Genomic DNA, 922,746 nt, shown 5'->3' on the forward strand with positions numbered 1-922,746 from the left:
GATGGTCGGGAACGCCATGAAGTCGAGCGGCTTGACCGTGTACAGCGCCGTCAGCAGCACGATGATGGACAGCGCGATATTAAAACTGAAGAAGATGTCGAGGATAAAGGCCGGCAACGGCAGCACCATCATCGCCAGCAGCATGATGATGATGATCGGCGCGGCGACGCCCTTGCTGGCGCTGCCTTTCAATCCGCTGAGCCAGGCTGGCATGGTCAGGCCGTTCATGGTGTGCTTCCTTTATTCTTGTCTGCCGCGTCTGCCGCGGGTTTGGTCTGCGACGCGGGGTCGAGCGGGTCGAGCTCGGGCGGCACGTCGAGTTTCTTCGGCTTGTCGGGACGCTCGCCCTGGCCCTTGCCATAGCTGCGCAGCTGGAACACGTAGGCCAGCACTTCGGCCACGGCGCCGTACAGCGCCTCGGGAATCTCGTCGCCGATGTCCGTGTGCTTGTACAGCGCGCGCGCCAGGGCCGGCGCTTCCAGGATGGCGACCTTGTGTTCGCCGGCCAGTTCGCGGATCTTCGCCGCCACCTCGTCGACGCCCTTGGCCACCACCTGCGGCGCGCCGCGCGAATTCTCGCCATACTTCAAGGCCACCGCGTAGTGGGTAGGGTTGGTCACCACCACGTCGGCCGTCGGCACGTCGGCCATCATGCGGCGGCGCGACATTTCATGCTGCATCTGGCGGATCTTCGCCTTGATCTGCGGATTGCCGTCCGATTCCTTCGACTCTTGCTTGACTTCCTGCAAGGACATTTTCATCTTGTTGGCGTAATGCCACATCTGGTACGGACCGTCGATGGCGGCGATCAAGCCCAGCGCGCCGACGATCAACAGGAAAGCCGTGATCAAGAGGCTGATCAGATGGGCCGAACCGGCGCGCAGGGATTCCACCGACAAGCCCAGCACGGCATCTTTTTGATGCTGCATCACCATCCAGGCGACGACGCCCACGACGAGGGTCTTGGCGATGGCCTTGAGCAATTCCACCAGCGCATTCTTCGAAAACATGTTGCCCAGGCCGCGAATCGGGTTGAGCTTGCCAAAATTGGGTGTAAACGCCTTGGAACTGAACAGCCAGCCGCCCACCAGCACGGGCGAAGCCAGGGCGACGAGCATGATGGCCAGCGCGTAAGGCAGGCACGTCAGCAGGACCGAGCCCACGTCGTAGCCGATGCGCAACATCATCGCGTCGGGATTGAGTATCTGTTCCCGGTCCAGGGTCAGCCCGGACACCATGACGGCCGTCAACCGCCGCACGATGGCGTCGCCGGCAAACCACAGGCAGCAGCCGGATGCCATCAACACAGTGAACGTTGCCACTTCACGCGATCGCGGAACGTCGCCTTCCTCACGCGCCTGCTCGAGGCGCTTCGGTGACGCGGCTTCGGTCTTTTCTGCGTCGCTGTCTTCCGACATCAATCAAACTCCGGTGAAGTCCTGCAGCCTGGCTAGGCGCAATACGGACTGGGCATGTGGCATTATCGGTTCAATTACCGCAACGCCATCAAGGGAAAAGGAGGGCGAATCCCCTGCTTTTCCTTTGCTCCCCAGTAACCTTAGCGGGACTTGCGCGCTTCAGCCTGTTTCACCGTCTGTTCAATCGCGCCAAACAGGGACTTGCCGTCATCGCCCAGCATTTCCAGCCGGACCACGTCGCCGAACAGCAAATACGGCGTGCCGGCGACGCCATCGGCGATCATCTCCTGGTTACGTCGCTCAACGATGCTGGAAAATCCCTTCTTGACTTCCTTGTTGGCGACCCCGCCCGCGCTCACCACGCTGCCGGCGCGCGCATTGCGCGTCTGGCACAGGTGGGCGAGCAATTGCGGATAATTGAACGCCATGTCGGCGCCCGCATGGGGCTGGCCCGTCAACTTTCCGTTCAGGCTGCAGCGCAGCGCGTAATGCACCTTGCCGCCGCGCCAGGCGTCCCCCAGCTCGTCGGGCGTGATGGCGACTGGAGAGCACGCCATGGCCGGTTTCGCCTGCAGGAAACCATAACCACTCGCCTGCTCGTCCGGCGCCAGGTTGCGCAAGGTGATGTCGTTGACCAGCATCAACAGCTTGATGTTCAGGTGCGCCTGGTCCGGCGTCGACCCCATGGCCACGTCGTCCGTGATGGCGGCGATGCCCGCTTCGTAGTCGATGCCCCACTGCTCGTGCGCCAGCACGATCTCGTCCTGGGCGCCCAGGAAATCGTCGCTGGCGCCCTGGTACAGGCGCGGCGCATCGCGCAGATTGGCGGGCGCCTCGCTGCCCGCCGCCTTGCAGGCCCGCTCGATCTGCTGCAGGTAGGCTGCGCCGGCCACGCGCAGGCTGCTGCGCGGCAAGGGCGCCATGCAGTTGGCGGGATCGAATTCGAAGGCGCGATGGCCGCGGCCGCTATTGATGGTCTGGTACAGCAAATCGAGCTGGGGCGCGATGAAACTCCAGTCGTCGAGCGCCTTTTGCAGGGTCGAGGCGATGCCATCGGCCAGATGGGCCGTTTTCAGGTCGCGCGAGACGACAGCCAGCTGGCCGTCGCGCGTGCCATCCTTCAGGGTAGCTAATTTCATGTGCGGGAAACTTCGTCAAATGCAGGCAATGGAGACTAAAGACGCCAAAAAGCCGGGATATCCCCGGCTTTGGCGGTCAGGAAGGGGCTAGGCCAGGAGCGCGATCTGCTCGGGCGTGAGGTAGCACCACTCGCCTTCGGCGATGCCCAGCGATTCCAGGGTCAGGCTGCCGATGGCGGAACGGTGCAGCGCACTGCAATGGTTGCCGGCGGCGGCCAGCATGCGCTTGACCTGGTGGTACTTGCCTTGCTCGAGCACGATTTCCAGCTGGTGCTCGCCGCGCTTGACGCAGACGAGGGCCGCCAGCGGGGCCGGCTCGTCGTGCAATTGCACGCCGGCCAGCAGCAGGGCCACCAGCTCATCCGTCACGGGCTCTTGCGTGGTGGCCTGGTAAATCTTCGGAACGTGGCGCTTCGGCGACGATTGTGCATGGATAAACGGGCCATCGTCGGACATCAGCAGCATGCCGGTCGTATCGTGGTCGAGCCGGCCGACGGGCTGGACTTCGCGCCAGGTGAATTGTTCCGGCAGCAGGGTCAGCACGCCAGGATGATGGCTGGGCTTGCGCGAGCATTCGAAGTTGGCGGGCTTGTTCAGCGCCAGGTACAGGTGCGCGCGGTACACCCACTCTTCTTCGAACACGTGCAGCACCAGGCCTTCGGTCTCGACGGTGGTGCGGTAATTGGTCTGGGTGACGCCATCGATGACGACATCGCCATCCTCGATAAGGGAACGACAATATTTACGGGTGCCAAAACCCTGCGATTGCAGGATGCGGTCTAGGGATAATTTACTCATGGGCGTGACTTTACCAGAAGCGGCTGGCAGCGTGAAGCGGCGGCGCCTGGCGTCCGCGCGGCGGCCCAGGCGGCACGAAACCATGGTGCACGCAGAAATACCAAAAAGAACAAGGTGAGATTTGGCGAGAAATGGTTGATTCCTTTGAGAAATATCAAGCGCTCGGAATATCGCGTTGATAGACTGAAACTTCGTTAGGAATCCGCCTAACGAGGTTTAGGAATAATAACTAGGCAACGACTGACAAGGACATCGTATGGAGCATACCGATACCATCGCCTTACAAGGCAACATCGCCGACATGCGCCTGCGCATCGCCGCAGAACAGGCGGCCATGCACAAGGTCAGACTCGGCGTGGCGCGCTGGAGCACCGCCCCTGCGCCACAGGATGCGGACGCGCCGCCATCGCCGGCAAGCCAGACGCGCTGGCATGCCGAGGCGCAATGTCATTTCATGTGCTGGCTGGAACTGGGCGGTTTTGCGCACGCAGATGCGCAGGCCGACAACGTGACCGCGCCCGCCATGGCGGACATGCCGTCCGACATCGGCAGCAACGTTGACGCCGGTGCAACAGCAGCCAGGGAAACCAGCGCCGTTCCCCTGCCCGTGCACTGCAACGGCTGCGCCGTCTGAGCGCGGCCCATCCGACCAGCCATGCCACGCCCTCGCATGCCTGCCTTGCCAGCACGCCCAACCCCATCCAGCGATACCGGACCATCGAGCATGAACGACGCACAAAAGGAAACGGCGGCATTGCGCCGCCGTTCCCAAGCCCCATCGGGACTTTAGTGAGGAATGTAAATTCACTCAAAACCACATCTGCGATGCGGCGAGTAGTTCCAAGACCTGCCAATCAAGTTAGTACTGACAACATAGTTGATATATCGCCCCTCCTTGAAAAGAACTACGCCTTCACTATAGCCCAAGCAGCCCTATTTTCAAGCCAATTTACCACCTTATTGAAAATCATTCTCGACTGGCTTGCCTGCCTGCCAAGAGTGATGTCCTCAGCGCAACGCCGGTTGCGACTGCTGCACGGCCGCCTTCATGGCACCCGCACCCATGGCGGCGCCAAACTTCTTCAGCACCCGTTCCGGCAAGCCTTCATGCTGCGTGTAGTCGACGATGTCTTCCGCCTTGACGATGTCGCGCGCCACGCTGTCGACCGTGCCGAAATCGTCGGCCAGTCCCATTTCCACGGCTTTCGCGCCCGTCCAGTACAGGCCGGAGAAGGTATCGGCCGTTTCCTTCAGGCGCTTGCCCCGTCCCGCGCGCACCACGTCGATGAATTGCTGGTGGATTTCATTGAGCATGCCTTGCGCATACGCCTTGTGTTTTTCCGTCAGGGGGCTGAACGGGTCCATGAAGCCCTTGTTCTCGCCCGCCGTCAGCAGGCGGCGCTCGACGCCCACCTTTTCCATCACGCCCGTGAAGCCGAAGCCATCCATCAGCACGCCGATGGAACCGACCACGCTGGCCTTGTTGACGTAGATGCGGTCGGCGGCGGCGGCGATGTAATAGCCGCCCGAGGCGCACATTTCATCGACCACCACATATAAAGGCTTGTCCGGATAGCCCTTGCGCAAACGCTGCATCTCGTCGACGATCATGCCGGCCTGCACGGGACTGCCGCCCGGACTATTAATATGCAGCACCACGGCTACGGAACCGGCATCGGAAAACGCCTTGTCCAGCGCGGGGATGACGACGGCGGCCGAGCCGCTGCCTTCGGACTCGATGGCGCCGCTGATGTCGATCAGGGCCGTGTGGCGGCCCAGGGTTTCGCTGTCGTCGGCCGTGTTGTAGTCATAAAACACCCACAGGGCGAACAGCACGATCAGCAAGCCGAAGACCTTGAAAAAGATGCTCCAGCGGCGGTGCGCGCGTTGCTCTTGCAAAGTGGCAAATACCAGCTTTTCCAGCACCTCGCGCTCCCAGTGTCCCGCAGGGGCACCGTGGCCGGCGGCTGGCGCGCTACTGTCCAGCTTGTCATTCGTGTTATCGCTCATGGTTCACTTTGCGTAAATTACAGAAGGCCTGCCCCGGCCTCAGGCCGGCAGCGGCTGGACATACTCGTCGGGTTGCCAGTACAGCTGGCCATCGCGCTCGGCCACGGCGATCGGGCGCAAGCGCCCGCCCTTGCAGGGGCCGCCCGCACAGTAGCCGCTTTCCGGCACATAGATGGCGCCATGCGTCGAACACATCAGGTACAAGCCGCTGGACTCGAAAAACTCGCCTTCCGCCCAGTCCAGCTCGATCGGCACGTGGGCGCAGCGGTTCAGGTAGCCATACGCCTTGCCGCCATGGCGCACGACAAAGCCCGTGGTGGCTTCACCGCCGGCCGAGACGGGAAAGCGCACGCCCTTGCCGCCATCGGCCACGGCGTCGGCGGCACAGATGAAAACGTCGACAACATCGTTCATCATGCGTGCTCGCTCAGCCATTGATGCAGCTCGGCCACCGTGGCGGCCGAATACAGGGGATTGCAAGCTTGCAACTGTGCCACCGGATGCGCTCCATACTCTACGGCAATACCAGCCGCGCCTGCATTGCTTGCCATCAACAAATCATGACTGGTGTCGCCGATCATCACGGTGCGGCGCATGTCCTGCCCCAGTTCCCGCGTCAGTTCCTGCAGCATGGCTGGATGGGGCTTGGAAAAGGTTTCATCGGCGCAACGCGTCGCATCGAACAAGGACAGCAGCTTGACGGCATTCAAGGAGCGGTTCAGGCCGACGCGGCTCTTGCCCGTGGCGACGGCGAGGAAATATGCTTGCTGCGACAGTTCTTGCAGCATCTCGTAGACGCCAGGAAACAAGGCCAGCTCATGGTCGCGCGACAGATAGTGATAACGGTAGCGTTCCGCCATGCGCGCATGGTATTTCGGCTCCACGTCGGGCATCACCAGCTGCATGGCTTCCTGCAAGCCCAGGCCGATCACGTGCGAAGCGAGCAACTCGGTGGGAATTGGCAAGCCCAGGTCTTTGGCCGACGCCTGGATGCACTTGACGATGGTCGAGGTACTGTCTATCAGGGTACCGTCCCAATCGAAGACGATCAGATCAAATTGCTTTCTTGCCATGTTTCCCGACGGCATAGCCGCCGGCTCCTTGAGAATGAATGCTGGCGACTGACTACCTTGTGGGTAGTGTCGCGCGCACGGTGGATATTTAGCGTGCGGCAACGGCCAATGGTTTGCCCAAGCTTACCAAGAAACGCTCGCATTCGGCAGCCAGCGGCGCGTTCAAGGTCATCGTCTTGCCCGTTTCCGGATGCGTGAACGTGATCTGGTGCGCGTGCAGGAACATGCGTTTCAGGGCGCCGCGCGTGCTGTCGGCTTTCAACAGGGCACGGTTGAGGGCAAAGTCGCCATATTTATCGTCGCCGGCGATGGGGAAACCGGACGAAGACAGGTGCACGCGGATCTGGTGCGTGCGTCCCGTCTTCAATTCCGCTTCCAGCAAGGCGAAGTTGTGATATTTATGCAACAGTGAAAACACCGTGTGCGACGCCAGGCCATCGGCCTGCACGGCCACCCGGCGCTCGCCTTCGGCCGTCGTATATTTATGCAACGGCAACTTGATATGCTGGCGCGCATTCTTCCAGTCGCCCGCCACCAGCACCAGGTAGCGCTTGTCCGTGACGCCGTCGCGCATCTGTTCATGCAGATTCGTCAACGCGGAACGTTTCTTTGCAAGCAACAACAAGCCGGACGTGTCGCGGTCCAGGCGGTGCACCAGTTCCAGGAACTTGGCGTCGGGGCGCGAAGCGCGCAATTGCTCGATCACGCCGAACGACACGCCCGAGCCGCCATGCACGGCCACGCCGGCCGGCTTGTCGATGACGAGCAGCTGCGCATCTTCGAAGATGATCTTGAATTCGGCGGCCGGCGCGCCCGTGGCGGCCTTTTCGGCCACGCGCACGGGTGGAATGCGCACCACGTCGCCGGCGGCGAGACGGTACAGCTGATCGATACGGCCTTTATTAACCCGCACTTCTCCCGATCGCAAGATCCGGTAGATGTGGCTTTTAGGCACTCCCTTGCACACTCTTAATAAGTAGTTGTCGATGCGCTGGCCTGCTTCTTCCTCGGCGATCGTTACGAATTGGGCTTGCGGCTGAACCGGGGGTGTTGAAGGGGGAACAACATCATTTTGACTCTTCATTTACTATGTCTTCCCAGAAATCTCTCTAAGTCCTTCATTTTGAATATATAATTGTTTTTGCTGCGGCCCTGGCTGCTGCGAGTGTAAGAATAAAAGCACATTTTACACAGGGGCGTCTCCACCGGCCTCGCCAAATTGCAAATTCGGTGGAAAAAAATGTATATGCACCATCCCTGCGCGAATCAAGGTTGCACCGTAGTTGTAATCGGATAACGCGTGGAGATGCTGAAGTGAGTGTATTGGATTATAAGGATAAGTACCCGTTAGCGCGACTTATCGAGTCGGGCTCGCGGGTTGATGAAGTTGATAACGCTTGCCGTTTTCGCCAAACCCCGTATGCGGCCACAATACTGAGGGTTGTCGATGAATAGGCTGAGGCCAAGCCTCGCCATCGCGATCCCTGTAATGAGCCGGCTTACGATTTGGCTCTGAATTTGCTGACCACTTGCATTCTCTGCCCCCGACATCCGGGCTGCTTCAGATGAGTTGCAGGTGTCCTGTGCACTCGGCATGACGATCGACCTCACCGCGCCTGTTGCGGCCGTAACGTATACCTCGTACGCGTTGTTGCTCTGCACGCCTAGGCATTTCCCCCGCCAGCACTCCCGTTCTCGCATATATCCCTGTACTTCGCCGCTTCCCCGGAAGCGGCTTTGAGATGGCCTACGGGTCGCGGAGTTATAAAAATGAAACGCATGTTGTTTAATGCCACGCAGCAAGAAGAACTGCGCGTAGCGATTGTCGACGGACAAAAACTGATCGACATCGATATCGAGACAGCCGGGCGCGAACAGCGCAAATCCAACATCTACAAGGGCGTGATCACGCGCATCGAGCCATCGCTCGAAGCGTGCTTCGTCAGCTATGGCGAAGACCGCCACGGCTTCCTGCCCTTCAAGGAAGTTGCCCGCACGTACTTCCGCGAAGGCGTGGACGTGCGTAACGCCTCCGTCAAGGAAGCGCTGCGCGAAGGCCAGGAAATCATGGTCCAGGTGGAAAAGGAAGAGCGCGGCAACAAGGGCGCCGCCCTGACCTCGTTCGTCTCGCTGGCCGGCCGTTACCTGGTATTGATGCCGAACAACCCGCGTGGCGGTGGCGTATCGCGCCGCGTGGAAGGTGAAGAGCGCCAGGAATTGCGCGAAACCATGGATAAACTGGACTTGCCAGCTGGCATGTCCGTCATTGCCCGCACCGCCGGCATCGGCCGCAACGTCGATGAACTGCAGTGGGACTTGAATTACCTGATGCAACTGTGGCGCGCCATCGAAGGCGCCGGCAAGTCGGCCAACGGCGCTTTCCTGATCTACCAGGAATCGTCGCTCGTCATCCGCGCCATCCGCGACTACTTCCAGCCCGACATCGGCGAGATCCTGATCGACACCGACGAGATCTACGACCAGGCGCACCAGTTCATGAGCCACGTGATGCCCGACATGGTGCACCGCGTGAAACGCTACAGCGACGACGTGCCGCTGTTCTCGCGCTTCCAGATCGAACACCAGATCGAAACGGCGTACAGCCGCACCGTGCCGCTGCCATCGGGCGGCGCCATCGTGATCGACCATACGGAAGCGCTGGTCTCCGTCGACGTCAACTCGGCCCGCGCCACGCGCGGCTCGGACATCGAGACGACCGCCTTCAACACCAACTGCGAAGCGGCCGAAGAAGTGGCCCGCCAGCTGCGCTTGCGCGACTTGGGCGGCCTGATCGTCATCGACTTCATCGACATGGAAGTGGCAAAAAATCAGCGCGAAGTGGAACAGCGCCTGAAAGATGCCCTGCACCATGACCGTGCCCGTGTACAAATGGGCAAGATTTCCCGCTTCGGCCTGATGGAACTGTCGCGCCAGCGCCTGCGTCCTTCGCTGTCCGAAGGCTCGCACGTGACGTGCCCGCGCTGCTCCGGCACCGGCCACATCCGCGATACGGAATCGTCCGCCCTGCAGGTGCTGCGCATCATCCAGGAAGAGGCGATGAAGGAAAACTCGGCCACCATCCACGTGCAAGTGCCCGTGGACGTGGGCGCCTTCCTGCTGAACGAAAAACGCGGCGAAGTACTGAAGATCGAAAACCGCCACCGCATCGCCGTGATCCTGATCCCGAACAAGCATCTGGAAACGCCGCACTACAAGCTGGAACGCATCAAGCACGACGATCCGCGTCTGGAAGACAGCCAGGCCAGCTACAACCTGGCCGAAAGCGCTGAAACCGACATGGCTTACAGCAAGCGCCAGAAGGAAGAAGCCAAGCCGCGCCAGGAAGCCGTCGTCAAGACGATCACCCCTGACCAGCCGGCACCGCTGGTCGAGCGCAAGCCCGTCGAAGCGAAACCGGCTCCCGTGGCCGCGCCTGCCGCGCCGCAAGGCCTGATCGCCAAGATCATCAGCTTCTTCACCGGCGCCCCGGCACCGGTGGCACCGGCACCCGCCCCAGTCGCACCAGCCAAGCCGGCCGGCGCCGACCGCGGCGACCGCAACAGCCGTGGCCCGCGTGGCCGTGGCCGCAATGGCAAGCCTGGCCGCGAAGAGCGCGAACCTGGCCAAGGCCGTCCAGCCCAGGACGATGCCGCGAAAGAAGCGGAAGCACTGGAAAAAGCGGCCCGTCCGCCACGCCCGCCGCGTCCGCCACGCGAACCGCGTGAAGCACGCGAAGGCGGCGATGCAACGGCAGCGCCACGCGAACGGGGCGAACGTCCTGAACGCGCGGAACGCCCGGAGCGCGCCGAGCGTCCGGAACGTGCCGAACGTCCGCCACGCCAGCCACGCGAAGGCCGCGAACCACGCGCCGACAAGGCTGTTGTTGCTGAAGTGAAAGCTGAAGAGCTGGCACTGGTTGGCGCCACCGCCAGCGCAGTGAACGTCGTCGTGCCGTCCAGCGGCCCTGAATCCGACGCCGCACCGGCCAACCTGCTGAAAGCACCGGCGAATGCCGGTCCTGAAGGCGAAGAGACGGAAAACGACGTGGAAGGCGAAGAACCGCGCCGCCGTCGTCGTCGTGGTGGTCGTAACCGCAACCGCCGCGACCGCGAAACGGGCGAGCTGATCGAATCGGCAAATGGCGAGAACGAAGGCCAGGATGCGCCAGTGATCAGCTTTACGGTTGCTCCGGCGCCGGAAGCTGCTGTCGCTGCCGCGCCAGTGGAAGCTGCCGCCGAAGCCGCGCCAGCCGTCGTGGCTGAAGTGGTGGAAGTGGCGGAAGTGGCCAAGGTCGTGGACATCGCCAAGGTCGAAGAAGCCGCTCCTGCCGCAGAAGTTGCCCCAGTTGCTGAAGTGATCGTGCCGGCAGCCCCTGTCGAAGCGGCTGCAGCGCAAGCTGAACCAGCCGCTGCCGAACCGGCGCCGGTTGCCGAGTACAGCTTCGCCGAGAAAGCGCAAGCTGCACCTGCGCCTGCGCCAGCGGAAGTCATCGTCGAAGCGGCGCCAGTCGTGGAAGCAGTTGCTGTCGTGGAAACGGTCGTCGTGGTGGAAGAATCGCCGGTAGCCGAAGCGGCACCTGTCGTGGCGGAAGCCGCGCCGGTGGTTGCCGAAGTTGCTCCTGCGCCTGCTCCTGCGCCGGCACCTGTCGCCGCGCCTGCCCCGGCACCTGCCGCGCCAGTGGCCGCGCCGCTGGACTTGAGCGCAGTGCTCGGTTCGGCCGGCCTGACCCTGGCTGCCACCGATCCGGAAAAACTGCGCCTGGCGCAGGAAGCGGCCGCCAAGGCAGTCGCTCCGGTACGCAAGCCGCGCGAACGCAAGCCATTGCCGCCGCAATCGGATGAGCCGTTGATCCAGGTCAACACGCAACGTCCATAAGCGTGCCGGGTTCGCCCAGCCGCCGATGATGAAAGGGGAAGCTCAGGCTTCCCCTTTTTTACGTCCCCACCCTTGCCAGCCAGCCGCCATGCACGAGAACGCCAACCAACTTCCCTCCCCCGTCAGCCTGCGCAGCGCCTTCTGGTACTGGCTCAAGCTCGGCTGCGTCAGCTTTGGCGGCCCGGCCGGGCAAATCGCCATGATGCATGCGGAACTGGTGGAAAAGCGGCGCTGGATTTCCGAACAGCGCTTCCTGCACGCCCTGAACTACTGCATGCTGCTGCCGGGGCCGGAGGCGACCCAGCTGGCCATCTACATCGGCTGGCTGATGCACCGCACGCGCGGCGCCCTGGTGGCGGGCCTGCTGTTTTTGCTGCCTTCGCTGCTGCTGCTGATCGTCCTGTCCTGGCTGTACATGGCATATGGCCACGTGGCCGCCATCGCCGGCATCCTGTACGGCGTCAAGCCGGCCGTCGTCGCCATCGTGCTGGCGGCCGCCTGGCGCCTGGGCCGGCGCACCTTGCGCAGCCCCGGCCTGATCGCCATCGCGGCCGGTGCATTTGTCGCCATCGCCGCGCTACGGCTGCCATTTCCGCTGATCGTGCTCGCCGCAGCCCTGCTGGGCATGGCGGGCGGCCGCTGGCTGCCGGCCCACTTCCATGCCGGCGCCGCCTCGCATGGCGGCGCGGCCCGCTACGGCGCCGCCCTGATCGATGACGACACGCCCACGCCGGAACATGCGCGCTTCAGCTGGCCGCGCCTGCTTGGCACGGCCGCCGTGGGCCTGGCCCTGGCCTTCCTCGCCTGGCTGGGCCTGGCGCTGGCGGGCGGCGCGGACCAGCCGCTGGCGCAGATGGGCGTGTTTTTCAGCAAGGCCGCCCTGCTGACGTTCGGCGGCGCGTATGCCGTGCTGCCCTACCTGGTGCAGGGCGCCGCCGAGCACTACCACTGGATCACCAGCGCGCAAATGATGGATGGCCTGGCGCTGGGCGAAACGACGCCCGGCCCCCTGATCATGATCGTCGCCTTCATCGGCTTTGTCGGCGGCTGGAGCCATGCCGTGACGGGAGAACACCTGTGGCTGGCGGGCGTGTGCGGCGCGCTCGTCGCCAGCTGGTTCACCTTCCTGCCCTCGTTCATCTTCATCCTGGCCGGCGCGCCGCTGGTGGAAGCATCGCGCGGCAATCTGCGCCTGAGCGCGCCCCTGACGGCCATCTCGGCGGCCGTGGTGGGCGTCATCGCCAGCCTGGCCCTGTTCTTTGGCCGCCATGTCTTCTGGCAAGAAAACCCGCTGCCGCACTGGGACTGGCTGGCGATCGCCATCGCGCTGGCGGCCGGCGTGGCGCTGATCAAGTTTCAAGTGGGCACCATCAAATTGCTGCTCGCCTGTGCCATCTTCGGCCTCGTGCTATCGTATCTGCCTTGAACGACTCAACGTAAGTGGTATCACCTTTCATGGCTGACAAGATTATCTACCTCGCCGAAGCCCGCAATGGGGCTTTGGCGATTCCCGCGCAGCTGGATAGCCCCAGCGGCAACGTGGCCGACAGCCTGGGCCGGCCCCTGCACGACCTGCGCATCTCGATTACCGACCGCTGCAATTTCCGTTGCGTGTATTGCATGCCCAAGGACGTATTCGACAAGAACCACGTCTACCTGCCGCACACGGATTTGCTGTCGTTCGAGGAAATCACGCGCGTCGCGCGCCTGTTCGTCGCGCACGGGGTGGAAAAGATACGCCTGACGGGCGGCGAGCCGCTGCTGCGCAAGAATATCGAAAAGCTCATCGCCATGCTGGCCGACCTGCGCACGCCGTCGGGCCAGCCGCTGGACCTGACCCTGACGACCAATGGTTCCTTGCTGGCAAGAAAAGCGCAGGCGCTCAAGGATGCGGGCCTGAACCGGGTCACCGTGTCGCTCGACTCGCTCGACGACGCCACCTTCAAGCGCATGAACGACGTCGATTTCGCCGTGGCCGACGTGCTGCACGGCATCGATGCGGCGCACGCGGCGGGCCTGGGGCCCATCAAGATCAACATGGTCGTCAAGGCCGGCATGAACGAGCAGGAAATCGTGCCCATGGCGCGCCACTTCAAGGGCACGCCCTACATCCTGCGCTTCATCGAATACATGGACGTGGGCGCCTCGAACGGCTGGAACTTGCAGGAAGTCATCCCTTCAGCGGAAGTGGCGCGGCGCATCGCCGCGCACATGCCCTTGCTGCCCATCGACCCGAACTACGCGGGCGAGACGGCGGCGCGCTGGCGCTATGCCGATGGCAGCGGCGAGATCGGCCTCATTTCCAGCGTCACGCAAGCGTTCTGCGGCGAGTGCAGCCGCGCCCGCCTCTCGACCGAGGGCAAGCTGTACACGTGCCTGTTCGCCAGCAGCGGCCACGACTTGCGCAGCCTGCTGCGCGGCGGCCGCAGCGATGCGGAAATCTCCTCGGCCGTGGCGCAACTGTGGCGCGGCCGCGGCGACCGCTATTCGCAATTGCGCACCAGCCAGACGGATTTGACGGGCGGTGCGCTTGAGCACGGTAAAAAGAAAGTGGAAATGTCGTACATCGGCGGCTGAATCGGGCGCAGCGCGCGCCCGCCGCTGCTACCATGGCGCATGCACCAATTTTCCTACCTGACATGATCAACAAACACGACATTACCGGCCTGATCCTGGCCGGCGGCCTCGGCACGCGCATGGGCCAGCGCGACAAGGGCATGCTGCCCCTGCATGGCCAGCCCCTGGCGCGCCACGTGGCCCAGCGCCTGGCGCCGCAAGTGGGCCAGCTGGCCCTCAGCGTCCACGCGGATGCGGGCGACTACGCGCACTTCGGCCTGCCCGTGTGGCCCGACGTGCTGCCAGGCCAGCTGGGGCCGCTGGCCGGCTTGCACAGCGGCATGCAGCACGCCAACACGCCTTATCTGCTCACCGTGCCGTGCGACTCGCCCCTGCTGCCGCCCGACCTGGCGGCGCGCCTGGCCGCCGGTTTGACACAAAGCAATGCCGACCTGGCCATCGCCGTCACCGAGGAAATCGATGCGGCGACGGGAGCGGCCGTACGCCGCCCCCACCCCGTCTTTTGCCTGGTAAAAACATCCGCCCTGCCCCAGCTCGATGCCTATCTGCGCGGCGGCGAACGCCGCATGCGCACCTGGCACGGCCCCCTGAAACTGGCCGAAGTGCTCTTCGAAAACAATAGTGCATTCGGCAACATCAATACCCCGGACGAGCTGGCCGCCCTGCAGGCGCAGGGCCTGTCCGTGCCGATGGCGCAAGCCATCCTGGCCGACACGGTCGCGCCCGTGGCCGACATCGAGGAACTGCCGCTGCCGCAAGCGTTCGAACGCATCCTGGCGGCCGACATCATCTCGCCCATCAGCGTGCCCGCGCACGACAATTCCGCCATGGATGGCTATGCGCTTTACGGAGCTGACCTTGGCGCCGACCTCGGCGGCGACACCCCCGTGACCCTGGCCGTGGTCGACACCATCCTGGCCGGGCGTCCCGGCACCGTCAAAATCGGACGCGGCCAATGCGCGCGCATCATGACGGGCGCCGTCATGCCAGATGGCTGCGACAGCGTGGTGCCGCAGGAACTGGTGCTGCAAGCGGGCGACGCCAGCATTACCGTGGCACCAGACTGCATCCGCGCCGGCGACAACCGCCGCTTCAAGGGTGAAGACTTGATGCAGGACAAGCCGGCCCTGCTGCAAGGCAAGATACTCGGACCGGCCGAGCTGGGCTTGCTGGCCTCGCTGGGCATCGCTACGGTGCCCGTGCGCCGCCGCCTGCGCGTGGCCTTCTTTTCCACCGGCGACGAATTGCGCTCGATCGGCGAGCCGCTCGACGCGGGCTGCATCTACGACAGCAACCGCTACACCCTGCTGGGCATGCTGACGCGCCTGGGCTGCGAAGTGCTCGACATGGGCATCGTCAAGGACAATCCGCAAGCGCTGGAAGCGGCCCTGCGCGGCGCCTGCGCCACGGCCGACGTCATCATCACCTCGGGCGGCGTGTCCAGCGGCGCGGCCGATTTCACGCGCGACATCCTCGCGCGCCTCGGTGACGTGGCATTCTGGCAAATCAACATGCGCCCGGGCCGCCCCATGGCCTTCGGGCGGATTGCCAGCGAAGGCGAATCGGCCTTGCTGCTGGGCCTGCCAGGCAACCCGGTCGCCGTGATGGCGGCGTTTTATTTCCTCGCCCGCCCCACCCTGCTGCGCCTGATGGGCGCCGACGCGGACACGTCCGCCCTGCCGCTGCTGCAAGTGGCGGCGCAAGCGGCGATCCGCAAGAAACGGGGCCGCACGGAATACCAGCGCGGCATCGTCGAGCGCGGCGCGGACGGGCGCCAGCACGTGCGCGTGACGGGCGCGCAAGGCTCGGGCATCCTGCGCTCGATGACGCAAGCCAATTGCATGATCGTGCTGCACGAAGCGCAAGGCCACGTGGCCGCAGGCGACCTGGTCGATATCGTGCTGTTCCAGGGATTGGTATGAAACTGGCACTGGCACTGGCCCTGCTGCAGGGCATGACGGCATACGCCGGCGAAGTGCACAGCAATGGCTACACGGTGCGCTTCGACGAACGCATCGAGGATGCACGCGGTGACTCGCGCGGCTACCCCGTGGGCCGCATCCGCCTCGTGCGCACCAGCGACCAGGCGCTCGTGTGGCAGGAAAACACGCCCTTGCGGCCCGGCTGCGGCGCCGTTGCGGCCGTCACCGCCCTCGACGACCGCTTCGTCGCCCTGTGCGGCCACCTGGGCGGGCGCCATTACACGCAAAAGATCATTTTCATGCAAGGCACCTCGCCCGCCATGGTGAGCGTGGACCAGTACGATGCGCCCAGTCCCGTGCGCGTGGAGCGCGACGGATCGCTGGCCATCGACGTCCTGCGGCGCGACCGCTTCCCTGGCGAACTGACGGGCCCGCATTACTTTCCCACCGTGTACCGCTTGCACCGCGATGACGCCACGTTCGGTTTCGTCCCCAGCTTTGATGGCGATGCCGCCGGGCGCTACTGGCAGTACTACCGCGCCACGCGCCAGGCGGCGCCGGCGGCGTCCGTGCTGCCGGAACTGCTGGCCTCCCTGCTGGCGGCCCAGGCCGGCAAGCAATCGATCTGCGCAGAACTGGACACGCTCGCCGCCGACTTGCAGCAAGGGCGGCAGTACGATGCGCAAGGCGCGCGCACCTTGATGCGCACCTGGCTGCACAAGCTGCCCGCCATCGGCTATCCCGCCTTCGATACGCAAGCCTGCCCGGGCCGCATCTAAGCATCCCTTGCCGCGCCGCCGGCGGCGCATCCCCAAGCTTCCCCTCCCGAACGGCCCGCCTTGCGCGGGCCGTTTGCATTGCCCCTTCGCAATCAATTTTCCTCCCGGAAACTGCTCGCCTATTGAGATAAAAATGCTAATTATTTCTTTAAATAACATATCAACAAACACAACACTAATTGTAATTATTTTATTTATTTGTTGATATTGAAGTTTCTTCGGTGATAACATCCGAACTTATACGAAAAGTTCAATTTTGATATTGTTTTCACGAGGAAACTAATAATGAGACACCGCTCTTGGAGCGCGGGCGCCAGCATGCTGGGAGCGGCTTGCCTGCTTGGCCTATTGACCCTCGCGCCGCCGCCCGCCCATGCCAAAGGGGCCCCTCGGGCCGACGTGCTGGACAACTGCAGCTGGAACCGCCCCGGCGCCGACCCGTTCATGGGCGATGTCGTGGCCGCCGTGGACAGGTACCCGGACATCGCGCCGCAGGTGCGCGAGCAATTGAAGGCGCGCATGCGCGCGCGCCAGTATGATGAAATCGTCGTGATCAGCCGCGACGCCATCCGCGGCAAGGGCAATTACGATGCGCGCATCAGCGACATGCATTTCGGCCCGGGCCGCGTCTGCCGCAATGTCACGCGGGCAGGCTGGAGCGAGCAGATGCAGGAAAGGGGACTCGTGTACTGCGTGCAGGGCGCCTGCATCCTCGTGCCCACCGTGTGCCGCAATGTCAGCCGCATCACGCAGGCGGCGGCCGGGCCGCGCGGCGCTGGCACGGCACCGGTTGGCGCCGCGCCCGGCGGTGCAACGCCGGCAGCGGCCGCGCCGGCGGCAACGGGCGTGCCCGTCATCGAGCATCCCGTCGCCGCGCATGGCGGCTCGCTCACGGGCGCGGCGCCGCCGGCCGTGGTGGCCGGCCTGCCCCTGCCGGGCTTCGATTTCGTGCGCGGCAGCCGCGACACGATGTTGCCGTCGGGCATAGGCGGTGGCCAGCCACCGCGCGGCAGCAGCATCTTCGTCGAGCCGTTCAACCCCACCGTCATGCTGCCTTCGCTGCCGCCCAGCGGCCTGTCCGTCCTGCCCGCCGTGCCGGAACCACAAACGTGGGCCATGCTGCTGGCGGGACTCGCGCTGACCGTCTGCGCCACGCTGCGCCGCCGGCCTGCGGCGGCGGCCTGAACGACGGCGGTGCTATTCGCCGTCCGCTTCGGCGGACAGCCCCGCGTCCGCCTTACCCAGCAGCAAGGCAGCCGCCTCGCCCGGCAAGGCTTCCACGGATTTCAATTTGCGCGCCATTTGCCGGCTGCGCACTTCCGCGCTTTCGATATTCTTCGCCGCCTTTTCCAGGGTCAACCGGGTTTGCGACAGCACGTCGCCAAACTTGCCGAATTCCGTCTTCACGGCGCCCAGCACTTGCCACACTTCCGACGAGCGCTTTTCCAGCGCCAGAGTGCGGAAACCCATTTGCAGGCTGTTGAGCAAGGCCGTCAACGTGGATGGCCCCGCGATGCTGACCCGGTGCACGCGCTGCAATTCATCGGCCAGGCCCGGGCGGCGCAACACTTCCGCATACAAGCCTTCCGTGGGCAGGAAGAGGATGGCAAAGTCGGTGGTCAGCGGCGGCGCCAGGTATTTGTCCGCGATGGTTTTCGCTTCTCCCCGCACGGCCCGTTCCAGCTCGCGTCCGGCCAGGGCCACGCCGTCCGCATCGGCCCGCTCGGCCGCTTCGACCAGGCGTTCGTACTGTTCCTTGGGGAACTTCGCATCGATCGGCATCCACACGGGCGGCCCGCCATCGGACAGGCCCGGCAGTTTCAGGGCGAATTCCACGCGCGCGCCGCTGCCCGGCAAGGTTTCCACGTTCTTCGCGTACTGGTCGACAGTGAGTACCTGCTCCAGCAGCATTTCCAGCTGCACTTCGCCCCATGTTCCCCGCGTCTTGACGTTGGTGAGCACCCGCTTCAGGTCGCCCACGCCCAGCGCCAGCTGCTGCATTTCACCGAGTCCCTGGTGGACTTTTTCCAGCCGCTCCGACACTTGCTGGAACGAGGCCGTCAAGCGCGTCTCCAGCGTGGTGTGCAATTTCTCGTCGACCGTCTTGCGCATCTCTTCCAGGCGCGCGCCATTGTCGGCCTGCAAATCGCGGATCTTGCTTTCCAGGGTGGCGCGCACTTCCAGCATGCGCTGCGCATTCGATTCCGTCAGCTGCGCCAGGGTCTGGTTGGTGCTGTCGGCAAAGCGCGCCAGGCTTTGCGCCTGTTCCTCGCGCCCGACTTTTCCCTGCGCCTGCATCTGCGTGCGCAGGCTGTCGAGCTGCTGCAGGGTCGCCGCCTGGAATTGCGCCAGGCTGGTGGCCAGGTCTTGCCGCGTCGCCTGTGCCGACGCCTGCAGTTGCAGCCGCACTTCGCGCTCGACCCGGTCGATGCGCTCCAGGCTTTGCTGCTGGTGCTGCTGCACCAGGGCCAGGGTGGTGGCGCCATCGCCGGCCGCGCCGCGCGGGCGCAGCAAGATCAATAGCAACAGGACGATGGCGACGATGGCGGCGCCCAGCAGGCTGTAGAACTCGATTGGGCTCATGGGTGTCAGTCAGGTTTGTTGCGCATCCAGTCGGCCGTCTGATAGAACGATTCCATCAGGCGCACGCGCAAGGACTCTTCGATGCCCGTGTCTTCCATGGCCCAGGCCATGGCGCGCAGCCACTGGTCGCGCTCACTGGTGCCGATGGCGTAGGGCAAGTGGCGCGCGCGCAGGCGCGGGTGGCCGAATTTCTCGATATACAAGTCCGGGCCGCCCATCCAGCCCGTCAGGAAGAAATACAGCTTGTCGCGCGAACCGTCCGTCGAAGGCGGATGCATGACGCGGATGCCGGCGAACTCGGCTTCGAGTTCCATCAAGTCATAAAAACGGTCGACCATTTCGCGCAGCACGGGGGCGCCGCCGATGGTCTCGTAGAGGGTGGGGGCAGTGGTATCAGTCATGGCCGCCATGATAGCGCAAGCGCCGGCGGCCCATGCGGCGCCAGCTTCCGCTGCCGGCATAAAAAGCAATATACTTGACTACTCAAGCTTTTATCAACTACCATGCAATCTTTAAACACGGACAGGTCAACCATGCCCACCACCGCAGAACCTCCTTTGCTACGCAATACCAACTTCCGCTGGCTGCTGGGCGGCGGCCTCGTCTCCATGCTGGGCGACCAGTTCAGCATGCTGGCCCTGCCCTGGCTGGTGCTGAGCCTGACGGGCGATAGCCTCAGCCTGGGTATCGCCGTGGCCCTGATGGGCGCCCCGCGCGCCGTGCTGATTTTGCTGGGCGGCACCATCGCCGACCGCTATTCGCCCCGGCGCGTGATGCTGCTGAGCAAATACGCGAACGCCGCCATCCTGCTGGCGCTGGCGGGGTTGCTGCTGCTGGACCAGGCCAGCCTGGCGCTCGCGTATGCGGCCGCGCTGGCGCTGGGTATCGCGGCCGCCTTCGGCATTCCCGCCGGCACGGCCATCCTGCCGCAAGCCGTGCCGCCGCAATCGCTGCAGAACGCCAATGGCTTGCAAATGGGCGCGCGCCAGCTGTCCCTGCTGGCCGGCCCCCTGCTGGCGGCGCTCGTGCTCGGCGCCCACGATGGCGCGCAGCACACCTCCATGACGGCGCTGGCCGCCGCCTTTGCCATCGATGCGCTGACGTTCCTGTTCTCCGCGTGGACCTTGCGGCAAGTGAGCCTGCGGCCACTGGCCGCGGCGGCGGCGCAGGGCATGTGGCGCGACATGGCGGCGGGCCTGGCCATGGTGTGGCGCGACCTTCCCTTGCGCAGCTGCTATGCGTACTGGGCGGTGGTGGCATTCTTCGTCATGGGGCCGCTGCAAGTGGCCTTGCCCGTGCTGGCCAGCGAGCGCCTGCATGGCGCCTCCGCGCTGGGTTTGCTGATGGGCGCGCATGGCGCCGGCACCCTGGCCGGCATGCTGGCGTCCAGCCTGGGCGGTGCCTGGCTGCGCCGCCACTTCGGCGCCACCCTGCTGCTCGTCGACGCGGTCGTCGGCCTGCTGCTGATGGCGCTGGGACAAATCAGCTCGGCCTGGCAAGGCGCTGCCCTGCTGGCCGTGACAGGGTTGCTGGGCGGCTACTTGCAGGTGGCCATCTTTACGTGGATACAGCGGCGCGTGGCGCCCGCCATGCTGGGCCGGGCGATGGCCCTGTTCATGGGCATCTTCCTGGGACTGGCGCCGCTGTCGGCGGCGGCCACGGGCGCGCTGCTGCGCCACCTGAGCGTTGGCGAGCTGTTCTGCGGCGGCGGCGCCCTGCTGCTGGCGGCCGCCGTGGCGGCCGCATTATTTACCGCCATCCCGCGCATCGCCGGACCGGAAACGATTACCCAAACGATATCGGAGAAGTAAAACATGGACAAGACACGACAGGCAACATTGAAAGCGCACTACCGGCAACAGCCGCCGCCGCTGGGCATCATCGCCTTGCGGCACTTGCCCAGCGGGCGCACCTTGCTCGACAGCAGCCGCAACGCGCCCGGCATGCTGAACCGGCACCGCTTCGAGCTGAACCTGGGCAAGCACCGCAACGCCCTGCTGCAGGCGGACTGGCGGCGCGACGGCGCGGCGGCCTTTTCCTGCGCCGTCATCGATACGCTCAAGCTGCCCGACGACCCCGCCTTCGATGCGGACGCCGAACTGGGCGCCTTGCTGGACTTGCACCGCGCACAGTGGCTGGAGCAAGGCCAGCCGCTGTATTGAGCGGCATTGCTTTACACTTGCGCACTCAAGCATTTCGCAACGGATAAAATGGACGCCATGAACGATCACACCCTCCCGTCGCCGGACGCCGATGGCGCGCTGGACTTTTGCCTGCGCCTGGCGCGCGCCCAGGCGCTCATCGTGCGCCGCTTCGACAGCGCCCTGGGCAATTTGCATGGCCTGAGCTTCAGCGACTATCAATTGCTGTACCAGCTGCAGCGCGCGCCCGGTGCGCGCCTGCGCCGCATCGACCTGGCCGAGCGCCTGGCGTTGACGGCCTCGGGCGTCACGCGCTCCTTGATGCCACTGGAAAAGATTGGCCTGGTGGCACGCCAGGCCGATGCGCGCGACGCCCGCGTCGGCTATGCCGTGCTGACTGCCGCCGGCCAGGAATTGCTGGGACATGCGAGCGCCACCGCGCAGGCGGTGGGGCGCGAATTGCTGCAGGATGCGCCGGCAGAACAGCTGGGAGCGCTTTCAGCCCTCCTGGGCCGGCTGGCCGGCTGACGACGCTACACGAGCGCCAGCCTGCGCAGGCGCCGCGTCGATGGCCAGTGTTCCACGCCCGCTTCGGCGCGGATGGCGGCGCAGCCCGCCAACACCCGCTCGATGGCCGCCCCGTCGAGCCCCGCATTGAGGGTCAGGCGCACGAGGGCGCGGTTCTTCGCCGTTGCCGGGGCGCAAAACATGGCGCCGTAAATGCCTTGCCGCTCCAGCGCCTGGCGCAGGACCAGGGTGGCCAGTTCGCCGCCCGCCTCCAGCGCCACGATCTGCTCCGTGCCATCGCTGACGTTGTAGCCCAGCTCGCGCAAGCCTTCGCGCACCTGCAGCGTATGGCGTTGCAGGGTGGCGCGCCGCCCGTCGGCGGCCATGATGAAATCGAGCGCCGCGCCCAGCCACGCCAGCTCGTGCGCCAGCAAACAGGAACTGAAGATGGCGGGGCGTGATTCGGACAAAAAATAGCCCTTGAAACGGCTGGAACAGCTGATGAAACCGGCGCGGCCCGCGAAGGCCTTGGCCAGCGACGCCGTGCGGAAATGCACGCGGTGGCCCAGTCCCCACGCCTCCACCAGGCCCGCGCCCTGCGGGCCATGCGTGCCCAGCGAGTGCGACTCGTCGACCACCACCACGCAGTCGCTGCGCTCGGCGATGTCGAGCAATTCCAGCAGCGGCGCCAGGCTGCCATTGGTGCTGTACAGGGCGTCGACGACGATCACCCCGCGGCCATGCTTTTCCACTTGCCGCCGCAAGTGCGTCATGTCGTTGTGCAGGAAGGGCACGGCCTGGGCCTGCGCCGACAACACGCCTTCCCACAGCGAGGCGTGGGCCTGCATGTCGAGGTAGACGGGAATGCCGGGGCTGGCGATGCACTGGATCAGCCCGACGTTGGCCGCCATGCCGGACTGCGCCAGGATGCCGTCCTCGCTGCCCATGAAGCGGGCCAGCCGGCTTTCCAGCCGGTGTTGTTCGCTGCCTTCCTGCAAGTACACGGCCGACATCAGCATGCCCCCCGCATTCGCCTGCAGGGACGCCACCTGGGCCGCCACCAGCGCAGGCTCGGCGGCGATGGACAGGTAGTCATTGCCGGCCAGGAAAATGGCATGGGCGGGTGTCGGTTGCCAGGCATGGGGATGCTGGCCGCCCAGCAGCTTTTCGATGCGCGTGACGTGGTGCGCATCCATGCGCCGCACGATGTAGTCTGGCAAGCAGTGTTCTGCGCGGACGAAGGATGGGGCGTGCAAGCTGGTAGCGATGGTCATGAGTTTTCTCCTAGGGAAAGGTTTGCTGCGGCTTAAAGCCTTGACCGTCTCGCGAACCCATCCATTGACGTATATCAATGTCCGATGAGATAACCGTTCAACCAGGAAAATTTACGCGATGATAATGTTCTGAAGAGAATCAAGGCAGAGTCATGACGCAGCAATTGCAAGGACGATGGACACACTGGCGCAGGCGCCTGCTCCATTCGCTGCTGCATGAACGCATGCCCCATGAAAACCTGGCCGGCAGGGTCGCCATGCTGGCCGCCGTGGGCACGGTGGCGATGCCGCTGTACTACCTGCTGTGGAATTACTTTTTTCCGCAAGCCTATGAAAACCTGACCTTGCGCCTGACGGGCGTGGGCATCTGCGCGGTCGGCCTGTTTGCGCGCCACTTCTCGGCCCGCTGGCTGTCGCGCTACCTGCTGTTCGCGCTCAGCTACATCCTGCCCTTCTTCTTTACCTTCATGTTTCTGATGAACCACGCGTCGTCCATCTGGAGCGAATCGCTGCTGATCGGCCTCGTCGTGCTGTTTCATTTCGAAACGAAGCTGGCTTGCCGCGCCTACCTGATCGGCACCAGCACCGCCTGCCTCGCCGTCATCCTGCAGGGAGAAGGCGACTTCCTGCTGCAGCGTGAAGTGCTGCAGCAACTGCCCGTGCACTGGTTCACCATAGCCGCGCTGTCCGTGGTGAAAGTGGGCAGCAAGGTGCTGGAACTGGAACGGCTGGCCGGCCTGTCCGCCGGGCTCGGTTCCGTGGCACACGAACTGCGCACGCCGCTGACCAGCGTGGAAGCCAATGTACGGGGCATGCGCCGGCTGCTGCCGCAGCTGGCCGGCCAGACGCACGACTTGCCGCCGCTGCAGGAAGCCCTGTCGCGCATCCAGTTCGAAGTGCGCCACATGCAGCACATGATCGATTTGTTCCTGATGAGCGCCAGCGCCGTGAACCGCAACCTGCAACCCAGCCAGGCGCTGTCGATGCTGGCGATGGTGAATTCCGTGCTGAAGCGCTACCCATTCACCGGCAACAGCCAGCGCAGCCGCGTCAAGGTGGACGTGCGCGCCGACTTCCAGTTCGCCGGCCAGGACGAACTGTGCGTGGTGATCCTGCTAAACCTGCTGAGAAACGCGCTGAAAGCCATCCAGCGGGCCGGCAAGGGCCGCGTGCGCATCATCATCGACGGCGCCCGCCCCGTGCCCAGGCTGCTGTTCATCGACACGGGCTGCGGCATCGCGAAGAACCGCCTGCCGCTGATCTTCGAGCGTTTTTATTCGTATCCCGTGCATAACGGCAGCGGCATCGGCCTGGCCCTGTGCCGGCAGATCATCACGGCCTGGCAGGCGCGCATCCGCTGCGTGTCGCGCGAGCATGCGTATGCGATTTTCATCCTGGAATTTCCCCAGCCCCTGCCTGCCCGCTTACAACCCTCTTCCCCCGCAAGGTGATGCATGCAACTGCCCGTCTACTCCCATCCGACCCTGACCGTATTGATCGATGACAGCGATTCCTTCCTGAAAAGCCTGGCGTTCCAGCTCGATCCCGCGCTGGCGCGCCTGACCTTTCATGACACCAGCAGCGCGCTGCACTGGCTGCGTCACAGCACGCAGCCGGGCGAGACGCCGCTGCACGTCAATTTCGACACGCAAAACCTGCCGCGCGACCAGCGCAACGTGGCGCTCGACCTCGAACGCATCTGGCGCATCAGCGGCCAGGCGCAGCGCTTTGCCGTGCCTTCCGTGCTGGTGGTCGATTATTCGATGCCGCAGATGAATGGCCTGGAATTCTGCCAGGCCGTGCGGGACTTGCCGTGCAAGAAGATTTTATTTACGGGCGCGGCCGATGAAAAAGTGGCCGTGACGGCCTTCAACCGGGGCTTGATCGACCGCTACATCAAGAAGAGCGACGACGATGCGCTCGATATCCTGGAACAGGAAATCGTTTCCCTGCAACGCGAATTCTTCCTGCAGCAGTCGGACACCGTGCGCGACTTGCTATTGCTGCATGACTATAGTTTCCTGCAAGACGAAGCCATGGCCGCCGTCGTGCAGGAGCTGTGCCGGCGCCATGGCTTTGTCGAGTTCTATATTTTCCCGAATCCCTGCGGCATCCTGTTTTTCACGCGCGACGGCCAGGCCCGCCTGATGATCATCGAGACGGAACGCAGCCTGCACACGCAGTACGAAATGGCGCGCGACAGCGACGCGCCCGAGTCCCTGCTGCTGGCCTTGCTGGAAATGCGCGTGATCCCGTACTTTTCCGATGCCGACAGCGACGGCATGTATGCGGCGCACATCGGCGAAAACTGGTTCCGCTACTGCGCCGCGCCGACCATCTGCCTGGGACGCGAAACCTATTTCTGGGCCCTGTTCGACGTGCCGCCGCACCAGCTGGGCCAGCCGGTCATGTCCTACGCGCAATTTTTACGCGCGCAGGCGGACGACAGCGTGGGCGCCTAGTCCTTAGCTTTCCCGCAAGGTTTGCAGCGGCGGATGTTTCAGGACATTACGCAAGCCCAGCCAGCCGCCGGCGATCGCGCACAGGGCGCCGGCCAGCAAGCCAAAGGCCCACACGCCGGGCGCGAAGCTCCAGGCGAACTTGAACTGGTACGTGGCCAGCGCCCAGCCCATGGCCGCCGCGCCCGAGGCCGCCAACAGGCCGGCCAGCGCGCCGACGAGGGAAAACTCGATCAGCTGCGCCTGCGCCAGCTGGCGCCGCGTGGCGCCCAGCGCGCGCAGCAGGCCCGCTTCGCGCGTGCGCTCGTCCTGCGAACCCATCAAGGCCGCATACAGCACCAGCAAGCCAGAGGCCAAGGTGAAGGCAAAGAGGAATTCGACGGCCGTCACCACCTGGTCCAGCACGCCCTGAATTTGCTTGAGCACGCCGCCCACGTCGACCACCGTCAGATTCGGGTAGTCGCGCAGCAAGGCGTTGCCCAGGTCCGCCTGCGCGGGCGGCAGGTGGAACGCCGTGATCCACGTCTGCGGCGTGTCCGCCATGGCGGCCGGGTTGATGATGACAAAGAAATTGACGCGCATCGAACCCCATTCCAGCTTGCGCAGGCTGGTAATCGCCGCTTCCACGGGCTGGCCGGCGATGTCGAAGCGCAGCTTGTCGCCCAGCTTCAATTTCAAGGTCTTGGCGATGCCTTCTTCCACCGACGCCTCGGCTGGCGCGCCCGGCGCATTGCCGAACCACTTGCCGGCCACCAGCTTGTTTTCTTCCTGCATCGTGGCCATCGTCGACAGGTTGAATTCGCGGTCGGCCAGGCCCTTGGCGCGGTCGTCCTCATACGTGGTTTCCGTGATGGCGTTGCCGTTCACGGCCACCAGGCGCCCCCGTATCATCGGATACAAGGGCGCATTGGCCACGCCGGCCTGGGCCAGGCGCGCGGCGATCGGGTCTTTCTGTTCCGGCAGGATATTGATCATGAAGCGGTTCGGCGCGTCCGGCGGCGTGGCGTTGCGCCAGGCCACCATCAAGTCGCCGCGCACCACCGTCAGCAACAGCAAGGCCATCAGGCCCAAGGCCAGGGACACCACCTGGATGACGGTGGCGCCCGGGCGGCGCTGCAGGGACGTGACGGCGAAACGCCAGCCCTGGTGATTGAAGGCGCCGCGCAGGGTTTTCAGCGAGCGGATGCCCAGCCAGCCGGCCAGGCCGAACAGGGCGAAGCCGCCCAGGAAGCCGGCCGCCGTCAGCAGGGCCAGTTTCACGTCGCCCGCTTGCCACAGGAGCAGCACGACGAAGGCGGCGATGCCCAGGCCGTAGGTGGCCAGGGCCAGCGCCTGCGGCGGCTCCTGCTCGCGGCGGATCACGCGGTTATGGGGAACATTGCGCAACTGCAAAATCGGCGGCAAGGCAAAACCCAGCAGCAACAGCATGCCGGTAGCCACGCCTTGCAGGGCGGGCAGCATGGACACGGGCGGCAAGTCGCTCTGCACCAGCTTGCCCAGCAACTCCAGCAGCACGAGGTGGCCGCCGAAACCCACCATCACGCCGACCACGCTGCCGGCCAATCCCACCAATAAGAATTCGATCACGTACATGGCAGTGACCTGGTTTTGCGTCAGCCCCAGGCAGCGCAGCATGGCGCAGGCATCCAGGTGGCGCAGCATGAAGCGGCGCGCCGCCATGGCCACGGCGACGGCCGCCAGCATGGCCGACAGCAAGCCGACGAGGGACAGGAAACGGTCGGCGCGGTCCAGGGTCGATTGCATCTGCGGACTGCCCGATTCCAGCGATTCGATGCGCACGCCCTTGATCGCCTGTGTCTTGATCTGGCTCTCCAGCCAGGCTTGATATTGCGCAAGCTCGCCCGCCTTGGCGGGCGGCGCCGACAGCAGCAAGCGGTACGACACGCGCGAGCCGTTCTGTACCAGCGCCGTGGCGGCCAGGTCGCTCAAGGGCAGCATCACGCGGGGAGCGAAGTTGAGGAAGGACGCGCCGCGGTCCGGCTCGCTGGCGATCAGTTGGGTGACGGTAAACGCCTTGTCGCCCAGCGTCAGCGTATCGCCGAGCTTGGCGTTCAGGCTGGACAGAATCGCCGCATCGACCCACAGGGTGCCGGGCGCCGGCACCTGGTCGGTTGGTCGGCCGACGGCATCCTGCGCCTCGCTAACTTGGGTGGTGATTTTCAGCTTGCCCCGCTGCGGGTAGCCGGGCGAGACGGCCTTGATGGAGGCCAGTTGCGACAGCGACTGCTTGCCCTCGCCCGCCTGCGCCATGCTGGGAAACGTCACCGTGTCGGCCAGGATGAAGCCGCGCTTCTGCGCCTCCGCGCGCCAAGCCGCATTGACGGGCTGGTCGGCGCTGATGACCAGGTCGGCCCCCAGCAACTGGTGCGCGTCGCGGTTCAAGCCCGCGCGCAGGCGGTCGACGAAAAAGCCGACGGCCGACAGGGCCGCCACGGCGACGATCAGCGCGACGAGCAGGAAACGCAGTTGCCCGGCACGCCAGTCGCGGCCGGTCATTTTCAGGGAGAGGCGGAGCATGGGCGGCGGGTCTTTATAGAGTTACTGCGCGCTGCCGTGGGCGGCGGCGTGCTGCGCGAAATACGCATCGACGGTAGCGAGGAAGGCGTCTTTCTGCGCCTGCGGCAGGAAGGCGGCGATGAAACCGTTGCGCGCCAGGCGTTGCGCGTGGGATAGGCCCAGCGGCAGCGCGTCGAAGATGGCGTCGAAATTGTCGTTCATGTAGCCGCCGAAATACGCGGGATCGTCCGAGTTCACCGTCACCAGCAAGCCCGCGTCGAGCAATTGCACCAGGTTATGGTCGTGCATCTGGTCGAACACGCGCAGCTTGGTGTTCGACAGGGGGCAGACGGTCAGGGCGATCTGTTCGCGCGCCAGGCGGGCCGTCAGGTCCGCGTCTTCCAGGCAGCGCACGCCGTGGTCGATGCGTTCGACCTGCAAGTCGTCGAGCGCCGTGCGGATGTAGGCCGGCGGGCCTTCCTCGCCCGCGTGGGCCACCAGGTGCAGGCCCAGTTCGCGGCAGCGGGCAAACACGCGCGAGAATTTCTCGGGCGGATTGCCCACTTCCGAGGAATCGAGGCCGATGCCGATGAATTTATCGCGGTGCGGCAAGGCGTCTTCCAGGGTCTCGAACGCCTCTTTCTCGCTCAAGTGGCGCAGGAAGCACAGGATCAGGGCGGCGCTGACGGGGCTGTCCTGGCAGGCGCGGTGGATGCCGTTGATCACGTCGGCAATGGGCACGCCGCGCGCCGTGTGGGTTTGCGGGTCGAAGAAGATTTCCGTGTGCAGCACGTTATCGGCTTCGGCGCGGCGCAGGTAGGCTTGCGTCATGTCATAGAAATCCTGCTCTTTCAAGAGCACGCTTGCGCCAGCGTAATAAATGTCGAGAAAAGACTGTAAATCCGTAAAAGCATAGGCGCTGCGCAAGTGTTCCACCGATTCATAGCCCAGAGGCACGCCATTGCGCTCTGCCAGTGCGAAAATCAGTTCTGGCTCCAGCGAGCCTTCGATATGGATATGCAGTTCGGCCTTCGGCATGCCGCGGACGATCGCGCGCAATTGGGGGTTCATCATGGGTGTTCCTTATAGGGTGACGATAAAAATGCTGGCTCGCGCACGCGCACGCGCTGCGCGCAGGGCCATCAGACATGCAGGCATCTTAGCGCAAGATGGCCAGCCTCACCGGCGCCAGGCCGCCATGGCGCAGGCTGCGGCGGCGCCATGGCCGGCTCCGGCACGCGCTGGCGAATTGTCGTATGATGGTTTAAAAGGTATACAAAAGTTCATTGGAACCGATGAAAAATTTGATGATTTATCCAATTAAATCAACAATTTACAAACAAGTATTAAGGATATGCCGACATATCTTTTGACTTCCTGATCCTTTAGAGCAATAATAAATTTCATGGGGTAATGGTAGGTGCAGCAAGCGCTATCAACAGTGAAAAAAAAGCCGGCTGGCCACGTCAGCACACGGCATCAAGCGCCAGTTTTTTGGTCCGGGCAATCCGGACTCGCAAAGACAGCCGGGCTTGAAACAACAATAAAAATCGATACGGGGTACAGGAAAAGTTCAAGCGGCAAGCCCAGGCGAGTGCCAGGCGGGCGGCCATGGTGACTGGCAGTACGGGTTTACATTAAAGGACATTGACATGACCATTTTTGATAACTATGCAGCACGCTACGAGCGCACCCGCGAAGAGGAAATGTCGCTCACCGACTACCTGGCCCTGTGCAAGAAGGACAAGCTGACGTACGCCAGCGCGCCCGAACGCATGCTGGCCGCCATCGGCGAGCCGCAGCTGGTCGACACGCGCAACGACACGCGCTTGTCGCGCATCTTCGCCAACAAGATCATCAAGATCTATCCCGCCTTCCGCGAGTTCTACGGCACCGAGGAGGTGATCGAGCAAGTCGTCTCGTACTTCCGCCACGCCGCGCAAGGCCTGGAAGAACGCAAGCAGATCCTGTATCTGCTGGGGCCCGTCGGCGGCGGCAAGTCGTCCATCGCGGAAAAACTCAAGTCGCTGATGGAACACGTGCCCTTCTATTGCCTGAAAGGCTCGCCCGTCAACGAGTCGCCGCTGGGCCTGTTCAACGAGGAAGAGGACGGCACCATCCTGGAAGAGGATTACGGCATCCCGCGCCGCTATCTGCGCAACATCCCCAGCCCGTGGGCCGTGAAACGCCTGCATGAATACAATGGCGATATCAACCAGTTCCGCGTCGTCAAGCGCTATCCATCCGTGCTGAAACAGATCGCCATCTCGAAAACGGAGCCGGGCGACGAAAACAACCAGGATATTTCCTCGCTGGTGGGCAAGGTCGACATCCGCAAGCTGGAAGACTATGCGCAGGACGATCCGGACGCCTACAGCTATTCGGGCGGCCTGTGCCTGGCCAACCAGGGCTTGATGGAATTCGTGGAAATGTTCAAGGCGCCCATCAAGGTCTTGCACCCCTTGCTGACGGCCACGCAGGAAGGCAATTACAAGGGCACGGAAGGCTTCGGCGCGATTCCGTTCGACGGCATCATCCTGGCCCACTCGAACGAGTCGGAATGGAAGACGTTCAAGAACAACCGCAACAACGAGGCGTTTCTTGACCGTATCTATATAGTCAAGGTGCCGTATTGCCTGCGCGTGTCCGACGAAATCAAGATCTACGACAAGCTGGTGGCCAATTCCTCGCTCGTCAAGGCGCCCTGCGCGCCCGGCACCCTGCGCATGATGGCGCAGTTCGCCATCCTGTCGCGCCTGAAAGACCCGGAAAACTCCAGCATCTTCTCGAAGATGCTCGTCTACGATGGCGAAAACCTCAAGGACACGGACCCGAAAGCCAAGTCCATGCACGAATATGTCGATTACGCGGGCGTGGACGAAGGCATGAACGGCCTGTCGACGCGCTTTGCCTTCAAGATCCTGTCAAAAGTGTTCAACTTTGACAATTCCGAAGTGGCTGCCAATCCCGTGCATCTATTATATGTACTGGAGCAGCAGGTCGAGCGCGAGCAGTTCGCGCCGGAACTGGAGCAGCGCTACTTCTCCTATATTAAAGAGCACCTGGCGCAGCGCTACGTGGAATTCATCGGCAAGGAGATCCAGACGGCTTACCTGGAAAGCTATTCGGAATACGGGCAGAACATCTTCGACCGCTACGTGACGTTTGCCGATTTCTGGATACAGGACCAGGAATACCGCGATCCGGACACGGGCGAAAGCTTCGACCGCGAATCGCTGAACAATGAACTCGAGAAGATCGAGAAGCCGGCGGGCATTTCCAATCCGAAGGATTTCCGCAATGAAATCGTGAACTTCGGCTTGCGCGCGCGGGCCTCGAACGGCGGCAAGAATCCCGCCTGGACCAGTTATGAAAAGTTCCGCACCGTCATTGAAAAGAAAATGTTTTCGAATACGGAGGAATTGTTGCCCGTGATTTCCTTCAATGCCAAGGCCAGCGCCGACGATGCCAACAAGCACGCCGACTTCGTGGCCCGCATGGTGGAAAAAGGCTATACGGCCAAGCAGGTACGCCTGTTATGCGAATGGTACTTGCGCGTGCGCAAGTCATCCTAGCGCGGACAGCGGAGGCGCGCTCCCGCCCGAGGGCAGGCGGGGCGCGCAAGACGAGAAGCAAGGAGGCACCCTTTGACATATCTCATCGACAGGCGCTTGCAAAGCAAGAATAAATCCGCCGTCAACCGCGAGCGTTTCCTGCGGCGTTACAAGGGCCAGATCAAGGATGCCGTGGGGCGCGCCATCAAGGGGCGCTCGATCACGGACGTCGAGAATGGCGAGAAGGTCAGCATCCCCGTCAAGGACGTGGGCGAACCGTCGTTCGGCCACGCGCATGGCGGCGTATGGGAAGTGGTCAATCCCGGCAACAAGGAATACCTGAAAGGCGACCAGATCGCGCGGCCGAAAGGCGGCGGTGGCGCCGGGCGGGGCAAGGCGGGCAATAGCGACGAGACGACGGAAGACGACTTCATCTTCGAATTGTCGCGCGAAGAATTCATGAATTATTTCTTCGAGGACCTGGAATTGCCGCACATGGTGAAAACCCAGCTGACGGCCACCACGGAATTCAAGAACCAGCGCGCCGGCTACAATATGTCGGGCACGCCATCGAACATCCACGTGCTGCGTTCCCTGCGCGGCGCGCTGGGGCGGCGCATCGCCGTCGGCGGCGGCGCCCGCAAGCAGCTGGCGCAGGCCGAGGAAGACCTGGCCGAACTGCTGCACGAAGGCGCGCCCGACAGCGACCCGCTCGTCACGGAACTGCGCCGCCTGATCCACCACTTGCACACGCGCCTGCTGGCCATCCCCTTCATCGACCCGTTCGACTTGCGCTACAGCAACCGCATCAAGGTGCCCAAGCCGATGACGCAAGCCGTCATGTTCTGCATCATGGACGTGTCCGGCTCCATGGACGAGTCGCGCAAGGACACGGCCAAGCGCTTCTTCATCCTGTTATATCTGTTCCTCAAGCGCGCCTACGACAAGATCGAGGTCGTCTTCATCCGCCACCATACGGCGGCGGCCGAAGTGGACGAGCATGAATTCTTCAATTCGCGCGAGTCGGGCGGCACCGTCGTGTCCTCCGCGCTGCACTTGCTCAATACCATCATCGACGAACGCTATGGCGCCGGGCAATGGAACAGCTATGTGGCGCAGGCGTCCGACGGCGACAACTGGGACAACGATTCCGTGCTGTGCCGGCAATTGCTTATTAATACCATCATGCCCAAGGTGCAGTACTACACCTATGTCGAGATCACGGACGGCCCGCAGCAAAACCTGTGGGAGCAATACGCGGGCGTGCTCGACCATCACGCCCATTTCGCCATGCAAAAGATCGTCACGCCGGCCGATATCTACCCGGTCTTCCGCGAACTGTTCAAGAAACAGGTGAAATGATGAGTGCAGCCTTTGACCGCGCCAGCAACACCCCGGGCGAACCGTTCGCGCGCCTGCGCCACCCGAACGCCCTGCCCGAGCAGTCGGAATGGACGTTCGAACTGATCGAGCAAATCCACGAGGAAATCCGCCGCGTGGCGAAACAGTTTGGCCTCGACACCTATCCGAACCAGCTGGAAATCATCACGGCCGAGCAGATGATGGATGCCTATACCTCGGTCGGCATGCCCGTCTCCTACAACCACTGGTCGTTCGGCAAGCATTTTTTATCGACCGAGAAAAGCTACAAGCGGGGCCAGATGGGCCTGGCCTACGAGATCGTCATCAACTCGAACCCGTGCATCGCCTATTTAATGGAGGAAAACAGCCTGACCATGCAATCGCTGGTGATCGCGCATGCGGCGTACGGCCACAACTCCTTTTTTAAAGGCAATTACCTGTTCCGCGCCTGGACGGATGCGGACGCCATCATCGACTATATGGTGTTTGCCAAGAATTACATCGCCGAATGCGAACAGCGCCATGGCGTCGACGCCGTGGAATTGCTGCTCGACTCGTGCCACGCCATCCAGAACTATGGCGTGGACCGCTACAAGCGCCCGGCGAAACTGTCGATGGCGAAGGAATATGCGCGCCAGAAAGAGCGCGAAGCCTATGTGCAGTCGCAGATCAACCAGCTGTGGCGCACCCTGCCCCGCCGCGAAGATGAGGAGGAAGAGGAAGACCAGCGCAAGGCCGCGCCCCGCTTTCCGCCCGAACCCGAGGAAAACCTGCTGTATTTCATCGAAAAGTATGCGCCGCTGCTGGAACCGTGGCAGCGCGAGATGGTGCGCATCGTGCGCAAGATTTCCCAGTACTTCTATCCGCAGCGGCAAACCCAGGTCATGAACGAGGGCTGGGCCACCTTCTGGCACTACACGATATTGAACCAGCTGTATGACGAAGGCGTGGTGGGCGACGGCTTCATGATGGAATTTCTGAAAAGCCATACCAACGTGGTCTACCAGCCGCCCATCGACAGCCCGTATTACAGCGGCATCAACCCGTATGCGCTGGGTTTTGCCATGATGAGCGACATCCGCCGCATCTGCGAGCACCCGACCGACGAAGACCGCGCCTGGTTCCCCGACATGGCCGGCAGCGACTGGCGCAAGAGCCTGGACTTTGCCATGCGCAATTTCAAGGATGAAAGCTTCATCGCCCAGTACCTGTCGCCGCGGCTGATCCGCGAATTCCACTTCTTTACCGTGCTCGACGACGACAAGAATGAAAAACTGGCCATTTCCGCCATCCACGACGATGCCGGCTACCGCTACGTGCGCCAGCAACTGGCGGAACAGTACAACCTGGGCAACCGCGAGCCGAATATCCAGGTCTGGTCCGTCAACACGCGCGACGACCGCGCCTTGACCCTGCGCCACACGCAATTCCAGCGCCGCCCGCTGAACCAGCAGGCGGCCGAGGTGCTCAAGCACGTGGCACGGCTGTGGGGCTTCGATGTGCACCTCGATACGGTCGACCCCCAGGGGGCGGTGCTGGGCACCTTGAATTGCCGGCGCGAGAAGCGCAACCGGCGCGATGACCCGGTTGCCAAGCCATGAAATGATTTGTTGATAATAATCAATAGCAAGAATATAAGCGCTTCCTATGCCTATATAGGAATTCAGTATGGCCTGGCGGCCTCGAAACGGCTGTCAGGAGCGCCTTTTTTGACCTGGGTGAAGTGCGTTCCGCACCCGTTTGGTGCGCGCGACGGCCTAAGTGGTCTGGTTCCGAGCCAAAACATTTCCAAAAAGAAAGATTTTTCTCCAAATTTAGCAGTTTCCATATTGAATATCACGAAATATAATTCCGCCAGATCGACACATCGGAGAACTTAGCAGCGGTCGCCCAAAACGGCTGTAAAAAACCGATAAGACCGCCTTTTTTTATGTCCGAAAGCGTGCAAAGATGACATAAGCAAGTACGTTTTCAGGGCGCAAAAGCGCCAAAAATTTAACCGGTTTTAGGCGTTAAAAATCTGTGTAAAATAAAGAATTCGTATGTATAATTCGGCGACGTCCCGGATACGGCTGGAGCTTTGTGTCGTCATTTTGGGGTTCAGTTGCAAGACAAGAGATGGTATTTGGAGAAAGCAGGCATGAATTTTTCGAACGAGAAAAGTCCCAAGAACTACACAGGCATCACTATCGTTGTCCTGCTGCACGTTCTCGCGGCTTACGGGATCGTGACGGGCTTGGGCAAGCGGTTGGTCACCAAAATGATGGAACCGGTTGAAACCAAGATTATCGAGGAAGTCAAACCGCCTCCACCGAAGGATCTTCCACCGCCACCACCGCCGCCAGAAATGAAGGCGCCACCGCCGCCATTCATTCCGCCAGTCGAGGTGAACGTGCAGCAGCCGCCACCACAGCAGAACGTGATTGCAAATGCGACTGCCGTGAAGCCAGCCACGAATGTATTGGCACCGCCATCGCCGCCTGCACAGCCTGCGCCAACTCCTGGACCAGCCAAATCGGTGCGTACGCCGGCCGTGGTTGACTTCAGCGTCTGCGAAAAACCGGCTTATCCAAAGTCGTCGCAGCGTAACGAGGAAACCGGTGTGGTGACACTGTCGTTCCTGATCGGTGTAGACGGCAAGGTCGCTGATTCGAAGATCGTGAAGTCCAGCGGCTTCAGGGACCTGGACAAAGCCGCGGTGCAAGGTATCAGCCGCTGTACATTTAAGCCGGCAACAGTTGACGGCAAGCCGGAACAAGGCTGGCAGCAAATGCAATACGTTTGGTCGCTGGATTAAAACCCGAGACAGTTATCCCCTGTCTCACACTATGATTTCGTTGTCATTACGTTCAGCGATCTGTTATTTTTAATTTTGGAGGAAGCATGTTTAAGAATACCCGTTTGTCCGCATTTTTTGCCGCGGTTCTGTTGTCCGTTACCGCTACTACCGCTCTGGTAGCAGCTCCGGCATTCGCTGACGCGCCAGCATCGGCTGCCGCTTCGGCTCCTGCGGCAGACGCTGCACCAGCACCAGTTGCTGCAGATGCCGCCGCTCCAGCAGCAGACGCAGCAGCAGCTCCAGCCGCTGATGCAGCCGCTCCAGCCAAAACCGAAGAAGTACACAACCCGTTCGGCCTGCAAGCAGTGTGGGACGGCGGCTTCGTGCCACGCGCCACCCTGATCATCATGGTCATCATGTCGATCGGTACCTGGTACATCATCATCACCAAGCTGATCGATCAAATGAAGATCTTCAAGCAAGCTAAAGAAGCCGCTGCCAAATTCTGGAAAGCTCCTTCGATCGCTGCTGGTTCGGCAACCCTGGAAGAAGGTTCGCCATTCCGCTTCATCGCTGAATCGGGCACCAAGGCAACCGCTCACCATGACGGCGCCCTGCTGGAACAAATCGATCTGTCGACCTGGGTGACGATGTCGATCCAGCGCGCTTCGGACAAAGTCCAATCGCGTCTGCAAGATGGCCTGTCGTTCCTGGCAACCGTTGGTTCGACCGCACCGTTTATCGGTCTGTTCGGTACCGTTTGGGGTATCTACAACGCACTGACCGCTATCGGCATGACCGGTAACGCATCGATCGACAAAGTTGCAGGTCCAGTTGGTGAAGCACTGATCATGACCGCTTTCGGTCTGCTGGTCGCTGTTCCTGCCGTTCTGGGTTACAACTGGTTGGTTCGTCGTAACAAAACCGCAATGGAAGACATCCGCTCGTTCAGCGCCGACGTTCACTCGGTTCTGGTTTCCGGCGTAATGTCCACCAGCGAAGCTGGCCGTGCTGCCGGCGCTAAAAAGATCGGATAAGTCATGTCGATGTCCGTCGGCTCCGACAGCGGAGATCAAGATCAAGTAATGTCAGAAATCAACACGACGCCGCTCGTCGACATCATGTTGGTTTTGCTGATCATTTTCTTGATCACCAGTCCAGTTGTCCTCAAGCTGCAGAAAATCGATCTGCCGATCGAGGCCAACCAAGCCCTTCAAACCAAGCCGCAAAACGTTAACATCGTTGTTAACAAGGATGGCGAGATTTACCTGGGCCAGACCAGACTGAGAGACACGAACGAATTGTTCGATTATCTTAAAGTTGAAGCAGTGAAAGTACCGCAGCCGGAAGTACACGTTCGTGGCGACCAAGAAACACGCTACGAATCGATCGGCCGGGTTATTTACACGACCCAACGTGCCGGGATCCAGAAGGTCGGCTTCATCACCGAACCACCTGACAAGGGCTGATAGCGACTGACAGCGGCGTCCCGGCAACAGGGGGGCGCCACTGAAGGAAGCTTGCCGGGCGGCAGTTTCGCCCGGTGCTTCGTTGGACTTCTTAAAGGAAACACTATGAGTATGAATGTCGGTTCGGGAAGCGCAGCAGGCGCGGATCCGGAACCAATGATGGAACTGAACATGACGCCCCTCATCGACGTGATGCTGGTGCTGATTATCATGTTGATCATCACGATTCCTAAGCAAAACCACTCGGTGAACCTGAACATGCCGGTCGGCACCCCGCCGCCACCGACAACCGAACCAGTGGTCGTCACGATCGATGTCGATTTTGATGGCACTATCTTGTGGGACAATCAGGTCGTACCTGATCGTAATACGCTGGAAGCCAAACTGAGCAACGTTGCTGCGCAAGCAGATCAGCCAGAAGTGCATCTGCGTCCTAACAAGCTGGTGGAATACAAAGTCGTCGCCGGTGTGATGGCGTCGGCGCAGCGTCTGGGCGTGACCAAAATCGGTCTGGTCGGCAACGAGCAATTCCAGTAAGCTGTAGCAATCAGGTTATCTTTACATCCGAATAGGCAGGACTTCCTGCCTATTCGCTTTTTACTGAAAGACTTTCTCATGTCCAAGTTTCGTCTCGCTCATCTCGGCCTCGTCATGGCCGCTATCGGTTTTACCGCAGCAACTCCCGTAATCGGCCTGGGCTCGCTGGCATATGCCGCGGACACCGTGCGTGCCGAAGTGGGCAAGCCATTGCAAGAAGCGCAAAAACTCGCTGGCAGCGGCAAAAACAAGGAAGCACTGGCCAAGCTGCGCGAAGCTGACAGCGTCGGCGGCAAGACCGCCTTTGAAAGCTACCAGATCGAACGCGTGCGCGCCTCGGCTGCTGCCGCCGCTGGCGACAACGGCACCGCCATCAAGGCTTTTGAAGCCGTCATCAATTCCGGCCGCCTGAGCGCCGCCGAAGCCCCCAAATTCACGCAAGCGCTGGCAGGCATGTACTACCGCGCCAAGGATTGGCCAAACACCATCACCTGGATCAAACGCTCGCTGAAAGACCGCGAAGATCCACAGATGCGCGAACTGCTGATCCAGACCTACTACGTCAGCGGCAACTTCGCCGAAGCGGCAAAAGAACTGCAAGCGCGTGGCGGCAACTCGGAAGCGAGCCTGCAAATGCTGGCCAACATCCAGTTGAAGCAAAACGACAAGGGCGGCTACGTTGCCACCCTGGAAAAACTGGCATCGAGCTATCCGAAAACCAGCTACTGGGCCGACCTGCTGAACCGCGTTTCGGGCAAACCTGGCTTCTCGCAACGCCTGGGCCTGGACGTCCAGCGCCTGCGCCTGGCCAACGGCCTGTTCAGCAAGCCTTCCGAATACATGGAAATCAGCCAGCTGGCCCTGCAAGCAGGCAATCCTGGCGAAGCGCTGAGCATCATCGAGCAAGGCTACAAAAAAGGCGTGCTGGGTACCGGCGCCGATGCGCCACGTCACCAGCGTCTGAAAGACCTGGCCCTGAAAACCCAGGCTGACCTGAAAGCCAACGCGGCCAAGTCGGAAGCGGAATACACCAAGAACAAGGACGCCGACAGCTTGAGCAAGCTGGGCTTCGCCCTGGTCTACGATGGCCAGGCTGAAAAGGGTCTGGGCTTGATGAACGACGCCGTGAAACTGGGCACCGCCAAGTATGCGGAAGAAGCCAAGCTGCATCTGGGCATCGCCTACATCCATGCCGGCAAGAAGTCCAACGCCACGACGGCACTCAAAGCCGTCAAGGGCACGGATGGCGCGGCTGACCTGGCCCGCTACTGGACGTTAATGAATAAATAAGACAACACCGCCAAGGCGTTGTCGGGCAGCTAGTCGAGTGCCATCCAAAAGCGTTGCCAGCATACCCGCCGGCAACGCTTTTTATCATTTCAGCAGTGAAATTCGCCCTGCGCCCGCCCTGCCGGGTGTGCATCCCTGAAACAGTCCGTATAATCCCCCTTTTGGCACAGTTTTTCATCAGATTCCTATGAAGGTATTCCGCGGACTTCCCAATGCCCAGGCACGAGCGCCTTGCGCTCTGACCATCGGCAATTTTGACGGTGTCCACATCGGCCATCAAGCGTTGCTGGCGCGCGTGCGCGGCGCGGCGACCGAACTCGGCATTGAAGCGGCCGTGATGACGTTCGAACCGCACCCGCGCGAATTCTTCGCGCAGCGCGCGGGCGACCTGTCCAAGGCTCCGCAGCGCATCGCCAACTTGCGCGACAAGCTGCAGTCGCTGGATGACGCCGGCATCGACCGTGTCGTCGTCGAGCACTTCAGCGCCCAGTTTGCCGCCTTGACGCCGCAGGAATTCACGGAAAAAGTCCTCGTCGACGGCTTGCACGTGAAATGGCTGATGGTCGGCGACGACTTTTGCTATGGCGCCCGGCGCGCCGGCGACGTGGCCATGCTGCAGGAAGCGGGCCGCAAATATGGTTTCCATGTAGAAACATTGCCTACCGTGATGAACGGCAGCACGCGCATCTCGTCGTCCGCCGTGCGCCTGGCCCTGGCCGCCGGCGATTTCCCGCTGGCCACGCAGCTGCTGGGCCATCCGTACGCCATTTCCGGCCATGTCATCCACGGCCAGAAACTGGGCCGCACCCTCGGTTTCCCCACCCTGAACCTACGCGTGGCGCACCGTCCCGCCCTGTCGGGCGTCTTCATCGTGCAAGTGCACGGCCTAACGCCGCAGCCGCTGCCGGCCGTGGCCAGCCTCGGCGTGCGCCCCACCGTCGACGACAGCGGCCGCGTCTTACTGGAAGTGCATCTGTTTGATTTCAATCAATCCTGCTACGGCAAGCTGGTGCGCGTGGAATTCCTGGAAAAGCTGCGCGACGAAGAAAAGTACGACGATTTGCCCACCCTGACGGCCGCCATCGAGCGCGACTCGAACCAGGCGCGCGCCTATTTTGAGCAGCGCAGCGGCGCCATTACCGCCACCGACCGAATTTGACGCCGGCCAACTCCGCCGCCTGGCGGCACTTGCCGTCGCAAACCCGCTGCAAAAATATACTCCATACCATTAAAGAAGATTATGTCCGATCAAAACAAGCCAGCCACGCCCAAGCAGAACAAGAAGCCTGAAAGCAAATACCCGGTCAACATGACGGAAACCCCGTTCCCGATGCGCGGCGACATGGCCAAGCGCGAGCCGCAATGGGTACAGCAATGGCAAGACAAGAAAATCTACGAGCGCGTACGCAAGGCTGCCGCCGGCCGTCCGAAATTCATCCTGCATGACGGCCCGCCGTATGCGAATGGCGATATCCACTTGGGCCACGCCGTCAACAAGATCCTGAAGGACATGGTCGTCAAGTCGCGCTCGCTGGCCGGCTTCGACGCGCCGTATGTACCGGGCTGGGATTGCCACGGCATGCCGATCGAGATCCAGATCGAAAAACTGCACGGCAAGAACCTGCCGACGGCCGAAGTGCTGGAAAAGGCCCGCGCCTACGCCAATGTGCAGGTCGAGCGCCAGAAGAAGGATTTTATTCGCCTGGGCGTGCTGGGCGAGTGGGACAACCCGTATCTGACCATGGCGCACGGCAACGAAGCGGACGAATTGCGCGCGCTGGGCAAGCTGCTGGAAAAAGGCTATGTGTACCGCGGCTTGAAGCCCGTCAACTGGTGCTTCGACTGCCAGTCGGCGCTGGCCGAGGCGGAAGTGGAATACGCGGAAAAACGCGATCCCGCCATCGACGTCGGATTCAAGTTCGCCGAGCCGGAAAAACTGGCGGCCGCCTTCGGCCTGCCTTCCCTGCCGACCGATAACGGCTTCATCGTCATCTGGACCACCACGCCGTGGACCATCCCGTCGAACCAGGCGCTGAACGTGCACCCGGAAGTCAAGTACGCGCTGGTGAAAGCCGAGCGCGATGGCCAGCCGCTGCTGCTGATCCTGGCGCAAGACCTGGTCGTGGCCAGCCTGGCGCGCTTCAAGCTCGATGGCACGACCATCGCCACCTGCGACGGCGCGGCCCTGGCCGGCATCAGCTTCCGCCACCCGCTGCATGCGGCCGACGCCTTCTACGACCGCCTGTCGCCCTTGTACCTGGCCGAATACGTGACCACGGAAAGCGGCACGGGCGTGGTGCACTCGGCGCCAGCCTACGGCCTGGACGACTTCATCTCGTGCAAGGCGCACGGCATGAAGGACGACGACATCATCAAACCCGTCATGGGCGACGGCAAGTTCGCCTCGACCCTGCCCCTGTTCGGCGGCATGACCATCTGGGAAGCGTCGAAGCCGATCTGCAACGCCCTGCGCGAAGCCGGTGCGCTGTTCGAAGTCAAGATGTTCGACCACAGCTACATGCATTGCTGGCGCCATAAGACGCCGATCATCTACCGCGCCACCTCGCAGTGGTTTGCCGGCATGGACGTGACGCCGAAGGACGGCGGCGCGACCTTGCGCGAAACGGCCTTGAAAGGCATCGCCGACACCGAGTTCTTCCCGGACTGGGGTCAGGCGCGCCTGCACGGCATGATCGCCAACCGTCCCGACTGGACCCTGTCGCGCCAGCGCCAGTGGGGCGTGCCGATGGCCTTCATCGTGCACAAGGAAACGGGCGACCTGCATCCGCGCACGCCGGAACTGCTGGAGCAAGTGGCCAAGCTGATCGAAAAAGGTGGCATCGAGGCCTGGCAGGCGCTGGACCTGGCTGACCTGATCGGCGACGAAGCGGCCATCTACGCGAAGAACAAGGACACGCTGGACGTGTGGTTCGATTCCGGCGCCACGCACCAGACGGTGCTGGGCGGCCCGCAAGCGCACGGTTCGCACTCGACGCAGCTGCAATTCCCGGCCGACCTGTACCTGGAAGGCTCGGACCAGCATCGCGGCTGGTTCCACTCGTCGCTGCTCGTGTCGTCGATGCTCAATGGCCGTCCGCCGTACAAGGCCCTGCTGACGCACGGCTTCACGGTCGATGGCGAAGGCAAGAAGATGTCGAAGTCGCTGGGTAACACGCTGGCGCCGCAAAAGATCTCGGACACCCTGGGCGCGGACATCCTGCGCCTGTGGATCGCCTCGACCGACTACACGGGCGAACTGTCGATCTCCGACGAAATCCTGAAACGCGTGACGGAATCGTACCGCCGCATCCGCAACACCCTGCGCTTCCTGCTGGCGAACACCTCGGACTTCAATCCGGCCACGGACGCCGTGCCGGTCGCCGAGATGTTCGAAATCGACCGCTATGCGCTGGCCAACATGGCCTCGCTGCAAACGCAGATCGAGAACAACTACGCGCGCTACGAATTCCACCCGGTCGTGTCGAAGCTGCAGACGTACTGCTCGGAAGACCTGGGCGGCTTCTACCTGGACATCCTGAAGGACCGCCTGTACACCTCCGGCCTGACGTCGCACGCGCGCCGTTCCGCGCAGACGGCCCTGTGGCACATCACGCAAAGCCTGCTGCGCCTGATGGCCCCGGCCCTGTCGTTCACGGCAGAGGAAGCGTGGGCCGTCTTCGCCGGCAGCGAAGCGTATGCCGCCAGCGATGAAACCATCTTCACGCAAACCTGGTGGCAGCTGCCGGAAGTGGCGGATGCGGCCGACCTGCTGGAGAAATACACGGCCCTGCGCGCCGTGCGCACGGACGTCACAAAACAGCTGGAAGACTTGCGCACCTCGGGCGCCATCGGCTCGTCGCTGCAGGCGGAACTGACGATCAAGGCCGCGCCGATGAAGTACAAGCTGTTGACGACCCTGGGCGACGACTTGAAGTTTGTCTTCATCACCTCGCAGGCAAGCGTGGCCGAAGTGGCCGACGAAGCGGCCGAGGAAGTGGTCGTGGCCGCGTCGACGGCGCCGAAGTGCGAGCGCTGCTGGCACTACCGCAGCGACGTGGGCACGGACGCCGCGCATGCCACCCTGTGCGGCCGCTGCGTCAGCAACCTGTTTGGCAAGGGCGAAGTTCGCCGCTTCGCCTAAACAACGGCGTCAAAATCTGCTGCGCGTCGCGATTTGCGGCCTGCGATGCTCACCGTACTAGAGTACGGTTGCGCTTCTCGGCCACAAATCGCTGCCGCTCGCTACGATTTTGCCCGCCGTTGTATGCTATCCGTCCAACCGCCGCCTGCTGCCAGGCGGCGGCTTTATCTTCCCTGGAAAAATATGGCCACTAAAAACCGTTTTTCATCGAAACCGCAATCGCCGCTGACGCTGTGGCTGGGCATTGCCGCCATCGTCATCCTGTTCGACCAGATCACCAAGATCACGATCCTGAAGACCTTCCGCTATGCGCAGGAAATGGTCATCACCTCGTATTTCAACCTGGTGCTCGCGTATAACAAGGGCGCCGCATTCAGCTTCCTGTCCGACCAGGGCGGCTGGCAGCGCTATTTCTTCACCGGCATCGCCCTGGCGGCCGCCATCTACATCATCTACCTGCTGAAAAAGCACGCGGGCCAGCGCATGTTCTGCTGGGCCCTGTCACTGATCCTCGGCGGCGCGCTGGGCAACGCCATCGACCGCCTGATGTACGGCCACGTGGTCGATTTCCTCGACTTCCACTGGAAAAGCTGGGGCCATTTCCCCGCTTTCAATATCGCCGACAGCGCCATCTGCATCGGCGCGGCCCTGTTCATCATCGATGAACTGCGCCGGGTAAACAAATAAACACGCAGGAGAACGGCATGGAACTGTCCGGCAAAAAAATCGTCCTGGGACTCTCGGGCGGCGTCGCCTGCTACAAGGCGGCGGAATTGTGCCGCGCGCTCACAAAAGCAGGCGCCTCGGTGCAGGTGGTGATGACGGATGCGGCCAGCCACTTCATCACGGCCGTCACGATGCAGGCCCTGTCCGGCCACCCCGTGCACACGAGCCAGTGGGATGCGCGCATAGCCAACAACATGGCGCATATCGATTTGACGCGCCATGCGGACGCGATTTTGATCGCGCCGTGTTCGGCCGACTTCATGCGCAAGCTGGCGCACGGCGTGTGCGACGACCTGCTGTCGACCCTGTGCCTGGCCCGTCCATCCCACCTGCCCCTGCTGGTGGCGCCGGCCATGAACGTGGAAATGTGGCAAAACCCCGCCACGCAACGCAATGTGCAGCAGCTGCGCGACGACGGTATCAAGCTGTTCGGCCCGGCCGCCGGCGAACAGGCGTGCGGTGAAACAGGCCTGGGCCGCATGCTGGAACCGGAACAGCTGCTGACGGAGCTGATCGCCGCCTTCCAGCCTAAGGTATTGGCGGGCAAGCGCGTGCTGGTCACGGCCGGCCCCACGTTCGAAGCCATCGACCCCGTGCGCGGCATCACCAATCTGTCCTCGGGCAAGATGGGCTATGCGGTGGCGCGCGCGGCGCGCGAAGCGGGCGCCGAGGTGCTGCTCATTTCCGGCCCCACGGCCCTGGACGCCCCCTTCGGCGTACGCCGCATCGACGTGCAAAGCGCGCAGCAGATGCACGACGCGGTACTCGCCCACGTCGACGGCCAGCATGTCTTCGTCGCCGTGGCCGCCGTGGCCGACTGGCGCGTGGCCAACGCCAGCGAACAAAAGATGAAAAAACAGGCCGACGGCTCCGTGCCCGAACTGCAGTTCGCGCAAAACCCCGACATCCTGGCCACTGTGGCGGCGCGCACCAACCTGGCCGGCTATCCGTACTGTGTCGGTTTTGCCGCCGAATCGGAAAACCTGGTGGAATTCGGCTCGACCAAGCGCGAAAAGAAGGGCATCCCCTTGCTGGTCGGCAATATCGGTCAGAACACCTTTGGCCAGGATGACAACACCATCATCCTGTTCGACGAAGAAGGCCATACCGTGCTGCCGCGCGCCTCGAAACTGAACCTGGCGCGCCAGCTGATTTCGGAAATCTCGAAGCGGCTGGCCAAGAATTCGCTGCTCAAATAACCTTTTACACGACTTAGCTTAGTTAGTTAGATTAATGAAAAATATCGACATCAAGATCCTCGACGCCCGCATGAAAGAAATGCTGCCGGCCTACGCCACCCCAGGCAGCGCCGGCCTGGACCTGCGCGCCTGCATCGACGAGGCGATCACCATCGAAGCCGGCCAGACCGTGCTCATTCCCACGGGCCTGGCCATCCACATCGGCGACCCCTCGTATGCGGCCATGATCCTGCCGCGCAGCGGCATGGGCCACAAAAACGGCATCGTATTGGGGAATCTGGTAGGCTTGATCGACTCCGATTACCAGGGCCAGCTGATGGTATCGACCTGGAACCGGGGCCAGAGCGCTTTCACGCTCAATCCCATGGAACGCCTGGCGCAACTGATTATCGTGCCGGTGCTGCAAGTGGGCTTTAACGTCGTCGAGGAATTCGGCGACAGCGAACGCGGTGTTGGCGGTTTCGGCAGCACCGGCAAACATTAAGGATTTTCTCATGCCAGGTTTCCGCCATCTGATCACAGCCCCAACTTCGCTGCGCCAACTGGCCACTCCCCTGCTGCTGGCCGGCGCGGCCATGCTGGCCGGCTGTACCACGCCAACGACGCATGTCAGCGGCCCGTTCAACGTGGTGCCGGCGCCCGATGCGCCCGCCCCGACGGCGCAGCAAAAGGCGGCGCAGGAAGAACTGGTGAAGATGGTGGCGCTGCAGGACCGCCTGTCGAAAGTCTCGGCGCCCCTGCTGATCAACAATGCGGACCTGTGCAAGACGTATGCGCGCAACTTGCTGGGCTTCACGGCGCAAAACAAGTATTCCTACCCCGGCATCTATGCCGACGCGGCGCAGGCGGCCCTCGGCTACGGCGAACAGATGCAAGTCTCCGGCGTCTTGCCGGGCAGCGGCGCCGCACGCGCCGGCTTGCGCAAGGGCGACGGCTTGCTGGCAGCCGAAGGCAAGCCGCTCCCGGCCGGCCCGAAGGCGGAAGGCCCGTTTGGCGCCATCGTCGGCCCGCTGGCCTCGAAAAGCGCCAGTCTGAACATGACCATCGCTCGCGACGGTCAGCAGCAGGACCTGAAGATTCCCGTCACGCGCGCCTGCGCCTTCCGCGTCGCGCTGGGCAATGCGGACAATATCAACGCCTACTCGGACGGCGCGCGCATCATGCTCACGCGCGGCATGGTCAATGCGGCGCAAAACGACGAAGGCATCGCCTTTGTCATCGCCCGCGAAATGGCGCACAACATCCTCGACCATGCGCGCAGCCAGCGCACGGCAGGGACGGCCGGCAGCATCATCGACAGCCTGGGCGCCGTGCAGCCCGACGTGTCGATGCTGACGGGCGCCGCCGGCATCAAGGCCATGCCGCAGGAACTCGACGTGCAAGCCGACACGCTGGCCATCTACCTGCTGGCGCGCGCCGGCTACAACGTCGACAACGCGGCCCGCTTCTGGCAGGGCCTGGCCACGCAAGTGCCGGCCACAGTCGCCAACGGCTACACGGCGCTGCATCCGGGCACCAACTCGCGCATGGCCGCCGTCAACCGCGCCGTCACCGACGTGCGCGCCAAGCAGGCGGCGAAGAAACCGCTCAAGCCTTAAAACGCCTGCCATAAGCTACTGCGCGTCGCGCTTTGCGGTCTGCGATGCTCACTGTGCTCAATCCTGATCAAACAGGGTTTGCTCAGGCTCCCGGGAAGTTGGGGAAGTAGGTGCCCATGATCCAGGTCAGGGCACCGCAGAACACGACGGCTAGGAACAGGACAATGAGCAACTTGCCGAACTTGGGGATACCCTCTTCTTGCGTCTTGACTTCATTTGACATGAAAATTCTCCGCAGGGTGGTGGAACAGGTAGTATATCCACAATCTTAAATACTTTTCCATACTTTGCCGCAAACATGCGGCATGTAACTCGCGCGCGCCATGGACAGCATCGACCTTGAAGTTCTGAAAACCAGCGCCGCCTGGCTCGCCGCCGGCCGCCGCTGCGAACTCGTCACCGTCATCAAGACCTGGGGTTCCAGCCCCCGTCCCGTGGGCGCCACCCTGGCCATCTGCGACGATGGCACAGTGGTCGGTTCCGTGTCCGGCGGCTGCATCGAAGATGACCTGATCGACACCGTGCGCATGCACGGCATCGTGCGCAGGCAGCCCGAAATCGTCAGCTACGGCATCAGCGCCGACGAGGCGCACCGCTTCGGCCTGCCCTGCGGCGGCACCATCGAACTGGCCATCGAGCCGCTGCACGCGGGCAGCCGCGTGGCCGAACTGCTGGCGCGCCTGGAAGCCCATGAACTCGTCGAGCGCCGCCTCGATCTGCGCAGCGGCGCGGTCACCCTGCGCCGCGCCGCGCCGGGCGCCGTGCTGGCCCTGGAAGACGGGGCGCTCACCACGCAGCATGGCCCGCGCTGGCGCTTGCTGATCATCGGCGCCAGCCAGCTGTCGCGCTTCGTGGCGCAAATCGCCACGGCCATGGATTACCACGTCATCGTCTGCGACCCGCGCGAGGAATACCGGGGCGGCTGGAACGTACCGGGCGTGCCCCTGCTGCACGCCATGCCGGACGACCTGGTGCTGGAATTAAAGCTCGACAGCCGCAGCGCCGTCGTCGCCCTCACGCACGACCCCAAGCTCGACGACCTGGCCCTGATGGAAGCATTGAAATCCCCAGCGTTCTACGTGGGCGCCATCGGCTCGCGCGCGAATAACGCCAAGCGGCGCGAACGGCTGCTGCAGTTCGACGTCAGCACCGAGCAGCTGGCGCGCCTGCACGCCCCCATCGGCCTGTACATCGGCAGCAAGACGCCGGCCGAAATCGCCATTTCCATCCTGGCCGAACTGACGGCCGTGAAAAACGGCGTGCCCGATGCGCTGCAAATCCAGCACGCGGCCGCCTTGACGCCGCCCAACCCTGACCTCTGCGTGCGCTGACGCCTGCAAAGCAAGAAACGGGATGCGCCAGCATCGTCCCCCTGATACCTTCCCCGACTTTGGCCCGCCATGACCCTGCTGCACTGGACCCTCCCCCTGCCCGCCGGCTACCGCCGCGACGATGTCATCGCCTTCCACAGCCGGGATACGCAAGCCGTGGCGGAACAAGTCACGCCGACAGGCCTGCGCAAGGGCATCCTGCTTGCCGGCGTCCCCGTCATACTGGACGTGGCCTTCACGCAGGATGCCGCCATTTGCCAGGCAGACCTCGACGACAATGACGACACCGTCGCCGACCTGCAAACGCCGCTGCACGGCGCCCTGCTGAACATCCTCGGCCTGCGCATCGACCCGCAGCCGTTCGCGCAACTGGCCGCCGCCGACCCGCTGCTGGCGCCCTTGATCCGCGTCAACCCGGGCTTGCGCATCGTGCAATCGGCCAGCCCCTTCGAAGCGCTGACCTGGGCCATCATCGGCCAGCAAATCAACCTGTCGTTCGCCATTTCCCTGCGCCGCACCTTCATCGTGCAGGCGGGACGCCAGCATGGCAGCGGCTTGTGGTGCTACCCGGAGGCGCGCGACGTGGCGCGGCTATCCGTCGAGGATTTGACGAGCCGCAAATTCTCGCGCGCCAAGGCGGAAACCGTGCTGCGCCTGGCGCATCTCGTCAACGATGGGGAACTGTCGCTGGAGCTGCCCCCCTCCGGCGACGTGGCGGCCATTTCGCAGGCGCTGCTGGCCGTGAAGGGCATCGGCCCGTGGACCGTCAACTATGCGCTGCTGCGCGGCTACGGCTATGCCGACTGCTCGCTGCACGGCGACGTGGCCATCCGCGCCGCCCTGCAAAAGCTGCTCGGCGAAGAGGTCAAGCCGGACATGGCGCGCACGGAGCAGTGGCTGCGCCAGTACGCGCCGCACCGCACCATGGCCGCCGCCCACCTGTGGGCCAGCCTGCACGCGCCGGAAAAAAATATTTTGCCGGCCGGGGAATAAACGGCGGGCGGCACGCGTCTATCCCTTGCAAGCCCCCAAAACCTCAAGGAGACCACCATGCGCTTTACCACTTTTGCCGCCACCGCCCTTTTCACCGCCTTGTCCGCCCCGCTGGCCTTTGCGGCCGACGCCATGCCCGCCAACGGCATGCTGGTCAACGCCAGCGGCATGACCGTGTATGTGTTCGACAAGGATGTCGCCGACAGCGGCAAGAGCGCCTGCAGCGGCGGCTGCCTGGTGGCCTGGCCCGCCGTCATCGCCACCGAAGCGGCGCCCGCCGCCCCGTATGGCAGCATCAAGCGCGAAGACAACGGCGCCATGCAGCTGACCTACAAGGGCAAGCCCCTGTACCTGTACAAGGAAGACAAGAAACCGGGCGACGCGGCCGGCGACAATTTCAAGAACGTGTGGCACGTCGTCAAGCCTTAAGCACGCCATCCCGCCGCTACGATGACCACGCAAGAGGACAGCCGCCAGCTGCAAGCCTGCCTGCCCGGCCTGCGCCGTTACGCGCGCGCGCTGGCGGGCGCCGCGCACGCGGACGACCTGGTGCAGGACACCGTGGAGCGGGCCTGGCGCAAGTTCGACCAGTGGCAGCGCGGTGGCGAGATGCGGCCCTGGCTGTTTTCCATCATGCATAACCTGCACGTGGATCAACTGCGCCGCCCCGGCCTGGCGCTGCAGGAGCTCGACGACGACGCCCTGCTGCCTGCGCCGGAGCGCGCGCCGGGACAGGCCATCGCCATCGGCGAAATGGATGCGGCGCTGGCCCGTTTGCCGCTGGGGCAGCGCGAAGTCATCCTGCTCGTCGCGCTGGAGCAGATGCCGTACGAACAGGTGGCGTCCACGCTGGGTATCCCCGTCGGCACCGTCATGTCGCGGCTGTCGCGCGGGCGCGAGCGGCTGCGCGAACTGCTCGACGGCCGCCCTGCCGGCAGCCAAGGCGCCCCTACCCTGAAAGTCGTGAAATGATAATGCAAGCCATCAGCGAAGCGCAATTGCACGCCCTGGCCGACGGCGTCCTGCCCGAGGAGCAGCGCGCGGCCATCGACGCCCACCTGCGCGCGCATCCCGAGGACGCCGCCAGGGTGGACGCGTGGAGCGAACAGAACCGGCAATTGCGCGCCCTGTTCGATCCCGTGCTGGACGAAGCCGTGCCGCCGGCCCTGCGGCAGGCGGCATCGCCAGCGGCGGCGAACGGCGCCTGGCGCCGCCCCGCCATGCAGGCGGCAGCGGCCATCGTGCTGCTCATCGCCGGCGGCGCGGGCGGCTGGCTGCTGCGCGGCAGCGATGGCACGAGCGCCAGCGCCAGCCCCCTGACCCTGGCGCGCAGCGCCGCCATCGCCCATGCCGTCTACACGCCCGAAGTGCGCCACCCCGTCGAGGTCGGAGCGGCGCAGGAAGCGCACCTGGTGCAATGGCTGTCGAAACGCCTGGGCACGCAACTGCAGCCGCCCGCGCTGTCGCCACTCGGCTATCACCTGATCGGCGGGCGCTTGCTGCCCGGCGATGGCGATGGCCCCGTTGCGCAATTCATGTACGAAGATGGCGGTGGCAAGCGCCTGACCCTGTACGTGGCCAAGGAACGGGCGGGCAGGCAGGAAACGGCTTTCCGCTATACGCAGGAAAAGGACCTGAGCGTGTTTTACTGGATCGACGGCCAGCTCGGTTATGCCCTCTCGGCGAGCCTGCCCAAACGGGAACTGGGCAAGATCGCCGACGCCGTGTACGCGCAGCTGGAGCAAGCCCGCTAAGCCCCTCCATCCATGCGCAAGTGCGCTGAACGCCAGTCAAGTATCAGCCCAGCGCGCGCTTGAGTTCCGCATATGCGTCGACCAGCCGCTCCTTCGAATAGCCGCGATTGAGGCCACTCGGATTGGGCAAGATCCACACGCGCGCGCCGCCGAAGCGCTCTGGCTGCTCACCCCACTCCAGCTGGCGTTTTCCCGTCATCGCCGCGTAGGCGGCCTTGCCCAGGAAGGCGATCCACTGCGGCTGCGCCCATGCCAGCTTGTGCCGCAGGCCCGCCGCCGCTTGCGCAAATTCGTCCTTCCCCACCTGCTCAGCGCGGCTGGTCGGACGCCCGACGGCCGCCGTCAAGCCCAGCCCGAAACCGAGCACGCTGGCATCGTCCTGCGGCGCCACCAGGTGCGGCGTGAAGCCGGCCAGGTGCAGCACGGGCCAGAAGCGGTTGCCGCGGCCGAGAAAATGGTGGCCGGCCGCCGCCGCGTCCACGCCGGGATTGAGGCCGCAAAAAACCACCTGCAAGCCGGGAGCGAGGATGTCGGGCAAGCCCGGCGCCGTTGTGGGGTATGTCATGGAAAACTCCGATATCAGAAACCGCAGTATGCCACTGGCGCCATCTCCTGCAGCGCGGGGCGAGCGGTGCTACCATCCCCTACTGATGCGCTAATCCGTTTGGCGGATGGCCGTCGCGCTGTCCCGCACCATCCCCACTCCGAGGAATACACATGACGACCCTGACCATCAATGGCAAGCAGCACGACCTTGCACTGCCTGAAGACACGCCCCTGCTGTGGGCCCTGCGCGACGAACTGGGCATGACCGGCACCAAATTCGGCTGCGGCATGGCCCTGTGCGGCGCCTGCACCGTGCACCTCGATGGCGAAGCCATCCGCTCCTGCGTGACGCCCATGTCGGCCGCCGCAGGCAAGAAGATCACCACCATCGAAGCGGTGGGCGAAGACAAGGTCGGCCTTGCGCTGCAACAAGCCTGGCAGGAACACGGCGTGCCACAATGCGGTTACTGTCAGGCCGGGCAAATCATGTCGGCCACGGCCCTGCTCCACAAGACGCCAAGACCGAACGACCAGCAAATCCGCGAAGCGATGAGCGGTAATATCTGCCGCTGCGGCACCTACACGCGCATCCACGCGGCCATCAAGCAGGCCGCAAGCAGCATCCACGCAAAAGGAGCGGCCAAATGAGCATGCATGACACTGCCGCCGCACATTCGCCTGCGCGGCGCAACTGGCTCAAGGCCGCCGGCGCGCTGGCCGGCTTGACCCTGGTGGCCGGCCCTTCCGGCCTCGTGATGGCGGCCGATGCCGTCAAATACGGCGGCGACAATATGGCTGGCGGCGTGGTCGACGACACCCTGGTCTTCCTGTCGATCGGCGCCGACGGCATCGTCACCATCGTGGCGCACCGCTCCGAAATGGGCCAGGGCATCCGCACCAGCCTGCCCATGGTGGCGGCCGACGAACTGGGCGCCGACTGGGCGCAGGTGCGCGTGCAGCAGGCGCCCGCCGACGAAGCGCGCTACGGCAGCCAGGATACGGACGGCTCGCGCAGCATGCGCCACTCGTTCCGCGCCATGCGCCACGTGGGCGCCACAGCGCGCCTGATGCTGGAAACGGCGGCCGCCGTGCGCTGGGACGTACCCGTGACCGAAGTGAAAGCCGTCAATCACGCGGTCGTGCATGCGGCCAGCGGACGCTCGCTGTCCTTCGGCCCGCTGGCCGAAGACGCGGCCAGATTGCCCGTGCCGCCACGCGCGCGCATCAGCCTGAAAACGGCGGGCGAGCTGCGCTACATCGGGCAAACCAGCACGCGCGGCATCGACTTGCACGACATCGTCACGGGCAACACCCACTTCGGCATCGACACGCGCCTCGATGGCATGGCGTATGCCGTCATCGCCCGTCCGCCCGTCTTCGGCGGCAAGCTGAAAAGCGTGGACAAGACGGCGGCCCTGAAAGTGCCGGGCGTGCTGCGCATCGTCGAACTGGCGGGCAGCCCGCCGCCGGCCATGTTCAATCCCCTGGGCGGCGTGGCCGTCATCGCCAGCAACACCTGGGCCGCCATCAAGGGCCGCGAAGCGCTGGTGCTGGAATGGGACGACGGTCCGAATGGCGGCTACGATTCGAAAGCCTTCCGCAAGACGCTGGAAGCGGCCGTGCGCCAGCCGGCCAACCCGGCGCGCGACCAGGGCAAGACGGTGGCGACCTTGGCCGCCGCTCCCGCCGCGCGAAAATTCAGCGCCGAGTACTATCTGCCCCACCTGGCCCACGCCACCATGGAGCCGCCCGCCGCCACCGTGCGCATCGCCAACGGCAAGGCCGAAGTGTGGGCCTGCGTGCAGGCGCCGCAGGCGACGCGCAGCAACGTGGCCAAGGCCCTGGGCCTGACGTATGACGACGTGACCGTCCACGTGACCCTGCTCGGCGGCGGCTTCGGGCGCAAATCGAAACCCGATTTCGCCGTCGAGGCGGCACTGCTGTCGAAAGCCATGGATGGCGCGCCCGTCAAGCTGACGTGGACGCGCGACGACGACCTGCAGCACGACTACCTGCATACGGTATCGGTCGAACGGCTGGAAGCGTCGCTCGACGCGAAAGGCATGCCGACGGCCTGGCTGCACCGCACGGCCGCCCCCACCATCACGTCGACCTTCGCCGCCGGCGCGAACAAGCAGGCGCCGTTCGAACTGGGCATGTCGGCGATCAACGTGCCGTTCGCCATTGCGAACATCCGCGTCGAAGTGCCCGAGGTGCCTGCCCACACGCGCATCGGCTGGTTCCGTTCCGTGTCGAACATCCCGCACGCGTTTGCCATCCAGTCGTTCACGGCCGAACTGGCGCATGCGGCGAAGAAGGACCACCGCGACTACCTGCTGGCGCTCCTGGGCCCCGCGCGCAAGATCAACCCGGCCGACCTGTCCGACGGCTGGAACTATGGCGAAGACCCGGCGAAGTATCCGGTCGATATCGGCCGCATGCGCCACGTGATCGAGCTGGCGACGGCCAAGGCGGGCTGGGGCCGCAAGCTGCCCAAGGGACGGGGCTTGGGCCTGGCCGTGTCCTACAGTTTCGTTACCTATGTGGCGGCCGTGATCGAAGTGGAGATCAATGCGGCCGGCGAAGTCATCGTGCCCAGGGTCGACATCGCCATGGATTGCGGCCCGCAGATCAACCCGGACCGCGTGCGCTCGCAGATCGAGGGCGCCTGCATCATGGGCCTGTCCCTGGCCATGAGCGGCGAAATCAGCTTTAAAAATGGCCGGGTCGAGCAAAGCAATTTCCACGACTACGCCGTGCTGCGCGCCGCCGACGCGCCGCGCGTGATCCACACGCACCTGGTGCCGGGCACCCTGGACATGGAGCTGGGCGGCGTGGGCGAGCCGGCCACGCCGCCCATCGCGCCCGCCCTGTGCAACGCCATCTTCGCCGCCACGGGCAAGCGCATCCGCGCCCTGCCCGTGGGTATGCAACTGGCGAAGAAAGGCTAGCCGCGCCGCGCCGCCGGCAACTGCAGCAGCAAGGCGGCGGCGGCGACCAGGGCGGCGCCGGCCGCCAGCAGCCACATGGGCCAGTCCAGCAGGAGCAGCACCCCGCCCGTGGCGGCGCCGATGGCGCTGCCCAGGTACAGCGCCGATTCGTTGAGGGCGATGGCCAGGTTGCCGTCGCCCTGGCGCGCGCGCACGGCCAGCAATTGCTGGTTTTGCGGCACTTGCAGGGCCCAGCCGGCCGCGCCCCACAGCACGATAGGCGCGAGCATCAGCCAGGCCGACCAGCCGGCCGCCAGCGGCAGCGCGCCCAAGGCCAGCGCCAGCAGCAGCAAGATGAGCCAGGTCAGTTTCGGCGCCGCCACCTTGTCCGCCCATGGCCCGACCAGTACGCTGCCAACGATCCCCCCCACGCCCCACGCCCACAGGAAGGGCGTGGCGGAGATCGCCAAGCCCTGCGCCGACCACGCCAGCAGCGGCGCAATGAAGGTGTACATGCCCAGGCTGGCGACGGCCGCCAGCAAGGAAACGAGCAGGATGGCCAGCACCTGCCCGTCGGCCAGCAAGGCCAGCTTGCGGCGCAGCGAGATGGCCGGCGCGGACGATGCGGCAGGCAGCGCGGGCAGCTTCCACAGCAAGCCCGCCAGCGCCAGCGCACCGAGAAGCGCCACCAGCCACAGGGCCGCGGCCCAGCCCAGCTGCTGCGCCAGCAGCAAACTCAAGGGCACGCCCAGCACCGTGCCGCCCGCCATGCCGCCCATGATCGCGCCGATGGCCTTGCCCCGCTGCTGCGGCGCCGACACGCCCGCCGCCGCCGCGATGCCCAGCGCCAGGTACACACCCGCACCGATGCCGGCGATGGCGCGCCATGCCAGCAGACTGCTGAAACCGGGCGCCAGCGCGCTGGCCCCGTTCGCCAGCACGAACACGCCCAGGGCGACCAAAAGGCCGGAGCGCTGCGCGCGCGCCGGCAGCAAGGCCACCATCAGCGGCGAGCCGAGGCCATAGGCCAGCGTAAACGCCGTCACCAGTTGCGCCGCCATCGCCAGGGAAACGGAAAACGCGCCGGCGATCATCGGCATCAAGCCTGCCGTCACATACGACGCCATGCCCAGCGCGAACGCGCCCACGGCGATCAGGTAGACGGTGGCGGGCAGCACGGCGGCGGAAGTGCCAGTACTGGCGTGAGAAGAATAATCGGACATGGGCAAGCCTTCGGGAAGAAAGCAGGCATTCTGGAATACAATATAAACAATTACAATTTAACTGTTTATGCTATTACTGATAGCAACAGGCTTACCTGAAAGGCAGCACCATGCGCACTTTGGCCCGCACCCGCCACGAACTGGCCGCCTACCTGCAGGCGCGCCGCGCACGCCTGTCGCCGGAAGACGTGGGCTTGCCCGGCGGCGGGCGGCGCAGGACGCCCGGCTTGCGCCGCGAAGAAGTGGCGGCGCTGGCCGGCGTGGGACTGACCTGGTACACTTGGTTGGAACAGGGGCGCGACATCGGCGTCTCGAGCGCCTTTCTCGACAAGCTGGCCGAAGTGCTGAAACTGGACGCGGGCGAACGCCGCCACCTGTTCCTGCTCGCGCATGCGCGTCCGCCGGCCGAAGAGGGCAAGACGTTTTGCGTGGTGCCGCCGCTGGTGCGCCGCCTGATGCACGAACTGGCGCATCCCGCGTATGTGCTCAACCTGCGCTGGGACGTGCTGGCGTTCAATGCGGGCGCGGACGCCCTGTTCGGCTTCGGCGCGCATGTGCCGGCGCGGCGCAATCTGCTATGGCTCTTGTTTACCGATCCGCTGCTGCGCTCGCGCTTCATCGGCTGGGAAGAGCAGGCGCCGCTGATGCTGTCGAGCTTTCGCCGCGACTATGCGCGCGCCACACAGGAAGCGGACATCCATGCGCTGGTGGACGAACTGGAAAAAGTCTCGCCCGAATTCAAGCTGTGGTGGCGCCGCCACGACGTGCATGCGCCATGTGCCGGCGTGCGCTGCCTGGACGTCGGCGGCGAAGGCATCGCATATGAGCACACCTCGCTGACCATCGATGCGGACCGCCACCTGCGGCTGGTCGTGTATGCGCGCCAGGTGCCAGAGTAAACACTGCCGCGCAACGAAAAAACGCTGACCCTCTTGCGAGGAATCAGCGGCTTCGAATTGGTTGCGGGGACAGGATTTGAACCTGTGACCTTCGGGTTATGAGCCCGACGAGCTGCCAGACTGCTCCACCCCGCAGCAGAATTATATACCAGATTGTTGCGAGGCGTAAAGGGCAAGATTTGACAATTGCATGCGCGCCCCGCCTCGCGGAGATTGCCGATGGGCAAATGATGGGGAGCGCCAGGCGGAAATGAAAAAAACCGCCGATCTTTTGCAAGAATCAGCGGCTTTCCGATATTGGTTGCGGGGACAGGATTTGAACCTGTGACCTTCGGGTTATGAGCCCGACGAGCTGCCAGACTGCTCCACCCCGCAGCAGAATTATATACCAGATTGTTGCGAGGCGTAAAGGGCAAGATTTGACAATTGCATGCGCGCCCCGCCTCGCGGAGATTGCCGATGGGCAAATGATGGGGAGCGCCAGGCGGAAATGAAAAAAACCGCCGATCTTTTGCAAGAATCAGCGGCTTTCCGATATTGGTTGCGGGGACAGGATTTGAACCTGTGACCTTCGGGTTATGAGCCCGACGAGCTGCCAGACTGCTCCACCCCGCACAAGAATTATAAGGGCAAACAGGTGGCTTAGGCAATAGCTATCTCAACTTAGACTGCAATAGAGCCATTTTATTAAAAATGCGTTCCAAAGTGCGTCAAGCAGCTTGGCCAATTGCCAGTTGGCATTGTGTCCGCCCGTCACGCCACGCCGCACGCAATCGGTGTACAGTAAGCGGTGTACAGTAAGCGTTACACTAGACATCATTCTTTTCCTAAGCCCGCCCATGAAATTCTGCTCCGAATGCGCCCATCCTGTCAGCCTGTCCATCCCGGAAGGCGACAACCGTCCGCGCTATGTGTGCGCCAACTGCGACGCCATCCATTACCAGAACCCGAAAATGGTGGTCGGCTCGATTCCCGTCTGGGAAGAGGATGGCCAGTTGCAGGTCTTGCTGTGCAAGCGGGCCATCGAACCGCGCCTGGGCTACTGGACCCTGCCGGCCGGCTTCATGGAAAACGATGAAACGACGTCGGATGCGGCCGAACGCGAAACGGTGGAGGAAGCGGGCGCCAATATCGAACTGGGGCCCCTGTTCTCGCTGCTGAACGTGCAGCGCGTGCACCAGGTGCACCTGTTCTACCTGGCCCGCCTGCGCGACCTCGATTTCGCGCCGGGCATCGAAAGCCTGGACGTGCAGCTGTTTACGGAAGCGCAGATACCCTGGGATGACCTGGCCTTCCCCACCATCCGCGCCACCCTGGAACTGTTCTTTGCCGACCGCGTGAAAATCCGCGAAGGCGGCAGCTACGGCGTGCATACGGGCGACATCACGCGCCCCATGGCGCGCACGGATGCAGAATAAGCTCCCCTCACCTGCCACCTTTGACGCCGCATGATTCCCTGGCTCGACATCCACACCCCGTTCCCCGACGTCTCGCGCGCCCTGACCGACGAGGCGCCCGGCCTGCTGGCGGCCGGCGCCGACCTGTCGCCCGCGCGCCTGCTCGACGCCTACCGGCGCGGCATCTTCCCCTGGTTTTCCGAAGGCCAGCCTATTTTGTGGTGGAGCACCGATCCGCGCATGGTGCTGATGACGGAGCATTTCAAGGTCTCCGACAGCCTGGCCAAGGCGATCCGCAAGGTCGAGCGCAGCGCCGCCACGGACGGGCGCTGGCAGCTGCGCTTCGACGGCGATTTCGACGCCGTCATGCGCGCCTGCGCGGCGCCGCGCAAGGATGGCCCGGGCACGTGGATTTCCGATGAAATCATCGCCGGCTACACGGGCTTGCACAAGCTGGGCTACGCGCACTCGTCGGAACTGTGGCTGGACGGGGAACTGGTGGGCGGCGCGTATGGCGTGTCGATCGGGCGCATGTTCTATGGCGAGTCGATGTTCGCGCGCGTGACGGATGGCTCGAAGATCGCGCTGGCGCACCTCGTCCGCTTTTTGCAGGCGCGCGGCGTGACCATGATTGACTGCCAGCAAGAAACAAGACACCTGGCGTCGCTGGGCGCGGCGCCCATTTCTCGCGCGCGCTTCCTCGCCCATGTGCGCGTCGCCATTGAAGCAGCGCAAATCACGGATTGGCAGGCTGCACCGCCGGCATAAAAAAGCTATGATATCTCCACGCAGACTTCCATTGCCGCGGACAGACCAGACAGGATCAGCATGACGCACCTGAACGAACTACCGTTTGCCACCCTGCAGTTCTACACGACGGCGCCCTACCCGTGCAGCTACCTGGACGACCGCCAGGCCCGCTCGCAGGTGGCCACGCCCTCGCACCTGATCAACAGCGACGTGTATTCGGAACTGGTGCGCAACGGCTTTCGCCGCAGCGGCATTTTTACTTACCGCCCGTATTGCGATGGCTGCCAGGCCTGCATACCCGTGCGCGTCGTGACGGGCGAGTTCACCCCGAACCGCAACCAGCGCCGCGCCTGGAGCCGCCACGCCGACCTGCAGGCGGGCGTGGCCACCCTGTCCTTCCTCGACGAGCACTACGAGCTGTACCTGCGCTACCAGAGCACGCGCCACGCGGGCGGCGGCATGGACCAGGACAGCCGCGACCAGTACGCGCAATTCCTGCTGCAAAGCCGGGTCAACACGCGCCTGGTGGAGTTTCGCGATGCCGAAGGCATCCTGCGCATGGTCAGCATCATCGACGTGCTGGCCGACGGCCTGTCGTCCGTCTACACCTTTTTCGATCCGGACGTGCCAGGCGCCTCCTACGGCACCTACAACGTGCTGTGGCAAATCGCCCAGGCGCGCGAACTGGGCCTGCCCTACATCTACCTGGGCTATTGGATAAAGCAAAGCCCGAAGATGGCGTATAAAATCAATTTCAAGCCGCTGGAAGCACGGATCAAGGGGCAGTGGGTCATCCTGTAAAAAAAGGGGCTCGCGCCCCTTTTTTCATGCCTGCCGTACCGGCTTACCTGCTCTTGTCCGGAAACGCAGGACGCTTGGGCTGCACGGGCGGATTCTTTGCCAGTTCGGCCTGGATCACCTCGATCGCCTTTTCCAGCTGCGGATCGCGCCCGGCGATGACGTCGGCCGGCGTTTGCTCGACGTCGATATCGGGCGGCACGCCTTCGTTTTCCACGCCCCAGCCATTCTCGCGCGTCCAGAACGCCAGATTCGGCGCCGTGATGAAGCCGCCGTCCATCAGCACGGGGAAGCCCAGCACCCCCACCAGGCCGCCCCACGTCGCCTTGCCGATCAGCGGACCCATGTTGTTTTTGCGGAACATCCACGGCAGCAGGTCGCCGCCCGAACCGGCCGTCTCGTCGATCAGCATGGCGCGCGGCCCCTGGATCGACGCGGACGGCGTCTTCATGTCGGCGCCATAGCGCATGGTCCACCAGGCGATTTCCTTCTTCTGCAGTATCTCGATGTAGTAATCGGCCACGCTGCCGCCGCCGTTGAAACGCTCGTCGACGATGATGGCCTGCTTGTCCGCCTGCGGGAAGAAATAGCGCTTGAAGTAGGTGTGGCCCAGCCCCGCCGTATTCGGCACGTACACATACGCTACCTTGCCGCCCGTGGCCGCATTGACCTTGCGCATATTGCCTTCGATCCAGTCTCGGTTGCGCAAGGCATCCTCGGTCGGCACGGGCACCACGGTGATGGTGCGCGCGCCCTTGCCGTCGGCCGACGGCCCCACGGTCAGGTCGATGGCCTTGCCGGCCGTGTTCTCGAAGGCACTGTAGATATTCGTCGGCGGCAGTAAAGGACGACTGTCGACGGCCAGCAGGTATTCGCCCGCCTTGACGTTCAGGCCCGGCTCCGTCAGCGGCGCGCGCAGGGCCGGATTCCAGTTCAAGCCGCCATACACCTTCTTGAAGCGGTAATGGCCGTCGCGCACTTCATAATCGGCGCCCAGCAAGCCCCCCGGCACCTTCTTCGCCTCGATAAAGTCGTCGCCGCCGCCGCCCCGGTGGTGGCCCACGGCCAGTTCGCTGCACATCCACTGTATCAATCGGTTCAAGTCCGCGCGGCTGGACAGCTCGGGCAGGAACACGGCGTACTTGTCGCGCATGGCCTTCCAGTCCACGCCATGCATGCCCGGGTCGTAGAAATAGTCGCGGTTGATGCGCCACACCTCGTTGAAAATCTGCGTCCATTCGGCGCGCGGATCGGCCTTCACTTCGATGGCGTCGACCTTGATCTTGCCTTCTCCCGGCGCCAGCAGCTTGCCCGTGGCCGACCCCATGGCCCAATTGTCCTTCTGGCGGTACAGCAGCTTCTTGCCGTCGGCCGAGACCTCGAAATCATCGGCTTCCGCCACCACGGTTTCCGCCTTGCGCTCCTTCAGATCGAAGCGCTGCACGGCCTTCTTGCCGTCGCTTTCGCGCAGCAGGAAGATTTGCCCCGCAGCGCCAGCGGTCAGGCTGGAGAATTGCGCGGCCGGCAGCGGCAAGTCGACGATGCGCGTGGCGATGCCGTCGAAATCGATGTGGATCGGCGCCACCGGCGCCACGACCACTTTCGGGTCGTCGCGCCCCGTCTTCGGGTCTACCTTCGGCTCGCTCTTCGCTTCCCCCTTTGCCGTGTCTTTTTTACTCTCCGCGCCGGCGGCCTTTTCCTCGTCGCTTTCCTTGATCAGGGGCGATGGCAAGTCGCGCCGCAGCACGGCCATCCACACGGTGCGCGTCACCAGATTGTCTTCGTTCTGCTGCGAGAACCAGTTGTTGCTGGGGCCAGCATTCGTCGAAGCGAAGAAGTACAGGTATTTGCCGCTCTTGTCGAACACGGGCTGGGCCACGTCGGACAAGCCGTCGGTCACCGGCATCGACTTGTTCTGCTCGACGGAATAGATGTAGGCGCTGCGCGTGTAGGTGGGCGAATTGAGCGTGTAGGCCAGCCAGCGCGAATCGGGCGCCCACGAGGCGCGCATGCTCTTGTCGACGCCATACATCGGCTCCGTGGCGATTCTTTGCACCTTGCCCGTGCCGACATCGATCACATACATGCTCCAGCCATTGTCGGCAAACGCGATCTTCCTGCTGTCGGGCGACCAGACGGCGTTGTCATAGAAACCGCTGCCATTGAGCTTGAGCTTTTTCACGGCGCCCTTGCCGTCCTGCGAGCGCACATGCAGTTCATATTCTCCCGACTCGTCCGAGAAATACGCGACCGAGCGGCCATCGGGCGACCAGATGGGCGTGCGCTCGTGGGCGCCGGCCGTCTGCGTCAGGTTGCGCACGTCGCCCTTGTCGGCGGGGATGGTGACGATTTCGCCCCGGTATTCGAAGGCGATGCGCGCGCCCGACGGCGAAATCGACGCGTCGCGGATGTATTTCGCGTTCTTGACCCAGCGGGGGCGCGCCTGCCCCAGGTCGCTGGCCACGGCGATGGCCAGCTTGTGCGCCTGGCCGCTGGCGATATCGAGCGAGTGCAGATAACCGGCCTGCTCGTAGACGATGGTGCCGTTCGCCGCCGACGCGTTCAGCACGGGGAAATCCTTGTGCTGCGTCAACTGGCGCACGGCTTTCGTCTTGACGTCGTAGGCAAACAGGTTGAATTCGCCGTTGCGGTCCGAGCGGAAGTACACGGTATCCTTGATCCACATCGGGTCGACGTCGTTCGAGCGCGTCGTCGGCTGGGGGATTTTTTCAATCGATTTGTCGCTGGACGAAAATAGCCACAGCCAGGAATTGGTGCCGCCCCGGTAGCGCTTCCACTGCTTGAAGGCGGGCGCCAGCGGGTTGTAGGCGATGCGCTGGCCATCGGGCGAATACGTGGCGCGCGAGGCGTTGGGGATTTCCAGCTGGGTCTCCACGCCGCCCGCCACCGGCACCGTGAACAGCTTCTGGAAGCGGTTGTTGAAGGCGGCGCGGGGCGAGGTGAACATCACGGACTGGCCATCGGGCGTAAACGATTGCGCCAGATCAACACCCGGGTGGAAGGTCAGGCGGCGCGGCACGCCGCCCGCCGCGGCGATCACATACACGTCGACATTGCCGTCGATGTTGGCGCTATACGCGATCAGGCTGCCGTCGGGCGAAAACACGGGGTTCGATTTGTCGCCCAGGTCGGAGGTCAGGCGCCGCGCGCCGCCGCCGTCCAGGTTCGACAGCCATACATCGCCCGCATAGATGAAGGCGATGTGGCGGCTGGAGACGGCCGGTTCGCTCAGCATGCGGGTGTCTTGCGTATTGGGCAGGGCCAGGGCCGGATGGCTCAGCAGCAGTGCGCTGGCGGCCGCGATGGCGGTCAGGATGCGTGTCTTTTTCAATCGATGTCTCGCTTATGAAGTCAACAGAACAGAGAAAAAACAGGAAGGTCCACGGTCGAATGCGAATTATCAAGGATTCAATATTGCATTAGACCAACAAGAACTATACACCCGGCAGCCGCGCGGAACACGGTAAAATACGCCACTTATTTCGCGCGCCGCCAGCCCTTCCCGGCAGCCCGCATACCTACTCAAAGCGCCCCATGTCTGAAAAATTCCTGTACTCCCTCGCCCGCCCCTTGCTGTTTTCGATGGATGCCGAAGCGGCCCACCATCTCACCCTGCCCGCCCTGAAACGCGCCAGCGCGCTGGGCCTGACGAAGCTGGCCGGCAAACCGGCGGCGGACCCGCGCACGGTGATGGGCATCACCTTCCCGAACCCGGTCGGCCTAGCCGCCGGCCTGGACAAGGACGGCGCCTACATCGACGCGCTGGCCGACCTGGGTTTTGGCTCCATCGAAGTGGGTACCGTCACGCCGCGCGCGCAGGCGGGCAATCCGAAACCGCGCATGTTCCGCCTGCCGCAGGCGCAGGGCATCATCAACCGCATGGGCTTTAACAATGGCGGCGTGGATGCGTTTGTCGCCAATGTGCAGGCGTCGAAGTTCTTCCAGAACCGCGCCGGCGTGCTGGGCCTGAACATCGGCAAGAACGCCGACACGCCCATCGAGCGCGCGGCCGACGACTACCTGCTGTGCCTGGAAAAAGTCTACCCCTACGCCAGCTATGTGACGGTGAACATCTCGTCGCCGAACACCAAGAATTTGCGCCAGCTGCAGGGCGCGTCGGAACTCGACGCCCTGCTGTCGCAGCTCAAAGATGCGCAGGCGCGCCTGGCGGACAAGCACAAGCGCTACGTGCCGCTGGCCCTGAAAATCGCGCCGGACATGGATGGCGAACAGGTGAAGAGCATCGCCGAGTCGCTCACGCGCCACCAGATCGACGGCGTCATCGCCACCAACACGACCCTGTCGCGCAGCGCCGTCGAAGGCATGCCACACGGCGCGGAAGCGGGCGGCCTGTCGGGCGCGCCCGTGTTCGAGCTGTCGAACAATGTCATCCGCCTGCTGAAGGCGGAACTGGGCGACGCGCTGCCCATCATCGGCGTGGGCGGCATCATGCAGGGCAGCGACGCCGTGGCCAAGTTCGAGGCGGGCGCGCAGCTGGTGCAGCTGTACAGCGGCCTGATTTACGCCGGTCCCGCGCTGATCAAGGATTGCGCGCGCGCGCTGCACGGCAAGCAGGCCCGCTAAGGACGGCGCATGGAAAAGATCAAGCTGGGTACCAGCAGCCTGGAAGTCAGCAGGATCTGCCTGGGTACGATGACCTTCGGCGAACAGAACACGGAAGCCGAAGCGCACAGCCAGCTCGATTACGCGCTGGAACGGGGCATCAACTTCATCGACACGGCCGAGATGTATCCGGTGATGGCCAGCGCGCAAACGCAGGGCAGCACCGAGCGCCACATCGGCAGCTGGCTGAAGAAAAGCGGCAAGCGCGGCAACATCGTGCTGGCCAGCAAGGTGGCCGGGCCGAATTCGCGCATGCACTGGATACGCAAGGGCAAGACGGATCACGACGCGGTCAATATCCGCGCCGCCGTCGAAGACAGCTTGCGCCGGCTGCAGACGGAGCACATTGACCTGTATCAATTGCACTGGCCCAGCCGCAACCTGCCCATCTTCGGCGCCAGCGTATACAACCCGCGCAAGGAGCACGCTTGCGTCGCCATCGAAGACACGCTGGCCGTGCTGGGCAAGCTGGTCGAGGAAGGCAAGATCGGCCACATCGGCGTGTCGAACGAATCGTCGTGGGGCGTGTGCGAATACATCAAGCAGGCGGAACTGAAGGGCTTGCCGCGCATCGCCTCCATCCAGAACCTGTACAACCTGACGGCGCGCCATTTCGAGACGAGTTTGCTTGACGAAACCTGCCACCGGGAAAATGTCAGCTTGCTGGCCTACAGCCCGCTGGCGTTCGGCCAGCTGACGGCGAAATACCTCGACGATCCGCAGGCCAAGGGCCGCCTGACGCGCTTTCCGGCCGGCTGGAGCCCCCGCTACGTGCGCCCCGCCACCATCGCGGCCGCCGGCCAGTATGCGGCGCTGGCCCGCGCGCACGGCTTGACGCCGGCGCAGCTGGCGCTGGCCTGGTGCTACACGCGCTGGTTCGTGGCCTCCACCATCATCGGCGCCACCAGCGTGGAGCAGTTGCAGCAAAATATCGACGCCCATCAAGTCACCCTGTCGCCGGAACTGGTTGCGGCCGTCGACGCCATCCACGCCAGCCTGCCCAATCCGGGACAGTAGGCTCGCTCCGTCTGGCGGCGCATGCCGCCGCCAGACTCCCCACGCTCATCGCAGATAGTCGCATTTATACAACAGCTGGCAATTTACTGCCGTGCAGCATTGCAGCCTTGCCATGCCCGGCCGTATGCTGGAAACGAGGCCATATGCGCTACCCGCGTCATTCGGACGCGTATCAGACATTTATTGCATATCGATAGACAGAACGATTCGTAAGCACGCCACAGGCCCACTGTTACTCTGATGTCATCACCGGACCGCCATGGTCCGCGTAACCACCAACCGAAGAGATATTGTCGATGAGTTCAAGCACCGCCCGCTCCCAGCTTCCCGCCCTGCCCATGAAAACCGTTATCGCCGCCAGCCTGATCGCCTGCTTCAGCCTGCCAATGCAGGCGCAAGCGCAGCAAGAGCTGCCGGCCGAAGGCGAATTGCAATCGGTGGTGGTCACCGGCACCTTCGCCAAGAACCGCCGCACCATCGATTCCGAATCGCCGATCGACATCCTCACCTCGCGCGACCTGCAAAGCACGGGCTCGGCCGAACTGGCCACCGTGCTTGCGCGTTTGCTGCCCTCGCTGAACTTCGCCCGCGCCACGGGCGCCGACGCCAGCGACGCCGTGCGCCCTGCCCAGCTGCGCGGCCTGTCGCCCGACCAGACCCTGGTGCTGGTGAACGGCAAGCGCCGCTACACGTCGGCCGTCGTCAACGTCAACGGTTCCCTGGGCCGCGGCTCGGCGCCCGTCGACCTGAACGCCATCCCCCTGGCCGCCATCGACCACGTGGAAGTGCTGCGCGATGGCGCGGCGGCCCAGTACGGCTCCGACGCCATCGCCGGCGTGATCAACATCATCCTGAAAAAAGGCGCGGCCGGCGGCGACGTCGAAGTGGGCTATGGCCAGACGCAGGAACGCGACGGCAAGCAAAAATCCATCAAGGGTTCGGCCGGCTTCGCCCTGGGGGAGGACGGCTGGGTGCGCATCTCGGCGGAAGTGGCCGACCGCGACCCGACCAACCGCGCCGGCGCCGACTTCCGCAACCCATTGGAACCGCGCTACGGCAAGGTCAACCAGCGCTATGGCGACCCGGAAAGCAAGCCGGCGACGATTTTCCTCAACAGCGAATACCGCATCAGCGACAACCTCGACTGGTATGCCTTCGGCAACTATGGCAAGCGCGACACGTCGGCTGCCGCCACGTGGCGCACGGCGCTGATCCAGGATTCCGTCACCAAGGCGTATTCGCAGCGCACGCCGATCTACCCGGAAGGCTTCTTGCCGCTGCAAAACAGCACGCTGACGGACCAGTCCATCGTCACGGGCTTGCGCGGCGAAGCCGCCGGCTGGCGCTGGGATGCCAGCCTCAATTACGGCAGCAACAAGTTCGAGCTGGACCTGGACAACACGGTCAACCAGTCGCTGGGCGCGAACAGCCCCACGCATTTCTATGCGGGTTCGCTGAAAAACGAGCAGACCGTGTTCAACCTCGATGCGGCGCGCGAATTCCCCGTCGCCGCCTTCTCCGGCCCGCTGACGGTGGCCGTCGGCGCCGAAGCACGCCATGAAAAGTACAGCATCGGCGCAGGCGACGCAGCGTCGTACACGGGCGGCGGCTCGCAAGGCTTTGCCGGCTTCCGTCCTGCCAACGCGGGCAGCCATTCGCGCCACAACGAATCGATCTATGTGAACCTGGAAGCGGAAGCGACGAAGAAACTCTCGGGCGGCGTAGCCTTACGCCATGAGCGCTACAGCGATTTCGGCAGCACTACCTCGGCCAAGGGTTCCGCCCGCTATGCGTTCACAGATGCGCTATCCCTGCGCGGTACGGTATCGAGCGGCTTCCGCGCACCATCGCTGGCGCAGCAGTACTACACCATCACCACCACCAACTTCCAGGTCATCAACGGCAACAATACGGCCATCGAGACGGGCACCTTCGCCGTCAATACGCCGCAGGCGCGCGCCCTCGGTGCACAGGACCTGAAACCGGAAAAGGCCCGCAACTACAGCCTGGGCCTGCAGTTCCAGCCCAGCCGCAACTTCACGACGACGGTGGACGCCTACCGCATCGACATCGACAACCGCATCCTGTTCTCGGCCAACCTGGCGCTGAACGACAAGCTCAAGGCCCAGTTGGCCGCGCAAGGCACGCCGGTGGGCGCGGCGCGCTACTTCACCAACGCCGTCGACACGCGCACGGAAGGCGTGGACATCGTCAGCACCTACCGCATCGACTTGCAGGAGAAGGACCGCCTGGACCTCACCGTGGCGTACAACCACAACAAGAGCACGGTACGGAAAATCGCCGACAATCCGGCCATCCTGACGGCCAACAATCTGAAACTGATCGACCGCCAGAGCATCGACCGCATCACGGTGGCGTCGCCGAAGGACAAGTTCAGCCTGGCCGCCGACTACAGCTTCGGCATCTGGAATGCGCACGGCGTCGTGACGCGCTACGGCAGCTTCACCGTACCGCAAAATGACGTCAAGCTGGACCAGACGTACGACCCGCAATGGGTGCTGGACGTGTCCGGTTCCGTGAAGCTGGGCAAGAACTGGCGCCTGGTGGCCGGCATCGACAACGTCACCAACCGCTACCCGGCGCAAGTGACGAGCGCGGGCAACCTGAACGTCAACGGCACCCAGCCCTACAGCATCTTCGCGCCGAACGGCTTCAACGGCCGCTATTACTACGCCAAGGCCGGCTATAGCTGGTAAATGGCGCTCTGCCATGCAAAAAGCCTGGAACGCATCGCGTTTCCAGGCTTTTTTTCATGCGTCAGCGCATGCGCCCGCAGGCGCTGCAGGCTCAGGCGCGGCGGCGGCGCGCGGCAAATCCGACCAGGCCAAGGCCCAGCATCAGCATGCCGTAGGTCGCTGGCTCAGGCACTGCCGAAACCGAATTGAACGCGCGGAAATTGCTCAGGCCACGCGGCAGGTTGGCAATGGTGACAACCGTATTGGCGGCCAGCGGCGTGTCCCAGTGGAACAACAGTTCGCCACGGCCATAATGCACGGCCAGGTAGTCAAAGCTGGAGTTGACGGTGAACGAACCAGAGTTGCTGCTGGCCAAGTCGCCCTGGGCGGCAAAGACCAAGGAGCCGGTACCGCTGGACGGCAGGCCGAACGTGCTGCTGACCAAACTCTGGATGGCGGCCGCGCTTTGCGCGCCGGGCGGGTTGGCGCCGTCATAGACCCAAACCGAGTCCGCTGCCACGCTGCCATAGGTGACGGTCTTGCCGCCCACCGAAAAGCCCGTCATGGCAGGATCGGTGATTTCCACCCAGCTCGCCGCCTGGGCCAATGGCGCCAGGCAAGCCGCGGCGGTCAGGCAAAGACCCAGCAACGCGCGTTTGGTCATGTTCATATATTCCCCTGATATAAATATTTCAATAATTGCAATTTTAATTATTTTTCTATCACTCTCACATCGCAGAGCAAAAGATATCATTCAGGAAATCGAAATACAATAAAAGAAACAATTTTTACCATTGGCATTTTCAATTGGCCTTATCGATTTATGGCCGGTGCCGGCTATCGCGGGGCATGCAGCCCTCCCTGCCATGTCCGGGCGCCGCTCCTGGCAGCAGGATTGTTGTAGATCGGCACATGCCAGATAGCGGTGTAGCCCTGCGGCAACGGCAAGCCGGAAGGTAGGCGTGGTCATCCTGGCACGCAATCGGCTACCATGGGCCTTACTCTTCTTGATGACGGATAACCATGCCCAGCTGGCACCTGGCCGACGCCGCCGAACTGGCGGCGCGCCATCCCTACACCTTCTACAAATCGCCGCCCGAGGCCATCGCCCAGGTGCGCCCCGGCGAGGTGGTCAAGCTGATCTTCGCCTTCCACAGCGACGATCCGCAGGCACCCGGCGCCGAGCGCATGTGGGTGCTGGTCGACACAGTCGACGCCGGCGGCCACTTCACCGGCAAGCTCGACAACACGCCAGGCTACATCCGTGATCTGCAAGCCAAAGACCCCGTCGCCTTCGCGGCGCGCCACATCATCAATACGCAGCACGACGATGACGATAACCTCGTCAACCGCTATACGGGCCTGTGCTTCGTCACGAAAAAAGTGCTGGAAGACGGCGCGCCCGTCGGCTATCTGTACCGCGAGGAACCGGACAACGCCGACGACAGCGGCTGGCGCTTCACGGCGAATGATGAAAGCGACGACTACATCAACGACAGCGCCAACGTGGCCCTCGTGTCGCTGGGCGCCGTGCTCGGCGTGGATGACCGCTTCATTGCGCTGCTGGACGCACCCGCCGGCGCGGCCTATGCCTTCGACCATAACACCCAACAATTCATGGCGGTTGACGAATGACAAGTGATGAACTGAAAGACGTTTGCGCGGCCCTGCCCGGCGCACAAGCCGTGCTGTACGGTGCGCCGTCGAACATCCTCGTGTATGAAGTGAGCGGCAAGAAGTTTGCCTATTTTAAGACCAGCGCACCCGAGCAGTGGCGCTTCAGCCTGCGCGCCAGCGCCGGGCGCTTCATCGAACTGACGGACATGCCCGGCGTGAAACCGGCCCGCTACATGGGCCGCTTTCACTGGGTGACCATCGTCGACGTGGCGCACTTCCCGGCCGATTACCTGGCGGAACTGGTGCAGGATAGCTACGCGCGCGCCGTGGCCAGCCTGACGCGCGCGCAAAGGGCGGCCATCGCCTAGAGGGCGTCCTCGCCCGCCATCGCGCGGTCGATGTCTTCGCGCGTCAGGTCCGGCGCCAGCTGCAGGATGAACTCGTAGGCGTAGGCGCGCAGGTAGGCGCCCCGCCGGACGGCCAGGCGCGTCGTGTTGGTGGCGAACAGATGCGACGCTTCCACGGCCCGCAGCCCCTTGTCGCGGCCATGGTCGAAGGCCATCGAGGCGACGATGCCCACGCCCAGGCCCAGCGCCACGTATTGCTTGATGACGTCGGAATCCATGGCCGTCAGGATGATATCGGTCGCCACGCCAGCCTTGGCAAAGGCGTCGTCGATATGCCCGCGCCCCGTGAAACCCTTGTCGTAGGTAATCAGCGGATACTTCGCCAGGTCTTCCAGGCGGATGGGCGAATGTTCGAGCAGCGGATGGCCGTCGGGCACGACGATCAGATGGCTCCAGCGGTAGCACGGGAACGACACGAGGTCGGGGAACTGGCTCAAGCCTTCCGTGGCGATGCCGATATCGGTCTTGCCGGACAGCACCCATTCCGCGATGTGCTCGGGCGCGCTTTGTTGTAGCGCAATACGCACGTCGGGGAAAGCGGCGCGGAAGCTTTGCACCACTTTCGGCAACGCATAGCGCGCCTGCGTGTGCGTGGCCGCCACGGACAAGGTCCCGCTCGTCTGGCCGCTGTATTCGAGGCTGGCCTGCTGCAGGTTTTCCGCCTCGATCAAGAGACGGTCGACGATCTTCAGAATGCCCTTGCCCGGCTCCGTCAAGCCCGTCAAACGCTTGCCGTTGCGCTCGAAAATCACCACGCCCAGCTCGTCTTCGAGTTCGCGGATTTGCCGGCTCACGCCCGGTTGCGACGTGAACAGGGCGTTGGCCACTTCCGTCAGGTTATAGCCGCGGCGGGCCGCTTCGCGGATCGATCGCAATTGTTGAAAGTTCATGGCTATCCTGTATCAAGTTCGGGTGGGTTCAACAAATACATGAAGACGTTTCGGGCGGACAACCAATGTCTCGCCTTCCTTCAGCTGCAGGTGGGTAAAACGCTCGTTCGACATCACCGCTTCGATCAGTTCGCTGTTATCCACGCGCTGCAAGTCCAGCTGGGCCAGCGGGCCGATCGCATGGGCGCGGCTCAGTTTCACGACGATGCCTTCCGCGCCCTGCGTGTAGCGGTCGATTTCCAGGTCGTGCGGACGCACATAGGCCGTGCCCTTGCTGTCGCTCACGCCCGCGTAATCGGGCACCTCGAAACTGGCGTCGCCCGTGGCCATCACGCCGTCATGCACGCGGCCGTGGAACAGGTTGACGTTGCCGAGGAAGCCATACACGAACGGCGACGCGGGGTGGTTATAGACTTGCTCTGGGGAACCGAGTTGCTCGACCGTGCCCTTGTTCATCAGTACGACCTGGTCGGCCACTTCCAGCGCCTCTTCCTGGTCATGCGTGACGAAAATACTGGTGACGTGCAAGTCGTCATGCAGGCGGCGCAGCCAGCGGCGCAATTCCTTGCGCACCTTGGCATCCAGGGCACCGAACGGCTCGTCCAGCAGCAGCACGCGCGGTTCGACGGCCAGCGCGCGCGCCAGGGCGATGCGCTGGCGTTGCCCGCCCGACAATTGCGGCGGATAGCGGTCGGCCAGCCAATCGAGCTGCACCAGTTCCAGCAAATCCTTGACCTTGCGGCGGATCTGGTCTTCCGACGGGCGCTCGCTGCGCGACTTCACGCGCAAGCCGAAGGCCACGTTCTCGAACACGGTCATGTGCTTGAACAGCGCATAGTGTTGAAACACAAAACCGACCTGGCGCTCGCGCACATGGCGGTTCGACGCATCTTCCGCGTCCAGCAGCACCTGGCCGCTGTCCGGATGTTCCAATCCAGCAATAATGCGCAGCAAGGTTGTCTTGCCGCAACCGGACGGGCCCAGCAAGGCCGTCAGTTCGCCGGCGGGAAAGTCCAGCGAGATATTGTCGAGGGCAACGAAATCGCCGAAGCGCTTGTGGATGTTTTTAACTGCGATGGTCATATCAGTGCTCCGTGGAACGTAAGGCGGAATCGTCGGCGTTGCTCTCGTTCAAACGCCACTCAATGAAAGCTTTCAAGGCCAGGGTCACCAGCGCCAGCAAGGCCAGCAGGGAGGCGACGGCAAACGCGGCGGCGAAGTTGTACTCGTTGTACAGAATCTCCACCTGCAGCGGCATGGTGTTGGTTTCGCCACGGATATGGCCGGACACGACGGACACGGCGCCGAACTCGCCCATGGCGCGGGCATTACACAGGATCACGCCATACAGCAGACCCCACTTGATATTTGGCAAAGTCACGCGGCGGAAGGTATTCCAGCCCGAGGCGCCCAGCACGATGGCGGCCTCTTCCTCTTCGCTGCCCTGCGACTGCATCAGCGGGATCAATTCACGCGCCACGAACGGGAAAGTGATGAAGATGGTGGCCAGCACGATGCCGGGCACGGCGAACAGGATCTTGATGTCGTGCGCCTGCAGCCACGGGCCGAACCAGCCCTGGGCGCCAAACATCAGCACATAGATCAGGCCGGAAATCACGGGCGAGACGGAAAACGGCAAGTCGATCAGGGTCAGCAAGATGCTCTTGCCGCGGAATTCGAACTTGGCGATGCACCAGGAAGCGGCCACGCCGAACACCAGGTTCAACGGCACGGCGATGGCGGCCGTGATCAGGGTCAATTTAATGGCGGAAATCGCGTCCGGGTCGATGATGGCGGCGATATACGCTTCCCAGCCCTTCTTGAACGCTTCCGCGAACACGGCCACCAGGGGCACGATCAGGAAAGCCGTCAGGAACAGCAAGGCGACGGTGATCAGGACGGTGCGTACCCACAACGGTTCCAGCACGACGGGGCCGACATTCGGCTCGAAGCGGCGCACTGCCGGGCGCGCATTGTCCACGCCAGCGACGCTAGTCGTATTCGTACTCATGATTTCTTCGCCTTTCCGCGCGTCCATGCTTGCAGCAGGTTAATCGTCAACAACAGCAGGAAAGACACCACCAGCATCACCACGGCGATGGCCGTGGCGCCTGCGTAATCGTATTGTTCCAATTTGGTAATAATGAACAGCGGAGTGATTTCCGACACCATCGGCATGTTGCCGGCGATAAAGATCACGGAACCGTACTCGCCCGTGGCGCGGGCAAACGCCAGCGCAAAGCCTGTCAGCAAGGATGGCAAGATCGTGGGGAAGATGACGCGGATAAACGTTTGCAGCGAATTGGCGCCCAGGCTGGCGGCCGCTTCTTCCAGTTCCTTTTCCGCGTCTTCCAGCACCGGTTGCACGGTACGCACGACAAAGGGCAAGCCGATGAAGGTCAGCGCCACCACCACGCCCAGCGGCGTGAACGCCACCTTGATGCCCAGCACGCCTTCGATGAACTGGCCAAACCAGCCGTTCGACGAATACAAGGCCGTCAGGGTGATGCCAGCCACGGCCGTCGGCAAGGCAAACGGCAAGTCGACCAGCGCGTCGATGATGCGCTTGCCGGGAAATTTGTAACGCACCAGCACCCAGGCCAGGATGCCGCCAAACACCACGTTCAACAGGGCGGCGATCAGGGAAGCGCCAAACGTCAGGCGGTACGACGCCATCACGCGGTCGGACGTGACGGCGCTGAAGAAGGCGTCCCATGTCATGGTGAAAGTTTTCAGGAACACCGACGACAGCGGAATGAGAACGATCAAGGCCAGATAAAAGAGCGTGAAGCCCAGTGACAGCTTAAACCCCGGCATGACCCGAAACGGCGCTCCGCGCGCCTTGAGCGGTGCTGCTGATGCTGCAGACATAGAAACTCCTTCTTATTACATTTTTGAGTTATGGAGTGCAATAATCACATGCATTCGTTATAAAAAGAACTAACCATTTCTCATTTGCTTAGATGGATTTTGCATACTTGCTTGCAGAATCGTTGGGCGAAAAAAAACGCACCGGACAGGTGCGTTTTTGCTTCTTAGACATATTTATACCCGAGACAAATGCTGAGGTCAGACCCGACGGGTCTGACCCCGGAATTACTTGTTTGGCTGCGGCGTCAAACGCAGATAGGGTTTCGCCGCCGTAAATCCCTTCGGATATTTCTGCTTGATCACGTCCGGGTCTTGCACGGTCAGTGGAATGATGACGTCGTCGCCATCTTTCCAGTTGCCGGGCGTAGCCACCGTGTAGCCGTCCGTCAATTGCAGGGCGTCGATGACGCGCAGGATTTCATTGAAGTTGCGGCCAGTGCTCAGCGGATACGTGAGGATCAGCCGCACTTTCTTGTTCGGGTCGACGATGAAGACGGAACGCACGGTGGCCGTGACGGACTGTTCCGGGTGAATCATGTCGTACAGCACAGATACTTTCTTGTCGACGTCGGCGATGATGGGGAAGCCCACCACCGTGTTTTGCGTCTCTTCGATATCCTTGATCCAGCTCTTGTGCGACTCGGCCGCATCCACGGATAGGGCGATGGCCTTCACGTTGCGCTTGTCGAATTCCGGCTTGAGCTTGGCCGTCAGGCCCAGTTCCGTCGTGCACACGGGGGTGAAGTCGGCCGGGTGGGAAAACAGCACCACCCAGGAATTGCCCGCCCACTCGTGGAACTTGAGGGGGCCGATCGAGCTGTCTTGTTCAAAATCAGGGGCGACATCGCCCAGGCGTAAAGTCATCGTGATCTCCTTAAGAGGTTGTGTGGCAATGGGATGTGCGTCGAATCAGGCTGCCTGACGGTGGCGTTTGTCGCTTTGCGCCAGATCAAACAGTGTTTGCAGTTGCGCCTGGCCATAGACCCAGTCACCAAGGCGCGACTCGGCGTTGATATGGCCCAGCGCACCGCCATCAATATACTTGCAATTCCAGCGCCGTGCCCACTGCGCCGCGTGTTCGGCCGTCATCCAAGGGTCCGTCTGGCTGGCGATCAGGATGCCGGGGCAAGGCAGGCGCTTTTGCGGCAAGGCCTTCGCCACGCCAAACTTGTCGGGATCTGCCGGCCCCACCAGCAGCACGCCGGCCACGCCCTGCGGGTCGCGGGCCAGGCTGTGCGCCGTCGTCAGGCAGCCGAAGCTGTGGGCGACGATCAGCGTGGGACGCGCATCCTGCCGCCGCACCTGGTCCAGGCGCGCCGACCAGGTGGCCAGGTCGGGAGCGTTCCAGTCATCCTGCTCGACCCGCTCGAATTGCGGATACAGGCGCTGCCAGCGGCTCTGCCAATGCTCGGGACCGCTGTTATGCAAGCCCGGCACGATCAATACCCGGTAATCGGAAAAGCTGCGCAGCGCCATGATGTGTCCTTGCGTGATCGATTCCGGCAAGCGTTGCCGCCTGCCGGTGAAGATTACTTCGGCTGATAGATCTGGTCGAAGATGCCGCCGTCGGCAAAGTGCGCCTTCTGTGCCGCCGTCCAGCCGCCGGCCACTTGCTCGATGGTGAACAGGTTGACCTTGGCGAACTGCGACGCGTATTTCTTTGCCGCCTTGTCCGTTGCCGGACGGTAGTAGTTCTTCGCGATGATGTCTTGCGCTTCGTCCGTGTACAGGTAGTTCAGGTAAGCCTCGGCCACCTTGCGCGTACCGTGCTTGTCGGCAAACTTGTCGACGACGGCGACGGGCGGCTCGGCCAGGATGCTGACGGAAGGCGTGATGATGTCGAACTTGGTCGGGCCCAGTTCCTTGACGGCCAGGTAAGCCTCGTTTTCCCAGGCGATCAGCACGTCGCCGATGCCCCGTTCGACGAACGTGGTGGTGGCGCCGCGCGCGCCGGAATCGAGTACGGGCACGTTTTTATACAGTTTGCCGAGGAAATCCTTGGCTTTGGCTTCGTTGCCGCCCGGCTGGCGCAAGGCATAACCCCACGCGGCCAGGTGGTTCCAGCGGGCGCCGCCCGAGGTTTTCGGGTTCGGCGTGATGACGGACACGCCCGGCTTGATCAAGTCATTCCAATCCTTGATGCCTTTCGGGTTGCCCTTGCGCACCAGAAACACGATGGTCGAGGTGTAAGGCGAGCTGTTGTGCGCCAAACGCTTTTGCCAGTCGGCGGCCAGCAGCTTGTGCTCGGCCAGCGCGTCGATGTCGTAGGCCAGGGCCAAGGTGACCACGTCCGCTTCCAGACCGTCGATGACGGCGCGCGCCTGCTTGCCGGAACCGCCGTGCGATTGCTTGATCTTGACGTTGTCGCCCGTCTTGCCTTTCCACTCCTTGGCAAACGCCGTATTCACATCCTGGTACAGCTCGCGCGTCGGGTCGTATGACACGTTGAGCAGGGTGATATCGGCAGCCTGCGCCGTTTGCAGAAGGGCAAACGCGCTGATGGCGGCGGCAGTGATGATTTTTTTCGACAGCATCTAAGATCCCCGTGTGGTTGAACTTTCAGAGCCACCAGATTACGGCGCTATGGCCGCAAAGAGAACGAAGCGTTTCGCCGTTTGATATACATTTTTCGCATATGGACGGCGCGCAACGGGGATAAAGCGGTTAATAGAAACGGTTAAATAATACGACGGCCCAAGTGGCGAAGGCCAGGGTGCAGGTCAGCAGCACGGCCGCGCTGCCGAAATCCTTGGCGTTCTTCGACAGCGGATGGCGGTCCAGCGAGATGCGGTCGACCACGGCTTCGATGGCGGAATTGATCAGTTCGACGATCAGCACCAGCAGCAGCACGCCGATCAGCACCAGTTTTTCAAAGGCGGAGACGCGCAGCAGCAAGGCGATCACGGTGCCGACGACGAACAAACCGAGTTCCTGGCGGAACGCGTGTTCATGGCGCCAGGCCGCTTTCAAGCCATCGAGCGAGTAGAAAAAAGCGGAGAAAATCCGTTTCAAGCCACTTTTACTTTTGAATTCGTTTACAGGTTGCATAGTTTTCCATATGTAAAGCAAGTGCAGTGGGCACATTATGGGGGCGACATAGCACTGTGACCATTTATTCGCTGAATATCTCGGAACATTTCACTATTTTTTCACATCATGGTATAAAGAAGCATGAATACTGCATTGCACCAAATCCATCATGAAAATTGAACCGGTCGCTGCCCCGAAGACGACGATCCAGGTGATCGAACGCATGGTCGCCCTGCTCGATGCCCTGGCCAAATATTCCGACCCGGTCAGCCTGAAGGAATTATCCAAGGTTTCCGGTTTGCACCCCTCGACGGCGCACCGCATCCTCAACGACATGGTGCTGACGCGCTTTGTCGACCGCATCGAACCGGGCACGTACCGGCTGGGCATGCGCCTGCTGGAACTGGGCAATGTGGTGAAAAGCCGCCTCAGTGTGCGCGAAGCGGCACTGGACTTCATGCGCCAGTTGCACAAGAAAACCCAGCAAACCATCAACCTGTCCGTGCGCCAGGGCGACGAGATCGTCTACATCGACCGCGCCTTTTCCGAGCGTTCGGGCATGCAGGTGGTGCGCGCCATCGGCGGCCGCGGTCCGCTGCACCTGACCTCGACGGGCAAGCTGTTCCTCTCCGTGGACGAGCCGAAAGCCATCCGCGCCTACGCCACGCGCACGGGACTGGCCGGACACAACAAGAATTCCATCACGGATCTGCAAAAGCTCGAGCGCGAGCTGAGCCTGGTGCGCGAACGCGGCTATGCGCGCGACAATGAAGAGCTGGAACTGGGCGTGCGCTGCATGGCCGCCGGCATCCGCGACGATACAGGCAAACTGATCGCCGGCCTGTCGATCTCGGCCCCGGCCGACCGTTTGCAGGACGAGTGGCTGGTGGATCTGGTGGAGACGGCGAACCAGATTTCCGTCACATTAGGTTATATCCCGCAAGACTGAGAACGCCTGACCAAACCTGCTGCGCGGCGCGCTTTGCGGCCTGCGATGCTCACCGTACTAGAGTACGGTTGCGCTTCTTAGCCACAAATCACTACCGCTCGCGACGGTTTTGTCAGGCGTCGTGACGACAACTTTCTGCATTAACCACCAGGCAGGCTCATGTTGGCTGGTTTCAAGGCTTCCAGCCACTTGCGCATGCGTCCCGCGTCGGCCGTACGCGACTGTTTCCCCTTGGAATCGAGGAAGACCATGATCACGGCCCGTCCTTCGATGACCGCCTGCATCATCAGACAACGTCCCGCCTCATTGATGAAGCCCGTCTTTTGCAAGCCGATTTCCCAGCCCGGATTGGCCACCAGGTGATTCGTATTGCCAAACTGCATGGGCTGGCCGCTGGCTTCGACGATGGCTTTCGGGTCCGTCGAGTACTCGCGCAGCAGCGGATGGCGGAAGGCGGCCATGGCCAGCTTGCCCAGGTCGCGCGCGCTGGCCACGTTCATCTTCGACAAGCCGCTGGAATCGACGTAATGCGTATCCATCATGCCCAGCTGGCGCGCCTTGCTGTTCATGGCGTCGACAAACGCCGGCAAGCCGCCCGGATAATTGCGGCCCAGCGCCGAGGCGGCGCGGTTTTCCGAGCTCATCAGGGCGATGTGCAGCATATTCGCGCGCGTCAATTGCGAACCCACTTTCAGGCGTGAGCTGCTGAACTTGGCGCGGTCGACGTCTTCGTCCGTGATCGTCAGCAACTCATCCATGTCCTGGTGCGCTTCGACCACCACCAGGCCCGTCATCATCTTGGTGATGGAGGCGATGGGCAAGGCCACATTGGAATTCTTTTCAAACAACACTTCCGCATTGGCCTGGTCCAGCACCAGCGCCACGCTGGACTTCAGGTCGAGCGGATCGCGCGTCAGGTTCAGGCCGGCCAGGTCGCCCATGGTGGGCATCGGTGCGGCCATGGGCACGGCCACGCTGCTGACTTTTTGATAGATGACCTTGCGTTTGCCGCGCACCATGACGACCCGGCGCACGGTCTTTTCGCGCGGCGCGGCCGTCGCGCCCTTGCGCAGCACGACTTTGACTTTCTTGGTGTTGTGCTTCTTCGAGGCTGAGGATTTGCCGTTCGCTTCCTTGGCGTGCACGGCCGCAGCCGGCGCCAGTGCAAACAGCAGGGAAGCCAGGATACCCAGCGCAAGTTTAAACTTAGCCATTCGATAATTCCCCGTGAAGCTGTTGCCTTATTGCAGTGTAGCGAAATGCAGAGCAATCGCAAGCCTATTTAACAGTTAGGACAGTATTTATTGCAGCAATGAAATACAAATCGTTGGCGATCAGCAAACAAACTCATCCTTAACCGGCTGTTTTTCTCCGCCCGTCGCCAGTAATGTCTATTTGTCCATGAATTTAACAAAGCCGGCCAGCGGCTCGCGCTCCGTGTTCAGGCGGTTCTCGACCTTGTCCGGGTCGGCATAGCCGAGGGCCATGCCGCACACCACCATTTCACCGGCCGGCACGCCCAGTTCGTCGCGGATGATGTCATGGTAATGGATGAAGGCCGCTTGCGGGCACGTGTCGAGTCCCCGCGCGCGCGCCGCCAGCATGATGTTTTGCAAAAACATGCCGTAGTCGAGCCAGGAACCCTGTTCCAGTACCCGCTCGATGGTAAAGATCAGGCCCACGGGCGCATCGAAAAACTGGAAATTGCGCCCATGCTGGGCCGCCATGCCGGCCGTGTCGCCCCGTTCCAGACCCAGCAACTGGTACAGGTCCAGGCCGATCTTGCGGCGGCGCTCGATGAACGGCGCCGTCCACTGGCGCGGGTAATAGATATATGAGGCCGTGCGCGCGGGCGCATCGGGCGCCTTCGGCGCGGCATAGGCGGCCAGGATGCGCTGCGACAGGCGCAGGCGGGCCTCGCCCGACAGCACATACACTTTCCACGGCTGCATGTTGGCGCCCGAAGGCGCGCGCGCCGCCACTTCCAGGATGCGCGCGATCTCGTCCTGCGCCACCGGCGTGGGCAAAAAGGCGCGGATCGAGCGGCGCGACAGGATGACGCTATCGACGGCTTGCTGCACCGCTGGTGTTTCCAATGCTTGCTTGTTCACTGCCCTGCTCTCCCGCTATAGCTTATTATTTCTTGACCACGAACACCACGCCGACCACGGCCACCAGCATGCCGGCGATGCCCAGCATATTAAAGGCTTCGCCAAACATCAACCAGGCCATCACGGCCGTCGTGGGCGGCGTCAGGTACAGCAAGCCCGTCACTTTCGTCGCATCGCTGCGGCGGATCAGGGCGAACAGCAGGAAGATGGCGCCGATGGACAGCACGAGCACCGACCACAGCAAGGCGCCGATGAAATTCGCCGTCCATTGAACATTGCTGAAATGCAAGTCCAATCCTTCGTAATACAGGGCGAATGGCAAGACCACCACGATGGACGCGGCAAACTGCACCACCGTGCCGGTGCGCAAGTCAAATTGCGGACAGTGGCGTTTTTGGTACATGGTGCCGGCCGTCATCGACAGCAGCGCGAACACGCACAGCAGCACGCTTTCCACGGTCAGACCCACGAGGTTGATCTTCGCATACACGACGAGGACCACGCCCAGCAAGCCAAAGAACAGGCCCAGCCACTGGCGCGGGCGCACGGATTCGCCGATCAGGGGCGCGGCGCAGGCCGTCAACACGGGCTGCATGCCGACAATCAGCGCAGACAGGCCGGCCGGCATGCCCAGCTTGATGGCGCACCACACGCCGGCCAAGTAGCCGGCCTGCATCAGGATGCCGGCCACGGCGATCTGGCGGAATTGGCCCACGGGCCACGGCGCGCGCAACAGCAGCACCAGCGGCAACAAAATGACCAGCACGCCCAGGAAGCGCAGCAGCAAAAAGGTCAGCGGCGGCGCATACGGCAAGCCGAACTTGGCCACAATAAAACCTGTGCTCCATAACAACACGAAGAAGCCGGGCAAGGCCATCGGCGCCAGGTTAGTCAGGAAAGAGGCTTTGCTGCTGGCGCCAGCCGCGGCGGGAAGATTGGACATGGTATCGACTCGGGAAACGGGATCGGCACCGGGGCGTTGCCCAGTGCGGGAGGCAAAGTCTAGCATGCTGCGCCGCGATCGTCCCCGCAGGCACTGGAAACGATAGTTTAAGCACAAACCATTAACAGGTAGAAATCAAATATTTCTCTTTAGAAACAATGACTTTTGATGCAAATCTATTCAATTGTTGCATCGCACAAGAATCGCTTGACTTACGTTTTTTTCGCCGTAGAATAGGGTTTGTTGCGTTGCACAATTCTTGTTCAGCTTGAAAAATTTAGATTCACCTGCTTTCCCAAACGGTACACGCAGCATCAAATTAACCAGATTTCGATTTTTTGGAGATTTATATGTTTTCAATTCCTGAGCAATTTTCGTCCGCTACCAAAGCCAACCTGGAAGCCCAATTCGCCCTGTTCTCGTCGCTGACGGGCAAGGCCTTCGAAGGCATCGAAAAGATCGTCGAACTGAACCTGACCGCTGCCAAGGCAACGCTGGAAGAATCGACCGCCGCCGCCAAGCAATTGCTGTCGGCAAAAGATCCACAAGAATTCTTCTCGCTGGCCTCTGCCCAAGCCCAGCCTGGCGCCGAAAAAGCCATCGCTTACGGCCGTCACCTGGCTGCCATCACGTCGGGCACGCAAGCCGAATTCAGCAAAGCTGCTGAATCGCAAATCGCTGAAACCAACCGTAAAGTCCTGTCGCTGGTGGAAGAAGTCACCAAGAACGCACCAGCCGGTTCGGAAAACGCCGTCGCCATCCTGAAAAGCGCCATCGGCAACGCCAATGCAGGCTACGAGCAATTCTCGAAAACCAGCAAGCAAGCCGTCGAAGCCATCGAAGCGAACCTGACGTCGGCCGTGAACCAGTTCACGCAAGCGGCTGAAAAAATCGTGCCACGCACTGCCGCCAAGTAATTATCAAGCGACCGCCACGGCGGTCTGCTGTTATCGGCTCCTCCAGGCATCCATCCCGCACTTCCCCGACGGATGCCATTATGCCCCAGCCCAGCTGGGGCATTTTTTATGCCTGAACACTTCCCGAACGCGCTTACTCGCCCAGATACGCCGCCTTCACGCGCGGGTCGTCGAGCATGGCGGCCGCGTTGCCGCCCATGGTGACCAGGCCGGAATCCATCACATAGCCGCGGTGCGCCGCCTGCAGGGCCAGGCGGGCATTCTGTTCGACCAGCAAGATCGTGATGCCTTCGGACGACACCTTGCGGATCACCTCGAAGATTTTCTCGACCATGATGGGCGACAGGCCCATCGACGGTTCGTCGAGCAGCAGCAGCTTCGGATGGCTCATCAGGGCGCGCGCCATGGCCAGCATCTGCTGCTCGCCGCCGGACAGGGTGCCGGCCATCTGCGCCGCTCTTTCCTTCAGGCGGGGAAACACGTCGAACCAGCGGGCGATGTCGTCCTCGACGCCCGCCTTGTCCGTGCGCGTGTAGGCGCCCATCATGAGGTTTTCGCGGATCGACATGCGGGTAAACACGCCCCGCCCCTCCGGCACCATGGCCAGTTTCCTTTCCACCAGGTGAAACGATTTCGTGCCCTTCAGCGATTCGCCCAGGTAGCTGATCGTGCCCTCGATCTTGCAGGCAGGCAAAGTGCCCGTGATGGCTTTCAGGGTCGTCGTCTTGCCGGCGCCGTTCGCGCCGATCAGGGCGATCAGCTCGCCCTCGTTGACTTCCAGATCGATGCCTTTCACCGCCTTGATGCCGCCGTAGGCCACGTGCAGGCCCGCCACCTTCAATATATTGCTCATGCGTGCGATCCCCCCAGGTAAGCCTCGATGACGGCCTGGTTTTGTTGTATTTCGGCCGGCAAGCCTTCTGCGATGCGCTTGCCATATTCGAGCACCGTGATGCGGTCGCACAGCCCCATCATCAGTTTCACGTCATGCTCGATCAGGAGCACGGTCTTGCCTTCCGCCTTGATTTTCACCAGCAACTCGCGCAAGGCCAGCTTTTCCGTCGCGTTCATGCCGGCCGCCGGCTCGTCGAGCGCCAGCAGAGTCGGGTCGGTGGCCAGCGCGCGGGCGATTTCCAGGCGCCGCTGGTCGCCATACGACAAAAAGCGCGCCGTGCGGTTGGCGAACTGGGCGATGCCGACGAAATCGAGCAACTCCATGGCCCGCTTGCGGATGGACGCCTCTTCCTCGCGCGCCGCCTTGTGGCGGAAGATGGCGCCGAAGACGCCCTGGTGCGAGCGCACGTGGCGCCCCACCATGACGTTTTCCAGCGCCGTCATGTCGCCAAACAAACGGATGTTCTGGAAGGTGCGCGCGATGCCCGCCTTCGCCACCTGGTGCGGCGCGGACGGCGAATACGGCTTGCCGGCCAGCTCGAAGGTGCCCGTGTCCGGCTGGTACAGGCCGGTGATGACATTGAAAAACGTCGTCTTGCCGGCGCCGTTCGGGCCGATCAAGCCATAGATCTGCCCCTGGCGGATGGTGATGCCCACGTCGGTGAGCGCCTGCAAGCCGCCGAAACGCTTGTTCACGCCGGCGATATTGAGAATGATCTGTTCGCTCATGTGATTCCCTCCCTTAAGCGGACACGACGCCGGTGGATTTGTTCGGCTGGTCCACATCGTGGTCGGGCCGGTCTTCGTGCTTCGGCGATGGCCACAGTCCCGCAGGACGATTGAGCATGATCAACACCATGGCCAGGCCGTACAGCAGCTGGCGCAGCACTTCCGCCTCGATCACCACGTGGCCGAACAGCGCCTGCTGGGCCGGTTCCACCACATGGCGCAGCACTTCCGGTATCGAGGCGAGGATCACGCCGCCGAGGATCACGCCGGGGATATGGCCGATGCCGCCCAGCACCACCATGGCCAGCACGGCGATCGATTCCGTCAGCGAGAACGATTCCGGCGAAACAAAGCCCTGGAAGGACGCAAACATGGCGCCAGCCACGCCGCCGAACGAGGCGCCCATGGAAAAGGCCAGCAATTTCACGTTGCGCGTGTTGATGCCCATGGCCTTGGCGGCGATCTCGTCTTCGCGGATGGCCACCCAGGCGCGGCCCAGGCGCGAATGCTGCAGGCGCTTGGTGACGAACACGACGGCGATGCACAGGAAGAGGAACAGGAAGTAATAGGCGTTCACGGACGGCATGGAAAAACCGGCCACCGTCACGGTGCTGTTGGTACCCGCCTCGCCCGCCAGGTTGACGCCGAAGATGCGGATCGGGTCGATCAAATTGATGCCTTGCGGACCGTTCGTGAAATTGATCGGGTCGTTCAAATTGTTCATGAAAATGCGGATGATCTCGCCAAAACCCAGGGTCACGATGGCCAGGTAGTCGCCGCGCAGTTTCAAGGTTGGCGCGCCCAGCAGGGCGCCGAACAGGCCTGCCACGGCTGCGGCCAGCGGCACGATGATCCAGATCGACAGGTGGATGCCGTTTTCGCGGATTTCCGGCCCCATCAGATGCACCAGGGATGCACCCAGCACCGGATATTGATTCACCACCGATTCGAGCAGGATGGCGAACTGGGGCGACGCCAGCAAGGCCGTCAGGTAGGCGCCCACGGCATAGAAGGCGATGTAGCCGAGGTCGAGCAAGCCGGCGAAGCCGACGACGATGTTCAAGCCCAGGGCCAGCATGATGTACAGCAAGGCCATGTCGATGATGCGCACCCACGAGTTGCCGAACTGCGCGGCAAAAAACGGGAACACCATCAGCAGCGCGGCCAGGCCCAGCATGCCGGCGTAGGCTTTGGTCGGATTTTTCTTAGCGTCAAAATCGAGTAGTGCCATGATTCAGTCTCCCAGTTTCACATCAGGCACGGTCGGCCACACGTTCGCCCATGATGCCGGACGGGCGCAGGGTCAGCACGATGATCAGCACGACGAAGGCAAAGATATCCTGGTAGTGGCTGCCCAGGAAGCCGCCCGTGATGTCGCCGATATAGCCGGCGCCCAGGCTCTCGATAATGCCCAGCAAGACACCGCCCAGCATGGCGCCGTAGATATTGCCGATGCCGCCCAGCACGGCCGCGCAGAAGGCTTTCAAGCCGGGGATGGCGCCCATGGAAAACTGGATGGACGCGTAATTGGCGCCCCACATCACGCCCGCCACGGCGGCCAGCGCGGCGCCGATGGCAAAGGTGGCGACGATGACCTTGTCGGAATCGACGCCCATGAGGCCCGCCACGCGGGGGTTTTCCGCCGTGGCGCGCATGGCGCGGCCCATTTTCGTTTTTTCCACCAGCAACACCAATCCGCCCATCGACAGCGCGGCCAGGGCCAGCAGCAGTACTTGCGTTTGCGAAATCACGGCGCCGCCTATGTTGATGGGGTCCGTCGACAGCAATTGCGGGAAAGGCAAGGGATTGCGCGTCCAGATCATCATGGCGAAGGTTTGCAGCAGGATGGAGACGCCGATGGCGGTAATCAGGGGGGCGAGGCGGGGGGCGTTGCGCAGGCGGCGGTAGGCGACCCGCTCGATGATGATGTTGACCAGAATACAGATGGGAATGGCGCCGAGGATGGCGGTGGCCAGTTTCAGATAGCCGGGCCAGTCCGGTACATAGATGCCCAGCAGCTTGAGAATGCTCAAGCCCACCATGGCGCCGATCATGAGCACGTCGCCGTGGGCGAAGTTGATCAGATTCAAGACGCCATACACCATTGTGTAACCGAGGGCGACTAAGGCATACATGCTGCCCAACACCAAGCCGTTGATGATCTGCTGGATGAATGTATCCATGATTGCCCTATCAAATATGCATTTTTCGGGAACAACTTCCGCCAGAACATGGGTCGCTGATACAAAAACGGCACCGGAGGAAGAATTCCTGCAGTGCCATCCCTGGACCGTTCTCACCAGCATGGTGCACGCACTCAAAAAGGGCGTGACCTTGCTTAGTCATAACGACAACATATTCAAGCTTGAGGCAATCATAACGATCTTTTGCAAAAACTAAACTTGGAATAAATCGATCATTTCCGAATTAAATTCGGTTTTGGGGTAACTATTTCATCGATACTCAACAGCCGTACAGACTCAGGCGACGTCGCGCTTGATGCCATCGAGGCCTTTCGGCATCGGGAAGGTGACGGCTTCCTGTACGCCGTCGAGCGGGCGCACGCTCTTCACGCCGCACTCTTTCAAGCGGTCGATGACGGCTTGCACCAGCACCTCGGGCGCCGAGGCACCGGCCGTCACACCCACGCGCAGCTTGCCTTCCAGCCAGGCGGGATCGATTTGCGAAGCATTGTCGACCATATAGGCAGGCGTGCCCATCTTCTCGGCCACTTCGCGCAAGCGGTTCGAATTCGAGCTGTTCGGGCTGCCCACGACGATCACCACTTCCACTTGCGGGGCCATGAATTTCACGGCTTCCTGGCGGTTGGTGGTGGCGTAGCAGATGTCGCCTTTTTTAGGCTCGGCGATATTCGGATATTTCGCTTTCAAGGCCGCAATAATGTCGCTAGTGTCGTCAACTGACAACGTTGTTTGCGAAACATAGGCCAGGCTTTCCGGATTGGCAACTTGCAATTTCGCCACATCCTCGAGCGTTTCCACCAGATGCATGCCCATATCGGCCTGGCCCATCGTGCCTTCCACCTCGGGATGGCCATCGTGGCCGATCATGATGATCTCGCGGCCTTCGCGGCGCATCTTGCTCACTTCCATATGCACCTTGGTGACCAACGGGCAAGTGGCGTCAAAAATGCTCAGGCCGCGCGATTCCGCCTCGGCGCGCACGGCTTTCGACACGCCATGCGCGGAAAACACGAGCGTATTGCCTGCAGGCACGTCATCGAGGTCGTCGATGAAGATGGCGCCCTTGTTGCGCAAGTCGGCCACCACATAGGCGTTGTGGACGATTTCATGGCGCACATAGATCGGTGCGCCAAATTGCTGCAAGGCGCGCTCGACGATTTCGATCGCCCGGTCGACGCCAGCGCAAAAGCCGCGGGGCTGGGCCAGTAACAGTTCCTTATCCATCGCTACTCCTTACAGGACCGAGATGAGCTTGACTTCAAAACGCAGCGGCTGGCCAGCCAGCGGATGGTTGAAGTCGAACAGGGCCGAGTCCTCGCGCATTTCGCGCAGCACGCCGGCAAAGCGGCCGCCGCCCGGCGCGGCGAAATCGACCAGGTCGCCGATCTTGTAGTCGGCGCCCGGCACGGAGTTCTCGTCCAGCGTGGCGCGCGAGACGGACTGCACCAGCTCGGGATTGCGCTCGCCGAAGCCTTCGCCGGCCGCCAGCTCGAACGTCTGGTGCGTGCCTTCAGGCAAGCCCAGCAAGCGCTGCTCGAGGAACGGCGCCAGCTGGCCCTGTCCCAGCATCAAGGTAGCAGGATTTCCGCTAAAGGTAGTGACAATATCAGTACCGTCAACAGTAGCAAGACGATAATGCAGGGTGAGGTAAGCCGCTTCGGTGACGACTGCTGGTTGCTCGTTGGACATAGTGAGTTTTCAAGTAGCTGATGCAAAACGATATTGTAAGCCACACTGGCCGCGCCTGCCCCATGGCTTCGTCAAAGAAGACCATGCCGGGGCACGCGCCGGTGACAAACAGGAGAACAGCATGGGCATCAAGGACTGGCCGGCCAGCGAACGGCCGCGCGAACGCCTGATCGAGGATGGCGCACACTCGCTGTCGGATGCAGAATTGCTGGCCGTCTTCCTGCGCACGGGCGTGCGCGGCAAGAGCGCCGTGGAACTGGCGCGCGACACGGTCGAGCACTTCGGTTCCCTGCGGGGCTTGTTTGGCGCCAGCCTCGTGAGCTTTTCCGCCGTTCACGGCATGGGCAGCGCCAAGTTTGCCCAGCTGCAAGCAGTGCTGGAACTGGCGCGGCGCGCCATCATCGAAGACTTGCAGGCGGGCCAGGCCCTCAATTCGCCGCACGCCGTGAAAGATTATTTGCGCCTGACCCTGGGCCACCTGGCGCATGAAGCATTCCACGTGTTGTTTTTGGACGTCAAGAACCGCCTGATCACGACCCAGGAAATGTTTCGCGGCACCCTCACCCAGACCAGAGTGCTATAACTTCGAAAGAACTATAAAGCAATTTGAACGTTCGAAAACGTATCTCAACACTTGGTTGCCGAGTTACAATAAATTTTTGACAACCCACAGGTGCAAAGAGATGAATAAATTTAAGGAGTCGCTTACCGGGCTTGGCGGTATCGCCCTTATCTTCAGTATCAGCGTATTGGGTATGCTGGTTGTAATGCTGTTCATCAACGGGGCGGTGTGGGTTGGACGAGTCGCCTACCCCTTAACAGTATTCCTCTCACAAATCGCCCTTGCGTTCTTGGTGCTGGTCTTCCTACCTCTGTCATTCATTCGAAAGACCTACGACTTCTCAGCGACCGGGATACTCATAGTCTCTTATGTGCTTGGCCTCTCAATCTGGGTAGTAGCGCTGTTAGAAACCTACAGGCTTTGGGGAGTTTGGGGTGTTGCCATAGGACTGATATTTATGGGGGTTGGCGTGGTTCCGATGGCAGTCGTCGCTCTCATCTTTCACGGCGCGTGGTCGGCCTGTGGACAGCTTCTATTGGCTATCGCCATCATGTGGGCGGTAAGGATGTTCAGCTACTACGTGGCAGGCAAAGAGGCCCGGAAACAAGAACGAGAGTTCGTGAAGAGGACGTACTAGCCGGGACTACTTTCGTAGAAAGTCGTGTCGGAACGCGAAGCGAAAATCGGCATGGAAGACTATGCCGAAGAGTCCGCCGAGGTGTGATGCGGAAGGGTCGAATCCGACGGGGCACAGTGGACTGGAATAAAATTACACCAAAAACAATAATAAAAAATGGCACTATGAAAAAAAATACAACTCTGAGGTTTAAGGCAGCGGCCAACCGACTGGGACCGCTGTTCATTGTCATTACGGCAGCAATGTATGTATACGTCTGGAAAAAGCACCCCGGGTTAGTCGACTTCCTTGACCATGTATTTCGCTATCAACTGCCGCTGGTCGTACTTCACGCAGCTTTCGCGTACGCGGCAGCAAAGAACCCTGAGTACGGCCAAGCCTCGACTAGTGCGAATTCAGAAGGATTTCCACAGATAGAGGGTGTCCAGGTTGCAGATACAGATTCGGACAACTCATGGGCGGACTTCAGTATGCCAGATGACATGTTTGAGAGCCCCATATTTAACCCGGCGAACGGACTGCCGATGGTCGATTCGTGCATAGACATTGAGGGCAACCTGTACGGAACAGACGGTGGGTAGTGATGAAAAAAGCGGGCCCGAGGGGGCCCGCAAATAATGCAATTAAACCTTATTATCTTCATCGACATGAGGCAGAAACAACCGCACATGAAGATGAACCTCACTACCCTCTGAGGACTCTTCCGGAGCTTCAGACACGCAGTAAATTTTGGCTTGACCTACATACCGTATAGCGACCTCGACTGAATTTTGTTCAAAACGGAAGCAGCTTTTTTGTGAATGGCTCTGTTGCCTCGAGAGCAGCACACTGCCAACCGCCCAGCCAGGCGTCAGAGTAAACACCAACATTCCGAGGAATAGTGTAGGGTTTTCCTGCACGATAGTCAGCGGCACCCTCGTTATAAGCCCGAGCCACCAAAAAATTACAATAAGTTGCGGAATTAGCATTCACCATCCATCCTCGCGTAGTTGACCTACTATGTATAGCTACCGGCAGTCGAGTAGCGGGGTTTGACGTTGACACGAGCGGACGCGAGTGCGGCAACACACGAACGTGTGCGTCGAGCGTCCAGCGAAGACGTGCCCCGCGCCGCGCGGGGCATTGGCGGGGAGCCGCAGAGGGTGAGCGTTGAGCAAGCGTAGCGCGCCGAGACCGAACCCTCTGCGGGGGCGCAGCCCGGGCACGCCCGAGGGCGGGGGGCCCCATGGTCGACGGGCGACGACATAGTCGCTAACCCGAGAGCGTGGGGCCCCCCGGACGAGATCCCGACAAAGTCGGGATTTCGGGAGGGTGCCCCGCGCAGGGACGGAGCGACAGCGACGAGTGCGGATGCCGCGTCCAGCGGCATAGGAGCACGACCCGGGAAACGAGTAAGCAGATTTTCGTCGTTGTATCTATACGTTGTACACACTAGACGAGGGGGTACAACGATGAACAATTCTGTAACAGCACGTGAAAACGAAATGCGGGTATTACAGGCGGTCGGATGCGTCGGCTGGCTGAACGCCGCGCAGGTCGCAAAATGGGTCTGGGGCGACGAAAACCGGCACAGCGCACGTGTGAGCGCCGACAAGGTTCTCAAGCGATTGGCGGCAGCAGGCCAGGTGCTGCGGCGTGAGAGTCTGACCGGCGTGTTCGTCTACGTACTAACAGGCGCCGGAGCGCTCAGAGCAAATGAGGGCGTGAGAGTGCCGCTGTTCAAGGACGGGTACGACCTATCGCAGCTCGATGTCGGCAGGCAGGCGCCGGCGGTAGAGTACCTAGTCGGGCAGCACCGGCAGGGAAAAACTGTGCTGGGGGCTGCAAGCCTGCGCAGTGCTCTGAAAGCCGGGGTGGTAGCCGGCGAGGGCTTGACCGGCGCGGATGGGCTGGTATTTGACTCAGAGACCGGTGAGCTGCGAGCGGTGCTTGTGGTGCGGAACACACATCAGGAACTAGTGAAAAAAGCGCAGCGGATTAAAAAAGCGGCAGGTGAGCTAGAACTGCTCGGCAATGCAGCGCTGCTGCGGATGTTCCACAGGGCGATACTGAGCCCGTACGCGAATAGACCAGGAACGCAAGCTCCAACAGAGTACGTTCGTCGTAAACTCGCTGCGGGGGTCTGAGATGTCACACATTGCACACGCCGGAAAACTCGGTGCTATAACGCTCCCCCTCGAGCTGTTCCGAGACCCCCGGCTGAACGGCTCCGACATAGCATTTATAGTCGCCTTGCTCGAGTACCGGGACGGGAAAACGGGAAGAATTGACGTAGGTGGCGCATCAATCCAGGCCATTTCCGGGCTGAACTCGGGGAACCTGGGGCGGACGATTAAGCGGTTGGTGAGTTTCGGCTGGCTGAACTACACGAAGGGCAATCATGCGACAACGAACGACTATACGGTAGTCATTCCGCTAGAAACCGGATTCGCCTACCGCAAAAAGGCTACGCGGTATTCGGCAGAGGCATGGGGCACCGAGAAAAAACGCAGAGAGGACAGCATCAACGGGTATAAAAGGAAAAACACGCGGGGGTGTGACGAATGGTGGGCCCTATCCGCGGACGAGATTATTGCTGAGCTGGTTCATGAGCAGAATGAGGATAAAAACTACATTCCGGACGAAATACTGAAAAACTGGGAGATTGTGCGCGGGGGCGATAACAGCTATGACGCGCGAGTGCGCCGGAGAGACGCAGCCGAGGGGATAGTTGAGATGTTCGAAGTATAGGAACCAGAAAATCGGGGGCTACAGGCAGACTATAAAGAGATGTGATACAGCGCCCCCTCGAGGGCGTTTGTACGTAGGAGGCCCTGGCCGGGCGCGCACAGAATGCCGGTCGCTACGCTCCCGGCCGGCAATCTTGGCCAACTGGTTTTTCCGCTCTTGGGTTAGACCCTCTTATTGAAGGTACCCTCAAATTGAAGGTAGAGGGAGTCCCCTCAAAATGAGGGTAGGCACACAACTCTATTTTAAAGGTTCGAACGGCGCCGGAGCGCCGTGCAGGCAACGCTGTAGCAATTCCCAGACCAAGTCCTTGCTCGGAAAAGCGTATTTCAAATTCTCGTCAAAATATACTTCATTTATGATGTTTTTACGGAGTTGCAAGGGTAACTCTTTAAAATCCGCCATCGCCAAGGCATTCTTGGGCGGCAGACCAGCGTTGCGAGCGGTAAGCGCATTGTTGTACGTGTGAGCAATGAAAATGCAGCGCGTGTCCTTGTCAATTTTTGGTTCACCCTCTGCTGCAAGAGCCGAGACGGAGAGAGGCAACAGGGCTGAGGCAAGTAGCAATTTAGAGAAAAGAGGCATAGCAGTATCCTGGCTAAGCAGCGAACTACTTGATGTTACAAGCAAAGCAAGATGCCGTCTATCAACGTTACCCGATAATAGAGGACGGGTCCGTAATTCGTTCATCAGAGCTATCATAGAGATAAGCCGGCGTCGTCCGGGAAAACCGAAACACTTTGCGACGAGGTACGGGCGGAACGAGCTCACCCAGGATAGCCGCGCTAAACGCTGGGCCAAACTCGATGCGGCGGGCAGGGTCCACGTCAGGGTGCAGGACCGGCCCCACTTCGAGGACGGGCTCAGGCCGAGAGCTAGGCTTAGCGCGAGACGGTAGTTGCTTTTTAGGCAGTGGAATGTGAAAAATCGTATTGTCTGTCGCAAATTGAACAGTAGCTAGGTCGTAGCCCCAGACCCAGACGGTTTTGACGAGCCGGGACAGTTTGACGTTCAGAGCTGAGCGCACGACACGAGACTCGTCAGATATCGTGTAGAGATTGGACATACAGTGCCCGTAAAAAGTTGCATCAAATGCAATGTCGCTGGCTGCTAGGGCTTGGGCTTCACGTTTTGAGTTCAGCTGAGAAGAAATATCCCGAATCTGCTCGTCCAAGGTCATGGAAAGGCGGAGCAGCGCGTCTACGCGTCCGCTGGTTTTAGATACAGCCTTCGCGATACGGTCAGACTCAGCGACAGTCTCCCGCAGCTGAGACTCCAGAACAACAATAGCGTCCGTCAACCCTTCATCTTTGTACAAATGAGCGGGAGAGTGCATATAGATTTGGTGCAGAAGAGTAGCATCGAACCTGTTAGCTGAGAAAGACTTACACTGGGTAATGCCGGCAAGACGGTCAGAGCATACGATTTGCGCTTTAGAATGACCGTCTTTTTCGGTTTTGCGCTGCAGAGGAGCGCCACAGTGACCGCAGAATAGCAATCCGGACCAGATGTTGAAATAGTGCGCGTCGCGGCGCTTAGGGACGCTACGAGTGTCTATAGAAGCTCGAGCGCGGTACCAGAGGTCGTCAGAGACGATGCGAGGGTAATAGTCCGGAATCACAGTACCGGTGGACGCCCCTTTCCAGTGCTGCGCATGCATCTCGTGATTTCGAATCCGGTGCTCATGCTCACCCAGAACGGCGCGATTACGCAACAAATTGCCCGCCATTTGTGCGTGCCAACGCCCCTCTGTCTGATTCAGGCGGGTCGGCACAGGCCAGGCGGCGGCGTTAGCAACAGCAGCAATCGCCTTAGAACCGAGGCCGGCGGCAGAGAGCTCAAACACCTCGTTGACGACGGCGGCAAGATGCTCATGCACTTGCCAGGGAGTAGCCTTGCTCTCGCGATAGAGCCAACCTGGCGCGCTGCCAAACGCGGCCTGAACGCCTGCTTTACGAGCGGCTCCGAAAGTTTTCCGCAGCCGGTCAGATTTCTGTGCGGATTCGTGATATCCGCGATACAGCGTGGCACAGCTCAGCATGAAATTTGACATATCACCCATCGATGCCTTAGTCCAGATTTTCTCGTCAGTGAGCGTGACGATTATCAGACCTCGGTTGATGAGCGACAGGAGGAGCTCATACGCTTCTGGGAGCGACAACCGCGTGAGACGGTCGAATGCCTCAACAAGCAGCACCGTGCCAGGGGCGATAGAACCCGCAACAACGAGTTTCTGCAGTGCGAACAGTGCCCCGCCCTCCCTTATGTTCTTACCGGAGAAGCCACTGATACCGAGGTCCTGCAGGACGAAATCAGTATCGAGCGTTAAACGGTGCTTAGCACAATAGAGTACTGCCATCTCAGTCTGACGGCGGAATGAGTCGCCAGCGCGCTGGCGCCATGAGGAAAACCGAAGGTACGAGATGACACGAGCAGAGCTCGTAAAGGCAGCGACGGTCATGATTCAGCGAAGATAAATTGAATTGAAGATAGTGTACGCTAATCCACACCAGCGTATATCCGCGCGAAGTCGTCAAGCAGGCACTGCTGCACAACGCGGCCAGCGTGATGCTGGCGCACAACCACCCGTCCGGCGCGCCCGAGCCCAGCGAATCGGATCTATTGCTGACGCGCGCGCTGATGCAAGCGTTGTCGCTGGTGGACGTGCGCATCCTCGACCATTTCGTCGTGGCCGGACGGCACGTGCATTCGTTCGCGGAACACGGCCAGATCTAGGCCAGGGCTGGCCAGGCGACAGTTAACCATGTGTAAACAAGGACATACGTGACAGCAGCGAGACGCTTACCTAACAGTAAACAGCGCCGTTTACCAGTGCCTTCCCCTATGAAGAAGGGGAAAAGTCAAATTGTTAAATTATTTCAATACAACATGACACAATTGTTTTTCGCAAGTCATTGATAAATCGGCTTATTTTGGATATACTCTCGTTTTTCCAATTTGGAATATCTTTAAGGAGTGCGCCATGGCACGTGTTTGCCAAGTCACTGGGAAGAAGCCGATGGTCGGCAACAATGTTTCCCATGCAAACAACAAAACCAAACGTCGTTTTTTGCCTAACTTGCAGAATCGTCGTATTTTTGTTGAATCTGAAAACCGCTGGGTCTCCCTGCGTTTGTCCAACGCCGGTCTGCGCGTCATCGATAAAGTCGGCATCGACGCCGTATTGGTCGATATGCGCGCTCGTGGCGAAAAAGTCTAATTAGCAGAATAAGGGAGCTATCATGGCAAAATCAGGCCGCGACAAAATCAAGTTAGAATCGACCGCCGGTACGGGTCACTTCTACACGACCACCAAAAACAAGCGTACGACGCCTGCGAAAATGGAGATCATGAAATTCGATCCTAAAGCACGCAAGCACGTAACGTACAAAGAAACCAAAATCAAGTAATTGATATTGTGTTCTGTAAAAAGAGCCGCTCCGATGAGCGGTTTTTTTTCACCCTGATTTTCATCTCGCTGCTCCCCCCTTGTGCCGGGACGAAAAAAAGGCCCTGGAAACCAGGGCCTTGATATGACGCAACAGCTTACTCAGGCATAGCTGCGCAGGCGCAAGGAAAAGTCTTGCAGCGACTTGATGCCCGACGCTTCGGCGCGCGTGCACCAGTCTTGCAGCTTTTGCAGCAATTGCTCACGCGTAAAGTGCGAACGCTCCCAGATGGCGCCCAGCTCCACGCGCATGTGGTGCATGGTTTCCAGCGCCTTGCTGTGCTGGAACAATTCCGACAGCTGTTCGTGATGCGCATCGGCCAGCTTGCCCGGCTCGCGCTGCATCAGCTTGCGCGACGATTTCAGGAAGCGCTTTTCCAGTTCCGCCTTGTGCTTCAGGTGTTCTAGCTCTTCCTTCCAGGCATGCTTGATCGATTTCGCGTACTTGGCCATCACATCGTAGCGGTTGGCGATGACCGATTGCAAGGTCTCGAAGTCCGCTTCCAGCTTGCCGTGCGAGAACTTCGGCTCCGGCGCCAGCTTTTTCACCTTGGCCAGGCCCAGCATTTCCAGCGCGCGGATATATGCCCAGCCGATATCGATTTCATACCATTTCGACGACAGCTTGGCCGAGGTCGCATAGGTATGGTGATTGTTGTGCAACTCTTCGCCGCCGATCAGGATGCCGAAGGGAATGATGTTGGTGGCCGCATCGGCGCAATCGTAGTTGCGGTAGCCCCAGTAGTGGCCGATGCCGTTGATGATGCCGGCCGCCGTGATGGGTATCCACATCATTTGCACGGCCCACACGGAAATGCCGATCACGCCGAACAGGATGAAATTGATGACGAACAGCGACACCACGCCCAGCCAGCTGTACTTGGTGTACAGGTTGCGCTCGATCCAGTCCGTCGGCGTGCCGTGGCCGTATTTGGCCATGGTTTCCATGTTCTTCGATTCAGCGCGGTACAGCTCGGCGCCTTCCCAGAAGACTTTCTTGATGCCGCGCGTCACGGGGCTGTGCGGATCTTCTTCCGTATCGCACTTGGCGTGGTGCTTGCGATGGATGGCCGCCCATTCCTTGGTCACCTGGCCCGTCGTCAGCCACAGCCAGAAACGGAAGAAATGGCTGGGGATCGCATGCAATTCCAGCGCCCGGTGGGCCTGGTGGCGGTGCAGGTAAATCGTGACGCTGGCGATGGTGATATGCGTGACCACCATGGTGTACAGGAAAACTTGCCATGCGGACAGATCGGTAATGCCAGTTGCCATGAACTGCAAAACGTCGTGTAAAACGGAACTCAATGTCATTACTACTACTCCAAGTGGACAGGGCGTGCGCACGGTCGCTCCAGTGACTCTGGAGGTCCGGCAGAGTTAATTTTAGGCGTGATTGTACGCCCTAATGGGTGCGGTCAGGCAAAATCGGAGGCAGGCAGCGAGGTTAAGGCTGGGTGCCGGATGGGGCGGACTCACCCTCTGCCGCGCTGGCGAGCGGGGCAGGAGGCGTACCAACAATACGCAATTCGCGTTGCGGAAACGGTACAGTGACCTTATGTTCCTGCAAGGTGCGCCAGATGGCGCGGTTCACATTCGACTTCACGCCGCCGGTGCCATTTTCCGGGTCCGCAATCCAGAAGCCGATCTGCACATCGAGGCCGTCGGCGCCGAAACGCACGAGGGTAGCCGATGGCGGATTGCTTTGCGACACACGCGGCACCTTGGCCGTCGCCGCTTCCAGCAAGGGGAAGATGACATCCAGATCCGTTTCATAGCCCACCGACACGGCCGTCGACAGCCAGACCATGCGGTTGCTCAGCGACATGTTCTGCACGCCGCCGGAAATCAGCATTTCATTCGGCACGATGGATTCAACGCCATCGCCACCCAATAACACAGTATAGCGCGTATTGATTTGCGTGACCTTGCCCGTGAATTGACCCACCGTAATCATGTCGCCGATGGTCAGGCTGCGGTCCAGCAGGATGATGAAACCGGACACGAAGTTCGCGGCGATCTTTTGCAAGCCGAAGCCCAGCGCCACGCCGAAGGCGCCGCCGAACACGGACAGCACCGTCAGGTCGATGCCCACCAGCGACAGGCTGACCAGCACGGAAACGAGGATCAGCACGGCGCGCCCCATGCGCGACAGCACCACGCGCAAGGAAGTGTGCAGGCCCTGCATTTTCATCAGGCGCTCGTCGAGCGAAGTGCCGGCCCACATGGCCAGCACCAGCAGCACGGCCACGGAAATCGCGGCTTGCAAGATGGCAGCCACGGACACCTTGTTGCGCCCCAGCGGCACGACGATACCTTCCAGGAAGGTGTGCAATTCCGGCCACAGGCCCGTGATGTACAGGGCCATGCCCGCCCACACCACCACCGTGAAGATCTTTTCCAGCAGCAACATGGTCGGGCTGATGTCGCCGTGGCGGGCAAAAATGCGGCGCAGCACATAAAACCCGAAGCGCACCAGCGCCATCGAGGTGCACAGGGGAATGGCAATACTGAGCAGGTTCACGGACTGGAACTTGGCCAGGAAATGCTGCGCAATGCCCAGCAGCATGGCCGCCAGCACGGGCGTCAGGATGCGGATGAAACTGTCCGTGCGCTGCAAGGTTTCCGGCGTGGCCGGCACGGTGGCCGCTTCCGCCCGCTGATGCAGGAATACGCGCAACTGCCGCACCAGCAGCCAGCTCAGCGCCAGGCAGGCGACGATGACCAGCGCCTGCCACAGGATGGCCGGTTGACGGAAATCATCGACAAAGTCAGTGATCAGATTCAGCAGTGGAGTTTCATTCATGGCGGATGCGGTCCGGAAGGTGAGACGGGTGGGACGGAGGTGATACGGAGGGGCTAGGCCCATGCCGCCAGGCGGGCTGGCGGCATTGAAAGCCGCCACTGCCAGGTGCAGCGGCGGCCCGTGACAGGCTTACTCGGCTTGTTCAGCGTCAGCGTCGTCGGCCGGCTTTTCATCGGCGTAGACTTTTTTCGGCATGACCTTGCGCTCGAACACGGCGGCGAAGAAGCCGTCGGTCTGGTGCAGGTGCGGCAACAATTTCAGGTAGTCGCCCATTTCCAGCTCGATCTTCTGTTCGGCCAGCACCTTGCTCATCGGCACCAGGGTGAAGTCCGGATGGGCGGCCAGGAATTGCTCGGCGATAAAGTCGTTTTCTTCATTCAGGAAGCTGCAGGTGGCGTACACCAGGCGGCCGCCGCCCTTGACCAGGCGCGCCGCGCCGGCCAGGATGGCTGCCTGCTTGGCTTGCAATTCCACGATCGAGTTCGGCTGCTGGCGCCATTTCACGTCCGGATTGCGGCGCAGGGTGCCCAGGCCGCTACATGGCGCATCGACCAGCACGCGGTCGATCTTGCCGGCCAGGCGCTTGATCTTGGCATCGCGCTCATGCGCGATCTGCACCGGATGCACGTTCGACAGGCCGCTGCGGGCCATGCGCGGCTTCAGCTTGGCCAAACGCTTTTCCGACACGTCGAACGCGTACAAACGGCCCGTGTTGCGCATCAGCGCGCCCAATGCGAGGGTCTTGCCGCCCGCGCCGGCACAGAAATCGACGACCATCTCGCCGCGCTTGGCGCCGACGATCTGCGACAGGATCTGGCTGCCTTCATCTTGCACTTCGATGGCGCCGCTCTGGAACAATGGCAGGTTTTGCAACGAAGGCTTCTTGATCACGCGCAAGCCCAGCGGGGCATACGGCGTCGGCGTGCTGAGGATAGGCGCTTCGGCCAGGGCCAGCATCACGTCGTCGCGCGTGGCCTTGAGCGAGTTGACGCGCAAGTCCAGCGGCGCCGGCGCGTTCAGCGCATCGGCCAGCTTCATGGTTTCCGCTTCGCCGAACTGGGCGATCAGCTTGTCGAACAGCCAGGTCGGCATGTTGGCGCGCATGTTCGACGGCATCAGGCTGCGGTCGATCTGCGTGATGCGTTCCAGCCATTCCACTTCTTCTTCCGTCAGGCCGCCCAGGGAGTCGGCGCCGACGGCTTCGGCCAGGCCGAGGATGGTCAAACGGCGCATGGTCGGGCCGCTGCCCGCTTCGGCGAAGTCCGTGAAGAACGATTTGTTGCGCAGGACGGCATAAATGCCTTCGGCGATGGCGCCGCGTTCGCGCGAACCGAGGCGCGGATGGTCGCGGAAATAGCGCGACAGGGTGGTGTCGGCCGGGGCCGTGAAACGTAAAATTTCGCGCAATACTTCTTCAGCATTGGCAAGTATCGCTGGTGGCAATCTCATTGTTATTCTTCCTGTAATATTTTATTGAGGGTCCACGCGGACCTGGCCATGCTCGACTGACAGTTTATCGTCAATGAACAGGCGGATGGCGCGCGGGTAAAGCAGATGTTCCTGTACCAGCACGCGCGCCGATAAGCTGTCTTCTGTGTCGCCTGGCAAGACTGGCACCACCGCGCTCGCCACGGCCGGGCCATGGTCAAGCTCGGCAGTCACGAAATGCACGGTCGCGCCGTGTTCCGTCACGCCCGCCTCGAGCGCCTGGCGGTGCGTCGCCATGCCCGGGAACAGCGGCAGCAGCGACGGGTGGATATTGAGCATGCGCCCCGCGTAATGCTCGACGAAGGGCGGCGTCAGGATGCGCATGAAACCGGCCAGCACGACCAGGTCGGGGGCGAAGCCGTCGATCACGGCTTGCAGCGCCGCATCGAACTGTTCGCGGCTGGCATAATCCTTGTTGGCAACGACTGCCGTCGCTATCCCGTGTTCCGCGGCAAACACCAGTCCCTGGGCATCGGCCCGGTTACTGATGACGGCGGCAATACGGGCTGGCCATTGCTCGGCTTGCGCCGCGCGGACGACCGCTTCCATGTTGCTGCCGCGTCCGGAAATGAGGATAACGATATTTTTCATAGCGCGCATTGTACCCGCTATGGCGATGCGAATCTAGAAAGGCCGGTATTATTGTTGCGGCGCAACATGAGCGCCGGCGCGCCGCAGCCGCCCGGCGATGCCGGTTTTCACCTGCGCCGGAGGCCCGCTTGAGGGCGCTGCGGCAAGAGTAAGTATTTACTCGAACGAATAGAAGACGCGGAACGGGACTTTCTTCTCGGCCCAGTAGTCGGCCGCGTCGCGGAACACGTCGAGCAGGATCTCGCGCGCTTCCTTGTCGAATTTTTGCGTATTTGGCAATTGCTCGAGCACCACCAGGAAACCCGTTTGCGTGCCCGCCTTGAACATGGTATCCGTCAGGCACAGGCGCAGGGCGTCGAAATTCTTCGCCAGGTTCTTCGGAAACAGGAATGCTTCTGCAATAATGCCGATGACTTGTTGTTTGGTCTGTCCAGCGTTGCAATGCGCATATAAAAAGTGCTGCCCGAGACGGATCGCCTCGTCTTGTAATTCGGTCACGCGAAAGGCACGGATGGACTGGACAAGGTTGGGCGGCACGGTTAGTAACAAACTCATTTTTCCCTCAAATCGACCTGTTATGTATGGATATCTTCTAGCTGCTCTTCTTATTGCATCCCCGCACGCGGGTCAATGCGCACGCGGTGATTCGATCTGTATCAACTTTTATGCGATTCAGTGCGATTTTATATAAGCCATACGCGTATTAGGGTAACGTGTTGTCCTGCATGAATCAACCCGAATATGATGTCAAACGCAAGATTTGTTACAAACCGCTGGTTTCAAGTCACTTCAACATCTTGTATCGATTGAAAGTGCATGTTACAGACTGTGGGGCAAGGGGCTTGGGCTGTTACATTTTGTTGCCACGCGAAACACTTGTCGCCGCCCGGCGGGATTACTATAGCCCCAAGTTGTAAAAAATACCCTGAAAGATTCTCTAGATAACGAGGTTACAAATGAACTTGCAAGCCAAATTGATGATGTCAGCCCTTTGTATCGGTGCATTGCCACTCGCCCAGGCCGCCGACTTTGAAGATTTCGGCAAGGTCGTGCGCGTCGTGCCGCAAGTGGAACAGATCAATCGTCCACGCCAGGAATGCCGTACGGAATACGTGCAAGTCCAGGCACCACCGCAACAGCGCAGCGCTGGCGGCTCCATCGTCGGCGGTATCGCCGGCGCCCTGCTCGGCAGCCAGGTCGGCGGCGGCAATGGCCGCACGGCCGCGGCAGCCGCTGGCGCGATTGCCGGTGCCGTCGTCGGCGACCGTGTCGACAACCAGAACAATTACCAGGGCGGCATGCAGGAACAAGCCGTCAAGCAATGCCGTCAGGTCGACCACTGGGAATCGCGCAACAATGGCTACCAGGTCACCTACGACTACCGTGGCCGCAACTACACGAGCATCATGTCCTACGATCCGGGCGAACGCATCCGCTTGCGCGTCTCCATCGAGCCTGCTCAACAGTAACGCCTGACATAAGCTGCTGCGCGTCGGCATAGGTGGCCTGCGATGCTCACCGTACTGGAGTACGGTTGCGCTTCTCGGCCACCTCTGCCTTCCGCTCGCGACGCTTCTGTCAAGCGTTGTTACTCAGTACTAAAATGCCGGCCCCATGTCTTTCTCATGGGGCTGGCATTTTTTATGGCGCCCCGGCACGGGCTATAATGCGGCACACTTTCAGGCCGCCTTATGCTTATCAAACGAAAATCCATCGAACAAGTCGAATCCTCGCGCCCTGCGCGCAAGCCACGCTACGCCCCTGTCACCCTGTCGGAAATGGATGGCGTGCGCTATCTGCATTTCGGCACGGAATGGGTGCAGGGCGCCATGCGCATCCGTAAGCCGGACTGGCCGGAACTCGAATACGCGCAGCAGATGATGGCGTGGATGCTGTGGATCGAGCAGCCGCAGCGCCTCGCCCAGCTGGGCCTGGGCACGGCCGCGCTGACCAAGTTCTGCTACCGCCAGTTCCCCCAGGCACAAGTCGAAGCCATCGAACTGAACCCGTCCGTCATCACCATCTGCGCATCGATGTTCAAGCTGCCGCCCAACGACGAGCGCCTGCACGTGCGCGAGATGGATGCGCTCGACTACGTCAACGACGAGGCCCACCACGGCACCCTGGACGCCCTGCAAGTGGACTTGTACGACGCCACGGCGCGCGGTCCCGTGCTCGACAGCGCCGAGTTCTATTCCGCCTGCTGCGCCTGCCTGGCGCCGCACGGCATCATGACGGTCAACCTGTTTGGCGACCACCCCAGCTATGCAAAGAACATCAAGGCGATGAAGTTTGCGTTCGAACAGGTGATCTGCCTGCCGGAAGTCCATGATGGGAACGTGGTGGCCATCGCTTTCAAGACGAAAGTGGCACTCGATGCCGAAGCGCAAGCCACCCTGCTCGAGCGCGCCAAGCAGATCGTCGCCGAGACCAAGCTGCCCGCCAAGTCCTGGGTCAAGGGCATCGTCAGCACCCTGTAACCGCCGGTCCATCCAGGCAAGGCCGGCAGCCCGGAAAGGCGCCGGCCATGCCCGCATCCCCTCCCTCTCCCGATACGCCGCTGCAACTGCCGCAACTGCTGGCCTGGCTGCAGGAAGACGGCTTGCTCGACGCGGCGCAAGCGGCCGCCATCGGCGCCCAGGCCGCCCTGCTGCCGGCGCCGGCCCTGCATCCGCTGTGCAGCATCGCCCACGGCGCGCTGACGCTCGACACCCTGTGCGCCTGGCTGGCGCAACGCGCAAGCCTGCCGTATGTGCGCATCGATCCCCTGCACATCGATTTCAGCCAGGTGGCCGACGTCATGACGGCCGGCTATGCGGCCCGCTTCAACATCCTGCCCGTGGAAAGCACGCCGGAGCGCATCGTCATCGCCACGGCCCAGCCGTACGCGCTCGCTTGGCAGGCACAGCTGGGCAAGCTGGCGCCGCGCAAGCTGAGCCTCGTCATCGCCAATCCGCTGCACATCGCCGATGCCATCGCGCAATTTTTCAGCCTGGCCAGTTCCGTCAAGGTGGCCCGGCGAGCGTCCACGCAAGACTTGGCGCTGCGCCAGAATGTCGAACAACTGGTGGAACTGGGCCGCAACAAGGGTAACCTGGACGCCAACGACCAGCACGTGGTGCGCATCGTCGACTGGCTGTGGCAATACGCGTTTGCCCAGCGCGCCTCCGACATCCATCTGGAACCGAAGCGCGACGCGGGCCTCGTGCGCCTGCGCATCGACGGCCGCCTGCACCAGGCCTACCAGCTGCCGCCCGTGGTCTTGCTGGCCATGACGGCGCGCATCAAGTTGCTCGGGCGCATGGACGTGGTGGAAAAGCGCCGTCCCCAGGATGGCCGCATCAAGACGCGCAATGCACAGGGCCAGGAAATCGAACTGCGTTTGTCGACCTTGCCCACGGCCTTCGGCGAAAAGCTCGTCATGCGTATCTTCGACCCGGAAGTGGCCGTCAAGAGCCTCGCCGAGCTGGGTTTCCCCCCTGCGGACGCCGAACGCTGGCGCCAGCTGACGGCACGCACGCACGGCATCGTGCTGGTGACGGGCCCGACAGGCTCGGGCAAGACCTGCACCCTGTACAGCACCCTGAAGGCGCTGGCCGGCAGCGAAGTCAATGTGTGCACGGTGGAAGACCCCATCGAAATGGTCGAACCGGCCTTCAACCAGATGCAGGTGCAAACCCAGGCCGGCATCGAACTGTCGTTTGCCGATGGCGTGCGGGCGCTGATGCGGCAAGATCCCGACATCATCATGGTGGGCGAAATCCGCGACTTGGCCACGGCCGAGATGGCCATCCAGGCGGCGCTGACGGGGCACCTGGTGCTGTCGACCCTGCACACCAATGACGCGCCCTCGGCCGTCATGCGCCTGCTGGAACTGGGCTTGCCCGCCTATCTGCTGGAAGCGTGCCTGGCCGGCGTGCTGGCGCAGCGCCTGTTGCGCTGCCTGTGCGCAGCCTGCAAGCAGCTGGACGCCGCCCCCGGCGCCGCTGCCTGGCAGCGCCTGACGGGCGGCCAGCTGGAACGGCCGGCCGCAGCGTACCGCCCCGTCGGCTGCGCCCTGTGCCGGCACAGCGGCTACCTGGGGCGGGCCGGCATCTATGAACTGCTGGGCGTGACGGAAACGTTCGGCCAGCTGGTCAAGGCGGGCGCCGACCTGCACGCGCTGCGCCGCCAGAGCCTGCTGGACGGCATGACGCCGCTGCGCATCGCCGGCGCACGCAAGATCCTCGATGGCACGACCAGTCTCGACGAAGTGCTGAAGCTCACGGCGGCCCTGCCTTAGCAGGCCGGCACTTTCTCGCAGGAATGCTTTGCATTCTTTTTCAACTGATATATAATGCGGCCTCTTTCGGGTCGTTAGCTCAGCTGGTAGAGCAGCGGACTTTTAATCCGTTGGTCGCAGGTTCGAATCCCGCACGGCCTACCACGAATGCGCAGTACTAAAAAGCCAATCCTTCGGGATTGGCTTTTTTCGTTTCCGGTCCCCGGTTATACTGGCCCTTCGTCTTGCCAGTCCTGAAAGAAACGCATGAAACTTGCCGCCACCCTCTTCCTGACCTGCGCCTGCCTGTCCGCGCAGGCGCAAACGCCCATCGTGCTCGACGGCCAGTACAGCGCGCGCACGGACGAGATGAGCCTGGAAATCATCGGCAACCGCGTCTGCTTCGCGCCCGACAAGGCGCAGTGGGGCCGTCTGCCCCGCCCTGCCGCCACGCACGATGCGTGGTTTTGTTTCAGCAACGATGGCGAGGCGCGGCGTCTGCTACACGTGCCCGCGCGTCAGGCCGACAATTGCGGCTGGCAGGCGCGTGCGCGCATCGTCATTGATACGTATCAACCGTATGTGCAGCAAGGCGACGGCAACGACATGGCGCGCCTGGCGTCGGTCATCAAAGTGGCGCAACCGAACGCCATCGCCTGCGAATAAATCAGTCGAGTTCGTATTCCTGCAGATAACGGGCGAACAGTTCCCCATCGGCCAGCGGGCACGCCAACCCCGCGCCCCAGTCGGCCAGCAGCAACCGTTCCTTCAAGGGCAGCAGCAACAGCTCAGGCATGCCATCGCTGCACCACAGGTCGCACACGATGCCGTCGTCGTCCAGGCCTGCGAACAAAGTCTCCGTCTTGTCGCCGCCAAAGGCCAGCACGTTCCTGCATTCCACCCGGTAACTGCTGTAGCCCGTGTAGACGGCGTCGTAGGGCGGCAAGGCATCGGCCAGCGTCAGGCGCAGCTGGTCCGCCGTGAGGCCCAGCGCGCGCAGCGGCGACGGCGGCGCCTCGGGCACATACATGTCCGTCCAGCCGGCGCCACTGCGGTGCGCGTCGGCGAACGCCTGCTGCTCGCCCATCTGCGTCAGACAGTGCTGTAAATTATCCAGCGGCAACAATTCGATCATGCAAAAATCGTCTTCGTGGTAGTACGCTTCCCGCATGGCTCAATTCCCCAGCAAATCTTGCAGTTGCACATTGCGCCGCGACGTCAGCCGGCCGGCCCAGGTCTCGCTCGTCACGGATGGATAGCGCACAGCGCCAAAATTCATCCAGGCATCGCGGTACGCCAGCCACAGGCGCTGGGTGGCACGGATGCCATCCTTGCCCACAGCGCCCGCATGGGTTTCCGCCGGCTTTTTCATGAGCTTGCCGTAGATGGCGTTGAGCTCCTTGTCGAGCGCCGCCGCCTGTTCCTTGGACATGCTTTCCGGCAACTTGCCCGCTTCATACTCGCGCAGATCGTGCGCCAGTTGGTCGAGCTCGGCCGTGCGGGCGGCGATGCTCAGGGCGGCGCGCGCCGTGCCGCTCAAATCCGTTTCATTCGCCGCGCGCGCATCGGCAAACTTGCTTGCCGCCGCCTGCAGCTTTTGCAGCGACGCTTGCGCCACGGCCGGCATGGCCGCACTGACCTTATCTGTCGCCTGCGCGCGCACGCGCTGCTTTTGCCGCGCATCGATGGCGCTGCACACGCCCATCATGTAGCCGCTGGTGATGTCGTCGCACAGGTCGATCATGCCGCGTCCGCTGGCATAGATCTGCTGCAAGTGTTCGATGCGCCCCCGCATCTCGGCCGGCGCCGCATCGATGCTGCACGCATACTTCAGCGCCAGCAACGGGTCTTTCTGCACGCCCTGTCCATTCTGGTACAGCATCATCAGCACGGCGCTGTTCTGCGTGGCCATGGCGCAATGGCGCGCGGGACGCCAGTCGGCCGGCTTGGGCGAGGACATACTCTTGGTATCGTAATACAGGTCCGTTGCCTGGCATTGCTGCAGCGACGCCACGGCGGACGGCGCCGGCAAGTCGGCGGGCGGCGGTGCCGCATCCTTGACCTTCAGGCAAGCCGCATACCAGGCCGTGCTTTCCGCGTGACCCACGCCCATGGCGCTGGTATTCGGGTACGGTGCGGCGGCAGCGGCAAAAACCGGGGCGGCCAGCAGGCAGTTTGCGCCCAGCAATAGCGTTTTCAATAAAGGTAGACTAATTTTCATGTTGAATCGTCGCCAGCGTGAGTAAAGCGGCAAGTTTAACTGATCGGATACGCCCCACCCGTCCGCCATGCGTGCGCCGGCCTGGTAAGTAACGGTACACAGCCTTGGCAGTGCAGGAAACGATGGGCAATAATGTTGCCCGCTGTACTTTTTTCACTACTCCGGACCACGCCCATGACCTCACCCCGTCTTCGCCGTTCCCTCGGCTCGCTGCTGATCGCAGCGGCCTGCGCCTCGCTGGCAACGACCGTCCACGCCGCCGATACCAAGGCCACCACCCCAGTTGCCGCCACGCAGGCCAGGCACGCCATCACGCATGAAGACGTGTGGCTGATGAAACGGGTGGGCGCGCCCGTCGCCAGCCCCGATGGGCGATGGGCCGTGTTTTCCGTGGTCGACAGCGCCTACTCTAGCCAAGACCAATCGTCCGACCTGTGGATCAAGTCGCTGCTTGACGACAGCCCTGCGCGCCGCCTGACCTCTTCCAAGGGTGGCGAAAGCGCCGTGGCCTGGTCGCCGGACAGCCGCCAACTGGTCTTCGTTGCCAAGCGCGACGGCGATGAAGCGGGCCAGATTTACCGCCTCGACGTGGCCGCCGGCGGCGAAGCGCAACGCCTGACCTCGCTCACCCTGGGCGCGCGCATGCCGAAATGGAGTCCGGACGGCAAGCTGCTGCTGTTCATCAGCGACATCTATCCAGGCAACAAGACGGAAGCCGACGTCAAGCAAAGCGCGAAAGAGCGCAAGGAACGCAAATACAGCGCCCGTTCGTATGAAACGACGGCGCCCCGCTATTTCGACAAGTGGCTGACCGACAAGCAAGTGCGGTTGTTCATCGTCGATGCGCAGCCTGATACGAAAGGTGAAAACACGCCGCGCGACATCCTGTCGGGCACGCAACTGGTCACCCTGCCGGGCTTCGGCGGCGGCCAGGGCGACGAGGGACAATCGCTGGACGCCGTCTGGACGCCGGATGGCAAGGCCGTCGTCTTCAACGCGGCCACCAACCGCGATGCGGCCCAGCGCGAAGCCGTCTACTCGCAACTGTACTTGCTGCCCGTGGCGGGCGGCGAAGCGCAGCGCTTGACGCAGGACAAACATAGCTACGGTTCCCTGAAATTTGCCGCCGACGGCAAGACCCTGTTCGCCCTCAGCGACGCGCAAACGCCCGGTAAAGTGTATGACGTGAAGCGCCTGGCCAGCTTCGCCTGGCCGATGAGCAACCCTGCACCGACCATCCTGACGGCCAAGCTGGACCGTTCGATTTCGCGCTTCGTGCTGCCCGAAGGCGGCAAGCGCGTCCTCTTCAGCTATGAACATGCGGGCCTGGAAAAGCTGTACTCGATCGACGCCAGGGGCGGCGACGTGCGCGAAGAGCCATCCTTGCCGACGGGCACCATCAACTCGCTGAGCAGCGGCGGCAAGGCTTTGGTCGGCGTGTGGGAGTCCGCCATCAACCCGCCGGAAATCTATGCCTTCAACGGCAAGCAGCCGAAACGCCTGACGGCTTTCAACACGGACAAGGCGAGCAAGATCGACTGGCAGGCGCCCGAGCACTTCTGGTTCACGACGGCCGACGGCCGCCAGATCCACAATATGCTCGTCAAGCCGGCCAATTTCGACCCGAACAAGAAATATCCGCTGTTTACCGTCATCCACGGCGGCGCGGCCAGCATGTGGCGCGACCAGTTCGTGCTGCGCTGGAACTATCATTTATTGGCCAAGCCCGGCTATGTCGTGCTGCTGACGGACTACAAGGGTTCCACCGGCTATGGCGAGGAATTCTCGCGCTCGATTCAGTTCGACCCGCTGAAGGGCCCGGGCGACGAAGTCAACCAGGGTGTCGATGAAGCCATCAAGAAATATCCATTCATCGACGGCACGAAACTGGCCGCCGGCGGCGCCAGCTATGGCGGCCACCTGGCCAACTGGCTGCAAGCGACCACCACGCGCTACAAGGCCATCGTCTCGCACGCGGGCGAAATGGACCTGATCATGCAGTGGGGCACCAGCGACGGCGGTTTCGGCCGAGAAACGAATGCAGGCGGCCCCGTCTGGTCGAACCTGCCCGTGTGGCGCGACCAAAGCCCGGTCATGCAAGCGGGCAATCATGAAAAAGGCACGGGTTTCACGACACCGATCCTGATCACCGTGGGCGAGCTCGACTATCGCGTGCCGGCCAACAATGCCTTGATGAACTTTGCCGTGCAACAACGCCTGAACGTGCCGGCGAAACTGCTGGTCTTCCCGGACGAAAACCACTGGATCTTGAAGGGCGAGAACAGCCGCTTCTTCTACAGCGAACTGGAAGGCTGGCTGGCCAAGTACCTCAAATAAGTCCTGAAACGTTCTTGAAAAATGAAAAAGCCAGGCTCCGCACACGCGGGCCTGGCTTTTTTCATGCGGGCTGGGCGGCGGCCACGGCCGCCTTCTGGCGTTGAATTGCCAGCACCATCAGCGCGGCCACGAGGCAGGCGGCGCCAGCCGCGAACAGGGCCGGGTTGTAGGTCAGCATCAGGGTGCGGATACGGCCCGCCCCATACGCGGCCACGGCGGCGCCCAGCTGGTGGCCGGCGAAGATCCAGCCGAACACCATGCCCGCCCGCTCCCGGCCGAACGTGGCCCCCACCAATTTGACGGTGGGCGGCACGGTGGCGATCCAGTCCAGGCCGTAGAACATGGCGAACAGCGACAGGCCGTACAAGGTAAATTCCGAATACGGCAGCCAGAACAGCGACAAGCCCCGCAAGCCGTAGTACCAGAACAGCAATTTCCGGTTGTCATAGCGGTCCGACAGCCAGCCCGACAGGATGGTGCCGAACAGGTCGAAGGCGCCCATCATGGCCAGCACGGACGCGGCCGGCACGGCAGACAGCCCCGAGTCGCCGCACAGGGAAATGAAATGCGTCTGGATCAAGCCATTGGTGCTGAGGCCGCAGATGAAGAAGGTGCCGAACAGTATCCAGAAGGTGCGATTCGCGGCAACACTGCGCAAGATCAAAAAGGGCGTGGCAAACGTCATCTTCGCTGCTGGCGGTGGCGCCAGCGGCGTGGCCGGATCGGCGCCATACGGACGCAAGGCCACATCCTGCGGACGGTTGCGCATGCACAGGAAGGCCAGCACGGCGACGATGGCGCAGGCGGCAAACACGGGCATGACGGCCGTGCGCCAGCCGTAGTGCTCGATCAGCCAGGCGCCCACGGGCAGGAACAGCAGCTGGCCCGTAGCCGAGCTGGCCGTCAGCACGCCCACCACCAGGCCCCGGTGCGTCTCGAACCAGCGGTTCGCCACCACGGCGCTCAAGACCAGCGCCGTCATGCCCGAACCGAGGCCCAGCAAGATGCCCCACAGGGCCACCAGATGCCAGAACTGCGTCATGCGCGTGGCCAGCAGCATGCCGGCGGCGATCAGGCCCAGGGCCACGCAAATGATATTGCGCAAGCCGAAGCGCTCCATCAGGATGGCGGCAAACGGGCCCATCAAACCGAACAGCACGAAGCGCACGGCCAAGGCCGAGGAAATCTGCTCCGCATCCCAGCCAAATTCTCGGCTCAAGGGCTGCATCAGCGCGCCCGGCAAGCCCAGCGCGGCCGACGAGGTTAATGCCGTGAGAAAAGTGATGGCGACGATGACCCAGGCAAAGTGCACGCCGCGCCGCTCCAGCCATTGCGAAAAAGGATAGGAAAGCATGCAGTCCCCATGAGAAAAGAGTTAGCCCAGCACCGCCTGCTGGCGGGCTTTTCCCCATGTTATATTATGATCGTAATTTATACAATCAAAAAAAGCTGGAGCTGCACTGCTGCGTGCGGCTCCAGTCCTGGCCTTAACATCTGTACAAAATGCGCTTACTTCACTTTCAAGCCATTCTTCACATCCGTCACGCCTTCCACGCCACGGGCCAGGTCGGCCGCTTTTTTCACTTGCGCCTGGGAAGGCACGAAGCCGCTGAGCATGACGACGCCGTTCACCGTTTCCACGTGCACATCGAGCGCTTTCAAGTCATTGTCCTTGACGAGGTCAGCCTTGATCTTGGTGGTGATGACGGAGTCGGCCACGGCCGTCTTCGTGCTGCCGGCCGCGTTGCGCGTCACGCAGGCGGCCTTGGCCGTCGCATCCATGGCGTCGCAATTTTCCTTCGTCGTGGCGGGCGGATTTTGCGCCACATTGGTGCCGGCCCTGGCGCCCGTTTTCGCGTCGGCCAGGGCCGCCGTTTTCGCCGCCTTGGCATCGTTCATGCACGTGGTTTTATCCGCGCCAGTGCGGTCGCCGCACTTGGCCCTGGCCAGGTCATACTCGGCATTGGCGACGTCCTTGCGGGCCTTGCCCAGCTCGCGCGGCGTGTTGCGGTACTGGGCCACGGCATCCGAATCGGCCTTGGCGCGCGCCACCCTGGCTTCTTCCACGCAGACTTTTTTCGCGTTGCCGCTGTGGCTGTCGCAGGCGGCCTTGGCCTGCTTGTAATCACTTGATGCCTTGTCCGTCAAACTCTTGTATGAGGCATCCTGCGCATACGCGGGCGTGGCGGCAAGCAAGGCGCTGGCACTGGCGGCCAGCATGAGTGCGATCATTTTGTTCATGATGGTTCCTCTCTGGTTAATTGATGCCCAGATTAGACCCCTGCCGGACGCAAAGCTCCGTGCGACAGCACACGCTGACAGGCCATCCGCGGAAAAAATCATGTTTATTTGTCGCCGCTCAAGCCCTTCCGCCACAATACTTGCGCCTGTTCAAATGGTGAAGCGGAGTCATCAAATGCACCCGCGCCATCGGCCAGCGCCAGCCATGCCTGCGTGGCGTGCGAACCATCCACGGCCTCGCCAGCCGCGCGCACGCCGCGCATCCAGGCCAGCACCTCTTGGTACTGCCCGGGGTGGCGTGCATGCATCCAGGCCAGGGCCACCAGGTCCGCATAGGCCTCTTCACGGCGCGTCTCGCGCAACTCCTGCGCCAGCGGTGTGAGCTTGCCGCGCTGCATGCTGAGCGGCTCGACAAAGCCGCGCGGCAAGGCATGCCAGTCGCCCTGCGCATAGCGCTGGCAATGGCCGATCTCATGCGCCGTCATCGCTTCGACCATCGCGCCATGGTGCGCGGGCGGCACGCCTTGCAAGACGCTGTCCGCCTGCGCATTGCCGCGCAAGGACAGCACCAGCTTGCAGCGCCCGGCTGCGTAGCCCAGCGCCAGCGGCACGGCGCCGGGCGCCTCCTGCGGCTGCACGATGATATCGATGGGCAAACCTTGCGCCCGCGCAAACGCGATCACGGGCTGGCCCGCCTGCAGCCAGCGCACTTCCAGATCGGTGAGACTGGCGGCAGCCACGGCGGGCAAAGGAGATAGGGCGATGAGCAAGCTCATCAGTAAGAGCGGATTGGGCATGGGGTCGACAGGACAAATGGGGCAGCAACCATTGCAGGGTAAGCGGCGCGGATATTTCCACAAGGAAAAACTGGCAACTTTTCACAAATAAAGACGAAAAAAAACCGGCGCAAAGGCGCCGGCTTTTCACACTGAGAATAGTCAAGCTCGGGCTTATTTCTTCGCCGCCTTGTCCAGCGCGCGGGCCGTGACGAATTCCGGACGGATATCGTTGGGCACGGCCTTCATCTTGTCGAGCGCCACCTGCACTTCCGGGCGGATGACCACGTATTTGCTCATCATCGCTTGCGCGCGCGCATAGTCGCCCGTCGCCTCGATGGTCAGAAATTCGCGGTCCAGGTCGATCACGGCTTGCTTGATCTTGCCAAAATCGACGCCGAACTTGCCATCGCCCAGCGACACAAAGCCGCCCTTGTCGAGGATGTAATTCATCTGGATGGCCATGCCGCGCGCATGCGAATCCGTCAAGCCGAAATGCAGGGTGCGGAAACCGGAAGCGAGGAAAGTGTTGTACAGCTTGCGCTCGGCCACGTCGCCCTGGCCCAGGGTATCGTTCAACTGGCCCTTGTCCATCATGTAGCGCAGCGCAAACAGGCCCGTGATGTCGGCCTTGGCTTCTTCGATGGTGGAATACGCTTCCTTCAAGTCCTGGCGCGGCGTCGATGGCTTGCCGTCGACGATGGTGGCGTGCGGGCCCAGGCCGTGCATGATTTCATGCGCGAGGATGTGCGTGAAGAAGGAATTGAAATCCACGTCCTGCTGCGCTTCGGGCGTGAGCACCAGTTTCGAGATCGGCGTCAGGGTGGCCTTGAACTTGGCTTCCTGCACGTTTTTCAGCATGACGCGCTTGGAACCGCGCGCGCTGATGATGCGCTCGTCGTTCGGCAAGTTGTAGGCGGCCGTCTGCACGGCCATGTTGCCGTCGCCCGCGCCATACACTTGGTTGACCACCACCATCGGCGCCAGCGCGCCCACTTTCGGGTTGCGGTACTGGGCGTCGAGCGGCAGGTTGTCTTCCAGCTCCTGCATGTGCTTGGCGAAGAAGTTCAGTTTTTGCGTTTCTGCCTGGTCGCGGATGTTCACGTAGGCTTCGAAGGCGGCCTTGTAGCCGAACAGCTCGTCGTTATACGTTTCGTACGGGCCGATGGTGATGTCGACGGGCGAATCGAGGTCCATCCAGGCGAAGTCGGACGGCAGATAGTCGTTGTCGAGGAAAGCCTTGGCGCGCAGGGTCAAAAATTTCTTCAGCGATGCATTGTCCGTGGCGGCCGCCGCTTCGTCGAGCAATTTGGCCAATTGCTTCAGTTCCACCTTGTATTCATCCGAATATTTTACTGTGTGGTATTTGCCGTCCTTGCCCGCGCGGATGGTCGTGAAAAACCATTGCGCCTGCTGCTTGTCGTCCGCCGGCAAGCCATTCATCCACGTTTCCAGGCTGGCCTTGGTGGCGCCCTGCGGATAGAAATTGCCCGCTTCCGGCTTGTGCGCGGGAATCGTGATGCCCGCATAGCTGGCCGGCATGAACGAGGCGTGGGCGTCGAGCACCGACCAGGGCCCCTTGTTGATCCAGAAATAGTTCAGACGGGCCTGGCCCAGGGCCGACTTGTCCTTCTTCAAGGCCGCCCACAGCGCTTCATTGCCGGACCAGCGCTGGCGCAGCTGCAGCACGTCGACCAGCTTGGCCGCCTCGACCAGCTTGGCGATGGCCTGGCGGTCGCCTGCGGACAGGTGCGTGACATCGGCCGTCAGCGCGACGGGCGCATAGCGGGCACTCATGGCGGTCAGTTGTGCGGCGGTGGCCGGGGTTGCCGGCGTGGCTGCCTGTGGCGCGGCGCAGGCGCTGCCGACGGCGGCGGCCATCAGCAGGGGAGTCAGGATGTTTTTCATGGGGCCTCAGTGTGTGGTTCACAGCAAGCAAGCGCCCCGCACCATCACGGCGCGGCCGCTTCCTTGTTCAGCCTGCGATTGTCCCACCTGCCCCATGGCATGGCAAGCGGCTTACCAGACCTTGTACACCTGCCCCGTCTGCGCCCCTTCCACGCTGCGGCTGTAAGCGAGCGCCACGCGGCTGGCGGCGACCGGTTCGAAGCCGTAGAAGAAGGGGCCATACGACTCCAGCGACTCTTCCAGCACCGTGGGGCTGACGACATTGATGCGCACGCCGCGCTGCAACTCGATGGCGGCGCCCCGCACGAAACCTTCCACGGCCGCGTTGGTCATGGTGGCGGCCGTGCCGAAGCGGATGGGCTGGTCGGCCACGATACCGCTCGTGAGCGTGATCGAGCCGCCATCGTTCAGGTATTCCTGCGCCACCAGCGCCACGTTGACCTGGCCCATCAGCTTGCTGTCCAGGCCCAGCTGGAATTGCTCGGGCGTAAATTCGGCCAGGGGGCCGAAATGCAGCTTGCCGGCCGTGACGACGACGGCATCGACCTTGCCGATGCGCTTGAACAGGGCGCGCACTTGCGCGATGTCGCCCATGTCGGCCTGGTGCGTGCCGCTGCGGCTGCCCACTTCGATGATTTCATGGCGTTGCGCCAGTTGGGCGGCGACGGCCGTGCCGATGGTGCCGCTGGCGCCGATGATAACGATTTTCATGATGCTTCCTTGTCTGATTGAACGATGGAGCCAGTATGCGCCGCTTACAAAAAGGAATAAATACGCTAGAATTTACAAGATTACTAATCTACAGTTTGCAATCAAGGCGCCATGGATAAATTGCGCAGCATGGAAATTTTTGTCGCCGTCGTCGATGCGGGCAGTTTCACGGCCGCCGCCGAGGCATTCCAGATTTCGCCCGTGATGGTGGGCAAGCACATCAAATACCTGGAAGAACGGCTGGGCGCGCGGCTGCTGGCGCGCACGACGCGGCGGCAAAGCCTGACGGAAATCGGCCAGCAATATGTGGAGCAGTGCCGCCAGATTTTGGCCAGCATCCATGCGGCCGAACGGGGTGCGGAAGCCATGCGCACGGCGCCGCGCGGCAAGCTGAAGATCACGGCGCCCGTGTCGTTCGGCAGCGAGTGCATCGCGCCGCTGCTGGCCGACTACCTCGATGCGTATCCGGAAGTGAGCCTGGAATTGAACCTGAACGACAGGACGGTGGATCTGGTGGAAGAAGGATTCGACGCCGCCATCCGCATCGGCAAACTGGAAGATTCCGCCATGGTGGCGCGCGCGCTGCGGCCGTATGCGATGGTGATCTGCGCCGCGCCCGCCTACCTGGCCAGACACGGCACGCCGCGCACGCCGGCCGACCTGGCGCGCCACGAATGCCTCGATTTCATGCAGTGGACGCGCCATGTGCGCTGGCGCCTGGCCAGGAGCGGCGACGACGACGGCAGCCCCGTGCGCGAGAGCCGCTTCCGCTCGAACAATGGGCAGGCGCTGCGCGTGGCGGCCCTGCACGGCTTCGGCATCGTCATGCAGGCGGAAATCCTGATGGCCGGCGATATCGCCGCCGGCAAGCTGGTGCCGCTGCTGGCCGACTACGTGCCGGCGCCGCGCCCCATGCACCTCGTGTATGCGCGCGACCGCCAGCCCACGCCGAAGCTGACGACTTTCATCGATTTTCTGCTGGAACGCTACGGGCCGGCGGCGACACCGCCGCCGGCCACGCTCACGTAACCGGGAAGCCTAGTTGGCCTTTGCGGCGGGCGCCGACGCCAGCTTGGCCAGTTCGCCGTCCGGCTGCCAGCCGGCGCCCAGAGAGCGGGCCACGGCGACCGTCGCCAGCAGGCGCTGGGTCTTGATCTGCGCGGCAGCGCGGTCCGCCGCCAGCGAGCTGCGTTGCGCATCGGTCACGTCCAGGTAGGTCGAGATGCCGCGCTCGTAGCGCGTGCGCGCCACCAGGTAGGCGCGCGCCGCCGCTGCCTGCGACAGGGCCTGGGCGTCGCCCTGCAACTGGCGCTGCTCCACGTCGGACAGCGCATCTTCCACTTCGCGCAAGGCCGTCAGGAGCTTGGTTTCATGATTCGCCACGGCTTCCGCATAGCGCGCCTTGGACAAATCCAGGTTGGCCTGGTTGCGGCCACCGTCGAAGATGGGCAGGGACAGGGCCAGCGGACCAAAACTGAACTGGCGCGAACCGCCCTGCGCCAGGTCGCGCAGCTTTTCGGACGCATAACCGAAATTGCCCGTCAATTGCAGCGACGGGTAAAACGCGCCTTCGGCCACGCCCACCTGCGCATTCGCCGCGCGCAGGCCCGCCACGCTGGAGACCAGGTCCGGGCGGTGCGCCAGCAGGCTGGCAGGCAAGCCGACAGGGATACCTGGCGGCAGCGGCAAGGACGACGGTTCGGCGGCCACCGGCAGCTGCAGCGCCGATGGCGGCTTGCCCGTCAGGGTAGCCAGGCTGTTTTCCAGCTGGTTGCGCTGGCGTTTGACTTCATGCAGGTCGGCTTGCGCGTTCGACAGTTCCACTTTCGCGCGCGCCAGGTCCAGCTCATTCGTCAGGCCCGCGTTGAAGCGCGCCTCGACCAGCTGGGCCGATTCGCGGCGCGTGTCGAGCGCACCGTTCAAAATCGCCATTTCCGCGTCCAGCCCCCGCAGCTGCCAGTAATTGCTGGCCACTTGCGCCGACAGCATCAGCAGCACGCCGTCGCGGTCCGCCTGCGCCGCCAGCGCCTGCGAATCGGCCGCTTCGACCATGCGTTTGACGCGGCCCAGCAAGTCGACTTCATACGACAGCGTGCCGCCGACGGAAAAATTGTTACCGCTGATCGAGCGGTTGCCCAGGGCCAGGCCCTGCGAGGTGTTGGCCGAAGTGCGCGAGTTCGAGATGCCCGTGCTGACGTTCACGCTCGGGCCCTGGTTGGCGCGCGCCGTGCCGCTTTGCGCCAGCGCCTGCAGCAGGCGTTCGCCGGCCGCTTTCACGCTCGGGTTGTCGCGCAGCGCGGCTTGTTCCAGCCGGTTCAGGGTGTCGTCGCCGAACACGCTCCACCATTCGGCCGGCAATTGCGCAGCGTCCGCGCTACCCGCGCCGTGGCGGAACGTGGCCGTGTCGATGCCGGCCAGATTGGCGGGCGCCTTGAAATCCTGGCCCACGGTGCCGCAAGCGGCAAGCAGCACGGCCAGCGAGGCGGCTGCGGCGATTTTGGTCATAACTGTGTTCATGATGTGTACCTTCTTGTTCTTGAGGTGCTGCACGTGCGGCCTGTGCGCGGTCAATGACCGCCGCCACCGCCACCGGGGGCTTTGAGTTTGTCGGCCAGCCACAGGGGCACGATACAGGCCAGCAGGATGGCGCCGACGAGGAAGAAGCCGTCGTTGTAAGCCATCACATACGCTTCGCGGCGCACGATGCCGTCGATCGCCTGCAAGGCCTGATTGCCGGCCGTGACGGCGTCATAGCCCTTGGCCATGAACGAGGACGTCAACTGGTCGATGCGCAGCTGCGTGGCGCTGGAATACACGTTGATCGCTTCACCCAGGCGCTGCGAGTGAAAGTGCTCGCGGGTGCTCAGGGCGGTGGCCAGCAGGGCGATGCCGATCGAGCCGCCCAGGTTGCGCGTCATGTTGAACAGGCTCGAAGCGGACGCCATGTCCTTCGGCGCGATACCCTTCATGGCGAAGTTCGACAGGGTCAGCATGACGAAGGGCTGGCCCAGCGCGCGCACCACCTGCGACCACAACAACTGGTCGTAACCGGTGGAAGCGTCCATGTAGGCATTCATCATGCACGAACCGCCGAACAGCAGCAGGCCGAACGAGCACAGGATGCGGTTGTCCACCTTCGACGACAGCTTGGCGACAAACGGCATGATGAACAGCTGCGGCAAGCCCACCCACATGATGACTTCACCGATCTGCATCGGCGAATAGCCGGCGATCTGGCCCAGGAACAGGGGCAGCAAAAAGGCCGAGCCATACAGGCCCATGCCCGTCACGGCCGACAGCACGGTGGCGACGAGAAAATTGCGCTGGCCGTACAGGGCCAGGTTGACGAACGGTTCGGCGCGCGTGGCGCTGGTAACGACCCAGCCCAGGATGCCCGTCAGGGCCAGCGCGGCGAAGGCGATGATGAAGCCCGAGTCGAACCAGTCCTTCGAATTGCCCTCTTCCAGGAAGATGGTCAGGCAACCGAGGCCCAGGGCCATGAAGAAGATGCCCAGCCAGTCGGCTTTCCAGAACAGCTTCAGTTGCATCGGCTCCTTGTCCAGGCCATAGATCATGCCGGCGATCAGCAGCACGCCCGGTACCCAGTTGATGTAGAAGATCGAAGGCCAGCCATACAGCTCGGAGAGATACCCGCCCAGGGTCGGGCCCATGGCCGGCGCCAGGGTGGCCGTCAGGCCGAAGATGGCCATGCCGACGGCGCGCTTCGACGCCGGCAGCTTGAGCATCACCAAGGTGAACGCCATCGGTATCAGCGCGCCGCCCGTAAACCCTTGCAGCATGCGGAAGACGATCATGCTTTCCAGGTTCCACGCCGCCCCGCACAGGGTGGAGAACAGCAGGAAGAAGGCGGTGGTGCCGATCATGTAGGTACGCAGTCCGAACACGCGCGCCAGCAGCGCGGTGAGGGGAATGACGATAATTTCGGCGACCAGATAGGCCGTGGAAATCCACGAGCCCTCTTCCTGGGTGGCCGACAGCGAGCCAAGGATATCCTTGAGCGAGGAGTTCGTGATCTGGATGTCGAGCACCGCCATGAAGGCGCCCAGCATGCCGGCGGCGACCGCCAGCCAGGTGCGCCCGGAGACTTTCTCGTCGATCACGGGAAACGCTGGCGGCTTCGCCAGCGTGGTGGAGGAGCTGCTCATGGAAGCTTAGCGGGTGGCGGTCTGGGCGGCAGGAGCGGCGGCGTGGCGCGCATCCTTTTCCGACACGGGCTGGTTCACTTCCACTTCGGCGATCACCGACATGCCCGGCACCAGGCGGCCATTCATGGCCTTGATGTCTTCCGGCTGGAAGACGATTTTCACCGGCACGCGCTGGACGATCTTGGTGAAGTTGCCGGTGGCGTTATCGGCCGGCAGCAGGGCGAATTGCGCGCCCGAGGCAGGGGCGAAACTGTCCACGGTACCCACCAGTTTCTTGCCCGGCATGGCGTCGATCGTCACGTGCACGCTCTGGCCGCGATGCAGGTCGGCCAGCTGCGTTTCCTTGAAGTTGGCGGTGACCCAGACGTTGTCTTGCACGATGGCCGTCAATTGCTGGCCAGGCTGCACGCGCATGCCCGTTTCCACGTTGCGCTTGCCGATGCGGCCGGCGACGGGCGCCAGGATGCGGTTGTATTGCAGCTGCTGTTCCGCGTCCTTCAATTGCACGCGCAGCACGGCCACTTGTGCCTTGGCCACGTCGCGCGCGGCCTGGGCGGCGCCGATCTGCGCCTTGGCGGCCGAAGCGCTGTCGCGGCGGGCGGCCAGGTCGGCCACGGCGCTCGAGCGGGCCGCATTGGCCGCGTCGAGTTCCGCTTTCGAGACGGCTTTCATCTGGCTCGTGTACAGCTGGCCATAACGCTCCGCATCCTGTTTCGCGCGCAGCAATTGCGCGTCCGCTTGCGCCACTTGCGCCTGGGCGCCGCTGGCTTGCGCCTGCACCTGGGCGATCTGCGCGTCCGCCTGCAGCACCTGCTGTTCGGCGCTGGCGATCTGGGCGGCGATCTGCTCGGTTTTCACGCGTTGGTCGAACGGGTCGAGTTCGGCGATCACGTCGCCCTCTTTCACGATTTGATTGTCGTCGATGAAGACCTTGGTGACGACGCCGGAAATACGCGCCGAGACGGGATGCACGTGGCCGGCCACATAGGCGTTTTCCGTTTCCACGAAGTAGTGGCTGCGGTACCACATGCGCGCGCCGGCGCCCAGGGCGACCAGGACGATCAGGCCGGCGATGATTTTCACGCGGTTATTCGGTGCTGCGGAGCTGGCGGAAGCGGCGGGCGCGGAAGGTGCGGCCGGGGCCACGGGTGGGACGGCGCTCAGCACCTTGTGCTCTGCTTGGCCTGGCTGGTTGGACATACTCGCTCCGGAAATGAAATGATGTAGGTTCATTATTGGGCAAAGAAAAGCCAAAGTCAAGAAATGAAACGATTGCATTTCATTTTAATTTGCACTACAGTGTGAGCCATCACTTACCTTCCCACTTATAAAGAGACCCAGACCATGCCCGATCCCGGCCTCAGCGATACCTTGCCAACCGATAAAGAATCCGACGAAGCTGCCCAGGAGCTTTCCTGCTGCGGCAAGCCAGCCGGCCGCCCGCGCGCGGCCGACATGGAAGCGCGCATGGAAAACCTGCTGCACACGGCCGGTTGCCTGTTTCTGGAAAAGGGGTATGGAAAGGTCAGCCTGGAAATGATCGCCCGCGAAGCCCACGTGGCCGTGCGCACGATTTATGTGAAGTTTGGCGGCAAGTCGGGCTTGTTCAATGCCGTGGTGGAACTGCGCCGCGCCGCCTACTTCTCGACCATGCCGGCGCTGGAAACGGATATGCGGCCCCTGCCCACCATTCTGGGCGAGTTCGGCCTGCTGTTCGTGCAGCTCGTCACCATGCCGGCGGCGATCCGCCTGAATCGCATGGTGGTGGCCGAGGCGGCCACGCACCCGGAACTGGCGGAAACGTTTTACAAGGTGGGGCCGGGACAGACGCGCGAGATGCTGGTCAAGTTTTTCAGCCGGCCCGACATCGCGCCCCTGTTCCGCGCCGAACTGACGCCGTCCATGCTGGCGCTGCACCTGCTCAATTGCCTGCTGGGCGACCAGATGTCGCGCCTGCTGTTCCCGCCGCAGGCGCAACCGGACGTGGCGCAATTGCGCGCCAAGGTGACGGTCAGTCTCGACCTGTTCCTGCGCGGCACCCTGCGCCAGCCACTGGCGGACTGACGCGGGACGGCTGACCCGCCAGGTCAGCCGGAGCGGCTGCAGTCTTCCGTCACCGCCGCGTCGGCGTGTTCATCGTTCAAGCCCAGCGCGCGCAGGAAAGGCTGGGCCGCCGATGCGCCATCGAGACTGAGTGAAGACTCACTTCCATCGTAGCGCTCGGGACCATAGCGCATCAGGTCGAACGACGTTTCAAAGCGCTGCGCCAGGAAATACGTGCGGAAGTAATCGAAGGAAAACGCCACCTGGCCATCGGCCCGCAGCAGCAAGCCATGCGCATACAGCGGCGCCAGCCAGTCCCCGGCCGCCATGCTCCAGCCCTTCACGCCACAATAGTCGCCGGCAAAGCGCTCCAACTCCGCCGCGCTGAGGAAGACGGTCTTCGCTTCGAACATCACGAACGCCAGCTCCATCAGGAATTCGCGCGCATCGGCAGCCACGCCGGCGTCCACGCGCTGCGGCGCGCCCGCCATGCCCAGCAAGCCATCGAGATAGGCGCGCTCGCCTGCCAGTTGCGGCAGCAAGGTGGAAAACACATACTCGGCATCCACCTGCCCCGTTTCCTGCCCATTCGGCGTGTACAGCACCGACAGGGCGAAGTTCTTGCTCACGTCATCGAACTCGCGCAGGGACACCGTCCACTGCGTGCCTGCCTTGCCATCATCGGCCGCGGCCGCATCCGCACCGAACTCGAGTACGGCAAACGCCGCCATCTGGCCATGCGCACCGTACAGGCTGCCGGGATTGCTTTTGAACAAGATGCCCAGCGACTTCATCAGCGAACTGGCATCGCCCGTATGCTGGTGGCCATGGAACACGGCGTGGATATTCTTGTAGTGCGCGCGCTGCTCGGCACTTGCATGCTCATCGGCGGAGAAAAAGCTGAAGCCGGCATTGCCCAGCGCCGCCGCCGCGACACCCTGCGCGCGGCTGCCCGGCACCAGGTAAAAACGCGCGCCCGGCAGGCTGGCCGCCTGCAGCAAGGGACGCAGGAAGTATTCGTAGACATACACGGGCGTCGTGCCGGCACAGGCGTCGGGCGCCACCAGCTGGCCCGTGAAGAAAATCGCATCGATCCTCTTGCCCGCCGCCAGGATAGCGGCCACATCCTGGTACAAGGCATGCAGCATCACGGCTTGCTCTTGCTCATCGGCCCGGCGCAAACGGACGTCGGCAATATGGAGGGCGGTAAATTTTTTCATTGTTGCAAAACTTTCTTGGGGCCTATCCCAGTAGGGAGCGTCTTCTGCTGGCAATTCATCAGGAGCGCGGACAAGGCGTGAGGAGTACGCGGGGCGAGCCACGCGACGACGGTCACCGCAGTCCCCGCTTCCGAGGGGCGCCAGCAGGGGATGCATTCATCCGCCGGGGCAGGCTCTCATCGGTACAGCGGAACTTGACCGAACCCCACGCTGGCAACATTCCTGGAAAAATCACACGCTTCCATTGCAGCAAAAAGAAGAACATGGTGACAGACCTCCATTCTGCCACTTTTTCCATACGGCAATACTCACCAATTTTCACATGGGGCGTATCCGCCACGCCCCATCTGCGATTTACGCTGCCGGGATCAAGGGATATAAAAAAACCCGCAATCGCTTGCGGGTTTTTTATACTGAAAATTAACTCTTTATCAGCGCTTGCGCGGCGGCGGCAAGTCCGTACACACGCCTTCGTACACTTCGGCGGTTTTTTTCAACCTGCAGATCGATTCACGCAGGGTCGGGGGCGGGTGATAGCCCGCTCCAATAAAAAAACCCGCAATCGCTTGCGGGTTTTTGAGTGTAACAAGGTACGGCTACAGCATCAGCGCTTGCGCGGCGGCGGCAAGTCCGTGCACACGCCTTCGTACACTTCGGCGGCCATGCCGATCGACTCGCCCAGGGTAGGGTGCGGATGGATGGTCTTGCCGATGTCGGTGCCGTCACAGCCCATTTCGATGGCCAGCGCGATCTCGCCGATCATGTCGCCCGCATGCGTGCCGACGATGGTGCCCCCGATGATGCGGTGCGTTTCCGCGTCGAACAGCAGCTTGGTGAAGCCTTCGGCGCGGCCGTTGGCCACGGCGCGGCCCGAGGCGGCCCACGGGAAGTGGCCCTTCTCGACCTTGATGCCCTTGGCTTTCGCTTCGTCTTCCGTGATGCCGGCCCATGCCACTTCCGGATCCGTGTAGGCGACCGACGGGATCACCTTGACGTCGAAGTGCGACTTCTGGCCGGAAGCCGCTTCCGCGGCCACGTGGGCTTCATGCACGGCCTTGTGCGCCAGCATCGGCTGGCCCACCAGGTCGCCGATGGCGAAGATGTTCGGCACGTTGGTGCGCATCTGGCTGTCGACGTTGATGAAACCGCGGTCCGTCACCTGCACGCCGGCCTTGTCGGCTGCCAGCTTCTTGCCGTTCGGGCTGCGGCCCACGGCGACGAGCACCAGGTCGTAGATCTGCGGCGCCGGCGCCGTGGCGCCCGCTTCGGCCGCTTCGAACGTAACCTTGATGCCTTCCGGCAACGCCTCGACGGCCACCGTCTTGGTCTTGGTCATGATGTTGTCGAAGCGCTTCTCGTTGAACTTCTGCCACACCTTGACGGCGTCGCGGTCCGCGCCCTGCATCAGGCCATCCATCATTTCGACCACGTCGATGCGCGCGCCGAAGGTGGAATAGACGGTCGCCATTTCCAGGCCGATGATGCCGCCGCCGATGACCAGCATGCGTTTCGGGATCTGGCGCAATTCCAGCGCACCCGTCGAATCGACGATGCGCGGGTCTTCCGGCACGAAGGGCAGCTTCACCACGGACGAACCGGCGGCGATGATCGCTTGCTTGAACTGCACGACTTTTTTCGAGCCGTCGCCTGCCGTCACCTCGATGTGGTTCGCGGAGAGGAACTGGCCCACGCCCGTGACGACTTGCGTCTTGCGCGCCTTGGCCATGCCGGCCAGACCGCCCGTCATGTTCGAGATTACGCCTTCCTTGTACTTGCGTACCTGATCGATATCAATGGTGGGCTTGGCAAACGTCACGCCCGTGTTCGACATGTGCGCCGTTTCATCGATGACGGACGCGACGTGCAGCAGCGCCTTCGACGGGATGCAGCCCACATTCAGGCACACGCCGCCCAGGGTGGCGTAGCGCTCGACGATGACCGTTGACATGCCCAGGTCGGCCGCGCGGAACGCCGCCGAATAGCCGCCAGGACCGCCGCCCAGCACCATCATGTCGACATCGATGTCAACCTGGCCGCTGTAATTTCCGGCCGGGATGGCGGCAACGGCTGCAGGTGCTGCCGCTGGGGCAGCCGCCGGAGCAGCTGCTGCAGGCGCAGGGGCGGCTGCCGGTGCGGCCGCCGCCGCGCCTTCAACTGCTTCCAGCACCAGCAGCGCGCTGCCTTCGGCGATCTTGTCGCCGACCTTGACCTTGACTTCCTTGACGACGCCTGCGTGGGTCGATGGAATCTCCATGCTGGCCTTGTCCGATTCGACCGTGATCAGGGACTGGTCCACCTTGATGGTGTCGCCGACCTTGACCATCAGTTCGATGACTTCGACTTCCTTGAAGTCGCCGATATTCGGTACTTTTACCTCTACTGTGCTCATCAATCGCTCCTTACAGCAGAATTTTGCGCATGTCGGCCAGGACTTCGCCGAGGTACACGGAGAATCGCGCGCCCATCGCGCCATCGACCACGCGGTGGTCGTAGGACAGCGAGGTGCCCATCATCAGGCGCGGCTGGAAGGCCTTGCCATCCCATACCGGCTTGATCGAGGCTTTCGACAGACCCAGAATAGCCACTTCCGGCGCATTGACGATAGGTGTGAAGTGCGTGCCGCCGATGCCGCCCAGGGACGAAATCGTGAAGCTGGCGCCCTGCATGTCGGCCGGTTTCAGCTTGCCTTCGCGCGCCTGCAGCGACAGTTCCGTCATTTCGCGGGCGATTTGCGAGACCGACTTCTGGTCCGCGCCCTTGATCACGGGCACCACCAGGCCATTCGGCGTGTCGGCCGCGAAGCCGATGTTGTAGTACTGCTTGAGGATCAGGTTTTCGCCCTTGGCATCCAGCGAAGCGTTAAACGCGGGGAATTTCTTCAGCGCGGCGACGGAGGCCTTGATGACGAAGGCCAGCATGGTCAGCTTGGCCGCATCCTTGTTCTTCGCATTGGCAGCGTTGGTGTCGACGCGGAACGCTTCCAGGTCCGTCACGTCCGCTTCGTCGAACTGCGTGACGTGCGGGATCATGACCCAGTTGCGGTGCAGGTTCGGACCCGAGATTTTCTTGATGCGCGACAGCGGCAGCAATTCGGTCGTGCCGAACTTGCTGAAGTCCAGCGACGGCCAAGGCAGCAGGTCCAGGCCCACGCCCGAACCGCCTTTGGCAGCGACTGGCGCGTTCGGCGCGGCGACGGCGCCCGACATCACGCCCTTGACGAAATTCTGCACGTCTTCCTGGGTGATGCGGCCCTTCGGACCGGAACCGCCCACGCGGGCCAGGTCCACGCCCAGTTCGCGCGCAAACTTGCGGATCGAAGGCGACGCGTGCGCCAGCTTGCCATTCACGGCAGGTGCGGCGGCAACTGGTGCCGGGGCAGCAGCGGCGACCGGCGCCGAAGCGACGGCAGCGGCTGGCGCGGCGGCAGCTTGCGCCGGTGCGGCGGCAGGTGCTGCAGCAGGAGCGGCAGCGCCGCCGGTCGTTTCAACGACCAGCACCAGCGAGCCCTTGGCGACCTTGTCGCCGACCTTGACCTTCAATTCCTTGACGATACCGGCATGGCTCGATGGAATTTCCATGCTGGCCTTGTCCGATTCGACCGTCAGCAGCGACTGGTCGACCTTGATCGCATCGCCCACCTTGACCATCAGTTCGATGACTTCGACTTCCTTGAAGTCGCCGATATCGGGCACGGTCACTTCCACCAGCGCTGGCACGCCGGCAGGGGCAGGCGCTGGCGCGGGAGCGGCGGCTGGTGCAGCTTCAACAGCCGGTGCAGGGGCGGCAGCGGCAGGCGCTGGCGCCGATACCGGGACCGAGGCGTCGTCCGCCACTTCCAGCAGCAGGACCAGCGAACCTTCGGCGATCTTGTCGCCCACGTTGACTTTCAATTCCTTGACAACACCGGCGTGGCTCGATGGAATTTCCATGCTGGCCTTGTCCGATTCGACCGTGATCAGGGATTGGTCGACCTTGACCGTATCGCCTGGCTTGACCATCAGTTCAATGATCTCGACTTCCTTGAAATCGCCGATATCCGGGACTTTGACTTCCACAATGCTCATAGCTTGCTCCGTTATTTTATTTGTCAGATGGACCCGCACACACGCCAGGGCGGCACTTTCGCACCGCCCTGGCATCATCGGGTCCGCACAACGATTACTGGGTCACCGGATTCGGTTTGTTCGCGTCGATGCCGTACTTGGCGATCGCCTGCTCCACCACCGACACGTCGATCTTGCCTTCGTCAGCCAGCGATTTGAGCGCAGCCACGGTGACATAATAACGGTTCACTTCGAAGAACTCGCGCAGCTTGGCGCGGCTGTCCGAGCGGCCAAAGCCATCGGTGCCCAGCACTTTATAAGTGCGGCCCTTCGGCATGAAGGCGCGGATCTGTTCTGCAAACGCGCGCATGTAGTCGGTCGTGGCGACGATCGGGCCGTCCGTGTCCTGCATCAGCGACGTCACGTAAGGTACGCGCTGCTCTTTCGACGGGTTGACCATGTTCCAGCGTTCCGCATCCTGGCCATCACGGGCCACCAGGGTCAGCGACGGCGCCGACCACACGTCCGCAGCCACGCCCCAGTCGTTTTGCAGCAATTCGGCGGCGAAGATCGATTCGCGCAGGATGGTGCCGCAACCGATCAGCTGTACGCGCAGCTTGGCGTCGGCCGGGCCTTCCTGCAGCTTGTACATGCCTTTCAGAATACCTTCTTCCTGGCCTGGCTTGATGCCTGGCTGGGCGTAGTTCTCGTTCATGATCGTGATGTAGTAGAACACATCTTCCTGGTTGGCGATCATGCGGCGCAGGCCGTCCTGGATGATGACGGCGACTTCATGGCTGAAGGTCGGGTCGTACGGCATGCAGGTCGGGATGGTCGCGGCGAAGATATGGCTGTGGCCATCTTCGTGCTGCAAGCCTTCGCCGTTCAGGGTCGTGCGGCCGGCCGTGCCGCCCATCAGGAAGCCGCGGGCGCGCATGTCGGCCGAAGCCCATACCTGGTCGCCGATGCGCTGGAAGCCGAACATCGAGTAGAAGGTGTAGAACGGGATCATGATGCGGTCGTTGGTCGAATACGACGTCGCCGCAGCGATCCACGAGCTCATGCCGCCCGCTTCGTTGATGCCCTCTTGCAGGATCTGGCCAGCCTTGTCTTCGCGGTAGTACATGACCTGGTCTTTGTCGACCGGCTCGTACAACTGACCTTTCGGGTTGTAGATGCCGATCTGGCGGAACAGGCCTTCCATGCCGAAGGTACGCGATTCATCGACCAGGATAGGCACGACGCGCTGCCCCAGGTTCGGGTCTTTCAGCAGAGTCGAGATGACGCGCACGAACGCTTGCGTGGTCGAGATTTCACGGCCTTCAGGCGTGGCTTCCAGCACGTTCTTGAACGCGTCCAGGCCAGGCACGGGCAGGGTTTCTTCCGATTTCTGGCGGCGCTGCGGCAGGTAGCCGCCCAGGGCCTTGCGGCGCTCGTGCAGGTAGACCATTTCCGGCGCATCGTCGGCAGGCTTGAAGAACGGGATGTCGGCCAGCTTGTCGTCAGGAATAGGCAGCGAGAAGCGGTCGCGCATTTCGCGGATGGCTTCGTCGTCCAGTTTTTTCGTCTGGTGCGCCGTGTTGCGCGCTTCGCCGGACTTGCCCATGCCGTAGCCCTTGATGGTTTTCACCAGCAGGACGGTCGGCTGGCCCTTGTGTTCCTGGGCGATCTTGAATGCCGCATAGATCTTGTGCGGATCGTGGCCGCCACGGGTCAGGCGCCAGATGTCGTCGTCCGTCATGTTGGCAACCATTTCCAGCAGCTTCGGATGCTTGCCGAAGAAGTGCTTGCGCACGTAGGCGCCATCTTTCGCCTTGTAGTTCTGGTATTCGCCGTCGACGGTTTCCATCATCACGCGCTGCAGGATGCCTTCCTTGTCCTGTGCCAGCAGGGCGTCCCAGCCCGGGCCCCAGATGACCTTGACGACGTTCCAGCCGGCGCCGCGGAATTCGCCTTCCAGTTCCTGGATGATCTTGGTGTTGCCGCGCACAGGGCCGTCCAGACGCTGCAGGTTGCAGTTGACCACGATGACCAGGTTGTCGAGCATGTCGCGTGCGGCCAGGCCGATCGCGCCCAAGGACTCCGGCTCGTCCATCTCGCCATCGCCGCAGAAGGCCCAGATCTTGCGGTTGTCGGTTTTCGCGATGCCGCGTGCGTGCAGGTACTTCAGGAAGCGCGCCTGGTAGATCGCCATGTGCGGGCCCAGGCCCATCGACACGGTCGGGAACTGCCAGAAGTCAGGCATCAGCTTCGGATGCGGGTACGAGGACAGGCCCTTGCCGTCGACTTCCTTGCGGAAGTTCAGCATTTGCTCTTCCGTCAAGCGGCCTTCGAGGAAGGCGCGCGCATAGACGCCGGGCGAGGAGTGGCCCTGGATGTACAGCAGGTCGCCGCCGTGGTCGGCCGTCGGCGCGTGCCAGAAGTGGTTGAAACCGATGCCCAGCATGTTCGCCAGCGAAGCGAACGAGGACAAGTGGCCGCCCAGGTCGCCGTCGGCGCGGTTGGCCTTGACGACCATGGCCATGGCGTTCCAGCGCATCCACGAGCGCAGGCGCTCTTCGTATTCCAGGTTGCCGGGGCAGTGTGCTTCTTGCTTGGTGGGGATGGTATTGACGTAGGCGGTGGTGCTGGAGAACGGGATCTGCGCGCCGCGGCGGCGGGCCAGGTCAACCATGCGCTCCATCAGGTAATGCGCGCGTTCCGGACCTTCATTTTCCAGCACGGCTTCGAGCGCGTCCAGCCACTCCTTGGTTTCCTGCATATCCGGGTCGGTGCCGATCTGTGTCGTTACCTGGTTCAGTTGAGCTGACATCTGTTGAGTCTCCTTTGTGAACGCCCCACCCCGATTTTCCGGATCGCTGTCGGACGGTATTTCGCTGATTATTTACTATTAAGTCGGTTTAGTGTGGGGATTCTAACAGCGTATTTACTATTTTTCAAATTACGATATAGCATTTCGCATTATGAAATCACCCTATGAAATTTATGCTGCACTGCCGCAAATTCTGCCCGGAAATTAGGGTGATCAGAGTAGCAAATAGCGCCGAAACCGGAAAACTTGCATGCCCTGGCCGCCCCTGCTCTACGAGCACACCAGCAAACCGAATTACCCCCCCCCGTCGCCAGCACAGGCATACCGGGCCAAGCGGGCCTGAAAAATGTCGAGGGCAAGGCGCGGCGACGCAGACAGTACGCCAGTACGGCAAGGAGCTGCAACGCCGCCATCGGCATTTTCTCAGGCTCGCGTCTGTGGCCCGCTTTTATGCCGGGGCAGGCGGGCCTGAAAAATGTCGAGGGCAAGGCGCGGCGACACAGACAGTACGCCAGTACGGCAAGGAGCTGCAACGCCGCCATCGGCATTTTCTCAGGCTCGCGTCTCCGGCCCGCTTTTTAACGTCACGGCATTGGCGCCAAAACCGCCCCTTTGCGCCGCCCGGCTTTATAATCTGACTTTTCCCTCCCACACAGCCTCCCTACCATGCCAGCACAACTGATCGACGGAATCGCCCTCTCCCAAAAACTGCGCAGCGAGATCGCCACGCGCGCCGCCGCCCTCACGGCCAAGGGCACCCAGCCCGGCCTGGCCGTGATTCTCGTCGGCGAAGACCCGGCCAGCCAGGTGTATGTCCGCAACAAGGTCAAGGCGTGCGGCGACGTGGGTTTCCACTCGGTGCTGGAAAAATATGAAGCGGACCTGTCCGAAGCGGACTTGCTGGCACGCATCGCCAGCCTGAATGCCGACCCGGCCATCCACGGCATCCTCGTGCAAATGCCCTTGCCCAAGCACATCAATCCGCACAAGGTCATCGAAGCGATCGCCACGACGAAAGACGTGGATGGCTATTCCGTCCTGAGCGCCGGCGAACTGATGACGGGCTTGCCCGGCTTCCGCCCGTGCACGCCGTACGGCTGTATGAAACTGATCGAAAGCACGGGCGTGGACTTGCGCGGCAAGCACGCCGTCGTCATCGGCCGCAGCAACACCGTCGGCAAGCCAATGGCCCTGCTGCTCTTGCAAGCGAACGCTACCGTCACCATCTGCCATAGCGCGACCCCGGACCTGGGCCTGTACACGCGCCAGGCGGACGTGGTCGTGGCCGCCGTCGGCCGCCGCAACACCCTGACGGCCGACATGGTCAAGCCGGGCGCCATCGTCATCGACGTGGGCATGAACCGCGACGACGACGGCAAGCTGTGCGGCGACGTGGATTTTGCCGGCATCAAGGAAGTGGCGTCGCACATCACCCCGGTACCGGGTGGCGTGGGTCCGATGACGATCACCATGTTGCTGATGAACACGGTCGAAGCCGCCGAGCGCATTTAAGAGGAGCACCTGAGACAATGCTCATGGTGGCGTTGCCTGGCCTTGAACATTTTTCAGGCGCTCCATATATGAAGACAGAATGGACGAACCGACGATGAATACCAACCCCCTGCTTGATTTTTCCGGCCTGCCACGCTTCGACGCGATCACGCACGAGCATGTCACGCCTGCCATCGACACCCTGCTGGCCCAGGCGCGCGCCACGGTGGTGCAGCTGGAAGCGCCCATGGAAGAAGTGAGCTGGGAGAACTTCGTCACGCCACAGGACCAGATCGACGAAACCCTGGGCCGCGCCTGGAGCATCGTCAACCATCTCAACAGCGTGGTCGATACGCAGGAACTGCGCGCCGCCTACAATGCGAACCTGCCCAAGGTGACGGAATTCTGGACCGAACTGGAGCAGAACGACATCCTCTTCGGCAAATACAAGCAACTGCAAGCGAGCCCCGCTTTCGCCAGTATGTCGCCGGCGCGCCGGCGCATCGTCGACAATGCCGTGCGCGACTTCCGCCTGGGCGGCGCCGAGTTGCCCGAGGACAAGAAAGAGCGCTTCGGCGCCATCCAGGAAGAACACGCGGCCGTGTCGACGCGCTTTTCCGAAAACGTGCTCGACGCCACCAATGACTACAAGTTGCTGGTCGAGAACGAAGCTGACCTGGCCGGCTTGCCCGACGACGTGAAGGCTGCCGCGCGCGCCGCCGCCGACAAGGCGGGCAAGCAAGGCTATGAATTCTCGCTGCACTTCCCCTCGTATTACCCGATCCTGCAATTTGCCGACAACCGCGCGCTGCGCGAAACCATCTACCGCGCCAACGCCACCAAGGCATCGGACCAGGGCGACGTCTTCAGCAAGAAGGACGAGTGGGACAACACGCAGAACATCGTGACCCTGTTGCGACTGCGCAACGAAGAGGCACAACTGCTCGGCTACGCCAATTTCGCCGAAGTGTCGCTGGTCTCCAAAATGGCCACTTCGCCCGCGCAAGTCATCGCTTTCCTGGAAGACCTGGCCCAACGCGCGCGCCCGTTCGCCGAGAAAGACTTGTTAGAACTGAAACAATTCGCAAAGGAAGAACTGGGTATTGCCGAACTGCAAGCATGGGATGTGCCGTACGCTTCCGAAAAGCTGCAGGAACGCCGCTACGCGTTCTCGGCCCAGGAAGTCAAACAGTATTTCCCTGAACACAAGGTGATCGACGGCCTGTTCCGCCAGATCCAGAACCTGTTCGCCGTCGAGATCAAGCTCGATACGGCGCCCGTCTGGCACAAGGATGTGCGTTTTTACCGCATCGAGCGCGACGGCAAGCTGGTCGGCCAGTTCTACCTGGACCTGTATGCGCGCGCGGGCAAGAGCGGCGGCGCCTGGATGGACGACGCGCGCGGCCGCCGCGCCGACGCGCAACACGTGCAAACGCCAATCGCTTATCTCACCTGCAACTTCACGGAACCAGCCGTGGTCGACGGCAAGGTACAGCCAGCCCTGTTCACGCACGATGAAGTCATCACCCTGTTCCACGAATTCGGCCACGGCCTGCACCACATGTTGACGGTGGTCGACGAGCTGGGCGTGTCGGGTATCGCCGGCGTCGAATGGGATGCCGTGGAACTGCCATCGCAATTCATGGAAAATTTCTGCTGGGAATGGGAAGTGCTCGAGCACATGACGGCGCATGCCGTCACGGGCGCGCCGCTGCCGCGCGCGCTGTACGACAAGATGCTGGCGGCCAAGAATTTCCAGTCCGGCCTGCAAACCCTGCGCCAGGTGGAATTTTCCTTGCTCGACATGCATTTGCACTATGACTACGATGCCAGCACGGGCCAGAGCGTGCAGCAGCTGATCGACGGCGTGCACGCCAAGTTTTCGCTGCTGATTCCGCCGCCGTTCAACCGTTTCCAGAATTCCTTTGGGCACATCTTCGCCGGCGGCTACGCGGCCGGCTACTACAGCTACAAATGGGCCGAGGTGCTGTCCGCCGACGCCTATGCGGCGTTTGAAGAAGCCCGCGCGCTGGGCCCGGCCGCCACCACGGCGGCAGGCAAGCGTTACCTGCAGGAAATTCTGTCCGTCGGCGGCTCGCGCCCCGCGCTGGAATCGTTCACGGCCTTCCGCGGCCGCGAACCATCGATCGACGCCCTGCTGCGCCACAGCGGCATGGCCGCCTGAGTCCGCCATGAGCCGCGTCGATTTTCACAGCAACGTGCCGGACAAGCTGGCCTACGCCTGCCGCCTGGCGCGCAAGGCGTATATGGCCGGCAACAAGGTCGTCGTCCTGGCGCAAGATGGCGCCCAGCTCGACGCTTTGAACAGCGCCATGTGGACCATTTCCGCCACGGATTTCCTGCCCCACGTGCTGGCCGGCGATCCGCTGGCGGCGCAGACGCCCATCATCCTGACCGATGATGCAGCGGCGGACTTGCCGCACCACGACATCCTCGTCAACCTGTCGCAGTTGCCGCCCGCTAATTACGCACAATTCCAGCGCGTCTTCGAGATCGTTTCCATGGATGAGCAAGATGCGCAGGTGGGCCGCCAGCGCTTCCTGCACTACCGCCAGCAAAACGTGCAACCGACCCACTTCGTGGCAGGCAAGTCATGAGTGATCAACCATTCGACCAGGGCATCCCCCTGCTGACGGAAGTACTGCTGGGGCCGGAAGTACCGGAACCTGTCGCTCCAGCTGCGGCTGCGCCTGCCGTCGAGGAAGCGCCGGTGTTGCCCCCGAGCATAGTGCAACCCGACTGGGACGCCATCGAACAGCGCCTGACGCAGCGCATCCTGCACCAGGTGCAAGGCAAGATCGACCACCTGCTGGAAGAGCGCATTGCCCACGTCCTGCAGACGGCCCTGCAAAACGCCCTGATCGGCATGCGCGGCGCCCTGCGCGAGGACTTGCAGCAGTCGCTGGAACAGATCGTGGCGCATGCGGTCAGCCACGAGCTGGGTCACCTGCACCCTCCCGCGCACTAAGACACCTGCAAAAACCTACTGCGCGTCGGTATAGGCGGCCTGCGATGCTCACCGTACCCTAGTACGGTTGCGCTTCTCAGCCACCTCTTCCTTCCGCTCGCTACGGTTTTATCAGGTGCTGTCAGTTTACTAGGCATATTTGGCCTGATTTCTCTACACCTGTATCCCTCCCAACGCCATTCTTTGGTGCGCTCGCGCCTGCGAAATCGGTGCATCGCGCCTCACTTTGGTGATTGTTGCGACAAAATGCAAAAAGCCCAAAAAGCGGCTTTGCGCCGCCTGTTTTTTGTTGTACCTTCTTCAAATGCACCGCCCCTCGAAGCGGTTTTCACGAGACGCCGCCGTATCTTTATCCATTGGAGAATGTTTATGCTGCTCAAGACCAAAGTCCTTCCTCTCGCCCTCGCCCTCGCCTTTGCCGGCCATGCGGGCGCGCAGGAAATCATCAAGATCGGCCACGTCGCCCCGGTCTCTGGCGCCAGCTCCCACCTGGGCAAGGATAACGAGAACGCGGCCAAGATGGCCATCGAGGATTTGAACGCCAAAGGCTTCAAGATCGACGGCAAAGCCGTCAAATTCGTGCTGGTGCCCGAAGATGACGCAGCCGATCCCAAGCAGGGCACGGCCGTGGCGCAAAAGCTGGTCGACGCCAAGGTCAACGGCGTCGTCGGCCACCTGAATTCGGGCACGACGATTCCCGCCTCGCGCATTTACTTCAATGCGGGCATTCCGCAAATTTCCCCTGCCGCCACCAACCCCACGTATACCCAGCAAAAATTCAACACGGCCTTCCGCGTGGTGGCCAATGACAACAAGCTGGGCGGCACCCTGGGCGCGTATGCCGTGGGCAAGCTGCAGGCGAAGAAAATCGCCGTCATCGATGACCGCACGGCCTACGGCCAGGGCGTGGCGGAACAGTTCGTCAAAGGCGCCAAGAAGGCAGCGCCAGGCGTGCAAATCGTCGGCAAGGAATTTACCAATGCCAACGCGACCGATTTCAATGCCATTTTGACCAGCATCAAGTCGAAAAATCCCGACCTGATCTTCTTTGGCGGCATGGATTCCGTGGGCGGCCCCATGCTGCGCCAGATGAAGGCGCTGGGCATCAAGGCCAAGTTCATGGGCGGCGACGGCCTGTGCACGGAACCGCTGGGCAAGCTGGCGGGCGACGCCGTGGGGGAAGACATGGTCACCTGCGCGGAAGCGGGCGGCGTGACGGGCGCGCAGCAAAAAGGCATGGACGATTTCCGCGCCCGCTACAAGCAGAAATACAACATGGAAGTGCAGCTGTACGCGCCGTACGTCTACGATGCCGTGATGACCATGGCCACCGCCATGGCCGACGCCAAGTCGTCGAAACCGTCCGTCTACCTGCCATTCCTGGCCAAGGTGCACTACCAGGGCGTGACGGGGCCGATCTCGTTCGATGCCAACGGCGACATCAAGGATGGCGCGCTGACCTTGTTCACCTATCGAGATGGCAAGAAGACCAAGATGGAAGTGGTCAAATAATAGAACCTACTGCGCGGCGCGATTTGCGGCCTGCGATGCTCACTGTGCATTTGCACAGCTCCGCTTCTCAGCCACAACTCACATCCGCTCGCTACGGTTCTTGCTGTCCGGCCACATAAGCCAGTAATCCTTCGGCCAGCGCGTCGAAGGTGGCGCGGCAGCGCAGGCTGCCGCGCAAGTCTTCATGCATGGTGACCCACGTTTCCATCGGCAGCGCAAACGCCTGCGGCAACACGCGCCGCAGGGCCGGATCGCGCGCCGCCAGCCCCGCCTGGCACACGCCGATGCCCGCGCCCGCGCGGATCAAGGCCAGCTGCGCCAGGTCGCTGTCGCTGCGCCAGGCAAAGTTGTCCCGCGAAAATCCCTGGAAGGCGGCGCCCGCGTTGCGCACGAAGGGGCTCGCTTCGTCGTAGCCGATGACGGCATGGCGCGCCAGGTCGGCCAATGCCAGCGGGGTGCCGTGCCGCTCCAGGTAATCCGCGTGCGCATGCAGGCCCAATTCAATGTCCCCCACCTTGCGCGCCACCAGCTGCTCCTGGCGGGGGCGCAGCATGCGCACGGCGATGTCCGCTTCCCGGCGCAGCAAATCCTGCACTTTATTGCTCAATACCAATTCAATGGTCAAGTCCGGATGGCGCGCGCGCAGGCGGGCCAGGATAGTCGGCAGCACTTCCACGCCCACCACTTCGCTGGCCGCGATGCGCACGACGCCGGCCACGCCCTGCCCCTGGCTGCTGGCGGCACGCTCCATCAGGGCGGCAGTGTGCTCCATGGTTTCCGCATGGGGCCGCAACGCCAGCGCCACTTCCGTGGGGAGCAAGCCCAGCTGGGAGCGCGTAAACAGGGTCGCGCCCAGCGCCTGTTCCAGCGCGGCGATATGCCGGCCGACGGTGGGTTGCGTGATGCCCAGCGCGCGGGCCGCGCCGGACAGGGAACCGTGCTTCAGCACGGCCAGCAGCGAACGATAGTATTCCCAGGCGATGGCGGTAGTCATACATAAATGTATAGCCTGTGATCGATACTCGTCAATTCCCAATTAACCTTGCGCGGCAGATACTGGCTCCATCAACCACACGGAGGTCAGGATGGAAAACACGAAAAACACGGCATTGGTACTGGGCGCCACGGGCGGCATCGGCGGCGAGATGGTGCGCCAGCTCCTGGCGGCGGGCTGGCAGGTGCGCGCCCTGACGCGGGGAGAAACGCCGTCGCCACGCGGCGATCACGTCGAATGGCTGCGCGGCGATGCGCTGTCGCGCGCAGACGTGCTGGCGGCCGCGAAAGGCTGCGCCGTCATCGTGCACGCCGTCAATCCGCCCGGCTACCGCCACTGGGGCCAGCTGGTGCTGCCCATGCTCGACAACACCATCGCCGCGGCGATTGCCGAAAACGCCACCATCGTGCTGCCTGGCACCGTGTACAACTTCGGCCCCAACGCCTTTCCTGTCTTGACAGAGGACGCGCCGCAGCGCCCGCTCACGCGCAAGGGCGCCATCCGCGTGGAACTGGAAGCGCGCCTGGAACGGGCCGCCACGCAGGGCGCCAGGGTCCTGATCGTGCGCGCGGGCGACTTCTTCGGCCCCCGCGCCGGCAATAACTGGTTTTCGCAGGGGCTGGTGAAACCGGGCCAGAGCGTGCGCAGCATCCTGTATCCGGGCGCGCCCGGCGTGGGCCACCAGTGGTCCTACCTGCCAGACGTGGCGCGCACGATGGTGCGATTGCTGGCCATGCGCGCTACCTTGCCCGCCTTTGCGCGCTTTCACATGGCGGGCCACTGGGACCACGACGGCCGGCAAATGACGGGCGCGATTGCCCGCGTGGTGGAGCAGGCGACGGGCGCGCCACCTTTCATCCGGCGTTTTCCGTGGTGGCTGGTGGCGCTGGCGTCGCCGTTCGTGGCGACCCTGCGCGAAATGCGCGAGATGCGCTATCTGTGGCAAACGCCCCTGTCCATGGACAATGCGCGGCTGCTGGCCGTGCTGGGGCAGGAAGCGCATACGCCGCTCGACGAGGCGGTGCGGGCGACACTGGAGGGCATGGGCAATCTGAAGGCGGCAGGCAAAAAAAATGCGCCGGGATTGCCGGCGCGCTGACTGCAGGTACTGCGGCACAGATTATTTCTGTGCCAGTACCCATTTGACCAGGGTGTGGGCTTCAGCATCGCTCACTTGCGGGTTCGCTGGCATCGGGATCGCGCCCCAGGTGCCGGAACCGCCCTTCATGACTTTCGCCACGAGCTTGGCTTCCGCGTCTTTCTGGCCAGCGTACTTGGCTGCCACGTCCTTGAACGCAGGGCCCACCAGTTTCGTGCTCACCGCGTGGCAAGCCATGCAGTTTTTTGCTTTCGCCAGGTCCGGATTGGCCAACGCTGCTTGCGATGCCAGAGCCGATACGGTCAATACACTCACCAACATAAAACGTTTCATTGTCTTTTCTCCAAAGTTACTTCCTGCGGCATTTTACTGTGTTTCCGCAGATGCACCACGAGCCCAGATCAAGCGTTTCAATGTAGTAACGCAATGTAGACGAGAGGCAGTCATATTCTGCCCCATCTGCGCGCCCATGACCATGTTGTTTGTAAGGCGATGTAACGACAGCCGGCCCCGCGCAGCAGATCGGGGCCGGCTGTCTTACCTGCGCAACAAATCAGCGCTTCTTCAGCTGCGACAGGTCGCGCACGGCGCCCCGGTCGGCCGACGTCGTCAGCGCCGCATACGCCTGCAGCGCCTGCGACACGTAGCGATCGCGGTTGACGGGCAGCCACGCAGCGTCGCCCTTCGCTTCCATGGCGGCGCGGCGCGCGGCCAGTTCGGCATCCGTCACGCGCAGGTTGATCGTGCGCTCGGGGATGTCGATATCGATGAAGTCGCCCTCTTCCACCAGGCCGATGGCGCCGCCTTCGGCCGCTTCCGGCGAGGCGTGGCCGATCACCAGGCCAGAGGAACCGCCCGAGAAGCGCCCGTCCGTGAACAGCGCGCACGCCTTGCCCAGGCCCTTGGACTTGATGTACGACGTCGGGTACAGCATTTCCTGCATGCCGGGGCCGCCTTTCGGGCCTTCGTAGCGGATGATGACGACGTCGCCCTCATGCACGGTGTCTTCCAGGATGGCTGCGACGGCCGCGTCCTGGCTTTCGAACACGCGCGCCTTGCCCGAGAATTTCAAAATGCTTTCATCGACGCCCGCCGTCTTGACGATGCAGCCCTTTTCCGCCAGGTTGCCGTACAAGACGGCCAGGCCGCCATCCTGCGAATACGCGTGGGCCTTGTCGCGGATGCAGCCCGTGCTGCGGTCCGTGTCGACGGCCGCGAAGCGCTCCGACTGCGAGAACGCCGTCTGCGTCGGCACGCCGCCCGGCGCGGCGCGGAACAGTTCATGCACGGCCGGATTGTCCGTGCACATGATGTCGTTTTGCGCGATGGCGTCGGCCAGGGTCGGCGCGTGGATCGTCGGCAGGGTCGTGTTGAGCAGGCCGGCGCGCGCCAGTTCGCCCAGGATGCCCACGATGCCGCCCGCGCGGTGCACGTCTTCGATATGGTATTTGTCCGTCATCGGCGCCACCTTGCACAGGCATGGCACCTTGCGCGAGATGCGGTCGATATCGGCCATCGTGAATGCCACTTCCGCCTCGTGCGCGGCGGCCAGCAGGTGCAGCACGGTATTCGTCGAGCCGCCCATGGAGACGTCGAGCGCCATGGCGTTCTCAAACGCGGCCTTGGTGGCGATCGAGCGTGGCAGCACGCTGTAATCGTCCTGCTCGTAGTGGCGCTTGGCCAGTTCGACGATCAGGCGGCCCGCGCGCAGGAACAGCTGCTGGCGGTCCGAGTGCGTGGCCAGGATGGTGCCGTTGCCGGGCAGGGCCAGGCCCAGCGCCTCGGTCAGGCAGTTCATCGAGTTGGCCGTAAACATGCCGGAGCAGGAACCGCAGGTCGGACAGGCCGAACGTTCGATTTCCGCCACATCGGCGTCGGACACCGTGCTATCGCCCGCCTTGATCATGGCGTCGACCAGGTCCAGCTTGATGATCTTCTGCGTGCCGTTGACCACCTTGACGACCTTGCCCGCCTCCATCGGCCCGCCGGAAATGAACACGACGGGGATATTGATGCGCATGGCGGCCATCAGCATGCCCGGCGTGATCTTGTCGCAGTTCGAGATGCACACCATGGCGTCGGCGCAGTGGGCGTTGACCATGTATTCGACGGAGTCGGCGATCAGGTCGCGCGACGGCAGCGAATACAGCATGCCGCCGTGGCCCATGGCGATGCCGTCATCGACGGCGATGGTGTTGAATTCCTTGGCTACGCCGCCGGCCGCTTCGATCTCGCGCGCCACCATCTGCCCCAGGTCTTTCAGGTGCACGTGACCGGGCACGAACTGGGTGAACGAGTTGACGACGGCGATGATCGGCTTGTCGAAGTCGCCATCCTTCATGCCGGTGGCGCGCCACAGGGCGCGGGCGCCAGCCATGTTGCGGCCGTGGGTGGTGGTGCGGGAGCGGTATTGCGGCATGATGGACCTTCCAAAAGTGTTGGTGCCTGACTGTGCGGGCTTACAGAAAAATTCGCAGTAAAACCCTGCATGCAGTGGGGGTACGTCAGATTGCCTTGCGCGCGTCCCACTGTCAAATATATGATGCACGTGTCTGTGAGTCGTTTTATGTATCACAGCATCCGATCAGCATGGAAATGCATATGAATCTTGAATTACGACAACTTCGCTATTTCGTCACGGTGGCCGAGGAATTGCACTTCGGCCGCGCCGCCGCGCGCCTGCACATGACGCAGCCACCCCTGTCGCAAACCATCATGGCCCTGGAAGACTTGCTGGGCGCACCCCTGTTCGTGCGCACCCGGCGCGAGGTGCAGCTGACGCCGGCCGGCAACGCCCTGCTGCCCGAGGCGCGCCGGCTGCTGGCCCAGGCGCAGGACTTGCCGGCGCTGGTGCGGCGGGCCGCGCAGGGCGAGGCGGGGCGTCTGAGCCTGGCGTTTGTTTCCTCGGCCGATTACAGCGTGCTGCCGCCGCTGCTGCGCGCGTATCAGACGGCTTATCCGCAGGTGCAGATCGCGCTGCAGGAAGCCACGTCCGACCTGCAGCTGGACGAATTGCTGGCCGGGCGCACGGACGCGGGCTTGCTGATCCCGCCCCTGCCCGAAAAGGCGAAAGGGGAACTCGATTACCTGCCCGTGCTGGCCGAACCGCTGGTGCTGGCCGCGCCGTCCGGCCTCGACATCTTGAACACGCCGGGATCCGTGCGCCTGCGCGACGTGCCGCCCCTGCCCTTGATCATCTTCCCGCGCGCGATCTCGCCGGCCCTGCACGACGCCATCCTCGGCGTGTTCCGCGCGGCCGGCATCACGCCGCAGATCGGCCAGGAAGCGATCCAGATGCAAACCATCGTCAGCCTCGTCTCGGCTGGCATGGGCATCGCGCTTGTGCCACAATCGGTATCGAATCTGATGCGCCCGGGCGTAGAATACAGGCCGCTGCAGGACGCCACGCCGCTGGTGGAAACAGGCCTGGCCTGGCGCCGCGACAACCCTTCCGCCGTGCTGCAAGGTTTCCTGGCGCTGCTGCGCAAGCAGATCGGCGGTACTGCCAGTTAAATTAAGTGGCCGCTAAGGCAAAAAACCTCAAGCGCCCCCATACTACGCAACCTTAGCTTTAAACAAAGAAAGAAACCCCATGCTGATACACCCGATGCCCGACCCGATAGCCATCCAGATCGGCCCGCTCGCCGTGCACTGGTACGGCCTGATGTATGTGCTGGCCTTCGCCCTGTTCATTATCCTGGGCCGCGTGCGCATCAAGCAGCCGCATATCGCCGTGCTGGGCTGGAAGAAGGAAGACCTCGACGACATGCTGTTCTACGGCATGCTGGGCGTGGTGATCGGCGGTCGCCTGGGCGAAGTGCTGTTCTACCGCCCCGAATACTTCATGCACAATCCGCTCGAGATCTTCATGGTGTGGCATGGCGGCATGTCCTTCCACGGCGGCTTCCTCGGCGTCATCCTGGCCATGTACCTGTGGAGCCGCAAGGCGGGCCGCAACCTGTTCGACGTGCTCGACTTCATCGCGCCGCTGGTGCCGCTCGGCTACGCGGCCGGCCGCCTGGGCAACTTCATCAATGCCGAACTGCCGGGCCGCATCGCCCCGGACACCCTGCCATGGGCCATGCAATGGCCGGGCATCCCGTATCCCGTGCACCCGTCGCCGATCTACCAGATGCTGGTCGACGGCATCCTGGTGTTCATCATCCTGTGGCTGTATGCGCGCAAGCAGCGTCCGCGCATGGCCGTGGGCGCCATGTTCACCCTGCTGTACGGCTGCGCGCGCTTCTTCACGGAATACTTCCGCACGCCGGACTGGGAAGTCGTGTGGCTGGGCGTGCCGATCACCTCGGGCCAGATGCTGTCCTTGCCGATGATCGTCGGCGCCATCGCGCTGCTCGTGTGGGCGTATAAAAGCCAGGTGATGGGCACGCCGCCCACCAAGGCCCGCCCCGCCAACACGTAAAACCGCTGTTCCCCCGATGGCGCGCCAGGCAGGCGCGCCATCCCCCTCCTCCGGCAACCTTTCCCTCAAAGCAGCACAATTTCCTTGCGGAATGAATCTTCGCTTGCGATAGCGCAATGATCGCTTTACCCTGCAACAAGAGCAGGGCATGCAATCATGCTGTGTTGGCAATTCGAGCGGGGAGTCCCATCCATGCAGTATGCGAGGAAGACCACGACATTCTGGCTGGCGCTGGCGGGCGGCTACGTGCTGGCGCAGCTGGCCTTGACGGCCTGGACCGGGACGCGCGGTCCCGCCGTGAGCTACCTGTTCGGCGTGACGGCGCCACTGCTGGCGCTGGCCGCCTGCTGCCGCAACGCCAGCCTGAGCGCACCCGGCGTCGTGCGCACGGGCTGGGGCCTGTTTGCGGCCGCCATGCTGTTCTGGAGCGTGGGCATGGCCCTTTCTGCCTGGCAAGACCTGAGCGGCCATGTGGCGTCCGACACGACGTATTTCTCCGATTTTGCCTATTTCATGTATGGCGCGCCCTTGCTGCTGGCCATTTCCTCCGTCAGCGACCGGCACCCTTCGCGCACCCTGCAATGGCTGGACGCCGTGCAAGTGCTGCTGGCGGCCTACCTGACCTACACGGCCATCTTTTCCGTCTCGCCCTTCGACCAGCGCTCGATCGCGCCGATACCTGCCAGCCTGCTGGTGACGACGTACAACGTGGAAAACCTCGTCCTGGCCTGTTGCGCCTCGCTGCGCCTGCTGGCGCACCGCCGCGATGGCGCACAAGGGCGCTTCTACCTTCTGCTCAGTGTGTTCCTGTGGTGCTACGCCGCCTGCGCGGGCGCCTATAATTACCTGACCCTGCACGCGCTGGCCGAATCCGGTCCCAGCGAGATACTGCCCAGCATGCCTTTCCTGCTGCTGGCGGTGCTGGCCATGCGCGTGCAGCCGGGCGAGGAAGAGGCGCGGCCGCCGCGGCCGTTGACCTTGCTGATTGACAACTTCAGCCCCATCTTCTTCACGGCAGCCCTGCTGGGACTGGGATTCGTCGTGCTGCGGGAGAATTTTTACCTGGCGGCCAGCGCCCTGTTTGTCGCGCTGACGGTCCACGCGCTGCGCTCGGCCACCCTGCAAAGCCGCTACATGCAAAGCGAACTGGCCTTGCGCGCGGCGCATGACAAGCTGGAAAAGCTGTCGCTGACGGATGGCTTGACGGGCATCGCCAACCGGCGCTGCTTCGACCAGACCCTGCAGCTGGAGTGGCAGCGGGCCGCGCGCAACCAGCAGGCGCTGGCGCTGCTGATCATCGATATCGATTTCTTCAAAAGCCTCAACGATACCTTCGGCCACCCGTATGGCGACGCGTGCCTGGTGCAGATCGCGGCGGCCCTGCATTCCGCGCTGCCGCGCGCCAGCGACCTGGCGGCCCGCTTCGGCGGCGAGGAGTTTGCCGCCATCCTGCCCGCCACCGATAGCGCGGGCGCCCTGGCGGTGGCGCACAAGATGCAGGAAGCGATCGCCGCGGCCGCGATCGCCCACGCGCCGTCGCGCGGCGGCCTGGTCACGGCCAGCATCGGCCTGGCCTTGAATGACGCAGGACAAACGCCGGAAGCATTGCTGGCCGCCGCCGACCAAGCCCTGTACCGGGCCAAGCAGAATGGCCGCAACCGGGTCGAAGTCTAGGCTTTCAGCTTGCCGGTAATGACTTTCCATTGCGCCGGCGTCACGGGCGTGATCGACAGGCGGCTGCCCTTCTTCAGCAGCAGCATGTCTTCCAGCTCCGGCATCTGGCGCATCTCGGACAGGGGCAACAGCGCCGTCTTCTTCAGGCCGCGCACGTCGACGCTGATCCAGCGCGGCTGTTCAGGCGTCGCCTTGGCATCGAAATATTTGCCGCCCGCTTCAAACTGGCTGTGATCGGGATACGCGCCGCTGGCCACTTCAGCCACGCCCGCCACGCCCGGCTGCGGACAGCTGGAATGGTAGAACAGCACGCCATCGCCCGGCTGCATGCCATCGCGCATGAAGTTGCGCGCCTGGTAGTTGCGCACGCCAAACCACGGCATGGTGTGCTGTGGCGCGGCCATCAGGTCGTCAATGCTCACTTCATCGGGTTCGGATTTCATCAGCCAGTATTGTTTCATGTTCACTCCCTATCAAAAGCAACAGGCGTAAAAAAACGGCTGAGCATGATGCTGCAACCGTTTTCTTTGTACTGCAAATTGGGCCCCGCCTGTGCCGCTATGCCGGCATCCCGAACCAAACGGTTCAAGGTGGTCACGTTAGTTCAATTTCGGGTTCGTCGAACGAGCGACGCTCACTCCCATCAAACAAAATTCGCAACCGATGCGCATAAATGGTTCAAGGAATATATGGCAATCGCGAACACCGCAGGGTAGACCCAAGTTTACTCCTTTGATCGCGCATCGCAAAGACAAATCGTCGCGTGCACGCTTAAAAAAGGTTTTCCTGGGGCGTCAGCGCACTATCCAATACTGTGTGCATGGCCGAGATTTTCTGCTTCACTTCCAGTATCGTCAATTCCGACAGCGGACCTTGCGGCGACTTCACGGACAGGAATTCCGCAGCCACGCCCAAGGCGGCCAGCACGGCGATGCGGTCGTTGCCCTTGACCTTGCCCGCGTCGCGGATGGCTTTCATTTTGCTATCGAGATAGATCGCCGCTTCGCGCAGCGCGCGCTCTTCGCCGTCGCGGCACACCATGCTGTAGGACTGGCCCATGATATTGACATCGACACGCGGCATTACGCTTCCTTCTCGTTCTCGGCAATATAGGCGCCCGCTTCCGAAGCGGCTTGCTCCAAGCCAGCTTGCACCAGTTCGGGAATTTTTTCCAGCAACGCTTCCACCCGCTCCTGCGCCTCGCGCATGCGTTGCACGTACAGGGCGTTGTCGGCGGCCAGCGCGGCATTGTCCTTGCGCAATTGCGCGTTTTCACGGCGCAGCGCATGGGTCATTTCGGCCAGCAGGCCTATTTTGTCGGATAATTCGTTGAATTCGGAAATCATCCCGCCACTATAGGGCGGACGCTCCATGGGCGTCAATCGAATCACGCCGCTGTCACACATATTTACATCAATGCAGGGCAGTTGGCGGACAATACACGCTTTTTCCGGCGCTTTTCGCCAAGTGCGCGCATCCGCCAGCGCCGCGATGGCAGCGTTTTACTCGTCGACGTAATCGGGTTCGATATCGAGTCCGCCATAGCGGTTTTCGCACGAGCGGCGCGTCAGCGTCTGTTGTCCACTCTTGCCGTCAAGCACCATCGTCAAGTCGCGGCAAGTACTGCGGTAGCTGCCAGGTTTGGCGTCCGTCCCCGAGGGCGTCAGGCGCACTGCCAGCGGCACCGCATTGCCCAGGCCCTTGTTGCTCCACTGGCGCGTCTTGCCATCCTCTTCATCCTTCAAGGTGCGCACGGCAGCCGTCAGCAAGGCTTTCTGCTCCTTCGCATTCAGCTTGGCGATGGTCACGTCGGACAGGAATGGCGGATACACGACGGGCGCCGGATCCTTGCCCTGCACATCCCAGTTGCCGCTGTTTTGCGAACAGGTGCGGCGGCTCAGGTCCTGCGACTTGTCGCCTGCCGTGACGACGAATTTCAGGTCGCGGCAGACATGCGCCTTCAGGCTGTGCTCCGTCATGCCGGAGTTGCTGAAGTTATACGTGACTTTCACCAGCACGCCGCGGTCGCCGCCGTTATCCCACACATGGGCCTCCTGGTCGTCGTCATCCTTGTTCAAGTCGTTGAACAAGTCATTGAGCAGCATATCCTTTTCCAGCGGGGTCAGGGCCGCCACGGTGATTTCATCGACGATGGTGGGCGCTTGTGCGGCGGCATTGCCCAGGCAGGCGAGGCCGATGACGGTAGCGCCCAGCAGGCGCAGGGCGGGGCGGGAAAGCGGGAATGGCATGGTGTTCTTTCTGGCGCGAGCGGTGATATATGGCGATATTGATATGCAATTGCAATCATCTTATCAAATTTCATAGTCAAACTCTGTTTCCTGTGCGTACAGGAACACCCCCTCTCCGAACGACATGCTAGAGTCGCGCCTGTTGCTGACGCCCGGGAACGAGGCTTGTGCTGGCGCAAACCCTGTGTAGATGCAGGCTCTGCTCAGCATCTATCTATATGTTCCCCTTGAATAAGCCCCCTACCGTCCCTATAATTAGCACTCGTTAGTAGAGAGTGCTAACAAACTCTTTCGTAGCAATCCTCAGGACATGATGGTGTATGCCGGACAACAGCAGGGAACGCTACGCGGCGGGCGACGCCGCGATGCCACCACTGCCCAGCGCCGGCACGCACTCGATGACATGGGGTTTGCTTGACCGTTGCGGGCTGCTTTCAACGGCGGTCACTGAAAGCAGGCCTGGCGCTGTGCCAGGCATGTATTCATTTAGCAACACCTATCCATTGAACTTTAAGGAGTTTTGTATGAATCTGCGCCCATTGAACGATCGCGTCATCGTCAAACGCCTCGACCAGGAAACCAAAACTGCGTCCGGCCTCATCATTCCTGATGCAGCTGCTGAAAAACCGGATCAAGGCGAAGTCCTTGCCGTAGGCAATGGCAAGATTCTCGACGACGGCAAAGTCCGTCCTCTGGATGTCAAAGTGGGCGACCGCGTCCTGTTCGGCAAGTACGCCGGCCAAACCGTCAAAGTTGACGGCGATGAGCTGCTGGTCATGCGCGAAGAAGACATCATGGCGATCGTCGTCAAGTAATTGTTTCCACGTTGTAGACAGATACATCCCGAAACTCAGGAGAATTGAACATGGCAGCTAAAGAAGTAGTATTCGGCGACGCAGCGCGCGCCAAGATGGTCGAAGGCGTCAACATCCTCGCCAACGCAGTCAAAGTAACGCTGGGCCCGAAAGGCCGCAACGTGGTCCTGGAGCGCTCGTTCGGCGCCCCTACCGTCACCAAGGATGGTGTGTCGGTAGCGAAAGAAGTTGAACTCAAAGACAAGCTCATGAACATGGGCGCGCAAATGGTCAAGGAAGTTGCTTCCCGCACCAGCGACAACGCCGGCGACGGCACCACCACCGCGACCGTGCTGGCACAAGCCATCGTGCGCGAAGGCATGAAGTTCGTTGCCGCCGGCATGAACCCGATGGACCTGAAGCGCGGTATCGACAAGGCTGTTGCAGCCACCGTCGAAGAACTGGCGAAAATCGCCCGTCCTTGCACCACGACCAAGGAAATCGCCCAAGTTGGCGCGATCTCGGCGAACTCGGACTACTCGATCGGCGAGCGTATCGCTGAAGCGATGGAAAAAGTCGGCAAAGAAGGCGTCATCACCGTAGAAGACGGCAAGTCGCTGAACGACGAGCTGGACATCGTTGAAGGCATGCAGTTCGACCGCGGCTACCTGTCGCCATACTTCATCAACAACCCAGAGAAACAAGTTGCCGTACTGGACAGCCCATTCGTCCTGCTGTGCGACAAGAAAATCTCGAACATCCGTGACCTGCTGCCGGTACTGGAACAAGTCGCAAAAGCTGGCCGTCCACTGCTGATCATCGCGGAAGACATCGAAGGCGAAGCGCTGGCGACCCTGGTTGTGAACAACATCCGCGGCATCCTGAAAACTTGCGCAGTGAAAGCCCCTGGCTTCGGCGACCGCCGCAAAGCCATGCTGGAAGACATCGCTGTCCTGACCGGCGGCCAAGTGATCGCTGAAGAAGTCGGCCTGACCCTGGAAAAAGTGACCCTGGCCGAACTGGGCCAAGCGAAACGCATCGAAGTGGGCAAGGAAAACACCATCGTTATCGATGGCGCCGGCGAAGCAGCTTCGATCGAAGCACGCGTGAAACAAGTGCGCGTACAGATCGAAGAAGCGACCTCGGACTACGACCGTGAAAAACTGCAAGAGCGCGTCGCCAAACTGGCTGGCGGCGTTGCCGTGATCAAGGTTGGCGCAGCCACCGAAGTCGAAATGAAAGAGAAAAAAGCCCGCGTTGAAGATGCACTGCACGCAACCCGCGCTGCCGTGGAAGAAGGCATCGTGCCAGGCGGCGGCGTAGCCCTGCTGCGCGCACGCGCCAACATCACGGTCAAGGGCGACAATCCTGATCAAGACGCTGGTATCAAGATCGTCCTGCGCGCAATGGAAGAGCCACTGCGCATGATCGTGCAAAACGCTGGCGAAGAAGCTTCGGTCGTCGTGGCAGCCGTACTGGCTGGCTCGGGCAACTACGGCTACAACGCTGCCAACGGCACGTATGGCGACATGGTTGAAATGGGCGTCCTGGACCCAGCCAAAGTGACCCGTTCGGCGCTGCAAAACGCCGCTTCGATCGCTTCGCTGATGCTGACGACCGACTGCATGGTCTGCGAAATCGCTGACGACAAAGCAGGCGGCGGCATGGGCGGCGGCATGGGTGGTATGGGCGGCATGGGCGGCATGGACGGCATGATGTAATGTCCGGCGGCCAGTCGCGCAGGCGACGGCGCGACTGGCCGCATACGCAGGGACAGGGCTGGCAGACCAAAAGCTGCCAGCGCCTCCCGGCGGCCCCGAAAGCCACCTTCTACGGAAGGTGGCTTTTTTTCGCCTGGCGCACCCTCAGTTCTGGCCGAGGCTCTCCGGATACACGATGGACGATGCATAATCAATGCGATTCTCCGTATCATCGGGCGGCAGACTGTTCGCGGCATATTTGATACCGGCAGCCAGCAAAGTCATGCTATGCCGCCCGAATGCCCCGACATCAACGTCGGGAAAAGTCATGCGGATGTCGCGCCGGTGATCACGCGTTTGATTGAATTTGGTCGATACCTTGCGGACAAACGACAGCGCCTCGCCATCAAGATACACACGGTAGATATTCGGATCCGTCGTCACCACGCACCCGCGCCAATGCAAGAAGAACCAGCCGGTTGCCGGGCTGGGATCAAAGGCAATCGTTGCGCGCACATCGCACGCCTTGCTGCTATACGCCAGATGTTGCGCCAAGCCCCCTCCCAGCGAGTGGCCGACCAGGTCGATGGGCGCTTGCACGCCCTCGGACCTGTTCTTGGCTGCCTTGCAGACAGGCGACGATGTCGTCTTCGGCAACACCCGCACCAGCGCTTCGATCAGGCGCCCCCCTTCTATACGGGCCTCGCTAAACTGGGGATTGGCGCCTACTCCAAAATCGACGTTGCTGAAGTTGGCGATCCAGTCGCTGCGCCACTCATACTTGGTATTTTCCGTACCGCGAAAGGCCAGCACCGCCTCCAGCGGGCGGCCCGACGCGTCCAGCCTGATGTAGGTCTCATATTGCAAGCCCCTGGCGCCACGGCAAGGTTGCAGCGGGCGACCTTGTTCCCCCGCTGGCTGCATGCCCAGTTTCCTGATAAGTTGCTGGTTCAGCCGAAACCACCCATCGGGCAAGCCACTGCGCAAGGGGGGCGAGTCCGTGGCGGTAACATAATCGCAGGCGCGCTCCTGGCGCTCCGACACATCAAGATCACGCCGGTAAACTGCTTCGGCCATGTCGGCATGCTTTGATATCTGGCGCAGCATGGCAAGCGCCTCGCCGGTCGGCAGGGTCTTTTCCACGGCGCCGGCAGCAGTATGCGCCGATTCATGGAGCGTTGGAAACTGCTTACCCGTGCTTGCGCACGCAGCCAGAAAACATGACGCAATAAGCAGCGCCGTACGTTTGATCATGTTCATCGTTTCTCCGTGGACGTTGATGTGCTGAGCCCAAACCCGGACATTCCGTGCCTCGCCAGCGCAACAGACAGCCTGCAACAGGGCGCCTGCACCAAAGTTAGCACATAAGCAATTTCATACAAGCACTAATTGATTCAATTTGGAAATTTCATGGGGCCATGTTTTTTAATAACATATCAAAGGTAAACCGAAGGCAGGAGCGTCCAGCCCTGGATGCGGCACCCGCCCCGTGAACAGCTGCTTACCTGCCCCGGCGATTGCCGGCCTGGGCGTTTTGCTTTAGCATGGCCGCCATCGTCCCTCTTTCTCACGCTCACCATCATGCCGCCACGCGCCTCCTCTTCCAAAACCACCATCATCGCAGGCATCCTGGCCGGCTTGCTGGCCGCCGGGCTCGGCGCGTTCTACCTGCACCAGCAATCCGCGCCGCAGGCAGGCAATGCCCCCGCCGCGAGCAACCAGACGGCGGCGCCGGAGCAGAACGCGCGCGCAATCGATGCCTTGATGGCTTTGCCGGAAATCAAGGCCTGGTCGGCGCATATCGAAAAGGCATCGGGCGGCCGCGCCCATGGCGCCGTGATGGAAACGTCGCCCGAGACGCGCCTCGTCGATGGCGTCGCCTGTTATCAGCTGAGCTTTTTCGAAAATACGCCCGATGCGGCGCATCGGTGGGAGAGTTTCGTCGTCTCGCCCGACGGCAAGCGCATCCTCGTCGACGACATCGTCAGCGCTGAGCTGATCAGCCTGGAACAATGGCGCAAGGACAATGCGCCCATGCAGCGCGTCGCCACCCAGTAACACCCCTGCGCCGGCGACGGGCGCGATGGCCAGGGACGCTTGCCTTGCAGCGCAAGCTTTACTTTTTGGCATCGAAGCCCGATACTCGCCCACATGCCAGCCATCACTGTCCGCCCCCTCGCGCCAGACGACGTTGCCGCCTACCGCGCGCTGCGCCTGGCCGGCATCGCCGAACTGCCCGCCGCCTTCTGCACCACGCATGCGGCGGAAAGCGGCTTGCCGCTGGCACAGATAGCCCAGCGCTTGCGCGCCACTTCCCACCAAATAATATTTGGCGCTTTCGACGAGGAACAATTGATCGCGCTGGCAGGCCTGCGCCGCGAACCGATTGCCGTCGTGCATGACAAGGCCAGCCTGTGGGGCGTGTACGTGGCGCCGCAGGCGCGCGGGCGCGGCGCGGGACGGCAACTGGTGCAGGCCGCCATCGCCCATGCATGCACCATTCCCGAACTGGGCCGCGTGCGCCTGGCCGTGGCGCAGGACAGCCACGCGGCATTGACCCTGTACCTCGGTTGCGGTTTTACCCTGGAAGACTGTCCCGCATCGGATGGCATGCTGCAAATGCAGCTGTGGCTGCCCCGCCCGGCACGCGCAAGTGCCGAAAGTAATGTCTTTATGAAAATCAATACCTTACAAATCTCTGCGAAATAGCGGGCAGGCCGTTTTTTCTGTTGCAAGCAAACGCGGCAGGCCTTAGCATCGCGGCTTACAAAAAAAACTTGGGGGAGAGCCAATGTCATCGGCCGAGACACAAACCGCCACGGGCAAAATGCCGCGGCAAATACCGTACATCATCGCCAACGAAGGCTGCGAACGCTTCAGCTTCTATGGCATGCGCAACATCCTGACGCCATTCCTCATCAGCACCTTGCTGCTGATGATCCCGATCGACCAGCGCACGGGCGAAGCCAAGCACGTCTTCCACACCTTCGTCATCGGCGTGTACTTCTTCCCGCTGCTGGGCGGCTGGCTGGCCGACCGTTTCTTTGGCAAGTACAACACCATCTTCTGGCTCAGCCTCGTGTATTGCGCCGGCCATGCCTGCCTGGCCCTGTTTGAAAACAGCGTCAACGGCTTCTATTTCGGCCTGTTCCTGATCGCCTTCGGTTCCGGCGGCATCAAGCCCCTGGTGGCCTCGTTTGTCGGCGACCAGTTCGACCAGACCAACAAGCACAAGGCCAAGCTGGTATTCGACCTGTTCTACTGGATCATCAACTTCGGCTCCTTCTTCGCTTCGCTGCTGATGCCGATGTTCCTGCGCGACTTCGGCCCGTCGATCGCCTTCGGCATCCCCGGCCTGATGATGCTGGCCGCCACCATCGTCTTCTGGATGGGCGCCAAGAAATACGTGCACGTGCCGCCGGCGCCGCCGAATCCCGACTCGTTCACCCGCGTGGCCCGCACGGCCTTGCTGGCGCGCGTCGACGGCGGTTCCCGTCCCGGCCTGTACGTGGCCTACGTCGGCGTGATCGGCGCCCTGTATGCGTTCTACAGCATTCCCGAATGGGGCTTCGTGATTTCTGCGTGTACCGCACTGGTATTGCTGCTGGCCTTCGGCAGCATCGGCACGGCCATGCAGCTGGAACGCGCACGCGGCATCCACCCTGACGAAGCCGTCGAAGGCGTGCGCGCCGTGTTGCGCATCCTCGTCATCTTCGCCCTCGTCACGCCGTTCTTCTCGCTGTTCGACCAGAAGGCCTCGACGTGGATCGTGCAAGCGAACACCATGGAAAAACCAAGCTGGTTCCTGCCGGCGCAGATGCAGGCGCTGAACCCGATGCTGGTGATGCTCTTGATCCCGTTCAACAACCTGGTGCTGTACCCGATGCTGAACCGCTTCGGCCTGGAAGCGACGGCCCTGCGCCGCATGACGGCCGGTATCGGCTTTTCCTCGCTGGCGTGGATCGTCATCGGTCTGCTGCAGCTGGCGCTCGACAGCGGCAACGCCGTCTCCATCATGTGGCAGATCCTGCCGTACGCCCTGCTGACGTTCGGCGAAGTGCTGGTCTCGGCGACGGGCCTGGAGTTTGCGTACAGCCAGGCGCCCGTGTCCATGAAGGGCGCCATCATGAGCTTCTGGAACTTGTCGACCACGGTGGGCAACCTGTGGGTGCTGATCGTCAACCGCAGCGTCATGAACGAAGGCGTGATCGGCAAGATCGCCGAGAGCGGCATCAGCGTAACGGCCTTCCAGATGTTCTTCTTCGCCGCCTTCGCCGCCGTCGCCATGCTGGCCTTCGGCCTGTATGCGAAGCGCTACAAGATGGTGGATAACTACCGCCAGGCGGTCATCCCGGCGAAAGCGTGATGCCGGTTTGATGTAACGCAAAAGGGCGCCCGAGGGCGCCCTTTTTTTACGTCGTCACCGTCGGCCCGTCGCGCCCCGTGCGTGCGCGGATCTGCGCCACTGTTTCCGCCACGGCGATCAGCCCCGCCAGCGCTTGCTGGGTCGGCAAGTCATGCTGAGCCGGATCGGCTGCGTAGCGCTCCAGGTACAGGCGCAGGGTGGCGCCTTCGGTACCCGTGCCGGACAGGCGCAGCACGATGCGCGCGCCGTCCGTCATGATGATGCGGATGCCCTGCTGCGTCGCCACCGAGCCGTCGACGGGGTCCGTGTAGCTGAAATCGTCGGCCAGCGCCACCGTGTAGCCGCCCAGCGCCTGGCCCGGCAAGGCGGCTAGCTGGCCGCGCACGGCGTCCATCAGCTGCGCCGCTCCGGCGCTGTCGATGTCTTCGTAATCGTGGCGCGAATAGTAATTGCGGCCATGGGTGGCCCAGTGGGCACGCACGATCTCTTCCACCGATTGCTTTTTCTCAGCCAGCAGGTTGAGCCAGAACAACACGGCCCACAGGCCATCCTTTTCGCGCACGTGGTTCGAGCCCGTGCCGTAGCTTTCTTCGCCGCACAAGGTAGCCAGGCCCGCGTCGAGCAGGGTGCCGAAGAACTTCCAGCCAGTCGGCGTCTCGTAGCACGGTATGCCCAGCGCGCTGGCGACCCGGTCGGCCGCGCCCGACGTGGGCATGGAGCGGGCGATGCCTTTCAGCCCGGCGCGGTAGCCGGGCGCCACAGTGGCGTTGGCGGCCAGGATGGCCAGGCTGTCCGAGGGCGTCACGTCGAAGCGGCGGCCGACGATCATATTGCGGTCGCCATCGCCGTCCGAGGCGGCGCCGAAGTCGGGCCCATCGTCGGCCGCCATGATGGCGATCAATTCCTGCGCGTTGACGGGATTCGGGTCCGGGTGGCCGCCGCCAAAATCGGCCAAGGGCACGCCGTTGATGACGCTGCCCTTGGGCGCGCCCAGCATGCCTTCCAGGATGGCCGTCGCATACGGGCCGGAAACGGCGTGCATGCCGTCAAAGCAGATGCGCAAGCCGCCCGCGAACAGGGCGCGGATGGCGTCGAAGTCGAACAGCTGCTGCATCAGTTCCGCGTAATCGAGCACCGGATCGATCACCTCGACCGTCATCTGTTCGATACGCACCACTCCCAGGGCATCGAGGTCGATGTCGGCAGCGTCGCTGATGCGGTATTCGGTGATCGTTTGCGTGCGCGCAAACATGGCCTCGGTGACTTTTTCGGGCGCCGGGCCGCCATTGGCGATGTTGTACTTGATGCCGAAATCGCCATCGGGGCCGCCCGGGTTATGGCTGGCCGACAGGATCAGGCCGCCGCTGGCGCCATGCTTGCGGATGACGCAGCTGACGGCCGGCGTCGACAGGATGCCGCCTTGTCCCAGCAGCACGCGCGCGTAACCGTGCGCGGCCGCCATGCGCAGCACCGTCTGGATGGCCGCGCGGTTGTAATAACGTCCGTCGCCGCCCAGCACCAGAGTCTGGCCGCGGCAGTCGCCCAGCGTGTCAAAAACGCTCTGCACGAAATTTTCCAGGTATTGCGGTGCGCTGAAGACAGCCACCTTCTTGCGCAAGCCCGAAGTGCCGGGCCGCTGGCCCGCTACCGGCGCCGTATTGATGATTTGAATAGCCATCTTGCCTCCTTATTAACTTCCGATGGTAACGCATGCCAGGCAAGCGGCAAAGCGTTGTACATCTGCCACGGTGCGCCAAGCCGCTTAGCGCCACATCCCGGCATGACATATAATGAGAATCATTCTCATATGCGGCATTCCTGGCTGCGGACTCATACATCGGACGCCGTGGTTGCACGCTATTACCAAGAACTGTTGAACTTTTGCTGGCGCAGCTTGCGCAACCGCGAGGCCGCTGCCGACCTGGTGCAGGAAAGCTATGCGCGCGTGCTGGGCGAAGCGGCCGTGCGCGAACCGCGCGCGCTGCTGTACCGCACGGCGCGCAACCTGCTGATCGACAAGCACCGCCGCGCCGCCTTGCGCCAGCACGAGGAGCTCGACGCCCTGCCGGAGGCCGCGCATCCGGCCGCCCCCCGTCATCTGCAGCCGGAACAGGCGCTGGAAAGCAGCCAGGACTGGCAAGCCTGCGTGGCCGCCATCGACGCCTTGCCGCCCCGCTGCCGCGACGCCTTCGTGCTGCACGTGTTCGAGGAATTGCCGCACGCGCAAATCGCCGCGCGCATGGGCATTTCCGTGAGCATGGTGGAAAAACATATCGCGCGCGGCATGCTCAGTTGCCAGGCGCAGTTGCATTCTTTGCGGGAAGCCACATAATGGCGCCCATGACCGCCCACTCGCCCCGCCATGATTTCGGCCCCTCTGCCCAGGAGCAGGCGGACTTGCGCGAGTACGCCGACTTTGCCGCCACACAAGATGACGTGGCGCTGGCGGCCGCCACCTGGTTCAGCCGGCACGGCAACCTCGATGCGCAGGGCCAGTCGGCGTTTGCCGCCTGGCTGGCGACCGATGCGTTGCACGCGCAGGCATATGCGCAGCTGCAGCAGACCCACCGCGCAGCGCGGCGGATTCCCGCGCAAGTCGCCGCGCGCTGGGCGGTGCCCCCGGCTGCGGCGCCATTGCCGCGCCGCCCGTTTCTGTGCTCCCTGCGCGCGCTGCCGTATGCGGCCGCCGCCATGCTGCTGCTGAGCGTGGGCGCGGGCGGCTACCAGTGGTGGCAACAGCAAGCCGTGTTCAGCCAGTCATATGCCACCGTGCGCGGCCAGCGCCTGGCCGTCGCGCTGCCCGACGGCAGCCAGCTGCAGCTCGATACGGCCACACAGCTGCACGTCACCCTGTACCGCCAGCGGCGCGAAGTGCGCCTGGCGCACGGCGAAGCGCTGTTCCAGGTGCAATCGAAGCAGGGCCAGCCCTTCGACGTGCTCAGCGGTCCATTGACAGTGACGGTGGTAGGCACGCAGTTTTCCGTGCGCAATACCCTCGAACACGACGGCAAGCTGCGCGTGGCCGTGCAGCATGGCCAGGTGCGCGTGGCGGGTGCGCGGCAAGACCGGGTCGACCTGCGGGCCGGCCAGGGCGTCAGCAGCGATGCCAGCGGCCGCCTGTCGGCCATCGCCAGCCTGGCCCCGGGCAGCGTGGCGCCGTGGCGCGACGGCAGGGTCACCTTCGACAATGTGCCGCTGGGCGCGGCGCTGGCCGAGTTCGAACGCTATGGCGACACGGGCTTCGTCGTGCACGATCCCGCCGTCGCCAGGCTGCGCATCGGCGGCAGCTTCAGCCTGACCCAGCTGGACCGTTTCGCCGCTGCCCTGCCGCAACTCTTGCCCGTGCAGATCGTGCGCAGCGGCACCGTCAGCACCATCGGCATGGCGCCGAAAGCCGCCGCGCAGGCGCCGGCCATGCAACTGCAAAAAAATAAATGAAAATAATTCGCATTCGCAGGTGAGGGTTTTCTCCGCTGCCGCGTCTACCAAGTTAATCGACAATAAATTAACCTGGAGAAATGCAACATGTGGTCCCCCCGCCTCAATCTGACACCCGCTCCCCTCGCCCTGGCCGCCATGCTGGCCTTGGGCAACATCCCCCTGGCACAGGCGCAAACCTTGTCCCCCGTCAAACTGGCCATCGCCGCCCAACCGCTGGGGCAAGCCCTGAATGAACTGGCACGGCAAGCCAATCTGCAACTGCTGTTTGCGCCGGAACTGGTGGCCGGCAAGACGGCACCCGCCGTCAGCGGCACCCTGAGCGTGGCCGACAGCCTGGAGCGCCTGCTGGCCGGCAGCGGCCTGGCCGCCAGCATCGACGGCAACAGCGTCATCATCCGCCCCGCGCCCGCCGCCACGGGCAAGGTGGCGACCCTGGCGGAAATCACCGTCAGCGCGCGCCAGGACGCGACCATCGATACCGAACTGACGAAGTCGTATGCGGCGCAAGCGGTGAGCATCGGCAAGGGCCGGCAAAGCCTGCGCGACATTCCCCAGTCCATCTCCGTGCTGACGCGCCAGCAGCTGAACGACCAGAATTTGCTGAGCCTGGACGACGCCATGCGCGGCGTGACGGGCATCACCGTCGAAGCGAGCAGCACGGGCGGCAACCACGGCAATTTTTACTCGCGCGGCCATGCGCTCGACGCGGTACAGGTCGATGGCGTGATGACGCCCGCCAGCACGGGCAACGACCTGTCGGCCGGCTACGGCCTGGCCATCTATGACCGCGTGGAAGTGCTGCGCGGCCCCGCCGGCCTGTTCCAGGGCGCGGGCGACCCGGGCGGCACCATCAATCTGGTGCGCAAGCGGGCGCGCGACACCTTCGCCGCCAGCGGCGTGCTCAGCGCGGGTTCCTGGGACCGTTACTATGCGGAAGCGGACGTCACCGGCCCCCTGAGCGCGGATGGCAAGGTGCGCGGCCGCCTGGTGGCCGCGTATGAACACCGGCGCTCCTTCGTCGACCACGTGTATGCGGAAAAACCGCTGCTGTACGGCACCGTCGCCATCGACCTGGCGCCGGGCACCGTGCTGACGGGCGGCGTCACCTGGCAGGAATACAAGGGCCGTCCCGCCTTCGGCCTGCCCGCCTATGAAGACGGGCGCCTGCTGGACGTGCCCCGCTCGACCTACCTGGATCCGGCCTGGAACCACATCACGGAAAAGGTCACGGAATATTTTGCCGAACTCGATCACAAGCTGGACAACGGCGGCCAGTTCAAGGTGACCGCCCTGTCCCGCGAACAGGACGAACCATCGCGCCATTTCGGCTGGTCCGATTGTTCGGCAGACCCTGTCACGGGCGACAGCTGCCTGATCACCTGGAGCTACCGCAGCCACTGGAAGACGCAGGGACTCGATGCTTACCTGGCCACGCCCTTCCAGGCGTTCGGCCGTAGCCACGACCTGATCGTGGGCGCCGACTACCGCCAGGTGCACAAGAATTTCCGCTACGGCGGCGGCAAGGACACCCCGATCAACATCTTCCATCCGGATAACAATATCCCCCAGCCCAGCTACACTTTTACCGACGGCAACGACAACCGCACCAAACAGTTCGGCCTGTATGCGCGCACCCGCCTGCAGGCAACGGACCGGCTGGCCGTCAACCTGGGCGGGCGCCTGACGCACCGAAATAACCATACCGTCAGCCGCAATACGTATTTCAACCAGTTCACCGACGTCAGCAACACCATCAAGGCCAAGTTCACGCCGTACGCAGGCCTGGTCTATGAGCTCGACAAGCAGGTATCGGCCTACGGCAGCTACACGCGCATCTTCTCGCCCCAGACCACCACGGACGCAGCAGGCCAAACCCTGAAGCCGCGCACGGGCCAGCAATTCGAACTGGGCTTGAAGGCGCAGCTGTTCGACAAGAACGTCAATGCGCATGCGGCCCTGTTCCGCATGGAAGACGAGAACCGCGACATGCCCGATCCGGCCAACCCGCTGTTTTCCATCGGCGCCGGCAAGATGCGCAGCCAGGGCCTGGAAGCCGAGCTGAGCGGCAGCCCCCTGCCGGGCTGGAACATCACGAGCGGCTATTCCTACACCAGCACGCGCACCCTCGAAGGCAGCGATGACCAGAAAGCGCAACTGTATTCCTTCATCGCGCCACGGCATAACTTCAACCTGTGGACCAATTACCGGCTCGCCGGCGCGCTCGACAAGATCAGCGTGGGCGGTGGCTTGCGCAGCGTCAGCAGCATGTACCGCCTGAACGGGCCCGTGAAATTCGAACAGGGCCCCGTCACCACGGTGGGCTTGCAGGCGGGCTACCGCCTCAGTCCCACGCTGGAGCTGTCGTTGACGGTGAACAACCTGTTCGACAAAAAATACTACACGCGCGTGTGGGCCGCGTATGGTTCCAACTTCTATGGCGAACCGCGCAACGCCATGCTGACCCTGCGCGGCCAGCTGTAAACTCCGCGCTCCCGCGCACGCACGGCCGCCGCGTCACTGCGGTGGCCGTGCGCGTTTACAACATCACACTCTTGCATGTCTCGCAACCTCGCACTATAATAAGAATAGTTCTCATTCACATTTGGATTCCATTCGGAGTCTGCATCTCGCATATCCCGCCTGCCATCGACCGGCCAGGACGGCATGGCCGATGCGCAGCTGGATGACACGCTGCGCCAGCCAGGCATCCCTGCCAAGCAAGCCTTCCCATATCGATAACGCAAAAAGGTCGTTTCATGGCGCGAGCACGTTCGCTGGCCGGCGCTGCCGCCGCCACTTTTCGGTACTTTGCACCGCTGCGACAACCACGTTTCTCACCACAAACTAAGGCATACACCATGCACCTCACTTCCATCGCGCGCCTCGGCGCCCTCGCCGCCGCCCTGCTGGGCGCGGCCCTCGTTTCCGGCGCGGCCAGCGCGCACCAGATCTGGCTGCAGCAGGACGGCAAGACGGCCAGCGTGTACTTCGGCGAATTCGGCGACAACCTGCGCGAAGCCTCGCCCGGCTTGCTGGACAAGTTCAGCATCAAGAACGTGACGTGGGTGTCCGCCAAGGGCGCGCAACCGTTGCAGGCGAGCAAGACGGCCGGCGCGTTCATCCTGAATGGCAAGGTGGGCGCCGGCGAAAGCATCATCGTCGAGGAAGACAACTACCCGTCGTGGGAAGAGAAAAAGGATGGCAAGGCCACGCGCACCGTGTGGGTCCCGGCCGCGCGCCTGGTCGCCGACGGCAAGGCGCAAGCGCCCGCGCTGACCCTGGACCTGGTGCCGACCGGCAAACCAGGCCAGTTCCAGGTCAGCTACCAGGGCAAGCCGCTGGCGCAAGCCAAGGTCAACGCCGTGGTGCAGTCGGGCTGGGGCAAGGAAGTGTGGAGCGATGCGCAAGGCCTGGTCAGCTTCCCGCTGCCATGGAAGGGCACCTATGTGCTGGAAGTGCAACACACGGACAAGACGGCCGGCCAGCGCGGCGCGCAAGCCTATGACAAGGCCATGTTCGTGACGACCCTGAGCCTGGTGCAGCCGCAAGGCGTGACGCCGCTGCCGGCCGGCCCGGCCCTGCCACCGAGCAAGGATCACGACTGACCATGCAAGCGCCAGCCACCACTGAAAAAATGCCGCGCCTGCGGCTCTCCGCCGGGGCCGTGTACCGCCTCGGCGTGGCTTCGCGCAGCGTGGCGGCCATCGTTGGCGGCTACGTGCTGGCCGCGCTGGTCACCATGCTGCTGTCGGTGAGCCTGCCCATGGCCCGCTCCGAAGCCGTCATGACGGCCACCCTGCTGTCGTTTGCCATCTATACCTGCGCCGTGATGTGGGTCTTCGCCACGCGCAGCGCCCTGCGCGCCTGGCTGGGCCTTCTGATTCCCGCCGCCGTCATCGCCGCCATCCTGCAGTGGATGGACGCACTATCCTGGAGTCTCGCATGAAAGAAGGTTTCCGCCAGTCGATGGCATGGCTGCACACCTGGTCCGGCCTGCTCGTCTGCTGGATCTTGCTGCTGGTGTTTTGCGCCGGCACGGCCAGCTACTACCGCAATGAAATCACCCTGTGGATGCAGCCCGAACTGCATGGCGCCGCCGCCAGCGAAGTGACGACGGAAGTGGCGGCCAAGGTCGCGCAACAGGCGATGGAGGAGCGGGCCACGGGCGCCACGCGCTGGTTCATCAGCCTGCCCGGCGAACGCAATCCCGCCACGCAGCTGGGCTGGAGCAAACCGTCGCAACCGGGCGAAAAGAAACGCGGACGGCGCGGCAATTTTCATAGCGAAAAAGCCGACCCGGCCACGGGCGAAGTGCTGTCCAAGCCGCGCGAGACGCGGGGCGGCGAATTCCTCTACCGCCTGCATTTCGACCTGCACTACATGTCTGCCATCTGGGGCCGCTGGATCGTGGGCTTCTGCGCCATGTTCATGTTCGTCTCCATCATCAGCGGCATCGTCACGCACAAGCGCATCTTCAAGGACCTGTTCACCTTCCGGCCGAAGAAGGGCCAGCGCTCGTGGCTGGACGCACACAACGTGACGGCCGTGCTGGCCCTGCCCTACCACATGATGATCACCTACACGGGCCTGGTCACCCTGATGTTCCTGTACATGCCGTCCGGCGCCACGGCCGCCTACAAGGGCGACCAGGATGCCTTCTTTGCCGAAGCCTTCCCGGGCCGCTCGGACGAGCGCAAGGCGGCCGGCGTGGCCGCGCCGCTGACGCCGTTCGCGCCCCTCGTGCGCCAGGCGGAACAGCACTGGGGCGGCGGCAAGGTCGAGCGCATCTCCGTGAATAATCCGGGCGACGCCAACGCCACCGTGACGCTGTCGCGCGCGTCCGGACGCGACATGTCGTCGAAGCAGCCGTCGCTGGAATTCGATGGCGTGTCCGGCAAGCTGCTGGCCACCGACGGCGACGCGCTGCCCGGCGCGGCGGCCACGCACGGCGTCATGTATGGCCTGCACATCGCCCGTTTCGGCGGACCGCTGCTGCGCGCCCTGTTCTTCCTGTCCGGCCTGGCCGGCTGCGCCATGGTCGCCACGGGCGCCTTGCTGTGGGCCGTCAAGACGCGCCAGAAGCAGGCCAAGGCGCTGGCCGCCGGCAAGCGCGCCAGCTTCGGCCTGCGCCTGGTGGAAGCGCTCAACATCGGCGCCATCGCCGGCATCCCGATCGCCTTCGGCGCCTATTTCTGGGCCAACCGCCTGCTGTCGGTGACGATGGAAGACCGGCCGCAGGAGGAAATCGCCTGCTTCTTCGGCGCCTGGGCCCTGGCCGCCATCATTGCGCAGCTGCGTCCGTCGCGCGCCATGTGGCGCATGCAGCTGGCCGCCGGTGCCGTCCTGCTGGCGTCGCTGCCCGTGCTGAACGTCTTCACCACCGAATCGCACCTGGGCGTGACCCTTTTCCTGGGCCGCGGCCCCGTGGCGGTGGCCGCCTTCGACCTGGTGGTGCTGGTGCTGGGCCTGGGCCTCGCGTATGCGGCGTTCAAATTGAAACCGCTGCCCGTGAAGGCGGCCAAGGCACACAAGGCAACGGATGCGGTAAAACCGGCGCAAACGATGGAGGCCGCGTGATGGAACTGTTAGCCAATTTCCTCGTCTTTGCCTTGTGCTACGCAGGCCTGTCCTCGCTGTGCCTGGCGATGGACCGCCACTACGCCGACTTGCACGGACGCGGCGCCGAACCGCCCGCGCCGCTGCGCCGCCGCCTGCAGTGGACGGGGTGGCTGGCGCTGGCGGCCGGCCTGGCCTGGGCCATGCACATCGCCGGCGGCGGCTACGGCCTCGTCTACTGGGTCGGCAGCCTGACGGGCTGCGGCTTGCTGCTGATCTGGCTGCTGCCCTACGCGCCGCACCAGGCCATGCGCCTGGCGCGCCTCATCGGCGGCGCGGCCGTGCTGGCCGCCATCGCGCTGGCCATGCTGTAGCGGGACTGGCCGCGCCGCCACGCGACGGCCATGCGTGGCGGCGCAGCAACAGCGCATTGCGCCGCCACGCCCGGCGCGCTAAAATGAGAATAATTCTTATTTGCATTAAGGTTTTCCCCACCATGCCAGGCAGTCCGTTCGCGCCCTCTCCCCTGCTGCCCACGCAGCTGGAAAACCATTACCGCGCGCACCACAGCTGGCTGGCACACTGGCTGCAGCGGCGCCTGGGCAATGCGGCCGAGGCAGCCGACCTGATGCAGGACACCTTCACGCGCCTGCTGGCCGGCGTGCCCGCGCAGCCGCAGACGCCGGCCCTGCGTGCGCCGAAAGCCTACCTGGCGACCGTCGCCAAGCACCTGCTGATCAACCACTTGCGGCGCCAGTCGCTGGAACGGGCGTGGGCCGATGCGCTAGCCGCGCAGCCAGAGCAGCACCAGCCCTCCGTCGAGCAGCGCGCGCAAATCCTGCAGGCGCTGCAAACGGTCGATGCCATGCTCGACGGACTGAAACCGAAGGTGCGCACCGTCTTCATCCTGGCGCAGATCGAAGGCCATGCCTATGCGGACATCGCCGCGCAACTGGGCATCGGCGAGCGCTCCGTGAAGCGCTACATGGCCGAGGCGCTGACCGAATGCGTGCTGCTGGCGCCGGACCTGCTGCCATGAGCGCGGCCGCGCCACCGCCTCCTCTGCTGTCGCGCAAGGTGGCGCGCCAGGCCGTCGAATGGTATTTGCTGGAGCAGTCGGGCCAGGCCACGTCGGACGACCTGGCCGCCAGTGCGCAGTGGCGCGCGCTCGACCCGGAACACGCGCGCGCCTGGAACAGGGTGCAGCAAGTGAGCCAGACAGCCGGTCTGCTGCCGCCGGAGCTGGCCGTGCCTGTGCTGCGCCGTCCGCAGCGCCGCGTGGCCGTGCAGCTGCTGCTGGCGCTGATGGCGGCGCCCGCCGCCTGGCTGCTGGCGCGCCACGAGATACTGGCCGATTACCGCAGCGGCGTGGGCGAGCGGCGCGACATATCCTTGCCCGATGGCGGCACCCTGGTGCTCAACACGGACAGCGCCGTCGATGTGGCGTATGGCCCCGACGAACGCCGCCTGACCCTGCGCCGCGGCGAAGTACTGGTGCAGACGCGCCCCGACCACGCGGGCAACCGCCCTTTCCTCGTCGCCACCTGCCATGGCCGCATCCGCGCGCTGGGCACGCGCTTCACCGTGCGCGTCGACGACGACGGCAGCCGCGTGACGGTGCTCGAACATGCGGTGGAAATCACACCGCGCGCGCCCTCGGCCACCGTCCGCACGCTCATGGCGAACCAGCAGGGCCGCTTCGACGCCAGCCACGCCAGCCTGCCCACGCCGGCGCCGCTGCAAGCCGACGCGTGGGCGCGCGGCATGCTGGCGGCGCAGGACATGCGCCTCGACGCCTTCGCCTTCGAACTGTCGCGCTACCGCCCCGGCCTGCTGCGCGTGGAACCGCAGGTGGCGGGCTTGCGCCTGTCGGGCGCCTTCCAGCTCGACGACACGGACGCCGTGCTGGACAGCCTGGCGCGCATGCTGCCCGTCGACGTGCTGTACCGCAGCCCGTACTGGGTCACCATCGCGGCCCGCAAAAAATAACTTACAAAATTGGCCCCTTTTTTCACCGCTGCCTGTCCTGTGAGTATGACAACGACACTCACCGGAAAGGAAAGACCATGCACCCTCCTCGTCTGACTCCCCTCGCGCGCGCCATCGGCAGCGCCGTGCTCCTGCTGTCGCTGGCGCAGGCGCCGGCCATGGCAGCCGATGCCGCCGCCGCGCCAGTTGCCGCGCAAACGGCCTTCAACGTGCCGGCGGGCGAGCTGTCCGCCGCCATCGCCAGCTTTGCCATCGAGGCGAAGGTAAGCGTGGGCGCGGCGGCCGAGCTGCTGCAAGGCGTGCGCACGCCGGGCCTGAGCGGCAGCTACACGGTGCCGCAGGCGCTGGCCCGCCTGCTGGCCGGCACGGGCCTCGAGGCACTTCCCAGCGGGGAGCGCAGCTACGTGCTGCGCAAGTCGGGCGCTGCGTCGCCCGCCGCGCCGATCGCCGCCACCCTGGGCGAAGTGGCCGTCAGCTCCAGCGCCCTGCGCGACGGCACCACGGAAGGCAAGCGCGGCTACGCGGGCCTGACCAGCGCCACGCGCCTGAACCTGTCGCTGCGCGAAACGCCGCAAGCCGTCAGCGTCATCACGCGCCAGCAGATCGAGGACCAGGGCTTGAAAACCCTGCAGGACGTGCTGCTGCAGGCGCCCGGCATCACGGTGGATCATTCGTCGAGCACGCGCGAATACGACCAGGTGTTTTCCCGCGGCTTCGAAGTCACGTCGTACATGTTCGACGGGATCCCGACCAGCAAGAGCCTGGAAGCGCGTACCTACGACATGGCCATCTACGACCGCGTCGAGGTCATCCGCGGCGCGACAGGCCTGATCAGCGGCACGGGCAGCCCGTCGGCCGCCATCAACCTGGTGCGCAAGCGCCCGGGCCGCACGTTTGCCGCCACGGCCGGCGCGCAGCTGGGCTCATGGGACCGTTACCGCGTCGAGGGCGATGTCTCGACGCCCTTGACGGCGGACGGCAAGGTGCGCGCGCGCCTCGTCGCCGCGCATGAAGACCAACGCTCGTTCATCGACCGCTACCAGCAGAAAAAGGACGTGCTGTACGCCATCGTCGAAGCGGACCTGTCGCCTTCGACGGTGCTCAGCGCCGGCATCAACTACCAAAAGGAAAAGCTCAAGGGCGCGGGGCGCGAATTCCCCGTGTTCTACGCCGACGGCTCGCAAACCCATTTTCCCCGCTCGATGAACGGCACGGCCGCGTGGAGCACGTATGACCGCGAACAGAACATGCTGTTCGCCACGCTCGACCACTATTTCGACAACGACTGGATCGCCAAGGTGGCCGTCAGCCGCAGCAGCAACCAGTACGACGCCCTGCAGGGTTTTTCCGGCAACGGCTACCCGGACCGCGTGACGGGCGGCGGCATGAAGCTGTGGTTGGCCAACTGGCACAGCAAGCCGCAACAGACCTCGCTCGATGCGTACGTGAGCGGCCCGTTCCAGGCCTTCGGCCGCAAGCATGAACTGGTGCTGGGCGTGAGCGCCTCGGAACTCAAGACGAATGGCCCCATCTACCCGAACTGGCGCCTCGACGGCTACGACTACACGGTGCCGGATATCCACGCCTGGCATGGCGCCATGCCGGTGCCCGACTACAGCGGCACGCGCCTGGGCTCCTCGTACGACGAGGAACGGGAAAGCGGCGTGTATTCGACCCTGCGCCTGCGCCCGACGGACGCGCTGTCGGTGATTGTCGGGGCGCGCCTGTCGTACTGGAAGCGCGATATCCGCAGCGATTATTTCAACGACACGGACCTGTACGACGCCATGCGCGAAAACGGCAAGATCACGCCGTATGCGGGCGTGGTCTACGACCTGGGCCAGCACTGGTCGGCCTACGCCAGCTACACCAGCATCTTCACGCCGCAAAGCCAGCGCGACGTCAACAGCCGCTTCCTGGCGCCGCTGGAAGGCAAGAACTACGAAGTGGGCGCCAAGGGCGAATTCTTCGGCGGCAAGCTCACCACCAGCGCGGCCCTGTTCCAGCTGAAGCAGGAAAACCTGGCCGAAGCCGATCCGGGCAACATCTGGATCATCGGCACGGGCGGCGGCTCCTACGCCTATCACACGGTGAAGGGCGCCACCACGCGCGGCGTCGAGGCGGAAGTATCGGGCCAGCTGCGCCCCGACTGGCAGCTGACGGCCAGCTATGCGTATAGCCGCATCCGCAACGCCGCCGGCGAGCGCATCCAGACCAACCAACCGCAGAACATGGCCAAGCTGTGGACCACGTGGCGCCTGGCGCAGGGCGTGCCTAGCCTGGTGCTGGGCGGCGGCGTGAACTGGCAGAGCGATATCTACATGGATGACCGCGGGCCGAACGGCGAACGCTTCACGCAGAAGGCGTATGCCGTGGCGGGACTGATGGCGCAGTACCAGGTCACGCCGCAACTGGTGGCGACCCTGAACGTGAACAACGTCTTCGACAAGAAGTACTACTCGACGGGCATGGGCGGCTACTACGGCGATCCACGCAACGCCATGCTGTCGCTGCGCTATCAGTTCTGAATGGCTTCACTGCTTTTGAGCAGCACCTCGATGCCCTCGGGCGCCATGGCGCGGCCCAGGAAATAGCCAAACGCCTCGTCGCAGCCCATCTCGGCCAGCAGTTCCAGCTGCTCGCCGCTTTCCACCCCGCCGGCGATGGTGCGCAATCCCAGCGTGCGCGCCATCGCCACGATGGCGCGCACCATGGCGCCGTCGCCACCCGGCTTGCCCACGTCGTCGACGAAGCATTTTTCGATCTTCACTGCATCCGTGGGAAAGCGCTTCAGGTAATTGAGCGAAGCGTCGCCCGTGCCGAAATCGCTGATGGCGATCGCCATGCCCAGCTGGCGGAACTGGCGCAATATCAGTTCGCAGTTCTGGTTGCGGTCGATCAGGATGCCGGCGGCAATTTCCAGCTCGATGCAATGCCCCGGCACGCCGGCCGCTTCCAGCGCGGCGGCGAAATTGCGCGCGATGTCGCGCTGGTAGAACTGGCGCGCCGACAGGCTGACGGACACCGTCAGCATCTGCCCCTGCGCGATCCACCTGCGCGCCTGTTCCACCGCAGTGGCCATCACCCACGCCCCCACCGGCAGGATCAGGGCGATTTCCTCCAGTACCGGTAAAAAGTCGAGCGGCATCATCAGGCCCAGCTCCGGGTGCTTCCAGCGCAGCAGCGCCTTCACGCCCGTGATCGTGCGCGTCTTCAAATCCATGCGCGGCTGGTAGAACAGGGCGAATTCATTGCGTTCGAGCGCGTGGCGCAAGGCCGTCTCGAGGATGGTGCGCGAATACGACTGCGTCTGCATGCGCGGCGCGTAGCGCAGGCAGGTGCCGGGCGCGTGGCGCTTGGCCGCATACATGGCCAGGTCGGCCTTTTCGATCAGCGCATTGACGTCGTCGTCATCGTCCGGGTACAGGGCCACGCCCACGCTGGCCGCCACCGACAGGCTGTATTCGCCGATGACGAAGGGGGCAGCGATGGCGCCGACGATTTTCTCGGCCACCCGCTCGGCATCGTGCGCCGTGCGCAATTCCGTCAGCAGGATGATGAATTCGTCGCCGCCCTGGCGCGCCACCGTGTCGACCTTGCGCACGCACTGCTGCACCCGGCGCGCGAACTCCGTCAGCACCTGGTCGCCCACGTCGTGCCCCAGGCTGTCATTGATGGATTTGAAGCGGTCGATATCGACGAACAGCACCGCCAGCAACGCCTGGTGGCGGCGCGCGTAGGCGATGCCGTGTTCGAAGCGGATCTGGAAATGCAGCCGGTTCGGCAAGCCCGTCAAGCCGTCGTGGTGGGCGATGAATTCCAGCTGCTGCTCGGCGCGCCGGCGCGCCGACACATCGTGCAGCAGCAGCACCGCGCCGCCCTGCTCCAGCGGCGCGCAGCTGTACTGCACGTCGATGCGCTTGCCGTCGAGATGGCGCAGCAGCACGGCGCCGCGTGCCACTTCCAGCACTTCCTGCTGCGCCACGCAGTCGCGCACCTGGCGCGCCGCATCGATGGGCGTGCCGTCATGGAACAGCGGCAGCAGCTGCGTCACGGGCTGGCCCAGGCCATCGTTGCCCAGCAGCCCGCCCATGGCGCTGGCGCGGGGATTCAGGTAGCGCACCACGCCAGCGTGGTCGGTGCCGACGACGGCCGCCGGCAAGGCGTGCAGCAGCGCCAGCGCATCTGCCATGCGCTGCGCCTGCGCCGCCTGCAGCACCACGCCTGTCGCATGGCGCAGGCGCCACGTGCGCGCCGCCTGCCACTGGCAGGCCAGCAGCACGCTCAGCATCACGGCCAGGGTCAGGCACAGCGCCAGCAGCAGCGTCGTCATGCGTCACCCGGCAGGCAAGAGGTGGAAGACATGCTTTTCCTTTGCAACGCGCGCCATGCGGCCAGGCGCAGAACCATGCGGAAAGGAAATAATATAAGAATTCCGGCGCGATATTTGCCTGATCGGGCGCCGCTTGACTGGTGTCAATCACGGCGGGGCGTGATCACTGTTGCAATCCTCCCACAGACAATCTCACCAATTATTGCAACAATTGCTGTGCAACACTAAAATGAGAATGATTCTCATTCTTGGGAATCAGTTCCATTCATCTGAGTCCCTGCGCCCACGCCAGGACCGCAGCGGCATGGCCAGGCAAGCCAGGCGCAACACTCCCCCAGCGACGCATATTTTGAAACAGGCATCCGCCTGCTTCATCCACCACATCATCGCGACACCGGGAGTAATCAATGACAATACACAGCGCACAGCGAAAGGCCGCCGCGTTGGCGCCAACCCTCATGGCCGCAGCCATTCTCGGCACCTTGGGTGCACCAGCCCATGGCCAGACGCAGCAGCAGGAACAGAATCTGCCCGAGGTGCGCGTCAACGCGCAGGCCGCCTCCGCCACCACCGAAGGCAGCGGCTCCTACACCAGCGGCAGCATGAACGCGGCCACGCGCCTGAACCTGTCCGTGCGCGAGACGCCGCAATCGGTCAGCGTCGTCACACGCCAGCAAATGGACGACATGAATATCCGCTCGGTCGAGGACATCGCCAATGTCACGCCGGGGCTGAGCCTGAACAAGGGCGCCACCGAGCGGGCCAGCTTTTATTCGCGCGGTTTCTCGATCAGCAATTTCACGGAAGACGGCCTGACCATGTCGGCCGACGGCGACACCCTCGGTTTCGCTACCCTGGCCATGTACGACCGCGTCGAAATCCTGCGCGGCGCGGCCGGCATGCTCAATGGCGTGGGCAACCCGTCGGGCACGATGAATTTCGTGCGCAAGCGCCCCACGGCGCAGAACGAGGTGTCGCTCACGGGCAGCATCGGCCGCTACAACGACTACCGCGGCGAAGTCGATGCGCGCGGTGCACTGAACCAGGCGGGCAGCCTGCGCGGGCGCGCCGTGGCCGCCTATCAGGATACCGACACGTTCATCTCGAACTACCGCCACAAGCGCGCCCTGCTCTACGCCACCGCCGATGCCGACCTGTCGCGCGACACGACCCTGAGCGTGGGCTTTCACGTCAACGACGAGCGCAATCCCGGCTCCACGTGGTACGGCTTGCCAACGGCGCTCGACGGCAGTTTCCTGCCGCTCGACCGCTCGGCCACTAACGCGCCCGACTGGACCTTCTGGAACAAGAAAAACACGCGCCTGTTCGCCGAACTCGAACACCGGCTGGGCGACGGCTGGAAGGTCAAACTGGCGGCGCAGGCGCTGCAGGACGAACTCGACTCCGTCGTCACGGGCATCGCCCGCGTGCCGAAGACGAATCTGTTCCGTCTCAGCGCGGCCAACGCCTTTGTCTACGACCGCCAGCAGCGCATAGTCGATGCGCAGGCAGCCGGTCCTTTCAGCCTGCTGGGCCGCCGCCATGAAATCGTCTTCGGCGCCAACTATCGCACGCGCGATACCGAGGACAAGGGCTACAAGTCGGTGCCCGACTACAGCTACACCTTCAATCCCGTGCGCTGGGATACGGGCGCGCCCGTGAAACCCGCGATCGGCACGTTCTATTATGGCCAGGACAGCAAGACGAAGCAGACGGGCGTCTACACGACGGCCCGCTTCAGCCTGGCCGATCCGCTGGCCCTGCTGGTGGGCGGCCGCGTCGACTGGTACGACTATCGCGCCATCAACACGTTGTCGGGCGCGCGCTCCGGCTACAAGGTGAGCCGGGAAGTCACGCCATATGCCGGCTTGGTGTACGACGTCGACGCCCACCATTCGCTGTACGGCAGCTGGACCAGCATCTTCAATCCGCAAAGCGCCGTCGACAGGAATGGCGTGCTGCTCGATCCCGTCACGGGCATCAACATGGAAGCGGGCGTAAAGGGCGAATACTTCGGCGGCGCGCTGAACGCCTCGGCGGCCGTGTTCCGCATCGTGCAAAAGAACCTGGCGACCGCGCTGCCGCTGACGCAGTGCGGTCCCGGCCTGCTGTCTTGCTCCGAGGCGGCCGGTGAAGTGCGCAGCGACGGGGTTGAACTGAGCGTGTCCGGCGCGTTGACGCCGCGCTGGCAGGTGAGCGCGGGCTTTACCTACAACACGGCCGAATACGCCAAGGCGCAAGGCAGCAATGCCGTCGGCGCGCGCTATGCGGCCGAGCGCCCCAGCCGCCTGCTGCGCCTGTCCACCAGCTATCGCCTGTCCGATGCGTGGCGCGTCGGCGGCGCGCTACGAGCGCAGAACCAGATCTACAAGACCAACAGCGCCATCCGCCAGGGCGGCTACGCGGTGGCCGACCTGAACGCGGGCTGGCAAGTGAACCGCCAGCTCGACGTGCGCCTGAGCGTGACCAACGTCTTCGACCGCAGCTACTACCAGGCCATCAGCAGCATCGACAGCGGCAATGCATTCGGCGATCCGCGCAGCGCCGTGCTGACGGCGAAGTACACGTTTTAAGCCAGCGCCAGCCGGCCCGGCTTCAGTTCCGGCGTCGACGCCAGCGCCGGCGCCGCATGCAGCTTGAAGATGCTGACGGCGTCGGCCAGACTGGCCGCCTGCTGCTGCAGCGCGTCTGCGGCGGCGGCGGCCTGCTCCACCAGGGCCGCGTTCTGCTGCGTCACGCCATCCATCTGGCTGATGGCGATGCTGATCTGCTCGATGCCGTCGCGCTGCTCCACGCTGGCCACGGCGATCTCGCCAATGATGGCGTTGACGCGCTGCACGCTGCTCACCACGTCATCCATCGTGCGCCCCGCCTGGCCGGCCAGCACGCTGCCCTCTTCCACCGTGCGCACGGATTCGCCGATCAACTGCTTGATTTCCATGGCCGCTGCGGCCGAGCGTTGCGCCAGGTTGCGCACTTCCGTCGCCACGACGGCGAAGCCGCGTCCCTGCTCGCCCGCGCGCGCCGCTTCCACAGCCGCATTCAGGGCCAGGATATTCGTCTGGAAGGCGATGCCGTCGATGACGGCGATGATGTCGACGATGCGCTTCGACGAGGCATTGATATGGCTCATGGTCTGCACCACCTGCGCCACGGCCTCGCCGCCGCGCTGCGCCACGTCGGAAGCGCCGCCGGCCAGCTGGCGCGCCTGGTCCGCGTTGTCGTTATTCTGCCGCACGGTGGACGTCAGCTCGATCATCGAGGCGGCCGTTTCTTCCAGCGAACTGGCTTGCTCCTCCGTGCGCGACGACAGGTCCATGTTGCCGCTGGCGATTTCAGCGGACGCCGTGGCGATGGCGTCCGTGCCGGCGCGTACCCGTCCCACGATGGCGGCCAGGTTGCCGCTCATCGCTTTCAAGGCGCGCAGCAGGTCGCCGATTTCATCGCGGCTGCCGTCGGCCACCACGGCGCGCAAATCGCCGGCCGCCACCTGCTGGGCGATGCCGACGGCCGCGCCCAGCGGCACCGTGATGCTGCGGATCAGCCACCACACGGTGATGGAGCCCACGACCAGGGTCACCAGCACGGTGGCCAGCATGGCGATGCTGGCGCTGCGGTGCGCGGCGTCATCCTGCTCCTTCATCTGTGCCATCAGGGCATGCGACTGCTTGCCGATGGCCGTGACGATGGCGTCGATCTGGCGTGTCGGTTCGCGGTCCATGCCCTTGACCAGCGCATCGACGGCCTGCGCGCTGTCGGCGCGCGCGCCGTCATACTTTTGCAGCGCCGCCAGGTAGCTCACGCCCAGCGCGTCGTGCGCCTGCAGCGCCTGCTCCACGGGTGCCGTGTCGAGTTTTAATGCGCCCATCATCGCCTGCAGGCTTTTCAATTCCTTGCGCGTCTGCGCGCCGCTGGCGACAAACGCTTCGCGGTAGCGCTGGAAGGCGGCCGCATCGCCGCCGCGCAACAGGATGTTTTTCCATTCCTGTACCTGGATCTTGAATTCTACCTGCGCGCTGCGCGCCGCGTCGACCGCTTCCGTCAGGGCGACGGAACGCTGCATGGCGTTTGCGCTGCGCGCACTGGCCGCATCGAGCGCGCTCCAGCCACGCGCGCCAACGAACACCAGCGCAAGAAAGAAGAAGGCGCCCAACAGACCCAGGCGGACGGAGATTTTCAGATTCGCGAGTTGCATGTGTTTCTCCCGGCGGCAAGAACAGGATGGCAACAAAGGCGCCACCAAAACTATCCAATTCTCACCAAATAGGGAAATCATGGGGCGCGCCCCGTGAAAAACCAAGCAGCGCTTTCGTTAGAGAAACACTTTCAACATAGAAACAACAAATTACAGCGCAAGGTTGACTGGATGGTCATTATTTTCCGTCACCGTCATGGTCATCCGGGCAAGCTTGCCCGTACCCGCATCAAGGCAGCATGCGGGTCAGTACATCGTCCTTGCGCACGCGGTGATGGAACACGGCGGCCAGCACATGCAAGCCCACCACGCCCCAGGCTACCCATTTGCCCAGGAAGTGGTGCACGATATCCACCGGCGCCTCGAAGCTTTCCCAGGTCATGCCGAAAGTCGTCGCCATCGACTCGAACAGCGCCGTATCGCGAAAGCTGGGCACGGCAAACAGGCCAAAGTCGGTATGCAGGCCCGTGCCCACGTAACCGGTCAGGGGCAGCACGATCAGCAGGCCATACAAGCCCCAGTGCGCGGCATGCGCCAGCCTGTGCTCCAGCGCAGAGCCGGGCGGATCCTGCGGCTGCACGTCGAGCAGCCGCCACGCCAGGCGCGGCAGCACCAGCGCGCCCACCAGCAAGCCCAGCATCCAGTGCACGTTCAATACCGCCAGCGTACCGGGCGCCTCTTCGTCCAGGAACCAGATCACATAGTAGACAACGACATACGCGCCGATAAAGGCGGCGGCGCTGGTCCAGTGAAAGAACTTGGCGAGCGCACCAAAACGGTCGGCGTTATTTTTCCATTGCATGGGGCGGTTCCTGGGAAGTGAAAGCGGATGCGGGGTCGGCCAGCAGGCCGCTGAGCAGCTTGTCGAGGGCCGCCAGCGACATGGCCAGCCGCGCGGGCGGGTCGCCATCGGCTTCGGCGATCCAGAAGGCCGCTTCGGTCACGGCGCCATACAGCATGCGGGCCGTCACGCCAGTATGCGCAGGCAGCGCCACGCCTTCATCGATCAGCCCCTGCAGCGCCGCCTGCAACGCGGCGATGCCGACGCTCTGGTGCGCCTGCGGCACGTCGCCGAACATGGCGCGCGCATCCTGCAGGATGATGCGGCGCAGTTCGGGCACCAGCGCCAGTTCCAGGTAGCCCTGGCAGCGGCGGCGAAACGCTTGCCACGAAGAGGGCGCGGCGTCCGCCATGGCTTGCAGGCGCTCGCCAACTTCGCCCTCGAGCTGATCGATCACGGCAAGCAGCAATTTTTCCTTGCTGCCGAAATGGTGGTACAGCGCGCCGCGGGTCAGGCCGGCGGCAGCCGTGAAATCATCCATCGAGGTATTCGCATACCCCTGTTCGGCGAACGCATGGCGCGCCGCCGCCAGCAGCCGGGCGCGGGTTTCCTCGATCATGCTGCTGCGGCTGCGGCGCGGGGGTGATACGGTGGAGACGGGCATGGACAGTCCTTTCACATACGTAGCGTATGTGAAAGCATGTTATTGACATACGTTGCGTATGTCAATGCAAAAATACCTGCCGGCGTCAGTGCGCAGCCGCTCCCGCGAACTCCGCGCGCAGCAGCGGATACAGGCGCCGGTAGCGCGCCAAGCGGTCGTCCAGCACGGCGGACGCTTGCGGCGCCACCGTTTCCTGCACGGGCGGGCGCGTGCACACCTGCGCGGGCGACAAGCCCGTCACCGCCATCTGCGCCAGTCGCGCCGCGCCCATGGTGCCGCCGGCCACGCCGTGGTCGTGGCGCAGCACGTTCAAGCCCGAGGCATTCGCGCACAGCTGCGCCCAGAAGCGGCTGCGCGAGCCGCCGCCGACGAACGACGCTTCTTCCAGATGCGTGCCGGCGCTGCGCAAGGCCGCGTTGCCGTCGGCCATGGCAAAGGCCACGCCTTCCATCACGCTGTAGGCCAGTTCGGCGCGCCCGTGTTCCGTCGACAGGCCGAAGAACACGCCACGTGCGGAGGCGTCGTTGTGCGGCGTGCGTTCGCCGCTCAAATACGGCAGGAAGATGGGCGCCGTGCGCGCCTCGACGTTTTCCGCCAGCCTTGCCAGTTCGCCGATGTCGCCCGACTGCGTCAGCCGCGCCACCCAGCTGAGGCTGGAGGCGGCGCTGAGGATCACGCTCATCTGGTGCCAGCGCTCGGGCAGGCAATGGCAGAACGCATGCACGCCCTGGCCCGGATTCGGCGCGAAACCGTCGCTGCCGGCGAACAGCACGCCGGACGTGCCCAGCGACAGCAGGCCGGCGCCCGGCTCCACCACGCCCAGACCCACGGCGGCGGCTGCGTTGTCGCCCGCGCCGCCGGCCAGCAGCACCGTATGCGCGATACCCCATTCCTGGCACAGGGCCGGGCGCACCTGCGCGGCGGCGGCGCTGCCTTCGACGAGGCGCGGCATGTGCTCGCGCGAGAGGCCGGTGGCGGCCAGCATGCGCTCGGACCAGTCGCGTCTGGCCACGTCCAGCCACAGGGTGCCGGAAGCGTCGGACAGGTCGGACACATACTCGCCCGTCAGGCGCAGGGCCACGTAATCCTTCGGCAGCAAGACCTTGGCCGTGGCGCGGAACAGCGACGGTTCGTACTTTTGCAGCCACAGCAGCTTGGGCGCCGTGAAGCCGGGCATGGCCTGGTTGCCGGTGATGGCGCGCGACTCGGGCACCAATGCTTCCAGTTCCACGCATTCGGCAAAGGCGCGCGTATCGTTCCACAGGATGGCCGCGCGCAGCACGTGCTGCTGCTTGTCGAGCAGGGTGGCGCCATGCATCTGGCCCGATAGGGCGATGCCGCGCAGGCCGGAAAACGCCACCGGCTGCGCAGTGCGGATGGCGGCGATGACGTCCAGGGTGGCATGCCACCAATCCTCGGGATTCTGTTCCGACCAGCCGGGATGGGGACTGGAGACGCGCAGGGTCACGCCGGCGCTGGCAAGGATGGCTTGGGCATCATCGGTGAGGATGGCCTTGACTTCGGAAGTGCCGATATCGATACCGAGATAAGTCATTTGATTCCAAAAGAAAGTTAAGAATGGACGTCGCCGGACGGCTCGGGCATGTTCATCAGCAGGCAGGAGCGGAATTTCGACGGCGACATCTGCTTGTGGGCCAAAAACTGGCGGTTGAAATTGGAAAGGTTGTTGAATCCCGTGCGGTAGCAGATATCGGTGACCTTCATGTCCGTGTTCATCAGCAGTTCGCAGGCCAGAGCGATGCGCTCCTGGTTCACGTATTGAATGAACGAGGTGCCCGTATGCTTGCGGAAGAAACGCGTGAATTTCAGGGTGTTCATTTCCGCCACGTCGGCCACGTCCTGCTCGCAGAAATCGAGCGTGATATTTTGCTTGATATAGGCCAGCACCAGGTTGATGGTGGACGACATGTAGCGCCCCGCCTGCGCCAGGTAGGTGACGCTGGCCAGGGGGCGCCGCTCGCGGCAGTCGCACAGCTCGCCGAACAGGCGCGTAAACAGTTCGACGCGGCGCAAGCCCTGCGCCGTCGTCAATTCCTTCATCAGCGGCACCAGGCGCAGGCCCAGCGCATCGGGAAACTGCAAGCCCCTGCCCGCCTCGCCCAGCAGGGCTTTCAGAGGCGCCATTTCCGGAAACAGCAGCGCGCAACGTTCGATGAAGTCGCTGGAAAACTGCAGCACCAGGTCGCGCTCGGGCAGAACCACGCCTTCCGGCAATTCGCTGACCCAGTTATGCGGCAGGTTCGGCCCTGTCAGGATCAGGTTGCCCGCCCCGTAACTGCCGATATGGTCGCCGATAAAAAATTTTCCGCTCGATGTAATGATGAAGTGCAGCTCGTACTCGGGATGAAAATGCCATTTCGCCACGGTGTGCGGAAAGCCGTGCGCCCACGCGCGAAACGATTCGTGGATCGGTTTGTGGATCAGTTCCAGGTCAGGCGTCACGGCAGTTCCCTTGCGCAGTCTCGGTGCCAGCTATTCTAACCACTTACTGACCACTGAGCGCCACGGCCAGCCCACTGTCGGCGTCGAACAGATGCATGTGCTCTTCATCGAAGGCCAGCGCCAGGGTCTGCCCTACCTGCGCCGCGCTGTTGGCCGCATTCGCCGGCAGCAAGGCCGACAAGGTCAAGGCACCGCACTGAAAACTGATCAGCGCTTCCGCGCCCAGCAGCTCGACCAGGTCGACCACGCACGCCAGGCCATGCGTGCCAGCCGGTTCCTGCGTTTGTGCCTGCGCTTGCGCCGCCCGCAAATGGTTCGGGCGCAGGCCGAAGACCACGCGCGAACCCGCCGCCAGCGCGGCGAAGCGGGGCGATACCAGGGGCCAGCGGTAGCCGGCGCACACCAGCACCGTTTGTCCGCCCTCTTTTTCGACGACGCCATCGATGAAGTTCATGGCCGGCGTGCCGATGAAGCCAGCCGCGAACAGGGTGCGCGGATGGTTGTACAGTTCCGCCGGCGTGCCGATCTGCTCGATATGCCCGCCCTTCATCAGCACCACCCTGTCGGCCAGGGTCATGGCCTCGAGCTGGTCGTGGGTGACGTACAGGGTGGTGGTGCGCAGGCGGCGGTGCAATCGCTTGATGTCGGCGCGCAGCTGGGCGCGCAGCTTGGCATCGAGGTTCGACAGCGGTTCGTCGAACAGGAACACCTGCGGCGTCTTGATCATGGCGCGCGCGATCGCCGTGCGCTGCTGCTGGCCGCCCGACATGGCGCGAGGCTTGCGCTCGAGCAGGCTGTCCAGGCTGAGGATGGCCGCCACCTCGCGCACCCGGCGCTCGATCTCGTCGTTCGGCACCTTCAGGCGACGCAAGCCGAAAGCGATATTGTCGTACACCGTCATGTGCGGATACAGCGCGTAGTTCTGGAACACCATCGCCACGTTGCGCGCGCGGGGCGGCAAATCGTTGACGACGGCGCCGCCGATCAACAGCTCGCCGCCGCTGATGTCTTCCAGGCCCGCGATCATGCGCAGCAGAGTCGACTTGCCGCAGCCCGATGGCCCCAGCAGGACGATGAACTCGCCGTCTTCGATTTCCAGGTCGAACGGCTGCAGCACGGCCGTTTTCTCGTCGTAAGTCTTGTGCAGCTGCCTGCAGGCGATATTTGCCATGATCAGTCTCCCACCAGTTCGATCTGGATCTTGACGTCGCGCGGATGGCCCTTGGCCGCTTCCTCGAACGCCTGCACGCCGTCGGCAAAGCCGAAGGTGCGCGAAATGAAAGGCTTCACGTCGATCTTGCCGGAGGCCAGCAAGGCGATGGCGCGCGGGAAGATGTTCGCGTAGCGGAACACCGACTCGATGCGCACTTCCTTGGCCTGGATGGCGACGACATCCAAAGGTACCTTATCCGGCGGCATGCCGACCAGCACCAGACAGCCGTTCGGGCACAGCAGGTCGACGATGTTGTCGTAGGCGCGCATGCTGCCGCTGGCCTCGAAGACGATGTCGGCTCCCCAGCCATCGGTGGCCTCGCGCACCGTGTCGGCCAGGCTGGCGTGGCGCACGTCGACCGTGGTCACGGCGGGATTGTCCGCGAACAGGGCCAGCTTTTCCGGCACCAGGTCGGCCAGGATCACGCGCGAGCAGCCGCCCGCCAGCGCGGCCAGCGCATTCATGGCGCCGATGGTGCCGGCGCCGATGACCACCGCCACGTCGCCCGGCTTGATGGCCGCCTTCTTCGCCGCCTGCAAGCCGATGGCCAGCGGCTCGACGATGGCGCCTTCGCCAAAGCTGACACTGTCGGGCAGCTTGAAGGTAAACGCGGCCGGATGCACGACGTACGGCGTGAGGCAACCGTGGATGGGCGGTGTGGCCCAGAAGCGCACGGCCGGATCGAGGTTGTACAGGCCGCGCATGGTGGCCGGCGAATCGAACTGCGGCACGCCCGGCTCCATGCAAACCCGGTCGCCCACTTTCAGGTGCGTGACTTCCACGCCCACTTCGTCCACCACGCCGGAGGCCTCGTGGCCGAGCACCATCGGCGCTTCGACGGCGAAGGGGCCGATCCTGCCGTGCTTGAAGTAATGCACGTCGCTGCCGCAGATACCGACGGTATGAATCCTTATTTTCACGTCGCGCGGGCCGACGGCGAGCGGCACGTCGATGTCGCGCAAGGTGATTGAATGCGCCTGTTCCAGTACGAGTGCTTGCATGATTGTCTTCCTTGTTTATCGTTATTTATGTTTGAGCATGGAGTTGAGCAACCGGCCCAGGATGCCGACGAACAGCAGCGGCGGCAACGCCAGTAGCACGGTGGAAGCGTTCACCACGCCCCACGGCACTTCCTGCCCCATCGAGGTAAACGCCGACGCCACCACGGGCAGGGTCATGCTCTTCGACGAGGTCAGCGCCAGCGCGATCATCAGTTCATTCCAGACCAGCACGAAGCTGAAGACGATGCCGCCCATCAGGGTCTTCGAGGCCACCGGCAGGGCAACGTGCCAGAACACCTGGTACGGGCCGTAGCCATCCAGCGCCGCCGCTTCCTCGATCTCTTTCGGGATGCGCGCAAAGGCGGGAATCGACAGCCAGATGATGGTCGACAAGGTCACCAGCAGATACGTCACCACCATCGACAGGCGCGAGTCGTACAAGCCCAGGTCGATCCAGATCGAAATCAGTGGAATGGCGACGGCCACGGGCGGCAAGAAGCGCAAGGACAGCAGGAAGAACTGGATATCCTTCTTGGCGGGCACCGGATAGCGGGCGATCGCATACGCGGCCGGCACGCCCAGCACGGCGCCCAGGAGCACGGCCACGCCAACGATGGCCACGCTGTTGCCCAGTCCCGTCAGCACTTCCGGACTGGCCAGCACCTGCTTGTAGTTGGCCAGGGTCGGGCTGAAGAAAAAGCGCGGCACGGGCGTGACGATGTCCATCAGCTCCTTGAAGGAATTGAGCACGGCCCACAGGATGGGAAACAGCGCCACCAGGACGATCACCGTGGTGATGGCAGTGGTGGTGACGGCGCCAAGGCCGCGCGTAACAGTCAGTTTTCCCATTTGGCGACCCGCTTCCAGAGTAAGGTAAAGATGACGGTGGTGGCCAGCATCATCAGCACGGCCATGCTGGACGCGTACGACACCTTGCCCATCAGGCCGATGCCTTGCGCATACGCGTACATGTCCAGCGTTTCGGTGGAGATGCCGGGGCCGCCCTTGGTCATCACGTAAATCAGGTCGAACGAGCGCAGCGACTCGACCATCTTGATGAACACGAGGCTCATGATGGGTACCTTCAGCATCGGCAGCGCAATGTACGCATACACCTGGAGCGTGCTGGCGTAGTCGAGGCGCGCCGCTTCCAGCGGTTCGGCGGGCAGGGTTTCCAGCAGCTTCAGGATGACGGCGCCGAAGAACAGGCCCCACTGCCAGATGTCGACCAGCGCCACCGCGTACAGGGCCGTGGCAGGGTCGGACAGCAAGGCCGTGCCGCCCAGGCCCACGCATTCAAGCAGCCAGTTCAAAATGCCCATCAGCGGCGAATACATGAACTTCCAGATGAAGGCGGCCGAGACGCGCGGCAGCAGCACCGGCACGATCAGGAGCAGCGCGATGATGTCGCGGGTGCGGCCCTTGACCCTTTCGAACAGGAACACGGCCAGCAGCACACCGACGATCAGCGAGCCGGCCACGGTGACCACTTCCCAGATGGCCGACACCTGCACGGCATTGACAAAGCGGCGGTCGCCGAACAGGCGGAGAAAATTGGCAAAGCCGATGTAGTCGCTGTCGCTGTAGCGCAGCACGCGGTTTTGCAGGGCCAGGTTGATGGCGGCGATGGTGGGCACCAGGCCCAGTATCAGCAGGACCAGCAGCGGCAGCGTCAGAAAGACGGCCGGCAGCCAGGTATGGCGTTTTTTACGGATGGAGTGCGGCATGGTGATGGCTTTCAAACGAGAACGGACAAGCAAACAGGCTGCGTTACGACACCTGACAAAACCGTAGCGAGCGGAAGGTAGAGGTGGCCGAGAAGCGGAACTGTGCTTTATGCACAGTGAGCATCGCAGGCCGCCCATACCGACGCGCAGCAGGTTTGGTCAGATGTCTCTATTTGCGCTTGCTGGCCCGTTGCATCACTTCCATGGCGTACTCATTCGCCTCATCGAGCGCGCTCTGCACGTCGCCGCGCGTGCCCGTAAACACTTCTTCCAGCACCACGCCCAGGTTGTCGCCGATGTCCGGCCACTCTGGGCTAGGCCAGATGGTGACGCGCGAGACGGGCGTGGTGTCCGTCAGGCCCGCCTGGATCTGCGGCTTGACGTGCTTGCGGAAATAGTCGCTGTTGATGGTGCTGGTGCGGTTGTAGTCGCTGAAGACGTTGTCCTTCAGGCGCGCCTGCTCCTGCTCCTTGCCCGTGGCAAAAGCGATGAACTTGCCGGCCGCCTGGCGCGTGCATTCATCCCTGGCGCCCGTGGCGGAAATGGCCAGGCCATGGCCGTACGCGGCCGACGCCAGCGGCGCGGGCGGGCGCACGTAGCCGACCTTGTCGACTACCGAGGATTTTTTCGGGTCTTCCATCCAGTCGGCGAAAGGCGTCGACTCGATCATGAAGGCCACCTTGCCCGACCTGAATGCTTCGAGCGCATTGCTCCAGTCGTAGGTGGCGCCGCCCGGCGGCGAATACTTGAACAGGTCGCGGTACAGGGTGGTCGCTTTCACGGCCTGCGGCGAATTGAAGGTCGGCACGCCGTCCTTTTCCCACTTGCCGCCGGCGGCCAGCATGAACGGCGACCAGCGCCAGACATTCATGCCCGAGCCGCGCTGGCCCCGCGCCGCCCAGCCGTAGACATTCGGCGGGCTGTTCATTTTCTTCACGGCGGCGACCAGTTCGTCGAGCGTCTTCGGCACGGCAATGCCGGCCTTTTCCAGCAGGTCGCGGCGGTAGAACAGGAAATCGCTGCCACCGATCAGGGGCGCGAAATACGCCACGCCCTTGTACGAGGCGACGGCGCGGCGGCCTGGCAGGAAGTCGTCGTAGTCGGCTTCCTTGGGCAGGTATTTGAGCAGGGGGACGACCCAGCCGGCCGTGGCAAATTCGGCCACGTTGGCTTCGTCGATGTAGTAGATCTGGTAGGAGCCGGCCTTGGTGGAAGCATCGAGTCTGGCCTTGGAGCGGCGGTCGTTTTCGCCGAAATAGCTGATTTGTACCTTGGTGCCGCTTTTCTTTTCATACTCGGCGAGGGTCTTTTCCATCACCGTCAGGCCCAGGCTTTTTTGCGCCAGCACCTTGATCACGGGCACCGAGCAGCTTTGCGCCGAGGCGTCTGCAAACCCGGCGGACATGAGGGCGCCCCATGCAACAGCAGTCATGATTTTCATAACACGTCTCCATTTTTATAGTCCGGCGGTTTTCCACCGGTAGGCCAACTATAAAAACAAAGACCGCGCGCCACCACTACAAAAGGCGCCGGTTTCTAAATACTTTTTTTCACTTCACCGATCCGGATTTGCCGCCTCAATCCTGGCGAAAATCCTTGCGGTAGATATTCGTCTCCCTGCCCTCCGGCGGCAGGCGCGAGAAACGTTCGAAGCGCAACCCCAGCTTGTTGAGCAGGTTGATCGACGCCTGGTTCTGCTGCGAAGTGATGCCGTACAGGGTGCGCAGGCGCAGCACCTGCTGCGCGTGCCGCACGATGGCGGCCGCCGCCTCGTAGGCATAGCCCTGACCCCAGTGGGCGGGGCGCACGGCATAGCCGATATCGGGGCCGGGCAGGCTGTCGCGCCGCACCAGGCCAGCCATGCCCACAGGCGCGCCATCGCTGCGGCGCTCGACGATGTACAGGGAATAGCCGTGCTCGCGGAACTGCGCCATCGGCCCCGTTTCCAGGGCCGCGCGGGCCGCCTCCACGGTGTGGAGATTACGCTGGCCGATATTGGCGATCCACGACGGGTCGTTGACCAGCTCCAGGTAGAAGGCCGCATCGTCCGGCGTCACGGTGCGCAGGCGCAGGCGCGGCGTCTCGCAGATGGTGATGGCGCCGCTCATGCCGGCCACTGCATCGGGTCGCTCAGCAGCTGGTACATCACGTAGGCGTCCACATAGCCCAGTTGCGCGTGGCGGTAGGCCAGCGGCAGGGTGGCGACCACCGTGAAGCCCAGTTTTTTCCACAGGGTGACGGCGGCCAGGTTGGTACTGACGACGAAGTTGAACTGCATCGCCAGGTAGCCCGCGCGGCGCGCTTCTTCCATGCAGTGCACGCCCAGCAGACGGCCCACGCCCACGCCCTGCGCGGCCGGATCGACCATGAACGAGGCATTGGCCACGTGCGAGCCATGGCCCGGCTGGTTCGCCACCAGCTTGTACATGCCCAGCAGCCGCTCCGTGCCCATCACGGCGACGAAGCTTTGCACGCCAGGGCCGAACCAGTAGGCGTGGCACGCTTCGCGCGTGGTATCGGCGGGGAAGGTATAGGTGTCGCCGGCGGCCACCAGCGTCTGGAAGATCGGCCACATGGCGTCAAAATCGGCTTCGGTGGCCGGGCGGATGTCAATTTCTTTCAAGGCGGTGCTCCCGATAACAAGTGATGGCTGATTGTATCAGCGCCCCAGGCGGAAATTCACGCTATCGGGCCGTCCCGGCAGGTGCAGGCGCGATTGCGCGCGGGGCGATTCGCTGACGACTTTCCCGCGCCGCAGCACCAGGCGCCGCGCCGCGCGCAGGCGAAACGCTTCCACCGTCGAACTGCAATCGAGGATCAGCAAGTCCGCATGGCAGCCGGGCGCGATGCCGTAGCCGTCCAGGCCCAGGATGCGCGCCGGCGTCTCCGTCACGGCCAGGAAGCAGTCGTGCATCGCTTGCTGTCCCGTCATCTGCGCCACGTGCAGTCCCATGTGCGCCACTTCCAGCATGTCGCCAGAACCGAGGCTGTACCACGGGTCCATCACGCAGTCGTGGCCAAAGGCGACGGGAATGCCGGCGGCCAGCATCTCGGGCACGCGCGTCATGCCGCGCCGCTTCGGATACGTATCGTGGCGCGCCTGCAAGGTGATGTTGATGAGGGGGTTGGCGATGGCCGCCACGCCCGCCTCGCGGATCAGCGGCAGCAGTTTGCTCACATAGTAATTGTCCATCGAATGCATGGACGTCAGGTGCGAACCCGTCACCCGGCCCTGCATGCCAAGGCGCTGGCTGTGGAAGGCCAGGGTTTCGATGTGGCGCGACAGCGGGTCGTCCGACTCGTCGCAATGCATGTCCACCATCAGGCCCCGTTCGCAGGCAAATTCGCACAGCAGGCGCACGGATTCCGCGCCGTCCGCCATGGTGCGTTCGAAATGCGGGATGCCGCCCACCACGTCGACGCCCATGGCAATGGCGCGCTTCAGATTGTCGAAGGCGCCCGGGCTGCGCAGGATGCCATCCTGCGGGAAGGCCACCAGCTGCAGATCCAGATACGGCGCCACCTGGCGTTTCACGTCGAGCAGCGCTTCGACGGCCAGCAGGCGCGGGTCGCAGATGTCCACGTGCGAGCGGATGGCCAGCAAGCCGCGCGCCACGGCCCAGTCGCAATACTGCAAGGCGCGGTCCACCAGCGCCTGCTGCGTCAATTGCGGCTTCAATTCGCCCCACAGGGCGATGCCTTCGAGCAAAGTACCGGAGGCGTTCACGCGCGGCAGGCCGTAGCTGAGCGTGGCATCCATGTGGAAGTGGGCGTCGACAAACGGCGGCGTGACCAGGTCGCCGGCGGCGTCGATCTCTTGCGCGCCCGTCACGGGCAAGGCGGGGCCGACGGCGGCGATGCGGCCACCCTCGATGGCGATATCGATGGCGCGGCGCCCGTCGGGCAGGCTGGCATTGCGGATGACTAGGTCCATGCGGACACTCCTTCGGTTGACTGCAGTACCTGGTGCTTCCAGTGCATTGTCATCTTATTTCCTCAAGGATGCTGCAGTGCACGAATATACTCACTGGCAAAAGCGTAGCCATAGATTCCATGACAACGCTTTGCGCACGCGCAAACTTTCTGCAAATGCTGCCAGGCGCATGAATACAGCCAGCCCGTGGCAAACATGCGGCGCACGCCCTTGAGAAAATAGCTTTCAACTAACTCGAATCACCGCTAGAATATTCATATTGCGTTGCATCATAAAAAGTCCATGATCAGCTTTTAGCGCGCTACCCACTTTACAAAACGCGGCCAACTCTGGTTTTCGTGATTTTGCAGAGCGTTTTGCCAGCATTTTAATCCGTACAAAGGAGTAAATATGTTTCCGCTTCCTGAACAATTTTCCAGCGCCGCCAAGTCGCAACTGGAAAGCCAGCTGCAAATCTTCAGCACCCTCACCAGCAAAGTCTTTGAAAGCGCCGAGAAAATCATCGCCCTGAACTTGAACGCAGGCAAGGCCGCCCTGTCGCATACGGCGGAAACGGCGCAGCACCTGCTGGAAACGCAGGACCCGCGCGACTTCTTCAGCTATAGCACCAGCCAGGCCCAGCCGAACATCGAAAGCGTGCTGGCCTACAGCCGCCAGCTGTTCGGCATCGCCTCGAGCACCCAGGCTGAATTGCTGGCCTCGGCCAAGGCCCGCCTCGATGCCGTCGCCCCTGCCATTGCTCCAGCGCCTGCCGCAGCCAAGCCAGCGCTGGCCGCCGTACCTGCGCCTGCGCCTGCAGCGGCACCTGCCCCCGTTGCCGCCAAGCCTGCCGACGTGGTCAAGCCTGCCGCCAAGGCAGCGCCAGCCCCCGCACCAGTCGCCGCGCCGGCAGCCAAACCGGAAGCGGCGCCTGCCAAGGTTGCCGAAAAGATTGCCGACAAGCCTGCCGTGAAAGCGGTCGAAGCCAAGCCGGCAGCCAAGCCTGAAGCGGCCAAGCCCGCACCGGCGCCCGTCGCCGCGCCAGCGAAAGCCGCCGCGCCAGCACCGGCCAAGCCGGCCGCGAAACCATTTCCTACGAGCAAACCGGCCGCCAAGCCGGCCAGCGCCGCCGGCAAGACCGTGGCCAAGGCCGCCGTGAAGCACACCCCTGCGCCAGCCGCCAAGCCGGCAGCCAAGGTTGCGCCCAAGGGCACGCCATCGAAACAGCTCGACATGCTGGGCGGCAAAGGCAGCGGTCGCAAGTAAGCCTCGCGCACGGCACTGATGCAGCAAAACAACGGGCTACGGCCCGTTTTTTGCGTGCCCGCCCACAGCGCGCTTTTCCGCCTTGTTGTATCCTACGCGTACTTTCCGTCCGCGTGCCCATCCTTCCGCCCCGCGACACCCCATTATTCAAAACAAAAGGTAACCATGAGTTTATCGAGGCTCATCGCCGGCTTCGTGCGTCAGCATTGGCCGGCGTATGCCGCCGCTGCCGTCATGCTGACCGGCGTGGCAACACTGACCGTCTGGATCCCGCGCCGCGTGGGCGCCATCATCGACGCCCTGGCCGCACACCGCATGACGGCGGCCGAACTGTGGCTTGAGCTGCTGACCCTGCTCGCCGTCGGCGTCGTCATCTACTTCCTGCGCGTGGGCTGGCGCATCACCCTGTTCAAGGCCGCCTACCAGCTGGGCGTGATGCTCCGCACGCGCTTCTACACGCGCATGTCGCAGCAAGGCGCGTCGTTCTACCAGAACCAGCGCACGGGCGACCTGATGGCGCTGGCGACCAACGACATCGACGCCATCGAAATGGCCGCCGGCGAAGCCATGCTGGCCGGCTTCGACGGCACCTTGACCCTGCTGATGGTGCTGGGCATCATGCTGCTGGGCGTGGACTGGCGCCTGGCCTGCATCGCCTTGCTGCCCTTTCCGCTGATGGGACTGGCCTTCTGGCGCATCTCCAGCCATATCCACACGGCGTCGACGGATTCATTGAAACGCTTTTCCGCGCTGAACGACCATGTGCAGGAATCGCTGTCGGGCGTGCGCACCCTGCGCGCGCTGGGCCTGGAAGAGCGCAGCAGCAAGCAGTTTTCCACCCTGGCCGGCCACGCGGCCAACGCCAGCCTGACGGCGCAGCGCTGGGAAGCGGCGTACGAGCCGGCCGTCGGCCTGACCCTGACGGCCGCCACGGCGCTGACCCTGGGCCTGGGCGGCTACCTCGTGTGGCAAGACCAGCTGACCATCGGCGCGCTGACGAGCTTTTCCATGTACCTGGGCCAGCTGATCTGGCCCATGTTCGCCGCCGGCTGGGTGCTCTCGCTGATCGAACGGGGCCGCGCCGCCTGGCAGCGCCTGCAGCCGATGCTCGATGCGCCGCTGGCCATCGACGACCATGGCAGCATCGCCACACTCACGCCCGGCCCCCTGCAATTGCAGGACATCGGCTTTGCGTACGCAGGCCAGACGGCGCCCGCGCTGTCCGGCATCTCGCTGCGCCTGCAGCCGGGCCAGACCCTGGGTCTGGTGGGCCCCACGGGCAGCGGCAAGTCGACCCTGCTGCGCGTGCTGCTGCGCCAGGTCACGCCGCAATCGGGCACGGCCACGTGGAATGGCCAGCCGCTGGACGCTTATACCTTACACGCGCTGCGCGCTGCCATCAGCTGGGTGCCGCAGGAATCGTTCCTGTTCTCCGCCACCATCGCCGACAATATCGCCCTGGCCCGTCCCGGCGCCACGCGCGAGGAAGTGGAACGGGCGGCGCAGCTGGCCGACATCCACGACGATATCCTGCAATTCCCCGACGGCTACCAGACCCACGTGGGCGAAAAAGGCATCACCCTGTCGGGCGGCCAGCGCCAGCGCGTGGCGATCGCCCGTGCCCTGCTGGCCGACAACGGCTTGCTGCTCTTGGATGATGCGCTGTCGGCCGTCGATACGGGCACGGAAACGCGCATCCTGCAGCACCTGGAAGAATTGCGCGCGCGCCGCCCCGAGCGCAGCGCCATCATCGCCAGCCACCGCCTGAGCGCCGTCGTCAACGCCGACCTGATTTTGGTCCTGCGCGATGGCCACGTGACGGAAACGGGCAACCACGACGCGCTGATGCAGCGCGACGGCTGGTATGCCAGCCAGTGGCGCTATCAACAACTGGAGGCCAGCCTCGATGCCATCTAAGAACGACCACGCCACCACCGCCACGCCATCCGTGCGCCGCCAGGCCGCGCAAGCCATCGGCCTGCTGCGTCGCGCCGCCGCGCCCGACCTGCGCCACCTGTACTGGGCCACGTTCTGGCTGATCCTCGCCGCCGCCCTGGAAGTGACGGGGCCGATCCTGGGCAAGGCCCTGATCGACCAGCATCTGCTGCCGCGCAATCTGGACTGGACGCGCATGTCGCTGCTGCTGGGCGGCTGCCTGCTGACGGGCTGGGTCGCTTCCGGCCTGCGCTACCTGCAGCTGGTGCGCCTGTCCGGCCTGGCCATGCGCTCGGTGCAGCGCCTGCGCGAAACCGTGTACCAGCACGTGCTGCGCCTGCCGATGAGTTTTTTCGACCGCGCCATCACGGGCCAGCTGGTCAGCCGCGTCACCAACGACACGGAAGCCGTGAAATCGCTGTACGTACAGGTGCTGTTCGTCATCCTCGACAGCTCCATCGTGCTGGTCGGCACCATGGCCGCCATGGCCTTCCTCGACTGGCGGCTGATGCTGATCGTGCTGGCCCTGCTGCCGGCCGTGCTGGTCATCGTCTTCCTGTACCAGCGCTGGAGCGCGCCGGCCGTCACGCGCGCGCGCGCCCTGCGCAGCGAAATCAACGGGCAGATCGCCGAATCGATCGGCGGCATGAGCGTGCTGCAGGCGAATAACGCGGAAAAGCGCTTCGGCGCGCGCTTCACGGGCATCAACCAGGACCATTACACGGCGCGCATGCAGGAATTGCGCGCCAACGCCTGGCTGCTGCGCCCCGCGCTCGACATGCTCAACATCGTGCTGCTGGCCGTCGTCATCTTCAGCTTCGGCCGGCGCGAGATGGGCGCCGTGGAAGTGGGCGTGCTGTACGCATTCATCAGCTACATCGCGCGCGTGATCGAACCCTTGATCCAGATCACCATGCAGTTCAGTCAATTGCAGCAATCTGTGGTGGCGACGGCGCGCGTCTCGGCCCTGCTGGACGAAGCGCAGGCGCTGGAACACGCGCAGGGCAGGGAAACACCAGCCCTGCGGCAAACGAAAGCGGGCGTCGACCTGCCCGCCGTGGACATTTCCCGCCTGACGTTCGCCTACGTGGAAAACCAGCCCGTGCTGCACGACCTGTCGTTGACCATCCCGCAAGGCGCCTTCTTCGGCATCGTCGGCCACACGGGCAGCGGCAAGTCGACCCTGCTCTCCTTGCTGCTGCGCTTCTACCCCGTCACACAGGGCAGCATCGCCATCAATGGCGTCGCCCTCGACAGCATCGACAACGAGCATTTCCGCGCCGACGTGGGCCTGGTGCCGCAAGACCCCTTCCTGCTGGCTGCCTCGGCGCGCGAAAACATCGACATGGGCCGCGGCTACACGCAGCAGCAGATCGAGACGGCCGCGCGCGCCGCGCATGCGCACGACTTCATCGCCGCGCTGGAACACGGCTACGACACGCCGCTGGGCGAAGGCGGCTCGCGCCTGTCGTCCGGGCAGAAGCAGCTGATCGCGATCGCCCGCGCGCTGGCCGGCCAGCCGCGCATCTTGCTGCTGGACGAAGCGACGTCGCGCATCGATAGCCAGACGGAGCAGATCGTGCAACTGGCCCTCAATGAATTGCGCGGCAAGGTGACCATCATCGCCATCGCCCACCGCCTGTCGACCATCCGCGAAGCCGACCGGATCATCGTCCTGAATCACGGCCGCATCACGGAAGCGGGGCCGCACGACGCCCTGATGCAGATCGAAGGCGGCCTGTACCAGCGCCTGTACCTGCTGCAGCAGCTGGCGCAGTAAGGGGGCCTTGTCAATGCCTGCCGTGTGCACTTTCGCAAATTTCTGCGCACCGCATGATATTTCTTGATTGCAACAGAATATAATCTGTTCAAGACAGGTGGTCATTGCGGGAGCGGGACGTTGGCAGGCAGACAGAGACGGGCATCATGGCGAAAGGCGCATTGGCTGCTGGTACTGGCCTGCCTGCTGCCGCCCGCCGTCCATGCCCAGGCCGGCAACCTGGAGCAGCAGATTGCCGCCGTGCGCGAAGATGGCCGCTTCGTGCCCGCGCGCGCCCTGCAGCGCCTGCAAGAGGTGGAAACGCAGGCGCGCAACGCCCCCCTGCCCGTGCGCGCGGAATTCCTGACCCAGCTGAGCACCGTCCGCATGCGCCTGGGGCAGAACGACCTCGCCATGCAGCTGGCCGAGGAGCTGATCGCCTACGCCCGCGCCAACAAGAACGACGTGGCGCTGGCGAAAGGCGTGCTCTGCAAGGCCTACATCACGTTTGCCCTGAACGAACGCCGCGCCTCGCACCTGCTGGCCTTCGAAGCGGAACGCATCGCCAACCGCACGGACGACTTGCCCGTGCGCGTGCAGGCGACCATCAGCGCGGGCCAGTCGTGGGCCGAGGAAGGCAATTTCCCGTTTGCGCTGGCCAAGCTGCAGGCGGCCGTCGACCTGGCGCGCCAGAGCAACTCCCCCACCAGCCTGGCCGCCGCCCTGAATGCCCTCACCCTGCTGTACACGCAGATGCGCGAATACGACAAGGGCTTCGCGGTGCTCGATGAATTGCTGGCCGTATCCGGCACCCTGGCGTCGCCGGGCCGTATGGCGCAGGCGAAGAATACGGAATACGGGCTGGCGCTCGACGCGCAGCAGCCGCAGCGGGGCCAGCGCGCCCTGCTGGCGGCCCTGGCGCTGGAACGCCAGCTGGACGCGCGCGGCATGGTGGCCGTTACCCTCGTCAACCTGTCGGACAGCTACCTGAAGGAAGGCGACTACGCGCGCGCGCTGCGCTATGCGAATGAAGCCATCACGGCGGGGCGCCTGGTCAACAATGAACAGGTGGAGGCGACGGCGCGCCTGAACATCGGCCAGGCGCTGATCGGCCAGGGACGCCTGCAGGAAGGCAAGCAAAGCGTGGCCACGGGCCTGGCCTACTACGAACGCACGGCCAACCAGCCGGACATGCAGGCCGTACTGCTGGAATATGGCACGGCGCTGGAAAAGGCGGGCGACCTGCGCGGCGCCGTGACGGCCTACCACCGCGAGCGGGGCATCTCGAACCAGTTGTTCGAGAAACAACGGCAAAAAGCCGTGTATGAGCTGCAAGAAAAGTATGAGGCGGAAAAGAAGCAGCGCCAGATCGAGCTGCTGAGCCGCGAAAATCAGCTCAAGAGCACGGAAATCGACAACCGCCGCCTGCAGCAGCGCGTGTGGTGGCTGCTGGCGCTGGTACTGGCCCTGGCGTCCGCCATCGTTGGCTTGCTGTACCGCAAGGTGCGCCACGCGAACGTGCAACTGAAGGTGAAAAACCAGGAACTCAAGCGCCAAAGTTCGCGCGACCCGCTGACGGCCCTGTACAACCGCCGCCATTTCCAGGAATTCATGCGCAGCCATGCGGGCAAGCCGCAGCCGGCCTACGGCGGCGCCGATGTCGTGGGCGCGCTGTTCCTGCTCGATGTCGACCATTTCAAGCACATCAACGACCGTTACGGCCATGCCGCGGGCGACCTGGTGCTGACGACGATCGCTGAAACCTTGCACGACGTATTGCGCGAAACGGACATGATCGTGCGCTGGGGCGGCGAGGAATTCCTCGCCTTCCTCCCGGCCGTCGCGCGCGACGGGCTCGACGATATTGCGCGGCGCATCCTCAACGGCATGGCGGCGCAAAGCATCCACTACCAGGGGCAGGCCATCCAAGTGCACGTCTCCGTGGGCTTCGCGCCCTATCCGCTGGCGCCGCTGGGACGCCCGCTCACGTGGGAACGCAGCGTCAACCTGATCGACATGGCCTTGTACCTGGCCAAGGCGCACGGGCGCAACCGGGCGTATGGCTTGCGCGGTTTTCAGCAGGTGGAAAGAACGACCCTGGAAGCGGTGGAACAAGACCTGGAGCGCGCGTGGCGCGACGGCTTTGTCGATTTGAGCGTGGTGCTGGGGGGAACGGACGGGGGCGATACTGCCGCTGCAGGCACGGCGACGCGGGACAGCCAGGCTGGCGCCAGCGATGGCGTGACCGCAGCCGCCGTCACCTGACGACCGCTGCGGGGAGCGGACCGGCCGTGGCCGGCCCTGGCGATGTTATTGCGATGATTACTTGTGCGCGGCGTCCTGCATCTTTTCGCCCGCTTTTTCCACTTTCTTGCCGACGGCGTCGGCCGCTTCGCTCATTTTCTTGTCGGCGTCAGCAGCGACCTGATCCATCTTGGCGCCCGTATCGGCAGCGGCCTGGCTCACGGCAGTGTCAGCCTTGGCAGCGGCGGCCTTGATGTCGGCTTCAGCCTTGGCAGCGGCCGCATCGATCTTCTGGCCAGCCTGTTCCGCAGGGCCTGCGGCGACATCGCTCTTCTTCTGGCAGGCAGCCAGTGCCACGACCATCATCCCGGCGGCGCACACGGTCATCCAATTTTTGCTTACTTTCATGATATTCCCTTTCATTGTTATCAAAAGACACAGATCAGTTCGCAATATACACCTGCCTAAAATTTTCTAGCGTGCGCTAACGCACATAAAAACACGCTTTTGTGGCGTAGTTGTAAGCAATGGTATCTTGATATTTTTTAGCCATGTTTTCCCTGCGCAGGACCGGGCGCCCGATAGCCATCCGTCAGAGTATGCAGGAAGGCGATCACGTCGGCGATCTCCGCCGCGTTCAGGGCGGGCGCCTGGCCCGGCTGGCGGTCGAACGGCGCTTCCACGTTCACGTTCGCTTCCATTCCCGGCGGCATATCGTTGTATTTTCGCACCTTGCCGTTCTTATCCTTTGGATACCACTTTTGCGGCGCCGTATCGCGCTGCACGTAAAAACGCAGTACCTGCTCCAGGCTGGTAAAGCTGCCGTTGTGGAAAAACACCTTGCGCAGGGCGACGTTGCGCAGGGACGGCGTCTTGAAGCTGCCGCAATATTCCTTGTGCTGCGTCAAGTCGGTGCGGTCCGGGCCGCACAATCCCAGGTCAAAGAACGCCGGGTCCGCATTGACCGGCAGCTTGCCGTTGCGCGGCACGCCGATATTGATCAAGCCGTAATCCGTAAATTGCGGGAAGGCGCCGCCGGCACTCACCTGGCTGATATGGCAGGAGGCGCAATTGCCCTTGCGTTCATCGTTGAACAGGGCCAGGCCGCGCGCTTCCTGCGGGCTCAGGACGGCCTGCTTGCGCAGCACGGCATCGTACTTGCTCGTGTAGGGATAGAAGTCGGCCGGGCTTTCCTGGAACACTTCCAGCGACATCAGCGCCCAGCGCAGCGCCTGGCCCGGCTGTTCGAAAATATCCGCGCCATACGTCTGGCGGAACTGCGCCGCCAGCGGGCCGGCCCGCAGCTTGGCGACGACGGCGGCCCCGTCGCGGTTACCCATCTCGCGCGGCGACAACAACGGCGCCAGCGCCTGCTCATGGCCGGACTGGGCACGGCCATCCCAGTTGCGCCCGCCCGTGGGGCCCGCGTCGACGCTGTCGTCGCCATCGTCGTCATGGAAATGCTCGGTAAAGGCGGGCGCCGTCTGCAGGTAGCGCAGCGACGGCGCGGCCCGCGTGCCCGCGTCCTTCAGCTCAGGGCCGCCCAGCTGCACCGCCAGCCCGTTCGGCGGGCCGTACGCATGCTCGGGACTGTGGCAGCTGGCGCAGGCCAGCTTGCCCGACACGGACAGGCTGGGCTCGAAAAACATGGCGCGGCCCATGGCCGTCATTGCCGCCACCGATGGCTGGCGCTTCAAGCTCGGCGCGTAGGCCGCGGCCAGATAGGCGGGCGCGGGGGCGGCCTGGGCTTCCGGCGGCGGCGCGGGCTGGCAAGCGGACAGCATGCAAAGGGCAAGCAGCAGAGGGGGTATCGTTTTCATCATGGGCTGGCAGCGTAGCAACGGCATGTGACAGCTGCGTGACAAAACCCCGCAAAACCTCATGTATCAAGTTCGTACATTACGTCATGTAACAGGCGCTGACATGTCACGCAGCTGACATATTGCCTGCCTAGCATGCGACGTTTTCCACCCAGAAGGCATGAACATGAACTTGCACGCAAAACCCTCCCTGCGGCCCCTGCCGTTGTTACTGTCGCTTGGCCTGGCCGCCTGCGGCAGCGACTATGCGATCACCCCCAGCACCCAAGGCCAGGTGATCGGCAGCTACTATGAAAACGCCCAGGTGTGCCTGGAAAGCCCCACCGCCAAGCTGACGTGCGACAACGCCTCCGCCACCGTGCGCACGGCCGCCGACGGCAGCTACACGCTGGACGGCCAGGGCGCCGTGCTGGTGACCATCGGCACGGACGCCATCCGCCATGAAGCCATCGGCGACAGCGGCAGCAAGGTGACGCAAAAACTGCTGCTGCGCGCTCCCGCCGGCCACAGCGCGTTTGTGAGCGCCCTGTCGACGGAACTGGCGCAAGTCATGGATGGCAACGGCGGCGACTTTGCGGCCGCCAGCAGCAAGCTGGCCGCGCGCCTGGGCGTGTCGGAAGCGGGCCTGGCGTCCGACTTCAACAAGGCCAGCGGCGACGAGCTGGCGAAACTGAAGGCGGAAAACGCCAGCGTGACGGCCTTGATCGCCAGCGCCAGCACGCAAGCGGCGCCCGCCGATGCGCTGGCCGCCCTGAACGGCGCCCTGGCGCTGAACAATATCCAGACCATCGTCGTCATCTACGCGGAAAACCGCGGCTTCGACAACCTGTACGGCCTGTTCCCGGGCGCGAATGGCGTGCCGGGCGTCAATCCGACATCAACCTCCTCGTATGTCGCGCAGAAAGACATCGACGGCAGTACCCTGCCCGTGCTGCCGCCCACTTGGGGCGGCATGACGGCGGCCGGCCAGAGCACCGTCATCACGCAGGCGCAATCGGCCAACCTGCCGAACAAACCGTTCCAGATCGACGACGCCAGCAGCCCGCTGTACCTGCCGCAATCGGTCATCACGCGCGACCTGGTGCACCGCTTCTACAACAACCAGATGCAGATCAACGGCGGCGCCAACGACAAGTTCGCCGCGTACTCCGACGCGGGTGGCCTGAGCATGGGCTATTACGACGGCAGCAAGATGCAGCTGTGGGACATCGCCAGGCAATATGCGCTGGCCGACAACCTATTCATCGGCGCCTTCGGCGGCTCCTTCCTCACGCACCAGTACCTGATCTGCGCCTGCGCCCCCACCTACCCGAACGCCGACACCTCGGTGGCCAAGGGCTCGATCGCCAAGATCGACGTCGATGCCAAGGGCAACTTCCTGCGCCTGACGCCGTCCGCCACGGCGCCGGGCACCGTCCTGAACGGCGCGCCCGCCTATGCCAATGACGGCGCGCTGACGCCGGCCGACAGCACGGGCATGTTCTATGCCGTCAACACCATGCAGCCGCCGTTCCAGCCCAGCAGCAACGCGCCGGCGTCCGGCGACAGCAGCAAGTTGTATGCGGATACCAGCAAGGCCACCACCCTGCCGCAGCAGACGCAGACGAATATCGGTGATTTGCTTTCAGGCAAGAACATCGACTGGGCCTGGTATGCAGGCGCCTGGAAAGACACGACGGCCCTGGCCACAGCCAGCGCGCGCGCCGGCAGCTTCCCGAATCCGCCGAACTTCCAGTTCCACCACCAGCCGTTCAATTACTTTGCGAATATGGACCCCGTGAAGGCGCCCGCCTACCGCGCCGCCCACCTGCGCGACTTCGACAGCCAGTTCCTCAGCGATGCCAGCGCCGGCAAGCTGCCGCCCGTGACCTTCTACAAGCCGCAGGGTAACCTGAACCAGCACGCGGGCTATGCCAGCGTGGCCGACGGCGACGCGCACATCGCCAGCGTCATCGCCCAGCTGAAGAAAAGTCCGCAATGGAAGAACATGCTGGTCATCGTCACCTACGATGAAAACGGCGGCTTTTACGATCACGCGGCGCCGCCGAAGGGCGACCGCTGGGGTCCCGGCACGCGCGTGCCCGCCATCCTCGTCTCGCCGTATGTGAAAAAGGGTTTAGTTGATCATACGCAATACGATTCGGCTTCCATCCTGCGCGCCATCACGCACCGTTTTGCGTTGCCCGTGCTCGATGGCTTGAGCACGCGCGACAAGGCGCTGGTGGCCAACGGCGGCAAGCCGATGGGCGACTTCAGCGCGGCGCTGGCGCTGGTACCGCAAGAGTAATCGCGCTCGCCGACAGGCGCGACGCCCGCACGGCCTGGCCGCGGTGGGCGTTTTTCATGCTGGGATTATTGGCCCGCTCCCGGGGCCGCATCGAGCAGCGAACGCTCGAGCAATTGCGACAACGCCGTGCGCAGCGTCTGCGTGCGCGCCGCCAGTTCCGGCCGTTTGTAGCGCTCGGCGGCGATCAGGCTGTTTTCCAGGCAGACCCGGTCCGACCTGGCCAGGCAGGCGTCGGCCAGGTCGAGCTGGGCGCTGGCCAGTGCCACTTTCACCTTGGCATCGAGTTCCAGGGTGTCGGGATCGTCGCCCCATCGTTTCACGTAGGCGGCCAGGCGCGTGGCGGCCAGATCCGGCTTGCCCCCATCGAGGGCCTGGCTGACGCTGTCTTGCAGCGCCGTCCACGCCTGTGCCCGCTGCTGTTGCCTGTCGCAGGCGGCGGCGGACTTGGTGATGCTTGCCTGCAAACGTTTCAGGTGCGCGGCGGGCGCCTTGGCGCTTTTCAGCACGGCCAGCGCGCTGCGCGCCCCGTCCAGGTCGCACTGCGCCGCCAGCGCCGTGGCGGCCTCGACCTGTTCCGCCACGCTGGCTGGCTTGTCGGCGGGCTTGTTGAAGAACCAGATACCGGTCAATACCACTGCCGCCGCGATCCACGTGCGCAAGCGCACGGGCGGGCGCGGTGGCGGCACCGAACCCTTGACGGCCGGTTTCGCGGGCGGCGCCTTGGCCGCCGCGGCAGGCGCTGGCGGGATTGCCTGGGGAACGGGTGCGGGCTGCGGCGCGGGCTGCGGCATGGGAGCAGGCGCAGGCGTGGGAGGCGCGACGGGCACGGGCGGCGGCATGCGCGGCACCGGCGGCGGCGCCACGGCTTTCTCCAGGACAGGCGCTTGCGCTATCTGGCGCGCGCCGCAAAACGGGCAATGCGCCACGCGCAGCGGCAAGGTCCGGCCGCAAGCGGCGTTGATGCAAACGTCATTCACTGTTTCAAGCACATTCCAACCTTTTCCTGGAGTCATTCCACTGCGTTCTGCCGCAATATTACCTTACGCAAGCACGGCAACGGCGCAACGGCGCCGTGTTTCATGGCCTTGATACCGATCAAAAAGCATCCGCCGCAGCGGTCTAAGCTACCAGCAGCGGCCAAGGACAAGGAGAACGCCATGCCAGCCCACCTGATCATCGAAGACGGCCAACCCTGGTGGTGGGACAGCGCCGATATCTGGGTCGTGCCGGGCAATGATCCGAATGGTCCGCCCGGCGCGCCCATCGCCGGCACCGCCAACTACCTGTGGGGCCGCGTGTACAACACGGGCAACAGCGCCTCGAACGGCGTGCGCGTGGACTTTTACTGGGCTGACCCTTCCGGCCAGATCGCCGTCGGCGCCGCCACGCAGATCGGCTCCGCGTTTGCCGACTTGCCGCCGGGCGCCACGCAGGAAGTGCTGTGCCTAGTGCCCTGGGTGCCCGTCATCGTCAACGGCGGCCACGAATGCCTGCTGGCCGTGGCCCACGGCGCGGGCGACATCAACCCGCTGCCCGATCCCCTGCCCAACGGTTTTCCTTTCCAGCCCACCCTGCACGAACAGATCGCCCAGCGCAATGTCACCGTGGTGCTGGCGGCAAGGCGCGCGCAATCGCTGTCCATCGCGGTGGCGGCCCTGCCCCGCGCAACGAAAAAAGTGGAATTGCAGATTGAGCAGGGCGGCGAGCTGCCGGAACACCTGCTGGCCACCCTGGGCCTCGAGCGCTGGCAGCCGGCCAGGGACGCCCGCCTGATAGCGGGCCTGGCGCGCACGCCCCACTGCAATGGCGATGCGCCCGGCGAGCAAAAGCTGGCGCTGGAAGTGCCGCGCGGCCAGGCGCAGGCCGCGTACCTGAGCGTGCGCGCCGAAGCCTTGCCGCCCCGCCAGTATGCGCTGCTGCGCGTGCTGGAGAGCCAGGAAGGCAAGGTCGTGGGCGGCATCACGTATATCGTCACCGACCTGGAGAAAGAGCAAGCGCAAGACCAGCAAAGCCCCGAGGAGCAAGCATCATGAGCGATACCCCCCTGCAGGTGCTGACGCGGCCGTTCGCAATCGAGCCCGTCACCAACATCATGCTGCCCGATGGCATCTTCGACAATGCCATCTATGGCTTGCGCATCGCCGCCCACGTCACCAATATGTCCAGCAGCGCCCTGAACAATGTCACCGTGTACCTGGAAAGCGTGGGCGACCCCGGCATCGTGCCCGTGGCGCGCACCTTCTTCTTTGCCAGCATTCCCGCCGGCGCGGCCATGCTGGTGATGTGGGATGCCGACTTCCAGCATGCCGCGCCCGGCAAGAGACTCGTCAGCTTCGTCGCCAAGGCGGACGGCTACACGCCGCACCGCTCGATCCAGCAAATCTTCGTCTCGCAGACGCGCTTCGACAGCGCCACCAACACGTACACGTGCACGGTCGAGGAAGGCACACTGGAACTGTCCAAGCCGCAAGGCCATTTGCCCGGCAAGCGCTGGGGCAGCACGGGCGGCGACGGGAAAGACTGCCGCTGCCCGCCCGGCCTGGGGCCCATCGTGCCGACCGGCATGACCCTCGTCTGGACGCCGAACCCCGCCTACGCGGGCACGCATGGCGAGCTGCCGTTTGCCGACCCGTGGTGGAAGATACTCGCCATTATCATCGCCATCATTGCTGCGCTGGTAGCCATCATTTCGGCCGCGCTCGGTTCCGGCAAGGCCAGCTTCAGCGTGGGCGGCACCTTCGAGGAAACCGATCCCAGCGTCGACTGCTGCTCGCTGGAAGGGGCCGGCTCGGGCCAGCCCGAATTCACGGTGGCGGGCGTGGCCTCGGCCATCGCCTCGGGCGCCATCGCCGTCGCCTGCTCCGATATCGCGGACCCGTTCTGGCGTGGCCAGGAAGCAACACCACCGGCCGCCGGCGAACTGACCCTGGCCGAGCGCGTGGTGGCGAAATGGGTGCTGCCGGAAGCGCCAAACGCGGGCCTGCCCTACACGGCCGACATCAGCTGGCAGTACGAGCGCTTCACCACGGGCGCCACCTACCAGCATGCCGTGAACGAAACGCAGGTCAACATCCACCTGGCGGGGCCCGTGGAAACAGATACGCCCGCCGTCGTGCAAGCCTACGAACCGCTGTGGCTGCGTGCCAGCTTCAAGCGCGACAATGGCAATGTGTTCCGCGGCACGGAGCTGTATGCCTTCGTGCTGTTCCAGGCGCCGCAGGGCCTGTATTTCGTCGAATCGCTGACCGATGACGGTCTGGGCTTCGATCCGGGCGCCAACGATGGCGTCTACGCAGGCAGCCTGGACCTGAAGCGGGCTTACCGCACCTTGCTGCAATATGATCAAAAGGTCTACGGCACCTGGCGCGTCTTCGTTTTCGCCCAGGACGTCAACCTGACCAAGCCCGGCACGCCGCCCGAAATCGCCGCCCAGCACATCGGCGGCATGTTCGTCGCCAGCGCCATCGAAATCACCTTCGACGACACCCTGCCCTGCCCGCTCAAGGCGCAGGCGAATATCGTGGTGGTGTAGTGATAAGCGAGGTCAGGCGTAGGTCGCGCAGGTCGGATTAGCGCCAGCGGCGCCATTGGATACTCATGCGCGCAGACCAGGAGCCGCTGAGAAAATGCCCAGGGCCAGGTGCCGCCCCGAAGACAGTACTTCAGTACAGCGAGGTAAATGCAGGGCAGGCAACAACGCCCAGGGCGTTGTATCCGCCGCTCTTAAACTTTAACGCTTTCAGGTTTCGCTATCACCGTGCGCGGAATGATATCCGTTGCCGGGCAAGTCTCCATCGCATCCGAATACGCGAGCCAGCGCTGCAGGCTTTCCATGCGGCGGATGGTGATGCCCTTGCCATTGATATAACCGATCTGCTCGAAATTGGCAGGGCTGGTGGTCAGTTTCGACACGGTGGGCGCATTATCGACCAGCCGGTCGTAGGCCTTGCGCGCCTTGTGTTCCCACTTGGCCAGCACGGGATCGTCAAAGCGGTTGCTTTCAAAATACACGGTGATGGTACGGTCGTGGTTGGCAAAGCCGACGATGGCCGCACCCTTACGTATGGTCAACAGGACATCTTCCTTGACGCCCGTGACGGGAACGAAGACGGCGGCGCGCCCATCCGTATCCGGCCGCTCCATGGGAATATCTTGTCCGATTATGCTCATCACTTCACACTCTTCATCATCGCCTGTTGGCTTGTTGTCCCTGCATCACTGGAAGCGAGCCGCCGTGCGCATGCGTTTGCCGCTGCGCCGGGCCACTCCCAGGCTCGCTGCCATGCCCTGCAATACCATTTATCAAATAATACATTGCTGGAAAGCACTACACAAGTAATCAGGGGCGCGGCAGCCGCCTGCCCTCCGCCGGATGGGGAATGGTGTGGCCAGTGGCAATCACCTTATAATGCTGCGATTACTTCACGTCCCCCACCTCCGCACCATGACGCTTCCCGAGAATGACACCAGCCGGCTCGACGCCATCAGCGCCGCCGCCACCGAAGTGGCCGCGCAAAACGTGGCCGACCTGCTGGCCATGGCCATCTGCCACCGCCCCGACGAACCGGCCCTGATCGTCTGCGACAAGCGCAGCTGGCTCAATGTCGTGCTGACGGAAGCGTATCGCCAGGCCTTGCCGGACGCCGCCTTCATCGATTTCGACGACGTCACGCCCGACGCCGTGCTGGCCGCGTTTGCCGAACTGCCGGCGGGCAGCCTCGTCGTGCTGATCCAGTCGACCAGCTTCCGCCTGGAAGCGTTCCGCATCCGCATCGAGCTGTTCAAGCGGGGCCTGAAAGTGATCGAACACGTGCACTTGTCGCGCATGCCCGGCGTGCAGGGCTTGCACTACATCGCCTCGCTGGCCTACGACCCCGCCTATTACCGCGGCGTGGGCCATGCGCTCAAGGCGCGCATCGACGGCGCCCGCCACGGCATAGTCGAGAGCGGCGGCGAGCAGCTGGTCTTCGCGTCCCCGTTCGAATCGGCCAAGCTCAATATCGGCGACTACAGCGGCATGAACAATATCGGCGGCCAGTTCCCCCTGGGCGAAGTGTTTACGGAAGCGCAGGACCTGGAAGCGGTCAATGGCCGCGTGCGCATCTTTGTTTTCGGCGACACGCACTTTATGGTCAACCGCCCCGACACGCCGATCACCCTGATCATCGAAAAGGGGCGCGTGACGGGCACGGAACACGCCACGCCGGAATTTACCGCCATGCTGGAGATCATCCGCGCGCACGAAGGCGAAGTATGGGTGCGCGAACTGGGCTTCGGCATGAACCGCGCCTTTTCGCGCGAGCAGCTGGTCAACGACATCGGCACGTATGAACGCATGTGCGGCATCCACCTGTCGCTGGGCGCCAAGCATGGCGTGTATACGAAACCGCAGTTCAAGCGCAAGGATGCGCGCTACCACGTCGATATCTTCGCCGTCACGCAAGCCGTTTATCTGGACGACGAGCGCGTGTACGCGGATGGCGCGTGGACGGTGGAACCGGTCGCATTCAGCTAAAAAATCCTGCCGCCGCCAGTTCGCGGTCCCACGGCGGCACCGGCTGGTATTCGGCCACCAGGAAATCGATCAGCGCGCGCACCTTGGGCGACGGCTGGCGGCTGGCCGGATACAGGGCGCTCAAGTGATTCAGGGGCAGCTCCCAGCCGGACAGCACGGGCAGCAGGCTGCCATCGAGCAGGTTGCGCCAGGCGAGGAACGTGGTGCTGTAAACGATGCCGAGTCCCCGCTGCGCCGCCTGGTGCAGCACCAGGCCATTGTTCGCCGTAAAACCCGCCTGCACGCGCACGCTCACCGCCTCTTGCCGGTCTCCCTCCCCGCGCTGGAAATGCCAGTTCGTGCCATCCGTCAGGTGGCTGAAATGCAGGCACTGGTGCTGCAATAGGTCTTGCGGCGTCTGCGGCACGTCCCATTGCGCCAGGTAGGCGGGACTGGCGCACAGCACGGCGCGGCACGGCGCCAGCGGACGCATGGCCAGCGCGCTGCTGTCCGGGATGCCGCCCACGCGGATGGTCAAATCGAAGCCGTGGCGTATCGGGTCGAGCAGCGCATCGTCGACAAACAATTCGGCCTGCACCTGCGGGTGCAGCAAACTGAAACGGGCGACGGCGTCGGCCAGCCACGCGCTGCCGAAACTCGATGGCGCCTGGATGCGCAGCGGCCCGGCCAGCTCCGCCCCGGCTCCCGCCTGCGCCACATGCGCCACCATGCGCGCCGCTTCCTGCGCCTGGCTGACGGTGGCCATGCACGGCGCCAGGTAAGCGCGGCCCGCGTCCGTCAGGCTCACTTCGCGCGTGGAGCGGTGCAGCAGGCGCGCATGCAGGCGCTCTTCCAGCTGCATGATGGTCTTGCTGACCATGGCGCGCGTCAGTCCCAGGCGCTGCCCGGCCACCGTAAAGCTGCGCTGGCGCGCCACTTCGACAAAGATTTCCATCGCTTTTAGTTGATCCATGTCAAAGATTGTCTTCGCTTTGGCAACAATCTGTCAACCGCAGGGCGATTGTTTGCCGCCCTCGCCCATCCTACAATGGCGCTTTCCATTGACCTCCGGAGCCGCCGCCATGCTAACGATCGAACAACAAGAACAATACCAACGCGACGGCTACATTATCCTGCCCGGCTTCAAGGGGGCGGACGAAATCGCCACCCTGCGCGCGCGCGCCGAACAGATTGTCAACGAATTCGATCCCAGCGTCAGCCAGTCGATCTTCACCACGCGCGACCAGGCGAAGAACACCAACGATTATTTTCTCGCTTCCGACAATACCATCCGCTGCTTCTTCGAGGAAGAAGCGTTCGGCGCGGACGGCCAGCTGAAGCAGGCCAAATCGCTGTCGATCAACAAGATCGGCCACGCCATGCATGACCTGGACCCCGTCTTCCGCAGCTTTTCGGCCGACCCGAAACTGGCCGCAGTGGCGCGCGACCTGGGCCTGGCAGATGCGCAGGTGTGGCAATCGATGTACATCTTCAAACAGCCCGGCATCGGCGGCGAAGTGCGCTGGCACCAGGACGCCACGTATTTCGAGACCACGCCGATCAGCGTGACCACGTTCTGGTTTGCGCTGGAAGACGCCACCCTGGAAAACGGCTGCCTGTGGGCGGAACCGGGCGGCCACCGCGGCCCGCTGCGCGAACGCTTCATCCGTAACGGCGACGCCGTGCGCGTGGAAAAACTCGACGCCACGCCATGGCCCGACGACAGCACGGCCGTCCCGCTCGAAGTCAAGGCCGGCGCCCTCGTCTGCTTCCATGGCTTGCTGCCCCATTACAGCGCGCCGAACCGCTCGCCCGTCTCGCGCCACGCCTACACCCTGCACGCCACCGACGGCCAGACGGAATACGCGGCCCACAATTGGATCCAGCGCGACGACTCCTTCCCCGTGCGGGGCTTCGTCTGATGCGCATCGACGTCTTTGCCGCCCACTGGGGCAATAATGACCTGCCGCCCGACGTCTTCATCGACAAAGTGCTGGCGGCCGGCTTCGACGGCATCGAAATGTCGCTGCCGCTGGACGCCGCCCTGCGCGAGGAATGGACGGACCGCATCGCCAAGGCGGGACTGCAGCTGATCGCCGCGCAGTGGGAAACCGTGTTCCACAGCGATTTCGAGCTGCACCGCGCCGCCCTGGCCGAACTGCTGGAAAACGCCTGTTTGGCGCGCCCCGTGCTGGTCAACACGCACACGGGCAAGGATTTCTATACGCCGGCGCAGAATGCGCAGCTGCTCGACCTGGCCGCCGCCATCTCGGAAAAGCACGGCGTGCCCATCGTGCACGAAATCCACCGCAGCCGCTTTTCCGGCCATCCGATGCTGCTGCTGCCCTACCTGGCGCAGTATCCCGAGCTGCCATTGACGGCCGACCTGTCGCACTGGTGCTGCGCCTGCGAATCGCTGCTGGAAGACCAGCCGCAGACCCTGGCGCAGGTGCTGCCGCTGGTGCGCCACGTGCATGCGCGCGTCGGCCACGCGCAAGGGCCGCAGGTCGCCGACTTCCGCGCACCGGAAGCGAAACCAGCACTCGACGCCCACCTGGCCTGGTGGGATGCCATCGTCGCCCTGCGCCGCGCGGCCGGCGCCGAGCGCATGACGTTCACGCCGGAATTCGGCCCCGCGCCGTACACGCAAACGCTGCCCTGGACGCAGCAGCCCGTGAGCGACGCGTGGGAACAGAACGTCGCCATGCTCGATCTGCTGCGCACGCGCTACGCCGGCTAAGCGTCCGCGTCCCGGCGCCGGATCGCCAGGTCCGGCGCCGCGCATTGCAATTAGGTAGTGCGCTATATATACTGTGCCCATGGATACCACCACCGCCCCCAATCCCTTGCACCAGGTGCCGCGCCTGGACAGCCAGCTGTGCTTTGCGCTGTACTCGACTTCGCTTGCCATGAACAAGCTGTACCGCAAGCTCCTGCGCAAGCTCGGTCTCACCTATTCGCAATACCTGGTGATGATGGTGTTGTGGGAACGCGACGGCCTGACGGTGTCGGAAGTAGGCGAGCGCCTATTCCTCGACTCGGCCACCCTGACGCCCCTGCTCAAGCGCATGGAGCAATCGGGCCTGTTGACGCGCACGCGCGCCGCCAGTGACGAGCGGCAAGTCATCATTTCCCTCACGGAACAGGGTGACCAGCTGCGCCACGAGGCGGCCCTGCTGCCCGAAGCCATCCTGACGGCCAGCCACTGCAGTGTGGAACAGGTTGTGGACATGAAACAACAGCTGAACCAGTTACGCGACAGCCTGATGAAAAGTGAGTAAAAGCGCCGCTTTTCCAAGCAAAATCAGGCAAAGTTCTCCCCTGACGGCGCCAGGCAAAAGCTGGCGTGAAATCCGCCTTTCTTTATTACAAATCGATACATGGATGGCCCCGCCCTGCGTATAGAATAGTTGCCACTATTTCCTTACAACAACATCAGGGTGAATATGCGCATACCTTTCGGCTCCGTAGCCTCGTTGGCTCTGTGTTTTACCGTGTCGGCCTTCGCGGCCGAACCATTCGACGACAAGTTCCGCCAGCTCGAAGAGGTGCTGCCCACCCCGAATACCTACCGCACCGCCTCCGGCGCGCCGGGCCACGCCTACTGGCAGCAACGCGCCGACTACACGATCCGCGCGACGCTGGACGAAGCCAAACGCGAGATCGCCGGCAGTGGCACCATCACCTATCATAACCAGTCGCCCGACACCCTCGGTTACCTGTGGGTGCAGCTGGACCAGAATATCTACAAGCCCGATTCCGACGCGCGCCGCATGACCACGGCGCCCTCGCGCCAGGCGTGGGCCAAGACGACGGGCGAAGAGACCATGAAGTTCGAAGGCTTGCGCGGCATCCTCGCGCGCGGCGACTTCCAGGGCGGCTTCAATATCCGCCGCTTGACAGGCGCGGATGGCCAGCCCCTGAAGTACGTTATCAACCGCACCATGATGCGCATCGACTTGCCGCAGCCCTTGAAGCCAGGCCAGGATTTCGTCTTCCAGATCGACTGGGATTACCGCATCAACGAACAGAAGGTTCTGGGCGGGCGCGCCGGCTATGAAGTCTTCGACGACAAGAACGCCCTGTTCGAAGTGGCGCAGTGGTTCCCCCGCATGGCGGCCTATTACGATGCGGCCGGCTGGCAGCACAAGCAGTTCCTCGGCTCCGGCGAATTCACGCTGGAATTCGGCGACTACGACGTGCAGCTGACCGTTCCTGCCGACCATATCGTCGCCTCCACGGGGGAGCTGCAAAACCCGCAGGAGGTGCTGTCTTCCGCGCAGCGCGAGCGCCTGGAAAAGGCCCGCGGCAGCGACAAGCCCGTCGTCATCGTCACGCAGAAGGAAGCCGAGGCGGCCGAAAAAACAGTGAGCCGCGCGCAAAAGACGTGGCACTTCAAGGCGGCCAACGTGCGCGACTTCGCCTGGGCCTCGAGCCGCAAGTTCATCTGGGACGCGCAGGGCTACAAGAAGGGCAGCAGCGATGTGATGGCCATGTCCTACTATCCGAAAGAGGGCAATCCCCTGTGGGAAAAGTACAGTACGCAAGCCATCGTGCACACGATTGAACAGTACAACAAGTACAGCATCGACTATCCGTATCCGACGGCCATCTCCGTCAACGGCCCCGTGGGCGGCATGGAGTATCCGATGATCTCGTTTAACGGCCCCCGTCCGGTGAAAGACAAGAAGACGGGCGAGCTGACCTACTCCAAGCGCACCAAATATGGCCTGATCGGCGTGATCATCCACGAAGTGGGCCACAACTACTACCCGATGATCATCAACTCGGACGAACGCCAGTGGACGTGGATGGACGAAGGCCTCAACACCTTCGTGCAATACCTGGCGCAGCAGGCGTGGGAAGAAAACTACCCGGCCTCGCGCGGCGAACCGCGCGAGATCGTCGACTACATGCGTAGCCGCGACCAGGTGCCCATCATGACCAATTCCGAGTCCCTGCTGCAGTTCGGTAACAACGCCTACGCCAAGCCGGCGGCAGGCCTGAACATCCTGCGCGAAACCATCCTCGGGCGCGAACTGTTCGACTACGCCTTCAAGGAATATGCGCAGCGCTGGAAGTTCAAGCGCCCCACGCCCGCCGACTTTTTCCGCACCATGGAAGACGCCTCCGGCACGGACCTGGACTGGTTCTGGCGCGGCTGGTTCTATACGACCGACCCGGTCGACATCAGCATCGACGGCATCAGCGAATATGGCGTGAGTTCAAAGGATCCGGCAACGGAAAAAGCCTGGAAGAAGGCGCAGAAGGACGCCCAGCCGGAATCCGTCACGAGCCGCGCCAACAAGGGCATGCCGCGCCGGGTCGACGCGCATCCGGAGCTGAAGGATTTCTACAACCAGCACGACGATTTCACGGTGACCAACAAGGACCGCAACGCCTACGCCGAAGCGCTGGCCGCCCTGGAACCGTGGGAAAAGGACTTGCTAAAACAGGGCAAGCACCTGTACCTGGTCGACCTGTCGAACGTGGGCGGCATGGTCATGCCGCTGATCCTCGAAATCGAACTGAAAAGCGGCAAGAAGTACGTCGAGCGCGTGCCGGCCGAAGTGTGGCGCTACTCGCCGAAGAAAATCACCAAGGTCGTCATCACGGATGAACCGATGGTGGGCCTGGTGCAGGACCCGTACTGGGAAACGGCCGATATCGACACGAGCAACAACGCTTGGCCGCGGAAAATCACACCGTCGCGCCTGGAACTGTTCAAGAGCGAGAAATCGCCCAAGGATAACCTGATGCGCGATTTTCATACGCCGCTGAAAGGCAAGAACGGCGGCTCGGCCAAGGGCGACGAGGCGTGAAGCGCTGGCGCCTGCTCGCTTGCGCCACGCTGGCCTGCGCCAGCATGGCGGTGGGTGCCCATAATTTTCATATGGGCATCGCCGATATCAGCTATAACGCGGCCAGCGGCAGCACCGAAGTGGTGCATACCTACACAGGCCACGACGTCGAGGCGCTGCTGACCAACCTGTACCAGCGCCAGTTCGACCTGGGCCAGGAAGACAGCGAAGCGGCGCTGCGCCGCTATGTCGAAAAACAGTTTTACCTCGTGGCGCCGGACGGCAAACGCCTGCGCCTGAACTGGGTCGGCATGAAGGTCAATGCCGACAACGTGGTGATCTTCCAGGAGCTCGAACGCACGCGCCTGGCCCCCGCCACGCGCATCCACAACCAGTTGCTGATCGATTTCCTGCCCAGCCAGCGCAACACCCTCAACGTGCAGGACAGCGGCGCCATCCAGACGCTGATTTTCGACCGCCAGAACACGGAACGGCCGATCCGCTAAACACCGGCAAACTGCCGCCACACCCATACACCCATGACGCCACGCTCTCTGCCCCTCCTCCTCGCCGCCCTGTTTTTACCTGCCGCCGTCCACGCCGACGACATCTTCCAGCGCGTGCTGGTCGACGGTTCGCGCCTGAACCAGCTGGGCGTGGCCGATTCGGCCAACGCGGGCAGCGTCACGCAAAAGCAGCTCGATGCGCGCACCAGCTACCGGCCCGGCGAACTGCTCGAAGCCGTGCCGGGGCTGATCGTCAGCCAGCATAGCGGCGAGGGCAAGGCCAACCAGTTCTACCTGCGCGGCTTCAATCTCGACCACGGCACGGACTTGCGCACCACCGTCGACGAGATGCCCGTCAACCAGCGCAGCCATGGCCATGGACAGGGCTGGACGGACCTGAACTTCCTGATACCCGAACTGGCCATGCGCCTCGATTACAAGAAGGGGCCGTATTCGGCGGCGCAAGGCGACTTTTCCTCGGCGGGGGCGGCGTCCGTCGTGTATGCGAACCGCCTGACGCAGGGCGTCGCCAGCGTGGGACTCGGACAAAACGGCTTTCGCCGCGCCCTGCTGGCCGATTCGCCCGATGCGGGCGACGGCAGCCTGCTGTACGCGCTCGAAGCACAGCATAACGATGGCCCGTTCACGCAACCGGACCGCTACCGCAAGCTCAATGGCGTGCTGCGCTACAGCGAAGGCTATGCCAACAACGGCTTCAACGTCACGGCCATGGCGTATGACGCCAGCTGGAACGCCACCGACCAGATTCCGCTGCGCGCCGTGCAGGACGGCACGTTGGGCCGCTTCGACGCCATCGATGCCAGCGACGGCGGCAAGGCGCAGCGCTACAGCCTGTCGGGCGCCTGGCGCCAGACGACGGACGACGTGTCATCCAGGGTCAGCGCGTATGTGATCGCCAACCGCCTGGCCCTGTTCTCGAATTTTACGTATGCGATGGACGATCCCGACAACGGCGACCAGTTCGCCCAGCCCGACCGGCGCGTGACGGCCGGCCTGGATGCCAGCCACACCTGGCACCGCCACACGGACAGGGGCAGCAGCGACACCACCATCGGCCTGCAGCTCCAGAACGACAATATCCACAACGGCTTGTACAACACGCGGCAGCGGCAGATCCTGTCGACCACGCGGCAAGACCACATCGTCGAGTCGAGCATCGGCGTGTATGGCGAAAACAGCACGCGCTGGTCGCGCTGGCTGCGCACCGTGGCCGGCCTGCGCGCGGACGCCTACCGCTTCGACGTGCGCAGCGACCGCGCCGCCAATTCGGGCACGGCCAGCGACCATTTGTTCAGTCCCAGCCTGAGCGTGATCGCGGGACCGTGGCGCGATACGGAAGCGTATCTCAACATCGGCAATGGCTTTCACAGCAACGACGCGCGCGGCACGACGATCACGGTCGACCCGAAGACGGGCGAGGCGGCCGACAAGGTCACGCCTTTGGTGCGCTCGCGCGGGCTGGAACTGGGCTTGCGCAGCGCCGCCATCGCCGGCCTGCAAACCTCGCTGTCGCTGTACCGCCTGGACTTCGATTCCGAGCTGCTGTTCATCGGCGACGCGGGCGCCACCGAGGCGGGCCGCCCCAGCCGCCGCTACGGCGTGGAGTTTTCCAGCTACTACAAGGCGGCCAGCTGGCTGTCGCTAGACCTGGACCTGGCGTATGCGCGGGCGCGCTCGCGCGGCAGCGACCCGGTGGGCGACTTCATCCCCGGCGCCATCGAAGGCGTGGCCCAGCTGGCCATGACGGTGACGCCGCCGGGGCCGTGGTCGGGTTCCTTGCGCCTGCGCTACTTCGGCCCGCGCCCGCTGATTGAAGACAACAGCGTGCGCTCCGCGGCCAGCGTGGGCTTGAACGGGCGTATCGCCTACCAAATCGACAAGACCTTGCGCGTGGAAGTCGAAGGCTACAACCTGGCCAACCGGCGCGACTCGGCCATCGACTATTACTATGCCTCGCGCCTGCCCGGCGAAGCACAACCCGTCGACGATATCCACTTCCATCCGGTGGAATCGCGCTCGCTGCGCCTGACCCTGGTAAAGAATTTTTAACTCAACAAGAATAATTCCTGTCTCACTGCACAGGAAACGCCGCGAAGTCGTAGAATGCCAGGCTGGATAAACTGAGACAGGCCGCGTTCCGGCCCGCACCGCCATGAGCACTTCCGCACCGATCTTTACCGACCCTTCCCACGTCAAGGAAGCCTTGCGCGATGACGGCTATGCCGTCCTGCGCCCGCAGGATGTGGCCGCGCTGGCCGGCTGCCCGCTGGCCGCGCTGCGCGCGCTGGAAGGGAGCTGGAATACCCTCCCACTGGACAATTACCTGAAGGATGGCGGCCGCTATCGCCGCCGGCGCCACTCGTGCTTCGTGCAGGATGGCGAGCGCCTGACGCAGACGGCGCACCGTCCGCACTGGCAACCGGTGGAATACAACGCCCTGCACGGCGGCATGCACCGCCTGTTCGAACCGGTCGAAGCGGCTATCGTTGCGCAAGCGGCCTGGCAGCATCTGATCCGCGCGCTGGGCGACGCCTGCTCGCAGGTCAAGGGCAGCCAACCGTGGTTCATCGAAGCGCACCAGTTCCGCATCGATACGACCGATGGCATCGGCCGCCCCACGCCGGAAGGCGCGCACCGCGACGGCGTCGATTTCGTCGCCGTGCTGCTGATCGGGCGCGAACAAGTCAAGGGCGGCGAGACGCGCATCTTCGAGGCCGATGGCCCCAACGGCAAGCGTTTTACCCTGACCGAGCCGTGGTCGCTGCTGCTGCTCGACGATGCGTCTGTCATCCACGAATCGACGCCGATCCAGCCGATCGGCGAACATGGCCACCGCGATACGCTCGTGCTGACTTATCGCGCAGGCCAGTTCCAGGGCGAAAACTGACAAGCGGCCACAGCATTCCCTGTGGCCAAAATAGTTACTTGGAAGTTACTTTTGCAGACCTAAATCCGATATAGTCATACGATGTCGATATTGCGCGCTCACCGCGCCCAGCATCACCACACTGAAATTCTAGGAGAGGTCTGTGGACTCCAACAACCAAATCAAGCCTGACGAAATCGAGATCCTGATCGTCGAGGATAGCCCGACCCAGGCGGAGCGCTTGCGCCGCCTGATCCAGTCCCTGCACTATAACGCGCGCGTGGCGGCCAATGGCCAGCTGGCCCTGGCCGCCATCCGCGAGCGCAAGCCGCACCTGGTGCTGTCCGACATCGTCATGCCTGAAATGAATGGCTACGACCTGTGCCGCGCCATCAAGTCCGATCCGACCTTGCGCGACATCCCCGTGATCCTCGTCACCTCGCTCAACGATCCGAAGGACATCATCCGCGGCATCGAGTGCGGCGCGGACAATTTCATCCGCAAGCCCTACGCGGAAGACTACCTGCTCAACCGCATCAGCCACATGCTGATGAACCAGAAGCTGCGCAAGAACCAGAATGTGGAAATCGGCATCGCCCTGTACCTGGGCGACCAGAAGCACTTCATCAATGCGGAGCGCCAGCAAATCCTCGACCTGCTGATCTCCACGTATGAACAGGCGGTGCAGGTCAACGGCGAACTGCAGGCGCGCGAACGCCAGGTGATCGAGCTGAACATGCGCCTGGCGCACCATGCGGCCGAACTGGAAACCATCAACCGCGAAATCGCCCTGAAAAACCTGGAGCTGGCCGAGGCGAGCCGCATGAAGTCCGCCTTCATCGCGAACATGTCGCATGAATTGCGCACGCCGCTCAACGCCATCATCGGCTTCACGGGCGCGCTGCTGATGAAACTGCCCGGCCCCCTGACATCCGACCAGGACAAGCAGCTGAACACCATCCGCGCGAGTGCGCGCCATCTGCTCTCGCTGATCAACGACATCCTCGACGTGGCCAAGATCGAGGCGGGCAAGCTGACCCTGTCGATCGAACCCGTGCACTGCCAGGAACTGATGGCCGACGTGGCCGACACCCTGCGCCCCCTGGCCCAGCAAAAGGGCCTGGCGCTGGAAATGGCGCTGGGAGAAGAAGGCCAGCCGCCCGCCATCATCGACACGGACCGCCGCGCGCTGACGCAAATCCTCATCAACTTGCTCAACAACGCCATCAAGTTCACGGAACAGGGCACGGTGCGTATCAGCCTTGCCCAGCGCGACGAAGACGGCGTGCTGGTGACGGAAATGAGTATCGCCGACAGCGGCGCCGGCATCAAGGAAGAAGACCAGGCCAAACTGTTCCAGGCCTTCTCGCAGCTCGATTCCACCTCCACGCGCCACGTGGAAGGCGCGGGACTGGGCCTGTACCTGTGCCAGAACCTGGCCAACGCCATCGGCGGCGCCCTGTTTTTCAACAGCGACTACGGCTCCGGCAGCACGTTTACACTGGCTCTGCGTAGCAAGGCCTGAGTTTCTGTGCGCCGCAGCATGAAATTTTGATTTCTTGCCATCCAAGACTGACCGATACAGTAGTTCTACGGTATTGCACCGCACCATTTTCAGCGCTATAGTAGAACTGTCTCCTCCAATTCGTTCTCCGAACATTGGATTACGCCCGCGAATACAACCGCGGGCTTTTTTTTGCCTGCGTTTTCCCTCATCTTCACCTTTCCTTAACTAAATCAAACGATTTAGTTATATCAATCGTTTGAGATATGTGATTAAATCTCCGGCATGATTGAAAAAAACGCCACCCCCACTTCCCACGCCGACGAGGGGCGCAAGCCCCGTTCCGACGGCGAACAGTCGCGCGAGCGCCTGCTGCATAGCGCCATCCGCCTGTTTGCCGAGCAGGGCTACGCCAAGACGTCCACGCGCGAACTGGCGCAGGCGGCCGGCACGAACGCGGCGGCCATCAGTTATTACTTTGGCGACAAGGCGGGCCTGTACCGCGCCGCCTTCGCCCAGCAGTCGCCGAACCCGCAAGACAATATCGCCCTGTACGAACAACCGCATTTCACCTTGCGCCAAAGCCTGGAAGGCTTTTATGCGCAGCTGCTCGCCCCCATGCAGCAGGGCGAGATCGCGCGCGACTGCATGCGCCTGTGGTGCCGCGAGATGCTCGAACCGACGGGCCTATGGGCGCGCGAAATCGACCAGAATATCCGCCCTGAGCACGAGGCGCTCACGCGCGTGCTGGCGCGCCACCTGGGCGCACCCGACGACAGCGACGATATGCACCGCCTGGCCTTTTCCATCGCTTCGCTCGCCCTGCAGCACATGGTGGGTGCGGAAGTGCTGCAAACCTTGCGCCCGCAGCTGCTGGAATCGCCGCAGGCCATCGACACCTGGCTGGCGCGCATGACCGACTACGCGCTGGCCATGGCCGACGTGGAGCGCCAGCGCCTGGCCCTTCCTCCCTCTCCCCCTACCGCTCAACGACAAGCAGAAAGACCAGCATGACGACTATTCGATGCACCGTTCAACGTGTCCTGGCCGCCAGCATCGTGCTGGCGCTGGGCGGTTGCGCCCTGCAGGGGCCGCCCGCAGCGGTGGCCACCAGCGCGCCCGCGCAGTGGCAGGCGCCGCTGCCGCATAACGGCAAGCTGACGGACCTGGCCAGCTGGTGGCAGGGCCAGGGTGACAGCCTGCTGGTGGAATTGATCACCGACGCGCAGCAGGTCAGCCCGACCATCGCCGCCGCCCGCACGCGCATCGTGCAGGCGCGCGCGGACAGAGTCGCCAGCGGCGCCGCGCTGGCGCCCACGCTCGATGCGACGGGCAGCGTGGTGCGCACCAGCCAGCAATCGGCGCAGCCCGGCGGCACCACCTCGCAGGCCGCGCTGCAGGCGTCGTGGGAAATCGACGTCTTCGGCGCCAACCGCGCCACGCGCGATGCGGCGCAGGAGCGCTACGACAGCGCGCGCGCTCTCTGGCATGAGGCCCGCGTCTCGGTCGCCGCCGAAGTGGCAAACCAGTATTACGCCTTGCGCACCTGCCAGCAATTGCAGGCAGTGTCCGAACAGGATGCCGTCTCGCGCCGCGACTCGGCGCGCCTGACGGAACTGAGCGCCGGCGCCGGCTTCCAGCCTCCCGCCAACGCCGCTCTGGCCCGCGCCAGCGCCGCCGAAGGCGCCAGCCGCGCCATCGAACAGCGCGCCGCCTGCGACGTGAATGTCAAGGCGCTGGTGGCCCTGTCGGCCATGCCGGAAGCGTCGCTGCGCGAGAAGCTGGCGGCCAGCCCGGCGGTCCTGCCCTCGCCCGTGGCGATTGCGCAACTGCCGGCGCAAACCCTGGGCCAGCGTCCCGATATCTACAGCGCCGAACGCGAAGTGGCGGCCGCCAGCTTCGAAGTGCGCGGCGCGCAGGCGCAGCGCTACCCGCGTCTGAGCCTGGCCGGCTCCATCGGCAAGGGCAATATCCGCGCCGGCGGCACCAGCATCACGGCCAGCACCTGGAGCATCGGCCCGCTGGCCGTCAGCCTGCCCATTTTCGACGGTGGCACCCGCCGCGCCCAGGTCGATGCGGCAACGGCGCGCTACGACGAAGCCGTGGTGAAGTACCGTGCCGGCGTGCGCCAGGCCGTGCGCGAAGTGGAAGAAGCGCTGGTCAACCTGGCCAGCACGGACGCGCGCAGCGGCCACGCGAAAACGGCGCTGGAAGGCTATCGCGTGTCGTTTGTCGCCACCGAGGACCGCTACAAGAATGGCCTGGCCAGCCTGATCGAACTGGAAGACGCGCGCCGCACGCGCCTGGCCGCCGAAAACACCGTGGTCAACCTGGAGCGCGAACGCAGCGCCGCCTGGGTAGCGCTGTACCGCGCCGCCGGCGGCGGCTGGAACAGCAGCAGCGCCATCGCCAACAACGCACCCTGACGGATACGACAACATGAAAAAAATGACCTTGAAACCGATGGCTCTCGCCCTTGCCGCCCTCTGCGTTGTGCTGGGTGCCGGCGTTACCCTATATTCCCCGTCCTCCACGGCGGCCGACGACGCCAAGGATAAGAACGCGGCGCAAAAACCGGCGCTCACCGTCACCACGGCCAAGCCGCAAACGGCCAGCCTGCCCATCAAGCTGAAGGCCAACGGCAACGTGGCCGCCTGGCAGGAAGCCGTCATCGGCAGCGAATCGAACGGCTTGCGCCTCACCGAGGTACGCGTGAATGTCGGCGACATCGTGCGCGCCGGCCAGGTGCTGGCCGTGTTCTCGAATGACACGGTCAATGCCGACGTGGCGCAAGCGAAGGCCGCCGTGCTGGAAGCGGAAGCGAATGCGGCGGAAGCAGCGGCCAACGCGCAGCGCGCCCGTTCGCTGCAAAGCACGGGCGCCATCAGCGCACAACAGATCAGCCAGTACCTGACAGCCGAACAGACGGCCAACGCGCGCATCGCGTCCGCCAAGGCGCAGCTGGCGGCGCAGCAGCTGCGCCTGAAATACACGCAGGTGGTGGCGCCCGACAGCGGCATCATCTCTGCGCGCTCGGCCACCGTCGGCTCCGTCGTGGGCGCCGGCACGGAACTGTTCCGCATGATCCGCCAGGGCCGCCTCGAATGGCGCGCCGAAGTGACGGCCACCGAGCTCATGAGCCTGAAAGCGGGCACCCTGGCGCAAGTCAAGGCAGCCAATGGCAGCGTTTTGACGGGCAAAGTGCGCATGATCGCCCCTACCGTCGACCCGCAGACGCGTTCTGCCCTCGTGTATGTCGACCTGCCGGCCAGCACCGGCAACAATGCGCCGTTCAAGGCCGGCATGTACGCCAGCGGCGAATTCGAACTGGGTACCTCGGGCGCGCTGACGGTGCCGCAGCAGGCGATTGCCGTGCGCGATGGCTTCAGTTATGTCTTCCGCCTGAATGCCGACCAGCGGGTCAGCCAGATCAAGGTGCAGGCCGGACGTCGCCTGAGCGACCGCATCGAGATTTTAGACGGTATCACGGCCGACACCACCATCGTCGTCAGCGGCGCCGGCTTCCTCAATGACGGAGACCTGGTGCGGAATGTTCAAAACCCGGTGGCAACCCCGGTCGCAGCGGCTGCCAAGCCGGCCGCAGCGAAAAAGTAAGGAAAAACCATGAATTTTTCCTCCCTCTCGATCAAGAATCCGATCCCGGCCATCATGCTGTTCGTGCTGCTGACCCTGGCCGGCTTGCTGGCCTACAAGGCCAATCCGGTACAGGATTTCCCCGACATCGAACTGCCCATCGTCACCGTCAGCGCGGTGCTGCCCGGCGCCGCGCCAGCCCAGTTGGAAACGGAAGTGGCGCGCAAGATCGAAGATTCCGTCGCCACCCTGCAAGGCGTGAAAAACATCTACACCAAGGTGCTCGACGGCGTCGTCACGGTGACCGTCGAATTCATCCTGGAAAAGCAGATCGCCGAAGCCGTCAACGATGTGCGCGACGCCGTCGCGCGCGTCAAGGCGGACATGCCGGCCGAGCTGCGCGACCCCACCGTCACCAAGGCGTCCACGGCAGGGCGCGTGGTGCTGACCTTTATCGCCACGGCAAAACCAGGCGTCGACAATCCGCTCGACGCGCCTGACCTGTCCTGGTTCGTCGACAACACGGTGGCCAAGCGCCTCCTGACCGTGCCCGGCGTGGGCGCCGTCACCCGCGTGGGCGGCGTCTACCGCGAGATCCAGGTGGAGCTCGACGAGGCGCGCATGGCGGCGCTGAAAGTGTCGGCGCTCGACGTCTCGCGCCAGCTGCGCCTGGTGCAGCGCGAAGCGCCCGGCGGCCGGGGCGACATCAGCGGCGCCGAGCAGTCGGTGCGCACCATCGCCACCGTGAAAACGGCCGATGAATTGTCGCGCGTGGAAGTGCCGCTGCCGGACGGGCGCCACGTGCGCCTGGACCAGGTGGCCACCGTGCGCGACACGGTCGCCGAACCGCGCGCGCTGGCCGAGCAGGATGGCAAGACCGTCGTCGCCTTTGAAGTGTTCCGCACCAAGGGCGCCAGCGAAGTGGCCGTCGCCAAGGGCGCACGCGACGCCATCGCCGACCTGCAGAAGGAAAACCCGAATGTCGTGCTGCAGCAGTCGATCGACAATGCCTTCCCCGTCGAGGAAAACTTCGACGGCTCGATGGAGCTGCTGTACGAAGGCGCGCTGCTGGCCGTGCTGGTGGTGTGGTGGTTCCTGCGCGACTGGCGCGCCACCCTGGTGGCCGCCGCCGCCCTGCCCCTGTCCGTGATGCCGGCGTTCCTCGGCATTTACTGGTTCGGCTACACGCTCAACACCGTCACCCTGCTGTCGCTGGCCCTGGTCGTCGGCGTGCTGGTCGACGACGCCATCGTCGAAATCGAAAACATCGAGCGCCATCTGCGCATGGGCAAGTCGCCCATGGAAGCGGCCATGGAAGCGGCCGACGAAATCGGCATGGCGGTGATCGCCACCACCTTCGCGCTGGTGGCCGTATTCCTGCCGACGGCCTTCATGAGCGGCATTCCCGGCCTGTTCTTCAAGCAGTTCGGCTGGACGGCCGTGCTGGCCGTACTGGCCTCGCTGGTGGTGGCGCGCCTGCTTACGCCGATGATGGCCGCCTACATATTGAAACCGCTGCCGCACAAGGAAGAACAGGATGGCTGGCTGATGACGCGCTACCTGAAAGTCATGCGCTGGTGCCTGAACCACCGCGGCACCACGGCCATCGCCGCTGCCCTGTTCTTTGTCGGCGCCATTGCCCTCGTGCCCCTGCTGCCGACGGGCTTCGTGCCGGCCGCCGACCGCGCGCAGACGCAGATCAACCTGGAACTGCCGCCTGGCTCCACCCTGGGCGAAACGCAAGCCGTGGCGGCCCTGGCGCGCGATGCGGCCATGCGCACGCCAGGCATCCAGGGCGTCTTCAGTTCGATTGGCGGCGGCTCCAGCGGCGACGCCTTCGCCCCCGGCGCGGCAGCCGAAGCACGCCGCGCCGTGCTGACCCTGACCACCGTGCACCGCACGGAGCGCAAGGAATCGATGGCGGGCCTGGAAACGCAGCTGCGCCACAAGCTCGATGCCATTCCCGGCGCGCGCTTCACGGTGGGGCCGCCCGACACGGGCGTCAAGATGCAGCTGGTGCTGCGCTCGGAAGACCCCGTGGCGCTGATGGCGGCGGCGCAAAAGGTCGAGCGCGAACTGCGCGGCCTGAAAGGCATCGGCAACGTCAATTCCAGCGCTTCGCTGGTGCGCCCGGAAATCATCGTGCGCCCTGATTTTGCCAAGGCGGCCGACCTGGGCGTGACGGCGGCAGCCATCGGCGAGACGGTGCGCGTGGCCACGGCCGGCGACTACGATACGGACCTGACGAAAATGAACCTGCCCGAGCGGCAGGTGCCGATCCGCGTCAAGCTGCCCAACAGCGTGCGCGCCGACCTAGCCGCCATCGAGCGCCTGACGGTGCCCGGCAAAAATGGCCCCGTGCGCCTGGCGAACGTGGCCAGCGTGACGATGGAAAGCGGCCCGGCGCAGATCGACCGTTTAAACCGCAGCCGCAACGTCACCCTCGACGTGGAACTCGGTTCGCGCACCCTGGGCGAACTGAATGAAGAAGCACGCGCGCTGCCGTCGATGAAGAATCTGCCGCCGTCCGTGAAGATCGCCGAACTGGGCGACGCGCAGGAAATGGCCTCGCTGTTCGCCAGCTTCGGCCTGGCCATGCTGATCGGCGTGTTGTGCATCTACTGCGTGCTGGTGCTGCTGTTCAAGGACTTCATGCAGCCGGTGACCATCCTGGCGGCGCTGCCGCTGTCGATCGGCGGCGCTTTCGTGGCCCTGCTGATCACGGGCAGCGCCCTGTCGATGCCGTCGATGATCGGCCTGATCATGCTGATGGGGATCGTCACCAAGAACTCGATCCTGCTGGTCGACTATGCGATCCTGGCGCGCCAGGCTGGCATGAACCGCTTCGATGCGCTGGTCGACGCCTGCCACAAACGCAGCCGCCCCATTTTGATGACGACGATCGCCATGGGCGCCGGCATGATGCCGCTGGCGCTGGGCTGGGGCGCCGACCCCAGCTTCCGTTCGCCGATGGCCATTACCGTCATCGGCGGCCTGATCACGTCGACTTTACTGAGCCTGCTGGTGGTTCCGGCCGTGTTCACCTACATCGACGACCTGGAGCACCTGCTCAAGCGCGGCATGGCCAGACTGCGCCGCCAGAAGGCGCCGCTGCGGCGCGATGACAAGGTGGCGCTGGAAAAATAAGCGCTGCCACTATCTGCAAAATCGCCCCCTGCGGGCAAGGAAGCGAAGGACCGGCCGCCAGGCCGCGCTCCCTCGCTTCCATCTATCTGGCATACTGCGCCCATTCTCCATGAACGCAATCTGCCCTGCCTATGAATTACCGCACCCCGCTCGCCCTGTTAATGGTATCCGCACTGCTCGGCGCCTGCTCGGACAAGACCGCCCCCGCCAGCGCCGACCTGGCGGTTGACGTGGCAGCAGATGTCCCTGCCGCCGCAGCCGACACGGCATCGACCGAACACGTGCCGCCGCCGGCCGCCACCGCGCCCAGGACGGAAGCGATGAACACGCCGCAGGCGCGTGAACGCGAAGCGGGCATGATGCGCGCAGTCTTCGGCAAGGACTACCGCAGCGACAGCGACGATGCGCTGGCCGACCTGTCCGATCCGGATAACCATGTCGACAAACTCAGTTACGTGGTCAGCGCCGTCAGCCACAAGCTGCTGCCCGATGGGCGCGCCATCCTGGTGGCGAATGCGGAAACGGCCAACACGGAAGGCACGGCGGAATCGGCGCATGCCTCGCCGGGGCTGTTGAACGTCTTTTTCCTGGCGCCCAAGGGTCAGCCGGAAGACGGCCAGTGGCAAGTCGTGAAACGCCTGGAAAACATCGCCACCCTCGGCTCCTCAGGGCAGCTGGGCGAAGTCCACTGGGTCATGCTGGGTGCGAACAAGCCGGGACTGGCGATACGCCATGGCTATACGGGCCAGGGTTACACCATCACGCAGCTGGCCCTGTTTGAAATCGGCGACGGCAAAGTGACGGCGCTCGATGGCGGCATCGACCTGTATTCGGACAATATGGGCGCCTGCGGGCCTGACACGGACGAGTGCTGGATGGTCGACGGCAAGTGGCGCTTCGCGGCAGCGCGCAATGGCGGCGCCTACGACGACCTGCTGATCGATTTCAAGGGCGCCTCCGAGAAGATCAAACCGGGCGTCACGGTCAAGCCGGACGAAGACCCGCCGCGCATCGCTACGCCCTTGAACGGCCACGCGCGCTATGGCTTCGATGGCAAGGGGTACAAACTGGTCGAGGGCAAGAATACGGTGCCTGGCGTCTGAACTAGGCACCGGCAAAAAATCAGCGGCGCGCCGCCTCCAGGCGCGCCAGCAGCGGCGCATACATGGCACGCGTATGGCTGCTCCAGCGGGCCATGGCGCTGTCGATATCGAGCAGCAGGCGTTCCGACAATACTTTGTCGCCCTGCTGCAGCGCCCAGATCGCGCATTCGGCGCGGCACTCGAAGCTGTTGTAGCGCGCCAGCGCATCGTCGAATTCCGCCTTCGCCTCCCGCTGGCGCCCGCTTTGCGCCAGCGCGCGCGCCGTCAGCAGGGACACCATCTCGGAACGGAAATGGATATCCGTGCGGCGGATGAACTCCAGGTGCGTCAAGGCCTCGGCGCCGCGCCCGCACTCCAGGTAGGCGCGTGCCGCGCCCAGGCGAATTTCCAGATCCGAGGAAAACGCTCCCTGCAGGCAGGCTTCATACGTCGATGCAGCTTCCTGCGCATCGCCTGCTTCCAGCTGCGCGCTGGCCAGGCGCATCTGGTTCTGCGCCGTCGGCGTGTACTCGAAAGCGGCTTTCGCCTCGCGCAGTTCGCGATTCGGATCGAGCACCTGCACGGCGACCGAAGCTACCTTGCGCGCGCCTTGCGGCAGGCGCGAATTGGGCAGGTAGATGGCGAAGAAATACACCACGCTGCCCAGCAGCGGAAACATGAATAAAATGAGCAGCCAGTACAACTGCTGCCCGTTGCGCACCACGTGAAACGCAAAAAACAGCGCGATCAGGATGTGGATACCTATGCCAAAAATCGTCATGTTACAACCTCGTTCGTGACGGGAGCCGCTGGCACCATGCCGCCGCTTTCCCTGGCTCAATATTACACCGGCCGCCGCGGCAAGCCCGCCGGGGAGACACGCAAACGGCGAAAAAAAAGCAGGACAGCCGCGAGACCGTCCTGCTTTCCTGGCGCGCCTATGGGTGTCAGAACGTGCTGATAGCGTTCAGGAACCAGCCCCGGCTGCGATACGACAGATCCGTCAAATCGTCCGAGAAGGTCGTGAAGTTGTAGCCGATGCCGATCTTGGCGTGCTTCGCCACATGCCGGTAGACGCCGACCAGGGCGCCGGCACGCGCATCGCCCGCCTCGCGCGCCTTCAGCCTGCGTCCCTCGATCAGCGCATCCCACTCCTTGACGATATGGAGGTCGGCGCGCAGCACCAGCAATTCCGCGCGGCTGGAAAACCACTCGCCTTGCGTCTTCGACGCGCGCAACTGGCCCGTGCGCACACCGAACTTGCCGCCCACCGACAGCCATGGCCGCACGTCATACGTCGTATCGACATTCAGGATATGGCTTTTCTGCGTGTAGTCGAGCACCCCGCCCGTGACGCCGTCGACCTGGCCTGGTGATGGCAGGTTGTAAAAGTACGTGTACTTGAACAGGGTATTCCAGCGGTCGTTGTCGACCGGGCGATAGGCCGCTCCCGTCACCACTTCCGTGTAGTCGCCATCGTAGAAGGCCCCTCGCGTGGAACTGCTGCGCGACAGGTTGAACTTGCCCAGCAGGCGCCAATCGCGGTCCAGCTGGTAGCTCAGCGCATTACGCGTCAGCCACACCTTGCGGTGTTCGCTGTTCGCGTCCGTGACGCAGCCGCCGTCAGCCGGCACGGTGGCGCAACTGCCCTCCACGGCCCCCAGCGACGTCGTGCGGTCCGTGCGGAACTCCAGCGCACTGGAAAACTTCAGCCGCTCGTAAGCATATGCCGCCGTCAAGCCGATGGCGTCGCGCTTCAAGTCGCCCGACAGAGGATTCGACAGCGTGCCCGTCTCGAACTTGATACCCGTGGTCCAGCGTTCGGTAGGCGCCAGGTCAACGCCGAACGCGTGCGTCAGGCTTTGCGGCCCCGCGCCATTGCCCCAGCGGCTTTCCGCAAACAGGCCCGCCTTGTCGTTCAGGCGGTAGCGGCTGCCCGCCGTCAGCGTGGACTGGCGGCCGCTGTAGTTCACATCCGGCGTTTCCGTCTCCACGCGGTAGTTCAGGTAAACGCTGCTGCGTTCATCCATCTGCATGTTGCCGAACAGCTGGCCGCCCACGCCGCCGCTGCCGCCCGACGCTTCCGCCCCCAGGCGCAGGCGTTCGCTCACCTGGTAAGTGCCACCCAGTCCCGCGCGGTCATTCAGGGCGCGGTTGCCGCTGCGCGACAAGGTATGCTGCACGAAGCCGTACATATCCCACGGCGCGTACAGCAATCCTGCCACGCGCGCCGAGGCCACGCCGGAAGCGAGCGTGGTGTCGGGGCCGTACTGCGGACCGCCTGCCATGCCCGCCTCGCGGCCCTGCGTCACCAACTGGCCCGTGATGCCGCCTTCCAGCCCCTGCTGCGGCACGGCGTTCGACGCCGGCGTCTTTTCCAGCGCGCCATCCCGGGCTTGCTGGCCCTCCTGCAATGGCCGATAGTCGACGCGCAGCACGGCGTCGCTGCGCCCGCCATCCTGGCTCAGGATGGCGCTGGCATTGTCCCTGCCAGCCGCATTGTCGCGGCGGTCGTGCCGCAGGCCTGCCGACACGCCCCACTCCGCATCGAGCTTGTGGCGCAGCGCCGCTTCCACGGCGCGTGCATCCTGGCTGGTGGCCGTGCGGTCATCCGCCTTCAGCGACACTTCCGTGCGCTCGCCCAGCGGCAAGGTCGCCGCCAGGCCCGTTTGCCGCACGGCCTCGCCGTTCAGGGTCTGCATGCCCGGTCCCGCATAACCGGCTTCGCGGTCCTGCCAATAGGCGGCGATGCGGCCGTGCGCCGCGCCGCCCAGGTCGGCCAGGTCCAGCGCGCCGTCGAAGCGCTTCGCGTTGGCGGGGCGGCCGCCCGCCGTCGTCTGGTTGAAATCGAAGCCGCCGCTCGATGAACTGAGCACGCTGCTGGCGTCGCCGCTGGAACGGGCTGCCTCGGCCTTGATCCAGGTACCCGGCTTGTAGCGCAAGGTCAGGTCCAGCTCCTTGAGGGTCTGGTCCGAACCCTGTTCGCCCTGGTGATAATTGCTGGCCCCGATGCGCACATGGTCGTTGAACCAGTGGCTGGCGCGTACCCCCACCGAGGTGCCGGAAATGGCGCTCAGGCCCGGCACATACTCATACGTCGCCACCAGGTACACGGGATTGCCGCTCAAGCTGGCGCTTTGCACCAGCGCGCCGCCATCGGCCACGGAGGACAGCGGCGAGCGCAAGGTCAGGCGTCCCTGCAGGTAGTTGATTTCATAATCCTGCGAAGGCGTCAGCTGGATGCGCTCGATCACCAGGCCCGAATCCTTGTCGCGCACTTCCACCCACAGGCGTTCCGAACCCTGCGTCAGGTCCAGATGGCGCAGATAGTATTGCGAACCGCCCGTGCCGCGAAACTCCTCGCGCGACTGCAAGGTGCCCGGCGAAGCGGCAAAGGCGTTGACCGTGCTGGCCTTTTCGCCATGGCTGGTGCTGGCGGCGCCATTCCACAGCAGATTCGCGCCATACAGGCCGCGGCTGTACTGAGCCAGTTCCGAGCCGCTCCAGGTGGTCTGGAAATTCCCCCACATGACGGACGAATCGCCTTTTTCCAGCCGCACGTAAAAGCGCCCCTGGGTAGGCGCATCGTCGACGGTGGTGCTGTCGTCGCCGTACACGGGATAGTATTTGTCCGGATCGATGCGGCGCAGCAGGTAGTTCGGATCCTTGCTCTGGAAGTTGTGAAACAAATCGCGCAGGGGCTGTTCGCGCGTGTCGGCGCTGGCCGTCAGCAGATAGTCGCCCTTGATCTTGCCCTTCAAGTAAAACGCGCCGCGGCCGTCGGCCCAGGTCTCATTCTTGTAGTGCTGCGTGTCGCCCGTGACCAGTTCCGCCGGCCCTTTCGTGCGGTCACGGCCAATGGTCAGATCGGCCAGCGCCACATAGAACCAGTCGCTGTCGGCGATGTTCAGGTTGCGGCGGAAAGTCATGCCGGCTCCGCTGCCATCCTTCACGGCCACTTCCACCTTATGCGGGCCAGGACGCATGATCTGGCGCATGGCGAACTTGCCGCTGGCGTCGACCGGCACGACCATGCCCAGCGCCGTCACCTGCTGGCCAGGCTTGATCTTCTCACCGCTGATGGTGACGCTGCCGCCGGCTGCATCGATATTGCGCAAGATCAGGCTCGACTCGCCCCAGCCGGCCAAGGCGTCGCCGCCGGCCTTCCTGCCCGGCGCTTCGGGCGGCGCCGCATCGAGCAGGCGCAGTGGCTGCAAACGCGTCTCGTCAAACTTGCCGCCTGCGTCGTAGACGCGCAGCAGGTAGCCGATCTGCTCCGGCGCATCGGCCGGCGCCTGCCAGGCCGTCGCTTCGCCCATCGTCGCGGGCACGATGGCGAATGGATGCTCCTGCGTGCTCTGTCCCTTGGCGAAAATACGGATCTCGGCGCGCTGCTGGAAAAATGCGTAATTGGTGTACGTGCCAAAACGCACGGGCGCCTGGCGCTGCGCATAAGGCGCTGCCAGCCAGACATTCAAGGCCGGCGCCACATTCAGGGGGTCGTACTTGACCTGGATGTCGGAACGCTCCAGCGCCACGTCGACGCATCGCTGGCGGTCCGCCTCCTGCTGCGGCGTATCGGTGTCCTGCACCACGCCGTCTATGCTGATGGAGAAGGCCGCATCGCGGTTGTCCACCTGGCTGGCGACGGCGCAATCGTCGACCTGCACCACCGTCTCGATGCGCCTGGCGGGCGGGCTGGCCACTGCAGGCAGTTCGACGGCTTCCTCGTACCAGGCACGGATTTCCGTGCGGCGGTTCTGCGCCATGCCTTGCGGCGTGGCGTTCGACGCAATCGCTTCGCTCTCGCCCTTGCCGCTGGCGGAAAAGGCCGACGCCGGCAAGTCCAGCGCGCGCATCAGATAGGCCGTGACGGCCAGCGCGCGCGCCTCCGACAGATGCTGGTTGGTCGGGAAAGTCGGCTTCAACCAGGCGGCGATGCGCTGGTTGTCCGTATGCCCGATCACCTGCACGCGCACCTTCTGCTTGTCGCGCAAACGTGCGGCAAGCGCGTCAAGCCGGGCCGTGGCGGCCGGCAGCAGCACATCGCGGCCGGACTCGAAATTGGTGCCCGACAGCAGATCGTCGAAAGTCACGCTCTGCTGCGCCGGCGTGGCCGGCGGCACCGCTTCCAGGATCACGCGGCGCTCGGCGCGGCTCAGGCCAGACGGCGCCAGGCCGCTGAAAGCGGGCGACTCCTGCTCGCCGCTCGAGGGCTGCTGCGCCCCCATGCTGTGGCTCCGGTCCAGCATTTTTCCCCGCAGCGCGTGCTCGTTTGCCGTTTGCGCATGCGCGCCCAGACAGACAAAGCCTATGCTGCCGAGCAAATACACGAGCCGCTTGGGGGCCGGCCTGGCCGCCGCTTTGAAGGTGCCTTGATTGCTAACGTTCATGGTCATTTTCGGTTTCATTGTGCGCCCTCGATCTCGATGACGAGGGGATATTCGTTTTGCAGTGCCTGCCAGCGCGCCTGCATCTCGCTTTCGATCGCCTTGCTGCGGCGCTGCGCCAGCGCGGCATCGCCGCCAGCGGCATACGCGATGCGCAGTACCGATGGCTTGGCGCGCAGGCTGGCCACCAGTCCTTCGATGCGTCCGGCCCATTCCGGCTGCAAGGTCGTTTCGCCCGCGACGAATGCGGCGTCGCTCAGCTCAAGACGCACGACACGGTGGATGGTGGCGCCGAAGTTCAGCTTGACCACCTTGCCTCGGGTCAGGCGCACATCGCGCGGATTTTCCGTCGTGACGCGGTAGCCGCTCGGCAGGGTGCGGTCATCGAGCTTCATGACGAAGTTCGAGCCGCGGTCCGCATTCGGAATCGCCGGACAAGCCACGTGGAAGCGTCCTTCCGCATCCGTCGTCACCAGCAAGCCGCGCGCCGTCGCCATGCGCACGCCGGCAATGCCCGCCTCGCCGTCATCCTGGTAGCCATTCGCGTTCCGGTCGTCGAACACCTTGCCGATGATGTCGGGACAATCGAAAGTGGCATCCGGCACCACGCGCACCGTGGCGGTAGCCAGGTTGGAAATACGCGTCTCGCCCGTCGCTGCCCAGGCCTGGTTGACGTATTCGCCATCGCCAACGCCGCTGCCCACCATCAGCATCAGCTTGTAGGTCTTCTTCTCCTTCGGCGCGAAACCGCTTTCCTTCCAGCGCAAGCTGCGGCCATCGACGATCGGTTCCGCCGGCACGCCATTGCGGGTCGCGCTGCCGACGCGGTACTTGAAGCCGGCCGGTATCAGGTCGCGCACCTCCATCGCGCCCAGGGTCGCCGCCTGCGGATTGCTGGCAGTGATCGTGTACGGCACCAGGTCGCCGCGCGTGACGTTCAGCATCGGCGTCGTCTTCGTCACCATGATGCTGTCGCTGCCCAGCGGGTCGAGCGGGATATGGTTGTTCAGGATCGGAGCCGAACCGCCATTCGTGATGACAAAGCTCAGGTAATACTGCGTGGTCCTGGCGCCTCCGGCGATCAGTCCCGTGCAGTTGTTCGGATCGAGTTCCATCTTCGTCGACAATGCCGGCGCCAGCTCGCTGGCCTGGATAAAGGCCGGATCCGGCACCAGGCCCACCGTCAGCGGTCCCTTGCAGGCCGGCAGGCTGCCGGACGGCGCCAGCAGGTAATTCGCCGGCGCCACCACGCTCAGCGTATACACGCCGTTGGGGAAACCGTTCTGCAGCAGGAACTGGTACATGCCGTCGCTGCCCACGATTTGCGTCTGCTCAGCAACACCACCGACCAGGTGCGTGGCGCTGTCAAAACCGGCAGGGCCGCTGATCGACACGACGGCGCCAGCCACCGGCTTGCGCGTCACGGAGTCGTACACCACGCCGGCCGGATCGAGCGGCAGATTCTGCTCGACGACACGGTCGCCGTCGCGCAAGGTCAGGTTGGTGATGCGGCTGCCGCCTGGCACCACCACGCCTTCGCCCCCCGTCGACACGGGCACATTCGGCATGTTGTTGCCATCCTTGAGGAAGGTGATCGCATAGCCGGAACCCGTCGGCAAGCCGCTCGCCTCGTAGCCGGGGCAATGCAGGTTGTCGAACTGGTAGAAGCCTTTCTCGTCCGTGATGGCGCGGCAGATCAATTTGCCTTCCTGGTGCAGCTCGGCCGTCCAGCCAGCCACGCCAGCCTGGCTGCCGTCGAGCGGACGCACACGGCTGCCGTCGCGGTTCAGCCATACGTAGCCGTTGATGATGGGCGGCTTCAATTGCGGGATGCCCTTCTCGCCGAACAGATAGCCGCGCATGTCGTCGCCCGCCGCCAGCCTGATGCCGGTGATCGTATCCTTGTTGCCCACGCCGACAGGCTTGCTGGCGTTGGCCGTGCCCACCGATCCTGGCAGCACCGCCGTCTTGCCGTCCACATAAGCGGCCGGCTGCGTTTCCGTCAGGGTGTAGCCGGCGGCGTCGCTGACCGGCACCGTGTCGAACAGATAGCTGCCGTCGGCGCCCGTCAGCACGCTCAGTTTGACCGACTTGCCATCGACGGACGTGCCGCTCAGGACCACCGTCACGCCGGCAATGCCTGACTCGCCATCGTTGCGGATGCCGTCGTTATTCAGGTCGGCATACACCACGCCGCCGATCTTGCCCAGCATATGGCGTTCGCCAAACAGGTAGCCGCTCGCCTGCGTCGCCACCGGCAGCACGATGTCGCCGATCGTGTTGTGTTCCGGCGCCGCGCCGAAGCTGGCGTTGTTCACCTTGCCGCCGGCGCTGCCAGCCGTTTCGCGGCCGTCGAGATACACGGCAGGCTGGCTTTCCAGCAGGCTGTAGGTACCGGCAGGCAGGCCGTCGAAGCGGTAGCTGCCATCGCTTCCCGTCACCACCGTACGGGTCAAGCCGTTCGCGCCGCGCACAGTGATTTCAATGTCGGCGATGCCCGCTTCCCCCGCGTCCATGGCGCCGTTGTCGTTCAGGTCGCGATACACGAAACCCCGCAACGACGACACCTGTTCGCGGAAATCATAGCCGCTGCCATTGCCCTGGGGCGGCAGGACGATGCCGCTGACGACATCCACCACGCCGGTACCGACCGGCTTGCCGTTGATGCTGCCGACAAAGGTACCCGTCGCACCCGGATAATTCCCCAGGCCGGCCGGCTGCGTTTCAGTGACCGTGTAGCCGGCAGGACCGGACGGATACAGGCCAGGGAAGGTGTAGCTGCCATCGGCGTCCGTGACGACGGTGACATTGACCGGCTTGCCGTGGCTGTCGATGCCGCTCAGCGTCAGGCTCACGCCCGGCAAGCCTTCGCCCTTCTCGTAGCTGCCGCTGTCGTTCGCATCGCCGTACACGCGGCCGGAAATACTCGCCGCCTGCAGTTCGCCGAAGTCAAAGCGCGTATGGCTCTTCGCCGCATCGAATGGAATGCGCGCGATCGTATTGGCCGTGCCGATGTCGCAGGCCGGATTGGCGCAGGCGGCGGCGCCGTCGATCAGGCCCTTGCGCTGGCGTCCGTCCAGATAGGCGGCCGGCTGCGTTTCCACCAGCGTATAGCCGGCCGCATTCGCGTGCGGCAGGTCACGCAAGCTGTAGCTGCCGTCGGCGGCCGTGATGGCCGTGCGGTTGACCGGCGTCACGCCATCGCGGGCGATGCCGGTCAGGGTGATGGTAACGCCGGCGATGCCCGCGGTTTCACCCGCATCGCGCACGCCATTGTCGTTCGCGTCGACGTAGACGGCGCCGCTGATGGCGCCTGTCTTCTCGCCGAAATCGTAGCCCGTCAATTGCGCGCCCGGCGCCAGCGCGATGGCGCTGACCACGTTGGCCACGCTGGCATTGCCGCCGCCATTGCCGGCCGCCTGGCCCGCATCGGCGTAATTGACCGGCTGCGTTTGCGTCACGGTATAGGTACCGGCGAGCAGGCCGTCGAAATGGTAGGCGCCGTTGGCATCGGTCAGCACCGTCACGGGACCGCCTGCGCCACCGGTCAGCGTCAAGGTCACGCCCGGCAGCGGCGTGTCGCCGCTGCCGGCCGCGCCATTGCCGTCCACGTCGAGGTAGACCTTGCCGGCAATGCTGCCCGTCAGTTCGCCAAAATTGTAATCGCGCGCGCTGCCGCCGTTCGGCAGCACGATGCCGTTGAATTGGTCGAAACGGGGCGCACTGCCGCCGATGCGGCCTGTCGCAACGCCATTGACCGTACCCACGCTTTCCGCGCCATCGAGGTAGGCGGCAGGCTGGGTTTCAGCCACGGCATAGCCGTTGCCGTCGCTTTGCGGCAGGCCCGTGAAGCTGTAGCCGCCGTCGGCCGCCGTTTGCAGCGTGCACAAGGCAGGCACGATCACGCTGCAGACGTCGAAGCCGTCCGCCGTGGTGCCCGACAGCGTGACCGTCACGCCGGCGATGCCCGTTTCGCCCCCATCCTTGCGGCCGTTGCGGTTTGCATCGATATACACGTAACCGGACAGCGACTGCGCCACGCCGCCAGCCGCGCCTGGCGCCTGGCCGAAATGGTAGCCCGTCGCCGTGGCGCCGGGCAGCAGCACGATGGCGCCGGCAGTGCGGATCGCCGCACCCGGCACGCCCGTGCCAGGCACGCGCACGGCGCCGTCGATCAGGCCGCCGAGGCTGCCGGCCTGCGCACCCGTGTGATACAGGCTGGCCGGCGGCGTGACCGTCACGGCATAGCCGGCAGCGTCGCTCGGCGCCAGGCCGGCAATCAGGTAACTGCCGTCCGCACCCGTCTGGAAGGTGCAGCTCGGCACGGCAATGCCCGGACAGACGGGATGACCGAGATGGTCGTTACCGCTCAGGGTCAGCGTGACACCGGCCACGCCCGTGCTTTCGCCGCCCTGGCGCACCGCATCGCGGTTGCTGTCCATGTAGACGCTGCCGGCAATCGACGCCAGCGCCAGTTCGCCGAAATTGCGCTCGGTGTAGCTCAGGCCCGGTTCGATGCTGCCGATGACGATGCCTTCCGGCGCGGCGCGTCCCGCGCTGTTCGCCACGACATTGCCGGCGCCGTTCTGCTCCTTGCCATCCGCATGGCCGGCAGGCTGGGTCAGTTCGGTCACCGTGTAGGATTCTCCCAGACGGCTAGGCGGGACATTCGTGAAGCTGTATTTGCCATTGGCGTCGGTGGTGGCCGTGCACGCGCTGCCCATCGCGGCGCACACGTCGGCGCCCCAGAAGGTCAGGCCGGAGAGCTTCACCTGCACGCCGGCGATGCCATTTTCGCCCGCCTCGCGCAAGCCGTTGTTGTTCTTGTCGGCGTACACGTAGCCGCTGATGGCCGCATGCGCGTATTCCTGGAACAGGTAGCCCGTCGCCGCCGTATTCGGCGCCAGCACGATCTGGCCGATGGTGTTGTGCGCCGCGCTGGCGGAACAGTTGGCGCCGTTGTCGCAGCTGGCCGGCGGCGGCGTGCCACCGGCCGTGCCCGCGACTTCAAACAGGTCGGCGTAGCTGGCCGGCTGTGTCTCGACGAGGGTGTAACCGCCGGCCGCGGAGCGCGGCAGACGGTCGAACAGGAAGTCGCCGCTGCTGGTGCTGAGGGTCAGCGGCGCGCCCGCCGTGCCGATATCGTTGCCCCAGAAATCCTGGCCGTACAGCGAGAACGTCACGCTGCTGGTGATCTTCTCACCGGCATCCATGCCGTTGCTGCGGTTCGCATCGTTATACACGGAGCCGGCGATGCTCGATTTGACGATCTGCACGTCGACGCTGGCACTGTTGTTGCCGGCGTTCGGATCGCGCGAGGTGCCCGGCGTCGGCACGATGCTGGCGGTATTCGTGATATTGCTGGCGAACGGTCCCGCATAGGCCGGGTAAGGCGCCTTCACGGGGATGGTGATGCTGACCAGGTTGGCCGTGTCGGCTGCGCCCGAGGCAATCGGCAGCACGCCCAGCGTGCAGGTCACGGTGACCGGCGAACCGCTGCTGACGCAGTTGTTCAAGGTCAGCGAAGCGCCCGAGCCGAGGCGTGCCGTCGGTGCGCCCGTCAGCACGAAGCCGGCCGGCAGCACGTCGGTGACGACCGTGCTGGCCGCCAGGGCGGGTCCCAGATTCCCCACCACCAGGGTGTAGCTAAAGGGCTGGTTGATGCTGAACGGCGATGCGGGCGAAACGGTTTTCGACACCAGCATCAGATCGGTCTTCGGCAGCACGGTGGTGGTTTCTTCCACCACGTTGTTCGTCGCCAGCTTGTCGCCGGCAAACGGCGCCGCGCCCGTTTCCAGCGATTCGACGCTGGCGTTGATCTTGTAGGTGATCGATCCCGGCGGCGCATTGCTGACGGGACCCGTATCGAATTTCAGGGCGAACACGCGGCTGACGCCGCTGGCCAAGGTGCTGTCGCCGGGCATGCTGGCCAGGTAGCACACCAGGTTCGTGCCCGCGCCGCCCGGCTGGCTGCACGAGGCGCCGGCCGGCAAGGTGCTGCCTGCGGCATTCCACAGCATGGTATACGGCACGGCCGCGCCATTTTGCGGCGGCGGCACGGGCGTGATGACCAGCTTCAGGCCGGTGGCCAGCGACGGTCCATTGTTTTGCACGGTGACCTTGTACACGAGCGCATCGCCGAACGGGCTCTGTTCGTAGCCCGTATCGACGGCCGACACGCTCAGGTCCAGCTCCTTGCTGATCACGGTGACGGTGGTGCTGTTGCTGTTGTTGGCCGCGTTGCTGTCGTCGGTCGTCGTGCTGATGGTGGCGCTGCTGGCATAGGTCGCGTCGAGCGCATCGGGGTACGGGAACACGGGGATGACCGAGAAGATCAGCTGGCGCGTCTCGCCGTCGCCGAGTCCAAAGGTCCGGCATTCGATGCCGGACTGTCCCGCATAGGGCGTGCCGCTGAAGGCTGGCACCAGCGTGCATTGCGCGGCGCTGCCCGCGATGCTGGCCGAGCCGGCCACATACGCCATGCGGGCCGGATCGATGACCTGGCGCAGCACCACATTGGCCGCGCTGCTGGGCCCATTGTTGCGGATCGAGGTGGTGAACACCAGCGGCACGCCGACGCGCACGGGGTTTGGCGCACCGGCCATCGCCGTGACGCCGACGTCGGCCTGCGGCACCACGGTGACGGTGGCGCCGGAGCTGTTATTGGCCGCATCGGTGTCGATGGCATCCGGGCTCGATACCGTGGCGGTATTGAGCAAGGCGCCGTCCTTCAAGGGGCGATTAAGCGTGATGGTGATGGTGCGCGACGCGCCATTGCCCAGGTTCAGCAGCGTGCACGTGATGGTCGACGCAAAGCTGCAGCTTTCGCCTGCGCCGCTGCCGGCCAGCACGACGCTGCCGCCCGTGGTGCCGCCGCTGCCGTTGTACCAGTGCGGCAAGGCGTCGACCACCTTGACGGTCGGTGCGCTGTCCGGGCCAGCATTGCTGACCACCAGGGTATAGCTGAAGGTATTCGAGGCGGCCGGCAAGCTGACCAGGGACGCCGTCTTGACGATGGCCAGGTCGACGTTCAACGGCGTCGACGTGACGCTGGCGGTGTCGCAATTGCCCGTGCTCGCATTGTCCGGCGGCTGGTGCGCCGACCCGGCGGCCATGCCGGTACAGGCGGTATTGCTCAAGGTGCCGGAAAACCCCGCTTGCGCGCGCGTGGTCAGAACCAGGGCAGGCAGTTTCGCGCCGCGCGCCAGGCTGCCGGAAATCGTGTAGGTGCAGGTCACCAGCTGTCCCGCCGCGCTGCACGTCCAGCCCGCGCCGCTGGCGCTCACATAGCTTTCTTGCGGCGACAAGGTATCGGTCACGGTCACGGTGCCGCTGGCGGCACTGGTGGAGGTGCTCGCATTGGTGACCGTGATGGTATTGCTGATCAGGCCATTGGCCGCAACCAGTCCTGGCGACTTGCTCTTGCTCAGGGTCAGGTGGGCGAATGGCGCGACGATGGTGTAGGTGGCCGAGGCGGGATTGTTCAAGCCGTCGAGCGGGGCGCTGCGTGCCACGTCCACCACATTCGCGCCGCCCGTCGCACCCGTGGCGACGGTCAGCGGAATCAGGAACTTGGAAGAGGTGGCGCCCAGCGCCAGCGCGCCGACATTGCAGGTGATCGTCTGGCCAGCCTTGGCGCAGCCGGCCGGCAAGGTGCCGATCGTGAAATCGCCGGACACCGTCGTCTTCACGGTGACGCCGCTGGCGTCCTGCGTGCCGCTATTGACGGCCCACAGGTTCAGGCTGACCGCCTCGCCCTGCGTCAACGAGCTCAGGCCGCTGGCGTTCGACACCAGGGTTTGCCGGGCATCGAGGTCGGTGCCCGGCTTGACCGTGACGATGACCTGGCTTGGTCCGTTGTTGCCGTCTTCCGGATCGCCGGTCTGCAAGTCGCTGGAAGCCACCGACGCGCCGTTGGTGATGGTGCCGGCGATGCTCTTGACAATGCGCCCGCCGATCGTGATGGGGGGAGCTTGCTGCCCGACGCCGATGGCCGCGCCGCTGTAGGTACAGGTCAGCACGGTGCCCGAACGGGCGCATGCCCAGCCCGTGCCGGACGCCGACGCGTAGGTAAAATCTGCGCTGGCCGGCAAGTTGTACGTGACCTTGAATTGCGATGCGCTGTCCGGGCCGGCATTCGCCACGTCCACCCGGTAGCCCACCGTTGCGCCGGCCGCTGCCGTACAAGCGGCGGGACAACCGCTCAAGCCCGTCGTGCCGCTGGCGGCGACGCTCAGGTCCGCGCCCTTGATGACGGTGACCGTCTTGATCGAATCGTTGTTGAAACTGTTGCCGTCCGTGTCCACGTTGACAAAAGACACGCTGGCCTTGGTCACCACGGCAGACGCCGCCGAGCCCGTGCCGCTGAAATTGACCGTCCAGTTCGCGGTCTTGCCCAGTCCGCTGCGCGTGCAAGTGAGCAGTTGCGGACTGGCTGCCAGATTGAAGGCGCAACCGGCCGGCGCCGTGCTCGACGCAAAATTCACATTGGCGGGCAATTCCACCGCCAGGCGCACGGTGCCCGTCGCATCGACCAGGTCCTCATTGTTCGTCACCACCACCGAAAAGCTGGCCTTGCCGCCGCGCGGCACGGGGTCCGGCGCCTGCAGGTAGGCGGAAACGGACAAGTCGATTGCCGCCGCCGACGCCGTTCCCGCCGCGCCAAGGGTACAGAAACAGGCGATCAGCCATAACAGGCGCTGCAGGAGACCGCGCGGCCCTCCCCGCTTGCAGGAGATCAGACAGGAAAAGATAGTGCGCAAAAAGGAGGACATAGGCATGGCAGTCGTCAGGGGGTTGTGCGGTGTGCTGCAACGGCACTTCCGGCCCAGAAAAAACAGCGAACGGCCCGCTTTTTCACCCTGCGAACATGGCAAGGCGGCACGAAAGTCAACAAATATTCAATGTGTAATTTATGACAACATTGATGATTTGCGACATTCTGGTGTATTTTTTAATGCTTTACAAGCAATAAAAATATTAAAAAATTAATTAATTGAGATTAAGCAAGGAAATGAAAAAATCACTCAAAGGCACTTGCATTCATGCCAACAAATGTGTCTATTTTGTTATTTTTTGAAATTGGTACTACGACAGGTTTTTTTGCTTCACGCCCTTGAAATGATAGAAATCAAGGCTAAAGATGCCAATTTCGCTCAATATGCCACTATGTACTCTAGCGTACATATCAGAAAGAAAAGTGTTTCCCATGTGATACTAAAAATAATTCAAATGACAATGTTTATTGGTATCACAGGTGCAGCACGGCAGAAATCACAAAAGAATTCCATGTGGAAATTTTTTATGTACTGCAACGTGAAAATGAAGTTGTGAAAATACAACAAAAAAGATCGGCGGCGCGCCGTCGCGGACAGGGGAAACGCGGGGAGTTTTGGGAAAGGGCGGCAAGACGTTACCGAAGCGCCTGCATCCAGGCAAAAAAACCGGATGCTGCGACAGGAGGGAGCAGGCGCTTGTCCCGGCAGAGGGATCCATCCCCTGCCGGGACAGCCGGGACAGGCGTTAAGGGCGGGCCGTTGCCGCCCAGCCGCCGCCCATGGCCCGGTACAGGTCGACCGAGGCGACGAGGATGCGCGTCTTCAGTTGCAGCAGCCCCACGTCGGCGCTGTACAGGGTACGCTGGGCGTCCAGCTCTTCCAGGTACGAGGCATAGCCATTGCGGTAGCGGTTATGCGCGATGCGCAGGGTGTCCGCCGCCGTGGCGCGGCGCGCGTCGTTTTCCACGGCCTGCTGCTGGAGGCGGTAGATGGCGCCCAGGCTGTTCTCCGTTTCGGCGAAGGCATTGCGCACCACGTTTTCATAGGTGTACGCGAGCTGGTCGCGCTGCGCGCCTGCCGCATCCGTCTGCGCCTGCACGCGCCCGCCGTCGAACAGGGGACCGGCCGCCAGCGCCGTCAGCCGCCACAGGGCCGTGGGCGCATGCAGGAAATCGGTGAGCGTCGTCGCTTGCCCGCCGCCGACGGCCGTCAGTTTGAACGAGGGCAGCAGCTGGTCGCGCGTGGCGGCCAGGCTGGCGTTGGCGGCCGCCAGGTTGTGTTCCGCGCGCGCGATGTCGGGCCGCCGGCGCAGCAATTCGGACGGCAGGCCGGCAGGCACACCCGGCGCCGCCAGTTCGGCCAGCGGCAAGCCGCGCGCGATGGGGCCGGGATTGCCGCCGACGAGGACGGCCAGCGCGTTTTCCTGTTCAAAAATCTGCCGCTGCAGCTGCGGTACCTGCTCGGCCGCCGCATGGTATTCCGATTGCGCCTGCAGCCATTCCAGCCGCGAGCTGTAGCCCACCTCGAACTGCTTGCGGGCCAGCTCGCGCGACTGTTCGCGCAGCTGCAGCGTCGATTGCGTGAGCGCCAGCTGCGCGTCGAGTCCCCGCAGATTCAGGTAACTCGTCGCCACGCTGGCGGCGATCGACAGGGCCGCCGCATCGAGGCTGGCCTGCTCGGCGCGGTAACTCTCGCCCGCAGCATCGCTCAGATTGGCCAGCCGGCCCCACACGTCGATTTCATAGCTGGCCTGCAGTTCGGCCTGGAAGACATTCGTCACATACGGTTTGCCGCTGGACGCCAGGGTGCGCGTGCGCGTGGGCGAGCCGTCGAAGGCCAGGTTGGGCGCGCGGTTCGCGTCGGCCTGCGCCAGGCGCGCGCGGTATTCCTGCACCCGGGCGCGGGCCACGCGCAAGTCGCCGTTGCGCGCCAGCGCCTCGCCCACCAGGTCGCTCAAGACCGGATCGCCGAAGGCTTGCCACCACAGCTGCTCCACCTGCGCGCCATCGGAGGCGGCAATGAGCACCGGCGCACCGGCCCCCTGCGCGCGCCAGCCGGACGGCAGCTGCAATGCCGATACTGGCCGCGGCGGCGCGGTGGCGGCGCAGCCGGCCAGCGCCAGCGCGCCGGCCATCAGCAGGACATGGCGCTTCATGGCTTGGCCTTCTTCGGCGCTGGCGGCGGCGCCGGATTGTCCGCCGAGTCGTTCAGCACGGCGGACGTGTCGACGCTGACCACCACCGACATGCCGGGCACGAGCCGGCGCGCATTCGCCTGCCCCGCGTCGATGCGGATGCGCACGGGAATGCGCTGGGCGATCTTGAGGTAATTGCCCGTCGCGTTATCGGCCGGCAGCACGGAAAATTCGGAACCGGTGGCCGGCGAGATGCGCTCCACCTGGCCCGTCAGCACGGCGCCGTCGAGGGCGTCGACGTGGAAGGTGGCGCTCTGCCCTTCCTGCACGCCGTTCATCTGCGTTTCCTTGAAATTGGCGATCACCCACATCTGGCGCGGCACCAGCGCCATCAGCTGCGCACCCGAATTCACGTACGCGCCCTGGCGCACCGTCACCTGGCCCAGCTGGCCATCGGAAGGGGCAACGATGCGCGTGTTATCGAGGTCGATCTTCGCCGCCTTGACGGCTGCCTGCGCGTTCGCCACGGCCGCTTCCAGGGCCTGCTTGTTGACCACCACGGAATGCACGCTTTGCTGAGCGATGTCGAGATTGGCGCGCGCCTGCGCCAGCGCGGCCGCCATCTGCGCCTGCGTGGCGCGCGACTGGTCGTGTTCGCGCTGCGACAGGGAACCGTCGGCCACCAATTGTTCCACGCGATTGAGGTCGGCGCTGGCCTTGCGCGCCTGCGCTTCCGCATTGGCCAGCGCCGCCTCGCTGACGGAAATGCCCGCCTGCGCGCTGGCCTTTTGCTGCGCCCAGTTCGACAGCGCCGCCTGCTGCGCCGCCAGCTGGGCCTGCGCCTGCTCGTAGCGCTGCTGGTAGATGCGGTCGTCGATGCGCACCAGCAGCTGGCCTTCCTTCACGTCCATGAAATCCTGCACCGTCACTTCCACCACGTAGCCGGACAGCTGCGTGCCGATGATCGTCACCTGCCCCCGCACGGTGGCGTTTTCCGTCGTCACGACGGGGCTGGTGAACGGCGGCAGCCGCCACGCGTACAGCACGATCAGCACGCCCACCAGGGCCACGGCGGCAAAGGCCAGCGCGGACAGCCACTGGTGACGCCGGTCCGGCTGCGCCGTGGAAGGGGCGGCGGGTGCGGCTGCAGACGCCGCCGATGCAGGTGCGGGAGGTGGCGGTGGATTGTTATTTTCTGTCATTGCTCGGTTCCGAATTGGTAATGGGGACGATGGCCATGGCCGTCTGCGCATCGCGCACGGGGCCGACCAGGCGACGCGCGCCGGTGGTGATGCGGGTCCAGGATTGGCTGACCAGCATCCAGATCAGGGTGGCGATGGCGACGCCGGCGATCATCAAAAAGACATCGTTATAGGCCAGCACATTGGCTTCGCGCGTGGCGATGGCGCCCAGGCGCGCCACGCCCTGGGCGCTGCGCAAGGCAGGGTCCGTCAGCACGCCGCCGTAGCTCGCGGCGCCGGACTGCACGCGCGCGGCCACCTGCGGGTCGAGCAAGGTGAGATGCTCGACCAGGTAGCTGGAATGGTATTTTTCGCGCGCCGTCTGGATGGTGCCGACGATGGCCGAGCCGAGCAAGCCGCCCAGGTTCTGCGTCATGGTAAACATCACGGAAAAGCTCACCAGGTTGCGCGGTTCGGCGATCACGGCACCCATGCCGGCCACCATGGTAGGGCCGAGGAAATACGTGCCGCCAAAGGCCAGCAGGAACTGGCTGACATACATGTTGACGGGGCGCGTCTGGCTGGTGGCGTGCGCGTCGATCAGTGCGCCGGCGGCGATCAGCAGCAGCGCGAACATCAGCGAGCGGTTCAGGGTGGCCGGATTGATCGTCAGCGCGCTAACCACCAGGCCAGCCACGCTGCCCAGCAGCACCACGATGAACAGGTTCTGCATCTGGTCCGTGTTCAAGCCCAGCGCCTGCAGGAAGCCCACGGCCCCCGTCGATTCGGACAGCACGATGCGAAACAGCAGCACGGACAAGAACAGCTTGGCGATCTTGCCCGTGGTGAGCCAGCGCGTATTGAGCAGCGGGCGCGCGCGGTTATGCTCGATGGCCAGCGAGGCGGCGATCAGCACGATGGAGCCTGCCAGGCACACGCCCACCCATTCCGATTCCATCCACCACGCCGTGCGCCCCTGCGCCAGCACGGCGCACAGCAAGGCCACGCCGGGCGCGAACAGGATGAAGGTGAGGAAATCGAGCGGCTCGAACGTCTGCACCCTGTCGCCGGGCGGCAGTTTCAGGGCCAGCACGCAGCCCAGCGCCAGCAGGGCCAGTCCCAGTTCGAACAGGTACAGGCCATGCCATTCGCCGATCTGCAGCAGTTCGGAAGTAAAGATGCGCGCGAGCGGCAGCGCCAGTTGGGCAAAACCCAGGCCCAGCACCACGCCTTTCAGGCGGTGCCGCGCGGGAAACGCCTGCAAGGTGTAGTACAGGCCCAGCACGCCCAGCGCGCCGCCCACCATGCCATGCGCGGCGCGCACGGCGATCGCCGACGGCAAGGTATTCGCATACAAGTGGGCGAACGTCACGAGCGCATACAGCACCAGGAACGCTTCCGTGAACAGGCGCAGGCCGAACTGCTGGCGGAACTTCACCAGCAGCAGATTCATGGACACGATGGTCATCACGTAGGCGGCCGGCAGCCACTGCATCTGGTAGGCATAGGCGGCCAGCGAACCTTGCAGGTTCAGCAGATTGGCCGTCACCAGGCCGTTGCCCAGCCCCCCCGTCAGCGCGACGATCAGGCCGACGATGAAGTACGCGACACGCTTGGGCGTCGAATGTTCGGGCATCGATGGCGACCCGGGCAAGGTCGGGCGTTCGCCCGGCCCCCAGGTGCGAGGTGTGTACTTGTCCATGCGGTAATCGCGATCCGGTTTGCTGAAGCCGTTCTTTGCTGCTATAGAAATAGTTGCAAATGAACAGTTCTAGTCAGCAGCATATCACCGCAGGACGTTTTTATTGTTTACATTGTTGCATGGCGTTGCGCATGCCGCGCAAACAGCGTATGCAACGGGGCCGGCGGATCCGGCCCCGTTGCCGATGCCGCCACTCACACCCGCGGCGGGTCCGTCTCGCGCGCAAACGCCCGGTGCGCGGCCAGCGCCTTCTTGAAGGCCGCCACGGCTTTCACCACGTCGCCGGACGGCGCGACGATGATGGCGGGATCGGGCTTGCCATCGGGCAATGTCACCGGCACGTCCGCCTTGTCCAGCAAGTCCTTGCCCGCGCCGACAGCCAGCATGGGCTTGCAGTGGCGGTATTGCAGGCGCAGGAAGTCGAGCGCGTTGGCGTCGCTGCCCAGCTGCTGCACGGCGCCCTGGCCGTCCGGCAGCACGACGGCGTCGAACAGCACGGACGGTCCCGTCTCGAGCGAGATTTCCACGTCGAGCGGCGCGCCGCCGCTGGTATCGACTTTCCCCAGGTGGCTGCCCACCAGGCGCGGCACGGCGCCATCGGCCAGCAGCGAGGCATAGATATTGCGCACCTGCGCGCCATCGCTGCCCGGCCCCACCAGGATGGCCACGCGCAGGGTATGGATGCCCGTCTTGCCGGGGCGGAAAAAGAGCGACAGGGCCGGCGACGGTGGATACGTGGGGATCGGCAGCATCGAGGCGCGCGGCATGACGGGCGGCAGCGCCAGGCCCAGGCCGTCGGCCAGGCGCTGCGCCAGGGTTTCGTCGACATTGCGCAGCATGGCGACGATGCGCTTGCGGATGGCCACCGTCTGCACCTTGCTCAGTTCAAAGCGGAACGCATGCACGATATGGTCCTGTTCGACCGGCGTCTGGCTGATCCAGAACAGGCGCGCCTGGCCGAAGTGCTCGGCGAACTTCTCGGGCTTGCCGCGCACCTTGTCGCCTTCGGTCGCGGCGGGAAAGCTGTTGAAGCCCTTCGCGCCCGCCTGGAAGGGACAGCCGCCCGCCAGGGAATTGGGTTCATACGCGACCCGGCCCCGGTTGATGGCCTGGCGGTGGATGCCGTCGCGCTGGTTGTTGTGCAACGGCGCCAGCGGCGAATTGATGGGGATTTCATGGAAATTGGCGCCGCCCAGGCGCGTGATCTGCGTGTCGACGTAGGAGTGGATACGCCCCTGCAGCAGCGGGTCGTTGCTGAAATCGATGCCGGGCACGATGTGCGCCGTGCAGAACGCCACCTGCTCCGTCTCGGCGAAAAAATTGTCGGGATTGCGGTTCAAGACCATCTTCCCGACGGGGACCAGCGGCACGATTTCTTCGGGAATCAGCTTGGTCGGATCGAGCACGTCGAAGGGGAACGCTTCGGCCTGCGCTTCCGTGAATATCTGGAAGGACAGCTCGTATTCGGGATACGCGCCGCACTCGATGGCTTCCCACAGGTCGCGCCGGTGGAAGTCGGAATCGGCGCCGCTCAGTTTGACGGCTTCGTCCCACACCAGTGAATACGTGCCGGCCATGGGCGACCAGTGGAATTTGCAGAAGACGGACTGGCCCTTCGCATTCACGAGGCGGAAGGTATGCACGCCGAAGCCCTGCATCATGCGGAAACTGCGCGGGATGGCGCGGTCCGACATGGCCCACATCAGCATGTGCGTGATTTCCGGCGACAGCGAGGCGAAGTCCCAGAAGGTGTCGTGCGCGCTGGCCGCCTGCGGCATGCCGTTGTGCGGCTCGGGCTTGACGGCGTGGATCAGGTCGGGGAACTTCATCGCATCCTGGATGAAGAAGACGGGGATATTATTGCCGACCAGATCCCAGTTGCCCTCGTCCGTATAAAACTTCACGGCGAAGCCGCGCACGTCGCGCGCCGTATCGGTAGAACCGCGTTCGCCGGCCACCGTGGAAAAACGCACGAAGACGGGCGTGCGTTTGCCCGCCTTGGCGAACGGCGCGGCGCGCGTGTGCCTGCTTTGCTCCTTGTAGCATTCGAAATAGCCGTGGGCGGCCGAGCCGCGCGCATGCACGACGCGCTCGGGGATGCGCTCATGGTCGAAGTGCGTGAGCTTTTCGCGCAGGATGAAATCTTCCATCAGGGTGGGGCCGCGCAAGCCCGCCTTCAGCGAATTCTGGTTGTCGCCCACGGGCACGCCCTGATTGGTCGTCAGCACGCAGCCGCTGTCGTCGCTGCGGGAGTGATCCAGCGAATTATTCAACGCATTCTCGCCCAGCGCGGGCTGGCCATCGCCCGTCTTCGGGGAAGGTATCGTTTCGCCCGTGGTGCTGGCCGTGGCCAGCGCTTCGCCGGCTGCCACATGTACGCCTTCGGCCGGCGTGCGAGCCGCCTCGCCATACTGGCCATATTCCTTGGGATTGACGGCCATGGCGGCGGACAGTTGCTGGCCGGCGGCCGTCTTTTGCAGCAGCGCGCGGGTCAGGTCATTATCCGCACCCAGGCTGTTCGGCGTATTGCTGTCGGATGGGCCGGACATGCTGCTCAATACGGAACCAGCACCGTCCGTGGACGGCGTTTTCTTGTTGGTAGCCATTACATCTCCTGTGAGTAGTCTGCCCCGGGAGAACGCTACAACTCCCTCATTCAGCGCACGAACAGGGCAATCAAAACAATGATGGAAATAGGTACACCGATCAACCACAACAAAATGGAGCGCATCTTCACTCTCCTTTACGGCCTGCTACTAGCTACTACCTTGTGCGCGTGGGCGCTGTTTCCTCCGCCATCACGGCGAAGGGAACAGCGCCCACGACAAATACCGGCCAGGAAGGCGTAAAACTTATTTACGCGAACCCAGCAATTTCGACAGGCCATACCCGGCCGCTGCCGCAATCAGCAGGGACACGGCCGGCCGTTCGCGCACGTAATCGCGGCCCGTCTCGCCGGCGCGCTGGCAGGCGGCGCCCAATTGCTTGCCGCGCGCCATCAAGCGTTCGGAAGCCTTGCTGACGCTGTCGCTGACTTGGTCGATGCGGTCGCCCACCTGGTCCACGCCGTCGTGGGCGCGCGTGGCCATCTTGTCGGCCAGGGGCTGGGCCTGACTTGCCACCTTGTCGATCGTGCGGTGCAAGTCCTGGCGGGTATCCTGGGCGGTGCCGTTGATATCGGAGCTGGTTTTTTCAATCGCGTTCATGATGGTTTCCTTTAACAGTGAATAATTTCAACCATGCTCGATGCCGTGACCGAATCATGATTCTCCTCGCTTCTGGGAAAAAGAAGCGGCTAAACGCTGCCGGGCTGAGCCATATCAAACTCTGGATCAGCAGCAAGCTGTTGGCACTACCTTAACCGCGCCTGCCATACGCCACCGTGCGCTGCCACACCTTGAAGGCCAGACTTAAATGCCTGCCAGAAATAACAGTCCGCGCCGGCCTGGTGCGGCGGGCGAGGAGTAACGCTGCCTGATGCATGGTCCGCCCTGACGAGAAAGCCGGCCCCATACAAATGCATGGATTTTTATGCAGATTTTACGCATAATGTAGGCACTAAAATACATACATCAAGACAAAATGCCTCCGTCTAAATCCATACAAAAAGATGACCATGCAAGCGCATGGATCACGCCGTTCGTGCAGCACGGCGGTCCGCGCTACCTGCAGATCGCCGACATGCTCGAGCGCGCGCTGTCCGGCGGCAGCCTGCGCCCGGGGGACCGCTTGCCGCCGCAGCGCAGCCTGGCCGCCCTGTTCCAGGTCGACCTGACGACAGTGACGCGCGCCTACGACGAAGCCAAGCGCCGCAACCTGCTGGAAGGGCACGGCGCGCGCGGCACCTACGTGGCGGCGCCGAAGGTGGAATTGACGCAGATGCTGGACCTGAGCATGAACATCCCGCCGCCGCCCGTGGGCGTGGATTTCGACGACCTGCTGAAACAGGGCGTGGCGCAGGTGCTGATGCGCACGGACAGCGATCTGTTGATGAGTTATCACCTGGGCGGCGGCAGCAAGGCCGACCGCGCGGCGGGCGCCGCCTGGCTCGCGCCTATGTTCGGCAATGTCGATGGGGAACACGTCGTCGCCTGCCCCGGCGCGCAGGCGGCGCTGGCGGCGCTGATTTTGACCCTGAGCCGGCCCGGCGACGCCATCTTGACGGAGCCGGCCGTGTATCCGGGCTTGCGCTCGGCGGCGGGACAGCTGAACCGCAAGGCCGTGGCCGTGGAAACGGATGCGGACGGCATGCTGCCCGAAGCGCTGGAAAAAGCTGGCCGCAAGCACCGCGCGCGCCTCGTGTATCTGAATCCCACCCTGCAGAATCCCACGGCGCACACCATGCCGGCCGCGCGCCGCCTGGCCATCACGCAAGTGGCCCAGCGCTGCGGCATGCACATCATCGAGGATGATCCGTACTGGCTGCTGGCGTCCGATGCGCCACCGCCCCTGGCGCATTACGCCCCCGCCCACGTATCCTACATCGCCACCCTGTCGAAATGCCTGGCGCCGGGCCTGCGCATGGCCTATACCTTGATCGCCGACACGCAGTTGCGCGAACGCTTCCTGGACGCCCTGCGCTCTTTCAGCCTGATGGCCACGCCCGTGACGACGGCGCTGACGACGCAATGGATACACGACGGCTCCGCGCACGCGCTGCTGGCCGGCATACGCAGCGAAGCCGATGCGCGCCAGGACGTCATCCGCACCATCCTGACGGGCGCCACTCACCCGCGCAGCGATGGCATCCACGTGTGGTTTTCGCTGCCCGGCTACTGGACCTCGCGCGAACTGGCCGCCACCGCCCGTGCCCAGGGCGTGGCCGTCACGGCGTCCGACGCCTTCTACGACAACCGCCCGCCGAACGCCATCCGCATCTCGCTGGGCAGCATCCGCGACCGCGCGCGCCTGGCCAGCGCATTGAAGAAATTGTCGCTGCTGCTGGCGCACAAGCCTGCCGTGCGGCGGGAATTCGTCATTTAACGGCGCAACCGCGCATCCACCGAATACTTGCCCGCGCCGCCGATGGCAATCGTGCCGAAGACGATGATCAGCAACCAGCCGAACTGGCCGTCTGCGATGCTCCAGTCCGGGTGCACGAGCAGCATCGACACGCCCAGCAGGGGCAGGCAGGCCAGGCGCGTCAGCAAACCGGCGGCGACCAGCAGCGGGCAGAGGATTTCCGCGAACAGGGCGCAATACAGGGTGACGGCGCGGCGCGCCGCGCAATGCCGCGCTCAAGCCGCAGGCACGGCCGGTCGCCCGCTACGCTGCTGCACTACGATCAGGGCCCCCAGCAAAATCAGGGGCACGGCCAGCGCCACGAAACCGAAAGCCAGGTAGGCAAAGGCGGCAGCGATGGCGCCCAGGGCAAAGGCCAGCAGCGGCCAGAAGAACTTCCCGCAGCGCGCATGGGTAGCGCCATCGGCCGCGCTGCGCAGCACGTCGACGGTGTCGATGACGATCTGCGTCACGTTACCCGTCATCATGGAAGTGGGCGCCAGATGCGCCAGCAGCAGCCGGCTGGTGGCGCTGTGCACACCCATGGCGGCCGTGCCCAGCAAACCGGCCGCCATGGCCATGGAACTGACATCCTTGCCGATCGGTTCGGCCAGGCAGCCAAACACCATGAAGCCGGCCAGCAAGGCCCACTGCAGCAGCATCGCCAGGGTCAGTGACGGGCCGGCGCGGCGCTCCACGGCCAGCACCATCAGGCGCGTGACGGCGACGCCGGCGATAAAGGCGGGAAAAGCGAGAAACTTCAACAGGATGGACGCGCGCGATGCATCCGCCAGGGCGGCGCCGATCAGCACGAAGTTACCCGTGACATGGGCCGTAAACAGGCCAAACAGGGCAATGAAACCCAGGGTATCGACATACCCCGCTAAAAATCCCAGGCTGGTGCCGAACAAGCGGCTATGTGGTGGCTGATCCATCGAATGACTCCTGATACCGTGCAATGCACTAAAAAACGAAAAACGCGCCAGGGAAGCGCCCCGGCGCCGATGCCTGCATGGTAAGCCATGTGGCCGGCCGCCGCCCCCCCCCGTCCTTCGGCCAGTGCGTCTGCTCCACCTGATCTTTTGGCCCGTGTTCAAGCGCCGCCCGCTACCCTGGACGAGGTGACTTGCGCGCCGCGCACGCCGGCCTGTTAGCGTACGGCTCCCGTCTGGCCAACGACCGCCACGGCATCGCCGACTTTGCCATCAACAGCCTGGGACGCGATGCAGAAACAAAGGGCGCCACCTTGTCGGGCATGGCGCTGGGATAAGGCACACTTTCTGAGCGGCGCTCAGTCCCAGCAGACTGACAGCACGGCATAGCCCTCCGAAGGATCAGGAGCGTTGGCGGGCTTGCCGTATGGCCAGCCAGGAATGACGCCGTCGGCTTCCATGCCGGCGATCCAGCCTTCCACCTCGTCCTGGCGTGCGGACGTGAAGATGTGCACGTTTTCCGCCGGCGGGAAGCATTTCGCGTCCACGTCCGCCTGGCCATAGTCGCACCAGTCCTGGTGCAAGCCGACCAACACCTTTTCCACGTCCGGCCTGGCGGCGATCTCGCGGAACATGTCATACAACCTCGCAATCGGCGGGCGGCCATAGCCCCACTGGTTCGGCGCGATCGACTCTTCGTCGGCATTGCCCGCAAAGTAGAGATCCAGATCGACCACGGGTGGCGTATCGCCATCGTCCACACCGGGCGAGGTCAGGTACTGGTAGATTTTGTCGGGCATGGGCAAGGTTCCGTTGATATGAAAGACAATGCCATATTGTAATCTGCAGACTGCGTATCCAGGCAAAGCACCGCGCCAGGGTTCGAGTGCGCGGCAAGGTGATGGCGACATACGCCGTCCAGATGCTGTGCCCCCTGATCACAGCAGGCTGCATGCCATGCCGCTGAAATCGAGGGCAACAAAAAACCCGCTGACTTTTGCAAGCAAGCGGGTTTTCTGATGAAACTTGGTGCCGTTGGCCGGAATCGAAAATCCATTAATATCAGCAACTTAAATGATAATTTGCAAAAAATTTTCCAAATAATTCATGCTAAGTAAAGTGTTTTATCGGCTTTTACCTGAGAAAAACAACTCAGATTTATGATCTCGAACATGAAGTAAAAGCTCTTGCTCGCTGCCTAAACGATGCGAACTTCTGCGATTCGAAGCTGGATAGCATCACATGAAGCATCTATGGCAGCAAGGATTGCAGCTTCATTTGAAGCTCTCTTTTTCCAGCGCTCAGCAAATCCCAACGAATCGGCACCTTGAGCATCGATAAGTTCGACGTGGCAAGTAGTACATACGTCTGTCAGAGCGTCGAATACCTTCTTATCGTAAAAAGGTTTGTTCTCTTGCACGACACGAAGGAAATTGTTGTATGGATCTGTCACTGCCCCGAGTCGACGTTCAAGCCTAGCTTGTTCCGACTCCCTACTGTCAACTTCATCATATATCGGTCGAATTGCTAAAACAGCTCCCCTTAAAGGTACCAGAAGTGCCCATGCCGTTCGGTAGACTTCATATTCGTGCTCAAAGCGAATTCGATCGATAAGGACCAAATGCTCAAGCCCTGCACCAAGCTTGGCCAAATTTTCTGCGTTCGCACGTTCCAGGCTCGCTTGTACCTTGACCAGCAGCAACTCTCTCTCTGCAGCTTCTTTTGCGACAATTCTAGTATGCCAAGTATTTCCTAGCCATGTGGCCAACCCTCCCGCCACGACTGCACTTCCGCCAAGAGATGTTAAAATTGTAAGCCAGAATTCCACAGATTTCCTTTACCATAAGTGTTCAGACCCATCATACGCTACCCATTTACTCACCAGCAGGCATCGTACAACAGGCACATATGATGCAACAGTGCCTTTCCCCTATGAAGCACCACTCTGAATTTTCAGAGTTACGCTAAAAGTTACGCATCTTAGACAACTGAACGCCTTCGCGTCGTACCTGGATTTGCCCCCCACATCTTAACAACTTGATTATGCAAAAAAACGAAAAATCTGATTTACTTGGCACCGCCCGACGGACTTTTTCCAACGCCAATAGGCATTTTTGTAATCTGGAAATCGAAGATGCCAAGTTTTTTCAGTTAAATCCGCTTCAAATTGTTGTTGATTCCGACATATCAACGGGTTTTGACATTCATAAAGTCGCTCTAACCGCTCCGCTGCCAGAAGCAATAATCGGGCTGGCATTTGATTTTGTTGGCAACCTACGCGCTAGCCTCGATCAAGCTTGTTATGCGATTGCAATTGCTAGCACGCCTGGAAGTAATGGCAAAAAAGCTCATTTCCCATTCGGAAAAACGCTTGACGATGTTCTTAAAAAGAAGAAGAAAGATGGAGGGTCAAAAAATATCCCTGATGTTTTTTTTGACCTTATCCTTGAAAGTAAACCGTATCGAGATGGAAATTACGCCCTATGGCAGCTTAACAATCTCTGCAACACCTCGAAGCATGAACTTCTTGGGCCTATCGCTACTCACTTTGAGCCGATGTCAGTAGTCAAAAATGCTAAGTTTGAGAGTCTCGTTAGTTTAAAAATTCCTCCAAGATGGGATTTCAAGCGACAAGAGATGATCATTGCGATCGTAAAGCATGGTACTAAGGCTGATTTTGAAATCCACTTGGATTCATTTTTGGCAATAGGTGGAGACAGCGAGATAAGCGGAGCACCTGCTATACGCACGTTTTTTGCAATGAAAAAAAACGTTGAATCTATCCTCGATAAGTTAGAAGAAAAAATAGATAGTCTAGGATTGTGATTCCTGTTGTCGTGGGTTCGAGCCCCATCAGCCACCCCACAGAATGAGTAGAAAAATCAAAGGGTTACATGCTTCGGCTTGTAACCTTTTTTTGTATTTTCCAACGGATTTCACATCTTCAAACGCGCCTACCCAAATCATTGACTCGGCATGAGTCTGCGCAAGCCCTATCTCTTCTACGCATGACATCCTGATCACATCTCCGCACGACGCATATGAGGCGATGATCATGAATCTTTTGCTCAAATACCTGGTCGCTTTTTCAGCCTTGTCTTGCAACTCACCAAGGCCCGAACCAGTAGCTGAAATACTTCAAGTAGGACAGAGCAGCTTCGCCCTTGCCGCGCGTTACGGCACGCCCGCCAGCTATCAGCACCAAGGCGAGTATCTACAACTAAACTATGGAAGCGCCGCAAGCGGCTGTCGGCTCATCGTGCTGGTTGAACCGGCCCAGCAGGTGGTCGGCTGGGTATCCTCAGGCACTCGCTGTATCAGCGCTAGGCCAGATGGCCTTGCAAAGCCAGACCTGAACATGCTGGACTAACATCCCATCGACCATTTCATTTTCATGGCCCCGCAAAATCATGCCATCAGCATTCAGCAGCTCCAATTCCGGCTCAAACAACGGATCGCTGATGCGAACTGGCATACCGTGACTTGGCCGAACGAGGGTTGCGGCTCGATGGTACGCAACACCGAAGCCGCCGCGCTCTACGGTAAGCAAACCTTTTAGCGGTACAAAGTCGTCCATTTCCCGCTTGGTGATCTTGCGCCCCTTGTCCCTGAGCTTAATCACTTGATATGGCACACCCGGTACTTCGAGCACCTTTTTAGGCCACTTGTGTTTATTTGTTGTTCCGTCCATAACTAGCTCAATATACTGTACAAAAACACAGTATATTGCCAAGATTGGGAAACCAGAAGGCGAGATTTGTAACTAGAAGAGCCCGCCCGGCTCCGTGGGCGCTGCCGGCGTGGGCGCCTTCGCACGGGATCGCGGCTGCATAGGGTCGGGCTGCGCGACGAGAAGGTCTGTAGGGTACTGCCGGTACACATCCTGTTCGGTCACCAGCGAACCGTCCAGCCAGCCTTGGTACTGGTCCGGGTCCAGGATCATCACCATGCGCTTTTCATCGTCGGGCTTGTGGAAACGCTGCATCAGTGGGTGCCCATCGGCGTTGATCGTCAGCATCGAAAACGACAGCAGCTGATCCGCCGGCCGGTATTCCCAGATGCCAGCAATAGCCACTGGGGAGCCATCGGCGCGCTCAATGCGCCAGCGCACGGGCTTGCCGGTTTCGTAATTTGGTTCGAAGAAATTGGCGGCCGGGATGATGCAAAACTGCTTGCGCTTCCAGGCGTTGCGGAAAGATGGCTTGCTGGCCACCGTCTCCATACGCGCGTTGTATGTTTGGCGAGCGAGCTTGAGGTCGGCCCAGTGCGGCACCATGCCGAACAAAGCAGGGGCGATTTCCAACTCACCAGACGCATCATGCGAACTGCGCAAGATGGGCGCCATGTAGCCGGGCCAAGCCTCAGGCGGTAACTGAAGTTGAAGTGAACGCAAACTAAAATGGTCTGCGATCTGCTCATTACGGCTCGGAGTATAGTCAGCACACATGCGACTATTTTATAGTTTTTTTTGCAAACAGACATCACCGCTATACTTGCGGCACGAGCGAACAGCCGCAATGCTTGCATTTGCGCGCATCCTTGATTACAAGCTCACGGCAATCTGGGCACTTGACGTGGGTTCTTGGTGAAGGAGCAGCCTTATCAACCTCTACCGATGGCATCACTGCGACAGCAATCAAGCTCAATGGACCAAATACCAGCCCAAGCAGAAACCATATTCCTGCGAAGCGAGCTTTGCTGTTTGCGACAATCCAACAAAGTACTGCGCTTCCGATCCAGACAAAAAACAGAATCTCCATAAATTCCTTTCAGAAACGTTTTGGCGCCACATGACGCTAAGTGCGAAGAAAATAGGGGGGCTAAAGCGGCATGCACAGACGTCGTCACAGTCGCTAGTCAAACCGCTGCCAACTGGAAATAACGCCATGTACTATCGCCAGCAATCTACCTTCCCACCTCGAAAAAGTTCAGGGTCAAGTAGCATTCAAATACCTCCTCATTGTCCACCCCGTAGAAATTATACATCGCACAACTATGCAACGATGTATAGTAGACAAATTGACTAAATATTGGAGATGATGATGGGGCGCGCCAGCCGAGCAAAAAACGCAAGACGACTTAGCACTCCAATAAAAACGAAACCATTGCAATCTTTTGTTTTTCAGCCAACTATCTCCCAACCAACGAGCTATCAGCCTTCAGGACGAGAGCGGAGGCAACGTGAGAAGGAAGAGGGCCAGGGAATGGCTGGGCAAATAGGCGATGAGGAATTCACAAATAAACACATATATCGTTTTTTCCAAGATAAAGCGCATGCTGATGCATTAGTATCCGGTAAAGTTTGGCTTAGTACGCTTACCAAATGTCGAGCCTATGAGGATCAATTTCAAGGAGACTCGGGTGAAGGGACTATGCACTACCAGTCAGGAACGATATCCGGCAGCTCTCAAGATCAGGATTTTGTGGAAATGGCTAGACACGCGAACATTGGAGTCGGGAATAACAATAATAATATTGAAATTATTGATTGTTCTGCAAAAAACATGATTCCTGACGCATTTGTAATATGCACTACAGAGCATTTTAGCCCAGACAATATTGGTGAGAAATTTGGAAAATATTGTGTTGAAATAAGTAATCCGAAATTATTTTTCGAGCTAGTTACTGCAAACATAAAAAAACACCAAAAAATGTACCAAGGTGCGTGGGGGAGAATAATCTATAAAGAAAGAAAATTCTCAGGCCGAGATCAAATTCCGGGACCAATTGGATTCGTAAAACCACCTGACAAATACTCGGACCAGCGAGAAGTTAGATTTATTTGGACCATACAAGGATCCCCACCATTATTAGAGCCTTTTGGACTTAACATTCCAGAAGTTAAATATTTATGCAGAAGAATTGATAATACAATTGATTAAACCGTACTTACAATGCAGTCGCTGCGATAATTAACTAAGGCTTGTTTTTTAACCTATACAACCTGTCATGTGTTCGTCACGATTTCTAATCTACGTCAAGAAAAAGCAGGGTGCAGACGTCTGCACTCCTGCCTTAAATATCTTAAAACAGGCCGGCCGGTTCCGCTTCCCTATCCCAGCTGTAAATAATCAGTTCCTTACGCTCAACCGCCTTACCACCGCCACCGACGTTGTACTGAATACCAGTCGTGTCCATCTGAAAACACGCAAAGACGCGGCGGATGTCCGGGTGATCATTTAGGCTCAAGATGGCCTTGCCCTTTAACCTGCCCATCAGCTCAGCCATCTTCTCGTACTGAGCAAAATCAAACTCCACGCCATAGCCGGCTGTCTCCCAGTACGGCGGGTCAAGGTAAAACAGTGTGTGGGGCCGGTCATAACGCTCCATGCACTTGAACCAGTCTAGGTTCTCGATGTAGGCACCGGACAAGCGCAAGTGCGCGGCAGACAAGTTCTCCTCGATTCGGAGCAGATTGAGCGGCGGCGCTGTCGTGGCGGTTCCCCACGATTGCCCGTCGACCTTGCCGCCGAAGGCATGCTGCTGCAGGTAGAAGAAGCGCGCCGCGCGTTGCAGATCCGTCAGGGTGTGCGGCGGTGTCTCCTGCAGCCACTTGAACACCTCGCGGCTCGACAGCGCCCATTTGAACTGGCGAACAAATTCCTCCAGGTGATTTTTAACGACTCGGTAGAGGTTAATCAGCTCGCCGTTGACGTCGTTCAGCACCTCCACCTCGGCCGGCGGCCGCATGAAGTACAGCGCGGCGCCGCCGGCGAAGACCTCGACGTAGCAGGTATGCGGCGGAAATTGGGGGATGATGCGGTCGGCCAGGCGTCGCTTGCCGCCGATCCAGGGAATGATGGGAAAAGCCAAAATGTGAACCTCCTAATGTTAGAGTCGAATTACCTCCCCGAGGTAGCACGAGCCTACTTGGTTCACTGGCCTGGCCAGCGTGCCGAGGCTGATTGCCGCTGTTGATGCAGTGACAATCAGCGCTCTGCTTTTTCATCTGGCGGAATGCAGCCCGCAATTACCACCTCCAGTTCCGCCTCATACTTTCGTCCGCGCGGCCAGTCCCGCGCCAGAGCCAGGACGATCTCGCCATCAGTTCCTGCCGGCGTCAGCTGGTCAAACTCGTAGGCCGGCCGATGCGGCACCGACTTTACACATGCTGCAAAAACGGGAACTTCGACCAACTGCGGCGCCAGCGGCGCGCTGCTGCAGCCGGTCAGCAGCAATACAAGCATCCATTTCATCGCACACCCTCCAGCAACAGCCGGACGGCCGGCATGGCTTCGCCGCAGGTGTTGGCGCGCGCGCCTGCGATCTGCCCCAGGGCCGCGTCGTACCTCTTGCCCTTGGCAGCGGCAGCCACCTGTGCCGCCGCGCCGCGCTCCTGCGCCACCAATGTTGCCTTTGCCATCCCATCGATGGCGCGGTTTTGTTCGATGATCGACGCGCGCAGCGCCGCGCTGACGCCCTGCTCTTGCACGAGCGCAGCGCGCGCAGCGTCACGATCGCCAGCGGCAAGCGACCAGCCGGTCCCAGTGGAGCTGGCCACCACCAGCAGCACTGCAGCCAGCGAGATAGTCGTCGCCTTCCATATCCCGCTGACGGCGCCAGCCGCCAGCGTGCCCAGGGCGCTCACGCTAGCACCCGCTGCGCCACCGCGAACAGCGCCAAGCGCTCGGCCAGGCCATTCGCGCCGCCGTTGATGCGCCGCGTTACCTTCACCTGGTCGCCGGCATCGGCCAGAGCATTCAGGCCGCGCATCTGCCAGAACCAGCCAGCCGAGCGGCAGGCGTTGACGGCCTGCTCCAGCAGCTCGGGCTTGACCAGCAGGTCCAGGCCCAGCGCCTTGCCACAGGCGACGTAGTTGCTGCGGCCGGTGACCTGCAGCAGGCCGCGCCCCTTGAAGCGCACACCATCGCCGGCCTGGGCATTGCCCAGGTCCCACGGCAATTGATTCCGGTCCGTTTTCGCCTTCGGCGGCCATGTGGCCGAGAAATCGCGCTCATAGCGAATTTGCGAAGCCGTCGGCCCCCACAGCTCGCGCACATAGATCAAGCTTCCGGACTCGTGGCCAACCTGCGCCAGGAACGACGCTTGGCGCGCGGGCGTCGTGATGCCGAACTCCACCATGGCCGCATTCAACGGCTCCAGGAAGGCGGCCGCACGAGCGCGCGCCAGCGGCATGATCGCCACCAGCTGGGCCAGCATGACCGCGCTCACAGGCCACCCCGCACATCCTTGACGACAGCGGCCGCATCGCGCGCCAGCTCTCCAATGTCCTTGTCACGGCGCTTGTCAAGCCAGCGCACCGTGGCACCCAGCACCCACCAGGCGGGCAAGCCGGCGGCAACCATGAGCGGTGCAGCAATGAACAAGAAGCCCAGTGCCGGGTCACTGTCATACAGAACCGCCACGTCCTTAGCATTGTCGAACAAGGTAGGCCACCAGGAGCGCACGGCAACAACCAAGGCAGGGCCGAACATGATGGACGAGAGCGTGGACACGAAAAATCTTGTAAACGCTTCCTTTTTGTTTTTTGGCCACATGAACATAAATCCCAGAGAGGTTGCGGCAGCGCCGGCCAGGACCGGGATACCAAAAAGTTTAATCAGTGCGCCGCCGGCGGCGGTTGTTTCGATGGCCATGGATGCCTTTCAAAGGGTAAGAATGAAAAAACCCGCCGAAGCGGGTCTAGTCTCTATCTTTACAAAAAAATTATGTCAGCTTGACTTTGATCGTCCCGCTACCTGCAGCAAGCGACTGACGAGCGAAGCCAATGATGGCTCCGTTCGAGTGCTTAATCACCTTCCCACTACTATCCAATTCGACAGCATCGCCAAACGCAATTGGCGATGCTGCATTAGCTACCAAAAAAACTGTGCCACTGTACTGCACTACCCCATAATCACCCGGTGCCGAAAACTCATCCATACTCACGCCATACAGCACCTGACCCGCTTGCCAAGCAATCACACCCTGACGCTCGCCTGATGCTAATGAAACCAGACCATTTCGAGCAATAGAGCCGGATACACAAGTATTGAAGGAATGAATCGAAGAATCTGTAACGCCAAATTTCCCACCAAAAACCTTTTCCCACAGGTCATTTTGTTGGCCCGAGACGGACATCATGCCATTCACATACTCAACTTTGTTCCCACTCATTTCGACCTGAATTGATGGCTGAGAATAATTTCTCAGCCCAAATGCATCTGACCAGACGTAAGTAGCGTACTCAAACTTACATCCTTTGATTACCCATTTATCCAAGCCATAGGTCCCCAGATCTCCAATATCGGTATGGGTGAAAATACAGTTAATGAGATGAAATTCGCACCCCGTACCGACATATTTAATATCTGATGTGTGCGCATACATTTGACCATTGCCATGGCAATTAATTGCCTTAACGATTTGACCCTGGCGCAAACCCACCGCAAGGCTGAGATCATAATGTATAGACGTTGGCGGCTCTTCATTCAATAACGTGCAGTCAACCACTTCCAACAATCCTTGAAGCGCCCAGCCATCGATATGAACCGGAGCCTTACAGTTCTTTGTTATCACCGTCATATTGCGCAAGGCAGCGTACTCAATACTTTCGCCGTAATACATCGGGTCAAAACCCGCCTTATTCGAAGAAAATACAGAGTCCCGCTTGATGACCTTTACTCCGTGCCGGCTCTGGCCAGCCACAGTGACATGATTTTTAAATCCCAAACAATTAAAACCGTTGTCGGATAGATCGTACTGTCCATTCATGACCCTAACAACGTACGGTTTGGTACGGCTATTGTCTTTAATGGAATCAAGAGCTGATTTGATGTCCGTATAGTCACAATTTACACCTACGACACCGCCGTTCCTAACCACTTTTTCCTGAGCCACAATCTCTGGCAACGAGTGGCTCGGAGGATTAGCCCTATCCAAAGCTCGCTGAATATTGGAAAAATTACTATGCCAAATTCCGCTTTCTTTGTAGGCAAGTACAAACACCTCTGGCACAAGGTATGGAACTTCCTCCCATACATGAGCCCTTGTTCCTTTCCAAATCGCCGGAGTGCTGCCACGGCAGTCGACCAGGATACAAGTGTTGACCTCAGGAGTTTCAATGACTTCATTACCAGCGACGTAGGAAATGAAAGTACCATCATCACGTCCATAACGAAACGTGCTGATAGAAAATACTGATCCAGCAGTAACTTTTGTCAAGTCCGCAACGTCATAAATCGAATTGACTGTAATGCGTGATCGAATAAATGGATTTGTATCGATCGCTTTCTGAACCGGTGCCAAATTGCTATGCCAAGCACCATTAGTTTTGTGCGCAAATACGAAGCGATCCTTGGTCAAAAATGGATTTTCAAGCCACACGTTTTCCTGCTTCCCGACCGACAAAACAATTGAACCGCCACGAGCATCAGCAACTATATAACCGTTAATACCAGGAACCCTAAGGACCGTCGGTGCAGCATGCAATACTAAACGCCCTGACTGTGTGGCGTAAACGAATTCACCTATGGTCAGCTCGACCCAGGTGCCCGTGATCTTTAAGGCCTGCCAGACATCGTAGACTTCGCCCATTGTTGATAGGCGCGCATTTTTTTCAAGCGCCCGCTGGATAGTCACATAGTCACTATGCCAAATATCACTCTCTTTATATGCCAAGATGATGACATCTTGCACCAGATATGGCACCTCGCTCCAGACGTGGCTGCGAGTTCCTTTTCGTAAAATCGGTACCGCACCACGGCAATCAGCAACAATATAAGTATTTACTTCTGGCGTCTCCAAAAAAGCGCCATTGGCTGTGTACGCAATGAAACTCCCGTCCGCACGGCCATATCGAAACGTACTTATTTGAAACGTCACATCTGCAACGATTGTCGTAAAATCGGCAACGTCATACACTGTCGCAAATCGATGATTTGCTACACGGTCGATAATGCCATTCAATGCTGGGTAGGTTGCCAAGAGGATCGAGGTAGCACTGTTAATACGCCGATACTCATAGGCCGCAACGCTACCGCTACCTTGAACTTTAAAGGCGGCACCGTCGGCGACAGCTGCTCGACCAGTCTCTTCATCTTTGAAGACTCCAGACTGAATCAGCGCAGCATCGCGCGCGGCTTCAGCACCAGACTTGGCCACAAACGCCAACCCGGCCTGCGCGGCCGCCTCAGCTGCATGCTCATATGCGTCAGGAAATTCTGCAAGCGCGCCAGCCAGTGTTCTTTTTGTCTGACCCAACCTGTCCGTAGACGTCGCCGCCGTGGAAGTAGCCACTTCGGCCACATGCGCGAGGTCCAGGCCTCCGTTATCCAAAGCGGTTTTCGTAAGTGCTGACATAGATAACTTTCAAGAGAAATAAAAAAGCTCACCGATGTGAGCTCAACTAAAAATATTCACGCTAGCCAATTACCGACTCCCTGTCTGGTATGGGTAGGTGGTCCATGGCGTAATACGAAGCAGAGTAATTGATCGCACGAATCGTCGGATACTGCGCATCCGACAAGTCAATTTCCTGTACCAGGTAAGCCATTGCATCGCGTGCGCTGTCAGCGGCAAAGCTATAGATGGTACGTATTCCCTCGCGGCCATACGCCGTCACCAGCGGCTCGTTGGGGAGCGCCTGCAGAACCACCCTGTTGGTCGCACTTCCGGCATGGCATTCGATGCTCTCCAGGCTGCCATCCCGCCGCATCAGCACGATGCTGTGCGGCAGGCCGGGCGTGAAGGCCACGTCCTGGCTCAGCGTCAGCTCCAGACCGGCCTGGCCCACAACCTCGCCGTCATACGATTTGAAACGCGTGTTGTCGACGATATCGACGCGGGCGTTCGGCAGCAGGGCGCGCGCATCGCTGGTGGTACTGGTTTCGATGGTGATGCGCTGGCCAATCAGTTTCTGGTACTCGCGGTTGGCCCGCAGCCAAGCCTGCTCAAAGCTGCGGATGCCGGGGATCTCGAATTTCTTAGCCTTGGTGTGCCTGCCATCGAGCGGCAGGGTAATCGTTTCCGACTGCAGTGAGTCCGGGTCGACGTACACGAACTCGACGCCGTCATAGTCGGCATCGTTAGCAAACGCCCTGGTGATCGTCTCCGAGCGCGGCTTTTTGTTGCGATGCGTGAACAACGCTGTGCTTGCAGGCTGGGCACGGTCGAGCGCCAGGCGGATCTTGCCATTTTGCCGGTAGGCGATGCAAAAACCCGCATTGGCGATCATGATCACGGTCTCCTCGAAACTGGTGTTGTCCGAGTCAAAAGTGAAATTGAACTGCCCCACATCGGGCCGCCAGGCATCAAGCTGTTGCTGCACCAACCAAATCTGCCGAATATCCACCTCGCTGGGCAGGTCGCGCCGGCCGATCAGCGGGTCGACCGCCACCGCCGCAATGATGTCGACCAGGCGCGAGGTGGCGGCGATGCTGCCAACCACGTGGCGCCCGTCCGCATCGAAGGCACCAGAGAACGCAGTACCGTCATAAACCGGCAAGCGGCGCGAAGCTAAGCAGTTCAGCTGACGCGTCTTCATCGTGGTGGCGCGCGCGGTTGCCTGAGTCACTGTATGCACAGTGGTCTTGTTGCCGAACTCGGCCCTGTCGACAGGCGAAACGGCATACACATCCTGCCACTTGATCTCGTCAACGATGGTGCCCTTGAACGCATAGTCGTATTGGCTCACGCGCCGCATGCGCACCCTGGCTGGTCCGGTCCAGGCCGTGCGCCGCTCGATGGTTTCAGCGCGCTCGTCTTGCACCGCACCAGTCAAACTGCCCGAAACAACTTCCACGGTGCCGGTGGGAACTAGGGCCGCAGTCAGACGCTCGATCTCGATGACGAATGTCACCGTCGACGATGTTTTTCCGCCATCGTCGCGGAACATACCAGTAGGCGCCACCACGTTGCACCAGACCTCGGTGCGATCCTTGCCTGGCAGCGTCACCCAGTCCGTATAGTCGCTGACGTCGGCCAGTTGTACGCGCACGCCGCTGGCAGTGTAGTCGGCTGGCCAGGCCACACCCAGCAGTTCGACATAGCCGTCGTCAATAACGCCGATCTCGTAGTTGCCGCTATAGTCACGCGCCGCTGCAAAACTGGCGGTGCTCGATTCTTCGTCGACCACCGTCCCAGCCACAACCAGTGTCGCCGCGTTAGGTTTTGCCGTCACGGTGCGCGAGCCATTGTTGGAGGAGGTACCGCCCACCGTTACCACGTCGCCCACGACGATGGCAACGAACAACGCCTCTCCCGACGTATCGACTACCTCCTTCGTTGCAGCCGAAAATCTTACCGCGCCCGTAGTCGTCACGACCTTGGCCGCACCGCTGATCGTCAGTACGTCGCCCAACGCCGCCACTGCATTAAAGTTGGGCTGCTTGTTTAATTGCGTCAGACGATAGCCACGGCTAAACGTGTAAGTGCCGGTTGCCGGCAGCTGCACCTGGTTCAAGGCCTTAAGCGTGATGCCATCCACCTCGACCGCGCGCCGTGCTGAGAGGATGTTGTCTATGATCGGATCGCCAATCTGCAGCACCGGGTCCCCGCTGTTAGGCGAGGTGAATGGGGCGTAAAACGCAGCACTGGCGCCCCGGATATCGGCAATCAGCGTGTCGCCATCCTGCACCTCATCAATGTCGTAATAGCCGCGCCCCACGCAGTAGTAGCCATACTCGAATTTGCGATGGCCGATGTACTTGGTATAGGTCGGCATCATCAGCGACGGAATCGACAGCACTGTGCCATAGATGTCCTCCACCCGCTCCAACAGCCTCACCTTGTTTTCCCGCTGGCCCAGCGAGTTATTCGGGCTTTGCTGCGTGCGGTTGACGTTGCCGGGCATGACCGGTTTCGGCATCAGTACCATAGCAGCCACTGCCATGACGGCCGCGATCACATACGGTATCCAGGCAGCGGGAATACCTGGCGACTGCAGCACCACATACTCATCACAATCGTTGGCCAGAATCGCCCCGGCATCATGGCTGATCTCGGTGGCAGCCGACGGCTCACCTGCGAAGACTTGCACGGTGACGCGCGGCGCGTCACCGTAATGCTCCAGCAGCCAGTGGGCCAGGCTCTCGGCCTCGAACAGCAGCGGCGCCACCGGCGCGAACGGCGATTCAAACAAACGGATGCGCGTCATGGCGTTTTGGCCCAGTATTCGATCAAGGGATAGGCGTCGCCAATCACTGACAACTCTTCATAACGATTGCCGTCCACCAGCCCGTGCAGCACCCTGCCAGCGTAAAACACGCCACAGTGATGCAAGCCCATCGCCTGGGACTTACCCATCAGGACGATGCAAAAATCGCGTGGCACGTCGATCTGGGCGAATCCGGCCGGGGATTTATGTAGGGCGATGCGGAATGCGCCGGCAATCGCCCGGATCGAGCTGTTGATGGTGCGGTAGTCGGTCACCGACTGGCCAAGTTCGCCGGCATACACATCGGCCACCAACTGCCAACAGGGCGGCGCGTCGTATTGACGCGCCAAGTAGTCATTGACGTTCATAAAAATCCTCTCAGCATGGGAATATCGCGTGGCACGTACAGCTCGCCGGTGCGTGTGACGTTCAGGCGCGGCGAGACGGCGCTGATACCCGCCGCGCCCAGCATGTATGTAATGCTCTCGGCCTGCAGCACCGCGACTGCCTGCGGGTCATGCAAGTCATCGCTCAAGTATTCGCGGTAGACCACGCGTACTTTTACCTGTGTGGTCAGCGGCACGCGGTCCATTTCGGCCTGGAACTGATCCTGCTCGTCCGCCTCGATCAGGCCGATACGGATATCGAACTTCTGGTCCAGGTGGCCCTGACTACCGGCCAGCTTGGTCTCGATATTGCAGGGCATCATGGTGACGACGCTGCCATCCTCCGTCGTCACCTGGCCAGGGTAAGGTTCGCGCCACAAATAGAACACCCGGCTCATGGCCGGGTGACTGATTTGCAGGGTCTGAATCGGCCATACTGCCTGCGGTGCCGATACCAGAAAACGCCTCAAGCGGCTAGCAATGTCTAAACTCATCAGAAATCCAATACGTTGGTGTCGACGTTGGCGAACTTGGCCAGGCGCGCCAGCAGCTTGTGCGAATCATCGCCGTAGGCCATGTACACATCGATCAACGCAGCCGCGTCGGCGGCCGTCATGTCATATACCTTGCTCTCGGCTTCCACCACAAATGCCACCACCATGGCGATACCACCGGTGCGCGAGGCTGAATAGGTACCGGGAACAATATTGACCGCATGCATTTCGGTACCGAAGCCGCTGTCGAGCGGCATCTCGAAGGTGACGGAACCTTTTAAAATGATGTGATGAAAAAAGGCTGTCCAGACGGAAAACTTCAGCTTATCGAGAATCAGGGTGACGCTGAACTGCTGCGTCCCCCGTCCATAATCAAGGCTGTAGCGCGCGGCGCCACCGGCAACCTCAGTACGCAGCACGCCACCTGGCCCGTCATGCGAGTACGCAGCCACGGTAGGCGTCAGTCCAGTTGGAAGTGTTGGCATTAGGCACGGCTCCTTTGCGTGTTGAAGTTTCGGCCCATGCCACGGCTGACCTTGCTATTCGGGTCAGCCATCTGTGCAGCCACGGAACTGACTGCATCCTCGACAATCAAGGCCCATTCATCCTCGGATACCCGTTGCGTCGCCTTAATGCGCTGCGGCGTGCCGGTATTGACCACCGTCCACTTCACATCGCCACCGCTGCCGCCGCCAAGCTTATTATTCGGAATGATCGTGCCGTGGGAGGTGGGCTGGAATACCTCCGGCCCTTTCTCTCCCACGATGAACGCGCCACCACTCCATACCGGTCCACCCTTTTCGCGCATGCCGGCGATGGCCATTCCCGCCACCATGCCCGCGCTGGCGTACCCAGTAACCCGGATCATCGTAGCCATAGGGATACCAAAGATACCCAGCTGGGCACCGGCCTTGGCGGCGGCGACCTCCGTGTTCAAGAGGATCTCGGCCACGGCGATTGCCTTGCTGGCCAGAAAAACCGATTTACCCAGAGCAGATTGCTCCTTGCCAGACTGCTGCATCAATCCATACAACTGATCGGCGGCACTACCGGCCGCCCCCAAGGACTGCAACTGATAGGAGGATTGCATTTCCATCATCGCCAGGGTATGCCGCTGGTTTTCCTCCTCGATCAGACGATTGCCTTCCACCGTATTCTCCAGCTCGGCATCGCGGAAGGCCTGCAGATCCTTCAGGCGGTTGGCGTACTGCTCGTTTTCCAGCTGCTCCGGTGTGCGCAGGGTTTCGCCGATCTGCTGGGCCACCGACTGAGTCGCGGCCTTGTTGACTTGCGTCACCTGTTTCTTACCGTCCTGGCGGAACTGTTCAACCGATTCGTCGCTGATATTGCCTTTTTCACGCGCGAGCCTGATCTTTTCCTCGATGTCGAGTTCAATACGGCGCTGGGCGGTGAGCTTGGCCACCTCCAGGGCAGACTTGCCGTACAGCGTATTTTCAAATTGCATCTGGCTGATCGACTGGCTCTGCTGCAGGTTCCAGTCTTTTACCAGCTTGTTCAAGTCGCTTTGCGCCCTGGACAATTCCAGCTTGAGCATGGTGCTGTCCTGGTCAGCGTCCTGCAGCGCCTTCGCCTTTTTCGCCTGCAGGTTGACAATCGCCTGCTGGTCATCATCGCGGTCGGACACCTTGACGGCCTTGGCCTGGTGCGCCTTGAGAAGGGCAATTTCCGCGTCGTAGGCCTTGATAGTAATGGCCAGGCCCGAATCAAGTGCCTTTTGCAAATAATCGTTATATGCCTCCTGGTCGACAATGTCCTGGCTGCGCAATTCCGCCATGAACTTGTTGCCGAATTCCAGAGCATTCTGTTGCTTGGACAAGCCATCTTCCAAGCTTTTCAGGCGCATATCGAGCAGCTTCTTCGCTTTTGCCGCCGCTGCCTCGACTTCATTCTCACTTGCATAAGCAAGGGTTTTCTTAGGCTCGTCCGGCGTATCGGCCGCTGGCGTCTCCCCTGAGGGAGTACGCTTTGCAATCCGGCCGAGAACCGATTGCTCCATCATGTTGGCCGGGTTATTCCACAAGTTGGAAAGGTCTTGATTTGCCTCCTCAACAACCTTATTACGGGCATCAAGATCCTTCTGGAATTCATCATTAGAAGACTTACCGTTGAGCTTGTTGTAAATCGCCCCATACGGACTAAAGTTCTTGATAGCGGAGCCAACAACGCTGATATCCGCATACACGGATTTAAAGCTTCCTGCCACCGTATTCAGGATGCGAGGAATCAGAATGGCGACGTCTACCACCCTAGCCAGTCCGACGGCCAAGTTGTCGCTCCATTCCACCACATTCACGCCTTGGAGATCGCCAGCCCCCTTCTTCAGATCAGCAAAGGCTTCTACGAAGTCAGTCATCGCCGGCAACGCATCTACCACAATCTGGGTGACCAGGGCCTCATGCTTGACCTTCAAAAAGCCGACCTGGTCCTGATAATTGGCCGCAGCTGTTGCGGCATCAGCGCTGACGCCCTCGAAGCGGTGAAGGTGATCATTGACGTCATTCATGTAGGGCAAAAGGTTTGCCCCTGACTTGCCGAGCAAGTCATTCATCAGTGCGGCCTTACCAGTACCATCGCTGTAGTTTTGCAACTTCTTCGCTATTTCGATAAAGGTGGCGGACGGGTCCTGATTCTTCAGGTCACGCGTGGATATACCCAGCGCCGTCAACGCTTTGCGCACTTTGCTGCCCTCGTCGTCGACGCTCACCAGCCCCTTGGACAACTTCACCAGACTGGCATCCACGGCACCGAAATCAGCGCCCGTTGCGGAAGCCAGCTGGCTCAAGCGCGAGAGATTTTCAACCGAAGCCCCGGTCTTTTGCGCCATATCATCAAGGCTGGCCAAGGCATCAATAGCGTCGTTTGCCATGCCAACCAGAGCATCGACCGACAGGCTGACGCCGATCAGGCCGACGGCAGTGGCCACCAAACTGGCGGCGCCCTGCATCCGCTGCATCGCCGCCTCGGTGCCTTGCGCCGCACGTTCCATGTTGGCTTGATAGCGTGCAATGTTCGCCTCAAGAATGACGACGAGCGAACCCAAACTTGCCATGTTGTACCTCTTTATGATGAAGGTCGAACGCCAAACAAAGCCGCCCGCAGCAGCTGTCCTTGCGCCACTGGGTCATCCAATAGCACTGGCTCAGCCTCTTCTTGCTGTTGCCCGGTATCGCGCCAGTAAATAAAGTCGTCCGCTTTATACGGCTCTGGACGATCCTTGGAACTACGGTTGACATTGGCCAATAAGGAACAGGCAACGCCGTGCCGATAATCGGCAACCAGCTCACCGAATGGCTCCAGCGAGTAGTAGGCCATCCACTCGGTGAACTCAGCTGATGAGATCTCCAGCTGGGCCTGTCTTACCGACTTGCCTAGCTCTTTGGCAAGACGGAACCAGAATCGCCGCTCTGGCCGCTCACGGAGTTTTTTGCCGCTTCGGCATCCGATTTTCCGCCCAAGCCATTCAAGCGCATGGCAACTTCAGCCGGTCCATCCAGCGAAGCCGCAGACTTGGCCTGCAGCGCTTCAACGTCACTCAACGTGAACAGGCAGGCGCCCGTTTCGTCGACGATTGTGGCCGCCAGCAAGGCCGCCGAAAAGCGCCCGACTGGCACACCGGCTTCGGATGCAATGGAAGCACGGAAGGCATCGCGCTCCATGCCCGTCATGGCACGGACCCGCACCTTGCCGCCCCAAGCTGGTACGGCCACGTCTTCATGCTTCAAGTCGTTTGCGGCCAGGATGGCCGACTTGCTCAACAGGCCGCTCATGACCACACCACCGCGCCAGTGACCTTGGTATCAATCGTGCCCTTGAGCACCGCGTTTACACCGCCCGCGACTGGCATGGATTTAACCAGGATGTCAAAGGTTGCCACCACTTCGTCGGGAAAGGTCAGCTGCAGGCTGGTGCGTGCGCCGCTGACCAGCGCCGCACGCAGGGCCATTTGCCCTGGATCGGTGTGCAAGGTCTTCGCTTCCATGCTGAACTTGCCGTTGTCGACCAGGCCATTGATGTATTCCATCGCGGTGCTATCGAGATCGGTAACGTCAATATCCGAAGCCGAACCGTCCAGGCCGTTGAAGGAAATAACGCCCTTGATCTTGGTCCAGGCCGGGGCCAGCGCGGTGCCCGTATTGATGGCCAGGTCACTGCCCTGTGCCGAAATGCCGCCGGTTGCCATAGGTAACTCCTCAAAAAAAAGGCCGCCATCAGGCGGCCGAAAAAATGGATGACACGCTAGGCACTCAGGCTTAGCGTATCGGTTCGGTATTGCGCACGGTAACGAGTGGTCAGCATGCAAGCCTGCCCATCCGTATTGGCGAACATGGGAGCGTTTGTTCCAACCTCCCATATCTGTAGCAAGTTGTCGGCCCTGTACGCCATCAGCAGCGGATGTGCTGCTTCCATGATGCTGTCTGCTTGCTGGTCAGGCACGTCGCTGCGTGTGATGACGCTGACAAGGATCTCGCACTCCCTGATAGTTTCGCCCGACAGATCGGACTCAACGTCCTCGGCACCACGATGGATCACCAGTACTGGGCTTTCCTCGCGGCTAAAAGCCGCCGAGATGGAGCGCTCGACCTGCGCAGGAAACGACGGAGCACCCGAGAGCATCGCCATCAGCTCCTGGATGAATGTCTCGCGCAGGGTCATGGCCGCACCCTTTCCAGCAGGGCCGTGACAAACGTTCCATCCTCATTGGCCAGTGGCGTCTGCCGCACCTTGTACTGGACGCAAGCAATGGTGAGGACGAAGCCTTGCCGTAGTGTCACATCGCTTGCCAGGTACTCGATGCTGTAGTCGGTGGTATGCACCATGCCATCCAGTACGACCTGGTCGGGACGCTTGAAGCCGCCCATAAAAACTACCAGATCGCCGATAGGTGGCTGGTAACTTACTTCATCGAGCATACCCACACCCTGAAATGCGCTCCAAAAGCGCTCCGCATGGAAAGACACGCTGCCACCGCTTAGGCGCTGACAGCGCCGCCATTCAGGCGGACATAGCCAGCCGACGAAGGATTTGCCGCAACGGCGGTGGCGACGCCAATCAAGTCGCCCTTGGCCGTATCGGTATCGCAGCGCTTGGTGGCGTCGTCCCAGTAGATGCGCGCGCCGATTGCCCAGGCTTGGGCGCCAGTTTTTGGTAACATGAAAACACCATCGGTGACGCCTTCCACTGGCGTTCCGGCGAGCGCATCCGTAGATGCAATAGCGAACAGCGCACCGACTTGGAAGCCGGCGCCACTCAAAACGTCATAAGGCGCTGGCAACGTCAGGGTGTTACCTGGTTGAATAAAATTTTTCATTTCGATTCCCAACAAAGAAAAGTAAAGTTCCCACCACCGAGGTGGCGGGCACCAGCCCGGCCAGCGCTTAAGCGCCGGCGTTTTTCCACAGGCCGCGGTGGTCGACCACCTTGGCCGCGAAGTCCAAGCGCGCCTTGACCTTCATGCCGTCCACGTCGAAACCGATTTCGTTCTCGATCCAGACGCCTTCGGCGCCATCGAGCCAACAGTATTCGACGGTATCGATCTCGCCGCTGTTCGATGCCAGGTACCACGCCGTCGGGCTGTTGCCGTCCAGCAGAGGCTCGACAATCGGTTCGACCGCCGTGCGGCCGCCGGCGCGGAACTCATTCACGTCGCCTGCCTTGGCCGGCACGTAGTTGCTGCTGGTGTACTGGTATGCCAGCTGCTCTTGCGCCGTCGGCACGATCAGGAAGTTCGGCACCACGTTCAGCTCTTCGCCGGCCAGGCCTTTCTGCAGGCGCATCTGGCTGCGGCCCTTACCCAGCGCCGCCGCCGAAATCGCGCCAGGATCACCGAGGTTGCCATGATCCGCGCTGAACAGCTGCTTGCCGTCGCCCATGGCTGGGTTGCCGGTGAGCTGTGCGTACACCAGGCGATTTTCCAGGCGGCTGGCCGAAGCGCCGAAAGCGGCAACTAAGCGGTCCAGGGCGCGCAAATCATCGTTGACCAGGGTCTGGCGCGATACCGCCACGATGCGGCCATACGTCACCACGCCGTAGGTTTCACCGGCGTCGTTGATGGTGCCGTACTGATACTCGCCCGCTTCATTGAGTTTCAGCAGGTCCGGTGCGCCGCCCATTTGCACCACTTGCATTTTCTTGAAGTCTGGCGCATTCGGGGCACGGCGCGCCCACAACTTGTAGGTGCGCTCGGCTTCCGCATACGCCTGGCGCAGGCGCTTGTTCAGTACGTTCGACAGGATGGCCGGGAAGTCGGACGTGGTGTGCATGGCACGGCCGGCAATCTCGATGCCCGACAGGCCGCGCACGTTGACGCCAGCGTGATCGAGCGTTTCTTCAGCCATGCGCAGCAGCGACATATGGCGGTACTGGCGCGCATGCTCAGGCAGCGCAACGCTTGGGTTCAGGCGATGCACGATGGCGTCCGTGATCGCGGCACGGCGGTTATCCGTCTCGTCGCTGACAGTCTGGATATGCGCGCCAGAGCGCGTCGGCGTGGCCGCACTACGTTTGGCCTTTTCGCGCAGCACGGCCAGGCCTGCGCCTTCGGCCGTCATGTCACGGTTGCTGATCAGTTGATCTGCGTAGGCCGGCTCCAGGCCGCCCAAGGTGACGGCTTCGCGGATGCCGCTTTGACGTTCGCCTTCCAGGCGCGCGCCCTCGGCACGCGCCTCATCGAGTGCGCGCTGGTTGACTGCCGTTTGGCCTTGATCGCCGCCGGCTGGTGGCGCCGACGTCGTGTTGTTTGCTGCACCTGGCATGGTGTTTTCCTCTCTGGTGTGATCGACGGCGGCTGCCGGCGGGGTAGTTGATGCTGGAATACTGCGGGTTGAAAAATGACAGGGCGCCATGCGCACGGCCGGCCCGGTGTTCGGCTTGGACAGATCGTCGCTACGCACGCCGCAGTCGGCGTCGGCGCCGATGGGCACCAGCGACACTTCGGTCGGCTCCCAGTCGATGGCCACATAACGCCACGACTCACCCTCTTTCATGGGCGGGATGCGGTCATAGGCGTACACGTTGTAGCCAACCGAAACATTGCCGATGATCTTGTCGACCACATCCTGGTAATACGGCTCGACGTCGGTGCGCTTGGAAAACTCCACCGTCGCATGGCCTTCGTCGCCGGCCAGCGAGGCGCTGCGGATCACGCCCATCACGGAACTCAAGTCCCAGCGCGAATGGGTGTTCAACAGTGGAGCGCGCCCGGACTCGAAACGGCCCATGCGAACGTGCTTGGGGTCGAGGCTCAGTTCCTCGATGTAGTAACGATCGTTGTACCAGTCATAGCGGCGCACGCCGGCGCCGGCAGTCCACACCAGGTCCACGGTGCGCGTATCACCTTCCGGCACATTGATGGGCGCCAGGCGCGTCATCATCGGCATTTGCAACACTTCAGTTGCGGCATTCGGATTCGGCATAATTTCCTCAAAAAAAACCCGCTGGGGTAAGCCAGCGGGTTGCAAACAACATAGGTGGAACTACTCGACGCCCATCACAGCGGCGGCCGTTGCCGCGTCGATCAACTTACTACTGACGGCAGCATCTGAATCGCTCAGGATGCCAAGCTCCGTCATGCGTTTGCGCTCCTTCGCGATTTCGGTAAATACTGCTTCCGGGTCATCGCCGCGTGACCGAATCGCTTCGGACAGGCTTTGCAGGGTGCCGCGTATGGCTTCCTTGGTACCCAGCACTTCCTTGTACGGGTCGACATACTCCAGTTTCGGCATCGTCCAGACAAAGCGCTTCGATGGCGTCCGCTGCGCACCGGCCAACCTGGCCGCCTGCTGGAAGCGCTGCGCAATCGGATTGAGTACCATCGGCACCAGGCACAGCCACTGCTCCTGCTTGATACGCTGGCGGAACTCCACCAGACCAGCGCGGATCGAGCTGTAATTGACGCGCGACAAGTCGCCCGTCAACTGTTCGTAGGTGACGCCAGCGCCAACTGCAATAGCGTGCAGCTGCGTGGCAGCATATTCGCCATAGCCGCTGAATGCCGCCGGCGCCCCGAAGTCGACGCTCTCGGCGTTGTTCAGGTATTTGATCATGCCCGGCGCAACCTTTTCGTTCGTCCCGGCATTGCTCTGCACTTGGCCAAGGCGCGCCGATTCATTATCGGTACGCACGAAGGCAACAAAGCACGCCTCGATTTTCTTGCGCACCAGTTCGGCCTGCTCGTAATCACCCAGGTCACGCAAGCGCATCAGCGAGACGGCAAATTCCGGCATGCCGCGCACTTGCGACGGTCGGCGTTTGCGGTAGTAATGCAGCACCTCGCTGGCCGGCACACGCTTGCTTTGCAAGCGGTTACCACCAATGATCAGCACCTCGCCGGGATGCGACGGGAACAGCCAGTACGCCAGGCGCTGGCCGATGACGTTGTATTCCACACCAGCAATGGCGTAGTTGCCATTGTCGAGTGGGCCGGTCTTGAGCGTATCGAGGTGATCCGGCTCAAGTACCTGCAGCTGCAGCGGCACCACCAGGCCATCTTCGGGACTCCGCCAGCGAAAACGGATAAGCACTTCGCCACTTTCATAGCGCGTGCGGGCCGCCAGCTCCATCAAGCCATTGAAGTCCAACTGGCCGTCCGCGTCGCAGTACTCGCACCAGTCGTCCCACAGCGCCTGATCAGGCGCCTTGCCGACAATGCCGATGCCGACCGTGTTGGTGACCAGGGCATTCAACGCGGCGCTTGCGTACTCGTTATTGCGCACCGCCTCACGGGCGCGGTTGCGCACGATGGACAACGCCGGCAGCACTTCCGCATTGGCACTGCCGCTGCCTGCCCGCCATCCATCCCCACGCCGCCCTACCTTGGCCGCCTCATAGGCACGCGCCATCTCTAGTGCCATGCGCGCCTGCGTGCGCCGCACGCCATGGCCGGGACTGATGAAGTTGACGGCACGGTCGAGCCAGTTCATATCGGTCATCGCACCCATGTCAGTCCCGCGAAAAAACCGTCAAAGTCGCCGGGCCACGGTTGGACATCGCCGGCGCCGCCAGTGCGCCCGAGGCCATCAGTTGGTTCTTGACCATTTCATAGGCCTTCGTCAGATCGGCCATATTGCGGTAGGTAACCTTCTTGCCGTCATACTCAATCGACAGCTCGCCGCTGCCGATGGCCGCTTCCAGCGCGGATAGTTGTTTCAGTGTAAATGCCATCGTTTTTACTCCAGCCAGTTATCGGTGCCGCTGAGCCAGTCGTCGTCGTGGTGCTGCGCGACGGCCACAGCGGGCGTGGGTGTTTGTGCAGACGTCTGCACTGATGCTGTCGGGTACTCGATGCCGGCGGGCGCTTCCGCCGTCTGCGCCCCCATCCTGATCGGAGCACTGAACAGGTCGCCAATGACCGGTTCGACCATGCTTTCCAGCTGCGTCCAGTCAGCGTCGCGCATGGTGTCCAGGCGCAGCAGCGGATGAAATGCCGCCGCGAAGGCATACACAAACAAGTCGATCACCTCATTTCGCCGGCCAGCAATTTTGCGGTAGGTCTTCTTGGTTGAGTCATACACCTCGGCAGTCAGCTGCTCGAAGTATTCGTCCGACAAACCAATCGGAAAGTGAATGAAACGCTCTTCCGGCACGGCCTCCTCGTCTGAAGCGATATAGTTGAACAACAGAGACTTGCCGGTATCGCTACCCACCATCCACAGTTGCACCCCGCCCTTGATCACCTTACCCTTATGATTGACGTCCTGTATCGATGGCCGACCGATCACCGGCTTGCCGCTCATCGACCAACCCTTCACAGCAAACACCCCGGCATGCCGATGCAACCTGGCATAGTGATACACCTCATGTGTATGGTGGCCGCCGGAGTCGATGGCGCAGGTCTGCACCCGCATCGAGACACCGAAGCTGTTTTCTATCGGCCGCTCGCGTATCGCCGTCAAACGCGTCCATACATCGTCCTTCGCCGGATCGCCATCGATGATGTTGTAATCGATCACCCAATGACGCTTGCCCCTGCCGAAGCCCAATATCTTGTACTCCAGCCGGTTACCTTGCACATCGACGGACATTACGAGGGCTAGACAGCCGACGGGGATAGTGCGCAGTTCATAGGCCTCGCGCCGCTTTGCGATCTCGGCACCCTTGATCTGCCCGCTCAAATCCTCCCAACACTCGGCCAGCTCGTTGTTGACGAACACTTTCAAAGCGACAGGGTCGTTTGCCGCAGCCTCGAATTCACCGGCAAGCACATCCCACGCACGCCACCCAAGCGGCGCGTACATACTCGGCAGATGAAAGCTGGCCACGCCGGGTTCGCCCACCGCAGTCGGCAGCCAGTGGGCGTTGATGTATCCCTTGGTCTTCCAGACCGATTCGGTATTCAGGGCGCCGCAGCACTCACAGGCGTACGCCACTTTCCCCGGCTGGCCCTTGGGCCACTTCATATTCGGCCACTTGAAGAACTGTGGCGCGCGGCAGTCGGGGCAATGCACCATGTAGTGCTGTTTGTCGCCCCGCTCGTAGTTCCGGTCGATCGCCGAGGCGCCTTTGATCGTCGGCGTGCTGTTGCCGAAGATGCGTGCCTTCCTGCCAAAGTTACTGGTGCGCTTGCGCGCCAGCTCTTCGGGACTACCCTGGTTGCCGATATCGCCGGCATACTCGTCCATCTCTTCGAGCAGCACATAGCGCATGGTCGACGACTTCAAACCACCAGGCCGGTTTGCACCGATCAGCTGGATGAAGCCACCCGGAAACTTCTTTCGCCGCTTGGTGTTATCAGCACCCTTGATGCCGGCATCGAGCACCCGCTTGCGCAGCGCCTTCGTCGATTCGCGCATCGGCTCGAAGCGCGAAAGTTCCCACTTTTCCGCGTCCTCCACTGTGGCAAACACCGCGAGGATATTGCCGGCCGCGCTGGTGATGCTGTGGCCTATGAAGTTTTCGCCGAGTGCCGAGCCGCCCAACTGGTGGCCCTTCTTGAGATACACCTCGCGGTATTTGCTGTTGGGCGACAGCGCATCCATGATGCCCACCAGGTACGGCGTGCGGCTATTACGCCAGGCGCCAGGTTCCGGGCTGTCTGGCGGAAGGATGCGGTTGTCTTGCGCCCAGTCGCTGATCGACTGTTTGCTATCGGGCAGGATTGCTTCACCGATGGCACGCAGGAATTCGTCCGTTGCCCCCATCTAATCCTCCGACTCGGCCACCAGCTGGCCGACGTCAACGCTGGCCAGCGCAGCGGACAGTTCGCGGTCCAGCAATTCCTCGCAAACATGCGGATCAGTCTCGGCAGCCAGTTGGTCCTTGATACGCGCCGCCACGTTCAGTACGGAATCGCGGATGGCGCGAAACGAAGTGAAGGCGATGCGCTTGGCATCGTCGACGTTGATCAATTGCCCGAGCAGCTGCTCGTACTCCAGCTGGTGCTTGGCCGCCACATAGTACTCACGCTTTGACCTGTTCTCGCGGTATTCACTGGCGCTCTTGTCGCTGCCGGTTAACTCTTCGGCCGCCGGCTTGTCGGCCTCCTCCCCCGCCGGCGCAGCAAAAGAAATTTCTTTTTGAGCCAGGGGTGTGGCGACTTCAACGGCGCTGACCGCAATGCGCGACGCATCCGTGTTGACGTCCCATTCACGATCCGCAACAGCGGCATCAATCTTCTTGTCAGCGTTCGCATTGATTCGGCCAGCACGCAGCGCTTTTTGTACGGCGCCCAGGCTCACGCCGCGATGACGGGCGTACTCTCGATATCCCATCAGCATAGTGACTACCTCAGTGACTGCGGCAGTGACTACCAGAGTGACTACCCTGTGTGACTACCCTTTTAAAAATTCTCCGACGCCAGACAAACCGAGCGCGAATTTACCCATGCGCGGTAGGCTCGGGGAAGGACCCTGGAAAATCCTCCGCCCCCCCTCAATGGGAGCGTTTCGAGCCGCGCCGGGCGGTTCGGCCTCGACGGCCCTACTGCGTGGCGACCAGACCGGCCGGGAGCGGCATCAGCTTCGCAGTGCTGCTTCCCATGCGCTGATCAGGTTCGCCTCCAGGTTCGCCGTGATAGTTTCCATGGCGATGGCGCTGAACTCGAACCGTTTCTTGTACACCGCATCGGTGGCAAATCTGATCAGCGGCGTGATGTGCCGGTTGTCGTTGGTCCGGGCGTAAATCCCTGCTGGCAGCTTCTGCCCCTTCGGCGTACCTTTGAAGAATCGCTTGCTCGATGCATTCGTATTCAGATCCTTAGCAATGCGCATGATCTTGGCCTTGCTCATGTTCCCGTACTGATTGAGCTGCATACCCGCGCCAGGCAACGCGATCTGAGGCGCACCGCTATCGGCAAACTTCTCTTCAAATGTCTTGAAAGCCCGCCGTCCGCCAGTTGCCTCCTCCATCAGATACTTCGCCTGGATATCTTTCACGAAGATGCGCGTGCTGAGCGTTGCCTTTGTTGCCGTGGTCACGCCGACCGCGCGCTGTGTGAAAGGCGTTGGCCTGTCGAAGATCGCCTTGATGTGCGCAGTCTCGGCCGCAGCTGTTTGCCGCGCAGTTTGGGTCAGCGCCTTGGCAACAGCGAATGGCATCTGCCGTTTACCCGCATCGTCCAGTCTGGCCATCAACTGGGAAAGCCCTTGCAATTCAATCGTTGGCATCTAGCCCACCTGAAATGGAGTCGTTGCATGCGGTCACTCTAGAGGGGGCAAGGTGCAGACGTCTGCACAAAACGCCCACCAGAAACGAGCCCGCCCTGTGGTTGATGCGTGCGCCCTGGGGCACTATCATCAACACAAATAAAAAAGCCCACCGAAGTGGGCAAGCACCAGAAACGAATGTATCCCCCGCTATAGAGCGGATCGAGATAGATCACCTCTTTCGCTGTTGAGAAATCGTCTCGCCAAACGCAAAAAAGCCCGCTTGTGCGGGCTTTAGGCGTTACTGCTGCGAGAATGACCGAAATATACACCCGCTGTAACAGCCGCGTCAAGCTATTGCAAAAACTCCTCGACCACGCCATCAGCAACAAAACTTGGTGCGAGGCGGCTATAGGCCATCTGTTCAAGCTCCCGCACATGCCCGTGCATCTTTGTCGACGCCCTCTGGTAGGTCATGTGGCTTGCGCCAAATGACTTGGCCAAGTCACGCACCGTGATGTCCAGTTGCTTATGATTGGCGAACAATCGCCCCAGCATGCAGTCGATAGCATGCGGGTTCAGTCCAGGGAACATTGGCCGGAACCAATCCGCCAATCCCTTGATGGCCTCGATGCGCTCAACCGAGAAAGCAAAGCGGCGATGGCCACCAATATCCTCGAAATCCGTCTGCCCGTACTTCGCTTGCAACACCCACATTTCGGTCTTCGGCAGCCGATGCTTTACCGCCTGCAGCACCATGGCACACTGGGCGCGCACCTCGTTGCCATCCAGTCCGCCGAAGTTAATTGTTCCCGACGCCGCGCCGCGCAGCTGCTCCAGCCAGCACCGCTGCCGGCCATTCAATTGCACCGACTCCATCGCCTTGATCAGTGCCGCCCGCAATGGTGCGTCCTGCTTCGCCTCCTGCGCCATAATCAGGAACGACACATGCACCGCCTGACCCACATTTTCAAATACCGCGTCTTCCGCTTTCACTTCCATCGCCTAGCCCCTTTTCTCGTTATCAATCGCCTGCTGATCCAATGCTTCCTGCCATGCCACTTCGCCCATCCTCCCTACATACCGCCCTGGCGCCCTATCCAGCGGCACGCCCCGATAAACCGGCGTACCCACCTCATGCCCCTTCTCCGTAGCGTGGAACCCCTGCCCTCCACGCATGCCGCGCCGTATCGCCGCATCCACCACCTCCGCCCCAAATGCCTCGCGGAATGCATCGATGATCGCGGCCACCTGGGGCATTTGCTCCCGCATGCTCACCTTCTTGTTCATCGTCCTGCCCTCCACTTCCTTCTTCGATGAAAACCGGCCGTATTCCGCTAACCCTTCATACCCATCACATACCCATCACATCGCTAACCCGCATGGATACTTACTTGTGATGGGTATGAGTACTGTTATTACTTCTTTCTACTTTCTGACAAAAAAAATACAGCGAACCATCAGCACCCAAACGCCTTTACTCATCAATGCGCGCATGTGTGCGTGCGCGAGAACCCGTAACACCCGTCATACCCATCACATTCCAGCATTCATGCGGGTTTGCGATGTGATGGCTTTGCACGATGTGATGACTTAACCCTCAACATCGGCCGCATCAACGCCGCTGCGACTGCGGTATGCCCTCAAACTTTTCTCGAACAGGCCAGATGCATCTGCCGCCCACTCTGCAAGCGTCTTGCCCTCTGGCTTCTTCCCGGCTAAAAACACGTTGCGCTGCTTGACCACCGATCCCAGCTCATACTTGATCAGGTGCTTTTCCAGCGCCTCGCCGGCGTACCGCAGCACGGTGGGCGAGAAAATGGTCTGTGAGATGTACTTCGATTCCCCGCTCTTGTCGCACCACACCTTGTAGGCGTCGTATAGCTGGGTAGCGCCGCACGTGATGAACGGCAGCGGCAGGAAGCCCCGGCTCCAGTCGCGGTAGAAGCGCTCGGCCGGCGTAAGACTCTTCTCGATCAGGTCGTCCTTGGCATCGGTGTAAATCGGCTTGGTGTGCTCGTCAAAGCCGCCCATATCCAGCTCGTGCATGAGGTAGTGGTAGTACGCCTCGATGCCACCGTTGGCGATCTCCTCGGCCACCTGGACATAAAATTCGCGCGACAACGCCGGCGGCGTCCAGATCACCAGGTAGCGCCGGTCCGTCTTATCCAAGGCCAGCGGCTGTAGCTCGTTTGACAGGAAGACAAAGTTCATATGGTTGGCCTCGCCATGTTCGGGCAGGCCCTTCGGGTTGATGATGATCATGTCGCCCGACACCAGGTACTTGAGCTTGCCCTTCATGTGCTTGAGTTCCGAGCGCGTCACCACCTCATCGGCCACCATGAATAGCTTCATGGAGGCCCAGTCATTGAACTGGCTCTCCAGCTGCGCATTACCGATCACATAGCCGTACTCGCCATAGATTTTCTTGATCACTTTCTCGAAGAAGAAATTCTTGCCGCTGCCCTCGTCGCCGTGCATGATGATTGACGTTTCCATCTTCGCGCCGCGATTCCGCAGCGGATAGGCCAACCAGCGTTCCACCCACTCGACCAGGGCGTCATTGCCGTCGCACAAGTGCGCGATCAGGGTCTGGATGCGCAAGCAGCTGCCGCGTCGCGGTTGCATCTTCCAGCCGTTGAACAGGTTGACCGTAGCCGTGGCGCCGCTCGATGCCGGCGACGGCGTGTCCTGCGGATCGAAAACGATATTCTTCTTCAGCACCCAGCGCCGCGCCTCGCCGCCCCAAAACTTCATCACGTCGTTGTTTGCCACGATGGTGCGCATGCTCGATATCTTCATCAGCATGCGTTGAGACACGTCCCACACCAGGTCTTCGCCATACACCAGCACGAAGTTTTTCAACACGTATTCCACCTGGTTCCAGTGATCCGCGCCGTACACCTTCTTCGGTTTATCTTTCGCCTGTTTGCCTTCGGCCCCCGCCCCCGGCGCGGAAGCGGAGCCGTCAACATCTGGAGGCTCAGGTAGCGATCCATCCGCATACCCTGCCTCCAGCGTTGCAGCAAGGCGCGCCTCGCTATCGTCCGCCTCTGCGTCGACAGCGCTCCTGCGGGCTGGCTGCTCCGCACTAGGGGGTGGGGGGGATTCATCGGTAACGCTTTCAGCAAACAAGACCCCCAGGTCAAGCACTGGCGCGGGCACGCTGGTATCGGAACGGCCTGAATCTGGCTGCTGCGCAGCAGGGGGAACGGGGGAAGCGCCTGTGACTGCGAGAGCAGCTGCAGGCGGAACCATTTGATTGGCCGCTGACGCGGCGGAAGGAACGGGAACAGCAGATTTGGGCTGCTGCGCAGCAAGGATGGAAACCCCGACTTGCGCCGCTACCGTCTCAAGCCCCTCCTCGATCTGCAGATCGTTGAAGTCCGACAGCTTGCGCCCCGCCCTGTTGGCGAACACCGGCACGACCATCGAAGTGCGATCCATCTTGCGGCACAACGCCGAGCAGCTGGCCACGCCGGCATTCTTGAACGTGTAACGCTGCTGCCGGCGGCCGGTGCGCACATCCGCTTCGATGTACCGCACGGCGGCCGCGTCGGTGCGCCACCAAGCAGTGACTTCCACATCCGCACCATCGTCGGCCAGCACGACATGCGAGGCGCCGTCGATCAGAACAGCGGCCAGGACCTGATAGTCCTCGCGCATGCGCTCGATGAAACGCTCGACTAACTGGTCATCATCGTCAGTAAGAAACAGCAGATGCGCGTGCGGGAACGCCTCGCGCAAAGCGGTAGCCACGGACGCCAAAGAACCGGCGTCAAAAGCCACGGCCACAGGCAGGTCGATGCCGGCCAGCGCTGCGGCCGCACGCGCACTCGCACATGTGGCGTAACCCTCACCTACGGCGATGACAGTTGCGTTAAGTGGCTGTCCAAGCATGTGGTACGCGCCAGGCTTATCCATGCCGGCGTTGTAGCGCTTCTCGCCTGCTTGGTCGATCTTCTGCAGACCAACCAGCTGGCCGGCACGCTGCAGCGGGATCAGCAATGATCCGGCACGGTCGACGCGTACGCCCTCGCCCGCGATCTGCTTGCGGTCCAGGTATGGATGTTGCACAGCTATGCCAGCGGCTTTCATCCACTGATCGCGCGCACGGTTGGCTGCCAGCTGCGCTTCGCGCTGCTTCTTCTCGACCTCGCGCTGTTCGTTCTCGCGCAGCTTGGTAGAAAATTCAGAGCGCTCCTCGTCCGTCATCGCCTCGGCGTCGACTGTGACAGGTACGGTATTGCGATTATCCCCCTGGTGAATACCGAAGGCGCCGGTGACGACTCTGCGGCCGGTCTTGAGAACCAGTTCGCGCAGGATGTACCAGCCTTTTTTCTTAGGGCCGAAACGGTGAAACTTGCCATCTAAAACGGGGTGATTGGGTGGGAGTTGCGGCATGTCACATGCCGCCATTTGAGCAATAACCTGGGCAACATCACTCACTGACAATTGCTCCCATCACTCCAGGCATAGCCAGGCCGTGCGGCACGCGCTGGCTACCCATGCGGGAGGGGATCGTTGCATAGTCAAACGAGCCAGGCCGGGCCAGTGGCGCGCGCACCATGTTCGCAGGAGACAAAGGGAGTTTCTTGCCGATGTAGCGCGGCCCTGCGACCTGGCCTGCCGGAGCCACCTTGTCTTGAGTCGAGCGGCCAACAAAATCCCAGCCTTTTTGCGTCACCACGTAATCGCCAGCCTCACGGCGCACCACATGACAACGCATCAGCGAGTTGATGATTTCACGCTCAAACGCTGTAATGGGGCGCGTCCACGTCATTGCGTTCATCCAGCCATGCAAGCCGACACGGCCGCCCAACTGTGCGAGCTTGCGAAAGGCGAGATCAGGGCGCGTTCCGGCGCGTGGGCCAAAATGCGCACTCATGCCGCACCATCCTGGCCGCCATCCGGCTTGCAATAGACACGGATTGTCAACGCCATTAGCTCGGACAACCCACGCTGCAGGCCGTCGATATCGGCATCAAGGCAGGCCCGCTCACGTGGATCGATCAGTTCGTCTGCCGTCGCCTCTTCAAAGTGCGAGGCGAAGATGCCCAGGCGGACGTAAATGTCGCGGAACTTTTTAGCCAGCACTTCGTTGCCGTCGGACATATCTTCCGGCAGTTTTACGAAGGCGCCACCGCTCGATGCGGCCACAGCCTCAGCGAACAGCGTAGTGCCGGAGAACGCCTGCAGCTGCAGGGCAGTGTCCACAGTGATGCCCTGCCCTTTGCGTTCGTAGACGCGATTCTCCAGGCCATTGCGACTCATACCTAGGGCGGCCGCAATTGCGTCCCAACCGCCAGGAAATGCCTTGATCATTCCAAGGTACGATTTTTTGATTTTCACAACATATCCTTCTTCTTGGTGGTTGTTCACATCACGCGGTCAAGCTACGCTCGCGACATGAAAATTGATCCTGCTCACGCCCGGCTTCGCGGATCGACACCTACAACGGAATGCTCCGGTACGGTATCGAGAATGTTTGTTGACGATGGCAGCTGACGTCCTGCATGACCGGGACCAGAGACGTTCCGCCCCTCTGAACTAAAGACTTCTGGCCGCGCCAGCTTCAGGAACATAAGACGTGCACGCGGGATGCCGTTGCGGCGCCACTCAGACACGGACGGGTCTTTAACTTGGCAAATCCGTGCGGTTTCTGACGTGCCGCCAAGCGCGTCAATGATTTCGTCGGCTGTAAGTTCATTAGTCATACCTTATTTTAGGCAAGCCTAAAGAAATAAGCAAGAATAATTTAGGCATCCCTTATTTGGAAATTGTTAGGATTACCTAATGGATTGGCACAAAAGACTTACGCAGGCCCGCGAGGCCAAAAACATCAAAAAATCAGCTTTTGCGAAGCTGGTGGGAGTATCCGCCCCGACAGTTACTGACTGGGAGAACGGCGATACAAAAATGATTGAAGGAAACAACCTGGTAAAGGTTTGCCAGGTACTGGAGGTGTCGCCGGATTGGCTGCTTCACGGAACCGACACTTCGAAAGAGGACGCTCAAAAGCTTTTGCCTGGGTCCGTTCCAATCTCACTTGTCGAGGACGACGAGCAAGCACTTTATCGCGTTAAGTTGGTGCAACTGCGACTACAAGCCGGAGTAACGGGTTTTCAAACAGAGCCAGACAACACCGACGGTGGGACTCTGGGGCTGTCTAAATCATGGGTGCACCGCAAGGGCTTTGACCCTGAGAGCCTTCTGGCAGTCAAGGTTAAGGGCGAAAGCATGGAACCCACCTTCTATGAGGGCGATACGATCGTCATCAATCTGGCCGACAAGAAGTTGACCGACAATGGAGTATTCGCAGTCAACTATGGTGGGGAAGCTGTTGTAAAACGGATATCGCGTGACGCCGGCCAATGGTGGCTGATGTCGGACAACTCCGATCAACGGAAGTTTTATCGCAGGAATTGTCAAGGCAACGAATGCATCATTATTGGCAGGGTAGTACGTAGAGAAGGCGACCACTTTTAACCCAGCCGCTTAAGGCAATCGACCCCGCATGCCGGGGTTTTTTTTCGCCTTACCGAAAGACCATCGCATCTACACAATCAAAAATTTAGGCATGCCGAAAATATTAACTTGACTGTTTCTTTAGGCATGCCTAAACTTGATCGTATTAGCAACCACAACGATGGAGCGAAGACGATGGAAAACCTTCCAAAACCCCCTCTCACAGTTCGTGAGAGTATTCAACAATGCATTGACGTCGCCACGAGCCGGCACCCGCAAGATCGCGTCCTGTGCACCGAAACCTTCATCGCCGCACTATCTGGCGCGCTGCAACGAGACGACATGGCGCTGGCCAACCGCGTCTTTGCATTGCTGCTCACCCCGAAGAAAAAGGCTCAACAGTGAGCGCCTTCCGCGTCACCGTCAAAACCTCGCTCGGCGTGACGCACTACTACGCGCTGGCCAGCACGGCCGCAGGTGCGTGCGAGGACGCCGTCGACGCCCAGTGCGGCGAACCCTGCGGCGTGACCGCGCATCCACTGTAGGAGGCCGCAGCCATGCCCTCGACCGCTACCCGCAAGCCGGCTAAAGCGCCGCTGCCATCGTCGCAAAGCCTGCGCGACACCCTGGCCAGCGCAAACGACGCCGCCCAGCTGGCCCGTTTCACGCGCAATACCGGCTGCGCTGCCAAGGAAGTCACTGGCGCCGATGGACGCCTGTCCATCCTGCAGGTGTTCGAGGCCATGCGCCGCCGCGGCTACCACGTCACCGAGCCAGTGCGCCCACAGCAGCAGCCCCGCGCCGGCTTCACCGCCTGGTGCGTGAGTGTGACGCTGCCCAAGGGCATCAGCTTCAAGCTCGCCTACCACACGCCAGGGACGGTCAAATGACAGCCCCGCTCGTCCATCTGGCGATTGACGTCCGCAGCGTGCTGGCCAGGCCACTGCACGAGCTGCGCGGATTCACGCACCCGGACGGCCGCGCCATGACCCCGCGCCAGGCCAAGGCAGCCCTGGCGGCGCAACTGGCCGAAGGCCATGAGCTGCTGCCCATCGGCCGCAGCGCTCCTTTCGATTTCATTAAACGCTAACCGGGCCGTCCCCGCCCACAACCAGGAGCCGCACATGAGTAGCGACCTCGTAATACCCACCATCGGAGGCATGAAGAAAGCCCCGCCCCGCAGCGAGAAACGCATCGTCGTCGACGAGCTGGTCGACGACCAAGTATTCGCAATCACCGACTGGGCCGACATCCGCCCCAGCTACACCAACCGCAAACGGTTCAACCAGACCGCGCTGGAGCAGCTGGCCGCCAACATCAAGGAAGTTGGAATTGTCCAGCCCATCCTGATTCGCCCAGTCACACCAACCGCTGACGCGCCTCAGCATTTCGAGATCGTCGCCGGCGAGCGCCGCTGGCGCGCCGGAAACATCGCCGAGCTGCAGCGCGGTCCGACCATGATCCGCAAGCTGACGGACCTGCAGGCGCGCGAGATCCAGCTGCTGGAGAACCTGCAGCGCGAAGACCCGCACCCGATGGAGGAGGCCGAAGGATTCCAGGAGTTGATGCTCAATGCCGGCTACACCGCTGATCGCCTGGTGGAAAAACTGAAAAAATCGCGTAGCCACATCTACGGCCGCCTGAAACTGTGCGCACTGACGACCGAGGTACGCGAGAAGTTCCTCGATGACGCGATCACGCCGTCGACCGCGCTGCTAATCGCACGCATTCCCGTGCCGGCGCTGCAGATCAAAGCGCTTGGCGAGATCAGCGCCCCTATCTACCAGGGCACCGGCGAACCTATGCCCTATCGCGCCGCACTTCGGCACGTTCAGCAAAACTACATGGTTGACCTGACGCGCGCACTGTTCAAACTGACCGACGCAACCCTGCTGCCGCTGGCCGGCGCCTGTACCAAATGCCCTAAAAAATCCGGCAATCAACCGGAGGTATTCAGCGACACCAAAAGTGCAGACGTCTGCACAGATCCTAGTTGCTACGCCGAGAAGCGCCTAGCACATGATGCGTTGGCGATTGCTGCGGCAGGCAAGGGCGGCATCCCTGTCTATGAAGGCGAGGAAGGGGCAACGCGATATCGTAAAAATACCAACGACAAATACACCCTGTACGTCAAAGCCGACGCTGCCTTATGGATGTTTGACCGCAACGCACCTGCCACGCAAAACTACGGGAACGCAACCATGTTCCTCGAAGGCGGCCTGCTACCTGAACCGGCGTGGTATGTGAAGCACGACAATGGCGACCTGACGCCCTTCTACGACAAAGCACTCATCCAAAAACTGCTGGAAGACGCTGGTGCATGCGAAACGGTCGAAGTTCATGCGGCACGCATGGCCGATGTGCGCGCCATAGCGGAGAGAAAGGAAGCTGCAGCGAACACACCGGCCAAACAGGAGGAAGTAGCCAAGGCGCGCGCGGAAGAGGCCGCAGCCGAAAAACAGGCCGAGCAGGACGAACGCTACCGCATCGAACTGTACAAACGTCTGCGCGCTGAAGGCGCGAGCGGATTCTCACTGGCCTCGCTACGCGAATTTACCAAATTGGTGCTGATTGACCGCGATCTGCCAGACCAGGCCCTCGCCGGCGTTTACACGTTTGACACCTCCAGCACCGAGAACATCCACGCCTATATCGATCAGGCCGGCCTACCCGATGTGCAGCTGCTGTTGGTCGACATGCTGCTGGGTGACTGCCTGGGCGGCATGGGATGGTTCAAAGCAGAGGAACGTGAAGCTCAAGAGGCCACAATTCACGCCATGGCCAGGCATGAAGGCATCGATCCTGATGCCGTGCGCCTGCAGCTGGAAATGGACGAAATTCCACTCAAGGACGTCCAGGTACAGCAACTGGGCGACTTTATCGCTAATTCACCAGGCCGCCTGAACGATCTCACTAAATTCATCCTCGCCGAGTGCCCGCTGATGATCAAAGCCCTTGAACAGGCTGCAAATACTCACGGCTGGTATTACGCGCCTGGTCAAGTCTGGCTGCGCGCCGACGAAACAAGCACACCTGGCGCGGCCAACGTGGTGCCGGAGCAATCCGACGAAGAAGATGCCGACGACCTCGCAGATCAAATCAACTTGGTGCCGCAGGACGAAGTCGCCGCAATCGAGCCGCCTGCAGCAACTGCGGTCAACCAGCCAGAGCCAGAAACCAAGAAGCCGGCGCCGCGTGTACGCAAACCCAAAAGCCCTACGAAACCAGCAGCATGGCCCTGGCCAACATCCACAACCGCAGCACCAACTACCGCGAAGGAAGCACCATGAACAGCGAGAACATCGCGGCCACGCCCGCACAGGAACGTATTGACGCAGTCGAAGTCCAGGAACGCCTGTCCTGGCCAGGTGCTCCAGCCACCGCTTACTGCGATACCTGGCTGATGATCAATGCTGGCGCACTCAATTTCAAGGCCACTGAAGAGCTCCAGGTGGCAGTCATGGCCAACATTGGGCACCAGCTGCTGCAGGAGATCGCCGCATATCGGCCAACATTCAAGTGGACGAACAGTCCGGTCGAGATTATTGGCGCGCTGGCAGAGGAAGCGGCCTCCCATCCATTGGCCCCATCACTTCACTTGGTCGTTCCCGATGGCTGGAAGCTGCTTCCACTTGACCCAACCACAGCCATGATTGACGCGCTCTACCATGACGGGTATGCGGAAATGCTTGAAGCGGCTCCTTCCACCCCATCAGCGCAGGGAGCAGGTACCGCCTTTGCTCGCCAGCTCATCGACTCAGGCGCAGAAAACTTCATCGGCGAAGTGTTCGATACCGAGCGTGGTGAAATTGAGGTGACCGCCCGCTACATTTCCGGCAAAACTCCAGCGGATAAGCTGGCGGAACTTGAAGCCCGTATTACAACAACGCACGGCGATGCCAAAGTACTGACGGATGACGAGATCGTATCCGTATTACATTCTCTCGGAATCGATACCCACCCGAGCAAGTACGGCTTCCCAGAAACGCAAGTGTCGGCGACCAACGTTCCAGGTATTCGACGCTTATTGACTGCCTGCGCTGCTATCGCAACCAGCAAGGCAGGCGCGTGATGACCATGTTCAGCCCCGAACTCGGACGCAAGCTGCGTAACATTGAAAAGCACTTTGCTGGCCAAGCCGAACAGCGCGAGGAGAAGGCAATTGCGGCGCACATGGCGGAAATTAGTGCGTCTCTCGGCAAGCCCTCGAAACGACGCCAGAGCTACGCTGAACCTATGCCCCACCGTCATAGCATCGCAGCGGCATTCGTGGTACTAGCGGCCGCGCTGGCCGGTCTGTCATGGTGGTGCCCATGACAGCGACCAAAACCAACACGAATGCCGCGCAGCTCCGCCATTCCGAGCCCAACTTCAACGGTTTGGTCGACGTAATTGTCAGCGATCACCTGGCAGCCAGCTGTCAGTCAATCGGGCAGTATCGAAGCATGCTTATTAAATTTGCTGCACAGATCAAAACAGCATCACTTGCAGAAAACATGAAAGGAAATGTATGAGTACCGAAGAAATGCTGGTAAAGCTGCTTGAGCGACTGTCTAAGCCACTACCTCCACCGCTACCTGTCGAGGTTGACTTATGGGACACGAAGAACATCGCCGCATATCTAAAGCGATCCGTAGACACGGTGCGGGACGATATCGTATGCCTGCCGTCGTTTCCTCGCCCGATTCGGCTTCCAACTCCAGGGCGCGCGCAGGCACTGTACAAAGCGCGGGAAGTAATCAAGTGGACCGAGAGCCATGTGGCGTAGCGGCTAATGCCGCCCTCGACATGCCATTCCGTTAGGTTAACTTTGCCGCAATATCGTCGGCAGTTGCATTGTAGTAGGTTTGCAACTGCCGAATATCCTGATGCCCTACCATCCGGGCCAGGTCCAGCACTGTAAGTTTGCTGGCGAGCCTGGTGATTGCTTCATGGCGCGTGTCATGGAACGTCAAACCCTCTATGCCAGTCGTATCACGCGCTCTGCGGAACATCGCATCGAGCGTCGCCGGCGTCAAATCAAATCCATCAGGCACCATAGCCCACAATTCCACCGCACGCGGGGACAAGGCCACATCGCGAGGCAATCCATTTTTCGTCATCCGCAGCCGAGCCACGCGACCATTCACATCCTCCGCCTGCAAAGAACATATTTCTCCAGCACGCATCGCAGTTTCAATGGCGAACAGGAAAGCTATTGCGATGCGCTGCTGCTTGGTCTTCGGGACAACGCCGGCCGCCTGGTGATCCCAACCAAGAGCGATGCAAATCTTTTTGATCTCTTCGGAGCTGATAAGGCGATCTCGGGGCGGCTTAGCTTTTGGCCGCGCGACGTCAGCCGTAGGGCTGGCCGATATCCATTTCCACTCCTTGCGAGCGACGGAGAATACGTGCGACAGCAGGTTCATTTCTCGGGTTACCGAACCGCCCTGGACGGTCAGCAGCCGTTCATCGCGCCAAGCGGCAATATGGGTAGCATCCAAATCGCACATCTTGACGGAGCCAAGCGGCATCTCGGCAAAGAACGCCAGGCGAAATGCCTCCCATCGGTGGCCTCGCTTCAACTTAGATACCTCAAGCTCGTACTTGCGAAACGCATCAGCGCAGGTCTTCGTATTGACCACTGCTTTTTTGCCGCCAGCATTGATTCGCTGTTCAGCCTCCCAGGCCAAGGCAGCCGCCTTCGTGTCAAATGTCCCGCTGAAGCGTGTCCCGGCGACCATCACCCTGTGGCGCCATACTTTGCCGTCTTTTGTTGGTGCAGCCATTTTTGCCAAATCCTTTGCCAATTTTTGGCAAATGGTAGCAGGATTTCACCGTTTTATACCGGACTTCACCGAAAACGCGGACGTAAAAAAACCCAGCCTCCCCCTATGAAAACGGGTTAATCTGGGTTTTTCCGTACTACCTCTTACGAATACTTGGTGCCGTTGGCCGGAATCGAACTGGCGACCTTCACATTACGAATGTGCTGCTCTACCAACTGAGCTACAACGGCGAAGACCCACATTCTACAAACAATGCACAAAATTTGCTAGTGTCAACGCGAACTTTTTTGCATTTTTTTAGCGGCCTGGCTGCAGGCCGCTGAAAATCGTGGAAAAGTGCGGCTTTTTTACTCAGCGTGGTAGGCGGTGACGCGGGCCACTTCGTCTTTCGAGCCGAGGAACACGGGCACGCGCTGGTGCAGCTTGTGCGGGGCGATGTCCATGATGCGCTGCTGGCCATCGGTGGCGGCGCCGCCGGCTTGCTCCACGATGAAAGCCATCGGGTTCGCTTCGTACATCAGGCGCAGCTTGCCGGGCATCGACGTGTCGCGCAGGTCGGCCGGGTACATGAAGATGCCGCCGCGGTTCAGGATGCGGTGCACGTCGGCCACCATCGAGGCGATCCAGCGCATGTTGAAATTGGTGCCGCGCGGGCCTGTGTCGCCGGCCAGCAGTTCATCGACATAGCGTTTCACGGGCGGATGCCAGTGGCGCGCGTTCGACATATTGATGGCAAACTCCTTCGTCGTTGGCGGAATCTGCATATTGCTTTGCGTGAGGACCCACGAACCCATTTCGCGGTCCAGGGTGAAGCAGTTCACGCCATTGCCGAAGGTCAGCACCAGCATGGTTTGCGGACCATACACGGCGTAGCCGGCCGCCACTTGCTTGCTGCCGGCTTGCATGAAGTCCTGCTCCGTCGGCTCGCCCATGCCTTCCGGTGCCTTCAGCACCGAGAAAATGGTGCCGATGGAGACGTTGACGTCGATGTTCGACGAGCCATCCAATGGGTCGAACAGCAGCATGTATTCGCCCTTCGGATAGCGGTTCGGGATCGGGTGAATCGATTCCATCTCTTCCGACGCCATGGCCGCCAGGTGGCCACCCCATTCATTCGCTTCCAGCAAAATCTCGTTGGAGATGATGTCGAGCTTTTTCTGCACTTCGCCCTGCACGTTTTCCGTGTCGGCCGTGCCCAGCACCTCACCCAGCGCGCCCTTGCTGACGGCGTGGCTGATGGTTTTACAGGCGCGCGCGACGACTTCGATCAGCAGGCGCAGTTCGGCCGGAATGCTGTTGTTCGAGCGCTGCTCTTCAACCAGGTATTGCGTAAGACTGATGCGTTTCATGAAATCCCTCTGCTTTAATAGCTTTTTGATAAATTTTTTACGGTGTTAATTGGCCAATGCCTTGGAAACGACTTCCATCACATCATTCGACAAGCTGGCCTGGCCGGCAACTTTTTCCAGCGCGTCGCGCATGTGGCTTTGCAGCGCGGGCACGTAACGGCGCCAGCGGTCCATGGAGCGCGCCAGGCGGGCTGCCACTTGCGGGTTCAGGGCGTCGAGCGCGATGACTTGCTCGGCCCAGAAGGCGTAGCCGCTGCCGTCAGCCGCATGGAACTGCGACGGATTGCCGTTCGTGAAATTGAAGATCAGGCTGCGCGCGCGGTTCGGATTCTTCAAGGTGAAGGCCGGATGCGTCATCAGCTGGCGCACGGCTTGCACATCGGTCGTTGGCGCGGCCGCCTGCATGGCGAACCACTTGTCGACCACCAGCGCTTCGTTCTCGAAGTCGGCATAGAAACTGGCCAGCGCCGCCTGCGCATGCGCTGACGAACCCGAATGGATCAGGGCACCCAGCGCTGCTGCGCGGTCCGTCATGTTGCCGGCGCTGTCGAACTGCTGCTGCGCCAGGGCCAGTTCTTGCGCGTCCGGCGCGATCAGCAGATAGGACAGGGCCAGGTTTTTCAGCGCGCGCTTGCCCGCCGACAGGGCGTCGGGACTGTACTCGCCCGGCGTCTGGTTGGCGTGGTATTGCGCCAGCAGTTCAGGTTTCAAGGCGGCCGCAATCGTGCGGCGCATGAACTGGCGCGCCGCGTGGATCGCCTGCGGGTCGACTTGCGCCATGCGCTCGGCGATGATGGTTTCCGACGGCAGGATCAGGGCCAGTTCGCGGAAGGCAGGATCGAGCGTTTCGTCGGCAAGCAAGGCGCGTTGCGCTTCGATGAAGGTGTCGTCCAGCGCCAGGGGCTCGCCGGCGGCGACGGCGCCGGTCAGTTTCAGCAGGCGCTCCATAGCCAGGCGCTGGCCCGCTTCCCAGCGGTTGACCGGGTCGCTGTCGTGGCGGAACAGGTGCAGCAATTCCGCGTCGGTGTAATCGTATTCCAGCACCACGGGCGCGGAAAAGTCGCGCAGCAGCGACGGCACGGGCAACTCCGTCACATTCGTGAAGCGGAAAGTCTGCGACGCTTGCGTCAGTTCCAGCACAACGCTGGCAGCGCCGTTCGACACGACGCCATCGACGTGCAGCGGCAGGTCGCGGCCATCGGCGGCCAGCAAGCCGACGGTGACGGGAATGTGGAAAGGCAGTTTTTTCGGCTGGCCCGGTGTGGCGGGGCAGTTTTGCGCCAGGGTCAGCTCGAACGTCTGGCTGGCCGCATCGTAGCGCGTGGATGCCGTCACGACAGGTGTACCCGCCTGGCTGTACCAGCGCTCGAACTGGCTGAAGTCGCGGCCATTCGCGTCCGCCATGGCGGCGCGGAAGTCGTCGCACTGCACGGCCTGGCCATCGTGGCGCTCGAAATACAGGTCCATGCCCTTGCGGAAGCCGTCGCGGCCCACGAGGGTCTGGTACATGCGCACCACTTCGGCACCCTTTTCGTAGATCGTGACCGTATAAAAGTTATTGATCTCGACGAAGGAATCGGGACGCACGGGATGCGCCATCGGGCCCGCGTCTTCGGGGAACTGCGCCTGGCGCAGAGTACGCACCTGGTCGATGCGCGTGACGGCCCGGCCCGTGTCCGTACCGATCATGTCGGCCGAGAACTCCTGGTCGCGGAACACCGTCAAGCCTTCCTTCAGCGACAGCTGGAACCAGTCGCGGCACGTCACGCGGTTGCCGGTCCAGTTATGGAAGTATTCGTGGCCCACCACCGCTTCGATGCCCGCGTAATCGACGTCGGTTGCCACGCGCGAATTGGCCAGCACATACTTGGTATTGAAGATGTTCAGCCCCTTGTTTTCCATGGCGCCCATGTTGAAATCGCCCACGGCGACGATCATGAAACGGTCCAGGTCAAGTTCCAGGCCGAAACGCTCCTCGTCCCAGCGGATCGAGTTTTTCAGCGACTGCATGGCGTAGTCGGTTTTGTCGAGGTTGCCGTCTTCCACCCATACCTGCAGCAGCACTTCTCGGCCCGACTTCAGGGTATAGCGCTCTTCCTGGCATACCAGACGCGCCGCCACCAGGGCGAACAGGTAGGACGGCTTCTTGAACGGGTCTTCCCACTTGGCGTAATGGCGGCCATCGCCGAGGTCGCCCTCTTCGATCAGGTTGCCGTTCGACAACAGCACCGGGTACTTGTCCTTGTCAGCGCGCAGCATGACCGTGTACTTGGCCATCACATCCGGGCGGTCAGGGAAGAAGGTGATGCGGCGGAAGCCTTCCGCTTCGCACTGCGTGAAGAAATTATGGTTCGATACGTACAGGCCGGACAGCGAGGTATTGTCCTGCGGCGCCAGCACGGTTTCGATATCGAGCGTCACCTCCTCCGGGGCCTTGGGGATGGTCAGCATGCCGGCCGTCAGCTTGTACTGCGACGGCTTCAATACCTTGCCATTCAGGCGCACCAGCACCAGTTCGATGTGTTCGCCGTGCAATTCGATGCTGCGGCTGGTGCTGGCCGGGTTATGGCGCATGTGAATCCGGCTCGCCACCACTGTGCGGGCGGGATCGAGATCGAAACCAAGTTCGACGCTGTCGACCAGGAAGCTGGGCGGCGTGTAATCTTTGCGGTAAATCGTCTGAGGGCTGTCTGTGCGCATAGGGATTTGGGTGGGAGCGGAGGCAAAAGCCTATTTTACCAACACCAGCCCCCGATAGTCGCGATTCAGGCCAGGAATGTTGGATTCCCTTACACGCAGACATGTCAGGTAACATTCTGTAATAATGAATAGAAACAAATAGAACTATTCTTATAATACTAAGCGATGAATTGCGTCTACTAATCAGGAGGTCATGCAATGAAACGATATCTCACCATCATGATGGCCGCATTGACCGTGTTGCTCACCGGATGCGCCACCACCATACGCAGCGATGTGACCGTATTCCATGAGTGGCCTGCGCAATTGCAGGACAAATCGTATGCATTTGAAGCGCCGGCGGCCGAAGACGACACGCTGGAGTACCGCAGCTACCAGAACCTGGTGCGCGCGGAACTGGCCAAACACGGTTTCGGCGAAGCGTCCGGCCCTGCGGCAGCCAATTTGCGCGTGGCGATGCAGTTTTCCACCGTCGACTACCCTGAACGCGTGCTGCAAGCGTCCGATCCATTCTGGTATGGCCCCGGCTACTGGCCTGGCCGCTACGGCTACCGCTACGGCGCCTGGCCAGGCTACAGTCGCTTTGGCTATAACCCCTACTGGTATGGCCCGATGGACGTGGAAGAAAGCGTGCGCCATAAATACGAACGCGAATTGCGCGTGACGATCAATGACCGCAACGGCAAGAAACTCTATGACGTGACCGTGCAATCGACCAGCAACAAGCGCGCCACGTCGCAGGTGATGCCCGCCATGGTCGCCAGCGCCTTTGCCGACTTCCCCGGCCAGAGCGGCGTGCCCCGTAAAGTGGAAGTCAAGGTGGAATAATTACGTGGCAATACAAAAAACCGGCTGGCGCATCGCTGCGCAAGCCGGTTTTTTTATGTCTACGAATAATACGCTTCGGCGGCAAAGGTCAGCGCGCCAATCAGGGCCACGGCCAATAGCAGCACGATCAGCAGGCGGCCGAACTTTGGCGTCCCATCATTGCCGCCGCTCATGGCACGATGATGGTCGAACCGGTCGTCTTGCGCCCTTCCAGGTCCGTGTGCGCCTGGGCGATATGGGCCAGGCTGTAGCGCTGGTTGATCTCGATCTGCACTTCGCCGCTGCTGACGACGCCGAACAGCGAGGTCGCCATCTCTTCCAGGTTCGCGCGGTTCGAGGCATAGCTGAACAGGGCAGGACGCGTGATGAAGAGCGAACCGCGCGACGCCAGTTCGCTCAAAGTGAAGGCCGGCACGGGACCGGACGCGTTGCCGAAGCTGACCATCATGCCCAGCGGCGCCAGGCAGTCGAGCGAACCCGTGAACGTATCCTTGCCGATGGAATCGTAGACGACGGAGACGCCCTTGCCGCCCGTGATCTCGCGCACGCGCTCGACGAAGTTTTCCGTGTTGTAGTTGATGACATGGGCCGCGCCATGCGCCTTGGCCAGCGCCGCCTTTTCATCGGAACCGGCCGTGCCGATCAGATTCACGCCCAGCACCTTGGCCCACTGGCAGGCGATCAGGCCCACGCCGCCCGCGGCCGCGTGGAACAGGATGGTATCGCCCGCCTTCAGGGCCACCGTGCGATGAAACAGGTATTGCACCGTCAAGCCTTGCAGCATCATGGCGGCGGCCGTATCGAAGCCTATGCGCTCGGGCAACACCAGCAGCAGGGCCGCCGGCAGGTTGCGCTGCTGCGCATACGCGCCATTGATGCGCGCCGCATACGCCACCCGGTCGCCCACCTTCACTTCCGTGACGCCCTCGCCCACCGCCTCGACGATGCCCGCCCCCTCGACACCGAGGCCATTGGGCAGCGGCTGCGGATACAAGCCCGTGCGGAAATACACATCGATGAAATTGAGGCCGATGGCCTCGTGCTTGACGCGCGCCTCGCCGGGACCCGGCGGCGGCAGTTCCACATCCACATATTCCATCACGTCCGGGCCGCCCACGCGCTGTACGCGGATGGCTTTGGTGGTAATCGTTGCGCTCACAATATGCTCCTTGAAGAAGAATCGGGAAAACGTCAGGCGGCAGCGCTGGCCCGCGCCTGCAATTGCGACAGCACCAGGTGCGCCGACGACAGATTGGTCGCGCACGCCACGTTGTGCACGTCGCAGGCGCGCACCAGGGCATTGATGTCCGGCTCATGCGGCTGCGGCGTCATCGGGTCGCGCAGGAAGATCACGCAATCGATCAAGCCTTCCACCAGCAGCGAGCCGATCTGCAAGTCGCCGCCGAACGGGCCGGAATGCTTGCGCTCGACCGCCAGGCCCAGCTCATTGATCAGGCGGCCGCCCGTGGTGCCCGTGGCCGACAGTTCGCAACCCTTCAAAAAGTCCAGGTATTCGCCCGCCAGGGTAATCATGTCATCTTTTTTCTTGTCGTGGGCAATCAGGGCGATGCGTGTTTTCATGGTGGGGACATTTTCAGTGGGTGGAGGAATTATTTCTTTTTCGACAGCAAGTAAATGCCGGCCAATACCAGGCTGGTGCCAGCCAGTTGCCAGTTGGTGATCGGTTCATCGAGGATCATGGCGCCCAGGAACAGGGTCGACACGGGGCCTATCATGCCGGCCTGCGAAGCGACGGGTGCGCCGATGCGCTCGACGGCGATCATCGTCATGAAGACGGGCATCACCGTGCAGAAGATGCCATTGAGCAAAGACAAGCCGTACACGGGCATGGGCTGGATCAGCAGCTCGACGGGGCGCAGGATGAAGAATTGGGCGATGCAGGCAAAGCTGGCCACGCACATGGCATAGCTGACGAGCCGCATCGAGCCGATGCGTTTCACCAGCTCTCCCGAACCGAGCAGGTACACGGCATACGCACAGGCCGAGCCCAGCACCAGGGTCGAGCCCAGCGCCACATTGCTGGCGCCGCCCTGCAAGTCATGCACGAACACCAGCACGATACCGCAGTAGGAGGTGAACAGGGCCAGCCATTGCAGGCGGCTGATGCGCTGCTTGAAGTACACAGTGGTAATCAGGAGCACGAAAGTAGGCGTAAGGAACAGGATCAGGCGCTCCAGGCCCACGGAAATGTATTGCAGGCCCAGGAAATCCAGATAGCTGGACAGGTAGTAGCCGACGAGGCCCAGCCCGACGAGGCGCCAACGGTCGCTGTTTGACAGCGGCGGCTCCGTGCGCATCTTCCAGCAGGCGATGACGGCGAACACGGGCAGCGAAAAGATCATCCTGAAGGCGATCAGGGTGACGGCGTCGATCTGGTAGCGGTACAGCAGCTTGGCGACGATGGCCTTGGTGGAAAACAGTACCGCCCCGCCCACGGCGATGGCCAGGCCACCGAGGTAGACGGAACGGGGAATCGATGAAGGGGATGCTTGCGGGGAACTGGAGCTCATGCCCAGATTGTAAGGCAAAAGCCGGGGCCAGACCCGGCGGGACTCGGCGTCCCCGTCTGGCCCCGAATAAAACCGGCGGCGGATTAAGAGACCACCACCGCCGCCGCACCCGCCGTCACCGTCGCCGTCGTCACGCGCGCAATCACGTTCGACGGCGCCGCCGTGCCGACCAGTTTATTCACCTGCTTGAACTGCGCCACCAGCTTGCCCGGCGTCAAGGTCACCACCGTGTAGCCCTGCGCATCCGTGTTCAAATGCTTGATCCACGGGTTGTTGCCCAGGCCGGATAATTGCTGCGCCAGGCCCAGCAGGGTTGCACTGAAGTCAGTGCTCGCCTTCAAGCCAGCCTGCACGGCAGCGACAGTCGCGTCCAGTTGCGCTTCCGGCACACCCTTGGCAGCCAGGGCGCCGCGCAGCTGCACGCGCAACTGTTCCAGCAGGCTGTCGACGGTGGGCGCCGCCTTGCCCATGGTGTAATCGAGCAGGTTGATGTCGAGATTGACCGTGCCCAGGCCCGTGACGGGAATGGCCAGCGGATAGCTGACGAGGGTACCGATATCGCCCATGCTGCCGGCGGCCGACTTCAGGTAGCTGAAGAAGGAATCGGAGCTGACGCCAGCCGACACCAGGTCCACCATGACGGGCGTGCCGCCGCCGGCCGCGTCGAAATCGTCGCTGACCGTGCCCGCAAAAAACGAGTGGATATCGCCCGTGATGGCCACCACGTTGCCGATGGCATTGGTTTTCAGGTGCGCCATCAGGTTCTTGCGCTCGCTGTTGTAGCCATCCCACTGGTCACAATTGAGCAGGAAGCGCGTGAAGAATGGCGTCAGCGCCGCTTGCTGGCCGGAAGCGGCGACAAAGCTCGATGCGGCGCCCTTGGCCTGCACGTCGGGCTTGATCCAGCCGAAGGCGATCACTTGCGCGGCGGCGGCCGGCGAGCCGCTGTTGTAGGCAGCCACCGTGATGCCGGCCTGGGCCGCGCTCAAACCGGCGCCCACGGCAGCGGCGCCCTGCGCGCCGGCGTTCGCTGCGGCGCCGGCAATCGCCATGGCGGCGGCCTGCGCCACGCTTGACGATGCGCCTGCCGTCGAGGCCGCCACGATGGCGGACGCCAGCGGCACGCTGCCGCCCACCAATGGCAGGGTGCTGGCGATGGCTTTGCCCACGTTGGCCATGGCGCCCAGGGCCAGCAAGGTGGCAATCGCATCCGTGCCATTCAAGCCCATGCGCAGCAACGACACTTCATTGCCCCACAGCTTCCAGGTCGACGTGGCAGCCTTCATCTTGCCCTTCCACCAGTCGCGCTGCGTGCTGCCCAGCATGCCCACTGCCGCCAGCGGATCGGCGCCGGCCTTAGTGGCGGCCGCCATTTTCTGCCCTTCCACGCTGTCGAACAGCGCTTGCGGCACCAGGTAGCGGCTGCCGATACTGCCCAGCGGCTTGCCCGTGGCGGGATTGATGGTCGACTCGGCGATCGCATGGTCGGCGCGGTACAGGCGCTCGTCCGTCATCACCAGCTGCATCAATTTGCCGAACTGGAAATCGCGGTAAATCTGGATATTCTGGAAGGTCGTCGCGGCCGCGTCGAACGTAACGTCGGCCGGCATGTATTCGAACCACGCCTGGTTGGCGCTGCGGCGGCGGGCCGGCTGGTGCAAGTCGCTGCCGTCGGCCGCCACGATGCCTTCATAGGTGGACGCATCCTGCCAGGCGTCGTCCGTGAATTCGTGGTCATCCCAGATGGCGATGAAGGCAAAACGCTCGTGCACGGCTTGCAGGCGCGCATCGGTGCGGTATTTCTTGTACAGATAGCGGTAATCGGCCACGGTAGTCGCGTATTTGGCGCCGGACGTGCCGCTTTTATACGTGCCGTCAGGCAATTTCAGCTGGTCGTGGCGGCTTTCCACGGCGCCGCTCTGGAAGGCCTCGCCCACCGTTTCATAGATGTAATCACCCAGGTGGACGATAAAATCGAGCGATTCGTTGGCGGCGATGTGCGACAGCGCCCCCCAGTGGTTGATGCTCCAGTCCTGGCACGTCAGGTAAGCAAATTGCAGCTGGGCAACGTCGCTGGTTGCGGCGGGCGCCGTCTTGAAGCGGCCCACGTTCGAGCGCACGTCGCCGGCGATGAATTGGTAAAAGTACACCTGGCCCGGCTGCAAGCCCGTCACCTTGTGGCGCAGGGTATTGTCGAAATCGGCTTTCAGCGGCAATTTCGCATCGACGATGGGTGTGCCGGCCAGGGCCGTGTTGCCGCCCAGGGCGGCCGTATTGTCGCTGGCGCTGACGATCAGGCGCACGGCAACCTCTTCCTTGCCGGCCACGGCGGGCGCGACGGCGTCGAAACTGGCTGGCACGACGCGCGTCCACAACATGGCGCTGTCGGCGCGCGGGTCGCCCGAAGCCACGCTTTGCGGGAATTTCCAGTCGCTGCCCGAGGCCAGCGGCACGCCAGGATCGCTGTAATCGGTGCTGCCGCAGGCGGCGAGGCCGACAGTGGCCACGGAGACGGTAATAAAGCCGCCCAATTTCAGAAATTGCCGCCTGTCCATTTGACTTGCCATGATGTCGCGCCCTCGATATGGTAAAAGCGCGTCACTTTAGCAACAGATTGTGTCATCCTGATGACGGGGCCGCGCCGCTTCGCAGGGGGCCGATATGCTAAAATGTCGGCCACAATTGAACACCCGTCTAAGGAAGATTCGACATGGCAGGACATAGCAAATGGGCCAATATCAAGCATAAAAAGGCTGCCACCGATGCCAAGCGCGGCAAAATCTGGACGCGCCTGATCAAGGAAATCACGGTCGCGGCCCGCATGGGCGGCGCCGACGCCATCACCAATCCGCGCCTGCGCCTGGCCGTCGACAAGGCCGCCGATGCGAACATGCCAAAAGACAACGTCCAGCGCGCGATCAACCGCGGCAGCGGCGGCGTCGATGGCGCCAACTATGAAGAAGTGCGCTACGAAGGCTACGGCGTGGGCGGCGCGGCCGTCATCGTCGAATGCATGACCGACAACAAGGTGCGCACGGTGGCCGAGGTACGCAACGCCTTCAACAAGAATGGCGGCAACATGGGCAACGAAGGCTCGGTCGCCTTCATGTTCCAGCACTGCGGCCAGCTGCTGTTCGCGCCAGGCACCGATGAAGACAAGCTGATGGAAGCGGCCCTGGAAGCGGGCGCCGACGACGTCATCGCCGATGAAGAGGGCGGCTTCGAAGTGGTCACTCCCGTGCATGATTTCGCCGCCGTCAAGGAAGCGCTGGAAGCGGCCGGCTTCAAGGCCGAAGTGGCCGAAGTCATCATGAAACCGGCGACGGAAACCGTCTACACGGGCGACGACGCCATCAAGATGCAAAAGCTGATCGATGCGCTGGAGCTGCTGGACGACGTGCAGGAAGTATTTACGAACGCCCTGATCGAAAACTAGGCACGGGGTAAAAAAGTCCATGGCGGCGTTGCATGGCCTCGCCGTACTAGCCGTACTGTCTTCGGCCATGCGCCTTGCCCTGAACATTTTTACCGCGTGCCAGGCAATATGTTAAACAAGGGCGGCACTGCCGCCCTGCAACCCACACTGAACGAACGGTTCCTATGAAAATTCTGGTAGTCGGCTCTGGCGGCCGCGAACACGCCCTGGCCTGGAAACTGGCCCAGTCCGAACGCATACAGATGGTGTATGTTGCGCCGGGCAACGGCGGCACCGCGCGCGATGCGCGCCTGGTCAATCTCGACATCAGCGACCCGCAATTGCTGGCCGACTTCGTTCAACAGGAACACATCGGCCTGACGGTCGTCGGCCCGGAAGTGCCGCTGGCAGCGGGCATCGTCAACCTGTTCCGCTCGCGCGGCCTGAAAATCTTCGGCCCGACGAAAGAAGCGGCACAGCTGGAATCGTCGAAGGACTTCGCCAAGGCCTTCATGCAGCGCCACGGCATCCCGACAGCCGCTTACCAGACCTTCTCCGACGTCGCTCCCGCGCACGCCTATGTCGACGCCATCGGCGCGCCGATCGTCATCAAGGCCGACGGCCTGGCCGCCGGCAAGGGCGTCGTCGTTGCCATGACCCTGGAAGAAGCGCATCAGGCGGTCGACATGATGCTGTCCGATAACCAGTTCGGCGACGCCGGCGCGCGCATCGTCATCGAGGAATTCCTCGCCGGCGAAGAAGCGAGCTTCATCGTCATGTGCGACGGCAAGAACATCCTGCCGCTGGCCACCAGCCAGGACCACAAACGCCTGAAAGACCATGACCAGGGCCCGAACACGGGTGGCATGGGCGCGTATTCGCCGGCACCCATCGTCACGCCGGCCATGCATGCGCGCGTCATGCGCGAAATCATCGTGCCGACCATCCAGGGCATGGCCAAGGACGGCATCACGTTCACGGGCTTCCTGTATGCGGGCCTGATGATCGACGACAAGGGCACGCCGAAGACCTTGGAGTTCAACTGCCGCATGGGCGACCCGGAAACGCAGCCCATCATGGCGCGCCTGAAGACCGACCTGGTGACCGTCATGGAACACGCCGTCAACGGCACGCTCGACGCCGTGGAACTGGAATGGGACCGCCGCACGGCCGTTGGCGTGGTGATGGCCGCCGCCGGCTACCCGGACGATCCCGTCAAGGGCACGTCCATCGGCGACATCCCGGCCGAAACGCATGATTCCGTCACCTTCCATGCCGGCACCCGCATCGAGGGCGAACGCCTGGTGACCAACGGCGGCCGCGTGCTGTGCGTGGTGGGCCTGGGCGACAGCATCAAGATGGCGCAGAAACAGGCATATGAAACCGTGGAAAAAATCCATTTCGACGGCGCGCAGTACCGCCGCGACATCGGCTGGCGCGGCCTGAAGCACTAAGCACGCCACAGGCGGCAAACGGCAGGGCCGGCGCGGAATGCATCCGCCCCGGCCCTGTTTTGATTGGCGCGCCAGGAAAGCGGACCTTGCGCTAAGATTTTGCCTTTCAGACAAAGTTGCAACCCATGACCAGCCACGTCCATCCCGCCCTCGCTCAGGTACGCCAACTCCGCCTGATCACGGACAATGAACTCGACGACGCCATCGCCGAACTGGAAATCCTCGCCCTGGACGAGGAAGACGACGTCGACATGCCACGACTGGCCGCCGGCGCCGGTCCCGCCGAGGCCCTGGCATGGCTGCTGCGCACTGACCTGCTGCCACAGGACGACTTCCTGCGGCGCGTACAGGATCTGCCGCGCCGGCATGGCGGCGAAGCCCTGCTCGAGCGCCAGCAACTGGCCGCCGACGCGCTAAAGCTGGTCAACGGCCAGGCCATCGACACCCTGTACGACGAAGACCTGATCAACCAGTGGCAGCGCGATGCCGCCCACGCCAGCTTGCCGGAGAAGCGCCTGCTCGCCTCGCCGATTGACGCCCTGCGCGAGATGCTCCGGCAAGGCACCTTGACGGCGCAGCAATTCGAGCTACTGCGCACGCGCCAGCACGGCTCGGAGCTGGGCCGCATCATCGTCGATGGCGCCGCGCGCCAGGCCCGCCGGGAACGCCCCGCCTATGCGCGCCCGGGAACGTGGGTGATGGCCGCGCTGCTGGTTCTGGTACTGGCCTTTGCCGGCCGCGCCATCGTCTCCTGGCAGGCACCCTCCCCCACCGCAGCCCCCGTCACCGGGCAGGGCGTCGAGCGGCCCGACTTGCAGCAGCGCGCCGTGCACGCCGTGGAAAGCGCGCGCCTGCCCGGCGCCGGCGCGGATCTGTCCATCACGGTGGTGCAGGACGATGCCACGCCACCGGCACGCTGATCCACAACACAAACGCACAGCGCAAGCGCCGCCCTATCACAAAAACGCGTAACAGGGTACAATCCGTCCTTAATTTTTTATTTCGGCCTCGTCGGCCCACGCGATGTCGTCAACTCCCTCTCCTTCGGCCGTCAAGGCCTATTTGCTCGATTTGCAAAGCCGTATCGTGCAGGCGCTCGAAGCGCAGGACGGCAAGCCCTTCCTGACCGACGCCTGGCAGCGCCCCGAGGGCGGCGGCGGCATTTCGCGGCTGATCGAGGAAGGCAATGTGTTCGAGCGTGGCGGCGTGAATTTTTCGCACGTCACCGGCGCCGCATTGCCGCCATCGGCAGCGGCCGCGCGCCCTGAACTCGGTGGCAAGGCGTGGGAGGCGATGGGCGTGTCGCTGGTGCTGCATCCGCGTAATCCGTATGCGCCCACGGTGCACATGAATGTGCGTTTCTTCACCACCGTGAATGCCGATGGCGAACCCGTATGGTGGTTCGGCGGCGGCATGGACCTGACGCCGTATTATGGCGACGCGGGCGACGTGAAGCACTTTCACCAGGTGTGCCATGATGCGCTGGCGCCGTTTGGCGAGGAACTGCATCCGAAGTTCAAGCAGTGGTGCGACGATTACTTCTACCTGAAGCACCGGCGCGAAGCGCGCGGCGCGGGTGGTATTTTCTTCGACGATTTCAATGCCCTGGGCTTTGACGACAGCTTTGCGATGATGCGCAGCGCCGGCGACGCCTTCATCGACGCCTATGTGCCGATCCTGGCGCGCCGCAAGGACACGCCCTACGGCGAACGCGAACGCGACTTCCAGTGCTACCGGCGCGGACGCTATGTCGAGTTCAACCTGGTGTTCGACCGCGGCACCCTGTTCGGCCTGCAGTCGGGCGGACGCACCGAGGCGATCCTGATGTCGATGCCGCCCGTGGTCAAGTGGCGCTACGACTGGCACCCGGAAGCGGGCAGTCCCGAAGCGGCGTTGTATACTGACTTCCTCGTGCATCGCGACTGGCTGCAGGCGTGAATCCAGGTAGCAGGGCATGCGTGGCGCTGCTCGGTGGCAGCTACGATCCGGTGCATATGGGCCATGTCGCGCTGGGCACGCATTTTTCCAGCCTGCTGCACGCCGATGAACTGCGCGTGATTCCGGCGGGCGCGCCCTGGCAAAAAGGCAATCTGGGCGCCACCGGCCAGCAGCGCGCCGAGATGGCCGGCCTGGCGTTTGCCGGCCTGCCCCTGCCGGTCGTGATCGACCGCCAGGAAATCGCGCGCAGCGAACATGGCCAGGCCAGCTACACCATCGATACCTTGCGCCAGGTACGCGCCGAGCTGGGCCCGCGCGCTTCCATCGTTTTCCTGATGGGCGCAGACCAGCTGCAGCGGCTCGCGACATGGCGCGAATGGCAGCAATTATTTGAATACGCGCATATCTGCGTCGCGGCCCGCCCCGGCTTCGCGCTGAATGACACCGCAGTGCCGCAAGTGGTCGCCGAAGAATTTTCGCGCCGCCTGGGGTCACTGGAAAGCATCCGCAACACGCCGCACGGTCTGACTTATCTGGCACAGGACTTCGCGGTGGATATCTCCGCCACCGAAATACGTGCGGCATTACAACGGGGGAATCGGGCAAACCCGCTTGTTTCCCCGCTAGTGCTAGACTATATTGAACAACATAATTTATACAAAAGCTAAATGGACATCAAAAAACTGCAAACCCTCGTCGTTGACGCCCTTGAAGACGTCAAAGGCCAAGACATCGCCGTCTTCGAAACGAGTCACCTGACCAGCCTGTTCGACCGCATCGCGATCGTTTCCGGTACCTCGAACCGTCAAACCAAGGCGCTGGCCGCCTCGGTGCGCAACAAGGTCAAGGACGCCGGCGGCGACATCATCGGCATGGAAGGCGAGGACACCGGTGAATGGGTGTTGGTCGATCTGGGCGACATGATCGTCCACATCATGCAAGCGCCTATCCGCGCCTACTACCGCCTGGAAGAAATCTGGGGCGATACCCCGGTCAAGCTGGGTGCCGCCAAGCGCGCGCCGAAAAAAGCGGCCGGCGACGAACCGAAGAAGGTCAGCGGCCATCTGGCAGCAAGCAAGGCCAATGTGGAAGCGACGCCCGTGATCGAGAAAAAGGCGCCTGCCAAGAAAGCTGCGGCAACCACCGCCGCCAAGAAAGCCCCGGCGAAAAAAGCCACTGCTTCCAAAGCCGTCGGCAAGACCGTGAAAGTCGCGCCAACCAAGACCGAAGCGGCCGCAGTGAAAGCCCTGAAAGCGCTGCCGGAGAAAAAAGTGCGCGCCCCACGCGCGGCCAAGCCGGCAGCCGATGCTGCACCGGCAAAAACCGTGATCAAGCGTATCAAAAAAGTCGAAGCGTAAGCCTCGATGCAGCTCATCATCGCTGCGGTCGGCCATAAAATGCCGGCCTGGATAGAGACGGGCTTCGCGGAATACGCGAAGCGCATGCCGCCGGAATTGCGCATCGTGCTGAAAGAAATCAAGCCGGTGGAGCGTTCCGGCAGCAAGACCGCCGCCACGGCGATGGCGCTGGAACGCGAACGCATCGAAGCCGTCCTGCCCAAGGGCGTGCGCATCATCGCCCTCGACGAACGCGGCAAGGACCTGACCAGCGTCGGCCTGTCGCAGCAGCTGATGGCGTGGCAGCAGGATGGCCGCGACACGGCCTTCCTGATCGGCGGCGCCGACGGCCTCGATCCGCAACTCAAGGCACGTGCCGAAGGCATGCTGCGCATTTCCAGCATGACCCTGCCGCACGGCGTGGTGCGCGTAATCCTCGCCGAGCAGCTGTACCGCGCCTGGTCGATCACGCAAAACCACCCCTACCACCGCGTCTGAACTCCCCCATGAAACCGGCCGACAACAAGATCTATCTCGCCTCCAAAAGCCCGCGCCGGCGCGAACTGCTGCGCCAGATCGGCGTCGATTTCGAGTTGCTGCTGCTGCGCAGCGACGGCCCGCGCGGCGCCGACGTCACCGAGGAAGTCTTCCCCGGCGAGTCGGCGCTCGACTATGTGGCCCGCGTGGCGAATGAAAAAGCCGCCTTCGCCTGGGACCTGGTGCGCCGCCGCCACCTGACGCCGCGCCCCGTGCTGGCGGCCGACACCACCGTCACCATCGACGGCGTCATCCTCGGCAAGCCGGCCGACCGGGCCGAGGCCGTGGCCATGCTGCAGCAGCTGTCAGGCCGCACGCACGAGGTGCTCACCTCGATCGCCGTGCACTACAAGGATGTCGCCGAGCAGCGTACGCAGATTTCGCAAGTGCGCTTCGGCGTGCTGTCGCCCGCCTCGATCGCCGCGTATTGCGCCACGCCGGAACCGTACGACAAGGCCGGCGGCTATGGCATCCAGGGCAGCGCCGCGCTGTTCGTCGAGCACATCGAAGGCAGCCATTCCGGCATCATGGGCCTGCCCCTGTACGAAACTGCACAGTTGCTACGACTGGCAGGTTTGCCCCTGCCCTGATCGGGTATGATGTCATTCGTTGCCTCCACTCCCGCGCCTCCATGAACGAAGACATCCTGATCAATATCACGCCGCAAGAAACGCGCGTCGCCCTCATCCTGCAGGGCGCCGTGCAGGAATTGCACATCGAGCGCACGCTCACGCGCGGCCTGGCCGGCAATGTGTATTCCGGCAAAGTGGTGCGCGTATTGCCGGGCATGCAGTCGGCCTTCATCGACATCGGCCTGGAACGGGCCGCCTTTCTGCACGTGGCCGACATCTGGGAAGCGCGCGGCCACGACGGCCAGAACGCCACGCCGGCGCCCATCGAGAAAATCCTGTTTGACGGCCAGGTACTGACGGTACAGGTAATCAAGGACCCGATCGGCACCAAGGGCGCGCGCCTGTCGACGCAGATTTCCATCGCCGGGCGCATGCTGGTGTACCTGCCGCAGGACAAGCACATCGGCATCTCGCAGAAGATCGAGAAGGAAGCGGAGCGCGAGCAGCTGCGCGTGCGCCTGCAAAGCCTGCTGCCCACCGATGAAAAGGGCGGCTACATCGTGCGCACCATGGCTGAAGACGCGTCCGACGCGGACTTGAAGGCGGACGTCGACTACCTGAGAAAAACCTGGAGCACGATCACGCACGGTGCGCGCACGCGCCCCGCCACCAGCCTGCTGCACCAGGACTTGAGCCTGGCCCAACGCGTGCTGCGCGACTTCGTCGGCGATGAAACGGCCACCATCCAGGTCGATTCACGCGAAAACTACGTGAAATTGCGCGAATTCGCGGAAATCTACACGCCCAGCGAACTGACGCGCCTGCAGCACTACACGGGCGAGCGCCCCCTGTTCGACCTGTACGGCGTGGAAGAGGAAATCCTGCGCGCCCTGGGCCGCCGGGTCGACCTGAAATCGGGCGGCTACCTGATCGTCGACCAGACGGAAGCGATGACCACCATCGACGTCAACACGGGCGGCTTCGTCGGCGGACGCAATTTTGCCGACACGATTTTCAAGACCAACCTGGAAGCGGCGCACGCCATCGCGCGCCAGCTGCGCCTGCGCAATCTGGGCGGCATCATCATCCTCGACTTCATCGACATGGACAACGCCGAGCACCGCAACGCCGTGCTGGCCGAACTGAAACGCACCCTGTCGCGCGACCGCACCAAGGTCTCGGTGAGCAATTTCTCGCCGCTGGGCCTGGTGGAAATGACGCGCAAGCGCACGCGCGAATCGCTGGCCCATATCCTGTGCGAACCGTGCCCGGCCTGCGCCGGCAAGGGACAAGTCAAGACCTCGCGCACGATCTGCTATGAAATCCTGCGCGAACTGCTACGCGAAGCGAAACAATTCAACCCGCGCGAATTCCGCATCCTCGCCTCGCAGGAAGTCGTGGATTTATTCCTCGAGGAAGAATCGCAGCACCTGGCCATGCTGGGCGATTTCATCGGCAAGAAGATTTCGCTGCAGGTGGAGAATGCCTACCACCAGGAGCAGTACGACGTGATCCTGATGTAGTCATGCCGGGCACCACCGCCTTCTGGCGCGACCCGTCTCTCCCTCACGTGGAGAGCCGGCGCGCCTGCCACAGCCGGGCTTGCTACAAGCCCCACAGCCATCCCACGTTTTCCATCGGCGCCGTCGACTCTGGCGGCAGCATCTTCACGGGCAGCAAAGACGGCAAGGTCGCACTCGGCAATGGCAGCCTGGTGCTGGTGCCGGCCGGCTGCGTACACGCCTGCAATCCCCTGCCTGACGCCCTGTGGAGCTATCAGATGCTGCATCTCGATGCGCAATGGCTGCAGGCACACGCGCCGGCGCTCGATGGCGATACGGCGGCGGTGTTGCACTGCCCGCTGCTGTACGCGCAGTTTTGCGCCATGAATGCGCTGCTGTTTTCAACGGCCGGCGCGGCGGAGAAAAATGCGGCGCTGCTGGCGTTTCTGGTCGCCTGCACCAGCGTCTGTGCGGATCTGCTGCCTTCGGAACGCAATCCGGTGCCGCAGCAGCTGGCGCCCGTGCTCGCAACGCTGCAGGGCCAGCCCTCGGCCAGCCTGCGACAACTGGCGGAGGCGGCTGGCCTGAGCCCGTATCAATTGATCCGCGCCTTTCGCGCCGCCACGGGCCTGACGCCGCATGCCTACCAGCTGAATATGCACGTCAACCGCGCGCGCAGCCGCTTGCAGGCCGGGACGGCGTTGGCGCAACTGGCGCATGAGCTGGGTTTTGCCGACCAGAGCCACCTGCAGCGCGTGTTCAAGGCGCATGCGGGCATCACGCCGGGACGCTATCGCGGCCAGGGCAGCTAGAACACCTGCAATTTTCTTCAATACAGGCTGTCGCCAGCCCCGGCATACTCGCGCATCGCCATTGCCGGAGCCAAACTCCATGCAGGATTTTCTCTTCATCGCCGCCGCCCACTTTCTTTCCCTGCTGTCGCCCGGTCCCGATTTTTTCCTGATCGCGCGCACCTCGCTGGCCCACGGCTGGCGCGGCGCCGCCGGCACGTGCGTGGGCATTACCGTGGCCAATGCGGTGTTTATCGTGGCGGCGTTTGCGGGACTATCGGTGCTGCGGGCGGGCAGCACGGCATTCATGCTGGTGCGGCTGGCGGGATGCGCCTATCTGCTGTACCTGGGCTGGCTGTTCCTGCGCCATGCGGGCAAGAGCAGCCTGGAGGCAAAGCCCGCCACCGGCAAGGCGCGCTGGCGCGGCGGTGTCGCGATGGGGTTTGTCTCCGCCATCCTGAACCCGAAGAATGCGCTGTTCTATGTCAGCCTGGCCACCGTGCTGGCCGCCAGGCAGACGAGTCCCGTTGCGATGGTGGCGTATGGCGCGTGGATGGTCTTTGCCGTGCTGGCGTGGGATATGGCGGTGGCGCTGGCCATCGGCAGCGCCGCCCTGCGGCAGCGCTTTGCGCGCGCGCTGCCGTCGCTGGAACGGCTGTCGGGCGTGATGCTGATCGTGCTGGCGCTGGTACTGCTGGCGGATCAGGCTGGCAGCGGGTCCAGATAAAACACGGCATACACTTTCAAGGGCGTGGTTTCCGTCGCCTTTTCCGAGCGCACGACGGAGCAGTCGTCTGCCGCCAGGCTGCGCCAGTTCTGGATGCCCGCCTTGGCGAACATGGCGTGCGCGGGGGCATTCGCGGCCAGGTCCAGCACCAGGCAGGCGTTGCGCGGGCCGGCGCCGTAGTTGACGGCGCGAATTTCAATGCCGAAGGTCGTCATCCACGGCTCCCACAAGCCTTTTTCCTTGCCGGCGGCCATGCGCTCCAGCATCTCGCCAAAGCTCAAGCCTTTCTTGACGGTGCTGCGCAGGGCTTCCAGCGACGGCGCCAGGCGGGGGTCGGGCTGCTTGTTGCCGGCACGAATCTCGGCGATCGCCTTCAATTCCTTGATGATGGCCGCATCGCGCTCCGTGTAATCGCGCATGCGCGCGTAAAACTCGGCATCGAGGAAGGGATTGACGGTCAGCTTGGCGACACCCTCTTCGCGGCGTTTCGGGGAAGGCGTGTTGGTTTTGGTCATGGCGATAGAGGGGCAAAATACGTTGAGGGGCGCCAGTGTACCACCTTGCGGCGGCGCGGCCCCAGGCGCGGCCTCAGCCCCGGGGAGCGGCCGTCGATTCGCGCACCACCAGCTCGGGTTTCAGGCGCACGTCGAGCACGGCGGAATCGGGCGAATCGATGGTTTGCAGGATCAGCCGGGCCGCTTCCGTGCCAATGCCGTGGTGGCGGATGCGGATGGTGGTCAGGGGCGGGCGGATCATGTCCATGTAGGGCATGTCGTTGTGGCCCACGACAGAAATATCTTCGGGGCAGCTCAAGCCCAGTTCGCGGATGGCGTCGTAGCAGCCGAGGGCCACCAGGTCGCTGCCCGTCACCACGGCCGTCGTCTGCGGCGACTGGCGCAGCAGTTCCAGCAGGGCGGCCTTGCCGCATTCGCGCGAATAGCCGCTGCTTTCAAACACGAAGGCTTGCGAGGGATCGAGTTCGCTGGCCTGGATGGCGGCCAGGAAACCGAGGCGGCGCACGTGGCCCGTGGACAGGTTTTCCGGGCCGGCAATATGCGCGATATGCCGGTGACCCAGCGCCAGCAAGTGTTCCACGGCAAGGCGCATGCCGACCACGTCGTCGCTGACGACGCAGGAAGCGACGCCCGTCTCGTCGCTGCGGTTGACGGTCACCACCGGCACATTCTGGTCGATGCACATCTTGATGACGGGATCGTCGCGCCGTGCGGTAGCCAAAATCAGGCCATCGACCTGCTGCCCCAGCAGGCGGTTGATGACGAACAGCTGCTCTTCCTCGTCGGCGCCGACATTGGCGACGATGGCCAGGTAGCCATGCTTGCGCAAGCCTTCCTCGATGCCCAGCAGGATAGGCGGAAAAACCGCGTTGGTAATGTCGGGCAAGACCACGCCGATGATGCGCGACTTGCGCGTGACGAGGGTAGAGGCGGCGCGGTTCGGCCGGTAACCGAGCCGGCCTGCTTCGGCCAGCACGCGCGCGGCCACCTCGGCGCTGACCATTTGCCGCGTTGCCGGGTTCATCACGCGTGAAACGGTGGAAAAGTGCACGCCACTGGCCCGCGCGACGTCGCTTAAGGTGGGGTTCTTGTTTGTCATGGGCTTCCCGGATCGCAATACCGTGATTTTATCGTAAAAATTCCCCATCCCGTCAAAAACAGAGCAAACGCTTGCATTGAGATAAAGCCGTTTTCCAAAGCGGTTTTGACACTCTTAAGTACAATCCAGCCTTGACAGCGTGCAAACGCTTGCATAACATGGCTCGGATTGACCACTCGGGCCCTGTATGCCCTTCCCAGAATTCCTATGTCTACTTCGCACAGCAAGCACGCCGAACAGAACGGCGAAACCTTCAACCTGAAAGAAGCCGCCCTCGCCTATCACGCGGAACCTCGCGCAGGCAAGATTTCCGTCACGCCAACCAAACCGCTGGGCGACGCCCGCGCGCTGACCCTGGCGTACTCGCCGGGCGTGGCCTTCGCCTGCGAAGCGATCGTGGAAGATCCGCGCACGGCCGGCACCTACACGTCGCGCAGCAACCTGGTGGCCGTGATCACCAACGGCACAGCCGTGCTGGGCCTGGGAGATATCGGTCCGCTGGCCAGCAAACCGGTGATGGAAGGCAAAGCTTGCCTGTTCAAGCAATTTGCCGACGTCGACGTGTTCGACATCGAACTGGCCGAGAACGATCCCGACCTGTTCATCGACACGGTGGTGCGCATGGAGCCGACCTTCGGCGGCATCAACCTGGAAGACATCAAGGCGCCGGATTGCTTCTATATCGAACAGCAATTGCGCAAGCGCATGAACATTCCCGTCTTCCACGACGACCAGCATGGCACGGCCATCATCGTCGCGGCCGGCATCCTGAACGGCCTGGAACTGGTGGGCAAGGATATCGGCAACGTGAAAGTGGCCGTCTCGGGCGCTGGCGCGGCATCGATCGCCTGCCTGGACTTGCTCGTCTCGCTGGGCCTGAATAAATCGCTGCTGAAAGTGTGCGACAGCCAGGGCGTGATCTACCCGGGCCGTGATGCCAATATGGAAGAGAACAAGGCGCGCTACGCGAACGACACCAGCGACCGCGACCTGGCCGACGCCATGGTTGGCGCCGACATTTTCATCGGCGTCTCGAAGGGCGGCGTGGTGAGCGCGCAGATGGTCGAATCGATGGCCGCCAAGCCGCTGATCTTCGCCCTGGCCAATCCGCATCCGGAAATCGCCCCGGAAAAAGTGCATGCCGTGCGCGACGACGCCATCGTGGCCACGGGCCGTTCGGACTACCCGAACCAGATCAATAACGTGCTGTGCTTCCCGTACATCTTCCGTGGCGCGCTCGACGTGGGCGCCACCACCATCAATGAAGAGATGAAGCTGGCCTGCGTGCGCGCCATCGCCGCGCTGGCCAAGGAACCATTGCCGGGCCATAGCACCAGCGCCCTGACGCCGCTGCAACTGATTCCATCGCCGTTCGACGAGCGCCTGCGCAGCTGGGTCGCGCCTGCCGTGTCGCAAGCGGCCATCGCCACCGGCGTGGCCACCCGCGTGCCAGCCACCGCCTGAGACGCATGACCGGCCTCGCGGCCTTGGCAAAATAACAGCAAGTTACCATTGCTTACAAAAAAACCATGGCTGAAAACCATGGTTTTTTTCATTTCCCCCTTGAGATCGCCCGTGCAGTTATCAAAGAGTAAAATTCCAGGGACGTTTTTGTTGCCACCTTCGATTACAATGACGCCTACTTTATGTTGCTACAGTTGCCATAATGGCGACGACGTGCGTTACCAAGGATATTCATGCTCGGCCTGACCTCTGTTTGTGTTTTTCTCTTTTCGGCATTGGCGCTGGCTGTCACCAGCGGATATTCATTCGGAGCCCTGGCCCTTCTGCTCGCGAGCACCTGCCTGCTATGGAAACGTCCCCGCCTGAACTTGCAACGCCAGGATTATCTGCTGCTGGGCACCCTGTTGCTATATTTCTGTGTTTTCACTGCCAACATGCTGTACCACGCAGATCCGGCGCGAGAACTCGACATGCCCTTGCGGGCACTGCTGGCCGTACCTGTCCTGCTGCTGCTGCTGGCATATCCGCCCCGGGCAGAGGCCTGGTGGGCAGGTGTAGCCATTGGTGCGGTTGCAGGCACAATATTAGCAATTTGGCAATTTTTTATGCAGGATATGCCACGTCCTCTTGCAGCAACCAGTAACGCGATTCATTATGGCAATATCAGCATCTTGCTTGGTATGTTGGCCATGTGCGGGCTCGACTGGGCCAGCACGCAACCTCACCGCTGGTTATGGAGAGCCGTCTTGCTGTTGGGCTGTTTGGCAGGCATCGTCGGTTCCATCATCAGCGGCAGTCGCGGTGGTTGGATCGCCTTGCCCGTCTGCCTGATTTTCTTGGTTATACACCACAGCAAGAAGCATGGAAAACGCTATCTGGTCATTGGGCTACTGGCCCTGGCGGGCCTTTCCATCGTGGCCTACGTTTTTCCACATTCGACGATCAAAGAACGTATTACCCTCGGCATTTCCAACCTGCACACATTTGAGGATCGTGGTGAAGTCAATACCTCCATCGGGCAAAGGATCGAAATGTGGCGCACCGCGATCGACATGTCCCAGCAACACCCCTGGACAGGCCTGGGCCGCAACGGGTATATGGAACAAAAATCGATGCTGGTGGCTGAAGGCAAAGCGAACATTTCCATACGCAGGCATACCAATGCCCACAACGACTACCTCGATGCCTTGGTCAAGCGCGGCATTATTGGTGTCCTGGCCTTGCTGGCGCTCTTCCTCGTTCCGTTGTCCCTGTTTGCCCGCGCCCTGCGCCACAGTGCCCCTGGAGCTCAGCCATATGCGCTGGCAGGCGTGGTACTGTGCACCTGCTACATGATTTTTGGTCTGACGACGAGCTCGCTCACCCTGAATATCGGCATCATCATGCTGGTCTTCCCGATGGTGATGCTGTGGGCCATGCTGCGCCAGCAGGAACGCACTGCCTGAGCTCGTTTTTCGCCTGACCGTTTTTGCTGTCCCCTGCAAGGAACCATACCGATGCTCACGCCCGACCTGAAGCGTCTCACCGCGCTGCACGCGCCCTACAAGAAACACCTGGCCCTGGCCTTGCTGGCGATGGTCGTCACGGCGGCCACGGAACCGCTGCTGCCATATGCGCTCAAGCTGCTGCTCGACAATGGCTTTGGCGGCAAGGTGAATTTTTCCTTCTGGCTGGTGCCGCTGATCGTCATCGGCATCTTTGCCATGCGCGGCGCGTCGACGTTCGCCAGCAGCTACCTGATGAGCTATGTCTCCACGCGCATCCTCAACGAGTTGCGGCGCCGGATGTTTGCCAGCATGCTCAACTTGCCCATCGACTTCTACAACACGCACACGGTGGGCAAGGTCATCAACTCCATCATGTTTGAAGTGCAGCAGATCATCGAGATGGTGACCAAGGTGTTTACCTCGATCGTGCGCTCCTCGCTGACCGTGCTGGGCCTGCTGGCGTGGCTGCTGTACCTGAACTGGGTGCTGACCCTCGTGACCCTGGTGCTGCTGCCCCTGCTGACCATCGTCGTGCGCACCACGGGCAAGCGCCTGAAAAAACTCAACCGCGACTCGCTGGCCGTCAATGCCGAGCTGACCCAGGTCATCGAGGAAACCACGCGCGCCCAGCAAGTGATCAAGATCTTCGGTGGTCAGGACTACGAAAAAGCGCGCTTCGAAGAGCGTGCCGAGCAATTGCGCCGCTACAGCATGCGCATGACCACGACCTTTTCCGCCACCGTGCCCATCACCCAGGTGATCACGGCAGCCGCCGTGGCCCTGGTCATCGTGATGGCCCTGTTCCAGTCGGAGCAGGGGCAGATCACGGTCGGCGGCTTCGTATCCTTCATCACGGCCATGCTGATGCTGCTGACACCGTTAAAACAGCTGGCTGAGGTGAATGGCCCCCTGCAGCGCGGCATGGCCGCCGCCGAGGAAGTCTTCCAGCTGATCGACAAGACGCCGGAACGCACGGGTGGCACGCCGCTCGCCGGCCGCAGCAAAGGTCGCATCGAATTCAAGGACGTGAGCTTTGCCTACCCCGGACATCAGGAGCCGGCTCTGCGGCACATCGACCTGAGCATTGCGCCAGGACAAACGGTCGCCTTTGTCGGCATGTCCGGCGGCGGCAAATCGACCCTGGTCAGCCTGCTGCCCGGTTTTTATTCGGCCAGCAGTGGCGAGATCTTGCTCGATGGGCAGAATATCGATGCCATCGCCCTGACCAGCCTGCGCAGCCAGATCGCCATGGTCAGCCAGCAGGTGGTGCTGTTCGACGATACCCTGGCCGCGAATATCGCATATGGCGATGCAACGCCGGACCGGCAGCGCATCGAGGCGGCCGCCGCCGCCGCCTTCCTGTCGGACGTCATCGACGGCTTGCCCGATGGCCTGGAAACGCGCCTGGGCGACAATGGCTCGCGCCTGTCCGGCGGCCAGCGCCAGCGCGTGGCCATCGCCCGCGCCATCTACAAGGATGCGCCCATCCTGATCCTCGATGAAGCCACCTCGGCACTGGATACGGAGGCGGAACGGGCCGTGCAAGCGGCACTGGAACACCTGATGCAAGGAAAAACCACCTTAGTTATTGCTCATAGGCTATCAACAATTGAACGTGCGGACCGTATCGTGGTATTGTCACATGGGAAAATAATGGAAACCGGCAGTCACCAGCAATTATTGGATGCCAACGGCGCGTATGCCAATCTGCATCGCCTGCAATTTTCCCAGCAAGTGGTTTGACACCATCGACCGAATACCTGAAATCGTACTGATACATGACGCCTTTGATTCCCGCCGAACTTCTACAAAAGTCGGACAAAATTCTTTTCATCGCCCATCTGGCGCTGGGAGACTTTACCTACCTGCAAAACGGTTTCCGCGCCTTTGCCGCGGCCTATCCCCATATCCAGATCCACCTGTGGGTCGATGAAGTCCGCCGCACGTCGGATTCCAGGCAATGGGAAGGCTTGCGCACCTATTCGCTGTACGACTGGGTGGAACAATCGGGCCTGTTCGCCAAGGTGTACCGCAAGACCTACAGCCCGGCGCTGTACGAAGAGTCACTGCGCGAAGCCCAGGCGGAACACTATCCTGTCGTCGTGTCGCTGGCCCACGTGCGGCCACAGCAGTATGCGGACCTTGCCCGCGCGATCAGCCCGCACGGGCTGGTGATCGGCACGCGCAAACCGTTCAGTCCGCTGCGCCCCTGGCATTACCTGGCCTACCGCAAGATCGATGCCGTGCTGGCCTCGTATGCGGGACAGGATGCGGGCGAGCACCATATAAGCAGCGTATATGCGGACTGGTTCCGTCAATTGACGGGCCTCGACATTCCCGAGGCCGAGCGCTATCCCTTCGTGCACATTCCCGAGCACGCACTGCAGCAGGCGCAGGAGCAGCTGGCCGCCTGGGGCTTTGCCCCGCGCCAGGGGCCGCTGGTGCTATTGAATCCGTTTGCCAAGTCGCACAAGCGCGGCTGGCCGCTGGAGCGCATCGCCGAACTGATCGCGCGCATGCAGGCGATGCCAAAGTGGGCAAATGCCTGTTTCCTGATCAATGCCATGCCGCAGGAACTGGCCAAGGTGAATGCCGTCGTGCAGGCGCATGGCTTGCCGCGTACGCAAGCCTTCAGCGCCGTCGACAACTTTTTCCAGCTGCCGGCCATGCTGGCGCAATGCGACCTGATTATTTCGGTGGAAACGTCGATCATGCACCTGGCGAACGCCGTGCATGTACCCGTAGTGGCGCTGATGCGTAAGAAGAATCCGGAATGGGCGCCGTTCGACAGCGCCAACAGCACCGTCATCACGGTGGCCCGGCGCAGCGACTGGGTCAAGGCGATTTCGGTCGATCAGGTATTGCAGACCATCGCCTAGACAACGCGGCAGCGGCTAGCCGGTGCCCAGCATGCTGATGCGCACTAGGTCGGCCACATTGTCGACACCCAGCTTGTCCATCAGGCGCGCCTTGTGCACTTCCACCGTGCGCACGGAAATACCCAGCGCCGGGGCGATATCGCGGTTGTGCTGGCCCGTCACCACCAGATGCATCACTTCCCGCTCGCGCGGCGTCAGGGCGCGCAGCAAGGCCTGCCCCTCCACCTGGCGCAGCAATTGGCCGCGCGCATGCGCCTCGCGCGAAAACGCTTCGTCGATGGCGGCCAGCAGCTTGTCGTGGTCAAACGGTTTTTCCAGGAAATCGCTGGCCTGCGCCTTGAAAGCCTGGCGTGCCAGGGTGACGTCGCCGTGCCCCGTGATAATGATGATGGGCAGCATGCATTTCAGCTCCAGCAAGCGGCGCTGCAGGCTCAGACCATCCATGCCGGACATGCGGATATCGATCAGCAGGCAGCCGGCCCACTCGGGCCGCCAGCTGTGCAGGAAATCCTCGCCGCAGGAAAACAGGGCCGTGCGATAGCCGCGTATGCCCAGCAGCAAACCCAGCGCATCGCGCACGGCGGGATCGTCATCCACGATAAACACTGTCAAATTACTTGTCACCATACTCTCCTGTAGCGGCCGCGCTGGCGCGCGCCAGGGGCAGGACAAAACGAAAAATGCCATGCCTGCCCACTTCGGCCCATAGCTGGCCGCCATGCGCTTCGACGATGCTGCGGCTGAGCACCAGCCCCAGGCCCAGGCCGCTGGCCTTGGTCGAGACGAACGGTTCGAACAGGCGTGCCGCCAGGCTATTGGAAATGCCGGGGCCGCTATCCTCCACGGACAGGCGCAGCCGCCCGCCTTCGAGCCGCTCGGCAGAGACCGTGATGCGGCGCCGGCCGCGCGGCTGGCCCATCACCGCATCCTGCGCATTGGCCAATAAATTACGCAATACCAGCTCGATTTGCAGGCGGTCGGCGTTGACGGCCAGCGGCGACGGCGGCGCCAGCACCAGTTCGATGCCGTGTTCATGAAACAGCGGCGTGAACTGGCGCGCCATGCCCTCGATCAAGGCGCTCGCCTCCACCGCTTCGAGCTGCATCGCGCCGGTGCGGAAAAAGTCGCGCAGGCGGCGCACCACGTCCGCGGCGCGTCCCGATTCGACGATCATATGTCCCACGGCGCCCTGCAGCAGGGCGCCAGTCTCGCCCCGTTCCAGCAGGTATTCGCACGCCTTGCCATAGGTCGACAAGGCCGTCAGCGGCTGGTTCAGCTCATGCGCGAGCGCCGCCGCCATCTCGCCGGCGGCCGCCAGGCGCATCGTGTGTTTCAATTCGTCGGCCACCTGGCGCATTTCATCGACGACGATGCCGATAAAAAATCCCACCAGCGCCAGCACGGCATCGAGCAGCTGCAATTCATAAAACTGGATATCGACCGCATGCGTCCATTTCACCAGGGTAATGATGCACAGTTGCAATACAAACACGGCCAGCACGGCGCCATGCAAGCCCTGGCGCGAGGCGGCCCAGATCACGGGAAGAAACAGGAAATAGAAATGCTTGTATTCGGAACGCACGATGGAACCGAAGAGACTCCACAGCACGAAGCTGGCCAGGGCCAGATACGCCAGGGTTTCCCAGCGCCAGACGGCGGCATGCAGGCGTTCGCGCCCCCGCTCGCTGAACAGCACCCAGATCAGCGGCATCGATACCAGCATGCCGACCATGTCGCCGATGCCGAAGCGCCAGACTGCCGTCCCCCATTCGCCGGCCGGGATGCGTCCCGTCAGCGACAGCAAGGAAATGTAGCCGAGCGCATTGAGCACGGTGCCCAGCAGCACGATGGCAACCCAGGCGCTCAGGCGGCGCCGGTTGTCGAAAATGTCGCTGCTGCTGAAACTGCGGCGCAAGACTGCGCCGATACCGCCATAGCCGAGCATCAGCCACGCCGAACAGAGCAAGGTCAGGGGCAGGCCTGCCGGCATGCCGCGCACCAGCACCTCGCCGGCCACCAGGGCGATAAACCACGGCAGCGCCGCCTTGCGGCCGAGAATCAGCCAAAATACCAGGCCCAGCGCGGGATCGGGATTCCACGGGGTGATGTTCAGCCCGTACATCGGATCGATATACGTGGCCCAGTCAAACAGCAGATACAGACCGACAAAGGCGGGATACGGCAGGTAGCGGGACAGGAATGGGCGCATAACGGTGTTTTTTAACTGTCCCGCATTATGCATCGCAAGCGTGCGCCACGCCATGCCATCTTGCGTTATAAGCACACAAAATAATTTTCATGCAATATCGCAACGCGCGCCGACAGAATCAGGCCTCGGCCAGCGGCAAGCGCACCTCCACCAGCAAGCCCAGGCCACCATTGCCTCTGTGCAACTGAATCGTGCCGCCATGCTGTTGCACGACGGAAGCGACGATGGACAAGCCCAGGCCGCTGCCCGGCTGCGCCTGCTGCGGCGCGCGGAAAAAGCGGTCGAACACGCGTTCATACAGCGCCGGCGCGATACCCGGCCCCTGGTCGGCCACATGCAACACGGCCTGGCCCCGCTCCGCATGCAGCGACACCGTCACGCTGCTGCCGCGCGGGCTGTACTTGATGGCGTTTTCCACCAGATTGTCGATCAGCGAGACCAGGCTCTCGCGCTGACCGGGTACGCTGAGCGAAACGCTGGCTTGCAATTCGAGCTCGATCTCGCCCGCCTGCGCCAGGCCGGACAGGGCCGCCAGGCGGTCTTGCAGCAAGGTATCGAGCGCCTGGCGCCGCGGCAGCTCGCCCCCGCCGGCCTGCACTTCGCTGCGCGTCAGCTGCAGCAACTGCCCCACCAGGCGCGCGGCCCGGTTGCCGCTGTTCAAGATACCGTCCAGCAACTCTTGCTGGCGTGCATCATGCGCCTGTCCCTGCAAGGCCTCGACATTCACGCGCATAGCCGCCAGCGGCGTGCGCAGCTCATGCGTGGCGTCGGCGATGAAGCTGCGTTCGCGCGCGGCACTGGCATCGACCCGCTGCAGCAGGGCATTGATATTGTCGACCAGCGCCGCCAGTTCGCCATGCGGCGGCTTGAACGTCAGCGGACGCAAATCCTGCGGCCCGCGCGCCGCCACCTCCTGCGCCACCTTGCGCCACGGGCGCATGGCAAGGCGGATCGACAGCCAGGCCGGCACCAGCAGGAACGGCAGGCTGATCAGCAACGGCAGCAGGTAGTAGCCGCGTGAATTGATCGTGATGAAAAATTGCCAGGCGCCGCCCACTTCCAGCACGGTCACGCGGGTGGCCCCTTCGGCCAGGCTGCGGCTGCGCCAGGCCTGGCCCTTGACGTACACCACTTCCATCTGTTCCGGGCCGGCGCTGCGGATGCCGCTGGGCGCACTCGGCGACTTGTAGACCAGCTTGCCCTCGCGCCAGACCAGGATGCGCGGCGCCAGTTCCGGTACTTTCCCCATTTCAAATTCTTCGCGCAAGGCTTCGTCGATGGCGCGCAAGCTTTGCTCCTGGCGCACGGGCTGGTCGGCCAGGTTGTCGGTCACGCTGATAATGGCGTGCAAGACCCCGCGGGTCACATTGCTCGCTTCGCTCGCGCCCTCGAACAGCACATATGCCACGGCCAGGCTCCATAGCACGGTCAGCATCAGCATTTGCGCCATCATCAGGCGGCGCACCAGGGTGGGCCGGCGCAGCATGGCCCAGAAACGCCCCATCATGCGCCGGCCCCCGGCGGGACGGATGTCTCGCCCTGCTGATCGATGACATAGCCGACGCCGCGCACGGTACGGATATAACCCTCGCCTATCTTGCGGCGCAAGTTGCCCATATGCACATCCAGGGTATTGCTGGCATTGGCCAGCCCGCCGGGCAGGATATGCTCTTCCAGCACGCGGCGCGTGATGACCCGGTTGGCGCGCATCAACAAGGTTTTCAGCAGGGCATATTCGCTGGCCGTGAGCTCCACGGGCCGTCCATGCACGCTGACCCTGCGCGTGGGCACCTGCAACAGCAGGCCGCGCAACTCGATGGTGTCGCCATCGAAACCATAGCTGCGGCGTGCCAGGGCGCGCACGCGCGACAGCAGCTCGGCCAGCACGAAGGGCTTCACCAGGTAATCGTCGGCGCCGCCGTCCAGGCCCCGCAAGCGCTGCTCCAGCGTATCGCGGGCGCTGAGGATCAGCACCGGCAGGCGCGCCGCGCGCAGCCGGGCCAGCAAATCGAGGCCATCGCCGTCGGGCAATCCCAGATCCAGCAGCACCAGTTCGCAACTGTCGTGCTCGATGCTGCGCGCCGCATCCTCCAGACTGCGCACCCAGACCACTTGCATGCCCTGGTCGCGCAGGGCGATCCGCACGCCATTGCCCAGGTCCATATCGTCTTCAATCAGCAGTATCTTCATGGTGAGTATTAAACCACCGCAAGCTGAAGAATGGGTAAAGAAGCGCTCTTCATCCAATCTTAATAAAAGGCTCATTTTTCCTTCATGGCAAGGATAGATACTGTCGGCAGTCAATCGAGCCACTCCGGACTCGGTTCTCCACCTGACGGAAAATTCCATGCACGCACCCACAACCCTGCTGACCGCGCTGGCACTCGCCAGCGGCATGATCCTCAACCCGCTGGCCGCCGCCGCGGCCGAACCGGCCCCGCAAAATGTCTTCACCATCGGCGGCGGCGTCGCTGCCGTGTCCAGCTATTCCGGCGCCGACAAGCTGTCGGCCTCGCCCCTGATCATCCTCGATTACGCCATGGCCAATGGCCTGTTCTTCAGCACTTCGCGCGGCATCGGCTATGGCGGCCAGGCCGGCCCCTTCAGCTACAGCGCGGCATTGGGCTACCGCGGCAACCGCGAAGACCACAAGCGGAATGGCGCCAATGGCTGGGGCGGCAGCGACTACCTGAAGGGCATGGGCGAAGTCAAGGGCAACGCCAGCGCCCTGCTCAGCGCGGGCTATTCGCCCTTGCCGGGCCTGTCGCTGAGCGTGTCGAGCGACATTCCCCTGTCGAACCGCGAAAATGGCGCGAATGTGCATTTCGGCGCGGCGGGCCAGATCTACAGCCGGACCGATGCCAAGGGCGCGCAGCAGGATAGCGTGACCATCGGCGGCCAGCTGGGCTGGGGCGAGCGCAAGTACGTGCAGACCATGTATGGCGTGACGGCCACCCAGGCCGCGAACACCTCGTTCAAGCAATACACGCCCAAGGGCGGTTTCTATGAAGCACAGGCCACCATCAACTGGGAGCACCGCTTCGATGCGCGCTGGGGCATCAATACCCTGGTCGGCGTCGAGAGCCGCCTGGGCGACGCGGCCAAGAGCCCCATCGTGCAGCGCAAGACCTCCCCGGTCGGCGCCGTGTACGTCACCTACCGCTATTAAAACCGTGACGACATAAGGGAAACCCGTACGCTGTTTCGCCAATTTACAGAGGGAAAGGGCACCGATAAGATGGCGCGGTTTCCCCCTTCCCTTGACGTCCCTCCATGCATGCTTCGCGCCTTGCTCCGCAACGCCATGACCGCGCCCCAGACAGCGCCGCGGCCACCCACGGCACCGGGAGCCAGGATACGCTGCAGCTCCTGCTGCCGGTCAAACGAGCCAGCGACATCGTCTTTGGTGCGCGCTACGCCAAGCGGCTACAGGAATGGGGGATATGCGTGAGTGTCAGCCTGCTGCATGTGACGCCAGCGCAGGCACGCCCTGCCACAGGCCTGCCGCAGCAAGGCGCAGCTGAAGACGCCGGCAGTACGCTCACGCTGGCAACCGAGCAAATCATGCACGAGGCCGGCTTGTACCTGAGCCGTTCACATATTGACTTCACCACCCACATTTTTTCCGGCGAAATCATTTTTACGATACTCGACACGGCCGAAATGCTGGGATGCCATGAAATTGTCTTACCTGCCATTAAGAAAAGTTCCTGGCGAAACCGATTCTCGGACGCCCTGGCGCGCAAGCTGGCCCGCGCCAGCCGTAGCGCCACCGTGCTGCTGGCCAATACCGATGGCATGAGCTGCCCGCCGCTGCGCTGAAGCACGGCCCGCAGCCACCACCGTTCCCATTCACCAAGGAAAATGCCTGATGACACAAGCGATTACTCTGCATGCTGGTCTCACCAATATGCCCCCGGGCATCGCCCGCCTGCGCGAGCTGTTCAAACTGCAATTGCGGGCACGCCTGCAGCAGCGGCAGACACGCATCTGGCTCAAGTTGCTCAATTCCCACCCCGTCTTTGGCGACCTGTTGCAAGCCTACCCGCGCCTGGTCCACAAAGTGTACCGGCATTACCTGAGCAAAAGCCTGTCCTGCCAGCAACGAGTCTCCATGCTGGTCGACCACTATCATTTCATCCTGCAGCAAGGCTGGGGCAAGCTGATGGTACAAGCTGCGCACCAACCGGTCATACTTGCCACGGTACCGGGAAAATCCGGTTCGCTCTACCATCTGCGCCTGTCTTCGCTGTTCCGCATGGACCGCGAAGGCGAAATGGTCTTGCAACTGATCCATGATGACGATGTGCTCTACACAGTGGTCTTTACCTTCTTCGGCTGCCGCACGCGCGCACCCAGCGATACCGGCGTGGGCATCGGCTGCATCCAGGGTCCGCAGGGCGCGGAAGGCTTGCGCCGCGTGCGCGAAGCCACGCGCGACCTGCACGGCATGCGCCCCAAGTTCCTGATGATACGCCTGGTACGTCAACTGGCATACGAGCACGGTTGCCGCACCATGCTTCTGGTCGGCAATGCCAACCGGGCCGGCCACCATTCGGCAAAGAAGAATGGACGGCTGCTCGCTGACTACAATGCATTGTGGCAAGAACTTGGCGCCACGGCCCGCAGCGATGGCGACTTTGAGTTGCCATGCGAAACGCTTCCTGCGCTCGTCCTCGAAGAGATCGCTTCCAAAAAACGTTCGGAAGCACGCAAGCGCCACGAACTGACCTTGAACATGATCGACAGCCTGCGCAACGGCCTGGCATCGCATCGCAGCCATGTCCACGTCGCCGTGCCCGGCATCGTCATGGCCGCCAATGACACCCAGCACCCGGCCGAATTCGACGACGAGCACTTTTCCGCCGCAACCTGACCCTCTCCCTGGTATTGGCCAGGCGCCCCGCCCCCGCGCCCGCAGTCATTCCTCCACGCAATACCCCAGTTCGCCTCCCGCACGTGCGCAAAAACCATGCGCCGCACATTCCTGTTACGCTAGCAAGATCGGTGTGCATTCCTGGCGCGCCGGTTCCCCCAACGCTTACTAGGAGGCAAGTCATGCGCGTAGACATCTACCGCCGGGCCGAGCACGACGGCATTTTTTCCTACCTCGCCGTGCCGGAAGGAAAGCTCATTCCGGAAGAAGTTACCAATACCGACTGGCAGCTGGAAGTACGCGCCAGTGAAGTGGCCGACGATGCCGAGATCTTGCCCAACTACCATATCGAACAGCCGCACCAGCAGATCGCAGCCAAGGGCTATGCGATCACGGGCCTGAAAGACATGTAAACAAAAAAAAGCCAAACCAGCATGTCTGCGGTTTGGCTTTGTTGCATGCGCCGGGCAGTACCGGTCAGTATTCGACCGCCACTTCTTGCGCACCCAGCATTTGCTCCAGCGCCATCTGCAATTCATCCGATGGTGCCACTTTCCATTCGTCCCCGAACTGCAGCACGCAACTGACGCCTTGCGGGCTGACCTTGGCGGCGATCGGCAGACCATCCGCAGCCCGGTGCGGCATGATCACGTCGCTGATGCGTTTCATGTCCAGCGTCGTGGGCAGAGTCAAGCCCAGCTGGCGGCCATACTGCACGCGCGCGGAGATGATGTCGAAGGCGCTCTCGGCCGTGATGCGCAAGCCGCCCGAAAAGCGGTCTTCCGACACCTTGCCCACGACGGCGAGGAATTCATCTTCCTTGAAAATTTTCCGGTTGGAATCGAACAATTCGCCGTACACCGTCACCTCCACCGTGCCGCTCTTGTCGTCGAGCGTGACGATGAGGATCTTGCCGCGCTGCGTCATCTGCGTGCGCAAGCCCGTGATGACGCCCGCCATCATGCGCGGTTCGCGCGACGGCGACAGTTCCGACAGTTTCGTGCGGGCAAAACGACGTGCCTCGGGCGCATACGAATCGAACAGGTGGCCGGACAGGTAGAAGCCCAGCGCGATCTTTTCTTCCGTCAGGCGCTGTTTGTCCGTCCACACGGGCACCTTGACGTACTCGGGCGGCGCCACCATGTCGCTGTCGTCGCCGCCGAACAGGCTCACCTGGTTCGCCGCCTTGGCCGCCTGGTCGGCGCACTCCATGGCGAACGCCACGGACGCGAGCAGGATGGCGCGGTCGACCTTCAGGCAATCGAAGGCGCCGCTGCGAATCAGGGATTCGATGGTGCGGCGGTTGATTTGCTTTTTATCAACGCGCTTGCAGAAATCAAACAGGCTGGTGAATGGACCGCCCGCCTCGCGCGCGGCGATGATGGCTTCGATGGCGTTCTGGCCCGAGCCCTTCACGGCGCCCAGGCCATAGCGGATCTGCGTGACTTTCTTGCCGCTTACGGATGGCGCCGCACCGCTCGGCATGAAGCGGTAATCGGATTCATTGATATCCGGCGGCAACAAGGTCAGCTTGCAGATTTCCAGCGAGTCTTCCACCAGGATCTTGATCTTGTCGGTGTCGTCCATGGCCAGCGACAAGTTGGCTGCCATGAAGGCGGCCGTGTGGTGCGCTTTCAGGTAGGCCGTGTGGTAGGACAGCAAGGCGTAGGCGGCGGCGTGCGATTTGTTGAAACCGTAGCCGGCGAACTTTTCCATCAAGTCGAAGATCTCGTCGGCCTTTTCCGCCGTCAAGCCGTCTTTTGCCGCACCGGCGCGGAAGATCTCGCGGTGCTCGGCCATCTCTTCGGCTTTCTTTTTACCCATGGCGCGGCGCAGCATGTCGGCGCCGCCCAGCGAGTAGCCGCCGACGATCTGCGCCATCTGCATCACCTGCTCCTGATACACCATGATGCCGTAGGTTTCGGACAGAATCGATTCCGTGCGCGGATCGGGATAATCGAAGCGTTCGCCGTGCTTGCGCTTGCAAAAATCCGGAATCAGGTCCATCGGGCCCGGACGATACAGCGCCACCAGCGCGATAATATCCTCGAAGCGGTCGGGACGGGCATCTTTCAGCATGCCCTGCATGCCGCGCGACTCCAGCTGGAACACGGCCACGGTCTTGGCCTTGGTCAGCAAGTCATACGATGGCTTATCGTTCAGCGGCAAGGTGGCCAGATCGAAATTGGCTTGCGCCGGATCAAGCTGCTTGATGTAGCGCACGGCGCGGTCGAGAATCGTCAGCGTGGTCAAGCCCAAAAAGTCGAACTTCACGAGGCCGACGGCTTCCACGTCATCCTTGTCGTACTGCGACACGACGCCCGAATCGCCGCCCTGCGTGTACAGCGGGCAGAAATCCGTCAGCTTGCCCGGAGCGATCAGCACGCCCCCCGCGTGCATGCCGATATTGCGCGTGATGCCTTCGACCTGCTGCGCCAGGTCCAGCAGCTGCTTGACCTCTTCCTCGTTTTCCAGGCGTTCCTTGAGCAACGGTTCTTCCTCGATGGCGTCGGCGATCGACACGGGTTTGCCGGGCTTGAACGGGATCAGCTTGGAGATGCAGTCGCAGAAGTTGTAGCCGAAATCCATCACGCGGCCCACGTCGCGGATCGCGCCCTTGGCCGCCATGGTACCGAAGGTGGCGATCTGCGAGACAGCCTCCTTGCCGTACAAATCCTTGACGTGCTGGATGACGCGGTCGCGCCCTTCCTGACAAAAGTCAATATCGAAGTCGGGCATCGATACGCGTTCGGGATTCAGGAAGCGCTCGAACAGCAGGTTGTATTGCAATGGATCAAGATCGGTAATCAGCAGCGAATACGCCACCAGCGAACCGGCGCCCGAACCGCGGCCCGGGCCGACGGGCACGCCGTTTTCCTTGGCCCACTGGATAAACTCGGCCACGATCAGGAAGTAGCCGGGGAACTTCATGTTGCAGATCGTGTCCGTCTCGAATTTCAGGCGCGACTCGTAGCGCGGACGCTCCTTTTCGCGCTTTTCCGGATCGGGATACAGCTGCAGCAACCGTTTTTCCAGGCCCGCCTGCGATTCGGCGACGAGGAACTGGTCGATCGTCATGCCGTCCGGCGTGGGGAAGTTCGGCAATTGCGGCTTGCCCAGGGTCAAGGTCAGATTGCAGCGCTTGGCGATTTCCACGGAATTGGCCAGCGCGGCCGGCAAGTCGGCGAACAGCTCCGCCATGTCGGCCTGCGACAGGAAGCGCTGGCTGTCATTGAAGCGCTTGACCCGCTTGGCGTTGGCCAGCATTTCGCCTTCGGCGATACAGGTGCGGGCTTCGTGGGCAATAAATTCCTCTGGGGAAATAAATTGCACGGGATGCGTGGCCACCACGGGCAAGCCCAGCTTGGCCGCCAGCGCCACCGCATGGCGTACCTGCGCTTCCTGGTTGGCCTGGCCGCCGCGCTGGATTTCCACATAGAAATGGCCGGGGAAAATCTCGGCCCAGCGCTGCGCATTGCGCTCGGCCAGGGCCAGGTTGCCATTCTCGATGGCCGTGCCAACATCGCCGAAATGCGCGCCGGACAGGACGATCAAGCCATTGGCCGCGCTTTCGCCCGGATACAGCTCATAGGTATTCGTCGCCAGCGCCTGCAGCCATTCGATGCGCAGCTCGGCGCGGCCCTTGTACTGGTTCGTCAGCCAGGCCGTGGACAGCAATTCGCACAGTTGCAGATAGCCCATGCGATTCTTCGCCAGCAGCAGCAGCCGCGACGGCTTTTCGCGGTTGTCGTCATTCGTGATCCACACGTCGACGCCGACGATGGGCTTGATGCCCTTGCCGCGCGCTTCCTTGTAGAACTTGACCATGCCAAACAGGTTCGACAGGTCGGTGACGGCCAGCGCCACCTGCTTGTCCTTCGCCGCCGCCTTGACCACGTCATCGATGCGCACCAGGCCATCGACGATCGAGTACTCCGAGTGCACGCGCAAATGGACGAAGGCAGGACCGGGCTGCATCGCTTGCTGTGAACCTGCCGGAGCGCCGGCCTCTTGCATTACCATTTCCATCCTGTGTACCGTTTCGTGCAAAATTCAATGGGGTCTATTCTACCGCGTCGCGGCCCCGGACCGGCGGTGCGCCCCCCTATTGCGGGCAAGAAATTCCTGCCGTGCACAGCCCGCCGGCACGGCAAAACGTGGCTGGCCGGGTATCCCGCCAGGCCTGTCGGGCTTATAATATCGGCTGTTCAGTCTAAGCCGATCGCCATCATGCAAGCCATCACCCCAGCAACACCCGCCGTTTCCGCCGCCGTCAGTGCGCCCGCCGCCACGTTTGTCAATATCGCCGCGTATAAATTCATTACGCTCGACGATACGGAAGCCATGCGTCCCTTGTATCAGGAGCAATGCCTGGCGCTGGAACTGAAGGGAACGATCCTGCTGACACCGGAAGGCATCAACATGTTCCTGTCGGGCACGCGCGAGCATATCGATGCCTTCCTCGCCTGGGTCCGCAGCGACGCGCGCCTGGCCGATCTGGAATGGAAGGAAAGCTTGTCGAACGAACAATCGCACAAGCGCATGCTGGTCAAGCTGAAAAAAGAAATCATCACCATGCGCATGCCGCTGATCAAGCCGGAACTGGGCCGCGCCCCGTCCGTCGACGCGCATACGCTCAAGCGCTGGCTTGACGCCGGCGTCGACGATGCGGGCAAACCTGTGGTCATGATGGAAACGCGCAACGCCTTTGAAGTGGATGTGGGCACGTTCAACAACACGCTTGATTACCGTATCGACAAGTTCACGGAATTCCCGGCCGTGGCTGCCGCGCACAAGGATGAGCTGGAAGGCAAGACCGTCGTCACCTTCTGCACCGGCGGCATCCGCTGCGAAAAGGCCGCCATCCACATGAAGGAAATCGGCTACGACAGCGTGTACCAGCTCGACGGCGGCATCCTGAAGTATTTCGAGGAAGTGGGCGGCGAGCACTACACGGGCGACTGCTTTGTCTTCGACTACCGCACGGCGCTGAACCCGAAACTGGAACCGACGGAAACCGTGCAATGTTTCGTCTGCCGCGCCGTCGTCACGCCGCGCCAGCAGCTGGCGCCGGAATATGTGTATGAAGTGTCTTGCCCGCACTGCTACAACAGGCAAGGCAACTAGTTATTGCCTTGTGTTGCCCGCTGCAATCCTGAAGCGGCGGGCTGACATGCTTAAGCTTTTATCCTCACTGTCACTTTGAAATCCACCAGCCAGACCCAGATGCGATTTATCCAGGCATTACGCGGTTTGGCGGCGATTATCTCGCAATTCACCACACCACATCGCATGTGCCTGTCGGGTCTGATAATGCCACTTCACAGTGGTTTTTTGCATCCGAGCCCAAGGCCGTCGATCTGTTTTTCATGCAGAGCGGCTTTATCCTGGTGCTCTCCACACAAAATGCCGCCTCGCACTGGACAATACTTTCCAGTTCTGGACTATCGGTTTCTAAGAATATAGCCCATCTATTTCGCGACCACGCTGCTCTTTTGCCTGATAGAAGTCATTGTACGAAAATATATGAAGGCAAGTCTGATTGCAAACTGGAATTACATGCATGGACGGCGGCACAAATCACGCCCTCGCGCATAAGCACTATACGGCCCTGCATATAGTCCTCATGCCAAGCGGCGCAGAAACGACATTCCCCTCACACGGAGGGGAATGGGAAGGGTCTTCAAGTAGAGAAAGACCCGCAGGTAGCCCGGAAAGGCACATCAGCGAATCAACTTGCCGATCGTCATGAAAATGATACGTATGTCCAAGGCTAAGGAGCGCTGGCGCACATACTCTTCATAAAAGCGCAGCTTGACTGGCATGACTTCCTCGATATAAGTGCGCTCCGGATCGACCGACTCACCCAGCAGGCGATTTTCATCACGATAGGTGATCGAGGCTAGATCCGTGATTCCCGGTTTGACGGAAAGCACCAGTTCGCGCTGCGCATGCGTATACAGCGCCACGTACTTCGGCACTTCCGGCCGCGGCCCGACCAGGCTCATGTCGCCGATGAACACATTGAGCAGTTGCGGCAACTCGTCAAGTTTATAGTGACGCAGCCGGTGGCCGACACCAGTAATACGCGCGTCGCGTCCGATGGTGATCTGCCCCTGCGCTTCCGTGCCGACCGTCATCGTACGGAACTTAAAAATGCGAAACAGGACACCATACTGTCCTACCCGTTCTTGGCGGAAAAACACCGGCCCTGCGGAGTCCACCTTCACCCACACGGCAATCAGCACCAGCAACGGCGCCAGCAGCAGCAAGCCGCACAGCGCCGCGATGACATCGAAAATACGCTTGATCAGCACAGCAACTCGCGCAGCGTGCGGATCACGCGTTCCTGATCCTCGTCCGTCATGGCCGTATACAAAGGCAAACTGACCATCGCATGATAGGCCGCCTCCGCCTCGGGGAACTGTTCCGGCGCAAGATGATACGTATCACGCCAGTAAGGATGACGGTGCAGCGGAATGTAATGGACGCTGGTGCCGATACCGTGATCGGACAGCTTCTGGATCAGCTCATTGCGGCCAATCGGCGCCGCAGAGGTCAAGCGCACGACGTACAGGTGCCAGGCATGTTCGCCACCATCGGCAGCCTCTGCCGGCAGCAACAACGGCAGATCCGCCAACCCCTCAAAATAGCGCCGCGCGAGTTGCTGGCGGCGTGCCGAAAACGCATTGATCTTGCGCAACTGGTGGATGCCCATCGCGGACGCGATATCGGTCAGATTGTATTTGTAACCAGGTGCGACCACTTCGTAGGCCCAGGCCGGCGTCTTCGAAACGAAACGATCAAAGGCATCGCGGCTGATACCGTGAATACGCATCATTTTGATGCGAGTGGCGATGTCGGCGTCACGCGTGACGACCATGCCGCCCTCACCTGTGGTCATCGTCTTGTTGGCATAGAAACTGAACACGGTAACGTCACTGTCCAGCGTGCCGATCAAGCGTCCTTTATAGCGCGTTGGGAATGCGTGCGCAGCATCTTCAACGACACGCAATTTGTGCTCACGCGCCAACGTCAGGATGGCGTCCATATCGCAGGCCAAGCCGGCGTAATGAACCGGCATGATGACTTTCGTGCGTGGTGTAATGGCAGCACGAATCGCCTCCAGCGACAGGTTCAGCGTGACCGGGTCGGTATCGACAAAAACCGGATCGGCCCCCATGTAGCGCACCACTTCGGCCGTGGCGGTAAACGTCATGGTTGGAACAATCACTTCATCGCCAGGACCGACGCCGAGCGCCTCCAGGGCCAGGTGCAAACCTGCGGTGGCCGAATTGACAGCGATCGCCTCGACGCCATTGCCGATATAGGCGGCGAAATCCTGTTCGAACTGCTTGGTCTTCGGGCCTGTGGTCACCCAGCCGGAACGCAGGCACTCGACGACTTCCTGGATTTCTTCATCGCCGATTTCAGGTAGGGCGAATGGTAAAAATTTTTGCTCTGTCATATAGGTCTCAAAGTCTCTTGTTTTGCGACGCCGCAATACCTTCTTAAGGGGTGCAGCGATTGTGGTTGGAAATAATAACGAATAAGGATTGTAATGCCATTATTCACGCGCCTCGGCCGACTGGCCGAACGCATCGACGAAACGCCGTGCCAGCACCGGATAGGTATGGTTTCCCAATACGAATTGCCTACCCCGCTGCCCCATCGCGGTTCGTTCGTCCACGCTAAATTTCAGTAAAGCGTGGATGCCGCGCACGATCTCGCGCGGATCCTCAGGCGCCACGGTCAGGCCGCAACCAGCCTCGCCAACAGGATCATTTCCCGCTTCAACAGCATGCAAAATCGGCCGCGCGGCCATCATATAGTCCATCAATTTGTTCGGAGAAATACCGAAACGGTAAAGCGGCTGCCGATGCCAACCGATATAAGCAATATCGAACCACTCCAGCAAGGCAGGAATCTGCTCCTTCTTGACCGGATCGACGAAAAACACATTACTCAAGTGTTCCGCCGCAGCCCTTTGCCTGAGCGCTTCCTTGTCAGGCCCACCACCAACGAGTACGAACACGACGCGGTCGTCATCGATACACGCGGCCGCATCCAACAAAACGTCCATCGCATTCGCCACGCCATGCGTGCCAGCATAACCGACGATGGACAGGCCACGCGCCTTGAAACCGGACAGTAGCTCATAAACGTCGGCCTGCAAACGGGGACTGTCGGCCTGCCATTCGTCCGGATCGATACCATTTGGCACGATATATAAGCGATCAGGCGGCATACCGCGCGACTCCATATACGTCCGCACTTTCGGCAGCATGGAAACGACGGCATCTGCATGGCGATAAGCATATCCCTCCGCCGCCGCCACCATCATGATGAAGGGGTGCCATTTCGACATTCCCCCCAGCTCCATCGGCGACAATGGCCATAGATCATGAACTTCGAACACCAGCTTGGCCTTGGCGCGTTGCGCGATACGCCGCGCCGGCCAGATATCCATGGGATAGGTGCTCGACGCGATCACCACATCGGGCGTAAACGAGGCGTCTATGTCACGGCCCCGCAAAAACAGGTCAGCAACGAAACGCATAATGTTCCAGACACGCTTCAAACCGTTACCAGCATACTGCGGACCGGAAAACCATAGATATTCAATACCATCGATGGTTTCTAGTCGTGTCGTAGCGCCTTCCAGTGCAGGCTGTCTGGCGCGCACATGGGATTGCGCCGAGGCCACGATGCGCACGCGGTGGCCCGCCCGCACCCATTCACGCGCCATATAATAGGGCCGATATTCCATGCCGTAATGGGGACTTCCGGCATAGTGGTTGATCAATAATATATTCATAAAAACTACCTAAAAACTCTTCTTGATCAGGAAACAAGCTGGGTTAGCAGCGGAAAATGGCGCAGTATCGATTGATCCTCGGTAGAAAATCCCCTGTGTCCTGCGTGTCAGACATCATTGACAGATTTCGCTCTGGTTTACACCATAGCCAAATTCACCATCGCCGCTACGGGATGCAAGCACCTGCAAGGTTTTTATTCTTTGGGTATCAGCCATGTCATCTGCTCCTTCAATAAATTATTAAACCTACCTTGCCTGCCCACTGGAGTATCCCCGTCCGGGAGGTTACGACAGGGACAGTCCCCCCGGCGTTTCCGCTTTACCTGCGCCGCTGAACTACTTAGCCCGCCAATGTTTGTACGTAAGCATCGCGCATCAATGTTACACAATGCTCCCAGGAAAATTGCTGGCATACTCTGGCGCGGCCCGCCACGCCAAGACGTGTACGCAAGGCACTGTCTTGCACCAACTGATATAAGGCATCAGCCAACGCTTGTGGATTTTCGTTTGGAATGATCAAGCCAGTTTCGTTTTCCGCAACAACTTCTGGCAGCCCGCCCATACGAGACACTACTACCGGCAACGCGCAACTCGACGCTTCCAATATGGCCACACCGAAGCTCTCACTGTCGTTGCGACTGGCCGCCACATAGATATCCAGGCGGTTCAGCCAGTCCGGCACGGCCGCATGATCAACCTGACCCGTGAAAGTAACACTCGCACCAAGACCGAGTTGCTCGACCAACGCCTGCAGTGCTGCAGTCTCTGCACCACCACCGACCAGCAACAGTTCAAGACGCCCCAGCAGATCATCGGCCTTTTCGGCCTGTAAGCGTTGCCTCAGCAGAGCGTAGCCCTTGATCAGAATATCAATACCGTACTTCCTGGCCATTGTCTTGACGGTACCAATCACCAGGCGGGCATCATCCGTTTTCTGTACGGGAACGAAACGTGTGGTATCAATACCAAACGGCGTGATAAAAATCGGCGCCAACTGGGGGCATAAAGAGCGCGTCTGTTCCGCCATGACATGGCTCGTGGACGCAATACGGGTGGCCGCCAGTAAATTGCGCTTAATCAACCACATCTTGAAACGCGACTCATAGGGGAATTCGTAGACATCCGCGCCCCATACCGACAACAGCGAAGATCCACGCCAGACACCGGCCATCAGCGTACCGTAGCCACTAGCGTAATGACAATTGAGCAGGTCCGGCGCCAGATCGGCGAGCACCTTGCCCAGGGCGCGTCGATTCAAAAAATAGCCCTTCCCGCCGCGGTAAGGCAACATATGAACATGTACGCGATCAGAGTACTGAAGCGCATCAAAATCGTGTTGTGTAATCAAGTGCACTTCGATACCCTGCTCCACCATCGCATTGCACCAGCGGCTGATATGGATCGAATTGCCTGGACCAAGAATGGCTATTTTCATGTTTCGTTTTTGTTGTTGTCAGTTTTTTGCCAATTTGGCGTAGCCGCAGCGCCCCACTCCATCAACCGGCAAATCAGATAAATGAGGGGCAGCGTATAAATAATATAGCCGAGACCGATCACGATATTTCCACGAGCAATCATCAGCAATGCAGGCAGTCCAAGTCCAAGCAGGACTGCACTCATGGCCGGCGGCGCCCGCTGCAGCACCGATTCAAACACCGTCAGTAAAAACGCGAATAGCAACGGGTAAAGAAGGGCGCCGAACCAGCCAGCGTTAAGCAACGCATCACCCCAAATCAAAAAGTGAAGGGACCCGGGAATGCCTTGATGCGAACTATCGATCATTTCTTTTAGCCAAGGATTATCATTGAATAATCCATCGTTCAAGGCCGCAGTCCAGACTTGATAGGTTACGTCCAACGGCTTGAGGGAAATATCGGCCAGTTCGCGCGGCAACAGAATAAGCAAGGCTCGATGCAGGGTCGGCATTGGACCCGCACTCCAGCCTTCCAGGTACTTGTGCACGATGTAAAAGTAATACTTCATGATATTGTCTTCGCCGCCAAAAAGGCCGCCCCCGTCAACGGAGCTGCCAATCGCATCGAGCAGGCTGGAGAAATCCATGCTCAGCATGGCGCTCAGACCGATGCCACGCGCAGCGCGCGACAGTACATGCATCGACAGCGCCGCCACTGCGCCACCTAACAAAACGTACAGACGGCGAGAAAAACTGATGCGATCAGATAAAAACAACTCATAGTAGAAATAGCCACCAAGACAGAACAGCATGGCCCGCGAACCGGTTACCATGAAAACACCCAGGCAACACAGCACCAGAAAAACAAATCTGATGCGGCTTTTATAGAACACGGGTGCAAGGGAAAATGCCACTAGTCCTAGCAAATTGGATACGCCATCGAGCAGAGTCAGGCCTTCGCTACGCTGCTCCGACCAATTGAGCATCAAGAAATCGAGGCCATTACGGGCCTTGATCAACGCAATGATGACAAATATCCCCGTAACCAAAAAAAACAGCCGTTTCCAGTCCTGTTCGTCAAAAACCAGCTTACGATAAGAGCCGCTGCGCGGCAGAAGCCAGCCGCCCAGCAGGTATAGAAATATGCAGAACAGGACATTGCAAGCAAATAGAAACAGCATTCCTGCGTACAGCACCCGAGTACCATAGGCGGCCTCGATGGACGCCTCGTTGACCGAGAGCGTGTAATAAAACAATGCCATCAATAAAATCGAATAGTATCGGGATTTCGATATCGAATACAGAATACTGGGCAAGAGAACCAATGCCGACAGGAAAGAAATCATGGTAGAAGCGGATCCTGGTCAGGTATGCAAGGCCGACGGCAAGCCAATCAGGCGGCCGTAACTGCAGCTAAAAATATTCTTCAGGCAATACGCCATATAGCCAAAGCAGCACACCTCTCCAGCCACCCAACACAGCGCGATGTCGCGGGCACTGGTCGGACGCAAAACAAGAATGGCCAACACGATGAAAACCGAACGCACGATATTGGCATAGGCGACACTCTGATGACGCCCTTGTGCCATCAGCATCGGAGGCAAGATACGATTGTGCAGCCAAAAAAAACTGGCGCCGATGAAGCAAAGTGCCGAAGCACCCGCAGGGGCGAAACTGGCGCCAAAAACCAGAGAAATCATAGGTGGTAGCGCCAACCATCCGAGAGGAAGAGCCAGCATGCCCAACAGACTGCAACCGAGCGCCAGCTTTTCATATTCGGCCTGCGCAGCGGCGCCATTGCCCTTCTTCGACCAATGGTTGTATAACACCGGTGCGACCATATTCAAGGCAGTCACCATGGCATTCAAAAACAGTAGCGACATACCGAAATAGCCAGCCTCAATATGGCTGCCTGCGGCCCGGGCCAACATCCAGAAGGTCAGTGCAGGCACGATGGTAGTGGTAATGGCTGGAATAAAGGACCAAGCCCCCTCTTTCATCAGGATACGGCAGTCGGCCCCCAGCGCACCGCCCTCACGCAAGCCGAAACCTGCCGTTCGCCCCACTTCGGCGCTGGCGAGCAAGGCAGCGCAGACGAAACTCCACATAAGCAATTGGGGCAAGATTGTGAAGTCGTTACCGATGCCAAGGAAAAATATCAACGGCAGGCAAATCAAGCCTGGGCTTGCTGTAATCAGATTAAACAGCAGCGGGCTGGAGTTGCTCAGAGCGACCGCGCGGAACAATCCATGCAGCACCATCGCCAGCGCGCAGGCAAACATCAGCCATACGTCGCGCAGACTTAATGCCGTCACTTGGGCCAAATATGCGCCGCCAAACGTTCCCACCAGCACCAGGAGCACAGCCAGAGCAAGGCCATAACGCGCGATCAGGCCGGCTGCGCGGCGCGGACTGATCCGCCCTGCGTTGATGTGAAAGGTCAGCGCCTGGGAAAAACCAAACAGGCCTAGCACGGAGATCAAGTCGATCCACGAACGGTAAGTACTGAAATAACCTTGCCCCTCGGGCCCAAAGCGACGTGAAATCACTACAGAGACAAGGAAAGTCGCAACCACACCGAAGCCTTGAATCAAGAGCGCGAGCCCCAGTTGCCGCTGTAACTTCATGCGCCCTCTTTATGCCAACGCAGAGATGATCTGTTCCTGCTCCTGTGCAGTCAAATCTGGCCCCATCGGCAGACTCATCACGCGCTGTGCAGCGCGCTCGGCATGCGGATAGGCCCCCTTGTCGCCGAAGCCGGCATAGGCTGGCTGCAAATGCATGGGCACTGGATAATGTACCGCCGTCGGAATTCCAGCTGCCTTCAAGCGTTCCTGAACAGCGTCGCGCGACTCGACCAACACGGTAAACTGGCCGTACACGCTGCTGCGATCGGCACGCTGGCTGACCGTTTCGACTTTGTTTTTCAGCAATTCATTGTAGCGCTGACCAATTTCCAGCCGCTGCGCCACTTCCCATTCAAAACGCTCGAACTTGGCAAGCAGCACCGCACATTGCAGCGTGTCCATACGGCCGCCAACACCAATACGCGTGTGCACATAGCGTTTCGACTGACCATGCACCCGAATTTCACGCATGGCTTGGGCAAGCTCATCGTCACTAGTGAAAATAGCGCCGCCGTCGCCATAACAGCCCAAAGGCTTACTCGGGAAAAAGCTCGTGCAGCCTATCGTCGACAGGTTGCAGCTCTTGCGTCCCTTGTAGGTTGCGCCGAAGCTTTGCGCCGCGTCTTCGATGACCACCAGATCATGACGCGCCGCGATGGCATTGATCTCATCCATGTCAGCCGGTTGGCCATACAAGGAAACTGGCATGATGGCGCGCGTGCGTGGCGTGATTGCAGCTTCGATCAGAGCCGCGTTGATATTGCAAGTGTCAGGTTCGATATCGACAAATACAGGCTTGGCCCCCAACAGCACGATCACTTCAGCCGTGGCGATGAAAGAAAATGGTGTGGTGATGATTTCATCACCCGGTTTGACGCCAATGGCCATCAGCGCAATCAATAGCGCTTCGGTACCAGAAGCCACAGTGATACAGTGTTTCGCTCCTGTATATTCCTGCAACTTGCCTTCCAACTCCTTGACTTCCGGCCCCATAATATATTGGCCATGATCGAGAACTGCCTGGATGCGTGCGTTAACCTTGTCACGCAGGGCTACGTATTGCGCCTTGAGATCGATGAATTCCATGTTGGCTTTTATGTTAGTTAGTTGATTAAGGCGCAAATGCCATCTTGCAATGTATAACGCTCACCGGTGTGCTCGCAAACGGTTTCGCCGTCACCGGCGATAGGTAGCGCCAACCGTTCGCCGAAACGGCTCATCCAGCCGACCTGACGCGCCGGCACGCCCACCATCAGGGCGAAGTCCGGCACGTCACGATTGATTACGGCGCCGGCGCCGACAAAAGCGTAGGCACCCACTGTACTGCCACAAACAATGGTGCAATTGGCGCCCAGCGTGGCGCCGCGCTTGACCAGCGTCTTGCGGTATTCATCCTTGCGGGTTACCGCAGAGCGCGGGTTGTAGACATTCGTAAATACCATGCTGGGGCCACAAAACACATCGTCCTCGATGGTCACGGCATCGTACACGGAGACATTGTTCTGTATCTTGACGTTATTACCAATGACAACGTCATTGCCGACAAAAACGTTTTGCCCCAAAGAACAGCCTGCGCCGATGCGTGCGCCACCGCAAACATGAACGAAATGCCAGACGCGGGTAGCGTCACCAAGCGTCGCACCAGTGTCCACGATTGCACTGGAATGTACTGTGGCCGCCATCTTAATACTCCAAGGGCAGTGCGACACGCTTGCCATCACGCGCTGAAAGGTAGGTAGCGATCAGCACTTCCATCGATTTCAAGCCTTCACGGCCGTCCGTCTCAGGTTCGGCTTCGCCACGCAAGACCTTGATGACATTGTCGTAATACAACGGATGGCCAAAACCATACACCGACGTGGTTTGATAACTGGCTTCCTTGACCTTCTCGTCATCCGGGTGCGGCTCGGAAAACTCCCAATGCTGCACTTCGTTGACGGCAACGCCGCCGATACGTACTGTGCCTTTTTCGCCCAGGATGGTGATGCTGCCTTCCAGATTGCGGGGGTAGGTCAGCATGGTCACGTTCATCGAACCGAGCGCACCATTACGCCAGCGCAAACTGATGACGCCGGTATCCTCGACCTCGATGTCACGCTCCAGCGTGGCGGTGTAGGCATGCAGACTCTCGACGGGGCCGATGACCCAGTCGATCAGGTCGACATAGTGGCTGGCCTGATTCATGAAGGCGCCACCGTCGTATTCCCAGGTACCACGCCATTTCGCGCTGTCATAGTATTCCTGAGGGCGGGTCCAAAAAACGTTCAGGTTCACCATGTAAATACGGCCAAAACGTTTTTCCTCGACGGCCTTCTTAAGCAACTGCAAGGTCGCATTGCGGCGATTTTGTTTCACAACAAACAAGCGCACGTTGGCGGCATCACAGGCTTCGACCATACGCTTGGCATCATCCCAGCGGGTTGCCATCGGCTTTTCGGTGATAACGCTGTAGCCAGCCTCGGCAATCTGGATCGCCTGCTCCGGATGCATGCCAGACGGTGTCGTCAGAATAAACGCGTCAGCCTGGCAATGCGCGAGCATCTCGGTCAGACTGGTATAAGGCGTGGCGCCCGTACTAGCGGCAGCTTCAGCCAGCGCTTGCGGACTAATGTCACACACGCCGACGAGTTCGCATCGGTCAGCATGCTGCTGGATCGCCCCGAAATGATTTTTGGCAATGCGTCCGCAGCCGACCAGGGCAAAGCGGATCTTGCGGTCAGTGACCGGAGGTGGAAAATGGCGCATTCAATAATCTTTCGGAATTAGGCTTTGACAACATTGGATGCCGGCGTCAGGTAGACACCACGCGTATCGACGATCAATTTCGCGTGCTCCTGAATCAAGGCATAATCAAAGGCACGGTGATCGGTGGCCAGCAGCACCACATCATAGGACGCGATTGTGGCGGCGGTCAGTGCAACACTGGACAAGTCAAAATGGTGTTCGCGCATCTTCGGGAAGACCGGCACGTGCGGATCCGAGTAAGCGATATCGGCGCCCTTGTCGCGCAGGATCTCCATCAATTCCACCGATGGCGACTCGCGCATATCGTCCACGTTCTTCTTGTAAGCAATACCCAGGACCAGCACCTTGCTGCCCTTGATCGAACGCGAGCGATCATTGAGGGCATCGGCCAGCTTGCTGATGACCCAATGCGGCATGTCGCTGTTAATCTCGCCCGCCAGTTCAATGAAGCGGGTATGCAGACCATATTGACGTGCTTTCCACGTCAGGTAGAACGGGTCGATCGGGATGCAGTGACCACCCAGGCCGGGGCCGGGATAATAGGCCGTAAAGCCGAAGGGTTTGGTGGCTGCGGCACGAATGACTTCATGAATGTCGATATCCATCTTGTCGGCAATGATTTTCATTTCATTGACCAAACCGATATTGACGGCACGGTGTATATTTTCCAGCAACTTAGTCAACTCGGCCGCGCGCGTCGAGCTGACCGGCACGACGGTATCGATGGCTGGGCTGTAAAGTGCAATGCCAGCCTGCTGGCAGGCTTCGGTAGTGCCGCCGCAAATTTTCGGAATAGTACGGGTTTCAAAATGTTGGTTGCCCGGATCTTCGCGCTCGGGCGAGAACACCAGAAACACCTCTTCACCGACCGTGAAACCGCCTGCCTCGATACGCGGCTTGAGCTCCTCATCGGTGGTTCCAGGGTAGGTGGTGCTTTCCAGTGAAACGATCTGACCTGCACGCATATGCGGCACCAGCGCTTCTGTTGTATTCAGGACATAGCTCAGGTCTGGCTCACGGTAATCGTTCAGCGGAGTGGGCACGCAGATAATCAACGCATCAGCCTCAGTGGCGCGCGAAAAATCAGTGGTAGCCTCGAAACCCTTGGCACGCGCCTCACTGATGGATTCGGCGGAGATATGCTCGATGTAACTGATCCCTTGATTCAGCTTATCAACCTTGACCATATCGATATCGATACCCAGCACTTTGAAACCGACATCGGCATAACGCAGCATCAAAGGCAGACCAACATAGCCCAAACCCACAATGCCGATAACCGCATTGCCATTTTCGAATTTCGAAATAAGTTGATTTAGAAACTTCTTGTTTTTGCTATCGTTCATTTTTAGGTTTAAATTCTTAGATAATTACAACAATTACACCACCCGAAAAAACGAAACGGACACGTGCCGCACGTTAGGACATCAAGAAAGAAAGATGATATAAAGAAAGAGGAGAGCCAGATTGTAAAAGGGTGATCCAGTATAACGACTCCGAGCCTATCTGGATAGACCTCGAGGCGGAAAAGGGCGGCAACACAGGGGCGCGCCATGGACTAATGTGACGCTTTTACTACTGTAAGCAGGAAAATTCAGGCTCCATTTGGTCACATAAAGTTACACTTTTTTATGGTAACACAAGCATTTCTGCATCCGCGCACGCCTGATGCTCATTGCAGAACCGCCCCCGGCACGCTATCATCACAGCTCGAAAATATCTGCCGCGCGCAGCTCCCCCTACAGATGTATCAGGCCTATAGATTCACGGCACCACAAAGATCGAGGCCACAGAGCAGTTGCACCATCGCCATGCGCGCACGGACTCGATACCCCAATCCGCCAGTCGGCAAATGAGTCTCCATTCATTATATATATGAAAGCACATGAAATTGTTCGGGTCGATTACCTGCAAATTGACTACCCGGCGACTCATCAGTGAGTAAAATGAAAATATTTCTTGATTTATCCAGATTCCAAAAACAAATTATCGCCATAACGGCAGATTTTTTCTTGTTACCTTTAACTTTTTGTTTGGCAATTATCCTCAGGTATGACGTCATCAATACTGACGTTTACCGCAGTTACTTATGGCTCATAATTGCAGCCCCCCTGGTTTCAATCCCTATTTTCATCCGTCTCGGCTTGTATCGGGCCGTGATACGTTTCATTGACCAAAAGATCGTCTACGTCGTCATTCTTGGCGTCACCTTGTCGGTTGCCAGCCTGGTGGCGCTGGCCGCGTTCGTCACTCACATGGCGGGACTTTCGCGCGGCGTCTTCGGTATTTACTGGATTAGCGCAATTACTTACGTCGTGGCCAGTCGCTTTCTGACCCGCGGCTTTCTATTGCACGTAAAAGGCCCTAAACAGGCCGTACGCGTAGCCATTTATGGCGCCGGCAAGGCCGGATCCCAACTGGCAAGTGTTCTGCGTGGCGGCCGTGAGTACCTTCCGGTTGCCATTATCGACGACAAAACCGAACTGCAAGGCGCCTCGATTGCCGGCATCCGGGTTTATCCGCCCTCGAGTCTGCCCAAATTGATCGGAAAACTGAACATCAGCGAAGTCCTGCTGGCCATGCCATCGATACCGAAGAGCCAGCAGAAACACATTCTCGACAAAATCGAACCCCTCAAGGTCAAGATCAAGGTGACACCACCTGTTGCCAGCCTCGTCAACGGTGAGCTTCGCCTGCAGGACGTACGCGACATTGAGATAGAGGACTTGCTGGGACGTGATCAGGTGGCTCCGGACACAGATCTGGTCGCCACTTGCATCACCGGAAAATCGGTATTGGTGACTGGTGCGGGCGGATCGATCGGTTCCGAACTGTGCCGTCAGATCATCCGCCTGCGCCCCTCCAGACTCATACTTCTGGAAATGTCCGAATTCGCACTGTACTCAATCAAGCAGGAATTGAAGGGACTCAAGCACGCGCAAGGGCTGGAACTCGAGTTGGTGCCCTTTCTTGGCTCCGTACTGGATACGGAAAAGTGCGCGATGATCTTGCGCACTTTCCAGGTCGAAACCGTATATCACGCGGCAGCCTATAAACATGTGCCATTGGTCGAGCACAATCCGATTGAAGGCGTGCGCAACAATGTCTTTGGCACCTTAAGTATCGCACGCGCGGCAATGGACGCAGGCGTCAAATGCTTCGTCCTGATTTCAACAGACAAGGCCGTACGTCCGACGAATGTGATGGGCTCGACAAAACGCCTGGCGGAACTGATTTTGCAGGCATTTGCACAGGAACGCGGCAAGACGCGTTTTTGCATGGTGCGCTTTGGCAACGTACTAGGATCATCCGGCTCGGTTGTGCCGCTCTTCCGCAAACAGATCATGGCAGGTGGCCCCATTACCCTGACGCATCCCGAGATCACACGCTATTTCATGACCATTCCTGAAGCGGCGCAATTAGTGCTGCAAGCTGGCGCCATGGGAGAAGGCGGTGACGTCTTCGTGCTTGACATGGGTGAACCCGTCAAGATCGTGGATCTGGCCGAACGCATGGTGCATCTGAGCGGGCTGGAAGTAAAGAGCAAGTCGGCCCCGGACGGCATCGAAATCGTCCATGTCGGCCTGCGGCCCGGTGAGAAGCTATACGAAGAACTACTCATCGGCGACAATGTCGAAGGCACCGAGCACCCGCTGATCATGCGCGCTCAGGAATCTGAAATTCCGCACGCCGAATTACAGCTACTGCTGCGCGAACTCGACGATGCCTGTACGCGTTTCGCCTATGAAGATGTGCGCATGGCACTACTGAAGGCGGTGAAGGAATATTCGCCACAATGCGGTATTGAAGATTTGATCTGGTCCGAAAAAAACAAAACGCAGGCGTCGCACTGATTGGAACGCAGCCCGGGAGAAATACCACGCCGGCTGCCTGGCAAAAGGCCTGATTGGCTCCTTCGGGCATATTATTCATCCACACACAATTTGAGAAACCATATGGAAACGCAGGAAAAGTTCACTCAACGCACTACCAAACAGGATGGCTCGCTGATTTCACCAACAGAGCTTCTGAGTACGCTGTGGCACGCGCGTCGCATGATTATTGGCATGACCGTGGCCTGCATCGCACTGGGTGTGAGCAGCACAGTGTATTGGGCCAAGTACAAGAGTGAAGGGTTCCTGCAATTTGGCGGCCCCATCCCCTTGCAGCCAGAAAAAACGGCAAAGACAAAAGACGTCAAGGAAGCCGCCTTCGGCATTCAGCTCAGCGACTACAAGCGCTATTCGGCAGCATTTGGCAGTAGCGGCCGTTTCGATGACTTTGTACATGCCGCCAAACTCGACAATACTCCAGGCATCGCTAGTCTGCGCAAGAACATCACCAGCGAAAAAAACTTAAATGCCATCATCGAGCCCATTTTCCCGTTTACCAAACTCGATGCCAAGGATTTGATGGAGCAGCCGAAGGAAAACAGCAATAATGTGATCGGTTTGCGCATCAACTACGATGCCAGCACCCCTGAAGAGGCGCAACGTATCGTCGCCCTGCTAGGCCGTTATACCATGGACACGATTGTTTACCTGATTTATACGGACTCGCTACGCTTCAAGCATCTAGAAATTACAGCAAAAATCACCAAACTTGACAATGACATCATTGGCAGCAAGCAGAAACTGGCGGAATACGGCAGGCGCATCAAGGACCTCAAACAAATCGTCGCGCGCTACCCCAAGGCCGACGTGCAAAACACATCGCAAGTCGTCACCGTGACGGATGAAAACTCGCGCTACCTGTCGCCAGTGACGCAACTGATGAGTGCCGAGGTCGAAGCCAGTGCGGCAGAAGAAGCCATTTATCAGGCTAAACGGGAACAGCAACAATATCTTTTGTTGCGTGATTACTACGATAGTGCAAAAGCAACACTCGATGCCAACAAATCAGGCGAAGCAGTGCTACGTGCACTGGAAGGCAGCAAGGAGCGCGCCTTCAAATCCAAAGATTTGAATGACGAACTGGTCAAGGAGGTGTACAACAAAATCACCGTCGAGAATCAGAACTCGCTCAATCTGTATCTGGAAAAAAGCCGCTTCATCGCCGGCCCGAGTTTGCCCGAAAACCGTACGACCCGATTGTCAACATCCCTAGTAATAAGTGCCTTGCTCGGTCTCTTCCTCGGCTGCCTAATTGCACTGGGGCGGCAATGGTGGATAGCGAACCGCGAGCAGTTAGCTGACTAAGAATGTGATGCCGGCAGCATGGTATTCATCTGTCGCAAGATTACCCAGTCCGGCCTGCCGGACTGGCAAACAGGCCCCCTCTAGCGCTGCTTGATTAAAAGCCGGTGCCCCCCCCTATTTTTCCCGCCGTTCAGCACCATTCAGTGCGTGCCAAAATGCAAAACGCGCCATCGCATTGGCATGAAAATGCCTGATGCGATGGCGCGCTAGTCGATACCATTACAAGGAAAATCATGACGTAGCCACGTCTTCAACATATCGTGGCGTCGGAACGTTTTTTGGCAACTGCATGGCACGCCATGCAAACGCTGCTTGCTGGCAGTTCTTATTATTGTTTCAACAAGCCACCTAGCAACGCGGCCACCTTCTGCTTCGGCTTGGTCGCGGCAGGCGCCATGCTGGCGGCAGCCGGGGCTGCTGCCTTGGCGGGCTCATATGGCTTCAGGAACCAGGGATCGGCCTTTTCGCGGCGGGCGCCGGGACCAAAGGCGGGACGCGCACCGCGCTCGACGGAGCGGCTGTCGCGACTCTCGCCCGCATGGCGGCTCTCGGGTGCGCGCGCAGGACGCGCCTCGCCGCCTTCGCTGCGGCGCGGCGGACGGCGCTCGCTGTCGCTGCTGCGGGCAGGAGCCGGATTGAAGCCCGTCAATTCACCGCGCTTGATGCTTTGCTTGATGAGTTTCTCGATATCGGCCAGCAAGCGCTCGTCTTTATCCGAGTAGATCGAAATGGCGTCGCCCGAGGCGCCGGCGCGGCCCGTGCGGCCGATACGGTGCACATAGTCTTCCGCGTTGTACGGCAAGTCGAAGTTGATGACGCAAGGCAAGTCGGAAATATCCAGGCCGCGCGCCGCCACGTCGGTGGCCACCAGCACGTCGATCTCGCCCTTCTTGAACGCTTCCAGCGCCGCCATGCGTTCCTGCTGGCTCTTGTCGCCATGAATCGCCGTGGCGCTCATGCCTTCCTGCTCCAGCACGCGGGCCAGGCGCGAGGCGCCGATCTTGGTATTCGAGAATACGATGACCTGCTTCAGGTCGCGCTGGCGCAGCAGATGGGCGACCAGGGCATGCTTCTGGTCTTCCGTCACCTTGTAAACCACTTGCGTGACCTTGTCGGCCGTCTGGTTGCTGCGCGCCACTTCGATCGTCAGCGGATCGTTGAGGAACGTGGCAGCCAGCTTCTTGATTTCTGGCGAGAACGTGGCCGAGAACATCAGGTTCTGGCGCTGCTTCGGCAGCAAGTTGATGATGCGTTGCAAGTCCGGCAAGAAACCCATGTCCAGCATGCGGTCGGCTTCATCCATGACCAGCATCTGCACCTGGCTCAGGCTGATGTTCTTTTGCTCGATATGGTCGAGCAAGCGGCCCGGCGTGGCGATGACGATTTCCACGCCACCACGCAGGATGACGGTTTGCGGCTTCATGTCCATGCCGCCGAAGACGACGGTCGAACGCAGCGGCGTATGCTTGGCGTAAGCCTTGACGTTTTCGGCCACCTGCACCGCCAGCTCGCGCGTTGGCGTGAGGATCAGCGCGCGCACCGGGTGGCGCGCCGGCGACATGCTGCTGCTGGCATGCGCCATCAGCAACTGGATGATCGGCAAAGAGAAACCCGCTGTCTTGCCGGTACCCGTCTGCGCGGCACCCATCACATCGCGGCCTTGCAGCACCACGGGGATCGCTTGTTCCTGGATCGGTGTCGGATGGGTGTAACCCTGGTCGGTCAGTGCGCGCTGGATTTCAGGCGCGAGGCCAAAGTCGGCAAAAGTCAGACTGGGAGCAGCGGATGCGGCAGGTGCTGGTGCAGGCGCAGCGGCAACGGGCGCCGCTTCAGGGGCAATCGCCGGGCTGGGCGTAGGAGTCGATTCGGTTTCAGACATAAATTTTCTGGTGTGCCTCCGCACTGCGGAAGCCATGCTTTCTCAATAAACAACATTTCGGGGCACAGGCAGCTCCGTCTTGCAAGCCATGGATCATTGTTCTTGCGGCACCTCCGTGCTCCGGGACATGCTGTAGGGCGTATGCGGGAGCGTCGAAGAGATGTGCTGCGATGGCGGCGGAGATCGCGCCGGCGGAACATCGCGCGCAGAAGATACAATATCAGTGCTGTAAACGATACCCTAATTCACCGCAACTGTACACGGAAACCGTGATTTTTGAGCAAAAAGCGTTCCAGCAAAGGCCCGCCGGGATGCCGTATGATGGCAACTTCAATGCCAGCTCCGATGCCCCCTGCCCTCACCATGCCCACCCCGCCTCTGCCCCACGATCCGCCACCGCAAGCGCCCAGCAAACCGGGCAATGACGAGTGCTGCCACAGCGGCTGCACCTTTTGCATTCTAGAAATGTACCAGGAAGACCTGGCCGCCTACGAAGAGGCCCTGAGGGCGTGGCAACAGCGCCAGCAAGCCGTAGCAGCCCCCGCCACCCAGGGCGTCAGGAAAGCGCGCAAGCGCGCTTAATTTATTACTTAATTAAAAGCTTTCCCACTCATCCACTGGCGCGGCACGTCGCGCCGTGCTGGCCAGTTGACGCGGCGCCGCTGCCGGCTCCACGGCTGCCGGCGCCTTGACGGCGGCGGGCGGGCGCGGCCCGGTTGCAAAGGTGCTGGCCGCGTCGAGCTTGAAGATGCTGACCACGGCGCTCAGGCTGGCGGCCTGCTCCTGCATCGATTCGGCCGCTGCCGCCGCCTCTTCCACCAGGGCCGCATTTTGCTGCGTCACCTGGTCCATCTGGGCGATGGCCTGGTTCACCTGCTCGATACCGGCGCTCTGCTCGCTGCTGGCGGCCGTGATCTCGCTCATGATGTCCGTCACGCGGGTGATGCTGGCAACGATGTCATCCATCGTGCGGCCCGCCTGGTCCACCAGTTTCGATCCCGCCTCGACTTTCTCGACCGAATCGCCGATGAGGACCTTGATATCCTTGGCCGCGGCGGCCGAGCGTTGCGCCAGGTTGCGCACTTCCGTGGCGACGACGGCAAAGCCGCGCCCCTGTTCGCCCGCGCGCGCCGCCTCGACGGCCGCATTCAGGGCCAGGATATTGGTTTGGAAAGCAATGCCGTCGATGACGGCGATGATGTCGACGATCTTGCGCGATGAAGCATTGATCGACGCCATCGTGCCCACCACTTCGCCGACCACCTTGCCGCCCTCGATGGCGATGCTCGACGAGGTCAGCGCCATGGTGTTGGCCTGGCGCGCATTGTCCGCATTCTGCTTCACGGTCGACGTCAGCTCTTCCATCGACGAGGCTGTTTCTTCCAGCGAACTGGCCTGCTCTTCCGTACGCGACGACAAATCCTGGTTGCCGGCGGCAATCTGGCTCGACGCCGTGGCGATGGTATCGGTGCCGCTGCGCACCTGGCCCACCAGCGTCTGCAGGCTGGCATTCATGTCTTTCAGGGCCTGCATCAATTGCCCCGTTTCGTCTTGCGATTGCACAACGATGTGCGCCGTCAAATCGCCGGCCGCCACCTGGCGCGCCACGCCGACGGCCGCGATCAGCGGACGCGCCACGCTGCGCGCCACCCACAGCGCCAGCAGCATGCCGATGACGACGATGCCCACCACCAAGCCGATCAGGCTGGCGCGCGAGGCCGCATAGGTTGCGTCGGCGCTGGCGCTCGAGCGCACGCCGCCATCCGTATTGATCGACACCAGTTTATCGAGGACCGTCATCATGTCCGTCATGACCTGGGCAGACGGCCCCACGGCCAGCGCGCGCGCCTCTTCCTTTTTCATCTCGCGCGACAGGCTCAGCATGGTTGCGTGCAGGCGCATGAATTCATCGTTGAGCGCCAGGAAGCGCTCGAACACTTCCTTCTCGCCCGGCTCCGAGATCAGGCTGCGGTACTTGTCGCCGTCCACCTTCAGCTTGGCCTGGGTTTCCGTCATGCGCGTTTCATTCTGCGCCATGTCGGCATCCTGTGCGGCCAGCATGTGCGCCAGTTCCCAGCGGCGGAAATCGCTGACGTCGCTGCGCATGGACATGGCCGCCAGCACGCTGGGCATCCAATTATCAGACAGATCCGTCGACGCGGTATTGATGCGCGCCATGGAAAAGATCGCCGACACGCCCAGCGCGGCCGTCAACAGCAGCACGGCGCCAAACGACAAGATCAGCTTGGTGGCAATTTTCAAATCAAAAAACCATTTCATGCGTTGCTTTCCTTCATAAACGGGTAAACGGGACAAGACCGCGGGACAAGGCAGCCGCGCGCTGGCAAAGGCACGGCGCGCGCAGTGAGGGCAGGCTGCGGGAAAGGGAGCAGTGGTGGAGAGCAAGTGCAGCACTCATACCGGCACAAACCAAATTTCCGCAGTGCAACATTTTATCACCGTCGCACCAGACGCAGAGTGGTTTGATCGCGGCATGCGGCCAAAGTTCGCGGATAGCGCGGCGTATTTTTGCCCAAGTGCTGCTGTTTCCACAGGGAAAAATGCAGGAACAGGCGTAGGAGTCGGATGACACGAGGCAATGTTCCTAGCCTACATAAGCGCGTCGGCTCATCCGATGCCCGTGCGCAGCCCCCGGTTCTATAGTGGATACAAGATTCAGCACAACGCTAGCAAGCCAGAAAAGCAGCGCCATCCAACAAAATCAGAAGACGAGGCCCTACCATGTACAAAGCTTATAGCAACCTGACACCAGCAACGAATACCCATGCAGCCGTCCAGCACAACTGGCAAGCCGCTCCCGCCACGCCCATGATCAGCATCACGGGCGCGCAACAGAACGAATTGCTGCGCGCCTTGTCGCGTGCCGATCTGGAGCGCCTGTTTTGCCAACTGGAATTGGTCGCTTTGCCTGCCGGCAAGCACCTGTTCGACTGTGGCGGCAAGATTGAATACACGTACTTCCCCACCAACGCCATCGTTTCCCTGCTGTATGTGATGGAAGACGGCGCCACCACCGAGATCGCCGTCATCGGCCGCGAAGGCGTGGCCGGCGTGGTGCTGTACGAAGCCGAGCGCGCCACCTGCACGGCCATCGTGCAAACGGCCGGCTACGGTTACCGCCTGAAAACAGCCTTCCTGCGTGAAGTGTTCAATGAAGGCGGCGCGCTGGCGCAATTGCTGATGCGCTATACCAGCGCCATGTTTGCGCAAATGGCACAGAACGTGGTGGGCGGCCGTCATTGCAGCATCGAGCAAAAGCTGTGCCGCTGGCTGCTCGACCGCCTCGACCGTTCGCTGTCGAACGAGCTGAAGGTGACGCAAGACACCATGGCCAACATGCTGGGCGTGCGCCGCGAAAGCGTCACCGTCACGGCCCGCAAGCTGCAGGACGAAGGTTTGATCCAGTATCGCCGCGGCACGGTCGAAGTGCTCGACCGCGAAGGCCTGGAAGCGGCCGCCGGCAATTGCTACAAGGCAGCCCGCGCCGGTTTCGAACAATTCCGCAGCGGCATCAGCGCACACAACTAGGCTGAGGAAGTAAACAAATGCAGGGGGTTGCGGCAGGAAAGCAACACCTCGCACCGCCAGACTTGCCTTACAGCATTCCAGACTCTATCATCCTTGAAAAATTACCAATTAGAAACTTTAGTTTCAAATTGGAACATTTATCGCTTGGTTTGACTAACAACTGGAGTCCGTAAGCATGAAACAGCAACACTTGATCGCCGCCCTGCTAGCCGGCATGTTCTGCGCAAGCCAAGCCCAGGCAGAAATGGCCATCGCGGCCGACCTGGGCACGACTGGCGTCGGCGCGCACCTGAGCGTGCCACTGCAATCGAATCTGAATGCCCGTTTTGGCGTCGGCTTCCTGAACTACTCCTACGACTCCAGCACCGATGATGTCGACTACAAGCTGAAACTCAAGCTGCGCACCGTCGACGCCCTGCTCGACTACTTCCCCATGGACGGCGTCTTCCGCGTCAGCGCCGGCGTCGTGTACAACGGCAATAAAATCGATGCCAAAGGCAAGCCGAACAAAAACGGCAGCTACACACTGAACGGCAACACCTATACGGCAGCCAGCGCAGGCCAGCTGGACGGCACCATCGATTTCCGCAAGGTCGCGCCCTACATCGGCATCGGCTGGGGTAATCCGGTAAAGGAAGCGGGCTGGGGCATTTCCAGCGACATCGGTGTCTTGTTCCAGGGTTCGCCGAAAACCTCGCTGCGCAATACCGGCTGCGACCCATTGGTATGCGCCGCCCTGAAAACGGACGTTGCTGCTGAAAACGAAAAACTGGCCGACAAGGTCAAGGATTTCAAGGCTTACCCAGTGCTACGCATCAGCGCCAGCTACCGCTTCTAGGCACGCCGCCAGACACGAAGCCGTCAGGCAAAATACAAGGCACGCTACGGCGTGCCTTTTTCATGTCCTGGGCACCGGACAAGTGCCGCAGGCCAGCTAATCAGCCGCAACAGTGGCAGCCGGCCACCAGAGCGGCCTGACATCGTCAAACGCGTGATAGTCGGGCGCAAAGGCCGCCCGGGCAGGATCGTCAAAACTGCCCACCAGCAAGGCCACCGTCGGCGCATCGTCGATGGCGCCGATGGAACTGCCGCAGGCGGCGCAAAAGGCCCGGCTGGAATACTCGGAAGAACGGTATGTTGCCGGTGCACCGGCCGCCCCCGTCCAGTGCACTTGATCGCGCGCAAACTCCACCCATGCCACCGTCGGCGCGCCCGTATGCTGCTGGCAATTGCGGCAGGAACAGCTGTGCGGATTGCTGCCCTCGCCTGTCACTTCAAAGCGTACCGCGCCACACAGACAGCCGCCTGTTTGCACCACATTCTCCATCGCGTCTCCTCGTTTGCACCGTTGCGTGCCCTGCCTGCAGATACGTACCCGGTACAATATTGCCATAAACCCACCCTGGCGCAGCCCAAAGTGCGTGCCGCCGGCACTATGAAAGAATAAATGGAAGACATCAATTGCGAAGGCTTGCCGCACATCCGCGTATTGGCAGGCGAAAACACCAGCGGTCCCGTGTATGAAACCCTGCCGGCGCGCCAGATCGACGAGCACGTCTACGAACTGCTGGCCTCGCCCGGCCTGACCCTGAACCTGGCGCGCGGCGACATCGTCAACATCGCCGACCCGCTCGCCCCCGCCGAAGTACTGAAGCGCGGCGGCAACTTCTGCATCCATATCTACGACGCCGACGACGTGTCGCAAGAGGCAGTGGACCAGCTCGAACGCGACGTGCAAAGCCAGCTGGGCGGCACCCTGGATGGCCAGCACAAGGGCAACCTCACCTTCAGCGTGCCAGGACATCACGGCATCTACAACGTCAACGGTCCCTTTGACGCCTTCCGCGAAGCGACGGGCGTGGAATGGTACTTCGCCAATATCTACGTCAACCTTGATGACGACGATGATGAAACCTTGCTCAACTGGTGGGTGGATAGCTAATCGCCACTCAAGAATCGGACTGCGGCCCGTCCTCGCCACCCGCCAGCACCCCATTCGGCCGGCACCAGACGAACTTGCCGGTCACTGGCTGGTACAGCAAGGGACTTTCATCGGAAATGGCCAGCATGCAAGGCCAGCATGCGGCAAGCGCGGCGGGTGTCAGCGCATAGGCGCGCTCCCGGCTGGCCATGAACAGGACGGGGGCCGCCCCGGCAGCGTGAAAGTGGGAAGCGAGAAAGGCGGCCACGCGTCCCGATTGCGCCGGGTGCTCGCTGGAAACGGCATCAAACTCGGCCAGCCAGTCCGGCCCCGATACCGTTGGCTGCAGGCGGTGTCCCTCGCGCAACTGCATCGGGTGCGTTTCAGCGGGCTGGGCCGACACATGGCGCGTCCACAACTGCGCCGCGGCGTGGGGCGTCAGCGCTTGCACTTGTGCCCGCATCTGTGCGGGGATGGAGAAATCGGCATCGAAGAACGGCCAGTCCGCGTCAGGCTGCAGCGGCCGGCCAGCGTCGTCGTCCAAGACTCCTAGGATTGACATATCTCAAGGTAGCGGCCCAGCACCTTGTCCATGCCCTGCTCGATGCACTCGACCACCAGCGCATGGCCGATCGACACTTCCAGGATACCGGGAATGTCCAGGAAACGCGCCAGGTTGTGCAAATCCAGGTCATGCCCGGCATTCACGCCCAGACCCAGCGCCTGCGCCCGCCGCGCCGCCTGCAGATAGGTATCGAATACGGCATCGCCATGCTCGCTGCCATGGCTTTCGGCAAACCGCTCCGTGTACAGCTCGACCCGCGCCGCGCCCACTTCGCGCGCCCATTCCAGCGCCAGGTAGTCCGCATCGACAAACAGGCTGACGCGGATGCCCAGGTCATTCAATTCCGCAATGACGGGACGCAATAGTGTTGCGGACTGTTCGATGTCCCAGCCGTGATCGGACGTCAATTGCCCCGGCATGTCCGGCACCAGGGTGCATTGGGCCGGGCGCGCACTTTTCACGATTTGCAGAAATTCCGCCGTCGGATACCCCTCCACATTCAGCTCGCGCCCCCGTTCCGTGCACAGGCGCTGCAACGGGGCCACATCGTCGTAGCGGGCATGGCGCTGGTCAGGGCGCGGATGCAAGGTGATGCCGGCGGCGCCCAGGTCGAGAAAGCGCGCGGAAAATGCGAGCAGATCCGGGAAGTTGCGGCCGCGCGAATTGCGCAGCAAGGCGATTTTATTGACGTTGACGGAGAGCTGGGTCATGTGCAGGTATGGAGTGAAGGTAACAAGTGTGGCAGCGATTGTAGCGGATCGCCCGCGCAGGGCACGACCAACCGAACTCAGCGCTACGTGCTACGATGCAAGATAGATTTCCACGCTTTCAACAACATGCCATGAAATACAAATTATTCCTGTTTGACCTGGACGATACCCTGCTCGATTTCCGTGCGTCCGAAAAACGCTCGTTCCTGCACACCATGCACGAACTGGGCTTGCGCGACGGCATCGACGGCTTGTTTTCCCAATACCAAGCGATCAACGTCGACCTGTGGAAACGTTTCGAAACGGGTGACGTGAGCAAGGATTTCCTGAAGGTGGAGCGCTTCCGCAAGACGTTTGCATTGAACGGCATCGCCATCGCCCCTGAACTGGCCAGCCGGCTGTATCTGGATTCCCTGCCGGACACGGTCGTGCTCATCGATGGCGCCAAACAAGTGTGCGAAACCCTGTCGCGCATCGGCGAAGTGGGCATCATCACCAACGGCGTCGAGTCCATCCAGAACCGCCGCATCGCCGCATCCGGCCTGGGCGACTACATTTCCTTCGTCGCCACCTCGGAAGCGTGCGGCCACGCCAAGCCGGATGTGCGTTTCTTCGAATACGCGGCCAACATGGCGCGCGCATGCAGCAAGGACACGACCATCATCATCGGCGACCGGCTCGACGCCGACATCCTGGGCGCCAACCGCTACGGCATCGACAGTTGCTGGTTCAATCCGGACAGCATGGCCAATACCTCGGCCGCCATCCCTACCTATGAAGTGGCCAGCCTGCAAGACATCGTGCCGGCGCTGGACGTGATGCAGATCAACTTGAAACAGGCTTGATCTTCAACAAAGGCTGCACCTGAAATACGCCGGCAGCGGCACGAAAACACGCCGCTGTTCGCGTACCATCATGACTCGTCCATCCTGATGCCAGCCCATGCCTTCCTATACCGTCCTGCTCGCCATCGCGGCCTTGCTCCTGCTCTTTGCCATGCTGGCCGTGCGCGGAAACGCGAAGTCCCGTGCGCCGCTGCGGCTGCACAGAAAACCCGTTATGACGGCGCGCGAGCAGCAGATGTACCACCTGCTGCAAACGGCCTTGCCGGAATGCACGGTGCTGGCGCAAGTGGCGTTTTCCGCGCTGGTGACAGCGAAAGGATGGGCGAACAGAAACCGTTTCGACCGCAAGGTGGCCGATTTTGTCCTGTGCAGCCAGCAACTGAACGTCATCGCCGTGATCGAGCTCGACGACAGCAGCCACAACGGCCGCGAACGCCAGGACAAGGAGCGCGACGCCATGCTCAGGCTGGCCGGCTATGTGACCTTGCGCTATGCCACCTTCCCCACGCAGCAGGCGCTGCGCGCCGATGTCGAGCAACTGCTGCTGAAAAAAGCCGGCGTCGTATCGGCCTGATGACACCATCCAAACATCAATCGCGCGTCAGCACTTCCAGCAATTCGATCTCGAAGACCAAATTGGAGTTTGGCGGAATCAAGCCCACCTGCCGCTCGCCATACGCCAGCGCCGCCGGCACCCACAGCTTGCGCGTGCCGCCCACCTGCATGCCCTGCAAACCCAGAATCCAGCCCTGGATCACCTTGTTATTGCTCAACACGCAGCGAAAAGGCTCACCCCGCTTGTGCGACGAGTCAAACTCCGTCCCATCTTCCAGCCAGCCCCGGTAATGCGCCGTAATCAGCGCACCACGCGCCGCCGGCTTGCCGTCACCGACCACGATATCGTCCATCTTCACTTCAGCCGTCATCTCATTTCATCCTTCATCAATCGCAATGCCGCGATTGTACGACAGCACGAAAAAAGCCCCAGCAGTTGCCCGCCGGGGCTTGATCTATTGCTGCTAAATTCTGGTGGGCCTCGCGTGAGTCGAACACGGCAACAATGGATTATGAGACACATGTTCTACCCGCCCTACACTATCAATGCTACCTACATACCGTACCACTAAATCACTGATCTAAATCACCAACCTTTTTTGGTGCCTCAGCAACTATAGGGGCACCCCTGCTAGCACTGCCTAACGCAACTCTAGAGAGCGCATCTTTCGCCAAATCATTTAGTTGATTGGCAAATCCTGGGATTGCTTTGCATGCCGACTTGATAACATCAGAAGACATTAGCTCATGCCAAGGACTACCATGACTCAACGACTCTACAAGACGCAATGGCTGCTCATCTAACCTATCCAATGCAGAAGCCAATAATCTCAGCTCTAGATCTTTATCAATTCTACTCGCTTCAGCCCTATACCCTTCATATGCTCTCGAAACTGCGGCTTTAAAAGCATAGTCTTCAGCAAGTCTAAAACGTTGCCCAATTTGTTTTGTAGATATCCATGCAAACCAGATAGGAGCGGCAACGGAAAACATAGATAGCATCATGTTCATAGCCACTGTACCGATCGACACACCTGGAATTCTCATTAAATCCAGAAGCCGCACCAAATTAAGAGAACCAAATATTCCCCCAATAATTAAAGATACTGCCAATCCAACCACCCACACCCACATTGAATTAGAAAGTTTAGTGGAGCGATCAGCAAATGCTGCCGCTAAACCCTGGCTAGTCGCAGCTGTGTAAGCACTTTGACATTTCTCGACAATCAATTTAGCCTCTTCGGCCATTTTTTCAAGTTTTTTTTCTGAAATAGCCGATGAGTCACGACTTTGATCAATATATGTCTGATTTTTTTGCACCAGTAGGGTGATGGACTCCATTTTTTCTCTGTAACCATCTAGCGCCACCAAGTCATCTGGCAACTGATCCGCAGCCTCATAAGCATTCACAATACGCGCGACCATTGTATCAAGCTCCGCGTATTGAGGCTCTAATTCAGCAATACGACCATTCATCGCTCTAATTTTCAAGCGCAATCGGCGTATTGCAATACTATCGCCTTTTTCATCATCCGTCTTAAGCGACGGCTCAAGAACCCTTTCCAACGCCTCTATCGTAGATATATATGCGTTGACTCCCACCGTGGGATTATTCCATATATTTTGAACAGTATTATTTCTAATAAATTGAAGTCGCACAATATAATCAAAAACTCTACTTTCATTTCCCAAAATTACACTAGGATCACATTCCTTAATTTTAGCGGATAGATTGCTGGCCATTTCAGACAATTCTTTCCTATCCACACTAGGAACCATACCATTTCCGTGAGCAATAGAAATTACTCCATCACCGCCAACATTAGAAACTTCCAAAGCTAAGGCATCGAGATTATTGCAAATTTCAGTCAATGTCGGATGCATTATTACCCCCATTATATATTTTATATTTTATTATCAAAAAAAACTATCTATGGAAAAATTAAACCACGAACACATTCCGCAACCTATTTTAGCGCGCCGGTGACAGGGTCAGGTCCGCCATTCAGACACAAGCTCAACTATAGCTAAATTGAACAACAATGGTAATCTGCTGCGTACTCAATTGCGAATACAAGATTGAACGGTAGGCAAAGTATGGAACGCCTCTTACGCGCTCCGTACCGCCATAAAGATGAAATTAGTGATGAAACTGGCTTGCTCTGTCCGAACCACAATACCTTGCGGTAACCGTTTCGCGCATAAAAAAAGCCCCGGCAGTCACCCGCCGGGGCTTTTTCTATTGCTGCAAATTCTGGTGGGCCTCCCGTGAGTCGAACACGGCACCAACGGATTATGAGTCCGCTGCTCTAACCAAGCATGAGCTAGAGGCCCAGGGGACTGCGGCGTGGCGGCGCCTGTTGAAACCCGCCTCGCGCGGCCGTTTTGGAAACGGACACGCGAGGATAGGGGTATCAGGGGCGCACGTCAAGCCCTATTGGCTTCTAGTTGCCTTCCAAGAAGCTTTTCAGCTTGTCGGAGCGCGATGGGTGGCGCAGCTTGCGCAGCGCTTTGGCTTCAATCTGGCGGATGCGCTCGCGCGTCACGTCAAATTGCTTGCCCACTTCTTCCAGCGTGTGGTCGGTGGACATCTCGATGCCGAAACGCATGCGCAGCACTTTCGCTTCGCGTGGCGTCAAAGAATCGAGCACGTCCTTGACCACGCCCCGCATGGAGGCGTGCAGGGCCGCGTCGGCCGGCGCCAGGGTGTTGTTGTCCTCGATGAAGTCGCCCAGGTGGGAATCGTCGTCGTCGCCGATCGGCGTTTCCATCGAGATCGGTTCCTTGGCGATTTTCATGATCTTGCGGATCTTGTCCTCGGGCATCTCCATCTTGATCGCCAGGGTGGCCGGATCGGGCTCCGCGCCCGTTTCCTGCAGGATTTGGCGGGAAATCCGGTTCATCTTGTTGATCGTCTCGATCATGTGCACGGGGATGCGGATCGTGCGCGCCTGGTCGGCGATCGAGCGCGTGATGGCCTGGCGAATCCACCAGGTCGCATACGTGGAGAACTTGTAGCCGCGGCGGTACTCGAACTTGTCGACGGCCTTCATCAGGCCGATATTGCCTTCCTGGATCAGATCGAGGAATTGCAGGCCGCGGTTCGTGTATTTCTTGGCAATCGAAATGACCAGGCGCAAGTTGGCCTCCGTCATTTCGCGCTTGGCCTTGCGCGCCTTCATTTCACCAGCCGCCATCTGGCGGTTGATATTGCGCAAGTCCGGCAGCGGCAAGACGACGCGCGCTTGCAGGTCGATCAGGCGCTGCTGCAGTTCCTTGACGGTCGGAATGTTGCGGCCCAGGATGGCGCTGTACGCATGTCCTGCGTTGACTTCGCCATCGACCCAGTCCAGGTTGGTTTCATTGCCCGGGAAGACCTTGATGAAGTGGGCGCGCGGCATGCCGCAGCGGTTCACGGCCACGTCAAGGATTTGCTTTTCGATATGGCGCACTTCGTCGACCTGGCCGCGCAGGGTGTCGCACAGCTTTTCCACCACCTTGGCCGTGAAGCGGATGCCCAGCAATTCTTGCGAAATGGCTTCCTGCGCCTTGGCGTACGGTTTCGAGTTGTAGCCTTCTTTTTCGAAGGCGCGGCGCATCTTGTCGAATTGCTGAGAAATGACGGCGAATTTTTCCAGCGCCGTGCGTTTCAGGGTTTCCAGCTGTTCCGCGGAGAAACCGGCGGCGCCCGACGCGCTCGCTTCTTCTTCCTCTTCTTCTTCCTCTTCTTCCGCTTCGCCCTCTTCCTCGTCTTCTTCGACGGGAGCGGCGACGACAGGAGCGGCGGCGACCGGTTCGTTCTCATCGACGAGGCCGTCGACGATTTCGTCGATCTTGATCTCTTCGTTGGCGATGCGGTCGGCGGCGGCGATGATTTCGGCAATCGTAACGGGACAGGCGGAAATGGCCTGGATCATGTCTTTCAAGCCATCTTCGATGCGTTTGGCGATCTCGATCTCACCTTCGCGCGTCAGCAGCTCGACCGAGCCCATTTCGCGCATGTACATGCGCACGGGGTCGGTGGTGCGGCCGAAATCGGAGTCGACGGTCGACAATGCGGCCTCGGCCGCAGCTTCCGCCTCGTCATCGCTGGTGACGACGGCAACGTTATCGGACAGCAACAGCGTTTCCGCATCGGGCGCGTGTTCGTAGACGGCGATGCCCATATCATTGAAGGTACCGATGATGCCTTCGATGGCTTCCGGATCGACTATGTTTTCAGGCAAGTGATCGTTGATTTCCGCATACGTGAGGAAACCGCGTTCCTTGCCGAACTTGATCAGGGTCTTGAGTTTCTGGCGCCGGCGCTCGAGTTCTTCCTCGCTCGCTTCCGTATCGGACGAGAAAGCGTCCTTCAGCAGCGCGCGCTCCTTCGCCTTGCGGTCCTTGGCCTTGGCCTTGTCGACGGCCTTCAGTTCGGCCCGCTCGACGGCGTTCAGGGCGGCGACTTCATCATTTTCTGGCTGGAATTCTTTTGGCTTGCGGCCGCGGCGGCCTGGCACTTTTACCGACGGCAAGACATAACCGGACGTATCGATGGCTGCCAGGGTGGCAGCGTCGGTGGTCTGGCTGACCACGGGCGCGCTGGTAACGCGCGCTTCTGGCCGGTCGAGCGCCTTTTCGGCTTTCGTGGTAACTTTAGTGGGCTTTGCAGCCGCTTTGGATTCGGGTTTCTTGATTGGCACAGGCGCTTTCGATTACACAACGACTTGCTTTACGGTGGATTAGGATAAAGTTTGCTGCCAGTTCCCTGTCTACCTGCGGGAACCACCATCTTCGAACCTGCCGACTACGCAAATTCGACACTGTTACGTTACTTACACCTCATCGGCCACGATCCGCGGGAAGCGCAGCAATTCCTGTCCACCGGCTGTTGCCAGCCGCCTCGGCAAAAATTCCTGCATCGACCGCGTTGGGAGCGAGAGCCTGGCGCGGCTTGCCAGCGTCTGCGAGCCTTGCCCGCAACGCCGAAAACGCCAGTTGGCCCTGGCTGCCGACACGATCCACCGCGCCGATCAAGAGCCTAACTTACTGAAAACAAATACTATTTACGAAACAGAACTAGCTTGCCAAAGCACACAATACTTAGCATTTAATTATAGCACGCGAAAAATGTTTTTCCAGTGCGCGCCATACCCTCAAGGCAAGGTTAGCGATTCACCAACTCGGCATCGCGCTCGCGCTCCAGCGCCCCCTGCTCCTGCATGATTTCGCGGTAGCGTACACCAATTTTCTCGGATGGCAAACCCGACGCAAACAATTGCTGCAATTCCGCCTTCAAGGCATTCAATTTGATCTCGCGGATGGTGCTCACCAGCCACGACAATTCGCTGTCGTAATCGGATTCCGTGCCGGCCGCGATCTCGCCGATGATCTCATCGTACTCGCTGCCCAGCTCCTTCAACTGCTGCGCCAGCGCGGCAAAACTGCCGTGCTCGCCCAACGCCTGGCCCACGGCCACCAGCTGTCCCAGGCTGTGCGCCGCATCCGGCCCCAGGTGCTGGAAGGCGGCCAGGGCAGCTTCGTCGATGCGCATCGTCAGCGGCGGATGCGCCACCAGCATGCGCATGATCTTCAATTCCAGGCCGACAGGCACGGGGCGTCCCGATTTCGGCGGCGCGCGATGCGCCACGGCAACGGGTTTCGCCAGCTCGAACAGGGCTTCGATCTCGGCCGGCGTAGACTGCGTCAGCTGCGCCAGTCCCCGCACGATCTGCAGGCGCAGGGACGACGGCGCCATCAGCTGCAGCAGCGGCTTGGCGTCGAACTGCACGCGGGCGCGCCCTTCCGGCTCCGACAGATCATGCTCGCCCGACACTTCTTTCAGCAAAAATTGCGACAGCGGCATGGCTTCATGCACTTGCTGTTCAAAACCTTCGGCGCCGAATTCGCGGATGTAGCTGTCCGGATCGTGTTCCGACGGCAAGAACAGGAATTTGATGGTTTTATTGTCCGACACGTGGGCCAGGCTCGCTTCCAGCGCGCGACGGGCGGCGCGGCGGCCGGCCTTGTCGCCGTCGAAGCTGAAAATCACGTTATCCGTCTGGCGCAGCAATTTTTGCACGTGGGTGGGCGTGCACGCCGTGCCCAGGGTTGCCACGGCTTGCGGGAAACCCATTTGCGCCAAGGCAACGACGTCCATATAGCCTTCCGTCACCAGCACATAGCCGGCGTCGCGGATGGCCTGGCGCGCCTCGAACAAGCCATACAGTTCGAAACCCTTGGAAAACAAGGGGGTTTCCGGCGAGTTCAGGTATTTCGGTTCGCCATGGTCGAGCACGCGGCCGCCAAAGGCGATGACTTGCCCCTTGGTATTGCGAATCGGAAACATGATGCGTTCGCGGAAACGGTCGTAGCGCTTGCGGTTGTTGCCCTCTTCATCGACCTTGTCGATCACGAGACCAGCCTCGGCCAGCGCCACCACGTCGTAATCGGGGAAGACGGAACGCAGATTGTCCCAGCCGCCGGGCGCGAAACCCATGCCGAAGCGAGCGGCCACTTCGCCCGTCAAGCCCCGGTTTTTGAGGTAGGCGATGGCTTCCGGCGCGTGGCGCAATTGTCCGCGGTAATAATCGCACGCCTGCGTCATGGCGTCGGACAGGGCCAGGCTCTGCGCCTGGATCTGCGCGCGCTGGGCTGGCGGAATTTTATCGTCCGCTTCCGGCACGACCATGCCCACGTTCTGCGCCAGGTCCTTGACGGCGTCGACAAAGCCCATGCCCGAGTACTCGATCAGGAAGCCGATCGAGGTGCCATGCGCGCCACAGCCGAAGCAGTGATAGAACTGCTTGGTGGGGCTGACGGTAAAGCTGGGCGATTTTTCACTGTGGAAAGGGCACAAGCCCATGAAATTGGCGCCACCTTTTTTCAGTTGCACATAGCGCCCCACGACGTCGACGATATCGACGCGGTTGAGCAAATCGGAAATGAAGGATTGAGGTATCACTGGCTAGGGCGGGTCTTGTTATAGGTCAGACTATACTACCGCACGCGGCCTGAGGTTGAGCCAGGTCAACGTGTGGGCTGTTAACAGGCTGCCAGCGCGACGGCTGGCAGCCCTTGCTACTATTGTATGCTTACGCTGCCGGCGTCAAGGCTTTCTTGACCAGGGCGGACACCACCGTCATGTCGGCGCGGCCAGCCAGCTTCGGCTTGACGATGGCCATGACCTTGCCCATGTCTTGCGGACCGGCGGCGCCCGAGGCGGCCACGGCGGCAGCCACTTCGGCCGCCACTTCTTCTTCCGACAGGCCCGCAGGCATGTAGCCGATCAGGTGTACCAGCTCGGCTTTTTCAATGTCGGCCAGGTCGGCACGGCCACCGGCTTCGAACTGGGTGATCGAATCCTTGCGCTGCTTGATCATCTTTTCCACGATGGCCGTCACGTGGGCATCCGTCAATTCGATGCGCTCGTCGACTTCCTTGCGCTTGATTTCCGCCAGCAACAGGCGAATCGTGCCCAGCTTGCCCGCTTCCTTGGCGCGCATGGCGTTTTTCATGTCTTCGGTAATTTGTTCTTTCAAGCTCATGGCAATCCTCGTGTTGGTAAGTGGGGTTCGATGCTGATCTGTGCTCTCCAAGCAGGCAGCCACAAAAGCGAAAACCCGCTGCGGCGAACCGGAGCGGGTATGCGACTCATCTGAAGTATCACTTCAGGCGAATCAAAACAAAACCCGTGGCGAACAATGCGCCGAACTACCCGGGTTGGTTCTGACTGGACAGTCTTAGAATAATTTTTTCGGCAGTTGTTGGCTGCGGATGCGTTTGTAATGACGCTTGACAGCAGCTGCCAGCTTGCGCTTGCGCTCAGCTGTTGGCTTTTCGTAGAATTCGCGTGCGCGCAATTCGGTCAGCAGACCCGTTTTTTCGATGGTGCGTTTGAAGCGACGCATTGCGACTTCGAACGGCTCGTTTTCTTTAAGGCGAATAGTGGTCATGTAAAATTCAAACCGTTGAGGTGGTGTATAGGAAGAGATAGATAGTAGCAGCTTTTATTCGGAAAGGGAAGCCCCTCCCCCACTTGCGTGCGGCATGCAGCCTGCGGTCGCTGCCGGAATGTGGCGTAAACCACGCACCGGGGTCGGCGCACCGGGCGCCAGAACCCCATCCTACAGACTTGCTTACTGCAAGGCAATACCTGCCGCCACGCCGGAAGCCCACGCCCACTGGAAGTTGTAACCGCCCAGCCAGCCCGTCACATCGACCGATTCGCCGATGAAATACAGGCCCGGCACCTTATTCGCCATCATGGTCTGCTGCGACAGTTCGCGCGTGTCGATGCCGCCACGCGTCACTTCCGCCTTGCGATAGCCTTCGGAACCGTTCGGCACGATGGACCAGGCATTGATGGCCTGGCCCAGCTTGCGCAGCTGCGCGTCGGGCATGTCGGCGATGCGCGCATCCGGCGCCAGGCCGTTGACGGCCAGCAAACAGTCGGCCAGGCGCTGCGGCAGCCATTGCGCGACGATATTGCCCAGCTGCTTCTTCAAGGTGCCCTTACCTTCGATCAAGGTCTGCGCCACGTCCACTTCCGGCAACAGGTTGACGACGATGGGCTCGCCCGGCAGCCAGTAGCTGGAAATCTGCAGAATCGCCGGGCCCGACAAGCCGCGATGCGTGAACAGCAAATCTTCGCGGAAACGCGCGCCCGTGGCCTTGCGGCCTTTCAGGCTGCCCGTTTCCACATCCACTTCCAGCGCGATGCCGGACAGTTCCGCGAACGGCGCCCAGCTGGTCGGGTCGAACGTCAGCGGCACCAGGGCCGGGCGCGGTTCGACCATCATCAAATCGAATTGCTTGGCGATGCGGTAGGCGAAATCCGTGGCGCCGATCTTCGGGATCGACAGTCCGCCCGTGGCGATGACGATGCTGGCCGTCTCGATGTCGCCGCTGTCCGTCTGCAGCACGAAGCCGCCATCTTCCTGTTGGGCAACATTATCGATCTTGCACGGCATGCGCCAATGCACGCCGCCTGCGGCACATTCGTCCTTGAGCATCTCGATGATCTGTTCGGCCGATTCATTGCAGAATTGCTGGCCCTTGTGCTTTTCGTGGTAGCCGATCCGGTATTTTTTCACCAGCGCGAGGAAATCCTGCGGCGTATAGCGCGACAGGGCGCTCTTGCAGAAATGCGGGTTTTCCGAGAGGAAATTTTGTGGCGTAGCGTTAATATTGGTGAAATTACACCGTCCACCACCCGAGATGCGGATCTTTTCGGCCAGCTTGGCCGCGTGATCGATCAACACCACGCGCTTGCCTTGCTGGGCGGCAACAGCCGCACACATCATGCCGGCCGCGCCCGCGCCGATCACTGCCACATCAAATTGTTTTGCCATAAGAATTCCGGTCACCGCTGATTACAAAGACGCCATTGTAAACTGCGGCGGCGCGGCTAGCGCGGCCGTGCTGCAATCTGTCGCGATGCCATCAGACATTGCTCCACCTGCTCGGCGATCGATGGCGGCACGGGCACCTCGCCGCGCAGCACGGCGGCGATCCAGGCGGCCGTGGTGGCCGCATCGCGCTCGGCCGGCAAGTGCGGCAACTCTTCCACCAGCAACTGTTTTTCCACCAGCACCGTGCGTTCGCTCCCGTGAAACCAGTCGATCTGCTGCGCCTTGTTGGCGTTGGCCACCGTTTCGCCTTCCGTGCCGCGCATCAGGAAAGCGTCGCCGCGCGCCGGATCTGATGCCATCAGGAAATATTCACCGAGCATTTCCAGGTATTCCGGGTGCGTGTATGACACCAGGCGCAGGGCGGGACCGGCGAACGGCTGCATGATTTTCACCAGGGTGTGCGTGGAATTGCGCACGCCCAGCACGCGCCGCAGGGACAGCATGTGCGCCAGGCGCGGCGCCAGCGCAGCGATGGGCAGGAAGGCGGCTTCCCCGCGCGCCATGGCGGCCTCGGCCTGCGCATGGTCCGGCGAGGCAGGCACGCCCAGCGCGGCCAGCACTTCGGCCGTCGTGATGCGGCCCGGGTCGCCCGTCACGCCATGCACGAGCACGGGCGCCCCCGCGCGCGCCAGCAGCAGCGCCAGCAGGGCCGTCAGGTTGGCCATCTTGCGGGCGCCGTTGTAGCTGGGAATGATGATCGGGGCAAATGCACCGGCTGGCGCGGCCAGCGGCGCGAACGATGCCTCAGCCGCGTCAAGGAAGCCGGCGATCTCGTCCACGGATTCGCCTTTGATGCGCATCGACAACAAAATGCCGCCCAATTCCAGGTCCGACACGCGGCCCTCGAGCATGGCGCGGTACAGGGCGCGGGCGTCATCGCGCGTCATGCTGCGCGCGCCGTTCTTGCCGCGTCCTATTTCCTTGATGAAACGTGCTGCGGGGAATGGCTCGCCGGCCACATCGGTATGGGGGATGGAAACAGTCGTCATGGCGCCAGTTTACACGGATTCTCCCCCTTGCAGACGGGCTGGAAGCCGCCATGGACGCCAATGCAACAGTCTTTCAAGCTATTTCTTGGATGGAACTGCATCCAAACGCACCACCGCTGCGTATAAGACTGCACAGGAGGACTCATCATGGAACACGCAAGCAAACAGGAAACGGCCTTCGTCGGCATCGAAACGAGCAAGCTGCTGCTGAAAGCCGTGCTGCTCTCGGGCGGCGAAGTGCTGTGCAAGGTGCTGGAAAACGACATGGCCGGCTACCGCTGGCTGCGCAGCTGGCTGCAAAGGAACGACGTGTCCGTCATGGGCTTGCGCGTCTGCATGCGCGTGAACGAGCCGCACAGCGAGGCGGCCGCCAGCGCGCTGGCCGGCATGGGCATGCTGGTCTGCGATGCCGAGCCCGGCCGGCTGGAAGCGTATGCGCGCGGCTGCGGCCTGCCCGGCGGCGCGGTGCGCGGCGCCGTGGTGCTGGCCAAGTATTGCGCGGCAGCACGCCCTGTCCCCTGGACGCCGCCTTCGCCCGCCTACGTGGAGCTGCGCCAGTGGCTGCGCCGCCTGCAAGCCGTGCGGCAGCTGCGCCAGCAGGAAATGGCGCGCCTGGAAACCCATTTCCATGCGGGCCAGATTGCGCTGCATCAATTGCTGCGCCAGCAGATCGCCTGCCTCGATACGCAGATACGCCAGCACGAAAGCGCCATTCTTGCGCATGTGCGGCGCCATCCCGGCCTGTCCCGGCCACCCGAGCTGGCCGGCAATTACCCGCGCATCGCCCGCTACAGCGTTGGCGCCAGCCTGGCCGGCGGTCATTAAGCGCCCGGAAGCAAGGGGCCGGCGGCGTGTCGGCCCTGCCATAAAAACAACTCAGCCATTCCCGTTTTGGCCCCATCCCCGCCGCCAGGCCGCATTTCCGCTACACTATTGCCTCTTAAAGAACGCAATAGCGAAAGCCGAGCCAGAATCATGAATACGCCAGACATCGAAAATATCAACGTCACCTCTTTCGCGCCCATGCCGACACCGGCCGAACTGCACGCCAAGCTGCCCCTGTCGGAAAGCGCCTTCGACACCGTCAGCCGCGGCCGCGAAGCGCTGCGCAACATCATCGACCGCAAGGACCAGCGCCTGTTCGTCGTCGTCGGTCCGTGCTCGATCCACGACCCCGTCGCCGGCCTCGATTACGCGCGCCGCCTGAAAGCGCTGCAAGAGGAAGTCAAGGACACGATGCTGCTGGTGATGCGCGTGTATTTCGAAAAACCGCGTACCACCACGGGCTGGAAGGGCTATATCAACGATCCGTACATGGACGACTCGTTCAAGGTCAACGAAGGCATGGAAAAAGCGCGCCAGTTCCTGCTCGACGTGTGCGAACTGGGCCTGCCCACCGCCACCGAAGCGCTGGACCCCATCTCGCCGCAATACCTCGGCGACCTGATCGCCTGGACGGCCATCGGCGCGCGCACCACGGAATCGCAGACGCACCGCGAAATGTCGTCCGGCCTGTCGACGCCCGTCGGCTTCAAGAACGGCACCGATGGCGACATCAGCATCGCCGTCAACGCCATCCTGTCGTCGGCGCACCCGCACTCCTTCCTGGGCATTAACGGCGAAGGCAACGTCGCCATCGTGCGCACGCGCGGCAACGCATACGGCCACGTCGTGCTGCGCGGCGGCGACGGCCGCCCGAACTACGATTCCGTGTCGATCGCCATTGCCGAACAGGCGCTGGCCAAGGCCAAGCTGCCCGCCAACCTGGTGGTCGACTGCTCGCACGCGAACAGCTACAAGAAGCCGGAACTGCAGCCGCTGGTGATGGCCGACGTGGTCAACCAGATCCGCCAGGGCAACCGCTCGCTGGTGGGCGTGATGATCGAATCGAACATCGTCGGCGGCAACCAGAAGATCCCGCAAGACCTGTCGCAACTGACCTACGGCTGCTCCGTCACCGACGGCTGCATCGACTGGGACACGACGGCGACCATGCTGCGCGACGCGCATGCGCACTTGTTGAACCGCCCGGCGTAAGCCTCTCGCGGAGACGAAAAACGGCGCCCTGTGCGCCGTTTTTTTTCACACTGCCATCTGCACATGCGGCAGCACGGCGAACGATCCCGCCAGCGCCTGTTCCGCCTTGCTGGCCGGGATATTGAGTTCATTGACGTCCAGGTAGATGCGCCCGTCCAGGATGCGCACGGCGTACGTGCGCGCCATGCCCTGCATGGGCGCCACCAGGCGGCCCGAATCGAGCTCGATGATCCAGCTGTTCTTCGGCCCCATCAGGTTTTTCTCCATCAGCACCCCGTGCGCCAGCGGGCCTCCCAGGCAAGGCACCGTATCGAGCAGCGCGTACACCGTGTCATCCAGGGCGCGAAACAGCGCCACGCCGGGCAAGTCCTGCCACGCCAGGCCCCGCTGCACCATGCGCGCGCCCGCCGGCGGCATGTCCTTCAGGCGGCAAATCATTTTCCATTGTTCCGACATCGCGAACTCCCTTGAGAAAGGCACACGCCTGTCTAAGCAAGAGCGGTGCCAGTGCCGCACAGGCGAAAAATGGCCAACATGCGGGGAAAAAACCCGCCGCGGCGCACTGCGCAAGTGCACACTGCCGCCGAAATGGTGCGCCCGCCGCACGGTGGACCAGCCGGCTTTCCTTTACAATGGCGGATTACTCCTCCCTATTCAGTACCTTCATGATTGTTCTTGGCGTCGAATCCTCCTGTGACGAAACCGGCCTGGCCTTGTACGACACGCAACGCGGCCTGCTGTCGCACGCCCTCTACTCGCAAGTAGCCATGCACGAGCAATATGGCGGCGTGGTGCCGGAACTGGCGTCGCGCGACCATATCCGCCGCGCCATCCCGCTGCTCGATGAAACCCTGGCCAAGGCCGGCATCACCCTGCCCGAGATCGACGCTATCGCCTACACGCAGGGTCCCGGCCTGGCCGGCGCGCTGCTGGTCGGGTCGTCCGTCGCCTGCAGCCTGGGCCTGGCCATCAACAAGCCGGTGCTGGGCATCCACCACCTGGAAGGCCATCTGCTGTCGCCATTGCTGGCGTCGGAACCGCCGGAATTCCCCTTCATCGCCCTGCTGGTCTCGGGCGGCCATACGCAGCTGATGCGCGTCGATGGCGTGGGCCAGTACACGATGCTGGGCGAAACGCTCGATGATGCGGCCGGCGAAGCGTTCGACAAGTCGGCCAAGCTGCTGGGACTCGGCTATCCGGGCGGCCCCGCTATTTCGCGCCTGGCCGAATTCGGCGACCCGCTGGCCTACAAGCTGCCGCGCCCGATGCTGCACTCGAAGGATTTCAATTTCAGTTTCTCCGGTTTGAAGACGGCCGTGCTGACGGTGGTCAAGAATCATGAAGAAAAAGTCATCGCGAATATCTGCGAGCAGGACAAGGCGAACATCGCGCGCGGCTTCGTCGACGCCATCGTCGACGTGCTGACGGCCAAATGCGTGGCGGCCCTCAAGCACACGGGCTTGAAACGCCTGGTGATCGCCGGCGGCGTGGGCGCCAACGCGCAATTGCGCGCCTCGCTCAACGCGGCGGCCGCCAAGAAACGCTTCAAAGTGTATTACCCGGAGCTGGAATTCTGTACCGATAACGGCGCCATGATCGCCTTTGCCGGCGCCATGCGCCTGCAAATCAACCCGCAGGCGGCCAAGCACGATTACTCGTTCAATGTGCGCCCGCGCTGGCCGCTGGACGAAATCCGCGAAGTCTGATCCCCACCGCTCACTCCAGCAGGAAATTGCGCGCGCCCGCCAGGGCCGCGCTCTCTTCCACCGTTTCATCCTTCAATTCCACGCCCGACAGCTGCCGGCTGAACGCCTGCGAAAGCAGATAATGCAGCCGGTACGCGGCCTGCGCATACGCCAGCCCTTCCGGGCGCACGTTCGAGATGCAGTTGCGGCGCTCGTCCAGCAAGCCTGTTTTTGGCGCCCACGTCAGGTACAGGCCCAGGCTGTCAGGGGAACTGAGGCCCGGCCGCTCGCCGATCAGCACCAGTACGGCGCGCGCCTTCAGCAACTCCCCTATTTCGTCGCCGATGGCCACCCGTCCCTGCGCCACGATGTGCAGCGGCGACAGCGTCCACGCTTCCAGCGCCAGCCGTTCGCGCAAGGCGGCCAGGAAGGGCGCCGCGTGGCGCTGCACGGCCAGCGCCGACAGGCCATCGGCCGCCACCAGCGCCAGGTCGGTTCCCGTGGCGCCGGCGGCCAGGCGCGCACGCGAAGCATCATCGAGCCGGCGGCCCAGGTCGGGCCGCTGCAGGTAGTCGGCACGCGTGGCGGCGGCGCTGTGCAGCTGCACGCAGGCTTGCCCCTGTTCCGCCAACGCCTGCGCCAGGGCGTCGCCATCGAGCGCCAGGTGCACGGCGTCGCGCGCCTGCGCGTGGGCCAGCTGGAACGCCAGCTGCGCGCTGGTCGGCACGCTCACGCCGCAGCGCCCCAGCGCGATGCGCGCCGCCGTATGCGCGCGCAACGTCTGCCACGGGCTTTTCTCGTCCATGTATCCTCCCTAATCGCCCAGGCGCAGCAGGGCCGCCTGGAAGGCGGGCGCCAGCGCCGTGTTCAGATTACCCTGCGCATCCGTGATCCGCATGCGCGCCAGCCAGGCCGCGAATTCGGGCGCCGGACGCAGGCCCAGCACGCGGCGCGCATACAGGGCGTCGTGGAACGAGGTGCTCTGGTAGCCAAGCATGATGTCGTCCGCGCCCGGCACGCCCATGATGAAATTGCAGCCGGCCACGCCCAGCATGGTCAGCAAGGCATCCATGTCGTCCTGGTCCGCTTCCGCGTGGTTGGTGTAGCACACGTCGCAGCCCATGGGCAGCCCAAGCAGCTTGGCGCAGAAATGGTCTTCCAGCCCCGCGCGCATGATCTGCTTGCCGTCGTACAGGTATTCGGGGCCGATGAAGCCCACCACGGAATTGACCAGCAGCGGCTGGAAGGCGCGCGCCACCGCATATGCGCGCGCCTCGCACGTCTGCTGGTCCATGCCGTGGTGTGCGCCGGCAGACAGGGCGCTGCCCTGCCCCGTCTCGAAATACATGACGTTGTTGCCCACCGTGCCGCGTCCCAGCGACAGCGCGGCCGCCTGGCCCTCGGCCAGCAGGGACAAGTCGATGCCGAAGCTGCGGTTGGCCGCCTGCGTGCCCGCCACCGACTGGAACACCAAGTCGACGGGCGCGCCGCGGCGTATCGCCTCGAGCGTATTGGTGATGTGCGTGAGCACGCACGACTGTGTGGGAATCTGATATTGATCAATGACGGCATCGAGCAGGTGCAGCAGCGCGACCACCTGCGCCACATTGTCGGTGGCCGGATTGATGCCGATCACGGCGTCGCCGCTGCCCAGCAGCAGGCCATCGAGGATGGAGGCGGCAATGCCCGTGGCGTCGTCCGTCGGATGATTCGGCTGCAGCCGCGTGGACAGGCGGCCTTCCAGGCCCAGGGTATTGCGAAAGGCCGTGACGACACGGCACTTGCGGGCCACCAGCACCAGGTCCTGCAGGCGCAGGATTTTTGAGACGGCGGCCGCCATTTCCGGCGTGATGCCGGCGGCGACCTGGGACAGCGTTGGCGTATCCGTCGCGTCGTCCAGCAGCCAGTCGCGGAAATCGCCCACGCACAGGTGGGAAATCGGCGCCAAGGCGGCGCGCTCGTGGCTGTCGATAATCAGGCGCGTGACTTCATCGTCTTCGTACGGCACCAGCGCCTCATTGAGAAAGGTCAACAAGGGCACGTCCGCCAGCGCCAGCTGCGCCGCCACCCGTTCGCGCGCGCTGGCTGCCGCCACGCCGGCCAGCACATCGCCCGAACGGGGCGGCGTGGCCTTCGCCAGCAGCTCCTTCAGGCTGGCGAAGGCATAGGTATGGCTGTCTATCGTATGGCTGAAACGGGGCATGGTTCGGTTCCTCCCATCCCCATCTTACGCCAACTTATAAACTGCGCAGCGCCCCTTCCAGCTGTGGGTAGCGGAAGGCAAAGCCCTCGCCCAGCAGCCGGCGCGGCGCGACCCGCTGGCCTTCCACCAGCAAGTCGGCCTGCTCGCCCAGCATGGCGCGCATGACGAAGGCCGGCGTGGGCAGGAAGCTGGGGCGGTGCAGCACGGCGCCCGCCACTTGGGCGAAGCGGCGCTGCTCGATGGCTTCCGGCGCGCAGAAGTTGTAGGCGCCGCTGACGGTGGCATCTTCGCTGCGGCGCGCCAGGTGGGCGATGCCGCGAATCACGTCGCGCACGTGCACCCACGTAACCCACTGCTTGCCGCTGCCCAGCGGGCCGCCCACGCCAAAGCGGATCGGCAGCAGCATCTGCGGCAGCGAACCCTGGTGGCCGAAGACGAGGCCAAAGCGCATGCAACCCACCTGCACGCCAAATGCCTCCGCCTGGCGCGCGGCCGCTTCCCATTCCTGGCACAGCTGCGACATGAAGATGGCTTGCGGCGCGCTCTCCTCCGTCAACTCCGTCGCGTCGCCCTGCGGCTGCACGCCGTAATAGCCGATGGCCGATGCCGACAGCAGTACGCGCGGCTTGTGCTGCGCGCGGGCGATCCACGCCACCAGTTCCTGCGTCAGCGCCACCCGGCTGCGGCGCAGCGCCGCCTTGCGCGCCTCCGTCCAGCGCCGCCCGACGATGCGCGCGCCGGCCAGGTTGACCACCATGTCGATGCGCTGCGCATCCGCCAATGCGTCCAGCGAATCGATGCAGCGCACCTGGCCATCGAAGGTCCAGGCGGCCTGTTTCGGCTGGCGCGTCAGCACCGTCACCGCATGCCCATCGGCCAGCAAGGCGCTGACCAGTTGCTGGCCGATGAAACCCGTGGCGCCCGTCACCAGCACGGACTGCGGCGCGGCGGCAAAGCGCAGGTGCTCTTCCTGCTCTTGCTTTTCCTGCACCTTGCGCCGGCCCAGCTGCCACACGGCATACGCGTCGCGCAGGCCGGACAAGCCCACGCCCACGCCGCACAGGGCGAGGAAGACGCTGAGCCAGCCATACGGCTGCCACACGAGGGCCGTCGGCAACGTGGCCCACTCGCTGCTGTTCAGGGCCAGCAAGGCGATGAAGGCGCCCGCGTTAATCGCCAGTACCGTGTGCGTGACCCGCTCCGTGGCGGGCAAGAGGCGGGTCTGGTCTTCCACGACGAAATCCCACAGGGTCAGCACGATTTCCACGCCAAACACGATGACCAGCACCCAGGCCCAGGCGCCATGCCACTCCCAGGCGGCCAGGCCCACGAACAGCAAGCTGTAGATCAGGGCGCGCGTGGCATGGATGGTCAATTCCAGCCGTGCGGACGCCTTTTGCGGCAGCGCCTCCGTGATTTCATGGTGGTAGATGGTGTCGAAGGCGCCCAGGCAGCCTTGCGCCGCCATCAGTTGCAGGGCCAGCAGATGCGTATTCATGGTGTTTCCTTCATTTCCGGTGCGGCGGACTCGCGGAACACGCCCGCCTGGGTGAACGTGGTGCCGAACAGCGCGTGGCGAATCTCGATGCGGATGTTGAACTGCTGCGGCGTCTCGTTGCGGTGGCACAGATAGGTCTTGCCGGGCGTGAGCACGCCGGGCAGCGGCATGCGCCAGCCGAACAGGTCCCAAAAATAGCCGTCGCTGGTGAAGTGCAGGTTGCCATCCTCGACGTGGAGCAGCAGCTTCATGCCCAACCCCATGCCCACGTATTCGAGCACTTCGCCCTTCGCGCTTTCGGCCATGTAGGAGGTGAAGCGGATCGGCGCGCGCCCGTGCAGGCGGTAGGTGCGCTGCTTGAAGATGAAGGGGCAGCCGGGGCGCGAATAGACTTCGATATCAACGGGGAAGTCGTGGTCGTCATGGGGAATCAGCGCGCCATCGATGAAGGGGCGCGTCAGCCAGCCGAGGCATTTCCCCAGGCGCGAGCTGGTGAGCTCACTGAGTTCACCGCGGTAGTACAGGGGCTGGCCCGGCGCGGGATTTTTCTCGAAGCGGCGGCGGATGTCCGGGTGCAGGGTCAGCCACTGCTCGCCCATCACCTTCTTGAACAGTTCTCCTTCCGAGGGGCTGTTCATGATTCCCCGCGCTTGCCCGGTTTGTCTTCCGGGCTGAGGAACTTGGCCACCTTGCCGCCCATCGACAGCATGCGCTGCAGGGTCGCCGGCGGCAGGTTTTTATAGTCGCTGTAGGTGCTGCTGAGCATTTCCAGAAACGCCAGCACTTCACCCATGCGCTCCAGCGTCGCCGGCGGTATCGCCGCATCGTGCTCGCCCTCGATCGCGCATTCGCGCAACACCGTCAGGGTGGGGTCGATCTCGCGCCGCTTGCGCTCTTCCATGATGACGCGGAAGATTTCCCACACATCCTGCAATGCCACGAAATGGTCGCGCCGGTCCCCCATCACGTGCGTAATGCGCGCCAGGCCCCAGCTTTGCAATTCCTTCAGGCTGTTGCTGACGTTCGAGCGGGCCACGTTCAGGCTGGCCGCGATGTCTTCCGCCGTCAGCGGTTCATTCGCCAGGAACAGCAGCGCGTGGATTTGTGCCACGGTGCGGTTGACGCCCCAGCGGGTACCCATTTCCCCCCAGTGCAGAATATATTTTTGCGTGGTTGGACTCAATTCCATGATTTTCTCTTATTTCTGTCGTTACAGAAATGTAAGACGGAACAGAAACCGAGTCAAGCACGATTCGTTACAGGTCCCTGCCGGCGGGTGGCTGGCCCATGGCGCGCAGGAATTGCTGCTGCGACGCGTGCAGCTGGCCATAACCGAGTTCGCGGTACACGAGACCGTGGCGCGGCGCCAGTTCGGCCAGGATGCGCGCCAGCGCCGGGTAGTGGCGGTGGTTCCAGGTGGGGAACAAGTGGTGCGTCAGGTGCAGGTTCAAACCGCCGAGCCAGTAACCGAGCCAGCGCAGGCGGCGCGGCTGCGGCGTCCAGTCGCAAGACGTGTAAAACGTGTGCTGGTACCAGTCGTGCGGCAGCGTACCGTCCGCGCCAGGCTGGAAAAACTCGACTTCGGCCCAGTGCGTGCCCAGGATCAGCGCCACCAGCGCGCACGAGGCGATCATCTGGCCCACGAAATACGCACCCAGCACCACGCCCCAGCCGATGCCGTGCTGCTGCAGCACCCACATGGGCAGCGCCAGCACCAGCGCCACATGGCCCAGCTTCCAGCCCAGGAACGACAGCCAGCCGCGCCAGCCCTGCAGCCGGCTGTGCGCGGCCACGGGCGTCTTGCCGAAGCGGTCCAGCCAGTCGCCATACCAGTTCAAATAGGGCAGCGACAGGGCCGCCACCACGGGCCAGTACAGGTATTGATAGCGGTACTGCGGCGACCAGCGTTGGAACGGCGTCTGGCGCAAAAACGGATTCGGTTCCGTGTCGAGGTCATAGCCTTCCACGTTCGCATACGTGTGATGGAAATGCACGTGGCGGATGGTCCAGAAATCCGTATCCACGCCCACGGGCAAGCCCACCAGGCGGATCAGCACGCGGTTCCAGGCTCCCTGGCGGAAGATGGCGCTGTGGGCCGCATCGTGCAGGGTATTCATGGCCAAGGTCATGGCCGCGACCAGGCAAGCCACGTAGCTGGCGACAAACGGCCAGGTGCTTTCGGCGCGCAGCGCCAGCGCATACAGTCCCACCGTCAGCGCGGCCAGGAACACGGTTTTCGCATGCAGGCACGCGTCGCCGAAGCGGTGTTTTCCTTCGTCCGCCAGGTAGGCGTCGGCGCGTGCGCGCAATTCGCGGCGGAAGGCGGAATCGCGTGCGGGCCGGAAGCGCAGCGGCGGCAGCAAAGGTACAGGCTGCGTCACGCGCACGTCCCCGCCGCTGCCGGCCACCACAGGCGGCGCGCGCCGTCGAGGCCATGCGCCAGCAGCGCTGCCAGGAAAACCATGCCCCACACATCGCGCGCGCCATACCAGCCCAGATACAGGGCCGGCATGGCCAGCGCGATGGCGACCCAGGCGATGGCGCCCCAGCGTCTCGCATCCGACAGGCCGCCCAGCGCCAGGGTGCCGCCGAAGATCAGCGCAAACAGGATGGCTTGCTGCGCGCCCGCCAGCAGCGCTTCATGGTTGACGTAATAGATCACCAGGCCAAACAGGATCACGCCGCCGGTGCCGATGAACAGCTCGGGCACGTGGAAAGTGCCGCGCGACTGCCAGTGGGGGAAACGCGCACGCAGCCATTTGAATAGTTTGCCATTGCTGGCCAACAACGGGTTATGCGTGGGTGTCATGCCCTTCACGCCATAGCGCATTTCCACGCCCTCGAGTTCGGGCTGGAAGCTGCCGAACAGTTTGTCCCAGATCAACAGCGTGCCGCCGAAATTGCGGTTGATGTAGCGTTTATCCGTACCGTGGTGCACGCGGTGGTGCGACGGCGTGACCATGAAGCTATCGAGGATGCCGGACTTGTTCACCAGCGCATTGTGGTTGTAGAACTGCACCGTGTAATGCAGGGACGAGACGACGAGGAAGATTTCCAGCGGCACGCCCAGCACGGCCAGGATGGCGATGAAGGGGAAATTCGTCAGCGACGAATACCAGGAATTGCGCACGCCCAGCGACAGGTTGAAATGCTCGCCCTGGTGGTGCACCACGTGCACGGCCCACAGCAGGGGGAATTTATGGTGCAGCCGGTGCATCCAGTAAAAGCACAAGTCCCAGGCAAAGAAGGCGAAGACCCATTGCGCGGCCACGGGCCATTGGTCGACGATATGCAGGTTCGCATGGCGCAGCAGCAGGGCGAACGCCGCCACCTCCACCCCGCGGAACACCCACATCAGGATATGGCCGGAATTGAGGTTGAAGATCACGTCCTTCCACGGCACGGGGGTCTTGCGCACCCATTTGAGGATCAGCAGTTCGGCCAGCACGAAGGCCAGCATGATCAAAAACGACAGGGCAAAGGGATTCATCATGATGCGGTTTTTATGGAAACGGCGCGGCGGGCAGCCAAGGATACCTGCATTTTCGCCAGGATGCCGCCAGCGACGCCAACAAACAGGCCGGCGGCCAGGTCGATGCTCACGTGCCGGCGCAGGGCGATGATGGCATAGCAGATGGCCACGCCCAGCACCACGGCCAGAGCGGAGCGCAGCAGGTGGCGCCTGCCGCACAAGGCCCACACGCACAGCAATGTCAGGGCGCCATGCAGCGACGGCAGGCAGTTTTGCGCGGAGTCGGCCGCCTGCAGCAGGCGCAGCGCCTGCGTGCTCCAGGCACTGCCCTCGCCCACGGGCGGATACGCGAGCGTGGTCGGGTACAGCAGGAAGACCACGCCGCAAGCCAGCGCGGAAAGCGCCATGGCGCGCGCCAGCCAGCGTACCTTCGCCGCATCGGCCGCCAGGTAGGCGTAGGGGATCAGGATGAAGAAGGACAGGTACAGCCAGATGGCGGCATCCGTGTAGGGGATGGCGCGGTCGATGGCCGTTTCCGGCAGCAGCACGCCCTGCCCTTGCAGCAGGTCGCTGGAAAAATACACGAGGCCGACGCTGCCCCAGCCGGCCAGCAGGTGCAGCAGGCGGCCGCGTACGGTCATGGATGAATGGCTCATGCGGTCGCGAGGCGCCGGATGCGGCGCCGTTTCATGGTGGGGTCAAAGGGAGGCAGTTCGCCGCTCACCGTCCAGGCCAGGCCGTCGACGGCCACGCCCAAGCCACGCAGCACCGCTGCCAGGTGCGCGCGCAAGGCGGCCAGGCCGGCAGCATCCAGGGCCGCGTGCAACTGCAGGGCAGATTCGCCTTGCTGCACCAGGCGGTAATCGGCGTCCGGCGGCAAGGCTTGCGCAAACGCGCGCGTCAATACGTCGGCAAACACGGCGACGGGGGCGCCGCCGTTCGCCGACGGCAAGGATGGCAAGAACAGCATGTCGTCGCAGCGCCCTTCGATGCCGTCGATGGCGCGCGTGGCGCGGCCGCACGGGCATGGCGTGGCGCGCGCGAGCAGGATGTCGTCGAGGCGGTAGCGCACGATGGGCTGCGTGATGCGCGTGAAGTCCGTAATCACGGGCACGAAGCGCCTCTGTTCAGCGTCCAGCCACTGCGGCTCGATGTGCACATACTCTTCGTTCAAGTGCAGCACGCCATGCTCGCAGCTGCTGGCGAGGAAACCCTCGGTGGCCTGGTAGATTTCATGCACGGCGCCAAACGCCTGCACGATCAGCGCGCGGTCCTGTACTTCCAGCACTTCGGCCACCGAAATGACTTTTTTCGGCGCCAGCGCCAGGCTGCCGTCGATGACGCGCAAGGCCAGCTGGCGCAGCACCTGGGCCGGCGCGACGATGACGGAAGGTTGATATTGCGCAAGCCGCGCGCACAGGCTGTCGAACGGTTCGAACAAATCGTAGAAGGCAAAGGTCAGCCACGGCGAGCGCACGGCCGTGTACAGATTGCTGTTCGCGCGCAGGAACAGCGCCACTTTTTCGCCGGAAAACAGGCCGTCGGGCAGCGCCTTGGCCAGCATCACGCCCGCCCATTGCGCCTTTTCGCGGGGGCTGACGGTAAACACGGCGCGCCGCGACGAGGTGCCCGACGACAGGCCCACCGTGATGTCGCCCACGGCCGGCGTAAAGTCGCGGCTCTGCTCGGCCGCCATGGCTGCCGCCATCGCTTGCGCCAAAGTCACCCCTTGCGTATTCATGGCGTCGAAATGTTCAAGCATCAGCGCCTTGTTCATCGTCGGCCACTGCGCCAGGGGCAGATCGCGGTACGGAGCGAAGTAAGCGCTGCGCGCGCACAGCACGTCGATGAAGCGCGCCAGTTGCTTGTTCTGGTAGGCGCCCAGCTGCGCGCGGCTTGTGAACCGCAGGCGGCGCGTGCGCCAGTACGACAATAACAGCCAGAAAAGACGCTTCACGGGCGGCCCGCCACAGGAACATAGTCCGCCGTGTCTTCATGCGTGATGCGGATGTGCGCATTGCCCGACTGGTGCAGCTGGTGCAGCCGGTTCAGGGTGGCGTAGTACGGCGCGCGCTTGTGCTGGATGAGGAACGACAGTTCGGACGGTCCGCGCAGCTGCTGAAAGCTTTCCGGCACCCAGGCCGCGTCCGACGCCAGCAAGGTCCAGCCACTATCCTGCAGCACGAAGGCGCCCAGATGGCCGATGGCGTGGCCAGGCAAGTCGACGATGTAGATTTCGCCCGTGCCGCTGACGTCGCGCCCGTGCGTGAATGGCAGCAGGGCGGCCGGCAAGGCCGTCTCGGGCACGCTTTCCACAAAACTCAAACGATCCGCAATATCGGCTGGCAGCAGCTCCGGTACGAAGGCCTGGCGCACGGCGGCCACGCCGGACAGTCCCCGCACGGCGTCCCAGCCCGTTTGGGAGGCCATCAGCCGCGCGCCGGGAAAGTCGCGCAGCCCCGCGATATGGTCGGCGTGGAAGTGCGACAGCAGCAGAGTGTGGATATCGCCGGGCGCCACGCCATGCGCGCGCAACTGCCCCTGCAACGATTCACTCTCATCGAAGGAAATCGGCGTCACCCACGCATACATGCGGTACACGCCCTTCGACGTGGCGGCGCGGAAGTGCTCGGCGTAGCCCGTGTCCCACAGGTACAGGCCCGCGCGCGTCGTTATCAGGTAGGCGCGCGAGGGGAAGCAGCGGCTGGCCAGCCCGCTGCCTTTCAAGACCATGCACGAAGGATGGGTGCAGTGGCCGACGCGAAACGCGGTGATGCTAGCCATTGCGCTCCTTGCCCACCTTGTGCGCCGCCGCTTCCTGGCGCATCCACTGCGCCGTCAGGGCGATGCCTTCCTGCAGGCTGACGATAGGACGGTAGCCCAGCACCTTGCGCGCCTTGGCATTATCGAGCGTCATGTCGAAACTGAGCGCGCCGATGCTGTAGGGCGTGAGCGACGGTTCGCGGCGGGTAAAGCGCGAGGCGAACTGCATCAGGCGCGCGACCAGCGCCAGCACGCGGTAAGGCACGCTGACGATCTCGAACGGCTGCTGCAGATGATCACAGAACAGGGTGCGCAAGATGTCGCACAGGCGCGCCGGTTCGCCATTCGTGATGTTGAACGCGGCGCCGGAAGCGATGGTCTTGTGCACGGTGGCCAGCCACATCGCGTGCACGACATTGTCGACATAGGTGATGTCGATGGTGGCCGCGCCGCCGTTGGGCAGGGGCAGCTTGCCGCCGCGCTCCTGCAGCACCCGCGCCAGGCGCGGGATCAGGACCTGGTCGTGCGGGCCGAAGATGGCGCGCGGGCGCAGGATCACGCACGTCATGCCGCGGTGGCGGTCGACGCAATCCTGCACCAGCTTTTCCGCCATCGCCTTGCTGCGCGCATACGCGTTGATGAAGGCATCGGGGCGGAAGGTTTCCGGCACGTCGAGGTGGTTGCGGTAGTCGAAATAGATGGCCGGGGTGGAGATGTGCACGAAGCGCGCCACGTGCAGGCTGGCGGCCGCGCGCAGCAATTGGCCCGTGGCCGTGACGTTGGCGGCGATGAAGTCGCGTTCCGGCCCCCAGGGCGACGACAGCGCGGCGCAGTGCCAGACGGTGTCCATGCCGCGCACCAGTTCATCGACCTGGCGTGGCGATGCCTGTGCCAGGTCGAGCGCGACGAATTGCGCGCCCATGCGTTCCAGTTCGCGGCCGACGGCGGCGTTGCGGCCCGTGGCGCGCACTTCCACGCCCTGCGCCAGCAGGGTGCGCACGGCATTGCGCCCCAAGCCGCCCGTCGCTCCCGTGACCAGTATCCGCCTCATCGCACCACCTTCACAGGTCAAGAATCATGCCGCCGATGGTCAAACCCGCGGCCGTGCCCATCATCAGCAAACGCTGGCCTGCCACGGCCCGCCCCGTCATCACCGCCTCGTGCAGGGCGGTGGGCAAGGACGCGGCCACCTGGTTGCCATGCGTTTCAAAGATCTTGATGATTTTAGCATCGGGAACGTCGAGGATGCGCGCCGCATGCGCGAGCCCCAGCGGGCTGGCCTGGTGCGGCACGACCACGTCGACTTTTTCCAGTCCCGCGCCCGATTCCAGCATTAATTCCGCCAGGAAATCCGGCATCACCTTGACGGCCAGGCGGAACACGGCCTTGCCATCCATGCGGAACAGGTAGTCGCCCGGCTCGCAACCATTGCGCGGGTTGCGCTCGGTGCCGCCGCCGCGGATTTCGCAGTAGCGCCGCCCTTCCGGATACGTACCCATCTTGTAGGCGCGGATGCCGGCGCTGCCATCGCCGCGCTCGACGATGACGGCGGCGGCGCCGTCGCCAAAGATCATCGACGCTTCCGGCTCGCTCCAGTCGACGCCGCGCGAGGCGAGGTCGGACGAAACGATGGCGATGCGCCGGTAGGCGCTGCCCGCCAGCATGGACGCGGCCACGCGGAAGGCGGCCATGAAACTGAGGCAGCTGGCGTTGACGTCGAAGCTTTGCGTGCCTGGTGGCAATCCCGCATGTTCGGCCACGAAGCAAGCCGTATTCGGCAACGCTTGCTCGGGCACGCCGTTGGCGCAGATCAACAAGTCGATGTCGGCCGGACGCAGGCTGGCATTCTTCAGCGCGTCGAGCAGGGCGGCGGCGCCCAGCTGGCTTTGCGATTCATCGGGCGCGGCGACAAAGCGCGACAGCACGCCGCTCTTGCGCAGGGTATAGCCAGCCGGATGGCCCAAAGTCAGGTCCAGGCTGGCGGAAGTCACACTCTGCGACGGCACGGCCTTGCCCGTCGCGATCAGGCGAACTGGAATCATGTTGGCCTTAACAAAGTAAATATGGTTATGAATTAATCGCGTGCCAATGGCGGCAATGCAACACCGCAGTTCTTGCAGAAACTGGCATCGTCATCGAGCCCTTCCTTCAGGCACGTGGGGCAGGTACGCGTGGTGACCAGCTTGGAACTGCGCTGTACCGTCATTTCCGCGCTGATAATGCCGGTAGGCACTGCCAGGATGCCCCAGCCGAGCAACATCATCAGGGAAGCGATGGTGCGCCCGATGTCGGTCCTCGGCGTGATATCGCCGAAACCCACGGTGGTCATGGTGCTGATGGCCCAGTAAATCGACGTGGGGATACTGCTGTAACCGTTCTCCGGTCCTTCCACCACGTACATCACAGTACCTAACAGAAAGACCACCATCATGACAAAAGACAAGAAAATGAGGATTTTGCGCCGGCTGGCCAGCAAGGCCCGCCCCAGCACCGTGTATTCATGCACATACGACGTGAGCTTGAGGATACGGAACATGCGCAGCAGGCGCAAAATGCGCACGTCGATCAGCACATGCGCGCCCGGCAGCAGCAAGCCGATGTAGGTCGGCACGATGGCCAGCAAATCGATAATGCCGAAAAAACTCTTGGCATAGCGCACCGGATGCTGCAGGCAAGACAGGCGGGCGAAATATTCGATGGTAAATAAAATGGTGAAAAACCATTCCAGCGCCGTCAGCCAAGTGCCATAGCGCTCGGCCACGGAGGCGACACTGCTGAGCACGACCACCGTCACACTGATCAGGATGGCGGCGATCAGCAGCAAATCGAAGGCGCGGCCCGTGCGCGTTTCCGCCTCGAAAATGACGGTGTACACCTGTTCGCGCCAGCCCCGCTCGGGCTTGCCATATTTCTGCTGCGTTTCCTGCGCCGCCAGTTGCTGCGGCGTCAAGGGCGCCGCTCCGCTCTTCGTCGCGGCTTTCATGTGGGTAATGTGCTCATATACTATTATTGTATAGATAATTTACAAAGCACGGCGACACGCACGGTTGCGCTACAGGTTTCACTACAACAACACTACGACAGCTTTTTCGCCAGCAGCACGGCATTGCGCCGGTCGCGCTCGGCTTGCACGATGTCCGCCGTGCGCGCTTCCGACAGGCCCACCGTGTGCAGCACGGTGGCCGTCAGCTGCAGCGCCGATTCCAGCGCCTCGGGTACGACCAGGGTGGCGCCCGCCTGTATCAGGGCCACGGCATGCGCCTCGTCGCGCGCCCGCGCATACACGGGCAGCTGCGGATATTCGCGGCGGATCGATTTCACGGCATGCAGCACGGACGCCGCATGGTCCATCGTCAGCACCACGGCGGCGGCCCGGTCCGCATTGACCTTTTGCAACAATTCCGCGCGCGACGCATCGCCGAAATACACGGGGAAACCGCGCGGATGCAGGGTCGTCACCAGGCGCGCATCATTTTCAATCGCCACATACGCGATATCCTGCTCCGTCAGCACCTTGGCCAGCAGCTGCCCCACCCGGCCAAACCCGGCGATGATGACGGTGCTGCCCTGCGGCGGCGGCGCGCCGTGCGCCAGGTCGGCCAGCTGGTGGTGGTGGCGCTGCTCCCACCAGTTGCCGAAGGCGCGCGCCGCCTTGGCCAGCGCCGGCGTGGCAAACAGGCTCAGGCCCACCACCAGCATGACGAACTGCGCCACCTGCGGGCCGATCAGCTTGGTACCCAGCGCATACGCGACGACGATGAAGGCGAATTCGCCGCCCTGCCCCAGCAGCACGCCCGTTTCCACGGCGCGCCCCCAGTGGAAGCCGCCGATGCGGAAAATCACGCTGATGACGAGGGTTTTCAGCGCGAACAGGCTCAGCACGGCCAACGGTATCAAGACCGGCGACTTGAGGATTTCGCGCACGTCGATCTGCATGCCCACGGACATGAAGAACAAGCCCATCAGCAAGCCCTTGAAAGGCTCGATCGTCACTTCCACTTCGTGGCGGAATTCCGTTTCCGCCAGCAGCAGGCCGGCCAGCAAGGCGCCCAGCGCCATCGACAGGCCCGCCAGGTAGGTCAAGCCCGCGATGCCCAGGGTGCTGAGCAGGGTCAAGGCCATGAACACGTCGGGCTGGCGTTTCTTGACGAAAAACTGGAACAGCGGACGAATCACGCGGCGCCCCAGCAGATAGATGAGCAGGATGGCGCCGGCCGATTTCACGGCCGCAAAGCTGAGCAGATACGCCAGGTCGTCGCTGCGCCCGCTGGCGAACACGTCGATCAGGATGAACAGCGGCACCACCATCAAATCCTGGAACATCAAAATGGAAAAACCCGCCTGGCCGGCCGGCGTCTGCAGCGAACGCTGGTCGGTCAGCAGCTGCATCACCACGGCCGTGGACGACAGCGACAGCACCAGGCCCAGCACGATGGACGCTTCCAGCGACAAACCAAAGTAATACGCGACGCCGCCGATCAGGCAGGCGCTGACGGCCACCTGCCCCACGCCCGCGCCGAATACCCAGCGCCGCAGCGCCCACAGCCTTTCCGTCGACAGTTCCAGGCCGATCATGAACATCAAAAACATCACGCCCAGCTCGGCCAGGCCGCTGACCTGTTCGGCACGCACGAACGAGAAATACGTCAGCCACGTGAAGTCGCCCGCCCACAGGCCGAAGCCGAACGGGCCGAACAGGGCGCCCACGGCCAGGAAACCGAGGACTTGGTTGACCTTCAGGCGTTGCAATAACGGAATAAAAATCCCGGCCAGGGCGAGAAACAGGAGGGTTTCCCGCAAATACGGTAAGGCGTGTTGCTCTTCCAAAATAATCCTAACTAAATATCATTCATGCTGAATTGGTCGTGTCGCATGCGCGGCCATGGCGAAGTAAGTGCACACACGATATTTTGCCACAAGGCAACAAATTCGCTACGGACGTACCGCTTGCGGCGGCGCCAGCATGTCCGCGCGGGGGCGGCCCCAGCCCGGCACGTAGGCGGGACACGGCCGGTTGCGGAACTGCTGCAGTTCGACGGTCGTGAAATTAGGCAACATGCCGGGGTTGAAGCGCACGTCCGTCAGCTTGTCCGCATTCAACCTGGGCATGCGGGCAAAGCGGAACCAGGCGTCGACATAGCAATTGTCTTCCTGCAGCGCGCGCAAGGCGGCCAGGCTGCCCTCCGCCTTGGCCGAGACGGCGATGCCGGGCGCCAGTTGCTGGCCTTGCTTACCCGTTTCCACCAGGCCGGCCGGGCAGGCGGCGGGCGCCAGCGCATCCGGCAGCAGGCTCAGGGTGCCGCGCCGCAAGGTGTACACGTCCGTCTTGCTGTCGAGCGAGACATAGATCCAGCACAGCGGATTGCTGGGGAAGGCCGTCATCGCCACGTCCCACACGCGCGTGCCGGGATCGAGGCGCTGCACGGCCGCCTCGATGCGCGCACGGCCAAGGGCCGACGCCACGCCCTGCGTGCCGATGAACGTGGCGGCCAGCGCGAAGGCCAGCAGCAGCGGTCCGCGCCCCCGCTCGCCAGCCCGTCCCTGCAGCACGGCCAGGATCGCGCCCAGCCCCAGCAGGATGAGCAGCGAAGCGGGCGCCAGATAGGTTTTATAGGTGAAGAAACACAGGGCCGCCGTCAACCCCGCCAGCAGCACGCTTTTGACGATGCCGTAGTGCAAGGACATGATCACGGGCACGCCCAGCAGCACCCAGAACATGGGCTCGACAATGAAGACCATGTCGCCATACAGCCAGCGGCTGTCAAACGGATAGAACGGGTGCAAGCCATAGGAATTGAGGAAATCCATGCCCATGTGCAAGCAAAAGCCCAGCAGCAGGCAAGCGGCCAGGCCGATGCGGGCGGGTACGCTGCTTTTCAGCAGCCGGCGCGCGCCGGGCCACAGCAGCCACAGCATGGCCAGCAACAGCAGCGCCTGCGGCAAGGCCAGCAGTAATGTATGCGTGTGGCCGCGGTGGTGCAACATGTAGCCGAACGGGCGCGGCAACAGCCTGGTCAGCACCAGGTCCAGGTCGGGCGCGTTGCTGGCAAACCATGCCGAAAATAAAAACAGCGCGCGCCGGGTACGCTGTGCGGGGGCCTGCGGCTCGGGCGGCAGGCTGCGGTGTACCAGTTCGCCGACCCCGAGGCCGATGACCGAATGCGTAATATTATCCATAGGGCAATTTTACAGGATGCCCGCCCTGGCGTGCTCTTGCACGACTGCCTGCGCGACAAAGCTACAGCTTCTCCAGCTCCGGGCCACGCATGCCCACCAGCAAGGCGCGGCCGTCGGGCAGCACGCGGAACTCGCCATAGCGGGCCTTTTCCCAGCGCGCCGCCTCGCCTTCCTTGAAGAACCAGGCATCGCTGACGAGCACCCAGTTCCCATCCTTCGGCGTCAGTTCGAGCAGGAATTCGCCGGGCGCCAGCGCCTCTTGGGTGTACGGGCGCAGCAATTCCGCCACGCCGCGCGCATCGCGCATCGCCACCACGAGGGGCCGGCCAGGCGCCCGGTCCACGCTGGCCAGGGTGGACAGGACGCCCAGGTTGACGAAATTGAGGCGCATGTAGTCGCCCTGCATCAGCGAGCGGGGATCGACGGGTTCCAGCGCCACGAAGATCGCTTGCCCTTTGGCAATCAGCTGCTCTTTTTGCCAGATGCCGCCATTGGCGACCAGCAACACCAGCAGCAAGCCCCCCAGCACGCCCAGGCGCGCGGCGCGGTGCTCAAGCACCACGCCCGCCGGCTTGCTTTCCACCAGGTGCAGCACGGCGCCCCGCATGGCCAGCCACGACAGGGCGCACAGCAGCGCGCCGGCCATGGTCAGCAGCGCTGCCTTGCTGGCCAGCGGCCAGGCCAGCTGATAATAAAAGCTGCCGAGTATCCACGCCGCCGCCAGCGCGGCCGCCACGGCCACGCGCGAACGCCCGCTCGTCAAACAATACGCGAGGATCAGCAGCACGGGCCCCAGCGCCGGCATGAACCACGCCAGCACAATCAACACCAGCGCCACGCCGATGGCGGGCAACTGGCGCAGCGCCGGCCAGCGCCATCCCGCCCAGGCGGCGGCCGCCGTGGCCAGCACGAGCGACACCCCATTCAACACTTGCGCATACCAGGCAACGGCCTGGTGCCGGGTCGCTTCGCGCGCCACGTCACCGACAATACCGCCGCCCAGCGCGCCGCCCAGCATAAAGGTCATGCCGGACCAGAAGACCAGCCCCAGCAAGATTGCCAGGACCCACCCCGTCGACAGCGATTCCAGGAAGGCGGCGATGGACGCGCCGCGGCCATCGTTGAACGCCTGCTTTTGCAGCCAGTGGGCGCCCAGCCAGAATGCCAGGGCCAGCATCCAGGCGCTGTATAGCTGCGTGGGGTCGTTCTCGAAAATCCAGTCGCGCGTGCTATCGATGATGCCCAGCCCCAGCAAGCCGCAGGCGACCAGTCCCAGCAGCACGCGCAGCCAGTCGCGCGGCAAGGCGGCGGCCGTCAGCAGGCACGCCAGGCACATCAGCAGCGACGCCGTCTGCGTGGCATAGTCGCGGAACAGGGCATAGCCGAGCAGGCTGCCGCCCACCAGCAGGCATGGCACGGCCAGTTGTTCGACAAACAATGCCACGCCGCGCGTGCGGATCAGCAGCACGGCCACCACCAGCACGATGGCGGCCACGACATACGCGCCGGGACCGTGGCGCACGACGCTTTCCAGGCCCGCGCCCAGCGCCAGGACCAGGGGGATGGCGGCCAGCCAGGCGCCGAGGGCCGTCATCAGTACCAGCGGCCACGGCCGCACATCCTGCACGGGACGGGCAGCGCCGGACGGCAACAGGCCGGCGCGCGTGGCGTCGTCGATCAGGGTGGCGAGCGCATCGGCTCGCTGACTATTGATATGGCTCATGCCGCCTCCCGGCGCGTGCGCCACAAAATGCCTTGCACGGTGAGCGCCAGCAGCACGGCCGCGAACAAGCCCAGCATCACCAGCCTGCCGATGCCATCGCCATTGCCGCCGCCATGGAACAGCACGTGCCCCAGCCCCCACACCAGCAAGGTGTTCAGGCCCAGCGCGACGGCGCTCAGGCCGAACACGTCAAAGAACTGGCGCGTGGCCAGCAGGACGCCGGCGACGGCCAGCAAGCCGAGACCGGCCCAGTACGGCGATTCGATCTCGCTGCCGAACAGGGCGCTGACGGCCGTGCCCGTGATGAGGAAGGTGGCCAGCACCAGGCCCAGACGCAAGGCCCAGCTGCCCGCGCCCGTCCAGCGCGCCAGCAGGGGCGAGACGAACGCACAGCCAGCCAGCACGGCCAGCCAGCCGCCAATGAAAATGGGCAGATCGGCCGAATCGACGCGCCAGCTGTTGTGCGCATGCGCCTGCATCCACAGGGTGGCGGCCGTCGACAGTATCAGCATCCACGGCGTCCACAGCACGTCGCTGCGCGCCACCAGGCACAGGGGCAAGGCCAGCGCGGCCCACAGGGCGAACAGCTGCCACGGATCGGCGCCCGTCTGGTACGTCTGGCCGAAATACGCGAACAGGCCGCCGATGGCCAGCAAGGCCAGCAGCAGCAAGGGCACGCGCGCTTTCGGCACGGCAAACGCGCCCACGCAGGCGGCGGCCAGCACGCCTTGCAGCAGGGCAAAGCGGCCCATGCGGCCCAGGTCTTCCCAGTTGGCGGCCACCCAGCAGATCAAGCCCATGCCCAGCAGCACGGCGCCCAGCACGGCCACGCCACGCGGCAGCCAGTAGGCCAGGCGCGCCGGTTCGCGCTGGAAGCCGGCCACTTCCTGCAACTGCCGGGTTTGTTGGGCATCGAGCGCATAGTCCGAGGCGAGTTGGTACACGGCGAGGCGTAAATCCATCGTCTGCTTTCAGGTTGATTGGTCGTAAGAAAGCGTCAGCGCTCGACGCTGACGCCGCGCCAGAAAGCGACGTGGCCGGCAATTTGCTTGGCGGCATCCTTGGGCTGGGGGTAATACCAGGCCGCGTTGGCATTGACGGCGCCATCGACGACGAGGTCGTAATAGCTGGCCGTGCCCTTCCATGGGCAGATGCTCGTGTGGCTGCTGGGACGCAGGTATTCCTGCGTCACGGTAGCTAAAGGAAAATATACATTGTTTTCAACGACTTGCACCTGCGCATCGGTGGCTTGCGCGATGACGGCGCCATTCCAGCTGGCTGTTGGCATTTGACTATCCTCCTTCTGCGCCGAGTGTAGCGCAAAAAGTCCGCCATGGCGCGCGCCATTGGCGCCCCGCTCAAGCGCCGGCGATGATCTGGCGCAAGGCTTGTTCGAACACTTCGGGAGGTTGGCCGCCGGAAATCAGGTGACGCTCGTTGATGATGACGGCGGGCACCGAATTGATGCCGTTCTGCTGGTAGAACTGTTCCTGCGCGCGCACCTCGTCCGCATACGCGCCGGAGGCCAGCACCTCGGCCGCTTTCACGCCATCGAGCCCCACCTTGCCGGCCACGGCCAGCAGCACCGCGTGCGAGGACGGATCCTGTCCCTGCGTGAAATACGCATCGAACAGCGCCATTTTCAATGCCTTCTGGCGCCCTTCCAGTCCGGCCCAGTGCAGCAGACGGTGCGCGTCAAACGTGTTGTAGATGCGGCCGCGCTTGTCCATGGCAAAGGTAAAGCCCAGCTGTTCGCCGCGCGCGCGAATGGCTTCGCGCGATTGCGCCATCTGTTCCGGGGAGGAGCCGTATTTGCGGGCGATGTGTTCGCCGACATCCTCGCCTTCGGGCGGCATGTTGGCGTTCAGCTCGAAGGGCTGGAAGTGGATGTCGGCCTGGACGGTGCCTTGCAACGTGTCCAGCGCCTGCTCCAGCGATTTCAGGCCGACCACGCACCAGGGGCAGGAAACGTCGGACACGAAATCGATACGGATGGGGGTAGGTGTGGCGGGAGTGGAACTCATGGTGGGCAGCCTTTGCGCGAGTCGGTGGCGGCCGCACCGCGCGGCGCCGCAAGCACAGCATATGCGTGCGGCCCGCGGGAAATCAAGCGCTTACTTTTTCTTGGCGGGCGCCTTGGCCCCATCCTTCTTGCCGCCGATCTTGCTTTCCTTGCCAGAAAGCAAGTTCGCGATGTTCTGGCTGTGGCGGTAAGCGAGCAGCACGCTCATGACGATGACGGCCAGCAAGATGGGATCGACGCCAAACAGCAAGCCATAGTAGAACGGCGCGAACAGGGCCGCCACCAGGGCTGCCAGCGAGGAATAGCGGAAGGCATACGCGATGATCAGCCAGGTGGCCAGGGTCGCCAGGCCCAGCCAGGGATTGATGCCCAGCAACACGCCGAGGGCCGTGGCCACGCCCTTGCCGCCGACGAAGCGGAAGAACACGGGCCACAGATGGCCGAGGAAGACGGCGATGGCGACCAGGGCCACGGCCGTGTCGCCCACGCCCAGCGCGCTGGCAAAATGGTCGGCCAGGAACACGGCCAGCCAGCCCTTGGCGCCATCGCCCAGCAGGGTCATGATGGCGGCGCCCTTGTTGCCGCTACGCAGCACGTTGGTGGCGCCCGGATTTTTCGAGCCATAGGTGCGCGGATCGGCAATGCCGTAGACTTTGCTCATCACCACGGCAAACGATATCGAGCCGAGCAAGTAAGCGGCCACTGTCATTGCCACGGTTGTGATTACTGGATTCATTTCTTCCCTTTATTGTGTTTATTGCACCAGCATCGAGGCTGGCGCAGCAGAATATACACCAGCGCCCCGTCCAGGGACAGGGCGAAGCCCCGCTTTCTTGCTCTCTTAATCCTGCAATGCGCACTGCACCGGTTTGGCTTTCAACAAATCAACGAGCACCTGCGGCGCCAGCGAGACGAGGAAACCGCGCCGCCCGCCATTGATATAGATGCGTTCGAGCGCCAGAATCGATTGCTCCACGTACACGGGCATGGCCTTCTTCGTGCCGAAGGGCGAGGTGCCGCCGATCATGTAGCCGGAATGGCGCTGCGCCACTTCGGGCTTGCATGGCTCGACGGACTTGCAGCCGATGCCACGCGCCAGATTCTTGGTCGACACCTTGCAATCGCCATGCATGAGCACGATCATCGGCTTGGCCGCCTCGTCCTGCATCACCAGGGTCTTGATCACCGCGTGTTCGGGCACGTTCAATTCGCGCGCCGAGACGCTGGTGCCGCCGTGCTCCTCGTAGGGATACGGATGTTCTTCGAAGGAAACTTGATGCTTGCGCAGCAACTGCGTCGCCTGGGTTTCGGAAATATGCTCTTTTTTAGCCATGCGTGATACGCTGATCGTTCAGTGAGGAGTGCTAATTATGCAGGAAGAAATCCGCTTTGCCACATTCAATGTCTGCAACCTTGCCCCCGCCGGGGCGAAATTGTATGACAACCTGGAACCGTTGAGCCCGGCGCAATACGAAGCCAAGGCGGAATGGACGGCGCGGCAAATCGACCTGCTCGACGCCGACGTGATCGGTTTCCAGGAAATTTTCTCGCAAGCGGCCCTGCGCGACGTGCTGTCGCGCACGCGCCATTACCGCGCAGCCACCCTGGCCGGCTACGATGCCATCGATGCCGCCGGACGCATGCTGCCCACGGTGGCGCTCGTGTCGCGCTTGCCGCTGGCCGGCGCCGGTGTTGCCTGGGCGAATTTCCCCGCCGGCGTGAGCGTGCCTGCCGACGACGATGCTGGCCGCTTCGCCCGCGCGCCGCTGCATGTCCAGGTCATCTTGCCTGGCGGACAACTCACGGACGTGGTCGTGGTGCATTTGAAATCGCGCCGCCCCGACTACCGCCATGGCGACGGCAACGATACTACCGCCTACGCGCTGGCCAACCTGCGCTCGCTGCAGCGGCGCGGCGCGGAAGCCGTGGCCCTGCGCGTGCTGGCAAGCGAACTGGGCCACAGCGGCCGTCCCCGTATCGTGCTGGGCGACTTCAACGACATCGCCAATGCCGTCACCACGGCCATCGTCATGGGGGCGGGCGCGCCGTGCGAAGCGGGTGCCGAGATGCGCGAACGCCTGTACGACGCCAACGCCATCCAGCAGCGCCAGGACGCCCTGCGCCACGTGGGCTACACGAATATCCACGACAGCGCCTACATGACGATCGACCACATCCTCGTGTCCGAACATTTTCATCCCGCCTCGCCGCGCGCCATCGGCGTGCTGCAGGAAGTGACCTATCTCAACGACCATCTGCTGCTGGGCTTGCGGCACGCCTCCGACCATGGCCAGGTGCTGGCACGCATCAAGCTGCTGGGAAATATTGACTAACTCAGTCACTAGTGCAGCAACTTCGCCAGCGCGCTGCCCTCCACTTGCGCGCTGGCATAGCGCCCCTGGTATTGCTGGCAGCCCTGCCCCCGCAGATACGCCAGTTGCTGCGCCGTCTCCACGCCTTCGGCGATCACCGTCAATTGCAGCTCGCGCGCCATGGCGATGATGGTGGCGGCCACGGCCGTGTCGGACTCGCCCGCCGCGCCGTCCGCGGCGGCGGGCAGGAACGAGGGGTCGATCTTGAGTTTATCCACCGGGTAATGGCGCAGATTGGCCAGGCGCGAATAGCCGGTGCCGAAGTCGTCGATGGCCAGCCTGGCGCCCAGCGCGCGCAGTTGCGCCAGCACGCCGGCCAGGCGCGCACCGCCCTTCATCAGCAAGGACTCCGTCACTTCCAGTTCCAGGCAGCCGGCAGGCAAGCCCGACACGGCCAGCGCCTCTTGTACGCTGAGCAACAAGTTATTGTGCAGACATTGCGCCGGCGACAGATTCACGGCCACGCGCCAGGCATGGCCCGCGTCGTGCCAGGCACGCGCGCGCAGGCAGGCGTGGCGCAGCACCCAGTTGCCGATCGACACCATCAAGCCGCACTCCTCGGCCACGGCGATGAAGCGCTCGGGCGGCAGCACGCCCAGTTGCGGGTGGCGCCAGCGCAACAGCGCTTCGGCGCCGACGATCTGCCCGCTGGCGACATCGAGCGCAGGCTGGAATTCCAGCACGAATTCCTCGCGACCCAGCGCCTCGCGCAAGCCTTGCTCCAGGCTGGCCCGCTCGACGATCTGCGCATTCATCTCGGCATTGAAAAACTGGAAATTGTTACGCCCGCTTTCCTTGGCGTGGTACATGGCGATGTCGGCGTTATGCACGAGGCTATCGATGCTGTCGCCATCGCTGGGAAAGATGGCCACGCCGATCGAGGTGGACACATGCAATTCGTATTCGCCCAGCTGATAGGGCTGCGTGACGGCATGCAGCAGGCTGGACGCCACGTGGGCCACCTGGTCGATGCCGCCCACCTCGGCCAGGATGATGACGAACTCGTCGCCGCCATGCCGGCTGACCGTGTCGACGCCGCGCACGCAGCGCACCAGGCGCCGCGCCACTTCCTTGAGCAGCAAGTCGCCCACGTGGTGGCCCATGCTGTCGTTGATGTGCTTGAAGTGGTCGAGGTCCAGGTACAAAATGGCCAGCATGCTCAGCTTGCGCCGCGCGGCCGCCAGCGCCAGCGACAGCCGGTCCAGCAACAGCACCCGGTTCGGCAAGTCGGTGAGGAAATCGTGCTCGGCCAGGTGGCGCGTGTGCTCCTCGTTTTTCTTGCGCTCACTGATATCGCTGAGGATGGCCAGATAATTGCTCAATTGCCCCTGCGAATCGCGGATGGCCGTCAGCGACAGCCAGGCCGGGTAGCGCCCGCCCGCCTTGCGCTGGCCCACGATGTCGCCTTGCCAATATCCGTTGTCCCCGACTTCGTCCCACACGTGGTCGAAAAACGCGGGCGCGTCCGGCTCCGCGCCGTGCAGGACGAAGGGCTTGCCCAGCATGTCGTCCAGGCTGTAGCCGCTGATCTCGCTGTACGCAGGATTCATGCTGACCACGCGCTGCTGCGGGTCCAGCACGACGATGGCTTCGCGCGCATGCTCGACCACCTGCGCCGACAGGTACAGGGCGCGCTCGGCAAGTTTGCGCGAGGAAATATCCCGGATCACGGCGTAAAACAGATAGGTGTGGTCGAGCGTGACGGAAGTGAGCAGCACTTCGCCCCAGAACAGCTCGCCCGCGCACGTCTGGTAGCGCCAGTCATAGCGGCAATTGCCGTCCGCGTGGGCCTGCGCCGCCAGTTGCGTGCCGCGCAACGCTGACAATTCGCCATCGGGCTGACGCAAGGGCGAAAAATCGCTGAGGCGGCGCCCCAGCAGCCGTGGCCGGCCCTCGCATTGAAACAGGACGATGGCGGCGGGATTGGCGTCGGCGATATGTTCGTCACGCAGCAGCAGGATGGCATCGGCGGATTTCTCGTACAGCTGGCGGAAATTGTCGCCCATCAGCAACAAGGCGCCCTGCGCGGCGCCATCCTGGCCGCTGGCCGTGATGTCGACGTCGATGCAGACCACTTGCCGCACTCGCCCGGACTGGATGACAGGAAACACGGTGGAACAGATGCAGCGCGGCGCGGCGCCATCGGCACCGAGCTTCCACAGGCGCGTGCTGCGCGCCTTGCCGCTTTCCCACACGGCCGCCAGTTCGCCGGCAACCTCCTCGGCCAGAGTGGCATCCGGCAGCGAGGCGGCCACCCTGGCCCACGGCTGGCCCAGCGCCAGCTCGGCCGTCACGCCATACAGGCGCGCCGCACCCAAGCTCCAGTAGCGCACGATGCCATCGCGGTCGATGCCGCGCACGGCCAGGCCCGGTGCCTGCTCGACGGCGGCAACGATGATGGACAGCAAATCGAGCGCCTTGCCGGCCGCTCCCGCCTGCGGTTCGGCAGCGGCCAGCAAACGGCCAGGCGACGGGGCGGCTCCGGCAATCCGTTCAGACATCAGCCCCCCGTGGCGCGGCCGCACGGCAACCGGCGGGCGAATGGCCTGTCCGGTGGCGCAACCATCCCACCCATTCTTGCGCGCCGGCGAATCGGCTTCTTGAGGATGCGCAAGCATCGTGACGTGCAAGGCGTCGATGCCGGCAGTGTCTTTGGTCGCCGTTTTTTGCATTCCAGCCCCGATTTTGTGCAATCTGTCGCACGGCGATGGCGGCCGGGCTGGATTCTTCCTAAAGTGGCAACATGCGCATCGCCGTGAACGGCTGCAGCGGCAGGCGTGTTGTCTGCGGCCGCCACGGTGATGCGCTACCCGAATTCCCCCGGCCAGCGACAGGCCGGGTCCGCACCGAGACCTGGCGCCGAACCCCTGCGCCGCTCCTGACCAAAAATACCTATGAAAAACGAGACCCTGCCCCCCGCCTCTCCCCTTGCAGCCACGCGCCGCCGGCGCTGGCGCACCCCCGTGCTGATCCTGGTCGTGCTGGGCCTGGCCGGCGGCGGCTGGACGGTGATGCAATCGAAGCAACAAGCCGCCAAGGCGGCCGAACTGCAAGCGAGCAAGAAGAAGGAGCAGGCCAAGACGCCCGTGCATGAACTGGCGCAGGGCGACGTGGCCGCCATCGCGGCGCGCGCGCTCAGCATCAGCTTGCCCCTGTCCGGCTCGCTGGCGCCCGTGACCCAGGCCACCATCAAGGCCAAGGTTTCCGGCGTGATCCAGGAAACGACCTTGCAGGAAGGCCAGCAAGTGGCGAATGGGCAAATCCTCGTGCGCCTGGATGCGGCCGACCTGCGCGCCCGCCTGACGCAGCAGCAAGCCATGCTCGACGAAGCCCAGGCGCGCTTGTCGATGGCCAGCAAGAATGAAGCGAACAGTCAGGCCCTGCTCAAGCAAAAATACATTTCGCAGACGGCGTACGACACAACGCAAAACTCGGTCGAGCTGGCGCGCGCCAACGTCAAGTCCGCCGCCGCCATGGTCGATATCGCCCGCATCGCGCTGGCCGATGCGGTGATCCGCGCGCCGATGGCCGGCATCGTCAGCAAGCGCCACCTGCAGGCCGGGGAAAAAGTCTCGCCCGACATGCCCGTCTACACCATCGTCAACCTGGCGCAGCTGACCCTGGAAGCGCCCGTGCCCAGCGCGGAAATCCCCCGCATCAAGCTGGGCCAGGACGTGCACTTCAAGGTCGACGGCTTCGGCGCGCGCGACTTCGCCGGCAAGGTCACGCGCATCAACCCCACCACCGAGAGCGGCTCGCGCGCCATGCTGGTCTACATCGCCGTCGACAATGGCGATGGCGCGCTGCGCGGCGGCATGTTCGCCAAGGGCAGCATCGTCACCGAACGGTCAAACGTGGCGCCGCTGGTGCCCCTGACGGCCGTGCGCAACGAAAAGCAGGGCCCCGTCGTGTACGCGCTGGTGAACAACAAGGTGGTCGCCCAGCCCGTCACCTTGGGGCTGCGCAACGAGGATGAAGGCTATGCGGAAGTCAAATCCGGCCTGGTGCCGGGCGCGAAAGTCATCATCGCCAGGCTCGATGGCGTCAAGCCGGGCCATGGCGTGACCTTCGCCGCACCCGCCGCCGCCCCTGCCGCGCCGGCAGCCGTGCTGGCACGGAAGGATTAAGCCATGTGGATGACCAAAGTCAGTATCCAGAACCCCGTCTTCGCCACCATGGTCATGGTGGCGCTGGTGGTGCTGGGCATCTTCTCCTACCGGGGCCTGGGCGTGGAAAGCATGCCCAGCGTGCAGTTCCCGTTCGCCGCCATTGAAGTGAACTACCCGGGCGCCTCGCCCGAAGCCGTGGAAAACGACATCACGCGCCCCATCGAGGACGCCGTCAACACCGTCAGCGGCATCAAAACGATTCGCGCCAACTCGTGGGAAGGACGCGCCGGCGTCTACCTGGAATTCGAGCTGTCGACGAACATGGACAAGGCCATGCAAGACTTGCGCGACAAGGTGGCCCTGGTGCGCCCCCGCTTCCCGAAGGAAGCCAAGGACCCGTTCATCGCCCGCGCCGAGGGCGACAACGAGCGCCCCATCGCCACCATCGTGCTGACCTCCACCGGGCATGACCTGCGCTCGCTGTCGACCATGACGGAGCAGATCATCAGCAAGCGCTTCCAGGGCGTGGCCGGCGTGGGGCAAGTCAAGCTGCGCGGCTTGCGCGCGCGCCAGATCCTCATCAGCATGAAGCCGATCGAACTCAATGCCCAGGGCATCGGCGTCGATGAAGTGATCCGCGCCATCCAGGCGACGAATACCAATTTGCCGGCCGGCTCCATCAGCCATGGCGCGGCCGAACAGCTGGTGCGCGTGGAAGGCAAGATCAAGGATGCGCGCGAATTCGGCAAGATCATCGTCGCGCGCCGCGCCGTCGGTCCCGTCTACCTGGACCAGGTGGCCACCGTCGTCGACGGCGAGCAGGAAGAACTGTCGATCTCGCGCATGAACGGTCAGCAGGCCGTGACGATGGAAATCACCAAGGTGCAGGACGCCAACGTGGTGGAAGTGGGCACCGGCATCCTGAAAGTGGCGGCGGACCTGCAAAAGACCCTGCCGCCCGATATCACCCTGCGCGTGCTGGACGACGAATCGGAGCGCGTGCAAAGCCAGCTCGATAACGTCAAGCGCACCATCATCGAAGGCGCCGTGCTGACCATGGTGATCGTCTTCCTGTTCCTGCATTCGTGGCGCTCGACCATCATCACGGGATTGACCCTGCCGATCTCCGTGCTGGCCAGCTTCATCGCCATGAAGGCCTTCGGCTTCACCCTGAACTTCCTGACCTTGATGGCGCTGTCGCTGTGCATCGGCCTGTTGATCGATGACGCCATCGTCGTGCGCGAAAACATCGTGCGCCACCTGGGCATGGGCAAGAACCACTACAAGGCGGCCAACGACGGCACCAATGAAATCGGCCTGGCCGTCATGGCCACCACGTTCGCCATCGTCGCCGTGTTCGTCCCCGTCGCCTTCATGGACGGCATCATCGGCCGCTTCTTCCTGCAGTTCGGCATCACCGTGGCCGTCGCCGTTCTCGTCTCCCTGTTCGTCAGCTTCACGCTCGACCCCATGCTGTCGTCCGTCTGGCGCGACCCCGTCAAGGACCGCTTCAAATACGCGCCGTGGCTGGGCCGCTTCATGGCCTGGATCGAGACGGGCATCGACCGCCTGCATGTATGGTATGGCAAGGTGCTGGCTGTCGCTTTGCGCTGGCGCAAGACGACCCTGGCCACGGCCGTCGCCCTGTTCGCGGGCAGCCTGATGCTCGTGCCGATGATCGGCGGCGAGATGTTCCCGGAAACGGACCAGGGCTGGGTCAACCTGCGCTTCAAGACGCCCGTCGGCTCCAGCCTCGAATACACGGATACCAAGGTGCGCCAGATCGAAACGGCCCTGAAGGAATTCCCAGAAATCGACAGCCTGGTGGCCAATGTCGGCACGCAGGACGGGCGCAACACGGCCGAGGTGAACCTGAAGCTGACGGACATCAAGAAGCACAAGCGCCGCTCGCAGCAGGAGCTGGAAAAGCTGATCCGCGAACGCCTGGCGCCGATTGCCGGCATCACCCTGTCCGTCGGACAGCGTCCCATCTTCATCGCCATTTTGGGCACAGACGAAGGCAAGCTCGATGCGGTGGCGCACACCCTGATGGACAAGATGCGCGGCATCAAGGGCCTGGCCGACATGGAATACAGCCAGGAAGGCGCCAATCCATCGACCACCGTGAAGATCAATAACGAACTGGCCAGCGACCTGGGTTTGTCGGTGCAGCAGATCGGCAACGCCCTGCGTCCGTTCGTGGCGGGCGACACGGTCAGCCACTGGCTGGCCAGCGACGGGCAAAACTACGACGTCAACGTGCAGCTGCCCAAGTCGGGCCGGCAAAAGGTGGCCGACCTGGCCGACCTGTCGCTGGCCTCCAGCAAGCTTGATGCGAACGGCAAACCCGTCATGATCCCGCTGCGCCAGGTGGTCGACTTCGTGCCGTCATCGAGCCCGCAGGTGCTGAAGCGCCAGGCCTTGCAGCGCCGCGTGGCCATCTATGCAGGCACGCAGGGCCGCCCTGCCGGCGACGTCGACGCCGACGTGCAGAAAGCCATCAAGTCCATCGACTTGCCGCCCGGCGTGCGCTTCGACGTGGCCGGCAATGCGCAGCAGATGGCCGAAACCATGGGCGGCGCCATGATGGCGCTGGGGATCGCCGTGATCTTCATCTACCTGGTGCTGGCGTCGCAATTCGGCAGCTTTTTGCAGCCGATCGCCATCATGGTGTCCCTGCCGCTGTCGCTGATCGGCGTGCTGGCCGCCCTGCTCATTACGGGCAGCACCCTGAACATCTTCTCCGTGATCGGCTTCATCATGCTGATGGGCTTAGTCACCAAAAATGCGATTCTGCTGGTGGACTTCACCAACCAGCGCCAGCGCGAAGGCCTGGGCCAGTTCGAGGCGCTGATGGAAGCGGGGCAAGTGCGCTTGCGCCCCATCCTGATGACGACACTGGCCATGGTCTTCGGCATGCTACCGATGGCCATCGGCATGGGCGACGGCGGCGAATCGCAGGCGCCGATGGGCCGCGCCGTCATCGGCGGCGTGATCACCTCGACCCTGTTGACCTTGGTGGTGGTGCCCGTCGCCTACACCTACCTCGACAGCCTGGGCAAGCGCGCCGCGCGCTTTTTCGGCGGCAGCGGCGAGCACGCCGACTCTGCCGACGACGGCAAAGCACACGCCCACTGATTGACCGGTCGCCTTCACCGTCCCCGCATTGGCGGGGACGACGCGGCGGCTTCCTGAAGAGAGCTTCAGTTGACCAAAGCAGCCCCACTGGCTAGACTGTCCCCGTTATCAATGATATGGAGTGACTCGTGGGTGCTTGTTCCAGTGACAGTAGTCGATTGACCATCGGCGATCGGCCTTAGGCAAGACGCGCGCATTCCGCCCGCCCTGTCCATGGCAAGGTGCGGTTTTATCAGCGGCAGTATTCTCTCGCCGCCACTTCCCTCCTCATCGTTCCACCGTTATCGTCTGCTGCCCCCTTTCGGGGCGAATTGTCTTCGCCCCTGCACTCGCCTGTTCCTCCCCAGCCGGGAGAAACTGATGGTGGTATTTGACTTTGCGCTGCGCGTTGCCGCGGCATTGACCCTGGGCGCCATGATCGGCGCCGAACGCCAGCTGCGCCAGCGCATGGCGGGCCTGCGCACGAACGCGCTGGTGTCCGTCGGCGCCTCGCTGTTCGTGATGGTTTCCGTGCTCGAAGGCGATAGCGCCGGCCATATGCGCATCGCCGCGCAGGTGGTGTCCGGCATCGGCTTCCTGGGCGCCGGCGTCATCATGCGCGAAGGCATGACGGTGCGCGGCTTGAACACGGCCGCCACCCTGTGGTGCTCGGCCGCCATCGGCATCCTGTGCGGCCTGGGGTTCGCGCTGGAAGCGGCCATCGGCACGGGATTTGTCCTGGTGGCCAACCTCGTGCTGCGCCACCTGGCGCAACGCATCAACGCGCACGGCGGCGAAGCGGGCATCGAGACGGAAAGCATCTACCGCGTGACGGCCGTGTGCGAGGCGGAGCAGGAAATCCTCGTGCGCAACCTGATGCTGCGCATGATCAGCGGCATGCCGGCCCTGATGCTGCAATCCTTGCACAGCGAGGATGCCGCGCACGCCGGACGCATCGAAGTGCGGGCCGACCTGCTCACGCCCCTGTCCAGCCTGGGGTTGCTGGAACAGATCGTCAGCCAGGTCAGCCTGGAAGGCAGCGTCTCGGCCGTGCGCTGGGCGCTGGTGAACAACGCGGAATTTGTCGCCGAACGGGGAGTGTGATGATGAAAAAATTCTTCCATTGGTTTGTCCAGCGCGGTCCGGCCGTCGCCACCTACCGCCTGACCGTCACCTGCCCCGCGGCGCAGGCCGACCACGTCGTGCGCCTGCTGCTGGCCGAACTCAAGGGCGCGGGCTTGGCGCCGTCGCAAATGCTGCGCAGCTGGGACGCAGCCAGGCAGGTGGTGCAGCTGATCGCCACGGTGCTGTGCCAGGCCGTGCAGCGCGCCGTGCTGGTGCGCTTCGTCAACCGCGCGGGCGCCTGGCCGCAAGTGCGGCAAGTGCGCTGGGAAGGCGTCGCGCCTTCAATCTGAAGCGGGCAGGCGCATGAGGAACAGCGCGCCGCCTTGCGGGCGGTTCTGCGCCTCGATGCTGCCGCCGTATGCATGCACGATGGCTTGCGACAGGGCCAGGCCCAGGCCGAAACCGGGCGCCTCGCCCGCACGCGCCTGGGCGCCCCTGTAAAACCGCTCGAACAGGTGCGGCAAGTCTTCCACGCCGATGCCCGGTCCTGCATCGCTCACGCCAACGAGCGCGTCGCCGCCGTCGCGCGCCACGTGCACGCTGATGACACTGCCGGACGGCGAAAACTTCACGGCGTTGTCCAGCAAATTGGCCAGCACCAGGTCGACCGGGCCGGCCGCCACCCTGGCCTGCACGTCGACACTTGCATCGAAGACGATGCGGATGCCGCGCTGCGCTGCCGCCTTTTCCAGACGCTGCGCCGCCGCCCGTACGAGCGGATTGAGTTCGATGGTTTCCACCGCGTTGCGCTCCTGGCCCACGTCCAGGCGCGTGAGCATCAAGAGCTCTTCCACCAGGGTCGTCAGGCGCTGCACTTCATCGAGGCAGGAGGCCAGCGCATCGACATACTCGGGCGACTCGCGCGGGCGACGCAGGGTGATTTCGATTTCCGTGCGCAGGCGCGACAGGGGCGAGCGCAATTCGTGCGAAGCGTCAGCCGTGAAGCGGCGCTGCGCATCGTAGCCGTGTTCCAGGCGGTCCAGCATGGCGTTCAGGGTATCGACCAGGCGGCCGATCTCGTCTTGCGTACCGGGATGGGGCAGGCGCTGGTGCAAACTGGCTTCGCCGATCGAATGCGCCTGGTCCACCACGTCGTCGATGGCGCCCAGCACGCGGCGCGTGAGCATTTCGCCGGCCAGGCCCACGGCCGCCAGCAGGGCCAGCGCCATGGCGCCAAACAGCACGGTGGCCGCGGCCAGCACGTGATTGGTGTCGTCGAGCGAACCGGCCACCTGCACCGCCAGGCGCGCGCCGGACGAAGGTACGGGAATCGAGACCATGCGCAGCGGCTCTTCGCCGAACTTCGGCAGGGTCTCGAAAATGGTCTCGCCGGCCGCCAGGCGCGCCAGCAAGGCGGGAGGCGCCGGCAATTGCGCCGCCTCCAGGTTGCGGCTGCGCGCCAGCACGCGGCCTTCGCCATCAATGATCTGCACCAGGCGGTCGAGCCGCGTCAATGACGGCGGCGCCTGGCCCGGCGCCACCTCGTGCACTTGCACGGGCTGGCGCGGCGCGGCCGGCAGCATGGCCATTTCCGTCTCGGCCAGCGCCAGCAGGGCCGCATCGAGCTGGCCATGCACGGCGCGCGACAGCCCCCAGTAACCGGCCAGCGCCGTACAGGCGACGATGGCGAGGATGACGGCCAGGTGCACCAGCAGCAGGCGCTTGCGAAAGCTAGCCACCGTTGTTTTCCGCCAGGCGGAAGCCGCGTCCGCGCACCGTGTGGATCAAGGCCGGCAAGCCCGGCGCATCCACTTTCCCCCGCAGGTTGCGCACGTGGACATCGATCAGGTTGTCGATGCCGATCAGGTCCGCCTGCCAGATCTGCTCGGCCAGGCGCGCGCGGCTGACCACTTCGCCCGCCTGGCGCAGCAGGATCAGCAGGATGGCGTACTCCTTGGGCGTGAGCACCAGCGGCGTGCCAGCCCGCGTCGCCTGGTGGCTGACGGGATCGAGCGTCAGGTCGGCCAGCGCCAGCACCAGCGGGCGGCTGATGTCGGAGCGGCGCAACAGGGCGCGAATGCGCGCCAGCAGCTCCTCGAATTCGAACGGCTTGGTCAGGTAATCGTCGGCGCCCGTGTTCAGGCCGGTCACCCGGTCGGCCGTGGCGTCGCGCGCCGTGAGCATCAACACGGGCGTCTGGATGCCGCGCGCGCGCAAGTCGCGGCAAAAATCGATGCCCTGCTTGCCCGGCAACATCCAGTCCAGCACGATTGCGTCGTAATCGACGGCGTAGCTTTCCTCTTCGCCTTCTTCCGCGCTGTGGGCCACGTCGACAACAAAGCCTTCTTCCTGCAAGCCGCGCGCCAGCAGGCGCGCCGCCTTGCGGTCGTCTTCCACCAGGAGGATTCTCATGCCTGCCTTTCGCATTACGCCGTGTTTTCCATGCTGGCATTTTACCGCGCCGCACCGTGCGCGCACGGAACCTGAAGAATGATTCAGGCGTTCTTGGGCGCTTCTTCAGGACCACATTGCTATGCTTTCCCGGCGCTGTTGTGACGCTGCCTGCGCCACCTGCGCCCCTCTCATTGCCCGCCTGGGCACGGCATCCACGCATGCCCCCTCACCATCAATAACAAGGAAACACGGGATGAACACGACCACCCGCAACGCCCTGGGCGCCAGCTGCGCCCTCGCTCTCGCCTGCTCGGCCCTGGCCGGCTGCGCCAAGCCGACGGCGGCAGCCACGCCGCCCGTCCAAGCGATGCATCTGGACGACGGCAGCATCGCCGTCGACAAGATGTCGCCGCTGCGCCAGCGCCTGCAGGTCGCCGCCGTGCTGGAACAGGACATCGCCACGCAGACGGAAGCGCCGGGCAGCATCGAAGCCATGCCGGAAAAGCTGGTGAAGATCACGCCGCCCCTGGCCGGGCGCATCACGCGCTTGCAGCGCGCCCTGGGTGATAGCGTGAAGGCGGGCGATCCGCTGTTCACGCTGGACTCGGCGGAACTGAGCGCCGCCTACGCGGACGACAGCAAAGCCAGGTCCGCCCTGCTGCAGGCGCGCCAGGAACTGGAACGCCAGAAAACCCTGTTCGAGGCGGAAATCGCCGCGCGCAAGGAGTACGAGGCGGCGCAGGCCACTTTTGCGCAGGCCGGCAGCGACGCCCAGGCCAGCGCCGACAAGCTGGCGCAGTATGGCGCCGGAGCGCGCGGGTCGCGCCGCGACTATGTGCTGCGTTCGCCGATCGCCGGCACCGTGATCGCCATGGAAGGCGCCCAGGGCGGCTACTGGAACGATATCAACGCGCCCGTGATGACGGTGGCCGACCTGTCCACCGTGTGGCTGTCGGCCAACGTGGCCGAAAGGGACCTGGCGCAGGTCGCCGTGGGACAAACGACCAGCATCACCGTCGACGCCTGGCCCGGCAAGGCTTTCGAAGGCAAGGTCGCGTATGTGGGCGCCGTGCTCGACCCCGAGACGCGCACGGTGAAGGTGCGCGTGGCCATCGACAACCGCGCCGGCGCCTTCAAGCCCGGCATGTTCGCCCACGCGGGGTTCGCCGGCGCGCCCCGTCGCGCCCTCCTCGTGCCAGCGTCCGCCCTGCTGCAAAGCGGGCCCTCGACGCGCGTGATGGTCGAGCGCAGCGCGCTGGTGTTCTCGCCGCGCGCGGTGGAAGTGGGCGCCAGCCATGGCGACCAAGTGGAAATCGTCTCCGGCCTGAAGGCGGGCGAACGCATCGTCGTCAAGGAAGGAGTGCTGCTCAATGATTGACCGTTTCATCGCCACCTGCTGCCAGCGGCGCGGCATCGTCTGGCTGGTACTGCTGTTCGTCGCCGCCTACGGCGTCTACTGCTGGAAGCAGCTGCCCATCGAGGCGTATCCCGACATCGCCGACGTCACCTCGCAAATCGTCACGCAGGTGCCGGGCCTGGGCGCCGAGGAAATCGAGCAGCAGATCACCATTCCGCTCGAACGCGCCCTGCTCGGCACGCCCGGCATGCACGTGCTGCGCACGCGCAGTCTGTTCGCCCTGTCGCTGATCACGGTGGTGTTCGAGGATGGCAGCGACGGCTACTTCACGCGCGAGCGGCTGCAGGAACGCCTCGCCAGCGTCAACCTGCCGTATGACGCCAAGCCGGGACTCGATCCCTATACCTCGCCCACGGGCGAAATCTACCGCTACACCTTGGAATCGAAAAGCCGCAGCCTGCGCGAACTGTCCGAGCTGCAGTTCTGGACCGTGATCCCGCGCCTGCAGCAGGTGCGCGGCGTGGCCGATGTGAGCAATTTCGGCGGTTTGACCACGCAATTCATGCTGGAACTCGACCCCGCAAAACTCGACAGCTACGGCTTCTCGCTGGCGCAGGTCAAGGACGCCATCAACGCCAACAATATCAGCGGCGGCGGCAGCGTCATCGACCGCGGCCAGCAATCGTACGTGGTGCGCGGCGTGGGCTTGCTGCATTCGCTGGACGACATGGGCAACGTCGTCGTCAGCAGCAAGGATGGCGTGCCCGTGCTGGTGAAGGACCTGGGCAAGCTCGCCTACGGCAACGTGGAGCGGCGCGGCATCCTCGGCAAGGATGACAATCCCGACACCATCGAAGGCATCACCCTGCTGCTGAAGGACTTCAATCCGTCCGAAGCGCTGGCCGGCATCCATGCGGCAGTGGATGACTTGAATGCCAATGTGCTGCCGAAGGATGTGAAAGTGGTGCCCTACCTGGACCGCAGCTCGCTGATCGACGCCACCCTGCACACAGTGGGCTTTACCCTGGGCGAAGGCATGCTGCTCGTCGCCCTGGTGCTGCTGCTGTTCCTGGGCAGCCCGCGCGCGGCCGCCATCGTCGCGCTGACGATTCCGCTGGCCCTGCTGATCGCCTTCATCTTCATGCACCATTTTAAAATTCCCGCCAACCTGCTGTCGCTGGGGGCGATCGACTTCGGCATCCTCGTTGACGGTTCCGTGGTGGTGCTGGAAAACATGCTGCGCCGCCGCGAACGGGAGCAGGAACGGCCCCTCACCCTGCAGGACGCCATCGATGCGACCCTGCAGGTGGCGCGCCCCATCATGTTCGGCATGGCCGTCATCATCGCCGCTTATTTACCCCTGTTCGCCTTCCAGCGCATCGAATACAAGCTGTTCTCGCCGATGGCGTATGCGGTGGGCGCGGCGCTGGTGGGCGCGCTGGTGGTGGCGCTGGTGCTGATCCCGGGCCTGGCCTGGCTGGCCTTGCGCAAGCCGCGCCGCACCTTCCATAACCGCGCGCTGGACAAGCTGGCGGGCGCGTACGGCCGTTTCCTCGAACGCATGGTGGGCAAGAAGCGCTGGGTGGCGATGGTGTGCGCCGCCTCGCTGGCGTGCCTGGCGCTGCTGGGCGGCAGCATCGGGCGCGACTTCCTGCCCTACCTCGATGAAGGCTCCTTGTGGTTGCAGGTACAGATGCCACCCGGGATCACGTTGGACAAGGCGTCCGAGATGGCCAGCGAACTGCGGCACGCCGCGCTGGAGTTTCCCGAAGTGTCGACCATCGTCACGCAGACGGGGCGCAACGACGACGGCACCGATTACTGGACGCCGTCGCACATCGAGGCGAGCGTGGGCCTGCATCCGTACAGGAGCTGGAAGTCGGGCATGAGCAAGCAGCAGTTGATCGCCAAAATGAACGCGCGCTTCGCCAGCATGCCCGGTGTCACGGTGGCTTTCATGCAGCCGATGATCGACGGCGTGCAAGATAAATTGTCGGGCGCGCACAGCGACCTGACGGTGAAAATCTTCGGCAATGACCTCGACGAAGTACGCGGCATCGCCGGCAAGGTGGCAAATGTCCTGAAGACTATCCCTGGCGCCTCCGACGTGGCGGTGGACGTGGAGCCGCCGCTGCCCAACCTGAAGGTGGAACTGGACAGGGCAAAGGCGGCCCGCTACGGCATCAATGCGGCCGACGTGGCCGACCTGATCGCCACCGGCATCGGCGGCGCGCCCATCGGCCAGGTGTACGTGGGCGAGAAAAGCTACGACATCGCCGTGCGCTTCCCGCCGGCCACGCGTTCCAGCCCGGACGCCATCGCCAACTTGAAGCTCAACGCCGCCAACGGCGCGAGGATTCCGCTGGCGCAAGTGGCCACCATCAGCACCACCTCGGGTGAAAGCGTAATCGTGCGCGAAATGGGGCGGCGCCACATCATCGTGCGCCTGAATGCCCGCGGGCGCGACCTGGCCGGCTTCCTGGCCGAGGCGCGCCCGCTGGTGGCGCAAGCCGTGGCCGATGAACACCAGCGCATCAGCGTCGAATGGGGCGGCCAGTTCGAAAACCTGCAGCGCGCGCAAAGCCGGCTGGCGCTGATCCTGCCGATGACCCTGGGCGCCATGTTCCTGCTGCTGTTTGGCCAGTTCCGCAACCTGCGCCAGCCCGCGCTGGTCTTGCTGGCCGTGCCGCTGGCCATGCTCGGTGGCCTGGCCGCGCTGCACCTGCGCGGCATGACCTTGAACGTGTCAAGCGCCGTCGGCTTCATCGCCCTGTTCGGCGTGGCCGTCCTGAATGCCGTGCTGATGCTGGCGCAGATCAACCGCCTGCGCAGCGACGAGGGAAAAAGCCTGCGCGAGGCCGTGCTGGAAGGCGCGCGCGACCGCATGCGTCCCGTGCTGATGACGGCCACGGTGGCCGCCCTGGGGCTGACGCCGGCCATGCTGGCGACGGGCCTGGGCAGCGACGTGCAACGCCCGCTGGCTACCGTCGTGGTGGGCGGCCTGGTGACGGCGACCGCACTGACCTTGCTGCTGTTGCCGGCCCTGTATTACCTGATCGAGGCGCACCTGCAAAAACGCCAAGTCGATACCGAAGGAGATACCCATGACACGTTTTAATGTACTGCTGGCGGCCTGGCTGATTGCTCCATGCGCCATTGCCACACCCTTGAGCTTTGAAACCTATCTGTCCGCCGTGGAAAGCCACAGTCTGGAACTGCAGGCGCAGCAGGAAGGCATCACCTCGGCCAAGGCCGGCATCGGCATCGCCGGCCTGCGTCCCGACCCGGAATTCACGCTGGGCGCCACGCGCGAAACCGTGCGCAGCGTCGAACACCGTCCCGTCACGTGGAATCCGGCCATCAGCATGGCCATCGAGACGGGCGGCAAGCGCGCCGCGCGCTTGAAGGCGGCGCACAGCAATGTCGCGCTGGCAGAGGAAACGGTGGCCGGTTTCAGGAGCGAACTGTATGGCACGGCCGCCGCCGCGTTCACGGAAGCGTGCCGCACGCGCGAGGTCCTCGCGCGCAAGGAACAGACCATGGCGGCCCTGTCGAAGGTAGTCGAAGCGAATACCGTGCGGCGCAAGGCGGGCGACGTGGGCGGCATCGAGCTGCTGCAGTCGCGCGTGGAACGCGACCAGTTCCAGGCCGACCTGGCGCAGGCGCGCAGCGAGGCCGATGGCGCCATGCTGGCCCTGTCGCCGCCGCTGGGACGCCAGTTCGATGGCCTGTTTCCGCAGGCGCAGCTGGCGTGCGACTTCGCCGCGTACGAGGGCGGCGACGCCGGCGTGCTGGTGCCGCAGGCGCTCGAGGCCCGCAACGACGTGCGCATAGCCCGCGCCACCTTGGACAACCTGCGCGACGGTGCGGCGCTGGTGCGCGCCAACCGCGCCGTCGACCCGACCGTGACCGTAGGCCTGGCCGCCGCGCGCGGCTACCATGACGGCATCGACGCCAGCGGCAATCCCGTCGATGGCGCGCCCCGCTCCCGTGCGCTGTCCATCTCGCTGGCCATCCCGATCCCCCTGTCGCGGCGCGACAAGGGCGACGTGGTGCAAGCCGAAGCAGGGGTCACGCAAGCGATGCTGGCCCTGCGCCAGGCCGAATTACAGGCAGAGACGCAAGTGCGCACGGCGCAGCGGCAGCTGCATGCGGCGCAGGACAGGCTGGCGCGCTACCGCGACGGCGTGCTGGTCGATGCGCAAAAGGTAGTCGACGGCATGCGCCTGTCTTACTTCAGCGGCAATGCCTCGCTGCTGGAATGGCTGGCGGCGCAGCGCTCGGCCGATGACGCGTACCAGGGCTATGTGCAGGCGCGCGCCGATGCGGCCATGGCCAGCACGCAGCTGCAACTGGCGCTTGGCCAGCGGCCACGCTTGTAGCGGGGGAAGGGAGAACGAGGGGATACCGGCGCGGCGATGCCGCACCGGTCGTCAGGAACGGGGAGTTACTGGGGCTGGGCGGGTGCGTCGCCTTCGGCGGCCGGATCTGCGTCGACGTCGGCGTCGTCCGCTTCCGGCTCATCGCCTTCGCTGCCATCGGCCGGTTTCGGATTGTTCTTCGCTTCCAGCTTGCGTCTGGCTTTTTCCTCGGCTTTCTTCTTCTTTTCCAGCTCTTTTTGCCGTTTTTCGTATTGGAAATTTGTCTTGGCCATTTACTACCTCTTTAGTTTTTTATTGTTACAGATAAGCACATAGGGCACATTATGACGCAGTTGGAGCAAATACAAAATTTTTAGCCGCGCGGATGATGCTGCGCATGCAGCAGTTTCAGCCGTTCGCGGGCCACATGCGTGTAAATCTGCGTGGTGGAAATATCGGAGTGCCCCAGTAACAATTGCACAACACGCAAGTCCGCGCCATGGTTGAGCAAATGCGTGGCGAACGCATGGCGCAAGGTGTGCGGCGACAGCGGTGCCGTGATGCCGGCGCTCAACGCATGTTTCTTGATGATGACCCAGAACATTTGCCGCGTCATGGCGCCGCCGCGCCGCGTGACGAACAGCGCATCGTCCATCTGCCCATCGAGGATGACGCCGCGCGCTTCCTTCAGGTAGCGCTCAATCCACAGCCGCGCCTGCTCGCCGAACGGCACCAGGCGCGTCTTGCTGCCCTTGCCCGTGATGCGCAGCACGCCATCGTTCAGGCTCAGTTCCACCGATTTCAAGTCCACCAGTTCCGACACGCGCAAGCCGCTCGCATACATGAGCTCCAGCATCGTGCGCTCGCGCAGGCCCAGCGGCGTGCTCACGTCGGGCGCCGCCAGCAAGGCTTCCACCTGCGCTTCGCTCAAGGTGTGCACGAAGCGCGCCGGCTGCTTGGCCGAGACCATCTTCAGGCACGGATCGGCCGCGATATGCTTGTGCCGCAAGGCCAGCTGGTAAAAGCGCTTGAGCACGGACAAGCGCCGGTTCGACGACGTCGCCTTGCTCTCGTCGTGGCGGGCCGCGAAATACGCGTCGATGTCGGCCGTGGATACCTCGTACAGGCCCTCGCGCCCGGGCCGGTTCACTTCCAGCCAGCGCGCGAACAGACGCATGTCGCGCCGGTAGGCGTCCAGCGAGTTCTTCGACAGGCCGTCTTCCAGCCACAGGCTGTCGCAGAATTCATCGATCAGGGTAGTGTTGTCGGGCGCCAGCAGGCTGTTCATCATCGTTTGGACCACCCCATGCCCTCGACGCCTTCATGCGCCAGCAGCCAGCGCTTGACGCCCAAGTGGAAGCCTGTCGCATCGTCGTGGTGGGCAAAGCCGCCCAGGCCGCCCGCGGCCGTGACCCGGTGGCAGGGGATCACCACGGGAAACCAGTTGGCGCCGCAGGCCTGGCCCACGGCGCGCGGGGCTGAGCCGATCAGGCGCGCCACGTCGCCATACGTGCGCACCTGGCCGCGCGGAATGCCGGCAATCGCCGCCCATACCCGTTGCTGGTAGGCGCTGCCCGCGTCTGCCAGCGGCAGGTCAAAGATATAATCGGGATCAAGGAAATAGCGCGCCAGTTGCTGGCACGCCCGCTCGGAGACGGTATCCTGCGCGTCTTTTTCCGCGAAGTGCGGCGGCAAATACACCAGTTCGCATACCCGGCCATCCTGCGCGCGCACGCCCATGGCGCCGAACGGCGCGGCCACGATGGCGCTGAACAGTTCACTGCCCTGTTGTTTTTTCATCTGCTGATCAAATTTCAAGTGTGGCATATATACAACCTGCCGGCGCATCTGGCTGCGCCCCGGTGATTATGCACCGACTTTGGGCGTGCCGGCGGACGTTTCCCCCGCACGAAAAAAAAGCGCACCAGTCGGTGCGCTTCAAATATTGCTTCACGTTCCCGGTCGTTTGGGTCCGCCGGTGCCGGCTTGTGGCCGCAGACAGCTATGACTCAACAACTTCTGTGAAACGTGTGTCTCCTCAATATATCCCCGGTATCAATACCGTTTTTATAGACCACTCCCCCACTAACCTTGTTACCAATTCTGTATTTCAGCCTTGCTACCAGGGCGCATATGCATATACGTGTTTCCCCTTAAGGCTGCCCATCATAGCGCATTTATTCGGCCGGATCGACTTTTTTTGCACCATGACGGGGACAACTGTTTTAGTTGTAAATTAAATTTGGCAACCACAGCGAGATTTGTGGTACGTAGGTAATCAGCACGAGGAAGCCCAGCATCGTCAGCAGCCACGGCATCACGGCCACGGTCAGCTCCGAGATGCCCATCTTCGTGATGCCGGACGCCACGTACAGGTTCAGGCCCACGGGCGGATGGCACATGCCCACTTCCATGTTGACCACGATCAAGATGCCGAAGTGCACAGGGTCGATGCCCAGCTTCATGGCGACGGGGAACAGAATCGGCGCCATGATCAGCACGATGGACGACGGTTCCATGACGTTACCCGCCAACAACAGCAGCACGTTGACCACCAACAAGAAGCTGATCACGCCCAGGCCCTTGCCCGTAATCCATTCAGCCATCGCTTGCGGGATGTTTTCGCTGGTCATCAGGAACGAGAACAGCACGGCATTCGTGATGATGTACAACAGCATCGCCGACATGGCGGCCGAATCGAGCAAGACCTTGCCCACTTGCTTGATCTTCAAGTCCTTGTAGACGAAGACGGCGATGATGAAGGCGTACACGGCAGCCATGGCGGCCGCTTCCGTCGGCGTGAAGGCGCCCGAATAGATACCGCCCATAACGATAACGATCAGCAGCAAGCCCCAGGCGCTCTTCTTGAACGTCACGAAGCGCTCGCCCCAGCTGGCCTTCTGCATGCGCGGATAATTGTGCTTGCGCGCCAAAAACCACGTGGTCAGGCCCAGCAGCATGGCCAGCATCATGCCGGGAATCACACCCGCCATGAACAGTTTGCCAACGGACGTGTTGGTGCTGACGGAATACATCACCATCACGATCGATGGCGGTATCAAAATGCCCAGGGCGCCCGAGGTGGTGATGACGCCGGCGCCGAAACCGCGCGGATAGCCCTGCTTGACCATGGCCGGCAGGATGATGGAGCCGATCGCCACCACCGTGGCGGGGCTGGAACCGGAGACGGCGGCAAACAGCGCGCACGCCATCACGCCGGCCAGCGCCAGGCCGCCATGCCAGTGTCCCACCATGGAGCTGGCGAAGTTGATCATGCGCCGCGCCACCCCGCCATGCGTGAGGAAGTTACCCGCCAAAATGAAGAACGGGATGGCCATGATTTCGAATTTTTCGATGCCCGTGAAAATCTTCAGGGCCACCGATTCGATGGGCACGCTGGTCATGGTGAACAGGAAGGTGAGTACCGTCAGGCCCAGCGAAATGGAAATCGGCATGCCGGTCAGCATCAGCACCAGCAGCAATACAAAGATGATCAGCGCGTTCATGCCTTGGCTCCTTTTTCTTCCGCCGTCAATTCGTCTTCCAGCCCCTCGACATGCGAGTGGTCGTGTTTCGGCAAGGCACCCGTCTTGATGAAATGCACCATCACCTGCAGGAAACGGAAGCACATCAGGTAGGAACCGAGCGGGACGGCCAGGTAGACCAGCCACATGGGCACTTCCATGTCGGCCGACGTCTGGTCCGTGTGGCCTATCGACCACACGAAGCTGGCGCCCAGCGTGCCCACGACGCCGGTAAACAGAGCGCCAGCACCCAGGCCGAAGACGATGAAACGGTCGCGCCAGCGGGGATTCATACGATTGATCAAGACGTCGACGCCCACGTGGATGCCCGTGCGCACGCCGTACGCGGCGCCGAACTTGGCCATCCAGACGAACATGTAGATGCACAGTTCCTGGGCCCAGCTGGTATTGATTTGAATCAGGAAGTCTTGCAGGCCGGGGATAGGCAAGCCCGCCAGGTAGCGGTGCACGACCGCGACGAAGATGATGAAGGTGGCGGCGCCCATCAGGGACGCGATCAGCCACTCTTCCAGGTGATCCAGAAATTTCATGGTGGACTTTCAAAGAATGCGGGTACACGCACTCCCGCGCAGGACGCGCAGGAGTCGTTCAAACGGACTGGCAGGGTGCCCTGCCTGCCGCGCCAGGCGGCGCGGCGCGCTACAGCCTGCGGCTTATTTCGCGCTTTCCTTGTTGATGGCCGAGATCAGATCTTTGCCGATGCGCGCTTCCATGGCCTTCTGCACGGGCGCCAGCGCCTTGCGCCACTCGGCCTGCTCCTGCACCGTCAGGGTATAGATCTGCGTCCTGCCCGCCTTCTTGATGGCGTCGAGGGCCTGGTCATTGTCGCGCTGGGCGATGGCTTTTTCAAACGTGGTCGCCTCGCGCATGGCTTTTTCCAGCTGGCCGCGGATTTCGGGCGGCAAGCCATCCCAGAATTTCTTGTTGACAATGACGGCATAGCCCAGGTAACCGTGGTTCGACACGGTCACGTGCTTTTGCACTTCATGCATCTTTTGCGTGTACATATTCGATGGCGGATTTTCCGTACCGTCGACCACGCCCGTCTGCAGCGCCTGATACACTTCCGAGAAGGCCAGCACCTGCGGGTTGGCGCCCAGCGCGCGCATCTGTGCGTCGAGCACCTTCGACGACTGGATGCGCATTTTCAGGCCCTTGAAGTCGGCCGGCGTATGCAGCGGCTTGTTGGCCGACATCACCTTGAAGCCGTTATCCCAGTAGGCCAGGCCCGTGATACCCTTGGGTTCCAGTTTCTTCAGCAGGCTCTTGCCGATTTCGCCTTCGGTGACGTTGTACAGCGCCGTCTTGGTGGGGAAGATGTAGGGCAGGTCGAACGCTTCGAATTCCTTTACGCCCAGGGGGCCGAACTTGGCCAGCGACGGCGCCAGCATCTGCACGGCGCCCAGCTGCAGGGCTTCGAGTTCTTCCTTGTCCTTGTACAGCTGGCTGTTCGGGTAGAGTTCGACCTTGACCTTGCCATTCGTGGCTTTTTCGGCCAGCTGCTTGAAGCGCTCGGCGGCCTGGCCTTTCGGCGTATCGGTGGCCACGACGTGGCTGAATTTGATGACGATCGGCGCTTGCGCGTAGGCGTGGACGCCGGCGGTGGCGCCGATCGCGGCGCACAGCGCGACGAACAGGGTTTTCATTGGCGGCAGTTGCATTTTTGTCTCCTGAGTGGTTTTTTAAAAAACTTTATTTTTTGTCTACTTGGATATTCTGCTAAAGAAACTACTCCGGCTATTGTGGTTAACCACAATAGCCGGCTCCCGATAAGCCGCTACCCTGCCAGCCATGCCGACTTCCCCCACCTTTGCGCGCCGCTTCAAGCTATCGAGCCCGATGCGCTGGCTGCTGCCCGTCATCCTGCTGCTGCTGTTCCTGTCCATCCTGTTCTGGCTGCCCTGGCAGGCGCGCCAGATGGAAAGCAACGAGCGCCAGGAGCAACTGATCGCCGACACCCTGTGGGTGGAGCAAACCATCCGCTTCCAGCTGGCGCGCAACGAGGAAAGCCTGTTCAACCTGGGCGTGGACATCGCCAGCGCCTCTCTGGGCGCGGAAAAAGTGCACGAACGGCTGCAGCAGATGCTGCGCAATGGCCGCGAACTGCAGCGCGTGCTGTGGCTCGACACCAGCGGCAAGGTGCTGGCCACCAGCGACAACAGCCTGCCGCATGCGCTGTCGTTTTCGGCGGCCTCGCTGACGGCGGCCGACAATGCACGCCGCCTGCACCGGGGCCAATATGCCCAGCCTTCGCAGCAAAGCGGCTTTCCCGATGCGCCGCCGGGTGCCATGCTGATGGATTACCACCAGCCCCTGTTCGATGGCCAGCGCTATGTGGGCAGCCTGGTGGCCACCTACCAGATCAGCAGCCTGCTCGATGAAATGGTGCCGTGGTGGTTTGCGCAGGATAACCAGATCTCCTTGATCGACCGCGACGACAAGGTGCTGGCGCGGCGCGCCGCGGCCGGCCCCGGCCACGGCGTGTACACGCACAAGCGCGCGCTCGACGTGCCCGGCGCCACCATCACCCTGTTTACCGACAGCGTGAAAAGCCAGCCCAAGCTGCTGCCCAATCTGCTGGTCGGCTCCGTCATCGCCCTGTCGCTGGGACTGCTGTGGAGCTTGCTGGCCCTGTGGCGGCATATTTCGCGCCGCCTGGTGGCCGAAGGCGCGCTGCGCCAGCAGATGCTGTTTCGCACGGCGATGGAAAACTCGCTGGTGACGGGCATGCGCGCGCGCGACCTGGAAGGGAGAGTCACATACGTCAATCCCGCGTTCTGCCAGATCGTCGGCTATCCGCCCGAGGAAATCCTGGGGCGCCTGCCGCCCATGCCCTACTGGGTGCCCGAGGCGCTGGAAGAATACCAGCAGCGCTTCGTCAAGGCGCTGGCCGGCAATCCCACGCCGCAGTTCGAAACCTATTTCCAGCGCCCGGACGGCACGCGCGTGCCCGTGCTGATCTTCGAGGCCCCGCTGGTGGACAAGAACGGCCAGCAGACGGGCTGGATGGGTTCCGTGCTCGACATCTCGGACCGCAAGCGGGTCGAGGAATTGAATCGCCAGCAGCAGGAAAAACTGCAAACGAGTTCGCGCCTGGCCACCATGGGCGAGCTGGCGTCGATGCTGGCGCATGAATTAAATCAGCCGCTGGCGGCCATTTCCAGCTACACGACGGGCGCGCTGAACCTGATTCGCCGCGCCATCGAGCATGACGCCCCCGTCGATCCGGGCACATTAAAACCGGCGCTGGAACAGGCCAGCGCGCAGGCGCAGCGGGCCGGCCAGATCATCCGCAGCGTGCACGATTTCGTGCGCAAGAGCGAGCCGCAACGCCAGGATATCGCCATCCGCACCCTGATCGACGGCATCCGCGCGCTGATCGACCTGCAGGCGCGCAAATACTATGTCACCATCCAGGAAGAGCTGCCGCCGGACCTGCCGCTGCTGCGTGCCGATCCCGTGATGATCGAGCAAGTGCTGCTGAACCTGACCCGCAACGCCATCGAAGCGATGCAGGATGCGGCGCCGGGACGGCGTATCATGCGCCTGCGGGCCAGCCACGACGCGCAGCAAGGCATGGTGACGGTGGACGTGATCGACCATGGCCACGGCATCCCGCAGGACGTGGCCGAGCGGCTGTTTTCGCCGTTTTTCTCGACCAAGTCCGAAGGCATGGGCATGGGCCTGAACATCTGCCGCACCGCCATCGAATTTCACGGCGGCGCGCTGACCTTCGGCGCCAACCCCGCTGGCGGTACGATCTTTACATTCAGCGTGCCGGCCGCGCCGCGCGCGCCGCACTCGCCTTAACGAATAACGCATAACGACAATCCGGAGACACCATGCTGCACATCATTGACGACGAAGAGGTCGTACGCGACTCCCTGTCCTGGCTGGCCGCCTCGCGCAGCATCGAGGCGCGCAACTACGCCAGCGCCCAGCAATTCCTCGATAGCCTGGACGGCAGCTTCGACGCCGCCGGCGACTGCGTGCTGCTTGACGTGCGCATGCCCGACATGAACGGCATCGCCCTGTTCGACCAGCTGGTCAAGCGCGACCTGACAGCGCGCCTGCCCGTGATTTTCCTCACCGGCCACGGCGACGTGCCGATGGCCGTCGACAGCCTGAAACGGGGCGCCTTCGATTTCTTTGAAAAGCCGTTCAACGACAACGACCTGATGGACCGCGTGCAGCAGGGACTGGCCAACTCGCGCCAGGCAGGCGAACTGGCTGCCGTGCACGCGCGCCTGGCCACCCTGTCGACGCGCGAGCGCGAAGTGCTGGACCTGATTCTGGCGGGGAAGATGAACAAGGTGGTGGCCGACAAGCTGGGCATCAGCATGCGCACCGTGGAAGTCCACCGCGCGCATATCTTCGACAAGATGCAGGTCAAGACGGCGGTGGAGCTTGCGGGGTTGTTGAAGTAGACTGAAATCCGGCGTCAGACCCCGGATCGAGGTTTCAAGTATCTAATCAGTCGTCGTGATGCTCATGGTGCTCTTCCACGCCATGCTTCCAGTAGCTGGCCACGTGCAGATGCTGCTTCGGCACCCCGGCGTCGATGAAATGCCCGCGCAAGCCCTGCACCTGCGCATGCTCGCACGCCACCCACACGTAGCCATCGCCATCCTGCGGCAAGGCGACCTGCGCCAATTCCTCCAGCAGCAGCGGTCCCTTGCGGCCATGGCGCGCCACCCAGCGCACGTCCAGCTGCGCCGCGCACTCCAACGCGATCTGTTCGCCGTTTTCGACGATCTCGATCACGGCCGTCGCGCGCGCCGTGGCCGGCAGCTGCTCCAGGCGGCGGGCAATGGCCGGCAAGGCCGTCTGGTCGCCCACCAGCACATACCAGTCGAAATCAAGCGGCACCAGCATCGAGCCGCGCGGTCCGCCCACGCCCAGGGTCTGGCCGGGTGCAGCTTGCGCCGCCCAGCTGGCTGCGGGGCCGTCGCCATGCAGCACGAAGTCGATTTCCAGCTCGCGCCGCGCCGCGTCGTAGCGGCGCGGCGTGTAGTTGCGGGCGATGGGACGCGCGCCTTCCCCATACTGGATGGGATTCGCGCCATTGCCCAGCATGGGAAACACGGGAGTGGTCTCGCCGGAGGCGGGGAAGAACAGTTTCACGTGGTCGTCGTGCGCCGGCGAGACAAATCCCTCCAGGTCGTCGCCCGCCAGGGTGATGCGGCGCATGTGGGGCGTCAGCTGCTCGGTGCGCACGACGGTGAGCACGCGCAGTTTCAAGTCATGCCGCACGCGCTCGATGGCATGCGGACGTGGTGCGGCAGTTGAGTCAGTAGTCATTGCTTATCCTTGTAAAGTAGGCTCAGTGGCCGTCGACGATGGCGTTGGCCGCCTGTTCCAGCACGGCCGAGACGCGCTCGGCTTCCGCGTCGCTCCAGCTGGTCTTGTTCAGCAAGAGCGCATGCTTGAGGGTGTGCATGGCCTGGCGCACGCGCTCGGGCAAGGCGTTGCGCGCCTGGACGCGGGCAAACATGTCGAGGCGCGCCAGGATGCCGTCCACCTGGGCGCGGTTCTCGTCGAGGTAGGCGCGGCCCAGGTCCGTGATCGTGTAGAGCTTTTTGCCGCTGGCGCTTTCGGAGGACGTCACGTGGTCCTGCTCTTCCAGCAGGGTCAGGGTCGGATACACGGCGCCCGGGCTGGGGGCATAGGCGCCGCCGCAACGTTCTTCGATGGCCTTGATGATTTCATAGCCGTGGCGGGGGCTGATCTCGATCAGCGCCAGCACGATCAGCGGCAGATCGCCGCGGCCGAAGACGCGCTCGGCCCGTTCGCCGCGCCCGCCCCTGCCACCGGGGCCGCCAGGGCCCATGCCGTCGCCGCGCTCGTCGAAGCCGCGCGGACCGCGGCCATGCATGGCGTATTCGCCGCGGTGGTCGTGACAGTGCTCGCCGTGATGGTGGTGATGATGTTGGCCGCAATGGCCGTGTTCTGCGTGGTGTGAGTTTCTCATGTTTTCTCTTTAAAGATATATCGTTAGTAGGTATCGACATTTTATAACGATATATCGATAAGTCAAGGAGAAATTTGTTATGCTCGTCTTTCTCCAATCGACATGTCCCTGCCATGCCTAACAAAACCACCGCTGACAAAATGTATGTGAAAAATGCCAAAGCCCTGGCCGTGCTCAATGACGGCGGCGAACACGATGCCCTGCTGGCGCAACTGCCGGCCGAGCGGCGGGTGAATGAAGGAGAAAACGCCGACTGGATCGTGCTGTTCGCGCGCAGCCGCGCGGAACTGGAGCAATTCCTGCCGGTGGCGCAGGCGCGCCTGGCGCCCGGCGGCGCGGTCTGGGTGGCGTACCGCAAGGGTGGCGTGAAGGCGGGCAGCGACATCCACCGCGACGATATCCGCAATTTTGCGCAAACCATAGGACTCGACAGCGTGGCAATGATCGCCATCGACGCAAACTGGTCGGCGCTGCGCCTGAAGCAGGCTTGAGAGGGAGTTAAACGACGCCGTGCAAGGCCAGCGCCCACTCGACGTGCTCGCGCACGATGGCCGACGGGTGCTCGCGGCGCGACAGCAGGGCCGCGACGATGTCGGCCTGGCCCCGGGCCTTGGCAGCCGCGTTGCCCATGCCGACGGCCAGGTTGCGCAGCCAGCGTTCATGGCCGATGCGGCGAATCGCGCTGCCTTCCATGCGGCGGTTGAATTCTTCTTCCGTCCAGGCGAACAGCTCCACCATGCCGGCGCTGCCCAGGCTGTGGCGCTCGTCGAAATCGGGCACCACGGCGCGCTGAGCGAACTTGTTCCACGGGCAGACGGTCTGGCAATCGTCGCAGCCGTACACCTTGTTGCCGATCAAAGGCCGTATCTCGACGGGAATGGCGCCCTTCAATTCGATGGTCAGGTAGGAGATGCAGCGGCGCGCATCGAGCTTGTGCGGCCCCAGGATGGCTTGCGTCGGGCACACCGTGATGCATGCCGAGCACTGGCCGCAGCGCGGCGTTTCCGGCGGATCCACCGGCAGCGGCACGTCGATGAGGATCTCGCCAAGGAAAAAGAAGGAGCCGCCCTGGCGGTTGATCAGCAAGGTGTGCTTGCCGCGCCAACCCAAGCCGCCCTTTTGCGCCAGCTCGACTTCCATCACGGGCGCCGAATCGCTGAAGACGCGGTAGCCGAAGTCGCCGATTTCGCCCTTGATGCGCTCGGCCAGCTGCTGCAGGCGCGAACGCATCACCTTGTGGTAGTCGCGGCCCCGCGCATACACGGAGATCACGGCCGCCGCGGGATCGGCGTCGCGCGCCGCCTCGCGTTCGCGCCAGTCGGGCCCCAGCGCCGGCGGCAGGTAATTCATGCGCGCGCTGATGGCGCGCACCGTGCCCGGCACCAGTTCGGCCGGGCGGGCGCGCTTCATGCCGTGGCTGGCCATGTAATCCATTTCGCCGTGATACCCTGCATCGAGCCAGGCTTGCAAGGGCGCTTCCATGTGCGACAGGTCCACGTCGGCGATGCGCACCTCGGCAAAACCCAGCTCGCGCCCCCATTCTTTGATGGTGCGCGCCAAGGCGGCGAGATCGGTGACGGTGGCGGACATAGGGGACTTTACGGAAAACGGCAGGCGCGCGGGCGGTTACAATGACAGCAGCCTCCATTTTATGCGATACAGAAGATAATGACCGAACACTTCAAAGCCCACCTCCACGACGAAGCCGGCACCGCCGCGCTGGGCGCCGCGCTGGCGCGCGCGCTGGCGCCTGGCCTGGCGATCTACCTGCACGGCGACCTGGGTGCCGGCAAGACTGCCCTGACCCGTGCCCTGCTGCACGCGGCCGGCCATGCTGGACACGTGAAAAGCCCCACCTACACCTTGTCCGAACCGTACACGGTGCAGCTCGATGGCCAGAGCGTCAACGTCATCCACTTCGACCTGTACCGCATGGGCAGCGCCGAGGAGTTCCTCGACGCCGGTTTTCGCGAAGACTTCGACGGCCGCAATATCTGCATCGTCGAATGGCCGGAGAAAGCCGAACCGGTGCTGCCGCCGGCGGACCTGAATATTTATTTGAACGTTGCGGGTACAGGACGTGATGTAGAATTGCAAGCGTCTTCTGAATTGGGTCTGTCATGCCTTCACCGTCTCAAATTCGCCCCGAACCTTTGATTTCCTCGCCCATCACCCGGCGCACGGTGCTCAAGGCCGGCGGCACCCTGCTGTTGTCCGTGTTCGCGCCCATGTCGGCGATGGCGGCGCAAATTCTCGCCGTGCGCGTCTGGCCGGCAGAGGACTATACCCGCGTCACCCTGGAAAACGACAGCATCCTCAAGGCGACCCACTTCATCGTCAAGGACCCGGAACGGCTGGTGGTCGACATCGAAGGGCTGGAACTCAATCCCACCCTGAAGGGCCTGGTGGCGAAGATCCAGTCGAACGACCCGTATATCAAGCAGGTGCGCGTGGGCCAGAACCGGCCCAACGTCGTGCGCCTGGTGTTCGACCTGAAAGAGGAAGTCACGCCGCAGCTGTTTACCCTGCCGCCGGCCGGCTCCTATAACCACCGTTTGATCTTCGACCTGTATCCCGTGCGCGAGCCGGACCTGATCGCGCAGATGATCGAAAAGGGCGACTGGTCGAGCGACCCGGCCAAGCCGCCCATGGCCGACACGCATACGCCGCCGCCCGCGCTGCCCCTGCCCGAGAGCGGCAAGCCGCCCGTGGCCGCCGTGGTGCCGCAGGTAGCGCCCATCGTGCCGCCCGTGCCCGACGTCCGTCCGGAACAGCGCCCCGAAGCGCGTCCGCTGCCAGGGCAGAAAGTGGTGCGCATGATTACCATCGCCCTCGATCCCGGCCACGGCGGCGAAGACCCGGGCGCCATGGGCAGCCGGGGCAGCCGCGAAAAAGACGTGGTGCTGGCCATCGCCAAGCGCCTCAAGACCAAGCTGGAACTGCAGCCCAACATGCGCGTCATGCTCACGCGCGACGCCGACTTCTTTGTCCCGCTGGGCATGCGCGTGGAAAAGGCGCGCAAGGTGCAGGCCGACCTGTTCGTCTCCATCCACGCCGACGCCTTCATCCAGCCGACGGCGCGTGGCTCGTCCGTGTTCGTGCTGTCCGAAAAGGGCGCCACCTCGACGGCCGCGCGCTGGCTGGCCAACAAGGAAAACCAGGCCGACCTGATCGGCGGCGTCAACGTGAAGAACCACGACAAGCAGCTGGCCAGCGTGCTGCTCGACCTGTCGACGACGGCGCAGATCAATGACAGCATGAAGCTGGGCAAAGCCGTGCTGCGCGAAATCGGCGGAATCAACCGCCTGCACAAGGGTTCCGTCGAGCAGGCCGGCTTCGCCGTGCTGAAGGCGCCCGACATTCCCTCCATTCTGATCGAGACGGCGTTCATCTCGAACCCGGAAGAAGAAGCCAAGCTGACCGACAACGGCTACCAGGACCAGATGGCCGACGCCATCGTCACGGGCATCAAGAATTACTTTGCCAAGAATCCGCCGCTGGCGAAAAGCCGCCTGACCTGACATGAAAGCCTAGCATGAGCAACAGCACTTTTGGCCAGCTGCCGGCCGTGACCATCCGCGCCGCCGACGGCGCGCAGGCGACCGTCACCCTGTATGGCGGCCACCTGGTCTCGTGGCGGACCAGCGATGGCCAGGAGCGCCTGTTCTGCAGCCGTGCATCGAGCCTCGATGGCAGCCGCGCCATCCGTGGCGGCGTGCCCGTGATCTTCCCCCAGTTCGGCGCGCGCGGCACGAGCATGCGCCACGGCTTTGCGCGCGTGGCGACGTGGCAGCTGGAATCGACGGGCGACGCCGATGGCGCAGCCTGGGCGCAATTTGTCCTGACCCAGGCTGACTTGCCGGAAGCGATCGCCGCCGCCTGGCCTTATGCCTTCACCCTGCGCCTGCGCGTGGCCGTCAAGGCGCAATCGCTGGAACTGCACCTGTCCGTGCACAACACGGGCGAACAGGCGTTTCCGTTCTCGGCCGCCCTGCACAGCTATTTTGCGATTGATCAATTGAGCGAGGCGCGCATTGGCGGCTTGCAGCGCGTGCGCTATTCGGACGAGACGCCGCAAGACGCCTTGCAGGCGGAAGAGGTGCTGCAATTCGCGGACAAGCTGGACCGCATCTACTACCAGTTGCCGGGCGCCTTGAGCCTGCAATCCGGCAGCCATACCCTGCGCCTGGAACAGCAGGGCTTTACGGATGCCGTCGTGTGGAACCCGGGCGCGCAAGACGCGGCCGCCCTGTCCGACCTGGACGACGACGAGTACCAGCGCTTCCTCTGCATCGAGCCGGCGCTGATCCAGCCCGATACGCTGGCTGCCGGCGCCGAATGGACCGGCCGCCAGCGCCTTGAATTTACATAAGAGTGACTGAAAAAGTCCAGGGCTAGGCGCCTCGCCGAAGGCAGTACGCATGTACGACGAGGCGGGGTAACAACGCCATGGGCATTTCTCAGGCGCTCTTAATTCGACTCCTTGATGATGCGGCCGTTGGCAGGCTGAATCGGGCGCGCATTCAAGGGATACAAACGGCTGAACAGCGCCATCTGCGCCGGCGAAGCCTGCACCGGCTGCTTCATCACCATCCACAACACGCCTTCGCTGCAAGGCGGCTCCGTCATCGATCCCATGTAGGTGTAGTAATCGCGCCGCGTCGGCAGCATCTCGGCCGGGTCGAGCAGGATGGTCGGCTGCATGGTCTCGAATTTTTCCAGCGGCAGATTGTTCCACACGGTCTGGATGGTCGCCTGCGGCGCACCTCGCTCCAGCAGCAACGCCAGCACGGCTTGCCGGCCTTCCGCATCGCGGTGCACCAGATGCACCACCATCTCGAAAGCCTTGCCATTGATGCGCTCTTCGGACGGCCGGTGGAAATGGAATTGCTGCAGCTCGAACATGCGGTTCTGCACCGTGATGTAATTGCCGCCGCTGACGCCCACCTGCACCGTGTGGCCATTGTCGACCACATTGAACGACGACGGGTGGTAGTCAAAGCTGATCTGCTCGAGTTCCACCTTCATGCCATCGCGGATGTCGATCGGCGACTGGCGGCTGCCATTGCCGCACTTGGCCCAGTCGACATTGATCTTGCTCCAGTTGGACGGGCCGCTGTCGCCCTCGTACGACCAGTGCGTGCCGCGCGGCACGGGTGGCGGTGGCGGCGGCGCGGCCTTCACCACGGCGGCGCGCTTGGCGCGGGCGGCGGCGCGGGCCGCCTGGGTGGCGCGCATTTCCGCCAGGCGCGCCGCGATGCGTTCGGACAGGTCGACTTCGGCCGCTTCTTCCTTCTCGCGCGCCGTCGGCGCGACGACGACAGGCGCCTTGGCCTCCTTGCCCTTCACCGATTCGGTCAGGGTTTTCATGGCGGCCGCACGCGCCGACGCCGACATGGGCGCGGATGCAGCGGCGCTCGCCGAAGCGGGGGCATCTTTGGCGCTTGCCATGGCCGCCATCGCGGCAAGGCTGCAAGCTAACAGGGCGCTCAAATGTCGCATGGAAATCCAGAAAGTGAGAATACCCTCTGGTTTACGGCTGGAAAGCAACAAAACTTGAATCAGGGCGGGAGCAAAACAGAAACAAGACAGCGAAAAACGGGATCCGGGGCCGGCTGCGGGCTGTGCCGCAGCGCGCTGGCCCCGGATCCATGCGGCCTTACGCCGACTTGCCGACCATGCGCTTGTAGAGTTTCCACATGCCGCCCAGTACCACCGGCACGACGGCGGCGCCGACTCCGATCAGCACGATCAAGGTCAGGTGGTCTCGGATCCATGGGATATTGCCGAAGAAGTAACCGGCCGTCACCAGACCGACCACCCACAACAGGGCGCCCGTCACGTTGTACATCTGGAAGCGCGCATGCGTCATGTCGGAAATGCCAGCCACGAACGGCGCGAAGGTGCGCACCACCGGTACGAAACGGGCCAGGATGATGGTCTTGCCGCCGTGCTTTTCAAAGAATTCATGCGTGCGGCGCATGGCATCCTTGTTGATCCAGCGGTAATCGTGGGTAAACACCCTTTGCCCGATGGCCTCGCCTATCCAGTAATTGAGCGTGTTGCCCGTGACGGCGGCCGTCACCAGCAAGGCTATCAGCAAGCCCAGGTGCATCTGTCCCGTCGCGCAAAACGCGCCGGCGATAAACAATAAGGTATCCCCAGGGAAGAAAAACAGCACCACGAGGCCTGTCTCGCAAAAAATAATGGCAAACAGCACCGCATACACGAGGGTACCGTACTGCTCGATCAAGAGACCCAGCGTCTTGTCGACATGCACGATCATGTCGAGGAATTGCACAAAATCCATATATTTTTCCCTAAAGGTAGCGGCGGAATCATACACCACCCGGCCAGCGCAACGGCAGTCCCCAGGCCGATATTTCGTGATTAATTCGGCAGCGCCCTTGGCGGCGTGGCATTTTAAGTAAAGGTTAAGGAAGCGCCTTATCGGCAGGCAACTGCCAGGATTGCCATATGCAATGTTTTTCCAACGAAATATTGGCATTCCGGTATACACTTTCTGCACGGCGCAACCCGCGTCGACCAGGAGAAAACATGTATCGACACCCACTGAGCGGCCTGACCATGGCCACCGTACTGGGCCTTGCACATCTGACTGCCCACGCGGCGCCCGTCCAGATCAAGGCGCCCGCCGAACTGCCCGCCAAGGCGACCTTGGCCGACGTGATCAAGGCTTCGAAGCCGTCCGACTGGCGTGCGCTGGACCCGGACAACACCCTGTACCTGGACATTCCCGCCGGCCGCGTGGTGATCGAACTGGCGCCGGACTTCGCGCCGAAACACGTAGCCAACATCAAGGCCCTGGTGGCCGAGCAGTATTACGACGGCCTGGCCATCACGCGGGCGCAGGACAACTGGGTGGCGCAGTGGGGCGATCCGAACGAGAAAAATCCAAAACCGATCCAGCATGCCCAGCGCACCCTGCCCGGCGAATTTACGGTACCTTTGACAAACGTCAAGAACTTCACGCGCCTGCCGGACGTCGATGGCTATGCGCCGCAAGTCGGCCATTCGAACGGTTTCCCGTCCGCGCGCGATCCGAAAACCGGCACGGCCTGGCTCACGCACTGCTATGCCACCGTGGGCGTGGGGCGCGACAGCGCCAGCGACAGCGGCGGCGGCACGGAGCTGTACGCCGTCATCGGCCAGTCGCCGCGCCACCTGGACCGCGACATCACCGTCGTCGGCAGAGTCGTCTCCGGCATGCCATTGCTGTCCACCCTGCCGCGCGGCACGGGTTCCATGGGCTTTTATGACAGCCCCGAGAAAAACGTGCCGATCAAGGCCATCCGCCTGGCTGCCAGCGTGCCTTTGGCGCAGCGCAGCAATCTGGAAGTGATGCGCACCGACAGCGCCGCCTACCAGGCCGTGCTGGAAGCCCAGCGCCACCGCGGCGGCCCGTGGAGCAAGGTCACGGCCGGCCATGTCGACGTGTGCAATGCGCCGATACCGGTGCGGGAGGTGGCGAAGTAGCCGGTGCCCGGCAATTCGCAACCCGTTATAATCAGGGGATGAACGCTCCCATCACGCCCCACCGCCCGATCCAGGCCCTGCCTGACCAGTTGATTTCGCAAATCGCCGCCGGCGAGGTGGTCGAACGGCCATCCGCCGTCGTCAAGGAGTTGCTGGAAAACGCGCTCGACTCGGGCGCCACGCAGATCACGGTGCGGCTGGAAGAAGGGGGCGTGAAACGCATCGCGATTACCGATAACGGGCGCGGCATTGATAAAGATCAGCTGCCGCTGGCCCTTGCGCGCCACGCCACGTCGAAGATCGCGTCCCTGCACGACCTGGAAAACGTGGGCACGCTGGGCTTTCGCGGCGAAGCGCTGGCCTCGATCGCGTCGGTCGCCGCCGTCACCGTGACGTCGCGCACGGCCGACGCGGCCCACGCCTGGGAAATCGTCGGCTCGCACAATGGCAGCGTTTCGCCGTCGTCAGGCGCGCACGGCACCACGGTTGACGTGCAAGACCTGTATTTCAACACGCCCGCGCGGCGCAAATTCCTCAAATCGGAACAGACGGAGTATGGCCACTGCGCCGAAGTCGTGCGCCGCATCGCCCTGGCGCGGCCGGACGTATCGTTCTCGCTGTCGCACAACGGCCGCACCATCGACCAGTGGAATATCAGCGAACTGGCCAAGCGCAGCGCCCACATCCTTGGCAATGACTTCGCCGAAGCCCGCCTGGCGCTGGACGAATCGGCCGGCACCTTGCGCATTCACGGCTTTGCCGGCTTGCCGACGGCGTCCAAGGCGCGCGCCGACGGCCAGTTCTTTTATGTCAACGGGCGCTTCGTGCGCGACAAGCTGCTGGTGCACGCCGTGCGCATGGCCTACCAGGACGTGCTGCACGGCGACCGTTTTCCCTCCTACGTGCTGGCGCTCGACCTCGATCCGGCGCTGGTCGACGTCAACGTGCACCCGTCGAAGATCGAAGTGCGCTTCCGCGACAGCCGCTCCGTGCACCAATTCGTTTTCCACGCCGTGCAGCGCGCGCTGGCGCAAACGTCGGCCACGGCCTTCGGCAGCGTGCCGGCGCCCCTGCCGGCCGCCTCCAGCCTCGGCGGTGATACCGCGGGCGCGGGTTTGGGTGGACCTGGCATCTGGCGCCGCGAACAGACGCAAACCTCGTTCGGCGCGCAATTTACGAATACCTTCGCGCCCACCTCGCCCGGCGCGGCCCGCCCCTTCTTTGCCGACGCACCAGGCGTGGCGCAAGACACAGCGTCGTATGGCGCCCTGTTCGGCGGCGGCGCTGCCAGTTCTCCCATCACGCAGGCGGAGCCCTACATCGCCTCGCCTGAAGCGATGGCGCGCGAAGAATATCCGCTGGGCTTTGCCCTGGCCCAGCTGCACGGCATTTATATATTGGCGCAAAATACCAAGGGCCTGGTGCTGGTCGACATGCACGCGGCGCATGAGCGCATCCTGTACGAACAGCTGAAAAACGCGCTGCAGGCGCAGGTGTCCGGCCAGGACATGCAGGTGCAATCCTTGCTGATCCCCGTGACGTTTTATGCGGACGCCATCGAAGTGTCGACGGCGAATGAAAACCAGGACACCTTGAAGGCGCTGGGCTTCGACATCGCTGCCCTGTCGCCCACCACCCTGGCCGTGCGTTCCGTGCCGACCCTGCTGAAAAACGCAGACGCGCAAACGCTGGCGCGCGACGTACTGCGCGACGTGCGCGAATACGGCGGCTCGCGCGTGCTGATCGAGCGCCAGAACGAATTGCTGGGCACCCTGGCCTGCCACACGGCCGTGCGCGCCAACCGGATTTTATCGGTACAGGAAATGAATGCCCTGCTGCGCCAGATGGAAAGCACGGAACGCGCAGACCAGTGCAACCATGGCCGGCCGACGTGGGTGCAGGTCGAGATCAACGCGCTCGACAAACTGTTCCTGCGCGGCCAATAAAAGAGCCTGAAAAACGCCCATGGCGGCGTTGCACTGCCTCGCCGTACTGGTCGTACTGTCTTCGGCAATGCGCCTTGCCCTGAACGTTTTGCCAGTCTCTTTTGCACCACATCATACAAAACCAACATGCAAAACACCCCACACCTCCCCCTGGCCGTCGCCATCATGGGCCCCACGGCCAGCGGCAAGACGGCCAGTGCGCTGGCCATCGCGCAAGCCATCCCGTCCGAGATCATCTCCGTCGATTCCGCCCTCGTCTACCGGGGCATGGATATCGGCACGGCCAAGCCATCGAAGGAAGAACTGGCCCAGGTACCGCATCATTTGATCGACATCATCGACCCGCTCGACGCGTATTCGGTAGCGCAGTTCCGCAACGATACCCTGCGCCTGGTGGCCGAGATCACGGCGCGCGGCAAGCTGCCGCTGCTCGTCGGCGGCACCATGTTGTACTTCAAGGGCCTGGCCGATGGCCTCGACGACTTGCCCGGCGCCGATCCTGCCTTGCGCGCCCAGCTGGAAGAGGACGCGGCCGCCATCGGCTGGCCCGCCATGCATGCGCGCCTGGCGCAGCAAGACCCCGTCACGGCCGCGCGCCTGGCGCCGCAGGACGCGCAACGCATCGGACGCGCGCTGGAAATCATCGCCCTGTCCGGCCAGCCCATGTCGGCCCTGCTGGACCGGCGCGAAAAAACCGTGCTGCCATTTCAATTGCAATCGTTCGCGCTGGAACCGTCGGACCGCGCCGTGCTGCACGCGCGTATCGCCACGCGCTTCGACCTCATGCTGAAAAACGACGCCCTGCTCGATGAAGTGGAGCAGCTGCGCCGCCGCGGCGACCTGCATCCGGGCTTGCCCTCGATGCGCTGCGTGGGCTACCGCCAGGCCTGGGATTACCTGGACGGCCGTATCGACCGCGCCGCCTTGCGCGAAACGGGCATCATCGCCACGCGCCAGCTGGCCAAGCGTCAGCTGACCTGGCTACGCTCCATGCCGGAACGCATCGTCATCGATTGCCTGGGGCCCGATCCGGCCGCGGCCATGCTGGCGCAAATCCAGCCCTTGCTGACGGCGTTACAAAAATAATCACGCCAGCGCCGGCGCGTGAAAAAAACGCACATTTTTTTGCGCCGGCATTGACAAGAAAAAGGGAAGACTGGATAATGCTCGGCTGTTGGGTGATATAGCTCAGTTGGTTAGAGCACAGCATTCATAATGCTGGGGTCGGTGGTTCAAGTCCACCTATCACCACCAAAGAACATCGATCAGGTTTCGCCTGGTCAAAACGAGCATCCGGTCTGACCGGTCTGTTTGGTGATATAGCTCAGTTGGTTAGAGCACAGCATTCATAATGCTGGGGTCGGTGGTTCAAGTCCACCTATCACCACCAAGAATTTGCAGTATTGAAAATACCCGCCTCTGCCCCGTGCAGCGGCGGGTATTTTCATTTCCGGTGCCGCCTCGCGTGCGGCCTGTACGCAACACCAGCCCCATCCACATGCAATCGGGGATTGTGGCAATCCGCCGCTGGCGCTTACAATGAGAATAATTCTCATTTATATTATTCGTCGCCCATGTCCGCCATCCAGCCCAGCCTGCAACAGCAAGTGCAGTCGCTCTACAGCGAGCATCACGGCTGGCTGGTCGGCTGGCTGCGCAAAAAACTCAGCTGCCCGCATGGTGCGGCCGACGTGGCGCAAGATACATTTGTGCGCATCATCGCCTCGCGCGACGCGCTGTTCGGCATGCGCGAGCCGCGCGCCTACCTGTCGACGACGGCAAAGCGCTTGCTGCTCGACCGCGCACGCCGCCAGATACTCGAGCGCAGCTACCTGGCGGAACTGGCCCTGCTGGCCGACAGCCTGCCCGGCGCACCCTCGCCGGATGAAGTCCTGATGGCCGTGCAGGCGCTCGAGCAGATCGCCACGGCGCTGGCCGGCTTGTCCGCCAAGGCGCGCGACGCCTTTTTGCTGCACTACCTGGAAGAGCAGCCGCAGGCCGCTGTCGCCGCACAACTGAACGTCTCCACGCGCATGGTGCAAAAATACCTGGTGCAAGCCTTGTTGGCCTGCCGCCACGCCTGCCCGGCCCTGGCGGCATGAATAGCCCACGCACGGATATCGCCGCCGAACAGGCCGCAAGGTGGATCGTGCGCCTGAGCGCCGACGACCCGGCCGAACGCGACACCGCGCAGGCCGGCTTCGCCGCATGGAAGGCCGCCGACCCACTACACGCGACGGCGGCCGCCGGCATGGAAAACCTGCTGCGTCAATTGAACGCCGTGCGCGAGCCGGCCGGCGGCGACCATCGCCCCGCGCGCGCCGCCCTGGCCGCCATCGCACCCAAGCCCCGCCAGCGTCTGCGCCAGCTGGCCGCGGCCAGCGCCGTGGCCGTGTTGACGCTGACCGGGGCGCTGGCCTTCAGCGAACGCCCCGCCTACCTGCTGGCCGACCTGCGCAGCCCCACGGGACAATGGTCCACGTACACCCTGGCCGATGGCAGCCGGATCACCCTGGCCGGCAACAGCGCCGTCAACGTGCACTTCAATGCGGGCGAACGGCATGTGGAACTGGTGCAGGGCGACATTCTCGTCGACGTGGCCAAGGATGCGCAGCGCCCCTTCATCGTCGACAGCCGACAGGCGGCGATCCGCGCCCTGGGCACGCGTTTCAGCGTGCGCAGGGAAGACGGCGCCACCATCTTGAGCATGCTGGAGTCCAAAGTGCTGGCGCAAGTGCCGCAACATCCGGCCGTCGTGGTGCAGGCGGGCCAACGCACGCGCATCACGGACGATGGAGTGGGGCCGATCACGGCCATCGATACGGCCAGCGTGCAGGAAGCGTGGCGCGCGCACCAGTTGGTGGTCGACGACCTGCCGCTGGCCGAGGTGCTCGACGAGCTGGCGCGCCACCGTCCCGGCCAGCTGCATTACGACCGCGCGCAGATCGCCGACATCCGTGTGGCCGCCGTGCTGCCGCTGGACGACACGGACAAGGCGCTGCAGCTGTTGATCGACAATTTCCCGCAACTGCGCATCCGCATGCTGACGCGCTACCTGGTGATGGTCGATGTCCCCGCCAGCGGCCCCGCAAAAAATAAATAAGAAATTGTGCGTTCGCGGTTCCACTTTGCGCATCTCGTGCGTCAAGGCAGCTGAGATCATTCAAAAAAGGCTGTCCCCATGTACGCTCAAGTCGTTGCCGTTTCCTCCCCGAACACCCTGCGCACGCGTCTGCGCCCGCTCGCCCTGGCGGCCATGCTGCTGGCAAGCGCCGGCCTGCACGCCCAGGCAGTCGCCCAGACCGCCCCGGCTGTCGCCAGCTACGCCATCCCCGCCGGCCCGCTGGCCGGCGCCCTGAACCGCTATGCGCAGCAGGCGGGCGTGTCCATCGTCATCGATGCATCCCGGGTGCAGGGCTTGACCAGTGCAGGCTTGCAAGGCAGCTACGCCATCAATGACGGTTTCGCCGTGCTGCTGCGCGGCAGCGGCTACGCCATCGGCAAGACGCCGACCGGCTATGTGCTGGTGGCCGCGCCGGCGTCCCCGCCCACGGCGGCGATCAGCGCTGCTTCAGCGGCCGAACGCACCATGCCCTCGATTACCATCGTTGGCCAGGCCGAGCAAGGCGCCACCACGGAAGGCAGCGGCTCCTACACGGCGCGCAAGCTCACCATCGGCAAGGGCGAGCAATCGATGAAGGACATCCCCCAATCCGTGAGCGTGCTGACGCGCCAGCGCCTGGACGACCAGGGCATCACGGACTTGCGCGAAGCCGTCAACAACGTCACCGGCGTGGTAGGCGTGCATGGCGTGGGACCGGGCGTGGTGATCACGGCGCGCGGCTTCCAGATCGACCAATGGCAGTACGATGGCGTGCCCATCGACCGCAACACCTATGCGCTGGGCAACTGGGGCCAGGAAAACATGGTCATCTACGACCGCCTGGAAGTGCTGCGCGGCGCCTCGGGCATGCTGGTCGGCACGGGCAGTCCCGGCGGCTCCGTCAGCCTGGTGCGCAAGCGCCCGACCGCCGAGCGCAGTGTCAGCATGACGGCGCGCGCCGGCTCGTGGGACCATTACGGCGCCCAGCTCGACGTGAGCATGCCCCTGAATGCGGACGGCAGCCTGCGCGGACGCGCCATCGTCGATGAAGACGATACCCATTCCTTCGTCGACCAGGTGTGGAGCCAGAACCGCACCCTGTACGCGGCGCTCGACTACGACCTGGGACCGGCCACCACCCTGGGCCTGGCCATCAGCAACGTCAACGACCACGGCCGTCCCACCTTTATCGGCCTGCCCCGCTACGCGGACGGCAGCGCGCTGAACCTGCCCCGCTCCACCTTCACGGGCGCAGACTGGAACCGCAGCGAAGCCAAACAAACCAACGTGTATCTCGACCTGGAACACCATTTCAACAGCCAGTGGAGCCTGAAGGCATCCGCCGTGAACATGAAGGAAAACACCGGCTCCGTGCACCAGCGCGTGGCCTTGCCCATCAATCCCGACGGCAGCGGCGCGAGCTATGCCGACTTTGGCATGGATTTCGACAACCGCAAGCGCGGCATCGACACCTACGTGCGCGGCAAATTTGACGGCCTGGGCATCGCGCAGGAAGTCCTCGTGGGCGCCAGCTATGTCACGATGGCGTCGGACGACGTCTACGCCCGCGCCTGGGAATCCGGTGCGGACGTCTTCAACATCAGGCACAACCGTCCATGGCAAGATCTCGACAGCATCGCCGCGCGCCCGAAGGGCGTGCGTCCCGTCAGCACCTACGAAATACGCCAGAAAGGCCTGTATGGCAGCTGGAACGGACAGCTGACCAGCAAGCTGAAAGCCGTGCTGGGTGGACGCTTCAGCTGGTACGACTTCGTGTATGCGACACCCAAAGGTCCTGAAGAGCAGCTCAACACCACCGCCAAGTTCACGCCATCGGCGGCACTGATCTACGCGCTCGATCCGCAATGGTCGGCCTACGCCAGCTATGCCGACATCTTCACGCCGCAAAGTATCCGCGATGCGCAAGACAAGGTCCTCAAGCCCATCACGGGCACCAACTACGAGGCAGGCATCAAGGGTGGGCTGATGGATGGCAAGGTCAACACCTCGCTGGCCGTGTTCCGCTACGACCACAAGAACCGTGCCGTGTTCGACTATGACGCGGGCATGGTGTGCGATAACGAGTACTGCTCGCGCGCCTCGGGCAAGGTGCGCAGCCAGGGCCTGGAAGCGGAAGTGTCGGGCGAAGTGGCGCGCGGCTTGCAGCTGTCGGCCGGCTACGCCTATACGACGACGACCTATCTGAACGACCCGGACGAGCAGGGCAAGGTCTTTTCCACCTGGACGCCCAAGCACATGCTGCGCGTGTGGTCCAGCTACACGCTGCCCGGCGCCTGGGACAAATTCAGCGTGGGCGCCGGCGTCAACACGCAAAGCCATACGCTCGATACCAATAGCACCTTCAAGGTTGCCGGCGTATCGATCTGGAATGCACGCATGGCCTGGCAAGCCACGCCGCAAGTGGCCCTGTCGCTGAACGTCAACAATGTCTTCGACAAGAGCTACATCATCCCGGCCTACAATACCACCGGGTCGAATAACTACTATGGCGACCCGCGCAACGTGCAGTTCACCCTGAAGTACACGCCGAAGTGGTAAGGCGATTGAGAAGCTGAGCACCGGCACGATGGCCAAGGCGCGGGACTGGCATTCAGTTCGCGCCGCGGCCGGGATTTTCGGCTAAGATGATGGCGCGGCATTGCGCCGCACCGCATCGTGCATCGGCCTCTCATTCATCTACACCGTCAATGGAACAAAAAGACAAGTCTTGGGTCACTTCGGTGGACGTCGCCAAACGGGCCGGCGTCTCCCGCTCCGCCGTCTCGCGCACGTTCACACCCGGCGCCAGCGTGGCGCCCGAAACGCGGGCCCGCGTGATGGAAGCCGCACAATCGCTGGGCTACCAGGTCAACATCCTGGCGCGCAGCATGAACCAGGGACAAAGCAACCTGGTCGGCGTCGTCATCACGGGTTTCACGGACCCGTTCCGCGTGGCCCTGCTGGGCGAAGTCACGCGCAGCCTGAGCGAACATGCGCTGGTGCCGCTGCTGATGAATGCGGAAGACCCCGAGCGCCTCAGCGAATTGCTGCGCATCCTCCTCAGCTACAAGATTTCCGGCGTCATCATGACGTCCGGCTCGCCGCCGTCCGCCGTCGCCACGGAATACCTGCAGCGCCAGGTGCCGGTGGCCATGATCAACCGCGCGCGCGACCTGAAAGGCGTGGACGTGGTCAACAGCGACAACCGCCACGGCGGCGAACTGGCGGCCAGCACCCTGCTCGACAGCGGCGCCAAACGGCTGGCCTTCATCAACACGCGCGCCAGCAGTTTCAGCGGCATCGCGCGCGGCCAGGCCTTCCTCGACCACCTGGCGCCGGCCGTGGCGAAGAAGCGCTGCACGGCCGGCGAATACCTGGCCGACGCCATCGGCTACCAGGCGGGCCAGGAAGCGGCCGACGCCCTGCTCGCATCAAGCAAGCTGCCTGACGGCGTCTTTTGCGCCACCGACCTGATCGCCTGCGGCTTCATCGACGCGGCGCGCAGCAAGTATGGCATCGACGTGCCCGCGCAACTGCAGGTGATCGGCTTCGACGACATTCCCATGGCCGCGCTGGACGCCTACCAGCTGACCACCATCCGCCAGGACGCGGGCGAACTGGCGCGCCGCGCCGTCAAGAGCCTGGTCGAGCGCATGGAAAAATTTGCCATGCCGGGCCGATTGAAGGAAGTGCCCGTCACCCTGGTGCGGCGCGGCACGACACGCTAAGCCATTCAATGCGGCAGATGGCGCAACGCCGTCTGCCCGCCCGCCACCGCCCGCCGTTCCCCGTTTTCCACACTTTTTCGTCCCCCGCCTGTACTTGTTGACATCAAAAAAAATCCGGGTTACTGTTTGCACACGCGTGCTGCACACGTGTGCAATTCCTTCAAACAGGCCAGTTCTGGCCACACCACTAAAAAAGCGCCCCGTCCACGGAGGCGCGTCAAGGAGACTGTTATGTTGAACCACGTTCTAAGAATCGCCCTGTTCGGCGCCGGGGCCATCGGTCTGGCGGCCTGCACCACCCCAGTCGGCACGCAGCGCAATATGGCCGCCGCAGTCGCCGCCGATCCGAAGCTGGCGAAGATCGGTCAGATCGTTGTCGTGTACATGGAAAACCGCAGCTTCGACCACCTGTTCGGCACCTTCCCCGGTGCCGACGGTATCGCCAATGGCCACGCGCCCGACACCACCACGCAGACCGGCCCCGATGGCAAGCCCTATGCCATGCTGCCCGCCGTGGCACTCGACAAGGGCGGCCTGGACCAGCGCTTCAAGGCCGACATCGCCAACGCGCCCTTCCGCATGGAGCCGAGCGTCTCGCTGGGCGACAAGACAGCCAGTCCCGTGCACGCGTTCTGGACGCACAAGCGCCAGATCAACGATGGCAAGAACGACCGCTTCGTCGTCGAGGGCAATACGGGTGCCCTGCCCATGGGCTATTTCGACGGCAGCAAGCTCAAACTGTGGGCGCTGGCGCAACGCTACACGCTGGCCGACCGCTTCTTCCAGTCCGCCTACGGCGGCTCCTTCCTCAACCACATGTGGCTGACCTGCGCCTGCACGCCCGTGTTCCCGAATGCGCCCAAGTCCATCGTCGCCCAGGATGAGCGCGGCACGGGCCACAAGAAGGGCGAGGAAGCGGAAGTGACGCAGGACGGCTACGCCGTCAACACCATGCAGGGCCCGCTGCTGTTCGACCCGGCCAAGAAACAGACCTTCCTGCCGCCGCAAACCATGCCTACCATCGGCGACCGCCTGACGGACAAGGGCATCTCCTGGGTCTATTATGCGGACGGCTACGACATCGCCGTCGCCTCGACCAAATCGGGCAAGAAGGCCGACGATTTCTCATATCACCACCAGCCGTTCACCTACTTCAAGCGCTTCATCGACAGCCCGCAGCAGCGCGCCACGCACCTGAAGGACCGCTCCGACATGCTCGCCGACGTCCAGGCAGGCAAGCTGCCGCCCGTCTCGTTCTACAAGCCCATGGGCAAGAAGAACATGCATCCGGGGATGGATAAATCGAGCGTGGCGGCCGGCGACGACGAAGGCGTGGCCATCATCAGCGCCATCATGGAAGGCCCGCAATGGAAGGACACCGTCATCATCGTCACCACCGATGAAAACGGCGGTTTCTGGGACCACGTGGCGCCACCGAAAGGCGACCGCTTCGGCCCGGCCACGCGCATCCCCGCACTGGTCATCTCGCCCTTCAGCGAAGGCGGGCATATCGACCATACCGAATATGAAACCGTGTCGATCCTGAAGTTCATCGAGGAACGCCATGGCCTGGCGCCCTTGAGCGAGCGCGATGCGCGCGCCAACAGCCTGGCCAAAGCCCTCAAGCTGTAATACCCATTCCCCTGCCTGTCTGTCCTGGGTGCGCCATCTGCACGGCGCGCCTGGGCTAACCACACCTGAAGGAAACACCATGCTGCGCGCACGCCATCTCCCCCTGTCCCTCCTGATGCTTTCCCTGGCCGCCTGTGGCGGCGGCGACGATACGCCGCCCGTCCCCGTCACGCCCCCGGTAACGCCGCCCGTGACGCCGGCCGCCCCCGCCACCTACTACCAGACCAAGACGCCCTACACGCCGCAGCAGGATGCGGCCACGTATGAAGCGGCACCTGCCGGCTACGCGCCCGTGTTCACCGAACTGGTGGCGCGCCACGGTTCGCGCGGCCTGTCGAGCATGAAGTACGACGCCGCCTTCTACAACGTCTGGCAACGGGCTGCAGCCGACGATGCGCTCACGCCCCTGGGGCAAAAGCTGGGCGCCGACATCCTGAAACTGATGAAGGCCAACGCGCTGCTCGGCTACGGCGTGGACGGCATCACGGCGCCCGGCTACGGCAACCTGTCGCAGACGGGCATCAATGAACACAAGCAGTTGGCCGTGCGCATGCTGGCGCGCCTGCCTGCCCTGTTCACGCAACTGGGTAGCAATGCCGCCAGCGCACCGCGCCAGATCGTCACCGTCAGTTCCGGCGTGGACCGCGCCAAGGACAGCGCCGCGTACTTTGCGCAGTCGCTGGCCGCCACGGCACCAAACGTCGCGCCGCTGATTACCCTGCCGCCCGCCCCGACCGGCTACCCGGCCGGCAGGCCCGTGGCGCAGCCCGATGGCACCAACCGCTTCCTGCTGTATGCGCACAAGCTGGTGCCGAAGACGGATCTGGTCACCGACACCCTCGACCGCCATTACCAGACTTACCAGGATAGCCAGGCCTATCAGGCCTACCTGGAAAGCCCCGGCTTCCTGGCCAAATACACGGCCATCGACACGGATGCCACGGCGCGTACCCTGGGCCGCGAAGTACTGGAACGCTTGTTCACCAAGGCCTTCGTCGACAAGATCGACAACGGCACTTACCGCTTCGCCAACACGGGTACCTACAGTTTTACCAGCGACGACGGCAAGTTCACCAACACCGTCACGGGCGACGGCGGCACCACCATCAAGGGCCTGGCAGATGCCGCCTCGGTGCTGTACAACCTGTACGCCATCATGGCCGGCATGACGAACGAAGTGAAAGCCGATTTCGTGCAATACATGCCGTCGGACGCGGCCAAGTACCAGGCATTCGTGCAGGATTACCAGGATTTTTACAACAAGGGCCCCGGTACCACGGAAAGCGCCGGCATCACCTGGAACTACGTGCGCGCGCTGCGCGACGACTTTTTCACGGAAGTGGACGCCATCGCGCGCGGCGACCTGTCGCACGGCGCCAAACTGCGCTTCACGCATGCGGAAGCCATCATTCCGCTGGCGACGGCCATGGGCCTGAAGAACGTCGTCGGCGCGCTGCCGGCGGCGCAGACCTACAGCTATGACAACAGCAGCTGGCGCGGCCTGTACGTGGCGCCGATGGCGGCCAACATGCAGTGGGATGTGTACCGCGACGCCGGCGGCAATGTGCTCGTGAAAATGCTGTACAACGAAAAGGAAACGGACTTCCAGGCCGCCTGCGATGGCGCCCGCTTTGCCGCCGGCAGCCATTTCTATGTGTATGCGAAGCTGAAGACGTGCTACGACCACGTGGCGCAGTAAGTACGAATGCAGGCGGGCAGCCGTACCCGCCTGTTGGACGTTTGCTGCTAGGCTTGCACGTAAGAACCAATCACGTCACTTACGGATAGCCATGCCCCCACCGCTCCCCTTGTCCAGCATGCTGCTGGCCCTCACCATCTGCGCCGCTCCCGCCCAGGCCGCGGAAGGCCATTACCAGACAAAGGCGCCGTATGCGCCGCAGCAGGACCTGGCCACCTATGCCACGCCACCGGCCGGTTTCCAGCCCATCTACACACAACTGGTGGCGCGCCACGGTGCGCGCGGATTGACCGGCATGAAGAGCGACGCAGCCCTGTATGCGATGTGGCGGCAGGCCGCCGCGCAGGATGCGCTCACGCCTTTGGGGCGCGAACTGGGACCCGACATCCTGGCCCTGATGCAGGCGAACGCCTTGCTCGGTTACCGTGTGGCCGACATCGAGCGGCCCGGCTACGGCAATCTGTCGCAGACGGGCATCGAGGAACACCGGCAACTGGCCGTGCGCATGCTGGCGCGCCTGCCCACCCTGTTCGCGCAAGTGGGGCAAGACGCCGCGACGGCGCCGCGCCAGCTCGTCACCATCCATTCCGGCGTGGACCGCGCGCGCGACAGTGCGCGCTTTTTTACGCAGTCGCTGCTGGAGCACGCGCCCGCGCTGGCGCCCTTGTTATACCTGCCGCCCGCACCGGCGCCTTATCCGCAAGGACGCAAGGCCGCGGTACAGCCGATATTGCAGCCCGATGGCGTGAACCGCTTCCTGCTGTATGCGCACAAGCTGGCGCCGCAGACGGATTTTGTCGCCGATCGCGCCAACCCGCATTACGCCACCTATGCCGCCAGCCAGGCCTACCAGTACTATGAAAGAACCAAGCAGCTGCATGCGCTGATGGATGCACCAGCGCGGCAGCCGGAAGCGGCCGCGCATGCGCGCCACGTGCTCGAACGGCTGTTTGCGCCCGCCTTCCTCGACCAGCTTGAGCGCGGCGCCGCCAGTTTTGCGGATACAGGCAGCTACACTTTCACCAGCGCGGACGGCCAGCTCACGCGCACCATGACGGGCAGCGGCAAGACCGTCATCCGCAGCCTGCATGCGGCCGCGACGAAACTGTATAAGCTGTATGCGATCGCCGCCGGCATGCGCCATGAAGTACCGGCCGATTTCAGCCGCTACATGCCCGCCGAGGATGCGCGCTACTACGCTTATATCGCCGACCACGAGGATTTTTACCAGAAAGGACCGGCCACCACGGAAAGCAGCGGCGTGACTTGGCGCTTCGCGCTGGCCTTGCGCGAGGATTTTTTCAAGGAAGTCGATGCGCTGGCCAGCGGAGATTTGCGTCACGCGGCCAAGCTGCGTTTCACGCACGCCGAAATGATCATTCCGCTCGCTTCGGCCATGGGTTTGCAGCAGGCGCTGGCGCCCCTGCCGGCATCGGCCAGCTACAGTTATGAGTCGAATCCATGGCGCGGCCAGAACGTCTCGCCGCTGGCGGCCAACATGCAGTGGGATGTGTACCGCAACGACACAGGCCAGCTGATCGTGCGCCTGCTGTACAACGAAAAGGAAACGGACTTCCAGGCCAGTTGCGACGGCGCCCGCATGGCGCCGGGCAGCGTCTTCTACGACTATGCAAAACTGAAAACCTGCTACGGCCACGTGGCGGCGCGCTGACGCTGCGCGCCGCCATCGCACCTTACTTCAAGGTCGGCATGGCAAACTCGGCCCCTGCCGCCGTCGATGCCGGCCAGCGCTGCGTGACGGCCTTCTGTTTCGTATAGAAACGCACGGATTCCGGGCCATGCGCGTGGTGGTCGCCGAACAGGCTGCGCTTCCAGCCGCCGAAGCTGTGGAAGGCCATCGGCACGGGGATCGGGACATTCACGCCCACCATCCCGACTTGCACCCGGTGCGTGTATTCACGCGCCGTGTTGCCGTCGCGCGTGTAGATCGCCGTGCCGTTGCCGTACTCGTGCGCGTTGACCAGGTCCAGCGCGGTGGCGAAATCGGGCACGCGCACGATGCACAGCACGGGACCGAAGATTTCCTCTTTATAGATCGTCATGTCCGGCGTGACGTGGTCGAACAGGCTGCCGCCGAGGAAAAAGCCCTGTTCATGGCCGGGCAAGACGAAACCGCGCCCATCGCTGACCAGCTTGGCGCCTTCCTTGACGCCCGTGGCGATGTAGCCGGCAATTTTGTCCTTGTGCACTTGCGTCACCACCGGGCCCATTTCCGCTGTTAAATCCATGCCTTGCGTGATCTTCAGGGCCGCGATGCGCGGCACCAGCGCCTCAACCAATTGATCCGCCACATTGCCGACCGCCACGACGACGGAAATGGCCATGCAGCGCTCGCCGGCCGAACCGAAGGCGGCGCCCATCAGGGCGTCGACCGTCTGGGGAATGTCCGCGTCCGGCATGACGACCATGTGGTTTTTCGCGCCGCCCAGCGCTTGCACGCGCTTGCCCTGCGCGCAGCCGGTGGCGTAGATGTACTCGGCGATCGGCGTGGAACCGACGAAACTGACGGCGCGCACGTCCGGGTGGTGCAGCAAGCCATCCACGGCTTCCTTGTCGCCCTGCACCACGTTGAAGACGCCGTCCGGCAAACCGGCGTCCGTCAACAACTGCGCCAGCAGCAGGCTGGCCGACGGGTCGCGCTCCGACGGTTTCAAGACGAAGGTATTGCCGCAGGCGATCGCCATCGGAAACATCCACATCGGCACCATCACGGGGAAATTGAACGGCGTGATGCCGACGCAGACGCCCAATGCCTGGCGGATCGACCAGGCGTCGATGCCGCCGGCCACTTGCTCCGAATATTCGCCCTTCATCATTTGCGGGATGCCGCAGGCAAATTCCACCACTTCGATGCCGCGCGTCACTTCCCCTTTGGCATCCGTGAACACCTTGCCGTGCTCGGCCGTGATCAGGGCGGCCAATTGATCCGCATGTTCTTCCAGCAATTCCTTGAACTTGAACATGACGCGGGCGCGGCGCAGGGGCGAGGTTTGCGACCAGGCGGGAAAGGCCGCATGGGCGGCAGCCACGGCCGCATTCAGCTCGGCGGCAGTCGCCAGCGATACTTTCGCCGTGACGGCGCCCGTGGCAGGGTTAAAAACGTCGCTGGTGCGCTCGGAACGCGAGGCCATGGGGTTGCCACCAATAAAGTGGCCAATCATCGGGGTAGTCATTGTCTTGTCCTTGTTATTTCGTCATCAGCCAGTCATGGGCCGGGTCGTTTTTAAAGTGCCACACGCGTTTCGGGCCGGCCATCACGTTCAGGTAATAGCCATCGTAGCCATACGGCACGGTGACGGGGTGGTAACCCCTGGGCACCATCACCACGTCGTGGTTTTCCACGGCCATGGCTTCGTCGATGCTGCGGTCGTCCGTGTAGACGCGTTGGTACGCAAAGCCCTGCTCGGGATTGAGGCGGTGGTAGTACGTTTCTTCCAGCGAACTTTCCAGCGGGATATTGTCGCTGTCATGCTTGTGCGGCGGATAGCTGGACGAATGGCCGGACGGCGTGACCACCTCGACCACCAGCAAGCCATCGGCCTCGGCCGTCTGCGGCAGGATGTCGCACACATAGCGGGTGTTCGCCCCCTTGCCGCGCACGGAGCGCGTCATCGACTGCGGGTCGATCAGGCGCGCCGGACGATGGGTCGTGGCCGGTGCGCTGCACAGGGCCACTTCCGCGTTGCTCACGGCCGTGATGCCGACCGTGGTTTCCAGCGGCACATACACGGCGTAGGGCGAGACGTCTTCAAACACGCTCTGGCGATTGCCGATGGCTTCCCAGGTCTGCCCGCCCGCCTGCACCGTCACCGTGCCCGTCAGCACGACGAGGCACAGTTCGCGGCTACCCGTCTCCAACGTCAGCTGTTCGCCTGCCGCCAGCCGGTGCGCGGCGAAGCCCACGTGCGTCCAGCCGGCCGATTCCGGCGTCACTTCGACGATGGCCGAACCGGCCCTAGCCTTGACCAGCAGCGGGCTCATGCCGCCTCCCGCCCCAGGCGGGGAATCGCGTCGACCAGGCGTGCCAGGTAATCGTGGCCCATCTTGGCATACTGATAGCTGGGGGCCACGGCCGGATCTTGCTCCGCCTCCACCACCAGCCAGCCTTCGTAGCCGTGCAAATACAGGCGCGTGAGGATGGCAGGAAAGTCGATGCTGCCGTCGCCCGGCACGCTGAAGGCGCCATTGATGACGGCCTGCAGGAAACTCCAGTGGCCATTTCTCGCCAGTTTCACCACATTGGGGCGCACATCCTTGCAATGCACGTGGCAGATGCGATCGATGTGCTTGTTCAAGACCGCCAGCGCATCGCCGCCGGCAAAGGTGATGTGGCCCGTGTCGAACAGCAAGCCCACTTCCGACCCCGTCAAGGCCATCAACTGGTCCACGTCGGCCGGGGTTTCCACGTAGGCGCCCATGTGGTGGTGGTAAGCCAGGCGCACGCCGTGGTCGAGCAAGTGTTTCGCAAACGCCGTCAATTTGTCCGCGTACGCCTGCCATTGCTGCGCCGACTGGAAGCGCGGACGTTTATACAACGGGCGGGCTTCGCCCTGGATGGCGTCCGCCACTTCGCCGTAGACCATGACGGTGGCGCCGCTGCCGGCCAGCAAGCGCAGATGCGGCCCGACGGCGGCAATCTCCTCTTCCACGGACCGCTGCGCCAGCCGTCCCGAATACCAGCCGGAAACGCAGGCGAGATTGTATTTCCCCAGCACGGCGTTCAGGGTGGGGGCATCCTTGGGAAACTTGTTGCCCAATTCAAAACCCACGTAGCCGATCTCGGCGCCCTCTTTCAAGGCCGTTTCCAGGGGCGTCTCGCCGCCCAGCGACGGTAAATCGTCGTTCATCCACGAGATCGGGTTGATGCCGATCTTCACATTCCATGTAGTCATTTTTGTTGTCCTTGGCGGTCAAGTTCATAACGGGCGCGCGCCGCTTGCACGCCGGCTTGCGTCGAGACTTCGGGTACGGCCACTTCCCACCAGCAACCACCCTCCTCGGTCGTGCGCGTGGCGTCCGTATTGATGCAGATCAAGTAGGTGCGGCTGGCGGCGCGGGCGCGCAGCATCGCCTGTTCCAGTTCGGCAATGTTGGCCACGTGTTCGGACAGCGCGCCCAGCGAGCGTGCATGCAGGGCGAAGTCGATGGCGGGTGCGCTGTCGGGCAACATGTTGTTGAATGACGCGTTGCCGCACGCCTGCTGCAATCGGTTGATGCAACCGTAACCCCGGTTGTCGAGCACGACGATGATGAGTTTTTTATCCAGCATGACGGAGGTGGCGATTTCCGAATTCATCATCAGATAACTGCCGTCGCCCACCATGACGATGACCTCGGCATCCGGTTTCGCCATCTTGACGCCGAGGCCGCCGGCGATTTCATAGCCCATGCACGAATAGCCGTATTCCATGTGGTAGCCGCCCGGCGTGCTGGTGCGCCACAGTTTGTGCAGTTCGGCCGGCAAGGTGCCTGCCGCGCAAACGACGATGTCGTTGCTGGTCGAGTCCGGTGAAGAGCGCTGCACGGCGCCGATGACTTCGCCGTCATACGGCAAGCCGTCCACCTCGCGCTGGCCAGTAATGGCCAGGATGGTATCGCGCCATGCGTTCCCAGCCTGCTGCGCGCGGTCCAGCCATTGGCCCGCGCTGTTCCAATTAGACAAGTGCCGCGACAAGCCCTGCAAGCCAAGTGTCGCGTCCGCCTGCACGCCCAGGCCACGGCGTTTCAGCGCATCGAAAGCGTTGACGTTCAGGCTGACCAGTTGCGCTTGCGCAAACAGGGAGTTCGAGCCCGTCGTGAAATCCTGCAAACGCGTGCCCACGGCCAGCACCACGTCCGCCTGCGCCGCCAGGGCATTCGCAGCGGGCGAGCCGGTGACGCCGATGGCGCCCAGCTGCAGCGCATGGTCCCACGGCAGGGAACTTTTGCCGGCCTGGGTTTCCGCCACGGGAATGCCGTGACGCTCGGCAAACGCCTGCAAGGCGGCGCCAGCCTTGCCGTACAGCACGCCGCCGCCGGCCACGATCAGCGGCTGTTTCGCATGTTTCAGCAAGGCGGCCGCCTCTTCCAGTTCCTGCTCCACGGGCGGCACGGCGCGGAAACGCACGGTGCGCGGAGTAAAGAAATCGGCCGGATAGTCATACGCCATCGTCTGCACATCTTGCGGCAGAGATAACGTGACGGGACCGCAGGCGGCCGGGTCCGTCAAGGCGGCGATGGCCCGTGGCAAGGCCGTCAGCAATTGCTCCGGATACACGATGCGGTCGAAATAGCGCGATAAAGGTTTAAAGGCATCATTCACCGACACGCTGCCGTCGCTGGCGTCTTCCAGCTGCTGCAACACGGGGTCCGGCGCGCGCGAGACGAAGACGTCGCCGGGCAACAGCAAGACCGGCAGGCGATTCACGTGGGCCAGCGCGGCGGCCGTCAGCAAATTGGTGGCGCCGGGGCCGATGGAACTGGTGACGGCCAGCATGCGCCGGCGCATGTGGGCTTTCGCATAGGCAATGGCCGAGTGCGCCATCGCCTGCTCGTTGTGGGCGCGGTACGTGGGGAAACTGTCCCGATATTGGTACAGCGCCTCGCCCAGGCCCGCCACATTGCCGTGGCCAAAGATGGCGAAGGCGCCGCCGAACAGGGGGATCAAGGAACCATCGCCCTCTTCCGTGCGCAAGGCGGCCAGGTAGCGGACTAAAGCCTGCGCCATGGTCAATCTGATCGTGGCGCTCATGCTGCACGCTCCAGGCGGTTGCGCGTGCGCTGCCACAGGGCAATGAGCTGCTCGAAGTTGGCGCGCACTGCGGCGATCAGGCCCGCATCGTCGAGTTCGCCCGCCAGCCAGCGGCGGCTCGGCTCCTGGAAGATGGTGCGTCCCACCATGAAGCCGCGGCACGTCGTGCTGGCACTGGCTTGCTCAAAACTGGCGGCCAGGGCGGCAATCGGCGCGTTCAAGCCCAGCAGGACGACGCCGCGGCAATACGGATCGCGCTCGTGCACGAGGGCATCGATGGCTTGCCATTGCTGGGCCGACATGCTTTCCAGCTTCCACCATTCCGGGTAAATGCCCAGGTTGTACAGCCGTTTCACCGCGCGGTACACGGTATCGTCGTGCTGCGGCAAGGACTTCGCAGGAATAATTTCCAGCAGCAAATCATGCCCCGTGATCTGCGCCGCGTCGTACAAGCCCTTGATCTGCGCTTCCTGTTCCAGGCGGTTTTCCGGCGTATCGTCGGGGTGCAACTGCACCAGGCACTTGATCACGTGTTCCTTGGGCCACTGCGTCAGGCGCGACGCCAGCGAGCGGCCCCAGTCGAATTGCAGCGGGTTCGATCCCGGCATCTCGACAGGACGGCCGATCCACCAGCCGCGCCCGGTCGCATCGTTGAGCGCATCGACGCCATAACGGTCATCGATCAGCACGCCCGTGCCGCCCTGCAAGCCACGCGCCGCTTCCGTCTGGCCCACGGCTTGCACGAACAATTGCTTGAGCCGTGAAATTTTTGCCTCGTCGCTACCGCCCTGCTGGGCCAGTTCGAAAAATTGCGTGCGATGATCAAAAGCAAACACGCACAGTTCATTCCACTGCTTGCGCTCCACCGTCGTGCGGTGCAAGCGGGACAGTGTCGCGTCCTGGTCAGGACGGCTCAGTTTGGCCGCGTTGGCAAGGAAATAATCGAGCTCCACGGGCGACGGCATGGCCGGCGCGCAACCGTGGCGCGACACGACGAGGGCGCCGCAGCCATTTGCATAACGGCAACACGCTTCGTAATCCTCGCCGCGCAGCCAGCCTTTCAAAAAGCCCGAGAGAAACGCGTCCCCGGCACCCAGCACGTTGAGCACTTCGACGCGCACGCCCTGATAGTTGAAAGCCGCATCGAGACTGGCTGGAATGGCCGCGTCGATGACGGCGCAGCCCAGCGGCCCCCGCTTGACGACCAGCGTGGCACCGCTCACGGCCCGCACGGCGCGCAAGGACGCCATGATGTCGGCGCCACCGCCGGCGATCATGAATTCCTCTTCCGTGCCGACGATCAGGTCGAATTGCGGCAAGATCGCCTGCAGGTGGCGCGTCACGCTGTCGTTGGAAACGAAGCGCGTTTCGCCGTCCGCCTTGCCGGAGAGTCCCCACAGCACGGGCCGGTAATCGATGTCGAGCACGGTGCGCACGTTGTTGGCGCGCGCCAATTTCAGGGCCTGCGTGCTGACGGCGTGCATCGTAGCCGTCGAAAAATGCGTGCCGGTGATCAACAGCGCCTTGCTGGAAGCGATAAAGGCGGCGTCGACGGCGGATGGCTCGATGGCCATGTCGGCGCAGTTTTCACGGTAGAAAATCAGGGGAAAGGTGTTTTTATCCTTGATGCCCAGCATGACGAGGGCCGTCAGGCGGTCGCGGTCGATGCCGACATGGCTGACGTCGCAACCCTCTTTCGATAACGTGTCCGTCAAGAAACGCCCCATGTGGTCGTCGCCCACCTTCGACAGCATGGCGGACTTCAAGCCCAGGCGGGCCGTGCCGAAGGCGATATTCGCCGACGAGCCGCCCAGGTATTTGGCGAAACTGGTCGCGTCTTCCAGGGTGCTGCCGATCTGCTGCGCATACAGGTCCACCGCCAGGCGGCCCAGGCAGATGACATCCAGCGCGCGGCCCTGGGCAAATTCAGTCGTATTCTTCATGACATGCATTCCTTATGACAATTGCACGATGCGCTGTTCGCGCCATGACACGGTAGCCACCTCGGCCAGTTCCAGTGCCTTCAAGCCATCATGGACGGTGGTGCGCAAGGGCGCGCCATGGGCAAAGGCGTCGAAAAAGTGCGCCATTTCGCTGGCGTAGGCGGCGCGGTAGCGTTCCAGGAAGAAATCTTCCGGCTTGTCCACGCTGACGTTCACCGAACCATAGGCCGTCACTTCCGTCGGCTTGTGGTTGCCTGCCTGCAGCATGCCGGCGCTGCCCAGCACTTCGAAGCGCTGGTCGTAGCCGTAGGCGGCGCGGCGAGAGGCATTGATCTGGCACAAACGTCCCTTGGCCGTACGGATGGTGACGACGGCCGTGTCCAGGTCTCCCGCCGCACCGATGGCGGGGTCGACGAGGCAGCTGCCCGTGGCGTGCACGCTAACGGCTTCATCGTCGAGTATCCAGCGGAAAATGTCGAAATCGTGGATCAGCATATCCTTGAAGATGCCGCCCGATACCTGGATATAGCTGACGGGCGGCGGGCCCGGATCGCGGCTGGTGACGATGAGCAACTCCGGCGCGCCGATCTCGCCCGCTGCGATGCGCTGCCTGACGGCGGCAAACGTGGGGTCGTAGCGGCGCTGGAAACCCAGCATGCACAGCACGCCAGCATCCTTGACGGCAACCGCGGCGGCGCGCGCACGCTCCAGCGTCAGGTCGACGGGTTTTTCGCAAAAGATGGCCTTGCCGGCGGCCGCCGCGCGCACGATCAGGTCCGCATGCGTATCCGTGCTCGACGCGATCAGCACGGCCTTGACTTCAGGGTCGGCCAGCACAACTTCCACGCTGGCGACGCTGGCGCCATGCAGGGCCGCCACTTCCGCCGCCGCGCCCGCATGCACGTCGACCACGTATTTCAGGCGCACGCCAGGCAGGCGCACCAGATTGCCGGCGTGAATGCGGCCGATGCGCCCGGCGCCGAACAATGCCACTTGAATCATTTCCATCTCCTTGATAGTCGGGATAATGCAGCCCGGAAATGCACACGTGTGCAAATCCGGGCAAAAAAGGTTAAAACAGGTGGATGACGCCCAGCATCACACCGCTGAGCTTGGCACCCTTCTTGGTGGCGGCGAAGGCATTGCCGCCAAACGTGTAGTTGGCGTTCCTATCGTTATTCGTTTGCGTGTAGTAGGCGTAGACGGTGCTGCGCTTGGACAGGTAATACTCGTAGCCCAGGGTGGCCTGCTTGGCGCCGCTGTCGTCGCCGCGCACCAGGGTGGTCGCCTTGATGGTCACGCTGCTGCCGTTGGGCGCGCTGCCGGACACGTCGCCCGCCACGCCGAACCGGCCGATGAAGGAACCGCCGCCCGCCTTGTAGGCGCCCGTGATGGTGAAGTAGTCGCGCTGCAAGTCGCCGCCGGCCACGTCATACACCATGCGGTTCCAGGCCACGCCCACGTCGCCGCCGCCGAAGTTGTAATTGCCCACGGCGCGGAACATCTTTTCGCTGAAGCCGGGACGCAAGTCCTTGTGCTTTTCATAGCCGACGGCGCCCTTGATGGGGCCGTTCACGTATTGCACGATGCCCGAATAGATGCGGTCGCCGTTCGATGCCTCGTTTTCGCTGGCGCGGTAAATCGTGGCGCTGAAGCCTTGCAGCACGGGCGTGCGGTAGCTGACGGCGTTCGAACTGCGGCGGTTGAAGCCTTCGCCGCCCAGCTGGGAGATGTTGGCGTCATCCTGGATGCCTTCGCCCACGAAACGGTTGGTGTAGCCGTTGATCTGGCGAATCGGCGTGGCGAAGCGGCCCAGCGCGATACGGCCATAGGCGGGATTTTCCAGCCCGACAAAGGTATCCTTGCTATTGATGGCGCCCGTTCCATCGTCCAGCTTGGCATTGCCCTCGATCTGGAAGAAGGCCGTGTTGCCATTACCCAAGTCTTCCCTTCCCCGGAAGCCGATCTTCGAGGAATTGTCCGATACGCGAGAAATGGATTCGCCATTCGGCGCCGTGGCCGAGCTTGACGTTTCGATACGGTCGAAGCCTGCATGGATGCGGCCGTACACGACGACGCTCGATTCGGCCAGCACGCAGCCTGGCACGGCCAGCAAGAATACGGCGGCGATCTTGTTCAACTGCATGGTATTCATCTCGTTTTTCATCCCGTTTTTCATTTTGTCTCCTGCTTGTTTTTATGGTGGTGGATTACTCATGATGCTCAACAGTGTGTTGCCACTCCGCGCGCCCCTCGCCGGACGCCTGTCCTCCCTTTCAATAAAATGTGCTCAGGCACAGCGCGGCAAGGCCAGCGCCGCCAGTTGCGGATACAGGCGGGGGCCGCCCACCAGGATGGGATTGCCCTTTTCCAGGCCGTTATCGGCCAGGAAATCATTGCAGCGCCCGCCCGCCTCGTTGACGAGCACGATACCGGCCAGGCAATCCCAGGAATTGATGTGCGGCTCGAAATAACCGATCAGGCGCCCGGCCGCCACATAGGCGATCATCAGCGCGCCGGAACCGTTGCGGATGAACATGCCGCCCTCTTCCAGCACGTCGAGCAGGAACGGTAAAAAGGTGTCGGTGCCCACGCGGTGCGAAAAGCCCACGCCCAGCACGCCGCCCTGCAGGCTGGCCACGTCGTTGACGCGCAGCCGCGTTTCGCCGGCCTTCGCCGCCACGTAGGCGCCCTGCCCCTGGCAGGCGTGGAACAGCTCGTCCGCATTCGGGTCGTACACGGCGCCGATGGCCGGCTTGCCGTCGACCAGCACGCCAATCGACACGCACCAGGCCAGCATGCCGTTGACGAAACAGGCCGTGCCGTCGATGGGGTCGATGACCCACACGCAGTGCGCGTCCGACGCCCCGCCGCCCCGCTCCTCGCCCACCACGGCGTCGTCAGGAAAACGCGCGGCGATTTGCGCGCGCACATAGTCTTCCACCATGCGATCGGCGATACTGACCATGTCCTGCAAGCCCTTTTCCTCGATCACCAGTTCCGTGCGGCGGTGAAACATGCCCAGCGCAATCTCGCCGGCCTGGCGGATGATGTGCCGGGCGTAGGCATAGCGCTCCAGGGTGGCCGCGTCGGCCAGTGCCGCTGCCTGTGTCATATCTGTCATGCTTGTCCTCCAATGATGGCTGCGCCATGTTCGTGTACGGTCATGGCGACCGATGTGCCTTGCGTGAAAACCTGGCTCAAGTCGTGCGAGACGGCAAACAGTTCGCCGACCGGCGTGTCGAGCGTGTATTGCATTTCGCGTCCCAGGTAGGTGGCGCGCGCCACGCGCACCACCATGGCGCTGTCGGGCTGCGCAGGCGACAGCAGGATCGCTTCCGGACGCACGGCGAAACTCGCTTCGCCGCTGCGCTGGCTGCGGCATGGCAGACGCAGCCGCAACTTGCCCATGACGCAGGTGGCCTTGCCGTCGGCCACCGCTTCGATCACGCCATCGACGATGTTGGCGTTACAGATGAAGTCGGCGACGAATTTGTCGGCCGGCGATTCGAACAGCTCGTGCGGCGTGCCCTTTTGCGCGATCACTTGCCGGTTCATCACGATGATCTGGTCGGAAATGGCCAGCGCCTCTTCCTGGTCATGCGTGACATACACGGCCGTCAAGCCCAGCTTGACCTGGATGTCGCGGATCTCGTCGCGCACGCGGCGGCGCAGTTTCGTATCGAGGTTCGACAGCGGTTCGTCCAGCAGCAGCACCTTGGGCTGCAGCACCAGCGAACGGGCCACGGCCACCCGCTGCTGCTGGCCGCCCGACAACTCGTTCGGGAAGCGCGCGGCAAAGTCGGCCAGGCCCACCAGGCGCAGGCTTTCCTGCGCCCGTTCCACGGCGCGCGGCTTGGTTTCACCAGACACGATGAGGCCGTAGCACACGTTGTCGAGCACCGTCATGTGCGGAAACAGGGCGTAGGACTGGAACACCATGCTGACGTCGCGCTCGGCGGCCGAGGTCAAGGTGACGTCCTCGCCGGCCAGCAGGATGCGTCCGGCGCTGACGCGTTCCAGGCCGGCGATCAGGCGCAGGGTCGAGGTCTTGCCGCAGCCGCTGGGGCCCAGCAGGGTGACCATGGTGCGCGGCGCGATCGTGAACGACACATCGTTCACGGCCAGCGCCTTGCCGTAGCGCTTGGTGACGCCATCGAATTCCAGCGCGGCGATGGCTGTTTCATGGGTAGTAAAGTGGTTCATGCGTAGCTCTTTTCCAGGTTGGGAACGGCGGCCGGCAGCGTTTTTTCGGCGCTGACGCGGCGAAGGCGGCGCTTGCCGACCAGCAAATGGATCAATTGGATGCACAGCAGGATGACGACGATCAAGACCGTGGCGTAGGCAATCGCCGTGCCGTAGTTGCCGTTCGACACCAGGCCGATGATGTAGGACGTGGCCATGTCGTAATCGGCGCTGACGAGGAAGACGACGGCCGAGATCGACGTGATCGAACGCACGAAGCCATACACGAGGGCCGAGGCGATGGCCGGGCGCAACAGCGGCAGGATGACCTTGCGCATGGTGGTCCAGCTGCTGGCGCCCAGGGTGATCGAGGCCTCGTCCAGGCTGCCGTCGAGCTGGCGCATGGCGGCGATGCCCGTACGCAAGCCCATCGGCATGTTGCGGAAGACAAAGCACAGGATCAAAATCGTCGCCGTGCCCGTCAACTCGATGGGCGCCGAGTTGAACGCCAGGATGTAGCTGATGCCGATGACGGTGCCGGGAATGGCAAAGCTGAGCATGGTGCCGAACTCGAACGCGCTTTTCAGGGCGAATTGCTGGCGCACCAGCAGCCAGGCCGAGAGGATGCCGACAAAGGCCGTCAAGGGCGCGGCGATGGCCGAAATCGTCAAGGTGGTGAACAGCGACGGCCAGGCCTGGCCCGTCCAGTGCCAGCCGGAAGCGCCCGCCGTGATGCCGAAAGCGTCGATGTAATGGCGCAAGGTGAAGGCGTTGTCCTGGCCCCAGTTATTCACGAAGCCGCCCGCCACCACCGTGCCGTAGATCAGGGCCGTGAAGGCGAACCATGGCAGGGCGATGGTCCACAGCATGGTTTTCAGGCGCGGGTTGAGCGAGGCGTGGCCGCCGTGGTCGGCCTTGCCCGTCACCGTCACATACGATTTCTTGCCCAGCCACAAGTTCTGGATGAAGAAGGCGCCCACGGCAAAGGTCAGCAGCACGATGGCCAGGGTGGCGGCACGGCCTTGGTCGTTCGAGGCGCCCACCACGGAAAAGAAGATTTCCGTCGACAGCACGTGGAAGTTGCCACCCAACACCATCGGGTTGCCAAAGTCGGCCATGCTTTCGATAAAGCACAGCAAAAAGGCATTGGCGATGCCGGGACGCATCAAGGGCAGCGACACCTTGACGAAGGTTTGCCAGCTGCTGGCGCCCAGGGTGCCCGACGCTTCTTCCAGCGAGGGGCTGACGCCTTCCACCACACCAATTAATGTCATGAAGGCAATCGGCGCAAAGGCCAGCATCTGCGACAGCCACACGCCCGTCATGCCGTACAGCCAGCGGCTCTGCTCGATACCGAACAGGTCGCCGACGAGGCCCGTGATGGCGCCGTTGCGGCCGAACAGCAGGATCAGGGCCAGGCCCAGCACGAAAGGCGGCGTGACGATGGGGAGTATCGTAATGGCGCGCATCGGGCGCACCCAGCGGCCATTGGTGCGCGTCACCAAGAGGGCGAACACGAGACCGAGGAAGGTTGCCGACACGCCCGTCAGCAGCGCCAGCGCCAGGGTGTTCCAGGCCACGCCGCAGCGGCCGGGGCCGGACACGCAATTGAGGCTCCAGATGCCGGGGTCCGCCAGGCGGCGCGCCAGGGCGGCGGCGCCCGTGCCGCCATCATCCATGGGCTGGCCGGCGCTGACGAGGATCAGCGCGACGGGGAACAGCACGAACAGGGAAATCAGGCAAATGATGAGGCCGATGGCGCCGGCCACGAAGGCGTCGCCGCGGCACACGCCGCAGGCGGCCGCGCCCGAGGTGAGGAGGAACAGCAGGCACAGCGCCAGCAGCAGCGCGCCGAAACCCAGGCCCGTGCCGGCGGCCAGCGGCCCCCAGCCCAGCCATGCCAGCCACAGCAAGCCAGCGCCGCCGATGGCGATCTGGCCCAGGCCCAGGGTCTTGCGCGGTACATTGCCGGCTACCAGCGCGGCGCTGGCGGCGATCAGGGCGAAGAACACGCCCAGCGGCCAGGCGCCGAACGACAGCAGGTGCAGCACGGCCGGTGCGCCACGGTCACTGAAGAACTGGCCGTCGCGCAACCATTCGCCGGCAAACAATCCCGCTTCCTGTTGCTGCCAGGGCAACAGGCACAACGCTGCCAGGGCGGCCAGCAGCCAGCCGTAAAATATCTTTTTCATGAGGTCTCTATCCAGCTAAGTAGACCTGCCGACATGGCCGTTGCGGCATGCGGCAGGTTCGGTACGATGACAGTCTTTACGCCTTAATTGCCAGCCGAATAAATCTGTGTCGTCCAGCGTTGCAGCAAACGCTTGCGCGTGTCCGAGGCGCCATACTTGGCGAAGTCGTAGTTGATGGTCTTGATGTTTTCCAGGCGCGGCGAGGCGGCGGGAATGGTGGCGGCCACGTTGGACGGGATCTGGAACGCCAGCGCCTTCACGGCTTCGCTCTGCACGTCGGGACGCAGGGCGAATTCATAGAATTTCTTTGCCTGCTCCATGTTTTTCGCGCCCTTGACGATGCTCATCGAGCCGATCTCGTAACCCGTGCCTTCGCAGGGCGGCAAGACTTTCACGGGAAAGCCGGCCACGGTGAGTTTCATCAGGTCGTGCATGAAACCGATGGCCACGCCCGCTTCGCCGCGGCCCACGTCCTCGCCGGGCGCCACGCCCGCGTTCGGATACTTGCTGACGTTCTGGCCCATTTTCGCCAGGAAATCGAAGGCTTCCTCTTCGCCGAACAGCTGCACCACGGTGGCCAGCGCGTTGTAGGCGGCGCCCGAGGAGTTCGGGTTGGCCATCTCGATCTCGCCCTTGTAGGCGGGCTTGACGAGGTCTTTCCAGCATTGGGGCGGCGGCAGGTTTTTCTTCTTCAGCACGTTTTCGTTGTAGGCCAGGCCCAGGATGCCGATGTAGATGCCGACGGTGCGGTATTTGGCCGTCTCGGCCTGCTTGAGCGCCCACGGCTGCAGCTTGGGCAGGGTGGGCGACTTGTATTCTTCCGTATAGCCTTCGGCGGCCGCTTGCAGATGCGGGTCGCCCGTGCCGCCCCACCAGATGTCCGATTTCGGGTTGGACGCTTCGGCGCGGATCTTCGCGTAGGCCTCGCCAGCGCTCTTCCTGATCATCGATACCTTGATCTTGCTTTCCGCCTCGAAGCGGTTCTTCATCAGCTGGCACCACTCCATGTCGGCCGAACACAGCACGGACAGGCGTTCCTCGGCGGCCATGGCCGTCATCGGCAGGGCCAGGCTTATAGCAATCGCAACATTGCGCATCTTCATCGTCTCACTCCAAGTTTGTTGTCGTTGTGGTACTTCAGACCGCACCGCTATCTTGCGGTGTCACTGTCCAGGGATGTGCTTTTTCAAGACTTGCACTGCATTGCACACGTGTGCACACCTTACCACCAGCCGATTTTGACTGTCAACAAGAATCTCGGCAGGCGGGCGCCGTGGTGTTTTACCGACAAAAAAAGCCGCCAGCGTTGCAGCTGGCGGCTTTCGGGACCGGTGGGGTCAGAGGGGTGTTACTGCCAGGCTTCCTTGCCCTCGCGTGGCTTGCCTACCATCAGCAGCGCGCCCAGGGTCAGCACGGCTGCCAGCGACAGGTAATAGCCCACATATTGCAAGCCATAGTTCGTGGCCAGCCAGGTAGCGATGTACGGCGCCAGCGAAGCGCCCAGGATGCCGGCCAGGTTGAACGTCAGCGACGCGCCCGTGTAGCGCACTTCGGGCGGGAACAGTTCGGACAACATCGTGCCCAGCGGTCCGTAGGTCATGCCCATCAGGCCCAGGCCGACAGCCATGAAGACCGTCACTTCCCACGTCACGCCCGAACCGAACATGGGCGCGAGCACCAGGCCGAAGATGGCGATGGCGACGGAGACCCAGATCAGGGTGGCGCGGCGGCCGCGGCGGTCGGCCAGCACGGCCGAGAATGGAATCGTGAGGGCGAAGAACAGCACGGCAAACAGCTGCACGACGAGGAATTCCTTGCGCGTGAAACCCAGCTTGGTCGTACCCCAGCTCAGCGCGAACACCGTCATCAGGTAGAACAGCACGAAGGTGGCCAGGGCGATGATGGTGCCCAGAAACAACATGCGGCCATGCTGGCGGAACACGGTGGCCACCGGCAGTTTGACGACCTCGTTCTTGTCGATGACTTTCTGGAAGTCCGGCGTTTCCGTGATCTTCAAACGCACGTACAGGCCGACGATGACCAGCAGCGCGCTGGCGAGGAACGGGATGCGCCAGCCGTAGCTGAAGAATTGCTCATCGGTCATGGTTTCGCTCAGCAGCAGGAAGATGCCGCCCGACAGGAAAAAGCCGATCGGCGCGCCCAGCTGCGGGAACATGCCGTACCAGGCGCGCTTGCCCGGTGGCGCATTTTCCGTGGCCAGCAGCACCGCGCCGCCCCACTCGCCGCCCAGGCCCAGGCCCTGGCCGAAACGGCACAGCGCCAGCAGCAGCGGCGCCAGGGTGCCGATGGCGGCATACGTCGGCAGCAAGCCGATGATGACGGTGGAGATACCCATGGTCAGCAAGGCGGCCACGAGGGTCGCCTTGCGGCCGATGCGGTCGCCGAAGTGGCCGAACACGGCCGAACCGATGGGACGGGCGAAGAAGGCGATGGCGAACGTGGCCAGCGACTGCAGCACGGCGGCCGACGGGTCGCCGGCGGGGAAGAACAGTTTCGGGAACACCAGCACGGCGGCGGTGGCGTAGATATAAAAGTCAAAGAATTCGATGGTGGTGCCGATCAGGCTGGCGAACAGCACCGTGCCGGGGGAATTTTTCTTGGGGGGGGTGCTCATTTACTGCGCTCCTTGGGGAGGGTGTCTAAAGGCCATTCTCTGGATGTTTTTTCAGGCAGCAGCACAGCACGTTGTCTCCGTGTCGTTCGCATATCATAGCCTTGCGTGCATGCATTTGCTGCGCATTTGCTATTAAATTTGCAAACAAAAAACAACGGTTTTAGTTGCCGTAGCGAACTGCCGGCAACGCGCGCTAACGCGCCGTGATCAGTGCTGATTTAGAGAAACAACGGTCGTGCGCCATCCGGTTACCCGGGGCACGGCAGGAAAGGCGTCAGGGGATGGGCGACGTGTATCAGGCCCGGCGTATCGCCAGGCATTCCGTACCAGACCCGCGCGTCGGCATCGCGGCATCGGTCATTTGTGGTGAATCCTTGCCTGCGGCCCCTCCGGGTGGAGCGGGCCGGCGATGATCGCGCCTGCATCACGAAGGATGCGGTTGATCTTGCTGTAAGCGGCTTATGATACGCGCAGTGGTGCGGTGCGGCAAGAAATGATGGAAACCGCCTACGCGTCGATCAGGGCGAACGCCTTGGCGATCTCCGCGCTGTCGAGCGGGCGCACGAGGCGCGCCACTTCCTGGCCATCCTTGAGGAAAATCAAGGTCGGCCACAGTTTCACCCGGAAGTAACGTCCCAGGGCGCGGCCGGGGCCGTCTTCCACGCGCAGGTGCGGCACCTCGGGGTGCTGCGCAAAGGCGGCGGCCAGCGGCGCCTGGGTGGCGCGGCAGTGGCCGCACCAGCCCGTGCCAAATTCCAGCAGGGCCGGCCCCGCCAGGGCGTCGATCCCGGCCCGCGTGGGTTGCGCCACAGCATACGTGTCATTCATCATGCCAGTCTCCTTGACAACTTAGACCACTTTCACGCGCAAGGTCTCCAGGCCATCGATGGCCCCCACCAGTTCGTCGCCGCGCTGCACGGCCGCCACGCCGGCCGGCGTGCCCGTGTAGATCAGATCGCCGGGCTGCAAGGTAAAGTAGGTCGACAGGTCGGCGATGGTTTCCGCCACATTCCAGATCAGCATGTCGATGCTGCTGCCCTGGCGCAACTCGCCATTCACGTGCAGGGTGATGGCGGCATGGCTGACGTCGCCCGCCTGCGCGGCCGGGGTGATGGAACCGATGGGCGCCGAGTGCTCGAACGCCTTGCCCGTCTCCCACGGACGGCCCTGCTTTTTCGCCGCGCCCTGCACGTCGCGGCGCGTCATGTCCAGGCCGATCGCATAGCCCCACACGTGGCTCAGCGCATCGGCCACGCCGATATCGCTGCCGCCCTTGCCGATGGCCACCACCAGTTCCATCTCGTGCTGGAAATCCTGCGTCTGCGCCGGATACGGCAACTCGCCCGTCGTGCCGGCAGGCACGGGCAGCACGGCGTCGGCAGGCTTCATGAAGAAAAACGGCGCCTCGCGGCCCGTGTGGCCCATCTCCTTGGCATGGTCGACATAGTTGCGGCCCACGCAATAGATGCGGTGGACGGGGAAAGTATCAACGCTGCCGCTGACGGGAACGCTGGGCTGGATGGCTGCGGCAATGACATACGACATGGAAACTCCTGATCGGCACGATAAAAAGGCGGTGATGAAAAAGGGGACACCGCAGTGTCCCCTTATTTTACGGCAAGCTTACTTCAGCAGTCCCGAGCGGCTCGGGTCCGGCATGCGGATGGCCACGATGAAGGAAATCAGGCACATGATGGTCACGTACCAATAGAAATACTCTTCCACGTGCCAAGCCTTGAACTGCAGCGCCACGTATTCGGCCGAACCGCCGAACATGGCGTTGGCGACCGCATACGACAGGCCCACGCCCAGCGCGCGCACTTCGACGGGGAACATTTCCGCCTTGATCAAGCCGCTGATCGACGTATAGAAGCTGATGATGGCCAGCGCGATGATGATCAGGCCGAACGCCGCGTACGGGCTGGTGATGTCTTTCAAGGCATGCATGATCGGCAACACGCACAGGGTGGCCAGGCCGCCGAAGAACAGCATCGAGGTGCGGCGGCCGATGCGGTCCGACAAGGCGCCGAACACCGGTTGCAAAATCATGTAGACGAGCAAGGCGCACGTCATGACGGCGCTGGCCGTCTTGGTATCCATGCCGGCCGTGTTGACCAGGTATTTCTGCATGTAGGTGGTGAACGTGTAGAACACGAGCGAGCCGCCGGCCGTAAAGCCGAGCACGGTGATGAAGGCGCGCTTGTGCTTGAGCAAGCCGCGCAAGCTGCCCGCGTCCTTGTCCTTGCGCTCGCTGGCGGTGGTCGTTTCCGTCAGGGATTTACGCAGGTTCAGCGACACCAATGCGGCCAAGGCGCCGAAGACGAACGGGATGCGCCAGCCCCAGGCACGCAATTCTTCCAGGGTCAGCAATTGCTGCAAGACCACCAGCACCAGCAGCGCCAGCAACTGGCCGCCGATCAGGGTCACGTACTGGAACGAGGCGAAGAAACCGCGCTTGCCCGATTCCGACACTTCGCTCATGTAAGTGGCGCTGGTACCGTATTCGCCGCCCACGGACAAGCCCTGGAACAGGCGCGCCACCAGCAGCAGGAACGGGGCGAAGGCGCCGATGGTTTCATACGTGGGCAGCACGGCGATCATCAGCGAACCGCCGCACATCATCAGCACGGAAATCATCATCGACTGGCGGCGGCCGTACTTGTCGGCGATGCGGCCGAACAGCCAGCCGCCCACGGGACGCATGAGGAAGCCGGCGGCAAAGATGCCGGCCGTCTGCAGCAGCTGCGTCGTCGGGTTACCGGAAGGGAAGAAGGCGTGCGAGAAGTACAGCGCGCAGAACGAGTAAATGTAGAAGTCGAACCATTCGACCAGGTTACCGGAGGAAGCGCCAATGATGGCCTTGATGCGCTGCTGGGATGTCAGCTGCGCAACGTCATGCGGAGTATCGTGGGATGTCATATCAGTCTTCTTGTTCGTGTGAAAAAGCCAACGCCAGCCGGGTTGCCCAGGCTGGTTTTGCATCATACGCCCTTGATCAGGGTCAAAAAGCCGCCCGGCATACGCGTTAATACGTATCACCGGCAACTTTTTTCACCTGCAGGCGGGCGGAATCAGACCCGTTCCAGCACCAGCGCGATGCCCTGGCCCACGCCGATGCACATGGTGCAGAGTGCATAGCGCCCGCCCGTGCGGTGCAGCTGGTTGACGGCCGTCATCGCCAGGCGCGCGCCCGACGCGCCCAGCGGGTGGCCCAGGGCGATGGCGCCGCCATTTGGGTTCACGCGCGGGTCGTCGTCGGGTAAACCCAGCTGACGCAGCACGGCCAGGCCCTGGGCGGCGAACGCTTCATTGAGTTCGATGACGTCGAAATCGGCCAGGGTCAAGCCCGTCATGGCCAGCACTTTCAGGGTAGCGGGTGCGGGGCCGATGCCCATGATGCGGGGCGCCACGCCAGCCGTCGCCATGGCCACGACCCGCGCGCGGGGCGTCAAGCCAAAGCGGGCCGCGTTCGCCTCGTCGGCCAGCAGCAGGGCCGCCGCGCCATCGTTGACGCCGGACGCGTTGCCGGCCGTGATCGTGCCATCCGCGCGCACGACGGGCTTGAGTTTCGTCAAGGTTTCCAGGGTGGTGGCGCGTGGATGCTCGTCGCGGGCAACGATGACAGGGTCGCCCTTCTTCTGGGCGATGCTGACGGGGCAGATTTCACTGTCGAACACGCCCGCCTGCTGCGCCGCCAGCGCCTTGACCTGGCTGGCCAGGGCAAACGCATCCTGATCAAGACGGCTGATGCCGAAGTCCGACGCCACGTTTTCCGCCGTTTCCGGCATCGAATCGACGCCGTACTGCGCCTTCATCAGCGGGTTGATGAAGCGCCAGCCGATGGTCGTGTCTTCCATTTTCATGCCGCGCGAAAAGGCGCTGTCCGCCTTGCCCATGACAAACGGCGCGCGGCTCATGCTTTCCACGCCGCCGGCGATCAGCAAGCCCGCTTCGCCGCTCTTGATGAAGCGGGCGGCGCTGCCGATGGCGTCCAGGCCCGAGCCGCACAACCGGTTCAGGGTGGCGCCCGGCACGCTGTCGGGCAAGCCCGCCAGCAAGGCCGCCATGCGCGCCACGTTGCGGTTGTCCTCGCCCGCCTGGTTGGCGCAGCCGTACAGCACGTCGGTGACGGCGGTCCAGTCCACATTCGGGTTGCGCGCCATCAAGGCGCGGATGGGCACGGCGCCCAGGTCGTCGGCGCGCACGCCGGCGAGTCCTCCGCCATAGCGGCCAAACGGTGTGCGCTGGGCGTCGCAAATGTAAGCATGGGTCATCTTCTTTCCTCCAAGAAAGTGTATTGAATGGGCGGTGAATTAACGTCCGTCCGTCAGCGGCACGGCCGTCAACGCTTGCAACTGTTCGAAACTCAAGCCGTCCACCAGTTCGACGACCGTGGCGCCGGCGGGCGACAGGTCGAGCACGGCCAGGTCGCTGTAGATGCGGCTGACGCAGGCGATGCCCGTCAGCGGATACGTGCATGCCTGTACCAGCTTGCTTTCACCCGTCTTGGTCAGCAATTCCATCATGACCCAGGTTTTTTTCGCGCCGATGGCCAGGTCCATGGCCCCGCCCACGGCGGGAATGGCGTCCGGTGCACCCGTGTGCCAATTGGCCAGGTCGCCCGTGGCGGAGACTTGAAACGCGCCCAGCACGCAGATGTCCAGGTGGCCGCCGCGCATCATGGCGAAGCTGTCGGCGTGGTGGAAATAACTGCCGCCCGCCAGCAGGGTGACGGGCTGCTTGCCCGCGTTGATCAGGTCATAGTCTTCCTCGCCCGGCGCGGGCGCGGGGCCCATGCCGATCACGCCGTTTTCGCTGTGCAGGATGATGTCCGCGCCGGCCGGCAAGTGGTTCGCCACCAGGGTCGGCAAGCCGATGCCCAGGTTGACGACATTGCCTTCATGGATGTCGGCCGCCACGCGGGCCGCCATTTGATCTCGATTCCATTTATTCACTTGATATTCCTCAGGCAGCTTTGAAGCCGGCGGGGCCGGTGGCCGTGCGCGGCACTTGCACCAGGCGCTGCACGAACAGGCCCGGCGTGATGACGTGCTCGGGATCGATGCTGCCCAGCTCGGCAACTTCATGCACGGAAGCAATGCTGACTTTCGCGGCCATGGCCATGATGGGGCCGAAGTTGCGCGCCGTCTTGCGGTAAGTCAAGTTGCCCCAGCGGTCGCCCTGCTCCGCCTTGATCAGCGCGAAGTCGGCGTGGATCGGCGACTCGAACACATACATGCGGCCGTCGATCTCGCGCGTTTCCTTGCCCTTGGCCAAGTCCGTACCGTAACCCGTGGGCGTGAAAAAGCCGCCGATGCCGGCGCCGGCGGCGCGGATGCGCTCGGCCAGATTGCCCTGCGGCACCAATTCCAGCTCCAGCTTGCCTGTGCGGTACAGCGCGTCGAACACGTGGGAATCGGCCTGACGGGGGAACGAGCAGATGATCTTGCGCACTTGCCCGTTTTTCAGCAGGGCGGCCAGGCCCGTGTCGCCATTGCCCGCATTGTTGTTGACGATGACGAGGTCGCGCGCGCCCTGGGCGATCAAACCGTCGATCAGCTCGGCCGGCTGGCCCGCGCCGCCGAAGCCGCCAATCATGACGGTGGCGCCATCGTGGATATCGGCCAGCGCATCAAGCACGCTGGAACGCAGTTTGTCGATCATTGCCTGTCTCCTCCCAATCAAACTCATCAGACATTTGTTCGCACAACGAACAAATATTCGTATTTAGAACTTATTCGTGAGAATATGCCTGATCGGGGCGCTTGTCAATTTGCCGTTTTCGCCGGCCCCATGGCTATAATTGCCACCTTGACCAATTGGAATCGCCATGACCGCACGCAGCAGCACGCCCCTTTCCGCCGAAGAAACCCTCGATGCCGACGGCGCGCCGCGCCCCGGCGACAGCTATGTGCAATCGTTCGCGCGGGGCCTGGCCGTGCTGCGCAGCTTTGGCGCGGACGCGCCGCAACAGACCCTGAGCGAAGTGGCGGAGCGGGCGCAGCTGACGCGTGCAGGCGCGCGGCGCATCCTGCACACCTTGTTGCATCTTGGCTACGTGGAAGCGGATGGACGGCTGTTTCGCCTGACGCCGAAGGTGCTCGACCTCGGCTATGCCTATTTGTCGTCGCTGCCCGTGTGGACGCAGGCGCAGCCGCTGCTGGAAGAATTGATGCAGACCTTGCGCCAGTCGTGCTCGGCCACCGTGCTCGACGGCGACGACATCGTGTATGTGGTGCGCCTGTCCGCGCACCGCACCATGTCGATCAACCTGGGCATCGGCAGCCGCCTGCCTGCCTACTGCACCTCGATGGGACGGGTTTTACTGTCGGGCCTGGCGCCCGAGGTGCTACGCGAACGGCTGTCGAAGATGGCGCTGCTGAAAATCACGCCGGCGACCAAGGTCGATATCGATCTCTTGATGGAAGAGATTGCGCAAGTACGGCGCCAAGGCTGGTGCCTGGTGCAGGAAGAGCTGGAACAGGGCTTGATCGCCCTCGCCGCGCCCGTGTTCGACCGGGCCGGCAAGGTGGTGGCGGCCATCAACGTCAGCGGCCAGACGGCGGGGCCGTCCGTCGCGCACCTGCTGGAACACAGCTTGCCGAAACTGCTCGATACGGCAAGCCGGGTCAGCGCCCTGGTGCGGGTGCAGCAGTAGCGCTTATTGCTTGAACCTTATTTCTTGAATTTGGCGCACGGGTCCGGGCGCGGTTGCGCGGGCATCGTTTGCGTCAGGTCAAACGTGCCCTTGTAGCCGCTGCCGCCCTGCTCCAGGTAACCGATGCTGCGCACGTTCAGCTGCGGGTCGGCCAGCTTCAGCCAGCGGGGCACGCCGATATCCTTGCGCACGTGGTCGTTGCCGGCGATCAACACCACGTCGCGCGGCGCCTGGTCACGGATCAGCTTGGCCATCCAGATATCGCGCGCCACCTGGGCGTTGACGATACCTTTGATCATCATGTCGGGCAGCATATTGCAGCGGGCCGCCTGGACTTCCTTCTCTTGTCCGTCCAGGATATCGGCCGGCACGGGCGCGGCCAGGTACGTGGCCACCATGGCGGGCGGCATGGCCCACTGGATGCCGTCGCGCACGATGCGCGAGGCGTCGGCGGGCGACAGGTTGCCGGCGACCAGGCTCAGCTGGTAGCTGATGACGAGGTCCAGCACGGGCCGGTACAAGCTCCAGTCCCAGCGCGGCTGTTCCATCACGCGGATGATGCAATCGGGGTCGGCGCAATCGCGCGCGGCGCGCGTCAGCAAGGCCTGGTTTTCGCGGTCGAACTGTTCCATGACAATCACGGGACGCCAGCCGGTCGCCAGGCGGCGGCGCAATTCCTCGACGCGCAGGCGCTGGCCTTGCGCATTGTCATGGACTTCGCCCAGCAGCAACACTTGCGGATTGGGCAAGGTGTCGGCCACGGGCACAGGAGCGGGCGGAGCATCTTTCTTCAGCAAGCTGCCGCAGGCGGCAAGCGCCAGCACGCTGCACAACAGGGCGGCGCGCGCGCCGGCGCGGAAAATCACGGTTTTCATGTCAGGCGGGTATCTTCAAGTGGCGATGCGCCAGATTGTACCGTCTCAGGCCGGCGCCGGCAGCTTGCGGCGCTCCAGCACTTCAAAGACAAGCATGCCGGCCAGCATGGCGCCGGTAAACAGCCACGCCTTCGGCTGGCCCGCCAGCAGGGAGACGAGGGCGGGGCCGGGACAGAAACCGGCGATGCCCCAGCCCGCGCCAAAGGCCAGGCTGCCCAGCAGCAGGCGCCGGTCGATGCGCCGCGATACTGGCAATTGCATGGGTTCGCCCAGCAGCGCCGTGCTGCGCCGCCGCGCCAGCCAGAAGGCGGGCAGGGCCACGCCGATGGCGCCGCCCATCACCAGCGCCAGCGACGGGTCCCAGGCGCCGGCCAGGTCGAGGAAGCCGAGCACCTTGGCCGGGTTGCCCATGCCGGAAACGATCAGGCCCAGGCCGAAGACGAGGCCGCTCAACAGGGAAAGGATCAGCTTGCTCATAAGCTTGCCCACAGATGCCGCAACAGATAGACGGTGAGGAAACCGGCCGCCATGAAGGCGATGGTGGCCGCCAGCGAACGGGGCGACAGGCGCGACAGGCCGCACACGCCGTGGCCGCTGGTGCAGCCGGCGCCATAGCGCACGCCCACGCCCACCAGCAAACCCGCCACGATCAGGGCGGGCGTGCCCGCGTCGATCTGCACGGGCGGCAAGGCTTGCCACAGCGAATACAGCAAGGGCGTGCCGACCAGGCCGGCAAGAAAGGCGATGCGCCAGCCCAGGTCGCCACGACGCGGCCGCAGCAAGCCGCCGAGGATGCCGCTGATGCCGGCGATGCGGCCGTTGAACAGAATCAGCAGGGCCGCGGCCAGGCCGATCAGCATGCCGCCGGCCAGCGAGGCCCACGGCGTGAAATGCTGCCAGTCGATGTGCATGGAAATACTCAGTCCGCTTCGTCGTTGAACGTGGGGCGTGGCGCGCAAAATTGCGCGTACAGCACTTGCAGCACGGCCAGCACGGGCGCGCTGGCGACGCGGTAATAGATCTGCTTGCCGTCGCGCCGCGTGGCCACCAGCATCTCTTCGCGCAGCACGCCCAGCTGCTGCGACAGGGTCGGCTGGCCGATGCCCACTTTTTGCTCGAGGTCGCTGACGCAATGCTCGCCCTGCGATAGCTGGCACAGCAGCATCAATCGGTCGGCATTGCCCATGGCCTTGAGCAGCGAGCTGGCCTTGTAGGCCGAGCCACGCATGGCGTCGAGGTTGTATTCGGCGTGTTGTGTTGCGACTGTCTCCATCGTGCCCTCCCACAGGCGGTCATATTGATCATCATGCGATAAACAATATACTAATCAATATACTGTTTTCCTGCTGGCGATTCGCACAAAAAAACAACAGTGTTTTTCGGCGATAGCGTGCTCATGCGAAGTGTGCGGCAGCGATAGCCATCACGCTATCAAAATGATAAATATTCGTAATTTAAAGTAAATAAGCGTAGCAAAATTGCCACGACTTGTGCTGTAATAAGACCTCTTCAGAAAAATCGTGATACGCCCCCGTACAGGCGCATTGTCCGTCCAGGCGCAGGCCGGTTTTCGACCGCACCGCACGGTGAACCAGGGAGTCAAAGATGAAGTTACTTCAGCCGCTAGGCATGGCCATGCTGGCGCTGTCGGCGTGCGCCGGCAGTGCGGCGGCCAGCACCCCGCCCACGACACACGCCCAGGTCGTGAGCGACGACAGTCTCGGTTTCACCAGCACTGCCGACAATCCCGGCTGGGACACACCGGACTTGCCGTATGCGCGCCTGCTGGCGCAGGGCACCATGCTCAACGCGGCCCCGCGCTGGAGCAGCACCGGTGCGCGCCACGGCGCACTGCCTCCGTCCGCAGCCGCCACGGCCCCGGCCGTGCAGCAAACGAACGTGCCGCCGCCCGTGCCCGAAGCGAGCATGGTCTCGATGCTGCTGGTGGGGCTGGGCTTGCTGGCCTTTAGCATGCACGGTGAAAAACAGGAAAAATTCGATAGCTGACCCTATTCCGGCAGCCGATGCCGCTGCCTTAAAAAAAATTCCGCCTTGCGCGGAATTTTTTTTGCCTGCCGTGCCTGGGTTGATGCTCACTTGATGCTCACTTGTCCAGCAAGCGGCAAACCCGTTCGATATTACCCACAGGAATGCCCGACTTCAGGGCGCGTGCGATGCAGGCCGCCTTGTCCGTGCCCGAGGCGGAAATGAGCACGAAGGCCGTGCCCAGGACGCTGACGGCGACCAGCAATATCAGCACGCCCTTGACGATCTCCCAGTTCATGGCGCGTCAGCAATCTCATACGTGAAAGCATAATAATGCTTTCCCTCTTCGATGCGGATGGCCAGGCTGCCCGACAGCCCTTGCAATTGCTCCGTCCCCGTATCGGGCACCACCGTCACCGACAAGGCCGGCGCGCCGCGCGTCATCGTGCCGCTGTGCTGCAAATAAAAGCTGCCGTGACGTCCGTCCAGCGTGCCTTCCACCCGCTCCAGCGCCACATAGCCTGCCGAGCCCGCCACGCTGGCGCGCGCGCTGAGCATCTCGCCCCGCGCACTGGCGTCGAGGGCGCCGTGGTAGCGCTTGTCGAGCGACAGGCGTCCCAGCCCCGATTGCGCGGCCGTGTCCGACAAGGTTTCCGGGGTGATGATGACGTCGAAGGTACCGCGAATGGTAGGCATCAGTACTCCTTGGAAAATGAAGAGGTGGCGGCCGCCTCCGGCCCGTTCAGCAGCACATGTAATTTTTGCATGGTGGCCCAGTTGCGCGAGGTGACGCCATCGCCGAGCAGCACGCCCAGCGCCGCCACCACCTTGCTGGCCAACACGCCGTCGGGACACCAGGCATACGCGGCCCAGCGCCCCAGGACCAGCGCTTCCGGCTGCCACGGCCGCTGCGCCAGGGGCGCCAGGCGCTGCATGTCGGCCGGATTGTTCAGCACCAAGGTCAGCAGACGGGCCGCATCGGCCGCCGGCGCCAGGGTGTTTTGTTCGATCAGTTCGGCAAACTGGCTGGCCGACAGCACCGTCACCCGGGCCGCCACGCCCAGTTTCAGCACCAGCGCTTCCTCGATGCGGGCAGCGGCGTCGGCCGGCGCGACCTTGCCCCCGTCATACACGACGTTGCCGCTGTTGAGCACGGTACGCACCTGTGCAAAACCCAGGTCGCCCAGCAGCTTGCGCAGGTCGGCCATGGCCACGCGCTTGGCGCGGCCGACATTGATCCCGCGCAAAAGCGCCACTTGCTGACTATTTTCCATCTGTGCCATGTGTTATCTCCTTGCCTATGCCTGGCCGGCCGGAACGCTGGCGGCGCCTTCCGGCAATGGCGTCACCTTGGGCAGGCGCAGCAGGAACGTCGCGCCCTGCCCCAAGGTGCTGCTGACCGTGATGGTGCCGCCAAACTGCTTGGCAATCAAGTTGAATACGATATTCAAGCCCAGGCCCGTGCCGCCCTGTCCGCGCCGCGTGGTGACAAACGGGTCGAACACGCGGTCGAGCATGTCGGGTGCGATGCCGCGGCCATTGTCGCGCACCTGCATGGCGATCCAGTCGTTGTCGCCGTGCACGCCGATATGGATGTGGCCATCCGTATCCGCGTCGAAGGCGTGCTCGACACAGTTCAGGACCAGGTTGGTCAGCACCTGCGCCAGCGCGCCCGGATAGCTGTCGAGCATGATGCCGGGCGGGCAATCGATATCGATGCGGATGCGCGTCTTTTTCAGGGTCGGCTGCAGGCTCGAGATGACTTCGCCGATATAGTCGCGCAATTCGAACAAACGGCGCGCTTCGCTGACCTGGTCGACGGCGATCTGCTTGAAGCTGTGGATCAGGTGCGCGGCGCGGTAGGCATTGTTCATGATCAGGCGCGCGCTTTCGCCGGCCGTTTCCAAGTAGCGCACGATATCGGTCTTCTTCACGCTGCCGCCCGCCACCGCCGCGCTGATGCCATCGGTGGCTTCCTTCAGCACCGAGGCGCTGGTCAGCGCGATGCCGACCGGGGTGTTGATTTCATGCGCCACGCCCGCCACCAGGCTGCCCAGCGAGGCCAGGCGTTCCGACTGCAGCAACGATTCCTGCGCCCGGCGCAACTCGTCCATGGCCTGCGCCGTCTCCTGCTGCGAGCGGCGCGCCATGTCTTCCGCCTCGCGGCTGCCCTCGATGATGGACTTGAGCTTGCGCTGCACGGCATTGAAGCCGCGGATCACGTCGCCCAGCTCGTCGCGCCGGTTTTCCGGCAGCTCTTCGACGTCATCGCTGCCGCGCGTGGCCAGGTCGAACAAGCCGTCGCGCAACTGTTTCAAGGGGCCAAAGACGATGCGCAGGCTCAGCGCCAGGGCGCCCACCAAAATGATGTCAAGTAGCAACACTTCCAGCACCTTGCGCCGCACTTCGCCGCGCAGGGCCGCATCGATCTGGGCACGGCTGAAATTGACGATGACCTTGCCGACGATCACCGGCTTGCCGCCCGTGGCCGCGGCCACGGCGTCGCGGAACACCAGCGGCGCCTCGACGGGCGTGCCGCCCATGGCCACGTCGGAGGTCAAAGGCACCAGGGTGCCGGCCGCGTCGCGCACTTCGCCCGCGAACAGGCCGACGGAGGCGTCGTAGACGCGGATGCCGACCAGTTCCGGCGGCAGCATTTCGGCCGCGACGATGCTGTCGACCTTGGATTTGTCGAGGTCCCACAGGGCGGACGGCAAGCTGGTCTGCAAGCGGGTCAGCACGCCGCTGCGCAGACGCGCGCTGCCCGATTCGAGTTCCTTGCTCAAGGTATATTGGGTATAGCTACCCGAAATGCCCAGCACCAGGGTGACGATCACGACAAAAAGCAGGGTCAGCCGGACTTGGATACTCACCATCAATCAACACTCCCCGGGCCAGGCCGCCAGCCCGCGGCGCGGGCGCAGTGACGTCAGCGGACAACAGCCTGAATCAAATGTACGGTATGACATGCTTATTGGCAAGATTTACAGCAATGCCGTTTTCCACCAGGCCTTGATACAGGTTGAGACATTGCGTCATGGCAATGGTAATATCCCGCAATCATCTAAGGAGTCGTCATGGCGGTCATGCATCAACATCTACCCCTGGAACAAGTTCGTCCTGGCATGGTCTTGTCGGATGTCTTGCTCGATGCGCATGGACAAGTGCTGTTGCCGCAAGGCGCGGTACTGACGGAAAACATGTTGGCCCTGATGCCGCGCCACAACATCGACATGCTGCCGATCCAGGCGCCGCCCCCCTCGCCGGAAGAAATCGCCGCGCAACAGGCGGCCGACAGCGAACGGCTGGCCTATCTGTTCCGCAAGCATGACCCCGAGGATCCCCTGGACGCGGCCACCACCTTGCTGCGCAGCTATGTCACGGCTTACCGCCTGGGCACGGGAGAGGCCGCATGAGTACCCAGCTGACGCTCGACGACATCGTCGCCCACCTCGATGACTTGCCTTCGCTGCCCGCCGTCGTCATGGAACTATTGAACAGCATCGACCAGGAAGACGTCGATATTTCCGTGCTGGCCAAAAAAGTATCGTACGACCAGGCGCTGACGGCGAAAACCCTGCGCCTGGCCAACTCCTCGCAATATGGCTTGCAAGTGAAAGCCACCACCATCCAGCAGGCGATCACTTACCTGGGCTTCCAGACCACGCGCAGCCTGATCACGTCGGCGGCCATCACAGGTTGCTTCCCGGAAGGACGCTGCCCCGGTTTCGACGACAAGGCCTTCTGGCGCCATTCGGTGGCGACGGCCGCCTGCGCCAAGGTGCTGGCGCGGCAAATCCGCTTCAACCAGGATTACGCGTTCACGGCCGGCTTGCTGCACAACATCGGCCGCCTGGTGCTGGTCAGCAGTTTCCCCGCGCACTATGCGCAAGTCATCGCGCACCAGGCGGCGCACGATTGCAGCCTGCTCGAAGCGGAGCAAGCCGTACTGGGCGTGGATCACGTGCAAGCCGGCGTGGCGCTGGCCGAACACTGGAATTTTTCCGACACGATGCGCCTGGCGCTGGGCAACTATCTGCAGCCGGAAGCGCCGGGAGCAGGCTTCCTCGCGTCGCTGATCCACGTGGCCAATGCCGTCGTCTGCGCGCTCGACCTGGCGCAGGCGGGCGACGACATGGTGCCGCGCGTCTCGCCGGTAGCCTGGGATGCGCTGGGCCTGGGCGAAGACACGTATCTGCAGCTGTTCCGCGAGACGGAACTGCGCTACGACGAAATCACCTCGGCACTGCTGAGCTAAACATGGCCGCAAACGCAAACGGCTCTCGCTGCGAAGCGAAAGCCGTCAAGGGTACTGCGGTGTGTCCATGCTGCCCGGTCCACGCCAGTGCCGCCAGCAGCTACGCAAGCGGCACAGTCAGCGCGCCACCGCCGCATCAGTGCGCATAATTCGATTCTTGCGCATCGCCGCGGTCTTCCGCTTTTGGACGGCCCTGGGCGTCGGACAGACGATACTTGGTGCGGCGGTCGCCCATCAAGTCGCGCAGGTCACGGATGCTCATGCCCGTCACTTCGTGCATGCGGATCAGCAGCGAGGCGCCGACCGGCAAGCGGTGATGGCGGATCTTGCTGATGACGGGTGGCGCCACTTCGAGCAGACGCGACAGGGCTGCATCGTTTTTCAGCTGCATCTTGCTCAGCAGAATATCCAGCAGGTGGTTCGGGTTGTAACTCTCTTGCGATGCTAATGCATGATGTGCCATGATTTTTCCTCGTCTGGTGAATGTAGAAAATAATGCCGATACGAACTTAAGGCTGGCTTAGAGTGTTCAAATAAACGTCTGTCATCGGATTCAGCCCTCCCCCGCCTTTCCTCCGTATCGCACTGCCTGCACAGGACTCGCACAGCCACGCCCAGCCAACGTACGCAATTTGCCGCGTGAGTAAAAGCACGTGCAATTCACTGAAATGAATTGCATATAAGGCAATATACTAGTCCAAACACGCGGCATCTGCGCCTCGCGCAAACTTCCTGATTGTTAAATATCAATCAAGCTGCTGGTTGGCTTGGCAACGATGCCATTTCAACACATTAGGATGCCAGCGGGCGCACACAAGGCTTTGCAGCAACTTGTTACAAATCAATGGTGTCGCACGGCAATAAATGCTTTTGAGCATCACGATGCAGGGCCACATATACAGGCGACAACCTTGTCGGCAAGGTAAGCACAACATGGCCCGCCCCGGCGATTTACGCTAAACTATGGCCTGAACTTGCAGCGAGCCTGCCGCCGGGCAGCCAGAGGCGCCCGGCCGGTCATCCACCGCCTCCCGCCCCGAGCGGCGCACAGCGCAAGCCCCCTGCCCAGCTTATTTGCAGCCACACTGATTTGCTCCATTATTTGTCCCACTTATTTGCCGCCACATTTACCGATAAGCACCCGACGCCATGCAGAAAAAAGTATTCATTAAAACCTTCGGCTGCCAGATGAACGAGTACGACTCGGACAAGATGGCCGACGTGCTGGGCGCCTCCGATGGCCTAGTGCGCACTGACACGCCGGAAGATGCCGATGTGATCCTGCTCAATACCTGCTCCGTGCGCGAAAAGGCGCAGGAAAAAGTGTTTTCCGACCTGGGCCGTCTGCGCGAGCTGAAACTGGCCAAGCCGCACCTGCTGATCGGCGTGGGCGGCTGCGTGGCGTCGCAGGAAGGCGACGCCATCGTCAAGCGCGCGCCGTATGTCGACATGGTCTTCGGCCCGCAAACCCTGCACCGCCTGCCGCAGATGATCGAGCTGCGCCGCGCCAGCGGCGACGCGCAAGTGGACATCAGCTTCCCGGAAATCGAAAAGTTCGACCACATGCCGCCAGCCAAGGTGGAAGGCGCCTCGGCGTTCGTGTCCATCATGGAAGGCTGCAGCAAATATTGCAGCTACTGCGTCGTGCCCTACACGCGCGGCGAGGAAGTGTCGCGCCGCTTCGAGGACGTGCTGACGGAAGTGGCGGGCCTGGCCGCCCAGGGCGTCAAGGAAATCACCCTGCTGGGGCAAAACGTCAACGCCTACCGTGGCGCGATGGAAGGCGGCGAGATCGCCGACTTCGCCCTGCTGCTCGAATACGTGGCCGACATCCCCGGCATCGCTCGCATGCGCTTCGTCACCAGCCACCCGAAGGAATTCACGCAGCGCCTGATCGATGCCTATGCGAAGATCCCGCAGCTGGTCGACCACCTGTATTTGCCCGCGCAGCACGGTTCCGACAAGGTGCTCGGCGCCATGAAGCGCGGCTACACGGGCCTCGAATACAAATCCATCATCCGCCGCATCCGCGCCGTGCGCCCGAACATGGCCATTTCGTCCGACTTCATCGTCGGTTTCCCCGGCGAGACCCAGGCCGACTTCGACGCCATGATGAAGCTGATCGCCGACGTGGGCTTCGACAACAGCTACAGCTTCATCTTCAGCAAGCGCCCCGGCACGCCGGCCGCCAGCCTGGAAGACGACACGCCGCATGACGTCAAGCTGGCTCGCTTGCAACAGTTGCAAGCGGCCATCGACGCCAACACGCGCAAATACAGCCTGGCCATGGTCGGCACCGTGCAAACCATCCTCGTCGAAGGCCGCTCGAAGAAGGACACCAATGACAGCGAACTGCAAGGCCGCACGGAAAACAACCGAGTGGTCAATTTCGACGCCGGCCCCGACGGTTTGCAATTGGTCGGCCAGCTGGTCGACGTGCGCATCACCGAAAGCCATTCCTACACCCTGCGCGGCGAACTCGTCGCCAGCGCACCCGCATTGAAAAGAGCCAGTTGAAAACCAAAGCCCCGATACAGCCGCATTACTTCATCCCCGAGCCGCTCGACAACACGCGCCTGGCGCACCTGTGCGGCCCCCTCGATGAAAACCTGCGCCAGATTTCCGCCGCCCTCGACGTGACGATCTTCCGCCGCGGCGAGAAATTCATCGTCGGCGGCAGCAATGCCGAACGCGCCGTGGAAATCCTCGAGCAGTTCTACGCCATCGCCAACAAGGTCGTGCCGCTGGAAGAAGTGCAGCTGGCCCTGGTGGAACAGCGTGCGGGCCTGTCCGCCGCCTCGGAACACCACGCCAACGCCCCCGTCAGCACCTTCGTCGAGCCCGACATCGCCAGCCCCGTGCTGAAAACCCGGCGCGCCGACCTGCGCGGGCGCACGCCGCACCAGATCGCGTATTTGCGCGACATCCTCGAGCACGACATCAGCTTCGGCGTGGGCCCGGCGGGCACGGGTAAAACCTACCTGGCCGTCGCCTGCGCCGTCGACGCGCTCGAACGCGACGCCGTCAAGCGCATCATCTTGACGCGCCCCGCCGTCGAAGCGGGCGAACGCCTGGGCTTCCTGCCGGGTGACCTGGCGCAAAAGGTCGACCCGTATCTGCGTCCCCTCTACGATGCGCTGTATGATTTGCTGGGCTTTGACCGCACGCAAAAACTGTTTGAAAAACAGGTGATCGAGATCGCCCCGCTGGCCTACATGCGCGGACGCACCCTGAACCACGCCTTCGTCATCCTTGACGAGGCGCAAAACACCACCGTCGAACAGATGAAGATGTTTTTGACGCGCATCGGCTTCGGCAGCAAGGCCGTGGTGACGGGCGACGTCACGCAAGTCGACCTGCACAAGAGCCAGACGAGCGGCCTGATCGACGCCGTGCACGTATTGAAAGACGTGCGCGGCATCGGCTTCACGCAATTTAACAGCACCGACGTGGTGCGCCATCCGCTCGTCGCGCGCATCGTCGACGCCTATGAAACGGCGCAGGCGGCCAACGCCGACGCCGCCCAGTTACTCCCCTTGTTGAAACCAGCTGCCGCCAAAAATGTCCGAAAAAAATAAACTGTCCCTGTCCGTGCAATACCCGGACGCCCGCCTGGAAACCCTGATCACGCGCCCGAAAGTGCGCCGCTGGGTCAAGGCGGCCCTGTTCGCCCCCGCAGAATTCACCATCCGCTTCGTCGACGCGGCGGAAGGCCGTACCTTGAACCGCGATTACCGCGAAAAGGACTACGCCACCAACGTGCTGACGTTCGCCTACAACGAAGGCGAAGAGTTAAGCGACGACGAGCCGACGCGCGCCGACATCATCCTGTGCACCGACGTGCTGGAAAAGGAAGCGGCGGAACAGAAGAAAAGCGTGGAAGAGCATACGGCCCATCTGATCGTGCACGGCGTGCTGCATGCGCAGGGCTACGACCACATGGATGACGAAGAAGCGGCCGAAATGGAGGGCCTGGAAACGGACATCCTGGCCAAGCTCGGCATTACCGATCCGTACAAGGAGTAAGACCATGGGAACCTGGGCCACTGACGCCTTCGGCAACGACTACGCCATGGATTGGGCGCAGGACTTGCACGAATATAAAACCTTGGAACTGGTCGAGACGACGCTCGACAACGTCATCGACAGCCAGGAAGCGGAACTGGAAGCGCCGTTCGCCGCCGAAGCGCTGGCCGCGCTGGAAGTGATCGCGCGCCTCCTGGGCAAGCCGGGCGAGGACGACCCGGCCACGGCGGAAGTGGACGAGTGGGTGGCCGCCTGCAAGAAGAAGGTGACGCCGCCGCTGCTGGACAAGGCGCGCCTGGCCTTCGAGCGCATCACGGCCGAGTCGTCGGAACTGCGCCAGCTGTGGCAGGACAGCGAGCATTTCGCCGACTGGCAGGCAGACGTGGCGGCCTTGCACGCGCGCGTGCTGGGCCCGGACGCCGCGTAAAACATCGGGCAACGGCGCACTTCAACGTATTAAATTTGCATCAAAAGCGGGGAAATCCGGTATTCCCCCACTTTTGGTGTATCCTATATCCCTTCGCAACAACGGCTCACGCCTCCTATGCCCGAGCACCCTAGTGGCGTCAGAACTGACGTCAAGCCCCACCGGTCACTGTTTGAACGCCTGACCGCACTCATTTCCCCCGAGCCAGAGAACCGTGCAGAATTGCTCGATGTTCTACACGATGCGCATGAACGCAAGCTGATCGACGCCGACGCCCTGTCGATGATCGAAGGCGTGTTTCAGGTATCGGATCTCTGTGCGCGCGACATCATGATTCCCCGCTCGCAAATGGATGTCATCGACATCAGCAAGCCGATCGAGGAATGGATGCCGGAAGTCCTGTCCACCGCCCACTCGCGCTTCCCCGCGATCGAAGGCGAGCGCGACAAGGTCATCGGTATCCTGCTGGCGAAAGACTTGCTGCGTTATTACGCAGAAGAAACTTTCGACGTCCGCGACATGCTGCGCCCCGCCATCTTCATCCCCGAATCGAAACGCCTGAATGTGCTGCTGCGCGATTTCCGCGCCAACCACAATCACATGGCCATCGTCGTCGATGAATACAGCGGCGTCGCCGGCCTGATCACCATCGAAGACGTGCTGGAACAGATCGTCGGCGATATCGAGGATGAATACGACTTCGACGAAGCCGAGGACAACATCCTGTCGCTCAAGGAAGGCCAGTTCGGCCCCCGCTGGCGCGTCAAGGCGCTGACCGAGATCGAGCAGTTCAACGAAGAAGTGGGCAGCCACCTGGTGGACGACGACGTCGACACCATCGGCGGCCTCGTGTCGAAGTACCTGGGCCGCATGGCGCACAAGGGCGATATTTTCGACCTGGGCAATCTGCGCTTCGAGGTGCTGCGCGCCGATGCGCGCCAGGTGCACGTGCTGCTCGTCGAGCGCCTGCCCAACGTGCCGGAACTGGAACTCTGACATGCGCGTCCTGTAAATGCGTTTCAGACGCGCCGACCCCAACGCCCCCGCCAAACCGCCCCGCAGCACCTGGGCGCGCATGCTGACTGCCGCCATCGCCGGCGCCGTCGCCGTGCTGGCGTTCGCCCCTTTCGGCTACTGGCCGCTGCAAATCCTCAGCCTGGGCGTGCTGTTCTACCAGGTGCTGCGTTCGTCCAGCGTCAAGGGCGGCGCGCTGATCGGCTGGGCCTACGGCTTCGGCTGGTGCGCGGCCGGCACGCACTGGCTGTACATTTCCATGCACCGCTATGGCGACATGGCCGCGCCGATTGCCGCCGTCGCCGTGGCCCTGCTGGCCCTGTTGATGGCCATTTACGTGGCCCTGGCCATGGGTGCTGCCGCCTGGCTGCGCCAGCGCTGGGTGCTGTCCCTGCCCGCCATGACCCTGCTGGTGCTGCCCGCGACCTGGACCCTGTTCGAATGGACGCGCGGCTGGCTGTTTACGGGTTTCCCGTGGCTGGCCACCGGTTACGCCCACAATGCCAGCCCGCTGGCCGGCTTCGCCCCCATCGTTGGGTCATATGGCCTGGGCTGGCTGGCGGCGCTGTCGGCCGGCGCCCTGCTCTTGCTCACGCACCGTACGCGCTGGTTCGCGCTGGGCGGCGTGATCGCGCTGTACGCAGCCGGCATCGGCTTGCAGTACGTGGCGTGGACGCATCCGGTCGGACGCCCGATCACGGTGCGCCTGCTGCAGGGCAATGTGCCGCAGCAGCAGAAATTCGACCCCGGCTTCGTGCTGGGCGCCCTGCAGATGTACCAGGGCGCCATCACCAGCGCGCCGGCCGACCTGATCGCCACGCCGGAAACGGCCGTCACCGTGCTGCCGCACCAGCTGCCGCCCGGCTATCTGGATAGCCTGGCGACGTATGCGCGGCAGACGGGCAGCTCGATTTTGGTCGGCATGCCCGTGCTCGACGAGCAGCAGCGCTTTTACAATGCAGCCGTGGGGATCACGCCCAACGGCACGCCGGGACCGTATTACCAGTACCGCAAGCACCACCTGGTGCCGTTCGGCGAATTCGTGCCGCCCGGCCTGCACTGGTTTGTCGCCATGATGGCCATCCCGCTGGGCGACATGGGCCGCGGCGCCGAGGTGCAAGCGCCTTTGGCCGTGCGCGACCAGCTGGTGCTGCCGAATATCTGCTACGAAGACTTGTTTGGCGAGGAAATCGCCGGCCAGCTGGCCAGCGCCCACCGCAATGGCAAGCAGTCGGCATCGGTGCTGCTGAATATCTCGAACCTGGCCTGGTTTGGCGACTCGATCGCCATCCCGCAGCATTTGCAGATTTCGCAGATGCGCAGCATGGAAACGGGCCGCCCGATGCTGCGCTCGACGAATACGGGCGCCACCGCCGTCATCGACGGCAAGGGCGTGGTGCAAAGCCTGCTGCCGCCGGAACAGCAAGCCACCCTGGCGGCCAAGGTGCAAGGCATGGGCGGCATGACGCCATACATTCTTTACGGCAACAAACTGGTGCTGGCCCTGGCCGCGCTGGCCCTGCTGACGGCCTTCCTGCTGTCGCGCGCCGCCCGCCGTGGCCGCGCCGCGCAGCAATAAGCGGCCGATATTGCCCGAAGAGTCACAGTGGGCCCGTAAAAACCGCTAAAATTAGCAAAACCCCGGCCCGGACGCGCTTCCAAGCATGTGTCCGGGCTTCAAGCAAACCTTAACAAAGCGCAGCCTCCCGCGCGGCGAACTCATACGATGCTCACATTTCAACAAATTATCCTGACCTTGCAAACCTATTGGGACAAGCAAGGTTGCGCCCTGCTCCAGCCTTACGACATGGAAGTCGGCGCCGGCACCTTCCACACCGGCACCTTCCTGCGCGCGATCGGCCCGGAGCCTTGGCGCGCCGCGTATGTGCAGCCGTCGCGCCGCCCGAAGGATGGCCGCTATGGCGAAAATCCGAACCGCATGCAGCACTATTACCAGTATCAGGTGGTGCTCAAGCCCGCGCCGGAAAACATCCTCGACCTGTATCTGGGTTCGCTGGCCGCCCTGGGCCTGGATTTGAAGCAGAATGACGTGCGCTTCGTCGAAGACGACTGGGAAAGCCCGACCCTGGGCGCCTGGGGCCTGGGCTGGGAAGTCTGGCTGAACGGCATGGAAGTGACGCAATTTACCTACTTCCAGCAAGTGGGCGGCCTCGATTGCAAACCCGTGCTGGGCGAAATCACCTACGGCATCGAACGCCTGGCCATGTACCTGCAAGGCGTGGAAAACGTGTATGACCTGGTGTGGACCGAGTGGGAAGAGAACGGGGTCACGAAGAAGCTGACCTACGGCGACGTCTTCCATCAGAACGAGGTGGAGCAATCGACCTACAACTTCGAGCACGCGAATACGGACCTGCTGTTCGAACAGTTCGGCAACTACGAAGCGGAAGCGAAGCGCCTGATCGAGCTGCAACTGACCCTGCCCGCCTACGAAAAGATCATGAAGGCCTCGCACAGCTTCAATATGTTAGATGCGCGCGGCGCCATCTCGGTGACGGAACGCGCCGCCTACATCGGCCGCGTGCGCACCCTGTCGCGTCTGGTGGCGCAAGCGTATTACGACTCGCGCGAGCGCCTCGGTTTCCCGATGCTGCCCGCCGCAGACCAACCCGCCGCCGCTTGATTGCCTAGCTCATACACTGCCGTACCAGACAAGAACACCATGAACCAAACACTGCTCATCGAACTGCTGACCGAAGAACTGCCGCCGAAAGCGCTGGCCAAACTGGGCGCCGCCTTCACGGCCGGCATCGTCAACGGCCTGAAGGCGCGCGACTTCCTGGAAGCCGACAGCGTCGCCACCAGCTACGCCTCGCCGCGCCGCCTGGCCATTTCCATCACCAACGTGCGCGAAGTCTCGCCCGATAAATCGATCCGCGAAAAAGTCTTGCCCGTCTCCGTGGCGCTGGACGCGAACGGCAACGGCACGCCGCCGCTGGCCAAGAAACTGGCCGCGCTGGGTTTCCCCGAGCTGACGGTGGCCGAGCTGGAACGCGCCGCCGACGGCAAGGCTGAAAGCTTCTTCTACACCTACACGGCACCCGGCAGCCAGCTCGCCATGGGCGCGCAAGCTGCCCTGGCCGAGTCGGCCGCCAAGCTGCCGATTCCAAAGCTGATGAGCTATCAGCGCCCGGACGGCAGCACCGTGCAATTCGTGCGCCCGGCCCACAGCCTGATCGCCCTGCACGGCATCAATATCCTGCCGTTGACCTTGCTGGGTTTGACGGCCGGCCGCACCACCCTGGGCCACCGCTTCCTCACCGACGGCGCGCCGATCACCATTGCGCACGCCGAGAACTATGCACCGTCGCTGATCCTCAACGCCAGCGTCATCGCCAGCAACGAAGAACGCAAGGAGCGCATCCGCGCCCAGCTGCTGGACAAGGCCGGCGCCGACCAGGTGCTGATGCCCGAAGCGCTGCTCGATGAAGTCACGGCCCTGGTCGAATGGCCGGTCGTGTATGAGTGCCACTTCGAGGAAGAATTCCTGGCCGTGCCGCAGGAATGCCTGATTCTCACCATGCAGACGAACCAGAAATACTTCGCCCTGACGGACAGCGAAGGCAAGCTGCGCTCGCGCTTCCTGATCGTGTCGAACATCGAAACGGACACCCCTGAACACATCATCGGCGGCAACGAGCGCGTCGTGCGCCCGCGCCTGTCCGACGCCAAGTTCTTCTTCGAGCAAGACAAGAAGAAAACCCTGGCATCGCGCCTGCCGCTGCTGGCCAATGTCGTCTACCACAACAAGCTCGGCACGCAGGCGGCACGCACAGAACGCGTCAAGTCGCTGGCCGGCGCGATCGCCGCCAAGCTGCAATATGACGTCGCCCTGGCCGAACGCGGCGCCCTGCTGGCCAAGGCCGATTTGCTGACCGACATGGTAGGCGAATTCCCCGAGCTGCAAGGCATCATGGGCACGTACTACGCGCGCCATGACGGCGAACCGGAAGAAGTAGCGCTGGCCGCCTCCGAACATTACCAGCCGCGCTTTGCCGGCGACAGCCTGCCATCGACCGCCACCGGTACCGCCGTGGCGCTGGCCGACAAGCTCGAAACCCTGGTCGGTATCTGGGCCATCGGCCTGGCGCCGACGGGCGACAAGGATCCATTCGCGCTGCGCCGCCATGCCCTGGGCGTGCTGCGCATGCTGCTGGAAAAACGCTTGCCTTTGTCGATCCAGGGCTTGCTGGCCGATGCCGCAGCGCAGTTCGCGGCCGTTCCCGGCTTCAAGGACCCGGTCGCGGACGTCACCACCTTCATGCTGGACCGCCTGCGCGGCATCCTGCGCGAGCGCGGTTTCTCGCCGAATGAAATCGAAGCCGTCGTGGCGCAAAACCCGGACCGCCTGGACGACATCGTGCAGCGCCTGGAAGCCGTGCAGGCGTTTGCCGCCCTGACGGAAAGCGCCTCGCTGGCCGCCGCCAACAAGCGCATCACGAACATCCTGAAAAAGAACGAAGAAGCCGTGAGCCAGGTCGCCGCCGGCGGCGTCAACGTGGCGCTGCTGCAGGACGAGGCGGAGAAAAAACTGGCCACCGCCGTCTCGCGCGTGCAGCCGGAAGTCGACGCGGCCTTCGCCAAGGGTGACTTCACCAGCACCCTGCAAACGCTGGCGCAGCTGCGCGACGATGTCGATGGCTTCTTCAACGACGTGATGGTAATGGCCGAGGATGTCGCCCTGCGCAACAACCGCCTGGCCTTGCTGTCGTCGCTGCACGGCATGATGAACCGCGTCGCCGACATTTCGAAGCTGGCGGCATAATGGGCACGCCGGCGCTGAAGCTGATTATTCTCGACCGCGACGGCGTCATTAATCATGACTCGCCGGACTTCATCAAGTCGCCTGCCGAATGGCTGCCGATCCCCGGCTCGCTCGAAGCGATCGCCCGCCTGAACCAGGCAGGCTATCGCGTCGTCATCGCCTCGAACCAGTCGGGCATCGCGCGCGAGTACTTCGACATGACGGTCTTGAACGCGATCCACCAGAAGATGCACACATTGGCGCAGCAAGTGGGCGCCGATATCGACGCCATCTTCTTTTGCCCGCATGCGGGCGCGGACAATTGCGACTGCCGCAAGCCCAAGCCCGGCATGTTCCATGAAATTTCGCAGCGCTACAACACCAGCCTGAAAGGCGTGCCCACGGTCGGCGATTCGCTGCGCGACCTGCAGGCAGGCTTCATCAGCGGCTGCGTGCCCTACCTGGTCTTGACGGGCAAGGGCGAGAAGACCAATGAAACGGGCGGCCTGCCGCCTGGCACCCAGGTCTTCCCCGACCTGGCCGCCGTCGTCAGCCACCTGCTCAAGGCGCCAGCGACACCGGCGCCCACGGTGGCATTCAGTATCTAATCTTCGGAGAACCGCATTGCGTAATATTTCCCTGTTCCTGCGATCCCTGCTGTTCATGATCATCATGATCGTGGCCACCATCGTCTGGGCCTGCGTGTGCTTTTTTGCCGCGCCATTGAGCTACAACAAGCGCTATTGGGTCACCTCGCGCTGGAACGTGTTTATCCTGTGGTGTGCCAAGGTCATTTGCGGCATCCGCTATGAAGTCAAGGGCGCAGAGAACTTCCCCGATGCGCCGGCCATCGTGCTCTCGAAGCACCAGTCGGCCTGGGAAACCATCTTTTTGCTTCCCAGCCTGCCACGCCCGCTCGTATATGTGTTCAAGAAGGAGATTTTGTACATCCCCTTCTTCGGCTGGGCCATGGCGCTGCTGCGCATGATCCCCATCGACCGCAAGCAGGGCAAGCATGCGTTCAAGAGCGTCGTCGCACATGGCAAGCGCCGCCTGGCAGATGGCCAATGGATTATCATGTTCCCTGAAGGTACCCGCATTCCCGTGGGCCAGGCGGGCAAGTACAAGAGCGGCGGCACGCGTTTGGCTATCGCCACGGGCGCCGTGGTGGTGCCGATTGCGCATAATTCAGGCGAGTGCTGGCCCAAGCAATCGTTCCTCAAACGCCCGGGACTGATCACCGTCTCGATAGGCAAACCGATTTCGCCGGAAGGGCAAACCCCGGACAGCATGATGCAACAGGTGGAAAATTGGATAGAATCAGAAATGCGCGTCATTTCGCCTCACGCCTACAACGCTGGCTAGACGGCATCAGCGCGGTCATCCAGGAGCCGACACTGCGCCAGCAGATGAAGACCATCAGGGTCGGCGACCAGCAACTGGATTTGTTCGCGCATGACGTCTCGACCAGCACGCCCCCGGCGGTGCGCCCCACGGCACCGCCAGCGCCGCCCGTGGCGCCACCGCTAGTGGCACCCGCGCCCCCCATCGCTCGTCCTGCCTCGCCTCCCCTGCCTTCCCCGCCACGCACCGCCGATGGCCCGCCACTGCGCCAGCTGCAACTGGGCAGCCACCTCGTCGAATTTGCCCTGCGCCGTTCCACGCGCCGCTCCATCGGCTTCATGATCGACGATAACGGCTTGCGCGTCACGGCGCCCAAGCGCGTCACCCTGGCCGAAATCGACAACGCCATCCGCGCCAAGCAAGGCTGGATCGTCTCGAAACTGCTGGAACGGGGCGAACGCAAGGTGCAGCGCCAGCAGCGCCCGCCCGTGGCATGGGTCGACGGTGCCGTGCTGCCGTATCTTGGCGGCGACATCACCTTGCGCCTGCACCAGGCGCCGCGCCACCGTGCCAGCTTCCAGCGCGAGACGAATGAACTGCACGTATGGGTCACGCCCACGGGCAGCGAGCAGCAGTTGAAGGAAAAAGTGAAGGGCTGGTTCCAGCACGAGGCGCGCCAGCTGTTCGAGTCGCGCCTGGACGTCTATGCGGACAAGCTGGGCGTGCGCTACGATTCATTGTCGCTGTCATCGGCCGGCACGCGCTGGGGCAGCTGCACCATCGAGCGCAAGATCCGCCTGAACTGGCGCCTGATCCATTTCGCCCTGCCGCTCATCGACTACGTGGTGGCGCACGAACTGTCGCATCTGCTGGAAATGAACCACAGCCCCCGCTTCTGGGCCACCGTGGAATCGATCTATCCCGATTACGATGGGGCCAAGCAGGCGCTCAGAAAACGCTCGCAGGAATTGCCAGTCCTGTTCAATTAAGCTGGCAGCAAAGGCTGGATCGCAGCGATCGTGCGCGGCGTGGCGCCCCGGTGCTGGCTGGCAAACGCCAGCGCTTTTTCTCCCATGGCCGCCAGACGCGCGGGATCCTGCAGCAGGGCCGCCGCCTGCGCCATCAGCGCGTCGGCGTCCGCCACCAGCGCGGCACCGCCTGCGGCAATCGCCTGCTCGGTCACCAGCGCAAAATTGAAGGTGTGGGGGCCGATCAGCACGGGCTTGCCCAGGGCCGCCGGCTCGATCAGGTTTTGACCACCCAGCGGCAGCAGGCTGCCGCCCACGAAAGCGCAATCGCAGGCCGCATAATACGCAAACATCTCGCCCATCGAGTCGCCCAGCAGCACCTGCGTGCCCGCCGCCACGGCATCGCCCTGCGCCATGCCAGACCTGCGCTGCACGGCCAGGCCCTGCGCCGCGATGAGCTTTTCCACCTCGTCGAAGCGCTGCGGATGGCGCGGCACGATCAACAGCAGCGCATTCGCTGGCAGGCTGGCGCGGCCCAAGGCGTCGAGAATCAGTTGCTCTTCCCCTTCGCGCGTGCTGGCGCACAGCAGCACGGGACGTGTGCCGATGGCGCCGCGCAGCCAGGCGCCTGTCGCCAGCACCGCCTCGGGCACGACGACGTCGAACTTGATGCTGCCCGTGACCACCACGTCACGCACGCCCAGCTGGCGCACGCGATCGGCGTCGTCCTGCGTCTGCGCCGCGACCAGGGTGATGCCGCGCGCCGCATCGGCGATGAGTTTCCCCAGGCGCTGCGCCTTGCCCAGCGATCGCTGCGACAGGCGCGCATTGGCCAGCACCACGGGCACTTTGTAGCGATTGCATTGGTGGATCAGGTTTGGCCACACTTCAGTCTCCATCAGGATGCAGATGCGCGGCGCGAAATGGCGGATGAAACGGGCCGGCATGGCGCCCGTGTCATACGGCAGGTAGCTTTGCACGAGGCGCGCGCCGTGTCTGGCGAACAGGGATTTTCCCGTGGCGCGCCCCGTCGGCGTCATGTGCGTGAGGACGATGCGGCACGCGGGCCATGCGGCCAGCAGCGCATCGATCAACGGCTCGGCCGCGCGCGTCTCGCCGACGGAGACGGCGTGCAGCCAGATGGTGTCGGTAGCGGATGTCGGCCGGCGTCCATAAAAGCCCAGACGCTCGCCCCAGTGCTGGCGGTAGCCAGGTTCCTGGCGTCCGCGCAGCCACAGCCGCGCCAGCACCAGGGGCAAGGCCAGCCACCAGGCAAGGGTATAAAGAAGTCGCATGTTTGTTTGATGTTGAAGTCAGGCGGGAGGATGGTCGGCCAGCAGGCGCCGCGCCGCGGCCAGCACTTCCGGCACGCCGGGCGGCGCGCCTTTGTCGCCCAGGTTGATGATTTTCGGCGACCAGTTGCCTTCCGTTTTCCACAGCGGCGAATCGGCATAGATTTCCACCGTCGGACGTACAAAGGCGGCGGCGATATGCGTCAGGCCCGTGTCGACGCCGATCACCAGCGCCGCATGGCGCGCCAGCAGGGTGGCGTCTTCCATCGACAGCTTCGGCAGCAGGCGCGCGTTGGGCAGGCTGGCCGCCAGTTGTTCGGCTTCCGCCTTTTCCTTGGGCGAACCCCAGGGCAGCAAAATCGGCATGGGAGCGAGCGCGTGGCCCAGGGCGATCCAGTTTTCCGGCGCCCACTTCTTGGCGTCGCGCGCCGTGCCGTGGAAATACACGCAGTAGGGCGCCTCGCCCATCCAGTCCGGACGCGCTTCGCTGCCCGACACGTCGGGCAAGCCGAAATCGGCCGGCGTATCGACCGTATAGCCGAGCGCCGCGCCGGCCACCAGGCGGCCGCGCGCTACCGCATGCGTGCGCGGGTCGAGCGGAATGCTCTTCGTATGAAAAATGCGCGAGATGCCTTCGTAGCCGGAGCCTTCGCTACCATTGGCCAGGCCGACTTTCTGTCCACCCGGCGCCAGGCGCGCGGCACCCATGATGATGCCCGTCTTGAGCAAGCCCTGGGTATCGAACACATAATCGTAATGCGTCTGCCGCAGGCTGCGGAAGAAGGCGGCGATTTCCGCGCGCGTCTCTTTCTTGCCCAGGCTCTTGCGCCAGCGCCGCAGCGCGAACGGGAAGATGGTGCCCACGCGCGGGTTCAGGCGCACCAGGCTGACATAACCCTCTTCGACCACCCAGTCGATGGTCGCATCCGGATAGTGGCGGGCGATATCCGCCACCATCGGCAGGTTATGCAGTACGTCGCCCAGCGAGGACACCCGCACCAGCAGGATTTTCAAGGGCGCCTGTGCGCCAGCTTGGCCGGCCATGCTGTCAGAACGGCAGCACAGCGTCTGGCTTGGCAGCCAGGATCACGCTCTTGAACTGTCCCTGGATGCGCGCCAGCGCTGCCGGCGTTTCCGCTTCGAAGCGCATGACGATCACCGGCGTGGTGTTCGACGAACGGGCCAGGCCGAAACCATCCGCATACTCCACGCGCAAACCATCGATGGTGATGATCTGCTCATTGCCGGGGAAGACGGCGTCGCGGCGCAGCATGTCCATCAGCGCGACGTTCTCGCCTTCCTTCAGTTCCAGGTGCAGTTCCGGCGTGCTGTCGGACTGCGGCAGGGCGTTCAACAGGGCGGAAGGATCGGCTTCGCGCGTGAGGATTTCCAGCAGGCGCGCAGCCGAATACAGACCGTCGTCGAAACCGTACCAGCGATCCTTGAAGAAGATATGGCCGCTCATTTCGCCGCCCAGCGGCGCGCCCGTTTCGCGCAGCTTGGCTTTCACCAGCGAGTGGCCCGTCTTGTACATCAGTGGCACGCCGCCATGCTTGGTGATGTAAGGCGCCAGGTGGCGCGTGCACTTCACGTCATACAGGATTTGCGCGCCAGGATGGCGGGTCAGCACGTCGGCAGCGAACAGCATCATCTGGCGGTCGGGGTAGATGATCTGACCATCCTTGGTGACCACGCCCAGGCGGTCGCCGTCGCCATCGAAGGCGATGCCGATTTCCGCATCCGTCTCGGCCAGGCAGCGGATCAGGTCTTGCAGGTTTTCCGGATGCGCCGGATCCGGATGATGGTTCGGGAAATTGCCATCGACTTCGCAGAACAATTCGATGACCTCGCAGCCCATGCCGCGGAACAGGTCGCCCGCGAATGCGCCGGCCACGCCATTGCCGCAGTCGACGGCGATCTTGATCGGACGCGCCAGCTTGACGTCACCCAGGATGCGCTCCAGGTAGGCGGCGCGGATATCGTGCGTGGCATAGCTGCCTGGCGTGCTGCTGGCGCTGCCGTCGTGCGCGACGATGCTGTGGTACAGGGCCTGGATCGCTTCGCCGTGAATGGCTTCACCGGCCAGCACCATCTTGAAGCCGTTGTAGTCGGGCGGATTGTGGCTGCCCGTGACCATGATGCCGGAACGCGTGTCGAGCACATTCGTGCCGAAGTAGACCATCGGCGTGGCCACCACGCCCAGGTCGATCACGTCGACGCCTGCAGCTTGCAAGCCCTGCGCCAGCGCCGCCGTCAATTCCGGCCCCGACAGGCGACCATCGCGGCCGATCACGACCCGCTGCTCGCCCTTGGCCAGAGCGGCCTGGCCAAATGCCTGACCGATCTTGTGGGCCACGCTGGCATCGAGGGTTTTAGCGATGATGCCGCGAATATCGTAGGCCTTGAAGATCGTTCTGGACAATGGAAGCATGGTGTGGGCGGTATAAAGAGGGTCAAATAGGGTGCCTGGCGAGGTGCAGCGCGGGACTGACAGCTTGCTACTGCGCCAAGAGTATACCGAATTATACGCGCAGCAGATCGATCGACTTGCCCGATTCCACCCATTGCCTGACCCACAGAGGCTGGCGGCCACGGCCTGTCCATTGTTCGGTCGCATTGTCAGGATGGCGGTAACGCACCGCGACTTTGCCCGTGCGCGGGTGCAAGCCGTCGAGTATCAGTTGTTTCAGCGGAATGCCCGCCTGCTGCGCGATGGCCATGATCTGTTCGCGCGCCTTGTTCAAATCTTCACGTTCGCGGCTGTTCAATTCCTGCTTGATATTATCTTCCAGCTTGCGCAATTCCAGCATCGTCATCGTAGACAGATCCATCCCGTACATCCTTTATATTAATTTAAATAATAAAATAAGCGTGAAATATACTACATTGCATAAACATCTGCGCAGCATTGCATAATCCATCGCCTATTGAATCACGGCTATCGGCTTATTTATCTGCTCCACATTAAGATTCAATGAAAAATATGCCGAAAGTACGCGTAGAAAATAAATAAACATGGATGAGTGGCATTCCGACTTCCTGCGCAGCCCGCTTGCAAGACCAGCGTGGCGCGGCTATCCATTCCGATAAACGCGCTGGCGGATGATTATCGATATATGCCAGCGGGAAATGCCCCCCATTAAATTTCCGACAGCATAATCGGTATCCGCTTCTCTTCCCGCCAGCCGTGCGCGCAATCGGGTACCGACCAGGAATGCACCCAACACCAAAGGGCAGGCATGCTTATAATGCAGGCGCGTAGTTCACTTCACCCTGGCACATATGAAAACTTACTTTATCGGCGATCTGCAAGGCTGCCATGCACAAACCATCGAACTGATCGAACGGATCCAGGCGGCGGCGAATGGCCCGTACCGCCTGCTGTTCGCGGGCGACCTGATCAACCGCGGCCCGGCCTCGCTGGCCACGCTGCGCCACGTGCACGCGCTAGCGCAGCAGGGCCTGGCCGACAGCGTCCTGGGCAACCATGACTTGCACCTGCTGGCCGTGGCCAACGGCATCCGCCCCGAGCATGCGTCCGATACGCTGGCCGAGATCCTCGACGCACCCGACCGCGACGAGTTGATCAACTGGCTGCGCCAGCGGCCGTTGGCACTGGAGCACGACGGCCACGTGCTCGTGCATGCGGGCTTGCTGCCGCAATGGAGCGCGGCCCAGGCCCTGTCCCTGAGCGGGGAAGTGTCCGCGATGCTGCGCAGCGACGGCTGGGTGGCCTTCCTGCGCACCATGTATGGCAACGAGCCGGCCGCCTGGCGCGACGACCTGCAGGGCGCCGACCGGCTGCGCTGCATCGTCAACGCCATGACGCGGCTACGCTTTTGCACGCCGGAAGGCGTGATGGACTTCAAGATGAAGGAGAGCGGCAGCCCACCGCCGGGCTCCGGCCTGCTGCCGTGGTTCGACGTGCCGGGACGGCGCAGCGCCGGCGACACCATCGTCTTCGGCCACTGGTCGGCGCTGGGACTGCAGCTGCGGGAGCACCTGATCGGACTCGATAGCGGCTGCGTCTGGGGTGGCAAACTGTCGGCCGTGTGCCTGGAAGACCGCTCGCTGCTGCAAGTCGCCTGCCCCGCCTTCCAGCAGCACAGCGGCAAGCGCTAAATGGCAAGCATGGCGCGCATATGCTTAGTCGAAATCGGTCGTTGGCCTTGCCGCGCGCAGCCCGTATGATGCAACTTTTGCCTTTGCGATCCCATGCATCCTGATACCGACAGACTGGCGCGCTGGCTGCTCGGCAGCCTGGAGCTCGACACCGCCGTCCTGCATGTAGGCCAGTACTGCGGCCGCTGGCGCGCCTCCACGGCGGGCCGGGAACTGGGCAGCTTTCACTTGGTGCTCGATGGCCACTGCTATCTGCACCTCGACGGGGCGGCGCCGATTGCGCTCGGCCCGCGCGACGGCGTCTTCCTGCTGCGCGACTTGCCGCACTTCCTCAGCCCACACAGCGACCCGCTGCAGGCGGTCAGCGCGCAAGCCATGCTGCCGCTGCAGTCGTCCACGGACCAGCCGGCGACGGCGCTGGCCTGCGGCTTCTTTCAATTTCGCGGTGCCCTCTCCGCGCTGATCGTCGACTCCTTCCCGCCGTACCTGCTGATACGCGGCGACGCGCCCGCCTTCAGCGCCGCTGCCGCGCTGTTCGACCTGATCCTGGCGGAAGCCGGCGGCGACCCGGAACAACCGTCGCCGCTCATCGCGCGCCTGGTCGAACTGCTGTTCTTTTACCTGATACGCCATGTGGCGCAGGGCGAGCAGGTGGCGGCCGGCCTGCTGTCGCTGCTGCACCAGCCCGCATTTTCACCGCTGCTCGAACGCATGCTCGACGCCCCCGCCGATGACTGGTCGATCGAGAACATGGCCAAGGCCGCGTGCATGTCGCGCGCCAGCTTCTGCAAGCATTTCGCCAGCGCCAGCGGCCACTCGCCGGCCCAGTTCCTGCTCCTGCTGCGCATGAAGATCGCCGCGCGGCGCCTGCACGATGGCGTCTCCGTCGAACGCGCGGCCGAACTGGTGGGCTACCGCTCGCACGCCGCCTTTACGCGCGCGTTCAAGCGGGTCACGGGCGAACAGCCAGGCGCCTACCGGCGCGACCAGCGCCAGCGCCAACTGGCCAGCTGAAATCAAGGATCGCACAATCGCAGACGAACGAGCACAAAAGGACGACGCTGACGTCTGTTACCTGCACGGCATGGCCGATATAATGCATGAGTGACTTACCAACTTAGCAAGGTACCCCATGTCCCGTCTGACGCTGCACACTCTCGATACCGCCCCGGCCGATAGCCGCCCCTTCGTGGAAAAGGCCATCGCCAACAATGGCTTCCTGCCCAACCTGATCGGCGTGCTGGCCAATGCCCCGCTGGCCCTGGAAACCTATCTGACCGTCTCCGGCATCAATGCGCGCGCCAGCCTGACGTTAATGGAACGCGAAGTGGTGCAAATCACGGCCGCGCGCATCCACGGCTGCGATTTCTGCATCGCCGGCCATAGCGCAATCTCGCTGAAAAAAGCGGGCCAGACACCGGACACGGTGCGCGCGCTGCAGCATGGCCAGCCGACGGGCGATACAAAGCTGGACGCCGTCGCCGCCTTCGCCACGGCCGTCATTGCCACGCGCGGCGCCGTCAGCGACGCCGAATACCAAACCTTCCTGGCGGCCGGCTACAACGAACAGCAGGCGCTGGAAGTGGTGCTGGGCATCAGCCTGGCCACCCTGTGCAATTTCTCCAACAGCCTGGCCGGCACGCCCGTCAATCCGCAATTGACGCCCTACCTGCCTGGCGCCGTCTGACATGGGCCACCTCAATCACTGGCTGCACACGCATGCCGACCAGTTGGACCAATCGTCGGACCTGGCTGAAACCATTTTGCCGGCCCTCGCTGGCGACCAGTTGCTGGCCATCGGCGTGCCGCAGGAACACGGCGGCGCGGGCGGCGACGTACGCGACGCCATCGACGCCATCGCCAAAGTTGCCGAGCAATCGGTGACGGCGGCCTTTGTTTTCTGGGGCCAGCGCTGCTTCATCGAATTCCTGCTGCAAAGCGGGAACCGCGCCCTGGCCGAACGCCGCTTGCCTGGCCTGCTAGCAGGCACGCAGGCCGGCGCCAGCGGCCTGTCGAACGCCATGAAATTCTTGTCCGGCATCGAACAACTGCAAATCACGGGCGCGCGCCAGGAAGACGGCTTGCTGGTCGACGGCGGCCTGGCCTGGGTGACGAACTTGCGCAAGGCGGGCTTTGTCGCGGCGGCCGCCGTGGCGCCGAACGACGGCGCACCCCCTGTCATCGTCGCCTTCGACAGCGGCACGGCAGGCGTGCAGCGCAGCGACGACCTGGACCTGATCGCCCTGCGCGGCAGCAATACGGCTTCCGTCAAGCTGGCGCAGGTGCACATTCCCGCCGCGGACATCATCAGCGACAACGCGCCAGCCTGGCTGCCGCAGGTGCGCCCATCGTTCCTCGGCATGCAGTGCGGCCTGTCGATCGGCTTGGCGCGCGCCAGCCTGGCCAAAGCGGCGCAAATTTCTGCCGGCTCGCGCAACCAGCTTACGCCGCGCATCGAAGCGCTGCAAGCCACCCTGGAGGCCGCCGTCGCAACCTTGCTGGCCGGCGTGCACGATGGCCGCTTCAAGACGCAGGCGCCGGCCATGTTCCGCCTGCGCATACAGCTGGCCGACGTACTGCAGCAGGCGCTGATGCTGGAACTGCAGGCCATGGGCGGGCGCGCCTACCTGAACGCCGAGCAGCAGGGCTTTGCCCGCCGCTGGCGCGAATCGTCGTTCATCCCCATCGTCACTCCCAGCCTGACGCAGTTGCAGGCAGCCTTGCAGCTGTTCGACAGCCAGCAGGCGGCCAAGGCGGCGGGAGCCCCGGCATGACGGCAGCGACGCAAGACTGGGCGCTGCAGGCGCAGGACCTGAGCTACGCCTATGCGCGCAGCGCGCCCGTGTTCCAGCACGTCTCGCTGGGCGTGCGCAAGCGTGAAATCGTCTGCCTGCTGGGCGGCAGCGGCTGCGGCAAGTCTAGCCTGCTGCGCGTGCTGGCCGGCCTGCAGCCGCCGTCCACGGGCGAGATTCAATTCCTCGACGCGCCCATGCGCGAACCGGACCCGCGCAGCGCCCTCGTGTTCCAGCAAGCCAGCCTGCTACCCTGGCTGAACGTCACGGGCAACGCAGGCTTCGGCCTGGACTTCAAGCACCAGCCGCAGCTCACGCGCGAGGCGCACCAGGCGCGCGTGGCGCAAGCCATCGAGGCGGTGGGCTTGAAGGGACGCGAAAAGCTGTATCCATCCGCCCTCTCGGGCGGCATGGCGCAGCGCGTGGCGTTGGCCCGTGCGCTGGCGCGCGAACCGGAACTGCTGTTCGCCGATGAACCGTTTTCCGCACTCGACGCCATCACGCGCGCCGAGATGCAATCGCTGCTGGTCGACGTGGTGCACCGCTGGCACACGGCCGTGCTGCTCGTCACGCACGATATCGACGAAGCCATCCTCGTGGCGGACCGCATTTTGCTGATGGGCGGCAAGCCGGGCAACATCGTGCGCGAATGGCCCGTCGCCATCGCTCAGCCCCGCATCGGCCACAGCGCCGACGTCATCGCCCTCAAGATGGACATCCTCGAGGCCCTGCAAGCGCTGCAAAAGCAGGATCAAACGCCCGCCTTCGCTCCCAATTAATCGACCGGAACTTTTCCATGACATTCGAAGATCAAAACAAACCCCTGCATATCTGCGCCTCGTCCGATTGCGACTGCGGCCTGACGCGGCGCGACTTCCTGCGCATGTCGGCCCTGGCCACGGCCAGCGTGGCTTCTCCCCTGCTGTTCGCCGGTGATGCCATGGCCCAGCAAGGCCCAAAAGGCGACGACCAGCCCGTGAAAATCGGCTACCTGCCGATTACCGACGCCACCCCGCTGCTCGTCGCCCACGCCCGCAAGCTGTTTGAAGCGGAAGGCCTGCAGGCGGAGACGCCGCGTTTGTTCCGCAGCTGGGCGCAGATCATCGAAGCCTTCGTCGCCGGCCAGGTCAACGTCATCCACCTGCTGTCACCGGCCACCCTGTGGGTGCGCTACGGCGCCAAGTTCCCTGCGAAAGTCGTCGCCTGGAACCACGTCAACGGTTCCGCGCTGACGGTGGCCAACGAGATCAACAAGGTCTCCGACCTGGGCGGACGCACGGTCGCCATCCCGTTCTGGTACTCGATCCACAACATCCTGTTGCAGCAGATCCTGTCCTCGAATGGCCTGACCCCGGTCACGCGGGCGCGCAATGCGGCCATCAAACCGAATGAAGTCAACCTGATCGTGCTGGCGCCGGCCGAAATGGTCTCGGCACTGGCAAGCAAGTCCATCGCCGGTTACATCGTGGCCGAACCGTTCAATGCGGCGGCGGAAAACGCCGGCATCGGCAAGATCCTGCGCTTCTCGGGCGACGTGTGGAAAAACCATGCATGCTGCGTCACCTTCCTTTCCGAGCGAGACATCAATACGCGCCCCGAATGGGCGCAGAAGGTCACCAACGCCATCGTCAAGGCCCAGCTGTGGACGCGCTCGAACCAGGTCGACACGGCCAAGCTGCTGTCGAACGTGGGCGAGCACCGCTACACGCCGCATCCGCTGCAAGTGCTGACCAAGGTGCTGGCCACCACCGATTACGCCGGCTATGAAAAGCAGGGCCTGATCGTGCACAAGAACTGGCAGCAGCGCCGCATCGACTTCCAGCCGTATCCGTTTGCCTCGTACACGGAAGAACTGGTGCGCGCCATCGGCCGTACCAAGGTGGAAGGCGATACGCGCTTCCTGGCCAACCTCGATCCGAAGTTCGCCGCGCGCGACCTGGTCGATGACCGCTTCGTGCGCAAGGCCATTACGGCTGTCGGCGGCCCGGCCGCCTTCGGCTTACCGGCCAACCTGCTGCGCAGCGAAACCGTGGCGGTCTGACGATGGCAAGCAAGTTGTTCACGAAGTTCGGCCTGCCCCTGGTGGGGCTGGCCTGTGCCTTGCTGCTGTGGTCCGTGGGCGTGACGGCGCTGGAGAAATCCACGCCCATCGCCACCGCCTTCGCGCCCTTGCCCACGGCGCTGGCCTTCCAGGAGATGGTGGGCGGTGCGGATATCTGGCTGCACGTGGTATTGAGCCTGCAACGGGTGGCCGTGGGCCTGGGACTGGCGATCGTCATCGGCGTGCCGCTGGGCGTGCTGGTGGCCATGTCGAAGAGCTTTTCCGGCGCGGCCATGCCGCTGTTCCAGCTACTGCGCATGATTTCGCCGTTGTCGTGGATGCCAATCGCCGTGATGGTACTGGGCGTCGGTGACGCGCCCGTGTACTTCCTGCTGGCGTTTGCGGCCGTCTGGCCGATTTTGCTCAATACGGCAGCCGGCGTGGCGCGGCTCGATCCGAACTGGCTGCTGCTGGCACGCAGCCTGTCGGCCACGCGCAGCGAAATCGTCTTCAAGGTGATTTTGCCGGGCATTACGGCCGACATACTGACGGGCGTGCGCCTGGCCATCGGCATCATCTGGATCGTGCTGGTGCCGGCGGAAATGCTGGGCGTGTCGGCCGGTCTCGGTTACTTCATCCTCGATACGCGCGACCGCCTCGCGTATTCGGAGCTGATGGCCGCCATCGTGCTGATCGGCATACTTGGATTTATCCTCGACTACCTGGCCCGCGCAGCGCATGCGCGCTGGCTGCACGTCAAAAACTAGGCGGTCTTTTCCAGCGGCAGCGCGGCGGCCACCGCCGCCTGCGTTGCCGTCGCCAGTTCGCGCCGATGCGCATCGAGCGTCGCCACTGGCGCCAGACAAGTCAGGCGCGCCGTGATGGGCGGGCCGCTCAGGATTGCCACCATGCTTTGCGCAAAACTCATCTCGCCGATAAAGTCGACGGCGTGGTGCAGTGCTCCCTTGTCATCCACATACACGAGCGCGAACGGCTGCACCGGCACTTGCGCATCGATGGCCGCCTCGAACAGGTTGGCGTGAAACGGCAGTATCTGTCCTTGCGCGGCGGTGGTGCCTTCGGGGAAGAACGCGATGCGCTCGCCCGCCGTCAATTTATCCACCAGGCCCTGGAAGATCAGGCGCAAATCGCGCTTGCTGCCGCGCGAAATGAAGATGGTGCCGGCGCGCCCCGCCAGCCAGCCCAGGATGGGCCAGGCGCGGATTTCCGCCTTGGCGACGAAACGGCAGGGGTGCACGGCATTGATGACGAAGATATCGAGCCACGACACGTGGTTCGCCACCACCATCGCATGGTCGAGCGCCGGCACGCTGTCTGCCGGCTGCGCCACGTGCACGCCGCAGATGTCGAGCAGCTGCGTCGACCAGCGGCGGATGCGCCGGTTGCGGCCCTCCAGGTCCAGCCAGGGAAAGAGCACGGCGCTCTTGGCCATGCCGCAGCTCAGGTGAATGGCGATGCGCGCGAGGCGGTAGGTAAGCAGAAGTTTCAAATCACACCAACAAATAAACCAGAACCGAAATCCGGGAGCAGACAAGGGATGCCGGGGCAGCGTGCCCCGGTCCACGGATCTGATTTTTTAACGCTGAAACGCCACCTGTCCGGCGACGATGGTCGCCTTGACGATGCCGCTCAGCTCATAGCCGAGGAAAGGCGTGTGCTTGCCCTGGCTGGCCAGCGACGCCGACGACACGGTCCAGCGCGCGGCGGGGTCGAAGACGCAGATGTCGGCAGCTTCGCCCACGGCCAGGCTGCCGGCAGGGATGCCGGCGACACGGGCCGCATCGGCCGTGACCTTGGCCACGGCGCGCGCCAGCGGACGGGCGCCCGCCTGCGGCTGCGCCAGCGCATAGTCGTCGGCCCATTTCAGGGCCAGCGACAGCAGCAGTTCCAGGCCTGTGGCGCCGGGCGACGCTTCGCCGAACGGCAGCAATTTTTCATCGTCGTCGACGGGCGTGTGGTCCGAGCACATGGCGTCGACCGTACCGTCGAGCAGGCCAGCGCGGATCGCATCGCGGTCGCGCTGACTGCGGAACGGCGGCGTGACCCTCGCGTTCGGGTCGAAGAAACCGATATCGGCGTCCGTCAGGTGCACATGGTGCACGCCCACGTCGCAGGTGACAGGCAAGCCTTCGGCCTTGGCGGCGCGGATCAGTTCCAGGCCCGCCGCCGACGAAATGCGGCACAGGTGCACGCGCGCGCGGCTGGCGCGCATCAATTCAAAGATCGTGTGCAGGGCGATGGTTTCGGACATCACGGGCACGCCGGACAAGCCCAGGCGCGATGCCAGCGGGCCGCTGTGGGCGATGCCGCCGCGGCCGATGTGCGGGTCTTGCGGGCGCAGCCAGACCGTGTAGCCGAAGGTGTTCGCGTACTGCATCGCGCGCAGCAGCACGGTGGTGTCTTCGATCGGCTCTTCCGCCTGCGCAAAGCCGATACAGCCCGCTTCCGTCAATTCGGCCATCTCCGTCAGCGACTTGCCCTTCAAGCCCATGGTCAGTGCGCCCAGCGGATGCACGTGCGCCTTGTTCTGCGTCTTGGCGCGGTATTTCAGCATTTCCACCAGACCCGGCTCGTCGAGCACGGGATCGGTGTCGGGCGGGCACACCAGGCTCGTCACGCCGCCCTGAAGGGCTGCCTGCAACTCCGATTCCAGCGTTGCCTTGTATTCGTAGCCTGGCTCGCGCAGGCGCGCGGACAGGTCGACCAGGCCGGGGGAGACCACCAGGCCGGCCGCGTCAAAGGTGGTGTCGGCGGTGAAACCGGCCGGGGCGCTGCCCACGGCCAGCACCTTGCCGTCGGCGATAAACAGGTCTTGCAAGCCATCGATGCCGTTGGCAGGGTCGATCAGGTGGCCGTTCTTGATATGTAGTGTCGTCATGCTCGCTTACTCGTCCTTGGGCTATCAGCCCTGATTACCAGCCAAAATACTCATCACCGCCATGCGCACGGCGATACCGAACGTCACCTGCGGCAGAATCACCGCCTGCGGACCGTCGGCCACGGCCGAATCGATCTCCACGCCGCGGTTCATCGGGCCCGGATGCATAACGATGGCGTCCGGTTTCGCCAGCGCCAGGCGCTCGGGCGTCAAGCCATAGCTCTTGAAATATTCCTGCGCCGACGGCAGCAGCGCGCCGCTCATGCGTTCATTCTGCAGGCGCAGCATGATGATCACGTCCACGCCTTTGAGGCCTTCATCCATGTTGGTGAAGGTGCGTACGCCCATCTGCTCCAGGCCGCCCGGCAGCAGGGTGTGCGGGCCAATGGCGCGCACTTCCGGCACGCCCAGGGTGGTCAGCGCGTGGATGTCGGAACGGGCCACGCGGCTATGCAGGATATCGCCCACGATGGCCACCGTCAGGTTGGTGAAATCCTTCTTGTAGTGGCGGATCGTGTACATGTCCAGCAAGCCCTGGGTCGGATGCGCATGGCGTCCGTCACCCGCGTTGACGACGTGGACGTGCGGCTGCTTGGTGTCGATCAGGTGCTTGGCGATCAGGTAGGGCGCGCCCGACTGCGCATGGCGCACGACGAACATGTCGGCATGCATGGCCGACAGGTTGTCGATGGTGTCGAGCAGGGACTCGCCCTTGCTGGCCGACGACGCCTGGATGTTCAGGTTGATGACGTCGGCCGACAGCCGCTTCGAGGCGATCTCGAAGGTGGTGCGGGTGCGCGTGGAGTTTTCAAAGAACAGGTTGAAAACGCTCTTGCCGCGCATCAGCGGCACCTTTTTCACATCGCGGTCGGAAATGCCGACGAACGAGGAAGCGGTATCGAGGATGTGGTTGACGATAGACTTCGGCAAGCCTTCGATCGTCAGCAGATGTTGCAGTTCGCCGTGTTTATTCAGTTGCGGATTAAGCATGGTGGGTATCTATGGTGAGCGTGAATTTTCCATCGTCGGCTTGCTTCAGGACCAGGGCCTGGCCCGGCGGCACGGCTGTGAAGGCGGCCACGAAATCGGCGGCCACCGGCAACTGGCGCTCGCCGCGGTCGACCAGGGCGGCCAGCATGATCTTCGCGGGGCGGCCGTAGTCGAACAATTCGTTGATGGCCGCGCGCGTGGTGCGGCCCGTGTACAGCACATCGTCGACCAGCAGGATGGTGGCGCCGGCCACGTCAAAACTGATCTGCGTCGGCTTGACGTCCGCATGCAGGCCCTTCTGCGCAAAGTCGTCGCGGTAGAACGAGACATCGAGCACGCCCAGGCGGTCGACCAGGTTCAGGTCGCGCGCCAGGCGTTCGGCCAGCCAGGCGCCGCCCGAATGGATACCGACGATGGCCACGTTGGGGATGCCCGCCAGGCCGCTCTGCACTTGCTGCAGCAAGACCGCGTACAGGGCCTCGGCGTCGAGTTGGGAAGGATTAGTAGGATGCGGCATAGAGTTCTTGATCATTCAGGGAGGAAGTCTAGGGTCAGATTAATAATTCGCGTCGAAATACTGTTGCAGGATGATGGCGGCGGCGCGGTCATCGATGACTTCACCGCGCTTGGCGGCGATGACGGCCGATGAATAACGCTCGTCGACCAGTTCCACCGGCAGGTTGAAGCGGCCGTGCACCTGGTTGGCGAAACGGCGGCAACGCGCGCTCATTTCGTGTTCCGTGCCATCGGGATGGCTGGGCAAGCCCACCACGATGCGGCTCGCGCCCCACTCCTTGATCAGGCTATCGATGGCGGCAAACTTCGGCTCATTCGCCGTGGCCGTGATCACGCTGAGCGGCTTGGCCTGGCAAATCATGGTATTGCCGATGGCCACGCCGATGCGTTTCAGGCCGAAATCGAAGGCGAGGATGGTGTCGATGGCGTCACCGCTCATGCGTGGCCAGCCTCGCTGGCGAGCATGAGCGGATCGATGCCCAGCAATTTGATGGCCGCCACGTAGCGCTGCTCGATGGGGAAATCGAACAGGATGTCGGCCGAGGCGCCCACCGTCAGCCAGCCATTGCGGCCGATCTCGTCTTCCAGCTGGCCCGGGCTCCAGCCCGAGTAGCCGATCGAGACCAGCATGCGCTCGGGGCCATCGCCCTTGGCGACGGCTTCGAGCACGTCGATCGAGGTGGTAAACGCCACTTCATCGGTCACCGTCAGCGACGAGGAATAGCGCGCGCCCGGCGTATGCAGCACGAAGCCGCGGTCGTCCTGCACGGGGCCGCCGAACATGATCGGTTCGTTGATGATGGGCGTGTCGCTGCCGGCCGCCAGTTTCAGGTCGATGCGGTCGAACAGCACTTCCATGGTCATGTCGGTGGGCTTGTTGATGACGACGCCCAGCACGCCGTTCTCATTATGTTCACACACGTACACGACCGTGCCGCCGAAGATCGGATCTTGCATGGCCGGCATCGCAATGAGGAAATGGTTGGCCAGATTCAGGGTGGAGGAACCGGTCGCGGCCGGCTCTCCCACACCCTGCATCAAACGATGTCCTGGTAGAGTCTGGTCGATTTTACTCTTTTTCATACGCGATGCTCTCTCTGTGGGCTTGCTGGCAAGTCTCGCTTACCCCGCTATCGTACGCCTGGCACCTCCTGCCGCGAATGCTGGGCGGCGGGAACCGTGTTGCCAGGCGCTATTCTTGTTATGTTATAAATTAATGGTCAATTCGCTTTGCCTGCAGGCGCATTTCAATGCCAATTGTAAAATTGATTGCAAAATCGCTGTCGCACATAAAGCACCACGAACATACCCGGTAGTTTACACTGAATTGCCGCCGCAGCGACGCCAAAGGCGCGACGCGAGCGGCGATAAAGCCCCGTTGGCGGCAAAAAATGGCCTATCTTTGACCCTGAACACGCGAAATAATGACAATCAAGACTTCCCTGGTGTGGTTCCGGCGCGATCTGCGCGCGTTTGATCATGCTGCACTGCATCACGCCCTGTGCCAGAGCCAGGCCGTGCATTGCGTCTTCGTGTACGACACCGCCATCCTGGCGGCCCTGCCGCGCCGCGACCGGCGGGTCGACTTCATCCATGCCAGCGTGGCCGAGCTCGCTGGCGAGCTGCGCCAGCTGGGCGGCGACCTGATCGTGCTGCACGCGGACGCGGCCGAGGCCATCCCGCGCCTGGCCGCCGAATTGAACGCCGACGCCGTCTTTGCCAACCACGACTACGAACCGCAAGCCATCGCGCGCGACGCCACGGTGGCCGCCGCGCTCACGCGCGATGCGCGTCTGTGGTTCAGTTTTAAGGACCAGGTGATCTTTGAAAAGGATGAAGTGCTGACGCTCTCGGCCAAGCCGTATACCGTCTACACGCCCTACAAGAATGCCTGGCTGAAGAAAATGCGCGCGGAACCAGGCTGCCTGGCGCCATTCGCTATCGAGCCGCATGCGGCCAGCCTGGCGCCGCCGCGCGCCGGCGCGCCGGTGCCCCTGCCCACCTTGGGCGAGCTGGGTTTCGAACCGAGCAACCTGGCCGAGCTGGCCATTCCCACCGGTATGTCGGGCGCCAGCACGCTGTTCGAGGATTTCCTGCCGCGTGTGGCCCGCTACGACGTGGCGCGCGATTTTCCCGCCTTGAAGGGGCCGTCCTACCTGTCCATGCATCTGCGCTTCGGCACCGTGTCGCTGCGCTACCTGGTGCGCACCATCGTCGACCTGATGGACAGGGGCGGCGGCGGCGATGGCGCGCCCGTGTGGCTGGCCGAACTGATCTGGCGCGATTTCTACGCCATGATTTTGTACCAGAACCCGCACGTGGAAGGCGGCGCCTTCAAGCCGGCCTACGACGCCATCGCCTGGGAAACGGGTCCCGAAGCCGATGCCGCCTTTGCCGCCTGGTGCGAGGGGCGCACCGGCTATCCACTGGTGGACGCGGCGATGGCGCAGCTGAACCAGACGGGCTATATGCACAACCGCCTGCGCATGGTCACGGCCTGCTTCCTGATCAAGGACCTGGGTATCGACTGGCGCCGCGGCGAAGCGTATTTCGCGCTGCACCTCAATGACTTCGACCTGGCGTCGAACAACGGCGGCTGGCAATGGGCTTCGTCGTCCGGCTGCGACGCCCAGCCCTACTTCCGCATCTTCAATCCGATCACGCAATCGGAAAAATTCGATGCCAGCGGGCGCTTCATCCGCCGCTATCTGCCGCAGCTGAAGGCGCTGGGCGACAAGGAAATCCACGCACCCTGGCTGGTGCCGCGCATGCTGCTCGAGCAAAAAAACATCGTGCTGGGGCGCGACTATCCGGAACCGCTGGTGCAGCACGACGAGGCGCGCAAGGAGACCCTGGAGCGTTATGCCGTGGTGAAGGTGGTGGCGTAGGTCAAGATTCGGTCAACAAGCGCCCCACTTCCGCCAGCAATTCCTCTTCCTGGAACGGCTTGCCGAAATACGCATTCACGCCCAGCTCGAACGCATGTGCGCGGTGCTTGTCGGCGCTGCGCGAAGTGATCATGATGATGGGGATGGCGCGCGTCTTGTCGTCGCTGCGCACATTACGCGTCAAATCAAAACCATCCATGCGCGGCATCTCCACGTCGACCAGCAGCAGGGCCGGCATGGCAGCCGGCTCCAGCGCATGCAACTGCTCCAGCGCATCGACGCCATCCTTGGCCAGCAGCACCTGGTAGCCTTCGCGCTCGAACAGGCGCTGCATCACGCGGCGCACCGTCAGCGAATCGTCGACCACCATCACGCGCACAACCGGCGCGGCCAGCGCGCTGGAAACGGCATGCTGCTCGCGGCTGGCCAGCGCATATTGCGACAGCAGTTCCGGATGGTGCTCGAGGTGCTGCGCCAGCGCCACGGGGTTCAGGATCAGCACGATGTCGCCCGTGCCCAGCACCGTGGCACCGGCAATGCCCGGCATGCGCGCCAGTTGCGGACCCACGTGCTTGACCACGACTTCGCGGTTACCCAGCACGTCATCGACCTGCAAGGCCAGCCTGTCATTGCCATTCCTCAGCAACAGCACGGGCGCATAGCGCTGCGTGGCCTGCGCCGCCGGCGTCTCGCCCAGCATGGCCGACAGGTGGTGCAGCGCCAGCGACTGCCCGTGCGATTCGATGCACCCGGCCGCCCGCACCTGCTCCAGCTGCTCGCCTTTCAGGTGCAGCACCTGCTCCACCAGCACCGATGGCAAGGCATACGTCTTGCCGTTCGCCGCCAGCAGCACCACCTGGGTGACGGCCAGGGTCAGCGGCAGGTGGATGGTGAAGCGCATGCCCAGGCCCGCCTGCGTCAGCGTTTCCACGCGCCCGCCCAGCGCCAGCGCTTCGGAGCGCACGATGTCCATGCCAAAACCGCGTCCGGCCAATTCCGTCAGGCTGTCGGCGGTGGAAAAACCCGGTGTGAAAATCAGCTCGGCCGCCTGCGCGTCGGTCAATGGCGCGTCCGTCGTCAGCAGGCCGGCGCCGTGCGCCTTGGCGCGGATGCGTTCCATATCCAGCCCCGCGCCATCGTCGGAAAAGGCGATCGCCACTTCGTTGCCCTGCTGACTGACCTGCACCAGCAGCTCGCCCGTTTCGCTCTTGCCCGCAACCAGGCGCGCGTCGCGCGGCTCGACGCCGTGCACGATGGCGTTACGCAGCAGGTGTTCGAACGGAGCAGCCATGCGTTCGAGCACGCTGCGGTCGATTTCCACGCCGCCGCCGCGGATGTCGAGATTGACGCGCTTGTCGACTTCCTTGGCGCTTTGCCGCGCCACGCGGAACAGGCGTTCGGCGATACTGGCAAACGGTACCATACGGATCTGCATCAGGTCGCGCTGCAGCTCGCGCGTCAGCCGCGCCTGCAGCACCAGGTCGTCCGTCACCGCATCGACGCTGTGGCTGAGGTTTTCATGGAAGGAGGCCACGTCGTTGACGCTTTCGGCCATCATGCGCGTGAGTTCCTGCAAGCGCGTAAAGCGGTCGAATTCGAGCGGATCGAAATCGCGCTCGCTGCCGACGGCCATGCGCGAGGCAATCTGCGATTCGGCCTGCATTTCCACTTCGCGCAGCTGGCGCCGCAAGCGCGCCAGGTTATCGGAAAACTCGGACAGCGAGGCGCCCAGCACGCCCACTTCATTTTCCATCTTCGAGCGCGTGATCGACACTTCGCCAGCCTGGTTGACCAGGCGGTCGAGAATATCGGCGCGCACGCGCACCAGCGCCGCCTTCGGTTCGGCGACCGGCGTATCTTCCATGCCCGGCAAGGGCAGCAAGGGCTGCTGCAACTGCTCGAACAGGTGCAACGCATGGTCGTAATGGGCCAGCAATTCCTCAAAGGCCTGCGGCGTGGCGGTGCCCGCGTGCAGCATGTTTTCGATATGCGTCTCGATTTCATGCGCATGCTGGCCCAGGCGCATGGCGCCGGCCATGCGCGCGCTGCCCTTGACCGTATGCAGGGTGCGCAACAGCATCTGTGCCTGGCCGCTATCGTGCGCCTGCTGCTGCCAGCTGCGCAGCGCCTCGCCGATCTGCGGCAGCAGGTCGGCGCCCTCTTCCAGGAAGACGGACAATAAATCGAGGTCAAGTTCATCGCTGATGCCGGCGCTGGCCGCCAGCAGCGCGGCCGCATCGGCTGGCATGATGGCAGGCGCCGGCGCTTCCGGCGCCGCGTGCTCCAATGGCGGCGCGTGCTCGAAACCGGCGTCGAACAGGTCGTCGCTGGCGCCGCTGTCCTGCAACGACGCTGGCAGAGGTACTTCGGCAGCAGCCGGCTGCAGCGCGTCGGCGACGATGCTCGCATACGTCGCCTCGAACAGCGTCTCGAGCTGGGGTACAGGAACCTCGGCCAGCGCGTCGGGCAGCACTTCCGCAGGGTGCGCCGGTGCGCCGATGATGCTGGCGTAAGCGGCCGCAAACAGGGCGTCGAGCCGCTCTTCCTTGCTCTCGCCGGGCGGCGCCGTCAGGGCGCGCCACAGGGTGTTGAGCGCTTCGATCATGTCCGGCTGCGTTGGCGCCAGGTCGCCCAGCGCAAACGCCTGCAGCATTTGCCCGATGCGCTGCGTGGCCTGCTCCAGCACGTCGTGCTGTTCGGCGCGCAGTCCGGCCAACGGCGGCACCACCGTTTCGATTACCGTCTCGAGCGCATGTGCCAGGTCGCGCAGGGACTGGAAGCCGACCGTGCCCGACGTCCCCGCCAGGGTATGCACGGCTTGCAGCGCTTCCGCGCTGACGGCGCGCTGCTCATGACGCCATTCGCCGAAGTCGCGCGTGAGCACGCGCAGCAATTCATCCGTCTCGGCCAGGTAGATGTTGTACAAGGGAAGGCTGATGCGCAGTTCGCCCACGTGCTTGAGGTGATCGTCCGGCGCTTCGTGGAGCGCGGGCGCCGTGGCCAGGGGAAGGCCGATCACATTGCCATTGCCGGCCACGGGCGCGGCCGGGCGCGGCTTGCGCAATTCGAACGGACCGCCTTCGCGCACGCGCTCTGCCGCTGCCAGCAGCATGCCGGCCTCGCGCTCTCGCCCTGCGCCGCCTTCCAGTTCCGCCACCCATTCGCTGAGCTGGTACCAGCCGTAATTCAGCAGGGTAAACAGATCGTCGCTAACGGGTCGCGCTTCGGCCAGCCAGGTATTCATGACGCGCTCGATGGCGCCGGCCGCTTCGGCAAACTGCGCCAGGCCAATCATGCGGCTGCTGCCCTTCAGGGTGTGGAACGAGCGGCGCAGCATGGCCAGGTGGTCGCCGCTGGCGGCTTGCTCGCGCGGCAGGGCCAGCGTGGTGTCGATAAAGGCCAACACTTCGCGCGCTTCGGCGATGAAGATGTCGAGCATCTCCGCATCGACATCGGTCACTGCCGGCGCGGCATCCATGCCGGCAGGCGCGGCGGGCGCCAGGGCCTGGTCGAGCAAGGGTACGGGCACGGCGCCGGCGGCGGCGACTTTTTCAAATGGCAGGGCGCGGAAGGCGCCGGCGGCCGCGTCGAAATGGAAACGCCCGCTGGCCGCCTGCGCGTTACGGCCCAGCATATCGACAAAAAATCCCAGCGCGCTGACATTTTGCGCGATCTCGTCGAGCGCCTCCGCCTTGGCGTCCGTATTGGCGTCGCCATCGGCCAGCTGCCGCACGACCGCATCGACCTGCAGCACGGCGGCGCGCGCCTCTTCCTGTTCCAGCCCGGCCAACTGCTGCTGCAACTGCTCCAGCAAGGGCGCGACGCCATCGAGTGCCCCCGCCTTCGCCCCCGCTGCATCCGCGTAATACGCATTGAGCACCGTTTCCACCTGGCGCAGGCCCGTCTTCATTTCCTCGGCCAGCGCGGCAACCGTCTGCCCCTGTTCGATCTGGCGCGACAACTCGCCCGCCGTGACGGGCGGCGGCGCTTCGCCAGCCAGCAGCACCTGCAGGCGCGCGGCGATGGTTTCCGCATTGCCGGCGAAATCGTCGGGCAGGCGGCGCACCTGCTCCAGGCCCGTGTCGGCAAACAGCAGCGCCATGCCGATTTCATTTTCCAGGGCCGCACTGCGTCCGCTGGCCACGGCTTGCCGCGCCACGGCCGCGCATTCGCGCAACAGGCTGGCCAGGGCAGGCTGCTTCAGGGACTCCGCATGCGCGGCCACCTGTTGCAGCGAGGCGTCAAAATCCGTGCCCAGGGCAGGATCGAGGTCGGCTTGCGCCAGGCGGCTCCAGCTGGCACGCGCCTGCGCCAGTGCCATGCGGGCGCCTTGCAGGACCTCCTGGTCGACCTGGCCGTAGCGCCGCGTTTCCACGTCGGCGGGCACCTGCCCGTCCAAGGCGAAGGCGGCACGCAGCTGGCGCGCCTCCGGCGTCGGCTCGGTGGCGGCGGCAATGAAGAACAGGGCGTCGCGCAGCATCGCTTCGGGCAGGCTGGCCGTGCCCTGCGCCAGGCGGCGCAACTGCAGATTGATCAGGCCGAACAACTGTTTGACGTTGAGCGTACCCATGCCCTCGCCGCTGGCCGCCAGCCCGGCAAACGCCTGCATGGCGAACCAGAAAGTGCGCGCCGGCGCTTCCTGCTGCGCATCGGCCACCAGCGTCAAGGTGGCGTGCAAGTCGCTCGCATGCTGGCGCCGCGCCGCGTCATCCTGCGCCTTCAGGAAGGGCAGCAGGGACTTTTCGAAGCGCCCGCGCCAGGCCGTATAGTCGGCTACCGGGGGCGCGTCCGCCAGCGCAATCGCATGCCCTTCCAGCACCGACGCCGGCGGAAAGAACAGGTCGGCCGGGTGACTGCGCTCGGCGCCCAGCATGGTTTGCAGGTCTCGGTAGTAGGGGAACAAGCGCGTCGGCTGCGGCGGCGTGCCGGCCACCAGATCTTCCAGGTATTCGGTCAAGGCCTGATACAGTTCGGCGACGACTTGCGCATGGTCCAGGGTGTATTCGAGGCTGCCGTCGCGAAAGCGCGAAAGCGCCTGCTCCGCGCCGTCCGTCAGCAGGCTGGCGCCGGCCACGTCGACCATCACCAGTGCGCCATGCGCCTGGTGCAGATGCGAGCGCGCATGCTGCAGGGCCGTGGCGCGTTCCTCGCGCTCGCGGCCACCCGCCTCGAACAAAGCTGTTTTCGAGCGGCCCAGCGCTTCGCGGATTTCCACCATCACCCACGACAAAGGTTCGCTGTCGAACGGCTTGGACTGCAGTGGACTATCAGGTGTGCTCATGCATGCCTCGGTAAGGAAATCGCCTGGACTGGCGCGGCGTTCAGGCGGCGACGCGGAAGCGCGACACCGAATTTTTCAGTTCCTGCGCCAGCATCGACAGTTTATGGATCGATTGCGCCGTTTGCTGCGTGCCATCCTGGGTCTGCTCCGTCACGCTCAGGATATGCTGGATATTCAAGGCCACGCCGCTGGCCGAACCGGCCTGCGTGCCGGTGGCGAACGAGATGCCCTGGATCAGTTCAGCCAGGTGTTTCGACACCTGGCTGATATCGTTCAATGCTGCGCCGGCCGCGTCGGACAGGCGCGCGCCCTCGACCACGCCCTGCGTGGACGTTTCCATCGCCCGCGTCGCATCCTGGGTATCGGCCTGGATGGTGCGCACCAGCGCGCCGATCTGCTTGGCGGCGGCGGCCGAGCGTTCGGCCAGGCGCTGCACTTCCTCGGCGACGACGGAAAAGCCGCGCCCCGCCTCGCCGGCCGAGGCCGCCTGGATGGCGGCGTTCAGCGCCAGTACGTTGGTCTGCTCGGTGATGTCGGAAATGAGCTCGGTGATTTCGCCGATTTCCTGCGACGATTCGCCCAGGCGCTTGATGCGCTTGGACGTATCCTGGATCTGCTCGCGGATTTCATGCATGCCCTTGATGGCGTTTTCCACCGCCGTCGAACCCTGCTGCGCGGCCGCCACCGACTGGCGCGCCACATCGGCCGAGACACTGGCCGATTTCGACACGTCGGTAATCGCATTGGCCATCTTGACCACGGTGGCGCTGACGCCCTGGATTTCGCGCGACTGCTGCTGCGACGCGATCAACAGCTTGCTGGAGATGCTCTGCGCCTGCGTCGAGGCGCGATTGACCTGTTCCGCCGTTGCCGTCACCCGCCCCACCAGGCCGCGCAATTCCTCGACCGTGTAATTGACGGAATCGGCGATGGCGCCCGTGATGTCTTCCGAGACGGTCGCCTGCACCGTCAGGTCGCCGTCGGCGACCTTCTGCAATTCGTTCATCAGGCGCAGGATGGCCGCCTGGTTCTGCTCATTCTTGGCCTTGGCCTGCTCTTCCTTTTCCTGCGACAGCAGGCGCTGGATTTCCGCTTCCTGGCGCCGCCGCTCGGCGTCGCGCGTGCGGTTGACGGAGTCCTGCAGCAGCACGCGACCGATGCCGGCCGCCGCGATCAGGGTCAGCAACACGCCGCCGACCATCATCCAGAAGGCGACGCCCAGGGTTTCCTGGTTCACGTGGTACATCTGCTGCAGCAGGGTCAAACGCTGGCGCAGGTCTTCGTTCTCGTTGAAAATCAGCTGTTCGGCGCTTTTCGCCGAGCTGAATTTATCGAGCCGGTCGAGTATCGACGAAACCAGCTTCTGGTAAGTGTCGAAACTGGCTTTCAGCGCCACCAGCCGGTCGCGCAGTTCGGCGTCGCGCGTGGGCGCCAATTGCAGCGACACGCTGCCATTGAGCAAGCCTTCGACGGCGGTTCGGAAATACGTCGTGTCGCGTCCCAGCGAGAACGCCGTTTCCGAGCTGATGCTGCCCGACGACAGGAACTCGCTGGCGCTGCGGCTCATGCGCTGGCTCAACATCATCAGGCGGCCGATGACGGCCAGGTCGCGCGCATTGCCGCCACGCTGCACCTTGAGCGCGGCGATTTCCTCGGTCTGCGCCAGCAGCGCCGGCGACAGCGCATTCAATTGCTGCAAGGTCTTGTCGAATTCGCCCAGTTCCAGTTTCAGGCGCAAGATGGTGCTGGCCGCGCGGTCGCTGCTGGCCCACTTCTTGCGCGCGTCGGCCACCGCAGCCAACAGGGCGGAACGCGACTCGCCGATATCGCGCCCGTGATACGTCCCGCCACGCAGCATCAGGCGGAAATCCTGGTTCAGTTCATTGCGGCTTTCCTCGAGCTGGCGGAAGGCTTCCGGATTGCCCTGCACGGCGTTCGGCGCAGCCTTGCCGATGCGCTGCGAATGCATCAGCGCATCGCTGGCCAGCTGCGTCTGCGCCGAGGCAATATTCCCGCTGCGCGTGTTCAGCCCGACGAACAGCAGGCTGGCGGCCAGGCTCAGGGCCATCACCGTCGACAGGATGCTCAATTGTTTTTGCAGCGGAAAATGGCCGATCAGCGGCAGCTTCCAGTCCCCGGCAGGCGCGCTGGCCAGCGACTTGCGCCGTCCCAGCGCGTCGCGCAGGCGCAGCGGCAGGTCGGCCGTCGATGCCGGCGCTTCCGGAGCGTGCTGCGCTTCGGGCAAGCCGGCCGCCAGGATCGGGGAATGGGCACCCATCAGCAAATATCCTTGTGGTCAGGGAGGCAGTCAAAGCCGGCATCGAGGAAGCGTGCCGACTGCGCCAGCTGCGCCAGGTCCAGGCGCAGCCACTGCTGCCCTTCGCTGTCGCGCAGCGCCTGTGCCGCCCACGATGGGAGCACGCCCTGCGCCGTATCCTGCACGTGCTGCATCGCGCGCAACTGGCGCAAACCCAGCACGCGTTCGACCAGCAATGCGCAATTGAGGCCCAGGCGGGGAGAAAAGGTGATGATGCGGCAGTGATTGCCAGGCGCGCAAGCCGCTTCGCCCATGTAGCGGGCCAGGTCAACGACCCCCGTCAAACGCCCGCGCATGGCCGCCAGGCCCAGATACCAGTCCTGCGCCAGCGGCACACCCTGGATCTGCACACCGGCGGCAATGACGATTTCGCCAAGCTGCGTCAGGTCAAGCAGGCACGGCCGGCCACCGAGCATCACGCCCAGTTCCTTGCGCGCCGCCAGCGCGCCGCTGCGCGCGGCCTGTATCCGCTCGATCAATTGCAGCTGATACTGGCGCAAGCGCCCCTGCCGCGCACCCGTCTCGAAAGATGGCATGGCGGCGGACGGGTAAGCCGCGGTGGATACGCCATGACCTGGCATCGTCTGCATGCTCAGGAAATCGCGGCGATCTTGGCCAGCAACTCGGCTTCGACCACCGGCTTGACCAGGTAATCGCGCGCGCCCTGGCGCAAGCCCCAGATGCGGTCCGTTTCCTGGCTCTTGCTGGAGCAGATAATCACCGGCACGTCCTGCAGTTCGGGATCGCGCGCGATGGCGCGCGTGATCTGGAAGCCATTCGCACCGGGCATCACCACGTCCATCAGGATCAAGTCGGGCCTGGCCTGCTTGAGTTGCGCCAGCGCGTCGGCGCCGTCCTGCGCCGTGAGGACGGCGTAGCCGGCACGCACCAGGATCTCGCTCAGGTAATAGCGTTCTGTCGGCGAGTCGTCGACGATCAGAATTGTGTGTATGGCCATCTGCTTCCTTGCTGCGTTGTCAATCAATAAAACCACTTACTCAAAATGCCCGGCCAGGTGCAGCCGCACGGCCTCCAGCAGCGCCTCGCGCGCCAGCGGCTTGGCCAGGCAGGCGCTGGCGCCTGCCATGGCGCCGCGCGCGCGGTCGAACAGGCCCTCCTTCGACGACAGCATCAGCACCGGCGTGGCGTGATGCGCCGCGCTGGCCTTAATCAGCGCGCAGGTGCGGTAGCCGTCCAGGCGCGGCATCACAATGTCGCACACGATCAGCGCCGGCCGGCAGTCGGCAATTTTTGCCAGGGCCTCGAAGCCGTTTTCCGCCACCACCACGCGATAACCGGCCTCGCCCAGGATCTTCGCGGCCGCGCTGCGTATCGTCGCGCTGTCGTCGATGACGAGTATCGTGATGCCGGTGCATGCGGCATCGGCCGGCGCCTCGGGCAAAAAGGGACGCGTCATGTGATTATTCGACAATCTTTCATACCATAGCACAGGCTGCCGCGATACCTGCTTGCGGCAGCGGCATCCCATGGACTGCGATCAATTACAGCGCCACCATCTCGAAATCATCCTTGCGCGCACCGCATTCAGGGCAGGTCCAGTTCATCGGAACATCGGCCCAACGCGTGCCCGGAGCGATGTCTTCGTCGGGCAGGCCGGCCGCTTCATCATAAACCCAGCCGCAAATAAGACACATCCACGTTTGGAATTGCTGCGTTGTTTCGTTGCTACTCACGTTCTGCCACCCTTCAATCAAGTAAAATGCTGAATTAGGTATCTTAATCTACCCGCCGTGCAAAACCAAACTTCTCCCCTCATATTAAGCTTCGGCGTGTCCGATCCGGTCGGCGCGATCGGTATCCAGGCCGACCTGGCCACGTTTTCAGCCTTCGGCTGCCATGGACTGTCCGTCACCACGGGCCTGCTGATCAGCGATACGGCGCGCGTGGAAGACGTGCAGGCGGTCGATCCTGACTGGGTTTCCGACCAGGCGCGCGTGCTGCTGGAAGACATGTCCGTGGCCGCCATCAAGATCGGCGCGCTGGGCAGCGTGGAAAACGTCACGGCCATCGCCGAAATCGTCTCCGACTATCCGAACGTACCGCTGATCCTCGACCCCTTCATTTCGGCGCTGCCGGAACAGGGCATGGACGACGAAGACATCCTCACGGCCGTGCGCCAGCTCTTGATCCCGCAAACGACCCTGCTGGTGCTCTCGCCGGTGGAGCTGGAACGCCTGGCCGAGACCTGGCGCGACGCCGATCCGGACGACACCCTGCAAAACGACGTCGACTATCTGGTGGCCCTGGGCTGCGAATACGTGCTCGTCACCGGCATGCCGGCCGACGCCAGCAAATCCGGCACGGCCGAAGGCAAGCTGCGCGCCAATACCCTGTTCGGCGAGGACGGCGTGGTGCGCCACGACGAATGGCAGCACCTGCCCGGCATCTTCAACGGCGCCGGCAGCACCCTGTCGGCCGCGGCCACCGCCCTGCTGGCCCTGGCGGAAAACGAAGACGATGTGCCGCAGGTGGTCGTGGCGGCGCAGGAATTCACTACCGGCGCACTGGCCCACGCGCAGCGCCACGGCATGGGCAAGCTGGTGCCGAACCGGCTGTTCCGGCAGCAGCGCCCGCGCGGCGGCCAATAAACACTGACCAGACGACACAGACAACGATCCACTTTCAAGGCACGATTATCATGACGACGACTTCACAGAACGACATCCTGTTTGCCCGCGCACAAAAAACCACGCCAGGCGGCGTCAATTCGCCCGTGCGCGCCTTCCGCTCCGTGGGCGGCACGCCGCGCTTCATCACGCGCGCCGAAGGCCCGTACTTCTGGGACGCGGATGGCAAGCGCTATATCGACTACATCGGCTCCTGGGGCCCGGCCATCGTCGGCCACGCCCACCCCGAGGTAGTCAAGGCGGTGCAGGATGCGGCAGCACTGGGCTTGTCATTCGGTGCGCCGACCGAAGGCGAAGTGCTGATGGCCGAGGAAATCACGCGCCTGGTGCCGTCGATCGAGCAGGTACGCCTGGTGTCGTCGGGCACGGAAGCGACCATGAGCGCCCTGCGCCTGGCGCGCGGCGCCACGGGACGCGACAAGATCGTCAAGTTCGAAGGCTGCTACCACGGCCACGCCGATTCGCTGCTGGTAAAGGCGGGCAGCGGCCTGCTCACCTTCGGCAACCCGACGTCGGCCGGCGTGCCGGAAGATTTCGTGAAACACACGCTGGTGCTCGACTATAACAACGTGGAACAGCTGAAAGACGCCTTCGACAGCTTCGGCGCGGAAATCGCCTGCGTCATCGTCGAACCCGTGGCCGGCAACATGAACCTGGTGAAAGCCACCCCGGCATTCCTGCAGGCGATGCGCGAACTGTGCACGCAGCACGGCGCCCTGCTCATTTTCGATGAAGTCATGTGCGGCCTGCGCGTGGCCCTGGGCGGCGCGCAGGCGCTGTACGGCATCCAGCCCGACCTCACGGCGCTGGGCAAGGTGATCGGCGGCGGCATGCCGGTAGCGGCCTTCGGCGGCAGCGCGGCGCTGATGCACCATATGGCGCCGCTGGGCGCCGTCTACCAGGCCGGTACCTTGTCCGGCAACCCCGTCGCCGTGGCGGCCGGCATGGCCACCTTGAAACTGATCCAGCAGCCTGGCTTCTACGAGCAGCTGGGCGCCACGGCCAAGCGCCTGGCCGAAGGCCTGACGGCCGCCGCCAAAGAAGCGGGCGTGGTCTTCTGCGCCGACTATATCGGCGGCATGTTCGGCATTTATTTCAGCGCCACCCCACCGACCAGCTACGCGGAAATGATGGCGGGCGACCGCAGCAAGTTCAACGCCTTCTTCCACGCCATGCTGGACGAAGGCGTGTACTTCGCGCCAGCCGCCTTCGAGGCAGGCTTCGTCTCGGCGCAGCACGACGATGCCGTCATCGACGCTACCATCGCCGCAGCACGCAAGGTGTTTGCCAAGCTCGCCTGAAGTTACACCGCCGCGGTGTCCATCACCGCGGCCACCAGCGCCGGCAGGCTGGCCATGTCGCTGAACACGACATGCGCGCCAGCCGCCTTCAGGCGCGCTTCCTGGCCGGCGGCGATATGCCCGCCGCCAATGAATCCCAATACCGTCATGCCCGCCGCCACGGCGGCCGTCACGCCCGTGACGCTGTCTTCCAGCACCAGGCACTGGCCCGGCGGCACGCCGAAAGCAGCCGCCGCTGCCAGGTACAGGCCCGGATGCGGCTTGGCGTGACCCACCAAGTCCGGCGTGAAGACGCGCTTGTCGAACAGCGGCGCCATGCTAGTCCGCTCGAGCGACGACAGCACGCGCGCGCTGACGCTGTTCGAGGCCACGGCCTTGGGCAGGGGAATGGCGGCCAGCGCCTGCGCCACGCCGGGCACGGCGCGCAGCTGCGCATCGCAGGCCACATCGACGGCGTTGCCGATGGCCATGATCTCGTCGGCCGGCAATTGCGGCAAGCCCAGCTCCTTGTAGATGTCCTGCATCAGCGGCACCAGGCGCTGGCCCAGGCGCGGCTCGATCAAGCCCTGCAGGGTGACGCCCTCGGGCAGGTTGGGCAGGCGCGGCCCCAGCAATTCCAGCAGCGCTTGCAGGGCCACGGCCTCGCTGTCGACCAGCACGCCGTCGCAGTCGCTGATCAGGTGGGTAAAGCGCGTTGGGATGGTGGCGGTATCAGGCATGGACTCTCCAGAGGGCAACAGTGACGGGAAATGCGGCGGCCAGCCGGCCAAGGCTGGCATCGCAACGATCATAGGTGGAACAGGCGGACGCTACCACGCAGAAAACGTCTGAATGACGATACTTTTCTGCCAAAGGCAGCCAACGGGGAAAGAATCAGGCGTCAGGCAAGCGGCTACGCGCAAATACCAATTCAATACCACGCAATACCAGCGATTATCGCTGATTTTTGAAATTGCTGCGCTCGCATTGAAATCCGGACAAGATCCGGTGGTAGCGCCGGGGCGCGGACGCGTCCCGGCGCCAAGGGCTTATTTCAGCCAGCCGCGGTGGCGGAAGTACAGGAAGGGGGCAATGGCGCTGGTAACCATCAGGCCCCAGGCCCACGGATAGCCGAACGACCATTCCAGTTCCGGCATCAGCTTGAAGTTCATGCCGTACACGCTGGCGATCAGGGTAGGCGGCAGGAAGGCCACGCTGGCCACCGAGAAGATCTTGATGATCTTGTTCTGGTTGATGTTGATGAAACCGACGGTGGCATCCATCAGGAAGTTAATCTTATCAAACAGGAAAGACGTGTGGCCGTCCAGCGATTCGATGTCGCGCAAAATCTGCCGCGCTTCCTCGAACTGCTCGGAATTGAGCAAGCGGCCGCGCATCAAAAAGCTCACGGCGCGGCGCGTATCCATCATGTTGCGGCGGATGCGGCCATTCAAATCTTCCTCGTGGGCAATAGCATTCAGCGCTTCGGCCGCGTGCGCATCCGTAAATTCCTTTTGCAGCACGCGCGTGCTGACTTCTTCCAGGTTCTGGTAGATACCTTCGAGCACGTCGGCCGAGTATTCGGCATCGGTGGCGTACAGGTCGAGCAGCACGTCCATGTAGTCGGCAATCGAGCCTGGCCGCGAACGGGCGCGCATGCGCACCAGGCGGAACACGGGCAAGTCGTCCGTATGCATGGAAAACAGGATCTTGCGGGCAAGAATGAAGGCTACCGTGATGACGCGCGAGGGACCGTCGTCCTCTTCGCGCAGGAAGTCCGTGCGCAGATGCAAGTCGCCGTTTTCCGCTTCGTAATAGCGGGCCGACGCTTCAATATCCTTGACTTCGTCTTCGCCCGGCAGGGTGACGTTGTAGATGGCCTTGACCCAGGCCCGTTCATCATCGGTGGGGTCGGTCAGGTCGACCCACACCGGTTCGGCATTTTCGAGGTCTGCGCGGCTGTCGATCGGCACCTGGTTGAGCCGGCCATTCTGTAATACAAAGACATTGATCATGCGCGCTCTCAGCCGGATGTTGGGTTATCGTGATGTGCTGGCGCTGGCGCCAAAAATGAAAACAGCGCAAGTGTACCCGCAAAGGCCTTTTCACGACCACCCCCGGCACCGCTTTTTCACGGAAAAAGTGCGGCGTTGCACCAACCGGGCCGATTAAGATGCTGCGCCGCAATAATGCCAATCAGGCATCCTTGATTTTATGAAAAGAAATTCCACTTTCCTCAAGGCAATTCCGCCGCCCCCATGCGGCGCAGGATGACACTGGTACGCCGGTTCAGGTAGCCCGTATCGCGGTGACGGTCATAATAGCGGGGATTCGGCAGCATCACGGCCAGTTTTGCCGCCTGTCCGGCGCTCAGACCCGCCGCGCTGACCCGGTAATAGTGGCGTCCGGCCGCTTCGGCGCCAAAGATGCCCGTGCCAAACTCCACCACATTCAAATAGATCTCGAAAATGCGCTGCTTCTCCATCAGGCTTTCCAGCATGTACGTGATGATCAGTTCCTGGCCCTTACGCACATAGCTGCGCGAGCCGGACAGGAACAGATTCTTCGCCAGTTGCTGCGTGATGGTGGAGCCGCCCGCCACGACCTTCTGCTTCTTGCTATTTTTTTCATATGCCTTTTGCAAGGCTTCCCAGTCCACGCCTTCATGCTCGGAAAAATTCGCGTCTTCCGAGGCGATGATGGCCCGTTTCAGGTTGTTCGAAATGCGGTTGTACGGCACCCACGTCTGCTGGATGGTGGCATTGGGATTCTTGTCCTGTAAGACAGACAACTGTTCGCGCATGAAAGCCGTGCTGGACGGGTTATGGTCGACCCACCACCAGATTTGCAGGAAGAAATACAGTTGCACGACGATAAACGCCAGCACGGGCAGGATGAACAGCCACTTGATCCAGCCGTAGCGGCTGCCGCTGCGGCGCGCGCCCTTCTTGCCGGCGCTCACAGGGCACTGCGCAATTGCGCCAGCAAATCCTGCGTCTGCGGCCGCACGCCGCGCCACACGTAAAACGCTTCGGCCGCCTGCTCCACCAGCATGCCCAGGCCGTCGCGCACCTGCGCGCCATGCTGGGCGGCAAAGTCCATGAAGACGGTGGGCTGGGCGCCGTACATCATGTCCAGCGCCAGGGTGTGGCGGCCGAAAATACCCGGCGGCACGGGCGGCAAGTCGCCCGCCAGGCTGGCCGAGGTGGCATTGATGACGATATCGAACTGGCCATCGGGCTGCGCGAAGCTGCCGGCGCGCAGCTGCCCGGGGTGCGCCAGCGCATCGGCAAACTGCGCCACCAGCGCCTCGGCCGTGGCCACGGTGCGGTTGGCAATGAACATTTCCTGCGGCCCCTGCTCCAGCAAGGGCAGTACGACGCCGCGCGCCGCGCCGCCGGCGCCCAGCAGCAGGATACGCTTGCCCGCGACGCTCACGCCCGCGTTGCGCACAATGTCCGCCACCAGGCCCGCGCCATCGGTATTGTCGCCAAGAATGGTTTCATTATCGAAACGCAGGGTATTGACGGCGCCGGCCGCTTGCGCACGCGGCGTCAGCTCGGTGGCCAGCGCGCACGCGTCCAGTTTAAAGGGCACCGTCACGTTCGCGCCCTTGCCGCCCTCGGCGGCAAACGTACGGGCCGCCAGCGCAAAACCGTCGAGCGGCGCCAGCCGGCGATCGTAGACCATGGCTTGCCCTGTCTGCAAGGCAAACGCGGCGTGGATCAAAGGGGACTTGCTGTGGGCGATAGGATTGCCGAAGACGCAATATTGATCGGGATGAATGTTTTGCTTGCTCAATTGCTGCCGCCAGTCAGGTTAGCTTCCATTTTTTCTTCGCGCGTAAATTTGAAGCGGGTGATGACGACCCACAGGTCATCCTTGTCACTCGACAACATATTCGGTGGAAAACGGCCATACGGCGCCGCACGGCGCACGATGGCCAGGGCCGCCGCATCGAGCGCCGGGTTGCCCGAGCTTTTTTCCACGCGGGCGCCGCCTTCCTTCTGGTAAATCGTGCCGTCCTGGAAGATGGGGATATAGACGACCAGTTCGCCATACATCTTGCGGCCATTCTTTTGCGGGAAATTCAGGGTGCCGATTTCCTCGATGCGCTTTTGCAGGGTCTTGTAATACATGGCATAGCCGACTTCCTGCGTGCTGGGCGTAATAAAAGTCTTGCGCGGACGTTTATTCTGGTCTTCCACGGTCTGGCTGATCTCGGCCGCCATGCGGGCGATGGCCTTGCTGCTTTCCATCAAGTCCGAACCGCTGGCCAGGGGATTGGGCTTGTCCTTTTCCGTGACGGGCGCGGCGCTGTAAGGCGTCGGCTTGGCCGCCTGCGTCAGCAATTCCTGCTGTTTTTGTTCCAGTTCGGCAATGCGCCGGGCGCTGGCCTTGACGCTGTCACCCTCTTCCACCTTGCGCATGTCGGGCAAGGGCGACTTGGCGCGCCCCTTGTCGGCCTGTCCACCACCGTCGAGGTTGGCTTGCGCCAGCGCCTCGGCCTTCAGCGGCTTGTTCGCATGCTTGGCATTGACCAGGATCACTTCCAGGCCGGGATCGGTGGCCACGGCCCGCTGCGGCGGCGGGGCGACAAAATGCATCGCCAGCAAGGCGCCGTGCGCCAGCAGCGAGACCGCCACGGCTATCATCAGGAAACGATTCTCTCGGAAAGACTTCACGCGCAACCCAGTTCGCAACAAGCACAAGATACAAGATGGCTGAATTCTACGTCAAAGGGCGGTGCCGGCAACAGTTTTCAGCACCGCCTGATGGCCTGACGGACGCCTTACTTGACCCCGGGTTCGCTGACCACGTCTTCGCTGGCCAGTTCCGCCACTTCCGCCTCGGCGTCGCTGACCTGGTTGGCCGCTTCCGGCGATGCTTCCGGCGCCACATCGCCCTCGTCTGCGCCTTCGTCGCCCGCATCTTCCTCGTAGTCCAGCTCGGCGTCGTCGGCCGCCGCGTCCGGCACGGCGGCGATTTCCAGCAGGCGCGCTTCGATGCTCAGGTCGACTTCATCCCAGCGCAGCAAGTCCAGTTTCACCTGGGCGCCGCGCGCCACCGATGGCATGCCCGGCAGCTTGATGACCAGCGGAATGTCGACCAGGCGCAGGATTTCATCCTTCAAGACGACGGCATCGACCTGGCGCGCGTTTTCCTGGTGCAGCCAGCGCAAGCACCAGTAGCGTTCCATGTTCGACTGGAAATCGCCATACGCGGCATATGCGGCGTCGAAGGCGGAGACGATGGCGAACAAATTCGCGTCGCGCGGCTTGAACGGCGCCACCAGCGGGGCCGTCACGCCATGCTCGGCGCAAGCGATGATTTGCCACTGGTTCACCAGGTCCGTGTAGCGGCGCAAGGGCGAGGTGCTCCACGCGTACTGATCCACGCCCAGGCCCTGGTGCGGCGCCGCATGGGTAACCATGCGCACCTGCATCTTTGCCGCCCAGCTATTGCCGCTGCCGCCGCCCTGGCTGCGGTAGATGCCCGGCACGCCATGGTCGTGCAGCATCTTGCCCCAGGTACTGTTGGCAAAAATCATCAATTCGGCGACGATCTTGTCCAGCGGCGCGCCACGCTTGCGGCGCGCCACGGTGACGATGTCATTTTCCACATAGAAATTGAAATCGACGCGGTTATTCTGTTCCGGCTTCAAGCCAAACGCTTCGCGTTTCTTCATGCGGCCCTGTTCCAGCTGCTGCGCCCACTGCCACAACACGGCAAAATCGGCCTTGTGCGGATACTCGCCTTCACCGCTGGCCAGGGTTTCCTCGTTGACCAGGTCGTCCAGCTGGTTATGGCGCAAATTGCTGGCGATCGGCACCAGTTCCGCGCGCGTGTGCGTGCTGACAACTGCCCAGTCCGCTTTCGGGTCCAGCGTGGCGTACAGCGACAGCGCCGGGCACGTCGTGCCTTCCGCGAGCGTGAAAGCATTCACGATTTCGTCCGGCAGCATGGTGATCTTGTCGCCCGGCATGTAGACGGTCGACATGCGCTGGCGCGCCATCTTGTCGATCACGTCTTCCGGGCGGATGCCCAGGCCCGGCGCGGCGATGTGAATACCCACTTTCACGGTACCATCCGGCAACGGTTGCACGGAGAAGGCATCGTCGATCTCGGTGGTGGTCACGTCGTCGATCGAGAAGGCGGCCACGTCGGCCAGCGGCAGCTTGGCCGTCACGGATGGCACGGGTACGCTCGGGAAGCCGGCGCCTTTCGGGAAATTCTCGAAGAGAAATTTCGACAGGTGCAAGTCTTTCGGCGAAGCAATGCCACCGACGGCCAGCATCAGGCGCGGCGGCGTCGTGTGCAATTCCGTGCACGCCGCTTCCAGCGCCTTGTATTCGATCGTGTTCTTGTCCGGCTTGAACAGCAGTTGCAGCACCATCGGCTGCATCGAGGCAGGCAAACGGTTCTGTTTCAGCTCTTCCACATAGCTTGCCTGCACCAGCGCCTGCTGCTTTTTCTTTTCGATGCCGGCCAGGGCCGCCTTCAGGGACGCTTCCGGCGCCGCCTTGTAGCGGCCACGGCCCTTCTTGTAGAAATACACGGGCGCCGAATGCAGGGCCAGGATCAGGCCGGCAGCTTCCGGCGGCAATGGTGCGTGACCGAAATACTCGGCGCCCAGCTCGGCAAATCCGAACTCGTCTTCGCCCGCCACTTCCCACAGGAAATCAAGGTCGATCTCGGCAGCAACAGTCTTGGCTTGCTCCAGCAACTCGGCCGGGGACGGTTTTTCATACTGCAGCAGCACATCCTTGACCTTGACCTTGGTGCGCTTGCCGCTGGCCATTTCGACCTGGTACGCTTCACCCGCTTGCGACAGGACCGTGCCGACCTTGAAATCGCCGGATTCTTCAAAAAATAGATTCATTGTTATGCTTTGTTTATTAATGTGTCGGTTGCAACGGTGCGAGTGACGGACGTCAACTCCAGCACCGCCGGCAAAAATACTTCGGTTACCAGCAGCAATCCCTGGTGACGCTGGTACAGGCAGCGGCGGGCAAAAAACAGCGACTTGTCATCGACGCGCTGCCCTTCCCCTGCCAGCGCCGCCTGCGCCCGCTGCACCAGCGGGTGCCCGGCGCGCAAGCGGGCAAATTCCAGTTCACCGCGCCGTACCATGCGGTCGCCAAACAGGGTCGTACCCAGCGAACGCTCGCCCAGCGCGGAAAACAAGGGCCAGTCCGTGGCCGTCGCCTGCATGGGCACGACGGTATGGCCAAACACGGCCGGTTTGTTATCACAACGCAACAGCACTTCGCGTTCCCACACCCGGCCCGCACGGTGCAAACCGATGATGGCGGCCTCGTCGGTCAAACAGCGCGATGTTTCCTGATGCAAACATTGCACGCGGAACGCGCTGCTATGCGCTTTCAGCTTGGCCGTCAGCGAACCGCCGCCCGTCAGCCAGTGGCGCAAGGCCGGCGGCGCATGGACGGCATTCACGTGCGCATGCCATTGCGCCTGGCGCAGCGAACCCGGCCTCACCGGGCAGAGTCCGCGTCAATGCCGCAAAAGGCCAGCACGGGCGCCAGGTATGCGGCAAATTCGCTGATGCCATGGTCGCTGCCATCGATGACGCACTGCTGCGCCCCCTGATAATGCGCCACCATGTCGCGGTAGTCGAGCACTTCATCACCGGTGGCGGCAATCAGGAAATAGCGTTGCGGCTGCGTAATTTTCTCTACAGCAAACGTGCGCAGCTCATCGATGTATTCGCGCTTGAACTCGAATGGCTTGTCCGAATGGAATTCGGTCGTCACGCCCACATGTTGTTCCAGGTCAATCAGGGGAACAATCGCCGGATTGAGCAGCACGGCGCGGCAACCGAGCTGTTCGGCCAGCCAGGTGGCGTAATAGCCACCCAGCGAGGAGCCGATAATCGTCAGGTCGGCCGGCGCCACCTCCTTGACCAGCGACAAGGCCAGCTCGATGGCCAGCTTGGGCGAGGCTGGCAACTGCGGGCACAGCCATTCTGCTTCGCGGCCCAGCGCCTGCATCTGCGCGGCCAGCAGGCGCGACTTCATCGACAGGGGCGACGAGCGAAATCCATGCAGGTACAGAATCATCGGCCCAGCGCCTCCAGCAACTTCTGGTGCACGCCGCCAAAGCCGCCGTTGCTCATGACCACGATCTGGTCGCCGGGACGGGCGCTGGCGGCCACGGCCGCCACCAGGGTATCGATGTCTTCATAGGCGCTGGCAATCTGGCCCAGCGGCGCCAGCGCGTCGCCCAGGCTCCAGCCCAGCGCGGCATGGCTGCCGAAACCGAAGACCAGGTCGGCATCCTTCAGGCTGCCGGGCAGCGCATCTTTCATGGCGCCCAGCTTCATGGTGTTCGAACGCGGTTCCAGCACGGCCAGGATGCGGCCGCTGCTGCCGATGGTTTGGCTCATTTTTTGGCGCAGGCCGCCCACGGTGGTGGCAATGGCCGTCGGGTGATGCGCGAAATCGTCGTACACGGTAATGCCGTTGACCACGCCGCGCACTTCCATGCGCCGCTTGACGCTCTCGAACGTGGCCAGCGAGGCGCACGCCTGGGCAATCGGCACACCCACGTGGCGCGCGGCGGCGATGGCCGCCAGCGCATTGCTGCGGTTATGCTTGCCCGTGAGCGCCCACGCCACATGGCCTTCCTGCTGGCCATTGAAGTACACGTCGAAGCTGCCATCGGCCTGCTCTTGCAGTTGCCAGTTGGCATCTTGACCAAAACTTTCTTTTTCGCTCCAGCAACCGCGCGCCAGCACGCGCTGCAGCGACGCTTCGTCGCCGTTGAACACGAGGCGGCCGATGCCGGGCACGGTGCGTACCAGATGGTGGAATTGCGTCTCGATCGCGTGCAGATCGGGGAAGATGTCGGCGTGATCATATTCCAGGTTATTCATGATGGCCGTCTTCGCGTGGTAATGCACGAACTTGCTGCGCTTGTCGAAGAAAGCCGTGTCGTATTCATCGGCTTCGATGACGAAGAAGTCCGAATCGGCGCTTTTGCCGTCGATCTTGCCGCTGAGGCGGGCGGAAATGCCAAAGTTCATCGGCACGCCGCCGATCAGGAAGCCCGGCGCGTAGCCCGCGTCTTCGAGTATCCAGGCCAGCATGGCCGACGTTGTCGTCTTGCCATGCGTGCCGGCCACGGCCAGCACCCACTTGTTGCGCAAGATGTGTTCGCCTATCCACTGGGGGCCGGACACATACGGCAGGCTGCGGTTGAGGATTTCTTCCACCAGCGGGTTGCCGCGCGAGACCACATTGCCAATCACATACAAATCCGGGTTCAGCTTGGTTTGTTCCGGATCAAAGCCCTGGATCAGTTCGATTCCCTGCGATTCCAGCTGGGTGCTCATCGGCGGATACACGTTGGCATCGCAACCAGTGACTTTATGGCCGGCTTCCTTGGCCAGGACAGCCAGGCCGCCCATGAAGGTACCGCAAATGCCGAGAATATGAATATGCATGTGATCAGTGCGAAAGGTGCACGCTTAAGTAAGTAAGACGGTGAGATAAAAAACAGCAAGTGCAGGATTTTACCTGACGCCATGACTTTTTCCGCTTCGGAGTATCATCTCGTTCATGACGAACGATGCATTTGACGATAGCGCGCAGTTGCGCCTGGAAATCGCCGCCGCTGCCGCGCGCCTCGTGGCGCAGGATGGCGCCGACTATGGCAGCGCCAAGCGCAAGGCGGCGCGGCAAGTCCTGGGCGAAGCGCCGAACCGCCCCAATATCTTGCCGGACAACGACATGATCGAAGAACAGGTGCGGCAATACAATGCCCTGTTCCTGGCCGACAGCCAGCCGGCGCGATTGTTCCAGCTGCGCACGATTGCGCTGCAGGTGATGGAAGCGTTGCAACAATTTCATCCCCTGCTCAGCGGCCCCGTGCTCAATGGCACGGCCGGCCCCCACGACGAGATCTATTTGCAGCTGTTTGCCGAGAGCGCCAAGGACATCCACATCTTCCTGCTGAATAAAAATGTCGTGCTCGACATGTCGGAAAGCCCGCATTTCAAGGGAGAGCGTTATGATGCGGTCGAGACAGCCAGTTTCTTGTGGAAAAACGAAGGCGTGCACGCGGCCATGTATGAGCTCGACGATATGCGCGGCGCGCTGAAAGCCAAGGCGGATGGAAAAGTGCTGCGCACCGACATCGCCGGGTTGCGCAGCCTGCTGGCCGCCAGCCTCGCCGACGGCGTACCGGCTGCCGACTAACATTGATATAGATAAAGTTATGACAAAAAAGAATTGGATCGCCTGCGCCATCGTGGCGCTGATGTTCGGCGGCATGGGTGCTTACGTCGGTTTGAGCAAGGAAAAAGCGAAAGAAGCGGGGAAAGAAGCGGGACCGCAGACGACCGCCATCGCGCCAGGCGCGACGGGTCCCGTCAACGAACTGTATGCGCTGTCCCTGCCGGACGCGGCGGGCGTCACGCAGGCGTTATCGCAATGGAAAGGAAAAAACCTGCTGGTGAATTTCTGGGCGCCGTGGTGCCCGCCTTGCGTGGAAGAAATGCCAGAGTTATCCGAAGTGCAAGGCCATTATTCGACGAAAAACCTGCAGGTGATCGGCATCGGTATCGATTCGGCCAGCAATATTGCCACTTTTGCCAACAAGGTCAAGATCGCCTATCCCGTGTATGTGTCCGGCATGAGCGGCACCGACCTGTCGCGTCATTTTGGCAATGCCACGGGCGGTTTGCCCTTTACGGTGCTGATCGGCGCCGATGGCGAAGTCAAAAAGACCTATCTGGGCCGCTTGAAATTTGATCAGTTGCGCGCCGATCTGGATAAATTGTAAATTCGGAGCGTGCTTTTTTCTCTTGCCAATGCGTATCTTTGGCGGCAAAATGCGGAACTTTCGCTAAAACGGTCTTCCATACATGGCAAAAAACCTCCTTCTGCTCAACGGTCCCAACCTGAATTTGCTGGGAACGCGCGAGCCTGAGGTCTACGGCGCCAGCACCTTGGCCGATATCGAGCAGGCAGCAATGGCGCAAGCCATGGCGGCCGGTGCCGACCTGGTTTGCTTTCAAAGCAACCATGAAGGCGCGCTGATCGACCGCATCCATGCCGCGCGAGCGGAAGGGATCGATGTCATCGTCATCAATCCGGGCGGCCTGACCCATACCAGCGTTGCCTTGCGCGATGCGCTGGCCGGGGTCGCCATCCCGTTCGTGGAAGTCCATATCTCGAATATTTATCAACGCGAAACGTTTCGACATCACTCATTTCTCAGCGCGATCGCGCAGGGGACGATCTGCGGCCTGGGTATCGATGGATATCGGTTTGCCATCGACTTTGCGCTTAAAAAACGTTAATCTACGCGATCTGCACGCATTTAGCGCGGCGATAGGTTCTTGGACATCACCGCATCACTCATAAAACAAACTACATTCCTAGGGGTTTTACATGGATCTACGAAAACTCAAGACCTTGATCGACCTGGTCGCCGAATCGGATATCGCAGAGCTGGAAGTTACCGAAGGCGAAAGCAAGGTTCGCATCGTCAAATCGTCGGCCATGCCGCAAAACCAGATGGTCATGATGCAGCCGCAAGGCATGCCAGCCCAATACCAGCCAGCCGCGCCAGCCGCCGCTCCCGCTGCGGCAGCCGCCGTCGTGGTCGCCGCCGAGCCAACGGGCTATGTGGTCAAGTCGCCGATGGTCGGCACCTTCTACCGTTCCTCCGCTCCTGGCAGCGCCGCCTATGTTGAAGTGGGCTCGACCGTCAAGGAAGGTGATACCCTGTGCATCATCGAAGCGATGAAGCTCCTGAATGAAATCGACTCCGATAAAGCCGGTGTCGTGACCCAGATCCTGGTCGAAAACGGCCAACCGGTCGAATTCGGTCAACCCTTGTTTGTGATCGGCTAAAACCCAGTCCACACGGCCGGCAACGGCCGTTTGCAGTTTTAGCCCCTCACACTTGTTGTTTCGCCGGCTCGCCGGCTCTCACAGACATACGCGAACCTACCATGTTTGAAAAAATCCTGATTGCCAACCGTGGTGAAATTGCCCTCCGTATTCAGCGCGCCTGCCGCGAAATGGGCATTAAAACGGTTGTAGTCCACTCCGAAGCCGACAAGGACGCGAAATACGTCAAGCTGGCCGACGAATCCGTTTGTATCGGCCCGGCCCAGTCGTCGCTGAGCTACCTGAACATGCCCGCCATCATCAGCGCCGCTGAAGTGACGGATGCGCAAGCGATTCACCCAGGCTATGGCTTCCTGTCGGAAAATGCCGACTTTGCCGAACGCGTCGAGAAATCGGGCTTCGTCTTCATCGGCCCCCGCTCGGAATCGATCCGCTTGATGGGCGACAAAGTGTCGGCCAAACAAACCATGATCAAGGCTGGCGTACCGTGCGTCCCCGGCTCGGAAGGCGCGTTGCCGGACGATCCGAAAGCGATCGTGCAAATTGCCCGCAAGATCGGCTACCCGGTCATCATCAAGGCCGCCGGTGGCGGTGGCGGACGCGGCATGCGCGTGGTGCACACGGAAGCGGCCCTGATCAACGCCGTGGCGATGACCAAGACGGAAGCCGGCACGGCCTTCGGCAATCCTGAAGTGTATATGGAGAAGTACCTGGAAAATCCGCGCCACGTGGAAATCCAGATCCTCGCCGACGAACACAAGAACGCCGTCTGGCTGGGCGAGCGCGACTGCTCCATGCAGCGCCGCCACCAGAAGGTGATCGAAGAGGCACCAGCGCCGGGCATCCCGCGCAAGCTGATCGAGAAAATTGGCGACCGTTGCGCCGAAGCTTGCCGCAAGATCGGCTACCGCGGCGCCGGCACGTTCGAATTCCTGTACGAAAACGGCGAGTTCTATTTCATTGAAATGAATACCCGTGTGCAAGTGGAACATCCGGTCACCGAGATGATCACCGGCATCGACATCGTGCAAGAGCAGATCCGCATCGCCGCCGGCGAAAAACTGCGTTTCCGCCAGCGCGACGTCCTGCTGTCGGGCCACGCCATCGAGTGCCGCATCAACGCCGAAGATCCGTTCAAGTTCACGCCATCGCCAGGCAAGATCGTCTCGTGGCATGCACCGGGCGGCCCCGGCATCCGCGTCGACTCGCACGCCTACGCCGGCTATTACGTGCCGCCGCACTACGACTCGATGATCGGCAAAGTGATCGCTTACGGCGCCACGCGCGAGCAAGCGATCCGCCGCATGCAGATCGCCCTGTCCGAAATGGTGGTCGAAGGCATCAACACGAATATCGCCCTGCACCGCGAACTGATGATCGACGCGCGCTTCATCGAAGGCGGCACCAACATTCACTATCTGGAACAGAAACTGGCCGACATGCCGGACCTGGGCAAGAACCTGAATAGCGGCAGCCCCAGCATCGCCAAGAAATCCGAAATCAAGGCGGGCGCATGAGCTGGACGGAAATCGTCATCGAAATCGCCCGTGACAACGCCGAGGCCATGTCCGACGCGTTGATGGAAGCGGGCGCCCTGTCGGTCTCGGTGGAAGACGCCGATGAAGGCACGGATGCCGAGCAGCCCTTGTTTGGCGAGCCCGGCATGGAACCGAAGGAAGCGGCGTGGGAACGCAGCCGCGTGGTGGCGCTGACGGACGTCGACGCCGACCAGGCCGCCATCGTGGCCGCCGCCGCCCAGGCAGTCGGCATGACGGACGTACCTGCCTTTACCATGCGCCCCGTGGAAGAGCAGGACTGGGTGCGCCTGACCCAGTCGCAATTCGCACCGATTCACATCGGCAAGAATATCTGGGTCGTGCCCAGCTGGCACGAGGCACCGGATCCTGACGGCCTGATCCTGGAACTGGACCCGGGCCTGGCTTTCGGCACGGGCAGCCACCCGACCACGCGCCTGTGCATGGAATGGCTGGAAGCAAACCCTGCTCCCGGCAAGACCGTGCTCGACTACGGTTGCGGTTCCGGCATCCTGGCCATGGTGGCCAAGAAACTCGGCGCGCAAACGGTGGCCGGCGTCGATATCGACCCGCAAGCGATCGAATCGGCGCGCGACAATGCCGAACGCAACCAGTGCGAGATCGAATATTTCTTGCCAGACACGTTTGCCACCTCGGCACACGCCACGGCCAAGTTTGACATCGTCGTCGCCAACATCCTGTCGAGCCCATTGAAACTGATGGCACCGATGCTGTCGGGCCGCGTTGCCGACGGTGGCGCCCTGATCCTGTCCGGCGTGCTGGCACGTCAGGCGGAAGAAGTGGCCGCTGCCTACGCACCGTTCATCCAGCTGGGTGTATGGGCCGAGCAAGACGGCTGGGTCGCCCTGCATGGCCGCCTGGGCAGCACGCAAGCACCTGCGCCCCGCGCGGAAGGTGCATAAGCACAGCAATGGCCCTCGCCACCAAATGCCCCCATTGCAACACGATATTTCGGGTCGCTGCTGACCAGTTGAAGTTACGTGGGGGCATCGTGCGCTGTGGCACGTGCAGGGAAGTCTTTGACGGCAATGCCGCGCTGGTCGATCCAGCTGCGGCATCGCCGTTTTTAACATCCGGCCCCGGCACTGCCGCCCCCCTGTCGACCAGTTACCCGGTCGACAACAGCCGGCCATCCGCCACGGACGACGAACCCATTTATTCCCTCGACTTCGATACCTCGTTCGACCCGTTCGGCATCTTGCCGGAAACGGCGCAGCTCAAGGACGATGCAGACGATGGCGAGCACATCGAGCTGGACCTCGACGTGGCCCTGCCCGACGAGGCGCTGAACCACGTGCCGGCCGCCGCACCGCTCGAGATACCTGAAGCAACACCAGTAGAAACACCGGCAGAACTGCCCGAACCACCGTTGCCCCAGCCAATGGCGCCGTTCAAGCGCCGCCAGGTCGATGACGCCCCCGCCTTCGCCACGTATTTGCGCGATAGCCGCCGCGAACCGAACCTGGAAGCGGCGGCAGCCCCAGTGGCCCCGACATTGCCTGCCGCCGAAAAAGTCAACCTGGACAAGCCCCTGCCGGCGGCGCCTGCCGCAACCAGCCCCGCGCGCCGGGAACCCACGCTGGCCGACCCGCTGCCCGTCCCCCCCATTGCGCCGGATGCCGCCGAAGAGCAGCAAGAGCCCGTCCAGCCGCCGGCCGACGACGAGCCGGCCTTTGTGACCTTGGGCCGGCGCCGCGAACAGAGCGGCAAGGCCTTGCGCGTGGCCATGGCCCTCGGCTCGGTGGTACTGCTGCTATTATTATTACTGCAAGTGATGACCACTTTCCGCAATCCGCTGGCGGCGCAATTTCCCCAGTGGAAACCGACCCTGGTAGCGCTGTGCAAGCTCAGTGGCTGCCAAGTCGACTTGCCGGCGCAGATCGAGGCGCTGTCCATCGAGCAAGGCGAGTTGCAAACTTTGAAGGACCAAACCTTTTCCTACGTCTCGCTGCTGCGCAACCAGGGCCGCAGCGTGCAAGCCTGGCCCAGCATCGAACTGATCCTCAACGACGCCAACGACAAACCGGTCTTGCGCCGCGTAATCGCGCCGCGCGACTACCTGCCGGCCACGATCGACGTGAGCACGGGGTTTGCGCCGCGTTCGGAACAAGCCATCAAACTGTACTTTGCATTAGACCAGCTCACGGCGTCTGGCTACCATATCGCCATCTTTTACCCTTAACAGACACTATCATGACCAAAACATCGCTGATCTGCGGCTCGCTTGCCACCGACACCATCATGCAATTCCCCGGCCGCTTCGGCGAATCCCTGCTGGCCGACCAGTTGCACAAGGTAAACGTCTCCTTCCTCGTGCCAACCATGCGCACGGAGTTCGGCGGCTGCTCGGGCAACATCGCCTACAGCCTGAAAATGCTGGGCGGCGACCCGCGCATCGTCGGCGTCATGGGGCAAGATAGCGCCGCCTACCTGGAGCGTCTGCAAAAGCTGGGCATTTCCACCGCCAACATCCTGATCAAGGCCGACAGCTACAACGCGCAGTGCTTCGTCACGGCCGACGCGGACAATAACCAGATCAACGCCTTCCACCCGGGCGCCATGTCGTTTGCGCATGAAAACCCGATCGCCAATGCGGGGCCGGCCAAGGTGGCCATCATTTCGCCGGATGGCGACCAGGGCATGCTCAAGCACGCCGCAGACCTGGCCGAGCTGGGCATTCCCTTCATGTTCGACCCGGGCCAGCAGTTGCCACGCTTCAATGGCGAACAGTTGATCGACTTCATCAACAAAGCCACGTATGTGTCGGCCAACGACTATGAAATGGAGATGTTGATGGAACGCACGGGCCTGACCCTGCCGGACATCGCCAGCCGCCTGGAGGCGCTGATCGTCACGCGCGGCGAAAAAGGGTCGGAAATCTATACAGATGGCAAGCGCATCGACATTCCTGTCGTGGCCGCCAAGGAAGTGCTGGATCCGACCGGTTGCGGCGACGCCTACCGTGCTGGCTTGCTGTTCGGCATCACCAACGACCTGGGCTGGGAAACCAGCGGCCGCCTGGCCAGCCTGCTGGGCGCCATCAAGATCGCCACCCAGGGCGCGCAAAACCACGTATTTACGCCGGAAAGCATCGCCGACCAGTTCGAAGCGGCGTTCGGTTACCGCTATTAATATGTAGTCCGGTCGGCTTGTGCGCTAGCGCCAGGCCGACCTCCTCGTTTTACCTCAATACAATAATCATTCCCACCAGCACTTGCGCAATCTGCAGCAAGATCAACGCCACAAGCAAAGACAGGTCCAGGCTGCCGACCAGCGGCACGACCTTGCGGATCGGACGCAGCAGCGGCTCGTTCAGGGCCCGTACGAACGGCGCCAGCGGCGCATGCGGGTTGACCCAGCTGAAGATGGCTTCGATGATCAGCAAGGCCATGAAACCGTAGAGTATCCATTGCAGGAAGCGTTGCAGCGACTTGAGCAGTACCACCTCGACGGGATAGCCGGAAATAAACAGCACCGAGCTGGCCAGCAGCACGATCAGGAAGGCGCCGATCAGGCTGGCCCAGTCATACCCGCCCACGCCCGGCACCACGCGGCGCAGGGGACGCACCAGCCAGTCGGACAATTGAAACGTGAATTGCGCCACCGACGAGGGCGGCCGCACGCGCACCGCCTGCATCCAGAAGCGCAGCAGCAACACGCCGCCCAGCAAGGTGGCGATGGTATCAACGATCAATGTAAGGATAACGATCAGCACGACTAATTCTCCAAAAAAAAACCGCTGTGTGATTGAGTCACACAGCGGCGTGTTGCCTCATCCAGGCACCCGTATCGCAGGAATTACGATGGGCGGGTGCTGGTTGGGAATGGCCAGGCTGCAGCCGGTGCCAACACGGTTTTTGCTACAGGTGCGATAGGCGCCGATGGCTTGGCGACAGGAGCTGCCTTCTTCGGTGCGGCCTTTTTAGGCGCGGCCTTCTTGGCTGCTGGCTTGGCTGCCACGGCGGCTGGTGCCGCTGGAGCTGCTGCCGGCGCTGCGGCTGGTGCGGCTGCCACGACTGGCGCTGCAGCTGGCTTGGCGGCAGGTTTCGCTGCGGCTTTCGCTGCCGGCTTGGCGACTGGCTTGGCTGCAGCTTTTGCTGCTGGCTTCGCTGCTACCTTGGCTGCTGGCTTGGCTGCAGGTTTTGCTGCGACCTTGGCGGCAGGTTTCGCTGCTGCTTTGGCTGCCGGCTTGGCTGCGACTTTCGCTGCTGGCTTGGCTGCTACCTTGGCTGCTGGCTTCGCTGCCACCTTGGCCGCTGGCTTGGCTGCCGCTTTCGCTGCTGGCTTCGCTGCTACCTTGGCCGCTGGCTTGGCTGCAGCTTTTGCTGCTGGCTTCGCTACTGCCTTGGCTGCTGGCTTGGCTGCTGCTTTGGCCGCTGGCTTGGCTGCGGCTTTGGCGGCCGGCTTGGCTGCTGCCTTGGCGACGACTTTTTTCGCTGCTGGCTTGGCTGCCGCCTTGGCGGCCGGTTTCGCTGCTGCCTTGGCTGCAGGTTTCGCTGCCGCTTTTTTCACTGCTGGCTTGGCTGCTGCTTTTGCTGCTGGCTTGGCCGCTGGTTTCGCTGCGGCTTTCGCTACTGGCTTGGCAGCCACTTTTGCTGCAGGTTTCGCTGCTGCTTTGGCGGCCGGCTTCGCTGCTGCCTTGGCGACGACTTTTTTCGCTGCTGGCTTGGCTGCTGCCTTGGCTACAGGTTTCGCTGCAGCTTTTTTCACCGCTGGCTTGGCTGCTGCCTTGGCCGCTGGTTTTGCTGCGGCTTTTGCTGCTGGCTTGGCGGCCGGTTTGGCTGCGGCTTTTTTCGCGACTGGCTTGGCTGCTGCCTTGGCTGCAGGTTTCGCTGCGGCTTTCGCTGCCGGCTTGGCGGCCGGTTTTGCTGCTGCCTTGGCCGCTGGTTTCGCTGCGGCTTTCGCTACTGGCTTGGCAGCCACTTTTGCTGCAGGCTTGGCTGCGGCTTTGGCGACTGGTTTGGCGGCTGGTTTTGCTGCGGCTTTGGCAGCTGGTTTAGCGGCAACCGTCTTCGCTGCGGCTGCCGGCTTCTTCGCGGCAGGAGCAGCCTTGGCGGCTGGTTTCTTTACTTCTGATTTCTTAGCGGCTGTTGCCATTTGTCTCTCCTTCATCTGAGATGAGAAATTTAAGCTACAAGATTTAAACCCGTCCGACCCACCACAGGGATAGGCCAGGCGAATTATTCATCGGCACAAACGGTCGTTTGCGCTAATGAATTCGGCACCAGCTGAACTGCTGCAACTCCTCACGTTTGCAGCACTTCAGCCATCGTCGGTGCCACCCTGCTTTATCTCGCAGCTGGTGGCAAAGTCTGAATTCGGTCATTCGTTTTCGATGCCGTGCGTTTTTTCGCTCCTCGCATCGCGCTCGCCACAACACCCATCCGTCAAATAAAAAACCGCCATGCCTGAAAAAATTCGGGCACGGCGGCAGACGAAAACGGTGTGGTTTTGTGCATATCCGTGTAAATCTGTATCCCTGTTTTGCGAGGTTTTTTCGCTACCGCGCTGGTTAAAAAACCCCGCATTCTAACGCTCGCATTTGCAATCTCATAAAGTACACGAAAACCTTGTCAATGCGCAACCGGCACGACACGTTTTCGCCCGCTTTTTTGCACGTTACGCGTGCTATCGCACAATCGCGCGGCAAATGCCGCCGCCAGCGTCTCCGGAAATGATTTTTGGGGCCCGCGATGCGGCCATTCGCGGCAGCCGAAAATCCTAGTGCAAACCTCATCGCATGACGCGATGAGGCACGCATTTTTCCGCCGCCATGCAGGCGAAAAAAAAGCGCCGTCTCGATGACGGCGCTTTTGGGCGTTGACTGAAAAAGGGTTACTCCCAGTTCAGCGCACCACCGGTTTGGTACTCGGTCACGCGCGTTTCGAAGAAGTTACGTTCCTTCTTCATGTCGATCATTTCGCTCATCCACGGGAACGGATTTTCTTCCTGGGCGAACAGTGGCTCGATGCCGATCTGCTGCGCGCGGCGGTTGGCGATGAAGCGCAGGTAGCCCTTGAACATCGGCGCGTTCAGACCCAGCACGCCGCGCGGCATGGTGTCTTCCGCGTACGCGTATTCCAGTTCGACGGCTTTCATGAACAGGTCCTTGATCTCTTCGCGGAAGGCGGCCGTCCACAACTGCGGGTTTTCCATCTTGATCGTGTTGATCAAGTCGATGCCGAAATTGCAGTGCATCGATTCGTCGCGCAGGATGTACTGGTACTGCTCGGCCGCGCCCATCATCTTGTTCTGGCGGCCCAGCGCCAGGATCTGCGTGAAGCCGACGTAGAAGAACAGGCCTTCCATCAGGCAGGCAAAGACGATCAGGGATTTGAGCAGCTTCTGGTCATTTTCCACCGTGCCGGTGACAAACGCCGGGTCGGTCAGGGTGTTGATGAACGGAATCAGGAATTCATCCTTGTCGCGGATCGACTTGACTTCGTTGTAGGCGTTGAAGATCTCGCCTTCGTCCAGGCCCAGGGATTCGACGATGTACTGGTAGGCGTGCGTGTGGATCGCTTCCTCGAACGCCTGGCGCAGCAGGTACTGGCGGCATTCCGGCGCCGTGATGTGGCGGTAGGTACCCAGCACGATGTTGTTGGCGGCCAGCGAGTCGGCCGTCACGAAGAAGCCCAGGTTGCGCTTGACCAGGCGGCGCTCGTCGTCCGTCAGGCCGTTCGGGTTTTTCCACAGCTCGATATCGCGCTGCATGTTCACTTCCTGCGGCATCCAGTGGTTGGCGCAGCCGGCCAGGTATTTGTCCCACGCCCACTTGTACTTGAACGGCACCAGCTGGTTGACGTCCGTCTTGCCGTTGATGATGCGCTTGTCGTCGGCATTCACGCGGCGCGCGACTTGCTCGGCGTTCGCTTCGGACGGCTCGGCACCGGCCGGCAGGTTCAATTCGGTATTACCCAGTGGCGCTTGCTGCGCCGGACGCGGCGCAGCTGCCGACGTGGTTTCATCATCCCATGACAACGACATATTCTTCTTCCTTTCCATGCCGGCGAGCCGGCGATCCGCAACAGGCCCGTTGTATCGGACAATGCGGACATTGACAACATTGAATCAGCCCGACCGTGCCGGGCTGACAACTAAAATTTTACTGGCAGGCTTCGCATTCCTCAAAGCCATCGTCACCCGGACGCAGGTAGCAGGCTTCGCCATCGGCGTCGTCCGCTGCCGCTGCCACTACCGGCGCCACGGTCACTGCTGCTGCCGCCACGACCGCCGCCTGGGCGCTCTGCGCGCTGGCCGACATGCCGCCATCGACTGCCACGGCGTTCAGGGCGCCCGTCTTGGAGGTCGATTTCTCCATGTGGGTAGCGGCGATGGTACGCAGGTAGTAGGTGGTTTTCAGGCCACGCAGCCATGCCAGCTTGTAGGTCTCGTCCAGTTTCTTGCCCGATGCGCCAGCCATGTAGATGTTCAGCGACTGGGCCTGGTCGATCCACTTCTGGCGACGCGAAGCCGCTTCCACCAGCCAGCTTGGCGACACTTCAAAGGCGGTAGCGTAGATATCGCGCAGGTCTTGCGGGATGCGGTCGATCTTCACCAGCGAGCCGTCGAAGTACTTCAGGTCGGAGATCATGACTTCATCCCACAGGTCGCGCGCCTTCAGGTCGCGCACCAGGTAGCCGTTGATCTCGGTGAATTCGCCCGACAGGTTCGATTTCACGTACAGGTTCTGGAACGTCGGCTCGATACAGGCCGAGACGCCGATGATGTTCGAAATCGTCGCCGTCGGGGCGATCGCCACGCAGTTCGAGTTGCGCATGCCGAACTTGGCGATGCGTTCGCGCACCGGTGTCCAGTCCATGGCCGACGAGGAATCGACTTCCAGATAGCCGCCGCGCTCTTCAGCCAGCAGCTTGACCGAGTCCTGTGGCAGGATGCCGCGGTCCCACAGCGAACCGGCATACGATTCATAGCGGCCGCGCTCTTCGGCCAGTTCCGTCGACGCCAGGTAGGCGTAGTAGCAGACGGCTTCCATCGAGGTGTCGGCAAACGACACGGCGGCGTCCGAGGCGAACGGGATGCGCATCATGTGCAGGCAGTCCTGGAAGCCCATCACGCCCATGCCGACCGGACGGTGGCGCATGTTCGAATTGCGCGCCTTGTCGACGGCGTAGTAATTGATGTCGATGACGTTGTCGAGCATGCGCATGGCGGTGCGCACGGTCTTGGCCAGCTTGACGTGATCGAGCTTGCCTTCCTTCATGTGCGCCGGCATGTTCACGGAACCAAGGTTGCAGACGGCGATTTCATCGCTGCTGGTGTTCAGGGTGATTTCCGTGCACAGGTTCGAGCTGTGGACGACGCCAACGTGCGACTGCGGGCTGCGGATGTTGCAAGGGTCCTTGAACGTGATCCATGGGTGGCCCGTTTCAAACAGCATCGACAGCATCTTGCGCCACAGGTCCAGCGCGGCGATCTTCTTGAAGACGCGGATTTCGCCAGCGGCGGCCTTGGCTTCATAGCCCACGTAAGCCTGTTCAAAAGCCTTGCCGACCTTGTCGTGCAGATCTGGCGTGTCCGACGGCGAGAACAGGGTCCATTCGCCTTTTTCCATGACGCGCTTCATGAACATGTCGGGAATCCAGTTCGCCGTGTTCATGTCGTGCGTGCGGCGGCGGTCGTCGCCCGTGTTCTTGCGCAGGTCGAGGAATTCCTCGATATCCATGTGCCAGGTTTCCAGGTAGGCGCAGACGGCGCCCTTGCGCTTGCCGCCCTGGTTGACTGCCACGGCCGTGTCATTCACCACTTTCAGGAACGGCACCACGCCTTGCGACTTGCCGTTGGTGCCCTTGATGTGGGCGCCCAGGGCGCGCACTGGCGTCCAGTCGTTACCCAGGCCGCCGGCGAACTTGGCCAGCAGCGCGTTGTCCTTGATGGCGTCGTAGATGCCTTCCAGGTCATCCGAGACGGTGCTCAGGTAGCACGACGACAGCTGCGAGCGCAGGGTGCCCGAGTTGAACAGGGTCGGGGTCGAGCTCATGAAGTCGAACGAGGACAGCAGGCTGTAGAACTCGATGGCGCGCGCTTCGCGGTCCGCCTCGTTCAGCGCCAGGCCCATGGCCACGCGCATGTAGAACGCCTGCGGCATTTCGATGCGCACGTCCTGGATGTGCAGGAAGTAGCGGTCATACAGGGTTTGCAGGCCGATGTAGCCGAATTGCAAGTCGCGATCGGCCACGATAGCTTTGGCCAGGCGTTCCAGGTCGAAGCTGGCGAGTACCGGGTTCAGCAGCTCGGCGGCGATGCCCTTGGCGATGTATTGCGGGAAATACGTCAGGTATTCGGCGGCAGCGGCCGCTTGTGGCACTTCCTTGCCGAACACTTCCTTGCGCACCGTGTGCAGCAGGATGCGGGCCGTGACCTGGCTGTAGGCCGGGTCTTTTTCCATCAGCGCGCGCGCTGCCAGGATGGCCGACTTGTGCAGTTCTTCCACCGGCACGCCGTCATACAGGTTTTTCACCGTTTCAGCCAGGATGGCGTCGGCATCGACGTGCTTTTCCAGGCCGGCGCAGGCGGCATTGATCAGGTCGCGTACTTCCTGCATGTCCAGCAGGCGGCGCACGCCGTTGTCGGTCACGTTCAGTTGTGGTGCGGAAACTTGCGCGGACGCGCCTTGCGCTTCCTTCTGCAGGCGGCGCTCTTCCATGTGTTTGGCGCGGTACAGCACGTAGGCACGCGCCACGTCGTGCTCGCCCGAACGCATCAGCGACAGTTCCACCTGGTCTTGCACGTCTTCGATATGGAAGGTGCCGCCGCCCGGGTGGCGGCGCACCAGCGCAGCGACCACGCCGTCGGTCAATTGTTCCACCAGTTCGCGGATGCGTGCCGAGGCTGCGCCCTGGCCGCCGTTAACGGCCAAAAACGCCTTGGTCATGGCGATGGCGATCTTCGAAGGCTCAAATGCCACCACCGCGCCGTTGCGGCGGATGATGCGATAGTCGCCCAATGCCGCGCCCGTGCTCGCCACGCTGTTGGCCGCGCCTGGCGCTGGCGATACTGGCGTTGGATGGATGGAAATATCTTGTGGTGATTGCATTGAAGCTCCCGTTGTCAGCTAAAGTCAGCCTGCAGTTTTGCTGCCGCGTGTGTTGTTGAATAGAACGCCCGATGGTCAGGGTTTCTTCAGGTATTTGTTGCTAAATAGTAAATTAATAGTGCATAAAACAGCTCAGTATCCATCTCGCCACACCGCACTGCCCGGCTGGCGCAAAACACGATCAAGGGTGATAAACCGCCAGTTCCAGTGCTTTATCAGCAATCCGGGTAGCTTTGACAATAATTCTGAAAACGTCTGTGATGGCACTACATATAGTCTTTACATCCAACTTCTGCACTAATTGTAGTACCCATCGAAGGGCGATGCAATAGTTTTCCGGCATCCGTCGGCGTAATTTTTTGTATTTTCATATACGATTTCGGTTGACTTTTCAGGGCATGGCTGGGAAGCCCAATCCCCGCGAAGTAAGCGCTAACGCAGCTTGTCCGTTAAGGGTTTCCAGCCAGCATTCTTGATAAAAATGCCAGTCAAAAAACGGCCCCGGATCCGTCTTCCTGCCCGGCGCGATATGCTCGTGGCCGCGCACCTGGGACAGCCCGTAGCGCGCCACCAGCGCCGCCGTCAGCGCCGCCAGCACATGATATTGCCGCCGCTGGAACGGCACATCGTCCGCGCCTTCCATTTCGATACCGATGGAATAGCCATTGCACTGCGGGCGCCCTTCGAAGGCGGACGCGCCCGCATGCCAGGCACGTTGATCAGCAGAAACATATTGCAACAACGCACCATCGCGCCGCACAAAAAAGTGCGCCGACACCTGCAAGCCACGCAGGTCGGCGAAAGAAGGATCGGCATTATAATCTACCCGGCCCGTAAACAAGTCCGACACATGCGGCCCGCCAAAGCGGCCACCCGGCAAACTGATGTTATGGATCACCAGCAAATCGACTTGCGCACCGTCCGGGCGCGCATCGCAGTACGGCGAGTCATAGCGCAGCGCGCCGTCGCACCAGCCATCTTCATCTATCGTCCATGCGCTCATCAAGTAGGGCTTCCTGTATCGTCAATTTCTGCATGCGGTAACGCAACTGGCGCACGCTCAGGCCCAGCTGGCGCGCCGCCCGTGCGCGGTGGTAGCGCGCCTGCACCAGCGCCAGCATGATCATGTCGCGCTCGGCCTGGCGCAAATACACGTCCAGCGGCAAGACCTTGGCCACGCCATACGCCGCCATGCCGGGCAGACACTGTTGCCGCTCCGACACAGCCGGCATGGCCGACGCCACCCGCAAGGGCACGTTGCCCGCCGCGGAGGGCAAGGCCAGACCGTCAAGCGCGATCACGCCGCCATCGGCAAAGGCCAGCGCCCGTTCCAGTACGTTTTCCAGTTCGCGCACATTGCCGGGAAACGCATATGCGGCCAGGGCCGCCAGCACCGGCGGCGCCAGGCTCACGGACCGGTGCGGCGACAGGCGTGCGAGGATCACCTCACATAATACCTGCAGATCGCCGCGCCGTTCGCGCAGCGGCGGCAGCGCCAGCTCGATCACATTCAGGCGGTAAAACAGGTCCTGGCGAAACGTCCCGGCCGCCACGCCGCGCGTCAGGCCATGCTGGCTGGCGCACAGGATGCGCACGTCGACGGCTTCGTCAGTACTGCCGCCCAGCTTGCGCACGCGGTGCTCTTGCAGCACGCGCAACAGTTTCACCTGCATGGCCAGCGGCAGATCGTCGACTTCGTCGAGCAGCAAGCTGCCGCCGTGGGCCGCCTGGAACAAGCCCTGGCGCTCGTGCAGCGCGCCCGTATAGGCGCCCGGGCGGCAGCCGAAGAATTCCGCTTCCATCAGCGCTTCGGGAATGGCGCCGCAGTTGACGGCGATAAACGGAAAACTGGCGCGCGCGCCCTGCGCATGGATGGCGCGCGCCGCCAGTTCCTTGCCCGTGCCCGATTCGCCGCGGATGGCCACCGGCGCGCCGCAGCGGGCGATGCGGCCGATCTGCGCGCGCAGCGCCTGCATGGGCAGCGAGTTGCCGCTCAGTTGCGGCGCCGGCGGCCTACCGTCGGCGGTCGGCGGGATGGAACGGGGGCTGGGACGGGACATGGTGAGCGCGCCTTTCTGCAATGGCGGCGACGAACCGCCTGCTGCAGATGCTACGCCGGACGGATGCCGGAGGACGTTACGATACGGATGAGCAACGCACGCGCGCCTGCGGACCGCCCCTTACAACGTGGCGTGCGCGTGGCTGCAGTAGTCGTGGCCCTTGGCCTGCACGTTTTCCGAGGCCGGGTAGTACACGCCGCAATGGGCGCAGCACAGCATCAGTTCGGCATCCGGCAACTCCTGCGGCCGCACCGGCGGCGTAAACGGATTCGGCCGCTGCTGCTGTTGCGCGCGGGCCCGCTGCTGCATGCCACGGATCTTGCTGCGGATAGCGAACAGCACCAGGAACACCAGCGCCAGCCAGAATAAAACACGTGTCATGCGAATCCTCGGTGTAAAACCACTTCCAGTACAAAACGGCTGCCGACATAGGCCAGCAGCAAGGTGGCGAAACCGGCCAGGGTAAAACTCAGGGCCGTCTTGCCGCGCCAGCCGCGGAAGCGGCGGCCTGCCAGCAGCGAGGCAAACAGCAGCCACGACAGCATGGTAAACACGGATTTGTGATCCCAGTTGAGCGCCTTGCCAAACAATTGCTCGGAAAACACAATGCCCGACAGCACGGTCAGGCTGAGCAAAATAAACCCCAGGCCGATCATGCGGAACAGCAACTTTTCCATCGTCAGCAGGGCTGGCAGCTGGTCCAGCGCGCTGCCGATGAAGCCGCGGCTTTCGCTGCGCGTGTGCAAACGCGACTCCTGCAGCGCCATCAGCACGGCGTGAAAGGCGGCAATCGTCAAGGTGCTGTAGGCGAGCACGGCCACGGCAATATGCCAGCCGAAGACGGCCGACTTGCCTTCCATGCTGACCTGGCTGCCGGGGAAGGCCCAGGCCAGGCCAATGGCGAGGACGGCGCTGGGCATGACCATGCGGCGCAGTCCGTCCAGGCTGAAATTGCGGTTTTCTATCCAGTAGGCGCCTACCGAGACCCACAGCGCGGCCGACAGCATGGCGGAAAAACCGAAGCGCAAGGTGCCCGGCGCCATCAGGTCGAACCACAGGGTGGCGGCGTGCGCCAGCCAGGCGACGCCGGTCAGGCCGGCAATGAGCCGGGCACGGGACGAGGGAAGCACCGCGCACACCGCATACAACAGGGCGGCGATGAAAAAGAAATAGATCTGCATAGTTTAAGTTTACACCATAGCCGACAAGCGCGATTCAGGCGACAGCCCGGGTGACAGGCACGACGCCGCCATCCAATGCCGCAAGCCTGCCATGATATCGCGCCTGAGGCATGACGGGGTGGCGCACCCTCAAGATTTCGGCAATCTTTCCTGCGGCACACTGTCACCGCGCCGCGGGCACGTTGCCATCCTGATTAGCCAGTCCTATAATTATGTCCACAAAGCAATATTTATCCACCCTGACGCCACCGCCCCTCGCCATGTCTTTTCTAAAATTGTCCTGGACCTGTCTCTTGCTGGCTGCCTGTACTATATTAGGCGGCTGCATGAAAGATGCACCGTCCCAATCCACGTACGAGGAATATTTCCGCACGTCCATCCAAAGCTATGACCTGTACAAACAGTACTTCGACATCGCGACGCTGGAAAAGCTGAATGGCTGGAAAGAGAACGAACAGTACGAAATCAAGGGCTCGGCCGTGCTGCGCGCCAAGGTGGGCTACCTGGAATTGCTGGCCGACGTGGTCGACAGGCTCGAAACGGAGGCGAAAACGGATGGCTCCGTGGGCATGACCATGGGCCTGGGCCTGATGGCGCGCGGCATGGGCGGTGAAAACAAGGTTTTCCGCGAATTCTGGGCGCAGCAGCAGGAAAAGAAGGCGATCCCCGCGCCGCTGCTGGCGCGCCAGGCGGCGATGACGGCCGAACGTTTCGAGAACCTGATGCAATGGTCGGACCAGATCGTGCAAGACAATTACGGCGCCATCATCAGCCGCCAGCTCAAGAAAGGCGATGAGCTGACCCGCATCTACACGCTGAGCTTCCGCCAGACGGAGAAAGGCTGGATGGGTTTCAACGCCCGCTAAAGGCAACCCGCCCCAAGCTCCGCGCCAGCACTGGCGCGGAGGTTTTTTCATGGTTTCCTGATTTACTTCACATTCAGGCTCTTTTTCGCCTGCTCCAGCAAGTCCGTCTTGACCCAGTCCTTAGCCACGGGCGGCTTCGTCATGCGGCCCACGCCCGTTTTCACCATCACGTCCGTCGTGATCTGGATGTGTTCGGGTGAGATGTCATACGAATACGGCGAATTGCTGATCGCATCGTCGAAGTCATCCTTCGTGATCTGGCCGCGGAACACCACTTCGCGCACATACTTTTCCGCCGTCGCCTTATTGTCGATAAAGGTCTTTGTGGCTTCGACGAAGCAGCGCATGAATTTTTCTGCCACGGGACGGCGTTCCTTGTAAAACTTTTCCGTCATCACCATGGTGCGCACGGGTTCGCCGATCGGCGTGTCGTACGGCTTGATGACTTCGGTGCCGAAACCCTTGTTGATCGCCTGCGACGATTGCGGTTCCGACTGCATCATGGCGTCGATATTCTTGCCCATCAGCGCCTGGTTCAAGTCAGCGTAAGCCAGGAACACCAGTTGCACATCCTTGCCCTTGGTTTCGGAATACGTCAGGCCCGCCTGCGACAGCTCGGCCAGCAGCAGCACTTCCTGGATGCCGCCGCGCGTCACGCCCACGCGCTTGCCCTTGAGTTCCTTGACGTTGGCGATCTTTTGCCCGGCGCCCGCCACCAGGCGCGCGCCGCCCTTGGCAAAGCCTGCCACCACATAGATGGGTGCGCCGCCTGCGCGGCCGGAAATGGCCGCCTCGGAGGCCGTCGCCCCCACGTCCAGCTCGCCCGCGATAATCGCCTGCATCACGTCGAGGCCCTTGGCGAAGACATGCTCTTCGACCTTGATGCCGCACTTGGGCGCGATTTCCTTGATGTACGACACGGCGCCGTAATGGGCGAACTTCAAATTGCCCAGGCGCACGACTTCCTGCGCCTGAGCCTGGCCAGCGCCCATGCCGAAGGCCAGCATGAGGGCGGCGGCAATACCAGTCTTCAAAGTTGATTTTTTCTGCATCGGGTTCTCCTGTGGTGGTTGGTGTGTGCCCGCAAGGGCATAAAACACGGCGCTTTTATTATGAGGAGATAGTACCGTGTGTTGGAGCCAGGGCAACATTTTTTTTGCCGGCAGCCACGCTGCCGGCATTGTCACTACTGCCCCGCCAGCGCCACCACCGGATCGAGCCCCGACGCCTTGCGCGCCGGCATGAAGCCAAACACCAGCCCCGTCACCACGGCGCAGGCAAAGGCGCCGCCGACGGCGCTCAGCGAAAAGATCACCGGCACGTCCCATACCAGCAGCAAGCCGGCCACCGTCACGCCGACCACGATGCCGGCCACGCCGCCCACCACCGACACCAGCACGGCTTCGGTGAGGAACTGGCGCAGGATGTCGCGCCGGCGCGCGCCCGTCGCCATGCGGATACCGATTTCGCGCGTGCGCTCGCGCACCGTCATCAGCATCACGTTCATGACGCCGATGCCGCCCACCACCAGGGAGACTGCGGCGATCAGGCTGAGCATCACGGTCATGTTGTCCTGCGTCTTCGCTTCGGCGGCAATCGACGCGGCCGCGTTGCTGATGCCGTAGTCGCGGATGCGGTGGCGCTCGAACATGGTGGCGTCGACCGCCGCCTCCACCTCCGTCACGCGCTTGACGTCGGCCACCGCCATCACCGTGTACGTCGGCTCGCGCTGGCCGAAGACGCGGATGCCGGCCGTGGAAAACGGCAGCAGCAGCACGTCGTCTTCATCCTTTTCGCCCGTCAGCGCGCCCTTCGCACTCATCACGCCGATCACCTGGAACGGCACATTGCCGATCAGGATGCTCTGCCCCACGGGATTGGCCACGTCGGGCATCAGCTTTTCCGCCAGGTGCGCGCCCAGCACAGCCACGGTGGCCATCTCGCGCTCGTCCTCCTCGGTAAAGAAGCCGCCCTTGGCCACCGGCCAGGTCTGGATCTGCGGCAGGGCCGGCCCCGTGCCCCGCACATAGGTCTGCACATCGAGGTTACCATGGCGTATCACCTTGTTGCCCGTGACATTCGGCAGCACGTGGGTGATGCCCGGCACGTCCTTGAGCGCATCGAGGTCGGCCAGGGTGATGCTGCGCCCGGGGATGCGCGAGCTTTCGCCGCGCGATGCCATGTACAGCAGATTCGAGCCGAACGCGCCCAGCTGCGCCATCACCTGCTGGCGCGTGCCCAGGCCGATGGCCAGCATGACGATCACGGAAGCGACGCCGATGACGATGCCGAGCAGGGTCAGGCCCGTGCGGAAGCGGTTGATCCACAGCACGCGCCAGGCGGCGCGCGCCGCGTCGAGCAATTCCGTGCCCAGCGACGCGCCCGTATCGTGGGCGGCGCGCGACATGTCCAGCGGCGGCAGGGCCGTCGACGTGGACGGAATGGCAACGGCGCCCGAATCTTCGACGATTTCGCCATCGCTGATCTCGATCACGCGGCGCGCCTGGGCCGCCACCTTGCGGTCATGCGTAATCAGGATGATGGTGTGGCCCGCGTCGGCCAATTCGCCCAGCAGGGCCATGACTTCGGCGCCGCTGCTGCTGTCGAGCGCCCCCGTCGGTTCATCGGCGAGGATGATGCGCCCCCCGTTCATCAGGGCGCGGGCGATCGACACGCGCTGCTGCTGCCCGCCGGACAACTGGTTTGGCCGGTGATCGAGCCGCTCGCCGAGGCCCAGGCGCTTGAGCAGCGCTTCCGAGCGGGCGTGGCGAGCGGCTGCCGGCATGCCCGCGTACAGGGCCGGCACTTCCACGTTTTCGCGCGCCGATTCGGTGGCGATCAGGTGATAACCCTGGAAGACGAAGCCGAACGCTTCGCGCCGCAGCCACGCCAGTTCATCGGGATTCAGGCTTGCCACGTCCTGGCCGGCGAAGCGGTAGGTGCCGTCGCTGGGCCGGTCCAGGCATCCCAGCAAATGCATCAGGGTCGACTTGCCGGAACCGGACGCGCCGATGATGGCGACGAATTCGCCGGCGCCGATCGACAAGGTCAGGCCGCGCAGCACTTCCACGGCCGGCGCGCCGTCATGGCCGCCGTAGCGCTTGCGGATGCCCTGCAGTTCAATTAGGGGAACCGGCTGGCCAGGTTCCCCTGGCTGCCCCAGCGACCTGGCCTCGCTCATGGCGCTCACAGCTGGAACCTGCTGCTGCCGCTGCCGGCCGGCTGCTCGCCCGTGACCAGCAATTCGCCTTCGCGCAAGCCTTGCAGCACTTCCGCGCTGAGGCGGTTGCGCACGCCCACGGTGACGGTGCGCGTATCGACCTTGCCGTCCGCATCCATCACGCGGGCCGTAAACTGCCCCGGCTTGGCACCCTCTTCCTTCGATGGTTTCAGGGCCGGCAAGGGCACGGCCAGCACATTGTTCGCCGCGGCCGTGACAAACACCACTTGCGCCGTCATCTGCGGCATCAATTCGCCATCGGCGTTATCCACGTCGAACAGCACCGTATATAAAATCACCTTGCTGGTCGACGGCGCCAGGGCCGTGCCGGCGGCAGAACCGCCTGGCACCGGCGGCGCCGGCAGCACTTGCCGCACCTTGCCGCTCCAGCGCCGCTGGTCACCGCCCAGGGTGGTGAAATACACGGGCATGTCCGGACGCACGCGGCGCACGTCCGCTTCCGACACTTCCGTCCACACCGTCATGGCCGACAGGTCGGCGATACGCAGAATATTCGGCGTCTGGTACGTGGCGTTCAGGGTTTGCCCTTCCTTCGCGTCCAGGCCCACCACCTTGCCAGCCATGGGCGCATAGATGCGCGTATAGCCGAGGCGCGCCTCGTCCGCCTTCAGGCTGGCCTGGGTCTGGTCGATCTGCGCCTTCAGGTGGTCGATCTTGGCGCCGGCCGAGGCCAGCGTGGCTTCGGCCGTTTCCAGATCGGCCAGCGGCGTGGAATCGAACTTGGCCATCTGTTTCTGCCGCACGTGCTGCTGGCCCGCCAGGCGGTGCTGCGCCTGCTGGTCGGCCAGCTGCGCGCGCAAGCCCGCCAGGGCAGCGCGGCCCGCATCGACCGTGGCTTGCTGCACGCTGGGGTCGATTTCGGCCAGCAACTGGCCTTTTTCCACGGCGCTGCCGGGCTGCACGTGCAGGCGCGTGATCTGGCCCGACACCTGCGCGCCCACGTCGACATAGGTTTGCGGCTGCAGGGTGCCGATGGCCGTGACGCTGGCTTCGATATTGCCGCGCTTGACGGGGGCCGTGTCGAACACGGTTGCCGGGCCGCGCGTGACCCACAATGCGCCGGCGCCGAACAGCGCCAGCAAGACCACGCCGCCCAGGATACGGGCACGGCGGGAAGGCAGGCGGGCCGCCATCAGGCTGCCGCCTTGGATGCAGTCAAAACGAAATTACAAACGTCAAACGGTGTCGCCAGGCGTGAAAAGTACATCGGTCTATCCTTGAAAATGGCGGTGAACATCACCGCAGGAACGTCACAAGACCTGCCAGCGCGGCGACGGCTGCCAGCAGGGAACTACGAAACAGCAAGCGGGGGGCATACGGCAGCAGCAGGGCCACCAGCAGCGCGCCCACCCCGATGAATCCGAGCCAGGCGACCACGCCGACGGTGGCGCTCCAGCCGGCCACGCAAGGCCAGATGGCCAGCGCCAGCAACAGAGCGCCGGCCAGTTGCAGCGCGCGCCGCACGTTCGGCGCCGCGTCCCGGCCCCAGACCTGGCCATGGTGGCGGTCCATCGCCAGGGACAGGCTGGCCATGCCCGCATACGACAGGCCCAGCGCGCACAGGATGGTATTGATCATGACTGTCCCTCCGTATTGACTTGCAGGCTGGCCGAGGGTGCAGCGCTTTCCCTGACGGCAGCCTTTTTCACTGGCTTTTCCTTGCGCTTGTGGACTTTCCACGCACCCCAGGCGGCCAGCAGGCCGAAGGCCATGCTGCCCAGTTCCACGCCGGCGCTTTCCCAGTCGCCGCGCGCAATCTGCGCGGCCAGGTTGTCGCCCGTGCTCAGGACATTCAATACGGGCAGCAGCAGGCACAGGGCCGCCAGCAAGCCCAATTGCTCGATCCACGCGCGTTTTTCCGCGCGCAGGCAGGCGTGCACCAGCATCAGGAACCAGACGCCAAAGAAGGCGCGCACTTCCCAGCCGGCACGCTGCTCGAGGCCGACGGGAATCAAGCGGTTGGCCCACAGGAAGCCCACGCAGGCGATCGCCAGGCCGGCGATGGCCGCCACGTTCAGGCATGCAATGACGCGGTACACGCGCTGCGTGTAGGCGCCGAACTCGCCGCCGGACTTCTGGCGGCGCTTGACCATAAATAAAATGGCGCCCGTGCCCATCATGGCCGTGCCGGCCAGGCCGCAGAAGAAGTACAGCCAGCGCATGGGCGTGCCGCCGAAGCCGACCATGTGCAGGTTCGACATGACGGAGCGCGTCAGGCCGGCGCCGCCCGTGTCCGACTTGCCCGGCAGGCGCACGGCGACCTGTTCGCCCGTGGCCAGCGCATAACAGGCCCGGCCCGAATTGGCGCTGAGGCGCGTGAGCAGTTCCGTGTCCTCATTCCAGCCGTACATGCACACGCGCATGGAGGCATCGTTCGGATTGTCCAGCACCACGGCGCGGATTTCCTGGCCGATGGCCTGTTCGGCGCGCAGCGCGAACGATTCCAGCGCGGGAATGGCCAGCGGCTGGCCCGTCTTCACGGGCTTGCCCGCATCGTTCCAGTCGGCCAGGAAGGCTTTCTTGGGATTGTCCATGCCGTATTGCGCCGCCACGGGGGCCGGCACATAGTCGTCGCTGAAGAATGCCAGGCCTGTGTAGGCGATCATGAACTGGAACGGCAACGTCAGCACGGCCACCGCGTTGTGCGCGTCGAGCCACGAGCGCTGGCCCTTGGCCGGACGGAAGGTGAAGAAATCCTTGAAGATGCGCTTGTGCGTGATCACGCCGCTCACCAGCGCCACCAGCATGATCATGGTGGTGATGGCAACGATCCACACGCCGATGCGGCCCGCGTGCAGCTCGTAGTGGAAATCGACGAAATGGTGGCCGCCGATGGTTTCCCGTTCCGTTGCCTCGCGCGCAGGCTCGATGACGGCGCCCGTCAACGGATCGAGGTCCGCCGAGCCATAGCCGCCGCTGGGCTGGAACCAGTAGGCGGACAGGCCCTGGCCGGGACGCTGCACGGGCCAGATTTCCCACATGTCCGCCTTCGGGTGTTCCTTCCCCATGAAGTCGAGCGCCAGCTCCAGGCGGTGCGCGCGGTCCGTGACCTTCGGCAGCGGCGGATCGTTCGCGTGCGCCGCCTCGGCCAAAGCGTGCTCGGGCGTCATCCAGTGGCCGATCGGGTCGTCGAAGACGGCCAGGGAACCGGTCAGGAATATGGCGAACAGCAGCCAGGAAATCCACAGGCCGCTCCACGTGTGCAGCCAAGCCATGGCCTGGCGCAAGCCGCCCTGCTGCGGCGTTTTCACCACTTTGCCTGCCTTGACGGCGTTCATGCGGCACCTCGCGACAGCAGCATGCCGATGCCGCCGCAGACGATGGCCGGCAGCAGCATGCCGAGCCAGGCGCGGCGCAGGTCTTGCACGGCAAAGACCCAGATCACGGCGCAAGTGTAGACGACGAAAGCGCTCAGGGTCGCCGTCAGCACGGCTTCGGCGCGCGACAGCGGCAGCACGGCCGACAGCAGCACAGCCACGCCGGACGTGAGCGCATAGCCGCCAAAGATGGCCGCGAGCACGCGCGAGAACAACATCATGTGGGCCGATTTCATCATCGCGGCGCCCCCCGTGCCATACGCGGGTTCACGCCATTGCTGGCGTGGGCCAGATTCAACTGCACATCCATAAGCCATGCATCCTTCATCAAGATAGGTCGTTCAAAAGTGATTATTTACAGCTTGTAGTTCAAGGTCAGCATCAGGTTGCGCGGCGCACCCACCAGGTTGCCGAAGACATCGGAATAAATGCTCTGGTAATAGTGCTTGTCGAGCGCATTGTTGACGTTCAGGCGCAGCTCGGCGCGGCTGTCGATCTGCCAGGCCGCATTCAAGCCGAGGATCGCGTAGCGGCCCTGGCGCAGGCGGGCCTCGCCGTCCGCCGATTCCGTCGCGCCCTGCCCGTACACCGAGGCGCCGACGCGCCAGCCCTGCGCCGCGCCGAAGAGGCGGTAGCTGGTGGCCAGCTTGAGCTGCTGGCGCGGATAGCGGCTGTTGAAATCCTTGCCGATATTGGCCGGATCGCTGTCGCGCGTAAATTGCGCCTTGACATAAGTAAAACCGGCCGACAGCTGCCAGTCGGGTGTCAGCGCACCCGCCACGTCCAGCTCCACGCCTTCGCTGCGCACTTCGCCCGACGCACGCTGGCAATAGCCCCAGGTGCTGCCGGGGCAAGGATTCGGGCCTGCCAGGTCGTCCACGCCGCGGTTTTGCTGGCGGATCTGGAACACGGCCGCGCTGGCATTGAGGGCGCCGCCGAAGTATTCGCCCTTCACGCCCGCTTCATAGTTGGTGCCGCTGATTGGCTTCAAGGGTTGTGCATTGGCGTCGGTGGACGCCTGCGGCTGGAATATCTCGGTCCAGCTGGCGTACACGGAGTGCTGCTTGTCGAGGTCATACACGACGCCGGCGTAGGGCGTGAATTCGTGCGCCACCGAGTAGCCGGCGTCGTCCTTGTACCAGCTCACGCGCCCGCCCAGCACCAGCGACAGCGGATCGGCCAGGCGCATGCGCGTACCCGCATACACGCCGCTTTGCTCGGTGATGCTGGCCGTGCCCCACTGCGCGTAATCGATGACGGGGCGCGCCACGCTGCCCGCATCCCAGTTGAAAGGATCGATCACCGGCGCGCTCTCTTGCCTGCTGTACGACGCCCAGCCGCCATAGCTGTTTTTCGACGAGCGGCGGTGGCTGGCGCCGACCGTCAGCTCATGTTCGCGGCCGAACAAGCTGTAGCTGCCGCTGGCATACGCGTCATAGCTGGTGTTGGCCAGTTCGGCGCGGTAGCTTTGCGAATTGAAGCGCAGGGTGTCGTCGCGGCGGTTGATGCCGGAAAACGTCGTGTCGATCTCGGGCGTCTTGCGCGTGGCCGCCAGCTTGGCCTTCCAGCCGTTGCCGAAGCGGTGTTCCAGTTCGGCGAAGATAGTCTTGTCCGTCTGGCGCCAGTCGTCGAAGTCGGCGCCCAGGTAAGTCGAGCGGGGCAAATTCAAAAAGCGGCCGTCGGCTGCCGTCACCACGCCTGTCGTGACGCCGTCGTTATCGGTCTTGCGGTAATGCGCGCCCAGGGTCACCGTGGTGTCGGGGCGCAGGTCGGCTTCGATGATGCCGTACAGCTGGTGGTTGCGGCCATGCAGCACGTCGACAAAATCCTTCTTGTCCTGCACCGTCGCGACGATGCGCCCGCGCAGGGTCTTCGCTTCGTTGAGCGCGTTGGCCGCATCCGCTTCCAGGCGGTAGTTGCTCCAGCTGCCGATGCTGGCCGAGAACGACGCTTGCGGCGTGGCCGTCGGGCGCTTGCGCACCATGTTGATGGCCGCGCTGGGCGTGCCGCTGCCCGTCATCAAGCCCGTGGCGCCGCGTACCACTTCGATGCGGTCATAGATGGCCAGGTCGTCATTGTCGCCATTGAAGGTGCCGTTCGCGCCCAGGCTGGTGGGCAAGCCATCGAACAGGATGTTGTCGATTGGAAAACCACGTGCGCTGAAACTGCCCGAATCGCCCGTAAAGTTGCCCTTCTGCATGACCAACCCCGTGATCGACTGCACGGCGTCGTCCAGAGTCGTGATGCCCAGGTCGTCGATCTGCTGGCGCGTCAGCACGCTGACCGATTGCGGCGTCTCGCGCAGCGACAGGTTCAGCTTGGTTGCCGTATTGCTCACACCCGTCGTATAGGAGCCGCTGCCTTCCGTCGTCGCATCGCGCCCTGCCGTGACGGATACGCCGAGCATGGTTTGCTCGGTGGTGGAGGAAGCAGGAATAGCAGGCGCGGCCTGCTGCGCCAGCGCCGGCAGGCTGGCGGCCAGGCACAGGGCCGCGGCCGCTTGCGCCAGCGGGCGCAGCGCGGAGTGAGACGATGGCAAACTGACAAAAGGCAAAGCGTGCGACATGAAAGTTCCTGATGGTGGCGTCATGGGACGGTAAAAAACAGGCGCCCTACTCTGTAGGTGCCGCGAAAACGAAAAACGGGCAGTCCGGCTGCAAATATATTTTGCGGGGACTACGGCGCCGGTTCGACGCTGACCCAATACCGCGTGCGGCTGCGCACCTGCACGGGCAGCGAGTTGGGCAGCATGTTCAGGATGCGCTGGGTGTCGGCCAGCGGGAACACGCCCGACAGGCGCAGCTGGGCGACTTCCGGCGCGCAATGAATCACGCCGGGGCGGTAGCGGGCCAGGTCGGCCAGGAAATCGCCCAGGGTCACGTCGTCGACGATCAGCTGCCCGTGCGACCAGGCGTGCGCATGTACATCGATGGCGTGCGGCGCATCCGGCGCATGGCGGGAAAATGCCGTGCCGCGCCCGGCCGCCAGCAACAAGGGCGCGCCGACATCGTCGCGGGGACGGATTTCAACGGCGCGTTCAAACACGTCCACGGTGCTGTAGCCATCCTGCTGGCGCACGGCAAAGCGCGTGCCCAGCGCGCGCACCCGGCCTTCGCGCGTGGCCACTTCCAGCGGGGCGTCGCTGCCGGCGCCATGACCGCTGGTGACGAGGATCTCGCCGGCCAGCAACTCGATCAGGCGGCGGCTGGCGTCGAAACGCACGTTCACGGCCGATCCCGTATTCAGGCTGAGCACGCTGCCGTCGGCCAGCGCCACCACGCGCCGCTCGCCCGTGGCCGTGCGGTAGTCGGCACGCAGGGCGCGCACGCCATCCCATACGCCCGTCTGCGCGGCCAGCATGCCGCCGCCTGCCGCCACGCCCAGCCACGCCAGCAACTGGCGCCGCTTGCCGTTGACGGCTTGTTGCTGCGTACCGGCCAGCGCCTGCGCGGCCGCGCCACGGTGCAAACCGTTGAAGCGCTGCGACACCGCTTCGATATGCTGCCAGGCCCGTTCGTGTTCCGGGTCGGCCCCGCGCCAGCGCTGCCAGGCGGCGTGTTCCGCCTTGCTGGCCTGCTCCGACATCAGCACCGTCAGCCACTCGGCCGCCTGCTGCTGCACCTCTGCGCGGATGGTTGCCGCGGCTGCGGGTTCTGCCACCGTGCTCATGCTGACAGAGAGAAAAACACCTGGCGGTTGGCCCGCGTCAGATATTGCTTGACCGAGCTGGCCGACACGTTCAGGCGCGCGGCGATCTCGGCATAGCTGAGGCCTTCCAGTTGCGCCAGCAAGAACGCCGTGCGCACGGGCGCAGGCAAGCCGTCGAGGGCCTGGTCGATTTCCTGCAAGGCTTCCAGCGCCAGCAGCCGCTCCTCGGGCGCGGGCGCCACGTCGGGCGGCAGGCAAGCCAGGGCCTCCAGATAGGCGTCTTCCAGCACTTGCCGGCGGTAGCGGTGCGCCACCAGGCGGCGCGCGATGGTGGCCAGAAAAGGCCGCGCTTCGCGGATCTGCGGCGCGGAATCGGCCGTCAGCACGCTGATGAAGGTGTCTTGCGCCAGATCCGCCGCGTCGCCCGCATTGCCCAGCTTATGCCGCAGCCAGCCCTGCAGCCAGCCGTGATGGCTGCTGTAGAGCGCGTGCAGGTCTTGTTGCTGTGCAAAATCGGCAGCCGACATGGCATCCCTTTCCGCTCAGGCATGCGGCGCCCGAGAATGTAAATAAGAATTATTCTCATTTTAACCGCGCAATGCCTTTCATGCAATCGCGGCATTGCCAGAAATACCAACTAATTCAAAAGCAGGCCAACCGCCAGGCGATGCAGCGCAGGACCGCCAGCCACCCGCGATAAGGTAAAATGACGCCCATCGTCCGGCTTGCGCCGCCCACTCCCAAGCTTTTCATTGCAGGTTCATCATGCTAGATAATCTCACCCAACGGCTTGCCAAAGTCGTCAAGACCATGCGCGGCGAGGCGCGCCTGACCGAAGCGAACACCGCCGACATGCTGCGCGAAGTGCGCCTGGCGCTGCTCGAAGCCGACGTCGCCCTGCCCGCCGTGCGCGAATTCATCGCCAAAGTCAAAGAAAAAGCCATGGGCGAGGATGTCATTTCCTCGCTCACGCCAGGCCAGGCCCTGGTTGGCGTGGTGCAGCGCGAGCTGGCCGCCCTGATGGGCGCCGACCTGGGACCGGAAGCGTCGCAGATCAGCTTTGCCCAGCAGCCGCCCGCCATCATCCTGATGGCCGGTTTGCAGGGTGTGGGTAAAACCACCACCGTCGGCAAGCTGGCGAAGTATCTGAAGGAAGAAAAGAAGAAGAAAGTGCTGACCGTCTCGGCTGACGTCTACCGTCCCGCCGCGATCGCCCAGCTGCAATCGGTCACCGCCCAGGTGGGTGCCGACTTCTTCCCGTCCACCAGCACGGACAAGCCGGTCGATATCGCCCTGGCCGCGCTGGACTGGGCGAAAAAGCATTACCACGACGTGCTGATCATCGATACGGCGGGTCGCCTCGGTATCGACGAAGAGATGATGCGCGAAATCGCCGCCGTCCACGGCGCCGTAAAACCGATCGAAACCCTGTTTGTCGTCGACGCCATGCTGGGCCAGGACGCCATCAACACGGCAAAAGCCTTTAACGATGCGCTGCCGCTGACCGGTATCGTGCTGACCAAGCTCGACGGTGACGCGCGCGGCGGTGCGGCCCTGTCGGTGCGCCACATCACGGGCAAACCGATCAAGTTTGCCGGCGTCTCGGAAAAACTCGACGGCCTGGAAGCGTTCGACCCGACCCGCATGGCCAACCGCATCCTCGGCATGGGCGACATCCTCGCCCTGGTGGAAGAGGCGCGCAAGGGCGTCGACAGCAAGGCCGCGGCCGACCTGGCGCAAAAAATCAAGGTCGGCGGCAAGTTCGACATGAACGACTTCAAGGCGCAACTGGGTCAAATGAAGAAAATGGGCGGCATGGCCAACCTGATGGACAAGCTGCCGGCACAGTTCCAGCAGGCGGCAGGCGGCAAGAACATGGATCAAGCCGACAAGCAGGTACGTCGCATGTGCGGCATCATCGACTCCATGACGCCGCAGGAACGCGCCAAGCCTGAACTGATCAAGGCCACGCGCAAGCGCCGCATCGCCGCCGGCGCCGGCGTGCAGGTGCAGGAAGTGAACCGCATGCTGACGCAATTCGAGCAAATGCAGACGATGATGAAGAAATTGTCGGGTGGTGGCATGATGAAGATGATGCGCTCCATGAAGGGCATGATGCCCGGCATGAGGTAGTGGAAGGCTTCAAAATCCGCTGCGCGGGGCGCTTTGCGGCCGGCGATGCTCACCGTACTTCAGTACGGTTGCGCTTCTCGGCCACAAATCATCCCCGCTCGCTGTGATTTTGAAGGCCTTTTTTACGCCGCGTGAGACGTAGTTCAAGTCAAGAAACACCGTTATAAAATCATGCCGGATTGCATTTTCATGTGTCCGGCATCATTACTTCCCTCCCCCGCAGTCCCCCTCCCCGCACAGCCAGCAACCATGCCATTTACGGGCAAAAACGCCGTTCTGCGCTCCCAAGCGGTGCGCCCGGGCGACAGCATTGCCATTTCCCTGCTTTTTCCTCGTGAAAACGTGAAAAACACTTGCATACAAGGTAAATCCACACCAATATTAGCCGTGCGATTAATTGCGCAATTTCCCATGTGTTTGTTAAGGAGGCTCGAAGATGGCAACAGCCAAAAAAACCCCAGTAGCAGCGCCAGCCAAAGCAGCAGCAGCCAAGCCTGCAGCCGCCAAGAAAGCAGCACCCGCAGCCAAGGCAGCAGCTAAACCAGCAGCGGCGAAGAAAGCGGCAGCACCGGCAACACCACGCAAGCCAAACGCAGCATTCATGAAAGCAATGACGCCATCGAAAGATCTGGCCGCCGTTGTTGGCGCAGCACCACTGCCGCGCACGGAAGTGACCAAAAAGGTATGGGATTACATCAAAAAACTCGATCTGCAAGATCCGGCCAACCGCCGCATGATCAATGCGGACGACAAGCTGAAAGCAGTTTTCGGCGGCAAAGCCCAAGTCTCCATGTTTGAAATGACGAAACTGATCTCCGATCATTTGAAATAAATCAGATACGCGCCGGCTTCAACAGCCGAGCGAGTGCCCCGCCGCATCACTGCGAGCGGGGCATTTTTTTGCCTGCGGTTCAACTGGCCGGCTTGAATTCCCACTGCCGCCATGCCGCCCGCACGGCATTCGGGTACTCGGCCCGCCCCCGGCTGCCGTTGTAGCGCCCCAGCGCCAGGTATAAATCGCCCTTTTCCATATCCAGGTACATGCGCAGGATCGCGCAGCCATAGCGCAGATTCGTCTGCATGTGGAACAGCTTGCTGCGGTCGCTGTCGCCGATGACGCCCGTCCAGAACGGCATCACCTGCATGTAGCCGCGCGCGCCGGCCAGCGAGACGGCATATTTGCGGTAGGCCGACTCCACCTGGATCAGGCCCAGCACCAGGGCCGGTTCCAGGCCCGCGCGGCGCGCTTCATACCAGACCGTTTCCAGGAATTCCGTGCGCAGCTGCGCATCCGGCAGCTTGCGCTGCAGGCGCGACGACATCTGCGCCAGCCATTGCTGGTAGCGCTGCAAGTCGGCGGGAGTGGCAAATTTGGGTTGCGGCGGGCGTTCGTCGCGGATCGCGTGCGACAGCGCCAGACGGACGGAGTCGGCCAGCGCCTCCTCCTTCTGGTTGCCGGCCTGCGCCGGAAAAGCGCAGGCCAGGCAGGCAGCCAGCGCGAGCGCGCCAGCCGTTTTACTTACTGATATGCGCTTCACTGCGCCATTTTGCCCTGGATGAAGGCGACGATCTCGTCCGGCGCCACGCCGGTTGCTTCCGCATCGCGGCGGCCCTGGTATTCCAGCTTGCCTTCTTTCAGGCCGCGCTCGCCGATGACGATGCGGTGCGGCACGCCAATCAGTTCCCAGTCAGCAAACATGGCGCCAGGGCGCAAGCCGCGGTCGTCGACGATGACATCGACGCCAGCGCCTTGCAGGGCCGCGTACAGCTTCTCCGTCTCTTCCTTGACCAGTTCGCTGCGGTCCATGCCCATCGGGCACAGCACGACCTCGAATGGCGCGATGGAGGCAGGCCAGATGATGCCCTTGTCGTCGAAGTTCTGCTCGATGGCGGCGCCCAGGATGCGCGTCACGCCGATGCCGTAGCAACCCATCTGCAGCGGCGCAGGCTTGCCGTTTTCATCGAGGAAGGTGGCTTTCATGCTTTCCGAGTACGCCGTACCCAGCTGGAACACGTGGCCCACTTCGATGCCGCGCTCGATGGCGAGCGTGCCCTGGCCGTCCGGCGAAGCGTCGCCGGCGACGACATTGCGCAAGTCGGCCACGATGGCAGGCTCGGCCACGTCACGGCCCCAGTTGGCGCCCGTGTAGTGGAAACCGGCGTCATTCGCGCCGCAAACGAAGTCGCTCATGTGGGCAACCGTGCGGTCCGCCACCACCGTGACGGGCGCTTGCGTGCCGATCGGGCCCAGGTAGCCGGGAATGGTGCCGTAGACTTCCAGGATTTCCGCTTCCGTCGAGAAACGGTGGCCGGCCAGGCCGGCAACCTTGCCCACCTTGATGTCGTTCAATTCATGGTCGCCGCGCAGCAGCAGCATGAAATGCTGTTTCGTGACTTTTTCATCCTTGCCAACGGTTTCCACCGTCAGGGCGATGGTTTTCACGGTCTGAGCCAAGTCGATACCCAGCAAGGCAGCCACGGTTTCGCACTTGACGGTGTCCGGCGTGGCCGTTTTCGTCAGCGCCTGGCTTGCTGCCGGGCGCTCGCCCGCTGGCGGCAGCGCTTCGGCCGCTTCCATGTTGGCCGCGTAATCGGAGGTCGGGCAGTACACGAGCGCGTCTTCCCCGGTGTGGGCGATGACGTGGAATTCATGCGAACCGGAACCGCCGATGGCGCCGTTATCGGCTGCCACGGCGCGGAATTGCAGGCCAAAGCGCGTGAAGATACGCGTGTAGGCGTCAAACATGACCTTGTACGACGCTTGCATGCCGGCCAGGTCGCGGTCGAACGAGTAGGCGTCCTTCATGGTGAATTCGCGGCCGCGCATCAGGCCGAAGCGTGGGCGGCGCTCGTCGCGGAACTTCGTCTGGATGTGATAAAAGTTCAACGGCAACTGGCGGTAAGACTTGATTTCCGTGCGCACGACGTCCGTGATGACTTCTTCCGATGTCGGCTGGATCGCGTATTCGCGGCCGTGGCGGTCTTTCACGCGCATCAGTTCGTCGCCCATCTTGGTCCAGCGGCCCGTCTCTTGCCACAGTTCGGCCGGCTGCACGAGCGGCATCAGCAGTTCGATACCGGCGGCTTTGTTCATCTCGTCACGGATGATGGCTTCCACCTTGCGGATCACGCGCAAGCCCATCGGCATGTAGGTATAGATGCCGGAACCGAGGCGTTTGATCATGCCTGCACGCATCATCAATTGGTGGCTGACGATTTCCGCGTCAGAAGGTGCATCTTTAAGTGTGGAAATAAAAAAACGGGAGGCGCGCATAACGGTGAATTCTTTTTAAAAAGAGAGGGTTATAATCAACCTAATTTTAAAGGATTAGCTGGCTGATGCGTCCATACTTTACACAAATGCGCTCAATTGGTGCGATTCCGGCGCTTTTCGCACCCCGAAAAGGTCACCGGCTTGCGAAGTTGTGGGTAATTATGTAAAAAAGGATGCACTGTCGCAGAAAGTTTGAGGTGCATTATGCTCGACCGTGAAGGGTTTCGGCCCAACGTCGGCATCATCCTGCTAAACGCCCAGAACGAGGTGTGGTGGGGCAAGCGGGTGCGCGAGCACTCATGGCAGTTTCCGCAAGGCGGTATCAAATATGGCGAAACACCGGAACAAGCCATGTTTCGCGAACTTGAAGAGGAAATCGGACTCAGACAGGAACACGTCAAAATTGTCGGCCGCACCCGCGACTGGCTGCGCTATGAAGTGCCAGACCACTTCATCAAGCGCGAGATTCGCGGCCATTACCGTGGCCAGAAGCAGATTTGGTTTCTGCTGAGAATGTGCGCGCGCGATAACGACGTCAATCTGCGCCTGACCGACCATCCGGAGTTCGACGCCTGGCGCTGGCATGAATACTGGGTCCCGCTCGATGTCGTCATTGAATTTAAACGCGATGTCTACCAGCGTGCCTTGCAGGAGCTGTCCCGCTTCCTGACCTGGCCCGTGCATGGCAACGCACAGCAAGCGCACCGCCACACGTCGCGCTACCTGCGCCAGCCCCATGCGCCACGGGCACAGGATGGGGCGGCACTGGCCAAGCCTTGCGACGGCATTGCCGCCGAAGGGTGTACGCCGGAGTTGATCTTGCCGGGCAAGGGGTAGTCCACCGCAATGAACGCACTCTCCCACGCAAAAGGGGCAGCCTGAACAGGCTGCCCCTTTTTTCATTCTGGCAGGAAACTTCCCTGCCGGCAAGGCTGACTTAGTTTGCTGCCGGCGCTGGCGCAGCGGCTGGCACGTCGAGCGTGATCGCCTTCAAGCCCAGGATGTTGCTGCTGTAGTGGCGGATCTTGTTGGCCAGGGCTGGGTCATTGTTCAGCTTTTGACCGTACGACGGCACCATTTCCACCATCTTGGCTTGCCATTCCGGCGTTGCCAGGCGGCTCTTGAAAGCCGTTTGCAGCACCTTGATCATGATCGGCGGCGCGGTCGAGGCGCCTGGCGACGCACCCAGCAGGGCGACGATGCTGCCATCGGCGGCGCCGACGACTTCCGTGCCGAACTGCAGCAAGCCACCTTTTACGGGGTCATCCTTGACGATTTGCACGCGCTGGCCCGCGTTTTGCAAGGTCCAGTCTTCCATCTTGGCGTTCGGCAGGTACTCGCGCAAAGTCTTCAGGCGATCTTCCGGCGTGTTCATGACCTGTTCGACCAGGTATTTCGTCAGCGGAATATTGTCGTAACCGGCTTGCAGCATGGGTTTCACATTGCCAGTGCCGATCGAGGCAGGCAAGTCGATCCACGAACCGTTTTTCAGGAACTTGGTCGAGAAGGTGGCAAACGGGCCAAACAGCAAGGCTTTCTTGCCGTCGATGATGCGCGTGTCCAGGTGCGGCACGGACATCGGCGGCGAACCGACGGACGCCTTGCCGTAGACCTTGGCCGCATGCGCCGCCACCAGTTCCGGATTGGTGGTGACCAGCCATTGGCCGCCCACCGGCACGCCGCCGTAGCCCTTGGCTTCAGGAATGCCCGATTTTTCCAGCAGCGGCAGCGAACCGCCGCCGGCGCCGATGAAGACGAACTTGGCGCGCATGGTCTTTTCCTTGCCGGCGTTCAAGTCTTTCACCGTCACGTTCCATACGCCATCGGCGCCGCGCTGGATGTTTTCCACCTGGTGGCGCAGGTGCAGGACCATGCCGTGGCTGTCCGTCAGGTACTTGACCAGGCCGCGCGTGAGGTTGCCGAAATTGACGTCGGTACCGATTTCCATGCGCGTCGCGGCCACTTTCTGGCCCTTGTCGCGGCCTTGCATGACCAGCGGCGCCCATTGCTCGATCTGCGCCTGGTCTTCCGAGAACAGCATGCCCTTGAACAGGTTTTCCTTTTGCAGCGCGGCGTAGCGCTTCTTCAAAAAGGCAATATTGTCATCGCCCCACACAAAGGCCATGTGCGGCACGTTATTGATGAAGGTTTGCGGCGCGCCCAGGTGCTTGTTGGCGACCTGATAAGCCCAGAATTGCTTGGAAATTTCGAATTGCTCGTTGATGGCAACGGCTTTCTTGGTCTCGATGCTGCCATCGGCCGCTTCGGGCGTGTAGTTCAGTTCAGCAAACGCCGAGTGGCCCGTGCCTGCGTTGTTCATCGCATCCGAGCTTTCGGCGGCCACGGAATCGAGGCGCTCGACCATTTCCATCGTCAGCGACGGATCGAGTTCCTTGAGCATGCTGCCCAGGGTGGCGCTCATGGTACCGGCGCCGATCAGCAGCACGTCGACCGGTTTTTCGGACGAGGCCGGAGGGGTCTTGTCACATGCCGCCAGGATCAGGCACGACATCAAAAGTAATAGCGATTTACGCATACGTAACTCCGTTTATGAATACTGAAGGATGATTCTTGCGCGCCACCGTGGCGGCACCATCGCCGTATTGAATGAAAAACAGCCAGCCAGCCGGAACGCCAGGGCGGTCGGACAGGTCAATGTCGATGGTGATAGGCATGCTGCCGCGCTCAGGGATATCCCAAGAGCATGATCTGGTGGCAAAGGTGCGGGCAATGGACAGCGCGGACCTCGTTGTCGGCTGAAAAACCGGCAATGAAATCGCCGTCATGTCCAGTGCAAATATCAAGAGCGGCGATTTTATCACCGTTATTTGGCGCCGCCGGGCCGTGGCGGTAGTGGATAATACTTACTGCAGGGTATTAAATGACGGTGACTATCGGGTCATGCATGCGGCCGCCAGACGGCAAAAAGGGCATCCTCGATGCCCTTTATTTATGTACGCGGTACAATGCCGGCTGCCCTTTAGCCATAGTCCTTCAGCCATGTTCAACCCCTCTTCCGACGATGTGCGCCGTTTCTTTTGCGAAACATTGCGCAAGCACCGCGCCCATGAAATCCTCACGCCGATGGAAGCCATTGCGCTCGACTGGATCCTCGAACACCCCGAGTATGAAAACGAGCTCTCCGACGTCGAGGCGGCGCTGGCGCGCGACTATTCCGTCGAAGGGGGACAAGCCAATCCTTTCCTGCACCTGTCCATGCATCTCTCGATCACGGAACAGGTGCAGGTGGACCAGCCGCGCGGCATCCGCCCGGCCGTCCAGCAGCTCACCCAGCGCCTCGATTCGGCCCATGCCGCCCAGCACGAAGTGATGGAATGCCTGGGCCAGATGATCTGGGCATCGCAGCGCTCGGGCTTGCCGCCGGACACGGACGCCTATATCGACTGCGTCCGCCGCCGGTAGGAACACCTGTCAAAACCTGCTGCGCGTCGCGCTTTGCGGCCTGCGATGCTCACCGTAATAGAGTACGGTTGCGCTTCTTAGCCACAAATCGCTGCCGCTCGCTACGTTTTTGCCAGGTGTTGTACCAGTACTACCTCACATCGGTTTTACTGCCTCCTTCATGCGCTGAGGCAAGACCTGTGCCGGCCCTTTGTCCCGCAATCCCAGCACCACCTGCAACGCCATGGCGATGGCGCCGACGATGAAGACCACGTCGCCAAAGGTGCGTATCCAACGCAGGTTCTGCAACAGCGGCTGCTGCATGAACGCTTCGCTGCGCGCATACCACAGGCCTTCCGTCACGCTGGCGTGGAACTGGATGATGCCAATCGGCAGCAGGCTGGTAAAGATCATCAGCACCAGGCCCGCGTTCAAGCCCCAGAACGCCGTCTTCATCAACGCAGGGCTGAAACGGTAGTCGGGCCGCAGATAGCGCAGCACCAGCAAGGTAAAGCCCAGTGCCAGGAAGCCGTACACGCCGAACAGCGCCGCATGCGCATGCACGGGGGTCGTGTTCAAGCCCTGGATGTAGTACAGCGCGACGGGCGGATTGATCATGAAGCCCAGCACGCCCGCACCCAGCATGTTCCAGAAGGCGACGGCGACAAAGCACATCATGGGCCAACGCAGGTTTTCCATCCATGGCGCGCGTTCCTTCAGGCGCCAGTTTTCCCACGCTTCATGTCCCAGCACGATCAGCGGCACCACTTCCAGCGCGCTGAAACTCGCGCCGATGGCCATCACGGGTGTGGTGGTGCCGGCAAAGTACAGGTGGTGGAAAGTGCCGGGAATCCCGCCCAGCATGAACAGCGAGGCCGACGCCAGGCTGGCCGTCGTGGCCATGCGCACCGAAACCAGGCCTAGGGTCGAGAAGATGAAGGCCAGCGCCGTGGTGGCGAACACTTCAAAGAAGCCTTCCACCCACAGGTGCACCACCCACCAGCGCCAGTATTCCATCACCGATAAATGCGTGCGTTCGCCGTAGAACAGGCCGGCGCCATAGAACAGGCCGATGGCGCCCACGGATGCGGTCAAGAGCGCCAGCAAGTTCTTGTCGCCGCCCTTCTGGCACAGGGCCGGTATGACGCCGCGCAACATCAGCACCAGCCACAGCAGGATTCCGACGAATTTGCCGATCTGCCACAAGCGCCCCAGGTCCACATATTCATACCCCTGGTGGCCGAGCCAGAAATTCCACTCGGGCGGCATCACTTGCGCGATGGCCAGGTAATTGCCGATAAACGAACCGACGACCACCAGCACCAGGGCCCAGAACAGCACGTCGACGCCCAGGCGCTGCCACCTGGGATCCTTGCCGCCATTGATCAGGGGCGCCAGGAACAGGCCGGCGGCCAGGAAGCCCGTGGCGATCCAGAACAGCGCGGCCTGGATATGCCAGGTGCGCGTGAGCGCATACGGGAACCAGCGCGACACGTCGATGCCGTAGAACTGCTGTCCCTCCACCGTGTAGTGCGCCGTGAAGCCGCCGATGAAGACCTGGAAGATGAACAGGGCCACCACCAGGAACAGGTATTTTCCCAATCCCCGCTGCGAAGGCGTCAGGGCGAAAGTGGTGAGCGGATCGCGCGGACCGGCCGCCGGCAGCGCTTCGTCGTGGTCGCGCAGGAAGGCCCAGCCCCAGACGAGGAAGCCCACGCCGGCCAGCAGCACCACCACGCTGGCGACCGACCAGACGAGGTTTTCGCCGCTGGGCTGGTTGCCGATCAGCGGTTCATGCGGCCAGTTGTTCGTATAGGTCACTTTCTGGCCAGGACGCTCGGTGGCGGCGGCCCATGCCGTCCAAAAGAAGAACTGCGTCATCTGTGCGCGCCGCTCGGCGCTGGGCAAGGTGTTTTCCTTCATGGCGAAATGCTCGCGGCTGGCGTGCAGCGCAGGCGCGTCGGAGAACAGCTGGTCGTAATAGTGCGCCGTGCTGGCGATGGCTTGCACGCGGCGCGGCGACAGGCGCAGCACCTGCGCCTCATCGACCCGGTTGCCGCGGTATTCCAGCCTGAGCGCTTCGCGCAGCGCCGCCTGCGCAGGGCCATCGAGCGCCGCGTAGGCCTTGCCATGCTGCTCTTGCGCGGCCAGTTCCAGCCAGGCCGTCAATTCGCGGTGCAGCCAGTCGGCCGTCCAGTCGGGCGCCTGGTAGGCGCCGTGGCCCCAGATCGAACCGAGCTGCATGCCGCCGACGGATTGCCAGGCCGTCTGGCCGTCGAGGATGCCCTCGCGGTCGAACAGTTGCCGGCCATCCTGCGCCAGCACTTGCGCGGGGATGGGCGGCGCCTGCCGGTAGACTTCCGTGCCGTAGTAGCCGAGCAGCGAAAACGTCACGATCAGCACACCGATCAGGGTGAACCAGAGTTTTTTGTACGGACCCATGGGTCATTCCTTTGTCAGTGCACCGCGGCCGGCGCAAAGCGCTCGAACAGGATATTGTTTTCAGTATGGATGTGCGCCATCAGGTCTGCACGGAAGGTGCGCAAGCCCGTGTACAGCGCGCGCCAGGTGGTACAGGCGCCGCCAGGGGCGGTGATATCGTTCGTCATTGCCTCCATGGCGCGCAAGGCCACGCCATGGTCGTCATGTTCCATGCGCATGACGTTGATGGGCGCGCCGGCACGCGGGCCCTGGCCGCGCACGATCATCGGGAACAGCACGTCTTCTTCCTTGCGCATATGGCTTTCCAGCTCCTGCGCCATGGCCGACAGGTGTTCCGCCAGCCCGTGCGGACAGTCGGCGCGGTCGCCATGCACCTGCTCGACCTTGCGTGCCAGGCGTATCAGCTCGGGCAACTGCTCGCGGTGCACGGCGTGGTACCGCGCCAGCAGGTGCTCCACCAGCTCGGTGGCCGAGGCTTCCTGCCAGTCACGCTCGCCGCTGGTATCTGCGCGCCCTGCCAGCAGCCGCAATTCCTCGACGATGGGTGCCGCATCCACGCCGGCCGCTTCGGCTGCTGCGCGCAGGGTCTTGTTGCCGCCGCAGCAAAAATCCAGGCGGTGCGCATCGAACAGGCGCGTGGCGCCAGGGATGCGGCGGGCCAGCTGGCCCAGGGATAGCTCGATCATTTCCATAACAGTTCCTTGAGGATGAATAGGTAGATTTATTGCACCGCGCCTGCGTGGTAGACGCCGGGTACGGGTTCGCCCGTCACTTCCAGCACGCCCACGGCGCCCTTGCCGGCGCGCGACAGCGCATGGTCGACCAGCAGGTAGCTGCCGGGGTGCTGTACCTTGAGTTCGACGATGGTCGCGCCGCCCGGTGCCACCAGGGTGGTTTGCACGTCGTGTTTCGGGCTGCTGATCGAGCCTTCGCTGTACACCTTGTCGAAGATCTCGCCGATGATGTGGAACGACGAAATCTTGTTCGGGCCGCCGACGCCGAAATAGATGCGTACCGTCTCGCCGACTTTCGCCTGCAATTTGTGCGTCTTGCTCAAGGCGCCCACTTCGCCATTGAAGACGTAGTAGTCGGGCAGCTCATTGGCCATTTTTTCCAGGTTCGGTTCCTGGTGCACGGGCGCGCCGTGCGGACGGCCCGTGTACATCTCGCCCTGCATCACGTAATACTCTCGATCCACCTTCGACAGGCCGCCTTCCGGTTCGACCAGGATCATGCCGTACATGCCGGCGGCGATATGCTGCGGCACCAGGGGGGTGGCGCAGTGGTACACATACAGGCCCGGATTGAGCGCCTTGAAGGTGACCGTTTTTTCCTGTCCCGGCGCTACCTGCGTGTGCTGTCCGCCGCCATGGCCGCCCGTCACGGCGTGCAGGTCGATCGAGTGGATCATCTTGCTGTCCTTGGCATTGAACAGAGTCAGTTCGACCGTGTCGCCCACTTTCGCGCGCAGCATCGGACCGGGTACCTGCCGGTTGAAAGTCCAATACGTAAAACTGGTGCCGTCATCGAGCTTGCCTGGCAATTCCACCGTCTCCATGCGGTACTTCAGGGTTTGCGGCGCGCGCGCGCCGATGGCGGTGGGCACGGAGGCAGGATTGGCCGCCACGCTGACAGCCGATGGGTCGGGGCCGCGCATCGGCGATGGCGCGGGCGTGTACAGGGCCAGCGCGGCGGCCTGGCTCGATTCGCTGGCCGCGCTGCCGGCGCCGGCAGCCTTCGGCGCTCCCGCTTCGGCCAGCGAAGTGCCGCTCACGACCAGCTTGCCTTCCATGCCGATCTGGCGGTGGCCGGGAATCGAGCAGTAATAGGTGAACGTACCGGCGCGCGTGACCTTGAAGCGCACGGTGGTGCTGCCGCTATTGGCGCTGAATTTGCTTGAAGCCACGTTCAGCTCGGGGATCAGCAGGTCGTGTTCGGCGCCTTCGCCGCTTTTCAGCACGAGTTCGACCGTTTCCCCCACCTTGGCCGCCAGCACGGGGGTGACCTGGCCCTTGGCGTCGATGAATACCATCTTGCCGTCGACGATATTGGTTTGCAGTTCATAGCGCTTGACCGCGGCGGCGGCAGGTTTGGCGGCAGTGGCGGCAGCGCTGGCAGGCAGGCTCGCCTGGGCCTGCACGGACAGGGGCATGGCCAGGACACAGACGGCGGCGGCAATGGCGCGGAGGGAGGGAGTCGTTTTCATCAAGCTTTCCTTGGTCTTGTATGCCGGTTTGGCACTCATACCTAGGCAAACCGTGTGCCAGGAAAAACTTGTTTTAAATCAACGATTTGAAAAACACAGGGTCGTAATGACCCTTGTTTGCCGTGGTTCGTTGTACCCTGCATGGTACTTATGACCACCACTGCCATCCACCTGCTGCTGCTCACCGACCTGGTCGCCGACCTGCCCGTGGCAGTGCGACTGCAGCGCCTGGTCGGCAGCCTGCGCGCGCACTTCGGCTGCGAAGCCGTGGCCTTGCTCAAGCTCGATGGCGAGCACTTGCGCCCCGTGGCGATGGCCGGCCTGGCTAGCGACGCGCTGGGGCGTCGCTTCGCCGTCGCCGACCATCCGCGTCTGGCCGCCATCCTGCAACGGCGCGGCGTGCTGTGCTTCCATCACGACAGCTCCCTACCCGATCCCTACGATGGCCTGATCGCCGAGCGGGCCGGCGAACCGCTGCCCGTGCACGATTGTATGGGCATGGCGCTGGACCTGGAGGGCGAACGCTGGGGTGTGATCACGCTCGACGCCCTGCAGGTAGGCACCTTCAATGGACAGGCGCAGCGCGACCTCAGTGAACTGGCTTGCGCCATCGAGGCGGCCGTGCGCGTGACCCGCCTGGAAACGGAAATCCGCGCCCTGCGCCTGTCGGGCGGCGCCATGCTGGCCGATGCGCAAGCGCCGCGCGAGGAACACGATTTCGTCGGCCAAAGCAGCGCCATCATGCACTTGCTGCACGAATTGCAAGTGGTCGCCGATTCCGAACTACCCGTGCTGCTGCTGGGAGAGACGGGCGTCGGCAAGGAATTGTGCGCACACCGCCTGCACCGGCTGTCGCGCCGCGCAGGCAAGCCCTTGATCCATGTCAATTGCGCGGCCTTGCCCGAGTCCCTGGCCGAGAGCGAATTGTTCGGCCATGTACGCGGCGCGTTTTCCGGCGCCGTCAGCGACCGGCCCGGGCGTTTCGAGGCGGCCGAAGGGGGCACCCTGTTTCTCGATGAAGTGGGGGAGTTGCCGCTGTCGATACAGGCCAAGCTGCTGCGCACCTTGCAAAATGGCGAAATCCAGCGCCTGGGCGCGGACCGGCCGCGCCGCGTCAACGTGCGCGTGATCGCCGCCACCAACCGCAGCCTGCGCGAACATGTGCGCGACGGCTCGTTCCGCGCCGACCTGTATCACCGCTTGTCCGTGTATCCCGTGCCGATTCCACCGCTGCGCGAGCGGGGCAATGACGTGCTGCTGCTGGCCGGTGGTTTTCTTGAGCTCAACCGCGCGCGCCTGGGCTTGCGCAGCCTGCGCCTGTCCGCCGCGGCGGAAAACGCCCTGTGCCACTACCGCTGGCCGGGCAACGTGCGCGAACTGGAACATGTGATCAGCCGGGCCGCGCTGAAAGCCGTGATCCGCGGCGCGGACCGCAAGGACATCGTGACCTTGGAAACGGATATGCTCGACCTCGATGCGCTGGAGGCGCCAGCCGGTGCGAACGCGTCGCTGCCTGCGCCGGCCGCGTGCGGAGCGCCAGCAGCGCCGCTGCTGTCCATGCATCAGATCGTGGAAGCGAGCCAGCGCCAGGCCATCCGGCAAGCGCTGGTGCTACATCAGGATAACTGGGCCGCTGCCGCGCGCCAGCTGGGGCTGGACGCCAGCAATCTGCACAAGCTGGCGCGCCGGGTGGGGCTGAAGAACACCTAACCAAACCTACTGCGCGTCGGTATAGGCAACCTGCGATGCTCACTGTGCTTCAGCACAGTTCCGCGTCTCGGCCGCCTCTCCCTTCCGCTCGCTACGGTTTTGTCAGATGTCAGAACAACTAATAACCCCTGCGATACCGCTCAGCGGTGAATGACCAGGGTGGTCGGCAGGCTGTGCAGGTAGGCGGCCAGGTCCTTGATGTCCTGGTTGCTCAGCGGTTTCACCTGGCCCGTCATGATGGCGTTATTGCGGCCATTGGCCTTGTCGCCCCGTTTATACGCCGTCAAGGCGTGTTCCAGGTAATCCTTGTGCTGACCCGCCAATTTCGGATAGGACGGGTCGATGGGCGAACCGTAATCCTTGCCATGGCAGGTGGCGCAGCTGTATTTTTCGGCCAGGGCCTTGCCCGTATTGATATTGCCGGCGGCGCTGGCGGAAAACGAGACGGTGGCCCAAACGAGGGCGGCGAGTAGTGTTTTCATCATCTGGCTGGTCCTCAGTTCGGCTTGGCTTGTTGCGCATAATACGCGGCGACATCGGCGATATCCTGGTCCGACAGGCTGCTGGCGATGCCCTTCATGCTCGGGTGCTTGCGATCGCCCTTCTTGTAGGCTTGCAGCACATTCTCGATATATTTTGCCGGCTGGCCGCCGATCATCGGCACCTGGAACACTTCGGGGAAGGTTGCCTTGTAACCGGGGATGCCATGGCAGCCGATACACATTTCCACCTTGGCAGTGGCTGCCTTGGCGTTTCCTACAATGTCAGCCGCTGTGACGGCATTTGCTATGCCGGCAAGCACGAGAAGTGCAAATATTTTTTTCATAGTGGCAATGTGAACAAAGGTAATCGGAGAAACGCCAGAGCTGGTTTTTATTGATTTTATGTGTTGACAATTAAGGTTGACAATTAATCTGCTGCCTGCCGATTCTAGCCAAGATATTCTTGCAAGTCCACCTATAAAACCCGCATTGTAGGCAGGCAGGCACAGGCCGTCCGCGTGGCAGTGCGCCACAGTTCTGTTTATACTCACCATTTCCCTACTTTGGCAGACCGCTCATGCAAGCACAGCACACCCAGCAAGGCCAACGCTTCGAAGGTTCCGACAGCTATGTCGCCACCGCCGACCTGAAACTGGCCGTGAATGCGGCGCTGACCCTGCAACGCCCGCTGCTGATCAAGGGCGAACCGGGCACGGGCAAGACCATGCTGGCCGAGGAAGTGGCCGCCGCGCTGAACATGCCGCTGATGCAATGGCATATCAAATCGACCACCAAGGCGCAGCAGGGCCTGTACGAATACGACGCCGTCTCGCGCCTGCGCGACTCGCAGCTGGGCGACGAGCGCGTGCGCGACATCCAGAACTACATCGTCAAGGGCGTGCTGTGGCAGGCGTTCACGGCGCCCGAACCGGTGGTGCTGTTGATCGATGAAATCGACAAAGCCGACATCGAATTCCCGAACGACCTGTTGCGCGAACTGGACCGCATGGAATTCTATGTGTATGAGACGCGCGAAATGGTCACGGCGCGCCACCGTCCGCTCGTCATCATCACCTCGAACAACGAGAAGGAATTGCCGGACGCCTTCCTGCGCCGCTGCTTCTTCCATTACATCAAATTCCCGGACAAGGACACGATGGAGCAGATCGTCGCCGTCCACTACCCGCACCTGAAACAGGAATTGCTGGCGCAGGCGCTGCAAACCTTCTATGAAGTGCGCGACGTGCCGGGCCTGAAGAAAAAACCGTCAACGTCGGAATTCCTCGACTGGCTCAAGCTCCTGCTGGCCGAAGACATCCCGGCCGAAGCCTTGCGCAGCAAGGACAACAAGGCCGTCGTGCCGCCGCTGCACGGCGCGCTGTTGAAAAACGAACAGGACGTGCACCTGTTCGAGCGCCTGATGTTCATGTCGCGCACCAACCGCTAAGGAGCGCCGGTGAACGACATCAGCCCGGACAAGGTCTTCGTCCCCCTGGAACTGCACGGCATCCGCCTCGAAGCGCTGGCGCCGCACCACGCGCCCGGCTTGCGCGCCGCGGCCATGGATGGCGAACTGTGGAACCTGCGCGTCACCTCCGTGCCCGAACCGGACCAGGTGGACCAGTACATTTTCAAGGGCATCGAGATGCGCCCTTCGCGCTTCGCCTTTGCCGTCATCGACGTGGCCAGCGGCGAGGTGCTCGGCACCACCAGCTACCACGACGTGGTGCCAGCCATCGGACGCCTGGAAATCGGCTACACCTGGTATGCGAAGCGCTGCCAGCGCAGCCACGTCAACACCACCTGCAAATTGCTGCTGCTGGCGCACGCCTTCGACACGCTGGGCTGCGCGCTGGTGGGCCTGCGCACCGACAATTTCAACCATGCTTCGCAGGCGGCCATCGAACGCCTGGGCGCGAAAAAGGATGGCGTGCTGCGCCACCATGCGCTGCGCCGCGACGGCACCGTGCGCGACACGGTCATGTACAGCATCACGCGCGGCGAGTGGCCGGAAATCGCCGCCCATCTGCGCTACAAGCTGGCGCAGCGCCCGATCACCGCACTGCCTCGCGCAGGCGACGCCAGGACAGAGGAAGCGCCATGCTGATCGATTTCTTCTTCACGCTCAAGGATGCGAAGATTCCCGTCTCGATCAAGGAATTTTTGACCCTGCTCGAAGCGCTGCAAAAGAACGTCATCGACGCCTCGATGGACGATTTTTACTATCTGGCGCGCTTGACCCTGGTCAAGGACGAAGCCCATTTCGACAAGTTCGACCGCGCGTTTGCACAGTACTTCAAGGGCGTCAACGCGGCCTTCGACACGAATGCGGCGATTCCCCTCGACTGGTTGCTCAAGCGCATGCAGCGCGAGCTGTCCGAGGAACAGAAGGCGCAGCTGGAGAAATTCGGCTACGACAAGCTGATGGACCGTCTGAACGAGCTGCTGAAGGAGCAGAAGGAACGCCACGAGGGCGGCAGCAAGTGGATCGGCACGGGCGGCACGTCGCCGTTCGGCAATGGCGGCACGAACCCGGAAGGCATCCGCATCGGCGGCAAGGGCGGCAACCGCACGGCGGTGAAAGTGTGGGAGGCGCGCAGCTACAAGGATTACGACGGCGAGCGCGAACTGGGCACGCGCAACATCAAGGTGGCCTTGCGCCGCCTGCGCAAGTTCGCGCGCGAAGGCGCGGAAGATGAACTGGCGCTCGACGCCACCATCGCCGCCACAGCCAATAACGCCGGCTATCTGGATATCAAAATGCGGCCCGAGCGCAAGAACCGCATCAAGGTGCTGATGTTGCTCGACGTGGGTGGCAGCATGGACGACCATATCGAGCGCACCGAGGAACTGTTCTCGGCGGCGAAGACGGAATTCAAGAACATGGAGTTCTTTTACTTCCATAACTGCGTCTACGACTACCTGTGGAAGAACAACCGGCGCCGCAACGCCGAGCGTTTCCCCACCTGGGACGTGCTGCGCAAGTACCCGCCCGACACCAAGCTGATTTTCGTCGGCGACGCCACCATGAGCCCCTATGAAATCCTGCAGCCGGGCGGCAGCGTCGAATACAACAACGAGGAAGCGGGATCGGCGTGGCTGGCCCGCTTTACCCAGGCGTTCCCGAAATTCATCTGGCTCAATCCCGAATCGGAGGGATTGTGGCAATACCGCCAGTCGATCGGGGTGATGCGGCAGTTGATGAACAACCGCATGTTCCCCCTGTCGATCGACGGGCTGGAACGGGGCATGCGTCTGCTCAGTAAATAAAAGCACGCAACAAAAAGTCCATGGCGGCAGGGGGCCGCCATGCCGTACACTGCGACACGGCACTACCGTGCGGAGCCTCTCCGCTGCGGGCGGGTACCATACGCTGATACCAGCCCTGCCCAACCTGCTGCATCCTGTGCGCGGCCGCCATGGCCGCGACACTGTTCGATTGCGCACATCGTGCGCGCCTTCTGCTCCGGTAGAATCGGCGCATCGCTCTGCGCAAACCATGCACCATCGCTGCACCATGACATTGCCGCGCCAGCCCCCGTGCTGCCGGCCGGTGCCAGCGCCATTTTCAAAGGAATGAGCATGCAAAGTCTGATCTCGATCGCCGCCGACCTGTCCTGGCCGTTCGCCATCACCCTGGCCTGGGTGGTGGGCGAATTCGGCCACCGCTGGACTGGCCTGCCGCGCATCAGTTTTTACGGCGTGATCGGTTTCGTCCTCGCCCAAACCCAGGTGGGCATCCTGCCGCAGACGGACGCCGGCCCCATGCTGGTGCTGGCCGACGTGGCCTTCGGCCTGATCCTGTTCGAGGTGGGCTACCGCATCAACCTGCGCTGGCTGAAGAACAATCCGTGGATCGCCGTCACGGGCCTGGTCGAATCCTTGCTGACCTTTGCCGTCGTCTACTTCATCGGCATCGAATTCGGCAGCACCTCAATGACAGCGCTGCTGCTGGCATCACTCGCCATGTCCACCTCGCCGGCCACCATCATGCGCGTCATCAACGAGGAGCGCAGTTCGGGCCAGGTCACGGAACGCATCGTCCACCTCACCGCCCTCAATTGCGTGCTGGCCGTCTTCACGTTCAACATCATCGTCGGCTTCTGGATGTTCCAGAGTTCCACCGACCTGATCGAAGCCAGCAGCAGCAGCGCCGCCGTGCTGGCCGCCTCGGTGGCCGCCGGTACCGTCTTCGGCATCGTCGTGCCGGCCATGCTGCGCCGCCTGGGCAATATGGCGCAGGATGCCACCGTCGCCTTCGCGCTGTCGGTGATGCTGCTCGTCGCCCTCACCTACACTACCAGCCTGTCGCCGCTGCTGGCCACCCTCACCTTCGGCCTGGTGGCGCGCCACCGCCGTGTCGCCTTCAGCCAGGCGCAGCGCAATTTCGGCGCGCTGGGCGAGCTGCTGACGGTGCTGCTGTTCGTGTATGCCGCCTCGACCCTGGAATGGGCCAGCGTGGCTGCCGGCGCGGGCCTGGCCCTGGCCGTCGTCGGCGGGCGATTGCTGACGAAAGTCGTCGGCGTGGCCGCGTTCTCGCATGTCAGCGGTATTTCCTGGCGCAAGGGCGTGCTGACGGGCGTGGCGCTGACGCCCGTCTCCGTCTTCATCATCCTGCTGCTGGAGCACGCGCGCCAGCACGGCGTGAACTTCGGCGACGAATTGAACGCCCTGGCCGCCATCACCCTGGGCCTGGAACTGGTCGGCCCCGTGCTGGTGCAGCGCGTGCTGATGCTGGCCAAAGAAACCCACGAAATCAAGGAGCGCTAAATGCCGCTGGAACCCTTTGGCCAATCGGCCGCGCTGACCTTCGGCGTCGAACTCGAACTGCAACTGGTGAACCTGTCGGACTATGACTTGACGGCCGCCAGCCCCGACCTGCTGCATCTGCTGAACAAAAAACCGTTCCCCGGCAACGTCACGCCGGAAATCACCGAGAGCATGATCGAGATCAACTCGAGCGTGCACACGCATCACGGCCCCCTGCTGGAGCAGCTGCAGGAAATCCGCGACACCTTGATCACGGCCGGCGACAAGCTCAATATCGGCATCGCGGGCGGCGGCACGCACCCGTTCCAGCAATGGTCGTCGCAAAAGATCTTTTCCAAGCCCCGCTTCCAGGAGATTTCGGAACTGTACGGCTACCTGGCCAAGCAATTCACCATCTTCGGCCAGCACGTGCACATCGGCTGCGCCTCGGGCGACGACGCCATGTTCCTGCTGCATTCGCTGAACCGCTACATCCCCCACTTCATCGCCCTGTCGGCGTCCTCGCCCTACGTGCAGGGACGCGACACCCTGTTCGATTCGGCCCGCCTCAATTCCGTGTTCGCGTTTCCCATGAGCGGGCGCGCGCCGTTTACGCTGAGCTGGGACCAGTTCTCCAACGAGTATTTCGCCAAGATGGAGAACACGGGCATCATCAAGAGCATGAAGGATTTTTACTGGGATATCCGTCCCAAGCCGGAATTCGGCACCATCGAACTGCGCGTGTGCGACACGCCGCTGACGGTGGAACGGGCCGCCGCGCTGGCCGCCTACCTGCAAGCGCTGTGCCGTTACCTGCTCGAACGCCGCGAAACCCCGCCGGTGGAAGACGATTATCTCGTATATAACTACAACCGCTTCCAGGCTTGCCGCTTCGGCCTCGATGGCGCCATCACGCATCCGAAAACCTACGAAACGATGTCACTGCGCGAAGACATCATGACCACCCTGCGCAAGATGGAACCGCACGCCGAGGCGCTGGGCAGCACGCCAGCTCTGAAACACCTGTCGGACGTGGCCAAGCAATGGAGCGACGCGCAATACCTGCGCAAGCAGCACAGCTTGCAGGGCAGTGCCGAGGGCATGGTCGATTCGGCGATCAGATGTTTTCGCGGTGAACCGATGAACTATTGACGCTGTCCGGTCCAGCCAACGTCGCGTCCATGGGGTCTGACCTGCCGGGTCAGCCCCCAGCATTCAACAACGTCAAACCCAAAAAAACCACACCCCATCTCCCCATCGTTTACAGCCGCCACCACCGCTTGTTACAATAAGTGAGAATGATTCTTATTATTGTTTAAAAACACCAGCCCACCCGGGCCGGCCATGCAAGGGGAATGCGATGCCGCTGGCAGAGCCGCTACAACGCCAGGACATCGCGACACTGTATGCCGACCACCACGGCTGGCTGCAGGGCTGGCTGCGCAAGAAGCTGGGCAGCACGGCGTGCGCGGCCGATGTGGCGCACGACACCTTCATGCGCCTGCTCGACCGCGAAGACGCCGTCGCCGCGCGCGAGCCGCGCGCCTTTCTCGCCACCGTCGCGCAGCGCGTGCTGTTCAACCACTACCGCCGTCAGAAACTCGAAGAGGCTTACCTCGACGTGCTGGCGCAACTGCCGCCCCGGCATGCGCCATCGCCAGAGGAGCGGGCACTGCTGCTGGCGACCGTGTTTGAACTCGACCGCATGCTTGACGGCTTGCCGCCTCCCGTGAAACGGGCTTTTTTACTACGCCAGCTCGACGAGCTGCCGCAGGAAGACATCGCGCACCAGCTCGGCATCTCGCTGGCCACGGTGAAACGCCACCTGCAGCGGGCCGGCAGCGCCACGCAGGCGTGGCAGCAGTTGCAAACGCAGCATGAACACCTGCCGCCCGCCATCCACGCCACCCTGCTGCGCGCCTGCGTGCAAGCGAATGCGCCGCGCCGCCATGCCGTCAAGACCCTGGCCCTGCTGCTGGCCTGCGGTGCCTCGCTGTATGCGTTTGAGCGCCGCAGCCCATGGCGCGGCTGGATGGCCGATTACCGCACGGCAGTCAACCAGCGCCGCGTGGTGACCCTGGACGATGGCACCCAGCTCACGCTCAACACCAGCAGCGCCGTGAACATCGCTTACGACGGCGAGCGGCGCAGCATCGAACTGCTGGCCGGCGAAATCTTCATTGCCACCGGCAAGGATGCGGCACGGCGCCCCTTCTTCGTCGCCACACCGCATGGCAGCCTGCAGGCACTGGGCACGCGCTTCACCGTGCGCCTGCACGATGACTATGCCAGCGCCGGCGTGCTCGACGGGGCCGTCGCCGTACTGGCCAGCGACGGCGCCCAGCGCCTGGTGCTGCGTCCCGGCGAAGGCGCCCATTTCGACAGCAGCAGCCATCATCGCCAGGCGCTGGCGCCATATGGCGGCGCCTGGCTCGATGGCATGCTGGTGGCGCGCGACATGCGCCTGGCCGATTTCCTCGCCGAGCTGGCGCGCTACAGCGAGCATCCGCTGGCCTGCACGCCCGCCATCGCCGGCTTGCGCGTCTCCGGTTCCTACCCGCTGGCCGATGTCGGCGCCATCCTCGACGCCGTCAGCGCCAGCCTGCAATTGCGGCGCAATACCGTCACGCGCTTCTGGGGCCATCAAGTCGTCAGGATCGAACTGGCGGCCCGCTGAATTAAATTTTCTGCAAAGTGAGCTGTTTCTGCGTGCTCGCGTGACTTGGAAGATAGGTAGTCTCCATCTTGCGCATCCACGAAAGGTTTTATTCCATGCACCACGCTTCGCGTTCCCTCCTTACCCGCACCGTCCTGGCCTGCGCCCTGTCGCAGATCGGCATGGCTCTCACCCTGCCGGCGCTGGCCCAGGCACAAAGCCAGCAAGTGCGCGTCTACAGTATCCCCGCCGGCGCGCTGGGCGATGCGCTGACGCGCTTCGGCAGCGACAGCGCCATTTTATTGTCGTTCTCCAGCGACGCCACGCAAGGCTTGCGCAGCGCCGGCCTGCAAGGCAGCTATGGCGTGCACGATGGTTTCCGCGTGCTGCTGGCTGGCAGCGGCCTGCAAGCCGTGCCGCAATCGAACGGCGGCTACCTGCTGCAAAAGATCGCCACCAGCGCGAACGCTTCCACTGCGGATAGCCGCGGCGTGGCCGTCATGGGCGGCGTCACCGTTGTGGCGGCCGCCGAGCGCAGCGCCGCCACCAGCGGCACGGACAGCTATACGGGCGGCCCCGCCAGCGGCGCCACGGGACTGGCGTTGACGCAACGCGAAACGCCGCAGTCGCTGACCATCGTCACGCGCCAGCAGATGGATGACCAGAACAGCAACGCCGTCTCCGACGTCATGAAGAACGTCAATGGCGTGAGTGTGCAAAATTACGACAGCGACCGCTGGAGCTTCCAGGCGCGCGGCTTTGCCGTCACCAATTTCCAGTACGACGGCGTGTCGGCCATCTATGACGGCGTTTACGACTGGGGCACGACGAACAGCGACATGGCCATCTATGACCGCATCGAAGTGCTGAAAGGCGCGACGGGCCTGATGAGCGGTTCGGGCGACCCGTCGGCCACCGTCAACATGGTGCGCAAGCGCCCCACCGCCAGCTTTGAGGGTTCGGCGACCCTGGGCGCGGGATCGTGGGACAACTACCGCGGTGAAGCCGATGTCTCCGGCCCGCTCAATGCCAGCCGCACGGTGCGCGGCCGCCTGGTGGGCGCCTACCAGGACAAGCACTCCTACCTGGATCGCTACACGCAGCAGAAATCCGTCGCCTACGGCATCATCGAGGCGGACCTGACACCCGTCACCCTGCTCACGACCGGCTTCACGCACCAGGATTACAAGCCGCGCGGGTCGACCTGGACCGGTTTCCCCGTCCTGCTGTCCGACGGCACCCGCACGGATTTCCCCACCTCGTGGAACCCGGCCACGGACTGGAGCCGCCGCGACATGCAGAACACCACCCTATTTACGTCGCTGGAACACAGCTTCGCCAACGCGTGGAAAGTGAAATTGAGCGCCAATCAGTTGCGCAGCAAGCATGACAGCGTGCTCGGTTCGGCCAGCGGCGGCAATCCCGACCCCGCCACGGGCGCAGGCGCGTTTTTCTTCATGGGCAAATACAAGGGCGACCGCCGCCAGACCACCGTCAACGTCGACGCCAGCGGCCCGTTTACCGCGTTTGGCCGCCAGCATGAAGCGATGATCGGTTATTCCAGTTCGACGGCGAAGCAGGATGGTCCCGTCTATGATTCGGTCTACCCGCCCGTCGAAGGCAGTTATTTCGACTGGCGCGGCCAGTACGCGGAACTGGCGTTCAAGCGCCTGGGCAACGACAACGATAGCACGCGCCAGAGCGGCCTGTATGGCGCCGTGCGCCTGCATCCGCTTGACGCGCTGTCGGTGATTCTCGGCGCACGCGTCAGCGATTACAAGCAGGAGCAGGACCGCACTTTCTTCGACGCCGGCACCGCGCGCATCACCTCGCGCATCGAGGAAAACAAGGTCATCACGCCGTATGCGGGCGTCGTGTATGACCTCGACAAGACGTATTCCGTGTTCGGCAGCTACACGAGCATCTTCGCGCCGCAAAGCAGCCGCGACATCAACCGCAACTTCCTGTCGCCCGTGCGCGGCAAGGGTGTGGAAGCGGGTGTGAAGGCAGAGTACCTCGATGGCAAGGTCAATGCCAGCGCGTCCCTGTTCCAGATCCGTCAAAGCAACGTGGCCAGCCCTGTGGGCGAAGTCAACGGTGAGATAATGTATAAAGCCATCGACGGCGTCACCAGTCGTGGCGTGGAAATGGAAGTGACGGGCGAAGTGGCCAAGGATGTGAGGCTGAGCGCCGGCTACACCTACACCCACGTGCGCGATGCGGATGGCAAGGATGTCTTTTCTACCATGTTGAAAACGACGCAGCCTGCCCACCTGGTGCGCGTGCAAGGCACGTGGCGCCTGCCGGCCAGCCTGGACAAGCTGACCGTCGGTGGCGGCATCAACTGGCAAAGCAGCTACGACGGCAATATCTGGAACCCCGCCATCGAGGACAATTCACGCATCAAGCAGGGCGGCTACGCGCTGCTCAACCTGATGGCGCGCTACGAAATCAGCAGGAACGTCACGGCCAGCGTCAATGTGAACAACCTGCTGGACAAGAAATACTTCACGGGCCTCGGCCTGTTCCAGACGGGCTTTTACGGTGAACCGCGCAATGTGATGTTCACCGTGCGCACGAAGTTTTAATCAGCTCCCATACAGCGCCAGCGCCCAGGCTGGCGGGTGCAATTCCAGCGCCAGCGGCAGGTAAGCGGGATCGAAGCGCGCCGCCAGCAGATACACATTGGCGGCGCCCTTCGGCTCCCAATTCCCCGTAAAGCCTTTTTCGCCGGCCGCCACGCGCTTGCGGTCGAAGGGCACGGCGCTCTTGGCGAACTCCTCGTGCGTCTTTCTCCCCTGCGCGTACGGCGCCAGCCAGGCCAGCGCCTCGGCCAGGCGCCGCGCTTCCGGCGCGCCATACCAGTCATCGCCATGCGCCTGCGCCATCAGGGCGGTCGTCAGCAACGGCTCCAGGCTGTAGGTGGTGTAATGCAGGGCATCGCGCTGCTCGAAGTCGAAGGGTACGCCGCCGACGCCGATATTGCGCGGCACGTGCGCCAGCAAGCGTTCCTTCGCCCGCGCGATCAGCAAGGCGTCGCCCGTGACATACGCGGCGGCCGTGCCGATCTTGATGCGGTGGCTATGCCAGTTGTTGCGCGCCGTGGACGGGCCGCCCACCTTGATGGGGTCACTCAGATATCCGTGCGCCAGGGTGCGGCAAAACGCCTGCACCTGTTCGCGCTCGACGCCGTTCAAGCGTTCCTGCACCAGGTCAAAGCCCATCAGGAGGCTGGCCAGCTCCGTCTCGTCGACGGGACTGAACGACGGCTGGTAGGCGCCGCTCCAGGCCAGCAGCAGCTGGCGCGCCGCCTCGAAATGCGCCATCTCGCCCGATAGTCTCCAGGCCAGCGCCTGCAGGCGCGCCTGGCGCCAGTCTTCCTGCGCCTGCTGGCTGGTCTCGCGTCCGCCCTCGCCCTTCAGCAAGCCGCCCGTGCGCACTTCGGCCATCAGGTGCACGGGGCGCGCCGCATCCTTGCGCGCCGCCTTGACCACCTGTTCCGCAATGGCCGGCACCACCCGCGCCTTGAGCGTGCGGGCGCGCGCGGCGGACGTCAGCGCAAACGGCAGCGCGCCTTCATGCGGACGCGGCGCCGCGCGCAAGCCAGCCAGGGGCAGCGCCAGCAGGCCGGCCAGCACAATGCGCCGGCGCATCAGGTGCGTACTCAAAACCGCGTCTCCCGCGCCGCGCGCAAAAAGTTATCGAGGATGGGTGTGCAATCGAGCAGTTCGACGCCGCCCGCCGAATGGAATTCCGGGTGCCACTGCAGGCCCATGACGAAGCGCGCCCGCTGGTAGCGGATGGCTTCGACGATATTGTCCCCTTGCGAATACGCTTCCACCGTGATGTCGCGCCCCAGGTCCTTGACCGACTGATGGTGGATGGAATTGACGAGTGCCTCGCCCGTCTTCGGGAACAACCCCGCCAGCGACGAGCCTTTCGGGAAGACGATGCTGTGGCGGTGGCGGTCATACAGGTCGTTGACGTGCGAGGTGGCGCCTTCCACATCCGAGGCGATGTCCTGGTACAGGGTGCCGCCAAAGCCCACATTGATCAGTTGGCAGCCGCGGCAGATGCCCAGCACGGGCTTGCCCGCATCGACGAATTCGTGCAGCAGTTCCAGTTCGTACAGGTCGCGCGCGCGGTCGCCGCTCCATTCGGGCCGCGTGGCCGCCTCCGAATACGTCTGCGGCGAAACGTCGGCGCCGCCCTGCAGCACCAGGCCGTCCAGGTGGCGCGCATAGTGGCGCAAGGTGATGTTGCTCGGGTGGAGCTGGCCGCTGGTATTGACGGTCGGGATCATGAACACCAGCACGTCGCGCGACATGACCCACTGGGCGATCGACTCTTCCAGGTATTGCAGGTTCTTGCTGCGCAGGCCAGTGGCGCCCGGTTCGGGGTGAAAAATGCGCGCCGAGATACCGATGCGCAAAGTACGCCGCATGAAATCGCGGCTGGCCTTGTCGCGCATGGAGCGGTAGCGCGACGAGATCACCCGCCATGCCAGCGCCAGCGGCGTGTCGTTGTCCTTCAGATAGCGGGGTGCGGCATCGCGCGCGCGGTGCTCATCATCGGGCGCCCTGCCTACCCGGTCGGGCCGCGCCGAAGCTGGCGCTGGCGCCGCGGGATCGGTGGAAGGGGGAAGCTGGGGATCTTTTTCGTCTGACATGGCGGGGCTGACTGAAAGCGGAGACGTTTTCAATATAAACCCCTGCCCCGGAAAGCACGATTCAATTTTGTAACAAAAGCCCACGCGCGGGGCATCCACGCAACACGTCCACGTCCGATGCATACAGTCCGTTTACGCTGGCGGCCCCGCTTTTTAGAGAATCTTTACGCCCCCGCTGCTAATCTTGAACGTACCTCAACCACCGCTGCAAAGCCACCATGGAACCCCATTCACGCCTGCAAACGCATCAAGCGCATCAAGCCCTGCCCCACCGCCATCCCCGCCTGCCCACCTTTCTCATGCATATCACGGTCGACAAAGCCTGTCTGGCCGAGCTGCGCCAGCTGGTCGTGCGAACCTGCGGCGGCATGCTGTCATTCATGCGCGTCGAGGCAGTCGACCACGCCGAGCGCATGAAAGTCTGGCTGTGCGTGACGGAACCGGCCCTGCGCCTGACCATGGATGCCGTCATGCGCCTGCTGCCGGCGGCAGAATTTGGCCGCATCAGCCAGGGGAAATCGCTATGAACCAGTATGCCTGCGAACACGCGATGTCATCCATGCGCATCACCGCGCACTTCCAGGGTATCTGGGTGCCGATGGTCACGCCATTCCTTGATGTCGATGGCGACATCGACTTCGACGCCGCCCAGCAACTGGCGTGCGAACTGGCCGCCAGCGGCATCGATGGCCTGGTGGTGTGCGGCACCACGGGCGAAGCGGCCATGCTGAGCGCCGCGGAACAGACCATGCTGCTCGACAGCGTGCTCGAAGCCGTCGGCCCCCGTTTCCCCGTCGTGATGGGCATCGGCGGCAGCGATACGCGCACCGTCGTCGGCACGGTGCAGCGCTACAACGACCATCCGCTGGCCGGCCTGCTGGTCTCCGCTCCCGCCTATGTGCGCCCTTCCCAGGACGGCATCGTGCGCCACTTCCAGGCCATCGCCGCCGCCACCGACCAATCCATCGTGCTGTACAACGTGCCGGCGCGCACGGGCGTCAACATCGAACCGCAGACCGCCGCGCTGCTGGCGCGCGACTCGCACTTCGTCGCCATCAAGGAAGCGGGCGGCAAGCTGCAGCAGCTGGGCGAACTGCTGCTCGACACGCGCCTGGACGTCCTGTGCGGCGACGATGCGCTGCTGCTGGCCAGCCTGTCCATGGGCGGCCACGGCGCCATGTCGGCCGCCGCCCAGGTCCGTCCCGATCTGTATGCGCAGCTATATCATCTGGTCAAGCAGGGCCGCCACGGCGCCGCCGGTGCCCTGTTCAAGACCATGCTGCCCGTCATCCGCCTGCTGTTTGCCGAACCCAATCCCGCTCCCGTCAAAGCGGCGCTGACCATGCAAGGCAAGGTGCGCGACGCATTGCGCCTGCCGATGACGCCCATGTCCGCCGCCGGCCAGGCCGCCCTGGCCGCGGCGCTCGAACCCCTGATGGAACTGCCCGCATGGACCGCCTGCGACAGGGATGCGCCGCGCGAAGGCTGTCTGCTGCAGCTGGTTTCCCCCGCCAATATCATGCCAGCCGTGCGCCAAGATGATCATCGCCATCACGGATGAACGCGGGGGCATGGAGAAATCCATCCTGGCCGGACGGCTGGCCGCCTCGCGCGCGCTGGCCGGACGCAAGGTATTGCTGCTCGATGCCGATCCGCGCCAGGGCGCCATGGCGCAAGCCAGGAACCTGCACGACGGCGCCATGCACGGCAGTCTGACCCGGCCGCACCTGATGGCGCGCGCCATCAGCGCCAAGGGCTTGCAGCCGGAGCTCGAGCACCTGGTGCACTGCTACCACGACATCGTCATCGACAGCGAAGGCCGCGACTCCATGGGCAGCCGTTCGGCCCTGATCGCCGCGCGCGTGCTGGTGGTGCCGCTCGACGGCGTCGTCGACGCCGCCGCGCAGGCGGGCCTGGCGCGCCGCATCGCACACGCGCGCAGCGTCAATCCAGGCTTGCGCGTCTTGCTGGCAACGGACACGCAAGCGGCTCCCGCCCATGCCCTGGCCGCGCAGATTCCCTCCGCCCGCGTGGTGGGACTGGGGCAGCTGTACTGCGCCGTTTTCAACCTGCCAGCGTAAGTACGCAAAAAAGGCGGCGCATGCGCCGCCTCTCCTTTCAGTCAACTCAGTCCATTAAAACGTCTTGCTGACCGTCAGCTGCAGCGCCGTCTTGCCCATGAATTTGCCATTCACGGGCGAGGCATAGGCCGACTTGCCCGCGTTCGTGCCGATCACGGCCAGCGCGCCCGAAACAAAGCCGAAGTCGCGCGTGACGCCCACTTTCCAGTCCGTATAGCTCGACGCGTCGTTGTTCCTGACCTTCTGGTGGCCCGCATGCAGGTTGCCGGTCCAGCCGTTCGTCAGGTCGATGGTCGCGCCGATGTCCAGGTAGCCGCTGTTCTTGCTGTTGACGATGCCGAACAGGTTGGAGACGGCGTGCGAATATTTGACGTAGGCGGGACCATACGACAGCTGGCCGTAGACTTCCTGCGTGTCCGCGTTGGCCAGGCCGATATTCTTCAAGCCGTTGTCCGCATACACGTAGGCGAGCACGCCCACGTCATAGCCGATATCACCGGTCAACTGGCCGCGCTTGCCCGCATACAGGTCCACTTCCACGTCGCCGCTGCCGCCCGCGTCCTTGGTCCACTTGATGGTCGAGGCCCAGGCGCCCGCATACAGGCCCGTCGGGTTGTTGACGTAATCGACGCCGCCCTGCAGCGCCGGTTTCAAACGCGTCTGCGAGATGCCGCGATAGCGGTAATCGGACACGCCGGCCACATTGAAACTGACTTCATTGTCGGGCTTGACCTCATCCGCGTGGGCCAGGCTGCCCGTCAAGGCGGTGAAGGGGGTGGCTAGGGCAAGTGCCAGTAGCATTTTATTCATGGTTTTTTCTTCTTCATGGGTGGTATGGGCCTTTGCCAACATGGCGCAGCTGGCCCGCCGCTGCAAAAAAATGGGTAAAGCGTCCCCCTGACGCGCGCGGCGCCTGTTTTCAAACAGGGAAATAACAGGTGTTAGAGCGGCAGCAGCAACCGGTAGCCGACGGCAGTTTCCGTCAGCAGGTACTGCGGCTGGGTCGGATCGGCTTCCAGCTTCTGGCGCAGATGGCCCATGTAGATGCGCAGATAGTGGCCGTTTTCGCTGTTCGACGGCCCCCATACTTCGCGCAACAGCTGCGGATTGGTGACCACCCTGCCCGCGTTTTTCACCAGCACCGACAGCAGGCGGAATTCCGTCGGCGTCATGTGCACCAGCTGCTTGTTGCGCGTCACCAGGCGGTCCTTCAGGTCGACGCGCACGTCGCCGAACTGCACCACGCCATCGTCGCTGGCGGCGGGTTGGCGCTGGCGGCGCAGGGTGGCGCGCACGCGGGCCAGCAGTTCGCCCACGCCGAACGGCTTGGTCAGGTAGTCGTCGGCGCCCGCGTCGAGCGCGCGGATCTTGTCCTGCTCGTCGATCCGCGCCGACAGCACGATGATGGGCACGGCCGACCATTTGCGGATGTCGGCGATGAAATCGATGCCGTCGCCATCCGGCAGCCCAAGGTCCAGCACGATCAGGTCGGGCCGGCGCGTGCCGGCATCGATCAAGCCCCGCTGCATGGTGGCCGATTCGAAAATCTGCCAGCCCTCGTCCTCCAGCGCGGCGCGCACGAAGCGGCGGATTTGCGGTTCATCCTCGACCAGCAGGGCGGTGGCGGAAGGTTCGTTCATGTTGGTTTTCCTGTTTCATGGTCGTTGGCGTCATCGAGCTCGATCTCCGGCGGCGCCGGAGGCGTGCCCAGCGGCAGGCTGAACACAATGGCGGCGCCCTGTCCCGGCGCGTGCGGCTGCGCGTGGATGGTGCCGCCGTGGGCTTCGACGATGGCGCGGCAAATGGCCAGCCCCAGCCCGACGCCCGGCTTGTTCGATTCGCGCTCGCCGCGGGTAAATTTTTCAAAGATGGCTTCCTCGCGGCCGGGCGGCAAGCCCGGGCCATCATCGGCCACTGTCACCTGCAGGAACTGGCCGTGCACCCCGGCCGCGACCGTGATGGTGCTGCCGGGCGGCGTGTACTTGGCCGCGTTTTCCAGCAGGTTGCACAGCACGCGCTCGATCAGCACAGCGTCGTAGCGCACCAGCGGCAAGTCCGGCGCCAGCTGCGTCTGCACGGCATGTTGCTGCAATTGCGGACCGCTGGCGCGCAGCGCGCTGCCCACCACTTCTTCCAGCGCCTGCCATTGCAGGTTCAGGCGCACTTGCCCGCTTTCGATGCGCGCCATGTCCAGCAAGTTCGCCACCAGGGCGCTCATGCGCACGGTTTCGGATTGCAGCGAGCGCGCCATGTCCAGCTGCGCGGGCGACAAGGCTGGCCGGGACAAGGCCAGCGATTCGGCCAGGCCCACCAGCGACGTCAACGGCGTGCGCAAGTCGTGCGACAAGGCCGCCAGCAGCGAATTGCGCAGCCGCTCGGACTCCATCTGCAGCAGCGCGCCCTGGGCCACGTCGATGTAGTGCACGCGCTCGAGGGCGATGGCCGCCAGCGCGGCAAAGGTGTCAAGGTGTTGACGCTGTTCCGGCACCAGCAGCCAGCGCCCGCGGTGCGTGCCATCGAGCGGCAGCAGTGCCAGCACGCCCCGCGTGCGCATGGGCGCGATCAGCGGCAGGTAGAAAATGGGCGAAGCGGGCAAGGTATCCGTGCCTGTCCCCGCCGCCTGCGCATGGTCGAAGGCCCACTGCGCGATGCCGATATCGAGCGGCTCGCCGCCGTTCGGGGTCTGCAAGCTGCCCTCGTCATCAGGTAAAAGCAAGGTGGCGCGCGCGCGGAAAGCGCGTTCGATGGCGCTTTTCGTGATGTCGAAAATCTGCTCTGTCTGCAGCACGCCGGACAGCTCGCGTGAGAATTCGTACAGGGCGCGGGCGCGCGCTTCGCGGTGCGAGGCCACGCGCGCCTGGAAACGCAGGCCTGCCGTCAGGTGGCCCGTGATCAGTCCCACGGCCAGCATCACGCCAAAGGTGATCACATACTGGAAATCGCCCACGGCAAACGAAAAACGCGGCGGCACGAAGACGAAATCGAAGCAAGCCACGCCCACCAGGCTGGCCAGCGCCGCCGGCCCGCGCCCCAGGCGCACGGCCACCAGCACCACCGTCAGCAAGGACAGCATGGCGATATTGGCCAGGTCCAGATAGGGTTGCAGGGGGACCGAGGCGAGGGCCGTGGCCAGGCTGGCGCCAGCGGCCAGGATGTAGCGCCAATGGCGCGACGGCCGGCGCGGCGCCTCGGCATCGTCGCCAGCAGCGCGACGGGGCGCCGCATCGGCGGGCGGCAAGCCCACCTCGATCAAATCGATATCGGGTGCCAGGCTTGCCATGCGCGCGGCCGGCGGCGCATGCCACAGGCGCGCCAGCGCGCCGGCGCGGCCACGCCCGACGATGACTTTCGAGATATTCGCGCTACGTGCATACTCGACCACGGCGCCGGCGATGTCGGCGGACGGATTGACGGCCGTGCGCGCGCCCAGGTCCTGCGCCAGTTTCAGGGTTTTCAGGATGCGCTCGCGCTGGCCCGCCGGCAGGCGCTGCAAACGGGGCGTTTCCACGTATAGCGCATGCCATTCCGCATTCAGCTGGCTGGCCAGACGTGCCGTGCTGCGGATCACGTGCTCGCCCCCCGCGTGCGGCCCCACGCAGGCCAGCAGCGCGGCGCCCGTCTTCCACACGGGATTGATGGATTTTTCGACGCGGTAAGCCTGCACGTCGTCCTGCACCCGGTCCGCCGTACGGCGCAAGGCCAATTCGCGCAGGGCGATCAAATTACCCTTGCGGAAAAAATGCTGGGACGCCCGCTCGGCCTGCTGCGGCTGATACACCTTGCCCTGTTTCAGGCGGTGCAGCAATTCATCGGCGGGGATATCGACCAGCACCACTTCATCGGCGCGGTCGAACACCGTGTCGGGCAGGGTTTCGGCCACGCGCACGCCCGTGATCCCGCCCACCACGTCGTTCAGGCTTTCCAGGTGCTGCACGTTGACGGTCGACAGCACGTCGATGCCGGCCGCCAGCAATTCCTCGACATCCTGCCAGCGCTTCGGATGGCGCGAACCGGCCACGTTCGAATGGGCCAGTTCATCCATCAGTATCAGCGCCGGCGCGCACCGCAGCGCTTCGTCCAAGTCGAACTCGAACAAGGTCTTGCCCCGGTATTCGATGGCCTTCAGGGGCAGCACGGGCAAGCCGTCAAGCTGGGCCGCCGTATCCTGGCGCCCATGCGTCTCCACCACGCCCACCAGCAAGTCCTGGCCATCGGCCAGCAATTTGCGGGCGGCGGCCAGCATCGCATAGGTCTTGCCGACGCCGGCCGAGGCGCCAAAGTAAATGCGCAGCCGGCCGCGCGCGGCTTTCTTTTCCTGCGCCTGCACTTGCGCCAGCAGGGCATCAGGGTCGGGGCGTTGGCTGTCGTTGGGGAGCATGGGCATCTTTTAATGTCAAAACCAGGGGCAAAACCGGCGGCTCTGCCCCTGCATCATCTTACTTCGCGGCCGCATCCAGCGCCAGATTCAGTTCCAGCACATTGACCCGCGGTTCGCCGAAAAAGCCGATATACGCGGTTTTCTGCACCTTGGCGATGGCGTTTTCCACCTGCGCCAGCGGCACGGCGCGCACGCGGGCCACGCGCAGCGCCTGGTACAGGGCGCCTGCCAGGCTGATTTCCGGATCCAGGCCACTGCTCGACGCCGTCACCAGGTCGACAGGGATCGGGTTGCGATTGCCCGGATCGGCTGCCTGCAGGGCGGCGATGCGCGCCTTGACGGCGTCCACCAGGGCCGGGTTGCTCGGCCCCTGGTTCGAGCCGCCCGAGCCGGCGCCGTTGTTCGCCATCGGCGCGGTGGCCGATGGACGGCCCCAGAAATACTTGGGCGAGGTGAAGGACTGGCCGATCAGCATCGAGCCGACAGGCTTGCCACCTCGCTCGACGATGCTGCCGTTGACTTCATCGTTGAAAGCGAGCTGCCCGATACCGGCCGTGGCAAACGGATAGACGACGCCGCAGATCACGGTCAGCGCGGCAAACAGGACCAGGGCGGGACGTACGATAGTGCTCATGATGGTTCCTTTAGACTAAATTGAGGGCGGACAGCAGCATGTCGATCAGCTTGATGCCGATGAAGGGCAGGACGATGCCGCCCAGGCCGTAGATCAGCAGGTTGCGGCGCAACAGGCTGGCCGCACCGATGGCGCGGTACTGCACGCCTTTCAGCGCCAATGGAATCAGCACGACGATGATCAAGGCATTGAAGATCACGGCCGACATGATGGCCGACGCAGGGCTGGCCAGGTGCATGATGTCCAGCGCCTTCAATTGCGGATAGGTGCCCACGAAAGCGGCCGGGATGATGGCGAAGTACTTGGCGATGTCGTTCGAGATCGAGAACGTCGTCAGCGATCCGCGCGTCATCAGCATCTGCTTGCCGATTTCAACGATTTCCAGCAGCTTGGTCGGGTTCGAATCCAGGTCGACCATATTGCCCGCCTCCTTTGCCGCCTGGGTGCCCGAATTCATGGCCACGGCCACGTCGGCCTGCGCCAGCGCGGGTGCGTCGTTGGTGCCGTCGCCCGTCATCGCGACGAGGCGGCCTTCGGACTGGTAGCTGCGAATGAGTTTCAGCTTGTCTTCCGGCGTCGCTTCGGCGAGGAAATCGTCCACGCCCGCTTCGGCGGCGATGGCCGCCGCCGTCAGCTTGTTATCACCCGTGATCATGACGGTCTTGATGCCCATGCGGCGCAATTCCGCGAAACGCTCCTTGATGCCGCCCTTGACGATATCCTTCAATTCCACGGCACCCATGACACGGCCATCGTCGACCACCACCAGCGGCGTGCTGCCGCGGCGCGCGATGTCGTCGACGGCGCGCCCCACCTCGGCCGGATACGGCTGGCCCAGCGCTTCCACATATTTTTTCATGGAATCGGCCGCGCCCTTGCGCAGCTGGCGCACCTGCTGTTCGCCGGGAATGTCCACGCCGCTCATGCGCGTTTGGGCCGTGAACGGCACGAAGGTGGCGTGCAGGCTGGCCATCTCGCGTTCGCGGATATTGAACTTCTGCTTGGCCAGCACGACGATGCTACGCCCTTCCGGCGTTTCATCGGCCAGGGAGGCCAGTTGCGCCGCATCGGCCAGCTGCTGCTCCGTTACGCCGGGCGCCGGCACAAAACTCGACGCCTGGCGATTGCCCAGGGTGATGGTGCCCGTTTTATCCAGCAGCAGCACGTCCACGTCGCCGGCGGCTTCCACGGCGCGGCCCGAGGTGGCGATCACATTGGCCTGCATCATGCGACTCATGCCAGCTACGCCGATGGCGGACAACAGACCGCCGATGGTGGTCGGGATCAGGCACACCAGCAACGCGATCAGCACGGTGATGGTCACCGGCGTGCCACTGCCGGCCGCCGCCACGGAAAACAGCGAATACGGCAGCAAGGTCACGGTGACGATCAGGAAGACGATCGACAGGGCGACGAGCAAAATCGTCAGGGCGATCTCATTCGGCGTTTTCTGGCGCTTGGCGCCTTCGACCATGGCGATCATGCGGTCGATGAAGGCTTCGCCCGGATTGACGGAAACGCGCACCAGCAGCCAGTCCGACAGCACGCGGGTGCCGCCCGTCACGGCGGAAAAGTCGCCGCCCGATTCGCGGATGACGGGCGCCGATTCACCCGTGATGGCGCTTTCGTCGACAGAGGCCACGCCGGCCGTCACTTCGCCGTCGGCGGGAATCACGTCGCCCGCCTCGACCAGCACCGTCATGCCCTTGCGCAGGTCGGTGGCCGGCGTGGGCAGCCAGGAAGTGCCGTACTTCGGCGTTTGCATTTTCTTTGCCATCACCGTTTGCTTGAGGGCGCGCAGGGATGCCGCCTGCGCCTTGCTGCGGCCTTCGGCCAGCGCTTCGGCGAAGTTCGCGAACAGCACGGTAAACCACAACCACACGGCGACGGCGACGATGAAGCCGAATGGCGCTTCACCCTGGCCGTTCAGAGCCTGGATGGCCAGCAGGGTCGTGATGATGCTGCCCACGTAGACGACGAACATCACGGGGCTGCGCCACTGCGTGCGGGGGTCGAGTTTTTTGAACGCATCGACGACGGCGGGGCCGATCAGTGCGGAATCGAACAAAGTCAGGCTTGTGCGTGACATGGTAGCCTCTTATTTGATGAAAAGTTGCAGGTGTTCGACGATCGGGCCCAGGGCCAGCGCGGGAACGTAATTCAATACGCCGACCAGCACGACAACGCCGATCAGCAAGCCGATGAACATGGGGCCGTGCGTGGGCATAGTGCCGGCATTGGCCGACAGGCGCTGCTTGGCCGCCAGCGAACCGGCCACCGCCAGCACGGGCACGATCACGCCGAAGCGGCCGAACCACATGGAGATCGCCAGCATCACGTTGTAGAACGGCGTGTTGGCGGACAGGCCGGCAAACGCGCTGCCGTTGTTGTTGGCCGCCGACGTGAAGGCGTAGAGGATTTCCGAGAAGCCGTGCGCGCCCGGATTGGCCACGCCCACCGTACCCGGTTCGACCATCACGGCGATCGCCGTGCCCGTCAATACGAGGGCTGGCGTAATCAGGATGGCCAGCGACACCATCTTCATTTCATAGGCCTGGATTTTCTTGCCCAGGTATTCGGGCGTGCGGCCTATCATCAGGCCGGCGATGAAGACGGCCAGGATGGCGAACATCAGCATGCCGTACAAGCCCGTGCCCACGCCGCCGAAGATCACTTCGCCGAACTGCATCAGCAGCAGCGGCACCATGCCGCCCAGGGGCATGTAGGAATCGTGCATGGAGTTGACGGCGCCGCACGATGCGGCAGTCGTCACCGCCGCGAACAGCGTCGAGGAGCTGATGCCGAAGCGCGTTTCCTTGCCTTCCATATTGCCGCCCGATTGCAGGCTGCTGGCCTGCTGGTCCACGCCCAGTGCCTGCAGCGCAGGATTGGCCTGCTGCTCGGCGCTCATCACGCCGGCCGTCATGACGACAAAGATCAGGGTCATCGCGGCCAGCACGGCCCAGCCCTGGCGCATGTCGCCCACCATGCGGCCGAACGTGAAACACAGGCCGGCGGGAATGATGAAGATGGCCAGCATCTGCAGGAAGTTCGACAGCACGGTGGGATTTTCGTACGGGTGCGAGGAATTGGCATTGAAGAAGCCGCCGCCGTTCGTACCCAGCAGCTTGATCGATTCCTGCGACGCGACGGGCCCCATGGCGATCGTCTGCGTGGTCGCCACTTGCGCTTCCATCACGGGCTTGCCGGCCGCATCCAGCACGGGCTGGCCATCGGCGGTCACTTTCGGCGTTTCATACGCCACGTGGTCGAGCAAAGTTACTTCCTTGTAGGCGGAAAAATTCTGGATCATGCCTTCGCCCATGAAGACGACGGACAGGGCCAGGGACAGCGGCAGCAGGATGTACAGGGTCGAGCGCACCAGGTCGACCCAGAAGTTACCGATCGATTTGCCCGAGCGCGAGGCGAAGCCGCGCACCAGCGCGAAGATCACGGCGATGCCGGTGGCCGCCGAAAAGAAGTTCTGGCATGCCATACCCAGCATCTGTGTCAGGTAGCTCATGGTCTGTTCACCGCCGTAGCCCTGCCAGTTGGTATTAGCGACGAAGCTGACGGTGGTATTGAACGAGGAATCGGGGCTGACGGCGCCGAGACCCTGGGGATTCAAGGGCAAGAAGCCCTGCAGGCGCTGCAGGCCGTAGACGAAGACGGCGCCCACGGTATTGAAGACGATCAGGGCGATGGCATAGCTTTTCCAGCCCATGGCCTTGTCGGCGGGCAGGCCGGACCAGCGGTACAGCAGATTTTCCAGCTTTTGCAGCCAGCCCAGGCCGCGCACGGGGCCATCGCCGGCCACCCTGGCCATATACAGGCCCAGCGGATAGCCCGCGGCCAGCAGAACGGCCAGGAAAGCCACCAATAACAGTATCGATTGCGTCGTCATCACAGTTCCTCCGCCTTCAGCAGCGCCACCAGCAGGTACACGAGCAGGCCAGCCGACACGACGGCGCCCAGCACATAAAACGCGTTCATTTGACGCTCCCTAATTTGTCGCAGGCGACGGCAAATCCGGCCGCCACGACGAAAAACACGGCAATCAAGCCGAGATACACGAGATCCATTCCCACCCTCATTCAGGTTTGTTTTGATAGTGAGCAGATTAGCCAAAAGGGTCTAAAAAATTCGTAAAGACTGGGGAGGCAGCTGTAAACAAGATGTAAAAACGGGCGCTTTACCGCATAAAATCCTTCACAATGGGCGCCAAACCACGCGCGCGGCGCACTGTTGTTGCCCTGGAGTAGCGCTATTGCTCGCGGGACAAGATAGAATGCGCGAGCGTCCGCACAAGGACGCCAAGCCTGCCGCACTGCCCTCCCCCAGTGACGCTGGACGGGATATACTGTATATTCATACAGTTATCGCCGCCGCTGTCACTGCGCCCCGCAGTGCCCTGGCCTGGCGTTCCAACCACTGTCTTTATTAGCTTGAACACGTATGGCCACTAAAAAACCAGCATCCGACTACAGCGAATCATCCATCCGTGTCCTGAAAGGACTGGAACCCGTCAAGCAGCGCCCGGGGATGTACACCCGCACTGAAAATCCGCTGCACATCATTCAGGAAGTGATCGACAATGCCTCCGACGAGGCGCTGGGCGGTCATTGCACGCATATCGCCGTCACGCAAAACACGGATGGCAGCATCACCGTGGAAGACAATGGCCGCGGCATTCCCGTCGGTCTGCACCCGGAAGAAGGCGTGCCGACGGTGGAAATCGTGTTTACACGGCTGCACGCGGGCGGCAAGTTCGACAAGGGTTCGGGCGGCGCCTACGCGTTCTCTGGCGGCTTGCACGGCGTCGGCGTGTCCGTCACCAATGCGCTGTCCACGCGCCTGGAAATCACCGTCTGGCGCAAGGAAAGCGACGGCAACGGCCTGCATCACATGGTGTTTGCCAATGGCGACGTGATCGAGCCCCTGAGCTCCCGCCCCGCCCCGCGCGACGGCAAGAAGTCGGGTACACGCGTCACCGCCTGGCCCGATGCCAAATACTTTGATTCGCCGAACATTTCGCAAACCGAGCTGCAACGCCTGCTGCGCTCGAAAGCCGTGCTGCTGCCCGGCGTCACCGTCACGCTCACCAACGCGAAAACGGGCGATACGCAGACCTGGCTGTACGCGGAAGGCTTGCGCGGCTACCTGACCGAAACGCTGGCGCAGGTATCGAATGGCGAAACCCTGATTCCCCTGTTTGAAGGCGCGCAGTATGCGGGCCCGGACTCGGAAGGCTTTGCCGAGGGCGAAGGCGCGGCCTGGGTGGTGGCGTGGACGGAAGAAGGCGCCATCGTGCGCGAATCGTATGTCAACCTGATTCCCACCTCGAATGGCGGCACGCACGAATCGGGCTTGCGCGACGGCCTGTTCGGCGCCGTCAAAAACTTCGTCGAAATGCACTCGCTGCTGCCGAAAGGCGTCAAATTGCTGCCGGAAGACGTGTTCGCGCGCGCTTCCTTCGTGCTGTCGGCCAAGGTGCTGGACCCGCAATTCCAGGGCCAGATCAAGGAACGCCTGAACTCGCGCGACGCCGTGCGCCTCGTCTCGACCTTCACCAAGCCGCCGCTGGAACTGTGGCTGAACCAGCACGTCGACTACGGCAAGAAGCTGGCCGAGCTGGTGATCAAGCAGGCGCAATCGCGCCAGCGCTCGCTGCAAAAAGTGGAAAAGAAAAAATCCTCGGGCGTCGCCGTCCTGCCGGGCAAGCTGACCGACTGCGAATCGTCGGACATCACGCGCAATGAACTGTTCCTCGTCGAGGGCGACTCGGCGGGCGGTTCAGCCAAGATGGGCCGCGACAAGGAATTCCAGGCAATTCTTCCCCTGCGCGGCAAGGTCTTGAATTCGTGGGAAACGGACCGCGACCGCCTGTTCGCGAATAACGAGATCCACGACATCGCGGTCGCCATCGGCGTCGATCCGCACAGCGTGGGCGACTCGCCCGACCTGTCCGGCCTTCGCTACGGCAAGATCTGCATCCTGTCCGATGCGGACGTGGATGGCTCGCACATCCAGGTACTGCTGCTGACGCTCTTCTTCAAGCACTTCCCGGCCCTGATCAACAAGGGCCACATCTGCATCGCCCGCCCGCCCCTGTATCGCGTGGATGCGCCCGCGCGCGGCAAGAAGCCGATGCAGAAGATCTATGCGCTCGACGACGGCGAACTGCTCGCCATCGAGGACAAGCTGCGCAAGGAAGGCGTGAAACAGGGCGCCTGGTCGATCTCGCGCTTCAAGGGCCTGGGCGAGATGAACGCCGAGCAGCTGTGGGAAACGACGATGAACCCGGACACGCGCCGTCTGCTGCCCGTCACGCTCGGTGAAGTCGACCACATGGCCTCAGCCTCCCGCTTCAATATGTTGATGGGTAAAGGCGAAGCGGCAGGACGCCGCGCCTGGATCGAAGAACACGGCAATGAAGCGGAGGCGGATATCTGATGATCATCGGCATCGACCTGGGCACCACCAACAGCCTGGTCGCCATCTGGCGCGACGGCAAGGCTTCCATCATCCCGAATGCGCTCGGTGAACACCTGACGCCGTCGTGCGTGAGCATCGATGACGACGGCACCGTGCTGGTGGGCCGCGCCGCGCGCGAGCGCCTGCAGACGCACCCGCAACTGACGGCGGCCGTCTTCAAGCGCTACATGGGCAGCGAAAAGAAGATCACCCTCGGCACGCAGCAATTCCGTCCGGAAGAGCTGTCGTCGATGGTGCTGCGCGCGCTGAAGGAAGATGCCGAAGCCTTTTTAGGGCACAAGGTCGAGGAAGCCATCATTACGGTGCCCGCGTATTTCAGCGATGCGCAGCGCAAGGCCACGCGCATCGCGGGACAACTGGCGGGCTTACGCGTGGAGCGGCTGCTGAATGAGCCGACGGCCGCCGCGCTGGCCTACGGCATCCGCGACAAGGAACAGGAAAGCAAATTCCTCGTCTTCGACCTGGGCGGCGGCACCTTCGACGTGTCGATCCTGGAACTGTTCGAAGGCGTGATGGAAGTGCGCGCCTCGGCTGGCGACAATTTTTTAGGGGGCGAAGACTTCGTCACCGTGCTGGTCGACGCCTTCCTGGAAGGCAGCGGCCTGCGCGACGCTGTCGGCGGCCGCCTGCTCGACCCGCGCCAGCAGCAGCTGCTGCGCGATGAAGCCGAGCGCGTCAAGCGCCTGCTGTCGGAGCAGCCGTCCGTGCGCATGGCCACGCGCTACCAGGACAAGGAATACAGCTGGGAGATCAACGAGGACAAGCTGGCGCAGCTGTGCGAACCGCTGCTGGCGCGCCTGCGCCTGCCCGTCGAACGGGCGCTGCGCGACGCCACCATCCGCGCCGCGGAATTGAATGAAGTGGTGCTGGCCGGCGGCGCCACGCGCATGCCGCTGGTGCGTAAACTCGTCTCGCGCATGTTCGGCCGCTTCCCCGCCATCCACCTGGACCCGGATGAAGCCGTGGCACTGGGAGCCGCCGTGCAGGCAGGCCTCAAGATGCGCGACTCTGCCCTCGATGAAGTGGTGATGACGGACGTGGCGCCGTACTCGCTGGGCATTTCGATTTCGCGCCAGGTCGGCGCGAACCAATATGAAGGCGGGCATTACCTGCCCATCATCGAGCGCAATTCCGTGGTGCCTGTCTCGCGCACGGAAAACATCACCACCATCTACGACAACCAGAAGGAAATCAACGTGGCGATCTTCCAGGGCGAGTCGCGCCTGGTGGCCGACAACGTCTTCCTCGGCAAGATCAGCTTCCCGATACCCGCGAAAAAGGCGGGCGAGATCGGCATCGACGTGCGCTTCACCTATGACGTCAGCGGCGTGCTGGAAGCGGAAGTGACGGTGCTGGCCACGCAGGAAAAGCACAAGATGGTCATCAGCGACAATGCGGGCGTGATGACGCCGGAACAGATCGAGCAGCGCTTTGCGGAACTGGCCGACCTAAAGATCCACCCGCGCGAACAGATGGAAAACCGCACCCTGGTCACGCGCGCCGACCGATTGTACGAGCAGTCGCTGGGCGACGTGCGCCAGTACCTGGCGGCGCACACGGCCAATTTCCAGGCGGCGCTGGAAACGCAGGACCCGAACACCATCCGCAAGGCGCGCCAGGCGCTCGACGAGGTGTTGCGCCAGGTCGAGAGCGAGAGCTTCCTGTAAATGGACGGCGGCATGCACAACGGGCAGCGCAGCCTGTGGAAGATCCTGGACACGGAGCCGACGGGCGACGAGCGCGCCCTCAAGCGCGCGTACGCGAAGCGCCTGAAGGTGACGCGTCCCGAAGACGATCCGGCCGCCTTCCAGGAACTGCGCGAAGCATATGAATACGCGCTGCGCCATGTGCACCTGTTTGCTGAGGAATTTCCGGAACCGCAAGCGGCCGAAGCGGCAGCGGCGGAAACGCCAGAAGCGCCGCCCATGGAACCGGCAGACCTGTGGGGCGTCATCGACGAGGCCCCACACGACGCCTGCACGGAACTGTGGGGCGTGATCGACGAACCAACGCAAGAACAGAGGCGCCCGCCGGAACAATGGGGCGTGGTCGCCATCGACCCGGCGCAGGAAGCGGCTAATCTGTGGCAAGGCTGCCTGGAGCTGACGCGGCATGCGGATGCCGGCGACGTGCTGGCCGGCATGCTGCAGGACGACGCCATGCTGAACCTTGACGTGCGCGAGGAATTCGACCTGTGCGCGCTGCGCTATTGCGCCAGCGCCGGCTATGACCTGGCGCTGCGCCAGGCCCTGTTCGAGCAGCTGGGCTGGGACCGCGACTTTTCCTACCTGGTGCGCAGCCATGCGGACCTGGTGCGCGGCGCCGTGCAGCGTTACCGGGCAGACCGCTCGTTTGCCCATTTCAGCGACAACCGCGACAGCTACCCCGGCCTGGACTGCATCATGTCGCAGCAGCCGCCAAGCGCCTACGCGCGCCAGCTGTTCGACCGCAAATTCACGCTGCAGCTGCGCGAACTGCTGCACGCGATACGCTGGCAGCACAGCGAGATGCTTGCCTGCAAGCTCGATACAGACCTGTTCGAGCAGTGGGAACACGCCGTCCATGCCAAACGCTACTTCAAGCAGACGGCGCTGGCCTCGGGCGGCCTGGGTTTCGTGCTGCACTTCATGCTCGCGGGTGTGCTCGATGCGGCCGGCTTCAAGCTCGGCGACACGGCTGCCTATGCCAGCCTGCTGGGCTTCCAGGCGCTCGCCTTTTCCCTGCTGGCCATGCATGCCTTGCGCTGGCCGGCGCCCCTGTTCGCGCGCCTGGAAGCGCTGCAGGAAACGTTGCAGGAACGCCTGCCCGTGCTGTGGCAACGGCCCGGCTTGCGGCAACTGGGCTGGATCGCGCCCTACCTCGTGCTGGCCTTGCTGCTGTTCCTGCCCGAACGCGGCGATACCATGCGCCTCGTCACTGCGGCCGGCCTGTGCGCGTCGGCCCTGCTCGCGTATGCGATGAACCGCCAGTTGCTGCACGGCATGCTGCTGCTCCTGTGCCTGGGCCTGTCGCTGTTCGCCGCCATGTTCATGAGCGGCAGGGGCCAGTCGGCGCTGGCCATCGGCGATGCCATGCCATTGATGTTTTGCCTGGCGGCGCTGGCCCTGCGCAGCGCCACCGGTCTGTATGGCGATTGCGGCTGGCCAGAGGCGCTCTTGCCCCGCCTGCGCGCGGCATGGCTGATCGGCTGCGCGGGCTTGCTGCTGCAACTGTATTTGCAACTGCTGCCGGCCGCCTTCGTCGGCGCCGCGCTGTATGTCTGGTCGTGTGCCGGCTTGCTGTTTTCCCCCAGCGATTTCAAATGGAAGACGATCTGGCCGGTGGTGCTGGTGCCGTCCATCGCCACTTTCGTGCTGGCCAGCCAAGCCCCGGCCATCCGCGCCATGCCGATGATGCATAACGGCGTCGAACTGGCCCTGGCCGTGCTCTATTTGACCTTGCGCTACATGTATCTGACGTACGGCAAGTCCTTTTCCAAATCCGGGCTGTCATAATCAGCTCCACGAATTCAACCGCAACCACTTAACACCGAAACAAGCGCCATGTCCACACAAACCAATTTATTTGACGATGCCCAGCCTGAGCCGATCGAGCCGGATGAACCGGTATTCGACGGCGAAGCGCTGACCCTGTCCACCTTCGCCGAGCGCGCCTATCTCGACTACGCCATCTCCGTCGTCAAGGGCCGCGCCCTGCCCGACGTGTGCGACGGACAGAAGCCCGTGCAGCGCCGCATCCTGTATGCGATGAATGAGCTGGGCCTCAATTCCACGGCCAAGCCCCGCAAATCGGCGGCCGTGGTCGGCGACGTGCTGGGTAAACTGCATCCGCATGGCGACCAGTCCGTGTACGACGCGCTAGTACGCATGGCGCAGGATTTCTCGCTGCGCTACCCACTGATCGATGGCCAGGGCAACTTCGGCTCGCGCGACGGCGACGGCGCCGCGGCCATGCGTTACACGGAAGCGCGCCTGACGCCGATCGCCAAGCTGCTGATGGATGAAATCGGCATGGGCACGGTGGACTTCCAGCCCAACTACGACGGTTCGACGGAAGAACCGAAGCTGCTGCCGGCACGCCTGCCGATGGTGCTGCTCAATGGCGCCTCCGGCATCGCCGTGGGCCTGGCGACGGAAATCCCGTCGCACAACCTGGCGGAAGTGGCCAAGGCGGCTGTCGCCATGATCCGCGATCCGAAGATAACGCACGCCGAACTGATGGCCATCATTCCCGGTCCGGACTTCCCCGGCGGCGGCCAGATCATCACGCCGCCATCGCAAATCCAGGACATGTACGCGAGCGGCCGTGGCAGCATGAAGGTGCGCGCACGCTGGAAGATCGAAGAACTGGCGCGCGGCCAGTGGCAAGCCGTCGTGACGGAACTGCCGCCCGGCACCTCGTCGCAAAAGGTGCTGGAAGAAATCGAGGAATTGACGAATCCAAAGATCAAGCTGGGTAAGAAGGCGCTGTCGCCGGACCAGGTGGCCCTGAAGGCGCTGATCCTCAATTCGCTCGACACCATCCGCGACGAGTCGGGCCGCGCCGCGCCCGTGCGCCTCGTGTTCGAACCGAAATCGAAGAACCAGGACCAGACGGAGTTCATGCTGATGCTGCTGGCGCATACGTCGCTGGAATCGTCGACCTCGATCAACCTGGTGATGATCGGCGGCGATGGCCGTCCGCGCCAGAAAGGCCTGGGCGACATCCTGCGCGAGTGGATCGATTTCCGCTTCGAGACCGTCACGCGCCGCACCGGCTACAAACTGGGCAAGGTCAAGGACCGCATCCATATCCTGGAAGGGCGCGAAGCGATCCTGCTCAATATCGACAAGGTGATCCAGATCATCCGCAATTCGGATGAGCCGAAGGCGGCCCTGATCGACGCGTTCAAACTGTCCGAACGCCAGGCTGACGATATCCTGGAAATCCGCTTGCGCCAGCTGGCGCGCCTGGAAACGATCAAGATCCAGCAGGAACTGGCCGAGCTGCGCAAGGAAGAAAAATCCTTGCAAGACCTGCTCGACAACCCGGGCTCGATGAAGCGCGCCGTCATCCGCGAGATCGAAGCGGACGCCAAGCAGTTCGGCGACGCGCGCCGCACCCTGATCGAGGAAGCGCAGAAAGCCGTGGCCGAACAGAAGGTGGTCGATGAACCCGTCACCGTCATCATTTCGGAAAAAGGCTGGGTGCGCGCGCGCACCGGCATCGGCCACGATGCGGCGCAATTCACGTTCAAGGCGGGCGACAGCCTGCATGGCGCCTTCGAGTGCCGCACGGTCGATACCCTGCTGGGCTTTGGCAACAATGGCAAGATTTACTCGGTTCCCGTCTCGGCACTGCCCAACGCCCGCGGCGACGGCGTGCCGATCACGACCTTGTGCGACCTGAGCGGCGGCACGCCCGGCAACGCCGTGCGCATCCTCCATTACTTTGCGGGCAATGGCGCCACCAACTTGCTGCTGGCATCGAGCGCTGGCTACGGCTTCATCGCCAAGGCAGGCGACATGACGAGCCGTCTGAAAGGCGGCAAGGCCTTCATCACCCTGGACGACGGCGACGTGCCTCTGGCGCCCAAAGTTATCCCCGAGGCGGCCAGTGCCCTGGCCTGCCTGACGGAAGGCGCGCGCCTGCTGGTGTTCGGCCTCGATGAAATGAAAACCCTGTCCAAAGGCGGCACGGGCGTCAAGCTGATCGACCTCGATGCCAAGGACAAGCTGCTGGCCGTGCAGCCGATCACCCAGCGCGGCGTGGTGGTCTCGGGCATCGGCCGGGCATCGAAACCGCAGGATGCGTCGCTGGGCGCCACGGCCCTGGTCGAACACTTCGGCAAGCGCGCGAAGAAGGGCAAGGCGCTGGCGGCCAAGCTGAAACCAGTGTCCATGGCGGCCATCGGCTGATCGCCACCCCGTCATACGAAAAGACAGGTTCGCCTGTCTTTTTTTTCGCCCATCGCCCCGTAGCGGCCGCAGGGAAAATAGTTGTACAGATAATTTTACAGATACGTCCCGCGTTCCCGTTATCCCTGCAGGCATGCCACCGGCATGCCGCACACGGACAGGAGAACAAGGATGACAAACAACGTTTCAGGCAGGATTCCATGCAGCGCCTGACCCCGGCCGAACGGCTGGTGGCGGCCATGGCGGCCGAAGGCTTGCCCTATAAAAGCATCGCCAGGGAACTGGGCAAGTCGCCGGCCACCGTGCGCAACCAGTTGCATGCGATTTACCAGAAGCTGGGCGTGGGCAACCGCACGGCGCTCGCCTGTAAGCTGCGCGGCACACCTTAACGCCGCGACAGGCGCAGCACGTCGGGCGTCGCTTCGACGATGTCGATCACCTCCTGCGTCCCGCTGGCGTCACTGAGCGCATAGCGTCCCATGCCCAGGGGGTGCAGCCGGGTCACGGGGCCGGCGCGGGGCCGGTCATCGGGGCCGGGCGTCATGGACGTCAAGGTCGCCTCCCCTGGCGCCATGGCGCCGGCGGGCGCGCCGAACTCGAGCACCTTGCGCCCCTGGCGGCTGGGCGGAAAGGCGAACGTGGCCGTAGGCCGGTACACCTCGATACCGTCTGCATCCTCCTCGAAGGAATGCGTCCAGCTACCGCTGGGCAAAGCCATCGTCATGCCGTGCATGCCGCCTCCCGTTTAACACATGAACGTCAGAAACACGATACCACGCCGCCCAGACTTTCATAGCCGCTCACGGAGGGCGACCAGGCCGTGCCGTTCCACGCCTTGTGGAACAGGGCGCCATTCGTGCCCGTGACGAATACGTCGAGGCGGTTCGCCGCCCAGGCCGTGGCGCGCGGACGCGAGGTGCAGATGCCGCCCAGGTTTTCAAATCCCGTCAGCGACGGACTCCAGGCGCTGCCGTTCCATGCCTTGTGGTACAGGGCGCTGTCCGTGCCGATGACGAACAGGTCGAGCCGGTTGGGCGCCCACGACACGGCTTCCACTTCGCCCATGCAAATGCCGCCCAGTCGTTCAAAACCATCGTTGGAAGGCCCCCATTTCGCGCCATCCCACCACTTGTGGTACAGGGCGCCATCGGTACCCGTGACAAACACGTCGAGGCGGTTCGGTCCCCACGCCACCGCCTTCGGCGACGAGGTGCAGATGCCGCCCAGGCGCTCATAGCCCGTCAGCGACGGTCCCCAGGCCGTGCCGTTCCACCACTTGTGGTACAGGGCCCGATCCGTGCCGATGACGAAGACATCGAGGCGGTTCGGCCCCCATGCCACAGCTTCCGGCTGGCCCAGACAGATGCCGCCCATGGCTTCGTAACCCGTCAGCGACGGCCCCCAGGCGGCGCCATTCCACCACTTGTGATACAGGCCCCGGTCCGTGCCGACGACAAACACGTCGAGGCGGTTCGGCCCCCAGGCCACGGCGCGCGGGTCGCCCACGCACAAGCCGCCCATGGCTTCATAGCCGGTCAGGGACGGTCCCCAGGCCGTACCGTTCCACCATTTGTGGAACAAACCGCTGTCGGTGCCCGTGACGAACACGTCGAGCCGGTTCGGCGCCCACGACACCACCTGCGGCGCACTGGTACAGATGCCTCCCTGCCCTTCATAGCCGGTGACGGACGGCGCCCAGGTCGAGCCATTCCAGGCCTTGTGGTACAGCGCGCGGTCCGTACCCAGCACGAAGACGTCGAGGCGGTTCGCCCCCCAGGCCACGACGGGAGAAGAACTCTGGCGCGGCGTGGCGCCTGCCCCCGTGCCTCCTGTGCCGATACTGGCGCGCGGACCATCGAGACAGGCCTGCATGCGCGCCACCTGGCCCGCCGTGAACATGAACATGGCGGGATCGTCGACGTAATCCATATAGTTCATGAACATGTCGCCATTCGGACCATTGCTGCAGGAAATGTGGGGGAACGAAGGCTGGCCCGTATTCGGCCCGCCCTGGTTGGGCGTGTCGGCCACGTTGTCCGTGCCCGAGCAGCCGGTGCCGTCGTCGCCCCAGATATGGTTCAGGTTCAGCCAGTGGCCGATTTCATGCGTGGCCGTGCGCCCCAGGTGGAACGGCGGCGCGGCCGTGCCGGTCGTGCCGAAGGCCGATTGCAGGATCACCACGCCATCGGTGGCCGCCGGGCCGCCGGGGAACTGAGCGTAGCCCAGCAAGCCGCCACCGAGCTGGCACACCCAGATATTCAGGTAGCTGTCGGCCGGCCAGGCATCCATGCCGCCCGTCGCCTGCGACTTGACGGCATCGTCCGCGCCAAACGAGGCGACCGTCGTCTGGCGCCGCTCGATGCCGCTGGTGGCCGCGCCATGCGGATCGGTCGTGGCCAGCGCAAACTCGACGCGCGCATCGGCCGTCAGCGGCAAAAATGGCGTCGGCGTGCTGTTCACATCCGGGTTGACGTGTCGGAAGTCGCGATTGAGGACATCGATCTGGCTGGCGATCTGCGCATCCGAAATATTCTGCGCGGCCGTATTCCACACCACGTGCACCACCACCGGTATCTGCGTCACGCCGGAACGTCCGGCAATGCTGCTGTCGCCCTCGTATAGTCCGGCCAGGTTTTCGATATCGGCGCGCACGTTCGCATAGGATGGATCTTCGGTCAGCAGGCGGCGATGCACATCCATCGTGGCGCAGGTGCGCGTCTGCGGCGTACCGCCACCCTGCCCCCCGTCACCGCCGTTGCCACCGCCACCATCGCCGCCCATGCCGCCGCCACCGATCTGCATGCAGCTGGTGCCCGCCATGCCTTGCGGTGCCTGCTGCATGCCGCCGCCCGGCATGGCGCCGGCATCCACGGCGGTCGCGCCCTGGGCGAGCGCCGCCTGGTCCGCGTATGACACGCCCAGGCGCAGCCCCGGCATGGCGTCGCCGCCCGCCGCATCAGCATCGGCCTGCATGTCGCCCTCGACCGGCATCGCCTGCATGGAAGACATGACGGACATGCCTTCAGCCGAACCGGTGGCCGGTGTTTTTTTCGTTTTAGCGGTGCTCATGATGTCTCCCTTCGTCTGTTTGCCAGATCACTATGGCACGGCGAAAAGAGGAGCATTTGCGCCAGATCAAGACTGGCAAGCGGCGCCAAGGAAAAGTAGCAGACGAAAAAAAAGACAGCCGAAGCTGTCTTTGGGGTTTGCAGGCCTCGGCCTGCAAACGGTGGATTACTTGGCGGCGGCGGCCTTGACTTCAGCGTCGGCCTTGGCCTTCACTTCTTCCGTCTTGGTGGCGGCGATGGCTTTGTCGGCATTCGCTTCCACTTTTTCCTTGGCGACCTTGGCATCCGCTTTCACGGCGGTTTTGCCCGCTTTCGCATCGGCCTTGGCGGCAGCCTTGTCAGCCTTGGCTTGCGCCTTCATCTTGTCTTCCGGATCGGCATCGGCCACTTTATCGTGGGCCTTGGCCTTGGTTTTGTTCGCCTTGTGCTGGGCGTCGGCTTTCTTTTCGTCGGCCTTCATTTCTGCCTTGGCGACATTGGCGTCAGCCTTGGCATCGACTTTGGCTTCCTTGTTGGCAGCCTTGTTGATGTCATGCTGCGCAGACGCCTGGGCGCTGGCAACGGCTGGGGTAACTGGCGACGTTTGCGCGATGGCAGCGGATGCAAACAGGGTAGCGATCAGGGTGGCGAGTAATTTGTTCATGATGAGACCTTTCAATATGGTTTAATTTTATTCTTACTAAAGGCGGGCAAAATGTTCAAAATTTGCCAGGCATCGCGCTGTTTCTTGATGTAGCGCAATGGCATGACTTCATAGTAAAGATAACTGGCAAACCACACAGTGCGTTAGCGCACTCAACGGAAAATATGTGCATTTCGGCAAACTTCCCATCGAGCGCGGCCGTACACTGCAGGACCTCACACGCTGACGGCCAGGGCCGCGTGGCGCGCCGCCACCCACTCCTCGTTGGCCGGCTCCACGCCCACCACGATGCGGCTGGCATCGCTGGAAATACGGCTGGCGTTGCGCGCATTGGCCTGCGCGTCGAGCACGGGGCCAATAAAGCCCAGCTCGGCGCAGATGCGCTGGCGCAGCTCGGCACTGTGCTCACCGATACCGGCCGTAAACACCAGCATGTCCAGCCCGCCCAGCACGGCCGTCAGGGCGCCGATCTCGCGCACGATGCGGCGGATATATAAAGCCAGCGCGGCGCGGATGCGCTCGCCCGTGGCATCCTGGCGGTCCTGCTGCGCCAGCAAGACCGGCGGATCGGCCGACACGCCCGACACGCCCAGCAAGCCCGATTCGTGGTACAGCACGTGCGCCACCTTTTCCAGCGACAGCTTTTCGATCTCCATCAGGTAGATGACGGCGCCCGGATCGAGCGAACCGCAGCGCGTGCCCATCATCAGGCCGTCGAGCGCGGAAAATCCCATGGTGGTGGCCACGCTGTGCAGATTATCCATGGCGCACAGGCTGGCGCCGCTGCCCAGGTGGGCCACGATGACCTTACCGCGCGCGGCAGCGCCGAAGCGCTGCTCCAGCACCAGCGACTGGTATTCATACGACAGGCCGTGGAAGCCATAGCGGCGCAAGCCCCGTTCCCACGCATCGTACGGCAGGGCCAGCATCTGCTCGACCTGCGGCACCGTGTGGTGGAAGGCCGTGTCGAAGCACGCCACCTGGGCGATGTCGGGCCGCGATTCGAGCAGCACCTCGATCGCCTCCAGCGCGAACGGCTGGTGCAGGGGCGCGAGCGGCACAAAGCTTTTCAGGTCCGCCAGCACGGTGAAGTCGATGCGCACGGGGGCGAAATACTTGCTGCCGCCATGCACCACGCGGTGCGCCACGGCGCGCAAGGAACGCCCGTCCAGCTGCGCCACCACTTGCGCGCGGATATATTCGAGGGCCGCGTGATGGGGCTGCTCCGGGTCCAGCTGCAAGGCGACTGCCGGCAGTCCGCCAGCGCGGTAAGTGGCGTTTTCGCGGCCGATGCCTTCGACCTTGCCGCTCCATTGCGCCTGCTGCGGCAGCACGCCGCCCGCTTGCTCGAACAGGGCGAACTTGATGCTCGACGAGCCGCAATTGAGCACCAGGATCAGGGTGCCATCGGCATGTTGGACTGCTGCGTTCATGGCGGCGTGCTCCGGTAATGGTTGGCCAACATCACGGCGATGGCGCACGAGGCGATGCGGCTGGCGCGCGAGTCGGCGCGGCTGGTCAGGATGACGGGAATTTTCGCGCCCAGCACGATGCCGGCGCTGTCCGCGTCGCCCATGTATTCGAGCTGCTTGGCCAGCATGTTGCCGCTTTCCAGGTCGGGCACCAGCAAGATATCGGCGCGGCCCGCCACCTCGGAGACGATGCCCTTGACGGTGGCGGCGGCGATCGAGACGGCGTTATCGAAAGCCAGCGGGCCGTCGAGGATCGCGCCCGTGATCTGCCCGCGGTCGGCCATCTTGCACAGGGCGGCGGCATCGAGCGTGGCGGGCATGTCCGCGTTCACCGTTTCCACGGCGGCCAGGATGGCCACGCGCGGCCTTGCCACGCCGATCACGTGCGCCAGGTCGATGGCGTTGCGCACGATGTCGGCCTTCATGGCCAAGTTGGGCGCGATATTGATGGCCGCGTCCGTGATGATGAAAGGACGCGGATACGCGGGTGTCTGCATCAGGAAGCAGTGGCTGATGCGGCGCTTGGTGCGCAGGCCGGCGCTGGCCGACAGCACGGCCGACATCAGTTCATCCGTGTGCAGGCTGCCCTTCATCAAGGCTTCCACTTCGCCCTTGCCCGCCAGTTCGGCACCGCGCGCAGCTGCCGCATGGCTATGCTCGACGTCCTCGATGGCGATGCCGGCCAGGCTCAGGCCAGCTTCCAGCGCCACCGCCTCCAGGCGCGCGCGCGGCGCCACCAGCACGGGCGTGATCAGGCCGGCCGCATGCGCGTCGAGCGCGCCCGACAGGCTCAGTTCATCGCAAGGATGGATCACGGCCACCTTGATGGGGCCCAGGGTGCGCGCATGTTCCAGCAGGCGCCGCGTGCCGTCGCCGTTATGCAGACGCACTTCGGGCAGGGTGGCGCGCTGGCGTTCGATCTGTTCGGCGGGCGCAATCACCTGCGCCTCGCCGTCGAGCACCACGGCGCCGTGCTGGTTGACGCAGCGGCACGCCAGGGTCACGTGGCGGCTGCGCGGATCGAGGGCCGTGACGGTGACGCTGATGGCCAGCGTATCGCCCACGCGCACGGGCTGCAAAAAGCGCAGGGTCTGGCCCGTGTAGACGGTGCCGGCTCCGGGCAGACGCGTGCCCAGCACGGCGGAAATGAGGGCCGCGCCCCACATGCCGTGGGCGATCACGCCCTGGTAGCGGCTGGCGGCGGCAAATTCGGCATCAAGGTGCTGCGGGTTGTCATCGCCCGACATCACCGCGAACAGGGCGATATCGTCCATGCTCAGGGTGCGCGTGATGCTGGCGCTGTCGCCGATGGCGATCTGGTCGAAGGTGCGGTTACGTACGATATTCAAGTCATCGTCTTGGGTAGTAGTCATCGTGGTCTTCTATACAGGGGTAATGTGTTTGGCCGGCTTGGCTTTTGGCCCGGCAGGGGATGAGCGCGCGTCCGACGGCAACGCCTTCGCTTGCGCCTTGATCGCGCGCTCGAAGACGTCCATCATCTGCTGCAGGCTCGCTTCCTCGTCCGGCGTCGGCGCTTCGGGCACTTGCAGCACTTGCTGCAGCCATTCGGACAGCGCGCCGATGTCGTCCGGGCTGGCGCGCGACAGCAGGATCGGCAAGGCGGCGATGGCGGCATCGAAATCATGCAGCATCAAACGCGCCTGCTGGCGCACGATGCCGCGGAATTCCTCCATGTTGACATCCTGCCGGTACTGCGGCTTGATCAATTTCAGGGCCAGGTTGACCCTGCGCTCGTCGGCGATCATGCGGAAGCGGTAGATGTAAAACAGCGCGCGCACGGCCGCTTCCACCAGGCCGCCCCGCTGCATGTCCTCGTCCATCTTGCGCGTTTCGCAGCGCACGTATTCGCAATGCTCGGGCGAGATGCCGGGATGGGGACGCGGCGGCGTCATGTCGCCGATGGCTTGTCCCGTCAGCGCCTGCACCAGGGGCGAGCCGTACACCAGGTCGAAGGTGGTTTCCTGCACCGTGTCGCGCCAGTCTCGCCAGCCGTTCAAGCCGGCCGTGATGGCGCCGGAGATGGCCTCCTGCATGGCCAGCAGCGGGTTGTCGGGCGCCACCGGCTGGCGATGGGCGCGTACTTTTTCCGCCTCCTTGGCCACCAGCCTGGCCAGCGGATTATGGTCCGTCCAGCGTTCGTAAGACACGCGCAGCGGATGCGCGAGCTGCAGGAAGCGCGCCGACTGCGGCGTGACCATGGCGCGGACCCACGGCTGCGCAAACGTGCGGTACAAGGCCAGGTTCACTTCGGACACGCGCGCAGCGGCGGCGAACTTGCGGTCGTTTTCCACGCTTGGCTGCACGATGGCGCGCACATCCTCGATGCCGCGGTGCTCGACCTGCAGCACATAGTCGCCGCTGGCCAGGTCGGCGTTCGGCGTGTCGGGCGTCTTGTCGACGATCCTCGCTTCGTAGATACCGGCCGGCAGCAGGTTGATCAGGTCGATATTGCTGGCGAATTTCTGGTGTTCCTTGTGCCCCACCTTGGCCGAGACGAAGATGCCCAGGTGGCCGATGCTGTCATGCACGGCATACACGATGGTCTGGTCGTGCAGCAGCACATCCTTGTCATCGCGGTACAGGTCCGTGATCCAGCCCAGCGCCTGCGGCGGTGGCGTGATGTTGTCGCCGTTCGAGCAAAAGACGACGATGGGCGAACGGATATTGCGCAAGTCCAGGCGCACGCCATCGGACGTGATCAACTCCGCCGTAGCCAGGCGGTTGCCGATGAACAGATTGTCGACGATGTACTGCATCTCGACGTCGTTCAGGAAGACGTGGCCGCCCCAGTATTTTTCAAATTCCAGGTAACGGGGCGCTTCCGTGTCGATGTTTGCATACAGGTTGTACTGCTTGCTCCACAGGGTGTTGGCCGGGTTCAGCTTCTCGAAATTCTGCACCAGGCTGGCGCCGTCGAAACGGCCGTTGCCCAGGTCGCCCGCCAGCGCCGTGGCCCAGCTGCCGCCCATCAGCCCACCGGCGTAGCGCATCGGATTGCGGCCATGCCAGCCGGCCCAGTACGACACGGGCGCGCCGGCCACGATAATGGGGCCGAACAGTTCCGGGCGCATGGCCGCCGTCATGAGGATTTGCCAGCCCGCCTGGCAATTGCCGATAACGACGGGCTTGCCCTCGCTGAGCGGATGCAGGGCGATGACTTTTTCCAGGAAGGCCGCCTCGGCGTGCATCACGTCTTCCACCGTCTGTCCCGGCACGGGATCGGGCAGGAAGCCAATGAAGTAGCACGGGTGGCCGGCGCGCAGGGCCACACCGATTTCGCTTTCCGCCTTGAAGCCGCCGATGCCGGGACCGTGTCCCGCGCGCGGGTCGACGACGACGAAGGGCCGCTTCGACGGATCGGGTTCCGGCGCATCGGGCGTCAATATGCGCGCCAGGCCGTAGTTGACGGGGCGCGCCAGCTCCAGGCCGGACATCACCAGTTCGGCGGGGAAGTCCAGCACGTTCGGCACTTCCTCGGCCATGTGCTCCTGGTACTGGTTGCCGCGCCGGCGCATCACGTCCGCGTACAGTACGATGCGCTGCCACGAATCGCGCGCATAGTCGCCCAGCACGCCCAGCGACGGCAAGCCGCCGGTGGAGAAAAATGGTGCAGCTTCGATCTTCATGGCTATCCTTTTCATGCAAAAAACGCCGGACCATTCCGGCGCGGGGGCTACGCCATCTGGCTGATGGTCTTGCGAAAGCGCGCCAGCGCGAAGGTAAACAGGGCCGTGCCGATGGCCAGCAGGGCCAGGAACGGCTTCCAGACTACGTCGATGCCGGCGCCCCGGTACAAAATCGCCTGGCTCAATTCGACGAAATGCGTGGTCGGGGCGATCAGCATGATGTTTTGCACCAACTGGGGCATGCTTTCGCGCGGCGTGCTTCCGCCCGACAGCATCTGCAGCGGCAGCAGCACGAGGATCAGCAGCATGCCGAACTGCGGCATGCTGCGCGCCACGGTGGCGAGGAAAATACCCATCGACGTGGTGGCAAACAGATGCAGCGCCGCGCCGCACAGGAACAGCGCGATCGAGCCTTCGATGGGCACGTGCAGCATGCCGCGCACCACCAGGTTCAACGACAGGGCGGCGGCCAGCAGCACCACCAGGCCCATCGACCACACCTTGCCCAACATGATCTCGGCCGGCGTGACGGGCATCACCAGCAAATGCTCGATGGTGCCGTGTTCGCGCTCGCGGATCAGGGCCGCACCCGTCAAAATGATCGACAGCATCGTCACCTGGTTGATGATTTCCATCAGCGAGCCAAACCAGGCCTGGCTCAGCGATGGATTGAAGCGCGCGCGCATCACCAGTTCCACCGGCGAGACGGTCGCGCCCCGATAGCGTTTGGCGAATTCGGCCACTTCGCCAGCGACAATCTGCTGGATATAGCCGCTGCCGCTGAAGGCCTGGCTCATACGCGTGGCGTCCACGTTCAGCTGCAGCTCCGCCTGGCGCCCGCCCAGCACGTCGGCCTGCAGCTTGGGCGGTATCGTCAGCACGAAGGTGTACTGGCCCGCATCGAGGCCCGCATCGACCTGGCTCTGGTTGATCATGGCCGGCGGCGTGAACTGGGGCGGAAAGAAGGCCGAGGCGATGCGCCCGGACAGGGGCGAGCCATCCTCGTCGACGATGGCGATCGAGGCCATGTGCAGGGTTTCCGGCTTGGCCGTGGCGGCCACGTAGATGGCCAAGGTGAACGTGTAGAGGATCAGGATCAGCATCATGGGATCGCGGATCAGGCTCCAGATTTCCTTCACGCCCAGGCGGTAGATATTTTCAAGATGCCGCATATCAGCTCTCCTGTTTCTTCAGCAGCGCCACCGTCACACCGAGGATCACGGGAATGGCCACGATCAGGGGCCAGAACGAGGCATGCAGGTCACCAAAGCCCAGCGCCTTGTTGAACACCCCCCGGCTGATATTGAGCATGTGCGTGGCCGGGTACATCAGGCCGATGGCCTTGCCCACGCCTTCCATCGACGAGACGGGATTGAGCAGGCCTGAAAACTGGATGGCCGGGATCATGGTGCCGATCATGGTCACGAACAGGGCCGCGATCTGGCTGCGCGTAAACGTCGACGCGAACAAGCCGATGCCGGTGGCGCAGATATTGAAGATGAAGGTGGCGCCGATCAGGGTCGGCAGGCTACCCTTGATCGGCACGCCGAAGGCCGTCACCGCCAGCAGCGCCATGAGGATGAAATTGAGCATGGCCAGCAGCACGTACGGCACCTGCTTGCCGAGCAAAAATTCCAGGCGCGTGACGGGCGTCACGTACAGATTGATGATGGAACCCAGCTCCTTTTCGCGCACCACGGACAGCGCCGCCAGCATGGCCGGCAGCATCAGCAGCAGCAGGGGAATCACGGCCGGCACCATGGCCGGCAGGCTTTTCACGTCCGGGTTGTAGCGGTAGCGCGTCTGGATGGCGACGGGGTTGTTCATCGTGATGCCATAGCGGTGCAAGGCCTGGTCGGCCAGCCACAGCTGATGCATGCCCTGTACATAGCCCTGCACGGTTTCGGCGCGCATCGGCATGGCGCCATCGATCCACGCGCCCACCTGGGCCGGTGCGCCGCGCTGCACGTCGCGCGCGAAGCCGGGCGGGATCTCGATGGCCAGCGACAGTTCGCCGCTGCGCATGCGCTTGTCGATATCGGCATAGTCGCGCAAGGGCGGTCGCTCGATGAAGTAGCGCGAGCCGGCCAGGTTGTTCGTGTAATTCTGGCTCAAAGTCGTCTGGTCGTGGTCAAGTACCGCATAACTGAGGTCTTCGACGTCCAGGCTGATGCCGAAGCCGATGACGAACAGCAGCAGCACGGAGCCGCCCAGCGCCAGCGTCAGGCGCACGGGATCGCGGCGCAGTTCCAGGGTTTCGCGCCACATGTAGCTGAGCATGCGTCCCAGGCTGAAACGGCTGCGCCGGTGCTGCGGCGCTGGTGCCTGCACTGCCGCTTCCTGCGCGGGCGCCGGCGTTTCCTGCACTGCCGCGGGCGCCGTGCCGCCGCCCGCCTCTTCCAGGTAGGCGATGAAAGCCGCTTCCAGCGACGGTGCACCCTTCTTGCGCACCAGTTCTGCCGGCGCATCGCTGACCAGCACTTTACCCGCGTGCATCAGCGAAATGCGGTCGCAGCGCTCGGCCTCGTTCATGAAGTGGGTGGAAATGAAAATGGTGACGCGGTCGCGCCGCGCCAGCTCGATCATCAGGCGCCAGAAATTGTCGCGCGCGATGGGGTCGACGCCGGACGTCGGCTCGTCGAGGATCAGCATTTCCGGCTTGTGCACCATGGCCACGGCCAGCGACAGCCGCTGGCGTATGCCCAGCGGCAGGCTGTCGGGCAAGTCGTCCATCACTGCGCGCAAGTCGAAGCGCAGCGCCATCTCGTCGATGCGTGCAGCGATTTCAGCTTCCGGGACGTGGAACAGGCGCGCGTGCAGCACCAGGTTCTGGCGCACCGTCAATTCGCTATACAGAGAGAAGGCCTGAGACATGTAGCCGACCCTGCGGCGCGTGTCGATATCGTTGGAATCGACCTCCTTGCCGAACAGCCAGGCCTTGCCTTCCGTCGCCGGCAAGAGGCCCGTGAGCATCTTCATGGTGGTCGACTTGCCGCAGCCGTTCGATCCCAAAAAGCCGAAAATCTCGCCGCGACCGATGCGGAAATTCACATGGTCGACGGCCGTGAAATCGCCGAAGCGCATGGTCAGGTCTTTGGCCTCGATGGCCACGTCCTGCGCACTGGCCGCATCCAGCGGCGTGATGACGACGGGCTGGTGACCGGCGCGCTTGGCGTCGGGCAGCAGCTTGATGAAGGCCGCTTCCAGGTTGCCGCTGTCCGTGCGCGCCAGCAGTTCGGCCGGCGTGCCCGTATCGAGCACCTTGCCGTCGTCCATGGCCACCAGCCAATCGAAGCGCTGCGCCTCGTCCATGTAGGCGGTGGCCACCATCACGCTCATTTGCGGGCGCTGCACGCGGATGCCGGCGATCAGGTCCCAGAACTGGGCCCGCGCCAGCGGATCGACGCCGGTGGTGGGCTCATCGAGAATGAGCAGGTCGGGATCGTGGATCAAGGCGCAGCACAGGCCCAGCTTCTGCTTCATGCCGCCCGACAGCTTGCCCGCCGGGCGCGCCAGGAAGGGCTGCAAGCCCGTGCTGCGGGTCAGCTGGTCGATGCGGCGGCGGCGTTCGGCCGCGTCGTGGCCGAACAGGCGCGCGAAAAACTGCAGGTTTTCCTCGACCGACAGGGTCGGATACAGATTCTTGCCCAGACCTTGCGGCATGTAGGCGATACGGGGACAGACGTCGTCGCGGTGGCGCGCATCGCGCATGTCGCCGCCCAGCGCCATCACGCTGCCCTGCTGCACGGCGCGCGCGCCGGCCACCAACGACAGCAGGCTCGATTTGCCCACGCCATCGGGTCCGATCAAGCCCACCATGCGGCCGGCCGGCACGTCCAGGTCGATGGCGTCGAGCGCCACCGTCTTGCCGTAATGCTGGCTGACGCCCTTGATGCGGACGACAAAGGAGTTCACGTCCATGCTCACTGCGGAACCTTGGCAGTCAGTTCAGCGGGCCATGCCTGCTTCGCATCGAGACGCACCCAGGCCACGCCAGGCAAGCCCACTTTTACCAGCGCCAGATGCTTTTGCAGCAGCTCGCGGCTGATCTGCGCCTTCACGCGGAACATCAGCTTCTGGCGCTCGCTGGCCGTTTCCACCGTCTTCGGCGTGAACTGCGCGCTGGCCGCGACGAACGAGATCGTCGCCGGAATCACGTAATTGGGCGCCGCGTCGAGGATGATGCGCACCTCGCCGCCCAGCGCCACCTTGCCGGCCGCTGTCTCGGGCAGGAAGAAGGTCATGTAGACGTCCGACAGGTCTACGAGGTTAAGCACCTTGCCGCCGCCCGCCAGTACTTCGCCCTGCTGCGCCACCAGGTATTGCACGCGGCCGTCGCGCGGCGCCATCAGCTGGCCATCGGCCAGGTCGGAATCGATGCGCGCCGTCGTCGCCTCGGCGGCGACCACGGCGGAGCGCGAACCCACCACCTGCGCCTTTGCCGCGTCGATGGCCGCCTGCGCCGCCGTCACTTGCGCCTTGGCCGCGTTCAATGCTGCTGCCACGCTGCGCACGCGGGCGCGGTCGTCATCGAGTTCCTGCACCGAGGAAGCGCCCTCTTTCGACAGGGTTTCGGAACGGGCCAGGCGGCGCTTGGCCGCATCGAGTTCGCTTTCGCGCTGCGCCACCATGGCCAGCGCGGCCGCCTTGTCGCTCTCTCGCACGGCCACCTGCGCCTGCGCGCCCACCACGGCGTCAGACGCCTGCTGCTGGCGCGCGCGCGCCTCGTCGCGCTGGGCCGTCAGGGAGTCGACCTGCATGGTGGCCAGCGGCTGGCCCGACTTGACGAAGTCGCCCTCGCGCACGAGGATCTCCTTGACCCGGCCCGCCAGCTTGGTGGCGACGTCGATTTCCGTCGCTTCGATGCGGCCATTGCCGCTGACGAAACCTTCGCCTGGGCCCGTGGGACGCATTTTTTGCCAGGCCACATAGCCCAGTACGAGAACGGCCACGACCAGCGCCGCGGGAATGAGTTTTTTCTTCAGTTGTGGAGTCATGGTATGGGGGCGATCAAATTAGTGGGTGGAAGCGGCGGCGGAAGTGGCTGGCGCGCCACCGCCCAGCGCCGCATACAGGCTGACCTGACTGGACAGCAGCGCGCGGCGCGTCTGCACCAGCTGCTGCTCGACCGTCAGCAAGTCGCGCTGCGCGTCGAGCACTTCCAGGTAGGGCGCGGCGCCATTGTCGTAGCGCAGCTTGGCCAGGCGCGCCCGTTCGCTCTGCGCGGCCAAAGTCGTCTTGCCGATATCGACCTGCAGCGCCAGCCAGCGCCGGTTCGACAGCGCGTCGGCCACTTCGCGGAAGGCGCCCTGCACGCTTTTTTCGTAATTGGCCACGGCCACGTCGCGGCGCACTTCGGCCAGTTCCATATTCGCGCGCAGGCGGCCCGCGTCAAAGATCGGCAGCACCAGGCGCGGCGCGAAATTCCACGCGCCGCTGCCCGAATCGAACAAGCCGCTCAATTCCGCGCTGGCCGTGCCGTAGGCTGCCGTCAAGGAAATCGTCGGGAAGAAGGCGGCGCGCGCGGCGCCGATATTGGCTTGCGCAGCGCGCAGCTGGTGTTCGGCCGCCACCAGGTCGGGACGCTGCGTGAGCAAGGCCGAGGGCAGGCCCGCATGCAGCGGCTGCAGCACGCTGGCGTCGTCGAAGCGGCGCACCTCACCAGCCACCGGCGTCAGGTCGACGGGGCCGCCCACCAGCTGTGCCAGCGCGTGCGCCTGCACGGCACGCGCCTGTTCCAGCTGCGCCGACAGCGACAAGGCCTGGCTGAGCAAGGTTTCCACCTGCGTCAGGTCCAGCTTGGAAATCGACCCGACTTCAAAGCGGCGCGTGAAGATGCGCAGCGATTCGGCGCGGCTGTCGACGGTGGCGCGCGCCAGTTCCACCCGTTCATCGAGTTCGCGCAAGCCCAGGTAGCCATTGGCCACCTGCGCCACCAGCGCCACGCCGACGGCGCGGCGCGCCTCGTCGCTGGCCAGCAGGGTTTGCAGGGCGCTGTCCTTCAGGCTGCGCACGCGGCCCCAGAAGTCGAGTTCCCAGGCGCTCACGTTCAAGCCTGTCTGGTACTGCGCGCTCGTCATGGGGCGGCCCGTCACGCTCAGGTCACCGGGCACGCGCGAGCGGCTGCCGGAGGCGCCCAGCGCGATAGTGGGAAATTGTTCGGCGCGCTGAATGCCATACGCGGCGCGCGCCTCTTCCACGCGCAGGGCGGCGATGCGGATGTCACGGTTGCTGGCCAGCGCCTGCGCAATCAGCACCTGCAGGCGCGCGTCAGCAAAGTAGGCTTGCCAGGCGACGTCGGGCGCGTGCGCGCCGGCGGAATCGGTTTCCGGATACTGCGCCGCCACGGGCAACGGCGGTGGCGCATACGGCGGCACCATCGAGGCGCAGCCGGCCAGGGCCAGCGCGGTGGCCACCGCGGCCATCCTGGCGCAGTTGGGCAAAGTAGGAACAGCCATGGTTATCTTCTTCCAGTCAATTCAGAATGTTGTAGCCGCCATCGACGTACAGAGTGCCGCCGGTGATGGCGCGCGCGCCGTCACCGGCGAGGAAGGCGCACAGCGCGCCCACGTCCTCGATGGTAGCCAGGCGCCGCATGGGCGAGCGCTCGATGGCGTCAGCCATCAGGCGGTCGAAATGGGCAATGCCGGAAGCGGCCCGCGTTTCCAGTGGCCCCGGCGAAATGGCGTTGACGCGGATGCCTTGCGGGCCCAGTTCGGCGGCCAGGTAGCGCACCGACGCTTCCAGCGCCGCCTTCACGGGCCCCATCAGGCCATAGTCGGCGACGACTTCCTCCGCGCCCAAATAACTCATGGTCATCAGGCTGCCGCCATCCGGCATCAGAGGTTCGGCCAGTTTCGCCATGCGCATGAAGGAGTGGCAGGAGATATCCATCGCCTGCGCAAAGCCATCAGCAGAACTGTCCGTCACGCGGCCATGCAAGTCCTGCTTCGGCGCATAGGCAATGGAATGGACGACGAAATCGAGCCGCCCCCATTGCCGTTCGATCTGCGCGAACAGCGCTTCGAGCTGGCCCGGCACGGCCACGTCGAGCGGCGCCATGATGGCCGCCTGCACCTGCTGCGCCAGCGGTTCCACGTATGGACGGGCCTTGTCATTGAGCCAGGTCACGGCCAGTTCGGCACCGGCCGCGCGCAGTGCGCTGGCGCAGCCCCAGGCGATGCTTTGCGTGTTGGCGATACCCACCACCAGGCCCCGCTTGCCCTGCAAAGGCAAGGGCTGCAAGTCGGCCGTCATGCCTGGACTGGACGCAGGGCGGGCCACGGCGTGGCCGCATGCACGCATCGCACCGCGCCGACACGCATGGCGGCGGCGCAAGTGGCCAGCGTCACGCCGCCGGCACGCGCATACGGCAAGGCAATGGGAGTGTGGGGGTGTAAGGTACTGCACGCGTCAGGCGCGGGGGTCTGCATCTTCATGAATCGGCTTCCGTCACTGAAATTCGAGGCACGCACCAGTGCATTTTCGGGGAACTGGTACGGGGCGAAATTACTCTACAGCATTTAGACGCGTGATTCGTGATGAGTCCGATCCGCATTCCATGACGCTTTGAGCTAGGTCAACTATAAGTGCGATTGCGGCAATGCAACATTGATGTAAATCAAATTTTACCTCAATATTATCTAAATGAAATATTTTTCAGGCAAGCGTGCGGACGTGTTTATTTGATAATATCACTGGGCTAGCGAGAAGCAAAGCGCGCAGGTGAGCGACAATTGGTATTGCCTGGAAAACAAGCAGCGCTGGGCAGGGGCAGAAGGCAGGCGGTGGGGAGAAGCAGAAAGGGGGCCATGCTATTGCGATGCAACATGACCCCCATGCATTACGGATGCGGCAGGAGCGGCATTATTTGCCCGGCGCCGCGGCGGGACGCGAATACAGGTCGATGATGGTGCTGATGCCATCCTGACACACGGAGCAGAACGTCTCGCTGCGGTCGAACATGATGCACTGCATCTCGGGCCGGTAGTAGCCGGACGACTCGTAGTTCGCGCCTTCGAAGGCGCCCACCGCATGGCGCTGCGGCGCCTTCGAGAACAGCTGCTGCGTGTAGGCCAGGTCGGCCTTGAACAAGTCGCTCATCTCGCTTTCCGGGCGGTTGGCCGCGCGCAGGGCCGCGCGCTGCTTCTGGTATTCGCGCGCATGGCTGTCGTATGCTTCCTTCGGCCATGGCGTCGGCAGCGGCGTGCCGGCCTTGACGTGATTCTTCCATTTCAGCCTGGCCGGATCGCGCAGCGCCGTGGCGTTCGGCTCCCACGGTTCCTGCCGCTCGCCATTCGACTGATAGGCCACGGGCGAGGTGTAGTACTCGTCGGCCAGGCCGGCGAAATGGTGGCCGAATTCATGCACGAACAGGTAGTTGGCCCAATCGTTATTCGCTGCCGCCGTGCTGAACTGGCCGAAGATGCCGCCGCCGCCGTAGGTATCGTTGTTGACGAGGATTTCGATGAATTCATACGGCGCGTACTGCGCCAGGTCGCGCAGCGCGCGGTTATCCGTCGTCAGCACATAGCGCTCGCTGCCGAAGATGTCGTAGCGCGTGCCCAGCGGCGACGCGTGATGCACGCCCGTCGAGGGGCGCGACACGCCCGACTCCTGGGTCGGCGCGGCCATGGCCCACACGTTGAAATCCTTGGCCCGCTCGCGGAATGGCGAGACCGTGAAAAGATGCTCAGCCAGCTTGCGCGCCGTCGCTTCGAACTTGCCCATTTCGGCGGCCGTATAGCCGTCGCCCATGATCAGCAGGTCGACCTTGTCGGGCGATGGCCCGCTGATGCGGATCGGGATCGGCTTGACGGGCGCCGGCGGCTGCTTGCGGATCACGTCCTGCGCGGCAGGATCGACATCGGTACTCCACACAACGGAAAACAGGCCGCGCTCGTCGCGCTTGAGGATGCGCACGCGCACGGGGTGTTCGGGCTGCGGAAAGCGCACGGATTCCTGGAAGGCGCGCGTGGTGGTCTTCGCTTCATCCGTGCTGGCCCATTCGCCGAAGATGGTGGAAAAACCGCGCGAGTACAGCACCTTGCCCGACTTGATGTCGACCACTTCCAGCAGGTTGTTGCCGCGGTTGCTGTCGTCGATGGGACGCGCCGGGTTGCCCGGCCATGGCAGGGGCTCGACCAGCACGCGCTCGACCGCATAGTGCTCGCCCAGCGCATTGCCGCTGTGCTGGTAATCGAGGCGCATGGTGGCCGGCTGCGGCGCATAGGCTGCCTGCACGGCAGGGACGATGCCTGCGGCCAGCGCCAGCGCGCAGAGGAAGGATCGGATCGGAGTCTGCTGCATGTCATTCCTAAAACGGTAGAAAAACAGGTGAAGGGAACGGTTTTCCAAACAATCGGCGGGCCTGCCGGCAGGCGCGGGAAAAACCGCTGCGGCACATTGTAGCGACAGGAGGCAAGCGTGCAAAGCGCCCATTTCACGCGATTCGCTTGACCATGCGATAGAATCGATTTATATTAGACTGACTAGTCGATTAATTAAAGGAAAGAGCCATGCGCACCATCGATCCCGGCAAACACGCGGCTCGCCGTGACGCCATTCTCGCCGCCGCGCGCCACTGCTTTGCGCGCAAGGGCTTTCACCAGACCAGCACCGCCGTCATCTGCGCGCAGGCGGGCATGAGTCCCGGCAACCTGTTTCACTACTTCCCCACCAAGCAAGCCATCATCGCCGCCATCGTCGACGAGGAAGGCAGCGAGACAGCCGCCTATTTCGCCGGCGTGCAAGGCAGCGCCGATGCCTACGGCGCCCTGCTCGACTTCATGGACCTGGTGCTGGCGCTGGCGGCCGATGACGACTTTGCGGGGCTGGCGCTGGAAATATCCGCCGAAGCGATGCGCGACGCGGATATCGCGGCCAGGGTGGCGCGCAACGACGCCAGCCTGCGCGGCGGCTTGCAAGCCTTGCTGGAAGAAGCGGCATCAGGGGGCCAGGTCGACGCCGCGCTGGACGCCGCGCAAACGGCCAGCTGGATCGCCGCGCTGATCGACGGCATCTTCAACCGGGTCGCCGTCGATCCCGATTATGCACCGCTGGCGCAACGCGCCAGCCTGCACCTGCTGCTGGCGCGCTTCCTGCGCCCTGCCCTGGCATGAGCGCCGCCATGCAAGCCCCGCCCACACGCATCGCCGACGTCGACGCCCTGCGCGGCTGCGCCCTGTTCGGCATTTTGGTCGTCAATATCGGCGCCTTCGCCACGCCCTGGTTCGGCCTGGGATTGACCGATCCCGCCTTTCACGGCGGCGTGGACCGCGCCACGCACTTTATCGTCGCCCTGCTGTTCGAAACCAAGTTCTACCTGCTGTTTTCCTTCCTGTTCGGCTACAGCTTCACCTTGCAGATGCAGGCGGCCGCACGCGCCGATGCGCCGTTCGTGCCGCGCATGCTGCGCCGACAAGCGGGCCTGTGGCTGATCGGCGCCCTGCATGCCGTCTTCCTGTTTCATGGCGACATACTCACGACCTACGCTCTGCTGGGCATCGTGCTGCTGGCGCTGCACCGCTGCGGCGAGCGCCAGGCACTGTTCCTGGCGTTGATACTCGTCGCCGTCTGCGTGGCATTCTGGGCAGGCATGGCCTGGCTGCAAAGCCTGCAGCCGGCGGGCGACGCCGCGGACAACGCCGTGGCGATGGCGCAAAAGGCGGCAAGCGCGCTGGCCGCCTACCAAGCCACGCCAGTCGCCGTCGTCCATCAGCACCTGCGCGAACTGGGTGAAATCTGGATCGTCCTGCTGCTGGTGCAGGCACCGTGCGCGCTGGCCATGTTCCTGTGCGGCCTGGCCGCCGGCAAGCGCGAGATGCTGCTGCACGCAAGCGATTACCTGCCGCTGCGCCGCCGCCTGCTGTGGGCCGGAGCGCTGGCGGGATTGCCCGGCGCCGCCTTCTACGCGTGGACCTCCGTGTATGGCGATAGCCAGGCATGGCAGGTGGCGGGACTGGCCGTGGGCCTGGCGAGCGCGCCACTGCTGGCGGGCGCCTACCTGGCGCTGGCGCTGGCCCTGTTCGAGCGCCTGCGCGACGGCACGCTGTTTGCGCTGCTGGCGGACACGGGCCGCATGGCCCTGTCGAACTACCTGCTGCAGTCGGCCATCTGCGCCGTGCTGTTCCTCGCGTATGGCGCGCGGCTGATGGGCAGCGTGTCGCCGCTGGGCGCGCTGGCGCTAGCAGCTATCATCTTCGGCCTGCAGCTGCCATTGAACCGCTGGTGGCTGCGCGGCCACGCGTATGGCCCCGTCGAGTGGCTGCTCAGGGCCTTGACGATCGCCGCGTGGCCGCGCTGGCGGCGCACCGCTTACTTGTAGCGGTACAGGGGCTGGCGCAGCTGGATGGGGCGGATGTCGAGGCGCAGTTTCAGTACCGAATACGCTTCCGCCTCGGTCGAGCTGTAGCCGACGCTGTTGACCGTTTTACTGAAGCGGAACTCGAAGCCCAGGTCCGGATATGGGTCGCGCGGGTTGCCGAAGGCGATGCCGATGGCTTCCTGCTGCGCGTTATCGATCAAATTACCCATCAGGTCGAGCACGGCGTTATTGCCGAGGATATCGTTGGTGAACACGGGTTCGCGCATGTCGGGCTGGTTCGGATCGAGCTTGTTGTCGGCCTTGTCCGGCGAGGGCGTAAACACGCGCGTGACGAGGTTGAATTTGTCGCCCCGGTCCAGGTAGCTGATGGCCGCATTGCTGATATTGAAATTTTTCACGCCGCGGTCGCTGATGGCGCCCGACAGGTCGATCAGCAGGGCCCCGCTGTAGCCGATGACTTCCACGTCGCGCATGGCGTCGACCACCATGGCGCTGTTTTCATCGATGCCCAGCCCGAGGTGATAGCCTTTTTTCAGCATCACGGGAATCATGCGCGCAAAGCGCCCGCGCACCAGCAGATGCTGGTCCACAAAAACATCGCTGCCGATGAAGCCCAGGCCCGGCGCGATCTCGCGGCCATCCGTCACGCCCATCTTGAGCATGTCGAGCACGGGTTTGGCGTCGTAGAACATGGTGGTGCTCATGATGGCGGCACCGGCGCTGGAACCGGCGATCACGCCGCCATTGCGATAGACCGACCAGATGGCTTCCAGCGCGGCCGTGCGGCTGCCGTCCGGCCGCAGCAAGGCTTGCGTGATGCGCCCCTGGTCGCCGCCGGCAAAATAGATGCCGCTGGCCGACTTGATCTGCGTGACGATGGCCGGGTCTTCGGCGGCCTTGCGGTAATCCCTGTTCGGCAGCTTGACGGCCAGCGGCACGAAAAAGGCATCGGCGCCATATTGGTTCAGCTTTTTGATGATGCTTTCGCCCGATTTTTCCGGGTTCATCGCGGCCGAGGCCAGCACGGCGATGCGCGCGCCTGGCCCGCCCGACAACTTGACGATGCGCTGCCAGACTTCGGCATTGTCGGCGCGCAGGCCGCCGCCGATGATGACGAGCGTCCCCTGCGGCGCACTGCCGATGGCGCTGCCGCCGGGCGCCGCCACGGCTTGGACGCTGCACAATGCCAGCGCGAACAGCAGCGCGGCGCACAATTGTTGATACAGGCTTGAAGATGATTTCATGGTGCCTTTCGAATACAAGGAAAGTGGCGCATATTTTTGTTGATACAGGCACGCGCCCTTGCTGCCAAAACTGCTGCTTGCAATCCAACGCCATCGCACTACGATACTACTTGCTGCATATGACAGCGTTGTTGCGGTATCTCCAATTTTTTACTTAAAACTGTAATTGGCGCTGGCATAAAAGCGCCGGCCGCGCGGATCCGTATAGGTCGGGTCATAGCCGGACAGGAAAAAGTAGGCCTGGTTCGAGTATGGCGGGCTGGTATTAAACAGATTCTGTATGCCTGCGCGCAGCTTGAACTGCTTGCTGACGGCATACGCGCCCGACATGTCCCACAGCGTGTAGGCCTTGACCCGATTCGGCTTGACGACGCTGCCGTCATCCGTGTTGATGGCCGAGTTCTGGTCATCGTAGCTGCTCGAATAGGTGTTCGACAGGCTGGCCGAATACGGGCCATGGTCCCAGTCCAGGGTAATCGTATGGCGCCAGCGCTGCACCACGCCGTCCGTGACGAATTTATTCAGGTTGCTGATAAAGGCATCGCCGGGGCTCGTCTGGATTTTCGAATCGAGCACGTAGGTGCCGCTCAGGTGGGCGCCGAAACGTCCCCAGGCCGTCTTTACGCCATGCAGGTCGGCCGTAATATCGATGCCCGTAGCCTTTTGCGCGCCGCGGTTTTCCTTGCGCAGCTCGATGTAGTCGATTTCATTGTCCTCGTTGCGATGTACGAGGTCGCCGTACTTGGCCAGGTTGCCGAGGATGATGTCGTCGCCAATTTCGCTGATCAGGTCCGTGCGCTTGATGTTCCAGTAATCGAAGCTGAAGGTCCAGTGCTGGCTCGGCTCGAGCACCACACCGGCCGTGAACTGGCGGCTGCGCTCCGGCTTCAGCTTGTCGTTGCTGTAGCGGCGCGTATCCCAGTTTTGCGCGCAATCGGCGTAGTTATTCTCCACAGTGGCGCATAACACGGGATCGGGCAGGGTCGCCGTACTGCTGTAGACGGTGGGTCGGTGCAAGTCCGACATCGATGGAGCGCGGAAACCCTTGCCGGTGGATGCCCGCATCAGCACCTGCTTGCTGGGCATGTAAGTCAGACCGATCTTCGGACTGAGGGCGCCGCCTACCTGCTGGTAATGGTCGTAACGGCCAGATAACTGCGCCTGCCACTGCTTGGTGAACGGCAGCAGCAGTTCGCTGTAAATGGCTTGCACAGTGCGGCTGTCGCTGGTGTCCTTGCCGCCTTCCGGCGCCGAATCGTCATTGATATTATTACTCATCAGTAATTTGGAAAGACGGAACTGCGTACGTTCGCGACGCACCTCTCCGCCAACGGCAAGGGCCATGTCGCCGCCACCCATGGCCATCAGAGCGCGTGACGCCTTGAAATCAAGCGCATCCATGACGCCGCGCGCGTGGCGCACTTCATCGTTGACCTGGATGCTCTCAATCAGTGCCAGGCCCTCGGCACTGGAAGGCCCGAAGGGATTGATGCTGCCATCGGCGATACCTGCGCGCAGCTTGTCCTTCAGCAGATAGCCTTTGGTATCACGGTCCCTGACGGTATTGACGCTATGATTCAAACCCACGTCATAATCCCATCCCGCCACTGTACCGGTCGCCCCCACCACGAAGCGCTGGCTTTCGCTGGTCAACTCACTGGTGCGGTTGCCCGCCTCCTTCAATCGCATGCGGACTTCCAGTTCGCGCTCCACCTGCTTGCCATCGTCATCCAATATGGTATCAAAACTGGTATTGGCGAATTGCGGCACCTTGCTGTAATCCAGGTAACCGATCACCCGTGTCGACGACGCGACATAATTGGTACGCGAACGGCTCAACGCCACCTCCGCATATACCTGATGCTCCGGGTTCAGCTTCAACACGCCCCGCGAAAGAAAATTCTGCTTCTCCGACTTCGGATACAACTCCGTATCGCGCATGTAATCGTAGGTACAGCCGTCGACGCCGCCAGTGCCGTTGGGCAGGTACAAATTGGCGGGTGGATTGCAGTCCGGGATGGACAGGTTGATTTGCCGGTTGGTGATCGGCTTGCCGTTCAACAGGAAGCCGATCTCCTGCAGGTGATCGCGCTGGGCGCCCGACAGGCGGATATTCGCCGGGCTGGTAAAACTCGACAGCAAATGGCCAAGGCGCTCGGGCACGCTCAGGTTCGGGATGAACTTGCGCTGCGAGGTGCTGAGGCGGTCCGTCTGCTGCGCGTCGAACACGGCGAAGATATTGTAGCCATCCGTGGCCAGGTCGCCCGTACCGGCCGTGATGCTGACCGTGCGCTTGCCGGCGCCGCCTTCCTGAGTGCCGCTGCCGTAGGCATTCAGCTCCACACCCTGGTAATCCTTGCGCGTAATGAAATTGATGACGCCGCCGATGGCGTCCGTGCCGTACAGGGCCGAGGCGCCGTCGAGCAGCACTTCCACGCGCTGCAGCGCGGCGGCAGGAATATTATTCAGGTCCACGCCCGCATCGTCGCCGGGCGAGGCAAAGTTGGCCATGCGCCGGCCATTGAGCAGCACCAGCGTGGATGACGTGCCCACGCCGCGCAGATTGGCACTGTTGAAGCCGCGCTGGTCGCCGCCGATATTGATGCTGGCGCCATCGGTCAGGCCGCCCACGTTGGCCGACACGCGCGCCATCAGCTCGGCCGCCGTCGTCACGCCCGCCTTTTCGATCTCGGCGCGCGTGATGATCTGCACCGGCAGCGCCGTTTCCGATTCCAGCCGCTTGATGGCCGACCCCGTGATTTCCACGCGCTGCATTTTTTTCGGCGCCGCGTCTCCGTCCTGTTCCTGCGCCAGCGCGCCATTGCCCAGCATGCCCAGCGCCGCCGTCACGCTCAAGGCGCCCAGCGCCAGGCGCACGGCATGCGCAAGTGCCGCTTCACGTGGCAGTGCAGGCTCGCCCTGTTGTTTTTCCCTATGCATTCCAACTCTCCCCAATGGTATTGACCCTGATTTTTATAATGACTGCTTTTTATGGACTGCCTTGCGCTGCTGTGCTGCTGTTTTCCTGGGAGCCTGCACCCCATGCTCGCCGCCATACAGGTAGGCGGCGATCACTTCGCTCAGGCGTGCGGCCTTGTCGACGTTATCCTTGTTCGACACCATCAGCGCCACGGCCAGCGCCTCGATCATGGCCAGCGCCGTGCTGGCGCTGCTGGGTAGGACGGGATGCGTGCTTTGCGCAAATAGCGCATGACCGGCCAGCTCGGCCAGCGGCGAGGCAGGCGAATCGGTGAGCGCCACGATGCAGGCGCCGCGGTCGCGCGCGAAGCTGGCCAGGCCAATGCAATCGAGCGTATAGCGGGGAAACGAAATCACCACCAGCACGTCCTGCGCCGTCAGGTTGACCAGGTGCCCGGCCGCCACTTCCGAGCCGCCGATGCCCACCACTTCCACCACATGCGGGCAGAACGGCTGCAGATGCTGCACCAGCATGCCGGCCAGGTTGGCAGACAGGCCAAAACCCATCACATACACCACCTTGGCGCGCGTCAGGCGTCGCACCACGACGTGCATGTCGGGCAGCGACAGGGCGGCGGACGTGGCGGCGATGTTCGCGGCCGCATATTCCAGGCTTTCCGTGACGGGCGAGGTGGCGCGCGCGCGCCGCTCTATCGTATGGCGCAGCTTGTCGACGGGCTGCAGCAGCGATTGCAGGGTTTCGGCCATGGCGCCGCGCATGGCCGAATAATTCTTCTGGCCGATGTCGCGCGCAAAGCGGCTGATGGTGGCCGTCGACACCTGGCAGCTGTCGGCCAGTTCCTCGATGCCCAGCGCAATAACGCGCATCTGGTTGCGCAGCAGGTAATCGGCGATCTGCCGCTGCGAAGCCGAACCGCTGGCCAGCACGTGCATCAGCGCCTGTCCCAGCGGAGACTGCGCGAAGGCGGCATCGGGCGATGACAGCGCGGCGGCAGGTGGCGTGCGGGCGCTGCTTCTGGCAGGACTGGCGGATGCTTTCATATCACTGGCGGCCTGTGTTCTTGGATACTGCGGATGAATGGCGGAAAGGCGAAATCGGGTCGCTGAAACTTACTGTACTCATATCAAAAAGAAAACTCAACAAATATTTGTAAAAGGATTTTCATTGATTTACTTCGTGAAAATAATGCTACATAATCGACCGAAATCCATCAACCGCGCCCCGTTTTGGGGCGAATTCACCATGCAAGTACAACAGCATCCCATCTCCACCGCGCACGCCAGCGTAGCGTGCCAATTGAGCAGCTTCCACTTCGGCAGTGCGGCCGCCGCTAGCCGCAGCGGCAAGAAGGTGTACATCCAAGCGGCGCTGCATGCGGATGAAGTGCCGGGCATGCTGGTGTCGCAATTTTTACGCCGCGAGCTGCTGGCGCTGGAAGCGGCGGGCAAGATCCACGGCGAAATCATCCTGGTGCCGGCCGCCAATCCGATCGGCCTGGCGCAAGCCATCCATGGTGCGCCGTTCGGGCGCTTCGACCTGACCACCGGCATCAACTTCAACCGCGCTTACCGCCACGTGGCCGATGAACTGAAAACCACGCTCGATGGTCTGCTGGGACAGGATGCGCAAGCCAACGTGGCGCTGATACGCGAACATGCGCGCGCCGCCGTCGCCGCCTGGCGGCCGGGCACGGATGCGGAAACGCTGAAGAAAACCCTGCTGGGCATGGCCATCGACGCCGACATCGTGCTCGACCTGCATTGCGACAACGAGGCGGCCCTGCACATTTATACGGGCACGCCGCTGGCCGCGCAGATCGCCCCCCTGTCCGCGTTGCTGGGCGCGCGCGCCGTGCTGCTGGAACTGGCGGCCGGCGAAGAACCGTTCGATGAAGCCTGCAGCCGATTGTGGTGGGATCTCGACGCGCACTTCCAGGGCCGCTATCCGATTCCCGCCGCCTGCCTGTCGACCACCGTCGAGTTGCGCGGCGAAGTGGAAGTGAGCTACGCCCTGGCCGAACGCGACGCCACCGCCCTGCTGCGTTTTCTCGCCATCGAGGGCGTGCTGGAGATAGCCGGCGCCGGCGACGACCTGCCCGCGCCGCAATGCAAGCCGACGCCGCTGGCCGGGGTAGAGCCGATCCTCGCGCCGCATCATGGCGTGCTGGTCTACCTGCGCGAAATGGGCGACGTACTGGCCGCCGGCGATGCGGTGGCCGACTTGATCGACCCCGTCAGCGGCGAAACGACGACCTTGCGCTGCACCGTCGCCGGCGTCTTTTTTGCGCGCAGCGCCCACCGCCACGTCCTGCGCGGCATGAACGTCGGCAAGGTCGCCGGCACTGTCGCTTTCCGCGGCGGCAGCCTGCTGAGCCAATGACGCCATGAGAAAATTCAAGCTCCCCAATACCTTCGTCCTGCTGTGCGGCATCCTGGCCATGATCGCCCTGGCCACGTGGCTGGTGCCAGGCGGGAAATTCGATACGCAACTGGTGAACGGCAAGCAGCTGATCATCCCCGGCACGTTCCACTATGTCGACAACAAGCCGCAGGGACTCGCCGCCCTGATGATGGCGCCCATCAAGGGCTTCGTCGACGCCAGCCTGATCATCGGCTTCGTACTGATCGTCGGCGGCGCCTTCGCCGTGCTGCAAAAAACGGAAGCCTTCGATTCCCTGATCAAGGCAATCGCCAAGGCGCACACCAGTTCGCGCTTCGTGCGCGCCGCCATCATCCCCGTCTTCTTCACCATGTTCTCGCTCGGCGGCGCCACCTTCGGCATGAACGAGGAAGCCATCCCCTTCATCCTGATCTTCGTGCCGCTGGCGCTGGCCCTGGGCTATGACACCATCACGGGCGTATCGATTCCCTTCATCGGCTCGCAAGTGGGATTTTCCGCCGCCTTCCTGAACCCGTTCAATGTCGGCATTGCGCAAGGCATCGCCGGCGTGCCGATCTTTTCCGGTATCGGCTATCGCCTGATCGTCTGGGCCATCGCCACGGCGGTCAGCATCGTGTTTCTGATGTGGTACGCGGCGCGCATCAAGCGCCATCCGGAAAAAAGCCCCACGTACTTGCTCGACATCGAAAAGCGCGGTGAGCACTCGATGGACCTTGACAGCTTTGCCGGCATGACGCGCACGCACCGCACCGTGCTGTGGATTTTCATGGCGACCTTGCTGACGATGGTCGTCGGCGTCGTCAAATACGACTGGTTCATCGATGAAATCGCCGCCCTGTTCCTGGTGATGGCCATCGTCGTCGGCCTGGTGGGCCGACTCGACATGGACAGCCTGGTGGCGTCCTTCGTGCAAGGTGCGCGCGACATGGTCAGCGTGGCGCTGGTCATCGCGCTCGCGCGCGGCACCATGATCCTGGCGCGCGACGCGCAGATCATCGACACCATGCTGCATGCATTGACGCCCCTGGTGGCCTCGTCGAGTCCCGTCTTCGCCGCGCAAAAGATGTTCTTCATGCAGTCGGTGATCAACTTCTTCATCCATTCCGGCAGCGGCCAGGCCGCGCTGACGATGCCCATCATGGCGCCACTGGCCGACCTGGTGGGCGTGACGCGCCAGACTGCCATCCTGGCTTTCCAGTTCGGCGAATTCACCACGCCGATGATTCCCACGTCCGGCATCACCGTCGGCGTGCTGGCGCTGGCGCGCGTGCCCTGGATTACGTGGGCCAAGTGGATGATCCCGCTGCAGCTGATTTACCTGGTGCTGGCGCTGCTGCTCCTGATTCCCCCCTGCCTGATGCACTGGCAGTAAGCACGGCGAGACAGCGTCGCCGTGGCTTTATTTGCGATACGCCTGTCCGTACGCGCCGTCGGCGCCGCCCTTCGCCCAGTCGGCCATCAGGTCGTAAAACCCGGGCGTGATGACGGTGGGCTTGCGCGTTCCATCGGGCGCCTGAACGTAGCTGCGCATGCCGTGATCGGCCTGCGGGAAGAGGTAGACAGAAATGGCCTGGCCCTGGCCGCGCAACGCCGTCAGGCGTTCGACGGTGACGGCCGGCGGCGCCTGGCGGTCGTCCTCTGCCAGGGCCCATAACTGCGGCACCGCGATCTGGCGCAATGCCTGCACGGGATCTTGCGACCAGTCGACACCGAGCTTGTCGAACTGCGGTATGCCGTGCTTGCGGAGTTCCTCGGCCTGCATGCCCAGCAACACGCCCGTGTAGCCGCCCTTGATGAGGGCAAACCACGGCTCCTTGCCAAACTGCCGCTGGAATGCCGAGAGGTCGTCCAGTCCATCCTGGTAGCCGGATTTGACGATTCTTGCCGTGATATCCGTCCCCATCCTGGCCTTGGCGACGACGTCGCCGCCATAGCCCTTGTCCTGTAGTTCCCTGGCAACCTGCGCCGCATCCTGCTCCGCGATATCGACCGCCAGTCCATAGCCGATGCCGAGAAATTGCGCCTTGGCACGCGCCTGCGCCAGTGGGGCGATCCAGCCGCCCTGGCTCAGGCCCATCAGGCCGAAACGCCCATAACGTCCTTGCGCCAGCCGTTTTGCTTCGCGCGACGCGGCCACCAGATCATCGGCCAGGCGTGGAAAATTCTGCGTATATTCACCTTCGGACAGCCCGGTACCGCGCTTGTCATACACGAAAACGGACACGCCCCGTCCCACCATCTGATAAGGGTCGCGCGCGCGGTCGATCCAGCCGCTGCTTTCGGAACCATGGGCATACACGACCAGTGGCGTGTCCTTGCCGGCGCCCGGCGCTTCCATCAAGCGGCCCGCGAGCATGACGCCATGCGATGCAAAGCGCGTATCCGATTCGGCCAAAGCCACTTTCGGCCAGCGCTCCTTGCCGCGGACAAGCACGGCGTCCTTTCCGCACGCGATCAGTGCGCCGGCATCCTGCGTGTTGCCGACGGTCCCGTCGCTGAAGGTGTAGCCGTAGCCTTTCGCCCCCTTGGTGAGGGCGACGAAGCCCGTCTGGTCCTGGCGAAAAATGCCCGTCTCGCAAGGCGCCGGGCTGAATGCCTCCGGCATGGGCGCAGCAGTCGCCGAGAACGATACGGCAAGCAAAGGCCAGAGAAAGAAAGAGGTCATGGAGTCAGCGTCCGGTAGGGGGATCAATACAATGGAAATGGCAGGGCAGGACCGGAGCCGCGCCCAAACCGCGCCAGCCGTTCAACGCCGGTACATATCCGGAAAATACCGCTCCATCAGCGTCTCCGGCCGGAGCGGCGCCGTAAAGCCGTGGCGCGCATACAAGCCATGCGCCGTGCTGGTGGCCAGCATGAAACGGCGCAAGCCCTGCAAGTCGGGATGTGCCATCACGGCCTCCATCAGGCGCTTGCTGTAGCCGCGGCCGCGGTACTCTTCCAGTACATACACGTCGACCAGATAGGCAAACGTGGCATAGTCGCTGACCACGCGGGCAAACGCCACCTGGCGGCCGTCCAGCGTGCCGCCGAAGCAGAGCGAATGGTCGATCGCGCGCTGTACGGTGGCCAGTGGGATGCCGCTGGCCCATGCCGATTGCGTGCTGAGAAAATGGTGAATGGCTGGAACGTCGAGTTCCGCCTTGTCGCTGCTGATCTTCAAATGTGACATCACGCTGTCCGCCTGTCGTGGAAAAAACCGATCATCGGCGATTTGCGCGCTGCTGTCACTTGGGCAGGAAAGAACCGGGGGCGCCGCCCGTCCTGATTGCCGGTGATGGGTGCTGCCTGCATTGCATGGGCCCGCTTACAGTGCGGCTTTTTCTTCAGCGCTCAGGCGCTTGGCGCTGACGTACACGGTGTGCATGGTGACTTGCTCGGCGCTGGCGACCATGGATGCTGGCGCGGCGCGGAACTTCGGCACGGCGGCGGTGGCCAGGCTGGTGGCGGCGGCGATGGCGATGATGGCAACGAAGATGGCTTCCATGTTTTTAGCGATGTTCATGATGATGTCCTTTGGGTGGCTGGTTGTGTGCTGCGATGATTGAACTGTAGGCCGATCCCCACTGAACCGCCATCGGATTGCGACCAAACGCACGATTCGCGGGACAGAATACAAAAAGCCCAGATGGAACGCACAACGTGCCCGCGCCGTGGCATTTGAGGCTTGCCAGCCCCATTCCTGGCCATTTCAGCGCCCTGCAAGCCCCTAAAAGCCCTACCGCCGGCCAACCTTGTTTATAATCGCCCTACACTAAAGGACTTCTTTCATGACTGATCAATTCTCCAAAAAGGGCGAAGCCTGGTCGGCCCGGTTTTCCGAACCGGTCTCGGACCTCGTCAAGCGCTACACAGCTTCTGTATTTTTTGACAAGCGCCTGGCGCTGTTCGACATCGAAGGTTCGCTGGCCCATGCGGAAATGCTGCATGCGCAAGCCATCATCAGCCCGGCCGACTACGCGGAAATCCAGCGCGGCATGGCGCAAATCTCGCAGGAAATCGCCGCCGGCCAGTTCGAATGGCTGCTGGACCTGGAAGATGTCCACCTGAATATTGAAAAACGCCTGACCGAACTGGTAGGCGATGCGGGCAAGCGCTTGCACACGGGCCGTTCGCGCAACGACCAGGTGGCGACCGACATTCGCCTGTACGTGCGCTCCGCCATCGACGACATCACCGCCCTGCTGGCGACGTTCCGCAGCGCGCTGACGGATCTGGCCGAACAGCATGCCGACACCATCATGCCGGGCTTTACCCACATGCAGGTGGCCCAGCCGATCACCTTCGGCCACCACATGCTGGCGTATGTCGAGATGTTCGGCCGCGACGCCGAGCGCATGGCCGACTGCCGCAAGCGCGTCAACCGCCTGCCGCTGGGCGCCGCCGCCCTGGCCGGCACCACCTTCCCCATCGACCGCCTGCGCGTGGCCAAGACGCTGGGCTTTGACGACGTCTGCCACAACTCGCTCGACGCCGTGTCGGACCGCGATTTCGCCATCGAATTTTGCGCCGCCTCCGCCGTGCTGATGATGCACGTGTCGCGCATGGCCGAAGAACTGGTGATCTGGATGAGCCCACGCATCGGCTTCATCGACATCGCCGACCGCTTCTGCACCGGCTCGTCGATCATGCCGCAAAAGAAAAACCCGGACGTGCCGGAACTGGCGCGTGGCAAGACAGGTCGCGTGTATGGTCACCTGACTGGCCTGCTGACCCTGATGAAAGGCCAGCCGCTGGCCTACAACAAGGACAACCAGGAAGACAAGGAACCGCTGTTCGACACCGTCGACACCGTCATCGACACCCTGCGCATCTTCGCCGACATGGCCGGCGGCATCACGGTGAAACCGGAAGCGATGCGCGCGGCAGCCCTGCAGGGTTATGCCACGGCGACCGACCTGGCCGACTACCTGGTCAAGAAAGGCTTGCCATTCCGCGACGCCCATGAAGCGGTGGCCCTGGCCGTGCGCGCCTGCGTCGACGCCGGCTGCGATCTGGCCGACCTGTCTTTGGAGCAGTTGCGCGCGTTTTCCCCGCTGACGGATGAAGACGTGTTTGCCGTGCTGACCCTGGAAGGCTCTGTCGCCGCGCGCGACCACGTGGGCGGCACCGCTCCCCGCCAGGTACGCGCCGCGATCGCCCGCGTGCGTACGCAGCTGGAAAAATAAACGGGCTGCGTCCCGCCAGCGCCCCGCTGCATCGCTGCAGCGGGGCGTTTTTCATTGGGCGACGATTTTCGACAGCACGGCAAAGGCGGCCCCCGTCTGCGATGCCTCCAGCAGCAAGGTCAGCTCCGTGTAGGTGCAAATGATGTTGATCAGATTGATGCGCTCCCACGCCAGGCGCTTGAGGATGGCGTGATACACGCCCGGCGTATAGCAGGTTTCAGGCGCCAGGTGCAAGGTCACGGCCGTCACGCGTTCGAGGCGCGCCAGCTCCTGCTCTTCGCCGAAAACCTCTTCCACCAGCGCATGCAGACTGCGGCTGCAGATCACCATCACCTCGTTGACGCCGCGCGTGACGGTAATGAACGTGCCCCGCTGGGGCGCGGCCAGCGCCAGCAACTGGCGCTGGCAGGCATACGTCTGGTCGGAGTAACGGTAGGTAAAAATCATCAGCTCGCTGCGCGTGGACAGTTCGCCCGCGCGGTGCGCCAGCACAATCTCGCCGCTTTTCTGCTGCGGCATCCGTTCGGCCAGGCGGCGCAGCGCCATCACCACGGCGGCCTGGCCCACCGGTTTCCATAAGTCGCTCTGCAATTGCGGCTGTAGCTGGCGCGCCAGTTCCGACAGGTTGAGCAAGCCCCGGCCCAGTCCCTCGCTGAGAAAGGCCGATTCCATCACGATCTGTTCCACTTTGGTCGCTATCGAAAGCATAGTTCGTCGGGCCGGTGATTCCGGTGCACGCACCAGGAGCCGGCAACCCTTCCTGAAAAAAGGATGCACTGCGCCAGCGGCCGCACCGGGCGGCGCGGTCGGACTCGCTGAAAAGCCCCCCTCGCGGGGGAAGGGCCGGTTAGCGGCGGCTAGGAAGGCGGATGCAGCATGAATGCCGCTCCAGAGGGGAAATGGCTGAAACCAACAGCAGAAAACAGAACTGACGTCATGTGAAACTCCCGATTTTTTTCCCGATGCGCTGTATCTGGACGCGGTCATTGCCGCGTGCGCTTTTTTTGTCTTCGCGTGATCCGCTGGGGCCACGCGAAGAGCTAGTGTAGATCGCAACATTTAAAAAATGCAACAGTGTTTTTCCAACAGAGCGCTCCATTAGGGGAAGTAGTCCAAAACAAAAGTTGCAGCTTGTGGTAGATCAAACTTTCCAACGATACAGCGCTGATAAATGTTCAATTCTTAACAAAAATTCGCGTAGTGACCCATTTCTTGAATTTTTTGACATGGCGATCTCGACAAGTTTAGTGTCCCCCTACCCGGCGTCATGCCACCACAAAACGGCAGGCTATCCGCCCGCCGCCAGGCACGCCGGGGTGGCCATCAGGCATCGCGGCCAGCTCATTCACCATTTCCTTAACCGATACCATGGAGCAGAAATGAATTTACGTTTGACGATAGTTACCGCATCCATCGCCGCCCTGCCGCTGATGGCCACCACGGCAGATGCCGCCTCGCCGCTGCCACAGACCCTGATGGCCGCCCCGGTCAGCCTGGCCTCTCCACAAGAGAACGCCAGCCTGGTCAACAAGCTGGCCGCGCAGGCACGCAGCCGCGGCCTGAATACCGAGCATGGCTTTGCCGTCGGCGCCCAGCATCCGGGCGTCAGCGGCACGCGCGTGAGCCGCGTACAGCACACCTACAAGGGCTTGCCCGTCTTCGGTTCCGAGACGGTCGTGGTCAGCAACAACGCCGGCGACATCGTCAGCGAATCCGTGTCGGACCGCGCTTCCGGCCTCGGTAGCGGCGGCGTCAATTCCGTCACCCGCAGCGCCACCACCGATATCGACACCACGCCGGCCGTCAGCGCCGCCGCCGCCATCGCCGCTGCCGTGAAAAGCATCGGCGTGCCGGCCGTCGACCACGTGCCGCCGCATGCGCAACTGCTGATCTACCCCGTGATGAAAACGGTGCGCGTGGCCGGCGCCGAGAACAAGTCGGAAGCCGCGCTGAACGCCCTCGACGTGCAGGACGTGGTCGACCACTACGAGCTGGCCTACCTGGTGCAGACGCGCATGATCAGCGGTAACAAGCCCGTCTACTACGACACCGTCGTCAGCGCCAAGGATGGCCGCATCCTGCGCCAGTGGAAAGCCCTGAAAACCGTGGCAGGCATCGGCAACAGCCAGTACAACGGCCAGGTACCGCTCAACACCACGCTCACGGGCAGCACCTACACCATGAAAGACCCCAGCCGCGGCACGGGCGGCAGCTTCGGCGGCATGGCCATCACGAATGCCAACCACGGCACCACCTCGGGCAGCGTGTACAGCAGCACCAGCAATACCTGGGGCGACGGCCAGCAATACATCAACGGCGGCAGCACCACCAACGCCAACGGCCAGACGGCGGCCGTGAACGCGATGTGGGGCCTGATGAACACCTACGACACGCACAAGAATGTGCTGGGCTGGTCCAGCCTGGACGGCAACAACACGGCCACCCACATCGCCGCCCACGTTAACACGGCCTACGACAACGCCTACTACGACAGCAGCTGCAAGTGCATGTACATCGGCGACGGCGGCAGCTCGTTCAACAACCTCGGTTCCATCGACGTGATCGGCCACGAAATGGGCCACGGCATCACGGACGCCACCTCGGGCCTGATCTACTCGCAAGAGTCGGGCGGCTTGAACGAATCGAGCTCCGACATCGCCGGCGAAATGGTGGAAGCCTATGCGCGCGCCGGCGGCACGGGCACCAGCATCCCCAACACGGGCAACGATTGGATGACGGGCAAGGAAATCGCCAAGAATGGCCAGCCGCTGCGTTGGCTGTACAAGCCAAGCAAGGATGGCAGCAGCCCGAATGCGTGGAGCAGCACCATCAAGAACCTCGACGTCCACTACAGCAGCGGCCCGAACAACCGCATGTTCTACTTCCTGTCGCAAGGTTCGAACTCCACGTCCAGCAGCGACTACTACAGCTCCTACCTGAACAAAAGCCCGCTGGCCATGACCGGTATCGGCAGCGACAAGGCATACCGCATCTGGTTCAAGGCCGCCACCACCAAGTTCACCTCGTCGACCAACTATGCCGATGCGCGCAACAAGGTGCTGCAGGCAGCCGAGGAACTGTATGGCGTGGGCAGCGCCGAGGCTATCGCCGTCAAGCGCGCATATGCGGCCATCAACGTGGGCGCCGACGTCGATGAATCGACCACGGGCGGCGCGGTGACCATCACCAGCCAGCCGGCCAGCATCACCGTCGCACCGGGCGCCACCGCCTCGTTCGCCGTGGGCGCGGGCGGCGGCACGGCACCGTACACCTACAAGTGGTACCGCAACGGCGCCGTGATCAGCGGCGCCACGTCGCCTGCCTACAGCTTCACGACCGTGGCGGCCGATAGCGGCGCCGTGTTCAAGGCCACGGTGACGGATTCGTCCTCGCCCGCCGTGACGGCCACGTCGAACAACGCCACGCTGACGGTGGGCACGAGCAGCGCCACCGAACGCGTGACGAACGGCGGCTTCGAGTCCGGCGCCACGGGCTGGAGCGGCACCACGGGCGCTATCGGCACCTTCACGGGCCAAACCGCATACGAAGGCACGCAGTACGCCTGGCTGGGCGGCAATGGCGCCACGGCCAGCGAATCGCTGACGCAAAGCGTGGCCATTCCGGCCGCCGCCACGTCCGCCAGCCTGACCTTCGCGCTGCATATCGACACGGCTGAAACGGGCAATACCGTGTACGACAAGCTGGTCGTCACCGTGAAGAACAGCGCCGGCACGGTGCTGGGCACCCTGGCCACGTATTCGAACGTGAACAAGGCAGCCGGCTACCAGATCCGTACGTTTGACCTGATCGCCTACAAGGGCCAGACCGTGCAGATCTCGTTCGCCGCGACCGAGGACGCATCGCTGCAAACCTCGTTCGTGATCGACAAGGTCAGCCTGGTTACCCAGTAAGCGGCTGAACCTGCGGGCAAGCCATCGATACAAGGCTTGCCCGCACAGCACGATTGATTTTCTGGCAATTACAGTCTACCCTGAGGCAGTGATTGCATCTTGCCTGCTGCCGGTACCCGCGACGAATTGAACTTTTTTTGGATTGTTCCTGACCGATGCCTACTTCGACCTTGTCCGCACGCGCTTTCCCCCATTCCAGCCTGTCCATTTTTACGCCTGCCACCATGCTCGCCTGACGCGGCCATGCAGTTCCACCTCCAGGTGCAGGGCCCGGCGGGCAGCCAGGCGCTGGCCATCGACGCCGCCAGCGAGGCCGAGGCGATCCGCGCGGCCGTGCGCGGCGGCTGGCGCGTGCTGGCCGTCGACGATGGCACGGCGCAAGAGGCTGGCGTCGCGCCGCGCCCTGGCAAGCAGGGCTTGCCCCTGCTGCAATTCAGCCAGGAGCTGCTGGCCCTGCTCGAAGCGGGCCTGAACCTGGGCGAGGCCATGGCCACCCTGCACAACAAGGAAACGCGGCCAAGCGCAAAGGCCACCCTGGCCGCCATCGTGCTCACCCTGCAGCAGGGGCAAAGCTTTTCCGACACCCTGGCCGGTTTCCCCGACATCTTCCCCGACATTTACATCGCCACCGTGCATGCGGCCGAACGCTCGGGCAACCTGCCCGAGGCGCTGGCGCGCTTCGTCGGCTACCAGCTGCAGTTCGACGCCATCCGTAAAAAACTCATTTCCGCCGCCATCTACCCGTGCATGCTGCTCGTCGTCGGCGGTCTGGTGACCCTGTTCCTGCTCGGCTACGTGGTGCCGAAGTTCAGCGTCGTCTACGAAAGCTCGGGCCGCGAAATCCCGTGGATGTCGCAAATGCTGCTGGGTTTTGGCCAGACCCTGGCCGCGCATCCGCTGCTGTGTGCCTGCGCGCTCGCCGCCGCCGTTGGCGCCGTGGTCTTCGGCATCGCCAATGCCGGTGCGCGCCAAGCCCTCGTCTTGCGCCTCTTGCGCCTGCCCGTGCTGGCCGGGAAGGCGGCGGAATTCCGCCTGGCCCGCTTCTATCGCGCTCTGAGCCTGCTGCTGCACGCCGGCATCCCGCTGCACAAGGCGCTGGCCATGGTGGCGCCCATGCTGCTGCCGGCGCAGCAGGAGCAACTGGCACAGGCGCGCCGCGCGGTGCAGGAAGGCATGCCATTTTCCACCGCGCTGGAACACGCCGGCATGGCCACGCCGGTGGCGCAATCGCTGCTGAAAGTGGGAGAGAACACGGGCCGCCTGGGCGACATGCTGGAACGCTCGGCCAAATTCCACGACGAGGAATTCGCCCGCTGGGTGGACTGGGCTTCGCGCCTGCTCGAGCCGCTCTTGATGACCGTCATCGGCGTCGTCATCGGCGGCGTGGTAGTGCTGATGTACATGCCGATCTTTGAACTGGCCGGGAGCTTATCGTGAACGTTATCGTGAGGGTCATGCCATGAACGCACGCGACGAAGAACGGGCCGTGCTCGATGCCGCCATGCTGCGCCGCGCCCACGCCAGTGCGCTGGAACAGGGCCGCCCGCAGATGGCCGTGCTGCAGGAAACGGCGGCCCTGCCGCCCGAAGTCTTTTTGCGCCAGCTGGCCGCCCTGTTCCGCTACCCGGCCTGGACGATGGCCGAGCTGCAAGCCACCTTGCCCGCCTTTGCCCTGCTGCCCTACACGGATTGCGCCCAGCGCGACTGCGTGCTGCTGCAACCAGGCGTGCCCGGCGCACCGCCCGTGCTCGTCATCGGCAACCCGTTTGCCGAAGACTTGCTGCAATGGGCCGACTTCGCCCTGTCCACGCCTTTCACCGTGGCGCTGGCGCACCCGGACGACCTGGCCGCCTACCTGCAGCAGCAGGAAAGCGTGCAGCAGGCGATGCAGGAAATGCAGCACGGGGATGACGTTCCAGGACTCGACCAGAGCATCGAAGACATCTCGCTGATCCGCATCAGCGAGGACAGCAGCCCGGTGGTAAAACTGGTGAACTCCACCATCTACGACGCCCTGAAATTCCAGGCCAGCGACATCCACCTGGAATGCGACGTGGCCAGCCTGGTCATCAAATACCGCGTCGACGGCGTGCTGGTGCAGGCGGGCCAGGTGCAGGGACTGGCGATGGCGGAGCAGATCATCTCGCGCATCAAGGTCATGGCCGACCTCGACATCGCCGAGCGCCGCATTCCCCAGGATGGCCGCTTCAAGGTGCGTGTGAAAGGGGCGGAAATCGATTTCCGCGTTTCCATCATGCCCAATATCTTTGGCGAGGACGCCGTGCTGCGCCTGCTGGACCGGCGCGCACTGACGGAGGCGGCGCAGGCGCTGCGCCTGGAAAGCCTGGGCCTGAACGAGGACGCCATCGAACAGATACGGCGCCTGGCCGCCAAGCCGCACGGCATGCTGCTGGTGACGGGTCCCACGGGTTCCGGCAAGACCACCACGCTGTACGCGGCCATCACGGAAATCAATACGGGGCGCGACAAGATCGTCACCATCGAGGACCCCGTCGAATACCGCTTGCCGCGCGTGCTGCAGATCCCCGTCAACGAAAAAAAGGGGCTGACGTTCGCACGAGGCCTGCGTTCCATCCTGCGCCACGACCCTGACAAGATCATGATCGGCGAAATCCGCGACGACGAGACGGCGCAGATCGCCGTGCAGGCGGCGCTCACGGGCCACCTGGTGTTTACCACCGTGCATGCGAATAACGTCTTTGATGTGGTCGGGCGCTTCCTGCACATGGGCGTCGATGCCTACAGCTTTGCGGCGGCCCTGAACGGCATCGTGGCGCAGCGCCTGCTGCGCCTCAATTGCGCCCATTGCGCCGTCGACGCCAGCGCCGAGGTGCTGGCCGATGCGCAGCAGCTGCGCGACAGCGGCCTGGCCCTGCACCAGGTGCAGGACTGGCAATTCATGGCCGGCAAGGGCTGCGGCCACTGCCGCGGTACCGGCTACAAGGGCCGCAAGGCCGTCGCCGAGGTCCTGATGCTCAGCGATACGATGCGCGAAATGATCTGCACGCGCGCGCCCCTGAGCCAGATGAAGGAAGAAGCGGCGCGCAACGGCTTTCGCCTGGCGCGCGAAGCGGGCCTGGACCTGGTGCGGCGCGGCGAAACCACTTTAGCGGAGCTCAATCGTGTCACTTATTGAACGCCTTACCCGCGCCACCCTGTGCCTGCACCTGGCGCCGCACGGATTGGACGGCGTGCTGCGCCGCGCCGGCCGTCCCGTAACGGACAGCGCTTTTCACGTGCCCATCCTGAACCCCGACGCCAACTGGGAAGTGGCGCTGGCAAGCTTGCGCGGCTGGCTCGAACAGCACAATGAAAAAAAACTGCCGCTGGCCGTCAGCCTGGCCAGCCGCTGGTGCGCCATGCTGATGGTGCCGTGGAGCGGCGCCCTGCTCGACCGGGCCAGCGCGCAGCGCTTCCTGCACAGCCAGTTCGCCGCCGTCTATGGCGATGGCGCACGGGCCTGGCGCCTGGCTGCCGACGATGCGCCGTACGGCAAGCCGCGCCTGGCCTGCGGCATCGATGCGGCCCTGCTGCAAGGGGTGCAGGATGCAGCCGCCGCGCATGGCCGGCGCTGCCTGTCCATCGAACCCATCGCCGGACATGCCTGGCGCAGCATGGCCGGCAACAAGCCTGCCGCCTTCGCCCTGGTGGAAGCGGGCCGGCTGCTGCTGGCAACGACGAGCGGCGGGCGTATCACGGCCCTGCATAGCCAGTCCTGCGGCGCCGCCTGGGGCGACGAACTGGATCGGGCGTGGCGGCGCTGGAACTTGCGCGCGCCGCAGCTCGACACCATCGAGCATGTGGTGCTGCTCGACCTGAGCGGCGAACTGCAGGATGCGCTGCCGGCGCGTTTCCAGCCCGTTGCCGTGGCCAGCGCCGCGCACCTGATGCGGGAGGCCGCATGGGCCTGAGCCGCCTGGAATTGCTGGCGCCCGGCGCAATGCAGACCTTCAGCGGCTGGCGCCTGGCCCTGTGCCTGACGGGTGCCATGCTGCTGCTGCCGGCCGCCGTGTACTGGCTGGTGCAGGCGCAGGAAACGCGGCGCCTGGAAGCGCAACTGGCCCAGCTGCAGCCCCCGCGTCCCGTGCGCGCCCCCCTCTCGGCGACCCAGCAGCGCGAACGCGACAGCGAACTGAAACAGGTGGCCGTCGCCGTGCGCCAGCTCAACCTGCCCGTCACGCGCCTGGTCAAAACGGTGCAAGCGCCGCGCGACGTGCGCGTGGCCCTGCTGGGACTGGACCTGAACGCGCAGCAGGGACAAGATGGCGCCAGCGTCCTGAAAATCGCCGCCGAGGCGGAAACGCCGCAGGACATGCTCAATTACCTGGCCTTCCTGAACCAGCAGCCCATGTTCAGTTCCGTGTATCTGCTCAAACACGAGATGAATGCGAACGCTCCCGAACATCCATACCGTTTTCAGCTGGAGGCGCAATGGCGGCAATAAAATCCGTGCTGAAAGCCAGCACGCCCGTGGCCCGTCCACGCCTTCAACTGCGCCTGCCCCCGCGCCTGCGGTGGGAAGCGCAACGGCTGTGGCGTACCCTGGGCTGGCCCAGCGCCATCGGCGCGGCTTGCCTGGCGTTGGCCGCTTTCGCCATGCAGCAAGGCGATGCGCTGGCCGCGCGCCAGCAGCAACTGGCGGCGCAACTGGCCGCTGCGGCCAGACAGTCGGCGCTGCCGCCGGCGGCGGCCATCTCGCTCGATGCTGATGCGGACAGCCTGGCCGCTTTCCACGCCTACCTGCCCGCGCACGACAGCATTCCCGAGCAGCTGAAAACCTTGCTGGACGTGGCGCAAAAGAGCGGCGTCACCTTGGCCAAGGCCGACTACAAGCCACAGGAAGACGGTAACACGGCCTTTTTGCGCTACCAGATCACCCTGCCCGTGAAGGCCGAATACGCGCAGCTGCAAACGTTCATCGTCGATGCCTTGCAGGCGCTGCCCACCCTGACGCTCGACTCCGTGCTCTTCAAGCGCGAGCAGATCGAGGCGGGCGAGATCGACGCGCGCATCCAGTTCATCCTGCTGGTGAAAAAGGCGGAGGTGCGCCGATGAAGAAAGTCGTACTGGGAGGCGCCGCCGTGGCGACCTTGCTGGCAGCCCTCTTCGCGCCCGAGGATGAAGGCAGCATCGTGGGACCGGCCACGGCCACCACGCGCCAGGTGGAGCGAGTGACGCCAGCACCCTTGCTTCCCGATGCCGCGGTGCCGGCGTCTGGCCGTCCGCTGGCGATCCATCCGCGGCGCGCGCTCGACGATGACGAAGCGGCCACCCTGTTTGCCAAGCAAAGCTGGCAGCCGGAGACGCCGAAAAAGATCATGCTCGACCAGCAGGCCGCCCAGGCTGCGCTGCCTGCCGCCCGCGCCGATGCGAACGCACCGCCGCCGCTGCCCTTTCAATTCCTTGGCCGCTTCGTCGACGAAGGCAAGGCTGCCTACTTCCTGCAAGCGGGCGACCGCAACGTGGTGGCGCGTCCCGGCGACACGCTCGAAGAGCGCTACCGCTTCGACGGCATGGTGCAAGGCGCACTGCAATTTACCTATCTGCCGCTCAACCAGAAACAGACACTCGCCGTAGGGGACCTCAATTGAAACGACGCGCCGCACGTATGTCTCGTACTATCATCACCCTGCTCCCGATGCTGTCCCTGCTGGCTGCCTGCGCCGGCAACCAGGCCTACAACGATGGCCAGGCCATGCTGGGCGCGGGCCGCACGGAACAGGGCCTGGCCCTGCTGGAACAGGCGGCGCAAGCCGAGCCGACCAACGCCAAGTACCGCATCGCCGTCACCAATGGCAGGATGCGCGCGCTGAACAGCCTGAATGGCCGCGCCGAAGCGCTGCGCCAGCAAGGCAAGCTACCCGAGGCGCAAGCGCTGTACCAGCAGGCGCTGGCGCTGGACACCAGCAACGATGTGGCGCAGCGGGGCCTGGCCGGCGTGGCGCAGGAGGAACGGCACCGCAAGCTGGTGCAGGAAGCGCAGGCCAGCTACCAGCGCGGCGGCGAAGCGAATATCGCGCAGGCGCAGGAAGCCTTGCGCCAGGTGCTGCAGGAGCGCCCCACACAGCGCGAGGCGCTGGCCCTGAAAAGCCGCATCGGCGAGGCGCAGTCAAAAAACCTGCCATCCGGCGGCAAGCTGGCGGCCGCCTACCGCAAACCCGTGACGTTGGAATTTCGCGATGCGCCGCTACGCTCCGTGTTTGACTTCATCAGCAAGGTGTCGGGCCTGAACTTCGTCTTCGACAAGGAAGTCGACCCCACCCTGCGTGCCACCATCTCCGTGCGCGACACCAGCATCGAGGAAGCCATCGCCATGCTGCTGGGTGCCAACCAGCTCGAACAAAGCGTCACCAGCGACAAGTCGATCACGATCTACCCGAACACGCCGCAAAAGGTGAAGGATTACCAGCAGCTGGTGGTGCGCACCTTCTTCCTCGCCAATGCGGACGTCAAGACGGTGGCGTTTTCCATCAAGACCCTACTCAAGGCCAAGGACGTCGTCACCGACGAGCGCCTGGGCATCATCATGCTGCGCGATACGCCGGAAATGGTACGCATGGCCGAGCGCATCATCAACGTGCAGGACCTGGCCGACCCGGAAGTGATGCTGGAGGTGGAAGTGCTGGAGGTGAAGCGCACGCGCCTGATGGAGTTGGGCGTGCGCTGGCCCGACCAGGCCAGCCTGACACTGGCCGGCGTCGCAGGTAGCACAGGAGGCCTGGGCGGCCTGAAAGTGGCGGACCTGCACCGCATCAATGGCGACAACATCAACCTGGGCATCGGCGGCGTCACCCTGAACGCCAACAAGACGGACAGCGACAGCAATATCCTGGCCAATCCGCGCATCCGCGTGCGCAACAAGGAAAAGGCCAAGATCCTCATCGGCGACCGCGTGCCCGTCATTACCGTCACGACGAATAACGGCGTCAGTTCCGACAGCGTCAACTACATCGATGTGGGCCTGAAGCTCGACGTCGAACCGAACGTCTACCTGGACGACGAAGTGGCCATCAAGATCAACCTGGAAGTGTCGAATGTCGTCAAGGAAGTCATCAGCAAGACGGGCACGCAGGCTTACCAGATCGGCACGCGCAGCGCCTCGACGGTGCTGCGCCTGAAGGATGGCGAAACGCAGGTGCTGGCAGGCCTGATCAGCGACGAGGACCGGGGCACGGCCAACAAGGTGCCGGGCGTGGGCGAACTGCCCGTGCTGAACCGCCTGTTCGGCAGCCAAAAGGACGACGCCATGCGCAGCGAGATCGTGCTGTCGATCACGCCGCGCCTGCTGCGCAGCATCCGCCGCCCGGACCTGATGACGGCCGAATTCAACTCCGGCACCGAGGCATCCGTGGGCGGCCGTGCCAGCGTGGGCGGCGCGCCCGAGGCTATCGCCGCCCCCGAGCAGGCCGCCCCACGCAGCGGCTCGCCCATGACGGGCGGCGACGAGGCGCCAGCGGCAGGCGACAAGGCCACTGTGAAAGGTGGCCAGTGAGGTGGCCAGTGAAACAGCGGGGCTTTACCTTCATCGAGCTGATGATCACCCTGGCGATCATGGCGACCCTGGCCACGGTGGCCGTGCCGATGGCGCAGGTGGCCTTGCAACGGGCGAAGGAACAGGAATTGCGCAACGCCCTGATCGAGATGCGCGAAGCGATCGATACCTACAAGCGCGCCTCGGACAATGGCCGCATCAAGATGTCGCTGGGAGGATCCGGCTATCCGAAAAAACTCGAGGAACTGGTCAAGGGCGTGCCCGACCAGCGCAGTCCCTCGAAACAGAACATCTATTTTTTGCGCCGCCTGCCGCGCGACCCGTTCCAGCCCAGGGAAGAAGGCAGCGCGGCCGACAGCTGGAGCAAGCGCGCCTATGCCTCGCCGCCCGACAATCCCAGCGAAGGCGAGGACGTGTTCGACGTCGCCTCGCGCTCGACCAAGGTGGGCCTGAACGGCGTGCCGCTCAAGGAATGGTGATTTCGATGCCCTGCTCACATCCGCGCCGCGGTTTTACGTTGGTCGAACTGCTGGTGGTACTGGCGATCATCTCGCTGCTGCTGACGATCGCCATTCCCCGCTATTTCGGCTCGGTGGAAAAATCGAAAGAGGTCGCCTTGAAGGAAAACCTGCAGGTGCTCAGGAGCGGCCTGGATAAATACTATGCCGACAAGGGCGAGTATCCGGCCGCACTGGCCGACCTGGTGACCCACCATTACTTCCGCAGCATACCGTTGGACCCCGTCACGGAGTCCGCCGCCACCTGGCAATTGATCCCTTCACCGAATGGCGAAATCGGCGGCGTGGCGGACGTGCGCAGCGGCGCCAAAGGCAAGACGCGCGAGGGCATCCCCTTTGAGCAGCTCTAGTTTCCAGCGCCGCGCACGGGGTTTCGCGTATATCTGGACCCTGATGCTGGTCGCCTTCATGGGCGTGGGCCTGGTGCTGGCCAGCGAATTGCATGCCACGGCCGCACGGCGCGACAAGGAGCGCGAGCTGCTGTTCATCGGCCATGAATTCCGCAACGCGCTGGGGCGCTACTACGACAGCACGCCGGGCGACGGGCGGCCCCGCTATCCATTGACCTTGCAGGAACTGCTGCGCGACCCGCGCTTCGCCAACGCCCGGCGGCATTTGCGCCGCCTGTATGCGGACCCCTTCACGGGCAAGGCGGAATGGGGCGTGCTGCGGCAGGAGGGCCGCATCGTCGGCATCCATTCGCTATCGCCGCAACTGCCCATCAAGCAGGACAATTTTCTCGACGAAGACGCCAGCCTGCGCCGCAAGCAACGCTACGCGGACTGGCACTTCACCTATCCGCACGACCTGGTGCTAGCCCCGCCCGATGCCGCCGGCGGCGCGCCCGGGCTCAAGCCGAAAGGCGCGAACTGATATCATGCCCGCATTCCATATTCAGCATCGAACAAAGGAGCAGGCATGAGCATAGGTGGCACTTCCATCGAACAAGCATTGGCATCGCTGTCGGACATGACGTCCGGCATGGTCGCCATCGGTAAGGACGAACATGCGCAGCGCATCGCCAAGGCGCAAGCCTTCATGCGCAAACAGGGCATCGCCGCGATCTACCTGAACGCGGGCGCCAACCTCACCTATTTCACGGGCACCAAGTGGTATGCCAGCGAACGCATGGTGGGCGCCATCCTGCCGGCCAGCGGAGAGCTCGAGTACATCGCCCCCGCCTTCGAAGAAAGCACCCTGACGGGCTTCATGGTCATCGAGGGCAAGGTCAATTGCTGGGAAGAGCATGAAAGCCCGTACCAGCTGTTCGTCGACGCGCTGGCGCGCATGGACATAGCCCAGGATGCGGCCGCGCCGCCGCGCGTGGGCATCTGCGAAAGCGCCGCCTTCTTCATCTACGACGGCATCCGGCCGCTGGCCCCCGGCTACGCACTGGAAAACGCGCGCACCGTGACGGCATACTGCCGCAGCCGCAAGTCGCCGGCCGAAATCGCCCTGATGCAGCGCGTGATGGACATGACCCTGGCCGTGCACGTAGCCACGGCCAGCATGCTGTATGAAGGCATCACGACGGTGGAAGTGGAAGAATTCATCCAGCGCGCGCACCGCAAGGTGGGCGCGCCCCGCTCGTATTTCTGCATCGTGCTGTTCGGCGAAGCGACCGCCTATCCGCATGGCGTGAACTATGTGCAGACTTTGAAAGCGGGCGACACGGTGCTGATCGACACGGGCTGCCAGGTGATGAACTACATCTCCGACATCACGCGTACCTATGTTTTTGGCGCCATCAGCGAACGCCAGCGCAGCGTGTGGAACAGCGAAAAGGCCGCGCAGGCAGCCGCATTCGCCGCCGCGCAGCTGGGCGTACCCTGCGGCGACGTGGACCGCGCGGCGCGCGTCTCGCTGGAAGCGGACGGCTTTGGCCCCGGCTACAAGCTGCCCGGCCTGCCGCACCGCACGGGCCACGGCATCGGCCTCGATATCCACGAGTGGCCTTACCTGGTGGGCAATGACACGACGCCGCTGGACGTCGGCATGTGCTTCTCGAACGAGCCGATGATCTGTATCCCCGGCGAATTCGGCATCCGCCACGAAGACCATTTTTACATGACGGAAAACGGCCCGCGCTGGTTCACCGAACCAGCGCACAGCATCGACGATCCGTTCGGGCTGAAGATTTAAGCCGCCTTCGTCAACGCCAGCCGCCGTGCCGCTGGCACGGTGGTCATCGCCGGCGCGCTTCCCTGCGCCAGCTTGAACACAGCCAGCGCCGTACCCAGTTGCACGGCCTGTTCCTGCAGCGATTCGGCCGCCGCCGATGCTTCTTCCACCAGCGCGGAATTTTGCTGCGTCATTTGATCCATGCTGCCGATGGCCACGCCGATATCGCCGATGCCGGCGCTTTGCGCCTGGCTTGCGGCGCTGATCTCGGCCATGATGTCGGCCACCTTTTTCACGGAATCGACTATCTGCCCCATGGTCAGCCCCGCCTCGTCGACCAGCTTCGAACCCTCGTTGACCTTGGCCACCGAATCGCCGATCAATTGCTTGATTTCGCGTGCCGCTGCCGCGCTGCGCTGCGCCAGGTTGCGCACCTCGGACGCCACCACGGCAAAGCCGCGTCCCTGTTCGCCCGCGCGCGCCGCTTCCACGGCCGCATTCAGGGCCAGGATATTCGTCTGGAAGGCGATGCCGTCGATGACGCCGATGATGTCGACAATGCGTCTGGATGAATCGTTGATCTCGCCCATCGTGGTGACCACCTGGCTGACCACTTGCCCACCCTTCACGGCAACCGACGATGCCGACACCACCAGTTCATGCGCCTGGCCCGCGTTGGCGGCGTTGTCGCGCACGGTGGCGGTCAGGCTGTCCATGCTGCGCGCTGTCTGATCCAGGCTGCCCGCCTGCGATTCCGTGCGCGCGGCCAGGTCCGCATTGCCCTGGGCGATCTCGGCACTGGCCACCTGGATGGTTTCAGCCGATGCCTTGATGTCCGAGACCATGCCACCGAGCTTGGCGCGCATGTCCTTCAGCGCCGCCAGCAAGCTGCTCTGGTCGCCCACCTCGGTCACGATGTTCATCGAGAGGTCGCCATCGGCCACGGCGCGCGCGATCTGACGCGCGTATTCGGGTTCACCACCCAGTTGCTGCCAGATGGCGCGCACGACGAAATGCGACACGGCCACCAGGCAGACGATGACGGCCAGCGCCACCGCGATACTGGTATTGAGCGCATTGCGCACATTGGCCGCGCTGCGTTCGATGCCCTGCTTGAACTGTATTTGCGCCTGTTCGTTGGTCTTTGCCAGGTCCGTGTTGAGCACCGCCAGCGCACCCTGCATGCGCGCCACGGTCGCTTGCGGGTCACCCTCCTCCATTTCCAACATGATGCGCGCAGCGCTCAGCGCCGGTGCATAATAGGCATCGAATTCCTTGGCCAGGCGCTGGCCCTGTTCGCGCTGGCCGGGGATCGCCGCAAAGGCCTCCAGCTTGGCGCGCAGCTTGACGGCCTGGCCGCCGACTTGCCCGATACGCTCCTTGTCACCTTCGCTGACGGCATCGCGCAGGGCGTCGCCGACGGCGGCCACGTCCAGGGTCAGCGACTTGGCCATGTCAAGCACAGGATAGTCGGCGCTTTCAGTGGCGTGGATGGAATTGAGCGTGGCCGTGGACAAATAGGCGCTGACGGCCAGCCCCAGCCCGAAAATCACGGCCGAGACGACAGGCAGCGCCCATATCTTGCGTTTGATGCTCATTGCTGTCTCCTGATTTTGATGAATTATCGGGCCGCCGCATGGCGCGCGGCCCGAACCGGCTTTATGGCGCCGTCAGCACCACTTTGACGGTGCCGTCGACGGCACTCTTTTCGATATAGCCGATGGCTTTCGGATCGGCGGCGACAGCCTTCTTCACGTCCGCGCTATTGGCCACTTCCTTCGGCAAGGTCGCCTTGCCCGTGAAGACCAGTTTGGACCACAGGGCCTTCGCTTGCGATGGCTCCTTGTCCGTCACCTTCTTGTAGAACTCGGCGCGCACGGGGGCGCTTTCCGGTTGGTCGATCGGCGTCATGGCCGTCGATTTACCGAGGAAAAACTGCGCCACCTGTTCGTTCGTCATGGCGCCGGCTGCGCTCTTCGGATTGACCACCACAACCACTTCGGCCATGGCGGGAACAGCGGTCGACAGCGCCAGCAAGGCAGCCACATTCAAGATCAATGGTTTCATGCGGCGCTCCTTAGAAAACGAAATCGATGGCGGCGGCAGCCACCGTGACGGGGCCATGGAAACCCGGCTTGGCTTGCACGAACAGACCCGGGCCATTCTTCGGCTTGATGCGGTCGATCTGCACCTTCAGCGCGGCCGAACGGTGGAAGTCCCAGCGCACGCCGATGCTGTCCGTCGATTGCTCGAGCTGGTTGCGCATATACGCGAGGGTGTCGACGCCAGTCGACAGGGCGCGCAGGGTCGGCGTGCAGGCGGCCGGATAGCCGGCAGGGCAGGATGCGGGCACGGTGTTGTTCACGCGGCCATCGGCCTTCAGGCTGGCGTGGCTGTAGTACGGCAAAAAGGCGCCGATACGGTAGCCGCCCATCACGTACCACGAGGTGCTGTCGCTGACATAGCTGTCCGTCTTGCGCTTCGCATATTCGGACTGCACCAGGACATTGTTCCAGTCCAGGCCCAGGCCCACGGACGTGAACGACGCCTTCTTGTCCTTGACTTCCAGCGCATCGGCCAGGGCACCTAGCTGGGCGATCCGGTAGCCGCTGCCGGCCGCGCGCAAGCTGCCCATCAAGGTGTTCAGGCTCGGTGAATCGTTGATCGTCAGCTTGGTTTCGGCACGGCCGAAGCGCACGGTGACGGGGCCATGCTCGACCACCACGTTGAGGGCGACGATGGACTTGCCTTCCACCTGCACGGTCGAATCGGGACCAGTGGCCAGGGTGGCCTTGGTGCGGCCCAGCGCCAGCTGCATGATGATGCTGGTATCGCCCGCGCTGAACTGATAGGTACCGTCGATGCCATCGATGCTGTTCAGGGGAACCTGCGAATACATTTCGCCGGACGGGCGCAGCATGGTGTTGGCATAGCCTACGTTGCGGTAATCGGAAATCATGAAGACGGGCAGACCCATGCGGCCGACGCGCACACTGAAGCTGTCCGACACCTTGGCCTTGGCAAAGGCCCAGGCCAGTTCGGCGCCGAAATCGTCCTCGCCATCCTTGCGCGCCAGGCCCTGCACGGTGGCCGACAGCCAGGGATTGACGGTGACATTGGCTTGCAGTCCCAGGTTGGAATCGACACCCGTGCGGGCCGTGCGGCCAGCGCCGGCAGCCTGATTCGGGCGCGCAAACTGCGCGTTGTCGGTATCGGCCATGGTCAGGGCAGCAGTGCCGTAACCGCTGATCTTGACGGCGGGGCCGGTGGCCTCTTCGGCATAGGCATGGCTGATGGCCAGAGGCATGGCCAACAGGAAAATCAGGACGTGTTTATTCATAGTAATTAAATACCCGTAGCGGTGAACATTAATCGTGGAGTGGACTCGAGGTCGATGGCTCACCGGCCGTGAAAGGCCGGGTCCGTTTTTTTCGCGCCGCCATCGCCTTGGGCGTGCATGGCGGCGTGACCAGTGAGTAAAACCATGCTACAGAGAAAAGGTTTTACGTTGGAAAGTTTTCTGGAGGCAATGAGCGAATTCGCCCGTTTTCAAGGAAAAAGCACGCGTTCTAGAGGGGTTTATCTAAATAGCACGCCGTGCAAAACCACACTTTCACTATACTTTTCATACACTTATGGATAATTCATCGGAATAGAAACTGATGGACCGATATCGCTGATTTTCCTGGCTCCGACATAAAAAAACGCCGCCACGCAAAACAGTGCGGGCGGCGCCGGGGCTGGCAAGCCCGGTGATTCTTATTGGGCTTTGCCCGTGTAGCTCAGTTCCGGCAACTCCTTCGTCGCCTCGTCCGCGTTCACCAGTTCCGGCACGACGCGGCCAACCAGCAGGCCGATCGCCGGCGACGTACGCACATACTTGACCTCGCCCTTTTCCAGGACAAAGCTGACCTTATTGGTCGCCTCGGTCGAGGTGCTGGCTTCATGACTGCCGGTGGCAGCATCCACGTAAAAATATCCGCCTGGCTGGGATTTCCCCACTTCCGAGCCATCCATCATTACCGCCGGCTGGAGCGCCGCACCAAACATGCTGCTAGTACGGTAGAAATAAATACGGCCCTGGTCTGCATTCAGCGTTGGCGTCGATGCCTGCATGGCAGAGAACTTGGGACCGCTGGCGGCACAACCGGTCAAGGCGACAACGGCACCAATCAGGGCAAGTTTCACGAGTTTCATGGTTTCCTGTTTAGTTGAAAAGAATGGACTTCCGCTGATTCAGGCTGACATAACTGCGTTCGGCAGGAAGATAAAATCCGACCAGCATGGCACTTTCAACAACCAGGTACGCTTCATGGATATGCGCCCCCTCGATCGTAAACACATCCAGGTAAGGCTTGTAGACTGCGCCTTGCGGCACGCTGCCAATCTGTCTCCAGTGGCTCCCGGCCTTCAAGGTACGGTGGTAACCCGTGTTCAGCTGAATTTCGAGCGCAGAGGCCAGCGTACGTTCAACGCTGTCACCTGCAGGAACGAGGGAGATTACTGCCGGCGTTTGCTGTACCGCGCAAGAACATAACGCAAGGGACAGGCAAACACTGTTCAGCATATGGCGGAGGGACATGGGCATTCAGTTAAGAGTGACGTGCTGATAACGGAATGCCATCATAGCTAGTAAGAATACAACAATACTGTCCAATACTCACTTTTCTAACAGGAAATTTAAATTTACTCTCTTTCAACAACTTTTCTGATAACGCACCTGCAGCAACCGTGCAGGTGCGCCATCCGGGCAGGGCACCCGCACGGCAAGCTGTCTTATTCGCGCTTCGACACCAGGGTCAGGATGTCGTAGCTGGCCACCAGTTCTTCATTCTGGTTCGTCACCTGCACGTCCCACGCCACCACGCCCTGTCCTACGCCAAACACGTCCTTGCGGTTGCGGTCGACCTTGCGCTTGCACGTCAGGCGGGCGCGGATGGTGTCGCCGATGGCGACGGGCGCGACGAAGCGCAGGTTGTCCAGGCCGTAGTTGGCCAGCACGGGGCCCACGCCGGGCGAGACGAACAGGCCGGCGGCCGCCGACAGCACGAAGTAGCCGTGGGCGATGCGCTTGCCGAACTGCGACTCCTTGGCCGCGATTTCGTCGAAGTGCATGTAGAAGAAGTCGCCCGAGATGCCGCCGAAGGCGACGATGTCCGCTTCGCTGACGGTGCGGCGGTGCGTGAGCAGCGAGTCGCCCGTCTTCAAATCCTCGAAATGCTTGCGGAACGGGTGGATCGGGCTTTCATTGACGTCCGCGCCGCGCACGTACTCACCCGTGATGGCCGCCAGCATGGTCGGCGAACCTTGCACGGCCGCCCGTTGCAGGTAGTGGCGCACAGCGCGCACGCCGCCCAGCTCTTCGCCGCCGCCCGCGCGGCCAGGACCGCCGTGCTTCAACTGCGGCAGGGGCGAGCCATGGCCCGTCGAATCGACGGAAGCCACGCGCTCGAGCACGTGCACGCGGCCATGCGTGGCCGCCACTTGCGGCACCACGTGCGCGGCGATCTTCGGATCGCGCGTCACCAAGGTGCTCACCAGGCTACCCTTGCCGCGCGCGGCCAGGGCCAGCGCCTCGTCGATCTCCTTGTAACCCATCATGGTGCTGACGGGGCCAAACGCTTCCACGTCATGCACGGCATCATTGCCGAAGGCGTCGCGGCACAGCAGCAGGGTCGGCGAGAAGAAACTGCCATCCTGCGCACCATCACCGAGCGGATTGAAACCGTCAGCCGCGCCGAACACCACCTCGCTGCCCTGCGACAGGGTGGCGACACGCTCGGCCACATCATTCTGCTGCTCTTTCGATGCCAGTGCGCCCATGCGCACACCGTCGATGGACGGGTCGCCCACCACCACCTTGGCCAGGCGCTCGCGCAAGCGCGTGCCGACTGCGTCCATCAGGTGCTCCGGCACGATGATGCGGCGGATGGCCGTGCACTTCTGGCCCGACTTGCCCGTCATCTCGCGCACGACTTCCTTGACGAAGAGGTCGAATTCCACGTCGTCCGGCGTGACGTCCGGCGCCAGGATGGCGCAGTTGAGCGAATCGGCTTCGCCGTTGAACGGTACGGACTGGGCGATCAGGTTCGGATTGGTGCGCAACTTGGCGGCTGTGGCGGCCGATCCCGTGAAGGTGACGAAATCCTGGCCATTCAAGCGGTCCAGCAAGTCGCCCGTGGAACCGATCACCAATTGCAGGCTGCCGGCCGGCAGCAAGCCCGATTCGTGCATCATGCGCACGACGGCCTGCGTCAGGTAGCTCGTCGCCGTGGCAGGCTTAGCGATGCAGGGCATGGCCGCCAGGAAGCTCGGGGCGAATTTTTCCAGCAAGCCCCAGATGGGGAAGTTGAAGGCGTTGATGTGCACGGCCAGGCCGCCGCGCGGCACCAGGATGTGCGTACCGGCGAAACCGCCCTTCTTGCCCAGCGCGATAGCCGGGCCTTCATGCAGCACGTTCGACGACGGCAGTTCATTGCTGCCCATGCTGGCGTAGGCGAACAGGGTGCCCGTTCCGCCTTCGATATCGACCCAGCTGTCGGCGCGCGTGGCGCCCGACAGGTGCGAGATCGCGTACAACTCTTCCTTGCGCTCGACCAGGTACAGCGCCAGTGCCTTCAGGCGGGCGGCGCGCTGCTGGAAGTCCAGCGCCATCAGACCGGGCACACCCGTCTTGCGCGCATACGTGACGGCTTCGTCGAAGTCGATCTTTTCCGCATGCGTGTGATAGATGACGCGGTTGTTCAAGGCGCTGTGCAGGGGCACGGCGGCGCTTTCGCCCAGCCAGCGGCCGGCGATCAGGCTTTGCAGGGTAGATATTTGAGCCATGTGGTTTACTCCTATGTTGGTTTTTACTGCGCTGCGGCGTTCTTGTGCAAATGCAGCGGCAAGGCCGATTCGAAATTGAGGCGTTGGCGGTTCGCTTCGACTTCCGTCAGGGCTTCCACTTCGCGCATCGTGTGCATCGAGCGCACGGCCAGTTCGTGATACTGGCCCGTGCCCGAGCTTTTCCATTTGATTTCATCGTCGGTCAGCGCGCGGATGATCTTGGCGGGCGTGCCCACCACCATGCTGCGCGGCGCGACAATCATGCCCGCCTTCACAAAACTCATGGCCGCGACGATGGACTCCTCGCCGATGATGGCGTTATCCATCACCACCGCGTTCATGCCGACGAGCGCATTGCGGCCGATGCGGCAGCCATGCAGCACGGCGCCGTGGCCGATATGGCCGTCGACTTCGACCACCGTGTCGCAGCCGGGAAAACCGTGCATGACGCAGGTGTCCTGCAGGTTCGCGCCCTCTTCCAGGATCAAGCGGCCGAAGTCGCCGCGGATCGAGGCCAGCGGGCCGATATAGCAGCGCGGGCCGACGATCACGTCGCCGATCAGCACTGCCGACGGGTGCACATAGGCGCTGGGGTGGACGACGGGGGTGACGCCGTTGATTTCATACACTTTGACCATACAGACTCCTTACATGCCCAGATAGGCGCTTTGTACCTGTTCGTTATGCAGCAATTCAGGGCCTGGACCGGACAGCGTGATGGCGCCCGTCTCGATCACGTAGCCCACGTCGGCGATCGACAGGGCCGCATGCGCGTTCTGCTCGACGAGGAAGATTGTGATGCCCTGGTCGCGCAATTCGGCCACGATTCGGAAGATTTCCGCGATCAGGAGCGGCGCCAGGCCCATGCTCGGTTCGTCGAGCAGCAGCAGTTGCGGGCGGCCCATCAGCGCGCGCGCCATGGCCAGCATCTGCTGCTGTCCGCCCGACAAGGTCCCGGCCAGCAGCAGGCGCTTTTCCTTCAGGATCGGGAACAGGCTATACATGCGCTCCATGTCGCCCGCCACGTCCTGCGGCGGGCGCGTGAAGGCGCCCAGGCGCAGATTGTCTTCCACCGTCATGGGGCCGAACACTTGCCGTCCTTCCGGCACCTGGCAGATACCGCTGCGCACGCGCCTGTCGGCGCTCATGCGGCTCACATCCTGGCCGGCGAAGGCGATGCTGCCGGCGCTGATCGGCTGCACGCCGGATATCGCCCGCAACAGGGTCGTCTTGCCGGCGCCATTGGCACCCACCAGCGCCACAAGCTGGCCCTGGTGTACCTGCAGGTCGATGCCGTGCAGGGCCTGGATGCGGCCATAGTGGCTGGTCAATCCCTGGATGTCGAGCACCAGCGGAGCCTGAATTTCATTTTGCATCATGCCGCCACTCCCAGATATGCCGCCACCACGTCGGGATTCGCGCGCACTTCGGCGGCAGTCCCTTCGGCCAGCTTCTTGCCATAGTCGAGCACCAGGATATGGTCCGACAGATTCATCACCAGTTTCATGTCATGCTCGACCAGCACCACCGTCACCCCCGATTGCGCCACCTTGCGGATCAGGGCTTCGATTTCGCCCGTTTCCGTGTGGTTCAGGCCCGCGGCCGGTTCATCGAGCAACAGCACTTTCGGCTTGGCCGCCAGCGCGCGCGCGATTTCCAGGCGTTTCAAGGCGCCATACGACATCTGCCCTGCCTCGTCGTCGATATGCCGGCCCACGCCGACAAACTCCATCAGGCCGGCTGCCTCGTCGCGGCAAGCCGCGTCCGCGCGGCGCACGGACGGCAGGCGCAGCATGGAGGCGAACAGGTTCTGGTTCAAGCGCAAATGCGCACCCACCATCACGTTGTCGATGGCCGTCATGTTCATGCACACTTGCAGATTCTGGAAGGTGCGGCTCATGCCGCGCCGCGCCAGCGCATCGGGCGGCATGGCAGCCACGTTCTCGCCATTGAGCAATATCTCGCCCTTGCTCGGCGTGTAGACGCCCGTGATCAGGTTGAACAGGGTCGTCTTGCCTGCGCCATTCGGCCCGATCACGGAGTGGATATTGCCTTCCTTGACCGTGAAGCTGACATCCTGCACCGCGTGCACGCCGCCAAAGCTTTTGCTCAAGTTGTTAATCGTCAGCATGTCACACCTCCTGCACGGGTTTGACGGGCGCCTTCGGCACGGCTGCCCGCTTGCGCGAACGGCTGGCCAGGCTGGGTACCAGGCCTTTCGGCATGAAAATCATGGTCGCCATCAGGATCACGCCAAACACCACCGTTTCCCAGCCTTCAAAGCTGGACAGCAATTGCGGCAAGATGGTCAGCAAGGCCGCGCCGATGATGGAGCCGAAGATCGACGCCATGCCGCCCACCACCACCATCGTCACCAGCTCGATCGAGTGGAAGAAACCGGCCAGGTTGGGCGTGATGAAGCCGATGTAGTGGGCACTGATGCTGCCCGCGATGCTGGCAATCACCGCCGACAGCACGAACACGCGCACCTTGAAGCGGGTCGTGTCGACACCCACCACGCGGGCCGCCACTTCCGAGCCGTGAATGGCCTGCAGCGCGCGGCCGACGGGCGAATCGATCAGGTTCAGGGCCAGCCATGTGACCAGCAACAGGAGTACGGCACACACCAGGTACCACGATTTCTCGCCGGCGATTTCCAGGCCGGCCACCGTGAAGGCGGACACGCCGATGCCGTCCGGGCCACCCGTCCACTGCGTCTCGTTGTTGATAACGATGGAAATGATGATGCCCAGGCCCAGCGTCGCCATGGCCAGGGTATGGCCCTTGAGTTTCAACACGGGGCGCGCCAGCAACAGCGCCAGCAGGCCGGTGGCGACGGCGCCCGCCGCCAGCGCGGCCAGCGGCGGCCAGTTGTAGTGCGTGGTCAGCACGGCCGACGCATACGCGCCCAGGCCATAGAAACCGGCATGACCGAGGCTGATCTGGCCCGTGTAGCCCATCAGCAGATTCAGGCCGATGACGACGATGGCGTTCAGGGCGATGCGGATCGCCACGTCATAGTAGAACGCGTTAGTCAGGAACAGGGGCAGGATGGCCAGCACCAGGGCCAGCAACAACAAGCCGCCGTGGCGCGAGCGTGTGAAAAAGTTGGTCATACACGCTCCGAATTTTTAGCGCCAAACAAGCCTTGCGGCAGGAAGAACAGGATCAATAAAATCAGCACAAAGGGCACCGCGTCCTTGTAGGCCGACGAGATGTAGCCGGCCGTCATGGCTTCGGCGATGCCGAGGATCAGGCCACCGGCAATCGCACCGGCGCCGCCGCCCAGGCCACCGAGGACAGCGGCGACAAAGCCTTTCAGGCCCAGCATGATGCCAGCGTCATATGAGGTGTAGGTGATCGGTGCAACGAGGATGCCGCCGGCAGCACCCAGCAAGGCCGACAGGCCGAACGAGAACAGCAGCACCTTGCGCGTGTTGATGCCCACCAGTTGTGCCGCCAGCTTGTTGTGCGAAGTGGCCAGCATGGCCTTGCCCATCAGGGTGCGGCCAAAGAACCAGCCCAGCACCAGCACGATGACCACCGTGACGCCCAGCACCCACAGGCTTTGCGGTAGCAGGCTGGCGCCCAGGAATTCGATCGGCGCATCGCCGGAAAAGGCCGGCAGCGAATGCGTATCCTTGCCCAGCCAGATTTGCACCAGGCCGCGCAGCACGAGGGAGGCGCCGATGGTGATGATCAGGAGCGTGATGACCTGCGCATTTTGCGCCGGTTCGATCACGGTTTTTTCCATCAACAGGCCCACGATACCGGTGGCGATGACGGCCAGGATGATGGCCAGCGGCAGCGGCACGCCGGCAGCCGACATCACGGCGGCCAGCATCCCGCCCAGCATGATGAATTCGCCCTGGGCGAAATTGATCACGCCGCTGGTGTTGTAGATGATGGTAAAGCCCAGCGCCGCCAGCGCGTAGGCGGAACCGACCGTCATCCCGGAATACAGAAATTGTAGAAATTGAGCGACTTCCATGGTGTCTCCATTATGTTCGGCTGCGCGCGAACCGCCTTCGAGGGTGGCCCGCGCGGGTACTTCTGGCTTACCTTCTCGAACTTATTTAGACAATTGCCATTCGCCATTCTTCACTTCGACCATGCGGAAAGCCGACAGGTCCAGGCCCATGTGGTCCTTGGCCGACATGTTAAACACGCCGGTGGTACCGACAAAACCCTTGGTCTGCTCCAGCGCTGCCCGCACTTTTTCGCGGTCCGTGCCGCCGGCGCGCTTGATGGCGTCCACCGACAGGTTCAGGGCGTCGAGCGCATAGCCGCCAAAGGTCGACGGGTCGATCTTGTAGCGGTCTTTATACGTCTTGTCGTAGCCGACGACGACGGCCTTCTGCGCGTCGCTGTCAGGCAGCATGGCGCCGATCAGCAGGGCTGGCGTCGGCAGGCGCACGCCTTCGGCGGCCTTGCCCGACAATTTCAGGTATTCGTCCGACGCCACGCCGTGCGACTGGTACAGCGGCAGCGCGGCCATGCCCAGCTGGCCATAGTTCTTGGTCACGACGGCCGGGCCCTGGCCCAGGCCGAAGACGAACACGGCTTGCACGCCGGCGGTGTTCTTGATGCGCGTGAGCTGCGCCGTGATGTCCGTGTCTTTCGGGCCGTAGGTTTCATCGGCCACCAGGGTGATGCCGTATTTGGAGGCGACGATCTGCGATTCCTTGCGGCCCGAGGCGCCAAAGCCGCTCGTTTCCGACAGCAGGCCCACCTTGCTGATGCCGCGCTTCTTCATGTCCTCGAACACCTTCTCGGCCGCCATGCGATCCGTGTGCGGCGTCTTGAACACCCATTTCTTGACCGGATCGATGATGACAACGGCACCAGCCAGCGAAATGAACGGCATGCTGGCGCGATCCACCAGCGGCGCCATCGCCATCGTCGCGCCCGTGGTGGTGCCGCCGATCAACACGTCGACCTTGTCCGACTCGATCAGGCGCTTGGTAAAACCGTTGGCCTTGGCCGCGTCGCTGCCGTCATCGTAGTGCACCAGTTCCAGCTTGCGTCCCAGCACACCGCCGGCCGCGTTGATCTTCTCGATGTACAGCTGCAGGGTTTTCAGTTCCGGGTCGCCCAGGAAGGCGGCTGGACCCGTGACGGACAGCACGGAGCCGATCTTGATGTTATCGGCCGCATACGCGCCCGCGGCGGACATGGCCAGCACGCCGGCGATCAGGGTTTTCTTGAAGATATTGGCAATCATTGTGGTCTCCACCAGGTTGGCACTACGGTCAATGTATGGTTGGCGCTTTTTTGCAAGCCTGCGCCTTTTTTGTTTTTACTTTTTATACGCGCTCAATTACTACAGCAATACCCTGCCCCACGCCGATGCACATGGTGCACAGCGCATAGCGCCCGCCCGTGCGTTCCAGCTGATTCAATGCCGCCATCACCAGGCGCGCTCCCGATGCGCCCAGCGGGTGGCCAATGGCGATCGCGCCGCCATTCGGATTCACGTGAGCCGCGTCGTCCGCCAGGCCCAGGTCGCGCGTGACGGCCAGCGCCTGCGCGGCAAACGCTTCATTGAGTTCGATGACGTCCATCTGCTCGATGGTCAATCCCGTCTGCGCCAGCACCTTGCGCGAAGCAGGCGAAGGGCCGAAGCCCATGATGCGCGGCGCCAGCCCGGCCGTGGCCATGCCCAGCACCTTTGCGCGCGGCGTCAGTTTGTATTTGTCGATGGCGGCGGCGGACGCCAGCAAGATGGCGCAGGCGCCATCGTTCAAGCCCGAGGCATTGCCGGCCGTGACCGTGCCGTCCGGCTTGACCACGCCCTTGAGCTTTGCCAGCATTTCCAGCGAGGTGTCCGGACGCGGATGTTCGTCGCTGGTGACCATCTTCGGATCACCCTTTTTTTGCGGCACGGCGACGGGCACGATTTCGCGCTCGAACACGCCGGCCGCGTGGGCGGCGGCCCAGCGCTGCTGGCTGCGCAAGGCGAGCGCATCCTGGTCGGCGCGGCTGATGCCAAATTCCACGGCCACGTTTTCCGCCGTTTCCGGCATGGTGTCGATGCCGTACTGCGCCTTCATCTTGCCGTTCACGAAGCGCCAGCCCAGGGTCGTGTCCTCGATTTTCGCCGCGCGCGAGAACGCGCTGTCTGCCTTGCCCATCACGAAAGGCGCGCGCGTCATGCTTTCCACGCCACCGGCGATGATCAGTTCTGCCTCGCCCGCCTTGATGGAACGGGCAGCCATGCCGACAGCGTCCAGGCTGGAACCGCACAGGCGGTTGATGGTATTGGCCGGTACTGCCGCCGGCAAGCCGGCCAGCAGCGCAGCCATGCGGCCCACATTACGGTTGTCCTCGCCCGCCTGGTTGGCGCAGCCGTAAAATACGTCGTCGATGGCGGACCAGTCGACGGAGGGGTTGCGGGCGATCAGCGCGGCAATCGGCAGCGCGCCCAGGTCATCCGCGCGCACGCTGGACAGCGCGCCGCCATAGCGGCCAAAGGGAGTGCGTACGGCGTCACAGATAAAAGCGTCATTCATGTCTGGTTCCTTGTTCGTGCTATCAGGAGAAGATCTTCGGGCGCTGGTCGACCACGCGGCGGGCCTTGCCCGTCAAGGTGCGTTCGATGCCGGCCGCGGCCACCAGGCGCACGCACGTGCTCACGCCGACGTGCGTCTTGATACGGTGTTCCAGCTCGCGCGCCAGCGCGTCCGTTTCGCTGGCCGAGATCGTGGACGTCAGGTCGATGCGCAATTCGGCCACCACTTCCAGCTTGTCGAGGTGGCCGTCGCGCGTGACCACCAGCTGGTATTGCGGCGCCAGCTTCGGCATTTTCAGGATCAGCTCTTCGATCTGCGTGGGGAAGACGTTCACGCCGCGAATGATCAGCATGTCGTCCGAGCGGCCCGTGATCTTGCCGATGCGACGCATCGAGCGCGAGGTCGGCGGCAGCAAGCGGGTCAGGTCGCGCGTGCGGTAGCGGATGATGGGCAGCGCTTCCTTCGACAGCGAGGTAAACACCAGCTCGCCCTCTTCGCCGTCCGGCAGCACTTCACCCGTTTCCGGATCGATGATCTCCGGATAAAAATGGTCTTCCCAGATGACGGGACCGTCCTTGCTCTCGATGCATTCGGACGCCACGCCAGGGCCCATCACTTCGGACAGGCCGTAGATATCGACGGCGTCGATGCCGGCGCGCGCTTCGATTTCCGAGCGCATCGCATCTGTCCACGGCTCGGCGCCGAAGATGCCCACCTTCAGCGAGGACTCGGCCGGATCGAGACCCTGGCGCGTGAATTCCTCGATGATGTTGAGCATGTACGATGGCGTAACCATGATGATCGATGGCTTGAAATCCTGGATCAGTTGCACCTGCTTTTCCGTCTGCCCGCCTGACATCGGAATGACCGTGCAACCCAGACGCTCGGCGCCGTAGTGCGCGCCCAGGCCTCCCGTGAACAGGCCGTAGCCGTAGGAGATATGCACCATGTCGCCGGCGCGGCCGCCGCCGGCGCGGATCGAGCGCGCCACCACGTTGGCCCAGGTATCGATATCGTTCTGCGTGTAGCCGACCACCGTGGCCTTGCCCGTGGTGCCGCTGGACGCGTGAATGCGCACCACTTGCTCGCGCGGCACGGCGAACAGGCCAAACGGGTAATTGTCGCGCAAGACCTTTTTATCGGTGAACGGGAATTTGGCCAGATCGGACAGCGATTTCAGGTCGTCCGGATGCACGCCCGCTTCGTCGAAAGCGGCGCGGTAATGGGGCACGTTGTCATACGCGTGCTTGAGCGTCCATTTCATGCGTTCGAGCTGCAGCGCCTGCAGTTCATCCTTGCTGGCGCGCTCGATCGGTTCGAGGTCATTCGGTGCTGGGGTTCTCTGGACCATCTCTGTCTCCTGATTCGGTTCTATAACTATGTAATTCGTTCCGGCAGTTCAAGCCTGCTCTTGTAACTTCAATTGCTGATGACTTCACCCGCCACGCGAATCGACTTGCCGCGGAAGAGCGCGATGGCGCGCCCTTCCTGGTTGCTGACCTTGACGTCATAGACGCCGCTCTTGCCCGCCAGCGCCTGTTCGACGGCGTGCGCCGTCAGCACGTCGCCTTCCCGGCCCGGTGCCAGATAATCGATGGTGCAGCCGGCGCCCACGGTGTTCAGGTTGTAGCTGTTGCAGGCAAACGCGAAGGCGCTATCGGCCAGGGCAAAGATAAAACCGCCATGGCAGGTCTGGTGGCCATTGAGCATGTCTGCGCGCACCGTCATCGTCATGCGGGCATGACCGGGGCCCACGTCGGCCAGGGCGATGCCCATGGCGGCGGTGGCGTTATCGCGCGACAGCATGGAGGCGGCGGCCGCTTCGGCCAAAGCCTGGGCAGCGTGGATATGGTCTTCCTTATGCATGAAACTGTGCTCCATTGGCGAGTTTGCGGCGCAGCAGCGGCGAGACGCGGTAACGGTCCTCGCCATAGCCCTGCGCCAGGTGGTGCAGCACGGTCACGATGTGCTGGACGCCGACGGCATCGGCCCAGGCCAGCGGTCCGCACGGATAGTTGACGCCCTTCTGCATGGCGATATCGACGGCAGCCACCGTGCACACGCCCTGGTTGACGGCGTCGGCCGCCTCGTTGGCCAGCATGGCCACCGTGCGCATGACGGCCAGGCCAGGCACGTCGTCCAGGCGCGTGACGATGAAACCGGCCGCCTGGAAGAGGCCAACGACGGCCGCGTAGGCCGCATCGCTGCACTGGTCGGCGCGGGCCACGGCGATGCGCATGGCATTGGCGTAATCGAGCGCCAGGTCAAACAGCACCGTGTCCGGATGCTGGTTGTCGTGCGCGCGCTGGGTGGCGCTGCGGCCATCGGTCAGATAAATCGCGGCGCCATGGCAATGCAGGGCGGGTGCCTCGTCATGCGACTGGCCTTCCTGCGTCACGCGGCGGCTGACGGTGATGCCGGCCTGCTCCAGGCGCTGCACCAGACTGCGGATGATGCCGCTGTGGCCACGGCCATCGCCGCCGATGGCGGCCGACAGGGCAACGAATTCCGGCTTCGCTTGCGCGCCTTCCGCCTGCGCCACGGGGGCAGCGGCCCCTTCGCCGTACAGGTAAAAACCGCGGCCCGATTTACGGCCGAGGAAACCGGCGTTGACCATTTCCTGCTGCAGCACGGACGGCGTAAAGCGCGGATCGTTGAAATAGGCGCCGAACACGGATTGCGTGACCGAGAAATTGACGTCATGGCCGATCAGGTCCATCAGCTCGAATGGGCCCATGCGGAAACCGCCCGCTTCGCGCAGCACGGCGTCGATGGTGGCGGCGTCGCCCGCCTGTTCGCTCAAGAGGCGCCAACCTTCCGCATAAAACGGACGGGCGACACGGTTGACGATGAAGCCAGGCGTCGATTTCGCATGCACGGGGTTCTTGCCCCAGGCGATCGACGTGTCGTACACGGTGGCGGCGACTTGCTCGCTGGTGGCCAGCCCGCTGATCACTTCGACCAGCGCCATCAGTGGCACAGGATTAAAGAAGTGCATGCCGACCAGGCGTTCCGGACGGCGCAGCTTGGCCGCGATGGCCGTAACGGAAATCGACGAGGTGTTCGTCGCCAGGAGGCAGTCGTCGCTGACCAGCGCTTCGAGTTCGGCGAACAGGCCGCGCTTGACGTCGAGGTTTTCCACGATGGCCTCCACTACCAAGGCAGCATCTGCCACATCAGCCAGGCTGCCGGCCGCCTGCAGGCGCGCCGTGGCGGCCGCGGCTTCGTCGGGCGTCATACGGCCCTTTTCAGCCAGCTTCGCATACATCTTGCCAATGTCGGCCAGCGCCTTGCTGACGGCGTCAAAGCGCGTGTCATACAGCTTGACCCGGTAGCCGGCGGCTGCGGCCACCTGCGCGATGCCGGCGCCCATGGCGCCGCTGCCGATGACGGCGACGATACTGTTATTGTCCAAAGCTGCCATATCAATGTCCCTTGAATTGCGGTGCGCGCTTTTCCATGAAGGCGGCCACGCCTTCGCGGTAATCGTCGCTGTTACCGAGATCGCTCATCATGCGCGCTTCCAGCGCAAGCTGCTGCGGCAGGGTATTCGCGCCGCTGGCGGCCAGCGCCTGCTTGGTATACGCCAGGCCCTTGGTGGGGGCCGTGGAAAAGTGCACGGCCAGCTTGCGCGCTTCTTGTGGCAGATTGGCGTCGTCCACGCATTTCCAGATCAACCCCCAGTCTTCCGCTTTTTCCGCCGTCAGTTTTTCACCCAGCATGGCCAGGCCCATGGCGCGCGCGGAACCGATCAGGCGTGGCAGGAAGAAGGTGCCGCCCGTGTCCGGGATCAGGCCCAGCTTGCAGAACACTTCGACAAAACTGGCCGACTTGCCGGCGATGACGATGTCGCACGCCAGCGCCAGGTTGGCGCCCGCGCCGGCGGCCACGCCGTTGACGGCGCAGATCACGGGCATCGGCAAAGCCTTCAAGGCCAGCACCAGCGGCGCATAGTTCTTTTCCACGGACTCGCCCAGGTCCACGCCCTTCGAACCCGGTTCCACGGCGCGGTCGGACAAATCCTGGCCTGCGCAAAAGCCGCGGCCGGCCCCCGTCAGTACGAAGACGCGCACGGTACTGTCGGCGTTCACTTTGGCGATGGCGTCGCGCACTTCCTCGTGCATGGCTTGCGTAAAACTATTGAGCTTGTCGGGACGGTTCAGGGTGAGCGTGGCGATGCCCTGCTCGATGGTGAAGAGGATGTTTTGGTAGGTCATGGCGTCTCGCTATTTTAGTTATCAACCCACAGCGGAAATCTGGGGTCAGACCCGTCGGGTCTGACCCCGGCAGTGGCAGTTGGGTTATTCGGCTTGGTCAAAGTCCACCACGACTTTGTCAGTAACCGGAAAACTCTGGCAACTGAGGACAAAGCCGCGCGCCACTTCATAGTCTTCCAGCGCGTAGTTGACGTCCATTTCAACCTTGCCGTCGAGGATCTTGCAGCGGCAGGTCGAGCACACGCCGCCCTTGCACGAGTAGCGCATGTCGATGCCCTGCCGCAGGCCCGCGTCGAGGATGGATTCCTTGTCCTTGTCCATCGTGAAGGTGGTGTGGTTGCCATCCAGGATGACGGTCACTTCCGTTTCCTGCACGACATCGGCGGCCAGCTGGGCGCGCGGCTTGTGGGCGTTTTTCGGGATGCTGGCGGCGAACAGCTCGATCTTGATATTCTGCTTGGGCATGCCGGCTGCCTGCAAGGCTGCGGAGACGCCCAGCATCATGTCTTCCGGGCCGCAGATGAAGGCGTTGTCGTAGTCTTCGATCTTGATCCAGTGCTGCAGGAACTGTTCGCATTTTTCCTGCGTGATGCGGCCGTTGAACAGTTCGATGTCCTGCTGTTCGCGGCTCATCACGTAAACCAGGTTCAAACGCTCCAGGTACACATCCTTCAAGTCCGTCAATTCTTCCTTGAAGATGACGGACGACGAAGCGCGGTTACCGTAGAACAGGGTGAAACGGCTCAGGGGCTCCGTCAGCAGTGTCGTCTTGATGATGGAGAGGATGGGCGTGATGCCGCTGCCGGCCGCGAACGCCAGGTAATGCTTGCGGTTGACGCAGTCGAGCGGCACGTTGAAGTGGCCCATGGGCGGCATCACCTCGATGGTGGCGCCGGCTTTCAGGGTGTCGTTCGCCCAGGTGGAAAAGGCGCCGCCCGGCGTGCGCTTGATGGCCACGCGCAGGGTGCCATCCTGCACCGCAGAACAGATGGAATACGAGCGGCGTACGTCTTCCGCATTGATATGGGCGCGCAGGGTCAGGTGCTGGCCCTGCTGAAAGCGGAACTGCTGCTGCAATTCGGCCGGCACGTCGAACGTGACGGCGATGGTGTCGCGCGTTTCATTGCGCACGTTGGCCACGCACAGCGGATAAAATTTACTCATGCTTCATCTCCAGTTTCTTCGGAACGTGTGCCTGATTTTTTTAGTGGCACTTGAAGTAGTCAAACGGTTCGCGGCAAGCCAGGCATTTGTACAGGGCCTTGCACGGCGTGGAGCCGAACTGGCTGGTCAGCTGCGTATGCGTGGAACCGCAATTCGGGCAAATCACGTCCAGTTTCGGCGTCGCCTGGCGCTTGACGCCACCACGTAAACCGCTGATGTCGATCACCTGCTGCTGCGGCGGAGCGATGCCATAGCCTTTCAGCTTGGCCTTGCCCCTCTCGCTCATCCAGTCCGTCGTCCAGGCGGGCGCCAGCTGGTTCACCAGCGTCACCTTGTCCACGCCATGGCTGCGCAAGGCATCCGTGACGGCGTCGGCGATCACCTGCATGGCAGGGCAGCCCGAATACGTGGGCGTGATCGTCACGGTACAGGCGTCGCCGCCGGTGACTTCGACGGCGCGCACGATGCCCAGGTCCACCACCGAAATGACGGGGATTTCCGGGTCCGGCACGTCGCCCAACCAGGCCCAGACCTGGGCGGCGTCCAGCGCTGCCGCGGCCGTGTTCATTACCACTCCGCCCCAGGATAGGCGCGCTGCAGGAACTGCATCTCGGCCAGAATAAAGCCCAGGTGTTCCGTGTGCGTGCCCTGCTTGCCGCCTTTTTGCATCCAGGCGTCGGGCGCCGGCACGCTCAAAGTCGCTTCCGCGAAGATCTCGGCCACGTGTTCCAGGAAAGCCTGGCGCAGGATGTCGGATGGCGGTGCGATGCCGGCGGCGACCATGGCCTGGTCGACGGCGTCGTACTTGAACATTTCGCCCGTGTACATCCACAGCTTGTCGGCGGCGGCCTGCGTTTTCGCGTGGCTGTCCGCCGTGCCGTCGCCGAGGCGCACAACAAGATCGCCGCTGCGGCGCAAGTGGTACGTGACTTCCTTGATCGACTTTTGCGCCACCTCGACGATGCGCGCATCCGTCGATTTCGTCAGTTCCAGCAGCTGGAAATAGTGCCAGCTGTCGAAGAAGAACTGGCGCATCATCGTGTCGGCGTAATTGCCGTTCGGCTGCTCGACCAGCAGACAATTCTTGAAATCGTGGGCATCGCGCAGGAAGGCGATGTCGTCCTCGTCGCGGCCCGCGTTTTCCAGCTCGGCCGCATAGCTGAACCACAAACGCGTCTGGCCCAGCAGGTCCAGCGCCACGTTGGTCAGCGCCATGTCCTCTTCCAGCGCGGGACCCTTGCCGCACAGCTGCGACAGCTGCTGACTGAGGATCAGGGCGTTGTCGCCCAGGCGCAGAAGGTAATTGACCTTGTCATCCATTGCAGGCGCTCCCATCACAGATTCTTGACTTCTTCCGGCATCGGGAAGAAGGTGGGATGGCGGTACACCTTGCTGTTCGATGGCTCGAACAGGGCGCCCTTGTCGCCGGGGCTGCTGGCGACGATATCGGCCGCGCGCACCACCCAGATGCTCACGCCTTCATTGCGGCGCGTGTAGACGTCGCGCGCATGGTTGACCGCCATGGTGGCGTCGGAAGCGTGCAGGCTGCCCACATGCTTGTGCGCCAAGCCGTGCTGGCTGCGGATGAAAACTTCCCACAAAGGCCATTCTTTGCTCATGTTGCTATCCCCTTTTATAGATGTTTTCAGGCTGCCGCTTTGCTAGCGGCTTGCTTGTCGGCGTAGGCGACCAAGGCATCGCGGAACCATTCGCCGTCTTCATACGCTTTCACGCGCGTTTGCAGGCGTTCGCGGTTGCACGGGCCATTGCCCTTCAAGACATTGTTGAACTCGGACCAGTCGATCTCGCCGAATTCATAGTGGCCCGTTTCCGCATTGAACTTCAGGTCGGGATCGGGTACGGTCAGGCCCAGGTATTCGATTTGCGGCACGGTCTGGTCGACCATGCGCTGGCGCAATTCGTCGTTCGAGAACAGCTTGATGCGCCATTGCGCCGACTGGGCGCTGTTGACGGAAGCGGCGTCGGACGGGCCGAACATCATCAGCGACGGCCACCACCAGCGGTTCAAGGCATCCTGCGCCATGGCTTTCTGCGCGGGCGTACCCTTGCACAGCGACATCATGATGTCGTAGCCCTGGCGCGCATGGAACGATTCTTCCTTGCAGACGCGGATCATGGCGCGCGCATACGGGCCGTACGAGCAGCGGCACAGGGGAATCTGGTTGATGATGGCGGAGCCGTCGACCAGCCAGCCGATGGCGCCCATGTCGGCCCACGACAGGGTGGGATAGTTAAAGATGCTGGAATACTTGGCTTTGCCCGAATGCAAGGCGGCCAGCAAGTCATCGCGCGACACGCCCAAGGTTTCCGCGGCGCTATACAGGTACAGGCCGTGGCCTGCTTCATCCTGGATCTTCGCCAGCAGGATGGACTTGCGTTTCAGGGTGGGCGCGCGCGTGACCCAGTTGCCCTCAGGCAATTGGCCGACGATTTCCGAGTGTGCGTGCTGCGAAATCTGGCGGATCAGGGTCTTGCGGTAAGCGTCCGGCATCCAGTCCTTGGCCTCGATCTTGATGCCTTCGTCGATGCGTGCCTGGAAAGCGCGCTCTTCTTGCCCCATGTCGTCGAGGGAACGGACGTTCTTGAGGCCGGTTTCAACCATTTGTGCGTACATGATCTGTCTCCCATGTCTTTGATTTTGCGCAGCAACGCGGTGCGATGAACAGATAATACGATACAAAAAACGATTTGCATACACTTGATATGAATCATTTTAAAAATTCGTATCTTGTGCAACTTTTTTGTGCGTATGATATTGCTTATGAGAAAACACTGCGAAGCGCCACCAGCGCTTCCGGCAAATTATTGCCGCGCTACCCGCGCAGCCAAGTAAACTGCTGCTTTTATTGAACCGACCGCAACACGGCCAGACCGGAACCACATGAAGAACACTCGCTGCACGGCATGGATAGCCGATTTCCTGGAAAGCGACCCACCGCGCTCGAAGTCCCTGGTGATGACCATCTTTGGCGACGCCATCGTGCCGCGCGGCGGCGCCATCTGGCTGGGCAGCCTGATCGAACTGCTGGCGCCGTTTGGCGTGAATGACCGTTTATTGCGCACCAGCGTGTTCCGCCTGGCGCAGGAAGGCTGGCTCAGCTCGCAGCGCGACGGCCGCCGCAGCGCCTATACGATACGCCCGGAGGCGCTGGCCCGCTTCGAGCGCGCCTATCGCCGCATCTATGCGCCGCTGGTCGTGCACTGGGATGGCAGCTGGACCCTGGTGATCGGGCCGGCCGGCAGCATCGGCGCCGCCGAGCGGGGTGCGCTGCGCAAGGAATTATTGTGGGCTGGCTATGGCTTGATCTCGCCTGGCATCTTTGGCCATCCTGCCAGCAATACGGAGGCGCTGGAAGATATCCTCGTACGCAATGAAGTGCAGGGCAAGCTGTATGTCTGCCACACCACGGAATTGCCGGGCGTCAGCACGCGCCCCCTGCGCGACATGGTGGGCGACTGCTGGGACTTGTCGGAAGTCATGGCCGGCTACCAGAAATTCATCGCCAGCTTCCAGCCCCTGCTGACCTTGCTGCAAGAAGCGCCCGTGTTCGATGCGGAGCAAGCGTTCGTCATCCGCTCGTTGCTGACGCACGCCTACCGCCGCGTGCAATTGCACGACCCGCAACTGCCCGTCGAACTGCTGCCCGAACCGTGGCCCGGCACGCAGGCGTATGCGCTGGCCCGCGACCTGTACCGCATCACGTACGCGGCGGCCGAGGAACATATCCTGACCACTTTGCGGCGCGAAGATGCGCAGGCGCCCGATGTGGAACCGTGGTTCTACGAACGTTTCGGCGGCCTGAACACCTGACAACACGTCCATGGCGGCGTTGCAGGGCCTGGGCATCCATTCGTACTGCCTGCGGCCCTGCGGCAGGCCCTGGTCCTTTTTCAGGCGCTCAGGAATACGTCCGAGCCTGCGCTCACTGTTTTGCTACCACCTGTTTCGCCCCTGCTAATAAATCCTGCCCCAGCTTTTCCAGCGCATTGGTTTGCACCAGCATGGTGTCGAGGATGGCGAGGTTGAAGGTAAATTCGGCCGGCGTCGTATAGCCGGGGAAACGTATGATGCGCAGCAATTCCTGCAAGGTCGTGCCCTTGCCCAGGTGCGCCAGGGCGTCGCTGAGGGCGCTGATTTTCTTTTCCAGTTCGCGTATGTGTTTGCCGTTGTCATCCATGATGGCCTCCCCGTGTCGGAGCTATCACGTTAGCAAAGCGCGTCCGTCATCGTTTGCGCCAGCACAAAGTCCACCGCAAAACAGGTATCATCGCGCCATTGCACACGATGCAAAACCCATACGTTTTTATCAGGAACACACATGACCATTAAAATCAGCCAGCAATTCGACGCCGGCGCGATCGAGGTGCTGCGCGCCGACGATGCCCAATCCATCGAGCTGAACATCCGCAAGGATTCCCACGCCGACATCACGCAGTGGTTTTACTTCCGCCTGCAAGGCGCGCAAGGCGAGGCGTGCACGATCCGCTTCATGAACGCAGGCAAGTCGGCCTACCCGGACGGCTGGAAAGATTACCAGGCCGTGGCCAGCTACGACCGCGAAACCTGGTTCCGCGTGCCGACCAGCTTTGACGGCACGGTGATGACCATCGAACACACGCCGGAAGAGGAAAGCGTGTACTACGCCTACTTCGAGCCGTACCCATGGGACCGCCACCTGGCCCTGATCGACAGCGCGCAAGCATCGCCGCTGGTGCGCTTGATCGACCTGGGCAGCACCGTGGAAGGCCGCGACATGAATCTGCTGGTGGTCGGCGACGCCGATGCCGAAAAGAAAGTCTGGGTCATCGCGCGCCAGCATCCCGGTGAAACGATGGCCGAATGGTTTGTCGAAGGCATGCTCGAAGCCTTGCTGGACCAGGCCAATCCATTTGCCCGCCAGTGCCTGCAAGACGCCGTCTTCTACGTGGTGCCGAACATGAACCCGGACGGTTCCGTGCATGGCAACCTGCGCACCAACGCGGCCGGCGCCAACCTGAACCGTGAATGGATGACGCCGACGATGGAGCGCAGCCCGGAAGTGTTCCTGGTGAAACAGAAAATGCATGAAATCGGCTGCGACCTGTTCCTCGACGTGCATGGCGACGAAGGTTTGCCGTACGTCTTCGTGGCCGGCAGCGATGCGCTGGAAAATTTCACGCCAGCACAGAAGGCCGAGCAAGACCGCTTCATCGCCGACTTCAAGGTGGCCAGCCCCGACTTCCAGGATGAGCACGGCTACGAAGACGGCCCGTTCACGCCGGAAGTACTGACCATGGGTTCGCCCCACATCACCCACGCCTTCGGCTGCCTGTCGCTGACCCTGGAATTGCCGTTCAAGGACAATGCCAACGATCCCGACCCGCAAACAGGCTGGAGCGGCGCCCGCAGCGCCGCCCTGGGCGCGGCCGTGCTGCAGCCTATCCTGTCCACCTTGCGCGCCTGAGCCGCGCATGAAACTGGCCCGCCACGCATGACGTGACGGGCTTGGCCGGCGGTTACTCTGCCGCCGGCTGTTTTCCGCTCCCCGTCTTGCGCAGCGCAGCATCGCTAATCGTTGCCACGCCAGCCATTGCTGCCTATACTGGGCGCAGCATTACCTGTCTCCCCCTTGCCGACAACCATCCCGCATATGACCATCAAAGACCAGCCACGCGCTGAGGCGCGATTTTCACCGACCCGATTTGCACACGTGTGCATATTCTTGTTTCTTGGCTTGTACGGCATGCCAGGCATGGCGGCCGAACTCAGCCCTGCCGCGCAGCTGGGGCGGCGCATCTTCCACGATGCCAGCCTGTCCGCCTCGGGCAGGCAGTCGTGCGCCAGTTGCCATGACCCGGCCCACGCCTACGCGCCCGGCAACAAGCTGGCCGTGCAACTGGGCGGCGCCGATGGCCAGGCGCACGGCTACCGCGCCACGCCATCGCTGCGCTACCTGGAACACACGCCGCCCTTCCGCTTTGATGAAGAAGGGGCGCCCAACGGCGGCATCAACCGCGACGGCCGCGCCGCCAGCCTGGCAGAACAGGCGGAACGGCCGTTCCTGGCAGCGCACGAAATGGCCAATGCCAGCACGGATGCGGTGGTGGAACGGTTGCGCAACGGCAACTATGCGGACGCATTCCGGCGCGTCTTTGGCGACGCCATCTTTGCGCAACCACAACAGGCATTCAGCCGCATCACGTATGCTTTGCAGCAATTCCAGCAGGAAGAGCCGGATTTTCACCGCTACGATTCCAAATATGACCTGTACCTGGCCAACAAGGTTCCGCTGGAGCTGGCCGAATTGCGGGGCCTGGCCCTGTTCAACGATGAACGCAAGGGCAATTGCGCCGCTTGCCACCCCAGCGTGCGGGGCGAACATGGCGCGCCGCCCCTGTTCACGGACTTCAGTTTCGACAATCTGGGCGTGCCGCGCAATATGCGCATTCCCGCCACGGCCGACCCGGCCTATTTCGACCTGGGCTTGTGCGGTCCCGACCGTACGGACCTGGCAGCGAAAGGCGAGCTATGCGGCGCCTTCAAGGTGCCCAGCCTGCGCAATGTGGCCACGCGCCAAGTGTTTTTTCATAATGGCGTGTTCGACAACCTGACGGATGCTCTGCGTTTTTATGTGCGGCGCGATACGCATCCGCAAGAATGGTATCCGCGCGACAAGCGGGGAAAAGTGCAGAAATTCAATGACATACCCGCCAGATACCGCGCCAACGTGAACGTCAAGGAAGCGCCGTTCGACCGCAAGCGCGGTATGGCGCCGGCGCTGACGGCGGGCGAGATCGAGGATATGGTGAAGTTCCTGGCCACCCTGACGGATGGCTATCAAGTCCAGCAGTAAAGCGTGGCGCGCCCGCCCGGCGTTGTCGCGCTTGCCATGCAGGCGCTCAGCCGCCCGCCACCACCATGCTCTCGATGAGGATGGACCCCGTCTGTTTGGTGCCGCGGCGCAGTTCGTCGGCGCCCACGGCAACGATGTTGCGCAGCATGTCCTTCATGTTGCCGGCGATGGTGATTTCTTCCACCGGATACTGGATCACGCCATTTTCCACCCAGAAACCGGATGCGCCGCGCGAATAGTCGCCCGTCACGTAATTGGTTCCTTGTCCCATCAGTTCCGTCACCAGCAAGCCCGTGCCCAGCTTTTTCACCATGGCACTAAAATCGTCGCTGGCGACCGTCAGGTTCGAGGTCAGGTACAGATTGTGCGAGCCGCCCGCGTTGCCCGTCGTCTGCATGCCCAGCTTGCGGGCCGTGTAGGTCGACAGGAAATATCCTTGCACCACGCCATCCTTGACGACGTCGCGGCTGACGGTTTTCACGCCTTCTTCGTCGAACGGCGCCGAACCGACGCCGCCGATCACGTGCGGGTCTTCGAAGATCTGCACGTGCGACGGCAGCACTTGCGTGCCCAGGGAATCGTTCAGGAAAGTGGATTTGCGGTACAGGGCGCCGCCCGAAGTCGCTTGCACATAGGTACCCAGCAAACCGGCCGCCAGCGGTGCCTCGAACAGCACGGGACAAGTGCGCGTGCCCAGTTTGCGCGCGTTCAGGCGCGACAGGGCGCGCTCGGCGGCATAGCGACCGATGGCTTCCGGGCTCGACATTTTGGAGGCGTCGCGCACGGACGAATACCAGTCGTCGCGCTGCATCTTCGCCCCTTTGCCGGCGATGGGCGCCACGGACAGGGTGTGGCGCGAGAACGGGTAGCCGCCGATGAAGCCGCGCGAATTGGCGGAAACAAAGTGCGATTGCTGCACGTGCACACTGGCCCCCTCGCTATTCGTGATGCGCGGGTCGACGGCAAACGCGGCCGCTTCAGCCCGCTGGGCCAGGGCGACGGCTTCCTCGGTGGAAATGAGCCAGGGATAGAACAATTGCAAGTCGCGGGGGGACATTTCCAGCATGTCCGTGTCGGCCAGGCCCGCGCAATCGTCCTCGGCCGTGAAGCGGGCGATGTTGTAGGCGGCGTCCACCGTGGCGCGCAGGGCGGACGGCGAGAAATCGGAGGTGCTGGCATTGCCGCGCTTCTTGCCGACAAACACGGTCACGCCCATGCCCTTGTCCTTGTTTTGCTCGATCGTCTCGATCTTGCCTTTTCGGACAGAAACGGACAAGCCGCCGCCTTCGCTGACTTCGACGGCTGCGTCGGTGCCGCCCGCTTCCCGCGCAAAAGACAACACATCACGGGCTAGTTGCTGCAATTGCTCTTGACTATGGGTAAATACGGAGTCGTTCATGCGCTGTTTTCTTCGGAAAGCCGCTAAAAAGGTTATCATAGCAGTCGTTTACAGTTTACAGGTGCGGCCTACGCGGCCAATCCCGCCTTATCATGCCAAATCCAAACCGGGGAGCTTGCGGCTTCCAATCCACCGAATTCGAACAGGAATATGAACGTCCTTCGAAGTCGGAACTCAAGCGCCAGATGACCGTCCTGCAAAAGCTGGGCGAAGAACTCGTCAATGAGGCACGCGACCGCGTCAAGCGCGTCCCGATGCCGGAAGACGTGCGCGACGCCATTCTCGAATGCCAGCAAATCAAGGATCACGAAGGCCGCCGCCGCCAGCTGCAATACGTGGGCAAGAAGATGCGCACCCTGGATGAAGACGAAGTTGCCGCCATCCAACGCACCATCGATAGCTGGAAAGGCTTGTCGAAAGCCGACACGGCCAATATGCACGCGATGGAACGCCGCCGCGACAAACTCTTGACGGACGACAAGGCCCTGACCGTCTTGCTGTCGGAAAATCCGGAACTGGACGTGCAGCACCTGCGCACCCTGATCCGCAATGCCCGCAAGGAGCAAGCCGAGAACAAGCCGCCGAAGGCCTACCGTGAAATCTTCCAGATCTTGAAAGAGATCGCCAAGAAGCAAAATGGCGGCAAGAAAGATGCCGACGAAGATGACGCAGAAGCGGAAGACGACGAGTAATTGACCGTCCCAAACGCAAGGATGGACAAAAAACCGGGATAATCCCGGTTTTATTGTTTTTAAGACACTCCAGACTTTTATAGGTGACCGATGTCCACCACTCTCGAAGATGAATTGATTATCGGCCTCGTGTCGATCTCGGACCGCGCCAGCGGCGGCGTGTATGAAGACCTGGGCATCCCCGCCCTGGAAAGCTGGCTGTCCGCCGCCATCCGCACGCCTTTCCGCCTGGAAAAACGCCTGATCCCGGACGAGCGCTCGCAAATTGAAAACACCCTGATCGACATGGTCGACCTCAGTCACTGCCATCTGATCCTGACGACGGGCGGCACGGGTCCGGCGCGGCGCGACGTGACGCCGGACGCCACCTTGTCCGTCGGGACCAAGGAAATGCCAGGTTTCGGCGAACAGATGCGCCAGATCAGCCTGCAATTCGTGCCGACGGCCATTTTGTCGCGCCAGGTGGCCGTGATCCGCGAGACGCCCGAGCGCGCTGCCCTGATCATGAACTTGCCGGGCCAGCCGAAAGCCATCAAGGAAACCCTGGAAGGCTTGAAGGATGTTGATGGAAATCAATTGGTGAACGGCATCTTTGCCGCCGTGCCCTATTGCATCGACCTCATCGGAGGCCCCTACATGGAAACCGACCCGGCCATCTGCAAGGCCTTCCGTCCCAAATCGGCGCTGCGTCCGGCGCAACCACTACCAGAGGAAAATACATGAGCACTTTGCTGGAAACCATCGAACTCGACAGCGCACCGAACCCCACCGTCTCCATCATCTGGATGCATGGCCTGGGCGCCGACGGCAACGACTTCGTTCCCCTGGTGAAAGAACTCGATTTGCGCGGCTGCCCCGCCATCCGCTTCATCTTCCCCAGCGCCGGCACCATGCCCGTCACCATCAACAACGGCTATGTGATGCGCGCCTGGTACGACATCCTCGTGAGCGACCTCGTGCGCCGCGAAGACGAGGGCGGCTTGCGCGCCTCGCAGCTGCAGATCGAAGCGCTGATCGCGCGCGAAAAGGCGCGCGGCATTCCCGCCAGCCGCATCATCCTGGCCGGCTTCTCGCAAGGCTGCGCCATGACCTTGCAAACGGGCTTGCGCCACGCGGAACCGCTGGCCGGCCTGATGTGCCTGTCCGGCTATCTGCCGCTGGCCGACAAGACGGCTCTGGAACGCACGCCGGCCAGCCTGCAGACGCCCATCTTCATGGCGCACGGCACGGCCGACCCCGTGGTGCAGATCAACCGCGCGCAACAGTCGCGCGACTTGCTCACCGGCATGGGTTACAAGGTGGAATGGCACGAGTACATGATGCAGCACTCGCTGTGCCAGGAAGAAATCGACGCCATCGGCGCGTGGCTGAAGAAAGTATTGGCTTAAAGTAAAACAGGCGCGGTCTGCGCCGCGCCTGTTGTCTTGCGGAACGCCGGGAACGATCAGTTTACCGGCGTTTTTTCATTCCAGATTTTCAACATGTCGGGCGACGCTTCCGAGCGGATGCCGTTATCCGTCAGCACCGATTCCGTCGCTGCCAGCATGTCCTTGCGGGGCACGACGACCATTTCCGCATCGCGCTGCTGGAAGCGGAACGTCAGCAATTCATCCGTCTGGTCGCGCAGCAAGGCCACCAGGTGCGCCAGGCTGCGCACGCGCACGCCATTGACGGAATCGACGACCGAGAAGAAACGGGTACGGTAGCCATTCATCAGCTTGTGCGGGAAGAACGGCGCGGCGATCACCACCAGTTCTTCGCGTTCGCTGTCGGGCGCATCGCCGCGCCGCGTGGCCAGCGGATTGCCGGCAAACGCCATGCCGCCCAACATCGCCGGGTTGCCATTCGGCGCCGCCATGAATTCCGTGCTGGCGCGCGAAAACACCATCGGGCCGAAGATGAAATAGGATGGGTAATTGCCCTGCAAGCCGCTGATGAGCATCGGGTGCGCCGCCGAGACGGGCACCTTGATTTTCAGGGGTGCGCCCTGGCGCACCACCGTCAACGGCAACTGGCCGTCTTTCGCCAACTGCTGTACCCGGTACTGGAAGCGCACGCGGCTGTTGGCATTCAGCTTGACCATGCCCTGGTTGTCGATGGGAAAATCGCCGATATGCGTGATGACATCCCACTCCTTGAGCGGATAGGCGGCATCCTTGCTGGCCGGCGTCATCACGACGGCGCCTTCGACACCCTTGGCCAGCTTCAGATACGTGCGCAGTGCGGGATTTTCCAGCGTTTGCGTCACGTCGCGCATGGCCGGCTTGCCCTTGGGCGCGCCACTGTCCTGGTCGCGCAGGAACAGTTCGATTTCCTCGTTGGGGATGATGTAGCCGATGTTTTGCGCATTGAGCATGCCGGCAAAGGCCAGGCCGATCATCTTGTCGCCGGCAATCACGGGGCCGCCGCTATTGCCCGGATTGATGGCCGCATCGATCTGGATGCGCAGGCCGGACACGGGGAAGTTGTAGCGCACGAATTCGATGCGCGAAACGATGCCCTTGGTGATCGACAGCGAAGTGCCGCCCGTCGGATAGCCATACGCCAGCACGGCATCGCGCACGTCCGGCAAGACATTGGCGCGCGGCACCGCTTTATGGCTGGCAAAAAAACTGTCGTCGTCGATTTTCAGCAAGGCCAGGTCCATGCCGCGCGAGATGGCCAGCACGGTCGCCGGTATCTTGTCGCCGGCGCCATTCGCCTGGATCTGCACCTGGCTGGCATAGCCGACCACATGCGCATTGGTGAGGATGCGGCGGCCTTCGATGACGACGCCGGAACCCGTCACCTCTTGCGGCGCAGCCTTGCTCCACGGTTTATAGGGATCCGGCCCGCGCAGGGTGGAAAACACCTTGACGACGGAGTTTTCCAGGGCGGAAGCGCCGGGGCTGGCGGTGGCAGCGGTCTCGGCGGCAAGCGCGCGCACCGTCATCAAGGGGCAAAAAGAAAGGGCCAGCGCCAGGAAGGCGCGGCCCATCAGGGTGAAGCACGGACGAGTTTTCATTGAGCTTGTTGGCAATGGAAGGGAAGTAAAATTATATATTGAATAATTTCAACTTCATTACACTTTGTCCATCTTTGCCCGAAAAACACCTGTCATCAGGCGGGCATGGGCGGCACACCCAAGGCCGGCACCGCCGTCTGCGCGCCATTCATCACCATGGCCAGGAAGGTGTAGTAGCCATTGATACCCATCAAGTCAACCACGCCGTGCTCGCCGAACAGCGCCAGCGCCCGCGCATACGTGGCATCGCTGACGCGCTTGTTCTGCTGCAACTCGATGCAAAAGTCGTGCACGGCTTGCTCATCTTCCTTCAGGGCAAGCGGTACGCGCCGCGCGGCGATGGCATCCACGGCCGCTTGCGCGATGCCGTTCTGCACGGCCAGCGGCGCGTGGATGGCCCACTCGACTTGCTGGTCCCATTGGCGCGCCGTCACCAGGATCGCCAATTCCGACAGCCGCGTGCCGATGGCGCTGCGGTAGCGCAAGTATTCGCCCATGCGCTGCGCCGTTTCCATCAGCTCGGGGCTGCGGATCAGCGGCACGAAGGGCCCGTACAGGGCCCCGCGCGGACCGTCGATGATGGCTTGCGCGGCCGCGCGCTGCTGGACATCGAGCTGATCCAGCGGCAACGGCGGCAAACGGTCGATATCGCTACCGGCCATCAGGCAGTCCAGGCAACCACATCCTGCTGCTGTTCACCGAGGCCGGCGATACCCAGGCGCATGCTGTCGCCTTTTTTGAGGAAACGCTGCGGCTTGCGGCCCTGGCCCACGCCCGGCGGCGTGCCCGTGGCGATGACGTCGCCCGGTTCCAGGGTCATGAATTGCGACAGGTAGCTGACGATCTGCGCGACAGTAAAAATCATGGTTTGCGTATTGCCGGTCTGCATGCGCTTGCCGTTGACTTCCAGGTACAGGTCCAGATCCTGCTCGTCGATGACTTCATCGCGCGTCACCAGCCATGGGCCGACGGGGCCGAAGGTGTCGCAGCCCTTGCCTTTGTCCCACTGGCCGCCCCGCTCCAGTTGGAACGAGCGCTCGGAAATGTCGTTGACGACACAATAGCCGGCCACGTATTTCAGGGCATCCTCTTCGCTCACGTATTGCGCGCGCGTGCCGATGATCACGCCCAGCTCCACTTCCCAATCCGTCTTTTTCGAGCCTTTCGGCAGCACGACATTGTCGTCCGGGCCATTCAGGCAAGTAATGGCCTTCATGAAGACGATGGGTTCGGCCGGGATCGGCATGCCGGCCTCGGCCGCGTGATCCGCGTAATTGAGGCCGATGCCGATGAACTTGCCGACTTTCGCCAGCGGCACGCCGAAGCGTGGATTGCCGCGCACCAAAGGCAAGGTCTTTTCGTCGATCTTGGCCAGCTTGCGCAGGGCCTTGTCGGACAGTTGCGCGCCATCAATATCGGCAATCACGCCGGACAGGTCGCGCAGTTTGCCTTCTTCATCGATCAGGCCCGGTTTTTCCTTGCCTGGACGTCCATAACGAACGAGTTTCATAGTCTTCCTTGGAGTTGATCATTGCCGCTGTGCAGGCTGCCATTTTACCGGATGGCCCGGCACGCCTGCAGCGGTGAATGAAAAACATCGCAAGTCCCGGCAATTGCAAGGCCGCCAGCACGCCAAACGCCGCCTGATACGCCTGCGGCGGATACTGCTGCTGGCTGTTCAGGGGCCAGCAGCCGAGGATCAAACCAAAGCCCGCCTGCACCAGGAAGGCACCCGTGAAAATGAGCAAGTTCAAACAGGTGGCCGCCCTGCCCGTCAAGCTGGCCGGCATGCTTTGCGCAACGATTGCATACTCGAGGCCCGTCACCGTGCCCAGCAAGGTAAACAGCACGGACAGCAAAGGCAGGCTGGGCACCACATTGCACGCCATCGCCACTTGCACGGCGACAAACAGGACGATGCCCACGCCCGCCACTTGCATGGGTGTAATACCGCGCCGCCCCGCCCACTCCGTCAGCATGCCCATGCCGATGGCGCCGAAGATGACGGCCGCCATGCCCAGGTACAACAGATACGCCACGCTATCGTCGGACAAGCCGCCCACGTCGGCCAGCCAGCGCCCCACCCACAAGCCCTGCACGCCAAAGAACACCGTGTGCGGCAGCAGGATCAGCGCGATGGTGCGGCGAAAGGCCCTGTCGCCATACACGCTCCAGACGCTGACCTTGTTCCTCGCCGCGGCGGGCGCAGGCTGGGCCGGCGACAGCAGGCGGATCAGCAAGCCGATGGCCAGCGCCGCCAGCGCCAGGCCCAGGAACACGCCGCGCCAATCCGTGTAGTGCAGGGCCAGCTTGACGGGCATGGTGGCCGTGGCCGCCCCCAGGCCGCCCACGGCGATCAGATAGCCATGCACGGAAGGCAGGCGAGCTGGCGCGATGGCGCACGAGACCGCTTTCACGGCGGCCATGAAACAGCCGCCCAGGCCCGCCCCCATCAAGGCGCGCGCCCACATCAGTTCGGCAAAGCTGTGGCCCCGGCTGAACAGCCACACGCCCAGGGCCGCCAGCGCCAGCAGCCACAGTTGCACCGTGCGGGGGCCGTAGCGGTCCAGCGCCATGCCGACCGGCAATTGCACCAGCGCAAAAGCGAGAAAAAAGGCGCTGGTCAGCAGGCCCAGCTGGGCTGGCGTCAGGGCGATGGCGCCCAGTAATTCGGCCGTCAGCACGGCATTCACGCCGCGCAACAGGCACGACAGGTAGTGCCCGAGTGCGAACGGCAGGAACACCAGGCAAAACACGGCCGCGCCGGAGCGGGCAGGCGCGCCGTGGCCGTGCATGCTCAGGCGGCCTGTGCCAGGCGGATGATTTTGTGCGGCACCTGCGGCACAGGGTCATCCGTTTCAAAGAAAAACTTGTCCTGGCCAAAGGCCGGCTTCAAATCGTCCATCCACGTCGCTTCCGCATCGAACTTGGCATAAAACGGCCGGCGCACCCAGTCCGGGTTGCGCGCTTGCAAAAATTGCAGGGCAAACAGTTTTTCGCCATGGATGGTGACGATGCCATCGATGACGATCTTGCCGGGAAACGCACTCATGGAAGGCCCGCGCACCGTGCGCGACAAGCCGGACACCATCTGGTAGGCGGCCTGGAAAATCTCGTGCGCCTTCGCCAGGGGCAACTCGAAATAGCTGCGCGGGCCCGTGTCCCGTTCGACAAACATGTAGTACGGAATCGCCCCCAGGCGCGTGCCCGTCTGCCACAGCTCGGCCCAGCTAGCGGGGTCTTCGTTGATGTGGCGGATCAGCGGCCCCTGCATGCGCAAGGTGGCGCCCGTGGAAATGATGCGCTTCACCGCTTGCTGGGCGATGTCCTGGCGTAACTCGACTGCATGGCTGTAATGGCCCATCACGGCCAGGTTCTTGCCCGCCTTGACGATGCGCTCGAACAGGCGCATCAAGTCGTCCGCATCGCGGTCCGAGACAAAGCGCTGCGGCCAATACGCCACCGCCTTGGTGCCGATGCGGATGTTCTGGATATGTTCCAGGCCCGGCGCCAGCAACGGTTCCAGGTAGGCAGCCAGTTGCCGCGTATTCATGATCATCGGGTCGCCGCCCGTGATCAGCACGTCCGTCACTTCCGGATGCAGTTTCAGGTAAGCGACGAGCTCATGCGACTCGTGCGCATCGAACTTCATGTCGTCCATGCCGACAAACTGGGGCCAGCGGAAACAGAAGGTGCAATACGCGTGGCACGTCTGTCCTGCGCTGGGGAAAAACAGCACCGTTTGCGCATATTTATGCTGCAAGCCGCGCACGGGCGCATCGTTGACCCGGGGCACGTTGTGCGTCATCTGGCCGGCCGGATGGGGATTCATGCCCAGGCGCAAGCCATGCACATAGGCATCGATAGCGGCCTTGTCCTGTTGCACCAGCACCAGCTCGCGCAGGTGCGCGTACTGCTCGGGCGCCAGCATGTCGCGGTGGGGAAAGACGAGGCGATATATGGGGTCGTCAGGGATGTTGTTCCAGTCGATCAACTGGTCGAGCACATAGGCATTGGTGCGAAACGGCAAGACGTGCGACACCACTTGCACGGCTTCGCGCTGCTCTTCCGGCAGCCATTCCCACTGCCGCGCCTGTTGTATGGTGTGCCGCGTATACGGCTTGAACTTGGGTGAAAACGGCTCGGTAATGGGTGCGGACACGATCGGCTCCTTGCCAGTAAACAGCGATAACTTCCTTGAAACCAGCCCTATCCCGGCCAATTCCAGCCTCTTCCTCTGCCATGCCTTGCCCGCTTGGCATGCTGTGAAAGTCATCATAGTTCTTGCCGCCCGGAACCAAATTGTTACATATCAACAAGCCGTCGATACGTTGCAAGCTACCGACAAGCAACACCTTAGTTTGTGCCATCGCAATTTGCGGGCAGCGTCGGCGACGTAAATTACGACTTGGCAACATATCCCTCGATATCACAAGGAGCTTTCATGAAACGCTTATTCACGGGTAGCCTGCTGTGCCTGGCATTTGCCGGTGGCAACGTCAGCGCCGCGGTCGAACCAACGGAAAAAGACGCCATCGCCATGGCCGAACGGGGCGCCGCCTTCATGAAGGCGCATGGCAAGGAAGAAATGATGAAGAAAATCACGGCGAAAGACCCGGACTTCGTGCAGGGCTCGCTGTATGTGGACATGCGCGACATCAAGACGGGCATCGTGCTGGCCCACCCCATCAATCCTTCCATCGTGGGCAAGGATTTGACGGATGTGCCCGATGCGAATGGCAAGAAATATCGCCGTGAAATCATTGAGCTGGCGCAAAAACAAGGCAAGGGCTGGGTCGATTACCAATACAAGAATCCCACCACCGGCAAGATCGAACCGAAGACCACCTACATCCTGCGCGTCAACGATGTGGTGCTGGAAGCGGGGATCTACAAAAAATAGGGCAAGGGCGGCGCGCACGCACACCGCGCGCCGCCTGCGGTTTGAACGGCCATCGCCAGGAGTCGAGCATGCTCAATCAATTACGCATAGGGCCAAAATTATTGCTGGCGCCCACCCTGGTCCTGCTGTTGCTGATACTCAGCTCGACCGGCGCCTGGTATGGCATGGTGCGGCAAAATGCCTCGCTGGAAAACATGGTGCGGGTGCGCATCACGCACCTGAAGGCAGCCGCCGACGTACTAGGGGAGGCCAAGCATGTGCACGGCAATATGTACCAGTTGCTGTCGTGGACGAATGGCAGCTTCGCCAAGGCCCGTCTCGACACACTGGAGCAACAGATCAAGGCGCGCCACGCGGCCATCGGCACCCAGCTGGCCTCGCTGCGCGCCACGGCCACGGGCGCCGAACTCACCCTGGTCGATGCGGCCATCACGGCACTGGCCGGCTATCGCAAGGCCGTGCTGGAAACCATGGAAATGGCGCAGATGGACCAGTCGATCGCCACCAATTCCATGCTCAAGGCGGAAACGCAGTTCGGCCAGTTCAATACGCAGCTGGCGCAACTGTCCGCGCTGGAAACGACGCTCAGCAGCCAGGCCCATGCGACGGCCAGCGCCGAGTTTCGCACCCTGTGCTGGAGCTTGCTGCTGACCGTCCTGCTCTCCATCCTCGTCTCCATCGTGGTGACCATGCTGGTGCGGCGCGCCATGCTGGTGGAAATCCGCGGCATTGCCGACGCCGTGCAAGACTTGGCGGCGGGCAAGCTGATGGCCGGCGCGCCCAAGCAGGGCAATGACGAAATCGCCGCCACCTCGCGCGTGCTGGACCAGACCATCGCCCACCTGAATCAGACCTTGCGCACCATCATGGACGCCGTGCAATCGATCGACACGGCCTCGCACGAAATTGCCACCGGCAACCTGGATTTGTCGGCGCGCACGGAAATGCAAGCCAGTTCACTGGAAGAAACGTCGAGCGCCATGGAAGCGCTGACGCAAGCCGTCAATGACAACGCCGACAACGCCCAGCTGGCCTGCGAGCTGGCGGGGCAGGCATCCACCCTGGCCGTGCAAGGGGGCGTGTCGATGCAGCAAGCCGTGACGACGATGGCGACAATACGCGCCAATTCGCGCCAGATCGTGGATATTATCGGCGTGATCGACGGCATTTCCTTCCAGACCAATATCCTCGCGCTGAATGCGGCGGTGGAAGCGGCGCGCGCGGGAGAACAGGGCCGCGGCTTTGCCGTGGTGGCGTCGGAAGTGCGCACCCTGGCGCAGCGCTCGGCGCAGGCCGCCAAGGAAATCAAGACCCTGATCGCCACGTCCGTCACCACCATCGACGGCGGCAGCGTGGCCGTGCAGCAAGCGGGCGACAGCATGGGCGCCATCGTGGCCTCGGTGCAGCAAGTCAATGAGATCATCCAGCGCGTGAAACAGGCCAGCGCGGAACAGGCGTCGGGCATCACGGAAGTGAACCAGGCCGTCACGCAAATGGATGACGTCACCCAGCAAAATGCAGCCCTGGTGGAGCAGGCGGCAGCGGCGGCGGCCAGTTTGCAGGACCAGGCCGTCAAATTGTCGGCGGCCGTGGCCGTGTTCACCCTGGATGAGCGCCCCGCCTCACCGGCTGGCCACACCGAAGACGAAGCATTCCAGCATCCGGCCAGCCCCGCCAACGGAGAAGGCAAGGACCGGCGCGCATTGCACAGCCCGCTGCGCGGCATGCCCGGCCGGCATAGCGCCAACGATGCATCGCGGCGCCGGCGCAGCTAGACGGCGGGCGCGCGCAGCGGTTTACTCAGATAGGGCGAGCCGGCCAGCACGAAGCGCCACGGCGTGTCCATCGCTTTGGAAATGCCGATGCGCGGCCCCGTTTGCACCGTGACATCGCCTTCGCGGGCCAGCAACAGGAACGGCGGCGCGTCCAGTGCCAGCCGGTTGTGCAGATGGCTCACGCCCAGCGCCTGGCACACCTTGCCCGGTCCCGAGCACAGCAGCCGCTCCCCCTCGACGCCACGCCGTTCGCGCATCGCATCGAGCCCCTCCACGGGTTCGATCGCGCGGATCAGCACGCCCGCACCATGCCCCGCTTCGCGGCACACAAAGTTCAGGCACCAGTGGATGCCGTACGAACGGTAGACATAGGCGTGCCCGGGCGGGCCGAACATGGCCGCATTGCGCGGCGTCATGCCCCCATACGTGTGCGAAGCGGGGTCCAGCCGGTCATACGCTTCCGTTTCCACGATGCGCCCGCCCACGCCGTCGACCAGCACGGTCACGCCGATCAGCTGGCGCGCCACGCTGCTGGAATCGTCCGCGAAATCGATACCCGCAAGGATTTTTTTCATCAGGCAATTGTACTGCCGCGCATCCGGCCGCACGCCTGGCCCCGCCTTGAAAACAAATAAAACTTGGTTTTTTCATCATGGATACCGGGATGGGCAAGGTCGTAAAATGATGAAAATCACGGCTGGACCGGGCCAAAACGGGGATTTTTTCCAGAATATATTGCAGATATGAACTATTGCTATGCATAAACAGCGATAATCGTCGGGCACTGCGCCAGACGCTCATGAAGCGGGCAGCGGCAGCGCGCGACAGAATAAGCACCGGGCACAAAAATGATGATGAAAGCGTGATGATGAGAACGGCAGCGCAAAAGCAGATAGAGCAGGAAGATCCGGTTGACGCCTTGATGCGTTCCATCCGTATCCCGCCGCGTCCCAGCCTGCTGGTCGACTTGCAGCGCGAACTGGCGGAACAGGACCCGTCGCCGCGCCGCATCGCGCGCATCATCGCCGACGATGTCGGCATGTCGGGCGCCCTGCTGAAATTGGCCAATTCGCCGTTCTATGGCGCCGCGCGCAAGGCCAAGTCCGTCGAGCAAGGCATCAATTTTCTCGGCATCAACCAGTGCAGCGCCATGATGACGGGCTTGCTGGCACGCCAGGCGCTGGAAGCGGAAGGCGTGGAACTGACCAATTTCTGGGATGTGTCGGCCAAGCGCGCGCGCGCCCTGGTATTTACCTCACGCAAGTTGCGCATCGCCCCGCCCGACATCGCCCACACCTTCGGCCTGTTCTGCGACATCGGCGTGCCCCTGCTGATGAACCGCTTTCCCGACTACGTCAACACGTACGCGGCGGCCGCCAACGATGCGCACAATTGTTTTACAGCACTGGAAGACGCGCGCCACCAGACCAACCACGCGGCCATCGGCTGCTTGCTCGCGCGCAACTGGGGCCTGTCTTCCGACGTCTCGTGGGCGATTTTGCACCACCACGACTACACGGTGCTGGCCGACCCGTCCACGGACGACGCCATCCGCTCGCTCGTCGCCCTGTCGCTGCTGGCCGAAAAGGGCATTCAGCGCTACCATGGCAACAGTACCTCGCTGGAGTGGGACAAGGGCGGCGAACTTGCTTGCCAGCATCTTGGCCTGTCGCAGGAAGAAGCCGCCGACCTGCTCGACGAATTGCACGAGATGTTCGATACCGACCATTGAGGTATCAGGCGGCCGCGTCCGCCTGTATGATCCGTCCCGGCGCCTGGCACAAGCCCTGGCGCCTGTTTCCGTTTGCCCGACCCGTCTTTCTTAACCTGTTGATCGCCATGCCCAAAAATAAGCGCCCTGTCCCCCGTAAATCCGCCAACACGCCTGAAGACAAGGATGAATCCGTCACGCGCATGCTGTGCACGATGGCCCTCAACCTGGCGGAGCAGGAAGACAGCGAATCGCAGGGCACGGTACTGGCCGAGCAAGCCGTCGAGTTCGGCCGCCTGATCCGCAAGGCCTTGAATCAAAAGAAGGATGAAATCCTGTACGACGCCATCGAGCGGGCGAAATACGAGGACGTGGGCGCCTACCAGTACCTGCGCAGCCATATCGAGGAAGCGGCGTCCATTTCCGTGATCCGCCGCGAAAATGCCCCTGCCATGGAAATCAACGCCTTCGTCGTGCCCCTGCTGGTGCAAAGCACGGGCGGCCTGAAGGAAGCGGACAGCTTCCAGGACCAGGACGCGTTCGAAGCGCTGGTGAAAAGTTTCCAGCAGGCAGAGCTGGAAAGCGCCAAGGCCAAGGTAGTCCTGATGAGCCACGCCTACGACCTCGATGAAATCGACCGCATCACCTACAGCCACCTGCACGAGATGGTGCGCGATGCGTACTCGTCGATGACGGACAAGAAAATCGTCGCCACGCCGGGCCTGGAAAGCAGCATCGTCGGCTGGAGCGAGACGGCCTTCGGTTCGCAGGACACGGCCGTCGAACTGCGCTTCCTGCTGGGCTTTGCCCTCAAGCGCGTGGACGACCCGTTCTATGCGGAACCGAAGGATGAAGCGGCGCTCGACGCCTGGTTCGACGCGCGCATGGCCCGCTACCAGCAGTGGACGACGGAAGTGGGCGATCTGGTGAAACGCTGCCTGGCGCCGGCCGGCAACACCCTGGAAGTAAGCTTCCTCTACCAGGATCTGTTCCACGGTGGCAAGGAACAAGGCATGAGCGAGTATGCGATGCTGCAGATGATGTCTGGCATCAACCATGCGTTGGCGGAAAACAACGTGGATGCGGGCGACGTCTCGGTGGTCGTCGGCCCGGCCGATGAGCACGGCGAAATGCTGTTGCGCGTCAACGTCAGCACGGCAGACGGCCAGCTGCTGCACAGCGCCGACAAGCCGCTGGACCTGGCCGCCGACCTGCAGGACGAAGTCGACGACATCTGCGACGCGCTGGCCACCATCGGCGTCACCCGCTTGTCAGTCGCGCTGAAATTCGACGCCAAGGGACAGCCGGTGGAAGCGCAGCCGTACGCGCCGGCATAAAGCCGGCAAACTGATCAACTGACTCCCCGCATTACAACGGCTGCAATGTTTTCCATTGCAGCAACTTGGCGCCATACGCGAGTGTGTAAGCAGGGCTGCTCGACGGCAAGCTGACGATGCGGTAGCGCTGCGCGTGCTCGCCCAGCACCTTGATGCCCAGCTTGGCGGCCGTGCCGCCGTTGAAGGCGATCGTGTGCAATTGCGGCAGGCTGGCGGCCAGGGCCGCCAGGTCGTTATCGTCGCGGGCGCGGATATTGCTGTCCAGGCTGCCCGTGCGCTGCGCCTGCGCCACCACGTCCCACAGGCCCACGCCGTGCGCCAGCAAGGTGCTCAAGCGCGCTTCATAGGGCTGGCTCGTCAAGTCCACGCCCAGCACCTCTCCCAGCAGCCGCCAGAACTTGTTTTGCGGATGCGCATAATACTGACTGTGCGCCAGCGATTTTTCGCCGGGCAAGCTGCCCAGTATCAACAAGCGCGTATCGGCGTCGACGACGGGATCGAAACAGCGCTTGCGCGGGTCGGCGGCAGGGTCCGGCAAGAAGGCTGGGCTATTCAAATGAGCGGTCCGGAAGGGGAAATGAAGGGCCATTTTACCCGGCCACGCGACGGTGTAGAATTCCCGGACAACCATCCCGACACAAGAGACCGCCCATGCGCACCATCGACACCCTGCTGGCCCAGTATGGCGAAAGCCACCGCAACCACGTCAATGAATGGGTGCACATCGTATGCGTGCCGCTGATCGTCTTCAGCCTGCTGGGGCTGCTGTGGAGCGTGCATCCCAGCGTGGCGCTGCTCGGCAGTATTCTCGCTTTATACTATTACTACAAGCTGTCGCGCCCGTTTGCGGCAGGCATGCTGGCCATGCTGGCCGCCATGCTGGGCCTGCTGCTGCTGATGCCGGCGCTGACCGTCCTGCCCGTGTCGCTGGCGCTGTTCGTGCTGGCCTGGATAGGCCAGTTCATCGGCCACCAGATCGAAGGCAAGAAACCGTCGTTCCTGGACGACTTGCGCTTCTTGCTGGTGGGACCGCTGTTCGTGCTGGGATTTTTGTACCGGCGCCTGCGGTTGGCGTATTGAGCAGCAAGCGGTCGCGCGGGGCCGTAACAGATTTTTACTATTCGCAACTAGTTATATGAGGCAAGTGTCCTTATGATAAGTCATCATCTGTCGGTCAATGTAATCGGCAACTAACTTTTGTCCAAGGGAGTCCCACATGAAAGCACCAATTATTGCAGTGGCATTGCTGGCCACCCTGGCCGGCTGCGCCGTACAACCGAACTCGGCGAATGTGTACAACGCGCGCCAGGCGCAGAATGAACAATCGGTTCGCATGGGCACGGTTGAATCTGTGCGCCAGGTCACCATCGACAAGGGTGAAACGGGCACGGGCGTACTGGCTGGCGCGGCGCTGGGCGGCGTGGCCGGCTCGACAGTCGGTGGCGGCAAGGGCGCCATCGCTGCCAGCATCCTGGGCGCCGTCGCCGGCGGCATGGCGGGCAAAAGCATCGAAGCGAACGCTTCCAACAAACCCGGCCTGGAAATCACCGTACGCCTGGACAATGGCGACATGCGCGCCATCGTGCAAGACGCGGACGAACTGTTCCGTCCGGGCGAACGCGTGCGCCTGCTGTCCGATGGCCGCAAGACCCGCGTCACCCACTGATCTGCTTGCCGGCGCATGCGCTTTAGCCGAATGCGCCGGCAGCCATCAGCAAGGCCGAGGGCGACATGCCCTCATGCAGCCAGATGGCAACCAAGGTTGCCACCACGACATATACAAGCACGCTCCATACTTTGATCTGCAGTGAGGCTGGCATGGCGGTCCCCTTCAAAGATGCAATTCAGAAAATGTTTACTTGATAATAAAGTAAATATTTTCATAAATTCAACATTTTCCAGAAGCACTGCGCTGGCTCAATGTCTCGTTGTCTCCTGACCACTCTTTGAGCAAGCCCGGCCAAGACTCGCCATCCCCGCGCGATGCCCGTATACTTGCGCGATGTCCTCTCCTCTCCTGTTCATCATTGCCTGCCTGATCTGGGGCTCCACCTTCTGGGCCATCACCTTGCAGCTGGGCGATGTCGCCCCCGCCGTTTCCGTGGTCTACCGCTTCGGCCTCGCGTCCGCCACCCTGTTTGCCTGGTGCGCCTTGCGCGGCGACCGCTTGCGCCTGCCCTGGCGCGCGCAGAAATGGATGCTGCTGCAGGGCCTGGCCTCGTTTGCCCTCAGCTATGTGTGCACGTATAGTTCCGAGCAATATCTCGTCTCGGCCCTCGTCAGCGTGCTGTTTGCGCTGATGGTGTTCTGGACGCCATTGCTCAACCGCATCGCCTTCGGCACGCCCATCACCTGGAGCACCTGCTGCGCGGCATTCGTCGCCATCTGCGGCATCGTGCTGCTGTTTTACCAGTCCATCGGTGCGGCACTGCACGATATCCTGGGCGGCGGCAATGGCCATTTCCTGCTCGGCTTCATGCTGGCCCTGGTGGCCACCGTGTCCAGCACGGTGGGCAACGCCCTCGTCATGAAAGTGCGCGAGCATTCCGGCAACGTGATGCTGACCATGGCCTGGACCATGCTGTGGGGCACCTTGATGGTGGCCGCCTGGGCCATCGCCACGGGCCAGTCCTGGCAATTGCCCACGCGCCCCAGTTACTGGATGGGATTGGTGTACCTGGCCATCTTCGGCTCGGTGATCGCCTTCAGCGCGTATTTCACGTTAATCGCCCGCATCGGCACGCAAAAGACCGTGTATATCGGCGTCGTCACGCCCGTCATTTCCGTGCTGTTGTCGGTGCAGTTCGAACACTACCGGCCCGCCGCCATCGAATGGGTGGGCATGGTACTGTGCCTGTCCAGCGTGGCCTGGGCCCTGACCTCGGGCGCGCGCAAGACGGCTGCCGTTTCCTCTATTTCCACCACTCCATCCACAAAGGCAACATGAGCACCTCTTCCTCCCTCGCCATCCGTCCCGCGACCGCATCCGACGTGGCCGCCATCTTTGGCATGATCCATGAACTGGCCGTGTTTGAAAAACTCGAACACATGATGATCGCCCGGGAATCCATGCTGCACGACAGCCTGTTCGGCGCCCATCCCGCGTGCGAAGCGCTGGTGGGCGAGGAAGATGGCGAGGTGGTGACGTTCGCCCTGTTCTTCCATAATTTTTCCACCTTCCTGTGCCGCAAGGGCTTGTATCTGGAAGACCTGTATGTGAAGCAATCGGTGCGCGGCAAGGGTTATGGCAAGCAAATGCTCGTGGCGCTGGCGCAACTGGCCGTCGCACGCGATTGCGGCCGTTTCGAATGGTCGGTGCTGGACTGGAATGAAAACGCGATCAATTTCTACAAGGGCATGGGCGCGGACGTGATGCCGGACTGGCGCATCTGCCGGGTCGCTGGCGATGCCTTGACGCAATTGTCGGCGGGTACGCCAAAGCCGGCCTGACTGGAGCGGGAACTGCAAACGCAAGTTCCAAAAAAAATCCCCGCGGGCTAGCGGCACCGCGGGGTGAACCCATTGTCAAGTGGGAGGGGGAGAATGCAATCAACGGTTATCAATATAAACGCTGCCGCTTGCCACCGCGCAGACCTTTACATTTGCTTACCGGGCCTTACATTTGACTTAAATCCGCTAACCAAGTGTCACCGAGTGTCGCTCGGATGACACTGATTATTTCCGTGGTTCAATCAATGTGCCGTGCAAACCGATATGTTGTTGCGCAACCCCACTGCCGCCCTGCGTATTTGTATAGATTTGGTACACTGTCAGGCAGGCGATGCAGCCAGCAACCACGGCGAAAATGACCATGCGACGCTCCTTGAGTATGCTTGAGGGAATCAGGACCCGCGGCGCCTGATGATGACCGGGCGAGCAGGGAAGATTCAGTGTGGCATCTTCGGTCTGGGGAGCCTTGCGCAATCTCAAACGCGCCAATTTGACGGGGTCATGGCATTTGATATGGCGCAAAGTGGCGGCATTCCGCTCACACAAAATGAACGCATCGTTACGCACCTGGGAGCCACATCATGAATGTCTCTGCCAAACCGCTCGTCATGAAAATCTACCGCGCCTACCTGCGCTCCCGCCTGGAGCGCTATACGCGCGACTTGCAAGCCATCGCCGAACAGCGCGAGAACGACTTCCAGGCTGAACGCATCCTGCACCAGGCCGTCGTCTCGGTGCGCTCCAAACTGCACTCGCTGTAACCGTGATGCCGTCAGTGCTGCCGGCCGGCAACGGCCCAGCGCTCCACCAGCTCGAACAAGCCTTGCGTCAGCAGGGCCAGCACGGCTGCGGGGATCGCGCCGGCCAGCAGCATGTCGTTGTCATTCAGCGCCAGGCCGATGGTGATGCGTTCGCCATAACCGCCCGCGCCGATGAAGGCGGCGATGGTGGCCGTGCCCACGCTCATCACGGCCGCCGTTTTGATGCCCGCCAGCATCACCGGCAAGGCCAGCGGCAAGTCCACGTGCAGCAGACGGTCGCGCTTGCTCAAGCCCAGCGCCAGCGCCGCCATGCGCAAGCCTTGCGGCACCTGCAAGATGCCCGTGCACGTGTTGCGCACGATGGGCAGCAAGGCGTACACGAATAGCGCGACCAGCGCCGGCACGGTGCCTATCATGCCCAGCAGCGGGATCAATATCGCCAGCAAGGCCAGCGACGGCACCGTCTGCAGCACGCCGACAAAGGCCAGCACCGTTTGCCGCAGCGGCGCCGACAACGCCGCCAGCACGCCCAGCGGAATGCCGATCAGGCACGCCAGCGCCACCGACAGCAGCACCAGGGTCAGGTGCTGGCGCGTCAGGGTCCACAGATCGTCGCCGATGAGTTTATCGAGCAGCTTGCTGCGCGCGGCGGCCGTTTTTTTCGCTGACGTGCCGGAAGCCAGCCACTGGTGCGCCACGCCGGAAAAAGTCTTGCCATCGATTTCCACGGCCGCATTCATGGCGATCATGTCGCTCTCGCTGATGCGCCCCTGCAAGCCTTGCAGCGCGAGCCAGGCGGCGGGAAAACGCTGCGGCACGTCGAGCCGGTACAGGAGCATGGCGTCGTAGCGGGGAAAATACTGCTGCGTGTCGGCCAGCACGCGCAAGCCGTACTGGCGTATCTTCGCGTCCGTCGAATAAATGTCGATCACATCCACCTGGCGCTGCGCCAGCGCCTCGTAAGCGATACCGTGATCGAGCCCGCGCGGGCGCTGCGGCAAGCCATAGCGCGCGGCCAGGCCCGGCCAGCCATCGACCCGGCCGATGAATTCATGCGACAGGCCGAACTTCAGGGCGGGATGCTGCGCCAGCTGCGCCAGGCTGGCGATGCGCGTTTCATCGCCGCGCATGGCCAACGCATACGTATTGTTAAAGCCCAGCGGCACGGCCACGCCCAGGCCCAGCGCCGCCAGCTCGCGCCGCATCTGCGCCAGATCAATGGCCTTGTCGTGCTTGAGGATTTCGCCGGCGATGGTGCCCATGTATTCGGCATACACGTCGATGCTGCCCGCCTGCAGCGCAGCCAGCACGATGGCCGTGTTGCCCAGGCCCTGGCGGTGTTCCGCCCTGACGTGCGGCGCGGCGCTCTGTTTGACGATTTCGCCGAGAATATACGATTCCGTGAAGCGCTTCGAACCCACCTTCAAGGTGCCGCCGTCCATGGCAAGGGAGGATATGGGCGCGGCGGCGAAGACAAGTAACAACAGCAAGTAAGCAAGACGCACGCGGCGCTCCGGGACGGATGATCAATCCGGCAAGCTTACCACCGGCGCGCGCCAGACACCGCCATGCACCACGCCCGCGCACGGGTTCAGGCCCAGCGCATACGCCAGGTCGGCCGGGCGCGCGATGCGCCACAGGGCGAAATCGGCGCGCTTGCCCACCGCCAGGCTGCCCGTTTCCTGCTGCAGCCCCAGCGCGCGCGCCGCGTGGATCGTGCAGCCGGCCAGCGCTTCCTGCGGCGTCAACCGCCACAGGGTGCAGGCCATGTTCATCGCCAGCAGCAGGGACGTCATGGGCGACGTGCCCGGGTTGCAATCGGTGGACACGGCCATCGGCACGCCGGCCGCGCGCAAGGCCGCCACGGGCGGCGGCTGCGTCTCGCGCAAAAAGTAATACGCGCCCGGCAGCAGCACGGCCACCGTGCCATGCTGCGCCATGGCGGCGACGCCCTCTGCCGACAGGAATTCCAGGTGGTCGGCCGACAGGCCGCCGTAGCGCGCCACCAGCGCCGCGCCGCCCAGGTCCGACAGCTGCTCCGCATGCAATTTGACGGGCAGGCCCAGCGCCGTCGCCGCCTCAAACATGCGCTGCGTTTGCGCCGGCGTAAAACCGATGCGCTCGCAAAAGGCGTCGACGGCGTCCACCAGGCCGTCGCTAGCCAGCTGGGGCAGCATCTGCCCGCACAGCAGCTCGATATACGAGTCGGCCTGGCCTGCATACTCGGGCGGCAGCGCGTGCGCGCCGAGGAAGGTGGTGCGCACGGACACGGGCAGTTCTTGCCCGATGCGGCGCGCCACGCGCAGCATCTTCGCTTCGCTGGCCGCGTCGAGGCCGTAGCCGGACTTGATCTCCAAGGTGGTCACGCCCTCGGCCAGCAGCGCCAGCACGCGGGGCAGGCTTTGCCGCAGCAATTCATCGTCGCTGGCCGCGCGCGTGGCGCGCACGGTGGACATGATGCCGCCGCCGGCGCGGCTGATGTCTTCATAGCTGGCGCCATTCAGGCGCGCCTCGAATTCGTCGCTGCGGTTGCCTGCGTGGACGATGTGCGTGTGGCAGTCGATCAGGCCGGGCGTGAGCCAGCAACCCTGGCCATCCTGCAGCACCGCGCCGCTGGCCGGCAATTCGTCGCCGGGGCCGAACCAGGCGATGCGGCCATCCTTGACGGCGATGGCCGCATCGAGCAGCTCGCCATAACCGTGCTCCATGGTGGCCAGGTGGACGTTGTGGATGACCAGGTCCCAGTCTTGCATCGCTATCTCTCCCTAGGTAAACAGGTCGACGCACAGCACGGGCGAGCGCTGCAAGGCGTCGAGCCGCCATTCCTGCGCATCGTCGGCGTCCAGCAGCAGCGCGTCATGGCGGGCCAGCGCGAACTGCTGCTCGCCACCGCGCGCCAGCACGTGGCCTTCGCCGGCGACAAACAGCAAGGTCGCCGCGCTGCGCCGCACCAGCCGGCACGGGGCCGTGATTTTTTCCAGCTGGTGGCGGCAGCGGTCGCGCCGCGTCATCACATTGAAATCCGTCGTCGTTCCCCTGACTTGCGCCTCCACGGCCGCTTCGCCGGGAAACCACAGCATCGGTTGCGCCGCGCTCAAGGTCACCTTGCGCGCGCCATCGAGCGTCAGCTGCACGCTCTCGCCATCGACCAGCATCAGGCTGCGGTCGATGCCGGGAAAACTGGAAAACGGCCCGCTGGCCGTGATCGTCGCCAGGCTGATACGCCAGTCGAATTCCATCAGGCTGGCGCCGGGCGGAGAAATGGCGATTTCCATCGTGCTGCCGCCGCCATTTTTCCACGGCGCGGCGCGCAGGCATTCCTGCGGGATGAAGGTCGCCATCAGAGCGCCCTCAGTTGCGCCAGCGTGCGCTTGTAGGCGGCGGCGATGGCGTCCTGCGCCACGTGGCGCCCATCGCGCACCTGCCATTGGCCGCCGCACAGCACGTCGCGCACCAGGTTATCGTTGCCGCAGAAAAGTACGCTGCCCAGCACATTTTCGATGGCCACGCCGCACAGGTTCACATGCGCCTCGTCGAGCACCAGCAAGTCGGCGCGGCAGCCGGGCGCCAAGGCACCGAGCTTGCGCCCGGCCGCCTGCGCGCCCCCTTGCAGGGCCGCCTGCCACAGGTAGTCGCCCACATGGCGCTCCTCCGGCGTGGCGGCGACATTGCGCTGCTGCCGCTGCAGGCGCTGGCCATATTCGAGCCAGCGCAATTCCTCGACGGGCGATTGCGATACATGGCTGTCGCTGCCGACGCCAAAGCGCCCGCCGGCAGCGATGAATTCGGCCAGCGGGAACAGGCCGTCGCCCAGGTTCGCTTCCGTCGTCGGGCACAGGCCCGCCACGGCGCCGCTGGCCGCCATCAGCGCCACTTCATCGGGCTGCACATGCGTGGCATGCACGAGGCACCAGCGCGCATCGACGTCGACCTGCTCGTACAAATACTGCACCGGGCGCCGGCCGCTGTAGTCCAGGCACTGGCGCACCTCGCCCTGCTGTTCGGCGATGTGGATGTGGATGGGGCGGCCCGCGGGCAGCGCCTGCGCCACCTGTTTGATCTGCGCCACGTCGGCCGCGCGCAGCGAATGGGGCGCAAAGCCCACCTCCACCTGCCCGCCGCGCTGCGGCGCCAGCGCCTCGACGATGCGCAAGACATCGTCCGCACCGGTGCGAAAGCGCGCCTGCTCCGGCTTCAGGGGTTGCTCGCCAAAACCAGCATGGCTGTACAGCACGGGCAGCATGGTCAGGCCGATGCCGCTGAGGCGCGCCGCCGCCAGCACCCGTTGCGCCGTTTCGGCGGGACGCGCATACAGCGCGCCGGCCGCATCGCGCTGCAGGTAGTGGAATTCGCACACGGCCGTGTAGCCATGGCGCAGGCATTCCGCAAACAGCTGCGCGGCGATGCTTTCCATCTGTTCCGGCGTGATGTGGCGCGCGAAGCGGTACATCAGGTCGCGCCAGGTCCAGAAGCTGTCCGGCCCGTCACCCGCAACCTCCGTCATGCCGCCCAGCGCCCGCTGGAAAGCATGCGAATGCAGGTTGACCATGCCGGGCAAGACATATTCGGCCACTTCGGCGCCGGCGGGCGGCGCGGCGTTTTCCGCCACCGCCGTCAAATCCCCATTCTTGTCCCATTCCAGCAGCACGTCGCGGCGCCAGCCTTGCGGCAGCAGCGCATGGCGCGCAAACAGGGACGCACTCAACGCGCCACCCATGCCACGGCCGCTTCCATCATCTGGCGCAGCAGCGGCTGCACTTGCGCCGCCAGGTCGGGCCGGTAGCCAAACGGCGCCGCTTCATCCATGTACAGGCACTGGCACATCTCCAGCTGGATAGCATGCACGCGACCTTCCGGCTGGCCGTAATGGCGCGTGATGTGGCCGCCCTTGAAGCGGCCATTCAAGGCCACGGTAAATGCCTCCTGCGCGCGCGCGATATCGACCACGGCGGACATCAGGCCCGCAGCGCAGCTGGCGCCATCGGCCGTGCCGAAGTTCAGGTCGGGCAGCTTGCCGTCAAAGAAGCGCGGCACGCGCGAGGCGATGGAGTGCGCATCCCACAGCACCACGGCGCCATGCACGCGCAGCAGCCGGTCCAGTTCCGCGCGCAGCTGCGCATGATACGGCGCCCAGTAACTCTGCAGCCGCTGCCGCACGTCCTGCGCATCCGGTTCGCGGCCGGCCAGGTACAGCGGCTCGCGATGAAAGGTATCGTTGGGCAGCAAGCCCGTCGTATCCTGCCCCGGATACAGATTCGTGTCTTCCTGCGGGCGGTTCAAGTCGATGGTGTAGCGCGACCAGCGCGCCGACAGCACGGACGCATCCATCTCCTGCAAAAAGCCATACAGCTCGCGCAGATGCCAATCCGTGTCGGCCTTGACCAGGGCCTGCGGCGTCATGCGCGCGGCGATATCGTCCGGTATGTCGGTGCCCACGTGGGGCATCGACACCAGCAGCGGGATGCTGCCTTCATTAAAGCGGAAATCCATGCTTGTCTCCTTGCTCCAGCTCAAGCGTACAGCGGGGCGAACAAATTCTTGCACGTGCTGCTCAACTCACCCTGCAGCACCATCTGCTTGGCCGCTTCGATGTCGGGCGCGAAGAAGCGGTCGGCGTCGAAGAACGGCACTTTCTGGCGCAACTGGTGATGCACATGTTCCAAGTGCGGCGAGGTTTTCAGCGGACGGTGGAAATCGATGCCCTGCGCGGCGGCCAGCAGCTCGATGCCGACGATGACGGCCGTGTTGTGCGCCATGTCGTCCAGGCGGCGCCCGGCGAACGTGGCCATGCTCACATGGTCTTCCTGGTTGGCGGACGTCGGCAGGCTGTCGACGCTGGCCGGATGCGCGAGCGACTTGTTTTCCGACGCCAGCGCGGCAGCCGTCACGTGGGCGATCATGAAGCCGGAATTGACACCCGGGTCGCGCACGAGGAAAGGCGGCAGGCCGGACAAGGTGGCGTCGATCAGCAGCGCGATGCGGCGCTCGGCCAGCGCGCCGATTTCGGAAATCGCCAGCGCCAAGGTGTCGGCAGCAAAGGCGACAGGCTCCGCATGGAAATTGCCGCCCGAGACGATTTCCGCCTGGCCGTTGGGGCCATCCTGGAAGATCAGCGGGTTGTCCGTGACGGCATTGGCTTCGATCAGCAGGGTGCGGCCGACGTTGCCGATCAAATCGAGGCAGGCGCCCATGACTTGCGGCTGGCAGCGCAGGCTGTACGGGTCTTGCACGCGCTCGTCGCCTTCCAGGTGCGAAGCGCGAATCGCGCTGTGCGCCACCAGCTGGCGGTACATCTGCGCGGCCAGGATCTGCCCCGGCTGTCCGCGCACGGCGTGCACGCGCGCGTCGAACGGCGAGTCGCTGCCCTTGGCCGCGTCGAGCGACAGCGCGCCCGTGACCATGGCCGCTTCCAGCAGGCGCTCGGCCATGAACAGGCCATGCAGCGCCAGCGCGTTCGACACTTGCGTACCGTTGATCAGGGCCAGGCCCTCTTTCGCCGCCAGCACCACGGGCGCGATGCCCGCCTGCGCCAGCGCCTCGGGGGCCGCCATCAATTCGCCATTGACGCGCACGTCGCCCACGCCCAGCATGGCCAGGGTCATGTGCGACAGCGGCGCCAGGTCGCCCGAGGCGCCGACGGAACCCTTGGCGGGAATGGCCGGCATGATGCCCGCGTTGTACAGCGCGATCAGGGTGTCGACGATCAGCGGGCGCACGCCGGAAAAGCCGCGCGCCAGGCTGCCGATCTTCATCAGCACGATCAGGCGCACGACGGCGTCCGACAGCAGTTCTCCCGTGCCGACGGAGTGCGACAGGATCAGGTTGCGCTGCAATTGCTCCAGCTTTTCATCGGGGATGCGCGTCTTGGCGAGCAGGCCGAAGCCCGTGTTGATGCCGTACGCCGCGTCGCCCTTGGCGACGATGGCTTGCACGGCGGCGGCCGACGCCTCGATGACGGGATAGGCCTCGGCGGCGAGGGTCAATTTTGCCGGCGCGGCCCAGACGGCGCGCAGGTCGGCCAGGGTCATCGCGCCTGGTTTCAGGGTCCAACTTTTGGCATGCTGTGTCATAGTCATTCGAATCGAGGTCTCAAGGAATCATGGGAAGAATCAGGCCGTTGCGCTTGGCGCAGGCGGCCGCTGTTTCGTAGCCGGCATCGGCATGGCGCATCACGCCGGAACCGCTGTCGTTGATCAGCACGCGCGCCAGGCGTTTCGCCGCCGCTTCGCTGCCATCGGCCACGATGACCATGCCCGCATGCTGAGAATACCCCATTCCCACGCCGCCGCCATGGTGCAGCGAGACCCAGGTGGCGCCGCCGGCCGTATTGAGCATGGCGTTCAGCAGCGGCCAGTCGGAGACGGCGTCCGTGCCGTCCTTCATGCTTTCCGTTTCGCGGTTCGGGCTGGCGACGGACCCCGTATCGAGGTGGTCACGGCCGATGACGATGGGCGCCTTCAGCTCGCCCGTGCGCACCATCTCGTTGAAGGCCAGGCCGGCGATGTGGCGCTCGCCCAGTCCCAGCCAGCAGATGCGCGCCGGCAGTCCCTGGAAGGCGATGCGCTCGCGCGCCATGTCCAGCCAGTGGTGCACCTGCGCGTGGTGCGGGAACAGCTCCTTGATCTTCGCATCCGTTTTATAGATGTCTTCCGGGTCGCCCGACAAGGCCACCCAGCGGAACGGCCCGCGACCTTCGCAAAATTGCGGGCGGATGTAGGCAGGCACGAAGCCGGGGAAGTCGAAGGCATTTTGCACGCCCTGGTCGAACGCCACCTGGCGGATGTTGTTGCCGTAATCGACGGTGTGCACGCCCATGGCGTGGAAATCGAGCATGGCTTGCACGTGGGCGGCACAGGAATCGGCGGCGGCCACCGTCAAGCGCGCATGGCGCTGCGGGTCTTGTTGCGCCGCCTTCCAGTCCGACACGCTCCAGCCGCGCGGCAGATAGCCGTTGACCAGGTCATGCGCGGACGTCTGGTCCGTCACCAGATCCGGCACCAGGCCGCCCGCCTTGGCGCGGCGCACCAGCTCCGGCAGCACTTCGGCCGCGTTGCCCAGGAGGCCGATGGAAATGGCTTCCTTGCGCTCCGTGTGGTATTTGACCAGTTCCAGGGCTTCGTCCAGGCTGGCCGCCTGCTTGTCCAGGTAGCGCGTGCGCAGGCGGAAGTCGATGCTGCTTTGCTGGCATTCGATATTGAGCGAGACGGCGCCCGCCATGGTGGCGGCCAGCGGCTGCGCGCCGCCCATGCCGCCCAGGCCCGCCGTCAGAATCCAGCGCCCGCCCCAGTCGCCGCCGAAATGCTGGCGGCCCGCTTCGGCGAAGGTTTCATACGTGCCCTGCACGATGCCCTGCGTGCCGATGTAAATCCAGCTGCCGGCCGTCATCTGGCCGTACATGAACAGGCCCTGGCGATCGAGTTCGTTGAAATGCTCCCAGTTGGCCCATTTCGGCACCAGGTTGGAATTGGCGATCAATACGCGCGGCGCATCCGCGTGGGTCTGGAACACGCCCACCGGCTTGCCGGACTGGATCAGGAGGGTCTGGTCGTCTTCCAGTTCGCGCAGCGAGGCGAGGATCTGGTCGAAACAGGCCCAGTTGCGGGCCGCGCGGCCGATGCCGCCATAGACGACCAGGTGCTGCGGATTTTCCGCCACTTCCGGGTCCAGATTGTTTTGCAACATGCGGTAGGCCGCCTCGGCCTGCCAACTCTTGCAAGCCATGACCGTGCCGCGCGGGGCGCGGATGGTACGGCTGGCATCAAAGCGTGGATCGGTGTCCATTGTGCTGTTCATGCTGTCTCCTCGTAGGGTGCGAGCGGACATACGTGGCCCGCTCTGGTACTCCCAGCATAGGTTGTCTATACAACCAAGTCAACAGGTTTTTGCAGGCGTCAAATCCTTATTTTTTCTCGAACACGCGCTTGCCCGCCACCCACGTCTGCAGCACCTGCGTCTTGCCGATGGCCTTTGGTTCCACGCTGAACAAGTCCTGGTCGACGACGATGAAGTCCGCCCATTTTCCCGCTTCCAGGGTACCGATGGCCTTTTCCTGGTGCGCCGCCCAGGCCGCGTCGAGGGTGAAGCAGCGCAGCGCCTGCGTCACCGTCATGGCTTGCTGCGGATACCAGCCGCCGGCCGGGAAGCCCTCGCTGTTTTGCCGCGTGACGGCCGCGTGGATGCCTTCGAACGGGTTCGGCGACTCGATGGGGAAGTCGGAACCGCAGGCGATGCGCGAGCCTTGCGCAAGGAAGGTGCGCCACGCGTACGCGCCCTTGATGCGCTCATGGCCCACGCGCTGCTCCGCCATGTTCTGGTCGGACGTGGCGTGCGTCGGCTGCATCGAGGGGACGATGCCCAGGGTCTTGAAGCGGGGGATATCGCTCAATTGCACCACCTGCGCATGTTCCATGCGGTGGCGCAGGCCCGCGCCGCGATACTGCGCGATCAAGGCTGCATAGCCGTCGAGGATCTGGTGATTGCCCGCGTCGCCGATGGCGTGCACATTCACCTGGTAGCCGGCGCGCATGGCCTTTTCCATCTTCGCGCGCATGGCGGCGTCCGGGTAGAACAGCAGGCCACGGGTAGAGGGATCGTCGCTGTACGGCGCCAGCAGGGCCGCGCCGCGGCTGCCCAGGGCGCCGTCGGACACCAGTTTGACGGCGCGCAAGGCGTACATGTCGCGCGCATAGCTATTCAAGGGACCGTTTTTCGACAGCGCGTCGAAGTCTTCCGTCGTGTCAAAAATCATGCCGTACACGCGCACTGTCAGCTTGCCGTGGTCCGCATAGTCGCGGAACAGCCGGTCCTGCATCTGGCCGATGCCCGCATCGTGCACGCTGGTCAGACCCACTTGCGACAGCTGCGCCAGCGCGCCATCGAGGGCGGCGCGGTTTTCCACGTCGCCCGGCTTGGGCAGCACGGCGTCCATCAAGTCCATGGCGCTGTCGACCAGCACGCCGGTGGCATTGCCATCTGCATCGCGTTCGATCTTGCCGCCCGCCGGGTCTTGTGTGGTGCGCGTGATGCCGGCCAGCGCCAGCGCGCGGCTGTTGGCCCAGCCCGCGTGGCCATCGACGCGGCGCAGCCACACGGGCCGCGCGCTTTCGGCCGCATCGAGTTCCGCTGCCGTGGGAAAGCGCCCCAGCTTCCAGATTTCCTGGTTCCAGCCATTGCCGACGACCCAGCTGCGCTCGGGATGCGCTTTGGCGAAGTCGCCCACGGCCTGCACGGCGGCCGGCAGCGAGGCGGAACCGTACAGCATCACGCCGCTGGCGATCGTCCCCAGGCCGAAGACGTGGCCGTGCGCGTCGATCAGGCCAGGCAGCACGGTTTTTCCCTGCACGTCGACGTGCGTGGCACCCTTGGCCGCCTTGCGTTTCACCTGCGCGGCGCTGCCGACGGCGAGCAGCTTGCCCGCCTCGTCAAACGCCAGCGCCGTAAAGCGTAGCACCTTGCCGGCAGCATTGAGCGTGTAGCCGTTGGCATTGTCGATGATGGTATCGGCATGCGCGTGGCCGATGGCCCCCAGGCAGGCGAGCGTGAGCAGGGTGCGGCGCAGTGGCAAGGTCGGCATTTCCATCTCCAGGTCTTTTAGTCGTTAGCAAAAAGACGAGTGTATAGAAATTGGCAAAATGGTCAATCAGGCAGCGCGGGGCGCTCGTACCATCAGCCAGTAGTCACAGCCCGTGACGGCTTCCGCGTAGCGGCCCGCCTCCACGAAGCCAAGACGGCCATAGAACGGCAGGCTGCGCTCGTTGTAAGTCTCCAGGAAGCATGCGGCACGCGCCGCATCGACGGCCGCCAGGCCCGGCGCCAGCACGGACGCGCCCAGCCCCTGCCCTTGCGCGGCCGGAGCGATGCCGGCGATCGACAGGTACCAGGCATCCTGCAGGCCATGCGGCGCCAGCGCGTGCTCCATGTTCGCGACGATGGCCGTGAAATGCGCAAAGCCAAGCTCCCCCAGCAGCGCGCGCAAGGCGGCTTCGCGCTGCGCATACGCGGCCTGGCGCAGGGCCGCCGGCGTATCCGTCGTCCAGATGGCGGCGCCATTGCCCGCATCATCCGCCAGGTCGACGCGCCCCGCTTGCCACCCCTCGGCCAGCGCCAGCGCGAAGTAGGCTTCCAGCATGGCGTGCCGCGCCGCCTCGTCGTCGCCGCACGCCACCGTGACGGTGCGGTAGAACGGATCGTCGGTCAGGGCGGCGGCCAGGCTGCGGGCGGTGCGGGAGGATTCGATGTTGGATGGGCTGGACATGGGGACTCTTTCTTCTCATTGAAACGCCCGGCATCTTAACGCAAGCGCGCAGGCCTTGCGCCCAGTCAATACTTGCAAGGCTCCACAGGTCTACGCTGAGGTTTTCAGGTGGAATACCCCATGGCCAGGCACCATGTCATCAGCACCACCGCGTGCGACGTGTTCTTCAAGCTCGTGGCGCACCAGAAGAGCAGCCTGGGCGCGCGCTTCGACAGCATGATCGTCACCTTCAGCGCCGACGGCCAGCCCGTGCTGGGCGCCGCCCTGCGCAACGCGACAAGCGGCTGCGAACTGCACCGCCTGGCCGGCCAGCCCGACGAATGCTGGTGCTGCGGTTATGACGAGCAGCTGGAATTCGTCTCGCAAGCCAACGCACCGCTGGCGCACGCCGACTACCGGCTCACCTTGAGCAATGGCGAAACGTGGACGGGGACGACGGATGCGAAGGGGCGCACGGGGCGTATCGCCAGCAAGCGGGAGGAACAAATCACCCAGGCCGAATTCCTGCCGCACGCAGACAAATCGCCATGCTGCGCCGCCGCGCCAAAACACGCAGCGCCTGCCGTCAAGGTCGTCCAGCTCGATGGCATCAAGACGACCGGCAAGGATGTCGGCTCGTCCGTGAAACAGGTCAAAGTGAAGGACAAGGTTCGCCCGCTGACCAGGGGCGAGATCGACATGGCGTGGATGCTGTTCCAGGATGCGATTGACTACGGCAAGGTCAAGGTGCATGGGGAGCCGTATCTATGGTTTGGCTTGCAGCCGAAGGATGTGGCCATGACGCCGGATGGGGAGATTTATTTTCATGAGTCTGAGTATCGAGAGGATTTTTCCATAGCTCAGCCAATAGACAAAAATTGGTTCATGCATGAAATGGTCCACGTCTGGCAGTATCAATTGGGCTACCCGGTTGCATTGCGTGGGGCTATCCGTTTCGGATTGAGTTACACGTATTTTCTAAAACGAGGAAAAAAACTATCTGACTTCAACATGGAGGCGCAGGGCAACTTACTAGCAGATTATTTCGGACTAAGGTATTTGAAAACACCAAAAGCTATGAATCAAAAAGAATACCGAAACTCCCTGACTCTCTACGAAGAGGTGATCAATGAATTTCTTAAAAATAGAAAAAGCAAGACCAATCTTCCTGGAAATGACATTGATCATGAGCCTCTGTTTGACATACCGTGATGCGTACCCAGTGTCACGCATGGCTGAAGCCGAGATTAGCGCATTCAAAGGTATGCCTTGCTTCACCATCTCAAAAAGAGAAGAACACCGCAATGGAACGCCGATGCTTGGCGCCCTCATGGTTTACGATATATCAATAAAACCGCCTGTAGAGGTCTGGTCCTTCATTCTCCCTGGAGAGACGACCCTCCCCATGCATGCCAAAACCTGCTATTTGTATGGCCAAGTACCGACAGGAGCCGAATCGACTGCCGCGACGATGCTGAAAACAGACAGGATGTACAGCGTCTTTTTGAATGGAAGACCGGATGACCCCTCTGATTCGACCCGCGGCTATAGAGGGAAATTTTGCCTGATCATTGACACGGCTGGCCGGCAAAAAATCATTGCTATCACCAAAGACATGCAGGAGTGGCGCACTGAAATCTGCCCACCCCATCCATCACGCCCATAATTCGACGTTATTTATCTTCCTCCCCCCGTTGCGCCGGCGCCCTGAACCACTGCTCCGGCGGCACCACATGCGACTCTTTCGGATCATCGATGTAGTGCGGCGAGGTGATCTGCACGTCGAATTCGTTGAAGACGTCGATGATGTTCTGGTGCAATCGGTTCAGCACTTCGGCGCGCTGGCGGGGGACTTCGGCGCTGGCGTAGGCGACGAGGCGGTATTGCACGTAGTAATCTTGCAAGGCCAATTGCATCACATACGGTTTCGGCGTGGTGGACAGCTCCGTCGTGCGCGACGCGGCCAGTTCCAGCATGGCGTGCACTTGCCGCCATGGCGTGGCGTAGCCGATGGTGACGGTGGAGTCGAGCACGAAGCCGCCGCCGGGCTGGGCGCGCGAATAGTTTTTCGTCGTTTGCGACATCACCCAGGCGTTCGGCAAGGCGACTTCTTCGCCCAGGCCCGTGCGCAGGCGCGTCTCGAACATGCCCACGTCAACCACCGTGCCTTCGCTGTCGCCCACGCGCACATATTCGCCCTTGCGCAGGGCGCGCGTGTACATCAGGATCAGGCCGCTGGCGCCCTGCCCCACGATGCTCGACGCGCCGATCGACACCATCAGGCCCACCAGCACGGACAGGCCCTGGAAAGCGGCCGTGTGCGAGCCGGGCAGGTACGGGTAGGCCATGGCCAGCGCGAACAGCCAGATCACCACGCTGGCGATGCGGCGCGTCGGCAGGGCCGTGTCCTTGTCCAGCCAGCCGATTTGCAATTCGCCGCTTTCCACGCGCTTGAACAGCGAGGTGGCCGTGGCGGCGATCAGGCGCGCGATGGCGAAGATCACGCACACCAGCACCAGCCCCGGCAAGGCGCCGATGATGGCGTGGAAGACGTCGGCGGCCACGTCGAACAGATAGCCGCTCAGGCTTTCGCCCCACGAGCGCGTGTAGGGCAAGCGGCCCAGCACGAAGGCGGCCCACAGGTACGTGGCCATCAGGCGCAAGCCCCACAGCACGGCGCTCAGCAGTTGATACGCGAACGCGATGTAGTGTTCGGCGTCGAGCACGCGCACATTCTTCAGGCGCACGTCGCGCAGGCGCGAGGCCAGCAGGATGCCGCTGCGGCGCTTGGCCCAGTGGTACAGGCGCGTCAGCCCCATCCACACGAGCCAGAACACGAGGGTGGCGGCCGCGCACACGGCGGCGGCGATGGCCAGGTAACGCCAGCTGCCCTGTTCGCGGTAATCGAGCACGGCCTTGCTCAACTCGCCGGCCGCCGTTTTCGCCACGCTTTCCGTCGTGTCGCCGGCCAACTGGTTGACGTCGCCAGGTACGACGACGAACAGTTGCACGCCGTCGAGCAGCACTTGCGTGCCTTCGGGAATCATGCGCGTGCTCGTCTGCAAGGGGCCATTCTTGGCCAGCACGCCTTCCAGGCGGCGCTGCGCGCCCGTGGCCCGCTCATCGGGCGGATAGCCGGCCAGCGCGGCGCGGAAGACGAACACCTTGCGGTTGGCAAACATCAGCGGCGCCGTCCTGGCCGCCCCGGCCTGCGACGGCGCCACGACGGACGCGGCCTCCGCAACGAGCGCGGGCACGCCATCGTCCGCATGGGCTGCGGGCAGCAGGAAAATGGTCAACAGGCACAACAGGCGGAGCAGCGCGGACATGGCAGAAATGAAAGAGTGACAAGAAGCAGCCATCATGCCATGTAATCCTGGAAACTCAAGCGCCGCAGCTACCGTTCAGCTCGCATCGTGGAAAATGATGCCCAGGGTGTGGCGCAAGCCAGAACGCAGGCGCGACACGCCATGGCGCATGTTCACGCGGTAACTGCCGCGCGTGCCATTCACGGGACGCTGCGCGACGGGAAAGAGCACGGCGTCGCCCTGCGCCAGCGGCACCACTTCGGCGCGCGACTGCATGCGCGGGCGCTGCTCCGTCAGCACGAACTCGCCGCCCGTGAAATCGTCTTGCGGACGCGACAACAATACGGCCAGTTGCAGCGGAAACACGTGCTCGCCATACAAGTCCTGGTGCAGGCAGTTGTAATCGCCTTCCCGGTAGCGCAGCAGCAACGGTGTGGGCCGGGTTTGCCCCGCCGCATGGCAGCGCGCGAGGAAATCGGCGTGCGCCACGGGAAAGCGGCTATCGAGGCCCATGCTGGCGTGCCAGCGGTTGGCGATGGCTGCCAGCGGCGGATACAGCTCCGTGCGCAAGGCCGCCACGGCGTCGGGCAGCGGATGCGCCCAATACTGGTACTCGCCTTGCCCAAAACCATGGCGCTGCATCACCACCTTGCTGCGAAAGCGCGACGCATCATCATACTGCGCCGCCAGCGCCGCGCATTGCGCGGGATTCAGCAAGCCCGGCACGACGGCACAGCCGTATTGATTCAGATCATCCTCGATCTGGCGCCAGTCCAGCGCCCTCACCGTTCGCCCTCGCGTTCCAGCAGCGCCTGCTTGCGCTCCACGCCCCAGCGGTAGCCGGACAGCGCACCATCGTTGCGCACCACGCGGTGGCAGGGAATGGCGACGGCCAGCGCATTGGCCGCGCAGGCGCCCGCCACGGCGCGCGCGCCTTGCGGGGCGCCGATGCGCCGCGCCAGCTCGGCATAGCTGACCGTGCTGCCGGCGGGAATCTCGCGCAAGGCTTGCCACACGCGCTGCTGGAACACGGTGCCGCGCACGTCGAGCGGCAAGTCCAGGCCCAGGCCCGGCGCCTCGACCAGGCCCACAACTTGCGCCACCGTCTGTTCATAGTCGGCTTCCGCGCCGCGCAGCTCCGCTTGCGGAAAGCGGTCCTGCAAGTCGCGCAGCAGCACTTCCGGGTCGTCATCGATCAAAATCGCGCAAATGCCCTTGTCCGTGCTGGCCACGAGGATGGCGCCCAGCGAGCAGGCGCCGATGGCAAAGCGGATCACGGCGCCGCTGCCGCCGGCGCGAAACGCGCCCGGCGTCATACCCAGCAAGCCCGGGGTGGCGGCATACAGGCGGCCGCTGGAATTGAAACCGGCCGCGTACAAGGTCTCGGTGACGTTGCCCGCCCCCTGCAAGCCGGCCTTCAGGCGCTCGCCGCGCCGCGCCGCCGCATACGCTTTCGGCGTGATGCCCGTGTGCGCCTTGAAGACGCGATGAAAGTGAAAGCGGCTCAGGCCGGCGGCCTGTGCCAGGCTGTCCAGGTCGGGCAGCTCGTCGCTGGCGTCGATCAAACGGCAGATATCGGCCACGATGGCCGCCTGGCGCTGGGCCAGCGGCGGCAGGTTGGGCTTGCAGCGCAGGCAGGGACGAAAACCGGCTGCCTCCGCCTGCTCGCAACTGGCGTGGAAAGCCACGTTGCAGCGCAAGGCGGGGCGCGCCGCGCAAGATGGCCGGCAATACACGCCCGTCGTGCGCACCGAATAGTAAAAGACGCCGTCGGCGTCGGGCGCGCGCCGCTGCAGGGCATCCCAGCGTTCATCGTCAGTCAGGTAAGCGTGTTCCATGGCGAACTCCGTGCAAGTCAATAGTCAGTCTCCAGCATAGCCAGCGCCAGGGCGCGCCACACTCCGGCGCTTGCTTTTGAATTCAAAAAAAAGGCTGGCGGCAGGCATCGCGCTCGGTGCTAAAATCGGCCATCGCGCCTCCAGCCGGCGGCGCGCCCTGCCCGTGCCCCGGAGAAACCGCATTGGACGACCACAATACACAAGAAAATACGCCCATTTTCCAGCGCATCAAGGATTTTCTGTTGGCCGGCATCGCTGCCGGCCGCTGGAAGGAAGGCGACGTGATTCCCTCCGAACAAGCCTTGGTCAAACAATTCGGCGTCTCGCGCATGACGGTCAACCGCGCAGTGCGCGAACTGACCAGCGAGCAGGTGCTGACGCGCCGCCAGGGTTCCGGCACCTATGTGGCACAGCAAAAATACCAGGCGACCTTGTTGGAAATCAAGAGTATCGCCGATGAAGTGCGGGCGCGCGGACATATCCACCGCAGCAGCTTGCAATTGCTGGAACGCACCAAGGCGTCCGACTTGCTGGCCAAGCAATTCGGCCTGCCGCCGGAACACCCGCTGTTTCATTCGCTGATCGTGCATTTTGAAAATGGCGTGCCGATCCAGGTGGAAGACCGCTGGGTCAATCCCGAGTGCGCGCCCGACTACATGACGCAGGATTTTTCCAGCATCACACCAAACGAATACCTGATGGCTGCCGCGCCCCTGCAAGGCGCCACCTACAGCATCGAAGCGCTGTCGGCGCCGCGCGACATCGCCGAAATGCTGGCCATCGACACCAAACAGCCGTGCCTGGTGCTGCGCCGCCAGACGCGCTCGGGCGGCAAGATCGCCTCGATCGCCACCATGTGGCATCCGGGACACCGCTATCAATTCGCCGGCAGCTTTAGCTGAGGCTATCGCCTCGATTGAGTAGCACGAATTCGCGCCAACTTTCTCACGAATTCTCACCAAATCGCGAAAAAAACGGCCATTTCGGGGCAAAAAAAATCCCGTTTTGGCCGTTTCTGAACTTAAATACTCCGAGTAAATATTCGATGCTATAGTTGCCGCCAGAAAGCGCCGCAGGCGTTTATTTGAGCGCGCCTCATGTACTGCCAGCCTAGTCCAATCACGCCCCAGAAAGGGATGCATTTGTCGTATTGCAGCCACACGAGTTTCGGCGCACCACGCCCACGGCGCCCTGCGCTGCGCCGGCTCGCTCGTACGATGCTGGCGGCAGGCATGACACTTTCTCTGCCGGCGCAGGCGGCGGCAGCCGTCATGGCGCCGGCATTGCTGTGGCCGTATGCGGCTGCCAGCGCCACCGCCCTGGCGGGACTGGCTTGCTGGCAAGCCTGGCGCCTGCGCCAGCAGTTGCACCGCCAGCCCCAACCGGCACAAGCCCAGGCCGAACAGGATGCCGTGCAAGCCTTGCGCGGCGCCACCATGGCCGGCTGGACCTGGCGGCCCCAGTCCGACCGGCTGCAGTTCGCGCCCCAGTACCAGGATGTCCTGGGCGACAAGAATGCCAAACTCGACCATGCGCTGGCCGACTGGCTGGCCGAAGTCCACCGGGATGACCGCGCCCGCCTGAGCCTTGCCTTCCGCCAGCACCTGGATGGCCAGGCGCCAGGCACCTTCAATTGCGAATTCCGTTTGCGCCACAGCGACGGCCACTGGCGCTGGCTGCTGGCGCGCGGCGCCGTCCTGTCGCGCGCCTCGAACGGCGGCGCCACGCAGGCCAGCGGCATCGTCTGCGATATCAGCGAGCGCAAGCAGGATGAGCAATCGCGCATGCGCTCGATGCTGGAAGCGGCACCCGAAGCCATGCTGGTGGCCGACGTCGAAGGCAAGGTGCATTACGCCAACCAGATCGGCGCGCGCTGCTTCGGCTATCCGCTGGCCGAATTGACGGGTATGTCGCTGGAGCAATTGGTGCCGGAAAGCACGGCCAGCCACTCCGCAGGCGACCCGCAAGGGCGGCACAGCCTGCCGGGCCGGGTGATGATGGCGCGCCGCCGCGACGGCACGCACTTCCCCGCCAAGGTCAGCCTGTCGCCGCTGCGCATGGCCGGCCAGGTGTTTTCCATCGTCTCGCTGCGCGACATGACGCAACGGCAACGCGCCGAAGAAGCGCTGCACGCCAGTTCGGAACGCTATCGCCTGATCGTGCAGACGGCCGCCGAAGGCATCTGGATGACGGATGCGAACGGCAAGACCACGTTCGTCAACCCGAAGATGGCGCACATGCTGGGCTACACGGTGCAGGAAATGCTGGGCCGTCCCCTGCTCGATTTCATGGACCGCGACAGCCAGTTGCTGATGCAGCGCCGCCTGGCCAGCCACGGCAGTCAGGCCAGCCAGCCGGACCAGGTCGATTTCCGCTTCTTCCGCAAGGACCAGTCCAGCCTGTGGGGCTTGCTGTCGAGCACCAGCATCCAGTCGGACAACGGCGAGCCGGGTGGCACGCTGGCGATGATCACCGACATCACCGAGCGGCGCCAGGCATCGATCGCCCTGTCGAACTCGAGCCAGCGCATGGCGTCCGTGTTCGGCGCCGTGACGAATGGCCTGGTGGTGCAGGACAGCCACGGCCACATATTGGAAAGCAATGCCGCCGCCGAACGCATGCTGGCGGCCAGTCCGGCCGGCAACAGCCTGTGGCAAGCCATCCGCGAAGACGGCTCCGCCTTCGACCAGCGCAGCCATCCCGTGCACATCACCCTGTCGACGGGCGAAGCCATGCGCGACGTGCTGATGGGCGTGCAGCAACCCGACGGCAGCCTGTCGTGGCTGTCCGTGAATACGGAAGCGATCCGCGATGAATACGGCAAGGTGGGCATGGTGGTGGCCAGCCTGACGGACATCACGTATCACAAGCGCAGCGAGAGCGCCTTGCGCGAGCTCAATGAACATCTGGAAGAACGCGTGGCACAGCGCACGGAACAGCTGGACCAGGCCAAGCAGGTGGCCGAAGAAGCGAGCCTGGCGAAGGGACAATTCCTGGCCAACATGAGCCATGAAATCCGCACGCCGATGAATGGCGTGATCGGCATGGCCTACCTGGCCCTCAAAACGGACCTGGAACCGCGCCAGCGCGACTACCTGGAAAAAATCCGCTTTGCCGGCGAACACTTGCTGGGCATCATCGACGATATCCTCGACATCTCGAAAATCGAGGCAGGCAAGCTGGAAATCGAGCATGTCAACTTCAGTTTCGACCATGTCGTGCAAACCCTGATGACGGTGGTGGCGCCGCGCGCCGCCGGCAAGAACCTGGAACTGCTGTTCGAGATCGACCCGCAATTGCCGGCCGTGCTCGTGGGCGACCCGCTGCGCCTGGGGCAAGTGCTGATCAACTACGCCAATAACGCCATCAAGTTCAGCGAACAGGGCAGTATTACCGTGAAAGTGCGCAGGGTGGTGGCGGACGCGAAACACTGCCTCGTGCGCTTTGAAGTGTGCGACCACGGCATCGGCCTGTCGCAGGATGAAATGAGTAAACTCTTCCAGTCCTTCCAGCAAGCCGACACGTCCACCACGCGCGAATATGGCGGCACGGGCCTGGGCCTGGCCATCTGCAAGCAGCTGGCGCAGCTGATGGGCGGCGACGTGGGTGTCGACAGCCGTCCCGGCGCCGGCAGCACCTTCTGGTTCACGGCCAACCTGGGCATTTCCGACCAGGCCGCGCCCGCCATGCTCGACAGCATGGTGCAGACGGCGGCCGCCATGCGCGCCAGCGCCGACGCGGCCCTGGTGATGCGCACGCTCAAGCATGCGCGCATCCTGCTGGTGGAAGACAATACGTTCAACCAGCAAGTGGCGCTGGAATTGCTGGAGGAAGCGGGCGCCTCCGTCTGCCTGGCCAACAATGGCGAGGAAGCGCTCGACCTGCTGCGCCAGACCCAGTTCGACTGCGTGCTGATGGACGTGCAGATGCCGCTGATGGATGGCTTGCAGGCGACGCGCCACATCCGCGCCGACCCGCAGCTGGCGCACCTGCGCGTGCTGGCCATGACGGCCACGGCCACCAGCGAAGACCGCGTGCGCTGCCTGGAGGCGGGCATGGACGATTTCATTTCCAAGCCCATCCAGCCAGCCATGATGTACCAGACCATCGCCAGCTGGCTGCCGGCGCACGAAACACCGCCGCCGCCGGCGCGCAGCCGCGCCGCGCCCGCCTTCAAGACCACCCTGGCGGGCGATCCGCAAGTGATCGACTTGTCCATCCTGGCCAAGTTGCTGGGCTACAACCCGGAAAAGGTGCGCAAGTTCGCCTTCAAGTTCCTGCAGACCACGCAGGATGGCTTCGGCGACATCGATGCGGCCCTGGCGCGCGGCGACGTGCACCAGGTGCGCGAACTGGGTCACCGCATCAAGTCGTCGGCGCGCACCGTGGGCGCCCTGGGGCTGGCCGAGCTGTGCCACAACCTGGAAACCCTGGCGCCGGGCGAACCGGCCGACGAGGCGGAGCGGGCACGGCGCATCGTCACGCGCCTGTGGCCCCTGCTGGAACAGATTACCGAACAAATCATGAATAACACCAGCTTTGCCAATGACGATTAGCTACCGCCAAATTGGATTGCGGCAAGGTATCGGCATCGACAACGATGCATATCAACAGAAAGACATGACGATGAACACTGTATCAAACCAAGCAAGCCGGGAACACAACGAAGCAGGCCTGGCGCCATTGCGCGTGCTGCTGCTGGACGACGACGTCTTCATGCTCGACGTGCTCAGCGACATGCTCGAGCAAATGGGCCAGTTCGATATCCGCTGCGAGTCGCACAGCGAACAGGCGCTGTCGACCCTGAAGCAGCACCAGCCCGACCTGCTGATCTGCGACCTGTCGATGCCCGACATCGACGGCATCGAATTTTTGCGCATGGCGGCGGAAAACGGCTTCCGCGGCGGCGTGGTCCTGCTGTCGGGCCTGCATTCGGCCGTGCGCCTGGCGGCCGAGCGCCTGGCCATGGCCAACGGCCTGCATATCCTGGGCACTTTCCGCAAGCCGATGGAAAGCGCGGAATTGCAGCTGATGGTGAACTTGCAACTGCAGCACTCGGCGCGTCTGGCCAGCGTCCAAGCCTGAGCGCGCAGGCCGGCCGGGAGGGCGGACACGGCGCTGCAGGCCAGCAGGCATGCGGCTTTGCCGCCCTGCCGGCACGCATGGGGACGATATGCCTCAAGTTTTTCTGCAATAATCGCCACGCTTTGAAAAAATGGGTTATTATTTCAGCCATCCCCGCCTGCATACCTCTGGTCGCACCTTCCAAGACATTGAAGTCGTGCCCATTGTCCCCATCTTCTAACTGCATTCCAGGAAGCATGGATGGCGAACCAGCGTATGGTTAATTCCAGGCATTATTGATCCCACCCTCATTTGAGGAAAATATGAGCGAAAATATCAAACACATTAGCGATGCATCTTTTGAAGCAGACGTCCTGAAATCCGATTTGCCAGTCCTGGTCGACTTCTGGGCAGAATGGTGCGGTCCCTGCAAGGCCATCGCCCCGATCCTGGAAGAAGTGGCCAAGGAATACGCCGGCCGCATCCAGATCGCCAAGATGGACGTGGACGCGAACCAGGCAGTGCCTGCCAAGTTCGGCATCCGCGGCATCCCGACCCTGATCCTGTTCAAGGATGGTGTTGCAGCTGCTCAAAAAGTGGGCGCCATGGCCAAGGGCCAGTTGACCGCTTTCGTCGACAGCAACATTTAATGTATGATGGGCAGCGCTGCGCCCGCAGCGCCGCCTGACTGGAACGACCGGGAAGCGGCTTTGCCCTCATTCGTGCACAGCCTTCCCCAATAATTAATCAACGCCACGCAGTCCCCTCCCCTACCTTTACATCCCGTCTCGGGACACTCAACACATATGCATTTATCCGAACTAAAGGCCCTACACGTATCCGCCCTGCTTGAGATGGCGATCGGTCTTGACATTGACAACGCAGCCCGCTTGCGCAAACAGGAGCTGATGTTCGCTATCCTGAAAAAACGCGCCAAGTCCGGCGAACAGATTTTTGGCGACGGCGCCCTGGAAGTGCTGCCTGACGGCTTCGGCTTCCTGCGCTCGCCCGACGCCAGCTACATGGCGTCCACCGACGACATTTACATCTCCCCTTCGCAAATCCGCCGCTTCAACCTGCACACCGGCGATTCGATCGAAGGCGAGGTACGGACCCCGAAAGATGGCGAACGCTATTTCGCATTGGTCAAAGTCGACAAGGTCAACGGCGAATCGCCGGAGATGTCGAAACACCGCATCCTGTTTGAAAACCTGACGCCGCTGCACCCGAACGAGCCGCTGCGCCTGGAACGTGAAATGAATGGCCAGGAAAACATCACCGGCCGCATCATCGACCTGATCGCCCCGATCGGCAAAGGCCAGCGCGGTTTGCTGGTGGCGTCGCCGAAATCCGGTAAATCCGTGATCCTGCAGCACATCGCCCATGCGATCACGGCAAATCACCCGGACATCACCCTGATCGTGCTGCTGATCGACGAACGTCCGGAAGAAGTTACCGAAATGCAACGCTCGGTGCGCGGCGAAGTCGTCGCCTCGACCTTCGACGAGCCGGCCACGCGCCACGTGCAAGTGGCCGAGATGGTGCTGGAAAAAGCCAAGCGCCTGGTCGAAATGAAAAAAGACGTCGTGATCCTGCTGGACTCGATCACCCGCCTGGCACGCGCCTACAACACCGTGATCCCTGCCTCGGGCAAGGTCCTGACCGGTGGTGTCGACGCGAATGCGCTGCAACGTCCAAAACGCTTCTTCGGCGCCGCGCGCAATATCGAAGAAGGCGGCTCGCTGACCATCATCGCCACGGCGCTGATCGAAACGGGTTCGCGCATGGATGACGTGATCTTTGAAGAATTCAAGGGTACCGGCAACATGGAAGTGCATCTGGAACGCCGTTTGGCTGAAAAACGTGTCTATCCGGCAATTAACCTGAACAAATCGGGTACCCGCCGCGAAGAATTGCTGATCAAGCCGAACGAATTGCAAAAAATCTGGATTTTGCGCAAGTTGCTGTACTCGATGGACGAGATCGAGGCGATGGAGTTCATTCTGGACAAGATGAAGGCGACGAAAAACAACGCCGAGTTCTTCGACATGATGCGCCGAGGGGGGTAAACCTACTGCGCGTCCCGCTCTACGGCCTGTGTTGCTCGCTGTACCTTCGTACAGCTGCGCTACTCGGCCGTATATCGGGCCTGCTCGCTACGGTTTCCCTCCCCTCGGTGGCGTCATATCAATGCGCTACCGGCCCAAGCCGCTCATCGAGCGGCTTTTTTATTGCCGTCCGCCGGAAAGCGCTATATAATCGACGGTTGCATTATTTTAAACCCTGGCAAGTGATCGGCAATCGGGTCAAGAAGCTGGACGACCGACGAAGTGCTGTTTGGCTACCAAACTAGAGAGAAGACCATGAAAGTCGATACCCATCCAGAATACCGCGAAGTTGTTTTCCACGATCTGTCGTGCGATTTCAAATTCGTTACCCGCTCGACCATCCAAACCCGCGAAAAAATCACCCACGACGGTAAAGAATACCCACTGGTGAAGATCGAGGTTTCGGCTGAATCGCACCCATTCTTCACGGGCAAGCACAAAATCGTCGATACCGCCGGTCGCGTCGAGAAGTTCCGTCAGAAGTTCGGTTCGGTTGGTTCGAAAACCGCAGTCGCAGCAGGCTAATTTTTGCCGCTTTGCGGCAAAAAAGGGCAGCTTCGGCTACCAGAGAAAAGGCAGCTACGGCTGCCTTTTTTGTCTTTGGCCGCTTTACTTTATACTCGCGCATACCCGACGCCATTCGTCGCGTCTTGCCACTATTCTGATACCGATTATCGATGAAGCCAGTCCGCCTTCCCGCCGCCGCCACACTCGCGCTGCCACGATGGGCCTTGTTTGCGCTCGGCCTGCTGTACATCCTGCCTGGCCTGATTGGCCGCGAACCGTGGAAGAACGATGATGCCGCCAGTTTCGGCATCATGTGGACCATGGCGCATGGCGGCCTGAACGACTGGCTGTGGCCCAACGTGGCCGGCCTGTCGCTGCCCGATGAAGGCCCGCTGGCCTTCTGGCTGGGCGCCATCTTCATCAAGCTGTTCGGCTGGATCGACGGCGACGTCTTTGGCGCGCGCATGTCGACCATCGGCATCTTCGTCGTCAGCACCCTGTCCGTCTGGTACACCGCCTTCAACCTGGGACGCCGCAGCGATGCCCAGCCGCTGCGCCTGGCCTTCGGCGGCCAGCCCGAGCCGGACGACTTCGGCCGCACCCTGGCCGATGCCGCCGTGCTCATCTACCTGGGCTGCCTGGGCCTGCTGCAGCACAGCCACGACATCACGGCCGAAGCGCTGTACGTGTCCCTGATGGCCTATTTGCTGTACCGCGCCGTGCGCTACATGGAAGGCCCTTCCGTGCGCAATGCGGCCCTGCTGGGCCTGGCGATGGGCGGCCTGGCCCTGGCGCGCGGCTGGATCACGCCGGCGGCCCTGAGCATCGCCTTGCTGCTGTGCACTATCTTCCTGCGCCTGCCGTTGCTGCGCAGCATACGCCACCTGGCGCTGGCCATCCTGATCGGCATCGCGCTGACCCTCGTCTGGCTGCTGCCGGGCGAATGGCTGCTGCCGTACGGCCATTCGCCGCTGCACGCCTGGATGGAGTGGAATTGCCGCCAGTTCAGCGCTCCGAGCCTGAAAAGCGTGCAGTATTTCCTGCGTGTCGGCATCTGGTTCTTCTGGCCTGCATGGCCTTTCGCCGCCTGGGCCGTGTACGCCTGGCGCCGCCAGCACCACGTGCTGCACATCGTCGTGCCGCTGACTTTTGTTGCAATGCTGGCAATATTGGGCCTGTGCCATCCCGATCCCGACCCGAGCCAGTTGCTGCCCCTGCTGCCGCCGCTGGCCGTCATGGCCGCGTTTGGCTTGCTGACCATGAAGCGGGGCGCCATCAACGCCATCGACTGGTTCTCCGTGATGGTGCTGACCATCTGCGCCCTCGCGCTGTGGCTGTTCTGGTTCGCCATCCTGACCGGCTGGCCGCCAAAACTGGCGCACAACGCCCTGAAACTCATGCCAGGATTCAAGCCCGAGCTGGACTTGCTGGCCTTTTTCGTGGCCGCCTGCGCCAGCGCGGGCTGGGTGGCGCTGGTGCACTGGCGCATCTCGCGCCAGCCGGCCGTGCTGTGGCGCGCCGTGGTGCTGTCGTCCGGCGGCCTGATCCTGATCTGGGTGCTGATCATGACCCTGTTCCTGCCGCCGCTGAACTACAGCAAGAGCTACGCCAGCGTGGCGCACCAGATTTCCGTCCACCTGCCGCCAGGCAGCAAGTGCATCAACAGCAACGTCGGCGCTGCCCAACGCGCCTCGTTCGCCTACTTCGGCCACTTGCCGTTTGCCAGCGTGGGGCAGCAGGAATGCGATGTGTTCCTGCTGCAAGACAGCATCAAGGTTCCCGACAGCAAGGAACAATTGCCCGAGCACCACGGCGCGGACTGGATCAAGCTGTGGGAAGGGCGCCGCCCCACGGATGACGTGGAACGCTTCCGCCTGTACCAGCGCGTCAGGTAAGCAGCAAAAAAACCGGGCCTTGCCCGGTTTTTTTATGTCCGCAAGCCAATCACTGCCGTCAGCAAAAGTGTTGCTTTTAAATATAGTTAATTACCTAAATTGAACTAGAATTGCTTTTTATATTATAATGATGGCTTGCGCGATGGCGGTGTCTTGCTTTCCCGCCCTATTCGTCCCCCAATTCACCATAAGGCTGTCCATGAAAAAATTTGCCACACGTACCTTGCCGCTCATCAGCGCCGCCCTGTTCGCCTTCTCTTTCAGCGCCTCGGCCCAGGCCACCGTGATTGACCTCGGCGTCGCCAACGGCTACTCGGCCTTCATTTTCGGCAACATCGGCAGCAGCAACGCCAGCGGCTTTACCAGCGTCAGCGGCAGCCTGGCCGCCGGCGGCAATATCTATCTGGAAGGCTACAGCGTCGGCACCAACAAGAAGCCGGGCAGCGCCGCCAACACGCTGGTCGCTGGTAACAACCTGAACATCGGCGGCGGCAGCATCAACGGTACGGGCGTGTATGGCGTGAGCAATGCCAACGGCACCGTGACGGCCCCATCGTGGTACCCAACGGGCACCTTCAGCAAGGGCAATGCTTCCACCCTGGACTTTGCAGCTGCCCAGCAGCAACTGACGACCCTGTCGGGCGATGTGGCCAAGCTGCAATCGAACGGCACCGTGATTTCGCAATACGGCGGCTTCAAGCTGGTAGGCGACATCAACGCCGACGTCAACGTCTTCACAATCAATGCAAACGACCTGCATAACCTGAGCCTGGACGTCTCGTCACTGAAAAGCACGGCCAGCATCATCATCAACGGCACCGCCACCAACATCACCATGAGCGGCGGCTTCGACAATTTCGGCAGCTTTGCCGACCGTACGCTGCTGAACTTCGCCAATGCCACCACCACCAGCCTGAACAACGTCGGCATCAACGGCAGCATCCTGGCGCCGAACAGCGCGTTTTCCGGTTCGGGCAGCATGAACGGCACCCTGGTCGCCAATTCGGTCAGCTCGATCAATTATGGCCACGTCTCGATGAACGGCGCCGGCTTCAACACGGTGAACGTCTCGGCCGTGCCGGAACCAGGCACCTACGCCATGCTGCTGGCCGGCCTGGGCTTGCTGGCCTTCGTACGCCGCCGCACGCCAGCGCGCGCACCGCAAGCCGCGATGGCCTGAGCTTTACGCTGAATCCATAAAAAACACCGGGCCGCGCGAGCGTCCCGGTGTTTTTTTATGCGCTGGCAAAAAGATTTAGTCCCCGCTCAGCCCCAGATCCGTCGCCACCTGCTTGCGCAACAGGTATTTCTGGATCTTGCCCGTCACCGTCATGGGGAATTCCTCGACGAAGCGCACATAGCGGGGAATCTTGTAATAGGCGATCTGCCCATCGCAAAAGGCGCGGATGTCGTCGCTGGTGGCCTGCGTGCCCGGACGCAAGATGATGCAGGCGCATAACTCTTCACCGTACTTGGCATCCGGCACGCCCACGCATTGCACGTCGAGCACGCTGGGGTGGCGGTACAGGAATTCCTCGACTTCGCGCGGATAGATGTTTTCGCCGCCGCGGATGACCATGTCCTTCGAGCGGCCGACGATGCTGCAAAAGCCGTTGGCGTCGATCACGGCCAGGTCGCCCGTGTGCATCCAGCGCGCCGCATCGATGGCCTCGCTGGTTTTTTCTGGATCGCCCCAGTAACCCTGCATCACGGAATAGCCGCGCGTGAGCAATTCGCCCTTTTCGCCGCGCGGCACGATGCGCCCTTCCGCATCGACGATTTTCACTTCCAGGTGCGGATGGACCCTGCCGATGGACGACACGCGCATTTCGCGCGGGTCTTCGATCGCCGTCTGGAAACTGACGGGCGACGTTTCCGTCATGCCATACGCAATCGTGATTTCCGCCATGTGCATCAATTCGATGACCCGCGTCATGACTTCCATCGGGCATGGCGAACCGGCCATGATACCGGTGCGCAAATTCGACAGGTCGTATTGCTTGAAATCAGGATGGTCGAGGATGGCGATGAACATGGTCGGCACGCCGTGCAGCCCCGTGCAGCGCTCGGCCTGCACGGTTTCCAGCACGGCTTTCGGGTCGAAACCTTCGCCGGGAAACACCATGGCCGCGCCATGCGTGACGCAGGCCAGGTTGCCCAGCACCATGCCGAAGCAGTGGTACAGGGGCACGGGAATGCACAAGCGGTCCTGTTGCGTCAGGCGCATGGCTTCGCCGATGAAGAAACCGTTGTTCAGGATATTGTGATGCGTCAAGGTGGCGCCCTTCGGCGCGCCCGTGGTGCCGGACGTGAACTGAATATTGACGGCGTCGTCAAACTGCAAGGTAGCGCTCACTTCTTCCAGGTGCGCCAGGTCGGCGTCGGCAATGCCGTCCATCAGGGCGTCGAAGTTGTGCATGCCGGGAGTGGCGGCCGCGCCCAGGCGGATGACGTGGCGCAATTGCGGCAAGCGCGGCGACTGCAGGGCGCCGGCGCGCGAACGGGCGATTTCCGGCACCACGTCTTGCACGATGGCCAGATAATCGCTGGACTTGAAGCTGGGTGACAGGATCAGCGCGCTGCATTGCACCTTGTCGAGCACGTATTCGAGTTCCGAACGCCGGTAGGCGGGGTTGATGTTGACCATGATCAAGCCGGCTTTCGCCGTGGCAAACTGCGTCAGCACCCATTCGGCGCAGTTCTGCGACCAGATGCCGACCCGGTCGCCCGGCTGCAAGCCCAGCTTCAGCAAGCCGGCGGCCAGGCGGTGCACGCGCTGCTGGAATTCCAGATACGTCCAGCGCACGTTCTGGTGCGCCACGATCAGGGCGTCGTGCTGGCCGTAGCGGGCGGCGATGCCATCGAGGTAAGCGCCTATCGTTTCGCCGATCAACGGCGTCTCGTGGGCGCCGTGTACATAACTCATTGCTTGCATGCTGTCTCCAGGGTAATGGCGCGACGCGCTCTTCTTATGGTCATCGACTACAAAAATTATAGCCGCAACCGCCCCCGTCCTGCACCGGCTTGCTGTAATGTGCAGGCCAGCACACCCGACATTCACGGCACCATGACAGGCAACACGCAGCACCCGCCCGAACAGGGCTTCATCCTGACCCGCCACTGGCGCGATACGCCCGCCGGCACGGAGGTCGATTTCTGGCTGGCAACGGATGCCGGGCCCCGCCACGTGCGCCTGCCCGTGCAGACGGCCGTCGCCTTCCTTCCCATGGAGCAACAGGAACAGGCGCAACAGCTGCTGCGCGGCGAGCGCCACGCGGAACTGCGTCCCCTGTCGCTGTGCGATTTCCACCATCGCCCCGTGCTGGGACTGTACTGCAAGCAATACCGGCATTTGCTGAAGCTGGAAAAGCAACTGCGCGCACACGGCATCGATGTGTATGAAGCGGACATCCGCCCGCCCGAGCGCTATCTGATGGAGCGCTTTATTACGGCGCCGGTGACATTCAGCGGAGAAACACTGCAGGAAGTGCAGCTGAAACCGGCAGCCGGCTACCGTCCCGCATTAAAACTGGTGTCGCTCGATATCGAGACGACGGCCCACGGCGAGCTGTATTCGCTGGCCCTGGAAGGCTGCGGCCAGCGCCAGGTCTACATGCTGGGCCCGCCAAACGGCGTCGACGGGGAACGCGACTTCGACCTCGAATACTGCGACTCGCGCGCACAGATCCTCGAACGCCTGAACACGTGGATGGAGCGCCACGATCCGGACGCCATCATCGGCTGGAACCTGGTGCAGTTCGACTTGCGCGTGCTCAAGCAACATGCTGAGCGTTATCAAGTCCCGTTGAAGCTGGGACGGGGCGGCGCCGTGATGGAATGGCGCGAACATGGCGGCAAGCAGGAACATTATTTTGCCGCCGCCGCGGGCCGGCTGATCATCGACGGCATCGAAGCATTGAAATCGGCGACGTGGAATTTCTCCTCGTTCAGCCTGGAAAACGTGGCGCAGACCTTGCTGGGCGAAGGCAAGTCCATCGACAATCCCTACCAGCGCATGGCCGAGATCGACCGGCGTTTCCGCGAAGACAAGCCGGCGCTGGCGCGCTACAACCTCAAGGATTGCGAGCTGGTCACGCGCATCTTCGCCAAGACCGAGCTGCTGACCTTCTTGCTGGAACGGGCCAGCGTGACGGGCCTGGCGGCCGATCGCAGCGGCGGCTCCGTGGCCGCCTTCGAACATTTGTACTTGCCGCTGATGCACCGGCAGGGTTACGTGGCGCCCAACCTGGGCGATGTGTCCGGCGAAAACAGCCCCGGCGGCTTCGTCATGGATTCGCAGTCAGGCCTGTACGATTCCGTGCTCGTGCTCGACTACAAAAGCCTGTACCCGTCCATCATCCGCACTTTCCTCATCGACCCCGTCGGCCTGGTGGTGGGCACCAGCGGCGACGAGGCCGACACCGTGCCCGGCTACCGGGGCGCGCAGTTTTCAAGGGTCAAACATTGCCTGCCGGCCATCGTGAAACAGGTGTGGCAGGGCCGCGAGATAGCCAAGCGCGAGCGCAACGCGCCGCTGTCGCAAGCCTTGAAAATCATCATGAACGCGTTTTACGGCGTGCTGGGCTCCAGCGGCTGCCGCTTTTTCGACCCGCGCCTCGCTTCGTCGATCACCCTGCGCGGCCACGACATCATGCACCGCACGCGAGAACTGATCACCGAGCAAGGATATCAAGTCATCTACGGCGACACGGATTCCACCTTCGTGTGGCTGAAAACGGCACATACGGATGAAGAGGCGGGCAAGATCGGCCGCGCCCTGGTGACGCATGTGAACGCCTGGTGGGACCAGCATCTGCGCGAGGAATTCGGTCTGGAAAATGCGCTGGAACTGGAATTCGAGACGCATTACCGGCGTTTCCTGATGCCCACCATCCGCGGCTCGGAAGAAGGCAGCAAGAAGCGCTACGCGGGCCTGGTGGGTAAGCCCGACGGCAGCGAGCAGATGGTCTACAAGGGCCTGGAAACGGTGCGCAGCGACTGGACGCCGCTGGCGCAGCAATTCCAGCAAGCCTTGTACTTGCGCATCTTCCAGCGCGACGCCTACCAGGACTATGTGCGCGACTACGTGGCGCGCACCGTGCGCGGCGAATTCGACGCTTTATTGGTCTACCGCAAGCGCCTGCGCCGCCCGCTCGACGATTACCAGCGCAACGTGCCGCCCCACGTGCGCGCGGCGCGCACTGCCGACGCCTACAACCTGGCGCAGGGCCGGCCGCTGCAGTACCAGAACGGCGGCTGGATCAGCTATGTCATCACGGTGGCGGGGCCGGAACCGCTGGAAACGCAGCGCTCGCCCATCGACTACCACCATTACCTGACGCGCCAGCTGCAGCCGGTGGCCGACGCGATATTGCCCTTCCTGGGCGATGATTTTTCGCGCCTCGTGTCCGGGCAGCAGGATTTGTTTTAGATCAATTTTACTGACCAGCATGACAAAGCTGAGGTAATATCGGCGCCTGCCGGGCTTATCTGCCCCTGCCCAACAGGCGCTGTGCGCCGCGGCAGCGTAAAATACGCCATGGCGAAAGAATAAGAGCTGCACGAAGAAGAAGATGCCATTCCAGACGAGAATCGTTCGCAACAGGATTTTCCACGCTGAAATGGCCATAATTTCACACTATGTTGAACCAGCGGGCGGCGCGTTTAGCCGTCTGCCCCGCTAATTTTTGAATGAATTGATACCATGACCGAGATCACGTCCTTAAGAGACATCCCGCAAAAAAATATCTTCCGCAAGGGCGACACCTTTGTGCTGTTCGGCGAGCTGTTCGGCCGCGGCTATGTAAATGGCTTGCTGGACGAAGCGCGCAAGGCGGGCATGAATATCGTCGGCATGACGGTCGGCCGCCGCGATGAAAACATGGCGCTGCGCCCGCTGAACGCGGAAGAGCTGGCCGAAGCCGAAGCCAACTTGGGCGGCCGCATCATCAATGTGCCGCTGATGGCCGGTTTCGACCTGGACGCGCCAGCCGGCGAACCGACCCCGACGGCCCTGCTGGCCGACATGACCCTGAAAAGCTGGCAAGAAGACAAGCTGGACTGGGCGCAGATCGAACGCTGCCGCGAAGCCGGCATCGCCCGCTTCAGCGCTTCCGTGGCGAAAGCCATGGCCGAGCTGGACAGCCTGATTCCTGACGGCAGCAATGTGTATTTCGCCCACACCATGGCTGGCGGCATTCCGAAGGTCAAGGTCTTCCTGGCGATTGCCAACCGCATCTACAAAGGCCGCGGCGAGCGCTTCATGTCCTCGCGCGCCCTGCTCGACAGCGACCTGGGCAAGCTGATCCTGATGAACTTCGACGAAGTCACGGCCAACACGCTGCAACACCTGATCGACGGCAGCGCCGCCATCCGCGCCCGCATCGAGCAGACGGGCGGCCAGGTGCGCTACAGCGCCTATGGCTACCACGGCACGGAGATCTTGATCGACGGCAAGTACCAGTGGCAAACGTACAGCAACTACACGCAAGGCCTGGCCAAGATGCGCCTGGAAAACGTGGCCAAGGCTGCGTGGGAAAAAGGCATCAAGGCGACCGTCTTCAATTGCCCGGAAATCCGCACGAATTCGTCCGACATTTTCGTCGGCGTGGAACTGTCGCTGTTCCCCCTGCTCGACGCGCTGAAAAAAGAAGGCGGCGCAGCCTGGGCCGAAGAGCAATGGAAAATCTGCCAGGGCTTGCTGGAAGACGGCGTTTCGCTGCAAGATTTGCTCGACCGTATCGCCGCCTACAACGGCGACGCCACCAGCGTGCAGTTCCGCAACTTCGCCGCCTGGCCGATGGACAACACGCCAGAGCTGGCCGAGGTCATGATCGGCACCTCGGACGACATCACCAAGCTGCACAAGGACCGCAAGGAACTGATCACCGACCACCTGAGTTCCTTGGTCCTGGAAGGCACGGGCCCGCTGATGTTCCACGCCATGTCGGAGCCGCAAGCGCCCGTCGTCTGGCTCAACCACGACATCATCGCGCGCCAGCTGAACTCCGTGCATAACTGATTCCAGCATCGCCGCAGCCTGACCACGCCGTCCCCGGTTCGCGCCCGGGACGGCGTTTTTCATGCAAAGGCAACATCCTATTAATGGGCTAAACCGTATGCCAAGCGAAAAACTTGCCGTATCGCGATAAATCAGTGATAATGCGTCTCGCGTTGCCGGGATGGCGGAATAGGTAGACGCACGGGACTCAAAATCCCGCGCTGGAAACAGCGTGCCGGTTCGATTCCGGCTCCCGGCACCACCAGACATCGCAACACCAGAAAACAACCACTCATTCTCAGGATCGGGTGGTTTTTTTTCGCCTGATTTTCCACGCTTTCGCCGCCCCCTCCGTGTCAAATGCGCACCCTGTGCACCCAACTTGCTAGTCACGCGCCGCAGCACCGGCCGCGCAGGCCCTGCAAACGGCGGAAATGGAGTATTTCATGCTGTCAAGAAAATCTTGCATTGCAATAAAAAGATGTGGCTTAAAAGTAAATTAATTTATAGCCAATATTTCATTTTGCCGGAGCAAGCGGCATACTAAGGCCTCAGGCCCTCGCCCATTTTACGGCTCACGCCTGGGCATGCAAGCTGCCATCATGCCTCGCTGTACAGGATGTTCAATGTCCATAAATTTTTCGATCTTACCTTCCGGTGCTTATGAACTCCCTCTCTGAACTTGCGTCCGCCACGAAGCACAATGACTTCGCCTATTTTCGTGAACTCAATGCGCGGCTGGGAACCCTCAAGGCGGCCAACTATGATGTGGCGTCAAAATGCAATTTGCGTTGCGAGGGCTGCCTCTTCTTCGAAGGCGAGGAGAACGAAGGACACGAAGACAGCCGTTCGCTTGCCGAATGGGATGCCCTGTTTGCCGCCGATGCGGCGCGTGGCGTCACGCTGGCCTACATGGCGGGCGCGGAACCGAGCCTGGTGCCCGACAGGCTGCGTGCGGCCCAAAAATACATCCCGCATGGCATTGTGTTTACCAATGGCACGATACGCTTGCCGGACGATATCTTTTATCGCATCCATATCTCTTCCTGGGGGGTCGATGAAATCGGCAGTTCATTGCGTGCCGGCGACGTGCTGACCAAGGCGATGAACAACTACCGCGACGACCCGCGTGCCGTTTGCGTGTTTACCATTACCTCCCTGAATATCAATCAGATCATGATCATGGCAGAGCTTGCCAACAGTCACGGCTTGCCGCTCACCTTCAGCTATTTCAGCCCCACCACCCGCTATCTGGACAAGCTGGAAAACAAGGCCGATAACGACAAGGCGTATTTCCGCATCAGCAGTGCCACGCAAAGCCTGGCCCTGACGCAAGCCGATTTTGCCCATGCACGCGAGGAAATTGTGCGCGCCATGCTGGCCTATCCGGAAACGGTGCAATACTCCCTGCACTATGACGACTGGGTCACGGGCGACAAGCTCTATGACATCGATCCCGTCACCAAGATCGCCAGGAACTGCGGTTTCCGCGTCACCAAGCAAGTGCATGTGCATGTCGATCATCAACCGGGAAAGGGCAAGTGCTGCAGTTCGAATATCGATTGCAGCAACTGCCGCGCATATGCGATGGGACAATCGACCTATCTGTCACGTATCCGTGAAGCCGTCAGAAAACCGGAAGAGCTCGCCAAATGGCTGGAAGTGCGGGAAATCTGGGCCAAGCTGTTTTTGAACGCCAACAACTCAGCCAAGGCCCCCCTGTAATACGATGAGTTTTACCTCGTACTGGTTTGCCTTCGCCTTCCTGCCCCTGTCCGCGTATGGCTATCGCCAATTGCTGTCGACAAGCCATTTCAAGCTGCTGCTGCCGCTGCTGATCTCGCTGGCCTTTTATTACCTCAACGATGCGCACAACCTGCTGCTGTTTTGTGCGTCGATGGGCGCCAACTGGCTGCTTGCGGGCGTCATCGGCAGGAGCCGCGGGAAAACCCGCTACCTGGCGCTGGCCATTGCGGGCAATTTATGTTTTCTCGCGTTTTATAAATATGCGACATTCTTCACCGTGCCCGGCACGGCGATTCCCGCTTTGCCACTGGGCATCTCGTATTTTACATTTACGCAAATCGCCTTCCTGGTCGATACGGCGCGGGGGCAGGCCCGCGGCACCAATCCGCTCGAATACGCGCTCTTCGTGGCCTGGTTTCCCCACTTGCCTGCCGGCCCCCTGCTGTCGCACAAGGACATGCTGCCGCAATTCCTGGGCGTGCCGGGCACGTCGTCGGCCTTGCATCCGGCGCCGCGCGACTATGCCGTCGGCCTCACCCTGTTTGCCATGGGCCTGTTCAAGAAATCCTGCGTCGCACCCATTTTTCACCACGCCCAGGGCGATGTTTTCCTGCGCGCAGGGCAAGGCGACCCCATCGGCCTCATCGAGACCTGGATCGCCTGCCTGGGTTTCCTGTTTGAAACATACTATGATTTTTGCGGCTATTCGGAAATGGCCATGGGCATCAGCCGCATGTTCGGCATCCACCTGACCGTCAATTTCCATGCCCCGTTCAAGTCGTCCAGCCCGGTCGAATTCTGGACGCGCTGGCATGTGACCCTGGGTGCCTTCATGCGCGACTACCTGTATCGGCCCCTGACCAGGAAACGCCAGGTATGGCGGCATTACGCAGCCCTGTTCGTGGTGATGATGGCTGTCGCCATCTGGCATGGCGCCACCATTCCACTGCTGATCTTTGGCGTTTACCAAGGACTGCTCGTCACGGGCAACCACGCCTTGCGGCGCTGGAATCTGGTGTCGCGCAAGGGCGGCAAGCTGCAGCACTGGGCTGGCAGGACCTTCACGCTGGCGGCCATCGGCTTTTCCGTCAGCCTGTGGGCCACGCCCGACTGGCAGGAGGCACGGCACGTCATTCTCGGCTTGCTGGGTGCCGGACAGGCAAGCGCCTGGCCTGGAGGTTTTTTCGGCATCACCGCCATCCTCGCCGCCGTGGCATTTAACTGGTCTGCCCCCTCCCTGATCGACCTGATGGCGAAAGAACTCCCCGCCTGGAGCGTGCAACTGAAAAAATCCACGACCAGCTCGTTGGCCTGGAAACCCAGCCTGGCGTGGGCGGTAGCAGTCGCCGTCGCGCTGTGCCTGGCGCTCATCAATTTGTCCGCTGTCAAAGAGTTCAAATATGCAGGGTTTTAATCAAGACATCCCCATCGCGCGCTTTTTCGCCTGCGTTTTTTTCATTGCGCTCGGATTCGCGCTCCTTATTGCCGGACTCGTTTTTATCGTCGATCCCTATGCCATCTGGCGGCACCAGTCGAGCCATAAGATCAATACCATCAGACTGGAGATTCCTAACAGCAGCCAGACAAGCGCGGCTGTATTGCGCAGCACGCTGAACCCGCCTGACGTGTTGATTCTTGGTTCTTCCCGGGTACGGCGTGGTTTCAACGAAACGCTCGCCTCCAGCTTATACGGCGGCAACGTTCAAGTGGCTGGCATCGATGCCCTGCCGCTATCAACAGCCAGGGATCTGTTTTTCATCCTTAGCCAAGAGGCACGCATTCGAAGGCTGTATTTGGAAGTCAATTACCTCACATCCAATGCCTGCGAAACGAAAGATGAAAATGCGGTGACAAAAAATGAGCTCGACCCGCCATTTCATTATCTGTCGCCCGAAAATGCCGTCATATACAGCCTAAGAACGCTGAAAATAAATCTGTTCCCTCCGCGCTCCTTCGACAGCTATTTTGACAAACAAGGACGTTACTATGACGATCCTGCCAAAGGGGCTACACGTGCAGGGGGAGCGCAAGCACATGAGTCGCGCTTTAAGCAGCTCTTCAAGACGATTGCAAGCGCTTGTCAAAATCATGCAAACAATGCCGCCGATATCAGGGATTTGACGGCCATCTTCCATCTCGCGCAAACCAGGCAGATAGAAGTTATTTTGCTGATTTTGCCTGTTAGCGAAAAATGGCAAACACGTATCCGCCAGGCCGGACTCGTGCCTCAAGCCGCGCAGTGGAAAAGGGAGGTCACCTTGCTCGCATCGCAATTCCATGTGCCTTTGCTTGACTATGAGCTGCGTAACGATGAAAGTGACCAATCTGACAATACCCCTCCTTCCATGCCCATGTTTTGGGATGAAACGCACTTCTCAAACCGCCTGGGCGACCAGCTGTTACACGATATGCTGGACGCCAGCGGCCGCTCTTCCATCCGGCCAAAAATCCCCTAACACCGCAGCCTGCCCTCCAGGCCTGCCTTCACCGCCGCCCACCCCGTATCGATAATGCTGAAACGCACGGAATTGCGCTTGCTCCCTCCGCCTATCCAAACGGCCGCACGCCAAACAGCACGCCGTGCAGCCAGAACGCCAGCAGCAGCCACAGCGCGCAGCCCGCGCCGACGGCGATCAGAGTGCCTGCCATGGTGCCGCCCTCGTACGCCACGCCGGCCGCGCGGTCGCGTTGCACGGCGGCATACAGATCGACTGACGACCAGACGAGAAAGCCGCCGAACAGCAGCACGTCAGCCACATTGCCGTTGGCCAGCAGATGCGCCACCGCCCAGAATTGCGTGCCCAGCAGCATGGGGTGGTGCACCAGGGTCTTGATATGGTTGCGCGGCACATTGGCCGCCGCCAATAAAATCAGCGAGAACAGCATCAGCAGGCCGCTGGCGTGGCGCAAACCCATGGGCGGCGTCCACAGCACTTGCGGCTGCTGGCGCGCCAGGGCGTAGCCCCAGATGATCAGGCCCAGCCCCACGAACGCCACGAGCGAATACAGGCCCTTCCAGCGCTTTTCGCCAAGGCGCGCCAGCTGGGCGCTGCGCCAGCCGTCGGCGACGATGCGCACCGAGTGCAAGCCCAGGAACAGCAGCAAACCGAGTATCAGCACCGTCATCGTCCACTCCCCAGTCCATATCCTCTATCCAGCATACCCGACATCATGGCCGGTGCCGTCCACGCAGATCAACGTTCTTCGCGATAGTAGTCGCAGCCCTCGAACGTGGTCCGCAGCGCCTGCTGCAGCTGGGCGTAGCGCTCGGGCGTCAAATTGAAACGCACGTCGATCTGGCCGTCGTCGTCCATCTGCATGGCGGCCTCGGCATCCATCTGCACGGACAGGCGGTTCGGATGCAGGATCACGGCGTGCATGTGGCCGTACCAGGCAAATTCCTGGCCGCCATATTCGATGTAGGGCTCGTCCATGCCCATGGCCACGTCCTGCTCGTCATACTGGTCGGCGCGCTGCAGCATCAGGTAGACGGGCTCGCCTTTGCCGACTGGCGCGGCCAGGGTGGTGATCAGGGCGTCGTCTTCATTGATGACGGACAACTCGGTGGCGGTAAATCCTGCGGACATGGCGTGCTTTCAACAAATATGGGGATGGCGCCACCATAGCGCAAAAGCGGCACGGACGACATAGGGCGCGATGAATAAAGCCTGCCGTCACGAAAATCCATCGCCGCCTATAATTGCCGCTCCAAACTATTTCTACAGGAGACCGCCTTGACCGCAGCATCGCCCTACACCACCCGCCTGGCCATCCCGTCCATCGCCACCTACCAGCACCTGCGCGTCGCCGCCGGCCTGAGCGCGAAAACCACGGATGCCGCGGCCCGGGGCTTGCCGAATTCCCTGTTTGCTGTGCAAGTGCTGCATGGCGACGAGGTGGTGGGCATGGGCCGCATCATCGGCGATGGCGGCTGTTTCTTCCAGGTCGTCGATATCGCCGTGCTGCCGGCCCACCAGGGCAAGGGATTGGGCAAGCTGATCATGCGCGAAATCCGCCAGTTCATCGATCGCGACGTGCCGGAAAGCGCGTATGTCAGCCTGATCGCCGATGGCCAGGCGCAAGACCTGTATGCGCAGTTCGGTTTCAAGCACACGGCGCCCGCCTCCGTCGGCATGGCGCTGAAGCGCTAGGCGCCCGATGCCGGCCTGGTTGCTGTGCACCATGACGCTGGCGCTGCTGTTGAGCGCCGCCGCCTGGCGCGCCGAGCGCGCGCAGCAAAGGCGCGGGCGCGCGACGCGCTGGCTGTGGCTGGCGGCCATCGCCGCGTCCGCCATCGTGCCCCTGGCATGGCTGCCCGGCGTGCTGGCGGCCATGCCGGCGGAACAGGCGCAGCTGAAACTGGGCTGGTTCATGCTATCGAGCGGCATGTTGCTGCTGCTGGCGCTGCGCAGCGTCTGGCTGCTGTCGCACCAGCGCCGCTGGCAGAAAACATCGTTGCTGGGCACACCCGTCTTCCTGAGCGGCGGCATCGGTCCCTGCGTGGCGGGACTGCTGCGGCCGCGCATCGTGATGCCCGTCTGGCTGCGATTGATTTCGCCCCAGCAACAAGCGCTGCTGCTGGCGCACGCCCAATGCCGGCTGGCCGCGCGCGACCCGCAGCTGCTGGCCGTGGCGTACGCCTTGATTATTCTCATGCCGTGGAATGTGCCCCTGTGGTGGCAGCTGCACCGGCTGCGCTTTGCCATCGAAGTCGATTGCGACGCGCGCATGCTGGCGCAGGGCCACGCGCTGCGCGACTATGCCATCGTGCTGCGCCAGCACGGCCAGTATTATTCGGGGCTGACGGGCGCCTCGCCCATCGTGCTGATCGACCCGCGCGCACTGCGCCGCCGGCGCCGCCTGATGGCCAGATTTACCCGGAACCGGGCGACGAACTTGCTATAGTAGCGGCAACGCCGCGCAATGCGCCCGCGCCACCGGCTTCCCCTTCAGAAATCAGAGAGATACCATGCTTTACCTGCTTGCCATCGTGATCGTCATCGCCCTGCTGTACTACGTCTTCAGCGGCCGCACGCCCGCCAAACCGCTGCACAAGCCGCTCATGTCGGTGCGCCAGTATGTGCCGGCGATTCCTGCGGGCGCACCCGCGCATCACTGGACCGATGAGGGGCGCTTTGCGTCGGAAGTGGAAAACGAATCGATGTACCAGCCCGCCATCGCCAAACTGGCCGGCGAGCACGGTCCCGGCAATGCGGAAGAGAAATGCCTGGCCCTGCTCGTCTGCGACGACGCCAACCCGTTCCAGGACAAGGCCATCGCCGTCTTCATCGACGGCCAGCTGGTCGGCTACCTGTCGCACAACGACGCGCTGCGCCTGCGCCGCAACCTGGGCCGCATGGACCTGGTGGGCCAGCTGACCTCGTGCGACGCCGTCATCCGCGGCGGCGGACTGTGGAATGGCAAGCGCCTGTCGTATGCCGTCTGGCTGGACTTGCAGCCCTACAACTAAAGCTATCCCGCGCGCGCCAGCCTGACGGCGCGCGTGGCGATAAAGCTGGGCAGGTATTTTTCAATTTCAAAGCGCGGGTGGGGATGCATTTCCTCGTGGTAACCCACCAGCACGAAGCCCGCCGCCAGCTGGCCGCCGATCTGGCTGTCCAGGCCGTGGCCAAAGATCAGTGCCTCGCCCCTTTCCATGCGCGCCGCCAGCGCATCGGCATCCATATCCTCCACATCCGAATACGGCAGCACGAAACGCGGCCGTATCAAGCCCTGTTTTGCCCATTGCGGGTCGCGGTCGCCGATGAACACGGCCGGGTTGAAGAAGCTGCTCAACAGCACGCCAGCGTCCGCCAGCACGCGCGCGCATTCGCGCCACACGGGGGCGATATCGGGCACGTACTGGTTCGACACGGGATGGACGATGACATCGAAACTGGCGTCGGCGAAGCAGGCCAGGTCGCGCATGTCGCCCCGCACGGTGATTAACTGCAAGCCGTCGCGCTCGGCCACCATGCGGTCTTGCGCCAGTTGCTGCTCAGACAGATCAAAGACGGTCACATGCGCGCCGGCGGCCGCCAGCACGGGCGCCTGTTGCCCGCCGGCACCGGCCAGGCACAGGATGCGCTTGCCACGCACGTCATCCAGCCAGCCGGCCGGCAAGGGGCCGGGCGTCAGGTGGATGAGCCACTGTCCGGCGCGCGCCGCCGCGATGGTGGCGCTGTCGACGGGCTGCGACCAGGGACTGTTCCGGGTCGCCTGGGCATCCCAGGCTTGCTGATTATGCCGCAAGAAGTTGTTACCTAAAGGCATCGTCATCCTTTCAGAAAAAAGCAGGACGCGAATGTAGCATGACGCCCGGCAAGACGTCGCACTTTGCAAAAAAACCACACAATTCCTGACGGAAACTTCTTCGCCAGCACCGCCATTCCCTTGGTGCGGCGAGGCATACGCCCCACTTTTTCGCCTGCGCACGGCTTGCACGACAGAGAAAATAATTACAAATAAGATATTTGTTTCCAGAAATCTGGTAAGGTCATTTGCATCGGCCACCCGCAGCGATGGCCGGCCCCGATCCTGTTTTCAGCGCCACGACGCTCTATTTGCCTGCCCACGATGATACCTGCCAGCGTCCAGCACCTGTTCCACCTGCCCGCCGATCCGGCCCAGCTGCACCACGGCCAGCATGCGCCGGGCCTGGTGCTGCTGTCGCTCGTGATCGCCATTTTCACGTCGTGGATGGCCTTCCAGATGACGGCGTACAGCCGCGCGCAGGCGAGCATCAGCCGCCGCTTGCACTTGCTGTGCCTGCTGGCCGGCAGCCTGGCGCTGGGCTGCGGCGTGTGGGCCATGCATTTCATCGGCATGCTGGCCTTCGAGCTGGGCACCAGCGTCGCCTACGATCCGGGCCTGACCTTGCTATCCATCGTGCCCAGCGTGGCGGCCTCGTTCGTGGCCCTGGCCACCATCAGCCGGCGCGCCGTCACGGCGCCGCTGCTGCTCAGGAGCGGCCTGCTGGTGGGCCTGGGCATCGGCGCCATGCATTACACGGGCATGCACGCCATGCGCATGGGCCTGTCGCTGCGCTACGACCCGCTGCTGTTCGCGCTGTCGCTCGTCGTTGCCGTGGCGCTGGCCACCGTGGCCCTGTGGATACGCTTCGGCCTGCGCGGCTGGAGCGGCCGCGTGTCCGCCTCGCGGCGCACCTTGATCAGCGCTGGCGTCATGGGTTGCGCGATTGCCGGGATGCATTACATGGGCATGCAAGCCGCCCGCTTCGTGGGGACGATTCCCCCAGGCAATGATGCCGATGCCAACCGGCCCATGCTGGTGATCAGCGTGACCCTGCTGACCATCGCCCTGACGATCCTCGTCGCCTCGGCCGTGGGCATCTTGCGCTACCGCGAACTGTTTCGCCACCTGAACCAGAGCGAACACTGGACGCGCTCGCTGTTGACGAGCACGGTCGACGGCGTCATCACCATCGACCGGCATGGCGGCATCGTCGACTTCAACGGCGCCGCCGAGCGCATCCTCGGCTGGCGGGCGGCGGAAATTGTCGGCCGCCACGTCAGCCTGCTGGTCAGCGACGTGCGCCAGTCAGAACAGCAGGGCCTGCTGCACTACCTGCGCACGGGCGAAGGCGAGGCGGTCCACACCAGCGAGGAAATCGTCTACCTGCGCAAGGATGGGGTCCCGGTCGCCGTGCAGCGCTCGATGGCCAGCGCGCGCCTGGCCGACCAGGATTTATATGTGCTGTTCATTACGGACATCAGCGAACGGCGCGCCATGCTGGCCGCCCTGCGCGAAAGCGAGCAGCAGTTGCGCTCGCTGATCGGCAATCTGCCCGGCATCGCCTTTCGCTGCACCACGGCGGAAAACCAGCCCATGCTGTTCATCAGCGACGGCGTGGAAGGGGTCACCGGCTATCCGCCCGCCGACTTTCTCGGCGCGGCGCCGCGCCGCACCATCACGGGTCTGATCGCCAGCGAAGAACGCGCCTACGTCATCGACGTCTTCAACCGCAGCGTCGCCAGCGGCGAGCCCTACCTGCTCGAATACCGGCTGCTGCATGCGGACGGCACGGCGCGCTGGCTGTGGGAGCGGGGCACCGTCGTGCACGACGCGGCAGGCGCCGTGCGCTGGGTCGACGGCGTCATCCTCGACATCAGCGAACGGCGGCAAATGGAGGAAGACTTGCGCATGGCCAAGGAAAAAGCGGAGCTGGCGGCCGCCACGCGGGCCAGCTTCGTCGCCAACATGAGCCATGAAATCCGCACGCCGATGAATTCCATCCTCGGCTTTACCGATGTGCTGCTCGACTCGCCGCTGGCGCCGGAACAGCGGCGCCACCTCGATACCGTACGCCAATCCGGCCGCTCGCTGTTGCGCCTGCTCAACGAAGTGCTCGATACTGCCAAGCTGGACAAGGGCGCCGTGGCGCTGGAATTGCGCGACTACAGCCTGCTGGCGCTGGTCGATGAGCTGGCGTCCACGTATGGCATCCATGCGCGCGCCAAGGGTTTGCGCATGGAGGTGCAGTACGACCCGCAACTGCCGGCCATGCTGCATGGCGACGAATTGCGCATGCGGCAAGTGCTGGGCAACCTGCTCGACAACGCCATCAAGTTCACGCCCGGCGGCGTCGTCAGCCTGGCGGCGCGCCGCGACGAGGGCCAGCTGCACCTGCTGGTGCAGGACAGCGGCATCGGCATCCCCGCGGAACGGCGCGACGCCATTTTCGATCCCTTCGTGCAAGCGGACGCCTCGACCACGCGGCGCTTCGGCGGCACGGGCCTGGGCACCACCATCAGCCGGCAGTTGGTGACCCTGATGCAGGGGCGCATCTGGGCCGATGCCGCCTTGCCGCACGGCAGCGTGTTCCACGTCATGCTGCCCTTGCTGCCGGCGCGCCAGGCGGCGCTGCCCGCCAGCGAACGGCGCAGCGTGCGCCTGCCGCCCCTGCGCGTGCTGGCCGCCGACGACGTGCCGCAAAACCTGGAACTGCTGAGCTTACTGCTGGGCAAGCGTGGCCACACGGTGGTCACGGCCGGCGATGGCGCGCAAGCCTTGCAGCTGGCGCAGCAGGACGACTTCGACGTGCTGCTGCTGGACTTGCAAATGCCGCACATGGATGGCCTGGCCGCCACGCAAGCCATCCGTGCCGCCGCCCTGCGCGACGGACGCCCGCGCGTGCCCGTGATCGCCATGACGGCCAGCGTGCTCGAGGCGCACCGCAAGGCGGCGCGGGCGGCCGGCATGGACGGTTTCGCCACCAAGCCCGTCGAATGGCAGGCGCTGGCGCTGGAAATCGCGCGCGTGCTGGGCCTGGCGGCGGACCCGGCCGACGATAGCCTCGCACCGCCGCCCGCTGGCGGACGGGTGCTGCACCATGCGGGCGCCCTGCAGCGCTGGGCCGGCAACGACAGCGCCTACCGCGCGGCGCTGGCCCGTTTCGGACGCGAGCATCCGCGCCTGCCTCCCGCCCTGCTGGCCGCCATCGAAGCGCGCGACCACGCGGCGCTCTTGTCGCACAGCCACCAACTGCGCGGCGTGGCCGCCAACCTGGGACTGGAGCAACTGGCCGCCAGCCTGGCGGCGCTGGAGCAATGCTGCGCCGGTCCCGGTCCCGGTCCCGGTACCGCTCCCGCCACGGCACTGCAGCTCGACGAGATCCTGGGCGCCCTGCTGACGCAATGGCCGGCGGCAACGGCCGCCATCGCCCGGCTGGCGCCGCCTGCCTTGCCGGCGGCTACGGGGGCGGCCATCGACGCGCCCGCCGTCCGGCAAGCGGCCAATGCCCTGTTAAGCGCCTTGCGGCGCGGCGAACTCGACGACGCGGCGCAAGCACAGTTGCAGCACGCCATGGGCGCGCAAGCGGACGAGCTGACGCCGCTGCTGCATGCCATCGACGACTTTGATTTCCCCCAAGCACAGTCGCTGCTGCACGACTTGCTGCACACCTACGCCCCGGAGTCCCCATGAATGCACCAGCCAGGCCCGTGATTCTCATCGTCGACGATGAGGCGGCCAATTTGCAATTGCTGCGCCAGATCTTGCAGAACGATTATGCGCTGCTGTTCGCCAAGGATGGCGCGCGGGCGCTGGCACTGGCGCAGCAGGAGCGCCCGGCCCTGATCCTGCTCGACGTGATGATGCCCGGCATGAGCGGCCACGACGCCTGCCGCCAGCTGAAGGCCGCGCCGCTGACGGCCGCCATTCCCGTCATTTTCGTCACGGCCCTGAACGACATGCGCGACGAACTGAGCGGTTTTGAGGCGGGTGCCGTCGATTACATCACCAAGCCGCTCAGCCCCGCCATCGTGCGCGCCCGCGTGCGCACGCACCTGTCGCTGGTGCGCATCGATGAATTGAAGGAAACGCGGCTGCAGATCGTCCAGCGCCTGGGCCTGGCGGCCGAATACAAGGACAATGAAACAGGCTTGCACGTGATCCGCATGAGCCATTACGCGCGCCTGCTGGGCGTGGCCGCCGGCATGGACGAGGCCGCCGCGGACGACCTGCTGCACGCGGCGCCCATGCACGACGTGGGCAAGATCGGCATCCCCGACCGCATCCTGCAAAAGCCGGGCAAGCTCGACGCGGACGAGTGGACCATCATGCAGACGCACGCGCGCATCGGCGGCGACATCATCGGCGAACATGCGGAAGGCGGCATGCTGGCGCTGGCGCGCGCCATCGCCGTGTCGCACCATGAAAAATGGGATGGCAGCGGTTACCCGAACGGCTTGGCGGGCGAAGCGATCCCGCTGGCGGGGCGCATCGTCGCCGTGGCCGACGTGTTCGACGCGCTGACCTCGGTGCGCCCGTACAAGCGCGCATGGTCGGTGTCGGACGCCGTGGGCTATCTGCGGGCGCAACAAGGCAGCCATTTCGATGCGCGGCTGGTCGACCTGTTTGTCGGGGAATTGCCCGCCATCGACGCCATCCGGCTGCGCTGGGCTGAGAAAGCGGAACACCACGCGCCCGCTTGAAGAGTGAACTCCCGCCACGGCCAGCGTTGTTGCGTCACACAAGCAAGTGCCGGACAGATGGCGCCGGCGCCGATGCAGACCACTGGAGGGGCCAGGAGTTCAATGCCATTATGGCTGGCGGCGGGGCAGGCATTTTGATGCACATCAAACAGCTTGCAAATTCCTGGCTGCGCACTTGCAGATGGCCTTGGCCTCTCTTTTTTTGACTTACATCAAGCCCAGCATAAGAAAAGCCCCGGCCGGCACGGCAATGCTGGACTTGCCCGTGTTGCCGTTCTAGCCTTGTTGCCATCCTGACTACCGAGTGACAACATGGCTTACAAATCCATCCTCGTCCACGCCGACCTGTCGCGCCATGCGCCGCAACGCATCGCCATCGCGGCGCGGCTGGCGCACGCGCACCAGGCGCACCTGATCGGCGCCGCCATGACGGGCATGTCGCGCTTTACCCTGGAAAACAACCGCGGCATGCGCGGCGCGGCCGTGGCGGCGCAGATTTCAGCCTTGCACGGGCAAGCGGAACAGGCGCTGGACCAGTTCGAGACGCTGGCGCGCCAGGCCGGCGCCGTCTCGCTCGAGCGGCGCCTGATCGAAGACGATGAGGATGGCGGCATGGCCGTCAGCGCCCGCTACAGCGATCTGACCGTGCTGAGCCAGCACGACGACAGCGAAGCCTTGCCCGGCGCCATGAGCGACCTGGTGCCCTACGTGATGCTGAACGCGGCCCGTCCCGTGCTGATCGTGCCGCGCAGCGGCCAGTTCGCACAAGTGGACAACACGGTGGTGGTGGCCTGGGATGGCAGCATGGAAGCGACGCGCGCCATCGGCCACGCCTTGCCCCTCTTGCGCGCGGCGCGCCTGGTGGTGCTGGCCCTGCTGCATCCGCCGGTCGGCCACGCGCAGCCGGCGCGCCATCCGGGCGCCGACATCGCCGCCTACCTGAGCCGCCATGGCGTGCCCGTGGAAGTGCGCCCGGCCGTCGCCACGGGCGACATCGGCGCGGCGCTGCTGGCCATGGCCGCCGAAGTGCATGCGGACTTGCTGGTGATGGGCGGCTACGGCCACGCGCGCTTCCGCGAAATCCTGCTGGGCGGCGTGACGGAAACCGTGCTGCGCCAGATGACCTTGCCGGTGCTGATGGCGCACTGACACCAAGCGCGCTCCATGTCGTTGCACAATGGGTATACTTGCCTGTTTATCCATATCAAAGCAATGTACATGAACCAACAACTCGTCAATTGGGGCAATAGCCTGGTGCCGTTCGGCGGCGAACTGCTGTGGACCGCCCTGCCGTGGATGCTGCTGTGCAGCGCGGCCGGCTTCGTGCTGGCGCTCGGCATCTGCTACCAGCTGGCCAGAAAATGCCTGCTGGTGCGCCGTCCCCGCGCCTGGCATGTGGCCGCCAAGCTCAGCTATGTGCTGATCCTGCTCGCGCTGCCGCTCCTCGGTGCCGGATTTGGCGCCGTGCACAGCGTGCACCGCGTGGTCAACCAGGCCCTCGAGCGCGACTTGCAGCCCGTGGTCGAGGCACAGATGCCGGCGCTGCGCGTCTACCTGGAACAGCAGGTCAAGCTGATCGCCCCGGGCCAGCCCATCAGCGTGCGCAGCCTGCTCGAACCGTTCGTGCAAGGCATGTATTACCAGCCCACGTCCAGCAGCTACTGGGAACGCAGCAAGGCGCGCTGGATCAATGAATTCATTCTGCGCCGCGGCAGCGTGCTGCTGACGCAGGTGCTGCAGGAACAGCTGATCGCCAGGGTCGGCCTGCTCGGCGAAGCGCTCAAGGGCGCCAACTTCCGTGGCCAGGCGACTGGCGAGCTGGCCGCGCTGGGCACCGACCTGGCCGTGCGCTTGACCACCGACGTGGCGCGCCATGCCGACTTCAGCAAACTCGACAAGTCAGTGCCGATGATTTTCATCGACGCCATCAAACGGCAAGCCGGCGCCTATTTCAATTCGCTCAAGATCACGCTGGGCCTGTTCGCGCTGGTGGCGCTGCTGCTGGTATGGGGCGAGATCATGCTGTACCGCCATTACTACCTGCGCCGCCATCCGCCCGCCGCGGCCCTGCCCGTGTCGCCCATGTAAAAAAAGCCGCGCCTCCTTGCGGATGGCGCGGCTTTCAGGCGGCAGCTAAACCCTTAGGCTTTGCGCTGCGCCACGGCGTCGACGACGCACAGGGCCGTCATGTTGACGATGCGGCGCACGGTGGCCGATGGCGTCAGGATGTGCACGGGCTTGGCGCAACCGAGCAGGATCGGACCGACGGCGATGCCGTTGCCGGCGGCCGTCTTCACCAGGTTGTAGGCGATGTTGGCCGATTCGATGTTCGGCATGACGAGCAGGTTGGCGTCGTTCTTCAGTGCCGAATTCGGCATGATTTTCTGGCGCAGCTTGCTGTCGAGGGCCGTATCGCCGTGCATTTCGCCGTCGATTTCCAGGTCCGGCGCGCGTTCCTTGATGATGGCCAGCGCGGCGCGCATCTTTTGCGCCGAGGCGCTGTCGCTGGAACCGAAGTTCGAGTGCGACAGCAGGGCCGCGCGCGGCGACAGGCCGAAACGGGTCATCTCTTCGGCGGCCATGATGGTGATCTCGGCCAATTGGTCGGCGTCCGGGTTTTCATTGACGTGCGTGTCGACCATCACCAGCTGGCGTTCCGGCATGATCAGCACGTTCATGGCGGCGTAGACATTGCTGCCGGCGCGCTTGCCCAGCACCTGATCGATGTATTTCAGGTGCAGCTGGGTGGTGCCGAAGGTGCCGCAGATCATGCCGTCGGCGTCGCCCTTGTGGATCATCATCGAACCGATCAGGGTGTGACGGCGGCGCATTTCCAGTTTAGCGTATTCCTCGGTAACGCCTTTGCGGCTCGTCATGGCGTAGTACGTATTCCAGTAATCGCGATAGCGCTCGTCGAAGTCCGGGTTGATGACGTCGAAGTCGACGCCTTGCTTGAGGCGCAGGCCGAACTTCTGGATGCGCGCTTCGAGCACCGGTGGGCGGCCGACCAGGATGGGGCGCGCCAGTTTTTCATCGACCACCACTTGCACGGCGCGCAGCACGCGCTCTTCTTCGCCTTCGGCGTAGACGATGCGTTTGAGTTCGGCTGGCGTGGATTTGGCCATCAGGAACAGCGGCTTCATGAAGGTGCCGCTGCGGTAGACGAATTGCTGCAGGCTGTCCGCGTACGCTTGCAAGTCCTTGATCGGACGCGTGGCGACGCCCGAATCCTCGGCCGCCTTGGCGACGGCCGGCGCGATCTTGATCAGCAAACGGGGATCGAACGGCATCGGGATCAGGTATTCAGGACCGAACGACAGGTTGCTGATGCCGTAGGTGGTGGCCACGATGTCGGACTGCTCGGCATGCGCCAGGTCGGCGATCGCGTGCACGACGGCGATTTCCATCTCGCGCGTGATGGTGGTGGCGCCGCAATCGAGGGCGCCGCGGAAGATGTACGGGAAGCACAGCACGTTGTTGACCTGGTTCGGATAGTCCGAACGGCCCGTGGCGATGATGGCGTCGCTGCGCACGGCCTTGACTTCTTCCGGCAGGATTTCCGGATTCGGGTTGGCCAGCGCCAGGATCAGCGGGTTCGGCGCCATCTTGCGCACCATGTCTTGCTTCAGCACGCCGCCGGCGGAGACGCCGAGGAAGATGTCGGCGTCCGGGATGATCTCGGCCAGGGTGCGCAGCGGCGTGTCTTGCGCGAAGCGTTCCTTGTCCGGGTCCATCAGTTCCGTGCGGCCCTTGTAGACGACGCCGGCCAGGTCGGTGACGTAGATGTTTTTCAGCGGGAAGCCCAGGTCGACGATCAGGTCCAGGCAGGCCAGCGCCGCGGCGCCCGCGCCCGACACGACCAGCTTGCAATCCTCGATCTTCTTGCCGACGGCTTTCAAGCCGTTCAGGATGGCCGCGCCGACGATGATGGCGGTGCCGTGCTGGTCGTCATGGAAGACGGGAATCTTCATGCGGTCGCGCAGCTGGCGCTCGATGTAGAAGCACTCGGGCGCCTTGATGTCTTCCAGGTTCACGCCGCCGAAGGTCGGTTCCAGCGAAGCGATGATGTCGACCAGCTTGTCCGGGTCCATCTCGTTGATTTCGATGTCGAAGACGTCGATGCCGGCGAACTTCTTGAACAGCACGCCCTTGCCTTCCATCACCGGCTTGGCGGCCAGCGGACCGATATTGCCCAGTCCCAGCACGGCCGTGCCGTTGGTGATGACGGCCACCAGGTTGCCGCGCGCCGTATATTTATAGGCATTCGCCGGATCGATGACGATTTCTTCGCAGGGAGCGGCCACGCCTGGCGAGTAGGCCAGCGCCAGGTCGCGCTGGTTGGTCAGTTGTTTGGTCGGCGTCACGCTGATTTTGCCGGGGCGCGGGCACTCGTGATACTCGAGTGCGGCCAAGCGCAATTGTTGACGCAATTCTTCTTTTTTATCAGATGACGAATCCATGCTGTGCTGCCTTCCTGTTTGGTCGATCGGGTGTTCCGGATTTTATCAGACCGATTCTTTCAATTAGCTAGGTATTTTCCGCTAGCCACAGTCTGATATCACGAAAACGCATAACCTAGCATTGTAAGGCCGTGCGGCGGCACAAACGTCCTGAACAGGAAAAACTATCAAATTTTAGATTTCAATTAGTTTTTATGATGGAATGTCGGCGGCGCGCCACAGCGGCAGCGCGGCGACGGCCCGCTCGATATCGTCCATGTCGTCCGCGCCCAGGGTGCCGTCGAACGGCGCGGACAAAATGCGGCGCATCAGCGCCAGGCGCGTCGTCGCTTGCTGCGCGTCGATGAAGCGCGTCGTCTCCGCGCAATACTGCACGCGGCGCAGGGCATCGGCGCCGTCATCGTCGCCGTCGGGATAATAATGGCGGCCGATGTGATGCAGCGACTGCAGCAGGAATTCGATCTCGCGCAGGATGCGCAGCGCATCCTCGCCGGACAGCACGATGCGGCGGTTGGCGGGCAGCAGGGACGGCGGCGCGGCCCGGTTATTCAAAATTTTCATCGGTCAGGAAGGCATAGCCATCATCGATCAGCATCTGCAGATAAGCGTCGAAGCTGTCGGCGATGACCAGGTAGCTGTCGGGATCGTGCAGGAAGCGCACCACCTGCCCCACCTTGCCCGACGCCGTGGGCGTGAAATCGATATACAGCCGCGACGAGCCGCCATTGTTCATGCAATGCGAAAAACACAGGCGCTGGCCCTGCCGGATGCCGGCGTCGATGCGGGCGTCGACGATGCCGGGATCGTCGTCCAGATAATGGCCGTAGATGTCGGCGATGCTGCGCTGGTTCGCCTGCCCGTCCTTGAAGATCTGCTCGACGGAGCTCAGGTAATACGGATACTCGAACACGTCCGAGCCCAGCATGTACACCAGCACCGTGCCGCCGGGATACTCCTGATAATAGGTGCCGTTGTACTGGCCCAGCAAGCGCAGCAGGCTGTCCGGGCACAGCGGATACGTTTGGCGCAGGCTGGCCAGTTGCGCCGCGCTGGCGCCGCTGGCCAGCGCCAGCTCCGCCAGCGGTTCCGGCGGCATGGCCTGGCGCAAGCCTGCCAAATAGTGGTCGACGATGTTCATGGGCGAAATATAGCAGTTGCCGGCACCCGGCAAGCGCACGCTAACGCGACGGGGCCAGATGAGCACCGGGCGCGAAGCGCACGGCGATCAGCAGCAAGACCACGACGCCGGCGGCCATCACCATCCACGCCTGCACCAGACTGGACGAATGCTGGCGGATCAGGCCGGCGATGAAGGGCATGCTGCTGGCGATGATGTAGCCGCCGCCCTGCACGAATCCCAGCAGCGCACCGGCGCCGGCCGGGTCCGTCACATGGTCCATGCTGACGATCAGCGACAGGGGGAACAGGGCGCCGATGCCGCAGCCCAGTAATATCACGGCGGGCAGCGCCAGTTGCGCGGGCGCCACGATCAGGCAAGCCAGGCCGGCCAGCACGGCCAGCAAGACGGACAGCAGCAGGATGCGGCGGTCGGGAAAGCGGTGGATGACGCTGGAAATGACCAGTCCCGCCAGCACTTCCACCAGGGTCAGGCCGCCCAGCAGCAAGCCGCTGTCGGCCGCGCTCCAGCCCAGTTCCGTATAAAACGGCGGCAGCCAGGCCAGCACCAGGGTGTAGGCGCCCGTGCCGATGCCGAAAAACACCATCAGCAGCCAGGCGCGGCCACTGCCCACGGGCAGGCTGGCGCCGGCGCCGCTGGCCACGTCCACGCGCGAGGCGGATGCGCGGCGCCACAGCAGCGCGGCCGCCACGGCGGGCAGCGCCCACAGGGCCAGCAGCGCCTGCCAACCCAGCGACTGCGCCAGGGGCGAAGCGGATGCGGCGGCAATGGCCGCGCCGCCCATGATGCCCGTCGTATAAAACCCCATCAGCTGCCCTGCCCGCGCGGGGAAATGGCGCTTGATGAAGGCGGGCAACAGCGCCTGCACCAGCGCGATGCCCAGGCCGCCCAGGGCCGCCGTGGCGATCAGGCCGCCGCTGCCGTGCAGGGGCCAGCGCAGCGCGCAGGCACAAGCGATGATGGCGATGCCGATGCCGATGCCGCGCGCCACGCCCAGGCGGCGCTGCAGCTGCGCGCCCAGCAAGGCGCACACGCCCATGGCGAACACGGGCACGGTGGTGAGCAAGCCCGCGTCAGCATTGCTGAGGCCCGTGCCGGCCTGGATGCTGTCCAGCAAGGGGCCGATGGCGGCCAGGATGGGCCGCAGGTTCAGGCCCAGCAGGATGATGGCGGCCACCACCAGGGCGGACGAGGGAAGCGGGGAAGAGACGGGGCGTTCGGATGGCATGGGAGAGTAGTCCTTGCCTCGCTGGGAGGCACATGGTTTAATGCGTCATATAAAATAACTCGATGAAAAGTATCTTAACATAAAGATAGAAATGTATCTTGATGTCGAGATAAATGGATGGCACCATGACAGATACCCCGCAAGAACACACGCGCGCGCAATTTGCCGCCGCACAATGGCAGCGCGAACTGCCGCAGATGGATACGAACGCCATGCAGCTGGTGGGCCAGCTGGGCACGGTGGCCCAGCTGATGGCGCGCGACTGGCTCAACCCCCTGTTTGCGGAACACGGCTTGCAGCCGGGCGAATTCGACGTGCTGGCCACCTTGCGCCGCTCGGGCGCGCCCTACAGCCTGACGCCGACGGCCCTGTACGAGGCGGCCATGCTGTCCTCGGGCGGCATGACCAACCGCATCGACCGCCTGGAAGCGGCCGGCCTGATCGAACGCCGGAAGCATCCGACGGACCGGCGCGGCGTGCTGGTGGCCCTGACGCAAAGGGGATTGGAATTGATTGAAAGGCTGGTGCTGTTGCACGTGGACAACGAGCGCGCGATGCTCTCGGCTTTGAACTCGGACGAGCAGCGCCAGCTCGACCAGTTGCTGGCCAAGCTGCTGCAGGGCATGGCGCAGGCGAAGAAGGTTTAAGCGAGCACGCGTGCCAGCTCGCGCAGGGCAGCATGGCCGCGCCTTGCCTGGCGCTGCAATTCTTCTGGCGCACAGTGGCCGTACAGGGCCTGGACGTGGCCCTCGCTGGCGGCGCGCAGGTCGAGGTCGCCTGCGCCGGGATCGGGCAGCTGTCCCTCGACGAGGGTAAGGAAATAATGGCGGGCCGCGCCGCGCAGGTTGGTGGCGAACTGCAGCACCAGGCCGCTGTCGAAGAGCAGCGCCCCGCTGTGGGCGCCACTTTCCAGCAGCAGCCGGAACGGCGGCAGGGGGCGCCGCGCCGCGCGCAGCACGCTGGCCAGGCGCACTTGATAGCCGAGCTCCAGCCCGTTCGCGTGCAAGCGACCCTGCTGCAGATACACCTTGAACGAGGCCTGCACGGCGCGGCCGGCACGGCGGAAGTAACGTTCGTCCTCATACAGGCACAGCTGGCCGCCATCGCACAGCTCGTAAAACCCGCGCGCCAGCAGTTCCGGCGCCGTAAACGTGTCCAGGCCGACGGCCTGCGGTTCGCGCAGCCAGCCGTCGTCAAGATACGACTGCAGCACGGTGTGGATATCGTGTAGGGGCATAGAAAATGAACAAGGCTGGCAAAGACGGGCATTGTAGGCCAGCCTATAATAGTGGCGCCACACCCTTACTCAACCTGCAGACGAACCATGGCCCCACACGACGCGCTTTCCGAATTCGACCTGATCAAACAATATTTCGTGCGCCAGCGCCCCGGCCGCGCCACCCTGGGCATCGGCGACGATTGCGCGCTGCTCACGCCCGGCGCGGGCAAACAGATCGCCATCTCCTCGGACATGCTGGTCGAGGACCGGCACTTCTTTGCCGGCGCCGATGCCCGCATGCTGGGCCACAAAAGCCTGGCCGTGAATTTGTCCGACCTGGCCGCCATGGGCGCGCGTCCCGTCGCATTTACTTTGGCGCTGGCCCTGCCGCAGGCGGAACGCGCCTGGCTGGCCGGCTTTGCCGAAGGTCTGTTCGCGCTGGCCGACGCCTTTGATTGCGAACTCATCGGCGGCGACACCACCAAGGGGCCCTTAAATATCTGCATCACCGTATTTGGCGAACTGGCGCCGGGGCAAGCCCTGCGCCGCGGCGCGGCCGTGGCGGGCGACGATATCTGGGTCAGCGGCACCGTGGGCGACGCGCGCCTGGCGCTGGCCGGCTACCGCATGGAACAGGAGCTGGCGCCCGCCGACCTGCTGACAGCGGCCGCGCGCATGCACACGCCCACGCCGCGCGTGGCGCTGGGCTGCGCCCTGGCCGAGGCGGGCCTGGCGCATGCGGCCATCGACATCTCGGACGGCCTGGCGGGAGACCTGGGCCATATCTTGAAAGCGTCGCAAGTGGGCGCCACCCTCGACGTCGACGCCCTGCCGGCCGGCCCCGTGCTGGCGCGGCAAGCGGCCAGCGTGCGCCGCCGCTACACGGCCGCCGGCGGCGACGACTATGAACTGTGCTTCACGGCGCCGACATCGTCGCGCGAGGCCATCGCCGCCCTGGCGGCAAGCTGCGGCACGCCCGTCACGCGCGTGGGCAGCGTCGAGGCGCAGGCGGGCTTGCGGCTGGTGGATGCAACGGGGCAGCCGCTCGACCTGCGCTTATCGTCCTTCGACCACTTCAGCGACTAAGTTCTACCGCACCGCCACCCGCGCCAGCCCCGGCTGGTTCACCATCCAGTAGTGCTGGAAGGCCAGGCGGATGTTGTCGCGCAGCTGGGTGTCGTCCCACGGCTTCGTATAAAAGCGGTAGATGGCGCCGCGGTTGATCGAATCGAGCACGGCTTCCAGGCCCGTGTAACCGGAGAGGATGATGCGGATGGTTTCCGGGTACAGCTCCTTGACCTTGCTGAGGAATTCCGTGCCGCTCATGCTGGGCATGCGCTGGTCGCAGACGATGACGTGCACGCGGTGCAGGGCCAGCATCTCGAAACCTTCGGCCGGCGTGCTGGCCGTGAGGATGTGATAGCCCTCGGGACGGAACAGGCGGTGCAGCGATGACAGCACGTTGACGTCGTCGTCGACGATGAGCAGGGTTTGCGCTGGCTGCGCGGCCGGGTCGTGGCCGGGCGGCAGGCCGGCGCCGGCGACAATCATCTGCCCCAGTTCCAGCGCCGGCAGGGCGCGGCTGAAATAGAAGCCCTGGATTTCATCGCAGCGGTTGCGCCGCAGGTATTCCAGCTGCGGGCGCGATTCCACGCCTTCGGCCACCACGCTCAGTTTCAGGCTGTGCGCCATGCTGACGATGGCCAGCGCGATGGCCGCGTCGTTCGGGTTGCTGGTGATGTTGCGCACGAAGGCGATGTCGATCTTCAGCTTGTCGATGGGGAAGCGCTGCAGGTAGGCCAGGCTAGAATACCCGGTGCCGAAATCGTCGATGGCCACCTTCACGCCGATTTTCTTCAATTTTCCCAGCACGACGATGGTGCGCTCGGCGTTCGACATCAGCGCCGTTTCCGTCAATTCCAGCTCCAGCAATTCCGGCGCCACGCCGTGCAGCGCCAGCGCCCGCGTCACCTCGCCTTCCAGGTCGCCTTCGGCAAACTGGCGGCTCGACACGTTCACGGCCACGTGCACGGGCCCCACCTCGCTGTCGCGCCACTCGGCGATCTGGCGGCAGGCGGCCTGGATCACCCAGGCGCCCACGCGCACGATCAGGCCCGTGTCTTCCAGCACCGGCACGAATTCGGCCGGCGCCACCAGGCCGTAGCCGGGACGGCGCCAGCGCAGCAGCGCTTCCACGCCGCTGATGCGGCCCGTGCGCAAATCCACCTTGGGCTGGTAGTACAGGATGAACTGCTCGTGTTCGAGCGCATGGCGCAGCGCCAGTTCCAGGTCCAGGCGCGCCAGCACCTGCACGTTCATGCCGGCCGTGAAAAAGCGGTAGCCGTCGCGGCCCGCCTGCTTGGCGCCGCCCATGGCCGTATTCGCGTATTTGATCAGGGTTTCCGGGTCGGTGGCGTCATCCGGATACATGGCGATGCCGATGCTGGCCGTCAGGGTGGCCGCATGGCCGCGCAAGTCGAATGGCGCGCGCAAGGCTTCGCGCACCTGGTTCGCCACGGCCACGGCTTCCTGCTGGTTGCGGCTCATGGTCAATATGAGCGCGAATTCGTCGTTGCCCAGGCGGCCCACCGTGTCGCGCAGGCGCACGCATTCGACCAGGCGGTTGCTGAACTGGCGCAGCAATTCGTCGCCCAGCGCCGCGCCCAGGGTGTCGTTGATGCTTTTGAAGCGGTCCAGCGCGATGAACAGCACCACGATGCGCCAGCTTTTTTCCTGCGCCAGTTCGACGGCCTGGGCCAGGGTCTGGTAAAACAGGCTGCGGTTCGGCAGCCCCGTCAAGCCATCGTAATGGGCCAGGTGCTTCAGGCGCTCCTGCGCCTGGCGCCGTTCGCTGATATCGCGCGCCACGGCGATCAGCAGCAGGCCGCCCGCGCCCTGCCCACCCGCCACGGGCGCCTGCGCATACCAGTGCCAGCCCAGTTCCACGGGTATCAGGCTCAGGTCGCGCCGCACCAGTTCGCACTCCGTCACTTCCGTGGCCAGGTGCGCCGGGCCGCCCGGCAGCCCGGCCAGCGGCGGGGCCGGCGGCGACGGCAGCAAGGTGCCGGGCGCCAGCGCCAGCAGTTCGGCGCGCGCATAGCCGAGCAGGCGGCACGCGCCATCGTTGACGTCGACCAGGGTCATGCCCAGCACGTCGACGAGGAAGATGGCGTCGGTGGTGGCGTCCATGGCGCCGCGAAAGCGCTGCAGTTCGGCCGTGCGCTGGCCCACCGTGCGTTCGAGCAAGGTGTTGTAGTGGCGCGCGGCGCGGTGCAACAGCCGCACTTCGAGCATGTTGCGGATGCGCGTGAGCACCTCGAGCGCGTCGAACGGCTTGCTGATGAAGTCGCGCGCCCCCGCTTCCAGCGCCGCCAGCTTGGCGTCCGGGTCGGCGGCGATCACCAGCACGGGCAGATAGCCTTCCAGTTCCAGCGGGCGCAAGGCATCCATCACCTCGTAGCCGCTCATGCCGGGCATCGCCAGGTCGAGGATGATCAGGTCGAACTGGTGGCGCTGGTGCAGGCCGGCCACGGCGCGCGCGTCGAGGGTGCTGCTGACGGCCGTGTAGCCGCCGCTTTGCAGCAAATGCTCGAGCAGGCGCAGATTGACTTCCTGGTCGTCGACGATGAGAATTTTCGCCGCGTAGATATCGGCCTGGCTGATCATGGAGCGCCTGTTCCCTTCTGCCGGCGCTGCTGCGCCACGTAAGCCAGGGTGCTGTTGATCGCCTCGGTAAATTCATCGAGGTTGATCGGCTTGGTCAGATAGCGGTAAAAGCCCAGCGCCAGGCTGCGCTCCACGTCGCCCGGCATGGCGTTGGCCGTCAGGGCGATGACGGGAATGTGCGCCGTGCGGGGATCGGCGCGCAGCAATTTCAGCGCGTCCGAGCCGTTCACGTGCGGCAGGTTGATATCCATCAAAATCAGCTGCGGCAGGTGCGTGCGCGCCATTTCCACGCCCAGGCGGCCATCCGTGGCCGTCAGCAGCTGCAATTGCGGGCAATAGCGCACGATTTCCTCGACCAGGGTCAGGTTGGCGGGATTGTCTTCCACGTACAGCAAGGTCACGGGGGCGCTGTGCTCGAGCAGCGCGCCGGCCAAGTCCGGCCGCGGCAAGGCCAGGGTGGCGGGCGCGGGCAAGGCATCGACCACGCGCAACTCGATCCAGAACGTGCTGCCCTCGCCGGGCGCGCTGGTCACGCCGATGCTGCCATCCATCAGCTCCACCAGGCGCTTGGTGACCACCAGGCCGATGCCGCTGCCTTCTTCCGTGCCGCCCTCCTGCCCCAGCCGGTTGAAGGGCTGGAACAGCAGCGCCACCTGTTCGCCGTCGAGGCCCACGCCCGTGTCGCGCACGCTGATGCGCACGCGCCCGCCCGCCTGCGGCGCGCAAGCGATGCTCACCTCGCCATGCTCGCGGTTGTACTTGAGCGCATTCGACAGCAGGTTCAACAAGATCTGCTTGAGGCGCGTGCGGTCGGCCAGCACGTTCAGGGGGCAGGCGTCGGGGAAAGCCATGCCGATGCCGCGCTGGCTGGCCAGCGGCGCGATCATGTCGCGGCATTCCTGCAAGATGGCGTCCAGGCCCACCGGTTCGAGCGACAGGCTGACCGTACCCGATTCCACCTTCGCCAGGTCGAGGATTTCATTGATCAAGGTCAACAGGTGGCGCCCCGATTTCAGGATATGGCCGGCGAACTCCTTCTTTTGCTCCAGGGTCGACGGCAGGCGGTCGGAACTGAGGATTTGCGCGAAGCCCAGGATGGCGTTGAGCGGCGTGCGCAATTCATGGCTCATCGACGACAAAAACGCCGATTTGGCATAGTTGGCGCTGCGCGCCTCTTCCATCGCCATGGCCAGTTCGCCATTCGTCATTTCCAGCTGCACCGTGCGTTCGTGCACGCGCACTTCGAGCTCCTGGTTCAGGCGCATGACTTCCTGCTGCGCCTGGGTGCGCTGCTCGCCTTCGCGCGCCAGCTCGCCGTTCGAGCGCTCCAGCGCCTGCGTGCGCAGCTCGATCTCGGCCAGCATCTTGTTGAAGGAATCGACCAGCTGCGCCACTTCGTCGACGCTGAGCTTGCGCGCGCGGCGCGAATAGTCGCCCGTCTCGATCACTTCGCGCGCCACGTCGGCAATATCGAGGATCGGTTGCGTGATGACGAAATCGAGGCGGCGCAGCAACAGCAAGGCCACCAGCAGCGCCAGCACCGTCACGCCCAGCGCGATGGCCAGGTAATCGGCCGTGCGGCCGGCCAGCTCGTAATCGGCGCGCAAATACACGGTGCCCAGCAGTTCGCCATTGTCGACGATGGGCTTGAACAGCTCCACCGAGGTGCCCTGGATGCTTTCGCCTTCCTTGCCCACCTTCGCCGGCAGCTCGCCCACATTCTGGTTCGCGCGGTAGCTGGCGAACAGGCTGCCGTCGGCCTTGTACAGGGCGCCGGCCGTCACGCGCGGGCGGATGCGCATCAGGTTGAGGTTTTCCAGCGCCAGACGTTCGTCGTCGAAGGCCAGCGCAGCCGAGCTCATGTGCCCCAGCAGCTCGGCCTGGGTACTGATATCGGCCACCAGGTTGCGGTGGTAGGCGCGCAAGTCGTAGACGACGATGGTGCCCAGCGAAATGACGAGGGCCACCAGGGTGGTCAGCAAGACCACCGACATCAGCTTGTGGCGGATGGAGCGCAGTCGTATCATCTAAGCGCCTCCCGTCTGCACGCGGTAGGCGGCCAGCAGCATGCGCGCGCTGATGCGGATATGCGCCTGCGCCACGGGTTTCAGGGCCACGTCGAAGCGCACCTTGTCCTCGGCCATCACAAAATTGATCATGCTGCCCATCGCGTAGACCTCATCCGAATCGGACACCGTCAACAACGCCAGGCCACGGCTGGCGGCCAGCATCTCCTGCAGCGCCGCCTTCTCCAGCGCGCCCAGGTACAGCACGTGCAGCCCGGCCAGCGTTTCGCCGCGGCGCACTTTTTTCACCTGCACGGCACGGCCGTTGACGCTATGCCCGGCCACGCTCTGCTCGAGCTGCTCGGCCAGCGCATCGGCGCCCGCCACGCCGATCACCAGCGGCGCGTCGGGCCGGGCAAAGCTGCCGTCGGGCCATTCGACAAAACCGGCAAACTTGTACAGATACGCGGCCTTGACCTGGCGCTCCAGCTCCCCCGGCACCTGTGCCCGCGTCTCCGCGCACAGCACGCCCAACAGCAGCAATAGCCAGCCCCAGCGGTGAGCGCGGCGGCCGGCGCCGCGCGCGGGGTGGCGCAGGGGGCCAGGATGACGCCACCAGGTCCAGTTCAGAATTGCCATGACAACCGAGTAAAGATAATGCATACGAAGGCGCGGCACCATGCCGCTGGCCTGTTCGAGCGATACACACCAGGGTGGCGCAGCGACAGAGCGCCTGCCGGCCCGAAGTGGTAGCAAATGTATAAAAGAGTGTACGCATTTTCGCTGTGACCGGGGAAAGTTTCTTTTACCGTTGGCCATGCTACAGTCTTGCCACCATTTTCACCGCCTGCAGGAGTCATCCATGAGCAACGAACTCGTCCCCCTCTCCACCGCGCTCGGCCTGGCCTTGCAAGCGAAGGGCTTGCTGCTGGCCACGGCCGAATCGTGCACGGGCGGCGGCGTGGCGCAAGCCGTCACCGATATCTCCGGCTCGAGCGCCTGGTTCGAGCGGGGTTTCGTCACCTATTCGAACGGGGCCAAGACCGGCATGCTGGGCGTGCCCGCCGCGCTGATCGCCGCACACGGCGCCGTCAGCGAGGAAGTGGCCGCCGCCATGGCGCAAGGCACCCTGCGCCACAGCGAAGCCCAGGTGGCCGTCTCGACCACGGGCATCGCCGGCCCCACGGGCGGCGTACCGGGCAAGCCCGTCGGTACCGTCTGCTTCGGCTGGGCCATGGCCGGGCGCGTGCAGACAGAGCGCCGGGTCTTCGCCGGCGACCGCCAGGCCGTGCGCGAGCAGGCCGTAGCGCACGCGCTGCGGGAACTGCTGCGCTTTATCCAGTAGCATCGGCGATGCAGGCGCGGTCGCGGCCCGCCTGCTTGGCCGCGTACAGGGCGCTGTCGGCGCGCATCAGCAATTCGTGGCGGCCGGCGCCGTGGCGCGGATACTCGGCGATGCCGGCCGAAAAAGTGCAGCCGGACAAGCTGTGCGGCGCTTGCTGGATCAACAGCTGGCGGTAGCGCGCGGCGATATCGTCGATCTTGTGCGCCGCGATGAGGCTGTCGGCTTCGCGCAACAGCAGGCAGAATTCCTCGCCGCCATAGCGGCACAGCATGTCGCTGCCGCGCAACTGGCCTTCCACCAGGCGCGCGAACTGGATCAGCACTTCATCGCCAAAGTTATGCCCGTAGGTATCGTTGACGCGCTTGAAAAAATCCAGGTCGATGATGGCGATGGCCACGGGCGCATCCGCATCGGCTTCGTGCAGGATGGCATTGAGGCAAGTTTCAAAATGGCGGCGGTTGTACAGGCCCGTCAGGTGGTCGCGCATGGCCTGCTCCTTCAGGCTGTCCTGCAGGGAATTGACGTGCAGGATCTGGTGCGCCAGTTCGCGGTTCAGGTGCTCGAGCTTGGCGTTTTCCGTCTCGCGCGCCGCCTGCAGCTCCAGCGCCTTGTCGCGCTCCGCTTTCAGGCTGTGCATTTCCTTTTCCAGGTTGCGCATCAGGCTGCGCGAAGCGCGCGCCGACTTGCTGCTGGCCTCGTAGGCGGCCTGGTATTGCTGCAGGAAACCATACGCAGCTTGCCATTCGCCCAGCTGGGCATTGATATCGGACAAACCGCGCAAGATCTGCTGCTGGTGAAACGGGTTGCGCGTCCAGCTCAGCAGGCTGTGCGCCTGCGTCAGCGACGCCAGCGCCTGCGCCGTCTGGCCCGCGTGCAAGTCCAGCTTGCCGCGCACCAGCCACGCATGCATCTGCTCTTCCAGGTCTTGGCCGCGGCGCGCATATTCTTCCGCCCGCAACAGCAATTGCAGGGCGCTGGCCGGCTGTTGCAGCAGGATGGCGGCGTGGGCGGCGATGCAAAACAAAAAGGCGCGCACGGCCAGGTCTTCTTCCGGCCACTCGTAAAACGGCTCCACCAGCGCCAGCGCCTCGGCCGGCTTGCCCGTGGCTAATAAACACATGGCCAGGTTGGCCGAAACGATGGTTTGCTGGTATTTGAGCTTTTGCGCGCCGATGATGTCGAGCGCCTCGACCAGCAGGGGAATGGCGTCTTCATCGTTGCCCAGGTCATGCTGCGACGACGCCAGGTTCGACAGGCTGTTGACCCGGTGCGCGGGGCTGCCGAAACGCTCGGCGATGTCCAGCGCCAGCAGGAAATTGCGCGGACCGTCCTGCGTATCGCCACGGTTCAGGGCATCGACGCCCAGGCGCGCGTACAGCATGAACTTGTGCAGCGAGTCGGGTATCTGCGCGGCCTGGCTGCGCGCCTGCAGGAAATGCTGCTCAGCATCGGCAAAATCGCCGCGCCGGCTCGCATACGCGCCCTGCAGGGCCGCCACTTCCATGCCCCCTTCCAGGTCGCCGCTGTGCTGGAAATACGCGTCCAGGCGTTCGCACGACGGTTCGGCCTCGCCCGCGTAATACGCCAGCCAGCAATGATTGAGTTCCGCATACGCGCCGCCGCGCGCATACTGTTGCCGTTGCGCCGCCGCCAGCGCCATCTGCGCCAGCCGGCGCGCCTGGCGGCGGTTGCCGACCAGGCAAGACAGGGCTTGCTGATTCAGACGGTCAATGTCGGCTTTATCGAGACTGGAGATCGGCACTGCGTCCTCGTTCACACTCTGGGGTGGATTTTTCACACAAAACTTGCTCTGTATCAATGGTATCCTGATTAACATCATAACCAGATTCGCTGTTCCGCATGGCATATTTGCAAAGGATTGTGGTAAAAATGCCAGTCGTGGCCTGGCCGGGCGCCTGCGCCGCTGTCACGGATCTTTGATTGTCACTGACGCAACAACTTGGAGTAGTCGCAATGCAAAACACGGTACATTTCATCCTGCAGGGCAAGGGCGGCATCGGCAAGACCCTCGTCTCGACCCTGCTGGCCCAGTGGATAGGCGGCAAGGACGGCACGCCTTTGCGCTGCTATGACACCGATCAGGAAAACGCCACGTTCTCGCGCTACAAGGCGATGAACGTCAAGCATGTGCCCGTGATGACGGATGCGCGCAACATCGACCCGAAACGCTTCGACGCGCTGATGATCGACATCCTCGAAGAAGACGGCAACTGCGTGGTCGACAATGGCGCGAACACGTTTTCGCCGCTGATGGGCTACCTGCTGGAAAACGACTGTTTTTCGCTGCTGCAGGAATCGGGCCGCAAGGTGTACATCCACACCATCGTCGGCGGCGGCGATACCCTGCACGACACGGCCACGGGTTTTGTCGCCACCGCCCAAGCGACGACCGTGCCGCTGGTGCTGTGGCAAAACGAACACTTCGGCCTGCTGCAATCGGCGTCCGGCAAGCAATTCGTCGAATCGCAGTCGTACAGCGACAACCGTGCGCGCGTCAAAGGCAGCATCACCTTGAGCCAGCGCAATCCCGACACCTTTGGCGCGGACGTCAAGAAAATGAACACGGCGCGCCTGACGATGCAGGAAGTGTTGCAGAACGACAAGTTCAACATCATGGAAAAGCAGCGCATCAAGGTCGTCTACCGCGACATCTTCGAACAGCTCGACAAGGTGCAGTGGTAGATGGACCAGCACAAACTGCGCAGCCACGTATTCGACAAGACGGGCATCAAGATCGACGTCGATGACCCGATATTCGCCCTCGTGGCGCTGAACGAAGCCGTGCTGGCGGAAACCGTCGAGCGCCAGCTGACCCTGCTGGACGCCGCCACGCAGGCGCTGGCGGCCCAGGCGCGCGCGGCGGGCGGCTTGCCGCCCTTGCCGGCGGCAGCCATGCCCCAGCCCGTGCCTGCAGCACCCGTACCCGCGCCAGCGCCAGCGCCGACCGGCTTCACGCCGCGCGAATGGCGCTTGCTGGGCGCCGCGGCCATCGTCTCCATCGCCAGCGCGCTGCTGGTGCTGGGCGGCGCGGCCCTGTTGTATAAACTGTAGCACCGACCGTAGCACCGTCGCGCTGCGCCAGCCACGAGCGAGCCGCAGCGTCTTCTCCACCTATCCCTGGAAGCATGCATGAAACCGATCAAATTGCTGGCCCTCCCCGCCCTGCTGCTGTCGCTGTACGGCGCTCCCCTGAGCCTGACCCACGCCGCCGATGCCGCCAAGGCCGCCACGACGGCGCCCCTGGGCGCGACGGCCGTGCCGCATATCGCCTACGAAAAATACACCTTGCCGAACGGCCTGGACGTCATTCTCGTGGAAGACCATAAATTGCCCGTCACGGCCGTCAATATCTGGTACCACGTGGGACCGGCCAATGAAGCGCCGGGCTTGACGGGCTTTGCGCATTTGTTCGAGCACATGATGTTTGCCGCCACCAAGCACGTGCCGCGCGGCATGGCCGACCAGTTGCTCGAAGGCGCGGGCGCCACGGATTCGAACGGCAGCACGGATTTCGACCGCACCAATTATTTCGACACGGTGCCGTCGAACCAGCTGGAACTGGCCCTGTGGACACATTCCGACCGCATGGGCTACCTGCTGGACGTGCTCGACCAGACGGCCCTGACGAACCAGCAGGACGTGGTGCGCAACGAGCGCCGCCAGAGCGTGGAAAATGCGCCGTACGGCATCGTGCAGGAAGCCCTGTACCACCAGCTGTTTCCCAAGACCCATCCGTATTACGCCAGCGTCATCGGTTCGCACGCGGACATCCAGAACGCGAAACTGGCCGACATCAAGGATTTCTTCACCAAATACTATGGCCCCAACAATGCCAGCCTGGTGATCGCCGGCGATATCGACAAGGCGAAGACCAAGGAACTGGTCAACAAATACTTCGGCAGCTTCAAGAGCGGCCCGGCCGTGCCGAAACCCGCTGTCGTGACGCCGCCCATCACGCAGGAACGCCGCATCGTGGTGCAGGACCGGGTCGAATTGCCGCGCGTCTTCATGGCCTGGCTGACGCCGTCCGCCTACACCAAGGATGACGCGGAACTGTCGATGGCGGCGCACATCCTGGCCGGCGGCAAGTCCAGCCGCCTGTACAAATCGCTCGTGTACGACAAGCAGATCGCCCAGGACGTGGGTGCCAGCCAGGGATCGAATGCCCTCACGTCCATCTTCACCATCGACGCGACGGCGCGCCCCGGCCACCAGCCCGAGGAAATCGAGCAAGCGCTGCAAGTGGAGCTGGAGCAATTGCGCGCCAAGGGCCCCACCGAGAAGGAACTGGAACGGGCGCGCAACAGCATCGAGACCACCATGCTGAGCCAGGTGGAAAAAATGGGCGGGCGCGGCGTGGCCAACTTGCTCAACGAATACAACCAGTACCTGGGCGACCCCGGCTACCTGGCCAAGGATATCGAGCGCTACCGCCAGGTGACGGCGGCCGGCGTGCAGCGCGCCGTGGATACCTACCTGAAAAACCAGTCGCGCGTCGTCGTCTACGGCGTGCCGGGCAAGCCGGACCTTGGCGCGGAAGTGCCGACGCCGGCGCCGGGCAAGGTCAAGCCTGCGCCAGGCACGGCCATCAATGCGGACGAGCCATGGCGCAATGCCGTGCCGAAGGCCGGTCCCGCACCGAAGATTGTGCTACCGCAAGGCAAGTCGTTCACCCTGGCGAACGGCCTGACCGTGATCCACCACTACAACGGGGCCGTGCCGCTCGTTTCCAGCCAGCTGGTGATCAAGAGCGGCTCGGGCGCCAATCCGCCGGCGCAGCCGGGCTTGTCGAGCTTTACGGCGCAATTGCTGCAGGAAGGCACTGCCACGCGCAGCGCGCCGCAGATCGCCGACGATGTGGCGCAACTGGGCGCCCTGCTGAGCACCGGTTCCGGCACGGATGCCTCGTTTGCCCAGTTGACATCGCTCAAAGCCACGTTCCCGCAAGCGCTCGACGTGCTGGCCGACGTGGTGCTGCACCCGCAATTCCCGCAAGAAGAGGTGGAGCGCCAGCGCGCCAGCCGCATCGGACAGCTGGCGCAGCAGCGCGAAAACGCGGGTGCCGTGGCGGCCCGCGTGGAAGCGGCGGCCCTGTATGGCCCGCAACATCCGTACGGCTACATCCAGCTGGGCACGGAAGCGGCGCTGAAGGCGGCCAGCCGCGCCGACCTGCAAGCGTTCTGGCAGCAGCATTACCTGCCGAACAATGCGGCGCTGATCGTTTCAGGCGATATCGGCGAAGCGGAATTGAAGGCGCTGGCCGAAGCGAAGTTCGGCAGCTGGAAGGCAGGCACCGTGGCGCAGTCCGTGGCCGCCACGCCGCAGACGACGAAGGCAAAACTGATCTTGGTCGACAAGCCGGGCGCACCGCAAACGGCCGTGCGCCTGTCCGCCATCGCCGTGCCGCGCGCCACGCCCGATTACGCGCCGCTGCAAGTGATGAACGCGGCGCTGGGCGGCTTGTTTACCAGCCGCCTGAACACCAACTTGCGCGAAGAAAAGGGCTACACGTATGGCGTGCGCTCGCAATTCCAGTACCGCAATCAGCCTGGACCGTTCTCAATTGCCGCCAGCGTGCGCACCGATGTGACGGGCCCGGCCGTGTCGGAAACCGTCAAGGAATTGCGCGCCATGATCGCCAAGCCCCTGAGCAGCAAGGAATTGGCGAATGCGCGCAACTCGCAAGTGCTGTCGCTGCCGGGCCAGTTCGACACGAACGCCAGCATCAGCGCCAGCATGGCGAACGCGTACATCTACGGCCTGGGACTCGACTATTACACGACCTTGCCGCAGCGCTTTGCCAGCGTGACGGACAAGCAGGTGCAGCAGGTGGCGAAAAAATACCTGCAGCCAGAAAAGCTGATCGTCATCGGCGTGGGCGACAAGGCGAAGATCGCCCCGCAATTGAGCAAGCTCAAACTGGCGCCCGTGGAACTGCGCGATGCTGAAGGTAACGTGAAATAAGGCTAGCGGCGCTTGAACAGCGCCAGCTTGTCGATGATCACCGCCACGGCCACGCCGGCCGTGTAGGCGATCAAATCACCCCAGCCGAAGGTGGAACCCAGCGCCAGGTGTCCCAGCGGATGCGCGCGCAGCTCGACGATCCACGGCGCCTGGTACAGCTGGCCGAATTCCACGGCAAAGCAGATCAGCAGAGACCATAAGGCCAGTTGCCACGTGCGCATGCGCGTGGCAATGATGCCCAGCGCAAAGACGATCATCATGGCCCACAGGGCGTCGCCCGGATATTTGCCCAATGCAGCGGGAAGGAATTGGGGATAGGCGCGCGAGGCCAGGCCCAGCGCGATGACAGCCACGGTTGCGCCCACCTGCAGCAGGCGGCGGCGTTCAGGTTTTACCAGGAACATATTTCCATTCAAAGGCACGATACGGGCCGAACCATTGCGGCCCGTCCGATATTGTACTGCGCGGCCGTGTCCGCCTGTAGCCTAATGCGCCTGGATACCCTCAGTCCAGGTCGACGTTCTCCGCCAGGAAATCGAGCAAAGCGCGCACGCGCAGCGGCACATGCCCGCCTTGCCCCACGAAGACGGCATGCACGTCCTCGCTGTCGCCCGGGTTGAACGCTTCCAGCACGGCCTGCAAACGGCCCGCCGCGATATCGCCGCGCACCTGGAAGGCGGCCAGGCGCGCCAATCCCAGTCCCGCCAGCGCCAGTTGCCGCAAGGCTTCGCCATCGCTGGCCTGCGCATTGCCGGTGACCGGCACGACGACGTCGCCCTCGGGCAAGCGCAGCGGCCAGCCCGAGCGGGCGCGCGCGTAATTGGCGTCGAGCAGGTTATGCGACGCCAGGTCGGCCGCCAGCAGCGGCGTGCCGCGCCGCGCCAGGTAGCCTGGCGATGCCACGATGGCCATGCGCGTCTGGCCCAGCTTGCGCGCCAGCAGGCTGGAACTTTTCAGGGGGCCGGCCCGCACGGCCACGTCCGTGCGCTGCTCGAGGATATCGACCACGGCATCCGTGAGCACGATGTCGAGCGTCACCTGCGGATAGCGTTCGAGAAACAGCGGCGCCAGCGGCAACAAAAAATGCTGGCCGAACGGCACGTTCGCATTCACGCGTATTTTGCCGCGCGGCGCATCCTGCACGCTGGCGCAGCGCTCGGCCTCGTCCAGGGCCGCCAGCACCTGCATGCCCCGTTCGTACAGGCCGCAGCCCTCGGCCGTCAGCTGCAGCTGGCGCGTGGAGCGGTTCAGCAGGCGCGCGCCCAGGCGCTCTTCCAGCCGCGAGACGAGCTTGCTGACGGCCGATGGCGTCATGCCGCAAACGCGCGCGGCGGCGGAAAAGCCGCCCAGCTCGACCACGCGCACAAACACTTCCAGCTCGCCGGAACGATTCACTTCCAGTCTGGCCATTGTGAATTCAACTCATAAATGTTCTTCGATAAGATAGTCTAGTGCATAAATGGCGTTGCTTGCATCATGCGGACATTCCCCTTGATGAAGCGAGCCGCCATGCAACGATTTTCCATCCTCCCCGCCGCCCTGCTGAGCCTGGCACTCGGCACAAGCCCTGTCCAGGCCGCCAATGCGGACACCGCCTGGCTGGCCAGCTGGACGGCCAGCCCGCAAGCCGTGTGGAGCACCGATTTCCTGTTCCCCAGCAATGTGCCCGCCGTGCTGCACGGGCACACCGTGCGCCAGGTAGCGCGCCTCAGCGTGGGCGGCCCGCGCGTGCGCATCGTGCTGTCGAATGCGTATGGCAAGGTGCCGCTGCGCATCGGCGCGGCCACCGTGGCCCTGGCCGCTTCCGGTTCGGCCATCGACGCGGGCAGCCTGCGCACGCTCACGTTTTCCGGCCAACCCTCGGCCAGCGTGGCGCCGGGCGCGCCGCTCGTCAGCGACCCCGTCGACCTGCCCGTGCCGGACCTGGCCCGGCTGACGGTGAGCATCCACCTGCCGCAAGCCAGCCCGACTTCCACGTTTCACTGGGATGGCCGCGAGACGGCGTGGATCGCCCCGCAGGACCAGACGCAGGCTCCGCGCATCGATGACTCTCCCGGCGTGCACACCACCACGGCGCGCCTTTTACTGAGCGCCATCCAGGTGGAAGCGGCGCCAGCCGCGCAAGCCGTGGCCATCCTGGGAGATTCGATCACCGATGGCGCCAGCGCCAGCCTGGGGATGGATGCGCGCTGGCCCGATTTCCTGGCCGAACGCCTGGCGCCGCAGGGCGTGGCCGTGATCAATGCGGGTATTTCCGGTGCGCGACTGTTGTCCGACGGCATGGGAACCAATGCCCTGGCGCGCTTCGAGCGCGACGTGCTGGCGCAGCCGGGCGTGCGCACGGTCGTCGTCTTGCTGGGGATCAATGACATCAGCTGGCCCGGCACGGCGTTTGCGCCACGGGAGCAACGGCCGACATTGGAGGAACTGAGCAGCGGCTACGCCCAGCTGGTGGCCCAGGCCCGCAGCCGCGGCGTGCGCGTGGTCGGCGCCACCCTGACGCCATTCGCAGGCGCCCTGCCCGGCACGCCTCTGAGCGATTATTATCAGCCTGATAAAGATGCGCTGCGCCAGCAACTCAATGCGTGGATACGCGCCAGCGGCACGTTCGACGCCGTGCTCGACTTCGACGCGTGGGCGCGCGACCCCGCGCACCCGCTGCGCCTGCTGCCCGCCTACGACTCGGGCGACCACCTGCACCCGGGCGACGCGGGCAACCGGGCGCTGGCGGAAAGGATAGCCCTGCCGCTGCTGTTGAATCAGTCGCCCAGGCCTGCGTACAGAGCAGTGCTCAAGTAGCGCTCGCCAAACGACGGGATGATGGTGACGATGGTCTTGCCCGCGTTTTCCGGACGGCGCGCCACTTGCAGGGCGGCCCACAGGGCGGCGCCGGACGAGATGCCGACCAGCAAGCCTTCATCGCTGGCGGCCAGGCGCGCCGTGGCGAACGCGTCGTCGTTCTTGACGCAAATGATTTCGTCGTAAATGGCCGTATTCAGGATTTGCGGCACGAAGCCGGCGCCGATGCCCTGGATCGGGTGCGGTCCCTTGGTCCCCTTCGACAGCATCGGCGACGCTTCCGGTTCCACGGCGATCATTTGCAGGCCAGGCTTGCGTTCCTTCAACACTTCGCCGATGCCCGTGATCGTGCCGCCCGTGCCCACGCCGGCGACGACGATGTCCACTTGCCCATCCGTATCGCGCCAGATTTCCTCGGCCGTCGTGGCGCGGTGGATGGCGGGATTGGCGGGGTTATTGAATTGCTGCAACATCAGGTAGCGCGGGTCGGCCGCCACCAGTTCCTCAGCCTTGCGGATGGCGCCCAGCATGCCTTCGCTGCCGGGCGTGAGCACCAGCTCGGCGCCGTAAGCGCGCAGCAGGATGCGCCGTTCGCGGCTCATGGTGTCGGGCATGACGAGGGTGCAGCGGTAGCCGCGCGCGGCGCACACCATGGCCAGCGCGATGCCCGTGTTGCCGCTGGTGGGCTCGACGATGACGGTGTCGGCATGGATCTTGCCGGCGGCCTCGGCCGCAACGATCATGGACAGGCCGATGCGGTCCTTGACGCTGTGCGCGGGATTATAGAATTCGAGTTTGGCCAGGATGGTGGCCACACTGCCGGCGGCGATGCGGTTGATGCGCACCAGGGGGGTGTTGCCGATCAGTTCAGTGACGTCGTTGGCGATGTTCATGGAAGGAAGCTCCGCTATTTCAAGAAACCCCAGTCTACCGCGTTTCAAGACACTGAACAAAAAGTTCATGGCGTTGTTGCAATGCCTTGCCGTACTTTCGTACTGTCTTCGGCAATGCGCCTAGCCCTGAACATTTTGTTACGTGCCGATGGCGGCGGCGCGAGCATGCGCCGCCGCCAAACTGAACAATTACTTCACGTCCAGCAATTCCACATCGAAGATCAGTGCCGAGTTCGGCGGAATGTCGCCATTGCCGGCGCCGCGCGGGCCGTAGGCCAGTTCGCCTGGAATGATCAGGGTGCGCTTGCCGCCCACTTTCATGCCGGCCACGCCCTGGTCCCAGCCCTTGATGACCATGCCCTTGCCGAGCGGAAAGTCAAACGGGCCACGGCCCACGGAGCTGTCGAACTTCTTGCCGCGCGAATCTTTCGCCAGCGGACGGTACAGCCAGCCCGTGTAGTGCACGGTGACGTTGTTGCCTGCGGACGCTTCCTTGCCCGTGCCGACCTTGTTGTCGATCAAGATCAATTTATCGGCGACAGGGCCGGGGCTCAGCGAGACGGCGGAGGCGGGAACAGGCGCTGGCGCCTGTGCCTGCGCCAGCGACGCGGCGACGGAGCAGATCAGGGCAAACAAAACGGAGCTACGCGTCATGATGTATTCTTTCAGTGAGTTTCGGTGAGGTCCCTGCGCCAGCGAACCGGCAGGGAACGCCAATAATAGCAAACCGCCGCAACGATAGGAAAAACTTGTCGCCCGATGCCCATTGCCCCCGCCTGTTTTACGCGCTATGGCCCGACGCGGCCACGCGCCTGGCCCTGGCCGCCTGGCAGGCGCGCCTGGAAGGCAAGCCCGTGCGCGCGGACAAGCTGCACCTGACCCTGGCGTTCCTGGGACAGCGCCCCGCCAGCGAGCTGCCCGCCCTGCTGGATATTCTGGAACACATGCCGGCGCATGCCATGCCCCTGCTGGTCGATCACGCCAGCCATTTTACGCAGCTGGCGCTGGCCTGGGCCGCCCTGGCGCGGCCCTCGCCCGCCTTGCTCGACTTGCGCGCGGCCTGCATGCAGCGTCTGGCGGAACAAGGGCTGGCGCCGCGCTTCGAGCACGACCGCTTTACGCCGCACGTGACCCTGGCGCGCCAGGCGCCGCCGCCGGCCATCGAGGATTTCGCGCCCATCGCCTGGCAGGCGGACGAACTGGTGCTGGTGGAATCGCTGAAAAGCAGCGGCGACTACCGCATCCTGGCCAGCAGGAAGCTGATTTAAGCAGCGTGACTCAGGCGGCGTCCGGCACCGGCATTGGCGCTGGCACTTCAGCAACTTTGTCCTGGCGCAAGCTTTTCAGCGCATGGGCGGCCGCCACCATGCCGAAGCTGGCCGTCACCACCACGCTGGAACCGAAGCCGGCGCAATTGAGGCCGGTGACGCCGGCGGGCGCGCTGCCGTCGATGGCGCACGCTTCCGCGCTCTCGGGCGTGCTCAGCGGTTCCATGGAAAACACGGCATCGACATTGAATTTGTTTTTCACGCCACGGGGGAAACCATATTCCGTACGCAACAATTTGCGCACGCGCTTGAGCAGCGGTTCCTGTTCCGTCTTCGACAAGTCGCGCACGGCGATCAGTGTCGGGTCCGTCTGCCCGCCCGCGCTGCCGATGGTCAGCATGGGAATGTTGCGCGCGCGGCAATACGCGATCACGGCCGCTTTCGCCTTGGCATTGTCGATGGCGTCGACCAGGTAGTCGAAATCGCGCCCGCCCAGCAACTGCTCCAGATTATCGGGGGTAATGAAGTCCTCGATCTGCGTGATCTGGCAAAACGGGTTGATCAGTTCGATGCGTTCGGCCAGGGCCGTGATCTTGGCCTTGCCGATGGTGTCGCTCATGGCCTGGATCTGGCGGTTGATGTTCGATTCGGCCACATTATCCAGGTCGATCAGGGTCAGGCGGCCGACGGCGCTGCGCGCCAGCGCTTCGACGATCCAGGAACCGACGCCGCCCACGCCGATCACACACACATGCGCGACGCGAAAGCGCGCCAAAGCGGGTGCGCCGTACAGGCGGGCAATGCCGCCGAAACGCCGCTCAAAATCGATCTCGGTCAAGTCCATGGAAATTTGTTCATTGGTGGAGGTATGCATGGCGCCATTTTAACGGACACTGCGCTGGCGGATATTCTAAAATAGCCGAATTGACACAGCGACAAGAGCAATTGTCGCCGCGCCCCCACACCGCTCACCACGAGAACTCGCCATGACCTCTCCCCTGTTCGACTCCGTTCCCGGCTTTGACCAGCCCATCGCCGTGCTCAAGCATTGCCACGACAAGATCCGCAAGCAGCTGACGACCCTGCAAAACCTGCTGGGCCATCTGGCGCAGCACGGCAACACGGCGGACGCGCAGCAGGCGGCCAAGGCGGTGTTGCAATATTTCAATAAAGCGGCCCATCTGCACCATGACGATGAAGAGCAGGACTTGATGCCCATGCTGCAGGCGACGGCCACGGGCGACGATGCAGCCCTGCTGATCACGCTGGTGCCGGAAATCCTCGCCGACCACCAGCGCATGGACCAGGCCTGGCTGACCCTGCGCCCGGCACTGGACGCCATCGCGGCCGGCACGGGCACGCAGCTATCCGCCGACGGGGTGCGCGACTATGTTGCCGCTTACCAGGCCCACATGGCCAAGGAAGAAGGCCATCTGGCGCCCATGGCCAAGCGCCTGTTCAGCGCGCAACAGATGGAGCAGCTGGGCACGGCCATGCAGCGCCGCCGCGGCATCGCACCCGATGCGCCGGAAGCCCCCGCAGCGCCGGACGCGACCGCCGTGCTGGCGGCCATGCGCACCGATTACGTGCAATCGAGCCTGAGCGAGACGGACGTGCTGGCCGATCCCATCGCCCAGTTCCAGAAATGGTTTGCCGAGGCTGTCCACGCGCAGGTGATGGAGCCGAATGCCATGGATTTGTCCACCGTCAGTCCCGACGGCAAGCCCAGCTCGCGCATCGTGCTGATCAAGCAGTTCGACGAACGGGGTTTCACTTGGTACACGAATTACAACAGCGACAAGGGCCAGCAGCTCGAACACAATCCGCACGCGGCCCTGCTGTTCTTCTGGCGCGAGCTGGAGCGGCAAGTGCGCATCGAGGGCACGGTGGTGAAAACCACGGCGGCCGAGAGCGACGAGTATTTCAATGTGCGCCCCCTGCAAAGCCGGCTGTCGGCGATTGCCTCGCAACAAAGCGCCCCCATCGCCAACCGCGCCGAGCTGGAAAGCCATTACGAGGCCGTGGCCGCCGCCGTCGGCGATGCGCAGCCGCCGCGCCCCGCCCACTGGGGCGGCTACCGCTTGCAGCCGGAACGCATCGAATTCTGGCAGGGGCGCCGCTCGCGCTTCCACGACCGCATCGTGTTTACCCGCGATGCTGACGGGCAATGGAGCATGCAGCGCCTGCAACCCTGAACAGGATAGACAAGGCGGCGCAAAGCAAGCTGGTCAATATAGGTGTAGGCTATGAGGGTAGAAGTTACTAAATGACATTGTTTCTCAATTTGCGGTTGCCATGGCGGCCGCTTCATTGGAGGCCATTTTGTTTGTACAAAACCAACTCAAGTCCTGGATTGCCAGCATCCGCAGCAAGACCGCCTTGCCGCTACGCATAGAATTGTGGAACGGCCAGCATGTCGACCTGTCCAGCGAAGCGCCCAGAGTCACCATCCGCCTGCCGACCGTCGCCTCGGCCCGCTACCTGCTGAACCCGTCGCTGGCCAACCTGGGCTCGGCCTATGTGGAAGGCAATATCGAGGTCAAGGGTACGGCGATGGACATGATTTCCATCTGCAATGCCCTGGCGCGCACGACCTTGAAGCCGGAAGGCAAACTGGCCCGCATCGTGCGCAGCTTTACGCACGACAAGAGCAAGGATGCCGAAGCCATCCGCTACCACTACGACGTGTCGAACGCGTTCTATGAACAATTTCTCGACCCCGCCCTCGTGTATTCCTGCGCGTATTTCGAACACGGCGATGAAACCCTGGCGCAGGCGCAAGTCAAGAAGATCGACCATATCCTGAAGAAAATTCAGCTGCAGCCGGGCCAGACCCTGCTCGACATCGGCTGCGGCTGGGGCGCGCTCGTGATTCGTGCCGCGCAGCAATATGGCGCCCGCTGCGTGGGCGTGACCCTGTCGGAAAACCAGTACGCGCTGGCGCGCGAACGCGTGGCGGCGGCCGGCCTGGCCCACTTGATCGATATCCGCCTGCAAGACTACCGCGACGTCACGGGCCAGTTCGACCGCATCACCAGCGTGGGCATGTTCGAGCACGTGGGCCTGAAACACTTGCCCGACTACTTTTCCATCATCCACAAGCTGCTCGCGCCCGATGGCATGGCGATGAACCACGGCATCACCTCGACCGACCCGGACAATGGCGAAACGCCGTATGGCGGCGGCGAGTTCATCGAAAAGTATGTATTTCCGCACGGCGAGCTGGCGCACATCGGCAATGTCTTGAAAACCATGCAGCAGGGGGGACTGGAAGTGCTGGACGTGGAAAACCTGCGCCGCCACTATGCGCGCACCTGCGCCCTGTGGACGGAGAATTTCGAAGCCCATGCCGAGCAGATCCGTCCGCTGGCGGGCGAACGGCGCTTCCGCATCTGGCACGTCTACCTGGCCGGCTGCGCCTATGCCTTCGAGCAAGACCTGATCAGCCTGTACCAGATCGTCTGCGTGAAGGCAGGCCGGCGCTCGTCCACCCTGCCCTGGTCGCGCAACTACATGTATGCGCAAGAGAATACGCAGGAAACAAGGCCGGCGCCCGTGCTCGCGCCCTGACAGGCGCGCGGGGCCGTCTTACTTCAGGCGGCCCGCGTACATGGCGCGGAATTTCTCCACCTTGGGCGCGACGACGAGGGCGCAATAGCCCTGCAAGGGATGCTGCTCGACATAATTCTGGTGGTAATCCTCGGCCGGATAAAAGGTGGCGGCCGGCGCCAGCTGCGTGACGATGGGCGCATCCCACACGCCGGCCATTTCGGCGAGCACCTTGCGCGCCACGCTTTCCTGCGCGGCCGACTGGTAATAGATGACGGAGCGAAATTGCGTACCGACATCATTTCCCTGGCGATTCAAGGTGGTGGGGTCGTGCAGCGTGAAAAAGATTTCCAGCAAGTCGTGGTAAGCGATGATGGCAGGATCGAATTCCAGGCGCACCACTTCCGCGTGGCCCGTGTCGCCCTTGCAAACCTGTTCGTAGCTGGGATGGGGCACGCCGCCGCCCGTGTAGCCGGACTCGACGCGCGTCACGCCGCGCACTTCCCCATACACGGCGGCGAGGCACCAGAAACAGCCACCGCCGAATACCGCCACTTCCGTCTGTTGATTCATGATGTCCTCCCGCAACGCTGCTGCGACTTATCATTTCACCACTGTAACGCAAAGCGCCATGGCTTGCAGCGCCGCTTGAAACGGCGCGTGGGACACCGCACATACGGGCATGCCGGCCACGATTGCGCTGGCATGGCCGATTTTTGGCATAATGTCAGCAAATAGACAGGTCACCCATGAACACACGCTCTCCCCGCGCGCCCGCGCAAGAATTCGATACGACACATTTCCGCCAGGCACTGTCGCAGTTTGCCACCGGCGTGACGGTCATTACGACGCGCCTGGCCGACGGCAGTTTCCGCGGCTTGACGGCCAGTTCCTTCAATTCCGTCTCGCTGTCGCCGCCCCTGGTGCTGTGGAGCCTCGGTTCCGTGGCGAACAGCATGCCCATTTTCAGCGGCAACTCGCATTACGTCATCAATGTGCTGGGTGCCGACCAGGCGGAACTGGCCACGCGCTTTTCACGCCGCACGCCGAATCCCTTCGACGACGTGGAATACGAACTGTCGCGCACGGGCCAGCCCATCCTGAAAGGCGCATCGGCCTGGTTCGAATGCCACAACCGCAGCCGCTATCCGGAAGGCGACCACGTCATTTTCGTGGGCGAAGTGGAACAATGCGCGTTTGCCGCGCAGCCGCCCTTGATCTTCCACAATGGTAAGTTCAATACACCGCCAGCCTGAGCGGGACAAAAAAAAATCCGCCGAGGCGGATTTTTTGTTTTACAGGGTAAAGTTATACCCGATGCTGATACTCACGGCGACCGGGTCGAGCTTGATGTCCTGCGTCTGCCCGGTGGAGAATTTCGCCTTGGTTTTCAGGTAAGTCTTGACCACGGCCACATCGGCAAACCAGCGCTCGTTGAAGGCCAGGGTGCTGCCGACCACCAGGCTGCCTGTCAGCTTGTTGTCCATGCGGTACGTCACTGGTTTTCCACCCGGATCCAGCAAGGCCGTCATCTGGCCCGAGCCTTTTTCCTTCTGGAAATAGGCATACGTCAAGCCCGCGCCCACGTATGGGCGGATCATCGCATTGGGCTGGAAGAAACGGTACTGGATGAAGGCCGTCGGCGGCAAGGCTTCCGCCGTCCCCAGCTTGCCCGTGCCCTTGATGGAACCGGCGCCGATCAGGTCATGCTTGTACGGCACGCCCAAAATCATTTCAGCGGAAACATTGTCCGTGATCATGTAGGCAAAGGTCAGGATGGGCTTGGTATCCGACTTGACGTCGGCTTTCGTGCCCGGCAATGCTGGCGCGGAAATGTCGCCACTTTCCACGTGCGGCGTGATCTTGTTGAGGCCAGCCTTGGCCATCCAGGTGCCTGCGCTTTGCGCCGAAGCGCCCGTCGCCATGGCCATCGCGGCGGCCGCGGCCAGCACGCGTACAGCGGTATTCAAACGATTCTTCATCTTGTCTCCTGATTCATTATGTGCGGATAGCCCCGCTATCCAGTCTTGTCGCTGCCAGCGCCAGCCACATCGCGGGGATGCAGCTGGCGCGGCCCTCCCTTACAGCCAGCCCCGCACGACCATGTCCTTGGCCACATAACGGGCCAGCAACAGGTTGTTGAACGGCGTAGGGTGCACATCGTCGGCATACGAGTAGTGGCTGACGTCGCCCGCTTTCAGGTTCGTGCCATTGCACACGAGCGAGCTGCCCAGGAAATTCTTCGCTGGCGTCAGGTCGCACGCCGTCTCGCTGACATTGGTCAAGCCATACGGGCCAGGATTGACGCCCTGGTCATGGCTGACGGCAAACACGTCGACCAGCAAGACTTTCGCGTTGCCGTTCAAGCCCCCGCTCAGCTCTCCGTTGAAGGCGCTGACCATGGCATTGATGAGCGCCTTGGTATTGGCATCCTTGCTCAGGCCCGATGGTGTACCGGCCACGTCAGGCAGGTTGTTGACCACCACATAGTTGGCGCCCTTGGCAATGATCTGATCCTTGACCAGCGCCACCAGCTCGGTGCCAGCCTGTTTCATGGCACCAACCAGTGCAGGACCATTCGCCGCGGCGTAATCGGCACCAGCCTTGGCGCCGGCAGCGGCACCGGCGGCGTTGCCGGTGACCGTCGCATCGGCTTGCGCCTTGGTCACCAGCGGGCTATACACGGCTGGCGAAGCGACCGCCGTATCGCCGGCGGTGGCGGCAGCGGTCACGGCAGCGCCCACGATCGATGCTGACGTGGCGCCAGGCGCCGCAGCGGCGGCCGCCACGGCCGCGCCGATGGCTTGCGCTGCCGTGGCAGGGTTGGCGGCGCGCGCTGCCAGGGCAGCAACCAGATTGGAGGCAAAGGCTTTCGCGCCAGCAGCGGCACCGGCAGCCGCGCCAGCCGTCTGGCCAGCAGCAGTGGCCTTCGCTTGCAAGTCGCCCAGCAGGAACAGCACGTCGTTACCGCCCGCCATCACGAAGACGGCTTCCGTACCGCTGAACTTGCCGCCGGAAACGGCCAGGTGGTTCGCAATCTGCGTCACCACGGGCACGGTCAGGGCGCCCAGCGCACCGCCCGCCAACTTGTTGTTCGGGCCGACCGGGTTGGTGACGCGCGAACCGCCCATGGCGTAGCCGAAGCAGCCCGCATGCTTGACGCGCGGAGCCTGCAGGGAGGGAATGCTGCCTTCCAGGCCCGTTTCGGCGGCGCATGGCGCCGGCAAGCCGAATTGCGCGGCCAGGTGCTCGGTCCAGTTCTTGCCCGTCAGTTCAGGATTGATCTTGGTATTGTCGCCATTGATGGTGAATTTGCCGCCACCGCTCACCGCCACGCCGGCGACGGCATACGAACCGACATCGGACAGGCTGTCGCCGAACGACACCTGCGCCGTGTATTTGACTTTCAAGGCTTGATCACCGCCACTGGCGCCGCCGCAACCTGCCAGGACAGCCGCAGCCAGCACGGCCAGCGCGAATTTTGTTTGATGCATTTTGTCTCCTCGGTCTTTTTTCTGGTTTCTAAACGAACGGGCGTGCTATTCGCTACCCAACTAATATGCCATCGTTCCTCAGGCTTGTATAGAAAATATGTTTTAAAAATCAACGAAATAACAACACCGCCAGCGCCCCGTCACGACCGGGCGATCCGCTGAATTATGGAGGATATAAGATGTTTCGTGGCAAGCATCTCTATTGCGCTGCATCAAGAAAAAGCCCCTTGCGGGGCTTTTATTATGCGGGCAGAAATTGCTGCAAGATACCACTTGAGCCGAAGGCGGCACGCCGCAGACGGTCGTTCACGCCCAGCCACGCAGGGCCGGTGGGCGGTGCTTCGACGAGTATCAGCTCGGCGCCGACCTGGTCCATCGTGCGCAGCGAGGCATACAGCGCATGTGCGTAATTTTCCGGGGTCGCTGTCAGGCGCACGCTGGCGCTGGCCGGCGGCAGATCCGAGTAGTGGATCAGGGCCACGCGGCGCCCGTCATTGAGCAGGCGGTTCAAGGTGGCGCGCACGTCGTCGCTGTGCTGCATCGCAACAGGCGTGTGCGGTGCGTAATGCGATTCCAGGGTGCCCGAGGCGCGCGGCGCGGCCGCGTCCGCCACGGCCGGTGCGCGACCGATGACGGCGGCGATCTGCTCGCTGCTGATATGGCCGGGACGCAACAACACGGGACCATGCGTGGCCAGGCGCGACAAATCGACGATGGTCGACTCGATGCCGACATCGCTCTGTCCGCCGTCGAGGACCTGGCCCAGCAAGCCGCTGGCGAGTTCCGCCGCGAATTCATCGCGCACGTGCTGCGCCGTGGTGGGGCTGACATTGCCGAATTTGTTTGCCGACGGCGCCGCCAGGCCGCCCTTGCCGCCCTTGAAGGTGCGTAGCAATGCGATAGCCACCGGGTGCGACGGGCAGCGCAAGCCCACCGTATCCTGGCCGCCGGACACGGCATCGGGAATATGCGCGGCGCGCTTGACGATCAGGGTCAGCGGACCGGGCCAGAAGGCAGCCACCAGTTGCTGCGCTTCGGGCGGGATATCGTCGGACCAGTGCGCCAAGTCGGCGCCAGGCGCCACGTGCACGATCACGGGATGGTCCGAAGGCCGGCCCTTGGCTTCGTAGATGCGCGCCACGGCGGCCGGGTTTTCCGCATCGGCGCCCAGGCCATACACCGTTTCCGTCGGGAAAGCGACGAGGCCGCCCCCTTCCAGCACGGCAGCGGCCGCTGCCAGATCGTGTGCAAGTACGCTCACGGCGCGATTCCCAGGATCAGGCAAGCGTCGCGCAGGCGCTGCTGCGCCTCTTGCAAGGTGGCAGCGATGAAGGTCAGGTGGCCCATCTTGCGGCCACGGCGCGGGTCGTCCTTGCCATACAGGTGCAGGCACGCGCCCGGCAGCGCCAGCACCTGGTCCCACGCCGGTTCGCAGGCAACATCGCTGTCGCCGGCAAACCAGGCATCGCCCAGGATGTTGAGCATCACGGCCGGCGAATGCTGGCGCACGTCGCCCAGCGGCAGACGCGCCATGGCCCGCACCTGCTGCGCGAACTGGCTGGTGACGCAGGCGTCCATCGTGTAGTGGCCGCTGTTGTGGGGACGGGGCGCCATTTCATTGACCACCAGGCTGCCGTCGTCCAGCACGAAAAATTCGATGCACAGCACGCCGACATAACCGAGTTCGGCGACCATGGCTTGCGCCGCCCGCTGCGCCCTGGCGGCGCAGTCGTCCGACACGTTCGGGCCCGGCACGGTAGTGGTAAACAGGACGCCGTCGCGGTGCACGTTTTCAGCGATCGGATACACGACCGATTCGCCATCCAGGCCGCGCGCCGTCAGCACGGACACTTCATACGCCAGCGGCAACATTTTTTCCAACAGGCAAGTTACCTCGCCCATTTCCGCAAAGGCGGCGCGCACCTCGTCACGCGTGCGCACGCGGAACTGGCCCTTGCCGTCATAGCCCATGCGCACGGTTTTCAAGATGCCCGGCAGCAAGTCGTCGCCGATGGCGTCGATATCGTCCTGCGTGGCGATGACCCTATGCGGCGCCGGCAGCACGCCGGACTTGGCGGCGCAGTCGACAAAGAAACGTTTTTCCGCGATGCGGTCTTGCGCCACTGACACGCCGTGCGCATCCGGCGCCACGAATACCCGTTCGGCCAGGCGCGACAGGCTGTCGGCCGGCACGTTCTCGAATTCCGTGGTGACGGCCAGGCATTGCGCCGCCAGGGCGTCGAGACCGGCGACATCATCATATGCGGCATGGACCAGGCGCTGCGCCACCTGCCCCGCAGGGCAGGCGTCGGATGGTTCCAGTACGGCCACCTGGTAACCCATGCCTTGTGCGGCCTGGGCAAACATGCGGCCGAGCTGGCCGCCGCCCATCACGCCCAGCCATGCCGGTGGATGGGCGGCAGGCAGCAATGGGGAAGTCGATTTACTATTCATTATTTTTCAAACATATTAATCAGGCAAGACCATGGCCTTGGCGGCGGCCGTTTGCGTGGTACGGAAAGCTTCCAGCTTTTCGGCCAGGACATCGTCATTAGCGGCCAGCATCGCCACGGCCGTCAGCGCCGCATTCGCCGCGCCCGCTTCGCCGATGGCGAAAGTGGCGACCGGCACGCCCTTGGGCATTTGCAGGATGGACAGCATGGAGTCTTCGCCACGCAAGTATTTCGATGGCACGGGTACGCCCAGCACGGGCACGATGGTCATCGCTGCCACCATGCCAGGCAGGTGGGCCGCGCCGCCGGCGCCGGCGATGATGGCGCGCAAGCCGCGCGCGCGCGCGCTTTTCGCGTACGCATACATATCGTCGGGCATGCGGTGCGCGGAAATGACTTGCGCTTCGTACGGCACGCCAAACTGTTTCAGGATGGCAACCGCATTCTGCATCACGTCCCAGTCCGAGGACGACCCCATGATGACGCCGACCAGCGGCTTATTGTGCTCGCTCATCTCAGGCCTTCAGCTTCTCGCCCGTCAGGCGTTCGATGGCTTCGAAGTACTTGGCCTGGGTTTTTTCGATGACGTCGGCCGGCAGCGCCGGCGCCGGCGCGGTCTTGCCCCAGGTCAACGTTTCCAGGTAGTCGCGCACGAATTGCTTGTCGAACGACGGAGGCGAAATGCCTGGCTGGTAGGAATCGGCAGGCCAGAAGCGCGACGAGTCGGCCGTCAGCACTTCATCCATCAGATGCATGACGCCATTGTCGTCCAGGCCGAATTCGAACTTGGTGTCGGCGATGATGATGCCGCGCGTGGCCGCATATTCGGCAGCCGTCTTGTACAGGGCAATGGCGACGTCGCGCATCTTGGCGGCCAGCTCGGCACCGATGCGCTCTTCCATTTCAGCAAAGCTGATGTTTTCGTCATGCTCGCCCAGCTCGGCCTTGGCTGCCGGGGTGAAGATCGGCTCCGGCAGTTTTTCCGCCTGTTGCAAGCCCGCTGGCAAGGCGATGCCGCAGATGCTGCCCGTATCTTGGTAATCTTTCCAGCCCGAACCGATGATGTAGCCGCGCACGACCGCCTCGACCATGATCGGTTTCAAACGCTTGGCCACCACGGCGCGGCCTTGCACTTGCTCCACTTCCTCTGGCGCCACCACGGATTCCGGCGCCACGCCGGTCAGGTGGTTCGGCACGATGTGGCCCAGTTTCTCGAACCAGAAATCGCTCATCTGGTTGAGGACCTTGCCCTTGCCGGGGATAGGCTCGTTCATGACGACATCGAAGGCCGACAGGCGGTCCGTGGTGACGATCAGGATCTTGTCGTCGCCAACGGCGTAGTTGTCGCGGACCTTGCCGTGGCCCAGCAATGGCAGGGAGTGGATGGAAGTCTGATAGAGGCTGTTCATAGCGGGGGAATAGTTGGATGAAACGAAACCGGCAGGCAGGGGGTGCCCGCCGGTCGAGAAAATCGGGCACGGAGCATTGCTTCCGGCCCGTTCCAGACAGAATTTTACTTCACAATTTGCGACAGCTCGCCGGCCTTGTAGCGCTCGGCCATTTTTTCCATCGTGATGACCTTGATTTTCGACGCCTGGCCTTCGCAGCCGAACGCCTGCATGCGCGCGCGCACGATTTGCTCGGCGGCGGCACGGGCTGGCTTCAGGAAGTCGCGCGGGTCGAATTTCGACGGGTTCTCGAACAGATACTTGCGCACGGCAGCCGTCATCGCCAGGCGGATGTCGGTGTCGATGTTGATCTTGCGCACGCCGTGACGGATGCCTTCCTGGATTTCCTCGACTGGCACGCCGTAGGTTTCCTTCATGTCGCCGCCAAATTCGCGGATGATGGCCAGCAATTCCTGCGGTACCGACGACGAACCGTGCATCACCAGGTGGGTGTTCGGGATGCGCGCGTGGATTTCCTTGATGCGGTCGATGGCCAGGATGTCGCCCGTCGGCTTGCGGGTAAACTTGTACGCGCCGTGCGAGGTGCCGATGGCGATCGCCAGGGCGTCACACTGGGTGCGCTGCACGAAATCGGCCGCTTGCGCCACGTCCGTCAGCAGTTGCTCGCGGGTCATGGTGCCGTCGGCGCCGTGGCCGTCTTCCTTGTCGCCCTTCATGGTTTCCAGCGAACCGAGCACGCCCAGTTCCGCTTCCACCGTCACGCCGATGGCGTGCGAGAATTTCACCACTTCACGCGACACTTCCACGTTGTATTCGTAGGAAGCGACCGACTTGCCGTCCGCTTCCAGCGAACCGTCCATCATCACGGAAGTAAAACCCGAGCGGATGGCGGCCATGCAGACGGCCGGCGACTGGCCGTGATCCTGGTGCATGACGACAGGAATGTGCGGATACGCTTCGACGGCCGCGTCGATCAGGTGGCGCAGGAACGCTTCACCGGCGTACTTGCGCGCGCCAGCGGACGCTTGCATGATCACCGGGCTGTTCAGCGCATCGGCGGCAGCCATGATGGCTTGCACTTGCTCCAGGTTATTGACGTTGAAAGCAGGAATGCCATAACCGTTTTCGGCAGCATGGTCCAGCAGTTGACGCATGGATACGAGAGACATGGTAATACTCCAGATAACAATAGAAACCGTTGCGGCGCTTCGCGGTGGTCAATAACCGCGGCGGCGCCTGAATTCTTTCAACTAAATTAGAACGTCCAACAAACTGCTCAGGGCTAGGCGCGTTGCCGAAGGCAGTACAACTAGTACAACTAGGCAATGCAACAACGCCCTGGGCAGTTTTTACTCGAATTCGCCTACCTTCACAATCTTCAAGGCATTCGTGCCGCCCACCTGCCCCATCGGCTCGCCCCAGGTGACGACGATCATGTCGCCCTTGCGGACGATGCCCTGCGCCACCAGCAGCTCTTCCGCCTGCTTCAGCACTTGCGCGCTGGGGGCGTTCTGCATCAGATGATACGCCCGAACATTGCGGTACAGCGCGGCTTTGCGCAAAGTGGTGACACTGGGCGTGAGCGCGTAGATCGGCGTGTCGATACTGTGGCGGCTCATCCACAAGGCGGTGGAACCGGATTCCGTCAGTGCCACGATGGCTTTGACGCGCAGGTGATGGGCCGTGAACAGCGCGCCATACGCGATCGACTGGTCGATGCGGGTAAACGTGACGTTGAGGAAATCGGCATCGAGCTTGTTGTATTCGGACTGTTCCGCTTCCACGCAGATGGCGGCCATCATTTCCACCGTCTCGATCGGGTACTTGCCCGAGGCCGTTTCGGCCGACGTCATGACGGCGTCCGTGCCATCGAGCACGGCATTGGCCACGTCGGACACTTCCGCGCGGGTCGGCACGGCGTTGACGATCATCGATTCCATCATCTGAGTTGCCGTAATGGCAATCTTGTTCGACGCGCGCGCCATCTTGATCATGCGTTTCTGCAAGGCCGGCACGGCCGCATTGCCCACCTCGACCGCCAGGTCGCCGCGCGCCACCATGATGCCGTCGGACGCGTCGAGAATCTCTTGCAGGGCAGGAATGGCTTCCGCGCGCTCGATCTTGGCGATCATCATCGGCTTGTGGTGGTACGGTTCGCCGGCGATATTGGCCAGCTGGCGCGCCATTTCCATGTCGGTCGCACATTTCGGGAAGGAAATAGCCAGATAGTCGGCCTGGAAACTCATGGCCGTCTTGATATCTTCCATATCCTTGGCCGTCAGCGCGGGCGCGGACAGGCCGCCGCCCTGGCGGTTGATACCCTTGTTGTTCGACAACTCGCCGCCAATCTTGACGGTGGTGTGGATTTCGCTGCCGTGGATGCGTTCGACGATCAGCACGATGAGGCCGTCGTTCAGCAGCAGCACGTCACCCTTGTGCAAGTCGCGCGGCAGGGCCTTGTAGTCGAGACCGACACGCTCCTGGTTGCCCAGTTCGCCGTTTTCGCCCCACTTGGCGTCGAGGATGAACTTGTCGCCCGCTTCCAGCTGGATGCGGGAATTTTCAAACTTGCCGACGCGAATCTTCGGCCCTTGCATGTCGGCCATGATGGCCACTTCGCGGCCGCACTCGGCCGCCACCAGGCGCACCAGCGCCGCGCGGTCGATATGGTCTTGCGCCTTGCCGTGGGAAAAATTCAAGCGCACCACGTCGACGCCCGCGCGTATCATCTTCACCAGGATATCGAAGTCGGTGGAAGCGGGGCCGATTGTTGCTACGATTTTTGTACCGCGTGGCATAGGAGTCCTTGTGCGCGAGCGAAGGTGAGCAAGACCTGGCGGCTGAACCGCCCGGCAAGGTAAAAGCGCAGCGATCAGGCTGCGCTTGGTACTGAATTGCTGACGGTAGCGCCTTAAGCGGCGCGTTGCATCAGGATTTCAACGGCGGGCAAAGTCTTGCCTTCCAGGAACTCCAGGAAAGCGCCGCCGCCCGTCGAGATATAGCTGATTTTATCGGTAATGTCGTATTTGGCAATCGCCGCCAGGGTGTCGCCACCGCCAGCGATCGAGAAAGCTTTCGAATCGGCAATGGCCAAGGCCAGGGTCTTGGTGCCGTTGCCGAACTGGTCGAATTCGAACACGCCGACGGGGCCGTTCCACACGATGGTGCCGGCGGCGCCGATTTGCTGCGCCAGCAAGGCGGCCGTTTTCGGGCCGATATCGAGGATCATGTCGTCGTCCGCCACGTCGGCCACGTCCTTGACGGTGGCAACGGCCGTGGGCGAGAATTCCTTGGCGCACACGACATCGACGGGAATCGGCACTTGCGCGCCGCGCTTGGCCATGATGTCGATGATGGCTTTCGCTTCCTCGACAAGTTCCGCTTCCACCAGCGACTTGCCGACATTCAAGCCGACAGCTTTCATGAAGGTGTTAGCGATGCCGCCGCCGACGATCAGGTTATCGACCTTGTCGGACAGGGCTTTCAGGATGGTCAGCTTGCTCGATACTTTCGAACCAGCAACAATGGCCAGCAGCGGACGGGCTGGCGCGTGCAGCGCCTTGCCCAATGCATCGAGTTCGGCGGCCAGCAGCGGGCCGGCGCAGGCGACGGGCGCGAACTTGGCGATGCCGTGCGTGGACGCTTCGGCGCGGTGCGCCGTACCGAACGCGTCATTGACGTAGATATCGCACAATTTGGCCATTTTTTGCGCCAGCTCATCGCTGTTTTTCTTTTCGCCCTTGTTGACGCGCACGTTTTCCAGCAGGACGACCTGGCCGGCAGCCAGGTTTTCCAGGCCGGCGCCATCGACCCAGTTTTGTTTCAATGCAACTTCCTGGCCCAGCAGCTCGGACAGGCGTGCCGCCACGGGCGCCAGGCTGTCGGCCGGCTTGAACTCGCCTTCCGTCGGGCGGCCCAGGTGCGACGTCACCATGACGGCGGCGCCAGCGTCCAGCGCGGCGCGGATGGCCGGCACCGAGGCGCGGATGCGCGTATCTTCGGTGATCTTGCCACTGTCATCTTGCGGGACATTCAGGTCGGCGCGGATAAACACGCGCTTGCCTTGCAGTGCATTTTGGGCGATCAAATCTTGCAGACGGATGAAGTTGAGAACAGCTGACATGGCGATCCAGATGACGAGTGGAAGGAAGTGCGCTATTTTACCGCAATGACCAGAGCAAATCCCCGATTTGTCCTGCTTTACTGAAAAACGTGCAACAGTCGCAAGCCCGTGAAAACCAGCATGCCAAACACGATGGTTTGCAGCATATTGCGGCGAATCACAAAAAAGAGCGTGGCGGCAATACCGGACAAGAGTTTCAAATTCGACAATTCGAAGTGCACCTGCTGCCCCTCCATCAGCATGTCGGGCGCGATGATGGCGGCCAGCGCGCAGGCCGGCGCATAGCGCAGCATCTCGCCCACGCGGCGCGGAATGGTGATGTGATGGCCGATCAGCCAAAAGGTGCTGCGCGTGGCCGCTGTCGCCACCACCAGCACGGCGATGGCGATCCACACGTCGGCCCTGCCCCAGTCTATGCCGTCAAACATGGCGTTTTGTCCATTTCTCTGTCAATTCTTCCACGGCCATGGCGCTGACCATGCCCACCAGCACGGCCACCAGCAAGCCCAGTTTATATGGCAGGCCATAGGCCAGCACGGCCACCGCACCCGCCACCAGCACGCCGCACAGGGCCGCGCGGCTGAGGATCAGCGGCACCGTCACGCACAGGATCGCCAGGGTGCCCGCAAAACCCAAGCCCCATTCGGCCGGCACGACGGCGCCCAGCACGATGCCGATGAAGGAACCGATTTGCCAGGCCAGCCAGTTGGGATAGATCAAGCCTTTCAGGAAAGGCAGCTTGGCCGGGTCCGGCGTTTCGTGCGGATAGCGCTGCAGGAACAGGCCCACCGTGATGTCGCCCGCCACATAGCCGAGCCCAAAGCGCTGGCGCCACGGCAGATGGGAAAAATGGGGCGCCAGCAGCACGGAAAAGATGACAAAACGCAAATTGACGACGAGGGCCGTGGCGAAGATCACCCACACGGGCGCATGCGCGGCCAGCAGCGGCAAGGATGCGAGCTGGGCCGAGCCGGCAAAGACAAACAGGGTCATGGCCCCCGCCTGCGCTACAGTCAAGCCGCTTTTCACCATGGCCACGCCCACCACCATGCCCCAGGCGGCGATGCCCAGCAGGGTGGGCGCACCCAGGTTCAGGCCGGCGCGCCAGGCATCTTTCAGCAGGGCGTCGTCCTTGGCGGCCAGGACGGCGTTCACGCGGCGCTCCGGCAGGCGTACTGTGGTAACTGCACAACAATGGTGCGTGGCGACAAGGGTGACAACGGCGATACCGGCAAGGCAAATCCAGTCAGTGTGGCGCTGCAGCTGCCATATTTCCGTAAAAACCCGCGCCGCAGCCGAAGATGATCGAGCCGCCATTTTAGCCATGATTTTTGCTGTCTGCCTGAATCCGTTAAAATCGTGGTTTTGGCAGCAGCCGACTTCCTTCCATACAGCCTCACGGAGCATGACAAGATGACAAAAACCACCCAGCCAGCGGTCGAACTCGACAGTAAAGACCTGCCAGCCCACTGCCCTAACCCGGCCATGCCGCTGTGGTCGTCGCATCCGCGTGTGTTCCTGGAATTCAACAAGGACGGTATCGCCAAGTGCCCGTACTGCGGCACGGCCTACACCCTGAAGGAAGGCGCCAGCGCCGGCCACCATTAAAAAAACTGCCCAGCGGCGCGCCACCAGCGCGCCGTTTTTATTTGTATCAAGTTATACCGACCAGCCCGGAGTCGTCATGAAACGTCTGAAAGAACTCAATGGCAGCGCCGCGGAAGTCGAAGCGGCGTTCTACGATGCCTTGCACCGCGCCGACCTCGAAGCGCTGATGGCGCTGTGGGCCGACGATGAAGAGATCGTCTGCATCCATCCGGGCGGCGCGCGCCTGATCGGCCATGCCGCCATCCGCGCCTCGTGGGAAACCATCCTGGCGGGCGGCGGCCTGCACATCGTGCCGGCGCAGCTGCATGAAACTCATAACCTGATGAGTTCGGTGCACACGGTGATCGAAGGCGTCACCCAGGAAGAAGGCGGTCCGGCGCATCTGCTGGCGACGAATGTGTACGTGAAAACGCCGCGCGGCTGGCGCATCGTGCTGCACCATGCCTCGATCGCGCCAGGCGGCGCGCCGGCCGACGCCACGGGGGCGCAGATCCTGCACTGATGTCTTTGTCTCTTTCCTATACTGCCCCGCTCTGGCTGCCTGGCGGCCACGCGCAGACGATTTATCCGGCCGTGTGCCTCGCCAAGCCGGCCGTGGCCTTCCGCCGCGAACGCTGGCAAGCGCCCGACGGCGACTTCGTCGACGTCGACCTGGTCGACGGCCAGCCGGGCCAGCCCTTCGTGGTGCTGTTCCACGGCCTGGAAGGCTCGTCGAACAGCCATTACGCGCGCGCCCTGATGGCCGAGGTGGCCGCGCGCGGCTGGTCGGGCGCCGTGCCGCATTTCCGCGGCTGCTCGGGCGAAGCCAACCTGGCCCCGCGCTTTTATCATTCGGGCGATGCACAGGAAGTGGACTGGGTCGTGCGCACACTGCGCCCGCGCGCCACGGGCAAGTTTTACGCGGCCGGCGTCTCGCTGGGCGGCAATGCCCTGCTGTGCTGGCTGGGCCAGTCGCAGCACCAGGCCGATTTCGTCGACGCGGCAGCGGCCGTGTCCGCCCCCCTGGATCTGGCGCAAGGGGGCAAGGCCCTGTCTTCCGGCGCCAACCGGCTCTACACGCGCATGTTCCTGAACACCTTGAAACCGAAATGCCTGGCCAAGCTGGAACAGTTTCCCGGCCTGTTTGCGCGCGACGCCATGCTGGCCGCGCGCGACTTGCACGCCTTCGACGACGTCGTCACGGCGCCCCTGCACGGCTACCGCGACGCCGACGATTACTGGCACCGCGCCAGCGCCAAGCACGTCTTGCCGGACATCACCGTGCCGACCCTGGTACTGAATGCGCAAAATGATCCTTTCCTGCCCGGACGCTTCTTGCCGCGCAGCGCCGCGCCGACGGTCACCCTCGAGTATCCGCGCCACGGCGGCCACGTCGGCTTTGCGGTAGGCAAGTTGCCGGGAAGCACACGCTGGCTGCCGCAGCGCCTGATACATTTTTTTGAAGACGGCAACACGGCGCCATCGGCGCCGCAAACCTGTCACGCTGGCGATGCGCGCACTCACACGGAAAACGCTACACATGGATGAACTCGTCAAACAGGCCCTGGCCAAATGGCCGAACGTGCCCCACTGCTACGGCTGGCTGGGCCTGGACGCGCGCGGCCACTGGCGCATGCGCGACCAGCAGGCGCAACAGCAAAAATTGCCGGGCGACAAGATCGCCCACGCCGCCCTGTTGAGCTTTATCAACCGCAATTACGCCCAGGACGAACGCGGTTGCTGGTTTTTCCAGAATGGCCCGCAGCGCGTGTACGTGAATCTGGAAGCGACGCCCTACATCGCCCGCAGCGACCCGCAGCACGGTTTTGTCTTGCAGACGGGTGCGCCGCTGGAACAGATCGAGCAAGCGTATTGGTGCGATAACGGCGCGCTGATCTTGCGCCACGGCGACATCGTCGCGCAGGTGGATGACCGCGACATGGCCCAGGTGCTGCCCGCGCTGCGCATCGACGGCCGGCAAGCCAGCGACGACGCCTTGCTGGCGTGGCTGGAAGAACAGCGGGGCAAGCTGACCATATTACATGCAGCCAAGGAGATTGCCGTGCAGCCGCTGGCCTATGCCAGCGTAGCGCAGACCTTCGGCTTCCAGCAGGCGCCGCAAGCCGGGTAAGCGCTAACCCTTCTGGTCCTTGATCTGTTCGCGGCGTTTTTCCTGCAACTCGCGCTCGCGCGCATCGATCACGGCCTGGTCATAAAAAGTCGCGTCCGTCGATTTGCGGGCAATCGTTAGCTGGTCCAGCGCGGCCATGGTGGCGCCCTGCAGCACGTAGGATTCGGCCAGCGCCATGTGCTGCAAGGTCATCTTGCCCTGGTCCGCATAGGCTTTCGCCAGTAAATCATACAGTTCCGGCTCTTCCTTGTAGAGCTGCACCTGCTCGCGCAAATACAGGGTGGATTGCTCCAGCTTGCCGGCAGCCATCAGCGCTTCCGCATACTGGTGGGCAATGCCGCGCGACAGGGGAAACTGCTGGCGCGCAGCGTCCGCCGCCTTCAGGGCCTGCTGCGCCACTTCCTTCTTTTGCGCCGGCATCAACAGCACTTCCAGCCCCATCGCCGCCAGTAGCGAATTAGGGCCCTGCGTGCCGCCCGACGTCAACACATTCGGCGCGGCCGGCTGGTATAGGGCCGCATTGGCTGCATCGAGTTCCTTTTGCGCTTCCACAGGCTTGCCCTGCTTGACGGCAACAAAGGACAGGCCGTAATGGGCGGCCGTCACCTGGAAACGGCTTTGCTGTTCCAGCTGCGTCTTGAAGAGAGCCTTGGCATTCAACAAGCCTTGCACGCTCTCATCCTGCAGCACGCGGGCGCGGGCCCGGGCCAGGTGGAAACTCAGGCTGTCGGCACGCTGCTTGTACGGCTGCTCGCGAATGCGCGCCTGGATGTCGGCGATGCGTTCGGTCGTCAGCGGGTGGGTCTGCAGATAGGCGGGCATCAGGTCGCTGTACGAACGGCTGGCCGCCTGCATGCGGCCGAAGAAGGCCACCATGCCGGTGGTGTCGAAACCGGCTTCGCCCATGATCTGGAAACCGATGCGGTCCGCCTCGCGTTCGGCGTCGCGGCCGAAATTGAGCTGGCGCTGGATGGCCAGGCCCTGGCCGGCGGCAAACACGCCCATGGCCACGTCGCCGCCCGCGCGCGAAGCGAGCGCCGCCAGCAACATGGCGGCCAGCGGCATCAGGGCATCCTGGCGCTGCTGGCCCAGCATGCGCGCGATATGGCGCTGCGCCACGTGGCCGATCTCGTGCGACAGCACGGAAGCCAGTTCCGCCTCCGTTTGCGCCGCCAGCACCAGGGCCGAGTGCACGCCGATGAAGCCGCCCGGCAAGGCAAACGCGTTCAACTGGGGATCGCGCACGGCAAAGAAAAAATAGTCGTAATTCGTTTCGCCCCGCACGCTGGGACGCGCCGCAACGAGGGCGTTGCCGAAGGTATTCAGGTATTCCAGCAAGGGCGCATCGTCGAGGTAGTCTCGGTCGCCGCGGATGCCGCGCATGATTTCCTCGCCAATCTTGCGCTCCATCGCCGGCGACAGGTCTTCGCGCGACGTATCGCCCAGGTTCGGCAAATTCGGCGCCGGCGGCACGGCCAGCGGCGTCCAGCTGCCGGCCGGCTTGGCCACCACGCTGGCAGCCGGCGACGCAGGCGCGGAGGTATAGGTTTGCGCCAGCGCACAGGGTGCCGCCAGCCACAATGCAGCCAGCACCGACGCGCGCCGGGAGCTGCGCAGCCATGCCGCGCCGGCGTTTTCAAGGACGATCGGAAGAAGAGTTTTTGAATTCACGGGTGCTATCATACCTTGTTCGCGGCGCCCATTCCCACGCAACAAGCATGCGCCATGCCAGTGGCATGACGTCGTGGCCAGGCCTGCCGCTCCCCCACTCCTCACCTATTTTGACGCCATGACAACAGCAGACAAGCAAGCCCCCGCCGGGGAACTGACCCATTTCGACGCCACGGGCCAGGCCCATATGGTCGACGTGGGCAGCAAGGAAGACACGCGCCGCAGCGCCGTGGCCGCCGGCACCATCCGCATGCAGCCCGCCACCTTGGCATTGATTATTTCGGGCAACGCCAAGAAGGGCGACGTACTGGGCATCGCCCGCATCGCCGCCATCATGGGCGCCAAGCGCACCAGCGACCTGATTCCCCTGTGCCACCCGCTGGCCCTCACGCGCGTCACCGTCGATTTTGAAGTGGACGAGGCGGCCAACAGCGTGCACTGCCGCGCCCAGGTCGACACGACGGGCAAGACGGGCGTGGAAATGGAAGCACTCACTTCCGTGCAGATCGGCTTGCTGACGATCTACGACATGTGCAAGGCCGTCGACCGGGGCATGGTCATGACGAACGTGCGCGTGCTGGAAAAGCATGGCGGCAAATCGGGCGACTGGCACGCCGAGGTGTAAGACGCCACCGCTTCAGGCGGGCACTGGCCGCGTCACCTTGACGCGGCGCAAATCGCGCAACAGCCACACGGCGCATGCCAGGCACAGCACGATAATGGCCACGGACAGGGGCAAGTGGAACTGTTCCTGCCCTGCCAGCACGAAGCCGGCGTGGATCAAACACGTTCCCACGCCCAGCGCGGCGCAGATGCCCGCATACAGGGTCGCCTGCGGGGTGGCCAGCAGCACGTGCCGGTAACCGGCCAGCACCAGGGCAATCGCCGCCAGGTTAAACACCAGAAAACCCTGCACGCCGCCCGGCACATGAAACATCTCCCACTCTTTCCAGTAGGCAGCGTCGATTTGATGCAAGATCAAGAACAACATGGTCCAGAAGTAGCTTCGCGGCATAAGATTTACATTCGTCAATATTGATGCAATTGTAAAGCCTGAGTCCTGCACCGCCACGCGTGCATGGCATTTTTCGATGCCAATATGAATTTCATTGATATAAATGCTTTTTCATCAAGAAATCATGCATACTGCGAGTCGTCCATATCCAGATGAGCATCGCATGACTAGCAACAAGCCCACCGCAGAAACCAAGCTCCAGGACTTCGAATTCGAAGCCATGAATCTGCAGGTGGGTGGACGCATCCAGTTCATCACGCACCGCACCATCAAACCCATCCAGCATTTCTCGACCCTGATCGGCTATGTGAAAGACGAGTACCTGATCGTCAAGATTCCCATGGAAAACGGCGCCGCCATCATGCTCAACGAGGGCGACAAGCTGACCATCCGCGTGTTTTCCGGCGTCACCGTGTGTTCATTTTCCTGCAGCGTGCTGCGCATCTTTGGCCGTCCGCTCAATTATGTCCACCTGAGCTTTCCCGACGCCATCCAGGGCACCAGCCTGCGCACGGCGATGCGCGTCAAAGTGGACATCCCGGCGCAGCTCAGCTACCGCGATGTGGCGGCCGTGCCCGTGTTCATCGTCAACCTCAGCGTTTCGGGCGCGCTGATCGAGGCGCCCAGCATGCTCACGCCGGACGACGACGGCGTGGCCCTCAGCTTTACCCTGCTGGTGCAGCCGAACAAGCATCAGATGCGCGTCAACACGCGCGCGCGCATCCAGAACGTCAGCGTGGGCAAGCCGTCGAATGGCCACGCCGCCGAGGTGGCGGAAATCTATACGTATGGCGTGCAATTCATCGACCTGGAACCGACCCACTACACCTTGCTGCAAAACCTCACCTATGAAGCGCTGATCGCGGACCGGCAAAAAATCGTCTGACACCCTGCCGGCAAGCCTTGCTTACAGGGTCGGCGTCACGTCGGGAATGTTGTTTTTGGTAATCGCTTCCTTCGCTGCCGCATTCGTCACGGTGGTGCTATTGAACCAGGTCAGGCTGCTCGTCCCAGGCTTCATGGTCATCGTCACGGTTTGTCCACCGATACCGGTGCCCAGGTCGGCCGCCAGGGTCAGCACGATATCGCCCTTGTCCACTGTGGCGCTGGCCACTTCGCGCGTGGCACTGAACACGGGGATGGCGCTGGGCACGGCCTGGGTGGGCGTGCTGCAGGCGGTGGCCAGCCCGCCGTTTTCCTGCACGCACAGGGCCACGGCCGTTTTCAACGGGGCGGCAGCCGCCAGCACATTGCTGACCTTGGCCCGCATCGTGTAGTCGCCATACTGGGGGATGGCCACGGCCGCCAGTATGCCGGCGATGGCCACCACGATCATCAGTTCTATCAGGGTAAATCCGCTTTGCGCGCGCATCGTATCCTCCCATTGTGCATTGCTCACACCGTGCATGGTGCAAGCGCCATGCCAGCGGCGCGCCCGGGCAGCGGCGGTGCACATGGAAAGAAAAGCGACACATTTGGGCCGGTTCGGACCAGCGCCGTCGTCCAGGGCCGGGATGCGGCCTGTCTTGCGGACAAAAAAAAGGAGCCTAAGCTCCTTTTTTGTACTGCGGTGACCGAGCTGGAATTACAGCATGGCTTTCAGCAGACGCGCCATTTCCGACGGGTTTTTGGTGACGGTGATGCCGCAAGCTTCCATGATTTCCAGCTTGGCTTGTGCCGTATCGGCACCGCCCGAGATCAGCGCGCCGGCGTGACCCATGCGCTTGCCTGGAGGAGCCGTTACGCCGGCGATGAAGCCAACGACTGGTTTTTTCATGTTGTCTTTGATCCAATAAGCCGCGTTGGCTTCGTCCGGACCACCGATTTCGCCGATCATGATGACCGCGTCGGTATCTGGATCGTCATTGAACATCTTCATGATGTCGATGTGCTTCAGACCGTTGATCGGGTCGCCGCCGATGCCGACTGCCGACGATTGGCCCAGGCCCAGTGCGGTCAGCTGACCCACTGCTTCATAGGTCAGGGTGCCCGAACGCGAAACCACGCCGATACGGCCCTTCTTGTGGATGTGACCTGGCATGATGCCGATCTTGATTTCGTCTGGCGTGATCAAGCCTGGGCAGTTAGGGCCCAGCAGCAGGGTTTTGCTGTTGGCTTTGGCCATGCGGTCCTTCAGGGCCATCATGTCGCGGACAGGAATGCCTTCGGTGATGCAAATGGCCAGATCCATTTCAGCTTCGACAGCTTCCCAGATCGCCGCTGCCGCGCCTGCTGGCGGCACGTAGATGACGGAAACGTTGGCGCCGGTTTCTTTTTTCGCTTCGGTAACGTTAGCGAAAATAGGAATGCCTTCGAAATCTTCGCCGGCTTTCTTCGGGTTCACGCCTGCCACGAAGGCAGCTTTGCCGTTCGCGTAGTCGCGGCAACCGCGGGTGTGGAACTGGCCGGTCTTGCCGGTGATCCCTTGGGTAACGACTTTGGTATCTTTATTGATCAGAATGGACATGTTGATTCCTTAATTAAGCTTGACCGGCAGCAGCGGCAACGACGCTCTTGGCTGCATCTTCCATGGTGTCGGCTGCGATGATAGGCAGACCGGAATCGGCCAGCATCTTCTTGCCCAGATCTTCATTGGTGCCCTTCATGCGCACGACCAGTGGCACGTTCAGCGAAACGGCTTTCACCGCGGCGATAACGCCTTCGGCGATCACGTCGCAACGCATGATGCCGCCGAAAATGTTCACCAGGATGGCTTTCAGGCCTGGGTTTTTCAGCATGATCTTGAACGCTTCGGTCACTTTTTCTGCCGTGGCGCCGCCGCCGACGTCCAGGAAGTTGGCTGGCTCGCCGCCGAACAGTTTGATCGTGTCCATGGTGGCCATGGCCAGGCCGGCGCCGTTCACCAGGCAACCGATGTTGCCGTCGAGCGAGATGTAGGCCAGGTCGAATTTCGACGCTTCGATTTCAGCTGGATCTTCTTCGTCCAAGTCGCGCAGGGCGATGATTTCCGGATGACGGAACAGGGCGTTCGGGTCAAAGTTGAACTTGGCGTCCAGGGCGATGACTTTGCCGCTGCCGGTGACGATCAGCGGATTGATTTCGGCCAGCGAGCAATCGGTTTCCCAGTATGCTTTGTACAGGCCTTGCAGGTTGACGCGGGCGTCGACGATGGAACCGGCAGGCACGCCGATTTTGGTCGCGATGTCGTCTGCCTGGGCATCGGTCAGGCCAACGCTTGGCTCGATGGTGACGTGGTGGATCTTCTCTGGGTGGCTCTCGGCCACTTCTTCGATGTCCATGCCGCCTTCGGACGACGCCATCAGGACGATTTTCTGGGTGACGCGGTCGGTGACCAGCGAAACGTACAGTTCTTGCTTGATGTCGGCGCCTTCTTCCACCAGCAGGCGGTTGACTTTCTGGCCTTCGGCGCTGGTCTGATGCGTGATCAGCTGCATGCCCATGATCTGGTCAGCGTATTCCTTGACCTGTTCCATCGATTTTGCCACTTTCACGCCGCCGCCCTTGCCGCGGCCACCTGCGTGGATCTGCGCCTTGACAACCCACACCGGGCCGCCCAGGGTTTCCGCAGCCTTGACGGCTTCTTCGACGGACATGCACGGAATACCGCGTGGTACCGTCACTCCGAATTGCCGGAGGATTTCTTTGGCTTGATACTCATGGATTTTCATGCTGGCTTCCCTTCTGATACTGATGTGTAAAAATACGGTTAGTGGTGCAAAAAAAACAGGAAAAACAGAGCGCCGGGGTCACGCTTTGGCTACCCAGCGCGGGTAATACTGTGCAACCGCCCCGCCATCGGTGCGCAGGGCGTGGCATTTGTCGAGTTGAAACGGCTTTTCATGCGACAAGTCAGCATTCGCACCGTCACGGGTCGACCAGACATCGCCGGCAAATGCCTGAACCGTCGCAGTCGGCAAGACTTGCGCCAGTTCGGTCAAATGGGTACAGCCGGCGATTCCCGCCAGGCGCTGTTTCAAGTCGCGGCGGAAATTCTTCAATAAATTCAGACCGATCAGCGCTCTGTAAGCGGGGCCGATGGTATCGCAAAAACCGGGATAGGGCACGGCATCGGAGGCGGCTTCGGCCTCGACGATGGTCAGTTCGCGATCGACGGTAATGCGTAAGTGGAGGTCATGCAGGGGGGAGCCGGCGGGACGGGGGCCGGAGGCCAGGGTCGCGTCATAGCTTTTGATATCGGTGATACGGGCGTCAATATCCCACAGGCCGTCGTCGCGCACATACGCTTGGACGTCGATAACGCGGGAGTGCCGGAGGGCGCGCCGGGATACGGGAGTTGACAGGGGCATAAGACCGATGCCGCTTGCGCGGCCATAATTTAGTAAGCAGCCATGTGCCTAAAGCACTCTGTTCGCAGCTTCTACGAACAGCAACCGCACCTGCGGCGCCGCAAAAACCCTAAAAGTGTAGCACACTGGGCGCTGGTTGCGCCGCAACATAATTTTTCATTGCTTCGATAAAAACATTTCAAAGTATAAAGAAAGCACATGGAAATTTACGCTGTTATCACATTCAGTGATGATAGATATGCGCACCTGGGGCCGCGAACCGCATCCAGTTGCCGCCACCGCGCCGAGATCGCACTGCGCAGGCAGCGCTCACGACGTGCAGCGCAACAATACGCCGCTGAATTGACAGGGCGATGACAGAAGCAGAATCCTGCAAAGAAAACATGGAAAAACAGCAAGGCCGACTGGCCCGCGCACGCAAGCAGGGCATCGTGCGGACTGTTGTAGATGGAACACAGCGCGGCCAGGGTGGGCCGGCCGGCACGGCGCGAAAGCTCGCAGAAGCGCGCCAGCCACCTAGTCGTCCTCGGGCTCCCGCCCCTTCAAGGCCGCTTGCACGGCGCGCTGCGAAAAGCCGCGCTGCATCAGGAAGCGCATCTGCTTGTTGCGCTGCTCGGCATCCTGCGCCACTGCACCAAATTTGCGGCGCCACACTTCGCAGGCGCGCGCCACTTCCCCTTCGGCCAGGCCCGCCTTGAGTTCCTGCAGCGCCTCGCCCCCAATGCCATGGCTTTGCAATTCCGCCATGATGCGGCTATTGCCAAAGCGGGCCGAGCGGCGATGGATCAGCGACTCGGAAAAACGCTCCTGCGACAGCCAGTTGGCTTGCTCCAGACTGTCGAGCAAGGCTTCCACATCGTCGCCCTCCTGCGCATGGCGCTGCAGCTTGCGCCGCAATTCCATGCGGCTGTGTTCACGCATCGACAGAAAGCGTAGCGCCCTGCCCTTCAGGCTTAGTTGTACCGCTGCCATACCCATATCCCATCTTTACCACACCGGACTGAAAACACAATTGCCGCCAGGCGCACAGGCGCAGGGCGGCAATCATTGTAGAACTTTTTTATGCGGCAAGCTGCCGCCGGCGGGCCAGGCTGGCCCCGCCACTGTCGCTTACTCGGCGGCCTTGGCTTCCGCAGCCTTGGCAGCCTTGTCGGCAGCTTTATCCGCTTTTTCCGGCTTTTCAGCAGCCAGCGGCGGCAGTTCGCGCACGCCCAGAGAAGCACGGACCTTGTTTTCAATCTCGCGGGCCAGCGCCGGACGCTCTTGCAGGAAGGCGCGGGCGTTGTCCTTGCCCTGGCCGATGCGTTCGCCGTTGTAGCTGTACCACGAACCGGATTTTTCCACGATCTTGGCATCCGAGCCCAGGTCCAGGATTTCGCCTTCGCGCGAGGTGCCGGCGCCGTACAGGATGTCGAAGTGCGCTTCCTTGAACGGTGGCGCGATCTTATTCTTGACGACCTTGACCTTGGTTTCGTTGCCGATCACTTCATCGCCGGACTTGATCGAGCCGGTACGGCGGATATCCAGGCGTACGGAAGCGTAGAATTTCAGCGCATTGCCGCCGGTGGTCGTTTCCGGGCTGCCGAACATCACGCCGATCTTCATGCGGATCTGGTTGATGAAGATGACCAGGGTATTCGTGCGGTTGATGGAGCCGGTCAGCTTGCGCAGGGCTTGCGACATCAAACGGGCTTGCAAGCCTGGCAGGGAATCACCCATGTCGCCTTCGATCTCGGCGCGTGGCGTCAGTGCGGCCACGGAGTCGATGACGACGAGGTCGACGCTGCCCGAACGCACGAGGGCGTCGCAGATTTCCAGCGCCTGCTCGCCCGTATCCGGTTGCGAGATCAGCAATTCATGCAGGTTCACGCCCAGCTTTTGCGCGTAACCGACGTCGAGCGCGTGCTCGGCATCGATAAAGGCGCAGGTGCCGCCCAGTTTTTGCATTTCAGCAATGGTTTGCAGGGTCAGGGTGGTTTTACCCGACGATTCCGGACCGTAGATTTCCACCACGCGGCCGCGCGGCAAACCGCCCACGCCCAGCGCGATATCGAGGCCGAGCGAACCGGTCGACACGACTTGCACTTCTTCGATCGGTGCGCTGGCATCCATGCGCATGACCGAACCTTTGCCAAACTGCTTCTCGATCTGCGCCAGTGCGGCGGCGAGCGCCTTGGCTTTTTCCGATGCGGGTACTACAGCTTTTTTATCGTCCATATGTTCTTTCAGCCGTTCTACAGTCGACGATTCACGTGAATCGGTCGGCCTGCGATAGCGCCAGTGGGTTAAATTCTTTACACAGACAGTACTGTATAAAAAAACAGTGATCAATGCAAGCGGAACGTGGATTTGTTTTGAAACAGATCAATACAACCCTGTTTTTCACAAAAATTCGCCACCTTGCGGAAAATGAAACACAATACAAGCTTCTACCGTCGCAAGCATAGGAAGTGCACCATGCGTATTTTACTTGCCGAAGATGACAGCGTGCTGGCCGATGGCCTGACCCGCTCGCTGCGCCAGTCCGGTTATGCGATCGACTACGTCAAGACCGGGCAAGAGGCCGATACGGCCCTGTCCACCCAGGAATTCGACTTGCTGATCCTCGACCTGGGCTTACCCAAGATGTCCGGCCTGGAAGTGCTGCGCCGCCTGCGCGCGCGCGCCTCGCTGCTGCCCGTGCTGATCCTGACGGCCGCCGATTCCATCGAGCAACGCGTGAATGGCCTCGACCTCGGTGCCGATGATTATATGGCCAAGCCGTTCGCCTTGTCGGAACTGGAGGCAAGAGTGCGCGCCCTGACGCGCCGCGGCGCTGGCGGCGGCGCCACCATCATCAAGCACGGCCCCCTCAGCTACGACCAGGTGGGGCGCAGCGCCTACATCAACGACCAGATGCTGGACCTGTCGGCGCGCGAACTGGGCTTGCTGGAAATCCTGCTGGGCCGCACGGGCCGCCTCGTTTCAAAAGAGCAACTGGTCGACCACCTGTGCGAATGGGGCGAGGAAGTGTCGAACAACGCCATCGAAGTGTATGTCCACCGCCTGCGCAAGAAGATCGAGGTGGGCGGCGTGCGCATCGCCACCGTGCGCGGCCTCGGCTATTGCCTGGAAAAATACTCGGAAGCGGCGCGCCTGAACGCCGAAGCGGGCGAGTCGGCAAGCCCGGCCAGCGGACCCGCCAGCAAGTGAAGGCGCGCGAGGCGCCAGCGGACGAGGCGGACGACGACGACTGGTTCGAGCCGCCCACCACGGAGCAGGATGACACCATCGAGCATTCGCTGTTCGGCGAAATCCTCGACTGGATGCTGGCGCCCTTGCTGCTGCTGTGGCCGATGAGCATCGCCATCACCTATCTGGTGGCCAAGAGCATCGCCAATCAACCGTTCGACCATGCGCTGGAAGACAGCGTGACGGTGCTGACGCAACAGGTCAAGCAAGCCGATGGCGCGATGCTGCGCCACGTGCCGGACAAAAATGGCAAGGGCCGCGACTTCCTGCGCGGCGACGATGTCGACACCCTGTATTACCTGGTGGTGGGCCCGCGCGGCGAATACCTGAACGGCGACCGCGATCTGCCGCCGCCGCAAGACCCCGACAAATACCGCAGCGGCATGGTGCTGTTTCGCAACGACACAATCCACGGCACGCCCGTGCGCGTGGCGTTCAGCTATCTCGACATTCCTTCCGGCAACGACGATGAACCCAGCCGCGCGCTGGTGCAAGTGGCGGAAACCCTGGAAAAGCGCGCCCAGCTCGCCAATGAAATCATCAAGGGCGTGATTTTGCCGCAGTTCATCATCCTGCCCGTGATCCTGGCCCTGGTCTGGTTTGCCCTGGCGCGCGGCCTGTCGCCGCTGGCGCAATTGCAGGAGCGCATACGCGCCCGGCCGCCCGACGATTTATCGCCCATCGAATCGGGCCAGGTGCCCGAGGAAATCACGCCGCTGGTCGGTTCGCTCAACGAGATGCTGGCGCGGCTGTCACTGTCGATCGACATGCAGAAGCGCTTCATCGCCGATGCCGCGCACCAGATGAAAACGCCGCTCGCCGGCATGCGCATGCAATCCGAGCTGGCCCTGCGCCAGACCGACCACGACGAAATCCACCGCTCGCTGCTGCAACTGGCGAAAAGTTCGGAAGCGGCCACGCGCCTGGTCAACCAGTTGCTGGCCCTGGCGCGCGCGGAAAACCAGCCGCAGGCGGGCACAGCGTTCGAACCGATCGAGCTGAGCGAACTGGCGCGCGGCGTGGTGCAGGATTGGGTGCAAGCCTCGTTTGCCCAGCATATCGACCTGGGCTTCGAGCAGCCCGCGTATTCGATCTTGATATCCGGCAATGCCATGATGCTGCGCGAGCTGCTGAGCAACCTGATCGACAATGCCTTGCGCTACACGCCGGCTGGCGGCAGCGTCACGGTGCGCGTGCGCAGCACCCTGGAACTGGCCATCCTGGAAGTGGAAGATACGGGCCCCGGCATACCGCAAGCGGAGCGGGCGCACGTCTTCGAACGCTTTTACCGCATTCTCGGCAGCAATGTCGACGGCAGCGGCCTGGGCTTGGCCATCGTGCGCGAAATTGCCCAGCAGCATGGCGCCGAAGTCGATATTTTTAACAATCCGCGCGCGCAGTCGCCGAAGCTGCCGGGCACCCTGCTGCGTCTGAGCATCGCCCTGCTGTTGCCGGACGCGCCAGAAGAGGATGACATCACGTATGGATAAGCCGAGCCCACCCGCTCCCCCCGCGCGGCCGGCGCGCACGCCCAGCCCCGAGCTGCAGGCGCGCCTCGATGTGCACTGGCGCAAGACGCGGCGCCTGACGTCCATCCTGCTGCTGGTCTGGCTACTGACGGGCTTCCTGACCGTGTTCTATGCGCGCGAACTGTTACATTTGAATCTGTTCGGCTGGCCGCTGCCCTTTTATATGGCGGCCCAGGGCGCCTCGCTCGTGTACCTGGCCATCATCGCCTTGTATGCCTGGCGCATGCGGCGCCTCGACCGGGCGTTTCATGCCGAGGAGCAAGCATGAGCGGCCAACGCAGCTTCTTTGCGCGCCTGTGCCGCTACTACCTGCTGTTTACCGCCGGTTTCGCCGCCTTCCTGCTGGCCCTGTCGGTACTGGAACAGGAAGGCATGCCGCGCGCGTGGATCGGCTACCTGTTCATGCTCGTCACCATCACCCTGTACGCCACCATCGGCGTCATCAGCCGCACCTCGAACGTCACCGAATACTATGTGGCGGGGCGCCGGGTGCCGGCCATGTTCAACGGCATGGCCACGGCCGCCGACTGGATTTCGGCGGCCAGCTTCATCAGCCTGGCCGGCGGCCTGTACCTGAACGGCTTCGACGGCCTGGCTTTCATCATGGGCTGGACGGGCGGCTATTGCCTGGTGGCGCTATTGATCGCGCCCTACCTGCGCAAGTTCAGCCAGTACACGATTCCCGATTTCCTCGCCGCCCGCTACGGCAGCGGCACCGACAAACGGGGCGCCAGCGTGCGCGTGGTGGCCGTGGCCGCCACCATCATCGTCTCGTTTACGTATGTGGTGGCGCAGATCTATGCCGTCGGACTGATCGCCTCGCGCTTCACGGGCGTGGATTTTTCCGTCGGCATCTTCCTGGGCCTGGCCAGCATCCTCGTCTGCTCCTTTCTGGGCGGCATGCGCGCCATCACCTGGACGCAGGTGGCGCAGTACATCATCATCCTCGTCGCCTTTCTGATTCCCGCCATGTGGCTGTCGGTCAAGCATGCGGACAATCCCGTGCCGCAGATCGCCTACGGCAAGGTGCTGCCGCAACTGAGCGCGCGCGAACACGTGCTGGAAACGGACCCGAAAGAAAACGAAGTGCGCGCCATCTTCCGCCAGCGCGCGCAAAGCTACCAGGCGCGCATCGACGGCTTGCCTGCTTCCTGGGAACAAGGCCATCTGACGGCCCAGCGCCAGCTCGATAGTTTGCGCCAGCGCAATGCTTCGCTGTTCGACATCCGCAACGCGGAGCGTTACCTGATCGCCTATCCGAAAAGTCCGGACGAGGCACGCGTGCTGTGGCAGGCGGCGCAGGCGCAGAACCAGAAACGCGCCGAGCCGATCATTCCGCACGCGCAGCCGTTTCCCGCCGCCGACCGGGAACAATCCGACATCAAGCGCAACAATTTCCTGGCCCTCGTGTTCTGCATGATGCTGGGCACGGCCGCCCTGCCCCACATCCTGATGCGATCCTACACCACGCCGTCCGTGCACGAAACGCGCGTGTCCGTCTTCTGGACCCTGTTCTTCATCTTGTTGATCTACCTCACGATTCCCGCACTGGCCGTGCTGGTCAAGTACGATATTTACTCGGCGCTGGTGGGCACGCAATACACGAACCTGCCCACCTGGGTATCTTACTGGGCCAACGTGGACAAGCTCAGCCCCCTGATCAGCATCGTCGACGTCAACCGCGACGGCATCGTGCAACTGGCGGAAATTTCCATCGATGCCGACGTGCTGGTGCTGGCCACGCCCGAGATCGCCGGCCTGCCCTACGTGATCTCCGGCCTGGTGGCGGCCGGCGGCCTGGCTGCCGCCCTGTCGACGGCCGATGGCTTGCTGCTGGCCATCTCCAACGCCCTGTCACACGATATTTATTACAAGGTGGTCGATCCCACCGCCTCGACGCAAAAGCGCGTGACGATCTCGAAATTGCTGCTGCTGGCCGTAGCCTTCATCGCCGCCTATGCGGCCTCGCAAAAGCCGGCGGACATTTTGTCGCTCGTGGGCGTGGCCTTTTCCTTGGCCGCCTCGACCCTGTTTCCGCCGCTGGTGCTGGGCGTGTTCTGGAAACGCGCCAACCACCAGGGCGCGCTGGCCGGCATGCTGGCGGGCTTTGGCGTGTGCCTGTATTACATGCTGCACACGAGCACCATGCTGGGCGGTAATGCCAGCGGTCAATGGTTTCATATCGCGCCCATTTCCGCCGGCATCTTCGGCGTGCCGGCCGGCCTGGCCGCCGCCGTGCTGGTCAGCTGGCTGACGCCGGCACCAGGACGTCGCAGCACGGGACTGGTCGAGCATATCCGGGCGCCGGAATAACAGCGCATCCAGGCCAAGGGATGAAATGGAGAAATTCCGCGACAGAACTATCGGAAAAAACTGCGCTCCGGCAAAAAAGGAGTAGGCTGGAGGGCCGTTCCATTTACGAGGAAATCCCATGCCGTCTGGAAAAATTCTTGTCGCCCAAGGGGGCGGCCCCACCGCCGTCATCAACCAGTCGCTGGTGGGCGTGGTGCTCGAATCGCGGCGCTTTCAACATGTCACGCGCGTGTATGGCGCGCTGCACGGCGTGCGCGGCATCATCAATGAAGAATTCGTCGATCTGACGCAGGAGACCAGCCACAACCTGGAACTGGTGGCCGCCACGCCATCCTCGGCCCTCGGTTCCACGCGCGACAAGCCCGATATTGCCTACTGCCAGCAAATCTTCGAAGTGCTGCGCGCGCACGAGATCGAACACTTCTTTTACATCGGCGGCAATGACTCGTCCGACACGGTGCGCATCGTCAGCGAGGAAGCGCACAAGGCCGGTTATCCGCTGCGCTGCATCCACATCCCGAAAACCATCGACAACGACCTGGTGGGCAGCGACCACACGCCCGGCTTTCCCTCGGCCGCGCGCTTCGTCGCGCAAGCGTTCGCGGGCGCCAACCTGGACAACGCGGCCTTGCCCGGCGTCTACGTGGGCGTGGTGATGGGCCGCCACGCAGGCTTTTTGACGGCCGCCTCGGCGCTGGGCAAGAAGTTCCCCGACGATGGCCCGCACCTGATCTACCTGCCCGAGCGTGTCTTTGCTCTGGATCAATTCCTCGCCGACGTGAAGGCCATGTATGAAAAACATGGCCGCTGCGTGATTGCCGTCTCGGAAGGCATCCACGATGCCTCGGGCGAGCCGATCGCCAGCCTGCTGGCCACACAGGCGGGCAATGCGGTCGAGCGCGATGCGCACGGCAACGTGCAATTGTCCGGCACGGGCGCGCTGGCCGACCTGCTGTGCGACGAGATCAAGGCGAAGCTGGGCATCAAGCGCGTGCGCGGCGATACCTTCGGCTATCTGCAGCGCTCCTTCATCGGCTGCGTCTCTGATGTAGATCAACGCGAAGCCCGCGAAGTGGGTGAAAAGGCCGTGCAATTCGCCATGTGGGGCGAGCGCGACGGTTCCGTCGCCATCAAGCGCACGGGTTTTTATTCCGTCGATTACGAGTTGCTGCCCCTGACGGACGTGGCGGGCAAGACGCGCACCATGGAAGACGAATTCATCAGCGCCAGCGGCACGGACGTGACGGATGCTTTCCGACTGTATCTGCGCCCGCTGCTCGGTTCTGGCATGCCGGACGCCTTCCGCCTACGCGCGGCGAAGGTGGCAAAGGTCTTGAAACCCTAGCTGTTTTCCGCAAGCAGCAGCGGCCGCAGCTTGACGGCCGCGTCCTTCAGTTGCGGCACGTGCTGCAGCAGCTGCTCCACGGACTTGCGCGCCACGGGCGCGTGGCAGGCGACGGCCGCCACGATGCGCCCGTCGGCCGCGCAGATGGGCACGGCCACGGCGACCATGCCATGCACGAATTCCTCGTCGTCGATGCCGATGCCCAGGCGGGCGATGCGCACGATCTCGCGCTCGAGCAGCACGGGGTCCGTGATGCTTTTCGGCGTGCGCGCCTGCAGGGTCAGCATGGCCAGCAACTCGCGCCGCTCCAGCAAATTCATGTGCGCCAGGAATAATTTTCCGCTCGCCGTGCAATGCATGGGCGCGCGCGTGCCCAGCACCAGATGCAGGCGCAGCGGTTCCTGCGTTTCCACGCGGTCCACATACACGATCGCATTCCCCTCGGGAATCGCCAGATTGCACGTCTCGCCCGTGGCCGCCACCAGGCTGCCCAGGATGCTGCGGCTCACACGGATCAGGGCATTGTTGCGCAGGGTCGCCAGCGCCAGGTTGGTGGAAGCGGCGCCCGGCACGTAGCCGCGTCCCACGGGCGTGCGCAGCACATAGCCATGTTGCTCCAAGGTATCGAGCAGGCGCATCATGCTGGCCTTGGGCACCTGCATGCGCGCGGCCAGTTGCGACAGGGTCAAGGGCTGGCTGGCGCTGGCCAGGTGCTCGATCAGGCGCAGCACGCGCAAGCCCCGCGCCTCGTCGCCATGGCTGGCCGCCGTGCTGGACGCCGCCTGGCTACCTTCTTCGGCCTCGGCCGGCCGTTTTTGAAACGCATCATGCATGTTCTGTTTCACCTCTCGCGTATGCGGCTGTTTCCGCTTGTCCCGGTGCTGCACGTCTTTTATAAATGGAACAAGAAGTTCCGAAAATAATCAATAAAGACCAGTGTATCGCAAAAACCGCCCGCCGAGGCGGCGCGATACCGCAACGCAGGAGACAAGAGCAATGTTGCAAACACACTATGATTACATCGTCGTCGGCGCCGGTTCCGCCGGCTGCGTGCTGGCCAACCGCCTGTCGCACGACAGCAACAACCAGGTATTGCTGCTGGAAGCGGGCGGCAAGGACAACAATCCCTGGATCCACGTGCCGGTCGGCTATTTCAAGACCATGCACGACCCGAATCTGGACTGGTGCTACCGCACGGAAGCGGACGCCGGCATCGCCGGGCGCCAGCTGCAATGGCCGCGTGGCAAGGTCTTGGGCGGTTCCAGCTCACTCAACGGCTTGCTGTACGTGCGGGGCCAGAAGGAAGATTACGACCGCTGGGCCGAACTGGGCAACGCTGGCTGGAGCTATGCCGAGGTACTGCCCTACTTTAAAAAATCGGAAGACCAGGAGCGGGGCGCCAGCGATTACCACGGCGTGGGCGGTCCATTGAAGGTGTCGGATTTGCGCCTGCGCCGCCCCATCGCCGAACACTTTATTGCGGGCGCCACGGAAAGCGGCATCCCCTTCAATACCGATTACAACGGCGCCACGCAGGAAGGCGTGGGCTACTTCCAGCAGACGGCCAGCAAGGGTTTGCGCTGGAGCACGGCCAAAGCCTTTTTGCGGCCGGCCCGCAAGCGCGCCAACCTGCGCGTGGAAGTGCACGCGCAAATCACCCGCGTGCTGTTCGAGGGCAAGCGTGCCGTCGGCATCGAATTCCGCCAGGATGGCCAGCTGCGCCAGGCGCGTGCCGGCGGCGAAGTGATTTTATGCGCGGGCGCCATCGGCTCGCCGCAAATCCTGCAATGCTCGGGCGTGGGTCCGCGCGCCCTGCTGGCTGACGTGGGCGTGCCTCTCGTGCACGACTTGCCCGGCGTGGGGCAGAACCTGCAAGACCATTTGCAAATCCGCCTCGTCTTCAAGACGCGCTTGAAAACACTGAACGATGAAGTCAACAGCCTGTGGGGCAAGCTGTGGGTGGGCATGCAATATGTGTTTTCGCGCTCCGGTCCTTTGACCCTGGCGGCCAGCCAGGTGACGGTATTTACCAAATCCTCGCCCGAGGTGGAGCGGCCCGACATCCAGTTCCACATGCAGCCGCTGAGCGCCGACAAGCCGGGCGAAGGCGCGCATCCGTTTTCCGCCTTCACCTCGTCCGTGTGCCAGCTGCGCCCGCACAGCCGCGGCCACGTGTCGATCAAGTCCGCCGACCCGCTCGCCTATCCGGGCATTTACCCGAACTACCTGTCCGACCCACGCGACCAGCGCACGGCGATCGCCGCCCTGCGCGTAGCGCGCAAAATCGCCGCCGCGCCGTCGCTGGCGCCGCACATCATTGCCGAGTTCGTGCCCGGCCCGCAATTCGAGACGGATGAAGAACTGCTGGATGCGGCGCGGCGCTTCAGCCAGTCCATCTACCACCCCAGCGGCACCTGCAAGATGGGCCATGACGCCATGGCCGTCGTCGACGACCGCCTGCGCGTACACGGCTTGCAGCACCTGCGCGTGGTCGATGCGTCGATCATGCCGGAAATCGTCTCGGGCAACACGAACGCTCCCACCATCATGATCGCGGAAAAAGCGGCCGACATGATCCTGGCGGACGCCGTGCGGCTGCCGCAGGCGGCCTGACCCACCCGCTCCATTCCCAGCAAGGAGGATGCCAACGGCGGACAGACCGGCCCGCCCCCAATGACTCGGCAAGCAGCCCAGCATCAAAAAATACATAATCGATATCGATTGGAGACTAGATATGGACAACAATCCCAACAATCCGAAAAAGGCCAAAGAGCTACGGAAAGTCGTGATGGCCAGCGTGATCGGCGCCACCATCGAGTGGTATGACTTTTTCTTATACGGCGTCGTCGCCGGCATCGTGTTCAGCAAGCTGTATTTCCCGGGCGGCGATCCGCTCGTTTCGACCATGCTGGCCTACGGCACCTTCGCCGTGGGCTTTCTGTCGCGCCCCATCGGCGGCGTGATCTTCGGCCACTTCGGCGACAAGATCGGCCGCAAGAGCATGCTGGTGATGACCCTGATGATCATGGGCATCTCCACCTTCCTGATCGGCGTGCTGCCCACGTATGACCACATCGGCTACTGGGCGCCCGGCCTGCTGCTGTTCCTGCGCGTGCTGCAGGGCATCGGCCTCGGCGGCGAGTGGGGCGGCGCCGTGCTGATGGCGTATGAATATGCGCCGCCGAAGGAGCGCGGCTTCTATGCGAGCCTGCCGCAGATCGGCCTGGCCATCGGCCTGTGCCTCGCCTCCGGCGTGGTGGCGGTTCTGTCGTACAGCCTGACGGATGCGCAATTCCTGTCCTGGGGCTGGCGCGTGGCCTTCATCCTGTCGGCCGCCCTCGTCTTCATCGGCATGTGGATACGCCTGAACGTGATGGAAACGCCGGAATTCCAGGCCGTCAAGGAAAAGAACGCGGAGACGCAGATTCCGTTTTTCGACCTGCTGAAACGCTACCCGGGCAATGTCTTGAAGGGTATGGGCGCGCGCTATATCGATGGCGTGTTCTTCAATATCTTCGGCGTGTTTTCCATCACCTATCTGACCAATACCATCAAGATCGCCCGCACGGAAGCGCTGATGGGCGTGATGGCGTCCGCCGTCGTAATGTGCTTCTGCATCCCGTTCTTCGGCCGCTTGTCGGACCGCATCGGCCGCACCAAGGTGTTTTTCTGGGGTTCACTGATCACGGGCGTGTCGGCCATCCCCGCCTTCTGGATCATGCTCAACCACGCCGACAATCCGCTGCTGCTGTGGTGTTCCGTGATCATCCCGCTGGGCGTGCTGTATTCGGCCGTGTACGGCCCGGAAGCGGCCCTGTTCTGTGACCTGTTCGACGCCAAGGTACGCTACACGGGCATTTCCTTCGTCTACCAGTTCTCCGGCATCTTCGCCAGCGGCCTGACGCCCATCATCGCCACCTACCTGCTGAAGACGGGCAATGGCGAACCGTGGCACATCGTCGGCTACATCCTGTTCGCGTCCCTCGTCTCGGCCGTCAGCGTGGCCATGATCGGCAGGGGCGGCTCGCAGCCGGATGGGCGCATGAAGCCGGCGCACGCAAGGTAAGCTGGCAACTGGCATAAAAAAAGCAGGCTCTCAAAGAGGCCTGCTTTTTTCTTACGAACGCCACAGCGCCTGACAAAACCGTAGCGAGCGCCAGTGATTTGTGGCTAAGAAGCGCAACCGTACTCTAGTACGGTGAGCATCGCAGGCCGCAAAGCGCGGCGCGCAGTAGGTTTGGTCAGGTGCGATCAGATAACGATGGTTTGATGCTCGTCGCCCACGCGGGCACGGATGGTGCCGATGCGCGAGACGGTTTCGCCGGCCGCTTGCAGCTGGGCGATGGCGGCGTCCGCGTTTTCCTGCGAGACGATCACGGTCATGCCGATGCCGCAGTTGAAGACGCGGTGCATTTCGGCGTCAGCCACGCCGCCGTGCTGTTGCAGCCACGTGAACAGCGGTGGCATGGTCCACGATTTCGAGTCCAGCTCGGCCACCAGGCCAGGCTGCAGCACGCGCGGGATATTTTCCACCAGGCCGCCACCGGTGATGTGCACCATGCCCTTGACTTCCATGGCGTCCATCAGCGCCAGCAATGGCTTGACGTAGATGCGCGTCGGCTGCATCAGCACGTCGGCCAGCTTGCGGCCATGGAAGTCGCCTTCCATGTCCGGTTTTGCCACTTCGATAATCTTGCGCACCAGCGAGTAACCATTCGAGTGCACGCCCGACGAAGCCAGACCCAGCACCACGTCGCCCGGGGCGATCTTGGTGCCGTCGATGATTTTCGATTTTTCCACGGCGCCGACGGCAAAACCTGCCAGGTCGTATTCTCCAGCCGGGTACATGCTCGGCATTTCCGCCGTTTCGCCGCCGATCAGTGCGCAGCCCGCTTGTTCGCAACCCTGGGCGATGCCCTTGATGACGTCGGTGGCGATGGCCACGTCCAGCTTGCCGCAAGCGAAGTAATCGAGGAAGAACAGCGGTTCGGCGCCTTGCACCAGGATGTCGTTGACGCTCATGGCGACCAGGTCGATGCCGACCGTGTCGTGGCGGTTCAGTTCGAATGCCAGGCGCAATTTCGTACCCACGCCGTCGGTGCCCGAGACGAGCACCGGTTCCTTGTACTTCTTGCTGATTTCAAACATGGCGCCAAAACCGCCCAGGCCGCCCATCACGCCTTCGCGCAGGGTGCGCTTGGCAAACGGCTTGATTGCTTCGACTAAAGCGTCGCCTGCGTCGATATCGACGCCAGCGTCACGGTAGGAAAGGGAAACATTAGAAGTCTGGTTCATGGTGTGGTGGCAGCGGAGGCGGTAAAATAGAAGGCGGATACCCGCCGGCACGCGCGCGCAAGCATGTTTTTCAACATCGTGCGGCAGGGCGCCAGCGGGTGAATTCGGTCGATCAAGTCGCTATTTTATCAAACTGCCCCGCCATTTCGTAATTAACTGCCTTTTTTTAACGCAACAGTACAAACTCCATGCCATTCGCCATCACCGCCGAACAGAAGCAAACAGCATTTTGGATCGCGGTCTGGCTGGCATTCCTGCTGCTGCTCGTCAGCCTGGGCCCCATCCTGACGCCCTTCCTGGCCGCCGCCATCCTCGCCTACGTGCTCAATCCCGGCGTGGACCGATTGCAACGCCTGCACTACAAGCGCTTTTACCTGCCCCGTCCGCTGGCCGTGCTGGTCGTCGTAGTGTTGTTTTTCCTCGCCATTACGGCGCTGGTACTGATCGTCGTGCCCGTGCTGCAGAAGGAAATTCCCTTGTTGCAGGCGCAGATTCCCCAATTTCTCAGCAAGGCCAACGAGTTCCTGGCGCCGAAACTGCGCGACCTGGGCATCCGCGTGCGCCTGGATGGCACGGGCATCAAGCGCATGCTGAGCCAGCAGATGGCCACCAGCGGCGATGAAATCTGGAGCACAGTACTGGCCTCGGCCCGTATCGGCGGCACGGCCGTGCTGGGCTGGCTGGCCACCGTGGTGCTGATTCCCGTCGTGCTGTTCTATCTGTTGCTGGACTGGCATCCCATGCTGGCGCGCATCGCCGCCGCCGTGCCGCGCCGCTGGGTCGGCCGCACGGTAGGCATGGCGCAGGAAGTCGATACCCTGCTGGCGCAATACCTGCGCGGCCAGTTGCTCGTCATGCTGGTGCTGGCCACGTATTACTCGGCCGCGCTGGCCATCGCCGGTTTCGAAGTGGCATTGCCTGTGGGCATCATCACGGGCTTGCTGGTGTTCATCCCCTACCTGGGCTTCGGCCTGGGCCTGATGCTGGCGCTGATCGCCGCCCTGCTGCAGTTCGCCGACTGGAGCGGCGTGATCGCCGTGGCCGTCATCTACGGCTGCGGCCAGGTCATCGAAGGCTTTTTCCTCACGCCGCGCCTGGTGGGCGAGCGCATCGGCCTGAACCCGCTGGCCGTGATCTTCGCCTTATTGGCTTTCGGGAAACTGTTTGGTTTCGTCGGCGTACTGCTCGCTTTACCCGCTTCTGCCGTGTTGATGGTCGCTTTTAAGCATCTAAGACGCCACTACCTGTCCAGCACCTTCTATAATGCATAATAAAAGCGGATATCATATCAACCTGGCAATACCAATGATGCACAAGCAGTAATGAAAAACAGGACAAGGCGTACGCCATGAAACAACTGGTGCTCGATTTAGGCACAGACCAGGCGCACAGCCTCGATACCTTCGAGGTGGGACAGAATGCCGAAGTGGCGCAGCTGATGCGCCAGTTCGCCGCGCGCACTTCGCGCGAACATTTTGCCTACCTGTGGGGCGAACTGGCCGCCGGCAAGAGCCATCTGCTCAAGGCCCTGGCCAGCACCGAGCGCGCGCGCTACATTTCGCCATTCTCGATCGAGTCCGAATTCGTGTATTCGCCCGACGTCGACCTGTACCTGCTCGACGACTGCGAAAAGCTGTCGCCGCTGGCGCAGATCGATGCCTTTGCCCTGTTCAATGAAATCCGCGCCAACAAGGCGTTCATGGTATGCAGCGGCGCCGTGCCGCCGGCCGTGCTGCCCGTGCGCGAAGACTTGCGCACACGCATGGGCTGGGGCCTGATCTATCAAATCCACGGCTTGACCGACGATGAAAAAATCGCCGCCCTGACCCAGGCGGCCACCACCCGCGGCTTGACCTTGTCGCCCGGCGTGTTACCCTATCTGCTGTCCCATTTCCGGCGCGACATGCGTTCGCTGTCGACGATGCTGGACTCTCTCGACCTCTACTCCCTTGAAACCCAACGCCCGATCACCTTGCCATTGTTGCGCGAGTTGCTGCAGGCGGAAGCGAAAGAATGATGAATCTGGCCCTGTTTGACCTCGACCACACCCTGCTGCCCATCGACTCGGATCACGAGTGGGGCGAATTCCTGGTACGCATCGGTGCCGTGGACGCCGCCGAATTCACCCGCCGCAACGACGAATTTTTCGCGCAATACCAGGCCGGTACGCTCGATCCGGTGGAATACCTGGAATTTTCCCTGGGCACCCTGGCGCAATTTCCGCGCGAACGCCTGGAAGCGCTGCACAAGCAATTCATGGCCGAAGTGGTCATGCCGGCCATCCGCCCCGAAGTCGTGGCCCTGCTGAAACAGCACCAGGACGCGGGCGACCTGCTGGCCATCGTCACGGCCACCAACCATTTCATCACCAAACCCATCGCCGATGCGCTGGGCGTCGAACATCTGCTGGCCGCCATGCCCGAGTATGACGACAAAGGCAATGTCACGGGCAAGCTGGTGGGCACGCCGACCCTGGGCGCGGGCAAGCTGACCCACACCCATGCCTGGCTGGAAAAAATGGGCAAGGAACTGGGGCAGTTCGAGCGCAGCTATTTTTACAGCGATTCGCACAACGACATTCCCTTGCTGTCGGTCGTGACCCACCCTGTCGCGACCAATCCCAATACCGCTTTGAGCGCACACGCATCCCTCCACGGCTGGCCATCACTCCACTTATTCAATGATTAAAAAATTCATCCGCAAGATCCTCGGCGTTAAAAAAGAGGCAGCGCGCGACACCACGGCACCCATCGTGCTCGGTCCTGCGCAACACGGAATCGACCCGAAACTGGTGTCGTCGAATGCCATCCGCGTCACCAGCAGCCTGCAGGAAGCGGGTTTTGAGGCCTTTGTCGTCGGCGGCGCCGTGCGCGACCTGCTGCTGGGCGTCAAACCGAAAGACTTCGACATCGCCACCAACGCTACGCCGGAACAGGTCAAGCGATTGTTCCGCCGCGCCTTCATCATCGGCAAGCGCTTCCAGATCGTACACGTGATGTTCGGCCAGGATTTGCTGGAAGTGACGACCTTCCGCGGCGCGGGCGCCGATTCCGCGCCCAAGGATGAACACGGCCGCGTCCTGCGCGACAATACCTTCGGCTTGCAGCACGAAGACGCGCTGCGCCGCGACTTCACCATCAACGCCATGTACTACAACCCGGCCACGCAGGAAGTGCTGGACTACCACGGCGGCGTGGAAGACATCCGCGCCAAGACCTTGCGCATGATCGGCAAGCCGGAAGAGCGCTACCGCGAAGACCCCGTGCGCATGCTGCGCGTGGTGCGCTTCGCCGCCAAGCTGAAATTCACCATCGAGCCGCATACGGCCGCGCCGATTCCCATCATGGCGCCGCTGATCAACAATGTGCCCGCGCCGCGCGTGTTCGACGAAATGCTCAAGCTCCTGATGAGCGGCCACGCGCTGGCCTGCCTGCAGCAGCTGCGCAAGGAAGGCTTGCACCACGGCCTGCTGCCGCTGCTCGACGTGGTGCTGGAGCAGCCGCTGGGCGCGAAATTCGTCACCCTGGCGCTGGACGCCACAGACGCCCGCATCGCCGCCGGCAAGACCGTCTCGCCGGGTTTCCTGTTTGCCTCGCTGCTGTGGCACCAGGTGCTGGAAAAATGGACGGCCTACCGCGCCGCCGGCGAATCGACCATCCCCGCGCTGCACCTGGCGGCCGACGACGTGCTCGATTCGCAAACGGAAAAACTGGCCTTGCAGCGCAAGATCGGCTCCGACATGCGCGACATCTGGTCGATGCAGCCGCGCTTCGAGCGCCGCGTCGGCAAGGCGCCGTACAAGCTGCTCGAGCACCTGCGCTTCCGCGCCGGCTACGACTTCCTGCTGCTGCGCTGCGCCTCGGGCGAGATCGACATGGACATCGGCGAATGGTGGACGGCCTTCTACGAAGGCGACGAGGAAACGCGCGAAGCGCTGCTCGTCAGCGCCAATGCCGCGCCGGGCGCCGTCAAGAAGAAGCGTCCGCCACGCCGCAGCACGCGCAGCAAGACGGGCACCGGCGGCTCGACCAGCGGCAGCACCAGCGGCGAGTAAACGCAGCCATGCAGACAGCAACGGCAGTTATCGCTTATATCGGCATCGGGGCGAACCTGGGCGACGCGCGCGCCAACGTGCAGGATGCGCTTGCGCGCCTGGCGCGCCTGCCCGGCGCCAGCTTGCTGGACGCCTCGGCCAGCTACCGCACGGCGCCCATCGATTCGAGCGGCGACGACTACATCAACGCCGTGGCGCGCATCAGCACCACCGTGCCGGCAGAGGAACTGCTGCTGGCCCTGCACGCCATCGAAGCGGCGCACGGGCGCGAACGGCCCTACCGCAACGCCCCGCGCACGCTGGACCTGGACTTGCTGCTGTACGGCGACGAGCAGATCGCCAGCGCCACCCTGACGGTGCCGCATCCGCGCCTCACCGAGCGCGCCTTCGTGCTGGTGCCGCTGCTGGCCCTGGCGCCCGCCATCGCCGTGCCCGGCCTGGGGCCGGCGCAGGACTACCTGGCAAGCGTGGCCGACCAGGCCATCAGCCAGCTCTGACCCCGCCTCTGCCCCATCTCGCTCCCATCCTCTACAATGCCGCTCCTGCAGCGCGCCGCATAAAGTACTACACTAGCGGCGTCGCAATCGCATCACCCCCTTTCACTCTAGAGAATACCTATGTCCGCTTATTTGCAAGGAACAGATCTGGCAGCCAAAGACAAGGCCGCCGCACCGGCACCGGCGCCATCCAAGCCTGTCGCCAACAAGGCCGTGACCATCCATACGCTGGCCACGCTGCGCGCCGCCGGCGAGAAGATCACCATGCTGACCTGCTATGACGCCAGCTTCGCGTCCCTGATGGACCGCTGCGGCGTGGAAATCCTGCTGATCGGCGATTCGCTCGGCATGGTCTGCAATGGCCACAGCTCCACCCTGCCCGTCACCGTGGCCGAACTGGCCTACCACACGGCATCCGTGGCGCGCGGCAGCAAGTCCGCCATGATCGTCGCCGACCTGCCGTTCGGCGCCTATGGCACGCCCGAGACAGCCTATGCCAACGCCGTCATCCTGATGCAGGCTGGCGCGCACATGATCAAGATCGAAGGCGGCGCCTGGCTGGCCGAGATCGTCCGCTTCCTCACCGAGCGCGGCATCCCCATCTGCGCCCACATCGGCCTGACGCCGCAATTCGTGCACCAGCTGGGCGGCTACAAAGTGCAGGGCAAGAGCACGGAAAGCGCCACGGAGCTGAAGAACGACGCGCTGACGCTGCAAAACGCGGGCGCCGCCATCGTGCTGATGGAAGCGATGCCGTCGCAGCTGGGCAAGGAAGTGACCGAGATGCTGACGATTCCGACGATCGGCATCGGTGCCGGTCCCGATTGCTCGGGCCAGGTCCTCGTCATGCACGACATGCTGGGCGTCTTCCCAGGCCGCAAGGCACGCTTCGTGCGCAACTTCATGGAGGGCGCGGCCAGCATCGACGACGCCGTCATCGGCTATGTCAAAGCCGTCAAGAATGGCAGCTTCCCGGCGCTGGAACACTGCTTCTGATGTCATTCCGCCTGTCGGCCTGCGCGCTGCGCGCCAGGCCGACAGCGCTTCGCTTTACCCCACCTGTATCCACGTCGTCTTCAACTCCGTGTACTTGTCCAGCGCGTGCAGCGACTTGTCGCGCCCGTTGCCCGACTGCTTGTAGCCGCCGAACGGCACGGTGATATCGTCGCCGTCGTACTGGTTGACGTGTACGGTGCCCGCGCGCAGGGCGCGCGCCGTCTGGATGGCCTGGGTGATGTCGGATGTCCACACGGCCGCCTGCAAGCCGTACGGCGTGGCGTTGGCCTGTTTCACCGCCTCGGCAATATCCGTAAAGCCCAGCACGGACAAGACGGGCCCGAATATCTCTTCGCGCGCGATCGTCATGCCGGCGTCCACGCCGAAGACGGTGGGTTGCACGTAATAGCCACCCGTATCAAGAAGCACGGCCTCGCCGCCGCCCAGCAGCTGCGCGCCTTCCTGCTTGCCGGAAGCGATATAGTCCATCACGGTCTTCATCTGCGTGGCGTCGACGATGGCCCCCATGACGGTGGCTTCGTCGAGCGGGTCGCCCGGCTGAAAGCGGGGCAGCATGGCCAATGCCTTGGCCAGGAATTCGTCCCTGATCGATTCTTCCACGAACAAACGCGAGGGCGCATTGCAGCTTTCGCCCTGGTTGAAAAAGATGGAACCGACGGCGGCCGCCACGGCCTTGTCCAGGTCAGGGCAATCGGCGCAAACGATGTTGGCGGACTTGCCGCCCAGTTCAGTCCACGCCCGTTTCAGATTCGACTGGCCCGCCATCTGCACGATCAATTTGCCCGTGCGCGTGGAACCCGTAAAGCCGATGCAATCGACATCCATGTGCAGGGCCAGTGCGGCGCCCGCCTCGTGGCCGTAGCCGGGCAGCACGTTGAACACTCCCACAGGCACGCCCGCTTCGAGCGCGATGTCGGCCAGGCGCAGGGCCGTCAGCGGCGATTTTTCGGACGGTTTCAAGATCACGCTGTTGCCGGCGGCGAGGGCGGGCGCGATCTTCCAGGCGGCCATGATCATCGGGTAGTTCCACGGCACGATGGCGGCGACGACACCCACCGGTTCGCGCGTGATCAGGGCCAGGCTGTCGGCAGGGGTGGGGGCGATTTCATCGTAGACCTTGTCGATCGCCTCGCCATACCAGCGCAGGCAGTTGGCCGTGGCGCCCACGTCCACGCTCTGGCTGTATTTGATCGGCTTACCCATGTCCAGGGTTTCGAGCAGGGCCAGTTCGGGACCGTATTTCTGCACCAGCTCGGCGAACTTGATCAGCACGCGCTTGCGCTGCGCGGGCGATTTCCCTGCCCAGCGGCGGTCGTCAAAAGCGGCACGCGCGGCCTGCACGGCCGCATCCACGTCCGCGCCATCGCAACGCGCCACCTGCCCCAGCAAACGCCCATCGATGGGCGACAAATTGTCGAAGGTCTGGCCGGACCTGGCCGCGACCCGCTCGCCATTGATGAAGGCGCGTCCATCGATCTCGAGCGCTGCGGCACGTGCGTGCCAGCTGGTGTTTTCCGTCATGGTCGTCTCCTGCAAGATGAAAACGCCAGCTTACTCCTAGTCCGCCGAATACGCCGCAGACAGTTGCTTGCGACGTCTCCGGTCAGCGCGCGCCAGCATCACGGCATACGCGATCACGGCGAGTGTCACGACGAGTATCGTCAGCGCGGCGATGGCGTTGACGCGCGGATCGAGCCCCAGACGCGCGCGCGAGAAGATCACCAGCGGCATCGTCGTCGAGCCGGGGCCGGACAAAAAGGCTGACAGCACCACGTCATCGAGCGACAGGGTAAATGTCAGCAGCCAGGCCGATGCCAGGGCTTGCGTGATGTTCGGCAGGGTCACGAGGAAGAACACCTGGTGCGCGCGGCAGCCCAGGTCCATGGCCGCCTCGGCCAGCGACTTGCTCATTTCCTGCAGGCGCGACTGCACCACCACGGCAGCATACGCCATGCCCAGCAGGGTGTGGCCCAGCCAGATGGTCAGCACGCCCCGCTCGGGGAAACCGAAGACCTTTTGCATGGACACCAGCATCAGCAGCAGGGATAAGCCAATGATCACTTCCGGCATCACCAGCGGCGCGCTGACCATGGCGGAAAACACGGTGCGGCCACGGAAGCGCTGATAGCTGGTCAAGGCGAAGGCGGCGAACGTGCCGAGGATGACGGAAGATGTCGCCGACATGAAGGCGATCTTCAAGGACAAACCGAAACCCGCGATGATTTCCATGTCGCTCATCAGCTCGCTATACCAGCGCAGCGAGAAGCCGCTCCACACCATGTCCTGGCGCGAGCTGTTGAACGAAAAGACGATCAGCACGATGATGGGCAGGTACAGGAACAGATAGCCCAGCGAGAGCCAGCCGCGCCCGAACCAGCGCTGCAGGAAATTACGTCCGTTCATGTGCGCTCCTCCGCGTCCTGGTCCGTCTTGTATTTGTTAAAAATGGCCATCGGCACAAGGATCAGCAGGATCACCAGCACCGTTACCGACGAAGCCATGGCCCAGTCGTTATTGGTGAAGTATTCATCCCACAGCACCCTGCCGATCATCAGGGTTTCCGGGCCGCCCAGCAGCTCGGGAATCACGTATTCGCCCACGGACGGGATGAACACCAGCATGGCGCCGGCGATGATGCCCGACTTCGACAGCGGCACCGTGATGCGCCAGAACGCCTGCAATGGCGTGGCGCCCAGGTCGGCCGCCGCTTCCAGGTAGCGCATGTCCATTTTCACCAGATTGGCGTACAGGGGCAAAATCATGAAGGGCAGATAGGCGTACACCATGCCGACCACCAGGGAAAACGAGGTATTCATCATGTGCAGCGGTTCGCTCACCACACCCAGCGCGATCAGCAGGTCGTTGAGCAAGCCGTGATTGGCCAGGATGCCCTTCCACGCATACACGCGCAGCAGGAACGAGGTCCAGAACGGCAACATCACCAGCATCATCAGCACGGGGCGGATCGACGGTTTGGCGCGCGCCATGAAGTAGGCGAACGGGTAGCCTATGCACAGGCAGATGGCGGTGGTGATGGCCGCGTACTTGATGGAGCTGAGGTAGGTGAGCAGATACAGTTCATCGGCGGCGATGAACAGGTAATTTGCGATTTTCACCTTCAGCACGACGATGCCGTCGACATACGACAGCAAGCCGCCGAACGGGCTGCCCGCTGTGTCCATGTCGGACAGGCTGATGCGCAGCACGATCAGGAAGGGCACCAGAAAGGCGGCCGCCAGGAACAGCGACGGCACGGCGATGACGACGTTGCGGCCCGCATTTTTCCCCGTTATCCAGCGCAGGGTGACGAGATTGCGCAGCAATTGCAAAATAGGCGTCATGATGGCCTCAGCTGGTCAGCACGACGATGTCGGCGCCATCCCACCAGACCCACACGCGCTGCTCGCGCTCGAGGCGCGAGACATCGTGGCGGGCCGCGTTGGTGCGCGAGACTTTCACCACACTGCCGCTGTCGAGGCGCACGTGGTAACTGGTTTCATTGCCAAAATACGCCATGGCGACGATCACGCCCTGGGCGCAGTTATAGCCATGTTCGGCCGGCGACGCGCGCTCCTCCAGGGCGGGAGGCTCGATCTGGATGCCGATTTTTTCGGGGCGCACGGCCACCGAGACATCCATGCCCAGGTTGCCCGTGATGCCATGCGCGACATACTGGCGGCCATCGGGCGTGTCGATGATCACGTGATCCGGTTCGTCTTCCGTGATGCGGCCATCGAACAGATTCACGCTGCCGATGAAGTCGGCCACGAAACGGCAGTTCGGCGTTTCATAGATTTCGCCTGGCGCCCCCACCTGCAGGATACGTCCTTCGCTCATGACGGCGATGCGCGTGGCCATGCTCATGGCCTCGTCCTGGTCGTGCGTGACCATCACGCAGGTGACGCCCACCTGCTCGATGATGTTCACCAATTCCATCTGCGTGCGTTCGCGCAGTTTTTTATCCAAGGCGCCCAACGGCTCGTCGAGCAGCAGCAATTGCGGCCGCTTGGCCAGGCTGCGCGCCAGCGCCACGCGCTGCTGCTGGCCGCCAGACAGCTGGTGCGGCTTGCGCTTCGCGTACTGGCCCAGCTGCACCAGCGCCAGCATCTGCTCGACGCGCGCCGTCACTTCCGCTTTCGGCAAGCCGTCGCGGCGCAGGCCGAAGGCGATGTTGTCCCACACGGACAAATGAGGGAACAGCGCATACGACTGGAACATCATGTTGATGGGGCGCTGGTGCGGCGGCACATCGACGATGCTGCTGCCCGCCAGGGCGATGCGGCCCGACGTCGGCGTCTCGAAACCGGCCAGCATGCGCAGCAGGGTCGACTTGCCGCAACCTGAACTGCCCAGCAAGGCGAAGATCTCGCCCTTGTTGATCGTCACGGAAATGTCATTGACGGCGCGCACGCCATCGAATTCCTTGACCAGTTGATCAATCAGCAAAAAAGGCGCTGGGGCGTCGCTGGCCGAAGCAAAGGGTGTTGCTATCGTCATGTGTGGGTGGCTTCTGGGTAAGAGGGTGTCAAAATGAAAAACTGGCCGCTACAAAGAGCGACCAGGATGGAAGTTTAGCGGAACTGTCGCCATTGCGGTCCAAAAAATGCGCAGATGGCGGCAAAATGGGGCAAAAACCTACACCCAGCCCTTCGCCTGCACGTCCGCATGGGTCTTGTCCAGGCATACCCGTATCAAGCCCACCATTTCGTCGATCTGCGCGCGCGTCATGACCAGGGGCGGCGCGACGATCATTCGCTCGCCCACGGCGCGCATGATGACGCCGTTGTCGAACATGTGGCCGCGGCAGATCATGCCCACGCCCTGGTTCTCGTCGAACAGTTCATTCTCGTGCACGGTGGCGCCCTTCTTGCGCACCAGGTTCAGGCCCGCAACCAGGCCGCAGCTGTCCGCATAACCGACCAGCGGATGTTCGCCCAGGCTGGCGAAGCACTGTTTCAGGTACGGTCCCGTATCCTCGGCCACCTTGGCCACCAGTTGCTCTTCCTCGATGATACGGATATTTTCCAGCGCGGCCGCGCAGGCCACGGGGTGGCCGGAATACGTGAAACCGTGCGTGAATTCGCCGCCCTGCTCGATCAGCACCTTGGCGACCCTGTCGCCCACCAGCACGCCGCCCAGCGGCACGTAGCCCGAGGTGACACCCTTGGCAAAGGTGATCAGGTCGGGCTTGATGCCGAACAGTTCGGAGCCGAACCAGCGCCCCAGGCGGCCGAATCCGCAGATGACTTCATCGGCGATGAGCAAAATACCGTACTTGTCGCAGATGCGCTGGATCTCGGGCCAGTAGGTCGAGGGCGGGATGATCACGCCGCCGGCGCCCTGCACCGGTTCGCCGATGAAGGCGGCCACCTTGTCGGCGCCGATTTCCAGGATTTTGTCTTCCAGCCAGCCGGCCGCCTTGATACCGAATTCCTCGGGACTCAAGCCGTGACCCGATTCCAGGTAATTCGGCTGGCCGATATGCGCGATACCAGGGATGGGCAAACCGCCCTGCGCATGCATGCCATCCATGCCGCCCAGCGACGCTCCAGCCACCGTGCTGCCGTGATACGCATTGTGGCGGCTGATGACGGTATGGCGCTCCTTGTGGCCAAGAATGTCCCAGTAGCGGCGCACCATGCGCAAATTCGTGTCATTGCCCTCGGAGCCGGAGCTGGTGAAGAACACGTGCTGGAAATGCGGCGGTGATATTTGCGCCAGCTTGGCCGCCAGCTGCGCGGCCGGCACGTTGGTCGTGCCAAAGAAGCTGTTATAGAAGGGCAGCGTCTCCATTTGCCGGTACACGGCTTGCGAGATCGACGTGCGGCCGTAGCCCACGTTGACGCACCACAGGCCCGACATGCCATCGACGATTTTCTTGCCTTGGCTATCCCACAGGTAGACACCGTCGCCGCGCACGATCACGCGCGCCCCCTTGCCGGCGAGGTCCTGGAAATCGGTGAACGGGTGCAGGTAGTGGGCCGAATCCATCTGCTGGATGGCGGCCGTGTCGTACACCTGCGGCGCCGCGTTTTTCTGCGCCACGGAGGCGACCAGGGCGGCGCTGGGCGCCAGCGGATTGTGTGTTGTGCTCATTGCGATCCTTTCCTATACGTGCAGCAGCAGATGTTCGCGCTCCCACGGACTGATGACGGTCATGAATTCCTGATGCTCGAGGTCCTTGATGGCCGCATACACGTCGATGAAGCGCTCGCCCAGCACCGTGCGCAGCTTGTCTTCCGCGCGCAGCAGCTGCAACGCTTCCGGCAAGCCTTGCGGCAGTTCGAATTTCAAATCATAGGCACTGCCCACCATCATCGGCGTCGCTTCCAGCTGTTCCGTCATGCCCAGGTAGCCGCAGGCCAGGGTCACGGCCAGCGCCAGGTAGGGATTCGCGTCGGCGCCGATGATGCGGTTTTCCACGCGCCGGTCCTGCACGCCCGATTCGGGCACGCGGAAGCCCACCGTGCGGTTATCCAGGCCCCACTGGATGTTGATGGGCGCGGCCGTGTGGCGCACGATGCGGCGGTAGGAATTCACGTAGGGCGCGACGATGGCCATGGCCGATGGCATGTAGCGTTGCAGGCCCGCGATGTAATGCTTGAAGATGGGCGCAGCCGAACCATCCTCGTTACTGAAAATGTTCAGGCCCGTCTTCGCATCGACAACGCTCTGGTGCACGTGCATGGCGGAACCCGGTTCGCCCGCCATGGGCTTGGCCATGAAGGTGGCGTACATATCGTGTTTCAGGGCAGCTTCGCGCAGGGTGCGCTTGAAGAAAAACACCTTGTCGGCCAGGCCCAGCGGATCGCCGTGCAGAAAGTTGATTTCCATTTGCCCTGCGCCGATCTCGTGGATCAGGGTGTCGACGTCAAGGTTCATCAATTCGCAGTAATCGTAGATATCCTCGAACAGGGGATCGAACTCGTTGACAGCGTCGATGCTGTACACCTGGCGGCTCGTCTCGGCCCGCCCGCTGCGCCCGATGGGCGGCTTCAAGGGCAAGTCCGGGTCCGTGTTTTTCGCCGTCAGGTAGAACTCCAGTTCCGGCGCCACCACGGGTTTCCAGCCCTTGTCCGCATACAGTTTCAGCACGCGGCGCAGCACGGAGCGCGGCGCGAAATCGACCAGCATGCCGTCGGCAAAATAGCAGTCGTGGATGACTTGCGCGGTGGGATCCGTGGCCCACGGTACCATGGTGATGGTGGTGGGATCGGCCTTCAAGATCATGTCGCGGTCGGTGCTGGAAATGGCACGGTCATAGCCGCCATCGTCGACCGGGTAATTGCCCGTCACCGTCATGCCCAGTACCGCTTCCGGGATGCGCATGCCGCGCTCCTGGGTAAATTTCCCGCGCGGCAGGATCTTCCCCCGCGCCACGCCCGTCAAATCGGGCACCAGGCATTCGATTTCCGTGACGCGCTTTTCATTGAGCCACAAATCCATATCCGTATAGGTGAAATTTTCGCGTATTGCCATGTTTCCCTCTCGTTGGTCTTGCGCTTTTCCTGATTAAGCGCCGCATGGTGCCGGTGCGGCGCGCCTGTCATTCTTTATTCCTGTGCTGCTGTTCCTGGAAATCGCGGCACGCCTGGCCAAAGGCGCCGAATAGCCGCATCGACTGCGGGTTGTCTTCCACCTGCCATTCCGGGTGCCATTGCACGGCCAGCGTAAAACCGGCGGCACTGGCCACGCTATACGCTTCCACCAGGCCGTCGTCGGCCAGTGCTTCCACCAGCAAGCCATCGGCCAGCCGGGCGACGCCCTGGCCATGCAAGGAATTGACCATCATCTCGCTCTCGCCGCCCAGCAGGCGTGACAGCAGGCCTTCGGGCATCAGCTTGATGCGGTGCGCGGGCATGTACTGGCGCGCCAGGGGATCGAGCACATTCTCCCTGTGGTCCTGCATGCCCGACACGACGTGCACGGCCTGGTGCAGGCTGCCGCCAAGGGCCACGTTGACTTCCTGGAAGCCGCGGCAGATGGCCAGCAGGGGCAGCTGGCGCGCCAGCGCGGCGCGGATCAGGGGCAAGGTGGTGGCGTCGCGCGCGGGATCTTGCGGCAGGTCGGGATGCAGGATGTCTTCGCCATACAGGCGCGCGTCGACGTTCGAGGCGGAACCGGTCAGCATGACGCCGTCGGCGATGTGCAGCGCCGCTTCCAGGTCCACATCCGCACCCAGGGCGGGCAGCAGCAGCGGCATGCAGCCGGCGCCGCGCAGCACGGCGTGCAGGTATTTGTCCTGCGCCATGTGCCAGATGTGGCTGCCAAGCTGGCGCTGGCAGGCGGGGACGAGAACGATGGGACGGCGCATAGAGTGCTACCTCGCTGGCGTGACGATCCAATGACAGCCCATGACGGCGCTGCCGCTCGCTTCACTGTACAGCAGAGCCGGCAGGGGCGACCACACCGATGGCCGTGGCCAGCGGCGGCACACATCGCCTACACTACGGCTTTGCAATATTGTCTTTGTTAAAATCATCATATGCCCGTCCGGCGCCAAATACCAGCGCCACCGGCAAAGTCTTCTTACTTTCCCATGCATCCACACCGTTTTCCAGCCTTTCTAAATACCTGTTTCACCCTATGGGAGCAACCATGAAGCACATGCCGTGGCGCGACTTCTTCGCCCTCGTGGTGAGCATCGGCGTGGTGGGCCTGGGCCTGGGCGCCACCATGCCGCTCACCGCGCTGACCCTGCACCAGCGCGGCGTGGGCACGGACATCATCGGCATGATCACGGCCGTCAGCGCCCTCGGCATCCTGGCAGCCTCGCCGTTCGTCTCGCGCTGGGTAGGACGCTTCGGCGCGCGCGCCACCATGCTGGGCGCCGTGTGGGTGGCATCGCTGGCGACGATCGCCATGCAGTTCACCGATCACCTGCTGGCGTGGAGCGTGTTGCGCTTCCTGTTCGGCGGCGCCATGGGCGTGCTGTTTACCATCGGCGAAGCGTGGGTGAACCGCCTGGCGCCCGACAATTCGCGGGGACGCGTGGTGGCCATGTACACCACCAGTTTTACCTTCTTCCAGCTGATCGGCCCCGCCCTCGTGGCCCTGTTCAACGACAAGATCAGCTGGAGCTTCGCCGCCTGCGGCCTGCTGTTTTTGCTGGCCGTGCCGGGATTGATGCTGATCTCGAACAGCGGCCCGGAACGCGAACCGGAGGAACATGGCGTGAAATGGACCCTGATCCTGCCGCGCATGCCGATGATCGTGCTGGGCGCCGCCTTCTTCGCCCTGTTCGACACGCTGGCATTAAGCTTGCTGCCCCTGTACGCGATGGAGCACGGCATCGGCACGGACCTGGCCCTGCTGTCGGCCACCGTGGTACTGGTGGGCGACACGGGCCTGCAATTCGCGCTGGGCTGGATGGCCGACCGCTTCGGCCGCGCCAAAGTCCACGCGGGCTGCGGCGTGGCCGTCTGCCTGCTGCTGCCGCTGCTGCCGTTCGCCGTCGGCACGCCGTGGCTGTGGTGGACCTTGCTGCTGTTGCTGGGCGCGGCGGCGGGCGGCATCTACATGCTGGCGCTGGTGGCGTGCGGCGAGCGTTTTACGGGCCTGTCACTGACCAGCGCCAGCGCCATCGTCAACGCCACCTGGGGCGTGACCAGCGGTGGCGGCCCCCTGCTGACGGGAATCCTGATGCAATCGGTGGGCGTGAACGCCCTGCCGGCCGTGATGTGGGTGTGCGCCGCCATTTTCGTGGGCAGCGCCGTGTGGGAACGCAGGAAGGGGATCGTTTAACTTCCGCTACTTCTTTTCCAGGCGCCGCTGCAATTCCTCGGCCACCGGATAATCGGGATACGCCTGCCGGAACGCCGTCCACTCCTCGTGTGCCAATGCGCCTTCGCCGGCCTTCAAGAGGGCGTCGATCTTCACCAGCCACACGGAAGCGTCGAGCTTTGCGGGCGGCGGCATCGGCGCGGAGCGGGCCGCGACGGGCGCGGGCTTGGCCAGCGCGCGCTGCATGCTGGCCTCGGCCTGCATGGCGGCTTGCGGCTCCATCGCCTGATGCATGTCCGTGGGTGGCGGCGGTGGCGGCGATGCTGCCAGTTCAGCCGTCGGCGCTGACTTGGCTACCGCCATGGCGCGCGGTGCAGGCGCAGGCGCCGGTGCCTGCGCGGGTGGACTGGAGACGACTGCCTGCGGCACCGGCGCCGCGGCAGGCATCACTTCCTGCGTGACCGGTTCCCCGACCACGGGAAATTGCGCCGGCTTCGAGCCGAACCAGTCCACGCCGATCAGGTTGACCGTCAACAGCACGGCCGCGGCCAGTCCCAGCGGAACGCGCCAGCGCTGCAGGTAGTCCGGTGCTTGCTTGGCGGGCAAGGTGCGCAGCACGCCATCGGCGCTGTCGTTCGCGGCCGCCGGCTGCTGCAAGGCTCTTTCCGCATCCGCCAGAATGACCGTATCGAGCGCGCTGGAAGGCGCGGGCTGCGGCAGGCTGGCCAGCAGCGCGTTCAATTCCTCGTCGTGCCGTTCGTCGTTATCTTGATTGTGCGTATTCATGCCTGTCCTCCCGCGCCAGCGGCGCTGTCCAAGCCCGCGCGCAACTTCTGCATGGCGTAGCGCAGCCGGCTCTTGACGGTTTCCGCTTCCGCCCCCGTCACCACGGCGATCTCGAGAATGCTCATGCCGCTGAACTGCTGCAGCACCAGCGCTTCCTTTTGCTCGGCCGGCAGCGCGGCGATGGCCGCATGCAGCAACGCGTGCTGCTGTTTCTGCTCCAGCGATTGCAGCGGCGATGCCCCCTCGTCCATCAGTTCGCCCACGTCGTCGTGTTCCTGTCCTTCCCGCTGGCGCAGCAGGTCGATCAGGCGGTTGCGCGCGATCTGGTACAGATAGGTGCGAAACGCGGCCTGCGGCTGGTAGCCGGCGCGCGCCGCATGCAGGCTGGCCCACGCATCCTGCACGATCTCGTCCACCCACGCGCGGCGCGGCGCGCGCCAGGCCACGAAGCGGTACAGTCCCAGGCTATGGCGCCGGTACAATTCGCGAAACGACGGCAGGTCGCCGGCGCTATAACGCAGCATCAGGTCTTCATCCGTCGCGGTAATGAGGGTGTCGGGCATGCGAAGCAGTGTAGCCGAACTACGCGGCAGCGCCAATTTCCCTGCTCCTTCAGCGTAAAGCGGATGCAATGGGCGCATAGCTGATGCGGCGCACTTCGCGGACCTGCCCTTCCCTAAGCGCTCCTTCCACCAGTTCATAGCCGAGCAGGGCGAAGACCCGCCCCTGCAGGAACAGGGGGCGCGCATTGCCATACCAGTCCACGCAGGACGCGCGGCAGCCGTCGTCCGGGGGCTGACCGGGCCGCGCCGCCAGCGCGCCCAGTTCCGTCAATTGCAAGCCGCTGTTGCGCAGGTACAGCACGGAAGCCGATGACTTGTTCAAGCCTGGCCGTTCGTCCGCGCCCAGGATGGGCAAGCCGATCATGCCCTCGCCGGCCGCTTGCGGCTTGTAGAAAAAGCCGTGGCTGCGCGATTCGCCCTGCGCCGCATCGGCGCGGATATAGCGCGTGGCAACCGCCGCCTGCGCTCCCAGGCGAATGCTGCTGAAGTGCAGATCCCGTCCCTGCGCGCCGATCACCACGGCGTCATCGCCCAGCGCCTCGATGCGTTCCACGCCGCGCGGCAGGGACAGGGCTTGCACGCTGCCCCCATCGGCCCAGCGTACGGCATACAGGGGCTGGCGCGGCCAGGCCTGGTCAGCCTTGCGGCGTCCGGGATTGCCCGGATTGCCGTACAACAGATACGGTCCCACATAGCGGTTTTGCAGCCCGTAGCCGCCACCACCGGGCAGCGCCTTGTAGCTGCTGGCGGGCGCACTGTCGCGGCCATCGGAAAACGACGCCAATGGCACGCGCAGCAGCGCCATGTCACCCCGGCCACGCGTGCCATCCCACATGGCGTCGCCCTGGCCTTCGGCGCGCAGCAGGACGTTCAGGTGGCCATCCGCGCTTTCCAGGAACGAGAACTGGTCGACGGGTGCGCCGGCCACCTTCAGTGCGCTGGGTGCGCTGCCATCGAGGGGGATGCGGAACAGGCCAGAATCGCTGCCCCGGCGCGTCGTCCACACGTACACGGATTCGCCCGAGACGTAGAATACGCGGCCCTGCGGTCCCATCACGGCGGTCGCTTCGCAGCGCATGTCGCGCTGCGCCAGGTCGCACACGGTGACCGTGTGCAGGGCCAGACTGGTACCCGGTTCCGGTTCTTCGTCGGTGCGGTAGATGCGCGTGGCCGGAGCGATGCGCTTGAAGTCCGATGGCACGGCGTCGGGACGCCAGCGGCGCAGCGCGGGAAAGCCGCCGAACGGGTCGCCACGGCGCAGGTTCAGCGACAAGGGAGAGTAAAACACCAGCTTGCTGCCGATCAAACGGCTCGCGTAATTGCGCGACGAATAATAGTCGTTGGAGCGCAAGTGATAGGTGGCGCGGTAGGCCAGCTTGCCGTCCGCATCGATGTCGAACAGGCCGATCTCCGTGCCGCCACGGCTGTAGCTGTAGCCGATCACCACCACCGTATCGCCATCGATCAGCATCTCGTCATACCAGCTGCCCGACGGGTCGCTGCCCGGCGCGAACGCGTCGAGCGAGGCGACGGGCTGCAGGGCCTTGCCGCCCACCTGCACGGTGAACAGCTTGCCGCGCCTGAGCATCACCAGGTGCTTACCATGCAGCTTGACGATGCCGCCTTCGTCCACGCCTGTCGTCTGCACATTGGTGACGGATTCCGCCGCTTCTGCAGACGCTGCCGGCGCGGCTTTCGCCACCATCGGCGCAGGCGGTGGCGCCGACATGTACTGCGCCGTGGCGCCCTGCAGTTTCTGCTGTTCCCTTTGCAGTGCCGCCTGGCGCGCCTGCAACTGCTGCAGGTAGCTGCTCAAGGCCTGCTCGCTGGTAAACGGCGCCAGGGTCTTGCGCGGCGCCGTGCCGGCGGCGTGGCAGCCCGCCGACAGCAGCAGGGACAGTATCAATGTGATCTTGAGGGCGCTGGACATCGCTTCTTCTCCGGTTGGCTGGGGTGTCCAACATGAAACGCAGCGGCGGAGAAAAAGGGGTTAAATGCGCGTAAAAATATTCAGGAAGCCAGCGCCCTATTCAAATCCGCGAATCCGGTCGCCATTGAAATTCGGCAGGCGCCACTCGAAGTGCAACGCCAGGAAACGGAACAGGAAACCGGCGCCGATGGATGCCAGTTGCGCCACGGAGCTGTCGACCTTGAAGTACAGCAGACCGACATACAGGCTGCCCGTAAACAGGGCCACGGTGGCATACACTTCACGCTGCAGCACGAGGGGAATCTGGTTGCACAGGATGTCGCGCAGCAGGCCGCCGAAGACGCCCGTGATCATCCCCGCCAGCACGACGATGGCCGGATGCATCTTGGCCGACATGGCGATGTCGCAACCGATCACGCAAAACGCCACCAGGCCCAGTCCATCGACCAGCAGGAAGACGGCGCGCAGATGGTGCAGGTAGCGCGCGACAAAGGCCGTAACGACGGCCGCGCCGATGGTAAACAGCAGGTACTCGGGATGCGCGATCCAGCCCAGCGGATAGTGCCCCAGCAGCACGTCGCGCACCGTGCCGCCGCCGAGCGCCGTGACGGTGCCGATCATGCAGATGCCGAACAAATCCATGCCGCGCCGCATGCCCATGATGGCGCCGGACATCGCTTCGGCGACAATCGCCACCAGGTAAATCGTATATAACAGCATGCTCTTACTCTTCCGAAAATGATTTGAGAATTTGTTCGCGTTCGCGCGCTTCGCTCAGGGTGCGCGCCTCGTTCGTGCCCGTGCTGGAGCCGCCGTTGCCAGCGTCACCGTGCGCCATGCGCGTATCCGCACCCAGGCTGCCGCAGCTGACGCTGCTGTGGATAAAGGCAAAGTTATCCTTCAGGCAGTCGCCGGCCAGGTATTCGGCATACACGTAATCACCGTCGAGCAGGGACAGGCCTGCCGGTTCGGCCAGCACCTGCTCGCGGCGGCCCTGTACGGCCACCTGCATGTAATCGCGCCAGACGGGCAGCGCCAGGGTGCCGCCGGTGGCGTTACCCAAGCTTTTCGGCTGGTCGTAGCCGAGCCAGACGACGGAGACGAGGCCCGAGGAATAGCCGGCGAACCAGGCGTCGTAGGCGTTGTTGGAGGTGCCCGTCTTGCCGGCCGCGTCGCCGCGTCCCAGCGCCAGCGCGCCACGGCCCGTGCCGCTCTTGACGACGTCGCGCAGCATGCTGTCCATGACGTAGGCGTTGCGCGTGGAGATCACTTGCGTACCCAGCACCGGTTCTCCCTTGGCGCGTGGCGCCGCATCGCTGAACAGCACTTCTCCGCTGCGGCTGCGCACTTCCTTGATCAATTTCGGCGGCATCTGCATGCCGCCATTGGCAAACACGGCATACGATTGCGCCAGCTGCAGCGGCGTGACGGCACCCGCGCCCAGCGCCAGCGGTAGCGAGACGGGATTGCGCGCGCTCTCGAAACCGAAGCGCGTGGCGTAGTGCTGCACATAGCCTGGACCGGCCGCCTGCATCAGGCTGACGGCCACCAGGTTTTTCGAGCGCACGAGGCCCCGCCGCACGCTGATGAAGCCTTCATAGTTGTTGCCGTAATTGCGCGGACGCCACGGCTGCGCGCCCGTCTCCTGCGGCAGCAGCAGGCGCTGCGTATCATCCACGGCCGTGCCGGGGAAATATCCCTTTTCCAGCGCCGCCGAGTACACGAAGGGCTTGAAGCTGGAACCGGGCTGGCGGTAGGCTTGCATGGCGTGGTTGTAGTGGTTGCGGTAGAAATCGAAGCCGCCCGCCATGGCGACGATTTCGCCGCTGTGCGCCTCGACGGAAATGAGCGCGCCTTCCATCTCGGGCAGCTGGCTCACCAGCCAGCGGTTCTTGGCCGCGTCGTGCACCACGCGGATCACGCTGCCCTCGACGATGGCGCGCTTGCCATCCCACTGCAGCTTGCCGCCCAGGCGCGCGTCCGATGCCGTCAGCACGATCTCGTCGCCATTGCGCAGCTGCGCCTTGACCTGGCGCACACCGGTACTCTCCACCTTGCGCACCAGCGCGGCGCGCAATTCGCCGCTGTCCGGATAGGCAGCCAGCTGGCGCGCCACGCTGTCTGCGGAAGCGGCCAGGCGCGCTTCCGGGCCACGGTAGCCGCGCCGCGCCTGCGCATTCAATAGCCCATCGCGCAGCGACTTGTCGGCCGCGCGCTGCGGCGCCATGCGGATGGTGGTCGTCACGTCCAGGCCCATGCTGTAGGCGCCCTCGGGATAGCTTTGCAGGATCAATTGGCGCGCTTCTTCGACCGCATACGCGGCCGCATGCACGGAGCTGTTGCGGTCCTTGTTCAGGGCCAGTTTTTCCGCCACCGCTGCATCGTATTCGGCTGGCGTGATGTAACCGAGTTCGCGCATGCGCTGCAGGATGTAGTGCTGGCGCACGGTGGCGCGCTGCGGATTGGCGACAGGGTTGTAGGCGGATGGAGCCTTCGGCAAGCCGGCCAGCATGGCCGCTTCGGCAATGCTGACGTCGGCCAGCGGCTTGTCGAAATAGATGTTCGAGGCAGCGGAAAAACCGTAGGAGCGTTCGCCCAGGTAAATCTGGTTCATATACAGTTCCAGCAGCTTGTCCTTGCCATAGTGCTGTTCCAGCTTGTAGGCGAGCAGCATCTCCGTCAGCTTGCGCTGCACGGTCTTTTCGCGCGACAGGAAGAAGTCGCGCGCCACCTGCATGGTGATGGTGCTGGCGCCCTGCGCATGGTGGCCCGTGACGACATTGGCGAGCGTGGCGCGCGTGAGGCCATAGAAATCGACGGCGCCGTGTTCGTAGAAGCGCGCATCCTCGATGGCCAGCAGGGCCTGGCGCATGCGCAGGGGGATCTCATTCAAGGGCAGGAATTCGCGGCGCTCTTCGCCGTATTCGGCCAGCAGCTCGCCTTCGCTGGAGAAAATGCGCAGCGGCAGCGCGGGCTTGTACTGGGCCAGGTGCTCGACGGCGGGCAAATCCTGCCACGCCTGGCGCAGCCACCAGCCGCCCGCCATGGCTGCGGACAAGCCCAGGCCCAGAGTCAGTCCCAGGCCGAATTTCAGCTTGCGCGCCAGCTTGGATGGCGGCTTGCGCGCCGTGGCGCCGTCTTTGCCGCTGTCTTGCGAGCTGTCTTGCGCCGTATCTTGCGTTTCCATATTGTCATTCCTTTGCTGCCAGGAGGCCGCACGCTGGCGCGCGGCACTCCATCAAAGAGGTATTGTGCACTGCAACACACCTATCCTTATAAAAAGTAAGTATTATTTAGTATTGATAAATTTTTCTTATGTTAGGCGCGCACCATGGACCTCAATCCCAAGCACACGGAAGCGTTCCGCGCCGTCGTCGAAACGGGCAGCTTCGAGCAGGCGGCGCTGCGGCTGCATCTGACGTCGCCCGCCATTTCGCAGCGGGTGCGGGCGCTGGAAAGCCAGCTGGGCAACGCCCTGATCGTGCGCAGCCGTCCCGCGCGCGCCACGCGCATGGGCCAGCGGCTGATGCAGTATCTGAAGCGGGCCAAGCTGCTGGAAGCGGACTTGCAGGCGGAACTGGCGGTGCAGCAGGATGCCCCGCTGACCCTGGTGCTGGCGCTGAACGCGGACTCGATGGGCACCTGGTTCTTCCCGGCCCTGTCCGAGGTGCTGATACGCGAGCGCGTGCTGCTGGACTTGACCGTGGAAGACCAGGACCACACCTACACCTTGCTGGAAACGGGCATGGCGATCGGCTGCATCAGCACGGAGCCCAAGCCCATGCGCGGCTGCACGGCCGAGCCGCTGGGCGTGATGCGCTACTGGCTGGTGGCCACGCCAGCGTTCCGCCAGCAGTGGTTCGCGCACGGGCTGACGCGCAAGGCAGCGCGCACGGCGCCCGTCGTCGCCTACACGCGCAAGGACACGCTGCAATCGTCGTTCCTGCAAGAGGCGCTGGGCTTGCCCGAAGGGGCCTACCCCTGCCATTACGTGCCGGGCGCCACCTCGCACTTCAACGCCATCCGCTACGGCCTCGGTTACGGCATGGTGCCCGAGCTGTTACTGAAGGCAAATACGGACGGTGAGCTGGTGGAAATGCTCACGCCCAAGACCCCGGCCGACGTGGCCCTGTACTGGCATACGTGGAAGGTGCAGTCGCCGCGCCTGGAGCAGCTGTCGCGGCAAATCGTCGCGGCGGCACGCAGCATGCTGAAATAGCTATCGCTGCATGCCCCAGCGCTTGAGAGTCACGCGTTCCAGGCTGCGAAAGCCGATGTTTTCCACCAGCAGACCGATGACGATGACGGCGGCCAGGCCGGCGAACACCTTGTCCGTGTAAAGCTCGTTGCGGTTCTGGAAGATGTACCAGCCCAGGCCGCCCTGTCCCGACGTGGTGCCAAATACCAGCTCGGCCGCGATCAGGGTGCGCCAGGCAAACGCCCAGCCAATCTTGAGGCCGGAGACAATCGAGGGCAAGGCGCCGGGCACGAGGATGTGCAGCACCAGGCGCAAGCCGTTCAAGCCGTAATTGCGGCCCGCCATGCGCAGGGTGTCGGGCACGCCCTGGAAGCCCGCATACGTGTTCAGGGCCAGCGGCCACATCACGGAATGGACGATGACAAAGATCAAACTGGCGCGCCCCAGGCCAAACCACAGCAAGGCCAGCGGCAGCAAGGCGATGGCCGGCAAGGGATTCAACATGGCCGTCAGGGTTTCCAGCACGTCGCGCCCGATGCGGCTGGACACGGCCAGCAAAGTCAGCACGAAGGCGGCCAGCACGCCCACGGCATAGCCCTGCAGCAAGACGACGAGGGATGCGGCCGTACGCGTGAGCAATTCACCACTGGCGATGCCGCCGATGAATGCCTGCGCCGTCTGCAGAAAACTGGGCAACAATAAATCATTGTGCGTCCAGCGCGCCGCGCCTTCCCACAGCAGGGCCAGGCTGAGCAAAATCAAGGCCTTGCGCCATAGCGCATGCTGGCCCAGGCGCTGCCAGCGCGACAGCGGCCGCTCGACGGTGACGCCGGCCGGCGGCAGCGCCGCATAGACGAATTCCTGGCGGATCGGCGGTTCCAGCAGCGCGCTCATACGGCCTCCCTGTGCGCAGTCTGTGCTGGTAGGACGGCAACGGTCTCCTCATCGAACAGCAAACCATGGATGCGGCTGCTGGCAGCCTGGAATTCCGCGCTGCCGGCGCTGTGCAGGCCGAACTGGTGGCTGTTGAGTTCGGCGCGCACCCGGCCCGGATGCGGCGACAGCAGCAGGATGCGGTTGCCCACGACCAAGGCTTCCTCGATCGAATGCGTGACGAACACGAGCGTAAAACGCAGCTCTTCCCACAAGCGGCTCAGTTCTTCCTGCATCTTGCGCCGCGTCAAGGCATCGAGAGCGGCAAACGGCTCGTCCATCAACAGCACTTCCGGCTGCATGGCCAGGGCGCGGGCGATGGCCACCCGCTGCTTCATGCCGCCCGACAAGGTATGCGGATGGGCATCCTCGAAACCGGCCAGGCCCACCTTGGCGATCCAGTGATGGGCACGCTCGCGGGCCGCCATCTTGTCCAGCCGCTTGCTGGCAAGCAAGGGGAACAGGACGTTTTCCAGCACCGTTTTCCATGGCGGCAACTGGTCGAATTCCTGGAACACGACGACACGGTCCGGCCCCGGTTTCTGGATGGGCTGGCCGTGCATGGCGATGCTGCCCGCGCGCGGCGCGATGAAGCCGGCCACGGCTTTCAGCAAGGACGATTTGCCGCAGCCGGATGGCCCCAGCAGCACAAAACGGTCGCCGCGGAACACGTCGAAACTGACGTCATGCGTGGCGCGCACGGTGCGCTGTTCCGTGCGGTATTCCAGGCTGACATTCTTGACGCTGAGCAAAGGCTGTAAGGCGACTGGCGGACGTACCAGGTGAAAAGCGGGTGCGTTCATGTCAGCCTCCTTGCGTAATGGCAGGGTCGTCAAAGAAGTAGTCGCGCCAGCTGTCAGGCAGGTTGCGGATGGCGTTCACGCGGTGCAAAAATTGCGCCAGGCCATGGGTGTTTTGCGGCGCGATCTTGAATTGCACTTGCGGATTCGCAAAGATTTTCAGCAGCAAATTGCGGTCCACCTTACTCTTGTTGACCTTGATATAGATGTCGGCGGCGCCTTGCGGATTGCTGCTCGCATACTGCGCCGCTTCCGCCAAGGCGGCGATGAAGGCGCGGTAAGTCTTTGGATTGTCCTTGCGGTACTTTTCCGTCGCATACAGCAGGGTCGACGAGCTGGGCCCGCCTTGCACGTCGTACGAGTTCAGGATGATGTGGGCGTTCGGGTTTTGCGCCAGTTCCTGTTCCTGGAACGGCGAATTGCCGAAGTGGCCGGTCAGCTCCGTGCCGCCGGCGATGATGGCGGCCGCCGCGTCAGGGTGCGGCAGGGTTTGCGTGATCTTATCGAGGCGGGCGAATTCCTTGTCGCCCCACTGCTTCGCCACCGCCATCTGCAAGATGCGCGCCTGCACGGAAACGGACACGGCGGGCAAGGCGATGCGGTCCTTGTCCGTCAAGTCCGCCAGGGTTTTCACCTTGGGGTTGTTGCTGATCAAATAGTAGGGAAAATTGCCCAGCGAAGCCACGCCGCGTACGTTCTGCCTTCCCTTGGTGCGGTCCCAGATGGTCAGCAGCGGCCCCAGCCCAGCCCCCGCGATATCGATATTGCCCGACAACAAAGCGTCATTGATGGCCGGCCCGCCGGACAGGGTGATCCACTCGACCTTGACATCGACGCCCTGCTGTTTGCCATGCTTTTCGATCAGCTTTTGTTCCTGCGCAATATTGAGCAGCAAGAAGGTGATGCCATGCTGGCCCGCGATGCGGATCTGCCCTTCAGCCCGGGCCATGGGCATGGCCATGCACAGCAGGGCGATGGCGGCGAGCAGGCGGCGGGCAAAGCTAAAGATCGGCAACATGGACACTCCTTGAGTCAGATCAACAATCAAAAAATCAGTAAGGCGCATCGCCTTCGATGGTGGTGCGATACAACTTGCGGCGCTGGTCGGGCGGGCAGCCCGTCGCCAGGTGCATCAGCGAGCGGTTGTCCCAGAACACCAGGTCGTACGGCTGCCAGCGGTGCACATATAAATGCTCCGGGCGTACGCTGTGGGCAAACAGTTCATCGAGCAGGGCACGGCTTTCATCGTCGGGCAAGCCGACGATACGCGTGGTGAAATGCTCGCTGACGAACAGGGCGCGGCGCCCCGTTTCCGGGTGCACGCGCACGGCGGGGTGCGTCACGGGTTTGACTTCATCGACCTGCGCCTGCGTCAGGGCGGGCCGCCATGGGTTGCGGCGGCGCAATTCCTCGTACTGATTCAAATAGCTGTGCTCGGCGCGGGCGCCGCGCACGGCGTGGCGCAGCGCGGCCGGCAAGCTTTCCCACGCCAGGTGCATATTCGCAAACACGGTATCGCCTCCGTCCTGCGGCAATTCTTGCGCGTGCAACATGGAACCGAGGCTGGGCACTTCCTTGTACGACAGGTCGGAATGCCAGAAATGGCCCGCGTCGCCCAGGCCGATGGGCTGGCCAGCCTCGACGATGTTCGAGATGATCAGCACTTCCGGCTGCGTGGGCAGCTGGAACTGGCGCAGCACGTGGATTTGCAGGGGGCCGAAGCGGCGGCTGAAATCGACTTGCTGCTGCGGCGTGATGCGCTGGTCGCGGAACACCAGCACGTGATGGTCGAGGTGGGCGTGGTGCAGGCGCTGGAAGTCGCCCAGCGACAGCGGCTGCGCCAGGTCCAGCCCCAGCACTTGCGCGCCGAGCGGCGCATCGAAAGTCTCGATACGGAACGGGCTGGAAGAAAACGCGGGTTTCAGGACGGCCGACATGGGAACTCGACTAGAGTCAGGGGAAGTCCACTGTATGCCGGCCAGCCTTGCTTGCAAACGAAGCATTTACTATATGGATATGCGCGGCGCGTTGCGCCACGCTGCCACAGCGGCTGTCACGAATTGGCACAGCAGTACCGGCCTTGCCCGGGAATGGCGCTAGCACGCAACTTGCTTATCTACCAAGCTTTAACCCTAGCCCCGGGAAAGCCATGCCCATCTACGCCCTGCTGCTCGCCTTGCTGTTTACCGTTCCCGTCCATGCCCAGGATAGCCAGGGTGAAAGTGATCTCAGCTACAAAGCCTATGTGCACAGCGACAAGCGCATCAAGTGTTTGTACGGCTATGCGGCCGACAAGACGGGCGACCATGCGGCCGCCGTCGCCATCTTTGAGGATTGCATCCGGCGCTGGAACGATGTGTATTCGATGATTTGGCTGGCCCAGCTGTATGAAACGGGCATCGGTGTGACCAAGAACCTGGCGCAGGCGACGGCGCTGATGCGGCGCGGCGCGCATACGAATGATGACGCCGCCTACGCGCGGCTGGCGCGCTACCACTATGGCGTGGCGCTGGCCGAAGGCCGGGGCACGCCGCAGGACATTCCCCAGGCCAAGACCTGGCTGCGCCAGGCGGCGCAAGAGGGCGTGCGGGAGGCGGCCGACTACCTGGGCCGCCTGGAAGGCGCGGCACCTTAGCGCCGCGCCAGCATTGCTGGCTTACGCCGTTGCTTCGTAACGGGCCAGGCGGGCCGCCATGCGCGGCGCCAGTTCGTGGCCTGCCTTGACGGTCACTTCCAGGTCGTTCAGCAAGCCATCCTTCAAGCCATAGACCCAGCCATGGACGCTGAGTTCCTGACCGCGTTCCCACGCATCTTGCACGATGGTGGTCTGGCACACGTTCAAGACTTGTTCCACCACGTTCAGTTCGCACAAGCGGTCGCCCCGCTGGCGGCTGGTCAGCACGTCGCCCAGGTAGCGCTCATGCTTCTGGCCCACGTCCTGGACGTGGCGCAGCCAGTTGTCGACCAGGCCGATGCGCGTGCCCGTCATGGCCGCATGCACGCCCTTGCAGCCGTAATGGCCGACGATGATGACATGTTTGACTTTCAGCACGTCCACGGCAAATTGCAGGACAGACAGGCAATTGAGGTCGGAATGCACGACCACGTTGGCAATATTACGGTGCACAAACACGTCGCCAGGCGCCATGCCCAGCAGTTCGTTGGCGGGCACGCGGCTGTCGGAGCAGCCGATCCACAGGTATTCGGGCGACGTTTGCGCTTCCAGATTCTTGAAGAAGTTCGGGTCTTTCGCCACCATCGAGTCGGCCCAGCGGCGGTTACGCTGCAGCAGTTCCGCCAGGGCCAGGCCATTTTTCGGTTCGGTCATATCGCTCCCATTGTGTGCGTACGACTGAGTTGGCGGCAGATCGCGCTCATAGGCCGGCGATGCGCGCATATTTCTCAGTCGCGGTGAAAAAAACGCCGGGATGTTTCAGCATCCCGGCGCATGGTATTACGTGTGCTTACTCAAAAAAATCCTTGACCTTGTCTTTCCAGGTCTTGCTTTGCGGACTGTGCTTGGCACCGCCCTCGGTCGTCGACTTTTCAAAGTCGCGCAGCAGGTCTTTCTGTTTTTCCGTCAGTTTCACCGGTGTTTCGATGGCCACGTGGCAGAACAGGTCGCCCGCGTAACCGGAGCGCACGCCCTTGATACCCTTGCCTTTCAGGCGGAAGGTTTTACCTGACTGGGTGCCTTCGGGAATCGTGAACGACACTTTGCCGTTCAGCGTCGGCACTTCGATTTCGCCGCCCAGGGCCGCCTTGGTGAACGAAATCGGCATTTCGCAATGCAAGTCGTCGCCTTCGCGCTGGAACACGGCGTGCGGCTTGATGTGGATTTCCACATACAGGTCGCCCGACGGACCGCCATTCGTGCCCGGTTCGCCGTTGCCGGACGAACGGATACGCATGCCGTTGTCGATACCGACTGGAATTTTCACTTCCAGGGTCTTGTTGCGCTTGATGCGACCGGCACCGCCGCATGGCGTGCACGGGTCAGTGATGACCTTGCCGCTGCCATGGCATTTCGGGCAGGTTTGCTGGATGCTGAAGAAACCTTGCTGCATGCGCACCTGGCCGTGGCCACCACAAGTACCGCAGGTGGTGGGCGAGGTGCCCGGCTTGGCGCCGCTGCCGTGGCAAGTGTCGCACTTATCCCAGCTCGGCACGCGGATGGTCGTGTCGAAGCCGTGAGCAGCTTGCTCCAGTGTAATTTCCAGGTTGTAGCGCAAGTCGGCGCCACGGTACACCTGTGGACCAGCATTGCGGCTGCGTCCACCGCCACCGCCAAAGATGTCGCCGAAGATATCGCCGAAGCTGTCGGCAAAGCCGCCAGCACCGCCGCCGAAGCCGCCACCGCCGCCCATGTTCGGATCCACGCCAGCGTGACCGTAACGGTCATACGCATCGCGCTTTTCCGGATTGGTCAGCATCTCGTAGGCTTCTTTGACTTCCTTAAACTTTTCTTCCGATTCCTTGCTATCCGGATTGCGGTCCGGATGGTATTTCATCGCCAGTTTACGGTAAGACTTTTTGATCTCTTCTTCCGAAGCATTTTTTGCGACACCGAGTGTCTCGTAAAAATCACGCTTTGCCATGTTGTCGGCACCTTGCAGTCTATCTACTGATGTAAAAATTACACGAAAAAGCCGAGTCGAGTGCTGCGCTAGGCGCAGCGACTCGGCTCGGCCGGTCTTCGCGGCTAATCCCGCGATGTAGCGTTCAGCCCGGCTACCCCCAGTTCATGGGAGCGCAAGACAATTACTTGCTGTCTTTGACTTCTTTGAAGTCAGCGTCAACAACGTCGTCTTGCTTGGCGCCTGCGTCCGATGCGCCAGCAGCTTGCTGTGCACCTTCCGCGCCGCCGGCAGCTTGCTGCGCTTGCATGTCGGCATACATTTTTTCGCCCAGTTTCTGCGATGCGCTCGACAGTGCTTCCACCTTGGCGTCGATCTCAGCCTTGTCGCCCGCCTTGATGCTTGCTTCCAGGTCGGTGATCGCCGCTTCGATCTTCTCTTTCTCGCCCGCATCGAGCTTGTCGCCGTATTCGGTCAAGGATTTCCGGGTCGAGTGTACCAGAGCATCGGCCTGGTTGCGCGACTCGGCCAATTCTTTGACCTTCTTGTCTTCTTCCGCGTTCAACTCGGCGTCTTTCACCATCTTCTGGATTTCAGCCTCGGTCAAGCCGGAATTGGCCTTGATCGTGATCTTGTTTTCCTTGCCGGTGGCCTTGTCTTTCGCGCCGACATGCAAGATGCCGTTGGCGTCGATGTCGAAGGTCACTTCGATCTGTGGCGTGCCGCGCGATGCTGGCGGGATGCCTTCCAGATTGAATTCGCCCAGACCCTTGTTGCCGGCGGCGATTTCGCGCTCACCCTGGAAGACCTTGATGGTCACCGCAGGCTGGTTGTCGTCGGCCGTCGAGAAGACCTGGCTGAACTTGGTCGGAATCGTCGTGTTTTTGTGGATCATCTTGGTCATCACGCCGCCCAGGGTTTCGATACCCAGGGACAGAGGGGTGACGTCCAGCAACAGCAAATCCTTGCGTTCGCCCGACAGGACCGAACCTTGAATCGCTGCGCCCACGGCGACGGCTTCGTCCGGGTTCACGTCCTTGCGTGGATCCTTGCCGAAGAATTCCTTCACTTTTTCCTGTACCTTCGGCATACGCGTCATACCGCCGACCAGGATGATGTCATCGATGTCCGACACTTTCACGCCAGCATCTTTGATAGCGGTACGGCATGGTTCCATCGTGGCCGTGATCAGCTCTTCCACCAGCGATTCCAACTTGGCGCGGGTCATCTTCAGGTTCAAGTGGACCGGTGCGCCGTTCGCCATGGCGATGTACGGCTCGTTGATCTCGGTTTGTTGCGACGACGACAATTCGATCTTCGCGCGCTCGGCCGAAGCCTTGATGCGCTGCAGGGCGATCGGATCTTTTTTCAGGTCGATGCCGTTGATCTTCTTGAACTCGTCGATGATGTAATCGATGACGCGCTGGTCGAAGTCTTCGCCGCCCAGGAAGGTGTCGCCGTTGGTCGACAGCACTTCAAATTGTTTCTCGCCATCAACATCCGCGATTTCGATGATCGACACGTCGAACGTACCGCCACCCAAGTCATACACGGCGATTTTACGGTCGCCTTTTTCGGTCTTGTCCAGGCCGAACGCCAGCGCTGCCGCGGTTGGCTCGTTGATGATGCGCTTGACGTCCAGGCCAGCGATACGGCCGGCATCCTTGGTAGCTTGACGCTGCGAGTCGTTGAAGTACGCAGGCACGGTGATGACGGCTTCGGTGACTTCTTCACCGAGGTAGTCTTCTGCCGTTTTCTTCATCTTGCGCAGGACTTCAGCCGAAATTTGCGGCGGCGCCAGTTTTTTGTCGCGTACGCCGATCCATGCATCGCCGTTGTCGGCTTTCATGATTTGGTACGGCATCAGCGCGATGTCTTTTTGCACTTCTTTTTCGTCGAACTTGCGACCGATCAAACGCTTGACTGCGTACAGCGTGTTTTTCGGATTGGTCACAGCCTGGCGTTTCGCCGGCGCGCCGACGAGAATTTCGCCATCTTCTTGATAAGCAATAATCGACGGCGTCGTGCGTGCGCCTTCAGCGTTTTCGATTACCTTTGGTTGACCGTTTTCCATGATGGAAACGCAGGAATTCGTGGTTCCCAGATCGATACCGATAATTCTACCCATGATTTTTTTCCTTTTATTTGCTAGATTTCAGATGGTTCTTATATGTGGCAAAGCGGCATGGTTTCAAGGCTTGCTTGATGCCGCCCTCTGATTATTTTGCTTGCGCGGTCGTTACAATGGCTGGACGCAGCAGGCGGTCCGCAATCATATAGCCCTTTTGCAGGACTGACACGATGGTATTGGCTTCCTGGTCCGCTGGCACCACGGCAACAGCCTGGTGTTTCATCGGATCGAGCTTCTCGCCCTGCACCGGCAACACTTCCACCAGGCGGTTGCGCTCGAACGCGGCGTTCAGTTGCTTCAGGGTCATCTCGACGCCTTCTTTCAGCGAGTCGATGGTCGGTGCTTCCACCGTCAGCGCCGTTTCCAGGCTGTCTTTCACCGGCACCATGGCTTCGGCAAAGCTTTCCACTGCGAATTTATGCGCTTTAGCAACATCTTCCTGCGCGCGGCGGCGGATATTTTCGCCATCGGCCTTGGCACGCATGAAGGCATCGTGCATCTCTGCAAGACGCGCTTCGGTACTCGCCAGCTGCTCTTCCAAAGTAGGCTCTGCGGGAGTCGATGGGGCAGTCGCCGCGGCGTCCGCTTGCGGATTAGGTACAGCTTGGTTTTCCTGATCTTGCATCTGAAAAGCTCCTACAATCAATGACTTAAATGAGTTAGTCTAACTATCTTTACAACACTAACGGGCAGATGGGGCTATATCCTATTGTTTCAAGGGGTATGCATGGCAAAACCGGAATTACAGCGATCCATGTTACAGCTTATTACAAAGCACTTCCCATTTCAGGCAGCGATCCGTGCGCGCCCCCTTGATTTTCCAGGCTTCCCACGGCAAAGCGGGCATTCTACCAGCCCCGCCGCAGCCATCGCCACTGGCGATGTTGCTATTCGGAAAACCCCTTGGCTGCGCCAGACATGACAAAGCCGCGCAAGCGCGGCTTTTTATTGTCAAAAAATAATTTCCTTTAATTCGACGCGCCCAGGGCCAGGGCCGCCGTGCGCGCCTGCTCGCCCGCCTTCTTGTCCGCTTCGCGCTGCGCCGCCGTCTTCATCGTCGGCCAGCCAATCATGTGCTGTTCGGCAATTTCCGCCAGGCCCGCGATCCAGGCTGGCGTTTCGTTCAGGCAAGCGATGTAATGAAATTGCTGGCCGCCTGCCGCTTCGAAGTCATGCTTGGCTTCCATGGCAATCTCTTCCAGGGTTTCCAGGCAATCGCTGGTAAAGCCCGGACACAGCAGGTCGACGCGCTTGACACCCTGTTGCGCCAGCGCCACGAGGGTGGGCGCCGTGTACGGCTGCAGCCATTCAGCCTTGCCAAAGCGCGACTGGAAGGTCACCACGTATTGATCTTTGCTCAACTTCAACTTTTCCGCCAGCAAGCGCGCCGTTTTCAGACATTGGCAGTGGTAGGGATCGCCGAGCAGCAAGGTACGCTTGGGCACGCCATGAAAGCTCATCACCAGTTTTTCGGGACGGCCATGCGCTTCCCAATGGTTCAGCACGGAATCGCGCAAGGCGTCGATATACGTGTCGTGCTCGTGATACTGCTTGATAAAGCGCAATTCCGGCACATTGCGCACCGTGGCGTAATGGGCAAACACGGCGTCGTAGATGGAACCCGTCGTCGTGCCCGAGTATTGCGGATAGGCAGGCAGGATGGCGATACGCTCGCAGCCTTCGCTTTTCAGCCTGGCCAGCACTTCGGGCAGCGAAGGCGAACCGTAGCGCATGGCCATGGCGACGGTGACGCCGTCGTGCCCCCGCTCGGCCAAGGCGCCGGCCAGCAATTTCGCCTGCTTTTGCGTGTGCACTTTCAGGGGCGAACCGTCGCGCGTCCAGATCGATGCGTATTTCTTGGCCGACTGGCCGGAGCGGAAAGGCAAAATGATCAGGTTCAAAATGAACCACCAGACGAGACGGGGAATCTCCACCACGCGCGGGTCGGACAAAAATTGCTTCAGGTAGCGCCGCACGGCCGACGAGGTCGGCGCATCGGGCGTGCCCAGGTTGACCAGCACCACGGCGCTGCGGTCGATACTGCCATGCGTGTACGGCGGTTCTGTTTGAAATGACATGAAAGCTCTTCGAAGGCGTTGGATGGATTAGCCGACCATTATAGTTACATTGCGTCAACATCGGGAAAGATGGAAAGGAACGGCATAAGGCTAACTGCCATTCTCGCCAGACCGGTTTACGCTAACAACGCCTAACAAAACCGTAGCGAGCGGCAGCGAGGCTCGGCGCCCCCGTTGGCCCGAGCAGCGCAGCTGTGCGAAGCATGGGGCCGCCGAGGCAGTGAGCATCGCAGGCCGCGACCCGCGACGCGCAGTAGGTTTGGTTAGGTGTACTAGATAGCCAGCAATTCGCGCGCATGCTTGCGCGTGGTGGCCGTGATTTCCAGGCCGCCCAGCATGCGCGCCACTTCTTCCACCCGGGCCTTGGCGTCGAGCATGTCGATGCGCGACGCCGTCTTGCCATTGTCCAGGGTGCTTTTTGCCACCTGGAAATGCTGATTCGCCTGGCTGGCCACTTGCGGCAAGTGGGTTACGCACAGCACTTGCCGTCCCTGCCCCAGGCGTTTCAACAGCCGCCCCACCACTTCAGCGACGGCGCCGCCGATACCGCTGTCGACCTCGTCGAAGATCAGGGTCGGCGTGGTGGTGGCGTGCGAGGTGATGACGGAGATGGCCAGCGCGATGCGCGCCAGTTCGCCGCCGGACGCGACTTTCGCCAGCGAGCGGGGCGCCGTGCCCGCATGGCCGGCGACGAGAAACTCCACTTGTTCGAGCCCGTGGGCGGCCGGTTCGCACGGGTGCAGGGCGATTTCAAAGCTGCCACCCGTCATGCTCAGTTCCTGCATGGCGCGCGTGACGGCATGGCCCAGTTCCAGGGCGGCGGCGCGCCGCGTGTTTGATAACCGTTCGGCAACGGCGCGGTATTCCGCCTCGATCTTCGCTTCCTGGCGCAGCAAGCCCTCGATGTCGGAGGCGTCGGCAAGATGCTGCAGCTTTTCCGACAGCTTCGCGTGTTCCTCAGGCAACTCTTCCGGCGTGACGCGGAATTTGCGCGCCGTGCTGTGCATGGCTTCCATGCGCGCGTCGAGCTGGTGCAAGCGCTCCGGGTCCAGTTCGACCCGGTCCAGGTAATTGTTCAGCGCGTACACGGATTCCTGTAATTGAATGCGCGACGATTCGATCAGGTCGACAATCGGTTGCAATTCCGCATCGACGGACACCAGCTTGCCCAGCTTCTGGTTCAGGCCCGACAGTTGCGACACGATCGGATGGTCTTCCTGCTCAGAAATGATGGACAAGGCTTCCTGCGCCCCTTCCAGCAGGCTGGCCGCGTGCGACAGGCGGCTGTGCTCGTTCGTGATCTCCGTCCATTCGCCGGGCTTGGCGGCCAGTTTTTCCAATTCTCCCACTTGCCATTCCAGGCGTTCGCGCTCGTACAGCACGTTGGCGGCATTCGTTTCGAATTCCTCGCGCTGGCGCACGAGGGCGCGCCAGCGCTTGTGCAGGGCCGCCACTTGCCGCGCATCCTGCTCCGCGCCCGCTTCGCGCGCCGTCGCCTGGCCGTCGAGCAAGGCGCGCTGCGCCTCGCTTTTCAGCAAGGACTGGTGCGCATGCTGGCCGTGGATGTCGACCAGCATGTCGCCCAGCTCGCGCAGCTGCGCGGCCGTGGCGGGGATGCCGTTGATATACGCTTTCGAGCGGCCCGCGTTGTCGATTACGCGGCGCAACAGGGCGCCGCCCTCGTCGTTGGCGAACTCATTGGCCACCAGCCACGCTTGCGCCACCTCGCTGACGGAAAAATCGGCCGTGATGTCGGCCTTGGCCGCGCCTTCGCGCACCACGCTGGCGTCGCCGCGCCCGCCCAGCGCCAGGGTCAGCGCATCGATGAGGATGGACTTGCCGGCGCCCGTCTCCCCCGTCAGCACGCTGAAGCCGGCGGAAAATTCCAGTTCAATGGTATCGACAATGACAAAATCGCGAATGGACAGTGTATGGAGCATGGCTTCTGTGGTTGGGCGGCGCACCGCGGGTTGACGTGGAGAAAATGTTAGCTGAGCTTGCCCTCGCCAGACGGGTACTCATTCCAGTGCAATTTTTCACGCAGGGTGTTGTAGTAACTCCACCCTTCCGGATGCAGGAAGGTAATCGCATGTGGCGAACGGCGGATGAGGATGCGGTCTTGCTGCACCAGGCTGGCAAAGGTCTGCATGTCGAAATTGACGCTGATATCGCGCCCGCGCACGATTTCCACGACGATCTGGCTGGAATCGGGCAAGACGATGGGGCGGTTCGACAACGCATGCGGGGCGATCGGCACGAGCACGATGCCGCCCAGGGTCGGATGCAGCAGGGGGCCGCCGGCCGACAGCGAGTATGCGGTCGAGCCCGTAGGCGTGGAAATGATCAAGCCATCCGAGCGCTGGTTGTACATGAAGTGGCCATCGACCTCGACGCGCAATTCGGCCATACCGGCGCCGCCGCCGCGCGAGACGACGACATCGTTGACGGCCATGCCCACATGTATCGACTCGCCGTCACGCAGCACGCTGCCTTCAAGCAAGGTGCGGCGTTCGGCCTTGAAGCGGCCGCCGAGAATTTGCGCCAGCACGGGCAGCATGCGCTCGAGCGGAATATCCGTCATGAAACCCAAACGCCCCTGATTGATACCGATCAAAGGTACGTCGAATGGCGCCAACTGGCGCGCAATGCCCAGCATGGTGCCGTCGCCGCCCATGACAATGGCGCAATCGGCGGCGGCGCCGATCTCGGCCGGCGACATGGCGCGCACGCCGGGAAACGCCAGGTTCAGGTGCGCGGCCGTCTCCGCCTCAAAGACCACCGTGTGGCCCAGCACTTGCAGGAAATCGACGATGCTTTTCACGGGCTCGGCAATGCCATCCGTATTCTGGCGCACGACCAGGGCGATGGTCTTGGCGCCCAGGTTGAAGCGCTCGCCCGGGGCTGGCAAGGTCGCGGCTGGCTGTTCGGCGTGTGTATCGACAGGCATAAGAGTCTCGGTAGTGAATTCGGTGGCAAACCGCCCCAGGCTGTCGCATCGCACGCCGGCATCGCATAATACTGTATATATGCACAGTATAGTGCGGCTGCCGCGTGCCTGCAAGGGGCGTTCTTGGTGTTGCACGCAGTGTAGCGCAGAAAAAGAATCGTCCATGCGTGCGCCAGCGCTCCCTGCCCGGACAAATCCGCTTGCGGGCAGCCCGGCGCGGCAGGACACTGATGGCACATCATTTTTACTGTCAGGAGGCCATATGGCTACCCAGCCAAGCGAACGCAAGATCAATACCGAGGAAAAAGTCAGCAATGACGGCGTCGACCGCCTGCCGCACGAGCGCGACGAATCGCCCGATGCGCAAAACGTGCGCCCGCGCAAGATCATGCAGCAGGCAGCCAGCGACCTGGAGCAAGGCCTGGTCGATACGGACCGGCGTGCCCAGCCCGGCGTGGAAAAGGTCAAGCCGGCCGAACCGAAACAGGCACGCCCCGACGCAGAACTGGAACCAAAGAAGGCGCGCTGAGTCGAACCGTCATGGGCCGCGCATGCTCCCACAGTGTGACGCAACGAACGGAAGCGGCAAGCCCCGGCGCGCATGATGGACGCTCGAACCACGCAAGGAGTACATCATGAAAAAAACAGGATCAGCCGTCTGGAGTGGCGGCCTTAAAGATGGCAAAGGGTTTATTTCCACCCAAAGCGGCGCGCTCGACAACGTAGCCTATGGCTTCAACACACGCTTCGAAGACGGTCCCGGCAGCAATCCGGAAGAACTCATCGGCGCCGCCCATGCGGCCTGCTTCACCATGGCCCTGTCCGGCCAGCTGGGCGAGGCGGGCTTGCGCGCCACGGCCCTGAAAACCACGGCCGATGTCAGCCTGGAAAAAATCGATGGCAGCTATGCCATCACGGCCGTGCACCTGACCCTCGTGGCCACCATCCCCGGCGCCACCGACGAAGCGTTCCAGGACGCGGCCCTGCGCGCCAAGCTCGGCTGCCCCGTATCCAAATTGCTGGCCACGGAAATCACCCTGGACGCCCATCTGGAGTAATGCCGGCCTGCCGTCCGCTGCCGTCCCATCACCGGACGGCAGGGGCGGCCTCGGCAAGAAAGCCGTAAAACGCATAAAATCCTGCCATTCCCCTATCACCCTCAAGGATTTACGATGCGTATTTTGCACACCATGTTACGGGTCGGCGACCTGCAGCGCTCCATCGATTTTTACACCAAGGTCCTGGGCATGAAATTGCTGCGCACCAGCGACAACCCGGAATACCAATACACGCTGGCCTTCGTCGGCTATGGATCGAATCCCGACCATGCGGAACTGGAACTGACGTATAACTATGGCACCACCAGCTACGAGCTGGGCACGGCGTATGGCCACATCGCCATCTCGGCCGACGACATCGTCGCCGCTTGCGACGCGGCACGCGCGAATGGCGGCAACGTCACGCGCGAACCGGGCCCCGTGAAAGGCGGCAACACGGTCATCGCCTTCATCACCGACCCGGACGGCTACAAGATCGAATTGATCGAGCGCAAGTTCGACGGCCAGGGCGGCGGCCTGTAATACCTCAGCCTGGCTCGGCGGCCTGTGCAATGGCCGCGCGCAGCCAGGCGATGCCCGCGTCACCCTCCGTGCGGCGGTGCCGTATCACTTCAAACGCAAACGGCGCGATGGCAAACGGCGCAGCGTACTGTGCCAGCCCTTGCGCTGCGCTGCCCTGCAAAGCGCGCCGCGCCACCGTCAGGATCAAGTCCGTCCCCCTCACGACATCCGGTGCGACCGTCCAGTACGGCACGCGCACGGCGATGCGGCGCGTCTGTCCCAGCTGGGCCAGGGCCGCGTCGACTTCGGCCGCCATGCCGCCCTCGCTGGACGCCACCAGCACATGGGGACGCGCCAGATAGGTGTCCAAACTCAGCATTTCACCGGCCGCCAGGCTGGCCGGATCGAGCGCGCACGCGAACGTTTCCTCAAATAAAGTTTCTCTGTGTAGCTGCTCGGGCAGTTGCGGGAATACACCGAGCGCCAGGTCGATCTCGCCATCCTGCACGCCAGCGATCACGGCCGGACGGCTGGCGTAGCTGACAGCCAGGTCGATGCCGGGCGCGTCCGCGCGCAAACGCCGCAGCAAAGCGGGCAAGAGCAAGGCCGCGCCGTAATCCGACATGGCCAGACGAAACACGCGCTGCGCCGTGGCCGCCTCGAAGACGGCGCCGCCCAGCACGGAACGCACGCTTTGCAGGGCTTCGGCCAAGGGCCGCGCCAATTCCAGTGCGCGCGCCGTCGGCTGGAAGCCGCCCTTGCCGCGCAGTAGCAGCGGGTCGCCGAGCAGGTGGCGCAAGCGGGCCAGCGCATGGCTGACGGCAGGCTGGCTCATATGTAACCGTTCGGCCGCGCGCGACAAATGGCGCTCGCTGAGCAGCGCATCCAGGATCACCAGCAAGTTCAAATCGACGGCGCGCAGATTATTCATTTCATGCATAGTTGGATGACAAACTACGAATTGGATTTAATCATGACAGCATAATACGATGATCGCATCAACTCAACAAAGATGGAGTCGCACATGTATGGATGGATCACCGTATTTGCCCCGCTGGCCATGCTGGCCGGCGCCGTCGTCCCCTTCCAGGCGGGCGCGAATGCCGCGCTGGGCCGCAACCTGGGCCACCCGCTGTGGGCCACCCTCGCCTCGCTGGCCGTCAGCGCCGTGCTCGCGTCCCTCGTGATGCTGGTCTGGCGGGTGCCGGCGCCGGATGTCCAGCTCGCCATGCGCGGGCCGGGCTGGTCCTGGCTGGGCGGCGCGGCCGGCGTGTTCTATATTACCGCCGCGCTGATGCTGGCGCCGCGCATGGGGTCCGGCCCCTTCATGGCGGCCGTCATCGGCGGGCAAATGCTGGCCGCGCTGGCCATCGACCGCTACGGCTTGCTGGGCTTTGCCGTGAAGCATATTTCTCCGCTGCACTGGGCCGGTGCGGGCCTGGTGGTGGCGGGCGTGATCCTGACGCAAGTGGCCAACAGCCGCGCCGTGTGATAACACGGCAAGACGAAAAAAAACCAGCGCCGTCGCCGGGGCTGGTTTTCATTCAAAGCAAGACCGCGCTTACTTGTCGAGCAAGGCATTGACGGGCATCAAGTCCGTTTCCTTCAGGGTGCCGGCCGCCGCCTTCAGGCGCAAGCCGTTCATGATGGTGTCGTAGCGGGCTTTCGACAGGTCTTTCTGCGTCGAGAACAATTGTTTCTGCGCATTCAACACGTCGATATTGATGCGCACGCCTACTTGATAGCCGAGCTGGTTCGACTCCAGCGCCGATTTGCTCGACACTTCCGCCGCTTCCAGCGCCTTGACTTGCGCCAGGCCGCTATTGACGCCCAGGAAAGCCTGGCGCGCGCCCTGCGAGGCCGTGCGACGTGCCGTTTCCAGGTCGTTGCGGGCCTTGTTTTCCAGCGCGATCGATTCGCGCACCTTGCTGGTGACGGCAAAGCCGCTGAAGATCGGAATGCTCCACTGCACGCCGATGGCATTATTGTTATTGCCGTTGCCATTGCCGCCACCCGAAGAATAGGTATGGCCAGCGTTGGCGATCAGGTCCACGGTCGGGTAGTGGCCGGCGCGGTTGCGGCCGATGTCGCGCTTGGCCGATTCCACATTGAACTGGGCCGTGACGACGCCGTAGTTCTGCTCTTCCGCGGACGACACCCACGGCTCGACGGCAGCCGGTTCGGGCGCGCTGATGACGACGCCCGTGCGCATCGGCGCCAGGGTGGTCGGCGCTTCGCCGATGATGGTTTGCAAGGCGCTGCGCTTGTTGGCCAGGTCATTGATGGCGGCAAATTCCTGCGCCACCACCAGGTCGTAAGCCGCTTGCGCTTCGTGCGTATCGGTAATCGTTTGCGTGCCGACTTCGAAGTTGCGCTTGGCCGATGCCAGTTGCTCCGTCGTGGCGACCTTTTGCGCCTGCGTGGCGCCCAGGTTGTCCTGCGCGCTCAGCACATCGAAATACGCCTGCGCCACGCGGGTGATCAGGTCTTGCTGCACTTGTGCAAATTGCGCTTCGGCAATCGCCTGCGCCAGCTTGCTTTGCTGATAGGTTTCCCAGCGATCCCAGCGGAACAGCGGTTGCGCCAGTGTCAAATTGTAGGCATTCGTGCGCACATTCACGGACGGCGAGGTGATCTTGTTGCCGCCATTGTTCTGGGCGATCTGTTCCTGATTGCCACGCGTATTGCTGCCAGACGCGGAGATTTGCGGCAGCAAGCCTGCCAATCCCTGCGGAACCCGCTCCATCCCGGCCGACAGGGCCGCGCGCGCGCTGGCGTACTGCGCGTCATTGGCCAGCGCCTGCTGGTACACCTGGATGAGATCGGCCGCCTGCGCTTGCAGCGAGTATGTCATCGAGACAAAGGCGCTGGTCATCAGCACGGCGATAAGGGGTTTCCGCATTGCATTTCTCCGTTGGAGTCGTCAAAAGTTGATGGAATCAAAAATCTGCTACCGCTTGCCTTGCGCCCGCCGGGTGAGCGGGGTACAGGCCTCCGCAGGCATGCAGGAAAACATGCCTGGGTGCATCTACTGCAAAATAACTTAGTATTTAGGCATCGCGCTGTCGACTTGCAGCGCCCAGGCATGCACGCCGCCCGTCAAATTACTGATCTTGCCAAAACCATTGCGCTCCAGGAAGGCTGCCACTTGCATGCTGCGCATGCCGTGATGGCAGATGCAGACGATTTCGGCGTCTTCATCGAGGTCATCGATGCGCGCAGGAATCGAATTCATCTGCATCAGGGTGGCACCGTCGAGGTGACACAGGTCGAACTCCCACTGTTCCCGCACGTCCAGCAACAAGGGGCGCGGGCGGGAAGGGTCAGCCAGCCAGGCGGCCAGCTGCGGTGCACTCAAATGCTCCATCGAATCGGTCGCCTCAGAACTGGAAATGCGACGGTGCCACGGCTTGCAGCGGCGTGACATTGGTTTCAAACAGCTTGCGCGTGTCATAAGCCTTGTCCGAGCTGCGCGTGATCAGGTGCGCCGACATGATCGGCGCTTCGCCGATCATGGCCAGGATGCGGCCGCCGACTTTCACTTGTTGCAACAGTGCTTCCGGCAACACGGCCAGGGCGCCGGACACGACGATCACGTCATACGGTGCGCCCTTGCTCCAGCCCTGGGCGCCGTCGCCCAGTTCCACGGTGACATTCGTCACGCCGTTGGCGGCCAGGGTCTGCTCGGCCAGGGTTTTCAATTGGGGAACGATTTCCACGCTCGTCACATGACGTGCCTTGTGCGCCAGCAATGCGGCCATATAGCCGCTGCCGGTGCCGATTTCCAGCACATTTTCATGCTTCTTGACGGCTACGTCTTGCAAAATGCGCGCTTCCAGCTTCGGCGTCAACATGCATTCGCCACCGCCCAGTGGAATTTCGGTATCGACGAAGGCCAGGTTCTTATAGGCGGCCGGCACGAAATCTTCACGCTTGACCACGTTCAACAGCTCCAATACGTCGATATCCAGTACGTCCCATGGACGGATCTGCTGTTCGATCATATTGAAGCGGGCTTGTTCGATATTCATCTTTGGACTCGGTAAGTGAAGTAATAATCCGCCATTTTATCGTTGAACTGGCTGAAAGCACATGTTAACCATAAAGGCGGGGAATGGAGGAAATTTGCGACGATCTGCAGATTTGGGGGGGCGAACCTTGGAAAAGGGGCAACTGAACGGTAGAGGCAAGCTCTACATATCAACTTTTCCCGGGCGCCTCCACCTGCAAGCTGCGCAAGCTCATGTCGATAAAGGCATCCATGTAGGCGACGGGATCGATGTTCTTGACCTCGCACGGCAGGAAGGAGTGCGTCCACATCATCAGCATGGTGACGGGCGCGCTGAGGATGGTGCTGACCAGCACGGGATCGACCTGGCGGAATTCGCCGCGCTGCATGCCCCGTTCCAGCAAGGTGGCGATCAGCGCATTGCCGCGCGTGACCACCTCTTCGTTGTAAAACTGCGCCAGTTCCGGGAAATTGTTCGCTTCGGCCAGCATCAGCTTGGTCAAACCGGCCAGCTTGGTGGCGCCGAATTCTTCCCACCATTGCATCATCATGCTGCGCAACAACTCGGCACTGGTGCTGTCCGAGGCGGCCATGCTGTCTTCCGCCTCGCCGATGGAATGCACGATATTGTCGCGCACCACGGCCTTGAACAGCTCTTGCTTGTTCTCAAAGTACAGGTACAGGGTGCCTTTCGACACGCCGGCCCGCTTGGCCACATCCTCCAGGCGCGTCGATGCGAAGCCCCGTTCGACAAACAGGTCGAGGGCGGCGGCGAGCAATTCCTGCGGGCGGGCATCCTTGCGCCGCTCCCAGCGGGGCTTGGTATCAATCGGGGCTTGCATGTGTCTTTCCAAGTAACTTACTTTTGAGTCATTAATGGTAGACCGGTCTACCGTCAAGGTCAAGCGCTTCCCATGCGCGCGGCGCGGGACATCGTTCGGCACACCGAACACCGGCATTGTACGCTCCGTGCCGGCGTTGGCGGCACCTCCCTCTGGCGCCGGACTGCGGCGCCGGGTGAAGCAGAATGCGTTTCAGCCCCCATTTTGCGCAGTTCGTCGCATTTCCCTGCCAGCCAGCGCACCGCTTTGCTATCTTCTCATCGACAGCACGGCAGCCGCGGCGCGGCAGCCGGCTCTTTTCTTGTCCCGAACTAAAACAATCATAAAGGAAACACCATGCGTACCTTGCTGGCCCTGTGCTGTGCCGTTGCCCTTGGCGGTTGCGCCATCGTCATCAATCCCAACGATGGCGAAGTGCGCTATGCCGATTCCAGCAGCAATGTCATCCAGGGCAATGGGCAAGTGAGCCGCGACGTGCGCCAGGTCAGCACCATCAGCGCGCTCGACATCGACAACATGAAGCGCATCGACATCAAGATCGACGTGCGCGTCGGCCCGACGGCATCGCTGGTGATCGATGCGGACAGCAATCTGCAACCGCTGATCCATAGCGATGTGAACGGCAATACGTTGCGCCTGTGGAGCGACACGAACATTCGCAGCAGCAATGGTATCCACGTCATCTATACGACACCGCAATTGAGGAAGATCAACATCTCCGGCTCGGGCCGCCTGGTGGTCAGCGGTCTGAATGGCGACGATTTCAGCCTGGAACAGCGCGGGTCGATGAAGAGCGAATTGTCGGGCACGACGGGACGCTTCGACGTGGCCAACAATGGCTCGGGCAGCATCAACGCGGCGGCCCTCGCCAGCGGCAACACGGACGCGGTGCAGAACGGTTCCGGCAACATCCAGCTGGGCAGCGTGCACGGCGAACGCATCAACGTGGCCGTCAACGGCTCGGGCAGCATCAGCGCCAACGGCGCCGTGCAGCGCCTGGACGCCAACGTGAATGGCTCGGGCGATGTCAACCTGGCGTCGCTGCGCAGCGACGTTGCCTATCTGGCGAGCAACGGCTCCGGCGACATCGACGTCAGCGTCCAGAATGAAGTCAACGCCCGCGCCAGCGGTTCCGGCCGCATCACCGTGCATGGCGATCCGGCCCGCCGCACTTTGTCGGGCAAGCGCGTCAGCATCGTGCGCTGAACGCGCCCGGGCAACACATGGGAGCCGGCTTGCTATACTGTCGGCTCCTCACCCGCCCGTCTGAACTCCCATGTCACCATCTGCCACCCTGGCATGCCGTCCCTCGTGCGGCGCCTGCTGCACTGCACCGTCCATCACCAGCCCGATTCCCGGCATGCCGGAGGGAAAACCGGCGGGCGTGCGCTGCGTGCAGCTGGCCGATGACAACCGTTGCAAGATCTTTGGCCAGCCGGAACGGCCCGCGTTTTGCGGCGGCTTGCAGCCATCTGCGGAGATGTGCGGCGACAGCCGCGAACACGCGGTGCACTGGCTGGCCGAGCTGGAACGGCTGACGGCGCCCTGAGCGGCGGCGCGCACGGCGTCCCTGCTTGCGTCGCGCTTAGCGCGCGTCTTCCGCTTCCTCGGCGTCGCGCTGCCGCTTGTATTCCAGCAAGGTGGCAATCCCCAGATAGATCAGCAGCAGGCACACGGAGTCGCGTGCATCGCTCCAGCCCAGCGTGCCATGGCGCATCCAATGCAGCGCATTCAACACGATCATCATGCCCAGGATCAACCATCCACTGCGGCGCAGGGCGCGGCCCGGCAAGCTTGCCTTGAAAGAGGTACTTGAAAACATGGCGACCCTTATTTCATTCCATTTTTTACAACACTAACAGAACTTATATCTTTTCGGCAATATTTGACGGAAACCTGCGTACGCTTGACTCTGTTTGCACGTTTGCGTATATTCATGCACATTCTTGCACGTTTATAGGTTCACCATGTCCGCCACCCTGCTCCTCAAACAACGCCACGCGCTGATCCAGCAACAATTGCATGCCGACGGTCGCGTACTGGCGCTGGACCTGGCGCGCCAGCTCGATGTTTCCGAAGATACGATACGGCGCGACCTGCGCGAGATGGCTGCGGCCGGCCTGTGCCAGCGCGTGTATGGCGGCGCCCTGCCGCTGGCGCCGGACGGCGGCACCTTGAGCCAGCGCAAGCAGGAAGCACCGGAACGCAAGGCGCGCCTGGCGCAGGCCGCCGTCTCCCTCGTGCGCGCGGGCCAGGTGCTGTTTCTCGATGCGGGCTCGACCAACCTGGCTATCGCCAGCGCCCTGCCAGAGTTAGCACTTACTGTCATCACCAACGCGCCAGCCATTGCCATGACCTTGATGGAACGCCCGGAAATCGAGTTGATCATGGCTGGCGGCAGGGTCGACCGCCGCGCCGGCGCCAGCCTGGGGCCGCAGGCGCTGCGCACCGTCGAACGCATGCATCCCGACCTGTGTTTCCTCGGTGCTTGCGGCGCCGATGCGGACGCGGGCGTGACAGCCTTCAATTACGACGAGGCGGAATTCAAGCGCAGCATCGCCGGCGCCAGCAAGGCGGTGGTCGTGGCCGTCACCAGCGACAAGCTGGGCACCGCCGCACCCTTTGGCGTATTGGCCACGGGCTTGCTGCAGCACCTGGTGCTGGAAGCCGATGCCGACGCTGCCCACGTGGCCGCCTTTGAACGGCTGGGCGTGCAAGTGTTGCGCGCCCGCGCCTGATTTTATCCACCCCGACTTTGAAAAGCTCCCCCATGCATCTCACCGGCACCCTGCAACAACGCGCCACGCGCCTGGTCTTCTTCGCCGCCGGCCTCGGCATGGCCGCCTGGGCTCCCTTGGTTCCCTACGCCAAGTCGCGCCTGGGCCTCGATGAAGCCACCCTCGGCATTTTGCTGCTGTGCCTGGGCGCTGGCTCGCTGTGCGCGATGCCGTTTACGGGCATGCTCACGGCACGCTTCGGCTGCCGCAAGGTCATCGTCGGCGCCGGCCTGCTGCTGACCGCCATCCTGCCCGGCCTGGCGCTGGCCGCCACGCCGCTGCAACTGGGCCTGGTGTTGCTGGTGTTCGGCGCGGCCATGGGCACGTTTGACGTGGCCATCAATATCCAGGCCGTGATCATCGAAAAAGCCAACGGCGGCGCTATGATGTCGGGCTTTCATGCGCTGTTCAGCGTGGGCGGCTTCGCCGGCGCGGCCTGCATGGCCCTGCTGTTGTGGCTGGGCCTGACGCCGGCCTGGTCCTGCGTGGTGGTGATGCTGCTGCTGTGCGGCGTCCTGGGCGCGGCGCAAGGCCATCTGCTGCCGACGGCGTCCGCCTCCGGCGAAAAGACGCCGCTGTTCGTCATGCCGCATGGCGCCGTCATTTTCATTGGCCTGTTGTGCTTTATCGTCTTCCTGGCCGAAGGCGCCATCCTCGACTGGAGCGCCCTGTTCCTCACCACCACGCGCGGCGTGGAAGAAGCCAAGGGCGGCCTCGGCTACGCCGCCTTCGCCATCGCCATGACGGTGGGCCGTTTCACCGGCGACAAGGTGGTCAGCCACTTTGGCGGCAAGCGCGTGCTCACTTTTGGCGGCTTGTGCGCAGCGGCAGGCTTCTTCCTGGCCGTACTGGCGCCGCACGCCAGCCTGGCCATGCTAGGCTTCGTGCTGATCGGCCTGGGCGCGGCAAATATCGTGCCCATCCTGTTTACGGCGGCAGGCAACCAGCATGCCATGCCGGCCAGCCTAGCCGTGGCGGCCATCACCACCATCGGCTACGCGGGCATCCTGGCCGGCCCGGCCGTGATCGGCTTCGTCGCCCACGCCACCAGCCTGAACATCGCCTTCGCCATGCTGGGCGCCGCCCTGCTGCTGGTGGCGGCCAGCGCGCGCCTGGTGGCGCAGGCAAGACAAGTATCCTGATCCTTCCTCCTGCCTGGCGGACGGCGCTAAAAAAGCGCCGCCCAACTGCGCCCAAATAAGGTCCACGGGCCTGCGGCATGGTAAGCTTCGACCCCGCGCACATTGCTGGCGCCACGCGGTCACCCCATCCTGTCACTTATACCCGTACTTATACCCTTTTATACATCTATGGATCTCATTCTTGCGTTAAAAGCCATCATCATGGGGCTGGTCGAAGGTTTTACCGAATTCTTGCCGATTTCGTCCACGGGACATCTGATCCTGGCCGGCAGTCTGCTCGACTTTACCAAGGATGTCTCGAAAGAAGTCATGGACGTCTTCGAGATCGCCATCCAGGCCGGCGCCATCCTGGCCGTGTGCTGGGAATACCGCCAGCGCATCGGCAGCGTGCTGTCCACCTTCGGCACAGAAGTCAAGTCACGCAAATTCGTGCTGAACGTGGCCATCGCCTTCATTCCACTGGCCGTCATCGGCCTGGCCATCGGCAAGATGATCAAGCATGCGCTGTTCAAGCCAGTACCGGTCGCCATGGCCTTCATCATCGGCGGCATCATCATCTTGCTGGTGGAGCGCCGCGCGCGCACCAATCCCGTCACCGTACGCGTCAACTCGGTCGATGAAATGACGCCGTTCGACGCCCTGAAAGTGGGCTGCGCGCAGGCATTCGCGCTGATTCCGGGCACCAGCCGTTCCGGCTCGACCATCATCGGCGGCATGCTGCTGGGCCTGTCGCGCAAGACAGCCACCGAATTCTCGTTCTTCCTGGCCATCCCGACCTTGTTCGCGGCCACCTTCTACTCACTGTACAAAGCGCGCGACATCCTGTCGGCCACCGACGTGCCCCTGTTCGGCCTGGGCACCGTGGCCGCCTTCATTTCCGCCTTCCTGTGCGTGCGCTGGCTGCTGCGCTACATCAGCTCGCACGACTTCACGTTTTTTGCCTGGTACCGCATTGTGTTCGGCTTGCTGGTGTTGGCCAGCGCCCACTACGGCTGGGTTGTTTGGGCAGAATAAGGCACTATGAATCAAGATCTTAACCAGCGCGCGCTGCACCTGCTGCAAACGGTTTTCGGCTACCCGGCCTTCCGCGGCCAGCAAGCCGACATCGTCGACCACGTCAGCCATGGCGGCGATGCGCTGGTGCTGATGCCCACGGGCGGCGGCAAGTCGCTGTGCTACCAGATTCCCGCGCTGCTGCGCGACGGCGTCGGCGTCGTCGTCTCGCCATTGATCGCGCTGATGCAGGACCAGGTGGACGCGCTGGAGGAAGTCGGCGTGCGCGCCGCCTTCCTCAATTCCACGCAAACCTACGAAGAAGCGAGCCGCATCGAGCGCCTGGTGCGCACGGGCGGCATCGATGTCGTCTACGTGGCGCCCGAGCGCCTGATGACGCAGCGTTGCCTGGACCTGTTCCAGGCCTCGAAGATCTCCCTGTTCGCCATCGATGAGGCGCACTGCGTGGCCCAGTGGGGCCACGACTTCCGTCCCGAATACATCAAGCTGTCGGTGCTGCACGAGCAATTCCCGGACGTGCCGCGCATCGCACTGACGGCCACAGCCGATCCGCAGACGCGCGCCGAAATCGCGCTGCGCCTGCAGCTGGAAGACGCGCGCCAGTTCGTCTCGTCCTTCGACCGCCCGAACATCCGCTACCAGATCGTGGAAAAGGCAAATGGCCGCAAGCAGCTGCTCGACTTCATCAACACGGAACACACGGGCGACTGCGGCATCGTCTACTGCCTGTCGCGTAAAAAAGTCGAGGAGACGGCGGAATTTCTGAACCAGAGCGGCATCCGCGCCCTGCCCTATCACGCCGGCATGGAGTACGCGAAGCGCAGCGCCAACCAGGCGCGCTTCCTGCGCGAAGAAAACATCGTCATGGTCGCCACCATCGCCTTCGGCATGGGCATCGACAAGCCCGACGTGCGTTTCGTCGCCCACCTGGATCTACCGAAAAGCATCGAGGGCTATTACCAGGAAACGGGGCGCGCGGGCCGCGACGGCATGGCCGCCAACGCGTGGATGGCGTACGGCTTGCAGGACGTGGTGCTGCAGCGGCGCATGATCGACGAATCGGAGGCGGACGACACCTTCAAGCGCGTGCTGGGCGTCAAGCTCGACGCCATGCTGGGCCTGTGCGAAACGCTCAGCTGCCGCCGCATGCGATTGCTCGAATACTTTGGCGAACCGGCTTCGCCGTGCGGCAATTGCGACACCTGCCTGGTGCCACCAATCTCGTTCGACGGCACCGTGCCCGTGCAAAAACTGCTGTCGGCCATCTACCGCGTCGACCAGCGCTTCGCCGGCGGCCACGTGATCGACGTGCTGCGCGGCGTGGAGTCCGAACGCATCAAGACCTGGCACCACGACTCGCTGTCCGTGTTCGGCATCGGTTCGGACCTGGGCGAAGCGGAATGGAAGTCGATCCTGCGCCAGGCCATCGCGCTGGGCCTCGTGTCGGTCGACCATGAACAATACAGCTCGCTGAAACTGACGGACGCCTCGCGTCCCGTGCTCAAGGGCGGCCAGAAAGTGCAGCTGCGCCAGTACCAGAAACCGGTGAAAACCAGCAAGCGCAGCACCAGCGTGGCGAAGGGCTATGTCGAGACGGATCTGTCGACCAGCGAGCAGGCGATTTTCGACAAGCTGCGCTGGTGGCGCGTGGAGACGGCGCGCACGCACAATGTGCCGGCCTACGTGATTTTCGTCGACGCCACCCTGCGCGAAATCGCCAAGGCCAAGCCCACCTCGCTCGAGCAGATGCGCGGCGTGAGCGGCGTGGGCGAGAAAAAACTGGCCTCGTACGGCGACGAAATCGTCGCCATGATCCTGGAGATGATTTGATGGAAGATTTGATGGAAGCACTCTCGTCCGACCTGATCTATCAGGCCGTGAAAATTCTCGGCGCCCAGCCCGACGCCGAAGACGCGGTGGAAGCGCAAGTACGGTTACTGGTGCAGGACGATCTCACCGTGCGCCGCCTGGCCGACGTGGTGCCGGAAGCCTTCGGCCTGGTGCTGGCGTCGCACCTTCCCGGCGCCGAAAACATGACCCTGCCCCATACCTTCTGCGCCCAGGACGAGGACGGCGAATGGGTGGAGTTTCCCATGCGCCGCGAGCCGATCTTTGTCGTCGCCGCGGATATCGCCCAGCATACTTTCCACAACGGCCCGCGCGCGCTGATACAAAACCTGGCCAGCCGCAGCTCCCTGCTGTCGGCCATCAACAAGGCCTTGAATGCGGGCGGCTCGCTCGAAGGCACGACCCTGGGTCCGCCATCCTTCTTCGGCCTGCCGGCATCGCTGTACCAGCCGGCGGCATCGACCAGCACGGCCTGACCACTACACTTTGCCCCTGTCCTTGATAACGGAACGCTGCCGCGATGGAAACCAAATGGCTGGAAGACTTCATCTCGCTCGCTGAAACGCATAACTTCAGCCGTTCCGCGGCCCTGCGCCACGTCACTCAGCCAGCATTCTCGCGGCGCATCCAGTCGCTGGAAAACTGGCTCGGCATCGACCTGGTCGACCGCACCTCCTACCCCACGCGCCTGACGCCGGCCGGCGCCGTGTTCTACGAGCAGGCGCTGGAAATGCTGGGGCAGATCAACGGCGTGCGCGCCCTGTTGCGCGGCAAGCGCGCGGCCACGCAAACGAGCGTGGATTTCGCCGTGCCGCATACCCTGTCGCTGACCTTCATGCCGAAATGGCTGACGGCGCTGGAAGAAGGTTTTGCGCCGATCAACAGCCGCCTGATGGCCCTGAACGTGCACGACGCCGTGCTGCAGCTGGTCGACGGCGGCTGCGACCTGCTGCTGTGCTATCACCATCCGCGCCAGCCGGTGCAGCTGGACCCGGGCCGCTACGACATGCTGGTGATGGGCCGCGAAACCCTGCGCGCCTATGCGCGCTGCGGCCAGGACAAGGTGCCGGACTTCGTCCTGCCCGGCAGCGCCAAGGAGCCGCTGCCATTCCTCTCCTACACCAGCAACGCCTACCTGGGACGCATGGTGGAATTGCTGGTGGCCGACGCCAAGGCGCCGCTGTTCCTGGAAACCTGCTACGAAACGGACATGGCCGAAGGCTTGAAGATGATGGCGCTGGAAGGCCGCGGCATCGCCTTCCTGCCCGAATCGGCCGTCATGCGCGACGTCAAATACAAACACCTGGCGCGCGCCGATGGCGGTGCGCCAGGCTGGGAAATCGAGCTGGAAATCCGTTTGTACCGCGAACGCCCATCGAGCCTGCGTCCCGGCAAGCAGATCGTCGAAAGCCTGTGGCAATACCTGGTGCAGTCGCAGGATGGCAAGGCGCGCATGGGCAAGCGCCGCAAACGCGCCACCGAGGCCACCCAGTCCTGACTGGCAATCCTGGCAACACAACTATGCAATAAATGCATAACCGGATGCGCACAAAGCATTGGCCGGGGCATGAGGCTATCGCCTACGATGCGGTTCCGCTGCGCGCAGCTGCATATCGGCTGTGCCTCTAACGTACTCGTATTGTCCAGGAGCTTATCAAGCATGACCAGCAAGCACGCACTTCCTTCCTACCTGAATCCTGAAGACCTTGGCCCATGGGGCGTCTACCTCGAGCAGATCGACCGCGTTACGCCGTACCTGGGCAACCTGTCGCGCTGGGTGGAAACGCTGAAGCGTCCAAAGCGCATCCTGACGGTCGACGTGCCCATCGAGCGCGATGACGGCACCATTGCCCACTACGAAGGCTACCGCGTGCAGCACAATCTGTCGCGCGGCCCGGGCAAGGGCGGCGTGCGCTTCCACCAGGACGTGACGTTGTCGGAAGTGATGGCCCTGTCGGCCTGGATGACGGTCAAGAATGCCGCGGTCAACGTGCCATACGGCGGCGCCAAGGGCGGTATCCGTGTCGATCCGAAAACCCTGTCGCGCAACGAACTGCAACGCCTGACCCGCCGCTACACGAGCGAGATCAGCATGATCATCGGACCGAACAAGGATATCCCGGCGCCGGACGTCAACACGAATGAGCAAGTCATGGCGTGGATGATGGACAGCTACGCCATGATCGGCGGCAACATGTCGACCGGCGTGGTAACGGGCAAGCCAATCTCGCTGGGCGGCAGCCTGGGCCGCCGCGATGCGACGGGCCGCGGCGTGTTCGTCGTCGGTTGCGATGCGGCCGCCAAGGTCGGCATGTCGCTCGAAGGCGCGAAAGTCATCGTGCAAGGTTTCGGCAACGTGGGCGGCGTCGCTGCACGCATGTTCGCTGAAGCCGGCTCGAAAGTGGTGGCGGTACAAGACCACAAGACCACCGTCGTGCACGCTGGCGGCTTGAACATCCCGCAACTGCTGGCACACGTGGCCGAAGTGGGCAGCGTCGAAGGCTTCCCGGGCGCCGAGGCATTCGTGCCACGCGAAGATTTCTGGGGCATCGATTGCGACATCCTGATCCCGGCTGCGCTGGAACAGCAGATCACGGCTGAACGCGCTCAAGTCATTCGCGCCAAGATCATCCTGGAAGGCGCCAATGGCCCGACCCTGCCGGCAGCGGACGACATCCTGACGGACCGCGGCGTGCTGATCGTGCCGGACGTGCTGGCCAACGCCGGCGGCGTAACCGTCAGCTACTTCGAGTGGGCGCAGAACTTCTCGAGCTTCTTCTGGACGGAAGAAGAAATCAACAGCCGCCTGACCCGCATCATGCGCGAAGCGTTCGACGCCGTATGGCAAGTGTCGCAAGAGAAGAAAGTGTCGATGCGTACCGCGACCTTCATCTTGGCGTGCACGCGCGTGCTGCAAGCTCGCGAAGTGCGCGGCCTGTACCCTTAATGGCTGCCTGAGAAAATGCCTGGGGCGTTGTTGCTTCGCCTCGCCGTACTTGCGTACTGTCTTCGGCTTTGCGCCTAGCCCCAGACATTTTTCAGGCGCCATTGGGTTGATGGCGCTCTAAAAAAAATCCCGCCACACTTGCGTGTGAGCGGGATTTTTTGTATCTGCGGACTTGTTTACGCTGCGTAGCCTTGCGGGTTCTGGTGCTGCCAGCGCCAGTGGTCGCGGCACATGTCGTCGATGTTTTTCTGTGCTTGCCAGCCCAGCAGTTCCTTCGCCTTGTCGGCCGAGGCGTAGCAGCTGGCGATGTCGCCCGGGCGGCGCGGCACGATGTCGTACGGTACCTGGCGGCCGCTGGCGGCTTCGAAGGCGCGTACGGTATCGAGCACGCTGTAACCGTGGCCCGTGCCCAGGTTGACGGTAAAGCCGCCCTCGGTGGCAAACAGGCGGTTCAACGCGGCCACGTGGCCCAGCGCCAGGTCGACCACGTGGATATAGTCGCGCACGCCCGTGCCGTCCGGCGTGGCGTAGTCGTTGCCGAAGACGGCCAGGCGCTCGCGGCGGCCCACGGCCACCTGGGCGATGAACGGCATCAGGTTGTTCGGGATGCCGGCCGGATCTTCGCCGATCAAGCCGCTGGCATGCGCGCCCACCGGATTGAAGTAGCGCAACACGCCGACTTGCCACTGTGCATCAGCATGCACGAGATCCGCCAGGATCTGCTCGACCATCAGCTTCGAGCGGCCGTACGGGTTGGTCACGGACAGGCGCGACGTTTCCAGGATCGGCAAGGCTTCCGGGTCGCCATACACGGTGGCCGACGAGCTGAACACAAAACGCTTCACGTTCGCCGCCGCCAGCACTTCCAGCAAGGCCACGGTGCCCGTGACATTGTTGTCCATATACATCAGTGGCTGCGCCACGGATTCGCCCACCGCCTTCAAGCCCGCGAAATGGATCACGGCATCGATGGCGTGTTCGCCCAGGACGGCGGCCATGGCCGCGCGGTCGCGCACGTCCGCTGCATAGAAGGGTACGCTTTTGCCAGAAATGCGCTCCACGCGCGCCATCGCTTCGCGCGCGCTATTGCACAGGTTATCCACCGCGACGACCTCAAAGCCGGCAGCCAGCAATTCGACACAGGTATGCGAACCGATGAAACCGGATGCGCCGGTCACGAGTATTTTCTTGGACATAATATCAATCAATGCAAAAAAGATAAGACTACCGTAATTCACCCGCCCTGCCTAGCCAGCGCACGCTAGCGTGCGCGTTAAAAAAGCCTGCGGCGTCGCCGCGGCAGGCTTGTTCTCGTGCAAACGGCACGGGTGGGCAAACCGCCAGGTTATTTCTTGATGAACACCAGATCCCACACGCCATGGCCCAGCTTCAAGCCACGGTTTTCAAACTTGGTCAGAGGACGATACGCCGGCTGCGGCGCATAGCCATCGGCGCTATTGTGCAGCTGCGGCTCGGCGCCCAGTACTTCCAGCATTTGCACCGCGTAATCTTCCCAATCGGTGGCGCAATGCAGATAGCCGCCCGGCGCCAGGCGATCGGTCAATTGCTTGACGAACGGCGACTGGATCAGGCGGCGTTTGTTGTGGCGCGCCTTGTGCCATGGATCGGGGAAGAAAACGTGGATACCGGCCAGCGAATTGGCGGGAATCATGTGCGTGAGCACTTCCACGGCATCGTGCTGCAGCAGACGCAGATTCGTCAGCGACTCTTCACCGATCAGCTTCAACAGACTGCCAACACCAGGCGTATGCACTTCGACGCCGATGAAATCCTTCTCCGGCATGGCTTTGGCGATATGCGCGGTCGTCGCGCCCATGCCGAAGCCGATTTCCAGGATGACGGGCGCCTTGCGGCCGAACACCTGCTCGAAATCCATCGGTTCTTTGGCGAAAGGCAACAGGAACTGCGGGCCCAGGGTCTCGAGCGCGCGCGCCTGCGCCACGGAAAGCCGTCCCGCGCGGGTCACGAAACTGCGGATGCGGTGTTCGGTCGGATCGTACATCATCGGCCGCGCCGGGCCGTTTGCTGGGGTATCAGAAGACATGGGAATGGAGAAATAAGTGGCTGCGCCGCATCAAGCCAGGCGCCAGCGAAAAATGGAGCGGGTGAAGGGAATCGAACCCTCGTCGTAAGCTTGGGAAGCTTCTGCTCTACCATTGAGCTACACCCGCGAAGCCTGCATTTTACGCGGGATGACGAGGACTTGGCAAACTTGTGGATCGCTTTCGAATGCATCAGCAATTCCCGCGATATTTGACAAAAACATGAACCGCAGCCTCGGCAAGGTGCCATTTTTGTTGATAGAGAACAACATCTTCAGGCCGCCAGACACGCAGAATGGTCAGGTATGTAGCTAAAATAGAATAAATTATCGTTGCCACGGACTGTACGGCGCAGACTAGCAAGAGAAATGTTGCTACAATCATGTGACAGTTTAGCATTTCCGCTGTTCAACCTAAAAGGATATCCCATGAAGAAAATTCTGATCGCTTCGGCAATCCTGTGCTTCGCTTCCGCACAAGCCATGGCTCAAACGACGGCACCAGTTGGCGGAGCGCCGGTTCCACCAGCAGCGGCACCAGCAGCTGGCGCTACCGGCGCTGCCGCTGGCGGCACTGTTGCCGGCCTGAGCACGAGCGCCCTGATCGCCATCGGCGCAGCAGTTGCCGTTGTGGCCGGTGCAGCTAGCTCGGACTCGACCACCGCGCACACGACCCCAAGCCACGCCAAATAATCTGTCGACGCCTTTGGCTGAAACAGACAAGACCAAGCCCGCGGACTGACGTCAAACCGCGAAACGCTGGCTTGGTCTCACGAGAAGCCGGCCTTGTCATACGCAGCGCCACTTCCTCGATAAAAGCCCTTTTTCATTTCTTGAAAACGGGCTTTTTATTTTTCTTCAATAATGCGCGCGCCAAGAGCAGCAGCCGTCAGGAACATGAAATGCCCTGACCAATCATGCATAGTTAATGAAAAACCAGCCACTCTACAAACGCATGGGATTTGCCCTGCAAGGCTTGGGTGCCGCCTTCCGCATGGAATCGAGCTTCCGGCTGCAATGCCTTGCCGCCCTCCTGGTATTGCTTGTACTTGCCTGGCGCCAGCCAGCGATGATCTGGTGGGCTTTGTTATTGCTCAACTGTGGCATGGTCCTCGCGGCGGAGCTCTTCAACACCGCTCTCGAAAATCTGATTGATCACCTCCACCCGGCCCTCCATCCCAGCATCAAGATCGTCAAGGATTGCGCCGCAGGAGCCGTGCTCATTCTCAGTATCAGCGCCCTATGCGTGTTTGTTGCTTTTTTGCTTGAAAACGTTGCGTGCTAAGCAGGAATACTGGGGGAGCAAACTACAATACAGGACGAGCCAAAGTGCGTGCCTCTCAGGCTCCATGGAGCCGGGAAAAATACAAAAATCCTGTAATTTATTAAAATATTGCCTTGTTAGCAACTATTACATTTACATTGAAGCATAAATGACTATTCCCCTCCTACCGGTAATTCTTTGTGGTGGTTCCGGCACACGTTTATGGCCGCTGTCGCGCGAGGCGTTCCCAAAGCAGTTTCTGCGCCTGTCCGCTCAGGGCAGCATGCTGCAGCAAACGCTACAGCGCCTGGCAGGCATCGACGCCGTGTCGCCAGCACTGCTGGTATGCAACGAATCCTCGCGTTTCATTGTCGCAGAACAAGTGCGTGAGATCGGTCTGGAAAATAGTCGCATGCTGCTTGAACCCATGCGCCGCAATACAGCGCCGGCGATCGCCTCAGCCGCCTTGCATACAATGGAGAATGGCGAGGATCCGCTCCTGCTGGTGCTGCCCTCGGACCACGTCATTCTGGATACCCCGGCTTTTCATCGCGCAATCGCGCTGGCGCGTACTGCCGCAGAAGCGGGTCATTTGCTGACGTTCGGCATCACGCCGACGGGACCAGAAACAGGGTACGGCTATATTCGCGCCGAAGGTGCCGCAAGCGGGCAAGTCCAGCGCGTACTTGAATTCGTGGAAAAGCCGGCCCTGGAGCTTGCAGAGCAGTATATCGCCAGCGGCGATTACTTCTGGAACAGCGGCATGTTTTTGTTCCGCGCCAGCCGCTACCTGGAAGAGCTGGAACAGTTCCAACCTGCCGTCCTGGCCGCGTGCCGCGCGGCCATCAGCGCCGCGAAAAGCGACTTCGACTTCATTCGCCTGGACAAGAATGCCTACGCTGCCAGTCCCGACATTGCCGTCGACTACGCCGTCATGGAGCGCACCAGCCATGCCTCTACCATCGCTCTCGATGCGGGCTGGAATGATATCGGCTCCTGGAAAGCCGTACTCGACGTGGCGGAAAAAGATGCCAATAATAATAGCGCCCACGGCGATGTGCTGATCCAGGATTGCAACGATTGCCTGGTGCACAGTACCAGCCGCCTGGTCACCACCATCGGCATGCGTAATACCGTGATCGTAGAAACCGCCGATGCCGTGCTGGTCATGGACGCGGATCAGGCACAACAAACGAAAACCATGGTCGCGCAGCTGGTCGCCAGGGAGCGTTCCGAGGCCACCATGCACCGTGAAGTCTTCCGTCCGTGGGGTTCCTATGATTCCATCGGCAATGGTGACCGTTTCCAGGTCAAGCGGATCACGGTCAAGCCTGGCGCCAAGCTGTCATTGCAAATGCATCACCACCGCGCCGAGCACTGGATCGTGGTCTCCGGCACTGCCCAGATCACGAATGGCGACAAGGAATATTTGCTGACCGAAAACCAGTCCACCTATATTCCCCTCGGCGTCGTCCACTCCCTGGCCAACCCGGGCAAGCTGCCGCTGGAATTGATTGAAATTCAATCGGGTAGCTACCTTGGGGAAGACGACATTGTCCGCTTTGAAGACCGCTACGGCCGCACTTGACCGAGCAGATACGTAAGCACCATGTATACGGCACCGCAAGAATTCACACTGAAGTTTATAAGGTTTAGCAAGTCATCATGAAACCAATCGAAGGCATCTTTGTACAAGAAGTGAAATGGTATTGCAGCAGCAGGGCAGAGAAATATTTCCTCACCTTTGCTGATGCACTTGCCCTGTTCATGGCATTCTGGCTCGCTGGCAAATGGACCCTCGATAACACAGACTTGAACAGCTTCGGGGTGGATAGCTCGCGTTTGCTCAGTTACAGCCTGCTATCCGTAGTCACTGTGGCTATCTTCAAGCTGAAGGGCCATCATGCCAAGCGCCGTCCGTACTCGAATGAAATCAAGGAACTCCTGAAGGTCGCCATGGTCATGGGCCTGATCGACGCGGCCCTGGTATTCCTGGGCAAGCGCGACTCTTCGCGCGAGGCACTGTTGGCCACCTGGCTACTGGTGCCGTGCTGTGTCTTGCTGCTGCGAGGCATGGTCAAATACTTGCTGATGAAAGCGGGTGGCTGGATACGTCCCATGGTCATCATCGGTTGGGGTGACAATGCCTTGCAAACAGCGCGCGCCTTCGATGAGGAAGCGTTGATGGGCTATCGCCTGATTGCGTTCCTGATCCCCGAAGGCCAAGGCCGCCTGGAGCAACACTACGTGAACCGCAGCAAACAGACGGTGCCGTGCATTCCGCTTGGTGTCAATCCTGAGGAAACGCTCAAACTGCTGGGTGATCCGCATGCAGTTGTCGCTCTGGAACAAGGCGGCATCGATGCCTATCAGGGCATGATCCAGCAAGTCAGCCGTTGCGTTGCCAATATGCAAGTGGTACCTGCCGTACGCGGCCTGCCCCTGTATGGCATGGAGGTCAACCATTTCTTTACACATGAAGTGCTGCTGCTGACCATGCGCAACAACCTGGCACGGCCAGGTTTACAAATGATCAAGCGCTGCTTTGATCTGATGGCTTCAATCTGCGTGCTGATCGTCGGCGCCCCCATCCTGCTGTGGATCGCGGCCAAGGTCATGGCATCGGGCCGTCCCATCTTCTACGGCCACAAACGTGTGGGGCAGAATGGCAAGCATTTTCTCTGCTACAAATTCCGCACCATGGCCGTAAATGCGGACATATTGCTGAAAGAATTGCTGGAGCGCGACCCTGAAGCCCGTGCCGAGTGGGACCGTGATTTCAAACTGAAGCACGACCCCCGCATCACCTCGATCGGCCACTTCCTGCGCCGGACCAGTCTCGATGAATTACCGCAGCTATGGAACGTACTGAAAGGCGAAATGAGCCTGGTCGGTCCGCGCCCGGTTGTCGATGCGGAACTGGAGCGTTATGGCAACCAGGTCGACTATTACCTGGAAGCGAAACCCGGTGTCACGGGCCTATGGCAAGTCAGCGGCAGGAACGACGTCAGCTACGATACCCGCGTTTATCTCGATGCATGGTATGTCAAGAACTGGTCTTTATTCAATGACATTGTTATTCTACTGAAAACGGTTAAAGTCATTTTCAAGAAAGATGGCGCGTATTAAGTACATGATCAAATAGAATTTCAATCATTTCATCTCAAAAATAGAAGAACGATGCATCGTGAAGATGTTCTAGCAAAAAAGGATAGCAGCATGATTTTAGTGACTGGCGGCGCCGGCTTCATCGGCTCCAACTTTGTACGCGACTGGCTGGCGCTCAACGATGAGCCCGTGATCAATTTTGACAAGCTGACCTATGCTGGTAATCTCAGCAATCTGGCCAGCCTGGAGCAAGACCCGCGACATATCTTTGTGCGTGGCGACATTTGCGATACCGCTCACGTCTCGCGCCTGCTGGCAGAACACCAGCCACGCGCCATCGTGCATTTTGCCGCAGAGAGCCATGTCGACCGCTCGATCCATAGCCCCGGCGAATTCATTTCGACCAACGTCAACGGCACCTTCAGCCTGCTCGAAGAGGCGCGCGCCTATTGGATCGGCTTGACGGGCGAGGCCAAGGACGGCTTCCGCTTCCTGCACGTCTCGACCGACGAGGTGTATGGCACCTTGGGACCGAATGACCCGCCATTCACGGAAACGACGCCGTATGCGCCAAACAGCCCGTATTCGGCATCGAAAGCGGCGTCCGATCATCTGGTACGCGCCTATTTCCATACGTATGGCATGCCGGTGCTGACGACCAACTGCTCGAACAACTATGGCTCTTTCCATTTCCCGGAAAAACTGATTCCGCTCATCATCAGCAACGCCCGCGCCGGCAAGGCCTTGCCTATCTATGGCGATGGCATGCAAGTGCGCGACTGGCTGTACGTGGGCGACCACTGCTCGGCGATTCGCCGCGTCCTGGAAGCAGGTCGTCTGGGCGAGGTCTACAACGTGGGCGGCTGGAATGAAATGGCCAATCTGGAAGTCGTGCATACCTTGTGCGACATCCTCGATACGCTCGATCCCAAGGCGTCCGGCAGCTATCGCGAACAAATCACCTATGTACAGGATCGCCCTGGCCACGACCGCCGCTATGCCATCGACGCACGTAAGATCGAGCGCGAACTGGGCTGGAAGCCGGCCGAAACCTTCGCCACCGGCATCCGCAAGACCGTTCAATGGTACCTGGACAACCAGGCCTGGGTACGCGATGTCCAGTCGGGCGACTACCTCAAGTGGGTAGAGAAAAACTACGCGGCACGCGACATGGCCAAGGAGCAACAATAATGGCAACACCCATCGAACGCAAGGGCATCATCCTGGCTGGCGGTTCCGGCACGCGCCTGTACCCTGTCACCATGGCCGTATCGAAGCAACTGCTGCCCGTATATGACAAGCCGATGATCTACTATCCGCTGACCACCCTGATGCTGGCCGGCATACGCGATATCCTGATCATTTCAACGCCACAAGATACACCGCGCTTCCAGGAATTACTGGGCGACGGCAGCCAGTGGGGTATCAGCCTGACCTATGCAGTGCAGCCCAGCCCGGATGGCCTGGCACAGGCGTTCATCATCGGCAAAGAGTTTGTCGGCGATGCACCATCGGCGCTGATTCTGGGTGACAACATCTATTACGGTCACGACTTTGAATCGCAGTTGCGCGAGGCCTCGGCACGCACCAGCGGCTCGACCGTATTCGCCTATCACGTGCACGATCCGGAACGCTATGGTGTGGTCGACTTCGATGATCAGCGCCACGCCGTCAGCATCGAAGAAAAACCGCTCAAGCCAAAATCGAACTACGCCGTCACCGGCCTGTACTTCTACGATAGTCAAGTGTGTGGAATTGCCGCAGGAATAGCGCCGTCAGCGCGCGGCGAACTGGAAATCACCGATGTAAATCGAGTTTATCTTGAGCGCGGTGAGCTCAATGTGGAGTTGATGGGGCGTGGCATGGCCTGGCTCGATACTGGCACCCATGAATCCTTGCTGGAAGCAGGCCAGTTCATCGCCACCATCGAGAATCGCCAGGGTTTGAAAGTTGCCTGCCCTGAAGAAATCGCCTACCGCCGTGGCTACATCGACGCCGCCAAGCTCGAAGCATTGGCGCAACCCTTGAAAAAGAACGCTTACGGTCAATACCTGCTGCGCCTGCTCGAAGAAAAAATATACTAAAGCCCGAACGGCTCATTTCACACCATGCAAATTCAAACCACCGCCATACCGGACGTCCTGATCCTTGAACCCACCGTGTTCGGCGATGACCGGGGCTTTTTCTACGAAAGCTTCAACCAGAAGCGCTTTGCCGAACTGACCGGCGTCACGCGCGATTTCGTGCAGGACAATCATTCCAAGTCGGCAAAGGGCGTGTTGCGCGGCCTGCACTACCAAATCCAGCAACCGCAAGGCAAGCTGGTGCGTGTGACCGCTGGCGAAGTCTTCGACGTCGCCGTCGACCTGCGCAAAAGCTCGCCGACGTTTGGCCACTGGGTAGGCGTGACCTTATCAGCGGCCAATAAACGCCAGTTGTGGATACCGGAAGGCTTTGCCCACGGTTTCGTGGTCACCAGCAGCAGCGCCGAGTTCCTGTACAAGACGACCGACTACTGGGCACCGAAGTTCGAACGCAGCCTCCTGTGGAACGATCCAGCCATCGGTATCGACTGGCCGCTCGATGGCGAACCACTGCTGTCTGGCAAAGATAAAGTCGGTACCTTGCTGGCCAACGCCGACGTTTTTTCCTGACCGTTACCGACCAATCTGACACACTGGAACAAAACTATTTCATGAGCCGTATTTTAATCACAGGAAAAACCGGCCAGGTCGGTTACGAACTAGAACGCAGCCTGCAGGGCCTGGGCGAGATCATTGCGGTGGACCGCAGCCAGATGGACCTGGCCGACCTGGACCAGGTGCGCGACGTCATCCGCCGCATCAAGCCGACGCTGATCGTCAACCCGGCCGCGTACACCGCTGTCGACAAGGCCGAGAGCGAACCTGAACTGGCGCTGCGCATCAATGGCGAAGCACCGGGCGTGATGGCGGAAGAGGCGAAAAAGCTGGGGGCTGCGATGATCCATTACAGCACTGACTACGTGTTTGATGGCTCGAAAGATGGTCCCTACACCGAAACCGATTCCACTTGCCCGATCAATGTCTACGGCAGCAGCAAGCTGGCCGGCGAACAGGCGATCGAGGCCGCCGGCATCCCTTACCTGATCTTGCGCACCAGTTGGGTCTATAGCACACATGGCAAAAACTTTCTGTTGACCATGCTGCGCCTGGCAAAGGAGCGCGAAGAACTAAGTATCGTATCCGATCAGTTCGGCGCACCGACATGGAGCCGTACCATCGCAGATACCACGGCGCATATCGTGGCGCAAAGCCTGACGGCAAGCGACCAGCAAGCATGGTGGCAAGCACGCTCCGGTCTGTATCATTTGACGGCGCAGGGAAGGACCAGCTGGTTCGGTTTTACCGAAGCGATCATGGCCCACCCCTCAGTTGCCAAAAAACCAATATTAAAACCGATATTAGCTAAAGACTATCCTGTACCAGCGAAGCGTCCGACCAATTCAGTACTGTCATCACAGCGCCTGATGGATACTTTTTGTCGCATTCCGGATTGGCAGGATACATTAAGGCTGTGTCAAAATTAAATATTACCCTGTCAACAGAAATGAAAAAATGGGAATTGTTCAGCCTGAGTAAACACCGGAAATAACAGTTGTAAACGAAACTTTTTTACCGTATTACTCCTGCATGCCACCGCCCCCCCCCCTATCTCTCGAGACTATCCGAAACGGACAAGAACAACTTTAAATAATGATAACAAATCCGGCCTTCGCGTGGCCAGCCGGTTGCACCAGCGCCACATCGCGGACATCGAGCCCCGACATGTATAACGATATGGCTTAAACTGCTGTCTCAAATCATGGATCCGCTATATTATTGCAGTGTGACAGATGGTATATATTTGACGCCCTGCGATTTCAAACTCCAAGTTCCACACAGGATTAATGAACAGTGCTCGTTAGGTATTGCAGCAATGCTATGTGTTGAGTATAAGTGAGCTGCGTCTATTCAAATTCAAGCTTGGTCCGTGAACGCGAATTGAGCGACAGCAAAATGGCATTCGACTCGTCAGGGAAGCAAATCGATAAGTCGATGCTTTTTGGAGGTGTACTGGTGCAACAGCCCCTTGGCGTTCTCGTTGCCCCCTGTTCCCAAGGGGCGTGCGGATCGGCGAAGTCAGTCCGCACGCCGGTGCGCTCAGTGAGCATCTCGCAGCCTTGGTAGCACGTCATCGTTTTGCACATCACCACCGGCTCGCTGTTGAGGGCGCATTGGCGATGCTGGCGACGATACTCTTGACGGGTTGCGTTAACCATTTTGGCCAATGCCACGAAACCGGTCGCGCATTCGACCAGCGTGTCCACCGACGCGATAGACACTTGCTGGCGCCGTTATCACGTCACCCTTCCATTGGCCGGGGACAAGGCTGCCCTCGATCGCCAGAGGGCAGATATCATGATCTGGCGTCCAGAATCTACCCTCGGCGATCGGTGCAGCGGCTGCGCGGTTCGCGCACCTGATTGTGGTGGCTCAGGCAGGCAATAAGTTCGCGCTTGGCCTCGCCGCACGTATGCATGTAGATGGCGTCGTAGATAGTCTCGTGGCGCACGGTTACATCAGGGTTGTCGCGCCATGGGAGCTCCGGTTCTTACGTTCTTTCTGTGGCAACCAGAGAAGTTTGAGCTGATGTCTAACGACTTCGGGCAGGACACTGTCGGCCCGGAGTTTGGCCAACCGCCGCGATTCAATCCGGCGGGCCTGGCACTGCAAATGCGCCCGGTTGACATCGTAGATGCCACCATCACGGGTGCGTCCGATTTTACGGCCAATCGTACTGCCCAAACGGCAAATACGCTTAGCAATAGCTCGAATAGAGTACAGGTCATCGCGCACGGCCGTGACGACCTGTACTACTAGATGGCGAGAAGTTTTGTAGATTTTCGCCGTGACGGCACTTTACAGCAGAAGGTGTTGCACTTGTTTTTTGAGAACGCCACCAATGGTAGCCGTCCTGATAAATATATTGAAAAAGGTACAGAAGTAATGAAATTTATTTACATCGAATTAAGGATCGTCTTGCGTGCAGTACTGCTCTGTATAGCTTTTTCTTCCCCGGCTTATGCCTATGTTGATCCAGGCTCAGCCCTCCTGCTTCTACAGAGTATTTTTGCCATCATTGGTGCGGCATTAACATTTATCAAAAAACCTCGGCAAATGATCGCCAAGCTGTTTAGTCGAAAGAAAAATAACGATGCGTGATCCTGAAGGCACAATTGAATTTCAGGGACAAACAGTCATTCGACGCATCCGCCCCGCCGCCACCGCCAAGCAATTTCTTCTATCGAAAGCTGCTGCGACGCTCGTCGAAGCCGGCAGGCTGATTCCGTTCGAGTTCACGGCACCCGAAACAGTCGAGTCACCTAGATTGCCTTTCGTCAGTTATCCCTTTGAATGGTGTGACGCACAACTTTATTTGGCGGCTCAACTCACGTTAGATATCTCGCGTGAAATTCTCGGTGCTGGGCATGAACTGAAAGACGCTTCCGCATGGAACGTAATTTTCCAGGGCAACCAGCCCATGTTCTGTGATCACCTTTCGTTCCAGCCGATTGTTACGCCGCAATGGTGGGCGTTTGGCCAGTTCACTCGTCATTTTCTGCTGCCGCTTGCAGTGTCGCAGCAGCGCGGCCTGAAGCCACACCAAAGTTACAGCACCTATCGCGATGGTATTCCAGCAGATGTTGCTCGTACTTTGCTTGGTTTCAAACGATACATGACGCGATACTGGCCACTCATGGTGGCAAGCAACAACAAATCCCAACCTCGCGCTCAAGTACCGACAAAAGATGGCAAACATCTACATGGCAATCTCTACGGTTTCTGCCAATCCATGCTCAATGGTGGGAAACCCAACCAGGCGCGTAGCCATTGGGCTGGCTATACCGATACGCGCCATCACTATACCGACGAAGCTTCCACTGCAAAATTTCAAAAGGTAGGTGAATGGCTGGAAAACACTGCGCCTGCTTGGGTGGTGGACCTCGGCTGCAACACCGGAGAATTTACGGTTCTGTCGGCCGGAACCGGTGCCGACGTGATCGCCGTCGATCTGGACCATGACGCCATTCAAAAGCTTGTGCTTTCGCAAAGCAACGCCACCAATATCCACCCTCTCGTCACCAATTTGGGGGATATGGTTGGCGGGCGTGGTTGGGGTGGTGATGAGTTTCCCTCGCTCATAACTCGTCTGCACCAGCGCGCCGACATGCTGTTGATGCTGGCGCTTATTCATCACCTGGCGATATCTGAAGGTATTCATATGGGGAAAATTGCGCAGATGGCGGCACATATTACGCGCGAGTTCCTGATCGTTGAACTACTCGATGAAACTGATCCGATGGTCTTGCACCTATGCAGCCAGCGCAAGCGCGAGCCCAAAGAGTTTTCTGTGGCTGTACAAATGGCGGCCTTTAGCCAATATTTCAGTACGGTTGCGAGCTATTCCGTACCCAATACACTGCGCACGCTATGTCTACTCAAGAAACTGTAACCGAAATGCAGGCAGGGCAGCCGCTTTATGCAGCGACCCTGGCGTTGCTCACGCTACTGTTGCTTGGGCAGACTAACTGGATCTGGAGTAGTCTCTACTTTCAGTATCACACAGCGAGCGAAATCACCCTCGCTTTTGGGCTGCTAGCTACCTTTGTTATCGTTTGTATCGCACTGCTGCGTGGTGGGTTGGGGCAAGCCACAACAATAAAAATGATAAACGTCGGCATAGCCCTGTTGTTAACCTTGGTCGGGTTCGCTTACCTTAAGCAGTTGGAATTGATTCCGATGCAAAGCAATGCCTTGCACAAAACGCTCGCAGTGGCATCGGCTATCACTGCAAGTCTGTTAACTCTCAAAATCACTATTGACACTTGGAAACGTCTTTACTTGGCCGGAATCGTCGGAGGGATGATTTTCATCTTTTTCCCAGTGGTGCTTGCGAACACGAATGCCTCCACGGTCTACTGGCCAAGCCCAAGTTATCAACCCCCGACAATAGCCGCTCCAAATATGCCATCGCAAAACACGATTGTTTTGCTACTAGATGAACTCAGTGCCAGCTCAGCCGGACCTGTTGTCAAGCAACTACAGGCAACCGGATTACATGTCACAGCAACCAATATAGATCCGGCAGGCAAGAACACGATCAATGTCATTCCTGCCATTTGGATGAGGACAAATTTTGACCAATCAGTGGCGTGTGGGCCCACGCAACTCTGTAGTACAAGCAAAGTATTGGACTTTTCCAAAGTAAAAGCTAGTTCGGAAAATATTGACATCGTGGGTTTCTATCACCGCTATTGTTCCATTCAAGGCCTGCGTTCCTGCTCTTTTTCTCCCTTTCCAACAAAGTCAGCTGCCACAGAATTGGCCTGCAGCTATCCAGGGGGCCAAGAACTGAAATTTTTGGGCTGCGAAGCATCCGAGTCAGACAGAAAATCATTCCTGGCCTTACGTGACAACATGAAAAAAATGCTGATGGAAGCGCCCTTCTGGAAAAAAGGAGGCATTCTATTTGCACATCTTCTGGTGCCACACCCGCTAATGGGGATTCCTTTAAAGACGTTGAATGAAGAATATTCTGACAACATTACATACGGTGCTTCGGTAGTTGGACTGGTGGCACACAGAGCCAAATTGGTGTTTGGAGACAATTTCAGAATCGTTGTATTTTCCGATCACCCCTTACGGCCAGAAATCTGGTGTGCCGACAAGACCTACATGGCAATCAAGTGCAAGCCTGACTCGTCACAGATATCAAATCAAGTGCCGCTTATCATTGCTACTTTCAATCTGAAAAACAAGGCACCACTAAAGATCGAAAATAACAAAGATGTATTCGATCTGTTGTACCAGTTTGAATCTAAGTAGTCAGACGAAATCTATTGTGAATGCGGTGGCGAAACCTTTCATCAAGGATTCCACTTCGTTCACCAACTCGTTTCCTTTCAGCCCGGCGAAGCGGTGCCAGCAGTACTTGGCCTGCTTCCACAAGATCTCGATACGCTTCAGTTCCGGGCTATAAGGCACTTCGTTATACACAACTCTAGCGTTGCCCTAGGCTACGCAGAGCGCGCATCATCTTGACGGCTACCTGTAGATCCTTCAAGCCGAGCCAGATGGTTTTTACGTCACGCTCACCGTCGCCCTTGCGCGCTAGAAAACCTCCTAGACACGCGATTTGGCGCAGTAGCGGATTAACCGTTGCCTTTGGCGGCGGGGATTTTCCACGCAACAGATAGACTGCTTCAGTTTCATCCGGATCGAAGAATAACGCCGCAGAATAACGTCGCATCCAAATCGGGACTGGTCCGATTCCTGGGCATCAGAAAGGCGATGCGCCACGCCACCAGCATGAACAGCGTCAAGGCGCGTTCGATATGCATGATCGAGCCAAGTTGAAGCGCCTCGCCCCTCTAGGTATTTTTCAGGACATTGAAGAAGAGCCCGATCTCCTAACGGTTCCGATACCATTGGATCAGTTCCACCGCTTGCGCCAACGTGTCCACGGCGCAATTACTCTGCAAGCGCCATTCAACTGGCTTGACGTCGGTCAGCGCGTCGATTTCCCGGGTAATGAGGCAGGTGGCGCCGACGCGCTTGCCTTGCGCCGCCGGCAGTTCGGCCTGACACGCCCACAATTACTGATGTACGGTGCGCGCCTTGACGCCGCGCCGTGCCCATTTCAAAGACGATCTCATCGAGCGGCCACCCCGGCGCTGGTATGCTGTCACAGCCTCTCGGCGTGCGGAAGGCAGCGGTTGTACTGCGCCCGCACCAGCAAGTCGCCCAGGGTGCCCAGTTCTTGTGCTCTGAGCATCCCCCATGCCTGCTCCAGTTCAAATTGAAACGGCAGGCATGCGAAAATCGGAATCAAGCCACAAGGCTGTGGTTTATGGACCGCTTACGAATGAAACACAGCTCATCGCGCATACCCATCACGATGGCGCGCTCCAAGATGGTCAAATTTTTGCAGATTTTCGCCATAGTGGCACCTTACAGAAAAGGTGTTGCACTTGGTGCTTGAGAAACTCCATTCATGATATTCAACTATTCGAATGACGATTACTCAATAACAATAGTGAAACCAAAAACCAATAAATTGCCATTACAGGAATATATAAAAAGGCACCGTCAGAAATTGCCAATATAAGATATATGATCAATCCAGACATAATAGATTTTTTATATAATGAGCCGCCAAATGGCACTCGCCTTAAAAGACCATAAATAACAGGAGACAGCATAGCCAATAAAAATGATAAGAACCCCAATATACCAAAGCCATTCAATATTGACATATATACAATTTCTGAAACTTGGGAAAATTTCTTTTCAGGGAAAAAAGTCAATTCATCTATGATATTTAACTGGTCAATTCTGCCACCAAGATTTTTATCAAATAAAAATGAGGCATTTTGTCCTATCATAAAAACCATATAAAAAATGGCTCCACCAAATAAAATTATTCCAATAAATGATAATAAAATAGCAGTGAAATCTGACTTCTTTATCTTCAATTCCAAAAACAATCTCGGAATGAATAAAAAATGCCTATTTATAGAATTTCTTGAAAGGTAAAACAATTTAAAAAATTCATATATAATCATTCCTAACCAAACGGTCCTAGACAAAGTCAACACCAAAGATGTTTTAACAATAATTTTTTTAATTTTTGAATTTTCAAGAAATTCATACAAAGGAAGAAGCATCAATATGCAAATACCATATATATTTCCATTATTGTAAGTTGATATTAGTTTAAATATACCACCTCTATCGATATGTTTTCCCTCAAGCTCACCAAGGTCATCATAATTTACAGTTAAAAATGGAATTTCAAGAAAGGAACCTGTGTACAATTTATAAAAAAATAAAAATATACCAAACATCGATACAAATATTACACCTTTTCTCACCATACCAAAAAGATATGACAAGTTCATTTCCTCCATATATTGATGAAATAATATAATGAATGTAAATGGAAGAAATATCACAGAAACGATAAGTGAAATACCAAAACCGAAATTTTCAACTCCATTAAATATGAAGCTAACAATCACAATACTCTGAAATGGCAACAACGAAAAAATTACATTCAAACGGCAGGTAGAAAAAGAAATATTCCCAATATTCAAAAGGAAGCGAGGAATAGCAATAATTGAAAAAATGAAAATTGCCACATATCCCCACGTTAAAGGTACGCCTCCAATTTTCACCCCCCCTTTCGGAAAATAAATAATAAAAACTGTCATCATAAAGACTGCGAATTTATATTTAGGAGATGAATTATTAAATTTTTCTATGGAATCCATTTTTTAAATTCACTATTCTATCTAAATTAATTTACTTCTTGCTTGAAAAATCGAACCATTTCGAATTTACATAGTTCGAAAACTCAAGATTAAATCTTTCAATCGAAAAACGTTCAGAATTTTTCCTACAGTTAATGGGAAGGAAAAGATGGCGTCGTTTTTCGAAGTCATGAACGGCCATACAAACCGCAGAAACCGTTTGCTCCATAAAAAATAAACCTGTCGGTTCAGGTCCTCCGTCAATTACAGTTTCCAAACTCCCCCCCTTTCCAAAAGCGATAACTGGTGTACCGCACGCCTGAGCTTCAACCGGAATAATCCCGAAGTCCTCCTCAGCAGCAAACACAAATGCCTTCGCCCGTTGCATCATGTCTTTTAGCACCGAAAACGACTGATAGCCCAACATTTCAACATTTTTTCCTGCTTTTGCCTTGATCTTCTGCATATCAGGCCCATCACCAATGACAATCAAACGTTTTTCAGGCATTTTTGAAAATGCCTCGACGATCAAGTCCATTTTTTTGTAAGGAACGAGACGTGAAGCAGTAAGATAAAAGTCTTCTTTTTCTTCAACTAGAGAAAAAGCAGATACATTAACTGGCGGATAAATCACATCAGCATCTCGACCATAAACTTTCTTAATACGACGTGCAATAAACTTGGAATTAGCAACAAAATGATCGACACCATTTGCCGTTCTAACGTCCCACATACGAATTTTATGTAGCATCCATTTCGCTACCCAACCCTTCAGACCAGTGTCAAGTCCAGACTCGCGTAGATACTGATGTTGCAAGTCCCAGGCATATCGAATTGGGGAATGGACATAACTGATGTGCAACTGATCTGGTCCAGTAATAATCCCTTTCGCAACAGCATGACTACTTGATATCACCAGTTCATATGATGACAAATCTAGTTGCTCCACGGCAAGTGGCATCAAAGGCAGATATGAACGAAACGATTTCGATGCCCTAGGTAAATTTTGAATAAATGTTGTTGTCAGTTTACGATTGCGCAAAAAATTAGTAGCTTGCACAAAGTCAGTATCTGCATATACAGCGAACATATCGGCTTCGGAATACAGCCCGGATAACTGCTCCATTACCTTTTCTGAGCCTGCCAGAGTCGTGTACCATTCATGCATTAATGCAATTTTTTTCATTATGTTAAATATGTTCTCTAGTACTATTACAGAAACGGTAATTCAATATCATTTTCAAATCAAACTGCGCAAGGCCATCCAGTCATCGTTTAGGCATTGCTCAGAACATTATCTACTTTGCGGACGACCTCGTCCCATGAAAATTTACTAGCCTGAGCCAGGCCGTCTCCAATCATTTTGGAACGCAAAACAGCATCGGTAAAAATCAAGGTGATACCATCGGCAATACTCTGAATAGATGTTGGATCGACCAACAATGCTGCGTCGCCTGCAACCTCGGGTAAGGAGGTCGTGTTCGACGTCAGTACCGGACAACCACAAGCCATCGCCTCGATCACGGGCAAACCAAATCCTTCGTATAAGGAAGGAAACACAAGCATTACAGCACCACGATAAAGACCAGGAAGATCAACTTCAGCAACACGCCCGATAAATACAACCCGATCTTGAACATTAAATTTTTGCGCTATATCCAGGAGAGCCTGATTTCCATCGCCCGTAAATAATAATCGAACGTTAGATTCGATATTTGCTCGCGCAAAAGACTCAATTATTCTTGCTTCATTTTTGTGTGCCTTTCTATTGCTGACACTTAATACATACTTGTAACCTGGTTTGTATGCCAAAGCATTTAAAGAGTACTCTTCCCCGACGCCATTTCCAACATTAACAACATGTGCAGGATCAACCCCAGCCCACTCGATAATACGTTGCTTGGAAAATTCAGACACCGTCAATACCACCTTAGCATTACGACATGCACGACGCATGATCCATTTGTAATAAATTCGCTTCAATACGCTACTATTTTCGGTACGATCGATATGATTCAAATCATGAATAGTAAATACAAATGGAGTCCAAATAAAAATCGGCGCATTATAGCCGGGACTAAATATTAATTTATTTCGTGCATAGCGCAATGTATGTAAAAAAAAGCGCACTGCATCAAGAGGAGAAGATGGTGAGCCTGTCATATTCATAGGAATCAAAGAAATTTTGCTTGCAATAACTTGTGCAAATCTTCCTATTCCATGCTCACCTATCCAGCGTTCATCGATGTATACCTTCTTCACCAAGGGAAACCTATCATGGAAAAATAATTATTTAAAAATATCTCTTTGATTACGAATAGAAGCAATATAAATCATATATTTCAACAGTAACTGATATTTTTCCACACCAAGAAACCGAAACGCGATCTTCATACCACAACGAATTATTTTAAGACGAATATCATTGTGATTTGTATTGTAGCTATTATATGATTTAACCCCACTAGGAGTCGCAAACAAATTATTTCTCTTGCAAAATTTATAAAATTTACTGTCGACTAAAAATGGATTGTCGCTGGTAACTGGAAATTCTGACATTCTATATAAGCGACGTGAAACGGAAGAAATATATTTATTATCATTAAACGTCGAAAAACCATATTTTATTTTTTGAAATTTCAAATGCCCATTGTCCCGCAACTCCTGACGGTATGCAGCGAATATTTCTTTTAGATCTGGCCGTTGTACCAAATCAAATCTATTCTGATATTTCGAAATAGCATTTTCCTCATTCAGCAGCAATCCGCTAAAATGGAAAAAGTACAATGGTTCTGTAGCGTTCACTACCCATTCATTGTCCTTTTGTCCAAGCAAGCGCTCGTGCAAATTCCAGTAGGCCATATTGCAGCCAAGTGATTTCTCAATATAAACACCAGAAAATATGCAAGGAACCAGGTTGATCCATTTTTGATCGACAAAAAGCCCATGAGCCGGTTCATTATATCCCTGCTCAAGGCAACGGGCCTGCCACCAGCGAAGCATTTCTATGGCCTGCTCGGAATCATTAACGCCAATAAATCCAAGATTAAATTGACCATTAATTAGAAAATCAACTTCTCCAGGCTTCATACTATCAATAATAGGACTGACAATATGAGGAGTCAACACGATTGAATGATCATTTAATCTGTCGAATATGATATCAAGATGCCGGAAAATTTTTATATCAGGATCTATATAGGTAACTTTCTTGTATTTTCCCAACAGCATCAATAAAAATGTCGGTTTAACATTTGTATTTAATTCTAAAATATCATAGCGAATGGCATATGATGTGAAGTTTGGAATATTAAGATCTTCGACCCAAGTAATGGCAACACCATCATCTACTTTAAAAGTCTCATCTTTTGTATCGACGATAAGTATATGAAAAGCACCATCAGGATGTTTTTTTAAAAAACTATTTCTCAGCGTTAAGGCGTAAGCAAAATAGTTTTTCGATACAATCGTGCATCCAGAATAATTTCCATCACCACAATTTTTACTACGATCTAAATCCATAACTTTACTTTCCATGTTCTAACAACATTGCTTTAAGTTCACTTATAATCAATAAATTTCTTTAGGATAAATAGATTCAGGCGGACTAAATTTCTACACCTATCCATTTTTTCTGGGCATCACAATACTTCTTCACTATTCGAGCAGGAATACCTACGGCGATCGTCTTAGGGGGAATATCCGAAGTCACAACTGAATTAGCACCTATAACAGCACCAAAACCAATCCGTGCTCCGGGTAAAATGCAAACATTGTCGCCAATTAGAACATTATCTTCAATGATGACTAGGCGTTCCGTCGACAGTTTTCTATCATGGGGAGACTCATCGGGTGATGATGGAAAGTCACTTCGATAATCGCCATGTAAATGGTCTGTGATCAAAACCTTACTACCCACCAATACATTATTTCCAATATCAACTAAATTTGTTGCCGCTATATGAAGAAAATCACTGGCGCCAAAATTATTCCCAATAATTATTCTCGGATTGAATTTTTGATCACCAAACTCAGTAACAGCTTCGATCCATAGGTTACTTCTACAATTAAAATTATCACCTATGGTTATATGGCGTTTCCCACGAATATAAGCAGGCCCTAAAATTGTATTGACATTCCAGCCAAACAGTTTTTTATAATATATACGTCGAAGTTTTAATTTTACCGCCAAAAAAATCAAAGAAAGGAAATTGAAATTTTCTCTTTTTAGAACTTTTATAAATTTTTTCATGAATAAACGTATGGAAAATTTTGCGTTCAATTACATCATTTAAATACAATATGTATTGAAAATACCAAATCCAAGCGTAAATACACATACTTTTCTTAGGCACAAAGAAAAATCGACATCAAAGAAGCGCATAATGCAAATTTTTATTTATTTTATTCAATACTCGAACGCCAAAAAATGAAATTTCTCTTCTTAATTTTGAATTTGACAGTATACCTTTTAAGAAAACATTGGCATATTTATTATTTCCAAAACAAGAAGCTATCATTAAATTGATATCTTCATGTTCAAAATTACTTTTACTAGCGGCACTTCCAAATTGATGCATTAACTCACCTGGAAGAAGTCTTGTCACAACAGCATTCGACATGATATTGGCATTGTTAAAAGAGTCTTCAGAGAAATATTTTTTCGTTATATTTATAAGATTTGCGCCAAAGACCTGAATCAATTTATAGCCCCCCGTATTTCCGGTCATCGCACCGAACATAGGTGTATATATATAAATATGAGAATTTATTATTTTTAGTGCACTATACATCCAAGCCATCTGAGGTAAAAACGTACCAGTATCAGATCTAAAATCAAAATCTGGGATTTTTCTTAGAATTTCTTCCCTATTAATTATATTGGCAGAAATAAATGTAAGGAAAACATTGACTTCGCGAAATATTTTTTCAGAATTCAATGTTTTTATTTTAATATTCTCTGGAATCGAGCGTAGCGCAATCGCTCCCTCTTGGCCATCTTTAAACCCACCATTCTCCATATATAAAATACCGAATTCCCTATTTCGGCATAAATTCAATACGTAATTTAAAGTACCTTGATACAATATTTCATCATCGCCAAGCACCCATAGATACCTCCCAGATGCTACATTGAAACATGCTGCGATATTACCATCCATACCTATATTTTCATCATGACGAAAATATTTAATCGGAAAGGTATTTGCAAATTCTGAAACAATATTCTCCGTATTATCTGGCGATGCGTTATCTAAAACAATTATCTCAAGGTCCGTCGGGAAATATGATAAATGCGATGTTATCGATGATAGCAAAATCTCTAAGCACGCAGCTCGCCTGAAAGTCGGAATGACGATAGACAAAATAAAAGGCTGGATCATTTTTCACCTTTTAATACTTTGATAAAGATTTTTTTTATAATATAAAATGCTACATTTTTAAAAAATATGATTTTTGAAAAAATAGAAGCTCCAAAAATAGTATTTGTTTTTCTAACAAATGAGATGGCGTAAGTAATTCCATAATTCAGAATTTCTCCATTTTTAACAGTCCTGGACGGCATACCATAATGCTCACAAAGATTGGCATTTTTTAGAATGGCACGATATCCGACGGTCGCACCAAGCAATCCTCTTATAAATACACCAATAATCAAATGATTCTTTTCTTTTTTCGATAGATTCAATGTATATATATGCTGGCTGAAGTTAACTGCCATACGTAGTCTGGAATCAGGGGAAAAAAATGCATCTTTCTTATTGCCATCGGTACCAAATGATTTAATTTTTGCGGCCGCAGCACCATCCTCAGTAGTGATCAAGTCTGGATTGTAAATATATCCGTCACCGAGCAAACATAATTCAGCAAAGACAAAATCAAAAGGAAAAGTATCAACTACATTATAGTCTGAAAATCTTTTAACTAAATTAATTGATTTAAGAAGATGGTTATTAAAAAAATATCCCGTCGGGTGTCTAGCCATATAAGCTATAGCCTTGACGGCCAATATACCTTTTGGAAAACGATCATACTCATTTAATACAGTTGAATTATATTCGCAATATCCAGCAGCCAACTCCGGCTGTGCCATCAAAAAAGACCTGAAACTGGAGATTGCATCCGAATGAAAACTGTCCTTGTCTGTAGAAAAAACCAGGTATTTCCCACATCCTTTATCAACGGCATGCAATATGTTGAAGAGCACCCCCTTGTTCTCTCCATTTTCATATACTGAAAGTCTTGTGTCCTTAATTTTTTTTAATAACTCTATTGTCGAGTCAGTTGATCCATTGTCCAGGACCACAACCTCGATATCTATATCGGGACATTCCAAAATACTCAAGACATTCTGGTAAACAATTTCTGCACGATTGTAAGTTGGGATGCAGAAACTTACTGAAATATCACTCATGAAAAGTCACCAATTACTTCGTTAAAGTTCATATCTTTAATAAAAATACCTTCTTTTCTAACTTCAACAATTTTATGACAATTCTTTAATGTATTTAATCTGTGAGCAATGATTAAAATAGTAATGTCCTTACTAAGAGACTCTATCGCAAGCATTACCGCCATTTCAGTTTCCGTATCTAAAGCACTAGTGGCTTCATCAAAGACGATCACATCGGCACGCTTGTACAACGCACGTGCGATGCCAATTCGTTGCCTCTGTCCACCAGAAAGTTGAATCCCTCGTTCACCGACTACTGTGCGATATCCTTCGGGCCACTGCTCAATGGTTTCGGCAAGCTGCGCTTGTTCTGCGGCTAGTTTTACACGTTCGTATGAAATTTTTTCCCTCGGAATACCAAATGCAATATTTTCTTCGATACTATTATCCGTTAGAAAAACGGTCTGTGGGACGTGGGCTATACGAGATTGCCATGCACGGCGATTTTCGGACGATATCTTCTTGCCATCAATTTCAAGAGCGCCGCGAGCCGGATCCAGTAATCCCATGATAATATCTATCATCGTACTTTTTCCACTACCGGTTCCGCCGATAAACCCAACCCTGCTGCCTTTCTTAACTTCAAGATCGACATCCTCGAATATCCAGGGCGATTCGCTGTTATAACGGAAAGAAACTTTCTTTAAGCTGATATCATTTTCGAACGATATCGGTGCAATTTTTTCCTCTCCCGTATTTTGCAACATGGGCTGATCTAACAGATCCAATGCATCTTGAAGGGACGCGTGTGCTCCTTGCATCAAAGACCAAGAATTATAGGCTTGCTGCAAAGCAGGCAATAATCGTTGCAGTCCCAAAGCAAGTGCGGCCAAGATAGGAATTGCGTTCGTTATTCCATCCGGCCGCTGTGATAGTACATAGGCTAAACCAGCAATTAATACCGTCCCCATGCTTTCCATTGCAAATCTTGGGCTTTGACTAATAAACTGATTACTCCCTTGAGCCGTACGTAAAATGCGGTCAGTTTCCCTATAAATTGCGCAAAAACTCTCCTGACTCCCGTCAATTAGAATATCGCGTATTCCACCCAATCCCTCTTGCAAGGATTTAATAACATTATTAGATTCTGTAGCAATACGGCGACTACTTTCCTTCAAATGCCTACGACTAATTTTAATAATAAATGCATAAATCAATCCGAAGCAAGCAATGATACCTAGCGCAACACCTGGAATGACATAGCATAAGACAAATAGTATGGCGATTATCATCGCTATACTACTGATCAATGTCAAACCTGGCATTAGAATATAAAATATAACTTCGCTAATTTTTACCCATATTACGTTCACCACTTCACTACTATTTCTCGCAATATGAGTTGCATAAGGCTGATATAGTGTTTTGCGATATACGTTATTGCTCAGTTCAGATCCCACTTCAAACGATACTTTTACTGAAAATTTCAATGAGAATATACGTAATAGCCCAGACAGCAATGCAGCCACGCTAAAAATTATGGTAAGTGGGAGCAATAGCTGATCTGCATTTTCCAAGCCCATAAACTGTATCATCGGCGCGGCAGCACTACTATCGAAGATTTTCTCTGGATTTGTCAGAGCACCAATAAAGGGAAGCACCGATCCAATGCTTACGATCTCCGCAAATGACGCCAGTATTGTCAATCCAAGTAGCAGCCAGAATTGACGGCGGCGACTGCGACCAATGTGCTGCCAGAGGCGGCCGATCAAATTGGAAAAAGTTTTCTCAAATCGCATTTTTTTTTCTTGTTTTTAGACTATATTCTTGTAATATTTTTTCAATTCCGCTTCTCAACGAGGTAGTTGGCATCCAACTTAATTCGCTCAACTGGCTGATATCTGCCTTGGAATCCATAATTTCGTCGCTACGGTATTCAATATCACCAAAGCATAATTCGGTCTGACTACCGGAAATATTCTTGACAATTTCCACAAACTCACGAATTTGAAAGCTTTTCCCTGTTCCAACTTCAAAAGTTTTAAATGAAAAATCATGACTATTCGCATAGTCCACCAATTTCAAATATGCCTTGACCACATCGTCGACATAAATAAAATCGCGCTTCTGATGGCCATGTGTAAGCGAAATTTTCCCCACTTTCTCAATGGCTATTTTTTGAACTACACTTTCAACAAATTTCAGGTTATCATCACCCGGACCATAAATATGCTCGAGTACAACATTGATTATTTTTAATTTTTTTGATAATTGGTTTAACCAGACAAGCAAGCTTTTCTTGGATAGTGAATAATTCAACAAATTTGAATAAGAGCTATTCCCTTTATTGAAAAATGAATCGGTATTAATAAAACATTTTACACCGTAGTCAATCCCTAACTCAGCAAGACGTATCGGCAAAATTAAATTGGCCTCCAGAATCTTAAATACCGGCGTCGTTCCACGACCATACTCTGTTGCCGCATGAATAATTGTCTTGATCTTATACGTCTCGAATATTTTCCGGGGGTCGTCACGGTCGATATCGAAAATATGAAGCCTGTCGTTCTCTAAGTTTTCTGCAATTTTGGCAGTATTCGAAAAAGATCGTTTGACAATAACGACTTCATATCCGGTCTTCAGCAGTGCCGCCAATAAGCGGCTTCCCAAAAATCCTGTTGCGCCTGTCAATAAAATCATTTTTCTTCCAGAATACAATATATTCGTTTAGCACCGAAAAGATCACGTTGCACCATAATAATTTCCACTATTTAACTCCCTACTGAATTTTTATCCTAGTAATAAATTCGTGAATTTTATAAGATATTGATGTCACATCTAATTTGTGCTCTTTCAATAAATAATCCCAAGTTCCACAAGCGCTCGAAAAACGATCCTCAATTCCGATACGGCAGATCGGCAAGGTGCTGCTCGTAGAAATCTCCTCGGCAATGCATGCCCCCAAGCCACCGATGACAGAGTGCTCTTCAATTGTCACAATGCAATCAACATTTTGTGCTATGTCGTTCAACTGCTTGCGGTTAAATGGTTTGATCGAAGGCACACTCCAGACTTCCGCATCCAGGCCTTGCTCAACCAAATCAAGCGCTGTACGCACCATCGATCCAGTCGCGAGAATGGCTGTCTTTGCCGATCCTTTTCTTACCTTGAGCATCTGTCCTGCTGACAGTATCAGCTCCGCGCTATGAATGTCACCGCGGTCGCTCTTGCCCATGCGTATGTAAACGGGCGAATGGAGGCTAAAGGCCAGCCTCATGGTCGCTGCCATTTCAAAGCGGTCGCCTGGCGACAGGATTGTCAAAGCTGGAATGGCTCTCGTGCAGGCGATATCTTCGGTCGACTGGTGACTAGTGCCCAGGTGGCTATAAACCAGACCAGCGCCGTCTCCAATCAAGATCACTGGAAGATTTTCATAGCAGATATCAATTTTTATCTGCTCAAGTACTCGAACCGGAACAAATGCAGCCAGACCGTACACGATAGGCTTGAAACCCGCCTTGGCCAGGCCAGCCGCGACGCCCACCATGTTTTGTTCTGCGATGCCGGCATTGATGAATTGATCGGGCAATGCTTTGCGAAAATCGTCGAACAAGGCGTATCCATGGTCGCCGGTCAGCAACAGGATTTTCGGATCGGCCTTTGCCGCATCCACGATCGCCTTCGAAAATGCTGCTCTCATTATGTGCGCTCCAACTCTGCCATCGCCGCATTGAAGGAATCTTCCGTCAGACGCGTGTAGTGCCAGATATTTTGATGTTCCATGAACGACACACCCTTGCCTTTGACCGTGCGCGCCACGATCGCTTTGGGTTTGCCATTTTTATTTGCTTTTAATTGTGTCAATGCGCTTTCAATCGCCATCTCATCATGGCCGTCGATGCTCACAGCATCGAAACCGAACGCGCTGAATTTGTCTTGCAGGCTTCCAAGCTTCATTACATCGATGGTCTTGCCCATAGCCTGGAAACCGTTTTCATCCACGATGACTACCAAATTATCCAACGACCAATGGGTCGCGAACAACATCGCTTCCCACATCGTGCCTTCATTCATTTCTCCATCGCCGACGATTGCGTAGCAAAGCTGGTCAGTTTTGACCAGCTTTGCGGCCAGAGCCATGCCGACACCTACCGACAAGCCGTGTCCAAGCGAACCAGAGGTAACTTCGCAACCGACCACATGTCCGTCAGACAAGCCCTTGAGGCGCGAGCCATCGCTGAAATAATTATCAAGTTCGCTTTTCGGCAACCAGCCCTTTTCATGCAGGCAGGCATATTGGCCCATGACACCATGGCCTTTGCTCAACACCAGGTAATCGCGCTCCAAGGCGCGCGGATCATCGCCCGGATAACGCAAGTGATTGCGGTACAGCACAGCCAGAATTTCAATGAGCGAAAATGCACAAGCAATATGCACAGTCGAGCCGGCATACGCCATTTCGAGGACGGTGCGGCGCAACTGGCGAGGATTAAATTCAGACATTATGAATTCCCGGATTGTTCGCGACCGGCAGCTTGTAATAAATGGAGCCGCCAATCGATGGTTTTACGTATGGCCGACCGCAGGTCGGTGTATTCAAGTAAATTCAATTGCACACGCGCCTTGTCTACATTGGGGACATAACGCAATACAGGCGCATTTGGCACAGGCTCGGCTCCCATTACGATACGTTCACAGCCATACATGATGTCCGAAATGGTTTCCGCTAGTTCACGAATACTCAATGCCTGGGCAGAACCAAGGTTGTAGGCTTGGCCAGGCGCCCCGTCGATTAATATTCTCAACAGCCATATCACCATGTCCGCTGCATATAAATAGGATCGCTGCGCAGTACCGTCGCCGCCTACCTTGATATCTCGTTGATTGAGTCCGTCGAGAATGAAGTTACCAGCGGCAAATTGTGCGTCGAGTGGTAGATACGGACCCAACAGCGCAAAAACACGTGCGATGCCGGTTTGCAAACCTTGCTGACTGGCGTGCACCTGCACCAGCCATTCCGACACCCGTTTCCCTTGCCCATAAGCAGTATTGGCTTGCAAGGTATCGGGTGCCCCCTGATAGTGCTCGCGGATATGCGTCATGTCTGCTGGCTGACGTCCGTACACAGCACCCGAACTGGTCAACAAATAACGTTGCGCACCGCAACGCGTCGCGAGGGCCAGCGTTTCGCGCGTCCCATTGACGATGTCGTCAAATACCGTGCGTTGGTCGGCAACGGCAGTGGCGACATCAGTCGCCGCATGCAACACGATGTCAACGGCATCACTAAAGAAGCGCAGATCATTGACATCACCTTCGAGCAATTGAACAATCGCATCGTTTGCCAAATGCGGCGCCTTCTTGCGAAAGGCTTCGGGGCGCCGGGTCAGCACCGCCACGCTGATGCCTAGGTCAAGCTGGCGGTCGGCCCAGATCAGCGCCTCCAACAACCAGCAGCCTATGAAGCCGGTACCGCCGGTGATAAAGATGCGCTGTCCGCGCAACGCATGCCATACGCTGGCAGGAGTGCGCTCCAGTATCAGCCGCAGATCCTCAACGGCCACTCCAGGCTGGTAGGTCTGTTTCATTTGCGGCTCTTGATGCGTATTGATCATTACACTTAGAAGTTCACACCGAAGAATTCTTCGATCTTGCTGATCGAGAAATCCATCATTTCGCGGGTCAAGCCAGGGAACACGCCGATCCACAGGGTGTCGTGCATGATGCGGTCCGTATTCGTCAGCTCACCCGAGACGCGGTAGTTACGCCCGATCATGTACGGCTGACGCGTCAGGTTGCCGGCGAACAGCAGACGCGTGCCGATCTTGTGTTGATCCAGGAAGGTCAGCAGGCTGACACGGTCCACATTCGCTTCCGGACGGATGGTGATCGGGAAACCGAACCACGATGGATCGGAATTGGGCGTCGCTTCCGGCAGGATCAGGAACTCCGCACAGCTCTGCAGGCCATTTTTCATGTAGTTGAAATTGTCCTTGCGCGCCTGCACGAAACCGGCCGCGCGGTCCATCTGCGCCAGGCCGCAAGCGGCCTGCATGTCCGTGATTTTCAGGTTGTAGCCCAGGTGGCTGTAGGTGTACTTGTGGTCATAGCCTTCCGGCAGCGTGCCCAGCTTGCAGCAGAAACGCTGGCCGCAGGTGTTGTCCTTGCCTGGCGCGCAATAGCAGTCGCGGCCCCAGTCGCGGAACGATTCGGCAATCGCTTTCAGTTCCGGATTGTTGGTAAACACCGCGCCGCCTTCGCCCATGGTGATATGGTGCGCAGGGTAAAAACTCATGGTGCCGATATCGCCGAAGGTGCCGCACATCTGGCCGTTATACGTGGCGCCCAGGGCGTCGCAGCAATCTTCCACCAGCCACAGATTGTATTTCTTGCACAGCGCAACGATGACTTCCAGGTTGAACGGATTGCCCAGGGTATGGGCCAGCATGATGGCCTTGGTCTTGTCCGTGATGGCCGCTTCGATTTTCGTGGCATCGATGTTATAGGTGCCCAGTTCCACGTCGACGAAGACGGGTACCGCACCATATTGCAAAATCGGATTGACGGTGGTCGGGAAACCGGCCGCCACGCCGATGACTTCGTCACCAGGCTGGATGGCGCGCGCGCCGAGTTTGGGCGACGTCAGCGCCGAGAAGGCCACCAGGTTGGCGGACGAACCCGAGTTCACCGTGATCAGGAATTCGACGCCGATGAACTTGGCCAGGCGCTGTTCGAATTCGTCATTGAAACGACCCGTGGTCAGCCAGGCGTCGAGCGAGGCTTCGACCATCAGGCCCATCTCGGGTGCGCCGACGACTTTACCGGCCGGTGGAATCACCGTCACGCCCGGCTCGAATGGTTTCGGCACGCTGGCCAGTGCGCCGTATTGCGCCACCAGGGCAGCGATCTGCTCGCGGATTTGTTGTTGGGTCAGTTGTTCGCTCATGATACAGCCTTCAATTTATTAGGTAATTAATCAGGTATTTTGATAGGTGGCGATTTGCGCCAGCGTCATTGCCCGCATGTCCGCGCCCTGGTCGCACGCCTTATGCCACTCGACAATTCTGGCGATGGTCTGGCCGATGTCCCAGCGCGGATGCCAGCCCAGCTGGCCACGCGCCTTGGAACAATCGAGTTTCAGATAGGTTGCCTCATGCGGATGGTCCTGGCCGTCGAGCGACCAGGAGGCGCCCGCGCCCCATTCTTGCGTCATGCGCTCGATGATCCATTCGACGGGCTTGGCGTCGGTATCGTGCGGGCCGAAGTTCCAGCCTTCGGCATGCACGGGGCCTGCCGTGTACAGCTTTTCCGCCAGGGTCAGATAACCGCTCAATGGCTCGAGCACGTGCTGCCACGGGCGGATCGCATGGGGATTGCGGATCATCACCGGCTCGCCGGCGCCGATGGCGCGCAACATGTCGGGAATCAGGCGATCCAGCGCCCAGTCGCCGCCGCCGATGACGTTGCCGGCGCGGCCGCTGCCCAGAGCCACGCCGTGTTCGGCGTATTTGTCGGCATGGAAGAAGGAACTGCGGTAGCCGGCTGTCACCAGTTCGGCGCAGCCCTTGCTGTTGCTGTAGGGATCGTAGCCGCCCATGGCCTCGTTTTCGCGGTAGCCCCACGGCCATTCGCGGTTTTCATAGCACTTGTCGCTGGTGACATTCACCACCGCACGCACGCCAGGCGTGGCGCGCACGGCTTCGAGCACATGCACCACGCCCATGACGTTGGTGGAATACGTTTCCACCGGATTGGCGTATGAGTAGCGCACCAGCGGCTGGGCGGCCATGTGAATGACGATGTCCGGACGTGCGGCGGCCATGGCGCGCTTGACTGCGTCGCCATCGCGCACGTCGCCGATGATCGACTGCATGCCACTGGCCACGTCGGCGACCTCAAACAGGCTGGGGGTGGTCGGTGCCGCCAGCGCATAGCCGGTCACGTCGGCGCCAAGCTGCTGCAGCCACAGGCTCAGCCAGCCACCCTTGAAGCCGGTATGGCCGGTGAGAAAAACACGTTTTCCTTGCCAGAATGCGGGATTCATCAAGCCGCCTTCCAGGGGGCCTTGCCCGATTGCCACAGTTCTTCCAGATGCACCTTGTCGCGCAGGGTATCCATCGGTTGCCAGAAGCCATGATGGAAAAAGGCGTCCAGTTGACCTTCAGCGGCAAGGCGTTCCAGCGGCTGCTTTTCCCAGGTGGTGCTGTCGTTCGCGATGTAATCGATGACTTTCGGCGACAGCACAAAATAGCCGCCGTTGATCCACGCACCATCGCCTTGCGGCTTTTCCTGGAAACTATTGATTTTCTGGCCATCCAAGATCAGCGCGCCGAAGCGGCCAGGAGGCTGAGTCGCTGTCAACGTTGCCATTTTGCCGTGTGTCTTATGGAAGGCGATCGATTCAGTGATATTGACGTCGCTGACGCCATCGCCATACGTGAAACAGAACGCCTCTTCCCCTTCCAGGTAGCGCTCGACGCGTTTCAGGCGACCACCTGTCATGGTCTCATCGCCGGTATCGACCAACGTCACCTTCCAGGGTTCAGCGTTGCGCACATGCACTTCCATCTGGTTATTCTGCATATCGAAAGTCACGTCCGAGGTATGCAGGAAATAGTTCGCGAAATACTCCTTGATCACATAACCCTTGTAGCCGCAGCAAATGATGAAATCATTCACTCCATGGGCCGAATACGACTTCATGATGTGCCATAAGATGGGCTTACCACCAATTTCCACCATCGGCTTCGGTTTCGTAGAAGTTTCTTCGCTAATTCGGGTTCCTAATCCACCCGCCAAAATAACAGCTTTCATATTTCTTTCCCTACTTGTCAAAGTAAAATGAGAAGCCAATCATGGCTTCTTCATCCAGCAAAACAAAATCAGCCCTCTTTCCAAGTCTTTTTCAAGACTTGCCAACGATATCTTCCTGTGCTGTCTTTAGATGATTGCTGAAAAGCATCACGCATCAATGCAAAGAATAGTGCAAGCAATCCACCGCCAACAAATCCAAAAATGACAATAATTAATTTTCTTGGTTTTGATTTTTTCTCTGCCGGTATTGCGCTATCAAGAATTTGTATCGCCGAAGACTCTTTTGCTTCATCAATCTTGGCCACCTCGTATTGCTTTGAAAGAAACTCAAAAATAGTTTCTTGATATTTTACGTTACGTAGACTACGCACATAATCGACGCCTATTTGAGGAATCTTTCCACTTGGGACAGTAATATCACCATCGTTGGATAATTTTCCATTTTTAAGTTTTCCAAGTTGTGCTTGATAGCCCTGAATTTCACCTTGCAAACGCATTAATTCTGGATTGCTATTTGTTGCAAAACTACGCATTGCATTAAGTTGTACCTCTTTTGCTGCAATTGTTCCTTCTAATTGCGCAATATTACTGATAATGCTTCTTACTTGTCCATCAAGTTGCAGCAGACCAGTTTTTTCTTGCATTTTTTGCAGATCCACTTCTGCATTCCCTAGGGCATCTTTCGCTGTAAGCAACTGTTTTTCGAAAAATAGCCGGCGACGTGCGGCATCAGTAATTGCCAAATTACTAGTCAAATTCGATAACTCAGCAACAAATGCATTCGCCAATTCAGCCGCAAATTTTGAATCATAATCTTCAACAATTATAGAAATAGATCCAGCTTTATCACTGGCAACAACAACCATTCCACTCAATATTTTTCTTGCCTCATCAAACGTCTCCACACCAAAACGTTTTTTCAGATCAAATTTAGATATCAATTTATCCGCCACAGTTCTACTTTGCAACATGGCCACATATAAATCATTAGGATTTTTTAATCCTGCAATACTGCCTGCAGCCCCTGCCAACCCGCCAAGTTGCCCCAACATGGCAGCTGCGCCGGAATTCTGCTGCTGAGGTGGAAGAATAACTGCACTAGACGAAAATATAGGCTGAATGAGGAACGCTGCAGCTATTGCCAACACTCCGGTAATCAAAGGCACTGTAAATAATATTTTCTTCTGCCGGGCAAGCGCCGTTAATATATCCAATAAATGGATCTCATCAATATTTTCGGTTACCGGAGAACGCTGCCCCATATTTTCATTTTCCTCAGACATCTTTTTCTTTCGAGTTATAACCCATCATATTTAAAACGTCACCGTGATTGGTTGTACTTTAGAATAATGCATAACAGCTGATCTGCATCAGCCAAGTCATTAATCTTTCAACACCTTCAAACCTGCTGCACCAAGACCAAATTGATAGAAAATTGCAGTCCAATCCTTCAAGCTCTGCATGAACGTGCTGCGCTCGATCTTCTCTGGTACCACAACGGTATCACCGGGGTTCAACGCCGCGCCACCAATGCCGCTGAACCAGCCCGTACCTCGGCCGCTTTGCGCCGTGCCATCGGCACGAATCACGTACATTTCGGATTTATCCGCATTCGCGGTGATGCCGCCAGCTTGCTGCACATAGTCGTTGACCGTGCGCTGCGAACGGTAGACGAAAGCGTTTTGCTGGAAGACGGAGCCCAGCACATCCACGGTACCAGGGCGGCGCGGAATCAAGATGGAATCGCCGTCCTGCAAAGGCAAATCGGGTAAGTTTTTCACTTGTGTATCGACGCCCGGCAAATCAAGCACAATGCGGCCTTCCGCCTTGACGGTGCGCAGCTTTTGCACAATGCGGCGCTGCTGCTCCACTTCGGCCGCGGTCTTCGCTGCATTTTCCTTGTCACCCGAGGCAGACATGCGCTGGGTCGCATTCGATTCCAGGTCGCGCTCGAAGCGGTCGGCCACTTGGTTCAGTTTGATTTGCTGGGCGCGGCGCACGGATTCGCGGTTCAACTGCATGGCGTACAGGTAGCCGTTTTCATTGGCGCCACCGACGCGGGCGATCAGCTCGCGCAAGGTTTCACCTTTTTTCAGCAAGAAAATACCGCTTTGCTTTGTTTCGCCAGCCACGCGCACGTATTCATTCTGGATTTGCGCCTGGACCGGTACGGCGCCTGGTGCGAACACCCGCAGGATATCGGTAGGCTTGACGGCAATGCCGGCCAATTGGCTGCTGGAGACACCTTTATCGGCCACCAATTCCAGCACGGTCTTGTATTGGTTATCGACGTTTTTCTCGACGATCACTTGCTTGGTTTCCGCAGCCGAATCAAAGCCGCCGGCCCAGCTCAGTACATCGGCCAGTGTCGCGTTGCCTTTCAGCTCGAAAATGGCCGGCTGCTTCACGCTACCCGTCAAAGCCACCAGCGGACCCACTTCAGGGATATAGATCACGTCACCGTCGCGCAAGGTGACGTCACGGCTCTTGTCACCCTTGACCAGCATGTCATACAGGTCGAAGGTGCTGACGGTATCCTTGCCGCGCTTGAGCTGGATATTACGCATGCTGCCGGTGGCGTCCGGACCGCCCGAGGTAAACAGGGCGTTGAGCAGGGTGCTCATGGAATTGAGGGTATACGTACCAGGACGAACAGCATGGCCAACCACGTATACCTGCACGGCACGCGTTTGCGCGATGCTCGCTGTCAGGTCGAAGTTGGTGTAGATCTTGCCGATGGCCTTTTTCAAATAGCCCTGCAAATCCTTGTACTGCACGCCGCTGACCTTGATGGAGCCGACGCGCGGAATGAAAATCGCACCGCTGCGGTCGACCGTGGCGCTGACGTCGATGTCAACCATGCCCCAGCCGCGCACCTGCAACTCGTCACCCGTGCCAATCACGTATTCCTGGTTCACCTGGACACCATCGAGCGGCGCGAAGGTGGACGGCACGTCGCTGAACAGATCCTTGCCGAAGATGCTCAGTTTCTTTCCCGTCACGCCATCGACATAATCTTCGAAAGCGCCGGCCTTGGTACCTGCCGCAGCCTGTTTGCTAAGATTATTGGCAGCCAGCGTTTTCTCCTGGCGCGGATCACTGCGGCCGCTACGAATACTGGGCAAGGTACCTGCGCCCGACTCACTTGCCTGTGCTCGAGACAGGTTCGAGCGCGACATGTCAGCCATGTCCAGGTCCTGCCCTGCGGCATAGGTAGAGGTTGCCCCCAACAGGAAAGCCGAGAAAATCATGTGTTTCACGAAAGGCGGGGGAGTACGAAATTGCTTTTTCATGCTGGTCTTTGTCTGGATGAATGATGTATGAGTAAAGGGAGCGCCATGCGCGCTTAATACTTGCCCTGCCAGGTCACGCTGATTTCCTTCGGGCCGGGATTGATCGACAGGCCCGATTTGCTCTGGTCGCGCTGCGCGTGCCACAGCCAGCTGCCCATGGCGTAGCCGACGATGCCGCCGGCGACCGTGTCGGACACCCAGTGCTTGCGGCCGAACACGCGGCCAGCGGAACCCACGGCAGCCACGCTATACAGCCATGGCGCATCGTATTCCTTGGCAAACGGCGTCACGGCGGCAAAGCCGATGGCGGCATGCGCAGAAGGGAACGACGAGTTTGAACGGGAACTGCCGCTACCGACGCGGCTCCACGTTCCGAGGTCTTCCTCTGGACGGGCGCGGCCAAACGCATATTTCCCGGCCACTGCCACGCCCGTTGCCGCGGCAACCGATTGCAGGGAAATGAGTCCCATATTTTGCATGCGCTCATCGCCAAGGGCGAAGGCGGCGGCAGCGGCGCCCACTGCCGCGTACGGCATGGCCTTGCCCAGCTTGTCCCAGTTGCGGTAGACCTTGGAATCCTCGTGCTTCTTGACGAAACGGTCGACGGGCTTGTCGCTGAGGGCTGATGCCAGCACCACGCCCCCGACCACTGCCGTCGCCTTGAGCCACTCAGGGGCGCTGGGCGTTGCAGATGCGGATTGCTCCAGGCGTGCGCGCATGGCGGGCCATGGGCTGACAAACGGCCGGTCTGGCGGATTGACGGCAGGCAGGTGCTGTTCGTCCGGACGCTCGGCAAAGTTGCCCAGACCATCGTAACTGTGCATATCGGCGCGCGGACGCTCGAACATGTCGTACAGATCGCCCGGCGAAGCCACCATTTGCCCCACGTCGCGCGTCCATGGCGCAAGGGCGAAGCCGGCTGTCGATTGCGTGTCCATCGGCAACATGCTGTTCAACGGCACGGACAGGAAGATGCCACGGTCCTGGTACGGCTTCGACGGCGTACCAGGGCTGGTGATGTCGTTGCCGTTCGTATGCGTGTACCAGGCGCCGACTTCGATACCGGACTGGAAGCGGCGCTTGAATTCCACGCGCACGCCAGTGTCCTTGGCCAGGAAGCGGCCGGCGCGCGCCGTCACGGTAATATCGTGCGGCAAGCGGTAATGCAGGGAGCCGATCGCCGTCACCGTCTTGTAGTCGCGCGAATCGAGCAAGCCCTTGTAGCCACGCTGCTGCAAGGCATCGACAGCCACGTCGGCCGCCCAGCGGCTATCCTTCGGCAGGTACAGCACCTGGCCGCCCACGCCGCGGAACATGTCTTCATACAGGCCGGCCGACACGCGGGTATACACGCGCTCGGCGGGATTGTCGTATTTGTTCAGCAAGACGCGGCTCAGCGAAAAACGCCCGCCGCGCAAATATTCCGCGATATCGGTACGTACGTGCGGCAAATTGCTGTTCGATGGCTGCTTGACGCCCGATACCGTTTCCAGCAACTGCAGGCTGGCGGCGCTATTCAGGTACAGACCGTCGCCGAGGCGGCGGTCGTAGTTGGCTACCGCCGAGATCGAATAACGGAAGGCGCCGCTCGGGTCATTGAAGAAGAAGCCCACCTTGGGAGCGACCTTGAAGCGGTTCGCCTCCCGATCCAGCGATTTGATTTGCACCACGTCGCCATCGACGCCAACGCCGACGGCCAGTTTGCCGTCGTCCTGGAGGACATTGGCGGCCTTGGCGGGAGCAGGTGCGGAAACGTCAGGAGCAGGCGCCGCTGGCGCCATGGCAGTCGCGGAAACGGCGGCCAGTACCGGCGCGGGCGCAGGTACTGGTGCAGGTGCGGCGGCAACGACGGGTGCCGGCTTGTCGAGGAATTCCTGCAGCCAGCCTTGCTGATCGTCCCGGATCACATCGCTTTTTTCAGGATAGCGCAGCAGCACGACATCGAGGAAGGCCTTGCGGTCGATCTTGCCTGCCAAATAGTCATTCAGTTTTGGCAAATCAAAGAATTCGTAGGTGGCGATTGGCTGGTCCAGCTTGGTATACGTGATGCGCAGGGTCGTCACGCCCTTTGGCGCGAAGGCGACAGCCGTGCGCGCGGCGCGGCCAACGGCGCGGCCCATGTTCGAAATCCGGCTGTTGGTCAGGCTCAGGCTAAGGACATTGCCTTCCTGTTCGACCCGGATATTCTTATAGTCCTGTTTTACCAAGGCATTGACCAGGTCGGCGCCATACACGGCATCGCGGTGCCATTCTTCCTTGCTCGGCAGCGGTGGCGGATTCTTGTCGTCCACGAAATACGGCGGCTCGTACACCTTGGGGACAAACTCACGTTCGCCAAACGGAATGCTGATAAAGGCGTTCACGCTGAACTGGTCGCGGTTGCGTGCCGCCTGCAAGGCAAGCCAGCCCCAGCGGTACTCCAGGCCCACGGACGCGCCTTTGCGGCGCTTGCCGGCGTCCGTTTCGCTGGCGCGGAAGTCGCGCAAGTAATTCGTTGTATCGTATTCGGCCACCACCGACCAGCGCGGCAGCGCGGCCGGTGTCCAGCGCGCGCCGGCGAACACCCCGTCCGGGCGTTTATGGGCATAGCCGAGGCTCGCTTCGATATTCTTGCTGGCGCCAAAAGTCTTGGTGGCAACAACATATTGCCCCTTGAACAACTCGGTACCGAACAGATCCGTCATGCCGACGGCAACGGACGGCATCCACTCCGTTTCCGTCCACAGGCGCAATTTGCCGTCAACGACTTTATCCTTGTAGCGGCCATAGCCACTGCCATATTCACCGGGCACATTGGTAAAACCCGGTATGCCCGTTATCGACACATAACGTCCCGTCATTTGCAGGAAAGGCAGGATATTCGCCGTCGCCCATAGCTGGCCATACGGGCTGTCGTAGCTGTAGCCGACGCTGAAGGTGCCATCCGTTTCCACCACGGCGCTGGGCATATTGATATACCCGGACTGGCCACCATGATTCGGGGTCGCGGCCATCACCGAAGGCGCGCCAAGCACCAGACAGCCACACCAGGTATATTTGATTGATTTTCTGAGTACGCTTAACAAATCCGGCTACCTAAAAGATCCTGCACCTGGAATTCCTGACAATGTATTCAGAAAATCAATGAGCTTGGGGAAACGTGAATAAAACGAAAAAAGGCCAACCGACGGGCATCTTGCAATGCCACGCATCAGTTCGCCACTAAAACTCGGTACTTCCGGGCAATTGATCGTTGCTTAATCATGCCTCAGGAATATATGTCGCAGAATTTTAACATTGTTTTCTTGTAGCAAATGCTTAACTTGTTTCCCTAGCGCCACACCTGCCCATGCACCTCAAACGCCGCCTGCGGCGCTGCGGCAGGCGGGAAAGGTCACTTCAAACTGCCAAATACTTTGCCGATAATCTTGCTGCCATATGCGAGCGGATTGCTGCGGATGGCTTTTTCTTCCTCGCCGATCATCAGGTACAGGCCGTCAAGCGCACGGTCCGTGACATAGCCTTCCACCGTCGATTGCTGCTGCGGCACCAGTCCCGTCTTGCCGATCTGGCTCATGGTGCTGTTGTACTTGCTGGCCAGGCCGGAACGGTCGGTAACGGATTTCACGATGGGCAGGAATTTGACGGCCAGGGGTGCCGATGTCTTCTGGCGGAAGAAATCCGTGACGGAGGTATCGCCACCGGACAGGATATTTTTCGCATCGCTCACGCTCATCGATTTGACGGCGTCGAGCAGCAAGGGCTTGGCCATGGGCACGGCCGACTCGGCGGCACGGTTCATCGACACCACCAGGTCGTCCAGTTGCTGGCCGCGCCCCGTCATTTTCAGCAAGGGCTTGGCTTGTTCCAGGATGCCGGGCAGCTTGATCTTCACCTTGTCGTTATTGAGAAAACCATTTTCGATGCCCAACTTGGCAACGGCGGCGGCCGATCCGGCTTCCAGCGCCGCCTTCAAGCCATTGCTCGCATCCTGGTTACTGAGAGCATCCAGGGGACCGGCGCCTGCGCCGGACGACAGCAACACCAACGCACACAGGAGGGCGGCCGAACGGCCAGGGAAAGGGTTCAGGCGCATAGTTTTCCTTTTCTAGAGAATAGACAGACTACCTTCTGCTGGAACCTTAGCACATCAAAACTGCAAATACTGCAGCAATTTTTTGCGTCTTGGGGAAAACAAAGGGTGCCACAGATGGCGGAGGGAAAGGACTATACAACATCAGCTGTTGTATCCGCGCACGCTAACGCCGGCGGCATAGTTCAGTCTGCTATCGCCGCCAGTTGTTCGCGCACCCGCGCCAGATCCGTCTCGCGCATGCGCGCCGCCGTCTGACGCAGGGATTTTTCCGCGCCGGCCACGCCGGCCGCCGCCGCCATCGACAGCCAGATATACGCCTGCTGCAAATCGAGCGGGCCACCCTGGCCGCTGGCCGCCATCAAGCCCAGATTCATTTGCGCCCGCGCATGGCCCTGGCGTGCGGCCAGCGCATACCAGTCCCAGGCGGCGGCATAATCCTGCGGCACATCCTGTCCATTGTCATGCCGCAGGCCCAGTGCGAACTGGGCCAGGCTGTGGCCTTGTGCTGCGGCACGGCAGTAACAAGCGCAGGCCAGCTGGCTATCGGGCGCCGGACCATCGTCGCGGTCGTGCAGCACGCCCTGCATGTATTGCGCCGGCGCGTAATCCTGCTCGGCGGCGCGGCGGTACCACTCCAGCGCCAGCGACAGATCCTGCGGCACGCCCTGGCCATGTTCATAGCGCAGGCCCAGGTCGAACTGCGCCCGCACATGTCCCTGGTCGGCTGCCTTGCGGTACCAGAAGATGGCTTCCTGCGCATCGGCAGGCATGCCCTGTCCATGCTCATGCAGGAGTCCCAGCTGATACTGGGCCGCGGGAAAACCCTGCCCGGCCGCCTGGCGATAGAACACCTGCGCCCGCGTATAGTCCTGCGCGCCATGTTCATGGTGCAGGCCCAGGTTGTGCTGGGCCGCCGCGTGCCCCTGGCCGGCCGCCTTCACGTACCACTCGAGCGCCGCCTGTTTATCGCAGGGCACGCCTTGGCCATTGTCGTAGATCAGGCCCAGGTTGAATTGCGAACTGGCGTGGCCCTGCTCGGCGGCGCGCCGGTACCAAGTGACCGCCTGCCCGCTGTCCTGCGGCAGCACGTCGCCATTTTCATAGCGCAGCGCCAGGTTGAACTGGGCCGGCGCATAGCCTTGCTCGGCCGCCTTGCGCATCCAGGCCGTCGCCTGCTGGCGGTCCTGGCGCACGCCCTGGCCATTGTCGTAGCGCAGGCCCAGGTTGAACTGCGCCCGTGCATAGCCCTGTTCGGCCGCCTTGCGGTACCAGGCGATGGCTTGCACGAAGTCCTGCGGCACGCCCTTGCCATTGTCATACATCATGCCCAGATTGTTTTGCGCGCCCGCGTCGCCCTGCTCTGCCGCGCGGCTGAACCACAGCATGGCTTGCCCGCTGTCCTGCGCGATACCCTGGCCCTTGGCATACAGCCAGCCCAGGTTGTACTGAGCCGCCGCGTAACCCTGCTCGGCCGCCTGCTGGTACCAGTGCGCGGCCTGCGCAAAATCCTGCGCCACGCCCTGCCCCTTCTGGCACATCACACCCAGGTTGTATTGCGCATGCTCCAGGCCCTGCGCGGCGGCCAGGCCATACCAGTGCAGCGCCAGCGCATAGCTTTGCTCAATTCCCTGGCCATTGAAATGCATGAAGCCCAGGCTGTGCTGGGCGTTCGCATTGCCCTTCTCGGCCAGCCCTTTCAGGCGCAGGTAATCAGCCGTGTAATGAGCGGCCGTGTAACGGGGATCGGCAAGCGGCATGGTCAAGCCTCGATAGCCAGCGTCTGCGACAGCGCGGGGGCGGCATCGGCGATCAGGCGGTTCTGCTCCTGCAGCACGCCGATGAAGCTGCCCAGCGAGATGGGCCGGTGGTACAGATATCCCTGCATCGTGGTGCAGCCCTTGTCCTGCAGGTAGCGCGCCTGGCCTTCCGTTTCCACGCCCTCGGCGATCAGGTGCAGGCCCAGTCCGCGCGCAATCGAAATGATGGCCAGGATGACGGGATAGTGTCCGTGCTCGTCGTGGATTTCCTTCACAAACGACTGGTCGATCTTGATGGTGTGGATGGGGAAGCGGTGCAAATACGACAGCGAGGAATAGCCGGTGCCGAAATCATCGATGGCCACCGACACGCCCAGCTGGCACAGCTTGTTCAACTGCTCGATCGCATACTGCGGGTTACGGATGCAGATGTTTTCCGTGATCTCCACTTCGATCTTTTCCGGCGCGATGCCGTAGCGCGTCAGCGCGCCGCGCATCTTCTCGAAAAAGTCGCCCCGATCCAGGTATTGCGGCGACAGATTGAGCGACAGGCGTACGGCTTCGCCGCCGGCCGCGTTCCACTGCACCAGGTCGCGGCACAGGGCGCCCAGCATCCAGTCCGAGATCGGCAGCATCAAACCGTTCTCCTCGGCGAACGGCAGGAATTCACCGGCCGTCAACAAGCCCCGCTGCGGGTGGTTCCAGCGCATCAACCCTTCGGCGCCGACGATGCGGCCCGTCATCACGTCCACCTGCGGCTGGTAATACATCTCCAGCTGGTTCAGCTCCAGTGCCTTGCGCAGGCTTTGTTCGAGCGCGATCTTCTGGTGCGACACGTCGAGCATGGACTCGTGATAAAAACTGTGGCCATTCTTGCCCAGCGCTTTGACCTGGTACATGGCGATGTCAGCATGGCGCAGCAGTTCGTCGATAGTCTCACCGTCGCCCGGATAGATGGCGATGCCGATGGAAGCCGAAATATGCACCTGGTTGCCATCAAGGTCGAACGGCTGGTGCAGGCATTCGAGGAATTTGTCGGCGATCAGGCGCGCATCCTGGCGGTCGCGCAGCTCCGGCAGCACGATGGTGAATTCATCGCCGCCCTGGCGCGCCAGGGTATCGCCGCGGCGCAGGCAATCCTTCAGGCGCAGCGCCACCTGCTGCAGCAGCTCGTCGCCCTTCACGTGGCCCAGGGTATCGTTGACCAATTTGAAGCGATCGAGGTCGATGAACATCACGGCCAGTTCCGTCAGCTTGCGCCGCGCCTGGATCACGGCCAGTCCAAGACGGTCCTTGAACAGCATGCGGTTCGGCAGGTCCGTCAGGATGTCGTGGTAGGCCTGGTAGGAAATGACTTCCTCGGCGCGCTTGCGGTCGGTGATGTCGCGCGCCACGCCGTAGGTGCCGAAGTATTCCTGCTTCCGGGCTTCGTGATCGTGGCTGTGCATGCCGATCGAGTTGAGCGGAATCGTCATCAGGGTGTTGTTGAAGGTGCGGTCGCTGCCGCTGCCGCTATGGCACTTCAGGCGCAGTTCCACATTGCGCGACGCGCGTTCGTCGATGCGGCGCTCATTGAAGGCATAGCGCGCCCGCTCCTGGTCTTCATCGTGCACGAGGATCGAATAATGGCTGCCGATCAGCTCTTCGCGGCTAAAGCCCAGCAACTGGTGTACCCGGTCGTTGATGAAGGTGATGCGGCCCTCGTGGTTCAGGGTGTAGATGATGTCGGGCGAGCTGTCGACCAGGTAGCGGTACATCTTTTCCGAGTTTTCCAGCTGCAGCGCGATGCGCTCGTTTTCCAGCGCCAGCTTGCGCTTTTGCAGCGCGTTCTCCACCGTCTTGAGCAGCTCCTCGCGGCTGTACGGCTTGCGCAGGTAATCGTAGGCGCCACGCTTCAAGGCGCCGATGGCCGCCTCGATGCCGACGTCGCCGCTCATGACGATCACGTCGCCCTCGATGCCGCGCCGGTTGATGTGGTCCATGATTTCATGGCCGCTCATGTCGGGCAGGCGCAAGTCGAGCAGGATCAGGTCGAAGCGCAGTTTCGACAACTGCGCCAGCGCCTCGCTGCCGCAGGTGGCCGTGTACAGCTGGTAGCCGCGGTCCTTCAGCAATTCGTGAAGGGAGGCGAGCAAACGGGGCTCGTCATCGACCAGCAGGATGCGCGGGCTGTTTTCCAGGTCAAACGGAATGGCGGAGGAGTTCATGAACGTTACGAAGACAAGGCGGTATTGCCGGGCGCGGGCAGCGCGGCTGCAGCACTCGCCGGCAAGGGAATGGGCAGCAGAATTTCAAACGAGGTGCCGGACTTGCTGCTACGGCAGCCGATCACGCCATGCAGGCGGGTGACCAGGTCATGCACGATGGACAAGCCCAGACCGTGATGCGCCCCTTCCTTGCTGCTGCGCACAGGGGAAAACAGATTGGCCAGCACTTCCGGCGCCAGGCCGGCGCCATTGTCGCTGACGCACAGTTCCAGATACAGGCGGCGGTCACGGTTGACGTGGCCACGGTTCGCCACTTCGATGCGTCCGCCATCGGGCAAGGCTTCGACGGCGTTTTTCAGCAGGTTGAGCAGGATTTGCTTGAGCATGTCGGCATCGGCCTCCACTTCGCATGGCGCATCCTGCATGCGCGTGACCACCTCGATCTTCGGCGGCAGGAAGTCGGTGGCGCGGAACAGGCGCAGCACATCGTCGACCACGCGCGCACAATCGGTCACGCCACTGGCCGCCACCGGCTGCAGATCGGCCAGGCCGCCGATCAACTGGCCGACCCTGTCGATTTCCTCGTTCAGGATCGACATCTCGCCCGTGACCGGCTCCTGCTTCTCCAGCTTGTGATCGAGCACGCTCAGGTAGTTCTTGATGATGGACAGCGGGTTGTTCACTTCATGCACGACGCGACGCGACGCGGCGCGGTATTCCTCGGCCACGTGATCGAGCTGGCGCCGTGCCAGGCCGCGCGCGCTGATGGCCGTTTCCAGCGCCGTGGCGGCCTGGTTGGCATAGGCGCGCAGGAAACCCTCGCGCTTCTGGCACGCGGGAATCTGCCACGCCGCCACGCCGCCAATCAACACGCCCAGGCTGCGCTGGCCCGCCACCAGCGGCACGCAAACCAGGCTGTCGGTACCAAGAATGCGGAACAGCTGCTCCTCGACGATGCCCAGCGCCGGCATGTCGCGCTTCAGGAACGCCAGTTGGCACTCCAGCGCCGAAGCGGCCAGGAGCCCGCCCTTGGCCAGCGGGATCGAGAAGCCGGCCAGACGCTGCTGATGTTCGCCCGCCGCCACGCCGACGAGCGCATGGCCGGTGGGGTTTTGCAGCAGGATGACGGCGGTGTCGAAATCGAACAGGATGCGCGCCGAGCGCGTGATGGCTTCCAGCAGGCTGCTTTCTCCCTGCTGGCGGGATAAGGTCTGACCCACTTCGGACACCAGCACCATATTGCGCACTTCATCGGACAGACGCCGTTGCACCGGATCGACGGATGGCGGCGCATACGCGGGCGGCGTGGCGATATCGTCCGCACCGGCCAGGTCGATGCCCAGGTGCTGCGCCGCCTGCGCCACCTGGCGCGCGACGCTGCCGGCCAGGTCTTGCAGTACCTCGACGTCCAGCGCGCACAGGCTTGCCGCCTGCGTGATCGATTCCGCATCGTCGGCATGGCAGCACAGCAGGTGCGCCAGGCGCACGATGCGGATCAGAGGATGGCTCGCTTCCAGGCGCGCCAGCGGTTCGTGGTGATACAACACGCTGTCGGCCAGGAAGGAATCGAGATGCCAGCGTTCGATCAGCCAGGCGCCCGCTTCGGCATGCGTGATCTGCAAGGTGCGCTGCTCCACCGCGCACAGGGCGGCATCGTCGCGCGCCGTGAAATTGAACGCGTATTCCTTTGGCGCCGTGGCCAGCAAGGCCAGGCGGCCCACGTTGTGCAGCAAGCCGGCCAGATACGCTTCCTCGGCGTGCGGATAGCCCATGGCCTTGGCCAGCGCGCGCGCCATGACGGCGGCCGACAGCGAGCTTTTCCAGAAGGCGCGCAAATCCGTGCTGCAGGAATGGGGGAAGCTGTTGAAGGTCTGGAAGACGGACTCGCTGATGACCAGGGTCTTGATCATGTCCGTGCCCAACGACACGAGCGATTGCTCCAGGCTGACGACCTTGCCCTGGCGATGGTAGGCCGAGCTGTTGGCCACGCCGAGGATCTTGCTGGTCATGCCCGCATCCTTGGCGATCAGGGCGGCCAGCTCCGGCATGCCGGCATCGTCGGCCTGCAGGTGGGCGATCAGCTTGATGAGGATCTGCGGCATGGCCGGCAGGCGGGCAATCAGCAGGCGATTGCGAATATCTTGATCAGATTGATGCATCGTATCAGGCATTGCCGGTTCGAAAAGGATGAGCGCTTAGCAGCGAAGCGCGGCCACGTCAGAGGAATCCTCTACTCCTGTAACCCAAAAAAATGTCGCCTGAGAGGATGCCGGGAAAAGAAGTCATCTTATCATAAGCGCCGAATATTACTTGCAATATAGAAAATTAAGTTGAAATAAATCTAGCGTTCTGCAGTGGAAACTTATGCCTTGAAGGAACCCAGCAAACGGTGACGGAAGCGCCGCGATATCAGCCACAGCGCCAGCGCCAGGCCCGTAAACGCCAGTTGGCCCGAGGCCAGCCACAGCACGGAACCGGACAGCAGCGGCGAGATCACGCCGGCCACCACGGCGCCCAGCAAGGTGCTGGCAAACGACTGGCACGAGGCCACCGTGCCGCGGATATGCGGGAACAGGTCGAGCGCCAGCAAGGTCGCGCCCGGCCCCACCAGCGACATGCCGAAAGTGTAGAAGAACAGGGGCAGCACCGACCAGGGCAAGGAGGGCGGCAGGAACAGGTGATACACGACATTGACGCTGGCGGCGCACAGCAGGAAAGCAAAGCCGATGCCGATCTGGCGCGCGAACGTCACCTTGCCGGCGATGCGATTGGCCGCCGCGGCGCCCATGAAGATGCCGCTCACGCAGGGAATGAACAGCCAGCCGAATTGCGATGGCCCCAGGCCTAGCTGCTTGGGCAGCATTTCCGGCGCGGCCGTGATGAACAGGAACAGGCCCGCGAAATTGAGGGCGACGATGCCAGCCTTGATGTGGAACAGGGGCGAGCGCAGGATCTGGCCATAGCTCGACGCGAGGAAGCGCGGATTGAACGGCTGGCGCTTTTCCATCGGCAGGGTTTCGGGCAGGCGCCAATAGCAGAACGCCAGCAGCACCAGCGTGTAAAAGGCGAGGAACAGGAAGATCGAGCGCCAGTCGAACCAGATGACGATCCAGCCACCAAGAATCGGCGCCACCGCAGGGGCGATGGAAAAGATCATCGTCACCAGCGACAGCAGCCGCGCCGCTGCCGCATCGGCATACAGGTCGCGGATGATGGCGCGGCTGATCACCACGCCGGCGCCGGCCGAGACGCCCTGCATGATGCGGAAGAACCACAGGTAGTGCACCGTGTGCGCGGAAGCGCAGCCGAGCGAACCGATGGCAAACATCAGCAGCGATACGAGAATGACGTTGCGCCGGCCGAAGGTATCCGAGATCGCGCCATGCCACAGCACCATGCCGGCAAAGGCCAACATGTAGAACGTCAGCGACTGCTGCACTTCCAGCGGCGACGCTTGCAGCGAACCCTGGATCGCCCCAAACGCGGGCAGATACGTGTCGATCGACAGGGGCCCCAGCATCGACAGCCCGGCCAGCATCATGGCCAGCGCACCGCGGCTCAACGGCGCCATGTGGCTCGGCGTGGGAGGAGGAACGGGGGTAACCGGGTCGGGCGGCACATCGGCCGGAGGGGTGGGAAACATGGCGAATCCAAAGTGGCGCGCGGACCGGTTACGGTCCGCGCGCGTGATACTGCATTTTTTAGCGCGTAAAACACCTGAGAAAACCGTAGCGAGCGGCCGCCAATTGTGGCCGAGAAGCGCAATCGTACAAAAGTACGGTGAGCATCGCAAGCCGCAAGTGGCAACACGCAGTAGGTTTAATCAGATGTTTTTCGGTTTGGCTTCTTCTCTACGGTTGTAGCCGGCGACCATATCAAAGCGGAACAGACGGCATTCCAGCGCGCCGTTGAAGAACGGCGTCTTGCGCGCTTCTTTCAAACGCAGCAGCTTGGGCAGACCCAGGTCGGCCGTGAACAGGAACACGGTCCAGCCGGCAAAGCGCTGCTTCAGGGTCGTGCCCATGGCCGAATAGAAGGACGTCGACAGTTCGTCTTCCGGGATGGTGCTGTCGCCGCGCACGCCGATACGCTCGCCGTACGGCGGGTTGGTCAGCATGATGCCCGGCACGTCGCTTGGCGGCTTGACTTCCTGCGCCTCGATCTGTTTCAAGGGCACGTCGAAGCGCACACCGGCGCAACGCAGGTTATGGCGCGTCATGGCGACCATGTCGCCCGAGATGTCGCTGCCGAAGATGGTCGGTTCTGCCGGCAGCGGATTGACCTTGATGGCATTTTTCATGGCATTCCACGGCGCCGGATCGAAGTCGTGGAAGTTTTCAAACGCGAACTGGCGCGAGGCGCCCGGCGGAATCCCCTGCAGCATCTGCGCCGCTTCGGCCAGGATGGTGCCGGAACCACACATCGGGTCGAACAGCACCATGCCAGGCTTCCAGCCCGACACGCGCAGCAGGCCGGCGGCCAGGTTTTCGCGCAGCGGCGCGTCGCCCGTCTCTTCGCGCCAGCCGCGCTTGAACAGGGCTTCGCCCGAGGTGTCGAGGTACACGGTAAACGTATGCGCATCGAGGAAGCCGACGATGCGCATGTCCGGCGTCTTGGTGTTGACCGACGGACGCTCGTTGAACTGGTCGCGGAAGCGGTCGCAGATCGCATCCTTGATTTTCAGGGTCGTGAACTCCAGGCTGCGCAGCGGCGATTTGACGGCCGTGACGTCGACGCGGATCGTATGGTGCACGCCGAACCAGTCTTCCCAGGATTGCGCCAGGGTCAGGTCATAGATATCGTTTTCCGTCTTGTAGCCGGAATGGGCCATGCGCATCAGCACGCGCGAAGCGATGCGCGAATGCAGGTTGATGCGGTAGGAGTCCAGCAGGTCGCCCGAGCAGTGTACGCCGCCCGGCACCTGGTTATGGACCTTCATGGTCGAACTATCCTGGGCGATCTCGCCCAGTTCCTCGGCCAGCGCCGCTTCCATGCCGCGCGGGCATGGGCAAAAATATGAAGCCATGGTTGGTGTACCCTTATTCCATTGTGTTAAACGCCCGCTAAATTACAGGCGCTGCTTACTACGTTAAAAAATACGACGTTTAAAAAACTGCTTTTTCTTGACTACCCTGCCAGCGCCCGTTCGACAAAATCGAGGCGGTCCTGGCCCCAGTACCCTTCACCATCGACGATGTACCACGGCGAGCCGAACACGGAAGCGGCGGTCGCTGCCTCCGTGTTGGCGTCGTATTCGGCCTGCACGCTGGCCGTCTCCGACGTTTTCAGCAACTGGCGGCCATCAAAACCGGCGTCGAGCGCGATCTGCACCAGGGTTTCCTCGTCGCCGATGTTGCGCTCTTCGGCCCACAGTCCGCGCATGATGGCGTGCGCCAGGTTCAGCGATGCCTCCACGCCGTGCGCCAGGCGCGTGGCGATGATCAGCTTGGCCGACGCTTCCGGCGACACGGGAAAAAACTTGGGCTGCAAGGTCAGGGGAACTTGCAAAAAGGCCGACCAGCGCGCCAGTTCGGCCAAGCGATACGCCTGGCGCTGCGGTGCGCGCTTGGCCAGCGGCAGGCCGCCCGAGACGCTAAAAACCTTGCCCAAGTCGAAGGGCCGCACGTCGATCTGTGCGCCCGTCCTCGCGGCGATGGCCATCAGGCGTGCGTGCCCCAGGTAAGTCCATGGCGAGTGGGGCGCGAAGAAATACTGCACGACTTTGTTCTGACTTGCACTCATCTCGATTCCCTTAGAAAGGCTTGACCACGACCAGCACGACGACGGCCAGCAGCATCACCACCGGCACTTCATTAAACCAGCGGAACCAGGTGTGGCTGCGCTTGTTGAGACCTTTTTCAAACTTGCGCAGGATGGAACCGCAGGCGTGGTGATAGCCGAGCAGCAGCACCACGAACGTCAGCTTGGCGTGCATCCAGCCCGGCATCTTCATGCGGCCCTCGCCGCCACCGTACAGCATCCACATCAACGCCAACCCCAGCACCATGGCCGGCAGCGCCAGCAGCGACATGAAGCGGTACAGCTTGCGCGCCATCAGCAGCAGGCGCTCGGTGGCCACCGTTTCCGTCTCCATCGCCAAATTCACGAAGATGCGCGGCAAATAAAACAGGCCGGCAAACCAGGACATGACGAAGATGATGTGGAAGGCTTTGGTCCAGAGAAAGAGCATGGGGTTCCCAGTGTCAGAGGTGGAGAGAAACGAGAGCGCGGGCCGCCTTGTGGGCAGCCCGCGAAAGAGACTATTTTCGTACTTCGCCGTGGCCAAAGACCACGTACTTGAGCGAGGTCAGGCCTTCCAGTCCCACCGGGCCGCGTGCGTGCAGCTTGTCGTTCGAAATGCCGATCTCGGCGCCCAGGCCATATTCAAAACCGTCGGCAAAGCGCGTCGACGCGTTCACCATCACCGAGGCGGAATCGACTTCGCGCAGGAAGCGCAGCGCATCGCTGTAGTCTTCCGTGATGATCGATTCCGTATGCTTCGATGAATACTGGTTGATGTGGTCCATCGCTTCGTCGATGCCGTCGACGACCTTCACCGACAGAATCGCCGCCAGGTATTCGGTGCGCCAGTCTTCCTCGGTGGCGGGCACAAGGTGCGGATAAGCAGCGGCGGCCAGGATCGCATGGCTTTCCGGATCGGCGCGCAGTTCCACCTGCTTGGTCAGGTACAGTTCGGCCAGCTGCGGCAGCACGGTCGCGGCGACGGCGCGCGACACCAGCAGCGTTTCCATGGTATTGCAGGTGCCGTAGCGGTGGCACTTCGCGTTGAAGCCGATATCGATCGCCTTCCTGATATCGGCCTTGGCGTCGATATAGACGTGGCAAATGCCATCGAGGTGCTTGATCATCGGCACGGTGGCCTCATCCATCAGGCGCGCGATCAGGCCCTTGCCGCCGCGCGGCACGATGACGTCCACGTACTGCGGCATGGTGATCAGGGCACCGACGGCGGCGCGGTCGGTGGTGTCGATGACTTGCACGGCATCGGCCGGCAAGCCGGCTCCCTGCAAGCCCTCGGCCACCAGCTTGGCCAGCGCGCGGTTGCAGTGAATCGCTTCCGAGCCGCCGCGCAAGATCGTCGCGTTGCCGCTCTTGATGCACAGGCCGGCCGCGTCCACCGTCACGTTCGGACGCGCTTCATAGATGATGCCGATGACGCCCAGCGGCACGCGCATCTGGCCCACCTGGATGCCCGTCGGGCGGAACTTCATGTTCGAGATTTCGCCGATCGGATCGGCCAGCGACACGATCTGCGTCAAGCCTTCGACCATGGTGGCAATGGCAGCGTCGGATAGCGTCAGGCGGTCGAGCATGGCCGGCGCCAGGCCGGCGGCGGCGGCCGCATCGAGGTCGCGCTGGTTCGCCGCGCGCAGCAGGTCGGCATCGCGCACGATGGCGGCGGCGATCAGGCTCAAGGCGCGGTTACGCGTGGCGCTGTCGGCACGCGCCATGGCGCGCGAGGCGGCGCGCGCGCGCGTGCCCACGTCCTGCATATATTCTGTGATGTCCATGCTCGTATCCATATAGTAAAAAACTAGCCTCGGGCGATCTTCAGGCCCAACTGCAGCATGGCATCCCAGGCATCGCCCGCGTAGCCCTTGGCGCGCAAGCCCTTGATCATCTTGTCCACCTGCGCCGCCTGCTGCAGCGCCGCTTCCAGCACGGGTAGCGAAATGCGCCGCAGGGCCGGTTCCATCATCCGCTCGCGCGGCCCCCAGATGCGGTATTCCTTCAGCAGCGCGCCCAATGGACGCCCTTGCGCCATGCCCGCCTTCAATTTTAACAGCGTGCGGATTTCTTCGGAGACGGCCCACAAGACCAGCGGCAGCGCCTCGCCCTCGCCTTTCAAGCCTTCGAGCATGCGCACCAGGCGCGCCGGGTCGCCGGCCAGCATGGCTTCGGACAGCTTGAAGACATCATAGCGGGCCACGTTCAACACCGCGTCCTGCACTTGTTCGTATGTCAGCTTGCCCACGGCATGCAGCAAGCCCAGTTTCTGGATTTCCTGGTGCGCCGCCAGCAAGTTACCTTCCACCCGTTCGGCGATGAAGTCGATGCTGGCCCGTTCGGCGCTTTGTCCCTGCGCGGCTAGGCGCTGGGATATCCAGGCCGGCAACTGCGCCCGTTCCACATTCGGAATGTCGATATACACGGCCGCCTGCTGCAGGCTGGCGACCCAGGCCGCCTTCTGCGTGGCCCAATCCAGCTTGGGCAAGGTGATCAGGGTCAGGTTGTCTGGACTGAGGTTTTTCGCGTAGCTTTGCAGCGCCGCGCCGCCATCCTTGCCCGGCTTGCCGGTGGGGATGCGCAACTCGATCATTTTCTTGTCACCGAACAGCGACAGCTCCTGGTTCGCCGCCAGCAGTTCGCCCCACTTGAAGCTGCGCTCCACCGTCAGCACGTCGCGCTCGGAGTAACCCTGCGCGCGCGCCGCGCGGCGGATCTTGTCGGCCGCTTCCAGCGCCAGCAGGTGTTCGTCGCTGGTGATCACATACAGCTGCGCCAGCGGCTTGGCCACATGCCCATCGAGCGCGTCTATCCGCAATTGCATGGCGTCCCCGTTACTGCTGCGGAGCTGCCGGCGCGACCGGCGTCACGGGCGCCACTGGCGCCACCGACATGGCCGGCAGCACCGGCTTGATGGCGGCCAGGCGGCGCATGATCTGCTGCACCAGGTCGTTGCGCATGTCGCGGTACAGCGCCGCTTCTTCCGTTTCCTTGGCCAGTACCTGCGATTCATCGAAGGTAATCGGACGCACCAGGCTGATGGTCGTCGGCGCCAGCAACTGGTTGCCGGCCTTGTCCACCACGCGGAAATTGATCGAATAGCCAAGTTGATACTCTTGTACCCGGCCATTTTTGTTCAGCGACAAAATGGTCTTGGTCTGATTCCTCTCCGGGTCGCTGAGCACTTCAAGGACGGCGTCGGCGCCATCCCTGGTGTTCACCACTTCCGTGCTGCCGATGGCGCGGATATAGCGCTTCAGGCCGATCGCCAGCGGCGACGTGTCGGGCAAGCCGATGTACATCGTCGCGAACGGCAGCATGAAACTGCCGTTCGAACCGCGCAAATGAAAGCCGCAGGCCGACAGCAAAACAGTCAGGCCCAAGGCCAGCACGGCGCGGCGGCCCAACAGCGATACGGAAGAGGAAGTCGTCATGATTACACCACGATGCTGATTAACTTGCCTGGCACGACGATGATCTTCTTCGGCGTGGTCTCGACGTACTTCTGCACACTTTCGCACGCCAGCGCAGCCGCTTCGATGCTGGCCTTGTCCGCATCCTTGGACACGGTGATCGAGCCGCGCAGCTTGCCGTTCACCTGGATCATCATCTCGATCTCGGACTGCTCCAATGCAGCCGGGTCGACTTGCGGCCAGGCGACGTTCAACAGGTCGCCGTGCACGCCCGCGTAGCCCAGTTCTTGCCACAGCACGTGGGTGATGTGCGGCGCGACGGGGTTGAGCAGGCGCAGGAAGATGGAGAAGCCTTCAGCGATCAGCGCCTTCGACTGCGCGCTATCGTCCAGTTTGGCCGATTCCAGCGTGTTGAGCATCTTCATGCAGGCCGATACCACGGTGTTGTACTGGATGCGCTTCAAGTCGTAATCGGCTTGCTGCAGCAGCTTGTGCAATTCGCGGCGCAGGTTTTTCTGCGCGTCGCCCGTGGCCGGTGCGGCGCCGCCAGCCAGCGCGGCTTGAATCGTCGCTGACTGCGCATAGCCGAAGTTCCACACGCGGCGCAGGAAGCGGTTCGCGCCTTCGACACCGCTGCCCGACCATTCCAGCGTCTGTTCCGGCGGCGAAGCGAACATGGTAAACAAACGGGCCGTGTCGGCGCCGTACTGCTCGATCTGCGCTTGCGGGTCGATGCCGTTGTTCTTCGACTTCGACATCTTTTCCGTGCCGCCGATTTCCACCGGCTGGCCGTCGGCCACCAGGATGGCGGATTGCGGACGGCCCTTGTCATCGAGCGATAGGCGCACGTCGTCCGGGTTGAACCAGGTGGTCTTGCCCGCGGCATCCTTGCGGAAGTAGGTTTCGTTGAGCACCATGCCCTGCGTCAGCAGGTTGACGAATGGCTCGTCGAACTTGACCAGGCCGAAATCGCGCATGATCTTGGTCCAGAAGCGCGCGTACAGCAAATGCATGACGGCGTGTTCGATGCCGCCGATGTACTGGTCCATCGGCATCCAGTAATCGTTGCGCGCGTCGACCATCGCGTCGTTCGAGCCTGGCGAGGTATAGCGCATGTAATACCACGACGAATCGACGAAGGTATCCATGGTGTCCGTCTCGCGGCGCGCCGGCTTGCCGCACTGCGGGCAGTCGCACTGCAGGAAGGCTTCGTATTTGTTCAGCGGATTGCCCGTGCCGTCCGGCACGCAGTCTTCCGGCAGCACCACTGGCAAGTCTTTTTCCGGCACCGGCACCACGCCGCAATCGGCGCAATGGATCATCGGGATCGGCGTGCCCCAGTAGCGCTGGCGCGAAATGCCCCAGTCGCGCAGGCGGAACGTGGTTTTCTTCTCGCCCAGGCCCAGTTCGGCCAGGTCGGCAGCCACCGCATCGACGGCGGAAGCGAAATGCAGGCCGTCGTATTTGCCGGAAGCGACGCAGACGCCATCCTTGCTGCCATACGATTCCTGCCAGGCGTCGGTCGAGAATTCCTGGCCCTTGACTTCGATGACTTGCTTGATCGGCAGGTCGTATTTCTTGGCAAAGCCGAAATCGCGTTCATCGTGCGCCGGCACGCCCATCACGGCGCCATCGCCGTAGGTGATCAGCACGTAGTTGCCGACCCAGACTTCCACCTGCGCACCCGTCAGCGGATGGGTGACGAACAGGCCGGTCGGCATGCCCTTCTTCTCCATCGTTGCCATATCCGCTTCAATCACGGAACCGAGCTTGCATTCGGCGTTGAAGGCGGCCAGCGCAGGATTGCTTTGCGCGGCGTGGATGGCCAGCGGATGCTCGGCGGCCACGGCGCAGAAGGTCACGCCCATGACGGTGTCCGGACGGGTAGTAAACACATACAGCTTGCCGTCGCCGATCAGGGCGCCATTCGCGTCCTTGATGTCATGCGGGAAGGCGAAGCGCACGCCTGTCGACTTGCCGATCCAGTTGGTCTGCATGGTGCGCACGCGCTCGGGCCAGCCCGGCAGCTTATCATCCACATACGCCAGCAATTCTTCCGCATAATCGGTGATGCGCGCGTAGTACATGGGAATTTCGCGCTTTTCGATCAGCGCGCCCGAACGCCAACCGCGGCCGTCGACCACTTGTTCATTGGCCAGCACGGTCTGGTCGATCGGGTCCCAGTTCACGGTACCGGTCTTCTTGTAGATGATGCCTTTTTCCAGCATCTTGAGGAACATCCACTGGTTCCATTTGTAGTATTCGGGCTTGCAGGCGGTCATTTCGCGCGACCAGTCGATGGCCAGACCCATCGATTCCATCTGCTGCTTCATGTGGGCGATGTTCGAATACGTCCATTGCGCGGGCGGCACGTTGTTGGCCATGGCCGCGTTTTCCGCCGGCATGCCGAACGCATCCCAGCCCATCGGCATCAGCACGTTGTAGCCGTTCATGCGCAGGTAGCGGTACATCACGTCATTGATCGTATAGTTGCGCACGTGACCCATGTGCAGCTTGCCCGAAGGGTAAGGCAGCATCGAGCAGGCAAAATACTTGCCTTTTGGGAAACGCGGGTCGTGTTCGACGGCTTTATAGGCGTCGATCGCCTTCCAGTGCGATTGGGCGGCTTGTTCGACGTCGGCGGGACTATATTTATCTTGCATGATGTGCGGCCAATAGTGGATATGAACCGAGCATTATACTGGTTGTCGCCGCCCGATAGCGCGGCGCGCCGGCGGCCCGGTCTCGCATATTTCGGCCGGCGCACAATTATGCTATGTCGTATGCAACAATACATATGCCACAATCTTGTTCTTTGCATCAACGCCGGCCATGATCGTCTACCAGGAATATCCGCCCATCCCCGCCCTTCGGCCGTGGCTGGACTGCGTCTGGACGTGCCGCGTGCAGACGGGCGCCACGCCCCTCACGCACCAGGTCTTGCCGGACAATTGCATCGACATCCTGTGCCAGGACCAGCAGGACGCCAGCTTTGCCGTCGGCATGATGACGGCGCCGATTGCCATCGTCAGCCAGGGTCTCGTGCAGACGGTGGCGGCCCGCTTCAAGCCGGGCGCGGCGGCACGCTTTTTCCAGCTGCCCTTGTGCGAACTCAACGATGGCCGCACGGGCTTGCAGCAACTGTGGGGCCGCGAGCTGGCGGCGCGCCTCGGTGACGCGCTGTGGAGCGAGCCCTTGTCCAATACGCAAAGAATTTCCATTTTGCAAGATTATCTGCTGCTGCGCCTGCGCGCCGCGCCGCCACGGCGCCAGGCCGGCGCGGCCGAACATGCCATCGCGGCCATCGAGCGCGCATCCGGCCAGGTGCGCGTGGAGGGCCTGGCGCAGCAACTGGGCGTGTCGCGCCAGCACCTGACGCTGCAATTTCGCCAGCAAGTCGGCATCAGCCCGAAGCTGTTTGCCCGCATCTGCCGTTTTCGCGCCGCCAGCCAGGGCCTGACAAGCTTGGCGGGACAGCCGGACTGGGCGCAAGTGGCCTTGCAATATGGTTATTTCGACCAGTCACACCTGATCCACGACTTCCAGGATTTCGCCCGCAGCTCGCCCGAGGCGTGGCTGTCGGGCCGGCGTGCATGACCACCTTCCATTTTTCCAATCGCGCGGCGCGCGCCGGTGGCATCATGGCGCCAGGTATTTCGCCGACTATTTCAACCAACAGGAGCAGAACATGATCAAGGGCTTGCGCACCGTCACCTACCCCGTCCCCGACCTGGACAAGGCCAAGGCCTGGTACAGCCAGGTTTTCAGCACGGCGCCCTATTTCGACCAGCCGTTCTATGTCGGCTTTGCCATCGGCGGCTTCGAGCTGGGCCTGCTGCCGGGCGGCGAAGCGGGCACGCAGGGCAGCGTGACGTACTGGGGCGTGGACGGCATCGAACAGGAAGTCGAGCGCATCGTTGCGCTGGGCGGCACCCTGCACCACCCGATCACGGACGTGGGCGACGGCATCCGCACGGTGGAATTGCTCGACCCGTTCGGCAACCAGATCGGCCTGATCGACAATCCCCATTTCGACACGGCCAAGGTGGTTTGAATTGCCTCAGGCGGCTTCGCCCTGCAGCCATAGCCGGAACTGCTGCAAGGCCGTCTTTTCATGTGCCGTTTCGGGCGTGATCAGGTAATACGCGCGCTGGCCGCGCAGTGGGCGCTCGCATGCGATCTGCAATTCGCCGCGCGCCAGTTCCGCTTCGACCAGCATGCGTGGCAGCAAGACCACGCCCTGCCCTTGCACGGCCGCCATGGCCAGCATGGAAAACAGTTCATAGCGGGCGCCGTAGTGCGCCCCGTCGCGCCCCTCGCCCTCGACCTGCATGGCGTCAAACCACTGGCGCCAGGCGCCCGGGCGCGTACTTTGTTGCAACAAAGTTAATTCCAATAAATCCTGCGGCTGCCAGTCGCTGCGCGCCGCCAGCAGGCGGGGGCTGGCGACGGGCACGATTTCTTCGTGCATGAGCAAGGTGGCGCGCGTGCCGGGCCAGCGCGCCAGTTGCTCGGGCGTGCCCGCGTACAGGGCGCCGTCGTATTCCGTATCGGCAAACATGAACGGTTTTGTATACGCATCGATATGCACGACGATGTCCGGATGCAAGTCCGCCAGCGAAGACAGCCGCGGCATCAGCCAGCGCGTGGCAAACGTGGGCACGGAAGCGAGCTGCAAGGCGCCGCCGCCGCCCTGTCGCGCCATGGTGTCGAGCGTGTCGCGCTCCAGGCCATCGAGGCGGGCAGCGATCTGCCGCGCATACGCGGCGCCGGCGCTGGTCAGCAGCACGCCATGGCGCGTGCGCTGGAACAGTTGCACGCCAAGAAAAGTTTCCAGGGATGAAATCTGGCGCGACACGGCGCTTTGCGTCAGCGACAGTTCGCGCGCCGCGTGCGTGTAGCTCTGGTGCCGCGCAGCCGCCTCGAAACAATTTAACGCTTGCAGCATGGGGATTTTGCGTGACATGGGAATATCCGGCCGGTAAAAGAACGCCAGTATGCCGCAAGATATGCGCAGCACGCATGTCTGGGTGCGAAAAAATCGTTTGCGCAAGGCTAGGCAAAAATCTACCATGAGTCATATTCAATCTTGCGCCGATCACCGGCGCTCACCTGCGAGGCCTGTGATGAGCAAAACCGTATTCGACTGGAATTCCCCCCTGCTGCTGGAAGAACAACTGACGGGCGACGAACGCGCCGTGCTGGAAGCGGCCCGCGATTATTGCCAGGGCAGCTTGGTGCCGCGCGTGCTCGAATCGTTCCGCCATGGCCGCACGGACGCCGCCATCTTCCGCGAAATGGGTGAACTGGGCTTGCTGGGCACCACCATTCCCGAGGAATACGGCGGTGCCGGCCTGAACTATGTCTGCTACGGCCTGGCCGCGCGCGAAGTGGAACGCGTCGATTCGGGCTACCGCTCGATGATGAGCGTGCAATCGTCGCTGGTGATGGTGCCGATCAACGCTTTCGGCAACGAAGAAACCAAACAGAAATACCTGCCGAAACTGGCGACGGGCGAATACATCGGCTGCTTCGGCCTGACGGAACCGAACCACGGCTCCGACCCTGGCAGCATGGTCACGCGCGCGCGCAAGGTGCCGGGCGGCTATAGCCTGTCGGGCGCCAAGATGTGGATCACCAACAGCCCGATTGCCGACGTGTTCGTCGTCTGGGCCAAGGATGATGAAGGCGCGATCCGCGGCTTCGTGCTGGAAAAAGGCTGGAAAGGCCTGTCGGCGCCGGAAATCCACGGCAAGGTCGGCTTGCGCACCAGCATCACGGGCGAAATCGTCATGGATGAAGTATTTTGCCCGGAAGAAAACGCCTTCCCGGACGTGCGCGGCTTGAAAGGCCCGTTCACCTGCCTGAACAGCGCCCGCTACGGCATCGCCTGGGGCGCGCTGGGCGCGGCCGAAGACTGCTACCTGAAGGCCCGCCAGTACACGATGGACCGCCAGCAATTCGGCCGCCCTCTTGCTGCAAATCAACTGGTGCAAAAGAAACTGGCCGACATGTTGACGGAAATCACCATGGGCTTGCAAGGCTGCTTGCGCCTAGGCCGCATGAAGGATGAAGGCTCGCCGGCCGTGGAAATCACGTCCATCATGAAACGCAACAGCTGCGGCAAGGCGCTGGACATCGCTCGCGTGGCGCGCGACATGATGGGCGGCAATGGCATTTCCGACGAGTTCGGCGTCATCCGCCACCTGGTCAACCTGGAAGTGGTCAACACCTACGAAGGCACGCACGATGTGCACGCGCTGATCATCGGCCGCGCCATCACCGGCATCGCCGCGTTCAACTAATGGACGCCTTGGCTTCCACCCTGCGGCCCGCACCGCTGACCGGCTTGCGCGTGCTGGACCTGTCGCGCGTGCTGGCCGGCCCGTGGGCCGGACAAATGCTGGCCGACCTGGGCGCCGACGTGGTCAAGGTTGAACAACCGGGCCGCGGCGACGACACGCGCTCCTGGGGGCCGCCGTATCTGAAAGACGAGGATGGCCGCGACACCGCCGAGGCCGCCTACTTCCAGTGCGCCAACCGCAACAAGCGCTCCCTGTGCATCGACCTGGCCGCCCCGGAAGGGCAAGCCCTGGTGCGCCGGCTGGCCGCCGAGGCGGACGTGCTGCTGGAAAATTTCAAGCTGGATGGCTTGAAGCAATACGGCCTGGACGCGGCAAGCTTGCTGGAACTCAACCCGCGCCTCGTCTACTGCTCGATTACCGGCTTCGGCCAGGATGGGCCGTACGCGGCGCGCGCCGGCTATGACTTTTTGATCCAGGGCATGGGCGGCTTGATGAGCATCACGGGCGTGCCCGATGGCCAGCCGGGCGCCGGGCCGCAAAAAGTGGGCGTGGCGCAGACGGACATCCTGACGGGCTTGTACGCCACCATCGCCGTGCAGGCGGCGCTGGCCGAACGGGAACGCTCGGGCCTGGGCCAGCATATCGACCTGGCCTTGCTCGACGTGCAAGTGGCGGCGCTAGGCAACCAGGCCGCCAATTACCTGTGCGGCGGCAAAGTGCCCCAGCGCATGGGCAATGCGCATCCGAACATTGTTCCATATCAAGACTTTCCCACGGCCGACGGCGACATGATTCTGGCGATCGGCAACGATGGGCAATTCTCGCGCTTTTGCGCCGTCGCCGGCCATCCGGAATGGGCGCAGGACGAACGTTTCGCCACCAATCCGCAGCGCGTGGCGCACCGGGCAATCCTGATTCCCCTGATGCGCCAGGCCACGGTGATGCGCACGACGGCCGAGTGGATCAGCGCCTTCGAGGCGCAAGCCGTGCCGTGCGGCCCCGTCAACCGCATCGACCAGGTCTTTGCCGACCCGCAAGTGGTGGCGCGCGGCTTGAAAGTGGAGATGCCGCATCCGACGGCGGGCACGGTGGCGCTGGTGGCCAATCCCGTGCGCCTGTCGGGCTCGCCGGTGCAGTACCGCTTGCCGCCGCCATTGCTGGGACAGCATACCCAGGAGGTGCTGCAGCAATGGCTGGGCCTTGATGGCGGCCAGATCGACGGCTTGCGCGAACGCAAGGTCGTCTAAAGAAAAACGCCGGGCAGTGGCAACACTGTCCGGCGTTTTTTTATCGATTCAGCCTTATTTCAGCACCAGTTTCAGCGCCGGTTTTTCACCGTAATCTTCATAGCGCTCGTTGATGCCGGCGATACAGAACGTGATTTCTTCCAGTAAATCAGGCACTTGCGCCTTCATGCTTTCGGCGTCCTGCACCACGATGTCGAGCACTTCGTTCGGTTTCAAACGGAACTGCGTCATGTTTTCGTCGTCGCGCAGATAGCTGAGGCAATCGACCCAGGCATCCATGCTGTTGCCGTAAAACTCGGGGAAACCGAAGGCTTGCACGCATTGCGCGTGGAAGCTCGCTGCGTCGGTGATGTCTTTTCCATTCAGGATGGCAGTGGCCATGGTCTTCCTCAGTTCTTCAGCGACAGCACATCCTGCATGTCGAACAGGCCCGTGGGCTTGTCGGCCAGGAAACGCGCGGCGCGCAGGGCGCCATGGGCGTAGGTGACGCGGCTGCTCGACTTGTGGCTGATCTCGATGCGCTCGCCGATGCCGGCAAACAACACCGTATGGTCGCCAACGATATCGCCGCCGCGGATGGTGGCAAAGCCGATGGTCGACGGGTCGCGTTCGCCCGTCACGCCTTCGCGGCCGTACACGGCGCATTCCTTCAAGTCGCGTCCCAGGGCGCCGGCCACCACTTCCCCCATTTGCAGGGCCGTGCCCGACGGCGCATCGACCTTGAAGCGGTGATGGGCTTCGATAATTTCAATGTCGTAGCCTTCTGACAAGCTTTTCGCGGCCAGTTCCAGCAATTTCATGGTGACATTCACGCCCACGCTCATGTTCGGCGCGAACATGATGGCCGTCTTTTCGGCGGCGGCGGCAATGGCAGCCTTGCCAGCGTCATCGAAACCGGTGGTGCCGATGATCATCTTGATGCCGTGCTCGGCACAATACGCCAGGTGCTGCAAAGTGCCTTCCGGACGCGTGAAATCGATCAGGAAGTCGGCGTTCGCCAGGCCCTTCGCCAGGTCGGACTGCGTCAGCACGCCGGCCGGCTTGCCGAGGAAGGCGGCCGCATCCTGTCCGATCGATGGCGAACCGGCACGGTCGAGCGCGCCGGCCAGCACGGCGTCGGGCGCATTGCTGACCGCTTCGATCAGGATATGGCCCATGCGGCCGCTGGCGCCAGCGATGGCAATTTTCAGTTCAGTCATTTTATTCTCTTACAGCAACTTATTTGGTGGGTTCGGCAGCGGGTGCAGGTGCAGGCTCGGCGGCAGGCGCAGGCGTCACTTCCGGCTTGCTCACAGGAATGGCGGGTGCGGCATCGGCCGGCACGGGCACGGCGCTCGGCGCCACGGGCGACGGCACGGCGGCGGCTGGCGCGTCGGCCTTGGCGACCTTGGCGAACGGCGACGGACCGGCGATGCGGTCGATGTATTCTTTCTCCGTCGGCAAGTTACCGCCTTCGAAACGTTCAACCTTGCCATCCTTGCCGAAGTACACGACCACGCGGCTGCTGGTGGTTTCGCCACTGCCCCGTGCCAGGCGGAATGGATAATCCCAGCGGTCGGCATGGAAGATATCGGTCAGCAGCGAGGTACCGAGGACGAAACGCACCTGGTCGCGCGTCATGCCCACTTTCAACTGGGCCAGCATCTCTTCGGAGACAAAGTTGCCTTGTTGAATGTCAGGACGGTAGGGCGAGAAAAACCACATGAATTTCTGCAGCGGCGTAATGGTGGTCGTTTGTGCGCCCTGTTCGGGAACCAGTTCCTTGCCTTCTTTTTGAGCAGCTGCCGGCTTTTCGCCCAGGATGCCACGGTTGGCGCAGCCGGACATGGCCAGCGCGACACAGACCATGCCTGCCAAGACTGGTGCTCGAAATGGAATACGGTGCCAGAGAGATGGCAATACAGCCGGTGTTACGCGCATAAATGACCTCAATTGGATGAACAAAACGCCAGGAGTGACCGGCCCGCCAAAAAAAAGCATATTTTGGCACTCCCCGACAAAACGCTATATGATAAAGCACCTGACCCACATACGAGCAACAAACATGAGTAACAATCCTAGTGATCTCAAGGCAAGCGGCCTGAAAGCCACCCTGCCACGGCTGAAGATACTCGATATCTTCCAGAGTAGCCCGGTACGCCACCTGACCGCGGAAGACGTCTACAAGATTCTGCTGGCCGACAATATGGATGTCGGTTTGGCAACTGTCTACCGCGTCCTCACGCAATTCGAACAGGCCGGCTTGCTCAATCGCAACCATTTTGAAACCGGCAAGGCGATTTTCGAGCTCAACGAAGGCTCCCACCACGACCATCTGGTGTGCCTCGACTGTGGCCGGGTCGAAGAATTCTTCGACGAAGACATCGAAGTGCGCCAGCAAAAAGTGGCCGAAGAGCGCGGCTTCAAGATCGCCGAACACGCTTTGGCCATCTACGGCAACTGCATCAAGACGGCTTGCCCGCACAAAACAGCCTGACCCAAGCCAGCCGTTTCCGCAAGGGAACGGCCGGCGCGCCAGGCAGTACGATCAATGATGGCTCAGTGCGCTTGACAGCAGCTTGGCCGTGATATCGACGATCGGGATGACGCGCTCGTAAGCCATGCGCGTCGGCCCGATCACTCCCAACGTTCCCACGATCTTGCCGTTGACTTCATACGGCGCCGTCACCACGCTCATCTCATCCATCGGCACCAGGTTCGATTCGCCGCCGATAAAAATCTGCACGCCCGTCGCCTTGCTCGACACGTCGAGCAACTGCATCAAGCCCGTTTTTTGCTCGAACATGTCGAACATCTGGCGCAGCGAATGCATGTTCGACGACAGATCGCTCACGCTGAGCAAGTTGCGCTCGCCGGAAATCACCATGTCGTCGCTATGGTCGGCCATCGCTTCGCTGCCCGCTTCCACGGCCGCCTGCATCAAACTGCCCATATCGTCGCGCAACTGGCGCAATTCGCCCTGCAGGCGCACGCGCACGGCATCGAAGGACAGGCCGCCATAATTCTGGTTGATGTAATTGGCCGATTGCACCAGTTGCGCCGGCGTGTAGTCGGCCTCCGTCAGCAATAAACGGTTCTGCACGTCGCCGCCTGGGGCGACGATGACGAGCAGGATGCGTTTTTCCGACAGGCGCAGGAATTCGATTTGCTGGAACACGGATTCGCGGCGCGGACTGAGCACGACGCCGGCAAACTGCGACAGCGACGACAACATCTGCGCCGCGTTGGCGATGGTTTTTTGCGGTTGCGGCGTCTGCAGGCGCATGCGCGATTCCACCAGGTGCTCGTCCAGGTGCCGCACGGTCAGCAAGGTGTCGACAAAGATGCGGTAGCCGCGCGGCGTGGGGATGCGTCCGGCCGAGGTATGCGGACTGGACACATAACCGAGCTCTTCCAGGTCGGCCATGATGTTGCGGATCGTGGCCGGCGACAGGTCCAGGCCGGAAATTTTCGACAAGGCGCGCGAACCGACCGGCAGGCCGTCGGCGATATATCGCTCGACCAGGGCTTTCAGCAGTGTTTGGGCACGTGTATCGAGTTGCATGGTGTTTTATTTAGGCAAGTATTTTGTTAAGCAAGCGGCAACGAAAGCGGCCGAACGTGCATCAACAGCGCCTATTATGCACGTTCGCCCGGCCTGCGGCGATCAATCTTCCAGTTGCCCTTGCAGCCACAGCAACAATTCATCAAAGTTGGCGCAGATGGCGTCGGGCTGCACGCCGGCGGCCAGGTGCGCATCGCTGCCCTTGCGGTTCATCCAGACGGCGCGCATGCCCGCCCCCTGCGCTCCCGTCACGTCGAAATACAGGTCGTCGCCCACATACACGGCTTCATGGGGCGCGACGTCCAGCGCGGCGCAAGCTGCCAGGAAGATGCTGGCGTCAGGCTTGGCCACGCCAAAATCGCTGGCGGCGATCGATACCTTGAAATGCTGCGCCAGGCCGATAATGTCAAGGTCCGCATTGCCATTCGAGATCGAACCGACCAGCATGCGCTGGCGCATCCAGGCCAGGCCCGGCAAGACGTCGTCATAGGGCTGGACGCGGTTGCGCGCGGCCAGGAATTGCAGGATAGCGCCGTCGACCAGGGCGGGATCCTCGCCGGCAGCCTCGAAGGCGGCCAGCAAGCCCGCGCGGCGCAACTCGATCAGGTTGCCATGGAAATGCGGTTGTTCATTGAGCATGGCCAGGCGGTGCTGGCGCAGCACCTCGATGGAAAACTGCTGCGCCACCTTGGGCGCATGCGTGGCCAGCCAGTCGTGCAGCAGGGTTTCCGCGGCGGCAATCACGGGCGCGATGGGCCACAAGGTATCGTCGAGGTCGAACAGGATGGCCTTGGGCGGCACGGCGGGTTTTACGGGGGCAAGAGACATGGGACTCACAATGGGATGCTGCGTCACGGTGCGCAGGATGCGCAGGATGCGCCTATTGTCGCACCGATCGCCGCCGCCGGCATGGCTGCGCCCCCGTGAAATGGGGCCGGGCCAGCGCTTCCTGGCGAAAAATTGTTACAGGGTGATACAAGGCAAGGTCATCGAGCTTGCCAGATAGACTAAAATAGGCGCCATTCCAATGCGGCGCCAGCGTCCGCGTTGCGCTACCCAACCTAATTCGTTTTGGAGAATGTATGAAAAATTTGTACCTGCGCTCGATGCTGGCGGCGGCTTGCGCCGTCACACTGGCAGCCTGCGGCGGCAGCGGCGGCAACCTGTATCTGCAAGTCTCAGTCAGCGACCTGGCCAAGGATGGCCTGATTCTCCAGAATGACGGCGAACGCTTGCCGGTTACTGCGGGCCAGACCAACGTTGCCTTCACCAAGCTGGTGAAGACCGATGATCGCTACAATATCACCATCGCGGAACAGCCCAAGGGCGCCGTTTGCACCATCATCAATGGCGTTGGCAAGGCATCGAGCTACTCCGTGACCACGGCCGTGGTGAGCTGCAAGACCAACACCTACCCGCTGACAGGCACGATCACGGGCCTGACCGCCGGCAACTTGCGCCTGGTGATGGGCTCCACCGGCATCACCCTGTCGGCTGGCGCCACCGCCTACACATTCGAATCGGTAGCTGACGGCGCCCCGTACGGTATTTCCATACTGGCTCAGCCAACGGGCCTGACGTGCCGCTTCCAGGGTTCAAAGAGTGCCGACGCCAGCGATACGGTCGGCACGATGGGCTCTGCCGCCACGACCGCGGCCACACTTGACTGCACGCCGCAGTAATCCTTGCGATCCGTCACCTATTTTTTGGAGAATTACATGAAGTTATCCTGCTTGCGCCCACTCGCCGCGCTGCTGCTGACCCTGGGACTGGCCGCTTGCGGCGGCAAGGCCTCGTATGAGGTCAGCGGCACGATCTCAGGCTTGAACAATGAAGGATTGATCCTGGCCAATGGCGGCGACCCCCTGCCGGTTCCTGCGGGGAAAACAAACTTCACCTTTGCCAAGCGCATCGACTACGGCACCGCGTATGACATCACCGTCAAGCAACAACCGGCCCACATGACTTGCGGCATCAGCGGCGGTTCCGGCTCGGCTGGTCATTACATCAATATCAGCGCCGCTGTTACTTGCTCGCAAAACAGATATACCGTGGGCGGCACGATTTCCGGCCTGACCGTGGATGGCCTGGTACTGATTAACGGTAGTACACTAACACCGGTGCTCAAGGATGCCACGACCTTTACCATAGGCGGCTTTGTCGCCTATGGCGAAACCTATGCCATCAGCGTCTCCGCTCAGCCGAAGGGTCTGCAGTGCGACCTGGCCCCAGGTACTGAAAAAGGCACCATGGGCGAAGGGAATGTAACGGCGCTGAAGATCGCCTGCAAACCCGTCTGAGTTGCGGAAACGGTAGCCGCCAGGCGGCTACCGGGAAGAGATATCACGGAAATATATAATTGATATTCCAAAGATAAATTGGAGTTATATGTGGCGATGCAGCATAATGCATCTGTCTCCTCCAACTCTTCCAAGAATTGGATTTAGCCCGCTTTTACCAGCGGGCTTTTTTTTGCCCAGAATTTCTCACGCGGGTTTATTCAAGCCCGGCTGCAACATCTGCACGATGCTGGAGAAATCCTGCTGCGCATAACCGGCTTGCGCATGCATCTGGTACATCTGACGCACCAGGCCGCCCAAGGGCGTGGGCGCGTTCGCCGACAGGGCCGATTGCTGCGCCAGTCCCAGGTCTTTCAGCATCAGCGCCGTGCCAAAGCCGCCCGTGTAATTGCGCGACGCGGGCGTACCGTCCATGACGCCGGGCCACGGGTTGTACACTTCCAGGGTCCAGTTGCGGCCCGAACTCTTGGCCATGATGTCGGACAACACTTTCGGGTCCAGGCCATGCGCCACGCCCAGGTTCAGCGCCTCGGCCGTGCCCGCCATCAAGATGCCCAGCAGCATGTTGTTGCAAATCTTCGCCACCTGGCCCGCGCCCGCCTCGCCCGCATGGAAGATGTTCTTGCCCATCTTTTCCAGCAGGGGACGCGCCTGCTGCAAGGCCGCTTCGCTGCCGCCGACGATAAAGGTCAGGGTGCCGGCTGCCGCGCCCGCCGTGCCGCCCGAGACGGGCGCATCGATCATGGTAAAGCCCCGCTCGCTGGCCGCCTGCGCCACTTGCCGCGCCACATCGGCGGCGATGGTGCTGCAATCGATGAACAGGGCGCCGGGCTTGGCCGAGTCCAGTACGCCACCCGCCGCCAGGTACAGTTCCTGGACGTGCTTGTTGGCTGGCAACATGGTGATGACGGCGTCGGCCGTCTGCACGGCCGCGCTGGCGGAGGCGGCCGCCGTGGCGCCCGCCTCGACGAGCGACGCCACTGCCGCCGGCGTCAGGTCGAATACGGATACGTGGAAGCCGGCGGCCACCAAGTTGCGGGCCATCGGCGCGCCCATGTTGCCCAAGCCGATGAAAGCGATATGTTGCATTTTTGAAGTCTCCTGTTGTTCTTTTAATGTAGGTCGCGCAAAGGATGGCTATCCCACGGCGCCGTGAAATACCCATTGAGATACGCGTCGCCGACGTCGGCCAGGCTGGCTGGCTGCCACTGCGGCGCGTTGTCCTTGTCGATCAGCAAGGCGCGCACGCCTTCGCTGAAGTCCGCATGGGCGCAGCACTGCACGGCAACGATCAATTCCAGCTGGAACACTTGCGCCAAACTCATATGGCGCGTGCGTTCGCGCATGGCCCAGACCAGAGCGGCGGAACTGGGCGCGCCCTTGTGCAGCGAGTGGGCCGCCTTTTGCAGCCAGGCCGAATCGCCGTCATACGCGGCGATGGCGGCCACCACTTCGGGCAAGGTGGGCGCTTGCGTCAGCGCGGCGATGGCGTCGAAGTTGGCTCGCACTTCGGACACGGGCAGCAAGGACGCAGGAGCCGAGAAGCCGCGCAGCAGGCGGTCCAGCTGCTCGCTGTTCGCCTGCGGGCTGGCTTGCCATTGCGCCAGCGCCAGCGCGTCGAGCACCATGTTCCGCTCTTCCTGGCGCAGGAAATAGTCGCCCAGGCCCGCAAACAGGGCGTCTGCCGCGTTCAGCGGTGCCCCCGTCAGCCCCAGGAACAGGCCGCTGCGGCCCGGCATGCGGCCCAGGAACCAGCTGCCGCCCACGTCCGGGAACAGGCCGATCGTAATTTCCGGCATGGCAATACGCGTGCTTTCCGTCACGACGCGGTGGCTGGCGCCCGCCATCAGCCCCAGGCCGCCGCCCATGACGATGCCGCCGCCCCACACGAGCAGCGGTTTCGCATACGTGTGGATGCGGTGGTCGAGCCGGTATTCCTCGGCAAAGAAGGCCAGCGCCTGCGGGTTCGGCACGACACCCGCTTGCTCGACGACGGCCGAACGCAGGCTACGCACGTCGCCGCCCGCGCAGAAGGCCTTGTCGGTCGACGATTGCAGCACCACGCAGGCGATGGCGTCGTCACCGGCCCAGCGCACGAGGGCGCCATCGATGACGCGTATCATCTCCAGGGTCAGCGCGTGCAAGGACTTTGGCGCATCGAGGGTGATGACGCCCAGCTTCATGCCGCCGGGACAGTCGCGTTCCTCTATCTTGACGGTCTCAACCAAGGTTTCAGCCACAGTATTTTCAGCCATTCTTCCACTCCGCCGGACGTTTTTCCAGGAACGCTTGCACGCCTTCTTTCTGGTCTTGCGTATCGAACAGGCCCAGGAACAGGGTGCGTTCATCGGGCAAGGAATCGACCAGCGGATGGCTGCGCGCGCCCTGGATCAGGGTCTTGCACGCCGTCACGCTGCTGGGGCTTTGGCGCGCCACCTTGGCGGCCAGGGCCAGGGCCGTGGCGGCGGCCTTGCCGGTTGGCACGACTTCCTCCACGAGGCCGATGGCCAGGGCCTTGGCCGCATCGACCCGCTCGCCGCACAAAATCATGCGCTTGGCCCAGCCTTCGCCCACCAGCCACGGCAAGTGCTGCGTGCCGCCCGCGCACGGCAGCAAGCCGACGGACGCTTCCGGCAAGGCCATCTGCGCGTGTTCCTCGGCAATGCGGATGTCGCACGCCAGCGCGCATTCCAGGCCGCCGCCCATGGCGTAGCCATTGATGGCGGCGATGCTGACGCCGCGAAACGCGGACAGCGCCTCGAATGCCTCGCCAAACGCGGCGGCCATGGCGAACGCCATATCCTTGTCGCCGTCGGCAAACACCTTTAAATCGGCGCCGGCCGAGAAGAACTTGGCGCCGCCGCCCGTGATCACCAGCGCATACACGTCCGGATCAAGATTCAGGTCGGCCACCAGGTCCCTCAGCGCGTTCAGGCTGGCCAGGGTCCACGTGTGGGCGGGCGGGTTGTCCAGCGTTACCAGGGCCGTATGGCCACGGCGTTCCAGCAGCAGATTGGTATACACTTTGGTCATCGTAAGGTCTCCGTGGCGCCATCTTTCAAAATCGCTCGCGCGACGATCAGGCGCATGATTTCATTCGTCCCTTCCAGGATCTGGTGCACCCGCGTGTCGCGCACGTGGCGCTCGAGCGGGTACTCGCGGATGTAGCCATAGCCGCCATGCAATTGCAGCGCATCGTTGGCCACATTGAAACCCACATCCGTGGCGAAGCGTTTTGCCATAGCGCAATACGCCGTGGCGTCCGGGCTTTCCTGGTCCAGTTTCCAGGCAGCCAGGCGCACCATCTGGCGCGCCGCCACCAGTTCCGTCAGCATGTCGGCCAGCTTGAATTGCAGGGCCTGGAATTGCGCCAGCTCGCGGCCGAACTGCGTGCGCTCCTTCATGTAGGCCTGCGCCCGCGTCAGGGCCGCCTGCGCCGTGCCCACCGAGCACACGGCGATATTGATGCGACCGCCATCGATGCCCTTCATGGCGATGGCAAAGCCTTCGCCTTCCGCGCCCAGCAAGTTGCCAACAGGCACTTTCACCTGGTCGAAGCTGATGATGCGCGTGGGCTGGCTGTTCCAGCCCATCTTTTCTTCTTTCTTGCCATATACGATGCCGGGCAGGTTCGCCGGCACGGCAAACGCGGAAATGCCGGCCGCGCCTTCGCCGCCCGTGCGCGCCATGACGATCAGCATGTCCGTCTGGCCCGCGCCGGAAATGAAGGCCTTCGTGCCGTCGAGAACATAAAAATCGCCCTCTTTCACGGCCTTGGTGCGCAAGGAGGCCGCGTCGGAGCCCGATTGCGGTTCCGTCAGGCAATAGCTGGCCAGCTTCTGGCCGGCCGCCAGGGCAGGCACCCATTCGTCGCACAGGGCTTCCTGCCCCCAGCGCGACAGCATCCAAGTGGCCATGTTGTGGATGGTGATGTAGGCCGTGGTCGAGGTGCAGCCGCCGGCCAGCTCCTCGAAGACGATGGCCGCATCCTGGCGCGACAGGCCCAGGCCGCCCCAGCGCTGCGGCGTGTACAGGCCACAAAAGCCCATCTCGCCCGCCTTGGCGATGGTTTCCACCGGGAAAATCGATTCCGCATCCCAATGCGCCGCGTGCGGCGCCAGTTCGCCTTCGGCAAACGCACGCGCCGCCTGCTGGAACTCGCGCTGCTCGTCGCTCAGTTCAAAGTCCATGCCAGCTCCTTATTTGAGGCTGATGGTGGTGTTGACCTTGCCCACCGAGGCCGCGTCCGTGAACCAGCGCTGGGTAATCGTCTGCGTCTGCGTGTAGAACAGCACGACTTGCTTGCCGAACGGGCCCAAATCGCCCAGTTTCGAGCCACGCGAACCCGTAAAGCTGAACAGGGGAACGGGCACGGGGATGGGCACGTTGATGCCGACCTGGCCCACGTCGATTTCTTCCTGGAAATAACGCGCGGCCGCGCCGCTTTGCGTGAACAGCGCCGTGCCGTTGCCGTTCGGATTCGCGTTCACCAGGGCAATCGCTTCATCGAGCGTATCGACTTCGACGACGATCAGGACGGGGCCAAAGATTTCCTGGTCATATACGACCATGCCGGGTTTGACGCCGGACAAGATCGTCGGTCCGACGAAGTTGCCGTTCGGATAGCCATCGACCTTCACGTCGCGGCCATCGAGGGTCAGCACGGCGCCCTGCTCGATGCCCTTGGCGACCAGGCTGTGCACGCGATCCTTGGCTGCGCAGGAAATGACAGGGCCCAGGTCCGGATTGTCCTTGCCCGCGCCCACGGTCAGGGTTTGCGCCTTGGCCGCCAGTTCCGGCAGCCAGTCGCGCGCTTCGCCCACCAGCACGGCGACGGACGCGGCCATGCAGCGCTGGCCGGCCGCGCCGAAGCCCGCGCCCAGCAACTGGTTCAGGGTCTGTTCCTTGTTGGCGTCAGGCAAGACGACGGCATGGTTCTTGGCGCCCATCATGCACTGCGCGCGCTTGCCGTTGAGGCTGGCGCGCTGGTACACATGCGTGCCCACCTTGCTCGAACCCACGAACGAGATGGCCTTGATGTCCGGATGGTCGCACAGGGCGTTGACCACGTCTTCGCCGCCATGGATGACGTTCAGCACGCCGGCAGGGATGCCCGCCTGCAAGGCCAGGCGCACGAGTTTTTCCGTCACCAGCGGGTCTTGCTCCGATGGTTTCAGCACGAAAGTATTGCCGCAGGCAATTGCCATCGGGAACATCCACAGGGGGATCATGGCGGGGAAATTGAACGGGGTAATGCCGGCGCACACGCCCAGCGGCTGCATCACGCTGTAGGTATCGACGCCGCCGGCCACGTTTTGCGCGTATTCGCCCATTTGCAGGGTGCCGATATTGGCCGCATGTTCCACCACTTCCAGGCCGCGGAAGACGTCGCCTTCCGCGTCGAGCAGGGTCTTGCCCTGTTCCATGGTCAAGGTGGCGGCCAGGTCGGCCATGTTTTCACGGATCAATTGCTGCAATTTGAGGAAGATGCGGGCGCGGGCGCCGATCGGCGTCTTGCGCCAGGTCTTGAAGGCGCGCTGGGCCGAGGCGATGGCGGCGTTGACTTCCTCCGGCGTGGCGAACGGCACACGGGCCAATACTTCCTGCGTGGCAGGGTTGACGACGTCGCGCCAGACGGTGGTGGTCGATTCGACCCACTCGCCGTTGATCAGCAGTGGAACGGTAGGGATGGAAGTTTGCGTGGTCACTCGGTGTCTCCTCGTTGGGGGTATAGGTCTGTTTGCATTATTCGCACAATACGGGCCGCAAACAAGGCGTGAAAATGCGAGATAATGCAAAGATGAATCTGTTAATCTGCAAAGATTGTAAATTTGCAGACTCCACAAACCGGGGAAGGAGAAGCGCGATGGCGAAGGTTTTCATGGGCGTGCGCCTGCAGCGCCTGCGCGAGGAACGGCGCATGACGCAGGTGGCGCTGGCCAAGTCCCTGGGCATCTCGCCCAGCTACCTGAACCAGATGGAGCGCAACCAGCGCCCGCTGACGGTGCCCATTTTGCTGCGCATCGGCAGCGTGCTGGGGGTCGATCCGCAAATCTTTTCCGAACACGACAGCGCCAGCCTGGTGGCCGACGTGCGCGACGTGTTCGGCGAATTGCCCGACGCGCCGCCCACCTCGATGGCGGAATTGAAAATGCTGGTGGAAAACATGCCGGAACTGGCGCGCTCGATTTTGCTGCTGCAGCGGCGCTACCGCGTCATGGCGGAGCGGGCCGACACGCTGGCCGCGCGCCTCGACGACGGCAGCCGCGGCGCCAGTTCGGCGGCGCCGTCCACGGACGAGGAAGTGCGCGAATACCTGAACCGGCGGCAAAATTACATCGACGAGCTGGACCGGGCGGCGGAAAGCGTGGCGGGTGAACTCGATCCGGCCCTGCGCACGCTCGATGCGCTGCAAGGGCGTCTGCTGGAACGCCACGGCATCCGGGTGCAACTGTCCGATGGCGACGCGGGCATGGTGCGCAAGCACCGCTACGATGCCCAGCAACACATCTTGTGGCTGCCCGACACCCTGACGGGCGGCCAGCGCGCGTTCCAGATGGCGGCGCAGATCAGCCTGCTGGAACACAGTTCGCTGATCGACGCGCTGGTGCTGGCGGCGGGATTCTCCGGCGCGGCCGCGCAAACGAGTGCGCGCCTGGCCTTTTCCAATTATTTCGCCGGCGCCCTGCTGATGCCCTACCAGCGCTTCCTGCAGGCAGCGGAAACGCGCGCCTACGATATCGAGCGCCTGGCGCACCAGTTTGGCGTGGGTTTCGAAGCCGTATGCCACCGCCTGAGCACCATGCAGCGCCCCGAGGCGGCGGGACTGCCGTTTTTCTTTGTGCGCGTCGACCGCGCCGGTAATGTCTCGAAGCGCCAGTCGGCCACGGACTTCCATTTTTCCAGGGTGGGCGGCACGTGTCCGCTGTGGATCGTCTACGACGCCTTCAGCCATCCGGGACAGGTACTGACGCAGGTGGCCAGCATGCCGGACGGCTGCACCTATCTGTGGATCGCGCGCCAGGTCAGCACGGCGTCGCCGGGCTTCCGGGCACCGGGCAAGACCTTTGCCGTGGCGCTGGGCTGCGACATCTCGCAGGCGCACCGGCTGATCTATTCGAAGGGACTCGATTTGCACGACCCCACCAGCGCCACGCCCATCGGCACGGGCTGCAAGGTGTGCGAGCGCCAAAGCTGCCCGCAGCGGGCGTTTCCGTCGCTGCTGGCACCGCCGCCAGCGTCCGCCTGACTTACTCGACGACCTGGGCGCGCAGCGCGTCGAACTCGCGCGCAAATTGCGCGCGCCAGTCGCGCCGCGTGGATTCGGCTATCCAGGCCGCGTCCAGGCCATTCAACATGAAGCCGCGCATGTCGTCCAGGCCGAAACCGAATTCGCGCATCATCATCCAGGCGCCCGTCGGCGTCACGTGGTGCAGGGTCGGGTCGTCCGTGTTCGGATGCAGTTTCAGGCCCAGTTTGGCCATGGCGCGGATCGGGTGGTCCAATGCCCAGCGCTCGGGCGCCAGGGTGCGCAGATAGTAGGAATTGGTCGGCACGACCGTAAATACGAGGCCCCGCTCCACGCAGCGCTGCGCCAATTGAGGATTATCAACAATCGTGTAGCCGTGGTCGACCCGGTCCACCTGCAACTGCTCGATGGCCGTCTCCACGTTCATCCACGGCATGCCGAATTCGCCCGCGTGCGCCGTGCACTTGAAGCCGGCCTCGCGCGCGGCGCGGTAAGCGTCGATGAAGAGTTCTGGCGGGCGGTCGTTTTCGCGGTAATCGATGCCGATGCCGATGACTTCCGGCGCGCGGTAAGCCTTCATCCATTCCACCATCTGCACGGCTTCGGCGGGACTCGCTTCGCGGTCGATGCTGGGGATCAGGCGGCCGATCACGCCAAAATCGCGCTGCGCGTCGCGGATGGCGGCCACGATGGCGTCTTGCGCCGCGTCATAGCGGATGCCCGACACGCGCACGGTGCCGGTGGGGTTCCAAAAAAATTCCGCGTAGCGCACGCCGTGGCCATGCACGTCTTCCAGGTATTCGTAGGCGAGGCAATACAGGTCCGTCGGCGAGACGATCAGGTGCGCGTCGAGCGCGCGCAGCACGCGCAGCACGCCGACGGGCTTGTCGCCGCGCGTGTAAAACGCGTCGATTTCCTCGGGAGTGACGACATTGCCCGTCTTGGCGGCCAGCGCACGGAAAGTGGCTTGCCGCACCGTGCCGAACAGGTGGCAATGCAGCTCCACTTTCGGCATGGCGCGTAAAAACTGTTCGATGCTCAGGGGGGAATTAGACATGAAGCTCGTTTCGTAGTGAAGTGGGTCAGACGAGAATGGCGGCCAAGCGGCGCATCAGACGCTCGATGGCGGCCGGGCCGTCGGCCAGCATCGCCACTTGCGTGTTGATGGGTGCGCGGCGCGGCACGCGGAATTCGCATACCGTCATGCCGCGCGTCAGTTCGCCCGTCAATTCGATGGCCACGTGGGCGCTCTGGAACTGGAACAGCCGCGGCGCTTCCAGGTACAGGGCCACCACGGGGTCGTACATCGGCATGGGCACGGAACCGTCGGCACTGCGGATGCGCACATACGCTTCCAGGTAGCCGGCCAGACGCTGCGCGCGCGGCGTGCCGATGGCGCGCAGCTGCTCCACTTCCACGTTTGTCACCAGCAACTGGCGGCACAGGTTCAGGCCGAACATGCGCAGCGGGATGCCGGCCTGGAAGACCTGGGCGGCCGCTTCCGGATCCGCATAGATATTGAATTCCGCCGCCGCCGTGTGGTTGCCCTGGTCGGTCGAGCCGCCCATCAGGATGATTTCGACGATTTTTTCCGCGATGTCCGGCGCTCGGCTCAAGGCCGTCGCCAGGTTGGTCATCGGCGCGATCGCCATGATGGTGATCTGGCCAGGATACTTGCGCACGGCGGCGATCAGCGCGTCGACGGCGTGGCCGGCAGCGTCGCTGGCGGCACCGGGCGGCAGGATCTCGCCCGTCGTCGGCATGCCGCTGTCGCCGAGGATGCGCTGCGCCGTTTCGATGACGCCGACCAGCGGCTCTTCGCAGCCGCGGTAGATCGGCACCGTCAAACCATCATGGGCCTTGATGCGCAAGGCGTTGTCGTAGGTGATATCGACGGGCGCATTGCCCGCCACCACGCTCACGCCCAGCCACTCGATATCGGGATTGCTGCCCAAGAGCAACATCGTCAGCCAGTCGTCGAAACCGGGATCGGTATCGAGCCATATCTTTTTCAAGGATTGGGTCATGATGCTTTCCAGTAAGAAATTACGCGCCCAGCCACAGGGCGCTGTCGGACGGCAGCACGAAGGAGACGGCCGTGCCTTCGCGCCAGGCGGCGCCGCCGGCCGCGCAAATGCCCTTGACCTGGCCCAGCGGCGTTTGCAGCAGGTATTCGACGGTGTCGCCCAGGAAGCCCCGCGCCAGCACGGTACCCGGATACTGGCCCGCCGCGTCGTCGGGCGCGCAGACGCGCACCTTGTCCGGACGCCAGCCCAGCACCGTGGTGCCGGCCGCGACGGGCGACGTGTACGGCAGGCTGGCGCCCGCGTGGTGCAGCGCGCCGTCGCGGTAGTCGAACAGGTTCTCGAAGCCCATGAAGTTGGCAACGAAGCGCGTCGACGGCGTATTGAAGACGGCTTCCGGCGCGGCCAATTGCTCGATGCGGCCGCCATTCATGACGACGATGCGGTCGGACAGGGCCAGCGCTTCTTCCTGGTCGTGCGTCACATACAGCATGGTGATGCCCAGCTCGCGCTGGATGCGGCGCAGTTCGGCACGCATCTGCACGCGCAGCTTGGCGTCCAGGTTCGACAGCGGCTCGTCGAGCAGCAGCAGGGCCGGCTCGACGACGATGGCGCGCGCCAGCGCCACGCGCTGCTGCTGGCCACCGGACATCTGCGCCGGCAGGCGTGTTTCAAAACCCGTCAGGCCGACGGCGGCGATCACCGCTTCCACCTTCGTTTTCAGCAAAGCTGGCGCGACCTTGCGCAAGCGCAAACCGAAAGCGATGTTGTCGTATACATTCAAGTGCGGGAACAGCGCGTACGACTGGAAGACCATGCCGATATTGCGCTTGTTCGGCGCCAGCTTGCCGATTTCGCGGCCGTCGAGCACGATGCGGCCCGACTGCAGCGGCATCAGGCCGGCGATGGCGCGCATGGTGGTGGTCTTGCCGCAGCCGCTGGGGCCCAGCAGGGAAATCAGCTCGCCCTGCTCGACGTGCAGGTCCAGGTCTTTCACGGACGTCGTGTTCTTGGCGTAGCCGAGGTTCAGCTTGTGCAGTTCCAGATAACTCATGGTGTGTTGCCTCTTACATGTATTTAGAAATGCCCAGCACCTTCTCGGTCACCATCACGAAGGCCATGGTGAACAAGACCAGCAAGGTCGACAGGGCAGCGATCGATGGATCGAAGCTGTTTTCCATATGCCCCAGCATCTCGATCGGCAAGGTACTGATGCCCGGGCCCGTCAAGAACAGCGAGACGGGCACCTGGTTGAACGAGGTGACAAAGGCGAGGAAGAAGGCGGCGATCACGGCGTTGCGGATATTCGGCAGCACGATCATGAAGAACGCGCGCAAACGCGACGCGCCCAGCGTGATGGCGGCATCCTCGATATCGACGCGCAGGTTCACCAGGCTGGCGTACACGACGCGCACCGAGTACGGAATCAGCAGCGCGATATGGCCGATCAAGAGGCCCACGTAGACGGGCGCATTGATGGTCAGCACCAGGTGGTGGAGCAAGCCCAGGCCCACGAGGATGGCGGGAATGATCAGCGGCGACGTCAATATCTGCCGGATGGCGCCGATGCCGGGCGGCGGCATGCGCGAAAACGCATACGCGACGGGAATGCCCAGCAACAGCGCGATGACGGTGGCGATCAGGCCGATTTCCAGGCTGGTCTGGAAGGCGCGGCGGAACTCGGGCGCCGACCACACTTCAAGAATCCAGCGCAGCGAATACGACTCGGGCGGAAACGCCAGGGTTTCGCCGCCGGAAAAACCGGCCAGCACGACGATGGCGAAAGGCCCCAGCAGGAACAGGAATACCAGCCATAAAACGGCACGTGAAAACAGGCTTTCTTTCATACGGAACTCCGGCTCGAGGAAATACGTTTAAGGCCGGCATTCACCAGCAAGGTCATGCAGACGAGGATGACGGCGATGACGTTCGCCGCGCCGAAATCGCTCTCCACGCTGACCTTTTGGTACAGCAGGGTTTCCAGCATCAGCACCTTGGTGCCGCCCAGCAGGGCCGGCGTCACATAGGCCGTCACGCAGCCCGTAAACACCAGGGTGCCGCCGACAACCAGGCCTTCCTGCGTCAGCGGCAGGGTGACCTTGCAAAAGACTTGCCATGGATTGGCGCCCAGGGTGGCGGCAGCCGGTTCCACGTCGCGCGGCAGGTTTTCCAGCGCGCCCGCCAGCGACATCAGCATCAGCGGCAGCAGCAGTTGCAGCAGGCCGACAAACACGGCGAACTCGCTGAACAGCAGGCGCAGCGGCTCTTCCGTCAAGCCCATGTTGACCAGCGCCGCGTTGACGGCGCCGTTGCGGCCCAGCAGCACGATCCAGGCGTAGGTACGCGCGATCGGCGAGACCATCAGCGGCAGGATCATCATGCCCACCACCAGGCCGCGCCACTTCGGCGACACGCGCGCCACGGCTTGCGCGGCCGGGTAGCCGAGGATGATGGAAGCGAGCGTCACCAGCGCGGCGATGCGCAGCGTGCGCCAGAAGATGGTGCGGTTGAACTCTTGCGAAAAGAATTCGACGAAGCGGTCCACGCCCCACTGCATGCCGTCGCCGACGCGGAAGGCGTCGACCAGCAAGGCCAGCACGGGCAGCAGGAAGCAGACAACGATAAAGATCAGCGCCGGCAGGACCAGCAGCAGTCCCAGGCGCTTTTTTGGATCAGCAAACATGGTGTTTTCTCCTCGTCACCACTATTTGCTCATGGCCTTGTTCCACTGCGTCATCCAGTTGCTGCGCTGCTTGATGATGGTTTCCGGTTTGACGAATTTCAGCGAATTGATCTGGTCGGCGCCATAGGTGTTGAATTGCGCGGCGGCCACGGACAGGCGCACGTCCTTGTTGACGGGCGAGTCGACCAGGTTGGTCGCCAGCTGCGTCTGCACTTCCTTGGACAGCCAGAAATCCATCAGCTGGTACGCCAGGTCCGCATTCTTCGAACCGGCAACGATGCCCATCACGTTCATGCCGGCCGCCTGGCCTTCGGTCGGGATGCTCCATTTCAGGGGCAAGCCAGTCTTGAGCATTTGCGACCAGGTGAAGCGCGCCACGGGCGCGGCCCAGATTTCATCCTGGGCAAACAGGGCGGCCAGCTGCGCGCTGTTTTTCGAGAACGTGACGACGTTGCCCTTCATGCCGACGATCTTCGCAAAGCCGGTGGCGTAATCGTCCGTCTTGCCGCCCCAGGCCGCATCGGCCATGCGCAGCATCAACGGGCCCTGCGTGGTGCTCACGTCGGGGAAGGCCACGCGGCCCTTCAGTTCAGGGCGCCACAGGTCCTTCCAGGACGTCAGCGGGGCGATCTTGTCGCTGCGATACACCAGGCCCACGGAATACAGGGTGTAGCCGACGGCGTAGTTGCCGCCGATGGGGTTTTTCGCCACGTCATACAAGGCTTTGTAATTGCTCAGCTTGGAGTAATCCATGGGCTGGATCACGCCCTTTTGCGCCGCTTCCAGCATGCCGGAATCGGACAGCAAGACCAGGTCGATCACCGGGTTCTTGCTGTGCACCACCAGCTTGGCGATGCGGTCCGCGTTATTCCCCGTTTCCACCTTGATATCGCAACCGCATTTGGCCTTGAACGGCTCGTACACATACTTCATGAACAAGGGCTGGGCAATCGGGTAGGCCGAAATGACCAGCTCGCGTTTTTCCGCGTGGGCGGCGTTGGCCAGCAAGCCTAGGCTCAACGCCAACATGAGGTGCTTTTTCAAGATGCTTCCTTTCAGGGGACGGCGCTGCGGGACAGCGCCTGTAAAGATGAATCAGACTCAGAAATAATGTCGCATGCCGACGATCAGCACGCTTTGCGTCTTGCCGCCCGAGGCGCCAAAGCCGAACACGCGCGCGAACGTCGCATCGCCGGCCGCTTTCTGGTAGCTCCAGGTGATGGCGACATCGGTGCGCTTGGACAGGAAGTAATCGGCCTGGAAGTTGACCTGATGCCATTTCGGCGTCTTGTTGATCACATCATATTTACCAGTGGTAAAGAAATACGACGCGCCCAGGTTCAACGCTTCCGTCAGCTTGTGGTTCACGTTCAGGTCCACGTTTTGCAAGGTCAGGTTGCTCTGGTCCAGGTAGTGGTAGCGCACGTTGGTGTACAGCGCGCCGAACTTGGTCCTGCCCACATTATAAAAGCCTCCCGTGCCGGCGATGGCCTGGCTGTCCACGCCCGCACCCTTGACGGCGCTCTTGTTGAAGATCAACAGGGAGCTGCCGTAGTCATTGCCGATGGCGCCATTCGGCGCGTCCGGGCTGTTCGGGCGATCCATCTTGGTGTAGGCGACGGCCCAGCTGAAGGCATCGACTTTGTAGCCGGCGCCCATGCTGTAGACGCGGTTGCGGTTGGAATCTGCCGGATTTTCGCTGAAACCGTACAAACCCGTAAACGACAGGTTGCTGATGTTCGGGCTGACGTACTTGACGGCATTTTGCACGCGCAGGTTGTTGTAGCCATTGTCGTTGTCGCCGATGTGCACGCCGTTACTGGCGATGACCACCGGACCCAGCAAGTCCTTGACGGCTTCGTACTGGCGGCCCAGGGTCAGGGTGCCCTTGTCGTTGCTCGACAGGCCCACATACGACTGGCGACCGAACAGACGCCCGCTTTGCGCAGCCGTGCCCGTCATGACGTTAAAACCGTTTTCCAGCGCGAAGATGGCCTTGGTGCCGTTGCCCAGGTCTTCCTGGCCGCGGAAACCGATGCGGGGATTCTGGTTCGTGCCGCTCAGCGCGTGCGTGCGGCTGCCGTTACCCTCATCCGATACATAGCCGATACCGGCCGACAGCAAGCCATACACTTGCACGCTGCTTTGCGCCTGCGCCGCGCCCTGCGCCGCCAGCAAGCCCCCAACTACCATCGTTCCAGTCATCCATTTGTTCATCGCCGCCGCCCTAAAAAGAATAAACCCTGAGTTTTTTTGGAATTATTTTATTGATGCGTCCCTTGCCTGGCGCACCGCCGCGAGTGCCGGCGCCGCATTCCAGGCTCTTCTCCCGAATATTGTTGCATTCAAGACAAGTAAAGACCAGTCCAGAATATGGTAAATTGCGGGATAAGAAAATTTGTTTATTTTTATAAATCCATTACTTTTTCTAATAAGCAAAACCATGCATGAGTTGAGCAAGAAGATTTCCTTACGACATTTGCAAGCGTTTGCCACCTTAGCCCGGGTAAACAGCTTCAGCAAGGCTGCACAGGAATTGTGCGTGACCCAGCCGGCCCTCAGCGCGTCGATCAAGCTGCTGGAAAATCAACTGGGAAAAAAGTTGTTTAACCGCACAACCCACCAGCTGGAACTGACGCGCGAAGGCAAGCTGGCGCTCGATTACGCCACGCATTTATTGAATACGGCGAGCAATACCTTTGCCGACATCCAGCGTGCCATCGGCAGCGGCCGCCACCGCATCCGCATCGGCGCCATCCCCTCGGCCATGGCGATGACGGCCGTGGTGGTGGCGCGCTACTGCGAGCAGCATGGCGATGAAGTGGAAATCGTCCTGTCGGACATGCCCAACGACGGCTTGCTGCACGCGCTGCATTCGGGCCAGCTGGACTTTTGCGTGGGCATCGAGGTGCCCGGCTCCGTGTCGCTGGAAAGCGTGGGCCTGTTCGAAGACGAGCTGGTGCTGGTGACGGCGGGACGCCATGCGCTGGCGCCGCTCAAGGAAGTGCGCTGGGAACAGCTGGCGGGCCAGGAAATCGTCGTGTTTACCAAGGGCAGCATCTGGGAGTTCGCCTCGAGCGCGCTGCGCCAGCATGGCTTGAGT

At 62.4% G+C, this 922,746-nt stretch carries 816 protein-coding genes, 10 tRNA genes, 1 other RNA gene and 8 pseudogenes (2 of these 835 cut by a window edge); 357 read left to right on the forward strand and 478 right to left on the reverse strand.

The features are described 5' to 3' along the window. The 4 genes from flhA to O0879_RS13340 form a co-directional block, all read right to left on the reverse strand. Nucleotides 1–228 carry the 5' portion of a flagellar biosynthesis protein FlhA gene (gene flhA / locus O0879_RS13325; protein WP_289916852.1) on the reverse strand. Its footprint begins 1,869 nt before the window's first position, so 228 of the gene's 2,097 nt are visible here — the first part of the coding sequence; the start codon lies at nt 226–228; its stop codon lies beyond the left edge, outside the window. Then, entirely contained in the window at nt 225–1,418 is a 1,194-nt protein-coding gene (gene flhB / locus O0879_RS13330; protein ID WP_289916853.1) for a flagellar biosynthesis protein FlhB, read from the reverse strand. The genes flhA and flhB overlap by 4 nt, the downstream gene beginning before the upstream one ends. Nucleotides 1,419–1,558: 140 nt before the next feature. Further along, nucleotides 1,559–2,557, reverse strand: coding sequence for a fumarylacetoacetate hydrolase family protein (locus tag O0879_RS13335; protein ID WP_289916855.1), 999 nt, complete (start codon nt 2,555–2,557; stop codon nt 1,559–1,561). Between the two features lie 87 nt (nt 2,558–2,644). Then, the gene (locus tag O0879_RS13340) at nt 2,645–3,355 is read right to left on the reverse strand and encodes a 16S rRNA pseudouridine(516) synthase (RefSeq protein ID WP_034754110.1); all 711 of its coding nucleotides are present in this window, start codon (nt 3,353–3,355) and stop codon (nt 2,645–2,647) included. Nucleotides 3,356–3,611: 256 nt separating this feature from the next. Between O0879_RS13340 and O0879_RS13345 the strand changes: the two genes are divergently transcribed. Further along, entirely contained in the window at nt 3,612–3,989 is a 378-nt protein-coding gene (locus O0879_RS13345) for a hypothetical protein (protein ID WP_289916856.1), read from the forward strand. A gap of 374 nt (nt 3,990–4,363) precedes the next feature. Here the strand turns inward: O0879_RS13345 and O0879_RS13350 are convergent, their stop codons facing one another. The 4 genes from O0879_RS13350 to O0879_RS13365 all read right to left on the reverse strand — a co-directional run bounded on the left by O0879_RS13350 (nt 4,364) and on the right by O0879_RS13365 (nt 7,522). Further along, nucleotides 4,364–5,365, reverse strand: a complete 1,002-nt coding sequence (locus tag O0879_RS13350; protein WP_289911206.1) for a S49 family peptidase — start codon at nt 5,363–5,365, stop codon at nt 4,364–4,366. A 39-nt stretch (nt 5,366–5,404) separates the two neighbouring features. Further along, nucleotides 5,405–5,782 (reverse strand): Rieske 2Fe-2S domain-containing protein, encoded by a 378-nt coding sequence (locus tag O0879_RS13355; protein WP_115057572.1) that lies wholly within the window; start codon nt 5,780–5,782, stop codon nt 5,405–5,407. Continuing rightward, on the reverse strand, nt 5,779–6,438 hold the full coding sequence (locus O0879_RS13360) for an HAD-IIIA family hydrolase (RefSeq protein WP_035821424.1): 660 nt from the start codon (nt 6,436–6,438) through the stop codon (nt 5,779–5,781). The genes O0879_RS13355 and O0879_RS13360 overlap by 4 nt, the downstream gene beginning before the upstream one ends. An 88-nt stretch (nt 6,439–6,526) precedes the next feature. Next, nucleotides 6,527–7,522 carry an RluA family pseudouridine synthase gene (locus O0879_RS13365; protein ID WP_077407877.1) on the reverse strand — a complete coding sequence of 332 codons (996 nt, stop codon included), beginning with the start codon at nt 7,520–7,522 and terminating at the stop codon, nt 6,527–6,529. 686 nt (nt 7,523–8,208) lie between these two features. On the opposite strand from O0879_RS13365, the gene O0879_RS13370 reads away from it, so the two are divergent. From O0879_RS13370 to O0879_RS13395, 6 genes are all read left to right on the forward strand, one after another. Beyond that, a complete protein-coding gene (locus O0879_RS13370) occupies nt 8,209–11,313 on the forward strand; it encodes an Rne/Rng family ribonuclease (protein ID WP_289916858.1) in 3,105 nt (1,034 codons plus the stop codon). Between the two features lie 88 nt (nt 11,314–11,401). Next, a complete protein-coding gene (gene chrA, locus O0879_RS13375; protein WP_289916860.1) occupies nt 11,402–12,739 on the forward strand; it encodes a chromate efflux transporter in 1,338 nt (445 codons plus the stop codon). A gap of 29 nt (nt 12,740–12,768) precedes the next feature. Beyond that, complete coding sequence (gene moaA / locus O0879_RS13380; RefSeq protein WP_289916862.1) at nt 12,769–13,890, forward strand: GTP 3',8-cyclase MoaA; 1,122 nt, start codon at nt 12,769–12,771, stop codon at nt 13,888–13,890. Between the two features lie 62 nt (nt 13,891–13,952). Continuing rightward, a complete protein-coding gene (gene glp / locus O0879_RS13385; protein WP_289916864.1) occupies nt 13,953–15,812 on the forward strand; it encodes a gephyrin-like molybdotransferase Glp in 1,860 nt (619 codons plus the stop codon). After that, nucleotides 15,809–16,591, forward strand: a complete 783-nt coding sequence (locus O0879_RS13390; RefSeq protein ID WP_289916866.1) for a hypothetical protein — start codon at nt 15,809–15,811, stop codon at nt 16,589–16,591. Before glp ends, O0879_RS13390 begins: the two co-directional genes overlap by 4 nt. A 285-nt stretch (nt 16,592–16,876) precedes the next feature. Next, complete coding sequence (locus O0879_RS13395) at nt 16,877–17,776, forward strand: MHFG family PEP-CTERM protein (protein ID WP_289916868.1); 900 nt, start codon at nt 16,877–16,879, stop codon at nt 17,774–17,776. Nucleotides 17,777–17,788: 12 nt separating this feature from the next. On the opposite strand, the gene rmuC is transcribed toward O0879_RS13395, so the two are convergent. Further along, nucleotides 17,789–19,174, reverse strand: coding sequence for a DNA recombination protein RmuC (rmuC, locus tag O0879_RS13400; protein WP_289916871.1), 1,386 nt, complete (start codon nt 19,172–19,174; stop codon nt 17,789–17,791). A gap of 5 nt (nt 19,175–19,179) precedes the next feature. Then, a complete protein-coding gene (locus O0879_RS13405; RefSeq protein ID WP_034785429.1) occupies nt 19,180–19,575 on the reverse strand; it encodes a group II truncated hemoglobin in 396 nt (131 codons plus the stop codon). A 132-nt stretch (nt 19,576–19,707) separates the two neighbouring features. Here O0879_RS13405 and O0879_RS13410 point away from each other — a divergent pair, with 132 nt between their 5' ends. From O0879_RS13410 to O0879_RS13420, 3 genes are read left to right on the forward strand one after another with little or no spacing between them, the layout of a single operon-like run. Then, nucleotides 19,708–20,985, forward strand: a complete 1,278-nt coding sequence (locus O0879_RS13410) for an MFS transporter (RefSeq protein WP_289916874.1) — start codon at nt 19,708–19,710, stop codon at nt 20,983–20,985. Nucleotides 20,986–20,988: 3 nt separating this feature from the next. Then, a complete protein-coding gene (locus tag O0879_RS13415) occupies nt 20,989–21,336 on the forward strand; it encodes a GIY-YIG nuclease family protein (RefSeq protein WP_150131032.1) in 348 nt (115 codons plus the stop codon). Between the two features lie 57 nt (nt 21,337–21,393). Further along, nucleotides 21,394–21,843 (forward strand): MarR family winged helix-turn-helix transcriptional regulator, encoded by a 450-nt coding sequence (locus tag O0879_RS13420; RefSeq protein WP_099668394.1) that lies wholly within the window; start codon nt 21,394–21,396, stop codon nt 21,841–21,843. Nucleotides 21,844–21,848: 5 nt separating this feature from the next. On the opposite strand, the gene cqsA is transcribed toward O0879_RS13420, so the two are convergent. Then, nucleotides 21,849–23,096, reverse strand: a complete 1,248-nt coding sequence (gene cqsA / locus O0879_RS13425; protein ID WP_289916876.1) for an alpha-hydroxyketone-type quorum-sensing autoinducer synthase — start codon at nt 23,094–23,096, stop codon at nt 21,849–21,851. Between the two features lie 152 nt (nt 23,097–23,248). Between cqsA and O0879_RS13430 the strand changes: the two genes are divergently transcribed. Together O0879_RS13430 and O0879_RS13435 are read left to right on the forward strand one after the other, a co-directional pair. Further along, a complete protein-coding gene (locus tag O0879_RS13430) occupies nt 23,249–24,547 on the forward strand; it encodes a HAMP domain-containing sensor histidine kinase (protein ID WP_289903884.1) in 1,299 nt (432 codons plus the stop codon). 3 nt (nt 24,548–24,550) lie between these two features. Beyond that, nucleotides 24,551–25,558, forward strand: a complete 1,008-nt coding sequence (locus O0879_RS13435; protein WP_289911221.1) for a response regulator — start codon at nt 24,551–24,553, stop codon at nt 25,556–25,558. Between the two features lie 3 nt (nt 25,559–25,561). On the opposite strand, the gene O0879_RS13440 is transcribed toward O0879_RS13435, so the two are convergent. Together O0879_RS13440 and O0879_RS13445 are read right to left on the reverse strand one after the other, a co-directional pair. After that, nucleotides 25,562–28,093 (reverse strand): FtsX-like permease family protein, encoded by a 2,532-nt coding sequence (locus O0879_RS13440; RefSeq protein ID WP_289916877.1) that lies wholly within the window; start codon nt 28,091–28,093, stop codon nt 25,562–25,564. A gap of 21 nt (nt 28,094–28,114) precedes the next feature. Beyond that, the gene (locus O0879_RS13445; protein ID WP_099666830.1) at nt 28,115–29,146 is read right to left on the reverse strand and encodes an adenosine deaminase; all 1,032 of its coding nucleotides are present in this window, start codon (nt 29,144–29,146) and stop codon (nt 28,115–28,117) included. A 578-nt stretch (nt 29,147–29,724) separates the two neighbouring features. On the opposite strand from O0879_RS13445, the gene O0879_RS13450 reads away from it, so the two are divergent. The 14 genes from O0879_RS13450 to O0879_RS13515 all read left to right on the forward strand — a co-directional run bounded on the left by O0879_RS13450 (nt 29,725) and on the right by O0879_RS13515 (nt 46,727). Continuing rightward, nucleotides 29,725–31,647 (forward strand): PrkA family serine protein kinase, encoded by a 1,923-nt coding sequence (locus O0879_RS13450; protein WP_099666829.1) that lies wholly within the window; start codon nt 29,725–29,727, stop codon nt 31,645–31,647. Between the two features lie 72 nt (nt 31,648–31,719). Continuing rightward, nucleotides 31,720–32,988: a YeaH/YhbH family protein gene (locus O0879_RS13455; protein WP_077407911.1), complete on the forward strand. Its 1,269-nt coding sequence runs from the start codon at nt 31,720–31,722 to the stop codon at nt 32,986–32,988. Then, nucleotides 32,988–34,589 carry a SpoVR family protein gene (locus O0879_RS13460; protein ID WP_099666828.1) on the forward strand — a complete coding sequence of 534 codons (1,602 nt, stop codon included), beginning with the start codon at nt 32,988–32,990 and terminating at the stop codon, nt 34,587–34,589. Before O0879_RS13455 ends, O0879_RS13460 begins: the two co-directional genes overlap by 1 nt. A 539-nt stretch (nt 34,590–35,128) precedes the next feature. After that, a complete protein-coding gene (locus O0879_RS13465) occupies nt 35,129–35,785 on the forward strand; it encodes an energy transducer TonB (protein ID WP_099377981.1) in 657 nt (218 codons plus the stop codon). Nucleotides 35,786–35,871: 86 nt separating this feature from the next. Then, nucleotides 35,872–36,804, forward strand: coding sequence for a MotA/TolQ/ExbB proton channel family protein (locus tag O0879_RS13470; protein ID WP_199534342.1), 933 nt, complete (start codon nt 35,872–35,874; stop codon nt 36,802–36,804). 3 nt (nt 36,805–36,807) lie between these two features. Then, a complete protein-coding gene (locus O0879_RS13475) occupies nt 36,808–37,236 on the forward strand; it encodes a biopolymer transporter ExbD (protein WP_077407915.1) in 429 nt (142 codons plus the stop codon). 105 nt (nt 37,237–37,341) lie between these two features. Continuing rightward, on the forward strand, nt 37,342–37,773 hold the full coding sequence (locus tag O0879_RS13480; protein ID WP_170840419.1) for a biopolymer transporter ExbD: 432 nt from the start codon (nt 37,342–37,344) through the stop codon (nt 37,771–37,773). A gap of 78 nt (nt 37,774–37,851) precedes the next feature. Beyond that, entirely contained in the window at nt 37,852–39,063 is a 1,212-nt protein-coding gene (locus tag O0879_RS13485; RefSeq protein ID WP_099666826.1) for a hypothetical protein, read from the forward strand. A 187-nt stretch (nt 39,064–39,250) separates the two neighbouring features. Continuing rightward, on the forward strand, nt 39,251–40,222 hold the full coding sequence (locus O0879_RS13490; RefSeq protein WP_289916878.1) for a bifunctional riboflavin kinase/FAD synthetase: 972 nt from the start codon (nt 39,251–39,253) through the stop codon (nt 40,220–40,222). Nucleotides 40,223–40,303: 81 nt separating this feature from the next. Then, nucleotides 40,304–43,204 (forward strand): isoleucine--tRNA ligase, encoded by a 2,901-nt coding sequence (gene ileS / locus O0879_RS13495; protein ID WP_289898672.1) that lies wholly within the window; start codon nt 40,304–40,306, stop codon nt 43,202–43,204. A gap of 183 nt (nt 43,205–43,387) precedes the next feature. Next, on the forward strand, nt 43,388–43,891 hold the full coding sequence (lspA, locus tag O0879_RS13500; RefSeq protein WP_077407922.1) for a signal peptidase II: 504 nt from the start codon (nt 43,388–43,390) through the stop codon (nt 43,889–43,891). 17 nt (nt 43,892–43,908) lie between these two features. Beyond that, a complete protein-coding gene (gene coaBC, locus O0879_RS13505; RefSeq protein ID WP_099666824.1) occupies nt 43,909–45,129 on the forward strand; it encodes a bifunctional phosphopantothenoylcysteine decarboxylase/phosphopantothenate--cysteine ligase CoaBC in 1,221 nt (406 codons plus the stop codon). 34 nt (nt 45,130–45,163) lie between these two features. After that, nucleotides 45,164–45,613: a dUTP diphosphatase gene (dut, locus tag O0879_RS13510; protein WP_099666823.1), complete on the forward strand. Its 450-nt coding sequence runs from the start codon at nt 45,164–45,166 to the stop codon at nt 45,611–45,613. A gap of 10 nt (nt 45,614–45,623) precedes the next feature. Then, nucleotides 45,624–46,727: a M48 family metallopeptidase gene (locus O0879_RS13515; protein WP_289916879.1), complete on the forward strand. Its 1,104-nt coding sequence runs from the start codon at nt 45,624–45,626 to the stop codon at nt 46,725–46,727. An 82-nt stretch (nt 46,728–46,809) separates the two neighbouring features. Here the strand turns inward: O0879_RS13515 and O0879_RS13520 are convergent, their stop codons facing one another. Then, complete coding sequence (locus O0879_RS13520; RefSeq protein WP_162835767.1) at nt 46,810–46,950, reverse strand: hypothetical protein; 141 nt, start codon at nt 46,948–46,950, stop codon at nt 46,810–46,812. A 100-nt stretch (nt 46,951–47,050) separates the two neighbouring features. Here O0879_RS13520 and O0879_RS13525 point away from each other — a divergent pair, with 100 nt between their 5' ends. The 5 genes from O0879_RS13525 to O0879_RS13545 all read left to right on the forward strand — a co-directional run bounded on the left by O0879_RS13525 (nt 47,051) and on the right by O0879_RS13545 (nt 50,805). Next, the gene (locus O0879_RS13525; protein ID WP_289916880.1) at nt 47,051–48,058 is read left to right on the forward strand and encodes an XdhC family protein; all 1,008 of its coding nucleotides are present in this window, start codon (nt 47,051–47,053) and stop codon (nt 48,056–48,058) included. Between the two features lie 69 nt (nt 48,059–48,127). Next, nucleotides 48,128–49,051: a DNA-3-methyladenine glycosylase 2 gene (locus O0879_RS13530; protein WP_289916881.1), complete on the forward strand. Its 924-nt coding sequence runs from the start codon at nt 48,128–48,130 to the stop codon at nt 49,049–49,051. 57 nt (nt 49,052–49,108) lie between these two features. After that, nucleotides 49,109–49,480, forward strand: coding sequence for a hypothetical protein (locus tag O0879_RS13535; RefSeq protein ID WP_289916882.1), 372 nt, complete (start codon nt 49,109–49,111; stop codon nt 49,478–49,480). 21 nt (nt 49,481–49,501) lie between these two features. After that, nucleotides 49,502–50,023 (forward strand): RNA polymerase sigma factor, encoded by a 522-nt coding sequence (locus tag O0879_RS13540; RefSeq protein ID WP_289916883.1) that lies wholly within the window; start codon nt 49,502–49,504, stop codon nt 50,021–50,023. 2 nt (nt 50,024–50,025) lie between these two features. Next, nucleotides 50,026–50,805: an anti-sigma factor gene (locus O0879_RS13545; protein WP_354670186.1), complete on the forward strand. Its 780-nt coding sequence runs from the start codon at nt 50,026–50,028 to the stop codon at nt 50,803–50,805. A gap of 43 nt (nt 50,806–50,848) precedes the next feature. Here O0879_RS13545 and mug read toward each other — a convergent pair whose 3' ends face one another. After that, a complete protein-coding gene (mug, locus tag O0879_RS13550; RefSeq protein ID WP_289916885.1) occupies nt 50,849–51,370 on the reverse strand; it encodes a G/U mismatch-specific DNA glycosylase in 522 nt (173 codons plus the stop codon). 152 nt (nt 51,371–51,522) lie between these two features. Between mug and O0879_RS13555 the strand changes: the two genes are divergently transcribed. Both O0879_RS13555 and O0879_RS13560 read left to right on the forward strand, forming a co-directional pair. Continuing rightward, a complete protein-coding gene (locus O0879_RS13555) occupies nt 51,523–51,999 on the forward strand; it encodes a (2Fe-2S)-binding protein (protein ID WP_289903870.1) in 477 nt (158 codons plus the stop codon). Further along, nucleotides 51,996–54,302, forward strand: coding sequence for a xanthine dehydrogenase family protein molybdopterin-binding subunit (locus tag O0879_RS13560; RefSeq protein WP_289916886.1), 2,307 nt, complete (start codon nt 51,996–51,998; stop codon nt 54,300–54,302). The genes O0879_RS13555 and O0879_RS13560 overlap by 4 nt, the downstream gene beginning before the upstream one ends. Here O0879_RS13560 and O0879_RS13565 read toward each other — a convergent pair. After that, nucleotides 54,299–55,504: an MFS transporter gene (locus O0879_RS13565; protein ID WP_289916887.1), complete on the reverse strand. Its 1,206-nt coding sequence runs from the start codon at nt 55,502–55,504 to the stop codon at nt 54,299–54,301. The genes O0879_RS13560 and O0879_RS13565 overlap by 4 nt on opposite strands. 110 nt (nt 55,505–55,614) lie before the next feature. Between O0879_RS13565 and O0879_RS13570 the strand changes: the two genes are divergently transcribed. Next, nucleotides 55,615–56,403, forward strand: coding sequence for a helix-turn-helix transcriptional regulator (locus O0879_RS13570; RefSeq protein ID WP_289916888.1), 789 nt, complete (start codon nt 55,615–55,617; stop codon nt 56,401–56,403). A 58-nt stretch (nt 56,404–56,461) separates the two neighbouring features. On the opposite strand, the gene O0879_RS13575 is transcribed toward O0879_RS13570, so the two are convergent. The 3 genes from O0879_RS13575 to O0879_RS13585 all read right to left on the reverse strand — a co-directional run bounded on the left by O0879_RS13575 (nt 56,462) and on the right by O0879_RS13585 (nt 57,018). Then, nucleotides 56,462–56,538, reverse strand: a tRNA-Met gene (locus O0879_RS13575). A gap of 163 nt (nt 56,539–56,701) precedes the next feature. Next, nucleotides 56,702–56,778: transfer RNA gene (locus O0879_RS13580), tRNA-Met, on the reverse strand. Nucleotides 56,779–56,941: 163 nt separating this feature from the next. After that, nucleotides 56,942–57,018, reverse strand: a tRNA-Met gene (locus O0879_RS13585). Nucleotides 57,019–57,242: 224 nt separating this feature from the next. On the opposite strand from O0879_RS13585, the gene O0879_RS13590 reads away from it, so the two are divergent. The 3 genes from O0879_RS13590 to O0879_RS13600 are packed head-to-tail and all read left to right on the forward strand — an operon-like array spanning nt 57,243 to nt 59,351. After that, nucleotides 57,243–57,821, forward strand: coding sequence for an NUDIX hydrolase (locus O0879_RS13590; protein ID WP_099666811.1), 579 nt, complete (start codon nt 57,243–57,245; stop codon nt 57,819–57,821). 30 nt (nt 57,822–57,851) lie between these two features. Further along, nucleotides 57,852–58,568, forward strand: a complete 717-nt coding sequence (gene aat, locus O0879_RS13595) for a leucyl/phenylalanyl-tRNA--protein transferase (protein WP_289916889.1) — start codon at nt 57,852–57,854, stop codon at nt 58,566–58,568. A gap of 60 nt (nt 58,569–58,628) precedes the next feature. Then, complete coding sequence (locus O0879_RS13600) at nt 58,629–59,351, forward strand: arginyltransferase (RefSeq protein WP_099666809.1); 723 nt, start codon at nt 58,629–58,631, stop codon at nt 59,349–59,351. A 43-nt stretch (nt 59,352–59,394) separates the two neighbouring features. On the opposite strand, the gene O0879_RS13605 is transcribed toward O0879_RS13600, so the two are convergent. Next, complete coding sequence (locus O0879_RS13605; protein WP_289916890.1) at nt 59,395–62,700, reverse strand: S41 family peptidase; 3,306 nt, start codon at nt 62,698–62,700, stop codon at nt 59,395–59,397. Between the two features lie 203 nt (nt 62,701–62,903). Here O0879_RS13605 and O0879_RS13610 point away from each other — a divergent pair, with 203 nt between their 5' ends. The 3 genes from O0879_RS13610 to O0879_RS13620 all read left to right on the forward strand — a co-directional run bounded on the left by O0879_RS13610 (nt 62,904) and on the right by O0879_RS13620 (nt 67,726). After that, nucleotides 62,904–63,953: a quinone-dependent dihydroorotate dehydrogenase gene (locus O0879_RS13610; protein WP_289916891.1), complete on the forward strand. Its 1,050-nt coding sequence runs from the start codon at nt 62,904–62,906 to the stop codon at nt 63,951–63,953. A 9-nt stretch (nt 63,954–63,962) separates the two neighbouring features. Further along, nucleotides 63,963–65,009 (forward strand): aldo/keto reductase, encoded by a 1,047-nt coding sequence (locus O0879_RS13615; RefSeq protein ID WP_289916892.1) that lies wholly within the window; start codon nt 63,963–63,965, stop codon nt 65,007–65,009. A gap of 296 nt (nt 65,010–65,305) precedes the next feature. Further along, nucleotides 65,306–67,726, forward strand: coding sequence for a TonB-dependent receptor (locus O0879_RS13620; protein WP_289916893.1), 2,421 nt, complete (start codon nt 65,306–65,308; stop codon nt 67,724–67,726). 91 nt (nt 67,727–67,817) lie between these two features. Here O0879_RS13620 and O0879_RS13625 read toward each other — a convergent pair whose 3' ends face one another. Further along, the gene (locus O0879_RS13625; protein WP_289916894.1) at nt 67,818–68,375 is read right to left on the reverse strand and encodes a PEP-CTERM sorting domain-containing protein; all 558 of its coding nucleotides are present in this window, start codon (nt 68,373–68,375) and stop codon (nt 67,818–67,820) included. A gap of 353 nt (nt 68,376–68,728) precedes the next feature. Between O0879_RS13625 and O0879_RS13630 the strand changes: the two genes are divergently transcribed. Both O0879_RS13630 and O0879_RS13635 read left to right on the forward strand, forming a co-directional pair. Beyond that, entirely contained in the window at nt 68,729–69,340 is a 612-nt protein-coding gene (locus O0879_RS13630) for a DUF2185 domain-containing protein (RefSeq protein WP_289916895.1), read from the forward strand. Beyond that, nucleotides 69,337–69,690 (forward strand): MmcQ/YjbR family DNA-binding protein, encoded by a 354-nt coding sequence (locus O0879_RS13635; protein ID WP_289916896.1) that lies wholly within the window; start codon nt 69,337–69,339, stop codon nt 69,688–69,690. The genes O0879_RS13630 and O0879_RS13635 overlap by 4 nt, the downstream gene beginning before the upstream one ends. On the opposite strand, the gene O0879_RS13640 is transcribed toward O0879_RS13635, so the two are convergent. The 8 genes from O0879_RS13640 to O0879_RS13675 all read right to left on the reverse strand — a co-directional run bounded on the left by O0879_RS13640 (nt 69,687) and on the right by O0879_RS13675 (nt 76,538). Beyond that, on the reverse strand, nt 69,687–70,619 hold the full coding sequence (locus O0879_RS13640; protein WP_070256667.1) for a CysB family HTH-type transcriptional regulator: 933 nt from the start codon (nt 70,617–70,619) through the stop codon (nt 69,687–69,689). The two genes, O0879_RS13635 and O0879_RS13640, sit on opposite strands and share 4 nt — an antisense overlap. Nucleotides 70,620–70,631: 12 nt before the next feature. After that, complete coding sequence (locus O0879_RS13645) at nt 70,632–71,702, reverse strand: sulfate ABC transporter ATP-binding protein (protein ID WP_034747519.1); 1,071 nt, start codon at nt 71,700–71,702, stop codon at nt 70,632–70,634. 1 nt (nt 71,703) lies between these two features. Further along, nucleotides 71,704–72,630 carry a sulfate ABC transporter permease subunit CysW gene (gene cysW / locus O0879_RS13650; protein WP_251350677.1) on the reverse strand — a complete coding sequence of 309 codons (927 nt, stop codon included), beginning with the start codon at nt 72,628–72,630 and terminating at the stop codon, nt 71,704–71,706. After that, a complete protein-coding gene (gene cysT, locus O0879_RS13655; RefSeq protein ID WP_099408869.1) occupies nt 72,627–73,436 on the reverse strand; it encodes a sulfate ABC transporter permease subunit CysT in 810 nt (269 codons plus the stop codon). Before cysT ends, cysW begins: the two co-directional genes overlap by 4 nt. A gap of 279 nt (nt 73,437–73,715) precedes the next feature. Beyond that, nucleotides 73,716–74,354, reverse strand: a complete 639-nt coding sequence (locus O0879_RS13660; protein ID WP_034785187.1) for a peroxiredoxin — start codon at nt 74,352–74,354, stop codon at nt 73,716–73,718. Between the two features lie 45 nt (nt 74,355–74,399). Further along, nucleotides 74,400–74,966: an alpha/beta hydrolase gene (locus tag O0879_RS13665; protein WP_034747509.1), complete on the reverse strand. Its 567-nt coding sequence runs from the start codon at nt 74,964–74,966 to the stop codon at nt 74,400–74,402. Nucleotides 74,967–75,019: 53 nt separating this feature from the next. Then, nucleotides 75,020–76,024, reverse strand: coding sequence for a sulfate ABC transporter substrate-binding protein (locus O0879_RS13670; protein WP_099666802.1), 1,005 nt, complete (start codon nt 76,022–76,024; stop codon nt 75,020–75,022). Between the two features lie 130 nt (nt 76,025–76,154). After that, nucleotides 76,155–76,538, reverse strand: coding sequence for a diacylglycerol kinase (locus O0879_RS13675; RefSeq protein WP_289898689.1), 384 nt, complete (start codon nt 76,536–76,538; stop codon nt 76,155–76,157). 151 nt (nt 76,539–76,689) lie between these two features. Between O0879_RS13675 and O0879_RS13680 the strand changes: the two genes are divergently transcribed. Then, on the forward strand, nt 76,690–77,469 hold the full coding sequence (locus O0879_RS13680) for an IclR family transcriptional regulator (protein ID WP_099666800.1): 780 nt from the start codon (nt 76,690–76,692) through the stop codon (nt 77,467–77,469). Nucleotides 77,470–77,609: 140 nt separating this feature from the next. Here O0879_RS13680 and O0879_RS13685 read toward each other — a convergent pair whose 3' ends face one another. The 3 genes from O0879_RS13685 to O0879_RS13695 form a co-directional block, all read right to left on the reverse strand. Beyond that, a complete protein-coding gene (locus O0879_RS13685) occupies nt 77,610–78,683 on the reverse strand; it encodes a serine hydrolase (protein ID WP_289916897.1) in 1,074 nt (357 codons plus the stop codon). A 177-nt stretch (nt 78,684–78,860) separates the two neighbouring features. Beyond that, a complete protein-coding gene (locus O0879_RS13690) occupies nt 78,861–79,580 on the reverse strand; it encodes a nitroreductase (RefSeq protein WP_289916898.1) in 720 nt (239 codons plus the stop codon). A gap of 25 nt (nt 79,581–79,605) precedes the next feature. Further along, a complete protein-coding gene (locus tag O0879_RS13695) occupies nt 79,606–80,523 on the reverse strand; it encodes a DMT family transporter (protein ID WP_289916899.1) in 918 nt (305 codons plus the stop codon). A 350-nt stretch (nt 80,524–80,873) separates the two neighbouring features. Here O0879_RS13695 and O0879_RS13700 point away from each other — a divergent pair, with 350 nt between their 5' ends. After that, nucleotides 80,874–81,440 (forward strand): phasin family protein, encoded by a 567-nt coding sequence (locus O0879_RS13700; RefSeq protein WP_099666796.1) that lies wholly within the window; start codon nt 80,874–80,876, stop codon nt 81,438–81,440. Between the two features lie 133 nt (nt 81,441–81,573). Here the strand turns inward: O0879_RS13700 and O0879_RS13705 are convergent, their stop codons facing one another. The 6 genes from O0879_RS13705 to O0879_RS13730 form a co-directional block, all read right to left on the reverse strand. Continuing rightward, complete coding sequence (locus tag O0879_RS13705) at nt 81,574–82,293, reverse strand: ABC transporter ATP-binding protein (protein WP_070256673.1); 720 nt, start codon at nt 82,291–82,293, stop codon at nt 81,574–81,576. Continuing rightward, nucleotides 82,290–83,063: an ABC transporter ATP-binding protein gene (locus O0879_RS13710; RefSeq protein ID WP_099666795.1), complete on the reverse strand. Its 774-nt coding sequence runs from the start codon at nt 83,061–83,063 to the stop codon at nt 82,290–82,292. Before O0879_RS13710 ends, O0879_RS13705 begins: the two co-directional genes overlap by 4 nt. A 13-nt stretch (nt 83,064–83,076) precedes the next feature. Next, the gene (locus O0879_RS13715; protein WP_289916900.1) at nt 83,077–84,294 is read right to left on the reverse strand and encodes an ABC transporter ATP-binding protein; all 1,218 of its coding nucleotides are present in this window, start codon (nt 84,292–84,294) and stop codon (nt 83,077–83,079) included. A gap of 22 nt (nt 84,295–84,316) precedes the next feature. Beyond that, nucleotides 84,317–85,246 carry a branched-chain amino acid ABC transporter permease gene (locus O0879_RS13720; RefSeq protein ID WP_077407985.1) on the reverse strand — a complete coding sequence of 310 codons (930 nt, stop codon included), beginning with the start codon at nt 85,244–85,246 and terminating at the stop codon, nt 84,317–84,319. 297 nt (nt 85,247–85,543) lie between these two features. Further along, nucleotides 85,544–86,491 carry a 4-hydroxy-3-methylbut-2-enyl diphosphate reductase gene (ispH, locus tag O0879_RS13725; protein WP_289916901.1) on the reverse strand — a complete coding sequence of 316 codons (948 nt, stop codon included), beginning with the start codon at nt 86,489–86,491 and terminating at the stop codon, nt 85,544–85,546. Nucleotides 86,492–86,500: 9 nt separating this feature from the next. Further along, nucleotides 86,501–86,956, reverse strand: a complete 456-nt coding sequence (locus O0879_RS13730) for an FKBP-type peptidyl-prolyl cis-trans isomerase (RefSeq protein ID WP_070224501.1) — start codon at nt 86,954–86,956, stop codon at nt 86,501–86,503. Between the two features lie 121 nt (nt 86,957–87,077). Here O0879_RS13730 and O0879_RS13735 point away from each other — a divergent pair. The 5 genes and pseudogenes from O0879_RS13735 to O0879_RS13755 form a co-directional block, all read left to right on the forward strand. Continuing rightward, a pseudogene (locus tag O0879_RS13735) lies at nt 87,078–87,533 on the forward strand (UPF0758 domain-containing protein); the annotation flags it as partial. A 106-nt stretch (nt 87,534–87,639) separates the two neighbouring features. Further along, nucleotides 87,640–88,155 carry a hypothetical protein gene (locus O0879_RS13740; RefSeq protein ID WP_289916902.1) on the forward strand — a complete coding sequence of 172 codons (516 nt, stop codon included), beginning with the start codon at nt 87,640–87,642 and terminating at the stop codon, nt 88,153–88,155. Nucleotides 88,156–88,319: 164 nt separating this feature from the next. Beyond that, nucleotides 88,320–88,736, forward strand: a complete 417-nt coding sequence (locus O0879_RS13745) for a hypothetical protein (protein ID WP_289916903.1) — start codon at nt 88,320–88,322, stop codon at nt 88,734–88,736. 870 nt (nt 88,737–89,606) lie between these two features. Beyond that, nucleotides 89,607–90,281 carry a hypothetical protein gene (locus O0879_RS13750; protein ID WP_289916904.1) on the forward strand — a complete coding sequence of 225 codons (675 nt, stop codon included), beginning with the start codon at nt 89,607–89,609 and terminating at the stop codon, nt 90,279–90,281. Nucleotide 90,282: 1 nt separating this feature from the next. Continuing rightward, a complete protein-coding gene (locus O0879_RS13755; RefSeq protein ID WP_289916905.1) occupies nt 90,283–90,885 on the forward strand; it encodes a hypothetical protein in 603 nt (200 codons plus the stop codon). A gap of 237 nt (nt 90,886–91,122) precedes the next feature. Here O0879_RS13755 and O0879_RS13760 read toward each other — a convergent pair whose 3' ends face one another. Then, complete coding sequence (locus O0879_RS13760; protein ID WP_289916908.1) at nt 91,123–91,467, reverse strand: hypothetical protein; 345 nt, start codon at nt 91,465–91,467, stop codon at nt 91,123–91,125. A gap of 67 nt (nt 91,468–91,534) precedes the next feature. Further along, a complete protein-coding gene (locus tag O0879_RS13765; protein ID WP_289916909.1) occupies nt 91,535–93,343 on the reverse strand; it encodes a recombinase family protein in 1,809 nt (602 codons plus the stop codon). Nucleotides 93,344–93,378: 35 nt separating this feature from the next. Between O0879_RS13765 and O0879_RS13770 the strand changes: the two are divergent. From O0879_RS13770 to rpmG, 3 genes and pseudogenes are all read left to right on the forward strand, one after another. After that, nucleotides 93,379–93,618 (forward strand): annotated as a pseudogene (locus O0879_RS13770) (JAB domain-containing protein); the annotation flags it as partial. A gap of 247 nt (nt 93,619–93,865) precedes the next feature. Beyond that, complete coding sequence (rpmB, locus tag O0879_RS13775; RefSeq protein WP_010400928.1) at nt 93,866–94,102, forward strand: 50S ribosomal protein L28; 237 nt, start codon at nt 93,866–93,868, stop codon at nt 94,100–94,102. A 22-nt stretch (nt 94,103–94,124) separates the two neighbouring features. Beyond that, on the forward strand, nt 94,125–94,292 hold the full coding sequence (gene rpmG / locus O0879_RS13780; RefSeq protein WP_010400929.1) for a 50S ribosomal protein L33: 168 nt from the start codon (nt 94,125–94,127) through the stop codon (nt 94,290–94,292). A 140-nt stretch (nt 94,293–94,432) separates the two neighbouring features. Here the strand turns inward: rpmG and O0879_RS13785 are convergent, their stop codons facing one another. The 5 genes from O0879_RS13785 to O0879_RS13805 form a co-directional block, all read right to left on the reverse strand. Beyond that, nucleotides 94,433–95,641: a fatty acid desaturase gene (locus tag O0879_RS13785; protein ID WP_034785142.1), complete on the reverse strand. Its 1,209-nt coding sequence runs from the start codon at nt 95,639–95,641 to the stop codon at nt 94,433–94,435. A 133-nt stretch (nt 95,642–95,774) separates the two neighbouring features. Then, entirely contained in the window at nt 95,775–97,133 is a 1,359-nt protein-coding gene (locus tag O0879_RS13790) for a mechanosensitive ion channel domain-containing protein (RefSeq protein ID WP_289903849.1), read from the reverse strand. A 129-nt stretch (nt 97,134–97,262) separates the two neighbouring features. Then, nucleotides 97,263–98,582, reverse strand: coding sequence for an RsmB/NOP family class I SAM-dependent RNA methyltransferase (locus O0879_RS13795; protein WP_099666789.1), 1,320 nt, complete (start codon nt 98,580–98,582; stop codon nt 97,263–97,265). A 21-nt stretch (nt 98,583–98,603) separates the two neighbouring features. After that, nucleotides 98,604–99,212 (reverse strand): phosphoribosylglycinamide formyltransferase, encoded by a 609-nt coding sequence (purN, locus tag O0879_RS13800; RefSeq protein ID WP_099666788.1) that lies wholly within the window; start codon nt 99,210–99,212, stop codon nt 98,604–98,606. A 156-nt stretch (nt 99,213–99,368) separates the two neighbouring features. Continuing rightward, nucleotides 99,369–99,767: a barstar family protein gene (locus O0879_RS13805; RefSeq protein WP_034747450.1), complete on the reverse strand. Its 399-nt coding sequence runs from the start codon at nt 99,765–99,767 to the stop codon at nt 99,369–99,371. A 401-nt stretch (nt 99,768–100,168) separates the two neighbouring features. Between O0879_RS13805 and O0879_RS13810 the strand changes: the two genes are divergently transcribed. The 5 genes from O0879_RS13810 to O0879_RS13830 all read left to right on the forward strand — a co-directional run bounded on the left by O0879_RS13810 (nt 100,169) and on the right by O0879_RS13830 (nt 104,139). After that, the gene (locus O0879_RS13810) at nt 100,169–100,681 is read left to right on the forward strand and encodes a glycine zipper 2TM domain-containing protein (protein WP_034785134.1); all 513 of its coding nucleotides are present in this window, start codon (nt 100,169–100,171) and stop codon (nt 100,679–100,681) included. Nucleotides 100,682–100,903: 222 nt separating this feature from the next. Then, nucleotides 100,904–101,692, forward strand: a complete 789-nt coding sequence (locus O0879_RS13815; RefSeq protein WP_289916910.1) for a spermidine synthase — start codon at nt 100,904–100,906, stop codon at nt 101,690–101,692. A gap of 47 nt (nt 101,693–101,739) precedes the next feature. Next, a complete protein-coding gene (locus tag O0879_RS13820; protein WP_289916912.1) occupies nt 101,740–103,494 on the forward strand; it encodes a GspE/PulE family protein in 1,755 nt (584 codons plus the stop codon). Nucleotides 103,495–103,562: 68 nt separating this feature from the next. Continuing rightward, nucleotides 103,563–103,638 (forward strand) — tRNA-Lys (locus tag O0879_RS13825). A gap of 102 nt (nt 103,639–103,740) precedes the next feature. Beyond that, nucleotides 103,741–104,139, forward strand: coding sequence for a hypothetical protein (locus O0879_RS13830; protein WP_289916913.1), 399 nt, complete (start codon nt 103,741–103,743; stop codon nt 104,137–104,139). Nucleotide 104,140: 1 nt separating this feature from the next. Here the strand turns inward: O0879_RS13830 and O0879_RS13835 are convergent, their stop codons facing one another. Then, nucleotides 104,141–104,608, reverse strand: a complete 468-nt coding sequence (locus O0879_RS13835; protein ID WP_289916914.1) for a hypothetical protein — start codon at nt 104,606–104,608, stop codon at nt 104,141–104,143. A gap of 39 nt (nt 104,609–104,647) precedes the next feature. Then, nucleotides 104,648–105,694: a lysozyme inhibitor LprI family protein gene (locus O0879_RS13840; protein ID WP_289916915.1), complete on the reverse strand. Its 1,047-nt coding sequence runs from the start codon at nt 105,692–105,694 to the stop codon at nt 104,648–104,650. Nucleotides 105,695–105,868: 174 nt separating this feature from the next. Here O0879_RS13840 and O0879_RS13845 point away from each other — a divergent pair, with 174 nt between their 5' ends. Next, nucleotides 105,869–108,031: a S9 family peptidase gene (locus O0879_RS13845; protein ID WP_289916916.1), complete on the forward strand. Its 2,163-nt coding sequence runs from the start codon at nt 105,869–105,871 to the stop codon at nt 108,029–108,031. A 61-nt stretch (nt 108,032–108,092) separates the two neighbouring features. Here O0879_RS13845 and O0879_RS13850 read toward each other — a convergent pair whose 3' ends face one another. The 5 genes from O0879_RS13850 to O0879_RS13870 all read right to left on the reverse strand — a co-directional run bounded on the left by O0879_RS13850 (nt 108,093) and on the right by O0879_RS13870 (nt 113,667). Beyond that, complete coding sequence (locus O0879_RS13850; RefSeq protein WP_289916918.1) at nt 108,093–109,385, reverse strand: MFS transporter; 1,293 nt, start codon at nt 109,383–109,385, stop codon at nt 108,093–108,095. Between the two features lie 155 nt (nt 109,386–109,540). Beyond that, nucleotides 109,541–110,272 carry a BON domain-containing protein gene (locus tag O0879_RS13855; RefSeq protein ID WP_289903839.1) on the reverse strand — a complete coding sequence of 244 codons (732 nt, stop codon included), beginning with the start codon at nt 110,270–110,272 and terminating at the stop codon, nt 109,541–109,543. Between the two features lie 104 nt (nt 110,273–110,376). Further along, nucleotides 110,377–111,069 (reverse strand): hypothetical protein, encoded by a 693-nt coding sequence (locus O0879_RS13860; protein ID WP_289916919.1) that lies wholly within the window; start codon nt 111,067–111,069, stop codon nt 110,377–110,379. A 153-nt stretch (nt 111,070–111,222) separates the two neighbouring features. Further along, on the reverse strand, nt 111,223–112,956 hold the full coding sequence (locus O0879_RS13865; protein ID WP_289916920.1) for a hypothetical protein: 1,734 nt from the start codon (nt 112,954–112,956) through the stop codon (nt 111,223–111,225). A gap of 111 nt (nt 112,957–113,067) precedes the next feature. Beyond that, the gene (locus O0879_RS13870; protein WP_099666779.1) at nt 113,068–113,667 is read right to left on the reverse strand and encodes a short chain dehydrogenase; all 600 of its coding nucleotides are present in this window, start codon (nt 113,665–113,667) and stop codon (nt 113,068–113,070) included. 111 nt (nt 113,668–113,778) lie between these two features. On the opposite strand from O0879_RS13870, the gene O0879_RS13875 reads away from it, so the two are divergent. Then, nucleotides 113,779–114,696, forward strand: a complete 918-nt coding sequence (locus O0879_RS13875; protein WP_251350662.1) for a LysR family transcriptional regulator — start codon at nt 113,779–113,781, stop codon at nt 114,694–114,696. A 9-nt stretch (nt 114,697–114,705) separates the two neighbouring features. On the opposite strand, the gene O0879_RS13880 is transcribed toward O0879_RS13875, so the two are convergent. The 3 genes from O0879_RS13880 to O0879_RS13890 are packed head-to-tail and all read right to left on the reverse strand — an operon-like array spanning nt 114,706 to nt 119,033. Then, nucleotides 114,706–116,184: an efflux transporter outer membrane subunit gene (locus tag O0879_RS13880; protein ID WP_289911268.1), complete on the reverse strand. Its 1,479-nt coding sequence runs from the start codon at nt 116,182–116,184 to the stop codon at nt 114,706–114,708. A gap of 50 nt (nt 116,185–116,234) precedes the next feature. Then, entirely contained in the window at nt 116,235–117,833 is a 1,599-nt protein-coding gene (locus O0879_RS13885) for a DHA2 family efflux MFS transporter permease subunit (protein ID WP_289916921.1), read from the reverse strand. Nucleotides 117,834–117,839: 6 nt separating this feature from the next. Next, nucleotides 117,840–119,033: an HlyD family secretion protein gene (locus tag O0879_RS13890; RefSeq protein WP_289916922.1), complete on the reverse strand. Its 1,194-nt coding sequence runs from the start codon at nt 119,031–119,033 to the stop codon at nt 117,840–117,842. A gap of 144 nt (nt 119,034–119,177) precedes the next feature. Here O0879_RS13890 and O0879_RS13895 point away from each other — a divergent pair, with 144 nt between their 5' ends. Beyond that, nucleotides 119,178–119,897 carry a TetR/AcrR family transcriptional regulator gene (locus O0879_RS13895; RefSeq protein WP_289903832.1) on the forward strand — a complete coding sequence of 240 codons (720 nt, stop codon included), beginning with the start codon at nt 119,178–119,180 and terminating at the stop codon, nt 119,895–119,897. A gap of 23 nt (nt 119,898–119,920) precedes the next feature. Here the strand turns inward: O0879_RS13895 and O0879_RS13900 are convergent, their stop codons facing one another. From O0879_RS13900 to aceE, 4 genes are all read right to left on the reverse strand, one after another. Further along, the gene (locus O0879_RS13900; RefSeq protein WP_289916923.1) at nt 119,921–121,096 is read right to left on the reverse strand and encodes a hypothetical protein; all 1,176 of its coding nucleotides are present in this window, start codon (nt 121,094–121,096) and stop codon (nt 119,921–119,923) included. A gap of 604 nt (nt 121,097–121,700) precedes the next feature. Next, the gene (gene lpdA, locus O0879_RS13905; RefSeq protein ID WP_289916924.1) at nt 121,701–123,485 is read right to left on the reverse strand and encodes a dihydrolipoyl dehydrogenase; all 1,785 of its coding nucleotides are present in this window, start codon (nt 123,483–123,485) and stop codon (nt 121,701–121,703) included. A 10-nt stretch (nt 123,486–123,495) separates the two neighbouring features. Continuing rightward, the gene (gene aceF, locus O0879_RS13910) at nt 123,496–125,160 is read right to left on the reverse strand and encodes a dihydrolipoyllysine-residue acetyltransferase (RefSeq protein WP_289916925.1); all 1,665 of its coding nucleotides are present in this window, start codon (nt 125,158–125,160) and stop codon (nt 123,496–123,498) included. 94 nt (nt 125,161–125,254) lie between these two features. Then, on the reverse strand, nt 125,255–127,951 hold the full coding sequence (gene aceE, locus O0879_RS13915; protein WP_034747396.1) for a pyruvate dehydrogenase (acetyl-transferring), homodimeric type: 2,697 nt from the start codon (nt 127,949–127,951) through the stop codon (nt 125,255–125,257). Between the two features lie 666 nt (nt 127,952–128,617). Here aceE and folD point away from each other — a divergent pair. The 5 genes from folD to O0879_RS13940 all read left to right on the forward strand — a co-directional run bounded on the left by folD (nt 128,618) and on the right by O0879_RS13940 (nt 133,943). After that, nucleotides 128,618–129,463 carry a bifunctional methylenetetrahydrofolate dehydrogenase/methenyltetrahydrofolate cyclohydrolase FolD gene (gene folD, locus O0879_RS13920; protein ID WP_099666771.1) on the forward strand — a complete coding sequence of 282 codons (846 nt, stop codon included), beginning with the start codon at nt 128,618–128,620 and terminating at the stop codon, nt 129,461–129,463. A gap of 94 nt (nt 129,464–129,557) precedes the next feature. After that, nucleotides 129,558–131,627, forward strand: coding sequence for a M3 family metallopeptidase (locus O0879_RS13925; protein WP_289916926.1), 2,070 nt, complete (start codon nt 129,558–129,560; stop codon nt 131,625–131,627). A gap of 7 nt (nt 131,628–131,634) precedes the next feature. Beyond that, a complete protein-coding gene (locus O0879_RS13930; protein ID WP_289916927.1) occupies nt 131,635–132,060 on the forward strand; it encodes a DNA polymerase III subunit chi in 426 nt (141 codons plus the stop codon). Continuing rightward, nucleotides 132,057–132,431, forward strand: a complete 375-nt coding sequence (locus tag O0879_RS13935) for a hypothetical protein (RefSeq protein ID WP_289911277.1) — start codon at nt 132,057–132,059, stop codon at nt 132,429–132,431. The genes O0879_RS13930 and O0879_RS13935 overlap by 4 nt, the downstream gene beginning before the upstream one ends. A gap of 369 nt (nt 132,432–132,800) precedes the next feature. Continuing rightward, complete coding sequence (locus O0879_RS13940; RefSeq protein ID WP_070301412.1) at nt 132,801–133,943, forward strand: branched-chain amino acid ABC transporter substrate-binding protein; 1,143 nt, start codon at nt 132,801–132,803, stop codon at nt 133,941–133,943. Between the two features lie 91 nt (nt 133,944–134,034). On the opposite strand, the gene O0879_RS13945 is transcribed toward O0879_RS13940, so the two are convergent. Then, a complete protein-coding gene (locus O0879_RS13945; protein WP_289916928.1) occupies nt 134,035–134,937 on the reverse strand; it encodes a LysR family transcriptional regulator in 903 nt (300 codons plus the stop codon). A gap of 91 nt (nt 134,938–135,028) precedes the next feature. Here O0879_RS13945 and O0879_RS13950 point away from each other — a divergent pair, with 91 nt between their 5' ends. Then, the gene (locus O0879_RS13950; RefSeq protein ID WP_289916929.1) at nt 135,029–136,036 is read left to right on the forward strand and encodes an NAD-dependent epimerase/dehydratase family protein; all 1,008 of its coding nucleotides are present in this window, start codon (nt 135,029–135,031) and stop codon (nt 136,034–136,036) included. Nucleotides 136,037–136,057: 21 nt separating this feature from the next. On the opposite strand, the gene O0879_RS13955 is transcribed toward O0879_RS13950, so the two are convergent. Beyond that, entirely contained in the window at nt 136,058–136,369 is a 312-nt protein-coding gene (locus O0879_RS13955) for a c-type cytochrome (RefSeq protein ID WP_099666767.1), read from the reverse strand. A 220-nt stretch (nt 136,370–136,589) separates the two neighbouring features. Next, a complete protein-coding gene (gene ilvD, locus O0879_RS13960; protein ID WP_289898712.1) occupies nt 136,590–138,455 on the reverse strand; it encodes a dihydroxy-acid dehydratase in 1,866 nt (621 codons plus the stop codon). A gap of 182 nt (nt 138,456–138,637) precedes the next feature. Here ilvD and O0879_RS13965 point away from each other — a divergent pair, with 182 nt between their 5' ends. The 3 genes from O0879_RS13965 to O0879_RS13975 all read left to right on the forward strand — a co-directional run bounded on the left by O0879_RS13965 (nt 138,638) and on the right by O0879_RS13975 (nt 142,133). Further along, nucleotides 138,638–139,549: a LysR family transcriptional regulator gene (locus O0879_RS13965; RefSeq protein WP_289916930.1), complete on the forward strand. Its 912-nt coding sequence runs from the start codon at nt 138,638–138,640 to the stop codon at nt 139,547–139,549. Nucleotides 139,550–139,628: 79 nt separating this feature from the next. Next, nucleotides 139,629–140,459 (forward strand): prolipoprotein diacylglyceryl transferase, encoded by an 831-nt coding sequence (lgt, locus tag O0879_RS13970; protein WP_152283306.1) that lies wholly within the window; start codon nt 139,629–139,631, stop codon nt 140,457–140,459. Between the two features lie 156 nt (nt 140,460–140,615). After that, entirely contained in the window at nt 140,616–142,133 is a 1,518-nt protein-coding gene (locus O0879_RS13975) for a diguanylate cyclase (protein WP_289916931.1), read from the forward strand. Here the strand turns inward: O0879_RS13975 and O0879_RS13980 are convergent. The 5 genes from O0879_RS13980 to O0879_RS14000 all read right to left on the reverse strand — a co-directional run bounded on the left by O0879_RS13980 (nt 142,130) and on the right by O0879_RS14000 (nt 144,382). Further along, on the reverse strand, nt 142,130–142,594 hold the full coding sequence (locus tag O0879_RS13980) for an EVE domain-containing protein (RefSeq protein WP_099666763.1): 465 nt from the start codon (nt 142,592–142,594) through the stop codon (nt 142,130–142,132). The genes O0879_RS13975 and O0879_RS13980 overlap by 4 nt on opposite strands. Nucleotides 142,595–142,672: 78 nt before the next feature. Continuing rightward, a non-coding RNA gene (gene ssrS / locus O0879_RS13985) (6S RNA) lies at nt 142,673–142,850 on the reverse strand. A 54-nt stretch (nt 142,851–142,904) separates the two neighbouring features. Continuing rightward, a complete protein-coding gene (locus O0879_RS13990; protein ID WP_034747344.1) occupies nt 142,905–143,216 on the reverse strand; it encodes a cell division protein ZapA in 312 nt (103 codons plus the stop codon). Further along, nucleotides 143,216–143,479, reverse strand: coding sequence for a hypothetical protein (locus O0879_RS13995; protein WP_035821615.1), 264 nt, complete (start codon nt 143,477–143,479; stop codon nt 143,216–143,218). The genes O0879_RS13990 and O0879_RS13995 overlap by 1 nt, the downstream gene beginning before the upstream one ends. 156 nt (nt 143,480–143,635) lie before the next feature. Next, nucleotides 143,636–144,382 carry a hypothetical protein gene (locus O0879_RS14000; protein ID WP_289916932.1) on the reverse strand — a complete coding sequence of 249 codons (747 nt, stop codon included), beginning with the start codon at nt 144,380–144,382 and terminating at the stop codon, nt 143,636–143,638. Nucleotides 144,383–144,906: 524 nt separating this feature from the next. On the opposite strand from O0879_RS14000, the gene groES reads away from it, so the two are divergent. Further along, on the forward strand, nt 144,907–145,197 hold the full coding sequence (groES, locus tag O0879_RS14005) for a co-chaperone GroES (RefSeq protein WP_010400979.1): 291 nt from the start codon (nt 144,907–144,909) through the stop codon (nt 145,195–145,197). Nucleotides 145,198–145,247: 50 nt separating this feature from the next. Next, nucleotides 145,248–146,897 carry a chaperonin GroEL gene (gene groL, locus O0879_RS14010; protein WP_034786546.1) on the forward strand — a complete coding sequence of 550 codons (1,650 nt, stop codon included), beginning with the start codon at nt 145,248–145,250 and terminating at the stop codon, nt 146,895–146,897. A 144-nt stretch (nt 146,898–147,041) separates the two neighbouring features. On the opposite strand, the gene O0879_RS14015 is transcribed toward groL, so the two are convergent. Further along, nucleotides 147,042–148,136 (reverse strand): hypothetical protein, encoded by a 1,095-nt coding sequence (locus tag O0879_RS14015; RefSeq protein ID WP_289911283.1) that lies wholly within the window; start codon nt 148,134–148,136, stop codon nt 147,042–147,044. 321 nt (nt 148,137–148,457) lie between these two features. On the opposite strand from O0879_RS14015, the gene O0879_RS14020 reads away from it, so the two are divergent. The 3 genes from O0879_RS14020 (at nt 148,458) to O0879_RS14030 (ending at nt 151,242) form a co-directional block, all read left to right on the forward strand. Beyond that, complete coding sequence (locus O0879_RS14020) at nt 148,458–148,934, forward strand: hypothetical protein (protein WP_289916933.1); 477 nt, start codon at nt 148,458–148,460, stop codon at nt 148,932–148,934. A gap of 93 nt (nt 148,935–149,027) precedes the next feature. Continuing rightward, complete coding sequence (locus O0879_RS14025) at nt 149,028–149,585, forward strand: GNAT family N-acetyltransferase (RefSeq protein ID WP_289916934.1); 558 nt, start codon at nt 149,028–149,030, stop codon at nt 149,583–149,585. Nucleotides 149,586–149,703: 118 nt separating this feature from the next. Continuing rightward, nucleotides 149,704–151,242 carry an oligopeptide:H+ symporter gene (locus O0879_RS14030; protein ID WP_289903813.1) on the forward strand — a complete coding sequence of 513 codons (1,539 nt, stop codon included), beginning with the start codon at nt 149,704–149,706 and terminating at the stop codon, nt 151,240–151,242. Nucleotides 151,243–151,288: 46 nt separating this feature from the next. On the opposite strand, the gene O0879_RS14035 is transcribed toward O0879_RS14030, so the two are convergent. After that, complete coding sequence (locus O0879_RS14035) at nt 151,289–152,920, reverse strand: alpha-D-glucose phosphate-specific phosphoglucomutase (RefSeq protein WP_289916935.1); 1,632 nt, start codon at nt 152,918–152,920, stop codon at nt 151,289–151,291. Between the two features lie 168 nt (nt 152,921–153,088). On the opposite strand from O0879_RS14035, the gene O0879_RS14040 reads away from it, so the two are divergent. The 10 genes from O0879_RS14040 to O0879_RS14085 all read left to right on the forward strand — a co-directional run bounded on the left by O0879_RS14040 (nt 153,089) and on the right by O0879_RS14085 (nt 164,756). Then, nucleotides 153,089–153,574, forward strand: a complete 486-nt coding sequence (locus tag O0879_RS14040; RefSeq protein WP_289903810.1) for a sigma-70 family RNA polymerase sigma factor — start codon at nt 153,089–153,091, stop codon at nt 153,572–153,574. Beyond that, nucleotides 153,574–154,680: a FecR domain-containing protein gene (locus O0879_RS14045; protein WP_289916936.1), complete on the forward strand. Its 1,107-nt coding sequence runs from the start codon at nt 153,574–153,576 to the stop codon at nt 154,678–154,680. The genes O0879_RS14040 and O0879_RS14045 overlap by 1 nt, the downstream gene beginning before the upstream one ends. Nucleotides 154,681–154,767: 87 nt before the next feature. Then, nucleotides 154,768–157,164, forward strand: a complete 2,397-nt coding sequence (locus tag O0879_RS14050) for a TonB-dependent receptor (protein ID WP_289916937.1) — start codon at nt 154,768–154,770, stop codon at nt 157,162–157,164. 377 nt (nt 157,165–157,541) lie between these two features. Further along, nucleotides 157,542–158,288 (forward strand): DUF4198 domain-containing protein, encoded by a 747-nt coding sequence (locus O0879_RS14055; protein ID WP_289916938.1) that lies wholly within the window; start codon nt 157,542–157,544, stop codon nt 158,286–158,288. A 2-nt stretch (nt 158,289–158,290) separates the two neighbouring features. Continuing rightward, a complete protein-coding gene (locus O0879_RS14060) occupies nt 158,291–158,629 on the forward strand; it encodes a DUF3649 domain-containing protein (RefSeq protein WP_251350631.1) in 339 nt (112 codons plus the stop codon). Continuing rightward, nucleotides 158,626–160,260 (forward strand): PepSY-associated TM helix domain-containing protein, encoded by a 1,635-nt coding sequence (locus tag O0879_RS14065; protein WP_289916939.1) that lies wholly within the window; start codon nt 158,626–158,628, stop codon nt 160,258–160,260. Before O0879_RS14060 ends, O0879_RS14065 begins: the two co-directional genes overlap by 4 nt. Then, nucleotides 160,260–160,613 (forward strand): DUF3325 domain-containing protein, encoded by a 354-nt coding sequence (locus O0879_RS14070; protein WP_289917870.1) that lies wholly within the window; start codon nt 160,260–160,262, stop codon nt 160,611–160,613. The genes O0879_RS14065 and O0879_RS14070 overlap by 1 nt, the downstream gene beginning before the upstream one ends. 122 nt (nt 160,614–160,735) lie before the next feature. Next, a complete protein-coding gene (locus tag O0879_RS14075; protein WP_289916940.1) occupies nt 160,736–161,278 on the forward strand; it encodes a sigma-70 family RNA polymerase sigma factor in 543 nt (180 codons plus the stop codon). Beyond that, nucleotides 161,275–162,228 carry a FecR domain-containing protein gene (locus tag O0879_RS14080; protein ID WP_289916941.1) on the forward strand — a complete coding sequence of 318 codons (954 nt, stop codon included), beginning with the start codon at nt 161,275–161,277 and terminating at the stop codon, nt 162,226–162,228. The genes O0879_RS14075 and O0879_RS14080 overlap by 4 nt, the downstream gene beginning before the upstream one ends. Before the next feature lie 77 nt (nt 162,229–162,305). Continuing rightward, nucleotides 162,306–164,756 (forward strand): TonB-dependent receptor, encoded by a 2,451-nt coding sequence (locus O0879_RS14085; RefSeq protein WP_289916942.1) that lies wholly within the window; start codon nt 162,306–162,308, stop codon nt 164,754–164,756. On the opposite strand, the gene O0879_RS14090 is transcribed toward O0879_RS14085, so the two are convergent. Next, nucleotides 164,747–166,561, reverse strand: coding sequence for an EAL domain-containing protein (locus O0879_RS14090; RefSeq protein WP_289916943.1), 1,815 nt, complete (start codon nt 166,559–166,561; stop codon nt 164,747–164,749). The genes O0879_RS14085 and O0879_RS14090 overlap by 10 nt on opposite strands. 458 nt (nt 166,562–167,019) lie before the next feature. Between O0879_RS14090 and O0879_RS14095 the strand changes: the two genes are divergently transcribed. Then, nucleotides 167,020–169,134 carry a TonB-dependent siderophore receptor gene (locus tag O0879_RS14095; RefSeq protein ID WP_289916944.1) on the forward strand — a complete coding sequence of 705 codons (2,115 nt, stop codon included), beginning with the start codon at nt 167,020–167,022 and terminating at the stop codon, nt 169,132–169,134. Here the strand turns inward: O0879_RS14095 and O0879_RS14100 are convergent. The 13 genes and pseudogenes from O0879_RS14100 to O0879_RS14160 form a co-directional block, all read right to left on the reverse strand. Next, nucleotides 169,131–170,756 carry a methyl-accepting chemotaxis protein gene (locus tag O0879_RS14100; protein WP_289916945.1) on the reverse strand — a complete coding sequence of 542 codons (1,626 nt, stop codon included), beginning with the start codon at nt 170,754–170,756 and terminating at the stop codon, nt 169,131–169,133. The genes O0879_RS14095 and O0879_RS14100 overlap by 4 nt on opposite strands. Nucleotides 170,757–170,985: 229 nt before the next feature. Continuing rightward, nucleotides 170,986–171,558: a cytochrome b gene (locus tag O0879_RS14105; protein WP_289916946.1), complete on the reverse strand. Its 573-nt coding sequence runs from the start codon at nt 171,556–171,558 to the stop codon at nt 170,986–170,988. Beyond that, the gene (locus O0879_RS14110) at nt 171,542–172,201 is read right to left on the reverse strand and encodes a TetR/AcrR family transcriptional regulator (RefSeq protein ID WP_289916947.1); all 660 of its coding nucleotides are present in this window, start codon (nt 172,199–172,201) and stop codon (nt 171,542–171,544) included. The genes O0879_RS14105 and O0879_RS14110 overlap by 17 nt, the downstream gene beginning before the upstream one ends. An 85-nt stretch (nt 172,202–172,286) precedes the next feature. Continuing rightward, entirely contained in the window at nt 172,287–173,756 is a 1,470-nt protein-coding gene (xylB, locus tag O0879_RS14115) for a xylulokinase (RefSeq protein WP_289916948.1), read from the reverse strand. A 17-nt stretch (nt 173,757–173,773) separates the two neighbouring features. Continuing rightward, nucleotides 173,774–174,664 carry an AraC family transcriptional regulator gene (locus tag O0879_RS14120; protein ID WP_289916949.1) on the reverse strand — a complete coding sequence of 297 codons (891 nt, stop codon included), beginning with the start codon at nt 174,662–174,664 and terminating at the stop codon, nt 173,774–173,776. A 70-nt stretch (nt 174,665–174,734) separates the two neighbouring features. Continuing rightward, nucleotides 174,735–175,835 (reverse strand): annotated as a pseudogene (ugpC, locus tag O0879_RS14125) (sn-glycerol-3-phosphate ABC transporter ATP-binding protein UgpC); the annotation flags it as partial. Between the two features lie 2 nt (nt 175,836–175,837). Next, the gene (locus tag O0879_RS14130; RefSeq protein WP_289916950.1) at nt 175,838–176,878 is read right to left on the reverse strand and encodes an NAD(P)-dependent alcohol dehydrogenase; all 1,041 of its coding nucleotides are present in this window, start codon (nt 176,876–176,878) and stop codon (nt 175,838–175,840) included. A gap of 21 nt (nt 176,879–176,899) precedes the next feature. Next, nucleotides 176,900–177,727, reverse strand: a complete 828-nt coding sequence (locus O0879_RS14135) for a carbohydrate ABC transporter permease (RefSeq protein WP_099666743.1) — start codon at nt 177,725–177,727, stop codon at nt 176,900–176,902. Then, entirely contained in the window at nt 177,715–178,605 is an 891-nt protein-coding gene (locus O0879_RS14140) for a sugar ABC transporter permease (protein WP_289916951.1), read from the reverse strand. The genes O0879_RS14135 and O0879_RS14140 overlap by 13 nt, the downstream gene beginning before the upstream one ends. Before the next feature lie 169 nt (nt 178,606–178,774). Further along, on the reverse strand, nt 178,775–180,037 hold the full coding sequence (locus O0879_RS14145; RefSeq protein ID WP_289917872.1) for a sugar ABC transporter substrate-binding protein: 1,263 nt from the start codon (nt 180,035–180,037) through the stop codon (nt 178,775–178,777). Between the two features lie 145 nt (nt 180,038–180,182). Further along, on the reverse strand, nt 180,183–180,713 hold the full coding sequence (locus tag O0879_RS14150; RefSeq protein ID WP_289916952.1) for a GNAT family N-acetyltransferase: 531 nt from the start codon (nt 180,711–180,713) through the stop codon (nt 180,183–180,185). Further along, a complete protein-coding gene (locus tag O0879_RS14155) occupies nt 180,710–181,228 on the reverse strand; it encodes an N-acetyltransferase (protein ID WP_099666740.1) in 519 nt (172 codons plus the stop codon). Before O0879_RS14155 ends, O0879_RS14150 begins: the two co-directional genes overlap by 4 nt. A gap of 36 nt (nt 181,229–181,264) precedes the next feature. Beyond that, complete coding sequence (locus O0879_RS14160) at nt 181,265–182,539, reverse strand: amidohydrolase family protein (RefSeq protein WP_289916953.1); 1,275 nt, start codon at nt 182,537–182,539, stop codon at nt 181,265–181,267. Between the two features lie 390 nt (nt 182,540–182,929). Here O0879_RS14160 and O0879_RS28575 point away from each other — a divergent pair. The 5 genes and pseudogenes from O0879_RS28575 to O0879_RS14180 form a co-directional block, all read left to right on the forward strand. After that, a pseudogene (locus O0879_RS28575) lies at nt 182,930–183,256 on the forward strand (phasin family protein); the annotation flags it as partial. 117 nt (nt 183,257–183,373) lie between these two features. Beyond that, nucleotides 183,374–183,784, forward strand: a complete 411-nt coding sequence (locus O0879_RS28580) for a hypothetical protein (protein WP_354670192.1) — start codon at nt 183,374–183,376, stop codon at nt 183,782–183,784. Between the two features lie 165 nt (nt 183,785–183,949). Further along, nucleotides 183,950–185,701 carry an ATP-binding cassette domain-containing protein gene (locus tag O0879_RS14170; RefSeq protein WP_289916955.1) on the forward strand — a complete coding sequence of 584 codons (1,752 nt, stop codon included), beginning with the start codon at nt 183,950–183,952 and terminating at the stop codon, nt 185,699–185,701. Beyond that, the gene (locus O0879_RS14175) at nt 185,691–187,499 is read left to right on the forward strand and encodes an ABC transporter transmembrane domain-containing protein (RefSeq protein ID WP_289916956.1); all 1,809 of its coding nucleotides are present in this window, start codon (nt 185,691–185,693) and stop codon (nt 187,497–187,499) included. The genes O0879_RS14170 and O0879_RS14175 overlap by 11 nt, the downstream gene beginning before the upstream one ends. A gap of 120 nt (nt 187,500–187,619) precedes the next feature. After that, on the forward strand, nt 187,620–189,743 hold the full coding sequence (locus O0879_RS14180) for a GGDEF domain-containing protein (RefSeq protein ID WP_289916957.1): 2,124 nt from the start codon (nt 187,620–187,622) through the stop codon (nt 189,741–189,743). Nucleotides 189,744–189,800: 57 nt separating this feature from the next. Here the strand turns inward: O0879_RS14180 and O0879_RS14185 are convergent, their stop codons facing one another. Both O0879_RS14185 and O0879_RS14190 read right to left on the reverse strand, forming a co-directional pair. Further along, entirely contained in the window at nt 189,801–190,130 is a 330-nt protein-coding gene (locus tag O0879_RS14185) for a hypothetical protein (protein WP_289903778.1), read from the reverse strand. A gap of 137 nt (nt 190,131–190,267) precedes the next feature. Next, a complete protein-coding gene (locus tag O0879_RS14190) occupies nt 190,268–191,542 on the reverse strand; it encodes a cytochrome c peroxidase (protein ID WP_289917875.1) in 1,275 nt (424 codons plus the stop codon). A gap of 166 nt (nt 191,543–191,708) precedes the next feature. Between O0879_RS14190 and acpA the strand changes: the two genes are divergently transcribed. Further along, nucleotides 191,709–193,829: an acid phosphatase gene (acpA, locus tag O0879_RS14195; protein WP_289916958.1), complete on the forward strand. Its 2,121-nt coding sequence runs from the start codon at nt 191,709–191,711 to the stop codon at nt 193,827–193,829. A 65-nt stretch (nt 193,830–193,894) separates the two neighbouring features. Here the strand turns inward: acpA and O0879_RS14200 are convergent, their stop codons facing one another. Then, entirely contained in the window at nt 193,895–194,818 is a 924-nt protein-coding gene (locus O0879_RS14200; protein WP_289916959.1) for a hypothetical protein, read from the reverse strand. Between the two features lie 168 nt (nt 194,819–194,986). On the opposite strand from O0879_RS14200, the gene O0879_RS14205 reads away from it, so the two are divergent. Continuing rightward, nucleotides 194,987–195,862 (forward strand): hypothetical protein, encoded by an 876-nt coding sequence (locus O0879_RS14205; RefSeq protein ID WP_289916960.1) that lies wholly within the window; start codon nt 194,987–194,989, stop codon nt 195,860–195,862. Further along, nucleotides 195,859–197,361, forward strand: a complete 1,503-nt coding sequence (locus O0879_RS14210) for a hypothetical protein (RefSeq protein WP_289916962.1) — start codon at nt 195,859–195,861, stop codon at nt 197,359–197,361. Before O0879_RS14205 ends, O0879_RS14210 begins: the two co-directional genes overlap by 4 nt. Before the next feature lie 191 nt (nt 197,362–197,552). Here the strand turns inward: O0879_RS14210 and O0879_RS14215 are convergent, their stop codons facing one another. Beyond that, entirely contained in the window at nt 197,553–197,999 is a 447-nt protein-coding gene (locus O0879_RS14215; RefSeq protein ID WP_251350602.1) for a hypothetical protein, read from the reverse strand. Nucleotides 198,000–198,273: 274 nt separating this feature from the next. Here O0879_RS14215 and O0879_RS14220 point away from each other — a divergent pair, with 274 nt between their 5' ends. Continuing rightward, nucleotides 198,274–199,344 carry a hypothetical protein gene (locus tag O0879_RS14220; protein ID WP_289916963.1) on the forward strand — a complete coding sequence of 357 codons (1,071 nt, stop codon included), beginning with the start codon at nt 198,274–198,276 and terminating at the stop codon, nt 199,342–199,344. On the opposite strand, the gene O0879_RS14225 is transcribed toward O0879_RS14220, so the two are convergent. Further along, on the reverse strand, nt 199,337–200,296 hold the full coding sequence (locus O0879_RS14225; RefSeq protein ID WP_289916964.1) for a LysR family transcriptional regulator: 960 nt from the start codon (nt 200,294–200,296) through the stop codon (nt 199,337–199,339). The genes O0879_RS14220 and O0879_RS14225 overlap by 8 nt on opposite strands. A 109-nt stretch (nt 200,297–200,405) precedes the next feature. On the opposite strand from O0879_RS14225, the gene O0879_RS14230 reads away from it, so the two are divergent. The 13 genes from O0879_RS14230 (at nt 200,406) to O0879_RS14290 (ending at nt 217,865) form a co-directional block, all read left to right on the forward strand. After that, nucleotides 200,406–201,245, forward strand: coding sequence for a phytanoyl-CoA dioxygenase family protein (locus tag O0879_RS14230; protein ID WP_289916965.1), 840 nt, complete (start codon nt 200,406–200,408; stop codon nt 201,243–201,245). Continuing rightward, the gene (locus tag O0879_RS14235) at nt 201,245–202,063 is read left to right on the forward strand and encodes a sugar phosphate isomerase/epimerase (protein WP_289916966.1); all 819 of its coding nucleotides are present in this window, start codon (nt 201,245–201,247) and stop codon (nt 202,061–202,063) included. Before O0879_RS14230 ends, O0879_RS14235 begins: the two co-directional genes overlap by 1 nt. 79 nt (nt 202,064–202,142) lie before the next feature. After that, nucleotides 202,143–202,604 (forward strand): MarR family transcriptional regulator, encoded by a 462-nt coding sequence (locus O0879_RS14240; RefSeq protein WP_289903768.1) that lies wholly within the window; start codon nt 202,143–202,145, stop codon nt 202,602–202,604. Between the two features lie 165 nt (nt 202,605–202,769). Then, a complete protein-coding gene (locus O0879_RS14245) occupies nt 202,770–205,145 on the forward strand; it encodes a M1 family metallopeptidase (protein ID WP_289916967.1) in 2,376 nt (791 codons plus the stop codon). Next, a complete protein-coding gene (locus tag O0879_RS14250) occupies nt 205,142–205,630 on the forward strand; it encodes a DUF6702 family protein (RefSeq protein ID WP_289916968.1) in 489 nt (162 codons plus the stop codon). Before O0879_RS14245 ends, O0879_RS14250 begins: the two co-directional genes overlap by 4 nt. Nucleotides 205,631–205,663: 33 nt before the next feature. Continuing rightward, on the forward strand, nt 205,664–207,700 hold the full coding sequence (locus tag O0879_RS14255) for a TonB-dependent receptor (RefSeq protein ID WP_289916969.1): 2,037 nt from the start codon (nt 205,664–205,666) through the stop codon (nt 207,698–207,700). A 103-nt stretch (nt 207,701–207,803) separates the two neighbouring features. Then, nucleotides 207,804–208,538 carry a 2OG-Fe dioxygenase family protein gene (locus O0879_RS14260; protein WP_289916970.1) on the forward strand — a complete coding sequence of 245 codons (735 nt, stop codon included), beginning with the start codon at nt 207,804–207,806 and terminating at the stop codon, nt 208,536–208,538. 142 nt (nt 208,539–208,680) lie between these two features. After that, on the forward strand, nt 208,681–210,042 hold the full coding sequence (locus O0879_RS14265) for a response regulator (protein WP_099666722.1): 1,362 nt from the start codon (nt 208,681–208,683) through the stop codon (nt 210,040–210,042). Between the two features lie 264 nt (nt 210,043–210,306). After that, nucleotides 210,307–211,035 carry a CerR family C-terminal domain-containing protein gene (locus O0879_RS14270; RefSeq protein WP_289916971.1) on the forward strand — a complete coding sequence of 243 codons (729 nt, stop codon included), beginning with the start codon at nt 210,307–210,309 and terminating at the stop codon, nt 211,033–211,035. Then, complete coding sequence (locus O0879_RS14275) at nt 211,032–212,447, forward strand: efflux transporter outer membrane subunit (RefSeq protein ID WP_289916972.1); 1,416 nt, start codon at nt 211,032–211,034, stop codon at nt 212,445–212,447. Before O0879_RS14270 ends, O0879_RS14275 begins: the two co-directional genes overlap by 4 nt. A gap of 13 nt (nt 212,448–212,460) precedes the next feature. Next, entirely contained in the window at nt 212,461–213,636 is a 1,176-nt protein-coding gene (locus tag O0879_RS14280) for an efflux RND transporter periplasmic adaptor subunit (protein WP_289916973.1), read from the forward strand. Nucleotides 213,637–213,645: 9 nt separating this feature from the next. Continuing rightward, nucleotides 213,646–216,762, forward strand: coding sequence for an efflux RND transporter permease subunit (locus O0879_RS14285; protein ID WP_289916974.1), 3,117 nt, complete (start codon nt 213,646–213,648; stop codon nt 216,760–216,762). Between the two features lie 131 nt (nt 216,763–216,893). After that, entirely contained in the window at nt 216,894–217,865 is a 972-nt protein-coding gene (locus O0879_RS14290) for a hypothetical protein (RefSeq protein ID WP_289916975.1), read from the forward strand. A 19-nt stretch (nt 217,866–217,884) separates the two neighbouring features. Here the strand turns inward: O0879_RS14290 and O0879_RS14295 are convergent, their stop codons facing one another. The 8 genes from O0879_RS14295 to O0879_RS14330 form a co-directional block, all read right to left on the reverse strand. Further along, a complete protein-coding gene (locus O0879_RS14295; RefSeq protein ID WP_289916976.1) occupies nt 217,885–218,625 on the reverse strand; it encodes a tetratricopeptide repeat protein in 741 nt (246 codons plus the stop codon). A gap of 166 nt (nt 218,626–218,791) precedes the next feature. Further along, nucleotides 218,792–223,237, reverse strand: coding sequence for an OmpA family protein (locus O0879_RS14300; RefSeq protein WP_289916977.1), 4,446 nt, complete (start codon nt 223,235–223,237; stop codon nt 218,792–218,794). Between the two features lie 14 nt (nt 223,238–223,251). Then, nucleotides 223,252–231,861 (reverse strand): SdrD B-like domain-containing protein, encoded by an 8,610-nt coding sequence (locus O0879_RS14305; RefSeq protein ID WP_289916978.1) that lies wholly within the window; start codon nt 231,859–231,861, stop codon nt 223,252–223,254. 895 nt (nt 231,862–232,756) lie between these two features. Beyond that, a complete protein-coding gene (locus O0879_RS14310) occupies nt 232,757–234,166 on the reverse strand; it encodes an efflux transporter outer membrane subunit (RefSeq protein WP_289916979.1) in 1,410 nt (469 codons plus the stop codon). Continuing rightward, complete coding sequence (locus tag O0879_RS14315) at nt 234,163–235,347, reverse strand: HlyD family secretion protein (RefSeq protein ID WP_289916980.1); 1,185 nt, start codon at nt 235,345–235,347, stop codon at nt 234,163–234,165. Before O0879_RS14315 ends, O0879_RS14310 begins: the two co-directional genes overlap by 4 nt. After that, nucleotides 235,334–237,028 (reverse strand): MFS transporter, encoded by a 1,695-nt coding sequence (locus O0879_RS14320; RefSeq protein ID WP_180278698.1) that lies wholly within the window; start codon nt 237,026–237,028, stop codon nt 235,334–235,336. The genes O0879_RS14315 and O0879_RS14320 overlap by 14 nt, the downstream gene beginning before the upstream one ends. Before the next feature lie 194 nt (nt 237,029–237,222). Continuing rightward, nucleotides 237,223–239,634: a catalase gene (locus O0879_RS14325; RefSeq protein ID WP_289916981.1), complete on the reverse strand. Its 2,412-nt coding sequence runs from the start codon at nt 239,632–239,634 to the stop codon at nt 237,223–237,225. Between the two features lie 246 nt (nt 239,635–239,880). Next, complete coding sequence (locus O0879_RS14330) at nt 239,881–240,234, reverse strand: hypothetical protein (protein ID WP_077408176.1); 354 nt, start codon at nt 240,232–240,234, stop codon at nt 239,881–239,883. Nucleotides 240,235–240,610: 376 nt separating this feature from the next. On the opposite strand from O0879_RS14330, the gene O0879_RS14335 reads away from it, so the two are divergent. After that, nucleotides 240,611–242,011 (forward strand): PLP-dependent aminotransferase family protein, encoded by a 1,401-nt coding sequence (locus O0879_RS14335; protein ID WP_289911337.1) that lies wholly within the window; start codon nt 240,611–240,613, stop codon nt 242,009–242,011. On the opposite strand, the gene O0879_RS14340 is transcribed toward O0879_RS14335, so the two are convergent. After that, nucleotides 242,008–242,232: a DoxX family protein gene (locus tag O0879_RS14340; protein ID WP_354669656.1), complete on the reverse strand. Its 225-nt coding sequence runs from the start codon at nt 242,230–242,232 to the stop codon at nt 242,008–242,010. The two genes, O0879_RS14335 and O0879_RS14340, sit on opposite strands and share 4 nt — an antisense overlap. 33 nt (nt 242,233–242,265) lie before the next feature. Next, the gene (locus O0879_RS14345; RefSeq protein ID WP_289916982.1) at nt 242,266–242,964 is read right to left on the reverse strand and encodes a YoaK family protein; all 699 of its coding nucleotides are present in this window, start codon (nt 242,962–242,964) and stop codon (nt 242,266–242,268) included. Nucleotides 242,965–243,155: 191 nt separating this feature from the next. Between O0879_RS14345 and O0879_RS14350 the strand changes: the two genes are divergently transcribed. After that, nucleotides 243,156–243,299 (forward strand): hypothetical protein, encoded by a 144-nt coding sequence (locus O0879_RS14350; protein ID WP_289916983.1) that lies wholly within the window; start codon nt 243,156–243,158, stop codon nt 243,297–243,299. 21 nt (nt 243,300–243,320) lie between these two features. Here O0879_RS14350 and O0879_RS14355 read toward each other — a convergent pair whose 3' ends face one another. Beyond that, nucleotides 243,321–243,761 (reverse strand): hypothetical protein, encoded by a 441-nt coding sequence (locus O0879_RS14355; protein WP_289903737.1) that lies wholly within the window; start codon nt 243,759–243,761, stop codon nt 243,321–243,323. Nucleotides 243,762–244,159: 398 nt separating this feature from the next. Further along, on the reverse strand, nt 244,160–244,789 hold the full coding sequence (locus tag O0879_RS14360) for a hypothetical protein (RefSeq protein WP_289916984.1): 630 nt from the start codon (nt 244,787–244,789) through the stop codon (nt 244,160–244,162). 215 nt (nt 244,790–245,004) lie between these two features. Between O0879_RS14360 and O0879_RS14365 the strand changes: the two genes are divergently transcribed. Further along, on the forward strand, nt 245,005–245,787 hold the full coding sequence (locus tag O0879_RS14365; protein WP_289916985.1) for a hypothetical protein: 783 nt from the start codon (nt 245,005–245,007) through the stop codon (nt 245,785–245,787). Nucleotides 245,788–246,262: 475 nt separating this feature from the next. Here O0879_RS14365 and O0879_RS14370 read toward each other — a convergent pair whose 3' ends face one another. Both O0879_RS14370 and O0879_RS14375 read right to left on the reverse strand, forming a co-directional pair. Then, nucleotides 246,263–246,652: a hypothetical protein gene (locus O0879_RS14370; RefSeq protein ID WP_289916986.1), complete on the reverse strand. Its 390-nt coding sequence runs from the start codon at nt 246,650–246,652 to the stop codon at nt 246,263–246,265. Between the two features lie 72 nt (nt 246,653–246,724). Continuing rightward, entirely contained in the window at nt 246,725–247,408 is a 684-nt protein-coding gene (locus tag O0879_RS14375) for an SOS response-associated peptidase family protein (protein WP_289916987.1), read from the reverse strand. A gap of 583 nt (nt 247,409–247,991) precedes the next feature. On the opposite strand from O0879_RS14375, the gene O0879_RS14380 reads away from it, so the two are divergent. Then, nucleotides 247,992–248,843 (forward strand): hypothetical protein, encoded by an 852-nt coding sequence (locus O0879_RS14380; protein ID WP_289916988.1) that lies wholly within the window; start codon nt 247,992–247,994, stop codon nt 248,841–248,843. A 142-nt stretch (nt 248,844–248,985) separates the two neighbouring features. Here the strand turns inward: O0879_RS14380 and O0879_RS14385 are convergent, their stop codons facing one another. The 28 genes from O0879_RS14385 to O0879_RS14520 form a co-directional block, all read right to left on the reverse strand. Further along, nucleotides 248,986–249,774 carry a DNA adenine methylase gene (locus tag O0879_RS14385; protein ID WP_289916989.1) on the reverse strand — a complete coding sequence of 263 codons (789 nt, stop codon included), beginning with the start codon at nt 249,772–249,774 and terminating at the stop codon, nt 248,986–248,988. A gap of 116 nt (nt 249,775–249,890) precedes the next feature. Further along, a complete protein-coding gene (locus O0879_RS14390) occupies nt 249,891–250,157 on the reverse strand; it encodes a hypothetical protein (RefSeq protein WP_289916990.1) in 267 nt (88 codons plus the stop codon). Further along, nucleotides 250,154–250,549: a hypothetical protein gene (locus tag O0879_RS14395; RefSeq protein WP_289916991.1), complete on the reverse strand. Its 396-nt coding sequence runs from the start codon at nt 250,547–250,549 to the stop codon at nt 250,154–250,156. The genes O0879_RS14390 and O0879_RS14395 overlap by 4 nt, the downstream gene beginning before the upstream one ends. Beyond that, nucleotides 250,546–251,133, reverse strand: coding sequence for a glycoside hydrolase family 19 protein (locus tag O0879_RS14400; protein WP_354670187.1), 588 nt, complete (start codon nt 251,131–251,133; stop codon nt 250,546–250,548). Before O0879_RS14400 ends, O0879_RS14395 begins: the two co-directional genes overlap by 4 nt. Next, complete coding sequence (locus O0879_RS14405; protein WP_289916992.1) at nt 251,130–251,558, reverse strand: hypothetical protein; 429 nt, start codon at nt 251,556–251,558, stop codon at nt 251,130–251,132. Before O0879_RS14405 ends, O0879_RS14400 begins: the two co-directional genes overlap by 4 nt. 70 nt (nt 251,559–251,628) lie before the next feature. Then, the gene (locus O0879_RS14410; protein ID WP_289916993.1) at nt 251,629–254,262 is read right to left on the reverse strand and encodes a DUF2190 family protein; all 2,634 of its coding nucleotides are present in this window, start codon (nt 254,260–254,262) and stop codon (nt 251,629–251,631) included. Between the two features lie 61 nt (nt 254,263–254,323). Beyond that, nucleotides 254,324–257,056, reverse strand: coding sequence for a host specificity factor TipJ family phage tail protein (locus O0879_RS14415; RefSeq protein WP_289916994.1), 2,733 nt, complete (start codon nt 257,054–257,056; stop codon nt 254,324–254,326). Beyond that, nucleotides 257,053–257,424, reverse strand: a complete 372-nt coding sequence (locus O0879_RS14420) for a hypothetical protein (RefSeq protein WP_289916995.1) — start codon at nt 257,422–257,424, stop codon at nt 257,053–257,055. The genes O0879_RS14415 and O0879_RS14420 overlap by 4 nt, the downstream gene beginning before the upstream one ends. Further along, nucleotides 257,421–257,840 (reverse strand): hypothetical protein, encoded by a 420-nt coding sequence (locus tag O0879_RS14425; RefSeq protein ID WP_289916996.1) that lies wholly within the window; start codon nt 257,838–257,840, stop codon nt 257,421–257,423. The genes O0879_RS14420 and O0879_RS14425 overlap by 4 nt, the downstream gene beginning before the upstream one ends. A 95-nt stretch (nt 257,841–257,935) precedes the next feature. Then, nucleotides 257,936–258,421, reverse strand: coding sequence for a hypothetical protein (locus O0879_RS14430; RefSeq protein ID WP_289916997.1), 486 nt, complete (start codon nt 258,419–258,421; stop codon nt 257,936–257,938). Further along, nucleotides 258,421–261,006, reverse strand: a complete 2,586-nt coding sequence (locus O0879_RS14435; RefSeq protein ID WP_289916998.1) for a hypothetical protein — start codon at nt 261,004–261,006, stop codon at nt 258,421–258,423. The genes O0879_RS14430 and O0879_RS14435 overlap by 1 nt, the downstream gene beginning before the upstream one ends. A gap of 11 nt (nt 261,007–261,017) precedes the next feature. After that, complete coding sequence (locus O0879_RS14440) at nt 261,018–261,269, reverse strand: DUF4035 domain-containing protein (protein ID WP_289916999.1); 252 nt, start codon at nt 261,267–261,269, stop codon at nt 261,018–261,020. Nucleotides 261,270–261,325: 56 nt separating this feature from the next. After that, nucleotides 261,326–261,724: a hypothetical protein gene (locus O0879_RS14445; protein ID WP_289917000.1), complete on the reverse strand. Its 399-nt coding sequence runs from the start codon at nt 261,722–261,724 to the stop codon at nt 261,326–261,328. After that, nucleotides 261,721–262,137, reverse strand: coding sequence for a phage tail tube protein (locus O0879_RS14450; RefSeq protein WP_289917001.1), 417 nt, complete (start codon nt 262,135–262,137; stop codon nt 261,721–261,723). The genes O0879_RS14445 and O0879_RS14450 overlap by 4 nt, the downstream gene beginning before the upstream one ends. Before the next feature lie 56 nt (nt 262,138–262,193). Then, the gene (locus O0879_RS14455) at nt 262,194–262,610 is read right to left on the reverse strand and encodes a hypothetical protein (protein ID WP_289917003.1); all 417 of its coding nucleotides are present in this window, start codon (nt 262,608–262,610) and stop codon (nt 262,194–262,196) included. Continuing rightward, entirely contained in the window at nt 262,607–262,867 is a 261-nt protein-coding gene (locus tag O0879_RS14460; protein WP_289917004.1) for a hypothetical protein, read from the reverse strand. Before O0879_RS14460 ends, O0879_RS14455 begins: the two co-directional genes overlap by 4 nt. A gap of 59 nt (nt 262,868–262,926) precedes the next feature. Beyond that, nucleotides 262,927–263,265 carry a capsid cement protein gene (locus tag O0879_RS14465; RefSeq protein WP_289917007.1) on the reverse strand — a complete coding sequence of 113 codons (339 nt, stop codon included), beginning with the start codon at nt 263,263–263,265 and terminating at the stop codon, nt 262,927–262,929. Nucleotides 263,266–263,332: 67 nt separating this feature from the next. Further along, nucleotides 263,333–265,369, reverse strand: a complete 2,037-nt coding sequence (locus O0879_RS14470) for a prohead protease/major capsid protein fusion protein (protein ID WP_289917009.1) — start codon at nt 265,367–265,369, stop codon at nt 263,333–263,335. Nucleotides 265,370–265,429: 60 nt separating this feature from the next. After that, entirely contained in the window at nt 265,430–266,893 is a 1,464-nt protein-coding gene (locus O0879_RS14475) for a phage portal protein (protein WP_289917011.1), read from the reverse strand. Between the two features lies 1 nt (nt 266,894). Next, a complete protein-coding gene (locus O0879_RS14480; protein WP_131687503.1) occupies nt 266,895–267,116 on the reverse strand; it encodes a hypothetical protein in 222 nt (73 codons plus the stop codon). A 5-nt stretch (nt 267,117–267,121) separates the two neighbouring features. Continuing rightward, nucleotides 267,122–269,092: a phage terminase large subunit family protein gene (locus tag O0879_RS14485; protein ID WP_289917016.1), complete on the reverse strand. Its 1,971-nt coding sequence runs from the start codon at nt 269,090–269,092 to the stop codon at nt 267,122–267,124. Next, nucleotides 269,093–269,668 carry a hypothetical protein gene (locus O0879_RS14490; RefSeq protein ID WP_289917018.1) on the reverse strand — a complete coding sequence of 192 codons (576 nt, stop codon included), beginning with the start codon at nt 269,666–269,668 and terminating at the stop codon, nt 269,093–269,095. 237 nt (nt 269,669–269,905) lie between these two features. Next, complete coding sequence (locus tag O0879_RS14495; protein ID WP_289917019.1) at nt 269,906–270,556, reverse strand: hypothetical protein; 651 nt, start codon at nt 270,554–270,556, stop codon at nt 269,906–269,908. Between the two features lie 333 nt (nt 270,557–270,889). Then, complete coding sequence (locus O0879_RS14500) at nt 270,890–271,537, reverse strand: hypothetical protein (protein WP_289917021.1); 648 nt, start codon at nt 271,535–271,537, stop codon at nt 270,890–270,892. Between the two features lie 3 nt (nt 271,538–271,540). Then, a complete protein-coding gene (locus O0879_RS14505) occupies nt 271,541–271,825 on the reverse strand; it encodes a hypothetical protein (RefSeq protein ID WP_289917023.1) in 285 nt (94 codons plus the stop codon). Between the two features lie 303 nt (nt 271,826–272,128). After that, nucleotides 272,129–274,939, reverse strand: coding sequence for a DUF5906 domain-containing protein (locus O0879_RS14510; protein WP_289917025.1), 2,811 nt, complete (start codon nt 274,937–274,939; stop codon nt 272,129–272,131). Between the two features lie 37 nt (nt 274,940–274,976). After that, entirely contained in the window at nt 274,977–275,423 is a 447-nt protein-coding gene (locus O0879_RS14515; RefSeq protein ID WP_289917027.1) for a hypothetical protein, read from the reverse strand. Then, the gene (locus tag O0879_RS14520; RefSeq protein ID WP_289917028.1) at nt 275,420–275,887 is read right to left on the reverse strand and encodes a YmfL family putative regulatory protein; all 468 of its coding nucleotides are present in this window, start codon (nt 275,885–275,887) and stop codon (nt 275,420–275,422) included. Before O0879_RS14520 ends, O0879_RS14515 begins: the two co-directional genes overlap by 4 nt. Before the next feature lie 444 nt (nt 275,888–276,331). Between O0879_RS14520 and O0879_RS14525 the strand changes: the two genes are divergently transcribed. The 9 genes from O0879_RS14525 to O0879_RS14565 all read left to right on the forward strand — a co-directional run bounded on the left by O0879_RS14525 (nt 276,332) and on the right by O0879_RS14565 (nt 281,517). After that, nucleotides 276,332–277,024, forward strand: a complete 693-nt coding sequence (locus O0879_RS14525) for an XRE family transcriptional regulator (protein WP_289917030.1) — start codon at nt 276,332–276,334, stop codon at nt 277,022–277,024. Nucleotides 277,025–277,198: 174 nt separating this feature from the next. Further along, nucleotides 277,199–277,408 carry a hypothetical protein gene (locus tag O0879_RS14530; RefSeq protein ID WP_289917032.1) on the forward strand — a complete coding sequence of 70 codons (210 nt, stop codon included), beginning with the start codon at nt 277,199–277,201 and terminating at the stop codon, nt 277,406–277,408. Next, nucleotides 277,405–277,548: a hypothetical protein gene (locus O0879_RS14535; RefSeq protein WP_289917033.1), complete on the forward strand. Its 144-nt coding sequence runs from the start codon at nt 277,405–277,407 to the stop codon at nt 277,546–277,548. Before O0879_RS14530 ends, O0879_RS14535 begins: the two co-directional genes overlap by 4 nt. A gap of 12 nt (nt 277,549–277,560) precedes the next feature. Next, complete coding sequence (locus O0879_RS14540) at nt 277,561–277,893, forward strand: hypothetical protein (protein ID WP_289917035.1); 333 nt, start codon at nt 277,561–277,563, stop codon at nt 277,891–277,893. Next, the gene (locus tag O0879_RS14545; RefSeq protein ID WP_289917038.1) at nt 277,890–278,093 is read left to right on the forward strand and encodes a hypothetical protein; all 204 of its coding nucleotides are present in this window, start codon (nt 277,890–277,892) and stop codon (nt 278,091–278,093) included. Before O0879_RS14540 ends, O0879_RS14545 begins: the two co-directional genes overlap by 4 nt. Nucleotides 278,094–278,127: 34 nt before the next feature. Beyond that, entirely contained in the window at nt 278,128–280,293 is a 2,166-nt protein-coding gene (locus O0879_RS14550; protein WP_289917041.1) for a ParB/RepB/Spo0J family partition protein, read from the forward strand. Next, nucleotides 280,290–281,075, forward strand: coding sequence for a hypothetical protein (locus O0879_RS14555; RefSeq protein WP_289917042.1), 786 nt, complete (start codon nt 280,290–280,292; stop codon nt 281,073–281,075). Before O0879_RS14550 ends, O0879_RS14555 begins: the two co-directional genes overlap by 4 nt. Then, on the forward strand, nt 281,072–281,320 hold the full coding sequence (locus O0879_RS14560; protein ID WP_289917044.1) for a hypothetical protein: 249 nt from the start codon (nt 281,072–281,074) through the stop codon (nt 281,318–281,320). The genes O0879_RS14555 and O0879_RS14560 overlap by 4 nt, the downstream gene beginning before the upstream one ends. Continuing rightward, nucleotides 281,317–281,517 (forward strand): hypothetical protein, encoded by a 201-nt coding sequence (locus O0879_RS14565; RefSeq protein WP_289917046.1) that lies wholly within the window; start codon nt 281,317–281,319, stop codon nt 281,515–281,517. Before O0879_RS14560 ends, O0879_RS14565 begins: the two co-directional genes overlap by 4 nt. Nucleotides 281,518–281,802: 285 nt before the next feature. Here O0879_RS14565 and O0879_RS14570 read toward each other — a convergent pair whose 3' ends face one another. The 4 genes from O0879_RS14570 to pepN all read right to left on the reverse strand — a co-directional run bounded on the left by O0879_RS14570 (nt 281,803) and on the right by pepN (nt 286,820). Further along, nucleotides 281,803–282,771 carry a site-specific integrase gene (locus O0879_RS14570; RefSeq protein ID WP_289917048.1) on the reverse strand — a complete coding sequence of 323 codons (969 nt, stop codon included), beginning with the start codon at nt 282,769–282,771 and terminating at the stop codon, nt 281,803–281,805. A gap of 154 nt (nt 282,772–282,925) precedes the next feature. Then, a tRNA-Thr gene (locus O0879_RS14575) sits at nt 282,926–283,001 on the reverse strand. 117 nt (nt 283,002–283,118) lie between these two features. Continuing rightward, nucleotides 283,119–284,120, reverse strand: a complete 1,002-nt coding sequence (locus tag O0879_RS14580) for a class 1 fructose-bisphosphatase (RefSeq protein ID WP_077408194.1) — start codon at nt 284,118–284,120, stop codon at nt 283,119–283,121. Between the two features lie 45 nt (nt 284,121–284,165). Further along, nucleotides 284,166–286,820: an aminopeptidase N gene (gene pepN, locus O0879_RS14585; protein ID WP_289917049.1), complete on the reverse strand. Its 2,655-nt coding sequence runs from the start codon at nt 286,818–286,820 to the stop codon at nt 284,166–284,168. 198 nt (nt 286,821–287,018) lie between these two features. On the opposite strand from pepN, the gene O0879_RS14590 reads away from it, so the two are divergent. Beyond that, a complete protein-coding gene (locus O0879_RS14590; protein WP_289903733.1) occupies nt 287,019–287,648 on the forward strand; it encodes a DUF4136 domain-containing protein in 630 nt (209 codons plus the stop codon). A 169-nt stretch (nt 287,649–287,817) separates the two neighbouring features. Here O0879_RS14590 and O0879_RS14595 read toward each other — a convergent pair whose 3' ends face one another. The 4 genes from O0879_RS14595 to O0879_RS14610 all read right to left on the reverse strand — a co-directional run bounded on the left by O0879_RS14595 (nt 287,818) and on the right by O0879_RS14610 (nt 292,746). Beyond that, complete coding sequence (locus O0879_RS14595) at nt 287,818–288,747, reverse strand: quinone oxidoreductase (protein WP_289917879.1); 930 nt, start codon at nt 288,745–288,747, stop codon at nt 287,818–287,820. 92 nt (nt 288,748–288,839) lie between these two features. After that, nucleotides 288,840–289,229 (reverse strand): methylglyoxal synthase, encoded by a 390-nt coding sequence (locus O0879_RS14600; protein WP_034786684.1) that lies wholly within the window; start codon nt 289,227–289,229, stop codon nt 288,840–288,842. A gap of 29 nt (nt 289,230–289,258) precedes the next feature. Continuing rightward, on the reverse strand, nt 289,259–290,179 hold the full coding sequence (locus tag O0879_RS14605) for a DMT family transporter (RefSeq protein ID WP_289917050.1): 921 nt from the start codon (nt 290,177–290,179) through the stop codon (nt 289,259–289,261). Between the two features lie 83 nt (nt 290,180–290,262). Further along, nucleotides 290,263–292,746, reverse strand: a complete 2,484-nt coding sequence (locus O0879_RS14610) for an alkaline phosphatase D family protein (protein ID WP_289917053.1) — start codon at nt 292,744–292,746, stop codon at nt 290,263–290,265. Nucleotides 292,747–292,889: 143 nt separating this feature from the next. On the opposite strand from O0879_RS14610, the gene O0879_RS14615 reads away from it, so the two are divergent. From O0879_RS14615 to O0879_RS14665, 11 genes are all read left to right on the forward strand, one after another. Further along, entirely contained in the window at nt 292,890–293,615 is a 726-nt protein-coding gene (locus O0879_RS14615) for a YebC/PmpR family DNA-binding transcriptional regulator (protein WP_077408206.1), read from the forward strand. Nucleotides 293,616–293,779: 164 nt separating this feature from the next. Then, the gene (gene purD / locus O0879_RS14620; protein WP_289917055.1) at nt 293,780–295,048 is read left to right on the forward strand and encodes a phosphoribosylamine--glycine ligase; all 1,269 of its coding nucleotides are present in this window, start codon (nt 293,780–293,782) and stop codon (nt 295,046–295,048) included. A 125-nt stretch (nt 295,049–295,173) separates the two neighbouring features. After that, entirely contained in the window at nt 295,174–295,968 is a 795-nt protein-coding gene (locus O0879_RS14625; protein ID WP_289917057.1) for a hypothetical protein, read from the forward strand. Nucleotides 295,969–296,071: 103 nt separating this feature from the next. After that, on the forward strand, nt 296,072–296,986 hold the full coding sequence (hemF, locus tag O0879_RS14630; RefSeq protein ID WP_251350553.1) for an oxygen-dependent coproporphyrinogen oxidase: 915 nt from the start codon (nt 296,072–296,074) through the stop codon (nt 296,984–296,986). 20 nt (nt 296,987–297,006) lie between these two features. Further along, nucleotides 297,007–297,654, forward strand: coding sequence for a nicotinate (nicotinamide) nucleotide adenylyltransferase (gene nadD / locus O0879_RS14635; protein WP_289917061.1), 648 nt, complete (start codon nt 297,007–297,009; stop codon nt 297,652–297,654). Then, entirely contained in the window at nt 297,655–298,344 is a 690-nt protein-coding gene (gene rsfS, locus O0879_RS14640; protein ID WP_289903725.1) for a ribosome silencing factor, read from the forward strand. It begins immediately after the preceding gene. A 6-nt stretch (nt 298,345–298,350) separates the two neighbouring features. Beyond that, complete coding sequence (gene rlmH, locus O0879_RS14645) at nt 298,351–298,821, forward strand: 23S rRNA (pseudouridine(1915)-N(3))-methyltransferase RlmH (protein WP_034747108.1); 471 nt, start codon at nt 298,351–298,353, stop codon at nt 298,819–298,821. Between the two features lie 8 nt (nt 298,822–298,829). After that, complete coding sequence (locus tag O0879_RS14650) at nt 298,830–299,450, forward strand: Maf family protein (protein WP_289917063.1); 621 nt, start codon at nt 298,830–298,832, stop codon at nt 299,448–299,450. A 41-nt stretch (nt 299,451–299,491) separates the two neighbouring features. After that, complete coding sequence (rng, locus tag O0879_RS14655) at nt 299,492–300,955, forward strand: ribonuclease G (RefSeq protein ID WP_099666686.1); 1,464 nt, start codon at nt 299,492–299,494, stop codon at nt 300,953–300,955. A 2-nt stretch (nt 300,956–300,957) separates the two neighbouring features. Further along, complete coding sequence (locus tag O0879_RS14660; protein ID WP_289917065.1) at nt 300,958–301,746, forward strand: AraC family transcriptional regulator; 789 nt, start codon at nt 300,958–300,960, stop codon at nt 301,744–301,746. Nucleotides 301,747–301,825: 79 nt separating this feature from the next. Beyond that, nucleotides 301,826–302,452 (forward strand): LysE family translocator, encoded by a 627-nt coding sequence (locus O0879_RS14665; protein WP_251350544.1) that lies wholly within the window; start codon nt 301,826–301,828, stop codon nt 302,450–302,452. On the opposite strand, the gene O0879_RS14670 is transcribed toward O0879_RS14665, so the two are convergent. Both O0879_RS14670 and O0879_RS14675 read right to left on the reverse strand, forming a co-directional pair. Continuing rightward, nucleotides 302,428–302,967, reverse strand: coding sequence for a hypothetical protein (locus O0879_RS14670; RefSeq protein WP_077408222.1), 540 nt, complete (start codon nt 302,965–302,967; stop codon nt 302,428–302,430). The two genes, O0879_RS14665 and O0879_RS14670, sit on opposite strands and share 25 nt — an antisense overlap. A gap of 73 nt (nt 302,968–303,040) precedes the next feature. Continuing rightward, on the reverse strand, nt 303,041–304,066 hold the full coding sequence (locus O0879_RS14675) for a LacI family DNA-binding transcriptional regulator (RefSeq protein WP_251350543.1): 1,026 nt from the start codon (nt 304,064–304,066) through the stop codon (nt 303,041–303,043). Nucleotides 304,067–304,273: 207 nt separating this feature from the next. On the opposite strand from O0879_RS14675, the pseudogene O0879_RS14680 reads away from it, so the two are divergent. From O0879_RS14680 to O0879_RS14695, 4 genes and pseudogenes are all read left to right on the forward strand, one after another. Further along, a pseudogene (locus tag O0879_RS14680) lies at nt 304,274–305,512 on the forward strand (malic enzyme-like NAD(P)-binding protein); the annotation flags it as partial. A 251-nt stretch (nt 305,513–305,763) separates the two neighbouring features. Continuing rightward, a complete protein-coding gene (locus O0879_RS14685) occupies nt 305,764–306,975 on the forward strand; it encodes an O-antigen ligase family protein (protein ID WP_289917068.1) in 1,212 nt (403 codons plus the stop codon). A gap of 51 nt (nt 306,976–307,026) precedes the next feature. After that, nucleotides 307,027–308,760, forward strand: coding sequence for a lipid A export permease/ATP-binding protein MsbA (gene msbA / locus O0879_RS14690; RefSeq protein WP_289917069.1), 1,734 nt, complete (start codon nt 307,027–307,029; stop codon nt 308,758–308,760). 35 nt (nt 308,761–308,795) lie between these two features. After that, on the forward strand, nt 308,796–309,896 hold the full coding sequence (locus O0879_RS14695; RefSeq protein ID WP_289917072.1) for a glycosyltransferase family 9 protein: 1,101 nt from the start codon (nt 308,796–308,798) through the stop codon (nt 309,894–309,896). A 15-nt stretch (nt 309,897–309,911) separates the two neighbouring features. On the opposite strand, the gene O0879_RS14700 is transcribed toward O0879_RS14695, so the two are convergent. From O0879_RS14700 to O0879_RS14715, 4 genes are all read right to left on the reverse strand, one after another. Next, on the reverse strand, nt 309,912–310,493 hold the full coding sequence (locus tag O0879_RS14700; protein WP_289917073.1) for a response regulator: 582 nt from the start codon (nt 310,491–310,493) through the stop codon (nt 309,912–309,914). Between the two features lie 16 nt (nt 310,494–310,509). Beyond that, nucleotides 310,510–312,105 (reverse strand): ATP-binding protein, encoded by a 1,596-nt coding sequence (locus O0879_RS14705; RefSeq protein ID WP_289917075.1) that lies wholly within the window; start codon nt 312,103–312,105, stop codon nt 310,510–310,512. A gap of 118 nt (nt 312,106–312,223) precedes the next feature. After that, nucleotides 312,224–313,612, reverse strand: a complete 1,389-nt coding sequence (locus O0879_RS14710; RefSeq protein WP_289917077.1) for an ATP-binding protein — start codon at nt 313,610–313,612, stop codon at nt 312,224–312,226. After that, nucleotides 313,609–314,295, reverse strand: a complete 687-nt coding sequence (locus O0879_RS14715) for a response regulator (protein WP_289911354.1) — start codon at nt 314,293–314,295, stop codon at nt 313,609–313,611. The genes O0879_RS14710 and O0879_RS14715 overlap by 4 nt, the downstream gene beginning before the upstream one ends. Before the next feature lie 157 nt (nt 314,296–314,452). On the opposite strand from O0879_RS14715, the gene O0879_RS14720 reads away from it, so the two are divergent. From O0879_RS14720 to O0879_RS14735, 4 genes are all read left to right on the forward strand, one after another. Continuing rightward, nucleotides 314,453–315,274 carry a MipA/OmpV family protein gene (locus O0879_RS14720; protein WP_289898810.1) on the forward strand — a complete coding sequence of 274 codons (822 nt, stop codon included), beginning with the start codon at nt 314,453–314,455 and terminating at the stop codon, nt 315,272–315,274. Between the two features lie 104 nt (nt 315,275–315,378). Beyond that, nucleotides 315,379–315,927 carry a universal stress protein gene (locus tag O0879_RS14725; protein WP_289917079.1) on the forward strand — a complete coding sequence of 183 codons (549 nt, stop codon included), beginning with the start codon at nt 315,379–315,381 and terminating at the stop codon, nt 315,925–315,927. A 49-nt stretch (nt 315,928–315,976) separates the two neighbouring features. Continuing rightward, complete coding sequence (locus O0879_RS14730; RefSeq protein WP_289917081.1) at nt 315,977–316,981, forward strand: VirK/YbjX family protein; 1,005 nt, start codon at nt 315,977–315,979, stop codon at nt 316,979–316,981. A gap of 182 nt (nt 316,982–317,163) precedes the next feature. After that, nucleotides 317,164–317,394 carry a DUF6139 family protein gene (locus tag O0879_RS14735; RefSeq protein ID WP_092713976.1) on the forward strand — a complete coding sequence of 77 codons (231 nt, stop codon included), beginning with the start codon at nt 317,164–317,166 and terminating at the stop codon, nt 317,392–317,394. Between the two features lie 64 nt (nt 317,395–317,458). Here O0879_RS14735 and dnaE read toward each other — a convergent pair whose 3' ends face one another. Then, entirely contained in the window at nt 317,459–320,998 is a 3,540-nt protein-coding gene (gene dnaE, locus O0879_RS14740) for a DNA polymerase III subunit alpha (RefSeq protein WP_289917083.1), read from the reverse strand. A gap of 213 nt (nt 320,999–321,211) precedes the next feature. Here dnaE and O0879_RS14745 point away from each other — a divergent pair, with 213 nt between their 5' ends. Then, nucleotides 321,212–322,108, forward strand: coding sequence for a sulfurtransferase (locus tag O0879_RS14745; RefSeq protein WP_289917085.1), 897 nt, complete (start codon nt 321,212–321,214; stop codon nt 322,106–322,108). A gap of 596 nt (nt 322,109–322,704) precedes the next feature. On the opposite strand, the gene O0879_RS14750 is transcribed toward O0879_RS14745, so the two are convergent. The 10 genes from O0879_RS14750 to O0879_RS14795 all read right to left on the reverse strand — a co-directional run bounded on the left by O0879_RS14750 (nt 322,705) and on the right by O0879_RS14795 (nt 333,931). Next, nucleotides 322,705–323,295 (reverse strand): sugar transferase, encoded by a 591-nt coding sequence (locus tag O0879_RS14750; RefSeq protein ID WP_289917881.1) that lies wholly within the window; start codon nt 323,293–323,295, stop codon nt 322,705–322,707. Then, nucleotides 323,292–324,449 carry a DegT/DnrJ/EryC1/StrS family aminotransferase gene (locus tag O0879_RS14755; protein ID WP_289917086.1) on the reverse strand — a complete coding sequence of 386 codons (1,158 nt, stop codon included), beginning with the start codon at nt 324,447–324,449 and terminating at the stop codon, nt 323,292–323,294. Before O0879_RS14755 ends, O0879_RS14750 begins: the two co-directional genes overlap by 4 nt. A gap of 99 nt (nt 324,450–324,548) precedes the next feature. Beyond that, nucleotides 324,549–325,799 (reverse strand): glycosyltransferase family 4 protein, encoded by a 1,251-nt coding sequence (locus O0879_RS14760; protein ID WP_289917088.1) that lies wholly within the window; start codon nt 325,797–325,799, stop codon nt 324,549–324,551. A gap of 340 nt (nt 325,800–326,139) precedes the next feature. Next, nucleotides 326,140–327,234, reverse strand: coding sequence for a glycosyltransferase (locus tag O0879_RS14765; protein WP_289917089.1), 1,095 nt, complete (start codon nt 327,232–327,234; stop codon nt 326,140–326,142). Then, nucleotides 327,231–328,559 (reverse strand): hypothetical protein, encoded by a 1,329-nt coding sequence (locus tag O0879_RS14770; RefSeq protein WP_289917092.1) that lies wholly within the window; start codon nt 328,557–328,559, stop codon nt 327,231–327,233. The genes O0879_RS14765 and O0879_RS14770 overlap by 4 nt, the downstream gene beginning before the upstream one ends. An 18-nt stretch (nt 328,560–328,577) precedes the next feature. Then, nucleotides 328,578–329,840, reverse strand: coding sequence for a hypothetical protein (locus O0879_RS14775; RefSeq protein ID WP_289917093.1), 1,263 nt, complete (start codon nt 329,838–329,840; stop codon nt 328,578–328,580). Nucleotides 329,841–329,849: 9 nt separating this feature from the next. After that, nucleotides 329,850–330,926 (reverse strand): DegT/DnrJ/EryC1/StrS family aminotransferase, encoded by a 1,077-nt coding sequence (locus O0879_RS14780; RefSeq protein ID WP_289917095.1) that lies wholly within the window; start codon nt 330,924–330,926, stop codon nt 329,850–329,852. 17 nt (nt 330,927–330,943) lie between these two features. Beyond that, nucleotides 330,944–331,522 carry an acyltransferase gene (locus O0879_RS14785; RefSeq protein ID WP_289917096.1) on the reverse strand — a complete coding sequence of 193 codons (579 nt, stop codon included), beginning with the start codon at nt 331,520–331,522 and terminating at the stop codon, nt 330,944–330,946. 1 nt (nt 331,523) lies between these two features. Further along, nucleotides 331,524–332,585 (reverse strand): Gfo/Idh/MocA family oxidoreductase, encoded by a 1,062-nt coding sequence (locus O0879_RS14790; protein ID WP_289917098.1) that lies wholly within the window; start codon nt 332,583–332,585, stop codon nt 331,524–331,526. Nucleotides 332,586–332,602: 17 nt separating this feature from the next. Beyond that, nucleotides 332,603–333,931 carry a nucleotide sugar dehydrogenase gene (locus O0879_RS14795; RefSeq protein ID WP_289917099.1) on the reverse strand — a complete coding sequence of 443 codons (1,329 nt, stop codon included), beginning with the start codon at nt 333,929–333,931 and terminating at the stop codon, nt 332,603–332,605. Between the two features lie 600 nt (nt 333,932–334,531). On the opposite strand from O0879_RS14795, the gene O0879_RS14800 reads away from it, so the two are divergent. Together O0879_RS14800 and O0879_RS14805 are read left to right on the forward strand one after the other, a co-directional pair. Beyond that, entirely contained in the window at nt 334,532–336,439 is a 1,908-nt protein-coding gene (locus O0879_RS14800; protein ID WP_289917101.1) for a nucleoside-diphosphate sugar epimerase/dehydratase, read from the forward strand. A 102-nt stretch (nt 336,440–336,541) separates the two neighbouring features. Then, the gene (locus O0879_RS14805) at nt 336,542–337,783 is read left to right on the forward strand and encodes a lipopolysaccharide biosynthesis protein (RefSeq protein ID WP_289917103.1); all 1,242 of its coding nucleotides are present in this window, start codon (nt 336,542–336,544) and stop codon (nt 337,781–337,783) included. Nucleotides 337,784–338,111: 328 nt separating this feature from the next. Here the strand turns inward: O0879_RS14805 and O0879_RS14810 are convergent, their stop codons facing one another. Next, nucleotides 338,112–339,662, reverse strand: a complete 1,551-nt coding sequence (locus tag O0879_RS14810; protein ID WP_289917105.1) for a DEAD/DEAH box helicase — start codon at nt 339,660–339,662, stop codon at nt 338,112–338,114. 363 nt (nt 339,663–340,025) lie between these two features. Between O0879_RS14810 and O0879_RS14815 the strand changes: the two genes are divergently transcribed. Then, complete coding sequence (locus O0879_RS14815; RefSeq protein WP_289917107.1) at nt 340,026–340,244, forward strand: oxidoreductase-like domain-containing protein; 219 nt, start codon at nt 340,026–340,028, stop codon at nt 340,242–340,244. Between the two features lie 12 nt (nt 340,245–340,256). Here the strand turns inward: O0879_RS14815 and O0879_RS14820 are convergent, their stop codons facing one another. After that, nucleotides 340,257–341,942 (reverse strand): methyl-accepting chemotaxis protein, encoded by a 1,686-nt coding sequence (locus O0879_RS14820; protein ID WP_289917108.1) that lies wholly within the window; start codon nt 341,940–341,942, stop codon nt 340,257–340,259. Between the two features lie 549 nt (nt 341,943–342,491). On the opposite strand from O0879_RS14820, the gene O0879_RS14825 reads away from it, so the two are divergent. Together O0879_RS14825 and O0879_RS14830 are read left to right on the forward strand one after the other, a co-directional pair. Then, the gene (locus O0879_RS14825; RefSeq protein ID WP_035828139.1) at nt 342,492–343,211 is read left to right on the forward strand and encodes a Crp/Fnr family transcriptional regulator; all 720 of its coding nucleotides are present in this window, start codon (nt 342,492–342,494) and stop codon (nt 343,209–343,211) included. A 175-nt stretch (nt 343,212–343,386) separates the two neighbouring features. Next, on the forward strand, nt 343,387–344,049 hold the full coding sequence (locus tag O0879_RS14830; protein ID WP_289917111.1) for a hypothetical protein: 663 nt from the start codon (nt 343,387–343,389) through the stop codon (nt 344,047–344,049). A gap of 96 nt (nt 344,050–344,145) precedes the next feature. Here the strand turns inward: O0879_RS14830 and O0879_RS14835 are convergent, their stop codons facing one another. Then, nucleotides 344,146–344,538 carry a GFA family protein gene (locus O0879_RS14835; protein WP_289917113.1) on the reverse strand — a complete coding sequence of 131 codons (393 nt, stop codon included), beginning with the start codon at nt 344,536–344,538 and terminating at the stop codon, nt 344,146–344,148. A 120-nt stretch (nt 344,539–344,658) separates the two neighbouring features. On the opposite strand from O0879_RS14835, the gene O0879_RS14840 reads away from it, so the two are divergent. Beyond that, nucleotides 344,659–345,153 carry a DUF4265 domain-containing protein gene (locus O0879_RS14840; protein WP_289917115.1) on the forward strand — a complete coding sequence of 165 codons (495 nt, stop codon included), beginning with the start codon at nt 344,659–344,661 and terminating at the stop codon, nt 345,151–345,153. Nucleotides 345,154–345,160: 7 nt separating this feature from the next. Here the strand turns inward: O0879_RS14840 and O0879_RS14845 are convergent, their stop codons facing one another. Together O0879_RS14845 and O0879_RS14850 are read right to left on the reverse strand one after the other, a co-directional pair. Continuing rightward, a complete protein-coding gene (locus tag O0879_RS14845; RefSeq protein WP_289917118.1) occupies nt 345,161–345,676 on the reverse strand; it encodes a DUF2947 family protein in 516 nt (171 codons plus the stop codon). 5 nt (nt 345,677–345,681) lie between these two features. Further along, complete coding sequence (locus tag O0879_RS14850) at nt 345,682–346,407, reverse strand: pyridoxine 5'-phosphate synthase (protein ID WP_289917120.1); 726 nt, start codon at nt 346,405–346,407, stop codon at nt 345,682–345,684. Nucleotides 346,408–346,538: 131 nt separating this feature from the next. Here O0879_RS14850 and O0879_RS14855 point away from each other — a divergent pair, with 131 nt between their 5' ends. Both O0879_RS14855 and O0879_RS14860 read left to right on the forward strand, forming a co-directional pair. Continuing rightward, nucleotides 346,539–347,252: a YjjG family noncanonical pyrimidine nucleotidase gene (locus O0879_RS14855; RefSeq protein WP_289917121.1), complete on the forward strand. Its 714-nt coding sequence runs from the start codon at nt 346,539–346,541 to the stop codon at nt 347,250–347,252. A 97-nt stretch (nt 347,253–347,349) separates the two neighbouring features. Further along, nucleotides 347,350–347,826, forward strand: coding sequence for a DUF2726 domain-containing protein (locus tag O0879_RS14860; protein ID WP_289917123.1), 477 nt, complete (start codon nt 347,350–347,352; stop codon nt 347,824–347,826). A gap of 16 nt (nt 347,827–347,842) precedes the next feature. Here O0879_RS14860 and O0879_RS14865 read toward each other — a convergent pair whose 3' ends face one another. From O0879_RS14865 to ybiB, 9 genes are all read right to left on the reverse strand, one after another. Continuing rightward, the gene (locus tag O0879_RS14865; protein WP_289917125.1) at nt 347,843–348,178 is read right to left on the reverse strand and encodes an FKBP-type peptidyl-prolyl cis-trans isomerase; all 336 of its coding nucleotides are present in this window, start codon (nt 348,176–348,178) and stop codon (nt 347,843–347,845) included. Nucleotides 348,179–348,380: 202 nt separating this feature from the next. Continuing rightward, nucleotides 348,381–349,691, reverse strand: coding sequence for a hypothetical protein (locus O0879_RS14870; protein ID WP_289917127.1), 1,311 nt, complete (start codon nt 349,689–349,691; stop codon nt 348,381–348,383). Between the two features lie 371 nt (nt 349,692–350,062). Continuing rightward, nucleotides 350,063–350,141, reverse strand: a tRNA-Ile gene (locus tag O0879_RS14875). A 110-nt stretch (nt 350,142–350,251) separates the two neighbouring features. Next, nucleotides 350,252–352,492 (reverse strand): RNA polymerase sigma factor RpoD, encoded by a 2,241-nt coding sequence (gene rpoD, locus O0879_RS14880; RefSeq protein WP_099666644.1) that lies wholly within the window; start codon nt 352,490–352,492, stop codon nt 350,252–350,254. A gap of 464 nt (nt 352,493–352,956) precedes the next feature. Further along, on the reverse strand, nt 352,957–354,753 hold the full coding sequence (gene dnaG, locus O0879_RS14885) for a DNA primase (protein ID WP_099666643.1): 1,797 nt from the start codon (nt 354,751–354,753) through the stop codon (nt 352,957–352,959). A 130-nt stretch (nt 354,754–354,883) separates the two neighbouring features. Next, nucleotides 354,884–355,336, reverse strand: a complete 453-nt coding sequence (locus O0879_RS14890) for a GatB/YqeY domain-containing protein (protein WP_076567823.1) — start codon at nt 355,334–355,336, stop codon at nt 354,884–354,886. Nucleotides 355,337–355,531: 195 nt separating this feature from the next. Then, complete coding sequence (gene rpsU, locus O0879_RS14895; protein WP_008451879.1) at nt 355,532–355,744, reverse strand: 30S ribosomal protein S21; 213 nt, start codon at nt 355,742–355,744, stop codon at nt 355,532–355,534. Between the two features lie 183 nt (nt 355,745–355,927). Next, complete coding sequence (locus tag O0879_RS14900) at nt 355,928–357,142, reverse strand: NAD(P)/FAD-dependent oxidoreductase (RefSeq protein ID WP_289917129.1); 1,215 nt, start codon at nt 357,140–357,142, stop codon at nt 355,928–355,930. 56 nt (nt 357,143–357,198) lie between these two features. Beyond that, on the reverse strand, nt 357,199–358,191 hold the full coding sequence (ybiB, locus tag O0879_RS14905) for a DNA-binding protein YbiB (RefSeq protein WP_289917132.1): 993 nt from the start codon (nt 358,189–358,191) through the stop codon (nt 357,199–357,201). 147 nt (nt 358,192–358,338) lie between these two features. Between ybiB and O0879_RS14910 the strand changes: the two genes are divergently transcribed. Then, nucleotides 358,339–359,016: a hypothetical protein gene (locus O0879_RS14910; RefSeq protein ID WP_289903662.1), complete on the forward strand. Its 678-nt coding sequence runs from the start codon at nt 358,339–358,341 to the stop codon at nt 359,014–359,016. Between the two features lie 150 nt (nt 359,017–359,166). After that, nucleotides 359,167–360,228, forward strand: coding sequence for a 3-deoxy-7-phosphoheptulonate synthase (locus O0879_RS14915; protein WP_099666639.1), 1,062 nt, complete (start codon nt 359,167–359,169; stop codon nt 360,226–360,228). A gap of 45 nt (nt 360,229–360,273) precedes the next feature. Here O0879_RS14915 and O0879_RS14920 read toward each other — a convergent pair whose 3' ends face one another. Then, nucleotides 360,274–360,684, reverse strand: a complete 411-nt coding sequence (locus O0879_RS14920) for a nitrite reductase (NAD(P)H) small subunit (RefSeq protein WP_289917134.1) — start codon at nt 360,682–360,684, stop codon at nt 360,274–360,276. A gap of 209 nt (nt 360,685–360,893) precedes the next feature. Between O0879_RS14920 and tsaD the strand changes: the two genes are divergently transcribed. Beyond that, nucleotides 360,894–361,934: a tRNA (adenosine(37)-N6)-threonylcarbamoyltransferase complex transferase subunit TsaD gene (tsaD, locus tag O0879_RS14925; protein WP_251351735.1), complete on the forward strand. Its 1,041-nt coding sequence runs from the start codon at nt 360,894–360,896 to the stop codon at nt 361,932–361,934. A 10-nt stretch (nt 361,935–361,944) separates the two neighbouring features. Here tsaD and eutC read toward each other — a convergent pair whose 3' ends face one another. From eutC to ybaK, 21 genes are all read right to left on the reverse strand, one after another. Beyond that, a complete protein-coding gene (eutC, locus tag O0879_RS14930) occupies nt 361,945–362,718 on the reverse strand; it encodes an ethanolamine ammonia-lyase subunit EutC (RefSeq protein ID WP_289917137.1) in 774 nt (257 codons plus the stop codon). 9 nt (nt 362,719–362,727) lie between these two features. Next, entirely contained in the window at nt 362,728–364,116 is a 1,389-nt protein-coding gene (locus O0879_RS14935; RefSeq protein ID WP_289917139.1) for an ethanolamine ammonia-lyase subunit EutB, read from the reverse strand. Between the two features lie 34 nt (nt 364,117–364,150). Further along, nucleotides 364,151–365,614: a TIGR01777 family oxidoreductase gene (locus tag O0879_RS14940; RefSeq protein ID WP_289917141.1), complete on the reverse strand. Its 1,464-nt coding sequence runs from the start codon at nt 365,612–365,614 to the stop codon at nt 364,151–364,153. Then, entirely contained in the window at nt 365,611–366,252 is a 642-nt protein-coding gene (locus O0879_RS14945; protein WP_289917143.1) for a DUF4166 domain-containing protein, read from the reverse strand. Before O0879_RS14945 ends, O0879_RS14940 begins: the two co-directional genes overlap by 4 nt. Next, a complete protein-coding gene (locus tag O0879_RS14950) occupies nt 366,249–366,803 on the reverse strand; it encodes a GbsR/MarR family transcriptional regulator (protein WP_289898848.1) in 555 nt (184 codons plus the stop codon). The genes O0879_RS14945 and O0879_RS14950 overlap by 4 nt, the downstream gene beginning before the upstream one ends. 67 nt (nt 366,804–366,870) lie before the next feature. Next, nucleotides 366,871–367,995 (reverse strand): acyl-CoA desaturase, encoded by a 1,125-nt coding sequence (locus O0879_RS14955; protein WP_289917145.1) that lies wholly within the window; start codon nt 367,993–367,995, stop codon nt 366,871–366,873. After that, on the reverse strand, nt 367,992–369,107 hold the full coding sequence (locus O0879_RS14960) for a sterol desaturase family protein (protein ID WP_289917148.1): 1,116 nt from the start codon (nt 369,105–369,107) through the stop codon (nt 367,992–367,994). The genes O0879_RS14955 and O0879_RS14960 overlap by 4 nt, the downstream gene beginning before the upstream one ends. Further along, entirely contained in the window at nt 369,104–369,742 is a 639-nt protein-coding gene (locus O0879_RS14965) for a phosphatase PAP2 family protein (RefSeq protein ID WP_289917150.1), read from the reverse strand. Before O0879_RS14965 ends, O0879_RS14960 begins: the two co-directional genes overlap by 4 nt. Beyond that, nucleotides 369,739–371,043, reverse strand: coding sequence for a F390 synthetase-related protein (locus tag O0879_RS14970; RefSeq protein ID WP_289917152.1), 1,305 nt, complete (start codon nt 371,041–371,043; stop codon nt 369,739–369,741). The genes O0879_RS14965 and O0879_RS14970 overlap by 4 nt, the downstream gene beginning before the upstream one ends. Next, nucleotides 371,040–371,870, reverse strand: a complete 831-nt coding sequence (locus O0879_RS14975) for an MBL fold metallo-hydrolase (RefSeq protein ID WP_289917153.1) — start codon at nt 371,868–371,870, stop codon at nt 371,040–371,042. The genes O0879_RS14970 and O0879_RS14975 overlap by 4 nt, the downstream gene beginning before the upstream one ends. Beyond that, entirely contained in the window at nt 371,863–372,900 is a 1,038-nt protein-coding gene (locus tag O0879_RS14980) for an SDR family NAD(P)-dependent oxidoreductase (protein WP_289917155.1), read from the reverse strand. The genes O0879_RS14975 and O0879_RS14980 overlap by 8 nt, the downstream gene beginning before the upstream one ends. Before the next feature lie 10 nt (nt 372,901–372,910). Then, entirely contained in the window at nt 372,911–373,891 is a 981-nt protein-coding gene (locus tag O0879_RS14985; protein WP_289903648.1) for a 3-oxoacyl-[acyl-carrier-protein] synthase III C-terminal domain-containing protein, read from the reverse strand. Between the two features lie 32 nt (nt 373,892–373,923). Further along, nucleotides 373,924–374,832, reverse strand: coding sequence for an ion transporter (locus tag O0879_RS14990; protein ID WP_099666624.1), 909 nt, complete (start codon nt 374,830–374,832; stop codon nt 373,924–373,926). A gap of 92 nt (nt 374,833–374,924) precedes the next feature. Beyond that, the gene (locus O0879_RS14995) at nt 374,925–376,676 is read right to left on the reverse strand and encodes a cation:proton antiporter (protein ID WP_099666623.1); all 1,752 of its coding nucleotides are present in this window, start codon (nt 376,674–376,676) and stop codon (nt 374,925–374,927) included. A gap of 105 nt (nt 376,677–376,781) precedes the next feature. Continuing rightward, a complete protein-coding gene (locus tag O0879_RS15000; RefSeq protein ID WP_289917157.1) occupies nt 376,782–378,026 on the reverse strand; it encodes a metal-dependent hydrolase in 1,245 nt (414 codons plus the stop codon). A gap of 61 nt (nt 378,027–378,087) precedes the next feature. Continuing rightward, complete coding sequence (locus O0879_RS15005) at nt 378,088–379,749, reverse strand: GDYXXLXY domain-containing protein (protein WP_289917159.1); 1,662 nt, start codon at nt 379,747–379,749, stop codon at nt 378,088–378,090. Continuing rightward, on the reverse strand, nt 379,746–380,711 hold the full coding sequence (locus tag O0879_RS15010) for a DUF2157 domain-containing protein (RefSeq protein ID WP_289911400.1): 966 nt from the start codon (nt 380,709–380,711) through the stop codon (nt 379,746–379,748). Before O0879_RS15010 ends, O0879_RS15005 begins: the two co-directional genes overlap by 4 nt. Nucleotides 380,712–380,746: 35 nt before the next feature. Next, on the reverse strand, nt 380,747–381,037 hold the full coding sequence (locus O0879_RS15015; RefSeq protein ID WP_099666619.1) for a DUF427 domain-containing protein: 291 nt from the start codon (nt 381,035–381,037) through the stop codon (nt 380,747–380,749). A 70-nt stretch (nt 381,038–381,107) separates the two neighbouring features. Next, the gene (locus O0879_RS15020; protein ID WP_289917161.1) at nt 381,108–381,773 is read right to left on the reverse strand and encodes a DsbA family oxidoreductase; all 666 of its coding nucleotides are present in this window, start codon (nt 381,771–381,773) and stop codon (nt 381,108–381,110) included. Between the two features lie 90 nt (nt 381,774–381,863). Continuing rightward, nucleotides 381,864–382,508, reverse strand: a complete 645-nt coding sequence (plsY, locus tag O0879_RS15025) for a glycerol-3-phosphate 1-O-acyltransferase PlsY (protein WP_230539942.1) — start codon at nt 382,506–382,508, stop codon at nt 381,864–381,866. 105 nt (nt 382,509–382,613) lie between these two features. Beyond that, complete coding sequence (gene ybaK, locus O0879_RS15030; RefSeq protein ID WP_289917163.1) at nt 382,614–383,105, reverse strand: Cys-tRNA(Pro) deacylase; 492 nt, start codon at nt 383,103–383,105, stop codon at nt 382,614–382,616. Between the two features lie 37 nt (nt 383,106–383,142). Here ybaK and O0879_RS15035 point away from each other — a divergent pair, with 37 nt between their 5' ends. Further along, nucleotides 383,143–384,105 (forward strand): endonuclease/exonuclease/phosphatase family protein, encoded by a 963-nt coding sequence (locus O0879_RS15035; protein ID WP_289917166.1) that lies wholly within the window; start codon nt 383,143–383,145, stop codon nt 384,103–384,105. Between the two features lie 8 nt (nt 384,106–384,113). On the opposite strand, the gene O0879_RS15040 is transcribed toward O0879_RS15035, so the two are convergent. Further along, nucleotides 384,114–386,645 carry an EAL domain-containing protein gene (locus tag O0879_RS15040; RefSeq protein ID WP_289917168.1) on the reverse strand — a complete coding sequence of 844 codons (2,532 nt, stop codon included), beginning with the start codon at nt 386,643–386,645 and terminating at the stop codon, nt 384,114–384,116. A gap of 393 nt (nt 386,646–387,038) precedes the next feature. Between O0879_RS15040 and O0879_RS15045 the strand changes: the two genes are divergently transcribed. From O0879_RS15045 to O0879_RS15060, 4 genes are all read left to right on the forward strand, one after another. After that, nucleotides 387,039–388,271: an efflux RND transporter periplasmic adaptor subunit gene (locus O0879_RS15045; RefSeq protein WP_289917171.1), complete on the forward strand. Its 1,233-nt coding sequence runs from the start codon at nt 387,039–387,041 to the stop codon at nt 388,269–388,271. Between the two features lie 3 nt (nt 388,272–388,274). Further along, the gene (locus tag O0879_RS15050; RefSeq protein ID WP_289903641.1) at nt 388,275–391,391 is read left to right on the forward strand and encodes an efflux RND transporter permease subunit; all 3,117 of its coding nucleotides are present in this window, start codon (nt 388,275–388,277) and stop codon (nt 391,389–391,391) included. Nucleotides 391,392–391,751: 360 nt separating this feature from the next. Further along, nucleotides 391,752–392,474, forward strand: coding sequence for an MgtC/SapB family protein (locus O0879_RS15055; RefSeq protein ID WP_251351757.1), 723 nt, complete (start codon nt 391,752–391,754; stop codon nt 392,472–392,474). Continuing rightward, nucleotides 392,474–392,785: a hypothetical protein gene (locus tag O0879_RS15060; protein ID WP_289917173.1), complete on the forward strand. Its 312-nt coding sequence runs from the start codon at nt 392,474–392,476 to the stop codon at nt 392,783–392,785. Before O0879_RS15055 ends, O0879_RS15060 begins: the two co-directional genes overlap by 1 nt. Here the strand turns inward: O0879_RS15060 and O0879_RS15065 are convergent. Both O0879_RS15065 and O0879_RS15070 read right to left on the reverse strand, forming a co-directional pair. Continuing rightward, nucleotides 392,777–394,174: an ATP-binding protein gene (locus tag O0879_RS15065; protein WP_289917175.1), complete on the reverse strand. Its 1,398-nt coding sequence runs from the start codon at nt 394,172–394,174 to the stop codon at nt 392,777–392,779. The genes O0879_RS15060 and O0879_RS15065 overlap by 9 nt on opposite strands. Next, nucleotides 394,167–394,847: a response regulator transcription factor gene (locus O0879_RS15070; protein ID WP_289917176.1), complete on the reverse strand. Its 681-nt coding sequence runs from the start codon at nt 394,845–394,847 to the stop codon at nt 394,167–394,169. The genes O0879_RS15065 and O0879_RS15070 overlap by 8 nt, the downstream gene beginning before the upstream one ends. A 235-nt stretch (nt 394,848–395,082) precedes the next feature. Here O0879_RS15070 and O0879_RS15075 point away from each other — a divergent pair, with 235 nt between their 5' ends. The 3 genes from O0879_RS15075 to O0879_RS15085 are packed head-to-tail and all read left to right on the forward strand — an operon-like array spanning nt 395,083 to nt 400,568. Beyond that, entirely contained in the window at nt 395,083–396,207 is a 1,125-nt protein-coding gene (locus O0879_RS15075; protein WP_289917178.1) for an efflux RND transporter periplasmic adaptor subunit, read from the forward strand. Then, on the forward strand, nt 396,200–399,304 hold the full coding sequence (locus tag O0879_RS15080) for a CusA/CzcA family heavy metal efflux RND transporter (protein WP_289917179.1): 3,105 nt from the start codon (nt 396,200–396,202) through the stop codon (nt 399,302–399,304). Before O0879_RS15075 ends, O0879_RS15080 begins: the two co-directional genes overlap by 8 nt. Further along, nucleotides 399,291–400,568, forward strand: coding sequence for a TolC family protein (locus tag O0879_RS15085; RefSeq protein ID WP_289917180.1), 1,278 nt, complete (start codon nt 399,291–399,293; stop codon nt 400,566–400,568). Before O0879_RS15080 ends, O0879_RS15085 begins: the two co-directional genes overlap by 14 nt. A gap of 65 nt (nt 400,569–400,633) precedes the next feature. Here the strand turns inward: O0879_RS15085 and O0879_RS15090 are convergent, their stop codons facing one another. From O0879_RS15090 to O0879_RS15115, 6 genes are all read right to left on the reverse strand, one after another. After that, nucleotides 400,634–400,840 (reverse strand): hypothetical protein, encoded by a 207-nt coding sequence (locus O0879_RS15090; RefSeq protein ID WP_102296696.1) that lies wholly within the window; start codon nt 400,838–400,840, stop codon nt 400,634–400,636. 80 nt (nt 400,841–400,920) lie between these two features. Beyond that, on the reverse strand, nt 400,921–401,838 hold the full coding sequence (gene xerD / locus O0879_RS15095) for a site-specific tyrosine recombinase XerD (protein WP_251351763.1): 918 nt from the start codon (nt 401,836–401,838) through the stop codon (nt 400,921–400,923). Continuing rightward, nucleotides 401,835–402,347, reverse strand: coding sequence for a methylated-DNA--[protein]-cysteine S-methyltransferase (locus O0879_RS15100; RefSeq protein ID WP_289917181.1), 513 nt, complete (start codon nt 402,345–402,347; stop codon nt 401,835–401,837). Before O0879_RS15100 ends, xerD begins: the two co-directional genes overlap by 4 nt. 425 nt (nt 402,348–402,772) lie before the next feature. Then, nucleotides 402,773–404,053 (reverse strand): TRAP transporter large permease subunit, encoded by a 1,281-nt coding sequence (locus O0879_RS15105; RefSeq protein ID WP_289917184.1) that lies wholly within the window; start codon nt 404,051–404,053, stop codon nt 402,773–402,775. Next, nucleotides 404,050–404,622, reverse strand: coding sequence for a TRAP transporter small permease (locus O0879_RS15110; RefSeq protein WP_289917186.1), 573 nt, complete (start codon nt 404,620–404,622; stop codon nt 404,050–404,052). Before O0879_RS15110 ends, O0879_RS15105 begins: the two co-directional genes overlap by 4 nt. A gap of 123 nt (nt 404,623–404,745) precedes the next feature. Continuing rightward, nucleotides 404,746–405,738 (reverse strand): TRAP transporter substrate-binding protein, encoded by a 993-nt coding sequence (locus tag O0879_RS15115; protein WP_251351784.1) that lies wholly within the window; start codon nt 405,736–405,738, stop codon nt 404,746–404,748. Between the two features lie 145 nt (nt 405,739–405,883). Between O0879_RS15115 and O0879_RS15120 the strand changes: the two genes are divergently transcribed. Both O0879_RS15120 and O0879_RS15125 read left to right on the forward strand, forming a co-directional pair. After that, a complete protein-coding gene (locus O0879_RS15120) occupies nt 405,884–407,902 on the forward strand; it encodes a PAS domain S-box protein (protein ID WP_289911413.1) in 2,019 nt (672 codons plus the stop codon). A gap of 32 nt (nt 407,903–407,934) precedes the next feature. Then, nucleotides 407,935–408,519 carry a response regulator gene (locus O0879_RS15125; RefSeq protein ID WP_034780029.1) on the forward strand — a complete coding sequence of 195 codons (585 nt, stop codon included), beginning with the start codon at nt 407,935–407,937 and terminating at the stop codon, nt 408,517–408,519. Between the two features lie 46 nt (nt 408,520–408,565). On the opposite strand, the gene O0879_RS15130 is transcribed toward O0879_RS15125, so the two are convergent. Both O0879_RS15130 and O0879_RS15135 read right to left on the reverse strand, forming a co-directional pair. Beyond that, nucleotides 408,566–409,393: a siderophore-interacting protein gene (locus tag O0879_RS15130; protein ID WP_289917188.1), complete on the reverse strand. Its 828-nt coding sequence runs from the start codon at nt 409,391–409,393 to the stop codon at nt 408,566–408,568. Nucleotides 409,394–409,415: 22 nt separating this feature from the next. Beyond that, entirely contained in the window at nt 409,416–410,063 is a 648-nt protein-coding gene (locus tag O0879_RS15135; protein ID WP_289911415.1) for a PadR family transcriptional regulator, read from the reverse strand. 146 nt (nt 410,064–410,209) lie between these two features. Here O0879_RS15135 and O0879_RS15140 point away from each other — a divergent pair, with 146 nt between their 5' ends. After that, on the forward strand, nt 410,210–410,554 hold the full coding sequence (locus O0879_RS15140; RefSeq protein ID WP_289911416.1) for a DUF3052 family protein: 345 nt from the start codon (nt 410,210–410,212) through the stop codon (nt 410,552–410,554). 7 nt (nt 410,555–410,561) lie between these two features. Here the strand turns inward: O0879_RS15140 and queG are convergent, their stop codons facing one another. Further along, nucleotides 410,562–411,653, reverse strand: coding sequence for a tRNA epoxyqueuosine(34) reductase QueG (gene queG / locus O0879_RS15145; RefSeq protein WP_289917190.1), 1,092 nt, complete (start codon nt 411,651–411,653; stop codon nt 410,562–410,564). Between the two features lie 78 nt (nt 411,654–411,731). Between queG and tsaE the strand changes: the two genes are divergently transcribed. Genes tsaE through O0879_RS15160 form a run of 3 tightly spaced genes read left to right on the forward strand, consistent with a single transcriptional unit; the run spans nt 411,732 to nt 414,435 of the window. After that, nucleotides 411,732–412,220, forward strand: a complete 489-nt coding sequence (gene tsaE / locus O0879_RS15150) for a tRNA (adenosine(37)-N6)-threonylcarbamoyltransferase complex ATPase subunit type 1 TsaE (protein WP_034780043.1) — start codon at nt 411,732–411,734, stop codon at nt 412,218–412,220. Further along, on the forward strand, nt 412,184–413,584 hold the full coding sequence (locus tag O0879_RS15155; protein WP_289917192.1) for an N-acetylmuramoyl-L-alanine amidase: 1,401 nt from the start codon (nt 412,184–412,186) through the stop codon (nt 413,582–413,584). The genes tsaE and O0879_RS15155 overlap by 37 nt, the downstream gene beginning before the upstream one ends. A gap of 14 nt (nt 413,585–413,598) precedes the next feature. Then, nucleotides 413,599–414,435 carry a D-hexose-6-phosphate mutarotase gene (locus O0879_RS15160; protein WP_289917193.1) on the forward strand — a complete coding sequence of 279 codons (837 nt, stop codon included), beginning with the start codon at nt 413,599–413,601 and terminating at the stop codon, nt 414,433–414,435. A gap of 98 nt (nt 414,436–414,533) precedes the next feature. Here O0879_RS15160 and O0879_RS15165 read toward each other — a convergent pair whose 3' ends face one another. Then, on the reverse strand, nt 414,534–415,514 hold the full coding sequence (locus O0879_RS15165; RefSeq protein WP_289903613.1) for a carbonic anhydrase family protein: 981 nt from the start codon (nt 415,512–415,514) through the stop codon (nt 414,534–414,536). On the opposite strand from O0879_RS15165, the gene O0879_RS15170 reads away from it, so the two are divergent. Further along, nucleotides 415,432–415,623 carry a hypothetical protein gene (locus tag O0879_RS15170; protein ID WP_251351786.1) on the forward strand — a complete coding sequence of 64 codons (192 nt, stop codon included), beginning with the start codon at nt 415,432–415,434 and terminating at the stop codon, nt 415,621–415,623. The genes O0879_RS15165 and O0879_RS15170 overlap by 83 nt on opposite strands. Nucleotides 415,624–415,722: 99 nt before the next feature. On the opposite strand, the gene O0879_RS15175 is transcribed toward O0879_RS15170, so the two are convergent. Then, nucleotides 415,723–416,373, reverse strand: a complete 651-nt coding sequence (locus O0879_RS15175) for a VTT domain-containing protein (RefSeq protein ID WP_071075583.1) — start codon at nt 416,371–416,373, stop codon at nt 415,723–415,725. A gap of 248 nt (nt 416,374–416,621) precedes the next feature. On the opposite strand from O0879_RS15175, the gene O0879_RS15180 reads away from it, so the two are divergent. The 12 genes from O0879_RS15180 (at nt 416,622) to O0879_RS15235 (ending at nt 431,340) form a co-directional block, all read left to right on the forward strand. Next, nucleotides 416,622–417,560: a peptidylprolyl isomerase gene (locus O0879_RS15180; protein ID WP_289917195.1), complete on the forward strand. Its 939-nt coding sequence runs from the start codon at nt 416,622–416,624 to the stop codon at nt 417,558–417,560. 38 nt (nt 417,561–417,598) lie between these two features. Beyond that, complete coding sequence (mutL, locus tag O0879_RS15185) at nt 417,599–419,506, forward strand: DNA mismatch repair endonuclease MutL (RefSeq protein ID WP_289917199.1); 1,908 nt, start codon at nt 417,599–417,601, stop codon at nt 419,504–419,506. A gap of 126 nt (nt 419,507–419,632) precedes the next feature. Beyond that, nucleotides 419,633–420,592: a tRNA (adenosine(37)-N6)-dimethylallyltransferase MiaA gene (miaA, locus tag O0879_RS15190; RefSeq protein ID WP_289917201.1), complete on the forward strand. Its 960-nt coding sequence runs from the start codon at nt 419,633–419,635 to the stop codon at nt 420,590–420,592. Between the two features lie 91 nt (nt 420,593–420,683). Continuing rightward, nucleotides 420,684–420,760 (forward strand) — tRNA-Met (locus O0879_RS15195). Between the two features lie 59 nt (nt 420,761–420,819). Then, nucleotides 420,820–420,896 (forward strand) — tRNA-Met (locus O0879_RS15200). Nucleotides 420,897–421,080: 184 nt separating this feature from the next. Next, a complete protein-coding gene (locus tag O0879_RS15205; RefSeq protein ID WP_251351776.1) occupies nt 421,081–421,608 on the forward strand; it encodes a sigma-70 family RNA polymerase sigma factor in 528 nt (175 codons plus the stop codon). Continuing rightward, nucleotides 421,605–422,609 (forward strand): FecR domain-containing protein, encoded by a 1,005-nt coding sequence (locus tag O0879_RS15210; protein WP_289917204.1) that lies wholly within the window; start codon nt 421,605–421,607, stop codon nt 422,607–422,609. The genes O0879_RS15205 and O0879_RS15210 overlap by 4 nt, the downstream gene beginning before the upstream one ends. 78 nt (nt 422,610–422,687) lie before the next feature. Further along, a complete protein-coding gene (locus O0879_RS15215; RefSeq protein WP_289917206.1) occupies nt 422,688–425,168 on the forward strand; it encodes a TonB-dependent receptor in 2,481 nt (826 codons plus the stop codon). Between the two features lie 182 nt (nt 425,169–425,350). Further along, nucleotides 425,351–426,337 (forward strand): LacI family DNA-binding transcriptional regulator, encoded by a 987-nt coding sequence (locus O0879_RS15220; protein WP_289917208.1) that lies wholly within the window; start codon nt 425,351–425,353, stop codon nt 426,335–426,337. Nucleotides 426,338–426,568: 231 nt separating this feature from the next. Then, complete coding sequence (locus O0879_RS15225; RefSeq protein ID WP_289917209.1) at nt 426,569–427,969, forward strand: alkaline phosphatase family protein; 1,401 nt, start codon at nt 426,569–426,571, stop codon at nt 427,967–427,969. A gap of 79 nt (nt 427,970–428,048) precedes the next feature. Beyond that, the gene (locus O0879_RS15230) at nt 428,049–429,668 is read left to right on the forward strand and encodes a histidine-type phosphatase (protein ID WP_289917210.1); all 1,620 of its coding nucleotides are present in this window, start codon (nt 428,049–428,051) and stop codon (nt 429,666–429,668) included. Nucleotides 429,669–429,759: 91 nt separating this feature from the next. Next, nucleotides 429,760–431,340: a histidine-type phosphatase gene (locus O0879_RS15235; RefSeq protein WP_289917212.1), complete on the forward strand. Its 1,581-nt coding sequence runs from the start codon at nt 429,760–429,762 to the stop codon at nt 431,338–431,340. Between the two features lie 22 nt (nt 431,341–431,362). On the opposite strand, the gene O0879_RS15240 is transcribed toward O0879_RS15235, so the two are convergent. The 18 genes from O0879_RS15240 to O0879_RS15325 form a co-directional block, all read right to left on the reverse strand. Continuing rightward, entirely contained in the window at nt 431,363–432,862 is a 1,500-nt protein-coding gene (locus O0879_RS15240) for a CoA-acylating methylmalonate-semialdehyde dehydrogenase (RefSeq protein WP_289917214.1), read from the reverse strand. A 13-nt stretch (nt 432,863–432,875) separates the two neighbouring features. Next, the gene (gene iolB, locus O0879_RS15245) at nt 432,876–433,670 is read right to left on the reverse strand and encodes a 5-deoxy-glucuronate isomerase (RefSeq protein ID WP_289917217.1); all 795 of its coding nucleotides are present in this window, start codon (nt 433,668–433,670) and stop codon (nt 432,876–432,878) included. Continuing rightward, a complete protein-coding gene (iolE, locus tag O0879_RS15250; protein WP_289917219.1) occupies nt 433,667–434,581 on the reverse strand; it encodes a myo-inosose-2 dehydratase in 915 nt (304 codons plus the stop codon). The genes iolB and iolE overlap by 4 nt, the downstream gene beginning before the upstream one ends. Further along, nucleotides 434,578–436,419 (reverse strand): 3D-(3,5/4)-trihydroxycyclohexane-1,2-dione acylhydrolase (decyclizing), encoded by a 1,842-nt coding sequence (gene iolD, locus O0879_RS15255; protein WP_289917220.1) that lies wholly within the window; start codon nt 436,417–436,419, stop codon nt 434,578–434,580. Before iolD ends, iolE begins: the two co-directional genes overlap by 4 nt. Continuing rightward, the gene (gene iolC, locus O0879_RS15260; RefSeq protein WP_289917222.1) at nt 436,416–438,362 is read right to left on the reverse strand and encodes a 5-dehydro-2-deoxygluconokinase; all 1,947 of its coding nucleotides are present in this window, start codon (nt 438,360–438,362) and stop codon (nt 436,416–436,418) included. The genes iolD and iolC overlap by 4 nt, the downstream gene beginning before the upstream one ends. A 12-nt stretch (nt 438,363–438,374) precedes the next feature. Next, nucleotides 438,375–439,364, reverse strand: coding sequence for an inositol 2-dehydrogenase (iolG, locus tag O0879_RS15265; protein WP_289917225.1), 990 nt, complete (start codon nt 439,362–439,364; stop codon nt 438,375–438,377). Between the two features lie 70 nt (nt 439,365–439,434). Next, on the reverse strand, nt 439,435–440,541 hold the full coding sequence (locus tag O0879_RS15270; protein ID WP_099666581.1) for a porin: 1,107 nt from the start codon (nt 440,539–440,541) through the stop codon (nt 439,435–439,437). A gap of 111 nt (nt 440,542–440,652) precedes the next feature. Continuing rightward, nucleotides 440,653–441,486, reverse strand: a complete 834-nt coding sequence (locus tag O0879_RS15275; RefSeq protein ID WP_289913235.1) for an inositol monophosphatase — start codon at nt 441,484–441,486, stop codon at nt 440,653–440,655. Beyond that, nucleotides 441,483–442,568, reverse strand: coding sequence for an ABC transporter ATP-binding protein (locus O0879_RS15280; RefSeq protein ID WP_251350319.1), 1,086 nt, complete (start codon nt 442,566–442,568; stop codon nt 441,483–441,485). Before O0879_RS15280 ends, O0879_RS15275 begins: the two co-directional genes overlap by 4 nt. Continuing rightward, nucleotides 442,565–444,739, reverse strand: coding sequence for an iron ABC transporter permease (locus O0879_RS15285; protein WP_289917229.1), 2,175 nt, complete (start codon nt 444,737–444,739; stop codon nt 442,565–442,567). The genes O0879_RS15280 and O0879_RS15285 overlap by 4 nt, the downstream gene beginning before the upstream one ends. 83 nt (nt 444,740–444,822) lie before the next feature. Next, nucleotides 444,823–445,842 (reverse strand): ABC transporter substrate-binding protein, encoded by a 1,020-nt coding sequence (locus tag O0879_RS15290; protein ID WP_099666577.1) that lies wholly within the window; start codon nt 445,840–445,842, stop codon nt 444,823–444,825. Between the two features lie 245 nt (nt 445,843–446,087). Further along, nucleotides 446,088–447,374, reverse strand: a complete 1,287-nt coding sequence (locus O0879_RS15295; protein ID WP_099376599.1) for an MFS transporter — start codon at nt 447,372–447,374, stop codon at nt 446,088–446,090. A 507-nt stretch (nt 447,375–447,881) separates the two neighbouring features. Then, on the reverse strand, nt 447,882–448,205 hold the full coding sequence (locus O0879_RS15300) for a thioredoxin family protein (protein WP_289913233.1): 324 nt from the start codon (nt 448,203–448,205) through the stop codon (nt 447,882–447,884). Nucleotides 448,206–448,223: 18 nt separating this feature from the next. Continuing rightward, the gene (locus O0879_RS15305) at nt 448,224–448,919 is read right to left on the reverse strand and encodes a fumarylacetoacetate hydrolase family protein (protein ID WP_289917230.1); all 696 of its coding nucleotides are present in this window, start codon (nt 448,917–448,919) and stop codon (nt 448,224–448,226) included. 78 nt (nt 448,920–448,997) lie between these two features. Continuing rightward, the gene (locus tag O0879_RS15310; protein ID WP_099666574.1) at nt 448,998–450,293 is read right to left on the reverse strand and encodes an MFS family transporter; all 1,296 of its coding nucleotides are present in this window, start codon (nt 450,291–450,293) and stop codon (nt 448,998–449,000) included. A gap of 152 nt (nt 450,294–450,445) precedes the next feature. Beyond that, the gene (gene pcaF, locus O0879_RS15315; RefSeq protein WP_289917233.1) at nt 450,446–451,648 is read right to left on the reverse strand and encodes a 3-oxoadipyl-CoA thiolase; all 1,203 of its coding nucleotides are present in this window, start codon (nt 451,646–451,648) and stop codon (nt 450,446–450,448) included. Nucleotides 451,649–451,687: 39 nt separating this feature from the next. Then, entirely contained in the window at nt 451,688–452,329 is a 642-nt protein-coding gene (locus tag O0879_RS15320; RefSeq protein ID WP_099666572.1) for a 3-oxoacid CoA-transferase subunit B, read from the reverse strand. A gap of 10 nt (nt 452,330–452,339) precedes the next feature. Then, complete coding sequence (locus tag O0879_RS15325) at nt 452,340–453,038, reverse strand: 3-oxoacid CoA-transferase subunit A (protein WP_289917237.1); 699 nt, start codon at nt 453,036–453,038, stop codon at nt 452,340–452,342. Nucleotides 453,039–453,204: 166 nt separating this feature from the next. Here O0879_RS15325 and O0879_RS15330 point away from each other — a divergent pair, with 166 nt between their 5' ends. Further along, on the forward strand, nt 453,205–454,032 hold the full coding sequence (locus O0879_RS15330) for an IclR family transcriptional regulator C-terminal domain-containing protein (protein ID WP_289900328.1): 828 nt from the start codon (nt 453,205–453,207) through the stop codon (nt 454,030–454,032). A 17-nt stretch (nt 454,033–454,049) separates the two neighbouring features. Here the strand turns inward: O0879_RS15330 and O0879_RS15335 are convergent, their stop codons facing one another. Genes O0879_RS15335 through O0879_RS15350 form a run of 4 tightly spaced genes read right to left on the reverse strand, consistent with a single transcriptional unit; the run spans nt 454,050 to nt 456,180 of the window. Next, nucleotides 454,050–454,907, reverse strand: coding sequence for a ChaN family lipoprotein (locus O0879_RS15335; RefSeq protein WP_289917238.1), 858 nt, complete (start codon nt 454,905–454,907; stop codon nt 454,050–454,052). A 45-nt stretch (nt 454,908–454,952) separates the two neighbouring features. After that, a complete protein-coding gene (locus O0879_RS15340; RefSeq protein WP_289917240.1) occupies nt 454,953–455,384 on the reverse strand; it encodes a YeeE/YedE family protein in 432 nt (143 codons plus the stop codon). Further along, nucleotides 455,381–455,818 carry a YeeE/YedE family protein gene (locus O0879_RS15345; protein WP_289917242.1) on the reverse strand — a complete coding sequence of 146 codons (438 nt, stop codon included), beginning with the start codon at nt 455,816–455,818 and terminating at the stop codon, nt 455,381–455,383. The genes O0879_RS15340 and O0879_RS15345 overlap by 4 nt, the downstream gene beginning before the upstream one ends. A gap of 8 nt (nt 455,819–455,826) precedes the next feature. Next, on the reverse strand, nt 455,827–456,180 hold the full coding sequence (locus O0879_RS15350) for a metalloregulator ArsR/SmtB family transcription factor (protein ID WP_035822023.1): 354 nt from the start codon (nt 456,178–456,180) through the stop codon (nt 455,827–455,829). Between the two features lie 332 nt (nt 456,181–456,512). Between O0879_RS15350 and O0879_RS15355 the strand changes: the two genes are divergently transcribed. Next, on the forward strand, nt 456,513–456,914 hold the full coding sequence (locus O0879_RS15355; protein WP_289903572.1) for a hypothetical protein: 402 nt from the start codon (nt 456,513–456,515) through the stop codon (nt 456,912–456,914). Nucleotides 456,915–457,011: 97 nt separating this feature from the next. On the opposite strand, the gene O0879_RS15360 is transcribed toward O0879_RS15355, so the two are convergent. Genes O0879_RS15360 through O0879_RS15375 form a run of 4 tightly spaced genes read right to left on the reverse strand, consistent with a single transcriptional unit; the run spans nt 457,012 to nt 459,769 of the window. Next, nucleotides 457,012–457,191, reverse strand: coding sequence for a hypothetical protein (locus tag O0879_RS15360; protein WP_099666566.1), 180 nt, complete (start codon nt 457,189–457,191; stop codon nt 457,012–457,014). After that, nucleotides 457,188–457,589, reverse strand: a complete 402-nt coding sequence (locus O0879_RS15365) for a DUF3224 domain-containing protein (protein WP_289917243.1) — start codon at nt 457,587–457,589, stop codon at nt 457,188–457,190. Before O0879_RS15365 ends, O0879_RS15360 begins: the two co-directional genes overlap by 4 nt. Beyond that, nucleotides 457,589–458,176 carry a DUF1697 domain-containing protein gene (locus O0879_RS15370; protein ID WP_099666564.1) on the reverse strand — a complete coding sequence of 196 codons (588 nt, stop codon included), beginning with the start codon at nt 458,174–458,176 and terminating at the stop codon, nt 457,589–457,591. Before O0879_RS15370 ends, O0879_RS15365 begins: the two co-directional genes overlap by 1 nt. Before the next feature lie 15 nt (nt 458,177–458,191). Further along, the gene (locus tag O0879_RS15375; RefSeq protein WP_099666563.1) at nt 458,192–459,769 is read right to left on the reverse strand and encodes a HAMP domain-containing sensor histidine kinase; all 1,578 of its coding nucleotides are present in this window, start codon (nt 459,767–459,769) and stop codon (nt 458,192–458,194) included. A gap of 201 nt (nt 459,770–459,970) precedes the next feature. Between O0879_RS15375 and O0879_RS15380 the strand changes: the two genes are divergently transcribed. Then, entirely contained in the window at nt 459,971–460,309 is a 339-nt protein-coding gene (locus O0879_RS15380; protein ID WP_070257435.1) for a hypothetical protein, read from the forward strand. Beyond that, entirely contained in the window at nt 460,306–461,151 is an 846-nt protein-coding gene (locus O0879_RS15385) for an HDOD domain-containing protein (RefSeq protein WP_289917245.1), read from the forward strand. Before O0879_RS15380 ends, O0879_RS15385 begins: the two co-directional genes overlap by 4 nt. Nucleotides 461,152–461,287: 136 nt before the next feature. Here the strand turns inward: O0879_RS15385 and O0879_RS15390 are convergent, their stop codons facing one another. Continuing rightward, nucleotides 461,288–461,614 (reverse strand): hypothetical protein, encoded by a 327-nt coding sequence (locus O0879_RS15390; protein WP_034746769.1) that lies wholly within the window; start codon nt 461,612–461,614, stop codon nt 461,288–461,290. 686 nt (nt 461,615–462,300) lie between these two features. Here O0879_RS15390 and miaB point away from each other — a divergent pair. The 11 genes from miaB (at nt 462,301) to O0879_RS15445 (ending at nt 473,716) form a co-directional block, all read left to right on the forward strand. Further along, a complete protein-coding gene (miaB, locus tag O0879_RS15395) occupies nt 462,301–463,668 on the forward strand; it encodes a tRNA (N6-isopentenyl adenosine(37)-C2)-methylthiotransferase MiaB (protein WP_289917247.1) in 1,368 nt (455 codons plus the stop codon). Further along, nucleotides 463,665–464,729 carry a PhoH family protein gene (locus tag O0879_RS15400; protein WP_099666560.1) on the forward strand — a complete coding sequence of 355 codons (1,065 nt, stop codon included), beginning with the start codon at nt 463,665–463,667 and terminating at the stop codon, nt 464,727–464,729. Before miaB ends, O0879_RS15400 begins: the two co-directional genes overlap by 4 nt. Next, nucleotides 464,713–465,177, forward strand: a complete 465-nt coding sequence (gene ybeY, locus O0879_RS15405) for an rRNA maturation RNase YbeY (RefSeq protein ID WP_289917250.1) — start codon at nt 464,713–464,715, stop codon at nt 465,175–465,177. Before O0879_RS15400 ends, ybeY begins: the two co-directional genes overlap by 17 nt. 4 nt (nt 465,178–465,181) lie before the next feature. Continuing rightward, nucleotides 465,182–465,604 (forward strand): DUF4259 domain-containing protein, encoded by a 423-nt coding sequence (locus tag O0879_RS15410; RefSeq protein ID WP_289917252.1) that lies wholly within the window; start codon nt 465,182–465,184, stop codon nt 465,602–465,604. 117 nt (nt 465,605–465,721) lie between these two features. Then, nucleotides 465,722–466,600 (forward strand): transporter associated domain-containing protein, encoded by an 879-nt coding sequence (locus tag O0879_RS15415; RefSeq protein ID WP_071075558.1) that lies wholly within the window; start codon nt 465,722–465,724, stop codon nt 466,598–466,600. A gap of 16 nt (nt 466,601–466,616) precedes the next feature. After that, nucleotides 466,617–468,197 carry an apolipoprotein N-acyltransferase gene (lnt, locus tag O0879_RS15420; protein ID WP_289917254.1) on the forward strand — a complete coding sequence of 527 codons (1,581 nt, stop codon included), beginning with the start codon at nt 466,617–466,619 and terminating at the stop codon, nt 468,195–468,197. Between the two features lie 147 nt (nt 468,198–468,344). Further along, complete coding sequence (glyQ, locus tag O0879_RS15425; protein ID WP_034780177.1) at nt 468,345–469,262, forward strand: glycine--tRNA ligase subunit alpha; 918 nt, start codon at nt 468,345–468,347, stop codon at nt 469,260–469,262. 39 nt (nt 469,263–469,301) lie between these two features. Beyond that, nucleotides 469,302–471,404, forward strand: a complete 2,103-nt coding sequence (glyS, locus tag O0879_RS15430; RefSeq protein ID WP_289917256.1) for a glycine--tRNA ligase subunit beta — start codon at nt 469,302–469,304, stop codon at nt 471,402–471,404. Continuing rightward, nucleotides 471,404–471,991 (forward strand): D-glycero-beta-D-manno-heptose 1,7-bisphosphate 7-phosphatase, encoded by a 588-nt coding sequence (gene gmhB, locus O0879_RS15435; RefSeq protein WP_072455078.1) that lies wholly within the window; start codon nt 471,404–471,406, stop codon nt 471,989–471,991. The genes glyS and gmhB overlap by 1 nt, the downstream gene beginning before the upstream one ends. Nucleotides 471,992–472,007: 16 nt before the next feature. Beyond that, a complete protein-coding gene (locus tag O0879_RS15440) occupies nt 472,008–472,748 on the forward strand; it encodes a lysophospholipid acyltransferase family protein (RefSeq protein WP_034746739.1) in 741 nt (246 codons plus the stop codon). 44 nt (nt 472,749–472,792) lie between these two features. Continuing rightward, nucleotides 472,793–473,716 carry a SprT family zinc-dependent metalloprotease gene (locus O0879_RS15445; protein ID WP_289917258.1) on the forward strand — a complete coding sequence of 308 codons (924 nt, stop codon included), beginning with the start codon at nt 472,793–472,795 and terminating at the stop codon, nt 473,714–473,716. Here the strand turns inward: O0879_RS15445 and waaA are convergent. From waaA to O0879_RS15465, 4 genes are all read right to left on the reverse strand, one after another. After that, nucleotides 473,713–474,990, reverse strand: coding sequence for a lipid IV(A) 3-deoxy-D-manno-octulosonic acid transferase (gene waaA / locus O0879_RS15450; protein ID WP_289917261.1), 1,278 nt, complete (start codon nt 474,988–474,990; stop codon nt 473,713–473,715). The genes O0879_RS15445 and waaA overlap by 4 nt on opposite strands. Nucleotides 474,991–475,008: 18 nt before the next feature. Then, nucleotides 475,009–476,031: a lipopolysaccharide heptosyltransferase I gene (gene waaC, locus O0879_RS15455; protein ID WP_289917262.1), complete on the reverse strand. Its 1,023-nt coding sequence runs from the start codon at nt 476,029–476,031 to the stop codon at nt 475,009–475,011. A 4-nt stretch (nt 476,032–476,035) separates the two neighbouring features. Continuing rightward, nucleotides 476,036–477,418, reverse strand: coding sequence for a phosphomannomutase/phosphoglucomutase (locus O0879_RS15460; protein WP_289917264.1), 1,383 nt, complete (start codon nt 477,416–477,418; stop codon nt 476,036–476,038). Between the two features lie 91 nt (nt 477,419–477,509). Continuing rightward, the gene (locus O0879_RS15465; RefSeq protein WP_289917266.1) at nt 477,510–477,818 is read right to left on the reverse strand and encodes an H-NS histone family protein; all 309 of its coding nucleotides are present in this window, start codon (nt 477,816–477,818) and stop codon (nt 477,510–477,512) included. Between the two features lie 451 nt (nt 477,819–478,269). On the opposite strand from O0879_RS15465, the gene O0879_RS15470 reads away from it, so the two are divergent. The 7 genes from O0879_RS15470 to O0879_RS15500 all read left to right on the forward strand — a co-directional run bounded on the left by O0879_RS15470 (nt 478,270) and on the right by O0879_RS15500 (nt 484,709). Next, nucleotides 478,270–479,109 carry a symmetrical bis(5'-nucleosyl)-tetraphosphatase gene (locus tag O0879_RS15470; RefSeq protein WP_289917268.1) on the forward strand — a complete coding sequence of 280 codons (840 nt, stop codon included), beginning with the start codon at nt 478,270–478,272 and terminating at the stop codon, nt 479,107–479,109. Nucleotides 479,110–479,202: 93 nt separating this feature from the next. Continuing rightward, nucleotides 479,203–480,123 carry an AraC family transcriptional regulator gene (locus tag O0879_RS15475; protein ID WP_289917271.1) on the forward strand — a complete coding sequence of 307 codons (921 nt, stop codon included), beginning with the start codon at nt 479,203–479,205 and terminating at the stop codon, nt 480,121–480,123. Between the two features lie 118 nt (nt 480,124–480,241). Then, a complete protein-coding gene (locus O0879_RS15480; protein ID WP_099666548.1) occupies nt 480,242–480,796 on the forward strand; it encodes a carboxymuconolactone decarboxylase family protein in 555 nt (184 codons plus the stop codon). 1 nt (nt 480,797) lies between these two features. Then, nucleotides 480,798–481,883, forward strand: coding sequence for an acyl-CoA dehydrogenase family protein (locus O0879_RS15485; protein WP_289917272.1), 1,086 nt, complete (start codon nt 480,798–480,800; stop codon nt 481,881–481,883). Beyond that, nucleotides 481,880–482,680 carry an ABC transporter ATP-binding protein gene (locus tag O0879_RS15490; RefSeq protein ID WP_289917274.1) on the forward strand — a complete coding sequence of 267 codons (801 nt, stop codon included), beginning with the start codon at nt 481,880–481,882 and terminating at the stop codon, nt 482,678–482,680. The genes O0879_RS15485 and O0879_RS15490 overlap by 4 nt, the downstream gene beginning before the upstream one ends. Nucleotides 482,681–482,697: 17 nt before the next feature. Further along, entirely contained in the window at nt 482,698–483,942 is a 1,245-nt protein-coding gene (locus O0879_RS15495; RefSeq protein ID WP_230538868.1) for an ABC transporter substrate-binding protein, read from the forward strand. 2 nt (nt 483,943–483,944) lie between these two features. Then, nucleotides 483,945–484,709, forward strand: a complete 765-nt coding sequence (locus O0879_RS15500) for an ABC transporter permease (RefSeq protein WP_289917275.1) — start codon at nt 483,945–483,947, stop codon at nt 484,707–484,709. Here O0879_RS15500 and O0879_RS15505 read toward each other — a convergent pair. The 6 genes from O0879_RS15505 to O0879_RS15530 all read right to left on the reverse strand — a co-directional run bounded on the left by O0879_RS15505 (nt 484,706) and on the right by O0879_RS15530 (nt 489,385). Continuing rightward, nucleotides 484,706–485,452, reverse strand: coding sequence for a lysophospholipid acyltransferase family protein (locus O0879_RS15505; RefSeq protein ID WP_251350291.1), 747 nt, complete (start codon nt 485,450–485,452; stop codon nt 484,706–484,708). The genes O0879_RS15500 and O0879_RS15505 overlap by 4 nt on opposite strands. Before the next feature lie 87 nt (nt 485,453–485,539). After that, entirely contained in the window at nt 485,540–486,841 is a 1,302-nt protein-coding gene (locus tag O0879_RS15510; protein WP_099666542.1) for a dihydroorotase, read from the reverse strand. Nucleotides 486,842–486,865: 24 nt separating this feature from the next. Next, nucleotides 486,866–487,831 (reverse strand): aspartate carbamoyltransferase catalytic subunit, encoded by a 966-nt coding sequence (locus O0879_RS15515; protein WP_034746695.1) that lies wholly within the window; start codon nt 487,829–487,831, stop codon nt 486,866–486,868. Then, on the reverse strand, nt 487,824–488,348 hold the full coding sequence (gene pyrR / locus O0879_RS15520; protein ID WP_070255920.1) for a bifunctional pyr operon transcriptional regulator/uracil phosphoribosyltransferase PyrR: 525 nt from the start codon (nt 488,346–488,348) through the stop codon (nt 487,824–487,826). Before pyrR ends, O0879_RS15515 begins: the two co-directional genes overlap by 8 nt. Nucleotides 488,349–488,387: 39 nt before the next feature. Then, nucleotides 488,388–488,786, reverse strand: coding sequence for a Holliday junction resolvase RuvX (ruvX, locus tag O0879_RS15525; RefSeq protein WP_223278885.1), 399 nt, complete (start codon nt 488,784–488,786; stop codon nt 488,388–488,390). Continuing rightward, on the reverse strand, nt 488,783–489,385 hold the full coding sequence (locus O0879_RS15530; RefSeq protein WP_034746689.1) for a YqgE/AlgH family protein: 603 nt from the start codon (nt 489,383–489,385) through the stop codon (nt 488,783–488,785). The genes ruvX and O0879_RS15530 overlap by 4 nt, the downstream gene beginning before the upstream one ends. A gap of 386 nt (nt 489,386–489,771) precedes the next feature. Between O0879_RS15530 and O0879_RS15535 the strand changes: the two genes are divergently transcribed. Next, nucleotides 489,772–491,235, forward strand: coding sequence for a deoxyribodipyrimidine photo-lyase (locus O0879_RS15535; RefSeq protein WP_289917281.1), 1,464 nt, complete (start codon nt 489,772–489,774; stop codon nt 491,233–491,235). A 1-nt stretch (nt 491,236) separates the two neighbouring features. Here the strand turns inward: O0879_RS15535 and O0879_RS15540 are convergent, their stop codons facing one another. The 6 genes from O0879_RS15540 to O0879_RS15565 all read right to left on the reverse strand — a co-directional run bounded on the left by O0879_RS15540 (nt 491,237) and on the right by O0879_RS15565 (nt 500,488). After that, entirely contained in the window at nt 491,237–496,516 is a 5,280-nt protein-coding gene (locus tag O0879_RS15540) for an Hpt domain-containing protein (RefSeq protein ID WP_289917282.1), read from the reverse strand. Nucleotides 496,517–496,556: 40 nt separating this feature from the next. Next, the gene (locus tag O0879_RS15545) at nt 496,557–498,794 is read right to left on the reverse strand and encodes a methyl-accepting chemotaxis protein (RefSeq protein WP_099666538.1); all 2,238 of its coding nucleotides are present in this window, start codon (nt 498,792–498,794) and stop codon (nt 496,557–496,559) included. Then, nucleotides 498,794–499,423: a chemotaxis protein CheW gene (locus tag O0879_RS15550; RefSeq protein WP_289917285.1), complete on the reverse strand. Its 630-nt coding sequence runs from the start codon at nt 499,421–499,423 to the stop codon at nt 498,794–498,796. Before O0879_RS15550 ends, O0879_RS15545 begins: the two co-directional genes overlap by 1 nt. A 2-nt stretch (nt 499,424–499,425) precedes the next feature. Then, a complete protein-coding gene (locus O0879_RS15555) occupies nt 499,426–499,791 on the reverse strand; it encodes a response regulator (protein ID WP_077408483.1) in 366 nt (121 codons plus the stop codon). 36 nt (nt 499,792–499,827) lie between these two features. Then, complete coding sequence (locus O0879_RS15560) at nt 499,828–500,250, reverse strand: response regulator (protein ID WP_289913196.1); 423 nt, start codon at nt 500,248–500,250, stop codon at nt 499,828–499,830. Between the two features lie 85 nt (nt 500,251–500,335). Beyond that, on the reverse strand, nt 500,336–500,488 hold the full coding sequence (locus tag O0879_RS15565) for a rubredoxin (RefSeq protein WP_010401308.1): 153 nt from the start codon (nt 500,486–500,488) through the stop codon (nt 500,336–500,338). A 96-nt stretch (nt 500,489–500,584) separates the two neighbouring features. On the opposite strand from O0879_RS15565, the gene O0879_RS15570 reads away from it, so the two are divergent. Further along, complete coding sequence (locus O0879_RS15570; RefSeq protein ID WP_289900301.1) at nt 500,585–501,442, forward strand: hydroxymethylpyrimidine/phosphomethylpyrimidine kinase; 858 nt, start codon at nt 500,585–500,587, stop codon at nt 501,440–501,442. 50 nt (nt 501,443–501,492) lie between these two features. Then, nucleotides 501,493–502,782: a glutamate-1-semialdehyde 2,1-aminomutase gene (gene hemL / locus O0879_RS15575; RefSeq protein WP_077408486.1), complete on the forward strand. Its 1,290-nt coding sequence runs from the start codon at nt 501,493–501,495 to the stop codon at nt 502,780–502,782. Between the two features lie 2 nt (nt 502,783–502,784). Here hemL and O0879_RS15580 read toward each other — a convergent pair whose 3' ends face one another. Both O0879_RS15580 and corA read right to left on the reverse strand, forming a co-directional pair. Further along, a complete protein-coding gene (locus O0879_RS15580) occupies nt 502,785–503,501 on the reverse strand; it encodes an HAD-IA family hydrolase (RefSeq protein WP_099666533.1) in 717 nt (238 codons plus the stop codon). 309 nt (nt 503,502–503,810) lie between these two features. Further along, nucleotides 503,811–504,776, reverse strand: a complete 966-nt coding sequence (gene corA / locus O0879_RS15585) for a magnesium/cobalt transporter CorA (protein ID WP_077408488.1) — start codon at nt 504,774–504,776, stop codon at nt 503,811–503,813. Here corA and O0879_RS15590 point away from each other — a divergent pair. Then, the gene (locus O0879_RS15590) at nt 504,775–504,933 is read left to right on the forward strand and encodes a hypothetical protein (protein WP_161789554.1); all 159 of its coding nucleotides are present in this window, start codon (nt 504,775–504,777) and stop codon (nt 504,931–504,933) included. The genes corA and O0879_RS15590 overlap by 2 nt on opposite strands. 64 nt (nt 504,934–504,997) lie before the next feature. Here O0879_RS15590 and mtgA read toward each other — a convergent pair whose 3' ends face one another. The 7 genes from mtgA to mpl form a co-directional block, all read right to left on the reverse strand. Next, nucleotides 504,998–505,723 carry a monofunctional biosynthetic peptidoglycan transglycosylase gene (gene mtgA, locus O0879_RS15595; RefSeq protein ID WP_251350282.1) on the reverse strand — a complete coding sequence of 242 codons (726 nt, stop codon included), beginning with the start codon at nt 505,721–505,723 and terminating at the stop codon, nt 504,998–505,000. Further along, the gene (gene aroE / locus O0879_RS15600; protein ID WP_289917290.1) at nt 505,720–506,562 is read right to left on the reverse strand and encodes a shikimate dehydrogenase; all 843 of its coding nucleotides are present in this window, start codon (nt 506,560–506,562) and stop codon (nt 505,720–505,722) included. The genes mtgA and aroE overlap by 4 nt, the downstream gene beginning before the upstream one ends. Beyond that, nucleotides 506,559–507,416, reverse strand: coding sequence for a TonB family protein (locus O0879_RS15605; protein ID WP_289913189.1), 858 nt, complete (start codon nt 507,414–507,416; stop codon nt 506,559–506,561). The genes aroE and O0879_RS15605 overlap by 4 nt, the downstream gene beginning before the upstream one ends. A gap of 137 nt (nt 507,417–507,553) precedes the next feature. Beyond that, nucleotides 507,554–509,644, reverse strand: a complete 2,091-nt coding sequence (locus tag O0879_RS15610) for an RNB domain-containing ribonuclease (protein ID WP_289917291.1) — start codon at nt 509,642–509,644, stop codon at nt 507,554–507,556. Between the two features lie 2 nt (nt 509,645–509,646). Further along, complete coding sequence (locus O0879_RS15615) at nt 509,647–510,261, reverse strand: chorismate lyase (RefSeq protein ID WP_289917292.1); 615 nt, start codon at nt 510,259–510,261, stop codon at nt 509,647–509,649. Beyond that, nucleotides 510,258–510,842, reverse strand: a complete 585-nt coding sequence (locus O0879_RS15620) for a YqiA/YcfP family alpha/beta fold hydrolase (RefSeq protein ID WP_289903512.1) — start codon at nt 510,840–510,842, stop codon at nt 510,258–510,260. Before O0879_RS15620 ends, O0879_RS15615 begins: the two co-directional genes overlap by 4 nt. Further along, nucleotides 510,839–512,227, reverse strand: coding sequence for a UDP-N-acetylmuramate:L-alanyl-gamma-D-glutamyl-meso-diaminopimelate ligase (gene mpl / locus O0879_RS15625; protein ID WP_289917293.1), 1,389 nt, complete (start codon nt 512,225–512,227; stop codon nt 510,839–510,841). The genes O0879_RS15620 and mpl overlap by 4 nt, the downstream gene beginning before the upstream one ends. Before the next feature lie 115 nt (nt 512,228–512,342). On the opposite strand from mpl, the gene O0879_RS15630 reads away from it, so the two are divergent. The 8 genes from O0879_RS15630 (at nt 512,343) to O0879_RS15665 (ending at nt 519,331) form a co-directional block, all read left to right on the forward strand. Next, nucleotides 512,343–512,981, forward strand: a complete 639-nt coding sequence (locus O0879_RS15630) for a hypothetical protein (protein WP_289917294.1) — start codon at nt 512,343–512,345, stop codon at nt 512,979–512,981. A gap of 19 nt (nt 512,982–513,000) precedes the next feature. Continuing rightward, nucleotides 513,001–513,567, forward strand: coding sequence for a TlpA disulfide reductase family protein (locus tag O0879_RS15635; RefSeq protein WP_289917295.1), 567 nt, complete (start codon nt 513,001–513,003; stop codon nt 513,565–513,567). Between the two features lie 82 nt (nt 513,568–513,649). Then, a complete protein-coding gene (gene aroQ / locus O0879_RS15640; protein WP_289917296.1) occupies nt 513,650–514,087 on the forward strand; it encodes a type II 3-dehydroquinate dehydratase in 438 nt (145 codons plus the stop codon). A 91-nt stretch (nt 514,088–514,178) separates the two neighbouring features. Then, nucleotides 514,179–514,643: an acetyl-CoA carboxylase biotin carboxyl carrier protein gene (gene accB, locus O0879_RS15645; RefSeq protein ID WP_077408497.1), complete on the forward strand. Its 465-nt coding sequence runs from the start codon at nt 514,179–514,181 to the stop codon at nt 514,641–514,643. 101 nt (nt 514,644–514,744) lie between these two features. Next, on the forward strand, nt 514,745–516,160 hold the full coding sequence (accC, locus tag O0879_RS15650) for an acetyl-CoA carboxylase biotin carboxylase subunit (protein WP_099666524.1): 1,416 nt from the start codon (nt 514,745–514,747) through the stop codon (nt 516,158–516,160). Beyond that, nucleotides 516,157–517,101 (forward strand): 50S ribosomal protein L11 methyltransferase, encoded by a 945-nt coding sequence (prmA, locus tag O0879_RS15655; protein WP_289917297.1) that lies wholly within the window; start codon nt 516,157–516,159, stop codon nt 517,099–517,101. Before accC ends, prmA begins: the two co-directional genes overlap by 4 nt. Before the next feature lie 8 nt (nt 517,102–517,109). Continuing rightward, nucleotides 517,110–518,381, forward strand: coding sequence for a DUF3426 domain-containing protein (locus tag O0879_RS15660; protein WP_289917298.1), 1,272 nt, complete (start codon nt 517,110–517,112; stop codon nt 518,379–518,381). Between the two features lie 11 nt (nt 518,382–518,392). Then, entirely contained in the window at nt 518,393–519,331 is a 939-nt protein-coding gene (locus tag O0879_RS15665; RefSeq protein WP_099666521.1) for a carbohydrate kinase family protein, read from the forward strand. A gap of 49 nt (nt 519,332–519,380) precedes the next feature. Here the strand turns inward: O0879_RS15665 and O0879_RS15670 are convergent, their stop codons facing one another. Beyond that, a complete protein-coding gene (locus tag O0879_RS15670) occupies nt 519,381–519,914 on the reverse strand; it encodes a YggT family protein (RefSeq protein ID WP_251350272.1) in 534 nt (177 codons plus the stop codon). A gap of 253 nt (nt 519,915–520,167) precedes the next feature. Here O0879_RS15670 and O0879_RS15675 point away from each other — a divergent pair, with 253 nt between their 5' ends. Further along, a complete protein-coding gene (locus tag O0879_RS15675; protein ID WP_289917300.1) occupies nt 520,168–521,199 on the forward strand; it encodes a hypothetical protein in 1,032 nt (343 codons plus the stop codon). Between the two features lie 835 nt (nt 521,200–522,034). On the opposite strand, the gene O0879_RS15680 is transcribed toward O0879_RS15675, so the two are convergent. From O0879_RS15680 to ccsA, 6 genes are all read right to left on the reverse strand, one after another. Beyond that, a complete protein-coding gene (locus tag O0879_RS15680) occupies nt 522,035–523,186 on the reverse strand; it encodes a ribonucleotide-diphosphate reductase subunit beta (protein ID WP_071322017.1) in 1,152 nt (383 codons plus the stop codon). Between the two features lie 118 nt (nt 523,187–523,304). After that, on the reverse strand, nt 523,305–526,256 hold the full coding sequence (locus tag O0879_RS15685) for a ribonucleoside-diphosphate reductase subunit alpha (protein ID WP_289917302.1): 2,952 nt from the start codon (nt 526,254–526,256) through the stop codon (nt 523,305–523,307). Between the two features lie 391 nt (nt 526,257–526,647). Further along, the gene (gene ampD / locus O0879_RS15690) at nt 526,648–527,259 is read right to left on the reverse strand and encodes a 1,6-anhydro-N-acetylmuramyl-L-alanine amidase AmpD (RefSeq protein WP_077408505.1); all 612 of its coding nucleotides are present in this window, start codon (nt 527,257–527,259) and stop codon (nt 526,648–526,650) included. Next, nucleotides 527,237–528,316 (reverse strand): sigma-54 dependent transcriptional regulator, encoded by a 1,080-nt coding sequence (locus O0879_RS15695; protein WP_354670188.1) that lies wholly within the window; start codon nt 528,314–528,316, stop codon nt 527,237–527,239. The genes ampD and O0879_RS15695 overlap by 23 nt, the downstream gene beginning before the upstream one ends. 120 nt (nt 528,317–528,436) lie before the next feature. Further along, complete coding sequence (locus O0879_RS15700) at nt 528,437–528,697, reverse strand: PP0621 family protein (RefSeq protein ID WP_077408507.1); 261 nt, start codon at nt 528,695–528,697, stop codon at nt 528,437–528,439. After that, nucleotides 528,694–529,497: a cytochrome c biogenesis protein CcsA gene (ccsA, locus tag O0879_RS15705; protein ID WP_077408508.1), complete on the reverse strand. Its 804-nt coding sequence runs from the start codon at nt 529,495–529,497 to the stop codon at nt 528,694–528,696. The genes O0879_RS15700 and ccsA overlap by 4 nt, the downstream gene beginning before the upstream one ends. Before the next feature lie 326 nt (nt 529,498–529,823). Here ccsA and O0879_RS15710 point away from each other — a divergent pair, with 326 nt between their 5' ends. Beyond that, entirely contained in the window at nt 529,824–530,363 is a 540-nt protein-coding gene (locus tag O0879_RS15710) for a hypothetical protein (RefSeq protein WP_289917306.1), read from the forward strand. 62 nt (nt 530,364–530,425) lie between these two features. Here O0879_RS15710 and O0879_RS15715 read toward each other — a convergent pair whose 3' ends face one another. The 9 genes from O0879_RS15715 to O0879_RS15755 all read right to left on the reverse strand — a co-directional run bounded on the left by O0879_RS15715 (nt 530,426) and on the right by O0879_RS15755 (nt 541,096). Next, nucleotides 530,426–531,370, reverse strand: coding sequence for an ABC transporter substrate-binding protein (locus O0879_RS15715; RefSeq protein ID WP_289917882.1), 945 nt, complete (start codon nt 531,368–531,370; stop codon nt 530,426–530,428). A 179-nt stretch (nt 531,371–531,549) separates the two neighbouring features. After that, nucleotides 531,550–533,544: a MacB family efflux pump subunit gene (locus O0879_RS15720; RefSeq protein WP_289917308.1), complete on the reverse strand. Its 1,995-nt coding sequence runs from the start codon at nt 533,542–533,544 to the stop codon at nt 531,550–531,552. 5 nt (nt 533,545–533,549) lie between these two features. Continuing rightward, nucleotides 533,550–534,737, reverse strand: a complete 1,188-nt coding sequence (locus O0879_RS15725; protein WP_289917309.1) for an efflux RND transporter periplasmic adaptor subunit — start codon at nt 534,735–534,737, stop codon at nt 533,550–533,552. A 103-nt stretch (nt 534,738–534,840) separates the two neighbouring features. Next, nucleotides 534,841–535,182: a DUF3325 domain-containing protein gene (locus tag O0879_RS15730; protein WP_289900285.1), complete on the reverse strand. Its 342-nt coding sequence runs from the start codon at nt 535,180–535,182 to the stop codon at nt 534,841–534,843. Next, nucleotides 535,179–536,882, reverse strand: coding sequence for a PepSY-associated TM helix domain-containing protein (locus O0879_RS15735; RefSeq protein ID WP_289917312.1), 1,704 nt, complete (start codon nt 536,880–536,882; stop codon nt 535,179–535,181). Before O0879_RS15735 ends, O0879_RS15730 begins: the two co-directional genes overlap by 4 nt. Beyond that, nucleotides 536,879–537,160 (reverse strand): hypothetical protein, encoded by a 282-nt coding sequence (locus tag O0879_RS15740; RefSeq protein ID WP_251350264.1) that lies wholly within the window; start codon nt 537,158–537,160, stop codon nt 536,879–536,881. The genes O0879_RS15735 and O0879_RS15740 overlap by 4 nt, the downstream gene beginning before the upstream one ends. 116 nt (nt 537,161–537,276) lie before the next feature. Further along, complete coding sequence (locus tag O0879_RS15745) at nt 537,277–539,487, reverse strand: TonB-dependent siderophore receptor (protein WP_289917314.1); 2,211 nt, start codon at nt 539,485–539,487, stop codon at nt 537,277–537,279. Between the two features lie 110 nt (nt 539,488–539,597). Continuing rightward, nucleotides 539,598–540,581: a FecR domain-containing protein gene (locus O0879_RS15750; protein ID WP_289917315.1), complete on the reverse strand. Its 984-nt coding sequence runs from the start codon at nt 540,579–540,581 to the stop codon at nt 539,598–539,600. A gap of 5 nt (nt 540,582–540,586) precedes the next feature. Beyond that, nucleotides 540,587–541,096: a sigma-70 family RNA polymerase sigma factor gene (locus tag O0879_RS15755; RefSeq protein WP_289917317.1), complete on the reverse strand. Its 510-nt coding sequence runs from the start codon at nt 541,094–541,096 to the stop codon at nt 540,587–540,589. Between the two features lie 238 nt (nt 541,097–541,334). Between O0879_RS15755 and ffh the strand changes: the two genes are divergently transcribed. Both ffh and O0879_RS15765 read left to right on the forward strand, forming a co-directional pair. Then, nucleotides 541,335–542,702, forward strand: a complete 1,368-nt coding sequence (gene ffh / locus O0879_RS15760) for a signal recognition particle protein (protein WP_034746567.1) — start codon at nt 541,335–541,337, stop codon at nt 542,700–542,702. Nucleotides 542,703–543,138: 436 nt separating this feature from the next. After that, nucleotides 543,139–543,534, forward strand: coding sequence for an SWIB/MDM2 domain-containing protein (locus tag O0879_RS15765; protein ID WP_071650146.1), 396 nt, complete (start codon nt 543,139–543,141; stop codon nt 543,532–543,534). Nucleotides 543,535–543,613: 79 nt separating this feature from the next. Here the strand turns inward: O0879_RS15765 and O0879_RS15770 are convergent, their stop codons facing one another. Both O0879_RS15770 and O0879_RS15775 read right to left on the reverse strand, forming a co-directional pair. Beyond that, the gene (locus O0879_RS15770) at nt 543,614–544,240 is read right to left on the reverse strand and encodes a lytic transglycosylase domain-containing protein (protein WP_289917320.1); all 627 of its coding nucleotides are present in this window, start codon (nt 544,238–544,240) and stop codon (nt 543,614–543,616) included. After that, complete coding sequence (locus O0879_RS15775) at nt 544,237–545,976, reverse strand: proline--tRNA ligase (protein WP_289903491.1); 1,740 nt, start codon at nt 545,974–545,976, stop codon at nt 544,237–544,239. Before O0879_RS15775 ends, O0879_RS15770 begins: the two co-directional genes overlap by 4 nt. A 204-nt stretch (nt 545,977–546,180) precedes the next feature. On the opposite strand from O0879_RS15775, the gene O0879_RS15780 reads away from it, so the two are divergent. Beyond that, entirely contained in the window at nt 546,181–546,813 is a 633-nt protein-coding gene (locus O0879_RS15780; protein ID WP_076566319.1) for an RNA pyrophosphohydrolase, read from the forward strand. 100 nt (nt 546,814–546,913) lie between these two features. Here the strand turns inward: O0879_RS15780 and mqo are convergent, their stop codons facing one another. Further along, nucleotides 546,914–548,512, reverse strand: coding sequence for a malate dehydrogenase (quinone) (gene mqo / locus O0879_RS15785; protein WP_218965305.1), 1,599 nt, complete (start codon nt 548,510–548,512; stop codon nt 546,914–546,916). Continuing rightward, on the reverse strand, nt 548,505–548,762 hold the full coding sequence (locus O0879_RS15790; RefSeq protein ID WP_289917322.1) for a hypothetical protein: 258 nt from the start codon (nt 548,760–548,762) through the stop codon (nt 548,505–548,507). Before O0879_RS15790 ends, mqo begins: the two co-directional genes overlap by 8 nt. A 214-nt stretch (nt 548,763–548,976) precedes the next feature. Here O0879_RS15790 and O0879_RS15795 point away from each other — a divergent pair, with 214 nt between their 5' ends. Beyond that, nucleotides 548,977–549,399, forward strand: a complete 423-nt coding sequence (locus O0879_RS15795) for a DUF1841 family protein (RefSeq protein ID WP_034780276.1) — start codon at nt 548,977–548,979, stop codon at nt 549,397–549,399. Nucleotides 549,400–549,534: 135 nt separating this feature from the next. Here the strand turns inward: O0879_RS15795 and O0879_RS15800 are convergent, their stop codons facing one another. Genes O0879_RS15800 through nirK form a run of 3 tightly spaced genes read right to left on the reverse strand, consistent with a single transcriptional unit; the run spans nt 549,535 to nt 554,026 of the window. Further along, a complete protein-coding gene (locus tag O0879_RS15800; protein WP_289917324.1) occupies nt 549,535–551,820 on the reverse strand; it encodes a nitric-oxide reductase large subunit in 2,286 nt (761 codons plus the stop codon). A gap of 14 nt (nt 551,821–551,834) precedes the next feature. Continuing rightward, nucleotides 551,835–552,512 carry an iron-sulfur cluster repair protein YtfE gene (gene ytfE / locus O0879_RS15805; RefSeq protein ID WP_289917327.1) on the reverse strand — a complete coding sequence of 226 codons (678 nt, stop codon included), beginning with the start codon at nt 552,510–552,512 and terminating at the stop codon, nt 551,835–551,837. Between the two features lie 29 nt (nt 552,513–552,541). Continuing rightward, nucleotides 552,542–554,026, reverse strand: coding sequence for a copper-containing nitrite reductase (nirK, locus tag O0879_RS15810; RefSeq protein ID WP_289917328.1), 1,485 nt, complete (start codon nt 554,024–554,026; stop codon nt 552,542–552,544). A 150-nt stretch (nt 554,027–554,176) separates the two neighbouring features. Between nirK and norR the strand changes: the two genes are divergently transcribed. After that, nucleotides 554,177–555,736, forward strand: a complete 1,560-nt coding sequence (norR, locus tag O0879_RS15815) for a nitric oxide reductase transcriptional regulator NorR (RefSeq protein ID WP_289917330.1) — start codon at nt 554,177–554,179, stop codon at nt 555,734–555,736. A gap of 140 nt (nt 555,737–555,876) precedes the next feature. Here norR and O0879_RS15820 read toward each other — a convergent pair whose 3' ends face one another. Beyond that, on the reverse strand, nt 555,877–556,218 hold the full coding sequence (locus O0879_RS15820) for a cytochrome c (RefSeq protein WP_289917884.1): 342 nt from the start codon (nt 556,216–556,218) through the stop codon (nt 555,877–555,879). Nucleotides 556,219–556,232: 14 nt separating this feature from the next. Then, the gene (locus O0879_RS15825; RefSeq protein WP_289917886.1) at nt 556,233–556,562 is read right to left on the reverse strand and encodes a cytochrome c; all 330 of its coding nucleotides are present in this window, start codon (nt 556,560–556,562) and stop codon (nt 556,233–556,235) included. A 233-nt stretch (nt 556,563–556,795) separates the two neighbouring features. Between O0879_RS15825 and O0879_RS15830 the strand changes: the two genes are divergently transcribed. From O0879_RS15830 to O0879_RS15865, 8 genes and pseudogenes are all read left to right on the forward strand, one after another. After that, the gene (locus O0879_RS15830; protein ID WP_034746522.1) at nt 556,796–557,665 is read left to right on the forward strand and encodes a MoxR family ATPase; all 870 of its coding nucleotides are present in this window, start codon (nt 556,796–556,798) and stop codon (nt 557,663–557,665) included. A gap of 9 nt (nt 557,666–557,674) precedes the next feature. Next, nucleotides 557,675–558,325 (forward strand): GNAT family protein, encoded by a 651-nt coding sequence (locus O0879_RS15835; protein WP_289917334.1) that lies wholly within the window; start codon nt 557,675–557,677, stop codon nt 558,323–558,325. Further along, nucleotides 558,319–559,488 carry a hypothetical protein gene (locus O0879_RS15840; protein WP_289917335.1) on the forward strand — a complete coding sequence of 390 codons (1,170 nt, stop codon included), beginning with the start codon at nt 558,319–558,321 and terminating at the stop codon, nt 559,486–559,488. Before O0879_RS15835 ends, O0879_RS15840 begins: the two co-directional genes overlap by 7 nt. 312 nt (nt 559,489–559,800) lie before the next feature. After that, nucleotides 559,801–560,988: a cation:proton antiporter gene (locus tag O0879_RS15845; RefSeq protein ID WP_034780723.1), complete on the forward strand. Its 1,188-nt coding sequence runs from the start codon at nt 559,801–559,803 to the stop codon at nt 560,986–560,988. Beyond that, nucleotides 560,989–562,119 carry a YbdK family carboxylate-amine ligase gene (locus O0879_RS15850; RefSeq protein ID WP_034780287.1) on the forward strand — a complete coding sequence of 377 codons (1,131 nt, stop codon included), beginning with the start codon at nt 560,989–560,991 and terminating at the stop codon, nt 562,117–562,119. A 208-nt stretch (nt 562,120–562,327) separates the two neighbouring features. Then, a pseudogene (locus tag O0879_RS15855) lies at nt 562,328–562,810 on the forward strand (sigma-70 family RNA polymerase sigma factor); the annotation flags it as partial. Nucleotides 562,811–562,999: 189 nt separating this feature from the next. Next, nucleotides 563,000–563,644: a FecR domain-containing protein gene (locus O0879_RS15860; protein ID WP_289917888.1), complete on the forward strand. Its 645-nt coding sequence runs from the start codon at nt 563,000–563,002 to the stop codon at nt 563,642–563,644. A 95-nt stretch (nt 563,645–563,739) separates the two neighbouring features. Beyond that, nucleotides 563,740–566,211 carry a TonB-dependent receptor gene (locus O0879_RS15865; RefSeq protein WP_289917337.1) on the forward strand — a complete coding sequence of 824 codons (2,472 nt, stop codon included), beginning with the start codon at nt 563,740–563,742 and terminating at the stop codon, nt 566,209–566,211. Here the strand turns inward: O0879_RS15865 and O0879_RS15870 are convergent, their stop codons facing one another. Further along, nucleotides 566,212–567,291, reverse strand: coding sequence for an alginate lyase family protein (locus tag O0879_RS15870; RefSeq protein WP_289917339.1), 1,080 nt, complete (start codon nt 567,289–567,291; stop codon nt 566,212–566,214). Beyond that, nucleotides 567,288–568,292, reverse strand: coding sequence for a type 1 glutamine amidotransferase (locus O0879_RS15875; RefSeq protein ID WP_289917341.1), 1,005 nt, complete (start codon nt 568,290–568,292; stop codon nt 567,288–567,290). The genes O0879_RS15870 and O0879_RS15875 overlap by 4 nt, the downstream gene beginning before the upstream one ends. 218 nt (nt 568,293–568,510) lie before the next feature. On the opposite strand from O0879_RS15875, the gene O0879_RS15880 reads away from it, so the two are divergent. The 3 genes from O0879_RS15880 to O0879_RS15890 are packed head-to-tail and all read left to right on the forward strand — an operon-like array spanning nt 568,511 to nt 570,373. Beyond that, a complete protein-coding gene (locus O0879_RS15880) occupies nt 568,511–568,819 on the forward strand; it encodes a hypothetical protein (protein WP_233515995.1) in 309 nt (102 codons plus the stop codon). Continuing rightward, on the forward strand, nt 568,816–569,853 hold the full coding sequence (dapA, locus tag O0879_RS15885; RefSeq protein ID WP_289917342.1) for a 4-hydroxy-tetrahydrodipicolinate synthase: 1,038 nt from the start codon (nt 568,816–568,818) through the stop codon (nt 569,851–569,853). The genes O0879_RS15880 and dapA overlap by 4 nt, the downstream gene beginning before the upstream one ends. A 10-nt stretch (nt 569,854–569,863) precedes the next feature. After that, complete coding sequence (locus O0879_RS15890; protein WP_289917344.1) at nt 569,864–570,373, forward strand: cobyrinic acid ac-diamide synthase; 510 nt, start codon at nt 569,864–569,866, stop codon at nt 570,371–570,373. Between the two features lie 54 nt (nt 570,374–570,427). Here the strand turns inward: O0879_RS15890 and O0879_RS15895 are convergent, their stop codons facing one another. From O0879_RS15895 to kdpF, 7 genes are all read right to left on the reverse strand, one after another. Continuing rightward, nucleotides 570,428–571,183: a TorF family putative porin gene (locus tag O0879_RS15895; protein WP_099668363.1), complete on the reverse strand. Its 756-nt coding sequence runs from the start codon at nt 571,181–571,183 to the stop codon at nt 570,428–570,430. A gap of 131 nt (nt 571,184–571,314) precedes the next feature. Then, the gene (kdpE, locus tag O0879_RS15900) at nt 571,315–572,013 is read right to left on the reverse strand and encodes a two-component system response regulator KdpE (protein ID WP_289917347.1); all 699 of its coding nucleotides are present in this window, start codon (nt 572,011–572,013) and stop codon (nt 571,315–571,317) included. Next, a complete protein-coding gene (locus O0879_RS15905; RefSeq protein ID WP_289917350.1) occupies nt 572,010–574,751 on the reverse strand; it encodes a DUF4118 domain-containing protein in 2,742 nt (913 codons plus the stop codon). The genes kdpE and O0879_RS15905 overlap by 4 nt, the downstream gene beginning before the upstream one ends. 58 nt (nt 574,752–574,809) lie before the next feature. Further along, nucleotides 574,810–575,385 carry a potassium-transporting ATPase subunit KdpC gene (gene kdpC / locus O0879_RS15910; RefSeq protein ID WP_289917352.1) on the reverse strand — a complete coding sequence of 192 codons (576 nt, stop codon included), beginning with the start codon at nt 575,383–575,385 and terminating at the stop codon, nt 574,810–574,812. 10 nt (nt 575,386–575,395) lie between these two features. Continuing rightward, nucleotides 575,396–577,474 carry a potassium-transporting ATPase subunit KdpB gene (gene kdpB / locus O0879_RS15915; RefSeq protein WP_251350246.1) on the reverse strand — a complete coding sequence of 693 codons (2,079 nt, stop codon included), beginning with the start codon at nt 577,472–577,474 and terminating at the stop codon, nt 575,396–575,398. A gap of 9 nt (nt 577,475–577,483) precedes the next feature. Continuing rightward, nucleotides 577,484–579,289, reverse strand: coding sequence for a potassium-transporting ATPase subunit KdpA (kdpA, locus tag O0879_RS15920; protein ID WP_289917354.1), 1,806 nt, complete (start codon nt 579,287–579,289; stop codon nt 577,484–577,486). After that, nucleotides 579,289–579,378 carry a K(+)-transporting ATPase subunit F gene (gene kdpF / locus O0879_RS15925; RefSeq protein ID WP_034746483.1) on the reverse strand — a complete coding sequence of 30 codons (90 nt, stop codon included), beginning with the start codon at nt 579,376–579,378 and terminating at the stop codon, nt 579,289–579,291. Before kdpF ends, kdpA begins: the two co-directional genes overlap by 1 nt. A gap of 462 nt (nt 579,379–579,840) precedes the next feature. Here kdpF and O0879_RS15930 point away from each other — a divergent pair, with 462 nt between their 5' ends. The 5 genes from O0879_RS15930 (at nt 579,841) to O0879_RS15950 (ending at nt 588,166) form a co-directional block, all read left to right on the forward strand. Beyond that, a complete protein-coding gene (locus tag O0879_RS15930) occupies nt 579,841–581,838 on the forward strand; it encodes a DNA topoisomerase IV subunit B (RefSeq protein ID WP_289917356.1) in 1,998 nt (665 codons plus the stop codon). Beyond that, on the forward strand, nt 581,838–583,547 hold the full coding sequence (locus tag O0879_RS15935; protein WP_289917358.1) for a molecular chaperone HscC: 1,710 nt from the start codon (nt 581,838–581,840) through the stop codon (nt 583,545–583,547). Before O0879_RS15930 ends, O0879_RS15935 begins: the two co-directional genes overlap by 1 nt. Before the next feature lie 12 nt (nt 583,548–583,559). After that, the gene (locus tag O0879_RS15940; RefSeq protein WP_289917360.1) at nt 583,560–585,374 is read left to right on the forward strand and encodes a J domain-containing protein; all 1,815 of its coding nucleotides are present in this window, start codon (nt 583,560–583,562) and stop codon (nt 585,372–585,374) included. Between the two features lie 48 nt (nt 585,375–585,422). After that, nucleotides 585,423–587,777 carry a DNA topoisomerase IV subunit A gene (gene parC / locus O0879_RS15945; protein WP_289917362.1) on the forward strand — a complete coding sequence of 785 codons (2,355 nt, stop codon included), beginning with the start codon at nt 585,423–585,425 and terminating at the stop codon, nt 587,775–587,777. A 200-nt stretch (nt 587,778–587,977) separates the two neighbouring features. Next, nucleotides 587,978–588,166 carry a helix-turn-helix transcriptional regulator gene (locus tag O0879_RS15950; RefSeq protein WP_251350242.1) on the forward strand — a complete coding sequence of 63 codons (189 nt, stop codon included), beginning with the start codon at nt 587,978–587,980 and terminating at the stop codon, nt 588,164–588,166. Here O0879_RS15950 and O0879_RS15955 read toward each other — a convergent pair. The 13 genes from O0879_RS15955 to O0879_RS16015 form a co-directional block, all read right to left on the reverse strand. Next, complete coding sequence (locus O0879_RS15955; RefSeq protein WP_289917363.1) at nt 588,163–588,510, reverse strand: hypothetical protein; 348 nt, start codon at nt 588,508–588,510, stop codon at nt 588,163–588,165. The genes O0879_RS15950 and O0879_RS15955 overlap by 4 nt on opposite strands. A gap of 26 nt (nt 588,511–588,536) precedes the next feature. After that, nucleotides 588,537–590,846 carry a M43 family zinc metalloprotease gene (locus tag O0879_RS15960; protein WP_289917364.1) on the reverse strand — a complete coding sequence of 770 codons (2,310 nt, stop codon included), beginning with the start codon at nt 590,844–590,846 and terminating at the stop codon, nt 588,537–588,539. 165 nt (nt 590,847–591,011) lie between these two features. Then, nucleotides 591,012–591,488 (reverse strand): hypothetical protein, encoded by a 477-nt coding sequence (locus O0879_RS15965; protein ID WP_289917366.1) that lies wholly within the window; start codon nt 591,486–591,488, stop codon nt 591,012–591,014. Between the two features lie 215 nt (nt 591,489–591,703). Then, nucleotides 591,704–592,921, reverse strand: a complete 1,218-nt coding sequence (locus O0879_RS15970) for an acetate/propionate family kinase (protein ID WP_289917367.1) — start codon at nt 592,919–592,921, stop codon at nt 591,704–591,706. Then, nucleotides 592,918–594,333: a bifunctional enoyl-CoA hydratase/phosphate acetyltransferase gene (locus O0879_RS15975; protein WP_289917371.1), complete on the reverse strand. Its 1,416-nt coding sequence runs from the start codon at nt 594,331–594,333 to the stop codon at nt 592,918–592,920. Before O0879_RS15975 ends, O0879_RS15970 begins: the two co-directional genes overlap by 4 nt. Before the next feature lie 9 nt (nt 594,334–594,342). Then, nucleotides 594,343–596,607 (reverse strand): DUF3141 domain-containing protein, encoded by a 2,265-nt coding sequence (locus tag O0879_RS15980; protein ID WP_289917372.1) that lies wholly within the window; start codon nt 596,605–596,607, stop codon nt 594,343–594,345. A gap of 47 nt (nt 596,608–596,654) precedes the next feature. Beyond that, on the reverse strand, nt 596,655–597,779 hold the full coding sequence (locus tag O0879_RS15985; protein WP_099666483.1) for an ABC transporter permease: 1,125 nt from the start codon (nt 597,777–597,779) through the stop codon (nt 596,655–596,657). A gap of 1 nt (nt 597,780) precedes the next feature. Further along, on the reverse strand, nt 597,781–600,528 hold the full coding sequence (gene rbbA, locus O0879_RS15990) for a ribosome-associated ATPase/putative transporter RbbA (protein ID WP_289917374.1): 2,748 nt from the start codon (nt 600,526–600,528) through the stop codon (nt 597,781–597,783). A 2-nt stretch (nt 600,529–600,530) separates the two neighbouring features. Further along, on the reverse strand, nt 600,531–601,604 hold the full coding sequence (locus O0879_RS15995) for an HlyD family efflux transporter periplasmic adaptor subunit (RefSeq protein WP_289917376.1): 1,074 nt from the start codon (nt 601,602–601,604) through the stop codon (nt 600,531–600,533). Nucleotides 601,605–601,622: 18 nt separating this feature from the next. Continuing rightward, nucleotides 601,623–603,065: an efflux transporter outer membrane subunit gene (locus O0879_RS16000; RefSeq protein ID WP_289917379.1), complete on the reverse strand. Its 1,443-nt coding sequence runs from the start codon at nt 603,063–603,065 to the stop codon at nt 601,623–601,625. A gap of 16 nt (nt 603,066–603,081) precedes the next feature. After that, nucleotides 603,082–603,864, reverse strand: a complete 783-nt coding sequence (gene fabI / locus O0879_RS16005) for an enoyl-ACP reductase FabI (protein WP_289917380.1) — start codon at nt 603,862–603,864, stop codon at nt 603,082–603,084. Further along, nucleotides 603,861–604,046 carry a hypothetical protein gene (locus tag O0879_RS16010; protein WP_289917382.1) on the reverse strand — a complete coding sequence of 62 codons (186 nt, stop codon included), beginning with the start codon at nt 604,044–604,046 and terminating at the stop codon, nt 603,861–603,863. The genes fabI and O0879_RS16010 overlap by 4 nt, the downstream gene beginning before the upstream one ends. Nucleotides 604,047–604,473: 427 nt before the next feature. Next, nucleotides 604,474–605,916, reverse strand: a complete 1,443-nt coding sequence (locus O0879_RS16015) for an IgA Peptidase M64 (RefSeq protein WP_289917384.1) — start codon at nt 605,914–605,916, stop codon at nt 604,474–604,476. Nucleotides 605,917–606,125: 209 nt separating this feature from the next. Here O0879_RS16015 and O0879_RS16020 point away from each other — a divergent pair, with 209 nt between their 5' ends. After that, the gene (locus O0879_RS16020; protein ID WP_289917387.1) at nt 606,126–606,728 is read left to right on the forward strand and encodes a TetR/AcrR family transcriptional regulator; all 603 of its coding nucleotides are present in this window, start codon (nt 606,126–606,128) and stop codon (nt 606,726–606,728) included. An 8-nt stretch (nt 606,729–606,736) separates the two neighbouring features. Further along, nucleotides 606,737–607,933 carry a DUF418 domain-containing protein gene (locus O0879_RS16025; protein ID WP_289917389.1) on the forward strand — a complete coding sequence of 399 codons (1,197 nt, stop codon included), beginning with the start codon at nt 606,737–606,739 and terminating at the stop codon, nt 607,931–607,933. On the opposite strand, the gene O0879_RS16030 is transcribed toward O0879_RS16025, so the two are convergent. The 3 genes from O0879_RS16030 to O0879_RS16040 all read right to left on the reverse strand — a co-directional run bounded on the left by O0879_RS16030 (nt 607,924) and on the right by O0879_RS16040 (nt 613,158). After that, nucleotides 607,924–609,177, reverse strand: coding sequence for a cyanophycinase (locus O0879_RS16030; RefSeq protein ID WP_251350229.1), 1,254 nt, complete (start codon nt 609,175–609,177; stop codon nt 607,924–607,926). The two genes, O0879_RS16025 and O0879_RS16030, sit on opposite strands and share 10 nt — an antisense overlap. Before the next feature lie 150 nt (nt 609,178–609,327). Continuing rightward, entirely contained in the window at nt 609,328–612,117 is a 2,790-nt protein-coding gene (locus O0879_RS16035) for a TonB-dependent receptor (protein ID WP_289917390.1), read from the reverse strand. Nucleotides 612,118–612,150: 33 nt separating this feature from the next. Further along, on the reverse strand, nt 612,151–613,158 hold the full coding sequence (locus tag O0879_RS16040) for a MurR/RpiR family transcriptional regulator (protein ID WP_289917393.1): 1,008 nt from the start codon (nt 613,156–613,158) through the stop codon (nt 612,151–612,153). A 202-nt stretch (nt 613,159–613,360) separates the two neighbouring features. Here O0879_RS16040 and O0879_RS16045 point away from each other — a divergent pair, with 202 nt between their 5' ends. Both O0879_RS16045 and O0879_RS16050 read left to right on the forward strand, forming a co-directional pair. Next, nucleotides 613,361–614,497 (forward strand): succinylglutamate desuccinylase/aspartoacylase family protein, encoded by a 1,137-nt coding sequence (locus O0879_RS16045; RefSeq protein ID WP_289917890.1) that lies wholly within the window; start codon nt 613,361–613,363, stop codon nt 614,495–614,497. A 4-nt stretch (nt 614,498–614,501) separates the two neighbouring features. After that, nucleotides 614,502–615,890, forward strand: a complete 1,389-nt coding sequence (locus O0879_RS16050) for a YfcC family protein (protein ID WP_289917395.1) — start codon at nt 614,502–614,504, stop codon at nt 615,888–615,890. A 27-nt stretch (nt 615,891–615,917) separates the two neighbouring features. Here the strand turns inward: O0879_RS16050 and O0879_RS16055 are convergent, their stop codons facing one another. The 3 genes from O0879_RS16055 to O0879_RS16065 all read right to left on the reverse strand — a co-directional run bounded on the left by O0879_RS16055 (nt 615,918) and on the right by O0879_RS16065 (nt 618,023). Continuing rightward, nucleotides 615,918–617,123: an alpha/beta hydrolase gene (locus O0879_RS16055; protein WP_289917397.1), complete on the reverse strand. Its 1,206-nt coding sequence runs from the start codon at nt 617,121–617,123 to the stop codon at nt 615,918–615,920. Nucleotides 617,124–617,264: 141 nt separating this feature from the next. Next, on the reverse strand, nt 617,265–617,690 hold the full coding sequence (locus tag O0879_RS16060; protein ID WP_289917892.1) for a GNAT family N-acetyltransferase: 426 nt from the start codon (nt 617,688–617,690) through the stop codon (nt 617,265–617,267). 135 nt (nt 617,691–617,825) lie between these two features. After that, nucleotides 617,826–618,023, reverse strand: a complete 198-nt coding sequence (locus O0879_RS16065) for a hypothetical protein (protein WP_289913091.1) — start codon at nt 618,021–618,023, stop codon at nt 617,826–617,828. 265 nt (nt 618,024–618,288) lie between these two features. On the opposite strand from O0879_RS16065, the gene argH reads away from it, so the two are divergent. Next, nucleotides 618,289–619,686: an argininosuccinate lyase gene (argH, locus tag O0879_RS16070; RefSeq protein WP_099376466.1), complete on the forward strand. Its 1,398-nt coding sequence runs from the start codon at nt 618,289–618,291 to the stop codon at nt 619,684–619,686. Nucleotides 619,687–619,737: 51 nt separating this feature from the next. On the opposite strand, the gene O0879_RS16075 is transcribed toward argH, so the two are convergent. Further along, nucleotides 619,738–620,394: a hypothetical protein gene (locus O0879_RS16075; protein WP_099666466.1), complete on the reverse strand. Its 657-nt coding sequence runs from the start codon at nt 620,392–620,394 to the stop codon at nt 619,738–619,740. Between the two features lie 671 nt (nt 620,395–621,065). Here O0879_RS16075 and O0879_RS16080 point away from each other — a divergent pair. The 12 genes from O0879_RS16080 (at nt 621,066) to O0879_RS16135 (ending at nt 633,770) form a co-directional block, all read left to right on the forward strand. Beyond that, nucleotides 621,066–623,597, forward strand: coding sequence for a M4 family metallopeptidase (locus O0879_RS16080; protein ID WP_289917399.1), 2,532 nt, complete (start codon nt 621,066–621,068; stop codon nt 623,595–623,597). 243 nt (nt 623,598–623,840) lie between these two features. Continuing rightward, nucleotides 623,841–625,034, forward strand: a complete 1,194-nt coding sequence (locus tag O0879_RS16085) for a type II secretion system F family protein (protein ID WP_289917402.1) — start codon at nt 623,841–623,843, stop codon at nt 625,032–625,034. 22 nt (nt 625,035–625,056) lie between these two features. Continuing rightward, nucleotides 625,057–626,754 (forward strand): GspE/PulE family protein, encoded by a 1,698-nt coding sequence (locus tag O0879_RS16090; protein WP_289917405.1) that lies wholly within the window; start codon nt 625,057–625,059, stop codon nt 626,752–626,754. After that, nucleotides 626,741–627,529: a hypothetical protein gene (locus tag O0879_RS16095; RefSeq protein ID WP_289917408.1), complete on the forward strand. Its 789-nt coding sequence runs from the start codon at nt 626,741–626,743 to the stop codon at nt 627,527–627,529. Before O0879_RS16090 ends, O0879_RS16095 begins: the two co-directional genes overlap by 14 nt. After that, nucleotides 627,520–628,062, forward strand: coding sequence for a hypothetical protein (locus tag O0879_RS16100; protein WP_289917410.1), 543 nt, complete (start codon nt 627,520–627,522; stop codon nt 628,060–628,062). Before O0879_RS16095 ends, O0879_RS16100 begins: the two co-directional genes overlap by 10 nt. Continuing rightward, a complete protein-coding gene (gene pilO, locus O0879_RS16105) occupies nt 628,050–628,673 on the forward strand; it encodes a type 4a pilus biogenesis protein PilO (RefSeq protein ID WP_289917413.1) in 624 nt (207 codons plus the stop codon). Before O0879_RS16100 ends, pilO begins: the two co-directional genes overlap by 13 nt. Further along, a complete protein-coding gene (locus tag O0879_RS16110; RefSeq protein ID WP_289917414.1) occupies nt 628,670–629,209 on the forward strand; it encodes a hypothetical protein in 540 nt (179 codons plus the stop codon). Before pilO ends, O0879_RS16110 begins: the two co-directional genes overlap by 4 nt. Before the next feature lie 17 nt (nt 629,210–629,226). Continuing rightward, on the forward strand, nt 629,227–631,110 hold the full coding sequence (locus O0879_RS16115) for a general secretion pathway protein GspD (RefSeq protein WP_289917415.1): 1,884 nt from the start codon (nt 629,227–629,229) through the stop codon (nt 631,108–631,110). Beyond that, nucleotides 631,107–631,589, forward strand: coding sequence for a type II secretion system protein (locus O0879_RS16120; protein ID WP_289917417.1), 483 nt, complete (start codon nt 631,107–631,109; stop codon nt 631,587–631,589). The genes O0879_RS16115 and O0879_RS16120 overlap by 4 nt, the downstream gene beginning before the upstream one ends. Nucleotides 631,590–631,594: 5 nt before the next feature. Next, the gene (locus O0879_RS16125; protein ID WP_289917419.1) at nt 631,595–631,978 is read left to right on the forward strand and encodes a type II secretion system protein; all 384 of its coding nucleotides are present in this window, start codon (nt 631,595–631,597) and stop codon (nt 631,976–631,978) included. After that, entirely contained in the window at nt 631,965–632,501 is a 537-nt protein-coding gene (locus tag O0879_RS16130; protein WP_289900237.1) for a type II secretion system protein, read from the forward strand. Before O0879_RS16125 ends, O0879_RS16130 begins: the two co-directional genes overlap by 14 nt. A 45-nt stretch (nt 632,502–632,546) precedes the next feature. Then, a complete protein-coding gene (locus O0879_RS16135; protein ID WP_289917421.1) occupies nt 632,547–633,770 on the forward strand; it encodes a Xaa-Pro peptidase family protein in 1,224 nt (407 codons plus the stop codon). Here the strand turns inward: O0879_RS16135 and O0879_RS16140 are convergent. From O0879_RS16140 to paaA, 22 genes are all read right to left on the reverse strand, one after another. After that, a complete protein-coding gene (locus O0879_RS16140) occupies nt 633,767–635,347 on the reverse strand; it encodes a methyl-accepting chemotaxis protein (RefSeq protein WP_289917423.1) in 1,581 nt (526 codons plus the stop codon). The two genes, O0879_RS16135 and O0879_RS16140, sit on opposite strands and share 4 nt — an antisense overlap. Nucleotides 635,348–635,408: 61 nt before the next feature. Next, on the reverse strand, nt 635,409–635,816 hold the full coding sequence (locus O0879_RS16145; protein WP_289917425.1) for a hypothetical protein: 408 nt from the start codon (nt 635,814–635,816) through the stop codon (nt 635,409–635,411). Between the two features lie 10 nt (nt 635,817–635,826). Beyond that, nucleotides 635,827–637,089, reverse strand: a complete 1,263-nt coding sequence (locus O0879_RS16150) for a hypothetical protein (protein ID WP_289917427.1) — start codon at nt 637,087–637,089, stop codon at nt 635,827–635,829. A gap of 419 nt (nt 637,090–637,508) precedes the next feature. Beyond that, entirely contained in the window at nt 637,509–637,946 is a 438-nt protein-coding gene (locus O0879_RS16155; RefSeq protein ID WP_289917429.1) for a DUF2846 domain-containing protein, read from the reverse strand. Between the two features lie 10 nt (nt 637,947–637,956). After that, entirely contained in the window at nt 637,957–638,331 is a 375-nt protein-coding gene (locus O0879_RS16160) for a hypothetical protein (RefSeq protein WP_289917432.1), read from the reverse strand. 194 nt (nt 638,332–638,525) lie between these two features. Then, the gene (gene paaZ / locus O0879_RS16165; protein ID WP_289917434.1) at nt 638,526–640,577 is read right to left on the reverse strand and encodes a phenylacetic acid degradation bifunctional protein PaaZ; all 2,052 of its coding nucleotides are present in this window, start codon (nt 640,575–640,577) and stop codon (nt 638,526–638,528) included. A gap of 23 nt (nt 640,578–640,600) precedes the next feature. Next, nucleotides 640,601–641,215, reverse strand: coding sequence for a phenylacetic acid degradation protein PaaY (gene paaY / locus O0879_RS16170; protein ID WP_289903419.1), 615 nt, complete (start codon nt 641,213–641,215; stop codon nt 640,601–640,603). A gap of 9 nt (nt 641,216–641,224) precedes the next feature. Continuing rightward, entirely contained in the window at nt 641,225–641,953 is a 729-nt protein-coding gene (locus tag O0879_RS16175; RefSeq protein ID WP_289917895.1) for an ABC transporter ATP-binding protein, read from the reverse strand. Beyond that, the gene (locus O0879_RS16180) at nt 641,953–642,708 is read right to left on the reverse strand and encodes an ABC transporter ATP-binding protein (RefSeq protein WP_070254576.1); all 756 of its coding nucleotides are present in this window, start codon (nt 642,706–642,708) and stop codon (nt 641,953–641,955) included. Before O0879_RS16180 ends, O0879_RS16175 begins: the two co-directional genes overlap by 1 nt. A gap of 1 nt (nt 642,709) precedes the next feature. Then, nucleotides 642,710–643,693 carry a branched-chain amino acid ABC transporter permease gene (locus tag O0879_RS16185; protein ID WP_289917437.1) on the reverse strand — a complete coding sequence of 328 codons (984 nt, stop codon included), beginning with the start codon at nt 643,691–643,693 and terminating at the stop codon, nt 642,710–642,712. Continuing rightward, nucleotides 643,690–644,568 (reverse strand): branched-chain amino acid ABC transporter permease, encoded by an 879-nt coding sequence (locus O0879_RS16190; protein WP_034780386.1) that lies wholly within the window; start codon nt 644,566–644,568, stop codon nt 643,690–643,692. The genes O0879_RS16185 and O0879_RS16190 overlap by 4 nt, the downstream gene beginning before the upstream one ends. Before the next feature lie 81 nt (nt 644,569–644,649). Beyond that, complete coding sequence (locus O0879_RS16195) at nt 644,650–645,801, reverse strand: ABC transporter substrate-binding protein (protein WP_289917439.1); 1,152 nt, start codon at nt 645,799–645,801, stop codon at nt 644,650–644,652. Between the two features lie 82 nt (nt 645,802–645,883). Next, the gene (gene pcaF / locus O0879_RS16200; protein WP_289917441.1) at nt 645,884–647,089 is read right to left on the reverse strand and encodes a 3-oxoadipyl-CoA thiolase; all 1,206 of its coding nucleotides are present in this window, start codon (nt 647,087–647,089) and stop codon (nt 645,884–645,886) included. 22 nt (nt 647,090–647,111) lie between these two features. Continuing rightward, nucleotides 647,112–648,440, reverse strand: coding sequence for a phenylacetate--CoA ligase PaaK (paaK, locus tag O0879_RS16205; protein WP_289917442.1), 1,329 nt, complete (start codon nt 648,438–648,440; stop codon nt 647,112–647,114). A 68-nt stretch (nt 648,441–648,508) separates the two neighbouring features. Beyond that, nucleotides 648,509–648,955, reverse strand: a complete 447-nt coding sequence (gene paaI / locus O0879_RS16210) for a hydroxyphenylacetyl-CoA thioesterase PaaI (protein WP_289900227.1) — start codon at nt 648,953–648,955, stop codon at nt 648,509–648,511. After that, entirely contained in the window at nt 648,948–650,513 is a 1,566-nt protein-coding gene (gene paaH / locus O0879_RS16215) for a 3-hydroxyacyl-CoA dehydrogenase PaaH (RefSeq protein WP_289917444.1), read from the reverse strand. Before paaH ends, paaI begins: the two co-directional genes overlap by 8 nt. 1 nt (nt 650,514) lies before the next feature. Further along, nucleotides 650,515–651,306: a 2-(1,2-epoxy-1,2-dihydrophenyl)acetyl-CoA isomerase PaaG gene (gene paaG, locus O0879_RS16220; RefSeq protein ID WP_289917446.1), complete on the reverse strand. Its 792-nt coding sequence runs from the start codon at nt 651,304–651,306 to the stop codon at nt 650,515–650,517. 84 nt (nt 651,307–651,390) lie between these two features. Then, entirely contained in the window at nt 651,391–652,470 is a 1,080-nt protein-coding gene (paaE, locus tag O0879_RS16225; protein WP_289917448.1) for a 1,2-phenylacetyl-CoA epoxidase subunit PaaE, read from the reverse strand. Between the two features lie 40 nt (nt 652,471–652,510). Continuing rightward, nucleotides 652,511–653,038, reverse strand: coding sequence for a 1,2-phenylacetyl-CoA epoxidase subunit PaaD (paaD, locus tag O0879_RS16230; RefSeq protein WP_289917450.1), 528 nt, complete (start codon nt 653,036–653,038; stop codon nt 652,511–652,513). After that, on the reverse strand, nt 653,038–653,790 hold the full coding sequence (gene paaC, locus O0879_RS16235) for a 1,2-phenylacetyl-CoA epoxidase subunit PaaC (RefSeq protein ID WP_251350330.1): 753 nt from the start codon (nt 653,788–653,790) through the stop codon (nt 653,038–653,040). The genes paaD and paaC overlap by 1 nt, the downstream gene beginning before the upstream one ends. Before the next feature lie 14 nt (nt 653,791–653,804). Beyond that, nucleotides 653,805–654,089: a 1,2-phenylacetyl-CoA epoxidase subunit PaaB gene (gene paaB / locus O0879_RS16240; protein WP_034746356.1), complete on the reverse strand. Its 285-nt coding sequence runs from the start codon at nt 654,087–654,089 to the stop codon at nt 653,805–653,807. Between the two features lie 26 nt (nt 654,090–654,115). Further along, the gene (gene paaA, locus O0879_RS16245; RefSeq protein ID WP_077408594.1) at nt 654,116–655,105 is read right to left on the reverse strand and encodes a 1,2-phenylacetyl-CoA epoxidase subunit PaaA; all 990 of its coding nucleotides are present in this window, start codon (nt 655,103–655,105) and stop codon (nt 654,116–654,118) included. A gap of 267 nt (nt 655,106–655,372) precedes the next feature. On the opposite strand from paaA, the gene paaX reads away from it, so the two are divergent. Continuing rightward, nucleotides 655,373–656,302 (forward strand): phenylacetic acid degradation operon negative regulatory protein PaaX, encoded by a 930-nt coding sequence (gene paaX / locus O0879_RS16250; protein ID WP_289917452.1) that lies wholly within the window; start codon nt 655,373–655,375, stop codon nt 656,300–656,302. A gap of 112 nt (nt 656,303–656,414) precedes the next feature. Here the strand turns inward: paaX and O0879_RS16255 are convergent, their stop codons facing one another. After that, nucleotides 656,415–656,669 (reverse strand): hypothetical protein, encoded by a 255-nt coding sequence (locus O0879_RS16255; RefSeq protein WP_289917454.1) that lies wholly within the window; start codon nt 656,667–656,669, stop codon nt 656,415–656,417. A gap of 141 nt (nt 656,670–656,810) precedes the next feature. On the opposite strand from O0879_RS16255, the gene O0879_RS16260 reads away from it, so the two are divergent. Continuing rightward, nucleotides 656,811–657,935, forward strand: a complete 1,125-nt coding sequence (locus tag O0879_RS16260) for a M14-type cytosolic carboxypeptidase (RefSeq protein ID WP_034746346.1) — start codon at nt 656,811–656,813, stop codon at nt 657,933–657,935. A 288-nt stretch (nt 657,936–658,223) separates the two neighbouring features. Further along, nucleotides 658,224–659,324 (forward strand): cytochrome c peroxidase, encoded by a 1,101-nt coding sequence (locus tag O0879_RS16265; protein ID WP_289917456.1) that lies wholly within the window; start codon nt 658,224–658,226, stop codon nt 659,322–659,324. Nucleotides 659,325–659,370: 46 nt separating this feature from the next. On the opposite strand, the gene pmbA is transcribed toward O0879_RS16265, so the two are convergent. Beyond that, a complete protein-coding gene (pmbA, locus tag O0879_RS16270) occupies nt 659,371–660,723 on the reverse strand; it encodes a metalloprotease PmbA (RefSeq protein ID WP_289917458.1) in 1,353 nt (450 codons plus the stop codon). 92 nt (nt 660,724–660,815) lie between these two features. Here pmbA and yjgA point away from each other — a divergent pair, with 92 nt between their 5' ends. From yjgA to O0879_RS16285, 3 genes are all read left to right on the forward strand, one after another. Beyond that, nucleotides 660,816–661,415: a ribosome biogenesis factor YjgA gene (gene yjgA / locus O0879_RS16275; RefSeq protein ID WP_099666434.1), complete on the forward strand. Its 600-nt coding sequence runs from the start codon at nt 660,816–660,818 to the stop codon at nt 661,413–661,415. Nucleotides 661,416–661,505: 90 nt separating this feature from the next. After that, complete coding sequence (gene mog / locus O0879_RS16280) at nt 661,506–662,138, forward strand: molybdopterin adenylyltransferase (RefSeq protein WP_099666433.1); 633 nt, start codon at nt 661,506–661,508, stop codon at nt 662,136–662,138. Continuing rightward, nucleotides 662,135–662,803: an alpha/beta hydrolase gene (locus O0879_RS16285; RefSeq protein ID WP_289917459.1), complete on the forward strand. Its 669-nt coding sequence runs from the start codon at nt 662,135–662,137 to the stop codon at nt 662,801–662,803. Before mog ends, O0879_RS16285 begins: the two co-directional genes overlap by 4 nt. Nucleotides 662,804–662,859: 56 nt before the next feature. Here O0879_RS16285 and O0879_RS16290 read toward each other — a convergent pair whose 3' ends face one another. The 5 genes from O0879_RS16290 to O0879_RS16310 form a co-directional block, all read right to left on the reverse strand. Further along, entirely contained in the window at nt 662,860–664,419 is a 1,560-nt protein-coding gene (locus O0879_RS16290; RefSeq protein ID WP_289917461.1) for a S1C family serine protease, read from the reverse strand. Nucleotides 664,420–664,514: 95 nt separating this feature from the next. Beyond that, on the reverse strand, nt 664,515–665,081 hold the full coding sequence (locus O0879_RS16295) for a carboxymuconolactone decarboxylase family protein (protein ID WP_289917464.1): 567 nt from the start codon (nt 665,079–665,081) through the stop codon (nt 664,515–664,517). Next, nucleotides 665,081–665,929 carry a fumarylacetoacetate hydrolase family protein gene (locus O0879_RS16300; RefSeq protein ID WP_289917466.1) on the reverse strand — a complete coding sequence of 283 codons (849 nt, stop codon included), beginning with the start codon at nt 665,927–665,929 and terminating at the stop codon, nt 665,081–665,083. Before O0879_RS16300 ends, O0879_RS16295 begins: the two co-directional genes overlap by 1 nt. Continuing rightward, a complete protein-coding gene (locus tag O0879_RS16305; RefSeq protein ID WP_289917469.1) occupies nt 665,874–667,214 on the reverse strand; it encodes an MFS transporter in 1,341 nt (446 codons plus the stop codon). Before O0879_RS16305 ends, O0879_RS16300 begins: the two co-directional genes overlap by 56 nt. Before the next feature lie 2 nt (nt 667,215–667,216). Then, nucleotides 667,217–668,581 carry a lysine 2,3-aminomutase gene (locus O0879_RS16310; protein ID WP_289917471.1) on the reverse strand — a complete coding sequence of 455 codons (1,365 nt, stop codon included), beginning with the start codon at nt 668,579–668,581 and terminating at the stop codon, nt 667,217–667,219. A gap of 282 nt (nt 668,582–668,863) precedes the next feature. Between O0879_RS16310 and O0879_RS16315 the strand changes: the two genes are divergently transcribed. After that, nucleotides 668,864–669,322 carry a cache domain-containing protein gene (locus tag O0879_RS16315; protein WP_099666427.1) on the forward strand — a complete coding sequence of 153 codons (459 nt, stop codon included), beginning with the start codon at nt 668,864–668,866 and terminating at the stop codon, nt 669,320–669,322. Nucleotides 669,323–669,390: 68 nt separating this feature from the next. Beyond that, on the forward strand, nt 669,391–671,097 hold the full coding sequence (locus O0879_RS16320; RefSeq protein WP_289917472.1) for a methyl-accepting chemotaxis protein: 1,707 nt from the start codon (nt 669,391–669,393) through the stop codon (nt 671,095–671,097). On the opposite strand, the gene O0879_RS16325 is transcribed toward O0879_RS16320, so the two are convergent. After that, on the reverse strand, nt 671,094–671,672 hold the full coding sequence (locus tag O0879_RS16325; protein WP_289917475.1) for a DNA-3-methyladenine glycosylase: 579 nt from the start codon (nt 671,670–671,672) through the stop codon (nt 671,094–671,096). The two genes, O0879_RS16320 and O0879_RS16325, sit on opposite strands and share 4 nt — an antisense overlap. A gap of 290 nt (nt 671,673–671,962) precedes the next feature. Between O0879_RS16325 and O0879_RS16330 the strand changes: the two genes are divergently transcribed. Then, nucleotides 671,963–672,829, forward strand: coding sequence for an HDOD domain-containing protein (locus tag O0879_RS16330; RefSeq protein ID WP_289917476.1), 867 nt, complete (start codon nt 671,963–671,965; stop codon nt 672,827–672,829). 107 nt (nt 672,830–672,936) lie between these two features. Then, nucleotides 672,937–674,145: a hypothetical protein gene (locus O0879_RS16335; protein WP_289917478.1), complete on the forward strand. Its 1,209-nt coding sequence runs from the start codon at nt 672,937–672,939 to the stop codon at nt 674,143–674,145. Nucleotides 674,146–674,176: 31 nt separating this feature from the next. Here O0879_RS16335 and O0879_RS16340 read toward each other — a convergent pair whose 3' ends face one another. After that, the gene (locus O0879_RS16340; RefSeq protein WP_289917480.1) at nt 674,177–674,701 is read right to left on the reverse strand and encodes a DNA-deoxyinosine glycosylase; all 525 of its coding nucleotides are present in this window, start codon (nt 674,699–674,701) and stop codon (nt 674,177–674,179) included. Nucleotides 674,702–674,796: 95 nt separating this feature from the next. Between O0879_RS16340 and O0879_RS16345 the strand changes: the two genes are divergently transcribed. Both O0879_RS16345 and O0879_RS16350 read left to right on the forward strand, forming a co-directional pair. Then, nucleotides 674,797–675,225, forward strand: coding sequence for an Mpo1-like protein (locus O0879_RS16345; RefSeq protein WP_099666421.1), 429 nt, complete (start codon nt 674,797–674,799; stop codon nt 675,223–675,225). A gap of 136 nt (nt 675,226–675,361) precedes the next feature. Next, entirely contained in the window at nt 675,362–675,811 is a 450-nt protein-coding gene (locus O0879_RS16350) for a glycine zipper 2TM domain-containing protein (protein WP_034780449.1), read from the forward strand. Between the two features lie 22 nt (nt 675,812–675,833). Here O0879_RS16350 and O0879_RS16355 read toward each other — a convergent pair whose 3' ends face one another. Continuing rightward, on the reverse strand, nt 675,834–675,965 hold the full coding sequence (locus tag O0879_RS16355) for a hypothetical protein (RefSeq protein ID WP_257218848.1): 132 nt from the start codon (nt 675,963–675,965) through the stop codon (nt 675,834–675,836). A gap of 182 nt (nt 675,966–676,147) precedes the next feature. Here O0879_RS16355 and O0879_RS16360 point away from each other — a divergent pair, with 182 nt between their 5' ends. Continuing rightward, nucleotides 676,148–677,092 (forward strand): EamA family transporter, encoded by a 945-nt coding sequence (locus O0879_RS16360; protein ID WP_289917483.1) that lies wholly within the window; start codon nt 676,148–676,150, stop codon nt 677,090–677,092. Further along, complete coding sequence (locus O0879_RS16365; RefSeq protein WP_289917486.1) at nt 677,089–677,595, forward strand: GNAT family N-acetyltransferase; 507 nt, start codon at nt 677,089–677,091, stop codon at nt 677,593–677,595. Before O0879_RS16360 ends, O0879_RS16365 begins: the two co-directional genes overlap by 4 nt. A 225-nt stretch (nt 677,596–677,820) precedes the next feature. Here the strand turns inward: O0879_RS16365 and O0879_RS16370 are convergent, their stop codons facing one another. Beyond that, nucleotides 677,821–678,162: a hypothetical protein gene (locus O0879_RS16370; protein WP_289917487.1), complete on the reverse strand. Its 342-nt coding sequence runs from the start codon at nt 678,160–678,162 to the stop codon at nt 677,821–677,823. Nucleotides 678,163–678,176: 14 nt separating this feature from the next. Here O0879_RS16370 and O0879_RS16375 point away from each other — a divergent pair, with 14 nt between their 5' ends. Further along, the gene (locus O0879_RS16375; protein WP_034746290.1) at nt 678,177–678,356 is read left to right on the forward strand and encodes a hypothetical protein; all 180 of its coding nucleotides are present in this window, start codon (nt 678,177–678,179) and stop codon (nt 678,354–678,356) included. Between the two features lie 11 nt (nt 678,357–678,367). Here O0879_RS16375 and O0879_RS16380 read toward each other — a convergent pair whose 3' ends face one another. The 9 genes from O0879_RS16380 to O0879_RS16420 form a co-directional block, all read right to left on the reverse strand. Then, nucleotides 678,368–679,798, reverse strand: a complete 1,431-nt coding sequence (locus O0879_RS16380; protein ID WP_289917897.1) for a glycine betaine ABC transporter substrate-binding protein — start codon at nt 679,796–679,798, stop codon at nt 678,368–678,370. Between the two features lie 84 nt (nt 679,799–679,882). Further along, nucleotides 679,883–681,109 carry an imidazolonepropionase gene (gene hutI, locus O0879_RS16385; RefSeq protein WP_289917489.1) on the reverse strand — a complete coding sequence of 409 codons (1,227 nt, stop codon included), beginning with the start codon at nt 681,107–681,109 and terminating at the stop codon, nt 679,883–679,885. 12 nt (nt 681,110–681,121) lie between these two features. Next, the gene (locus O0879_RS16390) at nt 681,122–681,697 is read right to left on the reverse strand and encodes a HutD family protein (RefSeq protein WP_289917490.1); all 576 of its coding nucleotides are present in this window, start codon (nt 681,695–681,697) and stop codon (nt 681,122–681,124) included. Beyond that, nucleotides 681,697–683,073: a formimidoylglutamate deiminase gene (locus O0879_RS16395; protein WP_289917492.1), complete on the reverse strand. Its 1,377-nt coding sequence runs from the start codon at nt 683,071–683,073 to the stop codon at nt 681,697–681,699. Before O0879_RS16395 ends, O0879_RS16390 begins: the two co-directional genes overlap by 1 nt. After that, complete coding sequence (hutG, locus tag O0879_RS16400; RefSeq protein WP_289917494.1) at nt 683,058–683,846, reverse strand: N-formylglutamate deformylase; 789 nt, start codon at nt 683,844–683,846, stop codon at nt 683,058–683,060. The genes O0879_RS16395 and hutG overlap by 16 nt, the downstream gene beginning before the upstream one ends. 20 nt (nt 683,847–683,866) lie before the next feature. Then, nucleotides 683,867–685,426 carry a histidine ammonia-lyase gene (gene hutH, locus O0879_RS16405; RefSeq protein WP_289903370.1) on the reverse strand — a complete coding sequence of 520 codons (1,560 nt, stop codon included), beginning with the start codon at nt 685,424–685,426 and terminating at the stop codon, nt 683,867–683,869. 19 nt (nt 685,427–685,445) lie between these two features. Then, the gene (gene hutU, locus O0879_RS16410) at nt 685,446–687,149 is read right to left on the reverse strand and encodes a urocanate hydratase (protein ID WP_289903369.1); all 1,704 of its coding nucleotides are present in this window, start codon (nt 687,147–687,149) and stop codon (nt 685,446–685,448) included. 106 nt (nt 687,150–687,255) lie between these two features. Beyond that, on the reverse strand, nt 687,256–688,929 hold the full coding sequence (locus tag O0879_RS16415) for an amidohydrolase (protein WP_289917495.1): 1,674 nt from the start codon (nt 688,927–688,929) through the stop codon (nt 687,256–687,258). Between the two features lie 66 nt (nt 688,930–688,995). Continuing rightward, nucleotides 688,996–689,610, reverse strand: coding sequence for a GNAT family N-acetyltransferase (locus tag O0879_RS16420; RefSeq protein ID WP_289917496.1), 615 nt, complete (start codon nt 689,608–689,610; stop codon nt 688,996–688,998). A gap of 120 nt (nt 689,611–689,730) precedes the next feature. Here O0879_RS16420 and O0879_RS16425 point away from each other — a divergent pair, with 120 nt between their 5' ends. Both O0879_RS16425 and O0879_RS16430 read left to right on the forward strand, forming a co-directional pair. After that, nucleotides 689,731–690,801, forward strand: coding sequence for a hypothetical protein (locus tag O0879_RS16425; RefSeq protein WP_289917498.1), 1,071 nt, complete (start codon nt 689,731–689,733; stop codon nt 690,799–690,801). Between the two features lie 19 nt (nt 690,802–690,820). Next, complete coding sequence (locus tag O0879_RS16430) at nt 690,821–691,255, forward strand: hypothetical protein (protein WP_289917500.1); 435 nt, start codon at nt 690,821–690,823, stop codon at nt 691,253–691,255. Between the two features lie 7 nt (nt 691,256–691,262). Here the strand turns inward: O0879_RS16430 and O0879_RS16435 are convergent, their stop codons facing one another. The 3 genes from O0879_RS16435 to ada form a co-directional block, all read right to left on the reverse strand. Next, complete coding sequence (locus O0879_RS16435; RefSeq protein ID WP_289917501.1) at nt 691,263–692,918, reverse strand: mechanosensitive ion channel domain-containing protein; 1,656 nt, start codon at nt 692,916–692,918, stop codon at nt 691,263–691,265. 75 nt (nt 692,919–692,993) lie between these two features. Next, on the reverse strand, nt 692,994–693,683 hold the full coding sequence (locus O0879_RS16440) for a 2OG-Fe(II) oxygenase (RefSeq protein WP_289917504.1): 690 nt from the start codon (nt 693,681–693,683) through the stop codon (nt 692,994–692,996). After that, nucleotides 693,680–694,735, reverse strand: a complete 1,056-nt coding sequence (gene ada, locus O0879_RS16445; RefSeq protein ID WP_289917505.1) for a bifunctional DNA-binding transcriptional regulator/O6-methylguanine-DNA methyltransferase Ada — start codon at nt 694,733–694,735, stop codon at nt 693,680–693,682. Before ada ends, O0879_RS16440 begins: the two co-directional genes overlap by 4 nt. 182 nt (nt 694,736–694,917) lie before the next feature. Between ada and hutC the strand changes: the two genes are divergently transcribed. The 8 genes from hutC (at nt 694,918) to O0879_RS16485 (ending at nt 705,489) form a co-directional block, all read left to right on the forward strand. Then, entirely contained in the window at nt 694,918–695,637 is a 720-nt protein-coding gene (gene hutC / locus O0879_RS16450) for a histidine utilization repressor (RefSeq protein WP_070254615.1), read from the forward strand. Between the two features lie 330 nt (nt 695,638–695,967). After that, the gene (locus O0879_RS16455) at nt 695,968–699,291 is read left to right on the forward strand and encodes a PAS domain-containing hybrid sensor histidine kinase/response regulator (protein WP_289917507.1); all 3,324 of its coding nucleotides are present in this window, start codon (nt 695,968–695,970) and stop codon (nt 699,289–699,291) included. Nucleotides 699,292–699,361: 70 nt separating this feature from the next. Then, nucleotides 699,362–699,820, forward strand: a complete 459-nt coding sequence (locus O0879_RS16460; protein WP_251350167.1) for a response regulator — start codon at nt 699,362–699,364, stop codon at nt 699,818–699,820. 302 nt (nt 699,821–700,122) lie between these two features. After that, nucleotides 700,123–700,449 (forward strand): thioredoxin TrxA, encoded by a 327-nt coding sequence (gene trxA / locus O0879_RS16465; protein ID WP_077408631.1) that lies wholly within the window; start codon nt 700,123–700,125, stop codon nt 700,447–700,449. Between the two features lie 156 nt (nt 700,450–700,605). Next, on the forward strand, nt 700,606–701,868 hold the full coding sequence (gene rho / locus O0879_RS16470; protein WP_034746249.1) for a transcription termination factor Rho: 1,263 nt from the start codon (nt 700,606–700,608) through the stop codon (nt 701,866–701,868). Between the two features lie 294 nt (nt 701,869–702,162). Further along, complete coding sequence (locus tag O0879_RS16475) at nt 702,163–702,432, forward strand: type B 50S ribosomal protein L31 (protein ID WP_034746247.1); 270 nt, start codon at nt 702,163–702,165, stop codon at nt 702,430–702,432. A 152-nt stretch (nt 702,433–702,584) separates the two neighbouring features. Beyond that, complete coding sequence (locus O0879_RS16480) at nt 702,585–704,309, forward strand: glycosyltransferase (RefSeq protein WP_289917509.1); 1,725 nt, start codon at nt 702,585–702,587, stop codon at nt 704,307–704,309. 199 nt (nt 704,310–704,508) lie between these two features. Then, complete coding sequence (locus tag O0879_RS16485; RefSeq protein ID WP_251350165.1) at nt 704,509–705,489, forward strand: choice-of-anchor A family protein; 981 nt, start codon at nt 704,509–704,511, stop codon at nt 705,487–705,489. A 75-nt stretch (nt 705,490–705,564) separates the two neighbouring features. Here the strand turns inward: O0879_RS16485 and O0879_RS16490 are convergent, their stop codons facing one another. Then, the gene (locus tag O0879_RS16490; RefSeq protein WP_289917511.1) at nt 705,565–707,244 is read right to left on the reverse strand and encodes an AMP-binding protein; all 1,680 of its coding nucleotides are present in this window, start codon (nt 707,242–707,244) and stop codon (nt 705,565–705,567) included. A 132-nt stretch (nt 707,245–707,376) separates the two neighbouring features. Here O0879_RS16490 and O0879_RS16495 point away from each other — a divergent pair, with 132 nt between their 5' ends. The 6 genes from O0879_RS16495 to O0879_RS16520 all read left to right on the forward strand — a co-directional run bounded on the left by O0879_RS16495 (nt 707,377) and on the right by O0879_RS16520 (nt 715,511). After that, nucleotides 707,377–709,740 carry a DNA polymerase II gene (locus O0879_RS16495; protein ID WP_289917514.1) on the forward strand — a complete coding sequence of 788 codons (2,364 nt, stop codon included), beginning with the start codon at nt 707,377–707,379 and terminating at the stop codon, nt 709,738–709,740. A 273-nt stretch (nt 709,741–710,013) separates the two neighbouring features. Further along, nucleotides 710,014–711,330 (forward strand): hypothetical protein, encoded by a 1,317-nt coding sequence (locus tag O0879_RS16500; protein WP_152282894.1) that lies wholly within the window; start codon nt 710,014–710,016, stop codon nt 711,328–711,330. Nucleotides 711,331–711,484: 154 nt separating this feature from the next. Next, nucleotides 711,485–711,571: transfer RNA gene (locus tag O0879_RS16505), tRNA-Leu, on the forward strand. Between the two features lie 401 nt (nt 711,572–711,972). Continuing rightward, nucleotides 711,973–713,034, forward strand: coding sequence for a radical SAM protein (locus O0879_RS16510; protein WP_289913022.1), 1,062 nt, complete (start codon nt 711,973–711,975; stop codon nt 713,032–713,034). 4 nt (nt 713,035–713,038) lie between these two features. After that, nucleotides 713,039–714,469, forward strand: coding sequence for an MBOAT family O-acyltransferase (locus O0879_RS16515; RefSeq protein WP_289917516.1), 1,431 nt, complete (start codon nt 713,039–713,041; stop codon nt 714,467–714,469). Continuing rightward, nucleotides 714,456–715,511 carry a hypothetical protein gene (locus tag O0879_RS16520; protein ID WP_289917518.1) on the forward strand — a complete coding sequence of 352 codons (1,056 nt, stop codon included), beginning with the start codon at nt 714,456–714,458 and terminating at the stop codon, nt 715,509–715,511. The genes O0879_RS16515 and O0879_RS16520 overlap by 14 nt, the downstream gene beginning before the upstream one ends. A gap of 91 nt (nt 715,512–715,602) precedes the next feature. Here the strand turns inward: O0879_RS16520 and O0879_RS16525 are convergent, their stop codons facing one another. Both O0879_RS16525 and O0879_RS16530 read right to left on the reverse strand, forming a co-directional pair. After that, nucleotides 715,603–716,181 (reverse strand): NnrU family protein, encoded by a 579-nt coding sequence (locus O0879_RS16525; RefSeq protein ID WP_289917519.1) that lies wholly within the window; start codon nt 716,179–716,181, stop codon nt 715,603–715,605. Between the two features lie 68 nt (nt 716,182–716,249). After that, nucleotides 716,250–716,642 carry an Imm10 family immunity protein gene (locus tag O0879_RS16530; RefSeq protein ID WP_289917520.1) on the reverse strand — a complete coding sequence of 131 codons (393 nt, stop codon included), beginning with the start codon at nt 716,640–716,642 and terminating at the stop codon, nt 716,250–716,252. A 147-nt stretch (nt 716,643–716,789) separates the two neighbouring features. Between O0879_RS16530 and O0879_RS16535 the strand changes: the two genes are divergently transcribed. The 3 genes from O0879_RS16535 (at nt 716,790) to O0879_RS16545 (ending at nt 718,525) form a co-directional block, all read left to right on the forward strand. Next, nucleotides 716,790–717,206, forward strand: a complete 417-nt coding sequence (locus O0879_RS16535) for a GNAT family N-acetyltransferase (protein WP_289917522.1) — start codon at nt 716,790–716,792, stop codon at nt 717,204–717,206. A 7-nt stretch (nt 717,207–717,213) separates the two neighbouring features. Continuing rightward, nucleotides 717,214–717,960: a M56 family metallopeptidase gene (locus O0879_RS16540; RefSeq protein ID WP_289917524.1), complete on the forward strand. Its 747-nt coding sequence runs from the start codon at nt 717,214–717,216 to the stop codon at nt 717,958–717,960. A gap of 64 nt (nt 717,961–718,024) precedes the next feature. Further along, the gene (locus O0879_RS16545; protein WP_034780522.1) at nt 718,025–718,525 is read left to right on the forward strand and encodes a hypothetical protein; all 501 of its coding nucleotides are present in this window, start codon (nt 718,025–718,027) and stop codon (nt 718,523–718,525) included. 2 nt (nt 718,526–718,527) lie between these two features. Here the strand turns inward: O0879_RS16545 and O0879_RS16550 are convergent, their stop codons facing one another. Next, nucleotides 718,528–719,334, reverse strand: a complete 807-nt coding sequence (locus O0879_RS16550; protein WP_289917526.1) for a class I SAM-dependent methyltransferase — start codon at nt 719,332–719,334, stop codon at nt 718,528–718,530. 297 nt (nt 719,335–719,631) lie between these two features. On the opposite strand from O0879_RS16550, the gene O0879_RS16555 reads away from it, so the two are divergent. The 4 genes from O0879_RS16555 to O0879_RS16570 all read left to right on the forward strand — a co-directional run bounded on the left by O0879_RS16555 (nt 719,632) and on the right by O0879_RS16570 (nt 726,098). After that, nucleotides 719,632–723,000 (forward strand): MHYT domain-containing protein, encoded by a 3,369-nt coding sequence (locus O0879_RS16555; RefSeq protein ID WP_289917528.1) that lies wholly within the window; start codon nt 719,632–719,634, stop codon nt 722,998–723,000. After that, nucleotides 722,997–724,010: an HD domain-containing phosphohydrolase gene (locus O0879_RS16560; RefSeq protein ID WP_289917529.1), complete on the forward strand. Its 1,014-nt coding sequence runs from the start codon at nt 722,997–722,999 to the stop codon at nt 724,008–724,010. Before O0879_RS16555 ends, O0879_RS16560 begins: the two co-directional genes overlap by 4 nt. Before the next feature lie 312 nt (nt 724,011–724,322). Further along, a complete protein-coding gene (locus O0879_RS16565; RefSeq protein WP_289917531.1) occupies nt 724,323–725,159 on the forward strand; it encodes a universal stress protein in 837 nt (278 codons plus the stop codon). Nucleotides 725,160–725,228: 69 nt separating this feature from the next. Next, a complete protein-coding gene (locus tag O0879_RS16570; RefSeq protein ID WP_289917534.1) occupies nt 725,229–726,098 on the forward strand; it encodes a hypothetical protein in 870 nt (289 codons plus the stop codon). 53 nt (nt 726,099–726,151) lie between these two features. Here O0879_RS16570 and O0879_RS16575 read toward each other — a convergent pair whose 3' ends face one another. The 4 genes from O0879_RS16575 to O0879_RS16590 all read right to left on the reverse strand — a co-directional run bounded on the left by O0879_RS16575 (nt 726,152) and on the right by O0879_RS16590 (nt 730,836). Further along, nucleotides 726,152–728,470, reverse strand: a complete 2,319-nt coding sequence (locus tag O0879_RS16575) for an NADP-dependent malic enzyme (protein WP_099666388.1) — start codon at nt 728,468–728,470, stop codon at nt 726,152–726,154. A gap of 192 nt (nt 728,471–728,662) precedes the next feature. Further along, nucleotides 728,663–729,031: a hypothetical protein gene (locus O0879_RS16580; RefSeq protein WP_289917535.1), complete on the reverse strand. Its 369-nt coding sequence runs from the start codon at nt 729,029–729,031 to the stop codon at nt 728,663–728,665. After that, complete coding sequence (locus O0879_RS16585) at nt 729,015–729,608, reverse strand: SMI1/KNR4 family protein (protein WP_289917539.1); 594 nt, start codon at nt 729,606–729,608, stop codon at nt 729,015–729,017. The genes O0879_RS16580 and O0879_RS16585 overlap by 17 nt, the downstream gene beginning before the upstream one ends. Before the next feature lie 40 nt (nt 729,609–729,648). Then, nucleotides 729,649–730,836, reverse strand: coding sequence for an MFS transporter (locus O0879_RS16590; RefSeq protein WP_289917541.1), 1,188 nt, complete (start codon nt 730,834–730,836; stop codon nt 729,649–729,651). Between the two features lie 125 nt (nt 730,837–730,961). On the opposite strand from O0879_RS16590, the gene O0879_RS16595 reads away from it, so the two are divergent. Continuing rightward, the gene (locus O0879_RS16595) at nt 730,962–731,483 is read left to right on the forward strand and encodes a MarR family transcriptional regulator (RefSeq protein ID WP_289917543.1); all 522 of its coding nucleotides are present in this window, start codon (nt 730,962–730,964) and stop codon (nt 731,481–731,483) included. Here O0879_RS16595 and O0879_RS16600 read toward each other — a convergent pair. Next, on the reverse strand, nt 731,480–732,073 hold the full coding sequence (locus O0879_RS16600; protein ID WP_289917546.1) for a hypothetical protein: 594 nt from the start codon (nt 732,071–732,073) through the stop codon (nt 731,480–731,482). The genes O0879_RS16595 and O0879_RS16600 overlap by 4 nt on opposite strands. A gap of 87 nt (nt 732,074–732,160) precedes the next feature. On the opposite strand from O0879_RS16600, the gene thiL reads away from it, so the two are divergent. Beyond that, on the forward strand, nt 732,161–733,141 hold the full coding sequence (gene thiL / locus O0879_RS16605) for a thiamine-phosphate kinase (protein ID WP_289900165.1): 981 nt from the start codon (nt 732,161–732,163) through the stop codon (nt 733,139–733,141). A 3-nt stretch (nt 733,142–733,144) separates the two neighbouring features. On the opposite strand, the gene O0879_RS16610 is transcribed toward thiL, so the two are convergent. Genes O0879_RS16610 through O0879_RS16620 form a run of 3 tightly spaced genes read right to left on the reverse strand, consistent with a single transcriptional unit; the run spans nt 733,145 to nt 738,366 of the window. Then, complete coding sequence (locus O0879_RS16610) at nt 733,145–735,721, reverse strand: EAL domain-containing protein (protein ID WP_289900164.1); 2,577 nt, start codon at nt 735,719–735,721, stop codon at nt 733,145–733,147. After that, complete coding sequence (locus tag O0879_RS16615; protein ID WP_289917548.1) at nt 735,718–737,748, reverse strand: ATP-binding protein; 2,031 nt, start codon at nt 737,746–737,748, stop codon at nt 735,718–735,720. The genes O0879_RS16610 and O0879_RS16615 overlap by 4 nt, the downstream gene beginning before the upstream one ends. After that, nucleotides 737,749–738,366, reverse strand: a complete 618-nt coding sequence (locus O0879_RS16620; protein ID WP_180278680.1) for a YfiR family protein — start codon at nt 738,364–738,366, stop codon at nt 737,749–737,751. A gap of 223 nt (nt 738,367–738,589) precedes the next feature. Here O0879_RS16620 and O0879_RS16625 point away from each other — a divergent pair, with 223 nt between their 5' ends. Beyond that, nucleotides 738,590–739,072, forward strand: coding sequence for a CinA family protein (locus O0879_RS16625; protein WP_289917550.1), 483 nt, complete (start codon nt 738,590–738,592; stop codon nt 739,070–739,072). On the opposite strand, the gene O0879_RS16630 is transcribed toward O0879_RS16625, so the two are convergent. Continuing rightward, complete coding sequence (locus tag O0879_RS16630) at nt 739,062–740,834, reverse strand: GGDEF domain-containing protein (protein ID WP_251350145.1); 1,773 nt, start codon at nt 740,832–740,834, stop codon at nt 739,062–739,064. The two genes, O0879_RS16625 and O0879_RS16630, sit on opposite strands and share 11 nt — an antisense overlap. Nucleotides 740,835–741,046: 212 nt before the next feature. Here O0879_RS16630 and O0879_RS16635 point away from each other — a divergent pair, with 212 nt between their 5' ends. The 3 genes from O0879_RS16635 (at nt 741,047) to O0879_RS16645 (ending at nt 745,057) form a co-directional block, all read left to right on the forward strand. Continuing rightward, entirely contained in the window at nt 741,047–741,775 is a 729-nt protein-coding gene (locus O0879_RS16635; protein WP_077408658.1) for a hypothetical protein, read from the forward strand. After that, nucleotides 741,776–742,144 (forward strand): hypothetical protein, encoded by a 369-nt coding sequence (locus O0879_RS16640; RefSeq protein ID WP_289917552.1) that lies wholly within the window; start codon nt 741,776–741,778, stop codon nt 742,142–742,144. It begins immediately after the preceding gene. A 78-nt stretch (nt 742,145–742,222) separates the two neighbouring features. After that, entirely contained in the window at nt 742,223–745,057 is a 2,835-nt protein-coding gene (locus O0879_RS16645; protein ID WP_289917553.1) for a pitrilysin family protein, read from the forward strand. A 2-nt stretch (nt 745,058–745,059) separates the two neighbouring features. Here the strand turns inward: O0879_RS16645 and O0879_RS16650 are convergent, their stop codons facing one another. Together O0879_RS16650 and O0879_RS16655 are read right to left on the reverse strand one after the other, a co-directional pair. Further along, nucleotides 745,060–745,461, reverse strand: coding sequence for a DUF2809 domain-containing protein (locus O0879_RS16650; protein WP_289917556.1), 402 nt, complete (start codon nt 745,459–745,461; stop codon nt 745,060–745,062). A gap of 100 nt (nt 745,462–745,561) precedes the next feature. Continuing rightward, nucleotides 745,562–746,467, reverse strand: coding sequence for a LysR family transcriptional regulator (locus O0879_RS16655; protein ID WP_289917559.1), 906 nt, complete (start codon nt 746,465–746,467; stop codon nt 745,562–745,564). Nucleotides 746,468–746,566: 99 nt separating this feature from the next. Here O0879_RS16655 and O0879_RS16660 point away from each other — a divergent pair, with 99 nt between their 5' ends. Next, nucleotides 746,567–747,856 (forward strand): SGNH/GDSL hydrolase family protein, encoded by a 1,290-nt coding sequence (locus O0879_RS16660; protein WP_289917561.1) that lies wholly within the window; start codon nt 746,567–746,569, stop codon nt 747,854–747,856. Here the strand turns inward: O0879_RS16660 and cysK are convergent. Continuing rightward, on the reverse strand, nt 747,817–748,749 hold the full coding sequence (gene cysK, locus O0879_RS16665; protein WP_251350139.1) for a cysteine synthase A: 933 nt from the start codon (nt 748,747–748,749) through the stop codon (nt 747,817–747,819). The two genes, O0879_RS16660 and cysK, sit on opposite strands and share 40 nt — an antisense overlap. A gap of 189 nt (nt 748,750–748,938) precedes the next feature. Beyond that, nucleotides 748,939–749,403 (reverse strand): FKBP-type peptidyl-prolyl cis-trans isomerase, encoded by a 465-nt coding sequence (locus O0879_RS16670; protein WP_077408663.1) that lies wholly within the window; start codon nt 749,401–749,403, stop codon nt 748,939–748,941. Nucleotides 749,404–749,498: 95 nt separating this feature from the next. On the opposite strand from O0879_RS16670, the gene thpR reads away from it, so the two are divergent. Continuing rightward, entirely contained in the window at nt 749,499–750,017 is a 519-nt protein-coding gene (gene thpR, locus O0879_RS16675) for an RNA 2',3'-cyclic phosphodiesterase (protein ID WP_289917563.1), read from the forward strand. Between the two features lie 10 nt (nt 750,018–750,027). On the opposite strand, the gene O0879_RS16680 is transcribed toward thpR, so the two are convergent. Beyond that, nucleotides 750,028–750,891: a tRNA threonylcarbamoyladenosine dehydratase gene (locus O0879_RS16680; protein WP_289917565.1), complete on the reverse strand. Its 864-nt coding sequence runs from the start codon at nt 750,889–750,891 to the stop codon at nt 750,028–750,030. 112 nt (nt 750,892–751,003) lie between these two features. Here O0879_RS16680 and pdxH point away from each other — a divergent pair, with 112 nt between their 5' ends. Both pdxH and O0879_RS16690 read left to right on the forward strand, forming a co-directional pair. Then, nucleotides 751,004–752,212 carry a pyridoxamine 5'-phosphate oxidase gene (gene pdxH / locus O0879_RS16685; protein WP_289903324.1) on the forward strand — a complete coding sequence of 403 codons (1,209 nt, stop codon included), beginning with the start codon at nt 751,004–751,006 and terminating at the stop codon, nt 752,210–752,212. Between the two features lie 127 nt (nt 752,213–752,339). Then, entirely contained in the window at nt 752,340–753,587 is a 1,248-nt protein-coding gene (locus O0879_RS16690) for a cyclopropane-fatty-acyl-phospholipid synthase family protein (RefSeq protein WP_099668346.1), read from the forward strand. An 18-nt stretch (nt 753,588–753,605) separates the two neighbouring features. Here O0879_RS16690 and msrA read toward each other — a convergent pair whose 3' ends face one another. Further along, entirely contained in the window at nt 753,606–754,139 is a 534-nt protein-coding gene (gene msrA / locus O0879_RS16695) for a peptide-methionine (S)-S-oxide reductase MsrA (RefSeq protein ID WP_289903323.1), read from the reverse strand. Between the two features lie 176 nt (nt 754,140–754,315). Between msrA and O0879_RS16700 the strand changes: the two genes are divergently transcribed. Then, nucleotides 754,316–754,822, forward strand: a complete 507-nt coding sequence (locus tag O0879_RS16700) for a flavin reductase family protein (RefSeq protein ID WP_077408668.1) — start codon at nt 754,316–754,318, stop codon at nt 754,820–754,822. A gap of 39 nt (nt 754,823–754,861) precedes the next feature. On the opposite strand, the gene O0879_RS16705 is transcribed toward O0879_RS16700, so the two are convergent. From O0879_RS16705 to O0879_RS16755, 11 genes are all read right to left on the reverse strand, one after another. Further along, entirely contained in the window at nt 754,862–755,548 is a 687-nt protein-coding gene (locus tag O0879_RS16705; RefSeq protein ID WP_180278678.1) for an OmpW family outer membrane protein, read from the reverse strand. 99 nt (nt 755,549–755,647) lie between these two features. After that, the gene (locus tag O0879_RS16710) at nt 755,648–757,060 is read right to left on the reverse strand and encodes an SGNH/GDSL hydrolase family protein (RefSeq protein ID WP_289917567.1); all 1,413 of its coding nucleotides are present in this window, start codon (nt 757,058–757,060) and stop codon (nt 755,648–755,650) included. A 241-nt stretch (nt 757,061–757,301) separates the two neighbouring features. Next, nucleotides 757,302–758,321, reverse strand: coding sequence for an L-threonylcarbamoyladenylate synthase (locus O0879_RS16715; RefSeq protein WP_289917570.1), 1,020 nt, complete (start codon nt 758,319–758,321; stop codon nt 757,302–757,304). Beyond that, the gene (locus O0879_RS16720; RefSeq protein ID WP_289917573.1) at nt 758,318–759,514 is read right to left on the reverse strand and encodes a 5-(carboxyamino)imidazole ribonucleotide synthase; all 1,197 of its coding nucleotides are present in this window, start codon (nt 759,512–759,514) and stop codon (nt 758,318–758,320) included. The genes O0879_RS16715 and O0879_RS16720 overlap by 4 nt, the downstream gene beginning before the upstream one ends. A 15-nt stretch (nt 759,515–759,529) precedes the next feature. Beyond that, on the reverse strand, nt 759,530–760,027 hold the full coding sequence (gene purE, locus O0879_RS16725; protein WP_289917575.1) for a 5-(carboxyamino)imidazole ribonucleotide mutase: 498 nt from the start codon (nt 760,025–760,027) through the stop codon (nt 759,530–759,532). A 1-nt stretch (nt 760,028) separates the two neighbouring features. Further along, nucleotides 760,029–760,922 (reverse strand): phosphoribosylaminoimidazolesuccinocarboxamide synthase, encoded by an 894-nt coding sequence (locus tag O0879_RS16730; RefSeq protein WP_099666367.1) that lies wholly within the window; start codon nt 760,920–760,922, stop codon nt 760,029–760,031. A gap of 104 nt (nt 760,923–761,026) precedes the next feature. Then, nucleotides 761,027–762,091 carry a class II fructose-bisphosphate aldolase gene (gene fba, locus O0879_RS16735; protein ID WP_289903317.1) on the reverse strand — a complete coding sequence of 355 codons (1,065 nt, stop codon included), beginning with the start codon at nt 762,089–762,091 and terminating at the stop codon, nt 761,027–761,029. A 180-nt stretch (nt 762,092–762,271) separates the two neighbouring features. Beyond that, nucleotides 762,272–763,720, reverse strand: a complete 1,449-nt coding sequence (pyk, locus tag O0879_RS16740) for a pyruvate kinase (protein WP_289917577.1) — start codon at nt 763,718–763,720, stop codon at nt 762,272–762,274. A 113-nt stretch (nt 763,721–763,833) separates the two neighbouring features. Then, nucleotides 763,834–765,045 carry a phosphoglycerate kinase gene (locus tag O0879_RS16745; protein WP_099666365.1) on the reverse strand — a complete coding sequence of 404 codons (1,212 nt, stop codon included), beginning with the start codon at nt 765,043–765,045 and terminating at the stop codon, nt 763,834–763,836. 77 nt (nt 765,046–765,122) lie between these two features. Next, nucleotides 765,123–765,473 (reverse strand): AzlD domain-containing protein, encoded by a 351-nt coding sequence (locus tag O0879_RS16750; protein WP_099666364.1) that lies wholly within the window; start codon nt 765,471–765,473, stop codon nt 765,123–765,125. Further along, on the reverse strand, nt 765,466–766,200 hold the full coding sequence (locus O0879_RS16755) for an AzlC family ABC transporter permease (RefSeq protein WP_289900146.1): 735 nt from the start codon (nt 766,198–766,200) through the stop codon (nt 765,466–765,468). Before O0879_RS16755 ends, O0879_RS16750 begins: the two co-directional genes overlap by 8 nt. A gap of 258 nt (nt 766,201–766,458) precedes the next feature. Between O0879_RS16755 and O0879_RS16760 the strand changes: the two genes are divergently transcribed. From O0879_RS16760 to O0879_RS16775, 4 genes are all read left to right on the forward strand, one after another. Beyond that, nucleotides 766,459–766,653, forward strand: a complete 195-nt coding sequence (locus O0879_RS16760) for a zinc-finger domain-containing protein (RefSeq protein ID WP_034780619.1) — start codon at nt 766,459–766,461, stop codon at nt 766,651–766,653. Nucleotides 766,654–766,729: 76 nt separating this feature from the next. Beyond that, nucleotides 766,730–767,155 (forward strand): nuclear transport factor 2 family protein, encoded by a 426-nt coding sequence (locus O0879_RS16765; RefSeq protein WP_034780622.1) that lies wholly within the window; start codon nt 766,730–766,732, stop codon nt 767,153–767,155. Next, nucleotides 767,155–768,180, forward strand: a complete 1,026-nt coding sequence (locus tag O0879_RS16770; RefSeq protein ID WP_289917579.1) for an alpha/beta fold hydrolase — start codon at nt 767,155–767,157, stop codon at nt 768,178–768,180. Before O0879_RS16765 ends, O0879_RS16770 begins: the two co-directional genes overlap by 1 nt. Continuing rightward, entirely contained in the window at nt 768,173–768,763 is a 591-nt protein-coding gene (locus tag O0879_RS16775; protein WP_289917580.1) for a DUF2946 family protein, read from the forward strand. The genes O0879_RS16770 and O0879_RS16775 overlap by 8 nt, the downstream gene beginning before the upstream one ends. Nucleotides 768,764–768,766: 3 nt before the next feature. On the opposite strand, the gene O0879_RS16780 is transcribed toward O0879_RS16775, so the two are convergent. Then, on the reverse strand, nt 768,767–770,356 hold the full coding sequence (locus O0879_RS16780; protein ID WP_289917582.1) for a M48 family metalloprotease: 1,590 nt from the start codon (nt 770,354–770,356) through the stop codon (nt 768,767–768,769). A 196-nt stretch (nt 770,357–770,552) separates the two neighbouring features. Between O0879_RS16780 and moaC the strand changes: the two genes are divergently transcribed. Continuing rightward, nucleotides 770,553–771,059 carry a cyclic pyranopterin monophosphate synthase MoaC gene (gene moaC / locus O0879_RS16785; RefSeq protein WP_034746095.1) on the forward strand — a complete coding sequence of 169 codons (507 nt, stop codon included), beginning with the start codon at nt 770,553–770,555 and terminating at the stop codon, nt 771,057–771,059. Between the two features lie 12 nt (nt 771,060–771,071). Here the strand turns inward: moaC and O0879_RS16790 are convergent, their stop codons facing one another. Further along, nucleotides 771,072–771,449 (reverse strand): DUF6713 family protein, encoded by a 378-nt coding sequence (locus tag O0879_RS16790; RefSeq protein ID WP_354670189.1) that lies wholly within the window; start codon nt 771,447–771,449, stop codon nt 771,072–771,074. 163 nt (nt 771,450–771,612) lie between these two features. Here O0879_RS16790 and O0879_RS16795 point away from each other — a divergent pair, with 163 nt between their 5' ends. Beyond that, complete coding sequence (locus O0879_RS16795) at nt 771,613–772,335, forward strand: flagellar brake protein (RefSeq protein WP_289912938.1); 723 nt, start codon at nt 771,613–771,615, stop codon at nt 772,333–772,335. 21 nt (nt 772,336–772,356) lie between these two features. Here the strand turns inward: O0879_RS16795 and O0879_RS16800 are convergent, their stop codons facing one another. The 6 genes from O0879_RS16800 to recA form a co-directional block, all read right to left on the reverse strand. Continuing rightward, nucleotides 772,357–772,821: a pilin gene (locus O0879_RS16800; RefSeq protein WP_092608610.1), complete on the reverse strand. Its 465-nt coding sequence runs from the start codon at nt 772,819–772,821 to the stop codon at nt 772,357–772,359. A 213-nt stretch (nt 772,822–773,034) separates the two neighbouring features. Beyond that, nucleotides 773,035–773,916, reverse strand: a complete 882-nt coding sequence (sucD, locus tag O0879_RS16805; RefSeq protein ID WP_034746085.1) for a succinate--CoA ligase subunit alpha — start codon at nt 773,914–773,916, stop codon at nt 773,035–773,037. Between the two features lie 13 nt (nt 773,917–773,929). Further along, nucleotides 773,930–775,099: an ADP-forming succinate--CoA ligase subunit beta gene (sucC, locus tag O0879_RS16810; protein WP_034788653.1), complete on the reverse strand. Its 1,170-nt coding sequence runs from the start codon at nt 775,097–775,099 to the stop codon at nt 773,930–773,932. Between the two features lie 78 nt (nt 775,100–775,177). Beyond that, on the reverse strand, nt 775,178–775,738 hold the full coding sequence (locus tag O0879_RS16815) for a DUF2889 domain-containing protein (protein ID WP_077408684.1): 561 nt from the start codon (nt 775,736–775,738) through the stop codon (nt 775,178–775,180). A 516-nt stretch (nt 775,739–776,254) separates the two neighbouring features. Continuing rightward, nucleotides 776,255–776,710 carry a recombination regulator RecX gene (gene recX / locus O0879_RS16820; RefSeq protein WP_289900142.1) on the reverse strand — a complete coding sequence of 152 codons (456 nt, stop codon included), beginning with the start codon at nt 776,708–776,710 and terminating at the stop codon, nt 776,255–776,257. A gap of 138 nt (nt 776,711–776,848) precedes the next feature. Then, the gene (gene recA / locus O0879_RS16825) at nt 776,849–777,955 is read right to left on the reverse strand and encodes a recombinase RecA (RefSeq protein WP_071321836.1); all 1,107 of its coding nucleotides are present in this window, start codon (nt 777,953–777,955) and stop codon (nt 776,849–776,851) included. A gap of 240 nt (nt 777,956–778,195) precedes the next feature. Between recA and O0879_RS16830 the strand changes: the two genes are divergently transcribed. The 5 genes from O0879_RS16830 to O0879_RS16850 all read left to right on the forward strand — a co-directional run bounded on the left by O0879_RS16830 (nt 778,196) and on the right by O0879_RS16850 (nt 784,156). Continuing rightward, entirely contained in the window at nt 778,196–778,930 is a 735-nt protein-coding gene (locus tag O0879_RS16830) for a response regulator transcription factor (RefSeq protein WP_034746066.1), read from the forward strand. Further along, a complete protein-coding gene (locus O0879_RS16835) occupies nt 778,927–780,459 on the forward strand; it encodes a sensor histidine kinase (RefSeq protein ID WP_289917589.1) in 1,533 nt (510 codons plus the stop codon). The genes O0879_RS16830 and O0879_RS16835 overlap by 4 nt, the downstream gene beginning before the upstream one ends. Continuing rightward, complete coding sequence (locus tag O0879_RS16840) at nt 780,452–780,766, forward strand: DUF4212 domain-containing protein (protein ID WP_289917591.1); 315 nt, start codon at nt 780,452–780,454, stop codon at nt 780,764–780,766. The genes O0879_RS16835 and O0879_RS16840 overlap by 8 nt, the downstream gene beginning before the upstream one ends. Further along, nucleotides 780,763–782,811 (forward strand): sodium:solute symporter family protein, encoded by a 2,049-nt coding sequence (locus tag O0879_RS16845; protein ID WP_099666353.1) that lies wholly within the window; start codon nt 780,763–780,765, stop codon nt 782,809–782,811. The genes O0879_RS16840 and O0879_RS16845 overlap by 4 nt, the downstream gene beginning before the upstream one ends. 118 nt (nt 782,812–782,929) lie before the next feature. Then, nucleotides 782,930–784,156 carry a 6-phosphofructokinase gene (locus tag O0879_RS16850; RefSeq protein WP_289917595.1) on the forward strand — a complete coding sequence of 409 codons (1,227 nt, stop codon included), beginning with the start codon at nt 782,930–782,932 and terminating at the stop codon, nt 784,154–784,156. Here the strand turns inward: O0879_RS16850 and O0879_RS16855 are convergent. Next, nucleotides 784,153–784,989 (reverse strand): IclR family transcriptional regulator, encoded by an 837-nt coding sequence (locus O0879_RS16855; RefSeq protein WP_289912929.1) that lies wholly within the window; start codon nt 784,987–784,989, stop codon nt 784,153–784,155. The two genes, O0879_RS16850 and O0879_RS16855, sit on opposite strands and share 4 nt — an antisense overlap. 163 nt (nt 784,990–785,152) lie before the next feature. On the opposite strand from O0879_RS16855, the gene O0879_RS16860 reads away from it, so the two are divergent. Both O0879_RS16860 and O0879_RS16865 read left to right on the forward strand, forming a co-directional pair. Further along, nucleotides 785,153–786,769, forward strand: a complete 1,617-nt coding sequence (locus O0879_RS16860; RefSeq protein WP_289917597.1) for a choline dehydrogenase — start codon at nt 785,153–785,155, stop codon at nt 786,767–786,769. Between the two features lie 121 nt (nt 786,770–786,890). Beyond that, nucleotides 786,891–788,222 carry an MFS transporter gene (locus tag O0879_RS16865; protein ID WP_289917599.1) on the forward strand — a complete coding sequence of 444 codons (1,332 nt, stop codon included), beginning with the start codon at nt 786,891–786,893 and terminating at the stop codon, nt 788,220–788,222. Between the two features lie 185 nt (nt 788,223–788,407). On the opposite strand, the gene purM is transcribed toward O0879_RS16865, so the two are convergent. After that, nucleotides 788,408–789,451, reverse strand: a complete 1,044-nt coding sequence (purM, locus tag O0879_RS16870) for a phosphoribosylformylglycinamidine cyclo-ligase (RefSeq protein WP_289917601.1) — start codon at nt 789,449–789,451, stop codon at nt 788,408–788,410. Between the two features lie 188 nt (nt 789,452–789,639). Here purM and O0879_RS16875 point away from each other — a divergent pair, with 188 nt between their 5' ends. The 6 genes from O0879_RS16875 to panB all read left to right on the forward strand — a co-directional run bounded on the left by O0879_RS16875 (nt 789,640) and on the right by panB (nt 794,998). Further along, nucleotides 789,640–790,722, forward strand: coding sequence for an AI-2E family transporter (locus O0879_RS16875; protein ID WP_289917603.1), 1,083 nt, complete (start codon nt 789,640–789,642; stop codon nt 790,720–790,722). A gap of 77 nt (nt 790,723–790,799) precedes the next feature. Continuing rightward, nucleotides 790,800–791,468, forward strand: a complete 669-nt coding sequence (gene hda / locus O0879_RS16880; protein WP_058048421.1) for a DnaA regulatory inactivator Hda — start codon at nt 790,800–790,802, stop codon at nt 791,466–791,468. Then, complete coding sequence (locus tag O0879_RS16885; RefSeq protein ID WP_099668341.1) at nt 791,468–792,139, forward strand: HAD family hydrolase; 672 nt, start codon at nt 791,468–791,470, stop codon at nt 792,137–792,139. Before hda ends, O0879_RS16885 begins: the two co-directional genes overlap by 1 nt. After that, a complete protein-coding gene (gene pcnB, locus O0879_RS16890; RefSeq protein WP_099666347.1) occupies nt 792,132–793,505 on the forward strand; it encodes a polynucleotide adenylyltransferase PcnB in 1,374 nt (457 codons plus the stop codon). The genes O0879_RS16885 and pcnB overlap by 8 nt, the downstream gene beginning before the upstream one ends. A gap of 8 nt (nt 793,506–793,513) precedes the next feature. Continuing rightward, nucleotides 793,514–794,002 carry a 2-amino-4-hydroxy-6-hydroxymethyldihydropteridine diphosphokinase gene (gene folK / locus O0879_RS16895; protein WP_099666346.1) on the forward strand — a complete coding sequence of 163 codons (489 nt, stop codon included), beginning with the start codon at nt 793,514–793,516 and terminating at the stop codon, nt 794,000–794,002. Nucleotides 794,003–794,122: 120 nt separating this feature from the next. Then, the gene (gene panB, locus O0879_RS16900) at nt 794,123–794,998 is read left to right on the forward strand and encodes a 3-methyl-2-oxobutanoate hydroxymethyltransferase (protein ID WP_289917605.1); all 876 of its coding nucleotides are present in this window, start codon (nt 794,123–794,125) and stop codon (nt 794,996–794,998) included. A 54-nt stretch (nt 794,999–795,052) separates the two neighbouring features. Here panB and O0879_RS16905 read toward each other — a convergent pair whose 3' ends face one another. From O0879_RS16905 to O0879_RS16935, 7 genes are all read right to left on the reverse strand, one after another. Beyond that, entirely contained in the window at nt 795,053–796,540 is a 1,488-nt protein-coding gene (locus O0879_RS16905) for an aldehyde dehydrogenase (protein ID WP_289917607.1), read from the reverse strand. A gap of 36 nt (nt 796,541–796,576) precedes the next feature. Further along, nucleotides 796,577–797,422, reverse strand: a complete 846-nt coding sequence (locus O0879_RS16910) for an ABC transporter permease subunit (RefSeq protein WP_289917609.1) — start codon at nt 797,420–797,422, stop codon at nt 796,577–796,579. Further along, entirely contained in the window at nt 797,419–798,360 is a 942-nt protein-coding gene (locus O0879_RS16915) for an ABC transporter permease subunit (protein WP_289903298.1), read from the reverse strand. Before O0879_RS16915 ends, O0879_RS16910 begins: the two co-directional genes overlap by 4 nt. A gap of 7 nt (nt 798,361–798,367) precedes the next feature. Then, nucleotides 798,368–799,516: a polyamine ABC transporter ATP-binding protein gene (gene potA, locus O0879_RS16920; RefSeq protein ID WP_289917610.1), complete on the reverse strand. Its 1,149-nt coding sequence runs from the start codon at nt 799,514–799,516 to the stop codon at nt 798,368–798,370. A 138-nt stretch (nt 799,517–799,654) separates the two neighbouring features. After that, nucleotides 799,655–801,115 (reverse strand): aspartate aminotransferase family protein, encoded by a 1,461-nt coding sequence (locus tag O0879_RS16925; protein ID WP_289917612.1) that lies wholly within the window; start codon nt 801,113–801,115, stop codon nt 799,655–799,657. Nucleotides 801,116–801,127: 12 nt separating this feature from the next. After that, on the reverse strand, nt 801,128–802,498 hold the full coding sequence (locus O0879_RS16930; RefSeq protein WP_152284186.1) for a glutamine synthetase family protein: 1,371 nt from the start codon (nt 802,496–802,498) through the stop codon (nt 801,128–801,130). Between the two features lie 67 nt (nt 802,499–802,565). Continuing rightward, a complete protein-coding gene (locus O0879_RS16935) occupies nt 802,566–803,333 on the reverse strand; it encodes a gamma-glutamyl-gamma-aminobutyrate hydrolase family protein (protein ID WP_289917613.1) in 768 nt (255 codons plus the stop codon). A 284-nt stretch (nt 803,334–803,617) separates the two neighbouring features. Here O0879_RS16935 and O0879_RS16940 point away from each other — a divergent pair, with 284 nt between their 5' ends. Next, nucleotides 803,618–804,763 (forward strand): MFS transporter, encoded by a 1,146-nt coding sequence (locus O0879_RS16940; protein WP_289917616.1) that lies wholly within the window; start codon nt 803,618–803,620, stop codon nt 804,761–804,763. A gap of 6 nt (nt 804,764–804,769) precedes the next feature. On the opposite strand, the gene O0879_RS16945 is transcribed toward O0879_RS16940, so the two are convergent. The 5 genes from O0879_RS16945 to O0879_RS16965 form a co-directional block, all read right to left on the reverse strand. Then, nucleotides 804,770–805,528, reverse strand: coding sequence for a hypothetical protein (locus tag O0879_RS16945; protein WP_289917618.1), 759 nt, complete (start codon nt 805,526–805,528; stop codon nt 804,770–804,772). Continuing rightward, complete coding sequence (locus O0879_RS16950) at nt 805,525–806,091, reverse strand: sigma-70 family RNA polymerase sigma factor (protein ID WP_289917619.1); 567 nt, start codon at nt 806,089–806,091, stop codon at nt 805,525–805,527. Before O0879_RS16950 ends, O0879_RS16945 begins: the two co-directional genes overlap by 4 nt. Before the next feature lie 49 nt (nt 806,092–806,140). Then, the gene (locus O0879_RS16955) at nt 806,141–808,021 is read right to left on the reverse strand and encodes a beta-propeller domain-containing protein (protein WP_289917621.1); all 1,881 of its coding nucleotides are present in this window, start codon (nt 808,019–808,021) and stop codon (nt 806,141–806,143) included. A gap of 96 nt (nt 808,022–808,117) precedes the next feature. Then, nucleotides 808,118–808,741: a trimeric intracellular cation channel family protein gene (locus tag O0879_RS16960; protein WP_099376350.1), complete on the reverse strand. Its 624-nt coding sequence runs from the start codon at nt 808,739–808,741 to the stop codon at nt 808,118–808,120. 4 nt (nt 808,742–808,745) lie between these two features. Further along, complete coding sequence (locus tag O0879_RS16965; protein ID WP_289917624.1) at nt 808,746–811,208, reverse strand: PBP1A family penicillin-binding protein; 2,463 nt, start codon at nt 811,206–811,208, stop codon at nt 808,746–808,748. Between the two features lie 144 nt (nt 811,209–811,352). Between O0879_RS16965 and O0879_RS16970 the strand changes: the two genes are divergently transcribed. Next, nucleotides 811,353–812,240 (forward strand): HTH-type transcriptional regulator ArgP, encoded by an 888-nt coding sequence (locus tag O0879_RS16970; RefSeq protein WP_099666334.1) that lies wholly within the window; start codon nt 811,353–811,355, stop codon nt 812,238–812,240. Here O0879_RS16970 and O0879_RS16975 read toward each other — a convergent pair whose 3' ends face one another. From O0879_RS16975 to O0879_RS16990, 4 genes are all read right to left on the reverse strand, one after another. Continuing rightward, complete coding sequence (locus tag O0879_RS16975) at nt 812,241–813,113, reverse strand: ABC transporter permease (protein ID WP_289917626.1); 873 nt, start codon at nt 813,111–813,113, stop codon at nt 812,241–812,243. Next, complete coding sequence (locus O0879_RS16980) at nt 813,110–813,955, reverse strand: ABC transporter ATP-binding protein (protein ID WP_289917627.1); 846 nt, start codon at nt 813,953–813,955, stop codon at nt 813,110–813,112. Before O0879_RS16980 ends, O0879_RS16975 begins: the two co-directional genes overlap by 4 nt. 1 nt (nt 813,956) lies before the next feature. After that, a complete protein-coding gene (locus tag O0879_RS16985; RefSeq protein ID WP_257219071.1) occupies nt 813,957–814,913 on the reverse strand; it encodes an ABC transporter substrate-binding protein in 957 nt (318 codons plus the stop codon). A gap of 91 nt (nt 814,914–815,004) precedes the next feature. Next, nucleotides 815,005–815,889: a TauD/TfdA family dioxygenase gene (locus O0879_RS16990; protein ID WP_289917629.1), complete on the reverse strand. Its 885-nt coding sequence runs from the start codon at nt 815,887–815,889 to the stop codon at nt 815,005–815,007. Nucleotides 815,890–816,101: 212 nt separating this feature from the next. On the opposite strand from O0879_RS16990, the gene O0879_RS16995 reads away from it, so the two are divergent. Next, nucleotides 816,102–816,587, forward strand: coding sequence for a sel1 repeat family protein (locus tag O0879_RS16995; RefSeq protein ID WP_289917630.1), 486 nt, complete (start codon nt 816,102–816,104; stop codon nt 816,585–816,587). A 21-nt stretch (nt 816,588–816,608) separates the two neighbouring features. On the opposite strand, the gene can is transcribed toward O0879_RS16995, so the two are convergent. The 7 genes from can to O0879_RS17030 form a co-directional block, all read right to left on the reverse strand. Further along, the gene (gene can / locus O0879_RS17000) at nt 816,609–817,280 is read right to left on the reverse strand and encodes a carbonate dehydratase (RefSeq protein ID WP_099666328.1); all 672 of its coding nucleotides are present in this window, start codon (nt 817,278–817,280) and stop codon (nt 816,609–816,611) included. 136 nt (nt 817,281–817,416) lie between these two features. Continuing rightward, nucleotides 817,417–818,550 carry a molecular chaperone DnaJ gene (gene dnaJ, locus O0879_RS17005; RefSeq protein WP_034745985.1) on the reverse strand — a complete coding sequence of 378 codons (1,134 nt, stop codon included), beginning with the start codon at nt 818,548–818,550 and terminating at the stop codon, nt 817,417–817,419. Nucleotides 818,551–818,713: 163 nt separating this feature from the next. Further along, complete coding sequence (gene dnaK / locus O0879_RS17010; RefSeq protein WP_070290878.1) at nt 818,714–820,657, reverse strand: molecular chaperone DnaK; 1,944 nt, start codon at nt 820,655–820,657, stop codon at nt 818,714–818,716. A gap of 91 nt (nt 820,658–820,748) precedes the next feature. Next, the gene (gene grpE / locus O0879_RS17015) at nt 820,749–821,285 is read right to left on the reverse strand and encodes a nucleotide exchange factor GrpE (RefSeq protein WP_077408717.1); all 537 of its coding nucleotides are present in this window, start codon (nt 821,283–821,285) and stop codon (nt 820,749–820,751) included. Between the two features lie 343 nt (nt 821,286–821,628). Then, nucleotides 821,629–822,738 carry a ferrochelatase gene (gene hemH / locus O0879_RS17020; RefSeq protein WP_289900120.1) on the reverse strand — a complete coding sequence of 370 codons (1,110 nt, stop codon included), beginning with the start codon at nt 822,736–822,738 and terminating at the stop codon, nt 821,629–821,631. A 272-nt stretch (nt 822,739–823,010) separates the two neighbouring features. Then, entirely contained in the window at nt 823,011–824,678 is a 1,668-nt protein-coding gene (gene recN / locus O0879_RS17025) for a DNA repair protein RecN (RefSeq protein ID WP_289917632.1), read from the reverse strand. Nucleotides 824,679–824,725: 47 nt separating this feature from the next. Beyond that, complete coding sequence (locus O0879_RS17030) at nt 824,726–825,685, reverse strand: NAD kinase (RefSeq protein ID WP_257218838.1); 960 nt, start codon at nt 825,683–825,685, stop codon at nt 824,726–824,728. 262 nt (nt 825,686–825,947) lie between these two features. Here O0879_RS17030 and O0879_RS17035 point away from each other — a divergent pair, with 262 nt between their 5' ends. The 3 genes from O0879_RS17035 to gloA all read left to right on the forward strand — a co-directional run bounded on the left by O0879_RS17035 (nt 825,948) and on the right by gloA (nt 827,265). Next, nucleotides 825,948–826,214, forward strand: coding sequence for a hypothetical protein (locus tag O0879_RS17035; RefSeq protein ID WP_099666324.1), 267 nt, complete (start codon nt 825,948–825,950; stop codon nt 826,212–826,214). Nucleotides 826,215–826,320: 106 nt separating this feature from the next. Beyond that, the gene (locus O0879_RS17040) at nt 826,321–826,743 is read left to right on the forward strand and encodes an OsmC family protein (protein ID WP_035828320.1); all 423 of its coding nucleotides are present in this window, start codon (nt 826,321–826,323) and stop codon (nt 826,741–826,743) included. Nucleotides 826,744–826,857: 114 nt separating this feature from the next. Continuing rightward, nucleotides 826,858–827,265, forward strand: a complete 408-nt coding sequence (gene gloA / locus O0879_RS17045) for a lactoylglutathione lyase (RefSeq protein ID WP_010401713.1) — start codon at nt 826,858–826,860, stop codon at nt 827,263–827,265. A 4-nt stretch (nt 827,266–827,269) separates the two neighbouring features. Here the strand turns inward: gloA and O0879_RS17050 are convergent, their stop codons facing one another. Continuing rightward, entirely contained in the window at nt 827,270–828,175 is a 906-nt protein-coding gene (locus tag O0879_RS17050) for a LysR substrate-binding domain-containing protein (RefSeq protein WP_289917637.1), read from the reverse strand. Between the two features lie 93 nt (nt 828,176–828,268). Between O0879_RS17050 and O0879_RS17055 the strand changes: the two genes are divergently transcribed. Continuing rightward, nucleotides 828,269–828,736: a DMT family transporter gene (locus O0879_RS17055; RefSeq protein WP_289917639.1), complete on the forward strand. Its 468-nt coding sequence runs from the start codon at nt 828,269–828,271 to the stop codon at nt 828,734–828,736. Nucleotides 828,737–828,805: 69 nt separating this feature from the next. Here the strand turns inward: O0879_RS17055 and O0879_RS17060 are convergent, their stop codons facing one another. From O0879_RS17060 to O0879_RS17075, 4 genes are all read right to left on the reverse strand, one after another. Next, complete coding sequence (locus O0879_RS17060; RefSeq protein WP_099666320.1) at nt 828,806–830,146, reverse strand: TolC family outer membrane protein; 1,341 nt, start codon at nt 830,144–830,146, stop codon at nt 828,806–828,808. 141 nt (nt 830,147–830,287) lie between these two features. Further along, a complete protein-coding gene (locus O0879_RS17065; RefSeq protein WP_034745954.1) occupies nt 830,288–830,611 on the reverse strand; it encodes a rhodanese-like domain-containing protein in 324 nt (107 codons plus the stop codon). Nucleotides 830,612–830,624: 13 nt separating this feature from the next. After that, a complete protein-coding gene (locus tag O0879_RS17070) occupies nt 830,625–831,275 on the reverse strand; it encodes a protein-L-isoaspartate O-methyltransferase (RefSeq protein WP_289917640.1) in 651 nt (216 codons plus the stop codon). Between the two features lie 169 nt (nt 831,276–831,444). Continuing rightward, complete coding sequence (locus O0879_RS17075) at nt 831,445–832,095, reverse strand: TetR/AcrR family transcriptional regulator (protein WP_099666319.1); 651 nt, start codon at nt 832,093–832,095, stop codon at nt 831,445–831,447. Nucleotides 832,096–832,431: 336 nt separating this feature from the next. On the opposite strand from O0879_RS17075, the gene O0879_RS17080 reads away from it, so the two are divergent. Both O0879_RS17080 and O0879_RS17085 read left to right on the forward strand, forming a co-directional pair. Beyond that, nucleotides 832,432–833,301 carry a head GIN domain-containing protein gene (locus O0879_RS17080; protein ID WP_289917642.1) on the forward strand — a complete coding sequence of 290 codons (870 nt, stop codon included), beginning with the start codon at nt 832,432–832,434 and terminating at the stop codon, nt 833,299–833,301. A gap of 70 nt (nt 833,302–833,371) precedes the next feature. Continuing rightward, entirely contained in the window at nt 833,372–833,644 is a 273-nt protein-coding gene (locus O0879_RS17085; protein ID WP_289912879.1) for a YkgJ family cysteine cluster protein, read from the forward strand. 36 nt (nt 833,645–833,680) lie between these two features. Here the strand turns inward: O0879_RS17085 and O0879_RS17090 are convergent, their stop codons facing one another. Beyond that, nucleotides 833,681–833,917 (reverse strand): hypothetical protein, encoded by a 237-nt coding sequence (locus O0879_RS17090; RefSeq protein ID WP_077408729.1) that lies wholly within the window; start codon nt 833,915–833,917, stop codon nt 833,681–833,683. Nucleotides 833,918–834,062: 145 nt separating this feature from the next. On the opposite strand from O0879_RS17090, the gene O0879_RS17095 reads away from it, so the two are divergent. From O0879_RS17095 to O0879_RS17125, 7 genes are all read left to right on the forward strand, one after another. Further along, on the forward strand, nt 834,063–834,833 hold the full coding sequence (locus O0879_RS17095) for a DeoR/GlpR family DNA-binding transcription regulator (protein WP_289917643.1): 771 nt from the start codon (nt 834,063–834,065) through the stop codon (nt 834,831–834,833). Between the two features lie 32 nt (nt 834,834–834,865). Beyond that, nucleotides 834,866–836,014 (forward strand): MFS transporter, encoded by a 1,149-nt coding sequence (locus O0879_RS17100; RefSeq protein ID WP_289917646.1) that lies wholly within the window; start codon nt 834,866–834,868, stop codon nt 836,012–836,014. Nucleotides 836,015–836,182: 168 nt separating this feature from the next. Beyond that, complete coding sequence (locus O0879_RS17105; RefSeq protein ID WP_289903260.1) at nt 836,183–837,028, forward strand: undecaprenyl-diphosphate phosphatase; 846 nt, start codon at nt 836,183–836,185, stop codon at nt 837,026–837,028. Between the two features lie 6 nt (nt 837,029–837,034). Continuing rightward, nucleotides 837,035–838,858: a DNA helicase RecQ gene (gene recQ / locus O0879_RS17110; protein ID WP_289917648.1), complete on the forward strand. Its 1,824-nt coding sequence runs from the start codon at nt 837,035–837,037 to the stop codon at nt 838,856–838,858. 11 nt (nt 838,859–838,869) lie between these two features. Further along, a complete protein-coding gene (locus O0879_RS17115) occupies nt 838,870–839,352 on the forward strand; it encodes a hypothetical protein (RefSeq protein ID WP_289917650.1) in 483 nt (160 codons plus the stop codon). Nucleotides 839,353–839,396: 44 nt separating this feature from the next. Continuing rightward, nucleotides 839,397–840,374, forward strand: a complete 978-nt coding sequence (locus tag O0879_RS17120) for a LysR family transcriptional regulator (protein WP_034785859.1) — start codon at nt 839,397–839,399, stop codon at nt 840,372–840,374. 162 nt (nt 840,375–840,536) lie between these two features. Further along, on the forward strand, nt 840,537–841,823 hold the full coding sequence (locus tag O0879_RS17125; RefSeq protein ID WP_034785857.1) for a Glu/Leu/Phe/Val dehydrogenase: 1,287 nt from the start codon (nt 840,537–840,539) through the stop codon (nt 841,821–841,823). 176 nt (nt 841,824–841,999) lie between these two features. Here O0879_RS17125 and galE read toward each other — a convergent pair whose 3' ends face one another. From galE to O0879_RS17140, 3 genes are all read right to left on the reverse strand, one after another. Next, nucleotides 842,000–843,019, reverse strand: a complete 1,020-nt coding sequence (galE, locus tag O0879_RS17130) for a UDP-glucose 4-epimerase GalE (RefSeq protein ID WP_289917654.1) — start codon at nt 843,017–843,019, stop codon at nt 842,000–842,002. Between the two features lie 149 nt (nt 843,020–843,168). Further along, on the reverse strand, nt 843,169–843,849 hold the full coding sequence (gene trmB, locus O0879_RS17135) for a tRNA (guanosine(46)-N7)-methyltransferase TrmB (RefSeq protein ID WP_099394995.1): 681 nt from the start codon (nt 843,847–843,849) through the stop codon (nt 843,169–843,171). 92 nt (nt 843,850–843,941) lie between these two features. Next, a tRNA-Gly gene (locus O0879_RS17140) sits at nt 843,942–844,015 on the reverse strand. A 299-nt stretch (nt 844,016–844,314) separates the two neighbouring features. On the opposite strand from O0879_RS17140, the gene O0879_RS17145 reads away from it, so the two are divergent. From O0879_RS17145 to rfbD, 8 genes are all read left to right on the forward strand, one after another. Next, entirely contained in the window at nt 844,315–844,578 is a 264-nt protein-coding gene (locus O0879_RS17145; RefSeq protein ID WP_289917656.1) for a hypothetical protein, read from the forward strand. 235 nt (nt 844,579–844,813) lie between these two features. After that, nucleotides 844,814–845,170: a diacylglycerol kinase gene (locus O0879_RS17150; RefSeq protein ID WP_289917659.1), complete on the forward strand. Its 357-nt coding sequence runs from the start codon at nt 844,814–844,816 to the stop codon at nt 845,168–845,170. A gap of 148 nt (nt 845,171–845,318) precedes the next feature. Beyond that, entirely contained in the window at nt 845,319–846,737 is a 1,419-nt protein-coding gene (locus O0879_RS17155; RefSeq protein ID WP_289917661.1) for a mannose-1-phosphate guanylyltransferase/mannose-6-phosphate isomerase, read from the forward strand. Between the two features lie 77 nt (nt 846,738–846,814). After that, on the forward strand, nt 846,815–848,278 hold the full coding sequence (gene wbaP, locus O0879_RS17160) for an undecaprenyl-phosphate galactose phosphotransferase WbaP (protein ID WP_289917663.1): 1,464 nt from the start codon (nt 846,815–846,817) through the stop codon (nt 848,276–848,278). Nucleotides 848,279–848,368: 90 nt separating this feature from the next. After that, nucleotides 848,369–849,448 carry a dTDP-glucose 4,6-dehydratase gene (gene rfbB, locus O0879_RS17165; protein WP_289917665.1) on the forward strand — a complete coding sequence of 360 codons (1,080 nt, stop codon included), beginning with the start codon at nt 848,369–848,371 and terminating at the stop codon, nt 849,446–849,448. Further along, nucleotides 849,448–850,341 carry a glucose-1-phosphate thymidylyltransferase RfbA gene (rfbA, locus tag O0879_RS17170; RefSeq protein WP_289917667.1) on the forward strand — a complete coding sequence of 298 codons (894 nt, stop codon included), beginning with the start codon at nt 849,448–849,450 and terminating at the stop codon, nt 850,339–850,341. The genes rfbB and rfbA overlap by 1 nt, the downstream gene beginning before the upstream one ends. A 24-nt stretch (nt 850,342–850,365) precedes the next feature. Beyond that, on the forward strand, nt 850,366–850,911 hold the full coding sequence (gene rfbC, locus O0879_RS17175; RefSeq protein WP_289917669.1) for a dTDP-4-dehydrorhamnose 3,5-epimerase: 546 nt from the start codon (nt 850,366–850,368) through the stop codon (nt 850,909–850,911). A 41-nt stretch (nt 850,912–850,952) separates the two neighbouring features. Beyond that, entirely contained in the window at nt 850,953–851,825 is an 873-nt protein-coding gene (gene rfbD / locus O0879_RS17180; RefSeq protein WP_289917671.1) for a dTDP-4-dehydrorhamnose reductase, read from the forward strand. A gap of 420 nt (nt 851,826–852,245) precedes the next feature. Here the strand turns inward: rfbD and O0879_RS17185 are convergent, their stop codons facing one another. Further along, nucleotides 852,246–852,620: a hypothetical protein gene (locus O0879_RS17185; RefSeq protein WP_289917674.1), complete on the reverse strand. Its 375-nt coding sequence runs from the start codon at nt 852,618–852,620 to the stop codon at nt 852,246–852,248. A gap of 538 nt (nt 852,621–853,158) precedes the next feature. On the opposite strand from O0879_RS17185, the gene O0879_RS17190 reads away from it, so the two are divergent. Genes O0879_RS17190 through O0879_RS17200 form a run of 3 tightly spaced genes read left to right on the forward strand, consistent with a single transcriptional unit; the run spans nt 853,159 to nt 856,164 of the window. After that, complete coding sequence (locus O0879_RS17190; RefSeq protein ID WP_289917676.1) at nt 853,159–853,500, forward strand: hypothetical protein; 342 nt, start codon at nt 853,159–853,161, stop codon at nt 853,498–853,500. Beyond that, entirely contained in the window at nt 853,493–854,791 is a 1,299-nt protein-coding gene (locus O0879_RS17195) for a class I SAM-dependent methyltransferase (RefSeq protein WP_289917677.1), read from the forward strand. The genes O0879_RS17190 and O0879_RS17195 overlap by 8 nt, the downstream gene beginning before the upstream one ends. Then, nucleotides 854,770–856,164 (forward strand): hypothetical protein, encoded by a 1,395-nt coding sequence (locus O0879_RS17200; RefSeq protein WP_289917679.1) that lies wholly within the window; start codon nt 854,770–854,772, stop codon nt 856,162–856,164. The genes O0879_RS17195 and O0879_RS17200 overlap by 22 nt, the downstream gene beginning before the upstream one ends. Before the next feature lie 175 nt (nt 856,165–856,339). Here O0879_RS17200 and O0879_RS17205 read toward each other — a convergent pair. The 31 genes and pseudogenes from O0879_RS17205 to leuS all read right to left on the reverse strand — a co-directional run. Then, nucleotides 856,340–857,113: pseudogene (locus O0879_RS17205) on the reverse strand (IS4 family transposase); the annotation flags it as partial. A gap of 226 nt (nt 857,114–857,339) precedes the next feature. Further along, nucleotides 857,340–858,611, reverse strand: a complete 1,272-nt coding sequence (locus O0879_RS17210; protein ID WP_289917680.1) for a hypothetical protein — start codon at nt 858,609–858,611, stop codon at nt 857,340–857,342. A 100-nt stretch (nt 858,612–858,711) separates the two neighbouring features. Next, nucleotides 858,712–859,776: pseudogene (locus tag O0879_RS17215) on the reverse strand (glycosyltransferase family 4 protein); the annotation flags it as partial. Nucleotides 859,777–859,865: 89 nt separating this feature from the next. Continuing rightward, the gene (locus O0879_RS17220; RefSeq protein WP_289917684.1) at nt 859,866–860,852 is read right to left on the reverse strand and encodes a glycosyltransferase family 1 protein; all 987 of its coding nucleotides are present in this window, start codon (nt 860,850–860,852) and stop codon (nt 859,866–859,868) included. A 27-nt stretch (nt 860,853–860,879) separates the two neighbouring features. Then, nucleotides 860,880–862,112, reverse strand: a complete 1,233-nt coding sequence (locus O0879_RS17225; RefSeq protein WP_289917686.1) for a glycosyl transferase — start codon at nt 862,110–862,112, stop codon at nt 860,880–860,882. 85 nt (nt 862,113–862,197) lie between these two features. Then, the gene (locus O0879_RS17230) at nt 862,198–862,842 is read right to left on the reverse strand and encodes a DapH/DapD/GlmU-related protein (RefSeq protein ID WP_289917688.1); all 645 of its coding nucleotides are present in this window, start codon (nt 862,840–862,842) and stop codon (nt 862,198–862,200) included. Between the two features lie 118 nt (nt 862,843–862,960). Further along, on the reverse strand, nt 862,961–863,974 hold the full coding sequence (locus O0879_RS17235) for a glycosyltransferase family 2 protein (RefSeq protein ID WP_289917690.1): 1,014 nt from the start codon (nt 863,972–863,974) through the stop codon (nt 862,961–862,963). After that, nucleotides 863,971–865,005: a glycosyltransferase family A protein gene (locus O0879_RS17240; RefSeq protein WP_289917692.1), complete on the reverse strand. Its 1,035-nt coding sequence runs from the start codon at nt 865,003–865,005 to the stop codon at nt 863,971–863,973. Before O0879_RS17240 ends, O0879_RS17235 begins: the two co-directional genes overlap by 4 nt. Beyond that, nucleotides 865,002–866,783: an ABC transporter ATP-binding protein gene (locus O0879_RS17245; RefSeq protein ID WP_289917694.1), complete on the reverse strand. Its 1,782-nt coding sequence runs from the start codon at nt 866,781–866,783 to the stop codon at nt 865,002–865,004. The genes O0879_RS17240 and O0879_RS17245 overlap by 4 nt, the downstream gene beginning before the upstream one ends. Then, nucleotides 866,773–867,684: an NAD(P)-dependent oxidoreductase gene (locus O0879_RS17250; protein ID WP_289917696.1), complete on the reverse strand. Its 912-nt coding sequence runs from the start codon at nt 867,682–867,684 to the stop codon at nt 866,773–866,775. Before O0879_RS17250 ends, O0879_RS17245 begins: the two co-directional genes overlap by 11 nt. A gap of 79 nt (nt 867,685–867,763) precedes the next feature. Beyond that, complete coding sequence (locus tag O0879_RS17255; RefSeq protein ID WP_289917698.1) at nt 867,764–868,684, reverse strand: transketolase C-terminal domain-containing protein; 921 nt, start codon at nt 868,682–868,684, stop codon at nt 867,764–867,766. Further along, nucleotides 868,684–869,487, reverse strand: a complete 804-nt coding sequence (locus O0879_RS17260) for a transketolase (protein ID WP_289917700.1) — start codon at nt 869,485–869,487, stop codon at nt 868,684–868,686. Before O0879_RS17260 ends, O0879_RS17255 begins: the two co-directional genes overlap by 1 nt. Next, the gene (locus O0879_RS17265) at nt 869,487–870,572 is read right to left on the reverse strand and encodes an NAD-dependent epimerase/dehydratase family protein (protein WP_289917701.1); all 1,086 of its coding nucleotides are present in this window, start codon (nt 870,570–870,572) and stop codon (nt 869,487–869,489) included. Before O0879_RS17265 ends, O0879_RS17260 begins: the two co-directional genes overlap by 1 nt. Nucleotides 870,573–870,604: 32 nt before the next feature. Continuing rightward, nucleotides 870,605–871,930, reverse strand: coding sequence for a lipopolysaccharide biosynthesis protein RfbH (rfbH, locus tag O0879_RS17270; RefSeq protein ID WP_289917705.1), 1,326 nt, complete (start codon nt 871,928–871,930; stop codon nt 870,605–870,607). 30 nt (nt 871,931–871,960) lie between these two features. Further along, the gene (gene rfbG / locus O0879_RS17275) at nt 871,961–873,028 is read right to left on the reverse strand and encodes a CDP-glucose 4,6-dehydratase (RefSeq protein ID WP_289917899.1); all 1,068 of its coding nucleotides are present in this window, start codon (nt 873,026–873,028) and stop codon (nt 871,961–871,963) included. Further along, nucleotides 873,028–873,798, reverse strand: coding sequence for a glucose-1-phosphate cytidylyltransferase (rfbF, locus tag O0879_RS17280; protein ID WP_289917706.1), 771 nt, complete (start codon nt 873,796–873,798; stop codon nt 873,028–873,030). The genes rfbG and rfbF overlap by 1 nt, the downstream gene beginning before the upstream one ends. 68 nt (nt 873,799–873,866) lie before the next feature. After that, nucleotides 873,867–875,081, reverse strand: a complete 1,215-nt coding sequence (locus O0879_RS17285) for a Wzz/FepE/Etk N-terminal domain-containing protein (protein ID WP_289917708.1) — start codon at nt 875,079–875,081, stop codon at nt 873,867–873,869. Between the two features lie 99 nt (nt 875,082–875,180). After that, entirely contained in the window at nt 875,181–877,235 is a 2,055-nt protein-coding gene (locus O0879_RS17290) for an SLBB domain-containing protein (protein ID WP_289917711.1), read from the reverse strand. Then, a complete protein-coding gene (locus O0879_RS17295) occupies nt 877,145–880,084 on the reverse strand; it encodes a YjbH domain-containing protein (RefSeq protein WP_289917712.1) in 2,940 nt (979 codons plus the stop codon). Before O0879_RS17295 ends, O0879_RS17290 begins: the two co-directional genes overlap by 91 nt. A 380-nt stretch (nt 880,085–880,464) precedes the next feature. After that, the gene (locus tag O0879_RS17300; protein WP_289907333.1) at nt 880,465–881,166 is read right to left on the reverse strand and encodes a DUF4197 domain-containing protein; all 702 of its coding nucleotides are present in this window, start codon (nt 881,164–881,166) and stop codon (nt 880,465–880,467) included. Nucleotides 881,167–881,348: 182 nt separating this feature from the next. Then, complete coding sequence (locus O0879_RS17305) at nt 881,349–882,923, reverse strand: SEL1-like repeat protein (protein ID WP_289917714.1); 1,575 nt, start codon at nt 882,921–882,923, stop codon at nt 881,349–881,351. A 2-nt stretch (nt 882,924–882,925) separates the two neighbouring features. Then, the gene (locus O0879_RS17310) at nt 882,926–885,130 is read right to left on the reverse strand and encodes an EAL domain-containing protein (RefSeq protein WP_289907331.1); all 2,205 of its coding nucleotides are present in this window, start codon (nt 885,128–885,130) and stop codon (nt 882,926–882,928) included. Between the two features lie 5 nt (nt 885,131–885,135). Further along, complete coding sequence (locus tag O0879_RS17315) at nt 885,136–887,289, reverse strand: HDOD domain-containing protein (RefSeq protein ID WP_289917715.1); 2,154 nt, start codon at nt 887,287–887,289, stop codon at nt 885,136–885,138. Nucleotides 887,290–887,492: 203 nt separating this feature from the next. Then, nucleotides 887,493–888,773, reverse strand: coding sequence for a multidrug effflux MFS transporter (locus O0879_RS17320; RefSeq protein WP_218965298.1), 1,281 nt, complete (start codon nt 888,771–888,773; stop codon nt 887,493–887,495). 180 nt (nt 888,774–888,953) lie between these two features. Next, entirely contained in the window at nt 888,954–890,123 is a 1,170-nt protein-coding gene (locus O0879_RS17325; RefSeq protein ID WP_289900338.1) for a class I SAM-dependent RNA methyltransferase, read from the reverse strand. A 134-nt stretch (nt 890,124–890,257) separates the two neighbouring features. Further along, nucleotides 890,258–890,872, reverse strand: coding sequence for a 2-hydroxychromene-2-carboxylate isomerase (locus O0879_RS17330; protein ID WP_077408767.1), 615 nt, complete (start codon nt 890,870–890,872; stop codon nt 890,258–890,260). A 10-nt stretch (nt 890,873–890,882) separates the two neighbouring features. After that, on the reverse strand, nt 890,883–891,320 hold the full coding sequence (locus tag O0879_RS17335) for a CopD family protein (RefSeq protein ID WP_034745744.1): 438 nt from the start codon (nt 891,318–891,320) through the stop codon (nt 890,883–890,885). 70 nt (nt 891,321–891,390) lie between these two features. Next, complete coding sequence (locus O0879_RS17340; RefSeq protein WP_289907325.1) at nt 891,391–892,662, reverse strand: glutamate-5-semialdehyde dehydrogenase; 1,272 nt, start codon at nt 892,660–892,662, stop codon at nt 891,391–891,393. 23 nt (nt 892,663–892,685) lie between these two features. Beyond that, complete coding sequence (gene holA / locus O0879_RS17345; protein ID WP_289917719.1) at nt 892,686–893,702, reverse strand: DNA polymerase III subunit delta; 1,017 nt, start codon at nt 893,700–893,702, stop codon at nt 892,686–892,688. Between the two features lie 10 nt (nt 893,703–893,712). Then, nucleotides 893,713–894,312, reverse strand: a complete 600-nt coding sequence (gene lptE, locus O0879_RS17350) for an LPS assembly lipoprotein LptE (protein ID WP_289912764.1) — start codon at nt 894,310–894,312, stop codon at nt 893,713–893,715. A gap of 2 nt (nt 894,313–894,314) precedes the next feature. Beyond that, nucleotides 894,315–896,954 carry a leucine--tRNA ligase gene (leuS, locus tag O0879_RS17355; protein WP_289917720.1) on the reverse strand — a complete coding sequence of 880 codons (2,640 nt, stop codon included), beginning with the start codon at nt 896,952–896,954 and terminating at the stop codon, nt 894,315–894,317. Between the two features lie 145 nt (nt 896,955–897,099). Here leuS and O0879_RS17360 point away from each other — a divergent pair, with 145 nt between their 5' ends. Both O0879_RS17360 and O0879_RS17365 read left to right on the forward strand, forming a co-directional pair. Beyond that, the gene (locus O0879_RS17360; protein WP_289917721.1) at nt 897,100–897,888 is read left to right on the forward strand and encodes a helix-turn-helix domain-containing protein; all 789 of its coding nucleotides are present in this window, start codon (nt 897,100–897,102) and stop codon (nt 897,886–897,888) included. A 91-nt stretch (nt 897,889–897,979) separates the two neighbouring features. After that, on the forward strand, nt 897,980–898,345 hold the full coding sequence (locus O0879_RS17365; protein WP_099668332.1) for a VOC family protein: 366 nt from the start codon (nt 897,980–897,982) through the stop codon (nt 898,343–898,345). A 6-nt stretch (nt 898,346–898,351) separates the two neighbouring features. Here O0879_RS17365 and O0879_RS17370 read toward each other — a convergent pair whose 3' ends face one another. Next, nucleotides 898,352–899,257 carry a LysR substrate-binding domain-containing protein gene (locus tag O0879_RS17370; RefSeq protein ID WP_289907318.1) on the reverse strand — a complete coding sequence of 302 codons (906 nt, stop codon included), beginning with the start codon at nt 899,255–899,257 and terminating at the stop codon, nt 898,352–898,354. 160 nt (nt 899,258–899,417) lie between these two features. Between O0879_RS17370 and O0879_RS17375 the strand changes: the two genes are divergently transcribed. Further along, nucleotides 899,418–900,596, forward strand: coding sequence for an acyl-CoA dehydrogenase (locus O0879_RS17375; protein ID WP_034745726.1), 1,179 nt, complete (start codon nt 899,418–899,420; stop codon nt 900,594–900,596). Next, nucleotides 900,596–901,843 carry a CaiB/BaiF CoA-transferase family protein gene (locus O0879_RS17380; protein ID WP_289917723.1) on the forward strand — a complete coding sequence of 416 codons (1,248 nt, stop codon included), beginning with the start codon at nt 900,596–900,598 and terminating at the stop codon, nt 901,841–901,843. The genes O0879_RS17375 and O0879_RS17380 overlap by 1 nt, the downstream gene beginning before the upstream one ends. A 54-nt stretch (nt 901,844–901,897) precedes the next feature. Here the strand turns inward: O0879_RS17380 and O0879_RS17385 are convergent, their stop codons facing one another. Genes O0879_RS17385 through O0879_RS17395 form a run of 3 tightly spaced genes read right to left on the reverse strand, consistent with a single transcriptional unit; the run spans nt 901,898 to nt 903,691 of the window. Beyond that, nucleotides 901,898–902,224, reverse strand: coding sequence for a barstar family protein (locus O0879_RS17385; protein ID WP_099666271.1), 327 nt, complete (start codon nt 902,222–902,224; stop codon nt 901,898–901,900). A gap of 8 nt (nt 902,225–902,232) precedes the next feature. After that, nucleotides 902,233–903,042 (reverse strand): 4-hydroxy-tetrahydrodipicolinate reductase, encoded by an 810-nt coding sequence (gene dapB, locus O0879_RS17390; RefSeq protein ID WP_099666270.1) that lies wholly within the window; start codon nt 903,040–903,042, stop codon nt 902,233–902,235. A 19-nt stretch (nt 903,043–903,061) separates the two neighbouring features. After that, entirely contained in the window at nt 903,062–903,691 is a 630-nt protein-coding gene (locus tag O0879_RS17395; protein ID WP_099666269.1) for an outer membrane protein assembly factor BamE, read from the reverse strand. A 196-nt stretch (nt 903,692–903,887) separates the two neighbouring features. Here O0879_RS17395 and fur point away from each other — a divergent pair, with 196 nt between their 5' ends. Continuing rightward, nucleotides 903,888–904,319: a ferric iron uptake transcriptional regulator gene (gene fur, locus O0879_RS17400; protein WP_034778781.1), complete on the forward strand. Its 432-nt coding sequence runs from the start codon at nt 903,888–903,890 to the stop codon at nt 904,317–904,319. 51 nt (nt 904,320–904,370) lie between these two features. Here the strand turns inward: fur and hrcA are convergent, their stop codons facing one another. Then, nucleotides 904,371–905,387 (reverse strand): heat-inducible transcriptional repressor HrcA, encoded by a 1,017-nt coding sequence (hrcA, locus tag O0879_RS17405; protein WP_034745713.1) that lies wholly within the window; start codon nt 905,385–905,387, stop codon nt 904,371–904,373. A 102-nt stretch (nt 905,388–905,489) separates the two neighbouring features. Further along, the gene (locus O0879_RS17410) at nt 905,490–906,215 is read right to left on the reverse strand and encodes an HAD family hydrolase (RefSeq protein WP_289912753.1); all 726 of its coding nucleotides are present in this window, start codon (nt 906,213–906,215) and stop codon (nt 905,490–905,492) included. A 254-nt stretch (nt 906,216–906,469) separates the two neighbouring features. On the opposite strand from O0879_RS17410, the gene O0879_RS17415 reads away from it, so the two are divergent. Together O0879_RS17415 and O0879_RS17420 are read left to right on the forward strand one after the other, a co-directional pair. Next, nucleotides 906,470–907,069 (forward strand): hypothetical protein, encoded by a 600-nt coding sequence (locus O0879_RS17415; RefSeq protein ID WP_289917725.1) that lies wholly within the window; start codon nt 906,470–906,472, stop codon nt 907,067–907,069. A 3-nt stretch (nt 907,070–907,072) separates the two neighbouring features. Continuing rightward, nucleotides 907,073–907,687 (forward strand): hypothetical protein, encoded by a 615-nt coding sequence (locus tag O0879_RS17420; RefSeq protein WP_289917726.1) that lies wholly within the window; start codon nt 907,073–907,075, stop codon nt 907,685–907,687. Between the two features lie 186 nt (nt 907,688–907,873). Here the strand turns inward: O0879_RS17420 and mmsB are convergent, their stop codons facing one another. The 5 genes from mmsB to O0879_RS17445 are packed head-to-tail and all read right to left on the reverse strand — an operon-like array spanning nt 907,874 to nt 913,395. After that, the gene (gene mmsB / locus O0879_RS17425; RefSeq protein ID WP_289907309.1) at nt 907,874–908,776 is read right to left on the reverse strand and encodes a 3-hydroxyisobutyrate dehydrogenase; all 903 of its coding nucleotides are present in this window, start codon (nt 908,774–908,776) and stop codon (nt 907,874–907,876) included. 23 nt (nt 908,777–908,799) lie between these two features. After that, the gene (locus tag O0879_RS17430) at nt 908,800–909,942 is read right to left on the reverse strand and encodes an enoyl-CoA hydratase/isomerase family protein (RefSeq protein WP_289917728.1); all 1,143 of its coding nucleotides are present in this window, start codon (nt 909,940–909,942) and stop codon (nt 908,800–908,802) included. After that, a complete protein-coding gene (locus tag O0879_RS17435; protein WP_289917730.1) occupies nt 909,935–910,720 on the reverse strand; it encodes an enoyl-CoA hydratase in 786 nt (261 codons plus the stop codon). The genes O0879_RS17430 and O0879_RS17435 overlap by 8 nt, the downstream gene beginning before the upstream one ends. After that, the gene (locus O0879_RS17440; RefSeq protein WP_251351301.1) at nt 910,717–911,877 is read right to left on the reverse strand and encodes an acyl-CoA dehydrogenase family protein; all 1,161 of its coding nucleotides are present in this window, start codon (nt 911,875–911,877) and stop codon (nt 910,717–910,719) included. Before O0879_RS17440 ends, O0879_RS17435 begins: the two co-directional genes overlap by 4 nt. Before the next feature lie 9 nt (nt 911,878–911,886). Beyond that, complete coding sequence (locus O0879_RS17445) at nt 911,887–913,395, reverse strand: CoA-acylating methylmalonate-semialdehyde dehydrogenase (RefSeq protein WP_251351302.1); 1,509 nt, start codon at nt 913,393–913,395, stop codon at nt 911,887–911,889. A gap of 158 nt (nt 913,396–913,553) precedes the next feature. Between O0879_RS17445 and O0879_RS17450 the strand changes: the two genes are divergently transcribed. Beyond that, a complete protein-coding gene (locus O0879_RS17450) occupies nt 913,554–914,936 on the forward strand; it encodes a short-chain fatty acyl-CoA regulator family protein (protein WP_289917731.1) in 1,383 nt (460 codons plus the stop codon). Between the two features lies 1 nt (nt 914,937). Here the strand turns inward: O0879_RS17450 and O0879_RS17455 are convergent, their stop codons facing one another. The 7 genes from O0879_RS17455 to O0879_RS17485 are packed head-to-tail and all read right to left on the reverse strand — an operon-like array spanning nt 914,938 to nt 921,860. Continuing rightward, nucleotides 914,938–915,993, reverse strand: a complete 1,056-nt coding sequence (locus O0879_RS17455) for an adenosine deaminase (protein ID WP_289917732.1) — start codon at nt 915,991–915,993, stop codon at nt 914,938–914,940. Nucleotides 915,994–916,018: 25 nt separating this feature from the next. Beyond that, a complete protein-coding gene (locus O0879_RS17460) occupies nt 916,019–916,963 on the reverse strand; it encodes a nucleoside hydrolase (RefSeq protein ID WP_289917734.1) in 945 nt (314 codons plus the stop codon). A 19-nt stretch (nt 916,964–916,982) separates the two neighbouring features. Continuing rightward, nucleotides 916,983–918,014, reverse strand: coding sequence for an ABC transporter ATP-binding protein (locus tag O0879_RS17465; protein ID WP_099666258.1), 1,032 nt, complete (start codon nt 918,012–918,014; stop codon nt 916,983–916,985). A 13-nt stretch (nt 918,015–918,027) separates the two neighbouring features. Continuing rightward, on the reverse strand, nt 918,028–918,807 hold the full coding sequence (locus tag O0879_RS17470; protein ID WP_035822719.1) for an ABC transporter permease: 780 nt from the start codon (nt 918,805–918,807) through the stop codon (nt 918,028–918,030). After that, on the reverse strand, nt 918,804–919,643 hold the full coding sequence (locus tag O0879_RS17475) for an ABC transporter permease (protein WP_099666257.1): 840 nt from the start codon (nt 919,641–919,643) through the stop codon (nt 918,804–918,806). The genes O0879_RS17470 and O0879_RS17475 overlap by 4 nt, the downstream gene beginning before the upstream one ends. Nucleotides 919,644–919,664: 21 nt before the next feature. Then, nucleotides 919,665–920,687: an ABC transporter substrate-binding protein gene (locus O0879_RS17480; protein ID WP_289917736.1), complete on the reverse strand. Its 1,023-nt coding sequence runs from the start codon at nt 920,685–920,687 to the stop codon at nt 919,665–919,667. Nucleotides 920,688–920,744: 57 nt separating this feature from the next. Then, entirely contained in the window at nt 920,745–921,860 is a 1,116-nt protein-coding gene (locus O0879_RS17485) for a porin (RefSeq protein WP_289917740.1), read from the reverse strand. A gap of 226 nt (nt 921,861–922,086) precedes the next feature. On the opposite strand from O0879_RS17485, the gene O0879_RS17490 reads away from it, so the two are divergent. Then, nucleotides 922,087–922,746, forward strand: the 5' portion of a protein-coding gene (locus tag O0879_RS17490) for a LysR family transcriptional regulator (protein ID WP_034778821.1). It continues 258 nt past the right edge of the window; the window shows 660 of its 918 coding nt (coding positions 1–660); it begins with the start codon at nt 922,087–922,089; its stop codon lies beyond the right edge, outside the window.

It is taken from the genome of Janthinobacterium sp. SUN120 (assembly GCF_030397735.1).
Classification (GTDB): domain Bacteria; phylum Pseudomonadota; class Gammaproteobacteria; order Burkholderiales; family Burkholderiaceae_D; genus Janthinobacterium; species Janthinobacterium kumbetense.

What these genes read in the sequence shown, in the direction of transcription:
- O0879_RS15090 (WP_102296696.1), bottom strand. Translation starts at nt 400,840, where the DNA reads ATGGCCAAGACAAATTTCCAATACGAAAAACGGCAAAAAGAGCTGGAA.
- gmhB (WP_072455078.1), top strand. Translation starts at nt 471,404, where the DNA reads ATGGGCACGCCGGCGCTGAAGCTGATTATTCTCGACCGCGACGGCGTC.
- lspA (WP_077407922.1), top strand. Translation starts at nt 43,388, where the DNA reads ATGGCCACTAAAAACCGTTTTTCATCGAAACCGCAATCGCCGCTGACG.
- O0879_RS17305 (WP_289917714.1), bottom strand. Translation starts at nt 882,923, where the DNA reads ATGCCGCTTGCCGATCCCCGTTACACGGCCGCTCATTACACGGCTGAT.
- O0879_RS16530 (WP_289917520.1), bottom strand. Translation starts at nt 716,642, where the DNA reads ATGTCCGCAGGATTTACCGCCACCGAGTTGTCCGTCATCAATGAAGAC.
- mog (WP_099666433.1), top strand. Translation starts at nt 661,506, where the DNA reads ATGTCCACCACTCTCGAAGATGAATTGATTATCGGCCTCGTGTCGATC.
- groL (WP_034786546.1), top strand. Translation starts at nt 145,248, where the DNA reads ATGGCAGCTAAAGAAGTAGTATTCGGCGACGCAGCGCGCGCCAAGATG.
- O0879_RS16830 (WP_034746066.1), top strand. Translation starts at nt 778,196, where the DNA reads ATGCGTATTTTACTTGCCGAAGATGACAGCGTGCTGGCCGATGGCCTG.
- hutG (WP_289917494.1), bottom strand. Translation starts at nt 683,846, where the DNA reads ATGGATTTCCGCTTTAATGAAGGCAGCATCCCGCTGCTGGTGTCGATG.
- O0879_RS17380 (WP_289917723.1), top strand. Translation starts at nt 900,596, where the DNA reads ATGGACGCCTTGGCTTCCACCCTGCGGCCCGCACCGCTGACCGGCTTG.
- O0879_RS14720 (WP_289898810.1), top strand. Translation starts at nt 314,453, where the DNA reads ATGCACGCACCCACAACCCTGCTGACCGCGCTGGCACTCGCCAGCGGC.
- O0879_RS17145 (WP_289917656.1), top strand. Translation starts at nt 844,315, where the DNA reads ATGAAGAAAATTCTGATCGCTTCGGCAATCCTGTGCTTCGCTTCCGCA.
- O0879_RS15020 (WP_289917161.1), bottom strand. Translation starts at nt 381,773, where the DNA reads ATGAGTTCCACTCCCGCCACACCTACCCCCATCCGTATCGATTTCGTG.
- O0879_RS16185 (WP_289917437.1), bottom strand. Translation starts at nt 643,693, where the DNA reads ATGACCAACTTTTTCACACGCTCGCGCCACGGCGGCTTGTTGTTGCTG.
- O0879_RS16955 (WP_289917621.1), bottom strand. Translation starts at nt 808,021, where the DNA reads ATGTCCAGCGCCCTCAAGATCACATTGATACTGTCCCTGCTGCTGTCG.
- O0879_RS15800 (WP_289917324.1), bottom strand. Translation starts at nt 551,820, where the DNA reads ATGGGTCCGTACAAAAAACTCTGGTTCACCCTGATCGGTGTGCTGATC.
- tsaE (WP_034780043.1), top strand. Translation starts at nt 411,732, where the DNA reads ATGACCGAACACTTCAAAGCCCACCTCCACGACGAAGCCGGCACCGCC.
- O0879_RS15895 (WP_099668363.1), bottom strand. Translation starts at nt 571,183, where the DNA reads ATGAATAAAATGCTACTGGCACTTGCCCTAGCCACCCCCTTCACCGCC.
- O0879_RS15995 (WP_289917376.1), bottom strand. Translation starts at nt 601,604, where the DNA reads ATGACTCCACAACTGAAGAAAAAACTCATTCCCGCGGCGCTGGTCGTG.
- O0879_RS14675 (WP_251350543.1), bottom strand. Translation starts at nt 304,066, where the DNA reads ATGACAAACAAGAACCCCACCTTAAGCGACGTCGCGCGGGCCAGTGGC.
- rfbF (WP_289917706.1), bottom strand. Translation starts at nt 873,798, where the DNA reads ATGAAAGCTGTTATTTTGGCGGGTGGATTAGGAACCCGAATTAGCGAA.
- O0879_RS13675 (WP_289898689.1), bottom strand. Translation starts at nt 76,538, where the DNA reads ATGCAACCTGTAAACGAATTCAAAAGTAAAAGTGGCTTGAAACGGATT.
- O0879_RS16765 (WP_034780622.1), top strand. Translation starts at nt 766,730, where the DNA reads ATGAAACGTCTGAAAGAACTCAATGGCAGCGCCGCGGAAGTCGAAGCG.
- sucD (WP_034746085.1), bottom strand. Translation starts at nt 773,916, where the DNA reads ATGTCCATTCTGATCAATAAAGATACCAAAGTCGTTACCCAAGGGATC.
- O0879_RS15475 (WP_289917271.1), top strand. Translation starts at nt 479,203, where the DNA reads ATGCATCCTGATACCGACAGACTGGCGCGCTGGCTGCTCGGCAGCCTG.
- O0879_RS16145 (WP_289917425.1), bottom strand. Translation starts at nt 635,816, where the DNA reads ATGAAACCATTGATCTTGAATGTGGCTGCCTTGCTGGCGCTGTCGACC.
- O0879_RS16030 (WP_251350229.1), bottom strand. Translation starts at nt 609,177, where the DNA reads ATGAAATCATCTTCAAGCCTGTATCAACAATTGTGCGCCGCGCTGCTG.
- O0879_RS16770 (WP_289917579.1), top strand. Translation starts at nt 767,155, where the DNA reads ATGTCTTTGTCTCTTTCCTATACTGCCCCGCTCTGGCTGCCTGGCGGC.
- O0879_RS15055 (WP_251351757.1), top strand. Translation starts at nt 391,752, where the DNA reads ATGGTGGTATTTGACTTTGCGCTGCGCGTTGCCGCGGCATTGACCCTG.
- O0879_RS14230 (WP_289916965.1), top strand. Translation starts at nt 200,406, where the DNA reads ATGCTAACGATCGAACAACAAGAACAATACCAACGCGACGGCTACATT.
- O0879_RS14670 (WP_077408222.1), bottom strand. Translation starts at nt 302,967, where the DNA reads ATGACCAAAACCAACACGCCTTCCCCGAAACGCCGCGAAGAGGGTGTC.
- O0879_RS16585 (WP_289917539.1), bottom strand. Translation starts at nt 729,608, where the DNA reads ATGAACATCGTCGACCACTATTTGGCAGGCTTGCGCCAGGCCATGCCG.
- O0879_RS14920 (WP_289917134.1), bottom strand. Translation starts at nt 360,684, where the DNA reads ATGTCGGAACAATGGAAAATGATTTGCCGCCTGAAGGACATGCCGCCG.
- O0879_RS16840 (WP_289917591.1), top strand. Translation starts at nt 780,452, where the DNA reads ATGGATAAGCCGAGCCCACCCGCTCCCCCCGCGCGGCCGGCGCGCACG.
- pyrR (WP_070255920.1), bottom strand. Translation starts at nt 488,348, where the DNA reads ATGCCGCATCCTACTAATCCTTCCCAACTCGACGCCGAGGCCCTGTAC.
- O0879_RS16435 (WP_289917501.1), bottom strand. Translation starts at nt 692,918, where the DNA reads ATGTCCGCGCTGCTCCGCCTGTTGTGCCTGTTGACCATTTTCCTGCTG.
- O0879_RS15970 (WP_289917367.1), bottom strand. Translation starts at nt 592,921, where the DNA reads ATGAACGCAGCAGTCCAACATGCCGATGGCACCCTGATCCTGGTGCTC.
- O0879_RS15580 (WP_099666533.1), bottom strand. Translation starts at nt 503,501, where the DNA reads ATGCCTGATACCGCCACCATCCCAACGCGCTTTACCCACCTGATCAGC.
- O0879_RS17115 (WP_289917650.1), top strand. Translation starts at nt 838,870, where the DNA reads ATGGAAGCACTCTCGTCCGACCTGATCTATCAGGCCGTGAAAATTCTC.
- O0879_RS15445 (WP_289917258.1), top strand. Translation starts at nt 472,793, where the DNA reads ATGAAGACCATCAGGGTCGGCGACCAGCAACTGGATTTGTTCGCGCAT.
- O0879_RS16995 (WP_289917630.1), top strand. Translation starts at nt 816,102, where the DNA reads ATGCCCATCTACGCCCTGCTGCTCGCCTTGCTGTTTACCGTTCCCGTC.
- O0879_RS14600 (WP_034786684.1), bottom strand. Translation starts at nt 289,229, where the DNA reads ATGAAAACACGCATCGCCCTGATTGCCCACGACAAGAAAAAAGATGAC.
- O0879_RS13850 (WP_289916918.1), bottom strand. Translation starts at nt 109,385, where the DNA reads ATGCTTTCCTATCCTTTTTCGCAATGGCTGGAGCGGCGCGGCGTGCAC.
- O0879_RS16320 (WP_289917472.1), top strand. Translation starts at nt 669,391, where the DNA reads ATGCTCAATCAATTACGCATAGGGCCAAAATTATTGCTGGCGCCCACC.
- O0879_RS14170 (WP_289916955.1), top strand. Translation starts at nt 183,950, where the DNA reads ATGAGTTTATCGAGGCTCATCGCCGGCTTCGTGCGTCAGCATTGGCCG.
- cysT (WP_099408869.1), bottom strand. Translation starts at nt 73,436, where the DNA reads ATGCCGGGGTTTAAGCTGTCACTGGGCTTCACGCTCTTTTATCTGGCC.
- O0879_RS15865 (WP_289917337.1), top strand. Translation starts at nt 563,740, where the DNA reads ATGCACCACGCTTCGCGTTCCCTCCTTACCCGCACCGTCCTGGCCTGC.
- O0879_RS15365 (WP_289917243.1), bottom strand. Translation starts at nt 457,589, where the DNA reads ATGCCTACCATTCGCGGTACCTTCGACGTCATCATCACCCCGGAAACC.
- O0879_RS16195 (WP_289917439.1), bottom strand. Translation starts at nt 645,801, where the DNA reads ATGATTGCCAATATCTTCAAGAAAACCCTGATCGCCGGCGTGCTGGCC.
- O0879_RS16940 (WP_289917616.1), top strand. Translation starts at nt 803,618, where the DNA reads ATGAAGCACATGCCGTGGCGCGACTTCTTCGCCCTCGTGGTGAGCATC.
- O0879_RS16950 (WP_289917619.1), bottom strand. Translation starts at nt 806,091, where the DNA reads ATGCCCGACACCCTCATTACCGCGACGGATGAAGACCTGATGCTGCGT.
- O0879_RS14660 (WP_289917065.1), top strand. Translation starts at nt 300,958, where the DNA reads ATGCCGGGCACCACCGCCTTCTGGCGCGACCCGTCTCTCCCTCACGTG.
- dnaJ (WP_034745985.1), bottom strand. Translation starts at nt 818,550, where the DNA reads ATGGCAAAGCGTGATTTTTACGAGACACTCGGTGTCGCAAAAAATGCT.
- O0879_RS16615 (WP_289917548.1), bottom strand. Translation starts at nt 737,748, where the DNA reads ATGATACGACTGCGCTCCATCCGCCACAAGCTGATGTCGGTGGTCTTG.
- O0879_RS13810 (WP_034785134.1), top strand. Translation starts at nt 100,169, where the DNA reads ATGAACTTGCAAGCCAAATTGATGATGTCAGCCCTTTGTATCGGTGCA.
- rpmG (WP_010400929.1), top strand. Translation starts at nt 94,125, where the DNA reads ATGGCAAAATCAGGCCGCGACAAAATCAAGTTAGAATCGACCGCCGGT.
- O0879_RS15820 (WP_289917884.1), bottom strand. Translation starts at nt 556,218, where the DNA reads ATGAAAACACTACTCGCCGCCCTCGTTTGGGCCACCGTCTCGTTTTCC.
- O0879_RS15845 (WP_034780723.1), top strand. Translation starts at nt 559,801, where the DNA reads ATGCAAAGTCTGATCTCGATCGCCGCCGACCTGTCCTGGCCGTTCGCC.
- O0879_RS17230 (WP_289917688.1), bottom strand. Translation starts at nt 862,842, where the DNA reads ATGAAAAAATTTATAAAAGTTCTAAAAAGAGAAAATTTCAATTTCCTT.
- O0879_RS15730 (WP_289900285.1), bottom strand. Translation starts at nt 535,182, where the DNA reads ATGATCAATACCATCCTGTGCGCGCTGGGCCTGTCGTATGCGGGCATG.
- O0879_RS13965 (WP_289916930.1), top strand. Translation starts at nt 138,638, where the DNA reads ATGAATCTTGAATTACGACAACTTCGCTATTTCGTCACGGTGGCCGAG.
- O0879_RS13530 (WP_289916881.1), top strand. Translation starts at nt 48,128, where the DNA reads ATGACCCTGCTGCACTGGACCCTCCCCCTGCCCGCCGGCTACCGCCGC.
- O0879_RS13610 (WP_289916891.1), top strand. Translation starts at nt 62,904, where the DNA reads ATGTCTGAAAAATTCCTGTACTCCCTCGCCCGCCCCTTGCTGTTTTCG.
- O0879_RS14480 (WP_131687503.1), bottom strand. Translation starts at nt 267,116, where the DNA reads ATGGCATTTACACTGAAACAACTATCCGCGCTGGAAGCGGCCATCGGC.
- O0879_RS16855 (WP_289912929.1), bottom strand. Translation starts at nt 784,989, where the DNA reads ATGCATGATGCGTTTCAAAAACGGCCGGCCGAGGCCGAAGAAGGTAGC.
- O0879_RS15345 (WP_289917242.1), bottom strand. Translation starts at nt 455,818, where the DNA reads ATGCACATCGACTGGCAGCATTTCACGCCGTGGGCCTCGCTGGCCGGC.
- O0879_RS14145 (WP_289917872.1), bottom strand. Translation starts at nt 180,037, where the DNA reads ATGACTGCTGTTGCATGGGGCGCCCTCATGTCCGCCGGGTTTGCAGAC.
- pepN (WP_289917049.1), bottom strand. Translation starts at nt 286,820, where the DNA reads ATGCGCACAGACAGCCCTCAGACGATTTACCGCAAAGATTACACGCCG.
- ada (WP_289917505.1), bottom strand. Translation starts at nt 694,735, where the DNA reads ATGGAACACGCTTACCTGACTGACGATGAACGCTGGGATGCCCTGCAG.
- O0879_RS13945 (WP_289916928.1), bottom strand. Translation starts at nt 134,937, where the DNA reads ATGACTACCGCCATCGCCTGGGAATACTATCGTTCGCTGCTGGCCGTG.
- hemL (WP_077408486.1), top strand. Translation starts at nt 501,493, where the DNA reads ATGACGACGACTTCACAGAACGACATCCTGTTTGCCCGCGCACAAAAA.
- O0879_RS14990 (WP_099666624.1), bottom strand. Translation starts at nt 374,832, where the DNA reads ATGAAAGCCGCGACGAAGAGCGGAGCGGCGCCCTTGACGCCGCAGCAA.
- O0879_RS16990 (WP_289917629.1), bottom strand. Translation starts at nt 815,889, where the DNA reads ATGTCGGCCGTCCTGAAACCCGCGTTTTCTTCCAGCCCGTTCCGTATC.
- O0879_RS16050 (WP_289917395.1), top strand. Translation starts at nt 614,502, where the DNA reads ATGAGAAAATTCAAGCTCCCCAATACCTTCGTCCTGCTGTGCGGCATC.
- O0879_RS17125 (WP_034785857.1), top strand. Translation starts at nt 840,537, where the DNA reads ATGACCAGCAAGCACGCACTTCCTTCCTACCTGAATCCTGAAGACCTT.
- O0879_RS16575 (WP_099666388.1), bottom strand. Translation starts at nt 728,470, where the DNA reads ATGGATTCGTCATCTGATAAAAAAGAAGAATTGCGTCAACAATTGCGC.
- O0879_RS15725 (WP_289917309.1), bottom strand. Translation starts at nt 534,737, where the DNA reads ATGGCGGCCCGCCTGCCTTCCCGCCGTGCCCGTATCCTGGGCGGCGTG.
- O0879_RS16350 (WP_034780449.1), top strand. Translation starts at nt 675,362, where the DNA reads ATGAAAGCACCAATTATTGCAGTGGCATTGCTGGCCACCCTGGCCGGC.
- O0879_RS14705 (WP_289917075.1), bottom strand. Translation starts at nt 312,105, where the DNA reads ATGCGCCCATTCCTGTCCCGCTACCTGCCGTATCCCGCCTTTGTCGGT.
- O0879_RS16645 (WP_289917553.1), top strand. Translation starts at nt 742,223, where the DNA reads ATGAAACCGATCAAATTGCTGGCCCTCCCCGCCCTGCTGCTGTCGCTG.
- O0879_RS13475 (WP_077407915.1), top strand. Translation starts at nt 36,808, where the DNA reads ATGTCGATGTCCGTCGGCTCCGACAGCGGAGATCAAGATCAAGTAATG.
- O0879_RS13590 (WP_099666811.1), top strand. Translation starts at nt 57,243, where the DNA reads ATGAAATTCTGCTCCGAATGCGCCCATCCTGTCAGCCTGTCCATCCCG.
- O0879_RS15335 (WP_289917238.1), bottom strand. Translation starts at nt 454,907, where the DNA reads ATGAAAACCGTGATTTTCCGCGCCGGCGCGCGCGCCGCCCTGTTGTGC.
- O0879_RS15890 (WP_289917344.1), top strand. Translation starts at nt 569,864, where the DNA reads ATGGAGAAATCCATCCTGGCCGGACGGCTGGCCGCCTCGCGCGCGCTG.
- O0879_RS13565 (WP_289916887.1), bottom strand. Translation starts at nt 55,504, where the DNA reads ATGTCCGATTATTCTTCTCACGCCAGTACTGGCACTTCCGCCGCCGTG.
- O0879_RS15745 (WP_289917314.1), bottom strand. Translation starts at nt 539,487, where the DNA reads ATGTCGCACGCTTTGCCTTTTGTCAGTTTGCCATCGTCTCACTCCGCG.
- O0879_RS16180 (WP_070254576.1), bottom strand. Translation starts at nt 642,708, where the DNA reads ATGCTGACGATTAACAACTTGAGCAAAAGCTTTGGCGGCGTGCACGCG.
- O0879_RS16620 (WP_180278680.1), bottom strand. Translation starts at nt 738,366, where the DNA reads ATGGCAATTCTGAACTGGACCTGGTGGCGTCATCCTGGCCCCCTGCGC.
- ytfE (WP_289917327.1), bottom strand. Translation starts at nt 552,512, where the DNA reads ATGGAAATGATCGAGCTATCCCTGGGCCAGCTGGCCCGCCGCATCCCT.
- O0879_RS15930 (WP_289917356.1), top strand. Translation starts at nt 579,841, where the DNA reads ATGGCCACTAAAAAACCAGCATCCGACTACAGCGAATCATCCATCCGT.
- lgt (WP_152283306.1), top strand. Translation starts at nt 139,629, where the DNA reads ATGCTGATACACCCGATGCCCGACCCGATAGCCATCCAGATCGGCCCG.
- O0879_RS17295 (WP_289917712.1), bottom strand. Translation starts at nt 880,084, where the DNA reads ATGGCCGCGACCCCGAATCATGGTGGCCAGTCCGGGTATATCAATATG.
- O0879_RS14650 (WP_289917063.1), top strand. Translation starts at nt 298,830, where the DNA reads ATGAAACCGGCCGACAACAAGATCTATCTCGCCTCCAAAAGCCCGCGC.
- O0879_RS13560 (WP_289916886.1), top strand. Translation starts at nt 51,996, where the DNA reads ATGAGCATGCATGACACTGCCGCCGCACATTCGCCTGCGCGGCGCAAC.
- paaX (WP_289917452.1), top strand. Translation starts at nt 655,373, where the DNA reads ATGAAGAACACTCGCTGCACGGCATGGATAGCCGATTTCCTGGAAAGC.
- O0879_RS13745 (WP_289916903.1), top strand. Translation starts at nt 88,320, where the DNA reads ATGAAAAAAAATACAACTCTGAGGTTTAAGGCAGCGGCCAACCGACTG.
- O0879_RS13435 (WP_289911221.1), top strand. Translation starts at nt 24,551, where the DNA reads ATGCAACTGCCCGTCTACTCCCATCCGACCCTGACCGTATTGATCGAT.
- O0879_RS14110 (WP_289916947.1), bottom strand. Translation starts at nt 172,201, where the DNA reads ATGCCCGTCTCCACCGTATCACCCCCGCGCCGCAGCCGCAGCAGCATG.
- O0879_RS13420 (WP_099668394.1), top strand. Translation starts at nt 21,394, where the DNA reads ATGAACGATCACACCCTCCCGTCGCCGGACGCCGATGGCGCGCTGGAC.
- O0879_RS14840 (WP_289917115.1), top strand. Translation starts at nt 344,659, where the DNA reads ATGGAAGACATCAATTGCGAAGGCTTGCCGCACATCCGCGTATTGGCA.
- trmB (WP_099394995.1), bottom strand. Translation starts at nt 843,849, where the DNA reads ATGATGTACGATCCGACCGAACACCGCATCCGCAGTTTCGTGACCCGC.
- O0879_RS13940 (WP_070301412.1), top strand. Translation starts at nt 132,801, where the DNA reads ATGCTGCTCAAGACCAAAGTCCTTCCTCTCGCCCTCGCCCTCGCCTTT.
- O0879_RS13665 (WP_034747509.1), bottom strand. Translation starts at nt 74,966, where the DNA reads ATGGCGCTGCGCAGCTTTTCCGATTACCGGGTATTGATCGTGCCGGGC.
- O0879_RS14130 (WP_289916950.1), bottom strand. Translation starts at nt 176,878, where the DNA reads ATGCAAGCACTCGTACTGGAACAGGCGCATTCAATCACCTTGCGCGAC.
- O0879_RS17370 (WP_289907318.1), bottom strand. Translation starts at nt 899,257, where the DNA reads ATGTCACGCAAAATCCCCATGCTGCAAGCGTTAAATTGTTTCGAGGCG.
- O0879_RS17035 (WP_099666324.1), top strand. Translation starts at nt 825,948, where the DNA reads ATGGCTACCCAGCCAAGCGAACGCAAGATCAATACCGAGGAAAAAGTC.
- O0879_RS15060 (WP_289917173.1), top strand. Translation starts at nt 392,474, where the DNA reads ATGATGAAAAAATTCTTCCATTGGTTTGTCCAGCGCGGTCCGGCCGTC.
- O0879_RS14405 (WP_289916992.1), bottom strand. Translation starts at nt 251,558, where the DNA reads ATGGCCATCGAAACAACCGCCGCCGGCGGCGCACTGATTAAACTTTTT.
- O0879_RS13680 (WP_099666800.1), top strand. Translation starts at nt 76,690, where the DNA reads ATGAAAATTGAACCGGTCGCTGCCCCGAAGACGACGATCCAGGTGATC.
- pmbA (WP_289917458.1), bottom strand. Translation starts at nt 660,723, where the DNA reads ATGAACGACTCCGTATTTACCCATAGTCAAGAGCAATTGCAGCAACTA.
- O0879_RS14820 (WP_289917108.1), bottom strand. Translation starts at nt 341,942, where the DNA reads ATGAAATGGTTTTTTGATTTGAAAATTGCCACCAAGCTGATCTTGTCG.
- O0879_RS14625 (WP_289917057.1), top strand. Translation starts at nt 295,174, where the DNA reads ATGACCAGCCACGTCCATCCCGCCCTCGCTCAGGTACGCCAACTCCGC.
- rfbC (WP_289917669.1), top strand. Translation starts at nt 850,366, where the DNA reads ATGCAAATTCAAACCACCGCCATACCGGACGTCCTGATCCTTGAACCC.
- O0879_RS16125 (WP_289917419.1), top strand. Translation starts at nt 631,595, where the DNA reads ATGCCCTGCTCACATCCGCGCCGCGGTTTTACGTTGGTCGAACTGCTG.
- O0879_RS15300 (WP_289913233.1), bottom strand. Translation starts at nt 448,205, where the DNA reads ATGATGAATGACACGTATGCTGTGGCGCAACCCACGCGGGCCGGGATC.
- O0879_RS14255 (WP_289916969.1), top strand. Translation starts at nt 205,664, where the DNA reads ATGACGCCACGCTCTCTGCCCCTCCTCCTCGCCGCCCTGTTTTTACCT.
- O0879_RS13450 (WP_099666829.1), top strand. Translation starts at nt 29,725, where the DNA reads ATGACCATTTTTGATAACTATGCAGCACGCTACGAGCGCACCCGCGAA.
- O0879_RS13705 (WP_070256673.1), bottom strand. Translation starts at nt 82,293, where the DNA reads ATGAGCAATATATTGAAGGTGGCGGGCCTGCACGTGGCCTACGGCGGC.
- O0879_RS14565 (WP_289917046.1), top strand. Translation starts at nt 281,317, where the DNA reads ATGACAGCGACCAAAACCAACACGAATGCCGCGCAGCTCCGCCATTCC.
- O0879_RS13895 (WP_289903832.1), top strand. Translation starts at nt 119,178, where the DNA reads ATGCCCGATCCCGGCCTCAGCGATACCTTGCCAACCGATAAAGAATCC.
- O0879_RS13730 (WP_070224501.1), bottom strand. Translation starts at nt 86,956, where the DNA reads ATGTCCAACGAGCAACCAGCAGTCGTCACCGAAGCGGCTTACCTCACC.
- O0879_RS15985 (WP_099666483.1), bottom strand. Translation starts at nt 597,779, where the DNA reads ATGCGGCATCTTGAAAATATCTACCGCCTGGGCGTGAAGGAAATCTGG.
- O0879_RS16550 (WP_289917526.1), bottom strand. Translation starts at nt 719,334, where the DNA reads ATGACGATGCCTTTAGGTAACAACTTCTTGCGGCATAATCAGCAAGCC.
- O0879_RS16080 (WP_289917399.1), top strand. Translation starts at nt 621,066, where the DNA reads ATGAATTTACGTTTGACGATAGTTACCGCATCCATCGCCGCCCTGCCG.
- O0879_RS16595 (WP_289917543.1), top strand. Translation starts at nt 730,962, where the DNA reads ATGACAGATACCCCGCAAGAACACACGCGCGCGCAATTTGCCGCCGCA.
- O0879_RS16155 (WP_289917429.1), bottom strand. Translation starts at nt 637,946, where the DNA reads ATGAAACTCGTGAAACTTGCCCTGATTGGTGCCGTTGTCGCCTTGACC.
- O0879_RS13340 (WP_034754110.1), bottom strand. Translation starts at nt 3,355, where the DNA reads ATGAGTAAATTATCCCTAGACCGCATCCTGCAATCGCAGGGTTTTGGC.
- O0879_RS17415 (WP_289917725.1), top strand. Translation starts at nt 906,470, where the DNA reads ATGAAAAATTTGTACCTGCGCTCGATGCTGGCGGCGGCTTGCGCCGTC.
- O0879_RS14950 (WP_289898848.1), bottom strand. Translation starts at nt 366,803, where the DNA reads ATGGAATTGAGTCCAACCACGCAAAAATATATTCTGCACTGGGGGGAA.
- O0879_RS17245 (WP_289917694.1), bottom strand. Translation starts at nt 866,783, where the DNA reads ATGCGATTTGAGAAAACTTTTTCCAATTTGATCGGCCGCCTCTGGCAG.
- O0879_RS14530 (WP_289917032.1), top strand. Translation starts at nt 277,199, where the DNA reads ATGGAAAACCTTCCAAAACCCCCTCTCACAGTTCGTGAGAGTATTCAA.
- O0879_RS13740 (WP_289916902.1), top strand. Translation starts at nt 87,640, where the DNA reads ATGAATAAATTTAAGGAGTCGCTTACCGGGCTTGGCGGTATCGCCCTT.
- O0879_RS15100 (WP_289917181.1), bottom strand. Translation starts at nt 402,347, where the DNA reads ATGAAAAAACAACAGGGCAGTGAACTGTTCAGCGCCATCGTGGCCGCG.
- O0879_RS15610 (WP_289917291.1), bottom strand. Translation starts at nt 509,644, where the DNA reads ATGAATCTATTTTTTGAAGAATCCGGCGATTTCAAGGTCGGCACGGTC.
- O0879_RS16075 (WP_099666466.1), bottom strand. Translation starts at nt 620,394, where the DNA reads ATGCTTTCGATAGCGACCAAAGTGGAACAGATCGTGATGGAATCGGCC.
- O0879_RS13520 (WP_162835767.1), bottom strand. Translation starts at nt 46,950, where the DNA reads ATGTCAAATGAAGTCAAGACGCAAGAAGAGGGTATCCCCAAGTTCGGC.
- dapB (WP_099666270.1), bottom strand. Translation starts at nt 903,042, where the DNA reads ATGACTGAACTGAAAATTGCCATCGCTGGCGCCAGCGGCCGCATGGGC.
- mmsB (WP_289907309.1), bottom strand. Translation starts at nt 908,776, where the DNA reads ATGCAACATATCGCTTTCATCGGCTTGGGCAACATGGGCGCGCCGATG.
- O0879_RS13860 (WP_289916919.1), bottom strand. Translation starts at nt 111,069, where the DNA reads ATGCCCAATCCGCTCTTACTGATGAGCTTGCTCATCGCCCTATCTCCT.
- O0879_RS15765 (WP_071650146.1), top strand. Translation starts at nt 543,139, where the DNA reads ATGGCAACAGCCAAAAAAACCCCAGTAGCAGCGCCAGCCAAAGCAGCA.
- O0879_RS16930 (WP_152284186.1), bottom strand. Translation starts at nt 802,498, where the DNA reads ATGGCAATACGCGAAAATTTCACCTATACGGATATGGATTTGTGGCTC.
- O0879_RS15480 (WP_099666548.1), top strand. Translation starts at nt 480,242, where the DNA reads ATGTCCCGTCTGACGCTGCACACTCTCGATACCGCCCCGGCCGATAGC.
- O0879_RS13930 (WP_289916927.1), top strand. Translation starts at nt 131,635, where the DNA reads ATGAGCCGCGTCGATTTTCACAGCAACGTGCCGGACAAGCTGGCCTAC.
- O0879_RS15180 (WP_289917195.1), top strand. Translation starts at nt 416,622, where the DNA reads ATGTATCGACACCCACTGAGCGGCCTGACCATGGCCACCGTACTGGGC.
- ccsA (WP_077408508.1), bottom strand. Translation starts at nt 529,497, where the DNA reads ATGCAGATCTATTTCTTTTTCATCGCCGCCCTGTTGTATGCGGTGTGC.
- O0879_RS15410 (WP_289917252.1), top strand. Translation starts at nt 465,182, where the DNA reads ATGGGAACCTGGGCCACTGACGCCTTCGGCAACGACTACGCCATGGAT.
- O0879_RS16355 (WP_257218848.1), bottom strand. Translation starts at nt 675,965, where the DNA reads ATGCCAGCCTCACTGCAGATCAAAGTATGGAGCGTGCTTGTATATGTC.
- fba (WP_289903317.1), bottom strand. Translation starts at nt 762,091, where the DNA reads ATGTCTCTCGTATCCATGCGTCAACTGCTGGACCATGCTGCCGAAAAC.
- corA (WP_077408488.1), bottom strand. Translation starts at nt 504,776, where the DNA reads ATGATCAATGTCTTTGTATTACAGAATGGCCGGCTCAACCAGGTGCCG.
- O0879_RS13570 (WP_289916888.1), top strand. Translation starts at nt 55,615, where the DNA reads ATGCGCACTTTGGCCCGCACCCGCCACGAACTGGCCGCCTACCTGCAG.
- O0879_RS15215 (WP_289917206.1), top strand. Translation starts at nt 422,688, where the DNA reads ATGTACGCTCAAGTCGTTGCCGTTTCCTCCCCGAACACCCTGCGCACG.
- O0879_RS16475 (WP_034746247.1), top strand. Translation starts at nt 702,163, where the DNA reads ATGAAAGTCGATACCCATCCAGAATACCGCGAAGTTGTTTTCCACGAT.
- O0879_RS16025 (WP_289917389.1), top strand. Translation starts at nt 606,737, where the DNA reads ATGCAAGCCCCGCCCACACGCATCGCCGACGTCGACGCCCTGCGCGGC.
- O0879_RS15130 (WP_289917188.1), bottom strand. Translation starts at nt 409,393, where the DNA reads ATGACTACTGACTCAACTGCCGCACCACGTCCGCATGCCATCGAGCGC.
- O0879_RS16500 (WP_152282894.1), top strand. Translation starts at nt 710,014, where the DNA reads ATGACCGAGATCACGTCCTTAAGAGACATCCCGCAAAAAAATATCTTC.
- O0879_RS13635 (WP_289916896.1), top strand. Translation starts at nt 69,337, where the DNA reads ATGACAAGTGATGAACTGAAAGACGTTTGCGCGGCCCTGCCCGGCGCA.
- potA (WP_289917610.1), bottom strand. Translation starts at nt 799,516, where the DNA reads ATGACGATAGCAACACCCTTTGCTTCGGCCAGCGACGCCCCAGCGCCT.
- O0879_RS14510 (WP_289917025.1), bottom strand. Translation starts at nt 274,939, where the DNA reads ATGCCGCAACTCCCACCCAATCACCCCGTTTTAGATGGCAAGTTTCAC.
- pilO (WP_289917413.1), top strand. Translation starts at nt 628,050, where the DNA reads ATGGCGGCAATAAAATCCGTGCTGAAAGCCAGCACGCCCGTGGCCCGT.
- O0879_RS16115 (WP_289917415.1), top strand. Translation starts at nt 629,227, where the DNA reads ATGTCTCGTACTATCATCACCCTGCTCCCGATGCTGTCCCTGCTGGCT.
- O0879_RS13645 (WP_034747519.1), bottom strand. Translation starts at nt 71,702, where the DNA reads ATGACCATCGCAGTTAAAAACATCCACAAGCGCTTCGGCGATTTCGTT.
- O0879_RS16970 (WP_099666334.1), top strand. Translation starts at nt 811,353, where the DNA reads ATGGACCTCAATCCCAAGCACACGGAAGCGTTCCGCGCCGTCGTCGAA.
- O0879_RS17240 (WP_289917692.1), bottom strand. Translation starts at nt 865,005, where the DNA reads ATGAGTGATATTTCAGTAAGTTTCTGCATCCCAACTTACAATCGTGCA.
- O0879_RS17100 (WP_289917646.1), top strand. Translation starts at nt 834,866, where the DNA reads ATGCATCTCACCGGCACCCTGCAACAACGCGCCACGCGCCTGGTCTTC.
- O0879_RS14290 (WP_289916975.1), top strand. Translation starts at nt 216,894, where the DNA reads ATGAATTACCGCACCCCGCTCGCCCTGTTAATGGTATCCGCACTGCTC.
- O0879_RS13620 (WP_289916893.1), top strand. Translation starts at nt 65,306, where the DNA reads ATGAGTTCAAGCACCGCCCGCTCCCAGCTTCCCGCCCTGCCCATGAAA.
- msbA (WP_289917069.1), top strand. Translation starts at nt 307,027, where the DNA reads ATGCTCACGCCCGACCTGAAGCGTCTCACCGCGCTGCACGCGCCCTAC.
- O0879_RS13515 (WP_289916879.1), top strand. Translation starts at nt 45,624, where the DNA reads ATGCCAGGTTTCCGCCATCTGATCACAGCCCCAACTTCGCTGCGCCAA.
- O0879_RS15735 (WP_289917312.1), bottom strand. Translation starts at nt 536,882, where the DNA reads ATGAACGCCGTCAAGGCAGGCAAAGTGGTGAAAACGCCGCAGCAGGGC.
- O0879_RS13440 (WP_289916877.1), bottom strand. Translation starts at nt 28,093, where the DNA reads ATGCTCCGCCTCTCCCTGAAAATGACCGGCCGCGACTGGCGTGCCGGG.
- O0879_RS14485 (WP_289917016.1), bottom strand. Translation starts at nt 269,092, where the DNA reads ATGGGGGCAACGGACGAATTCCTGCGTGCCATCGGTGAAGCAATCCTG.
- ruvX (WP_223278885.1), bottom strand. Translation starts at nt 488,786, where the DNA reads ATGAGCGGTGACGCCATCGACACCATCCTCGCCTTCGATTTCGGCCTG.
- O0879_RS15850 (WP_034780287.1), top strand. Translation starts at nt 560,989, where the DNA reads ATGCCGCTGGAACCCTTTGGCCAATCGGCCGCGCTGACCTTCGGCGTC.
- O0879_RS16760 (WP_034780619.1), top strand. Translation starts at nt 766,459, where the DNA reads ATGACAAAAACCACCCAGCCAGCGGTCGAACTCGACAGTAAAGACCTG.
- O0879_RS17150 (WP_289917659.1), top strand. Translation starts at nt 844,814, where the DNA reads ATGAAAAACCAGCCACTCTACAAACGCATGGGATTTGCCCTGCAAGGC.
- O0879_RS17485 (WP_289917740.1), bottom strand. Translation starts at nt 921,860, where the DNA reads ATGAACAAATGGATGACTGGAACGATGGTAGTTGGGGGCTTGCTGGCG.
- aat (WP_289916889.1), top strand. Translation starts at nt 57,852, where the DNA reads ATGATTCCCTGGCTCGACATCCACACCCCGTTCCCCGACGTCTCGCGC.
- O0879_RS17460 (WP_289917734.1), bottom strand. Translation starts at nt 916,963, where the DNA reads ATGACCCAATCCTTGAAAAAGATATGGCTCGATACCGATCCCGGTTTC.
- O0879_RS15175 (WP_071075583.1), bottom strand. Translation starts at nt 416,373, where the DNA reads ATGGATTTTGTGCAATTCCTCGACATGATCGTGCATGTCGACAAGACG.
- O0879_RS14410 (WP_289916993.1), bottom strand. Translation starts at nt 254,262, where the DNA reads ATGTCAGCACTTACGAAAACCGCTTTGGATAACGGAGGCCTGGACCTC.
- O0879_RS16680 (WP_289917565.1), bottom strand. Translation starts at nt 750,891, where the DNA reads ATGCATACCTCCACCAATGAACAAATTTCCATGGACTTGACCGAGATC.
- O0879_RS14185 (WP_289903778.1), bottom strand. Translation starts at nt 190,130, where the DNA reads ATGAAAGTAAGCAAAAATTGGATGACCGTGTGCGCCGCCGGGATGATG.
- O0879_RS14440 (WP_289916999.1), bottom strand. Translation starts at nt 261,269, where the DNA reads ATGGCCTACTACTCGCTGGAGCCATTCGGTGAGCTGGTTGCCGATTAT.
- O0879_RS15965 (WP_289917366.1), bottom strand. Translation starts at nt 591,488, where the DNA reads ATGAACAAATTACTCGCCACCCTGATCGCTACCCTGTTTGCATCCGCT.
- O0879_RS16190 (WP_034780386.1), bottom strand. Translation starts at nt 644,568, where the DNA reads ATGGAAGTCGCTCAATTTCTACAATTTCTGTATTCCGGGATGACGGTC.
- O0879_RS16395 (WP_289917492.1), bottom strand. Translation starts at nt 683,073, where the DNA reads ATGGGTGGCGCGTTGAGTGCGTCCCTGTTTGCGCGCCATGCGCTGCTG.
- O0879_RS14025 (WP_289916934.1), top strand. Translation starts at nt 149,028, where the DNA reads ATGCCAGCCATCACTGTCCGCCCCCTCGCGCCAGACGACGTTGCCGCC.
- O0879_RS15620 (WP_289903512.1), bottom strand. Translation starts at nt 510,842, where the DNA reads ATGATTCTGTACCTGCATGGATTTCGCTCGTCGCCCCTGTCGATGAAG.
- cqsA (WP_289916876.1), bottom strand. Translation starts at nt 23,096, where the DNA reads ATGACCATCGCTACCAGCTTGCACGCCCCATCCTTCGTCCGCGCAGAA.
- O0879_RS15565 (WP_010401308.1), bottom strand. Translation starts at nt 500,488, where the DNA reads ATGTGTCTTATTTGCGGCTGGGTTTATGATGAAGCGGCCGGCCTGCCC.
- O0879_RS16860 (WP_289917597.1), top strand. Translation starts at nt 785,153, where the DNA reads ATGTTGCAAACACACTATGATTACATCGTCGTCGGCGCCGGTTCCGCC.
- O0879_RS14695 (WP_289917072.1), top strand. Translation starts at nt 308,796, where the DNA reads ATGACGCCTTTGATTCCCGCCGAACTTCTACAAAAGTCGGACAAAATT.
- O0879_RS14315 (WP_289916980.1), bottom strand. Translation starts at nt 235,347, where the DNA reads ATGACAGAAAATAACAATCCACCGCCACCTCCCGCACCTGCATCGGCG.
- O0879_RS14555 (WP_289917042.1), top strand. Translation starts at nt 280,290, where the DNA reads ATGAACAGCGAGAACATCGCGGCCACGCCCGCACAGGAACGTATTGAC.
- O0879_RS15775 (WP_289903491.1), bottom strand. Translation starts at nt 545,976, where the DNA reads ATGCGCGCCTCCCGTTTTTTTATTTCCACACTTAAAGATGCACCTTCT.
- O0879_RS13630 (WP_289916895.1), top strand. Translation starts at nt 68,729, where the DNA reads ATGCCCAGCTGGCACCTGGCCGACGCCGCCGAACTGGCGGCGCGCCAT.
- O0879_RS13350 (WP_289911206.1), bottom strand. Translation starts at nt 5,365, where the DNA reads ATGAGCGATAACACGAATGACAAGCTGGACAGTAGCGCGCCAGCCGCC.
- O0879_RS17085 (WP_289912879.1), top strand. Translation starts at nt 833,372, where the DNA reads ATGTCACCATCTGCCACCCTGGCATGCCGTCCCTCGTGCGGCGCCTGC.
- O0879_RS17375 (WP_034745726.1), top strand. Translation starts at nt 899,418, where the DNA reads ATGAGCAAAACCGTATTCGACTGGAATTCCCCCCTGCTGCTGGAAGAA.
- O0879_RS15880 (WP_233515995.1), top strand. Translation starts at nt 568,511, where the DNA reads ATGGAACCCCATTCACGCCTGCAAACGCATCAAGCGCATCAAGCCCTG.
- O0879_RS17065 (WP_034745954.1), bottom strand. Translation starts at nt 830,611, where the DNA reads ATGGAGCATTTGAGTGCACCGCAGCTGGCCGCCTGGCTGGCTGACCCT.
- O0879_RS17265 (WP_289917701.1), bottom strand. Translation starts at nt 870,572, where the DNA reads ATGAAACAGACCTACCAGCCTGGAGTGGCCGTTGAGGATCTGCGGCTG.
- O0879_RS14275 (WP_289916972.1), top strand. Translation starts at nt 211,032, where the DNA reads ATGACGACTATTCGATGCACCGTTCAACGTGTCCTGGCCGCCAGCATC.
- O0879_RS15380 (WP_070257435.1), top strand. Translation starts at nt 459,971, where the DNA reads ATGGCGGTCATGCATCAACATCTACCCCTGGAACAAGTTCGTCCTGGC.
- O0879_RS15660 (WP_289917298.1), top strand. Translation starts at nt 517,110, where the DNA reads ATGGCCCTCGCCACCAAATGCCCCCATTGCAACACGATATTTCGGGTC.
- O0879_RS14830 (WP_289917111.1), top strand. Translation starts at nt 343,387, where the DNA reads ATGAAACAGCAACACTTGATCGCCGCCCTGCTAGCCGGCATGTTCTGC.
- O0879_RS16705 (WP_180278678.1), bottom strand. Translation starts at nt 755,548, where the DNA reads ATGAAGAATCGTTTGAATACCGCTGTACGCGTGCTGGCCGCGGCCGCC.
- O0879_RS15495 (WP_230538868.1), top strand. Translation starts at nt 482,698, where the DNA reads ATGACATTCGAAGATCAAAACAAACCCCTGCATATCTGCGCCTCGTCC.
- O0879_RS14935 (WP_289917139.1), bottom strand. Translation starts at nt 364,116, where the DNA reads ATGCCCCGTTTCAGCCATACGATAGACAGCCATACCTATGCCTTCGCC.
- O0879_RS13815 (WP_289916910.1), top strand. Translation starts at nt 100,904, where the DNA reads ATGCTTATCAAACGAAAATCCATCGAACAAGTCGAATCCTCGCGCCCT.
- O0879_RS16035 (WP_289917390.1), bottom strand. Translation starts at nt 612,117, where the DNA reads ATGCATAGGGAAAAACAACAGGGCGAGCCTGCACTGCCACGTGAAGCG.
- O0879_RS15035 (WP_289917166.1), top strand. Translation starts at nt 383,143, where the DNA reads ATGCAGGAAGAAATCCGCTTTGCCACATTCAATGTCTGCAACCTTGCC.
- O0879_RS15685 (WP_289917302.1), bottom strand. Translation starts at nt 526,256, where the DNA reads ATGCAATCACCACAAGATATTTCCATCCATCCAACGCCAGTATCGCCA.
- O0879_RS17285 (WP_289917708.1), bottom strand. Translation starts at nt 875,081, where the DNA reads ATGTCTGAGGAAAATGAAAATATGGGGCAGCGTTCTCCGGTAACCGAA.
- O0879_RS15940 (WP_289917360.1), top strand. Translation starts at nt 583,560, where the DNA reads ATGCACAACGGGCAGCGCAGCCTGTGGAAGATCCTGGACACGGAGCCG.
- O0879_RS14710 (WP_289917077.1), bottom strand. Translation starts at nt 313,612, where the DNA reads ATGATGGGGCGTTTCTGGGCCATGCTGCGCCGGCCCACCCTGGTGCGC.
- kdpE (WP_289917347.1), bottom strand. Translation starts at nt 572,013, where the DNA reads ATGAACGAACCTTCCGCCACCGCCCTGCTGGTCGAGGATGAACCGCAA.
- O0879_RS16335 (WP_289917478.1), top strand. Translation starts at nt 672,937, where the DNA reads ATGCCCAAAAATAAGCGCCCTGTCCCCCGTAAATCCGCCAACACGCCT.
- O0879_RS14135 (WP_099666743.1), bottom strand. Translation starts at nt 177,727, where the DNA reads ATGGGAAAACTGACTGTTACGCGCGGCCTTGGCGCCGTCACCACCACT.
- O0879_RS16365 (WP_289917486.1), top strand. Translation starts at nt 677,089, where the DNA reads ATGAGCACCTCTTCCTCCCTCGCCATCCGTCCCGCGACCGCATCCGAC.
- O0879_RS13490 (WP_289916878.1), top strand. Translation starts at nt 39,251, where the DNA reads ATGAAGGTATTCCGCGGACTTCCCAATGCCCAGGCACGAGCGCCTTGC.
- O0879_RS14105 (WP_289916946.1), bottom strand. Translation starts at nt 171,558, where the DNA reads ATGCAATGGAAAAATAACGCCGACCGTTTTGGTGCGCTCGCCAAGTTC.
- paaK (WP_289917442.1), bottom strand. Translation starts at nt 648,440, where the DNA reads ATGGTCCAGAGAACCCCAGCACCGAATGACCTCGAACCGATCGAGCGC.
- O0879_RS13460 (WP_099666828.1), top strand. Translation starts at nt 32,988, where the DNA reads ATGAGTGCAGCCTTTGACCGCGCCAGCAACACCCCGGGCGAACCGTTC.
- O0879_RS15860 (WP_289917888.1), top strand. Translation starts at nt 563,000, where the DNA reads ATGGCCGATTACCGCACGGCAGTCAACCAGCGCCGCGTGGTGACCCTG.
- O0879_RS13390 (WP_289916866.1), top strand. Translation starts at nt 15,809, where the DNA reads ATGAAACTGGCACTGGCACTGGCCCTGCTGCAGGGCATGACGGCATAC.
- O0879_RS14665 (WP_251350544.1), top strand. Translation starts at nt 301,826, where the DNA reads ATGCAGGATTTTCTCTTCATCGCCGCCGCCCACTTTCTTTCCCTGCTG.
- O0879_RS15165 (WP_289903613.1), bottom strand. Translation starts at nt 415,514, where the DNA reads ATGGCAAGCGCCAAAGATGCCCCCGCTTCGGCGAGCGCCGCTGCATCC.
- O0879_RS14060 (WP_251350631.1), top strand. Translation starts at nt 158,291, where the DNA reads ATGCAAGCGCCAGCCACCACTGAAAAAATGCCGCGCCTGCGGCTCTCC.
- O0879_RS13465 (WP_099377981.1), top strand. Translation starts at nt 35,129, where the DNA reads ATGAATTTTTCGAACGAGAAAAGTCCCAAGAACTACACAGGCATCACT.
- paaE (WP_289917448.1), bottom strand. Translation starts at nt 652,470, where the DNA reads ATGAGTAAATTTTATCCGCTGTGCGTGGCCAACGTGCGCAATGAAACG.
- O0879_RS13345 (WP_289916856.1), top strand. Translation starts at nt 3,612, where the DNA reads ATGGAGCATACCGATACCATCGCCTTACAAGGCAACATCGCCGACATG.
- O0879_RS13760 (WP_289916908.1), bottom strand. Translation starts at nt 91,467, where the DNA reads ATGCCTCTTTTCTCTAAATTGCTACTTGCCTCAGCCCTGTTGCCTCTC.
- O0879_RS15120 (WP_289911413.1), top strand. Translation starts at nt 405,884, where the DNA reads ATGCCGACTTCCCCCACCTTTGCGCGCCGCTTCAAGCTATCGAGCCCG.
- O0879_RS15285 (WP_289917229.1), bottom strand. Translation starts at nt 444,739, where the DNA reads ATGAAAAAGATATTTTACGGCTGGCTGCTGGCCGCCCTGGCAGCGTTG.
- flhB (WP_289916853.1), bottom strand. Translation starts at nt 1,418, where the DNA reads ATGTCGGAAGACAGCGACGCAGAAAAGACCGAAGCCGCGTCACCGAAG.
- O0879_RS15975 (WP_289917371.1), bottom strand. Translation starts at nt 594,333, where the DNA reads ATGACTACTACCCAAGACGATGACTTGAATATCGTACGTAACCGCACC.
- O0879_RS13480 (WP_170840419.1), top strand. Translation starts at nt 37,342, where the DNA reads ATGAGTATGAATGTCGGTTCGGGAAGCGCAGCAGGCGCGGATCCGGAA.
- O0879_RS16555 (WP_289917528.1), top strand. Translation starts at nt 719,632, where the DNA reads ATGATACCTGCCAGCGTCCAGCACCTGTTCCACCTGCCCGCCGATCCG.
- ybaK (WP_289917163.1), bottom strand. Translation starts at nt 383,105, where the DNA reads ATGGCTAAAAAAGAGCATATTTCCGAAACCCAGGCGACGCAGTTGCTG.
- rmuC (WP_289916871.1), bottom strand. Translation starts at nt 19,174, where the DNA reads ATGAGCCCAATCGAGTTCTACAGCCTGCTGGGCGCCGCCATCGTCGCC.
- O0879_RS17455 (WP_289917732.1), bottom strand. Translation starts at nt 915,993, where the DNA reads ATGTCTAATTCCCCCCTGAGCATCGAACAGTTTTTACGCGCCATGCCG.
- O0879_RS15085 (WP_289917180.1), top strand. Translation starts at nt 399,291, where the DNA reads ATGACACGTTTTAATGTACTGCTGGCGGCCTGGCTGATTGCTCCATGC.
- O0879_RS14460 (WP_289917004.1), bottom strand. Translation starts at nt 262,867, where the DNA reads ATGCTCGATGAAGTAAGTTACCAGCCACCTATCGGCGATCTGGTAGTT.
- iolG (WP_289917225.1), bottom strand. Translation starts at nt 439,364, where the DNA reads ATGATTCAAGTGGCATTGTTCGGCGCCGGGCGCATCGGCCGCATTCAC.
- O0879_RS16875 (WP_289917603.1), top strand. Translation starts at nt 789,640, where the DNA reads ATGCCATTCGCCATCACCGCCGAACAGAAGCAAACAGCATTTTGGATC.
- O0879_RS13980 (WP_099666763.1), bottom strand. Translation starts at nt 142,594, where the DNA reads ATGAAACAATACTGGCTGATGAAATCCGAACCCGATGAAGTGAGCATT.
- O0879_RS16345 (WP_099666421.1), top strand. Translation starts at nt 674,797, where the DNA reads ATGCGCACCATCGACACCCTGCTGGCCCAGTATGGCGAAAGCCACCGC.
- O0879_RS14685 (WP_289917068.1), top strand. Translation starts at nt 305,764, where the DNA reads ATGCTCGGCCTGACCTCTGTTTGTGTTTTTCTCTTTTCGGCATTGGCG.
- O0879_RS16360 (WP_289917483.1), top strand. Translation starts at nt 676,148, where the DNA reads ATGTCCTCTCCTCTCCTGTTCATCATTGCCTGCCTGATCTGGGGCTCC.
- O0879_RS13485 (WP_099666826.1), top strand. Translation starts at nt 37,852, where the DNA reads ATGTCCAAGTTTCGTCTCGCTCATCTCGGCCTCGTCATGGCCGCTATC.
- paaB (WP_034746356.1), bottom strand. Translation starts at nt 654,089, where the DNA reads ATGAGCAAAGAATGGCCTTTGTGGGAAGTTTTCATCCGCAGCCAGCAC.
- O0879_RS15700 (WP_077408507.1), bottom strand. Translation starts at nt 528,697, where the DNA reads ATGACACGTGTTTTATTCTGGCTGGCGCTGGTGTTCCTGGTGCTGTTC.
- O0879_RS15905 (WP_289917350.1), bottom strand. Translation starts at nt 574,751, where the DNA reads ATGCTCCCCAACGACAGCCAACGCCCCGACCCTGATGCCCTGCTGGCG.
- O0879_RS16110 (WP_289917414.1), top strand. Translation starts at nt 628,670, where the DNA reads ATGAAGAAAGTCGTACTGGGAGGCGCCGCCGTGGCGACCTTGCTGGCA.
- rfbA (WP_289917667.1), top strand. Translation starts at nt 849,448, where the DNA reads ATGGCAACACCCATCGAACGCAAGGGCATCATCCTGGCTGGCGGTTCC.
- iolC (WP_289917222.1), bottom strand. Translation starts at nt 438,362, where the DNA reads ATGAAGAATACGACTGAATTTGCCCAGGGCCGCGCGCTGGATGTCATC.
- O0879_RS16295 (WP_289917464.1), bottom strand. Translation starts at nt 665,081, where the DNA reads ATGGCCGGTAGCGATATCGACCGTTTGCCGCCGTTGCCGCTGGATCAG.
- aceE (WP_034747396.1), bottom strand. Translation starts at nt 127,951, where the DNA reads ATGTCAGCTCAACTGAACCAGGTAACGACACAGATCGGCACCGACCCG.
- O0879_RS16790 (WP_354670189.1), bottom strand. Translation starts at nt 771,449, where the DNA reads ATGCCGCGAAGCTACTTCTGGACCATGTTGTTCTTGATCTTGCATCAA.
- O0879_RS14430 (WP_289916997.1), bottom strand. Translation starts at nt 258,421, where the DNA reads ATGCCAACACTTCCAACTGGACTGACGCCTACCGTGGCTGCGTACTCG.
- O0879_RS16845 (WP_099666353.1), top strand. Translation starts at nt 780,763, where the DNA reads ATGAGCGGCCAACGCAGCTTCTTTGCGCGCCTGTGCCGCTACTACCTG.
- O0879_RS17440 (WP_251351301.1), bottom strand. Translation starts at nt 911,877, where the DNA reads ATGGACTTTGAACTGAGCGACGAGCAGCGCGAGTTCCAGCAGGCGGCG.
- O0879_RS14455 (WP_289917003.1), bottom strand. Translation starts at nt 262,610, where the DNA reads ATGACCCTGCGCGAGACATTCATCCAGGAGCTGATGGCGATGCTCTCG.
- O0879_RS14730 (WP_289917081.1), top strand. Translation starts at nt 315,977, where the DNA reads ATGACACAAGCGATTACTCTGCATGCTGGTCTCACCAATATGCCCCCG.
- O0879_RS14545 (WP_289917038.1), top strand. Translation starts at nt 277,890, where the DNA reads ATGACAGCCCCGCTCGTCCATCTGGCGATTGACGTCCGCAGCGTGCTG.
- O0879_RS14735 (WP_092713976.1), top strand. Translation starts at nt 317,164, where the DNA reads ATGCGCGTAGACATCTACCGCCGGGCCGAGCACGACGGCATTTTTTCC.
- O0879_RS16965 (WP_289917624.1), bottom strand. Translation starts at nt 811,208, where the DNA reads ATGGAAACGCAAGATACGGCGCAAGACAGCTCGCAAGACAGCGGCAAA.
- O0879_RS16480 (WP_289917509.1), top strand. Translation starts at nt 702,585, where the DNA reads ATGAAGCCAGTCCGCCTTCCCGCCGCCGCCACACTCGCGCTGCCACGA.
- O0879_RS16560 (WP_289917529.1), top strand. Translation starts at nt 722,997, where the DNA reads ATGAATGCACCAGCCAGGCCCGTGATTCTCATCGTCGACGATGAGGCG.
- O0879_RS15010 (WP_289911400.1), bottom strand. Translation starts at nt 380,711, where the DNA reads ATGGATTTACGCCTCGCCGTGTACCAACTCGCCTCGGACTATGCGCTC.
- O0879_RS13600 (WP_099666809.1), top strand. Translation starts at nt 58,629, where the DNA reads ATGACGCACCTGAACGAACTACCGTTTGCCACCCTGCAGTTCTACACG.
- kdpF (WP_034746483.1), bottom strand. Translation starts at nt 579,378, where the DNA reads ATGAACGCGTTTTATGTGCTGGGCGCCGTCGTGTCGGCTGGCCTGCTC.
- O0879_RS16150 (WP_289917427.1), bottom strand. Translation starts at nt 637,089, where the DNA reads ATGAATAAACACGTCCTGATTTTCCTGTTGGCCATGCCTCTGGCCATC.
- O0879_RS15045 (WP_289917171.1), top strand. Translation starts at nt 387,039, where the DNA reads ATGAAAAACGAGACCCTGCCCCCCGCCTCTCCCCTTGCAGCCACGCGC.
- pdxH (WP_289903324.1), top strand. Translation starts at nt 751,004, where the DNA reads ATGACCTCTCCCCTGTTCGACTCCGTTCCCGGCTTTGACCAGCCCATC.
- hda (WP_058048421.1), top strand. Translation starts at nt 790,800, where the DNA reads ATGAAACAACTGGTGCTCGATTTAGGCACAGACCAGGCGCACAGCCTC.
- O0879_RS14725 (WP_289917079.1), top strand. Translation starts at nt 315,379, where the DNA reads ATGCATGCTTCGCGCCTTGCTCCGCAACGCCATGACCGCGCCCCAGAC.
- O0879_RS15080 (WP_289917179.1), top strand. Translation starts at nt 396,200, where the DNA reads ATGATTGACCGTTTCATCGCCACCTGCTGCCAGCGGCGCGGCATCGTC.
- O0879_RS16520 (WP_289917518.1), top strand. Translation starts at nt 714,456, where the DNA reads ATGCAGGGTTTTAATCAAGACATCCCCATCGCGCGCTTTTTCGCCTGC.
- O0879_RS15355 (WP_289903572.1), top strand. Translation starts at nt 456,513, where the DNA reads ATGAAGTTACTTCAGCCGCTAGGCATGGCCATGCTGGCGCTGTCGGCG.
- O0879_RS17465 (WP_099666258.1), bottom strand. Translation starts at nt 918,014, where the DNA reads ATGAGTTATCTGGAACTGCACAAGCTGAACCTCGGCTACGCCAAGAAC.
- O0879_RS16375 (WP_034746290.1), top strand. Translation starts at nt 678,177, where the DNA reads ATGAATGTCTCTGCCAAACCGCTCGTCATGAAAATCTACCGCGCCTAC.
- O0879_RS14910 (WP_289903662.1), top strand. Translation starts at nt 358,339, where the DNA reads ATGGAACACGCAAGCAAACAGGAAACGGCCTTCGTCGGCATCGAAACG.
- O0879_RS16985 (WP_257219071.1), bottom strand. Translation starts at nt 814,913, where the DNA reads ATGGCCATGCCCATGGCCCGGGCTGAAGGGCAGATCCGCATCGCGGGC.
- hemF (WP_251350553.1), top strand. Translation starts at nt 296,072, where the DNA reads ATGTCGTCAACTCCCTCTCCTTCGGCCGTCAAGGCCTATTTGCTCGAT.
- waaA (WP_289917261.1), bottom strand. Translation starts at nt 474,990, where the DNA reads ATGCGACTTCTTTATACCCTTGCCTGGTGGCTGGCCTTGCCCCTGGTG.
- dnaE (WP_289917083.1), bottom strand. Translation starts at nt 320,998, where the DNA reads ATGCAAGAGGCCGGCGCTCCGGCAGGTTCACAGCAAGCGATGCAGCCC.
- O0879_RS16670 (WP_077408663.1), bottom strand. Translation starts at nt 749,403, where the DNA reads ATGACGCGTAGCTCCGTTTTGTTTGCCCTGATCTGCTCCGTCGCCGCG.
- O0879_RS15485 (WP_289917272.1), top strand. Translation starts at nt 480,798, where the DNA reads ATGGGCCACCTCAATCACTGGCTGCACACGCATGCCGACCAGTTGGAC.
- O0879_RS17435 (WP_289917730.1), bottom strand. Translation starts at nt 910,720, where the DNA reads ATGACCAAAGTGTATACCAATCTGCTGCTGGAACGCCGTGGCCATACG.
- rng (WP_099666686.1), top strand. Translation starts at nt 299,492, where the DNA reads ATGAACGAAGACATCCTGATCAATATCACGCCGCAAGAAACGCGCGTC.
- O0879_RS15780 (WP_076566319.1), top strand. Translation starts at nt 546,181, where the DNA reads ATGCTCGACCGTGAAGGGTTTCGGCCCAACGTCGGCATCATCCTGCTA.
- O0879_RS15830 (WP_034746522.1), top strand. Translation starts at nt 556,796, where the DNA reads ATGCAAGCACAGCACACCCAGCAAGGCCAACGCTTCGAAGGTTCCGAC.
- paaY (WP_289903419.1), bottom strand. Translation starts at nt 641,215, where the DNA reads ATGGTCAAAGTGTATGAAATCAACGGCGTCACCCCCGTCGTCCACCCC.
- O0879_RS17210 (WP_289917680.1), bottom strand. Translation starts at nt 858,611, where the DNA reads ATGGATTCCATAGAAAAATTTAATAATTCATCTCCTAAATATAAATTC.
- O0879_RS14810 (WP_289917105.1), bottom strand. Translation starts at nt 339,662, where the DNA reads ATGTCTGAAACCGAATCGACTCCTACGCCCAGCCCGGCGATTGCCCCT.
- cysW (WP_251350677.1), bottom strand. Translation starts at nt 72,630, where the DNA reads ATGAGTACGAATACGACTAGCGTCGCTGGCGTGGACAATGCGCGCCCG.
- holA (WP_289917719.1), bottom strand. Translation starts at nt 893,702, where the DNA reads ATGCAATTGCGGATAGACGCGCTCGATGGGCATGTGGCCAAGCCGCTG.
- O0879_RS16490 (WP_289917511.1), bottom strand. Translation starts at nt 707,244, where the DNA reads ATGCAAGCAATGAGTTATGTACACGGCGCCCACGAGACGCCGTTGATC.
- O0879_RS15230 (WP_289917210.1), top strand. Translation starts at nt 428,049, where the DNA reads ATGCTGCGCGCACGCCATCTCCCCCTGTCCCTCCTGATGCTTTCCCTG.
- O0879_RS14985 (WP_289903648.1), bottom strand. Translation starts at nt 373,891, where the DNA reads ATGATTCCAGTTCGCCTGATCGCGACGGGCAAGGCCGTGCCGTCGCAG.
- O0879_RS15635 (WP_289917295.1), top strand. Translation starts at nt 513,001, where the DNA reads ATGACAAAAAAGAATTGGATCGCCTGCGCCATCGTGGCGCTGATGTTC.
- O0879_RS13335 (WP_289916855.1), bottom strand. Translation starts at nt 2,557, where the DNA reads ATGAAATTAGCTACCCTGAAGGATGGCACGCGCGACGGCCAGCTGGCT.
- O0879_RS13830 (WP_289916913.1), top strand. Translation starts at nt 103,741, where the DNA reads ATGAAACTTGCCGCCACCCTCTTCCTGACCTGCGCCTGCCTGTCCGCG.
- xylB (WP_289916948.1), bottom strand. Translation starts at nt 173,756, where the DNA reads ATGACTTATCTCGGTATCGATATCGGCACTTCCGAAGTCAAGGCCATC.
- O0879_RS15630 (WP_289917294.1), top strand. Translation starts at nt 512,343, where the DNA reads ATGACGAACGATGCATTTGACGATAGCGCGCAGTTGCGCCTGGAAATC.
- rlmH (WP_034747108.1), top strand. Translation starts at nt 298,351, where the DNA reads ATGCAGCTCATCATCGCTGCGGTCGGCCATAAAATGCCGGCCTGGATA.
- O0879_RS13990 (WP_034747344.1), bottom strand. Translation starts at nt 143,216, where the DNA reads ATGCCGCGTGTCGATGTCAATATCATGGGCCAGTCCTACAGCATGGTG.
- iolE (WP_289917219.1), bottom strand. Translation starts at nt 434,581, where the DNA reads ATGACTACATGGAATGTGAAGATCGGCATCAACCCGATCTCGTGGATG.
- O0879_RS15170 (WP_251351786.1), top strand. Translation starts at nt 415,432, where the DNA reads ATGGCGGCCGCACGCGCCGACGCCGACATGGGCGCGGATGCAGCGGCG.
- O0879_RS14365 (WP_289916985.1), top strand. Translation starts at nt 245,005, where the DNA reads ATGCAAAAAAACGAAAAATCTGATTTACTTGGCACCGCCCGACGGACT.
- purE (WP_289917575.1), bottom strand. Translation starts at nt 760,027, where the DNA reads ATGAGCGAGCACAATAAGCCGCTGGTCGGCGTCATCATGGGGTCGTCC.
- O0879_RS15715 (WP_289917882.1), bottom strand. Translation starts at nt 531,370, where the DNA reads ATGCTGGCCTTCGGCATGGGCGCTGGCCAGGCTCAGGCGCAGGAAGTC.
- O0879_RS14445 (WP_289917000.1), bottom strand. Translation starts at nt 261,724, where the DNA reads ATGAGCGGCCTGTTGAGCAAGTCGGCCATCCTGGCCGCAAACGACTTG.
- O0879_RS16565 (WP_289917531.1), top strand. Translation starts at nt 724,323, where the DNA reads ATGGCTTACAAATCCATCCTCGTCCACGCCGACCTGTCGCGCCATGCG.
- O0879_RS13790 (WP_289903849.1), bottom strand. Translation starts at nt 97,133, where the DNA reads ATGAATGAAACTCCACTGCTGAATCTGATCACTGACTTTGTCGATGAT.
- pcaF (WP_289917233.1), bottom strand. Translation starts at nt 451,648, where the DNA reads ATGACCCATGCTTACATTTGCGACGCCCAGCGCACACCGTTTGGCCGC.
- O0879_RS15015 (WP_099666619.1), bottom strand. Translation starts at nt 381,037, where the DNA reads ATGCCAACAGCCAGCTGGAATGGCGCCGTCATCGCGCAAGCCACCGAT.
- O0879_RS15540 (WP_289917282.1), bottom strand. Translation starts at nt 496,516, where the DNA reads ATGAGCACACCTGATAGTCCACTGCAGTCCAAGCCGTTCGACAGCGAA.
- lpdA (WP_289916924.1), bottom strand. Translation starts at nt 123,485, where the DNA reads ATGAGCACAGTAGAGGTAAAAGTACCGAATATCGGCGACTTCAAGGAA.
- O0879_RS15535 (WP_289917281.1), top strand. Translation starts at nt 489,772, where the DNA reads ATGACAATCAAGACTTCCCTGGTGTGGTTCCGGCGCGATCTGCGCGCG.
- O0879_RS13750 (WP_289916904.1), top strand. Translation starts at nt 89,607, where the DNA reads ATGAACAATTCTGTAACAGCACGTGAAAACGAAATGCGGGTATTACAG.
- O0879_RS16700 (WP_077408668.1), top strand. Translation starts at nt 754,316, where the DNA reads ATGAACACACGCTCTCCCCGCGCGCCCGCGCAAGAATTCGATACGACA.
- O0879_RS14335 (WP_289911337.1), top strand. Translation starts at nt 240,611, where the DNA reads ATGCCTCCGTCTAAATCCATACAAAAAGATGACCATGCAAGCGCATGG.
- O0879_RS17190 (WP_289917676.1), top strand. Translation starts at nt 853,159, where the DNA reads ATGGCGAGAAGTTTTGTAGATTTTCGCCGTGACGGCACTTTACAGCAG.
- O0879_RS14865 (WP_289917125.1), bottom strand. Translation starts at nt 348,178, where the DNA reads ATGACGGCTGAAGTGAAGATGGACGATATCGTGGTCGGTGACGGCAAG.
- O0879_RS13715 (WP_289916900.1), bottom strand. Translation starts at nt 84,294, where the DNA reads ATGGCACTACTCGATTTTGACGCTAAGAAAAATCCGACCAAAGCCTAC.
- O0879_RS15135 (WP_289911415.1), bottom strand. Translation starts at nt 410,063, where the DNA reads ATGAGAAACTCACACCACGCAGAACACGGCCATTGCGGCCAACATCAT.
- grpE (WP_077408717.1), bottom strand. Translation starts at nt 821,285, where the DNA reads ATGCAAGATCAGGAAAACCAAGCTGTACCTAATCCGCAAGCGGACGCC.
- O0879_RS15950 (WP_251350242.1), top strand. Translation starts at nt 587,978, where the DNA reads ATGCAGCGCCTGACCCCGGCCGAACGGCTGGTGGCGGCCATGGCGGCC.
- accB (WP_077408497.1), top strand. Translation starts at nt 514,179, where the DNA reads ATGGATCTACGAAAACTCAAGACCTTGATCGACCTGGTCGCCGAATCG.
- plsY (WP_230539942.1), bottom strand. Translation starts at nt 382,508, where the DNA reads ATGAATCCAGTAATCACAACCGTGGCAATGACAGTGGCCGCTTACTTG.
- O0879_RS17055 (WP_289917639.1), top strand. Translation starts at nt 828,269, where the DNA reads ATGTATGGATGGATCACCGTATTTGCCCCGCTGGCCATGCTGGCCGGC.
- O0879_RS17300 (WP_289907333.1), bottom strand. Translation starts at nt 881,166, where the DNA reads ATGCGCCTGAACCCTTTCCCTGGCCGTTCGGCCGCCCTCCTGTGTGCG.
- O0879_RS15720 (WP_289917308.1), bottom strand. Translation starts at nt 533,544, where the DNA reads ATGAGCGAGGCCAGGTCGCTGGGGCAGCCAGGGGAACCTGGCCAGCCG.
- O0879_RS14965 (WP_289917150.1), bottom strand. Translation starts at nt 369,742, where the DNA reads ATGAGCCATTCATCCATGACCGTACGCGGCCGCCTGCTGCACCTGCTG.
- rsfS (WP_289903725.1), top strand. Translation starts at nt 297,655, where the DNA reads ATGGACATCAAAAAACTGCAAACCCTCGTCGTTGACGCCCTTGAAGAC.
- O0879_RS15955 (WP_289917363.1), bottom strand. Translation starts at nt 588,510, where the DNA reads ATGCACGGCATGACGATGGCTTTGCCCAGCGGTAGCTGGACGCATTCC.
- O0879_RS16020 (WP_289917387.1), top strand. Translation starts at nt 606,126, where the DNA reads ATGCGCACCATCGATCCCGGCAAACACGCGGCTCGCCGTGACGCCATT.
- O0879_RS17200 (WP_289917679.1), top strand. Translation starts at nt 854,770, where the DNA reads ATGTCTACTCAAGAAACTGTAACCGAAATGCAGGCAGGGCAGCCGCTT.
- O0879_RS14490 (WP_289917018.1), bottom strand. Translation starts at nt 269,668, where the DNA reads ATGCTGATGGGATATCGAGAGTACGCCCGTCATCGCGGCGTGAGCCTG.
- rfbD (WP_289917671.1), top strand. Translation starts at nt 850,953, where the DNA reads ATGAGCCGTATTTTAATCACAGGAAAAACCGGCCAGGTCGGTTACGAA.
- yjgA (WP_099666434.1), top strand. Translation starts at nt 660,816, where the DNA reads ATGCCAAATCCAAACCGGGGAGCTTGCGGCTTCCAATCCACCGAATTC.
- O0879_RS16090 (WP_289917405.1), top strand. Translation starts at nt 625,057, where the DNA reads ATGAACGCACGCGACGAAGAACGGGCCGTGCTCGATGCCGCCATGCTG.
- rfbH (WP_289917705.1), bottom strand. Translation starts at nt 871,930, where the DNA reads ATGAGCGAACAACTGACCCAACAACAAATCCGCGAGCAGATCGCTGCC.
- mutL (WP_289917199.1), top strand. Translation starts at nt 417,599, where the DNA reads ATGAACGCTCCCATCACGCCCCACCGCCCGATCCAGGCCCTGCCTGAC.
- O0879_RS15125 (WP_034780029.1), top strand. Translation starts at nt 407,935, where the DNA reads ATGCTGCACATCATTGACGACGAAGAGGTCGTACGCGACTCCCTGTCC.
- O0879_RS13795 (WP_099666789.1), bottom strand. Translation starts at nt 98,582, where the DNA reads ATGAGATTGCCACCAGCGATACTTGCCAATGCTGAAGAAGTATTGCGC.
- O0879_RS15305 (WP_289917230.1), bottom strand. Translation starts at nt 448,919, where the DNA reads ATGTCGTATGTCATTGCCGCAGCCATCCAGCCCAGCGTTCCCGTCAGC.
- O0879_RS15325 (WP_289917237.1), bottom strand. Translation starts at nt 453,038, where the DNA reads ATGATCGACAAACTGCGTTCCAGCGTGCTTGATGCGCTGGCCGATATC.
- O0879_RS16510 (WP_289913022.1), top strand. Translation starts at nt 711,973, where the DNA reads ATGAACTCCCTCTCTGAACTTGCGTCCGCCACGAAGCACAATGACTTC.
- O0879_RS14915 (WP_099666639.1), top strand. Translation starts at nt 359,167, where the DNA reads ATGAATACGCCAGACATCGAAAATATCAACGTCACCTCTTTCGCGCCC.
- O0879_RS15755 (WP_289917317.1), bottom strand. Translation starts at nt 541,096, where the DNA reads ATGTCGGCTGCCGATTTTGCACAGCAACAAGACCTGCACGCGCTCTAC.
- O0879_RS14015 (WP_289911283.1), bottom strand. Translation starts at nt 148,136, where the DNA reads ATGAACATGATCAAACGTACGGCGCTGCTTATTGCGTCATGTTTTCTG.
- O0879_RS16945 (WP_289917618.1), bottom strand. Translation starts at nt 805,528, where the DNA reads ATGAATACGCACAATCAAGATAACGACGAACGGCACGACGAGGAATTG.
- O0879_RS17080 (WP_289917642.1), top strand. Translation starts at nt 832,432, where the DNA reads ATGCGTACCTTGCTGGCCCTGTGCTGTGCCGTTGCCCTTGGCGGTTGC.
- O0879_RS16960 (WP_099376350.1), bottom strand. Translation starts at nt 808,741, where the DNA reads ATGCTGTTATATACGATTTACCTGGTGGCGATTGTCGCCGAAGCGATG.
- O0879_RS16525 (WP_289917519.1), bottom strand. Translation starts at nt 716,181, where the DNA reads ATGACGGTGCTGATACTCGGTTTGCTGCTGTTCCTGGGCTTGCACTCG.
- O0879_RS15710 (WP_289917306.1), top strand. Translation starts at nt 529,824, where the DNA reads ATGAAAGATGCACCGTCCCAATCCACGTACGAGGAATATTTCCGCACG.
- O0879_RS16330 (WP_289917476.1), top strand. Translation starts at nt 671,963, where the DNA reads ATGATGAGAACGGCAGCGCAAAAGCAGATAGAGCAGGAAGATCCGGTT.
- coaBC (WP_099666824.1), top strand. Translation starts at nt 43,909, where the DNA reads ATGGAACTGTCCGGCAAAAAAATCGTCCTGGGACTCTCGGGCGGCGTC.
- O0879_RS15105 (WP_289917184.1), bottom strand. Translation starts at nt 404,053, where the DNA reads ATGAACGCGCTGATCATCTTTGTATTGCTGCTGGTGCTGATGCTGACC.
- eutC (WP_289917137.1), bottom strand. Translation starts at nt 362,718, where the DNA reads ATGGACGAGAAAAGCCCGTGGCAGACGTTGCGCGCGCATACGGCGGCG.
- ispH (WP_289916901.1), bottom strand. Translation starts at nt 86,491, where the DNA reads ATGGATAAGGAACTGTTACTGGCCCAGCCCCGCGGCTTTTGCGCTGGC.
- O0879_RS13660 (WP_034785187.1), bottom strand. Translation starts at nt 74,354, where the DNA reads ATGACTTTACGCCTGGGCGATGTCGCCCCTGATTTTGAACAAGACAGC.
- O0879_RS17050 (WP_289917637.1), bottom strand. Translation starts at nt 828,175, where the DNA reads ATGAATAATCTGCGCGCCGTCGATTTGAACTTGCTGGTGATCCTGGAT.
- pcaF (WP_289917441.1), bottom strand. Translation starts at nt 647,089, where the DNA reads ATGAATGACGCTTTTATCTGTGACGCCGTACGCACTCCCTTTGGCCGC.
- iolD (WP_289917220.1), bottom strand. Translation starts at nt 436,419, where the DNA reads ATGAGCGCCACGATCAGATTGACCATGGCGCAGGCTTTAGTCCGCTAC.
- O0879_RS15550 (WP_289917285.1), bottom strand. Translation starts at nt 499,423, where the DNA reads ATGCAGACGATGCCAGGTCATGGCGTATCCACCGCGGCTTACCCGTCC.
- miaA (WP_289917201.1), top strand. Translation starts at nt 419,633, where the DNA reads ATGCAAAACACCCCACACCTCCCCCTGGCCGTCGCCATCATGGGCCCC.
- O0879_RS17410 (WP_289912753.1), bottom strand. Translation starts at nt 906,215, where the DNA reads ATGTCTCTTGCCCCCGTAAAACCCGCCGTGCCGCCCAAGGCCATCCTG.
- hutU (WP_289903369.1), bottom strand. Translation starts at nt 687,149, where the DNA reads ATGAACAGCACAATGGACACCGATCCACGCTTTGATGCCAGCCGTACC.
- O0879_RS16460 (WP_251350167.1), top strand. Translation starts at nt 699,362, where the DNA reads ATGAACACTGTATCAAACCAAGCAAGCCGGGAACACAACGAAGCAGGC.
- recX (WP_289900142.1), bottom strand. Translation starts at nt 776,710, where the DNA reads ATGGCAGCGGTACAACTAAGCCTGAAGGGCAGGGCGCTACGCTTTCTG.
- O0879_RS14525 (WP_289917030.1), top strand. Translation starts at nt 276,332, where the DNA reads ATGGATTGGCACAAAAGACTTACGCAGGCCCGCGAGGCCAAAAACATC.
- O0879_RS14815 (WP_289917107.1), top strand. Translation starts at nt 340,026, where the DNA reads ATGCCCACCCCGCCTCTGCCCCACGATCCGCCACCGCAAGCGCCCAGC.
- O0879_RS15225 (WP_289917209.1), top strand. Translation starts at nt 426,569, where the DNA reads ATGTTGAACCACGTTCTAAGAATCGCCCTGTTCGGCGCCGGGGCCATC.
- O0879_RS14795 (WP_289917099.1), bottom strand. Translation starts at nt 333,931, where the DNA reads ATGAACGATAGCAAAAACAAGAAGTTTCTAAATCAACTTATTTCGAAA.
- O0879_RS15470 (WP_289917268.1), top strand. Translation starts at nt 478,270, where the DNA reads ATGAAAACTTACTTTATCGGCGATCTGCAAGGCTGCCATGCACAAACC.
- O0879_RS13640 (WP_070256667.1), bottom strand. Translation starts at nt 70,619, where the DNA reads ATGAACTTTCAACAATTGCGATCGATCCGCGAAGCGGCCCGCCGCGGC.
- O0879_RS17070 (WP_289917640.1), bottom strand. Translation starts at nt 831,275, where the DNA reads ATGAATATCGAACAAGCCCGCTTCAATATGATCGAACAGCAGATCCGT.
- O0879_RS13535 (WP_289916882.1), top strand. Translation starts at nt 49,109, where the DNA reads ATGCGCTTTACCACTTTTGCCGCCACCGCCCTTTTCACCGCCTTGTCC.
- paaI (WP_289900227.1), bottom strand. Translation starts at nt 648,955, where the DNA reads ATGCATAAGGAAGACCATATCCACGCTGCCCAGGCTTTGGCCGAAGCG.
- O0879_RS14070 (WP_289917870.1), top strand. Translation starts at nt 160,260, where the DNA reads ATGGAACTGTTAGCCAATTTCCTCGTCTTTGCCTTGTGCTACGCAGGC.
- O0879_RS16800 (WP_092608610.1), bottom strand. Translation starts at nt 772,821, where the DNA reads ATGCGCGCGCAAAGCGGATTTACCCTGATAGAACTGATGATCGTGGTG.
- norR (WP_289917330.1), top strand. Translation starts at nt 554,177, where the DNA reads ATGACCACCACTGCCATCCACCTGCTGCTGCTCACCGACCTGGTCGCC.
- rpsU (WP_008451879.1), bottom strand. Translation starts at nt 355,744, where the DNA reads ATGACCACTATTCGCCTTAAAGAAAACGAGCCGTTCGAAGTCGCAATG.
- aceF (WP_289916925.1), bottom strand. Translation starts at nt 125,160, where the DNA reads ATGAGCATTGTGGAAGTCAAAGTCCCGGATATCGGCGATTTCAAGGAA.
- O0879_RS13555 (WP_289903870.1), top strand. Translation starts at nt 51,523, where the DNA reads ATGACGACCCTGACCATCAATGGCAAGCAGCACGACCTTGCACTGCCT.
- folK (WP_099666346.1), top strand. Translation starts at nt 793,514, where the DNA reads ATGCAGACAGCAACGGCAGTTATCGCTTATATCGGCATCGGGGCGAAC.
- glyQ (WP_034780177.1), top strand. Translation starts at nt 468,345, where the DNA reads ATGCTCACATTTCAACAAATTATCCTGACCTTGCAAACCTATTGGGAC.
- rpmB (WP_010400928.1), top strand. Translation starts at nt 93,866, where the DNA reads ATGGCACGTGTTTGCCAAGTCACTGGGAAGAAGCCGATGGTCGGCAAC.
- nirK (WP_289917328.1), bottom strand. Translation starts at nt 554,026, where the DNA reads ATGAAAACGACTCCCTCCCTCCGCGCCATTGCCGCCGCCGTCTGTGTC.
- O0879_RS16160 (WP_289917432.1), bottom strand. Translation starts at nt 638,331, where the DNA reads ATGTCCCTCCGCCATATGCTGAACAGTGTTTGCCTGTCCCTTGCGTTA.
- paaH (WP_289917444.1), bottom strand. Translation starts at nt 650,513, where the DNA reads ATGGCAGCTTTGGACAATAACAGTATCGTCGCCGTCATCGGCAGCGGC.
- O0879_RS15665 (WP_099666521.1), top strand. Translation starts at nt 518,393, where the DNA reads ATGACCAAAACATCGCTGATCTGCGGCTCGCTTGCCACCGACACCATC.
- O0879_RS15560 (WP_289913196.1), bottom strand. Translation starts at nt 500,250, where the DNA reads ATGACGCGTCCCTTTTTGCCCGAGGCGCCGGCCGATGCCGCATGCACC.
- O0879_RS16135 (WP_289917421.1), top strand. Translation starts at nt 632,547, where the DNA reads ATGAGCATAGGTGGCACTTCCATCGAACAAGCATTGGCATCGCTGTCG.
- O0879_RS16100 (WP_289917410.1), top strand. Translation starts at nt 627,520, where the DNA reads ATGGGCCTGAGCCGCCTGGAATTGCTGGCGCCCGGCGCAATGCAGACC.
- O0879_RS14465 (WP_289917007.1), bottom strand. Translation starts at nt 263,265, where the DNA reads ATGAAAAATTTTATTCAACCAGGTAACACCCTGACGTTGCCAGCGCCT.
- O0879_RS16315 (WP_099666427.1), top strand. Translation starts at nt 668,864, where the DNA reads ATGAAACGCTTATTCACGGGTAGCCTGCTGTGCCTGGCATTTGCCGGT.
- rbbA (WP_289917374.1), bottom strand. Translation starts at nt 600,528, where the DNA reads ATGGACGTGAACTCCTTTGTCGTCCGCATCAAGGGCGTCAGCCAGCAT.
- O0879_RS17335 (WP_034745744.1), bottom strand. Translation starts at nt 891,320, where the DNA reads ATGCTCTTTCTCTGGACCAAAGCCTTCCACATCATCTTCGTCATGTCC.
- O0879_RS14300 (WP_289916977.1), bottom strand. Translation starts at nt 223,237, where the DNA reads ATGAACGTTAGCAATCAAGGCACCTTCAAAGCGGCGGCCAGGCCGGCC.
- argH (WP_099376466.1), top strand. Translation starts at nt 618,289, where the DNA reads ATGACTGATCAATTCTCCAAAAAGGGCGAAGCCTGGTCGGCCCGGTTT.
- O0879_RS14515 (WP_289917027.1), bottom strand. Translation starts at nt 275,423, where the DNA reads ATGAGTGCGCATTTTGGCCCACGCGCCGGAACGCGCCCTGATCTCGCC.
- rfbB (WP_289917665.1), top strand. Translation starts at nt 848,369, where the DNA reads ATGATTTTAGTGACTGGCGGCGCCGGCTTCATCGGCTCCAACTTTGTA.
- O0879_RS15005 (WP_289917159.1), bottom strand. Translation starts at nt 379,749, where the DNA reads ATGAGCCATATCAATAGTCAGCGAGCCGATGCGCTCGCCACCCTGATC.
- O0879_RS14235 (WP_289916966.1), top strand. Translation starts at nt 201,245, where the DNA reads ATGCGCATCGACGTCTTTGCCGCCCACTGGGGCAATAATGACCTGCCG.
- O0879_RS13430 (WP_289903884.1), top strand. Translation starts at nt 23,249, where the DNA reads ATGACGCAGCAATTGCAAGGACGATGGACACACTGGCGCAGGCGCCTG.
- O0879_RS14975 (WP_289917153.1), bottom strand. Translation starts at nt 371,870, where the DNA reads ATGGCTAGCATCACCGCGTTTCGCGTCGGCCACTGCACCCATCCTTCG.
- O0879_RS14270 (WP_289916971.1), top strand. Translation starts at nt 210,307, where the DNA reads ATGATTGAAAAAAACGCCACCCCCACTTCCCACGCCGACGAGGGGCGC.
- glp (WP_289916864.1), top strand. Translation starts at nt 13,953, where the DNA reads ATGATCAACAAACACGACATTACCGGCCTGATCCTGGCCGGCGGCCTC.
- O0879_RS13395 (WP_289916868.1), top strand. Translation starts at nt 16,877, where the DNA reads ATGAGACACCGCTCTTGGAGCGCGGGCGCCAGCATGCTGGGAGCGGCT.
- O0879_RS17470 (WP_035822719.1), bottom strand. Translation starts at nt 918,807, where the DNA reads ATGAAAGAAAGCCTGTTTTCACGTGCCGTTTTATGGCTGGTATTCCTG.
- O0879_RS15390 (WP_034746769.1), bottom strand. Translation starts at nt 461,614, where the DNA reads ATGGCACATCATGCATTAGCATCGCAAGAGAGTTACAACCCGAACCAC.
- paaZ (WP_289917434.1), bottom strand. Translation starts at nt 640,577, where the DNA reads ATGGCTCAAATATCTACCCTGCAAAGCCTGATCGCCGGCCGCTGGCTG.
- aroQ (WP_289917296.1), top strand. Translation starts at nt 513,650, where the DNA reads ATGGCAAAAAACCTCCTTCTGCTCAACGGTCCCAACCTGAATTTGCTG.
- O0879_RS15490 (WP_289917274.1), top strand. Translation starts at nt 481,880, where the DNA reads ATGACGGCAGCGACGCAAGACTGGGCGCTGCAGGCGCAGGACCTGAGC.
- O0879_RS16975 (WP_289917626.1), bottom strand. Translation starts at nt 813,113, where the DNA reads ATGAGCGCGCTGCTGGAACCGCCGATCCGCCAGGAATTCGTCTATGCG.
- O0879_RS14330 (WP_077408176.1), bottom strand. Translation starts at nt 240,234, where the DNA reads ATGAACGCGATTGAAAAAACCAGCTCCGATATCAACGGCACCGCCCAG.
- O0879_RS17255 (WP_289917698.1), bottom strand. Translation starts at nt 868,684, where the DNA reads ATGAGAGCAGCATTTTCGAAGGCGATCGTGGATGCGGCAAAGGCCGAT.
- dapA (WP_289917342.1), top strand. Translation starts at nt 568,816, where the DNA reads ATGAACCAGTATGCCTGCGAACACGCGATGTCATCCATGCGCATCACC.
- O0879_RS13875 (WP_251350662.1), top strand. Translation starts at nt 113,779, where the DNA reads ATGGATAAATTGCGCAGCATGGAAATTTTTGTCGCCGTCGTCGATGCG.
- recN (WP_289917632.1), bottom strand. Translation starts at nt 824,678, where the DNA reads ATGCTCCATACACTGTCCATTCGCGATTTTGTCATTGTCGATACCATT.
- O0879_RS16455 (WP_289917507.1), top strand. Translation starts at nt 695,968, where the DNA reads ATGACACTTTCTCTGCCGGCGCAGGCGGCGGCAGCCGTCATGGCGCCG.
- O0879_RS16515 (WP_289917516.1), top strand. Translation starts at nt 713,039, where the DNA reads ATGAGTTTTACCTCGTACTGGTTTGCCTTCGCCTTCCTGCCCCTGTCC.
- O0879_RS16590 (WP_289917541.1), bottom strand. Translation starts at nt 730,836, where the DNA reads ATGCCATCCGAACGCCCCGTCTCTTCCCCGCTTCCCTCGTCCGCCCTG.
- O0879_RS14090 (WP_289916943.1), bottom strand. Translation starts at nt 166,561, where the DNA reads ATGACGACGCTGCTGCTGGCGCTGTGCCTGACCCTGGCCGTGATGCTG.
- O0879_RS13820 (WP_289916912.1), top strand. Translation starts at nt 101,740, where the DNA reads ATGCCCGCATCCCCTCCCTCTCCCGATACGCCGCTGCAACTGCCGCAA.
- O0879_RS13835 (WP_289916914.1), bottom strand. Translation starts at nt 104,608, where the DNA reads ATGATCGAATTGTTGCCGCTGGATAATTTACAGCACTGTCTGACGCAG.
- O0879_RS16140 (WP_289917423.1), bottom strand. Translation starts at nt 635,347, where the DNA reads ATGAGCATCAAACGCAAGATATGGGCGCTGCCTGTCGTCTCGGCCGTG.
- O0879_RS17260 (WP_289917700.1), bottom strand. Translation starts at nt 869,487, where the DNA reads ATGTCTGAATTTAATCCTCGCCAGTTGCGCCGCACCGTCCTCGAAATG.
- O0879_RS15295 (WP_099376599.1), bottom strand. Translation starts at nt 447,374, where the DNA reads ATGAGCACCCCCCCCAAGAAAAATTCCCCCGGCACGGTGCTGTTCGCC.
- O0879_RS14605 (WP_289917050.1), bottom strand. Translation starts at nt 290,179, where the DNA reads ATGAGCTCCAGTTCCCCGCAAGCATCCCCTTCATCGATTCCCCGTTCC.
- O0879_RS15415 (WP_071075558.1), top strand. Translation starts at nt 465,722, where the DNA reads ATGCCCGAGCACCCTAGTGGCGTCAGAACTGACGTCAAGCCCCACCGG.
- O0879_RS13700 (WP_099666796.1), top strand. Translation starts at nt 80,874, where the DNA reads ATGTTTTCAATTCCTGAGCAATTTTCGTCCGCTACCAAAGCCAACCTG.
- hrcA (WP_034745713.1), bottom strand. Translation starts at nt 905,387, where the DNA reads ATGCAACTCGATACACGTGCCCAAACACTGCTGAAAGCCCTGGTCGAG.
- O0879_RS16495 (WP_289917514.1), top strand. Translation starts at nt 707,377, where the DNA reads ATGACAGGCAACACGCAGCACCCGCCCGAACAGGGCTTCATCCTGACC.
- O0879_RS15960 (WP_289917364.1), bottom strand. Translation starts at nt 590,846, where the DNA reads ATGAGCACCGCTAAAACGAAAAAAACACCGGCCACCGGTTCGGCTGAA.
- O0879_RS16430 (WP_289917500.1), top strand. Translation starts at nt 690,821, where the DNA reads ATGGCTGAAGCCGAGATTAGCGCATTCAAAGGTATGCCTTGCTTCACC.
- O0879_RS13415 (WP_150131032.1), top strand. Translation starts at nt 20,989, where the DNA reads ATGGACAAGACACGACAGGCAACATTGAAAGCGCACTACCGGCAACAG.
- O0879_RS13695 (WP_289916899.1), bottom strand. Translation starts at nt 80,523, where the DNA reads ATGTCCAATCTTCCCGCCGCGGCTGGCGCCAGCAGCAAAGCCTCTTTC.
- O0879_RS16745 (WP_099666365.1), bottom strand. Translation starts at nt 765,045, where the DNA reads ATGTCAGCTGTTCTCAACTTCATCCGTCTGCAAGATTTGATCGCCCAA.
- kdpC (WP_289917352.1), bottom strand. Translation starts at nt 575,385, where the DNA reads ATGAGCACTATCGTACGTCCCGCCCTGGTCCTGTTTGCCGCGCTGACC.
- O0879_RS14775 (WP_289917093.1), bottom strand. Translation starts at nt 329,840, where the DNA reads ATGAAGTTACAGCGGCAACTGGGGCTCGCGCTCTTGATTCAAGGCTTC.
- O0879_RS15155 (WP_289917192.1), top strand. Translation starts at nt 412,184, where the DNA reads ATGCCTTCACCGTCTCAAATTCGCCCCGAACCTTTGATTTCCTCGCCC.
- O0879_RS14220 (WP_289916963.1), top strand. Translation starts at nt 198,274, where the DNA reads ATGACGCTTCCCGAGAATGACACCAGCCGGCTCGACGCCATCAGCGCC.
- O0879_RS17075 (WP_099666319.1), bottom strand. Translation starts at nt 832,095, where the DNA reads ATGCAAGCCCCGATTGATACCAAGCCCCGCTGGGAGCGGCGCAAGGAT.
- O0879_RS16390 (WP_289917490.1), bottom strand. Translation starts at nt 681,697, where the DNA reads ATGGCGACCTTCATCCCGCAGGAATGCCTGCGCGCCGCGCCGTGGAAA.
- mqo (WP_218965305.1), bottom strand. Translation starts at nt 548,512, where the DNA reads ATGCGTAAATCGCTATTACTTTTGATGTCGTGCCTGATCCTGGCGGCA.
- O0879_RS13720 (WP_077407985.1), bottom strand. Translation starts at nt 85,246, where the DNA reads ATGGATACATTCATCCAGCAGATCATCAACGGCTTGGTGTTGGGCAGC.
- O0879_RS13625 (WP_289916894.1), bottom strand. Translation starts at nt 68,375, where the DNA reads ATGAACATGACCAAACGCGCGTTGCTGGGTCTTTGCCTGACCGCCGCG.
- O0879_RS16000 (WP_289917379.1), bottom strand. Translation starts at nt 603,065, where the DNA reads ATGGCTGTTCCTACTTTGCCCAACTGCGCCAGGATGGCCGCGGTGGCC.
- O0879_RS14960 (WP_289917148.1), bottom strand. Translation starts at nt 369,107, where the DNA reads ATGATGAATCCCTTTGCCCTGTCGTTTTTGATCATGCTGGCCTTCGTG.
- mpl (WP_289917293.1), bottom strand. Translation starts at nt 512,227, where the DNA reads ATGCATATTCATATTCTCGGCATTTGCGGTACCTTCATGGGCGGCCTG.
- O0879_RS16775 (WP_289917580.1), top strand. Translation starts at nt 768,173, where the DNA reads ATGGATGAACTCGTCAAACAGGCCCTGGCCAAATGGCCGAACGTGCCC.
- O0879_RS13670 (WP_099666802.1), bottom strand. Translation starts at nt 76,024, where the DNA reads ATGCTGTCGAAAAAAATCATCACTGCCGCCGCCATCAGCGCGTTTGCC.
- xerD (WP_251351763.1), bottom strand. Translation starts at nt 401,838, where the DNA reads ATGATGAACAGCCTGCTGGCGCCCGACAACACTACCCTGATCGATGAA.
- O0879_RS16010 (WP_289917382.1), bottom strand. Translation starts at nt 604,046, where the DNA reads ATGAAGATGCAGACCCCCGCGCCTGACGCGTGCAGTACCTTACACCCC.
- O0879_RS17320 (WP_218965298.1), bottom strand. Translation starts at nt 888,773, where the DNA reads ATGTTTCCCACCCCTCCGGCCGATGTGCCGCCCGACCCGGTTACCCCC.
- O0879_RS14325 (WP_289916981.1), bottom strand. Translation starts at nt 239,634, where the DNA reads ATGGCTACCAACAAGAAAACGCCGTCCACGGACGGTGCTGGTTCCGTA.
- O0879_RS14940 (WP_289917141.1), bottom strand. Translation starts at nt 365,614, where the DNA reads ATGAATACGCATCTGCTGGCCCTGCAACTGATGGCGGCGCAAGGCTGC.
- cysK (WP_251350139.1), bottom strand. Translation starts at nt 748,749, where the DNA reads ATGAACATCGCCAACGACGTCACTGAACTGATCGGCAACACCCCCCTG.
- O0879_RS14215 (WP_251350602.1), bottom strand. Translation starts at nt 197,999, where the DNA reads ATGAGCATAATCGGACAAGATATTCCCATGGAGCGGCCGGATACGGAT.
- O0879_RS15790 (WP_289917322.1), bottom strand. Translation starts at nt 548,762, where the DNA reads ATGACGGCGATTTCATTGCCGGTTTTTCAGCCGACAACGAGGTCCGCG.
- O0879_RS14095 (WP_289916944.1), top strand. Translation starts at nt 167,020, where the DNA reads ATGGCCGCAGCCATTCTCGGCACCTTGGGTGCACCAGCCCATGGCCAG.
- O0879_RS16885 (WP_099668341.1), top strand. Translation starts at nt 791,468, where the DNA reads ATGAATCTGGCCCTGTTTGACCTCGACCACACCCTGCTGCCCATCGAC.
- groES (WP_010400979.1), top strand. Translation starts at nt 144,907, where the DNA reads ATGAATCTGCGCCCATTGAACGATCGCGTCATCGTCAAACGCCTCGAC.
- O0879_RS13805 (WP_034747450.1), bottom strand. Translation starts at nt 99,767, where the DNA reads ATGAGTTTGTTACTAACCGTGCCGCCCAACCTTGTCCAGTCCATCCGT.
- O0879_RS14755 (WP_289917086.1), bottom strand. Translation starts at nt 324,449, where the DNA reads ATGACAGAGCAAAAATTTTTACCATTCGCCCTACCTGAAATCGGCGAT.
- O0879_RS14020 (WP_289916933.1), top strand. Translation starts at nt 148,458, where the DNA reads ATGCCGCCACGCGCCTCCTCTTCCAAAACCACCATCATCGCAGGCATC.
- O0879_RS13845 (WP_289916916.1), top strand. Translation starts at nt 105,869, where the DNA reads ATGACCTCACCCCGTCTTCGCCGTTCCCTCGGCTCGCTGCTGATCGCA.
- ileS (WP_289898672.1), top strand. Translation starts at nt 40,304, where the DNA reads ATGTCCGATCAAAACAAGCCAGCCACGCCCAAGCAGAACAAGAAGCCT.
- O0879_RS15280 (WP_251350319.1), bottom strand. Translation starts at nt 442,568, where the DNA reads ATGAACCACTTTACTACCCATGAAACAGCCATCGCCGCGCTGGAATTC.
- ybeY (WP_289917250.1), top strand. Translation starts at nt 464,713, where the DNA reads ATGTCCGAAAAAAATAAACTGTCCCTGTCCGTGCAATACCCGGACGCC.
- O0879_RS14295 (WP_289916976.1), bottom strand. Translation starts at nt 218,625, where the DNA reads ATGACGATTTTTGGCATAGGTATCCACATCCTGATCGCGCTGTTTTTT.
- O0879_RS14770 (WP_289917092.1), bottom strand. Translation starts at nt 328,559, where the DNA reads ATGATTTCTTTCCTGTCGGCATTGGTTCTCTTGCCCAGTATTCTGTAT.
- O0879_RS13410 (WP_289916874.1), top strand. Translation starts at nt 19,708, where the DNA reads ATGCCCACCACCGCAGAACCTCCTTTGCTACGCAATACCAACTTCCGC.
- O0879_RS14450 (WP_289917001.1), bottom strand. Translation starts at nt 262,137, where the DNA reads ATGGCAACCGGCGGCATTTCGGCACAGGGCAGTGACCTGGCCATCAAT.
- waaC (WP_289917262.1), bottom strand. Translation starts at nt 476,031, where the DNA reads ATGGCCGGCCAAGCTGGCGCACAGGCGCCCTTGAAAATCCTGCTGGTG.
- O0879_RS13540 (WP_289916883.1), top strand. Translation starts at nt 49,502, where the DNA reads ATGACCACGCAAGAGGACAGCCGCCAGCTGCAAGCCTGCCTGCCCGGC.
- O0879_RS14075 (WP_289916940.1), top strand. Translation starts at nt 160,736, where the DNA reads ATGCCAGGCAGTCCGTTCGCGCCCTCTCCCCTGCTGCCCACGCAGCTG.
- thiL (WP_289900165.1), top strand. Translation starts at nt 732,161, where the DNA reads ATGGCCCCACACGACGCGCTTTCCGAATTCGACCTGATCAAACAATAT.
- O0879_RS13365 (WP_077407877.1), bottom strand. Translation starts at nt 7,522, where the DNA reads ATGAAGAGTCAAAATGATGTTGTTCCCCCTTCAACACCCCCGGTTCAG.
- O0879_RS14780 (WP_289917095.1), bottom strand. Translation starts at nt 330,926, where the DNA reads ATGGAATTCATCGATCTCAAGGCGCAATACGTAGCCCTGCGTGACAAG.
- O0879_RS13975 (WP_289916931.1), top strand. Translation starts at nt 140,616, where the DNA reads ATGCTGTGTTGGCAATTCGAGCGGGGAGTCCCATCCATGCAGTATGCG.
- O0879_RS14595 (WP_289917879.1), bottom strand. Translation starts at nt 288,747, where the DNA reads ATGGAATATGTGGATGTGGAACTGCCGCCGCCGGGTCCCGGCGAGGCG.
- O0879_RS16915 (WP_289903298.1), bottom strand. Translation starts at nt 798,360, where the DNA reads ATGACGCCTATTTTGCAATTGCTGCGCAATCTCGTCACCCTGCGCTGG.
- gloA (WP_010401713.1), top strand. Translation starts at nt 826,858, where the DNA reads ATGCGTATTTTGCACACCATGTTACGGGTCGGCGACCTGCAGCGCTCC.
- O0879_RS17430 (WP_289917728.1), bottom strand. Translation starts at nt 909,942, where the DNA reads ATGGCTGAAAATACTGTGGCTGAAACCTTGGTTGAGACCGTCAAGATA.
- folD (WP_099666771.1), top strand. Translation starts at nt 128,618, where the DNA reads ATGCCAGCACAACTGATCGACGGAATCGCCCTCTCCCAAAAACTGCGC.
- O0879_RS16600 (WP_289917546.1), bottom strand. Translation starts at nt 732,073, where the DNA reads ATGCCCCTACACGATATCCACACCGTGCTGCAGTCGTATCTTGACGAC.
- O0879_RS14055 (WP_289916938.1), top strand. Translation starts at nt 157,542, where the DNA reads ATGCACCTCACTTCCATCGCGCGCCTCGGCGCCCTCGCCGCCGCCCTG.
- O0879_RS15515 (WP_034746695.1), bottom strand. Translation starts at nt 487,831, where the DNA reads ATGCTTAATCCGCAACTGAATAAACACGGCGAACTGCAACATCTGCTG.
- O0879_RS14310 (WP_289916979.1), bottom strand. Translation starts at nt 234,166, where the DNA reads ATGAAGCGCCATGTCCTGCTGATGGCCGGCGCGCTGGCGCTGGCCGGC.
- O0879_RS17195 (WP_289917677.1), top strand. Translation starts at nt 853,493, where the DNA reads ATGCGTGATCCTGAAGGCACAATTGAATTTCAGGGACAAACAGTCATT.
- O0879_RS16650 (WP_289917556.1), bottom strand. Translation starts at nt 745,461, where the DNA reads ATGTTCCTGGTAAAACCTGAACGCCGCCGCCTGCTGCAGGTGGGCGCA.
- O0879_RS15340 (WP_289917240.1), bottom strand. Translation starts at nt 455,384, where the DNA reads ATGAGCAAGCTGATCCTTTCCCTGTTGAGCGGCCTCGTCTTCGGCCTG.
- O0879_RS16720 (WP_289917573.1), bottom strand. Translation starts at nt 759,514, where the DNA reads ATGAATAGTAAATCGACTTCCCCATTGCTGCCTGCCGCCCATCCACCG.
- O0879_RS15460 (WP_289917264.1), bottom strand. Translation starts at nt 477,418, where the DNA reads ATGCTTCCATTGTCCAGAACGATCTTCAAGGCCTACGATATTCGCGGC.
- fabI (WP_289917380.1), bottom strand. Translation starts at nt 603,864, where the DNA reads ATGACGGCCGACTTGCAGCCCTTGCCTTTGCAGGGCAAGCGGGGCCTG.
- O0879_RS14945 (WP_289917143.1), bottom strand. Translation starts at nt 366,252, where the DNA reads ATGAACAGCCCCTCGGAAGGAGAACTGTTCAAGAAGGTGATGGGCGAG.
- panB (WP_289917605.1), top strand. Translation starts at nt 794,123, where the DNA reads ATGTCCGCTTATTTGCAAGGAACAGATCTGGCAGCCAAAGACAAGGCC.
- O0879_RS16905 (WP_289917607.1), bottom strand. Translation starts at nt 796,540, where the DNA reads ATGACGGAAAACACCAGCTGGCACGCACGTGCCGCAGCGCTCGAGATC.
- O0879_RS17095 (WP_289917643.1), top strand. Translation starts at nt 834,063, where the DNA reads ATGTCCGCCACCCTGCTCCTCAAACAACGCCACGCGCTGATCCAGCAA.
- O0879_RS14890 (WP_076567823.1), bottom strand. Translation starts at nt 355,336, where the DNA reads ATGAGCTTGAAAGAACAAATTACCGAAGACATGAAAAACGCCATGCGC.
- O0879_RS16545 (WP_034780522.1), top strand. Translation starts at nt 718,025, where the DNA reads ATGCTTTACCTGCTTGCCATCGTGATCGTCATCGCCCTGCTGTACTAC.
- O0879_RS15330 (WP_289900328.1), top strand. Translation starts at nt 453,205, where the DNA reads ATGACCGCACGCAGCAGCACGCCCCTTTCCGCCGAAGAAACCCTCGAT.
- O0879_RS15375 (WP_099666563.1), bottom strand. Translation starts at nt 459,769, where the DNA reads ATGGTGAGTATCCAAGTCCGGCTGACCCTGCTTTTTGTCGTGATCGTC.
- prmA (WP_289917297.1), top strand. Translation starts at nt 516,157, where the DNA reads ATGAGCTGGACGGAAATCGTCATCGAAATCGCCCGTGACAACGCCGAG.
- O0879_RS15110 (WP_289917186.1), bottom strand. Translation starts at nt 404,622, where the DNA reads ATGAAATTTCTGGATCACCTGGAAGAGTGGCTGATCGCGTCCCTGATG.
- O0879_RS16795 (WP_289912938.1), top strand. Translation starts at nt 771,613, where the DNA reads ATGACTAGCAACAAGCCCACCGCAGAAACCAAGCTCCAGGACTTCGAA.
- ffh (WP_034746567.1), top strand. Translation starts at nt 541,335, where the DNA reads ATGCTAGATAATCTCACCCAACGGCTTGCCAAAGTCGTCAAGACCATG.
- O0879_RS13370 (WP_289916858.1), top strand. Translation starts at nt 8,209, where the DNA reads ATGAAACGCATGTTGTTTAATGCCACGCAGCAAGAAGAACTGCGCGTA.
- O0879_RS13355 (WP_115057572.1), bottom strand. Translation starts at nt 5,782, where the DNA reads ATGATGAACGATGTTGTCGACGTTTTCATCTGTGCCGCCGACGCCGTG.
- kdpA (WP_289917354.1), bottom strand. Translation starts at nt 579,289, where the DNA reads ATGACGACGCAATCGATACTGTTATTGGTGGCTTTCCTGGCCGTTCTG.
- accC (WP_099666524.1), top strand. Translation starts at nt 514,745, where the DNA reads ATGTTTGAAAAAATCCTGATTGCCAACCGTGGTGAAATTGCCCTCCGT.
- O0879_RS13870 (WP_099666779.1), bottom strand. Translation starts at nt 113,667, where the DNA reads ATGAAAATCGTTATCATCGGCGCCAGCGGCACCATCGGCACGGCCGTC.
- ybiB (WP_289917132.1), bottom strand. Translation starts at nt 358,191, where the DNA reads ATGACGACTGTTTCCATCCCCCATACCGATGTGGCCGGCGAGCCATTC.
- O0879_RS15500 (WP_289917275.1), top strand. Translation starts at nt 483,945, where the DNA reads ATGGCAAGCAAGTTGTTCACGAAGTTCGGCCTGCCCCTGGTGGGGCTG.
- O0879_RS13925 (WP_289916926.1), top strand. Translation starts at nt 129,558, where the DNA reads ATGAATACCAACCCCCTGCTTGATTTTTCCGGCCTGCCACGCTTCGAC.
- O0879_RS14370 (WP_289916986.1), bottom strand. Translation starts at nt 246,652, where the DNA reads ATGGACGGAACAACAAATAAACACAAGTGGCCTAAAAAGGTGCTCGAA.
- O0879_RS16325 (WP_289917475.1), bottom strand. Translation starts at nt 671,672, where the DNA reads ATGAAAAAAATCCTTGCGGGTATCGATTTCGCGGACGATTCCAGCAGC.
- O0879_RS16580 (WP_289917535.1), bottom strand. Translation starts at nt 729,031, where the DNA reads ATGAAAATTTTGAATAACCGGGCCGCGCCGCCGTCCCTGCTGCCCGCC.
- O0879_RS14160 (WP_289916953.1), bottom strand. Translation starts at nt 182,539, where the DNA reads ATGGACCTAGTCATCCGCAATGCCAGCCTGCCCGACGGGCGCCGCGCC.
- O0879_RS15590 (WP_161789554.1), top strand. Translation starts at nt 504,775, where the DNA reads ATGCGCGCTCTCAGCCGGATGTTGGGTTATCGTGATGTGCTGGCGCTG.
- O0879_RS14375 (WP_289916987.1), bottom strand. Translation starts at nt 247,408, where the DNA reads ATGTGTGCTGACTATACTCCGAGCCGTAATGAGCAGATCGCAGACCAT.
- O0879_RS13935 (WP_289911277.1), top strand. Translation starts at nt 132,057, where the DNA reads ATGAGTGATCAACCATTCGACCAGGGCATCCCCCTGCTGACGGAAGTA.
- parC (WP_289917362.1), top strand. Translation starts at nt 585,423, where the DNA reads ATGTCCACACAAACCAATTTATTTGACGATGCCCAGCCTGAGCCGATC.
- O0879_RS17475 (WP_099666257.1), bottom strand. Translation starts at nt 919,643, where the DNA reads ATGTTTGCTGATCCAAAAAAGCGCCTGGGACTGCTGCTGGTCCTGCCG.
- O0879_RS17030 (WP_257218838.1), bottom strand. Translation starts at nt 825,685, where the DNA reads ATGCCTGTCGATACACACGCCGAACAGCCAGCCGCGACCTTGCCAGCC.
- paaG (WP_289917446.1), bottom strand. Translation starts at nt 651,306, where the DNA reads ATGACCTACCAAAACATCCTCTTCACCATCGAGCAGGGCATCGCCACG.
- purM (WP_289917601.1), bottom strand. Translation starts at nt 789,451, where the DNA reads ATGAACCAGACTTCTAATGTTTCCCTTTCCTACCGTGACGCTGGCGTC.
- O0879_RS15740 (WP_251350264.1), bottom strand. Translation starts at nt 537,160, where the DNA reads ATGATGAAATCGGCCCACATGATGTTGTTCTCGCGCGTGCTCGCGGCC.
- O0879_RS16935 (WP_289917613.1), bottom strand. Translation starts at nt 803,333, where the DNA reads ATGCGCCGTCCCATCGTTCTCGTCCCCGCCTGCCAGCGCCAGCTTGGC.
- O0879_RS14855 (WP_289917121.1), top strand. Translation starts at nt 346,539, where the DNA reads ATGAAATACAAATTATTCCTGTTTGACCTGGACGATACCCTGCTCGAT.
- O0879_RS14590 (WP_289903733.1), top strand. Translation starts at nt 287,019, where the DNA reads ATGAAACGATATCTCACCATCATGATGGCCGCATTGACCGTGTTGCTC.
- O0879_RS14355 (WP_289903737.1), bottom strand. Translation starts at nt 243,761, where the DNA reads ATGCCCGACAAAATCTACCAGTACCTGACCTCGCCCGGTGTGGACGAT.
- O0879_RS15270 (WP_099666581.1), bottom strand. Translation starts at nt 440,541, where the DNA reads ATGAAAAACGGGATGAAAAACGAGATGAATACCATGCAGTTGAACAAG.
- O0879_RS15205 (WP_251351776.1), top strand. Translation starts at nt 421,081, where the DNA reads ATGTCCGCCATCCAGCCCAGCCTGCAACAGCAAGTGCAGTCGCTCTAC.
- O0879_RS15980 (WP_289917372.1), bottom strand. Translation starts at nt 596,607, where the DNA reads ATGAAGATCGAAGCTGCACCATTTTTCTCCACCGGCGGCTTGCCGTCG.
- O0879_RS16625 (WP_289917550.1), top strand. Translation starts at nt 738,590, where the DNA reads ATGAGCAACGAACTCGTCCCCCTCTCCACCGCGCTCGGCCTGGCCTTG.
- hutI (WP_289917489.1), bottom strand. Translation starts at nt 681,109, where the DNA reads ATGCAAGACTGGGACCTGGTCATCCACAACGTCCACCTGGCCACCATG.
- O0879_RS13710 (WP_099666795.1), bottom strand. Translation starts at nt 83,063, where the DNA reads ATGAGCGAACAGATCATTCTCAATATCGCCGGCGTGAACAAGCGTTTC.
- O0879_RS15360 (WP_099666566.1), bottom strand. Translation starts at nt 457,191, where the DNA reads ATGAACTGGGAGATCGTCAAGGGCGTGCTGATATTGCTGGTCGCCGTC.
- O0879_RS16085 (WP_289917402.1), top strand. Translation starts at nt 623,841, where the DNA reads ATGCAGTTCCACCTCCAGGTGCAGGGCCCGGCGGGCAGCCAGGCGCTG.
- O0879_RS16710 (WP_289917567.1), bottom strand. Translation starts at nt 757,060, where the DNA reads ATGCATCAAACAAAATTCGCGCTGGCCGTGCTGGCTGCGGCTGTCCTG.
- O0879_RS17385 (WP_099666271.1), bottom strand. Translation starts at nt 902,224, where the DNA reads ATGGCCACTGCCATCCTGAATGGAAAAGACATCACCGACGCAGCGAGC.
- O0879_RS17060 (WP_099666320.1), bottom strand. Translation starts at nt 830,146, where the DNA reads ATGCGGAAACCCCTTATCGCCGTGCTGATGACCAGCGCCTTTGTCTCG.
- O0879_RS14260 (WP_289916970.1), top strand. Translation starts at nt 207,804, where the DNA reads ATGAGCACTTCCGCACCGATCTTTACCGACCCTTCCCACGTCAAGGAA.
- O0879_RS14500 (WP_289917021.1), bottom strand. Translation starts at nt 271,537, where the DNA reads ATGGAAGTGAAAGCGGAAGACGCGGTATTTGAAAATGTGGGTCAGGCG.
- recQ (WP_289917648.1), top strand. Translation starts at nt 837,035, where the DNA reads ATGAATCAAGATCTTAACCAGCGCGCGCTGCACCTGCTGCAAACGGTT.
- O0879_RS13855 (WP_289903839.1), bottom strand. Translation starts at nt 110,272, where the DNA reads ATGAACAAAATGATCGCACTCATGCTGGCCGCCAGTGCCAGCGCCTTG.
- O0879_RS14615 (WP_077408206.1), top strand. Translation starts at nt 292,890, where the DNA reads ATGGCAGGACATAGCAAATGGGCCAATATCAAGCATAAAAAGGCTGCC.
- O0879_RS14980 (WP_289917155.1), bottom strand. Translation starts at nt 372,900, where the DNA reads ATGAGGCGGATACTGGTCACGGGAGCGACGGGCGGCTTGGGGCGCAAT.
- O0879_RS13545 (WP_354670186.1), top strand. Translation starts at nt 50,026, where the DNA reads ATGCAAGCCATCAGCGAAGCGCAATTGCACGCCCTGGCCGACGGCGTC.
- O0879_RS14225 (WP_289916964.1), bottom strand. Translation starts at nt 200,296, where the DNA reads ATGGATCAACTAAAAGCGATGGAAATCTTTGTCGAAGTGGCGCGCCAG.
- O0879_RS17225 (WP_289917686.1), bottom strand. Translation starts at nt 862,112, where the DNA reads ATGGATTTAGATCGTAGTAAAAATTGTGGTGATGGAAATTATTCTGGA.
- O0879_RS15840 (WP_289917335.1), top strand. Translation starts at nt 558,319, where the DNA reads ATGCTGATCGATTTCTTCTTCACGCTCAAGGATGCGAAGATTCCCGTC.
- O0879_RS13900 (WP_289916923.1), bottom strand. Translation starts at nt 121,096, where the DNA reads ATGAAAAAATTTACCGCCCTCCATATTGCCGACGTCCGTTTGCGCCGG.
- O0879_RS16015 (WP_289917384.1), bottom strand. Translation starts at nt 605,916, where the DNA reads ATGCAGCAGACTCCGATCCGATCCTTCCTCTGCGCGCTGGCGCTGGCC.
- O0879_RS16640 (WP_289917552.1), top strand. Translation starts at nt 741,776, where the DNA reads ATGGACCAGCACAAACTGCGCAGCCACGTATTCGACAAGACGGGCATC.
- O0879_RS16290 (WP_289917461.1), bottom strand. Translation starts at nt 664,419, where the DNA reads ATGAAAACTCGTCCGTGCTTCACCCTGATGGGCCGCGCCTTCCTGGCG.
- lptE (WP_289912764.1), bottom strand. Translation starts at nt 894,312, where the DNA reads ATGACGACTTCCTCTTCCGTATCGCTGTTGGGCCGCCGCGCCGTGCTG.
- leuS (WP_289917720.1), bottom strand. Translation starts at nt 896,954, where the DNA reads ATGCAAGATAAATATAGTCCCGCCGACGTCGAACAAGCCGCCCAATCG.
- O0879_RS14150 (WP_289916952.1), bottom strand. Translation starts at nt 180,713, where the DNA reads ATGAGCGGCGCCATCACCATCTGCGAGACGCCGCGCCTGCGCCTGCGC.
- O0879_RS16260 (WP_034746346.1), top strand. Translation starts at nt 656,811, where the DNA reads ATGACCATTAAAATCAGCCAGCAATTCGACGCCGGCGCGATCGAGGTG.
- tsaD (WP_251351735.1), top strand. Translation starts at nt 360,894, where the DNA reads ATGATTGTTCTTGGCGTCGAATCCTCCTGTGACGAAACCGGCCTGGCC.
- O0879_RS14790 (WP_289917098.1), bottom strand. Translation starts at nt 332,585, where the DNA reads ATGCGCCATTTTCCACCTCCGGTCACTGACCGCAAGATCCGCTTTGCC.
- O0879_RS14475 (WP_289917011.1), bottom strand. Translation starts at nt 266,893, where the DNA reads ATGGGTGCGATGACCGATATGAACTGGCTCGACCGTGCCGTCAACTTC.
- acpA (WP_289916958.1), top strand. Translation starts at nt 191,709, where the DNA reads ATGAACTTGCACGCAAAACCCTCCCTGCGGCCCCTGCCGTTGTTACTG.
- O0879_RS15825 (WP_289917886.1), bottom strand. Translation starts at nt 556,562, where the DNA reads ATGAAAAAAATATTTGCACTTCTCGTGCTTGCCGGCATAGCAAATGCC.
- O0879_RS17155 (WP_289917661.1), top strand. Translation starts at nt 845,319, where the DNA reads ATGACTATTCCCCTCCTACCGGTAATTCTTTGTGGTGGTTCCGGCACA.
- O0879_RS16175 (WP_289917895.1), bottom strand. Translation starts at nt 641,953, where the DNA reads ATGCAAAATGAAATTCAGGCTCCGCTGGTGCTCGACATCCAGGGATTG.
- O0879_RS16055 (WP_289917397.1), bottom strand. Translation starts at nt 617,123, where the DNA reads ATGCCGGAGGCATTCAGCCCGGCGCCTTGCGAGACGGGCATTTTTCGC.
- O0879_RS16045 (WP_289917890.1), top strand. Translation starts at nt 613,361, where the DNA reads ATGCAAGTACAACAGCATCCCATCTCCACCGCGCACGCCAGCGTAGCG.
- O0879_RS14205 (WP_289916960.1), top strand. Translation starts at nt 194,987, where the DNA reads ATGCCAGCCCACCTGATCATCGAAGACGGCCAACCCTGGTGGTGGGAC.
- O0879_RS14580 (WP_077408194.1), bottom strand. Translation starts at nt 284,120, where the DNA reads ATGAAACGCATCAGTCTTACGCAATACCTGGTTGAAGAGCAGCGCTCG.
- O0879_RS14000 (WP_289916932.1), bottom strand. Translation starts at nt 144,382, where the DNA reads ATGCCATTCCCGCTTTCCCGCCCCGCCCTGCGCCTGCTGGGCGCTACC.
- O0879_RS14570 (WP_289917048.1), bottom strand. Translation starts at nt 282,771, where the DNA reads ATGGCTGCACCAACAAAAGACGGCAAAGTATGGCGCCACAGGGTGATG.
- O0879_RS17330 (WP_077408767.1), bottom strand. Translation starts at nt 890,872, where the DNA reads ATGAGTGCAAGTCAGAACAAAGTCGTGCAGTATTTCTTCGCGCCCCAC.
- O0879_RS14435 (WP_289916998.1), bottom strand. Translation starts at nt 261,006, where the DNA reads ATGGCAAGTTTGGGTTCGCTCGTCGTCATTCTTGAGGCGAACATTGCA.
- O0879_RS14470 (WP_289917009.1), bottom strand. Translation starts at nt 265,369, where the DNA reads ATGCCGAATCCGAATGCCGCAACTGAAGTGTTGCAAATGCCGATGATG.
- O0879_RS17395 (WP_099666269.1), bottom strand. Translation starts at nt 903,691, where the DNA reads ATGGTCTGTGTCGCGCTGGCCATGTCCGGCTGCGCCAACCGTGGCATC.
- O0879_RS14800 (WP_289917101.1), top strand. Translation starts at nt 334,532, where the DNA reads ATGAAAATATTTCTTGATTTATCCAGATTCCAAAAACAAATTATCGCC.
- O0879_RS15510 (WP_099666542.1), bottom strand. Translation starts at nt 486,841, where the DNA reads ATGACGACACTACATATCAAGAACGGCCACCTGATCGACCCTGCCAAC.
- purD (WP_289917055.1), top strand. Translation starts at nt 293,780, where the DNA reads ATGAAAATTCTGGTAGTCGGCTCTGGCGGCCGCGAACACGCCCTGGCC.
- dut (WP_099666823.1), top strand. Translation starts at nt 45,164, where the DNA reads ATGAAAAATATCGACATCAAGATCCTCGACGCCCGCATGAAAGAAATG.
- O0879_RS14805 (WP_289917103.1), top strand. Translation starts at nt 336,542, where the DNA reads ATGGAAACGCAGGAAAAGTTCACTCAACGCACTACCAAACAGGATGGC.
- O0879_RS16380 (WP_289917897.1), bottom strand. Translation starts at nt 679,798, where the DNA reads ATGGACGGCGGCACCTTGAAGGTGGGTTCGAAGCGCTTCACGGAATCG.
- O0879_RS17310 (WP_289907331.1), bottom strand. Translation starts at nt 885,130, where the DNA reads ATGAACTCCTCCGCCATTCCGTTTGACCTGGAAAACAGCCCGCGCATC.
- O0879_RS14065 (WP_289916939.1), top strand. Translation starts at nt 158,626, where the DNA reads ATGAAAGAAGGTTTCCGCCAGTCGATGGCATGGCTGCACACCTGGTCC.
- O0879_RS16610 (WP_289900164.1), bottom strand. Translation starts at nt 735,721, where the DNA reads ATGATCAGCCAGGCCGATATCTACGCGGCGAAAATTCTCATCGTCGAC.
- pcnB (WP_099666347.1), top strand. Translation starts at nt 792,132, where the DNA reads ATGATTAAAAAATTCATCCGCAAGATCCTCGGCGTTAAAAAAGAGGCA.
- O0879_RS15935 (WP_289917358.1), top strand. Translation starts at nt 581,838, where the DNA reads ATGATCATCGGCATCGACCTGGGCACCACCAACAGCCTGGTCGCCATC.
- O0879_RS15465 (WP_289917266.1), bottom strand. Translation starts at nt 477,818, where the DNA reads ATGGATCTGTCTACGATGACGATGCTGGAATTGCGCAAGCTGGAAGAT.
- O0879_RS15605 (WP_289913189.1), bottom strand. Translation starts at nt 507,416, where the DNA reads ATGATAGCCGTGGCGGTCTCGCTGCTGGCGCACGGCGCCTTGCTGGCG.
- O0879_RS16040 (WP_289917393.1), bottom strand. Translation starts at nt 613,158, where the DNA reads ATGAAAGCATCCGCCAGTCCTGCCAGAAGCAGCGCCCGCACGCCACCT.
- O0879_RS15050 (WP_289903641.1), top strand. Translation starts at nt 388,275, where the DNA reads ATGTGGATGACCAAAGTCAGTATCCAGAACCCCGTCTTCGCCACCATG.
- O0879_RS15290 (WP_099666577.1), bottom strand. Translation starts at nt 445,842, where the DNA reads ATGAAGATGCGCAATGTTGCGATTGCTATAAGCCTGGCCCTGCCGATG.
- hemH (WP_289900120.1), bottom strand. Translation starts at nt 822,738, where the DNA reads ATGTCATTTCAAACAGAACCGCCGTACACGCATGGCAGTATCGACCGC.
- O0879_RS14495 (WP_289917019.1), bottom strand. Translation starts at nt 270,556, where the DNA reads ATGCCAACGATTGAATTGCAAGGGCTTTCCCAGTTGATGGCCAGACTG.
- O0879_RS15545 (WP_099666538.1), bottom strand. Translation starts at nt 498,794, where the DNA reads ATGGGTGCCCATTCCCCGATCCTGGCGGCCGGCTTGCCCGAAGCGCAG.
- recA (WP_071321836.1), bottom strand. Translation starts at nt 777,955, where the DNA reads ATGGACGATAAAAAAGCTGTAGTACCCGCATCGGAAAAAGCCAAGGCG.
- O0879_RS16635 (WP_077408658.1), top strand. Translation starts at nt 741,047, where the DNA reads ATGCAAAACACGGTACATTTCATCCTGCAGGGCAAGGGCGGCATCGGC.
- O0879_RS16300 (WP_289917466.1), bottom strand. Translation starts at nt 665,929, where the DNA reads ATGAAACTCGTTCGTTATGGACGTCCAGGCAAGGAAAAACCGGGCCTG.
- galE (WP_289917654.1), bottom strand. Translation starts at nt 843,019, where the DNA reads ATGTCCAAGAAAATACTCGTGACCGGCGCATCCGGTTTCATCGGTTCG.
- moaA (WP_289916862.1), top strand. Translation starts at nt 12,769, where the DNA reads ATGGCTGACAAGATTATCTACCTCGCCGAAGCCCGCAATGGGGCTTTG.
- ilvD (WP_289898712.1), bottom strand. Translation starts at nt 138,455, where the DNA reads ATGCCGCAATACCGCTCCCGCACCACCACCCACGGCCGCAACATGGCT.
- mug (WP_289916885.1), bottom strand. Translation starts at nt 51,370, where the DNA reads ATGACATACCCCACAACGGCGCCGGGCTTGCCCGACATCCTCGCTCCC.
- O0879_RS16925 (WP_289917612.1), bottom strand. Translation starts at nt 801,115, where the DNA reads ATGAGCACAACACACAATCCGCTGGCGCCCAGCGCCGCCCTGGTCGCC.
- O0879_RS15370 (WP_099666564.1), bottom strand. Translation starts at nt 458,176, where the DNA reads ATGGCACAGATGGAAAATAGTCAGCAAGTGGCGCTTTTGCGCGGGATC.
- O0879_RS13995 (WP_035821615.1), bottom strand. Translation starts at nt 143,479, where the DNA reads ATGATTTCCGAATTCAACGAATTATCCGACAAAATAGGCCTGCTGGCC.
- O0879_RS14390 (WP_289916990.1), bottom strand. Translation starts at nt 250,157, where the DNA reads ATGAAATGGATGCTTGTATTGCTGCTGACCGGCTGCAGCAGCGCGCCG.
- O0879_RS13765 (WP_289916909.1), bottom strand. Translation starts at nt 93,343, where the DNA reads ATGACCGTCGCTGCCTTTACGAGCTCTGCTCGTGTCATCTCGTACCTT.
- O0879_RS14035 (WP_289916935.1), bottom strand. Translation starts at nt 152,920, where the DNA reads ATGGCTATTCAAATCATCAATACGGCGCCGGTAGCGGGCCAGCGGCCC.
- O0879_RS14285 (WP_289916974.1), top strand. Translation starts at nt 213,646, where the DNA reads ATGAATTTTTCCTCCCTCTCGATCAAGAATCCGATCCCGGCCATCATG.
- O0879_RS13840 (WP_289916915.1), bottom strand. Translation starts at nt 105,694, where the DNA reads ATGAAAATTAGTCTACCTTTATTGAAAACGCTATTGCTGGGCGCAAAC.
- O0879_RS14030 (WP_289903813.1), top strand. Translation starts at nt 149,704, where the DNA reads ATGCCGCGGCAAATACCGTACATCATCGCCAACGAAGGCTGCGAACGC.
- O0879_RS13525 (WP_289916880.1), top strand. Translation starts at nt 47,051, where the DNA reads ATGGACAGCATCGACCTTGAAGTTCTGAAAACCAGCGCCGCCTGGCTC.
- paaC (WP_251350330.1), bottom strand. Translation starts at nt 653,790, where the DNA reads ATGGATGACAAGGTCAATTACCTTCTGCGCCTGGGCGACAACGCCCTG.
- rho (WP_034746249.1), top strand. Translation starts at nt 700,606, where the DNA reads ATGCATTTATCCGAACTAAAGGCCCTACACGTATCCGCCCTGCTTGAG.
- O0879_RS14765 (WP_289917089.1), bottom strand. Translation starts at nt 327,234, where the DNA reads ATGAAAATAGCCATTCTTGGTCCAGGCAATTCGATCCATATCAGCCGC.
- O0879_RS14850 (WP_289917120.1), bottom strand. Translation starts at nt 346,407, where the DNA reads ATGACCCAGCTCTCCGTCAACGTCAATAAAATCGCCTTGCTGCGCAAT.
- O0879_RS14550 (WP_289917041.1), top strand. Translation starts at nt 278,128, where the DNA reads ATGAGTAGCGACCTCGTAATACCCACCATCGGAGGCATGAAGAAAGCC.
- O0879_RS15795 (WP_034780276.1), top strand. Translation starts at nt 548,977, where the DNA reads ATGTTCAACCCCTCTTCCGACGATGTGCGCCGTTTCTTTTGCGAAACA.
- miaB (WP_289917247.1), top strand. Translation starts at nt 462,301, where the DNA reads ATGCAGAAAAAAGTATTCATTAAAACCTTCGGCTGCCAGATGAACGAG.
- sucC (WP_034788653.1), bottom strand. Translation starts at nt 775,099, where the DNA reads ATGAAAATCCATGAGTATCAAGCCAAAGAAATCCTCCGGCAATTCGGA.
- O0879_RS16060 (WP_289917892.1), bottom strand. Translation starts at nt 617,690, where the DNA reads ATGTCACATTTGAAGATCAGCAGCGACAAGGCGGAACTCGACGTTCCA.
- O0879_RS14860 (WP_289917123.1), top strand. Translation starts at nt 347,350, where the DNA reads ATGCCTTCCTATACCGTCCTGCTCGCCATCGCGGCCTTGCTCCTGCTC.
- O0879_RS15875 (WP_289917341.1), bottom strand. Translation starts at nt 568,292, where the DNA reads ATGTCAGACGAAAAAGATCCCCAGCTTCCCCCTTCCACCGATCCCGCG.
- O0879_RS16660 (WP_289917561.1), top strand. Translation starts at nt 746,567, where the DNA reads ATGCAACGATTTTCCATCCTCCCCGCCGCCCTGCTGAGCCTGGCACTC.
- O0879_RS13865 (WP_289916920.1), bottom strand. Translation starts at nt 112,956, where the DNA reads ATGAAAAACATCCTGACTCCCCTGCTGATGGCCGCCGCCGTCGGCAGC.
- O0879_RS13880 (WP_289911268.1), bottom strand. Translation starts at nt 116,184, where the DNA reads ATGAACACAGTTATGACCAAAATCGCCGCAGCCGCCTCGCTGGCCGTG.
- O0879_RS14425 (WP_289916996.1), bottom strand. Translation starts at nt 257,840, where the DNA reads ATGAGCCGGGTGTTCTATTTGTGGCGCGAACCTTACCCTGGCCAGGTG.
- kdpB (WP_251350246.1), bottom strand. Translation starts at nt 577,474, where the DNA reads ATGTCACGCACAAGCCTGACTTTGTTCGATTCCGCACTGATCGGCCCC.
- O0879_RS14100 (WP_289916945.1), bottom strand. Translation starts at nt 170,756, where the DNA reads ATGCAACTCGCGAATCTGAAAATCTCCGTCCGCCTGGGTCTGTTGGGC.
- O0879_RS16910 (WP_289917609.1), bottom strand. Translation starts at nt 797,422, where the DNA reads ATGAACGGACGTAATTTCCTGCAGCGCTGGTTCGGGCGCGGCTGGCTC.
- O0879_RS14175 (WP_289916956.1), top strand. Translation starts at nt 185,691, where the DNA reads ATGCCATCTAAGAACGACCACGCCACCACCGCCACGCCATCCGTGCGC.
- O0879_RS17090 (WP_077408729.1), bottom strand. Translation starts at nt 833,917, where the DNA reads ATGTTTTCAAGTACCTCTTTCAAGGCAAGCTTGCCGGGCCGCGCCCTG.
- O0879_RS15695 (WP_354670188.1), bottom strand. Translation starts at nt 528,316, where the DNA reads ATGTCCCGTCCCAGCCCCCGTTCCATCCCGCCGACCGCCGACGGTAGG.
- O0879_RS17235 (WP_289917690.1), bottom strand. Translation starts at nt 863,974, where the DNA reads ATGATCCAGCCTTTTATTTTGTCTATCGTCATTCCGACTTTCAGGCGA.
- O0879_RS14870 (WP_289917127.1), bottom strand. Translation starts at nt 349,691, where the DNA reads ATGCATCCGACATTGACTGAAATTTGCAATAATCTCGATGCCTTAGCT.
- O0879_RS16980 (WP_289917627.1), bottom strand. Translation starts at nt 813,955, where the DNA reads ATGAACGCACCCGCTTTTCACCTGGTACGTCCGCCAGTCGCCTTACAG.
- O0879_RS16750 (WP_099666364.1), bottom strand. Translation starts at nt 765,473, where the DNA reads ATGTTTGACGGCATAGACTGGGGCAGGGCCGACGTGTGGATCGCCATC.
- O0879_RS16485 (WP_251350165.1), top strand. Translation starts at nt 704,509, where the DNA reads ATGAAAAAATTTGCCACACGTACCTTGCCGCTCATCAGCGCCGCCCTG.
- O0879_RS14540 (WP_289917035.1), top strand. Translation starts at nt 277,561, where the DNA reads ATGCCCTCGACCGCTACCCGCAAGCCGGCTAAAGCGCCGCTGCCATCG.
- chrA (WP_289916860.1), top strand. Translation starts at nt 11,402, where the DNA reads ATGCACGAGAACGCCAACCAACTTCCCTCCCCCGTCAGCCTGCGCAGC.
- O0879_RS14190 (WP_289917875.1), bottom strand. Translation starts at nt 191,542, where the DNA reads ATGAAAACGATACCCCCTCTGCTGCTTGCCCTTTGCATGCTGTCCGCT.
- O0879_RS14080 (WP_289916941.1), top strand. Translation starts at nt 161,275, where the DNA reads ATGAGCGCGGCCGCGCCACCGCCTCCTCTGCTGTCGCGCAAGGTGGCG.
- O0879_RS15000 (WP_289917157.1), bottom strand. Translation starts at nt 378,026, where the DNA reads ATGGATAATATTACGCATTCGGTCATCGGCCTCGGGGTCGGCGAACTG.
- O0879_RS16265 (WP_289917456.1), top strand. Translation starts at nt 658,224, where the DNA reads ATGGCGGCCGAACTCAGCCCTGCCGCGCAGCTGGGGCGGCGCATCTTC.
- fur (WP_034778781.1), top strand. Translation starts at nt 903,888, where the DNA reads ATGAGTAACAATCCTAGTGATCTCAAGGCAAGCGGCCTGAAAGCCACC.
- O0879_RS15350 (WP_035822023.1), bottom strand. Translation starts at nt 456,180, where the DNA reads ATGGAGACAGTCGCAACACAACACGCCGAATACAACCTCGACGCCATG.
- O0879_RS16815 (WP_077408684.1), bottom strand. Translation starts at nt 775,738, where the DNA reads ATGCCCCTGTCAACTCCCGTATCCCGGCGCGCCCTCCGGCACTCCCGC.
- O0879_RS14835 (WP_289917113.1), bottom strand. Translation starts at nt 344,538, where the DNA reads ATGGAGAATGTGGTGCAAACAGGCGGCTGTCTGTGTGGCGCGGTACGC.
- purN (WP_099666788.1), bottom strand. Translation starts at nt 99,212, where the DNA reads ATGAAAAATATCGTTATCCTCATTTCCGGACGCGGCAGCAACATGGAA.
- O0879_RS14245 (WP_289916967.1), top strand. Translation starts at nt 202,770, where the DNA reads ATGCGCATACCTTTCGGCTCCGTAGCCTCGTTGGCTCTGTGTTTTACC.
- O0879_RS16730 (WP_099666367.1), bottom strand. Translation starts at nt 760,922, where the DNA reads ATGAACAGCCTCTATCAGACTTCCATCCACTCCCTGCCATTGCTGGGC.
- O0879_RS15235 (WP_289917212.1), top strand. Translation starts at nt 429,760, where the DNA reads ATGCCCCCACCGCTCCCCTTGTCCAGCATGCTGCTGGCCCTCACCATC.
- O0879_RS14345 (WP_289916982.1), bottom strand. Translation starts at nt 242,964, where the DNA reads ATGGATCAGCCACCACATAGCCGCTTGTTCGGCACCAGCCTGGGATTT.
- O0879_RS14900 (WP_289917129.1), bottom strand. Translation starts at nt 357,142, where the DNA reads ATGGCAAAACAATTTGATGTGGCAGTGATCGGCGCGGGCGCGGCCGGC.
- O0879_RS17450 (WP_289917731.1), top strand. Translation starts at nt 913,554, where the DNA reads ATGGCGAAGGTTTTCATGGGCGTGCGCCTGCAGCGCCTGCGCGAGGAA.
- glyS (WP_289917256.1), top strand. Translation starts at nt 469,302, where the DNA reads ATGAACCAAACACTGCTCATCGAACTGCTGACCGAAGAACTGCCGCCG.
- O0879_RS13360 (WP_035821424.1), bottom strand. Translation starts at nt 6,438, where the DNA reads ATGGCAAGAAAGCAATTTGATCTGATCGTCTTCGATTGGGACGGTACC.
- O0879_RS14825 (WP_035828139.1), top strand. Translation starts at nt 342,492, where the DNA reads ATGATCAGCATCACGGGCGCGCAACAGAACGAATTGCTGCGCGCCTTG.
- paaD (WP_289917450.1), bottom strand. Translation starts at nt 653,038, where the DNA reads ATGAACACGGCCGCGGCAGCGCTGGACGCCGCCCAGGTCTGGGCCTGG.
- O0879_RS16305 (WP_289917469.1), bottom strand. Translation starts at nt 667,214, where the DNA reads ATGCACGGCCACGGCGCGCCTGCCCGCTCCGGCGCGGCCGTGTTTTGC.
- O0879_RS13405 (WP_034785429.1), bottom strand. Translation starts at nt 19,575, where the DNA reads ATGACTGATACCACTGCCCCCACCCTCTACGAGACCATCGGCGGCGCC.
- iolB (WP_289917217.1), bottom strand. Translation starts at nt 433,670, where the DNA reads ATGAGCCCGCTGCTGGTCAAGGCTAGGGCCGGTTCGGCCATCGTCGAA.
- O0879_RS14050 (WP_289916937.1), top strand. Translation starts at nt 154,768, where the DNA reads ATGTGGTCCCCCCGCCTCAATCTGACACCCGCTCCCCTCGCCCTGGCC.
- ampD (WP_077408505.1), bottom strand. Translation starts at nt 527,259, where the DNA reads ATGAGCGCATGGACGATAGATGAAGATGGCTGGTGCGACGGCGCGCTG.
- O0879_RS17105 (WP_289903260.1), top strand. Translation starts at nt 836,183, where the DNA reads ATGGATCTCATTCTTGCGTTAAAAGCCATCATCATGGGGCTGGTCGAA.
- lnt (WP_289917254.1), top strand. Translation starts at nt 466,617, where the DNA reads ATGCGTTTCAGACGCGCCGACCCCAACGCCCCCGCCAAACCGCCCCGC.
- O0879_RS16415 (WP_289917495.1), bottom strand. Translation starts at nt 688,929, where the DNA reads ATGCCGACCTTGCCACTGCGCCGCACCCTGCTCACGCTCGCCTGCCTG.
- O0879_RS16420 (WP_289917496.1), bottom strand. Translation starts at nt 689,610, where the DNA reads ATGTCCAGCCCATCCAACATCGAATCCTCCCGCACCGCCCGCAGCCTG.
- O0879_RS15210 (WP_289917204.1), top strand. Translation starts at nt 421,605, where the DNA reads ATGAATAGCCCACGCACGGATATCGCCGCCGAACAGGCCGCAAGGTGG.
- O0879_RS17365 (WP_099668332.1), top strand. Translation starts at nt 897,980, where the DNA reads ATGATCAAGGGCTTGCGCACCGTCACCTACCCCGTCCCCGACCTGGAC.
- O0879_RS15040 (WP_289917168.1), bottom strand. Translation starts at nt 386,645, where the DNA reads ATGTCTGAACGGATTGCCGGAGCCGCCCCGTCGCCTGGCCGTTTGCTG.
- O0879_RS15160 (WP_289917193.1), top strand. Translation starts at nt 413,599, where the DNA reads ATGAGCAACAGCACTTTTGGCCAGCTGCCGGCCGTGACCATCCGCGCC.
- O0879_RS15075 (WP_289917178.1), top strand. Translation starts at nt 395,083, where the DNA reads ATGAACACGACCACCCGCAACGCCCTGGGCGCCAGCTGCGCCCTCGCT.
- O0879_RS13755 (WP_289916905.1), top strand. Translation starts at nt 90,283, where the DNA reads ATGTCACACATTGCACACGCCGGAAAACTCGGTGCTATAACGCTCCCC.
- O0879_RS15275 (WP_289913235.1), bottom strand. Translation starts at nt 441,486, where the DNA reads ATGACAGATATGACACAGGCAGCGGCACTGGCCGACGCGGCCACCCTG.
- O0879_RS15310 (WP_099666574.1), bottom strand. Translation starts at nt 450,293, where the DNA reads ATGACATCCCACGATACTCCGCATGACGTTGCGCAGCTGACATCCCAG.
- can (WP_099666328.1), bottom strand. Translation starts at nt 817,280, where the DNA reads ATGACCGAACCGAAAAATGGCCTGGCCCTGGCGGAACTGCTGCAGCGT.
- O0879_RS15385 (WP_289917245.1), top strand. Translation starts at nt 460,306, where the DNA reads ATGAGTACCCAGCTGACGCTCGACGACATCGTCGCCCACCTCGATGAC.
- O0879_RS14210 (WP_289916962.1), top strand. Translation starts at nt 195,859, where the DNA reads ATGAGCGATACCCCCCTGCAGGTGCTGACGCGGCCGTTCGCAATCGAG.
- queG (WP_289917190.1), bottom strand. Translation starts at nt 411,653, where the DNA reads ATGTCCGCCACCGTCACCGATCTCGCCGCCTTGGCGCGCACCATCAAA.
- dnaK (WP_070290878.1), bottom strand. Translation starts at nt 820,657, where the DNA reads ATGGGTAGAATTATCGGTATCGATCTGGGAACCACGAATTCCTGCGTT.
- wbaP (WP_289917663.1), top strand. Translation starts at nt 846,815, where the DNA reads ATGAAACCAATCGAAGGCATCTTTGTACAAGAAGTGAAATGGTATTGC.
- O0879_RS16570 (WP_289917534.1), top strand. Translation starts at nt 725,229, where the DNA reads ATGAACCAACAACTCGTCAATTGGGGCAATAGCCTGGTGCCGTTCGGC.
- O0879_RS14610 (WP_289917053.1), bottom strand. Translation starts at nt 292,746, where the DNA reads ATGGCAAGTCAAATGGACAGGCGGCAATTTCTGAAATTGGGCGGCTTT.
- O0879_RS14415 (WP_289916994.1), bottom strand. Translation starts at nt 257,056, where the DNA reads ATGACGCGCATCCGTTTGTTTGAATCGCCGTTCGCGCCGGTGGCGCCG.
- O0879_RS17250 (WP_289917696.1), bottom strand. Translation starts at nt 867,684, where the DNA reads ATGATTTTATTGACAGGCGCAACAGGATTTTTGGGAAGCCGCTTATTG.
- O0879_RS17315 (WP_289917715.1), bottom strand. Translation starts at nt 887,289, where the DNA reads ATGCATCAATCTGATCAAGATATTCGCAATCGCCTGCTGATTGCCCGC.
- O0879_RS14745 (WP_289917085.1), top strand. Translation starts at nt 321,212, where the DNA reads ATGCAAGCCATCACCCCAGCAACACCCGCCGTTTCCGCCGCCGTCAGT.
- O0879_RS17120 (WP_034785859.1), top strand. Translation starts at nt 839,397, where the DNA reads ATGGAAACCAAATGGCTGGAAGACTTCATCTCGCTCGCTGAAACGCAT.
- O0879_RS14085 (WP_289916942.1), top strand. Translation starts at nt 162,306, where the DNA reads ATGCACCCTCCTCGTCTGACTCCCCTCGCGCGCGCCATCGGCAGCGCC.
- O0879_RS16655 (WP_289917559.1), bottom strand. Translation starts at nt 746,467, where the DNA reads ATGGCCAGACTGGAAGTGAATCGTTCCGGCGAGCTGGAAGTGTTTGTG.
- O0879_RS15240 (WP_289917214.1), bottom strand. Translation starts at nt 432,862, where the DNA reads ATGACTACCCCGATGATTGGCCACTTTATTGGTGGCAACCCCATGGCC.
- O0879_RS13615 (WP_289916892.1), top strand. Translation starts at nt 63,963, where the DNA reads ATGGAAAAGATCAAGCTGGGTACCAGCAGCCTGGAAGTCAGCAGGATC.
- O0879_RS14505 (WP_289917023.1), bottom strand. Translation starts at nt 271,825, where the DNA reads ATGAACAAGAAGGTGAGCATGCGGGAGCAAATGCCCCAGGTGGCCGCG.
- O0879_RS17325 (WP_289900338.1), bottom strand. Translation starts at nt 890,123, where the DNA reads ATGGAAGCGGCGCTGGCCGAGGAACTGGGCGAGATCGCCCAGGATAGT.
- O0879_RS16285 (WP_289917459.1), top strand. Translation starts at nt 662,135, where the DNA reads ATGAGCACTTTGCTGGAAACCATCGAACTCGACAGCGCACCGAACCCC.
- O0879_RS15555 (WP_077408483.1), bottom strand. Translation starts at nt 499,791, where the DNA reads ATGGCCATACACACAATTCTGATCGTCGACGACTCGCCGACAGAACGC.
- O0879_RS16850 (WP_289917595.1), top strand. Translation starts at nt 782,930, where the DNA reads ATGCCGTCTGGAAAAATTCTTGTCGCCCAAGGGGGCGGCCCCACCGCC.
- O0879_RS14760 (WP_289917088.1), bottom strand. Translation starts at nt 325,799, where the DNA reads ATGAATATATTATTGATCAACCACTATGCCGGAAGTCCCCATTACGGC.
- paaA (WP_077408594.1), bottom strand. Translation starts at nt 655,105, where the DNA reads ATGTACGCACAAATGGTTGAAACCGGCCTCAAGAACGTCCGTTCCCTC.
- O0879_RS15680 (WP_071322017.1), bottom strand. Translation starts at nt 523,186, where the DNA reads ATGTCGTTGTCATGGGATGATGAAACCACGTCGGCAGCTGCGCCGCGT.
- O0879_RS14420 (WP_289916995.1), bottom strand. Translation starts at nt 257,424, where the DNA reads ATGAACGTCAATGACTACTTGGCGCGTCAATACGACGCGCCGCCCTGT.
- hutH (WP_289903370.1), bottom strand. Translation starts at nt 685,426, where the DNA reads ATGACACAGCATGCCAAAAGTTGGACCCTGAAACCAGGCGCGATGACC.
- O0879_RS14320 (WP_180278698.1), bottom strand. Translation starts at nt 237,028, where the DNA reads ATGGACAAGTACACACCTCGCACCTGGGGGCCGGGCGAACGCCCGACC.
- O0879_RS13685 (WP_289916897.1), bottom strand. Translation starts at nt 78,683, where the DNA reads ATGGCTAAGTTTAAACTTGCGCTGGGTATCCTGGCTTCCCTGCTGTTT.
- O0879_RS15070 (WP_289917176.1), bottom strand. Translation starts at nt 394,847, where the DNA reads ATGAGAATCCTCCTGGTGGAAGACGACCGCAAGGCGGCGCGCCTGCTG.
- trxA (WP_077408631.1), top strand. Translation starts at nt 700,123, where the DNA reads ATGAGCGAAAATATCAAACACATTAGCGATGCATCTTTTGAAGCAGAC.
- O0879_RS13890 (WP_289916922.1), bottom strand. Translation starts at nt 119,033, where the DNA reads ATGTCCAACCAGCCAGGCCAAGCAGAGCACAAGGTGCTGAGCGCCGTC.
- O0879_RS16425 (WP_289917498.1), top strand. Translation starts at nt 689,731, where the DNA reads ATGGCCAGGCACCATGTCATCAGCACCACCGCGTGCGACGTGTTCTTC.
- O0879_RS13445 (WP_099666830.1), bottom strand. Translation starts at nt 29,146, where the DNA reads ATGATGAACCCCCAATTGCGCGCGATCGTCCGCGGCATGCCGAAGGCC.
- O0879_RS14045 (WP_289916936.1), top strand. Translation starts at nt 153,574, where the DNA reads ATGGCGCCCATGACCGCCCACTCGCCCCGCCATGATTTCGGCCCCTCT.
- O0879_RS14715 (WP_289911354.1), bottom strand. Translation starts at nt 314,295, where the DNA reads ATGAAGATACTGCTGATTGAAGACGATATGGACCTGGGCAATGGCGTG.
- O0879_RS14280 (WP_289916973.1), top strand. Translation starts at nt 212,461, where the DNA reads ATGAAAAAAATGACCTTGAAACCGATGGCTCTCGCCCTTGCCGCCCTC.
- O0879_RS16865 (WP_289917599.1), top strand. Translation starts at nt 786,891, where the DNA reads ATGGACAACAATCCCAACAATCCGAAAAAGGCCAAAGAGCTACGGAAA.
- O0879_RS16540 (WP_289917524.1), top strand. Translation starts at nt 717,214, where the DNA reads ATGCCGGCCTGGTTGCTGTGCACCATGACGCTGGCGCTGCTGTTGAGC.
- O0879_RS13785 (WP_034785142.1), bottom strand. Translation starts at nt 95,641, where the DNA reads ATGACATTGAGTTCCGTTTTACACGACGTTTTGCAGTTCATGGCAACT.
- O0879_RS14140 (WP_289916951.1), bottom strand. Translation starts at nt 178,605, where the DNA reads ATGCCGCACTCCATCCGTAAAAAACGCCATACCTGGCTGCCGGCCGTC.
- rfbG (WP_289917899.1), bottom strand. Translation starts at nt 873,028, where the DNA reads ATGAATCCCGCATTCTGGCAAGGAAAACGTGTTTTTCTCACCGGCCAT.
- O0879_RS17340 (WP_289907325.1), bottom strand. Translation starts at nt 892,662, where the DNA reads ATGGACATCACAGAATATATGCAGGACGTGGGCACGCGCGCGCGCGCC.
- O0879_RS13955 (WP_099666767.1), bottom strand. Translation starts at nt 136,369, where the DNA reads ATGAAACGTTTTATGTTGGTGAGTGTATTGACCGTATCGGCTCTGGCA.
- O0879_RS14240 (WP_289903768.1), top strand. Translation starts at nt 202,143, where the DNA reads ATGGATACCACCACCGCCCCCAATCCCTTGCACCAGGTGCCGCGCCTG.
- O0879_RS15115 (WP_251351784.1), bottom strand. Translation starts at nt 405,738, where the DNA reads ATGAAAACCCTGTTCGTCGCGCTGTGCGCCGCGATCGGCGCCACCGCC.
- O0879_RS14785 (WP_289917096.1), bottom strand. Translation starts at nt 331,522, where the DNA reads ATGGCGGCCACAGTACATTCCAGTGCAATCGTGGACACTGGTGCGACG.
- O0879_RS17040 (WP_035828320.1), top strand. Translation starts at nt 826,321, where the DNA reads ATGAAAAAAACAGGATCAGCCGTCTGGAGTGGCGGCCTTAAAGATGGC.
- O0879_RS15530 (WP_034746689.1), bottom strand. Translation starts at nt 489,385, where the DNA reads ATGCAGGGTGTGGGAGAGCCGGCCGCGACCGGTTCCTCCACCCTGAAT.
- O0879_RS13950 (WP_289916929.1), top strand. Translation starts at nt 135,029, where the DNA reads ATGGAAAACACGAAAAACACGGCATTGGTACTGGGCGCCACGGGCGGC.
- msrA (WP_289903323.1), bottom strand. Translation starts at nt 754,139, where the DNA reads ATGAATCAACAGACGGAAGTGGCGGTATTCGGCGGTGGCTGTTTCTGG.
- pyk (WP_289917577.1), bottom strand. Translation starts at nt 763,720, where the DNA reads ATGCCACGCGGTACAAAAATCGTAGCAACAATCGGCCCCGCTTCCACC.
- O0879_RS13885 (WP_289916921.1), bottom strand. Translation starts at nt 117,833, where the DNA reads ATGAGCAGCTCCTCCACCACGCTGGCGAAGCCGCCAGCGTTTCCCGTG.
- moaC (WP_034746095.1), top strand. Translation starts at nt 770,553, where the DNA reads ATGACAACAGCAGACAAGCAAGCCCCCGCCGGGGAACTGACCCATTTC.
- O0879_RS13470 (WP_199534342.1), top strand. Translation starts at nt 35,872, where the DNA reads ATGTTTAAGAATACCCGTTTGTCCGCATTTTTTGCCGCGGTTCTGTTG.
- O0879_RS16255 (WP_289917454.1), bottom strand. Translation starts at nt 656,669, where the DNA reads ATGGATGACAACGGCAAACACATACGCGAACTGGAAAAGAAAATCAGC.
- O0879_RS16065 (WP_289913091.1), bottom strand. Translation starts at nt 618,023, where the DNA reads ATGAACATCGCTAAAAACATGGAAGCCATCTTCGTTGCCATCATCGCC.